The following is a 922,746-nucleotide window of genomic DNA, read 5'->3' on the forward strand; positions in this document are numbered from 1 at the left end:
GCCAGTGTAGTTCTCAGCACCAAAGTCTTGGCCGACTAAAATTGCCGCGGCTTGCGAGAAACCAAAGTTAATGTTCCAAGTAAAGCTTAAGCATTGCAGTAAAATTTGGTGAAGAGCGAGTGCGGCAACGCCTACAGTGCCCGCCATCAAAGTACCGCCATAGATAAGACCGTGTTCAAGCAGTGCTGCTAAACCAATGGGTAAACCCATTCCAAGGAGTGGTTTGACTAAACCAACTGAGTATTCATCAAGATTTTTCCATGGGGCGAACGGTGCAAATTCTGCGCGTTGAAAGACCCAAAAAGCATAGCCAGCCGCCACAATTGTAGACGCTAACGCCGTGCCAGCACCTAAACCAGATAAACCGAATCCAAGCGGAAAAGCGAGCACATAACTGATTGGAATGTTGAGTAGGATCGTCGCGATAGACATCACCATGATTGAACGTACGTTACCAAATGCACTGGTTAAACCGCGTAAAATCAACAGGAATAGCGATGGCAACATCGCCCATTTAAGCGCATCGACATATTGCATTGCAGGTGCAATCACACTCTCAGGCTGGCTTGCTGTACGCAGTAACCAAGGGCCGAAAGAGAAGCATGCAATGAGCACAGCGGATAGTGATACCGCGAGCAGAACTGCCCCTTTGAGGGCAAATCGAATTTGTTGGTTACCAAAGTCTGGTCGTGCCACTCGCTGGCCGTATGCAATGGCAATGAGGTTGGCAACGCAACCAACCGTACTACTGGCGATAATGAAAATAAAGCTGTAAATCGATGCACCTAAACCACCAGCAGCAAGGTCGGCGATACTTAGGCGAGACATCATCCAAACATCGGTTAGAACCAATGCCATTGAAATCAACTGAGAGATGATAAGAGGAATGCTAAAAGTAATATCTTTCTCATGAGAAATTGGGCAGAAACTAAAAGTTGTTATTAAAGATTTGTGCCAATTAAACGATTAATTATTATCGCTATCAAATGATTATTATGCCACTCTAGTATGACTTCAGATCATGTGAAAATAATATGAAAGCCTACCCAAGTTTGCCGTTTAGTCATAACAGTTTAAAGGTGTTTGAATCGGTTGCTCGTTTGCTCAGCTTTACCCATGCTGCACATGAGTTGCATGTCACCCAAAGTGCGGTGAGCCGCCAAGTCAAAGCCTTGGAAACCGAGCTTAATGCGACGTTAATTGTGCGTAAGCATCGCTCTATAGAGTTGACTGAAAAAGGGATGGCATTGTTTGAAGTATTGCGCAGTAATTATCTTGAGCTTGAAGGTTTATTTGAGAAATGGTCTGCGCCAGAAAAGAAGCGTTTGGTGATCAAAAGCGCAGTCAGCTTTGCAACGCGCGTCTTGCTGCCCAAATTGTCAGAGTTGAATGAACGTTATCCAGACTATGAAATCGTGATTATTCCGGTCTTTGAGGGGGATTGGGATCTTGCTCGTGAACAAAGCGATCTGGTGATTCTAAATACCAAGCAGCCAAAACTGTATCGAGGACATCCTAAAGCGACATTTTTACGTGATGAATACATGGCGCCAATTTATACCTCGGTGGAAGGGCAAAGCCAAAAGTTATTACCTGAAGTATTGGCAATGCCACGTTTGCACGCGACCGATGATCACATGGATTGGAAATCTTGGCTGTCGCCACAAGATATGTTGGTCACACCTAGTCGGCATACTTCGTTTGTTAGCTTAGATTTGGCGATCAGTGCCTGCTTGTCAGGGCAGGGTGCAACAGTGACCGATTTGATGTTGGTGTTGCCTGAGTTAGAACGTGGTTTCTTGCGCACACCCAATATGACACCGATTCGAACCAGTGCTTGGCAATACTTTGCGTTTATGCCGCAAAAAAGTGATATCGCATTAGATTTGTTGCAATGGTTACAGGTTTTGTTTGAGGGTGAGCAAGCTCGATTGCATAGACTGATTGAAAAGTATCAATGGCGATTTCATTAATGTAACCATTGAGCCCTTATGTGTCGCAGATAACTGAGTAATCTACTAGTTACAATGTTTATCTACTATATGTGATGTCTGCATTCTATTTTTAACCTAAGCTGCTGTTTTATCGTACGCAGATTGGTTAGGGTAGTCATTGAGTAGTTTTTATAACTCGATATACAGAATAAGAACTATATTTTCATCTAGTTAACTAACTTTTATGGCATAGTTTGGTGCCGTGGTAGATGATTTAGTCATAGGTAACCAGTCATTCGTTTGAGGCGACATGTTAGAAACAAAGCGATTATTACTGAGACAATGGGAAGATGCAGACTATCCGCATTTTGCACGTATGTGTGCAGACCCTGAAGTAATGCGGTATTTCCCTAGCACGTTGAGTGAGATTGAAAGCAATCATCTTGCCGATAAAATTCGAGCGACGATTGATCAAAATGGCTGGGGCTTCTGGGCTGTAGAGCTGAAGCAAACGGGCGAGTTCATCGGTTTTGTCGGTATACATATGGTTGATGGCGAGTCCGGTATTCCAAACGCACCGCTTATGGAAATCAGTTGGCGGTTGGCTAAACATCATTGGCACAAAGGTTATGCAACAGAAGCAGCTGAACAGGCAATGCGCTACGCATTTTTTGTGTTAGGCATTGAAGATCTCTTTGCCTATACCTCCAAGCAAAATATCCCTTCCCAAATGTTGATGAAACGACTCGGCATGACCAATACTCGTCTGGATTTTAATCATCCTAAAGTACCCGATGGACATGAGTTACAAAACCATTGCTTATATCGCATAGATAAACAAGCATTGATGGCTGGTAATCTATTTGGTTCGATAAAGTAACTCAAAAGCTTTTGAGGTCTTCGATTAATTCATAGGTATATAAAGGGAAGATGTGATGAGTGATTTACCCATGCATAGTGGTAAAATTTACTATTCTGGTGATCCAAAATTAATTGCAGAGCAGCAAGAGTGTTTGGAGCTGCAGTACGATTTCAATCATACTCGTCCGCGTGAATCAACGCGACGTGACGAGTTGTTACGGCGTTTCTTTCGCAGTGTAGGTAAAGAATGTTATGTCGAGCCACCATTGCATGCCAATTGGGGGCGTAATACTTCAGTTGGCGACTATTTCTATGCCAATTTCAATCTTACCTTAGTTGATGATACCTATATTACGATCGGCAGCCATGTCATGATTGGCCCTAACGTCACCTTATCGACCGCTGGTCATCCTGTTGAGCCAGACCGACGCCGTAAAGTTGCTCAGTTTAATATTCCGATCACGATTGGCGATAATGTCTGGATTGGTGCAAACGTGGTTGTTTTACCGGGGGTGAGCATTGGTGAAAACAGCGTAGTTGGGGCAGGAAGCATTGTGACGAAAGATATTCCACCAAACGTTGTGGCAGTAGGTAATCCATGCCGAGTGTTACGAGAAATTGGTGCGCGTGATAAAGAGTTTTATTTTAAACAACTCAGTTTTGAAGATGCTTAATAGGTTCAATAGTATTGCTGCAATATTGTCTTTCGCACAGGCATATAGCGCGTACTTACTTCATAATGATCAGATAAAAATCGAGATTATCCAATGGGTGGTCTCGATTTTTTATATACCGCTTTATTTTTATTGTTAGCCATTAGTGGAATGCTAGAGCCGCTATCTGGCTTATCGTTGATAAAAGGGGGTCGTATTTCCATATTTGCATGATGTGGTGTGGTTGTTTTCTTTGGCCATACTTTTCCCTATCAATCTGTATCTACTAAAACGGATTCGTCATACGAATATTGCGCGATTAATCAATAAAATAACCTCATTAGTTTTCTCAAACGAAGTTGAATGTTACTTTTAAATTTCTATGTATTGAAACTGTTAAATGGAATTTTAGGTAAGTATGAGCAAAAAGTATTTACTCGTGACCAGCGATGATTTTGGGATTAGCCACAGTGTTAACCAAGGTATTTTGCAAGGTTTTCAGCGAGGACTCGTCAGAAGCAGTAACTTTATGGCAGCTGCGCCTTGGTTTCCGGAAGCGGCAAGACTCGCGAAAACGCATCAATTGCCTATCGGTGTTCACGTTACTCTCACCAGTGAATGGACCAATATGTCGTGCGCACCAATTACAGGTGCGAAGTCTTTGACTAATGAACTTGGCTATTTCTATTCTGATTATCAATCATTGCTACCAACGATTGATATCGAAGATGTAAAAAATGAGTATCGTGCGCAAATCAATCGAGTAATCGCAAGCGGTATTCAACCGACACATATTGATAGTCACATGCTGATTGATCTCTCTTATCCAGGTTCGGAAACCTATCAGTTTATCGCTGATGCGATTGAAGAAGTTGCTGCGGAATATGGGCTGATTTATACCTACGCAATGAATAACGGCAAACTGAAGTATTTTGACCAACGTTTCGAGTTGACGCATAAAACATTGGAACAAGTAACGGACGTGCTGGCTCAGTTTGAGTCAGGTATTTTCCATATTATTTGTCACTGCGCGTTGGATAATGAAGAGCAACAAGCACTCGCACTTCCGGATGAGTCTGTCTATCGTTGGGCTTCCAAGGTAAGGCAAAACGATTTGGATATCGTTAGCTCATTAGAATTTAAGAACTTTGTAGAAGAACAAGGGTTTGAGGTAATAGATATTCATAAAGTGATCGAACTAAATCAACGTTAATTGATATAATTAGGCGAGTATCATAGGGCTTAGGTCAATAAAACCAACCGATGGAACGGGAGATAGACGGTTTATTTCCAATCTATCAAGGCGATTTCTATGGCAATTAATCTGATTATCCTCAATACCGAACAAGCCAAGGAAACTCAAACTGAGTTTAACCAGTTTCTTTCCTTGGTATTTAAGCAGCCGATGCAGTTGGTACTGACTGATGAATTTGATTGTGCTGTGATGGTAAGGGATAACGATAGGCTGTGTGCTTGTGGTTTTGGCTACATTCGTTCGATGTCGCAAGGAGATGTAAATTTCCGCGCTGGAATTCTGGGTGGAATAGCGGTACACCCAGAATATCGTGGTCAAGGGCTTGCTAAAAAAGTGGTAAATGCACTTGGTAGCCAACTGGAAATCCAGCAAGTGAAGTATTCATTTTTGTTCGCCTACCAACCTCAAATATACACTAGCGCAGGTTATTCGGAATTAACCGCTCCCATCCATTTTTTCGATACGCCACAAAATCGTTGGAACCAGTTTGTTTACCGTGGAGGCATGGTGAAGTCTCATACCAATGCCTGCTTGTCTGAGAGTGAACAGATTGAGTTTTCAGGTCCCGTATATTGAGAGGGTATCAATGTAGATTGATATTGTAATGAGTACAGTGTCTTTGTGATTGTTGCTTAACCGATATTGATGCGATTGTGAGCGAACAAAGCCATAAGATAAAAGCTTCATCACAAATGAATACTGTTTTTATATACATGCTTTTATGTTCAGTTAGCATTGAGTGGTTTGTATTTATTGATGAGTCACGAAATGACCAAACATCTTGAAGCCAGTATTCAACCGCTGGTGGACGAATTTATCGCCAATCAAAAACCATGCCCTTCAAAACTCACGGTTGCAGAGCGTCGAGCAGGCTATATCGCAAGTAGCGTGGTGGCGGGAGAAAGCCCTCAAATAGCCCAAGAGTTTCTCGATAAGCTCAATGGTATTACAGTTAAAGTGTACAGACCAAGTCATGAAACTAACTTGCCCGTGACGGTCTATTTTCACGGTGGATGCTTTATTAGTGGTGGTTTTGCAACGCATGATGTGCAAATGAGGCAGTTGGCAAAGTTAGCCAATAGTGTGGTTATTTGCATTCAGTATCGATTAGCGCCGGAGCATACTTATCCGGCTGCTCACGATGATGTTTACCAAGCGGTTCTAGCAATCAAGCAACATGCGCAGCGGTTGGGTGGTCATGCTGAACATATTGTATTTGCTGGTGACAGCGCCGGTGGTCAGCTGGCATTGGCAACGACAATAAGGTTGAAACAAGCACAATTGTGGTTGCCCAAAGAACAGATCTTGATTTATCCAATGTTAGATCCACTCGGAAATTCAGCTAGTTATCTAGCTAACGGTACAGATTACCTCATCACCGCAGAGATGCTGCTATCTGGTTTTAGAATGTACGCGGGTGATGCGGCCCGTTTAAAGCAAGAACCGGAACTTAATCTATTGAAGGCGGATTTTAATGATCTGCCCAGAACCACGATTATCACCGCTGAATTTGATCCGCTACTCGATGAAGGTGAGCTTCTCTACAAACGCATGAGAGAGCAGGGCGTTGATGCGTATTGTGAGCGTTACTTAGGTGTCATTCACGGTTTCTTCCAATTGGGTGGAATCAGTCGAAGTGCTCAACGTTGTATGCAGCACATAGCAAACTTGGTTCAATCAGCATAGCCAGAAAGTACTGAAGATTAAGTAAAGCACCCTAAACTTGGGTGCTTTTTAGTAGAAGGTAGTTGGATGTCAATAACACTATTTTATTACCCACGCAGCGCCAGTTTAGCTCCTCATTTGATGCTGCATCATGTTCAAGCTGACTATCAATTGAAGTTGGTAGACAAGAAGAGAGATTCGCAAAAGTCAGCATCGTATCTGCGTCTTAACCCAACCGGACGGATTCCTACGTTAGTCATGGATGAGCAGCCAATTTTTGAAAGCACTGCCATTTGCATTCATATCGCAGAGTCTTTTCCAGATTTTCGACTGATTCCCGAACTTGGGCAGCCACTTCGAGCGCTATTTTTTCAGTGGTTAACTTATCTTAATAACACGCTGCAAAATGAGCTGATGCTTCGGTTTTATCCGCAACGACATACGTCCAAACCACAACAGGTTGAGAGCATCAAGCAAGCGCAAGAGCAAAGACTAGGTGACATCTGGATGGTCATTGATCAGCAACTTTGCAATAAGCGTTATTTGCTGGGCGATGAGTTAACGGCGTGTGACTACTTCCTGTTTATGTTGGCAACTTGGTCAATCGACTTGCAGTATTCACCACTGAGTTTTGCAAATCTTCGCGGGTATTTGCAACGACTGGCGCGAAATGCCACGATAGTTGCCGTGTGTCGAATTGAAGGAATCGATTTGACCCGATTTGATAGCGAGAGATTACGGTACACGTTGTAAATAAAATGTGAACAAGTTAGGCTGGTGATGAGTCAGGAGTCACATCATGGAGAAGGTGTGAGGTAACGTTTACAAGGAGCGAAAAAATGACTTATCCAATCAGTGGCGCATGCCAATGTGGTCAAGTGACATATCAATTAAACTCAGCGCCAATTGGTGTATTCGCCTGCCATTGCAAAGAGTGTCAAAAATTGGCAACTGGCCCGTTTAGTGTCACCGCGTTGATTGCCGCCGATCAAATTGAATTTCATGGTCAACTCAAAGAGTGGGGGCGAATGGCGGACAGTGGCAATCGTAACCATGCTATGTTTTGTCCAGACTGTGGAAACCGTATCTATCACTTCAACCCAGATGATACCTCAACAGTGAAATTGAAGCTCAAGCCAGTAGAGTTTGAAGTTCAGGAAGTATTTAAGCCTCAAGCCCATGTTTGGGTGAGTGAGAAAGTCGATTGGTATCAGATTCCTGAGGGCGTCAAAGTCATCGATAAGCAGCCATAAACAATAGGTGCTTAAACCAATCCAATTTTATGTGAAATCCTGACGGATAGGCTGAGTTAGTTCGGCTTTCAATCTTTATCACAATTTAAACCCCACCAGATGATCGATAACTTACAGGGAGCGTCATTATGTCAGAAACAATAGGCCTTAGTCATTTAGGGTTGTCAGTCGATGATTTGGAGGCGAGTAAATCTTTTTTTGTTGAGGTACTTGGTTGGCAAGAATCTGGTTATGATCCGACATATCCGAGAACCGCCGTTTCCGATGGAAAACTTCGCCTAACTCTTTGGCAGGTAGATCCTAGCCTCAACGGTGCCGAGTTTGATCGAAAAAGAAACGTCGGTTTGCATCACTTAGCGATACAAGTTGCATCAGAATCGAAACTCAACGAGTTGTTCAGAAAAATTGAATCTCACCCTAAGTGCACAATTGAATTTGCACCGGAATTATTAGCGGGTGGTCCGCGCAAGCATATGATGTTTAGCGAGCCATCGGGTTTAAGATTAGAGTTAATATGGCAAGGTGAATTGCAGTAAAGGTGGTTGAAAGAGTCGTGCCGATTTATGTATTCGATTTATGTATTAGGTATGGCTTAGCTAATTGCTGATGGCAGGCGCGTCAGAATGTGAAACGTGTAAGCTGAGCATCTACGCAGAATCGCGATTAAGCGCCTTGAAGTCACTTTAGGATATCATTCTGTGGTATTTTTCAACCTTTGGCTCAAACTCGCTAAAGGTAATCAGGTGTGTTAAACAGTGTGCTCGTTTTTAATCGAGTTAGCATAAATATCATGGATGAAAGAAGTAAACATTATCTTGAGCAATACCTAAACCAGTTACCTGAAGAGATTGCAGCAAAATACAGCTCATTTAGCGCAGACTATTTTTGTGCGGATGAATACAACGCAAACGTCTGTGCCGATTTGATTTTGCGTGGTGAAAAGCAAGCATCGTGCAGTTTAGATATTTGGTATAGCGAGCAAGGCGAAGTCATGCCTCAGGTGGGGCATTTGCAAGTCGTAACCAACTGGAGCGGCGAACCTATTTGTATTATCGAGATAACGTCAGTAACGCAATGTCGATTCAATCAAGTAAGCACGGAATTTGCCGCCTTAGAAGGGGAAGGTGATAAGAGTTTAGCTTGGTGGAAAAAGGCTCATTGGGATTTTTTCTTCAAAGAGTGTGAACAGCTCAATATTACCCCTTCAGACGAGATGCTACTCGTATTAGAACAATTTAAAACCGTGTACCCCGCGCTATCGTCATCGGTCACTCAGTGAAATAGGATCGTATTTTATTCCTTAGCCAGATATTTGATGGGCTCTTCATTTCGCGATTATGCACCATAAGACGGTATTTAATCGGATAGGGCGTAAAAGGAATGTCTAAAACTTGAATGCCTAGCTTGTCTGCAAATATTGACGCGATACTCGCTGTCATTGCCGCAATACAATCACCGCTCGATACCATGGAAAGCTGAGATACCAGTGACGTGCACTCTGCCGCGACGTTTCTGTCATCCAATTTTTCCTTGGTGAAGTAGTCAGCCAGATAAGCATCTTCTCGTCGTAATTTCAGCGTAATGTGCTTTTCGCTGTAAAACTGTTCTTGGCTGATTGAGCCTTGAATTCTCGGATGGTCTTTGCGTGCGATAACGCAGATAGAATCCTCAAACAACTCTTCCGTAAAGAAAGAACGGTTTGCATAGTTGGCAAATTCAATTGCCATATCGGCTTGGTGTTGATTGAGACCGTTAATGAGTTTTTCTTCGTTAGAAAGGGTTGGCTGTAACTCAATTCTTACGTTACCCAAGCTGCTATCAGCTTCAATTTTAGGTAGTAGCATCATCATTACAGGCTCAGAGGTGTAGATGATGAATTTACGTGGATGCTCGGTTGAAAATCCCTCCAAATTCTCTAAAGCGTTCCTGATCTCAATCAGAGCTGGTTCGATTTGTTTTATCAGTTCTTGAGCATGTTGGGTTGGCGCGATCCCTCGACCTGAACGTACAAAAAGCTGGCACCCCACTTGCCGCTGTAAACGCTTTAATAACCCACTGACTCCGGGTTGAGTTAGTCCCAGCTCCTCTGCTGCCATAGTAATGGATTGATGGCGATAGACTGCCACGAATATCTTTAGCAAATTCAGATCAAGATGATTTAACATTTCGTCCTTACATAACAAATTGTGATGTATTGAATCTATTTTCATGCATGTATTGGTATGAGTCAACGCGATAAATTAAGCCCATAGCCAATCCCAATACCCAACGAGGTTAATTATGAAAACTCGATTCGTTCCATCTGTTTTGTCTCTCGCGATTGTTGCGTCTTTTGGTGCTGTCGCAAATGATTATGCATCGATCGATACCTATGAAGGCAAACCTGCTTCTCAGCACACCATCAAAGCTAACGCTGATGTAGCAAAAAACCTTCCTTGGGAAGACACCACGGCATTTGACCGTACAACACGTGGCTTGATTGCTGAATTTGGTACTCACGAAGCGGGCGAACTGAAAAACCGCTTTGAGTATATGACTGATATGTCTGTTGATGATCTGCCACCAACGGTTAATCCATCTATTTGGCGACAAGGGATGCTGAATTACGCTGCGGGTGGTTTGTATGAAGTGACGGATGGTGTGTATCAAATTCGCGGTGCTGATTTATCGAATATGACGATCTACCGCTCTGACAACGGCTACGTAATTCATGACCCATTGCTCTCTCGTGAAGCGGCTGCGGCATCTTGGGAATTTGCTAAGCAACATCTTCCTGCCATTAACGGTGAACACAAAATTACGGGCATGATTTATTCGCACATGCATGCTGACCATTTTGGTGGCTCTCGTGGTGTATTTGAATCGGGTGATTTCGCTGACAATGCAGAAATTTACGCTCCGAATGATTTTATCAAAGAGTTGGCAGATGAGAATGTCATAGCTGGCACTGCAATGGGGCGCCGCGCAAACTATCAATATGGCACGACCTTAGACAACAACACTAAAGGGATTGTGGACAATGCGTTAGGTTTGGGCACTTCACGTGGTGAAGTGACGCTGGTGGCACCAACGCAAGAAATCCAAGAGCGTGAGAAACTGATCACGATTGATGGTTTAGATTTCCTCGCGATTAACATGCCGGGAGCTGAAGCGCCGGCAGAGATCGTATTGTATGTTCCAGAGTATCGTTCGCTAAATACGGCTGAGCTAACGTACGATGGTATGCACAATATTTACACCTTTCGTGGGGCGAAAGTGCGTGACTCATTGGTTTGGACCAAGTATCTCACAGAGTTAAAAATGCGTTTTGTTGACAATGGCTTGGTCGACAATATTCATGCTGCTCACTCAGCACCAGTATGGAATGATACCGATACAGAAGTGAATGAAATTTCAGAGTACATGACGCTTCAGCGTGATAATTATGGCTTTATCCATAACCAAGCGATGCGATTAGCAAATCATGGCGTCACCATTCATGATGTTGGCCGCGAAATCGAGAAGATCGTTCCGCAATCGCAAATTGATACTTGGCATACTAACGGTTATCACGGCTCATACAGCCATAATGCACGAGCAGTGGTTAACTTGTATCTTGGGTATCACGATATGAACCCAGTTAATACCAATCCACTACAAACCACCGAAAGATCGTGTGTGTATGTTGAGGCCGCAGGTGCTGAAACATTCTACAAAGCAGGTATGCAGCATTTTGAATCGGGTGAATATCAGCAAGCATCGCAGTTGTTTAATGATTTAGTTCAGTGTGAGCCAAGTAATGTGAAATATCGTTTTGCATTGGCGGATAGCTTTGAGCAGCAAGGTTACCAGTCAGAAACGATGGCGTGGCGTAATAGTTATCTGCAAGGGGCGGTTGAACTTCGTACCGGAGAGATCCAGCCTTCAATTAAAATCGCGTCACCAGATGTGATTGCCAATACGCCAACGGGTATGTTCCTCGACTTTATTGCAGTGAGCTTGAATGCGCCAAAAGCAGAGGCCGCGGGGTTAGACTTTAATTTCGGCGTATACCACCCAGATTTGGAAGAGCGTTACTACGGTGAAGTGTCGAATGCCAACCTGGCCAACATCGAAGTTGATAAACTGCCAAATGTGGACTTTGAACTCATTATTAAAAAACGATTTTACCCGCGTGGTGTTGGACAAACGGACTTAGATGGATTGATTCAGTCTGGTCAGGCAAGCGTGAAGGGTGATGCACAATTGCTGGCCGATTTGGCAAGCGCACTGGATGATTTTGATGGCCTATTTGAAATCTTACCTATGCCTGAAAAATAAAGCCGTACTCTAGTTACAAAACAACATTGATAGACGCCCCAGAGTTTCTGACTCGGGGCGTTTTTAGATAGGATGAAGCAACTAAACGCAGTTGTATGGTCATGTTGGCTTAATGGCGGTAACCAGTGAAATAACACATGAACCGTGAGCTGATGTATAACCTCGCTTGAAGTCGCTAGGCACCGCTTTAGAAGTAAAAACGAGCTAGAGCTAGGTACATTAGAGTAATTTATGAGCAGTAACAAGTTTGATTCATTCTCTTCTGAAGTTGCAGAAAAACTCAATATTACGTTTATCGATTGATAGACCAAAAATGGCGAAACATTTTATATCGGCAAGGGTAAAGGCAATCGAGTATTTTCTCGTTAATGGTGATGAAGCTGACTCCTTATCTGAAAAATGGAAAGAATACGTGCTATTCAACTCGCAGGTTTCGAGGTTGGGCATGTAATTCATCGTCATGGTATGTCGGAACAGTCAGCGTTTGAAGTTGAAGCGGCGTTAATTGACGCTTATCAGAATCACTAACATCATGGACGGGCACGGAAATAATGGTGGCGCGATGCATTCGACGGAGATAATCAAAAATACTCAGCGCAAATCGCAGAGTTCAACATAAAACCTTATTAATCAGCGTTAACCGTAGCATTAGATCGCTCGTTATACGATCGGTGAGATTGCTTGGCGCTTGAGTAAAAGATAAAGCAAGCCATGCAGTAGTAGTAGCAACGGTTCAAAGTGTGATCGTTGGTGCGTTTGTCGCTGAACGGTGGTTGCCTGCCACGCCAGAAAACTTTCGGGTACTGAGCTTATTGAAGAGGTCGCTATGGGTTATCGGTCGCGAAATCATCATTGAATCACTCTACATTGGTAAAGAATCCCTGATGAATACCAGCGAGGGGCTTCAAATCAATTAAATACACGTGGTAAGGGATGATAGCGTGCTGCCGCTTGTTTGCATCTAACCTCGAAAATCGAGGGCTATTTCGCTTTATAGTTTGCGTAAACTTAAATTAATGACAATGCTGAATCTGGCATCTCGAAGTTACTTGAGGATATAGATGGCGCGAATATGCTATCGTTACTTTAAATCGCTCTAGTTAATATGTTTATTCGTTTTCAAACGAGTGATTACGCTTACCATTTATAAAAGAATCATGGAGAACACATGATGAAAATAGTCAAAGTCGATGAAAGCAATGCTCATGTATATGCCAACCTTTACCAAGGTTATGGCGCGGAGTTTTCGAGAATCATTGACGATAAACCCAATGCAGATGGTTTGTTTGAGATTTATCCTAAGCTTGAAGGCAGTGTAACAGGGTATTTACTTTATTTAGACGGTCTTCCTGCAGCGTTAACCGCCATTGATGAAAGAGTGCCACACGAGTTCGAGATTTGCGACTTTTATGTGCTGCCTTGTTTTCGAAAAAACAAAGTAGGAAAACGTTTTATTTCTAGCTTGTTTGAACGTCTTCAAGGTTCGTGGGAAATTAAGCAAGTTGCAGGCGCAGATCATGCAATTAAGTTTTGGCGAGATGTGGTGGGGGATTACACGTCTGAAAATTATGTTGAAGACGTATACCAAGATCATAAATGGGGCACAGTGACAAGACAGCGTTTTTCTCACTAAGCTCAATCCCATTGGATTATTTCAGACTCGTCTCTGACACCCCTATATTTGGCTGCTTATGCGGCCATTTCTCTCACAGATGACTAGCCACAATGCCTTTAATGTTCCTCATTCATATCTAGGTTACGAGCCTAGCTTTCTGTTTAACCATCTAGCAACGGATGTGTATTGCGAAGTTGATCGCGAATGTGTCGTCTAAGTTCGCGAAGAAAGCGTACGTCGGGAAAGGAGTCGCTATTCTGAACTCTTGGTATCCATCCACATTTGCAATCTTGGTTCAGAGGGAATATGAAAAAAATTGCGTTTGTTTTATTTACTCTTGTTTTGCTATTTGGCTGCGGAAAGCCTTTACCAGAAGACAAATCGGCTTATGCTGGACATTGGCAAAGTAAGGAGATGTCGTTACTTATTCTTCAAGATGGAACAATTGCTTATGAGCGTCTCAAAAATGGAGGTTCAACGTCTGTCAAAGGTCCGATAAAAGAGTTTGTTGGTGATGACTTTGTCGTAGGGTTTGCGTTTCTAACCACGACCTTTGACGTTACACAGCCTCCTGTGTTTAGCAGCGGTCAGTGGATAATGGTTGTTGATGGTGTGACGTTGGTAAAAAGTGAGCATTAAGCCCAATTAAGTCTAGGGAGCAACGCGAGCGTGGACTATTCAAATCGGATCTGGTATGCTTGGAATAGGTTTGTTGGTGAATGTCATTGGCGTTGTTCACCTAGATGTGATTTTAAGCGAAACCTATGCAGAACATGTGGAGTTAGTGGGCTGGGGCAGTGTTATTTTGCTCACGCTACTATTTTGGAAAAAGGTATTGGATGATTGGAGCCGAGCGAAGTTCGTTTTCGATAAGTTCAACATTGTGAAATGCTTCCTCACCATCCCTATTTTAATCGCTTTGAATTTCTCCGTCGGTTTATTGATTTCATTTCCTTATATTTATTCTGTGTTCGTCGGGGAGCGCACAACCTTAGTCTTAGAGGTAAAAACGAGGTTAGATTTGCACTCAGCAAAAGACAGACGCAAACATAATGTAGATTTAGTCACTCTGCCCAAAGGATATCAAGGCTACAGTTTTAGAATCTCGGAAGAGAGCTTTACGCATTTACCACCGTATTTCGATCTGCAAATCTCAGGTGTAAAAACCTCATGGGCTATCGCCATTCAAGATATTCGAGTATTTGATGGGATAGAAAGCGCGCAATAGTTGTTTTCTACTACCATAAGATTTTATGTTGCGGCACTATCTCACAAACTCCCCAAATGTTTGGCAGCAATCACGGCTTATTTCTTTAAACCCTTTAGAATCAGCACTCATTTAATGTGATGGACACAATATGATCGCTGTAATTTTTGAAGTGCAAGTAGCAGAGGGTAAAACGCAAGAGTATCTCGACATTGCTGGTGATATTCGTCCACTGTTGGCTGATGTTGATGGATTTATTTCCATAGAACGTTTTCAGAGTCTAACCACGGAAGGTAAGTTGCTTTCGTTGTCATTTTGGCGAGATGAAACAGCAATCGAGCAATGGCGCAAGCTAGAGGCACACCGATTTGCACAAAACAAAGGACGAAATGGCGTATTTGAAAGCTATCGCTTGCGTGTTGCGGGCGTGGTGCGTGATTATGGTATGCATGAGCGCGAGCAAACACCCCATGATAGCCAAGTGGCGTTGTCAAACGAGTATATTGGGTGTTAACGGGGTCGAGCTAAGTTCGATGGACGCTAGAGAAAACGGATTCTAGGAGCCCATCGGCTCTCGAACCACAGAATTCTATTAGCTTTGCCAGGCAACTAGAATTACGCCAGTCGTGATTAATGCAATTCCCAACCAGTTGATTGTGCTGAGCTGCTCGCCAAGAAATACAACCGCCAGAACTGAGACAATAACCACGCTCAGTTTATCAATGGGGGCGACCTGTGAGGCTTGCCCGAGGCTCATGGCGCGAAAGTAACATAGCCACGATGCGCCTGTCGCCAAGCCAGATAGCACGAGAAAAACGAGTCCCTTACTCGATATCTCGCTTAGCGGTTGAAATTGTTTGGTGAAATAAGCGATGCCACCAACCAAAACGAGAATGACACAGGTGCGAATAAAGGTCGCAAAATCAGAGTTAATGGTGTTGACACCAAGCTTAGTCAGAATAGCCGTGAGAGCCGCGAAAATAGCGGAAAGCAGAGCCCAAAATAGCCATGAAGTATGTGGCATAGTTGATTCGTATTCGAAGTAAAATTTGAAAGCAGTATAACTTGGTCATTATTAAGCGAAACCGAATTTGCATTGTTTACTTAGTGTGTTGTTGATTGCTCGCTGGGAGATAGAAAACGGTAGTGGAAAAGTCGGTTATAGCGGGTGCACGCATGATAAAGGCCTTGTATATAGACAATTATTTTGTTGAGAAATTATCAGATAACATCACACGTAGTCTTTTCGCTTTCAAACAATGGAATCAAAAACTTGAATAGCGTGAGATGGCATCTTTTGAACTGAAATCGAGATGAAGAAACATTTGTTTGGTTCGAGTTTCGATGCAGTGCACATAGCGCATATTAATCGTTGAATAGCGCAAAATCCTATCATAACATCCTGTTTTTATTTGCATAATTGGTTGAGAAAATGTCAAAGTTTACAGAGTACAAAGTTGTTCATATCGTTGAAGGTGGTTGTGGTACGATTTTCTTAGGTGCAAGTGGTCTACCTATCCAAAAAATGGAAGCAGAGCTAAACAAATACGCACAAGAAGGTTGGCAAGTGGTATTCCAAGCGTTGGAACAGAAACGTTACATGCTGTTTTGGAAACGTGAAGCGGTTATTATCACTCTAGGTCGTTAATCTTGCTAAAGATTATCTCATTAAAGTTGATCCACCGTTATCAAGCGAGCGGTGGGTCAAAGACGCTACTAAATATTGAGTGCAATTTTATTCCGACCTGCTCAGAGTACACCAAGCAATGCATCATAAAATATGGAGCAATAAAAGGGTGGAAAATGGGGCTGTCGCGCATTAAGCGTTGCAATAACCCCGATTTGATCGAAAAAATTGTTGATGAGGTGCCATGATGCGACTGCGAGAATCGATTGAACAGCTGGAAGAGAAAGAAGAAGTATTGCGTCAGCAAGTGAAGTCGCTGACAGATGAGCAAAGAAAGGCGTACTACACTCAATTGTCGAAGAGACTGAAAGATCCCGATACTTATGCCACGTTAAATTGGTTTTTTCTAGGCGGTTTACACCACTGTTATTTGCGCAAGTATACGTTATTTGCCATTGAGATAACGTTGCTGATTATCGGTATTATCGGCATTGCATCAGGGCATACAATTGCTTGGTTTATTATCGCAGGCTTGTTTATTTATGAGCTGCCACATCTGTTTTTTTCACAGAAGATCGCCAGACAGTATAATTATGATGTCTCATGCGACATTCTCAATGAAGTACGCACACTCTGAGCATAGAAAGCGTGACTTAGTCTACGAATGATGACGTTTGCTGTTTGTCACGTCATCATCCAGCGGACGAGATTTAAATAGAGTCCCTTCAAAGTTTTACATCTTCAGCTACCAAGGTGTTTGCGCAAACGACAAGCCTATGTTGTTATTCATCATTATTCCCAAGTGAACTCATGGTCTGAGTTTTGGCAAGAATGATTTTGGAAAAGTTGGAAGTTAGTCAAAAGGAATTGAAATGAAAAAAATACTCGGTGTAGTTCTGTCGGTCATGTTGGCCACGCCTGCAATGGCATACGAATCAGAACATATTCAGTCGGCACAGAAACTCATGGTTGCGATGGATGCAGAATCGCAAATGGTCGGTGGTTTTGAAGCCATGTTGCCAACCATTGAGAATATGGCGGTTCAAATGAACCTTAGCGCGACAGAGATGGAAGAGTTGAAAGATATTTATCGTGATTGGTTCTATAACGATATTGATCGTGACAAGATCAATTATGAAATCGCCAAGCTATACGCTGATACTTTCTCGATGCAAGAAATAAACGACATTATCGCGTTTTTCCAATCGCCAACGGGACAAAAATTGGTGTCGAAAAACCCTCACTTGGCTCAGCAAGGCGCGCAAATTGGTATGATTGAGGCGCAAAACAAACAGCAACAGCTGATTGATAAGTTAACGCCATTCCTACAAAAGCACGCTCCCCAGCAATAACTGCAAACCGATATGAGCAGGCAGTGAGTTTTCTGCCTGCGATTTCTCCTAGCAATGCAAACATATAAGTGATGATTGCGTAGTCTGATTACTTTATTGGGTACTGATGAAAGAATTTACAGGTGGCAGAGAATCTGCAATTTATCATCATGAAGAGGTTGTATACCGTCCGCTTAACCCATGGAGTCATACGGTTCATCAATTGCTCGATCATTATATCGCTGTGGGGCTAAAACAATGCCCTCGATTTATCGCAATTGAAGATGATAAAGAAGTACTGAGTTTCGTCAGTGGTGATACATATAATTATCCGCTTGTTGGTGCGATAGCGAGCCAAAATGCACTGATATCAGCTTCAAAGTTATTACGTAAACTTCATGATGCGAGTGAGAGTTTTATTGCAGAGTATTCGCTTCAGAGTTTCACGTGGATGATAGCCCCACGACCTCCCTTTGAAGTGATTTGTCATGGTGATTTTACACCGTTAACATTGTCGGTTCGATTCCGATTCCTTCCATTCCATTCCAGGCTGCTTTCGATTGTCCAGCGTCCATTCCATTCCTTCCGAATCAAATAGTCAGAGCATATCCATTCGCATCACATTCACAGAAGTGCATGCTCAAGAAGCAGGCTCCATTTCAAACTCCAAGGGCATCATTTAGCTTATCTCGCTGATATTGAATATTTAAAGCAGCACCAATTGCGAATTACTCAGGGTATTAGATTAAGATAACCCGCGATGAGTACAGTATTAGCCTCGTCCTTGAGGCTAAATTAACAAGCTTATAAAGCGCGAATCTGAGCGATTTCTTGTTCAGAAATCCCTAAAGATTCGAGGAATTTTTGGTGTTCTTGTGGCTCTAGCTCTTCAAATTTCTGGTGCCATTTTACCATGTCGTTTTCACTAAAACCTGCAGCAACCATAATGTTAACCCAACGTTCTTTATTCACGATATTATCCTCTAGTAGAGTCGGTTCTTGAAGAAGCACTACGATTGCTTTTTGCTGCGCACGTAGGCTTTGTATTTCATTCTCAAGTTCATTGAAGTGATCTTTCAGAATTTGAGTTTGAGATTTCCCGGTCTGATTTAACAAAGCCTTTATGCTAGCGACAGACAATCCATACGAGCGGTAGGAAGTAATCGCGTTTAAGCGTTCTATTTCCTTGTCTCCATACCATCGATAACCGTTCTCAGAACGATAAGCAGGAAGCAGTAGTTGCTCTTTCTCGTAGTACAAAATGGTGGTTCGAGATATTCCAAATTGCTTAGCGAGTTGGGTGACAGTCAACATAAATAAATGGCTCCGTTTATTAACCGAAATCTATCTTCAACCCTCGACCTATAGACGGGTCAACATCATTTTAATGTGATCTGTAAAAAGCGGTAGCGATAGTTCACTTCAACCTTATGCAAAATAGCGGCGATTTGGTTGTGCCGTTTTCCTTTTACTGAACCCAATATTATGAAGCCACTTGAGTATATGATACTTAGGTATAAATCGGCTGGATCTGTGACTGCGGCATCTGAATCTGTACGTTTTGTGAGCTATAAATTGTAGTGTACGCACCCAATATGCAAATAGGGGATTATTATGAAATCAACGACCACATTGATTCACGACACCTTACTCGACCTGACGACTCACGCGCCGCAGCATCATGCCGCTATTCGCCAGAGTTTATATGATCAGCTTGATTTACCATTTGAAAAGCAACTCGTTCTGTATTCTTGTGCATTAGCGCCGGCTAGCTCTGGTAAGTTAGAAGGTAGCCAAGATATCAATCGCGCAGTTGATTCAGTGATGAAACTATTGGAAATGCCAGAGCGTTAGTCTGGTGTTTGTTTAAAGGAATGGTTCATGAATAGGCTCAGAACCATTCCCAATTTATTATCTTCATAGCGCTCTTCCATCATTATTCGCGTTTTTCTTAATGCCTTCTTGAACATTGTCGGTTGAAAACTGCGCAATCAGACTCTCGATCGGTATTTTCTATTCATTAATTAATCCAGATTAAGTTTTTGAATCTCAATTACGTATGATTTTCGCAAGCTCTAAGGTAGCAAGTGCAAAAGAGAACAGCTATACGTTGTCGTGGCTGTTTTTTTTGAGCTTCGAACACATCGACCCATGTCGCGTCAAGGTCAGTAGAATTGAGCGGTAGCACTGTTTCAATGGCTTTACATGACTTGGGTTAAATCTGATCACACTAGTATCTAAACATTGAGGATTGACGTTGAGCACCTTGTTTTCACCAAGCCAGATTGGCCAAATGACACTAAAAAACCGTTTTGTTCGCAGCGCGACATGGGAAAATCTCGCCACTGAAGATGGCCACATGACTGAGCGACTTTATGACGTTTATGAGGAACTTGCTCAAGGTGAAGTCGGGCTTATCGTTACTGGTTACGCCAATATTGTCGAAGAAGAGAAGCCAAACGCTGGCATGATGGGAATGTATAACGATTCGTTTATTGAGGAATACCAACGATTAACAGACTTGGTTCATCAATATGACTCGAAAATTGTTATGCAGCTTGCTTATGGTGGCACTAAGACCACCTACAATGTGGGTGAACGCATCATCTTTGCTCCAAGTGAAGTCGCAGAGCGCGGTACACAAACGCTGGGCAAAGCAATGACGAAAGAAGAGATCGACTACATTGTTGAAGCGTTCGCGCTGGCGAGTAAACGTGCTCAAGATTCAGGTTTTGATGGCGTAGAAATTCATGCTGCTCACACTTACCTTATTAACCAATTTCTGAGCCCTTACTACAATCGTCGTGACGACCAATATGGCGGTAGTCTTGAAAACCGTATGCGCTTTTTGGTTGAAATTTACCAAGCGATTCGCGCACTGGTAGGTAATGACTTCCCAATTTTAGTTAAACTGACCGCAACGGAGTTCTTTGAAGGTGGCTTAACGTTTGATGAGACTCGAGAGATCTGTAAAGAGCTAGAACGTATTGGCGTTGATGCGATCATTATTTCGGGCAACATTCATGGTAATGCCGCATCGCTGGTGGGCGAGCAATTTGATGGCCATACCCTACAATCTGAAGGTTATTTTAGAGAGTATGGTGCGGTAGTTAGCCAAGATGTAGAGGTACCGGTAATTACTGTTGGTGGCCTAAGTGATATTGGTGCGATCGAAGAATTGGCAGCGACAACCAATATTCAATATTTCGCGCTATCTCGTCCTTTATTGGCAGAGCCAAAACTGATCAAGCGTTGGAAAGAAGAACAACGCAATCCAGTCGATTGTGAGCGCTGTTCAAAATGTCGAACTAAACGTGGTAACTTCTGCGTGGTTTATAACAAGCCGAACAGTAGAGCGAATAAAAAAGTCGCATAAGTTCAGTTAGTTATTTTATCAGGCTTCAGTAATGAAGCCTGATTGCTTTCTAACCTTATGTAAGGGTGAGGTTAGGGCAATGACAATTGTTTTGTTCGGGCGAAAAAAAGCGCTTCCCTGATGATCGATTAGTCCCTATTATCCGCGCAACTTTTGTAATTGACGTGACGTAAGATGACTAAGAAATCACTGTTACTGGGCGCTGCAATGAGCGTACTAATGTTTACTGCGACAGCGCATGCTGACGACAAATTTACCCTTGGCCGCACAATCCTACTTGAGCACGGTAAACACGGCGCGAAAATCCCATTGATTGTATGTCGCAATACTAATGCGATTAAAATCAAAGCGGAGAAAGAGCTGAAACTGCGTAAAGCAGTAGTGACTTTCCAAAACGGCGAAAGCAAAACAATTAATTTCTATCGTGACTTTGATAAAGATGAGCAGAGTGATTGGCGTTATTTCGGTAAGCGTCGATGCGTAAAAAGCATCAGCGTATACGGCAATGCTGATGACTCGTCTAAAGCAGGCGTGCGCGTATACGGCAAAGAGCGCGACTAACCTAGCTTATATAGGCATGTTCTTTAGGTATGGTGAGTTCACTCACCATACCGAATCTCTTTTTTAACTCAAATGCAACCACAGTCATTGCTGGATAGTATCGACTATTCTGCTGCACGCATTTCGTCTAATCCCCCGCCATTATGCACACGAGTAAAGCCTTGCTCGATCAGATAGTCATAAGCAATCCCTGAGCGATTACCGCTTCTACAATAAACGACAATATGGCGAGATTTATCGACGTTTTGAAAATGTCGGTCGAGTTCCGCTAACGGGTAGTTAATCGCATTGTCGAGATGGCCAGCCGCGAATTCCCCAGGCGTGCGCACATCAACAATCATCGCACCTTGATCAATGAGTTGCCAAGCAGTATCAGCCCGTTGTGAAGCATAAACAGAAGCGGTGGTACTAGTGAGTAGAATAGCTAAGCTCAACTGGCTAAGTAACTTAAAGATCATCATCTTTCCTTGATTAGATTGTCATTAGACCTAAGTATATCACCAGTATGCTGCTCGGTAAGTTAAAAGGCGGACGCTATACAGAAATATTCCAAGTGAGTACCGCAAGCATCGTGGCATGACAGACCACCACCACACTCGTTAGCCGTTTTCTTAGTAGGAAATAGCGCTCGTGCTGTTTATAACGCTCGCAGAAAAAATTCAGTAAATGCGCCAAAGTTAAACCGATTAGTGCGCCATAGATATTAGTATCTGCTATTAAAGCGAGCGTGATGACGCACAATGCAACTGCATTGGACACCAATAATACATAATGTTTAGGGGCGTTACGGTCGATTTCTCTGCCCCATAGTGTGCCCGCCATAAATGCGGCAATACAGATACTGTACAGCGTAAATGCACGAATGATTAAGGGATCACTCACACCAAATCGATTTAGCGGCAACATCAAAAAAAGAGGGAGGGCAATGAAAGGTATCAAACCTAAATAGCCGAGTTTTCGAATCATAGCATTGCCTCATAAATGAATTATCCATAACGACAAGTATGGCTGAAATCTTAAAAGTTAGATCACTCTCAATTATTAAATACTTCCTTAGATTTGATTTATTAGTACTAAAGTTTACTGCTATCTTACGCTTCCATTTTACAACCTAACGGTTGTGGCTTTTTTGTCATCGGCTAATAACTTGTTCTCGGAGTGAACGAACTCATGTTAGATAAATTGAAAAAGAACTTTCTTTCTGCGTTAATTCAAGCATTAATGATCTGTATTGTTAAAGTGTTTACTATTCCGATGGAAATCTGGACTGGCGCTGTAGAACGCTTAGCAACACAAAGAACAGAGCGTTTAAAGGGTGAAAATAGTACAGAATTTCCAGTTCTATACTGGTTTAAAAGTGCCTGGGATGGTGCTATTTTCCTAAGCTGGATCATTGCGCTGATTGTCTTCCTTTTTGCTTTCTTCTCAGCATTTGCGACTTATGACCCAATGTACTTCATCACCATGGCAGTTGGTCAGTTAATTTCTTGCTACTTCTTACCAATTTTTCTTTCTCTTCTGAAAGAGAGCTTAACGTTATTCTTATCGATGGCTCTAAACTTAGAAAAATTGGCTGGCAATAAATCAGACAATAATAAAGAAAAGCGTGTTCAAGAAGAGACGGTTGAAAGCGCGTCTGCTGAAACACAAATTGTGACTGAATAAACTTTTTGATGAGTAAATTATTTGAAAATAGCAGCCTAAGGCTGCTATTTTTATACATTAATTTATGTAGAAACGTTTAGACCTGATATTTGGCCTTGATACCAATATCAAAATGCAATGGCATTTTCCATTTCTGATAAGACAAATAGCCCATAATGAGACCAGTCGGGATGAGCAGTACACTCGTCACTAATGGATGATCTAGAACCAGAAACAAAACGCAACCGGCTAATCCAAGCGGTACTAACTTTAATCCGGTTACGTTAAAACAGAATGATTCTTTTAGCGCGATACCTGAAAAGGTGACAAACAGAAAGCCAAGCGAAAGCCACATATAGTTTTGCTCAGGATCCCCTACCATCAATAAAATGCCCAGCCAAGAAGACCATACAATAATCGTTCGAACCGCTTTACTGTATACATGCAGGTTCGCCGCCGCTAACGCACTCGCGGTGCAGGTCGCCAATAAAGCCCAATGCATGTTATTCGCTAGGGAAAACAAATTCGCGAGCGAAGCAGACACAACAAGTAAGGAAATGGAAAACAAGCTAATGCCAAATCGATACAAACACACGCTCACTTTGTCGAGTAAATCGAGTGGTTCTTGATGCTGGGTATCGGCCATGAAATATGTTCTCTTGCAGTTGATTTAGTTTGAATATACCCACTGTTTAGATCAGTTGTAAATCCATATTTAAGTGACTTTAAGCCAAGGGTTTTAGACCTAGAAGTCGCGTTACGTTTTGATACTACATTTGATACAGTGATTTTGCTGCTTACAGCTCTGAAGTGGTTATACATCTATGAGTTACGAGAGTAGAGAATCGATCCAGTTTTGGAAAAATAGCTTGGTGAGGCGGTTTTTCCTCTTGTCCCTTTTGGTTGCCAGTATTCCACTGCTGGTGACAGTGCTTGTCTACGACCGTATGACGGCCAATTTAGTGTCAGAGATGACGGCAGCGCGCGCGCAGCAAAACCTCTCTCAGATCAAAACCAGTATGTATCATTTTGGCCGCCAGCATATTCATGCGCTGGAGGCTATCGCCGAATTGCCGCAGATCGCTCAATTGTTTGCCGTTGCGACTACTCGCACAGCCCCTCAGCAAACTCTTAGCCTGATTCATTTTGACATCGACCGACCGGAAATCTACGGCGCGCTATTCTTTGACGCTGAGTGGGAATTGATGAACGCTTTACCGGGCCAAAGTGCCGGCGGCTACCCTTATTGGGGAAGTGGTGAATTGGATATAAAAAGCTTACCGCAGACTGAATTTAGTCAATCCATTTTACTGGGTCCACAACATGCGTCTCCGGGACGATCTTCTTGGTACCTAATGGCAAAACCGGTTTATGCATCGGGAACTGACCATCAATTGATCGGGTATTTGGCTTTTCAGTTACGCTTTGCCAGCCTGACTGAGTATTTATCTGTGGGTGATGCGACTCTTCTGTGCCAAGGTTCAGGAATAAATACAACGTGTTATGACTCTCTTGGCAGAATTACCTCAATTCACACAGATCAAATACGGATAAATCAAAGTGGCGTCGAGCCTTTGTTTGATAATTGGCACTTAGTGAACAATTCGGTTGATACACCACTTCTCGATAGAGAGCACGAACGCTTATTAGTATTGCTCATGGCGTGTTTAGTGTTGTGCGTGGTGACGCTGTATTTCTATTTTTTAGTAAAAAGGGTTAGACGCCGCGTGGTGCCATTAATTGATGCTGCAAATGCCATTTCGATTGGGGAGTGGAGTGGGCGTATTCCAGTGGCAGGCAATGATGAAATTTCACTATTGGCTCGCGCTTTTAATCGAATGACATCGCATTTAGATTCGTTAATGCTTGCGCGTGGGGATGCAGAACGCAAGGCCGTGTGGGGTGAATTTGCAACCGGCATTGCCCACGAAATTCGAAACCCACTGGCTACGATTAAGGTATGCGTACAAACACTTCAGCAAGAGAGTGCTGAGGACAAAGAACTGCAGACCTTAATGGTGGGTGAAATTGAGCGTATTAATCGGCTTATTTCAGATTTGCTTGAGTATGCAAGGCCGCCCAATCCAGAAACAAAACACATAGCGATAGCGAGAGTGATGCAAAGGTTAGGCTCGTTGATCACTCCAATGGCAAAGGAGCGAGGTATTAAGCTCAACATTGCATGCAATTCGCTAAGTGAAAGCCTCTGTATAACGGCAGATGAGAACCAACTACAACAGATTTTGATGAATCTTCTGATTAACGCTCTGGATGCCTCAAAAGCTGGTAGTGAAGTAGGTTTAAAAGTGGTTAGCGAGCAGCAAAATCTTGTGTTTGTTGTTCACGATTGTGGTTGTGGTATGACTCGGCAGCAATTAGACAACATCAGTCAGCCGTTTTATACCACTAAAACAACCGGAACAGGACTAGGTCTTTCTGTTTCTCAGCGTCTTGCTGAAATGAATAAGGCCACACTGGAATTTGACAGTCACCCCGGAGAGGGTACTCAGGCGATGCTGAGATTTAAAAGGGAGTTTGTGTGTGAACCAGAAAGTGAATGATTCGCTTATTGATAATAGACCAACGCTATTAATTATCGACGATGAAGAAGCACTAACGCGCTCATTGCAAATCGCGTTGCGCGATCCGAGTTATCAAATCGAGGTTGCCCACAGTGCTGAAGAAGGGCTTATTAAAGCCCATCTGTCTCATCCACTGGTGGTATTACTCGATTTGCGTTTGCCAGACAGTGAAGATCTTAAGCCTTTAGAGCGGTTAAACACGATGTTGCCAGACAGTGTCGTGCTGATGATGTCTGCCCATGGTGACATCAAAACGGCGGTTGAAGCGGTGAAGCAAGGGGCAAAGGATTTTATCACTAAGCCGTTTGATATTAAGACCTTGAAAGCTCAGTTAAGCCAATATTTGCATGTTGAAACGTCAAAAGATCTGGGACTTGTCGGCCAAACGCCAGCAATGGAAAAGCTCGCAAGTGAGTTAACGTTAGTGGCAAAAAGCCAAGCGAAAACCGTATTATTATTGGGAGAGTCAGGAACAGGGAAAACCGTCGTGGCTCGAGAGATTCACAGGCAAAGTGATTTGGCAGATAAAGCCTTTGTTGAGGTCAATTGCGCGGCATTGCCGGAAAGTTTGCTGGAGTCTGAGCTATTTGGGGTTGAGAAAGGTGCGTTTACTGGGGCGACCAAGAGCCGTTTAGGGCTGATTGATACGGCTGACGGAGGCACCTTGTTTTTAGATGAAGTGGGTGAGTTAACTCTCCCGCTACAAGCAAAGTTATTATCGTTTCTTGAGAGCCAGCGCTATCGTTCAGTAGGTTCAACCAAAGAAAAGCAAGCGAATGTGCGAGTCATTGCTGCAACAAACCGAGATCTAACACTAGCGATTGAGGAAGGCAGTTTTCGTGCTGATCTCTATTATCGCTTTAATGTGATGCCACTAACATTACCATCACTCTCACAGCGTACGGCTGATATTCCGCTGTTACTTAAGTATTTCGCTAAACAGTTCGCTGGACGTCTCGCACCGATTCAATTTATGCCCGATGCTCTTCATTCGCTGATGCTTTATCCGTGGCCAGGCAATATCCGTGAGTTGAAAAATTTGGTCGAGCGTTTGTCTGTGCTTTATGTCGGCAGTGACATTGACATCACTAAGCTGCCGGATGAGTACACAAAATCAGTGCCAATAGCAATCAACGTCGAACCAAGCACGTCCAAAGTTGAGCCGTTGAGCACAATCTCAAGTCAGTTGGCTGATGAAGAAAAAAGAGTCATTTTGCATGCGCTTGAAGAGAGTGGTGGACATAAAGGTAACGCGGCTAAATTGCTCAATATATCTCGTCACGCGTTAAAGCGACGCTTGCAAAAGTTGGATATCGAAGTATGAAAAATTGGCGTGTTTGGGCTGGGTTTTGCTGTCTATTGTTCAGTGCTGGCTCCGTTGCTGAGATAGTACTTGGCGTGGACAAAAACGAGGCCGACTTAGAAGTTGGGTGTCTCTATCCGCTCTCTGGACCATCGGCGTTATGGGGTAACGATGCGGTGGTTGCATTACAAATGGCGCTTGATGATATTCACGCCCAGCCACAATCGCCAAGACTTCGAGTTTACGTTGCCGATACCATGGGGAAACTGTTCCGAACACGAGAGATAGCGACAAATTTTGTGACTCGCGGTGTTGATGTGCTTTGTGGAGTGGTTAATTCTAATATTGCCCTTGAAGTTTCTCAGTTAGCAAAGAACAACCAGATCCTTTTTCTCGGCGCAGGCCATAGTTCAGCAAGATTGACTCAAAGTGAACGCCATCCTTGGTATTTCCACCTTAATAATGATGCCTCACAATCGAGTGACGCAGGGGCTCGGTATCTTCGTGATGTCAAAAGTGAGCTAAATTGGCGAACGGTTTCTTATATTGGTCCGGACTATGAATATGGTCATCAAATTTGGCAAACCATGATGGCGAGCCTTGATCGCTACCAAGTTCAATATCAAATCAAAGATGAGTTCTATAGCTTGTTGGGAGAAACGGATTACCAACTTTATATTGAGGCGTTAATTGCGAACCCTCCCGATGTATTGGTCAGCGGACACTGGACGAGGGATTTGGTGAGCTTTTTAGAACAGGCCGAGGTTTCGGGTCTGCTTAAAAAAACGCATTTCGTTAATTTTGATACGGGTGGTGGTTATTTTGTATTGTCTCGGCTGGGAGATACGCTGCCCGAAGGGGTGGTGCTTTCTGGGCGCTCACACATTAATTGGCCTACAACAAAGGCGAACAGCGCATACATTGATGAGTTTTATCAAAGGACACAGAGATACCCGACATTTATTGCACAAGATGCGTATACGGTGATTAAAGTACTAGATTCTGCTTGGCAACAATATCAGCCCAAGAGTCTTGTGGAACTGCGCGATGCATTGCCGGGATTGAAAGTTTCTTTACCGGAAGACCCTCCGGGTTTTCAATCCTTTATTGCCCCTGAAACACACAAAATAATGCAATACCAAGCGATTGGAAAAACAACCAAAACAGAGGGCTTTGCTCCTGCAACACGTATGCTTGGGGATTGGCGTATTTATCCTCCTGTTATTCCAGAACCTTAATATCTTGCACTCTTTTGTTTGAGCGAGCGATATTTTGAGCGCTCCGAGCGGTGAGCGCTCAGAGTATTGAGCGGAAATCGCTCATCGTTTTCGACTAAGTTGCGCTCAAGTAAATGTGTATTGTTTGTTAATTAATATTGGTCGCATGTAATTGCTGGGAAATTAAACGAATGATCGTATTTATGTTCATTAAAAGCAGAGGTTTGAATGTGTTTTTAAACAAAAATCATCTTTGCGATGAGCTATGCGACCAAAGTATTAAAACAATTCATTAACAATGGCACTGCGATTGCTCTGATGTGTAGGAAACATTTATTCACCAATAATACCTACACAAAATAGGAGTATGCATGTCAGTCATTAAACGCTCGCATGGAATGGAGCAGCCATACTGGCCGGCTGGGCCTTTTAAAATTCGCTTGCCATTTATTCACTACCGCTGGGAAATGGCGGAAACTATTCAAGGGATGATCATGTTCGTTGTGGGGATGGCGATGATCCCTTTGCTCGAAAAATATCTTGGCTTACCTTATGACGTTGCGCTGGCTTACGTGGTCGTTTGTGGTATTGGCTTTATGTTGCCCAATCTATTGGGTGTACCCATGGTGCCGGGGTGGATCACGCCAGCGATTCCGGTGGTGCTGTTGTTTTTGGGTAATTTTGAACCTGGCCCTGAAGCGATTCGAGCATTAGTTGGTTTACAGCTGATTGTCACGGTTATCTTTTTTGTACTCGGTATCACCCGTTTAGGCAGCAAGCTCGTTGATCTTTTCCCTGATTCAATCAAAGCCGGCATTCTCATTGGTGCGGGTATTGCTGCGCTATCAGGGGAAATCAGTGAGGGTGGCCGCTTAGCGAATACGCCAATTTCACTCATTATTGGTTTTCTTGTCACGGCTTATGTACTTTTCTCGCTAAATTTCAGGGACTACGTCAATAATCATAAGTGGGCAAAAGTGATTGCCGGTTACGGAATGGTTCCGGGAACGTTGGTGGCAATGGGCGTGGGCTGGATGGTGGCAGAATACCCACTGCCAGATATTCAGTTTGGTGTTTCAGCGCCTGCTTTTGGTGAAATGTTTAACTACCTGCCATTCACAGTCGGCCTACCAAGTATGGAGATGCTTTGGATGGCAATTCCAACCGCATTGATTGCTTATGTTATCGCGTTTGGTGACATCATTGTTGGTAAGAGTTTGTTGGATCGCGTTGACCACTTACGTCCGGATGAAGTGATCGAAGTTAACGTCGACCGTGTGCACCTTGTTACGGCGCTGCGTAATCTGATTCATTCTTTCTTTGCGCCATACCCAGGGTTAGCTGGGCCACTGTTTACAGGCGCAATGGCAACCATTGCCGAGCGTTATCGTCATGGTCGCAGCGCGATGGACAGTATCTATAGTGGTGCTGGCGTGTTCTGGATTGTTGGTTTTATCGCACTGTTTGCGCTGCCGCTTATCACATTGTTCAAACCCGTTCTGCCAATCGCGCTTTCTATCACTTTGTTGATCACGGGTTACCTATGTATTTCAGTAGGCGTTGAGCAAGTACGCAATGCAACGCAAATGGGTGTTGCAGGTACGATGGGCGTTGTTCTAGCAGTTTACGGTGCAGGTTACGGCTTATTAGCAGGTGTTGCTTTGTACTTCTTAATTGAGTACCGCCGAAAAAGTGCGGAGCCGCAAGAAGTCGAAGAACCGATTGAAGTTGTTGAAGATTAATTGGCCACGGAGAAGTTGCGCCCGGTTATTACTGGGCGTTAAGGAAGAAGTCTATGAACAAACATAATATCTATAATATCGGTCTAGAAAAGACGCCAGCAAACTATGAAAGTTTAAGCCCGCTTAGTTTTCTTGAACGAGCTGCCAATGTTTACCCAGATTACACCGCGACTGTGCATGGCGATATCCATAAAACATGGAAAGAAACAGAAACTCGCTGTCGTAAATTAGCGTCTGCGTTATCAAAACAGGGTATCGGTGAGGGTGATACGGTATCTGTGATTGCGCCAAATCTGCCAGAGCTGTTTGAAATGCATTTTGGTGTGCCGATGTGTGGAGCGGTTCTGAATGCGATTAACACTCGCTTAGATGCGGATGCGATCGCGTTTATTTTTCAGCACGCTGAAAGTAAGGTCGTGATTGTTGATAAAGAGTTCACAGCGGTGGTTAAGAAGGCGTTAAAGATGATTGCTCATCGCCCGCTGGTGATTTCGATCGACGATCCACTCTTCAATGAGGGGGAGTTAATCAATGAATTGACCTACGAGGAGTTTATTCTTGATGGTGACCCTGAATTTGAATACTGGCCACCAAATGATGAATGGCAAGCGATTTCCCTAAATTACACGTCAGGGACGACGGGTAATCCAAAAGGCGTGGTTTATCATCACCGCGGTGCCCATCTCAACGCCGTGAGCAATGTGATGTCGTGGGGTATGAATGCTCATCCAGTCTATTTGTGGACGCTGCCAATGTTTCACTGTAACGGTTGGTGTTTCCCTTGGACTATAGCGGCTGTCGCTGGGGTGAGTGTGAGTTTGCGTCATGTGCGTGCAGAGGCAATTTTTGATTCGATCAAAACCAACAAAGTGACGCACTTTTGTGCCGCACCAATTGTACTCAATATGATGAACAACGTTGATATCGACCTAAAGGCAGATATTAATCATCAGATTAAAGCCATGACAGCAGGTGCTGCGCCGCCAGCGACAGTCATTGAAGGTATGGAAGCTCTCGGTATTGAAGTCACTCACGTCTACGGGTTAACGGAAACCTTTGGCCCTTGTGTGGTGTGTGATTGGCAGCGGAGTTGGGACGGCTTGAACAATACTGAACGTGCTCGTATGAAAGCGCGTCAAGGTGTTCGCGCACCAATGCAAGGTGAGTTAATGGTTGCCGACCCAATTACATTAAAGCCTGTCGCTAAAGACGGTAAAGAAATGGGTGAGATTTTCCTGCGCGGTAATATTGTCATGAAAGGCTACCTGAAAAACCCAAGTACTACCGATGAGTCACTTGCAGAAGGTTGGTTCCATACAGGTGACGTGGCGGTTTGGCACGAAGATAACTACATCGAGATCAAAGATCGTTCCAAAGACATCATCATCTCTGGTGGTGAAAACATCTCAAGTATTGAGATAGAGGACGTGCTTTATCGACATCCAGATATTGAAGAAGTGGCCGTGATCGCGATGTCAGATGAAAAGTGGGGAGAGGTTCCATGTGCGTTCGTTAAAACGAAAGGGGCAGCAGCCTTAACCCAAGATGAGCTGATTGCTTTTTGTCGTAGCCAGATGGCGCATTTTAAAGTGCCGAAGAAATTTATCTTTACTGCACTGCCTAAAACGTCGACAGGTAAAGTACAAAAATATGTGTTGCGTGACCGAGTGAACGAATAGCATACAGAGTTGTGTTTTGTCGTTATGTTGAGAGTTATCTCGTTGAGATAACTCTTTTTTATAATCAGCAGGTAAAAAGCGGCGTTCATAATTCACATTGTTTACAGCGTGACTTTCCAGTCAGTAAACGTGAGATTTTGTAGCGGTGACGCGCAAACAGGGTGTAGCAGGCGTTAGCGAAGGGTCGAATAAGTGGCCAGCGCAGCATTTTTAAATAGTGCTTGGTTCCGGTCAATTGCCAAAGATAGACGTTCGCATCAACCGCAAGTCGCAAATTACCCTTGTCATCAATAACGTGAAGTAATCTGCGACTCTCTTCTACAGAAATGGAAGGGTGATGCTTCATTGCTTCAGCGTTGAGTACGTTCACAAATTTTGCGTGTGTGCCGAGGTGGTATTTTAGTGACGTCATCTCTTTCACACAGAGTGGGCATGAAGCGTCGTAGAAAATGGTTACTTTGTTCAAAACATCATTCCTTTCACATACATGCCAGTTACTTACGCGGCGGGCGCTACTCTGATCAAATAAAGCCCGATTTTAATACTAGCGTGAAGAAAACCAGCGTCGTAGTGACGCTGGCTTACGTGAAACGAATGACGGTCACCGATAGTGTCGTTAGTGGCTAAAACGGATTCGAGTCGCGTGGTTGCTGTCTAATTTTAGCTGGTCAAAGTTATCAAGCTGATGATGTTTGATCAGTGCGCGTAGATTGTCGACGTAAGCTTCGCCACGTGTGGAGTAGTGCGACAAGGCTGCAACCAGTCGGTATCCATTTAAGTTCTGTTGCTCGCGAAGCTGTTTACGAAGTTGCCACAACTGTTCATAAGCGCGCGTAGTATTGAGGTTGTGGATATAACTTGCTGTACCAGCGTATAGGTTGTCAAACGCGGCAACTTTTACGTGACCGCCAGGAGTTGTAAGGTATTTACCACCGTGAGCAGGAAGATGTTCTCCGTATAAACTGTTGCCTTTCACCGCGAAATGACTGGTGCCCCAACCACTTTCATCAATACCTTGCGCAAGCACCATACCGATCGGAATAATATCGACTTGTAGCAATAGATCTCCGATATTGTTGGTCTTGACGTCATAAGAATGCATCAGGTTCTCTACCCAAGCTTGTTCAGCTTCTGTCCAAGCGGATTTTGGCTTGCTTTCTAACGCTTTTAACTCATTTCTGACTAATAGAATTTGGTTATTCACCGCTTTTACTGTTGGCAGCAGTAGGCGGATAAATCCTGTAGTTTTCTCTTCTACTGGCAAATTATTCAAATCATTAGGCAGATTTTCAACAAAGTAGCTAGGAACAGTTTTGTCAGCAGTAACCAGTTTTAGTTGGTAGTTATGCTGTTTAAAATCAGCAATGAGCTGCTCAGCAGAGCTCAGTTCTTGGACTTTAATATGAGGGTAGGGAGCGCTAATTTGTTCCGGAGAGGCAGGCAACGTTGAGGCTGCATGCGTTGAGCATGAAAACAAAAAAAGACATAAGAGCGTTTTAGCATGTGATTGTAAAAGTGAGGACATCAATATCCCTCCTAAAAGTTGTTATAGCCAAGTGACTCAGAGCTTTGATTATATAAGCCTAATTGCATTTTGTTTGCCATATTATGCGATCAAATCTTAGCTCTAAGATTTCAGTGGCATTGATTTATCGCGGTAAATGGTCATTTTTTTATCGAACGGACGCAATTCCTCAGTTTTTACGCAAGTGACCATTGTCACATTCTCATAGAGTCACTATACTCCGCGCGATTAGGAACGTAATCGTTTTCCTAATCAGCTTTCAAACGGCTGCAAAATGGATACTTGCCCCAAGGAACAGGGCCCAGCGTAACTGTGAGCGTTTACGGGCCATAAATCCGCTATCGGGCAAGACAACATTTTGCGATGTTGCCTGCACTCGTGCGCGTCTAATTTTTGGTTCGCTTTAAATTCAGATAGTTAGCACAGATACATAGCAAGGTAACATAATGCAAATCATCTACAGCTTAGCGGGCATCTTAGCGATTTTAGCGTGTGCATATGCACTTTCAGATAGTCGTAAAAGCATCAATTGGCGCACAATTCTCGGTGCATTTACTCTTCAAGCAGGTTTCGCCGCTTTGGTGCTGTACTTTCCGCTTGGCCAGTCTCTATTAGGCGCAATTAGTAACGGTGTTTCAGGCCTTTTGTCGTTTGCTGACGAGGGTATTGGTTTCGTTTTTGGTGACTTAGCGAAGGGCAACTTCATTTTCGCAATTCGCGTTCTACCGTTGATTGTTTTCCTATCAGCCATTATTTCTCTACTTTATTACCTTGGTGTGATGCAAAAGCTAATCTTAGTGATTGGTGGCGGTATTGCGCGTCTTCTGGGTACATCAAAAGTGGAATCGTTGGCCGCAACGAGCAACATCTTCCTTTCAATGTGCGAAGCTTCGCTGGTGGTACGCCCATTCTTGCCGCAAATGACGCGCTCTGAATTGTTTGCTGTAACGGTTGGCGGCATGGCATCGGTAGCCGGCTCAGTGTTGGGTGGTTATGCCGCACTAGGCATTGAACTAAAATACCTCATCGCGGCAAGCTTTATGGCAGCGCCGGGCGGTCTTTTGATGGCAAAAATGATGGTGCCAGAGCGTGAAGTTTCAGCTGCGCAACAAGAGATTAAGCTAGAGAAAAGCACCGATAGCAACATGGTTGACGCATTGGCAACAGGTGCGATGAATGGTGTAAAAGTTGCGGTTGCGGTCGGTACGATGCTGATTGCGTTTGTCAGTGTGATCGCAATGATCAACGCAGGTTTTGAAGCAGTAGGTGCTCTATTCGGCATTGAAAACCTGACGCTACAAACGATTTTTGGTTACATCTTTGCACCACTAGCGTTGTTTGCTGGTATCTCAATGGATGACGTGTTTACAGCGGCGGCGTTGATTGGTCAGAAAACAGTATTGAATGAGTTTGTTGCCTTCCTTGATTTTGTGAGCGTGCGCGATACATTGTCTGCTCACAGCCAAGTGATCATTACCTTTGCACTTTGCGGTTTTGCAAACATCGGCTCAATTGCGATTTCACTAGGTTCGATTGGCGCAATGGCTCCAGAGCGTCGTCAAGAAGTTGCGAAGTTAGGTGTACGTGCAGTTATTGCCGCGACACTTGCAAATATGATGAGCGCTGCGCTAGCTGGTTTGTTTATTGCTCTGTAATCGTCAGTGCTGATTCAGCTCAGAAGCCCGCCATTGAGCGGGCTTTTTTGTATCTGGCGTTTAGGAGATTGAGATAAACAGCGCCTAGGCGCAAATTATCGATATGTTGATTAGAAAATTTCAGCATCAGAATAGAAAGTCCAACCGCATTTCTCCGAAGACTAAAGGGCAATGAAGTAACGAATAATTATCTCGGTACACAAATTTTACAGATAGTCCATAGGTTGTGACTCAAAATGGTAAAAATAGAGTAAATAGTTTATTTTTTTGTAAAGAAAGGCTTCAATCCAAAGTATTAGTGAAAATATACAATGTGAGATCGATATCACGTTATTAAATCAAATTTTTGCGAATAAATTACTTTTGTCAGCATTGATTCCAAAAGTCAAAACTAAATGATATATTTATAAATAAACTATATCAAAATTGAGACGGTGCTTACGCAACCAAAAATATATTTTGAATAATTTGTAGGTCAAAGAGTTATTTTTTCAAAAATATCAAACAAGCATTAATTGTAACTGCTGATATTCTTCACTCATAATTATCTCGTCAAGGAAAGAGCAAGTCTCTGTTAGTGAAAACAACGTCGAGGTACAAAATGTTAACTAAATTATTTATCAATACTCAACTCGCGGTCGAGAAATTTAGAAACGACCAACGTGGTGTAACCGCCATTGAATACGCAATTATTGGTGTTGCTGTATCTGCATTAGTACTAGCTGTTTTGCATCCGATACTACTGGGTTAAAGAAAGCGCTAACGGATGCTATGGGTTTTATTTCAGATAATATCACGGCCGCAAAGTAATGCAGTACATATAGATGTTAAGCAAAGCTTTTATGTAGGATGGCTATTGTTAGCCATCCTATCTTCAGTGATATATGCAGATATATTGACGAGAACAATATCAAATAAATTATGCCTTTCAATACTTTGTGTCAGTTTGCTGATTGGTTTTTCACAGTTCGCTTTATTAAATATTGTTATTGGATGTTTAGTGCTACTCGCTCTATATGGATTTTCGATATGGGGTGGGGGAGACAGTAAGTTAGCAATCGCATTTTTGCCTGCAATATCAGAGCAATATCTTTGGTGGTATTTATTGTTCATTGCTTTTTTAGGCGGAGTGCTTGCGCTGATTTATTTAATATACGGATGTTTTGTTGGAATAGAAAGAGTCAAGCAGAATGGATTACCCTATGGCATGCCTATTTGTTTATCCGGCTTATTTTTTATTGCAGCATCAATATAAGGAAAGAACATGCGTTCAAAAATTATTATGGCCGTGGCCATTGTTGCGATCGTAGCGGGTCTCTTTGGTCTGTTTTTTCCCAAACAAAACGCTCAGCCTGTCGTTGCTGAATCACAAGAGCTTGCTCCCGTTTTCTTCAAAGCCTATGTGTTATCCCCTGAGGGGGTTAAGCAAGGAGATCAAGTTAAGCGAAGTGACTTCAAAATCATAAAAATGGCAGAGGAAGAGGCTAATGCCTTGGGTTATGACGCTGATATGTTATTTGATTTCGAAGCGGGTTCTGTATACGCCAACAATATTGAGCAAGGAGAGCATGTATTCATCGAGAACCTTGTTCAGCCATCTCAAGCGAAGTATATCGATTTTATTATCAAACCTGACCATGTGCCGTTTGCGATTGAAGTATCCCCTAGCTCCATTGTTGGTGGCGTAATTAGTTCAGGCAGTTATATCGATATTCTGGCTTTAACTGGTCAAGATAGCGCGAGTAACGAACTTGGTAATTATGGACGAGAGCAAGTCTCAATCAATCCAGTACTTACACACATCAAAGTCTTAAAAGTTGAGCAGCCTAAAACTGAGTTGGCACTAAACAGCGAGCAGATTGAACCCAGTTACTTAATTTTGGAATTGAATCGAAAACAAGTCGCTGTGCTGACGGTTGCTAAGACAATTTCAAAATACATAAAACAATTGGTCATTACCCAATTCATCAATTGCAAGCAGACGCAGGTGATGTACTGCCTGATTTTAAAACCATCAAAGAACTAAGAGCAGAAAAATTGCTGTTAATTAATAGCTAAGGAAGAGCCGTTATGTCCAGTTTTAAAATCACTCTAGGCGTTTTGTTGGCAACGAGTTTATTTTCCATCATCGCTCACGCATCAGGTTTCATCTATTTAATGGAAGGCGAAGCGAAACCTGTCGTGACGACAACCGATATCGATACGGTATTTATTTCCGATCCGGAAGTCGCGGATTATCAGGTAATCGATACCAAAAAAATTGTCGTGTTCGGGAAAAAAATGGGCACCACATCGTTGATGTTGTTTGACGAAAATGCGCAGACACTAGTCAATCGCAAACTTGTTATTAATCAGAGTTTTGCCGAGATTAGTCAACAAGTTCGCTTACATTTTCCAACCTCTGATGTATCGATAAGTAATATCGGTGAACAAGTTGTTCTGACTGGTGTTGTTGCTACTGAAGATGAAAAAGATGGCATTAATGATTTAGTCGGTGAATTACTGTCTAAAGACGTTGAAAAGACGATCCATACTTGGGAAAAAGATGACGGTGATGACGAAATCATTGGCTTTATGACTAAGCGAGAATACAAGGGAATCGTCAACCAAATCGAAGTAAACACAACCAAGCAAGTAAACGTAAAGCTATCGATTGCTGAGGTATCACAAAGCTTTATGGAAAATTTTGGTGTGCAATATGGTGATGCGGGCCAAACGGCTGGCGTCTTTGTGAATCCGATATTAGATTTCAGCGCCGATGATCTACTTGCGACTATTACTGCGGTTGGGGATGACTCAATCGGCCAGGTTCTCGCTGAACCGAATTTATCCGTTATTTCAGGTGAAAGTGCCTCATTCTTAGTTGGTGGCGAAATCCCCGTGGTGACCATCGTCGATAATGCGACGAATGTGGAATACAAAGAGTTCGGTATTCGCTTAGACATGGTTGCTAAAGTGCTTCGTGACGACAAAATTAAACTCTCTCTACAACCTGAAGTGAGCTCTCTCGATACTCAATATACCGATGAGCGCTACAGTTTACCGGCTCTCAAAACTCGCAGAGCGAAGACCACCATTGAGCTAGGAAATGGGCAAAGTTTTGTCCTAGGTGGCTTACTGAGCACTGAGGATGTCGAGAGCTTGAGAAAGGTGCCTTATATTGGGGATATTCCTATTCTCGGGTCGCTATTTCGTAACACCGAAACATCCCGTAATAAAACCGAACTCGTCATTGTTGCGACCGTCAACTTAGTTCAGCCAATCGCGCCGCATCAGGTTCAATTGCCATCGATGAAACGCACCTCAAACTTATCGCGACTCTTTTCGATCGATGAAGAGTATTCCCCGGTAGTGACACAACGCGCGCAAGACATTTTGGCAACTGGAGGATTTAAAAAATGATTCGATGGACTATATCTCTCGTTGTGGTGGTGTTACTCAATGCATGTACTGTAGTGCCGGAAAACAAGAGTATTGGGGTGGATGTTTATCCTGTTGAACACCAATACTCGATGATGTTTGATAGCAAAGGAATGGGTCAAGCCAATCTCGAATGGCAAGAATTGAAACAATCGGCTCGTCATAGTTTGCTCTCACAGCCAGTGACTTTCCTCTACGCCAACACGGCAGGAAAAATGGCTGCAAAACGTTGGAGTAATGAGCTTCTCAAACAAGGGGCAAAAGATGCGTTAATCAAAGTCGTTTATAGCGAGCAGCTTGAAGGCTTTGATGTGCAGATTCAATTTGTTCATTACAGAGTCGTCACGCCACTTTGTCAGCCGAAAAACATCAGTGAGTATGCCTTTGAACAATTGGGATGTTCGGTGAATAGTAACCTCTGGCAATCAATGGTTGAGCCACAGGCATCGTTGATGAAACCCGCAGCTCCTCCCGCTAAAACTGGCGACGTTTTATAGCCTAATCAAGGAAGTGACTTATGTTAGATATATTAGAGTCCCTAAATAAAGTCGAAAAAAAGGCTAAAGAAACACTTACTTTTAATTGCGTTGCATTTACTCAAAGTGAGAAATGTCGGGTTTTAATTGAGGAAGCATTTCGCTTTGATGGTTTAGTACCTCCAGTTAGCCTGCCTAATACAGACGCAGATATTCAAGCGCATGTTCGCCAGAGCGAAATTGAAATCGTATTGGTCGAGCTTAATGATTCTAAAAATGTCACAAAAGATATGCAGCGTATCAGTCATTTACTACCCAACCACGCCTCAGTCATTGTCGTGGGGCAAGAGGATGCGATATCGACCATTCGTAATCTGAAAGCGATGGGTTTCTACTATCTTTTCTGGCCAGTGACGAAACAAGAGCTACTGGACTTCGTCAAAAACGTATTTGATAACCGAGTACGCTCGAGCGGTTTAGGTAAAAAACGATACGCCAAAAATATCGCAGTTTGGGGGTGTTCTGGCGGAGTCGGTACGACACTACTTTGTAGCGAGATTGGTTACGGCTTAGCTAAGCAATATCATGCGAAGTGTTTAATCGTTGATCATGACTATTACGCAGGAAATATCGATATTCTGCTTAAGTTAGATAACTTTGAGAAAAAGCCAGCCACCATTGCCAGTGTTGATCACGATCTCGATGGCATATACGCCACGAGTTTAACCAGAAAAGTAAATGATATGCTTTCTGTGTTGTCATTAACATCCGAAACCCATGATGCCCACGAGCTGAAAGAGTACATCAGAACATTAGAAGCTCTGTTATATGAGCACAATAACTTTGTGATTTCTGATCTCTCCAAGGGTGGGCAGAATAATGCGGATTACCAATATTTGACCGATAAAGTGGATACCACCGTGCTGGTGTTCAATTCATCTGTGTCGGGCGTTAGACAGCTTAAAAAAATGCTGCAACATATTGCCTCACACAACCCAAGTTCTCGTCAGATCATTGTGCTCAACCATATTCGTCCAGCCAAAGCATCATTGCTTACAGCGGTAGAAATAGAGAAGTTTATTGGGCGGTCGATCGATATTGAGATCCCATATGAACAAGACATCTTAAAGCACGTTTTGGATGGTGGGTATTTGTATCAGTCCAAACTTTCCGTAGCAGCATCGATTGAAAAGCTGATCAGCATGATTATGGGAGAGAGTATCGCGCCTAAGAAAAAAACGTTCACCCAATGGCTATTAAGAAAATGATGGGTAGGGGATGAATATGAATCAAACACAATCTCGCAGTACCTTTATCTCATTGCGAAAACAAATATACGATGCACTTGAAGCCGACATCGTGAACAAACTGACGCGTGAACAGCTGACCGATCAGATCTCAACCGCAATAGACGTATTGATCGAGCGAAATGAATACTCTGTGGCGACGGTGGTAAGACGTGAATATGTAAAAAACATTATTGATGAACTGTTGGGATTAGGGCCGCTTCAACCGTTGATGGATGATGAAAGCATTACTGACATTATGATTAACGGCCATCATAACGTCTACATCGAGCGTAATGGTTTGGTTGAGCGCTCAATGGCCTCTTTTATTGATGAGCAGCAGTTATTGCAGATAGCCAAAAGGATTGCGGCGCGAATTGGTCGACGAGTAGATGACTCTTCACCGACGTGTGATGCTCGCTTGGAAGACGGTAGCCGGGTAAATATCGTGATCCCGCCAATTTCAATCGATGGAACAGCGATTTCCATTCGTAAGTTTAAAAAGCAGAGTATCGATCTCGAGCAGCTTGTGGGATTTGGCGCGCTAAGTCCTGAGATGGCAAAAATATTAATGATTGCTTCACGCTGTCGCCTCAACATTTTGATCTCTGGCGGTACGGGTTCTGGTAAGACAACGCTATTAAACGCTTTATCTCAATTTATCTCGGAGAAAGAACGCATTGTGACCATTGAAGATGCGGCAGAACTCCGATTGCTACAACCCCACGTTGTACGCCTAGAGACCAGAACATCAGGTATAGAAGGTACAGGTGCGATTACCCAGCGTGAGTTAGTGATTAACTCGTTACGTATGCGACCTGACCGAATTATTGTGGGCGAGTGCCGTGGTGGCGAAGCGTTTGAGATGCTGCAGGCAATGAATACGGGTCACGATGGCTCGATGTCGACTCTTCACGCCAATACGCCTCGAGATGCGTTGGCTAGGGTTGAAGCTATGGTGATGATGGCGAACAACAATTTACCGCTAGAGGCGATTCGTCGAACAATTGTTAGCGCCATTGACCTTGTAGTCCAGGTGAGCCGTTTGCATGATGGTTCGCGCAAGATTATGAGCATTTCAGAAGTCGTTGGTCTTGAAGGATCCAACGTTGTAATGGAAGAAATTTTCCGTTTTGAGCCATCAGTAAGTAATGATGGCGAAGGCAAAGTCAATGGTGAGTACGTTTCTGCAGGTTTGATGAAACGTTCAGTATTGGTTGAAAAAGCTCGCTTCTTTGGCTTAGAAGGCAATTTGAACTCAGTGTTTGGTTTTGCAAGGGGATAATCATGGCTTGGTTGAGCTTGCTTCTAGGCGGAATACTACTGATTTTTATAGCGAGATCTGAAGATAAGAAGAGTGCTGGCCGTTTTTGAATCGACAAAAAAAAGCACAAGTGGTGACGTCGATGGAGCAGGGGAACGCCGTCAACCTAAACTCACTTAGTGATGAATCCCTATTACAAATCATTACGCGAACATTCTTAAACACCCGCAGACAGCTAGGCTCTGGCGCTTTGCTCAAACTGATTGTCGTGATGGGTTTGCTTGGCTTGCTATCAATCTATATCAATAAAATTTTGTTCGCGGAAACTCATGGGCAGTCTTGGCCGTCGTTGAATTGATGGGGCTCTATTTTGGTTATCAGTGGCTGCAAAAAAGAGAAAAATCCGCTTTTGATACGGAATTTCCCGATGCATTGAATATGCTGACTAGTGCGGTCAGCTCTGGGGAAAGCTTGATGCATGCGATTTTGTATGTCGGCAGAACACTTGACGGTGAAGTGGGGAAAGAATTTAAGTTGATGGGTGAGCGCTTGCAAATGGGCGAGTCGCCAGACTCGGTTTTCAGAAAGTCGTGTAAACGATTTCCATATCCTGCGTTTCACTTCTTTGTCATTACGATGCGCGCCAACATGCAACGTGGCGGTCAGTTAAAAGAAGTCATGACTAGGCTTAATCGATTGATGTTCGATGCTCGCGCTGTAGAGAAGAAAAAGTATGCACTAACGTCAGAGGCGAGAACATCTGCAAAAATCGTTGCAGCGATTCCACTTATATTTTTGTTTATGTTGCAGTTTTTAAGTCCTGAAAACTATGAGTTTGTCATGTTTAATCCGAACGGGCGCGCAATTCTGTATTACGTCCTCGCCAGTGAATTTATTGGTATAGCGATTGTTTGGAAGCTAATGAAAGGGGTAGAAGCATGAGTATTTTATCCTATGCAAATATTGCGCTGTGTTTGATTGGCATTGGTTTGCTGGCGTTGGTGCTTTCGCTTCGTCAGCAGAGAAAACAGCAGACGATAAACAAATATTTAGCAGAAGAAAAGTCGAGTAAGTCTCAGTCTCTCAGTGACTGGCTTGAAGTGATCGTGCCAAAATCTCTATCTGTAAACGAGCAAGAAATCCAACAAAAACTTCATGATGCCGGTAACTATTCGTTTAAGTATGCACACTTATATTTACCATTTAAATATGCATTACTCGTGTTTGGTTCGGTAACGATTGGCTTTATTTTTTATGGTTCTTTGTCATCGACAGTATTGCTCGCAACCATCGCACTTTGGGTTATCGCGATACTCTTAGTTCCAGATATGATTTTGCAGGCACGTATTAAGGCTTATCAAAATACCATTAATCGACAACTCCCTTACCTAATTGATTTACTTGCTGTTTGTGTTCAAACAGGGATGACCATTGAATCTTCGCTAAGTTATTTAGCGAATGAGATGCAGGGTTTTGACGCTAAATTGGCACAACTGCTTCAGAAAACAAATGAGCGAGCAAACATTGTTGGTTTGGATAAAGCATTAGATGAAGCGCATCTTCATATTCCGACGCCTGAAATGCGCAGTTTTGTTATGACTCTTAAACAGAGTCTTCGATATGGGTCTTCTATTTATTCAACCCTTACAACACTCTCCGCTGATATTCGCCAAGTTTCTATGTTAACCACGGAAGAAAAAATAGGGAAACTCGCGGCCAAAATGTCAGTACCACTAATTCTATTTATCATGATGCCGATTGTTATTTTAATTGCGGCACCTGGTGTTATGAGGATGCTTTCTGGTGCGTAAATTCATTAATTCAATGTCTAGCGCTTTGGTGCTAGCAACGATGCTCCAAGGATGTGTGTCACCAAGCAATGGCAACGTGGATCGTTCGGACCAACTCAATCTAGAGACTCAAGAGCGAGTATTGTTGGCATCGAATAATACAGTGGGGTTGATTGAGTTTTACCAGAATCAACTTAAAGACGCAGAATCTGAGCACTATAGAATCAAACTTGCTGAAGTTTATTTGAAAAAACATGATCCCGAATCGGCGTTATTCGTTTTGACCCCTTTGACAGGTAAATCACCAAGCAGTGCAGAGAGTACGCTGGTTGCGGCTAAAGCTCACATGGATTTAGGTCAATTCGAGGTTGCGCTAGGTATGTTGGAAAATGCCTATGAACAATCCCCGTTAATGGTGAGGTCGCGAATTTATTGGGTGTTGTTTATGCAGAAACAGGTCAATTTAAACAAGCCAGAACAATGTTTGACGTGGCGAGAACTCATTTTTATAGCGACCTAAAAATTAAAAATAATTTGGCTTTGCTAGACATACTGGAAGGCAATTATGCCGCTGCATTAGAGCGCATATCTTCGGTAGCGACTGAACCATCATTAGATAAACAAACTCGAGCTAACTTGTTATTAGTAATGGCAAAAAATGGCCAACGACAACTGGTCATGCAAGAGCTTGATGACTCGCTTACAGAAAATCAAAAAATGAGCATTTATCTGGCATTAAAAAATTCGGATTTAAAAACCAGTCGCGGCCAAATGCCAGCAAGTAACAGCGTAGCGGATACAGGGCAATCGACGATTTTGCCCAATGTGACTCACGAGTTGCACCAATAAGGAGCTGTTTATGAAAAGGGGCAGAAAACAAACGGGTGCGGTAGCAATCGAATTTGTAATGGGATTTATGCTGTTTTGGTGGCTATGTATGGCATGGGTGGAAACCAGTTATATGTCTTACATATCGGCGGTATCAGACCTAGCTGTCAGTGAAGCTTCGCGCGAAACACGACTCGATAATTCAATTGGCGAAGGCGAAACCTATGCGCAGCGTTTTCAGCAAGCACTGAAAAGCAGTGATTCACTGTGGGCTAAGTTTGTTGATCCAGCAAAAATGAGATTCACAATTCAATATTTAAATTCGCCAAGTGAATTAGAGCTACTCGCTGACAACTATTGTGCGCTTGCTGAAGGAGCGACGACCAATGAGTGTGGCGAGTCTCACCATAGTGCGATCGCCGTATATCGCATTAATTATGATTACGAACCAATGTTTAATTATTTCCTAAATTCGAGTCAGTTGTTCTCTCGAGAAGTCATTATGATACAGGAATATGAACGTGATGAATTCATCTATTAGCTATAAACGTAGAGCAAAACAGAAAGGCACTTTTACGATTGAATTCGCTATTGTTGGGCTATTTCTTAGTCTTCTTTTTGTATTTGCCGGAGATATGACGATCAAATTGGCTCACAAAGGCAAGTTAGATCGGCTGTCATATTCGTTAGTCAATATTCTAAAAGAAAGAACTCAGCTTTATGGTAAAGACTTTAATATTAAACCAGCCGAAATTGAATCAATCGCCAATATTGCACGCGATTCATTACGGCGAACCGTTCAGCAGTTCGACCAAGCAAGTTTTGGTTATTTGATTGAATCCGTCACTTTCGATCAAGAACAAAAACCAAGCTATCAATTTTTTAACACAAACGGGGTTGGAGTGAGATGCCAAGCAGCACAATCGCTAAATCAAATGCAGCATCTCTCCAAAGTGACAACGTGGGGTCGTAGAGCAACACTGTATCGTGTCACACTCTGTTATGAAACCGATAATTGGATTGGTGATTTGCTAGATGTTGATTTTACTACGGTTCAGTCTGACGCAGTGATGATTGGGAGGTAATTATGAACATGAAACTTAATTATCAAAAAGGTCACGCATCAATACTTTTTGTCATCATCGTACCAGCATTATTTGGCGTTTTTATGCTCGGTTCGGATGGCGCTAGAGCACTGCAACAAAAAGCGCGGGTTATGGATGCAACAGAAGTTGCTGCGCTTGCTGTCTCTGCGCATGCCGATGACAATCAACCGGGAAGCACGGTCAATACGACAATCGTGACCGACGTGATGGAAGCCTATTTTCCAGATCTAAAAAGTGGCGATTTAAAAAACATCAAAATTGTGCGCAAAAACTGTGACCAAATTGCAGACTGCAATTCGGACGGCCACCGATTCTTTCAATATGAAGTCAGTGCCACGATGAAATATGATTCATGGTTCCCCGGCAACGATGCGATTGCAGGATTTGGTGATGAAATTTCTGTGTCAGGTGGTGGCACATCCAGAAAATATCAAAGTGATGCGATTGACGTTATGTTAGTCGCCGATTTTCTGGCTCTATGGAAGACGATTGGAAAGGTGGCGATGAGAGAAAATATGAAGATTTGATTGATATAATTAACGATGTAGCAGAACTCGATAATTTTAACGATCTAAAAATTCCAGATAAAGTGAATACGATTGGTATTGCACCCTATAACCATTATGCTCATAGGTCAAGCGTCTAAAAGATTGTGATGATAAAATGTAAATAAAAATGGTGTAGGAAATGTGGAACACTTGGTTTTGAATCTAGTAATTCTAAGGAAATTGATTATTCAAACGGTGATAAGTGCAATTAATATTCCATATTCATTAGATAGTTTTTGTTCGAAGGATAAGTCGAGTACAAAAATGCGAATTTTCACAATGTAGGTTTGACTAAGAATATACTTCCTAGTTCGACTAAAGGTACATTTCTTAATGAGATTAAGTATTTTAGGCCAACTGGTGGTACGGCCTCGTATCTTGGCTTGATTGAAGGTACAAAGCTGCTTCTCGGCGGCCAAAATGAAAAGCGATTACTAATTATTCTTTCCGATGGAGAGGATTCACCAGGCCACACTCCAGTAAATAAAAAAGGGCCTCATGGTGGCAGCCCCAGTTATAAGAGTATTGGGGAAAAACTGATGATAAACCATAAACTCTGCGAGTCTATTTTAGGTAAGCTCGAAGAAGATGAGAAAGAAGCGACCATTTATTTAATTGGCTTTGATTACAAAAAAGGTTCGACCAATAAGGCATTGGATACTTGTGTAGGTGAAGATAATATTTTCTATGCCGAGAATAAAGAGCAAATTTTGAATAAAATACTCTCACTCATAGCAGAAGAAATAGGGCATTTAAAATAAGGAACGTCATTATGAACACTTTTAACAAATGCTTGGTAAGTATTGGTTCTATCGGCATTTCTTTTACGACACATGCCGATATCAATAATCAGCTAGAGAGGTTATGCACTCAAGCCGATGTGACAACCAAGCAGGTAGTAAAGATAGGGCCTTCGCAACGCGTCGATTTGTTGCAAGGGGGAATGTTATTGATTGAAAACGACGGAGTACCACCAACCAAAGAACTGTTACTGGCGGAGTTGGCTACACTGGGCATTGCGCACAATTGTAGAGAGTATTTCGTTTCAAATGGCACGACAAATCAAGCTGATGGGCGAGTGTACTTTGATTTTGATAGTTACCAATTAACTCCAGCATCAAAACAAATACTCGATAGTTTAATCGATAAAGTTCGTCGTTCTCCCTCTACGATTGTTTTGCAGGACATACCGATTCAACGGGAGCGGAGCGCTACAATTTTGCTTTAGGTTTAAAAAGAGCCAATGAAGTGAAAGACCATATGGTTGCGAGCGGCATAGATTCGCAAAAATTAGAGTCGGTCAGTTTTGGTGAGTTACAACCGATAGCCTCGAATGAAACTCAGGAAGGACGGAAAATGAATCGTAGAGTAGAATTCAAATTAGGTGAAGAGCAATAACGACCTACGACAATGATACTGCATATTCAAAGCCTGCTTAGTTTATTTACAGAGCAGGCTTTTCCATTTTTGAAGACTTCCTAATAGAAACAACGCATCGATACATTAGTGAGTGTCATTTCAGCCGCAGCGCTGAAAACCAAACTGCATTGTTCGTCAATATAGAAGACGCGGTTGTGGCGGATAGTCATGGGTTTGTCTTTACCTAAAGCAATGTACTCACCACCTTTAGACTTATCATATTTGTACTGGTAATGGATGGATTTTGTGCTTATCTCTTCACTAATTAATTTCGAGTAAATAGCACGAGTTTCTAGGTATTGTTTGTGTAACTTTGTATATGTTGTCCAGCGATAACCGAGTGCTTCGATCTTCCCAAAAAGCTCAACATGTGTATTTTGACTAATCATGACGAGGATAAGGTTAAGGACGACAAAAAAAGCAATGACTTTTGCTTTATGGGCACTGAAGGAGAAGTTGTTTTTTCATAAGTACATTCACTTTTTCCAATCGTGAGTCGAGTTTTACCATCGGCATCGTGTTTTACATGCGGGTATGGGGTGGCATGATGGACCGCTCGAAAGTCAGTTGCGAAGTAGATTGCTTTTACTGCTTCATAAGTGTTGTAAGCGGTTAACGCGAGTAATAAACCAACGGTCAAGTGCCATAAAGTCGCTTTAGGTTTCCGTTTTATTTGACCATCACTTTTGTGCTTTTCAGGACAAATACTGTCATGGATAACCTCATCGGCGATGACTTCAAAGTGGAGCGAATATCCAACCCCTAACTCATTGACCAATATTTTTTTATTACTGTCACCAATCGCTTGGCGAGTACGAATAATGAGTTGAGGTAAACTCTCAGGAGAAGTATGCGTTGTCCCCCAAACACGGGCGATGATTTCTTCTTTTTGCAGAACATTTGGGTGAGCATCATAAAGGCATTTCAGCAGCTGATACTGTTTTGGCGTTAGAAAGCGGGTTTTGTTCAGTGCTTTCTCCACTCTTATTGGGTTTTAATTCTCTGGACTCTACTTCCCATGTAAAGGTACCTAAAATTACGCTGTTAGCTTCTTTTTTCATGGGTGTTGCTCAAAAGGTGGCATATAAAAAGGACGGTTATTATACATAGTTCGGTATAAATGTGAAGCTTGTCACATATTGTGGTGTTCGAGTGTGTCTGTTTTGCAGTGTTGTCGAATAGAGGATCAATCAGATAGCGGATGATTAAATGTCGTTCTAATCAATCATCGTGACGTAAGTGATCAGTGACATTCATTGCATGATTTGAGTGATGTGCATAGTGTTGAAAGTGTCAGTTGCTCTGGTATTAAGAACGTCGTTTATTATTGGTTATCCCATTGCGACTAATCAATTTACATAAAGTGTCATTGATTGCATATGCAGCTTTCGCCGTTCTATTTCTCATAATATGTAGGACTGGATTGGTTTGATTATAACTAATTGTAAAATAAATAAATTACGTAAAATGTAATCGTGCGTTTTCTTTTGTAAGTTGAGTATATCGGTGCTAAATCATTAATCTGATGTCGTTTGTTTGGCTAATATATAAAAACAACGTCAATTTGGCTTTGAAATCAATGTTGCTGTATTTATCAATGTAGATAATTCAACATTCTTCTTCTCATCTCATTGATTTCAGAAATGCGAGTTTGTAACGAGATCAGTTAGCCAAAGCGCAACTCTCACTGTTAGCTTAAGTTTACAAATTGATACTGCAATCCAGACCGTTGACCATGGCTCTCGTCACCACAATAACAGCCAGATCAGCTCTAAACCCGATCAAATTAATGTAGTTTAGGAACTCATTTTCCAAAAATTCGCGTTGACTCTATTTCGCATGATGTTTGATTTTCTAGCTGTGCTTTAGCTACTTGATCTGTTATCTGTATATACAAAAATCTAGTTAGTGGCTTCATCTCGAACAGGGAGTTTGCTGGGTTCTTTTCTTTGTTAACCATTTTCGATATCGAGGTACTAGGTCTTCAAATCGTCGCTTAGCGAATAGGATATTAGTAAGCCTAAAATTCTCACTTTTACCCGCAGTGGTTCTTCTAACTACATGAAATAACGTTGTATTCCCTTTGATGAGGTTTCTATATGAGAACACTATAAATGAAGGTTCTCGTTTTGAACACGAGGCTACAATCACAAAGAACAATACCATTAAGTGCAATTCGTTGATTATTGGTGGTTTATGCGACAAAATAGTCCCAAATATAGTGAAGGACTGAAGCGAATTAGTGAGAGTTCAGTCTAATACACTGTTATAAGTATTGGTAGCTAATATGGCAAGTAAAATTTATGAATCGCTTGAGGCGATAAAAACGAGTTAAATGTACTTAACTCTTCTGCAAAGAAAAACTGGCCAGATGATAAGTGGAATTTACTACACAACCATGCTCTGAAGGCATTCGAATTTGAAGTGCAAAGGTTCCATCGGTTAGATGATAAAAGCACAAAGTTCATTACTGCTATATCAGTTGTCATTACGGCTTTCTCAGCCTTAGTTAATTGGGTTAGTGGCAATGAGATGTCAACTTTACACCTTATGTATATATACTGTTGGTATTAGTATTCATTGGCTTATCCGTATCGTGGGTGATGTTCTTTTGTGTCTGAAATGACGACAACGAGTGTTTTAGATATAGAAGATACAATGTTGGAAGACTTCAAAAATAACAATATAGCAACAATAAGAATTGGTATTTATAAAGGATTGCAAAACTCGATAAAGGAGCGAAGGGCTAGTTCAGATAAAAGCAAAATTTTTGAACTGGGGTTATAACTTCACCGCAGCGTCTGGGCTTTGTATGGTATTGTTAATCATAGCAATGTCGGTGAGGTGTTATACCAAAATCATAGTGTTAAACAACCCAGAGAGGTATTTAAAATGAGCGATCCAAAGATAATACACCGCAAGATAACGATGATGAGCCAAATTTGATGTGAAGCCAATGGGGTTGGTGTAGCGTTAGAAGATGATCGTTCTCTTTTGTCCCACTTTCTAGTGATGACGATTAAATACTCTATAACAAAGCATTTAAGAGGATTTTGAAATTTGATTTATCTATCTGTTTTAATTGTTATTTTTATATGAATTGAGTTTCAACATTAAGGGTAACGGCCGAAATAAATTCACAAAAAGTGATGCGGATCACGTATTTATGTAACGTATTCAGTCGTAACAAGACTGTTTTCTATCAATTAATAGCTAACCTCTTTCATAGTGTTAAGTGCGACAGAATCGCTTGGTGATCACATTAGCTAGCCAAGAACGTTAGCTAATTGGTGGAAATTTCTCACCACGACGAGACGTAGAACCTGCTATTTTGATAAGTTTTTATACTTCATTCAGGTCTAGTGAGCCATCAGCAAATAGTGAGCAATCTCATTAAGCTACTACAGTTGGCAGATGATGGGAAGGATGCAAAACATTATGGGGCCCCGTTCTATCCGTATTTGTTTAGTAAGTAACGTGCTGAAGATTAGGGCTTTCAGTTGTTGCAGCAGAAGCTGATTGTGCTCAGCGTTGAAAAGGTCTAGCAGCATGCTTCTCTTTCGTGGAATGTGATGGCAATTGGATCGCTCTCCCTGAAATGGCTGCTTTCGCTTTGTTGTTACACCAGCTACGAAAATCTTGAAGGGTCTTGTTGTAACGCTTGCCGCTTTCGCAAATCAGGTGTTCGGACAGTCTAAATTTCTCAAAACGGTCGCAAAGCTGGCTTTCAACATAGATCGCTTTTGGCATGATATCCATCATCAATGTGATGAACTCAAGCATGTGTTCGAGGTGACGTTCAGTCGCTTTATCGGCAAACGCGATCGTTATCGATGAGGGCCAACACTTCATTTCTTTGTACCGCCAACTCAGTAATAAGTGTTGGTGCGATATCTCTGGTCTCAGAAACCAGCATTTTATCCAGCAAAATAATGCGAGCAGACTCAACGGTTCCAAAGTATCTGGATAACTTATCCATATAAAAAGGATGTTTTGTGCATCTATATCTTCTGACATGATATCAATGGTTTTCTGTAGCTTTTCGATTTTTCGATAAATACATGGTTTGAACCACGATAGCACCGACGATAATAGTGGTCGAAAGGCCAATTGCGGTAAGCTGGTTGGTGTGGCTCGATTGGATGAGTGCGACGAGGTTTCCTGTTTTTCACTCTCCAAAATCACTTCTTTCAAAGGCATGTTGTACGATGCCTGACTTGCCTGATTGTTTAGTCCAGTAGGCGACGCCATCTCTCAGGGTTACATCTCCATTCTCGAGACCTTCTCTACCCATGTATAAATATTGTCCAAGTCAAATGTGAATATTTTTTCCATCAGAAAAGATCCGTTTCAGGTTTAAGCATTTGTTGACGCATCGCAGCGATTTGCACAACGCAGGGGAGAGTAACTTGATAAGCGGGACCAGTGACTGAAACTAGAGTAACATATGCCGCCAGTGCAATTCAATTGGGCCAGCGAACACAGGGCAACCCAGCGCCACCAAACATTAAGAAGGTTTTGGTTGACAAAGCACCTTGAGGGCTAAGCAGGCTGGAAGCACAAGAACTGGCGAGGATCATACTTACCGAATAATAAGTCATTCTGTCGTTGGAGAGTCTAACTGTTTCAAAATTTCTCGAATTGTCTCAGAGCCAGTGTTTGTGGTGTCAAACTTAAGCTCGTGCGCAATCAATTTGCGTTGTTTTGAATCTAGCTGTTCATACATGCCCTTAAACAGTTTTGAAATGATTTTTCTCTCAATGTTTACAACGCGATCATTCTTAAAATCCGCATTAATTTTCTGCTTTTGCACACATCTTTCAATATGTCACGGTAGAGTGTGCCTTTGCCCGTACTACATTGCCACACTGTCACCGCCATAATATTGAATTTCACTGCGATAGCACGCCAGGCTTTAGTCCAATCACCTTTGGCGGTAACAAACTCTGGGTAACTAGCCAGTGTTCAGCCAATCTCTTTTACCTTTTGGTTTTGGGTGAGGTACTGCACCAGTACCTCAAGCATATCGTTAGCGTACTGTAATGGGAGCGCAAGATCTTGGTCATCTCTGTAGTTATTTGCCATTTAGATTATTCTCATTAAAGAGGGGCCTTCAGAGACCTATAATACTATTTATTCATCGGCTTGCGGTGTTTTACAATGAAGCGCTTTTCCATAGCCAACAGGTTACCAAATTTCCCGTAGTTTTCTTTGATACGATCCTCTAAATCGATATAAATCTACATTTCTAGCACATGCTTAAGTGTTGTGGTACAAAACGAGTCAGCTAAAGGCGGTTGGACAATAACGTGGAAATCTTAATTCAGTTGGAGCAAAGGTGGGGAGATTTCAGACATTATGATATCCACAGGCTAAACGTCATCATACTTACCCGAATCAATTTCAGCGAAAAACTTATTGCCTTCCATTAAATCATCTTCTTTGATATCCCAAAACCGAGAACAAATTAGTCTCACTTTATCTTCTTCCGTAAGCGAATCATTATGCTCTAGGCTTAACGTTATTGGTGTTATATTTGCTAGCTCATCAGCGTGTTTAGTTGAATGGGTCATTCCCGAAAGAAGTTCTTTTCCTGATGGTCGTATTTTGCTCATTTTTCTCTTCTCGGCACATGATGACATTAGATAATATATTGCATCGTGAGTTACTAGCAAAACGCTACAAACCTCTCAACAAGGTTTGAGGAAAGCTTTTAAACGCTTCTTGACTGATGATCCAATACAGCCCACAGTGCTGACAATGAGCATATAGTGGTACTGCCAATTTCATAGTGATATGAGCAACATCAGTTTTATCACACTCTGGGCAATGAAATTGATGAGTGAGTATTTTAGGCAAGGCAGGAAAATTCCGTAGTTGTCTAAATGCTGAGTATGCAGTTTCTTCAAAATCTTCTAGTTCGCATTTGCTTAATGAAAATCTTCTTCATGGATTAACTTGTTTCTAATCGTCGCTACTGCTCTGAGTTCTCTCACAAGTGTAGGCTCCAAAATATCGGATAGTGACGAAGTTTTTCATGAAGTCCTTTGCCTGCCACCTATTTTGGTTAACCGTGTTTCAAGATCTTTACAGTGTTCGATTACGATCTCATAAGTGCTTTTAGAAGATAGATTTGGAAGTGTATCACTACCATAAGACGATGAGCGACTATACGTATGAGAGCTCTTGTTATTTGCGTAAAATTGTATTTGTTAGTTGCATACACAACTTTATAGTAGATACAGGCGGAAATAATGATGGCAACAACACCGACCGTGGGTTTATTAATCAAAAGTGCTAGTAGAATTACAAAGAAAACAGAAACTAAGAAAGCATGTACTATCTTTTGTATTGCATTAAACACTTAAAGTCCCTTTAGTCATGATTATATGTCTAACACGCATTCTAATTACTATATGTTGGGGATAATGTGTACTATCTCTTAAAGCTACATAAAGCTTTGTTTATAACAAGTAATAGCTCGAAAATATGGTCACTTTCTAGTTGTTTGTTAACCCGATTTTGGATCGAGGCTGGAAGTCATACGGTGGGGTAGGTGGCATAACATTCATTTATGGTCACATCCATTTTGTAAAGTCTGATGATTCTTAAGCACAAAGCAATGCGTTACTTGTCATAAGAAAATACTCCGTTATTCTCGATCTAAAACCAAGGCTGTCTTCACACAATGAGGTAGATACACATTTAGGACAGTGAATCCTGAGCCGTCAGTGGTTCCAAACTTTATTTTTCAGAGTTGACTTTACTGAATCCTCGCCATGAACTGATGCCAGTAGTTGTGATTCATCTGAATTACCAAAAGCCAGTCGCATATTTTCCATTTATTTGGCATTCGTAGTTAACATCATGTTTTACGTGAAAGTTACAATAGAATTGGATTGAAAATGAAGCAAGGCAAAACATTCCTGTATTTAAATATAGAATTTTCTGCCTTATAGCGTTAGGTGTCTGATTACACGTAGGGGGTACTAGATGATTTCAAATGTAAAGCAGTGGCTCGATGAATTGTCTGTTATTGCAAATAATAAAAGGAAGTAGCTCGCTCTAAGGGCGAAAAATTCATTTGGTACAGTTCAAATAAAACCAAGACATTAAAATGAAATTTTCAGAAGAAGGAGAGAAGTTACCTACTAATGGACGGTTATCTTCTCGCTCAAGTGGGGAAAGCACTGGTCGAGAATGGCTTTATGATTTCACACTTCGGGAGTTTGACAAAGAAAACAATTTTGTCGGTGTTCCTTTAGTTGCAGAGATAGAGCTTTCAGACTGGCAGCCAAAAGGTTTAGTTTACGATTTCAATAAGTTGCTTCAGAGCGACGCTAAACATAGAGTTTTTGTCTTCCAGCAAAAACAATCTGATTTTGAAAATATTATGGTTTATCTAGACCGCTCATTTAAAGCATATATTCACAAAACAAGTAGCAAATTTCTCGTTGCATGCTGGCTAACATCTGAATACCGCTTCATCTATAAAGAAATGAGGTCAGAACCATAGGAATATCAATGACTAGTGCGTGGCCATATTCAGGAGCGAAGTTTATACACATTTAGGCCCGTAGATCCCGAAGTGCCGTCAGTGGTTCCAAACTTTACTTTTCAGAATTGACTTTACTGAATCCCTCGTCATGAACTGATGCCAGTAGCATATTTTATCCACTTTGATTCGGCCTAAGCCGAACTTAACGAACCATCAGGCCCTATACGATTACATCATATGACACGGACCTTGAAAATGCCGCTCTCTTGCGGATGTATCCCGTAAGCAACATACCCAGTATCATCCAAAGACTTGTAGCACCACCGGCAGAACCTGAATTTGCTTCTTCACCTGTATCTCCTTCATTTATGACAATGAATTCTGTTGGAGATAAATGCAGTTTCCTTCATTTCCACCGCTTTGGATTGTGTAAGTACAAATATCATATGGTGAAATGCTAGATTGTGAAATGTAGTACTATTCGCAACGTCCACAACCACATCGCCTGTAGCGAACGAAGCGTCAACAGTTTGATCCAGATGGAGACTCTGTACACGTAGCTCAGTGGAGCCTGTTACATTGACCGAAGTTGATAGTTCCAGCCATTGACGTTATGTAGGATAAAATTATGAACATAATTTATACGGGAACCGACCATTCGACCGAATCCCCATATCCACGGTGAATTCCGTAAGCAACCGTCGCTTCCCAGTAACCTGATCCGCTATCACCACCTTGGAGTATTCCCTGTACCAACATCAAGCACTCGAATTAAACTGTGCAGGAGGGGTCATAGAGTTCAGTTTCGGTGATGGCTTCTTCCAAAATGCCACTTCCAAACCCCTTGATTGAGATCTTTTCCCTTCGCTGTTCAACGAATATGGTGCAATCAATGATGTCGCATCGACTTTTAATTCGGTAGGTAATGTCCAAATTGAAAAATCTGTTGGAAATATAAAGGCGGAGTCATCAAGTACGAACTGATTCTGCACAACAGAAACTTGGTTGGAGACACCTACAATCATTCGTGAATGCCCTCGGTCTCGCTGGGGTTCAGAAAATTATCAGAGCAATGCCCTGCGGTAAGAACGTATTTTCCACTTACCAGTTGCCCAGTACATGAATAGCCATTAACCGTTTGTACTATGTGTTGGTTATCTGAATGATTTATTGATATTCCAGATTATAGCGAATACATTCACAGAAATAAGACTAAAAAAAATTGCAAATCTTAGTTTCATTTTGGATTCTCTTCTTGACTATTTGTTTTATTTTATTCCTGTTGATAAACGGATTAAGGTTCAAAGAGCAAAAATGAGGTTTGATTCTCACTAATTGATGTCCAAATCTCTTGATTTGTAGCAGCGTGATCTGCTCAATCAGACTGGACACTTCATTAAGCGACATTTTGCTGTTCAAAGTTAACTGGGCTTAGATACCCAAGAGCACTGTGCCTTCTCGTTTGATTATAATCGACCTCTATATACTCGAAGACCGTTTTATGCATCTCATCTCTGGTCATTATTGGTTCGTATTGAATTGCTTCCACTTTCATCGAATGGAAGAAGCTCTCAACACAAGCATTGTCCCAACAGTTTCCTTTCCTGCTCATACTTTGTTTTAGATTATCAGCAGTTATGAGATCTCGATAATCTTTCTAGCAATACTGGCTACCACGATCACTATGAATAATAACTTCCTTTGGTAAGCCTCGACGGAAAAGAGCCATAGATAATTCATTACAAACCAGTGTTGCCGTCATCTTCGTATCCATCGACCAACCGATTACTTGTCGTGAGTAAAGGTCAATGATCACAGCCAAATACAGCCAGCCTTCACTTGTGGCAAGATACGTGATATCTCCCGCCCATTTCTGATTCGGAGCTGTTACATTAAAGTCCTGAGCTAGCAAGTGTGAGTTACTAGCAAAATGCTATAAACCTCTCAACAATGTGTGGAGCTAATCGTGTTACGTTTCAGCCGCAAGCCAAATGAAAAAACACCTATGGCTCTAATCGTTGTTTTGATGATTCAGCTTTAGATAGGGGATTACGTAGCTGAACAGCGCAGCTTCAATTTCTGCTACTGTCTCTAGTGAATTTGGCAGTACAGAGCTGATCGGAGCTTCAATGTCGATGACTGAGACACCGCCATCGACTCGGGTTACCAGACTCTGTTTGATGGCAGGTTGTACGGTAGGATTGAGCATTCTCACTTTGTCCATAACTTGTATTGCCATGCCTGGCTCTGGTGTTAAGCGAACGAGAAAACGTTCGGGCTTAATTGGATTGACGTAGATTTGATTAACGAACTTGGCGTTAGGGGTTGTAAAGTAGCGCTCGACGACATCGCCAACATTGACGTTCCAGCCAAGGTTGATAGCTGCGGCTGAAGTTTCTAGCCAAAATAGGCTGAAGTTTTCACGCTGTTTTCTTGGTGCTTCTCGTGATAGGTCGCCAATGATTGGGTTTGGCGGCATAAAGCCCATTTTTCAAATCCTAACTTCAGTTCTTTGACGAGGGGATTTGGGTCTTCTACCAACATGGGATAAAAGTCTCGCCATAGGAAATGTGGTTTGTCGTATGGCTTAATATACTTTGGATGGGTCAAGACATGCTGAGAAGGGGACTTCCAACTTGAACGGATGTACATAACACCATTTACAGGTAAGTTTAGGTATCGCTCCAATTGAGGTGCAAAGTCAGTGTGCTCATTCCCAATCGTTTCCATCGCATCTAATTTGTTTTCGCACAGCAAAATTGAACCATCATCAAAAGTTAACGTCATGTCTGGCCGAGCGTTGGGGTAAATATTTTGCGTTTCTACCTTAATGAGACGCCTTTCTGAGCCATTCCCAAAAACGAAACGAACAAATGCTGATTTCATCACATCTGAGGCGTTTAAACTGGCAGCAAAGAACTCGGTAAGATGATCTTCTTTTGCCTGAGTGAGTTTTTGTGTATTGATGAAAAGGCTCATACGTAAGCGCTTCGATATTGGTCTGAATGATGTGGTGTAAAGCGTATACTTGATTGAATACACGAGCCAATGAGTGTGTTCAAAATTATGAGATGCGTTGTTTTCATGATTTTAAATATAAGAGGATAAGGGACTATCTCGCTAGTCCAGAATGGTCATTTCGTTTGCCAAGTTTCAACTCAAGCTGATGTTCAGTGGGATTATTAGTCGCAACAATATGTAGCTTCCATCCATTATTAAGGGATTCTTCAAATAGTGTCAGCAAAATGTGGTAGAAAATATCACTCAACAGATTGGCTGCCTTGTATATCCCTTTCTCTGATTCATACAGGCTGCGAACCATCGCTCTTTCCCACTCATCTCTTAGAAACTTACTATGGTATAGCCAGTAATCAGCTTGTGCCTGCATGGCTTTTGCGTGTTTTATTAAGCAGACGAGAAGCAAAAACTTATATTGGTTTTGATGATGTGCTTGAATTTGCTTTCTAAACTCATCTGCTTTGTTTTGTGCGGCTTTTCTAATGATTGTAAACTTTTCCTGTGCACGACGGAGTTTGCTTGAATGTTCTGGCTGGGCAAGAGTTTTATCTAATGCCTCTTTGTGAAGTATTCCGTTCGAGATCAGCTTTCCGAGGGTGTACTTATTGCCACTTCGTAGTGAAGATGCAGAAAACCGATAGTCATGAAATTGATACACCAGCCCTTGATATCGAGTCCCGATATTGTTTTGTTTCAGCTTAATTTCAATACCTTCATTAAGTAAAGCAATCTCAAATTGGTGTAGTGAAGCCGAAGGTGGCAATCGATTGATGGCCTGTTCAATTTTTCTTTGCATCATTCGTTTAATCGTATGTTCCCTTTTTCCTTTGATATTGGTGTCATAAGTCGAATGATGCTTCACTGAACTTATGACCTTCTGCAGCCTAAGTTCGCCCTCTAATTGTCTCATTACTGATTGAGCCTTTAGGTGTGAGCGCCAGTTTGAAATGATTTTTCCCGTAAATATGTCGGTTGTTGAAGCAATGATGTGTATGTGCTCGTGATCCGTATCGGAGTGCTTAAAGACAATATAACGAGCATTTTTGTAGCCAAGATGTGTCATTAGCTTAGTCGCTACTTTTTGCCATTGAGGGCGAGATAAATGCTCATTTTCTGCCAGTGAGACAACAAAATGACGAAACGGTAGCTTGGTATTTGGATTAGTAAGATGAGCACTTTGAAGTTCACGAATAACGTCATTCCAATCAACTTCTCTTGCATCTCTTTTGCGTGCGGATAAAGGAACAGAGGTGATTTCATTCGAATGGATGAAGAATGAAGAATCTCCCTGTTGTTTGCTTTGACTGGAAGCGTAGGAAACAAGGGTCGTGATATCATCACCTTGTTTCGCACCGTAGCGAACAAGGCGAGTGATATCGTTGATTGATTGGGTGCTCTTTTTGCACTCCAGTTCTTCAAAAATCATTGTGGTTTGTACCAAGGAATGATTTTATGAATCAACCGTGTTCTTGAGCTAATTTGTCTAGATACAATGTATAAAGACACTGGCTATCAAGATACTTTTCAGCAAGATGGCGAGCTGTTTGTGAATTGTGTGCATCGACGGCTAAGTTGCGTGTATTCAACAAGGTATTTTTTAGCTCGTTGATGATAGTAGATAAGCGTTGGGGCGCTCTCCTACAACTAAATTGCATTCTTCAACGATTAGCGAAAGCTCATCAGCGAGAACTTTTGTTTTTTCCAGATAAACTTGAATCTCAGCAGATTGCGATGGTTTAACATCCAGTTGATGGGTAATCAAATCTCGGAGAAATGCGCTGGTTAATGAATAGCGGTAACTGTGCATCACTTCAATAAAATGAAAGTACTGATCCTCAGTTAGGCTGGTTTTAATGGATTTTACGTAAAGATCGGTGGTTTGTTTGCGGGGTACCTTAAAGCTATTCATGAATAAATCAATCCAATAGCAGGCTGCCTGTACGTCTGAATCTGAATGTTTATCGTTATGGCTCTTGATAGATATACAGTCAGTTAAGAACGTCAAGAAATACCGATGTTCTTCAATTTGGATTGAGGTCTCTGCAGGAGAAGGCAGAAGACTGGCAAGTTCAAGCTGAATCTCATCTTTAGACTTCATGCAGCAAGTGAACATTCGTTCTAACTCAGATTTATTTTGTCTAGTGACTTTGGATAGGATTTTTGGTGCTAATTTTTTTGTGTTCATGCTCAACCTTTATTTTTGTTTTTATTGGTTTGCCTCGATAACGGCGCAGCCTGTTTTCGAAACCTCACGAAGGTGAGGCACAATATTGAAACTTCCTATTTGGGACAAATAGGGATTTGCAATACCAGCTTGTTATCTTATTTATATTTAATACATGCATTCAATATGATGTAAACAGGTTTTTGAATGAATCTTTATCTTTTCATTCGTGACCAATCTTTCCTCAATAATTAACCTCGTTAAGTTTTACTTTATTTCGCATATGTGTGTATATTTTATTTTTAAAATTAATCTAGGCGCTGTGTTGATGTATTAACGCATCAGTGCGCTGTATAGTTTGTGAGCGAAAAAATGCTTGAAATGTGATCTTTGTTGTGTTTATGATAAGTAAATCTCTAATAAAAAAAATAACAAATGAGAACGCACCATGACCCATTTCACTAATTTAGACATCAGCACCATTGACCTGCGTATAGAGACAAGAACACAGGTGATGCAACGCATTCCTCTATCTAGAGCGACCCTATATCGTTACGAAGATGAAGGTAAATTTCCTCCTAAGATAAAGCTTGGCGACAAGACAGGGGGGTATTTATCTCATGAAATCGATTATTTCATTCTAGCCATCTCCCAAGGTGACGACTTGAGACGTGTTGTAAAATCATTACTTCATTTTCGGTCGAAAATGATTGAAAGTACGCCATTGTTTCAGATGATAAATTACCAATAACGATGATTGATTATTAAAATTGCCAATTAAATGCTCGCATTCGATAAGCGTAACGTAACTAATATTGTTCACATTAGTGGTTGCGTATTATCGATGGTTGGATGTTTATGATTGGTTATATTATGTTTCCTATGGTTTTAATGGCAGTTAATCATTTAATTATTCATTTTTCGCCTTTCAAAGTTGTAAAGTCAGAAAGTGTAACGGTGTTCTAGTGGATTATTATCACAAATGCCAAACAGGCGAGTTTTAAATGGCAAACCAATGGATTTGATGTCCACCCTGTAGCCACATATGGGACATTTGCCCGTGTATACCTTGATCGACAGTTTTCGAATTCTACCCGTAGAACTTCCAGGCTCATTCAACTCATATTGAAGTACTGCTGATTTGAGGTTTAGGGGAGCATGACATCTGGTAGCGTGGTAATGTTGTTATTCAATGCGTCAATCAAGTAGCGAAACCAAATCATAAAGAGAGCAACATAGGTTATGGTGAACGTCGTCATATAGGTTAAGACAATAGGTTCCACTATCTGAAATACAGCGAGTTGGAAAATGATAGCGAGAGAATAACGACTATTATGGGGCTTAACGTAAATGACACCATTTTCCAGCGGTGTTTAGTCATGTCGATATTTTCTAGCCAGCGAGTCCAAAGCGGGAGTTTTGGGGCGGATTCAATGTAGTAACGGATTTGGTTTGGTTCAGTCGTGCTACTGTGTTGGGATTGATGATTATCGGCACTAGCTGCTAAGGGCAGACTTCTTTGGCAAGTAATCGATATATCGCTTGCTTACCTTGCCCTCCTTTACTGGTTTCTTTATCACCATAGGGATGACATTGATGCCCAGGTGGGTTGCTGCTTGTACGAGAGATGGATAGAGCTCATCTAATCTAGGCAGTAATTTATTGAACTCCTTGGTGAGTCTGCTGGTGGTATACACTCCTTCTTTGGCGCTAGTTAACTCCGTCACTCGCTCTGCCAGTTCACTTGATGTTACGTAGCATTCTTCCAGTTTGTCTGCATCTATCGCTGGGCTAGCTGCAACTAAGTCTATCAGTGCCCTAAACAAGGAGAAGGACGCATTGTTTTTATCGTTGTGTGTATATTGGTGCCAAAATTCATTCGCCACTTTAATTGTGGATTCTAGCTCCTAATGTTTTTCGCCATGACTTACTATCATCTCAAATATCAACATAGTATTACTGAGTAATATAAGGTAATACTATGTTTAGGTTAGATATTTTTCATTATCTCAGCGTTCTTAGAGGGAGTTCCCTAATTTAATACAAACGAAAGACTGAAATATTGGAGTAAACAATGACACACTTAGACAAAAATACGAGCGCATACGGTCTATCAGACAGCCAACTAATGCATATAGAGCAAGTTGAAAGCGGGTTGAGTTGTAACTGTAATTGCATTGCTTGTGGTGATAGGTTAGTTGCGAAAAAGGCGAAGTGAAAAGCATCATTTTGCTCATCACTCTATGGATGCAGGGGACTGTAGGGAGAGCACCCTTCATAAAATTTGTAAACACATTTTAGACATGGAAAGACGGGTCGTTACCCCGAATTTACCGTAGTGTGTTCTCAATTGGATATGGCTCAAATTGAACATACCGAATCAGAAATCATTGCAGCACAGGACGCATTTTGTGAGATTGCATTGGAACAGCCGAGGCTGACTTTATTCCTGATGTGACTGCCATTGAGTTTGAGGGCCAGACATTGTTTATCGAAATTGTGGTGACAAATGACGTGTCGCAAGAGAAACTGAAGAGGGTTGAGCGTTTAGGTATACCTATGATGGCAATTTACGTCAATGAATTGGATATTATGGATGACCTAGACAAACTCACAAAGAGCGTAATTGAACAGGCTCCGAGAAAATGGGTTTACCATCCAGCGATTACACAAATTGAAGCTCGGCTAAAGAGCGATTTAGACTTTGATATTTCGCTTATCAATGAGCGTATGAGGCTTGCAGTTTTGAAGAGCAAGCGCAATCAGGTTGCGCGCAAGGAATAACGCTAAACAAGGCCAGACACTCATATTAGGGTTTAACTCAGCATATGGATACTCACGCAAGAAAGGGCGTAATTTCGACTCTCGGCCCTGTTTGTAACCAAGCCTTTACGCTCGTCATGCACGGCTAACTATACCGTGAGAGCAAACGGGCATGAACCAGAAACTGTGTATTTTGATGAGAGCCTATTGCCACAGCTTTCTCAGATGACGTTTCCTGCATCGTTGAGCTTGGCCTCAAACCCGTGCTGATGGGGCAGAGCGGTGACAGTGGTTGACGCTATTACGGCTTGCTAGCTTGACTGAGCAAAGCTGAGATTTACCTCTGTGCTTATGTTCTGAAAGGATATATCCAGAGGTTATCTAGGGCATGAGAGTGCCCCTATACATAGATGACTTTCTTGGCTTGTCATTTACAGTGTATCCATATCGACTACGCCTGTGCTACTTGTTCCGAACAGCTAATTACAGCAATCGTGCCTAAAACGAGTCATTATCTGTTGCTCTTCATTAGGATTTAAGAAACGATATTGCGCTCCGTTCTGATAAATCGTAGGAATAAAAAATTATTCGCGCTTGGTGCATCATAGTAAAATAGTGTTCAGGCATCATTGCTGTCAGATCTTTCATGAAGAGCGCAAACCCATCCTTTGATCATAAGGATGAATTTTTTGTCTTTAAAGTAGGTACCATTGTAGGCATAGACACCCGATAGCATCGTTTCATAAGAATTGGAATAGGTTGGCTTTCCATTGATGAGATAGCTCTCATCAATCACAAGTCCGTATTTTCCATTGTTTCGATACATTTCGTTTTCGTACAAGAAGCCCGAGTTTTCGTCATCAGGATCTACTCTATAAACAGTATCCTGCCAAATAGTTGCTCCAAACGTAGCGAGTCGCTGCTCATTAAGGATAATCTTACTCGGAGTAACCCCTTGGTGGCAAGCAATTTGAGGGTATTCTCTTGAATCGTATCAACAGCAATACGCCATGCTTCCATGCCATCAGTGGCGTCGTCTAATGGTATTCGGACTACCCAACTTGATTGTTTGGCAACATGAGGTGTTTTCGCAATATTGGCAGTCAGGCCACCAGCAATATCAATCATACCTGTAAAATTACCAGTCATAAGACTCATCACGCCAAAATGACCGAAGCATTTCCAGGAGAGTTTTATAAGATTCTTCAATGTACTCAACATCTGCAAGAGAGTAATCCCTTAAAGGTGATTCGTGAGTAGCCCAAAGCACGTGAGTATCTTTAGTCAGATAGGACTGTGAAGCAAGTACATACGCTTTACTGGGTGGCACTTCAGGTGAAGGAGGTGTCGCACAGCCAACTATCAAAATACTGCTTAAAGAAAGGGGGAAAAGCTGTTTAATCATTCGCGTTAACTATCCAAGTTTTCTCAAATTATCGACATTGGTGAAGTGTTATTTTGATTAACACGATAAGCGAAATTGCGTCGCCAGCCACACACCTTAAATTCAATTGTCGATATGATTAATATCTCTTGATTCAAACAGTATTTTTAACCAGATAACGGCATTACCCATGTTGAATAAGGGACTCACCATTTCAACTTTCATTGGCGAATTCTAGCTCACTTTTGCCCCAAAGTGTGTTAGCACTAACAGTTCAGGCTATTTCGCACGCTGATAACTGGCTTAAAAATCTACGTGGTTGGGTTGCTAATTTTTTGTAACTTGTGACCATTTGAGCCACAAAATTGCTTGTATCGGGTAAGTGACTGTATTCATATCATCCTGCCGTATTTTGCGATAAAGTGTTGAATTTAGTGAGACTTGCGCAGTGAAAGACTCATAAATTTCATTGTGCGCTTTATGGAGATGATAAATGAGTAATGATGTCAAACAACAGAGCAATCCATTTTCTACTGGAGGTGGTGGTGTTAACTTTGAAACTAGAGTTCAAGCTGCTTTTGCATTGTCATTACTAACAAAGTCTTGTGTTCCCTGCTTATCACAGGATATGAGGGCAAAAGAGTTAAAGTTTCAGAATAAATATGATGGCGTAAATACGGATGACTTTGTTTTAGTAGCGACTGATAAAGCAAGTAACGAAAGCCAGCTTTTGCTCAGATTAAGCATGAAATCACTATAAGCGGGCTGTTGATTCAATGTTTGCTGAAGTTATTCATAGTGTGGAATGATTTTCAAAGTACTGACTTTAATGTTGAAAATGATTCAATTGCATTAATAACAGGCCCGTTACCCAAACTTGAAGTCAATAATACTCTACCAATATTGGAATGGGCTAAGTATTCGTCAAACTCAGCAGAATTTATTAAGAAATCTAAACAAAGGCTTCACTAGTGAAGCAAAAGTTAACAAGCTTAATATATTCAGGTCACAATTAACCGCTGCCAATGGTGGGAATCCTGTTACTGATGATGAATTATGGCTTTTCTTAAAAGCGTTTCAGTTAGTTTCATTCGACTTGATGAAAAATACCAGTAGTTGCAAATCTTTTGTGCTCTTTGATTAAATGTCACTGGATGAGTCACCATCTCTTGTTTTGTCTAAATTAGTAACTTGTGCTCAAGAATTTAACCAGAATGCAGGAACTCTAACTCAAGATAATGCACCTGAAGAAGTTAAGTTGCTATTTAATGCGAGAAGTAAAGTAAATTTTGAAAATGATTTCTTAAAGCTTAAAGAGCGTGGTGAACATATATTTAATGGAATATCGAACACTATTAAAGGTTTTCATATAGATAGGGCTGACCAGATAGCAAAAATATCTGAACTGTACAAGGTAAATGACTTTATTTTTGTTACTGGTGCTAGAGGTGTCGGAAAGTCTGGAGTTGTTAAAGACTTTATCTCAACGAAAGGTAAAGACGTTCCTGTTTTCTATTTAAGAGCTGAAGACTTAGATAAAACCACCTTAACGATGTATTTACATCTATCGGAATGAATTCTACGTTAGGTCAGATTGAAGGGTACTTCTCGTTACTTAAAGAAAAATACTTGTTATTGAGTCTCTAGAAAAAGTTTTAGAGCTAAAGTATCAAGATGCATTTATTGATTTACTTCAATACATAAAAATCAAGGGTTGGACCATAATTGCAACGGGCCGTGATTATGCATATCAACAACTTACTTTTAATTATCTTCAACCTAGTGCTATCCAGTTTGACAGTGTGAATTTGGAAGGGCTTACTACGGATCAAGTTGCCCAAGTTAGTGAGCATATTCCTGAGTTAACTGGGCTAATATCTAATGACTCGTTAACTGAGTTGCTTAAAGTCCCATTTTTATCGAGATAGCAGTAAGGGCTATTGGTAATGGTACAATTTAAATCTGGTGATACTGAAGTTGATTTTAGAAATACTGTCTGGGCAACAGTGATTTCAAAAGAGGCAGATAGAAAATCAGGAATGCCAGATAAGCGAAGAACAACTTTATCAATATTGCAAAACAACGAGCAAAAAAATGTTGTTTGGTATTAGAGTTAGTGAGTTTGATCCTGAAGTCATTGCTAAATTGGAAGAGGATCATTTAATCCACCGTGACCAGGGTCTGCCACTATAAGTCCAATGCACGATGTACTAGAGGACTGGGCATTGAAGAATACATTGAGAGCGAGTACGTTGAAAACTCGCATGACTTAATTCAATTTTATCAACTATTGGTAATGAACCTGCAATTAGTAGAGCCTTTCGGTTATGGCTATACAGAAAATTGAAATTTGATGATGCAACCAATGAATTTATTGAAGAAGTCTTGACTACTGATGGTATAGAAAGTTACTGGAAGGATGAAGCTATTGCAGCGATTATGCAACATGGCTCGCCAGAAGGTTTTCTATATTCTCTTAAGTCTCAGCTTCTAAAGGATGATTGTGCACTTTAGTCCGTTTTGCTTTATTCTCAGAATAGCCTGTCAAAGACCAAGCTCACTATATAATGATTTATTGGTTAAAGATGAAAATCAGGATTTTGAAATCTTTGTTTTACAGCCTTATGGTAACGGTTGGGAGGCATTGTTTATTTTTATCTATGAGGTTAGCATGACTTGAGTAACACTATGCTTACTCAAGTTGTTGAGGTGATAAATGAATGGTGTGGACTCATTAATATATATGAGGAACTACCAAATGCTTCACAAAAGGTTGGTTTGTTATGTTTATGGCTGCTTGAACCAGTTAAAGATTCTTATCGTGATGAAGGGCGAAGAAAGAAAATACTTAATGCCTTATTAAAGGTTTCGACAGCAATCAAAGAAAATTTGATGAATTAATGGCTCAGGATGTTTTCATCTCCAAGGTAAAGCCTAGAAGGTTAAGCTATGTTGATGAGCTGACTAGTTTAGCGCTTGTAGGCACTAATGTGCCTATGTTATGTAAGCGTGATCCTGACTTTATAGTTAAGCTTTCTTTGCATGAGTGGTTACTGCAAAAACAGAAGAAGATGAGTTTGGCTATAGCTCTTATGGTCGAATTGATGTTGAAGAATCCTATGGTTTAGATCGAGAACGTGATTTTTTCCCGCAAGTGGTTCTAAAGGACCTTTAAGTACCTCCTGGAATCAAAACCTAGATTAGCGTTAGATTTTATTATTAAATTATGCATTTAACTGCACAGAAGTATGCTGAATCTGAGTTTGGCGCTCCTTCTGTGGATGAACAAGAAGAGTACTTTTCTGATGAAACAGTCGCAGCAAGTGGTGTAATTTCAATGATGGAACATTAGTAAAGCAGTATGCCTCACCTCATCTTTGGGATGGTTACAGAGGTCAGTCAACATTACCATATCTTCTTCAGTGTGCGCTTATGGCGTTAGAAAATTGGTTGGTTGAATATGTAGATACGTGTAGTGAAGACAATGAAATAGAATGGATATACGATTACTTGCTGAGGAAAAGTAACTCTGTGATGCCTACTTCTGTTTTATCTTCTGTGGCGACAGGTTTCTAATAAAGTAGGAAAAGCAGCATTTTACTGAAAACTCCTGATTTATACCATTTAGATTTAATTCGAATGACGCAAGAAATGGGCGAGAATGAATTACACTTTTTAGTTATCAAAGAGATGTAATGACAAAATATACATCGAGGAAAGAAGAAAAGCAGCACTTAGACCTTGGAGAAAAGAGTCTTTAGAAACCTTATTAACAAGGTTTCAATTCGTAAGTGAGTTAAGAGATGGTGCTTTAAAATTGTTGATGAATTGACAGATGAAGCGATTGCTCGTAATGAAAAACCTTCGGTATATGGTACACCGAGTTGATACAAGGACTTGGGAAACTGTTGAAGATCAAGATAATGATCGAATATTGCTTCAAAGCTCGTCTGAGCTTCCTGCAGATTTAAAGCAAGATCAACAAGAGTTTTACGAACAGTATGCAATTGGCAACACTGTAACTAGTTTAAAATTATGGGGTCGAAAATTATTCGAAGAGAAGTTGCTCGAAGAAAATATTTCTTCATATCAAGATGCATTAATAGCCGCAAAGAATCACTCAATTCCCTCCAAAAGGTGAAATTCACAACTTTGCCGATATGGCGGTTGGTGCAATCACAACTGTTGCTGCTGTTTGTGTTAGAGATGACCTTTGAACTTAAGTGATGGAGATAAAGAGTGGTGTCTAGAGTTATCCTAGAGTCCATATTTATGCACGCAGATAATATGAATGGAACAACAGCCCGTGATAAGACTGATTATTATGGCTCTGGAGCGTGTGCATTTGTTTTACCTAAATTATTTGATTTAGAGCTAGATTCAGAACAAGAAAAGTATTTGAAGTTTGCTTTGGCAACAGCATTAACCCATGAGAACCTTAATGTTAGTGCTTATGCTGCTAAGGGGTAAGGGAATTTCTTGGTCAAGAGACGCTGAATTAGCATCCAGTTGTATAGCTGGAATAGTTGAGTATTCCAGATTACGAAGAGAAGATAGTGTTGTACGTAGGTTTTATCACCTACAAGGTGATGAGTTGCAAGCAGCTATCGAAAAATGGAATACCCTTATAACAACATTTCGCAATGAATTAGTTGATGGAAAATTTAAGCTGGTTAACGACATTTCTTTGGAAAGTCATTGTTCATGGTTTCTTCATTTACCAATGTTAATGGTTCCATATTGTACTACGGATGATGTTCAGATTCAGTTGGTTAACAGATTAGTTCATTTTGTATTTGATACTGAATATCAAAATTATCGTTCAAGTGGTGATGAAAAATAAATCATGACATTAAAAACAGATGCAAGATTGCCTTTCTGAGCATGTTATTTACTCAAGAAATAATAATTTTATGCCGTTTAAAGAGTTATTAATCTTAGGGTGTTCAAAAGCCCCAGCTTTATTTACTCTAACACTCTCATATAACGTAGCAGTGGAAAAGAAGATGATTACTACGCAGTCAAGCGCTTTGAGTTTGTTAGCGCCAGAGGCACATAAGATAGCCATGAATGATGTCAATGACAGTTATGTAGGGTTACAGAATGATTTAAATCAGCTATTACGTGGACTAATGTACGCGGATAGTCCTTGGCAAGGTCATCCAATGAAGAGCGTGACATGAAGGGTGGAGCACACTATTTATTGGAATTTGCCAATCAATCTGCTGGCAATAGCCACGTTTTGAAGCTTTAGCGTCTTTAATGTATCACTTTCATAGTGTGTTCTTTGATAAAGGTATTCATCTTCTAGCTTCAAAGTTCATTGTGAACTCAGAACTTATAGGTAAGCAAATGAATACGGCTTATTACTTAGAAATGTCGATAGGACGATATCTTCAAATAGAAAATAGAGGTGTATTAAATAGGAAAATGTATAATTCATGCCTTGAGCTACTTAATGGAATTGTAGAAACTGGTTCTGCAAGAGCTTATTATCTACGAGAGCACATGATTAGATCGAGAAAATACGTATTTAGTAATACTAAATTTTACTTGCTCAGACTTTATCTTACAGTCATCAAGTGCGTCTTGGTGGCTGTACTTGAGCCCGAATATTTACAATGTAGGTCTTCGATATTTTTCTCATCCAACTTAGCAGTTATAGGACAAAAGTCCTAACTCATTTTTGTCCAATAATGCCTTAGGTTTGGGTTGAATCAGTATGCAAGTTTACTAATTCTATTTCATTATCTCCTAATCGAATGCTGAGCCAAAGACTGTGACATATTGGGCAATCTGATTGTTCACACAGTCAAAGGCTCGGTGTAGTCATACCAAGATTTTATGATTTAAGCCTTGGTCTACTGATCAACCTCATCTACATGAACGACTTTAAAGTTGACGATGATTTAAATATGCGAACTTTAAATCCTATTTCATCCAAAATCATAATTATGTCCTGCAATGGCAGGCCAAACAGCAAGCGCAGATAGTCGAGTGTTACCTGTGTTAATTAATCTGTGAGCGACAAAGCTGGGAATATGGTGCACGCTACCAGGGAACACTTTCTCGATGGATACTTCTCCTTGCTCTGTTTGCATTAGTAATAAACCTTCACCCTGCGAGCCAAAATAGAATTCAGCTTGTTCTTTACGTTGGTGAATGTGTCCTCTGGTCATATGGAATTCATCGCCTATCAAACCAGGTTCGATATGGGATACTCCAAAGTTTAGCTCTCCTTCAGCGTGCTGGTAGCATCTCTACGTGATAGATAATTTGGTCTTGGGCGCTTCTAGCGTTTGGTTTCATCGGAAAATACGCCTTAAGTGCACCAAGCGTAGTTTTTTCTGATGATGTCTTCTGCATCAATACGGCCTGTTAAGTAATTGATGCTAGGGGAATAGATAAATTCATGTTAATCCTTATTAGCAATTCTGAGTAATTCAGAAAAGGCTAAAAATAGATGATAAAAGCTGCTAGCAGGAGAATTTTCATTTAACACTTGACCCGAATTATCAACTTGATCGACCCATAATCCTGGTAGTGCTGGGTTTAAGTAATAAACAAAGATGTGTTCAATCGCTTGGCTGATAGCGGTTCGGCGAGTGTCGCTAGGGTCACGCTCCCAAAGGGCTATGCATGCTTTAAGTACTCAGTTTGACACCAAAGCCGCGACGTTGAACGAAGTGGCTCCCCGTTTGCGTATATCTCGTCTCTGACAAGACCGTTATCGTTATGGCCAAATTGTTGTGCGAAGCGATATAAAGCATTGATCGTTGTATCTACCTTAATACCTGTGAGTTTTTGGTAATGGCAGTAACCAGATCCATTCGTAATGATGACCAGGGTCGATGTGGGTACCAGTCTTCGAATTAAGTGATAAATCGGCCTGAAAGAACTCTGCTAAATGATCATTTTGCATGAAATGAGTTTTGAACAATTGATATATTTGTGTTGCTCGGTCTAACCAAATTGAATTGTCGGTATGCTCGTAGCTAACCATTAATGCTTCGAACAAATGCATGTGAGGGTTTTGCCCTTTGTCGATCTTGTTGCCTTCAGTTAGAAAAAGCACCTTTTTCAGTATCCCAAAGATGTGTTGAGATACGTTCATAAATGGCTTCCATCGAGGCTAGAGAATGTTCATCAGCCGTTAGTCTGTAATGCCAAGCAAACCCTAGAAGCGCAAAAGCTTGTTCATATAGATTAATAGAATCATTCTTATTGTCATTTTTTGCAAAGCGCAAAACGATAACCCGATGATGGTGATCCAAAGCGTAAAAATCCTTGCTCAATGGCTACGCAAACCTGATTACGTCCATTAATTAGATTGAGTTCAGTGGCATGTGCGAAAACATATACTTGCCGTGGTTGTACACGAAATCTGAGGAAGTCGTCACTAAACTCTTGTCCGTTAGCAAACAATCCTTCTGAGAAAATACCGTCTTGGATAGATTGTGTTTTTGCCATCGAGGTAAGGCATATTGAGTGAGCCAGTGTTGGCAGCGAGCGATTTGAAAGGTCAGGAGTCCATAGTTTACCTTAATAATAGGGCACTCAACGAGTGCCCTATATTGAAAAGTTAGAAGAGACCGATAGCAACACCGATGAAAGAAATAACCACAAGCGAAAGCATCGCTTTTACTGGGCTAAGACCTTTTCGCCATCGCAAACCAAGTGCCTAGCACGACGACTAATGGCAATAGTTTAGGGAAAATTCCGTCGAGCATCATTTGTACGTTGATGTCGACACCGTCTTTGGTTGCAAACTCGAGCCCCGTGCCTAGGTTTACGTAACTAGCAGCAACGCCGCCCATGACAAAGACACCTAATAGTGAAAGTGCTTCACGAATTTTGGTTGAACGATGGCTAACCAGCATCTCAACTGAACCCGCACCCATCTTGTAACCTTTCATAAACAACTGGTAAGAACCGATGATAGCGATGGCGTTAAACACGACGATATAGAAGATTGGACCTAATATGCTGCCACCAGATGCTAATGCCATACCAATACTGAGTAAGATAGGTACCAACATACCTGGAATCATGGAATCGCCAATCCCTGCGACTGGCCCATTAAGCCAACCTTGAGCGTGTTGATAGTTTCACCATCAATGGGTTCACCATTCGCCTTTTTCTTCCATGCCCACTGCCATCCCACTGATGATAGCGCCAAGCTGTGGCTCGGTGTTGTAGAACGAAGCATGACGTTTCATCGCTTCTTTTCGATCTTCTTGATTGGGGTAAAGCTTTTAAGAGCGGGCATCATACCCAGACAGAAGCCAAATGAAGCCAAGCGTTCAAAGCTCATTGATGATAGATTGTACATCATCCATGCACGCCAGCATTTCGTAAGATCTTTTGTCTAGTGCTACTTTGGTTCGATCTCAGTACCAATTTTGTGGTGTTGTACAGTCATTAGAATTCATCCTCGTCATCAGCATGTTGAACTGGCGCAGCATTAGCTGTTTGTGGTTCTGGTTTGTAGTTGTAATGAAGGAGGGCGAATAGTGCTCCAATCATGACCAAGCCAACCATGTTGAGTTTTAGAAAACGATACCAACAAAACCGACTAGAAAATAAATTAGCATCGTTGATTCTTTGATGATCTGTTTTAAGAGAATTGCGATACCGACAGCAGGTAAAATGCCTCCGAGGACCGTCATAGTATCAATCACCATTGCTGGAAGGCTGGCCATGAACCCTTCAATGTATTGATTACCGAAGTAAACTGCGATGAAGGTCGGAATAAAACGCATTAAGAAGTTAGTCGCTTGGGGATAAATGGCGGAGTTCATATAAACGCCTTTTCATCACCAGCTTCTATCGCTATATCTGCCTTGTGGTTCCAGTACGAGTTGATCACCATCATAAAGTTGAAAATGATGGTACCTGCGATACCGATGGTTGCTGCAATAGCAACTGCAACTTCTACGCCTTGTCCAGACATAACACCTAGTGCCACCGCCGGGAATGCGACAAAATTAAGGTCAGCAGGCATGGATCCTCCAGGTGTTACCATCGCGATATATACTGCCTGTACAGCGACACCGACCATAATACCTGTTTGAATATCACCCAAAATAATGCCAACCAACATACCGGATACTAGTGGGCGAGTGATGGTGTACCAACCACCGGTTAAACCAAGTAGCCATGGGTAGAAAGGGCCCGAGATAACTAAGTATCCCGATAAATACAGCTTCTATAAACATAATGTCATCCTTTAGCTCACGTATTCATTACTCCACTTTTGATGCGAAACATGAATCAAAAGTGGAGGTGGTTTTATTGTTATTTCAGTTTTGTAATGCATCTTGCCAGGTGTAGGAGTTGGCATCAGGAACTAATCTGAAGTCTATGTGGTGCCCGTCTCTGATAGATAGTTAAATGCTGAGATTTCTTCTTGGTTGACGCATTGGTTGCCACCAATCGTCGTTGTGCCCTCTCGCACTCATTGGGCCAACATTGATTTTATTATTGAGATTCTCAAGACTAATGCCCGCTTCACGAATACGACGTAGAGGATTGAGATTTGCGATGACGAAGTACTTATCGCTGGCAATCACCTTCGGTAGCTTGCTGACGGCGGTCTCCGTATCAAATAACCAAACTTTAACGTCAGTTACGGCTCCTATCATGACTTGTGATAGGAGAGGATCGGCTGCGACCGCATCGTCAATAGCTACGATGCCATCGCAAGGGAGTTCTTTGCCCAGCGAGTCATTAGCTGTCCATGAATAACGCGGTCATCAATTCGCACAAATGAAATAGCCATAGTGTTTCTCCTTAAAAATCGTCTTCTTGTACTAGCTCTACTGGCTTTGCAACGACAATCGTCTTTAGCGCTTGCTGTAAAGTCGTTGCAACAAAAGAAGCATCGGTTTCTTCAACAAAGTCTGCCGTCATTAAAAGTGTTGGGAAGTTCACTCGGTTACGCATTCAACCTTTGATTGAAATCTGGTTGAATGCATATGCAAGCAACGTTGTAAGGCGTGCCGCATTCCAAATCGCATAGCACAACAATGCCATCGACATTAGGTGCAACTGTAGTGATTTCATGGTGGAAATCTTTTTAAATTGCTCAATACCTCCTTCTTCAGTGAGACAGATTGCAGTCGTGTTAATTAGTTCGCCAAATACCATTTTGGCACTACTGATAAGTGCAGTGGCAAATGGACCGTGACTGGCTACGACAAAATGGAGCATGGTTAACCTCTTACAAACGCTTTGATTGTGGCAATTTCTTTCCTTCGCTCTCGCCATATGGTTGATGATATACGCGTCTACGTGAGCTGGGATAACGAAGGTTTCAGCATAATGAACAACAAATGGCTCAAATTTATTGTCGGGACTCAAGATAATTGCCTCTTTACCTTCTACTAAGTTCAGAACATTGACGGTTCCCCAGTTTTATGAAGAACAGGTTTGTTGAACCAGTGGCGGCGCGTTTCGATAAATTCGCGTTCATGAAGACCCGTTTTTCTTCTCCAACCGTCGCCTTCAGCTATGAGGGTAATTGTGTTTACTAAATGCTCTTGACACCATTGTGTGTCGCGATCCCATTGAATAACTTCTTTGCCGTGTTCCAAGTGTACCGGTCGTGGCAGTCCATCAAGCCCTAGGCGATCCCAATCCCAAAGCTTGAATGTGAAGATATATGGAGTTGCACTGATTTCAAGCACCATAGAGTCGGAACCTGAGCAATGAATAGTGCCTGCTGGGATTAAGAAATGATCATGCTTTTCGCCGAGAATTGATTGACAAAAGTTCATCATCGAACGATTTTTCACCGCGCTGAGCTGCATACAAGTCATCCATCATTTCATCTGGGTTAATACCAGACTTAGTGCCAAGATAAACGCATGCTTTATCCCCAGCGTCTAGCATGTAGTAGCTCTCGTCTTGGGTATAATGCATACCAAATTCGTTTTGAATATATTCGGTTAGAGGATGTACTTGCAGGCTCAGGTGCTGACCTTGCATTGTATCGAGGAAGTCGAATCGAATTGGGAACTCCGCCCCAAAACGTGCATGGACATTGTCGCCTAATAAAGCTTGTGGTTGGTTAATACCAAGTCTTGCGATGGGATTTCGACAACAACGTCACCGTATTTAAGGAGAAGGCTGTTCTTCAGGAACACAGTCAAAACACCATGCGTAGTTAGGTTTGTCTTGATCGAGATCACAGACTTCTTTCATCCATTGCCCCCAAACCCCAGGGTCAAAGAAAGGTACAAGTCTAAATGGCTGAGTTGTGACTTGTTGTAAACCGGCATTAAACGCAACACCAGTGACCATTTTAGGGTCAAAAGCGGTGTTAGTATCTAAGATAAAATCAACGTCAGCTAACAGCTTGGTCTTATAGCGGTCGAAGACACGCCATTCGATAAAGAATGAACGCTTGTATTTACGCAGGACATCTTCGTTGTAGTTGTTAGCACCCCAGTTGCCAAGCTCGCCACTGCGGAAGCGTTGCTGAATTTCCCAACGAGCTAAATCAGCGTAAATAAAGGTATCACCATCGGCGACTAATCAGCACCATGACCAATAACAACGATGAAACCTGAATTAGCGTCGCTAATTTTTGTTTAAATCCTTGTAGTTTTCGCTGTCAAAGAACTCTTCCAGTTTGTGTGGAGCAAGAACTCCAAACACTCGGTCATCGGTAATGTTGCGCTCTAGCATGGCAAAGATGTGTTCTTCGGAATGTTTCTGCATCATCCATTGAGATCACTAGGTCTGGTGATAGCGGTGCTACAAGCTGGTCGAGGAGTTCGTTGTGATTAACACCATGATAGGTATCGACTACCAAAATATGTTTATCTTGGCCCTGAATACGTTGCTTAATTGTGTTAACTATATGGTTCCAACCGCGAAAAGCATCATGATCAAAGCCTTTCACTGTTACATTCGGAAATTTGTCATAATGGATTGACCAGATAGGAATTTCATAAATCACCTTGAGTTAATCAGTTGTCTACAGTCTAATCACTCAATTAATCAATCGACAAATTGGTTAACGTGTTTAACCACTCGTTTAGCAGTTATTAACCAATGATTTTATGGTTAATTTTGTGGTTAATCACATAATCATGACTGAAAAAGTCTTTAAATAGGTTAATCGTTTAACCTGATTTTAATCAGATAATAAAGGCGCTATAACTAATACTAAATTTATTTACTGGAGCTCAACATGGCCAAAGCAACCATCGCAGAAGTAGCTAAGCATTGCGGCGTGTCTACCGCGACAGTGTCCATGGTATTGACGAATAAGGGACGAATTTCAGCGACCACGCGAGAGCGGGTTCTGAAGCCGTAAATGAGCTTGGTTATGTTTACAATCAAGCTGCGGCTAACTTATGACATAAGCGTAGTAACTTAGTTGGGCTTGTTACCCTGATATTACTAACCCGTTTTTCTCTGAAATGATCGCAGGGCTTAGCCATTATCTTGAAGAGCAAGATTCGTTGCTCTTTCTTGCAAATGCAGAGGAGAGCGTAGAGCGTCAAAGTAAGTTTATTGATTCTTTATTGAGTCAAAACGCTGGTGGCGTAGTTATGTGCCCTGCAATGGAAACTAATTTAGACTTTTAGAGACAGTACAACGTCGTGGATTTCCGATAGTATTGGCTGTACGGCCTATTGGTGAAGATCAGTTTGATTTTGTAGGAACGAATAACTTTATGGGCTTACAGTTAGCGACGGAGCATCTTATAAAAAAGGTCATAAACACATCGCATTTGTGGGTGGTTTAGAGATTTCAAAACGCGTTCTCATCGTCCGGTGGCTATATGTCAAAGTTGATGGAACACGGGATTTTATTTAATGAGCGATACATTCGAAGTTGCTCTGCGAGTCGATCTGAGGGCGCAAAAGTGACAAGGGATTTGTTGGAGCAGCACCCTGAAATTACCGCTATTATTGGCTATCAAGATATTGTTGCTTTTGGCGTAATGAGAGCAATTAAAGATCTTGGTAAAACAGTGGGTAAAGATATAGCGGTTGTTGGTTTCGATGACGTAGGGAGTCTGCGGACACAAATCCACCACTGACTACCATTTCTGTTTCTGCGAGAGAAATAGGTCGAGCTGCAGGAGAGATTATTTTGTCTCGTATGGAGGGTGATAACCAACCATATAAGAGTGTGGTGTTCCCACCCAAACTAGTGGTGAGACGCTCGTGTGGTTGAGTTGAAACTTCTAATGTGGTGAATAACTTGAATTAGTGTGGTTTACCGCTTGAGCCATTCCAACATAATCGATTTTAATATAGCTAGGTTAGCTATAACTTATTAAATTAGTAACAGAATTGAAGTAGATATACCCGATTTAGGCCTGCGACGTGGTTGAATCAGGTGCGTCGTATTAAAAACTACGCACCTTGATAGTATATGTGGTCATTTGGCAGGGTTCACTCGTTCGATTAACTGTCTTAGACACATTACTTTCGTCTTTTTCACCAACGCAGCCTGATTACGAACGTCGTCGATAATACATATGCCACCACCACATTTATGCTTAAATTCTGACGAGTAACAGCGAACTTCTATATCGATAAAGCGGTCTTGCAGTATTGGCTTCAAAGTCAAAATGGAACTAGCGTGATCGTAATGTATAAAGCAGTAGTCGTTTATCAAAAGGTTCATGCTCACCAACATCAACTCAGCGGCTGTAGCTGGAATCAATACGATAGAATTATCAAAAATTGGCATATGGCTTAAGTGAAAACCCTCCTCAATTTCAACCATTAACGTTGACTTAAGGTGTTTTGGGTTTGAACTAGGTGAGAACATCGCCCGAATCTCAGCAAAGTATTGTTGATAGATGAAGTAGGGCACAGCGATGTCTGAGCCAATCTCAACATTACGGTCTTTGAGATAATCAGCAAAGGAATAGTCATGAACGCCCAAAAGAGTTTTGAAGTGTTCTAGCCCCCCTAAGACTCGCTGGATTTGCTTGATACCAATCCCGTGTTCAATTAGATCATGTTCTTTTAGATAAGGCTCTGATCTTAACAATGTCGTTGCGGTGAGTATCAAACCGATGTCTACGGGAGATAACCCAAAGGCGAAGAAGCGTGACATATCGATTGAGGTTGAATTTGACGTGGCGTCTTCAATTTCTTGAATAATGTTGAGGCGTAAACTGTCATTCATATACATAGTATATCTCCTATATAGATATATCTTTTTGGTGAAGTAGGCTGGTGGATAGCTATGAAAATCATCAGCTATTAAGCTCAATTAATTTGGTTTATGTTGACCCGCTATGGAGTAGTGATGGCCTGTAGCATCGACAATGAACTGACTCCAAAATGTTAATATTTCAACTCGTTGCTCGAGATATTTGGCACTGTTGTAAGCTGCGCGGGTCTGGTTTTTGTCTAAGTGTGCTAAGCACATTTCAATAGCATCGGAATTAAATCCTTTCTCGTTAAAAAGCGTACTTGCGATGCCGCGAAACCCATGGCTAACGAGTCGACCTTTTAGGGATGTATTTCCAAGAGCAGAATTCACTGCCGATGGGCTGATGTGTGGATATTTTGTGTTAGGCTTATCCGAAGGAAATACGAATTTCTGATGACCTGAAATAGGGCGAATGAACTCTAGAATTGAAACGGTATAGTCGGTAAGTGGCACCAGATGTTCTCGTTTACTTTTGGTGAAGAATGCAGGGATAGTCCAAAGACGTTTTTCTAAATCAATGTCGCACCAGCGCATTGCTGCTAATTCGTCCGCACGAGAAATGGTGTGAAGTTGCATTTCAAATGCACAACGAGTAACTAACTTCATCTGCGTGTTAGACATCGTTTCCATGACATGGCTTAGCTCCATTGGCGCTACCGATGGCATATGTGACGGTATTGCTTTAGCGAACACTTCGCGGATGTCAGCAAGGCAATTGCTATGAATGAAACCGCAGTTAATCGCGAACTTCATAACTTGATTCGCAAGGGTGCAAGCACGTTTTACATTCTCGAGATTTCCCCTTCTTTGCATAGGACGAATAGCCTCAATGACTTGTAAAGCAGTGATATCTGAAATTGCAACATCGGCCAAATATGGATATAGGTTGCGTTTGAAAAATAGACGCTTACGATAAGATGTTCTGACCTTGTGGGTAATACGTTCAATATCTTGCTTGTCAAAAACGGTGCCATTGATACGTGCAATTTTTTGCTCTTCTTCAATGAGCTTTTGGCGCTTGGTGGATTCATTGACTTCTTGGGTTGCCAACATCTCTTCTGCTACGCTTTTGAACGTTCGATAGTATTGCTGTGCTCGTTCGGTGTTAAGTTGGTCTCGAATTAGGCGAGGATCTTTGCCATTTACTAGGTGTTTGCGGTATTCATCGGCTAACTTACGAGCTTGCGCCAGTGTCAGTTGAGGATAAGCGCCTAGTCCAAGCTTTATACGTTTTTTTGTGATAGGGTGGGTATAGATAAAGAGCCAATTTTTACTGCCATTAGGTCTTATCCTGATGTACAAATTGCCCCCATCTGAAAGCGTGTATTCTTTGTCTGTTGGTTTGGTGTTCTTTATAGTCTGATTAGACAATAATTCTATTCCAGCCATGTCTTTATCCCCGTTGATTCCTCTCTGTTCCCCTCAACTTAGCAATCAGGAATAGGGGAACGCAAGGGGGCATCGGAGCTCTGAGATTGTCTGATGCTGAATGAGATTGTATGAGTCTTAAATTATTTTATATCAATAATTTAGATTAAAAATTGAGACGCAATGAGACGATGCGGAAAGCATATCAAAGCCCTTAAGAGTGATTCGCAACGCGTGGCATTTTGGTGCTAATCGTTGGGTTTCGTGTTTACGGTGCAATGGTTTCGTTTCGTGGTCGCGTTGCTCACACCTTAATGCGGCGTTATATTTAAATAGGAGATATAGAGTTGTTTGATGGAATTAGAGGTCAATTGATTCTGATGTTACGATTGTTGAATCACCAGATCACCCAGTACTGATTTCTCCTCCAGATTCACTAGTTGCAAAGAACGGTAAAATCCTAGCGTGCTATAAGCCACATCATGCTGAGTTATCACGACCAAAAAATTTACTATCAAGATTAGCACTTAGTCGCTATGTTACCGACGCATACGCTCCATGTACTAGTTATTAGTGAAACTGCGCGTATAGATAAGTTATCTAGATTGTTCTCGTTCTTTGATGAAGTTATTGAATTAAGAGACTTATTAAGTAGTATTCGTTTACTAGACAGAAAAGCGAGTGAACTTACTATAGAGAGGGCTAACACAGGCAGGGAAATGCATTACGTTAAGTACAATCTTCTGTATGAGTTATCGTTAAAGCAGCTAAGAGCAGAAGCCAAAGAAGAGCGAGAGATTGACATTAACCTTGAGCAATTGAAGACGGTTTACTATTCCGATTGGCTAAATCGTCTGGAACTCAGTTCAGTTAATAAAAGATCTTTCGAGTCAAAACTGTTTTACCAGCTTTCTCGCTCTTACCTTACAATCCCAGACTTTTCAAAATCTAAGAGACGCTTGAGCTCCTAAGAAATATTTGTTTGTCATCTCTACAGATTGATTCCAAATATGATGATGGGTTCTATTTGGGTTCTAAAATCGACAGTAAATTAATTTTATCTGACACACTGCCGGGTTATAGGTATGACAGCCTAAAAGGGTTGAGAAGTGTTTCTTTGCAGGTTAGGCTTAACACATGCTAAAATGACGAGAGCCTAGAGCGTTATACAGATTATCAAAACTACAAAATAGAGATGGTTGGCATGAGTACAACAAAAAAAGAATCGACACTATAAACGCAATCGTAACTGGTAGCTCAATCGCAAATGAACATGAGTGTAATTTGGTACTTGGTGAATTTAATGAAGTGTACCGTTGTATGAAGATTTCACAGAAAACAGGAAACACTTACTCCAAGTTCTGCATTCGACACGAGGTTTGGACTCTGCATTGTCAGCTTTGTGCGTATAAATTCACTACATGTTCAAGTACCAGCGCTAGGTGGATATTTGAAATCCTTAACAGAACACTCCAACCCTGCGCTCAATAGTTTAAGTCAAGCAGAACGTTATAGGTTTCAAAGAGAAATCGTCAATATTAGAAACAAGTACATGCATGAAGCTGGTTCATTTCAATCAAGAGCAAGTTGTTACCAACTTGCTTTCAGAAATGCATGCCTGTTTGAGTAGGGTTGCGGCACTTTAAATATAACAAACAATTTAAGAGGGATTCGGCACGTGGCATTTTTACAATGCGTTGGTTTCAGTGGTTAAGGCGGCATGCAAAGGTTTATATTGCATGCCACACCTTAATTGGGCGTTAGGCTATCTAAATAGAAATCGAGGTAATAAATTGGACAAAGTTGTTTGGAAATCACCGAATGATGAGGCAATGGTGACAGATTACACCTGTCCGGCATGCAACAAGGGATTGCTTAAGCTATTTAAAGAAGATTTGGTCTTAAGAGAGTATGTCCGTTCAAAAGCAAATCACAAGCATGAAGATATGCAAAGTGACTGGGTAGAGTCGTCTGTTCGGAGTTCTTCAGTGTAACCATGATTATTGCCTTGAGTATGTGTCTTTTGTGGTGAAGCTCGTGGGATGATATTGAATATATTAGTGATGAAGTACCTGGTGGTTGGGGTTTAGAGTATATAGACAAAATCGAAATAAAATACATATATCCTTCACCCAATTTGATTCCATTAAGCTAAGTATCCAGAGTCCATTATCCAACTGTTAAAGGATTCATTCTGTTTATATTGGTCTAGCCCAGCATCTTGCGCTAATAAAATGCGAATTATCGTTGAGGAGGTTCTTAATGACCAAAAGTTCCTTTGAGGCATAAGGTAACAAAAGGCAACGGAACAATAAAATTCTGTAAAAGTAATACACACCAAAGAATATTGAGATTGGGAAAGAAAAAGGGTTTAGTGAAAGTGCCGAGTATCTTTAGCAATCAAAGAGATTGGTAATTCAGCAAGTCATGTTTGAATTCAATGATAAAGCAATAATTCCTGCTTATAAGCTTTTAGATAAAGCGCTGAATATGATTTACATTGGTTACGATAAAGAGCTTGAGATGCTCAAAGATTTAGCAAAGAGTAAAAAGCTAGCCTAACAAACTGTTTAAGACTGATTCGCAACGCGTGGCATTTTTACTATGCGTTGGTTTTAGTGTTTAAGGTGGTATGCGGCAGCTTCGGTATTGCGTTGCTCACATATATGGTCTCCCCCTGTTTTGCAAGTCAGCAGTATGATTAAAAGAGCAGGTTAACTACCATATATACGGCCTGTTTTTGCGGCTATTGCCTTGGCCAAGATGAGGCAGTCGAACACGAAGTCCTAATCACCTTATCGACTTTAAAAGCCAGCGTGAGCACAAGGTTTTCAACGTGTAGGATTTATCCTGTTATTCATCTCACTACGTACTTTGCAAAGGGTTGGTGGTGTATGGTGCTTTATGCCGGTTGATATTCTTCGTTTTTGGTTATAACAGCCCAAGCGATCCGCATGAGTTTGTTTGCGAGAGCGACCGCAGCACGGTTGGAGCCTCGTCGTTCTTGTAACTCAAGCATCCATTTACTGAGTTTGTCGGACTTGAACTTGGCTCGTCTTAAAGCTGCTCTAGCACCATGAACCAGTAAAGATCGAATCTAAGTATTACCTCGCTTGGTAATGCCGAGAAGAATGACATTACCACCTGTTGTGTCTTGTTTTGGAACGAGTCCTATCGCCGCAGAAGCATCTCACCCCGTTCTAAATTGCTGTCCAGAGCCGAGCCATACGGCGACGGCTTGGCTAGTGAGTGGTCCAAAGCCAGGAATGGACATCAGTCGTTTGGCATTATCAAATTGCTTAACGGTTTGGTTGAGTTTCTCTTCAAACCATTGGATCTGTTCCTCGATGTATAAATAGCGTTCGTATTGACGTGATAGAAGTTCACGCAATGTTGGCGATAGTTGGTTTTCACTTTCTTCCAGTATTTCGGGAATGGCTTGCCTAAAAGACGCTTTTCCTTTTGGGATAACGATGCCGTACTCAGCAATTAATCCTCGAACTTGATTAATCAAACGGGTTCTTTCGGTAACACATAGTCTGCGCATTCGAATCAATGATTGAATGTCTTGTTGCTCGATGGATTTGTGTGGAACGGGGTGGGTGCGTTGATAGAGTGTAAGTTCAGTAATCGCTTCTGCATCGTTATAGTCATTCTTCTGCTTGCGGCGCTGATTTTTGACATGTTGAGGAGGGTATAGCAGAACATCATGCCCAAAATTTTCGAACTCACGTGCCCAGTAATGAGCACCTGAACACGCTTCCATTGCGATGATACATGGAGTTTGAGTTGCGACGTAGTTCAGTAGTTTGGTTCGTTGAAGTTTTTACGCCCAATGTTCTTCCTTTATGATTGATTTCAAAAAGAAAGAAAATATTTTTGCTAAGTCGATGCCGATGATTTTATGCTGAGTCATGGTCTTCTCCTTTTGCTTTAGGACCTAAACACTCCAAGCATGGCTGATGGTCATGTGAAGTGGTAGGGGAGACCATCTCATCACCTTAACAGGGCGTTAGCATTATAAAGGAAGAACAGTGACAATTATCGAAGTCAAAACTTAGCATCAGCTTTTCAATCAATTGCATTAGTGCTCGCTATTTGTATTGGTGGTGGTTGGGCTTTATTCCAATTCTTTCGGTTAGAACGATTGAAAAAGCAAAAGCGGAGTTGAGAAAACTTCAATTGGAAACTAGATCCTACGGCATTTTACAAATATCTGTTACCCCAAGAGCAATCTCTTCGTATCCTGGAACTGTGATAGTTGATATTCACATGAAAATATCGGCACGAACGCCGAAACCATCGATCTAGAAAAGTCTAAGGTTACGTTAGGACCTGTAGGAACAGGCAACTTTAATGCTCTCTCGGTTAAGGCAACAGTTAACGTAATGCATCAGGGAGTTGATAATGTTGGTTTTTACGATTCTTCACCCTGGAGAAGAGCAAATAATTAAGTATATTGCTACGGGCTTAAGCCATTCTACTTATTTGGTGCAAGCGTCGTTTGTTGGCTCTCCTAGTGAAACTGAGTATCAGAGCAACATTGCTAAACAAAGTGGACTGACTAGTTCTCAGGTTATATGGGGTGTACTGAGTACATTGAAATATAATGCTAACAAGCAATTTAAGAGGGATTCACAACGCTTGGCACTTTTGCTTCTACTTCAGTTTTAGTGTTTATGGCACAATGCTTTAGGTTTGGGTGGGGGCGTTGTTCACCCCTTAATTGGGAGTTAGGCAATAGGGAAAGTTATGAGTGTGGATGTAGACAAAATACTAGATCTGCTGATAGTTAGCGAAAAGAACAGTAGTGGTATCGGGCGCTATATTTGTGAAACGCGTATTGAAAAGATAACACTAAGTCTCGCCATTTTATGTATTTATCAGCGCCATTCCAATAGCTCTTGGAAAAAGAATTAGCTTTGTATATTTTGGCTGGTGCTATTGTTCTTGCTGTTATCTATATGCTGGCATCTATTGTGCCGTTGTTGACCTCTTTTTAGTTTTAAACGAGATGCGTTAATTAGTGTCAAAATGAGCATAATTCAAATATAGATTTTGTTGCTCAATTAGCCAACTACGACCTAGACTCATTGAATGAAGTAAAGCAGCTTTAGAGCGGCGTGTTATCTTTCTAGTTGACCGCATTGGGTTTATGGTAGGTGCTGTAGATAAATTAGGACTATTTCCTGCTTTATTTATGCTCTATTTTACTTACACAAAAATTTCTGATAATTCGGTAAGTGTGTTCCAATGGTGGCAATCGCATTCATATGCGGATTGTATATTGGTGTTCTACTCGCTAAAGCTGTCATCGATTCGTTCCGCGATAAAATACAACTACTAGAATTAGCCATGGCAGATAAATCTAAGTTGAAATTGCCCTAACACATATGAGCCTTCTGCCTGTCAATAGGTAATGACCTGTTGGCTGCGCGAGCAGCCAACCTCTTCGAACAACAAAGTTATCTAATTCGCTTTGTCATTTCGATCATTGTATTGTTTACGACAAAACATATTGAGGAGCTCTTATTGCGGTCTCACTGCTGCCAACCATTATTGGCTGGGTCAGACTAGTTCCCCTAGAGATTCATCGGTTAATCCTGCAGGCGCTCTTCAAAAATGGTTAAACAGTTGTTTTCCAGTTATCTTCAGGCTCAGCCGAGGTGTAAGCAACTTTGCTGTTCGTTGTTATGGATGTGCTATGTGCTTTCACGGTTTATTGATAGAGTAGTGTAAAATCAGCAATTTGAGATAACCGGATTTAAATATGTCTAAGCCTGTTCAGCAACAAATCGGGAATATAGCTCTCGTCGTTGAAAACTACGACGATGCTATTGCGTTTTATACACAGAAACTTCAATTTGTATTGGTTGAAGATACCGATTTAGGCGGTGGTAAGCGCTGGGTTCAGGTTTCTCCTCCAAATTCCAATGGTACCAATCTGCTTCTCGCTCAAGCGAGCACAGAGGAGCAAGCTCAAGCCATAGGTAATCAAACTGGTGGACGCGTATTCTTGTTCCTACAAACCAATGATTTTTGGAGAGACTACGAGTTAATGAAATCAAATGGTGTCGTGTTTCTGGAAGAGCCGCGGGAAGAAGAGTACGGTACGGTCGTGGTATTTCAAGATCTGTATGGTAATAAATGGGACTTGTTGCAACTAAGCAGCACAAGTAAATAGTGCGCACATAAATAGGGGCGATGGCATCAGTAGTCAATTTTTAGCGATTCAGTTCTGCATAACAATGAAATAATACATTACAGTTGGGCGTAGGCTTGATCAGCAAGGAGTATTTGAGATGGGAACGGTCATAGGCATTGTCATTTTAGCAGCGATAGATTGGTATCTTGTTCGTAAGACAGGATTGCATATCCATCAACTGATTGCTAAAAAGTACGCTGAGCATTTAAATAACAAAGACCAGCATAAATAGGCTTTTTCCGGCAAGAATCTGATTTCTTACTCGTGTTCTCGGATAAGGTTTAGGCTGAGTAAATTTCGCCAATATCATCGGTAAAAGCATCGGGCTATATTAGTGAAAATACGCAGAAATCAGTTTAAAGCTTGTTAGATCAATCGGCTATAATTGACGTCAACAACAAATAAATACTAGTCGTTAGATATGCCAATCATTACTGCGTTAAAAGGCCATTCAAATAGTGAGTGTGAAAATAGTCCATCATCTTGTTGGGTAGATGTTGATTTATCAAAGCCAGAAGATCACGAGTGGTTGGTTACGCAAAGTGGATTGTCAGAGGAATTAATCGCTTTCTTGGTGCGAGAGAATTTTGTTAATCACCGCAACCTGCACGATGGTAGCGTGCTTATCGCTTTGAAAGTCAGTGGTGATCAGTCCACCTTAAATCCTTTAGGGCTTGTTGATTTAAAGATCTTTATCGACGCCAATCGAATCATCACCATTCGCTACCATCCAGTAATGGCGATTGAACAGACATACGCTTATCTAAAAAACACACCTCAAAATAGCGTGACTCATAGTGGTAAGGTGATGGATGTGTTCAGCCACATCGTCAACAACTTGATTGTTCATATCGAAAAAATCACCTTTACCATGTCAGACAGATTAGCCGTGTTAGAAGATCAGTACTTCGACAATGGGACTGTGTTTGATTCAGCCGTTTTGCTGAAACTAAGAGGTGATATTTGCAAGATCAGACGTATTTTGAATGTACTGCGTAACACTTTGCTTATTCGTATAGAGGATGCGATTCTTCCAATAGATAAAGAAGCACGAGTTGGAATGCTGCGCGCATCGAATCACGTTACATTGAATATCGATAACCTTGATGATTTAGTCAGCCGCATTGATACACTACAAAATCTTGATAACACGAATCGCGCCGAGGCGATGTCTCAATCCAGTTTTCGATTAACTATCGTAGCTACGGTATTTCTTCCACTCACATTTGTTTCTGGCTTGCTGGGTATGAATGTCGGAGGTATCCCGGAGACTGATAGCCCATGGGGATTTTGGGCGATAACCGGTGGTATGGTTACCTTAGCGACGGGCTTGTGGGTGTATCTCTACCGTCGATTGCAAACCGCTCGAATGAAACGCTAAGCCGCTCTAATCTGGTTAATTTGAGTGTAAAGACAATGCCTGAAAGTAAAGTCATTCAGGCATGTCTCTAGTTATCGGATACCTATTTATAGATAACGAGTTCTCAAATGCTCTTGGAAGAACTTGGCATTCAGAGTTTCCCCAGTTGCCTGTTTTACCAATTCATTCGTGTTCAGAAGGCTACCTTTGTTCCAAATGTTATCGCCTAACCAATTGAAAATAGGTGAGAGGTCACCAGAGTGAATCGCTGCCTCAACATCAACGGTTTGCTTCATCGCTGCCATAAATTGTGCGGCGTACATTGCGCCTAATGTGTAACTTGGGAAATATCCGAATGCGCCATCTGTCCAATGGATGTCTTGCATGCAACCATTTTTGTAATTGCCTTCCGTTGATAGCCCTAAGTATTGCTGCATTTTGGCGTTCCAAAGTTCGGGCACGTCGGTGTGTTTGATGTTGCCATTGATCAGATCGCGTTCAATCTCATAGCGCAAAATAACGTGTGCAGGGTAGGTGAGTTCGTCCGCGTCTACACGGATAAAATCCTTCTTAACTCGTGTGTACAGTTTCTGAAAATTCTGCTGAGAGAATAGATCTGGATTTGCATTGCTGAAGTGTTTGCCAGCAAGTTTCGCTAGGTGTGCAATAAACGCTTCGCTGCGGCCAACTTGCATCTCAAAGAACAAAGATTGAGATTCGTGAATGCCCATTGATCGAGCTTCACCTGCTGGTGTGCCTGCAAGCAGTTTTGGTAAACCTTGCTCATAACGGGCATGACCGGTTTCATGCACAATGCCCATGAGTGATTGCACAAATTCGTTTTCGTCGTAACGCGTGGTGATGCGCACATCACTTGGCACGCCGCCGCAGAATGGATGGACGCTTTCATCTAATCGGCCATGGTTAAAGTCAAACTGCAGCAGTTTCATTACTTCAAGACCAAGCGCTTTTTGCTTCTCTGCGGCGAACTGTCCGCTTGGTTCAATGAAGTTCTCTGATTTTTGCTTTTCGATCACTTGGTCGATCATGCTTGGTAGCCAAGTTTTTACGTCAGCAAACAAAGTATCAAGTGATGTGGATGACGTGCCCGGTTCATAGATATCGAGCATCGCATCATAAGGCGTTAAGTTATTCGCCTCTGCGCGCAGTTGTGCTTCTTCTTGGGACAGTTTAACCACTTCAGCCCAATTTTTTTCAAAGCCTTGCCAGTCATTTTCTTTGCGTTGAGTACGCCAGGCGTGCTCACATTTGGAGCCAGCTAGTGATTTTGCTTGCACGAGTTTTTCTGGAAGAAGGTTAGCTTGCTGCCATTGTCGCTTTAGCTCGCGCAGGCTGGCCGTTTGTTCACTGCTTAATGACTCTTGCTCAGCCTCTGTAAACCAATCCGCTAGTTGAGGCTGCGTATGAAGTGAATGGATATGAACGGATAATTCAGCCATTGCCTCTGAGCGCGCTTGGTTGCCTCCGGTTGGCATCATTGAAGCTTGGTCCCAACCGCAAATGGCAGCAAGGTGATTAAAATGAGCGATTTTTTTAGAGTGTGAAACCAGTTTTTCGAATGCGTTCATTGGTTAGCCTTTTGATTCTAAGAACTTTTAGTCTAGCAATGAGTTTATGGAAGATAAATCGTTTGTTGCAAAATCAAGATGGCGGTATAAAGAAGCTCTTAACACATGGAAGTTGTATTTATGATCGTCAATTTTGAAGCATTTATTATCGCTATTACTATTTTAACCTTAACTCCGGGTGTGGATACTGCCTTGGTGATCCGCAATTCGTCTCGTGGCGGCGTGGTTGATGGTGCGACTACGAGTCTCGGTATTTGTTTAGGTTTGTTTGTTCATGCTACCTTTTCAGCGGTGGGGATTTCGGCGCTACTCGCGCAATCTGCGCAGTTGTTTGCGGCGGTTAAAATGGTGGGTGCCGCGTACCTAGTTTGGCTTGGGCTTTCGAGTTTATATGCTTTATATAAAGGGCAGGCAATGCCCACCGAACTAACACTTAAGCAGCAAAATATCAGTTTTAAGCGTTCGTTAAGAGAAGGGTTTCTTTCTAACGTGTTGAACCCGAAAACCGCAGTTTTTTATCTCGCGTTTTTACCGCAATTTATTAATCCTGAAGGCAGCGCATTTGCTCAATCACTTTTAATGGCCGCCATTCACTTTGTGATTGCGATGATTTGGCAGTGTGGTTTGGCTGGAGCGCTTGATACCGCAAAAGGGCTTTTAAAAAGCAGCCGTTTTATGAATTGGATGGAAGCAACAACGGGCGTGGTGCTGGTGGCTTTAGGCGTTGTTGTTTCTTGACGATAAATAGAACCAAGAAATTATCGTAATAAAAACGCAGCCCTTGAGCTGCGTTTTTAGTGTGCGCTTTGCTTATGCGTTTACAGAATTTACCGATTCTGTTTGTGTGTTAGCGAAGAACAGTTTGGTTTCTTCGATAACCACTTGGCGCAATGCAATTAGACCAATTAGGTTTGGAATTGCCATTAAGCCGTTAACGATGTCTGCGATAATCCAAATCATATCTAGGTGAAGGAAAGCACCTGATGCCACTAAGCATACGAAGATGATTTTGTACGGCAGTACGGCTTTAGTACCCATTAGGAACACGACACAGCGTTCACCGTAGTAGTTCCAACCTAGAATGGTGGTGAAGGCAAAGAACATCAAACCAATTGATACCAGCATTGGACCAAAGGTATCCATGTTTAGGCCAACCGCAAAGGCATGGGTCGTCATCGCAGCACCTGCCAGATCGGTTTGCCATGCGCCAGTTAGGATCAAAGCAAGACCAGTCATGGTACAGATGATGATGGTGTCGATAAACGTACCCGTCATTGAAATCAAACCTTGTTTCACGCAAGAGTCTGTTTTCGCCGCTGCCGCTGCCATTGGTGCGCTACCAAGGCCAGATTCGTTTGAGAATACGCCGCGCGCAATACCCGATTGGATTGCCAGCATAATGCTTGCGCCTAAGAAACCACCGGTTGCTGCAGTTGAAGTAAACGCAGAGGTGATAACTAGCTCAACAGATGGCAGGAGCTTATCGACATTCATGATGATCACGCTTAAACACGCAAGCACATAGAATAGCGCCATGGTTGGGACTACTTTACCCGCGACTTTAGCGATCGATTGAATACCACCAAGGGTTACAAACGCCACTAGTAACGTCAGGATGCTAGCTCCGATTTCACGAGAAACACCAAATGAAATCTCAGTTGCGTCCAAAATAGCGTTAACTTGTGGGAAAGTACCAATACCAAAGCAAGCCACACCAAGCGCAAAGACTGCAAACATGATAGCTAGGGCTTTAGAGCCAACACCGTACTGTAGGTAGTACATTGGGCCGCCGATCATTTCGCCTTTGTCATCTACGCGGCGGTATTTTACCGCGAGTAGACATTCTGCGTATTTGGTTGCCATGCCGAATAAGGCTGCTAGCCACATCCAAAATAGTGCACCAGGGCCACCCAATTTGATTGCTGTTGCTACACCAACGATATTACCAGTACCAATAGTTGCAGAGAGTGCAGTACACAATGCAGCAAAGCTTGATACGTCGCCTTCTTTTTCAGAATCATCTTTTGCAAAGATCATTTTGAACGCAGTTGGCAGATATTTGAATTGCACTAAACCTAAACGAAAAGTGAAGTAAACACCGGTACCTACTAGCAAAATAAGTAGTGGTGGGCCCCAAACAAAATCGTCAATAGTTTTTAGTAAAGCTTGTAGGTTATCCATGATTTCCCTTAATTAATAAAACAATTTAAGGAGAAGAGGGAAGGACTGATAGCCTGAAAAAGGCGATCAATAAAATGCACGCTTAGCCATAAGCTAAGAAATGGTTATGTAGTCTTTCCACTCCTCTGTCCTTTTGCCTGAGAGTTTCACTTCACATTGATAATCAATGTAAAACTTGCTCCTTCGGCGACCGATTTAACGGTTCTCTCCAGAGGTTCCTCCAACTACAGTCCCCGCTACCTAGGTAGCACCTGAAAGATTTACTTCTTCGGTAGGTTATTTTGCACAAATGTTACCATTTGGTTAATAACCACTCTCCTGCAGTCTTCATCGGAACAATTACTCATATAGTGAGTAAATGCTAGTTGATAGCACTGGTCGCTACCAACGTGAGAACTCTATCACTTTTTTTAGACAATTCAACACATTTTTGTGATTGAAATATTTCAATTTGGCAGGTAGGAAGGTTAACGAGTCTGAAAGGCTTGAAAATAAAAGGCGTGGGTACAAAAAACGCCCAATTAAGGGCGCTTTATGTATGTTTATATTCGTGTGCTACTTAGAAGTAGTTAGCGTCAACAAGCTCGCTAGAATCAACACTTGTTACTTCTTCACGTGCTTCAAGCCATGCGATAACTTGTGCTTTTTGCTCTTCTGTCGCGTTTTGGTAGCGTTCTGCTGCACAAATGAAACCTTCGAAAATTTCAAGGCCACCGCCACCGAAACATAGGCCTAGGCTATCGATGTAGTCGATGAATTCATCAACAAACACGTCGTAGCGGTCGAAATCAGCGATGTTAGTTTTGCAGCTGATTTCAAAACCAAGCATAGCGAATTCGCCAAGGTACATTTTTTTCAAAATGCGACGTTTCTTGTTTTCTTGTTTAAATGGTTTCATGATTTTGCCTCTAACATGGAATCACATTGGTTATACCCTAAATATCGCGGCTACCCAAATATATTGCCAGTATCTTGCTTTGATTGATGGGGAATTAGCCAATTTTCAGCAATCCGCATCGTCTTAAACATTATCTTAGGTTTTGGCACTACAATTTGAATGAGAAAACTACTTGGCTCTGACCTTTTTTATCGAAAAAATGGTATAAAAGAGATGTTTATACCTAAGTGGCGGCTCTCAAAAGCCGAGGTTGCTTAAGTATATATTCCTGCTAAGTCAGGTTGTGAGCATGACGTCTCGCTAAGGAGAAGGGATGACAAGATTAATCGCAATTGTATTTTTAATTGCCATAGCGTTTGTTTTGATTCGTTATCGAACCAATGAAAAACTGCAAAAATATGTCGTTATAACCTTAGTTGGTGGCTTTCTTGTTTACACCGCTAGCCTCATGATTACCGAACTTATGCGCTAAACCGTAGGAGCCAAAGTGAATAATTCAAACGAAAATGACGTTCGTGATGAAGATGTTGTCGTGATAGAAGAGCGTGATAAGCGTAGCTATCTGTATATCGCGGTGGCAGCCGTTTTGGGTTTAGCACTTGGCGGTTTGGTTGGGTCATCAGTTACCGCAAACAAATGGCAAGCAACTTATATTGAATTGCAGCAACAATATCAGCAAGTTCAACAAGAGAAAGAAAAGGTTGTTGTGAAAGCGGAAGAGCGAGTGGCGAATGTCGATTTTGAAGTCGAGTCAAAGCTAAAGGCCAAACTGGCTGAATTACAAAAGAATCAACAAGCAGAGTTAGATGCGTTGAACCAACAAATCACGCAGTTACAGCAAGATAAATCTGATCTTTCGGCGCAAATTGCCGCTAAGAACAACGCAATCAATGATGCAGAAAAGAAAAACAATCAACTTAACCAGCAAGCAGATATGCAGGTTTCTTTGCTCGAGCGTTCTCGCGAATTATTCCAACGCGAGCTGAAGATTCAACAAGAACTAGAAGCGCTTAATAAAGAACTGACACAATTAGAGCCGAAGTTAGAAATTCTTAAAAAGAGTAATGCCTATCTTGATGGAACGTCTTGGGATGCAAAATCAGATTCTTGTGACAAACAAGATGAGGCAAGCTCTCGCATTAGCCAAATTAATCAGATGATTAACGTACACAAGATGGATTTGGAACAGATAAAAGCGATTTCTGAAACAGTTAGGCCTAGAATAGTCATGACGCCTGAGTGATTTCAAGTTTCTAATACCAAAATAAAACCCAGCAAATGTGCTGGGTTTTTTAGTACTTGATTACGCGTCTAGGTAGTTAGAACTTAAAGCGTGCAGTGAACATGACTTGATCACCATAGAAATCGTTGAAGCGAGCTTCACCACCTAGAGAGAATAGTTCAGTTGCGTGGAAGCGTGCATATGCAGATGCTAGCCAATCTTCGTTATCATCGATTGACACGTAACCGCCTTTGCCACCAACCTCAAGTTGTGGACCTAACCATTGGCGAATACCGAGGTTTAGTTCCATACCTGTTTCTGTGCCCATAGGTTTGCTGTCTACCATACGGAATAGAATTTCACCTGTAAGATCTGCCCAGTTGTTAATTGGAGCATGGAAGCCGAAACCAGCTGCAGTATCGAAGTCATCAGAAAACTCAGAGTCAAATCGAACCACTGCATGTGCATTAGGGTGGATTGATTTGCTCATTGCAGCACCGAATGTGCCTGGGCTAGCACCAATTCGTGCTTCAAGGTAATCGTAGCTAAAGTTGCTCATGATAGTTGAAGAATTGTTGTAGTCTGGCGCCGCAAGAGTGTGGCCAGAAACAAGAACTAGCGCTGCAGCTAAGATCGTTTTACGCATAAGGAAATGAGCCTATTAAGTTGTTAAATCCTAGTTTGGGTGACAATACAACCCGTATACCTAGTGCATATTACTGGTTGTTTATCAGTGGCACTAGGCAAAAATGTCATTGTTTTGTCACTAATTATCTTTTAAAGCAATTAACATGCCGTGAGCGGTGATTTTATGTTCGCTTATTCACCAAAACTGATACGGTTGTCAGCAATTGCATTAAAAATTTTCTCGGTGTCTAAGATTTGTGCCCAAGGCATCAGTTCAGATTCATTTTCAATCATGTACTGAGTCAACAATTCTTTGACAGTCGAACGAATTTGGTCACCGTTCCATGGTTTCGCCAGATAGAAATCTAGACTCGCATGGTTTATCGCTTCAACGGTATCTTCTAAACCGGCTTGACCAGTGAGTAACAATTTTTTCGCTTTTGCTGTCTGTTTATCATCACTTAATTCAATTGAAGCTGATACCCGTTTGCTCCGGCATGATATGGTCACACAAAATTAGCGCTAGTTGGATTTCGTCTGCTTGGGCTTCTGCGATAATCTCTTTAGCTTCAGCAACCGATTCCGCCGCTTCGAGCATAAAATGCGCTTCAAAGCAGTCAAGATCTTGAATAACACTATCTAATACTTCTCTTTCGTCATCGACGCATAGGATGAGGTACTTGTTCATGGTTTATTCCTCGTTGAAATCTGGTTGTTGCTCAATCGGTAACCAAACCGACATCTTGGTATATTCGTTAACCTTTGAATCTACAGTAATAATGCCACCATGTTGATTAATTATCTGCTGGCAAACTGACAAACCGATACCTAGCCCAAAGTTTCCTTCCTTTTTAGTGGTGAAATTCAAATCAAAAACTTGTTGTTGTAGCTCGGGTGAAATACCGCATCCATTATCTTGAACTTCTATTACGGCCCAACGCTTACCTTGTTTTATCGTTTGTTGGGTTCTTACCGTGAGTCTCCCTTGCGCTGGGAAGGCATCAATCGCGTTGGAGATGAGGTTTGTCCAAACTTGTTGTAACGCGATTGGCATGCATTTGATCTTGGGCAGATTTGCGTACTCTTTTTCAACACGATGCAGTTTGAGTTTGTTTTCGAAGATCACCAGCGTATCTTCAATACCTTCGTGAATATCTGCGTAGTGAAAGGTTTCATCATCTTGTCGAGCATAACCTTTCAGGCTTTTAACCATGTCAGCAATACGTTGAGCGCATACGTTGATAGAGCGTAGTGTGGCTCCTGCTACGTGATAGCTTTCAAGTTCATCCAGCTGAGCATTGACTTCATCTGGATTGTATCGCGCGAGCTTCAACCAGTGCTCTTTTTCATGTAAGCCTAATTTGACCAGTTTTTTCGCAAGTCTACGATCGCCAATTTGTTGTTCTACTTGTTTGGTTTTTTGACGTTCATCTGCCGTTGAGTTGGGACGGGAGGAGAGGGCTCTCGTTAGAATGTCATTGTTCATTTCAGGCGGGCATTGTCCCTGACCATTCACCAGTTGATGGATACTTTCAGTGAGGGTTTCTGTACCGCGTAATATTGCTGCGATTGGGTTATTAAGTTCGTGAGCGACGCCGGCGACGAGTTGGCCGAGCATTGCCATTTTTTCACTTTCAATTAATTGATGGTGAGCAAGCTCTAACGACTCTAGCGTTTTTTGTAGCTTGAGTTTGGTGTTGATATTGCGTTGCAAGCGACGGTTAAAGTGACGCAAAAGTAGGTTGGTAAAGAGTGGAAGCAATGCGGTATCAGAATACATGACTTTGCTAAATACGTCGCGGTCGATCTTTATCACATCTGCGCTGGTCAGAGTTAATGCAGTGGAGAAGGAGGGCTCTCCAGTAACAAAGGACATACCACCGATGATATTACCCTTGGTATGGCGAACGACCTCACGTTGCACGCCTTGGTCATCTTTTATATAGCGCAACTTCACCGGACATAATGAACCAGAGGAAGTTGTTGTCTTCGCCTTCGACTGTTAATAGGTGATCACTCGAGTAATGGCGTATCGCATGGGTTTCATCGCCTTTAGCAAAAAAGTCTTTTAGAGCGTTAATAACGCGCTCTGCCAATTCGCCGTCTGACATTTTATGGTGGTCAGTGATAAAGCCAGCCTGATAGCTTTGCATCTTTTGATCAATGTGAGCGCGAAATAGTCGCTGCTGATCCAAGATAAGCCCGTAGGAAAGTAAATTCTCTCTGTCTTCTTCGATAACAAAATTGGTTAATTCATTAAAGGCGGTTTTATAAACCAGTTTTTCTTGCAGTGGCTTGGTTAAGCAGTGATCTAAGCGCGTTTCATTCACGGTGTTTAAAATGGCTTGAATGTCTTGACCACAACTGATCAGCACTTTACGTGTTTTGTGCGTGAGTGGGGAATTGTCTAATTGAATCAGGAATTCTGCGCCATTAAAGCTTTCATGGTGACTGGCTAATACCAGTGCGATGGTTTGATTTTTATCGTGGCAATACTGCAGTGTTTCGTAACCATCTTCGATTGAATCGACACAATGTATATCAAACTTGGTCGCAAATACGCTGAGTTCTTTTCTAAGTTGCTCAATACTGACAGGGTTGCTGTCGAGGCATATTAGGGCATATTGATTCAAGCTATTTTTCCAATCTGTTCTCTTTCTTTGTCAAACAGGCTATCAATAAATGCCCTCTTGTGCTGCGAGCTAAGTTATAGATATGTTGTATAATCAGTAAATTGAACAATACTCTGATTTATCTCAAGCTTTTTTGGTGTAGACTGGCTGAATTCACTGTTTCATTTCAGCTGCAAATTAGCCAATGAATTTGAAATGATCGTTTTCAATATATGGATTACCTTAGAATGAGTTCTATGATGCAACTTAAAAAACTAGCTGCCATTGGTGGTGCGATATCTTTAGCCCTTTGTTGGCCGCTTGCTGTTGGTCAAATTGGCCAAAGTGTTATTGAAGATGCTGTCCAAAACCTCAATTCGAATACGATTAAAAGTGAAATTGTCAGCTATGATCGCGGTTACCTATCTTCGACGGTTGTTACGCGTTACACGGTCACTGACCCAGAATTGCTTTCGCAACTACAACTTGACGGTATTCCTGCTCAAATTGATGTAAAAAGCGATATTACGCATGGTTTGATCAGTTTAAGTGCGGATTCAGTGATGACGAATTGGCCTCAAATTCCATTGACAGCACACACAGTAACGCAACTAAACGGCAATACTGATTTCGAATTCAAGTTAGGCAATTGGCATCAAACGATCGACGGTGAAGGTGGTGCAACCATGCTAATCACTCCGTCTACATTGAAAGGGCACGCAACGGTGCTTGGCCAAGTGAGTTTTGAGCTAGATGTACCTTCAGTTGAAATGGATTTTAATACGGGTGAGAAACTGATGATTGATAACCTTACCGGTAACGGTGACGGTAAAAAGGTTAACGGTTTCTGGATTGGCGATCAGGTACTTAAGATCAAACAGTTATCAGTGTTAGACCCACAGCAAACCGCTCAATTTTCGATGAAAGATGCGGAGTATCAATACATCGCTAATCACGATGAGGCTACTCAGCGCGTTGCGAGTAATCATACTATTCGTATTGGTGGAATTAGTGTTGAAGATGAAAGCTTAGACAAGGTTGAATTGAACTTTGCGTTTGGCGATGTCGATGCCGTATCTTTTGAGCAATTGGTAACGAGATACCAAGATTCTCCGATGCTTACCGCGCAAGACTTACAAGCGATGATGCCATACCTAGATAGCCTGTTTGCGAAAGGTTTCTATATCTCAAGCGATAAGATGGCGATAAATATCGGTGACGGTGAATTCACATCTAATTGGAAGTTAATTGTTCCTCAGGGAACGGATAACATTTCACAAAACCCAATGAAGCTAATGCCTGCACTTGAGGGACACTTTAATTCTTTTGTTTCTGATGATTTGGCTCAGCAATACCCATCAATCAAACAAGCGATGGATGAAGGCATGGTGATGGAGTTTGTTCAGCAGACAACGGGTGGCTATCAAGTAAAAGCAGAAATTAAAGAAGGCAATATTGTGTTCGAAGGTGGGCAAAAAGTACCACTTATGAGCCTGTTCCTACCTTTAATGATGTAGCTTAGATTACTAGAATTAGTAAAATATCTTCTCCAAACAAAGAGGTCTAAACACCTCTTTTGTTGCTTTTTATAGTGTGTAAAAAGTGGTATTAATGAAGCATCGACTCAAATCCTCTCGGTGATGCCCCAGATTTGAGTGTGCATTTTGAATTAAATCATGAGCAAGGAACGAAACAGTGGACAACGTTTTTAACTTTAGTGCTGGTCCTGCGGCTTTACCGAAACCGGTAATGGAAAAAGCCCAGGCAGAATTATTGAACTGGCAAAATCTTGGCACATCGGTGATGGAAGTGAGTCACCGTGGTAAAGAATTTATTCAAGTCGCAGCCGAAGCGGAGCAAGATCTACGCGACTTGCTTCGAGTGCCAGATAACTACAAAGTGTTGTTTTGCCATGGTGGTGCGCGCGCACAATTCGCAGCGGTTCCAATGAACTTACTTGGAAGCAAATCAAAAGCGACATACATCGATGCAGGCTTTTGGGCAGAGAGCGCGATTGATGAAGCGCAAAAGTATTGTGAAGTCGATAAATTTGACGCAAAAGTTGCGTTGGATGGCAAGCTTGCTGTTAAGCCTGCGACTGAATGGTCAATTGCCGATGACGCTGCTTACGTCCACTTTTGCCCGAATGAAACCATTGATGGCGTTGAGATTTTTGATTTGCCGCAAACGGACAAACCAATCGTCGCGGATATGTCTTCAAACATTCTTTCACGCGAAATTGATGTATCAAAATACGGTGTTATTTACGCAGGCGCTCAAAAGAACATCGGTCCTTCAGGTATTTGTATCGTTATCGTACGTGATGACCTGTTAGATCTTGCTAGCGATATTCTGCCAAGTTTGTTGAACTACAAGATTTTGGCTGAGAAAGATTCTATGTTCAATACGCCACCAACCTTTGCTTGGTACTTATCAGGCCTTGTGTTTAAGTGGTTAAAAGAGCAGGGTGGTGTAGCAGCGCTAGAGCAAATCAACCGCGAAAAAGCGGCATTGCTTTACAACTACATTGATTCTTCTGAGTTCTACCGTAATAACATTCATCCACAAAACCGTTCACGTATGAACGTACCGTTCCAACTGGCAAAACCAGAGTTGGACGAGCTGTTCCTTGAGCAAGCGAAAGCTCGCGGGTTAGTTGCGTTGAAAGGTCACCGAGTGGTTGGTGGTATGCGTGCATCGATTTATAACGCAATGCCGCTTGAAGGTGTGCAAGCGCTTGTCGAGTTTATGCGAGAGTTTGAAGTTAGTAACGCATAATGAATGTTGCAAATACCAAAATTCAAAAGCCGGCTTAAGTCGGTTTTTTTATGCAACAAACAACAGCGGCTAGAGTGATTTAGTTGAACTACACTTATTCTCAAGCACTTTGAGGTGACTTTAGTATATTCAACGACTGATTAACTTTGATGTTCATGGTGTTGTTAATGCGAAAAATTATTGTCGTAAAGATGCAATCGGTATTTGCGCAATTGGTGATTGCTCGTGGTTAACAATAGAGTACATTGAGACTAAGTTAGCAGTATCGCATATAGGAAAAATTATGAGCGAGACACAACAATCAACATCTATGGGCGCACAGACGCTATTGTCAAAAGGTTGGAAATGGTTTGCGATTGTCGGCGTTTTAGTCGCTATTGCCGGCTTTGGGGCTCTCAGTTTACCAGTGGCAGCGGGCGTAACGATCACCACTATTGTTGGTGGGCTTTTCCTATTTAGTGGTTTGGTTCAGGCTTACCACACATTTAATATCCATGCTTGGAAGGATAAGCTTTGGTATGTATTGAGCGCCGTGCTTTATATCGTTGGCGGTTTATTTATCCTGTTTAAACCCTTTGCCGGTTTGATCACTATGACGATGTTGATGGTCGTTGTGATGATGTTTAATGGCGTGACGCGCATGGCATTTGGTTTGAAAAATCGCGCACTACCCGGCAGTGGTTGGATTATTTTTAGTGGCTTAGTTTCTCTTTTAATTGGTGGCTACTTCTTTACGCTATTGGATGATCCTGCGTTTTCACTTTCTTTGCTTGGTACATTCGTAGGTGTGTCACTACTGCTTGAAGGTTTTAGCTTTATCTTTCTTGGATTACAGATGCGAAAAGCCGCAAACTAAGTGAGTTTAAAGGCCATATTGGTTATAGGCAAAAAGCCACCTGTTTAGCAGGTGGCTTTTACGTTTTATATGCTTAACTGATATACAACCAAGCTTTGGCTATCGACTATCTATGTTTGGGCTTGCGATTGCCTTGTGGTTTAGCTCGACTACCAGTTTGAGGTCGACTATTACCATTCGTCGTTGGCTTGCCGCCTTTTGCTGCGCCTTGGTTACCAGTTGATTTAGGCTTGCCAGTGCTTTGTTGATTGCCGCCTGATTTACTAGCGTTTGGTTTAGCAAAGCCGCCTTTGCCCGCGCTACCACCTTGTCGTTTACCGTTTTCACCACGTTGACCACCATTTTGATTGCCAAAGCCTGGTTGGTTTTTGGTGTGCTTGGTGGCAAAGCGCTGTGAACCATGGCGACCTGATTTACGACGTTGCGCTGGGGTCAATACGTCATCATCGGTCGCTGGCACTAAGCATCCCGGTTTGTCACCAATCAGATGTTTTTTACCCATGCTGATTAACGCTTCACGGATCATCGGCCAGTTAGCTGGATCGTGGTAGCGAAGTAGGGCTTTGTGCAGACGACGCTGACGTTCACCTTTAGCAACTGGAACCACTTCACGCTGTTTGTATTTCACGCGCTTAAGCGGGTTGGTTTCTGAGTAGTACATGGATGTCGCATTACACATCGGTGATGGGTAGAAGTTCTGTACTTGGTCCGTCTCGAAGTTGTTTTTCTTCAACCACAATGCCAAATTAACCATATCTTCATCTTCAGTGCCTGGGTGAGCAGAGATAAAGTAAGGGATCAGATACTGCTTTTTACCTGCTTCAGCGCTGTATTTCTCAAACATCTCTTTGAAGCGATCGTAAGTGCCCATGCCCGGTTTCATCATCAGATCGAGTGGACCTTTTTCTGTGTGCTCCGGTGCAATTTTTAGGTAGCCGCCAACGTGGTGAGTTACCAGTTCACGTACGTATTCCGGCGATTCAATCGCAAGGTCATAACGAACACCAGATGCGATCATCACTTTCTTAACGCCTTTTACTTGGCGCGCAGCACGGTACAGATCGATGGTGTGTTTATGATCGGTATTAAGCTTGTTACAGATACCCGGGAACACACACGATGGACGACGACAGTTAGCCTCTGCCTTCGGATCACTACAACCAAGGCGATACATGTTGGCTGTTGGTCCACCAAGATCGGAAATCGTGCCAGTAAAGCCCGGTACTTTATCGCGAATTTCTTCCAGTTCGTTGATGATTGACTCTTGCGAGCGGTTTTGAATGATGCGGCCTTCGTGTTCGGTAATTGAACAGAATGAACAGCCACCAAAACAGCCGCGCATGATGTTAACCGAGGTTTTGATCATGTCGTAAGCTGGAATTTTCGCTTTACCGTATGAAGGGTGAGGGACGCGAGCGAAGTGCAAACCAAACACGTAGTCCATTTCTTCTGTGGTCAATGGAATTGGCGGCTGGTTTACCCACAATTCGCGATCGCCATGTCGCTGAATCAGCGCTCGACCAGAATATGGGTTCGTCTCTAAGTGCATGATACGGCTTGCGTGTGCATACAGAATACGGTCACTGTTTAGTTTTTCAAACGGAGGCAGACGCACAGCACTCGTCGCTGCATCATGACGTGATGGGCGAATGGTGATTGGCTTTGCTGCGTCTTTTTCTTCAGCTTTGGTTTCGCACTGCTCTTCAATCGCATAAGGGTTTGGCGGAATAAACGCCTCTTTGCGCGGTTTTTCAATGCGTGAAGAGTCAATGATGGTGTAATCTTCAGGCTCTGCCGGAAGGTTAACCGCAGTACCACGAATATTGGTCAATGTTGAAATGTCTTCGCCATCAGCAAGACGGTGAGCAAGTTCAACCAGTGCACGTTCAGCGTTACCAAACAGCAGAATATCGGCTTTTGCATCAAACAATACTGAGCGGCGAACTTTGTCTGACCAGTAATCATAGTGTGCAAGACGACGTAGACTCGCCTCGATGCCACCTAGAATAATTGGCACACCTTTGTAGGCTTCACGGCAACGCTGTGAGTACACCAAAGTTGCACGGTCAGGACGTTTACCACCCTCGTTATTTGGTGTGTAGGCATCATCATGGCGCAGTTTACGGTCAGCCGTGTAACGGTTGATCATTGAGTCCATGTTGCCTGCGGTGATGCCAAAGAATAGATTTGGTTTACCCAGCGCCATAAAGGCGTCTTTGGTGTTCCAATCTGGTTGAGCAATAATACCTACGCGAAAACCTTGCGCTTCAAGTAGACGACCAATGATCGCCATACCAAAACTTGGGTGATCGACGTATGCATCACCAGTCACGATGATGATGTCACAACTGTCCCATCCTAGGGCATCCATTTCCTTACGGCTAGTCGGTAAAAAAGGTGCAGTACCAAAGCATTCTGCCCAGTACTTTTTGTGCTCGTGAATTGGAATGATGTCGTTGTACATATTTTGCTCTTAAATCCAGTGAGCGCGAATTATAGCGGCTTATCTACTATCTATCTATAGTTGTAACCCGGTTATTTCTCCAATCTATCAATAGTGAGGCTAACTGACAAAGCCTTATAAATACTAGGGTTGGATAGCGTCGCAGATAGAACATACCGATGCACTAGCACTAGAATTTCGATAGCCAAAAAACGTCAGTTTGTTATCATCCGTGCCAGTTTATTTTCCCCTATAGATACATCACTATGATTCAAAACTTGTTAGCTTTGTTTGCACCTATGTTGTTGGGCGCACAAATTATTTTGACTCTTGTTTTAGTTAAAGGCGAGATTTGCCCAGGTCAGCGTGGTCGAGTACACAAGTTGCTACCTATTTTGGCGGTCATTTGGCTTGCCGTGTCGTCACTCAAAATTGAAGCCTTCATGGTGACGGCGGCGTTAACTTATTTCTATACGCAAGTGCAAACCAAAAAAACGCGTGAGAAAGGGCCGCTTTGGGTGATGTATCTAGCGAACGGTTTAGCCTTGGCTTACGTGGCCATTATGCTTGGTGAGCAAACGAATTTTGCAGCGAGTGCCAACGTGTTTATGCAAATTCTTCTGTTGGGCGGCTGTTTTGCTCAACTGCTATTGGTAGTCGCACGCTCACGTTTACAAGCATTTCAACGCATTTTGCCAGTTGTTGGTGTCGTGTCTGCAATGCTGACCAGCTTAACCATTCTAGGTGCAATTTATGGGTTACCGGATAGTGAGCTTGAGCAATTAATTATGCCGTTGTTTACTTCATTTGGTGCCATGATTGTCGGTGTGGTTGTATGGTGCTGGCATATGTTCAGCCACAAAGCGGCCAATAAAGTTCAGCTTGGTTTAGCGCTAACAGCCTTGTTGGTCGCAAGTTTAGCTAGTCAGTCATTGCTAGTACTTTAAATGGTGCTAACGCATCTGATTTAAAATTATTCGATCCCACTCACTGTTAAATCAGTCAATGAGAACTAGGCTTTGAGTAAGCTTACTTTTCAAAGCGGGAGTGGAGATATGGATCTGAGCAATGTACGCAGCCTAGATAGCATTATTCTACTAGGCATCGTCAATGAGAAGCTGCGCCTTGAGTGTGATAGCTTTGACGAATTGGTTAGTATGTATGAAATGGACGTTGAACAAGTGGTCGGTAAACTCGATGTACTTGGTTACCAATACGACCCGCTGACCAACCAGTTTAAAGCCAATCAAGGTTAGCCATTCAATTAGTAGATAAATCGTTAAGCCTCATCTATCGATGGGGCTTTTTTACGCCAGCTTAATACCTTCCAAATGGCTTTTGCATTGTTGCTTTGCCGTCGAGAAAAACGCTTGCAGATAGCGTTTGTCTCGCTCTGAACTCCTTACTGCGGCAAACAATCGGCGCCACAATCCGTCACCCAGAGGAATGCTAGCAATTAAGCCTTGGCGAGAAAATTCACTGATTGCCCAGTTGGGCAGGGCGGCGACTCCCAAACCTGCGGAAACCATCTGCACCAACATGAGTGTGTTATCGCATTGCTTCCATTTAGCTGGCTCAATACCTGCAGGCTGTAAGAAGTGTTTGACCACATCCAAGCGTTGCTTTTGTACTGGGTAGGAGATCAACGTTTGATCAGCGATATCCTGTGGAGTAATGGCCTTTTTTTCCGCTAACGGATGATTGATTGCGGTAATTAGCCGCATTTCAAAATCAAATAGGGGCTCAAAATGTACTTCTGATCTCGGCTGAATATCGGAAGTAATCACTAAATCTAGCTCGCCACTCATTAAAGCTGGCAGGGGCTCAAAACCAAAACCTGATGAAAAGTCCAGAGCGACACTTGGCCAACTTAGTTGGTACTCTTTGAGTGCTGGCATTAGCCATTGAAAGCAAGAGTGGCACTCGATCGCCATATGCAGCCTTCCATTGACGTCTTCCTTTAGGCTAGCAATCGCATTTTCTGCTTTAGCAAAACGCGGCAATACTTCATCAGCGAGGCGTAATAGGATGTCACCTTCTGAGGTGAATTTTACTGGTCGAGTTTTGCGTAAAAAAAGTTGTCCACCGAGCCGCGATTCAAGCTCTTTGATCTGGTGTGATAACGCAGATTGGGTGAGATGAAGTGCCGTAGCTGTAGCGGTAAGCGATCCTGTCTCACGCAAAGATGCAATGGTACGTAAATGTTTAAGCTCAATCATAAGCCTTGTTTACCTAAATATTCATTCCTTGAATAACAATAACCTAACGTCTTTTAAATTGAATGTAAACGTCTAGACGTCTATTAATTATAAATGGAATCAATTATCCATCAGGCATACATGAAATAATTTAATAATCACATTGAATAATTGGACGTTGTTTAGCCAGACAAATAACGCAATATTTTAGCCATCTGGACATCTTAAGTGTTCATCTAAATAGACTAACAACGACTAAGGATTAGGACGATGGCAACAATTGCACATATTCTCGGGTATCCCCGAATTGGCGAAAAACGTGAATTAAAATTCGCGCTTGAAAAGTACTGGCGCGGTGAGATTGATCAAAAGGCATTGAAACAAGTCGGCGCAGAGTTGCGTGATCACAACTGGCAAGTTCAAGCCAATGCAGGTTTAGATTTTGTCACTGCTGGGGACTTTGCATGGTATGACCACGTACTGACTACCACACTGTTACTTGGGCATGTTCCAAAGCGTCATCATCAAGGATTCCCAGATCTCGATACGTTATTTCGTGTGGGACGCGGGCAGTCACAAGACGCTTGCGGCTGCACGGGTAGTGCCGCGTCAGACATGACCAAATGGTTTAACACCAACTATCACTATATTGTGCCGGAGTTTAGTAAAGATGATACGTTTGAGGTGAGTTGGCCTCAATTGTTTGAAGAGGTAAATCAAGCGTTGCAAGCAGGCCATAAAGTAAAACCTGTTCTGCTTGGACCGTTGAGTTACTTATATCTTGGTAAAGAGGTAGAAGAGGGTTTTGACCGTTTGTCTTTATTGCCACGTTTGCTTTCGGCTTATCAAGCTATTTTGGCTAAGCTAGCCAAACAAGGGGTGGAATGGGTGCAAATTGATGAGCCTATTTTAAGCCTAGAATTGGATAAAAAGTGGCTGGACTCGTTTAAATTGGCGTATCAAGTCATTCGCAGTGACGTAAAAGTTCTGCTAACGACCTACTTTGATTCCGTCGAAGATACATTGGAGCGCATTGTTGAACTAAACGTTGATGGTTTACACCTGGATGTGTCGGCTGCCCCTGAGCAACTTAATAAGGTAGTTGAAAAACTACCTCAGGATTGGGTGTTGTCGGCAGGCGTGATTAACGGGCGCAACGTTTGGCGCGCGGATCTCTCAAAGCAACTTGAGTTACTTGAACCGATAAAAGCAAACCTCGGTGATAAGTTGTGGGTAGCAAGTTCGTGTTCATTACTGCATAGCCCAGTTGATTTGGAGCTGGAACCAAATTTAAGCGAAGAAGTGACCAGTTGGTTTGCATTTGCCAAACAAAAAGTCGCGGAAGTGACATTATTAGCCAAAGCACTTGATGGTGACCAGAATGCCATTCTTGCTTGTGATACCTACAGCGCGCCGATCCAAGCTCGTAAGCAATCTACTCAGGTTAATAAACCTCGCGTAAAACAGCGTTTGAACTCGATAAGCAAAGCACTCACAGAACGAAGTGCAACTTATAGAGAGCGCGCTGCTCATCAGGCTGAAGTATTAGGTTTACCACTGTTTCCAACCACGACGATTGGTTCGTTTCCGCAGACAAGCGAGATCCGGCTGCAACGTAGCGCCTTTCGTGCAGGCAAGCTGAGCAATGATGACTATCAATCTGCACTTAGAGGGCATATAGAAGACGCGGTTAAACGCCAAGAGGCGCTGGACTTAGACGTGTTAGTGCACGGTGAAGCCGAGCGTAATGATATGGTGGAATACTTTGCGGAAAACCTAGCAGGATTCCAAACAACCAAGTTTGGTTGGGTGCAAAGTTACGGTTCACGCTGCGTAAAACCAGCCATTGTGGTGGCCGATATTGAGCGTGAAAAACCGATCACCGTGGAATGGTCTACTTATGCTCAGTCGCTAACCAGCAAGCAGATGAAAGGGATGCTTACTGGGCCGGTGACGATTCTTTGCTGGACTTTCCCTCGCGAAGACATCTCTCGCCAAGAGATTGCAAACCAACTAGCACTGGCACTGCGTGATGAAGTCGCGGATCTGCAAGATGCGGGCATCAACATTATTCAAATTGATGAGCCAGCGATTAGAGAAGGGTTACCATTGAAAAAACGTGACCACAAAGCTTATTTAGAATGGGCGGTGGATGCCTTTAAGATATCAGCTGCCAGCGCAAAACCAGAAACTCAGATTCATACTCATATGTGCTATTCCGAGTTTAACGAGATCATTGATTCAGTAGCGGCATTAGACGCAGATGTGATCACGATTGAGACCTCGCGCTCTAACATGGAATTGCTGAAAGCGTTTGAAGAGTTTAATTACCCGAATGAGATAGGCCCAGGTGTATACGATATTCACTCGCCTAACATTCCAACTCAGGAATGGATTGAATCGCTAATCAATACTGCGGCGAAGCAGATTCCAGCGGAACGTTTATGGGTGAACCCAGATTGTGGTTTGAAAACGCGTAACTGGGCAGAAACGGAAGCCTCATTGGCTAATATGGTCTTAGCGGCGAAAGCACTGCGTAAGCAGTTTGCAGAGGCATAATCATAAACTTACCTCCTAGAAATAAAAATCCCCACCTTGCAAAAGCGAAGTGGGGATTTTTTGTGTTCTCAGGGGTATCAGTTAGCTGAGAATGATCAGCACGGTACCGCCTAACGTCATTAAAATATTGGCGATCGCATAAGTACCCGCATAGCCAAGTGCAGGAATGGTTGATTTGGCGTATTCGTTTACGATATCCATCGCTGGGCCACAGGTGCGAGCACCGATGATCGCACCGAAAAGTAGCGCGCGGTTCATTTTCAACACATAAGCACCAACCAAGTAAGCAAGTACAACAGGCACAACGCTAACTAAGAAGGCAAGACCAATCACCTGTGGGCCTACTTGGGCTAAATGCTCAAACATTTTGCCGCCAGCACTTAAGCCGATGCCGACCATAAAGAACATCAGACCAAGGTCCTTGACCATGTTCAGCGCCCCTTGTGGTACGTAACCGAAAGTCGGGTGGTTGGCTCGCAAGAAGCCAAGAGTAATACCCGATAGCAATAGACCAACCGCATTGCCAAGACCAAACGACACTTGACCAAAGGTCATGGTAATCAAGCCAAACAGAATACCTAGAATAAAGAAGCTACAGAAAGCAAGTAGGTCGGCCATTTGGCTATGAATTGAGATAAAACCGATTTTTTCCGCAAGGAACTGAACGCGGCTTTTCTCACCACTCACTTGTAACACGTCGCCTTTTGCCAATAGGATATCTAAGTCCATCGGCATTTCGATTTGCGCGCGTACCACTCGGTTTAGGAAACAGCCGTACTCAGACAGGTTCAAATCAGACAGGCGTTTGCCTGCAATGGCGTCGCTCTTAACTACGATCTCTTCTTCGACGATTCGAAGGTCAAGCAGGTTACGGTCAAAGACTTCTTTACCATTGCGGAAGCTTGGGTCTAAACGTGCGTGGCTATCAGGGAAGCCCACTAGCGCAATCTCATCGCCTTCTTGCAGAATTGCATCACCATCTGGGTGCGCAAGAATGCCACCACGGCGAATACGCTCAATGTAACAACCGGTTTGGCGGTAGATACCCAGTTCACGCAGGTTTTTACCATCAGTCCAATCAATCAATTCTGGGCCAACACGGTAAGCGCGAATAATCGGTAGGTAAACCTTACGTTGACCAGAACCACCTAAACCGCGTTCTTGGGCAATTTGCTGTGCTGAATCTGACAGATTTTCTTTTTGCAGGCGTGGCAGTAACTTGGCGAACATAATCATCGAGATTAAGCCAATCAAATACGCCATTGCATAGCCAACGGAGAGGTTTTCTAGCACTAAGCTGAAATCCATATTGCGTGGTGCCATGGCAAGCCCAGAGTTAAGCGCATCTTGCGCACCAACAAGCACGGGGGTTGACGTTAGTGCGCCTGCCATAGTACCCGCAGCTAAGCCGAAATCGAGCCCCATATATTGACTGCAAAAGTGGGTAATCAAAAGTGCAGACACTAATACGGTTAAGCTGAGGATCAGATAATGCTTACCATCACGGAAGAAGATACCAAAGAAGTTCGGCCCGGCCTCGATACCTACACAATAGATAAACAACATAAAGCCAATGGTTAGAGCGTCAGGATTGAAGCTAAAACCAAGGTGACCCATGATGAGTGAGGTGATTAAGACTCCAATGGAGTTACCAAGTTGCAGTGTACCAAAGCGAATTTTACCGATGGCAAGGCCGATCGCTAACACCACAAAGATGAGAAGAATAGGGTTTTGTTCTAACAAGTGTACGACGTCAATATTCACAGGGCAGTTCTTGAATCAGTGCCTAAGCCAGCCAGTTACTCGATTATACGAGTATGGCAACCAGATGAGCGAATTGTAACTGATTAATACAAAATTTAAGCAGGAAGTACTATTATTTTTGCGATTAAATTAAGAATTTTAATCTAGCTAATTAACTAGTTAGATACAAAAACCGCTGAATTCAGCGGTTTTTAGACAAGGCTAAAGAATCTTAGTCAAATAGACCTAGGTTTTCTTTTGCGTATGCTTCGAAATCATCACAGCCGCCAATGTGCGTTTGGTCGATGAAGATTTGTGGAACTGTCTCAACTGGTTTGCCGACAGTTTTTTCAAGGTCAGCTTTTGAAATGCCTTCAGCTTGAATGTCAACATAGCGGTAGTTGAAGTCGTCACGTTTTGCTTTTAGAGTTTCAGCGTGCTCTTTTGCGCGTACACAGTAAGGACATGCTGGGCGACCGAAAATAACTACGAACATAGATTCTTTCTCCTTTATCTTGTTGTTGGCAACTATGCCGCAAAGTTTGGCGAAAATAAAGTGGCATTTACCACTTGATTCGATAGGAAAAACCTATTGCTACAAAAGTAGCCAAACATTGACGAAATTTTGCAGTGTTACATTAAATTCAAAAATCCGACCTTCAATTGCTAGTGCTAATTTTCCTCGTCATCAAGATCATGCGAGCTTAAATTTACAAACAATCGATCTAAATCGCGAAAGCCATAATTTGTTTGTGGTTAATCGCAACAAAGAGCACTAAATCAATGTATTTTTTTTCGCCAAAAGGCAAGCTAACGGTAGCTTAATTTTACCAAAGGAGTCTGTTTGGCATGTTCCAGTTTATGACCTCCACGCGCATTATCTTCGGAGAAGATGCGCTGCAATCCTCCCTCTCTGTAATAAATCAATTTGGCTATAGTGTTTTGTTGGTGTCGGGTAAAAACACTCAGCGAGCATCGCCGATTATTCAATATATAAAGAACCAAGGGATGCGCTATCAACATGTGGCGATATCTGGCGAACCAAATATCACCATGGTTGAAGAAACGGCATTAAGTGGCCGTAAGTTTCAGCCTGATATGGTAGTGGCAATTGGTGGTGGCAGTGTATTGGATATGGGAAAAGCCTTAGCGGCGATTATTCCTAACCAAGGCGACGTGTACGATTACGTTGAAGTGGTTGGTCGCAATGTTCCACTCAAAACCAAGCCATTACCATTTATCGCCATTCCAACGACAGCGAGCACCGGTTCGGAAGTGACGCGTAATGCCGTGTTGCGTTCGGGGCAAGATAGAGTGAAAGTGAGCCTACGCAGCCCAGATATGTTGGCAGATGTGGCGATTGTCGACCCAACATTAACCTATGGTACAGACCGATATACGTCGGGACGTGGGGCGATGGATGCGTTTACTCATTTAATGGAAGCGTATGTGTGCGGCGATCCGAATCCAATCACCGATATGATATGTGAAGAAGGGTTAAGACGTTTAAGCCGCTCGGTAATCGATGGTTGCTTGAATGATGATTTTTCAGCACGCGCCGATCTATCTTTTGCCGCGATGTTAGGTGGCATGGCGATCACTAATGCTAAATTGGGCGCGGCACATGGTTTGGCGTCAGCATTAGGTGGTAAACTTGCGGCGCCGCATAGCGTGATCACGGCAAGACTCGCTCCATATGTGATGCAAGAGAACATTCGCGCAGCGGAAAAATCGGGCAGGGCGGATGTGCTCGCACGTTATCGTAAAATGGCTCAGCTATTGACTAAGCGCACTAATGCCTGTCGTGATGACTCTGTTTTGTGGGTCAATATGATGTTGGAGAAACTCGAGTTACCAAAGCTAAGTGAGTTTGGTGTCTGTCAGACTTCATTTGAACGTGTGGCAGATGATGCTCTCATGTCGGTTGCGATCAAAGGGAATCCACTCCCACTGACCAAAGATAGGCTAATGTATATTTTAGAGCAGGTCTGTCACTGCGATGGCGATTGTGAGTCTGCGTCATCAATGGATAGCACGACTAGTGTTTCACTGGTCGATCAATCCAACCAAAGTGGTTTAACTGCGTATCAAGACATCAATTAAGCGCAATGTAATGACAAACTAAAAAGAGGCCAATTGGCCTCTTTTCTATTTCTGCTTATCTACACTGGGATTAGAAGTGTGAAAGCTTATCGTAGCGTGAATCTTTAAGCGCATCTTTAACGCGACGTAGGTTTTCACGGAAACCAGTACCGCGGCGAAGCGTAAAGCCTGTTGCGAGAACGTCGATAACTGTCATTTGTACTACGCGACTTGCCATTGGCATGTACACGTCAGTGTCTTCCGGCACATCAAGCGCGATGGTGAGCGAACTTGCTTTATCCAGCGGCGAATCTTTAGCCGTAATTGAGATTACTGTTGCGCCATTTTCACGAGCAAGGTGTGCGATCTCTACTTGGCTCTTAGTACGGCCAGTGTGTGAAATTAGCACGATAACATCGTTATCAGAGCTGTTGATGCAGCTCATGCGTTGCATCACGATATCTTCAAAACAAGTGATAGGAATATTAAAACGAATAAACTTGTTTTGAGCATCTTTTGCAACTGCCGATGATGCACCTAAGCCAAAAAACGAAATGCGTTTGGCTTGAGTCAGTAGATCAACGGCACGATTGATTTGCATTGGGTCTAGGCTATTTTTAGCCACATCAAGGCAAGCCATCGTTGATTCAAAGATTTTGTGGCTGTATGCGTCTGGGCCGTCGTCTTCTTCAACATTTCGGTTTACATATGGCGTACCGTTAGCAAGACTTTGAGCAAGATGCAATTTAAAGTCCGGGAAACCCTTAGTGTCCAATCGACGACAAAAGCGGTTAACAGTAGGCTCACTGACATCAGCCATTTTTGCTAATGTCGCAATACTAGAGTGAATTGCAGTTTGTGGCGAAGCCATGATCACTTCCGCGACCTTGCGCTCCGACTTACTAAAATTCTCTAGATTTTCTGTATTTTTCTAATGTATTCATAGTTTCCACAAGGGTATAGAGAACGGCTCGCTCACTGAGCTGTATGAATTCTTAATCATTCAGACTAAGTGCTCCACAAACAACCAATACCTTTAGTATGGTTGACCCAGTATAAACCTAACCTCTGGATTTATAGTAATTTTTGCACGGATCAATTGGTGAGAATATGACAGGCATCAAACAAAATTTTATGAAAACTACAAAAATTTTAGTCAATCGCCCCTGAATAGGGGCGAATTGAGGCCTAACTGATAACAAATTACACTAAATCAGAAAGAAAGTTTCAGTTTTCTAGGACGTCATTTGCTAACTGATCAATCTTATTAAACAGTGCAGGGGCGCCTGTTCGGGCGATTTCACGCTGTTCTATAAGGATATTTTGTAGAATGTCATTGGTAGAGAGAGGGTTCGCTAGCACAACACGGAAAACGATAGTATTCAATTCGTTAAGTTGAATTGGATTGAGTCGTGTACGTGATACAAACGAGCGACCATTTTCACGTTGGCGTTTTTGTACAAACTTAGTGAGTTCATTGAGTAGCTTGTTTAACTCTGAGAACTGCTTTGGCGTAGCAATACTCATTGCACGATGAACATTTTCAGGAACATAGCGGTACGTCAACAAACACAGCTCTGGCTCAGAAATAAGTTCGAAGTCGGGCTGTTGTTTAATGAGTTCGGCAAAATAGGCCGCTTTATTAATACTTTGATCGATGAGCAGTTCGTAACCTGGGCGGCTAATAATATGCATTGCCGCATAAACCAACATTGCCATACCAGAACGTGATCCTTCAAGGGTATGGCTGCCCAAATCTTTCGAACCTTTACGCAAAATATATTGCGCATGGTGCTCGATTGATTTCATTGCACTTGGATCTTTGAACAACACCATACCGGCACCCATCGGGATGTAGAGTTGTTTATGCGCATCGATGGTCACTGAGTCGGCAAGTTCAACACCTTTTAAAAGATGACGGTGATTGTTCGACATTAATGTCGCGCCGCCCCAAGCTGCATCGACATGGAAGTGACAATCTTCTTGCTGGCAGATTGCAGCAATCTCTGTAAGTGGGTCGATATTACCGGTTTCAGTGGTACCTGCAACACCCACAACAGCAAACGGTTTGATGCTGTGTGCTTTCAGTTCTTTAATTTTTGCTTTTAAGCTTTCAGGACAGATGCGGTTGTTGCTGTCGGTTTTCACTGCAACTAAACCGTCTTGACCTAAGCCAAGAACGTCCGCGGCTTTTTTCAGCGAATAGTGGCCGCGTTCAGAAACCAAAATAGCCATGCCTTCATAGCCATAATGTTTCATCGCTCTAAATAGACCTTCTTTCTCTACACCACGGAAGTTGTTTTGTGGTCGCAGTGCGTTGTTACGAGCAACCCAAAGTGCCGTGATGTTTGCGATGGTACCACCTGAGCAAAATGCCCCTAGCGAATGGTTCGCGCTATGCATCCATTGGCTATAGAAATTTTCATCTTGTGCGTAGATAAGGCGGTGTAGCATGCCTAGGACTTGACGTTCTAGTGGTGTGAAGGCTTTTGATGTCTCGATTTTCACTAAGTTTTGATTGAGCGCAATCATTATCTTAGAAAGAGGCATTAAGAAGTAAGGGAGCGCAGATGTCATGTGGCCAATAAAGCTTGGCGCAGATGTGTGTACCGAATGAGATACCAGTGTATCCATTAGGTGTTGAGTATGATCGGAAACGAACTCAGGCTGTTCCGGAATAACCGGAGAGGAGAAGTCCTTCTCGATTTCTTTTAAAGGTTTTTCTTCCGCAACGATGTGTTCTCGCAAAAACTTGTTCAAGTTTCGCGATAGTTCTTCTTCGATTTGCGTAAGTGTTGAGTCTGGGCCTTCTGGGACGGTAAAGATTCGAAGTAGACTTTCGAAGCTCGCGTCAGCTGTTTTGTGTTCCGATACCATGCAATGACATTGCTCTATTTGATGTTTTGTTGCAGCCGAACAATCTAAACGAAAAACAAATCAATGTCCCGTCTTAATTCAAGAATCTTATTTTGTAACTTCGGAGATTGAACGAAAATACTAGAAAGTGAGGGATAATTAGCCACTTTCGCCAATTATCCCTATAAAACTATGGGCAAGTCATCGCTTCGACTTTACTGATTGATGAATTATAGCGTTTTAAAGCGGCATCAATTTTAGTCGGATGACTGAGTAAATCTGCAAATGCCGAGCGTAATTCATAGTTTTGTGGATGAGGTTTTGCTTGACGATCAGCAAATGTTTTTGCAGCTATCACACCCAATTGGTCTGAACGGGAGGCTAAGGTTTTTATGTCTTTTTGCTCTAGTTGTAACCAAGCTTCAACCGGTTTTTCAGTGGCCACTTTTACAGGGTCATTATCCAAATAGTATTTTACTGCGGCTGCATTGAGGTCAAAATGATTTTGGCGACCTTCCAAATACCATTCGCTAACTTCCTTTAGCTCAGGGTATTGTTGAGCGGTTAGGGCAGATAAATCCTCATACCAGTGCATAGAGGCTTCAATGTACGCATCGTACTTGTTGGCGAGGCATGCATTATCTGCAGCGAATGCCAAACTAGAAGTTGCGCTGAGCAGCAACGTAAATAAAGTACGTTTCATGTTAACTTCCTAATTGTTATCAATTGTGAGCGTAGTTTATGGAAATTTTAAAATAATTCCCGAGATCTATCCCGCAAGTGAGACAAAGAACAACATTAAAACCGGTACCAATAGACTGAGAATAAAGCCACTGACGATAGCCACTGGCACACAACGAACGCCTCCCGTGGTTTGGATCACGGGTAAAGTAAAGTCCATGGCTGTGGCGCCAGCATAGCCGATTGCGGTGCACGGACGAGAGCGGATTACCAGCGGTATTAATACTAACGCAACCAATTCACGAAGTAGCTCTAGCATAAAAGAGGCTCCACCATAAACGGGACCAAACGCATCACCCATTAAAATGCCGGCAAGAGAATACCAACCAAAGCCAGAAGCCATCGCAAATCCTCGATAGATGTCGATGTCTAAAATCATGGCCGCAATGGCGCCGCCAATCAGTGAGCTAGCAATGATCAGCGTCGCGATACACATACCCTGTTTATTGATCAAGATTTGCTTGAGAGTTAGGCCACTGTTACGTAGTTGAATGCCGATAAAAAACAGTAGGATAAATAAAATCCATTCACTGGCAGTATCCACCCAAGAGAGGTCGATAGGTAGTAATAAACCAACCACCAAGCCACCACCAACCACCATGATTAGCTTTAATGATTCCATTGCCATTGAAGACAGAGGCAAATGGGTGTGTTTTGCATCGGTCTCCAAAGGAAGAAACTTATCAACCAACGGCAATACAGCGAGGTTACAAACTCCGAGGCAAACGAAAAATGTGGCAGTGTAACTTAGGATGGTTTGTAGATTCTGACTCAGATTATCGAGAGCCGCGAGGCTTAGACCCATCAGAGCAAGAATGACAAAAACCAGTCGAGAAGTGGTGAGGTTGATTTGGTCTAACAACTTTTGGTTAGACACAGCGATAAGATACCCCACAACGAGTGGGGCAAAAATAAATAACATCCCTGAAAACATACAACTTCCTGCGGGTGAACGTAGCGGATTAAATTCCGCTGGCTCTAATTAAATCCTGAATTTTGGTGTGGAATTCACTATCGCTTAAATTGGTGAGGTTGTACAGAATATCCGCACCAGTTACGTCGATTTCTACTTCATGTTCTTCTAGGTTTTCGTCTTGGCGACGGAACATAAGGATGTGGTTGGCGATACGAGCCACATCGAGATAGGAGACATCAACGTCAAGTTGTTGACTATTTTCGTTGAGTGCTACGTCGATGAAATCTTTATCGAATCCCCATTTTTCTAGTACCAATCGGCTGGCTGCTGGACAAAGATTATTGAAAATACGTAACGCTAATTCGCTATCTAGATAGTTTCCACGTTCAAGGTAGAGATGGTATTCATGAACGATACAAAATAGACCAATGTCAGATAGCAGACCCGTAAGCAGGGCTTTGTCTGATAAAAGGTGCGCGTATTCTGGTGATTGAGTTTGGCGAAATTCCTTGGTGACCATCACCATGGTAGCGGCTAACTCTTTTGAGGTGTGGGCGCTGCGGCGAAGTACGGTATTACATTCTTTGGACAGGTTGACCGAGTTTTTTAATTGTTCAATGGCTTGTGCCGTTACAATATCACGGACTCTATTAATGCCAAGGCGTGAGACCGCGGTGATCACTTCAGTGCATTCAATATTACGACGATTAAAAATAACCGAATTGGCGATGCGAATGACCGCTGCGGTTAGCCCTGGATCTTCAACCAAACAATCAGCAACATCCATGACACTAGTAGAATCTATGGCACATAAGCGTTGAATTTTTGTGACGACTTCAGGAATGGGAGGAAGTGTGATTTTCCCTGATTCGATTGAGCTTTCTAAGTAGGAGGCGAATTCGGACTCAATACTTTTTTCAATTAAAGCGCGGTTTCTGGCAGCCAGTAAAAGATAGATGGGTCATACAAATATTATTATGAATTTTATGTGTCAATATTAACGTTGATTAGAGCGATAGAGCAATCGAAGATTGTAAGTCGATAATATTTTACTAAATAGTTTTAGTTGGCTCGAAAAGTGATTTTTGACGCTGATGAATTGTCGATTTTCCGCCGTGAGATATTTCTCACATAAATTAGCAATTTCGTGTTGATTGATGTGAAGTATGACCAGACTTAATTCGTTTCGTTAACTATGATCTGTCGTACTAAATAACTGCCGAATTTCAACACTATAAACTATACGGCAGAATTAAAATTTTACGCTTAATACGCTGCAAATCTGGTGATCATACATAATCGGGGAAGATTAGAAGGATCAATGGATATGACAGAGCAATCGTTCATTCAATACGTTAGTAAATATGGCACTTTCCAAAAACGTTCTATGTTTGGAGGAACAGGATTATTTAAAGATGACGCTATGTTCGCTCTAATCAATAGCGAGCACGTGTTTATTCGCGGTGGTGATTCATTAGATGATGAACTGTGTGCACTTGGCTGTGAAAAATACCGCCACGTGAAAAAACAGACTACAGCGACGGTTAACTATTACGATATTAGCCAGCTATTCAACACTCGCGACGAAAATCTCGACATTATTGTGAAGAAGTCAATTGACTACTCAGTGTCACAGCGAAAATTTAAGCGTTCATCAGCGAATCGCCGTCTACGTGATTTACCAAACATGCAACTCACTCTTGAGCGTATGGTTAAAAAAGCGGGTATTGATGACGTTGAACAGTTCATCGAGTTAGGTGCAGCGCAAGTATTTTCACGCGTGAAACAAACCTACGGCAGTGATGTAGATGTGAAACTACTTTGGAAATTTGCTGGTGCAATTGAAGGTATTCACTGGAAATTGATCCAAGAACCACGCAAGCGTCAACTGTTAGCGAGCTGCCAATAACGAGCAATCAATTACGATTTGAATAGACACCGAGCATACGCTCGGTGTTTTGCTTTATGGTCCACTGAGATAAAATAAAGCTAAATAACCTAGGTGAGAGTGCGATGGAAACTGAGCAGCACAAAATTTCGCTTCCTTCGCTAATTCATCGAATCGGTCGAGACCAAGTCGACAGCATACGTGAAATGGCTGTTGAACACGGATGTATGTTAAAACGAATAAGAAGGTCAAGAAATTGGCAGGTTGAAGGCAGCTATTTTAGTTTGCGAACACTGATTTCTGAATTGGCGAAAGGTGACTCGCTTAAATTCCAATATGTGATTAAGAAGCTGAACGAGGCAATAGCAAACATTGAACCACCACGCACGATCGAGCAACAGCTCGCTGATTTACTTCAAAAATCCAAACATCACTTTGAATGAGTTAGTTACTGAAACTGGATGTGAAATTTCACAAGCCCGCCAAGCCCGTTTTCATTACGAGTCATTGTGAAAGCGGCTTATTTCTTTATGTAGATGTAAAATTAGAAATATTTTATAACATAAAAGTTCTTTACCTCAAGTTAAGTTGAGGTACTAGAGTGTCTTTAACGTTTAAGACATTAGAAGGAACTGAATTATGAAAAACTATTTTGAACATGCCAATATTTCTGTAGTAAACCCACAAAGCACGATCAAACTGATACTGGCGGCGCTACCTAACTGGACAATCCGTGGTAACGGCGAATGGATGAATGATCGTGGTGAAAACGTTGAATGGTTTCATGTCGGTGATGACAACTTCTATCTGGCTATTGATTCGCAAGGGAAGGGCAGTATGCCATATTGGACAGAGCGCTTTACCGGGCTCAATCATCTTGGCTTTGCTGTTGATGATGTCAAAGCCTTAGTCGCTCGTTTACAAGAGGCAGGATTCGAGATGGATCACTGGGGTGGCGAGCATCCACATCGTCAAAGCGTTTACTTTATGGATGAACACGGGATTCAAGTTGAGTTCGTCGAATATTTCTCGGAAATAAATGAAGAACGTAATGATTACAGTCTTTAAAACTGCTCAAGAATAAGCCCATTGCAAAGATGGGCTTATTCTTGTAATTACATTGTCCCGTCCTGAAATGTGTTTACAAACTTAGCTGCATCGCATGGTCATGCTGGTGGTGGCCATCAATATTGCAATCAATCACTACCTGATCATCACCATGGAAATGCCAAGTAAATTGACGCGCTTTCTTTGGTTGCACAATGACTGAGCTATTGGTGTCATGCTCCATGCCGGCCATTTTCGCCATCATCTTACGGTGCTGAGCAAGCTCTTTGGCTGAGCCGATAGCAAATTCATGAGCTTGGCTACCGGTATTCATAACCACAAATTGCACCACATCATTTGGCTCGATATCAACCGGCTTTTTAAACTTAATTGGCTGGTCGTCGCTCAAAATGACATGGACCACTTTATCTGCCTTAGCACCTTTAGCTGGCATGCCAACAGCAGACATGCCAGGCATATTCATCATGCTATGGCCCATTTTTGAATGATCCATTTCACTATGCTGCATCTCACCGTGTTTCATTGTTCCATGCATCATGTCATCGTGCTGCATTTTGCCGTGTCCCATATGTTCATGGTTCATTTCTTGATTCGCTAGTGCCAAGGTTGAGGCTAGGCTTAGCGTCAGTAGTAAGCTGGTTTTGATCATATTCATTGTCTGTTCTTCCTTGTTATTTTGTAGGCGTTTGTTGTAAGCGTTTGAGTTCGCGTTGTTTCCATAGTTTAAAAATGGCAGGTAGCACTAGTAGCGTGAGTAGCAAGGCTGAAGCCATACCGCCAATCATTGGGGCCGCAATGCGTTGCATTACTTCTGAGCCCGTGCCGTGCCCATACATGATGGGTATAAGACCGATAATTACCGTGCTAACCGTCATCATTACTGGGCGTACACGCAGACCTGCACCTTGACCGATAGCATGATCCAGTTGCTGGTTGCTCAGTGTTTGTCGGTTTTGATTCGCATCTTGTTTGTGCTGCTCCCAGGCTTGGTTGAGATACACCAACATGATTACGCCGATTTCGACTGCAACACCCGCTAGCGCAATAAAACCGACGCCGACAGCAATCGAGAAATTGAACTTAAGCCAATACATCAGCCATAAACCACCGACCATAGCGAGGGGCAGGGTAGACATGATGATCGCTACTTCGCCTACTCGGCGGAAGCTGAGGTAAAGCAGTAGTACGATGATCGCAATGGTAATTGGCACGACGACAGAGAGACGCTGTTTCGCACGCTCCATATATTCGTATTGTCCTGACCAAGTTAGCGAATAACCAGCAGGAAGCTGTAGCTGATCCGCAACCGCCTGTTGTGCTTCAACCACATACGAGCCAAGGTCGCGGCCTTCAATATCAACAAATACCCAGCCGTTTGGTCGAGCGTTCTCAGTTTTGATCATTGGTGGACCATCTTCATAACGCACATCAGCAACGTCAGCCAGTGCAATACGAGCACCATTTGGTGTCACCAATGGTAGGTTTTGTAGTTTTTCTACCGAGTCACGATAGTCTTGTGGGTAACGTACGTTGATAGGGTAGCGTTCTAACCCTTCCACCGTTTCACCGACCTTCATACCACCCACTGCGGTGGCAATGACTTGCTGAATATCTTTGATATTTAGGCCATAGCGTGCTGCTTGGCGACGTTTGATGTCGATAGTAACGTAGCGACCACCGGCAACTCGCTCTGCATACACTGATGTGGTACCCGCAATTGGCGTTAAAATCGGCTCAATTTGCGCACCAATCTTTTCGATTTGCTTAAGATCGGGGCCAGAGATTTTGATCCCGATAGGGGTCTTAATCCCTGTTGCTAACATGTCAATGCGCGTTTTTATCGGCATCACCCATGCGTTAGTTAACCCCGGAAATTGCACCAATTGGTCAAACTCTTTACGTAGTGATTCGGTGGTAACACCTTCACGCCATTCATCTCGTGGTTTGAGCTGAATCGTGGTTTCAATCATGGTTAGCGGTGCAGGGTCGGTTGCAGTTTCAGCACGGCCAATCTTACCCCAAACGGTTTTTACTTCCGGGACGGTTTTAATTAACTTGTTCGTTTGCTGCAGTAATTCTCGCGCTTTACCAATCGAAATGCCCGGGTAGGTGGTGGGCATGTACATCAAATCACCTTCATCCAAAGGTGGAATGAACTCGCTGCCAAGTTTACTCATTGGGTAGTAAGAAGAAGCGAGTAGCGCCAATGCGATGGCAATCATGCTTTTTGGATAACGCAGGCTCAAATTGAGCATCGGACGATAGAGCGCAACTAAGCCACGGTTGACCGGGTTTTTATGCTCTGGCAGTACTTTGCCACGAATAAAGTAACCCATTAAAACTGGTACCAAGGTGATCGCTAAACCCGCCGCTGCTGCCATGGCATACGTTTTGGTAAACGCCAGCGGTGAGAACATCTTGCCTTCTTGACCTTGCAGGGCAAATACCGGCACGAAACTTAACGTAATGATCAGTAGTGAGAAGAACAGTGGTGCACCGACTTCTTCGGCTGCCTTACCAATCACTTGCCAGCGGTTTTCATTAGTCAGTGGCGTTTTCTCGATGTGTTTGTGCACGTTTTCGATCATCACGATCGCCCCGTCCACCATCGCACCAATGGCTATCGCTATCCCGCCAAGCGACATGATGTTGGCATTGATACCTTGCCAGTGCATCACGATAAAGGCAGACAAAATACCAATAGGCAAGCTGATCGCAATGACTAGCGACGAGCGAATGTGGAATAAGAACAGCGCACACACCACCGCTACCACCAAAAACTCTTCTGCCAGTTTTTGCCATAGGTTATCGACTGCTGAGTTAATCAAAGTCGAACGGTCATAAGTGGTCACGATTTCGACGCCAGCAGGTAAACTGCGTTGCAATTCGCTGAGCTTCGCTTTGACGTTTTCAATCACTTGGCTTGCGTTCTCGCCATAGCGCATCACAATCACGCCGCCAACTGCTTCGCCTTCGCCATTAAACTCAGAGATACCACGACGCATTTGCGGACCGAGATTGATTTCAGCGACATCACCCAAAAGTAATGGTGTGCCATTTTGGGTGACTTTCAGTGGCAGTGCACGCAGATCATCAATGCTGGTCAAATAGCCTGACGTACGTACCATATGTTCCGCTTCACCCACTTCGATGACCGAGGCGCCGGTTTCTTGGTTGCCGTTGGTAATCGCAGCGTTAACTTGTTGCAGCGTTAAATCGTAAGCACGCAATTTAGCGGGATCAATTTGCACTTGGTATTGCTTAACCATACCGCCAACTGTTGCCACTTCAGACACGCCTGCGACGGTTTGTAACTCATACTTTAGAAACCAGTCTTGCAGACTACGTAGCTCGGCTAAATCGTGTTTGCCCGTTTTGTCTTGCAATACGTAGCTATACACCCAGCCCACACCCGTCGCATCAGGGCCAAGAGTCGGTTTAGCCTGAGCCGGTAGATTTGGCGCAACTTGACTTAAGTATTCCAATACCCGTGAGCGTGCCCAGTACATGTCAGTATCATCGTTAAAGATGATGTAGACATAAGAGTCGCCAAAGAAAGAATAACCACGCACGGTTTCTGCACCCGGGACGGCCAACATGGCCGTGGTAAGCGGGTAGGTCACTTGATCTTCGACGACTTGTGGCGCTTGACCTGGGTAGCTGGTTTTAATGATCACCTGAACATCAGATAGATCTGGAATCGCATCCACCGGGGTATTTTTAACACTGTACAGGCCGCCTAGCGTTAGCATCACAGAAGCAACCAGTACGAGAAAACGGTTGTTGATCGACCAACGAATAATCGCACTTATCATTTGGTCTCTCCTACCGCTTCGATTTGTTTGATTGCCCATTCACCGGATTGATTTTCCGCTAGAAACCGAACCTTTTGGCCCTCACTAAAGGGCGATAAGTCGAAATTATCACTGACGGTAAAGTTCTGTTCACCCGCTTGCCATTGCCACTCAGGTACCGCTGGATGGGAGAGGGTGATCATGTCAAAGTCGGCCATTAACATGGTTATGGTGCCCTCAATCCACACTTCGCTTTCAGCAGCAAGTGCTGGTTTTATGTCCATGATTTGATATTGACCTTGCTTGGTTTTTTCCATCTCAAACTCAATCGCATCACCAGATTTGAGAGAGTTAATGTCGACGTTGTCTGCAACAGTAAAGTTCATCACCATTCCCGGCCAGTTCCATTTCTTCACCGGTTGATGATTGATTGTAAGCATGCGATGACCAACCATCACATCACTAATCGTACCCATCGCCCAAGCCCGATCTGTGGCAGATGCGTGCTCTGTGTTTGATGAATTATGAGTCGTTGCTTCAGTAGAATTAATTCGCGATAAGTCTGCGCTTTGGCTTGATTCCGAATCGAGCATAAATTGCGCTGAGGTCACAATACGCTCGCCTTCGTCTAAACCTTGTAGCACTTCAATGTTATCGCCAGCTTCGCGTCCTGCCTCGATGCGCGCCGAGCGGAATTTACCATCCCCCAATGCTAGTACCACTCGAGTCATGCCACCGGAACGAATCACCGCCGAACGAGGGATGGTCAGTACCGGTGTTTCGCTTTGCGGCTTAAGTGCGATATTGGCAAACATATTGGGTTTCAATTCGCCATTTGGGTTATCAAACTTCAAACGAACACGCAAAGTACGCGTCGCTGGGTCAAGGATCGGATACACGTAGTCCACCGTGCCTTGCCAAGTTTTACCCGGAATCGCTTCTAAGTTCATATCGGCTTGACTACCTGCTTTTACCCAATGAGATTGGCGTTCAAACAGTTCGACATCGACCCAAACATGATTTAGTGGGCCTGCACTAATCACAGTTTGTGATGGCGAGAGGTAACCACCTTCACGAATATTTAGGCTGGCAATCACACCGTCAGCAATTGCCTTGATCTCGACTTGTTGTTTAGCTTTACCGGAGCGGTAGATTTGCTCGATCTGCGCTGAATCAACCCCTAAGGCTGAGAGTCGATCTTTGGCGCCTTGAATCAGACCTTTACGGCCGCTGCGCTTAGCACTGAGTAACTCTTCTTGCGCTTTAACGAGCTCTGGCGAATAGAAGGTGAATAGCACATCGCCACGAGTGACTTTTTCGCCCACAGAATCGACATTTAGCTTTTCTACCCAGCCGCTAGTGCGCACGTTGGTTTGCCATAAGGTACTTTCGTCAAAGGCAATGTAGCCAACCGCATCAATAATTGGTTGTAGTGGTTGTAAGCTTACCTGTGCTGTTTTTACCCCAAGATTGTTTTCAACCGCTGGAGAAATGGTGACCGTACCTGCTTGTTGGCTCTCACCGTTTAGGTCTTCGGCATAAACAGGGATCAAATCCATGCCCATTGGTGATTTACCCGGTTTATCACGTTTATAGTTTGGGTCCATCGGCGCAACCCAATATAAAGGCTCGTCGGAACTTGCTATAGTCGTCGATTGATCCATATTGTGACTTGTTGGTACTAACCACTGATTGGCGGCAAAGCCGATCGCACCACCAATAACTAGGGCAATCGTTGCGACTTTAAATGTTTTCATTGTTATTCTCCTAGCGACGTAACGGCTGGTGGCTGTTGGCCTGACTTTCGGTTGCGTAAATGCCGACAAGATTGGCAATTTGATTATTGGTTAGATTTAAATCGGTAATTAGACGTTCAAGTTCAAGTTGAATACTTAATTCGGTTATTGATGACGTGACAATGTCACCAAAGCTGGCGCTGTTATTTTGATAACCACGTTCAACCGCAGCGTTTTGTGCCTGCGCCTGTGTTAGCAGTGAATATTGGTATTGATCAATGCGTTGTTGAATATGGTTGCGATCGGAGATTAGCCCTGATAGTTGCGCTTCCATACGTGCAAGCCATGCATCACGTTGGGATTTGGCTGCACCGACTTGATACTGTGCAGACTCTAATGCTTTGTCTTGCTTACTGCCGGTAAAGAGAGGAATGTCCATCGTCAGATACGCACTTACCATATCTGGCGCAGGCTCTCCACGCATGTTGTTCGCTTCTCGATGGGCGTACATTAACTCCACGCCAAACTGCGGCGAGTAGGCTTCTTTGGCGATCGAGACCTGAGTTTGCGCACTGCTTACCGACGAATCGAGTGATTTAACAGCAGGATGTTGCATCAGTAATTGATAGCGAGCTTGGGCGGTATCACTCGCTGCGAGGATTTGCTGCAAGTGAGGCCAAGCGACTTGATTGGTTGTGCTGAGGTGAGCGGATTTTTGCAGCCAATCTGAGCCCAACCATTCAGAAAGTTGTGACAATAATTTGCGCTGCATTTGTTGGTTGCTGACCAGTTTTTGCTCTAGCTGGCTGAGTTTAAGCTGTGCGGCGAGCACGTCTTGTGAGTCATTTAAGCCAAGTGCATAGTTGGCATCGAGGTTAGTAACTAGCTGTTTTAGCCATTGCTGCTGTTTCATTAACAGTTGCTGCGCTTTTTGGTTGTAGCCGAGTTCGAGCCATAATGCGGTCACTGTGGTGATCACATCTTGCTGACGTACATTGGCTTGTTCGGCAATCGCATTAGATTGCTGCAGCGCCTGGGTTGACTGCAATTCAATGGTGTCGCCACGGTCGAATTTTTGCATCACACCCAGTGAGACATTACTCATTGGATCTTGGTCGAGACTAAAACTGTCGACAGGAATCCCCCCAAAGCCAACTTTGATCGTCGGATCCATAAGGGTTGCTTTGGCTTGTCCACCACTTAACGTCGCTTGAGATTGAGCGATGAGTTGTGCATGGCTGGCATCTTGTTCAAGGGCGATAGCAATAATCTGATCAAGTGATTGTGTGGTTTGCTCACTCGATGCTTGATCGCTAATGGTTGTCGTTGCCGCAGGGCGATGTGCCCAAGCTGAATTTGTCGCACTCAAAGCTAAAGCGAGGCTGAGCGCAAGTAGGTTGTATTTTGTTTTCACAGTACAATCCATTCATTACTGATGCGCAGAATGGCGAATACAAACAGGTAATCGCAAATGCAGAATCAGATGTGATAGTTGGTAAGCAGCATACGAATCGCTGCCAAATATCTAACAGATGAATAGAAAGTTAAGCACTCGGTGGGCGATAGAGCGAATCAACACCTTTGACGGTGGAACGAGTGGGCTCCAGTGGGTAGGAAAAGGTGGAGAATATAGGTGTAAGCGGAAGCGGCTCACTACTTAGAGTAGCAAACACGTTGATACAAGTTGTGCCGCAACAATCGTGTTGCATGCTGCTGTCTGTGTCGCAGTCGATAGTGATTGGATCAGAACTGTCATTGCTGATTTGATGGTGCAAATCATCAAGATTCATTGTTGCCATCATGCTTGGTGAGCAATGGGAGATACTGTCAGCATTCATGGCCAGCATTTGAATAGGCATAAGGGTTTTGCTCGACGCCATGCTTGACGCAATGAGCGCCAACGACGTAAGCATAACCAACCAAATTGTACGCAGAGTGATTGCGTGCATTATGGAGACCCATTCAAAAATAACGTGATAAGCATAATCCTTTCCCTAGGGGGAAGGTCAACAAAAAAAGCCTGATAATTTATTAAATATCAGGCTTTTTGCTTAATAAGTCGGCAATAACTGTCCGCAGTATGAATGGAAAACCTTAGTGAGTAAGGTAGTGCTGAATAAACTCAGACACTTTAACCATATCATCGATAGCGATGAATTCATCAGTGGTATGCACTTTAGCCATACCGGTTGAGATATTTACGGTTGGTAGACCCGCTTTATTGAAGTTGTTGGCATCGCTACCACCACCAGTAGATTTGGTGTGTGGTTCCGCACCAATCGCAGCGAAAGAAGCTTTGATTTGTTCAATATGTGGATGATCAGCTGGCAGAACAAATGCGTTGTATGCGCGAGTGGATTCGATTTCAACTTCAGCACCGTGTTTAGCCGCAACAGTTTGGAAAGTCTCAATCATGTGATCAACTTGGTTTGCCAGCTTGTCATCGTTAAGAGAGCGAGCTTCTGCGATGATTTTGAGCTCAGGCATCACGATGTTAGTCGCATGACCCCCTTCGATAATACCGATGTTAGCCGTGGTTTCTTCATCAATGCGTAGCAGTTTCATTTGCGTAATCGCATCGGCGGCCACGCTGATTGCACTGATGCCTTCTTCAGGAGCAAGACCTGCGTGAGCAGGGCGACCTTTGATGTGTGCAACAATGCGTTGTTGACCAGGCGCTGCATTAACAATGCTACCGATAGGACCGCCTGTATCTAACACAATTGCCTTACTAGATTGTACTTTGCTCATATCAAAGTGCTCTGAACCACGCAGACCACCTTCTTCATGTACGGTAAAGGCAAGTTCGATAGTTTTGTGTTCTAGGTTATCCGCTTGAATACAACGCACGGCTTCCATAATTGCCGCAATGCCGGATTTATCATCACCACCTAGAATCGTGTTGCCTTTTGAGCGGATGATGCCATCTTCAATAATTGGCTCAATACCTTTACCTAGGGCAACAGTATCCATGTGACAGCTTAGAAGAACACTGTCATCAATGGTGCCATCAAGGCGTGCGTAAACATTAAAGCCGTTAGTGTATTTTTCTGGTACCGGTAATTTTTCAACGCTAAAACCCATACTACCTAGTTGTTCAGCGAGAGTTTCTGCGATTTCTTTTTCAAAACCTGATTCACTATCGATTTGGATGAGTTGACAGAAGTGTTCAACCAAACGGTCGCGGTTAATTGGAGTCATTTTTATACCTACTAAACGGGAACAGAGAAAGTAAACATACTCTTTAATTTGGTGGTTAAACACTGCGGTAAATCAAATTTCCAATTTAAAGCATTATCCCTATGCGTTGTTGCTGGATATTTGTACAAAATTTCTGCTTTTGATAGTGGATTATAGTGATATGACTTTGCCATCAGTTACATATGTAAAATTTCCATTACATATAAATGTCCATTTTTTCTAGTTATATTAATGATTTATTGGTTCCCGATACTCATTATTGGTCGTAGTTTACGCTTCGCGAGAGAAAAGTGTAAATTTTACAGAGAAAATTTGTCCTAAATTGCCAGTTATTGTTCATGTTTATATCAGCACATTTGCTTTTGATATTTCTAATATTAATGGCGAGGAAAGATTATGGATGAACATTTAAACCCACTTGGTACGGACGGATTTGAATTCGTAGAATACACCGCCGTCGATGAAACGGGCATTAACGCTCTCAAGCACTTATTCGCATCCTTAGGCTTTGCCGAAGTTGCAAAACATCGCTCAAAACAAGCTTGGTTATACCAGCAAGGCGATGTGAGTTTTGTGATCAACGCAGAGCCTCATAGCCAAGCCGAAGCATTCGCTCGCAAGCATGGACCATCGGTATGCGGCATGGCATTTCGTGTGAAAGACAGCGCTCAAGCGATGCAACATGCGTTGGCAAACGGCGGGGTGAAATACGTGACTGAAATCGGGCCGATGGAGTTGTCGATACCGGCCATTTACGGTATTGGCGATAGCCTCATTTACTTTGTGGATCGTTATGGTAAGCAAAGTATTTACGATGTGGATTTTTGTTTTTATGACGATGCAGACAAGCGTCGGCAGGAGCAATCGGTAGGGCTACTCGAGATTGATCATCTCACTCATAATGTGAAACAAGGGCATATGGATATGTGGTCTGGGTTTTATGAGCGCCTTGGTAACTTTCGCGAGATCCGTTACTTCGATATCGAGGGCAAATTAACTGGATTAGTTAGCCGAGCGATGACAGCGCCTTGTGGCAAAATTCGCATTCCGATCAATGAGTCTTCGGATGACAAATCGCAAATCGAAGAGTTTATACGCAAGTACAACGGGGAGGGGATTCAACATATTGCGCTGAGCACCGATGATATTTATCACACCGTGCAAACACTGCGTGATAGAGGGATGGATTTTATGCCAACCCCCGATACCTATTATGAAAAAGTACATCAACGGGTGAGTGGGCACAATGAAGACCCCAAGTTGTTAAAACAACTGCGTATTTTGATTGATGGTGCGCCACTTAAAGATGGCATTTTATTGCAAATCTTTACTCAAACGGTGATTGGTCCGGTGTTCTTTGAAATCATTCAGCGTAAAGGCAATGAAGGCTTTGGCGAAGGTAATTTTAAAGCGCTGTTTGAATCGATCGAAGAAGATCAAATTAGGCGTGGGGTACTGAAAGATGCGTAAACGCATAACGTATCCGCACCGTGAAGGCAGTTGCTCGAAGCAGGCACATGCGGATTTTCCAACGCAGGGAATTTACGAGCGAGAAGCGGGTCGATCGGGATTTTTCGGACCTGCCAGCCACTTTCACCATCGTCATGCGCCCACGGGATGGAGTGAGTGGCAAGGTGAGCTCAAACCGAGAGCGTTTAATTTGAATTACGTTCAAGGTGCAGATGCGCTTTCTCCTTGGCAAGTGCCGAACTTGCTTGAAAATAGTCAGTGCAAGGTTCGAGTGTGGCAATTGAGCAAAGATATGGAACATTTGGTGCGGAATGCCGACGGTGACGATTTGCTGTTTATTCATCAAGGCAGCGGTGAATTGTTTTGTGATTATGGTCATATGAGCATTAATGAGGGTGACTATGTGGTGATCCCTCGTTCAACCAACTGGCGCATAGAAGTGAGCCAACCACTGTTTTTTCTGATGATTGAAAATAGCGATGGTTCATTTGGTTTACCTGATAAAGGTATGGTCGGGCAACATGCGGTATTTGACCCGGCGGTGTTAGATGTACCTGCAATTGATGCTCTGTTCCAAGCGCAATATAGCGAAACCACTACTCAGGTGCAGGTTAAACGCCATGGGGATATCAGCACGATTACCTATCCATTTAATCCTTTAGATGCAATTGGTTGGCATGGCGATCTGTCAGTGGTACGTGTCAATTGGCGTGATATTCGACCATTGATGTCCCACCGTTATCATCTGCCACCGTCAGCGCATACCACGTTTGTGGCCGATGGTTTTGTCGTGTGTACTTTTGTACCAAGGCCGATAGAAAGCGACCCTGGCGCATTAAAAGTGCCGTTCTACCATAACAATGATGACTATGATGAAGTGCTGTTCTATCACCAAGGTGACTTCTTTAGCCGTGACAATATCGAAGCCGGTATGGTGACTTTCCATCCCGCCGGATTTACTCATGGTCCACACCCCAAAGCGTTTGCTGCTGGCATGCAGCATCAAAAGAAATTTACCGATGAAGTTGCGGTGATGATTGACTGTCGCCGTGCATTAGCGTTTTCAAAACACGCACAGCAAGTCGAAGTTGAAGAGTACGTCTACAGTTGGCGAGAAAAGAAGTGAGGGAATATGAAGCTTGCAACGCTCAAAAATAAATCAAGAGATGGCATGCTGGTGGTGGTCAGTAGCGATCTAACCCATTGTGTTGCCGTTCCCAACATCGCCATGACGCTACAGCAAGCGTTGGATAACTGGGCGCACTGTGAACCGCTGCTTGCCGAGATATATCAGGCACTCAATCAGGGTGAAATTGAAGGGATGGAGTTTGTAGCCAAACAGTGTGAATCGCCGTTACCGAGAGCATTTCATTGGGCCGATGGCAGTGCGTACGTAAACCATGTGGAGTTGGTGCGCCGAGCAAGGGGAGCAGAAGTGCCAGAGAGCTTTTGGCATGATCCTTTGATGTATCAAGGCGGCTCCGATACGTTTATCGGCCCTTGTGACGACATTCGATTTACCAGTCAAGAGTGGGGCATTGATTTTGAAGCGGAAGTGGCAGTAATTACCGATGATGTGCCGATGGGCTGCTCCCTAGAACAGGCGCAGAATAGTATTCGCTTGCTGATGTTGGTTAACGATGTCTCACTGCGCAATTTGATTCCCGCAGAACTGGCGAAAGGATTTGGTTTTTATCAATCAAAGCCTTCTTCGGCTTTTTCACCGGTTGCGATTACGCCAGATGAACTGGGGGATGCATGGTATAAGAGTAAGGTGCATTTGCCCCTCCATAGCACTTACAACCGAGCATCGTTTGGCTTGCCCAATGCAGGGCAAGACATGACGTTTAGTTTTGCGGATTTGATTGTTCATGCAAGCAAAACCCGTAACTTGGCGGCGGGTACGATTATTGGTTCAGGAACGGTGTCCAATAAGCAGGGCACTGAATACGGTTCGGCAGTCACGGAAGGGGGCGTCGGCTATTCCTGCATTGCTGAAATTCGCATGATTGAAACGATCAGAGACGGCGCACCAACGACACAGTTTATGCAGTTTGGTGACACGATAAAAATAGAAATGTTGGATGGACTAGGCAACAGCTTATTTGGCGCAATTGAACAAACGGTGGTGGAGGCAAAATGAAGTTATATGGATATTGGCGCTCGTCTGCAGCGTACCGAGTGAGAATCGCACTCAACCTCAAAAAGATTGCTTACGAATATATCGCAGTCGATCTGCTCAAAGACGGCGGGGAGCAGCATAGTGACGATTTTCATCAAATCAATGCGACTGAGTTAGTGCCAGTATTGGTGGATGGGGATATGCGCATTAGCCAGTCTCTCAATATTATTGATTACCTAGATGATCACTATTTCCCTCCACAATTGACACCTGTTGCGGGTCAAGATCGCTATACCGCAAAAGAGATTGCACAAGATATCGCAATCGATATTCACCCGCTCAACAACTTACGAGTACAGCAGTATTTGATTAGCCAAGAAGAGTTTACCGAACAAGATGAGCTTGATTGGGTCAAACATTGGATCATGGTCGGCTTTGAAGCGCTTGAAGAAAAACTGTTGAGAAGTTCAGGGGCCTATTGCGTCGGCACACAACTTACCGTTGCAGATGTTTGTTTAGTGCCTCAGGTTTATAACGCACTGCGATTTGGTGTCGATTTGAGTTTTTATCCAACAATTGAGCGGCTTTACCACTCGTTGAATGAAATGAGCGAGTTCAAGCTGGCAGCCCCAGAAAATCAGCCCGATGCCCCAACAAAAAAACCACCTATTGAATAGGTGGTTTTAAGATTCATCCTTGGCTAACGTGTATTATTGCTCGATTCAGAGCCACGTTGGGCATTTTAATGCATCAGTTGTGCTTGACGCTCTCGCTGTTGCATCTCTGCTAGGTTAAATTGACGCACATCCAGTGCAGCAAAGTCGAAACACGCTTTACATGAATGATGGCACATGCCATCAACGTATTCGTGTTTGGTCAGCAGGTTCGGCTTTTTACACCAATCGCAAACGCCTTCAATTTTGAACATGTAACGCTCCTACCGTTATTACCAAGGGTTATTTTCGGGGCGTATTATTACACATAAAGTAATTGTGGGTTAATGATTTGTTACGCGAAGCGAGATCGAGATCGATTGCGTTTGTCCTGTATTTTCGGGTGCTACAGGGTGTCTTTCTATGTCTGTTTATTTTGCGTAACCATTTGTTAACGTATTATTTGCGTTTGCTCATAATCAGTTTTAAGGCGTGATTGAGGCGCTTCATCTCTTCATCGCTGCCACGCAAATCCGGGTGATAGATTTTGCATAATTGTTTGTAGCGCTGCTTGATTCCTTCAACTGGGGGAAGGGCGTGTTTTTCATAGCCGAACATCGCGCAAGCAAGATCGAGTTCGGTAGCATGACTAGACGAGGTCTGTGATATATGGCTTGCAGACGCTTGTCGCAATTGTTGTGATAGTTGAGAGAGCAACTGCTGCTGTTTTTTGATCGCTTGTTCTTGTCGTGCAATATGCTGTTTTAACTGTTGATTTTCTAAGAAGGAAGCATTAACGGTGGCTGACAATGTCTGTTCGGTATCGGCTTCCGTGGTTGACTTAAGCATTTTGAGTTTGCGGCGGCGAGTTATTCTGTACGACACAAGAGCGATAGCTATAACCGCAATCCGGAGCTGACAGGGACAATCAATTCTTGATATGAAAGTGATGAAAATAGATTTTTAGGATGGTTTAAATGGTCAAATTCAGCCAACGTTTGACTCGTTGCTGGTTAAATTCATCTTGTAAAATACTGCTATAAGCGGCTTCTGCTGCTGGATTTGTCTCTGCAGCCATTTGAAACCAAAGTTTTGCCAGCATACTTGCATTAAGCGCATCTGGTTGTGATTGATAAATCATGCCAAGTTGATACTGCGCGTTATCATTGCCATTGAGGGCTAATTTGGTGAGCCAATAGATGCCACGTTCGAAATGATTTTTGTTTTTTTGATTCGAAAGGTAATACTCAACCAAATCGAGTTGCGCCTGTTGATAGCGGTTATTGGCCGCTTGCTCTAACCAATAAAGGGCATCTTGGGAGGATTGTGTCACCCCTTTACCGTTTTGGTAAGCTTGGGATAGTTGGTACTGGGCTCGTGGGTTATTGAGTTCCGCTTGCTCGAGCAATTCATTAAATGCAGAGTTTTGGGCGTGGGCAATAGATGAAACGAGAATGAGTAGGGTGAGAAACAATTTCATCTTAAACCAGAAATCCATTTGGTTGCATTTAAATAGATTTCATATTTTACACTTAAGCACAATAATCCCAAGCCCTATGTAAGGGCTTGGGGAGACTTTGTTCTCAAGTCCAACGAAAGGGGCTGCTTATTTTAGAGGCAAAATCTTAATTTCTACGCGGCGGTTACATGCACGACCAGCAGTTGTGTCGTTAGTGCATAGTGGGAAACGTTCACCATAGCCACGAGAGATTGCACGACCTGGTGCAACGCCTTGTTGAACTAGGTAGTTACGTACTGATTCAGCGCGGCGCTCTGATAGAGTTTGGTTCATTGCATCGTTACCGGTGCTATCGGTGTAACCTTCGATTACTAGGCTTGTGTCTGGGTATTCAACCAAAATACGCGCTACGCCTTGCAGTGTGCGGTGAATACTTGCGTCTAGTTGGTATGAACTTGATTGGAAACCGATACCGTTTTCCATGCGAAGCACGAGTTGGTTTTCACCAACGCGTTGAACTTGAACACCTGAATCAAGTAGAGATTTACGTAGAGCCGCTTCTTGTTGGTCGAAGTAGTAACCTGCGCCACCACCAATCGCTGCACCGCCTGCTGCACCAATCAATGCATTTTTGCGACGCTCGTCTGCGTTGTCACCTGTAGCAAGACCAACGGCAACACCTGCGATTGCACCAATGATAGCGCCAGAAGTTGTTGAGTTAGTTTCGTACTCACCAGTAGTTGCGTTTTGACGTTGAGTAGCCTGACAGCCAGATAGAGCGATAGTCATAGCTAAAGCGATAGTTAGTTTTTTCACAGAATACGTCTCCGTGTGAAAGTGTAATCAAGACAGATTGTTAGGGCGCTAATAGACATCAAGCCTGCAAGTTAGTCAAACCCCTCTAACAATATTTGACACAAGCTTAACAAGCGATGAAAGAAGCGTTCATAAATACGTCAGGGATTTCGCGAAAATGTTCAAAGTGCCTGCACGGTGTTCTGGCACTTCAAGCAAGTAATAGGGGAGTTAGCGGAGCAGTTTTGGTGCTTGCGCACCGTTGATTGGACGACTTACCGACAGTGTGCGGCCTTTTTTAAGTCCAACTTCGTAATCGTCAGTGAGGTTTTTCATTGCCTCACGCAGTTGTTGTTTGAATGTTTCACGGTCGATATTTTTAAACTCTTTATCGATGTAATCTTCAATCTTATTGGCAGACTCTTCATCTGGTGAAATGACCGGTAATTTTTCCAGCGCACCTTCAACCCAACCAGATACAAATGAGTTAACGCGGCGGTTAACTTCCATCGACGACGTACCAGAACCAGCGAAACTGTTGCGGAATTTCCCGGTGTGTTCGTTCAGTTCGCGATAGACAATATCAAATGCGAAAGCTGCAAAGATGGCACGATCTGCTTCACCAATAAATTCAAGGCGCTTTAAGCCTTTGTGGTTCAGCAGCACTGCTTCTACACCGAAACGGGTGTTGATCCCACGAATTACGCGCAATATGGTTGAGCCGATGTTTGATGGCAACAAATGGGTCGATTGTGTTTTGCCCATTTTGATAAACTCAATGTCGTCCTTATCCAAGCCGTATTTGAGCATGAGACGATGCGCCATTTTAATCGCATTCGCTGCTTCGTTAACGTTGGCTGAGTTACCAAGTTCTAGACACTTAGCAATCTTTTTAAGGGCTTTTTGTTTATCCATGGACAGCGACAAAACTCGTAAAATTCACAAAGTCGGCTATTTTAACGTGTTCTACGTCTGTATCGCAACCGCACATCAAAATTAGATAAACAAAAGGCTTCAAAAGAAGCCTTTTGTTTGATGTTACAGCGTGTTGATTACGCTTTTGAGATAATTGGTTATAGGCCGAGTTCGCTCAGTAGATCATCGGCATCACTGTTGGTGGTAGGCTTAGCACCCGCCTCTTTTTCTCGCATTTGTTGCTGCGTTCTTTCTAAGATGTCATCTGGGTTTTCATCTTCATCCGCATCAAAATCTTCAAGTTGGATGAATTCGGTTTTATCCATCGCTAACTCCAAATAGAAAATGTTGTGATTTTCTGTTGAGAAGGTCACGCGGCGCGCTTGAGGTCGATCAAGATTGGTATCGACAGAGAGGATCACCTGCTTGTTTAAGGACAACATCTTCGGTTGGTTCTGAGTAATATGGGTTTGCAGCTCTTTGCGAATCTTGTTGGTGAAATCCCCAACGAGTTGATTCATAAGTTCGCCCAAAACGTCACCGACCTCATCAGAGGTATGTGCAATCGCCAATTCTTCAGCAGGGATGCCCATATGCTGCATATATTTCGTATAGATCTCTAATGCGGCTTTAGCGGTAAAGTTGATCACAACCAGGCCGGAAAAGCCTCCGTCAAATAAGACGAAGCAACCAAAGTCGGGTTTAAGGCTGGTTTTATTGATTTTCTGCACCATTGCAGAGTAGGACACGTGGGAGTCAGTGGCAGAACTCAGTACACCAGACACCGACTGACAAAGTTTAAGTAGAATATCTTCTGTTGTGACGATTTTATTCTTTTTCATTGGCTTGGTTCAATGCTGCTGATGATGTACTCAAACCACAGTGGAAAAGCCAGATTTTTGGAGCAGCTTGCACAAAAATCGCTACTGAGTAGGGTTTGAGAAATAGGAACAATTCAGGCGATAAATATTGATGTTGTATCCGATCAATAGTGGTTGAAACTCGCACTGGTCAGTTATTGGGTATCGCTATTCACCACAAATTCTATTTTGGCACTGTATTTCTGTTTTAATCACGCTTTTAAATGTTGTAAAGTGACGAAAATCAAAAGAATAGTAACCCAAAGCTGATTGGATCAGCGTTGTAGGGGCAGGACGCAATGTTACCAAGACTTCATTCTCATCAAGACATCGATCATGTTGTACTGAGTTTTTTAGAGGAACTAAAAAACGCAGGCTTTAGCGGGGATATTGAAACCCAATATTCGAGCCGCCTTGCCGTAGCAACGGACAACAGTGTTTATCAATTATTACCGCAAGCGGTTATTCACCCTCGAACCACACAAGACGTCTCTCTGATTGGTAAAATCAGCGTCAAGCCGGTTTATGAACGGGTGAAGTTCTCACCTCGCGGTGGTGGTACGGGCACTAATGGTCAATCGCTAACACCGGGTGTGGTGGTAGATCTATCCCGCCATATGAACAAGGTGCTTGAGATCAATGAAAAAGAGGGTTGGGTACGTGTGCAAACTGGGGTGGTCAAAGACCAACTCAACGACGCAGTACGCCCTTATGGCTATTTCTTTTCTCCGGATCTTTCTACCAGTAACCGAGCGACCATTGGTGGCATGATTAACACAGACGCGTCTGGGCAAGGTTCACTAAAATACGGTAAAACCTCGAATCACGTCCTGTCATTACAGGCTGTTTTTGCTGATGGCTCATTGTTGGAATCGGATCTCTCCAAAGGTTTACCAGAGCAAGAGTCATACGCTGAAAGGGCGTTGCAGGTTACGGAACAGGTATGCCGTGGAAAACGAGCGCAGATTGTTGCGAAATTTCCGCCACTAAATCGATTCCTAACCGGTTACGATCTTAAAAATGCAGTAAGCGAAGCGGATGATAGTTTCGACATTACGCGCGTGCTTTGTGGTGCAGAAGGGTCACTGGCATTCATTACTGAAGCGAAACTTAATCTGACCAAAATTCCTAAAGCTCGCACCTTAGTGAACGTTAAGTACAACAGTTTTGATTCCGCGTTGCGTAATGCGGCATTTATGGTGGAAGCTAATGCACTTTCGGTAGAGACCGTAGATTCAAAAGTATTAAACCTAGCTAAAGAAGATATCATTTGGCATACGGTTAGCGACCTGTTAGCCGATGTACCGGGCAAAGAAATGCTTGGTATCAATATGGTCGAGTTTGCAGGAGAAAACAGCGAAGAGATTGAACAGCAAGTTGCTTCGTTGACCGCGCGTTTAGATCAAATGTTAGCGAATGAAGAAGCGGGCATTATTGGCTATCAAGTTTGTAATGATCTCGCGAGTATCGGCAAAATCTACAACATGCGTAAAAAAGCGGTCGGTTTGCTCGGCGCAGCGAAAGGGCGAGCCAAGCCGGTTGCGTTTGCTGAAGATACTTGTGTTCCTCCTGAAAACCTCGCTGATTTTATTGCCGAATTTCGCCAATTGCTCGACGCGAAGCAGTTGAAGTATGGCATGTTTGGACATGTCGACGCCGGAGTGCTGCATGTTCGTCCAGCGCTCGATTTGTGCGATCCTCACCAAGAACGCATGATGCAAGAAATCTCCGATCAGGTGGTGAAGCTGGTGGCAAAATATGGCGGCCTGATGTGGGGTGAGCACGGTAAAGGCTTCCGTTCTGAATATGGCCCAGAGTTCTTTGGTGAAGAGTTATTTACCGAATTAAGACGGGTTAAGTCGGCGTTTGACCCGCACAATAAAATGAATCCGGGGAAAATTTGTACGCCGTTGGAAAGTGGCGATCAGCTGGTGAAAGTTAGCGATACCAAACGCGGATTTTATGACCGTCAGATTGCAGTTGAGGTCCGTGATAGCTTTAAACAAGCCATGGAGTGTAATGGTAACGGCTTGTGTTTTAACTACGATACAGCGTCTCCAATGTGCCCATCGATGAAAGTCACTGCTGACCGCAGACACTCGCCGAAAGGTCGAGCAGGGCTTGTGCGTGAGTGGTTACGTCAATTAACCGAGCAGGGTATTGATATTCTCGATCTTGAACAGCAGGCGCTGAAAACCGCGTCTGTTAAAACCATGCTGGATCGCGTGCGTAATAGCTTCAATAAAAAGCACGAATATGACTTTTCACACGAAGTTTATGAGGCAATGAATGGCTGTTTGGCTTGTAAAGCGTGTGCCAGCCAATGTCCTATAAAAGTCGATGTTCCGAGTTTCAGAGCTCGATTCTTAAATATCTATTACAGCCGCTATCAGCGCCCTTTCAAAGATTATTTGGTAGCAAACATTGAGAGTATGCTACCAAAGATGGCTTTGGCACCACAGTTGGTTAACGGTGTATTGAAGCAGAAATGGGTACAAGATTTAACCGCGGCGACTGTCGGTTATGTTGATGCGCCATTACTTTCAATACCAACGCTTGCAAAGCGAACTAAGCAGTTAAAGCCATTTGATATGCAGGCTCTGGCGGCAATGTCGCAAGAAGACAAAGCCAATCACGTATTGATCGTGCAAGATCCTTTTACTTCATATTACGATGCTGACGTGGTCGAAGATTTTATCAAGCTCTTGATAAAAATTGATAAAACGCCCGTGCTTTTACCATTTAAGCCCAACGGTAAAGCGCAGCATATTAAAGGCTTTTTAGCTCAGTTTGCCAAGAGTGCGACCACGACATCGGTGTTCTTGCAGCAAGTAGCGGATTTAGGAATCCCAATGGTGGGCGTTGACCCCGCTTTAGTGCTCTGTTACCGAGATGAGTACAATGAAATCCTTGGTGACAAGCGTGGTGAGTTTGACGTTCTGACTGTTCATGAATGGTTACTACCAAGGCTTAATGAGTTTTCTGCTCGAGAGACTGGTGGTGAACCTTGGTATTTGCTTGCTCACTGCACCGAGAAAACCAAATTGCCCAATGCAGAAAAAGAATGGGGCACCATCTTTACCCATTTTGGCGCTCAGCTAAATAGCGTTGCTGTTGGCTGTTGTGGTATGGCGGGAACTTTTGGCCATGAGGTGGACAAATTGCAAATATCGAAAGATGTTTACGCGCTTAGCTGGAAACCTCGTTTAGAAGAGTTACCTGCTGAGCGCTGCTTAGTCACTGGCTATTCATGTCGGAGCCAAGTAAAACGCTTCGAGCATGTAAAAACGAAACACCCACTGCAAGCGTTGTTAGAGGTGCTTTAATGGCGGTATTGGAAAGGAAAGTCCCACCTGTAGCGTTGTTTATTTTGTTTATCATTGCTTCAGCGTTTTGCAAAAATTGGTTTGCAAATTTTGCGTTTGATTTTCCCTTTCCCGCCATCGTTGTTAGCCTGATGGTTATACTCTCAGGCTATATCGGCTGTGCTGGCGTACTGGAATTTCGCAAGGCAAAGACCACGGTCAATCCCATTAAGGTTGATACAGCAAGCACTGTTGTGGAGAGTGGCATATTTGCTTATACGCGCAATCCAATGTATTTGGCGTTATTGATTCTGTTGTTTGCTTACGGCTATTGGCAACAGAATATCATTAGCCTTGTTTTACCATTTGGGTTTATTGTTTATATGAATCGTTTTCAGATTCAGCCTGAAGAACAAGCGCTAGGCAAATTATTTGGTGAGCAATATATCAGTTATAAAAGCCGTGTTAGACGTTGGATTTAGATTGAACAAAACAAAAAAAGCCGCACATTGTTGCGGCTTTTATCTTTTTGGCAATAGCGTCTTTTTATGAAGCTTCGAACGCCAATGCTTTTTTCTCGAGCTGACGAAACAGTAATGTCAGCACACCATTCACAGTGAGGTACATTAGGCCCGCGATACCAAATACCGTAAGCGTATCGTAGGTTTGTGCGTTGATACGCTGAGCATATCCCATTAAATCCATGATAGTGATGGTACTTGCCAGTGAGGTGCCTTTGAAGACTAAAATCACTTCGTTAGAATACGCAGGAATGGCACGGCGTAACGCGTAAGGAAGTAGTACTTTCATGCTCGCTACTTTATTCATGCCAAGCGCTTTACATGCGTGCCATTGCCCAGTCTCAATGGTATTAAACGCACCTTTAAACAGTTGTGTGCTGTAAGCTGCCGTATTTAGAGCCAGAGCAAGCATAGCGCAAAACCACGGTTGACTTAGCCAATGCCAAGCAAAGCTCTCTTTAATCCAGTCAAATTGCCCTGGACCATAGTAGACCAAGAAAATTTGCACCAACAGTGGCGTGCCAGTAAACACGATAATAATGCCACGACAAATCCAATGTAGAATCGGTGTGCGCATTACCAAAATTACAGTCATGAGCAACGATAGTGTACAACCAACGAGTAGAGATGCGAGAGTCAGTTGAAAGCTAGTAAGCAAGCCTTCAAACATTTGCCATAAATGATCTGGTTTCATGCTTTGACTCCTTTCAACTCGCCCATGCCTTTGATGGCAAATTTGTTATCAATAATTTTGACCACGTATTGGGTGATTAGGGTTATAACTAAGTAGATTGCCGCAGCAATCGCGTACCAGGTAAAAGCTTCATGGGTAGATGCTGACGTCAATTGCGCTTGTTTTAGTAAGTCAGTCACGCCAATAAGCGACACTAATGCTGTGTCTTTTAGTAATACTAACCATTGGTTAGTTAAACCAGGCAGTGCATGACGCACGGCTTGTGGCAGAATAATTTTAAAGAACGCATGAGGGCGAGTCATGCCAAGTGCTGCTGCGGCTTCGCGCTGACCTTTACTTACCGCTTTAAACGCTCCACGAATGGTTTGAGAAGCGTAGGAAGCAAAGATCAGAGAAAGGGCAATAACACCAGAAAGAAACGGGCTAATCTCTACAAACTCACCAGTTATTAAGAAAATAACTTGAGTTGAACCAAAATAGATAAACAACACCACAAGCAGTTCTGGAAGACCACGGATAATGGTCACTAAGCTGGTGGTTGGCCATTTTACAGCGAGGTTACGTGACATTTCACCTGTTGCAAATACGACCGCTAAAACAAGCCCAACCAGTAGGCTGGTAAAGGCAAGCTGAACAGTCATCCAGCTTGCTTGTACGAGAGAGAGAGAGTAACCCGTTAACACCATATTATTTTCCGAAGTATTTCGCGTGAATGTCAGCGTAAACGCCGTTGCTCACGATTTTTGTCAGTGCTGAGTTTAGTTTTTCAACAAGAGCTTGGTTGTCTTTGTTGACCGCAATACCAAAACCGTTGCCAAAGTACTTAGCGTTTGTTACTGGTTCGCCAACGTAAGCAAGTTTCGCATCTGCGTCTTTAAACCATTCAGCCACTACCGCGTTGTCACCAAATACAGAATCGATACGACCATTTTTCATGTCAATAAAGGCATCTTGGTAACTTGAGTAAGGAACAGCGGTTACACCATCCATTTGCTCGAGTAGGTAGCTCTGGTGAGTTGAGCCGTTTTGTACGCCTACACGCTTACCTTTTAGTGCCTCTTTGTTCGCGATTTTGCCTTCACCCGCAACGAATGCTGCAGCGTTGTCGTAGTATGCGTCGCTAAACGCAACCTGTTCTAGACGTGCATCAGTAATATCCATTGCAGAGATAGCAGCATCGTAACGTTTGAATTTTAGTGCAGGGATCAAGCTGTCAAATGCTTGGTTGTGGAATGAACATTTTGCCGCCATTTCAGTACACAGTGCGTTAGCGATATCCACATCAAAACCTTGGATTTGGTTGTTTGCATCCATGTATTCGAATGGTGGATAAGTGGCTTCCATTACGAACTTGATCTCGTCTTGAGCGATAGCATTAGAAGCAACTACGCTAAGCAATGAAGCTAGAAGAACCTTTTTCATTTTATTACTCCATAATTCAAAAGTGCTTGCTCGACCATTGAGCAGCGAATGGTTGTTTATTTTCTTTCAGAGAACTCTCTGAAGTGAATAATTAGTGCTTTAGATAATCCGCAAAAGCTTGAGTTTGTGGATTAGTAAATATCTCGTTGGTGCCATGCTCCACGATATGACCTTTCTCTAAATAAAGGACGTGTGAGGCAATTTTTTTGGCGAAATCGACTTCATGTGTCACCACCACTTGAGTGATACCGGTCGCGCTCAGTTCTTTGATGATTTCGACCACTTGAGTTGTAATTTCTGGGTCGAGAGCCGCTGTTGGTTCATCAAACAGCAATACTTCAGGTTTCATCATCAACGCACGAGCAATCGCAACACGTTGTTGCTGACCACCAGAGAGTTGTAGTGGCCAAGTATCGGCTTTGTCAGCAAGTTGCAATGTTGTAAGTATTTCTAAAGCCTGATTTTTTGCGAGTGTTTTATCCATGCCTGCAACTTTAACAGGGGCTTCGATGAGGTTTTGCATCACCGTCATATGGGGCCACAGGTTATATTGCTGAAAGTATAACCCGACGAAGTTCCAATTCTTGCTTTTCGGCAATCGATTGAGAGAAGTCAAATTGATGTTGTGCGATAGAAAGCTGTCCGTTATCGGCGCTTTCAAGTAGGTTCAATACACGCAGTAAAGAGCTTTTTCCCGCACCGCTCGGGCCGAGTAAAACAAGCGTCTCGCCGTTGTTGCACTCAAAGCTAACATCGTGCAGAACTTGGGTTGAACCATAGGATTTATTGATCTGTTTAACTTGAATACTCATGCTCTGAAACTGCATTAATTACCATATGGCATTCATACTAACCGAAATGAGACATTATGCAATATAAATGTATAAAAATTTAGTGGTTAAAATATTGTACCGGCTTGTTCAGTTGTACGATGCTTTTGACTGGTCAGGTGAGATATCAATCTCATGGCATATTGAGAAACAGATACAGAGTAAAAAGAATGGCAATAGTGAGTAAATGGTGTGGGGCAGGATCAAAAAGCCCCGCTGGATAGCGAGGCTTTAAGATAAGAGAGGGGTTACTTTCAAGCGGCTGCTTGTGCAAATTGAGCGAGAAAGCCTTCTTTGCGTTCATTGAAGCGATTGACCAAGTCATCGATATCCGCTTGATTGTAGGGTTTCAAGCCGCTTGCTACCATTCGTTTGATACCTTTGCCGACTACTTCACCTTGCTCGATAAAGTCAAAGTTAAGTGTTACTAAGCCGCGTTTACCGTCTACATCAAACGTTGCACCCGAAAATTCGACTTCAGGAGCGGTCAAATCTAAGCGACTAAATTCTACTTCCATGCTCTCATAAATGACTAATGGGCGTTGGCAGTTGATCATCATCTGCTTCTCTTCCATCAGCGGTACCATGATGTGCGGAAAATTCATACCAGAGAACTGAACGTAGTTTGTTACAACATGTTCAATGAATTTCGCGTCATGATTAATACTGCCTTCGCGATGCATTTGCAGATATTCTTTGCCATTCGCATCAATAACGGCGGCTTGCTTGGTGCATTTATGCTCGATATGCAATTCTACGCCATCATTCACCATACCAGAGAAGTCGAAACGCATTTTTTGGCTGATGCCTTCTTTGCTAAGAAGCACTGAAAACAGTAGATCGCCTGGAACACAGAAACGTTTACTATCTTCGTCGTGAATAGGGTTGAAATCGCAGCAACTTTTTTCGCAAAGTGGCTTGCTTGAAGACGAGTAAACTGAAACTGATTATCTTTTGAAGTGAAGTAGGGTGTTAAAAACATATCATACGCTTAATAGCCAAATCTGAGAGCGATTATATGAGAATTTTTGACTGGTCAATCCAGTCAATTTGTTTGTAATTCGCATCTGTTGATGCGAAAAATCACCGACAGTACTGGTATGCGATGCTCCTCGACTCAAAGCCATTTGGAGATAATAAGATAGCAAAGGAAGTTTAGTATGTTTGGCAAATTGAAAGCGTCACTTGGGATTGGGGCGGCAAAAGTGGATACCGTCTTGAACACGAACGCTGTGATGCAAAGCGAAAGCATTCACGGTACCGTCCATATCTACGGTGGTGATGTTGCTCAACAAGTTGATGCAATTAACCTCAAATTATGCACTGAAGTGAAAGTAGAAACGGAAGATAGCACCAGTTATCAGAGTGTTATGATCGGTCAGTTACAAGCAGTGCAACCATTTATGATTGAAGTGGGCGAACATAAGCAAGTTCCTTTCACTATCAAACTAGCCGATGAAGCACCGATTACGGCATTAAATGCCTATAAGAATCAAAGCCATGTTTGGATTGAAACGACGTTAGATATTGATTTTGCACTTGACCCAAAAGATCGAGACTATGTTGAGGTTCATCCTTTACCTGTGGTAGCTAAAGTTATTGCAGCGATTCAATCTGCCGGGTTTGAGATGGTCAAAGCCGATGTCGAGAAGGGCTTTCTGCGCGGACAAAACTTCAGTTCAACGTCTGGATTTTATCAGGAAATCGAGTTTCGTAATCGTGGCTTTATGAACCGTAAAGAGATAGAACTCTCTTTTGTGCTAGAGGGAAATGCGGTGCATTGTTTGGCTGAAGTTGATAGAGCGCTAGGTAGAGGTGACCAATATACCTCATTTACTTTGTCGCGACATGCATCGGACATGGAAGTAAGCAATGCGGTATCACGAGTTCTGTCAATCTAGTCTCGAGAGCCAAAGCGGTACCGGTAGGCAAGCGTAAAAGCGATATCGGTACTGTTATCGGCATTAATGGTGTTTTCAATAACAGAAAACTCTATGGCCGAGCTTGTCATTTGATAGCGATAACCCAACGTCACTTCGGTCGCTATTTCGGAAAATTCATCGTCATTTGACGAGACCCCTTCATAAACGCCCAGTTGTAAGATCACATAATGGCGAGTAAACCATTGATATCGGTAGCTACTACCGACAAACCAACCGCTCTTTTTATACGGCATATTTTCGAAGTTGGTGGGAGCGTCACGGAACGTTTGACTAACAGTGGCATCGAAGCCATGTTTTCCTGAAAGAAAACCATAATTAAGTTGAAGGCTTTGCTCCCAATCACTGTGAGCAAAGAATCCGCTGCCGAAATCCGCGTAGTAGAGACTGGCACCAAATGATAATCCATGGTGTTGATTTTGGTAGAGCTGATATTGAAGGTAGCTATACAAACCTTGGCTTAACACTTTGTTGTTAAAGTCTTTTTCTTCGATTCCATATTGGGGCATGTCGATCACATAACGATCATTATCCACTTCATCACGCCCATTTTGATCGATGGAAAACCAGTCATGAAATTCATGGTTAACGAATCGAGAGACCATTATCGGCAGCGTAATTAATACGGTAGCCAAAATCGACTTGCCATACGGGATTGAGCTGCCACTTGGCGCCGATTTGGAACTGATTTTGGTAGTAATCGAGTTCATAAGCGTAGTTTTTGGCCCACACACTGGCGGCAGTGAGCGCACCGTATAGTTCAATGTCATCTTTTGCCATTGAAATCCCAGAGCGTACTTGGGGGGCTAATCCATTAGTAATAAATGGTGATTGAGCGTAACTTTGCAGCGGACCAAAATCTACAGGAGTAACGGCCGCAAATGCGCTGGCTTGGACAAATAGGCAACAACTAATTGCGATAGATTGTGTTATACGCATATCTCATTATTTTTTGTTTTCCCTGATAAAACTGTAGGTTAAAAAATGAGAATGTGTGAACTAAGTTGCTTAAATTGATCGGTTGATTGCTCAACCGATCTTGGTTTTATGCAGCACTTAAGTGTGTTGTGATGTAGGGTTGCCAAGCATTTTGGTACATTTGGCGGGATTGGTTACGCATCTTATTAATTTGCGCGATTTCAAATTCATTTAGAGAACGCATTTCAACATCTGCTTGGCGTTCAATTCGTTGGATTTGTTCGTAGAGATCGTGCTCAGGACCTGATTTGACATCGGCAATCGCTTTTAAGTGTAACTGCACTTCAGCGATAAGTTTCGTCTTTGGTAATTGGACCAAGATGTTTAAGTCTCGGTAGCCTGATGGTGCTGGTTTTTTAAAGCGGTTTTTTACACGAACTATCGTAGTTTCACGATCAAGAGCTTCATAAACCTCCATTAAACTTGCCACGTCATTCGCGACAATAGTTGCACGAGCTAGGTCAGTAATGCGATTTACTTGGTTGTCTAAATTTAGAGTTATCTTTTGTTGTGCGCGTTGTGAAGATTTTACCCCTGCGAAGTAGGCGTCAGTATTGGTTAATAGTGCAGTACTTTTACAGATGGTTTCTAATTCAAACTGAGCTTGATGAGCTTTACTATACAGCACATCAAAGTCTGAATAAGGTTGGGTAGGGTATGTATCGATCGATGGAATACCATACAAGCCACTTAAATTGTGCTTGAAGGCTTTAGAACAAACCTGATCTTGGTTTGCACTTCGGTTGCCGTCACTATTTGGAGCTGGCATCGGCATCGCGGCAAAAGCTGGGGTACGGCTCAGCATTAATAACATTAGTGCCGTGGTGCGCAGGAATAAGCTCATTCACTCTCCTCAGAATTGTCGTTGCTTAGATAAAAAAGGCGAATATAAAAGTCATAACACCTAAGCAAAACAGCCCGTTATCTGAGTTATGTGGGCAAATTCTTTGGTTTCAATCCTAACAGAAGCTTCTAATGCGAAAGTTTTAACTACTTCACATAAGTAATTGTTTGGAGTGAAGCAAGTGAAAAAGGTTCGCTTCTCATTTGTAACCAATTTTTTCCACTCAAGTTTCGTCTATATTAACAACGATAGATGAACTTAATTTGAACCTAAGGTTCAAATTTTGTAAGATTTGGTTAGTCTATGCGGCTAAAAGTCAGCAGAGAAATAATAAAATGATAGATCCAGAGTTTTGGCACAACAAATGGGCGTCCAACAGTATTGGTTTTCATCTTGAGGATGTGAACCCACTTCTCGTTCAATATTGGCCGAGTACCAAACCGACCCGAGAAGATAAAGTCTTTGTACCGTTGTGCGGTAAATCTGAGGATTTAGTTTGGTTAGCGACTAAACATGAAGACGTTCAAGGGGTAGAGCTGAGTAATATTGCGGTAAGAGCATTTTTTGCCGAGCATTTTTATACGCCGATGGTGATGCCAATCAACGGGCATACGGAGTTGTTTCAGTTTGATGAGTTATCGATTTATGTCGGTGACTACTTTAGTGCGCCAATCAAGCCTGTCGACATTGTGTATGATCGCGCAGCTTTAGTCGCAATGCCTGCTGAAATGAGAGAGCAATATATCGCGCGTTTGAAAAATCTACTTAACCCAGGAGCCCGAATCTTGTTGGTAACGTTGGATTATCAGCAAGATGAAATGGTTGGCCCTCCGTTCTCGGTGCCAGAGTCCGAGGTGATGCATCATTTTTCTGAATTCAAGGTAACGAAATTGTACCGTGATGAGGCGAATGAAACTCACCCTAAAATCGCTAAACAGGGTTTAACTCGCTTTGCTGAAGAAGTGTATTTGATTGAAGCCTAGTCTTCACCATAAAAGAACAGCGCCCATCTTAGACAAGCGCTGTTCTTTTGGTAAGTAAAGCCCAATTAGTAAATGATATTGATTTTTTGTGCCGCGAAGATCGCGTCTTCAATTGCTAGGTCGAGCGCTTCACGTTGAGTCATCACCACGCCCAAACGACGTCGACCATCAATATCGGGTTTACCAAATAGGCGCACTTGAGTTTTGGGAGCCGCGAGAGCCTCGTTCAACCCTTCAAAACGAAGGTTGTTGGACGTGCCTTGTCCTAAAATAACCGCTGATGCAGCAGGGCCATATTGCTGGATCGCTCCAATCGGCATACCTGTAAATGCGCGCACATGCAGCGCAAATTCAGACATATCTTGTGATGCCAAAGTGACTAATCCAGTATCATGTGGGCGAGGGGATACCTCATTGAAAATGACAGTGTCACCTTTTACAAATAGCTCAACACCAAAAATTCCGTAACCACCCAGTGCATTGACCACTTTTTCTGCCGCATGTTGCGCAGCTTTAAGTGCTTTATCTGACATAACCTGAGGCTGCCAAGATTCGCGATAATCACCATCTTCTTGACGATGCCCGATTGGTGCGCAGAAGTGAACCCCATCAACGGCTCTGACAGTCAGCTGAGTGATTTCATAATCGAAATCGATGAAGCCTTCAACAATGACACGTCCGGCCCCAGTTCGCCCGCCTTCTTGAGCGTAGTTCCACGCTTTTTCGACATCTTCAACACTACGAATGACACTCTGACCTTTGCCTGAGGAGCTCATTACGGGTTTGCACACACAAGGCATGCCGACAGCTTCGATTGCTGCGGTAAAATCTTGGTAGTTATCTGCGAATCGATAAGGGGAGGTCGTCAGATTCAACTCTTCAGCGGCAAGACGACGAATACCCTCACGATTCATCGTCAACTTGGTCGCGTTGGCGGTAGGGACGACATTGAATCCCTGACTTTCTAACTCTACCAATTTGTCGGTAGCGATTGCTTCAATTTCAGGCACGATGAAAGCTGGTTTTTCGGTTTTAATGATGTTTTCCAGCGCTTCACCATCGAGCATATCTAATACATAACTGCGGTGAGCAACCTGCATAGCAGGCGCATTGGCATAGCGATCACAAGCGATGACTTCAAGTCCTAGACGTTGGCATTCAATGGCCACTTCTTTACCTAGTTCACCGATCCCAAAAGTACGCGAGTAGAATTGTCACAAGTTGCGGTACCGAACATAGATAACCTTCCGTTTCAAGAGTGGGAGAAATTGGCAGAATGATACTGGAACCAAACAAAAAAGCAAACGTTTGCGCATGTTGTGGTGTTAACCAAAAGGAGCAAAGTTCGAACTGACCCACATTTTTGTAACAGCTTGTTTCAATACTTAAATTTCATTGATCTAACACCAAATTTGTTAATCAAAACAGGAGGATGATACACAGAGTTAAATTAAATCTCAGGAAGAGTAGTAGCGTGATGCGTTCTTTTATTAAATACGTCATACCAGTGTTGATACCACTGTTAATTTTATTAATGCCTTTGAGTGCCTTTCCGTTCGAAGGCATGACCATTCTTCAACAGCGAGTTATCGCGATATTCTTATTAGCAGCACTTTGCTGGGTGTTAGAACCTATTCCTATCTATGCCACTTCCGTGGTGATTATTGTTTTAGAACTACTCATGCTTTCTGACAAAGGCATCATTTGGTTTCGTAGTAGCCAAGGTGAAGCGCATTTTGGAGAACTGCTTAGATACAACGATATTATGGCGACCTTTGCGAGCCCAATTATCATGCTATTTTTGGGTGGTTTTTTCCTGGCGATGGCGGCGACGAAATACCGTTTGGATGTGAACTTAGCGCGTGTGTTGCTAAAGCCTTTTGGTAATCAGCCTAAATATGTGATGTTAGGTTTAATGCTGATTACTGCTGTATTTTCAATGTTCATGTCCAATACCGCGACAACAGCAATGATGCTGGCGATTCTTACCCCAGTAATTGCGGTGTTTGCACCTAATGATCCAGGCCGCGTTGCCTTTGCGCTGTGCATTCCTGTGGCAGCGAACATTGGTGGTATTGGTACACCAATCGGTACGCCTCCTAACGCTATCGCACTCAAATACCTAGTGGGTGAAAACTATATTTCATTCGGTGAATGGATGGCATTTGGCGTTCCTTTTGTTGTGGTCATGATGGCGTTTGCATGGTTTGTAATCAATGCGCTATACACAGCAGAACAAAAGAACATTGAGTTGACTATTCAAGGTAAATTCCTCAAAACACCAAAAGCGATGGTGGTGTATGTCACGTTCGGTTTAACAGTTCTACTTTGGTTGATGGGGTCATCACATGGTATGAACTCCTATACCGTTGCGTTAATTCCTGTCGCGATCTTCTCTCTGACTGGCATTATCAACAAAGAAGACCTTAAGAAAATTTCTTGGGATGTATTGTGGTTAGTGTCTGGTGGTATTGCTCTTGGTTTAGCTCTGGATAAAACCGGGTTAGCAAGCCTTGTTGTTCATAGCATACCGTTTGATGAATATTCTCCTTACGTAGTTTTATTCGGTGCAGCGGGTCTATGTTTGTTGATGGCAAACTTTATGTCACACACGGCAACAGCCAACTTATTGATGCCGATTATGGCAGCGCTTGGCGCATCGATGACTTCACTGGCTCCGCTGGGTGGAGAAGTGACGCTTATTCTCGTGGTAACGTTCGCAGCGTCGTTGGGTATGTCTTTACCAATCAGTACACCACCAAACGCACTGGCGCATGCAACGGGTAATGTACAAAGTAATCAAATGGCGAAAGTTGGCGTGATTATTGGTGTAGTTGGTGTTGCGATGAGCTTTTTCATGGTGTGGTTACTGCACACGGTTGGACACATTGGATAAACAATGAATCAACCAGATTTATCCAGTTTAATCAGCCGCTACTTTAGTCAACCGGACCGGACTCTTGAAGTGGAGGCCGGTGCCACCTTGTTAGAGCAGCATGAGCGTAATGAGCGGCTTTATTATGTGTTGGACGGTGAGTTAGAGGGGTATGTCTCAGATCGCGGTGAGGAAAGGGCAAAAGTTTTTTCAGCGGGCGCAGGCGCGTTTATTGGAGTACACAGTTTCTTCTCTGGAATTTGGCTTGCCTCCTCGACAGTGATTGCTAAAACCAGAGCGACACTGGCGTGGATCGACCGTAATATTCCGGCAGTCGACGAAGAGACATTTGGTCCATTAACTGCTCAGTTTACGCCCGTGATTGTCAATGAGTTGTCTCGCCGTCAATGGCGCGCTACACAAGAAGCATTAGCCAAAGAAAAGGCGTTACGTAAGTTGGCTATGGCCGAGCAGATGACCACGCTTGGTCAGTTAGCGGCAGGTATTGCACATGAGCTCAATAATGCGATTGGTGTGGTAAGTAGTAAATCTGAACGTTTAGAAGGCGTTATTGTTACTCTCTTGGAAGAATTGCATCCGGAAGCAAGCCAGTTCTTCGACCATGGCTTATTGTATGGGCAAAAATGTACATCCAGTGAGGCACGAGTCAGAGCAAGAGAGTACGAAAAGCGTTATGGTTTAGATAAAGCAACCGCAAAAGACTTAGCGCGAGCACTACCGTGTGAGATGCTTTCAAAACATTGGCTGACAAACCCTCAACAAGCGGTCAAGTATTGGAAAATGGGGCGCGATTTACATGATCTTAGAATGGCTTCTAAGCATACAGTAGGCATTGTTCGCTCGGTAAAACAACTGGGGCGCGCTGATATAGATGCGCAAGAGTTAGTTGATATTAACGAAAGCATCAACCGTGCAGTGTCATTACTACATAGTGAATTAAGACGAGTATCGGTGCGCATTAATCCCGGAGAGCTGCCAAGATTTCAAGGCTCTCAAACAGAACTTGTTCAGGTTTGGGTGAACATTATTAAGAATGCGTGTGATGCAATGCAAGCCACACCTTCGCCTTTAATCGAAATTAAGACAAGGAAAAACCGTAATCGATTATTAGTGACGATTACAAACAATGGGCCAGAAATAGAGGCCAATACCAGAAGACGAATATTTGACCCCAACTTTACGACTAAAAAAGGTGGGTTGTCTTTTGGCCTAGGATTAGGTCTATCTATCGCTCGTAGAATAGTGTCCGGTTATGGAGGCACTATCGCGGTTAAAAGCGGTGAACAACAGACCATATTTAGAATTAAATTACCTATCGAGGATTAACATGGACAAGCTAAATGTAATTTGTGTCGACGACCAAAGAGAGGTTCTGAGCGCGGTATTGCACGATCTTGAACCGTTAGCAGAATGGTTAAATATCGAGGACTGTGAATCTGCTGATGAGGTGTTAGCGCTTATGGATGAGCTGGACTCGGAAGGAGAGTACATCGCAGTTGTTGTCTCTGACCACGTTATGCCTGCCAAAACGGGCGTAGAACTGCTAACGGATATTTGTGCTGATCGTCGTTTCACTCACACCAAAAAAGTACTGCTGACTGGGCAGGCAACTCATACTGATACGATTCAAGCGATCAACACTGCAGGCATTAATCAGTATTTTGAAAAGCCTTGGCAATCTGATGTGTTAATTCAAGCTATCACCCGTTTAGCGACTGAGTTTATTTTTGATTCAGGGTTGGATTACAGTCAATATCATGCGCACCTTGATCAGCAAGTAGTATTAGAAAGATTGCGCTAAGCGATTAGAGAGTCTCTTTTAAAATACGATTTAGTAAACCGAGATGGCTGACACTGTCTCGGTTTTTTTATCTAGAACAAATTGTTGCCAGTACTATCGTCGTATCCACAAACCATCCAATCTTGCTAAACAGCGTGCCTCGAGATGGGGTGTTACTATTCCTCATCGAGATGCTATTTAGTGATTGTCACTGATTTTCAAAAGTTGTGATCCAAATGAGCACATATTTTAAGCGTTCGCATGCGTACCTAAAGAAATGTGTCCGTAACAATAATATACTTGCGTCGTTTTCAAGGCGTAAAAAGAGTTTGTGGTCATGATGCAGTACGATCCAAAAAATGTAGTTAAAATTTCTATTGATACACTGACTCTCGGTATGTTTGTGATTGCGATTGAACATAGTAAGCGTGTCAATCTTACTAATGCAGGGCGCGTTGCTAGCGAGAAATCCATCCAGCAGTTAAAACAAAGCGGTGTAAAATACGCATGGGTAGACAAATCGCTTTCAGTCCAAGGCTGCGTATTTAAAGCGGTTGATTCATCAGAAACTAATGGATTTAGTGACGATACGAAATCATCGCCAGCAAAACAAAGCCCCAACCACCTAGCGCACGCCAAGCAATCAAAACAAGCCGTTTTGCTCAGCAAAAACAAGCGTCGAGGATTATTCGTGAAGCCAAAGGCCTTGCTCAAAAACTGATAAATCAAACCTTTGAGGGTAAGGTTATTCATGTCGGAGAGATCGAAAATTGGGCAGATGATGTTATTGATTCCGTATTAGTGGACTCTGATGCGTTGCAATGTGTTTCCGCGCTGCGCAATAAAGATAAATACTTATTGGAGCATTCAGTCAATGTGGCGTGTTTGCTCGTCAGTTTTGGTAAACACTTAGGCTTGCCAAAAGCCACTTTAAAGCACTTGGCAATTGGCGGCATTATTCACGACGTTGGTAAAATCAAAGTTGATGACAAGGTTCTGCATAAGCCTGCGCGTTTGACGCCAGAAGAGTTCGAACATATGAAATTGCATCAGGTTTACGCCAAGCAAATCATCACGAATGTAAAAGGGTTAAGTGATGTTTCACGCGATGTTTGCTTGATGCACCATGAAAAACTCGACGGCTCAGGATACCCGATGGGGCTGACGGCGGAAGAGATGCCAATGCATGGTCGTATGAGTGGTATTGTTGACATTTATGACGCGTTAACCGCCGATCGCTGCTATAAAAAAGGAATGAGTTCAGCCGAAGCCTTTAAGGTGTTATTGAGCCTGACCCCAAACCATCTAGATAAAGATTTGGTTTATAAATTTATCAACTGCATTGGCGTCTATCCTGTTGGTTCGATCGTCGAACTCAATGATGGGCGCGTAGGTATAGTTTGGACATCCAACCCTGATGAGCCTCTAAAACCTGAAGTGAAGTGTTTTTACTCAAGAAAATACAAGCGATATATCGAGGTTAATTACGTAGATTTGAAACATAGCCAATGTAAGATTGAAAAGGCAATTGCGCCTCATAATTTGGAAGTGGATGCGATGCCATTTTTTGATCTTTAAGTTTAAATACTCGATCACCATAAATAAAAGATTAAGCGCTCGATGTATTCATAGAGCGCTTTTTTTATCTTGATAATTAGATAGCCAAGTACGTTAGCGGGATATCTGGATTGATCACTTCTAATGAAGCTTGTGTATCTGCTAGGTGGCTAATCGAACCATCGCTCATTTCTACCAGAGCAGCACTTTCAATTGATTCAAAAGTGTTACCTGAAAGTAGGATCTGGCCAAGCGCGACTTGTAATGGCGGTAGGCTAGGGTTAAACGCTGCGTTCTCTGCGTAACTACCACGATAGATACGACCATCTTTAAGTTTAATCGCGACGCCGCTGTAATTGTGAGTATATGGTGAATGGCTAGAGTTGAGAGCACTCAGTGCTGCCGTTACCAAAGAGTCTTCTTCATTACATGATTTACCATGATCTACTTTTGCCATTAAACCTGCGTCAATCCCCAAATCTGCTGGGCCAAAAGACTCTGGAAGGTATTGCTGTAGCGTCATCTCTTCACGTTTTGGTAGTTGAACAATTAAATTGTTCGCCGTCGTTAGTTCATTCATAAACTGGCGACAGTGACCACATGGGCTGAAGTTAATGGTGATATCTGAGACACCTTGTTCACCCTTCATCCACGCATGACTAATGGCAGATTGCTCTGCATGAACGGTTTGACCAAGCTGTGCACCAGCTAATTCCATATTGGCACCAAAATATAGGCGACCCGTTAATCCACGCACGATCGCTCCCACGTAGAAATTTGAAATCGGAGCGTACGAATAAGCTGCCGCTAGAGGGAGTAAAGCAACGCGTAATGCAGCATCGCTTAATTGGGATAGCGTCAGTAACTGTTGGTACTGGTCTTCGCTCAGCGTTGCATCAAAATCTTGTGCTAATACGATCGGTGAAAGGTACTCAGCTACTTCTGTTGGTAGGTTTTGTAATGCCTGCTCGATACGGGTTCTCATAAGAAATCCTTCAATTATTCGTATGCGATAGTGAGAGCATGAGATCTCAGTATCTCTGTATTTACATTTTATGATGGTCTTAGCAATAAACCGTGATCAAAATCATTATACAAAATATAGATTACATTATTACATAGTTGGAGTGAGGTCACACAAGTTGTGTGACCTAGGATAGCTTGATAGGTGAAAATTTAGGCTACGCACTTAGCCAAAGAGCAAGCGTGAAGAAACTAGGAGCTAAAACTGAAGTAATCACACCGCATAGCACTAGAGCTAAAGAGCTAAATGCTGCGTCTTCGCCATTTTTCTCCGCGCAAGTCGCAGTACCGAGAGCGTGAGAAACCGTGCCCATGGTTAGGCCTTTGGCAATGGGATGGGTGATATTGAGTAGGTTGTAAATCGGATAAGCAAGAATTGCCCCAAACAGTCCGACTAAAAGAACCAGAATCGCAGCAATGGCTGGCTCACCACCTAAGTTACGTGATACTTCCATAGCGATTGGAGTTGTCACTGATTTACCAAGTAGACTGGCGATCAAAGTGATATCGGCTTTTAGAGAAATAGCGATAAGCGTACTGGTTAGCATTGACATAATGCTACCAACGCTACAGGCAAGAGTAACTATGCGCCAATTGGCACGTATCTGGGGTAATTGCTCATAGAGCGGATAGGCAAGCGCGACGACAGCGGGCTGCAGCGCGAAGCTAAGCCATTCATTCTCAGCATAATAGGTATCAAATGGGACTTTAAAGTATATTAATGCAGGAATAATTATCGCGATACTGATGATAAGCGGGTTGAAAATTGGTGTATTGAATTTTCGGCTAACCCAACGAGCGAAAAAGAATGTAACGATGGTGACGAGCATCCACATTATTTCTGTCCTCGCTTCAACATTCGATCAAGCATTAGCCCTAAACAAATCAGAACTAACAGAGTGCCTCCTACAGCTGCAGCGAGGATCGGTAGTGCGTTATCTATTAAAGTATCGAAGTGGTTCATCAACCCTACGCTGATGGGCACGAAAAGCAAAATCATGTAACGGATGAATAGAGTTGCACTCGGTTTTACCCAGTCACCTGAAACAATCCCACTCGCCAACAAGCCAAATAGAATGATCATGCCAATAATACTGCCTGGTATCGAAGTACCAACCAGTTGTTGAATCGATATACCAGCCCAAAGACACGCGAGAATCAGTGCCATTGAGACGATATATTTAAGTAAATTGAGAGCCATATAAGAGCGCCGCCAGCAAAAAGAAAGAAAATCTAGAGAACAAGTTTCTCGACATATTGATAGACGGATTTTAATAGAGCGATTTTCTTTTCATCACTTTCATGTTCATGAACTAAGTTTTCAAGATTTATCATGTAGTCGTCTATGCGACTTTGGAAGTAATCCTGACAGTGATTTTGCCAACGAAGTTGTTCGTTTTCGTTGAGCGTCCATGGGTAGTTACGAGCACGATATCTAAACAATAGTGGGGCGATACGCGCATCACTATATTCCAGATCAAGATCAGCTAACTGCTCTGCTGGTGTTTGACGAATAATGTCCATCGCTGCGCGATCGGCTGGTGAGAAGAAGTTATCGTATAGCTGAGTATCAACATCGTTTTGCGTTTCATATTCACGTTCTGTTGCGAATAAACCGATTAGTTTTTCACGCAATTCTGGATGTTGACGCAAAAGCTGCAGGTTTTCTAAACACTGTTCGCGATTGATGCCGATTTTCCCTGCATTTTCTGCGGTGAGTGTTTTAGCAGGAGCGAGAATAGGGCATTTGTTGATATGCACCAGTTTAACAGGTACTGGTAGCTCGTCTTCTGCTAGGTCAGTATGTTTGGTGTATAGGCGTTCTCTCAATGCGTCAGCATCAAGCTCTAGTAGTGGTTTGGGATCTTTGGCTAAATCAACGACAATAACTGCATTTTGATTGGTTGGGTGCCACGCAACAGGGACAATCCAACTGGTATAATGACACTCGCGACCCAGCATGCCTGATACGTGCATTAGAGGGGTCATATTTACGATATCAATTAACTCATTGAGCTTTTTCTTGTGGCGCATTGATAAGAAATAATCGAACAGCTTTGGCTGTGCCGCTTTGACCTTTTTCGCCATTTCGATAGTGGCAATAACGTCAGCCATTGCATCGTGAGCATTGCTATGTTCAATGCCATTAGCGACGGATAGATGTTCGAGCTTAAAACTCGTAAAGCCGTCTTCGTTTTCTGGCCACTCGATCCCTTCTGGGCGCAACGCATGACAAGCGCGCATGACATCCAATAGATCCCAACGAGAATTGCCGTTTTGCCAGCTCCAAGCGTATGGGTCAAAGAAGTTGCGGTAGCAAGTATATCGAGTCACTTCATCATCAAAACGAATACTGTTATAGCCAAGGCTAATGGTATTTGGTGTTGCAAGCTGCTGATGAATTTGTGCGATAAATTCAGGCTCTGATAACCCTTTAGTAACGGCGGTTTGAGGAGTAATACCCGTGATCAACGCAGCCTCTGGAGAAGGCAAGTAATCGCTTGGAGGTTGGCAGTAAATTACAACAGGTTCGCCAACAATATTGAAATCCATGTCGGTACGAACACCCGCGAATTGACTCGGTCGATCCTTCGCTGGGCTCGTTCCCCACGTTTCATAGTCAAAAAAGAAAAACGTTGGCTGATGCTGCATTGATTATTCCAAACACATAAAGACTGATTTTAGCTATTAGAACACCGTGTTGCCTCGTTCGCAACGTCATGAGGTTTGATAGTTTAATTAATGTGCCAATTGTTTTGCGCAATTCAAAAAACGATATTTTGGGTTCGAGTTTTCGAAGTGCATAACGTCGATGTTTGTTGGGAAAAAAGAAGTACTGAATCGATCAATGTAACGTGAAAAGGGTTTCATTGTTGCAATATTGTATTGTTCGTGAGATCAAAAGATTATTATTAGGCTTTGTGCAATCAGTTACTTAGGGATAATCGATGCTCTACAATTGATGTGCAGGAGTTGTGTATCACCGCATGTTTACGCATGTTGAGTGATCGTCTCTTTCTAAGCGCAAAGAATAAAAATAATAACAAGGATAGTGGTCTCAAATGGAAATACTGGTCAATGAAGTTATTCGTGCTCGTGACGAACAAGACTTATATACGCGCTGCCTTAATGAAATCTACGCTCAATACCAACCTAATCATTGCTTGGTTGCTGAGTATCATCGCGATCAGGGAATCGCGCAGACGCTTACCTATTTATGCAATGGAGCATTAGCAAATAATTTTTCATATGACTTAAAAAATACGCCATGTGAAAACGTGATAACACACAGTCGCCTTTGTAGTTATAGCGCCAACATCCAACAACATTTCCCTGATGATATAGCGCTGAAGGATCTTCAGGCTGAAAGCTACATTGGAATTCCATTACAAGCTCAAGATGGCTCGATTGTTGGGGTCATTGCGCTGTTGTTTGATGCTCCGCTTCAGATAGAAAAGTTTGACCAAACGTGGCTGTTAACGATGGGTTTTTTGATTGGGAAAACGATAATTCAGCAGCGCTTAACAAAAGAGAAAGAGCGCTTGCTGCGTCAATTTGAACGCTCAGAGCAGATCACTAAATCATGTTCTTGGGAATGGGATGTCGCATCGGACCGTTTTTATTGTTCACAAAACTTAGCAGTCATGTTTGGGATCGATGACGCGAGAACACTTACGTTTGATGATTTTTTCTCTCACTATGTTTTTGTTTCACCAGAGCGCTATAAACAGTTTATTGCGAGTGCAACCGCACAGTTGGGTGTCAGTAAAATCATTGTTGATAAAGCCCATTCTCGTTGTAGGCAAGCTTTAGAATTGACGTTTTACCGTGATTATGACGAAAGTGGTCGCCTTGTATGTATTGAGGGAAACATTAAAAACATCAATGATTTTTCGCAACTAGAGAGTAATCATTTAATTGCGCAAAAGATTATTGAACTGTCGAACAACGGGGTAATTGTTACTGACGAAGATAATCGTATCCTCCACATGAATGCGCAAGCTGAACAAATAACAGGGTATAGCTTAAGGGAAGTGTTTGGTCGCTCACCTGGAATTTTTCGATCTGATATTCATGACAATAGTTTCTATCTTAAAATGTGGAAGAAACTGAGCCAGAACGATTATTGGTCTGGAGAGGTATGGAATCAAACTAAAACAGGCGTTGTTTACCCTGAGTTTTTATCTATCTCTACCGTGCGTGATAACAACCGAATGGTTAAAAACTACATTGGTATTTTTGAAGATATTAGCGATAGAAAATTACTTGAGAAAGAGCTTAAACAATATAAAACGAGCAGGATTTTGTGGGACTTTATACCCGTACTCAGTTCGTTGAATATTTCGAAAAACATTCGAACTTAATCGTTATCTTGGTGGATATTAATCGCTTCTCCGCAATCAATAATTTGCATGGTGAAGCTTTTGGCAACAAAGTTTTGCGCTACGTTGGCATCTTGTTATATCGACATTTCTGTGGCAATGGAGTGAATGTTTGCCGCTATGCTGCTGATCAGTTTGCATTGAGTTGTCCGACGATGGATGTTGAAAAAGTGGATGTCCTCGTTGATGAAATAAGGGACAAACTCGAACGGCAATTTTACATCTCTGGCCAGCAAATGACGTTGAATGTGAATATTGGTTATGCCTTACCTTCCTCTGCTGCGAGTGGGATTCATCTCATGGCTCAGGCGTATTATGCACTCTCTTCAGCAAAATCGCTTTTGAGTCCGAGTACGGTTCGCTATTCCGAATATTTAGAAAAGCACATAGGCAGAAAGTATCGGCTAGGGATCGAGTTAAAACGAGCAATCGATGCAAAGCAGTTACATGTTGAGTATCAGCCTATTTATGATCTTGAATCGAAGAGAGTCGTTAAGTTTGAGGCGTTAGCTCGATGGACAAGAAATGGTGAAGCGGTTTCTCCTTTTGAATTTATACCCATTGCAGAGGAGTTAGGATACATCAATCAACTCGGCAACTTGGTGTTGTCGATCGCGTGTCGTGATCTCAAGCTCTTACGCGATCGCGGTCATGATGACGTCCAAATATCGGTTAACCGCTCCATTCAAGAACTAACCAATGAAAGTATCGAAGATTGCTCAATTCTAAAGATCATTCATGAATCGGGATTATCGACATCCGACATTGTCCTTGAGATCACAGAGTCGATTCCGCTAGAAGACAAACCCGAGGTTCAAGAACTGTTAGGTGATTTACGCCATAAGGGGCTGAAATTGGCATTAGACGATTTTGGTACAGGGTTTGCGTCATTTTCAAATTTAATGAAGAACACTGTAGATATTCTAAAAATCGACAGAACCTTTATTCGTGATATTGAAAGTGACAAAAATAATGCGGTTTTGGTGCAATCGGTGAATATGCTAGCTACAGGGCTTGGATTGGATGTGATAGCGGAAGGCGTTGAAACAGAGGGGCAGCTAAAGCGATTGCAAGCGATGGGCTGTAAGTTTATTCAAGGCTACTATATTAGCCGTCCCGTGGTGTTTGAACAGACGTTGGCCTTTCTAGAATAGTTTGACAGTGATAAGGCTCGGAAATTCACGTCATGATGCCCGATGGTATTCCACTTAGTGTGAAATAATGATTCGTATACACGAATTAGTGAACATAAAGACATTGTGACGTACGGGTGATGGAATATGGGTATGGATTATCAGGTAAGTACATTGGCACAGCGTATGGATTTTATTGACCGCCTTGCTGCTCTCGATAACAAATCTTGGCCAGTATTCTTACAAAATAGCGATGCTCAAAGTTGGCATCACTTTTATGACCAGTTGTCGGAGTCCGTTTTATTACTGATATCCGGTGAGCGATTGATTGCTGCGGGTTTTACGGTTGTGATTGATTGGAACGGTAGTGAGCAAGACTTACCCGTTTCGATAGAATCGGTATTACAGCGGGGATTAACACTTAAAGCTCAAGAAGCGGATGGTAATACTTTGGTTCCGATAGGAGCGCTCGTTGACAGTAGTGTTCAAGGTCAAGGGTTGAGTTCACTGGTGCTACAAGAAATGAAGCGTTTTGCACGACAGCAAGGTTTGAGTCATCTGGTTGTGCCAGTCCGCCCCACGTTTAAAGCGAAATATCCATTACAAACCATAGAGTCATATACAACTTGGCGTCGAGAGGACGGATTATTATTTGATCCTTGGCTGCGAGTACACGAGAAGCTGAATGCGAAGATTATTTCAATTTCAGATCAGACATTGTCAGTGGTTGGAACGATCGAGCAATGGCAGCAATGGACTGGGATGCACTTTGCTGAGAGTGGACGATACATTGTGCCAGGTGCACTAAACGCAGTCGACGTGGATGTAAGTCGAAATATTGGGTGCTATCGAGAACCGAATGTGTGGATGCAACATCCAATGACAGCTTAACGAGCCAATGAGAGAGACAAAAAAAGCGACCCAAGGTCGCTTTTTGTCGTTTACACGCTGAAGACTAAATCATCAGCCAATAAACTAAATTATAGAGCTACAACGTTAGCAGCTTGTGGGCCTTTTTGACCTTGTTCAACTTCGAAGCTTACTTTTTGGCCTTCAGAAAGAGTTTTGAAGCCTTCAGAAACGATTGAACGGAAGTGTACGAATACGTCTGCGCCGCCGTTGTCTTGAGAAATGAAACCAAAGCCTTTAGTTTCGTTGAACCATTTTACAGAACCAGTCATTTTGTTAGACATAATTGATACCTCAATATATTTGTTTAAATGTTAAAGCTGATGAGAAACGCTATTGTATTGTTTTTCTAGAGAAGCAATCGCAGGAGCTAAACGAAAAGGTATCGAAAGATGACTGAGAGAACACTTTTTCTAAATATCACAAATAGCTCGATTCTTAGAGCCGCCGACACTATACACGCACTGTATTGAATAACAACAAGTATTTTTCGCTTTATTTGGTAATTGTCACATCGATTGCAAAAAATGTTCACTTGTCAGGTGTTATTCGTTGAATTTATGAACATTTTTAACAGTAATGTAGGCTTAACTTATTCTTAGTGCTTTTTGTTGCAATGTGTGACGATGACTACGAATGCCGTGAATAAAGTTAATTGGTCGCGGTTGCATCTTGGTTTATGCCTTTCTTATCAAGTAGACGACTTGTTAGCGTACCTGCTGTCATGGCACCTGAAACGTTAAGTGCCGTACGCGCCATATCTAGCAACGGCTCGATAGAAATCAAAAGCGCGACTATCGTAACCGGTAATCCCATAGTTGGTAAAACGATCAACGCTGCAAATGTTGCACCGCCACCCACACCGGCGATACCAAATGAGCTCACGGTGACGACAGCCACCAAAGATAAAATGAAATGCCAGTTAAATGGGTCAATCCCCATTGATGTCGCCACCATAACAGCCAGCATGGCAGGGTAGATGCCTGCACACCCGTTTTGACCAATTGTCGCACCAAATGAAGCAGAGAGATTCGCGATTGCTGGTGGTACGCCAAGTTTAGCGATTTGCGTTTCCACATTAAGAGGAATGGTTGCGGCTGAGCTACGCGATGAAAAAGCAAAGGTCAGCACAGGCCAGATTTTGCTGAAATAGCTTTTCGGACTAACGCCAACAAAGCTGACCAGAATCGCGTGTACCGCGAACATGAGAGCAATTGCAAGGTATGAAGCGAGTATAAATTGCAGCAGCTGTGATATATCGGCAAGGCTAGCACTCGCGATAACTTTAGCCATCAGAGCAGCAATGCCGTACGGTGTAAGTGCCATAATGAGCTTTACTAAGCGCATAACAACAGCCTGAATGGTGCCAACAAATGTGCGAATTGGTTGCTCTAACTCAGGTTTTTCGATCATAACTTTACGCCCAGCAATACCCAAAAGTACGGCAAAAATTACTACCGAGATAATCGAAGTAGAACGTGCACCGGATAGATCAGAAAAAATATTTGTAGGGACAAAACTAATCAGCATTTGTGGAACGTTAAGTTGATTGAGCATTGCTTCACGGTTGCCAAGTTCCACTAATTGTGCGCTTTCACGCGTTCCCGCGACCAATCCGCTTGCAGATAGATTGAATAACCCCGCGACCGCAATACCGATCAATGCGGCGATGGCGGTGGTTGCCAATAAAACGGTGATGGAAACACCAGAGATTTTTCCTAGTGAACCATCTTTTTCTAAGTTCACCACCGCAGCAAGCATAGATACCAGCACCAAAGGCATAATGATCATCTTAAGTAAGTTGACATAGCCTTGGCCGATTATATTTATCCATTCTAGTGTGGCATGAGTGATTTGGTTGTGGTCACTAAAAACAAACTGAAGCCCTAAACCGTATAAGCTTCCCAACACTAATCCAATGAGTACTAATCGAGAAAGGCGGTGTTGTTTGCTTTGCTGGTGAAATACCACACCTAGCAAAACGGCGAAAATGCTCAATGAAGCTAATACAGCAAATGACATGTGACGACCCTGTAATTTCAACTATTTTATATCCTGTCACTTTTCCCACTTTGCTTAATAGTTGAGTTTGGAAGTGATCAGGATAGGCAGTGGCCAGAAAATAGGAGATCTGGCTCACATTAATTTTAGGAGAGGCACATTAGTAATTTGTTCAAAGGAACAGAAATAAGAAAATGAAATTAAATAGATGTTTTAGTTATTAATTACGATGAACGGTGTATAAATCGACATTATCATGCTGGTGAGACGTAATTACTGATACTTTTTGAGCAAATTTCTCATATCAACACTATCAAATATTTGCAGTGTCTCGGCATTAGAGTCAAAAGAGGCATAAAGCATTGCCGTTGCTACCATGTCAGCCGGGATAGGTATTAAGCGTGCTAATGGCCCTAACATTAATGGACGGACAATTTTAAGGATCGCTTGAACGATAACTTCGTCTTTTCGAGGAATGATGCGTTGGCCCGATAACGGACCGGGGCGCATAAAAGTGATGTGTTCGAATTGCATTTTTTCTAACGCAGATTCCATACGCCCTTTGCAGCGAAGATAATGAGAGCGAGAACGAGCGTTGGCGCCGTAACTAGAAACAACACAGAGATGTTTAACGCCGAGCAGTTTCATGCTGTTGGCCACTTCGCACACAAGTTGAAAGTCGATGTCTTCTAAGGCTTGATTTGATCCAGCCTGTTTTTTGGTGGTGCCTAAACAGATGTAACCTTTCGTAGGTTTAGGCTTTTGTGCGTTCCATTCAAGCACGCGCAGGCGAGGGTCAAGTATGGTTTCAAGCTTTAGGGACTCGAAATTTAGTGGAGAGCGAGAAAGGGCGTATATTTTATCGATGGCTCTTTCATTTAGCATTTGCTGAATCAGTTGGTTGCCAATAAGCCCGGTAGCACCTGCGACGATAACGACTTGTTCTTCCACCCTCTATTCTCCAGTCGATGTACTCATGATCCCCGTGGGTACGTGAGTATAGAAACATCATTAAGATCAATATAATTGAAATATTTCCAGGACGAAAGGCTGAACTGCGAGGTGTCACTAGAAATCTAGCTTGAACTAAGGTTACTATCGCGCGACGATTTAGATTAATAGATTTTGCTTGGTTTGAACGCTGTTTCAGCCATCGACAAGGACGTTTATGCATATTGATATTAGTACACTTGCTCCTTCCCAAGTGTACCATCTTCTTACTCAAACTATTATTCCGAGGCCTATTGCTTGGGTGTTAACGGACTCAGGTGAAAGTAATTACAACTTGGCGCCATTTTCGTATTTCACTGCGATTTCAAGTCAACCACCATTGCTGATGTTTTCTGCGGGAAACAAACCCGATGGGGAACTAAAAGATACGGTAAGGAATGTGTTAGAAACTGGTAAAATGGTGATTCACATTGCCAGTGTTGATTTGGCAGAAAAGGTAACGCAAACCTCAGCTACGCTTGCGCACGGCATCTCTGAGACTGAATTAGCTCAGCTTGAGTTAATTGATGTGGAAGGTATGGATTTACCACGCCTTGCTGCCTGTCCAATAGCGTTTCATTGTTCATTATATGAAGTGAAAGAGATTGGTGATGCGCCACAACACTTAGTGTTTGCAGAAATTGACCGTGTTTATATCGATCCTAAGGTCATCTTACCTCGGGAAGAGCGTCTCCAAATCAATGCACTAGATATCAATCCATTATGCCGCTTAGGCGGCTCAGAATATGCAATATTAGATAAAACCTTTTCTGTAGTAAGGCCGAAGTAACCCGCTATGTTAGACAAAAAATACTCAGATGTAATTTGGCATCGTATCAATCAAAAAACCAAACCGTTAGGTGCTCTGGGCAAACTTGAATATGTAGCGCACAAATTGGCATTGATTCAGAGTCAAAATAAGAGTGACGCTGTCACTAAAATTGAAATCAAAAAACCAATGGTCATCGTATTTGCTGGTGACCATGGTATTGCTCGAGAGGGCGTAAGTATTGCACCGCAAGAAGTTACCCAGCAAATGGTACATAACTTCCTTGCTGGAGGTGCCGCGATTAACTGTTTTTGCCGCGTAAACAATGTTGATATTAAAGTGGTCGATGCGGGTATCTTGCAACCAATAAAAAGTGATTCAAAGCAGCTGGTTGTGCAGCGCTTGGGTACTTCGACAGAGAACTTCGCTCACAAAGCAGCGATGACAAATGAGCAACTAGAACAAGGCTTGCAATATGGTGAACAAGTTGTTGAGCAGAGCATAAAGGCAGGTGTCGATTTATTGATGTTCGGTGAAATGGGCATTGGTAACACCAGCAGTGCGTCGGCGATCCTAGCCGCGATTTCTCGTCGTAGTGTCGAAAAATGCGTCGGATTAGGCACAGGGATTAATGATTTGCAATTACGCAAAAAACGCCAACTGGTTCAACTTGGTGTGAATCGTTGTCGCGGACTCAATGCCAAAGAAATACTGCGCCAAGTCGGTGGCTTTGAGATTACACAAATGGTCGGTGCTTTTCTCGCTGCCGCAAAATATAATACGCCAGTAATCGTGGATGGCTTTATCGCAACGGCAGCTGCATACGTTGCAGTGGCGATAGAACCAAGTTGTCGTGAGTATATGATTTTTGCACATCAATCTCACGAGTCTGGGCACAAATTCATGTTACAAGAACTCGCGGCAACGCCGCTTTTTGATCTTTCTTTGCGTTTGGGTGAAGGGACTGGCGCAGTGCTGGCCGTTCCATTTATTCACGCATCCATTGAGTTTTACAATAATATGGCAAGTTTTGAAGCCGCAGGAGTGGATATGTAATGCGTAAGTCTGCGCACTATCAACTCGAACTGTTTTTTTTAGCTTTAGGTTTTTTTTCTCGATTACCGATCCCACAAAATACGCCATACAGTGAAGAACGAATGAACCAAGCCGGACGATATTTCGGCTTGGTAGGTGTCGTTCTGGGTTCTCTCTGTGCGTTGGTATTGACCGGATTGACGTTGGTTTTACCGGCGAATATTGCCGTATTCCTAATGATGGTTTTTAGCTTGTTGCTTACCGGTGCGTTCCATGAAGATGGCTTAACGGATATGGCGGACGGTATTGGTGGCGGTATGACCTTAGAGCGCCGGCTCACTATCATGAAAGACAGCCGTATCGGTACCTATGGTGCAGCTACGTTAATCATGGCTTTACTTGGTAAGTTTTTATTACTTAATGAGTTAGCGTCTTCAACGATGATCATATCGATGCTGGTGGTTGCCTACACATTAAGTCGGTCGGTAGCCGCAACGCTTATTTATGACATGCCTTATGTCAGCGATCTTGACTCAAGTAAGAGCAAACCATTAGCAAATCGTCAGTCCAGCCTGGATTTATCGGTGTTAATTGCAACGGCGGTATTAGTCACCTTATTGTTGCCACTCGGGTTAGCGGTGAGCTTGCTGTTGACGGCTGTGGCGTTTCGCATGATGTTTAAGTCTTGGCTTCTTAAGCGCCTTGGCGGTTTTACCGGGGATTGCTTAGGGGCTGCGCAGCAATTAGTTGAACTAATAAGCTATGTCATTATGTTAATTTGGATTACCCATTCTTTATGAGCCTTCATTTAATTCTTGGCGGCGCTCGTTCTGGTAAATCCAGTTTTGCTGAATCGTTAGTGTTGAGTAGTCCTTTGTCATCACGTCATTATGTTGCGACAGCGACGAAGAGCGACCAAGAGATGCAAAGACGTATTGAGCACCATCAAGCTAGGCGCGACGATAGCTGGCGTCTGCACGAGTGCCCATTAGATATCGATATCTTGCTATCGAATTTTACCGATCAAGACATAGTATTAATTGACTGCTTAACACTTTGGATGAGTAATGTCATTTTCGAAAATGGCCAAACAGCAACTGAAGAGGCGATCAATCAGCGTGTTGAGCGCCTAATTGAAGCGCTATCGCTGAGCCAATCGGACGTTATTTTGGTTTCCAATGAAGTTGGGTTGGGCGTGGTGCCAATGGGGGAAGTGAGTCGGTTATTTGTTGATCACGCGGGTTGGATGAATCAAGCAATCGCGAAAATTGCTGACAAGGTGACGTTTGTCGCCGCTGGCTTACCGATGCAACTCAAAGGATAGGGTATGCAAACTTTTAATATCTATCTGCTGCGTCATGGAAAAGTGCAAGGCCGACCCGCGCTATATGGACATACTGATGTGTCGGTAGATGCCCAATTACAGCAGCTTATCTATGCCAGCTTAATGGCAAGCGATATCGATTTTGGTCAAGTGGTGACATCGCCATTAAAGCGGTGCGCTGATCTCGCATTACTATTAGAGCAAAGTGTTGAGTGCTATCCAGTATCCATCAATAATGAATTTAAAGAGATGAATTTTGGCGTGTATGATGGTGTTGCTTTTGACCAGTTAACTGAGCAGTGGCCTTTGTTGGAAAAGTTCTGGCATCATCCACAACAAAACCCGTTGCCACAAGCAGAGCCGTTAGATGAGTTTTACCAACGAGTGATTCAAGGGTGGCGATCTTTGGTTGAATTCACTCAGCATGACACGCTTGTGATTTGTCATGGCGGCACGATTCGAATGATATTAGCGCATCTACTTGGATTAGATTGGTCTAATCCCGCGCTATTTTCAGTGATGCAAATTGCGAATCAGTCACTCACACATATCAAAATGACAGTTTCAGACCAGCGTTATTTGCAAGTGTGCAGCATCGGGTCACCATTAAAGCTCGTATAGATTAAGCGTGCACAAAAAAAGCAAAGAGTAAGTATTGAAAGGAAGAATTATGACGACACCAAGTTGGGATTTATCCATTGCATATCAAAGCCTCACAGACAACAAAATCGAGCAAGATGTTGCATTGATTCAGCAATGTATCACGGTGTTAAATCAACACGTTGATCGTCGCGAGATGGTTGGGGTGATGCAAAATGCGATTCAAACTAAAGAAGCAGCAGGTAAGCTGTTGGCAACAATCAATACCTTTGCACAGTGTCATGCCTCAATCGATGCAGCTAATGCCGAAGCGAAAACCTTGATTGGGCGACTCGCAAAGCTGAGTTCTCAACTGATGCAAGCCTACACCCCATATCAAGATTCGCTCGCTTTTGCGCCAATTGAGTTTATTCAACAAGTACTCGAGCACGAAAGTGGTGACGTGTACGGCCAAGCATTTTCGATCGCATGTGAGCGACGTGTCGCGGATACCAAATTAAGTATTGCTGAAGAACAACTGTTGGCGGCAATGCAAGTTGATGGTCGTGATGCTTGGGGGCGAATGTATGACAACATTACCGGTGCATTGCAAATCGACATCGGTGAAGGTGAAACACTGGGCTTTTCACAAGCGGCTAGCTTGCTTTATGGCTCTGAGTTTGAAAAGCAAGAGCGCGTGTGGCGCGGCATTCAATCTGCAATGGCAACACATCAAGAGAGCTTTGCTGCAATCTTGAATGCTCTGTCAGGCTGGCGTCATACTGAGTATCAAAAGCGCTCTTACCAGAGACAGGTTCATTTTCTTGATGCGAGCTTGCATGCGAGCCATATTCTGCCGACCACACTCGATACCATGATTGAAACGACGAAGCTTAATCGACACATCGGGCAAAAGGCCGGTCGATTAATGGCGCAAGTTCATGGTCTATCAGAAATGAAACCGTGGAATCATCTAGCAGGTATGCCGAGTCTCAATGATCAAGGCAGTAGCGAAATCAGTTTTGAACAGGCGATTGAATTGATTAAAACTGCGTTTGCGGGTGTTGACCAAGAGATGGCGGATTTTGTCGATATGATGATGGAAAACGGTTGGATCGATGCGAAGCCAACTGAGAATCGTCGTCTGGGTGCATACTGCACTAAATTTGCTGCGACACGCTCACCGTTGGTGTTTATGACTTGGGGTGGCAGTCGTTCTGATTTATTAACGTTAGCGCATGAACTTGGCCACGCGTTCCATAACTGGGTGATGCGCGATATGCCGCTTTGTCAAACCCGCTACCCAATGACATTGGCTGAAACAGCGTCGATATTTGCTGAAAATATCGTGCGTGATTACTTATTGTCAAAAGCCAATACGCCAGAAGAAAAACTCGAAATGTTATGGGAGGAGTTGTCTTCCGCTTATGCATTGATGATTAATATTCCAGTTCGTTACGAGTTTGAAAAAGCCTTCTACGAACGTCGCCAACAAGGTGAATTATCGGCACAGCAACTCTGTGAATTAATGAGCCAAACCTGGCAAGAGTGGTATGGAGATTCAATGACGGAAGCTGATCCTTACTTCTGGGCCAGCAAGTTGCATTTCTCAATTTCTGAAATCAGTTTCTACAACTACCCATATTTGTTTGGATACTTGTTTAGCATTGGTGTTTATGCACAAAGAGAGTCGAAGGGGGAAAACTTCTATCGCGATTATGTCAATTTGCTCAGAGATACTGGCTCTATGATGGCGGAAGATGTAGTGGAACGCCATTTGGGTATGGATTTGTCTCAAGCTGACTTTTGGCAGCAAAGCATTAATATGATTGATGAAAAACTTTCACAATTTGAGCTGTTGCTCTCGCAGAACCGTTAAGTTGTGCTCGGTTGGCGTGTAAGATCAAAATATTATTAATCTGTGTTGTGATATTATCGCATCTTCGAGATGTTCTTGGTAAAAATTGCACAGATTTCGCTTTCTTTACTCCGAATGCCTAACGGGTTCGGAGTGTGACAAAATTTGTTTATTTGAAGAAGCACGTAAAACTTACCCTTAAGTGCGATCATAGTGACAAAATTGTCGTCAACATTCTGTTAACATAAGGCTGTGCAATAAAGGAGTAGTGCATGAAGAAATTATTTCGCCAATCTTTTCTTTTGGACAGCTTAGATCTGGCGTGTGAGATGCGAGAAGGGCAAGCTGTTGTCGCTTCGGGTACGCGCTTTAGGCTGCACCAAAGAGGTGTGCTTGAAGTGATTCCTGCGGATTTAGATGATAACAGTAAGCATATCGTGATTTCATGTGGTATTCATGGCGATGAAACTGCGCCAATGGAGTTGATTGAAAAAATCGTCGAGGACATCGAAACGGGTTTTCAACCTGTCCGCGAACGACTTCTGTTCATTGTTGCTCATCCCGAAGCGACTAACGCTCATCAACGTTTTATCGAGACCAATCTTAATCGTTTGTTTGATACCAAACGCCATCCAGAGAGCAAAGAATTAGCGATTGCAGAAACGCTAAAACAGCACGTTGAAGATTTTTTCGTTGGCACTGAGCCCTCTCAACGTTGGCATTTCGATCTGCATACTGCGATCCGTGAATCTCGATACAATAGTTTCGCGGTAAGTCCTAAGTCTCGACATCCTGTGCGTAGTAAAGCGGTGATGGATTTTGTACAAAGCGCGCATCTTGAAGCCATTCTCTTTCTAATGCACCATCAAGCACGTTTAGTTGGTACTCTGCAGAGACGTTTTCTGCTCAAGCGCTAACAGTGGAATTGGGTCGAGTTGCCCGTTTTGGTGACAATGATTTGAACAAATTGGTGGCATTTGACTTGGCACTACGTGATTTAATCGCCAATGCAGAGTCAGAGCATTTACCGCGTAAGCCAAAGATGTACCGTGTGAGTCGTACTATTGTTCGTATTCATGAAGATTTTGACTTCTTGTTTTCGGACGATATCGAGAACTTTACCACCTTTAAACATGGTGAAGTGTTCGGCCATGACGGTGACAAACCATTGATGGCAAAGAACGAAGAAGAAGCAATTGTGTTTGCCAACCGATATGTTGATGTTGGTCAGCGCGCTGCGTTGATGATTTGCCCTGTGCAGATCCGCTATGAGAATGGTCAAATCGTTTACGATTGATGTAAAACTCTTTGTATTTTTACGGCTTAACGTTATCGTTAAGCCTTTATTTTATATCTCCTATTTAATTATGCATTTCTCCCAACTTCTTAGCCGGAAAAGCTTGCGCTGGCAGCGAACGATAGCTTGGATATTGCTGGCGCTACTGGTGGTCAGCGTTTTATCGCTGATGGTAGGGGAGATTTTTATCAATCCTTTCTCTCACTTCACTGCTTTAGAAGAACAGTTGGTAATGCAACTGCGTTTTCCTCGCTTATTGGCAGCTATTGTTATTGGTGCTTCTCTGGCCGTGTCGGGTGCAGTTTTGCAAGTCTTACTCGGGAACGTATTAGCTGAACCCGGTGTACTCGGTATTTCCGGTGGTGCCAGTGTGATGATGGTGTGCTTGCTGTTTTTCTTACCAGCGCTAGCAACGCCACTTGGTTTTATGTTAGCCGCGGTGTTAGGTGCAATGTTGTTTACTCTATTGCTGGTCTCGCTAACGAAAGTGTTGCGTTTAAGTACAACAAGATTGCTCTTGATTGGTGTTGCTTTGGGTATTTTATCTGGCTCAATCGTTACTTGGGCATTTTACTTTAGCGATGACATGAGTCTGCGAATTTTGATGTATTGGTTAATGGGCAGCATCAGTAGTACCAGTTGGTATCAGCATACATTGTCTATCGTCGCGATTCCGGTACTCATTTGGTTGTGCTGCCAAGGCAAGGTGTTAGATAAATTGATGATGGGTGAGACTCATGCTCAACAACTTGGCCTTGATGTCGCAGCCTTTCGTTGGAAACTGATTTTAGCCGCTTCCATGCTGGTGGGTATTTCGGTGGCACTAGGTGGCGTGATCAGTTTTGTTGGCCTTGTCGTTCCGCATTTATTGAGGCTGGCTCTTGGCAGTGAGAATAGATACCTTATCCCAATCTCGGCCTTAGCTGGTGCCTGCTTGTTGGTGCTGGCTGATATTATTGCTCGCACGGCGCTAAGTTCTGCGGAGCTGCCACTCGGTGTCGTTACCACCACGATCGGTGCACCTATCTTTGTTTGGATGTTGGTAAAAAATCATGATGCACGTTAATTCTCTTGGCGTAGGCTCACGTCTTCTACCTTTGTCCTTTAATGCGAAATCAGGGGAAATTATTCACGTTATTGGTCCAAACGGGAGTGGCAAGAGCACCTTATTAACGGCCATCGCGGGCATGTTAGATTATCAAGGCGATATAGTTCTAGAGCAAACAGAGTTGCGTCACTATTCGATTGCACAATTAGCTGAGCGCCGCGCATTTTTGTCTCAAGCGGATCGACCTGCGTTTAACTTGGAAGTAGCGCATTATCTTTCTTTGTCATTGCCACAAAATGCCAAACATAATCTCGACGAAGTAGAGAAGGTGGTGAGTGAATTAGCGACTATGTTGCTGATTGACGACAAACTTCACCGTGGTATCCATCAACTGTCTGGTGGTGAATGGCAGCGAGTGAGATTATGCGCAATTTGCTTACAGATCTGGCCGAGTTTAAACCCATATTCTCAACTATTGATCCTTGATGAACCTGCGGCACCGCTCGATATTGGTCAAGAGGCATTGCTGTATAAGCTCATTGATAAAGTGGCCGCGCAAGGTTTAACCGTTATTATGTCAAATCACGATTTGAACCGAACATTAAAACATGCGGATCGCGCGATTTTGCTTGATAAAGGTGTGATGAGGGCATGCGGAATAGTCGATGAGGTACTGAATCCAGCTTTGATGAGCGAAGTATTTAAGACTGCGGTAGAACGACACGTTATTAACGGTTCGCCAATATTGTTATTTGATTGAGATGTTCGAGAGACAAAAAAGCCGCCTAAGGGCGGCTTTTTGATGTTATCGCGTAAGCGATGCTAAATCCGCAGGACGGTAGTATACCGATTTTAGTACTTTACCTTGGCGAATGGTTTTCGCTTCTGATACAAAATCTTCAGCACATTTTGCTATAACGTAACCACCTTTTTCTACAGCCATCAGTTTGATGCCTTGTTCCGCGTAGAAAACTTCAGTGTCAGCATATTCTTGGTGATTGCGACATACTTTGCTCATGTTGCTTGAGTGTACTTCGTCCCAGCACGGAATAAAGTCGATGCCACGGTTAACGGCAACGTTTAGTAGCAGGTCGATAAGGTAGCTAATTGCAATGTTGTCTTCCACTTTAGTGTGACCAAGGTGCACCAAACGACCCATCAATACGTAAACGCTGTCTACAATAGCATCTGCTTGTTCTGTTTTATTATCCGCTTCAGCTAGCTCAGTCAGTTCTTCGATTGCTAGTGATGTATGAAGCGTATCTGCTTTATCATCCAAGCTTTCAGGAGAGGCTACCGGTAGATCGAACGTGCTACGGAATTCGTTGATATCGCGGTATAGGTGATCGAAGATTTCTTGAGTTAGTTTTGATAGGTACATGTATTTTGTCCACCAATGAAAATATCGCGCAATACTAGCAAAGCCAAGCGTTACTCGCTATCTGTATGGGTGAAAAACATCAACTCTTCGAGTAAGAAATCACAAATCGCTCACGATGAGTGAGCGATTGAAATGCAGGGGAAGATCGCAGCGATTAAGAGAACAAGTAAGGAAACAGCTTTACTAACTCTTGCTGAGTGAGCGCATTTACTCGTGCAATATTGGTTTCAGGAATGGATTCTGGATCTGGGTAGTGTTTTAACACTTTCTCCATACTCTCTTCGCGAATCAAATGGAAAATCGGGTAGGGAGCACGGTTAGTCAGATTCGAAGGATCCTCTGGCTCGCTACCAGCAAAGCAGTAGTCAGGATGGAAGGTCGCGACTTGGAACGTACCAGCCCAACCTTGCTGATCGATCAATCCTTCGACCCAATCAATAAATAGGTTGTAATCCCAAAAGTCGTCGAGCATGTATGGCGCAACCACCAACGTCGTCTCTAACTCTTGTACTGGCGTGCCTTCGAGATGAAGAAATTGGCTAAAATATCTTCAAGTAATGCTTCATCGGTGTTGGCTGAGCTAACGAAAATATCAATTTGTTTATTACGTTGTGGTTTTGCAGCAAACGGGCATAGATTTAAGCCAATCACTACATCGTTCAGCCATTGGTTAACGTTGGCTTTGATCTGGCTGTTGGCTTGATTTGAATTCTGACTATTCATAGAGAGCGTATATCTTATTGTTTATTTATTGTGATGAATAATAACAGAGTTTGTGGCTTGGAGTTTGTTTTTAGTGAGCAGTTGAAAGCATAGCCAATAGCATACCGCGTACAAAATACTACCGCCCATAATGACGGCTTGCCAACCACCGTGTTGCCAACAGTAAATTAAGAAGAACCCACCAAGACTGCCGCCGATATAGTAATGCACCAAGTAAAGTGCGGTGGCGGTTGCCTTCGCCCGCTTTGCTTTTTGGCTGACCCACGCATAGGCCAAGGTGTGAGTGAAAAAGGCACCAAAACTTATCAGCAATAATCCGAGCGTCATCCATACCAAATGATCAAAATAGGCGACTAGCATGCCAAGTAAACTGATCGTAATACCAACTAGCATGCCGGAGACCGGATCTTTATGTTCACTCCAAACCGAAGTGAGTGTCGAGCTGAATGTGCCAGCGAGATAACACAAGAATATTAATGAAGCGAGGCCAATCGGCAGTTGATGGGGTGGGGCAACGAGACGAAAACCCATGACCGAATAGAGATTAACAAACAGAGTAAAGTTAACCCCACCGATCAACATTGCTAGCCAAATAGTGCGGTTTTTAAGGTGTGAAACGAGTGCTTTATTGTGATAACGCAGCAAACCTTTTTGCGGTTTAAAATGCTGTTGTTTGGGTAGTAACCAGAAAACCACGATGGCGCCGACAGCGGTAAAACACGCCATTATCAAAACTGCTTGTTGCCAACCTAAAACATCGGTAAGTGTGCCCCCTGCAATTCGACCACTTATCCCACCCAGTGAATTTGCGGCGATATACGTACCAATCGCATGACTAAATGCTTTGCTGCTTAACTCCTCGACCATATAGGCGACAGCAACAGAAGCAAAAGCGGCCAATGCGATGCCCATTAACGCCCGCAGTAATACTAAACCGAGCAAAGAGTCGCTCATCAGCATCAAAAGACCAATGATCGGCATTGCAAGCAACCCGGTAAGCATAACGAGTCGTCGTCCGATGGTCTCTGAACCTACTGCCCAAGGTACTAGAGCGACAGACAGTGCTAGGGTTGAAGCGGCAAATACCCAGTTAACCTGTGTTTCGGATACCGAGAAGTAACCCGCCATAAAGGGCAACATAGGTTGAAATAGATAAAGATTACAAAACACTAAGAATGAGCCAAGTGCCAAACTCAGTGTGACGCGTTTGTATTGAGGCGTGCCAAATTCAATCATAGTTAAGACGATGCTGATTGCGAATGTGATCAAATTATCAGTACATTGAGGATTAATAAAATATATTAAAAATATCACCACAATATATTTTGTTTATCATGGACTCCAAACATCTGAAGTATTTCGTTACCGTTGCTGAATTTGGTCATTTTACTCAGGCAGCAAAAGCCTTACATATCGCACAGCCTGCGTTGAGTATTGCGATCAAAAAGTTTGAGCAACAATTGGGCATGACCCTGTTTCGCCGTAGTGAAAGGCAAGTGGAACTCACTGATGAAGGTCGGGTGTTGCTTAAACATGCCAAACGCGTGTTGCAGCAAATTGATGATGCGAAGTTGGCGATGGATGAGCTCAAAGGATTGGAAAAAGGGGAGGTACGACTTGGCGCACCAAGTATGATGGGTTCCTACTTTTTTCCTCAAGTATTTATGGCATTCAAAAGCCGATATCCCAAGCTCAAATTAACCTTAGTCGATGCAGGCACCAGTTCGATTCGCCGTATGCTACTCGATGGTGAGCTTGATATTGGTGTGATCAATCTTGATGAACGAGTGCCGGATGATCTTGAAACAGACCATCTACTTCATTCTGAAATGGTGGCGGTGGTGAGTGAAGACCATCCTTTTGCCAGCAGGGAATCATTGCGATTTGAAGAGTTCTTTGAACAAGATTTAGTGATGTTCAAACATGGCTATTTTCATCGCGATTATATAGAAGCTAAAGCGAAGCAGCATAATATTGAGTTTGACTGCGCATTTGAAACCAATTTGTTACCGCTGATTTTGAGCATTGTGCGCAAAGAGTTTGCCATCACTGCATTGTTAGAGTTGGTCACGCAACATGAGCCAAATATTGTTGGTGTACCGTTTGAAGAGCCAGTAAAACTCGATCTTGCATTAGCTTGGCGCAAAAATGGTTACTTATCGATTGCTGAGCGTACCTTTATCGATTTTGTTAAAACTTTAATTAATCGTAGATAAAAAGAGCCGCATTTGGCGGCTCTAATGAGATCGGGTGGCTAGTGTTTAGCCGATAAACTTGGCAATAAAGTTGCTGATGTTGGTAACACTTGATGCCGCCATTACCACAACAATGACCACGCCAATTACAGTCAGATAAATCGGGTGTTTGTAGTCACCGATAATGTCTTTACGGCGAGTTGCAGCCAATACCATACCAAGTACAATCGGTAGAATAATACTGTTTACAAGACCAGCCAGCATCAGTAGTAGGATTGGCATGTTCATCGTTACCGTGCCAAGGCTTGTCACTAGGATAAAGCCAACACACCATGCTTTTTCGTTGCGCGCAACTACCGGGAATAGAGTCTTAATCAGCGAGATAGCCATGTATGAGTTGCCGACTACTGAAGTGATAGAAGCAACGAACAGAACCAAACCAAAGATGAAGTAACCTGGTTCACCTGCGCCTTGACGGAATGCATCAGCCGCAGGGTTTTTCGCATCCAGTGTCGCGCCAGCTGCGATAACACCAAATACCGCCAAGAACAGAAGAATACGAATGACAACCGCGATTGAAATACCAGCCCATGCCGCTGTTTTGATTGATGGTACGTTTTCTTTACCTTGTAGACCGATATCGACTAAGCGTTGTGCGCCAGTGTAGTATCCGCCAACCGCGCCACCAACGATAGTCAAAGTTGGAAGTAGTAGGCTGCCGAAGTCGCTTGGCATTACGGCTGCTGTTAGTGTTTCGCCCATTGGTGGTAGGCTCGTCATTGCTACGTAAGCAATCAGGATAATCATGAACAAGCCTAGGTAGCGAGCCATTTGATCCATGCGTTTTGATGCGTTATGCACAATAAACAGTAGGCTACCAATAAGACCAGTGAATAGCGCGCCCCACGTCGTGTCGATGCCTGTGAGTACGTTAATACCCAGTGCCGAGCCACTCACGTTACCAAAGTTAAATGCGACTGCACCTAGAGCCAATAGAACACCCACCACATAACCCATACCTGGTGCTACTCGGTTAGCGATGTCTTGAATGCGCAGGCCAGATACACCAACGATGCGCCATAAGTTCATCACAATACCAAAGGTAATGAACATAGATGCAAATACAGGGAAAGCCATATCGACTTTGTAGATATTTGTGAAAACGGCAGTTTGCGTTAAAAAGCCTGGGCCAACAGACGTGGTTGCCATTAGGAATGCAACGCTAAGAATCGCCTTTTTGCCAAGAAGTTTCGTTTGAATTGGCGCCGAATTAACGGTCGCAGAAGAGTTTGCTGTGTTCATGCCGAATCTCAAAAATGTTGTGTCTCTATCTTTAAAAAAATAGAAAGACAACTGACAAAGATCAGCTGAACTTGTGCGGTTAATATATTGTAAAACAAGTATTTTTGGTTGCCCTTACTTGCTGGGGCGAATTCTAAAACAATGTGATGCTTGTCAATAATAAAATCGCAAAATACGCAATCGTTTAAGTGCTGATTAATAATGCGTCATTAGTCGCTAAGTACAACTTCAGTGCTGGTTGTTTTTTGCACATGGATATATCAAGAAAGATCACCCTTTATGGTCGTAATCATACAAGTAGGAGAGCGTATGACTAAATCCTTTGATCTTATCGGAGCCCCATTTAACTTACTTGGTTGTCATACTACGGCGGATAACACCGTTGATGCGCTACGACGATTAGATGAAGAATCATGGCAAGGGTTAAGTCATTGGATGGAAGTTCGTAATGCCCGATGGAATGCGGATATTCGTGATAAAGGGGACGTCGAGATTAACACTCAAGAGCGCAATCTGATTGAGCTTAAAGAGAAGGAGCAAGGTCTAGCACTTTATGCAGGTCGATTAAAACAGCAATTGCTCAATAGCTACCAACAAAAACGCATTCCTATTACTATCGGTGGTGATCACTCTATTGCGATTGGTAGTGTGCAAGCGGCCTTAGAGTACTATCAAAAACAGCAAAAGCAGCGTGTCGCAGTGGTATGGATTGATGCGCATGCAGACTGTAATGATGCTTTAGCAAGCAACCTTCACGGTAAACCCGTTGCTATGCTGATGGACAAATATTCGCACAATGGCTGGCAAGTTGACGCTTCATTAGTACTTAATCCACAGGACGTTTATTACGTTGCCGTGCGAGATTTAATGCCGAATGAACATCAACTGATGACAGAAAATCAGATGGTGAACTTTGATCATCATTATATTGAGCGTCATGGTATTGCGGCAGTGGTTGAGAGCATCAAACGCATCGTCGATCAACACTACGATTGTTTGTACGTTTCATTCGATTATGACGCTTTAGATGGAGCTTTATATCGAGCCTGTGCGACACCAAATCAAGGCGGCTTAAGCGCACGGGAAGCTATGTATTTGATCTACGAATTAGCTCAGCACGATAAGTTTATTGGTATTGATTTTGTGGAATATTTACCAGAGTTGGACACCGATGGTTTATCCAAAGAGTTAATGATCAAACTGATCGATGCTGTGTGGGGGTATCGAGCGTAATCGATGAATAGCAAAAGGGTGAACCATGTTCACCCTCTAGATTTTCTAACGGATCACGCTTTGCGTGCTTAGCTATTCTTATACATTTTTTCGAAGTTGGCAGCATTCCAGCCAATCATATAGCGGTCACCAATCTTCAGTACAGGGAGTGAGCGAGCGCCAATCGCATCGAGTTCCTTACGGCCACGTTGCATTTTTGCGTTGGTTAGACGGTATGGATAACCTTTTGAATCAAGGTAGCGCTGGGCATCTTTACAGTGCGGGCACTTATCTTTTACGTATAAAACTAGTCGTCTCATGCTCGTTCTCGGCTCATTGGAACTAAAAAGTGGGTGGAGTATAGGCGAATAGTGTGACGTGAACAACGATTCCCGTGAAGCGTCGTCATGATTAGGGTAGACTTAGCCAGTATTTTTCCATTATTGGCGTGTTATGAATCCCTTACTGCGTTATATCCAAGGTTATCCTGAGCATATTTTGACTCCTGTTTCACAAATGTTGGAGTCTGGCCGCTTTGCCGCTTGGTTTGAAAAGCGTTATCCGCATCGTCATGAAATTCAAAGCGAAAAAGCGCTCTATGAATACACGATGGCGCTAAAAAACCAATACATGAAGAAAACCTCACCGCTGAGTAAAGTGATTTATGACAGTAAAATACACTTGATCAATAACGCGCTGGGTCTGCACACCTACGCCGCCAAAGTGCATGGTAATAAGATAAAATCGAAAAATGAAATCCGGATCGCCAGTGTATTTAAACAAGCACCAGAACCATTACTGCGAATGCTGGTGGTGCACGAATTAGCGCACTTAAAAGAGAAAGAGCATAACAAAGCCTTTTATCAACTGTGTTGCCATATGGAACCGGACTACCATCAATTAGAGCTGGATGCTCGTTTGTTTATGATTTATCAAGAATTGAAGTAAGCGACCCATGAGTAGTAATCAAACTCCACGCTCAAAGCGTAAGCCAAATGGCAATAAAGCCGCTCACAAAAACCAATCAGCGCCAGTTGCTAGCACAATGCAAGTGACAAAAGTGGCGAGCAAAGCAGGTTTGCACAAACGAAATTTGCATCAAGGTCGTTATGATTTTGTAAAACTGGTGAAAGCGCTGCCAGAGTTAGCGAAACATGTGGTCCTTAACCCTGTTGGTGAGCAAACCATTCGCTTTGATGATCCTCAAGCGGTGAAGCTGTTGAACAAAGCACTGCTTGCACAGCATTACAGTGTCACGCAATGGGATATTCCTGACGGTTATTTGTGCCCGCCGATCCCTGGCCGTGCAGATTACATTCATCGCTTAGCCGATTTGTTGAACAATGAAGCGCCACAATTGAATCACCGTTTAGTTAAAGCGTTGGATATTGGCGTGGGTGCCAACTGTATTTATCCAATTGTTGGGGTTACGCAATACGGTTGGCATTATACCGGTAGCGATGTAGATAGTGTCTCGGTGGATAACTCTAATCAGATTGCAAACCATAACTTGCCACTTAAAGGTAAGGTCGAGTGTCGATTACAAACCGATAGTCGTCATTATTTTAAAGGCATTATTGAGCCTAACGAATTCTACGACGTGACCACCTGTAATCCGCCGTTTCATGCCTCTTTGGCTGAAGCGCAGCAGGGAACGGAGCGTAAACTTGCCAATCTTAATGCACATAAAGGAAAACGTGGTCACGTTAAGCCTGAGCATAAAGCTAACCAAGGCACTGTTCAGCAAGCTAAAGGCAACAAGCCAACGCTGAATTTTGGTGGTCAAAAGGCAGAGTTATGGTGTCCGGGTGGTGAGGCTGCATTTGTTAAAAATATGGCGTTTGAAAGCCGTGATTTTGCCCATCAGGTGCTTTGGTTCACGACACTGATTTCTAAAAAAGACAACGTCCGCTGGCTGCGCAAGCAATTAGAAAAAGCGGGTGCAAAACAGATGACCGTGGTTGAAATGAGCCAAGGGCAGAAGGTGAGCCGCTTTGTTGCTTGGAGCTTTAAAGATAAAGCAGAGCGACAAGCTTGGCTAAAACTGAAAAGCCATTGATAAACAAAAGCCTGCAATTATGCGGGCTTTTAATACGATGATTTGCTTGGCGAATGATTTAGCTTAGCTTGTCGAGTTTAGCTTGGTATTGTTCTGCTAATTCAGGGTTACCCGCACGGGTTTCAAGTTCGATCATCAGTTGCAGCGCTTCTTTGCGTGGACCATAGCTTTGACTAAAGCGCATTAAACGAAGACGCGCATCCATTAGCATGTCGCTTTCAATCTCTAGTTTGGCAAGGTTGAGATTCGAACGAAAACGCATTGGTTCATAATCAAGCGCACGCTTAAAGTAAGCCATTGCTTGTTCTTGTTTTCCTGATTTTAATGCGCAAAATGCGGCGTTTTCATAGCTACCAGCAACTTGGTAGTAGTAGGGCTGTTCTATAGCGCGATTAAAGAATTTATCGGCTTTTTCGTATTCACCTTGTTTGCACAAAAATGTACCAAAGTTGTTGAGTACGTTCCCGTTTTCTGGGTTTTGCGATAACGACTTTTCATACATTGAACGTGCTTTCTTGTCTTCACCAACTTTTTCATAGTAGTGAGCAAGGCTTAGCTGCGAACGGTAATACTTTGGTGCGTGTTCATATGCGAGTTCCAAGTTTTCGCGCGCTTTAATCATGTTTCCTTGATCGAGATATCCCATACCTAGTGCGATACGAGCTTCAGCCTTTTCTTTCGGTGGCGTTTTAATTTCTGGTTCTTGGTTCACCTCAACTGTCACACAGGCTGACATGAAAAGTGCGACTGACATGCTTAAGATGGCTTTTTTCATTGTATTTCCCCTTCGAGAGACTGCTCAGTATAGGCGTGAATGTGTGCAAATTGAGAGTGTTACGTGGGATTGATGCGAGGAAATTGGCATATTCAATGAAAATATTGAGCGATGGATCCAAGTAGCGTGATGCCACTTGGATCAAAGAGAAAGGATTGCTAGTCGTCTTTCGTGAAGTTCGCTTCGCTAAAGTGTTCCAAATCAAATGGCGTTTGTTGGTAAACGCAGTAATTGAGCCAGTTTGAGAACAGCAAATGTCCGTGACTACGCCAACTGGCTCTGGGTGCGATCTCTGGGTTGTTATCAGGGTAGTAGTTGATTGGTAACGCAGGTTCCATCCCTTCACCTAGATCGCGAATGTATTCATTGTGCAGAGTGTGCGAGTCATATTCAGGGTGACCAGTGACGAATACGTTTCGTTTGTCTTTTGTTGCGGCGAGATAAACGCCGGCAACATCCGATGTCGCCAAAATATCGAGATCAGTATGTTCTGAAAGATATTGAGCAGAGAAATCAGCATAGCGAGAATGGGGCGCTAAAAATTCATCGTCAAAACCACGCAGCAGTGGGTGGGTGTTATTCAATGTTTGATGTTGATAAACCCCGGAGAGCTTTTCTTTACGAGTACGCTTGGGTAAGTCGTACAGCAATTTCAACCCAGCTTGTGCTGCCCAGCATACGTATAGCGTTGAGGTTACGTGTTCTTTCGCCCAATTCATGATGTTTTGCAGATGCTCCCAGTAGATAACATCTTCAAATTGAACTAAACCGAGCGGGGCTCCGGTGATAATCATGCCATCAAAATTACGTTGTTTGACCATTTCAAACTGACGATAAAAGGTGTCTAAATGCTGAGTCGGTGTATTTTTGCTTGGGCGATTATCGATACGTAACAGCTCAATATCTACCTGCAGTGGACTGTTTGATAGTAAGCGCAAGAACTGAGTTTCCGTCTCAATTTTTTTAGGCATAAGATTAAGGATCAGCACTTTCAGCGGACGAATATTCTGCGTTGATGCGCGCGTTTCTGACATTACGAAGATATTCTCTTGGCGTAAAATGTCTGAGGCTGGCAGTTGATCTGGGATCTTAATTGGCACGGCTTTCTCCCTAAAGCTGTATATCTGGACGTCTATACATCCAAACTTACAACAATCATATTGGATTGTCGACCTACAATTTCAGTATACTGATACTAATTTCCGCACCATGTTTATCAAATGGCAAAACTTACTCTCATTCGAGGTTTACCCGGTTCTGGTAAATCGACACTCGCAAAAACCTTGGCTGCACAGCATTTTGAAGCTGATATGTACTTTATTAATCAAAGTGGTGAGTATGTGTTTGATCCTAGCCACTTAGAGCAAGCGCATAATTGGTGTCGCCACCAAACAGAACAGGCATTGCGCAATCATCAAGATGTGGTTGTTGCTAACACGTTTGTCCGCCGTTGGGAAATCATGCCATATTTTCTGATGGCAAGACGTTACAAGGCTGATTTCGAGGTGATTGAATGTACGGGTGAATACACCAACGTGCACGGTGTCTCGATCCAAGTGATCGATAACATGCGCACACGTTGGCAAAAGTGGCATCAGCGTTGAGAATTTTGTACTCGGTTCAATGTAAGTGCGGCGAGCACTAACCAAACCAAGGTTTGCAACCACAGTTGGGTGTAATGGGGGGCGATAGTTTGCCACGAAGCGCCCATTTGATTTAGACCTAAGAATGCTTGAATCCCCGGAGTACTAGGGAAGGCGTTAGCTAACCATACGATCGCTTGTGGAATGGATTGAGTCGGCCAAATAAATCCTGCACTAAAGACCAACGGCATTGAGCTGACTAACACAACTAAAGTGACTAATTCTCGCCTTGGCAAAATGGCACCAAGCACCATTCCGATCGCACAAGAACATAAAAGAAATGGCAACAATAGAGTGAGTAAGTTAATAGGATCAGCAAGTTGGCTGATGCCATGCATGCTGTAACTTGCGCCAAAGTAGTAAAGGCTCAATAGATAGTATATTGAAACGAGTACCAAGCAGCGCACTCCAATCAGTTTTATCACTGATACCTGATCCCAATAGCCTCTTTGACCTTTTTGAGTCCCCCCTAGAACGCCAGAAGCAATCGCCAGTGTTTGCTGCAAAATCAACACAAAAACCGCCGGTACAACATAATCGACATAACCCATGCGAGCATTAAAGGTGGGTTTCATGTTGAGTTGTGATGGTGCGTATTGGTGCACGGCTTGCTCAATTGGTGTGCCATCGATGACTAATTTATTCACGGTCGTTTTTGCTGCAAGCGTGCCGCCAGCTTGAGCCAAACCTTCTACGATAGTACCGTAAACGAGAAAGTATGAGGCATCACCGGCATAGGCCAGCGTTGGGCTTTTTCCGAGTAATAAGTCTTTGTAGAAATGCTCTGGTATCACCAAAATTCCGCTAATTTCCCGATTGAGAAATGCTTGTTTGGCGGCTGCGATAGAGTTATCTCTTTGTACTACTCGAACTTGCGGCGTTGCATCGACCATACGTTCAAGTTGGTAGCTTGTCTGGCTTTTATCTAAATTCACCACGCTAATGGGTTGTTCACGTGGCGTTTGATGGCTGTACGGCAATGGATACAGAAATGAGTAAAACACGACACCACCAAAGACGGTTAGCATCACAACAGGGTTGGAGAGCAGCGCATTCAGTTCGCATTTAAGCAGTTTTAACAGGTTCATTGCCACGCTCCTGTTTGAGATGTTTATTAATTAGCATCAAGGTGACGAGAAGAGGTAACAAATACCAAATAAATGGCAGTAATGATGGCAAAGAGTCTATCCAACTTAACCCATAGTTCATCTGCTCAACTTGCACTTCAATATAGTGACTAATAGGAAGCAAACTTCGCCAAAATTGCGCCAAGCTGTTCATATCAGACACTGGAAAGGTAATCCCCATAAAGGCAAAGCTAGGGGCTGTGAGAGCACCGGCAAAGCTCATGGCGCGTGCTGGGTCGAGAGAAAGGAAATAGAACATTGTCCCCATGACCATGCAGGCGATAGCAGTAAGAATTTGGGCCAATATGATGAGCGCAAAGCTTCCATGCATCGGCCATTTCAAACCAAATTGAAACCAAGTTAAAAACGCGACACCTTGCAGGACAAAAACAATCAAATAGGGTGACAATGTCACGATTAGAGTTTTGGCAGGAGATTGATTAAGCCAGTTCTTGAGCCCCTGATGTTGTAAATTGGCAGCCAAAACTAGGATGGTGCAGGCTACCACCACGATTTGCCAAAGAGCAGGAACAATCGCTGAAACGAGAAATTGCGCGTAGTTACTGTTTTTATTAAACAACGGTGTGATTTGGGTGCGAACGGGCAACGCTTGCCCTAAAGCAGAGGCAAAGGTTTGGTTGCCATGACTTAGGTTGGCGACCGTGGCGACTTGAGCATTAAAAGTCGCTTGCGCTTGTACAAATGCCGAGTTAATAAGCTTACCAATCAATATGGTTTGACTGTTGTAAAAGACCGAAACTTGAGGCATTAGACCTTTGATCACGTCTTGTTCAAAGTTGGCTGGGATGGCCGCATAAGCAAAAATATCACCCGCAATCATGGCTTGCTCTGCTTGATAGGCACTTTGCATTTCTGCAACCACCGCCATGGATGATGTTGCATCGTAATAGCGCGTCAGAGTACGTGACATTTCACTGTGAGAAAGATCGACCACTGCGATTGGAATATTGCGCGCAATACCTTGAGAGAAAACACCCCAAAGAATCACAACAAGGGCGACGGGCATCCAGGTTAAGCAAGACAACAACCATTTGTCATGCTTAACAATTTGCCATTGTGTACGCCAAGCCGAGTACATAGCCATTAAATCTCAACCACCAAACTCATTCCCATACGCAATTCTTCAGTGTGGTGAACGGGTCTCGCTTCCACTTCAAAGGTACGTAAATCAAAACCTTGTGCGGCATCGGTAGAGCGCCAAGTCGCAAAATCACCCATAACAGCAACATGAGTCACTTCAAACTGAATGGTTTGATTCAAAGCGGGTAGGTAAGCGTTAAAGGTTGAACCTTTGTTGAAGTGACTAAGTAGATCTTCACGAACATTGAGTACTGCCCATGAATCTGTTGTATCCACAACAGTGACAACAGGGAAGCCTTGCGGAGCAAGTTCACCACTTTGCAGTAATACTTGAGAAACCTCGCCATTGAACCAGCTTTTTACCTGTGTATCTGCGGCAAACGCTTCGACTTCTGCTACTGCGCCTGCGGCCATGCGAGCTTTTTCAGCGGCCGCAAGTTTTGTTTCTGAGCGTGCGCCTTCTTTTGCCATTTGGTACATCTGGTAAGCCGCACTTTCAGTATATTGAGCGGCCTGCCATTGCGTTTTTGCCTCGTCACGTTTTTGCTCTGCGACAACGCCATCGTTATATAGGTTGTTGACGCGTTGATAGGTTTTTTCCATCAAATTGGCGGCAGCTTTGGCTTTTTGCCATGAATCTTTAGCGGCTTGAATTTGCTGTACGCGAGCACCTTGCTCTGCTTCTTGTGCGAGTGCCCCTGCGGCTTTTTCTCCGGCTCGTGCTTGTTCAAGCTTGGCTTCAATCTCAGGACTATGGATGGTAAAAATTAACTCACCTTGCTTGACCATATCACCTTTGCGAACCAGCACTTGATCAATACGACCTGCGACTTTTGACGAGACACTGTATTGTTGTGATTCAATTTGCCCTTGCAGCTTCATCGGCTGGGGTTGGTAGGCCGTATAAAAGCTGTAGCCAATCCACGAAGCTAAAGCCACCGTTGCAGCAGAGAGTATAAAATAGTTACGTTTAGACATGGAATTTCCTTACAGACTGCTGGTAGTGATGGCTTGTTGTTGATATTGGTTAAAGTCATTCATTTGCCCTGACAATGCCAGTAGTTTGGCTAAAGAAATCAGGTAATTAAAGCTCGCGGCGGCTTGTTGAGTGTGAATGCTTGCAAGATAAAGCTGTGCGTCGACCACGTCTGTCGAGGTAGAGATACCTTGCGTAAAAGCCTTTTCTCGAAGACGTAAGTTTTCTTTGGCTAGGGCAACGCTAGAATTAAGGCCCGAAACTTCTTCATGTGATTGTTGAGCTTCTAAATAGGTCTTTTTCACCAGTACTGAGAGATCTTGCTGAGCTTGTGCACGCAAATATTTGATTTGGTTGACGGCACTTTGTGCTGCTTTGACATTTTCGCTACGACCACTGTTATCGATGAGCGGGACACTCACACCAACACCAACCAACCAGTCAGGTTTCATTTGACTCGCAAGGGAGTCATCTTCATGTAGGCTGTAATCACCATATAGATAGACCTCTGGATAGTATTTACCTTTCTCGGCTTTGATTAAGCTAGAGGCCTGTTTTTCTTTTGCATTTAATAGGTCAAGGCCAGGGTAGGTGGCGAGCGTTTGCTCGACAAACGCATCAAGTGGAGGCAATGACGAGTTCGTAAATAGGTGGCTACGAGGTTCAACCATTTCAGTCTGATTAAGAATCTCACTTAATGCGGTTTGAGCGATCTCTAAGCTTTTTTGTGCCTTTTTACGTTCGACCATCGCTTTATCTAATGCCGCTTCAGCTTGCAAGCGCTCGACACGAGGTATTTGTCCTTGTTGCTCGAGTTTTAGGGCATTATCGCGGTGAGTTGTTAAACCTTGTTCCACCAATTTTCTTGTTTGTACGACTTCTTTTGCTAGCACAACGCTGAAGTAAAACTTACTGAGATCTTCATAGCGTGCTTGTGTCTCCATCGCTAACTGGCTCTTCGCTTCGTCAGTTTTTCCTTCTGCTGCACTTTGCGCCGCAGAGATGCGACCACCAGTAAATATTGGCCAAATAGCTCGAATCGAGGAGGTAAAAATATCTTGTTCAGTAATGGTTGAGGTAACGGAACCTAAACTGGATAAGATTGGCGCAAGTGCGGGACCTAAGGCTGGTGGAATGGCAGGTACGGTATTGCCCGCACTGTCCAGAAGCTGCTTGCCGGATACCGTAACATCACTATCTAGGTGAGTATAATTGGCACCAATGGTGACTTTCGGCAAGTTAAGATCATCGGTACCTGCTTGCAGGTATTGATAGCGAGTGACGTTTGCTCTTTGTGCGGCGAGCGAATTGTTTTCCTGTTGCAGTACCTGCCAAGCTTCATCAAAACTGATGGCGGCAGCATAGCTAGGGGAGACGTTGCAAATTGGAGAGATAGCCATCCAACCAAGGAGTAAAGATAAAGGGCGCAGTTTCATGGCGATGCTCATAATAAAATAATTTTAGTATATACTCTAATTTATTGCTGTTCAATTGGTTGCAATGTAACGCCGATATATTTCGATGCATAAGTTGGGGTAAGTTGCTTTTTAATTAAACTTTTGTGCAATTAAATGAATAGTGGTTTAGTATTATTTCGCTGTGAGAATTTTGTTATAAAACAAAGAAACAGAGTGATAAAACAAAGTAATAAAGACGTCGCCGTTTGAGGTTTGAAACGTAAACCTCCCGTACTATCGCCAATGGAGGGCAGTATTACGATGAAACCGTCTTCACTATCGAGGAAAAAATTTTCTATTCGCTTCACTGTAGGGACTATGTTTACGGTCGCGACGGTGTTAACTGCCGTTGTTGCGATTAGCTTGCAATACTATTTTGGTCGACAAATGGCACAGGAGCATGCGTTAACCAAATTGACGATGGCCAGTGCCGATATCAGTGAATATATCCAACAAGTTGAGTCCAATGCCACCAGCAGTGCGCAAATATTGCGTAGTGTTTCTAATGCGACAGGAGACCAATTTAGTGAAAGTGAGATTCGCGATATTTTTATTCAGGTGCTGCGTGATAATCCTTTATTTTACAGCCTCTATTACGCGAACCATCAGGAAGACTTTTACCAAATCATTAATCTAAACTCATCACCCATTGTACGTGAGCGCATAAACGCGAATGAAAAAGATCGTTGGGTGGTGATTAAAATATTTGGATTGGGTACTCAGCGCATACGCACCACAGAGTATTACGACTCTCAATTGACTCGAACACGCATTGAAGCGGAACGTAGTAATTATTTCCCAACACAACGCCCTTGGTATCATTCCGCAGCTGCTGACTCAGTATATAAAACTGAACCTTACTTGTTTAAGCACCTGAAAATTACCGGCCAAACGTATTCTACGCGCAGTGATAATTCTGTTATTGGGGTAGATATTGTTTTGTCTGCCGTCAGTTCTAAGATTAGTGCGCAAGCATTAGGAGTCAGATCTGACAGCAGTGTACAGGCGTTTATCTTCAATCAACGAGGTGAGGTATTAGCGTCTAATTTGCCACAACGGACTGAGATTCGTATTCCACAATCTCGCCCAATAGCGATGACTAACGAGCAAGCGCAACTAGTGAAGTCGGCGCCAACACTGGTCGTCTCAAATCAAAACGACTGGGCACCATATGACTATTCAAATGCTGGGGAACCACAGGGATATGCGGTTGACACATTTAAACTAATGTCGCAAATCACGGGCTTGAAATTTGAGTTTGTTAACGGGTTTAGTTCGAATCAGCTGATTGAAAAATTCAATCAAGGTAAGTTGGATGTACTGCATTCTGTTGCGGCTGTTGATGATCTTGATAGCCGAGTTCCCAGTATGCAACTTTATACATCTCCGATGGGCATTGCAGGACTACAAAATAAAGACTTACCTACTCATCTTGCCCAATTGCAATCAAGCAAGATTGCGGTGGTTGAGGGACGAGGCTTTGCACAACGATTGAAAGGTAAATTCCCAGGCCTGAACATTCAAGTAGTCGCCGACTTTGCGAAGGCACATCAGTTGTTGGTCAATGGCGACGTGAACTACCTTATCGATGGTTATTTTGTATTACACGAAATGACGAGTCTTACCCAAAATGATCAGGTTCGCGTAGAACCTATTGCGAAACGGGAGAACTTACCCCTAAACCTATATCTGACACCTAAGTATGAGGAGTTATTACCCATACTCCAACAAGCACATCAATCGATTACTAAAGAGCAACACTTGGCTCTCACTCAAAAGTGGCTTAATCCTGAAGTATCTCGCGGAGGACTGGTTCCAAATAAGGAGTTATTCCAGTTATCTCAAGACTCGAGTCAGAGTCGCAAAATGATTGAGACTCAGGACGGGCAGAGTTATTTGTACGTCACATCGGTGTCGCAAGGCGAGATAAAAGAATATTTCGCGGTGGTGATCCCTAAGCAAGTAATTATGGGGCAAGTGTATTCTCGATTGATCACCTCAACAGTCATTACCGCGATAGCATTGATGATTATTTTGCCTTTAGCCTGGTTGTTTGGTGTGCCGATTGTGGTTCCTATTACGCAGTTGAGAAAGGAAACCAAACTGATTCAGCAACGCCAATTTGATCAAGTCAGTTTGATTGATAGCCGAATCAAAGAAGTGTATGAACTGTCTCAATCGATGTTAGAGATGGGACAAGAGATTGAGCGCTACCATAAAGAGCGTGAAGCATTTATGGATGCGTTTATCTATGTTATTGCCCAGGCAATCGATGATAAATCACCTTACACCGCAGGGCATTGTAACCGTGTGCCCGAATTAGGGATATTGCTTGCGCAAATTGTCGAAGAGACAAACCACGGTAAGTTTAAAGGTTTTTGCTTTAAAAATGATGATGAAAGGCGTGAGTTTAAGATTGCCGCTTGGCTACATGATTGTGGCAAGATCACCACCCCAGAACACATCGTTGATAAAGGCACAAAATTAGAAGCAAACTATAACCGAATTCATGAAATACGTACTCGTTTTGAAGTGCTCTGGCGTGATGCTGAAATTGAATATCTCAATGCGATACTCAATCAAGAGGTCACTAAAGAGCAAGCGTTTGAAACGCTGCACAGTCGTCATTCACAATTGCAAAAGGATTTTGAGTTCATTGCGAAGGCGAATGTCGGTGGTGAGTTTATGAGTGAGGATAAGATTGCTCGGATTAAAGAAATCAGCAAGCAAACATGGTTGCGCCATTTTGATAACCGACTTGGTCTATCTCCGTTTGAAGAGTTGAGCAATATGCCAAACAAGCAGCCTTTGCCTGCGGTAGAACCGCTACTCGCGGATAAACCAGAGCATATTATTGAACGAGTGAGGCCGCTTGATTTTGATCCGACACTTCAGTTTAAAATCGATATTCCGAAATATCAGTCCAATTTAGGCGAAGTTTATAACTTGTCGATTTCACGCGGTACTCTTACGACCGAAGACCGTTTCAGAATCAATGAACATATGACGAACGGGATAAAAATGCTGGAAGCGTTGCCATTCCCGCCAGAATTGGCAAGAGTTCCTCGCTATGCATCGACACATCATGAGACGCTCGATGGCAGGGGTTATCCAAGAAAACTTGATGCCAGTCAGCTATCAATTCCTGAGCGGGTATTGGCTATCGCGGACATATTTGAAGCATTAACCGCAGCAGATAGGCCATATAAAAAAGCCAAGCCATATAGCGTGGCGATCGATATCATGCATAGTATGGCTAAAAATAAGCATATTGATTACGATCTCTTTATGCTGTTTTTAACTTCCGGTGGTTTTGAGCAATACGCTCGGCTATATTTACCGGCCAGCCAAATTGATGACGTTGATGTTAATCAGTATTTGGCGGAACATAGCGAAAGTTAACTATATTCAGGAGCTCAAGGCTCCTGATTTGTTTTTATACTCAAGTAACTTGGGTATCATCTAATATTTAGGGTGATGTCCGCTTGAGGATTTCATTAACGTGTTGAATCAAAATAAAGTTCAACGCACACTACGTTCCTTCTCATAAACACTCTAGAATCGAGTGTTCGCAAGTTACGAACTTGACTTGTGTCATTTTGAGTTTATTTGAGTATTTTCTCAACTTCACTGGGGTCATTGGTGGCGCTGATTGTTACTTTCCCACTTATATGAGGTATTTTGTGTTTTCTATTCGCGCGGCGCAAACAGCCGACCTTGAACAATTGAATGATCTGATGCATGACCTTCATCATGAACATCATATTCAAGCGCCTGATAGCTTTAAAACAGCCGATGAAATTGACCAAGAAAAGAGCATCGCTCGTTATTTAGATGATCCTGAATGTATGGTCTTAGTGGCGCTTGAGCAGGAAAGCATTGTTGGCTTTGTTACGGGGCATTTCTGTGAGTTAATTTCTACCGTCAGCCAGCCAGTGCAAATGGGAAGTATTGATGAGCTTTATGTTATCCCTGAATTTCGTCGCAACAATGTAGCGCAAATGCTGTATGAAAATATTGAACAGCGCTTTGAGGACTACGGTGTTAAGCAAGTGTTTGTAGAAGTTTGGAACTTCAATAGCGTCGCTTGTAAGTTTTACGCTGAGGTAGGGTTTGAGCACCATATCCATTGGCTAAGGAAAGTTATTCGTAAATGACAATCAAATATATTCAACGCATTGGTATTTTGTTTGGTTTTATCGCCTGAGCGTCGCCTCTTCATTGGCGCATGCAAACTGAAAGGTGCCGTCTGTGTGATTAAGGCAGACAATCAAATTGTGTTGGTCAAAGAGATTTTAACCGGTAAATGGTCTTTACCAGGAGGACTCATTGATGGTGACGAAGAGCCTGCGTTGACCGCACAAAGGGAAGCTTGGGAAGAAGCGGGTTTAATTGTTACCGCAGGCAAAGAGCTGTATCGAAACGACAAAGCAATCTATTTTGATTGTGTTTCTGATTCGGAGATTATTGCATTTGGTCAACAAGATTCAGCTGGTGGTTATCAGATACCTATTTGGTTTGCTCCTCACTTTGCCATCGAGGTAGAACAAGCACGATTGTTGACGCCAAGTGACTTGCATGCTGAAGATTACCGATACCCAGATCTTTGGTCATTAGTATCTTCGCTCTTACCAAATGCCACATCCCAATCAGTAGCGTTTGTTGATAATTTAATTGAATCAGCGCCAAGTTTTCAGCAGTCGGAATTGGCGTGGATGGCGCAATTGCATGCGATGGTGAATGGTTTAAGTGCAGGTGCTAAAACTGCGGTCGATGTGTTTTTCAGCCAAGGAATGATGTTCACTTCGGGTTTGTGGTTACTGCTTCTGCCACTTTGTTATGCACAATTTGGTCGAGACATTACGGTTAAGTTGTCCTTTACATTGTTATTTGGGTATTTGCTCGTGAGTGTCGCGCAATTTAGCTTTGAACTACCACGTCCCAATGTTTACCTGCCATTGATGGAAAGTGTGCCGCAAGCGGGCTTTGGCATGCCAAATCTACCGATTGCACTTTGGGCAATTGCAATGAGTATTGTGCTGCCAAACATAGAATCGGCATGGCGCGCAAAGACAGCGATTATCGGCGCGTGTATATTGCTCTGGTTGGTCGTAAGTGCGTTCTATACGGGAAGTGCGTTTCTTATCGACAGCCTACTTGCACTTGTGCTGGGTTGGTTATGTGGTTGGCATATCAATCGATTAGACAAAACGATAGGGGCACAAAGCCGAAAACTATTTGTTGAGAAAGGTATTTGGGCGACGATGGCGGTTGCAGCCGGCGTTTTAGCCGTAATTTGGCACACTGAAGCCATTATTAGCGCGATGCTCGCGGCTATCGCTATGTTGTTGGTTGTTACGATGCGAGCGTTGCCTGCGTCCATAACGTATAAACAAGCACTCGTTTGGGGAGCGATTGCGCTATTGCTGATCGCTGTATTTAGCGCCGTCACACCTTTAGTCAATACCAGCAGTTTGCATTCATTGCTTTTGAACGTTGCTATATTGCCAGTACTTATTGTGGCGAGCGGGGTGTTTCTTCGCTTTAAAAGCCAGCAGTGATATGTGTAAAAAAAAGACCTAGCAATGCTAGGTCTTTTTTATTGGCGTTAATTAACACTTGAATTGAGAGACTAAACGATCCAATTCGTCACATTGTTGATTTAGCACATTCACACGCTGTTCGGCGAACTCAGCGCTGCTTACGACTTGATTGCTGTTATTCGCAATATGGTGGATATTGTTGGATATCTGTTCGCTAGAGATGTTTTGTTGCCCTGCAGCTGAGGCGATTTCGGTATTGATCGCACTGATGCGCGCAATCGCTTCCAATATTACCTGTAGAGATTTATTGGCATGACCAGCAGTTTCAATGGTGGTTTCACTGCTAACTTTGCTGCGATTCATGACTTCTACTGCTTGTTCTGCGCCAGTTTGCAATTTCTCAATCATCGATTGAATTTCGCCAGTACTTTGTTGCGTGCGACTCGCAAGTGAACGCACCTCATCCGCGACGACGGCAAAGCCTCTGCCTTGTTCACCGGCTCGTGCTGCCTCTATTGCTGCATTTAGCGCGAGTAGGTTAGTTTGCTCTGCGATACCTTTAATGACATCTAAAACCGAGGCGATGTTGCTAACATCTTCAGACAGATGGTTGACCACTTGACCTGCTTGATCGACTTCAGAAGCTAATGTGCGAATCGAGGCAACGGTTTGTTCGAGTACGATTGCGCTGGATTTCACTTCCTCATCGGCACTTTGGCTTGCTTGCGCGGCATCGTGAGCGTTTTCACTTACATTCTGGCTAGTCGCTTGCATCTCTTGAATAGCAGCTGACACGTGTTCGCTTTCGATTCGTTGTTGGTTAGTTTGTTCACTGATCCCTTGAGACGCATCGACTAGGCCCGCCAATTCCGTTTTCACGGCTTGGTTAGTTGCGATCACTTGCAAAATGGTATTGCGAATTTTTCCAACAAATAAGTTAAAACTCGTCGCTAATCTACCTAACTCATCACTAGAGTTGGATTGAATTGTTTGGTTTAAGTCACCATCACCGGAGGCAATTTCAGCCATCGCTTTTTGAATATTCTCAATCGGTTTGACGATAGTGCGAATAAGGCTCCCGTAGGCTCCGATGGCCAAAATTATGACAAGAAGGATACCGATGAGTAGTGAACGTTCAGCAAAGGTCGAGGCTGCCGAGATCGCTTCCTGTAACGTGCCTTTTTTTGCTTCTAATGCATCTTTAACCACATTGAGCTCGTCTCGCACTGTGGCAAACTGCTGATCATATGAACCTTTCTGCTGTTGATATAGGTCGATCCAGTCAGATTGAGGTGCTGCAAGCAATGCTTCGTAACTGTTGAGCCATTTTTCAGTTGAGGCAACCATTTGGTTGATCGCTGGTGTTAGCTCTTCAGGCATGACACCTGTCTCGACAACCGTGTATACTTTTTTCATTCGAGGAATGGTTTTGTACGCGTTGTCTTTATATTCGAATAAGTTGTAATCAATAGAGTCTTGTTGACCCTCGGATAACGCGATGCCTTGGACCGCAGATGTGGCTTGATAGAAGTCTCGGTATGCATCTTCGATGTTAAACAACACAGGTATAATGACGTTGTTTAGCTCTTCCGTTAACCGAGTTTGTTGTCTAGAGCTAAAGACATTGACCATAGATGTGACGAGAAAAACGGCAATAATGCTCAGTATGGGAAGAGAGATTTTGTATTTTACTGACAGAGAATGCAGCATTTTATGTCCTTGTTTTTGTCCTGTTTAGTGTATAAAAATGCGGGTTATCATTAAGTCGAGATAATCGTACGCTTAAAGCTCAGCCAAGAGCAGAACTGAGTTTTGTCATGGTACAGTACCTCATTGGTTAAAGTTTTGATTAATTTCTCAATTTATTAACGCGTAAGTGGCTGATTATTCGATGCATTCTACATATTTCGGATTAAGGCAGTTTGGAGTGAAGGGCGGTTTTATCCACGCAAGTAGAATCAATAAATTTCAAGGAAGTAAGTATGGTGGGAGAGAAGTTGTACAAGTTAAATGAAATGTTTGAAACCATCCAAGGTGAAGGGGTGTACACTGGTGTTCCATCTGTTTTTATTCGTTTGCAGAAGTGCTCAGTAGGGTGTGCATGGTGTGATACGAAACAAACTTGGTACGTTAATCCTGAAGATGAGCAACCGATCGAGAAAATATTGGTAAAATCGGTCGATGAACCAACATGGTGCAGTGTGACAGCTCAGCAGTTAGTCTCTCTATATCTTGAACGTTATAGTGCCAAGCATATCGTGATTACGGGCGGTGAACCTTGTGAATATGATTTATTGCCGTTAACCCAAGCATTTGAAGAGATTGGGTGTCAGTGTCAAATTGAGACTAGCGGGACATCCGAAATCAAAGTCACAGATGCGACTTGGGTGACGGTGTCACCTAAAATCAATATGAAAGGCAAGTTGCCTATCTTGCCTAGTGCTCTTCAGCGTGCGAATGAAATTAAGCATCCAGTTGGTTCGAACAAAGATATTGAGCAACTAGAGGCGCTTCTATCAGGACAAACAACAAAGTCGGACGTCGTGGTTTCTTTGCAGCCAATCAGCCAAAAAGCACGAGCTACTCAACTTTGTATTAAAACTTGCATTAAACGTAATTGGCGTTTATCGATTCAAACTCATAAATATCTCGATATCGCTTAAATAGGAACATGATAATGAAAAAAGCAGTTGTTGTTTTTAGTGGTGGTCAAGATTCCACTACGTGCTTGGTTGAAGCGCTAAACAATTACGATGAGGTTCATGCCATCACCTTCGATTATGGTCAAAGACACAAATTGGAAATCGAGGTAGCAAAAAGTCTCGCGACTGAACTTGGTGTAAAAACGCATAAAGTGATGGATGTGGGCTTACTTAATGAGTTGGCGATCAGTTCTTTAACGCGTGACGATATTGAAGTATCACATGAGTTGCAAGCCAATGGCCTGCCGAATTCATTCGTGCCAGGACGCAATATCCTTTTTCTTACGTTAGCTGGCATATACGCATATCAAGTGGGTGCGGAGACTGTGATCACTGGTGTGTGTGAAACCGATTTTTCAGGTTACCCAGATTGTCGTGATGTATTTGTGAAGGCAATGAATTCAGCATTGGTTCACGGCATGGATAAGCAGTTGACCATCAAAACACCGTTAATGTGGTTAAACAAAGCTGAAACTTGGGCACTTGCTGATATGTTGGGCGCGTTGGACCTAGTACGTAATAAAACTCTCACTTGTTACAATGGCATTATCGGAGATGGCTGTGGCCATTGCCCATCATGCGAATTGCGCAGCAATGGGCTGAATGAGTATTTGAACGCATCTAAAGAAGTGATGGCATCTCTTGTGGGTAAACTTCAGTAGGTGAGTCGTCAGTCGTTGGGTAAATAGGCGCGTTAAACGCGTCTATGATCTGATTATTTCCTTTGCGCTTAATTTGGCAAAGCGCTTGATCTAAGATGGCATACAACTCATTAAAATCACTTAACGCTTTAGACGTGGCAAGATATGAACAACTGGCTGACAGTGAAACAGGTTGGAAGTTGTTTGTCTGAGGAGCACTGTGTGCGATGGCACTGTGAAGTTGTTGTACACGGAACTCAACATCGATTTCATCAACTTCTTTTAGTAGTACCAGCAATTCTTCTCCACCTAATCGACCGATAAAATCACCGGACTTAAGATGTTTCGCAATGTTTGTTACCGCGTCTCTTAAAAGCTGGTCGCCCAGATGATGTCCAAATTATTGTTAACCGCTTTAAAATTATCCAACCTAATAAAATCAGTACATTTTTAGTGCTCTAAGTGAGGCGCTTTCTGTGCTTTCACTTTTTCAATACAGCTGCTTCGATTTAGAGCCTTACCAATCGCGTCCCATGAGAGTTGGGCGTATTTACGGTTGTAGTAAAACATCAAAGCAATAACAATGAATGCCAATGTAAATACCGAGAGCAGTGCCAACATTAACTGTTTACCTAGCAATGCATTTTCGGCAATCAGTTTTGAATTCTGGTGTTCAAGTCTCTCGACCTTTGATTTGCTTTCATTGTCTCTGCGAGTCGACTCTAGGGCGATAAATGCATTAGCGTTGTCTTTATCTCGTTTTTGCAATTCGGATTTTGCGTACTCTCGGTAGTATCCGAGTGCTTTGTCATAGTTTTTTTGATGTTCAGATATCTCCGCTAGCAGTGCAAGTGCTTGAGCCGAGAGTCTCTCGCTGGCCACATTTTTACCTAAGCTGTGGGCATGTTCAGCAAAGTCATGGGCGGCAATATACTTGTTTTGCTCTTTGTGGGTGCGCGCGAGAGCGAGATAAATTTCACCGCGAATTTGTGCATTATCTTGTTTGGTAGCATTGTCTAACGCTGCAAGCAGATGTGATGTTCCCACCTCAAAATTCCCGGTGCCAATATAGGCTTCTCCCAAACCTAGATCAGCAAACGTTACGCCGTAAGGGTAGTTTAGTCGTTGCGATAGATGTTTTGACTGGCTGAAATGCGTAATCGCTGATGAGTATTCTGACTGTTTTAGTTTTACTTTCCCCATACTGTGATGCGTTTGAGCGAGCTTGAGAGGTTGAGATAACTGTTCTCGAATCTTCAGGGCTTTATTTATGTACTCTTCAGCTTGTGTGAAGCTGCCTAAATTCGCGAGTAGTAAACCTGCGTCGTTATAAATTCCCGACGCATCTTCATAGTCGGGAATAATGGAGAGAAGCTGTTGGTATGTATCTAACGCGAGTGGATAGTGACCCAAAAACTCTTGGTTGTTAGCGATAACGCGAAGTGCAAGGTATTTGGGTAATATAGGCTGGTCAACATCTTGAATATGCGTATTGAGTGAAGAGCAATAGATATCCGCTTGATGGTAAAGAGCTTGGCGGTTTAACACTCGACATAGATGGTACTCAAAGAGGATCTTGCCATTGATTGAATTACTTAACTCAACATCTTCTAATAGCGACAGGTAGCCCTCTCTAGCAGAGATAAAATTAAGTTGTTCTTCACTGTTAAGGGCATTAATAAAGAGCTTTTCTTGAGTGGCGAACTTACCGTCAATAGCGTTAGCGTTGTTGTTACCAAAGTAGGGTTGCCCATGCAGCAGCATAAATCCATGTAGCTTACTACTGATATAGAGTTTTTCAACGCCGGCAGGTAATGCGTCGTAGCGGTCTTGAAGTAAGGAAAGTGCACGTTTGTCATTTTTCGCGACGGCATCCGCGTAGGCCGACTCCCAGGTTAAATGTGCTGGGTTTGCATGAGTGACTAGCGCTGCGAACAGGGCACTAAAGGAGAAAAAACTGGCTACGTTGATTTTCATACTACCGTGGAAAACAAATAATATTTTTATAATTAGCGGTTTATCATGGTGACTAGTTGCAAATGAACAATTTAGTCGTGCGAAAAGAGCGTAATTGTGAAAGTACTCTCGATTTTCTTTGTCGATAGAGAGAGTTATGCACTATCCCGACAAATAATGAATTATCGTTTAGAGATATTTAGGGTATAAAAAAACGCCTAAGAGTTTAGGCGTTTTATGCAAGATAATGGGCTACCGATTACAGGTACATTTTAGCCAGTTCAGAAGGCTCGACTTCTTTACCTTCAAGATTGCCATTCCAGTTAGTACCAACTAGAACGCCATCTTCATCTAATGTTAGTAGCCAATCTTCAACAAAGATGTCTAGAGGAATCTCAAGCACCTCAAAATCTGCCCATTCTTCAACGTTGTGTGTTTCTGCGTCTTCTTTTGATGACCAGAAAGGCATCACTTCGCTCTCTTCGAATTCAGTTGAGTCACACGATAGCCAACCTTCTTCATTACGTAGACCCCAAACTAATTGGTTAGCTTTGGTTTCTTCAATGAATAGCGCTAGGTTTGCATCGATATCAGCAGTTAATTTGCTCATGGTAATTCTCTTATGAAAACAATTTTCGTAAGGTTAGCACTGCGCTAGCAACTTACCAAACAAAAAAGGAGCTTTCGCTCCTTTTGTTGATGATTTACCTACGCAATTGACGCTAGGTCGTTGCGTTAGACCGCAATTTGGTCATGTTGCTAAACGTTTATTTATCCAGTCGTGTAAAAATTGTCCATTCCTTAACAACTTCGCCTTTGTGACCAGCCACATTGGCAACTACTTTGCGATTGCGAGCGTGACTGAGTTCATCATCACCATCGTTTTCAAGTTTGTTTTCACCATAACCGATGATAGAAACACGTTGAGGTGAAATGCCATAAGACTCAAGCTCTAGCTCAACGTTTTTTGCTCGACGTTTAGAAAGGGCAAGGTTGTAGTCTTCATCGCCAACTTTACTGGCAAAACCCTGAATTTCGATCGAGGTTTCAGGGTACTGCTTGAGGAAATCGGCCATTTGAGCGATTTGTTGTTTGAAAATCGGCAGTATCTCACTAGAGTCATTCTCAAATAGAATATGAAGACCAAGCGAGTCAGACGTTTCGACGAGTCGGCCACAGCCTTCGTTGTTGATTTCTGCGCCTTGCGGCGTTAATTCACATAGGTCTCGCGCGTTGATCACGCCATCGCTGTCATCGTCTACTAGGTCAGCGATTTGAATTGGCTTAGGTGTGGGAATATAGTCATATTCACTATCACTGCTCACACAACCGGCTGTTGTTAAAATGATAGACGAAAGGGCAAATGCAACTTTTTTCATTTTAATACTCCACTGCTTCGTGCCATTCACTTGGCGTGTCGACTCTTAGAGCATCTAGCAGAACACCCGTGGCGTTAAAAACGCGATACTTCGCAAACTGCTCATCATACTTAGCGTCGATATAACCTTTGCGAGCTTCAAATAGCTCATTTTCAGTGTTGAGAACATCAAGCAATGTGCGTTTACCTATCTTGTATTGTTTTTCATAAGCGATGACCGTTTCCGATGCGGCATCGACATGGTCTTGTAAAAATTCTTTTTGCTGTACCGTTAAGTCTAAAGCGCTCCAAGAGAGTCTCAACCCTTCTTCAACCGAGCGGAAAGTACGGTCGCGGAAGTCTTTTGCTTTGTTGAGTTGATAGGCGGCGCTATCTGCAATGTCTTTATCGCTACCACCGTTATACAAGTTGTATTTTAGGCGCAGCATCGCTGATAGTTCATCACTGCTGCCTTCAATGCCACCAGCATCATCTCGCCAAGTCTGTGCAGCTTCAAGGGACACGGTTGGGTAATAATTGCCTTTACGTTGTTGGAATTGAAAGCGAGCGGAGTCAACGTCGACTTGAGAAACTTTGATGACAGGATTATTTTCAAACGCTTGCTCTAAGCCTGCTTGAAGGGTTGGCGGAAGTGCATTGATGTCCGCTCGTGGAAAAATGAGGCCTTGAGGTGATTGACCAACCAAACGTTGAAATTGAGTGTGCGTATCAAAGAGGTTATTTTGCGCGGCGATCAAATTACCGTGTGCTTTAGCTAGGCGCGCTTCAACTTGAGACAAGTCAGCAGTTGAGCCGATACCTGATTCTACACGGCGTTTAATGTCACGGTGTATCTGTTTATGGATTGCTAAATTTGCTTCGGACAGTTTTAGGATTTCGTAAGCTTTTGTGGCATCTAAATAAACACGCGCCACTTGAAGTGCCATATCAGAGGCGTCAGCGAGCAATTGATAGCGCACTGACTCGGCGTCTGCAGCGGTGCGAGACATGTCGTTAATGGTTGCGTTTCCGTCCCAAAGTAATTGAGTGAGGCTCAATGATGCGTCTTTTCTCGTTAAGTCATTTTCGATCCCGGATGCGAGATCGACGGATTCATAACCAATGCCTGCGTCTAAATCTAAAGAAGGCAAATATGCACCTTCAGATGCTTCCGCTTCATAGTATTTACTCTTGAACTCGTTAAATGCGGCTTTAATTTCAGGGTTATTTGTAATAGTCAGTGAGACGGCTTGTTCTAAAGTTTGGCTTGAAGCGTTAAAACTAACCCCACAAATTAGAGCTAGTGTGCTGAGCTTTATTATTTTCACTGTTCTTCTCCTAGAAGTACTTTTGCTCGGAATACTACTCAAAAATGTTCTTAATAGTGAGAAGCAAAGAGCAAAAGCCGGGGATACAATTTGTTTATCCCTAGTAATGCACTTGTTTTGCACAATTGTTTTTGTGTTGCGGCGTAATGTATCAAAAATAAGAAAGTAATCCAACTGAATGTTTTGTTTTGATATTGAGTGTTACTGTGTGTTTATTATATGTTTTACAGAAAGGTTTTCATGAATACATATGTTGCTTAGTCTCAAACTTGGAAAACTTGGTATTTACCGTGCTGTTTGAGCATCTCATTGCTATTTGAAGTGTAAAATTTCGTCACATTAAAATGTTAATTGAAAGGCGTAATTTCGTTAATTAACACAAAAATAGTTTGAGGCTAGGCTATGGGAATAGGCAATTTATTTACATTAGTTAATGCGGTTATCGGGCAGTCAATTGTCATTGGAATTGATGGTGAAGTTCGAATACTCAAATTAGGTGAACCGGTTTTGCCTGGTGAGTTGATTATCGATGTTCCAGGGCAGGAAATAGCTGATGGCCAACCATATATTCAGCAAGTCACTCAAAGTGGTGACATAGAAGATGTGACACAGCAAGTGAGCGACATTATTGCGGCGATCGAAGAAGGCGCTGACCCAACACTGGCAGATCCTGATTTAGCGCCTGCAGCTGGTGGTTTACAAGGTTCAAGTCTTGGTTTGTCTGGTACGGTCGATCGCGATGGTAGTGAGTCACAGCCTGAAACGCAATTTGTTACGTCCGCTACAAATCAACTCAATTTGTCTTCTACTCAGAGCCTGACCTTACTTGAAAGTTATCGTTTCTTATTTTCTGAACCTTCTTTGCCCGTTGGCCCGGAACTTGGGTTACCTCCGATAGCGCAAAACGACCCGGTTGGTTTTAGTCTGACTCTTGGGGATATGTCATTGGGTGCCGATGTCGGTGCCGGTTGGGACATAGAAGGGGCAACGATTTCTGCAAGTTTCAAAGGAAACGAAGCGGATTGGCAAGAGAACTACGAAGGCTTACTGGGAGTAGTTAATACTGGTGCTATTGGAGGTGCAGATCGTCAAATTGAATATGATAGGACGACTCAAACTTCTGAGAAACTGAGCATTAAGTTTGACCAAGCAGCAACAGAAGGTCGGTTTGTTGTTAGTAATTTATATGCAGCGGAAGGCAAGGTTATCGATTCAAACAATCAAAGCAACGAAGTTGGCGTTTGGGTTGCGTATTTGAATGGCGTTGTTGCAGCTAGTGGTTCGTTTGAGTCCTCTACCGCGTATTCGGGCGAGAAATTCGTGGTTGAAATTGATACTAATGGTAATGCGTTTGATGAAATCGTCTTTATGGCGAATGAATACAGTTTGGGCCTACAAGGTGATAGCGGTGCAGACTCTTCTGACTATTTTATTGCCGGTATCGAGGTTTCTTCTCCAGGGTTTTATGCGGGAAATCAAGGTGAAGTGCTTCGAATCCCAATCAGTGAAATATTGAATAATGACTCTGACCCGGAAGGAAGTATCTTGACTTTGTCTGAATTACTGGGCACTGCTAGCCAGGGTAGCGCGGTGATTAATGGTGGCTTTATTGAGTTTACGCCTAATGCAGATTTTTCGGGTACGACTCAACTGCAATATCAGATTACAGATGAAGATGGGCAAACGGATACGGCGGTCATCAATATCATTATTAATGAGTTGCCAGCAGACGCGAAAGCAACGAGCGTCACTATGTTAGATAGCGATGTCTTAGAGGGTGACGACCTTATTTATACTGTCAATTTAGATACGCCAACTTTAACCGAAACACGTTATGACTTTTCTTTTGATTTTCTAAATGGGGCTAATGATAACGATGTTGATCTCGAGGGAATAACATTCACAAACGGTGTGTCGATTCAAAACGGCCAACTCGTCGTACCGGAGGGCGTTGGAAAGTTTGATGTTATGTTACCAACACGCATTGATCTTGAAAGTGACAGCGGTGAGCAAGTTTTATTGACAGTAAGCAATCTAGATGACTCAGGACAATTGCTCTCATCAGTCAGTGCGACAGGAACGATATTAGATTACTCCACAGCACTTATTGACGTAAGTTATTCACTAGAGCAAGGCGATATGTCGCAAGCTGGTAGCGGAAATCAAGGCTGGGATAAAGTTGATCTAGAAGGTCAATTTTTGGATGCAGAAGTTCCTATTTATCATAATACTGAGACTGGATTAATAGGGGTTGATAACGGGCCAGAGGGTGGTGGGCCACTAAAGCAAATTCAATATGATCGAGAAAGTGGACAATCAGAAAAGTTGGTGATCAAATTTGATACACCAGCAACGAGGGGCATTTTCGCTGTATCGAACCTTTACAAAAATGAAGGTGAAGGCGAAAACAACCATGAGTCTGGTTCTTGGATTGCCAAACTTAACGGCGTAGCGGTAGCAAGTGGAGAGTTTAACGCTGGCGACAATGATATAACGAGCCATCAAGGTCAATTTGAAATTGATACCAATGGATTGGCATTTGATGAAATCGTCTTTTCAGCAAATGAGTACACGCAAGGGCTAAATGGTGATAATGAGAGAGATTCATCGGACTATTTTATTGAAGGCATTCAAGTTGAAGCGTCCAACCAGTTCTCGATACTAAGCACTACTGATGCACAGTCTCCATCAGTATTGGCAATCTCTGAGTCTCATATCTTCAAAGATTTGGATACGAGTAATCGCTATCAGTTATCTGAAGCGATGCTAGTGAATCAAAAAGCAGGTAGCGTGACAATAGAAAATGGACAACTCGTGTTCAAAGCGGAGTCTGGTTTCATAGGCGAAACTAGCATCGAGTTTAAAGTGGTTGATCAAAATGCCAATATTTATGTTGGCGTGATTGCTGTCACGGTTGTGGAGTCTCCTCCAGAATCAATAGTTGAGAGTATTACTGCTAACGAAATCGCCGTTGCAGAAAGCGAAGCTATGTCTTTTTCTATTTTGCTGGATAAAGTGACTCTATCGGAGACTCAATACGATTTTGTTTTACGTTCGTCATCAGACACATTGGACCAAGATGTTGATATTTCATCAATTAGTTTTACCAATGGTGTGATGCATTCCATTAATTCCTCTAGAACAGGAGTATTCACAGTACCAGAAGGAGTCAGTTCATTTGATGTTTATATACCAACCAAAAATGATTTTTCAGATGATCCGCTACGCCTTATTGATATTTCGATAGAAGGTGTACATGCAAGCAGTTATTTATCAGAGGATATTACTATCCTGGAAAATAATAATGTTAGTAATAACAATGAGGTTGTCTTTGCTGTAACGGGTAATGAAACGCATGCACTGGGTGGCAATGACATTCTAATCTCTAGCTTAGGTGATGATATTTTATTCGGCGGTGACGGTGAGGATATATTTAAATGGCTAGATGACAAGACAGTCAATGATCAGCGAGATACCATTTTTGACTTCGTATTAGGTGAAGATAAAATTGATATCGCAGATTTATTGTCCGAGGATACAGGTTTGGAGGCGCTTTTGGCCTCTATCGATACAGTGAAAGTTGACGATAGTGAGGTCCATCTAAGCCTAGTTAGTAAAGATTCTGCAAATGTCGACATTATTCTCACCAATGAAGATAGCCCTCAATTTGGAAGCGTGTTAATCGGTTCAGAGAGCGCACTTTTAAAGATATTCTGATAGTATTCCTGAATAATTCGACTAAAAACAAAAGGCTGAAAGGCCCTTTTATCTTAATATATTTTTCTCTGTCTTAATATAGAGACTCTATTTTCGTTATTATTGTGGTGTTTGTTAATTATGCTTTGGATTTATGCGCGCCATATGCAAATTAGTCCATTTAATAGTTAGCAAAAATCAACGCCATCTAATTAACTCTCTTACCAATAACGTATTTTAATACGATATATGGACGTGTCTTTTAGTAAGAGAGCGTTACTTAATACATCACAATTAAGGATAATAAAGTGAATAGTCAAGCTGCCAACATTTCACAAACGACAGACGAATTAATACAAAAAATCGTCAATCACGCCCCCGTTGCCGTTAATGATCCAGTGGCTTATCGAGTTGTCCAAGGAAATATGTCACTGGACGCCGAAAATAATGGGGTCGGATGGCATGAAGTTTCTTTAAGTGCCACATATGATGGTAGCAATCCTTATATCTATATCGATGGTAATGACCGCGTAACCGTTAAGAAAGGTGCACCGGAAGCAGGGCCATCAAGCCAGTTACAATATGATCGAGAGTCAGGACAAACGGAAAAACTGAGTTTGAAGTTCGAACGCCCGATGACGAGCGGCAAGTTTGCGATCTCTAACTTGTATGCCGATGAAGGTGATGGAGATAACAACGATGAGGCCGGCACCTGGGTAGCGTATCTTGACGGTGTACCGGTCGTCAGTGGTAGTTTTTCTGGTACCGCTGGTGGTGAGAAAGCGATATTTAGTATCGATACCGGTGGTAAAGCGTTTAATGAAATTGTTTTCTTTGCCTCAGAATATTCACAAGGTATTCAGGGAGATACTGATCTGGATTCTTCCGATTATTTTTTGGCGGGTATAGAGGTGGGTTCTGAAGGGGCATATGCGGTCAACCAAGGTGATGTCTTACGCGTAAAGATCAGTGAGCTACTCGCGAATGACATTGATCTGGACCTCGATACACTAACAATTACAGCAGTCGATGGATTACAGCATGGTGTGGCACGAATCAGTGGTGACTATGTCGAGTTTGACCTAAATGATGATTTTGTTGGCCAAACCAAATTCAGCTACCAATTGTCAGATGGTAATGGTGGCTTTGATACCGGTTTGGTGAACGTAATAGTGAACCCGCTCCCTGTTAACTCGGTGGTTGATAGCATTGAGTTACAACAGAGTCTTGTTACTGAAGGAGAGACGATAGTCTACTCAGTAACGCTTGATAAAGTGACGCTCTCTGAAACCGTATTTAATCTTTCGCTCACTCCAGAAAATGGCGCTGGTTTTGAGGATATAAAATTCGAACAATTGTCATTTACGAACGGCGTTCGTTTTAATGAACACGGCAAACTTGTCGTACCGGAGGGCGTCTTGTTTTTTGACGTTCACTTGCCCACCAAAGATGATGTTGAGGTTGAGAGCACTGAAGGTTTTCGTTTATCCATTGATAATGAATCCGCATTGGCTGACATTCTAGATAACGATTTTAGAGACTTTGATGTCGTCTCTACGGGGGATCTTGTTGACACGGTTCATCATATGCAAGGCCATAACAAATACGTGTGGTCGGGCTCTGCAGCACAAATAGGTCAAACTCCGGTTTATCAATTGGGTGAGTACGATAGTGCTGGTCTTAACGTAATGGTTGGTGATGCCGGTGACGATGTCTTCTTGGGGGCTGGTGACGACTATATCGACCTTGGTGAGAGCCATGCCAAGCTTGATGAAAATGCCTATACCCAAGCAAATCAGGACCGAGCTTCTAACAGCGTGGATCAATTTATGACAGGCTCGGATGATGACCAACTGATGGCTGCCGCATGGGGCGAAGATAGTGCGCTAAATACATCGGCAATCAGTAACGCCTATATTGATATTGCCCACGCTGGTGGGGGTGCTGACATTATTTTTGGGCGCGGCGGAGCAGATGCGATGTTTGGTGGTTCAGGTGATGACATACTCTTCGGTGGTGATGGTAAAGATGGTTTGCGTGGCGGAACGGGCAATGATGAATTGAATGGCGGAGCAGGCACGGACATTCTTATCGGCGGCTTGGGCAATGATATGTTAACTGGTGGTCTGGACGGTGATATCTTTAAGTGGGTCGAACAAGCTGGGTCTTATCGCAGTGAGCATGATACGGTAACGGACTTTGTGGTCGGGGAGGATAAGCTAGACCTTTCAGATTTGCTCGGTAGTGATATATCGATGCAAGAATTACTCGACAATATCGCGGTAGAGCAAACTTCAGACAATGACGTAACCTTGACCATTGATGATGGAAATGGCGTCGACTTGAGTATTACGCTGCAAAATGTAGCGAGTGATCTGGATGGGCTACAGAGCGGTGCTATTGCTGGTGATGCTGAGCGAGAGATTGTGAATTCGCTATTCACTCAATTACCAGAACAATACTAGGCATTAATAACGGGATAATGAAAAAGGACCTTTCGGTCCTTTTATCATTTTATAGCACTTTACATGCAAAGCCTTTGAGGTAGAAACCTTCTGGGTATGCCGTATCGGTAGGGTGATCGGCAGCTTGCTCAAAGCGTTCCACAAACTTCACTTGACGGTTTGCGTCAACAGCGGCATCGGCAATGATCTTTTGGAACAAAACTTGGTCCATCAAACCAGAGCAAGAGTAGGTTAGCAGTGTACCGCCCGGTTTAAGGATCTGCATTGCTAGCATGTTGATGTCTTTATATCCGCGACACGCGCCGTTTAGTTGTGCCTTACTTTCTGCAAACTTTGGCGGATCCATGACTACAACGTCAAATTGAGTTCCTTGGTCACGGTATTCACGTAGGAGTTTGAACACATCAGCGTTTAAGAATACGGCACGCTTTTTCGAGATATCGAATTCATTCAGCTCTGCGTTGTATTTTGCCGTGTCCAACGCTGGTTGAGATACGTCTGCGTTGATAACGCGCTTCGCACCGCCTTTCAGAGCGTATAAACCAAAGCCACCAGTGTAAGAGAAACAGTTGAGAACTTCTTTGTCTTTCACATACTTCATTGATTGCTGACGGCTGTCACGTTGGTCAAGGTAGAAACCTGTTTTGTGGCCACCGACGATGTCGACACTGATTTTTACGCCGTTCTCTTCAATAACTACTGATTTTGGTGGTAATTCACCATGCAAAACACCAGTGGTTTGTTCGAGGCCTTCTTTTTTGCGTACGGCTACATCTGAACGCTCGTAAATATTTGCGTTAGGGAAAACTTCCAACAGTGCTTCGACTAAGGTTTGTTTTTGGAATTCTGCACCAGCGCTCAGTAGTTGACACACCAAAAAGTCTTGGTATTTATCAATGGTGATTCCTGGTAGACCATCAGATTCCGCGGCGATGAGACGGTAACCTGTTAGTCCATCGCGTGCGATAACATCTTCACGCAATAACTGGGCGTCTTGGATGCGTTTAACGAAGAAATCGCGGTTGATTTCTTGCTTTTCAAAACTCCAAACACGCGCGCGAATTTGTGAATTTGGTGAATACGCCGCTTTTGCCAGCCATTTGCCATCGTTGGTATAAACGTCAACGGTTTCACCTAGTTGCGGTTCACCTTCAACGCGGTCAATACCACGAGAGAAAATCCAAGGGTGCTTGCGTCGAAGTGATTTGTCTCGACCTTTAGCTAGGTAAATTGCTGCTGTCATTGCGATACTCAAATGATTGTCTTTTAGAGGAGGGGTATTGTGGGTGAAGCGTTAAGGAAAATCAAACAAAAGAGCCGCGTAAACGCGGCTCATACAAGGCGATAGACGGGTTTAGGCTTTAATTCCGGTCAGCATCTCTTCCATACTGCTACTTTGTGAACGAAGTTGGTCAACATGTCCGTGGGTTTCGTCCAGCATGGCACACACAACACTCGATTGATGGCGGATCTCCTCAACGCTTTCCGCGATGCTATCAGCCACAGTGCCTTGTTGTTCTGCAGCGGTTGCGATTTGAGTTGAGCTATCAGAAATATGTTGGTTCTTATTGGCCAGTTGGCCAATTTCGCTATCAACTTCAGCCATTAAAGTATGGCCATCATTTGCACTGGTTACGGTCGTCTCCATTAATCGGGTTAACGACTGGCTATTGCGTTGCAAAGATTCAATCATTGATTGAATTTCTACGGTTGCTTGTTGAGTTCTACCTGCCAAAGCACGTACCTCGTCGGCAACTACGGCAAAGCCACGTCCTTGTTCTCCCGCGCGAGCGGCTTCAATAGCGGCATTTAATGCCAGTAGATTCGTTTGTTCAGAAATGCCATTAATAGCGGTAACCACTTGGTCAATTTGGGCTGCATTTGCATCTAGTTCAGCAACTGCATGCGAAGCAGACTGCACTTCGGTAGATAGATGTGAAATCGAACCAAGCGTGTGTGCCACTTTTGTTTGACCTGCTTCTGCAATGTTAAGTGCTTCGACGGTCTGCATACTTGAATCATGAGCCAAACTCGCGACTTCACGAATGGTTGAAGCCATTTCTTCGGTTGCGCTGGCTAGAGAGCTTAGGTGCTCTTGTTGGGTGGCTGAAACTCGCACACTTTCTTGTGTGGTTTGATTTAATTCTGAGCTGATTTGCTGCATAAGTGCGATCGACTCTTGAATTGATTTCACCATATTTTGTTCACGCTCAGCGACCTTATCGATCGTAATTGCAATCTCACTGAACTCGTCTCGAACTTTGAAAAAGTTCATACGAGCGGTGAGATCGCCATCTGCCAATGTGTTTAATGCCTTGTTCATGGTAAACATTGCACCACCGATAAAGGTCATAATGTAGTACACACAAAGAGCGATAACACTTAACGTCGCAACAATTATGCTGAGCTGAGTGGTAGAAAGTGCCGACCATAAGTTCTTGGAGTGGTTGTTGACTAAACTAAATTGGCCGTCATTGACTGATACAGAACTTAAGCCATAGCCTATATCAATACTTTGTGATGCCTGCAGCGCATTGGCGACGTCACTTTGTGAAAGTTTTCCAGCTTCGATTAAGCTCTTCATGACTAACATATTGTTTTGGTAGGCATCGTTAATCATGCTATTCGACGCGCTATTTAGTACTAAAGTTAACGTAATCAAGGCGACAACAGGCAGTAGGAATAAGAGATAAAATTTTTCTTGAATCTTAAGGTGGATAAGATATTTATCGATCCAACGGAATGGGATTTCTTTCATTATTTTTGTTCCTTAAATACAACGCACTGATTTTTCAGTGTAAGAAGCGCTTGCAATATATCACTGCGCTATCAATAGGGGTACAGACATGAATCATCAATGTGAAAAGTTTACTGTCAACGGACGAGTACAGGGTGTGGGTTTTCGTTACCACACAGCACACTTTGGATTAAAAATTGGCGTTACAGGTTATGCTAAGAATCTGTTGGACGGAGATGTCGAAGTATGGGTTTGCGGTAGTGCAGAGCAAATTGAAAAAATGCATCAGTATTTAAAGGAAGGACCAAAGACCGCAAGAGTGGATGGTTTACGCCGAGAGCCTGTCGAATTTAAGCACTATAAAGGGTTTGATATTCTGTAGCCAAATTAGCTACAGAATAAAAGTTAGAGGCATTTAGCCGGTTTTGGCAGGCCAGCGAGTTTCGTCGCTTGCTTAGCTGGACCTTCTTTAAATAATTTAAATAGATATTTGCTGTTGCCTTTCTCTGGTCCGTGGGCTTTTTCCATTGCTTTCACCAGCATACGGACTGCTGGGGAAGTGTTGAATTCATCATAGAATTCGCGCACAAAATGCACCACTTCAAGGTGCGCATCCGTTAGCTCAATGCCTTCTTGTTGAGCGAGAATCTCAATCATTCCTTCTTCCCATTGCGTATGGTCTAGAAGATAGCCTTGTGCGTCTGTTTCGATTTGTTTGCCGTTATATTCAAACATCATGATTGTCCAATCGGTTAGATTACGATTAGGTTAGCGCAGCTAAAGACGACTCTCAATAAAAAAGCCCGAAGGAGGGTATCCTTCGGGCTTTTTTTAATCACAATGACGATTAATCGTCGTTCATGATACCTAGGATGCTTAACAAGCTAGTGAACAGGTTAAGGATGTTTAGGTACATAGAAATTGTTGCACTGATGTAGTTAGTCTCTTCACCGCGCACGATGCGGCTAGTATCGAATAGGATAAAGCCAGAGAAAACAAGTGCTGACATGCTGCTAATTGCAAGTTGACCCATCGTTGAACCAACAAAGATATTGATGATTGCCGCTACGATTACGATGATTAGACCGGCAAACAGGAAGTTACGCATAAAAGAGAAATCTTTTTTGCTTGCTACTGTATATGCAGATAGACCAAGGAATACCATACCTGTCAAGCCAAGTGCTTGAGCGATGATAGATGGGCCGTTAGCGATTGATGCGTAGTAAGTCAGCATTGGACCTAAAGCGCCACCCATTAGCGTTGTAAACACGAATGTCCACACAATACCCATTGAAGAGTTGATACTTCTTGGCAGAGCGAAGAAAAGAATACCAATCGCAGCGATTTGCATCACAAGCGCCATGATAGGAGAAATACCGATTGCCATGGTCGCCACTGCAGCGATAGCACTGGTCACTAGCGTCATTGAAAGTAAGAAATAGGTATTTTTCAGAGTGTTGTTAATCTCAAGCGTGCGATTAACACTGGTTGAGCGGGTAAACATAGGACTGTTCATTGTCTTCCTCGTTTGAGTTTATGCTTATCTAACTACATTTATGCGGTTGTTAAAGCAAAAGATCAAGCTTTAAGATGCAGTAATTATGATAATAATCGAAATCGCGTTGCGCGTAAGCTTGAAGATGTAACACAATTTATCCCCAAGTGCATGCATCGCTGCTGCCATTCTATATAGAGTGTGACGAAATGCACGTGCAATTGTCGGTATATCATGAGGTTACTTGAGTATCTATTAAAAAGGGCACCGAAGTGCCCTTGTAAACAAATGTGCATTAGTGATGCAGAATTTGTGCGAGGAAGTTTTGCGTGCGGTCTGATTGTGGGTTTTCGAAGAAATCAACAGGGTTGTTTTCTTCGATGATTTCGCCAGCATCCATGAATATAACTCGGTCAGCGACCTCTTTAGCAAACCCCATTTCGTGAGTTACACAGAGCATAGTCATGCCTTCGTCAGCGAGTTCAACCATGACATCGAGTACCTCTCTTACCATTTCGGGATCCAGCGCTGAGGTCGGTTCATCAAACAGCATGACTTGTGGGTTCATGCATAACGAGCGAGCAATAGCGACGCGTTGTTGTTGACCCCCAGATAGCTGACCAGGATATTTATCGGCTTGATCTGGAATTTTTACCCGCTCTAAATATTGCATCGCGATTTTTTCCGCTTCTTCCTTGGGCATCTTTTTCACCCAAATAGGCGCGAGTGTGCAGTTCTCTAACACGGTTAGGTGAGGGAAAAGGTTAAAGTGTTGAAAACACATACCCACTTCTCTGCGCACCGCTTCGATATTTTTTAGATCTTCGGTCAATTCAGTGCCTGAGACATAAATATGCCCACGTTGATGCTCCTCAAGACGGTTGATACAGCGAATCATCGTCGATTTACCTGAACCTGATGGCCCACATATCACGATTTTCTCACCTTTTTTGACCTTCAGATTGATATTTTTCAATACGTGGAACTCGCCGTACCACTTATTCATGTCGTCAATTTCGATCATGTAATCTTGTTGTTGCGTCATAATACGTCCTTGAATACTAAATTATCGTTTGTGGCCGGTATGGAGTTTGTTCTCTAGCCATATCGAATAACGCGACATGCCAAAACAAAATACCCAGAACACTAACGCGACAAATACGTAGCTTTCCGTCGCAAAACCAAGCCATTCTGGGTCGGTGTTTGCTGCTTGACCAATTCCTAGTACGTCAAACATACCGATGATCAGTACTAAACTGGTGTCTTTAAACAAGCCAATGAAGGTATTCACAATGGATGGAATGGTGATCTTTAGCGCTTGGGGCAGCACAATTAGCCCCATCTTTTTCCAATAGGTTAGTCCAAGCGCATCTGCTGCCTCATATTGTCCTTTCGGAATAGCTTGTAAACCACCTCGCACCACCTCAGCCATGTAGGCAGAAGCGAACATCACGACACCAATTAAGGCTCGGATCAGTTTGTTGGTTTCTGTTCCTTCTGACATAAAGAGTGGCAGCATTACTGAAGCCATAAACAGAACAGTAATCAGTGGTACACCACGCCAAATCTCGATGTAAACCGTACAGATACTGCGAATAATGGGCATTTCTGAACGGCGTCCAAGAGCCAGTGCAACACCGATTGGTAGCGACACGACAATACCAACTAATGCGATTATCAGTGTTACTAACAAACCACCCCATTTATGGGTTTCTACGACTTCTAGCCCGAATACGCCACCATATAGGAGCGCCGCAGCGAAGAAAGGATAGATGTTGACAAACACTAGCCATATCCACGTGCGTTTTGGTGTTTTTTCGTAAGCCAGCAAAGCGGTGAATATTGCTAGCGTCGCGTAGAATAGGCGAGGACGCCACAATTCAGCTTGTGGGTAGAAGCCAAACATAAACTGTTCCCAACGCACACTGATAAATACCCAGCATGCACCTTCACGAGAGCAGTCATTACGCGTAGTTCCAACCCAGTCAGCGTTGATCAAGGCCCATTCCGCAATTGACCAAAGCCCTACGACCGCAAAGTATCCGAGAATTAGAGTGATAATTGAGTTGAGTGGTCCATTAAATAAGTTACGACGTAACCATCCAATGACTCCCACCGTGTTTGAAGGTGGTGGGAGATCGGGCTGAAATTGATGTATTTTCATGTTATCTCTCCACCAACGCGACTTTACGGTTGTATAAATTCATCAACGCAGAAGTTAGCAAACTTAATGTTAGATAAACTCCCATGGTCATTGCGATAATTTCAATGGCTTGTCCGGTTTGGTTGAGTGTCGTCCCTGCGAATACAGACACGAGATCAGGATAACCAATCGCCATCGCAAGCGATGAGTTTTTGGTTAAATTGAGGTATTGACTCGTCAGTGGGGGAATAATGATGCGTAAAGCTTGAGGGATCACGACAAGTTTCAATGTTTTTGAACGTGGTAATCCCAGAGACATCGCTGCTTCAGTTTGACCGTGGCTGACGGCGTTTATTCCTGAACGGACGATTTCAGCAATAAACGAGGCTGTATAAATACTGAGTGCTAAAAGCAGTGCCGCTAGTTCCGGTATGATGCTGATCCCACCGCGGAAGTTGAAGCCTTTTAACTCAGGGTATTGGGCCGAAATAGGTGAACCCATCAAGAAATAAACAATAACAGGTAGCACAATAATCAAACCAGCGGCAATGCGGAACATCGGCGTTTGCTTACCAGTGAGTTTTTGACGATTTTTAGCCCAGACGTTGATGCCAATGGTAGCGACAATGCCAAGAATAAAAGCTGCAATCACCACACCAGAACCGGCTTCAAAAACCGGGGCAGGAAAATACAGGCCGCGTACGTTAACAAAAATAGCTTCGCCAAGGCTGATACTTTGTCTCGGTGAAGGTAACGCCTGTAATACGGCAAAATACCAAAAGAATATTTGCAACAGCAGCGGAATATTACGAAATACTTCGATATAAACCGCGGCAAAACGGCTGACCAACCAATTTGAAGAGAGGCGGGCGATGCCGATGGCAAAACCCAACACGGTCGCAACAATAATCCCTAAAAAAGAGACGAGTGCGGTATTGATTAAGCCAACCCAAAAGGTTCGCCCATAAGAGAAGGTTTCATCGTATTCAATCAGAGATAGGCCAATCCCAAAGCCTGCTTCTTGATCGAGAAAACCAAAACCAGTGGCGATACCACGAGAATCTAAGTTGGTAAGTGCATTGTTGACAATGGTGTAGATAAAGAACGCCAGCGCTCCAACAGCAATAATCTGAAAAGCAACTGATCGAAAGGTAGGATTGTAAAAGAGACTGGTACGAGACGATGGTGCATTGACAGTCTCACTCGTAGTAGGTTTCATACTGCAGTAACCTCTATCCGTCGATTTTATTAAAAGGGCGGATTGCTCCGCCCATTTTGACTACTTATCAATCTATCGTTATCGAATTGGTGGTGCGTACATAAAGCCGCCTTCATTCCATAGTGCGTTTACGCCACGAGAAATTTCAAGAGGAGAGCCTTCACCGACAGTGCGCTCAAAGCTTTCGCCATAGTTACCAACTTGCTTCACGATCTGATAGCCCCAATCATCAGCGATACCCAGGCTCTTACCTTTAGGGCCGTCAACACCAAGAATGCGTTTAACGTTTGGATCTGAAGATTTCACCATCTCATCAACGTTTTTCGAATCGATGCCATATTCTTCAGCATTGATCATGGTAAACAGCGTCCATTTCGCGATATTGAACCACTTGTCATCCCCCTGACGAACGACAGGACCTAAAGGCTCTTTGGAAATAATTTCTGGCAGTACAACCGCTGAACTAGGATCTGCTAGGTTTAGGCGCAATGCATACAAGCCAGATTGGTCGGTGGTCAGTACGTCACAACGACCGGCATCAAAACCGCTCGAAGTTTGTGCTGCTGTATCAAATACGACAGGCTTATATTCCATGTCATTGTTACGGAAGTAGTCAGCTAGATTAAGTTCTGTTGTCGTACCAGACTGAACACATACGGCCGCACCGTCGAGATCTTTGGCACTTTCTACACCCAAATCTTTTTTAACCATGAAACCTTGGCCGTCGTAGTAGTTAACGCCAACGAAGTTGAGACCAAGAGCCGTATCGCGGTGAAGCGTCCATGTGGTGTTGCGAGATAAGACATCAATCTCACCAGATTGAAGGGCAGTGAAACGCTCTTTAGCGGTTAGAGGTACGTACTTCACTTTGGTTTTATCACCTAGGACTGCGGCGGCAAGAGCTTGGCAGTACTCAACATCAATACCTTCCCATTCACCTTTTGAATTTGGGTTTGAAAAGCCAGGTAGGCCAGTACTTACGCCACATGTCAGAACCCCTTTCTTAAGTACTTTGTCTAAAGTACCATCGGCAGCTGACGCTGAAGTAGACATTAATGCGGTTGATGCAACGATGACTGACGCAAGGAGCGATAGTTTATTTTTCATGTGTATCCTTCCTGTAGAATCCATGTTAAACCAGGTGACACCTGATACAACTTTTAAACAAATATTATGTTTATAGGTTATGTTGACCTTGCATATTTGTGAGAATTTGCGCTCACCACAAATCAACTAGTTATAAGCCTAGGAAAGGATCTGCATATACACAAATGTATAATTTAAAATGATTTTTGATTAGAATCACATTCCTGAGCTGAATATTAGAATGATTAAGTGTTAAACAAATGTAAATACACCTATGGTCTCATTTCAGTAAATGCAGTTTGTGATGTTGCTGATAACTCATATTGTTAGAATTAACGTTTAGTAGATTACTTTTAGTTCAAAGTTTTATATCTAGATACCACTAAAATTCAGAGGCACATGCTGCCTAAGTGATAGCAAGGGAGTGAAATGAAGTACTTTCCAATCTATTTAGACCTCAAAGATAAAGCGGTTTTAGTTATTGGCGGTGGCGAAGTAGCTTGTCGTAAAGTGGAGAGTCTCGTCCGAGCGGGGGCGCTCGTCACCATCGTCTCTCCAGTTGTTGATGACTATTTACTTGAGCTAGCGAAGCAGGGAGAGTGTGTCTGGATTCAGAACTTTTATTCTCAAGAAATGATCGATCGTCGATACTTGCAAGTTTGGGCGACGACAGATAATCCAGAATTGAATCACCAAATATACACAGATGCTAAACAACATGGCATTTTAGTGAATGTGGTGGATGATCAACCTTATTGTGATTTTATTACGCCATCTATGGTCAACCGTGGCCGCATTCAAATAGCGATATCTAGCGGTGGTGCGTCACCAGTTCTCGTGCGCAATATTCGTCAGCAACTCGAATACGTGCTTCCACAAAACCTCGCGTTGTTAGCTGAATTTGGTGCTTCGAAACGCAGTGATATTAAACAAGCGTTACCAAACGTCGAATCTAGACGAAAGTTTTGGGAGCGTTTTTTCGCTGATTCAAGAGTCGAGCATGCTCAGCATAGGCAAGACCTAGAAACCGCTTATCAGAGTCTAATTGGTGACGATGTCACTGATAAAGGGCAGATTACTTGGATTGAATTTGGATCTGACGTTGAAATGTTGTCTCTCAAAGCACTGCGTTTAATGCAACAAGCAGACTTAGTGTTGTATCCAAATGATTGTCCATTTGTATTCCTGGATAGTGTTCGTCGTGATGCAGAACGCAAATCATTTTCCAATGAAGCCGAGCTTATTGAGCATTTGAAGGGCGCTGAGATTGAACAGCAGCGAGTGGTGATATTCATTGCTGAGGAGAGTTCGAAATACAATCTTCTGATAGGACAAAATTTAAGGTTATCACCGGCCAGATAAAGAAAACCCGCAAAAAATGCGGGTTTTTTACTTTAAGATTTGCAGCGAGCAAGTTTAGTCGCGGAAATTTTCGTATTGGAATGGTTGACCTAATTCCGCTTCGCGAATTAATGCGATAGCTGCTTGTAGATCATCACGCTTTTTCCCTGTTACACGCACTTTCTCACCTTGGATAGATGCTTGCACTTTCATTTTTGCATCTTTCAGCGCCTTAACGATTTTCTTCGCCGTCGCGGTATCAATACCTTGTTTGAAAACAGCGACTTGGTGCCAATTTTTACCCGTCGCTTCAGGCTCTTTAGTTTCCATTGAGTTTGCATCAACACCACGTTTAGCTAAGTGGCCACGTAGAATGTCGCGCATTTGTTTTAGCTGGAAGTCACCTTCCGCACTGAGTTTTACAGATTCATCTTTTTGTAGCTCGAATTCAGCTGCAACATTTCTAAAATCGAAACGAGTAGACAATTCGCGTTGCGCGTTTTCAACCGCGTTACGTAGTTCAACACTGTCGATTTCAGAAACAATATCAAAAGATGGCATGTAAATTTCCTCTAAATTATGGGCGTGCTTTAACAGCGTTCGCCAAAAGTTCCAACATGGTCGCCGTGTCTTCCCAACTTAGGCATGGGTCAGTAATTGACTTGCCGTAGGTGAGGGAAGAAATATCGTCCATTGGTTGATTGCCTTCAACAATAAAGCTCTCAGCCATGATACCTGCGATATATGTACTACCAGATTTAATCTGTTCGCAAATGTCTTTTGCGACATCGATTTGTTTTCTGTGTTGTTTTTGGCAGTTAGCGTGGCTGAAATCTACCACAAGTCGTTGTGGTAGGTCGAACTCTGCAAGCTGTTTGCAAGCGACTTCGATTGATTGTGCATCAAAGTTGGGCCCTTGATCACCACCGCGCAGAATCACGTGACCAAATGGGTTACCACTTGTACGATAAACCGTCATACGGCCGTGCTTATCAGGCGAGTAGAAGTAGTGTGATGCTTGTGCGGCACGAATTGCATCAATGGCGATTTTTACATTGCCGTTAGTGCCATTTTTAAAGCCTACAGGGCAAGAAAGAGCAGAAGCCATCTCACGGTGGATCTGTGATTCTGTAGTACGGGCACCAATTGCACCCCAAGTGATTAGATCAGCAATATACTGGCCAGTGATCATATCAAGAAACTCGGTCGCGGTAGCGAGGCCAAGTTTATTGATATCAAGCAATAGCTGTCTCGCTTTGTTTAGACCTGTCTCTAGTGCGTAAGAGCCGTCAAGGTTAGGGTCGGTGATTAAACCTTTCCAGCCAACAACGGTACGAGGTTTTTCGAAATAGGTACGCATCACAATAAACAGTTCATCTTTGTACTGTTCTTGAATGGCAGCTAAGCGAGAGGCGTAGTCAAGAGCGGCATCAGTGTCATGGACTGAACATGGACCAACAATCACGAGTAGGCGATCATTTTTTCCAACCAGAATATCTTCGATTTGACGGCGTGAGTGTGCAATGCGATCTGCAACTTCGTCCGTTATCGGATAAGTCGTACTCAGTTCTGCTGGGGTTGGCATAGGACCCAAAGGTTGGGTTCTTAGTTCGTCGGTTTTAAGTGGCATACTGCGGCCTATTCTTTAATTACGAAGCGCTAAAGATAACGGAAACACAAAAAGGAATAAACTACTTATACAAAATCTTAAGCTTTAACTTATAACTTAGTAAAGAAAGTAACCTTCATTTAGTGACAATGTAACTGATAACGCTGCGCAATTCTCAAAAATGTTAATACTATGTTGACATTGTATCAGAACAATATACAAATAGATTATCGATAACTCATTAGACCAGTTGATATGGATATCACTATGTTGTCATCAATTCGCAAAGCGAACTTCTATTTGTCTTCATTTGGCTTTCTTAAAGTGCCTTTGATCTGGCTATGCCGACCCAAAATTATTAGTCTCGATGATGATAAAGTTGAAGTGGTGATTCCGTTGCGTCGTCGTACTAAAAACCACCTAAATAGTATGTACTTTGGCGTGTTAGCCGTTGGGGCTGATGTGGCCGGAGGCTATATGGCAATGAATAAAGCTCAACAACGCGGGGAAAGAATTTCTTTAGCGTTTAAATCGGTGAAAGCTGATTTTCTTAAACGCCCCGAAGCGGATGTTTTGTTTACTTGTGAAGATGGGCGTTTAATTGATGATATGCTTGATAAAGCGATTGCGAGCGGTGAGCGTATCAATGAACCAGTAAAAATTGTCGCCACATGCCCATCTTTGAATCAAGATGAGCCTATGGCGGTTTTTGAGTTAACGCTCTCGATCAAATGCAGTAAGCGTTAAGGTAGCGGGGCATTTGAATCGACTTCGACTGGCTCAATCGCAACGATTTTGTTTCGGTTAAGTATGATCTTCCAACGATAATATTTAGGATGCCCATCAAGGCGATCTTCTTTCGCAATCAAGTTAATTAAATGACGTTTTTCTACCGACTCTCGGCTAACTTGCCCATTGTTGAGTAGATAAACACGATTTGACCCTTTGTCCATCAATCGTGTAATGGCACGCATACTGACATACATCGACTCTTTGGTTTCTTCGTAACCACTCATAAAGCGTGAAGTCGCCATTTCTGTTTCTGAGCGATAATGCAGAATTTGTTCTTCACGTTGTGCGGTGCGCTTCTTACGTACAAACATAATACGATCGGGTAGCTTGTTTATGTTCATATAGTCAAGCCACTCAGTTTTTTGTCCAACGATTTTGTTAGTGGTTGGATCGCTATAGCGTTTGCGCCAACGTGGTTTTCCTTTTCGTAACCAGCGCCATAAAACATCGCGTAAATCGTCTTTAAATATTTCACGTAGGGCGTATACAAAAGACATCGCGATGATGAAAGACGCGGTGATCTCTCCCCAGTAGTCACGAGCCATGATCGCCACCGCAGTAACAAATACCATGACAAAGCCTGTCGCAAGACCTTTAACTATTCGCTGCATGTTTTTACCCAGCGAGGTGGTTTGCTCTTTGAGAACTATTGGGTGTTCGATTAAGCGGCGCAATAGGCGCATTTTATTACTCATCCGCGTTACGTCGTCACGTGTTGCAGGTGAGTTGTAATTATTGAGTTTGCGATGCGCTTTTTCTTTTTCGACGATAATTATTAGTCGGTCTTTTAGCGTTTTATAGTCGCCTTCGCGCGGCATGTGAGCGACCAATGATAAGAATTTCTGCTCAGTGTACCAAGACAAGTAATTATCAATATTGGCGTAATAGCGCTTAAGGTTTTCTTCATACGGCGCACCGCGACGTAATTTTTTCAAGATGTCCATCGACATTTCGATTACGGCATCGATTTCTTCATCCGTGACGATATCTGTTTCGTAGCGGTTGAGTTGGCTGACTGCTTTATCAAGTGCGATAACATATTGATAAGCGAACAAGCTCAAACTTACGCGGTATTGCGTAGTAGAGAGTCGACCGCGTTTGGCTAAACGGCTGTGTACCAGTGGCAGGAGGATTTTGTCACTGTAGTAAGCACGTTTTTGTACAATCGACTCATAGTAAAACTCGGTTTCTTTGAGCACGTCAGGGCTTAGGCCTAACTCTCCGGGAACAAAGAAATAAAGGTCAAGGTTGGCCTTCTTGCTGGATGCCATGGAATGGGAAATCTTGAGCGTGATGCCGTCCAACTTATCAACGGTAATCAAGAGTAAGCTCCGAATGGAAAAAAGATCGAATTATCTGGCGCAAGCATATCAGAGTTTCGCTATAATCGCCTGCAATTAAGTGTTACAGAGAAAAAATACAATGATTAATGTAGGTCAGGTAAACCACCTAGAAGTCGTAAAGTGTGCAGAATTTGGCGTGTTCCTAGATGCCGGTGAATTTGGCACCGCTCTTCTTCCGAAGCGTTACGTTCCAGAAGGCGTGGAAGTGGGTCAGTTTATTGATGCCTTTTTGTATTTTGATTCAGATAATCAACTGGTTGCCACAACCGAAACGCCAATCGCTCAAGTTGGTGAATGGGGTTTGATGAAAGTCGAAGGTGTTAACACGACCGGCGCTTTTGTGAGTTGGGGCATTAAAGAGAAAGATCTGTTAGTACCATACAGCGAGCAGCGTGGCCGCTTGACTGCGGGTCAAACTATTTTGGTCTACGTATACACTGACCGTGCTTCAGGTCGTATTGTCGGTACTACCAAATTTAACAAACTGCTAGATAAAACACCGGCGAACTATACCCGCAACCAACAAGTAGAGTTGTTGATTGCAGAACGCAGTGACCTTGGTTACAAGGCGATTGTTAACGGCGAGCACTGGGGCATGATTTTTAGCTCAGATGTGTTCGGTAAGTTATTTATCGGTAAACGAATGAAAGGCTACATCAAAGCCATTCGTGAAGATGGTAAGATCGATCTGTCACTACAGAAGGTTGGCGTAGCTAAAATGGATGATCTGAGTAGCAAAGTTGTTGAGCTGCTAGAAAAGAAAGGCGGGTTCTTGCCATTAAATGATAAATCTACGCCTGAAGAAATTTTCGCTGCGTTCCGTACCAGCAAAGGTACGTTTAAAAAGACGATTGGTGGTCTATACAAGCAGGGCACAATTGTGATTGAAAAAGACGGAATCCGTCTTAAATAGTCATTTCAAAAAAGATGGCCCAGATCTCTCCTGATCCGGGCCGAGGGGAATGGCTCAATTGTATGAGCCTGCGCTAACTTCGCTTTAATATATTCAATTGCTTTTACGTTTAATTGTAGATTAATATTCGGTTTGCGCGAGCTCATATTGGAAGTTACGACTATATCATACGCATTAAAATAAGTTCTTATCTCTCACCAACTCTCTTGGTAAGCCATTTTTCACACGGTTTCCAACCCATTTACCTAGACCAATCACATCGTTATCGAATTTAACGAGTACCTCGCCTTGGCCACTTTGTCCTTCTGGGCGTACGTCTCGACCCATAAACCACTCTCGGGCGTCTTCAATCGAAAGTACTACGCTATTTTTCTCATGGCCCGTCGCGAGTGCGGTTGCCACTTGGTGTTGCCAGCGATAACCCTTTTTATGTGTTTCCGCAATCTTGATTCCCATGCGAGAGAACTTAAATTCGCTTAACATTGGTTCTAGCGCGGTAGGGAACAACCAAACATCGTTATCACGCAACCAAACTTGGCTATCATATGGTAAGTCGATGTCTAAAGTTGCTTTAAGTTGCTTAGCAATATCTTGCTCAATTTTGCTTGCCGCTTTTGTGAAAGGGAATTTCCCTAAGCGTTTTTTAACTTCTGGCGCAACTACTGAACCGATTTTACGAATGCGGGCAACGAAGAAGCCCTCACAATCGTACACTTGAGGAAAGATGTGCAGAAAACCTTCTTCGGTGAGTGCTTGTTGCGCATTTGGAAACAAATCAGCAAGTGATTCAAACTCAACTAAGTCGCCAAATGTTTCTTTAAGATGTAGACAAACTTTTTGGTTTTCTTCTCTGCTCAACGTACAAGTTGAGTACACCATGATGCCGCCTGGTTTTAGCGCATGGAACGCACTTTCAATCAGATCTTTTTGCGTGTCAGCGATAGAAATAACCGATTCTTTGCTCCAATTTTTCATCGCGTCAGCATCTTTACGCACGGTACCTTCGCCAGAACATGGTGCATCGATCAGCACGGCTTCAAAATGCTCAGGCAACCAACCGCCAAATACACGACCATCGTAGTTACTTAATGCCGCATTGCGAACGCCACAACGTTCGATGTTGGCATGTAAAACTTTTACACGGCTGGCAGAAAATTCATTGGCTACCAAGATCCCTTGGTTTTCCATACGTGCAGCAATTTGTGTTGTTTTTGAGCCAGGCGCGGCTGCCATATCAAGAACGCTTTGATATTCGTCTTTTTGATTAAATAGGGCAGCCACGGGCATCATTGAGCTCGCTTCTTGGATGTAGAACAAACCTGACATATGCTCTGCAGTATTACCAAGTGGGACAATAGACTCATCAGCCTCAATCCAAAAGCCTTCTTCACACCATGGCACGGCTTCAAGCTCCCAGCCTTTCTCCTTGGCGCGTAGTTGAAAATCAGCGATGGAAATTTTAAAGTATTTACACGAATACTCTTACGCAATGGTCTTTGGCAGGCTGCGATAAAGTCTTCCATATTAAGTGTTGCTGGAAGAATTTTTGCCATCTCGGAAAGGAATGCTTCAGGTAGATATACGTTTGCGTGCAAAATGAATACTCGAGTGTAGAAATTTATGCGCGATTATACTCAAAATTGGCACTTAATCGAGTCTCGCTCTTCATCGTGCAATAAGAACCAAAAGAAAACGCAGCCGAAGCTGCGTTTGTATAGATTAAGGTTTTGGTATGGCAGTTCGCCATTCTTTCCATGAATTCTCAGGAACTGGATTGAGTAGGAATGAATGTCCAGCTTCTGCTTTAGGTTGGAGTTGATCACCTTCTGGTGTAGAGAAGGTAATCCCGCCCCTCAATAAACTGTCAACCGTGCCAGCTTTGATATCTGCACCAGTGATACCTATAGAGACATTAACGCCTGAGCTATTCCAGAACACGCTGTTGTTTCTTACTAGGTACGCATAGTCTGGGCGAATACTAATTTCAGTGATCACTCGGTCTGCAAATTCACCAAGTTGTAAGCTCACTACTTCACCTACTTCGATTTCACGATAGAGTACCGGCGTTCCGACTTGTACAGAGCCACGGGACTCACTCTGAAGAATAAAGTGAGTGCCAGCGGGTTGGAATGCTTGCGAATGTAATGTGAACTGATTGTTTGCACTACCAGAACCAGGTACTACGTTGATTGCACCATTAAGTAAATTTTCAATGTTTTTAACCCCACTGAGATCCACTTTAGTCTGCGGTAACCAAAAGTAGGAGTCACTGCGCGCAATATGCTCCGCGTATTCGGGTAGGATACGCGCTTTTATCGTCACTTGATTAGTATTGAAGTCTGGAAATACCGCGCTTACTTCACCTACCGTGACGCGGTTATATTGAATCTTTGCACCTACAGAGATTTTACTTTTCCCATCTCCGGTAAGTGTAATTTCATAACCTGATTTTCGCGCGTGTTTGAAGTCTTCGTAGAGCTTCCAATAACTACCTTGTTTGTTTTCAATTCCGGGCAATGTATCAAAGGCGATGCCGCCTTCAATCAGTGTTTTTATCGGTGCAGCCTTGATGCTAACGCCCGCTAACGAGGCATCAACTTCGACGCCAGAGCGATTCCAAAATACGGTTTGATCATTGAGCAAGTGTTTATACTGATTCTCGATACTGATCGTTACCAAAACGCTATCGCTAACCAATTTGTAGTCAGCAACACTACCCACTTTTAGGTTGCGATAGAGGAGTGGGCTGCCTTTTGAAACCGGCGGTAATTCATTCGCTGCGAGTGTCAGTTTTACTGAGCCAGACAAATTATATTTCGCGATTTCGGCTAACGATTTGCTTTGATAGAGTTGGAACTTGCGATTGCTAGACTGATTCCTCGCTCATGAAGCTGATAGAGCCCGTCAGCAATTGTTTGGCTGGTGGTACGGTAACGCTCAAACCTGATTCTGTAAGTTCCGCGGTCGCGCTGCCGGTAACAAAAAATCGACTCTTACTACGAATTAGGTTCTGATATTGTTTGTCGATTAAGATATCAAAGCGAACTTTATCCTGTAACAATACGGTTTTTGTTACCTCACCAACACTGACGCCACGGTAAAGTACTTTTGCATCACTATCGAGCCCAAATGAATTGTCAGCGTACAGCTCCAAAGCTATTGAACGGTCTTGTTGACGATTAAAATCGTTTTTTCTGATTGCGGTAAATGAACGCGCTCTTTTGCCTTCTCCCGGGACTAGGGTTAAGAAATTACCTTTCACGAGGTTGGTTAGGTTTTCCACGCCAGACAAAGACACTTCCGCTTCTTCGAGAATGAAACGGCTACCACTGGTTAACATATCGCTGAACGCGGGTTGAATGGCCGCTGAAGCAATGATGTGATTCCTTTCTTGGTTAAGTTGGAGATCGGTGACTTGGCCAACTTCGATGCCTCGGTACATTATCGGCGCGCCGGAGCTGCTAATTTTATTGTTGTCAGGTAACGCAATTTTGATCGGGATGCCGCGACCCGCCGTTTTTAAATCGGGATAGAGTCTAAACTGGGTATTTTCTGGTACCGCAGAACCGCCATCTGGTGAATCGACGGCGATAGAGCCACCGATTAAGGCTTGCAGGCTCTCAAGGCGAATATCAACACCTGAAAAGCCGACGTTTGCGCCAATGCCACTGACGTTCCAAAAACGACTCTCATCAGTAATGATGTGTTGGTATTCTTCTTTGATTGAGGCAGAGAGAATGACGTATTTACTCTGCTCATCCAATTGATAATGATAGATTTCGCCAATAGGAATTTTTCGATAAAGGATCTGTGAGCCGACAGAGATACCACCTAAGTCGCGCGCTCTAAGTGTAATGTTTAGCCCTTCACGCGCGAGTAAATCGGCAGGAGGCCCATCAAGCGCAATGAAATCTGTTTTCATCTTTCCATCTTCAGTTCCGGGTTGGATTGCGATGTAGTTACCAGAAACTAATGCGTCGAGACCCGAAATGCCGGATAGGGAAGCGGTTGGTTTAACCATCCAAAAACGTGTGGTATCGCTCAGCAATTTCGTGGCTTCGGGATAGATATCCGCTTTAACATAAATTCCTTCCAGATCTTCAGAAAGCTGGATATCGCGCACCATACCGACTTCCAAACCTTGGTAGCGGACCGTAGTTCTGCCCGGAATGACACCTTGAGCATCTGAGAATTGAATCTCAATCCGTTGACCCGCATCGTGAATGGCTTTAAAAACCAGCCATCCCGCTAACACCATGGTCAGGATAGGCAGAATCCAAAGTGGTGAGATGCCACGATTACGCTTTATATCTGGCGAGTAAGAGGTTTGTGAAGACGTTGAATTACTCATTGAAAGACTCTTTTTGATTAGCGGTATTTTTGGCTCGATTACCTTGTTGGTAATTGTCCCAGATAAATCTTGGATCGAAACTCTCGGCAGCCAACATGGTTAACACCACGACAAAGCCAAAAGCAACAGCGCCATAACCTGGCGTAAAATCAAGGATCTGACCTCGGTCAACCAAGGCCATCATAATTGATATAACAAACAAATCCATCATTGACCATTTACCAATCCATTTCACGACAAAGTAAATCATCATGCGTTGGCGATGGAAAATGCCTCGTTTGAATTTTATTGCCAAAAGTATGTAGGCGAGGCCAACAATTTTGGCTACAGGTACGACGATACTCGCGACGAAAATAATTGCGGCAATTCCTGTCATACCATTTTTACTAATGCTGCCACACCAGAAAATGGTATCTTCGAGTCGCTTACCGTTAGTAAGAAGGATAGAGATTGGAATCAAGTTTGCCGGAAAGATGGCGATGGACGCAGCAACTAAATACGCCCATGTTTTTTGAATAGAGTTTTCTGTACGGTGGCTTAATGGTGTTTTGCAACGCACGCATTGAGGCGCCATTGGTTGTGACATATGGCAGCAAGTACAGTGAATGTCTTTGTGCGAAAAGAGGTGACTAGATTCTGTCTGATAAGCTTCCCAATAGCGTCTGGTACTGACTCGGCTAACTAGCAGAACTGTAAATAGTTGCAGCAGAATCAATCCGTATAGGCCAACACCGATGTGGATATCTGAATAGTCTTGAAGTTTAAAGCAGGAGATGGCGACGCTGATCAAGAAAACATCGATCATCACCCAGTGCTTCAGATGATGCACAATCCAAAGCGAATATTTCAGTAAAAGGAAGGTTTTATTTCTTAATGCGATATGAGCACTAATGACCGCGCAACACACCAATAGTGGAGCGATTGAGCTACAAAAGATGACAAGTGCCGCGAGAAAATAAAATCCTTCACCAAATAGCGTCATGACTCCCGAGGGGAGTGTTGCTGGGATCATCTGTCCGAACAGACGAATGCTCAAAAAATTAAAGAAATGAGAAGGAACAAATAGCAGCAAACAGGTGATTGCAATCGCTAAGTTACCAGAGAGAGAAGGTGTACCACCACGGTATAACTGAGTGCCGCAGCGGGGGCAATATGCGCTGCGGCCTTGTTTGATTTCAACCGTATCAATGGGTAGTTCACACCCTTGGCATAATCGAACTTTGCTTGGTGCTGCTTGATGAGCGTTCGATGTCACAACGATTCCTCATTTGGTATCGCTTTGTTTTGCTTAACCGTGGGATTGAATTGTTCCATATAACGTTTGGTAAAGACCTTGTTGTTCAACTAATTCTCCGTGAGTCCCGGTTTGGGTCACTTGCCCATCTTCCAATACATAGATGAGATCGGCTTGTTTCACTGCTGATAAACGGTGAGCAACGATAAGCGTTGTACGCCCATTTAAAAACTGCGTTAATGCGCGATGTAATGCTGCTTCGGTCGCCGTATCCAGTGCTGACGTGGCTTCATCTAAAATGACAAATTTAGGATTGCTTAACACCATTCGTGCAATAGCAAGCCTTTGGCGTTGGCCTCCTGACAAGCGAATACCATTACGACCTATTTGGGTTTCAAGCCCTTGCCCAAGCTGTAAGATGACGTCTTGCATTTGGGCGACTTCAAGCGCCTGCCATAATTGTTCATCATTATAATGGCTGCCAAGGGTGAGATTATGCCTCAAGGTATCGTTAAATAGTATAGGTTGCTGTAAAACAACAGCTATTTGATCACGAATTACATCAAAACTAATGTCATCAGTGGTTTGGTGGTTAAATTTGATCACACCGGAGTCTGGTCGGTAGACCCCAATCAAAAGTTGGATCAGGGTCGATTTACCGCCACCACTGGCGCCCACGAGCGCCACTTTTTTGCCTGCAGGTATATGTAGGCTGAGATGATCGAGAACACGATTGTCTTCATTATATGAGAAGCACACATCTTCAATGCTTACGTCGACTTCTTGGCCATCATGAAACGGGTTTACTTTGCTGATAGGGCGATGTTCCTCTTCCAGTTCAAGCAAAGTATTGATACGCGCTAACGCCGCTTTAGCACTATACCAAGAGAACTGAATCCCCAATAATTCTTGAACTGGTGAAAGCATAAACCAAAGGTAGCCGAAGACCGCAAAAATTTGACCGATGGTTAAGTCGCTAAATAGCACCATCAACATAGCCACGGCACGAAACAGCTCAAAACCGAGTAGGAAGAGTAGAAATGAGACGCGACCAGCAGCCTCCGATTGCCATGCGTATTTGTCTGCGTTAAGACGAACTTCATTGGCATTGAGTTTTAGCTCATTTAAGAACTCGCGTTCACGATTGGCTGCTCGAAGTTGATAGATACCATCTAAGGTTTCGACTAAACGGTTTTGAAAACGCTCAAAGGCTTGGTTTTCACGCTTTTTGAGATGTTTCACTTTACTGCCAAGCAAGCGTGAAAAGTAAATCACGATAGGGTTGACCAGTAAAATAAACAGTCCTAGACGCCAATCGATCCAAAGCAACACGATGGCCGTGCCGAACACGGTCAAAAAGCTGATGATAAATTTGCTTAGAGTAGAACCAATAAATTGATCAATCGTTTCGATGTCAGTGATGAGATGGGCATTGATACCGCCGCTACCACGTGTTTCGTATTGACGAATACTGATCTTACCTAGCTTATCGATCATCTTACTGCGCATTTGATAGGTAATGGTTTTGGAGACGAGGGTAAACTGACGACTTTGCAAAATATTTAGCGCTTGGCTTACGGTACGCATGAGTACGACTAATAAGAGTGCAAAGAAAATGTAGCCACTAGGCGTTTGCAATGAACTCGGCAAGATATCATTCATCAATGACACGCCAGTACTTGGCTGTTTGAGTAATACTTCGTCTACCATCAAAGGTAATAGTAGAGGGATAGGGACGCTAACCAATGTTGCGATGACCGCAATAATATTGGCAATGATTAACTTTCGTTTATGTATTTTACTTGTGAAATCAACCAAGAACGGCTAATAGTATTTTACTTTCAGTCATTTTAATGATATTGATAATGATTGTTATTTATAATTAAGTCATTGTACGTAGAATTACAGTGTAAGTCTCAGATTTTTATTAAAAGTTGCATGCACATTTATAGTGTCGTAGTCGGAATTCATTATGTCTAATCAATTTTATCAACGCTTGACGAAGCAATCCGTGGCTCTTGTAGAGTCAGAAAAAAATTTGGTCGCTAATTTGGCTAATATTAGTGCGCTCCTCAATATGGAGTTGGAAGATATTAACTGGGTAGGTTTCTATTTGATGGACGGAGAAGAGTTGGTATTAGGCCCATTCCAGGGCAAACCCGCTTGCGTGCGCATTCCATTAGGTAAAGGGGTGTGCGGAACAGCCGCCGCAAAGAATCAAGTTCAGCGTGTTTATGATGTGCACGAGTTTGAAGGCCATATCGCTTGTGATGCCGCGAGCAATTCAGAAATTGTGATTCCATTTTCAATCAACGGCAACATGATGGGTGTATTGGATATTGATAGCCCAAATATTGGTCGATTTAGTGAAGAAGACCAGATTGGATTGACGAATTTGATGGTGGAAGTAGAAAAGCTGCTTAATTCACACGCTATCAAGGCATAAATTCGCTCTAGAGTGTGGTTTTTCCTCTACAGGTCACTATAATGGCTGAATTATTTATCTTAATGCTCGCGGAACGTCCGCATTAACCAGGAACCCCCATGGAAAACACTGAAAAGTTAAAAAACAGCAAAGAAGTTATTGCATATGTTGCTGAATGTTTCCCTAAGTGCTTTACTTTAGAAGGTGAAGCTAAGCCACTTAAAATTGGTATTTTTCAAGATCTTGCGGATCGTCTAGCAGATGACCCAAAAGTAAGTAAAACTCAGCTTCGTGCAGCGTTAAGACAATACACTTCATCATGGCGTTACCTACACGGTGTTAAGCCTGGTGCGGTACGTGTAGATTTAGATGGTAACCCGGCAGGCGAACTAGACGAAGAACACGTGGAACATGCTAAAACTGCACTAGCTGAAAGCAAGGCGAAAGTACAAGCTCGTCGCAAAGAACAAGCTAAGAAGACGCGTGAAGAAGGTAAAGCTAAAACGGCTAAACCTGCAGCTAAGAAGCCGCAACAAGCTCGTCGTCCTCAAGCTAAATCTGCGCCGAAAGCAGCTAAACCTGTTGAAACACGTCCACTAAATGCTGACGAAGTAAAAGTTGGTAATGCAGTAAACGTGAACATGGGTAAAGGGAACATGGCTGCAACTATCGTTGAAATCAATAAGGAAGATGTGCGAGTTCAACTGTCTAACGGCCTTCAAATGGTTGTGAAAGCGGAGCACCTACGCGCATAAAGGAGAATCTCCTACGCATGAAATGCCGTTTAAACTTTTCGCTGATTGCTGCTAGCGTTATGCTAGCAGCAACTCCGGTAAAAGCGCTTGAAGCTAATATTCAACTAACAGATTTGCCTGCGCTTGAGCAAGAAGCTCAACATAAAACCGCAAGCAAACGCGTTACTTCCGCTTTACCCGCTCTCATTACAAGCACTTCACTTTAGATGATCAATTTTCGCAAGCGATTTTTGAACGCTACCTTGAACTGCTTGATTTTAATAAAAATATCTTCACTCAAGCTGATATAGACAATTTCTCACAATGGTCTAAATCCATCGATGATCAGTTGAAATCTGGCGACAATCAAATCGCGTTTGATATCTACAATCAATCGATAGAGCGACGCTATGAAAGATTCAAATACGCATTGTCTCTTCTCGATACAGAGATGACATTTGATGCTGATGAATCAATCGAACTCGATCGTAGCGAAGCGAGTTGGCCTAAAAACCGACAAGAGCTCGATGAACTTTGGCGTAAACGCGTTAAGTATGATGCTTTAAATCTAAAACTGACCGGTAAAAACTGGGAAGAGATTAAGGACATACTAGGTAAGCGCTACAACAACGCACTCAAACGTCTTACTCAAACTCATAATGAAGATGCATTTTCTCTTTATATGAATGCGTTTTCTCGTGAAGTTGATCCTCACACTAGTTATCTTTCTCCGCGTAATGCCGATCAGTTCCAACAAGAGATGAATCTTTCGCTTGAGGGTATTGGTGCCGTTTTACAAATGACGGATGACTACACTGTCATTCGTTCATTGGTCGCTGGTGGTCCTGCCGCAAAAAGTAAAAAGCTTGGCGAGGGTGATCGTATCATCAGTGTCGGTCAAGACGGCGAAGATATGGTGGATGTGATTGGCTGGCGACTAGATGATGTTGTTCAACTGATCAAAGGTCCGAAAGGAACAACGGTGAAGTTGGAAGTTTTGCCAGAAGGTAATGACGCCAAGAGTGAAATTGTTTCAATTGTTCGAGATAAAGTTCGATTAGAAGATCGCGCAGTAAAATCTGAAATCATTGAAAAAGATGGTAAGAAGATTGGTGTGCTTGAAGTACCAAGTTTCTACGTTGGTTTATCAAAAGATACCGACAAACTCCTCACTGAGTTAAAGCAGAAAGGAGTCGATGGTGTCATTGTTGATTTACGCAACAATGGTGGTGGTGCACTAACTGAAGCGACTGCGTTATCTGGCTTGTTTATTACTAGTGGACCAGTGGTTCAAGTACGAGACAGCTATGGGCGTATCAACGTCAATGCCGATACCGACAATAAGATCAGTTACGACGGACCGTTAATGGTTCTGACTAACCGTTACAGTGCGTCGGCTTCTGAAATTTTTGCCGCAGCGATGCAGGATTATGGTCGTGGTATCATTGTTGGCGAAAACTCATTTGGTAAAGGTACCGTCCAACAACACCGTTCGTTAAATCATATTTATGATTTATTCGATAAAGAATTGGGTTACGTGCAATACACTATCCAGAAGTTTTATCGAATCGATGGTGGCAGTACTCAAAATAAAGGGGTAGTGCCGGATATCGCGTATCCAACGCCAATTGATCCATCAGAAACGGGTGAAAGCGTAGAAGATAATGCGCTGCCTTGGGACAGTATCGAGAAAGCAGATTACAAAGTGTTACAGCGTAACGAAAAAGAGATCGCCAAGCTCGAGAAACTGCATCAACAACGTATCGCCAAAGATATGGAATTTGGTTTTATTACCGAGGACATTGCACGTTACAAAGCAGAGAAAGAAGATAACTTGCTTTCTTTGAATGAAAAAGAGCGTCAGCGTCTGAGTGATGAAGCGGATCAATTACGTTTAGATCGTATAAATCAGCGTCGTGAAGCGGCGGGTGAAAAACCTTATAAATCGTTAGACGATATTCCAAAAGATTATGAGGCACCAGATGCATATCTTAATGAATCTGTTGCCATAATGGTCGATATGATTAGTTGAAATCGTACTTGGTATGAAAGGCGGACTCCTAGTCCGCTTTTTTGCTAAAACTAATGATCCAGATCAAAAAATTTAGCTTTATCGGATAGTTGTGCCTACGCTTAAAGAAAAGTGAGGGAACGATATATGAGATGGATTGCTTTATTTTTAGCCTGTTTTAGTTTTACAGTTTGGAGTGCAGGCCCTTCAAACAACAAAGAAACAAATGCATTGAGTTATTTTGATCACCCGTTTTTACTTGGTGATTGGTATTTAGTGAATAATGACCCAAACAGCTCGGAAGATAGCTACATCGCCATCAAGCTCACACTGTCTTCTAACTACCACTTTTCTATCGATATACAGAAACGAGACTTCACAGTTGACCATTGGGAAGGGATGTATACGGCCAATGAAGACACCATTATTCTCGGTTTAAATACCGCCGAACCACAAGTGTACGCCTATGCCAGTAATCATAACATGCTGAATCTAAATGGTGTGATGTTTACTAAAGCTTTGTCTAACTCCCTTGCCGGGATTTGGTCTAGCCAACATTTAGCAGGCGATGACTTAGCAGCGAGTGAAGTAAGCCGAATGGATCTGGTATTGCAACCCGACTTTGTTTTCCTGTTTAAAGTAAGTAATCCCGATGGTGATGAAGCTGTGAGAAAAGGTGTTTACTTCACTGAAGGCGAGCATTTAGTTCTTTTGTACGAGAACGGAGAACATAACACACGTTACAAACTCAACAGTGACACACTGACTATTGAGTCGGCGGAAGGCGATATGTTTGCGGTTTTAAATCGAATACGTTAAATGCTGATAAAATGATTAAAACGTAGACGTATTGTTTTTATACCAAACGTTAATTAGTAAAAAAGCGAGGTAATCTATGCGAATACCTCGTTTTTTTATTTGCACAGTTGTAAGCTAGATGTACCCAAACAATCTATAGCTAAGTATTTTCGATTGTGTGAATACTATTGATAGAAGGATTTAGAAATGGCTCAAGCTCACCAAGCCAAATATCGCAAAGATTATCAGTCTCCGTCTCACACTATTACTGATATCGACCTCACATTTGAATTGCAAGATACAGCCACTATCGTGACGGCTGTATCTCAAGTAAAACAGCTAAAAGACAGTACCAGCTTAGAGTTGGATGGCGAAGGGTTAGAACTAAAGCGACTTGAAGTTAACCAGGTCGAATGGAATGAATATGAGTTGGTAGAAGGTAGTATCAAGATCCATCAGTTACCAACTGAGTTTGTATTAACTATCGTGACAGAAATTAATCCTGAAGCGAATACCGCGCTAGAAGGTTTGTATAAATCTGATGGCGCATACTGCACACAGTGCGAAGCGGAAGGTTTCCGTCGCATTACATATTACCTTGATCGCCCAGATGTATTGGCCAAATACACGACGACAGTGATTGCGGATAAAGCGCAGTACCCATTCTTGCTCAGCAACGGTAACCGCATTGAACAAGCCGATCTCAATGATGGTCGTCATATGGTGAAGTGGTCTGATCCACATCCAAAACCATCTTACTTGTTTGCGTTAGTTGCAGGTGACTTTGATGTATTGCGTGACAAATACACCACGAAATCAGGCCGTAACGTTGAACTAGAAATTTTTGTCGACAAAGGCAACTTAAATCGTGCTAACCATGCGATGGTATCTTTGATTAACTCAATGAAATGGGACGAAGAGCGTTTTGGTCTTGAGTACGATCTTGATATCTATATGATTGTGGCCGTTGATTTCTTCAACATGGGCGCAATGGAAAATAAAGGGTTAAACGTATTCAACTCTAAGTTTGTGTTAGCCAATGATCAAACCGCAACAGATACCGATTACTTAGGTATTGAAGCGGTTATTGGTCATGAATACTTCCATAACTGGACCGGTAACCGCGTCACTTGTCGTGACTGGTTCCAATTAAGTTTGAAAGAAGGTTTGACTGTATTCCGTGACCAAGAGTTTTCATCTGATCTGGGTTCTCGTGCGGTAAACCGTATTAATAACGTTCGTATTATCCGTGGTCCTCAGTTTGCTGAAGATGCCAGCCCAATGTCTCATCCAATTCGTCCAGATAAAGTGATTGAGATGAATAACTTCTACACCTTAACTGTGTATGAGAAAGGCAGCGAAGTAATTCGTATGTATCATACTTTGTTGGGTGAAGAGGGCTTCCAAAAAGGTATCAAGCTTTACATCGAAAGACATGATGGCACTGCAGCCACTTGCGAAGATTTCGTAAAAGCAATGGAAGACGCGAACGGTGTCGATCTGACTCAGTTCCGTTTATGGTATAGCCAGTCTGGTACACCAACCGTGAAAGTGGCAAGTCACTATGATGCTCAGCAGCAAACTTATACTTTAACGCTTGAGCAATCAACCGAACCAACTCAAGATCAAAAAGAGAAGCAGGCTCTGCATATTCCATTTGATATCGAACTGTACAATGCCGCAGGTGAGGTGACTGAGTTACGCTGTAACGGTGAAAAAGTTTCAAATGTTTTGAACCTAACTCAAGCAAAACAAAGCTTTGTGTTTGAAGGTGTAACAGAAAAACCAGTTCCTTCTTTGCTACGTGAGTTTTCTGCACCAGTAAAACTTGAATACGACTACAGTGATGAAGAGCTGACCTTCTTAATGGTTCATGCTCGTAATGAATTTGCTCGCTGGGATGCTGGTCAAATGTTGTTGGCGAAATATATTCGTAGCAATGTGGAAACTGTTCAGGCGGGTGATGAAGTCAGCTTACCGGAGCAAGTGGTTGATGCATTCCGTGGTGTGTTACTGAGTAAAGAATTAGAACCAGCCTTTATTGCCGAAGTGATGTCATTACCAAGTCACAATGAAGTATCAGGTTGGTACAAGACGGTTGATGTTGATGCGGTAGCTGCGGTACTAAAAGCTATCAAAGTTCAGTTGGCTCTAGAGTTAGCTGATGAACTTTCGGCGATTTACCATAGCTTGAAACAAAGCGAGTATACGATCGATCATGCTGCAATCGGTGAACGCGCTCTAAGAAATACAGCACTTTCGTACTTGGCATATACCGAACAAGGTAACGCATTAGCACTGCAACAATATCAGCAAGCAAACAATATGACTGATACGATCGCAGCAATGTCTGCGGCGAACCAAGCTCAATTGGATTGTCGTGAAACACTGATGTCGGATTACAGTGATAAGTGGAAGCATGATGGTTTGGTTATGGACAAGTGGTTTACTTTGCAAGGTTGTAACCCATCAACTAACGCATTGGATATGATTAAACAAACCATGCAACACGAAGCGTTTAGCTTAAAAAATCCGAACCGCACCCGTAGTTTGGTTGGTTCATTTTTGAATATGAACCCTGTTAACTTCCATGCTATTGATGGTTCTGGCTATCAATTTGCTGGTGAAATTTTGCGTGAGCTAAATAGTGTTAACCCACAAGTTGCTTCACGTTTGATTGACCCGTTGCTAAAGCTCGGCAAGTACGACCAAACTCGCCAAGCATTGATCAAAGTAGAGCTTGAAAAATTGAAATCAATGGACGATTTAGCAAAAGATTTGTTTGAGAAAGTGACCAAGGCTCTAGAGGCTTAAGCGCAAATATCTTGTGATAATTGTTTAAAACTGAAACGGCGGCCGATATGGTCGCTGTTTTTTATCTGACTCTAACTTAAATCGGCATTGCTGATAGTTCATTGAAGGTAATACCAATAACTGTATACCAGTTATTATGTGTGATGCGTAAAACGGTATTCAAGGTGTTTAATTTGGTTCATTTACTGTTCGATATGGTGGCGATGCGTACGATTTAAGTTGAGGGAATCATTTTGACGGGGTTACGGTTAAAATTAAGTGACTGTATGTATATACAGTAATGCTTTGTTTTAGCATATTTAGTGCGAAGACGTTGAAATTCACCGAGCGGTATTTTCGTCATTTTATGATACTGTTTACTTAACTTAATTTTGGTATTGGCAAAGCAAATGGGTGTGATACAAATTTACTTACTTGCAGTCTGTGCGCTAGTTTCGGCATATAATGTCTTCATCTCAGAAACCATCTAGGAATAGGGTTAGCTTACGTATGAATCAGTACTTTTTTTCGCTTAATATTCCTTATCAAACTTTCCTTTCCCACTACAATGGCGCAGCGAGTGTGTGCTGGTCACAACTGAGACCGGACTGCGTCTTCAACTACCGGCATCGCGCTTTCGTCCTTTTCTTAGTCAGATTGGATTAAAAGGGCGCTTTAGGCTTATAACTGACCAAAACAACAAATTCGTACGGTTGGAAATTCTATAATTATTGGAATTTGCAGTACCTTTAATAAGGCATTAATCACAATCTCAAACATTTCCCTTATCTTGATATAAATACAATTAACCACTCGCTAACATATTCAATACAATAGGGCGGCATTACCAAGAATAAGCGCTATGCTTACAACAACATATGGTGCTTATAAAACATCCCTAAAATATAGAATTCTAATAGTGGAGTGTGTATATGACTGTGCGAGATTCAGTTATGCCTGTTTTGCTTGAAAAAGTGTATCAACTGATCCAAGACAAAATTGAACCTGCTCAACAACCTCTGGTCAACCAACTTGCTCAACATCTTTTTAGTAATATTGCGCGCGAAGACTTAGTCGAACGTAATGAGTCCGATCTCTATGGTGCAGTGATCAGCCTTTGGCACCACCTCAATGAGAAAAAGCCAAATGAATTATCGGTACGAGTGTTTAATCCAAGCGTCAGTAAACAAGGTTGGCAATCAACCCATACTATTGTTGAAATCGTCATAAGTGATAGTCCGTTTTTAGTGGATTCAATCAAGATGGCAATTGTGCGCCTTGGTCTCACTTCCCACCTTATGCTTCATGGCCCAACCCAAATAAAACGCAGCAAAGACAATCAGATTACATCGATAAACCAAGGGGATGGAGAGTTACTCTCTATTTTCCACCTAGAAGTTGACAGGCTTAGTGATAAGAGTGCGATGTCAAATTTACAACAAGGTTTGGTCGATATTCTTAGCGATACACAATTAGTGGTCAATGATTGGCAGCCGATGGTGGATAAGCTGCAACAAGTGACGGATCAAGTGGCGAGCCTTGAAGGCAAAGTGAGGATCGAAAGGGATCATTACGAAGAGACAGTAAAGTTTCTACGTTGGCTTGGGGATCATAACTTTACCTTTATGGGCTACAAAGAGTTCGACCTGTTTAATGATAATGGTGAGTTAGAACTTAAGCCCACCAGCGAAAAAGGGCTGGGACTATTTTCAAATCCAAAACGAGTGCGTAGTGTTAAGCTCTCTGATTTTCCCGATTCCGCCAGACTTGAAGCAGAAAAGCCATTTCTTTTGATTGTCACCAAAGGCAACACGCCTTCGAGAATTCACCGACCAGCTTATACCGACTACATTGGGATTAAGAAATTTGATAAGCACGGACGCGTTGTTGGAGAACACAGGTTTACTGGGCTCTATACCTCCGCGGTCTACAACCAGAGCGTAGGCGACATTCCGCTTATCCGTGAAAAGGTGCAACGGATTCTTGAATCAAGCGCTTATCGCCACGGTTCCTATTCCTATAAAGCGCTTAATAATATTCTTGAGAATTATCCACGTGATGAACTGCTGCAAGCAAGGGAAGAAGAACTGCTTGAAGTGGGTATGGGCGTGGTACAAATGCAAGATAGGGATATGCTGCGTTTGTTTGTACGTAAAGATCCATTTGGACGCTTTTTCAGTTGTATGGTGTACGTGACCAAAGACCGTTATAACACCGAATTGCGTCGCCAAACCCAACGTATATTGCAACAGTATTTTCGCTGCGATAGAGAAGTGGAGTTCACCACCTATTTCTCAGAGAGTCCATTAGCAAGAACTCATTACATTGTGCGGGTAGATAACAATAATATGGATGTGGATGTTAAGACGATTGAACAAAATCTCGTAGAGGCATCATCAACCTGGGATGATCGTTTATCTGATGCGATTGTAGCGAACTTTGGTGAGAGTAAAGGTCTGCCTCTCTCGAAAGAATATCGCCATGCGTTTCCTCGTTCCTATAAGGAAGATGTTTTACCAGCATCGGCTGTTGCCGATATTGAAAGGCTTGAAGCATTAGATGACGATAATAAATTGGGTATGTTGTTCTATCGTCCCCAAGAGTTAGCTTCGGATTCGCAATCTGTGCGATTCAAACTTTACCATCGTGATGAGCCTATTCATCTCTCAGATGTGATGCCCATGCTGGAAAATCTAGGCTTAAGGGTGATTGGCGAATCGCCGTATGAGATCCATAAAGTGAATGGTCATGTCTATTGGATCTTAGATTTTTCTATGTTGCACCATAGTGCTAATCGAGTCGATTTAAGAGATGCACGCGATCGTTTCCAACAGGCGTTTGCGTCGATTTGGCAAGGCGAATTGGAAAGCGATGGCTTTAACCGTTTGGTGCTTGGTGCCGGTTTGACCGGACGAGAAGTGTCGATCTTACGTGCCTACGCACGTTATATGCGCCAAGTCGGTTTCCCATTTAGTCAACAATATATTGAAGATACGCTTAATCATCATCCGCAACTTGCGACTGATCTGGTGATGCTGTTTAAAAAGCGTTTTGATCCAAAACATCGTGGCGCTGACAAAGGACAGCAAGCTTTGGTCGAAACGATCAATCAGCAATTAGAAGCGGTAGAGAGCTTAGATGACGATCGTATTATTCGTCGTTATATGGAGATGATCACCGCAACGCTGCGCACGAACTACTATCAACTTGATGAACAAAAGCAACCTAAGCCATGGCTAGCGTTAAAACTCAAACCTAGTGAGATACCGGAAATTCCTCAACCAGTTCCAGCGTTTGAAATCTTTGTTTATGCGCCCGATATTGAAGGGGTGCATTTACGGGGAGGTAAGGTCGCTCGCGGTGGACTTCGTTGGTCTGATAGACAAGAAGATTTCCGTACCGAAATACTCGGCTTGGTCAAAGCGCAGCAAGTGAAGAATACGGTTATCGTGCCTGTGGGAGCAAAAGGCGGATTTGTTTGTAAACGCCAGGCAAACTTTACCTCAAGAGATGAGATTTTTGCAGAAGGGCAACGTTGCTATAAACGCTTTATTCGCGCTTTGCTCGATGTTTCTGACAATATCATCGAGGGCGAAGTTGTGCCGCCGAAAATGTGGTTCGCCATGACGAAGATGACCCGTATTTGGTGGTAGCAGCTGACAAAGGCACGGCGACGTTTTCTGATTTGGCTAACTCTGTTTCTGCAGAATACAATTTCTGGCTTGGCGATGCTTTTGCGTCTGGTGGTTCAAACGGTTATGACCACAAGGCAATGGGCATTACGGCAAAAGGTGGTTGGGAATCGGTGAAACGTCACTTCCGTGAGATGGGTATTGACTGTCAAACCACAGATTTTACTGCAGTGGGTATCGGCGACATGGCGGGTGACGTGTTTGGTAACGGTATGCTGTTATCAAAACATACTTGTTTAGTTGCTGCGTTTAACCATATGCACATCTTTATCGACCCAACCCCTCATGCTGAAAGAAGTTGGCAAGAACGTTCACGTTTATTTAAGCTGCCACGCTCAAGTTGGGAAGATTACGATCCTAAATTAATTTCTGCTGGTGGCGGTATCTTCTCAAGAAAAGCGAAATCAATAACATTAACGCCAGAAATTCAAAAACTGCTTTCAACCAAGAAAACAGCGTTAGCGCCAAATGATCTGATTAAGATGATCTTATCTATGCCTGTGGATCTGTTATGGAACGGCGGGATTGGGACTTACGTTAAAGCCTCATCAGAAACGCATATTGATGTTGGTGATCGAGCTAATGATGTATTGAGGATTGATGGTAAAGATCTTAAAGCCAGAATTGTAGGAGAAGGCGGTAACTTGGGGATGACGCAGAAAGGGCGGATTGAATACGCTCTTGCTGGTGGCCGAGTGAATACCGATTTCGTCGATAATGTCGGTGGTGTTGATTGTTCGGATAATGAAGTGAACATCAAGATCTTCCTAAATAGCCTAGTCGCCAATGGTGATCTCACGGTTAAACAACGTAATGCGACATTGGAAGCGATGGAGCATGAAGTTAGTGAGATCGTATTAAGTGATGCTTATTGCCAGTCGGAATCAATTTCAGTCACAGATTTCCAAGGCCTTTCGTTAGTGAAAGAGCAGATTCGTTTTATCCATTCGATGGAAAAAGCTGGATATTTGGATCGAGCTTTGGAATACATTCCAGATGATGAAACGCTATTAGAAAGGGAGAAACAAGGTAAGGCATTAACTCGTCCGGAACTCTCTGTGCTGATCGCCTATGGCAAAATGGTACTGAAAGAGCAGTTAGTGCATCCTGATATCGCTGATGATGATTTCCATGCTCAATTGCTTAGCGAATATTTCCCAACGATGTTACGTCGTAACTATTTAGGGCAAATGCAAAATCACCCATTGCGTAGAGAAATAATTGCTACAGTACTTGCTAATCAGATGGTTAATGAGATGGGCTGTAATTTCGTGACTCGTTTGCAAGAAGAGACGGGAGCAAGCGTGGTAGATATTGCTAACGCTTATAGTGTGTCTCGAGAGATTTTTGGCTTGGGCGAGGTGTTACAGAACCTCCGTATGCTGGATAATGTGGCTACAACTGCAGCGCAATATGACATGATGTTTGCCGTACGCCGAACCTTGAGACGAGTGAGTCGTTGGATTTTACGCAATCGAACTGGTAAGCCGTCAGTGTCAGATTTGATTAATCTCTATTTGCCTGATGTTGAAAAAGTGAAAGCATCACTCGATCAGCTATTAGTCCCAAGTGAAGTCGAGGAACATAATCAACAAGCACAACAATGGATCAAGCAGGGCATTAGTGCAGAATTGGCGAATTATGTCTCACGTCTATCGAGTCTATACTCGGTTCTGGATGTGTCTACAGTATCTCAAGAAAAACGAATCAGTGTCGAAAAAACGGCGCAACTCTACTTCAATCTTGGCGATAGACTGTCTTTGCATTGGTTCTTGAACCAAATTAATAACCAACCTGTTGATAATCATTGGCAAGCATTGGCTAGGGCGGCGTTTAGAGAAGATCTTGATTGGCAGCAACGTCTGTTAACAGCTCAAGTTTTAAGCTGTGGTTGCCTCACCGATGATCTTGATGTTGGATTGGCGCTAGAAAACTGGATTGTTACAAATAAAGCGTCTTTGCAACGCTGGGAAAACATTCTTAACGAATTCAAAGTAGGCTCGACCCATGAATTTGCAAAATTCTCGGTTGCACTGCGAGAATTGATGCTTTTAAATTTGAATTGTTCTGCAAATGAGTGATAATAACGCCCCGTTTATACGGGGCTTTTTTCTATCGGAGGCAGAATGCTTTACCGTCTAGCCAGGACTGGCTTTTTCCAACTTGATGCCGAGAAGGCACATGATTTAGCAATTCAAAACTTCAAACGCCTTAACGGCACACCTCTTGATCTTTTCTACCGCCAACAACTTCCACATCGTCCAGTTGAATGCATGGGTATTACATTCCGTAACCCAGTAGGTTTAGCTGCAGGTCTGGATAAAAACGGCGAGTGTATCGAAGCCTTTGATGCGATGGGTTTTGGTTTTGTTGAAGTAGGTACGGTTACTCCGCGCCCTCAATCAGGTAACGACAAACCTCGCATTTTCCGTCTACTAGAGGCGGAAGGTATTATCAACCGTATGGGTTTCAACAACCAAGGTGTTGATAATCTAATTGAAAATGTAAAACGCGCAAAATTTGATTGTGTGCTTGGTATCAATATCGGTAAGAACAAAGACACGCCGATTGAAAAGGGTACCGAAGATTACTTGATCTGTATGGAAAAAGTTTATCAGTACGCAGGTTATATTGCAGTTAATATTTCTTCTCCAAATACTCCAGGACTTCGTACGCTTCAATATGGCGAAGCACTTGATGAACTGCTTTCGTCTTTAAAAGAGAAACAAGCCGAACTTCATCAGAAACATGGCAAGTACGTTCCTGTAGCATTGAAAATTGCGCCAGATTTGACGGACGATGAAATTAAGCAAATTTGCCAATCACTGATCCAACACAATATCGATGGTGTGATTGCGACCAATACGACTTTGGATCGTACCATCGTTGAAGGTATGAAACATGCGAATGAAATGGGGGGCTTAAGTGGTCGTCCAGTTCAATTGCGAAGTACCGAAGTTGTTCGTCTACTGCATCAAGAGCTTGGAGATAAATTGCCTATCATCGGTGTTGGCGGTATTGACTCTTATGTTGCTGCTAAAGAGAAAATGATGGCGGGGGCGAAGCTTGTCCAAGTTTACACCGGTTTCATTTATCACGGCCCTGGCTTGGTGAAGGACATCGTCAAAAACATCTAGTGACATGACAGTGTCACTTTAAAAAATCATTCAAATCAGAGTGTTTTGAAGAGGAGATGAGTTTTCATTTCCTCTTTTTTTTTCGATCGCACCGAATACACTTTGCAGTGAGAGAAGGTAATTAAGCGGTTTACCTACATTCATTGACGAGAGAGATCGGATTGATGCTTAAACCCAGCGACAAATGGACTTGGTACTATGATGATGCTGAGCAGCACTTGATGCTAGACTTGGGCAACACCATGCTATTCAAAACAAATCTTTCGCGCAAACATATTGTAGAGTGCGCTGTCGGTATTAATGAGTTTTCAGTGGATGATGCCACTGCATTTCAAACCTACAAAGACCAAATTTCTCACCTTGATTTATCTGAACCTCGCCAGGCTGAACTCGCTTTATATTGCGTAGCCGCAAAGCGTTTTCATAAGCCTGTTCAACCTAAAAGCTGGTTTTTCAATAGCCTTTCTGATGGTTCGCTTACCCCAGAAGAAGGGGACTTTGTTCGTCTAGAAACGAATCATACAAGAGGCGCGTTTATCGTCCTAGAAGTAGGTGAGTGTGCCAGCTTGTGTGCGTCAATAAATTTGGACGACTTTGACCTAAATGGGATTAAATCACTCAAGTTTGGTGAGGCCATAAAAGTTATGCATGACCGTATGCAGAACATTAATCACAGTTTCCTTACTCAGCCCTATGCGTTTAGTAGGCTAAATTCTACGTTTCGTTCCTATTCATTTCATTCTCGTCGGCTTATAAGGCCGACTTTTTTTGTCCAAAATTCACCAATAGCGTTCTTCATCTTCAAAAATAGGTGGATTAACACCGCATATTCTTATCTATTTACCTATTTTGTACAACCTATTGCCTATTTATTTTGGTGATATAGGCACCAAATTCCTCTATTTAGTGAAATATGTAACTAAATTACAGTCAAATAAAGGTATTGGTATATACCAATTTAACTGCGAATAAGTATTCACTATGGCTGGTGGGGTTGATTTGTCGTTGCTGATGGATTTAAGCCAAATAGCTCGAACTGCTGTTTTGATAAGCGAACAACAATTCATTACTAAGAAAATTGAGATTCAATTAACGAAAAGTCGTATAGGTCGGGTATAATGCGGGGTCATTTATCAAGAACATTAGAAGACTATGCACCAATATCTTGCGGTAACTTCAAACGGGTTAGAAAACCTGTTAGCAGATGAACTAACAAAACTAGGCATTACCGATGCTAAGCCAGTACAGGCTGGGGTAAGGTTTAAAGCGACCAATGAACAAATTTATCGCTGCTGTTTATGGAGCCGCTTGGCTTCACGTTTTGTCCGTATCTTGTCTGAATTTACTTGCCAAGATGATATGGATCTTTATCTGGCGGCCTCTTCAGTGAACTGGGTTAATCACTTCCATAGCTCGAAAAAGCTGGTGGTTGATTTCAATGGTACTAACCGTGAGATTCGCAATAGCCAGTATGGTGCGATGAAAGTGAAAGATGCGATTGTTGACTGTTTCACGAAGAAAAACCTACCACGCCCGTCGATCAGTAAAGATCTAGCAGATCTTCGTATTCACGTGCGTCTTCACAAGGATAAAGCTCTGCTTGGTATTGATATGGTCGGCGGTGGTTTGCACCAACGTGGTTACCGCGAACAAGCAGGTAAAGCACCACTACGTGAAACTTTAGCAGCAGCAATTATTCTCCGTAGTGGTTGGGATGAGACTAAGAACTTCCTAGACCCTATGTGTGGTTCAGGCACTCTTGTTATTGAAGCGGCGATGATGGCAGCTAACATGGCGCCTGGCGTAAAACGTAAGAAGTGGGGCTTTGAAGTTCTACAAGATTTTGATGCAGATCTTTGGGCTGAAATTAAATCTGAAGCGAATGTGCAAGCTCGCCGTGGTGTCAAAAAAGTTGACGTTAAATTCTTCGGTTTTGATAACGATGAGCGCGTACTAAAAACGGCGCGTGACAATGCTCGTCGCGCTGGCGTAGAAGAACTCGTTACTTTTGAATTGGGTGATGCAGCATTAGTAAAACGCCCTCAAGGCTTTGATTCTGGCGTTATCGTGTGTAACCCACCTTACGGTGAGCGCTTAGGCACACATCCTGGCCTTATTGCGCTTTATACTGCATTTGGTGCGCAGCTAAAATCTCAGTTCGGTGGTTGTCAAGCGTCGATCTTCTCAAGCTCAGATGAGCTTCTAAGCTGCTTGCGCATGCGTGCTGAGAAGCAGTTTAAACTGAATAATGGTGCGTTACCTTGTCACCAAAAGAACTATCAAATCTCTGATCGAGCGCCAGAGCAAGTTGGTGACAATGTCACGCAGCAATCTGAAATTGCACCGGATTTTGCCAACCGTTTGAAGAAGAACATCGGTAAAATTGGCAAATGGGCACGTAAAGAAGAACTGGATTGTTACCGAATCTACGACGCAGACCTGCCAGAATACAACGTAGCGATTGATGTGTATCTCGATCATCTCGTGATCCAAGAATACGCAGCACCTAAGACAATTGCTGAAGAGAAAGCGAAACGTCGTTTGACCGATATTATTCGTGCCGCAATCCAAGTTACGGGTATTGAAGCAAACAAAGTGGTGCTGAAAACTCGTGAAAAGCAGAAAGGTCGCTCTCAGTACCAAAAACTGTCTCAACAGTCAGAAACGCTGCAAGTAAATGAATACGGCGTTAAGTTGATTGTTAACTTGCACGACTATCTGGATACGGGCTTATTCCTTGATCATAAATTGACTCGTCGCCGCTTAGGTCAAATGTCAGCAGGCAAAGATTTCTTAAATCTGTTTGCTTACACTGGCTCTGCAACGGTACACGCTGCATGTGGGGGCGCTCGTTCAACCACCACGGTGGATATGTCGAACACATACCTTGAGTGGGCAAAAGAGAACATGCAGCTAAACGGTCAAGTTGGCCGTCAGCACCAATATGTTCAAGCAGATTGTTTGCAATGGTTAGAAAAAGCGACGGGTAGTTACGATCTGATCTTTATCGACCCACCAACGTTTTCTAACTCAAAACGTATGGAACAAACATTCGATGTCCAACGTGACCATATTCAGCTAATGCGCAACTTGAAACGCCTATTAAATACTGAAGGTACGATCGTATTCTCAAACAACAAACGTCACTTTAAAATGGATTCAGAAGCCTTGGGTGAACTTGGTTTAGAAGCTAAGAATATCTCTGCGCAAACTTTGCCGCTAGATTTCTCACGCAACAAGCATATCCATAACTGCTGGTTGGTGACGCACAAAGGCTAATAGGATTATCTTTGATTACACTGTATAGCACGGAAGGGTGCCATCTCTGCGAGATGGCACTGGCTTTAACTCAACAATTACACATATCACTCCCAATCGAAGTGGTCGATATCGCTTTTGACGATCAACTGTTTTCTCGTTACGGGGTCACAATTCCCGTATTAGCTTATCAAGAGAGCGAGCTAAATTGGCCATTTGAATTACATCAATTACAAATTTGGTTAGAAGATAATGGCATTACTTACCATAAATAACGGCTACTTAGGCTTTGGTGATCGTCCTTTGCTCGATCACGTCGACTTTGCCCTGCAAGAAAACGAACGTGTTTGTTTGGTTGGCCGCAATGGTGCTGGTAAATCAACACTGATGAAGGTGCTAGCAGGTGAAATTATCATGGATGACGGTAAGCTTACCGTTACTCAAGATGTTGTTATCTCACGCTTAGAACAAGATCCACCGCGTAACCAAGAAGGTACGGTGTTTGACTATGTTTCAGCGGGCCTTGCTGAAATCGGTGAACAGCTTAAGATCTACCAAGATCAGCTCGATCTTGTATCTAAAGACCCTAGTGAAAAGAACATCAATAAATTAGCTCGTGTTCAAGAGCAACTGGAGCATTCAGGCGCTTGGCGCTTCGAAGACCGCATTCAAAACGTTTTGACGGCATTGAAACTCGATGGACACACAAAACTTACCGATTTATCTGGTGGTTGGCAGCGCAAAGCCGCTCTAGCGCGTGCTCTTGTACGTGACCCTGATGTATTGCTGCTAGATGAACCGACCAACCACTTAGATGTGACAACCATTGAGTGGCTTGAAAACTTCCTCAAAGATTTTCGTGGCTCAATCATCTTTATCTCGCACGACCGTGCCTTCATCAAATCAATGGCGACACGTATTGTCGATCTTGACCGCGGCAAACTGGCTTCTTTCCCTGGCAACTATGATCAGTATTTGGTAGACAAAGAAGAGTCATTGCGTGTCGAAGAGATGCAGAACGCTGAGTTTGATAAGAAACTCGCTCAAGAAGAAGTATGGATTCGCCAAGGTATTAAAGCGCGCCGTACTCGTAACGAAGGCCGTGTTCGTGCATTGAAAAAACTGCGTGAAGAGCGTCAAGACCGACGCGAAGTGCAGGGCAAGGCCGTGTTGCAAATCGATGACGCGAATCGCTCAGGTAAGATCATTTTTGAAGCGCAGAACCTTAACTATTCGATTGATGGTCAGCCAATTGTGTCTGATTTTTCATTCAACGTTATGCGTGGTGATCGCATTGCTCTAATTGGTCCAAATGGCTGTGGTAAGAGTACTTTACTTAAGATTTTGCTTGGTAATCTAGAAGCGAACAGTGGTCGATTCCATTGTGGTACTAAGTTAGAAGTGGCGTATTTTGACCAATATCGTGAAGTTCTTGATCCTGAGAAGTCGGTTATTGATAACTTAGCCGATGGTAAGCAAGAAGTGACAGTCAATGGTCGTCAACGCCATGCACTGAGTTATCTGCAAGACTTCTTGTTCCCACCACATCGTTCACGCACGCCAGTTAAGGCGCTATCAGGTGGTGAGAAAAACCGCTTATTGCTTGCAAGAATTTTCCTACGTCCAAATAACTTATTGGTGCTCGATGAACCAACCAACGATTTAGATATCGAAACTTTGGAACTTTTGGAAGATTTGCTTGCCAACTATCAGGGGACACTACTTTTAGTTAGCCACGATCGTCAATTTGTTGATAACACAGTTGCTACCAGCTGGATTTTTGAAGGCAACGGTGTGATTGAGGAGTTTGTCGGTGGTTATCACGATGCCCAGCAGCAACGTGAACAAGTTATGCGTTCTCGAGCGATTGAAAAACCAGCAAAAACACAAGAGGTAGTTGAGCCAACTCTCAAATCAGTGCCAGTAAAAGGAAAGTCTAAGAAGTTATCCTATAAACTACAGCGCGAACTTGAAGAACTGCCAGCGAAGCTTGAGTCTTTAGAATCTGAAATCGAATCGCTGCAAGAATTGGTAAACAGTGCTGACTTTTTCTCTCAGCCTGTTGATAAAACCCAACCGGTATTAGACAAGCTCTCTGAGTTAGAGCAGAATTAGAAGTTGCTTTTGAACGCTGGGAAGAGCTCGAAGCGATGCAACAGGAAAGTTAATATTTTGAATAGTAGTAAAATTTTTAAGTTATCAGTTGTTGCTGCATCCATTGCGGTTTCAGTGAATGCTCAAGCAGCACTATATAAGGTTGTTGAAATCGACCAACCATACGGCAACTCTGAATATTATGGTACAGCAGTACAGCCGAGCGCAGCGGGTGAGTCCTGTTTTAGTTCCGAGTGTACAGATACTCAATATAAGATCAGCGCTGAAACTCGAAATTGGCCTGCAGGGTTAAGTTATCGCGAAGAAGTGCCTTTCGCTTTGGATAATGGCTTTGATTACGCAGCCTATGATGCTGCAGATTTTGAAAACTATTGTGATAACTATTTAGGCTACGCAATCTGTGACACTTGGGCTCAAACTCAGTATTCCGGTTACCGCAATGAATTGGATGGTAACTACAAAACTCAATTGCATTCATTGAGGGAGGCGCGAAGATTTCTGATGACAATGCGGTTATCAATTCACTGACGTCAGGAACCAGTGCCATTGGTAACGAACGTGTTGGCTCGCGCCGAAATACCGCATTTCAAGGAACCACGCAATTAACTGACCCTAGTGGTACCGTTTCGGAAACGCATGCCTTTGCTGCTAATTCTAACTATATCGTAGGTAGTGTTTCTTTCGATAGCAAAGAGACAAGTGAAGGATTCAAGGCTTTTTACTCTAAACCAGTGATTTGGAACAGTTCAGGTGCTGTGGTCGCGCAATTGCCATTTGGGTCGGGCGGTAAGCAAGGAAACCTTTCTGATCACCTAGGCCAAGGGAGTCTGCGCGATTTTTATGTTCTCACAACTCTGATTCCGATGGAAACGAGTTTATTGGTGTGGGTTACAATACCTACACCGATCAGGAAATGAACGCGACCATTTTTGTTGGTGACGTTAATAATCTCACTGCAACTAAAAGCGTTGCAGTCTCAGGCGTAACGGTAGACGATGACTATACGAACTCGGTTATCTCAGCAGTTAACCAAAATGGTATTGCTGTTGGTAGTGCCAAGCGCAATATAAGAGATAGTGGTTCATACAATAACCGCTTGTTCTATGTTTCAGGACTTGAAAATGCCGCAACAACTGCTCCTCGAGCAAATTTCTTTAGTGGAGGAATTTTCTTTAATGGTTCAGGTGGCACAATCGGTTCAATCAACAAATTTAATGAAGTGGTTGGTAAAACCGATTTGACGCAAGATCGTGAAATTAATGGTACGCCACGACCGCAGCGTGGTTTTATTAATCCATTAGCATATACGGGGACTGATAGCACTCGACGTGCTCTGTTCCAAAATAAAGCATGGTTTTTGGATGATTTAACTAATGGTGGTTCTGACTCGAACTTCAATAACCAGTTCCGTATTCTTGATGCGACAGATATTAATGATGCTGGCGTAATTTCGGCGACAGCATATAAATGCCCAGGTGGTTTTGAAAACACCAACATTGATGCCAAATGTCCAGATGCAGATAGTGAAACGGTTGTAGCGGTTAAGTTAATTCCAAATAGTGCAGCAGACGAGCAAGCAATATCTGCTCGAGCATTTTCACCAAATGGTGGTTCTGGTACGATTAAACGTGAGGGTGGGTCGTTAGGCTGGTTAGCTCTTGGTTTACTAGCTGTACTTGGTTTTAGACGTAAGCGCTAAGATATAAAAGATATTGGTAATAAAAACGAGCTCGCTAAAAGAGCTCGTTTTTTTATGAGTAATGAACGGTAAATGTACCTAAGAGTATTGTAAGCAAACACACTGATGCACTATAACTGATTAATTTAGAACAATATTAAACAATACGTCAATTACTTATACTGAATTAAACCACAAAATCATTAGCTCAAGTCTTAGTGTAATAAAGGTCTGCTTTACATAAAAAGTTGCTGTGGCTTCGTATGAAGCGGTTAGATTTTGCGATCAGAATACTCAAAATAATGACGCCTAGAGTAGTTCTTTGGCCTTACTATTATTTGGTCTGTTAACTCTGTTAGGTTTTGGGCGTAAGTAATCAACAAAATTGTAAACTAGGGCACAGGCTCACACTTTTAGTGCCACAACATTTTTTGTGCTTGAGAAAGCCGTCGTTTTGTTCAATTCTTAATGGGTGAGGTAATAAAATTGCCACACAATGTTAATAGTAGTACTTAGACACACCCGTATGAGGACGACACTATGAAGAGACAAAAGCGTGACCGCCTAGAGCGAGCTCAATCTCAAGGATATAAAGCCGGCTTAAACGGTCGCTCAACCGAGGCTTGCCCTTATCAACAGATGGACGCACGTTCGTATTGGCTCGGTGGTTGGCGTGATGCCAGAGAAGATAAAACGTCTGGCTTATATAAATAGTCTTATCTCTTCACCTATAACATGGAAATAAGCCCCGAAAGGGGCTTTATATTGAAGTCTTAACGCACTATAACTAATTTGCTTGAGTAAAATAAAACGACTCCGAAGAGTCGCTATTTAGAAGTCTTTATTAAAACGCTGATGTATCTTGGAAAAGACCAACTTTCAAATCTTTAGCTACGTAGATTTCTTTACCATCAACCAATACACGGCCGTCAGCAAGTCCCATCACCAGTTTACGATTCACAACACGCTTCATGTTAATTTCGTAAGTCACTTTTTTAGCTGTAGGCAAGATTTGGCCAGTAAACTTAACTTCGCCAACGCCTAAAGCACGACCTTTACCTTTGCCACCAACCCAGCCAAGGAAGAAACCAACTAATTGCCACATTGCATCGAGACCTAGACAGCCAGGCATCACTGGATCGCCAGGGAAGTGGCAATCAAAAAACCATAAATCTGGAGTGATATCGAGCTCAGCAATAATCAAGCCTTTACCGAATTCGCCTTCCGTTTCTGACATTTTGCAAATGCGGTCCATCATTAGCATATTTGGTGCAGGAAGCTGTGGGTATCCTTCACCAAATAGTTCACCTTGGCTAGAGGCGATAAGATCGTCGCGATTATATGATTCTCTTTTGTTCTGCATTATCAAGTACTCCAGTTTTTGATAGCTGCATATTAGAGAACACGTGTACGCTAAACAACTCCGATCAGTACTAGTTGAACCAGCTTCTCAGTCTTTCTAGCAGCGATTCTGACTGGTCATCTCTTTCAAACTTTTCAATACGTTGAGCGATTTTGCTGATTACGCTCGTTTCGTCATCGCCTCGAAAAGGTTTACCCATGATGATTGGAATCGCTTGATCAACCGTTTCCACTGACCAAATATGGAATTCATTGTTCTTAATACTTTCTACAACTTCTTTATGTAACGCCAAGTGTTTCAAGTTAGTCTTTGGTAGGATAACCCCCTGATTACCCGTAAAACCTTGGTGTTTACATACGTGATAAAAACCTTCAATTTTCTCGTTCAAGCCACCCACGGCTTGTACTCGACCAAATTGATCGACCGCACCCGTTACGGCAATTTGCTGATTGATTGGGTATTCAGAAAGGGCACTAACAAAGGAACAGAGTTCAGCAAGTGTTGCACTATCACCATCAACTTCACAATATGACTGTTCAAACACCACTGATGCAGAGTAAGGAAGTGGCTCTTCTAAATTCAACGCACTGGCAACAAATGCTTGCATGATCATCATGCCTTTTGCATGAAGATTGCCCCCAAGCTCGGCTTTGCGTTCTACGTCAGAAATGTCACCGTCGCCGAAATGAATCACGCAAGAAATTCGCGCTGGTTCACCGTATGATTGTGGGTGGCCAGAGACATCAATCACGGTTAAACCGTTGACCTGACCAACGCATTCACCTTGAGTTTCAATGATAACTTGACCGTCTAGAATGTCAGAACGAGCGCGTTCTGGAAGGTATGCTTCACGGTAGTACTTTGCATCAATCGCAGCATCGATATCGTTTTCTGTGAACTCTGAGTGATTAGTTAAGGCTGCTGCTTCATGGAAAATGCTTAGATACCACATGATATCAAGTGGCATATAACGCTGATCTTCTGTGTAACGAGCGCCCGCAACCATCAAGCGATGTATCGCTTGTGCAGAAAGATTCGGTAGCTGGTAAGTATCTGTAATCCAATTTAAATGGCCAAGGTAACGTTCCACCGTTTTGCAGTTAACGCCAAGCTCAAGCTCAACTTCACTAAATAGTGCTAAACCAGAATACAAATCAGGTTCCAAGAATTCGAGCTCTGCTATTTGGTCACGGTCACCAACCAATACCAGTTTTACATCAACATCGTAGTTTGGCTCTTCAAGCGCAATTCGCTCTGGATTAACGTTAATAGCCGTTGAATGGCCGCTAAGAAGTGCGGACTTTAATTTGATCCAACCAGTTGGGTTTGCCAATAGCGCATTTACAGGTAAAACGATAAAGCCATGTTTCACTGTTTCTAACAACCCAGGCTTATTTACTAAAATCTGCCCATCTTTTTCCGCACTATAAGCACCAAATAGCATTTTCGCGTCAATTGACTCGGTAGAGACCGTAGGGCGATCAGAAAGTTGTTCTATTGTTTGCTTAATGTGCTCGCGGTAAAGGCATTATCTGGAGCGTTTAAGACTAATAATTTAGAGATGCCGGACAATGAAATGAAAGTTTCAATGCTTTTGGTAAGGCGAGGCTGTGCCGACGAAAAGTTTACCGAGGGAAGGGTGTTAATTTTGTCGATAGCGAAATCATATTCATCGTACTGTGGTGTCACAGCTTGCCATTGTTCCTGGATCATTTCAGACATTCATTTATACAAAAGGAGCAAGATTATAGCGGAAAAGTCCCCATTCATATAGCAGATATCTAGGTTCGCTCATGTTTTTTCTAGATTCATTTACTCGATCTAACTCGACATTTGTGAATCTGAGAATTGTTAAATTTATCGCTTTGGGTTACGCTGTCACCAGGATGATAACGGGTCATATAAAATGAAATATCAACAACTTGAAAACTTAGAATGTGGTTGGAAGTGGAAATACCTCATCAATAAATGGAAAGATGGGGAAAAGATCACGCGTTACATTGATAGTAGCGAAGACAAGACAGCCGTAGAGGCATTACGCCAAATTGAGCACGAACCAACAAAAGTACTCGAGATGGATTGAGCAGCATATGGCGGATGACTTAGATAATAAGTTAAAGCAAGCGATCCGAGCCAAGCGTAAACGCCACTTCAATGCCGAACAAATTCACACTAAGAAGAAATCTATTGATTTGGATTATCGAGTTTGGGAGAAACTTTCCTACCGTGCAAACGAGTTGGGCTGTACTTTGTCTGACGCCATAGAGTATCTGTTGTCAGAAGCTTCTCGTAGTGAGAAAGCATCGAAAACAGTATCAAGTTTGAAAGAGGATTTAAGTAAGCTTTTGCAGGATTAATCCAGTTAAAGCAAGTAAGTCTAGGGCTAAAATATAAGATTAAGGATCACTTATGCTTTATGTCATTCTGATTGCAGCAATCGTTATTTTTTGGTTAGTCGCCGTTGATCGACCAGTGTTAAAGGTTGATTTTCAACATGGGAAAATCGCATCAACAAAAGGGCATTTCCCAGCAAAGTTTCTGCATAATGTGCAAGAAATTGGTGAAAACCAGCCATTTGATGGGCAAATGAAAGTCTACCAATTAAGAACTGGACCTAAATTGGTGTTCTCAAAGCAAGTCCCGAAAAAAATTCAGCAGCGAATTCGTAACGTATTTCCCACCAAGGATTTACCTCTAAATCTGGTAAGAAAGCGGGCTGATAGACTTATCATTTCACTGACGTGTTATCAAACTCTAGGCTCATCGCGACACTTTTCTCTCTACATTAATTCGTTATGTTAAATAGAGAAGGAGGTTCGCGATGAAATTTATCTATCTATTGTTACTTATCATTCCAGCTTTTGTTTTTGCAACTGATGATGCAGAGCGCAATCCAACAGCTAAAAAAATCAAAGCTAAAATTACGTCAAAACTATCCAAATCATCACATCAGAACGGTTATTGTGACGTCTACTTATACATGCGCCACAGCGGTACGAAAGCGTATATCAAATCTATTAAAACCTCAGGTGACTACAAACTGTGTAAGCAAACGCGAAAAGCAGTAACGCTTAAGAAAGGTTTCAAGTACAAACAACCCGAGAAGATAATTAGATTACATATCTCAATGCTTGATGAGTAATTAACCTTACAAAGAGTTTTCGAGCTCGTTAAGTTAAAACTTTTTAGTTGTGACAAGGTAACGCAATACGTTTCCAATGTAATCATTGGCAACGGTAAATGCATTTAAGGAAAAGTATTGATAAATACACAGATGAGAGATTTCAATTGTCGTAAAATTCTTGTCCAATGCGCACACAAAGGAAGTGAGTATTTGCAGAAAAAGTCGTCGGGTAAATTCAAAAATTGTTCGGTATAGTCGAGAGCAAAACAAAATCTGTATTCAAACGTTGAGTTAATGGTAAATCAACGATGCTTTGAAATCGTTTGAAGTTTAAAAGACCAAACCTATATGAAGATCAATGATTTGTGGTGGTAATTTCAATCCCAGTAAAACCATTATCACAGTGCGTATTATGTGACCTTAAGTTAAATAACTGTCGCAAAAGATTTTTCTGAAATTGTACACTTTCTAAGTTTAGAGTGTTAATCATGAAGTATCACGAAATGACCAAAATTACATTTTCGTGAATTTGAATGCCGCCTAAGCAAAAAGAAGCCGCTAAACTTTGTTTTAAAACTGAGAGGACAATCACAGAGTGGGATAAAGGAAAACGATACCAGATGAATGTAAAGACTAATGAGAATGTATCGTAGGCTTGAATTATCTCATAATGAAAGTTGGGTGGGTTTTGAAATGAGGGTGACAAATTAGTCACACCAACTGGACAGTTAGTTACTCCTCAACAAGTAATTACAGGGCTCGCACTGTTAGAAATACAATCAGAGCTAGAGATCAAAACAATGAGCAAGTTACTGCAATATGCGAGGGTTATTGCAAAATCAAATAACGAAAGCCCTCGTGGTTTGTCGTATATCAATACACTTATGATAAAATAATATCAGTTTTGTTAGGCTAGTGATTGATTATGAAAGAAATTTTAGATGCGTTAATGATAAGAATAAAAGTCCATTTTGGGCTAGCTACGATTTTTACATAGAGCAAATGCAAAAATATCATTAAATTTTGTCGTTGATAAGCCAGAAAAGTTAAGGATGATCGACGAATTTCATTTTGATTTTAAAGTAGTGTTGTGGTGTCTATTTTTCGCAATCATTTACGTTATATTATCGGATTGGTTGCAATTGATTATCGACTTTTAGTTAAAAGTCTCGTGAATTGAGAAAATTCAAGCTTATACATCGCAGTCTAAACTTGCTCAAGCTGAATATAAGTCGACGAAAGAATATGCTGGAAAGTTGATCGATCAAGAGTTGGTTGACTGGGAAGGGCAAGGGCAGATCTAATTAAAGAGTTAAACGAGCTCAAACATGACTTTAAGCTGACATTGAATGAATCTAAACAAGAGTTCGAAAGGAAGCTTTGGAATCAAAAGAAGTATGAATCAATATCTATTAATGATGAAACACAAATTCATATCAAACGTTATTAGGTGATCACGATGAACTTCGAAGACAGGTATCATTCTTGATGGCCGAACTAAAAAGTAAGAAGACCAACTAATCGACCAAAGAAGCCTAAGTGCGCAGACTACTAGAATCAATTCGTGAATTTAACGATACAATGAAACAAACAAGCCTTTCGGAGGTTATACTCTTGGCGAAATGAGAGGTGTAGATGAACGACGTAAAAAGTATCAGAGATACTGCAACAAGCTGAGTTCATCAATAACGTACAATCAAATAATAAGCTAGAAATGACGTTCAATTAGAAGACTCTAAGGTCTCGTGATTGAGTGCATATTCAAGCATTTTGAGGTGAAGTTTCACCCCGTATGGATTGAACGGGTGATCTGCTACCACTAAAGAATCTAAAAATGTTCGAAATCTAATTGAATTAGATTCTCAGGGTAGTCGTATCGATAGCCTTTTACTATTGTCCCTTAAGAATTGGCACAACTCTGAGTTACCAGTTGTCGAAACTTTTTCTATGATGGCATATCCATTCTTATGGTTCATTTTGACCATTACGTTACAAAATCCGCCATTACCGTCATACTCCATACCTAATATCGCTGATAAGCCTTTCCTTGATGTAGGCTGCAACTCTATTGCCATCCGCATCATCCGCAGCTAGTTTGAACGGTAAGCTAATAAATGCACATAGCATAATCATACGAAACATAATAAACCCTCACTGCAATAAATGAGCAAATATCATCGGATGCGCCTTATACAGGTACACCGAAAAAGTGACACCAAGCATAAAACCAATTAGAAGCGGGATTACTGGCAAAGATGTGTTGGTGAATTGATTGATTTTTCTATAAGGCTTAGGGTCATAAACGTAATCTTTTCGGCGCTGATTCAATCGCCTAATCTTATTCATAGATTTTGCTCAAATGTTAAATAGACCCAATCTCACAAACAAACAAAAACAAAACAAGCAATAACCAAATTACCGAGCGAGCGCCAATATGTGGAAAACTTTGGATAACAAAAACACGTTATCAAGAGTTTACCACAAATGGCTATCAACCTCACTACACGCAGGTTAGTTTGTGCTCCGCACCTAATAATGTTTTGTTTTTTAAAGAAATGACATGCATACCAAACTTAGAACGCCTCTATTGCATTGGTGGCCATATTAACTAACGACATATCTTACATTGGGTTAGATGGGACTGCATTTGGTTTTCATCTGGCGGAGCTAGCGCGCAAGTCACTTGAATCGTTTTATTATCCTGAGTAGTTAACCAAGCAAGGCAAGGAGGTCGGCGTTACTGTAATTGCGTAGTACGAGTAATCGAAACTACGATGATAGCGGTCGTGTAAGGCGTAATCGTAAGTCAAAGACCCATCATCTTTACGCCAAAGTACATAACCTGAGATATACACACCTTGCAGATAGTCAGGAACGGAAGGGACCAACACCTGTTTGGTGTCTTGAGTCAGTTTGGCTGCTTGAGTTACTACTTCGGTAGCTGGCGTTTCGACAATCACTTCCTCATCTGCAAAGGCACTTTGAAAGAAGTAGACCGCTAGCCGACGAACAGCAAAAAGAAAAGTAACTGAAATTTTGGGAAGGTGGCTTTTCTTTTGGCAACTTATTTCATCTAACTGTATTTTCATTTCAGGTTCCAATTCTTCATCTTCTTCCGTGTTTTCATAATCAGGAAGAACGACATCAGGATAATACTTGTCACGTATCAACTGGTATTTACGCAAGGTTACACCTGGCAACAGAGTGTAGGGCGCACGCATATCATCTCGACCATTGAGATGTTCATACTTAATTGGAATAATTGGTTGGTGTCATATGTGCCGAAGTATTGAGTCGGACGGTACATTTCAGAGCGGTAGTTTTATTACCTTGAGTTTTCTTTCCTCGACGATAACCAGCAGAGTTAATGTGTGGCAGTATTTTGGATTCGGTTTCGGTGCCTTTGGATTTAATTATGTTGTATATGTCATTACAGGTCTGAAAAGATGCCAAGACGAAAATGATCCTCGAGTACAACAAATGAATTCTTCACCAAGACCTTTAAGAATCTGTTTATCAACAGACTCAGGGTCTTGAGTTGCCAAATAAATATCCCATCCTTTTTACGAATTAAGCGTAGATAAGCAATCCATTTAGGACGGTCTTTGTCGTTCCAATCACGAGTTAAGAAGATGGATGTTTCATCTAAGAACAAACCACCAAGCTTTTTCTTTTCGCCATAAGGAGCACCACGACCAAGAGCAATAATATCCTCCAGTCGTGGAATATCTGGAAGTCGAGTAATAGGTGTATTGAAGTTTGGTGATAAACGCTCAGGAAGACTTGAACGTTTGTCGCAACGCGAGATCCACGACGCAGGTAATCCTGCATTTTCTTAGCAAAGAAAATACCTTTACCAGCACCAAGGTTCCATATACCCAATAACACGGCATTACTTAGCACCCAACTTAATAATTTTGGTCTTCATCAAGTAAACCTGAGCAATGACATGAGCAGAACCAATTGCTGACATGCACTGACCTATGTTACCCGGTAACAACGCTAAAACCAGCCACATTACCTGTTGGGTAACCGGAGAGAAACTAACGACGGCAACAATCGACCCCATAAACGCAATGTATAATGCGATATAGAGGAAATCACAGCACCTAAAAAGTAAGTCGACTTGTCACCTCAGCGGTCTTGATACCAATGAAGCCCGCTAACCAACCACCTAAACGTTCAAACAATAAACGCATCATCATGAAGCCCTCACTGTACGATTAAACAGAACGTAGATATAAAGCATCGTTGATAGATATAACGCCCATTCAATTGTAGGGCGGAATATGGATTCCCAAGGCTCACAATGCTTATCAAAACAATGGTTTTGGTTAGTCGACCGATAAATGTTTCACTAAAGCCTAAACAGGCACCACCACCAAATGTAAAGTATCCAAAGGGATTCCATTCCATCGAGGGAACATCAGGTGAGAGGTTCTGTTCAATAAAATCACTGTAAGGCACTAGCAACAGCATCGGTATGCTTTGTTAATGCATCATCTACCGAACCAAGGCCATCAGCAGCATCCTGAAAATTCTTAGTTTGAACCTCCTCAAACTCAGTGCGAGTCATGGGACCGATAACCGGAAGAGGTACAGGAAAGGGTAACTCAGGGTCAGGATTCGGGTCTGGGTCTGGGTCAGGATTTGGGTTCGGGTCAGGATTCGGATTTGGTTTATCACCGGGCAAAACCTCAGTACCCGGTAAAGGCCACTCTTGAAATCCTCCCGGCGTTCCCGGTAACGCACCAGGTAAAGCCAACCTTCAGGCCAAGCACCTGGTAATTCACCCAGCCAATCATCATATTCTGGTTTTGGCGTATCAACAGGGCGCTTATGGGATGCGAATCCGGCAACTCTTTAGGATAAGGGTTGGTCAAAGGCTTTGGTGGCGCAAATGGTTGTGTTAACGGTTCAATATCTGGAAACCATTTCGGGTCAGGGTGTACTGATGGAATGTCACTGACATCAGGCTCAGGAAACCAAACATCAGGACCAAAATCAGGCGGTGATGCCCAAAATTCGTTAGCAAATTGTTCATCAGAAATCTTGACGCCAGCGCGTTGTAGGTCACCGTCATTAATAAACAATACGCCATGATGGCTAGGATTTTTTATCAACAGACACCCATACATGCCAACCGTTATCGTATTCGAGATATTCAGAACCAGAAGCTTGAGCAGCGGATTGCTGAAGTGCAAAACAACCCTCTAAACTATATGCAACACCATAAGAGCCTGAACTTATTATTTCGACACTGAATAAAATTAGTGGACACTTTTTCAGTATTTAAGACACCGACCTCAGTAGCAACATATCCTAATGCTGTAAATACAATCGCCCATTTAGCCGATGATTTAGCATGCTTTAGCCAATTCGATTTCGTCGAACTTGCATTACACGCAAAGACAGGGTCGTTAGCTGCCCAAGGTTTTTACCACATATCGACTTAGAGACAATCTTGTCAGTCGCAACTGAAACGGCGACACCGCAACGATATCGAGAGCAACACCAGCGAACAAAGAAGTGCAGCATTAGCGCGTTGAACTGGAAAATAGAGACAAAGAAGCAAAGTGAATAAACAGCGATTCTTTTAGTAGTAGTTTCATCCCAAACCCACTAGAAAAAGGCGGAAGAACCCGCTTGTAATGAGCTAACGTGAAAACAATTAGCTTGCAGCGGAAGCGATGAAACCTTTGACAAGATTCATGCCTACGGTAACCAAGAACGACAGCGAGAACGGGTGAAACCAGCACCAGCAGCAATGGCCGCATCCGTTAACACCATTCGAGATAGCATCAACAGCCGCTTGGTCAAGTGCCGCATTAGCAGTTGACGAAGCGACAGTCGCAGTCACGGTCATAGCAGTGACAAGAACTTTACGATTTTTCAGAGATGAAGTTTTTGATTGTGTCTTTCATAAAATAATCCTCAATTGGACGTGCAGAAAGGATGATATTGCGTACGTGACGGAATAACATCCCAGTAGTTAAGCCAAAACCAACATACAAGCCTTGCGGAATCACAACGTTGAGAATGAAATTTAACTCATACATTTGAATTGAACCCCATAGCAAAGAGGAGCATATACCCCAAAGCAATATATATTGACTCAGTTGGCAGATTCGCGATTGTTTGGGTTGTTTCTACCATTACCTAAACCTCCAGTAGACACAGAACCCGATTAGGCCGAAAACAACAACGAGGCAAATAATAATGTGAGGAACGGCTGTAATCTTAACTCTATTTAAGTTCTGGAAGGAGAACAGGTGGAAACCAGTCAAAGATACGTGGCGACCTTCATCATTGCCGAAGCTGAACGTTTTGTACTCAACATCGAAATGAGTGCGCTTACCAATAAACTGCTTAAAGTGCTTACCACCTTCGCCGTTATTCCATAGCTCAGGACTGATTTTTACTTCAATAGTGGCAGTGGGATTGGTAGTAATTAGATTTAACTTACCAATTTGAGTTTGCTGACCCGAACCACGGTCAGTTTTGGTCTCTTGGATGATGTCACTATCATCTAGAATCAAACCTTCTAATTTCATCTTTTCGTTTCCTTCTGTTTTCAATTTTAAAGCGGAGTTATTGACACAAGTCCAAGGGCGATTTAGTGAGTCCACTGGACGGGCTAAGCCGTCCAGTGCGCCTCATTAAAGTCGCCAAAGAGCATGAGGCATTCCAACTCTTCGTAATAAGCGCATGCTCATACTCTTCGTAACGTTGCTCGCACATGCGGTGATATTCTTTCTCGCGCTCTAGTGCATCGAAGTAATCAACAACACCCGTCATAATGCGTTTTGAGCGGCTAAAATTTCTCTTTGTTCTCGGTTTCCCAATGACGAAACGAGTGCAAAGAAATACTTTCTAAACATAACGCCAGCAATCTTGCCTTGAGCCGCATCACCGAAGCGAGTGGGCGAATATTCGCCTGACTGCATTAACTTATCGATAGCATCAGGAGCGTCATATTGAACACGGATTGGTTGGTCTTTACGCTTGACGAACACGCCGCCCATTGCGTAACAAAATCCTTCCAATCACCGATATCAGCGGCTTTGCGGATTTTCTCTAATAGAAAATGTTCGGTTTCTGATAGGTCAGATAACACGGTATCGTCCTCTTTGAATTCTTCACGGAATCGGCGCATTTCACGCCAAGCCGTAACGGAAGGGCCACCAATGAATTGAAATTGTTTAACCTGATTAACACGAGACCAAGCAACAACACGCTCAGCAGCATCAATACCATTGAGAGATGAACCTTTGTCTGAATCGATATGTTTACCGTCTATGCTTTTACTTAGATATTTCGCAACATAACCAACCGCGCTACCTTTTGCAGGGTCGATATATTCAGCAGTAAAGCGGTGCTTCTTGGCGCCCAATTCTTTCGGAGAGTCCAAAACGCTAAACGCTTAAACTCACTGACAATGTCACGATGCTCAGGCAGCATGAATAGTAGATAGTGATGATGTGGTGTGCCGTCTTGATGTGGTTCGACAATACGCATGCCATAAACTTTGATATCTTTCTTCGGCAGAATTTTGCCGAGAGATTGCCATGAGATTAGATATTGATGCGCTTCTTTTGTCGGTTTACCAGCGTCAATCCATTTAGATTAACTGACCTTTCGATACGGCATGAAAGCGGCTAGGCTGTCGATGTATAAAACATGGCGCAATAGCCGTTTTCTTTAGCGATTTCCTCAAAACCACGGAGACGCACAAACATTTCACCACGTCGAATATCACGATTTGAAACTGACTTGTCTGAAAGCTCGGCTAACGTAAACCAGTTATCAGCGTTATCAACATCAAATGCGACCGTGTTTTCCAAGGCAATACGATTGAGGAATTACGCACGCTGGCGTAGAACTGAAAAATCAGAGCAATAAACTTGTTTTCGTTGAACAAGCGCCAAGTCTCTCGCGACCTGTTCAACAATGTAGGCGTACTTTTACGAAGTTGACGACGTAAAAGATTTCATCGCAAGCACGGTTAACTAATGAAAAAGTTCGCCATGTAATGCTTTTGATTTCACCAACTCCGGACGGAAACACAGGCCAATAGAATCTAATAATTGCGTAGCAACATGAAAGCGTTTAAATACAGAAGAGCACAACCGCTGGCATCACAAGGAATTGTTCGATTTCACGTTTAAATTGTTTGGACTTGTTATGAGCTAACTGAACTATCTCATCATCGCTCATCGCGGCACTTTTCTGATTAATCAACAAACGCTGATTTGCATCTTCAATAACCTGGAGCGCCTCAAGCGTATGTTTTGTTTCGCACATCTAGAAATGAACGAGTCATGTGACGACTGAAATCTCCGTGTCGATACGTGTTGATATAGAGCGGAGTGCGCCAATCTTCTAAAGTGTTGAACTGAAACAGCCCAACGCTCAGGAAGTTGTAACTTTCCAATGTGCTCACCGAACGCAGATAGGCGAGGTGACAACCGACCAAACGAAACCATACGCTTAGTGATTGGTTTCGGTGCATCACCATAATGGCGAGCCAGTTCAACAGTGGCGTGTATAGGTGCGTTTCGTTTGATGCGAAGTTAATTGAAATCATTGAGCGCCCTCAAGAGAAACTAACAACGCACGTTTGTTTTCATCTTCAGAACAAGATTGGATTTGAGCGTATTCAACGTGGGATATTTCGTTGTTAGACAAGGCATCAGCAATGAGCGGAACACACGAATCGTGACGAGAAATAGCTTTGACCACCTCATAGTCAAGAGGAGAAATGTCAGAATAAAGAGGCTATAAAAACGAGAACTAAAAGCAGTAACGCGAATAACAAGCAAAAGTAAAGTTCTGACAGTGTAAGCATATCAGCAGCCCTCAACGATTTTTGCATTAACCGCGTGAATAAGACGGCGCGTCATTTCACAATCAGCCGTGCACGGTGAGCTTTTAAATCAGAAACATCGATACCTTGTTGACGACAAGCATTAGTGAGATTGCCATCTAAGATTTTCATGATAGTCATCCCATTGACCGTAGAAACCGGCATACCAAACCATTGCACAATGAGACATTGAATAGAGAGCGATTGAGTCTCGAATAAGAACGTGTCTGAGCAGAAACGAAAGAGATTGAAGGATTAAGCGAATATCAAAATCTTCGTTGTAGATAACGAGCTCTTTGTCGCGTAAAAGTGGCTCAACATGACGTTCCCAAATGATTTTAAAGTTTGGAGAATCCTTACATCATCATTGGTGATACCGTGAATACGCGTAGCTTGAGCAGGGATAGGACAAGGTTGCATGAGAGAAGTAAACAAGACGTCACCAGTTAGTGCATTAATCATGATATTTCAACGACTTCGGAATTGTTATCCAAGCCAGTCGTTTCAGTATCAAGAATCACAGCATGGTAAGATCTAGTATTTCCATAGCAACCACCTTGAACAGTTGAAGTGAGCGACCAAGCAGAATGCTTCAAGGGCAACGCCAGCAGTCTAGATTCGATTTATCGAAACTCTAAATGCGATTAATCGGATTTACAAGATGCGAAAAATCGCAATTGAGCTACAATGGAGAAAATACGGAGGTGCTTATGTACGCAAACGAACTATTAGATGCCTATAAAAAGGCTCAAAACTACGTACAAGACAAACAGATTGCCCATGATTTAAATCTTGAAGCGAATAAGATTAGTAAAATGCGCAAAGGGATTCGTTATGTGTCTGATGAGGAAGCAATTTTTCTTGCTGAAGGCGCAGGAATTGAACCAGAGATAGCTTTGTTAGGATGTCACGCTGACCGCAATGATAATCCAGCAATAAAAGCACTGGAAGCATTGCAAAAAGTTTAACGGGCTGGGATTGTCAGGTATTTCAATGATTTGCGGCGGTTTGGCGTTGGTAATTTCAAGCCCTGTAAAGCATTATTACAGTGCGCATTATTATATTATGTTAAATGATATGTAAACAAACCCAAATCATTATCGCTTCATAGCTATCCTTCTCTCCTTGATTGTAGATGTATCTGGCTATTGTACTTAACATAATTGATTTACCATAAATACTTAATAATCATATGGTTATCTAAAGATACCAATATGGTTATTAAGATCTAACTATCTGTATTGTCGTCAAATCTCATTAGTTGTTTTGATTGTCTTTGGCGGTACTCATTTACTTTAGTTACTTTATGAGAGATTAGGCTCGACGGCCCAAATCTCTTGAATGAAAACTACCAATACGTTGGTCTCTATTAGTTAAAAACCAATTCTACGTTATAGCTTTGCTTTGATTGGCGATTAACAAATTCAACGTTTACGATGTTCTTGTATGGTAATTGCCAATGTTGTGGTTGTTTCAATTTCAGACCTTCGCTGACTAAATCCCATCTTTTATTTTCTGTTTTGATCTCGATGTTTCCATCGCTCACTTGAGCGCTAAATACGCTCTCATTCACCTCAAAATTACAAACTTCAGCTGCGTTACAGTTCACGACTGTTTTTGCTTCATAGGTAAACGTACGCCAGAAAAACACTACAATTAGCAGCGTTAACATGATGATTATTTGAGCAAAACGACCTTTGGTGAGTTTTTCTGCGGCCATATCGAACTTCTCTCCGTGCAACAAACTTCAAACTTTTAAAATAAAACGGCTATTCCCGACCTTTAGTAAGGTTACTACTCTGTCATTGAAATGTTAAATGCGGTAGTATTTATTCCTGAAAATGCCACTTTTTATTAAAAATTACCATGATTATTTAACCACTTAAGCTGGTCAAGTATTCGAAGGCAATTTGGGGGGCATTACGACATGTGTCGTGTTGGAAGTAAAGTGTAGTAATTAGCAAATTGGAAGCATATAAATATGAGCCAAGAAAAGCCGCTTGAACAAGACTACAACTATACTGTCGTTCGTCAGTTTACCTTAGTGACTATTCTCTGGGGTATTGTTGGTATGGCAGTTGGTGTCTTGATCGCCGCTCAACTAGTATGGCCACAGTTAAATTTTGATACGCCGTGGTTGACGTATAGCCGTTTACGTCCTCTTCATACTAATGCGGTTATTTTTGCGTTTGGTACCAGTGCATTGTTTGCAACATCCTATTATGTTGTACAGCGTACTTGTCAAACGCGTTTATTTGGAGGCCCTCTCGTACCATTCACATTTTGGGGTTGGCAAGCAATTATACTCGCCGCCGCAATCACTCTACCTCTCGGTTATACCTCTGGTAAAGAGTACGCTGAGTTAGAGTGGCCGATCGATATCGCTATTGCCATCGTCTGGGTTTCTTATGCAATCGTGTTCTTCGGAACTCTCATCAAACGTAATACCTCACACATTTATGTAGCCAACTGGTTCTTCGGTGCGTTTATTATCACCGTTGCAGTCCTACATATCGTAAACAGTATGGCGATACCTGTTGCTCTAGGTAAGTCTTACTCTATTTACGCCGGTGCAGTTGATGCGATGGTTCAGTGGTGGTACGGACACAATGCGGTAGGTTTTCTTTTGACTGCTGGTTTCTTGGGTATGATGTACTATTTTGTTCCTAAGCAAGCTGAGCGCCCGGTTTATTCTTACCGTCTCTCTATCGTTCACTTCTGGGCACTAGTGTCTCTATACATTTGGGCTGGTCCTCACCACCTGCACTACACAGCGCTTCCTGACTGGACCCAGTCACTTGGCATGGTGATGTCATTGGTGCTGTTTGCTCCTTCTTGGGGTGGCATGATTAACGGTATTATGACGCTCTCAGGGGCATGGCATAAGCTGCGTTACGATCCAATCTTACGATTCCTTATTGTTTCACTGTCTTTCTATGGAATGTCGACCTTCGAAGGTCCGATGATGTCTATTAAGACGGTTAACGCTCTATCCCACTATACCGACTGGACAATTGGTCATGTTCACTCAGGTGCTCTAGGTTGGGTTGCAATGGTATCGATTGGTTCGGTATATCACCTAATTCCACGACTATTTAACCAAGAACGTATGTATTCAGTTAGTCTGATTAATGCTCACTTCTGGTTAGCGACGATCGGTACAGTTCTGTATATCGTAGCTATGTGGATCTCTGGTGTAATGCAAGGTCTGATGTGGCGTGCAGTTAACTCTGACGGCACCCTAACCTACAGCTTCGTTGAATCGGTTCAAGCCTCTTACCCATTCTACACGGTGCGTTTCATAGGTGGATTTATCTTCCTATCAGGTATGTTCTTAATGGCATATAACGCATACAAAACTATCACTGCACCATCTCATAGCCTTCGAGCTATTGAGCAACCGGCATAAGGAGATTGAAGAATGAGCTCAAATTCTAATAATCGCCACGAAATTGTCGAACGCAATGTTGGTCTACTCGCGATTCTGATCGTTTTTGCAATCAGTTTGGGCGCTTTGGTAGAAATCACCCCACTGATTTTTCAAAAGCAAACCACAGAGCCAGTAGAAAATCTACGTGCGTATTCTGCTTTGGAAATGGAAGGCCGTGATGTTTACATTCGAGAAGGTTGTAACACCTGTCATAGCCAAATGATTCGCCCATTCCGCTCTGAGACTGAGCGTTACGGCCACTATTCTGTCGCCGGTGAAAGCGTCTGGGAACACCCATTTTTATGGGGTTCTAAACGTACTGGTCCAGATTTGGCTCGTGTTGGCGGACGTTACTCTGATGAATGGCATCGTGTTCACCTGATCGACCCACGCGAGTTGGTTCCTGAGTCAAACATGCCTGGTTTCCCATGGCTTGAAGAGAATTTCCTTGATGGCAAACTCACTCAGAAAAAACTTGAGATTTTCCGCAATCAGTTTGGCGTACCCTACACCGATGAACAGATTGCAAGTGCCGCTTCAGATGTAGAAGGTAAAACTGAGATGGATGCCATCATCGCTTATCTTCAATCTCTCGGTCATGCAATGAAGTAAGGAGGCTAGTATGGATATCGGTACTATTCACAGTATTTGGACCATCGTGCTTTTTGTCAGCTTTTTAGGTGTGGTTTGGTGGGCATATGGTAAAAGCCGTAAAGCTCGCTTTGATGAAGCCGCTAACCTAATTTTCGCGGATGAAAAGCAGGCGCCGAGTAAAGATCAAGGAGTGACCAAGTAATGACGACATTTTGGAGTCTATGGATAATTATTATCACGGTCGGCACTCTGCTTGGCTGTGCTGCCCTACTTTATTGGTGCCTTAAAGATAAAATGGGTGTCGAAGAAGGCGCAGATATGGGACACGAATACGATGGTATTCGTGAGCTCAATAACCCACTACCTAAGTGGTGGAGTTACTTGTTCGTCGGGACATTTATTTTCGCTGCTATTTATTTAGCGTTGTACCCTGGACTTGGCAATTTCAAGGGATTTCTTGGTTGGCAAAGCTCAAACCAAACGGTACGTTCGTTAGATGAGTCGCGAGTTGCGATCAGCGATGCGCAAGAAAACAAACAGCTAGACCAGTACGCAAAAGAACTCGACGATGCTGACGCCTATTTTGGTGAAGCATTCCGTCGTATGGCTTATGTAGACGGAACCGACCAATTAAAACCGATTCCGGATATCGCTCAAGATCCTGAAGCACTTAAGGTTGGTCAACGTTTGTTCTTGCAAAACTGTTCGCAATGTCATGGTTCTGATGCCCGTGGTCAAACAGGTTTTCCTAACCTAACGGATAACGCTTGGTTGTATGGTGGTGAACCAGCAGCGATTGTTAATACCGTGATGAATGGCCGTGTCGGTATGATGGCGGCATGGAAAGATGCACTCGGTGATGACGGTGTCCGTGAAGTGGTGAGTTATACCCTCAGCTTATCTGGTCGCTCAGTTAACGCGAAAGAAGCTGAAGCGGGTAAAGCACGTTTTGTTGTCTGCGCTGCGTGTCATGGTACAGACGGCAAAGGTAACCCAACATTAGGTGCACCTGATTTAACTGACCAATACTGGATTTACGGTGGTTCGCGAGCTGCAGTTACTCAGACCGTTAATTACGGTCGTAACGGTGTCATGCCAGCTTGGAAAGATATTTTAGGTGAAGACAAAGTTCAGCTTGTTTCTGCCTATGTCTGGAGCCTCAGTAATTCAGATAATTAACACCAACCCAGTGGAGTTCTGCGTATCATAGCAAAGAACTTCTTAGATCAGTGACAGCCCCTTTCTTTAGGGGCTGTCATTTCGTTAAAGTCATTTAAGTTTCACTATTATTTGAGAACTTTTTTATGGTAAAGCCTTGGTATAAGCAGTTTTGGCCGTGGTTTTTGATTGCCCTTCCTCTAACTGTTGTGGTTGCAGCATTTGTAACCTTGTCGATTGCTATTAAAAATTCACCGTCTTTAGTCACTGAGGATTACTATAAAAAAGGTAAAGGTATCAACATCGATATCTCAAAACTGACTGTGGCTAAAGATCTAGGCCTTAAAGCCAACATCCAAACAGTAGATAATCAAATCATTATTCAGTTCGATAAGGGACAACTTGATAACTTCCCTGCAATTTCGGCAATGTTTGCCCACCGTACACTGAGCGATCGCGATTTTAGTCGCCTGATTACCTCTGATACATCAGGGAAATATCGCATAGTGCTTGAAAATCCTCTTCAAGGGCCATGGTTTATCGAGTTGAGTCCCCACGATAAATCTTGGTTGATTCAAGGTAGAGTTACCTTCCCATCTAAGTCAGTCACAACGTTAATGGAATAACCTATGAGTAAATCGTGTTATCACTGCGGTGAAGATGTACCAGTCAACACGGACTACAAAGTAGAAATCTTAGGGCAGATTCGCGACATGTGTTGCCCGGGCTGTGAAACCGTCGCGCAAACAATTGTCGATAGCGGATTAGTTTCTTATTACCAATATCGTACCGCAACAGCAGAAAAATCCGACTTGGTGCCAGAACAGTTACAGGCACTGCTGCATTACGATAACCAAGAAGTACAAAGAGAGTTTGTACGTAGTAACGAAAATCTTTCTGAAGTGACATTGTCACTCGACGGAATCTCATGTGCAGCTTGTGCGTGGTTAATTGAAAAACAACTACTGCACTGTGACGGAGTGGTTACGATCCGTGTCAATACCACGACAAATCGAGCTCTGCTTGCATGGGATAACACCAAAACGAGACTCAGCGAATTACTCACAACAGTTCACCGCTTAGGGTATAAAGCCGCACCATTTGAAGCTGACACGCAAGAAGAGGCTTACCATCGAGCAATGAAGCAATATCTCTATCGATTAGGTATAGCTGGTCTTGCGACTATGCAAGTTATGATGCTGGCTGTCGCGCTTTACCTTGAAGTATTTGGTGACCTTGATACCGAGTTTCGTAACTACTTCCGATGGGTCAGCTTGATTTTTGCTACACCAGTCATGTTGTACTCTGCTCTGCCTTTCTATATTAATGCGTGGCGAAGTCTGCGAGGAAGAACGTTGGGGATGGACGTCCCTGTTTCAGTCGCTATGATTTTTGCTTATGTCGCCAGCGTTATCGCAACGATAACAGAACAAGGTGAAGTGTTTTTTGAATCAATCTCGATGTTCGCATTTTTCTTACTCGTCGGACGATTCTTAGAAATGCGTGCTCGCCGCAAAGCCGCCGCCGCGAGCGGTAACCTACTTAAATTAATTCCGGCGATGGCGACAACGCTTGAAGGTGATCAGGTACCGGTTAAATCATTAGTCATCGGCGATAAAGTTCGAGTGTTACCCGGAGAGCATGTTCCCGCTGACGGAAAAATCGCCCAAGGTAGAGTGCATATTGATGAGTCTATGCTCACAGGTGAATCTGTACCGGTAGTTAAAACAGTTGGCGAGCCGGTGTTTGCTGGAACTCTTAACGGTGAAGAAGCATTTGTGCTTGAGGTACAAGCTAGTAAAGCAGAATCAATGATTTCTCACATCGTTAGATTACAGGATGAAGCACAATTATCTAAGCCTAAGATTGCGGAAATCGCGGATATCGTCGCTCGCTATTTTGTTGCAGCTATCCTTATTATCGCAGCCGGCACATGGTTTTATTGGCAACAGCATCAACCAGATGATGCGTTTTGGATTATGTTGGCAGTGTTAGTCGCGACTTGTCCTTGCGCACTATCCCTTGCCACCCCGACAGCATTAACCTGTGCAACATCTCGTATGGGAAATTTTGGCATTCTATTGCGCAAAAGTCATGTGTTTGAAACCTTGTGTAAAGTTAACCACTTGATCGTAGATAAGACAGGGACGCTTACTCGTGGCGAAATTGAAATTAGCCACGTGAATGTGCTGGGTGATATGGCGGAAAACGAAGCGTTGGCACTGGCCGCAGCACTTGAGGCTCACGCAAATCATCCTCTAGCCAAAGCTTTCCGGCCCTACTTTGATACTGATGTAAAACTGCACTCGATTGAAAATGTCATCGGTTCAGGTGTTCGTGCTATCTACCAAGGAAAAGAGATAAGGATTGGTAACGCAGATTTTGTCTTAGATAACAATAATGCCACCGAGGCCAATTCGATTTATTTGTCGTTAGACAACATACACATCGCGACGTTTGTTTATCACGATCCCGTGCGCAAAGAATCACAAACTTTAATAGAACAATTTAAAGCGGCTGGTATTCGCGTGACATTGCTTACTGGTGATTCGATTAAAAATGCTCAGTTGGTTGCCAAACAAATTGGTATTGACGATATCGTTGCCGATGCAAAACCAAAAGATAAGCTGGATTATTTAAACAACTGTGCGGCCGACGATATTACTATGATGATTGGCGATGGTATTAATGATGCGCCAACGCTTGCCGGCGCCCATTTATCAATAGCGATGGGTGGCGGTACCGATGTAGCTAAAGCCTCGGCGGATATGGTTCTACTCGGCGATAACTTAGATCGTATTCTGAAAGCCCGTGAGTTAGCACTAAAAACTAGACGTATCATTGCTGAAAACCTAGCTTGGTCTTTGGGATACAATCTGTTAATACTACCTTTGGCAGTCGCTGGTCTTGTCGCGCCCTATTTTGCCGTCGTTGGAATGTCAGCCAGTTCAATTATCGTGGTCTCGAATTCACTGCGGCTGTTAAAGACTCAAGGAAAGTAAGTCATGGAAAGCCTCTATATATTGATACCGATTGCGATAGTATTAGTCGCGATTGCGGTTGCGATCTTTTTGTGGGCAGTAAAAAGCGAACAATTTGAAGATTTAGAACGTCAAGGTCACAACATTCTCTTTGATGAAGATGAACAGGATCGAAATAGAAAATGAACGGTGATGTCGTTGCTGCCTTCGTTGTTGGCTTAATCGGCGCAGGCCACTGTGTGGGTATGTGTGGCGGGATAGCGTCTCTTTTGTCCATAGGCCAAGACAAATCATCCCCACTTGTCCCTCTTTATTATAATTTTGGACGCATTTTCAGCTACGCGCTGCTTGGTGGTGTAATTGGTGGCGCGGTTTCAACTGTTGCAGACGTCGCAAATTTGAATCAAAGTTTTGCTTGGCTGAGGCTGGTTGCAGCGTTGTTTATGGTGTTATTAGCCTGTTACATAGGACGTTGGTGGAATGGTCTCTTAGTGATTGAAAAAATGGGACAATCCCTTTGGAAACTCATCTCTCCTGCAGGAAAAAAGCTGTTGCCTCTTAAACATCCTAGTCATGCCATACCATTTGGATTTATATGGGGTTGGCTGCCATGTGGCCTTGTCTACTCTACTCTCACATGGGCTGTTGTCTCGGGAAGTAGCGTGAATGGAGCTTTAATAATGGCGAGTTTCGGATTAGGCACCGTTCCAGCGATGATTGCTGTCGGATATGGCTCTCGATATTTTCACAACTTGCAACAATCTGTCATTTTCAGAAACTCAGCGGCAGTATTGATCTTAGGTTATGGCCTATTTACAGCCTATGGTGCAGTCAATTTGTTACTGATTCAAAGATAGATAACTGTTTCTACGCACCTTTTTCACTACCTTTATATTTCAAGGGTGGTAAAATATTGATGTATATCAAATAGTGAAAGGTTGTTATGATTTCTGAAAAGCCTGCAAAACGCATTCAGTCGGGTGGTTGTGCGATACATTGTCAAGATTGCAGCATCAGTCAGCTTTGTATTCCATTTACTCTAAATGAATCTGAACTTGATCAACTTGACCAAATCATTGAACGCAAAAAGCCAATTCAAAAAGGCCAAGAGCTATTTAAAGCTGGTGATGAATTGAAATCTCTGTATGCAATTCGTTCCGGCACGATCAAAAGCTACACCATTACTGAACAAGGTGATGAGCAGATAACTGCATTCCACCTTGCTGGAGACTTGGTGGGTTTTGATGCAATTACTGATGACAGTCATCCTAGTTTCGCTCAAGCGCTTGAGACATCAATGGTTTGTGAAATTCCATACGAAATCTTGGATGACCTATCAGGTAAAATGCCTAAACTACGTCAGCAAATCATGCGTTTGATGAGTAGTGAAATCAAAGGCGACCAAGAGATGATCTTGTTGTTATCTAAAAAGAATGCCGAAGAACGTCTCGCTGCATTTTTATACAACCTTTCAACTCGTTTTTCACAACGTGGATTTAGCCCGCGAGAATTCCGTCTAACCATGACACGTGGTGACATCGGCAACTATTTGGGTCTGACCGTTGAAACAATCAGTCGCCTGCTAGGACGTTTTCAAAAGTCTGAAATTCTTAGTGTAAAGGTAAATACATCACGATCATCGATCACGATGCGTTGATGCAATTAGCTGGCGTCTCTACAGAATCCTAACAACTTCAATGATGTAGCTTCACAATGAGCTACATCATAATTTCTTTCTTTCAGTATTTTACTAAAATATTCTTTCGAACTGCGCTAAAGTGATCATGTCGGCTTAAAGACTTACTAATAAGTCGCCACTTCATGGAGGAGTTACGATGAGTATCTATAATAACATCCTAGTAGTAGCTAATATCAATAGCGATGAACAACCTGCTCTAGCGCGCGCGATGCAGCTAGCGGCAAAGAGTCGCTCTCGAAGCCAAATTACTTTCTTTCTATCCATCTACGACTTTTCTTATGACATGACATCTATGCTCTCAGTTGACGAGCGAAATGCTATGCGCCGAGGCGTCATTCATCAAAGAGAACAGTGGATGAATACGGTATCAGAACCGTATATCAATGATTCAGTCGATTTTAATGTCGTTGTCGTTTGGCATAATCGCCCTTACGAAGCAATTATCGCCGAGGTGTTTTCTGGCGGACACGATATTGTAATCAAAGGCACGCGTAAGCATGACATTTTAGAATCGGTGATTTTCACTCCTACCGATTGGCACTTACTGCGAAAATGCCCTGCTCCTGTACTGTTGGTTAAAAATGCAGATTGGCCTGAAAACGCCAGTATTCTTGCCTCAGTCCATGTGGGTTCAGAAAATGAGACGCACCAAAGTCTCAACGATTCAATGGTTGACCAGCTAAACAGTTTGTCAGAGCGATTAGACGCTAAGCCATATTTGGTGAACGCTTACCCTGTTACGCCTGCAAACATCACCATCGAATTACCAGAGTTTGATCCAACGACATACACAGATGCAGTTCGTGGTCATCACTTAACAGCGATGAAAGCACTGCGTCAAAAACATGGTTACGATGAAGAACAAACCATCGTTGAACAAGGTTTACCTGAAGATATTATTCCCGAAGCAGCCAATAAACTGAATGCAGCAATGGTGATTATCGGTACTACCGGCAGAACTGGTTTATCAGCCGTATTTATCGGTAACACCGCAGAGCATGTGATTGATAAAATCAACTGTGATATTCTGGCGCTCAAACCGGATGGATACATCAGTCCATTGGATCCTCAAACGGCTATCTAAACAATATATTTAATCGTACCAATCCCCTTCATTGAAGGGGATTTTTTTGTTCCTACCGCAAAACCACTGGCATCTCTAGAATTTATCCGTATTATACGCCCTTCATACTTTCTTAAGCCTCTTTTCACGCTTACCTGAGTATGAATGTGTTTAAGATTACAGATAAGACTGCGAACTAATGACCGAGCAAACTCAAGAGCTAACTAAAGCTCAACAATATAATTTCAACAAACTACAAAAGCGTATTCGTCGCAACACTGGTCAAGCAATCCAAGACTTCAACATGATTGAAGATGGTGACCGTATTATGGTGTGTTTGTCTGGCGGTAAAGACAGCTTTACTATGTTGGATATTTTGATGAGCCTGCAAAAGAGCGCGCCTATCTCATTTTCACTAGTTGCAGTTAACCTTGACCAAAAACAACCAGGTTTCCCAGGTCACATTCTGCCTGAGTATCTCGAGTCAATTGGTGTTGAGTACAAGATTGTAGAAGAAGACACATACTCTATCGTTCAAGATAAGATCCCTGAAGGTAAAACAACGTGTTCATTATGTTCGCGTCTGCGTCGTGGTATTTTGTACCGTACCGCGAAAGAACTTGGTGCGACTAAGATTGCGCTAGGTCACCATCGTGATGACATTCTTGAAACCTTGTTCTTGAACATGTTCCATGGCGGCAAGATGAAAGGTATGCCACCTAAGCTGGTTTCTGACAATGGCGAGCACGTGGTTATTCGCCCGTTAGCGTACTGCCGTGAGAAAGACATCATCAAATATGCGGATATGCGTGAATATCCAATTATCCCATGTAACCTTTGCGGTTCTCAGCCAAATCTACAACGTCAAGCAATCAAACAGATGCTAAACGATTGGGATAAACGCTTCCCTGGCCGAATTGAAAGCATGTTCCGCGCGATGCAAAATGTAGTGCCAAGTCACCTTGCTGACTTTGAACTGTTTGATTTCAAATCGATCAACCGTGATTCAGGTGTGATCAACGGTGGTGACATCGGTTTTGATAAAGAAGAGATCCCTGCACAAAACTTTGTTGATGAAGATATCGTGCAAGAGTTTGACCCAAGCTTAAAGCTTGATGTAACAAACCTATAATGTAATTTGATTGTCTAATGATTTAAGCAAACGAAATGATAAAAGGTCGCAGTAGCGACCTTTTTGATATCTGTTATTTAGCATTTGGCAAATAAGGTAAGATCCTCGCCGTTGGCTCAGGAAGAGTAACGTAACCACTTTCGCCGATTTCACTCAATGCAATTTGCACTTTACCATCAACGATAGGTTTCACTGTTCCATTTGAAAAGTGAATTTGAGAGTTGAGCGCATTGGCAAACTCTAACGTTACGCCTTCAACATCAGGAGTAAACCAGCTTGCAAATATACCGCCAAGTTCTTCAAGAATAGATTGCATCTGGGGCAACAGATTTTCAATTTGTTGATAGCTTACTTGACCCGACATTGGTTGCTTGGTCATGACAACCATAGAAAAATCACAGCGTTGATCTTGTGGCGTATCCACAAACACTAATGGATTGGCTGAGCGCAAATTATTATCCAGAGGCACGAGAACTTCTTGATATGGTGAGATTTCAAGCTCTTCATAGTGCTCTTCTTTTTCCATCCATGCCTTTTCTATCTCACAGAGTTTATTTGTATCAGCATTGGTAAAGAAAAAACCGACTTTGACATCGTCATGCCCTTCACTCGCGTTCTGCTTCATATGTGTAAACAGCTTTGAGTAGGTGAACATGTATTCTTGCGCTTGGCTTGATAAAGAAACAGCGCTTAAAAGCGCTGCTGATAATAGAGAGAGCGTTACTTTCTTCATTGAATGCTTTGATCGTTATAATTCGTCCAGAATTTATCATTATGCTCGATCATTGTTTGCAAGTCCTTGACATATGCCTCACCACGCTCAGAATATTTTAACAATCCATTGGTTAGCGCGATAGCTGCATTGGTATCAATCAGGTTTTTACCCGCGTTAGCACGGTCAAAACGGATTTCACGCAAGTCAAAGTACGCTTTGTTACGGTTAACATTCATAAAATAGCGATGGATTGACTCTTGTACAGAAGAAAACTTGGCAACTTCATGGGCAGCCCCTTCGCTACGTTGTAACGGAACCAAACCACATCCTTGGGTATAACACCACTGACCAAAAAAGTTGTTTGCTTGAGTGGCGAATCGCGACGTACCCCACGCTGACTCGTTTGCAGCTTGTGTCATTACCAAAGCTTCAGGTAACACGTTGACTCGATGTAACATCTTATCTAGCCACGCTTCTGTAATACCTTCAGTCGTTAACTCTACATTGTAAAGTTGGCCCAAGCGTTTGGCGTATGCAATATCCTCTGATGAAACATTACCCGCGGCATAATTAGCGTCGATTCGTTCCAGCCTTGCACGTTCTTTCTGTACGCGTTGATTTTCAAGGTGGATTCCCGGGCGCAAGTAATCAAAGAAAGCTTGTTTCTTAGTCGTCACATCGGACATGTTTGCAAAATCTGGGGCTGCACCTATTGCTTGCCCGATAAAGGTCACTTGGTTAGTCGATGTTTGCTCTTCAATTTTAGGTTCAAATTCATAGCGGTACCAACCAAATACAGCAACCGCAGCTGTTACAGCCGCGGTAGTAAAACGAGTGATCTTATGCATTAAACACCTGAGAGTTATTGTTGTCATCATCGTTATCATGCGAGCTCGCTGATGCAACAATTTTTAACTTAATACCGAACATGTTGCGGTAAACAATACCTTTTACGTGGAAGAAGAATGGCAGGACAAAAATCAAACCTAATCCGTAGAACATCATACCAGCAAAGAACATCAATAAAACGAACAGATAGATCCCTGATAATACGAACAGCTTTTTGTTTACAGCTCTAAGTGACAGTAACAACGACTGCATTGGCGGCACTTGTTTCTCACAGATAAGCAGAAGTGAGTTACTAAACGCGACCATCATGTACATAGATAGATAAGGAACAATAAACCCTGGCAACAGTGTTTGAATCAAGTACTGCAGTATCACTACGGCTAAAGTTGCGATGATAATTGGTACTGTAAATTGTAAGCCTTTCAACATATGGCGAGATTTAGTGCCTAAGCCAGCAGCGTGACTCATTGCCATTAAACAGATACCTGCATATAAAGGCGCACTAATGACTTCGTAACTCAGATTAGCGACATAAATTGCCTGTACGATAGACTGTAGAGCATTCACATCTGGGTTGTCTGTTGCTTCAAATAGAGTAAGAACGACAGATGGGTCGCCCAATTGCAGTTTTAGTGCAATGAAAAAAACTGCGATTTGAATGAATATGAGAGTGATGATCGCAGGCGTAAAAGAAAGGAAGTTCTTAACGGTTTGAGTCCAGGCCTCTTTTAGTACCTCTCCAACTTTCAAGTCATAGTTACCAGAAAGGGCTCGGTCGACCGTGCCCCCTAAGTTAACTTCTTTTTCTATATCATTGCTCATTATAAATTCCGGCTAAATTGACCTTTTCTTACAGCTATCAATACGCGTTTGTAGGCTGAGTTGCAATCCTAAGGCTGTAGTAATAATTTCGATAATTCCCATTATACAAAAACCCGCTCTACACACACTTGGATTCTACATTTGCCTCTTGCTTTCTGGTTTGTTTGACTGATAATTAACCAACACAGAAGCCTTTAGCGAAATATAGGGCGTTTTTTTTTCTTTGTATAGAAACTTGTAAGTGTCAGTAAAAACAGTATGGTAAATAATGTTTAGATTTACATACAAAATTTTTATATGTTAAAGAAAGAAAATGCTTTGAATTCACACTATTGGTGATTATGATGCGCGCCTCTATTTGTAAAACTACGGGTCATTGACGATTAATGACCAATGTGGGAGAAAAACAGACGTTGAACAAACACACAGCAGAGCAACCAGTTATCCGTCTAACTGGGATTAGTAAGAGTTTCGATGACAAGGAAATCATCGGTAATCTTAACCTTGATGTTAACCACGGTGAATTTTTAACAATTCTAGGTCCATCAGGTTGTGGTAAAACCACCGTTCTTAGGATGATTGCAGGTTTTGAAACCGCAGATAATGGTAGCATTATCCTTGACGGTCAAAACGTAACTGAGGTCCCTGCTGAGCAAAGGCATGTCAACACTGTATTCCAGAGTTACGCCCTATTCCCGCACATGACCGTATTTGACAACGTGGCGTTTGGTTTGCGCATGCAGAAAGTTGCAGAAGCGGAAATTGAACCTCGCGTGATGGAAGCGTTACGCATGGTTCGCCTTGAAAAAATGGCACAGCGTAAACCTCATCAACTATCTGGTGGCCAGCAGCAACGTATCGCGATCGCTCGCGCTGTTGTGAACAAGCCTAAAGTACTGCTTCTTGACGAATCACTGTCTGCACTTGATTACAAACTACGTAAGCAAATGCAAATTGAGTTGAAACAACTTCAACGTCAACTAGGCATCACCTTTATCTTCGTTACTCACGACCAAGAAGAAGCCCTATCTATGTCTGACCGCATCATCGTTATGCGCGAAGGTGTGATCGAGCAAGATGGCTCTCCTCGTGAAATCTATGAAGAACCGAAAAACCTATTTGTTGCTCGCTTTATCGGTGAAATCAACGTATTCAACACAACTATGCTAGAGCGTTTGGATGAAAAACGTATTCGCGCATCCATTGAAGGTGTTGAATCTGTGGTTTACTACGAAGACGAAGCTCAACCTGGCGACAAACTACAAGTACTACTTCGCCCAGAAGACTTACGTATCGAAGAAATCAAAGAGTCTGACCAACGTGGCATCGTTGGATACGTAGTTGAACGTACTTACAAAGGCATGACGCTTGATTCAGTGATTGAATTGGAATCAGGTATGCGTGTAATGGTAAGTGAGTTCTTTAACGAAGATGATCCAGATGTGGACCACTCTTTAGGCCAAAAGGTGGCTATTACTTGGGTTGAAAGCTGGGAGGTTGTACTAAATGATGAGCAAGAAGCTTAGTCTTCAGAATGCAATCATCGCTATGATCGTAGGCTGGCTGACACTATTTGTGTTAGTGCCTAACCTAATGATCATCGGTACTAGCTTTCTGACTCGTGACGAAGCAAACCTTATCGAAATGACATTTACGTTCGATAACTACCTTCGTTTGATGGATCCTTTGTATGCAAAAGTTGTCGCGCACTCGTTCTACATGGCGATTGTGGCAACGGTTCTATGTTTAATCATCGGTTACCCGTTTGCTTACATCGTGGCGAAAATGCCTGAAAAATGGCGTCCGTTCATGCTGTTTTTAGTGATTGTTCCATTTTGGACTAACTCACTAATTCGTACTTACGGCCTAAAAATCGTACTTGGTACGCAAGGTATTTTGAATAAAGGCTTACTCGCTCTAGATATTATCGACAAGCCACTGCGTCTTATGTACACCGAGACAGCGGTTATGATTGGTTTGGTATACATTCTACTGCCTTTCATGATCCTTCCGCTTTATAGCGCGATTGAAAAGCTAGACGGTACCTACATTGAAGCGGCAAAAGACCTTGGTGCAAACAAGTTCCAAACGTTCACTAAAGTTATTCTGCCACTAACGATGCCTGGCATTATCGGTGGCTGTCTGCTGGTTCTACTTCCTGCACTAGGTATGTTCTATATCTCTGACCTTCTAGGCGGTGCGAAGAACCTATTGATTGGTAACGTAATTAAGAGCCAAGTATTGAACGCTCGTGACTGGCCATTTGGTGCGGCAACCAGTATTGCCCTCACCTTTGCGATGGCAGTGATGCTGTATGCTTACTACAGAGCAGGTAAACTATTGAACAAGAAAGTGGAGCTAGACTAATGGGACGTTCATTTAGATTTAGCTTTATGGCGCTCGTGTATGCGTTTCTATACCTTCCTATCATTGTACTGATCGTTAACTCATTTAACGAAAACCGCTTTGGTATGAAATGGGGTGGCTTTACCACCAAATGGTATGAAACACTGATTCACAATGACAGCCTAATGCAAGCAGCGTGGCACTCGCTAAACGTAGCGGTGTTCTCTGCGACAGCTGCTACACTTATTGGTAGCTTAACAGCGGTTGCCCTATTCCGTTACTCGTTTAAGGGTAAAGGTCTAGTAAACGGTATGCTTTTCGTTGTAATGATGTCTCCAGATATCGTAATGGCGATCTCACTACTGGCACTATTCCTAGTAATGGGTGCACAGCTTGGCTTCTTCACTCTTTTGGTAGCACACATTACATTCTGTCTACCATTTGTAGTGGTATCGGTATACAGCCGTTTAAACGGTTTCGATGTGAAAATGTTGGAAGCGGCAAAAGACCTTGGTGCAAGCGAATGGGTGATTCTAAAACAGATCATTCTTCCACTGGCGAAGCCAGCAGTTGCAGCAGGTTGGTTGCTAAGCTTTACGCTGTCTCTTGACGACGTAATCATCAGTTCATTTGTAACTGGTCCAACATACGAAATTTTACCTTTGAAGATTTATTCAATGGTTAAAGTGGGTATTTCTCCTGAGGTGAATGCCCTAGCGACAGTCATGTTGATTATTTCTTTAGCTCTGGTAGTAACTTCTCAGTTGCTTGCAAGAGAGAAAGTGAAGTAGAATCGCGGACTTTTCACGAAACAGAATGGCAACGCCATTCTGTTTTTCTATAAATCGCTCAGATAGTTGTATTCTGAGCAACGTTTGGTTTGGAGACTAACGTCAATGAAAAAATGGGCTACTCTATTAGCTGGTAGTGCATGTGCGCTTTCTCTGTTCTCTGGTTCAGTGGCAGCGGACGAAAACAAAGAATTGGTATTTATGAACTGGGGTCCTTACATTAACAGTAATATCCTAGAACAATTTACCGAAGAGACCGGCATCAAAGTTATCTACTCTACTTACGAGTCGAACGAAACTCTGTATGCAAAGCTAAAAACCCATAACCAAGGTTACGATCTAGTTGTACCTTCTACTTACTTCGTAGCGAAAATGCGTGATGAAGGCATGCTACAGAAGATTGATAAGTCAAAACTTACTAACTTTAAGAATCTAGATCCGAACTACCTAGACAAACCATTTGATCCAAACAACGACTACTCTATTCCACACGTAGTTGCGATCACTGGTCTTGCGGTAAACACTGACATGTACGATCCAAATGACTTCCAAAGCTGGGCAGACCTATGGAAACCTGAGCTTGAAGGTCAAGTAATGCTAATGGACGATACTCGTGAAGTATTCCACATTGCACTACGCAAACTGGGTTACTCTGGTAACTCTACGGATCCTAAGCAAATCGACGAAGCTTACGCTGAACTGCAAAAGCTAATGCCAAACGTTCTAGTATTTAACTCTGACAACCCAGGTGCTCCATACATGTCTGGTGAAGTTGGCGTTGGTATGCTTTGGAACGGTAGTGCTGCAGCTGCGCAAAAAGAAGGTCTACCACTTAAACTTGTATTCCCTAAAGAAGGCGGTATCGGTTGGGTAGATAACTTTGCTATCTCTTCAGGTGCGAAGAACGTAGAAGCGGCTCACAAGATGATCGACTTCCTACTACGTCCTGAAATCGCAGAGCAAATTTCTAGCGACACTGGTTACCTAACTGCAGTTAAAGCGTCAAACGACAAGTTCAAAGATGTGGCTCCACTATTCCCATCTCAAGAAGATCTTGATCGCGTTGAATGGCAAGACTCTGTTGGTGATTTGACTGTGAAATACGAAGATTACTTCCTAAAGCTTAAAGCTGGTCAATAATTGATACAGTAGTACTCAAAAAGGCAGCATTCGCTGCCTTTTTTTATTGCGGGCTGATATAATCGCTCGCTGCTAGTTTATTCATAATCTAGCAATATACATTTTATACTTTTATATGCTGACTCAGAGAATATTATCAGGACTGATAATGTGCTGAACAGTGAGATAAAACGGAAACATAATGAAAAGTAAAATCTATGCAAGCGCGCTTTGCGCAGCCTCTCTATTCGCATCAAATGCGATGGCGGCTGATCAAGAGCTGTATTTCTACAACTGGTCGGAATACATTCCAACAGAGGTTCTTGAAGACTTTACAAAAGAAACCGGCATTAAAGTAATCTACTCAACGTACGAATCTAACGAGAGCATGTACGCTAAGTTGAAAACTCAAGGTGCAGGTTACGATTTGGTAGTACCGTCTACTTACTTTGTATCTAAGATGCGCAAAGAAGGCATGCTCCAAAAAATTGATAAGTCAAAACTGTCACACTTTGCAGATCTAGATCCTAACTATTTAAACAAGTCATTTGACCCTAATAACAACTACTCTATCCCTTACATCTGGGGTGCGACGGGTATTGGTATTAACTCAGAAATGCTGCCAAAAGATTCTGTTAAGAATTGGAGTGACTTCTGGGATCCTAAATGGGCTGGTCAGCTAATGCTAATGGATGATTCTCGCGAAGTATTCCATATTGCGCTTACTAAGCTTGGTTACTCACCAAATACCACTAACCCGGACGAAATCAAAGCTGCTTACGAAGAACTGAAAAAACTGATGCCAAATATTTTGGTATTTAACTCAGACTTCCCTGCAAACCCATACCTTGCTGGCGAAGTATCGCTTGGTATGCTGTGGAACGGTTCTGCATACATGGCTCGCCAAGAAGGCGCTCAGATCGACATTATCTGGCCTGAAAAAGGCGCTATCTTCTGGATGGATAGCCTAGCAATTCCTGCTGGTGCAAAAAACGTAGAAGCGGCTCACGAAATGATCGACTTCCTACTTCGTCCTGAAAACGCAGCTAAAATCGCCCTAGAGATTGGTTACCCTACTCCAGTGAAAACTGCGTTGGAGCTACTACCAAAAGAGTTTGCGAACGATCCAAACATCTTCCCTCCACAATCAGTAATGGATAGTGGCGAATGGCAAGACGAAGTTGGTGAAGCAAGCGTGCTTTACGATGAGTACTTCAAAAGCTAAAAGTTAACGACTAATCCGTTAACCAATGAAAAAGCGGCATATAGCCGCTTTTTTCGTTTTGTGCTCAACCAAAATTATTTTTAGAAGCTCTTTACCTCTGATGTAGCCAATAGCTCATCGACCAGCTTAGGTACTTCAATACTCGCTTTTCCGTAACGTTTCTCTTCAAATTCACTTTCAACAGCACTTGGTTCTAAATTAATTTCAATGGTGTGCGCACCATGCATGCGAGCATCATGAACAAAGCCTGCCGCTGGATAAACGACACCAGATGTACCGATTGAGATAAATAAGTCAGCTTTTTCGATGGCAGAATAGATATCGCCCATGCGCAAAGGCATCTCACCAAACCAAACGATATGAGGACGCATCTGGGAAGGGATTTGACAGCAGTGACACATCTCACCAGTAACGATGTCGTCGTTATGATCAATGACTTGGTTAGATTCGCTGCAACGTGCTTTAAGTAATTCACCATGCATGTGAATAATGTTCTCACTGCCCCCACGCTCATGAAGATTATCGATGTTTTGGGTGATAATGGTGACAGAGCCTTCTAACTCACGCTCTAAGCGGCCAAGCGCTTTATGAGCGGCATTGGGTTGGATATCGCTATCTTGCAGCTTACTGCGGCGTTGATTGTAAAACTCTTGCACTAAATTGGGGTTGCGAGCAAATCCCTCTGGGGTAGCAACATCTTCAATTCGATGATTTTCCCATAAGCCATCCTGAGCTCGAAAGGTTTGAATTCCAGACTCCGCTGAAATACCTGCGCCAGTGAGTACGACAATGTTTCGATAAGGGAAATCCATACGCCCGTCCTTGTTTTGGTTGCTTATTTAAAGTGTAACACCTTAGCAATAACAACAATAGATTTAGGGGCTTAGACCATAGTCGAAATGATAGAACTGAAATACTAAAAAGGCCTCTTAAAGAGGCCTTTGGTATTTTATAGGTTAGGACCTGTTGAAGGTCGGTGCGGTTGATTCGCTTTAAGTTGTTGCATGCCTTGGAACATACGCATAAACCAAACCAAAATTGCCAAAATAGCAAATACACCACCAATCACAGGGATCGCGTAAGCGACGTTGTCTAGTAGCGTATTGTGGAACCAGTAGCGTTCAATACCCGCTAATACACCGTTTGACGTTGCGACTGTCACAATCAATACAACAAAGAAAGTTAGGTACAAAAAGAATGTACGAATCAAACCGTAGTAGTGAGAGTTAACCACTTCGTCATCTTCGCCTTTATCTAAACGATAACCAGCGTAGATTATGGCAACAACACCTGAGATCAGGAAAGTAAAAGGGGTTAAAAAACTTAGGATGTACGTAACCCAAATACCATTATGAGGTTTGTTCATCAGCTTTTGCTCCTTTTGCTACTGTCTCTGTTGCTTCACCCTCGCCCATCGCTTGTTGTGATTTCACTTCTGCATACCATTGGTCATGGTGTTCTTTCGCCCACGTTTCGTCAACTTCACCAGTCACCATACCCTCGAGCGCACCTTCCATGCCGAATAGACCGATATAGATGTGGAAGATAAAGCCACAGATAAGGATCAGTGCAGAGAACATATGAACTAAGTTCGAGATCTCCATATCACGACGAGTTTGGTCAAAGATTGGGAAGTCTAAAACTAGTCCACTAACTGCTGCAATTGCACCAAAGAAAATCAACAACCAGTAAATGGCTTTCTCACCACCATTTGAGAAACCTGCCGATGGGTGTGTACCTTTGTGCTTACCAACCATGCCACCCATTTTCATAAACCAACGTAGGTCAGTCATGTTAGGGATCGATTTGCGCCACCATTTTAGGAACACAAGGATCAGTAGAACAAAGAACAATGGTCCCATGTAGTTGTGGTATTGCTTAGCCAGCATGATCACAAAACCCCAGAATTCCGATGGAACGTAAGGTTTCAAGAAGTGCTTGCCGTAAACTAGCATCAAGCCACTAAACGCCAATGTTAAGAAAGTAAACGCCATACTCCAGTGTAGAGCTCGGTCCATACGTGACCAACGTTTCATTTTCTTACCTGTGCGTGGCTTGCTAAGCATCAATGGACCAACAAATACGTAAGCCATAAATACCATTGCGATACTACCAAAAATCGCAATCGCACCTGCTGGAGACATCCATTTCTCTTTCAGTACAAACCAAGTCTCACCAGGAGTACTGATCAATACGCCATGTTCAGGAGATTTAGAGGTTGTAAATCCAGCTTCGCCTGCACGAACTTCTTTCCAGAATTCCATACCAGCAAGCTGTGCCATTTCTTTCTGCGCCACTGCTTCATTCTGCTCTGCCTTAACTGGCATAGTCAGAATCACAGCAAGTGCTGCCAAAATTGGCAGCACCGCAACAGAGAGACGTTTAAACAGATGTTTCATATCTCTCTCCCAACTTAACTTTTCGTTGCGTCGTAAGAAAGATCTTCACCGTTTGTCCAACCTGCATTCTCAGCACCACGTTGAACCACACGTTGACGGAAAATGTCAGAAACTTTTTCTGCATCGCCCGCTAGTAGTGCTTTCGTTGCACATAGAGAAGCACACATCGGTAGTTTGCCTTCTGCAATACGGTTCGCACCGTATTTTTCACGCTCTTCTACTGAACCTGGAACGGTATTTGGACCACCTGCACAGAACGTACATTTGTCCATTTTTCCGCGCTCACCAAACGAAGCTTGTTTAGGGAACTGAGGTGCGCCAAACGGACACGCAAATAGACAGTAACCACAACCAATACATAGGTCTTTATTGTGTAGAACGATACCGTCTTCAGTGTGTTCAAAACAGTCCGCAGGACAAACTGCCATACAAGGTGCGTCAGTACAGTGCATACATGCCACTGAGATTGAGTTTTCACCAGGTTGACCATCGTTCAAAGTCACAACGCGGCGGCGTTGAATACCCCACTCCAAAGCGTCGTCGTTTGCGTTTTTACATGCAGTCACACAGCCGTTACATTCGATACAGCGTTTGGTGTCACATAAGAATTTCATTCGTGCCATTTTTAGACTCCTTACGCTTTACGAATGTTACATAGGGTTACTTTAGTTTCCTGCATCAAGGTAACAGGGTCGTAACCGTAAGTGGTTGCAGTGTTTGCTGCTTCACCGATAACGTATGGGTCTGTACCCTCTGGGTACTTGCTACGAAGATCTTCACCTTCAAACTTACCGCCGAAGTGGAACGGTAGGAACGCAAGACCTGGCATCACGCGGTAAGTTACCATCGCTTTGACCTTAATACGGCCTTTCTCAGCCCCTTCAACCCAAACATCGTCACCATCTTGGAAACCAAGATCGTTGGCATCTTTAGGGTGTACCTCAACAAACATCTCTTGTTGAAGTTCTGCTAGCCATGGGTTTGAACGTGTTTCTTCACCACCACCTTCGTACTCAACCAGACGACCAGAAGTCAGAATAATTGGGTATTCTTTCGACTTGTCGTGTTCTTGGATTGATTTGTAAAGCGTAGGTACACGGAAGATCGCTTCTTTGTCATCCCAAGTTGGGTAATCAGCAACAAGATCGCGACGTGGCGTGTACAGTGGCTCACGGTGCAGTGGTACGCGGTCTGGGAATGTCCAAACGATCGCACGTGCTTTACCGTTACCAAATGGAATGCAACCGTGCTTGATCGCTACGCGTTGGATACCACCAGATAGGTCTGTTTTCCAGTTTTTACCTTCAGCAGCAACTTTCTCTTCTGCTGTTAGGTCATCCCACCAACCTAGTTGTTTCAACATGTTAGCAGTGAATTCTGGGTAACCGTCTTGTAGCTCACAGCCTTTTGAGTAGCTGTCTTCTGCAAGTAGGCTTTGACCTTCAAATTCCACACCGAAACGTGTACGGAAGTTACCGCCACCTTCAGCAACTGTTTTCGACGTATCGTAAAGGATGTGAGTACCAGGGTGTTTCATCTCTGGTGTACCCCAACATGGCCAAGGTAGACCGTAAGTTTCACCGTTTGCTGGGCCACCTTCCGCTTCGAGCGTTGTCTTGTGGAATGTATGCCAGTTTTGTTGGTGCTCTTTCAAACGCTCTGGGCTTTGACCTGTGTAACCAATCGTCCACATACCCTTGTTGAATTCACGAGTGATGTCTTCAATCACTGGTTGGTTGTTTTCAACTTTGATGTTTTTGAACAGTTGATCGGCAATACCTAGTTTTTGTGACAATAGGTACATGATCTCGTGGTCAGGTTTTGAATCAAATAGCGGTTGAATAACTTGATCGCGCCATTGGATTGAACGGTTTGACGCGGTCACACTACCGTGAGTCTCAAATTGAGTCGTCGCTGGTAGTAGGTAAACGCCATCTGTACGATCGTTCATTACCGCTGCAACTGTTGGGTATGGGTCAACAATCACCATCATATCCAGCTTTTGCATCGCTTTTTTCATTTCAGGACCGCGAGTTTGTGAGTTCACTGCGTGACCCCAGTAGAACATCGCACGGATGTTTTCGCGTTGACGGATCTTGTCTTTGTTTTCTAGAACGCCATCTACCCAACGAGATACCGGAATACCTGCGCTGTTCATTGGTTTTTGACCGCCGTATTCGTTGTTATCGAAACGACCGTGTACCCATTCGTAGTCTACATCCCAAACTTTTGACCAGTGACGCCATGCACCTTCAGATAGACCGTAGTAACCTGGTAGCGTGTCAGAAAGTACGCCAAGGTCTGTTGCGCCCTGTACGTTATCGTGACCACGGAAAATGTTCGCACCGCCACCTGATTTACCCATGTTACCTAGCGCAAGTTCAAGCACACAATAAGCACGAGTGTTGTTGTTACCAGTAGTATGTTGAGTACCACCCATACACCAAACAACACAACCAGGACGGTTTTCAGAAAGGACTTTTGCAGTCTGATAAACTTCAGCTTCGCTCACGCCAGTTACGCGCTCTACTTCTGCTGGTGTCCATTTTGCAACTTCAGCACGGATTTCATCCATACCAAATACACGCTGTTGGATAAACTCTTTATCTTCCCAGTTGTTTGCAAATACGTGCCATAGAACACCCCAAATGAATGCTACGTCAGTACCTGGACGAAGAGATACATAGTAATCCGCTTTCGCTGCTGTACGAGTACGGCGAGGGTCAGCGACGACGATCTTACAGTTGCTCTTCTCTTTCGCGATTAGGATATGCTGCATTGCTACAGGGTGAGCTTCTGCTGGGTTTGAACCGATGAATAGCATCGATTTACAGTTGTGCATATCGTTGAACGAGTTTGTCATCGCACCGTAGCCCCAAGTGTTTGCTACACCGGCTACCGTTGTTGAGTGACAGATACGTGCTTGGTGGTCAACGTTGTTGGTACCCCAAAGCGACGCCATCTTACGGTAAAGATACGCTTGCTCGTTGTTGTGCTTCGCACTACCCAAGAAGTAAACAGAGTCAGGGCCTGATTGCTCACGGATCTCTAATGCTTTGTTACTGATTTCAGTCAGTGCTTGATCCCAAGAAAGCTTTTTCCACTTACCGTTTTCAAGTTTCATTGGGTATTTTAGACGACGTTCACCGTGACCATGTTCACGCAGTGCCGCGCCTTTCGCACAGTGACCACCAGCGTTAAATGGGTGATCATATGCTGGTTCTTGACCAGTCCAAACACCGTTTTGTACTTCCGCGTACACACCACAGCCCACAGAACAGTGTGAACAAATGGTACGTTTTTGCTCGATCTTCGCTTGAGGATCAACTTGCTTAGCTTGTGCTTTTTTGATCATGCCTGGTGCAAATAGACTTGCACCCACGACCGCACCACCAGCAGCAAGTGAGCTGTTTTTCATAAATGTACGACGAGAAACACCAAGCTGGTTTTGCTCTTTGCTCACTGAATCAGAGCGTTTAACTAATTTCATCTGTATAGCCTAATTACAGTGTGTCGTAGTAATCGCGTACATGCTGAGTTTCGCGATAGCCTGTCTTTTTCACGTCAGTTTTAACTTCGTCAGCAGTTTCTGCAGCGGTTGCCACTTTAGTCGTGCCAGCGACAACTGCACCAGCAACGGCAGCAGTTGCAAAGCCTTTCAGGAGATCCCTGCGGCGATTATCTATTTGATTATTATCTTTCATTGTTGCTTCCTTACCCTCTTAAGGTAGTGTTTTGGGGGCTCAAGGCCCCTCTTATCGATGTTATTACTCGTACTCAGTTACGTTTTTCACATCAATTTTTAAATGAGTTTTGCTCTTAAGTTTTGACTAAATTGCACTTGCTCAACAGTACAAAACGCACCCGTTAACTGAGCAACTGCCAAATAAAATTTCGCGTGTTTCGCTTGTTCAATCTGCTTCACGAGAGACTCAAACCAAGGCGCAATATGTTTATTAAAGAACACTTGCTGGATACTTGCCTCTTCGCTCGTTAGCATAGCCATCACTTCGCACAGCGCAGCAAAATGGTCTTCAGGCTCTTTCACATTAGTTTTGCGTTCAAAACCAAGTGTTTCGAGATCGAGACGAATATCCGCAAGCGGCTTTTCCATCAAAGACCCGGTTAAGTGCCAAGAAGCAAATGGAACCACTTCGCCACGACCAATTCCGATAAACAGATCTTGATACTCGTCGTCCAGCGCTTCACGGCTGCTTTGCTCTGCTGCCAAACGTAATGATTGCCATGCTTTTTGCATCGCACTTTCTGTCTGTTCAATTTCTAAATCAGCAAGAAAGCCCACCAATTCTTGTGTTGGCGCTTGCGATACAGTGAAGCCAGTAGTAGATAGATTTCTTGTCGCAATGTTGCTTGTTCGTTTTGATCCACGGCGAGCTCCTAGTATTTAATTTGTTTCGTTGGGTCGTCAGCCATCGATTCGAACATGTCGATCACTCGGCAGTCTTCACACATTGCAATACGGTTAAGTGCCGCTTCGTTAGCAAAGTGAGAGTGACCACGTAACTTAGACTGCAACATATCAATCATAGACTGTGGAGCGAAAGGTTTGTGGCAACGAACACATTCCGCCGCTTTTTCTTGATGGATAATGCGTGCATTTTGGCGCGCGTCTTTATCCCAATTCATGCGAGGAGTTAGCGTTAGCACTTTTTCAGGACACGCTTTCTCACACAGGCCACATTGCACACAATCTTGCTCAACAAACTTAAGTGAAGGAGATTCACCATCCGTATGCAATGCTCGAGTTGGACATACCGCCACACAACTCATACATAGCGTACAGTCGCTCGACTTACACTCTACGTTGCCGTAAGGCGCATTAGTCGCTAACTCAACAGCGTTTTCTACCGGAATACGTGAAATCGCTAATGCATCCAAAGCGGTGAATAGACGTTGACGTTTATTACCTTCAAGATCGCCAAGTGCAAGATCAAACGAATCAGTACAAAGTGTTGGAGGACCTTCACGTAAAGATTCTAGATATAGAATGTCGATGCATTCTTTTTGAATACCCAGTTGTGATAGCAGCTCTTGTGCAATAGACACTTCGTTATTAAGAATGCGCACAATCGTAGGTGGCATAAAACGACTTGCAGCGAAGAGTACTTGTGTAGCGCCATTAACGAGTGCAGCAAACCAAGTATCAATACCCACAGATGGCAATTCTTCGACTACAACGGGAATAACGTTATCTGGTAGTGCCTTAAGCGCCATTACGTTGTAACTTTCATGACGAGAACTACAAATAAGTACAATAGGATCTAAGCCGCCCGCTTTCTCATAGTTAGCCAGCGTACGCTCAATAAACTTTTGCGTGTCTTGAGGATTTGGTAGAGCGTAATGAATCGCTTCTGTTGGACATGCCGTTGCACACGTACCCACACCTTGACATAGGTATGGATTAATTTCGATGCGATGGCCGGTATCATCACTGCCTTGGCTAGATAGTGCACCAGCAGGACACGCATCCACGCAACGCTCACAGCCTTTTACGCCACGTGAACTATGTGCACACAGATCGGTATTTAAACGGAAGAATTTTGGTTTATCAAACGTACCCATTAAGGTTGGGATCTCTTCTAGCGCATCCGCTAGTTTTGGATAACCACGACCGACTGGGTAATAACCAGGAACAGGCACTTCCTCTGTCATGCAGCTATTTAGACATAGGTCTAGAACGACATCAAAACAGTCGTGACCAATCGCTACTTCTGCCAAGTTGCTGCGTAGCATATTGTTGACAGTCTGAACTTCAAAAGCGCCCAGAAAACCAGAAACTTCCACTGAATTGGCAAAGTAGAGTTTGGCGTGTGTGCCCTTTTCACCATCCGTTGACAGCAAAGTTAGGCTCTTCATTTGCTCTAACTGCTGCGCCGCACTTTCAATAATAGCGGTCGGACCAACAATTAGAGTATTACCGCCACTTTCGTAGCTTACTGTTGGTGGGATGAGGTTTGTTAACTCAACCGTATTTTCAAACGCGTAAAGTCTTGCTTTACCGTTGTTTGATGTTGCTTCTTGTAGTAGTTGTTTAAGCATTGCTCTATGTCCAGGTTGCAACCGGATAATTCGACGAGCAAATTATTGCAAATGCCGTACCAACTTTTTATCAATAAAATTCAGCTAGTTACGCTTGAAACGATAAAACAATAGAGACAAAAAAACCGATTGAGACAATTTGTCGCAATCGGCTGGTAGCAAATGTAGTCAAAATGTACCTACTTAGCGTGTGGTATATTTTGTCTCACTACTTTGTTTATCGGAAACGAGCGAATCATCTTCATCATGATTTGCGATAGACAGTTCATCATTCGAGAGATCAGAGTCATTGGTTCCATCACTTAAACTCGCTTGTTCTGCTTGCTCTTCAACGCCATCAACTTGTGATGTTTGTTCTACCGCTGTTTCATTACTCTCTGCCGCTATTTCTGTTTCTTCAACAGGTTCTTCTTGTTTCTCTTTAACCCAATCACGCAGTGTTTCAGCCACACTTTGAGACAGTGTTTTCAGATTACTGTAATCATCATCGTAATCATCCAACCCATCGCGAACGTTATACTCATCTGAGAGAAAGAGTTTACGCAGTGCTGCTTTCTTAACGCTTCGTTCTGCTTCTGAGGCCAATAGCGTCGCAATCGAGGTTGGTTCACTCTTGACTTGGTCGTTACTTGCTTCTACTGCATCTTCAAGGCCTTGGCTTTCCAAAGCCTCTGTCTGCGACTCTTGGCCTGTCTCTTCCGCTGTGTCCAGTGAATCCACTTCATCGTGAGCAGTGTGGGCAACCTGTTGCGTTTCTTGTTCAGGTTTTAGCAATTCCGTTGCGGTTTCTTCCAGTTTTCGCTTAGACCAGCGACTAATAAAACTAGTTACCATTTGCTCGACCTGCTCCTGGGCGTTTCTTACGTCTAACTTCCAATAACTCACCATGGCGGCCAATGTAGGCCTCCATCCACGCTTGAATAGGCAATGGCATATCTGCAGATAGCACTAAATAATCACCATCCATAAAGCGTGATGCCACACCCTGTGACGCCGTCACTTGAACCAGTTTAGGATTGTCTTCACCCTCAAAGGTATCGAGAATGACAAACAACTTTGGTTGGTTTGAGCTTAGATTGAAACGATAATCGGTGCGTTCATCTTTATGCAACTGCAGAATAGCTAACATATTACTTTGCTGCTCTGGCTTAATATTGAAACCGGTCAACTGTTGCTGAATCGTTGTCCACTTGCCTTGGCTGACCTCTTGAGCGGTTAACTCACATTCTACTGGCCAGTGGTCTTCAGTTTTGTTGAGCGTTAATGTAGACATAATGCACCCTACTTTAGATTTGCTGCTTTGACATGCAGATTTTAGATTCAGACATCTAAGCAATATTCATTCCCAAATTGTAGCACTAATCAACAACCCTTAATGAACTAATGTTGTTAGGAACGTTTATTGCTTGTAACTATTACTTGTATCAACGCAAAACTTGATTCAACATTGATATAACAAAGCGCTACTAACTATAGGTATCAACGTGGTTAAACCAAATATAATTAAAACCAGTGAAAATCCACTCCAAACAATCGAAGTCGAAGTGTATGACGAATATGGTGAGAAGCTAGTTAAAGAGATTGCTTGTGAACGCCCTCTTACGGTTATGCTTAACTGGAAAGAAGTAGTAACGCTGATGACCTTAGGTTCACGTCCTGAGTCTTTGGTGCTTGGCTATCTTAAAAACCAAAGTTTCGTCTCAGATCCTAATGCAATTGAATCGGTGATTATCGATTGGGAAACCAGCAGCGCCGCAGTGATCACCAAAGAAAATACCGAACATATCGAAAAAGCCTTAAAGAAAAAGACCGTTACTTCTGGTTGCGGACAAGGCACTATGTACGGCAATGTGATGAAACAGCTTGAGAATTATCAAGTGCCTCAAACGCCACTTAAACAATCAGAAATCTATATCGCACTAGAAGCGCTAACCCATTATAACGATACCTACAAAAAAGCCGGCGCTGTGCACGGTTGTGCCGTATGCAAAGGTGACCAAGTGTTATCGTTTGTTGAAGATGTAGGTCGTCACAACGCGGTGGATACACTGGCTGGTGAAATGTGGATCAACGAAGAGAGTGGCGACGACAAGATTTTCTATACAACAGGTCGTCTTACCTCTGAAATGGTGATCAAAGTGGCTCAAATGGGTATTCCTGTTTTGCTGTCCCGCTCAGGTGTGACCCAGATGGGATTAGATTTAGCGAAGAAATTTGGTATCACGACCATTGCCCGCGCAAAAGGTTTACGTTTCCAAGTCTTTACCGGCGCAGAAAAAATCACTTTTGACGTAAAAGGCGAACAAGCCGAATAACCTCCGCTGCATACACCAAAGCCCCTGTATATTCAGGGGCTTTTCATATCCGCTCGCTTTTGCAAATCTCCCTCTTAGTGCTATTAGTTTAATATCGCATTCACGATTACGGCTTAAATACAGATAACTATTTTATTCGGTGTGCGACTTATTCTAACGTCAGGTTCTAGGAGAACATCATGTCTCAAAACGCTAACGATTCGAGTTGGTTTAGCAGTATTAGTATCAAAGGCAAATTGGTCGCCATCAATCTTATTCTATTAGTCGGTATTGTTTGTTATGGCTTGTTTGAACAGCGAAGCTTAAACAATATGCATGAACTGGAATTGGCTTCCGTTGAGAACGCCGAAGCCGAGATTGATTTGCTAACCCTCAGGCGACACGAAAAAGATTTTCTCGCTCGTCATGACATCAAGTACAAACAACGTTTTGATCAAACCTATGAAAAACTCACCCTACGTTTGAATGACTTGGAACAACGAATCAAACAGCATGAGTTGCCTCTTGATGGACGCATTAATCGTATTAGTTCAACACTGGTGCAATACCAACAGAAGTTCGATGTGATGGTTGCGCAAATTGAACTAATTGATTCAAAAACCAGCGGTAATTCTCTTATCAATCAACTTAGCAATGCTCGAAACGAGCTCAGGGATGACGTCGTTCGGCTCAATAACCTCGAAGCAAAAGTTGCACTCTCGGAATTAATGGAAAAAGATTTTCATTATCTTGCTTATCCTTCTGAACAAAGCGAGCTAGTTCTATCAGAAAGCTTGCAAAGTTTTTATCGTCAATTTGGCTATCTTTCGTCATTGCAAAACATCTTCAATCGCTATCAAGATGCGCTGGTCAACCTGTTTGAAGCGAATAGACAGCTTGGGCTCACACAAGATCAAGGAATCCGAGGTGATTTAAGAGAGACAGTTCATACGACGGAAGAAGAAATCCTCACGATGCAAGGTGAGATTGAAAGTTCTATTCTCGTCGCATCAGACAAAGTCAAAATGCAACTGCATATATTCGGCGCTTTACTCGCCCTATTGCTCTCCGGTTTATTAGCTCTTATTGGCCGTAGCATTATAAATCGAATTCAAAACATCAACGCGATGATGCGCGATATTGCCAGTGGTACGGGTGATTTGACGGTAAGAATGAATGCCAGCGGTAATGATGAACTTGCACAACTCGCCCACTCCTTTGATACCTTCACTTCTAAATTGCACAATTTAATCAAAGATGTCGCCTCAGCAAAAGAGGTGTTGGATGAAAGCTCCACTCTAAGTACTCAAGCCGCAACGAAAAGTATGAATAACGCTGAGCAGCAGAAAATTGAATCGGAATCGGTCGCTACAGCAATTAATGAACTGGTGCAGACGAGCAACGAAATTACCTCGAACATCGAACATGCAGCAATGAGTGCTTCGAGCATGAAAGATGCCTCTCTAATGGCGAGAGACATTACGCAGCAAGCCAGTAGCAGCATGCAAAGCCTTGCGAGTGACATCGCCAACTCTCAGGGACTGATCGAACAATTAGAAGAGCAAAGCCGTCAAATTAATTCCGTTATTTCCACCATTCAAGGCATTGCAGAACAAACCAATTTATTAGCGCTGAATGCCGCCATTGAAGCTGCTCGTGCTGGTGAACATGGTCGTGGTTTTGCGGTCGTTGCCGATGAAGTGCGTGACCTATCAATGAAAACGGATGAATCGACTCGTCAGATAGAATCGACGATTAATAACCTCACGAGTCAAATCCACACCACCGTCGCCATTATGGCTGCAAGTCAAGAGCAGGCAGAAGCGACGAAGCAAGATACTCAACAAGTCGTTGATGCGATTGATAGTGTCAATCAGCAAATTGAAGAGTTATTTAATATGAATACACAAATCGCGACGGCGTCAGAAGAGCAAGCGATGGTATCGAGTGAAATTGATAGGAACATTACCCATATTGCTTCCTTAGCGAATGATACCTATCAAGAAGTGCAAGAGTCTGTGAAATACAGCAGTCAGGTGGGAGAAGTGAATCACAAGCTCGACTCGCTTGTGGCGCAATTTCGCTACTAGCATTTAGCTTGATTGCTTATATCTGTAACCACGAAATAGAAATACAAAAAGGGCTAGATATCACATCTAGCCCTTTTCAATTAAATCGACGTTAGTAATTAACCAACGATGCCGCGAGCTTGTAGGTACTCAGCGTAAGTACCACGGAAGTCGTGGATTTGACCATCGCGGATTTCAAGAATACGCGTTGCCAGCGAGTCTACGAATACACGGTCATGCGATACGAAGAACAGTGTGCCTTTGTATTGTTCAAGTGCCGTGTTTAGCGATTCGATCGATTCCATATCCATGTGGTTGGTTGGTTCGTCCATTAGTAGCATGTTAGGTTTTTGCATCATTAGCTTACCTAGCAGCATACGACCTTGCTCACCACCTGATAGTACTTTTACTGACTTCTTAATGTCGTCTTGACCAAACAGCATACGACCAAGGAAGCTACGTAGCACTTGCTCGTCATCGCCTTCTTGGCGCCATTGACCCATCCAATCCATCAGTTTTAGATCTTCTTCAAAGTCATGCGCGTGATCTTGTGCGTAGTAACCGATGTTTGAGTTTTCTGACCATTTGTAAGAACCAGTGCGAGGCTCAAGTACACCTGCTAGCGTGTTAAGAAGCGTTGTTTTACCTACACCGTTCTCACCGATAATCGCAACACGCTCACCTACTTCAAAGATCGCATTGAAGTTAGCAAATAGATCGTCTTCAAAACCTTGGCTTAGGTTTTCAACTTCTAGCGCGTTACGGAATAGTTCTTTCGATTGTTCAAAACGAATAAATGGGTTTTGACGGCTTGAAGCCTTCACTTCGTCCAGTTGGATCTTATCGATCTGTTTTGCACGAGATGTTGCTTGTTTTGCTTTCGATGCGTTTGCTGAGAATCGAGCTACGAACGTTTGTAGTTCAGCAATTTGTGCTTTCTTCTTCGCATTATCAGACAATAGACGTTCACGAGCTTGTGATGCTGCTGTCATGTATTCATCGTAGTTACCTGGGTATAGACGTAGCTCACCGTAGTCTAAGTCAGCCATGTGGGTACATACTGAGTTTAGGAAGTGACGGTCGTGCGAGATAATGATCATCGTACAGTTACGTTGGTTTAGCGTTTCTTCTAGCCAGCGAATGGTGTCCATATCCAAGTTGTTGGTTGGTTCGTCAAGTAGCATGATGTGCGGATCAGCAAATAGAACCTGTGCAAGTAGTACACGCAGTTTCCAACCAGGTGCAACTTCGCTCATAAAGCCATAGTGCTGTTCTAGAGGAATACCCACCGCAAGAAGCAGTTCACCTGCTTTTGATTCCGCCATGTAGCCATCCATCTCAGCGAATTCAACTTCAAGATCGGCTACTTTCATACCGTCTTCTTCACTCATCTCTGCTAGAGAGTAAATGCGGTCACGCTCTTGTTTTACAGCCCAAAGCTCTTTATAGCCCATGATTACAGTATCGATTACTGTGTATTGCTCATAAGCAAACTGGTCCTGGTTTAGCTTTGCAACACGCTCGTTTGGATCGTAGCTTACGTTACCGCTCGTTGGCTCAAGTTCGCCACTAAGGATTTTCATAAACGTAGATTTACCACAGCCATTCGCGCCGATAAGACCGTAACGGTTACCTTCACCGAATTTAACTGAGATATTTTCAAATAGTGGCTTAGCACCAAATTGTTGCGTGATATTAGCAGTAGAGATCAAAACCCTGTACCTTAGCTTGGATTGTTAAAGAGAAAAAACCGCGCAACGTTACTGGTAAAGTGCTTCAACTGCAAGCGTTGTTTTGAAATTCCCCTGTTTTTATGAACTTATCTTTTTAGCTAACGCGTGTTTAAAGAAAGGTCAGTACGCGAATACCTAAAGAGCAAGATGAATGCTTAAATGTCGCCATATCAGTCAAGGCTCATGGCGGTTTACATCGTTTATGTTAGGAATTTTACAAATCGATGACACCAAATTGGCATTTGAGCATAGACTCGCCCCTCAACGGAAATTCATCTTCCGCTAAAACAACTACAATAAATCCAACATTACAAAAATTTAAGAGTGTTCTATGCGTACTCAATGGCGAGTTTTTTCTCGGCAAATATTGATGCTGGCATGTTTATTTTTATCCATGCCTAGCCTCGCCGACAACGAATATGGCTTTCAATCTCAACCTCAGGCTTCTGAAGAAGCGATTCAAATAGCTCAACAAGTCGCGGCGATACCTGACCCACTATTTATGTCGGCGAAAGATCAGCGTCGCGTTGACTCCTTATTAGCTCATGTATTACGAGTGCAAAGAGAGCAAATTGCATTATTTGCCGAGCACCTCAATCAATATCGAGCCAGTAGTAACGATAGTACGTGGAATGGTGTACAAGGCTCGTACTCAACCTTAACCAGCCTTAACCAAAGTAAAGAAAGCCTACTCGCGTTAACAAGCGCAGCGAATCAAGAACGTTTAACTGGTTTTGGTCCTTACGGTGTAACGCAATTCAAACAAGAATGGCAGCTTACTAAACACAATATTGAGTACCTGATTTACTTTCAGGTCCGCAGTTTCAAATCTCTGGTTGGAGAGATTCTAATTTCTCCTATTCCGGTGATTTGGGCAGCGATCAAGGTGCTATTTGTCTATTTTGGTTTGGTGTGGTGGCTAGCTAACAGTAAACGCCTCATTGATTTGTTCCGCCAAAGCCAATTAGAAAGTAAAACCAATCCGCCATTGTGGGTACGTTTGATTTGGTATATTAGCCGTGCGCATCGCGCTATTGCATGGCTAATTGCGATTACGTTATCACTACGTGTATTGTCACAAATCCCAAGCCTTCAACATTTAATCCTACTCGAGATCTTCACTTGGTGGATTCTTGGTGGCTCTATCGCGATCAGTTTTATTCTCGAATTTGCTTACCGAAACAGTCGCAGCTCCTCACCCGAGGTGATTGCATTGCGTTTAGCTACCATTCGCCGTTACGTTTGGAGCATTATTATCGCCGGCGTGATTCTGCAGATCTCAATGCATACCCTTGGTAAAGGCACCATTTATAGTTGGATATACAGCGCACTCTTTTTCTGGTTTGTACTGGTGACGATTTCTGTACTTAAACTCTGGCGAAAAACCGTGTTTGAGTCTTTGCAGCACCATTTTGAATACCCAGTATGGGTGCATTGGGCGAATAACCGTCAGAATACGTTTTTACTGAATATTCCCGCCACTGCAATCGCGATTGTTTGGCTGACTATAGAGAACATTAAACATCGAGTGATGAGTTTACTTTCTCACTCTACTCTGTTCAGCCAGGCATTGGCTTATCTCTTCCGTATCGAAGTGGCTAAGCAATCCGGTTTAGGTAAAGGCCACCATCAGTTGGTGAGAATTAAAGGCGAACAAGTCTTTGATTATGTTTTACCAGGTAACATTGATAGCACCTTAATCGACTATGCTGGTGACGAAATCAAGCAGCTTTCTCGTTACTTGATGTCGGATAGCCCTGCAATTTGCGTCGTCTCTGGCGAACGAGGCATCGGAGCAACGACACTGCTAAACACTATGCTAAACAAAGTGTCTAATGCAGAGCCAATCTATCTCAGTTGCCCATACGCAGGATATACCGAGTTGCTTAAACAGCTTGCGGTAAGTATTGGCTTGGATGAAGAATCGAGCGAGATTCAAATTCTTGCCCATCTGCGCAAAAGTGACACCACGTATCTGATTGCGATTGATAATGCACATCGTTTGGTGAAACCAATGGTGGGTGGTCTGAACGATCTGATTCGTATCACCAACCTTCTGCGTCGTTCAAAGAAAAACCATCGCATCGTATTTTCAATTGTGAAATCAAGCTGGCGCTTTGTCGACCGCGCTCGTGGTGAGCGTCTACTGTTTGATTTAGTATGTTTCCTACCTCGCTGGAGCGAAAAACAAATCGCGCAGCTACTTGATAGCCGCATTAATCAGAGCATAGACAAACCCTTGTCATTTGAAGGCTTGGTGGTACCAAAACAGTGGGATCATGAAGACATTAGTGAAGAAGAACGCGCTAAACAAGGTTTTTACCGCATTCTTTGGCACTATTCGGATGGTAACCCGACGGTTGCGCTGCGCTTTTTCCGTTTGTCGATCAATCGCAACAAAGAAACCGATCAAACCGTGGTTCGCCTATTCCATGTGCCTGAATCTCAAGAGCTAGAAAATATGCCTAAGCCGATGTTGGCGGTACTGCGTTCAATCATTCAGTTAGAAATCGCTTCGCCAGAGATTCTGTCGGAATGCACCCAGCTGAGTATTGCTGAAATTACTGGTATTTTGCGCTACTTCCAAAGCCGCGGCTTTATTGAATGGAGTGAAGATCAGGCTCGAGTCTCTGATCACTGGTTCCGCCACATTACTAACGTCCTAGACCGTCAACATCTTTTGGTGAAGTAGAATGAAAACAATCATCACCTTATTACTACTGTCTCTGTTCGCGATGCCCGCTTTTGCCAGCGAAGAAATCGCCAACGTTGAGAATATTTCTAAGATCGCCAGCTTGATCCGCTGGAGTGGTGTCTTCTTTTCGCTATTTGTGATTGCGGGGACATGGCTGTTACTCAAGTTTATCAACTCTATGGTTGAAAGCTTTGGTAGTCAGTTCGTTCAATACCGAATGCTACTGCAAAAACTGCAATCTTTTATGCAGTTTGTCATCTATATGACCACAGGTATTGTGGTGTTTATGATGAGCTTTCGTATTAACGATCAAATTCTAGCTCTTATTGGCGGTACGCTGGCGGTTTCTGTCGGTTTTGCGCTAAAAGACCTTGCCGCATCGTTCATCGCGGGGATTACCGTGATGGTCGATAGACCTTTCCAAGTGGGTGACCGTGTCACCTTTGAAGGTAATTATGGGGATATCATTGCTATTGGCTTGCGCTCTGTTCGTATGCGCACCCTAAACGATGACATTATCACTATCCCAAACAACAAATTCTTGAATGAGGTCGTGGTGAGCGGTAACTATGGCGCCCTTGATATGCAAGTGGTGATTCCGTTTTACGTCAGTATGGATGAAGACATTACCCTCGCCCGCGACCTAATTCAGGAAGCCGCTTCTTCAAGTCGTTACATTCACCTGCCAAAACCTGTCACTGTGTTAGTGAAGCAAACAATGGCGGACAACTACCTTGCGATACAACTGACGTGTAAAGCTTATGTAGTCGATACGGCTTATGAAAAGCTGTTTGAAACCGACATTACGCTACGCGTGATGAAAGAGTTTCGTAACCATGGCATTAAACCACCTAAAATTGCGGTTAATGCGAGCTAATTTGGCTTATTTGAGATAAAAAAAACGCCTTCAATTGAAGGCGTTTTGCTTTATTGGAACAGCTATATTTTCCAATTTTTAAATCAAACGATTAATGGTGATGCTCTACATCAGCATGAGAGCAAGCTTGTGGCTCATAACGCGTCGGTAAGACACGTTTTACCGACTGTTCAACAGTGAAAGCCGTGCGGCTAACCGGCTTCTCTTCACCCTGAACGGTATAGTTTAGCTCTTGAGTTGGCGCTGAAATAAAGAAACGATCCAATTCTCGCTCATCACAAACTACTGCGGCGCTTACCGGGCTGAGAGATTGCGCTACGTTTACGTGGAACTTGTTCATATACTCCGCATTCGTGCGGTTGTTTTTCAACGCATACTTCAGTACATCGCCATTCGCTGTTTCGACTTCCAGTGCACACTGGCCTTTACTTAGTGTCGATGAATCGTCAGCATAGACATAACCATATGCGCCATGTAACGCTGGGTAGATATAGCTTGGCAATTCATTTTTAGGATCGTAATAGCCGACGAGTGTGGTGACCGCCACGCCATATTGCTCAGGACGAATGGTTTTCTTCGATTCAAACTCGGCATTTTGCACCCAAAACTCACCATCAGAAACGAACGTCAATCGACTTCCATTAGCAACTAACATCTCTTCGCCATTCACTTCTAAGTATGAGTGGTAGCCTGCATTTGAGTTAAAGGTAAAGATCTTGCCTTTGTTTGCAGCAGAAGCCAGTGGTAACGACATGTTACGCGCCCAGTGACCATTCCATGTTGATAGGTCTACTTTGTCAAAATCCACAAACAACTGAGTGATAAATTCAGCATTCGCGTCCCATGGATTGAGTTTGCTCACTTCTAAAGCGTCAATTTGGTGAGTGTATTCACGCATGGTTTCGCTTGCCTGATCCCACTTGCGGTAACCGGTTGATGATGTTTCATCAAACACGATTTTGCTCTCTAAATTTTTCTGAATAAAGTGCATCGAATAAGGGGTATACAAAGTAAAGCGCTGAGCATCATACATTGCCCAACCACCAGCCATCGAATCGTGGCCAAAGCGGAACATATCGTTAAATGCAGGAACACACTGACCATCTAAACAGCTTTCTTTATTGGTATTGATCGGCTCAAAGTTTGGAATAAACACATCTCGAGCAGAATCCCAACCCCAAGTGGAGTTAGTCATATGGGCAGGTTTATGAATTGAACCTTCAAAACCGCCAGGATAGTGACCTAAACCATAATTGTGGCCAACTTCATGGCTAAACTCGTTACCGATGGAGCTGTCCAATGTCACCATACCAGCGCCACCAGAACCGCCATGAGTTTGTACACCATTGCTGTAATTGCCGCGTGTGTTATGTGCGGTTAATTGAGCCGCTAAGTATTGATTCTCACCTTCACCAACACCCGCTGTAGAGTGGATACCGTAGTTAGCGTTGTTAATACCAATTGAGATCAGCTCTTTACCAATGCGTTGACGCATCGTGCCGCCATGCCAACCGCCTTCGCTTGGATCATGATCAGTCAGTAGCGTACCATCAGGAAGCATCACTTCCGTTAAATGCAGTGGCTGATATTCAGAAACGATCATTTTGCTCAACGGTGCAGTTTCAAAATATTCGCGTTGCGCTTCTTTGTCGTATTGGAAATGGAATTGCTTACGTGGCTCCACCAACATACCGACATCAATCGTATGCATTAACAGCTCTGTTGGCGCGCCAATATTGATATTAACAAGCGACCCCGTTTTATCTTGGTTGCTAAATGTCAGGCTCAGGCCCGGCTTTAACCATTCTTTTGGAAGATCGGCTGACCACATACCATGTGCGTAACCAATTTGGTTGAATACCAAGTCATCAGATACGACCCAAGTGCCCTTCACATTCTTAAATACAGTGGAAGTACCGTTAACAATGTTCTTTTTACGTTCTTGGTAGTAATTCACCTGAGAATTGTAACCTGCACTTGAGGTGAAAATTACCGTTTTACCATCGAGTGCCGGATTGTTTTGTTCCAGCGAGAAATCACGAATCCAGTGACCATTCCATGTTTTCAACTCGACTACATTGTTGTCTTTCAGTGCCTCAGCAATGGCATCACTTGAAACTGTACGGACGTTAAATACTGCGTCAGCATCATAACTAAAATCAACTTCTAGGTTGTCCAATTCAGGTATTGCCAGCGCATTCTTAGCGAGTTGATTCGGGTGTTTCATTTCAAGCTCACCAAGCAGCATACCTTGCTTGTTGAATGCCTTTAATGTGACTTTGGTGTAATCATCAAATGCTTGTTCAGGCTTTAGCATCACTTTGGTTTTGCGCTCACCTACTAAATGCATGCGCTTTTCGTCACTTAACGACGAAGCCGGAATGATATGCGCCTGAGCAAACAATACCGCACCAGATAGCGCTCCGGACAAATGGTTCTCATAAGTGTTTTGGTTAAAGAAAATAGAAGCCGCTGGAGATAGTTCACGACACTCTGAAGTGTCTAAAGAAGTGGTTTGCGGGCGCTCCCAAATATAGTTACCTTGATTGTCTTTTGAACCTCGAGCCGCAGCATAGAGGCCAAATGTACATTTTCAGCCTCATAGAAACCTAAAGGAAAATATCAAAGCCACCGTCATACCAATATTTCTCCCACTCTTTCGGAATAAAATCAAAAACGGTTTCAAATTCTGAATCAAAGTCAAATAAATCAAACTTAACGTTACCGTCATAATTAATTCGCAAACGTTTACCTTTGTATTCTAGGTATTTTTGCTCACCAGTCTGAGTTACATTATTCGGATCTTTTGCTAATTCAGCAAGTTGGTCCATCTTCTCCATAATTCGTACAGTAGACTGTTCGAATGTCATCGACTCAGCGTGTACGTTAGCCGATAGCAACGATGCTATCACCACTCCTAAAGCTTTCTTCATCATCTATTCTCTTTAATTGTTATTGTAATTCAGGCGAAAGGATAAATATCACTCCAACCTGTTTAAAGATGTTACAGCCAAGATTTAAACCCGACTATCGATAGATGCCAAAATTAGATTTTTATTCCAATTGTTAATTAAATGAAGTGTTGATTGATATATTCATCTCCATGCAAATATTAATCTGCATTCATAGAAATAAAGATTTAATGAGAGATTGGTTCAGCATTTTTAAATAATGCTATTTATGTCGATATATTTAAAATAATAAAAGCTCTTTAAAACAACATTAAAAAAGCCTCCGAAGAGGCTCTTTGGTGTTTTATAAATCAGTCGTAACCAGCAAATGGATATCCGCTTTTTTAGGAAGACGAATCGTAAAGCAACTTCCTTTCCCCCATTCCGATTCAACCGTAAGCTCACCACCAGTTTGACTTAAAATACTTTGTGATACCGACAAGCCCAAGCCTGTTCCATCGCGTTTGGTGGTGTAAAAAGGTGAGAAAATACGTTTGAGATTTTCAGGCTTAATCCCAGTCCCTTCGTCCTGAATGTGAATGAGTGCCCATTTCTTCACCATGTTCGAGCCAATCTTCACTCGAAATAGTCAAACGACCTTTACCCTGCATTGCATGAATCCCGTTCATTTGCAGGTTCACCAAAATCTGTAGTAGTTGATGGCGATTCACTTCGACCGAACTGTGCGCTTTTAGATTGGTCACAAATTCAATATCGCGCTTTTTGGTCCCCGTTTTGACCAGAGTGATACTCTCTTCAACGATTGGGTTAACGTGTTGCCAAGTGATTTCGTCTTGTACACCACCTTGTCGGCTATATTGCAGTAAGCTGCGAGTGATATTACGAATACGATCGATCTGAGCGTGGATCGCTTCCAACTCTTCTTCAACTCTTTTTGCATCATCACCGAGTTCAAACTGAATCAGTTCGACATTCCCCAAAATAACGGCACTTGGGTTATTAATCTCATGGGCGATACCGGCGGTTAACTCACCCAGTGCTGATAATTTTTCGTGGATAACCAGTTTGTCACGAGTTTGATTTAACAAACGAATATGTAACTCAAGCTCTGCGGTTTTCTCTTCAAGGCTCGCAGTTCGATTTTGCACTTTGCGTTCTAACTCTTCTGCGGCGAACTTGAGCTCGTTTTTACGTTGGCGCAACAAATCCAGCATATTATCGAACTGCTTAGCAAGCTGAGCGAGCTCATGCTCATCATCAAGACCCAATGGACCAATACGGGTTTCTTTACCTAATTGAATCATCTTTACCACGCGGTAAATATGTTCAATCGGATTAAATAAGTCCCGTGATCCGCGATAAACCATTACGCCTGAGATAATCAGCAAAATAATGGTGGTGAAACTGACTTCAGCGATGTTGGTAACATAAGCTTTGATGAAAGGCCACATTAAATAGCCCGTATAAAGCATACCGATCACTTTGTCGTTATTATCTAAAATCGGCTGATAAGCACTGATGTACCAAGCATCGTAAACATAGGCGCGATCCACCCATGTTTTACCAAGGCCTAGCACTTCATCTCGCACTTCACTTGATACGCGTGTACCAATCGCTCGTCCCACATGCTCCGAGCTATCGAGCGGTACATTAGTGCTAACACGTAAATCGCCTAAAAACAGGGTCAATGTGCCAAGTGGTCGCAAAAAGTCCTGTTCACTGGGATAAATTAAGTCACGAGTTTGGTCGACTAAGTGCGTACTGTTGTTTAGCAGCAACCCACCATCAAGATAACCGATGATTTTCTGCTGATTATCTCGAACTGGAACCACGGTACGACTTACCAAGCCACGATTTTCAACTTTCCCACTATCTAAAATTGGAATTTGCGCTCTTACTGCTAAATCTTCATCGAGTTGTATCAACTCATCTTGATCAAGCAAGTCAAAAAATGCATCTTTTTGACTCAGTTGAATGTAGTTGGTTTGCTCTTGCTCACGCGCTGGATGAAAACAAAGAAAATCAAGCTGATAGCGCTCTTTCTGACTGGCTACCCACTTGCGAAAGTCCGCTTCTGTCATATCGCTTTGTAAACGGGTACGAAAGTCATAAGACTCAGCAAAAGCGACAACGTGGTTTGACTGCGTTGTTTGGATTAGCTCAATACTATTATTGGCGACTTCTAACCTCTCAGACACGTCAATTAGCGTACTTTGCCACGTGTAGTGAATAGACCAATAAATCGTAATGCCGATAAGAGCCATCAACGTTAATACAATCGGCGCAGATGTCAGAAACATCAGTCGGTAGCGCACCATCGTTTTAAAGCGATAGCGCCATTTACCGAAAAAGCTGGTGTGATTTTGTGTTCCGTTATTCGGCATTGCCACAATCCTCAGCATCCCACTCTTTGTATTTTCGCTCTAACGTTTTTCGCGCCACGCCCAAATCACGGGCAGCCGCCGACTTATTACCATCATGAAAGTCAACTAATTGCTGAATGTGCGAACGTTCCACATCTTTTAACGTCCAAGAGTTCGGATAGCCCTCACCGTTCATCATGGTAACGTCACTGCGCACTTCAGGCTCCACAGTCTGCGCCGTTGCGACGACTGGTTTCAGTGTGACATTTAATTCTCTCCAGTAATGCGCAGGTGGTTTACCCAACAATAGGCAACGTTCAATGAGGTTTTTTAGTTCACGAATGTTCCCAGGCCAATCGTAATTGTGCAGCGCTTCGATATCTTCATGAGCCCAGTTTGGATCAGCGATACCCAGCTCATTGGAGAGCATTTTAGTAAAGAAAGGCACAAGCTCTTTGAGGTCTTGCTTACGTTCACGCAGTGGCGCGACATCAATTTTTAACACATTCAATCGATAGAATAGGTCTTCGCGGAAGTTACCTTTAGCAACCTCTTGTTGTAAGTTGCGGTTAGTCGCCGCAACCACGCGCACATCGATACTGATCTCTTTTTCGCTGCCTACCGGGCGGATCGCCCTCTGCTCTAACACACGCAATAAGGCCGATTGCATTGAAAGGGCATCTCGCCAATTTCATCGAGAAATAACGTGCCGCCATTGGCAACACGAAACAAACCTTCGCGGCCTTTTTTTGCCCCGGTAAATGCCCCCGAGGTGTGACCAAATAATTCGCTCTCTAAAAGTTCCGGTGCAATCGCGCCGCAGTTCAGCGGGACAAATGGGCCACTACGCTCACTTGCCTCGTGCACGCCGCGTGCAACCAACTCTTTACCGGTGCCAGACTCACCTTCGATTAACACAGAGGCACGTGATGGTGCGAACTGATTAATCAGATAGCGAAGTTGTGTAGTTTTGTCCGAACACCCCGCGATTTCACTCACAATGTGGCGCTTAACATCACGACTTAGCGCATACTGCAAACGCTCATTCAGTCGCTTATCCATGCAACGCTGCACTGACTGCAACATTTGGCTGAGGTTAAAAGGTTTGAGAATAAAGTCTGTCGCGCCAAGTTTAAGTGCAGAAATCGCGGTTTCTAGATCGGCGTAACCAGTCATAAAGATCACATCAGCACGACGCTCGTCATCATTAAATGCCTCTTCCCACTCAATACCCGAGCGCCCCGGCAAGTTAATGTCTAAAATTATAAGGTCATAGTGATTATCGAGGCGAAGTGTCTCTGCTTGCTCAATACTGCCGGCAGTGTCTACTTTCGAAAACCATTTGCTTAGTGCTTTCTTTAAAATGGCTTGCATACCGGGTTCGTCATCAACGACCAATACAGAGAACGCTTGATACTGAAGCACCTGATTTGCGTCAAAAGAAGTAGACATAACTTATCTCGTTAAAATGTTGCTGTTGGGACAGAGTGTACCAAGGATTTATCCGCTCGATCGAGCAATTGTGAGACATTTTGTCGCAAAGGCACTTTTTGTCCACAATTTTGAAGTAATTTGCTTGATATTTAAGCGAAAAAGTTGGCATTTAGATTGCTAATAGCAACTCACCTGATGGTACACAATCATTTCAGTGATTGCGTTTAGAAGTCCCTTAGACTCACACTATGGAAAAAATAACAATGAAAGCAAAGATTACGTATCTCCTCGCTGCAGCGTCAATGTTCGTTTTTGGCTTTTCTGCTCACGCAGAAGAGCAACCACACTTGCGCTTAGCTACCACTACTAGTACCTACCACTCTGGCCTACTTGATTACCTTCTGCCTGAATTTGAAAAAGACACGGGTTACAAAGTGGATGTGATTGCAGCAGGTACTGGCAAAGCCCTTAAAATGGGTGAAAATGGTGATGTGGATTTGGTCATGACCCACGCACCAAAAGCGGAAGCAGTATTTGTAGATAGCGGTTTCGGTGTATTGCCACGCAAACTAATGTACAACGATTTTGTACTGGTTGGCCCACAAAGCGATCCTGCAAAAGTAGCAGAGCAAAAAACCGTTGCTGACGCGTTCAAACAAATCGCAAACTCTAATTCTACGTTCGTATCACGTGGTGATGACTCAGGTACTGACAAGAAAGAAAAAGGCATTTGGGCACAAACTAAGATGGAACCAACGTTCAGCGGTTACCGTTCTGTTGGCCAAGGCATGGGCCCAACGCTAAACATGGCGTCAGAAATGCAAGGCTACACTCTAACTGACCGTGGTACATGGTTGGCTTACCAAAACAAACTAGACTTGGCGATTTTGCTGCAAGGCGATAAAAATCTATTTAACCCATACCAAGTGATTCTAGTAAACCCTGAGCGTTACCCAACGATCAACTACCAAGGTGCAAAAACCTTCAGTGATTGGCTAGTGAGCGCGCACGGTCAAGAACTGATCAACGACTTTAAACTGAACGGCAAGCAACTGTTTGTTGCGAACGCTAACGAGAAATAAACGTTTATGAGCCTCTGGCAGACTACTCTTGAAGCGCTGGCGTTATTAGTCAGTTTTGACCCCGACTTAATCGCAATCGTTGGGGTCTCATTTAGCGTATCTTTAACAGCGATCTCTCTGGTGTTACTGCCAGCGGTACTCTTATCGTTTACTCTCGCCTACACAGATTTTCGCGGCAAATGGACTCTTTTGTCGCTTATCAACACACTGCAAGCCGTACCAACCGTAGTCATCGGTTTACTGCTTTATATGTTGTTGTCTCGTGCGGGCCCATTGGGTGATTGGCAAATGCTTTTCACCCAAAAAGCGATGGTCTTGGGCCAAGCTCTTATCTGTTTCCCGGTCTTAGTTGCCATGATGCACGGTGCGCTTCAATCGAGCGACCGACGCGCCGTAGAGACCGCGATTACTCTTGGAGCATCCATCCCTCGCCTGACTGCAACCATGATTTGGGAGACGCGTTTCCCGCTCCTCGCCTCCACCATTACCGCATTTTCGCGTATCGTAACGGAAGTGGGCTGTTCAATGATGGTCGGTGGAAACATTATGGGTGTAACCCGCAACATTCCTACTGCAATATCAATGGAAAGCCATAAAGGCGCGTTTGCACAAGGTGTAGCACTCGGTATTGTGCTACTTTCATTAGCACTAGTACTCAATTTTATGCTCAGTAGTATGCGCGGTCGCGGCTATTTGAGAACTTAAGGGCATCTATGACAATTAAATTAACTGCTCAACAAGTTTCGATGCGATTTAAAGACAGAGTGCTGTTCCATATTCCTGAACTGTCTGTCGGGCCAAATGATGCCATTTATCTGCGCGGCGATAACGGTGTCGGTAAAACGACATTACTCAAAATACTTTCGGGTTTGATGAAGCCAACAACCGGCAAAGTGAACGCACCCAACGATTCACTGCTGCAACGAGTATTTCCTCGTAGCGGTCGACGCGATGTGGTGTATTTGCATCAATCTCCTTACCTATTTGATGGTACAGTATACGAAAACGTCGCCTATGGTATTCGATATCAAAGTATTCCAGCTCAAGACAAACGAGCGTTAGTCATTAATGCTCTGCGCATGGTGGGCCTTGAAACGTTAGCGGACGAGCACATTTGTGTTCTATCTGGCGGCGAAAAACAACGAGTAGCAATGGCTCGTGCATGGATTCTGACCCCTTCTATTCTTCTTATGGACGAACCTAGTGCTTCGCTCGACCAAGAATCCATTGACCGCTTAGTCATACTTGCTAAAGATCTGCTCAAAAAAGGGTCAAGCATCGTCATTACCAGCCACCAAAAGAACGCATTAACAGATTTATGTCGTAAACAATGGTGGATTAAAGAGTCAACTCTGATAGAGTCTCCATTGTTACAAATCATCACTGATAAAGAACAAGAGAATTCCTATGCTAAATCCAACGCAAACTAGTTGGGTCATTTTGGCTGGCGGACAAGCCAGCCGCATGGGCGGCAAAGACAAAGGTCTGATCGAACTAAATAATAAGCCGCTAATTCAGCACGTTATTGAACGCTTGTCGCCGCAAACCCCTCACATTCTAATCAACGCAAACCGTAATCAAGCTGACTACGCTCAGTTTGGCTCGGTATTTAGCGACCAATTTGCCGATTATCCGGGTCCAATGGGCGGTATTCATGCCGGGCTAATTCACGCGCCAACCGATTGGGTTGGTTTCGTTCCATGTGATAGCCCACAAATCAGCCTCGACTTGGTTGAACGTTTTTGCACGCAAGTTACCGCTGACAGTGACATTCTTGTTGCGCACGATGGCGATCATCAACAGCCTGTATTTACGCTTTATCATAAGCGCGTATTACCAAAACTCACGGCATTTCTAGAGCGCGGCGATCGCAAGATCATTTTGCTTTATCAAGAGTGTAATACCGCCTATGTCGACTTCAGCGACGAGCGAAACTGCTTTGTAAATTTAAATACTCCTGAAGAGTTAGCACAATTTGGAACCTTAGAATCATGACGACACGCCATTTAGTCCCTATTCTCGGCTTTGCTGCCTATTCAGGTACCGGTAAAACAACCCTAATCGAAGCCTTGCTACCGAAATTAACCGAAGCGGGTTTACGCATCGGTATGCTAAAGCATGCTCACCACAACTTTGACGTCGATAAACCAGGCAAAGACAGCTACCGTCTGCGCAAAGCTGGTGCTAGCCAAATGCTGATATCATCACGCAATCGCTATGCCTTGATGACCGAAACGCCTGAAATCGAATCGGAATTTCATTACCTGCTGAGTCGCTTCGATCAACAAAAACTCGATGTCATTTTGGTCGAAGGATGTAAAAACATCGCCTTTCCAAAAATTGAATTACATCGCGAAGAAGTGGGCAAACCTTGGCTATACCCGAACGATGACAACATCATCGCCATCGCAGCGGATAGCAAGGTCACTGACACTGAGTTACCGCAGTTGAATATTAATGATCTGGAATCAATCAAAGCCTTCGTGCTGGATTTTGTCGCTCGTAAAGGTGAAATCGGCAAAGAGATCACCTCAACTGGATGTTGCGATACCCTATCACCAGCATTTTTATCAGTGACGCAGGGCCAAGAGAAAATTCTCTCGCTGGTTAACCCAGTAACGGAAACAGAATCTTGCCTGATGCAAGACAGTTATTACCGAGTCATCGCAGACAACGTCATCTCGCCAGTGAACGTGCCACAATACACCAACTCAGCAATGGACGGTTTTGCGATTCGCGGTGATGACGTTGAGCACGATTCTTACCAAGTGGTCGCAGAAGTGATGGCGGGCCATGCTTACGAACAAGAAGTTCTTGCTGGTCAAGCGGTAAAAATCATGACGGGCGCCCCAATGCCAAGCGGCGCTGACACAGTTGTGATGCGTGAACAAGCAACACAGAATGGTGACAGTGTCACTTTTAACGGAGCGTACATTAAATCGGGACAAAACGTGCGTCAATCGGGTGAAGATTTAGCAATTGGTGCAGATGTCTTTACCCAAGGTACTCGTATTGAATCGGCTGAAATGGGAATGCTAGCGTCACTGGGTTTTGGTCAGGCAAATGTTTACCGTAAACTCAAAGTTGCCCTCTTCTCAACCGGTGATGAAGTTCAAGCGCCAGGCAGCGAACAAAAGCCAAATACGATTTATGACTCAAATCGTTTTACCATCATGGGTCTGCTCGAAAAACTAGGTTGTGAAATCATTGACTTCGGTATCCTTGAAGACAATGAACAAGTAATGATTGATGCCATCGAAAATGCCAGCCAACAAGCGGATGTAGTGATCACTTCAGGCGGCGTGTCGGTGGGTGATGCAGACTACATCAAACTGGCGCTTGATAAACTCGGCCAAATCGATTTTTGGCGCATCAACATGCGTCCGGGTCGCCCACTCGCCTTTGGTCAAATCAACAACAAACCATTCTTTGGTCTACCTGGAAACCCAGTTGCCGTAATGGTGTCGTTTATTAACTTTGTTGAACCAGCGCTACGTAAAATGCAGGGTGAACTGAACTGGCAGCCACTTAAAGTCAATGCGATTGCGACTGAAGATCTGCGCTCAAAACAGGGCCGTACTGAATTTAGTCGTGGTGTCTATCAAATAGACAGCGCTGGCCGATTGACGGTTCGAACAACGGGTAAACAAGGCTCTGGTATTTTGCGCTCAATGAGCGAAGCCAATTGTCTTATCGAAATCTCCCCTGCTGTTGATACAGTAAAAGTCGGAGAAAGCGTGACAATTATTCCACTTCAAGGCAGAATCTAACCCATTCTAGGCCAGCCATTTGCTGGCCTTTCATTTGATATAAGTTAAGCACTATGGCTCGTACAATTATTTACACGTATAAAGAACAAGAAAAAGAACTTCTGTTCTCTTACCAGCAGCACCGTAATATTCATGAAGCCGTTGCCGAAGCGGAAGGCATCGATATTACTGAATACCTAAAAATGGAACTGCAACTAGAGCTAATTTCTGATACCAAAGCGGTACGTAACTACCGTGACAATCACTTTAAAAAGCTTGGCTTTGGTAAAATTGCGCTTAAGCCAAAAGAAAACCGTGGTGTCGGTAAGAAGTAATTTAATCCAATTGAAAGGGCTTCCATTTGGAAGCCCTTTTTATATCAAACTGTCGATTATTTGATATTTAGGAATGCTGCGCCACGAACGCCACCTGAATCGCCATGTTTTGCTTTCACGATCTTCGGACATTTTGCTACAGAAAGCAGGTGTTTAGGAACACGCTTTGGCATTTCTTCATAGATCAAATCGTAGTTAGACAAGCCACCACCTAGCACAACAACGTGCGGGTCGTTACCTGTAAAGATGTTCGCAAAGCAAATCGCCAAGAACTCCATAAACATCTCAACAAACTCAACCGCTTTAGGCTCGCCTTCTGCTTGTGCTTTGATGATTTCGATCGCTTTCTTTTGCTCGCCGTAGTAATGAGCATATAGCATTTCAAAGCCACGACCTGACAAGTAATTGTCGATACAGCCTTTCTTGTCACAACCGCAAGCGAATAACGGTGCATTTTCACCAAGATGGAACCAAGCATCGATTGGCAAACGCATATGCCCTAACTCGCCCGCTACGTGGTTACGACCAGAGAAGATTTTACCCTCATAAACAAGGCCGCCGCCAAAACCTGTGCCCAAAATAAGGCCCATTACTGATGGTGCATCTTTTAGTTCATCATCCCACGCTTCAGAAAGCGCAAAACAGTTCGCATCGTTGTCCACTTTTACGCTGCGGCCAATTTTTGCTTCAAGATCTTTACGCAGCGGTTGACCTTTTGCCGCAGGAATATTAACAGTCAGAATAGCGCCTGTATCAGCATCTTCCATGCCAGGCAAACCTAAGCCAATTTTGCCTTCACACTGGAATTCTTGGTCATACTTGCTTACCAAGCCCGCAATTACATCTAGCAACTCTTGATAATCAGAGGTTGGGGTCGGTACTCGTTCCGTCGCAACACGCTCTAGTTTTTCGTTAAATGCACCAAACTCAATTTTTGTGCCGCCAACGTCAAAGCCGTAGTACATCTTAATTTCTCCCAGAAATTTTATTTCAAAAATGCGTTCGTATTATCCATAACAGCAGGGTTAGAATCCGTGACCCATCGCTAATAAGACCATTTGACCAGAATTTATGACTAAATATCAATGATCTGAATGCGTATTTTCGACCAAAAAGCGATTTAGTTCAGGTCGCGAAAGATCCACTTTAAGGCGAGTTTTACTCATCATGTAGCTTTCGCGAAACACTCTAAACCAACTATCTAACGTTTTTGATGCTTGGATTTCCCCTAATTGCTCTAAAACCAACATCGCAACCTCGGCAGTAGCAAGGTGTTGCTCATTGTCAGATTTTCGCATCATATACTGAGACAGAGCTTGTGGCTGAATCGATACCACCGGCAAATTATCAAGATACGGAGACTTGCGAAAAATACGTCTCGCTTCACGCCAACTGCCATCGAGTAAGATCATCAGCGGTTTTTTCCCCTGACAAAAAGTCGGTAATGCCTCGTTGACCACACGTTGCTTGTCATCAACATAGTCTTCAGGGAACACTAACAGCGGCTGATAGTTTGGGTTTTGCAATAGCTCAAGCATCTGCGCATCTGGCTCGGTGCGGCTCCATTGAAACGCATACCCTTCTTGCACCGTATCTAATATCAAACGACCGGTATTGCTTGGTTTAAACACTTCGTTGTCAGACACAATCAACATGACCGCAGCATTTGTCTCGATATTTGGCTGATATTCGCAAATGCAAAACTTGGTCGCTACTTGGCAATACTGACAACGCTCCACTTTGCTGCCTCTGGCATTAAAGGCTCTGGTCGATTGCGCTAAGCGATATTGATAGAGATGATGAAAAGCGTGGATTCTCATGCGATTTGACTGATAATGGGGAAATTAAGGCGTCAGATTTTACTTTGCTGAGTAATCTATGCAAGCGTTGAGCGTCAACAAATAGTCCTATTGTCAGCCAACCACAATATCAAGGAACACGAATGCAAAATTCAGATATGATCCGCTTGAGCTTTTTCCTAGCCGTTTTGTTTCTCTGTTTCGTTTGGGAATGGTGCGCTCCACGTAAAAAGCTCACGCAAAACAAAGTGACTCGTTGGGTTAACAACCTTGGGCTCGTCGGTTTGAATTCTTTTATACTCGCGTTACTGATGCCCTTGATGGCAATCGAAGCCGCTTTGTGGGCGCAAAGCGGTCATATAGGGTTATTTAACTGGATGACGGCACCATTATGGCTGTCCGTCTTAATCGGCATTTTGATTTTGGATTGCGCTATCTATACGCAACATGTCGTTTTTCACCGTGTTCCATGGCTGTGGCGTCTACATCGTATGCACCATGCAGATCAAGACATTGACGTCACAACTGGCGCTCGCTTCCACCCCATTGAGATCCTGCTTTCGATGTGGATTAAAATTGCGATTGTCATTAGCTTTGGATTGTCACCAATCACTGTGCTGGTGTTCGAGATCATCCTTAACGCCAGCGCGATGTTTAATCACAGCAACGCTAAGCTTCCGCTGAGAATTGATAAATGGATGCGAAAAATCGTCGTCACACCCGACATGCACCGAGTTCATCATTCGGTGGTCGTTAAAGAGACCCACTCCAACTTTGGTTTCTTTTTATCAATATGGGATCGATTGTTTTCAACCTACTGCACACAACCGCAATTAGGCCATCACGACGTAGAAATTGGTCTTCCCTTGTTTCGTCAATCTAGAGAGCAATGGCTAGATAAAATGCTCTCTCAGCCATTTCGCAAACAATAAAGGAGCCCGAAGGCTCCTTTGTATAAACAATGTTTTAGTTTGATTAAAGCACCAAACCACCATCAATTTTGAGAACTTGTCCAGTAATAAAGCTCGACTTGTCACTGGCTAAGAATTCTACCCCATTGGCAATATCTTCTGGTGTTGCCATTCTGCTCAGCGGTGTCTTATCTTTCATCATATCCAGCACTTTTTCTGGCAAGTCTGCCGTCATTGGTGTCTCAACAAAGCCTGGTGCCACACAATTGGCTCGAACTTGAGCGCCTTTACGCGCAAACTCTTTGGCCCAAGTTTTTGTCATTGCAATGACACCGCCTTTGGTCGCCGCATAATTCGATTGACCAATATTGCCATCGGTCCCGACGACAGAAGACATAGTGATGATTGAACCGTAATCCTGAGCAACCATAATTGGTGCGATAGCTTGCGTAACATTAAACACACCTTTGAGGTTAACATCGACCACCAAATCCCAGTCTTGTTCGGTCATATTCTCAATCAATGCATCACGAGTAATACCGGCGTTGTTCACTAAAACGTCAACTCGACCGTAATCACTTTTGATCTGTTCAACCAAGTCGGTAATGGCTGGTCGATCACATATATCAACCACTATGGGCTTAACGTTACTCTGATTCATGAACGCTTCGTTCAATACATCTCCATTCATGTCCAGCGCATACACCATAGTCGCACCATTGTTAGCGAAACGTTCGACAACTGTACGTCCGATCCCTTGCGCTGCGCCTGTCACTACGCAGATTTTGCTATTAAACATATCTGTTTCCTTGTTGGGCTTGGAAAAAAAATCTGTTCAACTAACTTAACTTCAGTAAGTTGTATCATCGCAAGACTGAGTTGGACTCCCATTTTTTTGACTAACTTTGCTCTCACCGAGAGTTTCATCCTGCGCGTTATTCAATCTGGCTATGTTTATGTGACTAAGTTGAAAATGGATCAAATCAGAAATAATCCATCATACTTAACAAATCTAATCAAACTTTAAGGTTTCTAATTTTGGTTTTGGGCGACAAACACCACTTTTAAAATCAACAATGAACCCTTGGTAATAATAGTCGCTAGGAAACTAGATGCATTAATTTCTCATCAGCTTCATTGTCATCAGAGTGATTTTACGTCAGCTTTATTGCCGTTATTTCATATATTACAAACAGTTGGCACATGACTATCTCTATAAGGAAAAATCTTAATGAACACGATAAAAACTAGATAAAAGCAAACCACCAGACCTTTCGTTACCTTGTAACGCACATACCACTCACTAACACGAAAGATGGTGACTTAGCTTATACTTGTGCAGCATCGATTGCTGATCTTCTGCAATCGATGAGACGTGTTCAGAAATCTCGACCATCGATTCCAATTGCGTGTTTGATAACTCACCCTGCTCGGTGACTTCTGTAATGTGTCGAGTAACGTCCAAAGTTGCTTGCTGCTGCTGTTCCGTTGCCACTGCGATTTGCTCAAAACGAGCTCGAATAGCTGTAATAGAAGTTTCAATATCTTCAAACGCATGCTTGACCTCATCACTCGACTGAAGCGCATACCCCATTTCCAAGCGCGTATCTTCCATCGCTTTGCGAGACTGTTCGGCTGATTCTACTAATTCTGCCATCCGCTTGCGGATGCTGTCAGTTTGCACTGAAGTATCTTGCGCAAGTTTACGCACTTCATCCGCGACAACGGCGAATCCCCTGCCATGATTTCCTGCGCGCGCCGCTTCGATAGCCGCATTAAGCGCAAGTAAATTGGTGTTTTCGGCAATTCCCGATATGAAATCGACCATCTCGTAAATCTGTTTTACTTTGCTATCTAATGCCAACATTGAACGTTCATTCGCATTAAACGTCTTCTCTAACGCATTTAAACGCCGGTGGTTTTGATTTAAGGTTTGAACGCCCTCTGTGGTCGCTTGTACCGCCAAGTTGGACTCATCAAATGAAATATGCGTCATTTGCGTTATCTGGCCTATCGCCGATTCTAATTGACCAATCGTCGCGGCCATCTGACTCAGCGCTTCATTTTGTAGGCCGATATTTTGCTTAGTGCACGTTGCCGCTTCATGACTGATCTCCGCAGCTTGATACAAGCTTTCACAATTTCGCGTCACAACCGTCAGTGATTGATTGGTCGCTACTATGACTCGATTTAAATGACTCGCAATCTGTTGGAGTTCTTTGGGCCCACGCTGGTTTAATAAACGTTGCATATCGTGCTCGGCAATACGACTCAGAGAATCAAGGATATGTTTTAGCCCTGATTGAATCCATCGTTTAAATAACAGCCAAGCGGTGCCAACAAGCAACAAGATCACGACCGTGCTGCCCATGAACGTATGATTTATTGAGGTGATGGTTTGTAAAACATCCGACTGACGTTGATGAAGTAAAGCATGGGCACTGTTTGAGATTCGGTTGAGAATAGTGACACTTTGATTGGCAACTTCGCGCATTTCAGTAACGGTTTCATTTTGAGTTTCGTACAACGCCAACCGGAGCAAAATATGTTGCAGCAGCGCTTTATCTTCGAACCCACTTTTCACCATATCATACGCTGAAATTAAACTCGTAAACTCCTCGACATCGGGATGCCATGCCGAGAAATCATCATAAGCAAGATTGATACCGGCAATCCTGTTTCTCATCTCTCGGTATTCTTGTTGGGCTTGCTTTGCATCGCGCTGCATCAGCAGTAGCAAAAAGGTGCTTTCCATCGAACTGGCACTGGCAATAAATCGATTCGCCGCGTCTGCAGACTCTGGATTATCAACCGACAAAATTGCGCTAATACGGTTCATTTCAGGGCCGAGCGAGCTTAATCCATAACGAAAACTTGTGACCTGTGAATCAATTAGGGATTGCTTATCCAGCAACTGAAATTGCGCTACGGTAATATGCTGAGAAAGTTGCGCTAACCGCTCAATGCTCGAGGCTAATTCATTGGTGTAAACATTGTAAATATGTTGGTTATAGCCCTCAGATGCCGATACAAGCTGTTGATATAACGTTTGAGCCAATTCAATTTGTTGTCTAATTTTGATTTGATATTGTTCAAGTTCCTGCTTGTCTTCGGTTTGCGAAGCGAAACTCACTAATTTGGTTTGCTCGAGTAACGATTGAATGAGTTTTGCGTTGGTTTCTGACAAAGGTAACGCATGTTCTGACAGCGCATTAAAATGAATTCCGACTTGTTCAACACCTCTACTTCCAATGAAAGAAAGAGTACTCACAAGCAGGATAAAACTTAAAAACATGGCTGAAATAGCCTGAATCAGCGACAATGAAAACGCCTTTTGAGAGCAATCTGTCATAGCATCCTTGCATGAATTAATACGAAAGTTTAATGCTGGCAGTTTAAGAACGCTTTATTACACAACCATTTCATATTTATTATACAAATCTTATGCTTATAAACTTTACAGCTTGTTTCCGTCCCTTATTTGCTATGACATTTCTTGTGTTACTGATGGCATGTAGTGCATCTAAATCTACTGTTTCGTTCCAACAACAGATGCAAACGCGAGAGGCGTTGTTAAACGTGTATCATAGATGGCAAGGCGTACCCTATCGCTTAGGTGGAACGTCTCTCAATGGCGTCGATTGTTCCGCATTCGTGCAAGTTGCGGCAAATAAAGCAATGCAGATTCAATTACCTAGAACCACGGAATTACAAGTCGAGGTCGGTGTTGAGATGGATTATGATGATATGGCGATTGGTGATTTGGTGTTCTTTAAGACTTCGTTGTTTACCCGACATGTGGGGGTTTACATCGGGGATAAACAGTTTTTACATGCGTCAACCTCAAAAGGGGTTATTATCTCTCGATTAGATAACCCTTACTGGGCGGATAAATTTTGGCAAGTAAGGCGAGTTACTACTCACCTTAGCTATTAATTAGTCGTACTTAGCAACCGCGTTATCAAATAGGTTCTTCACCAAGACGATATATTCATCAAGAAATACAATCTGTTCGTTTGTTGCAGCCCGCTTCCAAGCGCCTGCAAGCACTTCCGCCAAATCTGCTACTACCGAGTCTGCTTCCTTCAACAGTTTAAAACGAACACTCGAATGCAGTTCTGGATTTTGTTCAAATATCGCCATGATATTTGAAGCCACCATATCCGTTACCACATCTTCGACACTCTCAGACCCTGTATCACCATCTTCTTTTGAAAATACATCGAGATTGGATGCAAGATACTCAATTAATGCCAAGTATCCTTCTGTCTCAACTACCATTTTTGCTCCCAATGAAGGCTGTGAAAGTCAAATTCTATACTAAGACATTCACCTCACATTTCACAACCACATCGTGATATTGACCTCAAAATTGTTGGTTGTGCGACACTTTAGGAAATACAACACTCAGTCTAAACAAAGACACTGTTCACAAATCAATCAAATGATTGGTGTTATTTACTCAATTGATTGAATTCTTTGCGGTGTAAATCGGAATTACGGTGATCTATCTCCTACAATGACGATAGAGATCGATGAAGCAAGAGGTGGACTATGTGGCAGGCTATTTCTGAGCAACTATCTGAGACATTAATGTTTTCATACACTATTCGGGAAAACGAAGCTTTCCGGTGGTGATATTAGTGAGAGCTACATGATAAGTGACGGTGAACAACGTTACTTCGTGAAGGTCAACAGTCGAGCGTTTTTAGCTAACTTTGAAGTAGAAGCTGAGAACTTAAAAGCTCTACGAGAAACCCGCACTGTCTTTGTCCCAGAGTTTGTCGATATTGGCCACTCGAAACACAACTCTTTTCTTATCCTCAATTACTTGTCCACTAAGCGACTCGAAAGCAGTGACGCTAGTTTTCGTTTCGGCCAACAACTTGCTGAGCTTCACTCCTGGGGAGAACAAAAAGAATTCGGTTTTGATCAAGACAATTATATTGGTAGCACCATTCAACCGAATCAATGGAACCGGAAGTGGTCACGCTTTTTTGCCGACCAACGAATTGGCTGGCAATTGCAATTAATCAAAGAGAAAGGCGTAACACTGGTCGATATTCCAGAGTTCACCAAGTTGATTCAAGACCTGCTCTCTCACCATCAGCCACGCCCTTCTCTACTGCATGGTGATCTCTGGCATGGCAACGTTGCCAATTCAGCATTTGGCCCAATCTGTTATGACCCTTCATGCTATTGGGGTGATCGTGAATGTGATATTGCCATGACAGAATTATTTGGCGGCTTTCACGAAGAGTTTTACCGTGGCTATGAAAGCCTCTCACCGCTATCTAGTGGTTACGATGAGCGCAAGCATATTTACAACCTCTACCACATTTTAAACCACTATAATCTATTTGGTGGTCATTATCTTGATGATGCCCAAATGTTGATTGAACGGATACAAGCGTATTAACCAATTGTTACATTCAGACTTATATAACAATAACTTAATGAATCCGGCTTGGTAAAAATGTGTTGGTAATCCTTGTATTTGAGAAAAAGTTTCGATTGCTACGACTAAATTCTGTCCGCTATCAAACTTTGCACTTAATTCACAACCATAAGTAACTTACATGTTTAACATTAAATGTAGGCAACAAATGGTTGCAAGAAGAAGTAAACTACGAGGTGAGTCTATGCGCAATTTCACAGATAAAATGGTCACCTGCCCGCATTGCGGTCACTCTATCGGCATTACCCTCGATGCATCAAACGGCAATCAAGATTTTTACGACGATTGTCCCGCGTGTTGCAATGCCATCCACTTTAATATGGTGGTCAACGAACAAATGGACCTGATCGAATTAACGATCGATGCAGATGATGAACAGATTTTCTAGGCAATATAAAGAAGAGCGCTAAGCGCTCTTTTTCGTTTGTTTCAACTTTCACTACTAAGCGAGTTGCTTTGCCGCTAGAACCCTTTCGACCGTGTCGACAATCGCTTGAGTTTGAGGGTCAAACTCGACATTGATCGCCGCTCCAACTTCGCGAGTTCCGAACAACGTCCTTTCTAATGTTTCTGGGATTAAATGTACGTTGAATCGATTCTCGACCACTTCACCGATCGTCAAAGAGCATCCATCTAAGCCAATGTACCCCTTGGCTAGCACATATTTCATCGCGTCTTGAGGAAGCTCGAACCAAACAGTTCGGTTATTTTGAGAAGTAATGACATCGGTGACGGTTGCCATCAAAGAGATGTGACCAGACATGCTATGTCCGCCAATTTCATCACCAAACTTTGCCGCTCGTTCTACGTTAACTTTGTCACCAACATTGAGTTGACCTAAGTTAGTGAGCCTTAAGGTTTCCTGCATTAAGTCGAAGCTAATCTTGTTCCCATCAATTTTGGTTACTGTCAGACAACAACCGTTATGTGCTACCGAAGCACCAATCGCTAGATTTTCATTTAACTTACCTTCAAGGCTTATCGTATGCGTTTGAAAGTTTTCTTTCTTCTCAATCGCGACGACTTCAGCCATACCAGCAACGATACCTGTAAACATAACAACTCCTGAAATTCATTCCCATAAAGATGCTAATAACCTAACTTAAAACAAAAGACGATACGAATAGTTTCTGTATAATGCGCTCGCTCTTAAGCACATGACATAAGATTATACCCAATAACCCGTAGACGCGGTCTTCAGCGATTTCGACTCACTGGCTCCTCTTCAATACGGCATCTTGAATTCGTTTGGGTATACGTTGTACTTTCCCTTTTTGGAGTCCTTTTCGTGCATCGTTATAAACAAGAAGCGAATACCTTAATTAAATTAGCTACCCCTGTTCTCATCGCATCCGTTGCACAAACCGGAATGGGGTTTGTTGATACGGTAATGGCGGGTGGCGTCAGTGCCACCGATATGGCAGCAGTATCGATTGCATCCAGTATCTGGTTACCTTCCATTTTATTTGGTGTTGGTCTATTGATGGCCTTGGTGCCTATTGTTTCTCAACTCAATGGCTCTTCTAAGTTCCAAAATATTCCATTTGAAATTCAACAAGGCATCTACATGGCTTTGTTGGTCTCAATTCCAATCATTGGTGTTTTATTTCAGACTCAATATATTCTGCAAATGATGGATGTTGAGACCTCAATGGCAAACAAAACCATTGGCTACATGAACGCCGTGATGTTTGCCGTGCCTGCTTACTTGTTATTTCAGGCATTACGCTGTTTTACCGATGGTTTATCACTGACAAAACCGGCGATGGTAATTGGCTTTATTGGGCTACTTTTCAATATTCCTCTGAACTGGATATTCGTTTACGGTAAATTCGGTGCGCCGGCTTTGGGCGGCGTTGGTTGTGGCGTTGCAACGGCGATAGTGTATTGGTTGATGATGCTGTTGTTGCTACTTTATGTGCTGACAGCAAAACGTGTTGCCTACATTCAGCTGTTTGCCACATTTTATCGTCCCGACGTAAAAGCATTGGTTCGCCTATTCAAACTTGGCTTCCCGATTGCGGCTGCACTCTTTTTCGAGGTGACCCTGTTCGCGGTGGTCGCGCTATTGATTGCTCCGCTTGGCCCAATGATTGTGGCAGCACACCAAGTGGCGATTAACTTCTCATCATTGGTCTTCATGCTACCGATGAGTATTGGTGTCGCGACGAGTATTCGCGTCGGATATCGCTTGGGTGAAAATGATGTAGATAAAGCACGCGTCGCCTCACATGTTGGCTTACTGGTTGCGCTTGGTATGGCGCTATTCACGGCAAGCTTTACCATCGTGATGCGTGAACACATTGCATTGTTGTACACATCTAACCCTGAAGTTATCGCGGTAGCACTTAAGTTATTATTACTGGCCGCAATCTACCAATGCACCGACGCACTTCAGGTTGTGGCAGCGGCAGCATTACGTGGTTACAAAGATATGGCAGCGATATTTAAACGTACCTTTCTTGCTTATTGGGTGATTGGCCTTCCGAGTGGTTACATCCTCGGCATGACCGATTGGATCGTCGCACCAATGGGAGTTGACGGTTTTTGGTACGGCATCATCACTGGTTTAACTTCTGCCGCGATTATGCTTTGCGCTCGCCTACATTGGATGCACAAACAACCTGAAGCATTCCAACTAAGCGCTCTCGAGCGATAACAATAATCCAAAGGTCAGCATCGCTGACCTTTTTCTTATATCTCACGTACACTAAAGTAACGATTCACTGATTCGGTGTACCATTCTTTCCATGAGATTCCTTGTTCTGCTATTCGTTACACTAATGGCTGGATGCGATTTTAAACAGCACCCAGTAGACAACATGTTTTCGGATTACTTAGATAGAATTGCGAACGTGCAGCAACAAAAAGCGCTAGCTTTGCCTGACAATACGGTTGTTGAATTACCTGCCATTCGGCAATTAACGATGGAAATTGAGCCTATCACTCTTGGTTTATTAGACAGTTATGAACTACGAAAATGTGGACTATTCAATGCGATTGCGGAAAAAAACTCCGTTTTAGGCAAAGTCCAAGATCAATTCCGCGATTTTGAGTTTCAGCTGACACTACTACATGGTTTGCAAAATTGTGTTAACGCGCCTGAAATTTCCGAAGAACTAAAACAAACTCTCGACGGGATTTACCATCAGAAGATTACGCAGTTGCCGGCATACAGCGCCAATCTCATTTTTACTAGCCAAGCAATGCGTAAACAACTCGGAGCAAACCAATGGATAAATCCTCAGCTTGTGACTCTCGATAGAGAGATCCTCCACGCATACCAACATTTGCAAAGTGCGGTCAATCAACACTCTGGTGAAAATCAAGCAGTACCCATCCATAAATATCAAGAAATACTGGAAAAGAACAACACCGTGGGTCGTCTTTGGTACTCATTTGTCAACGCGAGCCAGAAACTCAACATAATAAACCAGCAACTCGCTCTTTATAACGAGACGATTGTTTGCCAGCCTGGGCGTGATTCAACTAAGTTCAAATACCTACATAACGTATTTAACCATAGCTTTGTTGGTAACATTCAAGCTTACCTAGCAAGGCTCGACGCTCACTACTTTGCCTTATTGCCCTACCTTTCTATGCTGGAAAACGTGCATCCCAATTATCAGTACCCAATTGTCAGCGCTCATAGAGAGTTCAGACAAGCAACCCTACGCCACGTCGATTACTGGCAGCAACTATTCAAACGTTGCGGCGTCACGTTTTCTAGATAACTCACAGTACTTGCCTCGTCTTTTTCCAATGTCAGTGTCAAAGAGTTGCGTAAAAAGCATCAAAACAATCAGCGCCTTCCAAAAACATTCTCATATTGAGAATCCACACGAGTTTGTTTCGCTTTAATTTATAACCCACTGTTATTTAAGCAATAACCTTTCGGCATGCAATGTGCAACTAGTGTCTATAAAACATGGATATTTACTAGATGCTCATTGTGGATGAGTTGGAGGATGTGATGCGAGATATCATTGTACTCAACAATTTAAGTGACTCTTTTGCGGTCAATTCTAAAGAAATGCTCAACAACATGCCAAACAGCGGCAGAATCGTGTGGGTTGACCTCGAATTCGAGAGTGCAAAAAGTCAAAAACATCACACAACAAACGCTGTATCTGAGAGTTCAAGATCCAACGCCCATATCACGATAACGATTAAAAATATTCCTGAGATAAGTTGCCATGAGACTAAACACTCTTCTCTATCCTACATTCTCGCCTCTTTGAACCCGCTTCTAACCCGACATGATATTAAACACCCCATCATTTGGGCTGCCGATACGAGTTTTGCTGACTTAACTGAACACATCAAAGGTTCATCCCTGGTTTACTATTGCCATGAAGAACATTCGAGCAACTTCATCGCGAATAACCATTTTAAATTTGAGCTTGAAAAAACGATGCTCAAACGGGCAAATCTGATTTTTGGCTCCAGTTCGCTTATTTGTTCACGTTTTCCTCGTAGCAAAACTTTAATACTGCCACCCGCAGTCGATACCAACTTATTCTGTGCTCGCCACCCCGTCGCAGAAGACATGCCCACTAACGGCAGGCCAACGGCTGGTTTTTGTGGCGTAATAGACAATACCGTCGACCTTCAATTGCTTTACTACACGGCACTTAATTTACCTAATTGGAACTTTGTTTATATTGGCCGTATGTCGGTTGGCCATCATGCGCTGTTCGACTTAGAGAATGTGTTCTATTTGGGGACGAAAACGACCAAACAACTGCCGCGTTATATCCAGCATTGGGAAGTCAGCTTGTTACCTTTCAAATCACAGCAAAGTCATCCGACAGCGTTTAACAGTACCCTGCTAAAATATTTGGCTGCTGGCTCACCCGTTGTTTCAACGTTTTCAGAGCCGAGCGGCAACTACAGAGACTATGTCAATGTCGTAGAAACCGCGCACGAGATGTCTTACGCATTAAAATTGTCGGCGTACGAGAATAAAATTCCATCGGATATCATTTGGAGTGACAGCTGGCAAACTCGCGGGCGCTACATCAGCAACCTTCTGCGAAGCTTATAGAGGATTCAGTGATGTGATCAGGAGCACATTGAACGAGGTTGTAAGAATAAAAATCAATCAATCAGCACAATCCTGCGCCAAACGATTCAAAAACCTAGAATTTACGCTTGCACACGCCCAAAACAGTGGGTAATATCCATCTCGTTCTCAAGGGATGGGTCCGTAGCTCAGTTGGTTAGAGTACTACCTTGACATGGTAGGGGTCACCAGTTCGAATCTGGTCGGACCCACCATTCCTTCTAGCTTGGCTAGATTTGTCGAGAACAAAAAATTTGGGTCTATAGCTCAGTTGGTTAGAGTACTACCTTGACATGGTAGGGGTCGGCGATTCGAGTTCGCCTAGACCCACCAAATTAGTTCTTCGGAACAAAACAACAAAGCCCGCTTTATGCGGGCTTTGTTGTTTTTGCGTGTATCGATTTTCCTTAAGTAGTCCGCACCCCTTTGCTTCCTCAAGAGTACCTCCATCTTTTAGAAAAAGATCCTTGGTAAAATCAGACCAACAACACCGTGTGATCAAGCTTTAAAACGAGATCTTCCTCGACGAGAGTTACTCAGATAAAGTGTTTCTAAACAGAGAGACATCATCAGAAGTAACTCTCCTAACAGAATTAATAACATTCACCTCCCTATCCTTCACAACTCAACGTAAACCTTTAAATTTCAGAATTGATCAAAATCATCTTTGCGTTTAAAGGGCAGATTTCTACCACTTTTGGGTAAATATCTACCTTTTGACCATTTGCTCAATACATAATATTGGCGCTGATATTTCAGCAGGATGTTATGCATGATCAGCAGTAAGTGGCTAGAGCTTTACCAATACCTAACTAGCCAAATCTCTACCCTTCCGGCAATTGAAACCATTGAGCCAAAGCTTAATGAGCGTTTCATGTTTCTCTCTGCTCAATTTTCCACGGCAGATGAAAAACCAGACGAAAACAAAACTGATTGGCTTGAACATGAAAGTTTCACTCTCGTTATCAGCGAGCAGCTCGAAAACTTCGTTCTCGACAGAGGGCAAGTGCAATTCCTGTTCGAAACCCTTATGGCAGCACAAATGTGCCAACTTGCCATGGTGGTAACCAACCAATTTAAGTCGCAGCTGACTGAATATGATTTTAAGACCAAATGTGGCTTGGTCTATCAACAGCTTGCTGACTATGAAATGGCAAAGTCGATGCTTGAAGAAGCCATTGCCATTAATAACCATAATCCAATGCTTTATTGCCACCTTGGCTTTAACCACCTCTTCACTGGCGAAAGTGATATCGCGGTTGAACACTTTAAACAAGCGATAGAGATTGACCCTAAGTTTGTCGGCGGTTACCAAAACCTTGCCGGCCTCTACTATCAAGAAAGTAATTTTGAACTGGCAGCCGAATACGCAGAACACGCCTTTTCCTGCGATAAATCGTTAGTCTCCACCTACATTACGGCTGTCAGTTCATACCTCGCATTGGGCAACAAAGAAAAAGCCGAACAGTGGATCAACGCTGCATTTGACAACCATGTGTCATCGATTGAACTGGTGCGTTTGGCGGGTATTTCTGCCCATCAAAACGGTCGTTTAGATGAAGCGCTTGATGCGTTAAACCACTATATCGCCGTTCACCCATCAAGTTATGACGTAATTAGCATTCGTGCCCGCGTTAAAGCAGAGCTTGGGCTCTATGGTGAGCTTGAAGAAGACATCAAACAGCTACTGATTTTTGAGCCACATGACGAATGGTGTCTCGAACAGCTGTTCCTGTGCTATTTCCATGCAGAGCAATGGACTGATGCACAGCTTGTGATGGTCGACCTTAACCGTTTAGCCGGTCACTACAAAATTACCTACCGCGAACAGCTCAACACAATCAACAAGAAACTGAGCCTCGATGTAGTCGAAATTAAATAAGAATAAATCTGGGAGTTAATGTGAAAGATCAAGTTGAATCAGGCGTAGCCGATACGTCTCGGCGCGATTTTCTCAAGTTAGGTGGCGTTGCCGCAGCAACCGCGACCATTGGTGCCGCGGCAGGTGCTGGCTTTGTATTAGGTCGCGATCCTGACGCTAACGTCGGTTGGGGCCGAACCGAGTCAGGTCACGATATGTACTTCAACCGCGAACCATTTCGCGTTGATGTGGCACCGACGATGGAAGTGGCTGGCGAGCTTATTCGCCCAGAATGGAGCGATTTCTTGTTCCACCGCACTCGCGTACTTGGCGCTGAAATGAAAAAAGGTTGGATTCCAACCAAAGACTGGCGTGATATTCCTAACGAACGTGTACGTGAATACTACTCACGTTACCCTGAGCGTTGGGACGACATGTACCAATCGTTTGAAGAGAAAGCGGAACACTCACAAAACTTTGAGCGTCACCGTTCACGCTTCGCGATTGGCTGGGCATACTCAGCGGCTTACATGCGCGGTGTGTACAGTGACTTCCCGCCAAAACCACAAGGTCACCCAGACGAAGTGGACTTCCAGTGGGTTAAACGCACTAAGCAAGAGTTTAAATCGCCAAAACACGCTTCTGAGCTAATCAAGAAGATGGCGTTTAAATTCGGCATGAGCATCGTGGGTATCACTAAGCTCGATCCGAACTTCGTGTTTAAAAACACCATGCGCGGCATGCCAGATTGGGACGAAAGCATTCCTAAACACTGGAAGAACGTGATCATCTTCGGTACACCAATGAACTGGGATCCAATGTACGCCGCAATCGGCTACTCAACCTCATACGATGGCTACTTCCGTGCCAAAAACGCGGCGGGTTTGATGGCAGCCTTCCTTGGTGAGCTTGGCTATGCAGCTCGTCCACAATGGCCAGGTTCAGACTATGAAATCGTTGTGCCACCACTGGCTATCCAAGCGGGTATGGGTGAAGCGGCGCGCAACGGTATTTTGCTTACGCCTGAGCTGGGTCCAAACATTCGTTTGGCCGCGGTGATCACTGAGCTTGATCTGGAAGCGGATAAACCGATCGACACTAAGGTTAAGCACTTCTGTGAAGAGTGTAAGATCTGTGCTGACTCTTGCCCAAGTGGCTCTATCAGTAAAGCAGATAAGCCGGATGATATCGTGCGTGGTTACCGCAAGTTTGCCTTTAACCAAGACAGCTGCTGGACCATGTGGCGTCAAGGTCCAACTGAAACGGCAATGGGTTGTCGCGTTTGTATTGCGGTGTGTCCTTACACGCGTAAAAACAACTGGATCCATGCACTGGTGAAAGAAACCGACCCGCGCGATCCAACTGGCATGACGCGTAAAACACTGCTCGCGATGCAGCACAACTTCTTCTACTACCCAGAAGCAGAAGCCTACCACGGTGACTGGAATGGCGGTCGCTTTGCTGGCTACCACCAACCGCCAGAATGGATGCGCAGCGAGAACTACCTCGCGGTAGAAAAAACTTGGGAATACGACGGTAACTGGGAGGGATTCTAATGTTTCCACAATCGACTGTACTCGACCCGCTATTTTGGATGGCATTTGGCGCGCTGCAAGTACTGGTATTTGCTGGCGCAAACCAATGGGCTAAACAGTTCCAACTCGGCATGAACTGGTGGAAATGGGCATTGGTTGGCGGTTGGTGGGCATCACTGGTGCTAACCGTTGCGGGCGCCTTTACCCTACTGGGTGAAAACGAAGGTATGGCAGGCTGGTACTTCCTCGGCTTCGTTGGCACGGGCTTAATCATTGGTGGTGCTATCTTGCTACGAGTGCTTATCGCACTTAAGCCAAAGACAGCAAACTAATCGGTGTTTTAGAATACGTTAAGGAGCAAGCCACAAGGTCAGTATTCACTTGTGGCTTGTTAGTTTTATGGCTGAACGAAAACAAAAAACAAATCGAAATAAAAACCTAGAGAAGATCGCCAGCATCGCATCTATTTTGCTGCTGATTTTGGCTTGGTATTTGGGCGGTCTGCGCACCAACAACTCACAAGCGCAATTCTTCCAACACATTTCCACTGCGGGCAGTGAACTGGTTGAAGTCTCTCCTAACTTGTACCAGCTTGTTGGCGCTGATGGCGACAAAGCACAAGCTAAATGGGTCAGTTTTGGCTCAGGCGTGGGTTACGGCGGCGAACTGACCGTTGGCGCTGTGTTTACTCCATCAGGTGAAGTGGAAACGATCTCGCTGCTTTCATCCAAAGAGACCTCGTCATACTTTGATAAAGTAGTAGAAGAAAAACTGCCGGAGAACCTGTTAGGTCAGCGCGTGAAAACCTCACTGCATGTCGATGCGGTAACGGGCGCAACGCTCACCTCTGAGGCATATATTACCGCCTTAGATCAAGCTGCCGATCCAGTGCGCGAGGCGCTGTATGGCTATCGCCTATCAAAGCAAGCGTCTGCATTGAGTTACTTCAAGTGGTTAGATGCAGCAGCGTTGGTGTTCTTTGCTTTAGCGGTTTGGGTGAACCGTACCCGCTCTGAGCACAAAGTGAAGTTCAATATCGCTATTCTTGGTGGTTCAACCCTCTTATTTGGCTTCCACTCTGCTTCGCTTTACTCGGCTTCGATCATGGGCGGCGCGATTTATGGCTCATGGATTTCTGGTGTGGCTAACTACACGCCGTTTATCTTGCTGGCTCTGAGTATCGGCTACATTTTTTACTACAACCGCAATATCTACTGCGAAAGCTTATGTCCATTCGGTGCAGTACAAAAATGTTTAGCCAAAGTGGGTAACGCAAAGTCCTCGCCTATCCGTAACGAGCTATTTGTCTGGTTCCCGCGCGTCTTGCTGTTAGTCACGCTTTGCCTTGGCGCATACTTCCGCAGCCCAGCCGCGTTCGTCTATGAACCGTTTGGCATTGCCTTTGGCATGATTGGTGGCATGTACCTGTTTGTGCTGACAGTGATAATCATCTTAACGTCGCTAGTTGTACGTCGCCCTTGGTGCCAGAGCCTTTGTCCAGTCAATGCCATGACAGACTTCTTGGTGTTTAACAAAAACTGGCTCAAGCAGTCTCGTGCGAAAAAGAGCAAAGCCCGTCGCCCGATGAAACAGGACAAGGAGTAACCCATGAGAAAACACATCTCGCTTGCTTTTTACTGTTTAGCCTCAGTAGTGATTGTGCTGCAACTTACCACCAGCTTTATTAGCCTAACCGGTGAACAAAGCCAGCAACAATTACTACATAGTGTGACCAAGCCAGTAGAAAAACCTGTGGTTGTAGTAGAAAGTAAGCCGCAAGTTGACTTTAAGCAGATGGCGCAAGATATGGAAAGCGAACAGTACTAACCATATCGCCTCATCAATAACTAGAAATTAAAATCAGGAGCTTAGTGTTACTGTTAACATTAAGCTCCTTCGTGCTATCTATGAGTTGTAAAAGTATTCCCCTTGAGCGCATGCGCTCTGAATCCGGATTAACCAATCCCTACATTTACCGAATTTCTGAGCTTTACCAAGCCCGCAGTTTGGATGACGTTTCGTGCCATCATCGCCTTAATTTCAGCGCTTTGATTTACATAACTGAAGGAGAAGGTCAGCATTACATTGATCACCAGTTTCACCGAATTAAAGCTGGAACTTTGATTTCTCTTGGCAAAAACCAAGTTCATGCGTTTGCGAAAACCCGCACCGTTGACGGATTTGTGGTCCCGTTTAACTGCACCTTTCTTGCTGAGCATAAACAAGATCCTTACTTTGATTCGATGATCGCAGCGCTGGTGCAAGTAAACTGCACCCATGATATGGGCGACGATATCGATGCCCTCTTTCGCGTCATGGTTAGCGAGTTTTACTCTGACTCTGAATTTCGTGCTGAGATCATTCGCAATCTGCTGCGCACCATCTTGCTCAAATCGATAGTGCCAATCTACAAGCAAAACGCCCAGCAAATGCAAAACCTCGGTGCCAGTGATTTTTACCGCCTTAAGAACTACATTGATGAGCACTTTAGCCAGCGTCCATCCGTCGCTGAAATGGCGCTGGTGCTGGGCAAAAGCGTTAAGCAGTTAGATAAACTTGCTAAAGATAATGCGGGCATTAGCGTCAAAGAGTTACTCGATGAGCGTGTTCTAATTGAAGCCAAACGACAACTGGCATTTAGCCAATACGCGATTGCGGATATCGCCGCTGAGCTTGGTTTTAATGAAGCGACCAATATGACGAAGTTTTTTAAGCGTCATTCCGGGGTGAGCCCAAAGGATTTTAGGCAGTTGTGTCGGATGGGGTTGAGGAATCAATAGCGGATGCGGGATGTGGGATGCGGGAGTAATTTTAGTTATATCTGTATGTCCCGCTTAAAAGCCTGTCGCTCTCTTTTCCCTTACGGTAAGCGGTCCAGTTACTCTTTGTCTTACCAAAGAGTAACCAGAAAGGCGCTTTTGTATCTCTGACTTGGTCCGGCCGGTTTTAGGCGTTCCCGACGCCGAAAACCTAAAAATGCTGTCCTGCATTTTGCCTAGGTGATAGATATTCTTTAACCAATTGAAAGCATCAAGGCGAAGAATATTTAAACTCAGTTCTGCCCCATTATGCGTTAGATTTTTTACTCATTCACATCCTATTAGTATATTTTTCACTACCTAATATAATCTGAACTGGTGACAAATCAGTTTTATCAACTTTGTCACGTTTTGCTAATTACGGCCTTCCGTATCTTAAGCTTTTGATTTGTAGTTAAATTAATATGATAATAACTGCTTTCAAAGGAAAGGTGCCATAACAGTTTGAGCATGTATTTTGTTTAGTGTTTACTGCTGTTGTTTAATATTAGTTTGCTGTAAAACCCTAGTGTAGGGTGTGATAAGCGGCCTAACAGATAAAGGAATTCTAAATGAAAGTAGATAGATGGGAAGAATACCAAACTTTCTTTCAACTAATCATACTTAGGTATCTTGTTGTGTGGTTCTCATTAGTCCCGATAATTGTGGGGATTATAAACCAACTCCCAACTCCTCTACCAATTACTCTAATGGGGTTACGCATAATATTGAACTAACTCTTCCATTTCATTGGCAACTACTCTCATTGTCTCTATCTTTGTGATAGCTTTGGGGTTGTTTAAGTTTTTGTCCCAAATTCGTCCAAAAATACAGTAGTTTTTCTGAGTACAGTTCATACGATAATCATCCAAGATGGCTAGCTTGGGAAGCTCATGGTTTGTTAAAAGTGCAAACATACATCAAAAGGAAAAATTAGTTGAACGGCTAAGTAAAAAGTACCTCACCAAGTTGGAAGTTAATTTGGATAATGATTTGTGTGATGAACCTAAAGTTAACGAGAAGCCGTAATTCAATTTAGAGTAGACGGTCAGTCTTATGAATTTGGAATGCCAATAGTACAGGCTACACATGATAATAGTTCTGAAAAGGATGTGTTCTATGAGCTATTCGGTAGATATTCGGAAAGTTACTACGCTGTTAGGTTAACGATAAAGATACTATTGATAATTAGTTTTGGGCTCTTTTATTGGTGCTAATCCAACACATATATAATGGTGCTGGTTTCGTTTGGGAGTGGATACTAGAAGTAAGCAACAAATGAAGCCATATAAATATTATGCAGCGCTAACAAGTCAAGTTGCATTCTGTGCTACTCCACTTCGATTAGATCCTTATAACCGATGTCAGTTTTCTTGTGAGTATTGTTTTGCCTCAACAAGGCAAGGCTTTGGACGACGGGAGAGTTGAAAGTTGGTAACCCATCTCTTCTAGATAGGCTAACTCTGGTATCTAACGGTAAAGTCAGTTCAGCTCTTGATGAACTAATAGAGCGTAGAGTTCCTTTCCAATTGGTGGTATGTCTGATCCATTTACAAAGTTAGAATCTAGAGAAAAAGTCACATTAGAGTATTTAAAAATTCTAAAGAGTTTAATTACCCAGTTATTGTAAGTACCAAAAGTGACGATATAACCCGTGATGAATATTTAGAGGTAGTTTCTGGCTCAAACATTTATGTTAGATTTTCGACGACGATAATCGATTTTGAGCAAAGACATAGAATCGATAGAGGATGTGTAGCAATAGAGGACTTGGCAAAGTCCGCTAAGGTACTGGATAGTGAAGGTATTCCAGTTTGTTTTAGGTTTCAGCCAATAATTCCGGGACATGAGAAATTCTTCAGTCACGTTCTAGATTTAGCCGCTTCGTCTAGTGTAAAACACATTTCTGCTGAGTATTTAAAGTGCCCTATAGATGCAAACAAAAAAGTTTGGCAGTAAGTTAATCGACATATTGGAAGGGAATCCTATTGGTTATTATAAAAACTTGGCGCACTAAAACAGGGGAGAGAATACATACTTCCAGCTAACTATAGAGTGCCTAACTTAACAGAAATAGCAGTCCAAACTAGGTCTAAAGGTATGAGTTTTGGTTTTGCGGATAATGACTGCTTCTACACTCGGATGGCAATGCATGCTGTGCTGCTTCAAACTTGTATTTAGAAAATGCTAATTATTTCACGGCTAACATCGTCTCATTAGCAAAATCAAAGTCTATAGGCGAAAAGTTATATTTTGAAGATTACCTATCTGGGTGGGTCCCCAATAGTGCGATATCTACCTATCTAAATTCAAAGGCTCGACTTTCAATTATAGACACAGCCCAACCCGAATGGTTGAGTTATCTCCGAGAAATGTGGGCTGGAAAGTTAGGTGTTTACAATCCCGAGTATTTCGATGGTATTGAAAACAAATGAAGTGGATAACTATGATTTACCTGTTTTGTTAGAACAGTTTCAAAATACTCTGATATACGTGATCTGAATAATCAATATATTCAATCGACTTCGAAATCATGCATATCTTGAGTAAAAGAAAGCAGTTAAGTGAAGTGTCAGTTCTTTAGCGCATTAAGTTATACATGGCTCTATCATCGGGATTTTGGTAGCCTTGAAGAGTGAGTCTCATTATTTCTTATTATGCCAAAGAGCTATATTTGTTTTACTCTAACTTGTTTCTGTCCAAAACGCTTTAGCCAAAATAAACACTACCCTAAGCAAAAATGCAGGACAGCATTTTTAGGTTTTCGGCGTCGGGAACGCCTAAAACCGGCTGGACAGCATCTACGAACAAAAGCGCCTTTCTGGTTACTCTTTGGTAAGACAAAGAGTAACTGGACCGCTTACACAAAACTCAAAAGGATCGTTACAGTTTTAAGCGGGACATACAGTAACGCCACGCTAAACAGGTATCAAAGATAGATTCCCGCTTTCGTGAGGGTGACAATGTCTCAGTCTAAAGCTTCAGTGAAATTCCACCGACTCAAAAATTAAAACGTTACCGACTAGATTAGCCCCATAAAAACGACTCTTCATGAGAGCCGCTTCTTACACTAATAATCGAATGTTACCTTAACAAATAACACTGAGTGAGTGCTTCACCGCTTTGTGTCTCTCCGCCAATGAGCACCATGGCATCAGCAGTGGTTACTGCTACACCGTAGGCACATCCTTGAGGTAGTTTACCTGCCAGTTGCCATTCACAGCCGTCAAAACACCAAATTTGGTCAGTGAACGTTTTGGTTAGACCCTGATGGCTATAGAATTTTTCTGAGCGATAGTTACTTTGACTGCCAACAAAGTAAGCGCCACCGGCCACGATCCATTGGTCGTCAATCTCACCGCACAATGCACCGGCTAATCCCTCGTGCTCAGAATGGCATTCAATAATCGATGGCAAATAATTGGTCTCTAACAATTGACCATCGCCAAATTGAAAACTCTTGGTGTGCAAACTTCTAAGACCCGGCTTCACCTCCCCTTCAACCAAGATCAAGCTGTCGTCGGTGCGAAAAACCCCTGCTCCACAGTTGGCTTGAAATGGGTTCGTCGCGATAACGCTCCAATGATTACTCAAACAATCAAAGCGATAAATTTTGTCATTCCATTGATAAGACTCAATCGGACGAGACATAAATTCAACCAAGGTTGCCTGTTTAAGATCAGGATCTTCACTTAATTGAGGAGAAGCTAATTGCGCCATTAACCCATCAAACTGAGATTTGTTATAGCCTCCAACAAAATAAAGACTGTCATCCATGGCAAACCCCGCAGCGCCTAGCAGCCCAACCGGGATTTGCTCTGTAACTAAGCTCCACACATCTTCCGAGCAATCGTAGTAATAACCGTCGGTTAGCACCGTTGTATAACCAAGCTCTTCAGTAGTGCCCGCTCCTGAAAAAACATAACAGCCACCGCTTACGGGTATACACACCGCATCACTGCGATGTGTTCCTGGAAATGCCGCTTTTTCTTGCCAATCGCTTGGATTGGCAAGGTCTAGCATCAGCCATTTCTCACCTAAACTTCCAAGTCCGGTATAGATAGCGTCGTGATTAGAAAATCCCACACCATTCTTTAGGCCCGATGGCAAAGAAGGTAAAGGTGAAAAATGCATCTTCATTATTAGTCCTGTTGTTCTACTTGTTTACCATCCCAAGATAGCATCGCTACTTTGGTGCTTGATGATGCATCCGGTTTCTCACCGCCAACCATCAATACCCCTTGTGGCAGCGTAAATGAAATACCATATGCAATGCCTTCAGTGAGATCGCTACCTTGTTTCCAAGCGCCATCCATAAACACGTACGTTTCCTCGTTGAACGCTTTTTCAATCCGTTGTGAGCAAACATATTGCCTTTATCAAACGCAAGCTTGGCACCATGGAAGTTTGCGCCACCTGCAACAATCACCACACCATTGCTCATACCCGCGAATGCGCCAGCAACGCCTTCTTGCAGTGGTTGTGATTCAGGCGTTGGCAACGGATGCTCACTGACCCAAGGTTGCGCTTGACCAAATTGATAGGTTTTTACTTCTGCTGTACGCAGACCGGGTTTTATTTCACCACTAATCAGCAGTGCGTTTTCTTGATTGGCAACCAATGCCGACCCACAGTTTGGCAAATATGGGGATGCACCCAGTTCCTGCCATTGATTGGTGTTTGGATTGAAGCTAAGAACTTGTCGGTTCCATTGGTAATCAACGGGTTTTAGCCCCATGTAATCATCGACAATCTTTTGCCATTTTTTCGGTTCTGCTTTTTGGTCAGTGGTAAGAATGTCTGATAAATATTTGTCGAATAAAGGTTTGTTGTAACCGCCAAAGAAAACCACTTGTTGATTATCTGGTGAATAAGAAGCCGCCCCCAAAAGGCCTACTGGCGCCTTGGTACTCATTTGTGACCATTTGTTTTCACTCGAATCAAAGCGATAAACCGTATCAAAAATCACTGGCGATTTGTCTTTCGCATCGGCCTTGCCCGAACCACCAAAGATATAGATATCATCACCAATTACCGTTGCCGTTGCTCCATCACGAGCCGGGCCGCTAAAGCTTGCTTGCTTTTGCCAACCCTTATCTAGGTTTTCAAGGTCCAACATGTAAAACTGTTGTCCCATTGAGCCTAAACCCACATAAATTTTTGAATCTACCTGTGCACCGATGCCGTTTTTCACACCGACAGGTAAGTCTGGCCAAGTTTGATTCGCTGCGACAGAAAAAGCCGCAAGCAAGGGTATTGTCATTAGTACAGAATTTAATGGTTTCATGTTCTTTATTTCCTTATTAGCGCATTCAATTTGGCTCTGTCGGCCTTTATCTCCTGCATATAACAAAAATATTTTCCACGACTACACTTAAAAAGGATTTTTCCTTCATAAAACTGCAAAATAAAGCCCGCAAAGCGCAGGCCTTAAAATCTAATGTTTACTTCAGCAACGGTACGACGACCTCAGCCGTTTCAAGCACCGATTCTGAATACTCTGGGTATTGCTCTAACAACGAGTTCACCAAGACGTCAACCAGCAACAACGCGCCCACTTTAGAAGCAAATGCGCCACCTGTTAATGGACCTTCAGGTCTGGCTGCAACAAGCATTTCGGTACAAATCGCGCTCAACGGGCTATGACTGATGTTAGTTAATGCGATAACCGGGACTTTGCGAGAGTGCGCTTGCGTGGCTGCATGAATCACTTCTCGGGTTGAGCCTGAGCTGGAAACGGCAAACCATAAATCACCTTGTCCACTACGCACGGCATTCATCGCCGCCAAATGCGTATCTTCATACATAGTCACTTTCTTACCGATACGTAACAAGCGAAATGCAAGGTAGCGACCAACAATGCTTGATGCCCCAACGCCAACACAACTAATAAAGTGCGCGTTATGGACTAAATCACAGATGCGAGCCAACGCTTTACGATCAATCAATTTCGCCGTATCAAGCAAACTGGCCGAAGCATGATGCGCCGAGACATCACAGACATCGCCTTCGATATCAACTTGTTGGGCCGACTGAGATTGAGAAAGATCGACAGCCAACGCCATGCGAAAGTCCGAATAACCTTTATAGCCCATATCTCGGCACAAACGTACGACAGTCGCTTCACTGGTAGCGGTATTACGCGCAAGATCGGTAATGGTTTGATACTGAACTTCATTCGCATTTTCCGAAATATATTCCGCTACTACTCGCAATTTCTTGCTTAACGGCTCGATGTTCGAACGCAGTCGAACTAACAAATTTTTTGGTGAGCCCATACGTTGCCTCGTGTCAACATCATCATTTTTGCTGCGGCAAAAATATCAAAAACGGTGGATTATTGACACCAAATAGCGTCAAAACACCCTAGAATTCAGACTACTTGAAGTAAATATCACCGATTCTTCGAGCGACTAGACGATTCTTTCCGTCGCATTGATAAAATTTACTGCAACTAGTAACTCTGTGAGTAACAAGTGGCAATAGAGACACACCCTATTGCCACGCTCAAACTTAAAGATTTAGAAAGCCAGCATCACGCATTTTCGCTACCACATCGGCTTTTTGTGCATCAGTGAGTGAACGAATTGGTGTACGTGGGTTACCCGCATCAATACCGTGCAATTGCATTGCCGCTTTACCTGCTGCCACACCGCCGTATTCAACCAATACACGAATCAGCGCAATGACGTTGTCCATTAGCGAGGTTACCGTTGCTTGATCGCCTTTGTTAAATGCTTCAATGATCTTCAAGTAAAGTGGCGCCGCATAGTTATACGTACTGCCCACTGCACCCACTGCGCCGACAGCCAAGCCAGCAGGTAAGAACTCGTCTACGCCAAATGGAATATCGAACTTACCACCGCAAGCACGAACCGCGCGTTGGTACTCGTACAGATCCACATGGTTAAATTTCGCACCCGATAGGTTTGGAATACGTTGTTCACCTTTAATGAGGAACTGCTCAAGGTCAAGATTTACGCCCGACATACCTGAATGGTAGTAGTAGAAGCCTTTTGATGGTGCAGCCGCTGCGATTTGCGCACAGTATTCAACCAAATCATCCACACTGCCCGGCTTAAAGAAGCAAGGGCCAATTGCAGAAGTTGCCAGAATATCGAGCGTTTCCGCGTGTTTCGTTAACTCAACGGCATCAGCAATACTTAGCGCACCAGTGTGAAGAACGATGTCCAATTTACCATCCGCAGCCTTAACCCAACGCTCAGCGATCGCTTTACGCTCTTCTACTGAACAGTGGATACCTTCACCTGTTGTGCCACAAACATAAGCACCAGTGACACCTTGTGCGATAAGCAGTTCAGCAATTTGATCGATCGCTGCAAAGTTCACTTTGTTATTGATATCAAATGGTGTGTGTGGAGCTGCAATCAAACCTGTCAATTTGTTCATTTTTCGATCCTACTAAATCGGAGCCGCCGCAGCGGCTCATTTGTTAATTACATTGAATTGTTATTGTCCGTAGCCGAGGAATAGCTCAGGCAAGAACAGAGTAAACTGAGGGAAAATCGCAACGAGTGCTAAAACGATAAACAGTGGCACTAGCAGTGGAATTACACCGCGAGTCAGTACGTGGAATGGAATGTCACCTACCCTTGCAACCACAAACAGCGCCATGCCCATCGGTGGAGTTAAAATACCGATCATTAGGTTAAGAATCGCCATTACACCAAAGTGTACTGGGTCGATACCCACTGAAACCGCAACAGGAACGAGGAACGGAACCAACAACAACAATAGCGCGAGTGATTCAATAAATGTTCCCAAGAACAGCAGTAACAAGTTGATTAGAAGCAATAGCACTAACGGGTTATCACTGATGCTTAAAAAGAAATCTGCCAGCATTTGTGGTAATTGTTCACGAGCAACAATCCAACCAAACACAGTGACACCCATTACCATTAGCGCCACTACTGCGGTGTTGTTAACGGTCTCTTTTAGGATATCCACAAAGCCTGCTAGCGTTAGCTGCTTATAAACGACGGTACCTAAAAATAATGCGTATAAAGATGAAACGGCTGCTGCTTCTGTTGGCGTAAATTTACCTGAGAAAATACCGCCAATAATGATAATTGGGGTTAGCAACGACAAGAAAGCTTCTTTAAATGCCACCAAGCGTTCACGGCCACTCGCTTTTGGTAACACCATGTAGCCACGCTTTTTACAGATAAAGTAACTCATGATCATCAGAGCAAGGCAGCATAAGATGCCAGGGACTGCACCAGCAAGGAAAAGCGCACCGATTGACGTACCCGATACCACACCGTAAATAACCAGTGGCACTGAAGGTGGGACTAGCGGGCCAATAATACAAGATGCTGCCGTCAAACCGCCTGAGAAATCATCGTCGTATTTTGCATCGCGCATCGATTTGATTTCTAACTGACCTAGACCACCAGCGTCTGCCAATGCTGAGCCAGACATACCTGAGAACAGCAAACTTGCCATAATGTTCACGTGGCCCAAGCTACCGGTAATGTGCCCAACCATCGCTTTCGCAAAGTTGAAAATACGCTCGGTAATACCGGCACTATTCATTAAGTGGCCAGTTAATACAAAGAACGGTACTGATAGTAGAGTAAAGTTATCAACACCCGTGATCATTTGCTGCGCAGCAAAGTTAATACCGGTACTGCCAGTTAATAAAAGAAATAACAGCGCAACGAAAATAAGTGAAAAGCCGACTGGCATACCCGCAAATAGCAGACCTAGCCAACCAAAAATAGAAGTTGCCATGATTTATTACCTCTCTGCCATCTGTGAATCAGAAGCGACAACTTGCTTGTCGACATTTGCAAATTGCTTTGCAATCCCAATAAGTTTCTGAACTTGACGGAAAACCATAAAGCAGCCACCAAGCGGTAATGCATAGGTTTGCCACTTGCTCGAAATGCCAAGGGTAATTAGTTCAAAGAAAGCAGTACGTTGAACATGCTGATAGCCAAGATAAATAATGGCGAAAATCGATAGAAGAACAGCAAGTTCAAGTGAAAGGACTAAAGCAATACGAGCTTTTTCAGGTAACTTGTCCGAGAAAAACGTAATGTTAACGTGAGCACCACGCTTGATTGCCATTGAACAACCAATCATACACATGTACATAAACAAAACGCGCGCTAACTCTTCACTCCATAATGAAGGTGAGTTTAAAAACCAACGACTTACGATTTGCCATGTCAGAACCACTAGCAAAGATGCCATCAGTGGTACCGTAATGATCTCTTCTATATTATCGATAATCTTGCGTAACATTTTGAACTCCACAGCTGGCCTGTTACGGCCAGCTTAGAAATTGATACTTCAACTAAATCCAGAGTTGGATTTGGCTACTTACATTGCAGCAAGCTTTTTCACTACTGGCTCACCAAGTTTTTCTTCAAACTCAGTGTATAGCGGTTGCATTGCTTCACGGAACGGAGCCAAATCAGGGTAAGTCACGTTCACACCTTCCGCTTCGAAGAACGAAATCAAGTCTGCTTCTTGTTGTTTAACAAACTCGGTGTGAGCTTTACCCGCGATTTCAACCGCTTGACTAACGATATTGCGTTGCTCTTCAGTCAGTTTTTGCCAAGTCGTGTCAGAGATGATCACCATTTGATCGTTCACAATATGATGAGTCATCGCCAAGTTCGCTTGCACTTCGTAGAACTTCATCGTCTTGATTGCTGGCAATGGGTTCTCTTGTCCATCCACCGCGTTAGTTTGCAGTGCAAGGTACACTTCTGAGAACGCCATCGGTGTTGGTGATGCGCCAGATAGTTTGGCAAAGTTCAAGTTGGCTTTTGCGTTAGGTACACGCAGTTTCAAACCTTTAAAGTCTTCAATATTGTTTAAAGGACGGTTTGACGACGTTTCACGAGTACCGTTGTACCAAGTGTCCAAAGCGCGCCAGTTAAACTTGGTTAACATTTCTTCGCGCACACCTTGGCCGAAATCAGAATTAAAAATGGTTTGTAGGTGGGCAAAGTCACGCGCAACGTAAGGTAGCATGACTGCTTCAGCGCGTGGGATCCAAAGACCCATACGACCAAATTCAGCGTAAGTAATGTCTAGGTCGCCCATTGATAACTGTTGCAGCATCGCACGGTCATCACCTAATTGAGCACTTGGGTAGATAGCAACTTTCATCTCACCTTTACTTAGCTCTTCAATGGTGTCTGCCATAAGTTTTGCAGAGTCATATTCCACTGAACCTACTGATGGTTGCATACCCATTTTCAAAGTAGTCGCAGCTTGAGTGGATACAGCAAATCCTAAAGCAAGCATTGCGAAAGTAATCTTGTTCATGGCTTTCATAGTGTTCCCTTATTGTTGTTATCTACCTAGTTTCACGGATTTAAAAGATTTTTATTTTGTTTGAAAATTATTTTCGTTATGAATTATTATAGTGGTGAAGATTATTTTCAAACCAACTTTTTGAAATGTGATCGCGGACAGAAATTCACCAACAACAAGATTTCTACCTACTTTAATTGGTGAGTTTTTAAGGCAGAGATGACCTTTATTCCGCGTTGAAAATTCTTTTGAGAGGCCAAACGTGAGAACAAAATCACTTAATATCAATGAATTAAAAGCGTTACTCCAAGGTCAAACCGTTGTCTCAATACAACCAGTTGTTGGCAGTCCATTAGAAAAGACCGAGTTCATCGTCGCGATGGCACAGGCGGCAGAACAAGCCGGTGCACAAGCACTACGTATCGAAGGTGTCGACAACGTAAAAGCGGTGTCTAACGCTGTAACAATACCAATTATTGGCATTGTTAAACGTGACTTAACGGACAGTCCGGTGCGTATCACGCCTTATGTTTGTGATGTTGCTTCACTCGCTGAAGCAGGCGCGACCATCATTGCGTTTGATGCGACCAATCGCCCTCGCCCTGAAAATCGTGATGTGATTGCAAATGCCATTAAAGCAAGTGGCTGCTTTGCGATGGCTGACTGCTCAAACTTCGAAGATGGTTTGTGGGCAAACGAGCAAGGCGTCGACATTATCGGCTCGACTCTATCGGGTTATGTCGGCGATGAAGAACCAATTGAACCTGACTTGCAACTCGTTGAGCAGTTCTACAAAGCCGGTTTCTTTACTATGGCTGAAGGACGTTACAACACACCAGAGCTTGCAGCGAAGGCTATTGCCCACGGCGCAACAGCCGTGACTGTCGGCTCAGCGTTAACACGCCTTGAAGTGATGATTGATTGGTTTAACTCAGAAACGAGAAAAGCAGGAGCGTTGTAATGTCTACATTGGCGATTGATATCGGCGGTACTAAAATCGCAATCGGATTGGTAGAAAACGATGTTATTGTCGAACGTCGCCAATTTCCTACTCCACTCGTTCAGCAAGCAGATAGCTTTGCTCAAACGATTCTGGATCATGCTGCCGATTGGCTTGATGCTATTAAGCAAATCGGCGTATCGACAACCGGCTTGGTGACTGAAAAAGGGATATCATCCATCAATCCTGATACCCTCGCGTTTCCAGCGCCCTTTCCTTTGGCTCACGCTCTTAATCAATTAACCCATCTGCCAGTTGCAATGTTAAACGATGCGCAGGCCGCCGCATGGTATGAGTACACTAAACTGCCTAAATCTGTTCGAAACATGGCGTTTATTACCGTATCAACTGGCGTAGGTGGTGGCATTATTATTGATGGCAAACTACATAGTGGTATCACTGGGCTGGCGGGTCACGTTGGGCACTTCTCCATTGATCCCAATGGCCCACTCTGTGGTTGCGGACAAATTGGTTGTGTCGAGGCCATCGCTTCTGGCACAGCGATAAAACGTGCTAGTGATCAACGCTTCAATCCACCCTTGAGCAATGTTGAATTATTTGAACACGCAAAAACGAATCCAGATGCCGAAGAGATCATTCATCACAGTGCCAAAGCCATTGCCACTTTGTGTTGCAATTTGAAGGCAACATTGGATTTAGATATGGTGGTGCTTGGCGGTGGCGTTGGCTTAGCCGATGCTTACCTGCAACGAGTGCAACAACAAATCTTGGAGCGCCCAAAGGCGTTTCAAGTAGCCGTTGTCGCCGCACAAGGCGATTATGATGCCTGTTTACTCGGCGCGGCATTTCAATTTAACAAGGAAGACTAATGGTAATGAAAGCGATCTCGGCACCGAAGATCTTTGATGGTGAACAGTATCATCTAGATGCGGCATTAGTGTGGAAAAATGAGTCGATTTATCGGGTGATGCCGATCAGCCAACTGCCGGAAGACATCGATTGTCAGCATTTTCCAGATAGCATTATTGCCCCTGGATTTATCGACATTCAAGTCAACGGTGGTGGCGATGTCATGTTTAACTCTGAGATTAGCCCTACCAGTATCGAAACGATCTGTCAGGCTCATCGAAAGTTTGGTACCGCTTATCTATTACCAACGTTAATCAGCTCAACCCCACAAAATATCGCCAAAGCACTTACCACCGCAGAGCAAGCCGTGCTGGATCGCATTCCCGGTATATTGGGTGTTCATATTGAGGGCCCGTGGCTCAATGTTGCTAAAAAAGGGGCGCACGATGAAACGTTGTTCTACTCGCCTAGCCTTGCCGATTTAGAAGCATTCCCATGGCCAAAATACGCCAAAGTATTGGTCACGGCCGCGACTGAAAATATGTCACTAGACGCCCTACAATGTCTTCAACGTAAAGGCGTGGTGGTGTCGTGTGGTCATAGTAATGCGAAATCTGAAGAGCTCACTGCGGATAAGCTTGCGAACGTCGATGGTTTTACTCATTTATTCAATGCGATGTCGCCATTTGAAGGACGTGAACCAGGGGTGGTCGGTACGGCACTGAATACCAATGAAGCATGGTGCTCAATCATTACTGATGGCATTCATGTTCATCCGCAAAGCGTGTTACTCGCTCATCGAATCAAACCTCAAGGTAAGCTGCTTATTGTGACAGATGCCATGGCAACTGTTGGCAGCAAAACCAATCGATTTGAACTTGATGGGCAAATCATCGAAGTGATAGACAACAAATTGGTGAACTCCGCTGGTAGCCTTGCTGGTGCACATATTGGTATGGATGAGTCCGTCGCCAATGTTATCGCTTGGGGCATTGATGAAGCTGAAGCACTCAAAATGGCCTCTACCTATCCCGCTAAAGCAATGCATGTCAGTGATTTAGGTAAACTGCAAGCGGGTTACCGCGCAGCTGCTACCATCCTCAACAGCGATTACCGCTCGCAAGCGGTGTTGGTTGATGGTCAGTTGTACTAACTGTCTGTAACTCCTTTTTCAATGCGAAATATACAATGATTAAAGGCCCGCACTTGCGGGCTTTGTTCTACAAGAAAGGTTGCAAGCTCATCGCTCGGGTCACACGACTTACACTCAGTAAGCGAAATATCTCAAATCTGTAATCCCTGTTTTTATTATTTTTCTTATTGATTCTCAAATTGAGAATATCGCATCCCATTTTGACAACAGCACACAAATACAAACTAAACAATTGTTTTATTGCATTTTATTTTGGCACGTTCCGTGTATTGATTAAGAAAAACCAAGGAGAATCATCATGGAACTACACAAAATCGAAACCAACGGACAAACGCTGACGCTAACGATTAATGGAAATCTTGACGCTGATGGCAGCAGAAGCGCTCAACGACAAATCGACTATGTAATTGCAAATCAAAATCATAGCGATGTCACAGTTGACTTCAGAAATGTGCAATTTCTTGATCCATCTGGTGTGGGTGCACTAGTTTATTTATATAAGAGATTAGTTGAAAAGCAGCGCAATATGCGAATTGAGCACGTAGCCGGACAACCTCTCGAAATTATTAGCCTACTTCGCATCGATAAAGCGATTCCCGTGAATTGCTACGATTCATAACTAAAAAGGCAGGCAGTATGGTTGGCGACCTCAAAGCAATAAGAAATGAAAATGACAAAAGTAAACAGCTCTTAAATCAAAATGCATTCGGTGCGAAACCGGCGCTTGCTGCTCTCTTGGCTACGCTAGTATTTGGTCTGCAAGGTTGTACCAACTTCCCACCAGAAGGCCAAGGTGGATTAGCTGAGCAGCACATTGATAACGGATTCGCGCCTGTTATGCCCGATGAACCGTTAGGTCCTGAACATGGGCTGAGGTTTGATTGGCAGCTGACAAAACTTCATTTGGATTCTTTAATTCGCGAAGGTGCACGTTGGTGTTTCCCCGCAGCAGTCGTGCAAGCGCTAGAGAAGCAAAATCGTATTGCGCGAGAACTTGATGGTGGACTTCTGATTGATGCCGCCAACGATCTCGTGATTCAGCGCAAGCGTCTGGGCGAGTTAGAACGTCAACTCGATTATGTTACTTCGCAAGCAAACTGCGTCCCACCGCTTAACGAAACCGACTTCAGAACACAATTGGCGATTATCGACCAACTATTTGATCTGCTTAATATCGATAACCAATTCGCTTATGACTCTATCGAAGTAAACCCTAAATACATGGGACATCTAGCTCGTGCGGCCAATATTTTACGAGATAACCCGTCTTTGCACCTCTCGATTACTGGTCACGCTGACGCCACTGGTGATGCAGATTACAACCAAAAACTCGCGCTTGGACGTGCCAACCAAGTCAAACGCTATCTCATCATTTTCGGTCTCGAGCCTAGTCGAATCAAAACCAACTCACTTGGTGACACGCTACCGCTATATGAAGGCATGAGCGATGGCGTGAGATTAACCAATCGCCGAGTAAGTATCGAGGTCATCGCAACGGAAGAATTCATCCAAGAGAAGTTACAAGGAGGCTATCGTTATGAATATTAGCCGCTGGTTGCTACTGCTGGTGTTTCTATTTCCATTCGCCACTCTACAAGCAGAGGAAGCAAGAGTTCAAATAGGCGACTTAATTCAAATCGACTTGCCGGGTGAAGAATCACTTAATCGTGGTTTTCAAGTGGATAAACGCGGACGCATCAATTTACCAGAGGTCGGCACGGTATATGTAGCCGGTTATAACGAGCAGCAACTGTCTGATACGGTATTAACGGCATTAAAAACCGTCTTTCGTGACCTTTCATCGGCGAACGTCTACATCTCGCAACAGCAACTACTGATTTCAGTGCAAGGTTACGTGAAGTCACCGGGTGAATACACTCTACCAAAAAACGCCAACATTCAAACCGCATTGCACGCCGCTGGAGGGTTGCGCTCTGGCGCCCAACTGAACAATATGATGGTGAAACGAGGTAGAGAGAAACTCGCCTTTAACTACAAAGCGTTTCTCGATAGTGGCGATGAAACCATCCTGCCCGCTCTTCAATCTCTCGACAGTATTTTCGTTCCTGCATCTCCTTTAGTTGGCAATATTGAGCAACAATTTGATGCTGCAAAACAAGCCAACTCTGGTGATAGTGCCAACAGCCGTACCGCGATTAAAGTGTTTGGTGAAGTCAATGCTCCGGGGTCATTTGAGTATAAACCTGACGCGAGTTTGGTTGACATTTTGATGCGTGCGGGCGGTGTAACCCGTTATGCATCAGTGGAACAAATTCGCGTGATCAGCAACAACTCGCCTAAGCTGTTTAATCTTAAAAGCTATCTTGATTCAGGTGATGAATCACTACTGCCAAGCCTTTCCGAAGGCACAACCATTTTCGTCCCTAAACAGGAAGAAGAGATCAAAGCTGGTGCCAATGTCGTTTATATCATGGGTGAAGTAGCACACCCTGGTGCTTACGAGGGCAAACAAGGCGCTTCCTTTATGGATATCCTCGCCAATGCGGGTGGACCAACTCGTTTTGCTGAATCACGCCAAATTCGTTTGATTAAAGGTAACGGGCAAGTCATCAAATTCGATTTAACTGCCTACACCGAAGGCTTAACGGGTCGTAAACCCCCATCAATCTCACCCGGTGATGCAATATTTGTCCCTGAAAAAACCGACATGAACGAAAAATCATGGCTAAAAATCGCACCAGATCGAGCGGTCAAAGTGATTGGTGAAGTGGTTCGTCCCGGGCGAATCGAATGGTCGGATGAAATGGATTTAATGGACTTGCTTGCCCACGTTGGCGGCCCCACTCTGCGAGCAGACACGACGAAAATTGAGGTGGTAACGGGTAATGGCAAATTAACCACCTTCAACCTTGATGAATACATATTAAACGGTGCACCACTGGCGGACTTACCTCGTATTAGTGCCGGAACCATCGTACGTATTCATGATTTGCCGCAAGATCCATCAGACAACAAATCACAATGGGTAAGACAAAGCTCTGACGCTTCTATCTATGTGTTTGGTCAGGTTAATGCGCCTGGGCGTTATCGCTTCACGCCAGACATGCACTTTCTCGACATTCTCTCTGCTGCTGATGGTCCAACCAAGGATGCGGATATTCACAATATTCGTGTCACGCACAGAGACAAAGAATATGCCGAGGTAAGTAAGCTCAATCTATCGCTCTATTTTGAAACTGGTGATGAGTCACTACTACCCAACGTCACTATGGGCGACACCATCTACATCCCAGAAAAAAACAAGAACTGGCTTGATCGTTCTAAAGAGTCAACCGTGCGTATTCTAGGTGCAGTCAATAAGCCGGGGCGCTATGTATTTAATGACAATATGACCATCTTAGATATCCTCGCAGAAGCGGGCGGCCCCGATGATAACGCCTATGTAGAAAAAATTTCTGTGGTCAATATGTCTTGTTGTCAGGGTCAAGCGCGAACCTTTAATTTGGTTGAATTTAGTAAGACCGCCAACATTTATCAGCTCCCTGTCATAAGAGCTGGCGATACCATTTATATTCCTGACCGTCGTGACAGCTTTTTCGAAAAAGCGCGAGTGGGTCTAGAAGATATCTTAAGACTGGCCACCACCATCGTTGTCATAGGAGCGCTGTAATGATCAATGCCACTATGAATGAACTTGAGCAGTTATTTCTCAGCGCCGAAGTCGCGCAAACACGTTCAATTTGTGTCACCGCCTGTCACACTCAATCGGGAGTTTCCTCTATTGCATCAGCATTGGCGGAACGCTATCTACTGGCTGGCTATTCAACACTATTGGTTGATTTGAATCTACTCGGCTCCGCTTACACGCCTCAACCTTGTTTAACTGCTGAGGACGAGACTGAGATTCAATGGCTACAAGCCAATGATCATCAAGGTATTTTCACCGGAATCACCGTAGCGAAAACAGGCCCTGATGTGGTGAGCTATCGCAATCCGCACTATTTGAGCGAAAAGATTCAAACATGGCATCGAGACTTCGAGCGCATCATCATCGATACGTCACCGATTCTCGACCATTCTGAAGGTATTATTCCTGCTCAATCCATCGCTCGAGCGTGTCAACACACTTTGATTGTGGTGCAAGGAGGGGAAACCAAACAAGCCCAATTGGTGAAAGCGTTTGAGCTGCTAAAACAAGCGGATGCGAATGTGCTCGGTTGTATGCTCAACAATCACAATCAAGCAACGCTCGGACAAGAGATGGTTCGAGAACTCAATCGCTGCAAATTTCTGCCTAAATCCATTCGAGCCAAATGGAGCAAAAAGCTCCTCAACAATGAATGGTTATCTCACATTGCATAATTTTGTGAACTAAGCCTGCATAACCAATTTAGGTTACATAGATTACAACTATCTGAAAAATTTGATCATTGTTAAATTAGGATGAAATATGCAACAGTATTATTTCTGAAGGAGCAGATCATGACCGGAGAACTAGTCGACGAAACGATTATTCAGCAAATGATTGAAGATACTGATGCCAGCGTAATGCCGATGTTGATCGATCACTACATAGAAGAAACTCAGCAACGTTCACAGGTATTAGATCAGGCGTTCGCTGATAAAAACATCGCATTAATTAAATTTGAAAGTCACACGTTAAGTAGCACTTCTCTCGCTTTGGGTAATCGCGAGCTCTCAACATTGGCGCGTAGAGTTGAAGCTTTGTGTGTGGAAAACAAAATCGACGAAGTACTTTCTTACCATCAGCAACTCATCGATCTTGCTCTGCGCTCAATGGAAGCGCTTAACCAACGAAAAGAGATAGGATTTTCCTGAACTCAAAATAACAACGAACAAGGAAGTCAGTGATGAAACCAAAAGTGCTGTTAATTGAAGATTCAACCTCCCTTGCCCTGCTCTATCAGCAGTATGTGAGGATGATTCATTTCATGTCGAAACTGGGCAAGAAGCCAAAGCCTTTATCGAACGCAATTTGCCGTCACTGATCATTCTCGATTTAAAGCTGCCTGATATGGAGGGTGAAGAGATTCTTGATTGGCTCAATGAGAATCAAATTTCAACCTCAGTGATTATCGCCACCGCGCACGGCTCAGTCGATCTTGCGGTGCAATTGCTGAACAAAGGCGCCAAAGATTTTCTTGAAAGCCTATTAAAGCCGATCGACTAAAAACGTCCATCAATCTTCATTTGCAACGAGCGAAACTTGAAAACCTGGTTGAGAATATTGAAAGTAAATTCGACCGCCAGCGTTTTAGAGGCTTCATCGGCAGCAGTATTGCTATGCAAGGGCTATATAAAATCATTGATGCTGTCGCCCCAACTTCAGCCAGTGTTTTCATTATTGGAGACAGCGGTACGGGTAAAGAAGTGTGTGCAAACGCCATTCATGACGAAAGTCGCCGAGCTGATCAGCCATTTGTCGCCATTAACTGTGGCGCGATACCCAAAGATTTGATGGAAAGTGAAATCTTTGGCCATGTTAAAGGCGCATTTACCGGCGCAACCAGCGATCGAAAAGGCGCAGCAACGCTGGCAAACGGTGGTACGTTATTTCTCGATGAGCTATGTGAAATGGAATTGGAAATGCAGAAAAAATTACTGCGCTTTTTGCAAACCGGTACCTTCACTCCCCTTGGCGCGTCAAAAGAACAAAAAGTGGATGTACGAATTATCTGCGCCACCAACCGTGACCCTTTGCTAGAAGTTGAAGAAGGTCGATTCCGTGAAGACTTGTACTATCGCGTACATGTGGTTCCGATTGAAATGCCGCCTTTGCGTGATCGAGGTAACGACATCCTCACACTCGCTAAACACTTTATGCAGCAATACGCCAAAGAGGACAACAAGCGCTTCCGAACAATCAACAAAGACGCCGAGATTTTGTTAAAACGCTACCAATGGCCGGGTAACGTGCGCCAACTGCAAAACATTATGCGTAATATTGTGGTGCTAAATGATGATGCTCAGCTAAAAGCGGATCATCTTCCTGCACAGTTCCATCGCTCACCCAAAAAATCGGCCAGCAACACGATTCAACCAGCCGCACAGGTTCAAGCGCCTGTAGTGGAAACGGGGTCTACTCACTCTGTCGATCTCAATCATGCGCCTCAAAATCAAGGTGACAGTGTCACCAATAAACGCATTGCGATTCGTCCTATGTGGCAGATTGAGCGTGAAGCCATTCAACAAGCCATTGAGTATTGCGATGGCAATGTTATTAATGCCGCAGTATTGCTCGAGCTAAGCCCCTCAACGGTCTATCGTAAAAAGCAGGCATGGGAAGCCGAAGATGAGCAGTCCTTCATCGAATGATATCTGGATAATCCTCGATAGCCGCCTATTTGGCGGTATCGAGACCCATGTATTGCAACTGTCGCAAGGGTTGATCGCTCATAATCAACCAGTACAAGTCCTGCTTATTAATCACTATTCTCCTCCTTCACCAATCGAGAAAAAACTCGCCGATGCCAACATCCCTTATCACGTATTGGGTGTTTCAACCAAACACGCACTTAGTAATCTGATTCGGTTAATCAAACAACATCAACCATTAGCCATTCATGCTCATGGCTATAAAGCCAATTTACTCGCAAAAATCGCAAAGATAGTAACCCATACAACGCTTATATCGACCTATCACGCCGGAGAAACGCCAACTGGCAAAGTACGCGTCTACGATTGGTTAGACCGAATAACGGCCCCTATTGCCGATCAGTCCATCGTTGTGAGCCAAGCGATAGGCAATAAGGTTTACGGTCATTCTATATACGTCAAAAACTTTATCGATATGTGCGGTATCACCCGATCAGTTGGTGATGACATTGCGTTTGTTGGACGCCTAAGTCCTGAAAAAGCGCCTGAACGATTTGTTGCTTTAGCGCGAGAGTTTCCTGAACAAAATTTTCATATCTACGGAACGGGTCCAATGGAATCAGAACTGCAGCTTAGCCCTCCATTAAACCTGATGTTTCATGGGCATCAAACCGACATGCCCGCCATTTGGCCATCAATTTCTATTCTCGTGATTTGTTCAGAGTTTGAAGGCTTACCTATGGTCGCCCTTGAAGCCATGTCTAGAGGGATTATCGTCATTGCCACCAGCGTTGGTGAATTACCCAGCCTGATTCAACATGGTGAAAATGGGTTTGTCGTGCAAAATGCCTCGCAGCTTACTTGTGCGCTAAGCGAATGGTTAAATTACTCAAACGTTCAACAACATCAAATGCGCCAACGTGCGAAACAAACTGTTGAGCGTGAATATTCGCAGAATGCGATTGTTCCTTCGCTAATTGCAATATACAACGGCGCACCTAAATTGAAGCCAAATTGATTCTCAATTTGCAAACGCCAGCCCTACCTTCTCTCGTCTTAATAAAAAAACGATAAAATTCATACAGATAAAACCAAGTCACTATTGGCACTTAGCTTGCAAACTTGATGCATATGATGATAACGCAGCAAGGCTAGTAAATATGACGACGAAAAAAATTCTCTATGTACATTACGGCGATGCGTGGGTCAGAGGTAGCGAACGTTGCCTGCTTGATCTACTTACTCATCTTGACACTGACAAATATGAGCCGTTCGTTTGGACAAACAACTCAATGTTGATTCCTCACCTAGAAGAATTGCGTATCCCTTATCAGCTCGATGATTTTCCAATCTTAATGGGTTGGAATTCACCGAAAGTAGACGTAAAAAGTTGGATCAAATTGATAGGTAAAGGTCGTCAATTAATCACTGAGCAGCAGATTGATTTGGTTCACGTCAACAGCGCTGCACCTTGTCAATGGATGGCACTTGCTGCGCGCTATAACCGTTGTCCGATGATTACTCACCTGCATAGCGACTATATTGGTCGCGACCGAATGACGTTAGGACTTCACCTCTCGCCATACATCATCACCGCGAGCGATGCGATTTCACAAAACCTAAAAAGAGATGGTTTTCCCGCCGAACGCCTTGAAGTCGTACACAATGGCATTGATATCGAACGTCTTGAAATTCAACCGCAAGTCGACGTCAAACAGCGCCTAAAAATCGGCAATGACGCAGTGGTATTTGCCACTGTCGGATCATTAATCTACCGCAAAGGGATAGATAGAATAATGGTCGCGTTACGTCATTTATTGCTTGAATACCCAAACAGCCACCTAGTGGTCATTGGTGAAGGAGAAGAGCGAGAAAACCTCAATGCGTTATGCCAAAAACTGCATTTAGAGCAGAACGTACATTTTGTTGGCGAGCAAGCGAACGTGGTTGGCTGGCTTAAAGGCTGTGACGCATTTGTGAGTGGCGCACGAGAAGAAGCGTTTGGTTTAGTGGTAACTGAAGCGGCTATCGCCAAAAGAACCGTCATTGCCCCTTTTGAGGGTGGAATCCCTGAGATTATTCACCATGGGCAAACTGGCCTGTTGTATGTCAATCAAGGATTTGGCCCCATCTTCGATATGATGCGCTGCGTTCATTCCCATCCTCAAGAGTGCCAAGTTATTGCAGAAAGCGCATATCAACATGTCAAACAACACTTTAGTGTCCTTCGCTATGTCGCGCAAATCGAAGCCTTGTATTCACGGCTACTAACTCTCGAAGAGCTCGAATTTCCACCACTCAAAGACAATCTGAAACCAGTGAAAACGGCGCTCGCTAAACGTAAAGCCAAACGCAACAACAAAGGAGGTGATCATGCGTCTTCATAATCTGATCTTTGATCCCATCCCGTTTAAAGGCGGCTCTAAAATAGCCACCAGTGAAGCACTTAGCCAATGTCAGCAAGACGATGTCCATTTTACTATCGTCACCGTCGATAAAGCGTTTTGGCAGCAAAGTGAATTAGCGGCAAACCATGAAATCAAAATCATTTCAATCACCGCAATACCTTGGTTAAGTCGCCAATGCAGCGGAGTATGGTTTTGGTTAAACCAACTCTATTTCTGTTTGCTGTTAGCTGTTTGTTTAATTCGAATCAATAAGGTAGACCGATTTATTGCCGCATCAGGCCCTGGCGTTGATATGTCACTTTACCTAGTGAACTACTTACTAAACAAACCAATCATTCAGCTGATTCACGGCGATGTGGCGACATCAGGAGCGATTGGTTGGTGTCTCACTCAGACTGAAAAAGTGTTCTATTTGCCCTCAACTAAACAAAGCCTTAATAGTGCGTTAATGCGCTATTTCACCCGCAGGTTTAGCTTGGATATTAGCGATACCCTCGCAAATCAATATCTGAATCTCAACAAGTTCCAACCTTTCGTCAACGGCTTATCTCACAAGCAGTGGCCATCGCGTTGCCGAGTCGGAAACAATCACTGTTTTTGGGCTGCGTCACTCCTGAAATGGAAAGGCTTGGATCTGTTTGTGGATGCCTTACGGTCGGTGAATCAAGAGCTCCCAACACCAACCACTGTTTGTTATATCAAACCGAAAAACATTAATCTCAATATCTCCGAAGCGCCTGTGCCAGTTCCGTTTACAGAGTGGTTTCATGATCCTGCTAATCTAGATGAATTACGCCAGCAATGCGGCATTTTTGTCTCTACCAGCACCAAAGAGCCGTTCGGTTTATCGATCTTAGAGTCTCTCGCCGCTGGTCAGTGCGTTCTTATTCCTCAAGATGGTAGTTACTGGGATACCCAGCTAACCGATGGCGAGAATTGCATAAAATACATGGCTGGAGATGCTGACGAACTTGCTGCCAAACTCATTTTTTTACAGCTTCAGCCACAAAAACTCGAAGCCATTCAGATCCAAGCGTTCAAACTTGCCAAACAGTATCAAGCCGAGGATTGCTATCGAAGTATCGTTACTTCAGTTTCGCAGTTCAACTCCGCTCACGCGCAGGCTGCATCTATTGTGGCTGAGGGTAAAAAAGGATGATTGGCGGCTTAGCACGAAACTCTGCGTTGAATAGCATGCTGTTATACGGCATCGCCTTACTCTGCTTACGAGGCGCTTCGCTGATCACGTTACCTGTCATGACTTACTACTTAAGCGTTGAGCAAGTTGGTCGACTTGAACTTATTTCAGTGACACAAATTTTCTTCGCTCTTTTTGTGTCGTTAGCCATGCATGAAAACCTCTACCGTTTCGTCGCGGTTATCGACCAAAAACATCAACAAAAGAAAACCACTAGTCAGCTGTATTGCTCATCAATCACCCTATCTGCACTTATTGTGAGCTTATTGGGTGCTGGTTATCTGCTAATTAGCCACTTAAATACGGGGACCTTTGCGTTTGTTGCGTTTAATTTCATTACCCCAATTCAAATGGTACTCATGGCGAGCGTGCTTGTGATTCAAGGCGGATTAGAAATCAGTTTGGCATGGTTAAGATTACAGAATAATGCCTTAGCGTTTTTTAAAATCAGTGTGTTTTGCAGTGTCGTTCAAGTTGGGCTAATTCTTGCCATTGTACAGCTCTACCCAACCGTGACCGCGGTTCTTTCCGTCGGCGTATTTAGTGCCTTTTTGCAATTAACAATACTGCATGTCTACAACCGTTTTGAACTATCACTGCTATCCATTGAACAATTAAAACAATACCTAAAGTACTGCTTACCTATCATGTGGTCAGCTCTTATCGCTTTTGGTCTTAATGGTGGTGAACGTTGGTTACTGGTAAAAGCAAGCAATGTCGAACTTTTAGCTCAATATGCGATCGCGCTAAAGTTTGCCTTGGCAGTCGGCATTTTGCTGCAGCCATTTCATATGTGGTGGATGCCAAAACGCTTTGAATATTGGCAAAACCAAGGTGCTCAATCAGCCACGAATTTCACACAAATCGGCCTCGTCTATGCCTGTTTAGTTACGGTCGTGATTGCGTGGTTAGGTAAACTGTTTATCGCCACTTTCCTTCCTGCTGACTATCAACTTGCTACCCAGTTAATTAGCCTGGCTGTGCTTGCAATGTTGTTTAAAGAATTAACTGAATTGCTCAATATCGGACTGCTAAAAGCCAAACAAACTCAAACTCTGCTTAAGATAAACCTCGCTGTTACTTCATTCGCTCTTATTCTAATTGGTATGCTCGTCTGGAAACTTCCCCACCATACTGTTTGGGTTGTTTCATTCGGCATTGTTCTCGCCCAATTTTTGCGAACGTGCGTGGTATTTATCTGCAGCCAGCGAGCTAACACGCTCCCTTATCATATGCTGGGTTTATGCCTATTTGTGGCGTTAACCACACTATTCGCAATTACTCCATGGCTGACTGATCACATTGGTTTTGGCGCTGCTACGCTTTGCTTAGAACTATTACTGTTATTGGCATTCGCTCACCACTACAAATTAGTTAACGTGCCAACGCAAAAACTGCGTAATGCGATTACAAGGTTGTATATATGAGGCAGGCAACGCCCAATCTCCATCTATTTATTGTCATCTCGGTTTGTGCCCTGCTGACTGTAGGATGGATATTTGTGCCTGACCCGAAACTGGTTATCGTTTTATGCTTACTCCCTCTTGGTGCACTGTTTGTTATCAACCAAACATTTTGGTTGGTGAGCCTATTTGTTATTTTTTCATTTTTCCGTATTCATGAAGCGATACCATCGCTCTACAATTTAAGAATTCCTCTTTTACTTTCGCTTGGCTCTTTGAGCGCATTAATGTGGCATATGATCATCAGCCGAGAGCTAAAACCGTTCTGGCATCCAATCCTCAATTGGATGACTGCGTTTTGGATTCTGGTTATTATCGGCATTGTTTTTGCGGCCAACCGGGGTATCGCAATTGAGTATTTCAAAAATATCTACTGGAAAATCATCGTGATGTCACTAGCCATCACATGGCTTGTCACCAACACATCGAACATCAAACGCATCTCTATTTTGATCATTTTTGCCGGTTTACTCATTGCCTGCGTCGCCATCAGTAATTCAATTAACGGTGTAGGTTTAGTGGAAGGGACTCGCGTCACCATAGGCCGCCAATTAGGTTCAATGCTGGGCGACCCAAATGATCTCTCATTGGTGTTGATGTTTCCGCTCGCTTTTGCCCTTAGCCTCACGTTTACGCGCAACTTGGGCTGGGTACGATTACTTGGCCTCGCCTGTTCAGTGTTAGCGATGATTGCGGTTATTGCCACGCAAAGTCGTGGCGGTCTATTGGGCTGTTTGGCCGTAATGGGTATGCTGGGGCTCAAGCATATTCGTTCTAAAGCCCTGTTAATTAGCATTGGTGTGGTCGCAGCTTTAGTGCTATTCGCGGTTGCCGGCATTTCAGATCGCCAATCTGGAGGTGCTGCTGAAGCGGGCATTGATGCCTCAGCAATGGGACGACTATACGCTTGGGAAGCAGCGTTCAAAATGGCACTTGAACGTCCTCTTACCGGTGTGGGAATTGACAATTTTTATGCTAACTACTTTTTCTACAGCCCGCACTGGGATGGATTGAACCATGCGGTTCACAGTACTTGGTTTGGTGTTCTCGCGGAAACTGGTTTTCTTGGTTTAATTATTTTGTTGGCTTTATTGTTTGCGTTTTGAAAACCTGTCGCCAATCTATGACGTTAATAAACAATAACCCTGACCGCTTCTCTCCTTATTTGCATGCCACCAGCTATGCCGTTTATGCCGGCATGGTTGGCACTATTGTGTCTGGTACTTTTCTCACTCAGGGCTTCAACTGGCCAATCTATATTCTCGCCGCTCTCTGCGTGTCATCGTGTGGTTCAAATTGATTCTCAAAATGACAAACGCGCGACTCAATAATTTGAACTTCCGATAAGTAGCTGAATTTATTGGTTTATCTAAATGCCACGCAATATGAGTTTTGTGGCACACAATATGAAAGAACACAGTAACAATATGAATCACACTCAAAATTGAGGTATTTATGTCAGTTGCTACGTTCAAACTCTGGTTACAGAAACATCCAGACCCACGCTTCCGTCAGCTGTTTCAACTACTTAAACAGCTACGATCGCAAGGTATACCAACGCCTCAATGGTACAACATGGTCATTCGGTTTCTGTATCTCAGCGTCACCACTTTGTACTCAACAATGCTGCGCTTGCTTATCCACACCCCAGTATTTAAAGGTCGTCTAGCTTCATTTGGAAAACGCCTCTATCTCTATGGTGGTGTCCCTTATATCGCTGGTCCGCTTACCATTTCAATTGGTGACGATTGCCGAATCTCAGGGCAAACCACATTCACCGGACGCGTACAATCAAGCGAGCCCCGCTTAGAGATAGGTAATAATGTCGATGTCGGCTGGCAAAACACGTTCGCAATCGGTCAGCGCATTGTACTGGAAGACAACGTTAGGTTAGCTGGCGGCGTCTTTCTATTTGGCTATTCTGGTCATGCTTTAGATGCCGCTGAACGTGCAGCAGGCGCACCAGATAGCGACGATGATATTGGCGACATTATTATCAAACGAGACGCGTGGCTGGGTACCAATGTCACGGTGTGCCCTAATGTGACGATCGGACAAGGCACCATTGTTGGCACAGGAAGTGTTGTCACTCATGATTTGCCTGATTTTGTCGTAGCGGTTGGTAATCCCGCACGAGTCGTGCGCCATCTAAAGGAGCAGAAAAATGCGTGATCTGATTGTATTTGGCGAAGACTTTGGCGGTTTGCCGTCTAGCACTCAACATTTAGTAAAACATTTACCAGACATGGGAAACATCATTTGGGTCAACTCAATAGGCCTACGCAAGCCACGTCTGAATCGACATGACTGCAGTCGAGCACTCAACAAACTTTTTGCACGATCTAAACGCCAAACGATCAAAGCGATGTCATGCCCTTCAAACATTCATGTCGTCAATTTGCGTACGATTCCTGCACCTAGTAGTCAGGTAAGCCGCAATTTGGCTCGCTCTTTAATGTTGAGTCAATTAGAACCTGTGATGAAACGCTATGACATCACGAGCCCGATACTATGGGCATCATTACCAACGGCTGCGGATGTATGCGGCCATCTAAATGAATCTGGTGTGATCTATTATTGCGGAGATGATTTCTCGGCTCTTGCGGGTGTAGACCACGAAACCGTAGCGAATCATGAACTTGAATTGGTCGACAAAGCGGATGTTGTGTTCGCAGCGAGTGATGTCATCGCAAATAAATTCCCTCGCTGTAAAACGATGTTGTTAGCTCATGGTGTCGATGTCGAACTGTTTTCTCGCCCAGCACAACGGGCGCTTGATCTGCCAAATAACGGCAATCCTACCGCTGGGTTTTATGGCAGCCTATCCAACTGGTTAGATTATGACATGATTGATTCCGTTGCTCGTGCTATGCCCGAGTGGAACTTTGTGTTTATTGGCCCCAATGAGCTGAACTACAATCCACTGCCCCAACTTGAGAATGTCCATTATCTCGGGCCTAAACCTCATCATGAGCTGGCGAGTTACAGTCAGCATTGGCAAGCCAGCCTGTTACCATTCAAGTTTAATCAGCAAATCAATGCCTGTAACCCGCTCAAATTGCGTGAGTATTTAGCGGCAGGATCACCCATTATTGCGACGCCTTTCCCTGCGCTTTCGTCCTACAGCAACTACATTAATATTGTCAGTGACCCACAACAGATGTGTGCCGCGCTGTCGCAAACTGCAAATAATAATCAACGTTTACCAACTGGTATCGTTAACAACGAAAGCTGGCAATCGCGCAGCCAATGGGTGCGCCAAATCATGGAGCTGATATGAGCAACCTGTCACAACGGCTAATTCAACTATTGAATGCAGCATGGCGACAACGTTACATCATCGTGTTGCCTGCATTGCTGTTGCCGATTGCAGGTTTTTTGGCATCAAAACTAACGGCTACCGTTTATGTGTCACACACCAGTATGTTGATTCAAGAAACCGCCAAAATGAATCCATTTTTGGAAGACATTGCGGTATCGACCATGCTCAAAGAGCGTCTAAACGACTTAAGCACGTTATTGAAAAGTCGTCATATTTTGCATTCTGTTGCCAAAGAGCAAGGACTGATCGATGATCAAATGCCTGGGGAGCAGCAAGATTGGGTAATTCGCCAACTCTCTGAGAATTTGTCCGTTAGCCAACAAGGAAAAGACTTTCTCAAAATAGAATTACGTGCGCCTCAAGCAGAAGGACTAGAACCACTGTTGAGTTCAATCAGTCGCCATTTTATTGAATTGTTGCTTGCACCCGAACGTTCTTCAATTCGCGACTCGAGCGAGTTCCTCAATATCCACATTGAGAAACGTCGTTCAGAGCTAGAGCAAGCAGAAAATGCACTCGCTGAATTTCGCAATAATAATCTCGCCGTCACGCCCGAGATGCAGCAGCAAAGCCTGACCCAGTTAGCACGACTGAAACAAACCCTCGCAGAAAAGAAGCGGAGCTTGCAGGTGTAGAACAGAAGCCTTGGCTCACTAGACCAGCAACTGTCAAAAACCAACCCTGTCATTGGCAAAATTGAAGATCAAATTATTGAAATTCGTAGCCAACTCACGCTATTGCAAGCCAAATACACCGACAACCATAGTTCAGTACAAGCGAAAAAAAGAGAACTTAATCGCCTTGAAAACGAACGTAATCAACTACTTTCAGTAGAACAACCGAATTTGGGTAGTGACCAGCTTTGGGATATCGCCAGTAGTACCCGTCTTTCCGATCTCAACGAGGTTCAACCTTTACTCGTTACCCAGCTCCACAGCTTGCAACTCGTTCGCAGTCGCTATGAATCTTTAACAGAAGAAACCAAGAGCCTGCGTGAAATGATTCAACAAATTGAACAAGAAGCGCAAAGCTTTGGTAATACGGCAAAAGTCATGCGTAAGTTAGACCGAGATGCCAAGCTCAAGCGCCAGCTATATGATGAGCTGTTGCAGCGCTTTGAGATGGCACAACTAACAGGCTCATTGGGGATCTTTGAGCAAAACAAACGCGTAAAAATCATTGACCTACCTTACACTCCAAGCGCTCCTGCAAACCTATCAACAATCATTTATGTTATTGCGGGTCTATTTGGAGGCTTGGCTCTTGGTATTGGATTAGCGGTCTTATTTGAACTATCAAATTCCACCATTCGCTCTGCGAACCAATTAGCGGACATCACACAAAGCAATGTGATTGCGACTATCCCAATATTTCAAAGCGATTCTCAAAATAGGAATTGCTCTTTCAATTCTGCTCTTTAATCGTTAAATTACTGATTTTATTACTTTAATTTTTAGGCACGGTATCTGCACTGTATAGGTTATGTAGAGGAGAATTCTATGCAACCTAATAACGATTCTAACATTGCAACACTCAACCAAAGTGGCTTACAGACCCAGACTGGCACGCGCCTGACTGTTCATGTGGTTCAACATTTAGCACCCGGTGGTATCGAATCTCTGGTTCTTGCGATGCTCAATCATCTTAAACCAAATGAGCAAGCTCTCGTGGTAAGCCTCGAAGGCGACCGCTACTCATCAATTAACGCTTGGAGTAAGCTTGCCAATTACCAGCAACAACTTATTTTCCTCAACAAGCCACAAGGCCTGTCTACTACGGCTGTGACTCAGCTATCTCGCTTGTTTCGCATATTGAAACCGAATGTAGTACACACTCACCACATCGGCCCACTACTCTACGCAGGATGTGCGGCGCGCTTAGCCAAAGTCGAAAGTATTGTACACACTGAGCATGATTGCTGGCATTTGGACAACCCAAAACACCTTCGCTTACAAAAACTGGCTCTATCAGTAGTGAAACCACGTGTCGTCGCAGACGCAGACGCAGTGATGCAGCAACTTCATCGTAAACTGAATTATGCAGACATCACGGTCATCAAAAACGGCGTGGATTGCCAACGCTTTAAGCCAGCAGCACAGTTATTAGCGCGCCAAAAAATCAAATTACCTACAGAAGGGGTTATCGTTGGCTGCGCAGGACGCCTAGAGTATGTAAAAGGACAAGATGTTCTTATTCGCTCGCTTCCTCACCTCGATAAAGATATTAGCGTGGCATTCGCGGGAAAAGGCAGTCAGCTTAGCCGACTCAAAACGCTAGCCAAAACACTTGGAGTTGAAGAACGCATTCACTGGTTAGGGTTGGTTGATGATATGCCTAGATTCTATCAAGCACTGGATTTGTTTTGCTTGCCATCACGCCATGAAGGATTCCCTCTCTCGACTCTTGAAGCTCAAGCGTGTGATGTTCCTGTCGTCGCATGTGATGTTGGCGCGGTAAAAGAGACGCTGTGCCGAGAAACTGGACGGTTAAGTCGCGCAGATGATCCAAGTGATCTCGCTAAACAAATCATGACTTCATTGACATCCGACATGAATACTTCTCCACGCCAGTTTGTTATTGACAATAACAACTTGGAGCAAATGGTCCACGCATATCGAACTATCGCAATGGAGGCAAAATAGTATGTACGAATTGATTCTCATTAGCCTGTTTTTCATTGCGGCATTTTTGATTGTGTATCACCACGTTGGATACCCTATGTTACTCAAATGGGCTTCGCGAACCGCAGCGGATGCTAGCCTAGTCGATGACAACAGGCAGTATCGCGTGTCAAAGCAAGACGACGCGCGCCCCTTTATCACCATTTTGGTGCCAGCCTTTAACGAAGAGGCTTGGATTGCACACAAAATTCGTAACCTAGCGTGCCTCGATTACCCAAAAGATCGTTTTAAAGTGATCATTGCTTGTGATGGTTGCACAGATAACACGGTTGAGGTGGCTCAAGATACCATTCAAGAAGCTATTTGTAGCGAAACTCATGTTGAAATCGTTGATTTTGCAGTTAATCGCGGCAAAGTCGCCGTGATCAATCACATGATGCAAACCGTCGATAGTGACATTACTGCCCTTAGTGATGTGTCCGCTTTGATTTCAATCGACGCACTATTGTTAGCAGAACAACGCTTTCAAGACCCACAAGTGGGTGTCGTGAATAGCCGCTATCAACTCTTCGATCGACACAATATAGGTGAAGTCAAATACTGGGATTACCAAACCACGTTACAACAAGGCGAAGCGAGTTTAGGAGCCAACATAGGCGCGCATGGTGCGCTGTATTTCTTTCGCACAGCATTGTTTATGCCGCTTCAAAATAATGTCATCAACGACGATTTTGTCATTCCGATGCAAATCGTCCAATCTGGCTATCAAGCTGTCTACGAACCCAATATGGTTGCGCTCGAGCTAGAGTCGACGGATTTTCCATCTGACGTGAAGCGTCGCCTGCGTATCTCTGCTGGCAACATGCAGCAAGCGATCATGTTAGCCGGGCTGCTTAAACCTCGTTACCGTGGTGTCGCCTTTGCGTTTGGTTCAGGAAAAATGCTGCGCCTATTAACGCCCTATTTCATGCTGACCTGTTTGGTCACATCACTGTTGTTGCTACATCTTCCATTGTTTCAAGTGATGTTGGGTCTTCAGATATTTGGTTACACATTAGCAGCACTTTGCTTGCTCATGCCAAAAGTATTTTCACATCGTTACTTTCGGTTTTTGAGTTATTTCATCGCTGGTCATTCTGCCAATTTTTACGGTGGCCTTCGTTATTTATTTGGCCTTGAAAATGGCTGCTGGAAAAAAGTTTAAGGAGCAAACTATGCCTCATGTAATCAATAATTATCCTATCTGGTTCGCTAAACGTTTGTTTGACTTGTTCGGTGCCTGTCTCGCTCTATTGCTGTTCTTACCTGTTTTTCCTTTTATTGCCATCGCGATAAAAGCAACGTCAAAAGGCCCCGTTTTCTACAAACAACAGCGTGTTGGTAAATCAACTCCTCAACATATGGAGTTCTTTGACATTATTAAGTTTCGCACTATGTATATTGATGCTGAAACGCGCTCTGGTGCAGTATGGGCGACCAAAAATGATCCACGCATCACTCCTGTGGGTCGCTTCCTGCGTAAAACTCGTTTAGATGAACTGCCACAACTGATAAACGTGTTGCAAGGTGACATGTCTTTAATTGGTCCTCGACCAGAGCGTCCTTCTTTTTACCAAAAGCTAGAAAACGAAATTCCTTTCTTTGCCGATCGTACTTACGGCGTAATGCCGGGCATCACTGGCCTTGCTCAAATTAACCAAGGCTACGACACTTGCATCGATGATGTGCGCACAAAGGTAGGCTATGACCATTGCTACGCTCTATCACTGCGCTCGACCAAGTCATGGGTGATGATGGATATGAATATTGTCGCCAAAACCGTTTTAGTTATGTTCAACGGACGTGGTCAATAGATGTCGGTTTTTAATGATTATGTTCATCATGAAGGCGACACCCTTCATGATGAACAACGTAAATTAAGCTAGGCTAACACTTTGTTAGTTTGAACAATTTTGTTATCGCCTGTTTCGCTATGGCTAGCGGACACTACACCCAAGTCTATTTTAATTTCAAATAGCGACAAGAGATGGCGTTGATGTGTGACCATGACAATCTGGCAACCCTCTAAGCGGCTTTTAATCAGCCTAACGAGTGAATAAGCCGCATCCTCATCCAAACTACTGGTTGCCTCATCTAACAGTAAAAAGTTCGGACGTTGTACTAATGCTCGGGCAAGCGCTACTTTTTGTATCTCTCCACCAGAAAGCTGCAAACTCCATTCTGTTTTTTGATCGAGTTTTTCAATTAGATGAGGCAGACCCACATCCTGAAGAGCTTGAATGTAAATATTGTCATCATCGATAACTGGCGAAGGATAACTTAAACACTGTCGCATCGTAGCATTGGGTATATATGCCTTCTGCGGCAACACTAGAATGCTTTTTTGTGGCAGTTTTCTGTATCCTGAGAAATACGGCCAGATACCGGCAAGAGTCCTCAATAAGGTTGATTTACCTAAACCGCTTGGCCCGATGAAAGCGATTGCCTTTCCTGGTTCCAACTGTAGTGAAAAATTGCTCAGTAACAATTGTTGATTGGGCTTATAGACATTGAGTTGGTCACACCAATTATTAGTCTTTTCCGCCAACGTTGAACTACAACATTTGGTAGTATGTCCAAACGTTTGTTCACACTCTTCCATCGCATTAATGAACTGACTTAAACGGACTACAGTCGCACTCCAGCGAGTTAAATCGTCATAGCGAAAAATGAACCAACTCAGCGATTTATATACGTTCATAAACGCCATGCGCACTTGAAATAAACCACCAATGGTAATCGCTTTGGCCATCAACGCCGGAATGGCCGCAAAATACGGCACCATCGAAGCAATCTGATGATATGTGTTAACCACAATACCTAATTTTTTCTCTCGTCCCATTAAAGCACGCCAGTTTGATGCAATCTCAGTAAAACTATTTTCTAGTTGCTGGCGTTCAAACTCTTGTCCGCTCATCACCGCAATTTGTTCCGAATGATCACGCTTACGCAATAGCTGTGCACGAAAATTTGCTTCTCGCTTTTGCTGTTGATAAAACAGTTTATGTAGCTTTCGACCAAAAAAATGCGTAACTCCAGCGCCTAGTACCGAATACATAAGAGCTAACCAAAGTAGATAGCCCGATATTTTCACATCATCAAAGAGTGGTAGTAAAATCCGCTGGACAAATTCCACAAGATGACGCTAAAGGCAGCCAAAGTTGCAGCACTCTTTATCAAACCTATGAGCAATTCTAAAGTATCGGTAGTCAAAAGCTTAATATCTTCTGCAATACGCTGGTCAGGGTTATCGGGTTCCTGGGTTAACGTTAAATGGTAGAAGTTCTTGCCGTTAATCCAACGATTGACTAATAGCTCGGTCATCCAAGTACGCCAGCGTATTTCAGCCCATTGTTGTAACCACTTTGCATAGACCTTCATCACCACGATAAGCGCTACGATAATGATAAACTCTAGCAATAAATCATATATCAATGCTCCTTTAAGCTCCGCTAGTGCATCAAAAAAAGCTTTATTCCAATGGTTAAGTTTGACCGTTACTTGCACTAATAACAGCGACAAAGTCACCGCACCCAAAAATATAACCCACGTACCACGACTATCTCGACAAAACCAATATGGTTTAGCGAGAGCAATAAATTGTTTCAATATGTTCATAGTAATCTCAATTCACTCGAGGTATGAGTGAACAAATTAAGTCTTAATATTTTGATATTTCAGGGGTGAGTGTGGCATGTATCCAGTTCTGTGCTGTTAATACCTCTTCTAGGAATTTATCTACGTCCTCAACCGTTACGTTTGACAACCATTTAGAGTAAATTTCCGCTTGGTTTAACTCATCACCATAAAACACCCTATCACTCAGCCATTTCATTTTCTGTCTATTACTAATCGCATTGGGTGTAAGCGTGTGTTGGATTTGCTTTACAACGTTTTGTAGTTCTTCCTGCGTAACCCCTTCATTTAGAGTATCTGCGATGATTTGCTTCGCTTTCTGTCGAAGTTCCACTGCTCGTTGTGGGTCATGACCATAACTAATCAATCCGTGAATTTGTTGATAAGCGCGATCCGCTCGAATACCAAAACGCACAGAGTAAACACCACCAACGTCCTCGCGCATTCCTTCACGTAAACGTACTGACATAACACGTGAAGAAAGTTGTGCTAAATACTGTTTATCCTGAGTGATTTCGCTATCCACACTAAATAGATCACGACTTAGACCAATCGGTTCACCGCCATTTTCAACGGTAATATCATGAATTCCTGAGATGAAACCAGGCAAAATCAGCGGTTCAAATCGACGACTTTCACTAGGTAAATTACCAACGTACCGCTGGGCTAAGCGAATAACCTTCTCAGGATTCGTATCTCCTACGACAATCAAATGATGTCCATTTGCATTACCATATAGCGAATCCCATGCTTGCATTAGTGTCTGTGTATCCATGTTTTCTAACTCTTGTCGAGTTAGCGGTTGCATCGACAAATTATCTTTATAACGCACACGATCGATCGCAACATTGAATTTTCCGGTAGGGCTTTTCTCACGGCTATCGATGCCGCGTTGAAGTAGCGCTTTATTACTGCGCCAAATCTCATCATTAACCTGAGGTTCGGTAATTTGCAGATACAAGTTTTGTAATAAGTTCTCAAACGACTGGCTATCTGCACTACCAAACATGCCGTGAGTATCTTGTCCAACAAAATTCATCATTCGATTTGGGTATGCTGCATTTAATACCGACAATTGTTCACTGCTCAAACCGCCATAACCAAATGTACTCATTTGACGTAACTGATATGAAGCTTTACGCAACGATTCCGACAAATGCTGACTGCCGCCCCATCCTTGGTATCGTACATTTAGTTGATTTTTATTTTGGTCACTAAACTCGAACCAAACCTGAGTACCGTTAGATAACGTCCAATGATGAACATCGCCAAATCGCTCGTTTGCGATAATTTCGGCGGGCTTTGGCTTATTCTTCATAAGCTCATTTGGAACATCCAAAGATATTTTTAATGGCAATGGATTCTTCATCGCCTTATCCCAATGAGCCGTCACATTCAACGTCGATGGAAATTTAGCTCGATTGTTTTCACTTACCTGCGCAATAACGATTGGATTACCTTCTGACACCATTTGGCGTAGACATCGGTTTATTTCCTGTAATGTTATTTCCTGGCTAATTTCTTCAACTTTGTGGGCATAGTACTGCTGATCCACCAACGGTTGATGCGTTCGAATTCGATTAAACGTCGACATTAACAAACGACGGTTTGTTGTATCTGTCAATGAGTCAGCTATCGTGTATTGGTTAGCAATTAATTGCGTTCGGGCAGTGTCGATATCATTTTGTATAAATCCATATTCTGTAAAACTACTTACATGCGTGAACATTTCTTTTATAGCCGATGAATAATCTTCTGAGCTCAGTATTGCCATCACTCGGTTATTTCGATAATGAGTTGCAAGAGGTTGAGACATCGCAGCCATTTTGCTGATATTGTCACTACCAATAACATACAGTTCCCGTAAACGATTGTTTAGCATCGTAATGAGTAGCTCATTCACTAATTGATCTCTCAATTGTTGAGAGTTAGTTACTACTGCCATTGGAAAACGGAAATTAAGCGATAACACTTCAGTACTTATCTCCGGATCATCAATGATTGCGACCTCTAGCTGCTTATTAATAGGTAAAGTTACCTCTGGTACTATTGGCAATGATTGGGGCTTTAATAAGCCGAAATGAGACTGAAGACTTTGCTCTAACTGTTTTTGATTTAACGAACCAACAGCAATTAAAGTCATATTATTGGGGTGATACCAATCTTGCCAAAACGATTTCACCTGCTGAGCTTCTGCATTTTGTACAATATCCATATGGCCAATCGGTGAACGCTCTGCCAAAAGGCTGCCTTGAGTCAAAATTTTCCTATTTTCTCGGCTAAGGCGAGACATTAATGTCAAGCCACTGCGCCACTCCTCCTCAACGACTGGACGCTCTTTCTCTAATTCAAACTGATCAAAGGTTAAAGCACTCACTTGTTGACTTAACATATACAAACCTTCATCGAGCATCGATTGCTGATTACTTGGCAAATGCATTAGATATGAGGTGGTATAGTATTCTGTCATGGCATTCACATCTCGACCAAAAGACAGCCCGAGTGCTTCCTGATGCTCAATAAGAGTATTCGCAGGAAACTCCTCGGTACCATTAAATGCCATATGCTCAACTAAGTGAGCGATCCCCTTTTGGTGATCTTGCTCATTTAACGAACCAGCATGTACAACAAGCTGTAATGATATGCGTTTTTCTGGCTGTTCATTTTCAATCAGAATATATTTCATTCCATTGGCTAACTGACCACGAATGTACGTATTAGGTTCTTGGAATACATCGTTCTCTTTAGCGGTTTGACAACCTAACATTAGAAAATGACAAACAGAAGTAGATAATTATTTTCATAATCTAGCTTATTAAATATAACAAAGACTTTATGGAACCATTAATTGCGAAGGCTAACATTCAACCAAATTTGTCGCCCAGCATTGTAATGTTCATTCGGAATTGTATCTCCAGCTTTTACACCAGAAACTGAAACTACTTGCTGCTCATTAAGAACATTGGTTATATTCAATCCGAAATTGACGTTTTGATTAAAATATTCTGGACTCCAATACAGAGCTGTATCCCAAGTAATGAAATCATCTAATTCAGTGGAAGCGAGTGATTTAACTTTTTTCGGTACACCATCGATAATAACTTCTTCTGGTTTCAAGTAGGATGTCGTTTTTTTCCCTTGTCGGTAATTGATACGGTTGTTCCATGTCAATCCAATATTTTGCCAGTTCATCAAAATATCTAAACTGCTTTTAATTGGGAATTGATAACTACTGACATCCATTTCTGAATAACGCACTAGTTCTCCGTCAAGTAACACCCAATCATCTTGAAAACCTGACGTAGGATCATTTCCATCCCCGTAAGTTGGACTTAAATCACCGTTACCCTCTCTATGGTTATATGAGATCATCCAAAAGGCGCTTAGCTTGCCCAGTGCAAAATTATATGGCGTTACTGAAGCTAATTCTAAACTTAAGATTTGGTTATTGCTTTCTATGTTATTATGAATCTTAGACACGTTCGTATCTTCATCATACGAATAACTCAAACCATCTCGCTGCGCACGATAAATATAGGTAGTTGCGATATCAAAGTTACCTAATTCCATTTGCCAAGATGCAGAAAACTCATTGGCATAAGGGATATCTGCCGTGGTTAAATCTGCAGGTTCAAAAAACTCTGCTGTTTTACACGTCAAATTGTCTTGAGCTAAGTTATCCCAATCACCGTCATTTGGAGTACAATTTTTATAGTTTGCCTGATATGATTTTTGTTGTGCTTTAAGTGCGCTACCAAATACATCATTACTATAGTAGCGATTTGCTCCTAACGTCAGTACGCCATTGATTGATTCAATAGTATGTATACTTGTTGAAAACCTTGGTGATATGGCAGTTTGACCGAATGTATCCATCTCATCAGCTCGTACGCCGAGATTAACACTTATATTTTTCCAATAAATCTGATCTTCTATAAATAACCCATACTGCTTTGCAGCTATCTCATATTCAGCCGCTGAATAGCGTGTTAGCCTACTTATTGTTGGCTTATTAGGTACTAATTCTAACTTCTGGAACACAACTAAATCTTTTGGACGATCTACACTAGCTCGTGTATCAACGTATTGCACTCCCGCTTTAAGATTGTGTTCAATATTCTTCCAGGTTACAGGTTCAAAATAAGCAGACGACTTAAATTGCCATTTATCTTGAGATTGGGTTAAGTCACCGTAACTACCGACATTGTATTTCTCAAATTGACCATTTACTTTTCGCATTACGGTCGTGAAATAGTCCGTATCTGCATCTCGCTCATCTACTAGTTGATCATAAGATAATGAATTTAGCCAGCGAACAGATTCAAATTGTCTTTCCACTTCGAACGTACCACCTAAGCCCGAATGGGTGTTTTTAGTTTCGCTTAATTCTTGGACTGCATCATTTTGAAGAGAATCATTAGCAAACCTGTACTTTTTATGGGCCGCATAACGAAAATCTGTCGTTGTTTGCCAATCTCCAAATAGCCAAAGATGGGTGAGATATATGTTATCCATGCTCTGGTTAACGTCTTTATTATTAGCAAGTGGTATATCCGAAGATTGCTTACTGACATTTATAGCCAGCCGCTGCGTGTCACTTAACGCCCCACTGATATGGAGTGCATGCATTCTCTTTTGAAAATCTGGTTGAAACGTACCGGAGCCATCTATAGGGGTAGCATAGCTGTCAGTAAAGTTATCTCCGACTTTTTGCTTCGCATTCCATGAGCTGTCGTTCATGCGATAGTTATAATCCACGACAAACTTATCGCTTGGCTTGCGTAATTCTGCCGCGACTACGCCGCCGGTAAATCCACCTTCTTCCGCTGAGATATTGTGGTCGAGTACTTCAACTGATTCCAATAAGTTGGTATCAATAAAATACCCAGCACTATGGCCGCTAGTTATATCATGTACATGGTCATTATCGTTTCCAAAAGTCGTACTATTGTTTATGTTCACACCGTTCAGCGTATACTTGGTTTGATGTGGTCGAGCTCCGGCAAGTGATATTTCTTCAGGAGCGAGATCTCCACCTTGCATTGATGTCTGAGCATCATCAACACCCACTCGTGGCTGATTTTTCAATAATTCTGACAACGTGGGGTTATCTTTGGGAAGAATCTCTATTTCTTCTTGTGTCAACGTAACCGTTGTTCCAATAACCGTGACAACTTCTGGTTCATTTTCACTACTGTTTGCTATACCACAACAAATCGTGGTCATTACCCCTATAGCAACAGGGGAAAGTTTAAGTTGATGATTCATGCTACCTACTAACTATCAATTTAGTTAACTAACTGCAAATGCGAACAATTCGCACACTCATTGCGATGCGCAAGATAATAGTCAGTTAAGTATTAACGCCTAGCAAGGTCGATAAATTTTTAGAACACCCTCACAAAATATATGGTTATTTCCTGAGAGTAATCCCATGAAATGTGCAAAATACAAACACAATGAGATTTATACATGAACACTTTGAACAAAAAAGAGCCACATTCGTGACTCTTTTTACTTTAGCGGTAGTCACTTAAGCTTGTTGAGCGTGTAGTGCTTTGGCACTGATGATCCAATTACGTACTGCCTGTGGAGACATGATCTTTGGGTTGCCGAGGTCTTTGTCCGTCGCTGCTGCGAGTTCCGGTGGCAATACATCAATAATCAGTTCCAGATCTCGATGTGAGTCAATCTCACTCACAAACACATCCGCCATTTCTTTACTGTATGATGCATTACGCGCTTTCGCTGCTTTAACCAAGCCATCCAACAATACGTACCATGTGGTCATTGGGCCTTGAACGACAGATGCTGACTCAGCGGCTGAATCGATAAAAGCAAACGGCGTCGTTGTTATGGGCTGATTAAGCTCCATGGCGGCAAAGATCCAATCTGTATCAAACGAAAAGTCATAGACTGTAGGCTTTTCTAGGATTTTCTCTAACACCACGCGGCCATAAAGTTTAAACGCGGCTTGTGTATCTTTGATCCCCTGATCAAAGATTTGCGCGCCAATCATTCGCTGCATATGGCGTAGAGTCTTTATCCCTACCCCCCAACGCTCTTCTTGCTTAACCAATATCGAATCTGGGTGTTTACGGTTACCTAACACCACTTGTTTGTTTTGCTCAATAAATGGTTTTAGAAGTAAACCTATCTGTCCTAAATGCACCGAATTATCTGCATCAGTATAAACAACTGCATCAGCGCCATTTCGCAAAGCGGTTTCACAACCTAATACAATCGCGCCCCCTTTGCGTGAGTCATCAACATTTTGTAGGTCTTTCAGAGGCCCGGTGTGTGTAGGGATTGCGGTCGACAGTTGTAGAATGTGGACGAGGCTACTCTCTTCTGGCGTTTGTAAATTGGCGATGCGCTTAGCAATATGGGCACTATCATACGGGCAGCCATCATCGACACAAAACAGCTGCCATTTAACCAATGAACCCGCTGTTACCCACTGAAGCTGACGAATCTTTGTTCTCAAAGAATCTTCACCATTTGGGTTCGATTTGCTTTTCTCTTGTAAACGGTTTTGCTCACCCCACATGGCAAACACAACACCGATGCTCACTGGTGTTTTAATACTGTTTACATAGCGTTTCGACTCAACCAATTTGAGCGCTAGTTTAAACTCAAGTGGCGCCTCATAAGTGCTACTGAGCTCCTTTAACTGTTCTATTGGGATGTGTTCAAGCTCAAGCAATTGCTCAGCGAGATATAACAAATGGGTTTGGTGCGTATTACTGGTGAGATCAAAGTCATCACTCGAGTTCTTTATTAGGTCAATAACAAGCGAAACAGATGTATCCATACCTAAGCCTCAGACTAATTATTTGTTTTAGTTTCAATCTAAAGCCTAGTATGCAACCAGTTGAATTCAAGTTATCAAAAAGGATTGTCGTTCTATGCGCCTTACTTACAACGACGGTCAGGCGTGAATACGAAATTTCTGTAATGTGCTTGATAACGGTTGCGGTTATCAACATTGAACAGACCAGCCCAATTGGCAACACCAGGATCAGTTGCCCATACATTCGCCATTACTCGCAATTTTGAGTGAGCAGCGTTAGGAATTGGATCAAAACGATTATTGCGAACTTTTAATATTGATTTGCCATCAATAAACCATTCCAAAAAATCCTTTCCCCAATATATTCCATAGCGATGAAACTCTTGAGATGCATCAAAATCTAGGAAAATCAACGTCTCATGAGTGTTGCTATAATCATCATCATCGGTCCAGAAATTGAGTTGAACCATATTGGTATTGGATCCAAGAAACTCGATATCAATTTCGTTGTGACGTCCACTACCATCGACAGGTTTGTCATGGGGACCAGCAAATAGGAAAAACGAAGAAATAACTCCCGGCGCTTTAATCGGCTTCATATCGACTTCGTAGCAACCATAGGAATAATAATCATGGCTGCGTAATTCACCAGAAAAGAACGTTCGTTCCCCTTGCTCATTAAGAACACTATCCGGCCCCAGTTCAATGCTCATGCCTTTGCGACCAAATCGCACCGCTTCTGCTTCCCAGCGACTAAAAAACGGGTAACCATTTTCCCAACCATCTGCTAACTGCCAGACTGATTGATCAAAACTATTTAAATCGTCAGAAAATGCATCTGCGTTGCTAAGCGGCACCGAGAATGGTGAATGAGACAATCCCAGTAGCATGGCAGCCATTGGTATTTTTTTCATTTATCTTCCTCCACCGCTGGCGCGAAACTTCTTCGCTGAGTTGCTGTTACCCCTTTACCGCTCTGTGCCCCTAAGTTACCTCGAAACTTAGCTTGTTCATCATCTGAGCCTTCACTTTGCTTTAGTGGTTGGTCACTTTGCTGTGGTGTGATTGGTTGTTGCTTCATATCCTGCTCAATGATTTCTGGCCTTGATCCCAACGGATGAGCGATAACGGTCGGTTCGGAATTTTTTTGCTTCGGTTGAACGCTTTTTTGATCGAGCATTTCTTTAATTTTGGGGTTGGATTGTTGAGCAACCTTATTAGGAACAAAGGTTTGTTTGGTTGCAAAGCCTGAATCCAATTTCAATGCATTGTTCGGTGAATATTGCTTTAATTGGGCACCATCGGCGGCAGTTTGTGCTTGTTCTGATTGAGATGCCTGCAGAGTTTGTGTTGCTAAATTCGAGGACGGCTTTTGGTAACTAAAGTAAGCAAGCCTTTGCTGCCAAACTTCCACCAGCGAATAAAGCTCTAGCCATTGGTTATCAATATTTACCCCACTATCGCCAACGGGCATATTTACTTGTAGCCGCGAACTCGATTGTTCATACTCGGTATGCAGATTACGCTGTACTTCCTCCCAACTGCTCCCCGACATCAAGAAGTAGCGCACGCTGTTAGCCCAATATTCATAGGCAATAGGGTCATTGTTTTTTTCGGCTGCGATAGCAGCAAGCCCATCAGCAAGACCAGCGACTTGCCACATTTGCTTCGCACCAATTTTTCGCTCTAACGTCATCGCAAAGCGACTTTGGGCGTGAAAACTATCCGCAGCTTGAGCATAGCGACCCTGTCCTAAAAGTAAGGTTGGGGTAACGAGCAAATCAATTGCAGGCTCTTGCAATACGGCCTGAGCTGAACTCAACCCAGATACCCATATAAGGCTAAGTATAAACCATCGAAATCTTCTCATCGGAATGTCTCCACTAGACAGTTTCCGGGATGACTAAAACGCGAATCAAACTGTACATCACGATATTCCCAGCTCGTGCCCACTTGATATAACTTCCCTTTTTGCTTGTATAGCAGCGCCTCAAGCACGCCCGCATTGGTCTTTAGACTGATGCTTTTTTCATATTCACTCGTAAGTTCAAAACGCCCTTCATACCATCCACGCTGAGGATCATATAACTCTTTTACTAACGTCATTAATCGATCAGTGTAGTCGGTTTTCCATAGCACCCACATTTGAAACGCTACTCGAGTTGACACCAAAGCTAATTGGTCGTGAGAAGAACCATCTTCTGCAAGTGTTATCCAAGGCGTGCCGAGACCATAAATAGCGTCATAAACGAAATAAGGCTCGCCTGATACAACATGCTCTCCGCGCGCAGTGTAAATGCGTTCTTTTTCCCAACGTAGCTCTTGCACCTGATAAACGGCATCAGCCATTGCCGACAATGTCTCATTGGTATGAGTGGAATCACTCGAGCTATTATCGCTAATGTCATCCCAATTAAACTCTAACCCCATCCATAGATACGGTGTTGAATATACCGGGCGTAACACATTGAAAATTCGAGGATCTCGTCCATCAAAGATGATGTCTACGCCATAGAGTGTCGCTACATCATAAGGTTCGATATTAAATGCTTTTTCAGGGACGATATGCCAATCGAGATAACCGTAAGAGGTATATTCTTCGATACCTAAACGCCCTTCTTTGTAGGGGTGAACTTGCCCTTGATGTACCGCCGCACCGTAAAGCTCTCCGTCCTCACTGACCAATTTACAGAAATTCCAGCGCAGTACCGCCTTGTCGATGTACTCTGTAAATTCTGGTGAATGACGTTTTACAATCGAAAGCACAATCAATAATCGGCCAACATCAAGTGATGACCAACCAATATCTTGCGGCTGATTGCCATAGTTGACCATCTGACCGTGCTGAGTGCTGTACACTTTGTTTGGAACTTGCCCTTGGCTTAAAGGCATTTTGTTTAAGAATGACAACACGAGTGACAAACGTTCATCGTATTCTTTGTTAGTAATAAACTCGAACTCTCGAGCGGCCAATAAAGCGAGCAGATAATCCGCCAAACCTGACATGTTGGTTGTTGGGTAATTGTCTAAATTATTCACCAGTCCGGTTGAGAGCTGCGTATTGTTGCTAACATATTTCCACGCCGTCGCAGCCCACGCTAACTCCTCTTCGGTTAACGGGCCATGACGTCCTTGCCGCAACATCTGCGATTGGTTGAGAGCATCAATCCCATTATTGACGCCTTGGTAAACAACACCGCACGCAGACAAAATAAAGACAGACGCTAAAACAACGACACTTTTTAGCATTCAGAGCCTCTCTACTCTACTGGTTCAATTTTCTTACGAGGTAGACATTGTCCTTCATAGCCAAACGGTGATTCGAGCGCCTTTTCCCATAAGCTAGGAGGCGTATCTTCTTTATAAGTCAGCAACTTACCTTTTGTTTTATACAGTAGAATTTCTAACGTGATGCCATTGTTGTTCGAGGTAAAAGTATTAATAAGGCCGGTACCATTTTCAAAAATACCTTCGTAGAAGCCTTTTTCGCGATCGTAAGCAGTTGAAACATGATCAAACAGTAAATCGGTATATTCTGTATCCCAAAGAACCCACATACCCATCGCGCCTTTGATCGCGACTGCTGAAAACTGCGGTAAAAATTCACCCACTTCTGAAATTGTGTTCCATGCGAACCCATCGGTGTAGATGGTGTCATACACAAAGTATGGCGCACCCGCTAACTGGTGTTCGGTTCGAGCAGTAATAATACCGGTTTGTTTATATCGCTCTTCTTGCACTCGATAGATCTGCAGTGCAAACTCCGCCATCCATTCATGACTGTACTTGTTATCATGAGGGCTTCTATCCGAGACAACATCCCACCCCATTTCTATACCATCAAGCACATAACTTTCAGTTACAACGTAACTATGCGCTTTCAGTTTACGCGGGTCACGGGTGTCATAAGGGATGTCATAGCCAAACAAATTAATCGTGGAATATGGCTCGGGCATGAGCGCCTGAGTCACATCAAAGCCCCACAATTCGAAACCTTTTGCTGCATATTCTTCATAGCCTAAGCGACCTTCTTGAAGATATTGAACTTCTTTGCCTGGCTCGAGCAAGGCGCCAAACATGGTGCCGTTCTCATCAACAACATTACAGAAGTTCCAGCGAAGCACCACCTGGTCAATACTGGTCGCGAACTCTGGGTAGCGGTGCTTAATAATATGGAACCAAATCAGTAGTCGGCCGAGATCCAGCGCGGAATAACCAATCTCTCCCGGTTGGTTACCATAGTCTACTTTCGCTGCCGTCTGAGTATTGTAGGCTTTGTTAGGTAACTCACCCTTAAATAGATCCAACTGGTTCAATGTTGCCAAAAATCGCGTTAGTCGCTTATCCATCTCCTCTTTTTCGATGATTCCAAGCTCATACGCACTGACCATGCCCGCTAAATAAGATGCCGCATCCCACCAAGTTACCGATGGATAATTGTTTACCGCATTTACCAGCCCTGTTGATTCCTGATAGTTATTCTCGAAATACGTCCATGCAATTCGAGCCATATCCATTTCTTTTTCTGTCAATTCACCCGAGCGAGGCTTAGGAATTGTCCAGTGAGATTTTCGGTCGATAATCTCATCTGAAAATTGGTTATATTTGTTACCACACCCAACCAAAGCCAGTGTGATCAAACTTAAACAAATACCGCGCATATAACCTTCCTTAGTTATTGTTATTCTTTTCGCCTATGGTCAGTAGTGGTCCGTTTTCGATGTAAGCTAGGGATTCCAATACGATACCATTGGTATTAGCCGTAATAGCCTTGTTCGTTCTGCCGTCTGATTCATAACGACCTGAATACCAACCTTTTTTGGTTGAATGTAAATCGCGCGCTTCTTCAATTAAAAGTTCGGTATATTCCTCGTCGTACAACGCGTACCAACCAAATGCTGCTTTGGTTGATAGGGTTTTTAAGTGAGATTGATCTTTGCCATCGTCAGAGATTGCATTCCATTTTTTTCCATCAGAAAAAACCGTGTTGTAAACGAAGTAAGGGGCTTCATCGACGTTATCTTCACTCACCGCCGTAACAATACCGGTGTCTTTGTATCGACGTTGCTGAGCCTCATAAACTCGATGAGCAAAAATTTTAGATACGCTATCTGCTCCGAATTCAATACCATCTAGGATGTAAGATTCACTCACGACATAGTTGTGCGCATGATACTCTGCTGGATCACGTTTATCGGTTGGAATGTCGATACCATAAACATTCACCATCTCAAGAAAATCGATGTACTTCATTGAGTTGAAAACGTCACGCCCCATTAGCGCCAGCGATTTGGATGCATACTCTTCATAGCCAATACGCCCTTCTTGAACTAACTCCATTTCGCCATTGGAAGCCGGACGAGCACCAAACATATAGCCATCAATTAGCATTTCCCCAACGCGCCAATGAGTTAGCACATTGTTCACTTGCTGGTTAAACTCTGGATATTGCCAAATCAAAATATTCATTGGCACCAAAATGCGCCCAATATCAATCGCCGACCAACCGATACCGTTTTGCATGGGATTATTTTCATAATCCACCATTTCAAGTGTTTGGGTGTTGTAGGCTTTATTGGGCAGTTTTCCGTTAACCAATGGCAATCGAGCCAGTGTCGTCAACGCTTTTTCCATACGCATATCGAACTCATCTTGAGTCACGATATTTAGTTTTTCAGCCGCAATCAGCCCCATCAAATACGATGCGGTATCCCACATGGTCGTCGATGGATAACCATCCACTGAATTGACCAAGCCTGTATTTTCTTGATAGTTATTTTCAAAATATTGCCATGCGATGTTAGCCCCTCATATTCTTGAGTTGTAAGCACACGACTCTCTTTCAACGGAATAGATTCCGGAGCTTCAAAAGTGATGTTGCCAAGAACCAAACCGGTATGACGGCTTTCTATACCAAACGCAATCACCAATGCAGTTGCCAAGCCTAGAATAAATACGACATGGTGACGCGCATTGACTAACGCCTTCTTAAACTCCATATTTTAACTCCTCTGCATCCGTTTCTTCTTGCTCGCTTTCGTTACTCGGAGGTGGCGTCCAAAATGCTGCCGCCATCATGCCCCACATCGCCATCATGTTATTGATAATCCAGAACGTATTTAGTACCAACCCGCCATAAGAATAGTTGCCCCAACTACCTGTCTCATGCCCTATCCAAGCAAAAATAAGAGCAAACAAGCTGAGGAAAAACACTAACGATTGTGGGATAACCAACTTAAAGAAGTTGCCGGTTTGCCTCTCTTTAGGTGTGGTTGGAAAGCTGATTTTTCTTCCGCGCAGTACGGTCCATAACGCCCGCATATTGACTGGGAAAAAGGATAAGAAATTGGTCTTGCCCTTATAACCTGCAACGCCCCAAGTACCGACCATCATTGCCAGCTCAGCGGTCAATACATAAGGTAAGAAATGCAAATAGAAGGTAACGTCGTACGCACTTACTGGCGCTATCGATGTTAAGAAGTAGATAATTGGACACGCCAAGAAAATGATGTTCCAAATCGCTGATAGATTTGACCAGAAACTCGCGCCATACATCAGTTTCTGTTTGAGGTTCAGACCTTTACGAAAAATTGGGTTGTCATTCATAAAAATGTCTATCGAACCACCGGAGTATTTAAAACGTTGCACGGTCCAGGTTTGCAAATCTTGCGGCGATAGCATCTTACTTTCGACATTTGGATGCATCACAGAGCGCCAATTTCTTTCTTGATCGGAATGCAGCACAATTGAGGTATACAAGTCTTCTGATACGTGGAACTTATAAGGGGTAAATTCAGTATCAAACAAAATTTCATTGCGTAAGTTGTCTGAAACGGCTCTATCGACCTGCTTTTCTTTGGTCAAGCGGCGGATTTGGCGCTCAACTTCGTCTTGCTCTTTGGTGATCTGCTCGGCATAGGCGCGTAATGCCGCTTCCATTACCGCTTCACGGCGGTGAATAGAGCCAGCACCGCAACAAAATGATGCATTAACCCAGTTTCTGCGACGTTGAATTACGTCGTAGAACATTTGTGGGTCATTAACAAATGGGTCCTCACCAAGTGTTACCGGTCCATAGATTCGCTCAAAGCCTCTACCTAGTGGCGCAGCCCAACTGCCCAATTTTCGTTTTAGGAAAGCCGGTAAACGTTCGCCTTCAGGAAGGTCAAAGAACCATTGAGGGGTTTGCACCCACGCTACGTTTGGATCTCGGAAATAGCCAAGAGTGTTTTCTAAAATGCTTGGGAACGGGCGAGTATCAGCATCGCAAATAACCACGAAGTCACCATAGGTTTGTTCCATAGCGTTACGTAAGTTACCTGCTTTAAAGCCAATATTACCTTCACGGGTGATATAACCTACCCCCATCTCATCAGCCATGGCTTTCATTTCTGGGCGATTACCATCATCGAGAATATAGATATTGATATCTATCTCATGCGGGTAACGAATGTTCTTGGCGTCGATGATACTGAGCTTAACCAGATCCACTTCTTCGTCATAGCTTGGAAAGAACACATCGACCGCGATTGGCCTGTCTTCATCCGTTTCAGATACGCACTCTGCAAGCTTAAAAGGCGGTGCTTTCTTCGGTTCATCTTCAACTTTCCATAAGTTGTAGGTAAACAGCATTGAACCGATAAAGGCACAAGATTCAGCAAAGGCTAATGGCAACGAAAACCACAGAGCATCATAGTTTAGGGCAAATAGCCAACGCCACCATAAATACCATAAGCCTAGCGTCAAGTTACAGGTTGCAAGATATTGGTACAGCAACTCCCTTGGAATACTGTGAGGCACCGGCTCTGGGGGAACGCGATGCTCGTATTGCTTAAAATAGTGGTCCATCCTTCTACTCCAATATCTGACGTTGTCGTGCTTACATCTTTTGTATTTATCAGTGGTTGTCAGCCAACTCTTTCACCATCACGAAGGTATTTTTGTCGCCTTCTTGTTTCATCTCTACCGAATCCATCAAATTCGATACGATGATGAAACCACGGCCTGATGTCGTCCAAGTGCTTTCATCATTCGGATCAGGCTCGATGAACTCATTGCTCAATTTTGTTGCCAGCTCTTGTTGAGACATTGCTGAGCCACGATCCGAAATCGACAATTTCAACTGTGGTTGTTCATCCTTAAAGACCTCACACACCAACTCGATGGGTAAGCCTTCTTGTTCCTGATAGGCATGTAAAAACGCGTTATTCATGATTTCTACAATGCACAGCTCTACCTGAGACGAAAACTCCTGATCAATGCCAGCCATTGACCAAAAACCGTTGAGTTCATCGCAAGCCTCTCGTGAGGCGTTCAACGAACTAGGATACGTACCACCAAACCGCTTTATCGCGCTGTTGGTCATTTTCGCTTCCTTCTCACTTAAATAGATTTAATCCCATCGGTCGCACGACTTTTCGGATTAGGACGTAGATCTGTTAATCCATGATAATCACAATGTTCACCATCATGACCAATGCAGTAGCCACCAAATATCGTTTTCTCAGTGACGGCTGTTTTTTCATGTACATGAATGTTTTCAAAAATGAGTGAGTCTTGAATATAACTACCCGCATCTAACACGCAGTTGGCACCAATTAATGCTGGCCCTGAGATAGTAGCTGAATCGTCTATTTGGCAGCCGCTACCTATCACAACTGGCGGCTGAATATTACATTTGTCGAGGTCGACGACGGTATTAATACCTAGCCATACACCTGCACGCACTTGTGTTCCCGGAATTCGATAACCCGGCACTTTGCCTTGCAGAATGTCTCGAGTTACACTCCAAATATCATGAATTTGCCCTACGTCGAGCCACTGAAAACTCAGATCAACGGCATAGAAAGGCACATGCTTTTCAACTAACAGAGGGAATAATTCGCTACCAATATCAAACTCTTGGTCGGCTGGAATGTAGTCAAAGATCGCCGGTTCGAAAATGTAGATACCAGTGTTAATTTGCGTCGATAACGCTTCTTCTTTTGACGGCTTCTCTTGGAAACTGGTCACCTGCTTACGATTGTCCGTAACAACAACGCCGTATTTTTCAACATCATCCAAAAGCACGTTCTTGGTAATGATCGTTGCAATGCCACCTAGCTTTTTGTGCTGTTTAATCGCATCAGTTAAATCCAGGTCGATCCAAGCATCACCACAGACCACGACGAACGTTTCATCAAAAAATCCTGAGAACTGTTGGATTTTTTTCATCCCACCAGCAGAACCGAGCGCTTTACCGACGTATTCACCGTTGACGAGTTCACCCTCATAGGAATACGAAAGCTGCACACCGAAATGATGACCATCACCGAAATAGCCTTCGATCACCTCGGCTAAATGGCTTGTATTCACCATAATTTTAGAAATGTTGTGCTGTGCAAAGAGCTCAATCATGGATTCCATTACCGGTTTGCCAAGTATTGGAATCATTGGCTTCGGGATTGATTGCGTGATCGGGCGAACGCGCGTTCCTTTACCGGCAGCTAAGATCATTCCTTTCATTGCGATCTCCTTATTACGCGGCAGTGGTTAACGCAGTTTCGACGCTGTCATAAGTCTTAATCAAGCGATCCATGCGGGTTAATTTAAACAGATCTAGCACTGCTTTTTGTGGGCTAGCGACGCTAATACGCTTGTCTCTAAGCAGTTTGTACACGCCCATTACCGCGCCAAGACCACTGCTATCCATAAATTTCACCGCTTCAATATCAAGAACCAGATGTGGAGATAATTCACCTACAACCGCCTCAATTTGCGCTCTAAACTCAGGAGCTAACTTGGCATCAAAACGCTCTTCATTTATTCGAAGAACTGTGCTGTCGCCCTTCTGACTAATTTCATATCGCATAAGTTTTCTCCTTGCGTTGTTCCTTTCCATTCAGCCACCAGAAGGCTTACATCATCGTCAAAATTTTCAGTATTGCGCCAATCTTGAACCGATTTGACTAACATTGAGGTCTGTTGCTGAGTGGGGTATTTGTTGAGTGTTGCAATGGTTGAACGTAAACCATCTTCAGAAAATTGGTCATCGCCGTTATCTGCTTCAGTAATGCCATCTGAGTAGAACCAAACTCGATCGCCCGCTTCGAGTTGAATACTGTCTGCCTGATATTCGACACCATCAAAAGCACCTACCACGAAATTGTCATGGCCAACTAATTCAGTCTGGGTTTTATTCTCTCTATGCCAAACCAAAGGTGGATGCCCAGCGCAACAGTAAGAAAGTAACCCTGTTTTAATATTGAGCACCGCATAAATCATGGTGAAATAAAGGGCATTAGTCGATGCACTCGCATAGATTTGGTTTAGTCGATCAATAACCCCTTCCGGTGGGACAACTTGTGGCCCTTCATCAGTATGACGAAGGACTATCGATGCTTCACCGCTTAATAAAGAGAGACTTTGCTGCACTGAAAAAGACATTAACGCTGAAGAGACGCCATGCCCTGCCACATCAATTAAATAAAAGGCAACGTGGTCATTATCGAGCTGCATATAGCCCAACATGTCACCACCAATTTGCGCGCTTGGAATCGAAATATAACTAAGTTCTAAGAATGGGAAGTGCTTTTGCTTTGGTAAGATTTGCTGAATTAAATCGCCCGCCGATTCTAAATCTCTTTTAATGGTCTCATAAGCCGCATCAAGCTCAATGTTTTTTTGCACGACTTCGTTGTGCAGTGCGAGGGTTCTAAACCCTGCATGGATGCGCGCTTCTAACTCTTCCACTGATGTTTTTTTGTCAACAAAATCATCTGCACCGGCATCTATACCAGTGACGATCGAATCTTGATCATTTTTCGAGGAAAGTAAGACAAAAAAGATGTAGCGGCCAAACTCTCGCGCTTTTAACGTCTGGCATAATTCGATACCACTCATACCAGGCATTAACCAATCAGAAAGTACGAACTGTATGGAATCGCGCTCAGACAACACCTGTAGCGCTTCCTCGCCACTCAGTGCCGTGTAAACTTTGAATCCCTTCGACTTAAGCACCGAACTCATGAACACGAGTATGGTACGACTGTCGTCTACCAGAAGTATTTCCTTCATCCCTAGCCTTATGATTATTATTAGTTTTATTGCATTTGTTAGTTATTTTGTTTAAATAAAGATCTCATTGAAAATCAAATGAAAGCATTATTTAGCAAGCCTTATAAATTTAGGTTAGACTCAATCAGTAGCAATGCAAATAATTGTGTATATTTTTCTTTGTCTTACCTGAAAACATCGCTTTGCTCAAAGTCTTTTAATGCAGTTTACTTAACGTTATGGATGACGGAATTTGGGAAAGACGCAGTACTGGCCAAGCCTTCCACTAACACTCTGTTTCTGGGTGGGTTTTGTCTTTGCCGATGAATACCACGCCAATACCAGTCCACATGCCATAAAGCCATCTCAACATGTACTGACAACGTCTACTCTCTACCCTACTGCCCCAGATAGCAGTTTTGATGATGAACTCGATGAGATTTGGAAAGGCGTGAGTAGTTCGTTTGATTTTCCCTATCAAGAATGGGAAAACAGAACGTTTTTGGATGGTCTAAGTGGCAATATCGGTTACCACCACCCTTTAGCAGAAACCGAATCTGCCAATTTGCCCGCCGGAGCAACGAGCGGTCCTAGCAATACCAATATGACCTCTACCTTATCGCTGAAATACACCATCGCGGGTGCTTGGTTTATTTCAGGAACCGTGTACTACTATTGGGATCAAGACCAACAACAAGCATGGAACCCTGATTTCACCTACGTTTTTGGCTATAGCGATTGGCGCCCTTACACTTTTAGCTTGGTGTATTCCAATTATGGGGAACCGTTTTAATCCCGGCCCTGGTGAAAAGTAACAAATTTCAATCAGGGTACATGGGCGCTCGGGTGGAAATTTCTATTACCAATCCCGTCAAAGATTGGCTCACATTTACGCCCGAAGGCGCCATTGGCTGCCAAGTCGATTACAACTATACGCCCGAGTATTTTGACCTCGCCTCGATTTCGTATAAGACCTCACACCAAACTATCAGCTTAGGCTGCAAATATTCCATATTTGGGAATTGGTACGTGAACGGCACTGCATTTTACTATTTTGACAAATCACAGCAGCAGCCCTGGAACCCTGATTTTACCTATGGTTTTGGCTATTTTGATTGGCGCCCTGGCACCATTACTTTGCAATATAATAATTATTCTGGGAATCGCTGGCGCTCATCAGAACGAGGAAAAGACACTGGTCGCTTCAAAGATGGTGCAATTACCATCGCATATAGCTTCGTTTTAGTTTGATTTTATTAAAGAATTAAACTTTCGTGGCATTTATTCACTAGCCTACTAATCTTCTTAATATAAGAAAATATGCATCTGGCATCACATGTGCAATACACAGATTGCACATTAATCTAATTGGCTAGGAGAAGGCTCATGGAAGGAACAAAGCACGACGATATCATTACGGGGACTGGCGAAGATGATGCGGTAAACAGCCGCTCGGGTAACGACGATATCTCAACGTTGGGCGGCGATGACTTTGTCGCTGCAGGCGAAGGTAGCGATAACGTAAACGCTGGTGACGGTGCAGATACCGTGCTGGGTGATGTCGAATATGAACTGTCTGAAAGTGAAACTGCGCAAGAAAATAAAGATGATTCTTGGGGAGTGGCGGCGACTGTATATGAATACAACGCCTCTGAAGGCGAGAAATCTAGTCACTCTCTAAAACTCGATAACTTTGTCGTCAATCAAGCGGTTCAAACTTCAACTAGTGCTGGTGGATTCACTAGCGGTGAAGAAGTCACGATTGAAATCACTGATGAAAAAGGCAATGTGATTGCAACCGAACTCGCGACAGTAGACGAAAACGGTGCAATTAGCGTTAACATTGATATTCCAGAAAAAGACCTACCCGGTGATGGTAGCGTCATTCTCACCTTCTACGATCAAGAACAGAATCCTATTAGCAAAATTGAAGATATGGACGTGCAAGTTCGCAATATCTTCAACGACACCATCGATGGCGGCGCTGGCGATGACATTTTAAAAGGCCAGCAAGGTAACGACACAATTTTTGGAGGTGAAGGCAACGATTTCCTCGATGGCGACATCAATGACGATACCCTTTATGGTGGCGAAGGTGATGACGTTATTATCGGCGGCTCTGGCGATGATGCCTTATACGGCGATGAAGGCCATGATGTGCTGCTCGGTTCGGACGGCAATGACAAGCTTTATGGTGGGCTTGGCGATGACCTACTGATGGGTGAACTGGGTGATGATTACATTGAAGGTGGCGAAGGTCACGACACATTAATCGGTGACGATGGCACCGACACTCTGATTGGTGGTGATGGCCACGACAAACTGTTTGGTGGTAAAGGCCAAGACCTGCTCCAAGGCGATGCAGGCAATGATGAGTTACACGGCGAAGATGGTGACGACCGTATCATCGGTGGAGAAGGCAACGACTTCGTCCTTGGTGGTACCGGTGACGATACCATCAGTGGCGATGCTGGCGAAGATTTGCTGCTCGGCGGCGATGGCGATGATGTTGTAACCGGTGGCGATGGCCACGACGTCCTCGTTGGCGAACTGGGTGATGACCAACTTGATGGCGGCGAAGGCCATGACATCCTGTATGGTGATGTCGGTGACGATACGCTAACAGGTGGTTTAGGTAACGACCAATTGTATGGTGGTGAGGGTAACGACACCATCGATGGTGGCGAAGGTAACGATATTATTCACGCCAACGAAGGCATTGATATTATTACCGCCGGTGCTGGTGATGACCAAGTATTTGCGGGCAGTGGCGACGACATTATTACTACTGGCGAAGGAGCCGATACGGTTTATGGTGAAACGGGTCATAACACTATCGACTCTGGTCGTGGTGATGATACTGTCTACACCGATGCCGGAGATGACCAAATCACCACCGGCGAAGGTCACGATACCATCTTTGCTGGTGATGGCGCTAACACACTCCGCACTGGCGAAGGTGATGATTTAATGTACACAGGCTCCGGTGCAGACCAAATCACGACGGAGTCTGGAAACGACACCATTTTTGCCGGCGACGGTGATAACGTGATCGACTCTGGCGCTGATCATGACACCGTTTATGCAGGCAGTGGCGACGACACCGTAACGTTAGGCACTGGTCATGATAAAGCCTACACAGGCGACGGTTCAGATGTAATCTATGCCGGTGAAGGCAATGACCAAGTATTTGCTGGCGGTGGAAACGACCAACTGTTTGGCGAACAAGGTAACAATCAATTATTTGGTGAAGGCGGCGATGACCAACTCACCGCTGGCCTCAACGCGAGCGAGCTTTACGGCGGTTCCGGTCAAGATACACTTATCGGTTCTGAAGAGAGCGATAAGCTCTATGGCGGCGCTGACAACGACACTATTACCGCCAATGCTGGTGACGATATCATCGAAGGTAACGACGGCGATGATCAAATATCCGCAGGTATTGGTCACGATACAGTTTTTGGTGGTCAAGGCGATGACTACATTACTGGTGAAGAAGGCAACGACACCCTAATCGGCGACACCGGAGATGACACCATTTTAGGTGGCGAAGGTGACGATATTCTGGTCGGTGGTAAAGGTGCCGACATGCTCGATGGCGGCACAGGACGCAGCGAAATCTACGGTGAAGACGGCGATGACACGCTAATCAGTGCTGATCAAGATGACCTACTCTCTGGCGGTGCTGGCGATGATGTGATCACCTCCGGTTTAGGTGACGACACCATATTTGCAGGCGCTGGTACCGACAAAGTCGACTCAGGAGCCGGTAATGACACTGTCTATGGCGAGTCAGGCATCAACACCATTGAGACTGGTCTCGGTGACGATATCGTATACGGCGGTGTTGACACAGATACTATTTCAAGCGGCGAAGGCGTCGACCAAGTATTTGCTGGCGATGGTGCTGATACCATTGATGCGGGTGAAGGCGACGATCATATTGATGCGGGTGATGGCGATGACCTAGTCATGGGTGGCGCTGGTAACGATGCTCTATTTGGCGGCGCAGGCAACGATGAAATTATCGGTGGTGAGGGCTACGACTTTATTGCTGGTGGTGCGGGTAACGACACTATCCGTGACGACGGTCAAGACACTATTCTCGGAGAACAAGGCAACGATACCCTCTACGCCGCAGAAACGGGTAGCCATAACATCTTTGGTGGTGAGGGTAATGATACCCTAATCGGCAGCGATGTCGCTGATACTCTCTATGGTGGAGAAGATGCCGATACGATTACCGGCGGCGGTGGCGATGACGTTCTGTTTGCCGGAGACGGTGCCGACAAAGTAGACGCAGGCATCGGTGACGATACTGTCTATGGAGAAGCTGGCGATAACACCATCACACTCGGTGAAGGTAGCGATACACTCTATGGTGGTTCAGGGGCGGATACGGCAACTGGTGGTTTAGGCGATGACACCCTATCTGGCGCAGCGGGTAACGACAACCTTAGCGGTAATGAAGGCCAAGACCTTATTGATGCCGGTGAAGGTAACGATACTGTCTCTGGTGGTGATGACAATGACTTACTATTTGGCGGTGCAGGCAGCGACACCATGTATGGTGATGCGGGTGATGATGAGCTCTATTCTGGCACCGGAAATGACGCACTCTACGGAGGTTCTGGTCAAGATAAGCTGATTGGTGAAGGCGGCACAAATACCCTATCAGGCGGCACTGATGATGACATTCTCCTTGGTGGTAGCGGTGCAGATACCCTACTCGGCGGCGAAGGCGATGACTATATCGAAGATGAGTCTGATAACAACACCGTCGATGGTGGCGAAGGCCAAGACACCATTAAACTTGCTGGTGCGAATAACACTGTAGACGGTGGCTTGGGCGATGACATCATTGAATCGACTGGAGCCGGCTCGAGTACCATTGATGGCGGTGAAGGCGATGATCAACTCAAAGCTTCTGGCGATAATAATACCCTACTTGGTGGCCTTGGTAACGACACGATTCAAGTATCCGGCAGTGGCTACAACCAAATCGATGGTGGCGACGGCGACGATACAATCTCTGCGCAAGGTGGCACCAACAAAATCTCTGGCGGCGTGGGTAATGACGCTATCACGGTTGCAAGCGGAACCAATACCATTGACGGTGGCGAAGGTAACGACCAAATCACAACCGGTAGTGGTGTTGATGTGCTCTACGGTGATGTTGGCCAAGATACGCTGAGTTCCGGTGACGGTAGCGACACCCTTTATGGCGGTGCCGATAACGATAAATTGTATGGTGGTTCTGGTGATGACAACCTACAAGGTGGTGACGGCAACGATTCAATGTGGGGCCAAAACGATCAAGATACTCTTACGGGTGGCCTAGGTAATGACTACATCTCCGGTGGCTCAGGTAACGACACTCTCTATGGTGACGAAGGTAATGACACCCTACGAGGCGACTCAGGTGAAGATACTCTTTGGGGTGGCTCAGGCGATGATAACGTAAGTGGTGGCGGCTCAGCCGATACCCTATATGGCGAAGATGGCGACGATACGTTGTCGGGCAATGGAGGCAACGATATGCTTTATGGTGCGGAAGGTGACGATAAAATCAGCGGAGGCTCAGGCGAAGACTACGTTTCCGGTGGTGAAGGTAACGATAAACTGAGCGGTAACGACAATGCGGATACACTAGATGGCGGTATCGGTGACGACAGTCTTTCCGGTGATGCGGGTGACGATACCTTGTTTGGCCAAACTGGTAATGACTTACTTGATGGTGGTTCAGGTATTGACCAACTATTTGGTGGTGCAGGTAACGACACTTTAGTCTTTGATGCCGATGAAATTACCAATAGCGAAGGCAATATGGTCCACTTTAGTGGCGGTTCAGATTTTGACGTCCTGCTAGTCGGTGATGATAACCAAAGCAATATGATTGACATGAGCCACAATGCGTTCCAAGAACTTGAAGGGGTGCATATCAACTCAAGCGATACCGAATTGGCCTTGGCACTGGATAAGATCGCCGCAAATAATACTGCGGGCGAAACCGCTGGACAGTTTGTCTGTACCGGTGCAAGCAGCATTGATCTGAGTGGTTGGGGCTGGCATCTAACTGAGAGCAATATCGAGATGAGCGACTCGCTACAAACTATCTATCAAGCGAGCAATATCGATACCGGTTCACTCTACGGCTACCGCTTTGAAAACGACGCAGGCCAAGAAGTGGTACTATGGAGTGATCTAGATAGCGCAGATATCCACTTCCCTGATACCAACGAAGTTTAACTGTTAGCAAAAATAGAAATAATACTAAAGCCCACTACTGTGGGCTTTTTGTATTTCGAAACGAGTTAACGCCTATTCAAGTATCTCTTAGAGGTTCAATTAAGATAAGAATTTATTAACTGGACTTTATCTAGTTCTCCACGAGAATTAGCGTAAAACAGAGCCGTTTTACCGGAGTTATTTTTGTGAGTTGGGTTCGCACCATACATCAATAACACTTTCATCGTTGAATACCCTTCCGCTTCCATTGCATGAGTTAATAAAGGGGTATTACCTACACTATCCTCAATCTCAATATTCGCCCCCAACTGAATCAATAATTCCGCGACATCAGGATAACCAGCAATGTGCAAAGGAGTTATTCCATCGTTATTTTGTTCATTAATATTAATACCAGCATTGACGAGGAACGCGATAACTTGGTGATTATCTTCTGTCACCGCTAGATGCAACGCATTGAACCCGTATTCGTCTTTATGACTGGTGATAGAAGGATCCGTTTTAGCGCTAGCAAATCACCATATTGTGCTAATTCGAAGTATATTTCCGTATTAGATTTGGCTACAGACATTGTGCAGATTAACAAGCACATATACACAACTAAAAATCGCATTTTGCTATTCTTCCTTGGAACAATCAATGATCAAAAATTATTGATGAAGATATAACATGAGACAAACCGCTCTCAATACACTTTTAGTTCAGATTTATTATCGACACATACAAATAAGGCTGGTTATTACCACCAGCCTTGAGAAATAAGTCTATTTAAACTGACCCCGTCATACCAACTGCTTATAACACTTTATTCCGCATTTAGGGCAGTTGTAGTCGTGTCTATCCACTTTTGCTGCGCAGTGTGGACAATAGCCATGCCGCCTATCTTGACTGAACAATATTAAAATCAAGCCAATTGGACCTAATACGTAGCCCAGCAAAATCCCTGCAACGGTGTTCTTTTTGTGATATCCCACTAGTGCAGAAAGCAGCATAAAAAATCCGTAGAAGCTAAGCCAAAACACCATATTATCGCTCATCACACTTCCCTCATCGCCTTACTAACACCACTCACAATCGGACTCACGAGATAATCCCACAATGTTCGCTCTTCACCCAAAATCAATACTTCGGTAAGCATGCCTGGGTAGAGCTCCACGCCATGGTTCTCAACCAAATTATTAATCGCATCGGCATCAAAGCGAATCTTAACCAAATAGCCTTGTGTGCTTTGTTCATCACCACCTTGAACGACTCGGTCAGCGGATACATGTAATACTTCTCCTTCAACCGGAGGGGTATTTCTTGCGCTGTATGCTGTCAAGCGAACTCGTGCGTTTAGACCCGGTCGTACAACATCGATATCTTTTGGTGACACCACAGCCTCAACGATCAATTCATCACTGTCTGGCACTATCTCCATCAGAATTTGCCCCGGCTTTATTACCCCACCAATACTGGCGATGTTCATACCGACGACTTTGCCCGCAAACTCGCTACGAATTAATACCCGTTCACGAATGTCTAGCGCAGTAGTAATCAATTGCTGCACATCGCGCAGCTCATCATTTACGGCTTTTAACTGGCTAGAGTATTCTCTTTTGAGTTCCAATAATTGATTCTGGTGGCTCTGATGTAACGATTCTAATTCTTGAGAAGTCACATCTATTGTCAGGGAGATTTCCGCTAGCTCTGCATCAACTCGCGCTTTATGTCGCAACAGCTCAAGCATACGAGTTTTCGATACATACCCTTTGTCCACCAGCCCTTGTGTCATCGTGACTTCTTGCTGAACCAGATCACGTTGCGTTGTCACAGCGCGTTTTTGAAATTGGTTACCTTTGATTTTTTCTTGATACAAAGACATACGTTGCTGATATTGAGATTCCAGTAGCTGCTGTCTCAATATAGCTTGTTCAAACTGAACATTTTCACTGCGCAACAAGGCTTCAATGATCAAGCTTTCGTCACTCTCAGTTAAACGCTGTGGCCAATTAATTTGCTTCTGCTCTTCAGCCAAAGCCATCAGCCTTGCTTGTTGAGCTAACAAGGAATAACTGCGATATAAAAATCGACGATAGTCCGCTTCCGCTTTGGTGTCGGATAGCTCAATCAATGGCTGCCCTATTTCAACTTGCTGACCTTCCTGAACAAAAACCTGCTTAACCCAACCGCCTTGAAGATGCTGAATTTGTTTCCGCTTGCTCTCGACAACCAAACTCCCCTGTGCAACCGATGCAGAGCTGAGCGCCATCGTCATTGACCAAGTGAGAAATCCTCCCACTGTCAGCACCATGACTAAGCTGCCGATTATAATTAGACGTTTTGTACTAAAAGCTTCCATATAACGCCTCCTTAAGCGGTCTTAACATTTGATTTTGGTAAGTCTTCAGACTCAAGATGTAACCCCAAAAACTGCTCACAGGTTCCCGCTTTTTCGACCTTGCCTTCGTTTAGCTTAATGACCCAATCCATTTGACGTAAAAATCCGGGACGATGACTGATCATCACCACAGTGATCTTATTTTCTTTGCAATGCTGCAGCACGATAGCCAGTGCCGTCTCCCCTTCAGGATCGAGGTTAGAATTTGGTTCATCCAGTACTAATACTCGTGGATTTGAATAGATTGCTCTTGCAAGGCCAATGCGTTGTTTTTGTCCACCAGAAAGCAGCACGCCACCCTCACCGATGTAGGTGTCATACCCTTCCGGTAGTGCCATGATCAATTCGTGGATACAGGCCAGTTTGGCCGCATTAACGACAGCCTCATCATCACCTTCAGTGAATCGACAAATGTTCTGCTTTACAGTTCCTGCAAGTAACCCGACATGTTGTGGCAAATATCCGATGTATTGACCAAATTGATTTAAATCCCATTTTTCAATACTCGCACCATCGATCATGATCTCGCCCATTGTCGGTTGATAGACCCCATCAATAAGCCTGCCAACGTTGATTTCCCTGAACCTGAATTTCCCATAACCGCTAAAGCATTACCGGCACCAAGTTTAAAACTAAGCCCCTGAATGGTTGGTTTTCTCGCCATGGGGAATTTTAGGCTGACATTAGTAAACTGAATTTCACCTTTGGGTTTCGGCAATAAGGTTTTCGTCACTGACTCGTCGGCGATAGCGATAAAATTGAGGCTCTGCCACGCTTTAAAGGCGCTGTACCACGATTTCCATCCACTCACTGCACTCTCAAACGGACTTAAAACACGCCCGATTAAAATTGAACTCGCAATCACTGCACCAATACCAATTTGCTGCTGCAGGGCGAGTACCACGCCGCAGGTCAAAACCGCCACTTGCAGCAAAGTACGAAAGTAGCGACTAATCGCCAAAAGAAGTCCGGCTCGGGAATTCACCTTCCATTGAAGGTTGAGTACTTGTTCATTCTTTTCATGCCAAGCCTTACCGACATTTTCGCTCATCCCCATCGCTTTTAACGTCGGTGCATTTCGCAGATAATCATTGAGCTCCATACTTACTTTAGCCGTTGTCTCTTGAGCGACAGAGCTCATCTGTCTTCCCCCAAGCATCATAAACAAGGCTAACGTCGCGAAGATCACAACGCCGACCAATGCAACAACACCGATGTATGGGTGAAAAGCAAACAACAACAGAAGAAACAGAGGAGTAAACGGAAGATCTAAAATCGAACTGGTTGAGGGTGAAACAAGAAAGTTACGCAGCGTTGTTAAATTTTGCAGTGCGTTTTTTTCAATACGATTTGTTCGAGACGAAGCGGCAATACTTTTTGCTAACAGATCACCACTTAAAGTGGCATCAAGCTTTAATGCAGAGCGCTGCATAAGCATGGTTCTGACATGTTCTAGCACGGCTTGTGAGGTAACCAAAAATAACGTTATGACTAATAATGCGATTAATGTTTCGATGCTTGCACTGCCCATTACTCGGTCAAACAGTTGTAAGCTGTATATCGGAACAGCAAGCACTAATAAATTAATACCAAAACTAAATACGATCGCCGCCCACACTTCCTTGCGCACGGCATCAAAAGGATTCCGAATTCTTTGGTCCATTCTCAAGCCAACTTTGTTGCATATAATTATATAGTTGAGTATAGACAGTGATTTGAACATGTACCTAAATGGAACGTGTAAAACCTATTTACTGATATAAATTACCTTCACACGCTCTGATATGGCTAGACGAGATGATATTGCTCGCTGATATCAAATCCATCCCCCGTCCCTCGGTGGCTTTCTTTGATTACCCAATTTATCGGGTTTCTTACCCAAGGCTGAGGATCGTTGAAAGAAAATTTGTTCACCACTCTAACCGCAACAACATCTAAACCAATCTCTTTACAGGTAGCAACGCAACGTTTGGCATGCCACGCTTGAGCGACAACCACCACCTTACTCCTTTGCATTATCCGCTTAGCTTTTTTTGCCACATCAGATGTCGTTTGATAAAAGTCATCCTCAATCGCGACGCATGGGCTATTTGAAACATGAGAAGCGACTTCCACTTGTAAACACAAAGGTAACGTGGGAATTGAAACATGAATATTCTCGACCACGTTTGCCAGCAGCTGATTAACCACCTTTCCATCTCCAAATGAAAATGCGATTAGGAAATCCGCATGATTCAAATCGCCACTGTCGCCGATAAACAGCGTCTGCGTATTGATATAATCTAGCACTCTCGCTTTACCTGAATCATCTAATACATAGTCAGAATAGGCGTATTCGTAATTGAGATTTTCTTGCCCGTCAGCGAGGAATTCGAATGGTGACGTATAGCCTAAACCACACGTAAATTTTTGGAAAATATGCATCTTAAATCCACTGAGTGTACTATTTACAATAATAGCAATTACTTGGGATACCGATACTCAAATCAAACTTTCGGCGATAAACTCACTGCTTAAACCGCTTAAATTAGCAAAAGGTAAATCTTGTATTATCATTACCTTAGACTAAATCATGTTTGGATACGTTGCCTGAATGGACCGCCCTCACCGCCTTTTTATGATGATCTTTGCTTGCATAGGCATCGCTGGCTATGTGAGTGCAAATGCGGATGAAAGTCATCCAGAGCAACCTGAAGCCGTGAGTTTTATGGACAGCGTGGAATTTCAACCCCGCAAAACAAACCCAAAACCGAAACACAATATTATCGCCGTGCGATTGCGCCTGCTATTCCGAGAGAGTCCGAAGTCACGCCCACTAATTCGATTATTGACGCGTTCACAAAAGCTGAATTTATATATCCATTAACTCGCAACGAATTGCTGTTGGCAAAAAAAGCGCAATTCTATTTTGAACGTAATTACCGTGAACGCACTGGGTTTTGGGATTCGGTACAGGGTTACCCGCATACCACGATGTGGGATATTGCCAGTGGCATTGCGGCCACACTCGCCCTAGAGGGGCTTGAGCTAACAGAACGCGAAGAGACTAAGCGCAATTTAGCCCGCACGCTGAAAAGCTTAAACGCGTTACCTTTGTATAGGAATACCCTGCCCAATAGAGAGTACAGCACCAAGACAGCGCTGCCCTCCGGCCGTTTAAGTGACACGATAACCAATGGCAATGGCTGGTCAGCACTCGATATTGGCCGCTTGCTTATCTGGCTGAAAATTCTCACCCAGCAACATCCCGAATTTATACCTGACGTTGAGCAACTCACGAATAAATGGCAATTGGATAAAGCGGTTCATAACGGCACGCTATATGGAACTAATTACTACAAAGGAAAAGAGTATTACCGTCAGGAAGGTCGCAATGGCTATCTACAATATGCCTCTCGCGGATTTGAAATGTTTGACTATCGGTTACCTCATCCGAATTTAGAACAATACCTATTGAATGTAGAAATTTCAGGTACCTCAATATCGACTGATACGAGAAACGTTCCGTTTCTTACCAGTGATCCTTATGTCCTCGCTAGTATTGAGTTTGGACGCGATGACGCGTGGAATCAGGTCGATAACTTTTATGACTTACATCGCTCTCATTCCGAGAAAAATGGCAAACTCTATAGTTATGCAGAAGATGCGATGAATAAAAACCCTTGGTTTGCGTACAACAATCTCTATTATTACGGCAAGCCTTGGACGAGCGTTAGTCCAAGTGGAAAGACCATCGAAAATCCACAAATTTTTAGTCACAAAGTCGCCTTTGGATATAGTGTTCTATTTGATGATTCTTTCAGCCAACAGCTGTTCGATGCCGTTTTAGATAACAGCCTTCACTCCCGTAGCATTCCTACCGGCCAATATGAGAATGGCGGAATGAACACGGCATTTAATATCAATACCAACTCATTGATTTTGGTTGCGTTGTGGTACAAGCAAAATGGTCAAAAGCCTATTTACCAGCCTAAAATCCCAACAAGTAGTCATCCTGTCGTCACTAACCTTGATATAGAGCCTTGAGCCACGAACAAGCATTGACTACAATGGCGCACTTTTTACTGACATTAGGTCAAAACAATGAACGATACTACTGCTAAACCAGCACTTCCAGATCATCTATCAGGCAACCCTCGTAGCCCGTTTTTTGTCGCTGAGTGTTTTGAACACCAAATCGGCATTCGCTTCAACGGTAAAGAGCGTAACGATGTTGAAGAGTACTGCGTGAGCGAAGGTTGGATCAAAATTGCTTCACCTAAAGCCCTTGACCGTCGTGGTCAACCGCTTCTAATCACTCTAAAAGGTGAAGTGGAAGCTTACTACGTTTAAGTAGAAAAAGACGAAATGAATTAAGGTCTAGTATTACTAGACCTTTTTTGTTTGTGTCAGACTGGGGTTGGATAAAAGTACAGAATAGACTTACGACTCTTCCTCAAACACAACATTATAGTTCTCGGTGTACGTGCAGTGAGGTTGACGGCTACAAGTAAAGAAGCGTCGCCCTTTAAAATCACCGTGAGCTGCGGTTTTGATTACCATTGGTGTGCCGCAACGTTTACAAAAACGAACTTCACGATCAGGTTCAATCAAATCAATGTGTGCGGCAAGCAAACGGCGTAATTTACCTACCTGGTAACTCATCTTGATGTTCCCACCAATCAAAGGAAGACCTGCCGACTTACAGACATGCATTAGTAGTTTTTGGCGCTCAATCTTACCCTTACTTAATGGTGAACCATCATCCAATTCAATGATGACGCGAGCTTCAAGTGTTCTAGGGTCACACACTACATAATCAAAATAGCTTTTCGCGATACGGTTACTTGCGATAAACCAACGTTTTTTATCCGTCTCTTTTGGCGTAACAACGCTACTCATCATTACTTTAGACATCACAATACCGTGCTGCCCTACGGCCGTAGTCAGCGCGTTATAAAAGACCGATTCTTTGCTGTTTAGCAAAGGGCCTTTCTTTTTAAAAGAACTGTCTTTGAGATCTTGCTGCTTTAAATAACGGTGATGAATAAAATAGTAAAAAGCAGCAAAGATGATAAGTAAAATGGCAACGTATTCCATTGCGAATTAACCACCTTCTGGTTTCGAATGTCTCGTTAATATTACCTGTAATCAAACGCCCAACAAAGCCCATTTATTTAGGTTAACCTCTTAAAACTCAAAGTTAACAGGCAGCTTGAGTTTGAACATTTCATAAATCCCAAGAGAAATTGGTGACCAAACAACCAAAGTCATTACAATTTCCTCACTTCTTTACTCATATTCCGCTAATTGTGTGCAAAGAATTCAATTAATTGGTATGGTTATCAAAACAATAACAACGTATGACAGCCTTTGAACGTCAAAAAGCCAATTATCGAATTTCGCGAGCTCAACAAGTGGTATGGCGATTACCATGCTCTAAAAAACATTAACCTGAGTGTAGCCTCTGGGGAAATCGTCGTAATTTGTGGCCCTTCCGGCTCAGGCAAATCCACTTTAATTCGCTGTATCAATCACCTCGAGGATTTCCATCAAGGTGACTTAACTGTATTTGAACAACCTGTTGGAAGTAAACAAATCAAGCCCGGTAAAGTCGGCATGGTTTTTCAACATTTTCATCTTTTTCCACATCTCACCGTATTAGAAAACCTAACGCTATCCCCTATTCGCACGCTAAAGCTTTCCAAACAAGAAGCTGAACAGCGTGCGATGAGCTATCTCGAACGCGTTAATATCGCTGAACAAGCCCATAAATATCCGATTCAGCTTTCAGGAGGGCAACAACAGCGTGTGGCTATCGCCCGTTCACTTTGCATGGAGCCCGATATTCTTCTGTTTGATGAACCGACATCCGCGCTTGATCCTGAGATGATCAACGAGGTTCTCGATGTCATGGTTGAATTAGCGCAATCCGGTATGACCATGGTGTGTGTGACTCATGAAATGGGGTTCGCAAAAAAGGTGGCCAATCGCGTCGTCTTTATGGATGAAGGAGAAATCGTAGAGATTGATGAACCAAATCGTCTATTTAACGAACCACAGCACCAACGAACTCGTTCATTCCTCAATCAGATACTGAGTTACTGATGATTGTTCGTATAGTAAAACCCGCCCTTCAAGCCATATTGCAAATTGCGATAATCATTCTCGCGTTAGTATGGATTCTCGACTCTGGCGCCAAGGCCATGAACTATCAATGGCAATGGGATCGCGTTCCAGACTACATCGCTTTCTATGAAGATGGCGAGTGGTGGCCAGCCGAACTTATCGAAGGTTTACTGGTTACGATACAAATCTCTGCCTTAAGTTTGGTCTTTACGCTGATATTTGGCTTGGTCACAGCACTCCTTCGTATGAGCCAATCAAGCGTGGGGCGATTTCTTGCCACCAGCTATGTTGAGATTATCCGTAATACCCCACTACTGGTACAAATCTACTTACTCTATTTTGTCTTCGGCCCAATTTTAGGACTTGATAGATTTAGCACTGCTGTGCTGGCTTTATCTCTCTTTCAAGGCGCCTATACCGCCGAAATCTTGCGTGGCGGATTACAAAGTATTTCTCGAGGACAATTTGAAGCAGCGAAAACATTAGGGCTGTCACCATGGTACACCTACAAAGATGTGATTCTGCCGCAAGTGATTCAGCGAACCTTACCACCTCTCACTAACGAGGTTGTTTCGCTCATCAAAAACTCCTCAATCGTCAGCGTTATGGCGATTTTTGACCTCACAACAGAGGCACGCAATATAGTTTCCGAAACGGCGATGCCATTTGAAATTTGGTTTACTGTTGCGGCAATTTATCTTGCACTTACCCTTTCACTTTCTGCTCTTTCAGCATGGTTAGAGCATAAACTTGGAGCCAGTTGGCGCAAATTATAAGGAGATAACATGAAGTTATTCAAAGCGACCATCACTGCACTACTAGGACTTGCGCTTGCACTGCCTGCGATGGCAAATACAGAGTCTAGTGATACGCCAAATCTAGATAAAATTAACGAGCGCGGCACACTGCGTGTCGGTATGTCGACCTTTGTTCCGTGGGCAATGAGAGACAAACAAGGTGAATTAATTGGTTTTGAAGTCGACGTAGCAAAACAACTTGCCGCCGATTCCGGTTGGAAAGTCGAATTTGTTCCAACCGCTTGGGATGGCATTATTCCCGCTCTACTAGCGAAGAAATTTGATGTCATCATTGGCGGTATGTCAGTCACGCCAGAGCGTTCAAAAAGCGTCCTTTTCTCTGCGCCTTATTCGCATTCAGGCGTTCAAGTAGCTGCAAACAAAGAGCTTGCTGAGGGCTTTAGTGAATTCTCAGACTTTAACTCTCGTCGTATCAAAATTGCCGCTCGCCGAGGCGCATTTACAGTGCAAATTGCGCGTGAAACCTTTCCAAAAGCTAAGATTCTTCAATTTGATGACGAATCACAAGCGTTCCAAGAAGTGCTAAATGGCAATGCGCACGCCGTTGTTGCATCGAGCCCAAAACCTGAGCATGAAACCATCAAACATGCAGATAAACTGTTTCTACCATTTAGTGAACGTTTATCACAAGGGAATGAAGCCTTTGCCGTACGTCTAGATGAAGCCGATAAAAAAGCGTTCTTTGATCAATGGATCGAGAAACGCACTCAAGATGGTTGGTTAAAAGAGCGCTATGAATATTGGTTCTCAACCCTTGATTGGCAAGACCAAGTCGCACAAGGTCAATAGCGGCAAATAGATAGCAATAAATAGGAATTATCAGTGATTAAGCACTCTTCCACGCCAATGATGCCACAAAACCGTATGGCAAAACGTATCAAACCACTAGACATCATCTTACTGGTCATGTGCGCTATGTTTGCATTGTGGATATACCACCGCTCATCTGAAGGGGTTAACTACATTTGGCATTGGCAAGAGACATTCTCATTACTGTTTACTCCTCGAGCGGATGGCGGTCTTCCCTACTTTTTCCAAGGGTTGATCGCTACGATTCGATTAAGCATTTGGGGAATCGTGCTTGCACTCGTTGTTGGTACGTTATTAGGATTGGCGAGATTTTCATCCTCACTATGGTTAAATAAACCAGCCAATGTATTCATTCAACTGGTGCGTAACATTCCCCCATTGGTGTTCGTGTTCATATTTTATTTCTTCATTTCTAACCAACTGATCCCGCTGCTTGGTTTGAGTGAAGTATTGCGTGACTATTCTGGGCAACCTAATGCGATACAGTCTTTTCTATTCGGCCCTGCAAACCTGTGGGAAAACCTACTCTCAGGCGTATTGTGTGTAGGTCTACTCTCTTCGGCTTATGTAGCGGAAGTTGTGCGCTCAGGCCTAAACAGCATCGATGATGGGCAATGGGAAGCGGCAGATTCATTGGGTATGTCGGCTTGGGTCAAATATCGTTACGTTATTGCGCCGCAGGTGCTTAAGGCCATTACTCCTGCGCTTGCTGGACAAACTATTTCCTTAGTCAAAGACACGTCGATTGTCTCACTTATCTCAATTCAAGAAATGACCTTTGTGGGAACGGAAATTGCGAATTCATCTGGGTTTATTTTCGAGGTCTGGCTGATTGTTGGCTTTGCGTACTTGGTGCTTTGCTTTGGACTATCACTGTTTTTCCGCCATCTTGAAAAGCGTCATCAACGGTAAAATGATAAGACAAAAAAAGGGAGCCGATTGGCTCCCTTCGTTTTAACTGCTTTGTGACTGACTCACTTTGCGTAGTTGAGACAGATATTTAATCCAGCTTTTTGATTGTGAACTTGGTGTGATATTGTCGGCCTTCTTCGCCTCAATCAATGCTTGTTCATATTGATTAAGTTTGTAGTAAGCACGAGTTTTCGCGAGTGCGACTTGCTCTTTTCGTCCTTCCACTTTATCCAACACAGCCAATGCTTGCTGATAATACCCTTCCTGCACCATCAACTGCGCAACGTTCCAATGGTATTTACCATCAAATTGCGCCGCTTTTTGCCACTGTTTTAGCGCTTTATCCCATTCACGGGCATGCTGCCAGTAACTCGCTTGCGTCACAATCAAATCAAGGTCGCTATTCGCTCCTTCAAGTTGACTGATTTCAATCGCCGCTCGCTCAGGAATGCGTTGCTGAGCATACAATTGCGCCAATAACTTACGATCTTGCTGTGATAACTCGACACCTTGCTGCTTAGCAATCGCTAAACTGCTCAATGCGCCTTTGTTGTCATTCACTTGCATTTGCAAGCCAACGAGTTGCCGCCACCAGTTCACTTTATCCGGTTGCAGTACAATCAGTTTTTCGATTGTCGGGATAGCATCTTTGTAGAGTTTCAGTTGCAGTTGAGCGCCCAATTTAAGCGACAGAGGTTGAAGCTCATCCTTGGTTTGTAAATAGCGATAGTTATCAACTGCAGGGATCACCGGTTTCCACTCACTCAGCTGGTAATGTGCTTGTGCAACTCTCAGCCACAACTCGTCTGTTTTTTGCGTTTCCGGCACTTGTTTCAACAACTGATAATAATGTTGTAGCGCTTGTTTGTACTGTTGATCGCTCAACAATAAGTCCGCCAACATTTTTTGCGTTGTCCAAGCTTGCTCATCTTGTAACTGCTTAGAGTTCACCGCATCGCTCAACTGCTTTATTGCAGGTTTTACTTGGCCATCTTGCCAATAAAATACACCGAGCATTCGAGCCACAAACGCCTTGTCATAAGCACGAGATGTTTCAATCGCATTTAATGCACTAATTGCCGATTTGAATTGCTCTTCTTGAGCCATTTGATTGGCTTTTTGCACACGAACAGCCGTGTATTGGCTTAGCTCAGCGGCAACAGCAGCAAAAGTATTTAAGCTCAATAAGCCGATTAAGAATGTACGTTTAATCATTTTGCTAACTTAAACTCCAATCTCACCGTTTGACCAACTTGGGCAAGTGCAGAACCGTTTTCTACTTTCGGCTGATATTTCCATTTTTTGAGTGCGCGTACAGCTTCTTTCTCAAACATACGTCTTGGATTGGCATCAAGCACTTCAACATCAATCGGACGCCCTGTTGGATCAATGGTAAATTTAAGTACCACATAGCCTTCTGTGCCACGGCGCAATGCTTTAGCAGGATAACGAGGTTCCACACGATACAAAGGCATAACCTGTTGGTTAACCCCAAAGTCACCGAATTTAGGCACGTTGATCGCTAAGCCATCAATACCAGTATCCAACCCAAGCGCAGGTTGCAGAGACATTGGCGACACACTAGCCGTCTCAGCTCGCGCTTGTGATACGTCCATTTGTTCCGGCACTTCTGGTGGCTCTGGTTGTTCAGGAACACTGCGTTGACGTCGCTGAACGTCTTGCTCCGCTTCCATCATCACCATATTAAAGCTCACCGATTCGCTTGGCTCTACCGCTCGACGGTGGCCGTTGTCCACCATCCACGCCATAAAGCTAAACAGCGCAAGCGCTATGGCTCCGGCAATCGGCAAAGAAAGTAAAAGACGAATCACTACTTCTTCTCCGCCGCCAATGCGATATTTTTCACTCCTGCACCTTTCGCCGCATCCATCACTTTTACGACAGTGCCGCTGTAGGCGTGTTCATCCGCTTGAATCACCAATGAAGCGTCAGGTTTATCCAGCAATAAGTGTTCTAATGTCGCTTGCACGCGTTCAGCGTCAACAACACGCTTATCAATATAAATATCGTTTGCTGATGTAATCGCGACAAAAATGCCCGCGTCTTTTTGGCTCACAACATTTGAAGCTTGTGGTCGATTCACTTCAACACCCGCTTCACGAACAAACGAACTGGTTACGATAAAGAAGATCAGCATGATAAATACAATATCAAGCATCGAAGTAAGGTCGATTTGCGCCTCTTCTTGTTTATGTTGGCGTCTACCGAGTCTCATCGCTGACTCCTTAGTGATTTTTCTAGTTTAATTTCTTTGAGTTGGCAGGCTTTCGCCAGACGTGCATGAACAAACATACCCGCCAATGCGGCAACCATACCCGCCATTGTTGGCAAGGTCGCTAAGGAAATGCCCGAGGCCATCAGCTTTGGGTTGCTACTGCCTTGGTTCGCCATGACATCAAACACTGAGATCATGCCCGTCACCGTGCCAAGTAAGCCAAGCATTGGGCAAATCGCCACTAATACTTTGATCATGTTTAGGTTTTGGTAAAGCGCCATATGCGCTTGTGCAATCCAACTGTCTCGAATCGACAATGCATACCAAGAATGCTGTTCTTCTCGAGCATGCCATTGACCAATCCATTTGGAGCGCATTTTCGGGTATTGGATAGTGAGGAATAACACTCGCTCGACCACCAATACCCAACAAATAAATACCACTGCACCTAACCACCAAAGTACCTGACCGCCCTGCTCCATAAAGCTCTGTAGCGATAGCATCCAGTCGCTCGACTGAAGGCTATGGGGTAACCATGATAAGGAAAACAGTGAAGACATTACGCAGCGTGCTCCACAGCTTTAGGTGGCGCTTGATTTACTACGCTTGCTTTTTCTGCTTGCTCTGCCACCAAACCAATACCTTGTTTTTCAAGAATATTGCGAATATTTTCGGCCTGAGAGCTCAATACGTTATGCGCAAGTAGCAGTGGCATCGCCGCCACCAAACCTAATACCGTTGTCACTAGAGCCATTGAAATACCACCAGCCATTACTTTCGGATCGCCGTTACCAAATTGAGTGATCACTTGGAAGGTTTCAATCATACCGGTTACGGTGCCCAGCAGACCAAGCATAGGTGCTAAAGCCGCAAGCAATTTCAGCATGGACAAACCACGCTCTAAATGCGCTTGCTCATCAACGACAGCCTCTAATAGGCGCAATTCTAATGCTTCAACGGTGCGGTTTTGCTCCTTGTTGTACACAGCAAGAATACGACCGAGTGGGTTGTTTCCAGGCTCAGTTGGCGTTTTCAACTGCGCGCGAATTTTTTGACGAGCAGCCGCTAAACTTACGCCACGCACCAAAGTAATAATCGCACCAACCGCTAACAAGCCAAGAATGATCTGACCAACCACACCACCCGCTTGTAAACGATCCATCAAGCTTGGTGTTAGCGCTAACTGTTCTAGCATTACACCGCGAGATGGGTCGACAATCAGCTCGCTCACTTGACCTTGTTCAATAGACGACAAGCTCGCAGCTGTAGGACCATTTTCTGGTTGCTTAATATAAGCGGTCGCCTCATTACGAGCACCATTCCAAGCCAAATAGCCTTGTTCGCCAACCAGACCAATTGCGCCTAGGCGCAACGCATCCACTTGAGTTTTCTTGCCTTCACCATCAATCAGAGCAACGTTTACTTTCGCAATGTTATCACTCGCTTGAATTTGCTCATCCATCGCTTTCCATAGTGCGGACAATTGCGGCATTGACGGCAGTGTTGTCGCCGCAATAATTTGTTTAATTTGAGCGTTAAATGACTGAGCGTCAGCACCTGTTACTGAAAAATCAAGTTCACCTTGAAGCTCTTTAGCATTTTGACGGACAACACCAAATACTTCGCCAAGGCTGCCCGTTTCTAAACGCAACTGCTCTTCTAATCGAGCAAGCTTATCTTCATTTTGACTAAACGTTTTCGCAAGCTTGTCGTTGTCCGCTTGCAGATTATTGCGCTTCGCAACCAGTTTCGCTTTGATGCTTTTTAGCTCTTGCTCTGACGCTTTAAAGCCAGACTCACGAACTTTATTATGCTGAGCTTGTTGCTGGTTCTCTTGGCGAGCTTCGCCAGTAAAATCACTCGAAGCAAAGGTTGGCAGTGACAATGCACTAATGGTTAGCGCCGCCGCGATCAATGTCAGTTTCATTATTTCACCTCCGCGATGAGAGACACCGGCAAGGTGATTAAACTTGGCGCGACTTGCTTAGACGCAACCGCAAATGCTTTGTCTAGTTCCGCTTTCATTGAACTATCAACTTCAATCCAGCGGTTTTGTTTTTTATCCCAAGACCAGAACGTACTGCCGTTTAGACTGCGAGCAACCAGCGCGATACGACCCAGATGCAAAACGTCCGCTTCACGGATTTCACCATTAAGATCGATCTGACCTTGATAAATACCGAGCTTAGTGCCGTAGTCCATTTCGATTTGGTACGCTTCTAAGATGCGACGGTATTTTTCAGCGTCACTCACGTCTGCACGTGGCATTAGCGCTTCTAGTTTGGCAATGCGTTCCTGACGTTGTTCGATTTTGATCGGCGCATCTTGCTTAACAATTTGCTTTAAGCCATCAATCATTTGATACATCAAAGGCACTACGCCTTGACGGGTGATCTTAATATCTTCAATTTGACTTGAGATACTCGTCATTTCTTCGCCTTGGTTCGCGACCAAAGCCTTTAAGTGTGCTTGGTACACCTCAAGATTCTTCACTTCTTCTTGCAGTTGTTCAATTTCAGCCTGAAGAGATAGAGCCGCATCCGCGCTTTTATCAATACGTTGCTGACTCACAACAGAGCTCGCGTTAGTTTTATTTTGAATCGCTTGAGCACTATCAAGGCTCGAGGCTGATACCGGGCTTATTGCCGCAGCGACAAACATCGCCAAACTGGTTTTAAATAAGTTCATAATCTTAAAATATTTAATAAATCAACAATCAATAGAGCTTGATTGACGCTTGAAATCTTAATTTTTGGTTGATAAATATTATCATTAATATTTAGTGGCGAATAGCTATTGCCATCACTAGTTCACTGGCCAATGTCAGAAACTAGAAAACACCGCCCGGTTAAGGGCAGTGTTTATCTTAATTTCAGCTATTCAATTAGAACGTTGCATTCACTGAGAACTTGAAGCGACGTTCGCTACCATAATGAACATCAGTTACTACGCCTTCAGTAGTGCTACCACCAGTGCCCGCAACGTAATCTGTATCAAATAGGTTTTCAATATTGAAACGGAAATCCCAGTTTACGTAATCGCTCTTGATTGAGTGTGATGCACCAGTATCAAAACGAACATAGCTATCTAATTTAACTGTGTTTGCATTGTCTGCCCAACGCTCACCCTCGTAGAATGCACCCAAGTTAAATGCGGTGTTTTCTGTCAATGCATAGCGGGTCCACACTGAGCCTGACCATTCTGGTACGTTTGCTGGTGCTTTGTCTTGGTATTTATCATGCTTATCAAAATTCGCATCCAAGTACATACCTGACATCATTACGAATAATTTGTCTGATACTTGACCTTGCGCACCCAGCTCAGCACCGATATGACGTTGGATACCATTTTGAGTTGTGATACCACCCTCAGAGATGCTGATATTACTTTTTTCAATGTCAAACGCAGCAGCAGTTAGTAGTAGGCGACTATCCATCAATTCCCACTTAGTACCCACTTCATATTGACGGCTTTCTTCAGGTTTACGCTCAGTAACTGAACCATCATCGTTAACTACATTGTCAACTGGGTTAAAACTTTCCGAGTAGTTTGCGTAAATACTGCCGTTATCACTTGGATGATAAATGATGCCTGCTTTTGGTGAGAATGACTCACTGTCATTAGCCCCTTTTACTACTTTATCTGTGCTAGTCGTGCCATCAGCAAAGTACATATCGTAGCGACCACCAACCAATGCCTGCCATTGATCGTTAAACGTCACCAAATCTTGAACGTAGAAACCATAGTAATTGTTATCACTTTCGTAAGGTTCTGTCGCGTTATGGTAATCAAGACCCGGATTTACCGGATTTTCTCCCGGATTAACATCAATAACGGTTTTGTTTTTTACACGAAGTTGGGCGTAGTCATAAAACTGTCCGTTAACACCCAATAGTACCTGGTGATCCACATTCAGTGCAGTGAAGTCACCGTGTAGGTCTGCGTGGAATGCTTTGGTTTTCCATGTATCGTGACGGTCAAATGGTTTGTTTAGGATATAGCTTCCATCAACGATAGTATTTGCAGTTGGCGTTGGCATTGAATCGTAACGATGACGCTTCATTTCTTGAGAGTTAAAGCTCAAGTTAGCACGCCATTGACTACTTAGGTAAAGATCTAAATCTACGCCCCAGTTTTCAACATCATTCTCAATAAATGACCAGTTTGCATCTCGAATCGTGTCACGGTCGCCAATGACATTACCGTTTAGATCTAACCACGTACCCGTGTCTAGTGGTGCTTTGTCGTTGGTTTTTTCATAGTTGAACGACACCAAACCCCAATCAGAAAGGTCTGCTTCAATGACACCGTAACCTAAGAAACGATCACGCTCACGCTCTTCGCCAGTCGCATATTTACGACTTTCAACCGAGTCTTGCTTTACCATGACTGTACGGCCACGAACTGTACCAGATTCGTTCAATTTACCTGATACATCGATATGATGATGCGTACTACCAAGGTCATCAAAGTTAGTACCAAGGTTTACTCGAGGTGCTTCCGTTGGCTTTTTAGAAACCATATTGATCAAACCACCCGGCGCCGCACGGCCATATAGTAAGCTTGAAGGGCCTTTGATAACTTCGATGCTTTCTAGCGTCTCAATCGGCAGCATGTAATGGGTAAACAGTGAATGACCATTGCGTAGGTAACCATTGCTTGACGAAAGTTCAAAGCCACGAAGGTAAAATACTTCACGGTTCCATTTTTGCGTACCTGCACTCACGCTCGCATCATTTTGTAGCGCTTCGCCTAAAGTAGTTGCCAATTGCTCTTCCAGAACGATTTCTGGGATCACATTAATCGACTGAGCAGTATCAAGCATACTGGTATCTGTGCGCATCGCACCTGTTGCACTGTCAACTTTGTAGTCATTGAAGCTCTGTGCGTGTACCACAATAGTCTCATCTACTGGCGTTTCTGTATTTTGCGCATTAACCGCAGATGTGCTCAGTGCCAATACGACTGCACTGCAAATGGTTGTTACTTTGAAATTCATTTTAGTTTCCTACTCCTTTTGTCATTAACAATGACTTGGAATGCTTACCTTAAATAGAAATGATTTAACGAACCTGAACACTGTTGTGTGGTTCACATCTGTCTAAATCTGTTATTGGAATCTGTATCTTGGTTCTATTTAGGTTGCAGCCCACTGCCGCTGCTTTATTTCGAAAAGGAATATAAGTGATAATTACTATCATTAGCATTGAATTTACATTCTTTGCATTCGTAAAATTTGTAAACATAAAAGCACGCTAATTAGCGTGCTTTTTCAGTTGGAAACCAAAGCTCTATATGCAAACCACCTTGCTGCCGATTACGCGCTTTTACTTGCCCTCGCATCAAATGCATCGCTTCTTTAACGATAGCGAGACCAAGACCATAGCCGCCTGATTTCTTATCTCTTGATGATTCAATACGTGCAAACGGTTGAAATATGTTTTCTAACCATTGTTCTGCAATACCTGGCCCATTGTCTCGTACCACAACGACCTGATAATCAGTGTCCTGATCACTCTTATGACACAACACCACTTCGATAGTCGCCCCTGCTCCAGCATACTTAATGGCATTGCCAATTAAATTGCTGACGCAGCGAACTACCAAACGTTCATCGGCAATGGCCTGTATTGATTGCTCGGGTGGCCAAAATAGCAATTGTTGTTCTTGCTTTAATGACAACTGACTCTCTTCTACCTGAGCGCTAACGTAACTCTCGAGAAGAACCGGCTTTAGATCGACTTCATAGCGCGCGTTTTCAATTCGCGAATAGGTGAGAATTTCATCCACCAGCGCATCCATCTGTTCAACTTCCCGCTCAACGCGCTCGACCAAACCTAACTCTTCTTCAGACACTTTGCGCTTTAACAAATGCAAAGCGAGATTTTGTCGTGCCAATGGTGTGCGTAATTCATGAGAAACATCGCGAATTAACCGTTTTTGTTTTTCGGCCAAAGAATGTATTTGCTCACTCATTTGATCAAAGTCTTCAGCTAACTGATTAAACTCGGTCACTTTCGAGTCCAGTTCATCAACAACGTTGACCTTAAATTCGCCTTGCGCCAACTTGTGGCTCGCTTCACGCAAGCGATTCAAAGGCTGTTGGAGTTTACGAGCGAGGATAAAAGAGAACAGCACTACGACAAGCAGCGCAATAAAAATCTTACTGACCAAGAGGTAGTTTAAGAAACGATGAGCCGGATGCCATTCGCTAGGAAGCTGCAATACTAGAGTATTACCATTCGCCAGCGGCATTCCGATAAGAGGCTTTGCAACGCGTTCGCCCATGTTGGCGCCAAGCTCACGTAGATATTTCAGCTTAAACGCAAAATGTGGGTGCATATCTCGATGTGTGATTGGCTGATTGTTTTTATCTAGGATAAACAAATAAATCGGCTGGGCATTTTCCCAGTCCGCCAGTTCATCAAGATCGCCCTCTTCCAACATCACATTCGCTTGATAAGCCAGATCGCGAAATTCGGTTTTAACCTTATCAGGCAGCACTAATACGGTGCGTATCAGCGCCTGTTCCGTTAATGATTGAAACAGTAAGATACACAACACCACACCAGACATGTAACAAAATAGCTTGAAGGCTAAGCTACGTCGGTTTTCAAACAAAAATGTCACCCCAGACCAAGACACAATTTAATCTCGTACCGATGAGACAAAACTATAGCCTTTGCCTCGAACCGTTTTGATGTGCTGTTTTGACATACCCGCTTCGACTAATTTTCGACGTAAATTGCTGATATGCATATCTAGGTTACGATCAAATGGGCTCAGTTCTTTCTTCAAAACTTCGATTTGTAACTCGGCTTTAGAGATCACCATTCCTTCGTTTCGCACCAGATAATTAAGCAGATCCGATTCTGTTCCGGTAAATGGTAATCCCGAAATCGCATCGCCAAAACTGCCGGCAACGGATGGATTGGTTTGACGTTGTTTTTCTAAGCCCACGCGGCGGAAAATCGCTTTAATGCGAGTCAGCAGCTCTGGCACTTTAAATGGCTTAACCAAATATTGGTCCGCTCCGGCTTGATAGCCATCAAGCATTGACGCTTCATCATTTAGTGCCGTCAGCATAAGAATGGGCGTTGCAAAGCGCTGACAGATGCGACGAGCAACCTGAAAACCATTCAATTGCGGCAACATAACATCTAGCAACACTAGATCTACTGAGTTTTTTTCGATGTACTGCAATGCGCTTTCACCACAGTGAACGCAAGTTACTTGATACCCTTCAAGTGTGAGAACATCAGAGATCAATTCACACAGCTCGATATCATCATCAACAACCAGAATTCTAGACATTTTTATTCGCCACCAACAAAACAGGCGCTGATTCTAAATCGCAATTATTATCAGTACAAGTAAAGGCACTATGGAATTTCTTCAGACAAGAAAAAGCCCGGCAATTTACCGGGCTATTTGATTATGCTGCTGCGATGTCAGGCGATGCGTTTTGTTTATTTACCCTTCTGCGTTGCATCAGATAAACCAAGCCAAACAACAAGAAAGCTGGAATCCACATCCACTCTTTTCTTACGCGTTCGATTGGCACACGCACATCCATAATTTGTTGGTCAAATTGCAGGCCTGCCGCTTCTGCTGGGCTGGCAAAGCTGACAATATCAATCAGGGTTTGATTGTCTTGCTCGTACGTCGCAATACCTAAAGCGTCCAGTTTGTCTTGACCTGTTTCGCCCTCTGGCACCTCAAACAATACCGAGAATTCACGCATTTTACCCACTGCATCCTCACCACTAATGCGCATGCGAATAACACTGCCCTGCTCTAGCGTTTCAAGTGTTTGTGCTAATTCTACCGGAGCGGTCGATTGATAAGGCTCAATCACTTGATCAACCCAATACCCCGGACGGAATAAAGTGAATGCGACTAATAGCAATAAGATGTTTTCGTACCACTTATTACGCGTGATAAACCAGCCCTGAGTCGCCGAGGCAAAGATCAGCATCGCAACCGTGGAGATAATGAATATCGCGACGCCATGAGCAAAGTCGACATCGATCAGTAGTAGGTCAGTATTAAAGATGAATAAGAAAGGCAGTGCCGCGGTACGCAAACTATAGTAGAACGCAGTTAAACCGGTCTTAATCGGATCGCCTTTGGAAACTGCAGCGGCCGCAAATGAAGCTAAGCCGACCGGTGGCGTCACATCCGCCATAATACCGAAATAGAAAACAAACAAATGCACGGCAATCAATGGAACAATAAGACCATGCTGCTCACCTAGTGTCACAATAACTGGCGCCAACAAACTTGATACCACGATGTAGTTCGCTGTAGTTGGTAAACCCATGCCTAGGATCAAACTCAGAACTGCAGTCAAAAGCAGCATTAAAACTAAGTTACCCATCGACAAAATTTCTACTAGGTCAGCCAAAACAAGGCCTACACCCGTTTGAGAAACCGCACCTACGATGATACCCGCTGTCGCCGTAGCGATGCCGATACCAATCATGTTGCGTGCACCAGCAACAAGACCTTCACGTAGATCATCGACGCCGTCTTTTACACTGCCGTAATTATGTTTACCGTCTTTACGCATCCAGTTAAGTAATGGACGTTGCGTAAGTACGATAACAATCAGAATTACCGATCCCCAAAATGCAGATAGCCCTGGCGACAGACGCTCAACCATCAAACACCAAACCAATACCACCACTGGCAATAAGTAATGCAAACCAGAGAGCAACACTTGGCGCGTGTTCGGCAACTGATCGAGTGGTTTGTCAGGGTCTTCCGCTGCTAATGGTTCATTACTCGCTGCGATTTTTAGCAAACCAAGATATACCGCACCTAGCAATACCGCCACACCTTGAAGGGTATAGTCACCAAGTAATGGTTTTAGCCAACCGAGACCATAATAAACAACTAACGAAATACCACTCACTAGAGCAATGCCAAACGCCAAACCAACCAGACGATACAGCCAAGGCTTTGAGCGTGCGCTATCAAGTGGCTGCATACCCAGTTTTAACGCTTCAAGGTGCACAATATACAGCAGTGCAATATATGAGATTGCTGCAGGTAAGAAAGCATGTTTGATGATATCAACATAAGTAATACCCACATATTCCACCATCAGGAACGCAGCTGCCCCCATTACTGGTGGCATAATTTGCCCGTTCACGGAAGAGGCAACTTCTACCGCACCCGCTTTTTCTGCGCTAAAACCAACTTTGCGCATCATTGGAATCGTAAACGTCCCGGTGGTCACTACGTTGGCAATCGAAGAGCCCGAAATTAAACCGGTTAAACCCGATGCAACAACCGCAGCTTTTGCTGGGCCACCACGCAAATGCCCCAGCATACTAAATGCTAATTGAATAAAGTAATGTCCTGCTCCCGCGCGCTCAAGCAATGCACCAAACAAAACAAACAAGAAGACAAAGCTTGTCGATACCCCAAGCGCGATACCAAATACACCTTCGGTGGTGATCCATTGGTGGTTAGCGAGTGCATCAAGCTGTACTCCTCGGTGCGCTAAGATACCCGGCATCCAAGGGCCAGCCAAACTGTACACAATAAACACAAGCGCAATAACCGGCAACGCAGGTCCAAGCACTCGGCGAGCGGCTTCAAGCAGCAGCGGTAAACCAATCAATGCCGTTGCGAAATCACCCGTTGTCAGAATACCCGGACGAGTCGCTAACTGTTCGTAAAGGACAAAGAGATAAAGTGAAGATGCACAAGCAACCAAACCAAACACGATATCAGTATAAGGAACACGGTCGCGAGGAGAGCGTTTAAACGCAGGAAAAACCAAAAAGGCGAGTAAAAGTGCAAAACCTAAGTGAATAGCGCGAGTTTCAGTGTCGTTCATGACACCAAAACCAATGATAAAAGGCAGTGGTGAGGCAATCCAGAGTTGGAACAATGACCAAAATAGCGCCAATAGCGCAATGGATTTCGCCATTACACCACCCGGCAGTCGTGCGCCAACATCTTGAGCTATCAACTCTTCAGCCGACGTCGGAGCTGAAGTTGCAGACATCGGTTTATCCATAAACAATCTCAACAAACTAAAAGACTAAACCCCATTCAATGGACTCGTACGGAGCTTAGAAACAAAAATAGGAAAATAAATGATGAGAGAAAACGTGGATGCCACGCTTTCTCTCGATGATTTCAGTTAGATGTATTACATCCAGCCGCGTTCTTTGTAGTAACGAACCGCACCTTCGTGTAGTGGTGCTGATAGACCTGCTTGCATCATCTCTTCTTCAGATAAATGATTGAATGCAGGATGTAGACGTTTGAAACGATCCAGATTGTCAAATACTGACTTCACTAGCTGGTATACCAACTCAGGATCAGTTTCAGCGGTTGTAGAAAGTACAGCTTTACCACCAATTGACGGGACATCATCAGGGTTGCCACGGTACATACCGCCAGGAATTACCGCTTTGGTAAAGTAAGCTTTATCGGCGAGAAGTTTATCAATTTCAGGGCCTGTAACCGCAACTAATACCGCATCAGTTGTGGTTGAAGCTTCTTGAATTGCACCATTTGGGTGACCAACAAAGTAGCTCATTGCGTCAATGTTGTTATCACTCATCGCAGAAGCTTGCTCTGCAGGTTTAAGATCAGAGACAAGGCTAAATACTGATGGCTCCCAACCTTTCTCTTTCATGATTTGCTCAAACGTATCACGTTGGCCTGAACCTGGGTTACCAATGTTTACGCGTTTGCCTTTTAGCTCATCAAGTTGCGTTGCATTTGCATCTTTGCGAGCAAGGATAGTAAAAACTTCGCTCTGAAGTGAGAACACTGAACGAATGTTATCCATATCGCCACTGTTTTGGAAAGGAGCGACGCCATTCAGTGCTTTGTATTGGTGATCCGATTGCATGATACCGAAATTATACTCACCGCTACGCAGACCGTTTACGTTTGCCACACCGCCACCACTGGCTGGTGCATTACATTTGATGTCAGCACCTGCACGGTTAACAAAGCGACAGATTGATTGACCAGCCACATAGTAAACGCCAGTCTGACCACCAGTTCCGATAGTCACAAACTGCTCAGAAGCATTTACATTCTCACTTAGTGAGACGCCACCCAAAGCAATAGCGCAAGCTGATACAAAGGTTAATCCTTTCATCTAAAAATTCCTTTTCAAACATCATTGTTTCACCCTGCAAGACAAAAAGTAGAAAATAGGTCATTTCCGCAGAATTAAAACAATATAAATCCAGTATTAATCAGTATTTCGGATAATAATTCGAGGTAGACACCGTTAAACGCGTTATAGCAACGTCTGCTTTATCTAAAAAATGTTTTGCTTTTTGCATCATCTTAGATACCTCAAAGTACAAAAAATTAACACATGAATTAAACATCGAATAGAGAGCAAAACCATTCAATTCTCACCTAGCAAGAATGCATACAAAATTCACTTAAAAATACTAGCGAGATTTTCGAACAAACATCACGCTAACCTGATGTTTTAACTGATGTTATGAAAATTAGTGGCAGAATTTTTATATTACTCATCTAATGAGAACAAACGTGTACAAACACACGGTTTTTTCATTTATTCGTTCTCACAACAAGATTAAAATGGAGTGAATTGGCTATACCAAACGACTTCAAGGTGCGGGATTTCCACACATATTTGGCGTCGGATAAATTGAGAGAGTAATTACATGGCATTAACTATTGTTGGTCATCGCGGTGTTGCTGGTCGTTATCCAGAAAACACCCTTGTCAGTATCCAAGCGGCCATCGACCTTGGATTGAAGTGGATTGAAGTGGATGTACAACCGACCAAAGACAATCAGTTAGTCGTCTGTCACGATCACACGATTGATCGCTGCAGCAATGGCTTTGGTCGTGTTGATAGCTATACCCTTGAGGAGCTGCAACAATTTGACTTTGGTGGATGGTTCGCACCTGAATTCAACTTTCAACCGATACTGACCTTAGAGCAACTATTAACCTTAATTGCTCCGCTTGATATTGGATTGAATATTGAGGTCAAGATTGATACCAACAACTACCAAGATGCCGTCAGTGCCCTGCAAAACACACTCACAAAATTCAATTTACCTACCCAACGTATTCTTATTTCAAGCTTCGATCATGCCACTCTACGCGCAGTTTACTCAGCTAACCTCGGCTACCCAATTGCCGTCTTAAGTGAAAAGCTCTCAAATCAAGATTGGCAATTACTTGCAGAAATCAACGCGGTTGCTTGTAACCTCAATGCCAACAAAACAAACAAACAACAAGTCGCCAAACTGCAAGCGGCGGGCTATCAAGTGTGGTGTTTTACGGTAAACAATCCAAACAAGTTAAAACACTTGAATAACCTTAATGCCATCTTCAGTGACTACCCTGAACGATTTTTAAACTAATTCATTTATACAGTACATACAGTACATACAGTACTGTACAAGCTTGAAAGCCGATGCGAATCAAAATTTTGCATCGGCTTTTTTATTTGGCACATGAAAATAAATTCTACCATTTCAATTAGATAGCTTAGATATCACGAAATACTTAAATTTAATCGTTCAAATATCACACAAAAGCTATTGACCATAAGGAACAAAACAACTACTGTATACACATACAGCATGTATATAAGGACAGTTACCATGATTCATTCACATACTCAAAGTCGCACTATCTCTAAGTACAATGTTTTGGCGCAACCAACTCAACCAATGAATATTGATGACTCTGTGATGAACCGTCTTGCCGGACTGTCTATGCAGCAGCAATGGATTTTCTTTACCGCTGAATGCCCTCGCCCTGATTACTCGCAATTTGCAGCCTCTAACGTTAGCTGCCAAAAAATCATTCAGCTAAAACCATCTCACTCTCAAAGTGAGGTTCAAATCGTGATTAAAGCCATTCAATCTGGAAACGCAAGTGCGGTGGTTGCTTCATCGCAAATTGATAGCGTTAATCAATCACTACTATTACAACTTGCATTACGTCATGGCTGTGAAGTCTTTTTTGTTGAAGGCAGAGCACACAAGTTCCACTAAGTTAAGATCAACAAAATCCAGCACTGTCTTTGCCCCAACCTTGCGTTGGGGCTTTCTTTTTTTGCGATTACTCAACCAAAATGTATTGAGCTAATGTCGCTTCTTTTCATTGTTCGGCATCAGAAAAACTTTTTACGCAAACGTTTGCTTTTTATCTGGCGGCTATTTTCTTTTCTGGTATGATGCTTTGCAAACGTAGTATTCAACTCATCTAAACGATAGGAATGTTTCATGAGCCTCGCAGATCAAGTCCTCGCCGTTAACGACGATCTTCCAATTCGCACCAACAAGCCTGTTCACAGTGGTAAGGTACGCTCAGTCTACTGGCTGACAGAAGAAGACAGCCAACGTTTAATCAAGGAAAAAGGTTATGATGTTGCACCTGATGCGCCGTTGGCGATTATGGTGATCAGCGATCGTATTTCTGCTTTCGATTGTATTTGGCGTGGTGAAGGTGGTCTAAAAGGTGTACCGGGTAAAGGCGCAGCACTCAATGCCATTTCTAATCATTGGTTTGAACTATTCAAACAAAACGGCTTAGCTGATAGCCATATTCTGGACATCCCTCACCCACTCGTGTGGATCGTACAAAAAGCGAAACCAATTAAGATCGAAGCGATTTGCCGTAAGTACATCACTGGCTCAATGTGGCGTGCATACAGTAAAGGGGAACGTGAATTCTGTGGCATCGAACTGCCTGAAGGTCTAGAAAAAGACAAAGTCTTACCTGAACTACTAATGACACCATCAACTAAAGGTATCTTAACGGGTATTCCTGGTGTGCCTGAAGCTGATGATGTGAATATTACTCGCAAGAACATTGAAGACAACTTCGCGGCCTTTAACTTCTCATCCGTCGCGGATATCGCTGAATATGAAAAGCTGTTGAAACAAGGCTTCAAAGTTATCAGTGATGCATTAGCCGCTGTTGATCAAATCTTCGTCGATACAAAGTTCGAGTTTGGCTATGTTAACGACGCTGCGGGCAATGAAAAACTGATCTACATGGACGAAGTGGGCACGCCTGATTCATCTCGCATTTGGGATAAAGCGGCGTATGAGCAAGGTGAAATTGTTGAGAACTCAAAAGAAGATTTTCGTCAGTTCTTACTTAACTTCTTCCCTGACCCAGACATTCTACTCAATAAGGATCGCATGCCTGAACGTGCAGCACTTGCGCGTGACAATGAGCTGCCACTAGAAGCGCTTATGGGTGTATCGAAAACTTACACGGCTATTGCGGAAAAAGTGACTGGTCGCCCAATCGTACTGAGCGCAAATCCAAAACAAGAAATCATTGATATTCTTGGCTCACAATATGGTCTTATCGACTAGCGACGGTTTAATACGTAACATTGCAAAGCGCCCTTTTTAGGGCGTTTTTTTATAGTGAAGTTTGCTCTTTAACGATACTATCGCTGCCATGATTGCAATGACTGACTTTCACTATGGATTTTCTTGCCCTTTCTCGAATTAGCCTAAAACATCTAACGGTGTTACACGTCATGCTTAGCAGCAATAGCGTGACACAAACAGCAAACACCTTATGTGTAACGGCTTCGAGTGTCAGTAAGATCCTTAGCCAGCTTCGAGCACAATTAAACGATGAACTCTTCTATCGTGATGGGTCGCAGCTTGTCCCTACGCCATTCGCACTCAGTATTGCACCGCAAATCCACAAAATTCTCGCCAGTATGAACGGTATTTTGCACCATGGCGATTTCAAGCCAGAGACATTTAATGGATCAATTTCTCTCTCCATGCGTGAGAGCACCTTTGAGCTATTCGCTGGTAAGCTCAGCCAGATTTGCCAACAACTCCCCTCAGCGAACCAAATCAAAGTCTACGCGAAAGAGCAGATGAGTTTTGATGCGCTAATTCGTGGGCAAGTCGATTTCATGCTGTTACCACATGACATCAGTCAACCGCCAACTAAAAGCCATGAGCTCGTTTGGCAGCAAATATTAAGTGATGAAATGGTGTGTTTAATGAGCCCAAACCATCCATTAATCAATGAACTATTGACTGTCGATGCTTATCTCACCTACCAACATATTGGCATTCACGATAAAGACTTGTCGGAACCCTTCTTTGAGCAAAACTTAAAGCAACAATATGGTGAGCGTAAAGTGGCAATCTCGGTATCAGATTTTGGTTCAGCCGCCGTGATGTGTCATCAGTCGACTTACTTACTCACTTGCTCAAAAATGTGGGCGAACCAAGCATATCAAGCACAAGGTTTGGTACAAAAACCACTGCCATTCGAATATGGCAAAGTCGCGTATAGTCTAGTTTGGAATCAAGCAAGCCTGAACGATCCTGCTCTGCAATGGTTGCATTCATTAATTGTTGGAAAATAGCTAATAAAGCTATTTCATGACTAATATTGTTACTCTTGTAAATACAGCGCACCGGTTTATCATTTTTAAACCGTATTTATTGCTTATAAAATTAATGACCTACCGAATAAACTGATAGCTGTTTTATGCCACTTATCATACTGGTCGCTTCACTCTACGACTAATGTCTAACCGCCTAATCCTGTTTGTTTTTTCCTTTGGTAAGGTATTCACAACTGAAACCCATAAGGAATTTTAGTAAATGGTTGGTCTGTAGCTTTTATTTATCAATGCGTTTTAACATTAAAATAATAGAAACTTATTGATAATTATGACTACCAACCTTCAACTACAAATAATAATAACGACACTCATATAAAAACATTAATCGCGTTCTTTGCCGAAGAGGATATATAAACACATACTCCGCGCAGTCTTCGAGCTGAGAAAAATTACGTTTGTTGAAATACACATTTCAGATGTGTGAGCGAAAGGAATCAAAATGAGTAGCACTTTAGAGTCCGTAGATATACGAACAAATAAGCCTCAAGCTAACCAAGACGAACCCTCTTATGAACAGCAGCATAAGCCAAGATCGGAGTTTGGTTCCCGAGAACAGTATCTCGAGCATGAATTACAAATCATGGCGCCTAAACGCTGGCGTCCTAATTTGCCATTCAAAGATTATCGATTTGAACTAGAAGACACAATCCCTGCAATGGCGGGAACCATTGGTAAAGTGGTTATGGTAGGCGCAATTGCTGCAACCTTTGCGGCCGCTTTCGGCCTAAATGAAGGTTTTATTTTAGAAAACGTTCGTTATGAATTACTCATCGCTTCAGTTTTCATTATTCTTTTCTCTGGTTTTCTACTACCTACTGCTAACCTTGCAGGCACACATGGCCCGCTGATCCCTTTAATTCCAATCGTCGTTGCGGCAGGCGGACACCCTATGGCTCTGGGGTTGATGATCGGTGCTTTTGGTTTAATCTTAGCCATCAGTAAAGGTGGCAGTATATTGGCAAATCTCACCAGTAAAGGTGTGTGTGGCGGTCTGTTGCTCTACCTTGGCTTTGTTGGCACGGTTTCTCAAGTTAAGAAACTCTTCGCTTGGGCTGAAGGAATTGGCATGAGTCATATCGCATTTGTTGTGATTTTTTGCACCATTATATTATATGCATTATTGGAGCATTTCCGTAAACGTTGGTTAGCCGTGCCTCTTAGTTGTTTATTAGGTGGTAGTTTAGCGTTTGCTATGGGCGCTCCGTTTTCTTTTCAAACCGAGCCAGGTCTGCCTAATATGAACCCTATGTATTGGTGGGGTGAAAACACAGGCTGGATGCTAGGCTTACCCACATTTGAACATTTTATGGTGGTATTGCCGTTTGCTATTTTGGCCGTAGCGATGTGGTCACCGGATTTTTTAGGTCATCAAGTGTTCCAGAAAATCAGCTATCCAAAACGCACTGAAAAAGTACACATGAACATTGACGACACCATGACGACAGCTTCTATTCGTCAAACGTTCGGTTCTCTGCTTGGCGGCGCAAATTTCACCTCGTCATGGGGTACTTATATTGTGCCTGCCGCTATTGCTAAACGCCCTATTCCTGCCGGCGCTTTGTTAACGGCGCTGTTCTGTATCATTGCCGCTATCTGGGGTTATCCAATGGATTTAGCGATTTGGCAACCTGTACTCTGTGTTGCGCTAATTGTTGGTGTATTTGTTCCATTGCTCGAGGCGGGTATGGAGATGACGCGTGAAGGGAAAACCACCCAATCGGCAGCGATTGTTGTCTTTTCTTCCGCGTTGGTTAACCCAGCATTTGGTTGGTCTCTCACCATGCTATTAGACAACTTAGGCTTAGTCGGCTGTAAAGAACGCAGCGGTGAACTGAGTAAAATGAACCGTTGGGTGCTACCCGGCATTATGTTTATTGTGCTCACAAGTGTGATGGCGTTAGTTGGTCTTCTTCCTGGACTACCTGCAATTATCCCAAGTTTCCGTTAGTTAGACACTTTTTAAGACGAATAGAACGGTTTAGTGCGATGGTACTAAACCGTTTTTGTCTCAATCTTTGTTCGATCATTTACTGATTCATATATTATTAGTCTGCAATTGCGCTGATAGCCTATGGTTCCTATTTAGATGGCATTTTGAATGCTTAGTCACCCTTTAGGTGCTTTAAGTTATCGATTATTAATTGAAGCAATATGACGACGAGTGCTTTGCAGTGAAGAGATTGCCAGCTTTATAGTTACTGGCACAAAGACTAAAGCCTCTCACTCGCTGCAATGTTGCGGTGTGTGAATGAATACAAACCTTCACATTACCTACCTTTTGCGGCGCATCTCACATTAACTCACTGAATTTCCATTGAGTTAGCCGCTTCTCATTCTCTATATTTCTATTATGGAGATCATCGTGAGCGGCTTATGGGACAAAACCTCGATATTCAAAGCATTTATGTTTTGGTCAAAATGTATGAACTACGTAACGTTAAACTCGTTGCAGATGCGTTAGGAAAAACGTCCAGTGCGATCAGTAAGATTTTATCAAAGCTTAAGTTGCACTTTGAAGATCCTCTGTTTATCCAAGGTCGGCATGGTTTTGAGCCTACCACCTTTATGGATACCAACCTTGCCCACCTTGAGCATATATTGGCGACCTTTGACTCCATTCAACATACCGAATTTTCGCCGCAAACCTTAAAGCAAGAAATCATCCTTTATGGGCACGCCCTGTTTTGGGATAACTTTGGCGATAAACTCTACCTTGCCCTACGTAAAGATGCGCCGTTAGCGAAAATCTCAATGCGCCAATGGAGTTTAGAGGCTCGCTCACGTTTGGTCGAAGGTGAAAATTCCGTTTTATTCAACACTTATGATGAAACTCTACCGCAAGTCATATTACAAAAATCCATCTGTGAAGTTTCCCCAACGTTTTATGTGCGTAATGATCATCCCGCACATACGCTTGAAGAGTTAACTCACTATCCGTTTGTGATCACCCGCAACCCAGGTTGGAATGACGTTCGTTATCCGATGTTAGAACGTCTCGCCGCAATTGGTTACCGAGTCACGCCGACCGTGGAAGTCGAAAATACACTCGCGATCGAAAATATTGTGCGAAATTCCGATCATTACTCTTTTACGATGTCACGCCTGATCCCTGATAACTGCCGTGGTATTGCTCTACCTAAATTATCAGATATACGCGTTAAGTGCGTTATGAGCTACCACAGAGCCAAACAAAACGATCCTCAAAAAGAATGGCTATACAACACCTGCCACCGCGTACTCAACCAACAAACTGAATAAGTCAACGCCAATTTATTCACTTAATTGGTTATTTTTCTTTATTAATAGGCCCTGATCGTTCGGGGCCTATTGCTTGTTATCGTCCGTGTTACAAAGCTTCCACCAAAATAAATTATTCACCCATCGCATTAATTCGACGCAAATCACATAACTTTCCAAAATGGAAACCCTAGCTTTCCTCTACATGTGATCTATATCTCGGTAATATCATTCCTGTCGAGAGGGGAAACCCGCTAAAACAATCAAACAACAAGGTAAATCAATTATGAAAAACGCACTCATCATCGCTCTATCAGTATTCTCTGTTTCTGCTTTCGCAGCTGGCGGCGCAGCGTCTAACAACGGCTTAAATGGTGACTTGATTCAACAAGCAACAGCGGCAGGTCTTTCTACCGAGCAAGCCGTACAAGGTGTCGCAACCGGCCATATTAGTGAAGGTATGACCGCTGAGCAGATGCTTAACACGGTGCGCTAATCAAACGGCACACGCTGAATAATCTCAATCCAATATCTCAATAAAAGTCACAACAAAAAGGTATCAATTATGAAAACGCACCTCATCATCGCTCTATCTGTATTCTCTGTTTCTGCTTTCGCAGCTGGCGGCGCAGCGTCTAACAACGGCTTAAATGGTGACTTGATTCAACAAGCAACAGCGGCAGGTCTTTCTACCGAGCAAGCCACACAAGGTGTCGCAACCGGCCATATTAGTGAAGGTATGACCGCTGAACAGATGCTTAACACGGTGCGCTAATCAAACGGCACACGTTGAATAATCTCAATCCAATATCTCAATAAAAGTCACAACAAAAAAAGGTATCAATTATGAAAAACGCACTCATCATCGCTCTATCTGTATTCTCTGTTTCTGCTTTCGCAGCTGGCGGCGCAGCGTCTAACAACGGCTTAAATGGTGACTTGATTCAACAAGCAACAGCGGCGGGTCTTTCTACTGAGCAAGCCGTACAAGGTGTCGCAACCGGCCATATTAGTGAAGGTATGACCGCTGAACAGATGCTTAACACGGTGCGCTAATCAAACTGCACACGCAAAATAATCTCAATAAAAGTCACAACCAACAAAGGTATCAATTATGAAAATGCACTCATCATCGCTCTATCAGTATTCTCTGTTTCTGCTTTCGCAGCTGGCGGCGCAGCGTCTAACAACGGCTTAAATGGCGACTTGATTCAACAAGCAACAGCGGCGGGTCTTTCTACTGAGCAAGCCGTACAAGGTGTCGCAACCGGTCATATCACTACTGGTATGAGCGCTGAGCAAATGCTTGAAGCGACTCAAACCGTTAAGTAATTCGCAGCGCTCATGGATGAGCTCGCTTTCACGCTAGAAAGTGTCCCAATTGAATTACGACTGTTTATTTCACTAGCCCTGCATTTTACTCCATTACCTCCATCTGCTCTCTCATTCAACGCTAAACTGTCATTCGCTTTAATGACTCTTAAATCTACCTGACTTCGAGAAACCCTAAACGCTTAATCACGCGGGCAACACTGAAGCACAGCAAGCGTTGAGTATGAAGTCATAGCAATCTACTTTAGGTTCTTCGCGAAACAGGTGGCGGCCTTTCTTACAATATCTAGCTTTTGTTCTCTTCTGAAAAGCCCGTGCCCCTTTTCTGGCTAACAAGTTAATCTTAATTAAACATGCAGTTTCAAACGGCTAAGCTAATTATTTCGGCACTACAGTAGAAAGGCATAGAACTATCCTTAAATAGTACATCTATACTTTGCTGTTTACTGGAGAAGAAAATTACGGCTGTTGTATCGAAAAAATCAAGAAGTCCGCGAAGCTTAGTGTGGAAAGGTGTTAGATACTGGTCAAGAAGGTGTTCGGTGTTTCTAATGATTAACAATGGTCGTTGCTCGTTACCGCACTCTCTCAGCAAGTGCTCTATGCTGTTAATTTCATGCTCACCCAATCGCTTACACGTTAACTGGGACAAGTCGACAACTTTACAGACAAAGCCCAGTTCCCTAGCTAACGGCTCTAAGGTACGTGTTGTATAACTAGCAGAGTCGAAGTCATTACCATGCATTACAACGAGCCTAAACGTTGGGCCAAGTCCGACAGCTCTTATGCAACGTTCGGCAAAACGCTCTAACTCAGGATCGAATACCATCATATTCCTACTACCAGAGATTTAGTTTTCAAATGATATCAAATAACGGACTGATAGTAGATCTGAGTAGAACGAAAATGTAAGTTGGCCGCTAGAGAAACAAAAGCGCTTTCTGATTACTCCATTTATAATAACTAGCCAAGTCAAAGAGTAATTGGCCCGCTTCCACTAAGCTAAATGGAACAGCAGAGTCCTAAGCGGGACATCAAGACAAACAATTAAATATAAACACTCGGCAAAACAATCAAATTAGAAACTCTCACCTGCAACATCTGATGAAACGCGTCCATCTGCTGTTTCGAACATTTCTCCCAGAGTAAAGCCTCACCTACTACCCCATGATGCTGAAAAGCGTTAAGACGAATTTTCACGTCGCTTGGTAGTGAGTTAATCAATGCCGCAATGACATCAACCTCTTGGTCCAAATCACTTTTACCTGGAATATGCAGCAGTCTTAATTCATGTAACTTGCTTGCAGAGGCTAGCGTGCGAATCGATTGAATCACGCGGTGATTATCTCGCCCTACCAACCATTGATGGGTTTCATTTTGCCATGATTTTAGGTCGATCATTGCGCCATCAAGGTAAGGCAACACACGTTGCCAACCTGTTTCCGGCAGATAGCCATTACTGTCGATAAAACAGGTTAAATGACATAGTTCTTGATCCGCTTTAATCGCTTTAAATAGCTCAACGATAAACGGCAGTTGCATCGTCGCTTCACCACCAGAGATGGTAATCCCGCTCAAAAAGAAATGCTGTTTGCGGATAAGAGCCAGCACGTCACTCACCGTATAGTGCTTTACTTTAGGGCTCGAGCTACTTGGGCAGACATCCAAACACTGATCGCAGTGAGTACAAAGATTCTCATCCCACACCACTTTATAATGGTCATTTATGCTCAGAGCTTGCGTTGGACACCCTGCTACGCAATCACCACAGTGATCACAATGGTTGATGGTATAAGGGTTATGGCAGTTAATGCATTTGAAATTACAGCCTTGAAGAAAAATGACCAGGCGATTGCCTGGTCCGTCAACACATGAAAAATTCAGAATGCGGTTAACAATCGCCTGCTTTTCAGAAACTAACGTCATTGTTACCACGTATCAGTGCGATTATTTATAGGTAGGTTGCATTTCCATGCTCACTACGCGCGGTGCGCGATTTAGAATGCCAGTGAATTCTGCAGCATCCGCACCTAGGAACGTCGTGTTAGTACGTGAACCTTCTTCAGCAAACTTTGCGATGTCCGATAGTTTAACCATGTAACCGGTTACGCGAACAAGATCGTTTGACGCAACGTTAGCGGTAAATTCACGGTAGCCCATTGCTAGCGCGCCTTTACATAGGTTGAACATCGCTTCAGGGTTTGATTTCACCGTCTCATCAATAGTTAGAATGTCACTAATACCCGATGTGTAGTACTTGTGGTGACCTGCAGTTGCTTGCACGTAAGTCACTGGATCTGGTTCAGTACCGTAAGGAATACGTACGCCTGGAGTCGTAGTTTCATCAATATTGATACCACCTTGAGCATGAAGCAGTGAACGACCTTCTAAACCGTACTTCACCTCTGAACTTTCTACGATTTCAGCCAATTTCGCTGAAATAGCGTGACCCAGTTCGTTCGCTTCTACCGCGTGGCCGTATTGCGCTTGCTTGCCTTCTTTTGCAAGTAGAACATTTACCGCTTCAGCCATACCGTAGATGCCGAACATTGGTGCAAAGCGTGCTTCATCAATTAGACCTTCTTCAGTTAGGAAGCCTTTAAAGAAGTTCGATTCTTCATGTAGGAAGCGGCTACGTGCATCAATCAGTTCAATCATAATCGCACTGTATTGTGGTAGAACGTTCGTCAGGAAGTCTTCTGCACTTTGTGCTTTGTTTGCCGCTTCTTTTAGGTTCATGCGCACTAGCGTGTTCGCACCACCTGCCAAAGGTAGCGAGTTGTAACAGCTCACGATACCAAATTTTTTATCACCGTAGCTTTGTGCGTGCATTGGGTAGTTTGCAATGTGTGGCTTGCTGCATTCACAAATATTCGTGGTTGCTTGTAGTAGTAGATCATCCGGTGTTACCGCTGGATCGTACATAAAGGTCAAGTTTGGTGCGATTTGCTTAAGCTCGGCATCAACTTTTAAAATCGTACGACAGATAATGTTATCTTGCGGGCCGATGTTTACGTGCATAAACGCGTCTGGCAGTGTGCGGTCGAGCATGATCCAGAAACGCTTCATTTTCGCGTAAATTTGTTGCTCAGATAGGTCGCCCACATATGGCATCAGCACATCATCAAGTTGACCTAGGTAAACAGGAATATTGGTCACTGACGGTACGTGATGGTAGATGATCGTCAGTAGGTTTAGCGCATCATCAAAATCTTGTGCCGGTTCAAGCTCAAGGTACTTAGAGCCTTGCTTAAGGAATTTAGCGTAGTCTGGTAGCACGTAGCGAGGTTTGAATGGCGCGTTACCTTCAAACATGTCACATAAAATACCCTCTTCCATTGCCTTTTCCACATCCACTGACACTGCCATGTATGGTTGGCTTGATTCAGCCGTTGATGCTAGGAATTGGTTTTTTTGTTTTGGGTTTAGGTTTGCATCCGTGATGATTTCACGTACGCGTTGTTGGAATGAATCTGGAGTATGGGACATGTGAGTATTCCTTAGTATTTTCAGGGATTTTATTGCGCCTTTTATATGTCCTCAATTGAAATTAGGTTAATGACACTTTTCCATTTTGGAAATTAGTCGTTATTCGCTCACTTGCTAAACAAAAGAAACAAAAAAGCCCAGATACGCTGGGCTTAAAGCACACTGAGATTCTCTAACTACAGTTTAAATCGCCTAATTTCGCTTTCTAATTCAAATGATAAACTCGACAGTTGCTCTGCTTGGCGCGCTGCTTCCGTCGCTTCCTCCGCCAAACTTTGCGATACGTCGCGGATACCGACTGTGTTACGCGTGATCTCTGCAGTTACTGAGGCTTGCTCTTCCGCTGCAGATGCGATTTGAGTCGCCATGTCACTGATTGCTTCAACGGCTGATTGAATCTGCGTTAAGCTAACTGCCGCGTCATTAGAGTCAACCACACTGGTCTCTGCCAACTCATGACTGTTGCCCATAATGGTCACTGCTTTTTTGGTCGTCGCTTGCAGTGTCTCAATCATTTGTTGGATTTCTTGCGTCGAAGAATGGGTTCGCTGGCTAAGCACACGAACTTCATCCGCAACAACCGCAAAGCCACGTCCTTGCTCACCAGCACGCGCAGCTTCAATCGCCGCGTTAAGTGCTAGTAAGTTGGTTTGCTCTGCAATTCCCTGAATGGTCGACAAAATCGTGTTGATTGTGTGTCCGTGCTCTTCCAGTTCTTGAATGACCGCCGTCGCTACATCCACTTCACGCGCAAGATTCTGAATTGACGATTGGGTCTGAACGACTTGCTGACCACCATGAACACTGACTTCGACAGCTTGTGAAGATTGTTGTGCAGTATTTTCCGCATTACCTGCGATCTCTTGTGTGGCTGCTGCCATTTCGTTGATTGCGGTGGCAACCATATTGATCTCATCTTGCTGAACACGAATTCGCGCGCTTCGCTCGCCCGCTTGATTCGCTGTCACATTCGCTTGCTCATTCAACGAGGATGAAATAGCACTCAACTTGGTCACTAATTGATGCATGTTACCAACGAAAGTGTTAAAGCTGGTTGCCAGTTGACCCACTTCATCGTTACTGCGTGGGACAAGACGCTGAGTCAAATCAGCTTCACCGGAAGCAATTTCATCCAGCGCTTTTGCTACACGAGCAAGGTCTTTAAACAGCAAACTGACCAACCACGAAAGAACAACGCCAACGAATACCGTAATAATCAACGCCGTAATAACCAACTCCGCTAGTAGAGTACTATGCCCTGCTTGCTCAGTTGCTCTGTCCATTTCGATCGCAAACAACCAATTGGTGTTTGGTACGTTCTTAAAGTAAAACAGCTTTTCAACACCATTAATTTCAACGATTTCAATCAGTCCATTTTGTTCAAGATTATTAATCGTACTCATGGTGAGTTGGGGTGCGAGTTCAGTAATTGGTTTCAGCAGCAAGTCGGGTGAAGGGTGAGCTAAAAAGGTACCGTCTTGCTTATCCACTAACATTGTGTAGGCGTTTTCACCAGCTTCTAAACTGATTACGTCTTTTACTAGCACATCCAATAACACGTCTGCGCCTACAACACCAAGCAATTGATTATTCTTATACAAAGGTTCGCTAATCGTCACCATTAACTTACCTGTGCTGGCTCCTACGTAAGCTTTCGTAATAATTTGTTTGCCTGCGGTTACCGCATCTTTATACCAAGGGCGTGTGCGCGGATCGTAGCCTGAGCGGTTTCGTTCTGGCAGTGAACGCAGCATTTCACCTTGAGGCGTACCAAAGAAAATATCATCAAAGCCAGCCGCCAAACGCGCTTGTTGTAAATAAGGCACCACATTAGGTTCAGAACTAAAAGAATTAAACGCGGAAGCGATATCACTGCGTACAGTAATCCAATCAGAAATACCGGTGACGGCAGTGTTTGCGAGACTTTCTGCGCGCCCATACATGCCATTACGTGTCTGTTGATAAAGTTGGTCTGCAGAAAGCCAAGTAAGCGCACTTGCCATTAACGTTACCGCTAATATGCATGCACCAATCAATTTATTTTTGAGTGATAGATTTATTTCCATACGTCAGGGCCTGCTTTTATTAGAATAAATTTTAATCACCATTTAAACCTCCCCTAAATCTCCTCCCAAATTATTTTTGTCGCGAGAATTGCTTAAAATTCACTCAGATTCTATTTTCCTACATGCCTTTGCCATTTTCGACGATTTATTTGTGTTGAATAACAATTTTAATAAAAGCCCGAGCAAATGCCCGGGCTATTTGATTATTTTGTTATCTAAAGTTTAAAGCGCTTAATTTCACTTTCCAGCTCAAAAGACAGTGTTGAAAGCTGAGCTGCTTGATGTGCCGCTTCGTTGGCTTCGTCCGCTAAGTCCTGCGACACATCACGAATACCAACAGTATTACGCGTAATTTCTGCCGTCACAGAAGCTTGTTCTTCTGCCGCAGACGCTATTTGTGTCGCCATATCGCTAATTGCTTCAACTGCCGACTGAATTTGCGTTAGGCTTACCGCCGCAGAGTCAGAATCGATCACGCTCGTTTCTGCTAACTGGCGGCTATCTCCCATGATGCCGACCGCTTTAAGCGTGGTAGCTTGCAGCGTTTCAATCATTTGTTGAATTTCTTGAGTTGAAGAATGAGTACGCTGACTAAGCACTCGCACTTCGTCCGCTACCACTGCAAAACCACGGCCTTGCTCGCCTGCGCGCGCTGCCTCAATCGCCGCATTCAGAGCCAACAAGTTGGTTTGCTCTGCAATGCCTTGAATTGTCGATAGAATGGTGTTGATACTATGGCCGTGCGCTTCAAGTTCTTGAATAACTTGCGTTGCAACTTCGACTTCACGAGCCAGATTCTGGATCGAAGATTGGGTTTGAACAACTTGTTGGCTGCCGTGTACACACACGCTCACCGCTTCGCCAGAGTAATTTGCGGTGTTATCAGCATTACCCGCGATCTCTTGGGTTGCTGCTGCCATTTCATTAATCGCTGTTGCAACCATATTGATTTCATCTTGTTGCTCACGAATACGCGCGCTGCGATCACTCGCTTGGTTCGCCGTCACATTCGCTTGTTCGTTCAGAGACGAAGAAATCGCGCTTAATTTCGTTACCAATTGGTGCATGTTGCCAACAAAGGTATTGAAGCTATTGGCTAAGTGACCTACCTCGTCATTGCTGCTTGGCACTAACCGTTGTGTGAGATCCGCTTCACCTGAAGCGATTTCATCCATCGCTTTTGAAACACGCAGTAGATCTTTAAACAAGAAGCTCACTAACCAACTTACGGCGATGGCGACAATCAGCGTAATAATAGCTGCTGTGATGATCAGTTCACTCAATAATTCACGATGTGCCGCTTGCTCTGTACTGCGATCCATTTCAATCGCAAACATCCAATGAGTATTTGGAATTTCTTTGAAGAAATAGAGCTTCTCAGCACCTTGGCGTTCAACCGATTCAATACTTGATTGGCGCGCTAGTGCTTCGATTCGACGTTGTGTCAACTCAGGCGCAAGCATCGTAACCGGTTTAAGTAACAAGCTTTCGTTCGGATGAGCCAAGAATGTACCAACATCCAAATCAATCAGCATCGCATAAGCGTTGGTGCCAGCATCAAGACTGATAACGTCTGCTATGAGTTGGTCAATCAATACGTCCGCACCCACCACACCGACAATATTGCCGTTGTGACGTACAGGCTCAGCGATAGTCACCAATAACGAACCAGTAATAGCATCTTTGTAAGCAGGTGTGATGATTTGTTTACCCGCACGCATCGCATCTTGGTACCAAGGACGAGTACGAGGGTCGTAATCAGCACGGTTACGCTCAGGGCGAGAGCGATACATATCACCGTCAGGCGTGCCAAAAAAGATGTCATCAAAGCCGCCAGCGGTTCGCGCTTGAACGAGATAAGGGACAACATCTGCCTCTTGCATATATGGGTTAACAGCATGAGCGATATCTTCACGAATGGTCACCCAGTCCGAGATGCCGCTTGCCGCCGTATTTGCAAGGCTTTCAGCACGAGCTGACATGCCATTGCGAGTTTGTTGGTAGAGTTGATCAGCAGAAAGCCAAGTTAGTGTGCTTGCCATTAGCATAACGGCCAACAAACAAGCAGCGATTAATTTTTGTTTTAGTGAAAAGTTCATTGAGATGGTTTGTCGCAACACAATAATCGGTGCGCGGATAGTAGCTCTATAAATAACCTAATGCACGTACATTTGGGTTATTTTATAAATATCCCACCACTCATTAGGAATGATTTTAATATCATTCGATTATTACTCGATATTTCGTCAAATAATTGACGATGTCAATTTATTTATTAAGCGAATATTCTAAGCTTTTGTTGCTGTTGATAAAATTCCACCAGCACCAATAAAGACACCACCCGTGATACGATTAAACAGTTTTGCACGTCCTTTAGCGAACAACCAAGACGAAGACTTTGCGCCTAAATAGGCGTATATCGCTAACCAAGAAAATTCCATCACAACAAATGTCGACGTGAAAATTAAGTATTGAGCTAAAAACGAATGTTCTGGGCTAATAAATTGGGGGAATAATGCGGTGAAAAACAAAATGGCTTTAGGGTTGCTACTGCCGACAATAAATCCTGAAACGAAATGCTTTATCGGTGACAATCCTTGGTCAGTTTGTCCGTGATGTAATTGATAATCTTGATGCTGAGAAATAATCGCTCGAAGGCCAAGATAAACCAAATACGCGGCACCAATATATTTGACGATATTGAACACGAGTTCTGACGACGCAATGATCAGACCTAAGCCCGTAAATGAAAGGGTTAAGATGATGGTAATCGCGCTTAAACTGCCAAGCGCGGTATACAACCCCACTCTAAAGCCTTGTGTCACTGCTTTCGTCATACAAAGCAGTGAGCTTGGACCTGGGGAAGCAGTTAGAATGAAGATAGCAACAAAATAAAGAATCCAAGTTTCTAGCGACATATTAATCAGTCCTTAATATTGAGTGTGTTGACTCATGGCATCCATGCCAATCCTATGAACTAACAATTGAACAAATTCCAACCAACATGTCTAGGCTAGCACGTCATTTAGGTGCAATAGAGATAAAAAAACCGAGCACTAGGCTCGGTTTTTAATTCTAGATTATATCTACTATTCAGCAGTGTCTTCTGAAGAATCATCCGCAACGTTGTCGTTGCTTTCTGGTGCCGTTGCTTGCGCTGCGTCTTCTGCAATCGCTTCGCCTTCTTCACCTTCTGGTAATTCTACTTCTTCTACTTCGTCGATACGTTGTAGACCTACCACTGACTCATCAGCTGCAGTACGAATTAGCGTTACACCTTGAGTGTTACGGCCAACTTGGCTAACTTCAGCAACACGAGTACGAACTAGCGTACCTGCGTCAGTGATCATCATCATTTCATCGCCTTCTTCAACTTGAACAGCACCGACTACGCTACCGTTACGTTCAGAGACTTTGATTGATACTACGCCTTGTGTGCCACGGCCTTTCGTTGGGTATTGTGCCAATTCAGTACGCTTACCAAAACCGTTTTGAGTCACAGTTAAGATATCGCCATCATTGTTTGGAACAATCAACGAAACCACTTGGTCGCCGTCTGCCAGTTTCATACCGCGCACACCTGCCGCTGTACGACCCATTGGACGAACACCTTTGAACTTGATTTCTGGCTGGCCATTTTCATCAAGAACTGGGTTGCCGTTTTCATCGATTACTGCGATTTCTTCTGCTTCTTTAAAGCGAACTACTTTACCCGCTTTCGAGAACAGCATAATTTCGCTATCACCGTTCGTGATATCAACGCCAATTAGCGAATCATCATCACGTAGGTTAACCGCAATCAGACCGTTTGAACGTACGTTCGCAAATTGATCAAGTGACGTCTTCTTAACGGTACCGTCACCAGTCGCCATGAAGATGTACTTATCAGCAGAGAATTCATCTACTGGTAGAATCGCTGTGATGCGCTCACCCTCTTCCAGTGGAAGAATGTTAACGATCGGCTTACCACGTGCAGTACGAGTCGCATGTGGCAATTGGTAAACTTTCAGACGGTAAGTCTTACCACGCGTTGAGAAACATAGAATGTTGTCATGCGTGTTCGCAACCAGTAGACGCTCGATGTAATCTTCTTCCTTCATGCGAGTTGCGCTCTTACCTTTACCACCACGACGCTGAGCTTCATAGTCGCTTAGGATTTGGTACTTAACGTAACCTTCATGAGATAGAGTCACTACCACGTCTTCACGTGCGATCAGTTCTTCTAAGTCGATATCGTGGCTAGCAGTCGTGATTTCTGTACGACGTGCATCACCGAAGCCATCACGAACCGCTTCTAGCTCTTCACGAATCACTTCCATCAAACGCTCTGAGCTTGCAAGAATGTGCATTAGCTCTGCGATTTCTTCTAGTAGACCTTTGTATTCGTCAAGGATCTTCTCGTGTTCTAGACCAGTTAGCTTGTGTAGGCGTAGGTCTAGAATTGCTTGTGCTTGTTGTTCGGTTAGGTAGTACTGACCGTCACGGATACCAAATTGAGGCTCAAGCCACTCTGGGCGAGCTGCATCAGTACCAGCACGTTCTAGCATTGCTGCTACGTTACCAAGATCCCAACCGCGTGCGATTAGGCCTGCTTTTGCTTCAGCAGGTGTTGGTGCGTTACGAACAAGATCGATGATTTCATCAATATTCGCTAGTGCTAGTGCCAAACCTTCAAGGATATGCGCACGTTCACGAGCTTTACGTAATTCGTAGATAGTACGACGTGTTACCACTTCACGACGGTGGTTAACGAAGCACTTCAACATCTCTTTTAGGTTAAAGAGTTTTGGCTGACCATTGTCTAGTGCAACCATGTTGATGCCGAAAGTCGTTTGAAGCTGAGTTTGAGCGTAAAGGTTGTTTAGAACCACTTCGCCTACTGCATCACGCTTACATTCAATAACGATACGCATACCATCTTTATCAGATTCGTCACGTAGCGCACTGATGCCTTCAACTTTCTTATCTTTAACTAGCTCAGCAATCTTCTCGATTAGACGAGCTTTGTTCACCTGGTAAGGGATTTCAGTAACGATAATGGTTTCTTTACCATTCTTCTCTACTTCGATTTCCGCTTTAGAACGCATGTAGATCTTACCGCGACCAGTTTTGTACGCGTCTACAATGCCTTTACGACCGCTAATCAAAGCAGCAGTTGGGAAATCAGGACCAGGAATGTATTCCATCAACTCATCGATGGTGATCGCTTCATTATTGATGTATGCCAAACAGCCATCAATAACTTCACCTAGGTTGTGAGGTGGAATGTTGGTCGCCATACCAACTGCGATACCTGAAGAACCGTTTACCAGTAGGTTTGGAATTTTAGTTGGCAGAACTGCAGGAATTTGTTCCGTACCATCATAGTTAGGTACGTAGTCAACAGTCTCTTTGTCTAGATCAGCCAATAGCTCGTGGGCGATTTTCGCCATACGAACTTCGGTGTAACGCATTGCCGCAGCTGAGTCACCATCGATAGAACCAAAGTTACCTTGACCGTCAACTAGCATGTAACGTAGCGAGAACGGCTGAGCCATACGAACGATAGTGTCGTATACAGCACTGTCACCATGTGGGTGATATTTACCGATTACGTCGCCAACAACACGGGCAGATTTTTTATACGGTTTATTCCAATCATTGCCTAGTACATTCATCGCGAATAGAACGCGGCGGTGTACTGGTTTTAGGCCATCACGCACATCTGGAAGAGCACGACCCACGATAACTGACATCGCGTAGTCTAGGTATGAACCTCGAAGCTCATCTTCAATGTTTACGGGCGTGATCTCTTTAGCTAAATCGCTCATAGAGCCATTATCCCTCTATTATCTGATCGTAAATACGATACGTGTAAGGTGCAAAAATATAACACACAAATAGCCCTGTAGGCATCACTTTCCCTCTCCTTTTATCAGGTTGTGAGGTCGGTTGTGATTCAACTGACGACTATTTGCACACTCCTTGCATAGCATGCTGATTAATGGTTGCTTTTTATACAATTTAGATAAAAACAGCCATCTCTTTGGTCAAAACTGATTTACCGCTATAATAGCGATTAAAGTCGGCCAATTTAGTAACCCAAATTATGACAAAAACACAAAATGTAGATCCATTAGAGATCAAAAAGTTTGAAGATATGGCTTCACGTTGGTGGGATTTAGAGGGTGAATTTAAGCCTTTACACCAAATTAATCCGCTAAGACTCAACTATGTCCTAGATAATTGTGAAGGACTATTTGGCAAAACCGTACTCGATGTGGGTTGTGGTGGCGGTATCTTGGCCGAAAGTATGGCTAAAGAAGGCGCTGTCGTCACTGGATTGGATATGGGTAAAGAACCACTGGAAGTTGCTCGCCTACACGCACTCGAAACAGGCACTAAACTGACTTACATCCAAAGCACTATTGAAGACCACGCTGCGCAAAACGCAGGACATTATGATGTGGTTACTTGTATGGAAATGCTTGAGCACGTTCCTGACCCACTGTCAGTGATTAAATCATGCGCTGAATTAGTCAAACCTGGCGGTCATGTGTTCTTCTCAACATTGAACCGCAATATTAAGTCATACCTATTCGCAATTGTAGGTGCGGAGAAGCTATTGAAAATCGTTCCTGAAGGCACGCACGACCATGATAAATTTATCCGCCCTTCGGAAATGATCAAAATGATCGATCAAACTGATCTTGTTGAATATGGTATTACTGGCCTGCATTACAATCCGTTAACAGACAGCTACAAACTTGGACGTAACGTTGATGTAAACTACATCGTCCACACTCGAAAATTCTAGTTTGTACACAAGATAACCAAATTGGGCGGAGCGCACTTTCTCCGCCTATTTTTAGCTTTATTGCATGATTTCCGCGCGTTTGATCCCATAAATTAGCCCTCAAAAACAACTGACTTTTTGTCTAAGATCAAGATATTTTTTTTCGTTGTGGTTAACAAAACCGAATCAAAACCACTAATCTTCTTCAGGCTTATCACGCCTAATTCGATGAGTTAGTGTCTACTTACGAATTTTTTATTTACTAGTTATCCACAGGAACACGATCTTCAACTTGATAATCCGCCCCAATAGCACTATCTTGTAACCCGAACGCAAGATTACCCTATATCTTGTGTTTGAGCTAAAATTAAATAGATAGATTTTGATCATAAAGCCGCAATAATAATTTACAACAATTTCACAAAATACGGCTTTTATCAGTTTTGTTAGGAAATGAAGCAGAATGAAACAACAACTCACTGTCACCAAGCGTGATGGCCGAAAAGAGACCATTGACCTAGAAAAACTTCACCGCGTTATTACTTGGGCGGCTGAAGGTCTTGATAACGTTTCGGTATCACAAGTAGAACTAAGAGCTCACATTCAGTTCTACGACGGCATTACTACATCCGACATTCATGAGACTATCATTAAGTCTGCAGCAGACTTGATATCTGAAGAAACACCAGATTATCAATATCTTGCAGCGCGCTTGTCGGTATTCCATCTACGTAAAAAGGCCTATGGTCAGTATGAGCCACCAGCACTATACGACCACGTTTCTCGCCTCGTTGAGATGGGTAAGTACGACCAACATATTCTTGAAGATTACACCAAGGCTGAACTTGATGAGCTTGATGCTTACATTCAGCACGATCGTGATCTGGATTTCTCATACGCAGCGGTAAAACAGCTGGAAGGTAAATACTTCGTGCAAAACCGTGTTTCGGGTGAGATCTACGAAAGCGCGCAGTTCCTATACATTCTTGTTTCAGCGTGTCTATTCGCAAAATACCCGAAAGAGACGCGTCTTGATTACATCAAACGTTTCTATGATGCGACGTCAACGTTCCAGATTTCTCTACCGACACCGATCATGTCTGGTGTGCGTACCCCTACTCGTCAGTTCAGCTCGTGCGTACTGATCGAATGTGGTGACAGCCTAGATTCTATCAACGCAACGGCAAGCTCAATCGTGCGTTACGTTTCTCAACGTGCGGGTATTGGTATCAACGCAGGCCGTATTCGTGCGCTGGGTTCTGAGATCCGTGGCGGTGAAGCATTCCACACAGGTTGTATTCCATTCTACAAATACTTCCAAACAGCGGTTAAGTGTTGTTCTCAAGGCGGTGTTCGTGGCGGTGCAGCGACTGTGTTCTACCCAATGTGGCATGGTGAAGCTCGTTCGCTATTGGTACTGAAGAACAACCGCGGTGTTGAAGAAAACCGTGTTCGTCATATGGACTACGGCGTTCAGCTGAACAAACTGATGTACCAACGTCTGGTTGAGGGCGGCAATATCACGCTATTCTCACCATCAGATGTACCAGGACTTTACGATGCGTTCTTTGAGAACCAAGCAGAGTTCGAACGTCTGTATGTGAAGTACGAAAACGATCCATCAGTTAAGAAAGAAACGGTTAAAGCAATCGAGATGTTCTCGCTACTTATGCAAGAACGCGCTTCTACCGGTCGTATTTACATCCAGAACGTAGACCACTGCAACACTCACAGTCCATTTGACTCTGAAGTTGCGCCAGTTCGTCAATCTAACCTATGTCTGGAAATTGCTCTGCCAACCAAGCCATTGGTTAACGTAGAAGACGATTCGGGTGAGATCGCGCTATGTACGCTTTCAGCATTTAACCTTGGCGCAATTAACGAGCTTGATGACCTGAAAGACCTATCTGAGCTTGTGGTTCGTGCACTTGATGCACTGCTTGATTACCAAGACTACCCGCTTCCAGCGGCATACAAGTCAACCATGAACCGTCGTACTCTGGGTGTGGGCGTGATTAACTACGCATACTACCTAGCTAAAAATGGCGTGAAATACTCTGACGGCAGCGCAAACGGTCTGACTCACCGTACTTTTGAAGCGATTCAATACTACCTATTGAAGGCTTCAGTTGAGCTGGCGAAAGAACAAGGTAAGTGTCCGTTGTTCCATGAAACGAACTACGCAAAAGGCCTAATGCCTATCGATACTTACAAGAAAGATATCGACCTAGTGTGTGATGAGCCACTGCACTACGACTGGGATGAACTACGTAAAGAAATCATGGAACATGGTCTACGTAACTCTACCCTAACCGCGCTAATGCCATCTGAGACCTCTTCTCAGATTTCTAACGCGACTAACGGTATCGAGCCACCTCGTGGTTACGTGTCAGTAAAAGCGTCTAAAGACGGTATTTTGAAACAGGTAGTGCCTGATTTCCTAAACCTAAAAGACAATTATGAGTTGCTATGGAACATCGGTTCAAACGATGGTTACCTGCACCTTGTAGGCATTATGCAGAAGTTCGTTGACCAAGCAATTTCAGCCAACACTAACTACGACCCAAGCAGCTTTGAAAGCGGCAAAGTGCCAATGAAGAAACTGCTACAAGACCTGCTAACCGCGTATAAATATGGTGTGAAAACACTTTACTACCATAACACTCGCGACGGTGCGAAAGACGATCAGAAAGACGCAGTACAACCTGCTGATGACGATTGTGCAGGCGGCGGTTGTAAGATCTAAGTTAGGTCTTTAGTCGACAATATTTATCTTTCACGAATATTTGCCCCTTGTACATTAAGGGGCTTAAAAGGAATTGAGGCATCATGGCTTACAGTACTTTTAACCAAAATAAAAATGACCAACTTAAAGAACCAATGTTTCTTGGTCAGTCAGTAAACGTTGCTCGTTACGACCAACTAATCGAAAACAACTGCGTCCGGAAGAAGTTGACGTATCAAGCGATCGCATTGATTACAACAAACTTCCTGATCACGAAAAGCATATTTTCATCTCGAACCTAAAATACCAAACGCTATTGGATTCGATTCAAGGTCGTAGCCCGAACGTAGCCCTACTTCCTCTTGTATCGCTACCAGAGCTTGAAACTTGGATTGAGACTTGGTCATTCTCTGAGACCATTCACTCACGCTCATACACGCACATCATCCGTAACATCGTCAACGATCCGGGTATTGTGTTTGATGATATCGTAGAGAACGAGCACATTCTGAAGCGCGCGAAAGACATTGCACACTACTACGATGACTTAATTCAGATGACCAATGACTACCATCGCCTTGGTGAAGGTACGCATGTGATTGGCGGCGAAGAAGTTAAGATCAGCCTGTACGATCTGAAGAAAAAACTTTACGTGTGTCTAATGTCAGTAAACGCGCTAGAAGCAATTCGTTTCTACGTGAGTTTTGCATGTTCATTTGCATTCGCCGAGCGCGAGCTGATGGAAGGTAACGCGAAAATCATCAAGCTAATCGCTCGTGATGAAGCACTGCATTTAACTGGTACTCAGCACATGATTAACTTGCTGCGTAACGGTCAAGATGACTTCTCATTCATGCAAGTGGCAGAAGAATGTAAGCAAGAGTGTTTCGACCTATTTAAAGCGGCTGCGGAACAAGAAAAAGAGTGGGCTGAATACCTATTCAAAGATGGCTCGATGATTGGTTTGAACAAAGATATTCTTTGCCAATACGTTGAGTACATTACTAACGTTCGTATGCAGGCGGTTGGTCTACCTGCGGCATACCCTGGTGCGACTTCGAACCCAATTCCTTGGATCAATGCTTGGTTGTCTTCAGATAACGTACAAGTAGCGCCACAAGAAGCAGAGATTTCATCTTACCTAGTTGGTCAGATTGAAAGTGATGCGCACGCAGATGACTTTAAGGACTTCGAACTTTAATGGCACGAGTTAAAATCAACGGTCTTACTACTATCGTCTCAAACTCTAGTAATACGCTTTTAGAATCACTAGAAAATGCAGGTGTGGAAGTGGAATACAACTGCCGAGACGGCCACTGCGGCGCATGCCGTTGTAAGCTAAAGTCAGGTGAAGTTGAGTACGTTGGTTTTGCCATGGCTTATACTCAAGCTGACGAGATTTTGCCTTGTATTACTCGAGCCAAAACGGACGTCGAACTCGAAGGCTTGGTCTATAAGCTAAAAGAGAAAAGTGCTTAAACAGCCAAATAGAAAGCTCCCTCTAGGGAGCTTTTTACTTTTGTGATGATGCTATCGTTGCCGTTTTCCCATCAATCCGCAATCCAATCTGCCGCTGACTGATAATCACCAAACGATTTCATTTCACCTGAGATAAACCAACCGCCAACTTTTGCTGCAAGCTCTTGCCAGTTTTTGTCGCCATAAATGGCGATTTTATCAATCTTTAACCCAACTTTGAGTCCGAACTTGAAATCATCCCAAGCAGCTCTTAGCTCCCAACCTTCAAACTCGGTAATATCGACCAACATCTTGATAGGCTGCCCTTCGAGACTGTGTAGTCTTGACTCTAAAAGCGGCGTCATCGCCTCATAATCTTCGTGAGTTAATGTGCCAACAGCTTTAAACACAAGAACCGGCTCGGCTCCAATATGCTCAATACTAAATGTAATTTTATGGTCTGAGTTACTCATCGAATTTCCCTTTTTGGTTGAGATGTTGCTGTGTTAAGAGTAAGCATCTTTTGCTATTCCAGCGAATAATTTAGGTGCAAACTAAGCTTGTCATTCCAATCCAATAAAACTAACACTTGAATGGTTAACAACAGAGAACGAACCAATTCGTTAAGGTTACTGCACTGCAAATACATTCTCTAATAAACAAGCCGTGATGGTGTCACCATAAAAACTGGTGGTATCCATTTGTCCACTATCTTGCTTGTATTCTAATGAACTGAGCAATTCATTACCTTTGATCTCAATGTTATCGATACCCATTCTTTGCATATCTTCGATTGAGTAATACCAACCATCGGTTCTTTGTTTACTTTTGCAGCTACCAGCGATGGTGTCGCCATAGGTTGTGATTTGTTGATCGACTCCAATGTAGCCAAAAAACGCCGTTTCTTTCATTCTAAGCCGATGAATATACGCCATCGCTTGGGCGCGTTGCGCCTGTGGGACTCCGGCTAACAACACATCGTTTGGATCTGTCGCTCCACCATGCCATCCAATCAAAGAATTACGATTAATCACCACCTTTTTCGCTGCGGGCAACACATAATTGGCACAAGCAGAAAAACACAGCTCGCTCACTTCAACGTTAAGATTGTTCTCTTTCACAAAATAGCCAAACTCAATTCCGGCGGCGACATCGCCACCCGGGCTGGTAATTTTCAATGTGTTAATGGGTTCGCCACTTTCTCTAACGACCCTTATGGCCTCTAACACTGCACCACCGGTAATTGGTCCGTCGTAAACCAGCACACCATTGGACACTAAAACTTTATAGGCAGAAGGGAAAATGACAGGTATTGTTTTACAACCTGTAAGTAAAACCATTAATACAACTAAACTGAATTTTATTGGCACGGCGTTCCCTCTCAATATATCCCTACAGTATTTTAAACATCATAAAATGAGGTTTTGCCAAACTAAGCAAATGTTCTAGCCTTGAGACGATTTTCAGGTGATTACGCGAAGTTATCGCCTTTGTGTTTAGGAAAACGATTTAGAGCCTCATTTAGAGACCAGTGAAGCGTTACAAGATGATTTAAACCTTCAATGGTCTCAAGAGTTGCTAGGGATGCCTTAGCGATGTTCGTCGCTTGGATTCCAATTTGGATATGTCAGAAGAGCTTACCGGATAGCACTTTATCTGCGGTAGTCATTGAAATTGCCTTACCAGCGACTTCCCTTCCCCCATCATCAAAAAGCGTCAGGCCAAAGCCCATACTTTGCGGCAAATCTTCTTGAGGTGTATTGCGCCATAATGAATGCACATCATAGCTACTCGAGTGAAAAGCTTCTCCCAATACAACTTTTTGGCTAGCCACTTGATACCAGACTAGGATTTTGGACCGCTGAAACATACCACCTCCTTAGTGAGTTTCGAAGCTCGAACTTTGAGTTTATGATCGATTAGAAATTTTGCCTGCCAAATAGATACAATCTTTTATATTGTTATAAAACATGCAGTTAACTGATATACGCTTTTGTTATATCGCCGTGCATTTCGAACAATATTTGTCGATAAAAAACACATCAATATCACACGTAATGATTAAACCACCACGGCTCAAAGGCTCAGAAACAACAAAAGCCAGCATCACGCATGGTGATACCGGCCTTTGTTTCTAAGAATAACAATAAAGCTAGCTTAGAATACTGCGTGGAACGTACATCTCTTTCTCACGCTTGAATGAACCATATGTCGGAAACATCGTCTGATTTGAGAGATAGCGGCGTAACATGTCACAACATACGGTGGAAATCAGAGTCACCTGATCTTCGCGACTAAAGCGACGATTAAATGACAATACCTGACCCCACTCGCCTTCTGGAGCCGCAATCGAAACAGTAAAGGTGTTATCAACAAGCTGACCAGAAACAACCGCAATATCCGTCGCGCATTTTTCTTTTGTCGCACCAGCTAACGCTAATGTTTCCGCCAGCTGATCACCGTTCTCATCCCCAACAGAAACTTTGCCTCCTAACACCCAACCATGGCCACAATATTCTTGTGCAGCTTGATTGGAATGCAGGCGCTGAGCAACGTTGCCATAAGTAGAACGTTCGGCGATCGAAATAGACATTTTACGCTCACCAATCAGTTGGCCTAGATAATCATCCATTGGCTGGTCGATACTGACAACATTAGACTCAATCAACTTAAAAATAAGCTGCATCAGTTTTAAGCGTGTTTCTAAATCACCCTTTGGGCCAAACAGTTTAACTTCAATATACGGTAGATATGAGCGATAACCTAATTGATAGCCTTGCGGTAATTGCAGCTTATCTAACTTATCTGACAAACCTGATTCAGATGTGCCAAAAGTATAAATTCGACCACAATCTAAACCTTCTACCTGCTGATAATGCTTCTGCAAATCCGGAATGATTTGTTCAGCGACCATTCGCTTAAATTCACTCGGCACGCCGGGCGTAAAATAGAACAAACAGTCATTTATCGTGAACTTAAAGCCACAAGCAGTGCCGATTGGATTATCAATCATGATTGAACCTTGCGGCAGCATCGCTTGTTTACGGTTGCTTTCTGGCATCACCATACCACGCGCCGTAAAAAACTGTCTGAGGCGCTCTAACCACTCTGGGTATAGCTCTAACGGCACTTCACCTGCAGCCGCCGCGGCTTCGGCGCTAAGGTCATCGCTTGTTGGTCCCAAACCACCATTAACAATAACAATATTATTGTTAAAACTGAGCATCAGAAACTCTTCAACTAAAGCGTTAAAGCTGTCTCCTACGGTGGAGCGTTTGGTCAACGGAAACCCATGTTGAAAAAACATTTCAGACAACCAAGATGCATTCGTATCGACGATATCACCGTGCAATACTTCCTCACCTGTACTTAACATTGCAATTTTCAACATACAATTCCTTCAACTTAAAACCAACAAATGACCAATAATTAACCAAAGCGCACAAACTAAATCATTAAATTGACTACACTTGTTAAGCATGAGCCGCTTAAGCGACCACCTTACAAATTAACAACTCAAGTCCGGAGCTTTGTGTGGGTATAACGCAAACATTGATTTTAATTAGTCTTTACACACCTGACGCGAACTCTGCTTTAAACGAGCCGTCGCAATCATATTTCGATCATTATGAAACAGACAGTGTAATGACTAGTGAAGCTAGCTTCTACTCTTTTAAAAACAATTACTCGTTAAATTTTGATGAGGATAACGTCAGGACAACAAGCGAACCTCTTCCACGGTATTTACAAGTATCGGCTGATGAAGATTGGGAATATTTAAAAGAACAAACTTATACCATTCTAGGACTGAGTGTAGCCACCGTTGCTCTGATGACCTTACTTCCAGAGTCTATTACTCAGTGGGATGACGATGATCGCAGTTTTTCAGAATTAGGACAGAAGTGGGTCGATAATGTCAAAGAAGGGCCGGTTTGGGATCGCGATAAGCACTTCCTCAATTATGTAATGCATCCCTACTTCGGTGGCGTCTACTACACCACAGCTCGACATTCTGGTTACGATGAATTTGATTCTTTTTTATACTCTGCCTTTCTCTCTACCTTTTTCTGGGAGTATGGTGTCGAAGCTTTTGCTGAAGTCCCATCATGGCAAGATTTGTTTATCACGCCGTTCTTCGGTTCAGTTGTAGGTGAGTTGATGTTTGAAGCAGAACAAGAGATTGTCGCGACTGGAGGTGAAGTATGGGGCTCTGAATCACTGGGTAGTGTTTCACTATTTTTCCTCAACCCCGTTGGCCATATTCACGGTTGGGTGACCGATGCTTGGGGCGGTGATGCGAGTTGGCAATATACCAGCAATCCTTGGTTTGGTAATCAGGCGGCTGCTGATTACGCTATTGACTCTGGCGCGAATTACGACTCCGCTTTTTATGGTTTCGAGCTTCAGATCAGGTTTTAATCCTCGTCCAAGACTCAATTTGTGCTGGGTATTTGATTCTGATGAATTGCTCGCTGGTTTAGGCAGGAAAATTGACTTAAATCAAACAATAGTAGCCTCTAGGTTCTACACTGAATCTAAGCAAAGCGAACTTTTTGCAACAACTTTGCTTTGATCTTCGCCCTTCGCATGCATTCAGGAGGCATAATATGACTACGACTTTTATCGCCAACTTCGTCGGAAAAGCATCCCCGTCCACAATAAAAAAACTCGCCGCCATCACCCATGAAAATGGAGGCAAATGGCTTATCAGTAAAGTGAACTTTATTGAGGATCAAGTCGCCGCTGTAATTAAGGTAGAACTGCCCAAAGAAAATGCTGCTGTTGTGAAACAAGCATTCAGTGAACAACCAGAGTTACTGGTACAGATCGTTGACTCTTCCATAGATAAATTTAACGCAGATACCATCTTCCATATACGCCTTGACTCAAATGACCGTGCAGGCATTGTTAATGAAATTACCCATCTGCTGGATGATCAGGGTATTGATATTATGGATATGGATTGCCAACGCGTATTTATTGCTGGCGGTGGTGGTGTCAGTTCGAGCTTATTCAGTGCTGAGGTAACGCTAAGATTACCGGCTAATGTTCAAATCTCTGATGTCTCAAAAGAGTTGGAATCTTTAAGTGAAGATACTCGAGTGATTATTCAAGATTAACTATTCAGGCGTAAACCACAATAGATACCGAATAAAACAGCCCGCCATTTGGCGGGCTTAATTTTAACTCACACTCCAACGAGACAATGACCGCTTGAAATCGTCATAGTCAAACTGATTAAGCAGTTGAACCTCACCACCAACTCGCTGACAATAAACTGATGGCATTCGCAACCCATTAAACCAATTCAATTTCACCATGGTATAACCTGCACTGTCAGCGATATGCAGTTGTTGCCCTATTTGAAGCGGCTCGCTAAAACTGGCTTCGCAGAACTGATCGCCCGCCAAACATGAACAAGAACCGATGACGTAGTGATACGCGCCATCATCATTCGCTTCGCTGATCGATGCAGGTTCGTTGTAAATCAGTGTATCCAATCGATGAGCTTCAGTTGCCGAGTCAACAATCGCGGTTTTTTTGATGTTTTCTACGATATCCACCACAGTCACTACGAGATCCGTTGTTTGAGTGATGATCGCCTCTCCGGGCTCGAGATAAAGCTGAACTCGATGTTTTTCAGCAAAAGCCTTTAATGCCAAACCTAGCTTTTCAATATCATAGCCAGGCCACGTAAAAAACACACCGCCCCCTAAGCTTACCCAATCGAGTTTATCGAGATATTGACCAAATTGAGTCGAAATCGACTCTAGCAAAGCAATAAATGCATCAACGTCTTTGTTCTCACAATTCATGTGAAACATAACACCATCGATCGAATCAAATACCTCAGAGTTGAGATGATCGACTTGAACCCCCAAGCGTGAATATGCGCGAGCAGGATTTGCAAGATCTTGCCCTGCATAGCTCACTCCCGGATTCAAGCGTAAGCCCAATGATGCTTTGCCTTCAACCAAATGTCGGTAATGTGCTAGTTGTGATTGCGAGTTAAAAATCATTTTGTCGCATATGTCCGCGACTTGCTTAACGTCATCTTCACTGTAACCAACACTATAAGCGTGAGTTTCTCCACCAAATGTCTCATAACCTAACTTAACTTCGAAAGGCCCAGAGCTTGTCGTACCATCAAGATACGGCTTAATAATGTTAAACACTCCCCAAGTTGAAAAACACTTCAGTGCTAATACCAACTTGACGCCGGAGATTTGTTTAAGCTGCTTTGCCTTCTCTAGATTTTCGATCAACTTGGCTTCGTCGATCATAAAATAAGGCGTTTTTAGTTCATTATGCTGCATGTCTATTACCTAACACCTACACTGCGTCTTTTATCGCTCCGGATTATGCCTACGCCTTAAGTCTGGAATCGCGCTTTACGTATCCTTTAACTTTTTTAGTCACTACTTCAACGTATGAATCAGCGGCTGTCCTACAGGCAATTCAAGCACATCCCACGTAAGTCCAACGGCTGGCATGGTTTCGAGGAACGGGTCAGGGTTAAGTTGCTCCATATTGAACACCCCTTTGTCTGCCCACTCTCCACGAAAGAACTGCAACGCAGCCGTAATAGCAGGTACGCCTGTGGTGTACGAAATAGCTTGATGCTCCACATCTTCGTAGGCTACTTCGTGGTCAGCATTGTTATAGATAAACACACTGCGTGCTTTGCCATCTTTACGCCCTTGCACCCAAGTCCCGATACAGGTCTTACCGGTATAGCCAGGTGCGAGTGAGGTTGGATCTGGTAACAATGCTTTTAATACATGCAACGGTTGAACAACAGTACCATCGTGTAACGTCAACGGCTCAGGGCTGAGCAATCCAATATCGCGCATCACATTAAAATAATTTAAGTAGCGATCACCAAACCCCATCCAAAACTCAATGCGTTTAGCTGGAATAAACTCTTTAAGCGAACGAACTTCATCATGAGCCATAGAGTAAACTTTGTGTACCACAATTAGGGAAGTCAAACTCCAACATACGCGAATGACAAGGCACCTGTTTCCACAGCCCCTCTTCCCAATAAAATGAATCGCCTTGGATTTCCAGCATATTGGTTTCCGGATCAAAATTGGTCGCGAATTTTTTACCATGATCGCCGGCATTCACGTCCATCACATCAATCGTGTCAATTTCATCAAATAGATACTTCACTGCATAAGCAGCAAATACTGAGACCACGCCAGGATCAAAGCCCGCCCCCAAAATGCCAGTAATACCGGCTTGCTCGAACTTATCTTGGTAATCCCATTGCCAGTCATAGGCTTGTGGTACTTGCTGTCCTTCACTGCACAGATCAACCGCAACCGAAGTATCTAGGTAAGAAACTTTCGTTTGATAACAGGCTTCCATAATCGGCATATTGACCCATGGAGGCCCTGCATTGATCACTAAATCCGGCTTAACCTCATTAATCAATGCAACCAAAGCCTCTATGTCATCTGCATCCACTGCTCGTGCCACTATGCGCTTAGACGAATCTTTTAAGTTTTGTTTTTATGAATCGATTCGATAATTTTCTCGCACTTGCTCTAGCGTTCGCGATGCGATCGTAATATCACAAGTACATCATTATTTTGTGCCGCTTTATGCGCCACAACCCAACCAACACCCCCAGCACCAATTTGTAAAATTGCCATCGTTTCCTTACCTCTCGTTTACTAGCTGAACTGCTAGTGATTTAACGTCATCCAACAAAGATTCAAAATCTTCTATTTTTAAACATGGATTCAATATGGTGAATTTAAGTGCGGACTTTTTCCCGACGACGGTTTCACCCAATACTGCAATTCCACGAGTTAAAGCTTCTACACGCAGTGTTTTGTTCAGTTCATCTAAATCATCAACTTGCCCATCAACAACACGAAATAGCACCGTTGTGAGCAAAGGCTCTGCCAACAACTCAAATTCTGGTCGTTCATTAATTAGATTCGCCACTTGCTGAGTTTGTTTGAGCAAATGATCGTACATTCGACCTAACTCTTGTGGTCCAACGCTTTGCATGGTCATAAATACTTTTAGCGCATCGAATCGGCGCGTAGTGGCGATAGATTTATCGACTAAATTCGGTAGTTGATCGTGTTCGCGATTAAGATAATCCGCGTGATGAAGAAGATATTTAAAGTTGGTTTTATCTTTAATTAGCAATGCGCCACAGCTGATGGTTTGGAAAAATAGCTTGTGGAAATCAACGCTTAAAGAATCCGCTCGCTCAATACCAGCAAGCCTTTGCTTGTGTTGACTAAAGATGAGTGCGCCCCCATAAGCGCCATCAACATGAAACCAAAGATCGTGTTGCTGGGCAACGTTGGCGATAGCATCAAGATCATCAATCGCCCCGTGATCCGTTGTACCCGCGGTACCGACGACGACAAAAGGTATCAAACCTTGTTGTTTTAATGCTGAAATTTCATTACGTAATGCCGATATATACATCATACCGCCACCGTCACATTCCACCGATACAACAGCTCGCTCACCTAAACCCAACAATGAGGCCGATTTCTGAACCGTGAAATGAGACTTTTTCGAGCATAAAATACGCAGTTTATGTGCGTAATCGGGTAAACCCTCTTTCTTAACAGAATGACCTGTTAGGCGATCTGCAATCCAATCTCTTGCAAGCAGCAGTCCCATCAAATTGCTTTGTGTTCCCCCGCTAGTAAACACACCATCCGACTGTTCACCTAACCGATATTTTCCGCATAGCCAATCAATTACCCTTTGCTCAACATAGGTCGCCGCTGATGCTTGATCCCATGAGTCCATCGATTGATTAAACACGGCAATGATAGATTCCGCGACAATTGACGTTAAAAGCGGTGGCGTATGCAAATGGGCAATACAGTTAGGGTGTTGAACAATGATCGAGTTCTTCGCAATTAACTGAATTGTTTCGTCGATAGTATGCAGCAAGCTTTGCGGTTGCGTATCTAAGTCCAGTGCAAAGATCGCCTGTTCTAGTAATTTGGGTTCAATCCCCGAATATGGTTTATCAATACTGCCGAAAAGTTGCTGAATAGATGACGTGGTATGGCTCATCACATTTTGATAGTGATGGGCACCGCCTTGCCCAGTCTGAACAAAGTACTGTGTCCAATCTCGCTGTTGGTTGTGTGATGAGTACGGTTCTACAGCAGCCGATGAAAAATCGGATCCTGCAACTAACGCTAACGACTGAAACGCCTTATCGTCAGCACTTTTTTCAACTTGAGAAGACCCGGCCGTATCACTGGCTAAGCCAACCGTTGCTTCCATTGATGTGGCTAATGACAATTCACCATTTGGTGCATTACTCATAACAATTCCCTTGAAATGTAGCTCGTCGCACAAATTCAATGTGTGCGAAATCGCGACATTTTCACGAACGCTAGGCACGCGAAATCCGTTCCATCATTGTGATGGATTAACATTCAACAATTGGGATCAAGGCTCAGTAATATTGCTCGTAATAAGCACTGGGCATTTAGGGAGAATAAAGCTGATGAGTGAGTAAAGTTTATATGATTTCAATGTTGGGTTTCCCTTTTACATGCCGTCAAAACAGCATAAGTATCCCTTCTATCGATAACGAATTTATCGATACCTACCCTACGTAAAACTACTCAGCTTGAATAGTTATACGCGTATCCCCCAGAATTCTCTCCGAGATTGCGCGCGAAAATAACACAGAACACAATTGGTGCGCAATATATAAACATCTAATCTTCATCTGCAACCATAAACACACCAAATTCACATAACATTTTCCAAGTAATATCGCTTCTTCACGTCATGTTCTGAGTCTAAATTTTCAACCTAACTTGTGCTTGTCGACACAAGCTCAACTACAAGTTACTTAATTTTCTCATTTTTATACAAATCTATTTCTACTTTTTAAACACTCAACTAACCTTTAACTTATCAACCTATACGAAATAAAAATGTTTCACAGGGAAAAGGTTCATATTGATTGGCTTTACATGGGGAGAGTCGCGTGAAAATAGCAATGACTGTTTTGGCAGGGATAATTGTCGCCAGCCACTCTGTAAGTGCTCAGACATTAGAGCAAGCTGTCGCAATAACGTTAAAATCAAATCCAGAGATCAAGCAAGCCTATAACGAGTATCTCAGTGCAGTAAAAGAGCACGATGCGTCAGGGGGAGCTTATCTACCAAGCATAGATCTTGATGCGGGTATAGGTTATGAAGGTATTAACCCAGCTGAATCAAGCGGAAGAGATGATACGGATTTAACCAGAAAGGAAGCAACGCTGAGCCTCACCCAGCTCATATGGGATGGTAACGCGACGCTAAATGACATCAGTCGGACCGGCGCGGATGCCGAATCGGTCAGGCTTCAACTTATCTCTGATGCATCTGATATGGCGCTAAAAGTGACCGAGGTTTACCTAGATGCCGTCAAAGCCACTGAAGTATTGGCGCTCTCAGAAAGCAATCTTGCAGTACACAAAGAAATCTATCGAGACATTAAAAAGCGTGCTGTATCGGGGCTAGGTTCAACCGCTGATGTTACTCAAGTCGAAGCACGTATCGCCAAAGCTCACGGTAACCTACTCGCGGCACAAAACAATCTCATTGATACTCACACTCAGTTCCATCGCTTAGTTGGCCAAGAGCCACTCGGTTTGATTTATCCACGCGCGGACGAGAACAAACTGCCCCTGTCTCTAACCGAAGCTATTGATGAAGCTTATGAAAAGCACCCGGTGATCAAAATTGCGATGGTTGATGTCGATGCTGCACGTTATCAATATGATCAATCAAAAGGTAATTACTACCCTACTATTTCATTTGAAGCGAGCCAATCATGGCGTGATGATGCTGGTGGTGATAAAGGCGAAAGCGATGAAACGCTGGCAATGCTTAGATTGCGCTACAACCTATTCAACGGCGGTAGTGACCAAGACCTTGCAGAGCGAGCGGCTTATCAACTAAACAAAGCGAAAGACTTGCGCGATAACAGCTACCGTCAAGTTGAGGAGAGTCTACGCTTATCATGGAGTGCACTTGACCTAACACTCCAACAAAAGAACTTTTTAGCTGACCATGTCGATTCAGCCTCTGAAACTGTCATCGCCTACGAAAAGCAATACCGAATCGGTAAGCGAACTTTGCTAGATCTACTCAATACCGAGAACGAATTATTCCAAGCACGCAAAGATTACCTCGATGCTCACTACGCTGAACAATATGCTAAGTATCGAGTTATGAATGCGACTGGTAACTTGCTAGATGCCCTTCTGGTTGAGATACCAAACGAATGGACTGAAAGAGTGGAGTACTAAATATGAGACCAACATTGCTACTCTCGATCATGCTTGGTGTATTTGCGACCTCTTCAAGCCAAGCTTACAACGAGTATGATGAATACTATCAAAACGATGAATATGACTATATTCCCACACCTGATGCCTACCAAATCGCCGATTTAATTGATGATGATCGAGATGGTGTCATTAATGCTCGCGATTTATGTGTTGCGACACCAGAGGGCTCATTAATCAATAATGATGGGTGTGGGGTTGTTGTGAAAGTGGAAGATGAACTGCAACTAAGAATTTTGTTTGCGAATGATTCCTCGCAAATCGAATCAATTTTTGAAACGCAGATAAAAAACATGTCTGATTTCCTCAAGCGTTTTCCTGAAACCTCAATAGAAGTGCAAGGTTATGCCAGCAAAGTGGGGGCACCTGAATACAACTTAGCGCTTTCAGAGCGCCGGGCTGTTGCGGTAGAAAAAGAGATTCTCGCGAACGGAATCACTCCCGACCGTGTCACTATCGTTGGTTATGGTGAAACTAATCTAGAAGCGCAAGGCGATGACGAGCTGTCTCATGCTCGCAATCGTAAGGTTACGGCAACCGTGGTCGGTTATGACGAAGAATTCGTCAAAGAATGGACCATTTTTAATACCATCCCTAAATAATTATCTAGCTATCGTTATTGATACAACAAAAAACGCCTCGGTATTCACCGAGGCGTTTTACTATTTGTTGCTTATCGTTTTTTTGGTAACGAGATATGCAGTAGGAAGTAACCTAAAATTGCTGCTGTCGTCGACCCCATCAAAATACCTAAGCGCGCGTAGGTATCAAACTCGACATTGGTTTGACCAAAGGCCAAAGATGAAATGAAGATCGACATAGTAAAACCAATACCACACAATACTGATACTGCAAAGATATGGCGCATATCAATACCTTCCGGCAGTTTCGCGATACCCATTTTGACTGCAGCATAACTGAAGCTGAAAATGCCAAGCGGTTTACCGACTAACAAGCCAAGTGCAATACCTAATGGCAGCATTGACGTCAAACCAGCCATGGATACGCCCTCAAGCGAGATACCTGCGTTACAAAACGCGAACAACGGTAGAATACCAAAAGCCACGTATGGGTGAAGTGCATGCTCCATGAACTTCAGTGGTGACTTTTCGCCCTTATTCCCTTTAAGAGGAATAGCAAAACCGATCACTACGCCGGCAAGCGTCGCATGCACACCAGATTTAAGCACTGCTACCCACAAAATTGCACCAACAATCATGTAAGGAAGAAGCTTAGTGACATGACGCGAGTTAAGCACAAACAGCGCAGCTGTCATCGCAAAACCAATCGCCAATGCGGTTGTTGATAGATCGCCCGAATAGAACAGTGCGATGATAACAACCACACCCAAATCGTCGATAATCGCAAGTGCCAACAAGAATACTTTTAGACTGACCGGAACACGGTTACCTAGCAGAGCCATGATACCCAACGCAAACGCGATGTCTGTTGCTGCCGGGATTGCCCACCCTTGAACCGCTTGTGGGTCACCGAAGTTGAATGCAAGATAAACCAATGCTGGTGCTAACATACCACCAACCGCTGCGATCGCTGGGAAGATAGCCGTTTCTTTTGACTTAAGCGCTCCCTCGAGCAATTCACGCTTAACTTCTAAACCGATCAGAAGGAAGAAGATCGCCATCAAGCCATCGTTCACCCAATGAGAAACCGACATACCAAATACATAAGTATGCAAAAATGCCTGATAAGTGTCGTTTAATGGAGAATTCGCTACGGTCATTGCTATCGCTGCTGCGATCACCAACAACACGCCCCCTGCTGATTCCATTTTGAAGAAATCGCGAATGATATCACTCATGTGATAGTCCTTATACTTATTATCGTTTCGATTAAAATCAATGGATAAGAGTGTATCGCCAACTGTTCCTTAGGAAAAATCGCTTGTTTTGATAGTTAACTTCGGAAAAACCGAATTAAAGTAACAAACCGTGCGCATATTCCGTAGGATTTTATATACCACAATGACTCAATCATTGAGATAACACTCTGATTACACCGTGTTATTTTGGTTTAACAACAAACAATAATAGAAAACATAAGAATAATTCACAAATATTATACAATGTAAAATTCTTACCACTTGAGAATTTGAGAGGCAGTTCAATAACCCGCGAGCTGCATAAAACCTTCACTAACGTGACTACCTTGCGTTGTCACTGGCCCTTCCCAATATGGCATAACGAAAGGTAGCCATAGGTTGGTGTTATTTGGTGAAACTTTTAGATGAATATTGTGTTTAGGGATATCGATTGACCAGTGCAACGGGATCGCTTTGTCACCCTGCAAAAACGAAGTTTGTAATGGCTCTATTGTGATGTCTTTTTCATCAATAGAGATTGTCTTACCTGAGTTGGTTGATAAGGTTGCAACGACGTGATGTCCGGCATTTTGATCTCTGTATTGACGGATCGAGAGCGTATTCTGAGGATCTAGATGGAAAACAAACCAATCCCAGCCTTGCTGTTCATCACCTAACAACCCACTGCCCCATTCTTTACTCATCCATGCTTCACCATCAATATGAAAGCTTGGACCTCCGTCTAAAGAGAGCTCACCAGATACATCAATAAATGGCGCACTCAAATTGTAAGACGCCAATTGATTGGACGCATTTTTACTTACATAACCACGTTTACCTGGTAATACAAAAGGCCCAAGCGCGGTGCTTTGCAAACTCAATTTCAATGAATCCGTCTCAACATCCAACACGCCAGGAAATGGGGTCGCACCCAATGACTCCCACGACCAGTTATCAATCCAAACTTTAAACGGATGGCTATTCACACCGGCTTGCCCAATACCTCCTCGGGCAATTCGCTGTTCATGCCAAACTTGATTTTGACTGGAGACGACGATATGAGACAACAATAGTTGAGAATTTTGCCAACCGTTAAGCTCTTGATGCTCGCTCGAAATACGGAAAAAACTCCATTGAATACCATATTTCGTACCTTTAGCATCGGATACGTTCGCAAAGAAATGCCACCAACCCTGTTGGAATCGCGGATCTAAGGCAAAGTCGCGAGGCAACAGAACTGGCTGATCTTCAGTGACGGGTTTAAAAGGTTTAATCGACTGATTGAGAAGCAATTTAACTTGAGCGTTGTCGGACGAAACCTCGCCATCACTGGACTCACTACTGAAATATAGTAACGCTACACTACAAAAGCAGATAATAAATAGCAGGGTTAGCGGTTTAATCGAAAACTTGCGCTTCATTTATAAGGCGTCTCTTAGGGATTTCATCGGCGTATTACGCACCAAACGCAATACTGGCATCGCGCCAGCAATGACCAATGACAGCATTGCCAAAGCAATCGTATTTAGGTATTCAGAAGGTATAAATTGTAGCTCTAACGTCCAGCCAAAAGACTGTTTTATCACGATATCCACCACTAAATTGGCCAACGCAAGACCTAACGGCATCGCGATAATTATTGCGATCGCGCCGAATACAAACAGCTGCATACTACCCATAATAATCAATTCTTTTCCTGACATACCAAAGCATCTAAGCAAAGAGATGTGGCGCTGACGAGCAACCTCACCTGCTACGGTAGAGAAGAAAATACCAAAGACTGCGATGACTAATGTAATGCTGCCCAACGTGTCGGCAATCGAGAACGTTCGGTCGAAAACATACATCGCTTGCTTATGGATGCTACCATTATCAAAAATACGCTCAGCACTGAGTCTAAACACTGACTCCATACGCTGTTTCAAATTGTCTGGTGTCGCGCCATCTTGAAGCACCGCTCCCAATGCAACAGACCCACTTCCCGCGAAGCTATACAACCAATTTCGATGTGACATCAATACCTGATTGTATGGGTTGCCATAATCGTAGTACACACCCACAACCTGCCAACCTTGGCCAGCCTTTCCATGCAAGTTAATGTAATCGCCTGGACGAATACCCTGCTTTAACGCCATCGACTCACTCACCATCACACCTTTAGAGTGATGTAAGTGGTACCAGTAATTCGGGATACCGATTTTTACGGTTAACGCTTCTAACTCACCTTCCGATGCGCCCGTACTGACCATTTGTAACGCGCCATCAGGCGTTGGTGATTCAATCTCCCAGCGCCACCATACGGATTTGACCTCTGGTTGCTTACTCAGCCATGAACTCAAACGCGCCGCCGAACTGCTGTTAGGGTGAATATAAAGATCAGCGGCTAAACGCTGGCTTAACCATTTATCGGTGGTATCGCGGAAGCTACCTACCATGGTTTCAATCCCAATATTTGCGGCCATTGCTAGCATAAATGCCATTGTTGCAACACCACGGTAACTCATACTGGCTGCAGCATCAGAGAAGAACCAACGCACTTTCACCCAACGCATGGAATAGCTAAAGCTGATGAATAATCGCCATAACAAGAATGGTGTAAACAGCGCGACGCTCAAAAGCATCAAACCAATGATAATGAAACCGGAATTCTCCGTTTGTGGCGCTTGGTAAATTGCGACCGCAACTAATGCGAGTGCTAATGCGATCAATGCCTGAATGGTAAACTCTGTTCCGGTAAAACGCAGTAGCGAAAGACGCGTGGACAATCGCGCCGGCTGTGAACGGAGCAAACGAACTAAAGGCCATGCACATGACGCGACCGCGCCAATCAAAGTCATCGCCAAGCTAAATAAGCTCGATCTCAAGCTCCAGTGAATATTTAAGCCAATATTGGCGTTATAGAGGTCTTCAAGGCTTGCCGATACGCTTGGGATCAACTGATTGGCAAGCACCATACCTAAAACGTTGCCGCACAACCAACTGCCCAATACCAACGCCAATAACTCAAGTAAAAGTGCTTGGGCTAATTGCCAGCCGGAAACACCTGTTTGGCGTAACGTACCGACGAGAGGTTGTCGTTGGGTCAGTGAAAGCGACATCGCTTGATAAAAAATGAACAAGCCGACTAAGAACGCCATCATGCCCATTGCGCTCAAGTTCATGTGAAATGCTTTGGTAAGCGATTGCAATTCAGCTTGAGAACTACGAACCAATGACAAACCGTGCGGCAACTCATTCTTAAGCTTTTCTAACTTAGCCTCTGGCATTTCGGCGCAACCAATCATCGAAATACCTGCACGATTAGTCAACGATCGCACCAATGCCATATCAGCAATAATACGCGTGCCATTTAAACGGTTCTGACGGTCAATCAGCAATGGACCAATTTCACGTCCATCAGCCAAGCGAATAGAGTCACCATCTTGCCAGCGCATATAATTGGCTAAGTCATAGCTCACCAAAATGGGATATGGCGCTTTCATCAACCCTAAAGAATTGAGGTCTTGAAAAGTAATCGTTTTTTCAAAAGAGAGCATCGCAACTGGATCAATACCAACGAGGGTAAGGTTCAGATTTTTTGCGGTATGAATATTGATGCTATTGAAGGGCGCACATTGGGTAAAGCCCTCTCGACGCAATTGGATATAGTAACCCTGCGGTATTTGGTTGACCGCATGTTTAGGTCGAATTCGGTATGGCAATGGGTTAGAAAACAACTTCTCGCCATGTTGATAGCTTTGACGGGCATGCTCATTGATAGCCGTTACACCAACTAAAAGAGACACACCAAGTGTTAAGCCAAGCCAGACAAGAAGAATTTGAAAAGGGTAACGTCTGTAGTGGCCAAGTAGTGCTTTAACTACGGGCCATAACATGAAGTTGCCCTCCTTGTAGACGCACTCTCCCCTCCATGTGTTCCGCGACTTTTTCACTGTGTGTTACTAACAGCAGCGTACACTCAAGTTGGCGAGTTAATTGTGTTAGCAAGCGCATTACGGCTTCTGCATTTCGCTCATCAAGACTACCTGTCGGCTCATCGGCTAACAAGATCTTAGGCTCCATGTATAAGGCGCGAGCAATCGCAGCACGCTGCTGCTGGCCGCCAGAAACTTCTTCTGGGTATCTTCCTAACAAAGGCATCAGATCAAGTGCAGACAAAATTTGGCGCCACAACCCCTGATTTTCAGGTAGTCCTTTAAGTTGACGACAAAAACGAATGTTGTCTGCAATGTTTAGCGTTGGCAGCAAGTTATATTGCTGAAAGATAAGGCCAATGTTATTACGGCGATAAGCAGTGCGGCGGCTTTCAGATTCTTCATGCATCATAAATTGTGGAAACTCAATCAGACCGGAATCCACAACGTCTAAACCAGCGATGAGATTGAGCAATGTACTTTTGCCTGAGCCGCTTTCGCCCATCAAAGCGATTTGCTGCCCTTGCGCTAAAGTTAACTCAGCACCTTGTAAAACTGGATGAAATTCACCACCGTCCACATAGCCTTTACACAGGTCTGTTAGTCGTAACATTTACTGCTCACCATTAAGAATTCTGGGGAGTGAATCTACACTAAATCAGCCTCAGTAGGAAGCATTTTGGACGTCAGATCACAGATAACAAACGAAGTTGCATATCAACAATGTTATGTTTCTAATTTTCAATCAAATTTTTCAGCCACTTCTTGCTCTTAACCCGGTAGAGCGAACCACCCCACTTAACGACTTCTTCCGTCAAAAAGAGTACATAAATCATTTCAGGTGGCCACTTCCAGTAAATGGCTGCAACAGCAGCTAATGGGATACTAATTAACCACTGTGCGATAAGGTCTTGGTAAAGGCAAAATTTCACATCACCACCAGCACGTAGAATCCCGACGATGGCCATCATCGGAATACAGCGAACCAACAAACCTAAACTCAATACAACAATGAACTTATCGGTCAAAGCACGAGTTTCTGGGCTCAATGCAGAAAATGAGTCCAAAACCATATCTCGGCTCACATAGAGTATGATGGCGACAATGACGGCGGCGAAAGCACTTAAAAACAAAATGCCAATCGCTTGATAGTAAGCTTGCTCATACTTCTTCGCGCCAATCTGATTACCAACTAACACTGAAGCAGCATTCGACATCCCAATCAGCAAAGCTAAAGAAATTGATTCTACGGGCGTCATAACTGAAAGAGCCGCTAGACCTTGAACGCCAGATTGTCCCATGATGGCGTGATAGGCGAACAATCCACCCGCCCAAACAAGAAAATTCAGTGTTGTTGGCAGTGATAACCGCAGAAAACGAATCACGGTGTGCATTTTAAGCGTTGCAGCAATATCGCTTAGTTTGAACGCGAGTAAATGATGCTTGAAATGCAAATAACTATAGAGCGTCGCAACTTCAATGGCGCCACTAATGACCGTTGCAATCGCAGCCCCTTTGATACCAAGAGCAGGAAAACCAAATTTACCGAAAATCAGCACCCAGTTGAGGAAGATATTCGAGAGAATACCAATTCCACTAAAAAACGTACTTAACCCTGGTTGATGAACTGCACGAAGCCCCACCGACATACTCGCAACACACGCAACCGCGAGCATGGTTATGGCCGTGATCACTAAATATTCGCTACCAAGTTGTTTTACTTCAGTCGAGTCCGTCGTTAGACCCATAATTTCAGTCGGGAAAAAGACAAATAACGCCACACTAAGCAGTGCAAACAGCATGGCCATAAACCAAGTTAACGCAGTACTTTCGCGCACACCTTGTTTATTACCCGCCCCCCAATATTGAGCCGTTAACATGGCACCGCCAGTCGTTACACCAACTAACATAATGGTGGTTACAAATGTTGCTCTTGCAGCAACCCCCACTGCGGCAATTTCAGCCTCTCCCAGCTGCCCAAGCATCAATACATCCACTAAACTGCGGCTAGAAAACATAATGCTTTGTAATGTAATAGGCAGAGCAATCGCTATGAGGCGACGAACAAAATCGCGATTAGTATGGGTAATCACTTGAGAGAAAAACATCAATGTAAACCTCAATAGGAAGAGTGGCTCAATTTGCCATCTCGGCCGTACATTATATACTCATCTAAAAGCGCAAAGCTAAAGCAATTTAATAATAAACAACGATTTGTCAGCAGCTTACAGAGGTTCAAGGAAGAATGAAAAAAGTACTCGTAATTGGTGCGTCAGGATATATTGGGTCTCAACTGCTGCATCCCCTATGCGATTTAGGTTACACCGTCACAGCAACAGCAAGACAACTCGAATATCTTCAAGCGAGGACACTACCTCACCCTAACCTCGAACTGGTGTATCTCGACTTAGCCGATCAACAAGCGACGCTGGATTTAATCCCTCAATTCGATATCGTGTTCTTCCTTGTGCACGGAATGGCGCACGGGCATGACTTCCTTGACTATGAAACATCGTTGGCAGAAAACGTAAAACTTGCTCTGCAAAACAGCCATGTTGAGCAGTTAATCTATCTAAGTGCCCTACAACCACAAGAAGGTCACTCCGAACACCTACAAGCAAGAAAGCTGACCGGAGACATATTGCGCCAGACTCATGTACCAATCACTGAGGTAAGAGCTGGCGTTATCATAGGCCCGGGCTCCGCTGCCTTTGAAATCATGTGTGACTTTGTCTATAACCTTCCTGTTTTGATTACCCCCAAATGGGTCGATTCCAAAGCCAATCCAATCGCACTGGAAAACCTCAATTACTACTTGTTGCAGTTAGCTGCGCAGCCAACCGGCAAAAATGAGTTATATGAAGTTGGTGGGCCAAATGTGCTCTCATATCGCGAACAATTCAAAACCATCTGCGATGCCACTTCACGTCCGTATCATCTCTATACCAGCAAATTGCTGACACCTCGCCTCGCCTCATACTGGCTTGGTATGGTGACGTCCGTCCCTTCTTCCATTGGGCGAGCGTTACTTGCCGGACTGGAACACGATTTCGTCGCCGACTCACAGCAGATCGCTCAGCGTTTTCCGCAAGATTTAATTGGTTATCAACAAATGGTTGAAACAAGCATCGCTCAGGAAGGTACATTTGTACGAAGTGAAGTGTGGGGATTTGACCCAACCGCACTAAAGCGCTGGCAAACTGGGTATGGTTACTACCCAAAACAAACGGGCGCCACGATTGAAACAGACTTGAGTGCCGAACAACTGTGGCAAGTAATCAAAACGCTTGGCAACCTCGACGACCCCTACTTCTTTGCTAACGTCTTATGGCGTACTCGTGAATGGCTTGATATTTTCTTTGGTGGGCAAAAGCCGCTGAGACGCACACCGGAAGGACCGGAGCTTAAAATTGGTGACTACATCGACTCTTGGAAAGTCATTCGATGTGAACCAAATCAGTTTCTATCACTACTTTTCGGCATGCAAGGTCCTGGATTGGGACGATTAGAGTTCTCGATTGCCGACTTGGGTGATAAACGCAGCTTAACCATTACTGCATGGTGGCACCCGCAGGGGTTTAAGGGCTTACTCTACTGGTTTGCCATGATGCCCGCTCATCTTTTTATATTCAAAGGTATGGTACGTGCAATCGTGCGCAAAGCGAAACACTTAATAAATCATTAATTATTAGCTTTTGCCTAATAATATTTTTGGTTTTACTCACCTACTCGATATGAATTATCTCTATAATCAGTTGTGTAGGATAGTTCTTATCCAGTTAATGTTGGCACAAGTGGAGAGATAAAATGACGAATTCAGTATTCAGCTCTGTAAAACAAATCGGCTATGGTGCAATGGGACTTGAGGGCTACTACGGAGAAAGTGATGACACCCAAGCAGTACAAACTCTGCTGCACGCTATCGAACAAGGGATGATGATTGATACCGCTGATGCTTATGGCGCAGGTCATAATGAAGATCTCATCAAACAAGCACTCACCAAAACCAATATGCCAGCATTTATTGCTACCAAATTCGGCATTGTGTTTGAGGAGGACCAAAACGGTAGTCAGCTTGATACAGGCTGGGGCTTTCCTCTGACTATCAATGGAACCAAAGAATATGTTACTCGTGCGATTGATAACAGCTTAGAGCGCTTAGGTGTTGAACAGATCGACCTTATCTATGCACACTATCTCGACCCTAATACTCCTCTTGAAGAAACCATCGCGGCCATGGCAGATGCGGTAAAAGCAGGGAAAGTAAAAGCGATTGGTCTTTCAAATGTCACTGCTGATCAGATCATTCGTGCCAATGCTATCCATCCAATCAGTGCTGTTCAATATGAATACTCTCTGTTTAGGCGTGAAGCTGAGCTGGATATTCTTCCTGCTATCAATCAAATTGGCGCAGCACTCGTTTGCTGGTCACCTCTTGGCGCAGGCTTCCTTACTGGACAAGTACAACAGTTGGATGCGAATGACTTTCGTAATAACAACCCTAAAATGCAGGGGGATAATTTCGCGAGCAATCTTGAGCGACTAGAAGCCATCAAAACCATCGCAGCAGAGTATGGCATTACACCTGCACAATTGGCATTGGCTTGGCTCGTTGCGCAAGGTGATAATATCATCCCCATTCCAGGTAGCCGAAAAACAGCGCGAATTGACGAAAACTTGCAAGCATTAGCGGTCAAGCTCAGCGACGACACATTGAAACAACTAGACGACATCGCTCCTATTGGCGCATTTAAAGGCGCAACGTTAGTCTAGTCATGCTTTTCGAGCATACCGTTAGGATTAAGATATCGCACTATTAACACCGGAATACCCTATGACCTCATCAACGAATCACACTATGAACGCCAAAGTCTGGAGCTTACTGATTCTGCTCTCCGTATTATGGGGTGGTTCGTTCTTTTTTGTTGGGGTTGCAGTACAAGAATTACCACCGCTAATTATTGTCACCTTGCGTGTTAGCCTTGCCGCTGCAACGCTTTGGATCATCGCACTGCTGCTTGGGCACCGCCCTCCGGTTAGTTCTAGCGCATGGTTAGCTTTCTTCGGTATGGGCTTACTGAATAACGTTATTCCCTTCTCACTTATCGTGTGGGGACAAACGCAAATTGCATCAGGCCTTGCTTCAATTATTAACGCCGCTACGCCTATCTTTGGTGTCATCGTCGCAGGGCTACTGCTTCCCGATGAAAAACCTACTCCGTTAAAATTAATCGGCGTGATCACGGGCTTTATTGGCGTAGTGGTAATGATTGGTCTGCCTGCTCTCAAGGGCGATTCCCCTCTTATCGCACAACTGGCAATTGTTGGCGCGAGTATCAGTTATGCATTTGCAAGTGTGTGGGGGCGACGCTTTAAAGCAATGAATATAAGCTTAATCATGCTTGCAGCTGGCCAAGTGACCGCTTCAAGTTTGGTGTTGCTTCCCATTGCACTTTACACGGCACCACAGGGGTTATGGACGAGTGTCAATCTGCATACCTGGAGTGCAATCATCGCCCTTGCGGTATTCTCAACTGCATTTGCCTATATGATTTACTTTAAGATTTTGGAATTGGCAGGGGCAACAAATGTACTGCTAGTCACACTATTAGTCCCTGTCTCTGCGATACTGCTTGGAGTAACCTTTTTAGGCGAATCATTCAAAGTAATTCATCTCATTGGAATGACTTTGATTGCTCTTGGCCTATCAGCGATTGATGGCCGAATTTGGCGACGAATTAAAAAGAATTGATGGAAAGAGCCTACCCGTTCTTCCCATTCGTTCTGCAAACCTATCTAAAATGGACGAGTCATCACCAAGGGGTGAACATTTTGAGTTTCGCAGTCTCGATATAAGTCCGCGTCAAGGTTTCGGTGAGTGGCTTGTGCTAAACCATAAATACCAAATCCCAAATTACTTTTAAAATAATCTTTCGCCACGTGGATATTGTTTTTAAACACTGGGTACATCACGACGTTGTGCCAATCATAATAGATATCCGTTACATACACAGATTCAAAACCTCGTGGTAGTTGAAACACTAGCGTCTGATTACATGGCGTGAACGTTCCTAAATGGTTGCCACCTGCATCGGTTGCTTTGACGGAGGTTACAGCGATAATTGCGCCCTCTTCAGCACTTCCTACAATATAACGTTGATCTTCGGTCATGCGATATTGAAGGGTAGAAAACCAATCTTCTTTAAAAACACCATCGTCAAGTGAACCACGGGATAACTTAATATCAAAAGACGGTGTCACATTACCAATCACAAAGTTAACCTTGGCTGGCTTTATTTGTGAGGATTCTGCTTGATGGGGCTCTTGATTAACGCAGCCACCAAGAACAATAAACATCGTTAAAATACTAAGAATCCTTGTCATTTTTCCTCCTTGAATACACGATCCTAACCTTCAACACTTTAACAAATTCGTCACCAATTGGTATAAATTGCATACTCAAGTGCGCGTTAGATGCCTGATTTAATAAAATGCGGGTCCATATTGCGTATCGCTGTGCTTATTATGAAATAAAGTGGCTACTACTTTAATTTATTTATACTCGCTGTAAGATTACGCTATGCTTGCAAGCAATTGATACCACAAAGACTTCGTATGCGAACCTCCGATCATAACCAGCACTTAGCTGAAACTATTTCCGCCATAAACTCCCCCCACTTCACATCGAAATTGATGCGTTATATCAGCGCTCTATTTCATTTTGACTGTGCGGTTATCGTTGGTTACCGAGAAGGTAAACACCCTATTCATCTTTATGATTCGATTGAAAACCAACGTGATTTACTCTTTCACCACTACCTAACTAGCTCGTTTCAAAACGACCCGTTTTATCAAAAACTGGTATCAGACCGAAAGCAAGGCGTCTTTACACTCAGAGAAGTCGTACGCCACAATCTCGACTATCAAGACTATTGTGATCAGTTCTATCGTCAAACTGGGTGGCAAGATGAGATCAGTTTATTAATTGAGGTAGCACCAGAGCGATGGGTCGTTATTTATCTTGGTGCGACCAGACAAGATAACCGCTTCAGCTCAGCTAAGATCTCGCAATTACGTCGATACTTCGAGGTAATTCAGTCACTTTGTCAGCAACATTGGAAACAAAGTGACTTTGCCTTAGCCCAACCTGTAAGCGATCGTCATCTTCACGCAACACAAATCCGTGCAGCGATAGAGCAAGCATTGGCTTCTTTGGGCAAAGAACTACTTACCAAGCGAGAACAGCAAGTCGCAGCCTTGATTGCACAAGGTTCTGATACTAAAGACATTGCATTGCAGCTAAAACTCACCGAAGGCACGGTTAAAAATCATCGAAAACGTATCTACTCGCGCCTGAACGTCGCATCTCTCAGTGAGTTCTTTCAGCTGTTTCTCAATCACCTGATCTTACAAGCAAAGTAAAAAACTATCCCTATAGGGATATGTCATAGATCTCCTTTTGCCTTTAGTCTGGAAAAACACTACTCAGCTAGGCAACATAATGACTTTACTTGATGACCTAAAAGCTCGTGGGCTGATTGCCCAAGCCAGCGATCTCGAACAACTGCAACAATTACTTTGTGAGCCGCAAACACTTTACTGCGGCTTCGACCCGACAGCCGGCAGTCTGCATATCGGTCACCTAGTACCACTGCTTATGCTGAAGCGCTTTCAAGATGCAGGCCACAACGCGATTGCTTTGATTGGCGGCGCGACAGGCATGATCGGGGATCCAAGTTTTAAAGCCACTGAGCGCAGTCTAAACTCACACGACACTGTTGCAGGTTGGGTTGCCGACCTCTCACATCAAATTCAGCAACTAATGGACCCGCAGCTTGAAAACCCACTTCATATCGTTAATAACGGCGATTGGATGCAGAACATCAATGTGATTGATTTCTTTCGCGATGTGGGTAAACACTTTTCAGTTAACACTATGATAAGCCGTGAGTCGGTAAAACAACGCTTGGCGCGCCCAGATCAAGGGATCTCTTTCACTGAATTTAGCTATGCCTTACTGCAGTCTTACGATTTCGCCGAGCTAAATCGCCAGTTCGGTTGCCGCCTGCAAATCGGTGGTAATGATCAATGGGGCAATATTGTCAGCGGTATTGACCTCACTCGCCGTCAAAATAGTGAACAAGTGTTTGGTTTGACGCTACCGCTCATTACCAAATCTGATGGCACCAAATTTGGTAAAACGGAAGGTGGCGCGGTATGGCTCGATGCAAACAAGACCTCACCTTACGCCTTTTACCAATTCTGGCTAGGCGCTGAAGATGCAGATGTTTATCACTTTTTGCGCTACTACACGTTCTTAAGCGTGGAAGAAATAGCTCAAATTGAAGCAGCAGATAAGCGCGCACAAGGTAAACCGAAAGCACAAGCAATCTTAGCAGAACAGATGACTCGATTTGTACATGGTGAGGAAGGATTACTCAGCGCTCAGCGTATTACTCAAGCACTGTTTAGTGGCAACGTACAACAACTAAATCTCACCGAGCTCAGACAGTTAGAGTTAGATGGATTACCTTGCGTACATTCAGCGAAAAATGACTTAGTTGAGTTGTTAATTGAATCTGGACTAGCAAACTCAAAACGTATTGCACGTGAACTGGTCGCAAATAACGCGATTAGCGTAAATGGTGAAAAAGCAACAGACGATAACCCAGAGCTCAATTTTGCTCTGTTCGATCAATACTGGTTGCTACAACGTGGCAAAAAACACTTCTGCCTAGTGAAACGCGTCTCTAATTAAACATTAACAGGCAAGCGCAATAAAGTGTGCGCTTGCCTTTCATCCATTTACTTATCGACAACTGGTTTTAGCATACACGACCGTATTGGAAAGTCGTCCATTAGGTAATCTTCGCTCATTAACAAGACTCGCCTCTAAGCGATATCCACATCGCTCAGCAACAGCGCGACTTTTGGCATTGGCTTCAGCAATTCGTATTTCAATCCGTTTGGCATTGTGGGTATCAAATGCGTATTGCTCTACTAACTTAATTGCCTCTGAAATATACCCTAAGCCAACGCAATCGCTACGAAGCCAATAACCTATTTCGAAAAATGGTACGCTTAAATCACGAATCATTAGCCCTATCACACCCACTAATCGCTCGCTTTGCTTATCTATAATCGAGTAACGAAGTTCGTTTTCAAACTGCACAAAATTCGCAATTGCCTGTTTCGTGGCTTGCTTGGAATCGTCATCACTTAAAGCATGGGGGACCCAAGGTAAGAACTCAGACAGTTCCATTTGACTGAATTGAATAGCATCCAGCATCTCTGGTTGAAGTTCCATTGATGGTGGAACGAGCTTAATTCGATTAGATTCCATATCCTACTCCATTAAGGATAACCGCATGAAAAATGATACTTTTTACCATCCACTTTGCGCGAGTCACTCTCCTCATGCAACTCTCTTTACTGCCATTTGCGAACTAAAACTATTTGTAATATTACGATGCTATTAATTTATTTCTCACAAATCTTTATGCTCTACTTTCGCCAACTTATCACAGCGATTAACCATCAAAATTCGCCATCTGTTCCGAGTCATTACTCTTTACTTGGACTTAGCGATAGAGTTTCAAAACGGACAGAAAGAGACTGAATCTTATCGTTATCAGCGAGAGCGACAACTTGATCATTAAATTTGACTGAGGTGTGCGCGGGATAACCGATTACCACTTTATATGCTTTCCCTTGGTAAACGTTCAGCGAAACATACGAGCCATCAAGATATAACCCTTGCAGAATGGTATCGTTTGTCGCCAAGTCTTTGATAAAAACATAACAATCGCCACTAAATTTGAGTTTCAACGATGAATATTGTTCTCCGTTAACCAAACTGAACCCGAGCACCCACCTAATACCATGATTAATAAAGCAAGTATTAAAGATTTCATCCAGTATATCCTGTTTAGATCTAACCCAAATCATATACATAATTTGTTTACTAAGCCAGTAAACCATAGCAACACTAACTACGCTATTGGCAAAAGAATAGCACCACGAAAAAATAGGTGATTATTTTTTATCTCTCTTCGAATCGCCACATCGATAAATCAGTGGAAGACAAAATAACTACCCAAAGTAGACTAAATAAAATGCTAATTAAATCTCGGTGCACTACGGTTTGCCCAGAATAGATAGCAATAAAACCAAACGTAGGAATCGCAGTAAAGAGTGACATAAACGCCCATGCACTAGGCTGAATGAAGTAATTAATGCACCAATTAATGGCTCAAATCAACATCCGATAAGATGGTTCGAAACTGCATGTTAGATTAGACATTTTTCTACCTCTTAATTCGGTATAGCCATAATCACCAATACAATTATCGAATATAGATAATAGCTAAGATTTAGTTAAGCTGACTTTGTATGCGCATCAATTTAATTCGTTACTCCACATATCTGTCGTCACCTGAATTGAACGAACAAGTTGCCAATATTCTTTCCATTCTTCACTTTTCTATCGCAACAAGATCATACTCGAAAGTCAAATATAATCTGAGAGTTAATAAAATAGTTTTTCCGTACCAATAAACGTCATTACACCCACGATGTTAGTTTGATTATCTATTTGGCCGTATAGCGTGGTTCTCAAAGCTGGATTACCATTTATGATTGTTCTTCGCCACAGTTTTATAACGATACGAACTCGAAAACGTTGTTTATAATCGTTTTCAAGATAGAACTTTAAAATTGTTTCGCCCGAAGATAGAAGCTCTGATGCGAAGTGACGCGAGCATAACTAATATCTTCCCATTCAGTAAAATATTGTACAAAACCGGGAGATTTCCGGAAAATCCACCCAACCAATGTATCCACCAGGTACGTTTGAAGGCTCCACACCCTCACTACGCTGCAATTGTGCAAAACTAGGCGTTAAGCGGATAGCTTTATCAAATGTAACGAATTGACCACTTAAACTACCTTTCGTAGTGTTAGCACTATGCAAATAATAAAGAACAAGAGATAACGAGTAACACTTTCAGATAATGCATAAATACTTCCTTGTTTAGCTTCACTTACATTTACTTCAACACTCTTTCAAATTATGGCATCGGTTATTTGCTCAAAAACATCCTAATAAAGGTCAAAATACGCAGCGCTAATGGATAGGTTCAACCCCAAAAATGTCTATTTTTGAACTACTTTGCAATATTGGATCGAGCATTCCCTCTCTATTCGTCACATTGGTGATATCACACTTTCACTCCTACACTTCTTTTAACTAACACCACAAGGAATGCAATATGATTCAACAAGGTCAAACTCTGCCTGAAGCGACTCTTAATGAGCTAACTCACGACGGAATGGAGAGCCATCAAGTCAAACAACTGTTTGCTAACAAGCGAGTGATATTATTTGCCGTACCAGGTGCATTCACGCCAACTTGTTCAGAAGCGCATTTACCCGGTTATGTCGTTTTAGCAGATCAAATCAAAGCAAAAGGCATCGATATTATTGCGTGTGTTGCGGTAAACGATGCCTTTGTAATGCAGGCGTGGGGAGAAGCGCAAAATGCTTCAGAGATCATGATGCTCGGTGATGGAGACGCTAGCTTCACTAAAGCTCTCGGACTAGAAATGGATACCGCCAACTTCGGTGGCATTCGCTCGCAGCGCTATTCAATGCTAATAGAAAATGGCGTAGTGACCATGCTCAATGTCGAAGAAGGCAGTCAATTTGCTGTAAGTAACGCAGAAACCATGTTAGCGGCGCTTTAATCACAGTCACCTTAACAACAAACACAACAAAGAGCTTCGATAATCAATCAAAGCTCTTTTTAATCACACCACGTTTAAACCGCACCTTGCCTGTTACTTTACTTATTGGTTCAGTAATGTCGGCCAGTTTTTGTCCGCACTGACGATATTGCCTTGTATGTCTTGCTGCCAAGTCTGTTGCACTGACTTGCTATAGTTGAGGTAGAGCTTACCATCGACAATGTTCCACGCATTAGGATCTATTTTGGCGGTATAACCTTTACTCACAGCCCAAGCACAATAGCCGCCATATTGAGGTGCGTACTGCTCAGGGTTACGGGCGAATTTGTCGAGATTCTGCTGCGAAGAAAAGTACCACTTCGCGTCGTTCCATTCATAGATATAATCACTGTCTCCTTTGATGGCATCACTCTGAGTAAAATACGCAACCGGATCATAACCACGAATTGCTTTACCAAAAAAGTCGCTGTACACGGGTTCAACGGCAAACGCAAAGCCAGTAAAACCAATCCATATCGCGGCAGTCACCAATAATTTTGTAATCCAATTCATCGTGGAACTCCTCTTCTATATTGAGTATAGAAAGGAAACAGCAGGAAAAAATTTCATTAAAAAACGGCTCAATAGAGCCGCTTGCAATTCAAAAAAGTTCCATTATCTCACTCAACACTTCAATGTCACAGGCAATGAAACCACCGTTTTTGCTTGCTTTCTTCGCTATGCTTAAGTGCTTGTGGCATTTGTTCAAAAGCAAAACTTACCGGTTCTTCAACTTTTAGCTGGTCGGAAACGATGTTTGTCATCAGTGTTTCGCCATTTTGCATCAATGTCTGCCAATCTTCGTTGTCACCAAAATCATACAACGCCCCAGCGCAATCTCATGGTAAGAGATGGTGCGAGTAAATGCAGGGTCAATGGGTGTCGATATTCTGCCAAGTATTGAGATAATGTGGCCGTTCGCTTTGAGTAAAGGAACTAAAGAGGCAGCACTCTGCTCGCCCACAGCATCAAATATCGCCATGTAGCCATGAGGTAACTCTGACTGAGTACGATAAACGTGATGAATTCCATCGACTGAGCTTGTTCAGAACTCAAACTGGCCGATAAAGCATCAACTTGAAAACCAGCCGCGACCAATATCTGGCACAAGATTTTGTTTACCGCCCCCAGTCCTGCAATCAAGACTCTGCGGTTGCTGTTATGTGGAATTTTCTCAAATGCTTGCCATGCGGTTAACATTGGACATGGAAGCGCTGCAGCTAGTTCAAAAGACATGCCGTCTGGAATCATCATGACACGCTCAGGGTAAAGCGGTGTCATTTCTGCAAAACTACCATGACGCTTTAATGCACCATGATAAGCGACTCGTCGACCAACAAGCTTAGGATCAACATTCGCACCGACTTGAATAATTTCGCCAGCCCCATCAACCCCAGGAACATGGCCTTCTTCCCAATTCAGAGGGTTTGCATGAATAAACTTCCAATCAACCGGGTTAATACCAATCGCTTTATTCGCAACTAAGATTTGGTTTTCACCTAATGTTGGTCGTTCTACCTGATTAAGTTCAAGTGTGTTTGAGCTTGGTTGGTATCCCCATACACGATACTGAGTCATCTTATTTCCTTTTGCACTTTACACGCATACTTTGCGTCAGTTTACCAAGAGTTCGACAAGGCAATTTATAACAATAAAAACAAATCACTTTTGCTAAAATTGCAAAAATAATGCTTACCCATCTACAACTGCAACCTCGGCTGAATAAAATCAATAAACGCTGAAATCCGCTTAGCAACTGAAGAAGATTTGTAATATACCGCGTTAACTTGTTCTCTATCGGTATTCTTGAGCTTTTCGCTTTCCAATATAGAGATTAAACGCCCATCATCGATATCGTTCTTGACCATAAATCCAGATAAACAGGCGATACCATTTCCGGCTAACACGAGCTGCCTCACCGCCTCTCCATTACTACAAACTAAAGATGGTGTAATTCCCTCAAAGCCCTTCAGCGGCCATTGATTGAGAACTTTGGGAGACGAAAAACCAAGGGTGTCATGATTTAGCAAATCACCGGCGGTTTGAGGAAAACCCCGACGAGCTAAATACTCCGGCGTCGCAACAATATACAACAGGCTCCGCCCTAGCGGTCTCGCATGTAATGAAGAGTCGCCGAGTTTGCCAATACGAATGGCCAGATCGGTTTTCTTTTCCAACAAGTCAACGAAGCCCTCATTGGATGTCAGCTCCAATTCAATTTCAGGATACTCTTGGTTAAATGCGTGGATTAATGGCACCAATTGGTGAAAGACAAACGGGCTAGCAGCATCCACTCTTAAACGCCCTTTCGGTAGTTCTCCGCGAGTAATGATCTCTTCTTCTGCCTGTTGGATTTTAAGCAAACCCACTCTGACCGAATTAACAAACTCCCGTCCTTCTACGGTCAGTTCAATTCTTCGCGTGGTGCGATTCAGTATGGTCACGTCCAATTGCTGCTCCACTTTGCTCACTGCACGTGATACTCGAGCAACTTGAATATCCAATGCTTCTGCGGCGGCAGAAAAGCCACCACTGTCGACTACCGTGAGTAAAATCTCTAAATCGTCAGAACGGGTTCTCATCTTCTATTCCATACCAATTATCTCTACATTTAAATTTACCTACATTTTCTACAAAGATCATTTGTTAATATCGGCATTTTTCACAAATAAATACTAAGCATAATGCTCATCACCCAATGAGAACGATGAAACAGCACGTTGCAAACTCATCGACTCAAGTATTAATCATAGTGAGAAAATATTATGCCCTTAGCATTATTAGCTCTAACGCTGAGCGCCTTTGCCATCGGTACGACCGAATTTGTAATCGTGGGACTTATTCCCACCATGGCAAGCGATCTCAATGTATCGCTTCCTTCTGCAGGCTTACTCGTGAGCTTGTACGCTTTAGGTGTTGCCATCGGTGCGCCGGTACTGACGGCATTAACGGGAAAATGGAACCGTAAACATGTGTTATTAGCCATCATGTCGCTGTTTGTAGTAGGTAACTTATTAGCTTGGCAAGCGCCGGGATACAACACTTTAATCCTTGCCCGCATTTTGACTGGTCTTGCGCATGGTGTGTTCTTTTCCATTGGTTCTACCATTGCTACTGGCTTAGTTGCCAGAGAAAAAGCCGCCAGCGCCATCGCGATCATGTTTACAGGCTTGACCGTTGCGTTGGTGACCGGAGTACCACTCGGTACATACATCGGCCAAACTTTTGGTTGGCAGGCAACGTTTCTAATCGTTGCGCTATTGGGATTAATTGCGCTGATTGGCAGTGCATTATTAGTACCAAGCAACCTTAAACAGCCACCAGCAGCAAAACTGTCTTCACAACTTAAAGTGCTGGTGCAACCAAGACTGTTACTCGTTTACGCGATCACTGCACTTGGTTACGGTGGTACATTCACGGCATTCACTTTCCTTGCGCCTATTTTGCAGCAAGAAACGGGATTTGATGCCAGTGCAATTGGCCTTATCATGCTGGTGTACGGTGTTTCCGTTGCGATTGGCAATATCTGGGGCGGTAAAATGGCCGATAAACTTGGCCCAATCAAAGCACTAACGATTATCTTTACAGGCCTTGCGACGATTCTTATCGTATTTAATTTTGCTGCCGTTAACCCATACACTGCGGTAGCCACCATTCTGGTTTGGGGCGCATTTGCATTTGGTAACGTACCGGGCCTACAAGTGTACGTGGTGAAATTGGCAGAAAAATATACGCCTGACGCGGTCGACGTGGCTTCTGGTCTTAACATCGCAGCCTTTAACGTTGGTATTGCTCTTGGTTCGTGGGGCGGCGGTATGATTGTTGCCAAAGCAGGACTCATGCATACCCCATGGGTGGGTGCAGTAATCGTGATTATTGCTCTACTGCTCACTCGTTTTAGCGGCCAGCTAGATAAGCGTCAACGCAATCAAGAGGTCGATAACGTTAAACCATTAACATTGAATTAGAGACCTATCTCATTGCTTAGTTGAAAACTGAGTCAACATAAGCGGTGTCGATAAAAAATAGCCAATAAAAAAGCTTCCTTCGGGAAGCTTTTTTATCATTTAACAGCTGCAGACTATGCCACTTGGTAGCCGATAGGAATCTCAGCCAGTTGCGTGCCTTTGTTTTCTGGGTAGATCAGGTACTCACCGTGGTATTTAACGTTAGACTTATAGTCAGTCACTTTGTGTACCATAAAACCCGCTTTGGTGGCGGCTTCAACAAATTGAGCGTGGTTACCACGAACAAACCAACTCATCGGTTTCACAAGCAGTTCGCCATCGAAGCATTTCTCACATTGCTCTGAGCAAAGCGCCAATGAGTTTTGACCATCGGTAAAAATTTGTACTTTACCAACACCAACCAACGGCTCAGAAGTTGAGACTTCCCAACCGGCTTGCTCCATTGCATCTAAGAACGCTTCAATATCACTGTCTTTGATCACTTTGGTTGCTTGCTCTGCCGGAAAAAAATCCGCATAGAACGCTGAGATTCGCTCAAAGGTAAACATCAGGTTGGAGTCATTACCTTTTGTACGACCTGCTTTTTGCCAAGCCGTTAAGTTATCAACCACACAACGATGAAAACGTTGGCCTTTCAACGCTTTCGTCACCCAGCGAATCATGAAGTTGTTGTTCGCTACTGGTGCGTTAACTAACTTCTTTGCTTGATGCTCAGCGTGAATTTCTTCTAACGCCGCGTTTACCAACTTTTGAATTTCAACTGTATATTCAGCCATTAAGCCTTTCTTCCGTATAACCAATAAAATGCGGCAGACAAAACTGAGCATGCCGTCATTACTAAAATCATCGGCCACGCTACACCATTTGGCAATGCTGCGACAATGGCGCCGATAATAGAACCAATACCAAAGCGTAGCGTACCCGCCAGCGATGATGCTGTACCCGCCATGGTTGGATAGCCACTTAATAGTAGCGCCATAGCATTACTACCAATCGTAGACAGTGTGCCGATGTACATCACGACAAATAGCACAATGCCCCATAAACCAAAATCAAAGAACCAAGCAATAAACAGACCGATACCAGCAGCAAGTTGCACCCACAAACCAAAGCGCAACATAGCGTGTGAGCCCACCTTTTTCACCAAGCGACCATTGATACTGGTCATGATGATCATCGCAATAATGTTGAGGCCAAATAAGAAACCGAAGTGGTCTGGTCTTACGCCGTAAATATCAATGTAAACAAACGAACCTGCGGTCAAAAACGCAAACATACCAGAAAACGAAAATGCACCTGACAACACTAAACCCATGCCTACAGGGTTACGACACAGGCGTACATAGTTGCGCAGTGTGGTACCTAAACGCAGTGGTTGGCGTTTATCATTTGATAGGGTTTCTGGAATTTTCCACACCACCAGCAAAATTACGATGGCAGCAAAAATTGCCAGTACCCAGAAAATCGAACGCCAACCAAACCATAACGCTAGGTAGCCCCAATCATCGGTGCAATCAGCGGCGCAATAGTGATCACCAAGGTGACAAACGACATTGCACGGGCAAAATCTTCACGGTCAAACATGTCGCGCACGACCGCTTGAATAATCACGGCGGCGGCTGCGCCAGCAAAACCTTGTGCGGTGCGCACCCACGTAAGCGCTTCAATCCCTGTCGTGGTTGCACTCACCACTGAGGCAATACCAAAAAATAGAACGCCAAGGAGCAATACCGGTCGTCGACCGAAACTGTCGGCTAACGGGCCATGAATTAGCTGACCTAAAGCAAAGCCTGCGGTATAAGCGGTTAAAGTAATTTGAACTTCACCTGCACCAACCCCAAGATCACGGGCAATGGTTGGCATTGCAGGTAAATACATATCTATAGCAAGCGGTGTTAACGCACCAATCGCACCCAATACGAGAAATAATAGAAAACTGATTTGTGGGCTGCTCTCTTGTGGCGCTTGTGTTTGTTGTGTTGCCGTATTAGACATACGTCTCCTAATGTTTGCTTACACTCACCCTTCCTTGTGGTTTGAAGCAAATGTGAGACAACCCCATCCTAGTGGTTGTAACTGCACGCTCTGGTTACTTTGGTTCCTATTCCCAGAGTCACGGCTAAGCGAACCACCAAACCTTTGGCATTCGCTTAGCTGAATTTAAATCATTTCCAAACAGAATCAATTTCTTCTTGAGTCAGGTAGCGATATTCACCCGGCTCTAGTTGCTCATCAAGCACGATGTTGCCAATACGTTCGCGGTGCAATTGGTCAACCTTGTTGCCTAATGCGGCAAACATGCGTTTAACTTGATGGTACTTACCTTCTGAAATGGTCAGTAACAACTCGTTATTCGATGCATCAACAATTTCCATCTTGGCAGGTAGCGTTAATTCTTTTTCGCCACGCAGCTCAATGCCTTGTTCAATTTTTTCAGCGTAATCATCACCAATCGCATCCGCTAGCCACACTCGGTAAGTCTTTTCACACTTGTGTTTTGGTGATGTGATTCGATGCGACCATTGGCCATCATCAGTGATCAACACCAAACCTGTGGTATCTACATCCAAACGACCAGCAAAATGCAGATCTTGCTGATTCACTTCATCTAACAAAACAAAAGCGGTGTGGTTGAACCCGTCTTCATGGGAACAGACAAAACCGTCTGGTTTAAATAGCATGATGTATCGAGGGCCCTGCAATTGAATCTCACGACCTTGCCATTCAACCACACATTCAGACGTGACTTTATTGGCACCATTTTTCACCACTTCATCATTGACGGTTACTTCGCCGCTTTTGATGATTTTGGTCGCTTCTTTACGAGTTGCACCAAGTGCATCGCACAAAAATTTGTCTAAACGGACTTTGCTTGGCTGCGCTTTGTTATTTGAAGGCGTTTTCTTCGCTTGCATGGATACCTCTACTTAGTTTGCTGCGCTATTATAATGTGCCTAAAACAAATAGTTGAGCTATTTCACATAAATTATGTACACCTTGCGCCCTTATCAAGCCGACTCTGTACGAGCGGTCATTCACTACTTTCGAAAACACAGCTCTCCAGCGGTGATCGTACTCCCCACCGGCGCAGGTAAAAGCTTAGTTATTGCAGAATTAGCCCGCTTGGCGAAAGGCCGAGTGCTGGTACTTGCGCACGTAAAAGAACTGGTTGAGCAAAACCATGCCAAATATGAAGGCTATGGTCTTTCTGGTGCCATTTTTTCCGCAGGTCTTGGTCGTAAAGAAACCAACCAGCAAGTGGTGTTTGCCTCAGTGCAGTCTGTAGTGCGTAACCTTGATGCCTTCAAAGACCAGTTTTCACTATTGGTTATTGATGAATGCCACCGAGTACCAGAGGATGAAAACTCCAGCTACCAAAAAGTGATCAGCCATTTACGTGAGCTCAATCCGGGGATTAAAGTACTTGGCTTAACAGCAACGCCTTATCGCTTGGGGATTGGCTGGATCTATCAGTACCACACTCGTGGTCAAGTGCGCAGCGAAGAGCCGCGCTATTTCCGTGATTGTATTTTTGAACTGCCAATTCGCTATTTACTCGATGAAGGCTTTCTAACCCCTGCAACGATGATGGATGCACCAGTGTTGAGCTATGACTTTTCGCAGTTGAAGCCTACTAACACAGGACGTTATAAAGAAGCTGAATTAGACATGGTGATTGATCAAGCCAAACGAGCAACGCCACAAATCGTACAGCAAATTATTCAGATGGCGGAACACAAACAAGGCGTTATGATCTTCGCTGCTACGGTACGTCATGCTCAAGAAATATATGGCTTGCTGCCTGAAGGTCAAGCAGCCATCGTGATTGGTGATACGCCAACGCCAGAGCGTGATGCGATCATCAACCAGTTTAAAGACAAACAGATTAAATTTTTGGTCAACGTATCAGTATTAACCACCGGCTTTGATGCGCCCCACGTTGATCTTATTGCCATTTTACGCCCAACAGAATCAATCAGCTTGTATCAACAAATTGTTGGGCGTGGTTTGCGTCTATCTCCCGGGAAAACCGAGTGTTTAGTATTGGATTACGCAGGTAACAGCTACGATCTATACCAACCAGAAGTGGGCAATCCTAAACCTGATTCGGACAGTGAAATCATCACCATTCCCTGCCCTGCCTGCGGATTTAACAACAACTTTTGGGGCAAACTCGATAGCAACGGTTTTCTACTCGAGCACTTTGGTCGCCGCTGCCAAGGCTATTTTGAAGATGAAGAAACGGGCGAACGAGAACACTGCGGTTATCGCTTTAGAGCCAAATATTGCGGTGAATGTGGGGCTGACAATGATATTGCTGCGCGTATTTGTCATGAATGCGATGCCACGTTGGTCGACCCCGACAAAAAGCTCAAAGAGGCTTTAAATCTTAAAGATGCGTTAGTATTTGAGTGCCTTGAAATGGATCTTACTACGGTCAAAGATGACAAAGGTAAAAACCAGTTAAAAGTCACTTATCGGGGCGACAACCAAGCTGCCGTGCACGAGTTTTGGCCATTAAACACACCAAAACAGAAAGAGCGATTCTTGGCGCAGTTTGTACGACCACATCTTGCCGATAAGCACCGTCCTTTCACGGAATCCTCTCCGAGTAAAGTGGTGGCTAATCAACATCGGTTCCGCCCACCGCAATTCGTGATTGCTCGTAAGGTTGGGCGCTTTTGGAAAATGCGTGATCGTATTTTTGAAGATGAACTCAAAGGCTAGCGCATGCAAACCGAGCTCAAAAGTTAACGTCAATTCACTTTGCGTTCATGTAGCAAACGATATACTGGCGATAGTTTGGTTATGCTTCGCCACGTTATCGACGAATCCTTGGCGAAAAATAGGGTTAATCTATGTTAAAGAAATCGTTACTGAGCCTATGCTTGCTCCTTGCGAGCGGGCTAATGGTTATACCAAGTTACGCCAAAGATCACGATAATGGTCACGCCTTAGTACGTGACGTCGAAAAGCCTGGCACCAAGGTTGAGTTTGAAGAGGACCAAGATGAGGTCTACCGCGCGGTACAAAAAGGTTATGTACAACCTTTTTCCGAAATGTACAAAGCCGTTGAACGTGATCTCCACGGGCGCATCATCAAAGTAGAACTCGAAGAAGATGACGATGTCTGGGTTTATGAGCTAAAAATTAACTATAACAACAACATCATTAAAGTAGAGTACAACGCTCAAACTTTGGAAATGATGGAAATTCGTGGGCGTAACATTCGCCAAGCCTTAAAAGGAATAGCAGAATAATATGAAGATTTTGGTTGTAGAAGACGAGCCACGCCTTGGTGAGCAAATTATCGAGGCTTTAGAGCAAACCGGTTGGGTGCCAGAACTGTCGCAAGATGGTATTGATGCACTCTATCGTGCCACCTCTGAAGAATGGGATATGATCGTGCTCGATCTTGGTCTACCGAAACTTGACGGTTTAACCGTACTAAAAGGGATTCGCGACGAGAACATTAACACCCCTGTGGTGATTTTGAGTGCGCGCGATACCTTAACACAACGTGTTGAGGGCCTAAACGCCGGTGCCGATGACTATCTAACCAAACCCTTTGAGATGGTCGAACTGATTGCTCGTATTCGCGCTCAACTGCGCCGTGCTTCAGGTAACGCTTCTCCAGTAATGAGAGTCGGTAATTTAAGCCTCGACACTCGTACCTCAAAAGTGATGTGGCAAGGTCATGCAATTAGCCTGACCGCATTAGAATACAAAGTTGTCGCTTACTTTATGCATAATGCAGATAAGGTCATTTCACGCACAGAATTGGTTGAGCACATTTACAAGCAAGATTTTGACCGTGACTCAAACACCATTGAGGTATTCATCGGTCGTATTCGCAAAAAAATTGCTCCTGATGTGATCAAAACCGTGCGCGGCCTAGGGTATCAATTGAATGCCGAGTAAGAAGCCCTCTCTTATCAAGCAATTAAGTCTTAAAAGCCGCCTCGTATTGGCGGCTATTGTGTGGTTAACAGCGATGATCATCGCAGCTGGGGTTATGGTTCCGAGCCAGGTCTATAATTACATGGTCGCCGATACGAAGTCTCAGTTATCCATCTACATGGATGAAATCACAGCCAATCTTGAAGTCGACAGCAAAGGTAAACTGACCCTCTCGACTCGTTTGTCTGATCCTCGTTTCACTCAACCATATAGCGGTCTATATTGGAAAGCCCAAACCAGTGATGACCAACTGCGTTCTCGTTCTCTTTGGGATCGCACCATTCGCTTTAATAAGGCCAAAACTAAAGCCTTTGGCGCACAAGATGAGCCATTAGTCTTTATTAAAAGCTCTATCTACCTCCCAGAATATAAGCACCCAATATCCATCTTAATTGGTACTGACGAGCAGCCATTAGAAGACACTGTAGCTAACTTGATGGGTGAGCTTTGGGTCATTCTTGCCCTACTCTACTTTGGAATTTTAACGGTTATTTTTGTGCAAATTGCTTGGTCTCTTAGCCCACTAAACAAAATGCACAAAGAACTAAACCAATTGCGAAAAGGTGAGAAAACCAGCCTAGAAGATGACTACCCACGCGATATTGCCCCAGTAGTTTCCGACCTTAATGCGTTGCTATTTCACTATCAAGAACTCTTAGAACGTGCCCGTCATCATGCAGGTAACTTATCCCATGCACTAAAAACGCCGTTGTCGGTGTTAAAAAATGAGATTCAACATCTACCCATAGAAAAACAAGCCCCATTGCAAGAACCACTGCAACAGATTCAAAGTCAGATTGATTATCATCTGGGCCGTGCACGTATGGCAGGTGCGAAAAACATTCTCTCGGTTAAATCATCACCGTCTGAACGAATCGATGCTATTTCGATGGCATTTGATAAAGTGTACGCCGAGCGTGAGATAACGCTTATCAACGAGATTGAATCTGAACTGGAAGTCGCGGTCGAACAAACCGACCTTGATGAAATGATTGGTAACCTACTAGAAAATGGTTACAAATGGGCAAATAGCCTAATCCGAGTCTATGCAATTACTGACAAAGAAAACACTTCAATCATTGTCGAAGATGACGGCCCTGGCATACCTGACGAACAGTTAGGAAATGTGGTGCAGCGAGGAGTAAGGTTGGATGAAACCACGCCTGGAACTGGGCTAGGACTCAATATTGTGAGTGAAATGGCGCACAGTTATCGCGGTAGTATTGAGTTAAGCCGCAGTAATATGGGCGGTTTAAAGGCATGTTTAAGCTTAAAAACGTCACATTAACCTTGGTGATGCGAATGGCATATTGAAAACAATAGAAACTATCTTATTTTTGAGACGGTTAGATATTTCCTTATTAACCCTTCGCAAGGCTGTCGCTGTTCAATTTATAATCTACACTTATACCCAAGTATCCGAGAGGTTGCTTGGGTTTATTTATATTATAACTAAATTTCGCTCTCTTACACTAGTTCGGTGATACATACATCTATGTTCTGTCGATCTAACGTGAGAATTGCCTTTACGACAGTCACAGCTAAACACAAGTATAAATTATGTTTTTCAATCAACAATCAGATCGACTAACCCCTACTCATAAATCCTTTCCCAATCAACGAATCCAATCTCTTTACCGTACATCAGATGAATTACTCAATTTTTCCCAACTCTCTTGGTGGATAATAGATCTTGATGACAATCCCAATGTTTTTTATTGCAATGACACTATGTGTGATACGTTCGATCTCGACAAACAAGCCTTCTCTCATTCTGTCAAAGATGTTTGCCCTATTGCCGGTGATTACAACTCAAACATTGCTTTGAGTAATAGTGGCAAAGCTGAACAAATTTTTGATGAATATCAGCAGTTGAAATCCGGTGAGATCGACGAATATTCAAATAGTTTCCCTTATTTCGACCCAAACACTCGTATTACTCGTTATTTCTCTAGTCGCGCCAAAGCACTAATAAAAAACTCTCAAGGGAACGCTTCATTACTGTTTGGCATTATCGAACCAGAAGCGCTCAGTGAAGAGCTCTACAAAATAGCTAAACGTGACGGGCTAACTAACCTTTATAACCGTCGTGAGTTCGATTCAAAATTGTCTTTTCTCCTCAATCTTGCGGTGCGAGAGGATAAAGAAGTCTCGTTAATTATGTGCGATGTAGACCACTTCAAAGCTTACAACGACGCGTTAGGTCACTGCGCTGGAGATGAATGTTTAATTTCTGTCGCCGAAGTTATTCGAAATACCTGTAAGCGATCATCTGATATGCCATTTCGCTATGGCGGAGAAGAGTTTGCTGTGATTGTCTATGGTGGAAAACAACAAGTGATGTCGCTTGCAGAACGTATTCGTCAGGAAATATTAGCCTGTGAAATCCCCCATCCTGCTGGCTCATTCAGCTATCTTACTATCAGTGTCGGTTGCTGCACGATAAAACCAACCAAAGAAACCGAGAATCAAGATTTGATTGAGTGTGCGGACCAAGCGCTATACCAAGCCAAAGAAAAAGGGAGAAACCGCAGTATCTCCCTCTCAGATGATTGTCGTTAACGGACAAACGCAATTATCAATACCTTAGCCAATTTGCGGTTGTAGCTGAGCTTTCCTCGCTTGGCTCTCTCGGCTAACGAAATAAGCCATCATAAGCAATGACGTCACAGCTAACATCAATGAGACATAAAATGCTGAATGGTAACTATACATCTCTCCAACAATTCCAACCGTAGTGCTGGAAATCAACACGGATACATTCAACAAACTCGTAAATAGTGTGGAGGCAGTACCTAATCTGTCCTTCATCATATCTTGCAAGGCAACCATGCCAATCGTCGCCGTAATTCCGACAAATACGCCATTGAAGACCTGAATCGTGAGCAGTTGCCAAAACTCAGTCACGTTCAACATCGCGATAAAAAACAGACATCCGCAAACAAGTGAAGCTGAAAGCAATCTCATCGTGCCAAATCGAGCGGCTAATTTTCCAGCTTTCAGCATGAATGGAATTTCACACAAGGCAGCCATACCAAACATATAACCGACCCAACTTGCTGCTACTTTCAATTCTTGCGACAAATAAAGAGGCATCGTAATCACATACAAGTTGTTAGCGCTCAGCATAAACACAAGTGCCGCACAAAACAGGACCACCACGCCGCTAATGGGTGCCGGTTTGGCTTTTTCCTGCTTATCTTTGGCTTTTATCACGCTGTTAGGAAGATACAAATAACCTAACAATACGGAGAGCAATGTTGCGCCACCAGCTGTCAAAAATGAAACACTAAAACCAAATGAACCTTTAACGATAAAGGCGATTGGCGGACCAATCACCCAAGCGATAGCAATGCCCGCTCTCATCACAGATAAGAAGGTTGTACTGTCAGCAATATGCTTATCCGCATATTCGCGCCCAAGCGCAAACAATTGCCCCATGGCAGCGCCGCTTAACGCGCCAAAAACCATTGAAGAGGCGACAGCCAAATAGTAATCACGAATGACGCTAAAGCTAACAACGGTAATGAAATAACACGTCAAAGAACCCAATAAAATCGTTTTACGATTCCAGCCATTATCAGACTTAGCCGCAATAGTTTGTGAAACTATGACCGATGAAATGATCGAAAGGACCATAAACACGCTCAACATCATTGGACTCGCACCCAACTCTTCAATAATGAACAAACTTGAAAGCGGATAAAAAAACGAGCTACTAATCCCGTTGACGAAAGTCATTATCAGGAAAATCCGCGCCTCTTTCGTTTTGAACATACTATTCCTCTAAGCTAAATCTGATTCTTTTTAAACTGTGGTAAGTCACTCTGAGACTGCCGATCAAGTTTTGCGAGAACTCATTGGCAACACGCTTAGTGTAGTAATAATCCGTGGAGATTTATTAATGACTATCCATCAACTAATGATACTTTTCATTCATTTGGTCATAATATTTTGACTGAATAAAACACAATCAATATGCTAGCAGAGGAATAGAAAGAACTTTGTACTCGGCGACTGACGGAGCAATTGAAATGAAACCAACCATTGAAAATGTGTCTAATGAATATGATTTCAACTGGCAGGTGAAAGTGTTTCATTGCCGAGAAAAAAAGGTCGAGTTCACCTGCTCATGGCATTACCACTCGGAATATGAATTGGTTTTATACCGCGATCCAAACCAAGCCTTTCATGGGCGTTATTTTGCAGGCGACAGCATTGGTGATATTCAAAATAATACCATGCTTCTTTATGGACCAGGTTTGCCTCATCTTATCAGCGGCACGATTGATAGTTCCGAGGAACAGAGCCTGATTTCTGTTATCTTGTGGTTTAAACATCAATGGGTAGAGTCATTGATAAATACGATGCCTGAATTGAAAAACCTACGTCGCTTACTTAGCCGAGCGTCTTATGGGCTCAAATTCAGCCCCGAAACCGGCGACACCATTTATCAGTTATTGGCAGACAATCATTTGCGTGACAAACACCACCAAATAGTTAACGTATTACAAGCATTATGTGCCTTAGCCGATGATAACGGTTCCCAGAAATTATCTACCAATGCCTATGGTCTGCACGATATGGATATGGATGACGAATCAACCCGCCGTGTTGAACAAGCCAGACACTTCATCGAGCGCAACTATGCCAAGCCGATCAAACTGAACGATCTTTGCTTATCTCTGCACATTAGCGAAAGTTCTGCTTACCGCTTATTTGAGCGCCATTTTCTTGAGACTTTTTCTGAGCATTTAAAGCGATTCCGCATTGGTAAAGCGTGTGAAATGTTACTGAATTCTGAACTATCGATAGCGGTAGTTGCGGAGCAGACAGGCTTCAACAATCTTTCCAACTTTAATCGTCAGTTTAAAAGTGTCAAAGGCGCGACCCCCTCGCAGTTTCGTGCTCGATATCTGTAGCCAGCAAGATTAACGAATCACCAACACTTGCCCATCACTGTAATAGTCATGATTATTGTCTAGTACAATCGGCGATTGCATCGCTAGTAATTCAACTTGATAGCTGGATGACTCTTGTTGAACTTGGCTGGCAAATCTGTCACGTTCGGAATCGACATTCGGATCCACACGATGTAATACGGTCACGATGCCACTGTAAGGGGTCAGTGTTAAACCGTCGTCATAACTGATCGCCCCAAGCCATATGGCTTGCTGGCTCTCACTATCCAAGCCCGCTTGCCACCATCGAATATGACTACGTTTCATCAAATCACCGGGCAATTGAAATGCCATTTGCTGGGGTTGATTATTCCAAAACAAATCGGATACCGGTGGTGTTTTCTGTTTGAGTAACAGCAAATAGTCCTTGAGATCGATCTCATGACGAGAGAAGGTTTGGTTTTCAATCCAACCTAGTGCTTCCATGAGATTACGCGGGTTATCACCGATGTAGAGAACATTCATTGCCTGAGCATCAAACACATTCGACACACCGGGATAAACTTTATAGTTCAATTGTTGCGCCTCATTCAGGCTCAAATGAGGCAAATGATCGTCTTCTGGTGGCAAAAAATCGTCAGAATAATAGAAGAAGTGATTATAGTTCGCCCACCCCATCGCCAGCATAAATACCGCCAGGCTTTTAGTTGCCAATAAACGCCACCCTCGCTTACGCCCAACGTAATAAAAGCCGATTGTCATAACCAAAGCGATAACGCTTAACTTATGCTCTGATAAGATCACACTAACCTGATTAAGCCAAGCGATGTTTTCAACGCCATAACCAAGAGCGTAACCCCAACAAACAAACTGGCCTGCACCCAACACCAATCCGATGGCACTGAAAAGCGTAAATCGTGACCATGTAATTTTATGGCTACCTGCCATAAATGGTACAACCCAAGCAATAGGGCCAAGTAAACGCGCAAAGATCAGTACATAATTGCCTTTCTTATGCATCAACAATCGGCAACGCGCGATAATTCGGCGTGTTTTTGGCTTCCAAGACACTAACTTCTTTTGCGTAGGCCTCCCAAAATAGCGGCCAATCCAATAACTCATTTGATCGCCAAGAAAACCACCAAGCAATACCGCGACGACGCCAAGCCACATGCCTTGCTGCAATTGATAACCGGCAGCGAGTAAAAACGGTTCTCCAGGAACAAATAAATTCGGCCCGATCAGGGCATCCAGCAATGCCCCGAAAAATAAGCTCATTCCGTCAAACATGTTCAATCCTTACGTGTCTATCGTTGCTCGTAATGACCGAACTTGTACTCCATTTCGTTGTTGCGCATTTCACCAAAAAATAAGCGGCGCAGGTTCGCTTTAAAATAAGTCAGCCCCATGGTAAACAGGCCATCTTGGTCCAATCGTCGAGGGTCGAAAGCAAACGTCATTGGTAAGAAGCGAAAACGCCATCTTTTACTCGCACGTTTTACGTAATCGCAGTCTTCACACAAGCTGATCTGTTCGTCAAAACCACCAATTTCATTGTGTGCTCGTCGAGTAGAAAAAATGCAGGCACCCACCGCGGTAGGGAATGTATATTGAGTAATAAACAACCCGAGATTAAACAAGCCATAGCCCAATTTGTGCATCAGCGGTAGCTGATTTGCTCCCATATATACACCCGCTATTTCTAATTGTTTCTGCTCAAGTTGCGTTAATGCATTGGTGAGAAATGTCGGTTCAAGACGCACATCCGCATCCAGAAACAAAATGCGCTCGTACTGAGCCATGGATGCGCCGGTGTTACGACCAAGACTAACGCCACGCTTGTCCATTTTATGTATAGTCAGCTTTGGCAGTGATGCTTGATATGCGCTTGCCACTTGGCGTGTCTGATCCTCACTATTTGAGTCAACCAAAATCACTTCAAATTCTTGATGCGTTTGTTTAGAAAGGTCTTCAAGCAAACGGCCAATGCGCTTTTCTTCATTTAAGGTAATCACTACAATACTTACTGGTTCCATTTTATTCTCCCATCTCTTCTCAGCGAATATGGAACTAGCTTAATCATCACTAACTTAACTTATGGTGAGCTTTTTATTCACTTAGCGTTAATCTTCAGGCTATTAGCTAAGAAGCAGACGATAGCACCTAGTTTCTGCTCGGTAAGTGAAAAAGGGGCTGGAATGCTTATAAACCCAGCATACGAAAGGGAAAAGTATTGCTCTCAGCCACATACGGTGGTAGTATCCGCGCTCGCTGTTAGAGTAACTACCAATTACTCATCAGCGTTTAGCACGATATGAGGTCGCATCATATCGTGGATTCAATACTTATTTTACGAGAGTAATACTATGAAATTTGAAGCAGTAGTACGTACTGAACTAGGTAAAGGTGCGAGCCGCCGCCTACGTCACGCTGGTAAATTCCCTGCTATCGTTTACGGTGGTTCTGAAGCTCCAGTATCAATCGTTCTTAACCACAACGACATCGTTAACCAAATGGACAAGCCTGAGTTCTACGAAGGTATCGTTCTAGTTATCGACGGTGCTGAAGTGAAAGTTAAGCCACAAGACGTTCAACGTCACGCTTACAAGCCAAAAGTTGAGCACATGGACTTCATCCGTATCTAATTCCTCTACCTAGGAATTAAACGGATATAATCCAAACCTTTTGCATAAAGATTATCGGATTTACCACCCGAGACATCTAAAAATTCGAAACCCCAGAGATTTACCACCTCTGGGGTTTCACCGTTCAAACCATAAACACTTCAAATCTTTGCCCGGCTAATTATCAATCCATTCTTACGGAACTAAGCACCCTGCGTGAATTGGATATACGTTTACACCACAGCCTGACTACGCAGACGAGCAAAATAGTCAGGATATCGATTACGAATATAACGCTGCTGCTCCACCATATCTTTAAAACTAGGGCCGACACTTAACTGCAAAATTACTTCGTTGCGATCAAAACGGAGAATACGCCCTTTAACGTCCACCTTACTGTCGAGACCTAAACTCAAGGTGCCAGTCAAGGTTAAACCTCTATATAAGCTTGTCGTATTATTCATCACAATACGAATGCCTTTTTCGGATATTTCGCTTACGTGGAACAACTCATCATCGATACGCACGATCGGCATTGCACGACGAGGATACCTCAATCGGTAATACTGACGTTTTTGTACCATATCATCCATGTTGGAAGTTCCTTTTGTTCTTTATTCTCATTTGGCTTCATTATAACTATCGGCTCTAGAAAACCAATCTTTAGCATAGGATTCGCGATATACATCGGTGAAATCGACGCCACATAAACATTAACCTATCGCCATAAAATTATTCTTCTGTCGGCGCAAAAATCAATTGCTGTACTTTATACGGTATATATCTAGAATTGCCAGCTACTCTACTCTCAAAATTACAATCTATATAAAATGAATAACACTCGCTTTGGCAATGCCATGGCCGCATTATCGTTTGCTGTTTGGGGGCTTTTGCCGCTTTACTATCAATTCTTACCGAACGCAGCAATGGATGAGCTTTTGGCTTTTCGACTTATCGCATCTGTACCTTTTGCAGCATTGATGGTCATTTTTCTTCAGCATAAATCGATAAATCTGCGCGAAATATTGGCCGACAAACGATCTTTCTGTATGGCGTTTATCGCCAGTAGCTTAATGTGCGTATCGTGGACAGCTTTTACTTGGGCAATGACTAACGACCGAGTGATTGATGCGAGCCTGGGTTTCTTTATCAGCCCACTAACGATGGCGGCTTTAGGTGTATTCTTGTTGGGTGAACACCTAAGCATGGGGAAAAAAATTGCATTAACACTGGCTGGTACAGGGTTGCTCTATCAAGTAATACAATATGGTGAAATACCCTATATCGCTTTGACGATGGCGGTTTTCTTTACTCTATATGGCTATTTCAAAAAGAAAATTAACTATGACTGGGCAACATGTCTGTTTGTCGAAGTGTTGGTTCTAACGCCTTTTGCTATCGCTTATCTGATATACAAGCAATATACCGTAGGAGCCGTATCCTTTGATTCCGGTTGGCAAACTACCTTGCTTTATATTGGTTCAGCACCCGTCACTCTACTCCCACTGATTTTTTATTCCATGGCCATTCGTATGACTACCATGTCTAATGTGGCATTAACTCAGTACATTGAACCGAGTATCCAATTCCTACTCGCCGTGTTCGTATTTGGTGAGATGTTTGATGAAGTGAAACTGATTAGTTTCAGTCTGATCTGGGCAGGCTTACTATTCACCATCATTGAAACTCTCGGCAAACGCCGCCCATTGGCTAAGCCATAGTGACATTGAAATATTAAAGCCAAGGTTCTAAACCTTGGCTTTTTTATCATGAAATACGGGATGCTTTTATGCAAAGCACCATAGACTCATCAATGTTCTCTTCCCGAAGGGTTAGAAGCAAACTCTACTTGTTGATAAATATCTGAGAGTTTCTTTGGTTTTTTATCACTCACGCGTTTTTTTGATGCAGACATTGTTTTGCTCGATTGATTCGTCAACGCTTGTTGGTGAGCTTTAGCCGATTGAATAAACTCTGGGTTCGCCATTGCTTGTTGGCGTGCACGATTTACGCGTTCTAATGTTTCCCACAACATACTCCACCTCCTGAATAATAACTACTGTTTATAAATACAGGATAAGTTATGGAGGTGGAATGTCAAGAAATACTGTATATAAAATCAGTATCAATCCTGTATTTACTATTAATTGCTGACAAATCCACCACCCATTCAACACTATTCAACGTGTCATAATTCAATCAATGTAACGGACGTTCTGTTACATCAAATAAATCATATTAATTTTAACTAGTTATGGATGAAACACGGAGCGATGTCTCAACATTTAAACATGGTTGTGAATTAGATCGAATATCGATTTTATTAAAGTCCCCAAATCGTCCATACATGATAATGTTTTAATCTACTCGAATTGTTCGAAGCCTGTGTATCGGGGGGTAAAGTGCCAAAGGTGCTACATGATTGATGTGCAAAGCCCAGCCTACAAATTTATCAGTACGGTTAAATTTGTTCGGGCAGTCTATATAGTTGCGGTTGCAATCATCACCGCTACCTTAATACTTGCGCATGAGTTGGTAGGTTGGTCTTATATTCTTTTTCCGATTGGCATGCTTATCGCCCTACTAACTAAAGACCCGAAACGAAGGGTGCTATTCGCACTGCTTTCATTTGCTCATATCCTGATTGGTGGCTTGATAGAGCCTCTCAACATCAATGCCATTGAGCATGCCTTTTTACTATTGCCTCTCTGTTACTTAGTCCTGTTTCCTAGCTCAATATGGCCAATTGTTATCGCACTACTCTTAGTGGCTCACTATGTGTTGAATGCACCCCAAGGCGAAATGATGGAAATGATCGATGATTCAGTAAAACTGATGTTGATTACTTTCTTCGCCACTGTCATGACCTACTACAAACAGAAACTTGATGCTCAAATCATCACCTACCGTAATGACAGCTTGAGCGATTTTCTCACTCAGTTACCAAACCGCCGCGCGTTTTATCAGTACGTTGATACCAATATTGACACTGAAATCAGCAACAAAGACTTTGTTCTGTTAAAAATCAATATTGATAACTTCAAAGATGTAAATGACTCTTTTGGTCCTCAGCAAGCTGACGTATTACTTAAATACATTGCAACTCGTCTAAGGCAGACCGTTGTCAATAAAGCTGAGTTGTTCCGTATGGAAGGGGACGAATTTGTCATCATCATCGAGGAAAAAGCGGATCTTGAGCAACAAGTCAGCGGGATTGTACGCGAACTTTCTCGCCCAGAACGCTTCCATTTCGAGCTCGAACGAGGCTTTTATCAAGTTACGTTTTCTATTGGCGTTTCCTCATTGCAAAAAGCGACCAATAATAAAGACATCTGGCTAAGAAACGTCGATGTGGCGACTCAAAAAGCCAAAACTACGGGTAAAAATAAAGTCCGTTGGTATGACGAATCGTTGCTGGATGAAACCATTAGAGCTCATCAAATTGAAGCCGAATTGGAACAAGCGATACGTCTTAATCAGTTCACCCTCGCCTATCAACCAAAGGTCTCGGTGAGAGAGCAAGCAGTGAAAGGAGCCGAGGCACTTATTCGCTGGGAGCATCCGCATCTGGGGACGATTAGCCCATTTGAATTCATCACCATAGCGGAACAAACCAAACAGATCATTATGATAGGGCGTTGGGTTATCCGCACCGCTTGTAACCAAGCTAAGATTTGGCATGATGCTGGAACGCCCATCCAGATTTCAGTTAACGTGTCCCCTGTTCAATTCGCTCACGATGATCTGTTTAGCTACATTCGCCACGTTTTAAGAAGAACAGAATTACCGCCTCACCTACTTCAAGTAGAGATTACAGAAACGACATTAATGAAAGATACCGAGCGTGTGACTACCATCTGTCGACGCCTGCAAAATGAAGGGGTAACGATCGCAGTCGATGATTTTGGCATTGCTTATTCATCGCTTAACTACCTAAAACATCTACCGATTGATGTATTAAAAATCGATAAATCTTTTGTCGATGATTGTGTCAAAGAGCACCATGACCACATGCTAGTAAGGACCATTGTCCAATTGGGTCACAACATGGGCAAATGGGTTATTGCAGAAGGCGTCGAGTACGAAAGTCAGCGCCAATTGCTCGATGACGAAGGTTGCGATGATTACCAAGGTTATCTGTTCTCTAAACCTATTTATCCTGACGAGTTCACCGAGCGATACATTAATAAAACCATTACTGAGCAAGAATTCACGCAGAAAATGGCCAGTCATCAATATTAACGCTATCTGTTGCAGAGCAACATTCATCCCCTTTCCATTGGCGAATAAAGTCACCGTGCGGATCATAAAACTGGGTTTGTTTGGCCAGATTAAAATGACGTTCTTTATTGCTCGCGCCCACTCCTGCAATGTACTGCCAATTTCCCCAGTTTGACGCGACATCAAAGTCGATAAGCTGAGTTTCAAAATACGCTGCACCATACCGCCAATCGATACCTAATTCATAAATCAAACAACTAGCTGCCAACTGCCTGCCGCGGTTCGACATATACCCGGTCTGATTGAGCTGACGCATACATGCATTAACAATGGGAAAGTGCGTAGTGCCCTGACACCATTGTTTAAATCTCTGAGCATAAAAAGTGGTCAGCGGTTTAAAGTGAGTTATGCCTTCAAACGCAAATAACTGCTTGCCGTATTTAAGTGCATACCATTGGAAATACTCCCGCCAGAGCAATTCAAAATAAATCCAATAGGTGGAATCGTTCGCCCCATTTCGCTCCTCGTATTGACGCAGCATATCGACTAACTGCCTAGGAGAAATGCAACCTTTCGCGAGCCAAGGTGAAAACTTGGTCGACGCCTCAAATCCATCTAACTGATTACGAGTTTGTTTGTAATGACTGGGAAAACTGGTCGAGAAATAACACATGCAATGTGCCATCGCAAACGCTTCTCCACCAATAAATGTATCGCGCGTACTGACCATCGACGATGGTATTGAACTCGATGGGTGTCTCAGCCAAGGTGATGGTGGTAATGACAAAACGCTAGGACATGGCGGAGAAATCGGAGTTGTCTCTACTAAACGGCGAAATTTGCTGAATGACGTTGGCAAGCTCTCAACCTCAAACGGGAGTTCATTTTCTGCAAACAAGGTACGTAGGGGAGCCTGATGAACCTGAAGTTGCGAAAAATTTGATTGAAGTTGCTTTACCACCCTTCTTTCATCAAACCCGACAAATTGTTCGCAATAAAGCGCAGATACGCCAAATCGCTCGATCAATTGGCTCAAAACACCTAAAGGCTGCTCTTCAACAATCACCAATGATTGACCGAGTTCGGCTAAAGAGTCATTTAAGCCTGACAAACATTGGTTCTCAAAATGAACTCGAGCAGCTCCGTAATTTGACTGCTGCGAGAAGTGCTGAAGATAACGACTGATTGGTGGCCGGCAGCATAAACAGATTAGCTTATCGACGTCTTGGGCGGCTCTCGCCAACAACGCATTGTCAGTGACACGCAAATCGTTAGAAAACCAATAGATCCCAATAATTTCACTGCTCATACGCTTTCTCTATGTACCGAACCTAGTTTCTGGTACGAGGCAGATCATCGTTAGTTCAACCATAAAACGAAAAAGGGAGCCTAAGCTCCCTAAATTCATTACCGATTTCAATAATCGTTAATTGTGTCCGTTATTGTAAATATGCGTTAAACATCCACATCAATTTTTCTTGCTCGCGAATGTAATCACTCATTAATGCAGCTGTACCTTCATCTTCTGCTGCCGCCGCCATTTCTGAAATCGAACGTTCTTTTTTAATCAGCATACTGAAACCGTTGACTAAGCCCTGAACACAAGCTTGACCTTGAGATACATTGACATCTTCTTTGATTTCACTTTGTTCTAGGTAGCGAGTAAAACTATGGTCTGGCGTATAACCAAGAGTCAAAATACGTTCAGCAAGCTCGTCGATTTTCAATTGCAGATCGGTGTAAATCTCTTCAAATTTCACATGAAGTTCAAAGAATTGCAGACCTTTGATATTCCAGTGGTAACCACGCGTATTCATATACAGCACTTGATAATGTGCCAGCAGTTGGTTTAGTTGTTCTGCCAATTGTTCTGCTTTTTCGCTGTTTAAACCGATTAGAGTTGTTTGATTTGACATGATTCTTCTCCTAACTGAGCACTTATTCGTTGTGCCGTTTCGTTTTGATGGAGCTAGAATACCCACACAATTTAAGTTGGTAAAAACGTTATAAGCTATACAAGTAATCGGTGTTACCTATCAACAATTGCAACATTGTGGCACGTAATAAGCATCAAATTCGATATCACTTTAAGTCTTTATCTGTTTCCATGACAGAATTGCTTAAATCATTCCCCGCTCGACCGCATATTTGGCAAGCTCAGCCGTACTCGACATTTCCAGTTTATGTTTGATGTTCTGGCGATGTGTTTCGACTGTACGATAACTAATATCCAGCATCGCAGCGATTTTTTTACTGCTGTAGCCCTGCGCAACCAATTTAAGCACCGATTCTTCACGCCGACTCAATGGGTTAGGTCTGTTAGCTGTCGAAATCTCCCCCTGAGAAAACAATGTCTGCGTCACCGATTCGCAAAAATACGTTGATCCTTGCTCAACGGTTTTTATCGCTTGAACCATCTTCTCTGCCGAGATTTCTTTGAGCATATAACCCACGGCACCGCACTGCATCACCTTCATAATATATTCGCGATTATCATGCATGGTAAGCATCAATACTTTTACGTGGGGACACTTTTCTTTAATAATGCGTGTGGCATCGATGCCATTCATCAAAGGCATGCTGACGTCCATCAACACTACATCGGGTTGTAGGGATTTAACGACTTCAACGGCTTCCACACCATTACTTGCGGTACCGATGACGTCGAAGTCACGTTCTAAACTTAAGCGTGCGATAAAACCATCAAGAACAACCTGATGATCATCGACGATAACTATCGTAATTGGTTTATCCATAAACTAACTCATCCAATTCTAATAGCACGGTGATCTCTGTGCCGAATCCCGGTTCACTCTCTAACTCAAAATCACCACCTATAAACTCAACACGCTCGCGCATATTGCGCAAACCGATCCCAGTTCGTCGCAAAGTCGCACCTACATCAAAACCTACGCCATCATCGCGAATAATCAACTGCAAGCGTTGACCAAGTTGCTGCAATATCACATTTACTTGCGTTGCTTGTGAGTGTTTCTCAATATTGGTCAAAGATTCCTGCGCAACACGATATAGCGTCGTCGCGATCTCTGAGCGTAGTTTACTTCGATTGGTATCGAATGTTGCTTCAATCGTCAAACCTGAATGCGCACGAAAATCTTGCAGCAGCGTCGTCAACGCCGCTTCTAGTCCTATATCATCGAGCGCACTAGGTCTTAGCTTGTGAGAAATATGCCGCACTTCATTGATCGCCATCGTCAAAGAGTTTTGAGATTGCGTTAAATGCTGTTTTTGTACTTCGTCATCAAGTTTATTGGCTAATAATTCTAAATGGCACTTACTCGACACTAGCAGTTGATTAATGCCATCATGGAGCTCTCGCGCTAAATGCTTCTTCTCATCCTCTTGAAACATAACTGTTTTATGTGCCAATTCTTTGAGACTACGATCAGCAATCCGATGTTCATGCAGATTAACCGCAAGCGTCACCACCACGATGAGTGCAACAGTCACCACCAAAATCACCACCATCGAAAAAAAGGTGGTTTCAATATTTTATTGACCGCACTGTTTAACACGGCGACATCTTCACTGATGTCTTCAATGTAAAGTCCGGTCCCAATCATCCAATCCCATTTATCTAACCAAGCGGCATAACTGAGTTTTGTGACAATGTCACCAGTTGAAGGCTTTTGCCATAAGTACTGATGAAACCCACCACCCTGCCGGGCTTGCTCTAGTAAAGATACAATCAGGAAATCGCCATTCTTGTCTTGAATGTCGATCAAATTTTGCCCTTGTAGCTCAGGCATAATGGGGTGAACGAGATTGGTACCATCTTGGTTATAAACAAAAAAATACCCATCGGTTCCGTAGCGCAATTTTTCGATAATCGCTTTTACTTGCTGCTTAGCAAATTGCTCATCAAGAGCCGGATCATTGTAGACATGGGAATCGCATCAAACGCTAAATCGACACTGTCTTTGAGTGCGGTTTCTTTAGCATCAATCAAACTAGAGCGGATAATCTCAATTTCTTTTTCCCGCAACGTTTGTGCTTGATATACAGAGATCCAGCTAATACTGATGGTCACCAACAACAGTGGTAGCAAACTCAATAAAATCAGTTTGGCTTTGAGCGGCATACCGTAATCCCTAGCTCTTTGTATTTCATCCATAAAAAAAGTGGCTTACTGATGTAAGCCACTTCACTTTAACATTTACATGCGATTAACAAAAATCACATGATCACATTCCATAAAATTCAGGGAAAACAAGAATACTTGCCAACACCACTATCTGTATCGCAATAAATGGCATCACACCGCGGTATATATCACGGGTAGTTACGCCACTCGGCGCGACACCTTTGAGATAGAATAGGCTAAAGCCAAATGGTGGAGTGAGGAATGAGGTTTGTAGGTTCATTGCAATCAAAATCGCAAACCATGTCATGTTGATGCCTAGCAACTCTGCGACTGGCGCTAAAATCGGTACGATAATAAAACAGATTTCAACAAAATCGATAAAGAAACCCAGCACTAAGATCACCAGCATCGTGATGATTAAAAAGCCCCACTTTTCACCAGGAATTTGCAACATCCACTGCTCAACCAAATGATCGCCACCTGTATAGGTAAACGCCATTGAGAACGCGGTTGCCCCGAGCAGAATCGCAAAGACCATTGCCGTCACTTTGACTGTTTCTTTGGCGGCATGATAGACCATTCCCCAGCTAAACTGCTTATACAGTAATGCCAAAACTATCGCTCCAGCACCGCCTAATGCCGCTGATTCGGTAGGTGTTGCCACTCCCGCAAATATCGAACCAAGCACGACAACGATCAGAGCCAAAGGTGGGATCACCGCTTAAGCGCGGCTATCACCTCTTGTTGGCGGCTCACATTTTCATCTCGGTCAATCGGACGTGCCGCTTCTGGATTCATTTTTGCGTAAATAAGAATGTAAATGACATACGCACCCACAAGCACCAATCCGGCCATATTGCAGCTTGGAATAGGTCACCCACCGGAACACCAAGCACATCCCCAACAAAATCAGCACAATTGAAGGTGGAATAATTTGCCCTAACGTGCCTGAAGCGCAGATGGTTCCGCAAGCAAGACCTTTATCGTAGTTGTACTTGAGCATGACAGGCAACGAGATAAGGCCCATTGCAACGACAGACGCCCCCACGACCCCCGTTGAAGCGGCAAGTAGTGCACCAACCAGTACTGTGGATATAGCAATACCACCTCGTACACCACCAAACAATTTCCCCATCGATTCAAGCAACTGCTCAGCAAGACGTGTTTTTTGTAAAACTAACCCCATGAAAACAAACAGTGGTACTGCCATTAACACGGTATTTTCCATAATGGATTGAATTCGATATGGCATGAAGGCAAACATATCAAAGCCTTCTGCCCAAACACCAAAAATCAGTGCAATCCCGCCAAAAGTGAACGCAACTGGAAACCCCAACAACAGTGCAAATAGAGCCACAAAAAACATTACGATACCAATCATCTTGTGCCTCCTATTATTTCGTTGCGGTTGTGTGCATTAAATGCGGGTTAAAAATACGATTAAGCGAATGCAGGATTAATCCGACACCGCTGATCGCCATAAACAAGAATGACAGTGGAATAAGACCCTTAATTATCCAACGGTAAGGTAAACCGCCTGGGTCTCCGGACATTTCATTGAGCGCATAACTCTCTTTGGCAAAGTCAACGCCATACCATGCGACTAACAAACAGAAAGGTAGTAGGAAAAAAATGGTGCCAAGTAAATCAATAACCGCTTGGGCTTTATTGGATAGACGCTCATAGAAAAGGTCTACGCGCACATGGCCACCAGCTTTGATTGCATATGGCACACCGATCAAAAAAACGGCGGAAAACAAATGCCATTCCATTTCTTGAAATGCAATCGACACATCATTAAACACATAACGCATCACTACATCATAAACAACGTTACACAGTAGTAGGATAAACAGGATGCTTGATAACCACCCTAATAAATCCCCGAAGCGATTGAACAATCGCTCGACATAAATAAGACTTCTCATCCCTAACTCCATGGAACTTAAAAAGTGCTCCACTCAGCCGTGACTGGTGGAGCTTATAATAATTAAAGGGGGTTTTTCTTGGACTTCGTGTGACTGAGTCACATCATTTTTCTGCGCTTTCAGGCGCTATTATTCTCAAGCTGATTTATTCAGCTTGGCTGTTCAGGTAAGCGCGGTGCGAGATATCTGACCAAGGGCGAACTTGCTCAATATACGTCGCTTGCGATTCCTGAATTTTCTTCGCTAACTCATCTTTGTCTGCATGAGAAGCCAGTAGACGACCATTTGCTTCTTCCAGTGCCGCGATAACCTCTGGTGGGAAGTCTTTCACTTCTACATTTGGGTACTCAGACTTGATGGTTGCCCAGTTCTTACCGCTTTCATGCTTAGATTGTGTGTACATATCGTACGCAGCCGTTTTCATCGCGACTTCAAGAATGGCTTGCAGATCGGCTGGTAGGCTATCCCAAGTACGCTTGTTTACAAGGAACTGAAGCTCTGTTCCTGGCTCATGCCAACCGGTGTAGTAGTAAGGTGCGATTTTGTGGAAACCCATTCGTAGATCGAGAGATGGGCCTACCCATTCCAACGCATCAATCGTGCGACGCTCAAGTGAAGTATAAAGTTCACCCGGTGCAATATTGGTAGGTTTTGCACCCAGTTCAGCAAGAATTTCACCCGCAAAACCTGGGATACGCATTTTCAGACCTTGTAAGTCATCAACTGAATTGATCTCTTTCTGGAACCATCCGCCCATTTGTGTATCAGTGTTACCACCAGGGAAAGACAACAAGTTGTGTGGCGCATAAACCTCTTCCATTAGCTCCATTCCACCGCCATGGTAGAACCACGCGTATTGTTCTGTCGGCAGCATACCAAAAGGCATAGAGGTGAAGTATAGAGTGTTAGGTACTTTGCCTTTCCAATAATAAGATGCGGAATGGCCTAAATCATATTGGCCTGATTTCACCATATCGAACACACCAAATGGTGCTTTGTGTTTATTCGATGAATCAATTGTAATAACCAGGCGACCACCAGACATTTCTTCCGCCATCTTCGCCATGTTTTTGGTTGTATCACCAAAGACTGGGAAATTTGGTCCCCAAGTTTCAGCTAGCTTTAGTTTGTATACTTTTTCAGGTTGCGCTTGCTGCTGTGTCGTCTCTTGCGTGGACTCTTCACCGCAACCCACCAATGCAACCGAAGCTGCTAGTGTTGCAATACCTAACTTTACGTTTCCTTCAAAGAATGAATTTAATGCTTTCATTTTCAGGTCCTTTGTTTCAATGAGCGTTTTGAATAACACTTCCTTAGCACTGTCATCATGGCTGAAACATTGGACTTGTAAAATCGGCGAGAACACTGAAAATTTAACAGAGAAAATTTTACATACGCACAGTATGCTACGTGTTTATACGTACTACATTCACCGCAAGCACGATTAGCCTTTGATAGAACTGGATTTTATTTCAAGGCCATTGGGATAAGGCTCTGACCAGATACGTACGTATATGCACCACAATATCACACCATTTATTTTCAAATTTGTGATGTAATCATTTCTAATTTGTATGAACTTCCGTTTTTCAAAAAAGACCTCACATTGTGAGGTCTTTATGTCATTAGCAAGCTGATTAAAGTGCTTTATAGATAACTTTGTTGCCCGCTAATTGTTCTTTAACTACCAGATTTTCTTCTAATAGCTTTTAAGTGCCTGTTGCCCAAGATGCCGCTTTCGCTTCATCCTGACCTGCAGCAAGGCCGATACCTTTAGGGTTAATACCCTCAACATTGCCAACAATAATGTCTAGCACTTGTTGTTGTTTAGGAGTAAGAGCAACGTCTGATTGCTTTGCAGCAACTACTTTCTCTGCTACTGGTGCAACAGCAACTTTCTTTTCAACTACAGGCTTAGCTTTTTTAGTTGCTTGAACGTTAGCAACTGCAGCTTTGATGTGCTTTTGCAGTTTTAGTTGCACTTTGCGCTTGTGAGCAAGTCTCATCGAGTGTTCTCCATTTCACTGCATACCGAGCAGTGGTGAAAATTTGAAGCGCGTTTTATACCAAAAATTTGCGCTTAATGACAGGGAATCGACCCGATTCTACGACAAAAACGCGTGTCAAATTGGTGTAAGTTTACAAAATAGTCAATATTTACAGTGATCAATTTGTTCTGCTTGAGTACTGATTTTTACTCTTTTGGGGGAAGGCGTACAGAAACAAATGAAAACACTGCACTTGTATAATCATCGAATCAAAACCTTAGGTTTACATCAGCCGTTTGTCGCCATTGCCATCACGATATTAGTTGCGGCTGTAATTTGGTTCTCCACCCAATGGCAGCAATTTATCGTTGGTATATTGCTCATCATTGCCGCTTTTTTTTCACTAAAACACTTTATTAAACAATCTACTGTTGGCTACACATTGACCGCAACCCATTTTCAACAACATTTCGCTAAAGGGGGTTGGGTCGTTCACTGGAAAAACATTACCAAGCTTGGTATTTGCCAGTGTCATACTGACGGTTGGTACCAACCCTTACCTTGGATAGGAATTAAGCTAAAAGACTACGCGCCCTATCTTGATAGCATTTGCCCTCGCATCACCACTGAACTGCTGCTCAGCCAGAGAGCCTTGCTTTATCTAGGTCTCAAGCAAAGTGGGCAAATCAACTATTTTGAAGACAAAGTGCTAGACTCGCGACCTTATCAACTCGAAGATGGTACAACATACACCGGCTTACAAGCGATGTTGGCGAATCGAATGGCCAATCAAAGGGCTTTATATGACTATGACGTATTTATCGCGGTGAGCGACTTGGATCGCTCGGGTGAAGAGTTTGTCGGATTAATGCGCCGATACTTAGCGGCAGCAGATAAAGAAAAAGGCCACAATCGTGACCTTTCTGAAACCATTTATTGAATACCGTTAATACAGCGGCATTTCATCCGCTACATACGGGTTAGATGCACGCTCACGGCCAAATGTCGACTCTGGACCATGGCCTGGTACAAAACGCACTTCATTACCCAAAGGCCACAACTTAGTCTTGATGGATGTAATTAGAGTGTTGAAATCACCTCTCGGGAAATCTGTACGACCAATACTACCGTTAAACAGTACATCACCAACAAAAGCCAATTGTGCATCTTGGCTAAACAATACCACGTGACCTGGAGTATGGCCCGGCGTGTGCAACACTTGCATCACTTGGTTACCAAATGTAATGGTATCACCATCATCTAACCACTGATCTGGCTCAAATGCTTCGGTCAAAGGGAAGCCAAACATTTTGCTTTGGTTTTCGAGTCCCTGTAACCAGAAATTGTCTTCTTTATGCGGACCAACCACTGGTGTGCCACCAAGTAATTGCGCTAGGGGTTGAGTACCACCTACGTGGTCTAGGTGCCCATGTGTCAACACCAGGTTAACCACCTCCACACCTAGCTCTTTAATTAAAACCGCAAGTTGTTTCTCGTCACCACCAGGATCAATTACGATACCTTTCATGGTTTCGTCACACCAAACGATAGAGCAGTTTTGCGAGAATGATGTAACAGGAACAACCTGATATTTCAGAGACATAGAATAACCTTTCAAAATAGCGAATCTGGCCGCACTATGACACGATAAAAGGCGAACCTCAAGAAAGATACGCCTAACTATTACGTAAGTTGGTAAGCTTTACGCTACTTAGCTCCAATAGCGTACTGGACCCGTATCAATGTGCACGAAGTTACTGCTTGGATAATAACCCACACCACCCGCTTTGATTTCACGTGCAACATCACGTACTCGGCGTAAACTCACACCTTCTAAACGAAAATCGATCGCTTGACCTGTCATGTGGTAGCTCTTCTTCGCCACACCACTGCTATGCGCTCGTAATGATGCGTTGGTTGCTGGTGAGCGGTAACCAGAAATAATCTGCACTTCTGAATCCACACCTAACTCTTTTTGAATTAGGGAGATTTGATCAAATAGATGCTTATCCATCTTGTGGATTTCGTTACGTCTAAAATCTCGGCAAATATGGTTAATACGACCAAGCTCTTTCGCTACGTATTGCTTACCATCAAAATAACAAGTTTCTAGATTCTCGCCAGTATGCAAATTATTAAATGCCAATGAACGTGAAAGATCTGGGGTTGATGCAAGCGCTACACTAGGAGCACAACTTGCTACAACCAAACCACTTCCTGCCAACTTTATAAAATTTCTGCGTGTTACCTGCACTGTACTGCCCTTCATATCTCTGTGTAGATTTTGTGCCGCCGTGGACACTACCTAAGTCTGAGATGAAGTGCAAATGCATAAAACATGCTTAAATTATGGTTAATTGACAGTCTTATCGTTTAACTATTGAACTTGTTAGCAAATAATTTATAAATCATCATTTGCAAGAGAATGTAAATTTTCCGTCAATGTGACGAATGGCACTAAGTTGCCGCTGATCAGCCATTGAGGCTAGTCGAGTTGATAAATGTCGTCTCGGTACTGAACGATCCCCTCTTCTGCCCACGCTGTCTGATAAATAATATGCACAGGAATGCGTTCTCTTAAAGGAATCGACTTGTTTGGCTTTACACCTTTTTGCTGAATCTCTGCCAAGTTAATACCTTGATTTTCGAGTAACATCGAAGCAAATAAATGTGCGTCTTTTACTCGCACACAACCAGAGCTAAATGCTCGAGCAGACTCATTAAACAAATGCTTACTTGGCGTGTCATGCAAAAAAATGGCTCGGTCATTGGGTGTATTAAACTTATACAATCCCAAGGCATTGTTTTCACCTGACATTTGTTTCATTCGATAAGGAAAGGCTTTAGGGTGTGTCCCATACCAATCAATAAACCGAGGGTCGATAACTTGGTTTGAATGCCACCCTTGAATGATTTTGATATTCTTCTTCGCGAGATAACGTGGATCCTTCCTTACTTCAGGAATGATATCTTCAACCATAATTTTCCACGGGACATTCCAAGTCGGGTTGAGAATCACTGAATCAAGATCAGCGATCATCACTGGCGTTGGACGCTCCTCTCTGCCGACGATCACTTGCGATTGAAATACCGGCTCTCCACCAAACCAATATTCCAGTGATAACCCGGAACGTTAACCAAAATAATGGTGTTACGTTGCTCTGGCCAAATACGGCTTCGCTCTGCGTTAAGTGCGAGCATTTTAAGCCGCGCGTTACTGCTTTTGTTTAACCATGTCATGGTCTTGGGCCCAATAATTCCGTCAGGGGTCAAACCATGTATACGCTGAAACTGTTTCACAGCTAACTCTAATTGATGATCATAGTAGCCAATTTGCTGATCGACAGAGAACAAGTCCACATCCACTTGCTGAAGGCGCTGCAACAACACCTCTCTGCTCTCTAATTCGTCACCAACCTTCTTTAGGCGAGTCGCTTGTGTGTACAACGGAACGATTTCATAACGCTCACTGGCAATACGAAGATACGTTTCGATCAGCGCTTGATAACTGTCAGTATCTGGTGTGTATGCATCTATCAATGCGTCAAGTTGTTGTGATTGAATTGAAGATTCCAGACCTGCCATTACAAACTCATTGGGCAAAGGCAGAGACTGCATTATCTTTTCGCCGAAAAACCAATCTTTGCCATGCTGCTTAGCAAGCTCTGCGTAACTCATGTAGGCAATCAGACTGTCGGTCGCAACGACGTCATATTGATACCACTGACTATTGTCGCGATATTTCCTAAGCTTGTTAAGTTGCTCCGCAAGCAACGGATGCACGCCCGCTTCTTCAATGAGCTCAAGCTGAAACTCTAATTGACTGCTCTGTTCTGCATCATGCCAAATCAACTGATCGTGATTATTGCGATAAATCGCTTCAACCTGATATGGATAGTGTAACGAATCTACTTGCGCCGCATCTAACCAGCCAAGTCGTTCAAAATAACTGCTGCCCCATACAGAGAGAGGCAAAAGAAACAATGAGAGAAGAATAAGGCATTTTCGAAACATCATAGATTGCACGGTTTTCCTGTCATGCAATCAAGTATGGCAGAGATATTCCATTTGGCTGCTCACCGGGATGTTTTCTTAAAATGCCTCAATACTGATTATCAATATGTTATTTATAAAATCGAGACTTAACTTATTGCGCTCCAATGGTTATCCCATTGAATTGCGGTATAAACGGATTTTTTGTCTCGAATTTGAGACTGATGGTGTTGAAGCTGATCATTTTGCGGCAAAGTAATCACGCTTCCTGAACCAGAACTGACTGAAAACACCCCGCCCTTTGCCACCACCCCGGATGCATCAGGCAATGGCGATAACTCAACCAACTCACCCGATTGCTTTGACCAAATGCCATAGCAATTACCTCGTGGCGAAGTGGCCAAAATCCACTTATCACTGGCCGCAATACTCGCGATATAATGATTAAAGCGTGCCCATTGTTCTGGCTCGGCATGTAATGCAACCATCTCCTCACCTTGGGTATGCATTGCCAGTAATGATGGATAATCATCTGGGTCACCACGATATTGCTGACCGCAAAGCACTGTATTCTCACCATCATGAGCAAGATGGCGAATGCTCAAATGAGAGTCGGCCAAATTGCGCTGCTCAAGTAGCTCACCCTGTCGGGAAATATAAGTCAAACTTGGACGCATAGAATCTAGATTGAGTGGTGTGCGGCCATCAGTATGTACACCACCAACACCAATCACCAAGGTATCATCAGGCATTATGATCACTTCATGCGGTCCGATGCCAAAACCTGTCAACTCATCGACCTTCTTATAACCCTCTGTCACATCATACACACCGATAATACCGCGACTAGTTGTTCGCTCTCCTTCGGTCGCAAACAGCCAATTGCCATCATTAGAATAGACACCATGTCCATAATAATGACGGTTGGAATTGGCTTTCTTGAGCGCAATGGTTTGTCCGTTGTGATAATCAAACGCCATCAAATAACTTCCGGGGCGACGAGCAAAAGCGACGGCATGACCTCGCTTCGGGTTAATCGCTACACCATGACCACGTTCAGGCAGAGGTAACTGACGAATGGGTAAACCGTGACTATCCGCAACCACAACCTGATATTGATCTCGTCCACGCAACGCACAACCGATTAATTGAGGCGTTGCTGTTGACCGTTTATCTTGCCCTGCAAATGCTCGTGTCATTCCTGCGATTGGGGTTGCCATTCCCAATAACGCTGCCTTAAGCAGCTTTCTACGTGTTGTATCAGTCACCATCGGTTGCATTGAATCCTATTACCACACCAAGCTCGATCGCTACTTCTTCATGAATCAGATAATTAAGTTGCTCAAGTTTGTTACGTTGAGCAAGCACACTTTGGTAACCTTGCTTGGTTTTCAGTAATTCGAACAAGCTTTGCTCTGTCGGCCAAGTGTCGAGTGTTAATGCAAATTGCTGTTTTATGCGGTCGGCCAATTGAGCCTTACCTAATTTGCGTAGCTGGGCATCTAGGCCAAATCCACCAGCGAGATACAAGGCTTGCATCGCCTCTATATTTTGCTTGAGGTTCAACATGGATGTACCAGAGCGCCAAGATTCTGCGAAATAAGGGCGAGGTTTACCGATTTTCGCCAATGGGCGACTCAGCTTTTTGATGCTGTAATCCAGTTGATTTGACAACATCGCAACGTATTCTGAGTCCCATTGTTTTTCGCTCATTTGTGTCCACGGATTGTGCTGCCATGCCTGCGCTATTTTGTTGGCATTAGTCGCCAAATTTTGTCCAATCGCAACGCCTAACTGACAAGTGCTATTGCTGCGCTTAAAGTCCGACGCTTGATCATAAAGCAGCCACTCTATTGCCCCCAACCCTTGCACTGTGACGCTCTGCTTGGCGATATCACTCGCTTGCCAATCCACTTTATTCTGCTTGACTAGAGCTAACATTTTTCGCCCAGTGGTATTCTTTTTATCTGGCCAGAACTGCACGTTCCAGTTTTGTTCGAGCGCCATTTGAGGACCGCGCTCTTGTCCTTGTAACCCCATCCACGTTGTCATGGTTTGCTGCCACTGCTGCTCTAGCTGGGAAAAATTGCCGACATTGCTGCAGTAATCAACCAAACTGGTTTCTAGCTCGCTCGCTTGTCGGCTGAAGTTATTCGCCGCAGTGCGTTCGACTTGATACACACCATCACTGATATGGCTTTTCGGCATTTTCTCAGACGCATTGACATGTGAAGCGACAGCAATAGACACCATGCCAATCATGATGCTTTTCAATACTGGGGCTTTGGTAGCAAGCGAAAATAGGGGTTTGTCACTCATCCTGACTCCTTAGAGCGAATTTAGAAATGCGATAAGCGAATCACGCTCCGCTTGGTTAAGTTGCAATACCTTTTGCTTGCTCTGCTCCGCCTCACCGCCATGCCAAAGCACAGCTTCCATTAGGCTGCGAGCACGTCCATCGTGAAGAAAATACGTATGTCCATTCACCTCTTGGGTATAACCGATTCCCCAGAGCGGTGGAGTACGCCATTCCCTGCCGTTGGCTAAATATTCAGGGCGATTATCCGCCAAACCTTCTCCCATATCGTGCAACAGCATATCGGTATAAGGATGCATTAACTGCTCTGAAAGCGCAGGAAGATCCGCACTTTTGCCAGTTTTTACATTGGTTTTATGGCAACTTTGACAACCGATCTGAGTAAATAGCGCTTGTCCTTGTTTAACTTGGGCATCATTGACATTGCGACGAATTGGCACAGCAAGATGCTGAGTGTAAAACTCGACAAATTCTAAAATATTGTCGCTCACTTCAGGCTCACCACCATTGGGTAAATCGGAACAAATCGTCTGATTACTGGTGCAGTTTTCGTTAGGAAATAAATGACTGGTTAGGCCAACATCGCCATTGAATGCTGCCGCATTTTGCTGCATCAGCGTGGGTTGTCCTGCTTTCCAACCAAAACGACCTAAAGCGAACGCCTGTGTTTGTATATCCCACACTCGGTTGGCTTTGCCAGAAATCCCATCATCAGAAGTCTTCTGCTCATCAACCCACTGCAAAATGGTTTGTTCTGGGATCATTTCAAGTAAGCCTAAACCAATCATCGGTGGCGCTACTCGTGCAGACATCATGGTATCTGGGTGCATGTCGCCATAGCCCAAATCAGTAATGGTCAATTTAGGTTTGCGTAGCCATACTTTGGTGCCATCAGCGAACGTTTCGGCGTGTTCACTGTAGGTGATGTTAATTTTGCCCTCCGGTGTTTCGTTTTGCAGCGCAAAGTCTTGTAACTGACCACCATAAGTGGGTTCTGGTATGTTGCCATCCTTGATGTAAGCCAATTTTTGTTCAGCCGTCATCGCTGGAATACTCAAACGAATCAGCATCGATACCGCATGCAGATCGCTAGGCTCTGGCGGATGACCTCGGCCGTCTTTGATATGACAGTTTTGACAACCATTAGTGTTAAACAGTGGGCCTAATCCGTCTCTTGCATCTGTTGATGCGGGCGCTTGTACCCAAGGATTACGAAAAAAACTGTTACCGACGCTAAAATCGAGACGTTTACTCATGGGCAAATTAGCCGCAGGCAACGAAAAGGCATTGGCACCGTCTTTTTTAACCGCAGTGCTGCCGCCAGTTTTCACTTCATTGGCTAACGAAGAAAAGCTAATAACTGCGACTAATGAGATAAATAGAGAAGAATTTATATACCGCTTCATTCCAGTGCTCTCTCTGGTTATTGCCCTCAATGCGTCTGTTGTTGTTTTTGATGACACAAAGCTTGGTGGCAATGTAGGCTGAAAGGGCTCTATCGAGCCCTCTAGTATTTGGTGGTAGTTTTGATTAGAATTCGTGATCCGCTGTATCTGGACTCAAGCTGTCAACGCCGATGAGCTGTGCGGCTTTCTCAATTGAAGCAGTTTGCGCTACTAATGATAGGATGGTTTTATTAACCAATGCGTTGCCTTGAGTATTACCTGCTGCAATCAGTTGATCGAAATGTTGGTCGTTCTCTTCCGCAGAACTCACCAACTGACCGACTTGTTCCAAAGTAGAATTAAACTGCTTTTGAATCTCATCAGCCGCTTTTTGGTCTTTTTCAGCCACTAACGCATAGATGCTAGGGCCTTCAAGTTTGCTGCCATCAACTTTTTGATAGCTACCCGTAAAGACGTTATAGATACCCTGCTCATTGTAGTAGTGAGAGTTGTGGGTGTTATCCGAGAAGCAATCGTGCTCGTCTTCTGTCGAGTTTGCTTCAAGCGCCACTTTCATACGCTCACCAGCGAGTTCACCTAAAGATAGCGATCCCATGCCAAACAGCATTTTACGTAAACCATTCTCTGCTGACTCGCTAAGAAGCTGCTGACGGTAATTGTTTGATTGTTGCGCTGACCACTGCTTTTCCATCCATTCAAGATCTTGAACTAACAGTTCAGCGGCAGCTTGAAGATATTCACCACGACGTTCACAGTTACCGTTGGTACATTGCTCTCCAACCACAAAATCCGTATATGAACGCTCACCCGCACCAGACTTTGTGCCATTGAGGTCTTGGCCCCATAGTAAGAACTCGATAGCATGGTAACCAGAGGCAACGTTTGCTTCTGAACCACCCACTTCATTTAACTCTGCAATTAACTCAGGCGTGATTTTCGCTACATCTAATTTGGTTGCGCCTATGGTGATTTCTGTATTAGCAATAATATTGGCGGTTGCACCTTCATTACCGAGTTCATACTGATAATCTGATGACACGTAGTCAATTAAGCCTTCATCAAGTGGCCATGCGTTGAGCTGCCCTTCCCAATCATCAACAATTGCATTTCCAAAACGGAACACTTCTGATTGTTGGTAAGGTACACGGGAGGAAAGCCATGCTTGCTTTACTTGCTCAAACTTTGCTTCAGAGGGGGCGGCAAGAAAAGCGTCGATTGATTTATCTAGGTCTTTTGCGGTGGAGAGTGAATCAGCAAAAACAGCGTGAGCTAAATCTGCATAGTGTTCAACAACTTGTTGCTTAGTGACATCAGCAGCAAAAGCTGACGTACCGGCGAAAAGAAACGCGGTCGCAACTGAGCGTGCCAAAAGTGTTTTTACCTTCATGGTTAAAATCCTTGTTGAGCTTGAAGACTGAAATTATCGGTATTGCTAATCATTATCATTCCTGATATCAGTTGCGAATAATACGTAGTTACAATTTATTTGGTTCAAATAAAAACCACATACGGAGGTTTTTATAACAATTATTTCAATGGAAGCTGTTAAAGCTTTAACAGGTGTTTACCATGAGACACTTTGGCGCGCAGATAGCTTTCATTGCCATCTTTGATATGAGCAAGCGTGTTGACCACTTCGGCAATTTCGATGCCGTGCTCTTTCAACTCATTCACTTTTTTAGGGTTATTAGTCACCAAGCGAATTTTACCAACCCCTAAAGCAAGCAACATTTGGGCAGCTTCAGTAAAATCTCGTAGATCATCACCAAATCCCAAATGATTGTTTGCCTCGTAGGTATTCATACCTTGGCTTTGTAAGCGGTAAGCATCGATTTTGTTATATAAACCAATACCGCGTCCTTCCTGACGCAAATAGAGGATGATGCCACCAGCTTCTCCCATTTTTTCAATGGTCTCTTCTAGCTGTTCGCCACAATCGCATCGTGACGAATGGAACACATCGCCAGTTAAACATTCAGAATGCATGCGAACTAACGGTACATCTTGAGTGTGGTCTGCTTTTTTGAAGATGACTGCAACATGCTCTTTATCTGTTTCTAGACCTTTAAAGGAAAGGATCTCTGCGTCGATTTTACTACCAACGCCGACTTTGAATTCTACTCTGGCTCGTACTTCCGCCATCTCTTTACTCACTTGAAGACTGTTGTTATCTATTTCTGTAAACGCATTCATTACAAAATGCCTCTGTGGGGTAACTATGAGGACTCTTACCAAAGAATTCAATGTTTAGATCACATTTGTTCTAATATTCAGCAGGAATTAGAACCAAAAGAAATATACCAAAGCGATCTATTACAGCGATTGAACGACGTAACCCGGTGTTCACATCACGCCAGCGTGGGACCAAATGATAAGTGTTCTGATCGGTGTTAGTCATTTTGCTTGAGTAGATGACATCCCAAAGAGCACTGACAAAAATAAACCCCTGGGCACTAACTAATGCGCAGGGGTTTATCTAATGTGATGATGATTAAAAATTAGTACGATGCTTGATTGCGTTGCCAAACAGATAGTTCAACCCAAACATGCTCGAGTTCTGCCAACTCTTCTTCAGTTAACACGTTTAATGTTGGCTGGCTTTGAGGCAGTGTGTATGCCTGAAGTGAACTAATGTTTTTATAGAAATCCTTTTTCAATTGCACTAATAAACTTTCCACAGCATTTCCCTATTAATCATCACAAAGTTAGTTTTATATAACAACTAACTACTTGTTATGATACCAAAATCATCGATTCATGCATTATTTAATCACATATATGCGATAAATATCACAACTCAATCTATTGATTTAATTTAAAAAATAGGATCTAAACTTGGATCCTAAAATCAAAAAAAGCGAATTGATCTTGTCAAAATTCGCTCTTCAAACTTTCGTTTATTTAATGTGGTTCAGTCGCGTTTACCCAACTTAACCTGACCATTATCACCAAACCATAGTGCCTCATGACGTCGGCGGCCAATCAAAATTGGGCCGTCATCATAGAACAAAAAGTTCTTCCAATGCTTCTTAAATACTGACCATTTAGTTTCAATTACATTGTATTTTTCATAGCAAAAATAAACAGTTACATCATCCTGCCAGTCAAGATACTCAAGCACTTCTGTCGGTAACTCTTGTTCGTCAGCTTCCCAAGCACTCATCCAATCAACCGTTGACGACCAATTGTTTGCTTTCATCGGCCAATCACTTGAGCTTAAACGCTCAGCATCTGGACTTTGGGCACTAATATTATCTTTCCATAGCTGTGCCGAACGCGCTTGATCCATTGGCTTGATCGCCTTTAGATCTTCACTTGGTACCGGCATCGATTGATGAGTAAAAATCCATTTTCTTTGGTACTGGTCCAAAGGTAAATAAGACATCTTGTTCCTCAATTAAGACTTTAGCCAGTCTTTGTCACTGGCCTGTTCAATAATCTGTCTTGCAGCGTGTCATAATACCAACGAATTTTCATCGATTCGTGCATTATTTCAGACACTTGCTGCTTTCTAACTCTTTATTCCAACCAACTTTGACCTTGGTTGTCGTTCAATAACATCGGTATAAGTCGAACCAATGCTTGTTTGTAACTTGCTACTAAAGCCTATCACTCATCATTGAGTTAATTTCCAATTCGGATTGATTAATCCAGTGATCACATGATCTTGCCACTGCTGATCAATCAATAGGAAATCTTTGGCGTAGCCTTCTCGTTCAAAACCTAAGCGCTTAAGCACCGCTTCACTGCGATGGTTGTGAGGCATATATCCGGCAGAGATACGGTGAATATTCTGTACCTCAAACATATAGTCAATCGCCACTTGCAAAGCGCGAGTCATGTAGCCTTTACCTTGTGCACTTTCAGCCAATGAATAGCCAAGATTACAACTATGGAGCGGAAAACGGGTAATATTACTGAACGAGATGGTTCCTAGCATCTTACCGCTGGGTTTATCGATAACCAGTATATAATACCCTAAACCTCGTTTATGTAACTCATCAAGTTTGATCAAGCGCACCGTCCAACCCGAAATAGTGAAGAACTCGTCTTCACGTTTGGGCTCCCAAGGCTTGAGAAATTCACGATTTATGGTGAAATACTCATAGATCATGTGCGCATCGTAAGTTTGTGCCGTGCGCACAATAAGATCATCGTCTTGATAATGCATCTGTTGAGGTGTGCTGACCTGACTATTCAAAGCTTGCGAATCCCGTATTCTCTAAGCTTGTTAGCCACAGATGTATGCGAGACATCTAAACGCTTAGCCAATTTACGGCTCGATGGGTAGGCTTGATACAAGCGCTCTAACACTCGTGACTCGTAATCTTTCATAATGTCATCAAGTGAACCATCTAAACACAGTGCAGAGCCTGCAGCCATCGACGCATCGATTTGTGGCAGATGGAACTGTTCTACACTCAGAGTATCCGTTTCCAATTCAGTCAACGCACGCAGCACCATATTGTCTAATTGACGCATATTGCCCGGCCAATTATAAGCACTAAGTTGATCAATCAAATCAGGCGCTAGCTCTGGACGTTTGATCCCTAACTGCCCAACGTATTTTGAAACAAACATTGCCAATAATGGCTCAATATCTGTACTGCGTTCACGCAGCGGTGGAATTTGCAGTGTGAGAACATTCAAGCGATAAAATAAATCTTCTCGGAATGATCTTGATTCGGCTAATTCAGCCAAATTGTGGCGAGTAGACGCAATCACACGCACGTCCACTTGCACTTCGTGTTCTTCTCCGACACGGCGGAAACGACCATCTTGCAACAAACGCAGTAGCTTGATTTGCAAGTGCGGGCTCATCTCGCCGATTTCATCGAGGAATACCGTACCACCATTTGCCTGCTCAAAGATGCCCTTATACGCCTCTTGATGATTGAACATGCCTGGACCGTGACCAAATAGTTCTGTCTCGGCAACATCATCTGGCATCGATGCACAACTTAACACCAGGAAAGGCTCTGCTGCGCGATCAGAACGGTTATGGCATGCACGCGCCAGCATTTCTTTGCCCGTCCCCGTTTCGCCATGAATCAGCAATGGCTGGTCCATATTGGCGAGCTTTTTAGCTTGATTGATCAGCGCCTTATGACGATTGGAAATACCAACAAAGTGTTCAAAACCAAGTGTGCTTTGTACCGGTAACATTTGTTTAAGCAGTGATTTGTCTTGCGCCGCACGAATGATCATTACTGTGCTGGCAAGAATAGATTCTTGGTTTTCAGTCGTGATGTAGACCGGCGTAATCTCCATCACGTAATCGAGACCATTGACCACGATATTTTCACGCTGACGAGTAATATTACCTTCAGCCCATTTCGAGAAGTTAAAGGTTGGCAGCAGATGACTGATTTGCTGTTTGATCACTTCCTGCTTTGGCAAATTAAACAGGTTTAATGCTGCGTGGTTAGCCATATCAATGTTGCCACGCAAATCAATCGCCAATACAGGTTCAGGCAGGTTGTTAAGCAGTGAAACGAGCTCAGTATTTTGCCTTTCCATTGGCATGAACTGAATTTTGCGTACATCTTTTACGCCTGAGATACGGCGAATTTCCGCCATCAATTCACTGAAGGTATCAAAATCGATATCAGGGCAATTTAGGTAAATAATGCCTGAAATATCAATTTCGATACCACGCAAATCGATGTTTCTTGTCGCGAGGATATTGAGCAACTCTTTGGTTAAGCCAAGTCGATCTTCACATAAGACTTCTAGACGCACTGATATAATCCTAATAAGGGTGTCAGGAAAAGTTGACAGTAGTTTCCTTCAACCCTTATTTGCCGTCAAGAGAGGCAACAATACCAGCATCACATTAAATTTATTTTGCGGATATTTCGGCGACTTTTAATACAATCTGCTTGCGAATTGCCGATAGCTTGACCGCTCTGTCACGATGGAACGGCATTGGCCGCAGTAACGAAATAGCCTTTACCCCTAAGCGGGCGGTTAAAATGCCAACGCCCAGTCCCTGCCCTGCCCGTGCAGAAAGTTTGCCAGCCAAGTCCATTGACATCAGATCAACGCTGGCATCAATGGCTAATTCACTTGCACCCGCGGCTGCCATATTGACTAACGTTGACTTAAACAACTGCAAGCGAGACCAGTAACCCAGTTCAATACCATAAACCTGAGCTAGGTTGTCAACCATCTTAAAATTACGCCAAGCCACCAGCAGCATATCTGCCACTGCTAACGGACTGATCGCTACCAATACTGCCGATTCGCTGGCGTGTTTGGTCACAATCTTAGTCGCGAGTTTATCTTGCTCCGCCACAACAATGGCATCATACATATCAAGAATTTCAGCATCCGAATGAGAAGCACTTAAACCATTAAGCCAACGATCATAACTTGGTGACTCCGGCAGTATGCCGCCTTTTTTAGCAATATCTTGGCAAAACGCTTTGCCTTGACCAACACTATCGCTTGCAAGCAATAGCTCACTTTGCTCTTGAATTGAGAAATGATCACGCAGACTACGCAATTTCCACAACTCTTTGCCGATTGCCCCTAACCCAAGCGCAGCAATCGCCGAAATAAATCCAGCCCAGCCTAATGCAAGCCAGTCAGCGGTTTGAATTGCAGTGACGACACTGTCTACCGCTTGCCATGCGACCAAACCTGAAAACGCGGTTATTAAACCTGTTGCCAACCATTTACGCTTTTTGCTAGGTCGAATAATCTGCTCTAATTGCTGCTCACTTTCATGCGTCGTTTCAGTCTCAACAGCCATAGGCACAAACGAATCACTGTTTTGGAACTGCTGCTGTGCCGTCAGTTCAACTTGCGGCTGTGGATTAGCGTCAAGCGGCTGATCAAAGACCTGTTTCGATTTAAATTCACTCATTTCAATTTGTCTCCAATCAAATACTCCAACACCTTATCGACCCGAATATGGGGTAGCGGCTCATCGTGATGGCTACTCATTGGTCGAAACGCCGTAAATTCAAAGCCCTGCTTTTGCCAATAAGCAGCACTTGGCAATTTATTTGGCACTTCGCCGGGATAAACGGTCATTGCATCCCCCGCCAGAGTTGTGCCTTGAATTGCTGGCGTCGATTTCCCATTGTTAGCGATAAAGCCCGATTGTGTCGCTTGAATCGACGCCATACTCATACAACTAATTTCAATGTTTTCAAATGAGGCGGTTTGCCATGCGGGATGCACCATTTGTTGCAGCAACGACACCAAATTAGCATGCTGATCCGGTGTCACATGATCGGCTTTGGTCGCGGCAAATAGTATCTTATCAATTCGAGGGGCAAACAAACGCTTAAGTAGATTGCTACGACCGTACTTGAAACTGTGCATCAACTGTTCAAGCGCGGCGCGCATATCCATAAAGGAGTCATAGCCTGCGTTTAGCGGCTGCAAGCAGTCCACCAAAATAATTTGGCGATCGAAGGTCGAAAAATGCTGCTTATAGAACGCTTTCACCACCTTAGTTTGGTACTCATGGTAGCGAGCTTTCAACATGGCTAAATTACTGCCACGCACTACTTTATGTTCATCGGTAATGCGGCATGGGAAAAATTGCAACACCGGAGCCCCTTCCAACTCTCCCGGCAGCACAAAGCGACCCGGTTGCACCCAGTGCAAGCCTTGGTCTTTACACGCTTTAAGATAATCAGTGTAAAGCTGTGAAATTTCTTGAAGTTGCTGTTCGCTCACTTCCGCATCAAGGTCAATGGTTTGCAACGCATCCAACCAAGGCTTTGCAAGCTCTAAACGTAAACCCTTAAGTGCAGCAAACTGGCTTTCAGCCCATGCTTCAAACTCCATATCAAGTAATGGCAGATCCAATAACCATTCACCCGGATAATCAATAATATCCAAATGAAGCGTCGCAGTGCTGCTTATAAGCTTTTTGGTACGTTTGGTTGGTTTGTATTTGAGTGCAAGGCGTATTTCACTCACATCACGAGTTGGCTCTGGCCAATTTGGCTCTGCGCCTTGCAGTTGCATCATCGCATCATCGTAAGCAAAACGTGGCACCATCATATTCGATTGAGGCTCGCGCTTAGCGCCAATCAAGCGCTTATCGCGGGCCGCACTGAGCAGTGGTAACTGCTGATGAGTAGAGGTATGAAGTAACTGATTCACCAATGAAGTAATAAATGCCGTTTTACCCGCACGTGACAGACCGGTAACAGCAATGCGCACATGTGAGTCCATGCTGCGATACAGAAAATCATTCACTTCTTGTTTAATACTCTTCATTTAAACTCTCATAACTCTTATGACGGTAGCCAATATAAGTAAATCTATATTAATCCTAGATGAACAAAACCTCTGATAGAAATCAGAGGTTTACTATTTAGTAGCTTCGATATGAATATATGATGTTCTAATCGTCTTCTATCAGTTTGTAGATAACAAACAGTGCAATCTCTAGCAAGACAAACAGTACGCAACTGATGGTGACGTATTTTTCATTGAAAATACTGATGCCGTGCAAAATAAGATCATAGCCAACGAAGAAGGCGACAACTGCAGCAATAATGATCTGCAATATTTGAATAAAACGAGGCATGAGCTCTCCTTTTTTATTATTGATTTAACAACAGTATATACCCACTGCAACTAGCACAAGGACTTCGCAAAAAAAAATGCAGCTTTCGCTGCATTTTTATCCGTCTACATACATAAGTGATTACATACGTAAATTACTGTTAGCCAATCAAGCTTCCATCTCTTGGATTTTACTTCCAAGTATCCGGACCGATTTGGTGAGCATTAGCGCCACTTGAATCAACCGCGACGGTTACTGGCATATCTTCCACTTCAAACTCGTAGATCGCTTCCATACCTAAATCTTCAAACGCAACAACACGCGCTTTCTTGATCGCTTTCGCTACTAGGTATGCGGCTCCACCAACCGCCATCAAATACACAGATTGGTGCTTCTTAATTGACTCAACCGTTGCAGGGCCGCGCTCGGCTTTACCAATCATACCCATAATGCCGGTTTCTTCGAGCATCATGTCAGTAAATTTATCCATACGAGTTGACGTTGTTGGGCCAGCAGGGCCAACGGCTTCATCACCAACCGCATCGACAGGACCAACGTAGTAGATAAACTTACCTTTTAGATCGACACCTTCTGGTAAACCTTCACCATTATCAAGCATGGTTTGAATGCGTTTATGCGCGGCATCACGACCGGTTAACAGCTTACCGGTTAGCAATAAGGTTTCACCCGTCTTCCACTCCATTGCTTCTTCTTTGGTCACTGTATCAAGGTTAACACGACGAGTGCTCTCGCCTGTTTCCCATGTAATATCTGGCCAATCTTCTAGCTTAGGTGGTGTCAATTCTGCTGGACCGCTACCATCAAGCGTGAAATGAACGTGACGGGTCGCAGCGCAATTCGGGATCATGCATACTGGTTTAGAAGCGGCATGAGTCGGAGCTGTTTTGATCTTAACATCAACCACAGTAGTCAAACCGCCAAGGCCTTGAGCGCCAATACCTAAGCGGTTAACGCGTTTAAAGATATCAAGACGTAACTCTTCTTCAGCGTTTTGCGGACCACGTTCAATCAGTTCATGAATGTCGATGTGTTCCATCAAGGATTCTTTCGCCAATACCGCTGCTTTTTCTGCAGTACCACCGATACCGATACCCAACATGCCTGGAGGACACCAACCAGCCCCCATCAATGGTAGTGTTTTTTCCACCCATTCAGCGATATCATCCGATGGGTTAAGCATCACCATCTTAGTTTTGTTTTCACTACCGCCGCCTTTGGCTGCGATTTGAATCTCAACTTTATCACCCGGTACCATATTGATATGAACCACAGCCGGTGTATTGTCTTTGGTGTTGATACGTTTACCTGCAGGGTCGCTCAACACTGAAGCACGCAATGGATTATCTGGATTGGTGTAGGCTTGACGTACACCTTCATCCACCATTTGTTGCACAGTCATATCAGTGTCGTCCCATTGAACGCCCATACCGATATTGACGAAGCAGGTGACGATGCCAGTGTCTTGACAGATCGGACGATGGCCTTCTGCAGACATACGAGAGTTAATCAAAATCTGGGCGATGGCATCCTTTGCCGCTTGGCTTTGCTCTCGATGATATGCTTGCTCTAGAGCTTGCACAAAATCGAGTGGGTGGTAGTAAGAAATGTACTGAAGTGCATCAGCGACACTGCCGATCACATCCTGTCTACGGATTACTGTCATTACTTGCCTCTTATTGCTTCCATTTTCCCACTTTGTTAAACATCCACTTCTGACAAACTAACACCTTTCAGTCATCCGTTTTTATTCTAAGTAGCGGGTTCTATTTCGGTTATGATACTCTTGCTTTTCCTAACGTGCCACGAACTGAACGATTTCTTTGTCACAATTTAAACAAATGAATAACACTCAGCCAAATTGCTTGCAATTCAAGCAAATTAACTACACTCCTGACCTTGCAACACACCTATTTTCGCCGATTTCTAGCGATAATTGGGCAATGTTGCTGCGCTCAGCGTCTACAAGTCATGTTGACAGTCGATTTGATATTCTGGTGGCTAATCCTATTGTGACAATAGTAACTCAAGGAGCAACCACTCAAGTTACAGAATGGGATACAGATTACCAAACAAATGACGATCCTTTTACCGTGATCCAAAATGTGCAAAATCGTCATTTACCGCCTCTTGACTATCAGGGCGAACTGCCTTTTGTAGGCGGTGTACTTGGTTACTTTGCCTACGATCTAGGACGTCGAGTTGAAGATCTGCCCAACACTGCAGAACACGACTTGGACACACCTGAAATGGCCGTTGGTCTATATGATTGGGCGCTGGTCGTTGACCACCAGCGTCAACAAGCATGGGTTGTCGGCCAAAATGTCGAGCAACACTATGCTTGGTTAACTACGCAATCCACTACATCTAATAATACGTTTGCTCTGACTCAAGATTGGCGATCCAATATGAGCCAAGCACAATACCAAGATAAATTTGCCCAAGTACAAGAATACTTACTCTCTGGTGATTGCTATCAAATCAATTTGGCACAACGCTTTACTGCACCTTATCAAGGGGACGAGTGGCAAGCGTATCAAAAGTTGGAGCAATTTAACCAAGCACCTTTTTCTGCGTTCATTCGAACCGAACACAGCACTATATTGAGCGTTTCACCCGAGCGTTTTGTCCAAGTTGACCACCGCACGATTGAAACCAAACCGATTAAAGGCACACGCCCACGAAGTGCCGATCCGGCCCAAGATCAGGCGTATGCCGAAGAGCTTGTCAATGCAGAGAAAGACCAAGCTGAAAACCTAATGATCGTCGATTTGCTGCGTAATGATGTCGGTCGTGTTGCTCGCCCGGGCAGTGTACATGTGCCAAAGCTATTTGACGTAGAGAGCTTTCCAGCTGTACATCATTTGGTGAGTACCATCAAAGCCGAGCTAGACCACCAATATCAACCAATTGATTTGCTGAGAGCGTGTTTCCCTGGAGGTTCTATTACTGGAGCGCCGAAAGTACGCGCGATGGAAATCATCGAGGAGCTTGAACCGCATCGTCGCAGCGCTTATTGCGGCAGTATCGGTTACATCAGTCGTCACGGACGCATGGATACCAGCATCACTATTCGCACTCTGGTGGCAGAAAAAGGTATGCTTCATGTGTGGGCTGGAGGTGGATTAGTTGCTGATAGTGAAGTCAACGCAGAATACCAAGAGACGTTAGACAAGTTGAGCCGTATATTACCAGTACTCGCTTAAGCAGCAATTAAACCCACTTTTCTATCATCGCTTTTAGATCGTTGGCGGTATAGGGCTTAGTCAAAATATCATCCATACCAGATTCAATGCAGCGTTCACGCTCTTCTAAGGTTGTACCCGCGGTCAATGCGACAATTGGCCGTGTGTATTGCTTACCACGTAAATAACTCGTCGCCTCAAAGCCGTCCATTTCTGGCATACGGCAATCCATAAAAATCAAATCGTAGCTGGCGCTCTCGACGGCCTCTATTGCTTCTCGCCCGTTACTTGCCGTATCAGGACTAATCGACAGTTTTTTCAGCATTTGATTGATAATGATTTGATTCATACGAATATCATCAACCACCAAAATACTCAAAGTATCTAACGGACGTGACTCATGAGTTTCGGCTTCAATGACATTACTGCGACGCACTGCAGTTTGCAGCGGCAATACAATAGTAAATTCGCTGCCCACACCCACATCACTGACAAAATCGATGCTGCCATTCATCAGAGCGACCAAGTTTTTACAAATTGCTAAACCTAATCCTGTGCCTTCATAAGTACGCTTCGCGGTTCTATCCGCTTGTACAAATGGGTCAAACAGTAACGCCTGAGCTTCTTGGGGAATTCCGCAGCCAGTATCGGTGATAACTAAATGCAGCGCCTCTTCTCGCCACTGAGCCAATACTTCGACTCGTCCAATCGAAGTGAACTTGACCGCATTACCAATAATATTGGTCAGTATTTGCCCTATTCGTTCAAAATCTCCTACGAGCAACTCAGGCATTTCCCCACGCTCTTCGATTAAGAAAGCGATCTGCTTCTCTTGTGCTTGTGGACTAAAATACCGTGAAGCATATTTTTCATATCATGCCAGCTAAACTCACTGGAGAACAGTTGCATCATTCCGGCGCTAATTTTACTGAAATCGAGGAGATCGTTAATGATATGGCGAAGCAAATCACCCGAATGGGTTAAGTTGGTTAACATGGTTTGCTGGTCTTGATTGAGCGGTGTATCGGCCAGCAATTCCGCACTGCCTAGCAGACCAGTAAGCGGCGTTCTGAGCTCATGGTTAATCATCGCAACGAACTCTTTGGTCGCCTTTTCAGATTCTTCAGCTCGCTTGCGAGCCTGTTGAGTTTTCGTGACCATCAATTGGCGACTAATGGCACCCGATAAAAGCTCAATCACCAAAGCCATTTGACTTTGTACAAAGGCTTTTTCGAATTCCTCCTCCTCAACAATAATCTGCAGTTCTCCCACTAAACCATCTTCCACTTCAATCGGCATACATAAGTGGGAACCGCGCCAACGAGGTTTCTTACAGATATCTTGGTCATCGGTAGGCTTAATCGAACCAAAATGGGTCGCTACTACACTAGGGAGAAGATCAGATCGAATATATAAACTAATTGCGTCAATCAGTTTTGATGAACGCAGGCGTTCAAGAAAGCTAAGGAGTAAACCATCATCAAGGGTACGGCTTAAAAAAGATCGGCCAAATAGGATCAGAGATTTACTAATGTACCCTTCAAATTCCAGTTTTTTTAACCCTTTGAGGTTTTGACTTTCAAGCTGGTCAAGTACCAATTTGAGCTGTTGGTTCGCTTCATACAATTCTAAGCTTTTCTGCTCAAGCAAACTCTCAGCCTGCTTACGTGCTGCTTTTTCCCGTATAATTTTTCGCTCGAGTGGAGAACTACTCATATTGTCCCTACTCAACTAGCGTAAGCTGAAACCTAACGTGGCTATTGTCTGAGGATTGTTCGTTCATAGTGATATCAAACTTTTCATCAAAATGATCGGCACATCCTTGTACTAAACCCAAACAAACATGCGACATACAACGTGCGCTTTTATAGTCGAAGATGAGCTCTGTCTCGCTCTCGGAAATAAACTCAAATTTTGGCGGGTTGGCTTCGGGGTACAGTTTTTCACTTCGATATGAATATAGTCTTCAACCAAGCGCACAAATTGAAAGCTATTTTTGCACTCAGACAAACTCGCAGAATCAGGCAGTGTCGAGTACAAATTATTAAACACCGCTCGTCCAAACACCTCTTGCAAGGTTTCTGGAGGCAATTGACTAATTTCACTCAGCTTAACGATAAGTTTGACCAACTTTTTATGATCATAGCTGCCAACTGCAGTGTAAATGCCCTCATCCCCGACTTCATCGAGTATTTGATCAAGCACTTCCAAGCCGAACTTATCTTCAACTAAATCCATAAATTCAGTAAAAATGATCCCTTTCATCCCCTAACCCTTTTTGCTATATCTATTATGAGTTATGCCTCTGTTACCTTTAATACTTATTAGGTACACGCTTCCAATAGCTACCTCAAAGCATGATCCATAACACTGGGTTTTTCAAACAGATAGAGGAGGATTTGTGCAAGTTCCTAACAGTCGTCACGCTCTCATTCAACAATTTCAATTTAAACAACCTGTCGCATATCACAGCGATAGCTTAAAAAGGCTTCAATTTTTACAAGGAGAGCACCTTAGAAAAGCAGCGGTTCTGATTGGATTTGTCGAGCGGGCACAAGGCTTGCATGTGCTATTCACCAAGCGCGCACATCACCTAAAACACCACCCTGGTCAAATCAGTTTTCCGGGTGGAAAATTAGAGAGCTACGATTCAACACTACAAGCAACAGCGCTGCGTGAGACTCACGAAGAAATTGGAATTTCTCCACACTTAATACAAATTTTTGGTCAAATGCCTGAATTGCCCACTATAAGTGCCTTTAATGTCACACCATACCTAGCCTTTATTGACTCAAGCTACACATTGAATATTGATTACGGGGAAGTCGATGATGTGTTTGAAGTTCCTGTTGATATCGTGCTTGACCCGCGTTTTTTAAACAGTATGACCTTCGATATCAATCAGCAATCACATCGTGTTTTTGGTATTAATTACCAAAACCATTTTATTTGGGGCATGACGGCACAAATCATACAAGCTATGCAGTCTCAAATCGTACAAATCTAGATAATTTGTTTGAATCTTCGAGTTGCAATACAACGTACAGTTTAAAGGCGTTTTGCGCGCAAACGATTACATTGATTAAACAAAAACACTGCAACTTTTGCATTACTTTAACTAATGTCAAAGATTAATATAAATCATCTGTGGCACGTAAAATTCGTGACAAAAAACGCCTTTTTGACATATCATATGAGCCATCCCATCATTTTGTGATTTAGATCTAACAATTTTGCAATTCAATTATGCAAAATTGCGCCGACTTATTTCCTGTTCCCAAAAAATGAGTAACTCAAATATGAACTCTACTACTTCAACAGCAGTAACCGAGAAATCTGCAAGTAAGTTTACTTACAAAGATTTCACTTGGTGTTTATCTCTGTTCGGCACCGCGGTAGGTGCTGGTGTGCTATTCCTTCCAATTAAAGCGGGTGCTGGCGGTTTCTGGCCTCTAGTTGCTCTAGCTCTAATTGCTGCGCCAATGACTTGGTTTGCACACAAATCTCTAGCTCGTTTCGTTCTTTCTGCTAAAAACCCTGAAGCTGACATCACAGATACTGTAGAAGAACACTTCGGTAAAACTGGTGCGAACCTAATCACTTTCGCTTACTTCTTCGCTATCTACCCTATCGTTCTAATCTACGGTGTTGGTATCACTAACACGGTTGACTCGTTCCTAGTTAACCAAATGGGTATGGAATCTATTCCACGCTGGTTGCTTTCTGGCGCGCTAATCGCTGCGATGACGGGTGGTGTTGTATTTGGTAAAGAGCTAATGCTGAAAGCAACTTCAGCAATGGTTTACCCTCTAGTATTCATCCTTCTAGCACTATCTGTGTTCCTAATTCCTGACTGGAATACATCAATGATGGAAGTAGCACCTGACTTCAGCACTATGCCTGTTGTAGTTTGGCTAGCAATTCCAATCATCGTATTCTCATTCAACCACAGCCCTGTTATCTCTCAGTTCTCTAAAGAACAACGCATGAACTTCGGTGACGACGCAGTTAAGAAAACTGACGCAATCACTGGCGGTGCTGCGATGATGCTAATGGGCTTTGTAATGTTCTTCGTGTTCTCTGTTGTTCTATCTCTATCTCCAGAACAACTAGCAATGGCACAAGAGCAAAACATCTCTGTACTTTCTTACCTAGCAAACGTACACGACAACCCAATCATCTCTTACATGGGTCCAGTTGTTGCATTCGCTGCGATTACTTCTAGCTACTTCGGTCACTTCCTAGGTGCTCACGAAGGTCTAGTTGGTCTAATCAAATCTCGCTCTTCTACTCCAGTAAGCAAGATCGAGAAAGGTTCACTACTATTCATCGTTATCACTACTTGGATCGTTGCAATTATCAACCCAAGCATCCTAGGTATGATTGAAACAATGGGCGCGCCAATGATCGCGGCTATCCTGTTCCTTCTACCTGTATTTGCGATGCACAAAGTACCTGCAATGGCTAAGTACAAAACTTCAGCACCTGTACAGCTTTTCACAGTTATCTGTGGTCTTGCAGCGATTACTTCTGTAATCTACGGCGCTCTTTAATTTCCCCTAGTTTATTGGGCAGTTAAAGCTAAAAGTATAATGAAAAATAAGCCTCCCCACTCGGGGAGGCTTACTTATGAGGTAATCTAAATGATTAGTGTTTTTGACATCTATAAAATCGGCGTTGGTCCTTCAAGTTCACACACTGTAGGCCCAATGAAAGCGGGTAAAGAATTTATTGATGATCTACGTGCGATGGGCAAGCTGCGTGACATCACTAAAATTACCGTTGACGTTTATGGATCACTATCACTGACAGGGAAAGGTCACCACACAGATATCGCTATCATCATGGGTCTTGCTGGCAACACTCCTGAGAAAGTGGATATCGATTCTATTCCGAGCTTTATTGCACGAGTAGAAGAAACAGAACGTCTTCCTGTTGGCATGCACTGTCATACAGTTTCATTCCCTCGTGACGGTGGTATGAATTTCCATACTACTAACCTAGCGCTACACGAGAACGGCATGCAAATCCATGCTTGGATTGAAGAAGAAAAAGTATTCTCAAAAACTTACTACTCTATCGGCGGTGGTTTCATCGTTGATGAAGAGAACTTCGGTAAAGACTCTGAAAGCTCTGTTAAAGCGCCTTACGAGTACACTTCTGCTGAAGAACTGATCAACCAGTGTAAAGAAAGCGGCTTATCTATTAGTGCGCTTGTAATGAAGAACGAACACGCACTTCATTCGGATGACGAAACTCGTACTTACTTTGCAAACATTTGGCGCACTATGCGTGAATGTATGGAACGTGGTATGAACGAAGAAGGCATCCTACCTGGGCCACTACGTGTACCTCGCCGTGCGGCAGCACTGCGTCAGCAATTGCTAACGTCAGAAAAAACGTCTAACGATCCAATGGCAGTGGTTGACTGGGTTAACATGTTCGCTTTTGCAGTTAATGAAGAAAACGCTGCAGGTGGTCGTGTGGTTACAGCACCAACTAACGGTGCATGTGGCATCATCCCAGCAGTATTGGCTTACTACGATAAGTTCATCCAAACGGTAACAGAAAAAGACTACATGCGTTTCTTTGCGGCTTCTGGCGCAATCGGTGGTCTATACAAGCGTAATGCTTCTATCTCTGGTGCTGAAGTTGGCTGTCAAGGTGAAGTAGGCGTTGCATGTTCTATGGCTGCAGCAGGTCTTGCTGAGCTTATGGGTGGTAGCCCAGAGCAAGTATGTATGGCTGCTGAAATCGCGATGGAACACAACCTAGGTCTAACTTGTGACCCTGTAGCAGGTCAAGTACAAGTACCATGTATCGAGCGTAACGGTATTGCTGCTGTTAAAGCAATCAACTCAACTCGTATGGCACTTCGTCGCTCATCTGCTCCTCGCGTATCGCTAGATAAAGTTATCGAAACGATGCTAGAAACAGGTAAAGACATGAACGCAAAATACCGTGAAACTTCTCAAGGTGGTCTTGCGATTAAGGTTATCTGCTAAGTTTAGTGGTAACCCATATAAAATCGATAACAGTGTGATATTCTGTTTAAAGATTTGAAGATATAATGGCGACTCTCAAGGTCGCCATTTTTGTATGTAGTAAAAGAGGCAATATGATTGCGATAAAGCCGACGAAGCTGAAAGATTTCGCCAGTTTGATGCAAATTGAAGTTTTACCCGAGCAAAAACACGCTCATTTACCTTTCGAGCAATCCTACCAACAACGCTCTAAATACGAAGTATTTCTCAGTCTGTGTGTCGACCAAAAAGCGATCGGCTATCTTATTATCGATAAGGCCTTTTCGTTCTCTTCTACCTTCGCTCGTAGGCATGAACTCAGTCTAAAATATATCGTGCTTGATAAGGCCTATCAACGAAAAGGGCTTGGTCGACGAGTAATGCAAAAGCTCAATATCTATGCCAATGCCATCAGTGCCAATAGTGATTCTATTTGTGTGTCGATACCCGCAACCGATGATGCCTCGCAACAATTCTTCTTAGCATCGGGTTTTGTCGAAGAGCGAAAACTCATTTACGGCAAGAGTGGCAAAGAACGTATTTTAAGACATCGGCTTTAATGCTGTTACAAAAATGAAGGGCGGAGATTCTACCCCGCCCTGTTTATATCATTCGCTGATTAGCTTATTCACCGCGATAAATACAGCCTGCGGTGCATGTTTCTTTGATTTCTACTTTACTCAACAACGGTAATGCTGGCTTAAGTTGAGTCCAAACCCATCTTGCTAACACTTCGCTGGTTGGATTTTCTAATCCTTCAATATCATTCAGATAGTAGTGATCCAAACGATCGTAAATCGGCTTGAATGCCGCTTTTATCTCTGCAAAATCTACGACCCAACCGGTATGTGGGTTTACTTCACCTTCAACATAGATTCTGACCAAAAAAGAATGACCATGTAAGCGACCGCATTTATGCCCTTCAGGTACATTTGGCAGGTGGTGTGCCGCTTCAAACATAAAATCTTTATACAACTCAGTTTTCATCTAATTACTACGCTAATGGCTACAAAGGTGACACATACTAACTAAGTTGTTACTAAATCACCACCTCATACCAACACTTTCGTTCTGATCACAATATTATAACCACAATAAGTTAATGGTCACATTTATGATACAGATGGATAACATATCAATTTATGCTCAGGTAGAGTTGCGTATTAATCCCATAAATAAGAATTAGAAAAACCTATGCGCTCAACAATAACGTTTAAGCTACTTGTTGCATTAGTACTTGTCTTTGGCTGCGTTCTTGCTGTTTCCACATTTTACCAATACCAACAACAGAAGCAGCTCATTCATGAAGTACTCAGTGAACAACTGCATGATAAAGCCAGCAACTACTTTGATAGCCTCAACATGATGATGTTAACTGGCACAATGTCTCAAAAAGAAACTCTACGCGAAAAAGCACTTAGCCAAGAGGGAATAGAAAACGTCAAAGTGCTCAGAGCACCAGCAGTGAATAAACTTTACGGCCCCGGTAACCCTGATCAAGCACCGCTCGATAACATCGATAAGCGAGCGCTTGATGGCGAACTTGTTATTGAACCGATAGCGGCAAGTTGGGGGCAAGGCTTGGTGGTCGCCTTACCAATGAAATCAAGTCTAGATTATCGAGGCACTAACTGTGTTGGCTGCCATGCCGCGCCAGAAGGCGAAGTGTTAGGCGCCATTCGACTGGAATACAACATCAGCCACGTCAACTCACTGGTGCACCAACAAGCACTGATGGCAGTGGCGATCATGGCATCAATTACCTTTGTCGGCTTTCTCATTACCATGGCGCTGACGCGCAAGATTGTTGTGACTCCATTGCAAGCGGCTTCAAAGTTCATGTCACAGGTCTCTCAGACTAAAGATCTATCTGGACGCTTGGAAAGTAAGCAACACGATGAGATTGGTGTACTCACCAACTCCATAAATTCATTTATGGACACGGTAAGCGACAGCCTTCACAACGTTCAGCAAACCACACATTCACTATCCAATGCTGCAAGTCGACTAACACATGTCGCACAGTCCACAGATGATGCCGTCAATAATCAACAAACCGAAACCAACGATGTACAAAGCAATATTAACACGATGCTGGAACAACAAAGCCAAACCGATCTTGCTACTCAGGAAGCCACTTCTTTGGTCAATCATACTGTTGAGGTCGTAACAGAGAGTGCCTCCAGTGCTCACAATGTGAGTGAAGATATTAAGTTACTTGTTGGTTCGATTGATAATGTTAAAGAGAAGATTACGTCGCTGAATGACCAAACCGAAGAAGTCTCGACGATTTTGGAAGTGATCAGCGGCATTGCCGAACAAACTAACCTGCTTGCACTCAACGCAGCCATCGAGGCAGCTCGCGCAGGTGAACAAGGCCGTGGCTTTGCTGTCGTAGCAGAAGAAGTTCGTAATTTGGCAGCTCGCACCGCCGAAGCAACCAATAATATCGATTCGATTATTCAGCAATTTAAACAAGGGAGTCAGCAATCGCTGGCATCAGTAGATCAAGTCTGCGAGCAAGCTCATCAGCGCTCGGAAGATGTAGAAACGCTCTCTACCACAATGCATACGGTTGTCAAAGAGATGCATCAAGTGTTAGACCACACTCGCGAAATACAACAGAAATCGCAAACCACCTCTTCAGTGAGTCATCACATACAAGGTAAAGTCGACACCATTACCGCTCACGCTGATGATACCTCGCAATTGGCCTCACAAACGCGAGACATTAGCCTAGACTTAGAGCAGTTGTCGGAACGGCTCGCACAGCTAATCAACCAATTTTCGTTAGGTCACCGCAATGACGTAAAAAAATAGCGGAATTATCGACGCGAAATCGATAATAATGGTTGAAGCTATCGATTTGACAGGTAATATGTTCATTCGATGAAAAAGTAATGACAACCCAATGTTTTGGCGAAATATCAGTCAAACGACTGATAAATTCATCGTTTGAAACGTTGGGTTCTATTTTTACCCCAATCCTTAATGGAGATTATTGTTAACATGACTTACGCGCCTGTAAAAGACGTACTGAGCGGTAAGCTAGCAGTAGACAGTGAAGTAACTGTTCGCGGCTGGATCCGTTCGCGTCGTGATTCCAAAGCTGGAATTTCTTTCCTTGCCATCTATGACGGCTCTTGTTTCGACCCGATTCAGGCCGTGGTCCCTAATAATCTTAATAATTACAACGACGAAGTGCTTAAGCTAACCACTGGCTGCTCTGTTGAAGTAACGGGTAAGGTTGTGGATTCTCCAGCGGCTGGTCAAGCATTCGAACTTGCTGCAACTGAGGTTAAAGTTGTGGGTTGGGTTGAAGATGCTGATACTTACCCAATGGCGAAAACTCGTCACTCGATTGAGTACCTACGTGAAGTTGCTCACCTACGCCCACGTACTAACGTAATGGGTGCGGTTGCGCGTGTTCGTAACTGTCTATCGCAAGCGATTCACCGTTTCTACCACGAGCAAGGTTACTTCTGGGTTTCTGCTCCTCTAATCACTGCTTCTGATGCAGAAGGTGCTGGTGAGATGTTCCGCGTTTCAACGCTAGACATGGAAAACCTACCTCGCACTGAAGAAGGCAAAGTAGACTACAACGAAGATTTCTTCGGCAAAGAAACGTTCCTAACCGTATCTGGTCAGCTAAATGCGGAAGCTTACGCTTGTGCACTAAGCAAAGTTTACACATTCGGCCCGACTTTCCGTGCTGAAAACTCAAACACCAGCCGCCACCTTGCGGAATTCTGGATGGTTGAGCCAGAAGTTGCGTTTGCAGAACTAGACGACGTAGCGAAACTTGCTGAAGATATGCTGAAGTTCGTATTCAATGCAGTACTGGCTGAATGTCGTGATGACCTTGAGTTCTTTGCTCAACGCATCGATAAAGAAGCAATCACTCGTCTAGAGCAATTTGTATCTTCTGATTTTGCTCAAGTTGACTACACTGACGCGATCCAAATCCTTCTAGATTCAGGCCGTGAGTTCGAATTCCCAGTTGAATGGGGTATCGATATGTCTTCTGAGCACGAGCGTTACCTAGCTGAACAACACTTTAAAGCACCGGTAATCGTTAAGAACTACCCGAAAGACATCAAAGCATTCTACATGCGTGCTAATGATGATGGTAAAACGGTAGCGGCAATGGACGTACTAGCACCAGGCATCGGCGAAATCATCGGTGGTTCTCAACGTGAAGAACGTCTAGAAATCCTAGATGCACGTATGCGTGAAGTAGGTATCGACCCAGAACACATGAGCTGGTACCGTGACCTACGTCGTTACGGCACAGTGCCACACGCAGGTTTTGGTCTAGGCTTTGAGCGTCTAGTATCTTACGTAACTGGCATGGGCAACGTTCGTGACGTGATCCCATTCCCACGTACACCACGCTCTGCAAACTTCTAATCGCTGATTAGAGCAAACACATGACTAAGACCTCCCGTGTGGAGGTCTTTTTTTACCTTATTCCCTAGCCCGAACACCTTTCAAAGTTGCAATCTAATTGCTCACTCTTAACCCTAGCCATCCTTTAGCCAAAAGCGCATCCTAATGCATAGAAATGAGGCTTATATACTTGGGAACGTATTTAGGTTTATCAAACTCAGTAGATTTGGGAACATCTATTGGCTTGAAGTCACTTCGAAATCTTCGATACTTATATAGTCAGCTAATTTCAAAATCGGCTGTGAGAAACAACAACACAACGATATTGAGAGCTATTGAATATAACTACATAAGCTAACTTTGGGGAAAAATATGAAACTATTTACTCTTGATGATTTGAATTACAAAGGTGTTGAGCAAGGGGTTCATAGTTGGAATAACACCAAAACCAACGACTTTTATTACTGGCATCCAGACTGGTTACACATTGCCGAAGATGCAATGGGCGATCATCCGAAGACACAAATCGATGTACCTAACGGTGAAAAAGCCACTGAAGAACATGCAAAACAAGCGATTATCGACCATCTGAATAATGGCGCTTCTGCATAAAGTCTGAAGTTCAACATTGAGTTTTATTTGACCACCAGGTAGTGAATTGTCGTAAAAATTACCCATTCGCTACCGACATAACATACGGAAACTCTAATCTAACGATAAATGTGCTTGTCTGAGTCTGAAATTGTCATTTAACTCTACGCACTCTCGGTGTAAGGCCCCTGAAAACTAGAAAAGAACATGAATCAACAAGGGCTAGAGCATACCTTAGCTTTAAAATGAAAGGGGTAAAAGATCAACAACTTTCAGTTTTCCTTGTCATTTCTGTTTGAATTGCCGCTTCATTGATTAGAAAAATAGCCAAGGTTTAAGCTTTGGATAACACTCGATAATTTTTCTATTTTCATTACAAATATTGTTGTCACTTGTTCGTCATACAGGTATAAATATTCATATTTGTTTAATTAACATGGACGACATATATGTTTGAAAGAGTAGTAGCGGCTCCGGCAGACCCAATTCTTGGTCTGACTGAAGAGTTTAAGAAGGATCCTCGCGCTGAAAAAATTAACCTTGGCGTTGGTATTTATAAAAACGAACAAGGTGAAACCCCTGTACTCGCAACGGTAAAAAAAGCAGAAGCTGCTTTAGTTGAAACCGAGAAGACCAAATCTTACCTAACCATTGAAGGTACTGCTGAGTATGCTCTAGCGGTACAGCAACTGCTGTTCGGTGCTGATTCACCAATTATTGCTGAAAAGCGTGCTAAAACTGCACAAGCTCCCGGTGGTACTGGTGCTCTGCGTGTTGCAGGTGAATTCATTAAACGCCAACTAGGCGACGTCAAAATTTGGATCAGCAATCCTACTTGGGCTAACCATATCGGTGTATTTACTGCTGCTGGCTTAGAAACGGCACAATACAGCTACTACGACGCTGAAGCGAAAGATAAAGATTTTGCAGCAATGCTGGCTGATCTTGAGCAAGCAAGTGCTGGTGACGTTGTCCTTCTACATGGTTGCTGTCATAACCCAACGGGTATTGATCCTACCAGCGATGAATGGGAAACATTGGCGAAGCTAGTTGCAGAAAAGAAACTGTTACCTCTATTTGACTTCGCTTACCAAGGCTTTGGTGCTGGCGTAGAAGAAGATGCTGCAGGTCTACGTGCTTTTGCTAAGTACAACAAAGAAATTTTGGTTGCGAGCTCATTCTCGAAAAACTTCGGCCTATACAACGAGCGTGTTGGTGCGTTCACGTTGATCGCTGAGTCAGAAGATGTTGCAACCACTGCGTTTTCTCAAGTCAAAGCGATTATCCGCTCTATCTACTCTAACCCACCAGCGCACGGTAGTGCCGTTGTGACTTACATCCTTAGCGATGCTGGTCTACGAGCTGAATGGGAAGCCGAAGTCAAAGAAATGCGCGACCGCATTCAAGAAATGCGTGAGCTGTTTGTTGCGACACTCAAAGAACAAGGCGTTGCGGCTGACTTCAGCTTTATTGAACGCCAAAACGGCATGTTCTCTTTCTCTGGCCTTAACAAAGACCAAGTGGCTCGTCTGAAAGAAGAGTTTGGTCTTTACATCGTTGGCTCAGGCCGCATCAGCGTCGCTGGCATGACAAAAGCAAACATGCTACCGCTATGTAAAGCAATCGCAGCAGTTCTGTAATTTTCCGCAGAGACAAAAAAGCCAGCATTCGCTGGCTTTTTTTAACCTTATTTTTCGAGGTTAATGCTCCTACCTCAAAAACTAAAGTCTTATCATTAACTCATCTTGTTCCAGATTTGTGATATTCACGTCAGCACGCTTTTGAATACGCTCTAACTGATCTCTTTCTAGTTCATAGGGCATAACTAGGCGTAATTCATGAATACCTTCTGTTTTAGCAAGCTTTAATAACGCACGGATATTTGACTCATCGCTACGGCTGGCTGACAAAGCTCTCAAAGCCTGATTTTTAAATCGCTCTTCTGGTGTGCAAGTTTGTTCCACTGCATCTTTCCAAGCAATATTAAAGATTGGCGCTATCGTGCCCATCGCTTCGAGAAACGTCCACTTTTTACCGTAGGCATCCCCCAAAAAAGCGGTATAGTCAAAAACCACACTTGTTTCGCCTTGATGTTCCATATCATCCCCCATGATTGACGCCAACAAGTGATTTTAATATCTGTCAAGACAAACAATAGATCAATAGGATATAGAACAATCGTCTGTTATACCCGTATGATTGAAAAAGCTATATAAAACCAAAACCATAACAAACCTTGCACATATTGTTTATATGAAACTGCACTAATTTAATAATTTTCAATGATATAAATAATGTTATCAAAAGCACTCAACAAACAGTGACAATTACTTGATATCGACGACTCTGCTCGCTTTCTTAAACTGAATACGCCAACCGTTCCAGCGAGGTAATTCCCAACGTTTCGGATCAGTTTTGCGTAAACCATCAACATAAACCACATAAACCAATTTTCGTTTTGGAAAATACTCAACCGTCACATTCAGGTCACCGAGATTGAGAGCGAAAGGATACTGCTCTGCAAAGTCTGCATATTGCCAATATGGAATCCCCTCAAAATGAAAATCGTCGTTGCTAAACAACTCGAGTTCATCAACCTGATTGAGTTCAAGCATCTGCAATTGTTCAGTGAACCATTGGTCAAATGTCAGATTATGATGATCACTTTGCTCAGCCAATCCAAGTTCAACAAAAATCTTCCAGAGCTCGATTTCCGCTTTTCGCTGCGTGTACAGGCCAGCAAGTATCTGTTCGCTCTTTACCGCCTCTAACATTGGTTGCAAAGCTAAACTGCCCTCTGCGGCTTGATATTGTGTCGCGATGACTCTGCCTGCGTACATCAACTGCATTTCTACCGAAGTGCCGCTTTCATCCACTATCGTGGCACCTTGTATCCACTCCCCTAGTGGCAGATCAATCAAATCCTTCATTTCCAATGGCATCATTTCGGTTGCTAAGGTCAAGGTCTGTTTAACCCCTCTACCGGGTAAACTATGGGTATTGAGGACAAGAGCAGCCTCAACTTTTTCAGGAAAACGACTCTCTCGACCGATGGTGACTTCCATTATGCCGTTACCTAGCGCTTCCCTGCGTTTAGTACGACGTACAAAAACCAATTCTGGATGCAATCGTGCAATCGCCATAACCCATTGCTGATGGTCGTATCTTGAAGCGACTTCAAGCTGAGGTAACTCGAACACTTCTCGCATCTGTTCTGCGAGTGCTTGCGCCTCTTTGAGAGCCTCACCATCAACGCTAATACCGGAAAATTCTTTACCTCTAAGTAGTCCAACGGCCAATTGACCATCACACCCTTTAGTCTCTTGCTGGCTTAATAACTCGAGTAATTCTTCATTGCTCGACGTGCGATACAGTTTGCCCGGTGTCGCCAACACTGCCGCATAATCTATCATGACCTCTTTAAGTGCCCGACTTGGCATTCGAGTGACGAGATCCGCCAGCACGGCATCAATCGGTAATGGATAAATTCGCTGACCATGCTCTGTCGCTAATCCTTGTTCGGTAATCGCCCCCATCGCGAGTAATAACTGTCGAGCTGGTTCAATACTTTTTTCTGGCAGCGGCTCTAAAAACTCAAGCGCGGTCAACGCTTGCCCACAACTGGCTGCTGCAAGCATCGCTTCGGTTAACGATTCTCGATGTAACTCGGGCGGAGTCACCGCGATTAACGCTGCATGTTGTCCATATAAGCGGATACAGCGTCCATCCATGACTCGACCTGCTCGTCCAGCTCTTTGTTTGGCGCTCGCTTGAGAAATATGCTTAAGACTTAACGTCGTGCGACCGTTACGCTGCTCAGTGCGACGCTCCAATCCAGAATCAATGACTACAGCAATATTAGGGATAGTCAGTGAGGTTTCCGCGACGTTTGTCGCGAGGACAACTTTACGAGTTGGCTGTGGGTTCAGCGCCAATGTGCGCTGACTGTCTGACACCGACGCATGCAGCGGCACTACCAGCACCTCTTCAATATTCGACAACATCGCCGCACATTGTTGAATCTCTTTGCGCCCAGGTAGAAAGACTAAGATGTCTCCTTCGGCCATGACCAAAGCATCAACGACTTCCTTTGCCACTCGATGCTCTAAATTACGCCCCTCAGGCAACTGACGAGATTCACGCGCTCGGTATTCAATGCTGACCTGATAATTGCGGCCTTCCGCCTGCAAGCGGTCTGCATTGAGGTAGCGCGCCAATTTTTCACCTTCGATCGTTGCCGAAGTCAAAACCAATCGCTGCTTTGGTGAGGCTTTTAGCAAAGCTACGAGTAAATCGGTATCCCAGCGACGTTCATGAAACTCATCAACAATTACGATATCAAAGTCTGTTAATTGATTTTCCGCATACCAGCGAAGCGCGACACCTGGGGTCACGAATACGACTTTACTCTCAGGATTAAAATGAGCCTCAAGCTTTATCGCGTAGCCTATCGATTGACCAACCGGCTCACCATGTCGTTCCGCGACATAATTCGCAAGAGAGGTACAAGCAATACGTCTTGGCTCTATAACCAACACTCGACCTTGCTCACTTGCCCAAATTGGCAAACACGTTGACTTACCCGAGCCAGTTTCTGCCTCAACAATTAAGTCCTTTTGGGCTAACTGGGTAAGAAAAGTAGATTTGAGTGGTTCAATAGGGAGTGCTGTCATAATAAACAATATTTAATAGTAGTTAACTGGCATTATATGGCTTGATCCACCAAGATTGAAACGCCGACTGTGATCTTTATAACATTGGAATCTATCAGGTTTGTTGAGACAAATCTGAACACGGTTTACAATACTCTAATCATGTATTTGCGACGCAAATACCGCTTACCCATTCTTCGTTTCGAAACTGTAGGTTCTCAATGCACAACGATAAACGCCCACTTTACATCCCTTTTGCTGGGCCCGCTCTACTTAGTACTCCTTTGCTTAATAAAGGCAGCGCCTTTACAGCAGAAGAACGTATTTCTTTTAACCTCGAAGGTCTGTTGCCAGAAACAACAGAAACGATTCAAGAACAAGTAGAACGTGCGTATCAACAATATCGCAGTTTTGAAAACGATATGGATAAGCACATTTACCTGCGTAATATCCAAGATACTAACGAAACGCTGTTTTATCGTTTGGTGCAAAACCACATCTCTGAAATGATGCCAATCATTTACACCCCTACCGTGGGCGCTGCATGTGAAAACTTCTCAAACATTTATCGTCGTGGTCGCGGTTTGTTTGTCTCTTATGCGAATCGTGAACGCATGGATGACATTCTAAACAACGCATCAAATCACAACGTAAAAGTCATTGTTGTCACTGACGGTGAACGTATTCTTGGCCTAGGTGACCAAGGTATCGGTGGTATGGGTATTCCTATCGGTAAGCTGGCGCTATACACCGCTTGTGGTGGTATTAGCCCTGCCTACACGTTGCCTATCGTGCTCGATGTGGGTACAAATAACCCTCAACGACTTGCAGACCCAATGTATATGGGCTGGCGTCATCCGCGCATCACAGGCGCAGACTACGATGCGTTTGTAGAAGAGTTTATTCAATCAGTACATCGTCGTTGGCCTGATGCTCTTATTCAGTTTGAAGACTTTGCACAGAAAAACGCAATGCCACTGCTTGAGCGTTACAAAAACCGCATCTGCTGTTTTAACGATGACATTCAAGGCACGGCGGCGGTAACAGTGGGTTCTCTGCTCGCGGCGTGTAAAGCAGCTGGTAGCAAGCTGTCAGAGCAACGCGTTACATTCTTAGGCGCAGGTTCAGCTGGTTGTGGTATTGCTGAAGCTATCATTGCACAAATGGTATCGGAAGGTATTTCAGACAAACAAGCACGCTCTCAAGTTTACATGGTTGACCGTTGGGGCCTACTGCAAGAAGGTATGCCTAACCTACTCGACTTCCAACAGAAGCTGGTGCAAAAATCAGAAAATACCGCCGAGTGGCCAAATGAAGGCAACGCTTTCTCATTGCTTGATGTTATGGCAAATGCTAAACCAACTGTGTTAATCGGCGTGTCTGGTGCTCCGGGCCTATTTAGTGAAGAAGTGATCACGGAAATGCATAAGCATTGTGCTCGTCCTATCATCTTCCCACTATCAAACCCAACCAGCCGTGTGGAAGCGACCCCGAACGACATTATTCGTTGGACCAACGGCCAAGCACTCGTGGCAACGGGTAGCCCGTTTGATCCTGTGGTTCATGACGGTAAAACATACCCAATCGTGCAGTGTAACAACAGCTATATCTTCCCTGGTATTGGTTTGGGCGTATTGGCAGTGTCTGCTCGCCGTGTTACCGATGAAATGCTCCAAGAATCGAGCCGCGCTCTCGCGACATGCTCTCCATTAGCGCTTAACGGTCACGGTCCACTGCTTCCACCTCTAGAAGCGATTCATACCGTGTCTAAGAAGATTGCATTTGCGGTCGGTAAAAAAGCCATTGAACAAGGTGTGGCACAAGAGATCACTGACGAAGCACTAGAAGAAGCGATTGAAGCTTACTTCTGGCAGCCAGTTTACCGTCGTTACAAACGCACAGCGTTTTAAACCAACGTAAACGAAAGTCAACCCGATTCATTACAGCCCCTGCTCAGGGGCTGTTTCGTTTCTGGCAGAAACGTCAGTGAGCGTACGCTAATAGCTTTCACGACGATCGACTCGACGTATATAGGCGCCAACGTGTTACTACTGGCATTTCTAATTCAAACAACTTGGAAACCAAGTGTAATTCCGCTACGTTTTGGTCTTAAGTATTTTTGCTGTAAACCAGCATAGTGACAGAGCTCTGAATCCTACATATTGATATCGTTTAGACCGATATTGAGAGCTTTTTCAATGGAGAGAACATGCTCGACTATTTAGAACCTGCAGGGCGATTGATTGCCCCTTACACTTTCGAAATCTCCACCGCTTTAGTTGCCTGTTTATTGGTCGTGTTTGGTGGAGAAATAAACACTGCTCTCCGAGCAATGCTAAGACCGTATAATTTTTTTGTCAGAACCCTCGCATTCGTATTGATAAATGCGTTCGGTTACGGCTTAATTATCGTTAAAGCAACACCTTACCTGACTGAAACACTCTCTGGCTTGTCTTACGCTATGATGTTTGCAGTGATTCTCGCGAGCTTTTTCGCGATCGGTATATGGGCACAAAGGAACAAGCAGATTTAGTGCGATACGTTTTCAAACTGAGTTCTTTAATCAAGAACTACAAAAGCTATATCTTTAATACAATCAAAATAGCGCTACTTAGCATTTTGCTTTTGGCGATTGCGTTGGTGGCAATTGATCGCTGGATCAGTGCCGAAACACAAGATCAACTCTACTTCTCTGTCGAAGACGTTGAACCACACAATGTCGCGGTCGTCCTTGGCACCAGCAAATACCTTGGAAAAGTGCTTAACGAGTACTACATACATCGTATTGATGCAGCAATAGACCTCTATCAGCAAGACAAGATCAGTAACTTTCTTTTGAGTGGGGATAACGCTCATCGCTCCTATAACGAACCTTGGACGATGAAGCGAGATTTATTACGCGCTGAAATACCTGAAGAACATATCTTTCTCGATTACGCCGGATTTCGCACGTTAGACTCCGTAGTGCGAGCTAAAGAGATCTTTGATACCGATAATTTCTTGATTATTTCTCAGCAATTCCACTGCGAGCGCGCGCTCTTTATCGCCAACTTCCATGACATCAAAGCGAAGTGCCTAGCCGTTTCAGGACCAACTAAGCACTCTGGGTACAAGGTGAGAATTCGTGAAGTATTTGCCCGAGCTAAAGCGGTATTAGATCTGTATATCACCCAAGCTAAGCCAAAATTTTTAGGCCCTAAAGAGCCTATCTCTGCTGACGAAAAATCATCGGATAATACAGATTCTTAAAGCACACCATCTTCTGTAACGACTTGGTTACGTCCTTCGTGCTTCGCTCGATAAAGAAGATCGTCCGCGCGAGTAATCATATCCAAAGCGGTTTCGTCTTTCATTTGCGTTACGCCCATACTCACGGTGAGTACGTCACCGTGTAACCAAGGGTGTAGCTCAACTTTTTGTCTTAAGCGCTCGGCTAACATATATGTGCGTTTCAAATTGTTACCTGGACAGAAAATAACAAACTCTTCCCCACCCCAACGCACGAAGCGGTCCGAAGCACGCAGCTCCGTCATGATAACAATCGAAAACTCGCGCAAAATGTCATCACCCATTTTGTGGCCATATTGGTCATTCACGCGTTTAAAGTGGTCAATATCAAGATAAATAACGGATAAATCCTGCGCATTCTTAATAACACTATCGAATTCGCTCTCTAGCCACTCCCTAATCGCATGACGGTTCATTGCTCCAGTGAGGGCGTCACGATGGGCTTGCTCAGCAAATTCTATGTTTTGCTGAACCAGTGTTTGGTTAAGAGAATTAAGATGTTCTCGACGAACTTCCGACAAGGCAATACGACGACGGCTCTCATTGATCTGCATAACGCTAAAGAGCAACGCCAAACTGATCCAAATCATCAGTAACCAAAACATCAATGTTTCACTCTTAATGTAATGGCCGACGAACTCGATACTGTTAATGCGCATTAAATACTTACCCGCACCCGCACCCGAGCCTGTAGCAAACTCAATTAAAGTGATGTTATTAAACTCAGGCCCCGAATGCTCAATAGGAATACTGTTATCGACTAACCACCACGTCAGCACTTGGAGGTTTTTAAGCGGTACAACCAATGGTTCATCATAGTCTGCTTGACGATAATCTAATCCATTGTATTTTAGCGTGTACTCGTTATCAGGCGTTGAATAAGCCGGATTATAGTTGCGTAGATAAAAACGTAACGTTGGTTTCTCATCGCTATCCAAACGAACAAAATCAATATCTAAGCGTGCTGTATGGTAATCAGACAAATCCAAACCTTTAAGCATATCGAGTTCATTAATACGAATCGCTACCCCACAGTATGGCCATGGGTAATTTTCACTATTAATTAACTCGCAATTTAGCTCAATAACATCACGCTTTTGTGTAATGGAACTCGTTGACTCACCGTTTTGGTATTGATCATTAGTAGCAAGGAACTGATACTGATTTGGATTGATACGCAAAATTTTCTGCTCACCAAATTTCCAATGCAATACGATAGCGAGGACAGTAAGCAGAAATAACGTGAATATGAGCTTATGGATGGTTTTCAAATCTAAGATCTCACTCAAAAACTGACGGTTGGATATGCAACTATTGTTATTTTGGGAGCAATTTTCGCGCATCGCTTTGAGTAGATAAATAAAACCACTATTTCTACAATGAATTTTGACTCACTTCATGTTCACTTGATACGCAGAACTCAAGTTTAACGTGATTTTGAATACTTAAAGAATGAATGAGCTAACTCATATTCATGAAATTTTGTTAACCTTATCAAAATTACCGCATAATTAGAAAGAGTAAAGTCATGTCGTTAAATATCACTGGCACCCTGCGCAAAATGCGCTCAAACCTAGAAGATAATGTTCACTACCAACTGCCTGTAGGTGAAGAAGTCGTCGACTTAACTCCTTTTATTGGCAAATCTCTCACGCTTACTCACACTGGTAATATCTATTGCCAATCTTGTGGCAAAAAAACCAAAAAAAGCTACTCTCAAGGTCATTGTTTCGTGTGCATGAAAAAACTCGCTAGTTGCGACATGTGCATTATGAAGCCTGAGACTTGTCACTACGAACAAGGCACTTGCCGTGAGCCTCAATGGGGTGAAGAAAACTGCATGGTCGACCATTTTGTCTACCTGTCTAATACCTCGAGCATCAAAGTGGGTATCACTCCACACACAAATCCCAACCCGTTGGATTGACCAAGGTGCCACTCAAGGCCTGCCAATTTTCAAGGTTAAAACTCGCCATATTTCTGGCTTGATCGAAGTTGAGTTAGCCAAACATATTGCTGATAAAACGAACTGGCGTACTTTGTTAAAAGAAGATGGTCAGCCACTTGCACTGGAAGAAAAATTTGCAGAACTACTGCCTCTACTGCAAGACAAAATCTCAGAAATTAAACAACAATTTGGCGATGATGCAATAGAAGTGTTAAGCGAATCCATCACGACGATTAGCTACCCTGTGCTCGAACATCCAAAGAAAATTACTTCCCACAACTTCGACAAAGAACCCGTAGTGACTGGTGTTTTACAAGGTATTAAAGGTCAATATCTGATCTTTGACACTGGTGTGATCAATATTCGTAAGTTCACGTCTTATGAAGTGACGGTCACCGATTAAGCTACAGCGATTCACTCACCCAAGAACTGAAAAAGCCATCCTATGATGGCTTTTTGCTTGTCGCTTTGAATAATTACTGAGTCAACGCATCTAACTGTTCAAACAATCGGTCGATCTCATCAACCGTACTGTAATGCATCAAGCCAATACGCACAACACCACCACTCTGCGCCAGTCCCAATTGGCGAATTAAGCCCAATGCGTAGAAATGACCATTTGAAGTGCAGAGATTTTGTTGGCCCAATGCTTGAGCGACCGCCTGAGAAGTATGTTGCTCAAAAGTGAGTGCAAACGTCGAAGTCCGTTGCTGGCTATCTGCACTATGACGCCCCCAGAGTTTGATGTGGACGCTGAGCTAATTGCCGCAAGAAATAGCCACTTAATTGGGTTTCATACTGATTATAAAAAGCGTAACTTTGCTCTAAACGTTGGCGCAGACTAAGCCCTGCCTCACCCCACTGAGCAAGATAGTCAATACAGGCCACCAGTCCTGCAAGCGCCTCAAAACTCTGCGTGCCTGTTTCAAATCGTCCAGGGCCATTCGCCGGTGCCGGTTCAACTTTATACGGAGTTAATTCTTCCAGCCACGGCTGCGCTATGTAGGCAACCCCAATATGAGGACCAAAGAACTTGTAGGCAGAACACACTAGAAAATCGCATTCTAACTTCTGCACATCAATCAGATGATGTGGCGCATAGTGAACCGCATCAACATAAACCATTGCACCGACTTGTTTTGCCGCGCTTACTACAGGCGAGATGTCGATAATTGAACCCGAAACATTGGAAGCCAATGTCACAGCAACAAGGCGAGTTTTAGGCGTAATCAAAGAGAGCATGTGCTCAATGTCTAACGAACAGTCTGAATCATCAACAAGTGCAGTTTTCACGACCACTGACTTGTCTTCTGCAGCTTGTCGCCAAGAACTCACGTTGGCGTAGTGATCTAGCTCCGTAACCACGATTTCATCACCTGCTTGCCACTGGCGGCTGATCGCACGGCTCAAAGAAAACGTTAATGAGGTCATATTGGCGCCAAACACGATTGAATCAGCACTCGGCGCATTGAGAAACGCTCGACAGACTGCCCGCGCAGAAGTCAACAACTCGCTGGTGATTTGACTGGTAATATAAGGAGCACCCAAATTCGAATTATGGTGTCCCAGGTAAGACATCATCGCCTCTAGGACTGATTCCGGTACCTGAGATCCTCCAGGTCCATCAAAAAAGGTAACCGGAAGTCCGTTATGAGATTGATGCAATGCACTAAATTGCGCACGAACTCGATCAAGAGTGAAGCTCATCAACACCATCCTTGGCTGTTAATACAAACACATCCATGTGCCCTTCATGGGCATGGTCGATCGCTCGGATTGGGCGAGCGTTATGCCAAAGCTCACGATCGGCCAACATTGCGACTTCCCCATTTTCGAGCACTTTACGGAAAAATGGCGCTTCGTGATTATCGCTGTATAGCATAATCTCTCCACCCACAATGTTATGTCGGTCGATACCGATCAACGCAATATGGTCAAATCCGTCTTGATGCACGCCTTCTGGCGCAACTTGAGTTTCGTCGTAAATCGCAGTAATACGAATTTGATGAATTTCGATCTCTTGTCCATCAGGCAAGCCATTGCTCTCGACAAATAACTGACACATTTCGCGCATACCATCACTAGATAGTGTGCTGTCAAGAATCGGCTCAAATTGACGAACGATATCGCCTTGGAAATGGTTAATATCTTCAGACTGAACAAAGTCATGCTTGTCAGTTGCAATAACGTTACCATGACGCCACTGAACAACCGAATAACGGCGCAAGCGATATTTTCCATCGGCATGCTCAGTTGCAGGCAATTGTCGAAATGAAGGTGATAGCTGTGAAAGGGCTTCACCACTTAAATGCGTGATTTGCAAAGTATGCTCGTGACTGTGTAACATCATCTACTCCTTAATGATACTCACTGCATGTTTAACAACTTCTTTACATACACTTTGCGCATTAATTCCACAAAATCAACACACAACAAAATTTAACTCTTTGTTAACATCAATTTCCACATATAACGCCGCCGCCATGCAATTAGGTAGTGAAAGTAACCAACTTACTCTGTTGACACTGATAAAATTTAGAATAGAACACTAGGGTAGAGATTTATTTTGTTCCAATACAATGAGTTAATATTGTTTTCTGACGTAATTGCCCGCCTTATTGCTCAGCTTCTTAGCCTCGACTCTTCTTCGTTGCTTTGCCAAAAATCCGAATTATTTCCATTGAAGCCGCCACTTTTGAGTGACTCAAATATAAATTTGCTTCGAGTCTCTTGAATGTCCCTCCTGCCCCATTTCATTAACATCAACCCATGACCGCTAGATACTGAATTTGGCGTGGCACTCCGCGCTGATAACTGGCGTACTGAGGTCACTTTGGTATACAATCGAACACAATTTTTTACACAGTGATTCCCACATCGCCAAAGGCGTAGCTCGGGTAAATGCTTAATGGAGCGCTAATGAGCAACGTAAAACACTGCAACTTACTCATTCTTGGTTCTGGTCCTGCTGGTTACACGGCGGCTGTTTATGCAGCACGCGCTAACCTAAAACCAGTTCTAATCACCGGTATGCAACAAGGTGGTCAGCTTACTACCACGACTGAAGTAGAAAACTGGCCAGGCGATGCTGAAGGTCTAACTGGCCCGGCATTAATGGAACGAATGCGCGAACATGCAGAGCGATTCGAGACTGAAATGCTATTTGATCACATTAATAGTGTTGATTTTAGCCAACGTCCTTTCCTACTGGTTGGTGACAATGGCGAATACACCTGTGATGCTTTGATCATTTCAACTGGCGCATCAGCAAAATACCTTGGTCTTGAATCTGAAGAAGCATTTAAAGGTCGTGGTGTATCAGCTTGTGCAACCTGTGACGGTTTCTTCTATCGCAACCAGAAAGTTGCTGTTGTCGGTGGTGGTAACACCGCTGTTGAAGAAGCGCTGTACCTATCGAATATTGCATCTGAAGTACACCTAATCCACCGTCGTGATACTTTCCGTGCGGAGAAAATCCTGATCAACCGCCTAATGGATAAAGTCGAAAACGGTAATATTATTTTGCATACCGACCGCACTTTAGAAGAAGTCGTTGGTGATGACATGGGAGTAACAGGCGTTCGTCTGAAAGACACGCAGTCAGACAGCATTGAAGAAATCGAAGTAATGGGCGCCTTTATCGCGATTGGTCACAAACCAAATACCGATATATTTGCTGGCCAACTTGAGATGAAAGATGGCTATATCGTTGTTAAATCAGGACTTGATGGCAACGCGACTCAAACGAGCATCGAAGGCATCTTTGCCGCTGGCGACGTTATGGACCACAACTACCGTCAAGCAATCACCTCGGCGGGCACCGGTTGTATGGCGGCATTGGATGCAGAACGTTATCTAGACGCACTAGCAGATAAAGCCTAATCGGCCGTTCTCACACTTTTTCACTATTTCAATCAAGCCCTGCGGTATGACCGCGGGGCTTTCTTTTGTATACTGCAAAGCTTACCTATAAAAATAAACAGCAGTAAGCCTTCATAATGGATAAAAACAAACAACGCAGCTTGAATAAATGGCTCCGTAAGCAGAGTAAACTGGCCAAGCGCTGGTTACTTATCGCGGTCGGCCTTGGGGTATTTTCGTTTTGCTTTTGGGGCAGGCCGCGCTGCTTGCAACCATTCTCCATCAATTGATTATTGAGCAAGTTGATAAGTCGACGCTGATCGGCCAATTTGCAGGTTTAGCGGTGATTATCGCAGTTCGCGCCCTTTGCTCATGGGGCCGTGAGATTGCCGGTTATCGCTGTGGCGAACAAATTCGCCTCTACATTCGCCAACTGATCCTCGACAAATTACGTGAACTTGGCCCAGCGTACATCAAAGGCAAACCCGCTGGCACTTGGGCAACCTTGTTGCTGGAGCAAGTTGAAGAGATGCACGACTTCTTTGCTCGTTACTTACCACAAATGTCACTGGCGGTATTAGTACCGTTTGTGATTCTGATTGTAGTGTTCCCAGTCAACTGGGCCGCTGGCTTGATCTTCCTACTCACTGCGCCATTAGTGCCGCTATTTATGGCACTGGTTGGCATTAAAGCCGCCGATGCAGGACAGAAAAATTTTAAAGCGCTGCAACGTCTTTCTGGTCACTTTTATGACCGTTTACAATCAATGACGACCATTCGCCTGTTCGATCGCACCAAAGCAGAAACCGAATTGATGAAAGGTGCATCAGAAGTGTTCCGCTCACGCACCATGGAAGTGTTGCGTATCGCCTTCTTATCTTCTGCTGTATTGGAATTTTTCACTTCAATTTCAATCGCATTGACCGCAGTCTATTTCGGTTTTGCCTTTATTGGTGAACTCAACTTTGGCGGTTATGGTGCGGGTGTCACACTGTTTGCCGGTATGTTTATCTTGATCCTTGCCCCTGAGTTTTATCAGCCACTGCGCGATCTGGGTACCTTCTATCATGCGAAACAACAAGCGGTAGGTGCGGCAGAAAGTATTGTCGAGTTCCTTGAAACAGACGTAGCTTCCGTAAAATCTGGCAACACGCAAATCACGGATAGCAATGCGATTACGATCAAAGCCACTGACCTCGAAGTCTTTAGCCTTGAAGGTAAAAAGCTCTTAGGTCCTGTGAGTTTCGATATTCTTGCCCACCAAACCACGGCATTAGTCGGCCCAAGTGGCGCAGGTAAAACTAGCTTGGTCAACGCTATTTTAGGCTTTTTGCCTTACCAAGGGTCACTCACGATTAACGGCATTGAACGCACGGAACTTGACCTTGCGAACTGGCGCCAGCATATCAGTTGGGTGGGACAAAACCCGCTGCTCCTACACGGCACGATTCGTGACAATATTACCCTAGGAAAACAACAAGTCTCTGACCAAGCGATTCAAACGGTACTCGAGAATTCGTTTGCCGCTGAGTTTGTTAACCAACATGGTCTCGATTACGCAGTGTCCGATCGCTCGGGCGGCTTATCTGTTGGCCAAGCGCAGCGTATTGCGCTGGCTCGTGCGATGCTACAAAACGGTCAATTTTGGCTGTTAGATGAACCAACGGCGAGCTTAGATGCTCGTAGTGAACGTTTGGTTACGCAAGGCTTAACCCAGCAAATTGAAGACAAGAGTGCGCTTATTGTTACTCACCAGCTTGCACCACTGCAAAGTGTCAATCAGATTCTGGTTATGCAAGATGGTCAAATCGTTCAAGCCGGTGATTTTGCTACCCTTGCCAACGAACAAGGCTTATTCCAACAAATGCTCAGTGCCAACCAAGCACTGTCACAACACAACGATGAGGGTAACCTAGATGCGTGATTTGATCCCTTATCTAAAACTGTACAAAAAACATTGGTTCGGCCTAACACTTGGTATGATTCTGGCGCTGCTTACGGTATGTGCCTCTATCGGGCTACTCACCCTCTCTGGCTGGTTCCTATCAGCGGCAGCGGTTGCAGGGCTTACCATTGCCCGTGAAACCTTTAACTACATGCTGCCTGGTGCATTTGTCCGTGGTTTTGCGATGGGACGTACCGCAGGTCGTTGGGGTGAGCGCGTGGTTAGCCACAACGCAACGTTTAAACTGCTTACAGATCTGCGTATTTTCTTCTTTAAGAAATTAGCACCACTGGTGCCGGGTAAAGTCGCAAACCTTCGTGATGCCGACCTACTCAACCGTTTAATCGCCGATATCGATGCGATGGACCACGTATACTTGCGTCTAATCAGCCCTATGGTGGTTGGCGCCTTTGGTATCGCAGCGCTAACAGCCCTACTTTGTTGGTTTGATAGCACACTTGGCCTCACCTTAGGCGCAATTCTGCTCACGCTGCTAATTTGCTGGCCAATTTTGTTCTACAAACTGGGTAAGAAAAACGGTGAAGAGCTAACGCAAAACAAAGCTGATCTGCGTATTACTACTCTAGATTGGCTGCAAGGCTACAGTGAATTGACACTATTTGGTGCCGAAGAGCGTTACCGTAATGCGATTTATGCGGCACAAGAAAAGCTACTCAAGAATCAGTTTTTCGATGCGCATTTTGCCGGTCTTGCTCAAGCGCTGCTGATGTTGGCAAATGGTTGGACGCTGGTACTGATGTTATGGTTGGCCGCTGATGGCGTCGCGGGTGCACAGCCTGATCCTATGATTGCGCTATTTGCTTTTGCCACCATGGCAAGTGTTGAGTTAATGATGCCGATCGCTGGTGCTTTCCAACACTTGGGTAAAACACTAACTTCTGCTCGTCGCCTCAATGAAGTGATCCTCGCAGAGCCTGATGTGACATTCCCTGAGCAAGAGGTTGATCACAACCAAGAGTACAGTATCGAGTATCGTGACGTTGCCTTCACCTACCCTGACGGCAAAGCATCTGTCGTTAACGACATCAATCTCAACATTGGCGCGAAACAGCGTGTAGCGATTGTCGGTCAAACGGGTTCGGGCAAATCGACGCTTATTCAACTGCTCACTCGCTATTGGGATGTCAACCAAGGTCAATTACTGATTGCGGGCAAACCGATTCAACAATGGAGTGAATCACAGCTGCGCAGCGCAATTACCGTGGTCAGCCAACGTGTGGACGTATTGAACGGCTCATTACGAGACAACCTCATTCTGGCAAAACCAGAGGCGACTGACGAAGAAATTTCCCTTGCCCTACACAAAGTAGGTTTGAGCAAACTGCTTGAAAGCGACAATCCAGATAGAAACGCCCTAGACGCATGGCTAGGTGATGGTGGTCGCCAGTTGTCAGGCGGTGAAAAGCGCCGTATTGGCATCGCTCGAGCGCTTTTACACAACGCGCCAATTCTGCTGTTAGATGAACCGACCGAAGGTTTGGACAAGCAAACTGAACAGCAAATCATGCAGTTGTTTGAAAAACACTTCGAAGATAAAACCGTGCTGTTTATCACCCATCGTCTGGTTAACCTCGACAAGATGGACGCCGTTTGTCTAATTGAAGCCGGCCATGTGGTTGAATTCGGTTCGCACCACGAACTTATCAAACAACAAGGTCGCTACTACCAGCTTAATCAAACTTTGTAATCACTAATACGGGTTGCATTTTATCTAGGTAAAGCCGAGCTCAAACGCTCGGCTTTTTTTATCTTCTCTTAAACCGCCAGTGAGTGACTAACTTGAGAAATTGGCTTTTATGGCACAAGCTGAATTTAGACGCATAGTCTTTGTTAAACGTCCATCACGGATTTCTCCAATAATACAGATTCAGTAAAGTCAGTTGTCTACGTATCAAACGACAATGCACGGTTAGGGAGATTAGCCATGGCGAGCTTTGCATTGCATTTTGACTTAGATGAATATCAACAACGATTGAGTAAAGTTCGTCAAGCGATGCAGGAAAAGGAAATTGATCTGTTGATCGTCCATGACCCGTCCAATATGTCATGGCTGACGGGTTATGACGGCTGGTCGTTCTATGTACCACAATGTGTGGTTATAAGCAGCAGCGGAGAACCGATTTGGTTTGGACGTAGCCAAGATGCTGCGGGTGCGTATCGCACTGTCTATATGTCTGCTGATAACATTTGCTATTACCCAGATCACTACGTGATGAATCCGCCCTTGCATCCAATGGAGTATTTGGTCGAAGCGGTGTTAACACCACGTTTACTGGATCGAGGCAGAATTGGGGTAGAAAAAGACAACTACTACTTTAGCGCTACCGCATTTGAATCTCTCTCAGAAAACTTGCCCTATTCCATCTTGGTAGACGCTACGGGTCTTGTAAACTGGTGTCGAGCGGTTAAGTCCGATCAAGAGCTCAGCTATATGTATCGCGCCGCACGCATTGTTGAAAACATGCATCGAGTCGCGTTTGAGATGATAGAACCCGGTCTTCCTAAACATTACTTGGTCGCGGAGATTAACCGCCAAGCAATTCTAGGCCATGAAGATCATTTTGGTGATTACGCCGCTATCGTTCCACTGTTGCCCTCTGGCTCGGATGCTGCAGCGCCTCATCTTACATGGAATGACCAGCCTTTCCGCAAAGGTGAAAGCACCTTTTTTGAAATTGCAGGGGCACACCGCCGTTATCATTGCCCGCTATCACGCACTATCTTCCTCGGTGAACCCGATGACAAATTCAAACGCGCCGATCACGCACTGACTATGGCATTAGAAGCGGGATTGAACGCAGCAAAACCGGGCGTAACCTGTGCGGAGCTTGCTCAAACCATCAATGGCAGCTTAGACAAAGCCGGGTTTTCACGGCAAGGAGCACGTTGTGGCTACCCGATTGGTCTGAGTTACCCACCAGACTGGGGTGAACGCACCATGAGCCTTCGCGAAAGTGACCAAACTGTATTGGAAGAAGGTATGACCTTTCACTTAATGCCCGGGTTATGGTTTGACGACTGGGGATTAGAAACCACTGAAAGCATCATTATTACTCGCAGTGGTGCAAAAACCCTGTGTGATTTTCCGCGTCACCTTTTTGTGAAACACTGACTAAACTATTTAGTATGCAACCTAACTCATAAAAGAGTGAACAATGATCTCTGGGAGGTTTGAATGAAACTCGACCGTTACGACATCCGAATTCTACAAATACTGCAGCATCACGGTCGTATCACTAAGTCGCAGTTAGCAGAGCAAATCAATCTTTCCGTGAGTCCTTGTTGGGAGCGAGTAAAAAAGCTTGAACAAGCTGGGATTATCGAAGGCTACGGCGCTCGTCTTAACCTCAAAGCATTTCAAAAACAAACGATGGTATTGGTAGAGGTCTCTCTCAAGCAACATAATGCTCAAGCATTTCAACGCTTTGAAAATTTAGTCGCTAATACACCGCAAGTGAGTGAATGCTATGCCACGGGTGGTGGTGTGGATTATATCGCTAAGTTTCAATGCAGTGACATTGACCAGTATCAGCGCTGCATCGATAAATGGTTAGATTCCAATGTTGGCATTGAGCGCTATTACACCTACATCGTCACTAAAGAAGTCAAGCAAGCGCCAAATATCAAACTCAATAACACGTCTGTGATCAATGCTTACTAATTTTTCTGTTGACGGGACTTAAACAGAAAAAAGCTCGCTTATCACAACCATTACAGAAAAAATGTAATCCCCTCCTCTTCTAAGCTCAATTTATCGCGCCAGATAAAGGAGCAAACATGAATAACTTTTCAGACTTGCATGTGCACCAAAGCAAAGCCACCAGCCAAATTATGGAAACTTTGCATGATGGAAAACTGTTTAAGACGCTTGCCTATATCAATGGTAAGTGGGTGTGTGGAGATGAAGAAAAACCAGTAATAAACCCACACGACAATTCCATCGCTGGCTATTTTACTCAACTCAATCATCGCCAAATAAATCAAGCTATCGATTGTGCTGACAATGCTTTTCAGCCATGGCGCAAGTTACAAGCAAAACAGAGAGCAGAGTATTTGCACCGTTGGTATGACGAAATTATCAAAGCTAAACGCGATCTCGCCCATTTAATGGTGATTGAACAAGGCAAACTGCTAAGCGAAGCGGAAGGTGAAATTGAGTATGGCGCCTCATTTATTCGCTGGTTTGCAGAAGAAGCCCAACGCAGTTACGGAGAAACCATTCCCAGCCATATCGATAATGCACAACTTATGACCTTTCGCGAGCCAATTGGTGTAGCGGCGCTGATTACGCCATGGAACTTTCCTAGTGCGATGATCACCCGCAAAGCCTCAGCAGCAATGGCGATTGGCTGCACTGTACTCATTAAACCAGCTAGTGAGACTCCATTTTCAGCGTTAGCATTGGCAGAACTTGCTGAACGAGCGGGCATTCCTGCTGGCGTATTTAACGTGATCACAGGCAATGCACAGACCATATCCACTCTGTTTTGCGATAGCGATAAAGTCAAAGCACTCTCTTTTACTGGCTCCACTCAAGTGGGCAAGTTGTTACTTGAAAAAGCAGCCCACACGGTAAAAAAATGCAGTATGGAATTAGGGGGCAATGCACCATTTATCGTGCTGCCAGATATGGATGCCAAACAGGCCGCCACCGCGGCTGCCGAGGCAAGATTTCAAACCTCAGGCCAAGACTGCTTAGCTGCCAACCGAATTTTTGTCCCTGAAACACTTTATCCCGCCTTTATTGCGCGGTTTGCAGAAATAGTAGAGCAACAAGTAATGGGGAGCGGATTAACGCCTGCTTCAACCATTGGTCCCCTTATCAATCGAACGACCGTATCCGCCGCTCAAGAACTCATTGCTGATGCCATTAGCAAAGGCGCCCACATCGAAGCGCAAGCCAAAGTTCCATCTACGGGCAACTACTTCCCAGCAACACTGCTGACTCAGGTAACACCAGCAATGCGCGTGTACCGAGAGGAAACCTTTTGCCCCATCGCTCCTGTCATTCCCTATCGTAGTCTAGAACAAGTGATAGAAATGAGTAACGACACCGAATATGGCCTCGCCGCCTACGTTTACGGCCATGATATTCATCAGATTTGGCAATGCATGCGTGGGCTTGAGTTTGGCATGGTCAGTGTCAATTCAGTCAAAATGACAGGCCCACCGATTCCCTTTGGCGGAATGAAGCAGTCAGGATTAGGACGCGAGGGCAGTAAACATGGTTTTGATGATTTTAGCGAAGTGAAGTATTGCTGCTTAGGTGCATTACCCACCGTCAGCGGAAGTTAGGAGGATACATGGATAAATATACCGAACAAATGTTGCAACTCGACCGTGAGCATGTATTTCACGCCTCTACTCACCTCAAGCAGTATGCCAATGGCGAGGCCGCCGGGCGTATTATTACGGGCGCTCAGGGAATACGCATTCAAGACTCGCAAGGCATGGAGTTGATTGATGGCTTTGCTGGTTTGTATTGCGTCAACATAGGTTACGGACGTGAGGAAATGGCTGAAGCCATCTATGAGCAAGCCAAAAAACTCGCTTACTACCACACTTATGTCGGCCATACCAACGAAGCGTTGGTTACCCTTTCAAAGCGCATCATCAAAATGGCTCCCGAAGGCATGAGTAAGATTTATTACGGCATGTCTGGCAGTGACGCCAATGAAACCCAAATTAAACTGGTGTGGTACTACAATAATCTCCTTGGCAGACCAAACAAGAAGAAAATCATCTCACGCGAACGAGGTTACCATGGTTCAAGTATCGCTTCTGGCTCCATGACTGGCTTGCCACTGTTCCATGCGCATTTTGATCTGCCACTTGATCGAATCAAACATACCCTCTCCCCTTACTACTATCATCGTCAAGACAGCGAGATGAGTGAACTTGAGTTTAGCCATTACTGCGCAGCGCAACTAGAACAGATGATTTTAAATGAAGGTCCAGATACCGTTGCGGCAATGATCGCTGAACCCGTATTAGGTACTGGCGGTATCGTGCCACCACCAGAAGGTTACTGGCAAGCAATTCGAGCGGTGCTAGATAAATACGATGTGCTATTAATCGCCGATGAAGTGGTGTGTGGATTTGGTCGTATTGGTGCACCATTTGGTTCGATTTACTACGATATGCGTCCTGATTTAATTACCGTTGCGAAAGGCTTAACATCTGCTTACCAACCGTTGTCAGGTGTAATCGTAAGTGAAAAAGTCTGGCGTGAGCTAGAAAATGGAACCGAATCTTGGGGGCCATTTGGACACGGCTATACCTATTCTGGCCACCCTATTGGCGCAGCCGCTGCCAACTGTAATCTTGATATCATAGAACGCGAAAACTTAATTCAACAAGCCGCAGACCATGGCGCCTATTTGCAGCAGCGCATGGCGCAAACTTTTGCTGAACACCCTATGGTAGGAGATAGCCGCGGCGTTGGAATGTTGCATGCATTGGAATTTTCTGCCCACAAGCAACAGCGAACTCAATTTGATCCTAACTTGAAAGTTGGTCCTATGGTTGCGGCAGCTTGTATGCAAAACGGGCTCATCGCCAGAGCGATGCCTCATGGTGATATTCTCGGTTTTGCGCCACCACTGGTCGCGTCAAAAGATGATATCGATTTAATAATCGATAAAGCCCATCACGCGATAAACCAAGTGATGGATTCTCTAGTCAGCAGCAAACAGTGGCAGGCTAAGTAACTATCAATCCCGGTAGTCATCACTAAGATAACACCTTATCTCGGCCTAGTTTCTGTATTTATGCAGTAGATCGAGCGGAATATGACAGTAATCATTAGGATGTAACGTTAAGCGGTCTTGGTGTTCAAGATCGCTTTTTACATAATTCGTTAGCGGTAATACCTCGACCATGATCTGCTGACAGTCTTCTCGCAGAGCTATAAAGGCACGGGCTTGTTCTAAATGCAGAGGATCACGACTATAAACACCTGTGCGGTATTTTAAGCCGACGTCTTCACCTTGCTGATTAAGGCTATACGGGTCAATGATTTCGAACAGGTACGCCATCAATTGCTCAACCGACACTCGCTGAGGGTCAAATTGAGTACGCACACACTCAGCGTAACCATCATAAGGCGCTTGGGTATTATCGGTAGTACCATTTGCACGCCCAGCTTCAGTACTTACGACTCCCGGTAGATGACGCATAAATTCTTGCACACCCCACAAACAACCACCGGCAAAGTAAATTTCTTCCATTACGTCATATCAAAATTATTGGCATTGGCTGACAGTATACCAAAAACAAAAACGGAGCATTGAGCCCCGTTTTGTTGATTATTTTGACCAGACTTAATGTGCACGGCCGAGCATACGTGAAATAGTACCGTCTTTGTTTACCGCTTGGTGTTTAATCGCACCTGCAATATGCAGGACTAATGCTGCAATAATAATATTCACTGATGCGCCATGAATAGTTCCGCCTAATTCTTGCAGCCAAGCAATTTTGTCGCCTTCTGCAATAAACTGCCAACCAAAAATATCCGCTCCGCGACCTCCACCTACACTCATTGCAATACCGGAAACTGGCATAGCCAGTGTTGCCAACATCAAAATCCCATGGATGGCTTTGGCTAATTTATCTTGCCATACTGCGACTGGAGAGGCTGGCGGAATAGAACCTTCTTTCAAACGCCACACAATGCGAGCTATAGCAATAATCAAAATCAGCGCACCAAACGATTTATGCAGTCCAATTAGTTTGAATTTTTCTGGGCCGCGAGGTAAATCGACCATATACAAACCAATAGCAAACACGCCGATAAAAGCGAGTCCTGTTATCCAGTGAAGTGCAATCGTAGGTATAGAAAGAGAGTGTTTGTTGAGCATTACAATTTCCTTATTGTTTTCATGGTTATAAGGCAATTATCCACCAACACGATGTAAAGAACTATGATGCAATGTGTAAATTTAAGTAAATTGTAATGCATTAGTAGTCGATACTTTATCAAAATGAAATGACAGTTATTCGGGAGGCCCCTAGGTAGCACCTAAAAGCCGCTCCTCTGCATGCTTCAGTACGCTAGTTAGCAATAACAATCCAGGTGTTTCTGATTCAACTGCCCACATTTGATTGTTGTCGGAATCACATCCTCAATACGTTCGACACCTTCAACGATATCATCAACCCAAGAACTCCTACTTAAGTGATGACAAATGGGCTAGAATGCGCGCCATTAACTTTGTTTTGAGCATTTCTTATTTCATGACTACTGCTAAATCACCAGCAAACTTTGCTGAACTCAACCTGATTCAACCCTTGCTGGCAAGATTGACCGAGCTTGAATATCAACAAGCAACACCCATTCAAGTACAAGTGATCCCAACTGTTTTAGCGGGCCGTGACCTCATTGCGGGTGCGAATACGGGTTCTGGTAAAACCGCCGCCTTTGCGCTTCCGCTACTGCAAAATATTTTCATTAACCAACACCCTACGCTTTACCGCAAAAATAACTCTGTAACCGGACTCGTTCTGGTTCCAACCCGTGAGCTAGCCAAGCAAGTCGCTGACAATATCAAGTCTTATTCCGCCCATTTTAATGGCGCACTCAAAACCGTTTGCGTTTTTGGTGGTGTATCCGTTAACAGCCAAATGTTAGCGTTACGTGGCGGTGCAGATATTCTTGTGGCGACGCCAGGACGCCTATTAGACTTAGTTTCAAGTAACGCAATCAAGCTTGATAGAGTCAAATCCTTGGTGCTTGATGAAGCAGACCGAATGTTAAGCCTAGGTTTCACGGAAGAACTGACGGAAATCCTCTCACAGTTACCAAAACAGAAGCAGACCTTACTGTTTTCAGCGACTTTCCCTGAAGAAGTTCAAGCATTAACCCAAGATCTACTGACTGATCCAGTTGAAGTGCAACTGCAAAGCAATGAAGCCAGTACGCTTGTTCAACGAGTATTCACCGTCGATAAAGGTAAAAAAACCGCCCTACTGGCACACTTAGTGAAACAAAATGATTGGCGCCAAGCGCTAATTTTTGTCAACTCAAAAAATGGCTGTGAACATCTTGCCGATAAGCTTTATAAGCGCGGTATCTCTGTTGAAGTATTCCACGGCGACCAAAGCCAAGGTGCGCGAACTCGCGTTTTAGAAGACTTCAAAGCAGGCCAATTGGATGTACTAGTAGCAACTGACATTGCAGCGCGAGGGTTAGACGTCGAAAAACTACCGGTAGTCATTAACTATGACCTACCTCGCAGTCCTTCTGACTATATGCACCGCATCGGTCGAAGTGGTCGTGCAGGAGAAGTGGGTTTAGCACTATCACTGATTGATTATGAAGATTACCACCACTTCAAAGTGATCGAGAAAAAGAACAAAATCCGACTTGAACGCGAACAAGTACCTGGTTTTGAAGTAACGGAAACCATCACCGAATCAATGCTTACTGCGAACAAGCCAATGGCAAAACCTGCTGGCACGGGCAAGAAAAAACGCAAAAAGAAACAAGCAGCTACCGGTGATGTGTGGTTGAAAAACGCTTAATCATTCCGATTCAGCTAACCTAAAATGTAAAAGCAGCCAATGGCTGCTTTTATTTCTACTTAATCGCGTGAGTAATAAAGCGTCGCACCTCGTCGTTATCCGTCGGATGAACAAACGATGGGGTAATGTTTTGTGGCGCGTTAAAAATTCCTTTATTTACTAGGCGATTAATCTCAGGTAAGTGCATCAATGCGGTTTTACCGCAAAGGAGGTTAAGAAAGCCCTCTTGCTCTTCGTAAGCGTGCAACACTTCGTGAAATCCACGCAAATAAAGATAATCTTTGGTGAAACCACCACCACGATAGACACGTGCAGTAATAGTAAATGCGAGGTTTTTCTCAACGCCAAGTTGCTCTTTAAGCATCATAAACGTGGTGCGGAATGATTTATCCTTAATCATCGAATCCACCGCCAAAACGCGTAAAGCGAGTATCTTCAAACGTTTGATTGTCAGATGGCCCGCTAAGTATTCACTTAAGATCGCCATGCCTTCTTGCGTCATGGTGTTGACCGGACAACCAAGAGATAAGACTTTAAATGGTTGGCTGCGAGCATTAAGTGTCGTGACCAAGTGAACACCCAACTCATGATGCGCCAACGCGTGCGCTTCGACCATCGGCACTTTGGCTGCACTGTTAATTTTAACCGTAGTTTTGCTCACCAAAGCATTGGCAATCATATTGTCATCTATCACTAAATCGTATTGATAACCCTGTGATCGTGCGAATTGCTCCATGATCTGTTGAATACCCTGAGCATCAACCAGTTGCTTGTCATCATCTGAGTCCGGAAGATGCAGAATAAAACTGGCATTGCGAATGTCTTTTTCAGTTGGTTCGCCGAAATAACGCAGCGAATTATAGAGAAAATCTTGGCTACCGAGGGTCTGCAGCTGATCAATTTTGTCCACATACGAGAGAATCACGTCTTCGTATATACGCTGAAGATCCGGATCTTCTACTTTTTCTATCGGCAAGTTAAACAATTGGCGTTTCAACTGAAACGCATTATGTTCACTAGGTTTGTAGCTAAAGGTGGGCTCAATAGAGTAATGACGACGAAAAAACTCATCACGTTGTTCTTTATAATTGATCGGGCTGACTGAGCTTAAAATTTCAATTCCATTGACCAAAGAAAACAATTGGTCATCTAATGCCTTCGCATGCTTCAATCCGATTCCTGCTATCGGTACGACATTGTCCACACTCAAATTTCATCCCTCTCACTATCATCCATGTTGTGTTTACACGTGAATCCTTCACGTTTTTAACAATATGCGCCCGTTTGAACTTTGCAACAAACAGTGATCTAGGGCAAATTCTCATTTTATGAGAAGTTTCTATGCATGACATTTAGACATGAAAAGCCACCAGCTAATGCCAGTGCAAATTGGCTCAGCTATGGTGCTAACAATTCATTATGAAAGTCGATATAATCCCCGCGTTTTCATCTGGGGCAAAAATATGATATCTAAAAACCAACTAAAACTGCTGCGCGCTTTAGGTCAAAAGAAGCAGCGTAAAGCACATGGCCTATTCTTAGTTCAAGGTGAAAAAAACGTTCTTGAATTAGCTACCAGTGAGCTGACTGTTAAACATATCTTTGGCACTGCGGACTTTTTAACGGAAAACAGCCAAACACTCAGCGGTTTTGATTGCGTTGAAGCATCACTCGATGATTTAACTAAAGCGAGTACTCTAGTTAGCAATAATGCGGCAATCGCAGTGGTTGAAATCCCACAATTCGCAGTGCCGACAGCACAAGGTCTAATGATTGCTTTAGATGGCGTGCAAGACCCAGGCAATTTGGGCACGATAATTCGTGTTGCCGATTGGTATGGCATCAAACACATTGTCGCAAGCAGCGATTGTGCTGACCCTTACAACCCAAAAACCATCAGTGCAACAATGGGCAGTTTTGGTCGCGTACAAGTCCACCAACTTGATTTAGCAAGCTACTTAGCACAATCAAACCTACCTGTTTACGGTGCATTTTTGGAAGGTGTTAGCGTACACAAAACTGAATTTGCTGCCGAAGGCATTTTGTTGATGGGTAGCGAGTCTCATGGTATTCGCGCTGAAGCAGCGAAATTTGTCACTGACAAGATTACTATTCCGGCATTTGGTGGCGCAGAGTCACTCAATGTAGCGATGGCAACAGGCATTATCCTAGACAATATTCGCCGCCAGCATAGCTAATTGACGTTTGAACGACAGGTCTATAAAAAGCGTAACATTGGAATACCAATGTTACGCTTTTATATCAACCAGTTGAGAAGATTATCGCTCTAACATACCCAGTTTGTTTGGCACGCCATCCCACTTTTCAGCATCATCCATGGCTGGTTTTACTTCGGTTTGGTTTGGCCAAATTTCCGCAAGCTCAGCATTGAGCTCTTTGTAAATTTCTTGCCCTTCAGGTAGCTCATCTTCTTGAAAGATCGCTTGCGCCGCACACTCATCGACACATAGACCGCAATCGATACATTCAATTGGGTTGATTACCATAAAGTTTGGCCCCTCATGAAACGCATCTGCTGGGCATACTGCGACACAGTCAGTGTATTTACATTGGATACAGTTATCCGTTACGACAAACGCCATGACAATCAACTCTTAATTCGTCAAAAAATAAGGCGGGAATAATACTGATATACCCAAGTGACTTCAAGATGCAGGATTCAGAGCATTGTCACTGAATCAAGCACCATTAGGTTACTTGAGTATTTCCCCATAACTTCAAGAGACCAGCAATCAAACCTAATCGCTTGACCCTTTTAGTTTACACCCAAACCATCAAATTATGTGACTAAGCAAGCCTCCCCTAAACATAGAAAGCCTCTGAGCGTGGACCAACAATGTGATGAGGTTTGCGAGTGCAAGCCAACAACGCTGTGAATTCAAGTAGGACGGGGATTTTTTAGTATGACAGACAAAGGAAATTCTCGTAAAATGCGCGCCATTGTGAGCGCGAGGTACCCCACCTTTTGCGCTAAGACACCATAAACAACGAGACATCAACATGATACGTTTAAATGAAATCAAGCTTCCTCTTGATCACGAGGAAGGCGCACTACTTGACGCTATTTCAGAAAAACTTGGCATTAATGCTGAGCAAGTTATCTCTTTCAATGTATTTAGACGTGGCTACGATGCTCGTAAGAAAACCAACATCCACCTTATCTATACGCTAGATGTGATTGTTGAGGGCGATGAAAATGCCCTACTCGAGAAATTCACCAAAGACCCGCACGTACGCCAAACGCCAGATATGGAATACAAGTTTGTCGCGAAAGCACCTGAGAACCTAACTGAACGCCCTGTTGTTATTGGTTTTGGTCCTTGTGGTCTATTCGCGGGTCTAGTACTTGCACAAATGGGCTTTAACCCAATTATTGTTGAGCGTGGCAAAGAAGTACGCGAACGTACTAAAGATACCTTCGGCTTCTGGCGTAAACGCACGCTTAACCCTGAATCAAACGTACAATTTGGTGAAGGTGGTGCTGGTACTTTCTCTGACGGTAAGCTCTACAGCCAAGTTAAAGATCCAAACTTCTACGGTCGTAAGGTAATCACTGAGTTTGTTGCCGCTGGTGCACCGGAAGAGATTCTATACGTAAGTAAGCCGCACATCGGTACCTTTAAACTGGTAACCATGATTGAAAAAATGCGCGCGAAAATCCTAGAACTTGGCGGCGAAATTCGTTTTAGTACGCGCGTTGACGACATCCACATGGATGGCGAGCAAATTACTGGCGTGACGCTATCAAACGGCGAAGAAATCAAATCTCGTCATGTTGTGCTCGCAGTTGGTCACAGCGCACGTGACACATTTGAAATGCTAAACGAGCGTGGCGTTTATATGGAAGCGAAACCTTTCTCGGTTGGTTTCCGTATTGAACACAAACAATCGATGATCGATGAAGCTCGCTTCGGTCCTAACGCTGGTCACCCTCTTCTAGGCGCGGCAGACTACAAACTTGTGCACCACTGTAAAAATGGTCGCACAGTATACAGCTTCTGCATGTGTCCGGGCGGTACTGTGGTTGCAGCGACGTCAGAAGAAGGTCGTGTAGTAACGAACGGTATGAGCCAATACTCTCGTGCTGAACGTAACGCAAACAGCGCTATCGTAGTGGGTATTTCTCCAGAAGTGGATTACCCTGGCGATCCACTGGCAGGTATTCGTTTCCAACGTGAACTTGAATCAAATGCTTACCTACTGGGCGGCGAAAACTATGATGCACCAGCACAAAAAATCGGTGACTTCCTAAAAGGCCGCGATCCAAGTGCTATTGGTGATGTTGAGCCTTCATTTACACCGGGCATCAAACTAACGGATCTATCGAAAGCACTACCACCGTTTGCTATCGAAGCAATCCGTGAAGCAATCCCAGCGTTTGACCGCAAGATCAAAGGCTTTGCCTCAGCAGATGGTCTACTCACTGGCGTAGAAACACGTACTTCGTCTCCAGTTTGTATCAAACGTGGCAAAGACTTCCAAAGCGTTAACCTTAAAGGCTTCTTCCCTGCAGGTGAAGGTGCAGGTTACGCAGGCGGTATCCTTTCTGCGGGTATCGATGGTATCAAAGTAGCGGAAGCCGTTGCTCGCGATATTATGGCTCAGCTAGAAAACGCATAATCCATAGTATTAACTCACCACGTTTATCAAAGCCAGTCTCCATGACTGGCTTTTTCATGCCTTCTTCCTAAACAATCACTCCGATATAAAGCCCATACCTCTCTGTATTCATATGTAACACGATGTAGACCCAACAAAAATGCGCTGATCGTGGATCCAGCGACTAAACTTATTGGCAGCGAAATGGGATAAGGAACAACGATGCTTAATAAAGAAGACGCAGGTTTAATCGTCGTCGACATACAAGGTAAGCTCGCCACATTAGTGCATGATAGTGAAACCGTCATCGCGAACTGCGCTAAGTTAATTCAAGGAGCGCAGTCACTTGGCATGCCGATTATATGGTTAGAGCAAAATCCAGAAAAACTGGGTAGTACTATCGAGGCTATTGCTGAACTAATGGGAGAGCAGCAACCCATCGCCAAATATACTTTTGACGGTTGTGCTGAACCCGAGTTTAAGCTCGCGTTGAACGAAGCCCAGAAACATTCATGGTTACTTTGCGGTATCGAAACCCATATTTGCGTTTATCAAACGGCTACACATCTCGCCAACCTGCATTTTGATATTCATGTAGTGAGTGACTGTGTTTCGTCGCGAAATGTCGCGAATCATAACCTTACTTTGACAAAATTCAATAACGAAAACGTTAAAGTAACGGGACTTGAAATGTGCCTGTACGAACTAGTCAAAGATTGCAGAGATCCTGGATTCAAGCAGATATTAACGCTAGTAAAATAAGCAGACATTGGGTGTTATATCCACAAAACGAGCAAACACCCATAGATTTCATCACTAAACAAACAATTATCGATTGAAATGAAGTCAATAAAAATCAACAATCGACACCATCGCCATGTTTAATTGAACAAATGTATTCGAAGTCTACACTTGCTCACAGCGCAACTAATATGAATCAAAATGAGCAATAACCTAAATTACGATTATAAAAAATATATGCTGCCGCTTATTAAGCTGCTCGCACTAACAATGCTCATCGTCGGTTCCACATACACCGCCTACAATGCATTGCAACTAAAAAAACTATCCGAATCAATCGTTAACGACTTTAACCAGCTTTATTCGATCAGTCGCCGTTTTGCTCAGTATTACAACAATACGGACATGACCTTTCTAGAAAAGGGAACCCATGTAAGAAATGGTGTGAGCATCATGGTCTCAAAAGATAGTGAGGTAAAGGTTCTATCGAAGGGGATTAACAAATTACGCTCACAATTTGAAACCATCGCCCCGAACCACATCTGGACCGTTGCTATCTTCGAACATCCATCAGCTTATGGTCACTTTGATCCACTACGTAAAGCATACGCCGACCGTTACAGTGAATATAAAGCTAACGACGTGATGAACCGCATCATCAAGACAGAAAGTCTCGAAGACACCTACTCGCAGTTCTATGGCTGTAACATTAAGTTATCGGAACCCTATGCAGAACCGGGTACCGACCAAATAATTCGTACCATTTTTTACCCGGTATACAACCAAGGTGTGCTCAACGCTTTGCTCGCGGTTGATATTAAAAATAGCTTTATTGACTATCAGGTGAATAAGTTTAATGACGAATATTGGACCGCCATTGATACAAAAGCACATTGGTTAGCGTTGAAATTACCAATTAAAATTTCATGCACCAATGCTGAACCAATCTATGTTGGCTTCGGATTTGGCAATATTTTTGAGCGTATCTTTGCGCCATCGGTTTTCATTGCTTTGTTTGGTCACATACTGATGCTGGTGTATAAGCGTAATAAACAGCGTTTTTACAAAGACCGAATGACTGGTTTTTATCGCCGAGATTTTTATGAGCCAAGGCTCAAAAAACAACAGAATTTTTCTTTGTTGGTCATTGATATTGATTTCTTTAAATCAATTAATGACGCCTTGGGCCACAAAGTCGGCGATGATGTTATTAGTGAGGTAACGCGTCGAATAGCGAGTCAAATTCGATCCAGCGATGCGGCTATTCGCTGGGGTGGTGAGGAGTTTGTAATCTCGTTTAGAAACATGGATGAGCAAATACTTCGAGAAAAAGCAGAAGCGATCAGAGCCTGTATCATTGAGCATTCAATTGAAGGTTTGAATGTGACCGTTTCTATCGGTGGCGTTCATCTTGAGGACAGTACATTTGCAGAAGCCTTCCGTATTGCCGATGAAGCGTTGTACCAATCAAAACAAAATGGTCGTAACCGCGTAACGTTCTAATCACCCGTTACCAGCATTGAAGTAAAACAAGCAGCCTTTGCGCTGCTTGTTTGCTTTCTCACATAACGAAAACCTTACGGCGAAACTTTGAATATCAACGTTATGGTTGTCTGTTGGTCCGCAACGTTTAAGCTCACCTCTCCTCCTTGTGCACGAGCGCACAACTTAGCCGAATATGCACCTAACCCCTGCCCTCTAGGCTTTCCTGAGCTGACAAACTTGTCAAAGAAGTGCTCTCTAATGGCTGCTGGCACCTCTCCTTGGTTCGTCATATTGATCACTATCGAATCATCTTCAACGCTTGAAGTAACGGTAATATCGGATTTATTCGGCGCAGCTTCGATAGCGTTAGCAATTAGATTACTAAACATCGCATAGCTCAGAACATCATCCCCTTGATAAGCGTGTGCAGGATCAATATCGTGTTTAAACTCTAATTGCTTGTTTTTCGCCATCGATTGATAACTTGCCATCACTTTTTGCAAAGTGTTACCAAGGGCAATTTTGTTCAAAGCGTCTGGTGCATCACCCCGTTCGAGTTTAGTTAGAAGATCGTATTGTTCCATCATTTGCACTAAGCTCGCTGAACTCTCTTTGAGTAGCTGCACTTCCTCTTGCTCACTCACCATATCCACTAATGTGGAGTGTAATGCCGTCAGTGGACTTCTAAAATCATGAAAGAAAGCTTGCAATGCATCATCCTGATGACGAGAAGCATCGATTAAATCATCAATTTGTTGCGATAGCTTTTCACGTTGAATAACTGAGTTAATATGTGTATCGATACGCGCTAACACGACTTCAGGAATGATTGGCTTTTGAATATAATCTACCGCACCTAGTTTTAGACCTTTCACCACATCATCCGTTTGTGATAACGCTGATACGAAAATAATCGGAATAAACTGAGTTTCAGGATCTGATTTAAGGGACTCACATACCGCCAAACCATCCATTTCTGGCATCATGATGTCCAAAAGAATCAGGTCTGGTTTTTCAGATTTCGCACATATATCTAAAGCTTGCTGACCACTACGACACACTTTGATCTTATAGTGTGGTTTAAGCAATTCACCTAAAACTTGTAGGTTTGAAGGTTCATCGTCTACCACTAAAATGGTTCGTTGTTTGGGCTCTTCAGTGGTATCTTTTCGCTCTTTACTTGCAATTCCATTGCCGCGAATCGGCGAGACAAAGGCTTTATGCACTCGCTCAGCCAAAGTCACTTTAGAAAACGGTTTAACCAGATATTCGGACACGCCCGCTTCTATCGCCTGAACAACATCACTCTGCTGCAGGTTACCAGTCAGCATAATAAAAGGCGTATCTTTGTTCTTTTGCGACTCTCGGACATTTTGCAATAGCGCTAAACCGTCCATCTTTGGCATTTTCCAATCGGATACGATCAAATCTACTGAATAGTTTTTTAGGTATTGTAATGCTTCTTTACCGTCTCTTGCTTTATAGACGGATTTAAACCCAAGCCGCTCAAATGCGACACGTAGGGTCTGGGTAATCGCTTCAAAATCGTCAACGACCAATACGGACATTTCTTTATACGGGGAGTCATAATTAACCCTTTGTATACTCTCCATTACTACTCTCCTTGCTTACAAAGCTCATTATCGTTGGCGTGATCGCGATAGCGATTGGCAATTTTTTCAAATCTCTCGGCGTTGGCTAAAAATACATCGACTAATATAGGGTCAAAATGACTACCTTTACCTTCCACAATAATGGCTGTCGCTTTTTCGTGGCTAAACGCTGGTTTATAGACCCGTTCAGTGATCAAAGCGTCGTACACATCAGCAAGTGCCATCATTCGAGCTGATAAAGGAATGTCTTCTCCTCTAAGCCCTTGTGGATAGCCAGAACCATCCCACTTCTCATGGTGACAATACGCAATTTCTTTAGCGAATATTAGAAAATTATCGGCATAGCCTAATGATGCCTCAGCTGCGCAGATTGCTTCAAACCCGTAGAATGCATGTTTTTTCATCTGCTCGAATTCTTCTTCTGTTAACGGCCCTGGTTTAAGCAAAATACAATCGGCTACTCCGACTTTTCCGATATCGTGTAAAGGCGCAGATTTAGCAATCGATGTGATAATGTCAGGGGTTAACTCACTCGCATAGCGCTCATTTTTTGCCAATTCGCGCGCGAGGATTTCAACGTACTTTTTGGTACGACGAATATGATTGCCTGTCTCTGGGTCTCGAGATTCCGCCAACGCGCCCATCGCAACCATTACGACATCCTGTAGGTCGCTTAACTGTTGCGTCCTCTCTAATACTTTCTGCTCTAACGTTTCGTTGTGTTGAGCCAACTGCAAGTTTGCAGCTTGTAATTTCAAATGGGTTCTGACGCGCTGTTTTAAAATGACAGGGCTAATCGGCTTAGTGATATAGTCAACCGCACCAATTTCAAGGCCTCGCGTTTCATCGAGCTCATTCGTCATCGCGGTCAGAAAAATAACCGGAATGTCCGATGTCTCTGGATTTGCTTTGAGTGCTTCGCACATTTGATAGCCATCGATGTCCGGCATCATAATGTCCAACAAAATGAGGTTTGGCTTTCTCCTCTCAATGATCTTGAATGCGATTTTGGCATTCACTGCAACCTGCAGCGTGTAGTCATCCCCCAGAATCCCCTTGACCACTTCCAGATTGGTTGGGGTATCGTCGACCGCTAAAATTACTTGCTTGTCTTGTGTTTCCATACCGACTAACTCTCTAATAAATGCTAAATTGTTCAACACAGTTTTTGGTTACACTGGATTAAGCCTTCCAACGTAGTTGTGCTGTTTATTCTTTTTCGCTACCTATTCTTGGTTAGCTTTCTAAAACTTCTGAGCTGCCCTCTTGCTCATTCATCGATTGTTGTTTTACGTTTTCTGTTAATTCTTGTACTAGAGGCATTGCGGCTTCAAAGTCGAAATTCGCCATCGCTTGTGACGCTTGCGCGACCCTATTTTTATCTAACATGCCTCCAGCCAAATCGACGAGTTGGTCAAAGCTGTCGACCGCGACACTATCAAACTCTTCAAGTTGCTGAATTAAGTCACGCGCTATCTGTTGGAATTGCACCGCGTCAAAGGCCTGCGCTGACTCTTCTGAAACCGTGTCTTTCGCCAACGCATCCCCTATTGCTTGCAACATTTTATTGAGTGACTCGCTGAGCTCATTGAGCATAGCCTGTTCCACCTCAGTCAATTGGCATTGCTTTTCTTCTCTTTGTTTGGCTAACGCGTGCTCCAAAGCTTCCGCAGGTTTCATGACGAAGTTTGCACCAATATTGCCAGCAATACCTTTGAGTGAATGTGTGGCGATCACTGCTGTTTCTATGTCTTTGTTTTCTATCGAACGAGTTAATCGCTCAACAAAGTCACTTTCACTTTGCACTACATTATGTAGGGTTTTCTTATACGCTTTGATATTGCCGCCCAAGCGCTGAATCGCAGCGTCGGTATCAAACCCTTCAATGTCAAAATCGCTTTCGGTTTCTAGATCTGGAATCACCTCTACGGATTGCCCTGTTGGTTCAATCCAAGTTGCCAGCATTTCAAATACTTGATTAGGGTTGATAGGCTTAGGCAAATGGTCGTTCATACCGGCTTCGATACACTTCTCTTTATCCCCGGCCATGGCATTCGCCGTCATCGCAATAATTGGCAAGTGGTCAAATTCACCGGTCTCGCGAATCGCTTTCGTCGCTTGATAGCCATCCAGTACGGGCATTTGGATATCCATCAACACCAAATCAAAATGGTTGGCTTTCACCTGCTCTATTGCTTCCTGACCGTTTTCCGCTGTGGTCACTTCTAGCCCTGCCAAAGTTAAGAGTTCAATCGCTATTTGCTGGTTAATTTGGTTATCTTCAACCAGTAGGACACTCGCCCCGGCAATTCCCTGGGCGATAGAAGTATCTATCTTGTTGGAGTAAGTCTTCGCATTGGATATTTTGCTTGGTTCTGTCATCGCGCTAAGCAACGTATCAAATAGCGTTGACGCACTGACTGGTTTAGTCAAAGCGGCATCAATATTCAAACCTTTTAATTTCGATGTCATATCGTCTTTGTCATACGCGGTAACCATCACTAAACGAGGTTGCGTCGCCAAATGTTCTAACTCGGTGATTCGGCGCCCTAGTTCGAGGCCATCCATTCCTGGCATTTTCCAATCACAAAGCACAACATCAAATGGGTTTTGTTGCTGATCAGCATCCTCAAGCATACCCAACGCCTCGGCGCCCGACACTGCTGTCTCGGCCTTAAAGTTCAAGCTTTGACACAAGTTGAGCAGGATTTCTCGAGCCGCTAAGCTGTCATCTACAACTAAAATTCGCATACCTTCTAGACGTTTAGCGCAAGGTAAACTTGGCTGCTCTATATTGCTCGAAACACCCAATTTCGCGGTAAAGATAAACTGGCTTCCCTCGCCTTCTTTGCTTTCTACATGAATCGTTCCGCCCATCATTTCACATAGCGTTTTGCTGATAGTTAAACCTAGGCCTGTACCACCATATTTGCGCGTAGTAGAGGCATCGGCTTGACTAAATGATTGGAACAATCGCGATATTTGCTCTTGGGTCATACCAATCCCAGTATCAGCAACGGTGAATTGAGCAAGAATCTGTTGCCCATCCGATTCCAACTGCTCGATCTTGATGATGATTTCACCTTGTTCGGTGAATTTAATCGCGTTATTGGTAAGATTAAGTAGAACTTGGCCTAAACGAAGCGGGTCGCCAATTAACTGTAGCGGAATGTTAGGGTCTAAATCGACAAGCAGTTCCAGACCTTTTTCTTGCGACTTCTGCGTGACAACTTGGACTAAGTTATCAATGGTTTTTTGTAGATTGAAATCAATATGCTCTAGATCAAGCTTACCTGCCTCAATCTTTGAAAAGTCGAGAATGTCATTGATGATACCGAGCAGCGATTCCGCAGAAACCTGAATTTTATTCAAATAATCCGCTTGTTTCTTCGTTAACTCAGTCTGCAACGCCAAATAACTCATACCGATAATCGCATTCATAGGTGTGCGAATTTCGTGACTCATGTTGGCTAAGAAATCACTCTTGGCACGCGTCGCTTCTTCAGCCTTGAGTTTCGCTTGCTTGAGCTCTCTCTCGGCTTCTTTGCGCTTGGTCGCATCACGTACAATACCACTATACAAATGCTCACCTAACAACTGTGATTGACTGACGGAAATCTCTAGCTCAATCTTGCTTCCATCTTTTTTGTAGCCAACGCACTCCATAATCAAACTCGAGCTATCGTCATCGTCACTCTGAGTAAATTCTCGATACGCTAAATGGAATGGTTTAGAAACTAAATGGTCAATGGACAACTCTGCATCCAAGACCTCTTTAGCCTGATAATCAAAAATGTTTTCTGCTGCTGGGCTAAACTCGATAATCTTGCCATGACTATCAATAACGATGATCCCATCAGACGCATTATCAATAATTGCGCGAGTACGCTTGTTGTTGTTCTTAAGTTCTAACGTACGCATCTCTACTTCACGCTCAAGTTCAACTTGTGTTCTCGCTAATGCTCGAGTCGCGCGCGTACCCACTTTAAGCGTGAAAATACTGGTACCAAACATCAGTATGAGAGCAACCGCCAATATCGACCAAACGGTAATTTTGAAGGTGTGCAATAAGGCATAAGCCTCAGTGACATCCATTTCCGCCGCAATACCTATATTTAACGCACCATCCCAAATCCATTTACCAACGACCGGAACACCTCGGTAATCGTTGTAACCGCCAATATCGCGACCTGAGTTCCCCTCACTAATACTTTGCGCCATCTTAGTGAGCGGCCATTCCGGGCTTGGCGCTTGTGGATGCTTAAATAAATCGGTTTGCGGATCAGCAATTCTTACGTTAAGTGAAGGACTCTGCCCTTCTTGGAGTAAGCCAATTTTCTTGAGGTCTTGCTCAAAGCGAATATTGGAAAGTAGGATACCCGAACGGTCAATCGCATACGTTTCTCCACTCTTGCCAATAAACCCAGCCGACAAAATTGATGAAAACTCGCCTTTAAAATCGACCCGCTTTGTTAATACCGCGATTGTTCGTCCCGATTGATTAACAACAGGTACGGCAAAGAACATAGTTGGTGGATTTCTATCGGCGTTATCCTGACCAAGACTCACATCAGAGCGAATCGGTGGTACAAATACACTGTGACCTTTGAGTACCTTACTCATTAAATCCGGCCGTTGTATTTCAATGAGATTGACCGTACCGATATTCGTATCTCGTCGAGAGGCGATACTGACCTTATCCGGCGCAATAACGAAATACCCAAACGAACCAGAGATCCCCGTTCTGCTCTCAATAAACTCTCGTAATTGATGTTGTAGTGGTGTGTGTACTAATGCTTGGGGGGAACGCTCTACCTCAAGTAAACGTTCAATGATTTTGACTAATTGTGGGTTACGCCCAAGTTGACTCAGTGTTTGCAATTCAAGGTCGACCCAGCCCACGGTGCGCTTGTGAGCCGAAGCCAAAATAGTGGCTAAACTATGGTTGAGTGACTCTTGGCTCTGATGTTCTGCGTATTCAGTCACCACAACAGCGGAAAATAGCAATACACCAGACAGTGCCGCCTGTACTCCCATAAACGAACGTTTGAAACTCTTATTACCGAGTTTTTTCGCCAGTGAATGATCATTAATCTTAAACACGCGCGAGATGAGTAGTAATAAGGCTAACGTTAGGATGACAGCTGCCGCAATAACGTAACGCAAGGAGTCCATCATATTGAGATCTGCGGATTTAAACGCAATCGCAGGAGGGGCTTGATACCAATCGTTTTTTGTCAGTACTAACTCTTTTAAGTTGATCGACTCTAACCCTTTTTGCACGATCGTTTGAAGTTCAGGGGCTTGTTTGTTCGTCCAAAAATGCAATGCTGATGGAGTTACGACGTCTTCATCAATGGCGCGTACACCATCGACATTATTTTTATCTAACCAATCTAAAACGACCGTTTCTGCATCAAGCACTGCGTCAGCGCGGCCATCTAAAACCGCACTGATAGCTTCGTTAATTCCAGGAGTTTCGAGAACTTTTATATCGGGATAAATGCTCTTAACTTTGTCTATCGTGGTATAGCCTTTCGAGATGGCAACTGTCGCGTTAGCTAAATCCGAAACGCGTTGAAATTGGCGTTTGTTATCCAGAACAAAGTACAACTCACGCACCATAAAATATGGTGATGAAAACTCACCAAACTGCTTACGACTCTCCGTTTTATAAGCGTGCGGCAAAATATCAATTTCACCATTTTTAAATGCTTGCAGTAACTCATCCCAAGTTCCAGAGACGATTTCAACTTGCATACCAGAACGGGCAATAATTTCGTTAACAATGTCGCCAGATAGCCCTGCTACGTTACCTCGCTCGTCCATAAACAGCATCGGCGGCCATTGTTCAATACCAATTTTTACCGTGTTGTTTGCCAACCACTGACGTTCGCTCGGGTCTAAATCTAATCGGGCTAATACTTGTTGCTGAATGGCAAGCAAATCTAAGCGCTCGCTGAACGTTTGCAGAGCAAGCATATATTGGTCTTTATAGTCGTGATAATCATCGCTGTTGATTAATGCCATGGCATCACTAAGACGATCATCCTGAACAAATCCAATCGCGCGCATCTCTAATGCCACACGTTCAAAATGAGCCTTTTCTAATTGCTTGACGGTATCAAAGTTCTGCCCTTGCTGACTGGCTAATAAGCTATTTAATAATTCGGTCAATCTAGGCTCGGTGTTTAGGTATCTGTCATACCATTTTCTATCACCGGAAAAGGAGTAGCTGAGAATGGAAGAAGTTAACACTTCATCTAGGTATTTAAGTTCTACCGCGATGTTTTGGGTTTGTGCCGGAGGATGATAGCGAGACTGAAACGAAGACGGGTTATTTTCTTCTGCAGTAAGAGAGAGTGGCAACATCAACATGCAATAAGCAAATGCTACCCAAAATGATTGTAGATTGAATCCCCTGAACACATAACTCATATACCGCATAACACGCATCCATTGCCTTACCCATAACTTTAAAAAATTAGGAAAGGTTCCTTGGTTCATCAACTGATTACATAGTGTTACTTCACGGAATGTGCTCTAGATTTGTTTAGTTGTGTTAATTTTGAGAGTCTTGTTCGTGAACAACAAATATGTTCACCAACCTGCGGACATAAATGACTAATTAAACAATATAAAAAGCAGCTTAACGCTGCTTTTTTACTGATTATACCGATACTTAACGTTGCGGTTTTTGTGTTTTGTTGCGTGAGCCGTGAGCACCAGCTGCTGGCTTTGGCTTGCGGCGCGCAGGGTTGTTGCTGCGACCTTTTGGTGTATTTACACGCTCTTCGTGACGTTTAACTGCACGACGGATCTTCTGACTACGTGAACGCTCACGTTTGCGAGATGTTGCGTCTTTGCTTTCATCAAGCATTGTTTCACGTTCTGGACGCAGCTCTACCAACTCACGCAGGTAGTTCACATCTTTCAGTGATAGCTCCATCCAACCGCCACGAGGCAGTTTTTTGTCTAGGTAAATGTCACCATAGCGAACACGTTTTAGACGGCTTACTGTCGTATCCTGTGATTCCCACAAGCGACGAACTTCGCGGTTACGACCTTCGTTAATTGCAACGTAGAAAGTATGGTTCATACCTTCACCGCCTGCGTAAACGATGTCTTCAAAACGCGCCATGCCATCTTCTAGTTCTACACCACGTACTAGGTTCTTAACTTTTTGCTCGTTTACTTCACCAAATACGCGCACTAGGTATTCGCGCTCTACTTGACGGCTTGGGTGCATAAGGCGGTTAGCCAATTCACCATCTGTCGTGAATAGCAGTAGACCAGATGTGTTCGCGTCTAGACGACCTACTGAGATCCAGCGTGAGCCACGAATTTTTGGCAGACGATCAAATACTGTACGACGACCTTCAGGATCATGACGGGTACACAATTCACCTTCAGGCTTATAGTAAGCAAGCACACGACAAATTACTTCTTCTTGCGCTTTAACCGAAACAGTATGGCCGTCAATACGAACAGTAGCGTTTTCGTCTTCTAGGCGTTCACCTAGCTTCGCTACCATACCATTAACACTTACTCGTCCCGCTTTAATCAACGCTTCCAATTCGCGTCGAGAGCCGTGACCAGCACGTGCCAATACTTTCTGAAGTTTTTCGTTCATCTATCTACCTATGTGTCGTCTTCTCAGACGTCGAATAAAAAAAGCGACTTGAATCGCGGTCGCGTAATATACCAAACCGCTTAACTGAAATCACCAAATTTTAACCGAATTACAGTACGATTTTTTACGACTCAAATGGTGTTGGATCACCGGCTCCAACACGGGTGATTTGCATATCATCGTCACTGAAATCAACCACAGTCGTTGGTTGTTCACCCAAGTAACCACCGTTGAGAATCACATCTACCGCATGTTCAAGTTTGTCACGAATATCCTCCGGATCTGATTCAGTAAAATCGTTACCCGGTAGAATCAATGAAGTTGACATTAATGGCTCACCCATGGCTTCTAATAAATCTAGCGCAATGCGATTATCTGGTACGCGAATACCAATGGTTTTACGCTTCGCATTCATCAAACGACGGGGCACTTCTTTAGTACCTTTAAAGATGAATGTGTACGGCCCAGGAGTGTTATTTTTTAGCAGGCGAAATGCGACATTATCTACTCGTGCATACAGTGACAACTCAGACAGGTCACGACATAACAGAGTGAAGTTGTGCTTTTCATCCAAACGACGAATCTGACAAATGCGCTCTAGCGCTTGCTTATTTTCCAGTTGACAGCCCAAAGCGTAACCAGAATCGGTCGGGTAAACTACCACGCCGCCGTTACGGATAATAGCCACCGCTTGGCTTATCAAGCGAGCTTGTGGGTTCTCAGGATGCACATAAAAAAACTGGCTCATGGTAATTCCTCGTTATATATACCCAAGTGACATCAAGCCTCTCGGGTATAGAGCTTAGCTCTCTGAAGTATTGAAAACAGTGGGTTCAATGCCCCAGTCTTTCCACACCGGTTCAACACCGGAAGGCAGCCAAAGATTGCGCCCCAATTCCATCCACGGAGATGGATAATGGAAGTCGCTACCTTGGGATGCTAATAGATTGTATTGTATAGCATAATCAGCCAGATTGCGTCGTTCTTGTTGCGCTTGTTGCGGTTGTGCTACTTCCATAGCATCACCATCCGCTTCAACAAATGCCGCCAATAGGCGCTTGATCCATTTAGCCGTTAAGTCATAACGTCCAGGATGCGCCAACACCGCTTGGCCTCCTGCGGCATGAATCGCTGTCACTGCTTCACTCATGGTGCACCAGTTCGGCGGAACATAGCCCGGATTGCCGCGAGTCAGGTATTTCTTAAAAACCAGTGGTAGCGTTTTGGCATAGCCATTTTCAACTAGCCATTTAGCGAAATGGGCACGAGTGATCGGTGCATCGCCCGCAATCTCGCGCACTTCTTCATACACACCCTCTCGGGTCGCTTTGGCTAAACGACTCGCAATCAGCTCAGCACGAGCATCACGTCTTTTTTGCTGCGCTTCTATCAAAGACAGTAATTCTGGATTATTGCCATCGACATTCAAACCAACAATATGGATATCTTTGTTTTCCCATACGGTTGAAATCTCGATGCCATCAATAATTTTGAGTTTGAATTCATTGGCTGCCACATACTGCTTGGCTGGCTCTAAGCCTGCTAACGTATCGTGGTCAGTAATCGCTAATACATCGAGATCAAAACTTAAAGCACGGTCAACCAGCTCTTGTGGACTCAACCTTCCATCGGAGGCTGTCGTATGGCTGTGTAGATCTATTCGCATATTTTTTTCTTAGGGGTTGACAGTGAACAAAAATACTAGTTAACTAGTACGCAAATACAAGTTCATTAGTGAGATGCACTATGTTACAAGAATTTAACCCAAAGCAAAAAACAAATGTCGCGTTGACATCGCCTAAGCGCGATACGTCAGAGCTGGCTTGGTGGCGCACTTGGACAAGTTCTTGGTGGGCTAACGTGTATTTCTGATTTATCGCTAAAGAATAAATCAAACAGATTCGCAAAGCCCGCTCTACCAAGCGGGCTTTTTTATTGTTACGTAAACAACCCTTATTCGATTAAAAATAAAGCAATTAGCGAGCGGGTGATTGGGTCGGAGGACGCTTTATGCGAGACTATGTAACAGAAAGGAAACTTAATTTTAAACAAGGAGGTCTTGTGAACAAGGCCATCACGTTAAGCCAAGTGGCAGAGATCAACGTACTGCATGCTCAAATGCCATACAGCGAAGATCCAACCCAGCTATTCCATACTTTGTGCGAACATAAAACCGACAGCTTGTTGCTTGAATCAGCGGAAATCGATTCGAAGCAAAATCTAAAAAGCTTAATGATTGTCGATTCAGCGCTGCGCATCGTTTGTTTAGAGCATACCGTTACCATGACTGCGCTGACCAACAACGGCCAGGCGCTGCTAAAACATGTAGTGGCAAATATTGCCGACACCATCGAGTATGACTACCAGTCAGATTGCCTGACTCTGCACTTTACCGCGCCTTGCGATACCCTAGATGAAGATTCTCGCCTACGTGAAGCCTCATCATTTGACGCGCTACGTTTAATTCAACACAGTTTTAATCATCAGCCACACGGCAAACACTCGCTGTTTATTGGTGGTCTATTTGCCTACGATTTAGTGGCTAACTTTGAACCACTTGGCAACGCATCAAGCAGCAATCAATGTCCTGATTACGTGTTTTATGTTGCCGAAACGCTACTGATTGTTGACCATCAAACGCAGAGCTGCTTGTTGCAAGCGACCAGCTTTGATGCCAAAGCAGATGCTGCAGAACTTGAACTGCGTATGCGTGCCATTGAAGCCGCTTGCCAAGCGCCAAGCTCACTACCACCAGCAGTTCAATTAGACGATGTAACGGTTAAAACCAATATTGCCGACGATGAGTTTTGCCAAATCGTCTCGGATTTAAAACCGTTCGTGGTCAAAGGTGATGTATTCCAAGTCGTACCTTCTCGTCGTTTTACTTTACCTTGCCCATCTCCACTGGCCGCTTACAAGGCTCTTAAACAAAGCAATCCAAGCCCTTACATGTTCTACATGCAAGATGAGCTATTTACCTTATTTGGCGCTTCACCAGAAAGTGCCCTTAAATACGAGACCGACACTAACCAAGTTGAAATCTACCCAATTGCGGGTACGCGCCGTCGCGGTAAATACGCCGATGGCAGCATTGATTTCGATTTGGATAGTCGTATTGAGCTTGAACTGCGCACTGACGGGAAAGAAAACGCTGAGCATATGATGCTAGTCGACCTCGCGCGTAACGACGTCGCCCGTATCAGTACCGCTGGCACTCGTCACGTTGCCGATTTACTCAAAGTTGATCGCTACAGCCACGTGATGCATTTAGTCTCTCGCGTTGTCGGACAATTGCGTGATGACCTCGATGCCCTGCATGCATACCAAGCCTGTATGAACATGGGCACACTGACTGGTGCACCAAAAATTCGCGCCATGCAACTGATTCGCGATGTTGAAAAAGCACGCCGTGGCAGTTACGGCGGTGCAGTTGGCTACCTTACCGGAGAAGGTACTCTAGATACTTGTATCGTGATTCGCTCAGCCTACGTTGAGAATGGCATTGCCCAAGTTCAGGCTGGAGCAGGTGTCGTTTACGACTCCGACCCACAAGCCGAAGCCGATGAAACTCGTGGTAAAGCGCAAGCCGTTATTACTGCGATTCAAACCGCGCACCAAGCGAAGTAAGGAGAGCAAACATGGCGAACATTATTTTCATCGATAACTTTGACTCTTTTACTTACAACCTTGTGGATCAATTTCGTTCCCTTGGCCATGACGTCACGATTTATCGTAACCACATTGCTGCGGCGCAAATAGAACAAGCGGTACTTAAACTCGATAATCCTGTGGTGCTGCTCTCTCCAGGGCCAGGTGCGCCAGCCGACGCAGGTTGCATGCCAGAGTTAATTCAACGCCTTAAAGGTAAAGTGCCAATGATCGGCATTTGTCTTGGTCATCAAGCCATTGTTGAAGCCTACGGCGGCGTTGTTGCGGGCGCAGGCAATATTGTCCATGGCAAAGTATCAATGATGGCGCACCAAAACCACACTATCTATCAATCACTGCCCTCTCCACTTGCTATTGCTCGTTACCACTCTCTTGTGGCAGTCACAGTGCCGGAAAGCCTAACCGTCACCGCCGAAGTCGATGGTTTGGTGATGTCAGTAGTTCAAGAACAAGACAAAGTGTGTGGCTTTCAATTTCACCCAGAGTCAATCATGACCACCTATGGCGCCACCTTGTTGGCAAATGCCATCGACTGGGCTCTAGAGAGAAAAAACGGATAAAGGAAATCATCATGGAACAGATCATTAATAAACTCTTTGACCAGCAGTCACTGACAGAAACAGAAAGTCAGCAGCTCTTTGATACCATTATCCGCGGTGAACTGGATCCAGTACTAATGGCGTCGGTGTTAACAGCACTAAAAATCAAAGGCGAAACTCCAACGGAAATCGCAGGGGCAGCGAAAGCATTGCTTGATAATGCCAAACCGTTTCCACGACCTGATTATGATTTCGCTGATATCGTGGGCACGGGTGGTGACGGGCATGACACCATCAATATTTCGACTACTGCGGCTTTTGTTGCTGCGGCATGTGGTTTAAAAGTAGCGAAACACGGTAACCGCAGCGTTTCCAGCCAATCGGGTTCATCAGACTTACTTGATTCATTTGGTATTAACCTAGCGATGAGTGCCGACGACACTCGAGAAGCGGTGGATGATTTGGGTGTGGCCTTTTTGTTTGCGCCGCAATACCACGGTGGTGTACGCCATGCAATGCCTGTGCGCCAGACACTGAAAACCCGCACAATTTTTAATATTCTTGGCCCGCTGATTAACCCTGCTCGTCCTAATATCGAGTTGATGGGGGTATATAGTGAAGAGCTTGTACGCCCAATTGCAGAAACCATGTTGAAAATGAACATGAAGCGTGCTGCGGTCGTTCATGGCAGTGGTTTGGATGAGGTAGCGATTCACGGTACGACAACGGTCGCAGAAATCAAAGATGGCGAAATCCATGAATACACATTAACCCCTGAAGACTTTGGTGTAGAGCGTTACCCATTAGAAGCCATTAAAGGCGGCGATCCAGAAGAGAATAAAGCCATCATCACCAATATTCTGACAGGTAACGGGACTGAGGCGCAGCTTGGCGCTGTGGCGGTGAACGTGGCGCTATTGATGCGTTTGTTTGGTCATGAGGATCTCAAAGCCAATACGCAGCGTGCACTGCATGCGATGAACTCAGGTAAAGCATTTAAACTGGTTGAGCAACTGGCCGAACGTGGTTAAGGAATCATTATGACATTGGCATCCGATAAGCTCTCACAACACGTATCCAAACAAGAAGCACAAATGGCAGAAGTGTTAGCGAAAATTGTACGTGACAAATATTCATGGGTGGAAGCTCGCAAACAAACTCAGCCGCTAAGCGAGTTTCAAGAGCAGCTTGAGCCATCGGATAGAAGTTTTTATCAAGCGTTGAGGTCAGGTAAAACCGCATTTATCCTCGAATGTAAAAAAGCCTCACCATCAAAAGGCTTGATTCGTGACGTTTTTGATCTCGATTACATCGCCTCAACCTATGATCGCCATGCCGATGCGATCTCGGTATTAACCGATGAAAAGTATTTTCAAGGCAACTTTGAGTTTTTACCTCAAGTGCGCAGCAAAGCCCACCAGCCTATTTTGTGTAAAGACTTTATGGTTGATAGCTACCAAGTGTACTTGGCACGCCACTACCAAGCTGATGCGATTTTGCTGATGTTGTCGGTACTTAATGATGACCAATATCGTGAACTTGCCGATGTCGCGCATTCACTGAACATGGGGATTCTCACTGAAGTCAGTAACGAGCAAGAACTACATCGTGCAGTCAACCTAGGGGCACAAGTGATCGGCATCAATAACCGTAACCTGCGCGATCTTTCAACCGATCTTAATCGTACCAAAGCGCTTGCTCCGACCATTCGTCAACTTGCGCCTGATGCGGTGGTGATTTCAGAATCAGGCATCTATACCCACCAGCAAGTACGAGAACTCACGCAGTTTGCCGATGGTTTCCTGATCGGCAGTTCATTAATGGCTGAAGACGACCTTGAGCTAGCGGTACGAAAGGTCATTTTGGGACAAAACAAAGTGTGTGGCTTAACATCAGCAGAAGACGCAGCCAAAGCTTATCAAGCTGGTGCTGTATTTGGTGGTTTGATTTTTGTTGATGCTTCCAAGCGATATGTTAGCCCGGAAACAGCCCGCACGGTGATGAGTGGTGCACCTTTAAACTATGTCGGCGTATTTCAAAATCATCCGGTTGAGATCGTGGCAGAGATTGCCTGCCAACTTAATATATTTGCTGTGCAGCTGCACGGCAATGAATCGCAAGAATATGTCGAAGTGCTGCGCACTCAACTACCGGCCGAGATCGAGATTTGGAAAGCTTACGGCGTGAGCGATCAATCTGTTCAACGTATTCCCCGCCATATCGAACGCCATTTATTAGATGCACAAGTCGGCACTCAAAGTGGCGGTACCGGACAGATTTTTGATTGGGCTCTAATTGGATGTCCAAAAGAAGTGATGCTGGCTGGTGGTTTATCAGCAGACAATGCCCAACAAGCAAGTCAATTGGGTTGTTTAGGTTTGATCTCAATTCTGGCGTCGAAAACGCACCAGGCGAAAAAGATTTAGTTAAATTGCAGCAAGCGTTTGCTGCAATTAGAAAATATTAAGGAAGGAAGCAATGGCGAAGTTGAATGCCTATTTTGGCGAATATGGCGGTCAATACGTACCGCAAATATTAGTCCCTGCGCTAGACCAACTAGAGCAAGCGTTTATTGATGCGCAAGAAGACCCTGAATTTCGTAGTGAATTTATGTCACTACTGCAAGAATATGCCGGCCGTCCGACTGCACTAACACTCACTCGAAACTTAACCGCAGGTACCAAAACCAAGTTGTACCTAAAACGTGAAGATTTGCTTCATGGTGGCGCACACAAAACCAACCAAGTATTGGGACAAGCACTTCTAGCAAAACGCATGGGCAAAAATGAAATCATCGCGGAAACAGGCGCTGGCCAGCATGGTGTGGCAACCGCTCTCGCGTGTGCACTGCTTGGCCTAAAATGCCGCGTTTACATGGGTGCGAAAGACGTTGAACGTCAAAGTCCAAACGTATTTCGTATGAAGCTAATGGGCGCAGAAGTCATTCCAGTTCATTCGGGTTCCGCCACACTAAAAGATGCGTGTAACGAAGCTCTACGCGACTGGTCAGGCAGCTACGAGACCGCGCACTATCTGTTAGGTACCGCAGCGGGTCCTCACCCATTCCCAACCATAGTGCGTGAATTCCAGCACATCATCGGTGAGGAGACTAAGAATCAGATCTTAGCTCGTGAAGGTCGTCTTCCCGATGCGGTGATTGCTTGTGTTGGTGGCGGTTCAAACGCTATCGGTATGTTTGCTGATTTTATTGACGAAGAGAGCGTGCGCTTAATTGGTGTGGAGCCTGCAGGTAAAGGTATTGATACTGACCAACACGGAGCGCCACTGAAGCACGGAAAAACCGGTATTTTCTTCGGTATGAAAGCGCCATTAATGCAAGACCCTAACGGCCAAGTGGAAGAGTCCTACTCGGTTTCTGCCGGTCTCGACTTCCCTTCTGTGGGCCCACAGCATGCTTATCTCAATGCAATTGGTCGCGCTGAATACGATAACGTCACCGATGATGAAGCGCTGGATGCCTTCCAAGAGCTCGCTCGCAGTGAAGGGATTATTCCTGCTTTGGAATCAGCGCACGCATTAGCGCACGCGCTACGCATGGCTCGTTCAAACCCAGAGAAAGAACAGCTGTTAGTCGTTAACTTATCCGGCCGTGGTGATAAAGATATCTTTACCGTACACGCAATTTTGCAAGAAAAGGGAGTGTTCTAATGAATCGTTATCAGTTGATGTTCGAACGCTTGGCAGCAAAAAAGCAAGGGGCATTCGTACCGTTTGTTACCGTGTGTGACCCAAACCCAGAACAATCGCTTGAGATCATGCGTACACTAGCCAATTCAGGTGCCGATGCACTTGAGCTAGGCATTCCGTTCTCTGATCCGTTGGCTGACGGCCCAACCATTCAAGGTGCGAATATTCGCGCATTAGAATCTGGCGCCACACCCGATATCTGCTTTGAACTAATCAGCAAAATTCGCGCAGAGTATCCAGATTTACCAATTGGCCTTCTAATGTACGCTAACTTGGTATTCTCGCGTGGTGTTGAAAACTTTTATCAACGCTGCGCAGATGCTGGTGTCGATTCAGTATTGATTGCGGATGTCCCAACCAATGAAAGTGCTGAGTTTGTTACGGCAGCCAAAAAATACGGGATTCATCCAATATTTATCGCTCCACCAACGGCAAGTGATGAAACGCTACAATCTGTCGCTGAACTCGGCAGTGGCTATACTTACTTACTATCGCGTGCGGGTGTTACCGGAGCAGAAACCAAAGCCAACATGCCTGTTAATCATATGTTAGAGCGTCTCAATCAATATGATGCCCCACCCGCTTTGCTTGGTTTTGGTATTTCGGAGCCAGAGCAAGTAAAACAGGCGTTGGATGCAGGTGCCGCTGGCGCAATTTCAGGCTCTGCGGTGGTAAAAATCATCGAGGCAAACCAAGAACAACCCGCGCAAATGCTTGAAAAACTGGGCGTATTCATTACCAGCATGAAAGCAGCGACTAGCCTATAAATTTCAATACATTACATATTAATCACTAAGCTCAACATGACTTTCATGTTGAGCTTTTTTCTGCTTTCTCACCCATAAGCCTTCCCTAAATCAGCCTAAAGACGACCTCGACCGCAAAACTGACCACAAATAAAGTTCACCAATTTTTTGTTGAACAATGTCAATGAAATGCTCAATTTTGTAGCCCGTTATTTAGGTTTAATGTTGCCATTTGTAAATTTTAAGTGTACAAATTACACCGAATTTATTAACCACTATTTTACATATGAATGGTGATTAATACTGGGAACGTGAAAATTTTAGCACAGAGGTAATGGACGTGTTAACAAAAAATCTACTTAACAATATTGGTGTTCAAGTCGTCATTGCAATGATCATTGGTACTGCCGTTGGCGCAACCATGGGTCAAAGCGCAGCAATGTTCGCCCCACTTGGCGCTATTTTTATCAATCTAATTAAAATGCTGGTCATTCCATTGGTCGCTGTGGCGCTTATTTCAGGAGCTGCCGGCCTTGGTAACAGTCATTCAGCCGGAAAAGTTGGTGCTGTCACTCTCGGCTACTTCGGCCTAACTTCTGCACTCGCTGTCGCTCTTGCTTTGGTAATGGGCGTAATTTTCCAACCGGGTATTGGCATCGACATTTCTGGTGTCGAAGGCATGTTCTCATCCGAATACGCTTCAAAAGGTGAACTACCTACTTTCTGGGCAACCATCACTGGTATGATCCCAACCAACGTTTTCCAATCACTAAACGAAGCAAACATTCTCCAAATCTTAGTGTTTTGTCTTTTCTTTGGTGTTGCAATTTCACGCCAGGAAGAGTCACGCCGAGCGCCTATTATTAACGGTGTAAACTGCATCGTTGATGCAATGGTCTGGATGATCAATAAAGTAATGATCATTGCCCCTATCGGCGTATTTGGTTTGATGGCAGAAGCGGTTGGCACCTTTGGTTTTGGCGCTCTAATGGTAGTGTTCAAGCTGTTCGTTGTGTATGTCGCGGCAATTCTGATCTTCGGTTTTATTGTCTATCCAGCAATGATTCACATCTTTACCAAAACATCGGCAAAACAGTTCATCAGCGCCATGAAAAAACCACAAGCCGTTGCCCTTTCTACGGCTTCTTCAATGGCAACACTTCCAGTCACTATGGACACGGTAGAGCACGAGCTTAAAGTGCGTAATTCAACTGCGTCTTTTGTACTCCCACTGGGTGCGACGATTAACATGTCGGGGAATGCGATCTACTACGGACTCGTTGCTATCTTCTTTGCTCAATTATTCAACATTGAGCTTGGCATGGGGGCTTACATTGCGATTATCGTCACTTCAACCCTTGGCGCTGTCGGTCAAGCCGGTGTTCCTGGTCCATCATTCCTAGTTGTGGCAGTGCTGCTGGCAGCAGGGATTCCAATTGAAGGTCTGCCACTGCTGTTTGCTCTAGACCGAATCTTTGACATGATTCGAACCGCACTGAACATCACTGGTGATGCTGCTTGTGCCGTGATTGTGGATGCTTTAATTGAAGACGAAGCCATCGAGAAAGCCGAGCTAGAAAAACAACAAGCTTGATATAAAACTTAGATACAACAAGCCCCTAAACAAGTAGAGCCACTCAATGAGTGGCTCTACTTTTATTGTTCGATTTGAAACGACAAATTAAATGTCTTGATAACCTAGCTTCTCAAGATAGGTTTTGACATAAGTGTTTTGCTCGATACTTGAGATATCATTGGCAAATGCTTCTTTAAGCGCTTCATCTTTAGATAATGAACGTTCAAACACTTTACCGCTCGAGCTCACAAAGTCGATGCTAGAGTGCTTTAATACTGGCAGATCATCACTACTCATTGTCCATTGGAAGCGTTGCGTCGCATCAATGAAATCATAGTCACCAAACTTATCATCAATTAATGAGGCTATCTTTCTATCCATTTTCTCTACAGCTGCGTAGTAACGCTTCATCACTGCTTGCTCGCTGAATTTCGCTAACAATTGAGTTTCTTCACCAATTTTCTGGTTTAGCTCATTAATATAAGTCTGATACCTTTCAATGCGCTCTATCTTATACTGGTACGCCAACGATTCAGGGTGCAATGACTCCATTTCCACCTGAATATCTGCGATTTTATCTTCAGCACCTTGACGTTCTAATTCCCATTTGGCGATTTTTTGCGGTACATATTTAGGAATATCTAAATGCCATTGATAATGGCGTTCAATATCTTGATAACGGCGATAAAATTGCTTTTCTTTCATTAACTCTGGCTGGAGATCATGAACAGTTTGCAAATATTGATTGGCGCCTTTTAGGTGACATTTATATTCAACGATACGTTCACCGGCTAGAGTTTCAAATTCATTCCACTCAACACTATTGCACAACTTGCGCTTATCTAACGCACTGCCTACCGAGACTTTGTCATCAAAAGCAGAGTAACTTGCTTTTACTATCTCTGTACTGGTTTTACTACAACCGCTAATGACTAAAACGGAGAGTAGCGCGATTCCAACCTTACTCATATACATCCCACTAATACCAAAAATATCACTCTTCCATGCTATGTGTTACTTGTCTGCTGTTAGTATATTTATAGGTACAGAACTGTGTTCAAACCACGGCACTCAAATCTAATGAGTATATTAATCACAACCCAAGCACCATGATAGTCATACACAGTCCACTTTTTCGACGAGCCTAACAAAATTATCATCTCGAATTAAGTTTGCACTGAAAATGCCTATCAATAACGTTAGAAAATTACGTTTTTCACGTATCTCAGCTTGACCAACCGAATGAGCTTTCGAGGCAGCACACTTTTTTACAAACGGTTTTTTTAAGCACAAGGTCAAATCGGTATAGTAAGACAACTTAAAACCGACAAATTTTGATTATGGATGATCAACAAGAAACCAATCGTCGACCTTTGGCCGTGCGCGATATCTCTCTCACACGAAAAATAGCCGTATATTTAAGCCAAAAGTCCATTTCCCCCAACCAAATTTCCATTATGAGTGTGGTGTTTGCACTTATGGGTTTATTGGTATGTGCAGCTTATGCACTTTATCCCAACCCGTTGCTGTTATTGCTATTCGCCATCACGATTCAAATGCGCTTACTCTGCAACTTATTTGACGGCATGGTTGCGGTTGAAGGTGGGAAAAAAACACCCGCTGGAGAGCTATTTAACGATGTTCCCGATCGGCTCGCCGATCCTATCATCATCCTAGGTGCAGGGCTGCTTACTCATTCCCAATTTGGCATGACCTTGGCCTGGATAGCGGCGCTGTTGGCGGTGTTAACCGCATACATTCGAGTTCTTGGCGTTAGCATGGGATGCCCTGCCGACTTCCGCGGCCCTATGGCCAAGCAGCACCGAATGGCGTTGCTTACCGGCAGCTCATTGACGCTAATGCTGTTGACTTGGAGTGAAATCTTGCCCTCTCTAAGCCAATATCTGTTTGATTTCGCAATGATGATTATGGCGGTAGGCTGTGTCGTCACCTGCTGGCGACGGTTACAGTCTATCTTTCGATTTAAACAAAACCTAGTCAATGAGGAATCATTAGGCAATCGCAAGGAGCCAAAGCATGGCTAATATTCCAGTACATTCTTTGCACATGATGATTGCTATTGTTGGAGTGCTGACTTTTGGTACTGCTAGCTATCTGTTTTTGTCTCGATTTAAGCCCGAAAATAACTATCAAGAGTTAAAATTACGCATTCGCTCATGGTGGTGGATGATCGGTATCGTCTTCGTGGCGCTTGCCTTACCCACTCGTTATACCTTAGTGTTCGTCGCTTTCTTGAGTTTTATGGCGCTTAAAGAGTTTTTATCGATAGTACCTACGCGTATGACCGACCGCCGAGTCATTTTCTGGGCATACCTCTCTATTCCTTTTCAGTACTACTGGTTAGCGACTGAATGGTACGGAATGTACATCATCTTTATTCCCGTTTACATGTTTCTCTACCTCCCGATGGTTGCGGTGCTAATTGGCGATACCAAAGGTTTTATTCGTTCTGCTGGAATTATCCATTGGGCACTGATGTTGACGGTATTTTGTGTCAGCCATATGGCGTATCTATTGGTATTGGAAAGCAAAAATCCTGACGCTGGCTCTATGGGAATGTTGCTATTTTTGTTGGTCTTCACCCAATTCAATGATGTGTGCCAATACGTATGGGGTAAGTCATTTGGTAAACATAAAATCGTGCCAAAAGTCAGCCCTAATAAAACCTGGGAAGGGTTTGTCGGTGGTGCGGGAACAGTCATTGTGATCAGCTATTTTGCGGCGCCCTATCTCACGCCTTTGACCGCAGAGCAAGGGTTAGTTGCTGGAATGATCATCGCCTTTAGTGGCTTTATCGGCGATCTCGTGATCTCATCCGTCAAACGTGATCTTCAGATTAAAGACACCAGTCAATTCATTCCGGGCCACGGTGGAATCCTCGATAGAATCGATAGCTTGATGTTTACCGCCCCACTCTTTTTCCACTATATCTACTATCTCTATTACTAAGGGTAAGACATTGAAGATATTCAAGTTTCTGTTTGTTTTATTGTTGGTAAAACCGTTGATCTTTGTCGGATTAGGGCTGAACATTATTAATCGACAGAATCTGCCAAACAAAGGCCCAATTATCGTTGCGGCCAACCACAATAGCCACTTAGATACGTTGGTGTTGCTGGCTCTCTTTCCGATCAGCATGGTTCACCGAGTTCGTCCTGTCGCCGCCGCTGATTACTTCCTAAAAAATCGCCTTACTGCTTGGCTGTCGTTAAACGTGCTCGGTATTATTCCGATTCAACGCTCACCTAGTAAATCTCAACGCAGTGCGATTTTTGATGAGTGCCATCAAGCGCTTAACCAAGGTGATATATTGCTTATTTTTCCAGAAGGAAGTCGTGGAGAGCCGGAAGTCATGAGTGGATTAAAAAAAGGCATATTTCACCTCATGCAAGGCCATACTGACTGCCAAGTACTACCTGTAGTCATGCGAGGGTTAGGCAGAGCATTACCCAAAGGGACTGCCATGTTTGTTCCATTTAATTGTGATGTCATCATCGGCGACGGTATTGATAAATTTAATAACGCAGATCACTTTCTCAATGTGATGCAGCAGCAATACGACCAACTGGCGAGCGCTTGTATCGTCACCCAATGCGAATAGAAAAAAGCCCAGCAATTGCTGGGCTTAAATATCGTTGATTTGATTATAGGAAGTGGAATGTCGCGTTAAGAGACAGAGTTTTCACTTCTTCTTTATCCATTTCAAAAATGTTGTAGCTTGCGCCAACTGAAACTGGTCCAAATAGGAAATACTCAGCGCCTACACCGTACATTAGATCCACATCATCATCTGACAGACCAGCAACATTAGAACTTACGTCCCACTTATGCAGACCACCTTTCGCATAAACATGCAAAGGACCGAAGTCGATGCTTGGTTTTACTGCAAAGTAAACTGAATCCGCATCAAATGTCACACCGTGGCGTTTAAATTCGCCATGGTTTTGGTAACCCACTTCTAGACCAATCAGCGGCAGAATACCTGTACCAGCATGTACGCCGTATGAGGTTGTCTCATCACCCATAAAGTCTGATTGACCAACGTTTACACCGCCGTAAATCCAAGAATCAGCCGAAGCTGTCGCAGATGCGCCTAACAGTGCTAACGCGAGTAGTGTCTTTTCATAATTAACCTTCTCTTATTATTATTTCCGAGCTCGGCAACCTATTGCCGATTCTCTGACACATTTGCCATTGTTGGGACAATAAGCAATTTTTATACCGCATTGATGAACGGTATAAAAAAGCCCCACATAGGGGCTTTTACATCAGGAGTTTAACAAGCGTCGATCGCGTTCTGAACTCGCTTATCCGACACTGGATACGGCGTACCGAGTTGCTGAGCAAAGAAACTCACGCGCAGCTCTTCAATCATCCAACGAATCTCTTTCACGTTGTCAGGAATAGCCATTCCTTTAGGAATCTTGTTCAGCAATTCTTTGTAGTCACTCACGACCGACTCAATCTTCAACATATGAAGGCGATCTTTGTTTGGATCGATTGGTAACTTCTCCATACGGCGCTCAATGGCGCGCATGTAACGCAGAATATCAGGCAGGCGTTTCCAGCCACATTCCGTCGCAAAGCCTTTAAAAATCAAACCTTCGATTTGCGCTTTGATATCTGACAATGCAAACGCCATAGTGAAATCAATTCGACCTTTCAGCTTCTTATTGATATTGAAAGCCGTGGTCAAAATCGTTTCTACTTGCTGGGCGATATCCACAACGGTATCACCCAGTTCAGCGCGAATGTGCTCTTTCATTGCTTCAAACTGATCTGCTTGCCACACCAAACCACCCTGCTCTTCGATAAGCTTATCGACGCCACAAGCGATACAGTCATCAATCAGATCCATCACTTTGCCATACGGGTTAAAGTACAAACCCAGTTTCGACTTATTCGGCAAGTTAGTATGCAAATACTTAATTGGCGATGGCACGTTTAGCAATACCAGACGGCGTTGACCTGCTTGCATCGCAGACAACTGCTCTTGCTCGGTTTCGTAGAGCTTAATTTGCACACTGTCTTTGGCATCAACAATCGCAGGGTAGGCTTTTACGTCATAGCCACCACGTTTTTGCTGGTAGACTTTAGGCAATTCACCAAAGCTCCACGTATGCAAATCTTGCTGCTCGATATCGTCGTCCGCGACTTTTGAAAGCGTCTCTTGTACTTTATCTTTCAGACTTTCTTTGAGCTCATGCAGATCTTTGTGCTCTTTGAGCTTGCGATTGCGATGATCAACCGCACGGAACGTCACTTTAAGGTGCTCTGGTACTTGCTCTAAGTTCCAATCGTCACGCAACAGTTCCACGCCAGTCATGCGACGCAGTTCTTTTTCCATCGCATCAAGCAACGGCATTTCCATTGCTGTGACACGCGCTAAGAAGGCATCGGCGTAGTTTGGCGCTGGCACAAAATTCTTACGTAACGTTTTTGGCAGCGACTTAATCAAGCTGACCACAAGCTCATGGCGCAACCCTGGGATCTGCCAATCAAAGCCAGCAGTTTCAACTTGGTTTAAGATCGGCAATGGCAGGTGTACCGTGACACCATCACTATCTTCACCTGGTTCAAATTGGTAGCTCAACTTAAGTTTCAAACCGTTTTGATGCCAGAAGTTCGGATAATCCAAATCAGTTACATGGCTAGCATCGTTTCTAAACAGCATCTCTTTTTCAAAGTTCAGCAGTTCAGGGGTCGCTTTAGAGGCTTTCTTCCACCACGTATCAAAGTGTTTACCCGACACCACTTCGGTGCCAACACGTTGATCGTAGAAATCAAACAGCTCGTCATCATCCACCAAAATATCGCGGCGACGTGATTTGTGCTCAAGCTCTTCAACTTCCTGTAGTAGCTTACGGTTTTGTTTGAAGAAAGCGTGTTTGGTTTCCCACTCACCTTCCACCAGCGCACTGCGGATGAACAGTTCACGACTCACGTTCGCGTCGATGTTACCGTAGTTCACTAAACGTTTTGCAACAATCGGCACTCCGTACAGCATCACTTTTTCGTACGCCATTACCGCCGCGCGTTTTTTCGACCAGTGAGGCTCACTGTAACTGCGCTTGATAAGATGCTTAGCAAGTGGCTCAATCCATTCTGGTTGGATCTTGGCGATAATACGGCCCCAAAGCTTTGAGGTTTCGACCAATTCCGCCGACATGACCCACTTAGGCTGCTTCTTAAATAAGCCCGATGCAGGGAAGATATGAAAACGTGCGTTACGTGCACCTTGGTACTCGTTCTTCTCTTGGTCTTTGATACCAAGATGAGATAGCAAACCGACTAAAATCGCCGTGTGAACGCCTTGGTAGCTCGCCGCTTCTGTATTGAGCTTGAATTCCATCTCACGCATTGATTGGTGAATTTGGAAGTACACATCTTGCCACTCACGGACACGCAAGTAGTTGAGGTAATCGAGCTTACACTGTTTGCGGAATTGGTTACTGCTCAGCTCTTTTTGTTGTTTCTGAATGTAATCCCACAAATTAACAAAGGTTAAGAAGTCGGAATCTTCATGGAAGAAACGGCGATGCTTATCATCTGAAGACTGCTGCTTATCACTTGGACGTTCGCGTGGATCTTGAATAGACAACGCCGCCGCAACAATCATCACTTCTTTGAGTGCACCATATTTTGGTGCTTCAAGCACCATACGCGCTAGGCGTGGGTCAATCGGCAGACGCGCTAACTGACGGCCAACCGGTGTTAAACGTTTCTTCGGATCTTTCGCTTCAGCGTTAATCGCACCTAACTCTTCAAGCAGGCGCACACCATCTTGGATATTGCGTTTATCTGGCGCTTCAACAAATGGGAAGGCTTCGATATCACCCAAACCCAATGCTGTCATCTGCAAAATAACCGAAGCTAAGTTGGTACGCAGAATTTCTGGATCGGTAAACTCAGGGCGAGAATTGAAATCAGCCTCTGAGTAAAGACGAATACAGATACCCTCTTCAACACGACCACAACGGCCTTTACGTTGATTCGCACTCGCTTGTGATACTGGCTCGATTGGCAGACGTTGTACCTTAGTACGGTAGCTGTAGCGACTAATGCGCGCGGTACCTGGGTCAATGACATATTTGATGCCTGGTACCGTTAGTGAGGTTTCCGCTACGTTCGTTGCCAGTACAATGCGACGCCCTGCATGAGGTTGGAAAATCTTGTTCTGCTCGCCGGCTGAGAGTCGAGCGTACAGCGGCACAATTTCCGTACTCTTAAGGTTACGTTTCGCTAATGCATCGGCAGTATCACGAATCTCGCGCTCACCGTTCATAAAGATCAGGATATCGCCGTAACCTTCATCACACAGCTCATCTACCGCCTCAAAGATGCCTTCTAGCTGATCACGATCGTCATCGCCTTCTCCGCTAAGCGGACGATAGCGAGTTTCAACCGGATAAGTACGACCAGACACTTCAATGATTGGTGCATTGTTGAAGTGCTTAGAGAAACGTTCTGGGTCAATAGTTGCCGAAGTGATGATCACTTTTAGGTCTGGACGACGTGGCAACAACTCTTTTAGGTAACCAAGAATAAAGTCGATGTTGAGGCTACGTTCATGCGCCTCATCGATAATGATAGTGTCGTATTGATTCAGAAAACGGTCGTGCTGAATTTCAGCCAGTAGGATACCGTCTGTCATCAACTTGATTTGCGTGTTTTCGGAGATCTGATCGTTGAATCGAACCTTGTAACCAACAAATTCACCAAGCTGAGTGCGCATCTCTTCGGCAATACGGCTGGCAACAGAGCGAGCCGCAAGACGGCGAGGCTGCGTGTGACCAATCAGACCAAATTTGCCACGGCCAAGCTCTGCACAAATTTTTGGCAACTGCGTAGTTTTACCTGAACCCGTTTCACCCGCAACGATCACTACTTGGTGCTCTTCAATTGCTTTAGCAATATCGTCTTTTTTCTGGCTAACCGGTAACAGTTCTGGATATTCAATCGTGATTGGCTGCGCACTGCGCTGCTCGACTTCCATCATCGATTGAGCGATATCTAATGCGATCTCATCAAACACGGCATTACGTGCCGCATCTTTCTTAATTTTACTTGCGCCGGCAATGCGCTTACTCAAACGGAAGCGGTCGCGCAGCATGCATTGTTCTAATGCCTTACGCAAAGAAGCCGCACTGTTTGCTTGTGCTTTTTGCGTTGGCAGAGAATCTTTATTCGGCTGTGACGAAGTCAAAGCGTGTCCTATTATTTTTTCTTATCAAAACTACGAAGATTGTATCACAACTTCGCCTATCAACATGCGTTGATGCTATGGATATCTCATCAAGCAGCAACTTGTTGGTTAAAAATCAAACTGAAGGTAAAGCGTGTTGTAATTACTGCCACCTTTAATTCGGCCAAATTGTGAGGCTTTCTCAAATATCGCACTGCGATGGTGAAGTGAATAACCAAACCAAACATGTTGCCAATCAGATTGATTGAACAAATCACCAACGTTGACATCCAGCGAGAAGTCCAAGTAATTCAATAGATGGCTTGGTGTATAGCCTTTGCGCTCCATTTCACTCGCTTCGATATAAGTGATCCGGTCGATATAAGATAACCCTTCCGCAACACCAAAACGCCAGCGTATTGGCCAATCAAAATTAAAATACGCCTTAATTGCCGCGATATATTCGGTGCTCGAATCTTGCACCTGAGATGACCAATGATGTGCGATGCCCGGTGTGAAATAGATGTCAACAGGATAACCAAATAACTCATCGGTTAACGGGTGACCATAAAACAGTGAGGTCATCTGGTTATTGAAAGGATCTTTCTCACGAGCGAAAGAAAAGATATCGCCGATATTAGAAGGCGTCGCCCAACCATGTGCGATACGAACATAACGTTGATTAGTTAGTTCAGATTTACGTGGTTGCGATTTATCAGGAAAGAAACCAAAACCAAACATCACTTCCGCTTCGTAGCGATCATCGACTCCGACGGCTCTATATGCATTATCATCTAGGCGTGTCACACTCGTTGAACCAAGCAGATAGAGATTTGAAGTGACATGGTAACGAGCTTCCACCCCTAGATTGACATCCACCCCCGCACCTATATTTTGCCCGCTGAACTGGTCAAAAGCGTAGTAGCGACTGTTAAAATCGGCATCCTTGTAGCGCAACGTCATTTGGGGTTCCAGTTGCCAGTCGCCAAATTCGTATTCTGCGGTAGCACGCAAATTGGCGTGCATCCTAAAGGCTTCATCAGCCATCAATTCCCAATCAAGGTGCCAAGTGTCATTGAGTTTCTGGCGTAATTGCAGACCAAAATCGGCTGTGTCCCCTTGATTAGCATTTTGCACCGATGCAGGCAGGTCAACAAAGCGCATGCGCGTTAATGCATTCAACTCCAAGCGCTTATCTTCCCATGCCGCAACATGAATGCCTCCTTCGAGACCATCGATAAACACATAATCATTGCCGAAATACATCATTGGCACGAAAGTCGAAACGCGTTGATCACCAATCGTGGTGTCAAAAGGTACCGACGCGACTCTATACATGGCCGCAATTCCCCACTCCTGCTCCGCTTGAGCGGCATAAGCAGTGAAAGAAAAAGTGCTCCAAGCACAGATAGCAAGACGAAAAATTGGAGGCGAGTAGAAATTTGTCATTTTTTTAATCAAAACAGGCAGCAATTTATTGAATCAGCGACTTTGTTCTTATGTTTCCAACAGATACGACGTTATTATACAAGTATACAATCTCTGCTTACTAAAAAACGTGAAAATTTCTGAACTAAAGAATTTGCTTGAAACTCTTCCCAATACTGATGACTTAAACGTCGTCACTGGTGATGAGTGGTTACCAGAGCAACTGATTTCGACGTCGGTCGTTGATGACATGCTGTTTCTCGAATTTGATAACGCCCCTGATGAGATCCAAGGTGAAGAAGCGCGAGGCTTCGTTGAGCACGAGATTGACGTCATTCGAAACACGCTAACGCGGATTATGCTGGCCGAGATTGAAGATAATGACAAAATCGATGCGTTACTTAATCTCTTTTTGCTCGGTCATGAACTGGGCAGTTGTGAATTTATCGAAGCGCTTGATGAAAGCGAACAACTCACCATCGCTGAAGAAGAAAAACAATACCAAAGTGACGTCAAAATTCAGGATTCTGAACCCTTATCATTGACCTAAGTTCATGCACAGCCACGGTTAACAACTGCAAGCTTCTTGAGGTTACTTGGGTATATGACATAATCGGCTGATATAATTGATTGAATTTGAGTCAATAATGAGCGACACCTCCCAACTTCCGCTGGTTTTAGCTGGCCCGCTACTTAGAAAAACCACAACCAAACAATTAGTATTTTGGCTCGTAACTCGCGAGCCCTTGCACGGTGATTTTAATCTTTATGCGGAAGCCGACAATGCGGTGATTTTTACGGCATCGCTGGCTAAATGCCAGCAATTACGCTTGGGTCAACATGCCTATCTCGTACTAGCCCAATTTTGCGGTCAGTTTCCAGCTAACGTAGCCCTAAGTTACGATTTCACCACACAATACGGCAACCTCTCAGCGCTGCAGTCAGAATTGCTCTATGCCGGTGAGTCAAGGCCGACTTTTAGAATCTCTACTCAAGCCGATTACGTACTGCATGGCTCTTGTCGCAATCCACATCACCCATCCAAAGACGCTTTGGTTCAAGCCGATCTCAACGTCTCACAGCAAGAGCTGTCCCAACGTCCAGATATGCTCATTATGAGTGGCGATCAAATTTATGCCGATCATGTGGCAGGACCAATGCTTGATGCCATCCATCAAGTATGTCAATTGCTCTGCTTAAGAGACGAAGTTTTTGATCAAGCGCCAATCCGTTCAAGCCAAGAGTTACGGAATCATCCCTATTGTTATTATCTCCGTGATAAATTGCTGCCAAGCTACAACGACACCAGCCACTGGCTCAATCGTGTATTCATGCCCAAATACACACCTATTTTTAGTTCGCGAGAATGTGAAAATCATCTGATTAGCTTTAGCGAATTCATTGCTATGTACCTGCTGGTTTGGTCACCAGCACTCTGGCAATGCATCAATGTGTCAAGACTCGAGCAGCAAGGGTTTATTCATGCAGGGCAATCTCTGTCAAAGGCTGCCATTCATCAGTGGCACCAAGAAAAACCGCAGATCGATAACTTTGTTGATGGACTAACCGCTACCGCACGCTTAATGGCACATATTCCGACTTACATGATCTTTGATGACCATGACATTACGGATGATTGGAATCTCACGGTTGGATGGGAGCACGCTGCTTACAATAACCCATTTGCCTCTCGAATTATCGGCAACGGGCTCATCGCCTATTGGTTATGTCAAGGCTGGGGAAATGAGCCTGATAATTTCCCAAATGAAATATGGCAGTTGGCTCAACAATACCTAGATGCTCCTGAGTTGGAGCCAAATTCCCTGACTCACCATGATAATTTGATTCAATATTTGTATCGGTTTGAGCATTGGCACTACACCATCGAAAGCTCACCAAAAGTGGTGGTACTGGATACACGCACACGCCGCTGGCGCTCAGAATCTCGAATGAATAAGCCTTCAGGATTAATGGATTGGGAAGCCTTAATTGAGTTTCAGCAAGAGCTCATGCATCAAGACAAAGTGATTGTGGTTTCGGCAGCACCAATGTTTGGGGTGAAGTTTATCGAGGCATTACAAAAAAGTATGACCGTACTCGGTCAGCCACTTTTGATCGATGCAGAAAACTGGATGGCTCATCCCGGCAGTGCTAACACACTACTCAGTATTTTCACCCACACCAAAACGCCAAGCAATTTTGTTATATTGTCTGGCGATGTGCATTATTCCTTCGCTTACGACATCAAACTAAGATTCAGAAAATCGAGCCCTAATATTTATCAAATCACATGCAGTGGATTTAAAAACCAATTCCCCGAACCGCTATTGGCGATATGTGATCATGTTGACCGCGCACTTTATTCACCGCGATCACCACTCAACTACCTCACCAAACGCAAGCGTTTAAAAGTATTCAAACGCGATCCTGACTTAGCAGGTAAACGCCGCTTAGTGAACCGTAGTGCAATCGGTGAACTCAAATTAGATAGCCACGGTAAACCCAGTCAAATATCCATTTTGACAGGTGAAGGAGAGCGAGTCTCTTTCCCTCCTATTGATCAGGACTTGTGATCTGAATCAAATACCACTATCTATAACACTATGAAGCAACTAGTTAGTGACAGGAATCATGCTCAATTCGATTACCAAACTGTTTAAACAACTGCTGGAAGGACAAGACCTTAGCGACCAGCATAAATCTGACCCCAACTTGGCAATTGCGTGTTTGCTGTGCGAAGTAGCAGGTGCCGATCATCAAATTGATGCCACCGAAGAGGCAGCAAAACACAAACTTATCGGGCGATTACTTGGATTAGATGCCAGTCAAACTGAGGTGCTATTAAGCCGCGCGCAGGCGAAAGCTAAACAGTCAGCATCGCTTTACGAGTTTACCTCGCAGCTGCGTGAATTGAGCCAAGAAACGCGTTATGCCTTGATTCAGGCGATGTGGGAAGTTGCGCACGCTGATGGTGAAATTGACCCTTTGGAAGACGCGGTGATTCGTAAAAGCGCTGAACTTTTGTACGTCGACCATAGTGAGTTCATTCGAGCCAAGTTGTCCGTTACTGATAGCAAAAGTAACCAGTAACAACACAAACACTCAATATTGATTAAAAGTCTCATTGCGATGGGACTTTTATTTTTGCTCATTGATTAACCACCAATTAAGCTGTGTCTCAATAGAATCAATTATCTAGTGACAAGCCATCCATTCAAATCAGCAACACCAAAATCTTTTTGTCATTACTATCAATAGTCATTGTGTTGTTATTCTGACAAACCTAACAATAACCTGCCCTGCAGGTATTTCTTTGTTTATCACCAACTTAAATTCTATTGCAAAATGTAATCTATAAAACCATTACATTTTGTTTGTAGGTACATCACATACAGCTCCGACAACTCACTCTATTATGTTGCCAATCAATCACATACGGATATAGGCCACAATGAAATCAGTGTCGTTTAAGGCAAAACTCTACAGTATGGTAATAAGTATTATCACTGTTACCATCATCACCAGTTATATTAGTGCCAACCACTTTATCGAAAACTATATCGAAACAAGTGAAAGCCAAACGATCAATGCTCAGATGCGACTGATCGACCGTGGTATTTCACAAAATATTGCCGACACGATACGACTGGCGGAATCCCTAGACGTCAGTCTACTTCAAGTCGCAAACACAATTAGCAAAACTGATTTCAACAACATTATCAAAATCTCTTTCGGAATCATTTTTGACAAAAACGGCATGAATGAAGACGAGGCAGCGGCAAAGCGTTATAAAGACATGTTTAACGCAACCAATGGTAAGTTAGTCATTAGTGATGTGTTTTATCACGACAATAAACCTATGGTGCGAATCATCGTGCCTCAAGATGCGGAAACTGGCACCATTTATGAACTTAACCTTCAGTTCCTCACCGATTCGTTAAACAGTGCTGCAATTCCAGGCACTTACATGGAATTGTATGATGCGAGTAATAACCAAGTCTTCTCCAATCTGCAGCCAGGTGACTTAATTGAGCAATCTATTCCTATTAAAGTGCTTGATAAAAACTGGACACTCAAAGCTTATATTAACCAAGAATATACTGAACAAAACGCCGCGGCTGTCAGCCAAAAAATTACTTATGCACTGCTCATCGCGGCGATAGCTTTGGTTCCACTAAGCATGCTATTAATTCAGCTTCTATTTAAACCAATCGCATCGTTAACCCGCGTCGTGCGTGATCTAGCTAGCGGTGAAGCCGATTTGACGCAGAGACTGAATGTTGAATCTCAAGATGAATTTGGCGCAATTTCTAAAGATATCAATACCTTTATTGCTCAGTTGCAACAATTGGTCGGAAATGTCGTTCAATCGTGTCATGAGACCAGCAGCTCAATCGATCACTTAGAAAAACAAACCACGGAAAACAAACGTTTATTCCAATCGCATCAAGCTGAGATGGATCAGATGGTGACATCGATACATCAAATGAGCGCATCGTCCGATACGGTGACGAATGATGCACAGCTTGCAGCTGAACACACGGAAACGGCAAATAATGCAAGTAATCAGTCAAAGCGTGTTATGCAAGAGGCACTCACGAGCTTAAAAGCGTTAGTTGCTGAAGTAGAGAATACTTCTGAAGCCATCATCGCAATGAGCAAAGATACTCAGAAAATTGGCGATACATTGGTCGTTATCGGTGACATTGCCGAGCAAACTAACCTATTAGCCCTCAACGCCGCTATCGAAGCCGCCCGAGCAGGTGAACAAGGCCGAGGATTTGCTGTAGTGGCAGACGAAGTGCGTGCCTTAGCCTCTCGCACACGACAAAGCACCTCGGAAATCAACGAGATGCTGGCGAAATTACAAGCTGGTAATGCGGCTGTGGTAGCGAATATGGAAAATACCAAGCATCGCTGTAAGATTTACGAAGAACAGACCCATGACGTTAATGGCTCTCTAGACTCAATGATGCAATTTACCAATGACATCAACAATCTAGTAGCACAAATCGCGTCATCAGCTAAAGAGCAAAGTACGGTTTCTGAAGAGATAAACAAAAATATGCTGCGCATTCAAGATATGGTGCATACCTTGGTCAGTAACGGTGAACAAACCTCTGAAAATGCGAACGAACTTAAAGGTCGTAACTTTGATCTACTGAAAACCGTACAACAATTTAAAGTGTGAAGCACCGCTTAACTACAAACCTTCTATAAAAAAGAACCCCACGTAAATGTGGGGTTCTTTCTGTCTGATGTTATTGCTTCTATGGTAGGAAATATAATTTAAAGCATCGTTAGCGCTAGTTTGGCAAGATTATAAGCATCCACGTAGCCTGAATGCTGACGCCCTTCCCACTCGATATTCTTCGCTTCTTGCGCCGCTTTATGCCCAATTCGTTTATCTTTAAGACGGTTCTGAATACGGTACAAGGTGGCAAGATTAACGTATTCGTTGAATGGCATTTCCAAGCCTTTGGCGGCACACTCTTGCGCTAGAATTTGGTCGTCACGTCCCCATGCCGCGTAAATTTTATTGGCACCACCGAAGTTTTTAATCATTGATTTGATCACTTCGGCTAAAGGACGACCCTGCTTCTCGATTTTGCGCGGGGTAATTCCAGTCAATTCCGCACAGAACAGAGAAACTTCGTCTTGCTCTGGTTTTACATAGTATTGGGCGCGTTTAACAATTTCACCTTTGACTAGATCGATCTCTGCCAAGCCGATTTCAATGATTTCGCCGGTCGTACCAACACCATTTTCATTCCAGCAGCACATTTCTAGATCGAAACAAACGATTCGGTTGTGATTCATGACTCGCCCGATAAGGTTGTAACTAAAGAGTGAAATTCTAGCCTAAAGCCGCTGACAACCCAAGTCTGGACGCACCATGACAATACTGTTCGCGCAGTTGTTAGGCGATTGATACTCTATTTCGCCCAGCATTCTTACTCATGTATAGCTGGGCATCAGCAAGTTGCATGATCTGTTCTGCGTCTTCTTGATCCCTAATTGCAGCACCAATACTAATACTGCATGTTGCGGCTTCACCATTAAGACATATCGTATTTTGCATCATCGCAAGACGAATAACTTCAAGATATTCCTCTAATTGCCCTCTATCGGTTATGGCGGTGATGATACAGAACTCATCACCACCTAAACGAGCGACGATATCATCACCAATTAGGCAATTTTTAACCGTATTCGCTACATGACATAGCATTTGGTCGCCGCCAAGATGCCCGAAACTATCATTAACTTGTTTAAATTCATCGATATCAAAGCCAATCAGCGAAAACTTCTATCATCGATAATGGCTTGCGAGATAAATTGGTTAAACGCTCGGCGGTTGTAAATTGACGTCAAGGAATCATGTTCAACTAAGAAACTGATTTCTTCTGTACAATTTTCAATGAATCGGCGAGATGGGAATGTGCGCGAATTTGTAGAAAAACAATGTAACTCAGCAGAATGGCAATGACGACACCACCAGAGGCAATTGCGGCGAGAATGAACTCATCGTTAGCGGTGATATTTTTGTTTGAACGAAACTCAACCGCCCACTGACGGTTAGGCAGATCGATGATCGTCTGCACGGAAAAGCCATAACTATCCTTCCAGTTCGCACTCTCAAATAGCACCGGATCATCTTCAGCATCAAAGCCAAGATCTCTCACTTGAACCTCTAACTGATTACTAGAAACCGTACGTTTTACCAAGTTCTCAAAGTAATACGATGTACGAATCACACCGATTACGACTCCGAGCAACTCCTGATTATTTTCGGAATCAAATACTGGGTGATAAACCAAGATACCATCTTTTTTGCCAGTCTTTTCTAAACTGTCTTGCAACAAGCGAACTTTATCAGAAACGGAAACTTGCTGATGGACACGAATATTGTCCAATACCAATTGGAATCTCAAGCGTGCATCATAAAAACCTAGGGTATGACGCGTTTGAGCGGTGATTGGATAAACGTAACGAGCAACAAAAATAGGTTCATTGTTTTCTAGGACGTAACCATCAACTCGAGGTTTATCTTTGGGAATGGTGTAAATCTGATAGTCTGGATATTGCTGGCGAACTTCAGCCACAAACTGGTCAATATCACGCTTCTCAACTCTTTGCATCCACTGCATGGTAATCAAGGTATTGGACGATCTCACCAATTGTTGAGCAAAGGTGGGGAATTTTGGCCACTCGCTCGGATCAACTGAGTAGAAGAAGTTAGCCCCTGCGCCGATTTGGTCTAAATCATTATCAACAAACTCTTTAAGAATCTCTGTTTGTCGCTGAGCCATACCAGTGAACCAACGCTCACTGTAGTTGTTTTGCAGCTGGTACGCGTAAAAGGTGATGCTAAACGTCACTAAAATGGTAGTGATAAAGGTTAAACCTGCGTATAGATACTTTTTGTCAATTGTCGTTTTCATGCTCGCGCACTGAAGTGCATGTTCTTATTGTTCTAGAGCAATCATTCTACTCTCTCCCTATCGAGGACTACATCACTTATTGTGTAAACTTCATCCAAAAGTTGCAATCAAACAACGTTTTCTTACTCAGTGAGAAAATTCATTGTTTAAAAACAAACCAACCAGTGCTGTCTATACTGTTTCTTATGCGTTTTCCACGAGATTCCTCGCTTGAATATGATACCATCCACCCCAATTTACTTATGATTACTGGCTTAATGCCCAAATTTCGCTCAAGCCAAATTTGCACTCTAACCTAGAAAGAGAATTGTCATGACGTTCGATCTACATACGTTTCCTTCAACCTTCGACATGTTGCACGTTATTCTTGCAGCGACCACTGCTCTATTCCTTATCGTTGCTCTTTCGCGCAAAACGAAAGTGATCGAGAAAGTGGTTGAAAAGCCAGTTGAAAAAATCGTTGAGGTTGAAAAACCAGTCGAGAAGATTGTTGAAGTAGAAAAAGTAGTCGAAGTTGAAAAAGTGATCGAGAAGGTAGTTGAAGTTGAATCAAAACTTGCAACAGCTACCACTGACTCTGCGATGCAACTATTGTCTATCATGCAACAAGAAGCGCGCCTAATTGACTTCCTAAAAGAAGATCTAACTGCATTTTCTGATGAAGAAGTGGGTGCAGCAGCTCGCGTGATCCACACTGGTGGCCAAAAAGTACTGGCTGATTACGTAACGCTAGAGCACATTCGCAACGAAGACGAAGAGACTCGCATTACCGTAGAAGCAGGCTTTAACCCACAACAAATTCGCCTAACCGGCAACGTGACTGGTCAAGCGCCATTTAACGGCACGCTAGTACACAAAGGCTGGAAAGCAACAGACATGAAGTTGCCAAAACTGGCTGAGAATTACGACGCTTCTGTTATCGCTCCGGCTGAGGTCGAGCTTTAATGGAATACCAACAAGCAAGTGTTGCAAATACTATGAATACTGAAAATACCCAACCTGCATTTAGCGTTGGTATCGACTTAGGTACTACGCATTGTGTGATGTCTTTCCTAGATACTCGTGATGAAGAAGCGAAAGTTGAGGTGATGCCAATCCCTCAGCTAACGGCACCGGGTACGGTTGAGACACGCAGTCAACTGGGTTCTTTCCTATACCAGCCGCATGAGCATGAGATGGACCCTTCATCACGCGTTCTGCCTTGGTCTACTGAACCAAAAGCGTTAGTCGGTGCGATTGCCCGTAACCTTGGTTCAAAAACGCCAATCCGTTTGGTAGCGAGTGCGAAATCATGGTTATGCCATGGCGGCGTCAATCGTCGTGATGCATTCCTACCAGCTGGTAGCCCAGAAGAAGTGGAAAAAGTATCGCCACTGCGTGCAACTGAGTTATACCTTGAGCACTTAACGGCGGCTTGGAACCATGCACATCCAAACGATCCGCTACAAGAGCAAGATGTAACTATCACTGTACCGGCATCATTCGACCCTGCCGCCCGTGATTTAACCGCAGAAGCGGCGCGCAATATCGGTCTTACGCACTTAACTCTACTTGAAGAGCCACAAGCGGCACTTTACAACTGGATCGATAACAGCGGCGACAAATGGCGTGACCAAGTCACCGTTGGTGACATCGTATTGGTAGTCGATATCGGTGGTGGTACTACTGACCTTTCTTTGGTTGAAGTAACAGAAGAAGACGGCAACCTAACACTGAACCGCATCGCCGTAGGTGAACATATCCTACTTGGTGGTGACAACATGGATCTCGCCCTTGCTTACCGCCTAAAAATGAAATTGGCGCAAGAAGGCAAAGAGCTGCAACCATGGCAAGTGCAAGCAATGACTCACGCTTGTCGTGACGCTAAAGAAGCCTTGCTAAATGACGCAGAGCTCCACTCTGTGCCTATCGTCGTACCAAGCCGTGGCTCTAAACTGCTTGGCGCAACGCTAAAGACTGAATTGACTCAAGCAGAAGTACAGCAAACATTAGTCGATGGTTTCTTCCCAATCGTGGCGATCACTGAGCATCCAGTACAACGTAGTCGCGGTGCATTGACTCAAATGGGTCTACCTTATGCGCAAGATGCGGGCATTACTCGTCATATTGCGGCTTTCTTGTCTAAACAAGCGAACGCTCTATCAGGCGATAGTGCGCCAGCACAAGAATACAACCCATTTGCGGGCATGCCAGGCATGGGCGGTGACACGCCTACAGCAGATTTCATCAAACCAACGGCGATTTTATTTAACGGTGGTGTCCTGAAATCAACGCTACTGTCTAACCGTCTAGAAGAGACGATTGGTGAATGGCTAATCAATGCTGACGCTGAGCTACCGAAACGTCTAACTGGTACCGATTTGGATCTTGCGGTTGCGAGCGGCGCTTCATACTACGGCTCAGTGCGTCGTGGCCAAGGCGTGCGTATTCGTGGTGGTATCGCATCAAGCTACTACGTGGGTATTGAAAGTGCGATGCCAGCGATTCCGGGTATGGCTCCACCAATGGAAGCACTATGTGTGGCTCCGTTTGGTATGGAAGAAGGCTCAAGTGTTGACGTTCCAAGCCAAGAATTTGGTTTGATCATCGGTCAGCCAGTGAACTTCCAATTCTTCGGTTCAACTGTACGTCGCGACGATTTAGCCGGTACACATCTTGATTACTGGGCGCCAGAAGAGCTTGAAGAGCTACCTGAAATTCAAGTAACGCTGCCAGTATCTGAAGGTCGCCGTGAAGGTGAAGTGGTACCGGTTACTCTAGCATCTCGCGTAACCGAACTCGGTACTTTGTACCTAGAGGCTATCGCCGCTGACAATGGTCAGAAATGGCACGTTGAATTCGACGTGCGTGAAGATGCGAAAAGCGACTCAAACGAAGAACAATAATTAAATCTAACGGCATCCAACTGGGTGCCGTTTTTCGAATACACGAAGGTTTGTAATGGCATCTCCTCGTTTTCTCGTCGGCATTGACCTTGGCACCACCAACACTGTGGTCGCCTACTGTGAAATCACCGACGACCTACAACAATCTCCAGTATCCTTATTTGACATCGACCAACTAATTGGCGCCGGCGAAGTGGTTCGTAAACCGCTGCTGCCTTCATTTCGCTACCATCCCGCCATTGGTCAAATCTCACCCAATGACTTAACTCTACCGTGGCAAAATCAGCCCGTTGCTGGTGATATTGAACACGTCATTATCGGTGAATGGGCCCGTGAACTTGGTGCCAAAGTCGAAGGTAGACAAGTCTCCAGTGCTAAAAGCTGGTTGTCACACAAACCGTTGACCGTAACTCAGAGATTCTGCCGTGGGCAGGTGCGACTGACGTTGACAAAGTATCACCGGTAATTGCCAGCGCAAGCTATCTCAACCACATTCGCCAAGCATGGAACTACCGTAACCCAAGCAACAAATTAGAAAATCAAGATGTGGTGGTCACCGTGCCAGCTTCATTTGACGAAACCGCACGTAAACTGACTTTGGAAGCAGCGAAACTGGCGGGGCTTGAGCGTATTGTGTTGCTCGAAGAGCCACAGGCAGTATGTTACGACTGGTATGCTCGCCACCAGCAAACCGCTGCGGACGAGCTTAAGCAGCTGCCACTGATTTTGGTCTGTGACGTCGGCGGTGGTACCACTGACTTGAGTTTGATTGAAGCCAGTTTTGCTACCGATAATGGTGAAGAACTTGCCCTAAACCGCATTGGCGTGGGTGAACACTTAATGCTCGGGGGCGATAACCTCGACTTGGCCCTAGCTCACCTTGCGGAAAGTCGCTTCAATCAAAACAAGAAGCTCAATGCGGCGAGCTTAACCAAGCTTATTCAGCAAACGCGCAAAGCAAAAGAAAACCTGCTTTCAGCCAACGCACCAGAGCAAGTTAAGATCACGATGCTCGGCAGTGGCTCTAAGCTGCTTGGCGGCACCAAAAGTATTGATTTGTACAAAGCCGAAGTGCACCAAATCGCACTGGATGGCTTTTTCCCAATCAGTGAGTTTACGGAACTGCCTGACAAACGTCGCAGCGCTGTGGTCGAGTTTGGTCTGCCTTACGTCGCAGACCCAGCAGTCAGTAAACATGTGGCGGAGTTCTTAACTCAGCATCAGCAAGTTTCTCGCTCGGCATTAGGAATTGAAGGCGATAATCAAACCGCTATTCCGGTTGGTTTGCTGCTTAACGGTGGTGTATTTAACAGTGAATTGATCACTGAGCGAGTCACCACCTTGCTCGAAAACTGGCGCGGTGGTGAGATCACTGTACTCGATAACCCACATCCAGATTGGTCGGTAGCACTTGGCGCTGTCGCTTTTGGTAAAGCTCGCCGTGGTGCTCAGCTAAAAATTGGTGGCGGAGCAGCACGTTCGTACTTCTTGCATCTGCAAGAGAAAAACAAGCTTGGTAAAGCACTATGTTTGCTGGCTAAAGGCACCGAAGAGGGGCAAGAAATTCGCTTAAGTGGCCGCCGTTTTTCACTCACGCTTGGCGAACCAGTACGCTTTAATCTGCTGACATCAACCCATGACACGCTGACTAATCAAACCGCAATTCAAAACGGCGTGATGGTCAATGTCGATCCTGACCTTTTCCAACCGCTACCACCGTATATCGCCACACTCGATAGCGAAGGTGTCGAGCTGCAAGCCAACCAAAAAGAGCGGGTTGAAGTGTTGCTGGCGTGTCAGTTAACAGAAGTCGGTACACTTAAGATGGAATGTGTTTCGACTCAGAATGACAGCAAACGTTGGGCGTTAGAATTTGAAGTGCGCAATCAACAAGCAGTTGAAGAAGAACAAAACCTTCACCCACGCCTAGGAGAGTAAGAGCGATCACCCGCATCACAGTGGTAACAGAAAGCGGTGACAATAGCGAAATCAAAACTCTGGCCAAAGATCTTGAAAAACGCCTTGGTCAGCGTGATGAATGGGACTTCACTACTCTACGCCAACTGTTTGATGCGTTTGCCGGCGGCCGTAAGCGTCGTCGTCGCTCAGAGCAGCATGAGAAAAACTGGCTTCGCTTAGCTGGTTTTGCGCTGCGCCCTGGTTTTGGCGATGCCACCGATGCTTGGCGTATTGAGCAAGTTTGGAGTCTCTATCAACAAGGGATTCAATTTAAGAACCACCAAGGTTGGACTGACTGGTGGGTATTTTGGCGACGTATCGCTGGCGGTTTAAATCAAGAGCAGCAAGAAACTATTCTGGCTGATATCGCTAAATACCTGCACCCGGGTGCGATGAAAAGCCCACAAAGCGCAAAAGCGGCGCAAGATATGGGTTACGAATCGATGGTTCGCCTTTCTGCGTCACTTGAACATCTGGATGTAGAAGATAAAGTGCTACTAAGCAGTTGGTTCTTAAGCAAAGCGATCAACCACAATCAGTTCCAACAAGCACACTGGTGGGCACTCGGCCGCCTAGCCTCTCGTACGCCGTTGTACGGAAGCCAGCATAATGTCGTAAGTCGTGAACAAGCTGAGCAATGGTTACCAAAACTGCTGGAGCAAAATTGGCAAAAAGAACCAATGATTGCCTTTGCTGCAGTAATGATCTGCCGCAAAACGGGTGATCGCCTGTTTGATATTTCCGATGATTACCGCCAACAAGTACTCGAAAAACTAAAACTAAGCAAAGTTCCAGAGACTTGGATTGAACTCGTTGCGGAAGTGAAAGCGCTGTCTGCCAATGAGTCTAAACGTATCTTTGGTGACGCATTGCCAAGCGGTTTAACCCTAGTTCATCAGTAACCATACGTTAGTCTCAAAGTCACCAACAACAATGGGGGTGGCTTTTGAGATTTCATCAGGTAAGATAAAAAGGAATGGGAACAAGGTAGTGCTTTGATGCTAAAAGCAAATCGACAGTTATTGATCGCTCTATTTAGTGCGTTTTGCCTATTATGGCTAAGCGCGACTAAGAGCGTGCAAGCCAACACTGCGCTACCTATTCACGATGCAGCAAAGCAACACACTTCGCTACCAACGCCAAATGCAGCCTCAGATTGCCCTACTCACTCTGAACCTAGCCAAGTGCCCAGCCCAATAAAACATCATGCTAAAGTCGAGCATCAAAGTTGCTCGTCGGTATGCGTCATGAAAATGCCGTTTGAGCCGATGCAATATGCGCTGCAAATTGCGCCTTCTTCAATCGCACCCATCGGTCAAGACCAAGCAGCTAAAGCGGTCAGTCGTATTCAAACCCTATTTCGACCTCCAATTGGTAACGCCCTAACTCCTTCACTTCGTGCCTAACGCACGTATTCACGAATAAAATAAGTAAAAGATTAGGAACTCTATCCATGAAGAAAATTTTTGCCTTTTTCGCCACTATGATGATGGCACTGTCTGCCCATGCAACCACATTTACTGAGGGTGATTACTACACAGTAATCGACCAGCCGAAAGCGAAAACACCCACCGTTACCGAGTATTTTTCATTTTATTGTCCACACTGTTTTCAGTTTGAATCGATTGTGAAAAATCTCAAGCCTGCGCTACCGAAAGATGTGACATTTGAGAAGGTTCACGTTGGCTTTATGGGTGGCCCAATGGGCGAATCAATGATGAAAGCTTATGCCACGATGGTTGAACTCCAAGTGCAAGATAAGTTAGTGCCTCTGATGTTTGAACAGATTCATGTTCTACGTCAGCCTCCTCGTAATGATGAAGAGCTACGTCAATGGTTTATCGACAACGGTGTCGGCGCTAACGCGTTTGATCTTGCTTTCAATAGCAACGCAGTGAAATCTAAAGTTGAACAATACAACCAACGTTTTACCGACAGCGCACTACGTGGTGTTCCTGCAGTAGTAGTTAATGACAAATATGTTGTTGTAGCGAGCAAAATCCGCAGTTTTGATGAATATAATCAGCTGGTTAATTACTTACTTACACTGTAATTGCACCACACAACAAGCCAGAGCCTAGCTCTGGCTTTTTTAGGAATAAAACATGAACCTAGAACATTTTGATGCCATATATCAACGGGCTATCGAGCGCAAGGTGGTGCAGAACAACTAGAAGCCATGCTTTCCCCTTCACTAAGCAAACAACAAATTGCTGAGATACCTGATGACCGGTGGCTCTCTGCCTTTTCAATGAAGGTGTTTCAAAGTGGCATGAGTTGGAAGGTAGTTCGCAATAAGTGGCCAAATTTCGAAGAGTTGTTCTTTGGCTTTAAAGTCGGCCCACTATTAATGCTCTCGGATGAACAATGGGAATTAAAATCGACCGACCAACGTATTATCCGCCACCATGGTAAAGTGATGTCGATTGCTGCCAATGCACAAATGATTTATGAAGCGAGCATCGAACACGGCTCATTCGGAAACATGGTGGCAGACTGGCCGCAAGAGGACATCACAGGGCTTTGGCTTTACTTAAAGAAACACGGTCAGCGCCTTGGCGGCAATACTGGCCCCTACTCACTACGCCAAATGGGCGTCGATACCTTTATTCTATCAACGGATGTCGAAGCCTATTTACGCAGTTATCAGATTATTGAAGGTGGTCGAGATACCAAACGCTCGCTCGGTGCCTGTAATCAGGCTTTTGCTCACTGGCAGCAACAAAGTGGTCGTAGCCTTACTCATATCAGCCAAATTATTGCCTATAGCAGTGGCGATAACCGCCTCTAAGTTGCTCATTTCAATTCCCGCAAAAGCGGGAATTTTATTATCCGTCTAGAGAGAAAGTGCGTTGCATCACTATAACGCAACGCCTGATTGATAAATTTGTAAAGTAGATTAGTTGCTTCAATCTATGTTTTCATCACTTCCACACTGCGCTACGAGGTATACATTCGACCTGCTCAAAACATTTCACGAGTGTAGGTATTAAAATGAAAACAAAAACAAGAAATTATGCCACTGTTGGCCTTCTAAGTGCGGTTGCAATTTTCGTTAGCGGTTGTTCGCAAACACCGGCGCAGCCTGAGTTGTACGACTTTACAATTTCAGACTCAACCATTAACCAAAATCTGCCATCTGGTTCTGCAATGGTTGTCAATGATGACGACATCATCGTATCTGGCGACGATTCGCCATGGCTATTCGGTGTCGATCAAGACTTCACCATTGATAGCACCATGCTTATCGATAATTTCCCTGTGAATAATGACAATCGCATTGACCACAAAACCAAACCTGATTTTGAGGCAATGACGCTGTTAAATTACAACAATCAGCCTTACTACTTCGTTGTCGGCTCAGGTAGCAAAAAAAATCTGCGTGAAAATGCTTACCTAATCCCAGCGAATGGTGGTGATAACATCAAACTATCACTATCTAAATTCTATGCAGACTTGCACCAAGCGGCAGGCTTCACGGCAAACGAAAAAATCAATATTGAAGGTATCGCTAACTCAGACGATGAAACCTATATCTTCAACCGTGGTAACGAAGGTAAAAATGCTATCTTCATGATGAAAACTGCGGATATGTTGAACTACCTACAAGGTAAAGCGACCACCATTCCTTCTTTGGATGTGGTGCAAGCGCAACTACCAACCATCAATGGCGTTCAGGCATGCTTCTCTGGCGCTGACTTCTGGCAAGATGGCAATAGCCTAATTTATACAGCGTCAGTGGAAGGTAACAACCAAAGCAGCATCAATGATGGTGCTATTCAAGGCAGCTTTGTTGGCGTATTACCAATCGATGCATTAGCGAACCAAGATAATATCGATCTAACTCAATACAGCCAATTGATGCAAAATGGCGACCAACCTTTGATCACTAAAGCAGAATCCATTGCTATTGATGAACAAGATGGCGATCAAGTCTCTGGTTACGTGGTAAGTGATAATGATAACGGCACCAGCCAGTTCTTTACCTTCACCATTGACCAACCAGCAGCTAACTAAGCTATGACTGACTAAACCAGCCTATCTAACAATCCCTTGGGGTAACTCAAGGGATTTTCTTTATTTTCTAACACTCGCCAATTATCCAACTAAAACACCGTTTATCCCCATCTACGACCGTTTGTCTCATCATGCAAACTCTATGACGTGAGTTCTTTATTCTGCTTACATCGAAATAGCAGCAAGGATCTCAACCATGACCTTAAATCGTTTATCTATAGTGATGGCACTCACGACAGCGCTATCGAGCTTTTATCTCGCGGCGAATCCAACTCCAGACATTCTGAACAACTATTACTCAGCGGCTGAAGGCAATGAAGAGATGGTCGATACCGTCTATAGCCAATTGAAACAGTTGGTGGATGAACAAGGAGCAAAACCTGTCACTATGGTCTATCTCGGCAGTACGCAAACATTTCAAGGTCGAGATGCCTTATTGCCATGGAATCAAATGAAATATGTTGAAAAGGGACTGGCTACGATCGCAAAAGGTGTAAACATGATCGATAGCTTACCCATCGACATCAATGAGCAAGAACGTATTCAAGGATTACCAGAAGCCTACCTTACTCAAGCCATTGCTGCGATTACCTACACGTCTCTACCAGACATGTTTAATCACTTCGAACGAGGTTACGACCTCTATTTAGAACTGCTCAACGATCCGCAGTTTTCGGACCAACCATTTGCCGCCAGTTCATGGATTTACCTAAACGCCATTCAAGCGGCGATTAGAGCGAAAGATTTGACCCAAGCTCAAACATGGTTAGCCACCATGCAAAGTTTGGATGCCAACAATGCCGAAACTCAAACCGCGCAACAACTACTCGCAGATCTTAGCTAAGGAATCATCATGCTTGAATTTAATAATATTCAACGTCATTACCAACTTGGTAACCAGTCAGTGCCTGCGTTAGCGGATGTTTCAGGCTCAATTGTATCGGGAGAAATGGTGGCGCTTTGCGGCCCTTCTGGCAGTGGCAAAAGCACCTTGCTCAATGTGCTGGGCCTACTCGATATGCAATATCAAGGCGAGATCCGTTTGTTTGGCACTCCTCTATCAAAAGCACCAAAACAGGCTGCATTTTTGCGCCGAACTCAACTTGGATTCATCTTTCAACGTTTCAATCTGGTACCTGTGATGAATGCGCTGGAGAATGTGGCATACCCGCTTCTACTAAATGGTGAGAGTAAAAAACAACAGCGCTATCAAGCGGAAAAAATGCTGGATCTCGTTGGCTTGAGAGACTTTGCTAATCACCGTCCAGATACCTTATCCGGCGGTCAGCAGCAACGCGTCGCTATCGCTCGTGCTCTCGTACACAAACCTAATCTCGTCATCGCTGACGAACCTACCGCAAGTTTAGACAGCCAAACGGCAAAATTGGTGGTCGATATCATGCGTAATCTAGGCCATGAAATGAACACTACCTTTGTGGTCGCAACTCACGATGCTCGTATGGCATCGCGCTGTGACAGAACCATTGAGCTACTTGATGGCAAACTCAATCAATACGCGGACACAAATGAGGTGATCTCATGGGCAAGCTAATCGGATTCCTTACGCCTGACTCAATCAGACTGGCGTGGTTAAACCTAAGACGCAATCAACGCCGTAGTGCACTTTCGGTTTTGATCGTGACAATCACCGTATTTGCGTTAACCAGTGCTGGCGGGTTTGGCTTACAAACCTACCACAGCCTTGAAGAAGCAACGGCTCGTGATATTGGTCACTTAATATTATCAACCCCTGGATACTTCGAGAAAGAGGAAGAAGAACCGCTAGAAAATGGTTTAGCGCAAACTCAACAGCTCACTCGACAAATTATGGGATTAGATGAAGTTCGTGGGGTTCAACCAAGTATCGACTTTACTGGACTCATTTCTAATGGCACCAAATCTTCTATCTACATTGGTCGCGGTGTCAACGATCAAGAATTCGATATGAAAGGACCTTTCCTCGACGTTAAACAAGGTAAAACGCTTTCCAGCCTTCGATCTTCACGTTATGACCCAGCCGAGCCAGAGGTAATGCTAGGCGTCGATCTAGCACGCAATCTTAACGTGACGATTGGTGATTGGGTCACATTACTGGCTACTACCACGGATGGCGCTTTGAACGCGTATGACTTTAAAGTGCGAGGCATCTATTCCACTGGTGTACCTGAAGTGGATAAACGTCAGTTGTACGTGCACATTGATAGTGCACAAAGTCTGCTCTACACCGATAAAGTCAGCACCATTTCTATTTTTTTGTTTGATCTAGCCAGCACTGAGCTCGTGCGCCAACAAGTGACACAATTAATTGCCCAGTCAGGTCTAGAGCTGCAACTGACACCTTGGTATGACCGAGCGTTCTACTACCAAAATGTAAAAAACATCTACAACCGAATTTTCGGCATGATTGGCAGCATTATGGCATTGGTGGTTTTGTCTCTCTATTTAACACCATGTCGATGTCAGTGACTGAGCGAACCCGAGAAATTGGCACCCTATCCGCCTTGGGTAGCTACCCGAATGAAATCATCTCTGGTTTTCTACGTGAAGCAGGCTTACTCGCTCTTATTGGCAGTTTACTTGGCGCGGTGTCTGCAGGCTTACTAACCATCTTCTTGATGTTTGCCGATATTCAAATGCCACCACCACCAGGGATGACACAAGGCTATCCATTAACGATCTATTTCTCTCTACCACTAGCTCTTTCAGCATCTGTCGGTGTGATTTTTATTTGCTTAGTTGCGGCCTTTTTCTCTGCTCGCAAAGGCGTGAACAAACCTATTACCGAGGCACTTATCCATGTCTAAATTCATTCAATTATTCGCTATCTCATTACTTATCATCGGTGTTCATAATGTAGCGAGCGCAGAGTTATTGCCTCAACAAGTCACTGACTATATACAACGCGCAGACGATTTCCGCTTAGGCGAAGAATCATCGCAAGTGATTTCGCATGTCGCCATGTATGAAGACAATGTGTTGGACAAAACCCGTCAATACAACGTTTACACCAGACCAAATCGCGAATCTCTCGTGGTATTTAAGTCTTCTGTAGAAGCTGGGCAAAAAATGCTGATGTTGCAAGATAACTTCTGGCTACAAATGCCAAAAAGTCGCCGTCCAATTCGGATTACAGCGATGCAAAAACTGCTCGGTGAGGCTTCAGTGGGCGACATTAGCTCACTCACTTGGAGCGAAGACTATCAAGGCGCATGGATCGCAAGTGAAGCGGTGCAAGACGAGCAGCAAAAGAGTATTGCTAGCCATCATATTCAGTTGACCGCTAAAACAAGCAGCGCCAGTTATCAAACCATCGATTTATGGCTGGATGAGCGAAATGGCTTCCCAATCAAAGCCGATTTGTACTTACGTTCAGGTAAACTCGCCAAAAAAGCGTTTTTTACTCGTGGTGAGCGCAATGGCGATATAGCGGTAACGGCAATGACGTTGTTTGACGCCATTCAAGCCAATAAAAAAACCGTGATTGAATATCGCTCTATCACCCCATGGCAATTGGACGATAAATACTACAATCCGAGCTTCCTTGCTCGCAATAACACCACGGAGTTGTGATCATGCAGCGTTTGGCTTTACTCGTCTTACTCGCCAGTGGCTCTTGTGTAAGTCAAGCGCAGCAGTGGCAATTTGATTGGGACTGGGCAGTATCCGGTTATCAGACGGAACGTAGAGACAGCGATTTTATTACCCCTGAAACCGACAAGTATGCGCACATAGACAGTCTACTGGACTTGCAAATTCGATCCGGACAATGGAACGGTCTATTTGCGTTATACAGCCAAAACCTTTACCAAAACCACCCTCAAGCATGGTGGACTGAGAGTGACCATCAGTGGATTGTGCGTGAACTTGCATGGCAAGGTAGCCTTGAAATTGGTGAACAAAATATCGATCTCACTCTTGGCAAAATTCGACTCGACTACGGTGTCAGTTATGCCTATCGCCCACTTGATATGTTTAAACCTTATCGACAAAACCCCATTGGTCTCAGTGTCGAAGAAGGCTCTCTCGTCGCCACTGCATCTTCATTTGATATGGATGGTGAATGGACATTGCTTTATACCAACTCACACTGGACGGACAGTGACGTTGATGCGTTCGACCGAGCTAATCAACAGCATGGTGCAGGCATTCGCCGTTATGGTTTGTTGGGTCAACATGAATATCAGTTGATCGGCTACTACGATGACGTACGACATGCCTCATTGGGAGGGAGTTGGGTCACGGTGCCAAATCAAGCGTGGGAATTCCACACCGAGGCATTGTGGCAACAACAAAGCATTGGTTATCAACTACCAACTCACCCGTTGCAGCCTGTAATGCTTGCAGAAAATGGGCCTGCTTGGCAGGTTTTGGCAGGCTTTACCTACAGCACAGAATCTGGACATAGTTTTATTGGCGAATATTGGTTTGATGAGCGCGCATGGAGCAAAACTGATTGGCAGCAAGCACAACGACGAGCACAGCCGCTTAATGTTCAATCAAACACTCAACCACTCGCGAGCTCTTATGCCCAAGGGCTCAATCATTACAATCTAACGCAGCACAATATTATGTTGCATTGGAGTTGGGACACAAATTCTTGGTTGCAATGGCAAAATAATACCGATTGGGAATGGCTGAGAGATATTACTCCAACACTCGATTTACTTATCTCACCGCAAGATGGCGGCGTAATTGCGACGCAATGGTTCAATTATCAGTGGATTGATACTGGTAACGCCTCCGTCGATTTGGAATTTACAGCACGCTTTTTAACCGGAGATGCGGATTCTGCTTACGCCCAAATTAACGATCGCCGTACACTGGTGTTTATGATCAGAGGTAAATTCTAATGAGATCCCGTTACACATCAAAAGATGTCGCTTGGCGAAACTTTATCGCCACGACCCTTTTTTGCTTGTTTGTATCCTGCGTCACCTACTCAGTATGGGGTGGGCACGCCTATGTGCACGTCACCACCAGCTTTGGTTACGGTTACGCAGCGATCCTCTCTTCTGTCGTTTTAACTCGGCTATTTCCCAATATTCATACTGGAATTGAGACCATTTTTTCACTCTCATTGGGTGTTATTTTTGGCTCTATCAACGCGTGGTTTTGGCTCAACAGCTACATGGGGAGTAACTTCTCAGACCTACTGCCTGTGATACTGCTGGGTATTATCTTTTCTGCCATGTGCTTTTATTACTTCTATAACCGCGAGCAACAAGCCATCGCTGGCAAACTTTTAGAAGAAACCAAGCGAAAACAAGCAGAACAAGAGAAAGCATTAATTTTGAGCCAATTAAAGCAGATGCAAAGTCAGATTGAGCCTCATTTTCTGTTCAATACTTTAGCCAATATCAGTGCGTTGATGAGCGACGATGTCGCTAAAGCACGCATGATGCTAGATAAGTTAACCGAACTGCTACGCACGACACTCACCAACTCTCGTTCAGCAGAAACCGTGGTACAAAATGAAGTGCGCTTGTTGGAAGCGTATTTCGCCATACAAAAAGTTCGTTTAGATACTCGCCTTGAATATCAAATCCAAGTCGCGCCGAATGCAATGCATGCGGTTATTCCACCGATGTTAATCCAACCTTTGGTCGAAAACGCCATCCGTCATGGTATCGAGCCCAAAAGCGCCGGGGGTAACATTGATGTCGAGATCGCTTATCAAGCCGATCAACTCGTGATTAAAGTTCAAGATAACGGCATTGGTTTGGATGAAAATGCGCAAACCAAAGGGCACGGCATGGGGTTAAGTAATATTAGACAGCGAATTAAAGGGCTTTATCACGACGCTGCCACTATGAGTGTGACCCAACCTGATTCCGGTGGGTTTTGTGTCACGATTGCCTTACCCACTCAAGTTCCTAGGGTAAATCAGCCAGCGATCAGTGCCTAAGCATACTCTTGGCTATATTTTTCAAGTAAGGATACTTAATGAATACCATTACGGCCATTATCGCCGATGACGAACCCTTGTTACGTCACCACCTTGATCGAAGCTTAGGAGAAGTCTGGCCTGATCTAGAAATAATCGCTTCATGCAGTGATGGTGCTCAGGCCCTACAGCAAATTGAAACTTTGCAGCCTGATGTGGTCTTTCTAGATATTCGTATGCCTGAACTCGATGGTATGGCGGTCGCTAAAGCATTAAAACAGCTCGAAGTTGTACCACTGATCGTGTTTGTTACCGCTTATGACGAATACGCAATTAGTGCTTTTGAACAAAACGCAGCAGACTATCTATTAAAACCGCTCAACGAAACACGACTAGAGAGTTGTTGCGCTAAAATAAAACAGCAGTTAGCGAGTAGAAAACCGCAATCCTCCTTGCCTGACATGACCAAACTGCTGCAACAGATTAGCCAACTTGGTCCCGCGGTTCCGCATTATTTGTCTTGGCTTAAAGCGAGCCGAGGTGAAGACATTCATCTTATATCCGTTGATGATGTACTCTACTTTCGAGCCGAAGAAAAATACGTTTCTATCTATACTGACGATCATCGTGAGTACTTAATTCGTACACCACTCAAAGAATTACTCACCCAGCTCGATCCTGACCAGTTTTGGAAAATTCATCGCTCAACCGTCGTGCGAGTGGCTGCTATTGATAAAGTGAGCAAAGACTTCACTGGACGGATGTTTGTCACTATGCAACAACAAACGCTTCCAGTCAGCCGCGCGCAACAGGCGCTGTTTAAATCCATGTAGCTGGCAATAAAAACGTCCCAATAAAGGGACGTTTTTATTCATTGAAATACCACTCTAGGAAAGCGGCTTTAGATACGCGAGATACTTCTTCTCTGCATTTTTAAATATCCACAGAATCAAAAATGTCGCATCATATAGAATAGGCCTGCGGTCAAAAACGACTCAAACGGCGCATAGTAGCGCGAGTTAACTAATCGGGCGGCACCGGTCAAATCAAGAATCGTGACAATACCGGCCACCGCACTGCCATGAAGCATAAATATCACTTCATTACTATAAGCAGGCAATGCTCGGCGTAACGCGCTTGGCAAAATAATTCGGCGATAGGTCATAAAGCGGCCCATTCCGTATGCTTTGGCAGCTTCTACTTCACCTTTTGGTAAGCCATTAATTGCACCGCGAATAATTTCCGCCGTGTAAGCGGAGGTATTCAAAACAAATGCGACCAAGGCACAAAACCACGCGTTTTCCCACAATGTGTCTTTAACCGGAAAGAACTGGTCCATACCGTAGTAAATCAAATAAAGCTGGATCAATAACGGTGTCCCACGAAAGAAGTAAATATACGCCCAACATGGTGCCATCAGCAGATAGTTATGGCTATTACGAGCTATCGCCAATGGAATCGCCACCATTAACCCAAGAATAAGCGCTAATCCAACCAGCCAAAACGTTGTCCATAAGCCTTCAAAATAGATAGGCAAGCTGTCAATAATCAGAGAGAAATCCATCTTCTACCTCGCATGAATACTGAACTTGCGCTCAACCAACTTAAGCAATCCGGTCGAGACACTGGTAAAAAATAGAAAGATCACGGCTACCGACATATAGAAGGTAAATGGCATCTTGGTAGAACCCGCCGCAAGCGCACTCACCCGCACCATATCTTCCAAACCGATAATTGAAACTAAGGCCGTCGTTTTAAGAAGCACCAACCAGTTATTACCAAAACCGGGTAGCGCATGGCGAATCATCTGCGGCAGCAAAATACGACGAAAACTCATCAGTGAACTCATACCATAAGCTTTCGCAGCTTCGAGTTCCCCTTTATCCACGGCCATAATCGCGCCCCGAAACGTCTCCGCCATGTAAGCACCGAAAATAAAACCAATGGTTAATACACCGGCAATAAAGGGGCTGACATCAATATAATCTGGTAGATAAGAGACCCATTCATGATCTGGATTACGTGAGGTAAACCATTCGTTCAACCATTCATTAGTGGCGTACAAACTGTTATTGAGCAGGATCTGACCACCGAAAAAAATCAGCATCATCAGAACTAAATCGGGAATACCACGAATAATAGTGGTGTAAAGCGTTGCAATCGCACGAGCGGGTCGATAAGGGGCGAGTTTTGCTAAAGCACCTAACATGCCAAGCACCACCGCCAGTAATAAAGATAAGAGTGCAACCTCAATTGTGACGAGGGCCCCCTTTAAAATTGAGGCTTCATATCCTTGAAGATCCAGCATAAGAGAGTTCCTGTCCCTAAACTTAAATCCGACCGTTGACTACCACAAGGAACAAGCCAACGGTCGTTAATCACAATGCTTTACTCACCGTAAACATCGTAGTTGAAGTATTTAGCGGCAATCTCTTGGTAAATGCCTTTCTCACGTAGAGACAGAATCGCTGCATCTAACTTTTTGGTTAGGTCTTTATCTTGCTTGCGTACAGCAATACCAAAACCTTCACCAAACCATTGCGGATCAGTCAGTGATGGACCCACAAATTCATAACCTTCACCGCCTGCAGCGTTAAGTACCCCCTCTTCAAGAGCCGAAGCATCACCCAGCACTGCCGCGATGCGACCATTAGCAAGATCAAGGTAAGCTTCGTCAAACGAGCCATAACGAACTATTTCTACATCTTCATAATTGTCAGTTAAGTACTTATCGTGAGTCGTTGCGCGTTGCACACCAATTTTCACGCCATCAAGGTTATCAAAATTCAAACCTGCGTCTTTTTTAGCGATAAATTTATTTGGGATCAGTGCATATTTACCGGTGAAATCGATTTTCTTTTTGCGTTCTTCAGTAATCGACATTGCTGCGATAATGGCATCGTATTTACGCGCTAGCAGCGAAGGAATAATACCGTCCCAATCTTGCGGAACGATCTTACATTTCACGTCCATTTCTTTACACAGTGCATTAGCCATATCCACATCAAAACCTTTCAGTGAACCGTCGGCCTCAGTCCAACTAAATGGAGGGTATGCGCCCTCAATGCCAAAGCGAACTGTCTTCCACTCTTTCGCTTGCGCCATACCTGTTACGGCTGTAGCCGCCAATGCTGCTACCACTAACCACTTTTTCATTTCCTTCTCCTGTGATTGGTTTGTTTTATCGCTGTTGTGTTGCTGTCCCCGCTTTATCGAGCAGGAATCTTAATAAATTGAAGAGATAAACTGCTGTAATCTTTCTGATTCGGGATTGGTGAACAGTTTTGCTGGATCGCCTTGCTCTTCAACCAATCCTTGATGAAGAAACATGACATGGTTAGAAACGTCTCGTGCAAATGCCATCTCATGGGTCACAACCAACATAGTGCGCCCTTCTTCAGCTAAATCACGCATTACGCCTAAAACCTCCCCCACCAATTCCGGATCTAATGCGGAAGTCGGTTCATCAAAAAGCATAACTTCCGGATCGACAGCTAAAGCACGAGCAATCGCGGCACGTTGTTGTTGCCCTCCAGAAAGATGACCAGGATAGTAATCTTTGCGTTCATACAAACCGACTTTCTTTAAAAGTAGCTCTGCATTTTCAATCGCTTGAGCTTTCGGCACACCTAATACGTGAACTGGGGCTTCAATCACATTTTCCAAGACAGTTAAATGTGACCAGAGGTTAAAACCCTGAAATACCATTGCTAAGCGAGAACGAATGCGTTGGACCTGTTTCTCATTGGCGGGAATAGGCTCACCTTGGCGATTGTTTTTCATCTCAATCAATTCGCCATTGACCCAGATTTCGCCTGCGGTTGGAGTTTCTAATAAGTTGATACAACGGAGAAAAGTACTTTTACCGGATCCTGAAGAGCCAATAATTGAAATTACGTCACCTTTGTGGGCTTCTAATGAAATACCTTTAAGTACTTCATTCTGGCCAAAAGACTTGTGTAAATTGTTGATATTAAGCGCGGCTACATCATTCATCCGCTGAAACTCCCTGTCGTAAACTGCAAACAAAACGCTCAAATAACCAGCATTTTTAAAAGTATGCTATCCATGCATACTGGCTCAAACTAGCACTAAGGCCTAAAACATGCAACAACTTATTAACCTATGGCAATTACATAAATATACCTAATATTTGGAATACAATTCATTAAGTAGAGATTTAAACTCAATTCAGTTATATATCAATCAATTATCCACCACTAAAACTTGAGCATAAAATCAAAAAGCAACAAATCCATTACTGCCATTTTCAGAACTTTTTATGGTTATTGAGCGAAAAACAGCTTATTTTTCTAATTTTGGTTACATTTTGAAATGTTTTTCAGTTAAACTAAGATCTGAGTGTCACAAGTGCATAATTAGGCGTAATTTTATTTCATTATTTCCTAAAATGATCTACATCAATCACTGTAAAAGCACTGCAAGTTACACTTCCCACGGATAAAAGACTCAATACGAATTTTTGTCCAATTTACTGTCTGTCTTAATACACGTATCAGCCTAACCAATTGATACTGTAGCTACCATTGCTCAATCCGTTTGACAGATAAATACCCAAGTCGCTGACTTGTTCACAAGTTGAGCGACATTAAATAATCACTACATATAAATGAGGAATCTATGTCAGACGCAGTTAATAAGCCGCACTCTGATTCGGATATCGAAAACAAGAGCTATCGCGAGCTGCATCGCCCGTCATCGGAATTTGCAAGCCGTTCCGATTACCTAGATCACGAACTTCAAATCATGAAGCCACGTCGCTTTGGTCTAAACCTACCAGGCCGTGACTTCCGTTTCGAGCTAGAGGACTTAGTTCCTGCTCTAGCGGGTACTATCGGCATCATCGCGATGTACTCAGCAGTAATGATGTCTTGGGCAGAAGGTCTGACAGCTGCTTGGGATCACGTAAACCTTGGCAAAGAGTTTGCGATTGAAGTTGCACGTGTAGAGATGCTGATTCCTGCATTCCTATTCTGTGTGCTTGCATCTGGCTTTATTAACCCGAAAGCAAACCTTGCGGGTAACCATGGCCCTATGATTCCACTGATCGCGACTATCGCACTAGCGGGTGCTCACCCTCTTGCACTAGCGATCCTAATCGGTATCTTTGGTCTAATTTTGAGTGCCCTAAAAGGCGGTTCAAAACTGGTAAACCTCACCTCAGAAGGTACAGCAGGTGGCTTGCTGATCTTCCTAGGTTTGACTGGTACCATGAGTCAGATCACATCGATCCAAGAGTGGGCTGTTGGTCTACAATCTGACACTGTGCCTGCAGGTAGCATGGGCTACGTGGGTCTAATCGTACTAGCAGTAACTATCGTGCTTTACGCATACCTTGCAAAAGTGAACAAGCGCTGGCTAGCTATTCCAGTGTGTGCATTCACTGGTCTTGCAATCGCGTTAGCATTTGGTGCAGGTTTTGACATTAAATTCGTTACTGAAACAGGTCTACCTAACCTAAACCCAGTTTACTGGTGGGGCAGCACTGAAGAAGGTTGGATGCTTGGTCTACCAAACATGCAACACTTCATCGCGTCACTACCATTTGCAATCCTTGCAGTAGCGATGTGGTCTCCTGACTTCCTAGGTCACCGTATTTTCCAAGAGCTAAACTACCCACGTAAGACTGAAAAAGTACTTATGGACGTAGATGACACTATGACTATGTGTTCTATCCGTCAGATGGTAGGTACTGCCGTTGGTGGTGGTAACATCACTTCTTCTTGGGGTACTTACATGATTCCAGCAGCGATTGCTAAGCGCCCTATTCCAGGTGGTGCAATCCTTCTTGGTCTGATCGTAATGGCAGTTGCAATCCTTGGTTTCCCAATGGACGTAGCTGTATGGCCTCCAGTAATGCGTGTTGCGCTACTAGTGGGTGTATCGCTACCTCTACTAGAAGCGGGTATGCAGATGGTGAAAGACTCTAAAGATTCTCAAGCTGCGGGTATCTGTATCTTCGGTTCTGCGGTCGTTAACCCAGTACTAGCATGGGCACTAACCATGCTTCTAGATAACAACGGTCTAATCGGCGACAAAGAGCGTGCATCACGCCTAGGTTTCGTAGACAAGATTGTAATCCCAGTTGGCGTACTAGTAATCTGTCTAGTAGCAATGCTGGCTGTAGGTATGCTTGAAGACCAATTTGGTATCCCTGCATTCCTATAATTTTTGAGTTATAAATGAAAGGGGAGTCGTTTACGCTCCCCTTTTGTCAAAATTTTAGGATTTATTGATTTAGTTTAAGGTTTGCAAAATTTTTTAGTGTAACCGAAATCAAACTGGTAGAATCCATATAAAGTAATGACAATATATAGAATTTTGGCTGTTCTGTATAACAGCACTAAAAGCTATACATATTGTTATTTAAATAAGAGTGTACTGTTACTCATCATAGGGGCAACATTCGCCCTTCACAGTAACCAGTACTTGTTTTTTCTACTAATAAAGGTAGGTATGTCATGGCAGAGCAATTTGCTAAAGCTTGGGAAGGTTTTGCACAAGGTGATTGGCAAAACGAAGTAAACGTTCGCGACTTCATTCAGAAGAACTACACTCCTTACGAGGGTGACGGCACTTTCCTAGAAACAGAAGCTACTCCTGCTACAGCTAAACTTTGGGAAGCTGTAATGGAAGGTATCAAACAGGAAAACGCGACTCACGCACCTGTTGACTTCGATACTGACGTTGTGTCTACCATCACTGCACACGATGCAGGTTACATCAACAAAGAACTTGAAACTATCGTAGGTCTTCAAACTGACGCTCCTCTAAAGCGCGCTTTGATCCCTAACGGTGGTATCCGCATGATCGAGGGTTCTTGCAAAGTTTACGGCCGTGAACTAGACCCAACAATCAAAAAAGTTTACTCAGAACTACGCAAAACGCACAACCAAGGCGTATTCGATATCTACACTCCAGATATCCTAGCATGTCGTAAATCTGGCGTTCTAACTGGTCTTCCAGATGCTTACGGCCGTGGTCGTATCATCGGTGACTACCGTCGCGTTGCTCTATACGGTATCGACTTCCTAATGAAGGACAAACTAGCTCAATTCACGTCTCTACAAGAGCGTTTTGAGAAAGGTGAAGACCTTCAGATGACTATGCAACTTCGCGAAGAGATCTGCGAACAGCACCGTGCTCTAGGCCAAATCAAACAAATGGCTGCGAAATACGGTTTCGATATCTCTAACCCAGCGACTAACGCACAAGAAGCTATCCAATGGACTTACTTCGGCTACCTAGCTGCTGTTAAGTCTCAAAACGGTGCAGCAATGTCTCTAGGCCGTACTTCTACATTCCTAGACGTGTACATCGAGCGTGATATCGCAAACGGCGTGATCACTGAAACTCAAGCTCAAGAAATGATCGACCACTTCGTAATGAAACTACGTATGGTTCGTTTCCTACGTACTCCTGAGTACGATGAGCTATTCTCTGGCGACCCAATCTGGGCTACAGAATCAATGGGTGGTATGGGTCTTGACGGTCGTACGCTAGTAACTCGTACTAACTTCCGTTTCCTAAACAGCCTATACACTATGGGTCCTTCTCCAGAGCCAAACATCACTGTTCTTTGGTCTGAGCAACTACCTGTAGGCTTCAAGAAGTTCTGTGCAAAAGTATCTATCGATACTTCTTCTATCCAGTACGAAAACGACGACCTAATGCGTCCAGACATGGATTCAGACGACTACGCAATCGCATGTTGTGTATCTCCAATGGTTGTTGGTAAACAAATGCAGTTCTTCGGTGCACGTGCTAACCTTGCGAAAACTATGCTTTACGCAATCAACGGCGGTGTGGACGAGAAACTTAAGATGCAAGTTGGTCCTAAGACTGCTCCAATCGAATCTGAGTACCTAGACTACGCAGACGTTATGGATCGCCTAGACCACTTCATGGACTGGCTAGCAACACAATACGTGACTGCGCTAAACGCAATCCACTACTCTCACGACAAGTACAGCTACGAAGCATCGCTAATGGCTCTACACGATCGTGACGTTAAGCGTACAATGGCATGTGGTATCGCAGGTCTATCTGTTGCAGCTGACTCTCTATCTGCAATCAAGTTCGCTAAAGTTAAACCAGTTCGTGACGAAGACGGCATCGCGATCGATTTCGAAATCGAAGGCGACTACCCTAAATTTGGTAACAACGATTCTCGCGTAGATGACATCGCTTGTGACCTAGTAGAGCGCTTCATGAACAAGATCCGTACTCACAAAATGTACCGTGATGCGATCCCAACTCAGTCTATCCTAACTATCACTTCAAACGTGGTATACGGTAAGAAAACTGGTAACACACCTGACGGTCGTCGCGCAGGCGCTCCATTCGCACCAGGTGCTAACCCAATGCACGGTCGCGATGAGAAAGGTGCTGTAGCTTCACTTACTTCTGTAGGTAAACTACCATTTGCACACGCTAAAGACGGTATCTCTTACACGTTCTCTATCGTTCCAAATGCACTAGGTAAAGATCTTGACGCTCAAGAAACTAACCTAGCAGGCCTAATGGATGGTTACTTCCACCACGAAGCTGGCATTGAAGGTGGTCAACACCTAAACGTGAACGTTCTTAACCGCGAAACTCTAGAAGACGCAGTTAAACACCCTGAGAAATACCCTCAGCTAACAATCCGCGTTTCTGGTTACGCTGTACGCTTCAACTCTCTAACTGCAGAGCAACAAGCTGACGTAATCGCACGTACTTTCACTGAGTCTCTATAATTCTCAGTTGAATGATTGATGAAAGCCTCGCGTAAGCGGGGCTTTTTTTTATCTCGAAATTCCCCTCAGTTTTAGACAATATTTTCCGTTTATTCCTATACTTAAATTTCATCGCGAAAAACGCTTTGTTTCAATATCGAGCAAGGATTGCCCGAATCTAACTCAGCAGAGGTAGAATGAAGACACAAATAGGGATAACCATGTCACTCCTCTTAGGGTTCGGCGCTCAAGCGTCAGACAAGAGTACACTCTTTTTCAATCTCGATAACGATGGGTTATTTGGCACCGACTATGACTACACTAGCGGTATATTTCTTGGCTATACCAGTGGGTCTTTGAGTAAAAGCCATCGCCTTGAAGCATTAAGTTTATCCTCCTCTTCGACAGACAAATGGGAGTTTGTCCTCGGGCAAAAAATGTACACCCCCGAAGACATCTACGCAGACACACCGATCGCCAATGACCGTCCCTATGCAGGAATACTTTTCTGAGATTAACTATTTATCGATAGAGAGTCGTCAAGTGACTCGCTATAACTTCACCATCGGCACCGTGGGCGAAAACTCTTATACAAGCCAAGCACAAGAATTTGTTCATGAATTAACTGGATCAATGTTTCCAAATGGTTGGGAATACCAGATTGATGAAGGACTTGTCGCAAGTATCGGTTACCAAAGGCATGCGACTCTTTATCGAAACAGTCACTGGGAAATTGCCAATATTTCTGAAGCCAATGGCGGCAATTTTCGCAGCGATATTACCACTGGGTTTATGTTTCGTTGGGGAAATACTCTAAATAACAATCTTGGGGCCGCCAACATTGATACGGAGCGAGTATTTCGGCCAGGCTTACTAACACCTGATAATCATGCATGGTTCATGTTTGTGGGAGCCAAAGGTGGGTATCGCTTTAACGATGTCACCATTGAAGGAGACCGCCCTGCGATTGAGGATCCCCATAACTACCCTATTACCCTGCAGCATTGGCAAGCGAGTGCCGTCACTGGCGTTGTTTGGTACAACCAAAATTATGGGGTTAGTTTAAGTTTGGCATTGAAAAGTAAAGAATATCAGCAAGCACCTAGAGCAACCTATGGTAATGCCTCCTTTGCTATGTTCTATTTTTTGTAGCATAAGCCTACGTATTGACCAAACGATACTGACGCTAATATTTATTCGGCTTGAAGCACGCTTAAGCCTATTTAATCCCTACATTTTGTAATAAAATGACTAGTAAATTATTGCTATAGAGATTTACTCATGTCAAAGACTGGTCGTATACACTCCTTTGAATCATGTGGCACCGTGGATGGCCCTGGCATTCGCTTTATCGTATTTTTGCAAGGCTGTTTAATGCGCTGCATGTATTGCCATAACCGCGATACATGGGATACCCATGATGGTAAAGAAGTGACCGTCGATGAGTTGATTCAAGAAGCAAAATCATATCGTCATTTTATGAATGCTTCTGGCGGCGGCATTACTTGTTCAGGTGGTGAAGCAATGCTACAACCTGAATTTGTGCGTGATTTTTTCCGTGCAGCACAAGCAGAAGGCATTCATACTTGCCTGGATACCAATGGCTACATTCGCAAGCACACCGACGTTATCGATGAAGTACTCGAAGCGACAGACCTTGTAATGCTTGACCTCAAGCATATGAAAGATGAGATTCACCAAGAGTTTATTGGTGTTTCTAACCGTCGCGTACTCGATTTTGCTCGCTACTTACACAAAATCGGTCAGAAAACATGGATTCGCTACGTAGTGGTTCCAGGCTACACTGACGAAGATGAAGCGGCACACATGCTGGGTGAGTTCATTAAAGATATGGATAATATCGAGAAAATTGAACTACTACCGTACCATAAACTTGGTGCACACAAATGGGAAGCACTTGGCTTCGACTACCCGCTGGAAGGTGTAAATCCACCACCAAAAGAGACGATGGAAAACATCAAGTCGATTCTTGAGCAATACCATTCAAACGTGAAGTACTAACTGAAACGTAATCAGAGAATAATAAAGGGGACGATAACGTCCCCCTTCTCTATTTTACAATCTCAATCACTCATGCTTATCAACATTATTGAACCTTCACTTCTTGATAGTGAAAACGTCCACTATCCAATGGTTGTTTATGTTCTGATTTGGCATTGAAATCTAATGTATTTAAATCAACTCGACGGATGGTGCTGTCATGCATCGTTTTATAAAATAGCAAACCATTGTTTTGGTCGATAACCGACGTCCATTGCGTCGCACTTGGCAAATCAGGGATATGTGCTTTATCGTTGAATTCACTGCCAATTGGAATGTCGAAGTTATTCAAAATATGGAATGCTTGTGACACAGCTTGTTCACCAGTTTTCATCTCAGGCGCACTATTGACATAAAAAGCAGCACGAACGAAACGAGACGGCGGTGAAATATCACCCGGTAAACCAACGAATGCGGAACCAACCCCAAACGATTGAGCGGTTACACCATTAATTTGTTGTTCACCACTGCTGCCTGGGTGCAAATTAATATAGTTGTTTAAGTTTGTTACCTGCCAAGAATAATCAGGCGAGTTTGTCAGCACTTTAGCGACATTTTTATGAATATGGATTTCACCTTGATTCATAATTTCGATCACTATGCTGTTACCATTTTTATCAGACACACGCCAATGAGCGGTTGGAGAAGGGTTACCTTGCTGATCAAAATATACTGTAACGATCTTAATTTTATATAAAGCGGCCTCGACCTGCTCAACCGTCTCAAACTGGCTGAGCATCCAGCGTACAAAATCCATATCGGTAATATTGTTTGCGCGATCACTAGGTTCATACTTAGCCAATGAACCGTAATTGCGGAAATAGAACAGACCTGCGCTAAGGCCTTTCTCATTTACCCCTTCGGCAATAAATTTATCATCGCTAACAGAAATACCTGCAAACCCATATTTACTCTTCCATTCTAAGCCTTGCTTTTGATCTGGCATGGTTGATGTGTAAGAGTAGTCCCGCGGTGAAATAATCAGTTTACTGTTTAAGTCACTATGACCCCATTCAATCGTACGAGCTTGAATGTGATCATTATTGGTTGTAGTCAGCGAAATGCCTGTACAGGCATTAGCGGTGTAGCTAAACATAGCAGCGCAAGCGAGCGCCAATATCGATTTTTTCATTATTAGACCATACTCGTTATTGTATCTATACCCAACGACGGGCTACATATTCAAACTTACGCTTATCGATGCGGATAAACAACTGGATACACGAGAAATCAATCATAAATTACTGAAAAGGTGGAACTCAAGGAGGCGTGGTGCAACTCAGCTATTTGTCGATGTGGATAGTCGCTATCATCGTAAGCGCATTGTGCGTTAGAGATGCTCGGGTCAACTTTCTTCCCAAACTGTCTGCCGAACCACGTTTTCAACATCTTACTATCGCTGTCTGCTTCGCACTCTTTATGCTGTGGTCTGCTGAAGCTGGAATATTACCAGGTCTGAGCATTCACTTTCTTGCTCTAACGAGTTTGACTTTAATGTATGGGTGGCCCGTCGCCTATCTGATGTGCTGGCCAATCTCACTGGCGCTAGTAATCTTTGGGAACTTAAGCTTAGAAAGCATGGGACAGTTCATTGTACTGTCGTGTTTAGTCCCAATTTTAACAAGTTATGGCATATTCTTAATAACTTACCGCTATTTACCACGCAATATATTTGTCTATATTTTTATTGCTGGTTTTTTCAATGGGGCACTTGCTGGCTCCCTACAACTATTTGCGACGTCACTATTTTACTATTTCAGCAATCTGCATGACTGGAAACAAATCGTTGATAATTATCTTATATTTTCCATCTTACTGGCCTTCCAGAAGGTATGCTGAATGGAATGGTCATTGCAATTTTAACCGTCTTTAAACCAGAGTGGTTGAGGACCTTCTCTGACCGTGATTATATCTATAGCCACTACCATAAAAAATAATGTAAAAAGTTTTCATTTTTGCTCACAAACCCGTGTTGAGATCATGTTTCAGAACGTAGCAACAAGTTAACCTAAGCACATTAAAGATGTACTAGATTATAGAGGTCACCTCGATGGAAATGACAAACGCTCAACGCCTAATTCTGTCAAACCAATACTACCTAATGTCACAAATGGACCCTGAAAACGCACAAAAATACAAGCGCTTACAGACCATTGTAGAACGTGGTTACGTATTACAAATGCGTGAGTTAAACAAAGATTTTGGTTGTCTTGAAGACCAAGAATGTCGTGAAATTATCGACATCATGGAGATGTATCATGCGATGCAAGAATCAAACAACATGCTGGAAGATCATGAACGTAAAGACGTAGACCAACGTCGTTTGCAGTTCCTTGGCTTTGATTGTGGCACTGAATGTCGCCTTGTCCATTACGTGCGCTTCTTAGTCGATTCTGAGGGTCTTTACCCACAATTTAGCCGTGGCGAACACAACTTTAATGCGCAAACACCAATGCTAGAAAAATACCGTCGTATGTTAACTGTTTGGCGTAAATGCCCACGCCAATACCACCTATGTCAAAATGAATTAAAGCAAATTTTTAACGCTTAACTCTCATCCATAGATATCAAAGGCTGCACCGATGCAGCCTTTTTTATTGGTTCGTGTATCATTCAAACCATATCGCTAAAAAATATAAGTGACGGTAAAGGTCGTCGCGGTGTTAATCCCTGACTCGATCAAAGGGCTCTTTTCAATATCCCCTTCCAGATTGATATATCGCACACCCCCTCCTAAGCGAAATTGAGGCGTTAAATGGAAGTAACCCGACAAACCAATAAAGTATTGACCATCCCAATCAGCATCAAACTCTTCAATTCCTGCTCGCGCCGCTTCAGCTTGGCTAACACCATACAAATGGTTGTTTATTTTATCGCTATTATAGGAGTAGCCGATTGATGGGGTAATTCCCCATCCGCGTCCGCGATAAGGCAAGCGCCAAGCAACTTCTCCATATAATCCATTATGTTTTCCGCCAATATCCGTACCCGCTGTCGTCTCAAACATGCCAACTCGCGTCATTAATTGATAGCTCACACCACCAAATACTGTCGCTTCGCGTTTATCCATTTTACTTACCACTGGATCATCGGAATCGCTCGGTTTAAGTGTCCGTGGGTCATAAGCGAGACGAAATACCACATTGTGCGTTGAGCGAATTGGATAAAGGCGATAACCCGCAGTAAAACCGCGCATAAAGAAGTGTTCACCTTCGTAACCCACAATCGGTATCACCGCTTTATTGGACGGAGTGTCTTTATAAACCGCGGGTGAGTACGAGACCCCGGCACCGAGTGACCATTGACTAATATTGGCAAGAGCATTCCCACTCACACAACCCAATATCAGACCACCAGCCACCAACACTCCTATTGGAAAAAACTTATTGTTCACATCGACTTCCATACTTTGCGATTAAATTTTCGCCGAATGATAACGAACAGCATACCAATTAGCAATAAACTTTATACCGTACGGAAACAAATGAGATAATGACCTAATCCCTTATAAACTCAAAAATAAATCTTTTCATCGTCGTAGCTCGTATAACAAGTTGTCCCAAGACTTACGGTACGTTGCTTGAATAGGCTTAAACAATAATTTTGCAAATAAACACATATTTTTTAAGCAAAAGTAGAAAAGCCCACTAGTCTTAATTAATGAGGGAAGCGTTAATTTTTGCGAGTTGAATGTCAGTTTGACAGGTTCAGAGGGGAAATCATTATGAGCATTTTCGACCATTTCCAAGCGCGCTATGAAGCGTCCAAGGATGAGGAGTTATCTTTACAAGATTTCTTAGCACTGTGTAAAGACGACAAAAGCGCCTATGCCAATGCGGCGGAGCGTTTATTGATGGCGATTGGAGAGCCTGAGGTGATCGACACCGCTCAGGACCCTCGCCTAAGCCGAATTTTTTCTAACCGTGTGATATCACGTTATGAAACATTCAAAGACTTCTATGGTATGGAAGAAGCGATTGAACAAATCGTCTCCTACCTAAAGCATGCCGCACAGGGCTTAGAAGAACGTAAACAGATCTTATACTTACTCGGCCCAGTGGGTGGTGGTAAATCATCACTTGCTGAAAAGTTAAAAGCATTGATGCAACAACAACCGATTTACGTACTGTCCGCTAACGGTGAGCGCAGTCCAGTGAATGACCATCCATTCTGCTTATTTGATTCGAATGAAGATGGTGAATTACTAAAACAAGAATACGGCATTGAAACTCGTTACCTTCGCTCAATCATGTCGCCATGGGCAGCAAAACGCTTACACGAATTTGGCGGTGATATTTCTAAGTTTAAAGTAGTTAAGGTGCGTCCTTCCATTCTTGACCAACTTGCGGTGGCGAAAACAGAGCCAGGTGATGAAAACAACCAAGACATCTCATCACTTGTTGGTAAAGTCGACATTCGCATGCTGGAGCACTATTCACAAGACGACCCTGATGCGTATAGCTACTCAGGTGCGTTGTGTAAAGCCAACCAAGGCTTGATGGAGTTCGTTGAGATGTTTAAAGCACCGATTAAAGTGCTGCATCCATTGTTGACCGCGACTCAAGAAGGCAACTATAACGGTACTGAAGGTCTCTCCGCGCTACCGTTTGATGGCATGATTCTCGCGCACTCAAATGAATCTGAATGGCAAACCTTCCGCAACAATAAGAACAACGAAGCATTCTTAGACCGTGTTTACATCGTCAAAGTACCTTACTGTTTGCGTGTATCAGAAGAAGTGAAGATCTACCAGAAGCTGCTTGACCATTCAGAGCTATCAAAAGCACCTTGCTCACCAAGCACGCTCGATTTGCTCGCACAGTTCAGTATTCTTTCACGTTTGAAAGAGCCAGAAAACTCGTCCATTTTCTCTAAAATGCGTGTCTATGATGGTGAAACACTGAAAGATACCGATCCGAAAGCCAAGAGCTATCAAGAATATCGCGATTATGCAGGTGTGGATGAAGGGATGGCCGGTCTATCGACTCGTTTTGCCTTTAAGATCCTATCGCGCGTATTCAACTTCGATCAAACAGAAGTCGCAGCAAACCCAGTGCACTTGTTCTACGTTATAGAACAGCAGGTCGAGCGTGAACAGTTCCCGCAAGACGTCTCTGATCGTTATCTTGAGTTTTTAAAAGGCTACCTAGTTCCGCGTTACGTAGAGTTTATCGGTAAAGAAATTCAGACTGCGTATCTAGAATCATACTCAGAGTACGGCCAAAACATTTTCGACCGTTACGTCACTTATGCTGACTTCTGGATTCAGGATCAAGAGTACCGCGATCCAGAGACAGGTCAATTGTTCGACCGTTCCGCATTGAACAACGAACTGGAAAAAATAGAGAAAACCGCAGGCATCAGCAATCCGAAAGATTTCCGTAATGAAATCGTGAACTTTGTATTGCGTGCCCGTGCCAACAACAATGGCTCAAACCCAGTTTGGACCAGCTACGAAAAACTACGCACCGTGATCGAGAAGAAAATGTTCTCCAATACTGAAGAGCTACTTCCGGTTATCTCTTTCAATGCGAAAACCTCTTCTGAAGATCAGAAGAAACACGACGACTTTGTCGCTCGCATGATGGAGAAAGGTTACACAGAGAAACAAGTCCGCTTGCTATCTGAATGGTACCTACGCGTTCGTAAATCATCTTAATCGCAACGAAATCCTCTCGCTACAGAGGATTGCCCATCGAGTACCTGCCAGAGCTTGTCTCTGGCAGGAGATTGGATGCAATTTGCGTGTAGTGGTTTCTGGCACGTATTTATAAGGGGTGACTCATGGCGCAATTTATTGACAGGCGACTAAATGGTAAGAATAAAAGTGCTGTAAATAGACAGCGTTTTATTCGTCGCCATAAAGAAAAAATCAAAGAGTCGGTGGCAGATGCGGTTAATCGCCGTTCCATTACCAATACTGAAACTGGCGAAGACGTTTCTATTCCGCACAAAGACATTACCGAACCCGTTTTCCATCAAGGAAAAGGGGGACTAAGAGAACGCGTTCATCCTGGCAATGATCAATTTATCCAGGGTGACAAAATTGAGCGACCAAAAGGCGGCGGTGGCGGTGGCGGCACTGGTGACGGTGACGCAAGCCCAGACGGTGAAGGTCAAGATGACTTTGTGTTTCAAATTTCAAAAGATGAATATTTGGACATTCTTTTTGAAGATCTCGCACTACCCAATCTTGAGAAGACTCAAGTCAACAAGATCACCGAATGGAAAACCCATCGAGCCGGTTACCAAACCGCTGGCGTACCCGCTAATATCGCGATCGTAAAATCTTTGCAGCAATCACTTGCTCGCCGTACAGCAATGACCGCGGGTAAACGTCGTATGATGCATGAGCTTGAAGAAGAGTTGCAACGCATTCAAAACCAAGAGCCTGCACAGTTAATTGAAGAGCGCCGTTTAAAAGAAGAAATTGATGCGCTTCGCAAGAAGATCGATCGTGTGCCATTTATCGATACCTTCGACCTCCGCTTTAAAAACTATGAGCGACGCCCTATTCCATCAAGCCAAGCGGTAATGTTCTGCTTAATGGATGTATCCGGCTCTATGGATCAAGCGACCAAGGACATCGCCAAACGTTTCTACGTACTGCTTTATTTGTTCTTAACTCGTACCTATGAAAATGTTGAAGTGGTCTTTATTCGTCACCACACTCAAGCTAAAGAAGTCGATGAACATGAATTCTTCTACTCGCAAGAGACGGGTGGCACGATTGTTTCAAGTGCACTCAAGTTGATGAACGAAATCGTGGCAGACCGCTTCCCTATCGGCCAATGGAATATTTATGCAGCACAAGCTTCCGATGGTGATAATTGGGCCGATGACTCACCTCGCTGCAGAGAAATTCTGCAAGAAGGTTTACTGCCTAAATGTCAGTACTATTCCTATATAGAGATTACTCGTCGTTCACATCAAACCTTGTGGCATGAGTATGAAAAACTAGAGAGTGCGTTTAGTAACTTTGCGATGAAGAACATTCGTAGCGTCGATGACATTTTTCCGGTGTTTAGGGAATTGTTCAAAAAGGAAAACGCTTAGGGAGGCAGCATGACAACATCAACGACGAAAAACAAACATAAGCTGTTGCCTGATGGACCAGACTGGACTTTTGGCTTATTGGAGCGCTATCACGTAGAAATCAAGCGAGTAGCACAGCACTACAAATTGGATACCTACCCTAACCAAATTGAAGTGATCACTTCAGAACAAATGATGGATGCCTACTCCAGTATCGGCATGCCAATCAACTACAATCACTGGTCGTTCGGTAAGAAGTTTATTCAAACGGAACAGGGCTACAAGCACGGTCAGATGGGGCTTGCCTATGAGATCGTGATTAACTCCAATCCATGTATCGCGTATTTAATGGAAGAGAATACCGTCACCATGCAAGCGCTTGTGATGGCGCATGCGTGTTACGGCCATAACTCATTTTTCAAGGGTAACTACCTGTTCCAAGCATGGACTGATGCCGGGTCTATTATTGACTACTTACTCTTTGCCAAGAAATACATCGCCGAATGTGAACAAAAGTACGGCGAGAAAGAAGTCGAAGAGCTTCTAGACTCTTGCCACGCTTTAATGAACTACGGCGTAGACCGCTACAAACGTCCAGAGAAAATCTCGATTGCAGAAGAGAAAAGCCGCCAAGAAGAACGTGAGGCCTATTTGCAATCTCAAGTGAACGACTTGTGGCGCACCGTTCCTAAATCAACCGAGAAAGAGCAGAATGAGAAAGTGCGCTTCCCAAGTGAACCGCAAGAAAATATTCTCTACTTTATTGAAAAACATGCACCACTGTTAGAATCTTGGCAGCGAGAAATCGTACGTATCGTGCGAAAAGTCAGCCAATATTTCTACCCGCAAAAACAAACCCAAGTAATGAACGAAGGTTGGGCAACCTTCTGGCACTACACCATTTTGAACCATCTTTATGATGAGGGTGTCGTATCAGAGCGCTTCATCTTGGAGTTTTTACATAGCCATACAGCGGTTGTTGCTCAACCTGCTTACAACAGCCCATATTTTAGCGGTATCAACCCATACGCGCTTGGCTTTGCCATGTTCCGAGATATTCGCCGAATCTGTGAAGAGCCTACTGATGAAGACAAAGAGTGGTTCCCTGAGTTGGCAGGTAGCGACTGGTTAGAAGCCGTGCATTTTGCAATGCACAACTTCAAAGACGAAAGTTTTATCAGCCAATATCTATCGCCTAAATTGATTCGTGATTTCAAGCTATTTTCAGTGCTTGATGATGACCGACGTAACTATATTGAGGTCAGCCATATTCACGATGATATGGGTTATCGTGCAATCCGAGAAAAACTCGCTGCACAATATAATCTCAGCAACCTAGAACCAAATATTCAGGTGTTTAATGTTGATGTGCGTGGTGATCGGTCTATGACGCTGCAATACGTTCCTCAAGACCGTATTCCACTACACGAGAGCTTTAGTGAGGTACTAAAACATCTCTACCGTTTGTGGGGCTTTGATGTCATCTTAGAAGAAGTCAAAGAGTCTGGACGCAGAGAAATCATCGGTACCTGTCCACAGCGTAATCACTACGACTCGGGTATCTAGCACTAACCACTCTCCGGAAAGTAAAAAGGTTCATCACGACAATGAACCTTTTTAAATTTAAATAGTGTTGGTTTAGATAGTTTAGCGATCGCCAAATCGTTCTAAATACATGACTGTCGCCGCGGTGCGCGACGGCACGCTGAGTTTTTTCAATAAACTCTTCATATGCACTTTTACCGTAGACTCGGAAATAAAGAGATTGTCTGCTATCTGCTTATTGCGTAACCCTTTGGCCACTTGGCGAAGGATCTGCATTTCTCGGTCAGTCAACGCATCAAATACGTCGTTTTGATGCTCTCTTTCCGCTAGATACTGAGACACTTCTTTACTGTAGGCCTTATCACCGCTAAGGCTCGTTTTGAGTACTTCAATTAACTCATCTGGTTCAGTGTCTTTCAGCAGGTAGCCGTCCGCACCAGCTTTAACTAACGCATCAATATCTGCCGGGCTGTCTGACACCGTCAGTATCACAATACTCGCGTCGCTGCCGTCCGCACGCAGTGCATTGAGTGTGTCTAACCCCGACATACCCTTCATATTAAGATCGAGCAAAATCAAGTCTGGTTCGACTTCATGGGCAATAGCAACCGCTTCTGCACCAGAAGATGCTTCAGCGATAACCTGAAATTCATCTTCAAAGCTCAACAACTGATTAAGCCCTCGACGCATGAGTGGGTGATCATCCACTAGCATTACTTTACATTGAGTCAAAGTTTTGGTCCTTTATTCTTGGATAGGTCAACACTACCTCGCAGCCTTTTTGCTTAGCACTATTAATCGAGAGTTGTCCATTAAGACGACTGGCGCGCTCATGCATAATTGATAAGCCATAGTGGTTAATTTTATCTTGTTGATTTTCGATGCCAATACCATCATCTTTGACGATTATCGTCACTGTATCGACATTTTCGCTGCAACTTATTTCAATTTTAGTTGCTTCAGAATGTTTAATCGCATTAATCGTTGCCTCACGAATTAACTGTAGCAAATGTACTTGTTCATGTGCGTCCAAATCCGCAGAAGGTAATTGATTATTTAGAACAATCGTTGCGCTAGTTTGCTCTTGTAACTCATGTAAAGTTTGCTGCAAACTCGCACCAAAACTCCCTTCTTTAATCGACAAACGAAACGTCGTCAGCAATTCCCTTAAATGGGTGTAAGCCCCCGATAATGCCGAGTCTAAATCGCTGACCACAGAGCTTGCTTTATCCAAAGAAGATGATTGCTCAAGCTTTGACATCACACGCTTTAACAGAGATACCTGAATTTTCAGATAAGACAGCGATTGTGCTAACGAGTCATGCAGTTCACGAGCTATCGTGGCGCGCTCTTCCAGCAAAAGCAATTGTTCTGATTGACGCTGTGCTTGGTTGTAATAAACCGCTCGCGACAGGATTCGTACAAAGTTATCAATTAGATCTTGATCGGGACATGGCAACTGCCAATTCCAATATAGCCGCCCTAATTCCACACCATCTAATGTCAATTTCTGGCTGGATAAATTGTGTTCGGACAATTCCCCATTAAACAATAACAATGGATTTTCATCACCATCACCAACTTCTAATTTAACCGCAGTTACCCCCTCAATATTCATAATATACTGCAAGATCGCCGCAAAGTTATCAGGTGTAATCCGAGAAGCTGTTAACTCTATGGAAGACTTATACAGCAGTTGTAACGACTGGTTAGCATGCTGCAATTTATGAGTTTTTTCGTTTACTGCACTTTCAAGTCCTCGGTATAACTCACCTAACTCTTTAGCAGTAGCATTAAACGTCTTGGTCAAAATCCCCATTTCATTGTCGCTGACAACCCGCAATTCCACATCAAACGACCTTGATTGTATCTGCTCACTTGCCACCACCATCGCTTTCAATGGCTGAACAATTTCTCTGCGCACAAACAGCACCACAAATATGCTGGTGAACAAAATACCACCTAAACCAATCGCGCCAGCCCAAGCAAGGTTCTCCATTTTTTTCTCGGAAAACTGTTGTAACTTAGATACAAAGCCATCAATTTGCCTGACAAATTCCGGCACTAACTGTAAATATAAGCTTCGGTTCTCGCTCTGAAGCACCTCTTTTAACTCATACCAGCGCACGATCAATTGATAATAATCTTGCGTGATGTCTTCAGGCACATCCCAATTTTGCAACGCTTTCATTGATGGCGAGTAAATCGAGTTTTCAAATAAAAAATATGTGAAGAAAAATTATCAGATTGCGATTGGATATCATGAGCAAGTCGATAGCTTTGCATACGCATTGAACCCGCAACGTTAAGGCTTCTGCATCATTCAAGCTCGAGGCCATTAATACAAATGCGTAACCAATAGTGGTTACTGATAGCAGTACAATCAGAGATAACGCTTTAGCAATGGTGCTCGTTACTGATTTATTGATAGTTTTAATCAACCCAACCTCTTCTTAGCTTGCGTGTACGCAATAGTCGCAATTTTTTCACAAGCTTATCCGCAGCGCTAATTTTCATTTAAATCTAATTCACCAATTTGATCTAGAACAATTCCTACCCTAAATACCCCTTGGAGGTATTTATACAAATATTACAAAACCTACAATTTAAATATTGATAAATGAAAGGTTGTTAACAAGCGCCTGACTCTGTGACCACGGTAGGAAAGATAATTTTCATGGTTGATCTTGCAAGAAGACGACTTTTTACCCGTAAAGCGAATAGCGAAGATTCACTTTTTCTACCATGGTTAAGTGAGCCTGCGCGATTTACCGATCTTTGCACACAATGCGGTAAGTGTGTCACAGCCTGCGAAACACAGATTATCGTCAAAGGCGATGGTGGGTTTCCACAAGTAGATTTCTCTATCGACGAATGCACGTTTTGTTACCAATGTGCGCAAAGCTGTCCCGAGCACTTGTTCGTCGCACAAGATCGATCTCCTTGGCAAGCCAGAGCAAGTATTAACAATCAATGTTTAGCAGAACAGAACGTCGAGTGTCGCGCATGTGGTGAGAGTTGCGAACAAATGGCCATCACATTTGAGCTTGCTGTTGGCCGAGTTGCGCAGCCTAGACTGTCACTTGAACAATGCAACGGCTGTGGAGCCTGCGTTTCTATCTGTCCGACGGCATCTATCAAAGTGAGCAATGTCAGCGCATGACACGTAAAACAAGAGAGCAACTAATGCCAAATAAAGAAGTTCATATATCAAGTTTGATTGTCCACGCAGCACCGCAACATTTGGATAGCGTTAAAGCCCAAATCACTCTACTCGACAGCACCGAAATATATGGCGATAGCCCTGAGGGAAAAATTGTGGTGGTTTTAGAAACCCACACTCACGGCTTTATTACCGACATCATCGATAAAATCAACAATTTTGAGCATGTCATCAGCACGGTCATGGTTTACCACCAGATCGAAACCGAACTCGATGACGAGCAAACACACACTGGAACACAACAATCCCACGTAGAGGGTGAAGTATGAAAATGACAAGACGCGCGTTTGTGAAAGCAAACGCAGCAGTATCAGCAGCCGCGGTAGCAGGGATCACACTACCAGCGTCCGCTACCAACCTGATTGCTAGCTCTGACCAAACCAAAATCACGTGGGACAAAGCGCCTTGTCGTTTCTGTGGTACAGGTTGCTCCGTTTTAGTTGGTACACAAAATGGTAAAGTGGTTGCGACACAAGGCGACCCTGAAGCACCGGTCAACAAAGGCTTGAACTGTATCAAAGGTTACTTCCTGTCGAAAATCATGTACGGCCACGACCGCTTGACGCAACCTTTATTGCGCATGAAAGACGGCAAGTATCACAAAGACGGTGAATTTGCACCGATCACATGGGATGCTGCTTTTGACATCATGGCCGAAAAATGGAAAGACTCATTAGCGAAAAAAGGGCCAACCAGTGTCGGCATGTTTGGCTCTGGTCAGTGGACCGTAATGGAAGGCTATGCAGCATCAAAGCTGATGAAAGCAGGTTTCCGTTCAAATAACATTGACCCTAATGCACGCCACTGTATGGCTTCTGCGGTAGTGGGCTTTATGCGTGCATTTGGCATTGATGAACCAATGGGCTGTTATGACGACTTTGAAAACGCCGATGCCTTCGTGCTTTGGGGTTCAAACATGGCAGAAATGCACCCTGTACTATGGACTCGTATTGCTGACCGTCGTCTTAGCCACCCACACGTTAAAGTAAACGTCCTTTCTACTTACTACCATCGCTCTTTTGAGCTCGCTGATCACGGTTACATTTTTACACCGCAATCAGACTTAGCGATTGCAAACTTTATTGCTAACTACATCATCGAAAATGATGCGGTTAACTGGGATTTCGTTAATAAGCATACCAACTTTACTCAAGCAGACGTCGATATCGGCTACGGTCTGCGTGACGATGACCCTCTGCAGGTTAAAGCGAAAAATCCTAACTCAGGCAAACTAACTAATATCTCTTTTGAAGAGTATAAAGCATCTGTTGCGCCATACACGGTTGAGAAGGCATCAGAAATCTCTGGTGTAGAACCAGAAAAACTGATTGAGCTTGCGAAACAGTACGCCGATCCAAATACCAAAGTGATGTCTCTTTGGACCATGGGTATGAACCAGCACACTCGTGGCGTGTGGATGAACAACTTGGTTTATAACATTCACCTGCTAACAGGTAAGATTGCGACTCCAGGTAACAGCCCATTCTCACTCACCGGCCAGCCATCAGCGTGTGGTACGGCTCGCGAAGTCGGAACATTTGCGCATCGCTTGCCTGCTGACATGGTGGTCGCAAACCCGAAACATCGCGCTATCGCTGAGAAGATTTGGAAACTACCTGAGGGAACAATTCCACCAAAACCAGGCTTTCACGCCGTGTTGCAAGACCGCATGCTCCATGATGGTGTGTTGAACTGTTACTGGGTGCAATGTAATAACAACCTGCAAGCAGGTCCAAACATTAACACTGAGCGTTTACCTGGCTATCGCAACCCGGAAAACTTTATCGTTGTGTCAGACCCATACCCAACAGCAACAGCGCAAGCAGCCGACTTGATCCTACCAACTGCGATGTGGATTGAGAAAGAAGGTGCTTACGGTAACGCGGAGCGTCGTACACAAGCATGGTATCAACAAGTGGGAACGGTTGGTGAAGCCAAGTCTGACTTGTGGCAGCTAATGGAATTCTCAAAACGCTTCAAAATTGAAGAAGTATGGCCTGAAGAATTACTTGCTAAAGCGCCTGAACTACGTGGGAAAACCATGTACGAGGTTCTGTACCGCAACGGCAATGTCGACAAATTCCCAGTAGAAGAAGCGCGTGAACTAAACGACGACGCCCACCACTTTGGCTTCTACGTACAAAAAGGTCTGTTTGAAGAATACGCGACCTTTGGTCGTGGTCATGGTCATGATTTGGCGCCATACGACGTGTACCACACTGTACGAGGCCTACGCTGGCCAGTGGTTGATGGCAAAGAAACACTGCGTCGCTTCAAAGAAGGTTCAGACCCATACGCGAAAGAAGGCTCAGATTGGGATTTCTACGGCAACAAAGATGGTAAAGCGAAGATTATTTCAGCCCCATACGAAGCGCCACCAGAAGTGCCTGATAGCGAGTTTGATATGTGGCTATGTACCGGTCGTGTTCTTGAACACTGGCACACCGGCACCATGACACGTCGCGTACCTGAGCTCTACAAAGCCGTGCCTGATGCTGTTTGCTACATGCACCCAGATGATGCCAAAGCACGTAACGTTCGCCGTGGTGAAGAAGTATTAATGTCGAACAAGCGTGGTGAAGTGCGAGTACGTGTAGAAACTCGTGGTCGTAACAAGCCACCGCAAGGACTGGTTTTTGTCCCATTCTTTGACGCTCGAATTCTGATCAACAAACTGATCTTAGATGCGACTGACCCACTGTCTAAACAGACAGACTTTAAGAAATGTCCGGTCAAAATCACCAAGATCGTTTAGTCCATTTCCGGTCGCGCATAGCGCGGCCGACATCAGAATTTAGCCATACGGCGGAGAAGTTAAAATGAAAAAATTAATGCTTGCCCTATTCGCAATCGGTGCTGTTATCAGCGGCAGCGTATTTGCGGAATTAGACAACCCTGGTGGCACAGGCGGTGTAGATTCACTGCGCGGCGATACCCTTCTTGAAGATACTCGCCCAGCAGATGCGTTTAAAGATTTTCCAAAAGAGCATGAAGTAGACAGTAGCTATGTGTATCAACCACCATTGATTCCGCATGCGATTCGTAACTACGAAGTATCACTAAATGCCAATAAATGTCTGGCTTGTCATAGCTGGAAAAATGCTAAAGAGATGGGCGCGACTAAAATTAGCGTAACCCACTATGTTAACCGCGAAGACGCCGTTCTTGCGGACATGTCCCCACGACGTTACTTCTGCTTGCAATGCCATGTTCCTCAAACGGATGCGGCACCGCTAGTAGGCAATGATTTCGAACGTGTTCAATCGCTGAAATAGACCGAACACTAAGTTAACGAGGTTACTTTATGAAATTATTAAAAGCGTTTTGGAAGCGACTAACTCGCCCAAGTAAAGCTGCTGTTGGTGTAGTGCTATTTATGGGCTTTGCAGGCGGTCTTCTATTCTGGGGCGCGTTCAACACTGGGATGGAAGCGACAAACACCGAAGAGTTTTGCTCAGGTTGTCATGCACCTATCGTGGAAGAAATCAAACCAACCATTCACTACGCTAACCGCTCTGGTGTGCGCGCTATCTGTTCAGATTGTCACGTACCGCATGAATGGACCGACAAAATCGTACGTAAAGTGCAAGCATCAAAAGAGCTGTTCGCTCACTATGTACTGCGCACCATCGATACACCTGAAAAATTTGCAGAACGACGTGGTCATCTAGCCGAACGTGAGTGGGCTCGAATGAAAGCGAATGACTCTCTTGAGTGTCGTAACTGTCATGAGTTTGAATATATGGACTTTTCAGAACAAGGGTCACGTGGCGCTAAGCAACATTCTACTGCACTAGCTAACGGCGATAAGACTTGTATCGATTGTCACAAAGGCATCTCACACCACCTGCCTGATATGGAAGGCGTAGAAGGCTGGCAGTAATAAGGAGCGATGAATGAGCACACTTGAATCCGTTATTTGGCACATTCTCGGCTACAGTGCAATGCCAGTGATTATTCTTTCTGGTTTTGCAGTGGTCGCAGTAATCTGCGTTTGGATTTTATCTTTAGGTAAAGATAAAGAATTGGAATAAGCCTATCTATTCCAATTAAGCAAAAGCCAGCCGATTAAGGCTGGCTTTTGTTTATTCATCATTTATCCACCCAAACACTTTTCGATGATTTGGGTACGACAAGCATGATGACTAAGACAAGATACTGCGTACCAAATCTAAATCTTCTTGCGTATCAACACCTGCCGCCGGTGCTTCTTTTGCTACTGCAACATGGATTTTTTCACCATACCAAAGTACACGCAACTGCTCCAAACACTCGATTTTTTCTAGAGCACTTGGTTCCCAGTTAATGTAGGTATTGATAAATCCTGCGCGGTACGCATATATACCAATATGGCGCAGCAGTGGCTGAGCGATAGTGTTGTTATTAGCAAAGTTGTCACGATCCCACGGAATCGTCGCACGACTAAAATACATTGCGTAGCCATCTTTATCAGTCAGCACCTTGACCGCATTCGGATTGAATACTTCGGCTTCGTCACTGATTTCAACCGCCAATGTAGCCATTGGAGCTTGACTATTTGCCAAGTTATCCGCCACTTGTGCGATGATTGAAGGCGGAATTAGTGGCTCATCACCTTGAACATTAACGATGATATGATCATCCGCAATGCCCATTTTCTCAACCACTTCAGCCAAACGCTCAGTGCCTGACTCATGATTTGGTGAAGTCATACAAACCTGTGCACCAAAACCAAGTGCTGCTTGCTCTACTCGTTCATCATCGGTTGCGATAATCACATTATCCGCACCCGCCTGAATAGCCTGCTCGTATACCCATTGAATCATTGGTTTACCTGCAATGTCCGCTAATGGCTTGCCTGGTAAACGGGTTGATTGATAGCGAGCTGGAATAACGACAGTAAATGACATTATCGGCCCTCATCCATACTCATAGTGCGCGCTTCTGGCTCTAAAAGCACTGGAATACCTTCTTTAATAGGATATGCAAGGCGATCGGCCTTACAAATCAGCTCTTGTTTATCTTTGTCATAAGTCAGTTTGCTTTTGCACACTGGGCACGCAACGATTTCAAGCAGACGGTGATCCATAATGTTCCTTTGTTTGTTTAATTCGTTCTAAGATACGACTCTCATCCTGGTCTGAGAAGCTCGCTGAAACTGGCAAGTACCACCAATTATCTGCCGCATACTCTGAGCATTTCACCGCATCTTTTTCAGTCATAATAAGGTGTGTACCACGACCAGCAAGTTCTGCCAATTGTGGTGGTTGGAAATCTTGGTGATCAGCAAATCCTTGGCTATAAACTAAATCCGCACCCAATTGCTCAAGAGTATGAAAAAAACGGGGCGGATGACCGATTCCAGCCATCGCAACCAAGTTTCTCAATTGGCTAACTGGCATTTGCTTACCTGTTTTCAGGTTCACGGCTAAGCTTGGCTGCAACATCATTGCGGCTTCGTTAGTTTGGGCCTCACCACCATTAGTAATAATAAAGTCGACTTCAGCTAAGCGCTCTACGCCTTCACGCAAAGGCCCGAGAGGAATTAACTGCTCATTACCAAAACGACGTTTACCATCGACAACGACTAACTCAATATCACGCTCCAGTGCGTAATGCTGAAGACCATCATCAGTAATAATGATATCAACCTCTAGAGGGAGCAATGCTTGCACTGCATTAGCACGAATTGGGTCTACCGCCACTGGTGCTTGGGTGCGCTTGTAAATCAGTTTGGGTTCGTCGCCACAATGTGACGTTGACGTATCGTCTGCAACAAGCAATGGATAACTCGGCGCTTTGGCCCCATAACCACGTGAAACCACTCCAGGGTTGAAACCCATTGCTTGTAGTTTTTCAACCAACCAGATCACCACCGGAGTCTTACCATTACCACCAGCGGTAATATTACCAACCACAATCACTGGTACAGGTGCTCGGTAAGCAGCCTTTTCACCACGCTGATAGCTTTGACGACGTGAGCGACTAATCAAGCCAAACACTTTGCTTAGCGGCCACAACAGTGGCCACAGTAGGTATTTTAGTGGGTGATTTTCAAACCAGATCTTTTCAATCACGGCTTAGCCACCAAACTGAATATGATGAAGTTGCTGATAAGCACCATTCTCAATCGCAATCAATTCTTGATGACTGCCACGTTCAACGATCTCACCTTCATCGACCACTAAAATTTGGTCTGCTTTTTCAATGGTTGATAGACGGTGAGCAATCACAAGGACGGTCTTATCTTTTTGCAGTTCATCCAGCGCAGCTTGAATCGCTTTTTCAGATTCTGTATCGAGTGCAGACGTTGCTTCATCAAGAATCAATACTGGCGCATCACGCAGCAACGCACGCGCGATAGCGATACGTTGACGTTGACCACCGGACAAGCTCGCGCCATTTTCGCCAATCATAGTATCGAGACCATCGTCCATCTTATCGATGAAGTCCATCGCATGAGCCAAACGCGCAGCGTGCTCAATTTGTTCACGGCTGTACTGATCTGTTGCCGCATACGCGATGTTATTCGCGATGGTATCGTTAAATAGATGCACATTTTGCGAAACCAAAGCAAAGTGGCTTCGTAAGTTAGCTAATGTATAGTCTCGTACATCATGCCCGTCCAAGCAGATTGAGCCTGAATCAACATCGTAAAAACGGTTGAATAGGTTAGCAATGGTACTTTTACCAGAACCAGAACGTCCGACTAATGCCACCGTTTTACCTTGCGGAATAGTAAATGACACATTACGTAGCGCTGGCTTTTCTTGACCTTGGTAGGTAAATGTCACGTCCTTAACGTCAACCACACCACGCACGTCTTGTGTTTCATACTTGCCTTTGTCTTGTTCAGTTTCAAGATCCATCAAAGCAAACAAGGTTTGGCTTGCCGCCATACCACGTTGGAACTCTGACGTCACGTTGGTTAACGCTTTAAGCGGGCGCATCAAACCAAACATTGCCGAAAATACTACGGTAAAAGTACCCGGAGTTAGCGTATTACGAATATCGTCAACACTGGCCAAAAACAGAACCGTTACCAATGCGATAGACGCGATCAACTGAATCACTGGATTTGCGACTGCTTGCGCGGCAACCAATTTCATTGACTGCTGACGCATTTTATTGCTGACCGCATCAAAGCGTTCACTTTCGACATCTTGGCCACCGTAGCTCAGCACGACTTTATGACCTTTAAGCATTTGTTCTGCTGATGTAGTGACATGGCCCATAGCGCTTTGCATGTTCTTCGACACTTTTCTAAAGCGCTTAGAAACGAAGCCAATAGCCCACGCGACAACTGGCGCCACAACAATAAGAACTAATGATAATTCCCAGCTGTTCCAGAACATCAACGTTAGCAGGCCAATAATACTTGCACCTTCGCGCACGATACTAACTAGTGCTCGGCTGGTCGCACCTGCTACCTGCTCTGAGTCATAAGTAATACGAGACAACAAACCACCTGTAGACTCTTTGTCAAAGTAAGCTACTGGCATATGCATAAAGTGGTTAAAGACGGCACGGCGCATGTGCATGACCACATTACCGGAAACCCAACTTAAGCAGTAAGCGGATACAAAGCTACTCAAACCACGAATAATCATCATACCGAAGATGATAAAAGGAAGAATTTGGAGAAAATCAGATTCTGTATTGCCAAAACCCTCGTCCAACAGTGGCTTTAACAATGACACCATATAGGTATCAGTAACAGCGTTAATAATAAGTGCGACAACAGCAGCGGCGAGGCCTAATTTATATAAGCGAATGTACTTCCATAAACGTTTAAAGGTTTGCAGCGTAGTTTCATCTTGATTAACAGACATAGAATAGCTTTATTTTTCTTTACGATATTCCTTCTATTCTACTCGCTTACGCAGCATCTGCCTATACCAAGCCTGCCCTTTCGCACCTCGCATCGTATCTATCTCGATATTTTCTGCTGTAAAGGTCAGAGTTATTTGACCATCAAAACCCGTTTCAAGCCAATTCGCGCCAGTCGCGATGTAGCGTTCTTTTACTTGCGGATTTGGCAATTTCCATCGACCTTGGTATGCACTAGAGACCAAAGCAATGTCGGCATTAACGGCGTGAACAAATGCTCGCCGCGAAGAACTGCGACTACCATGATGAGGCACAACCACCACGTCGCTTTTTAATACCTCTGGCGTTCTTAATAGCAACCATTCTGCTACGGCATCGATGTCTCCGGTTAATAATACGCTACGGCGCTGCGCATCCGTCACTTTAAGCACGCAAGAATGAGGATTATAAGGTCGAGATACCTTTTGCTGTGGCCAAAGCACAGCAAAGTTCAAACCTTGCCATTGCCATGAGTTCCCTGCGATACAATCAGGCCAAACCACTTTCGACTGTTCCGCATTTGGTTGAACATCAATTTGACTGCTGATAAGAGAAAGTTGAGGATAAGTTCGAAGTAGCGGATTCACCCCGCCAGCATGATCATTATCAAAATGACTGATCACTAACTTATCTAACTCAAGCTTTCGATAACTTAGGTATGGCAAAAGCAACTGCTCAGCGTAGCTGCTTGAATCCCAACTGGCTCCGGTATCATACAGAGTCACTCGACCTTGTTTTTCAATCATGATTGCCAAGCCATGCCCAACATCAAACATAGTCAAATGCCAAGACGAAGAATCTCGACGATTGGCAAACACAAACAACAACGCGGCAATTGCAACACATAAAAATTTGGCTTGAACTGTTTTGAACAACAGAATGAGAATGAGTAGCGCGACCAGATACAATGCCTGTTCGTGCGATGTCGGAAGCCATAGGTCATCACCCCATGCAATACTATGGCTAACAGGAGATAAGCCTTGATCCACCCACTTAAGTAGAACGTGACTCGCATTGGGCCAAATTGGCAAAAGCGCGACACTCGCTAAGGTTACAGGAATCAAAACCAAACTAAACCAAGGCACAAACACTGCGTTATACAACACACTGGCGAAACCAACCCCATGAAATAACAGCGCGATAAGCGGAGTAATCAACATAACCAAACTTATTTGATTAACTAGCGCGTGCTTTAAACGTGACCTTCCTTTCGGTAGAAAAGAAAGACAAAGAAACACCGCCCCGACTGCGTAAATTGATAGCCAAAAACTCAACGAATAAGCGGCAAACGGATCGTACAACAGCAGGCCTGCAACCATTAACAGCCATTTATAGCGATAACTGGTATGTATTCGACTGAAACGAAAATACAGTAAAATGACCATCAAGATTAAAGCGCGTTGCGTAGGTAAAGAAAAACCAGATAACCAGGCATAACCAACAGCAAAACACAACGCGGCAACCATAGAGGCACTCACAGAGACGACACCACAGCGCACCACTTGAAAGCCCAATAACCAACCGAACCCAAAGGCGATACCAATATGCAGACCAGATATCGCAATCAAATGATTTAGCCCGCTTCGTTGCAAATGCTGCCACTGGGTGTTGTCAATGAGCTCGCGCTCACCAAAACTCAGCGCAAGCAACAACCCTTGATGACGAAAGTTCTGCGTCAAAGCGAACATTTGTTGATAGAGAGACTCTCGCCAAGAAAAATGACTACTTACCCACATCGATTGATTTGGCTTAATCGTCGCCTGCCCAACAATTTGCTGACTTACTGCCCATTGTTCTTTATCAAAACCGATTTGATTCAACACACCAATAATGGGTTTTAATTTGATATCTGCGTTAACAATTGCATTCAATTCAAGAGGAACAGGTGAAATCAGCACAATCTTAGGGCGTGAAAAATAGCCGATTTTTTTGCCATTAATTGATCTAACTATCGCTATACCGCGAAAGCCATGACTAATTGGAGTAAAAAGGCTGTCAACCTCAGCATTTATGGTAAGATTCGTGCCGGCACTGAACAGGGTGTTCGTTCGATGGTGGATAAGCTCACCGCTTGCAATTATCACAAGCATTGCAGTAATTATTCCGCAGCCCCACCTAAGCCATCTAAACTTAAAACACAGCAAGAGCCAAACTAGGCATGGAACCGACCAGTACCACGATGGCATATATGTCCACAACGGCGTGGTTACTATCAGTATTGCGAATGACGACAAGGTCCAATAATTAACAAAGAGAGTCATATCCCCATATGCCAAGAAAATTTATCAAACGCTTTATGCCTAATCACGAGGTGATAAAAAAACAAAAGGCGCTCAGAGTGTTTGGCAACGTGCTTTACAATCCTAATCTGTGGTGTCTTAACCGCCGTTCAGCTGCTGGGGCTTTTGCGGTCGGTCTGTTTATGGCATTCGTACCGTTACCAAGTCAGATGATTATGTCAGCAGGTTTGGCGATTTTGTGCGGTGTAAACCTTCCCCTGTCCGTTGCGCTTGTTTGGGTCAGTAACCCAATTACCATGCCCGTATTGTTCTATTTTGCGTACAAAATTGGCGCTTGGGTGATGCACGTTCCACCACAACCTTTTCACTTTGAATTGTCTTGGGACTTCATCATCGACCAAATGAGCACCATTGGCCCTCCATTTTTGCTCGGCTGTATGATTTGCGGCGTTACCTCTGCAATGGTCGGTTATTTCGGTATCAAAGGCTTATGGCGTTATTCAGTGGTTCGAAGCTGGCAAAAACGCCGCTTGCGTCCACGTATCTTCAAGAATAAACAGAGTTAAAACGCAAAACGAATCACAACCTTCAGCTTGGTATATGCTTCGAAATAAACAGTAAATCCACTGAATGACAGTATGAAAAAAGGACCTATCGGTCCTTTTTTTGTTCAATCAACAGCTATTTTGAACTTAATACTGCCGCTGGGTTTAATTGACTAGCCCTTGACGCAGGATACCAAGTCGCCAGCAGACTCAAAATAATTGCGGTCAGAGAGACTAATGCGACATCTCCCATCATCACTTGTGATGGCAAAAAGTCGACGAAATAGATGTCGCCAGATAAAAACTGGTGATCGATTAACTTCTCAAGCCCTTTGATAATCGTGGTGAGATTCAATGCAACTAAAACGCCGATAATGCTGCCAACAATACTGCCTAGCACACCAGAAAATACGCCTTGCCAAACAAATATGCGCTTAATCAATCCATCCGTCGCACCCATGGTTCGCAAGATTGCGATTTCCGCGGCACGGTCTTTAACCGCCATCATCAATGTCGATACGATATTAAAACTCGCCACACCGATGACCAGCACCATAACCAAATACATAATAGTGCGAACCAACTGAATATCGCGGTACAAATACCCGTACTTTTGCTGCCAACTGCGCAGATACACCGAGATGTTAAGTGTATTTCCCGCTTCACGAATAATTTGACGAGCATCGAGAACATCACTCACTCGTAATGAAATGCCGGTCACACCTTTACCTAATCGGGTATAGCTCTGCGCATCTTGCAGCGGTACCAACGCTAAGTTATGGTCAATTTGTCCATTCAGTTTCAGTAAACCTGAAACCTTTACTCGCACGCGCTTCGGTGTTTGCACTTGGCTGGTTGAACCCGTTGATGGGATCATTAGAGTGATATAGTCGCCCGGCTTAACTTTCAGGAGATCTGCAACCCCTTGCCCGAGAATGACTTGCTTCTCTCCTGGGCGGAAGTTACTCCAACTTTGCTTACCAATAAATTGCGCCATATTGGAAACTGACGACTCTTTATCTGGGTCAATACCACGCACTTCAATCGCTTTTAGTTGCTGCCCACGCTCTGCGAGCGCGGTAAACTTCACGTATGGTGCAGCCGCTTCAATTTTTGGGTGTTGCTCGACACGGTTAATGACACCTTGCCAATCTTGGATCGGACCTCGAACCCCTTCATATTCACCATGCGCAATCACGGACAACACGCGATCTTTCAGCTCACGCTCAAAGCCATTCATTGCCGAAAGGCCAATGATGATCACAGCGACACCCACCGCAATGCCAATCGTTGAAGAAAGTGAGATAAACGACACCATCTTATTGCGTTGTTTTGCGCGGCTAAAACGCCCACCAATAAACAGTGACAAGGAAGAAAACACTAAGCTTCCTCCACATTGATCAACAAACCATCTTGCATATGTAACGTGCGGTCCATTTTCGCCGCCAGCGAGCCATCATGCGTGACAACCAAAAATGCCGTGCCAGATTCACGATTGAGTTCGCGCATCAAATCGTAAATAGCTAAAGCGGTTTTATGGTCTAAATTACCGGTAGGCTCATCCGCTAACACCAAGTCAGGACTATTAACCAACGCGCGCGCAATCGCCACACGTTGACGCTCACCACCTGAGAGTTCAGATGGTCGATGATCAACACGGTGAGCAAGACCTACTTTTTCTAATAACGCCTGAGCCTTCTGCTTCGCCTCTGACACTTTTACTCCACCAATTAAAAGTGGCATCGCGACATTTTCTAATGCGCTAAAATCGGCGAGAAGATGATGGAACTGGTAAACAAAACCCAAATGGCGATTGCGTAATTTGGCTTGTTTGTTCGAGCTTAATTTCGCCAACTCTTGACCTAAAAAGGTGACGTGACCAGATGTCGCATCATCCAATGCACCTAGTACGTGCAACAAGGTACTTTTACCTGAGCCTGAAGTACCAATAATCGACACCAACTCCCCTGCTTTCAAATCAAAGCTTACGCCTTTTAATACTTGAGTTTCTAGGGTGCCTTCATGGTAAGTTTTTGTCACATCACGACACTGTAGTAGATTACTCATATCTTAATGCCTCAGCAGGTTTTACAGACGATGCTCGATAAGAAGGAAACAAGGTTGCTAATAGGCTGAGCATCACAGCTAAGGTTACAACCACCAAAATTTGGATAGGATTAATCATTACTGGCAAAGAGCCACCAAAAGAAAACAGCTCTACACCCGCCGCTTTTAAGAGCGGATTGAGATTGTCAGCCATCAGCACACCAAGTACACCACCAATACAAGCACCAACTACGCCACTACTTGCACCTTGCACCATGAAAATACTCATCACTTGGCGATCGGTCATTCCTTGGGTTTTAAGAATCGCAACCTCAGCTTGTTTTTCCATCACCACCATGATTAATGCTGAAATAATATTGAATGCGGCAACACCCACTATCAGACCAAGCATTAAGCCCATCATGTTCTTCTCCATACGTACGGCTTGGAATAGCTCGCCACGTTGGTCACGCCAGTCCTGCCACTTCCAACCTTCAGGTAATGGCTGTTGACTCAACTCACCGACAACAAATGGGTCCTCGAAAAAAAGACGCCAACCTGTGACCGTTTCAGAATTGAAACGTAATAAACGCGCGGCGTCTTCAATGTTGGTCAACATTAATTGGCCATCAACGTCTGAACCAGTATTGTAAATACCACCCACGGTAAAAATGCGCTGGCTAGGAATGCGCCCTAGCGGAGTAAACTGGCTCGCACTGGTCACCATTAGGCGAACCTTGTCACCCGGGCCGATATCCATAGAGCGCGCTAATGTGCTACCCACGAGCACCTGATACGAACCTGGTTTTAAATTCGATACGCGCCCTGCGATCATGTGTTGCCCAATAGGGTCATGTTCGTCCGGGTCGATCCCGATCAGTAACCCGGCACTCAATTGCTTTGAACTTTGGATGACGGCTTCACTTTGCACAATCGGTTCAGGATGCCCTGCGGTCGACATCGCTTGAATAAAGTCTGGTGCTTGTTCTGAACGCGGGGTTTTCCCATCATGTTGCGATATGATGGCCTGAGGTAATACACCGAGAATACGGCCTTTTAATTGCGATTCAAAACCGTTCATCACCGAAAGAACGGTAATAAGAGACATCACACCAATGGTGATACCTGCCGTCGACATATAAGAGACAAAACGGCTAAACCTATCCCCGGAGCGTCCTCGCAAATAGCGCAAACCGATGAAGGTTGAGACTGGATGAAACATAAATAAAACCAATACCTATCAATGGCGAATACTGTAACGGTTAATTTGTCTGGCTGATAGCCCTAAATTGCCATTTCTCGGTTAAAATTAGTAATTAACAATGACATACCTTGATTAGTTGTAGCTTATGACGATAATCAGAGCATCAATAGAAGGAAAAGTTCATGTCGGACCAAGAATACTTTACTGTTCATCACCAAATGACCGTCAATGTCGAACCCTTGGCAGACGATTTTAGCTTTCCAAGTTTTGAACAATTTGAAACTGAAATTCCCGCACCATTTCTTGTTGCAAGTGAATTCAGTAACCTTGACCAACTAAATGATGCGGCGCGCGCTGAGCTAAAGAGTAATGACTTTAAACATGTGATTAATTTACTCGATACGCAGAATGCAAAGTTGAATCTTCTGCTAACCTTTATGCTGTCACAACAGGATGAAGCAAGCTTCCGTCACCAAACGACGGCCTTTGGTGCCAGTCAATTTAGCTATCACGCCCAAAAGCCACTCAATATCGGTCAAAAAGTCTGTTGTAAGCTTTTCCTTGATCATCCTGCTGCTGCAATTTATTGCTACGGTTCCGTAGTTAACTGTAGCCAAGAAAACGAACAAGCTACGATTACAGTCAAATATGAGCGCCTACGAGACTTAGACCAAGACTTATTGATCAAAGCAGCGCTTTATCAGCAACAAAAGCTCTTACGTCAACGCTCACTGAATCGCGAAAACTAAATTTAGTTATGTCAAAACCATATTTACTTAACCTTGTTAACCCACAAGGTGCTGGCGACAAAAAATACGTCGGCAATCTTCCAGGTTCGGCGTTAGCACTCGCTATCGCTGAACTGGCAGAGCAACACAAGGGTCATACCCTGCTTGCTACGCCTGATCCACAAACAGCCCTGAAACTGCAACAAGAGTTAGAGCAGTTTTGCGCACAAGACGTGACGCTGTTCCCTGATTGGGAAACTCTGCCATACGATAACTTTTCACCACACCAAGAAATCATTTCCGAACGCATCGCGCGACTTTACCAACTGCCTACGCAAAGCCAAGGCATTACGATCGTACCGATAAGCACCCTACTACAGCGTCAATCACCACGTGAGTTCTTGATGCAGCACACCTTGATGGTAAAAACGGGTGACCTATTTTCACTGGAAAAACTGCGCCTGCAACTGGAAAAATCCGGTTATCGACATACCGACCAAGTTTTTGGCCCAGGTGAGTACGCGAGCCGTGGTTCAATTATCGACCTATACCCTATGGGCTCGACAGATCCATACCGTATCGATTTCTTTGATGATGAAATTGACACAATTCGCACCTTTGACCCTGAGAATCAACGCTCAATCGAAGATGTGAAAGAAATCCGTCTGCTACCTGCCCACGAGTTTCCAACCAGTGAAGCGGCAATTGAAGATTTCCGTATTCGCTGGCGTCAACGCTTTGAAGCACGCCGCGAACCTGAATCGGTCTACATGCAAGTTAGTAAAGGGACATGGCCTGCTGGTATTGAATATTGGCAGCCTCTGTTTTTTGAACAAACTGAGACCTTATTTGATTACATTGCGGATAACACACTGCTCATCTCGGTAGGCAATCTTGAATCAGCAATTGATACCTTCTTGACCGACGTCGATTATCGCTACGACCAACGTAAAGTTGACCCGTTACGTCCGCTGCTCCCACCAGAAGAGCTGTGGCTAAAAAAAGATGAACTGTTTAGCTACTTTAAACAGCTGCCGCAAGCACTGCTTAGTATCGATCCAGTAGCCGAAAAACAGGGGCGTACTAACCCGAACATATCGCCTCTACCTGAGCTAAAAGTACAGCATCAAAATAAAGAGCCGATGGCTGAATTGCGTCAATTTAGTGAGAGCTACCAAGGCAAGATCATCTTTTCCGTCGAATCGGAAGGTCGCCGAGAAGCCTTGCTTGAGTTATTGCAACGCATCAAGTTAAGACCCGTTGAATGTGACAGTTTTTGTGATGCGTTAGCTCATAAGAACAAGTTTACGCTTATGCTGGGCGCGGCCGAGCACGGCTTTTTGTATGGCGATCAAGAAATTGCGTTTATTTGTGAAAGCGACTTACTTGGCGATCGGGTCATCCAACGCCGCCGTAAAGATCGCAAAACCACCAATAGCGATGCCGTTATTCGCAACCTTGCCGAGCTGAAGCCTGGGCAACCCGTCGTGCACATTGACCACGGTATTGGGCGTTACTTAGGTTTGCAAACCCTTGAAGCGGGCGGCATGACCACAGAATACGTCACACTCGAATACCAAAACGAAGCGAAACTCTACGTACCTGTTGCCTCGCTCAACCTTATTAGCCGTTATTCTGGCGGCGCCGAAGAAAGTGCACCACTGCATAAATTAGGCGGTGAAGCGTGGGCGAAAGCACGCCGTAAAGCAGCCGAAAAAGTGCGTGACGTGGCAGCGGAACTGCTTGATGTGTATGCCAAACGAGAGCTGAAACCTGGGTACAAATTTGCCCTCGACCGTGGCCAATACGCAACCTTTAAATCAGGTTTCCCGTTTGAAGAAACCGACGACCAATCGATGGCAATCAACGCTGTACTCTCCGACATGTGTCAAGCTAAAGCCATGGATCGTCTTGTGTGTGGTGATGTTGGTTTTGGTAAAACAGAAGTTGCAATGCGCGCGGCATTTGTGGCAACAGACAACGGCAAACAAGTCGCGGTGTTAGTACCTACTACGCTACTTGCGCAGCAGCATTTTGAAAACTTCCGCGATCGTTTCGCTAACTTACCAATTCGCGTCGAAGTCTTGTCGCGCTTCAAGACTGCTAAAGAACAAAAAGCAGTATTGCAAGATATCAGCGACGGCAAAGTTGATCTCGTGGTCGGGACTCATAAGCTACTATCTAGCGATATTCAGTTCAAAGATCTTGGCTTACTGATCGTCGATGAAGAACATCGCTTCGGTGTGCGCCAAAAAGAAAAAATGAAAGCGATGCGTGCGGATGTTGATATTCTTACACTGACTGCAACGCCTATTCCTCGCACTCTCAATATGGCGATGAGTGGTATGCGCGATTTATCGATTATTGCCACACCACCAGCACGCCGTTTAGCAATTAAAACCTTCGTACGCCAGCGTGACGACACGGTTATTCGCGAGGCCATTTTGCGTGAAATTATGCGTGGTGGTCAGGTTTACTTCCTTCACAATCAAGTTGAGACAATCGAAAAGGTTGCTGCTGATCTTGAAAAACTGGTGCCGGAAGCTCGTGTCACGGTCGCACATGGTCAAATGCGCGAACGTGAACTAGAAAAAGTGATGAACGATTTTTATCATCAGCGCTTTAACCTACTCGTGTGTACCACGATTATTGAAACCGGCATCGATGTCCCAACAGCGAATACCATCATCATGGATCGCGCCGACTATCTAGGTTTAGCGCAGTTGCATCAGTTGCGTGGTCGTGTTGGACGTTCACATCACCAAGCATACGCTTACTTGCTCACACCGCACCCGAAAGCCATGACGAAAGATGCCATTAAGCGTTTAGATGCTATCGCATCGTTAGAAGATCTCGGGGCAGGATTTACACTTGCAACGCACGATCTCGAAATTCGTGGCGCTGGTGAGTTGCTAGGCGAGGAACAAAGCGGTCAGATTCAATCCGTCGGCTTCACCTTGTACATGGAAATGCTAGAACAAGCAGTAGAAGCGCTAAAAGAAGGTCGTGAACCGTCATTAGACGATCTACTTCGTGAGCAAACCGAAGTCGAAATGCGTTTGCCAGCTCTGTTACCTGAAGACTACATTCCGGATGTGAACACACGCTTGTCGATGTACAAACAAATCGCAAGTGTGGCCGACAAAGATGAATTGGATAGTCTAAAAGTCGAATTAATTGACCGCTTTGGTCTATTACCCGACGCAGCTAAAAATCTTCTTAAGGTTGCAGAGTTGAAACTCTCTGCTGCGCAACTTAAAGTGAAGAAAATCGAAGCGCATGACAAAGGCGGTTACATTGAGTTTTACCCAGATGCTGAAATTAACCCAATGTATCTGGTCAAACTGTTACAATCTCAGCCACAAAAATTTGCAATGGACGGACCTACTAAGTTCAAGTTTACGATACCATTAGTAGATAGACGTCAACGAGTACAGTTTGTTGCTGACATGCTGGCTGAATTCCAGCAAAATTTATTACCAAAAGCATAATTATGTATTTCGGGAAGAACGCCCGAATATGGAGATGGAATGAAAAAACTGATCCCACTGCTTCTCTTCTTTGTCGCTCTGCCAAGTTGGGCACAGCGCCAGTTTGATATCGAAGTGATCATTTTTAAACGCGCAGTGGACGCAGAGCAAGTAAGCGAATCATGGCCTACGACTCTGCCACAAATTAATTTGGATAAAGCGGGCAGCTTTTCCGACAGCAATTATCGCGCTCGTAAAGGTGTACAAATGCTGCCACGCTCAAGCTATGAGCTAGACAGTGAAGAGCAAAAGCTACGTAACCATGCGGGGTTTGAAGTTCTGATGCATACGGCGTGGCGCCAAGGAGATAAAGGTCGCCTGTCAGCACCGATTTTCCATATTACTGCGGGTAAAAACTACAGCAACCAATTTAATCCCGATGGTTCTCCAATCGGTTCTGTCAACGAATCCGTCATTGATGGTGTGAGTGAGCAAACTGTGTCTGGCCCGCTTTACGAGTTAGATGGTACTTTGCAGATCTATGTTGAACATTACCTATACGCTGACGTTAACCTCGACTTAAAAGAGCCAAGTGTGCGTGAGATTGTGATTCAAGACCCGATCGATACCCTGCCTCAAACGAATGCCGATACAAACATTGATACGGTTCAAGCTGGTTTGATGACAGAAATTACGCCAACCGTACATAAAGAAGAGTTTCTCAAGAGTTACCGCATGGACCAAAAACGTCGCATGCGCAGTAGTGAAACCCACTTCTTGGATCACCCACTGATGGGGATGATCATTCAAGTGCGCCGCGTAGAGTAACTCTATAAGGTCGTTAATTGGATAAAGACAACGCTCAGCCAACTGGTTGGGCGTTTTTTATAACTCATGTGTATAGCAGACGTTTCCTATGAGCCCTGATTATCAGATCATCACATCTTCTTTGGTCTTACGCTTAATCGATAGTGAGGATAGCGAAGAATTACAGACACTTATTCGTCATTCGCCAAGTTTGCATCAATGGATTGAGTGGTGCCATGCTGATTTCAGCCAACAAGAGGCTGACAAATTTATTCTCTCAACTCGCTTAAACTGGGTTAAATCGCAAGCGTTTGGATTTGGTGTTTATCGCCGTTGTGATGACCGATTACTTGGCATGGTCGCTATCAACGAACTCTATCATACGTTTAATATGGCGAGTATCGGTTACTGGATTGGTGATGCGTATCAGCAACAAGGCTATGCTCGCAAAGCGTTATCTGCGTTACGTGATTTTTGTTTTGATACTCTCAAATTAACGCGTTTAGAGATTGTCTGTGACCCGGACAATCATGCCAGTCAAAAGCTCGCAATCGCATGTGATGCTGAGTTTGAAACTTATGCGGCCAATCGTTTTATCGTCGATCGCCAACCCAAACTTGGCGCTGTCTACTCAATCATTCCTCGTTAATGAGACTTCAGTAAATGTCCCCTGAGGGAGCAATACTCTTCTGAACATGCTATAGCGCATTGAATTGACATAAAAAAACCGAAGCAATGCTTCGGTTTTTTTGATTCAATCATCTATTCGATGGCAAAAATTTGATTAATGCAGTTTCAAATTCGGACGTAATACGCGGTTAATACGTCCCATCAATAGAATCAATGAAGTCTTAAACACGCCATGCAGCGCCATTTGGTGCATACGATACAATGAAATATACACAACACGAGCGATACGGCCTTCAACCATCATTGAGCCTTTGGTCAAGTTACCCATCAGGCTACCAACGGTAGAGAAACGACTCAGCGATACCAGTGAACCATGGTCATGATAAATGTATGGTTTCAGCTCACGATTAGACATAAGCGCAATGATGTTTTTGAACGCAAGCGATGCCATTTGGTGTGCAGCTTGTGCGCGCGGCGGAACAAAAGAACCATCCGGTTGAGTACATTGGGCCAAATCACCAATAACGAAAATGCTGTCATCACGCGTGGTTTGTAGCGTATCTTTCACCACTAGCTGGTTGATACGGTTGCTCTCAAGACCAGCAATATCTTTCATAAAATCAGGCGCTTTGATACCCGCAGCCCACACCATAATTTGCGCAGGGATCTTTTCGCCATCTTTTGTGGTTAGTCCGTCTTTTTCTGCTTTGGTCACCATAGTCGCTGTGCGCACGTTAACACCAAGCTTAGTTAGCTCTTGGTGAGCGGCGCCTGAAATACGTGGTGGCAATGCTGGAAGAATACGTTCACCCGCTTCAATCAGGTTCACATTCAATTTGCTTGAATCTAAATCCCCAAAGCCGTATGTATGCAGCTCTTTGATGGCATTGTGAAGCTCAGCAGAAAGTTCCACACCTGTCGCACCAGCACCAACGATCGCGATATCTACCGTACCATGACCTTGCTTAGCATGCAGTTTCAAGAACTCGTTGTTCATATTGGTACGGAAACGATGGGCTTGCTCAGGGCTGTCTAAGAAAATACAGTTTTCACGCACACCTGGTGTGTTGAAATCATTAGAAGTAGAACCGATCGCTAGAACCAAAAAGTCATATTCAAGTTCGCGGCTTGGCATTAGCAGCTCACCTTGCTCATCTTTTAGTTCTGAAAGCACAACGACTTTGCGCTCACGATCAATGTTTTCTAGGCTACCCAGTTGAAAATCAAAATGGTGGTTTTTCGCATGCGCGCGGTAGCTCAATGCATCCACACCTTCATCCAACGAACCTGTTGCTACCTCATGTAGTAAAGGTTTCCACAAATGGCTTGATTTACGGTCAACCAAAGTCACTTGCGCGCGACCTTTACGACCAAGAGTACGACCTAGTTTAGTAGCAAGCTCAAGACCGCCCGCACCGCCACCTACTACGATAATTTTTTCATAGTAACTGTCCTCTAAGATAAAAACGAAATCTGCTTTAGCCCGCACTGCGCACTAATTAAATCTTTGGGGCGTCGCAAATCGAATGCGATAGAGGTTCTTCCAGTGAACTACGTGATTGGATGTAAACTCGCTGCGGCGAGAAAATCGCTGGCAACCTAAAACATGGGTTGCTGAGCACATTTAGGCGAGTTTTTTCACTCGCTCTCAATTTTTTGATTTTATCAAATAAATTTTATGAGACTCATTATATAGAGCAATTTTCGTGGTGCAACTAGAGATTGCTTCAAACTCATTAGAAAAAGTAAGGTAATTTGTAATCAAAGGTTTAATTTTAATATGTTGCGCTGATATAGGTGTGTTTTGCATAAAAAAACGGCACCAGAGGTGCCGTTTCTACTAACGTTGCTGTGCCAAGCAGCGATCAATGATTTTCTTTAAATGCTTTCATCGCCTGTAAATGCTGCGAGATTTTCTTAAACTTGTGGCTTTGAGCCTCATCCCAAACAATTGGGTAGTAGTCACTCAACTCATTAGCGGTCTGTTGGTTGTCATGCACTTCATCTTGTTTCGATAAAATCACTAAACAACGTTGGCTGTTCTTAGATCGAAATTCCGACACACATTTCGTCGCGATATCCTCATACTCCTCTGGACGGTCAATACGGCCTTGCATATTCGTCTCAGGGTGGAGATTGGGATTGAAAATAACTTGCTTAATGCCACATAAAAAACCAATACGCTCTGACCAGTAACCGCCGAGCCCTACGCCACAAATCAAAGGGTTCGCGTCGTCAGACTGTTCGATGACTTTATGCACTTCTTTTAACAAGTGCTGCATATCGTGTTTAGGGTGAAGCGTGCTGTAATTGATGAAGCGCACATCTTCATCAATAAACTGAAGCTGTAGCACTTTCTCGTGATTGCCAGGACTGGTGCTATCAAATCCGTGTAAATAGATAATCATAATTCATCCCCGATTAAACTGCTGGCTTGTTGTTAATACTAGTTCGGATTGACTAACTAAATTGCAACAAGTTCGATTTAATCTAACACGAACTATAAGGTTTTAAAGGTGTTGTTATGAGATTCTCACGAGCTTTCAGTGAAACGGTGATCTCAGTTGCAAAACTGCTGCTGTAATAGCTCAGCTTGATGGAGATAATATTCATCTCCCCACAATTGGTAAGCGAGCAAATACCATAACATTGCCATCATATTGGCACGGGGACGCCACGCTTTTATGCCTTCAAACCAATCATCAATGCCTTCGATATTGCGCAATTGACAGTATTGCTGAATAGCCTCAATCTCATTCACACCTGAAACATCGATACTCAACGTCAAATCCAGTCGAGGGTCGCCAATCGTTGCGTATTCCCAATCAATAATTTTGACACCTTGTTCTGACTGAACCATGTTATAGCCCGCCATATCAAAATGACATAGAGTTGCAGGCACTTCTGCCAAACTTGGCGCTTTTCGCCAATCATGATATAGGGTTGCAAATGCGTCGGTTTTCAGTTCCGGTTTAATTTGCATCCAATAGTGGTCAACACGCGCGGTAAAATTAAAAGGTGCAACCGGTATACGAGTGGTAGGTAAGCTATGTACGCTCACTAGAGCATGCAGCAGTTGCTCAAAGCTGAGGTGTTCGACCAAAGACTCCCCTTCTAACCAATCAACCAACAAGCCTCTGTCATTGATTAAAATAGGTTTTGGGCTGAGCCCATGCTCAAAAATCGCCGAAAGAATCTGGTATTCCTGAACGCGGGAAATTGAGAAGGCTTGAGTAATCGCTGTAATCGGCCGCCATACATACGCATTGCCATTGTGTTCAACGATTTTCCAACAACGGTTGGTTAAGCCTCCAGTTAAAGTTTGAGCGTAGTCGGGACGAACAGCGAAGAAATGTTGTAAAGAGTCTAATGAACTGTCTAATTGACATGCCTCACGCCAAGACATACGCGCCATACAACACTCCTTCAATGTTCATGTCTATCGATTATAAACCAAGGAAACTTTTTGACTCTTGCTTACGAATCTCAGTTTCATCTGCCCATTCAATTAATCCAGTTTCTAGATCCATTAGGCGCATAGTCATTTTGTAGTAAACGTCTTTATCGCTACCTGCGGTTTTCGCGATACTCGACAAGTTACCGTATAACATGTATTGCGCACCAACCATTTTACCAAACTGAATGGCGTTGCTTTGATTCACTAATTCATCGTTGTTTTGGAAGTTCAACTGGTCACGTACTGCTTCTACACGGCCCATATCTACAAAACGGAATTTACCTGAATTTAGCATCTTAGTACTGATGGTATCGGTAATGGATTCGGTATCAATATGCTCACTGGTTTTGTTTTTGATTCGCTCAACAAACACAATTGGACGTGAGTCGCGAGTAATTGCAGCGACAGAGCCAGATGTCAGCATGCTATCGACCATCTCACCCGCAATGGTTTGTAGATCGGTAGAACCAAAATCAATGGTTGTGGTCTCTACCGCTTGCGCATCACCATAGCTGACCTGATTTGAACAGCCACCTAAAACAACAGCTAAGCCAAGAAGTGCTATTACACCTTTATTCATTCTACATTCCTTAACATTTATTCTCTAAGACATGGATAACCAAGTATTGGTTCCCAATACGGTTACTCGTCGTTGTTTTTGCGAATTTGTACACGAAACTGGGTTGCAGCAGGATTGACTGCTACGCCGGATATTTGCAATGTTTCTTCACCTCGAATGATCAACCGACGCCAGTTACCTGGCTTGCTGACTTCCAAACCTTGGTCGTCATACCAATAAAAGCGATATAACAAATCTTGGTCAGAGCTAATGTTGCTTGATAAGCTCACTATTCCCTGCACGTGATCGTCGACCATGCGCGTAGTAATGTCATTGATCGTTAAACTGCGTGACATCGAGTCATTTGCAAACAGTACGGTTTGCGCGTTGCCATCAATACTTAATCCAGAAGTGTTGGTTGCACATCCTGCTATCGCAAACATTGATAGGATTACTAAAACGAATTTCTTCATTACAATCTTCCTAGTTGTTTATGCCACATCGTGGCATTGGTTCCTTGACGTGATAACCATACCAGTACTGTGTTCCCAGCAGAAACTGTAAATTGGTATGATTGACCGCCAACATTCAAACGCTGTTCACCAGCATCCACCTCAACAGTATTGCTATAAACTGCGGCTGGTAGTGTCTGCCAACTTCGGGTATCAGGTTGCTCTGTTAGTGTGTTCCATACATTAAACAGCAAGTTACCCACATCATCCTTACTTGCTGTCTCACGACGAATTTGATCTTTCGCCACCACACGTAATGCTTGGCGAATAACCATATTTGGCATGCGCTCAGATAGGTTTTGCTCAGCCATTGTATTCACATTGGTTAGCATTTCTGCCGCAATACCCTGCCCATTCAAACGAATTGGCACATACGAAGCTAGACGAGTCGATGGATAATAGGGCAAAGCTAAAGAATACAATGCGCCGTTGCCTCGACTGTCATACAAAGGTAAAGAAAGCTTCCAACCCTGCATGGCCTCCACGACATCTTGTTCTTGAAGAATAACGCGCGCTTTATTGGCTGAAAGTGGACGCCATTTGCCATAACGACTTTCTAAAAGGCGAAGATCTTCGCTCATGCCCAGTCTTTTCGCGACTCGCATGGCACTATCAATCAAGCTGCGATTGTCGGGCATCACTGCAAGGGCTCGGCGATAGTCCACGTACGCATCATTAAGCGAGTTATCTGCCTCATATAACAACGCGGAAAGGTACATCAAGTAAGCGTTTTGTACCGCTTGTAGCTTCTTACCTGCATCCGGATATTTGGACAATATACTGCCAATATTAGGCGTTAAGCCTTGCGCTTTCATCTCCGATTGAGCTGCTTCTAGCTCTTTCTCGCGTTCAGCTCTTGCTCGCTCTTGCACTTGATTCGCTCGGCGAATCTCCACGAGCGCATCATCAAGCTTGTTTTGTTGAACATAGTTGAGACTTAAGTATAGATGGAGAAACCCTAACTCATAATCGGCAGGTTGGTAGAGATTCAGGTTATCATTGACTGCTAATGCCCCTATGCTCGTGGCACTATCAGAGATTGAAATCGTGGCTTTATCTTGCTCACGCTTAATTGCAGCGTCGCTAGCCTCAAACGCAACAAAGCTCTGCTGGTTATCTTGATTAAGTAGGTATACTCGGCCTTTCTCGAAGTTATCGAGAATATCGCCAGCGATTTCATCGGGTAGAGCTTCCTCTGCTGCTCGATAATCACCACTTTTTAGTGCCTGATAAACCACTTGGTTTTGAGCACTATAGTGACTAAACAAGTTGCCAGCAGAAAAATTAGCGCATGCAGCAAGTAGCAACGAAATCGCGGTACAGGAAATGAGTCGAATAGTTATCTTCAATTCGTACTCCAACAGTTTGAGAATTTAAGAAACACAACCTAAATGGTAGTGTTTTTAGTATATACCCAAGTGACTTCTAGAGGCAGAAATCAAGGCTAATGCTCTCGCCAAATGCGTTAATTGCTTTCAGCTTGCTTGGGTATAGACCGTAAGAACTGTAAATTAGTTCATTAACATTGGACCCAGTGGCGCACCACCAACCAAATGCATATGGATATGATAAACTTCTTGTCCACCGTGAGCTTTACAGTTCACGATCAGACGGTAACCGTTTTCATCAATACCCTCTTCTTTCGCTAATTTCTTAGCGACAGTAAACATGCGTCCCATCGTAAGTTCATCATCCGCTTCAACGTCATTCACGGTAGGAATCAGCTTATTCGGGATGATCAGAATATGCGTTTTGGCACGTGGGTTAATGTCACGAAAAGCAGTTACTAACTCATCTTGATAAAGCAAAGTTGTTGGAATTTCTTTGCGAATAATTTTACTGAAAATTGTTTCTTCAGCCATAAAGCACTCAATAGGGTTAAACCTTACTAACTATATGATATTGCGAGTATGAGTGATAGCTCACTAAATCACAATGAAAAACCATGAAGCACGAGATTGACGAATTCAAAAACTCCATGAAATCAATGAAATTTTGTCTTGTGCGTCATAAAACCGATGTCGAACTATCTGAACCAGCCTCAGAAATCTGATAATTTTCAATGTAAAATGTCCCAATTAGGAGAGGCACATGAAGGGTTCAGTAATCAGACGTATGTACGCTGGTTTTGCCTTAATCATCTTAATGTTTGCTGTTTCAACGTTTATGGCTTTGCGTAGCATGGAGCAAATACACGCAAACTTTGCTAGCGTCACAAACACATCCTTACCTCTTGTGTCCTTGTCTAACCAAACGAACGTCGCTTTGCTGTCTGCTGACAAACTATTTAAAGACTTCTTAACTACGCAAAGTTTCGAACGTATGGAAAGCATTCGTTCCCAGTTTGCTACTGCGCAAGAACATTACCAGCAAACTCTAGCAAAACTAGAGGCTGCTGCTGCCAGCGATCCTCAACTAAGCGAGCGTATTGGCGAAGTAAAGCAACTTGAGAAACGCTTTTTCGCGGAAGCATCCGATGCAATGGACAACTACCGCAATATGTTTGAGGCACAAGCTCAAGTGCAACAATCAACGCGCCAGTTCCAACGCCTGCATGCTGAGCTTAGTAATGGCATGAAAGAATTTGTTGAAAGCCAAGATAACATGGCGGTCAAAATCATGTCTAAGAGCTACTTCGTCAAGCTAAGAGACGCTGAGGTTATTACCTCAGACGCGCTTGCGAGTAGTGACACGGATATGGTTGCTAAAGCTGTCGCTGGCAACAAAAAAGCGGTAACTCACCTTAACTATGCATACCGTGCTCTAACGACCCAATTACCAGAGCTTAAAGAAAAGTTTGATGCGCCGGTGAATCAATTTTCTATTGATATCGGCCAAAAAGGCGGGGTGTTAGATCAACACAACAGCTATTTACTTGCTCGCCAAGCACTGTACGAAAATATCGCTAACCTAGCGAAAGAAGTCGACACCTCAATGACGCTTTTGAATTCCTTTAGTGAGAATGCACAAGGCGACCTTAACCAATCTCTCGTTGAAGCTGGTGAAGTGTATGACTTCGGTTTAATTCGTGCCATTTTCCTATGCTTGGTGGTTGTGGTATTTGCTGCAGTGATTGGTTACCACATCGCGCATAGCGTTCGTAACCCACTTAAGAGCATTTTAGCGACACTAGAATCACTCAGTGGCGGCGATATGACTCAACGTATCGACATTCGCTATAACAACGAATTCAGTAGCGTGAGCGGTCACATTAATACCCTAGCCGATAGCTTGCACAACATCCTTGTACAGCTTAACAAGGCCTCTGATAACCTCACTCGCACCGCTAACAATAACCAGCAAACATTGAGTGAAGCACAGCAACAACTTAACCACCAGCGTGAACAAACTGCGAGTGTGGCAACCGCAATGAATGAGATGAGCCACTCGGTCGAAGAAGTAGCACGCAGTGCTGAAAGCTCATTGCATATGGTCGAGCAAGTTGAAATTGCCTCAGAGCAAGGTCGTCAGATCATGAGCTCTAATATTTCAACCATCAATCAACTGGAAGCTCGCTTAACCGAGTCTGTAAACGCGGTTAAAGAGCTGCAAAATATGAGCAGTAAAATCGGTTCTATTTTGGATGTCATCCGTAATATCGCCGAACAAACTAACCTGCTAGCGCTTAACGCAGCGATCGAAGCGGCGCGAGCGGGCGAACAAGGCCGAGGTTTTGCCGTTGTTGCTGATGAAGTGCGCGTGCTTGCACAACGTACTACGGAGTCAACCACTGAGATTGAGACTATGATCAGCGCCCTGCAAAGCAGTTCATCCTCCGCTAACCATGTCATTCAAAGTTGTATGGAAGATATGACTCAATCTGTTGACCAAGCATCTAACGCGAATAGTGCCATGGAAGAGATTCAGTCGCTTATCTTAGAAATCAGCCAAATGAGTGGCCATATTTCAAGCGCGGCAGATGAACAAAACAGTACTGCGGCAGCGATTGCTGCGAGTGTGGAAGAGATTAACCAGATCGCTGACAGTAGCTATCAAGCCATGTCTGAAATTGCGAACACGAGTGAAAACCTCACCCATCTCGCAAGCCAGCAAGGCGAGCTGGTACATCGATTCAGAGTCTAATCATTGACCAATTTCGGTTAAATTATTGTACGAGGGCGATTAAATTCATTAATCGCCCTTGTTTTTTATGACATAGAACATTATATCGGTACTAAGGCTTGCTCATTGATTAACCTTAGTACTCCATTTCGCAAGCCAAACATGAGGAACAACTATGGCAATTCATGTTGGCATAATCGACCAAGACCCTATTCGCTTGGTCACACCATTACTTGATAAACGCTCAACGGGTCACCACATCGTTTTTATTGGTATCGAGACCCAAAAAGAGATGTACAACCGACTGAGCGCCGTGTTGTCCAAACGTCAAATTACGTCTGAGTTTTTTGAAATTCCAAATGTTGCTAATACCTCCCGTATTCGTCAGGCCGTTATGCAACTTGCCGAGCAATTAAAAGGCCGTAATGAAGCGATTAAACTCAATGCGAGTTGCGGCCTAAGACACCGCCTACTACCTGTTTACGAGGTATTTCGTACCTATCATTGGCCAATCTTCGTGGTTGAACCAAACAGCGACCGTCTCTGCTGGCTCTATCCTGAGGGTCGTGAAGATACTCAAGTTGAAGACCGCATTACCATTGATGACTATCTCACCGTATTTGGTGCCCGTGGCGAATTCGCGGAAACCAATATTTCCCCTCAGCTAGACCAAAAATTGTATGAGCTTGGTGAACGCTGGGCTAGCAATGCACTTGAATTAGGCCCTGGCCTTGCCACGCTTAACTATCTCGCGACCACATGTCGTAAAGAGCAACGCCTAGATGTCGAACTCTCTGATAAACAACAAGGTTATCGTGAGCTCAACATGTTACTGAGCGACTTAGTGGAAACGGAAATCGCAACCTATGAAGATGGCGTTCTCACTTTCGCTAGTGAAGAAGCACGCCGTTTCTCAAATGGGGAATGGCTTGAGACCCTAGTTCACAGCACCGTACGTCAAATTCAGCAAGACATGCCAACCATCCAAGATCACTCATTGAATGTTCAGGTATATCGTAACCTTGGCGAACGTGAAGTGCGTAACGAACTTGATGTCGCTTCAGTGGTTAATAACAAGTTACACATCATTGAATGTAAAACCAAAGGCATGCGTGATGACGGTGACGATACGCTCTACAAACTAGAATCACTGCGTGATCTGCTTGGCGGCCTGCAAGCACGTGCGATGCTCGTCAGCTTCCGTCCACTGCGTTACAACGATATCACGCGCGCTGAAGACCTTGGCTTAGCATTGATTGGTCCTGATGAGCTAAAAGATCTTAAAACTCACCTTGCCCAGTGGTTTGCAGAAGCTGGCGGTTCAGAAGACTGCTCTGACTGCTAAGTTCGCCGCTTTTTTCTCCTAGCCTCGCCAAGTGCGAGGCTTTTTATTTCCATCTATCTTCAACATGCTCGAAGATATTATTGATCTGTATCAAACTTACATCATTCCTATACACGCGTTGATGTACTTTTTACATCACCTTGTTAGAATGCTCTCTTTTCGTGCTACAAGTTATTCCGCTATGCCATCTCAAGTTGAACAAACACTGCTTAATATCGCCCTCAATCTTAGTGCTAACCTCACCAGTGAAGAACAATACCAACATTTAGTCGATGGCATTAGCCAAGTTTTTCCTTGTGATGCTGCGGCATTATTTGTGCTCGATCAACAGGGATTTCTTACCCCGGTTGCAGTGAAAGGTTTATCAAGCACGGTATTAGGTCGCCGCTTTTTTCCCAACGCACATCCTCGCTTACAGCAAATTATGCAAAGTAAGACTCCGGTACGCTTTGATGCCGACAGCGCCCTACCCGATCCATTTGATGGTGTCTTGCTTGGTAGCGAACAAAGCATTGATGTTCACGACTGTCTCGGTTGCAGTCTTTATGTAGAAGGTCAATTAGTCGGCGTGCTAACTATGGACGCATTAAGCGTTGGCGCGTTTGATAACCTTGACACGTTAATGGTCGATACTTTTGCCGCCCTAACGGCAGCGACACTGCGTAATATTGGTCAATTCAAAGCGCTCAAAGCACAAAACCGTAAACATCGCTCCGTAACCCAAACCTTGATTCAACAAGCACGTAATCAACAAGGGGAAATGGTGGGGTTTAGTCCGCAATTTGAAAAGCTAAAACGCAGCATCGCCACAGTCGCTCAATCGGATTTTGCCGTACTGATCTCCGGTGAAACCGGCACGGGCAAAGAGTTGGTCGCTCATAATTTACACGCCCAATCGTTACGTGCCGATAAACCGATGATCTATGTAAACTGCGCCGCCCTTCCTGAAGGTTTGGCAGAAAGTGAGTTGTTTGGCCATGTCAAAGGCGCGTTTACTGGCGCTAACAACCACCGCTCAGGTAAATTTGAACTGGCTGATGGCGGAACGATTTTCCTTGATGAGATTGGCGAACTGCCGTTGATTTTACAGGCCAAACTATTACGAGTAATCCAACAAGGTGAATTACAACGCGTAGGTAGCGATCAGCACTTAACGGTCAATGTACGAATTATTGCTGCAACCAACCGCCAGCTTGAACATGAAGTGGAACAAGGCCGTTTTCGTGCTGACCTCTATCATCGCTTAAACGTGTTCCCAATTAGCGTGCCAGCACTGCGTGAACGTGAAGGTGATATTGCTGTGTTGTCTGGCTATTTACTGGAAAAAGTGCGCAGTCAATTTAATACGCCAAATCTCCATGTTCACCCCAAAGCGTTGCAGCTACTCGAAGATCAACCTTGGCCGGGCAACATACGCGAGCTTGAACATAGCCTTACTCGTGCAGCGCTGCATGCGATTCAACATCAACAAACGACGATACAATTACATCACTTTGATGACTTGCAAACGCATCTTGATGTTAAAAACACATCCCACTATTTACCCTCTGAAAGCCAACCGATGCGTGCCTTGGTTGAACGCTATCAAAAAGATTTGATCGTCCACGCTTTAAACCAATCGAACAATACTTGGTCACAAGCGGCGGAGTTCCTGCAAATGGATCGCGGCAATTTGTATCGCATGGGAAAAAAACTCGGCATTAATTCATAGCATCAATTCAATGTTCGTTGTAATAAACACATCAATAGCGTTGTGTTTATTACAACATTCTTGACGAGAAATTTAATAAAACTCAATTAATTCAATAAGATAAAAGTTGGCACACTCCGTGCTCTTAGTAAAGAAATAAATTTGCCCTCGCTCAACAACGCTACGACGTTTAAAAGCAAGCGGCACAAAATGATGATTAAGAGTAAACTGGAGAACCACTATGTTCTGTATTCAATGTGAACAGACGATTCAAACCCCAACCATCAAAGGTTGTTCTTTTGCCCAAGGTATGTGTGGCAAAACCGCAGAAGTATCCGATCTGCAAGATGTTCTTGTTTACACTCTTCAAGGCGTCTCTTTTTGGGCTGAACAAGCTCGCCAGTTCGACATCATCAATCTTGAAATCGATACTTGGGCACCACGTGCGTTCTTTGCAACCTTAACCAACGTAAACTTCGATCCTGAGCGTATTCTAGAACTCACTAGCCAAGCAGCAGAATACAAAGCACAACTTAAGCAGCAAACTCTTGCAGCGGCGGCGCTAAACAATGTTGAGCTTAATGCGATTCCACAAGTTGCCGAATTTGAATTACCAGCAGATGCAGCACAAATTCTTGCGTTTGCACCACAAGCAGCGGTAAATCGTGGTAAAGATGTGGTGAATGAAGATGTGATTGGTCTTCGTCTACTCTGCCTATATGGTCTAAAAGGTGCTGCGGCGTACATGGAACACGCACGTGTTCTAGGCCAAGTGGATAGCGAAATCCATGCGCAATTCCATAAAATCATGGCATGGCTTGGTACAGACCCAAGCGATCTCAACGCATTACTTGAGTGTTCAATGGAAATTGGTCTAATGAACTACAAAGTAATGGAGATGCTTGATCACGGTGAAACTGTAACCTTTGGTCACCCAGAACCAACCAGTGTCAACGTGAAACCCGTGCAGGGCAAATGTATTTTAGTTTCAGGTCATGACTTGCATGATCTAGAAAAGATTCTGCAACAAACCGAAGGCAAAGGCATCAATGTATACACCAATGGTGAAATGCTACCTGCGCACAGCTACCCAGAACTGAAGAAATACCCTCACCTTGTTGGTAACTACGGCAGCGCATGGCAAAACCAGCAAAAAGAGTTCGCCAATTTCCCTGGCGCGATCGTAATGACCTCAAACTGCCTACTTAACCCAAATGTCGGTCAATACGCAGACCGCCTGTTTACGCGTAGCATTGTTGGCTGGCCGGGCGTTAACCATATCGAAGGCGATGATTTTAGTGCAGCGATTGAAGTGGCAATGTCACAGCCGGGCTTCCAACACAATGAAATCGAGCACATGATCACCGTAGGTTTTGGTCGTAATGCTCTAATGGCAGCAGCGCCAGCGGTTATCGATCAGGTAAAACAAGGCAATATTCGTCACTTCTTCCTAGTCGGTGGTTGTGATGGCGACAAGTCTGAGCGCAGCTACTACACAGACTTCACTGCCAACGCACCGGAAGATACACTAATTCTTACTCTAGCTTGTGGTAAGTTCCGCTTTAACAAAAACCAGTTTGGTGACATCAACGGTATTCCACGCCTGCTTGATGTAGGCCAGTGTAACGATGCGTATTCAGCAATCCAACTGGCTCTTGCGCTCGCTAAAGAGTTTGATTGTGATATCAATGAGCTACCACTGACACTGGTTCTTTCATGGTTTGAGCAAAAAGCGATCGTGATTCTGCTTACGCTATTTGCGCTGGGTGTTAAAGGTATCTACACCGGTCCTAGTGCTCCAGCGTTCCTAACAGATAATCTGATTGCGATTATTCAAGACAAGTTCGACATGCGCTCAATCAGCACTGTTGAGCAAGACATGCAAGCGATTCTAGGTTAATCCTTTTCGCATTTCCAATGCCATGCTCTTTTATCGGGCATGGCATGTTGAGTTCCTGTTTTGAGTAAGATTATGTGTTTTGATTCTAATTCTCCTCTGCTACTTCGCTGCACCAGTAAATGGTGTGAAACCGAAGATTGCGTTTCACTACAGCTAACGAGCGAAACATCCCAACCTTTTAATTTCAAACCCGGTCAGTTTGTCACGATAGGTATAGAGATCGCAGGTAAGGTACACTACCGAGCCTATTCCATTAGTTCGATTCCCGGTGAGACTCACCTGCAACTGACGGTTAAACGGGTACCACAAGGGCTAGTTTCAAACTACATCGTCGATGAGTTGACCGTTGGTGATAGTGTGCAGTGTCTGGCACCTGCGGGCGATTTTAATAGTGTGGATTGTGCCCCGCTCGGTGACACCCAAAAGGTACTATTGATTAGTGCCGGCTGCGGTATCACCCCGGTATACAGCATGGCTAAACAGTGGTTGGCACAAAAATCAGATATTGAGATTGATTTTTTGCACATCGCAAAGTCAACCCAACACACCATCTACTTTGAGCATCTGCAGCAACTTGCTAAAGCAAATACCAATTTTCAGCTCAAATTGCTGTTAAAAGATGCTGGTGAGAGTGACTTCCCACAAGGGCGCTTAAATCTAGATTGGCTTAACTCACTCGTTGGGGACCTAAACCAACGGGATGTCTATCTGTGTGGTCCGAACCAGTTTATGTTGGACGTCAAACAGTATCTTGAGCAGTCTGGCTTTGATATGCAGCGCTTCTACCAAGAAAGTTTTACTCCAGCAGAATCTGAACCTCAGCAAAATGAAAGCGAAGGTGTGACGCAAAACAGCGTGGTGCAAATTGCGCTACCAACCTTTGATAAAACACTTGAAGCGGCCGCTGGCAGCAACTTAGCCGATGTAATGGAACAAGCTGGGCTGCCAGTTATCATTGCCTGTCGCAGCGGTATCTGCGGGTCATGCAAATGCAAAGTGACGTCAGGCAACGTTGATTCAAGTAGCCAATCGCCGCTAACCGAAGATGAGATAGCACAAGGTTATGTACTTGCTTGTTCATCGACACTTAATAGCGACATCGCTATCGAACTATAAAAAAAGCCCATCAAATCTGATGGGCTTTTTATTGACTCAATCTTGATTAGCTATCGTCTTCAGTGAAGTTGGTCGGCAAAGTCATTTTCATTTGCTGCCAAATCTGGCCACTTTCAATACCGTATTGACGAACAAGAAGTGGAATACCATCACGATTACCAGTCTCACACACCTCAAGCAGATTGCGATAAAACTCTAACGCTAATTCACGAGCTTGTGGATTTGAGAAGTAGTAGCTACCAACGCGATCATACAGCTTTTTCAAACCATTGAAGATCAGACCGTAAATTTGGTTGCCAGAATGGAACGCAAGACGCTGGAACAACATGTAGTCGTAGAAATTGAACGTTTTAGCAATCAAAATCGCTTCGCGTTTAATTGGGTCTTTTTCACCGTCATCCTTAATATGCTGCGTAATTTTCTCAGCGAATGGCGATGACTGCATGAAAGATTCCCATGACTCAGCACCAGTTAGCGCTTCGCATGAATCAATCACATTTTTAATCGTTCGCTCTGCGTTTTCTTTATTCGCCTTAAATGCATAACGCATGAAAATTGGACTGATATTAGTTCGTGCCGCAAGTAAATCTTCTACAATTGACGTCGCATTTTCTGCATCAAGCGTCATCAACGTATCTAGGATATGCAAACCTGAGGTTTCCATAAACTGGTTTACCTTGGTTGGCTTGCCATGTTGAATAGTCAGCCAGCCATCTCTTGCTAAACGTTGCAGCACTTCACGTAACGTTGTGCGCGTAACACCAATAAGCTCTGATAACTCTCGTTCAGCAGGTAGGATGGAACCTGGAGGGAAGCGCCCTTTCCAAATACTCTCAATTATGTATTTTTCTGCAAATCCTGCAGGGCTCTTTGCCTTAATGACCATTAATATGTGTCCAGTATATTATTTTTCAGGGGTACATAGTGACTCATCATACCACTAGTTATATGTATCGAAAACTCACGCTAAGTAAAGTTATTGAAAATAAATAGTAGAGCATTAGCTCTAATTTATTCTCAATTGAATAACATAATATTTACGATTCAAATCACTGAAATTTTATGTTTACAGACACTTTGCAATCAATGTTCCCGCCAATAGAGGGTTTGAAGGTAACGCAGTGTTTCAAAATACATAACTTTTGTAGGGTATTTTTACGATGTGTTTAAGGTTTAGTTAGTCAAAATCACTTTTTCCCTCACCGTGAGAATAAACGTAGCAAATTTCACAGCTTGCATGGTATCTTAAATACGACTTAACTCGCGTTTTTTCCAGAAAAAATGCGTTATTTTATGCCATTACTGCATAATCATTGACGATATGTGAATGAAATGTAGAGTAGCGAATTAGTTAATTTTCGTGCTTGTCATTCTCAATGAATGACGTATCAGAAACACATAGCAAACTAGGAATGTTGTTTTCTAAGGATCTATTGATTCGGGTAGTTCTTACCGCTTCCGAAAACATGGACTCAGCACACATGTGTTTAGTTGTAACAATAAGTAAGAGTAATTGATCATGCCGATGTCACTCGGAAATGCGTTTATCAAGAACTTTCTTGGTAAGGCGCCGGACTGGTATAAAGTCTTAATCATCTCCTTCCTCATCATCAACCCGATTGTATTCTTCCTGATCGACCCTTTTGTCGCTGGTTGGTTACTGGTTGCTGAATTTATCTTTACCTTAGCAATGGCGCTAAAATGTTACCCACTACAACCGGGTGGTCTATTAGCGATTGAAGCGATTGCAATTGGTATGACAACACCGGGACAGGTTAAACATGAGTTAGTTGCAAACATCGAAGTACTACTATTGCTAGTCTTCATGGTTGCCGGCATCTACTTCATGAAGAACCTGCTGCTGTTTATCTTTACTAAGATATTGCTTGGTATTCGCTCTAAAGTGCTACTTGGCATGGCGTTCTGCTTTACTGCAGCGTTCTTGTCGGCTTTCCTTGACGCACTAACGGTAATCGCGGTGGTAATCAGTGTCGCAGTAGGCTTCTACGCGATTTACCACAAAGTAGCATCGGGTAACCCTATCGGTGATCATGATCCAAACAACGACGATACAATCCCAGATCTAACTCGTGACGATCTAGAAAACTACCGCGCATTCTTACGTTCTCTTCTAATGCACGCGGGTGTGGGTACCGCTCTTGGTGGTGTAACCACAATGGTCGGTGAACCACAAAACCTAATCATTGCAGACCAAGCTGGCTGGCAATTCGTTGAGTTTCTATTCCGCATGGCGCCAGTAACACTGCCAGTATTTATTTGCGGTATGATCACTTGTGCACTTGTTGAGAAATTCAAGGTCTTTGGTTACGGTGCAGAGCTTCCAGATGCAGTACGCCAAATCCTAGTTGAGTTTGACTCAGAAGAACGCAAAACGCGTACTAACCAAGACGTGGCAAAACTTTGGGTTCAAGGTCTAATTGCAGTTTGGTTGATCGTTGCTCTTGCGCTACACCTAGCCGCGGTTGGCCTAATCGGTCTTTCGGTTATCATTCTTGCTACTGCCTTTACCGGTGTAGTTGAAGAGCACTCTATGGGTAAGGCGTTTGAAGAAGCACTACCATTTACCGCCCTACTTGCTGTTTTCTTCGCTGTCGTAGCTGTAATCATCGACCAAAGCCTATTTAAGCCGGTTATCGATGCCGTACTTGCCGTTGAAGATAAAGGCACACAGCTAGCGATGTTCTACGTAGCGAATGGCTTATTGTCAATGGTGTCAGACAACGTATTCGTTGGTACGGTTTACATCAATGAAGTAAAAGCGGCGCTGAACCAAGGCATGATTACGCGTGATCAGTTTGACTTGCTAGCGGTTGCTATCAACACAGGTACTAACCTACCTTCAGTTGCTACACCAAATGGTCAGGCGGCATTCCTATTCCTACTGACTTCAGCACTAGCGCCTTTGATTCGTCTATCATACGGCCGCATGGTTATCATGGCTCTACCATACACCATCGTGCTTGCTTTAGTTGGTCTAGCTGGCATCATGTTCTTCCTAGAGCCAATGACAGCTTATATGTATGATGCTGGCTGGTTAGTTCAGCATGCTGAGATCGGTTCTGCAGTGAGCACCGCAGCTCACTAATATTACCGCTTGATTTGGAACTAAATTCAAGTTAAAAGCTCTGACTATTCAGAGCTTTTTTATTTTGTAAAATAAGGACATGATTTTGAACTTCCTCGCCACGCTGAAAAGCTTTTCACAAAGCCGCCTTTCTTGGGCACTGCTTCTTGGCTTTATCGTCTTCTTTGAAGCATGCGCTTTATTCTTCCAACATGGGATGAAACTAGCACCTTGCGTAATGTGTATCTATGAGCGCGTTGCGATGATGGGCGTTGGCGGAGCCGCCATTATCGGCCTGCTAGCTCCACAAAACCCTCTAGTGCGTTGGACAGGATTGGCAGCATGGGGTTACGCCGCTTATCGTGGTCTTGAACTTTCAATGCAGCATGTCGAGTACCAATTCAATCCATCACCATTTGCAACGTGCGACGTGTTTGTACAATTCCCTAGCTGGGCACCACTTAACCAATGGGCGCCTTGGATGTTTGAAGCGTCTGGTGATTGCTCTGAGATCTCTTGGCAATTCCTAACTCTCTCAATGCCACAATGGCTAGAGATCATTTTTGCCGGTAACCTAATTGCACTCGCGTTGATTGTCGTTTCACAATTTGTGAAGAGCAAATAAGAATCACAGCGCATAGTCGTCGCCGTGCTTTAAGATATTAGATAGGAGAGCCGAGATCGCTCAACGCTCTACTTGAAATGAAGAAAAGGGTTGGTATTAATGCCAACCCTTTTTTTATGACCAAAACTGCCGTACTCATCAAAGCAACGTTAATTCTCTATACGACCAAATTTCTTGCCACTCTCGCCTTCTCATCTCTAAGCCCTACGCAGATAAAAAAACGCAGGGGTTACCTGCGTTTTTATTTTCCAAAGCGTGCTAGTTTTAGTTCATATCCCGGCCGGGAGCTGGCGCCAATACTTCGCGGTTGCCATTGTGCCCAGGGGCACTCACAATGCCTTGCGCTTCTAATTGCTCAACAATACGTGCTGCGCGGTTGTAACCAATCTTAAAGCGGCGCTGTACCCCTGAAACCGAACCACGGCGCGATTGCACAACGTGCTCAACCACTTGGTCAAACAGCGGATCGATATCTTCGTCTGCTTCCATAGTTTCACCTGGAAGTAAGCTTTCTGGGCCTTGGTCACCACTAATGATTTCTTCAATGTAGTTTGGTTTACCGCGTGCCTTCCAGTTGTTCACTACCGCATGCACATCATCGTCTGATGCAAATGCGCCGTGTACACGAATGGTATGGCTTGAGCCAGGCGGCAAGTACAGCATATCACCCATACCCAATAGTGATTCTGCACCACCTTGGTCGAGAATGGTACGAGAGTCGGTCTTAGTCGATACCGTAAAGGCCACACGAGTAGGAATGTTCGCTTTAATCAAACCGGTAATTACATCCACCGATGGACGTTGAGTTGCAAGAATAAGGTGAATACCTGCTGCACGCGCTTTTTGCGCCAAACGAGCAATCAATTCTTCTACTTTCTTACCCACCACCATCATTAGGTCGGCGAATTCATCCACGACCACCACGATATAAGGCAGTTTCTCCAGTAATGGCGCTTCTGCATCCATACTGTCGCCAGGTTGCCATAATGGATCATGAATCGGATGGCCCGCTTCAGCCGCCATCTTAAGCTTATCGTTAAAGCCTTTAATGTTTCGTACACCCAGTACCGACATCAGCTTATAACGACGTTCCATTTCACCCACACACCAACGCAACGCATTAGACGCATCTTTCATGTCAGTAACAACTTCGGCCAATAAATGCGGAATACCTTCGTAAATAGAAAGCTCCAACATTTTCGGGTCGATCATGATAAAGCGCAGATCTTCCGGTGATGCCTTGTAGAGCATACTTAGGATCATGACGTTTACACCGACTGACTTACCTGAACCCGTAGTACCGGCTACAAGTACGTGAGGCATTTTGGCGATGTCCGCAATGACCGCTTCACCCGCGATGTCTTGACCTAGTACGACTGTGGTTGGTGATTTGGCATCCATAAACACTTGGCTACCTACCACATCTGAGAAGTACACGGTTTGGCGACTCATGTTTGGTAGTTCAAGACCCACATACGGCTTACCCGGAATCACCTCAACCACACGTACTGCCATCGCTGAGAGTGAACGTGCTAAGTCCATTGAAAGGCTTGAAATACGGCTTACTTTTACGCCCGGTGCTAAATCCAGCTCAAAACGAGTAATCACCGGCCCTGGGAAGATATCCACTACCGTTGCCTGAATTTTGTAATCTGCCAGTTTCGATTCAACTAGACGAGCAATGTTTTCCAGCGCTTCACGATCAATAAAGTTTTCACGTTTTTCTGGGTGATACAAAAGGTCTAAGGTTGGTAACGGCTCAGTCGGTTTTGGCAAATTCACTTCTTGTTGCACCAAGAATGGGTTTTGCTGCGCAACCACTTTAGCTTGAGCATTAGCGACCAATGATTGGAATGCTGCCGCATCTTTATCTTGCTCGAGCTCTTCCTCATCTACTTCTTGCCACTCGGGCTGCGTATTGTGCTCAGGAACAGTTTCTACTGTAGTAGCTTCAGACGCCTCTGTGTTAACAGGGTTAACTTGCTGATCATCTAGCTCAGTCAAATCCATGGAGCTAATCACAGGTTCAATGTGTGTTGGCGTCGGATCGATATTTTGTGAAATAGCCTCTAGCGTTTGTTCATCAATCAACGGTTGACGTGCTGGCTCTACCTCATCAATGTTGTTCCAAGGCAAATCATCCACCGAGTTCAATTCATCAATTTGGCTCGATTCAGCATCATAGCTATCATTTGTCGGCTCTTGGTAAGCAGTCGTCGCGACCTCAGGTTCTGCCGACTGCTGCATCCACGGAGCTTGTTGCTGATCCGCCATATCATTGGCGTTGCTCGCATCATTTTCCAGCTCTTCAATGGTGGCATTAAGCTGACGAGTGCGCTCTACTTGAGGTTCATCTGCGTAGATATCCTCACCATTCACCACTTTCTTTGGTTGTTCTTGAATAGCTTGTTCTTGAACGGTTTGCTCTTGGAACACTGGCTCTTGAACTGGCGATAAGGCGATTTCACTGACAGGTTCATGATTATATTCGATGTCGTCGACACCAGTATTGCTCATTAGTGGATCCGCTTGGCTCCAACGCAGATCGCTACCAAGCTGTGGTTCACTAATTGGCAAATCTGCGACGTCTAATGGTTCGGAAAATGATTCCGCCGCCATAGCAGGCACAGACGCCGCTGCAACCGCTGCTGATTCAGGCATATGGATATTGTAACGACGTGGCTCAACAACCTGCTCATCCGTCGGCTGTGTCTTCGCCGTCAACGGTGCGCGGTTTACCACGTCTAAATCGCCCACTTCTTTCAATTGTGCTTCCATGACTTCGTCACGTTCACCACGAATTTTATTCACCACAAAAGTGAAACAGGCAATACCAAACTCACCAAGCGAATCAACAATCGACAGCCAAGAGATTCCGGTTAAAAGCGTAAAGCCCGCGCCCCACATAAACAGCAACACGAGAGTCGTTCCCAACACATTCAGTGTTGGCAGCGCCAAGCTGGTTAGAACATCACCGATCACGCCACCCGATGAGAAATACCAAATGTCATCAAAGTTGATATCAGCCAAGCCACAGCTGCTAAGAATTAGAATGGTCAAGCCGAGTAAACGTGTACCCCACAAGACAAAATCGAGTTGTTCATCGGCATCACGTTTACGACAAATGATCCAAAATGCGAGTGTGATGATAATCGGCAAGACATACGCGAGCGAACCAAAGCCAAAGAAAAGCGTATCCGCAAGCCAGGCACCAATCGGGCCGACCACATTAGACACATCCCCACCCCACGCAGTTTGTGACCAAGAAGGGTCTGCGGGGTTGAATGACATGAGCGCGATCGATAGAAAAATAGAAGCCAGTACAGCCAGAATCAAGCTGCACTCTTTTAGACGCTGAGAGCCCGTTAATCTAGAAGGCTCGGTCTCTTCACCCGTCTTTATTATTGTTTCGATTTTATTGCTGTTCTTTTTGAACATAACCAACTTTTCTTTCAGTAAAAAAATAGCCCGAGCAGCATCGCCACTCGGACTATAGATTTAACCATATCAAAGTTAAAAACCCAATTGTCTAACGTCAGAATATGGGAAGGATTTTCCTTTAACGTTAGATATATCGCTTATTAAGTGAACGCTTGCCTCAAAAGTGCATACTCAGCGAACAATCCCATCCTCGCTGAGCCAAATTTAATTGGCAAAATCGCTCAAAAAAGCCATTAACGAGTCTTAATCACTAATTGGTTCGTTTGTTTAACTTCTTCCATTACTACGTAAGTACGTGTGTCATTCACACCAGGCAAACGTAGCAGTGTGTCACCAAGTAGTTTACGGTACGCACCCATATCAGCTACACGAGTCTTCAATAGGTAGTCAAAATCACCAGAAACAAGGTGGCACTCTTGAATATCATCGAGTTTTTGCACCGCAGTATTAAATTGCTCAAACACATCTGGTGCACCGCGGTTTAACGTGATTTCTACAAAAACTAATAGAGAGGCATCGAGATATTGAGGGTTAAGTAACGCGGTATAACCGGTAATATAACCTTGACGCTCTAGACGTCGAACACGTTCTAAACATGGCGTTGGTGATAGACCAACACGTTTAGAAAGTTCTACGTTTGAAATACGACCATCTTTTTGCAACTCATTAAGAATGTTGCGATCGATACGGTCTAGATCCTTGGACGGCTTCTTATTGTTGTCTGCCATGTTTTATTCCACCTTTTTACTTCCTTGCAAATACATACACTACATCTTTTAAATATTTAGCAACCAATGTTAAACATTTGACTGTATACTAGATATTAACTCGACAATACTACCCTACATAGTTATTACAACCAAAAACTAATGAGGAGTCAGGATGATCATTGGCGTACCTAAGGAAATTAAGAACCACGAATACCGTGTCGGCATGATCCCAGCAAGCGTTCGCGAGCTCGTATCTCAAGGCCACCAAGTTTTAGTTGAAACCCAAGCCGGGGCAGGCATCGGATTTTCCGACGATGATTACATCGCTGTAGGCGCATCCATTCTTCCTACTGCTACAGACGTTTTCGCGCAAGCTGAAATGATTGTAAAGGTAAAAGAGCCTCAAGCAATCGAGCGAGCCATGCTGCGAGAAGGACAGATATTATTTACATATCTCCACCTAGCACCAGATTTTCCACAAACTGATGAGCTAATCAAGAGCAAAGCCGTCTGTATAGCCTATGAGACTGTAACAGATAATATGGGTCGCTTACCACTATTAGCACCAATGTCTGAAGTTGCTGGTCGTATGTCAATACAAGCTGGGGCACAAACCCTAGAAAAATCTCATGGTGGCTGCGGCCTCTTGCTTGGCGGGGTTCCTGGCGTAGAACCGGCTAAGATTGTCGTCATTGGTGGTGGTGTTGTAGGTGCAAACGCCGCAAGAATGGCCGTTGGTTTGCGTGCTGATGTAACGATTCTTGATCGAAATATCGACACACTTCGCAAATTAGACGAAGAGTTTCAAGGTCGGGCAAAAGTTGTTTATTCAACAGAAGATGCTATCGAGAAGCACGTTCTCGCCGCCGATTTAGTGATTGGTGCTGTTTTGATCCCTGGAGCCGCTGCGCCGAAACTCGTTACCAAAGCGCATATTGCAAAAATGAAACCAGGGGCAGCCATTGTCGATGTGGCGATAGATCAAGGCGGCTGCTTTGAAACTTCTCACGCTACGACCCATGCAGACCCAACTTATATCATCGATGATGTGGTGCATTACTGCGTAGCCAACATGCCTGGTGCGGTAGCACGAACGTCTACCTTTGCGCTAAACAACGCAACATTACCTTATATCGTCAAACTGGCTAATAAAGGCTATCGCCAAGCGCTACTCGAAGACCAAGGATTCCTCGAAGGCTTGAACGTAATACATGGAAAAGTCACTTGTAGAGAAGTGGCAGAGACATTCAACCTCGAATACGTAGAGGCTGAAAAAGCAATTGCTATGCACAGCTAGGAAATAGAACTTCTAAGTGCAGAAGGCGTGAACACAACGCGTATCACGTAGTCGTGAGATACGAAAAAGGTTGGCATTAGCCAACCTTTTTGTTTATTCGTATTTATTTGAGGGTGAGGCTGAGCCGAGCTGCCTATCCTCTTAAACACTCCACGTTAGAACCATCTCTCTAACGATGTCTTATCCAACTGACGAAATGCACGGTTAAGAAGTTGCGCCAATTCTTTGTAGCGCGGACGCGATTTCATCGGTTCTAACGCAAAACCACTTTCAACAATCTTATGGTGAATTTCTCGGTACCACCCAGCGAGTGCTGGAGGTAACTGTGTATTTGAGCGATTACCTAACCACCACATACCTTGCACCGGCATACTGATAGCAAACAATGCAACAATCACTGCCTGAGGCAACGCTTGGAAATTAGAAAAGGCCATTTGAGTCAACACACTGATAGCCGCGACTGCTGGCATCACTTTCATGCCAAAGCGAGTGGCTTTGATGATGCGCTGCTCTGGAAACAGTTGCGCAAGCTCTTTTCGCATCGGCCAAGTATCCATGTACTTTTGACCGTCACGTAAGCTGTGAACGATACCGACTTTATTATTCATAATACTTTCTCACTTCCAGTTTAGGGCGACTCACTAAAAAGAGTTGAAAGATTCAACTAAACGCGTAAAATTTGACTAAAGTTAATATTCTTTCAAAATTTTTTGTTATATTGCTTTATTATCGCTATCCTTGGCACACCCTCAATCTCATTGTTGCTCTTATTTACAATTTAGGCAACTGTGAGGTTCGTCTGCAAGGATTGCACAAGTTGATTGCTTGGTAAAGCAACCTCCTTTTTATATACGGATTTAAAGTTTTTTAGTTGCAAGTAGTACGCAGTTAATAGAAGACTCGTCTATTCTTGTGATTGATTTTCATCCTAACTGATTTTGATATCTAATGATTGAAAATCAGAGCTGGGGATAAGCATAAAGGTTCACTTCTAATGAATGTGAGCCTTTTTACGATAAGCCAGCACTGCTTTTTGATTACAGATAACTCAGACGATTAACAGGTAGTCATACATGTCTAAGCTAGTTTTAGTTTTAAACTGCGGTAGTTCTTCTCTTAAGTTCGCTATTGTTGATGCAGAAACAGGTGCAGAGCACCTAACAGGTCTTGCAGAGTGTCTAGGTCTTCCAGAAGCTCGTATGAAGTGGAAACTTGACGGCAAGCACGAAGCTCAACTCGGTGCGGGCGCAGCTCACGAAGAAGCACTAGCGTTCATGGTAGAAACTATTCTTGCTTCTAAGCCAGAGCTTAAAGAGAACCTAGGCGCGATCGGTCACCGTATCGTACACGGTGGCGAGCAGTTCACTCAATCAGCTCTAATCACTGATGAAGTTCTTAAAGGTATTCAAGACGCTGCGACTTTCGCACCTCTTCACAACCCAGCACACCTAATCGGTATCGAAGCTGCGAAACACAACTTCCCAGAGCTTCAAAACGTTGCTGTATTTGACACTGCGTTCCACCAAACTATGCCTGAAGAGTCTTTCCTATACGCTCTTCCATACAAACTATACAAAGAGCACGGCATCCGTCGTTACGGCATGCACGGTACTTCACACCTATTCATCACTCGTGAAGTTGCTAACCTACTAGACAAGCCAGTTGAAGAAGTAAACATCATCAACTGTCACCTAGGTAACGGTGCTTCTGTATGTGCAATCAAGAACGGTCAATCTGTAGATACTTCTATGGGTCTAACTCCTCTTGAAGGTCTAGTAATGGGTACTCGTTGTGGTGACATCGACCCAGCTATCGTATTCCACCTACACGACGCTCTAGGTTACTCTGTTGAAGAAATCAACAACATGCTAACTAAAGAGTCTGGTCTTGCTGGTCTAACTGAAGTGACTTCTGACTGTCGTTTCGTTGAAGACAACTACGGTGAGAAAGAAGAAGCAACTCGTGCGATGGACGTATTCTGCCACCGCCTAGCTAAATACGTAGCTGGTTACACTGCTTCTATGGAAGGTCGTCTAGACGCAATCACTTTCACTGGCGGTATCGGCGAGAACTCTGGCCCAATCCGTGAAATGGTTCTTAACCGTCTAGCTATCTTCGGTATCGAAGTAGACAGCGAAGCTAACCTTAAAGCACGTTTCGGTGGTGAAGGTACTATCACTACTGCAAACAGCCGCATCCCAGCGATGGTTATCTCTACTAACGAAGAGCTAGTTATCGCAGAAGACACAGCGCGTCTAGCTGGTCTTTAATCGAATTAACTGGCTAGCCATCGGCTAGCCAGTTTTCTTCTAGATTAAGCAAAAGGGGCTCAGTACGTTTCTATGCGTAAACGCAGAATCGTAATTGGGCTTTATTTCCAATAATGAAAGGTAATTAGTCGATGTCTCGTACTATTATGCTTATCCCTGCAAGTGCTGGTGTTGGTCTTACTAGCGTAAGCATGGGTGTTATCCGCGCAATGGAGCGCAAGGGTGTTAAGGTTTCTTTCTACAAACCAATCGCACAGCCACGCTCTGGCGGCGATCAACCTGATCTAACTTCAACTATCGTTAGCCGTAACAGCGATTTGAAGATTGGTACTCCAATGCAAATGTCTGTTGCTGAAAGCCTAATCGGTAACGACAACATGGACGAGCTACTAGAAACTGTTGTTGAACGTTACAACCAAATCAATAAAGATGCAGACGTAACGCTAATCGAAGGTCTAGTTCCTACTCGTAAGCACCCATTTGCAAACCAAGTGAACGCGGAAATCGCGGCAACACTTGGCGCAGAAATCGTTCTAGTTACAACTCCAGGTCTTGATAACCCAGCTCAACTTAAAGAGCGTATCGAAGTAGCATGTTCTAACTTCGGCGGTACTAAGAACAAGAACATCTCTGGCGTTATCATCAACAAGCTAAATGCACCTGTTGACGAAGCTGGCCGTACACGTCCAGACCTATCTGAAATCTTTGACGATGCAGATCACGCACAACAAAACGAAATGAAAGTGATGGAAATCTTCAACACTTCTCCAATTCGTGTACTTGGTTGCGTGCCATGGAACATTGATCTAATCGCAACTCGTGCGGTAGACATGGCTTCTCACCTAAACGCTGACATCATCAACGCTGGTGATATCAACACTCGTCGCATCAAGAGCATCACGTTCTGTGCACGTTCACTACCTAACATGATTGAGCACTTCAAACCAGGTTCTCTACTTGTTACTTCAGCTGACCGTCCAGACGTAATCGTTGCAGCAGCACTTGCAGCAATGAACGGCGTTGAGATCGGTGCAGTTCTTCTTACTGGCGGTTACGATATCCCTGAAGAAATCGTTGGTCTATGTAAGCCTGCATTTGAAACTGGCCTACCAATTTTCAAAGCACAAGGTAACACTTGGCAGACTTCACTGAACCTACAAAGCTTCAGCATCGAAGTTCCTGCAGACGACAAAGAGCGTATCGAATTCATCAACGATCACGTTGCAGGTCACATCGACGGCAACTGGATCGAGTCTTTGACTGAAGGCACTCAAAAATCTCGTCGCCTAAGCCCACCAGCATTCCGTTACCAACTAACTGAATTTGCTCGTAAAGCTGGCAAACGCATCGTTCTTCCAGAAGGTGATGAGCCACGTACAGTGAAAGCGGCTGCAATCTGTGCTGAGCGCGGTATCGCAGAATGTGTGCTTCTAGGTAACCCTGACGAAATCCGTCGCGTTGCTGAGCAACAAGGCGTAACACTAGGTGCTGGCGTAACTATCATCAACTCTGATGAAGTTCGTGAAAACTACGTAGCTCGTCTAGTTGAGCTACGTGGCGCGAAAGGTATGACTGAAGTAGTGGCTCGTGAGAAACTACAAGATTCAGTATTCCTAGGCACTATGATGCTTGAGAACGACGAAGTTGACGGCCTAGTATCTGGCGCAGTTCACACAACTGCGAACACTATCGTTCCTCCGTTCCAAATCATCAAGACTGCGCCTGATGCGTCAATCGTATCTTCAGTATTCTTCATGCTACTACCTGACCAAGTATTGGTTTACGGTGACTGTGCGATCAACCCAGATCCAACAGCTGAACAGCTTGCTGAAATTGCTATCCAATCTGCTGACTCTGCAGCAGCATTTGGTATCGAACCACGCGTAGCAATGATCTCTTACTCTACTGGTGAATCTGGTAAGGGTGCAGACGTTGATAAAGTACGTGAAGCAACTAAGATCGCTCAAGAGAAACGTCCTGATCTAATCATCGACGGTCCTCTACAATACGACGCAGCAATCATGGAAAACGTAGCGGCTTCTAAAGCGCCTAACTCTCCAGTTGCAGGTAAAGCGACAGTATTCGTATTCCCAGACCTAAACACTGGTAACACGACTTACAAAGCGGTACAACGTTCAGCTGACCTAGTATCTATCGGTCCAATGCTGCAAGGTATGCGCAAGCCTGTAAACGACTTGTCTCGTGGTGCACTAGTAGACGATATCGTGTACACAGTAGCTCTAACGGCTATCCAAGCAGACCAAGCGGCACAAGCTGCTAAATAATTACGCCTAACTATTTTAGTTAAGTAATTGAAAAGCCTCCGCATAGTGGAGGCTTTTTGTTTTTCAGAGCAATATAGATTTTGTCACATACTGGCAAATGCTAGTTTAACAACACAAACGTTAACGCCCCTACCCCAACACAGCCAACCATCACCGGTGAGACTAAGCGCCAAAGCGCGCGATCGCCAATGCTAATCACCATCCCCATTTTGACAATAGTATTGACCGAAGCGGCAATAAGTATCCCCAGAGCGGCGGTATTCACATCCAAGTAACCAGTACTTTGACGTCCAAGTGCTAACGAGATTGCATCAACATCCGTAATACCGGACAGCGCAGCTAAAATCAGCGTACCCGTATCACCAAACCATTGCGACAACGCATGAGACAGCAGCATGATCACAGCCAGTATCACACCGAAAAACAACGCAGATTGCAACGCTAACGGATTCGATTGCTCTTTCGGCTGCTCAACATGACCAATTTGACTAGTACGCCATATCCACCAAGCAGGCACATATAGAGCCACCATCATCACGGTAACAATCGGCCACAACAGCTTAACTAAGTGCGGATTAATCACGGAGAGCACAATAATCAGACGAGGAAACATGGTGCCGCAACTGAGCAAAATGCCACTCGCTAAAAGCGGGCTTATGCCTTGTTGATTACGGGAAAGGTGCGAGAACTGCAATGTTAGCGCCGTGGATGAACTTAAACCGGCAAATACGGATGTGAATAAAATGCCCCGCTTAGCACCACCAATCTTAATCGCAAAATAACCGACAAACGAGATGCTGGCGATCAGAACCACCATCCACCAAATCTCATAGGATTAAGAGCCTGCCAAGGACCAAAGCCTTGATTAGGCAACAATGGCAGCAGCACGATAGAAATCAGCAATAAACGCAGCGCCGCATCCAGTTCGTACTCTTGCAATTTTTGTAACGCCTGATGCAGCTCTTTTTTGTTATCCAACACCACCGCAGTGATCACTGCCGCCGCTGCCGCGAGTACCGCTTGACCCGATACCGCCAGCACGCCAAGCACATAAGTGACGATTAAGCTCACCACACCTGTAATACTGATGTCGTCACTCTTTTTCTGCTGAATAACAAAGGCAATACACGCCAACATCACCAAAGCAATAAGGACAAAACCAATTAACAGCGGAGAGTAGAGATCACCGACAATCCCGACCAAACCACCAAGTAGTCCCACCAATGAGAAGGTGCGAATACCGGCAACCCGACTGCCTTCCACGCTATTGCGCATCACCCAACCACGCTGCGTGCCGACAATTGCACCAAGCAACAACGAAATAAATAGGTTCCAAATGGTGTGTTGTTCCGCCATCCACGTAGTTACTTCCATACTCACCTACCTGTCGTCGCCGTATTCACATAGTTTAAGTGTATGTTTTTGGTGCTAAGGTTCTGTGAATTGGTTAATAATTCGCTGCCAGCTTGTTGAACAAGATCGCCAATTTGGTTGGCATATCACTGATTTTAAGCCCAAGCTTTAGCTGAAATGGAGGCGTTGAGATGAAAAACGAATTGAACACCAGTAAGGTTTTGCAAGCTTACGAATGTGTGATGAACAATGGCACACCGACAGAGTTAGGAAAAATGTATCAGGGTGTTGAGGCATTTTCAGATTATGACGGCTACACCGTTTTTCTCCGTGGCAATGGGGTTGAGTTGCAAATTGGCTTTCACAACACTTACCAACTCAACTATGAACACACTAAGTTGCGTGACCAATTCCTAGCGAAAATCGCCACCATGGCGAAGTGAGACAAAAAAGCCACCGCAATTGCGGTGGCTTTGTCGATTAGTGAGCGATTACTCTTCTACTCTCACTCTAAAGAACATAGCGTAGAACAGTGGGATGACCACCAAGGTCAGAATGGTTGCAAACAGCAGACCAAACATGATGGTTACCGCCATACTCTTAAAGAATGGGTCGATAAGTAACGGTGCCACACCTAAGATGGTGGTCACAGCGCCTAGCAGCACTGGACGGGCACGACTGGTCGCCGCATCAATAATGGCGAAATACGGTCGCTTACCTTGAGCAATCTCCACATCCGCCTGATCCACCAGTACAATCGCATTTTTCACCATCATACCAATCAAGCTTAGGAAACCAAGGATCGCCATAAACTCGAATGGGGTTTGGAATACAATCAGACCAAAGGTCACACCAATGACTGCCAACGGTGCGGTTAACCAAATAACCAAAGGCTGACGGACGGCGTTAAACATAAACAGCACCGACAGAATCATGGCAGTAAAGCCGTATGGCGCTGATATAACCAAACCAACGTTGGCATCTTTTGACGCTTTATACTCACCGTACCAAGTTAAAGTGTAACCAGGTGGCAATTCCATCGCTTCAATCTTGCTGCGTACATCGTTAAACGCATCAGCAGTCAACACGCCTGGCGCAGGGTCAGCTTGAACGAGAATCGTTGGTATACGATCGATACGACGTAAAATCGCATCTTGCCATACCACATCCACCGAGTTTACCACTTGGCTAACTGGCACAAATCCGCCAATCACATTGCTAAACACATCGGTGTTTTCAACCACGCGTTGATGATTACGTTCGTTCTCTGGTGCACGCACCACGATTGGAATCAGATCATCACCTTCACGGTACACACCCACATTGCGGCCATTTAATGTTTGTGCGATAGCTTGGTTGATTTCTTGAGTCGTCAAACCGAGACGCTGCGCTTTTTCTGCTGAGTAAACTGGGCGAAGTACTGGTACTTGTTGACGCCAGTCATCTTGCACCGCAATTAGCTTAGGATCAGCATGCATAATCGCTTTCGCTTGCTCCGCTAATTGACGTAACACGGCGCTGTCAGGGCCTTTAAAGCCAGCTTCAATTTTCTTACCACCGCCACGACCAAGCATGAATTTCCATACTTTAATCGACGCGTCTGGATATTTAGCAGAAAGCTCATCTTGCAGCTCTACCAATAACGGTGCGATCTTTTTGTAGTCATCGATATCAATCAATAACTGACCGTAACTGGTATTGCGAGCCTCTGGTGCGTAGGTCAACATAAAGCGCAAACCACCACCACCGACAAACGTCGAGATATTCGTCACGCCCTCTTTGGCTTTCACATCTTTCTCAATTTCACCCATCACACGCTCAGTGCGATAGATATCTGAGCCTTGCGGTAAGTAAACATCCACGACAAATTGCGCACGTTGAGAGTCAGGCATAAAGCCCGCTGGAACATAACGTAAGCCGTAAATCGCTACCGCCATCACGCCGATGATCATCGATAACGTCATCATACGGTGGTGTAGAACCCACTGTAGCAATGCCTTGTACATGCGCATCATACGGCCAACTTTGACTTCACCTTTGCTTGCTTTGACTTTTAAGAAATCAAAACAAAGCATTGGGGTCACAGTCACGGCAAACACCCAGCTCAAGAACATGGAGTAAAGGATTACCCAAAATAGCGAGCCTGCATATTCGCCCATATCCGATGGAGATAGACCAATCGCACTAAAGGCAAAGATACCAACAACAGTACCGCCAAGCAGTGGCCATTTAGTTGAATCCACTACCTCAGAAACAATCGTTTCTTTGTCTTCTTCTGGATTTTGTTGCAGTCGCACCAAAATACCATCGGTCACCACGATAGCATTATCCACCAGCATACCGAGAGCGATGATCAACGCACCTAGAGAGATACGCTGCATCGCAATGTCTTCGATAAACATGATGCACAGCGTACCGGCTACGGTAAGTAGCAGTACAAAGCCGATGATGATGCCTGAGCGCACGCCCATAAACAGCAACAGCACGATAAATACGATCGCAACCGCCGCAATCAGGTTATCTATAAAGTTAGCAACCGATGCACGAACCGAATCTGACTGAATCGAGATCTCATGCAGCTCCATGCCAAGTGGACGTTGACCATCAAGCTCTGCTAGACGCGCTTTGACCGCATCACCCATCTCAACGACGTTACCACCAGTCACGTTGGAGATACCAAAACCAATGGCACGTTGACCGTTATAGCGCATCAGCATACCAGGAGGCTCTTGGTACCCACGAGTCACGGTCGCAATATCGCCCAAACGTAATACACGATTGTCGCTACCGACACCAATTTGTAGATTACGCAGATCTTCAAATGAGCCGATATTTGAACTTGGGATCACCGGAATACGCATATCACGCGTTTCGATTGAGCCTGCTACGGTTACGATGTTTTGCTTTTGCAGCACTTGATACACTTGCTGCGCCGACATACCAAATGTTGCTAAACGCTCACTCGAAATCTCAACAAAGATAGTTTCATTTTGCTCTGCCAGTGTAGCGGTTTTGGCAACGCCCGGAACAAGCACAAGTTCACGACGTAATGTATCGACGTAATCTTGCAGTTGCTTTTGGGTATAGCCTTCACCAGTCACGGCATAGAAAAGCGCGTACACATCGGCAAAGTCATCGTTAACGATCGAAGGACCCGCTCCCGGAGGTAATTGACGCTGCGCATCAGAAACCTTGCGGCGAAGTTTGTCCCATACCTGTTGTAGGTCAGCTGCGCTTTTGGCGAACTCAAGCTTGATCTCAACCGTTACCTCAGACATCCCCTGCTTCGATACTGACTTAACTTCTTTCAGCTCTTGCAGCGATTGAACCGCACCTTCGATAACGTCGGTCACTTCATCCGACACTTCTTGTGCCGTCGCGCCAGAATAAGGCGTGTTAATCACCGCTTGGCGAATAACAAATTCCGGGTCTTCAAAACGACCTAACTTGAGGTAGCTGATATAGCCACCGAGCAAAATCAGACCAATCAGCACCCATACGCTGGTGCGCTTGGCAATTGTATAACGAGCAATATTCATTATTTCGCCCCGTTGCTACCATTGCCCATTGGGCGGATTTCCATACCTTCCTGTAGGCTAGACATACCTGCAGTGACAATCTGCTCACCTATTTTTAGGTTGCCTTTGATCACCACGCGGTCACGGCTTAACTCACCCACGTCTACAAAGCGCTTGCTAACTTTGTTATCAGGGCCAACAACCCAAACGTATTGTTTGCCTTGATTGTCTGGCACCACAGCAATAATTGGCACGGTGATCGTTGGATTTTTCACTTGCTGTTGATCTTCAACTGGCAATACTTTTACTGTCATGCCCGGTAGAACGCGGTAGCCATTAACATCATCAAAACCCAGCACCACGGCGTAAGTTTGCGTCACTGGATCGGCTTGAGTCGCGTAAGTACGCAGTGTCAGGTCAAACAGGTGATTTGGAATGCCACTGATTTCTGCTTGCGCTTTATTTCCACCAACAGAAGAAAGCATCACGGTATCAGGTATGTAAATGACCACTTCAAGATCATCTAAATCATGCAAGGTAAACACCGGCGCATTCGCTTGAATTTGCACGTAGTTATCAACAAAACGGCGACCAATAATGCCATCAAAAGGTGCGGTAATTTCGGTGTAATCAAGCTGACGCTGCGCTTCATCACGGCGGTTTTTCGCTAAATTGTAACGCGTAGTAATTTCATCAAGTTGGCTGTTTGAGATCGCCTTACTCTTTTCATAAATCGCTTTGGCACGTTGATATTCAACTTCGGTGTTTTTCAGCTCAAGCTTGGCTGATGCCAGTGCTGTTTGAGCATCACGAGAGTCAAGGCGAGCAAGAACTTGCCCTGCTTTAACGCGATCGCCTTCATTGACCAATAACTCGGTGATAAGACCACCAACACGGAACGATAAGTCAGCTCGTTCTGCAGCGCGTACTACGCCATTAAAACTCAGGCTATCACCGCGTGCAGCAGAAACAACTTCTGTTAGCGCAGGTTTTACAACTGGTGCCGCTACAACTTGTTGCTCCTCTTCGCCACAACCCACAAGGGTTAAGCTCGTAAGCGCTAGACCGACGGCCAAAGCTAAGGACGAAAACGTACCTTTTGTAGTTAATTTGTGTGCGTTTTTCACGGTGGTCTCCAATTGAGAAATTGAGTCACATAAAATAATCATTAAGATAATTTTATTGTAACCCCAATCAAAAGTAAACTCTCGAGTTTACCTTTGAGACAAGTATTGCTAAACTGTTCGAAGATTTAATAAGGAGTTACACATGACACGCTCGGAACAGAAGCGCCTAGCCATCATTCAGGCCGCTAAGCTAGAGTTTATCGAAAATGGTTTTTTGGCCGCCAATATGAACAACATTAGCGCTGCCGCTGAGGTGTCTAAACGTACTTTGTATCGCCACTTTGAAAGCAAAGAACTGCTGTTTGAAGCTGTACTAGAAGATATTCAAAAAAGTATCTCGCGTGACCAAAGTTACTCCTTTGACCCGAGTAAAAGCCTAGAGACTCAACTAAAAGCGATTACCTTTTATGAAATTGATGTGATGTATAAGATGTATGGCATCGCATTGTCACGCACCATCATTATGGAGTTTTTCCGCCAACCGGAGCTGGCTAAAACGGTCACACATAAGCTTTATAGAACGCGTGCCGTCAATGGATGGTTTGAACAAGCTATCGCCGCGAAAATGCTTGACGCGCCATCAGCTGAAACCATTACTTCTGTATTTATGAGCGTGTTTCAAGGCTTGTTGTTTTGGCCCCAAGTACTCGACCTACTCGCGATGCCTGAAGCGGAAGAACTGGAACAAAAAGTGGATTTGATCGTTGCAACGGTATTGCGCACATTTGCGGTAACTAAGTAATCCCACGGTCGTCTCTCGCCAAATATGGTCAGCCGAGGTTGTTTTAGCTGACCATCTGCAACCACATAGCTCAAAATGTCAATTAGTTACAAGCCACCTCGTTGATGAGGCTTTTCTAAGCCCAAATCAGGCCCTTTAGGCACAATTTGGGTTGGATTAATCTTTGTGTGGCTAAAGTAGTAGTGGCGCTTAATATGATAAAAGTCCACGGTCTGTTTAATCCCCGCCACTTGGTATAACTCTTTCAGATAACCATGCAAGTTAACGTAGTCTGCGATGCGTTTTTTATTGCATTTAAAATGCCCCACATACACCGCATCAAAACGCACTAAAGTGGTAAACAAACGCCAATCCGCCTCGGTCAAATGACCACCAACGAGATAACGATTTGTCTCAAGATGTTGATCAATCTTATCTAATGCCGCAAATAAATTATCAAAAGCTTCATCATAGGCTTCTTGTGTGGTCGCAAAACCGCAGCGGTAGACGCCATTGTTGATATTGGGATAAATAAAGCCATTCCACTTATCAATTTCCGCCCGTAACGGCTCAGGATAGTAATCATCACTGTTACCTGTCAGTTGATTAAACTCGCTGTTAAACATGCGAATAATCTCTGACGATTCATTACTCACGATGGTATTGGTGTGCTTATCCCAAAGCACCGGAACTGTCACTCGCCCTGTGTAATTCGACTTCGCTTGGGTATAGATTTGATGAAGATATTGATGGCCAAACAATGGTTCAGGCAAACCAAACTGCCATCCTTTTTCCAGCATATCAGGGCAAACGACCGTTACGTCAATATGCGCCTCAAGACCTTTCAAAGCGCGAAAAATCAGGGTGCGGTGTGCCCATGGGCACGCCAGTGAAACATACAAATGATAGCGACCGCTCTCTGGCTGGAATTCTGCGTTAGGTTGGTTTTGAATCCACCCACGGAAACCCGCATCTTCACGCACAAACTTACCGCCATTCTGTTTAGTTTCATACCAAACATCGTGCCATACGCCTTCCACTAACTTACCCATGCTTGACTCTCCAAAAATTGAATTGAGATCATTATAGGAAATGCACTCAGTGACATAAGTGCAATAAGTTGGGCAAGATGTTCAAATCTTTCTAACGACAGGTCAAAATCATCCAGACAAAAAAAAGCGCGACCTACAAAGAAGTCGCGCCCTAGCCTGTCACCGGCTGAATAACAAATTAGACACTGACATGCAAACAAGACACTGCATGAACATCATTGCCTGTAATCGTTGGTTTTTGTTGTGCGCACTGGTCCGTTGCCTGTGGGCAACGAGTACGGAATACACAACCTGATGGCGGGTTAATTGGTGAAGGCAATTCACCATCCAGCATTTGAATCACTTTATTACGTTCAATGTTTGGATCAGGAATTGGCACTGCTGACATCAAAGCGCGAGTGTATGGGTGCTTAGGATCCGCAAATAGCGCATCTGCTTCCCCCAATTCAACCGCATTCCCTAAATACATCACCAATACACGGTCTGAAATGTGTTTAACTACCGACAAATCGTGGGCAATGAATACCAGCGACAAACCTAACTCTTTTTGTAGTTCTTTTAGTAGGTTTACCACCTGCGCTTGAATCGACACGTCCAAGGCAGATACCGGTTCATCACAGATGATCATCTTAGGTTTTAAGATCAAAGCACGCGCAATACCGATACGCTGACACTGACCGCCAGAAAATTCGTGCGGGTAGCGGTTAATAACGTTCGGTAGCAGACCTACCTTCGCCATCATCTCTTTAACGCGCTCTTTCACTTCTTGCTTAGACAACTCTGGATAGAAAGTCTCAAGCGGCTCGGCAATGATGTCACCTACGGTCATACGTGGGTTCAGTGATGCCAATGGGTCTTGGAAGATCATCTGAATTTCTTTACGCGTTTCACGGCGCTGAACTTCTTTCATGCGCGTTAAGTCTTGGCCTAGCCAAACCACTTCACCGTCAGTGGCTTCAACCAAGCCAATCACCGCACGTGCAAAAGTGGATTTACCACAACCTGATTCCCCTACCACGCCCAGTGTTTCGCCTTCGTATAGGCGCACATTGACACCATCAACCGCTTTTAGCGTCGATGGTTTGGTCCAAGGCCATGCTGATTTGGCTGCGATGCTGAAGTGAACTTTGAGCTCTTTAACATCTAATAATAATTTCTTTTCCATGCTCATTTGCTCCACGCCTCCCACTCAGAAAAACACGCACGTTGACGACCATCACCAAATGGCAGCAGAATTGGTGCCTCTTGTTTACAGCGGCTAAATACGCGATGGCAACGCTCTTGATAAGGACATCCTGTTGGCAAACGCAACAAGTTTGGTGGGTTACCCGAAATGGTTGGTAGCACATCGCCTTCGGTGTCTAAACGTGGAATTGCTTTGAGCAGACCTTCAGCGTATGGGTGAGTTGGGCGATAGAAAATATCATCAACCGTGCCGTATTCCATGGTACGACCGGCGTACATCACTAGCACTTTGTCACAAGAGCCGGCAACCACACCTAGGTCATGCGTAATCATGATGATTGCGGTATTAAACTCACTTTTTAGCTCGTTGAGTAGATCCATAATTTGCGCTTGAACCGTTACATCTAGCGCCGTGGTAGGCTCATCGGCAATCAACAGTTTTGGACGACAAAGCAACGCCATTGCAATCATGACGCGCTGACGCATACCGCCTGAAAATTCGTGAGGGTACATAGTAATACGCTTACGCGCTTCAGGAATTTTTACCGCTTCCAACATGCGCACTGACTCTTCAAACGCTTCCGCTTTGCCCATGCCTTTGTGCAGCATTAAAACTTCCATCAACTGATCGCTCACCTTCATATAAGGGTTGAGCGACGTCATTGGGTCTTGGAAAATCATTGCGATTTGCTCGGCGCGCACTTTATTGAGCTCTTTTTCTGGCAAATTGAGGATCTCTCTGCCTTCAAATTTCGCGCTGCCCGAAATCATACCGTTTTTCGCCAGTAGCCCCATGATGGCAAATACGGTTTGTGACTTACCTGAACCTGACTCACCCACAATACCTAAGGTTTCACCTTGGTTGAGTGAGAAGTTCAAATCGTTAACTGCAGTGACGATACCATCTTGAGTGGTGAATTCGACGCGCAGATCTTTTACATCTAATAAGCTCATAATACTTCCTTAATCTTATCGTTGTGATTATCTGTCTTTCGGATCCAACGCATCGCGCAGACCGTCACCTACATAGTTAAAACAGAACAGTGTTACCACCATAAACAGGGCTGGGAAGGTAAGCTGCCAAATAGCCACTTCCATAGTTTGTGCACCTTCTTGCAGCAGTGCGCCCCAGCTCGTCATTGGCTCTTGAACACCAAGACCAAGGAATGAAAGGAACGATTCCGTCAGAATCATGCTTGGGATCAGTAGCGTTGAGTACACAGCTACAATGCCCAAAACGTTTGGCACAATATGACGAGTAATGATCTTCCATTTACTCACGCCAGATACGTGCGCAGCTTCGATGAACTCTTTGCTACGCAGACTCAGCGTTTGGCCGCGTACGATACGTGCCATATCCAACCAAGCAATTGCACCAATCGCGACGAAAATCAAAATGATATTGCGGCCAAAAAAGGTCACCAATACGATAACCAAAAACATAAATGGCACCGCGTAAAGGATCTCAAGAATACGCATCATTATGCGGTCAGTACGACCACCGATAAAGCCAGATGCTGCGCCATAAAGGGTACCAATCACCACCGCAACCAATGCACCCATCACGCCAACCATCAGCGAAATGCGGCCACCGATTAGCGTACGCACATATAAGTCACGGCCTAAACTGTCAGTACCAAAAAAGTGGTCCATATTCGGGCCAACATGCATCGCGCCCCAGTCCGTATCATCAAATGCGTAAGGTGAAATCATCGGTAAGAAGATCACCGCTAACGTCATCAGCATAAGGATAAACAGACTGACCATTGCGGCTTTGTTGCGCATAAAACGAATGCGTGCATCTTGCCATAAGCTGCGACCTTCAATTTCTAAGTTCTCAGAGAACTTCTCGATCGCTTCAAGGTTTTCTTTTTTCGTTAACATAACCATACGTCCTTGTTAGTAGCGAATCTTTGGATCGATCATTGCCAGCAGAATATCCACGATGGCATTGAAAAGAATAAAGAGGAAACCGATCAGAATCGTTACCCCCATCACCAATGAGTAATCGCGGTTAAAGGCGGCGTTAACGAATAGTTTGCCGATACCCGGAAGACCAAAGATGGTCTCTACCACTACCGAGCCAGTGATGATGCCAACAAACGCCGGGCCCATGTAAGAAACGACTGGCAACAAAGCAGGTTTTAGTGCGTGCTTAATGATGATGTAGCGATAGCTCAACCCTTTCGCACGAGCGGTACGGATAAAGTTACTGTTGAGTGTTTCAATCATCGAACCACGAGTGATACGCGCAAAGGTCGCCACATACAATAAAGACATGGCGATAACCGGCAGAACTAAATACTCAAAACCGCCACCTTGCCAACCACCCGCAGGGAAAATATTCCAGTGCAGTGAGAACAAATAGATAAGCGCTGGCGCCAATACAAACGAAGGTAATACCACCCCTAGCATTGCCGTTGACATAATCGCATAGTCAATCCAGGAGTTTTGACGCAATGCGGCAATCGTACCAATGCTGACCCCTAAGATAACCGTAAAGATAAACGCCACAACGCCAACTTTTGCCGATACAGGCAAAGCAACAGAGATCAGTTCGTTTACTGAATAATCTAGGTATTTAAATGAAGGACCAAAATCACCTTGAATAACGTTGGTCAAGTAGGTGAAGTATTGTTCCATTACTGGCTTGTCCAAGCCGTATTTGGCTTCGATGTTCGCCATTACTTCAGGCGGCAAAGGGCGCTCGCTTGAGAATGGGTTACCGGGTGCGAAGCGCATGAGAAAGAAAGATACGGTGATCAAAACCAACATCGTTGGGATCGCCTCAAATATCCTTTTTGCGATGAATTTAAGCATAAACTCACTCTTCCAGTCAGTGACAGTTAATATTTTTGTATTGCAGATATGGCATGACCCTACACACAATTGCTTGTGTGTAGCGCCGCCATTTTTATAGTTTTAATCTATCGAGTGATTATTCGATGATGTAGAGATCTTTCGAGTAGATCTTCTCTTCTGGGTTGTTAGCTGGGAAGCCGCCAACCTTTGGAGATAGAAGACGAGATTTCACGTACTGATAGATCGGAGCAATCGGCATGTCTTTCGCCATCAGTTTTTCAGCATCACGGTAAAGACCTTGACGCTCTTCTTCTGAAGAAGCTGAAATTGCGTTAGCCATCAACTGATCGTACGCTGCGCTATCGTAGTGAATACCACCAGTGGTGTTGGTACTCTTCATTAGCGTTAGGAAAGAAGACGCTTCGTTGTAGTCGCCACACCAACCAGCACGAGCGACTTCAAAGTTACCTGAGTCTTTCGTTTCTAGGTAGCTCTTCCACTCTTGGTTTTCTAGTGTTACGTCTAGACCCAAAGTCTTCTTCCACATTGAACCCAATGCGATAGCAATTTTCTTGTGGTTTTCTGAAGTGTTGTAAAGTAGCGAGAATTTCAGTGGGTTATCTTTAGTGTAACCCGCTTCTTCTAGCAGACGTTTTGCTTCTGCATTACGCTCTTTTTGCGTCATTTGGCCGTATACAGGCATTTCTGGAGAGAAGCCCGCTGTAATTTCCGGAGTTAGGAAGTATGCCGGTTTTTGACCTTGACCAAGAATCGCGTTAGCGACGATGTCGCGGTCAATGGTGTAAGAGATCGCTTGGCGAACACGTACATCGTCAAATGGCGCTTTTTTAGTGTTAAAGATGTAGTAGTAAGTACATAGGTTACCCACTACAGACAGCGATTCAGGATGTTGCTTCTGTAGACGCTTAAAGTGCTCAAGCGGCAGTTCGTTAGTGAAGTCAATTTCACCAGACAAGAAGCGGTTCATCTCAGTTACTTGGTTTTCGATCGGTAAGAACGTTACTTGGTTCAATACCGTGTGTTCGTTATCCCAGTATTGTTCATTACGCTTAAGTACCAAACGCTCGTTGACTACCCACTTGTCTACAGAGAACGCACCGTTACCAACAAAGTTTTCCGGCTTAGTCCATTGGTCGCCATACTTTTCTACCGTTGCTTTATGAACAGGTTTAGCGGTGGTGTGCGCCATCATCATCACAAAGTAAGGTACTGGTGATTCGAGTTCTACCACAAGTGTGCGGTCATCAACGGCTTTTACACCTAGTGTTGATTTATCTGCTTTTCCAGCGATGATCGGTGCTGCGTTCTTCATCTTGGTGTATTCCATGTACCAAGAGTAAGGTGATGCCGTGTTAGGATCGACTGCGCGTTGGAAGCTGTAAACAAAGTCATGCGCCGTTACCGGATCACCATTTGACCATTTAGCATCTTCGCGTAAGTGGAAAGTAAAAGTTTGGTTGTCTGTCGTTTCCCAAGTCTCTGCCACGCCAGGGATGATACGTCCGTTACCATCTTGGCCCACTAGACCTTCCATCAAATCATTGATTACGTGGCTTTCTGGTACACCTTGTGATTTGTGAGGGTCAATCGTTGCAACTTCAGTACCGTTACCACGCACCAATTCTTGCACTTGAGCGAGTTTCGTACCTGCAGGAACGTCTGCAGCTAGAGAAAGAGGAGAAGTTGCTGCCATTGCTAGGCCTGCGCCTAGAAGCAGAGCTTGAGTGATTTTATTCTTATACATGCGTAAAACTCCGAGTATTTTGTATGCATCCATGACGTCTCTGCATGTCTATTGAGAAAATAGTGTTTTAGAATAGTTTTTGCTCATTTTTGAAGCATTTTAATCTAAAAACACACAGAGATTGCGGACACATTATCAACCCTCGAAGTAATTTGCTATAAAAATGATTTAAAAATTGAATAATTCTTCACTAATTGTCATTTAACAGAACAAATACCTAAATAAATCTAAATGGTCGATATTTAGAGCGATTATCGATTAAAAGGACAGCTCTAAGCACCAACAAGCGCTGACAAACCACATGTATTTAGCACGCAATATCAATTTCAGAGATGTTTTCTTTACATTTATCTCACCAAACCAAGGTGAATCGACATTTTATATATTCACTTTTCTGCATAAAATACTAATCGCGACTAATTTGTCGAATTATCAACCAGATAAAATACGCTTTATTCAAATAAGCCCAATACAACATTTTATTTACATTTAGATCAAAAAAGCCTCTATCAAGATAGAGGCTTTAGACGTCGGACGAGTCCGTGTTATGGCTGTTGGCGTGTTGGCGCTAGCATGATTTCGCGAACACACACACCTTGAGGTTGGTTATAAGCATATTCCACTGCACGAGCGATATCATCTGCAGCAAGTACACCACCCATCTCATCTTTCCAGCTATCGTAACCTGCTTTAATTTCATCTGACGAAGTGTGTGATAGAAGCTCAGTTTCTACTGCACCAGGGGCAATGGTCGTCACACGCACATCAAACGCCGCCACTTCTTCACGTACATTTTCTGAAATTGCGTGTACAGCAAACTTAGTACCGCAGTACGCCGCATGGTTAGGGAAAGTTTTACGACCAGCAACTGAACTGATATTGATGATGGTACCGCTACGACGCTGCTTCATTGGTGCGAGCACCGCTTGCATACCGTTCATTAAACCGATTACGTTAACATCAAACATACGTTGCCATTCTGCAGGGTCTTGCACATCAAGTTGGCTTAAAAGCATCACACCAGCATTATTAACGATACAATCTGTTGGGCCAAATTGCGCTTCGGCTTTAGCAATTGCCGCTTCAAATGATGCCTTGTCTAACACATCTACTTGCTCACACATCGTATTTGGCAGTTGCAGTGCTTCTAAACGCTCTAAACGGCGCGCCACTAATAATAGCGGATGACCTGCAGCACTTAAACGACGAGCAATCGCTTCACCAATACCAGAACTCGCACCTGTAATCACAACCAGTTTTTTCATTTTCGTCTCCAATTAAACTCAGTGCCAGCGTCATTCCGCGGCAATGAAGCTATCTTACTGACAGCTGTATAGTTGATATATAGCGTTTAAGTTCAATCACTGTTGCACAGCTGCAACAATATGAGATACTCACTGTATCAACAGGAGTCTTGCTCATGCTCAACACCGTCAACCTTGCAGATATTCGTACCTTTATATTGATAGCTCAACTGGGCAACTTCACCAAGGCCGCAGAGGCATTAGAAGTCTCCCGCTCCCATGTATCTCGCCAAATCAGTGCTTTAGAAAAACAAATGGGCGTAACACTCCTTACCCGCACCACGCGGACATTACGTCTAACCCAAGCAGGTGAGCGTTTTTATCAAGAGTGTGAACATGCGATGAAGCTGATTGACCAAGCTTTGATCGCTGCAGTTGATGACACCACGAATATTCAAGGCTTGATACGCGTCAATTGTGTAGGTGGTTATCTTGGCGAAGAAATGGTGGCACAAGCAATTGCTGAGTTTATGCAGCTTTATCCTCAAGTTACCATTGATTTGGACTTTTCTAGCCCACGTATCGATTTAATTGAAGATCAATTTGATGTGGCCTTTCGCATGGGTACGATCGACGATGCCGGTTTTATTGCACGCCATCTGATGAATGTTGAGATGGTGACCCTCGCCAGCCCTGCCTATATTGAAGACTATGGTCAACCAATACACCCTCGTGAGTTGATTGATCATCGAACCTTAACCGGTTCAGTAACGAAATGGAGCTTTGTCAATCGAGAGGACGACAAAAAGCATTACGATATCCATGTAAAAGGTAAGCTCACCTGCAAAAACGGTCGAGCCATCATTAAGTCGTGCTTAGCGGGTAACGGCTTAATTCGTGTTCCAAAGGTCTATTGTGATGAGGAGATTCAACAAGGAAAACTGGTTGAAGTGATGCCAGATTGGCACATTGCGACTGTCCCTTTCTCCGTAATTTATCATAAAGACCGATATCAACCTCAGCGTATGCGCTTGTTTATCGATTTCGTCGCTAAATGGTTTGCTAAACTTTAAACCTAATTAGCATTAATTATAATTTTATCAACATGATAAGGAAGCCATGTCGATATTTTTTAATTGAATTACAATAAATTATTTTTGTTTTAACAGTAAATTAGATGCTGATAAGATCGGCGACCGATCACTATTGTAAGTCAATTATCTCGTGCTTAAGTTTGTATTAGCATCACTCTTTTTTATTAGTACAGTTTTCTCTTCTGCGAGTTTTGCTGACAATGAATCACGCCAAGAAACACTGCGCATCGGCATGCCTGCTCAAGAGTGGGCGCCATTCTGGGGCGGCGTAGATAACCCATCAGGTTTGTACCATTCTCTTATTAACAGTGTCGCTGAAAGTATGAATGTTGAGCTCGAGTACGTCGGGTACAACTCGCTCAATGATATTTACACGGCCCTTGAGCAAAATCAGATCGATGCAAGCTTTGGCTTTGTAAGAAATAGCGACCGTGAACACCGCTTTCTATTTACTGCACCTATCGTGAAACTGAAAAAAGTGGTGTGGTTACGAGATAAAGCACTGAAGGAACGTCCATTTTCAGAATGGCGCTGGGTTTGTGTGACCAATGGCATTGACTGCAACATTATACCGAAACTCGGTGGAATCAACATTCACTCTTCCGACAGTAATCATCTTCTTGAACAGTTAATCAAACAAGGTGAAGCGGACGCCGTTCTGACTACTTTGATGGAAATCGATCGCTATATCGAGGATCCGCTGCAATCAAAAGGTCGAGTTTTAATCGACAAAAATATCGGTGAAGTCGGTATTGGTCTAATGCTGGCAAAAAATAAATTGCCGCTAAAGAAACAGATCAATAAAACCATTAAAGATAATCAGCTCGCGCTTAAAGGCACTCGACTTGCCAATATTCACCTACTGAACGACAGCGCTCAATGGCAATTGCTACAGAATCAACAAAAGAGCAACACCATTCGCTACACCATTGCAGATAACGTTTATCCTCTGTCATACCGAGATCCAAACACTGGTCGAGTACAGGGCTACGTTCATGACTTGCTAAAAATACTTAGCAGTAAAACACTATTTAGGTTTGAGTTCGTCCCAGCAAATGGACGCGATGTTGAGCAAATGCTGGAAGACGGTATTGTCGACTTATTGCCAGCGCACTCAACGTATAACGTCGAAGACAGTAAAATGCTTGCGACCAAGCCTTATACTGCAACGCACTACAGTTTTATGAAAACACGGCTTGAGTTTGAAGAACGCCAGCTCGGAGTTTTGAACTCAATCAATGCGTTATGTGCCAATATCAATTACATCAAAATGTTTGAACCGGTGCGTGTCTTTGATACACCTCAAGCGCTACTACACGCGATGCAAAGTGGCGAAGTAACGCATGCATTAGTCAATCGTGATTTAGTGGCCAATTACATTGCGGGCCAAGGTGACAAACATTTTCAGATGGTGCCTAAACCAAACTATCTAGATTTCACCACACCGATCTCGATGGTAGTCAGAGACGATTCCGTATTACTCCACAAGTCACTCTCACGTATGCTTTCGATCATTACGCCTGCTGAAATCGAACTGCTGCAGCAAGCACACAATAAAGTCGTGATCACCTACGGCTATGACAAAGAAACAGTGAATGACTATTTGGTATGGCTCGGAATATTCTCGATATTCCTCGCGATCGCGATTGCTTGCGGTTTCTATCGTTTGTCACGACATCTGAAAAAGTCCCATAGTGTCAACAAGCTTTCACAGCGAGAAGTGCATTGGTTATCAACACTATTGGATAATCTGCCGAACATGATTGTGATTACCAATATGCAAGGTCAGGTTGTGTTTACCAACCGCGCTTATGAAACACTGATTAACAGTTGCGATTGCCCACACGGTCGAATCTCTATCGATACCTGTGCCTTTACCATGCGCGTTTTAGAGCAATTTAGTTCGAGTACTTTCCAGTATCCGAATCGATGCGCCATGGCCAATCGCTACTTCCATGTTACGCACCAAACCATTAATCACCCCGATCATAGTGGTCTGCCTCACCGCATGACCGTGATTAGTGATGTCAGTGAAGACAAACTAAAAGAAGAAGAGCTGCAGCGTTCAAATCAACGCGCGATCAAAGCCGTAGAAGCGCGCAACGAATTTCTTGCGATCGTCAGCCATGAGCTGCGCACCCCGATCGCTGCAATGCTGGGTTTGATGGAGCTATTACAACTTAGCCTTCGTAAACGCCAAGATATTGAATTACTCAAAAACACCATTCAATCGGCAGAAAGGCTTAAGAGCCAAGTGAACGAGATTCTCGACTTCTCTAAGATTGAAGCCAACCAGCTGCAAATTGATGTACGTCGCCATAATTTGTACCAAGAGCTTTGCCCTACCCTACGTAGCTACGAAACAGCGGCAAAACTTAAGGGATTGAGTTATTCCCTGAACTGGAAACCTTCTGCGATTATTCACGCTGATTTTGATGCACTGCGCATCAATCAAGTCATTGGTAACTTGCTATCAAATGCATTGAAATTTACAGAAAACGGGCACATCTCCGTAGAGATTGAGACGACTGCGTCTTGTCTACGAATCATGATCACAGATACCGGTTGTGGCATGAAAGATGACCAACTCAAACATATTTTTACGCCATTTGAGCAAGCACATAAAGGCATCACTCGTCGCTATGGTGGCACCGGACTTGGCATGAGTATTTGCAAAAGTCTTGTTGAGTTGATGGATGGTCAAATCGCCATTTCAAGCAAGATAAAGCAAGGGACCAGCGTCGAAATCAATATTCCAATTACAGTGGTAGACGAGATTTACAACTGCGAGTTTGTTGTACAACCGAGCAGTCCTCGTGCGCAGCAGTGGATTCATGCTTGGCAAGGACGTGATATCGAATCTAACTTGCCACTTATCGCCGGTGAGAAGAGCTGTTATCCAGACCAAATCTTTGAGCTCTGCCAGCAAGGTGACAACCATCCAAAACCAGCCAAAGCGCTGACTCTGCCTGCGAGCAAAGGAAAAGTCTTGGTCGTTGATGATGATGGCATTAACCGCATGTTGATCCGCAATCAACTCGCGCTGATCGGCGTCGATTTCCATATTGTTGATACCGCTAAAAATGCGTATGACTATCTCGTAAGATATGGTGAACATGTGTCACTGCTTATCACTGACTGCCATATGCCAGAGATGGATGGTTTCCAACTCACTCAAGCGGTGAAACAGTTGTCTGCCGTGACTGGCGAGATTCCAGTCATTGGTTGTACTGCTGAAGATTCACGAGTTGTCAGTGAAAAAGCTGAAAAGTGCGGAATGGATAGCGTGCTGTACAAGCCTTATTCACTTGAGGAACTCTATAATGTGCTCGAACGCTACCTTGTCCAAAAGCCAGAGCTTACCGCAGAGAATGATGGGCTAGATGAGCATTTGGATTGGTTGTTCGAACATCCAGTCGAGCAGCAAGATGAAATGGCCACGGTTGTGATCAGCTCATTCGAAGATGAATGTCGGTTGCTCGCCGATAATAACGAAGACTGGTCGGCTATCATTCACCGCATTAAAGGGTCGGCGGCGTTATTGGGAATGCACACCTTGGTCACGCTAACTAAACAATATGAAACAACCAACGATATCCAGCAAAAGAAACAACTTAAATTAGATGTAATTTGCGAGCTAAATGTTGTACAAGACAAACTAAAGCACTGGCTAACCAACAAGGGCAACTGATGAAAATTCTGATTATTGAAGATGACATGATTCAAGCGACTAAGCTGAAATTGTCACTTAATGCTCTTGGCTATCACAATATTGCCATCGAACGTGAAGGGGCCACTGCCCTTACACATTGCGAGCAAGAAATAATCGATTTTGTAATTTGTGATCTTAATTTGCCAGATATGGATGGCGTGCAAGTTCTCTCGAAGCTATCGGCCTTATCAACCGAAATTGGTGTCGCCATTCATAGTGCCGTAAAAGAGGATGTGATCGAACTTACGATCAATATGTGCATCGCTGCCGGGTTTAAGTTCGTCGACATACTACCAAAACCTTATAATCAATCGATTATTGAGGCACTGTTTCAACGCTTTGAAACTCGAGATGAACAGTCTACCGAAGACGCGCTGCACATCAGTTTAAGCGCGGATGAAATTGAAACTGCGTTCGAGCAAAACTGGTTCGCTAATTTTTACCAGCCCCAATTTTGCGCTCAAACCAAACAAGTGATTGGTGTCGAGGCTCTGATTCGCTGTATTCACCCTCGTTATGGTGTGCTTACTCCGGCAAGCTTTCTTGAAGTGATCCACCAGCATCACTTTTCGGGACGATTATTTTGGCACGTGGCCGAAAAGGCGATCGCAGCCATTGCTCGTCTCAGCACACATATCCATTTATCGATCAACTTAAGCCAATCAGATTTCGAGCAAGATATCTGTGATGATTTGCTACTCTTGTGTCAGCGACATAGCTTTGAACCCTCGCGTTTAGTACTTGAACTAACCGAGCACGAAGCCTATGCCTATTCACGTAATTCATTAGCCAATTTAGCGCGCTTACGTATGCACGGCATTTGTCTCTCGATTGATGACTTCGGCACCGGCCATGCCTCTTTAGGACAACTGTCGCTATTACCTTTTACTGAACTCAAAATTGACCGCAGTTTTGTGCGCAATCTGACTAGCAATTACCGCAATCAACAATTGACGGGAATGTGCATTCAACTTGCGCATTCTTTGGGGCTAAATTGTGTCGTCGAGGGCATTGAGGATGAATCAACGCTGCAGTATCTGATCAGCTTAGGTGTGGATAGCTACCAAGGGTTTTATGCGTGTAAACCGCTACCGATCTCGGCGCTATGGGAGTTTATTAGCCAGCGTGATACCAATGATGAAGCCGCACGCGAAAACCAACAGCACGACGCGTTGATTTACAGCCCGAATATCGCTTCAACTCATGCTATCAGCCGTACTTTGGCCAAAGATGGCCTATTTGGCTCCATCAATGCGGTAAAAAACGTCACGCAGTTGTGTCAGTACCAACACATTCAGAATGTCAGTTTATTGGTTGTTGATGTCGATTTCCTCGACCTCGATATCAATGATCTATTGGCGCAGCTCAGCACAACCAACTTTATTGGCTCAGTTTGTATGCTGGAAGGCAACAACTCAGTACCGAGCGATATTAACAATCAGCCGTACTATTGCTTTGTCGCCAACAAAAATCCTCGCTACATCAAAACTATTGCTTCAACGTTGCTGGATCGCGAGAAAACAAGCATACAAAAAGTGTATCAGTTACTTTCAACCCAAGAAATTAACGTCGCAAACCTGCTGCTTAACGGCCTTAATAATAAAAAATCGCCGTAACATTAGATATTAGTGAAAAAACAGTCAGCACTTATAAGAATCGTATTTTTAAGAAACTCGGCATTCAATCTATCGTTGAACTCGCTCAATTTAGTAAGTAAATGAAGTCCTTTTCAAACTCTAAAGTATTAATTGTTGATGATGCACCTATTGTCGTTGTCACCATAAAAAGCATGCTTATAAAGCTCGGCTTCAATGATCGCTTGATACATTATTGCTCGACTTCCCGAATCGCAATGCAAATGGTTCGACAAGACTCGTTTGACCTGATTTTGTGTGATTACAATTTAGGTCGCGGACTGAACGGCAAACAGCTTTTCGAAGAGATGAAACATCATAACCTGCTGCATGAAAAAGCTGTGTTTGTTCTCATCACCGGCGAAAATTCCTCGTCGGTAGTGCATTCGATCGTTGAACTAAAGCCTGATGACTATTTGCTTAAGCCATTCAACATTGTGTCGTTGAAAGAGCGTGTTACCGCCTCAATTCAACGCAAGAATGCGTTATATCAGCTCTATCAGATGCAAGCGAAACACCAATTTGCAGAGGGCGTCGAGCTATGTGATGAACTGCTACCGTTTTATCCTGAGTATCAATTCATCATTTCACGCTTTAAAGGTGAGTTTTTAAGTCGATTGCAGCTACACGAAGAATCTAAAGCACTGTATGAAAGCATCTTAGCGCGCAAAGAATACGACTGGGCAACCATAGGTTTAGCCAATTCTTTGATGCATTTAGGTGAGAAGAAAACCGCAGAAAACATGATTAACAAACTGTTGGCCTCAAAGCCCAATAGCACCCTATTGCGCACGGCTGCGGCTAATTTAAGTCTCATCAACAATGCGATACCAGTAGCAATTCGCCACTTTGAGCTGGCGAGTAAAATCGTACGCGGTAACTCAGAGCGTGAGCTCGTTATTTGCAACCTATGCTTGGCGGTCGGAGATTATGAAAACGCGCTTGAGCGTTATCGTATCTATATGGAGATCAACAAAGAGACGTATCGCAACACCATCTTTGCGCGCATCAACTTTATTCGCATTCTGCTTTATGCTTGCTACAAAGCTGACGAAAAAACAAAAGCTGCACGTCTAAGTGAAGCTAAAACGCTTTATAATCAGGTAACTAGTCTAAAATCAGCCCAGAGCCTGAAAGTCGAATTAGACCTAATTCTGGCGCATATTGCTCTGGTAGAAGAACACTACGATCTCGCAGTTGGTAAGCTGAACCAAGTTCACCGTCAGTTTGATTTGGCCCACTATTACCCAATGCACCAGTTTGCTTGGTTGCTAAATCATATGAATTTCGACACAGAATTTAGCCACCTCATTCCAAAATGCAGTGCGATTATTCAAAGCAAGCAAAGTGAGAATATCCACGCAAGCCAAATCACGATGCTCAACCAGCTACAACAGGCGAACAGTGAAAAGCTGCAATGGCTAGAGGCTAAGCACAAATACATTAAAGCCAATAAGATGACCTTAACTGAGCTGTTGAAAATCTATATTGAAATCAATAGCCGCTGCCCATTTTTACAATCGGTATGTATCAGTATCATTAAGCTCTTGGCTCGCCGATTACCACGAGAGGCAGACATAGAATCACTTAAAAAAGTGGTGAAACAGTGTGACTTAGTGATTAGACAATTAATGGACGCTGACGAGTTGCAAAAGGCTAACTATGAAGATCTTTATCGCTCGGTCATCAATAACTATTCCATGCCACAAACTGAAATGAGTAAAAGCGCTTAATGGCGTAACCTTGACGGTGCCACAACGTATAATTAAGAAAGCCAGCTTAAACTAAGCTGGCTTTTTGTTATCACTGAATCAGAGATTACATCAGTGAATCGTGGTGTAATCCAATGGTGATTTTGTCGGTAATGGTAAATTCATACCTTTCACCATCGCCACACCATTTCCGGTGATCCCGCCACTGTAGTCACTGGTACCATCTGGCATATCTGCTTTCACCTCACCAGGGTTCCATTGCAGGAAGAAATCACTCAGATCAAAGCCTGAAGCGTAAGATGCACAAACCATTAACGTGTCGCTAGCATTTAGACCTGTCGCTTGCGTGGTACAATAATTTTGGTCGCTATGGAATGTTTCACCACGAGCCATTCGGTGCATGAGCTTATACATGTTCCAGCCCTCATCTTGCTTGAATACACTTGGCTTCGCTTCATCGAGATACCACTTATGAATCGCAAAATTATCTTGAGCCCATAGTTTAAGCTGACCAAACATCACGAGGCGAAGACCTGCATCTCCTTCACTCCATGCATGGCCTCGATGTGCAGACATCCACATTGGTATTTTCTTAATATCACCTTCAATACGTGTCATTGTAGGATTTGCTTCGCGCATTTCCTGCATATAGAGCGCTAGAATATTATTGGTCACCTCTGTCGAGCCAGCAACAGAAAACGGCGCCGCCGCTAAGTTGTGGCCCACTTCGTGCCACAATAACCAATCGTCTTCCGGCTTAGTTGGAACATTAGTCGCATTGACATTAAATGATGAGCTCTGCACTGGATACCCTGAATGCGCCGCGCCAATCGAGATTTGACGATCGTTCACAAAGTGATGACGATGTTGCGGTAGCTCAGCATAGGTAAAACGGCGGTGCAAACCTTGATTTTGATCAGTCGCCGGCGTTTCATCACGGCCATAAAAGTCACTCGCCGCGTCAGCAAAGCGGTTCATCTGCTGAGCAAAATCCGTGATATTCTCTGAGTTTGACAAGTTCTTAACCGGTGTCGTGTAAAGGAAATGGCCGGTATCAATATCGGCTAAAGGAACATCTTCATTATACGGATGCACCCAAACCCCTTCTTTCCAATACGACGCTTTCAATACATTACTAAAATTAAACGTCGCTGAACCCAGCACATCACTTGCCTGCGGGGTTACGTAAATCAAACCACCATAAGGCACGGTAATGTCTGTCGATATACCATCGTGTTTAAAGCTCATTTCAACTCGCGGTGGGCGATTTAATGCTTGTTCATGATTGTGGCGCCCCGTAAGGTCATCAACCAGCGCAACTGTAATCGTCGCAGGCACACCATCTCGCAACGTCACGGTTTGCAACTGGGGAGCCCACAAGCCTGTCGCTTGTCGATTACTTGCTGTATACGTTACTGGTTTACGATACGTCTCCAACACAACCGATGCTGTGCTACCACTGGTGCTCGGTCGGCCTGGATACTCAGTAGTATCAACCGTTATATCGAAGTCCCAGAAAGAACGACCTAACATCAAGCGTGTCAGTGGCTTTTCCATATAATTTAATGGATAACTTGGATTCAGCTCCCCGTTAGCATGTCTCATGTTATTCTTGACCAACACATCTTTTAGTGACTCAGGGCAGTTTGTTCCACCGCCATGTTTATTGTTGGTGTAACAGTTCAAAAATTGGGTGATAACTTTAAAACCTAACTCATCTTGATGCTCACCTTCAAAGCGATACTGTTCATCGTTCCACAACCAAATAGATAAATTGTCATAGACGGCATTTAACTCAGCTGCAGGCAAGCGAGTGCCAAGTTCTGCTTTAGTTCGGTAATAAAGCTCATGATTGAACAGCGCCATCACGTTGTCACCAAGGTTAGCAGCTTTGACCATCGCGCCAACAACATCACCATTAATCGGTAAACGCGTAAAATCTGGACGTGCATAATTGCCGCGAGTTTCAATTCCATGGCCTTCACGGTATTCAATACAGTTCACTTCATATTGATAATCGTCTTTACATACAGGCACACTAGGAAACTGCGATTGGATTTGTGCGATTGCATCCAGTTTTTCTTGTTCATTGGCTACCTCGAAAAATGCATAACGCCCGTTCTGTTCACCATTTTCATCTTTAAAGCGTGGGATAGATAGCTTAGGCATATCAACCGGCCCAGGCCATGAGATGCTACCATTTTGTCCGATAGTTATTTTTGAAGTGTCGTCGTAACGCTCATAAACCACTAAACCCTGTTTAGTTTGCGCATGCAAATTTGGCACGATGTCACCACACCAATAGCTATTGCCACAATACGCTTGACGCGTGATGACCGTATTTGCACCGCCAACGACCATACCCGCAGCATCAAATAGGCGTGCAATTGGTTCTGGATTGCGCGGCATCACGGCTTCCATAAAGATTAAGTTGCCTCCCTTGGAGACGTAACCCATCAAATCATTGAGATCATCTTGATTCAATTTTGGAGCATCAATATTGGCATGTGTCGACTTGGTATCATAACCATCGGTAATCTGCTCGTAGCCTTGTAATACAACGAAAGGAGTTGTCTCAGGATTCAAACCATCAAACTGTTGAGATGAGTAATGAATTAACTCAGAGAAACCAAAACTACTATCGACAAAGAATGGATACGTTTTGTCTTTTTTCCATACTTCAAATGCATGCCCCAACTCGATATTTGTGGCAAGACTCTTGCCTTGGTAGTTAGGTTCTAACCATTGAAACAGGTTAGTAAAAAATTGCTTCATTGAACCGCGATCGTTGCGGCTATCTGCTAATTGGGCCTCCGCACCGGTTCGATAGCTACATGCTTGGCTTTGACTATCTATCTGCAGTTCTGCGCCTGCCCAATAGTTATCCGGACAAGACAGAACACTGGTGTACATGGTATTACCCAAATAGACAACGTGGCCTCGTCCCAACTCACCTGCGGTAACAAAAGGCAGATCAAAAGTTACGTTATCCTTTTTCAGAACCATCGGACGCTGCAAAGTCACTGTCGAACTTGCATCTAAAACCGTCGCGTCAACAAAATAGGCTTTCTTATCCGTACCAGAACCACGCGTCCACGCCGCCTCTTGTTCCAGTGGCAACCAGTGACTATTGTCATTACGTGCCATCGTTATTGGGAATGCTCGGTTGGATAAATTCAGTGCACGAGTTCCACGAGCCTCACCACTCGCGCCATACCAAGAATAACTATCATGGAAAACATGAAACTGATCGACGCCGTGATAAAGTGCTTTCAGCGTGTCAGAAACGTAAGAGCCTGATTTAATTTCTAACGCCTTAGGTTGAGTAAAATAATCGCCATAGCGGAAAGCACCTATTTGTTTGAGTTCTGCGTCAATCAATGCCGCAATCCCACTGCCAAACTGAGCTTTAAACTCGTCAGGCGTTACAAAGCCACTCTCCTGCCCTTTATCATTAAGCAATGGCGCACCATTCGGCAACGCTAGGTTAATCGCCGCGTTGATAACATTAGGATAAAGCGCAAAAACTTCATGCACTTGTGGACTAAACTCTACGTGTTCGTTGTGATGGTCGGTCGCATAACGTTCGACAATATGTTGGATATTTTGCTTAACCATTGCATTGCTAGTAACGTCACTTAGGCGATATTCAATCTGATTGCCTTTCGTACTACCAAAGGTGAACGTATCGATGCCGAAGGTAATATCTTCGCCCCAAATAAACTCAAATTGACCGGCGCTGTCTGTAATACCTTGTTTAGACTTAGTGTAGAACTGCACTCCTTCAATCGTTCGACCCAGGTCATCTACCAAACGAACCGTTGTCGCGACTGCATTATCGGCATCAGGTTTGTAACTGAGCGATTGTTCCACGTTGGCAGAGACAAATGCATCAGGATTCCCAAAACTTGAATCGTTAGTCCCACTCGAAACCTCAGGAACAACCGTATTGTCTACGTGTGAAGAAGGCGCTTCTCCAACGTTATCTTCAGGTTTGGGCTCAAGAAAATCTTCTACAAGATCTTTATTGTTAAGATTCGCGTAAACCAACTCGATATCAAAACTGTCAATTTCATTCAAACAGAGTGATTCTTGGTTTGAACAAGCATCAATTTTGTTCAGTATTGCTTGAGCTCGCTCAGTTTCAGTGGCATTGCTTTTTTCGATGTTTAACTCATGAAATTGTTCACCGCTGCGAGTGTCTTCCATGTGAGGTTGCTGAGACCAAATTGGGGAAAATTCGGCTAATGTAACATTGCCATATAAGCAGCTAATCGGGTCATCATAAGCCAGTTCTACTCGACCATCATGATTTAACCTTTCATCGTTACACGTCACGTCACCAGTAATAACTTTACTGCCACTTTTGATCACTGCCGAAAAATGAGTTGGACGTGTAATCTCTGGTAATTCCGGATCTGGCGTTTCCGGTACAGTAACACTCGGCCCTTCTGGACTTACTCCTGTTACGGTTAATGTATCTTCATCGCATCCATTCAACAAAACAATATTGACTAATATTGCTAGAACGCTTTTCATTTAATTCTCACTAATAAAACTTAATTAGATTTAATTGCCTGTTTTATTAGCATTATTTAATGGTTCTAAATTAAGCGACACATAATCAAAATATAACCACTAACTCTGAATGACGTTAATTTATATGATATATAATTTCACTTCATTCATCATAACTATTAGTGACACAGGCAACTTTCCGTTTTATACTTAATGATTACATTTAGCAACACGGTATCAAAGGATTTGATGTAGGATATTTCTTACATTAAATGAATTTATATTAATGCTGGAATAAACATCTCCAAATGAATAAACATTACTCTAAATCGGTACAGGTTTTAACCAAATGTTATACCCATTCAATTGTAGTCAGAATAATTTCCATTAGAATTTAAGAAATATAATAAACTTGTCATTCTTAAAGTTCGTATTAACTCATTCAATTCGATTATATTTTGGGTTAATTAAGACAAACAGCATTATTAGATTGTAAAATACAACTCTGTTTTTAATGGTAAAGTTACGCTTTCGCTTGCTTCAATCGCTTTATTTTTCGCCGTGTATTTCTAGTTTTCAACCTTTACTAAAAAGGCCCTTATGAGGCCTTTTTAGTACCAATTACAAGACTTCATCACCCAATTGATCAAGAAAAGTCCGTAAGAACGCGCTGCGTTTTTGACCTTCTTGCTTTGCTGCATCGGTGTTCATCGTCTCAGACAACGTCAGTAGCTTGGTATAGAAATGATCAATCGTATAACGTTGATCGTTCGGCTCACGCAGAGTGCACAGTGGATCTTGATAGTAATAAAGCTCTCTACCAAGAGCAGTACCGACTTGTAGACAACGTGCAATACCAATTGCGCCGAGTGCATCTAATCTATCCGCATCTTGGACGATTTTTGCTTCTAAGGTTCGCGCTTCAATTTGCGCACTAAAACTATGAGCGGCAATCGCATGATGAATCGCATCAAAATAATGCTTGGGATAATCAATCGACGCTAACCACTCTATGGCCTTATCCGCAGCGAATATTGAACTTTGTGCTCGTTGTGGATGATCTTTTGCTAATGAAACACAATCATGTAAATAGGCTGCAGGAACGACAATGTCTAATTGAGCCTGCTCTTGCATACATAAATGTTTTGCTGTCTTGACTACACGTAATATATGAGCGATGTCGTGCGCCGCGTCCGTTTGTTTTTGCTGCTCAATAAAGGTTCTAAATTGTATTTCAAATTGCTCCAGCATCACTCTTCCCGACTAAATTCAATGACAAACGCAACATGTCTTTGTGCTGAATCCCGTGCTCAAAAATCGGCTCCGAATAATTAACTAAAAAGTGATCTTTGATGATACTTTCAACTCGAAAACCTAGCCGTTGGTAATAAGTTAATTGATAGCCAAAAGTCCCTGTACCGAGTTCAACGCGGCGAATATTCATCTCTAACAACTGACCCAAGGCAAAACGCAATAAAGCACTGCCAATTCCCTGCTGTTGACACTCTGGCAATACTGATACGTTAAAGACTTCTGCCACTTGCGGTTTGATCTCTCTAACCACACATATGCCGACCATGGCCTCTTGCTGATAAGCCGCAAAACACCACGCATCGGCTAAGTAACTGTTGATACTTTGTTGACTTGGATCGGCTTCGAGCAATAGCGCCAGAGGCACTAAATTAGAATCTACCACCTGATAATTTACTGACGAGTTAACGTTAGTCATTTGAAATTCTACTCAATGTCATTTGGCACATCATAGCATTAGTTGTCTTAAATTATATAAGTCGACTTACGGTGCTTGTCATTCTCCTATTAAACATATTTTCAAAGCTATGGACACATCCTCTAATAACATTCAAACCTGTGTCTAACTCAGACCCAATTTATCCTATAACCAATTGTATTAAATGAATTTGATCACATAACAAACATAGAAAACTATAGTCCCAACGTATAATCCGCAAGTGGGCCCATATCTCAAATTCAGATTTTTAACCGAAAGCTCTGACAGACTTCAAGACTTCTTTTCATACATTCAGATATAAGATATGTTTATTCTTAAGTTAATGACCCTAGTCGGGTTTTCTATGCTGACCAGTGGTTTGAAAACACCTATGCCACGTAAAACGTTCAGGGTAAAATGGAAGTTTCATGCTGGTTACTGGTCTGGCTGCTTTCATTACACATAGCTTCGAGCATCGCCATATTCAACTAACTTTGATGCATCGTTTAAAATGAAGATGGTTATACCTTTCTGGCTGCTTACAAGATTAATCCTATGATACCTTTTCAGGTCGATATGGTGGGTATTATATATGACCAAAATAATAAATTGTGGTACCAAAACATCGACGAAAAGCATAAAGCAGAACTGATGAAACGGTACCCTTACGTTCCTGAACATTTTGTCCGGCAATATATCTTTACATCATCTTGGGATGTTGGTTAATCATCTCTTATTTTCTTTTTCCGACCGATATGCCAACAAGCTAAAATCATCTAATTCAATTGTCGGTATCCGTATAGAGATCGAGAAACTGTCTTCAGCCAAAGGTATGTTATCCAAACGCAAACAGCATCAGTTGAACGAACTGAAAGAAGCAAGAGCGCCTCATTCAGGATATATCGGCTATGTTCTCCTTGTTTATCAAACTTACTCACAACAAGCACTACATTCACCTGTTCCCAAAGACCTCAGCACCCCGCTAGGGATACAACACCTGATGATGGTTAGCTGATAAAATGGCAAATGGAGCAAGAAGTTACTGTGTGGATTCATGTGTTCAAATACCCAAAGACCACGACGAATTTCTTGCTTTTACAGGTTCATCAATAAGACAAACTATGCTAGCGAGAGCCTGTCAAAGAATACAATATTCAATCTCACCGATCCTAGCGGCAAGTTTGTCTCCGATGCCGAACACGTTCTCCTCGATCGCCGAGACGAAGAAGAACACTCTAATGCAATCAGTGACAAATTTGAACAACTTATGAAAGATAGGGTAAGCCTACTCATCCCTGACGACGCCCTTCCTTTCAACAAGGAAACTAGCGACTGTCGAATTGAGGTCAAATTTATACGTGCGCCATCGTGGGAACATGATTACAAAGCCCATGAGCTGATGGTTCACCCTGGTTATCTCTCGATATTTGAGGGCAGTAATAAGTCAAGGTCGCTTTTGGCACTGCATTATCACTACTACGCAGTGGTTACGTGTAAACATCTAGGTAAAATCGAACATAATTTTCTTTATGGACTTCACTCAATCACGCCTGAGCGAGTAACTCGAGATCTAATGACACCAAAACTTCGCCAACACCTTGATAGCGATTCCTAGATACAGACAACTGTATTATGGAGTCATTTGCTGACATATCCATGATGCAATCATTTGCTTATCAATGTTTTATACCACCTGCTATGAAAGCTATGCCGCCAATAAATAAGCGCACTAAGGCCAAATTAGCGATAAAATTGGGCATCAGAGAGACCTACAAAGAGTTTAACGATGCAATCAGAGGAGAACTAAACAGCTCAGTATCAACTACAACCTTTGATAAAGTGATGGAAAACAATTCGCACTTGGTGAAGAGCTTTGTCGAATCAACCTCGAACCTATTGTTATCATCTGGTATGTCCGATGATCTATCGGATGATATTGTATTCATTATGATGGATGGAATGGTTGGCGGCAGTGAACTAGAAGCTATTTGGAGCGCGGGTGATTAATGAAACTGAAACTAGCTTTCTTGACTGTAATGAGTACAGTCAGTTTCAACAGTTATGCAGACTCTTCAACGTTAAAGGATATTTACTCAACTCTAATCGGAGAGGTCGTACCATGGGCTGCCGATTACCTACCCTCCGTATGACTTGTTCCGAAAAGCGCGAGAATAAATACGGTACGGATAATGCCGTACGATAACCAGACACAGTTACAACTCACCCATATTGATGAAAATTGGATATCTTTTTGTTTCACAACGGAGCAAAATAAAATTTTCTAACAAACCAATGTACGTCAGCCAAGGACAATACCAACTTATCTTCTATAGAGAGGGTAAACTAGTCGGCAGCAGATATATAGATGTGCCTGAAGGCATAGCATTGTTCAAGAGAGAGGATCTTTACTTTTTAGGCATTTGATGCGCCCGAAAATGATAATTGTAAGAATCTAATTTTAAGGGCGCTGCGTCTTAACCTGATGATTGGTTTCATGAGATCTCACCGTTGGTAGACCGATTCAAGCATCTTGGTGTGGCAAAAATCAGTGCGACAGTGCGTTGGTATTTCATCAATATGCTGTTAAACCAACACTTTCATTAACGTCGCTATCACCGCGTGTAGCGGACTCACATAGTTAAACGACGCTCTACTATTGTTTTGCATGAGGGTGGCGAGCTAATACTTTTGGTTGCATAACTCGCCTATTTTTCCATTCATGAGGTACTCGACCACGTAATCGTTGTTCTCGCTTGCCTTCATGCAAATCATTTCCGCTATCTCTTGTGTTTCAATTGAGATATCGAACATATTGAGAAAGTCGTCTTTCTTCATTGGCAAAAATGTGGGCAATGCCGAAACATAAAAGAGAAGCAAAAATAAAACTGCAGATAGCAAAAAGCCGCTCATTGAGCGGCTTTTCTAAATTGGGTGGAGACCCAGCCACATCCCGGCACACAAGTCACTCGCTGCGGCTGCTTCCTTCCGGACCTGACCGAGTTCACGAGCTATTGTTGCGGGAGGACCAGGCCTCCATAGTTCATCTCTGTTTCCAGAGAGTGAGGGGATTATCTGGTATCACTGCAGCCATTGCAAGCCCAACACACAATAAAAATGTTCTTTTTGAATCAAACGCCTATCAAATAGACAGACCTGCTATTTATTCGTTTAAAAATCAGTCAGATTTATGCACTGCGCTACTAGCTCACGCCCAGATCAGCTTGTTGTTCGTTCTGTGCAAAACGCGATTCAATCAGCCGCGCTTTACGTTTGTTGGCATACATCGAAAGATCGGCCTCATGCATTACATTTTCTAACGACATGACATCACGACGAGGTTTAGATACGCCAAATGCCACACTTATCTCTAACTCAACGCCATTCGCAGATGACCTAAACTTTATCTTTTGTAGATTCAAGAGCGCATGACTGAGTTCGACAGCGCTCACTGTCCCTACCAAAATAAATTCATCGCCACCAATTCGATAACTCTGCCCTTTCCAATAACGCATAATGTAATGCGCTAACTCTTTCAGTACTTGATCTCCAACCTCATGACCATAGGTGTCATTAATTGGTTTAAACTTGTTCACATCCAAATAAACCAAGGTCTGATCGGGCTGCACACCTTTGTTATATCGACGGGTCAAGGATCTTCGATTTTTCAACCGAGTCAAATTATCGGTATTCGATTGATGGTTGAAGTAGAGACTTAAGAGCAAAGAAGCAATCAAAATCAAAATGATCACCGACAACGTCAGCCTTGCCAAACGCTTCTCACTCAGTAGCGTCGCTTTCCAATCAGGCATGATGTTATATTGGCCGACAATCTTCTCCACATTCAACATCGTAATTGCCTGTGAGAACAACTCTGCGAGTATTTGCCCCTGCGGGGTTTTAGCAAAGCCTATCGCCACATCGGTCGAATAGAAATCTCGAATTAATGAATCTTCCTCAAGCGGCAAAATCTCTTTGGATTCACGTAACACTTTATTAAAGCTTGAACGATTGATTATGATGTAATCGATTTCATTGCTCAGCAGAGCGTTGATGCGTTCTTCGTCATTAGAGAAGGTATGTAGATCTTTTTGAGGCAATAAGTCGAGCAACAATTCATGATAAATATCATTCGTCACGACGCCGATACGTTCAATAATCAGCTCCGACACATTGCTATACACACCATTCTTGTAGCCTTCACGCTTAACAATAATTGCATTGGATACAAAATACGGTTTGCTGAAATAGGTGACTTCCTTACGAGTCTCAGATATTGCGATCGGTGAAATTACATCAACTTTTTGCGCAAGGAAGTCATCGTACATTGTCTCCCACGCTTCACCAGGTTGACTCATCAATTGGCAGTTAAATTGCAATATTTCACACGCAGAAAATAACACCTCAGGAGTAATTCCTACCAACTTTCCGTCGTCTTGATAGTAAGCATACTGACCTATGGACTCGATTTTGACTTTGAGCGGTCTGGAGCGATCCACACCGAGCTTTGTCGCAAGATTTCTTAACGCTTCTTGGCGCAAATCAAATTGATATTGTGTGATGTTTTCTCGCAATGCTTTTTGAACTTGAGCACTATGCACCAAAGCTTCAAATTCCTCGAGTCGAGCGAGATGCTTACCTTTTGTCGCAATAAGTGACACAGGTTTGATAGAGATTTGATGATTGAGCAGTTGCGCATCATAGCCGGCAAGCAAAAGAGGCTTTAACTGGTTAATTGCATCCACAATCCCTTCAATTTGGTTTTGCTTAAATAGCCTGAGCGCAACATCTTGCCCATCGTATTCAACCTGAGTGATGTGCGGGTAGTTTTTAGCGATCAACTCACCATAGATGGTGCCTTTGGGCACACCAATACTACCGAGCTGCTCTAACTTCTTACCACCACGAGTAAACAAATACGTGTATTCAATATTGGTCGGACTTGAGAAATCGAAGCGTTTAGACCGTTCTTCGGTAAAGGTAACATTGGCAGCAAAATCGACTTCACCAGTTTCAACCGCGGTTAGTATGTCATTAAAACTGGGATAGTAAACGTAGTCGGTAGATAGATGAAAATGCTCTGAGATCGCGCTAAATAAGGTGTGAGTAACAATATCATCAGCTTCCATGCCCACTCGAATACGCGTATCAGCAAAAGTAGAAGATACGGTAAAAGAAAGCATGAAAAGTAAGGCGATAAATCGTTGCACTTGTGACCTGATTTAATTGATTAACTCTCTGGCGCGCATTCACATCATTTTTTTGACTGTGAACATCACGCAAGAGTGAACAAAGATTGGTCAATTATGCCACATTTTGCACATATACTGCACTCATTATGTCTCTTCGTTGTATTCGAAGTTTTGCAGTATGTAGTCCGATACCCAAGCTGTCGCGAGAAAACATAACCACACAACAAAGACTGGATTAGGCACATCAATATTAGGGCTGATTACCAATGCAGAAAATCCTACTGTAGGTAAAGACCAGCACATAAGGCTGCCCCAGTTAAAATCTTTGACTCTTAGCAAGCTCTCTAACATCGACATAATACCGACCAAAGTCAGCGCAAATAAAATGCCATAGACTGACTGAGCTAGCCACATCGGTATTAACAAGGCGAGAGACCACCATCGGTGAACGGGTTGTGGCTTCCAATGGCTCGTCGACCACCAGATCATGATCACCGAAACAGTCTGACAAATAGTCATGGCAGCACTACCACCGAGATTACCCGCCGATTGAGTAGCAATAATACCTACCTGCAACGTCACCACAATGAGTGACGCGATAAAGACCACCACTAGGTTAGAACGTTTTGAAAACACCACCATCAGCAAAGGAAACAGAATCCAAATACTGACCGAAAGCGCGACATGTTGATGAGCTAAAGTCATCCCATAAATGAAAACAGATATGAAGAATACCGCATAGGCAAAACTGCGTTGTTGGACTAACCAAATCGCGGGGATCAACACTGCAATAAGTGGTATATCGCCTTCGCTCAATCCAAGCGCCCGTGCACCAACAACTGCCAAAAGCAGTGCGGCAAAAAATTGACAAGTTGCAAACAGCATCCCAACTCCTTATTCCTTCCTGGAATTTGCAAAATCGGATATTGATTTCAATTGCATTCATTGCAAAATAGTCGTCAGCAGACTCATAAAACCAATATTGTCACTAAGTATGGATCAATTTTTAGCGCAAATCTTTGCCGTAATTCAACAAATTCCGTTTGGAAAAGTTACAAGTTACGGTGAGGTTGCCAAAATGGCAGGGTATCCCGGCTACGCGCGTCATGTGGGTAAAGCCTTGGGCAATCTCCCAGAAGGTTCAAAATTACCATGGCATCGCGTGGTCAATAGCCAAGGCCAAATTTCGTTGAAAGGGGCCGATTTGCAGCGTCAAAGAAAGCGTTTATTAGATGAAGACATCGAATGTAACGTGAATGGTAGAATCAACCTCAGAAAATACAAATGGCAGCCATAACGCTGCCATTATCTATCCCATAATCAGGCTAATTAACGTACGCCAACCAGCATCAAATTAAGGTTTTTGGTTTGCTCAACGTCAGTAATCACTGGGTAAATTGTATCTGTGATAAAGCGTAATTTACCGTTCACTTCAATACGTGCGCTTACTGAGTAAGTGTGGCCAGGTTGAATCTCATCACCATCATAATTCAAAGAGAAAGCAAACGGAACTTGCGCACCTTTGGTTTCCATCACTTGCTCTGCTAGTACCTTAGCAGGCGCATCAGCCAGTGAGATATCTTGCAATCTTACTGTGACAATCGCATTGTCAGGTAGCATGATACGCTCACGGTAAGCAACCGTACCTGTTACTGCATGATTCATTTCTGCTTGCACCACTTGCTCCTTAGAAGTAGAAGCTGTTGGCTCGTTTTGACAACCCACTAATACCGCCCCAAATACCACCGACGTCAATAACATCAATGCCTTTTTCATAATGCCTCTCTATGAGAATTAAATATATGAGAATAAAAAACGCTGTACCGATAAATTATAGACTTGGAAAAACACAGTGTCATGAGCAATCGTTCACTATTGACCGAGTTTTGACTAAGTTTAAAAGCGACTTCAATATGCTTAGGGCAACATGAGATCTTCGGTGTAAGTTTTGTAACCGATTGATCTAAAATCAAAGTGAATTCTGTAGAATAATCACATCTTAGTATTTGGATAGAATGTAATGAGTAAACCATTAGAAGAGCTGCTGGATTTATTGCAGTTAGAAAAGCTTGAAGAAGGCCTATTTCGTGGTCAAAGTGAAAACCTTGGCCTACCACAAGTCTACGGTGGACAAGTGATCGGCCAAGCATTGTCTGCTGCGCGTTACACGGTTGATCCAGAGCGTACCGTCCACTCATTCCATAGTTATTTCCTCTACCCTGGCGATCCAGAAAAACCGATCATTTACGATGTAGAAAACTTGCGTGACGGCCGTAGTTTTAGCACTCGTCGTGTAAAAGCGATTCAAAATGGTCGCCCTATTTTCTATCTCACCGCGTCTTACCACGGTGATGCGCCAGGATTTGAGCACCAAAACAGTATGCCAACGATTCCTGGGCCAGAAAACTATGCTTCTGAGTCAGAACTTGCATCTAAAATCGCACAATTCCTGCCAGAAAAAATCCAGAAAATCTTCTGTGGTGAAAAACCAATTGAGATGCGTCCGGTAACCGTGATCAACCCGCTCAAACCAGAAAAAGCGGAACCAAAGCAATATCTTTGGATCAAAGCTAATGGTGAAATGCCAGATAACCAACTGATTCACCAATACATCCTTGCCTATGCGTCAGATTGGGGCTTCTTAACGACTGCTTTGCATCCACATGGTGTTTCTCTGTTTACGCCAAAACTACAAGTCGCCACCATTGACCACTCCATTTGGTTCCATCGTCCATTCAAAATGGACGAATGGCTGCTTTATGTAATCGAAAGCCCAACAGCAAGTAACACGCGAGGTCTCGTACGAGGTGAGATTTACAACCGCCAAGGTGATCTAGTCGCAACAGCAGTGCAAGAAGGCGTCATGCGCTTTACTGACTAAATAGAGTGAAGGGATGACAGGCAAACCAAGTACTGATTCATCCCTTCTCAATCAGCAGCATTATTACACACTACAAACCCCACCATTCTTTCTCCTGAGAAATGAAAATATAGAAAATGTTTCTACAAAACAGACCAATCACAGCAAACAAAGCAAACCATTTCTCCTCATTTATAGTTAAATTATTACTCTAATTAAACAACTTAAAAATATCGGTTCTATTGCACTATTACTTATATTGCGGTGCATCCAGAACAAGAACCAAGCTTAGAAAAAGCAACGAGCTCTGAATAACAACTTCTAAGCTGATTGACTAAAAATTCGAGGAGAACGTATATGAGTCATCTACGCGAGTGGACCAATAACGCAGTACGAAAAATTGAAGCTGATTATCGACGTTCAGCCGATACTCATCTAATCAAACTCGACTTACCTTGCATTAGTGGTATTGACCTATACCTAAAAGATGAGAGTACCCATCCGACTGGCTCACTCAAACATCGACTGGCTCGTTCATTGTTTCTCTATGCACTCAGCAATGGTTGGGTTGGTCCAAAAACGACGATTATCGAGTCATCCTCTGGCAGTACTGCTGTGTCTGAAGCGTATTTTGCTCGATTACTTGGGTTGCCCTTTATTGCCGTTGTGCCCCAAAACACAGCTAAAAAGAAAATTGAGCAAATCGAATTTTACGGTGGTAAGGCACATTTTGTTGAACGATCTGACCAAATTTATGCAGAATCACGCCGTTTAGCCAAAGAGCTCGATGGACACTACATGGATCAATTTACTTATGCCGAGCGAGCAACCGACTGGCGTGGTAACAATAATATTGCCGATTCAATTTTCAATCAGATGACGCTCGAGGCGCACCCTATTCCTAAATGGATTGTGATGAGCCCAGGCACAGGCGGTACCTCTGCAACCATTGGCCGATTTCTCCGTTATCAACAACACCCAACCAAGTTATGTGTGGTTGACCCTGACAATTCTGTATTCTTTGATTATTACCATAGTGGTAATACCGAACTCACTTCCGCAGTTGGTAGTAAAATAGAAGGGATTGGGCGTCCGCGCGTTGAGCCAAGTTTTATCGCCGGTGTCGTCGATGAAATGCGTAAAATTCCCGATGCGGCTTCGGTTGCAACGGCACATTGGCTTGAACAAAAGCTCGGTAGAAAGGTTGGTGCATCAACAGGGACAAACGTGTTTGGCGCTCTACAACTCGCCTGTGAAATGAAGAGAAAAGGCGAAATTGGCTCAATCGTTACCCTACTTTGCGACAGTGGTGAACGCTACTTAGATACTTATTACAACCCTGATTGGGTAACGAATCATATTGGCGATCTCACACCCTATCAAACAAAACTGAGTGAGTTTGAAACATTAGGCTGCTTGTAAAACTGAAAATGGGCATCACTTGATGCCCATTTCTTTAATCTGCTTTCGTCACTTACTTCTTCTGACGAGCTTCAAATGCAGCTAGTTGTTCAGCGGTCGCTTCTGGCTGATGGTTTTGCTTCCACTCATCATACGTCATGCCATAAACTCGCTCGCGAGCATCATCAATATCTAACGCTAAACCTTGGTTTTCCGCTTCTGCTTTATACCATTTGCTAAAGCAATTGCGACAAAAGCCCGCCAAAATCATCAGATCAATATTTTGTACGTCTTTATTTTCATCAAGGTGTGAAAGCAGTTTACGAAAGACTGCCGCGTCCAACTGATCTTGCTGTTGTTGTGATAACTGTTTGTACTTAAATTGAGCCATCTTACTTTCCTTTATTTGTTGTTATCAATTTCCTTTCCGATTATACACTCAGTGTGTAAAGAATAAAAAAACGCCCGAGAGTGACCCGGGCGTTCTATCTATTCATTTGCTATCGAGGCTTAGCCTTGAATACCAACAATCAACCATGGTGCGTTTGCTACCGTTAGGTCACGTTCTAGGTGCCAGATATCTTCAATGTTCTCTTCAATACCTTCCACAGCATCGCGGTAACGGCCACTGAACTGTAGGCTCAACTGCGCTTTTTGCGCGTCGTAATCAGCACGAACGATTTCAGCGTCAACATACATCACGTCAGTATGTTGTTCACCATCAAGCTTAGCACGCTCTTCTTTAAGATCCGCGTACAAACTTGGTGATACGTATTCTTCAATCGTTTCCAATTGGTTGTGGTTCCACGCGCCTTGTAAAATACGGTAGTGCTCACGAGCGCCGTTAACAAATGCTGCTTGGTCAAAACCAGGAGGGAAATTATGTGGTACGTCGGTTTGCGCGCCGAAACCACCAAAGCCACCTTGGTTTACGTTTTGTGGTTGCTCAAAGTTTTGAACATTAGGCTGTTCAAATTTAGGTGTAGAACCGCTGTAAGCGTGTTGTTGACGCTGCTGATTCATACTACCCTGCTTAGCGCCAAGCATGCCACGCATCAGTTTAAAGATCACAAATGCAATCAGACCCATGATCAAGATATCCATAAACTGGATACCTTCAAATGCACCGCCAAAGAAGGCTGCAAGTAAACCACCAGCCAACAAGCCACCTAAAATACCACCCATCAAGCCTTTCTTGCTTGAAGACTGTTTAGTCGTTTGCTCTTTGCCAATGGTGTTCGTGTTTTGTTGTTGCTGCTTTGGTGCTGGCGCGGTCTTAAAGCTCTTACCAAAAGACTTACCACCACCGAACTTTTTAGCTTCAGCTACGGGCGTAATAGCCACTGAGACCATCAGCAACGCCACGAGAGAAAAAAGTCGTTTCATGTGTTTCCTTTAGGGTACCGGACTGAGTATTTTACCCACTCGCATTAGTATTATTAGGATCTTAATCTTAGCTTGATAGGCCCAATAAAGATAGATTCGACAGCTGATTACATGTATCAGAATATTGCAAATTTGCGAGGGTGTTTAGTTGACGCTCAATTAAGCACCCAATAAAATATTGAACAACGTTCATTTTTAACTTTTCACTATGGCTCGTCGAAACGATCACACTCGAGAACAACTCGTCATCATGACGCTAAACGCGGTTAAGGAATTCCTCAACCATAGTTCCTACCACGAGCTAAGTTTGCGCAAAATCGCACAAATGATTGGTTATGTTCCAAGCACTCTAGTCAACGTATTTGGCAACTATAATCTATTGCTGTTACATGCTGTCGCGCAAACCACAGATGAACTAGCGTTAGAAGCCAAAGAAAAAATCACCCAAAGCCAAGATTACACCCAAGCGCTGTACGAACTTGCTTATTGTTATCATGATTTTGCTAAGCGTCATCCACACCGCTGGCAACTAGTGTTTGAACACAATATGAACGGTGAGCCACTTCCTGAATGGCAAGATTCGCGCATCAACAACATGACGGGTATGCTTGAGGATCTGCTGAAACAGTTAGCACCTTCACGCAGTGAACAAGAAGTCGTGCAAGCTAGTCGCGTATTATGGGCAGGTGTACACGGTATTACGTTATTGAGCGTTGACGATAAATTTTTTGCCGCAGAGCCGATTGATGGTAAAGAGCTCATTGAGAATCTACTGTCTAACTACTTAAAGAACTGGTAAAGCAAAGGAAAGCGAATGCCCCATAACCATCAAGCGTCATTGTTGCGTCAGCGACGCTTTCTGCCATATTTTGTCACGCAGTTCTTTGGGGCATTTAACGACAACATCTTTAAAAATGTTTTGTTGCTGTTTGTTGCCTTTGCTGGCGCGGGTAGTCTTCCTATCTCGAGCAACCTGTTTATCAACCTCGCCGCTGGCTTATTTATTCTGCCGTTTTTCTTGTTCTCTGCGTCTGCAGGGGTGCTCGCCGATAAATACGAAAAATCTTGGTTTATCCGCAGGGTAAAACTGGCCGAAATTGCCATCATGACGTTAGGGGCTATTGGGTTTATCACCCAAAGCTATTTGATTCTTCTGTTATTGCTATTTTAATGGGGACCCAATCGGCGTTTTTGGCCCGGTAAAATACGCCCTACTCCCGCAACAGCTCAAATCAAATGAACTGGTTCCGGGCAATGCTTTGGTTGAAACAGGCACCTTTCTCGCCATTCTAATAGGGACTCTGGGCGCCGGCGTGATCGCCTCCGCTGAAAATGCAAACTACGTCGCTGCAGCGTGCGTGGTGATATTCGCCCTGTTTGGTTATCTTGCGAGCCGTTATATTCCCGAGGCTCCTGCCTCAGCACCCAATCTGAGCTTTCGTTGGCAGCCGATTAAACATACTAAACGCACCCTCGCGATTGCCAAATCTGACCGCGTGGTTTTCCAATCGATCATGGCCATCAGTTGGTTTTGGTTCCTTGGTGCAACCTATCTTACTCAATTTCCTAACTTTACGAAGGTGCACCTAAACGGCAATGAAAGTGCGGTGTCGTTTTTGCTCGCACTATTTTCTGTTGGCATTGCGATCGGTTCGCTAACCTGTGACAAGCTCTCCAATCATCGCATTGAAGTCGGTATCGTGCCTTTAGGCAGTTTTGGCATCACCCTTTTTGGTTGGTTAATGGCAAGTTCAATACCCAATGATTTGCCTCAGTTTGCCAGCTTTAGCCAATTCATCAGTCACCAAGAACTTTGGCCAGTGTTTGCTTATTTGCTAATGCTTGGCGCTTCCGGCGGCGTATTTATTGTTCCACTGTATGCGTTGATGCAACAGAGAGCCAAAGAGACCGAGCGAGCTCAAGTGGTCGCGGCCCTTAATATCTACAACTCAATGTTTATGGTTGGCAGCGCAATTTTAGGTATTGTGTGCTTAACCCTGCTAGAACTCTCCATTTTGCAGTTGTTCTTGTTGCTGGCCACACTGAATTTTTTAGTGGCATGCTATCTATTTTTCCAAGTACCAATCTTTGTGGTCCGCTTTTTGGTGTGGGTAATCACTCACACTATCTACCGCGTCAAACATAAGAATCTACACCATCTGCCAAGCCAAGGAGGCACGCTGATCGTCTGCAACCATGTTAGTTATATGGATGCCCTACTGCTCAGTGCTGTTTGCCCGAGACTGATTCGTTTTGTGATGGAAGAAGACTACGCCAACTTACCGCCGCTCAAACGTTTTCTACATCGCGCTGGGGTGATTCCTATTTCCGCCACACGCAAAGGCAGCATTCGCCAAGCCTTTAATGAAGTAGAAAAAGCACTCAGCGAAGGTCATTTGGTGTGTATTTTCCCTGAAGGCCGCTTAACCCATGACGGTGAAATGAACGAATTTATGCGTGGTATGGACATTATTCTGCGCCGCAGCCCAGTTCCAGTGATTCCGATGGCACTAAAAGGGATGTGGGGCAGCTACTTTAGCCGCTACAAAGGCCGCGCATTTAAAGGGCTACCGACTCGATTCTGGGCGAAATTAGAAATAGAAGCTGGCGATCCTGTGCAACCAGACCAAGCCACAACTCAATTGATGTGGCAAAAAGTCGCTGAGCTACGTGGTGATTGGCGCTAATCAATCACAGCACCGATAAGTCACTGTTTGGTTGTTCAGTTTTTCTTAACATCTGTTCAAAACAATCAGACTTACTAATCGAATGCGGTTAATTAGAATAACGTTCCCTATGCCTACTTACTTTTTGAGTAGGCACATTATACGAGTACCTTTTAATGAACCTTTTTCCTCGTGCTATCCCATTCTTTGTGGCGCTAATTGCTTGTTTAACACCTTGGGTATCCTCGCCAACCGCATTAGTGATCGGCTTTTTGCTCGCATCTTTAGGACTGGTACCAACCCAGTTTAATCTGACTAAAATTACTAAAAAACTGCTCGCCTATTCGATTGTTGGGCTTGGCTTTGGTATTCATTTCCAAGAGGCACTGGCCGTAACCAGTAACGGTATTGGCATCATTATTACCACGATTATCGGCACCTTGGTGATCGGTTGGGGTTTAACTAAAGTCTTTAAGCTCGAGCAAAAACTCGGCTATTTGATTTCTGCGGGCACGGCGATATGCGGAGGCAGCGCAATTGCAGCAGTAGCACCAGCGATCAAAGCCAAAGACGAAGATATTGGTTTGGCACTGGCCACCGTTTTTGTACTTAACTCACTGGCGTTGTTTATTTTCCCTGTTATTGGCCATGCCCTTTCATTAGATCAACATACCTTTGGTACATGGGCAGCAATTGCCATTCATGATACTTCATCTGTTGTTGGTGCAGCGTCGGCATACGGTGAGGAAGCACTAACTACTGCAACCACTCTTAAGCTTGCTCGCGCTCTGTGGATCATTCCAGTGGCCTTTATCAGTGCGTTTATTTTCCGTAATGACTCTAAGAAAGTGACCATTCCTTACTTCATCATTTTCTATTGTGTGGCCATTGGCGTGAGCGATTTACTACCACAATTTGAAGCGGTTTACAGCTCGATTTTCGCCTTGGCAAAACGCTGTTTGGTGGTGTGTCTATTCTTGATTGGTTGTGGTATTTCAATTGAAAAACTCAAAGCAGCAGGCGCAAAACCTATGCTGTTTGGTATTAGCCTATGGGTATTGATTTCCACCAGTTCATTGGCGTGGCTGACGTTAGGCTGATAAGAGTTGAGAGTCGATATTGTAGAATTTAAGCGTTGAGAACTTAACCATTGAGGCAGATTAGAGATCTTCTGCCTCAATCACAACTTTACTATTGCGTTTTTGCTTGCGGTACATCACGACTAAACTCAGCACGCTAACAAAAGCAAACAACTCAGCTAACGCACGATACAAGCCTTGAGTTTGAGTAGCGATAACTATCCACAGTACTGTCACTAACACCAATATCCACTTCATTTCAATATATCCATATAACCTCAAACACGGTTTTATTATGAGTGAGTGTTATATGGATGGAAATTCAGTTTCGCTCTATCAAATAACTGTATAGTTGGAGTGTGCCGTTACCCATTGTTTTAACTCGCGACGCGAGATTTTGATCCCACCGGAAAGCAGCTCTGCTGGCATCTCTAAATAGTCATCAGGATTTTTAAAGCGCTCTAAGCGGGGATCTAACCATGCGGGTAAATCCAGTGATTCGATCGGCTGTTCACTGACAACAAACGCAATCGGTCGAGCACCATACTGAGCGTTTTCTACAGCAATCACCATCGATTGCTGCACCTCGGGATGCGCATTGATTGCTTGTTCAATCTCTTCACAGTGAATATTTTCACCGCCCGAGATAAACAAATTATCAGCACGTCCTTGAATCACGAGCTCGCCATTATCTAGCCAGTAACCGAGATCTTTGGTAGCAAACCAACCTTGCTCATCAAGGAGTGGCGTCAGGTCGCCTTGAGTGTAATAACCGCTAGCCAGTGTCTCACCACCGACATAAATGTGACCATCACGCACCTCAAGAGCGCGATTAGCCAACACTTTACCTGCGCTATACTCGCCATCAATTTGCTTCGCAGTCACCGTTGAAGCGGCTTCCGTCATACCATAACCCAGCCAGGTTTCTATACCGCGTTGTGCGGCTTGCTGACTTAACGACAGGGCAACATGACTGCCACCCAGTAACACATGGCTGAGACTCAAAGCTTGCGGGCTGGCAAGTAAACGGCTCAGTTGTGTCGCCACCAGCGATGCGTGAGTAACCCCTGCGATATCTTGCAGTAAATCCCCGCCACCGACTTTAAGCTGCGCTCCGACACTAAGCCAACGGTAGATAATCGCTAAACCTGACACATGGTACATAGGCAAGCTGAGTAGCCATGTATCTTGCTGAGTAAATGCAAAACCTTGCAACAGGCCATTGGCCGATGCCAAATGCTGCTGGTTGGTATGCGCCACCGCTTTGGGTAAGCCAGTAGATCCCGACGTGAAAATGATAGAGGCGAGTTGCTCAGACTGATAAACGCTAACCTCAAATTCCGATGGAGATGGCAAACTCTCAAATTTGAGCGGCACTACGCCATTTGGGATATGGTTTAAATCGAGCGATTCAGCACTCCAACACCATACCGTGTCCTCGTTGCGATAAAGTGTCGCTAGCTTGTGCTCTAAACTTTGTTGAGGTTGTGGCATTGTGATGGCACAAATTGCCCCTAGCTCAAGACAGGCGAGATAAATCAACACCAATTCAGCGCTGTTTTTGCCCACGCAAGTCACCACTTCTTGCGTTTTCACTCCTTGTTGCTGCATGGCATAGGCATATCTTTGAACCTCACGTTCAAGCTCATACCATGTATAGCGCTTGTTGTGCGTCTGCAATGCGAAACAATCTGGGCTCATTTGAGCCCAGTGTTTTAGAGGTGATTGATGCACCGACGATAAAGCCATTACGCTTGCCAAATCAGCGCTTGATCGGACAATCTGCTCAGCGGCAAATCGACATCTGGCCAAGGCGTTTCTAGTTGTTTGGCGAACAAACCAATGGTGTCTAACCCTGGCACTTCGTCAGGCAGTTGCCATTTGGCAAAGCGAGCTAATTGCGTCAAACCTAAACTCGATTCAATGCTTGAGCTAATCACGGCTTTAATGCCCAACGCTTTAGCGCGAGTGATCAAATCAATACACAGTTGCACCGAACCAATCAGTGTTGGCTTGATAATAATGGTTTTCACACCATTGAAGTCATCAAGCTGAAAATCCGGTTTGCGTACTGCATGTTGTAGCGTCTCATCCCACGCAATGGCAATACCCGTACCAATCGCAAATGAGAAACTGTCGCCCGGAAGTTGGCAAGGTTCTTCGATAAATTCAATACGCTGACGGAATGACGGCGTAATGTAGCTAGCAAATTTCAGCGCTTTTTCTTTAGTCCATGCTCGGTTTGCATCTAAACGTAGATTCAAATCTGGAATGGATTCCAAAAACAAGTTAGCAACCATGCCATCGCGAATCGGCTCGTACAGACCCACTTTAATTTTGGCTACTTTCTTACCTTCCATTGCCATCAGTTTTGGTAGCAATTCATCTGGGTCACCACTGCACAAAGGTGCTGAGCGGTAAATACCCTGAATAGGTAAGCCATCTTCCATTTCAAGCAGTGCCATCGATAAGCCAAATGCGACTGATGGACACAATTCTGAATAATCAATCTCAGCGCCGCGTTGCCACATAGCGAGTTGTTCGATCAATTGGGTGTATGCCTCATCCAACGTTTCGGTACTGAAACCCGGTAATGGTGCAATCTCACCGCGACCTAAACGACCATCTTCACCAAGCTCGACGACAAACCCTTCACGTTCTTTTAAGCGGTTATCGCGCAGGATCACGCCACTGTCCATCGGTAAGGCGTAGCGATACAGTTTGGCAGTTCTCATACCAATCTTTCCCTTGTTCTCTTTTTTATTGTTATAACTTGCTGATGCAACATTGAAGTAGCACTTAATAAGTCAGAGTCATTGTCGCTAGAAGAAGACGTGCAATTTACCAGCGTAAATGAGCATCTTCGACAACGCTAGAATGGCTCTGACAATCTAAGTGTTCTTAAATTATGGGTTGCGAGGAAACTTATTAAAGTCCGGACGACGCTTTTCATTAAACGCATTACGACCTTCCTGACCTTCTTCAGTCATGTAGAACATCATTGTCGCGTTACCTGCTAGCTCTTGAAGACCCGCTTGACCATCACAGTCTGCGTTTAGTGCCGCTTTCAGACAACGCAGCGCCATTGGGCTGTGTTGTAGCGTTTCACGACACCAGCGTACGGTTTCTTTTTCAAGATCGGCCAGTGGAACCACGGTGTTCACTAGGCCCATATCTAATGCTTCTTGAGCATCGTAGAAACGGCATAGGAACCAGATTTCGCGCGCTTTCTTTTGACCAACGATACGAGCCATGTAAGAAGCACCCCAACCGCCGTCGAATGAACCAACTTTAGGACCTGTTTGACCAAATTGTGCATTTTCAGCCGCGATAGTTAGGTCACACATCATATGCAGAACGTGACCGCCGCCAACCGCCCAGCCAGCAACAGCTGCGATAACTGGTTTTGGACAAGTACGAATTTGACGTTGGAAATCCAATACGTTTAGGTGGTGCGTGCCGCCCTCATCACGGTAACCGCCGTAGTCGCCACGAATTTTCTGGTCACCACCAGAGCAGAACGCATCTTCGCCAAGACCAGTTAGAATAATCACGCCCACTTGCTCGTCGTAACGTGCATCAGCCAATGCGTTAATCATCTCTTTCACTGTTTGTGGACGGAACGCATTACGTACTTGTGGACGTGCAATCGTGATCTTCGCGATACCATCTTCTGATTTATGGTACTGAATATCTTCATATTCACCGCTGCAGTCATTCCAGTTTACTGGTGCGTATAGTTCTTCTTCTGAAATACCTACTGTTTTAGCCATGGTGATTCCTGTTGTTGTTGATTACTCGCTGATGCGAGCTTGAATTGATGCAAAATTTCACGCGCAAACGCCTGAGGGTGTTCATGGTGAACATTATGCCCTGCACCTGCGACTTGGGAAAAAGACAAACCACTCTGTTTAGCTAACTGACTAAACTTGTTGTCTTTTTCACCGCATATATAGTGTGTTTCAATATTACTTTTTGCGAGCTCTGCCAGTAACGCGGGTTGCTTGGCTAGAGAGGTCGCTAACAGCATGCGACTGATTGAGGCGCCTAGATTATCACTGCGCTTAGCTACCAGTGTTTGTCTTTGCTCATGATTTAATGAAGAAAACACAGGCTGTTGGTACCAATCGCTTAAAACCCGTTCGATTGGTTCATTCTCAAAGCGCTCTGCCCATTGGCAATCATTGATCCAGCGAGCCTGTCGTGCTTGCTCCTCCTCCAAACCAAAATTGCCACCTTCAATAATGACCTTGATTAGGTTTAGCTCATTAAAAAGGTGTTTGGCAATGCCATACATGGCAATTCGCCCACCTAAAGAGTAACCAACCATGACAACGGGATGATGGGTTGGAACCAAGGAAATGATGGTTTGTTCGACTTGCTGACAAACCGTCACAAAGTCTTCAGGTTCAATAGCTTGGCTATGCCCATGTGCGGGCAAATCGAGGGTGATAATCGGCAGATTTTTAAGATGTGCAATACAGGCTTGCCAATCTTGGCCACTGCCCAACAAACCGTGCAGAAACACCACGATAGGTGTTTCTGCACTGAGATTGTCAAACTGGTGGCAACTATAAGCTAGCATGGAGATTTTTGATCACCGTTTTGATTTGGTTTGATGCTTGCTCTGCTGGCGTTTGTACTTCAATTAACAGACATCCCTGACCTGACGTCAGATGCTGTTCCAATTTGGCTTGATAAGCTAACAAATCCGTCGCCAAACAGTAACCTAAATTGAATTGCTGCGCTGCACTCGCAAATTGATAGCCGTGTGGCATTTGATACAAACTTTGTTTTTGTGTCTGAGGAACGGGCAACAAATCAAAGATTGCCCCACCGTCGTTATTGGTGACAACAATCGCACACGGCTGCTTGGCATGAGTAAACAGCGCCAGCGAATTGAGATCGTACAGCAGTGACGTATCGCCGATATAGAGCACACTCGGCAGGTTATTGGCACGATAAGTACCCGCAGCGGTCGCCACTAGGCCATCAATGCCCGATGCACCACGATTGGAATACACTGGTTGCGCTATTTGACCAAACATATCCACCATACGCACAAATAGGCTGTTACCCAAAAATACTTGGGTATTATCAGGTAATACTTTCAGTGTTGTAGATAACGCAAGCTCAGTCAGAGTAGTATCTGTAGCAATTTGTGCATTAACGCAGTGCGCCACTTTCTCACTGAGTTTCAAACCTTGCTCTGCCCAGTTGTTTGACTTATTGAAAGGCTGAGACAAGGCGTGCTCTAACCACATTGCAATATCGCCAGCGTGATGCCACTGCATCAGATGGTCTTGGTTGTTGCGATCAAGACTTGGGCTGACATAGTGATATTCAAACCCATCTTTAAGCCCTGCTTTTGCCAGCCATTGGTTAAAACGTTTTGACACGATACGTGAGCCAAACTGCACAACCAGTTCTGTTTGCTCAATCAATGCGTTGCCGCTTTCCGTTTGCAACCATGCGTCATAGTATGCCCAATCACTGCTTTCACCAGATTGCGGGTCGCACAGTATTGGCCAGGCGAGTTTTTCTGACAGTTGCTTCGCCAACTGCGCTTCTTGATAACTAACGCTGCCGACCATGATCAAACCTTTACGCTCTTGCCATTGGCTAAGATCAAACGGATAAACACTAGAACCAAGTAGCTGTTTAGTAAAGGTATCTTCACTGGCTTGCCAGCTTGCCACGCTGTCCAAATAATTTTGGTACACCGATTTATCTAAATCAGAATAGAGAGGCTCAGGGAAAGCACAGTTGATATGAACAGCACTGCCTTGGCGTTGCTGTTTAAACATCTGCTCATCAATCGAGGTCAATAGCCAACGCAGCGGTACCTGCTCAGATGGTGTCGGTAATTGCAGTTCACCACACACATGGTTGGAATAAATGCCATTTTGTACGATAGCTTGGTTGGCACCACAGCCTACCAATTCAACTGGGCGGTCAGCGGTTAACACCACCAGTTTTTCACCGGTCAGTTTCGCCTCCGCAATTGCTGGCAACAAATTAGCTACCGCAGTACCAGAAGTCACAACGATCGCTACAGGCTTGTTGCTTGCTTTTGCAAGGCCAAGGGCTAGAAAACCTAAACCACGCTCATCAAAATGGGTGTGCATGGTCAATTTCGCGTTAGCATCGGCTTCCAGTGTTAATGGCGTCGAACGAGAACCCGGCGCCACACAGATATGCTCAACGCCAAAACGAGTCAGCTCTTCTAGCAGCACCTGGCTCCAAATACGGTTTAATAAAGCTTGTTGGTGCATTATGAGGCAACCCCTAATGGTGGGTGGTCAGAAATCAGAGACAACAACGTTGCCATTTTCTTATCCAATTCTTGCCACTCATGTTCCGCAATTGAACCAGGCACAATGCCCGCACCCGCATAAAGGTGAACGTCTTCATCGACAATTTCTGCGCTGCGGATCGCGACGCAAAACTCAGCTTGTCCTAGGCTAAAGTACCCCATTGAGCCCGCATACCAACTGCGCTCAAAAGGTTCATATTGTTGAATGAAGTCCATCGATTCTTGGCGCGGTAAGCCAGCAACAGCGGCAGTTGGCTGTAACGCCCCGAGTAATTGCACCGCATTAACACCAGACTTGAGGCTGGCATGGATACGACGTTTAAGATGCTGAACTTGACGCAAACGCACTAACTGAGCTTCAGGCTCCACCTCTAGCAAATCAGAATATGGTGTTAGACGCTCAAAAATGTCATCCACTACATACTGGTTTTCATTGAGGTTTTTGCTGTCTTGCGTCAGCCAATTGGCTAATTCCAAATCATGGCTTGCACTGTCGCCGCGACCAATGGTACCCGCTAGCGCTTCGGTATATAAATCTTTACCCTGACGGCAATACAAACGCTCAGGGGTTGAACCTAAAAAGCTATGTCGCGCGTTTTGTGCCAGCATAAAATGGAAGCTGTTTTGATTGTGTTCAATACTCGATTTGAGCAGTTGCGCTGCGCAAATAGGTGACTGCATCTCCACTGTTGTTTTGCGCGCTAACACCACCTTTTTGAAATCATCATTTTCGATACCACTGAGCACCTGCTCCACCAGCGAGTTCCATTGCTGATGATTCGGCGTGTGTTCGATATGATCAATATGAGCAGAAAGGGGTAATAAGCGGGAAACCTGACCACGCAACTGAGATAAACTCTCAACCGCATGTGCTTTAGACACACCGATGTTCACCGCTAAAGACCAAGTTTGGTCGCGGCGAATCAGTTCCACCTGAGGTAGAAAGAAAAACGAAGCTGGGCAGTTTGGATTTTTTGCAGTCTGTCCATCAAATGAACGTCCCCCCCAAATTCGCTGCTCACCAGATAAATGTGCGTAAGCAGGTGCAGGGTCAAAAAATGTGTGGAGCTGTCCTAAAGCAACCACTTCCTCACGAGTATCTCGTGACTGCCAATAAAACTTCGGAAAAAGAGGCTGAGCTTGCAACCAATCAATGAAAGCAAAATCAGGCTTATACTCCAGAACTTGAACCAGACGAGAAACCTCGTCTTTTGCATCCTTTACTCGTTCAATCAGTTCGGTAACGGCTTGCTGAAAATATGACAAATAAACCTCGTTCACTGGAGATTTCTAAATAACAGAATTCTAACTAACAGAATAGCCGAATACTGTATTTCTAGCGCGGCTTCAAATCAAGGATGTACTCAATCTTTTACATAATCCTGTGATAATTACCAAACCTAAAAGATGAAAAATTCGACTTTTACAGATTTTAATTCTACCAAAGCTTATTTTGGTGTAATTTAGTAAACGATTTTAATTATTTTTAGGCGTTACACAATGCAAAATATCGGGATGTCATCAAAACTTGATAATGTCTGCTACGACATTAGGGGTCCAGTACTCAAACATGCTAAACGCATGGAGGAAGAAGGGCATAAAATACTGAAACTAAATATCGGTAACCCGGCCCCATTTGGTTTTGACGCCCCAGATGAGATTTTGGTTGATGTAATCCGTAATTTGCCGACCTCACAGGGCTACTGTGATTCTAAAGGTATTTACTCTGCTCGTAAGGCTGTGGTTCAGTACTACCAGAAAAAAGGCATTCGTTCACTAGACGTTGAAGATGTGTACATCGGCAACGGTGCGTCTGAGCTTATCGTGATGTCGATGCAAGCGCTGTTGAACAATGGCGATGAAATGCTGGTTCCAGCACCAGACTACCCATTATGGACGGCATCAGTTGCCTTGTCTGGTGGTAAAGCGGTGCATTACATCTGTGATGAAGAGTCAGATTGGTACCCAGACCTAGACGACATCAAAAAGAAAATTACGCCAAAAACTCGTGGTATCGTTCTGATTAACCCGAACAACCCAACGGGTGCTGTGTACAGCCGTGATTTTCTATTGGAAGTAATTGAAATTGCGCGTCAAAACAACCTGATTATCTTTGCCGACGAAATCTACGACAAAGTGCTTTACGATGGTGCAACTCATACTTCAGTGGCAACACTGACTGAAGATGTGTTGGTGGCAACTTTTAACGGCCTATCAAAAGCATACCGTGTATGTGGTTTCCGTGGTGGTTGGATGTTCTTAACCGGCCCTAAACATTTGGCGACGGGTTATATTGCTGGCCTTGAAATGCTCTCTTCAATGCGTTTGTGCGCCAACGTACCAATGCAGCATGCGATTCAAACGGCGCTGGGTGGTTACCAAAGTATCAACGAATTGATCCTGCCAGGTGGGCGTCTACTTGAGCAACGTGACCGCGCATGGGAACTGATTAACCAAGTTCCGGGCGTATCTTGTGTCAAACCAAAAGGCGCAATGTACTTATTCCCGAAAATTGATACTAAGAAGTACAAAATTCACGATGACCAAAAAATGGTACTCGACTTCTTAATCCAAGAAAAAGTACTGCTGGTACAAGGCACAGGCTTTAACTGGATCAAACCTGACCACTTCCGTATCGTAACTCTGCCACACGTGGAAGATCTGGAAACGGCGATCGGTCGCTTTGAACGCTTCCTTTCTACTTATCGTCAGTAGCAAAACAGCGCAAAGTTACATATTCTTAAGGCACTCTCTGAGTGCCTTTTTATTTGCGTCTGACTGACGATAGAACAACGCAGTCAAAACTAGGCACTGGAAGTTAACTAAAGGATGTAGATATGAAAGAGAGCCATTTTTTCGCTCACCTCGCCCGCATGAAGCTAATCCAACGCTGGCCTTTAATGCGTTCAGTCTCAACAGAAAACATTTCTGAACATAGCTTGCAAGTGGCCTTTGTTGCCCACGCCCTTGCCCTGATTAAAAACAAAAAGTTTGGTGGTAACTTAAATCCAGAGCGCATCGCCCTACTTGGGATGTATCACGATACCAGCGAAGTACTGACTGGCGATTTACCAACCCCAGTGAAATACTACAATCCAGAAATCGCTAAAGAGTATAAGAAGATAGAGCAGCCGCAGAAAGCGTCTATTGAATATGTTACCTGAAGAATTTCAAGAGGACTTTGCCCCCTACCTGCTTAGTCACAGTGCCCACGCAGAAGATGCCGCTATCGTCAAACAAGCCGATACCATTTGCGCTTACCTAAAATGCCTAGAGGAATTGAGTGCGGGTAATCATGAATACGCTCTTGCCAAAAAACGCTTAGACGTAACATTAAAAGAACGCCACAGCCCAGAAATGGATTACTTCCTTAATACCTTTGCCCCAAGTTTTGAGCTTTCATTAGATGAAATCAGCTAATCCATTAGCAACCCTCAAAGGCTCTTAATAGATATTCAATCAGCGCCTTTTTGCGTTTGGGCATCAGTTGTCGGTCGGAATAGACCAAACTGATGTCCACCTTGGGTAATTCATAGTTGGGCAGTAGTTGAATCAATTTGCCACTGGCAAAATGCTCGCGACAAATAAACTCTGGCAAAATAGCGACGCCAAGCCCATCAATACAGGCACTCAAACAAGCCGTGATAGTGTTTACTTTCAATCTACTTGGCAAGTCAAACATGATGCTTTCACCATTTTCCGCTTGAATTTGCCATTTCGGCACTCGTACAGCCTTGCTCACCACTTCTATTTGCTGATGAGATTGGGTTAAGTCGTTATGACTATTTATCTCGCCAAATGCATTGAGGTATTCAGGGCTCGCCACCAGCACGCGAGCAGACTTACGCAAATGCCTAGAAACCAGTGACGAGTCCGCTAGTTCGCCAATTTGTGCATACAGATCGATTCCTTCACCAATCACGTCCACTTCACGGTTAGTCAATTCCATATTCAGTGTCACTTGCGGGTACAGGTGCAGAAATTGGTGAATGTATTTACTCAGGATCTGCTGACCTAACTCAACTGGAAAAACCACTTTGAGTGGCCCACGCACCAAGTCTTGGTTAGCACTCACTTCCAACTCAGCTTGATTAATAATTTCCAACATCTGCTGGCATGAGTGATAGAAGGTTTCACCTTCTGAGGTCAACACCAAACTGCGAGTAGAGCGTGTGATCAACTTAACACCTAAATCCTCCTCTAAATCAGCGACTTTTCGGCTGACCGTCGATTTAGTCATATTCAATTGCTCGGCTGCTTGAGTAAAGCTACCACAATCAACAACTTGTGCGAAAATCGCAATTGCATTTAGGTCCAAGTTAAACCTCACATGATGTAATTAGTGAAAATCCTGCAACAGTGTTTCCTTTTTTTCCTATCTTATCAACCAATGCAATTACTTTTAGACTGCGCGACCTGATTTTATAGAAGATAACGAGAATAAGAACATGGTCGACAGTAACGCAGCCACCCAATCAAAAGAAAGTAAACCTGCACGTAAAACTCGCCGAGCACCATTCATCGCCACTGCGATTATGTTGAGCTTGGGCATCATTGGCAGTGGCTACTGGTTTGGTTATGGTCAATATTTCGAATCAACAGACAATGCCTACCTACAAGGCGACATCACCACTATTAGCCCTAAGGTGAGCGGCTATATCCTGCATTCCTATGTCAGCGATAACCAACGTGTCACAAAGGGCGATCTGCTAGTGCAAATTGACGATCGCGATTACCAAGTTGCGCTGCAACAAAGCCAAGCCCATTTAAGCGTTACTCAGGCGAGCGTTGACAACCTTTTAGCTCAACAGACTCTACAACGCAGCCAGATCTCTCAAGCGCAAAGCCGTGTTGATTCTGCGCAAGCCGAATATGACCGAGCAACCCAGCAGGTGGCACGCTCACGTAGCCTGTTAAAACGTAACTACGCTTCTCAAGACGAAGTCGACAACATGCTGGCACAGCAAAAAGTCGCGGCTGCAGGCCTTGAAGAAGCCAAAGCCAATTTGGTTGCCAGCAATGAACAATTGAGTGTTATCGCCAGCCAAATTAAACAAGCCAAAGCCTCGGTCAGTGAAGCGCAGACTCAAGTATCGCAAGCCCAGCTCAACCTTGCTTACACCAAAATCTATGCCCCTGCGGACGGTATTATCGGTAAACGCAGTGTGCGCCAAGGTTTGCTTGTTCAAGCTGGCACACCATTAATGAGCTTAGTACCAGAAAACCAAATCTGGATTGAAGCCAACTTTAAAGAAACACAATTAAGCAATATTCACCAAGGGCAAAAAGTGAGTGTGGAATTAGATGCGTTCCCGGGCCAAGAGTTAGAAGGTGTGGTCGACAGTTTCTCACCGGCAACCGGCGCTAAATTTGCTCTGCTACCACCAGAAAATGCGACCGGTAACTTTACTAAGATCGTGCAGCGTGTACCGGTAAAAATTCTATTATCAGAAAACAATCCGCTCAAAGGTCGATTACTACCAGGTCTCTCTGTGGTTGCCACTATCGATACACGAGGCTAAACGATGAGTACTGTTACTCACTCTCAGCCAGCGAACACCGCGTCTAATGAACAAGTGGTACCGATGCGCAATTGGATCGCTTTAATCGGTGGTCTGATTGGCGCCTTTATGGCGATCCTAGATATCCAGATCACCAACTCATCACTGAAAGATATTCAAGGCGCACTTTCGGCTACGCTCGATGAGAGCTCATGGATCTCAACCTCCTACCTAGTAGCAGAGATGATCGCAATACCACTCAGTGGCTGGCTTTCTCGCTCACTGGGCAAACGCCGTTACATCACCTGGACCACGGTGATCTTCACGCTTTCATCGCTGCTTTGTTCGATCTCTTGGAACATGACGTCGATGATCGTGTTTCGCGCGATGCAAGGCTTTAGTGGCGGCGCGTTGATTCCGATTGCGTTCTCTTTGGTGGTGCAATTATTACCTCTAAATAAGCGCGCTGTCGGCATGGCATTGTTTGGCATCACCGCTACTTTTGCTCCTTCAATTGGCCCCACTTTCGGTGGTTGGTTGACTGAGCACCTGTCGTGGCATTTCATTTTCTACATTAATGTACCACCCGCAATCCTTATGATTGCGATGATTCGTTATGGCCTAGATGATGAAAAAATCGATACCAAACAACTGATGCAAGCAGACTGGTTTGGTATTGCTACCATGGCAATAGGTTTAGGTTGCTTGGAAGTGGTATTAGAAGATGGCAACCGTGAAGAGTGGTTTAGCTCCGGGTTTATCGTTACCTTGAGTATTATCTCAGCAGTCAGCCTGATCTATTTTGTGATTAACGAACTGCAACATAAAAAACCACTGGTTAATCTGCGTTTGCTTGCCAATCGACAATTTGCCATGGCGTGTATTGCCTATTTGATTCTTGGTATGGCGCTGCTCGGTTCCATCTACGTGCTACCTATGTATCTAACCCAAATTCAGCACTACAACGCGATGGAAATTGGTGGCGTGTTAATGTGGATGGGCTTTCCCCAATTGCTGATTTTCCCGCTGGTGCCAAAACTGACGCAAATCATCAAACCCAAATACCTCGTTACCTTTGGTTTTGTGATGTTTGGTTTGAGTTGCTACGTTAACACCCATATGACCGTTGATTTTGGCGGTCAACAGCTGATCACCTCAATGCTACTGCGAGCGATTGGCAGCCCATTTATTATGGTGCCACTTTCACTGGTAGCGATGAAAAACATCAAAGCGATGGATACACCTGATGCCTCAACACTGACTAACGTGATGCGTAACTTGGGCGGCGCGTTTAGTATTGCGATTATCGCCACACTACTGGATAACAAAACTCGCGAACACTTGGCGCACATTAAAGAATCGTTGACGACAGTCAATCAGCTTGGCTGGCAAACGTTGCAACAACAGCAAGCTTTCTTTATGCAATCAGGGAGTGACGCAGCCACAGCCATGCAGCAAGCGCAAGCCAGTTTGCTTGGTACCATGCAACGTGAAGCGGCCATTATGGCCTATAACGATGTCTTTCTGGTGATGACTGCATTTCTGGCACTCGCGGCCGTACTGATTTTATCGATGAAGGATTAACGAGAATAATTTGCACCAGCCCAAGGATGGGTGTACGGTTATAAAAAACAACGGAGAGTAAGTATGACGTTTGAAATCAGCACCTTATGGGAGCGACGTCATAATGACGAGCATAAAATTCGCCGTGATGACCATCGAGACCCATTTCAGCGCGACCGCGCTCGTATCCTGCACTCAGCAGCGTTTCGTCGCTTGCAGGCCAAAACACAAATCCATGGCACCAGTACTGACGACTTTCACCGCACTCGCCTCACCCACTCACTAGAAGCTGCTCAAATTGGTACCGGTATTGTGGCACAAATTCGCAATAAACAGCCTGAATTTAGCACCTTACTCCCTTGTGATAGCTTAATTGATGCCTTGTGTTACGCCCATGATATAGGCCATCCACCTTACGGACACGGAGGTGAGGTAGCGCTTAACTATATGATGCGTGATCACGGCGGGTTTGAAGGCAATGCGCAGACTTTTCGCATCGTGACGCAACTTGAACCTTATACTGAAAACTATGGTATGAATCTCGCGCGTCGCACCTTACTTGGGCTAATGAAATACCCCGCTCTCATTAGTTCCACTCAAGCGAGAGAGCGCGCTACTCCCGCCGTTCATCAGCGTAAACTGAAAGCCAAAGATTGGGCGCCAGCGAAAGGCATTTACGACTGCGATTTAGAACGTTTTAATTGGGTTCTATCTCCGCTCGAAGTTAATGAAAAGCCTCTGTTCTCGGAGCTTAGAGAAGAAACCGTCGCGGCGAATCAACATCGTAAGACTCGCTACAAGTCCCTCGATTGTTCAATTATGGAGCTCGCGGATGATATCGCTTATGGGGTACACGATTTAGAAGATGCGATTGTATTGGGAATAGTGACTCGTAACCAATGGCAAGAAGCAGCCGCCAGTCAACTGGCTGAGTGCGGCGCACCTTGGTTTGAACAACATATCGCATCGCTAAGCGATATGTTGTTCTCCGATAAGCATTATCAACGTAAAGACGCGATTGGTGGCATCGTCAACGCACTGCTGACCAGTATTTCGATCAAACCCATCGACGCGCCTTTTACTACCCATTTATTGGCCTTTAATGCCTTCCTTGAACCAAGTATGGACAACGCGCTCGACATCCTAAAACGCTTTGTTAGCCAGTATGTGATTCAAATTCCACAAGTGCAGGTCATGGAGTACAAAGGCCAGCAAATCATCATGGATATCTTTGAAGCACTGAGTGCCGATCCTGAACGCTTACTGCCATTGGATATTCGCCATGCTTGGCAGCATATCGACAGCGAAAGCCAGGCGATGCGTATCATTGCCGACTACATTTCTTCAATGACCGATGGGCATGCTAAGCGTTTACATCAACAACTATTTTCCTCGCATTAAACAACTATGCCCACTTTAAACACAAGGTGGGCATGCTCTTAATTAATGGCCGAAATACTGGCGCATAAACTCCTCTAACTGAGCAGTCAAAGCGTGTTTTTCTTGTTCACTGATGAAACTCGCTTCAATCGCATTGCGAGTAAATTGCGTCAATTCTTGCTGAGTTAATTGATGGCTAGCCGCAACCGCAAGGAAGTTATCATTCATATAGCCGCCGAAGTAAGCGGGATCATCAGAGTTAATGGTGACTTTCACTCCTTGGCGCAATAACTCCACTATGTTGTGCTGCTCCATTTCAGCAAACACTTTCAGCTTGGTGTTGGATAGCGGGCAAACCGTTAATGGCATTGCCATTTGTGCTAATTCAGCCACCAACTGAGCATCATCAGAACAACGCACGCCATGATCCACTCGCGACACATTCAGCAGCGTTACACTGCCAGTAATATTACTCACCGGCCCCTCTTCTCCTGCATGAGCCACGGTTAAAAAACCCGCCTCACGCGCTTTGGCAAATACACGCTCAAACTTCTCAGGTGGATGACCAAGCTCCGATGAATCAAGACCAATAGCGATAATTTTATCTTGGTGTGGCATCGCTTGCTCAAGGGTCTCAAACGCACTTTGCTCATCTAGATGGCGCAGAAAACACATAATTAAACGACTGGTAATGCCAAGCTGTTGCTGCGCATCTTGTAGTGCACGGTCAATACCATTGACCACAGTGGCGAACTCAACACCACGTGCAGTATGAGTTTGTGGATCGAAGAAGATCTCCGTATGAATCACATTGTCTTGTTGACAGTGCAGCATGTATGCCCAAGTCAGATCGTAAAAATCTTGTTCGTGGATCAGCACGTTGGCACCCTGATAGTAGATATCAAGGAATGATTGCAGGTTGGTAAATTCGTAAGCCGCTTTCACCGCTTCAGGCGTGGCAAATGGCAGTTGAATATTGTTACGCTGTGCAAGTGAAAACATCATTTCAGGCTCTAATGTGCCTTCAATATGCAGATGCAGTTCAACTTTTGGTAGTCGCTCAATAAATTGGGTTTGGTTCACGCTTGTTTCTCCATTGTTTAATAACAGGTAACAAGCACTTTTCTCGACAAGAGTTTTTGACAAAATTTTTGGCAATACAAAGAGAAAAGCGCTATGCACTTAACTCTTCGTAATCTGAAATTTACGGTTTCAGGTAGAGACTCCCACACCAATCAGTGGGATTATACGAAGCACATTCGACAAGTGATGCTTAACGCGCCGACTTATCAACAGTTTCGCGAAATTATAGATAGCAAATGGGTGATATTCAAGAACGATAATTTTTCTCAAATACCCCTTGCGGCATCTGCTCTATTTGAAATTGGATCATGTTGTCGAACGCAGACAATAACGGGGTAAAATCTCGCTCAGGTTCAAGCAAGGACAAAATATGAAAGCCTGCTTCTACCGTAGACAGTGCATTATCACTTGGTGCTTTGCGAATGCGGTAATTACCTTTAAGCTCGGTAGGCAAACGCAGCAGTGGCAACGCTTGAAGATTGCTCGATAGTTGCCACATTTTATAAGCTTTCTTCCATGTCCCATCCAATAAGATCACTCTTATTTTTTGCTTGCCTTCAGTCAGTTGAACACCAGCCTCTAGCGAGTTCTCCCCTGGATACAACACAAAATGGTCAACGTCAGGCTGCACCAATAAATGATTCAGCTCATCATGGTGGCTAAAATCTTCACCGACAAAGTAGTGGCTGTTTGATAATGAAAGCGTCAGAATGCGAGCCGTACCCATCGGGCGCTTCGCTTCACTAGGATGTTGTAGGATGATTAACTCAACATTCGATGTTAGGCTTTGTATCCATTGACAAATACACGCTTTGAGTGACTTTCCGCATTGAGAACAATATCGAGACATGATGTGCAGCTAATCTTACTGTTAGTGGTGGTTAGTTTAGTGTGTCTAACGCTACAAATCCCCAGCCTTTCAGCATTAACTGAATGGCGTGTCGATTTAATCGATCAGGGACAGTGGCTGCGCATCCTATCAGGAAACTTCACGCATACCAACTATGCACATCTCACGATGAATATCGCGGCGTTATGGATCATTGCGTTTATCTTTCGTCCTAGCGCCAAGTCTTATGCCATCTTATTAGTTCTGCTTAGCGTAAGTGTAGGAATAGGTATTCTTTTTACTCCGATTCAAGGCTATGTTGGCTTGTCAGGCACATTGCATGGGCTGTTTGCGTTTTATGCTTTACGAGAAGCCCTACAAGGCCGAAAAAGCAGTTGGTTATTGGTTCTAGGCGTAATCGTAAAAGTCTTATGGGAACACTTAGGTGGTTCCCCGATCTCCACCGCCGAAATGATCGAAGCGCCACTGGCAATCGAAGCTCACTTGATCGGTGTCCTTAGTGGATTGCTTTTTGCGTGTTTTTGTTATCCTTTTGATAAAAATGCTGATTAAGTCGCAGTCATGTTTCGTTTTATTATGTTTTAAAACCGAAAGGTTGCTATGCTAATTCCTTTCGTTGTTTCGCTGCGCTCGGTTAAACTATCAGCGTGTATTACACCAAGACGTAACGCTTTACCCATCCACGTCAATTGAGTTTATAGAGATAAACCCTATGACCACCACAGCCCAAAGGCGTGAAGAGATCCTTCACTATATCCAGACTCACCAAAAAGGTGAGGTAAACTATTTTGCCGAGCTTTACGATGTTTCAGAAGTGACGGTGCGCAATGATCTTAATTACTTAGAAAAGAAAGGCTGCGTGACACGTTGCTACGGTGGCGCTTTACTCAATAATCAATTCGCTTTTGAACGCCCTTTGAATGACAAAAAACAGCTCAATTGCGATATTAAGGCTCGAATTGGCGAGTACGCAGCTTCCTTGGTACAAAATGGCGATAAAATTATCCTAGATTCCGGTTCGACCACTGAACAAATTGCCTATCATCTCAATCCTAAACATAACCTCACAGTCATGACCAACGGTATCAATATCGCTTATCACTTGGCCAACAAAGACAATATCGAGGTGATGATGAGTGGCGGCATCATGCGTCGCAATTCCTATTCGGTGCACGGCATTGGTGGTGAAGAATACTTGTCTGGTTTTCGCTTTAATAAGCTGTTCTTAGGTGTCGATGGCTTTGACAAGATCGCGGGCATCACGACTCCCCACCAAGGTGAAGCCGATATTAACCGTAGAATGGTTGAAGCTGCGCAAACCGTGATTGCTGTAACGGATTCATCTAAGTTTGACCGCCAAAGCTTTTGCTTAATTGCAAGGCCCGAACAACTCAATATGTTGATCACCGATAGTGGCATCCCGCAAGATTACGTCGACCAACTCACCAGTTTAGGGGTTGATGTTCGCATCGTTGATCGCATAAATGATGAAATAACCAACTAGTTTCACTTTGCAAATAAGCTTTCACTCGCACAAAAATAACCTTTCACTTTTACGAGTAGCCTTTCGATGGCTGCTCGTTTTCTTTTGTTTCCCCCTTTAAAAATACATAAACAACCAATTTTGTGATCTCCGTCTGGTTGAATATCGAAACCCTTTCAGTTGTTCCATTTTGACCTTTCTTTCATTGTTTCCATCTAACAACCCTGTCGTTGACTACTTCAGTCCTCAAAATGCGCCCTATTAAGCGAAAGAAAAACCTTTCGTTCAACTCAAAACGAAAGGAAAAACCACCACAAAACGAAAGGAAACCGTTTGTGATCTAGCTTTCATTTTTCCTTCATTGTTCCTGCTTAAATACAAATCAAAAGAAATCGAAACATTTTGAACAAAGAATTGAAATGTAACGAAAGGGAAATTGGCAAATGACCAGTGCAGAACGAAGACAGCAAATCATGGCGCATATTCGCAGTCATGGCTCAGGCAAAGTGGATGACTTCACTCAAGTCTACAACGTCTCTGCTGTCACGATTCGTCATGATCTTAACTTGCTGGAAAAACAAGGTTGCGTACTGCGTTGTTATGGTGGTGCGACACTCAACCCTAACTTTGCTTTTGAACAACCATTGTACCGCAAAGATCAACTTAACCGCTGCGCGAAGGAGTGCATTGCTGAAGCGGCTGCCAATCTCGTTAACGATGGTGATGCCATCATTCTCGATTCCGGCACCACCATTAGTTTGATGCCTGCGTACCTCAGCAATAAAAAGCAATTGGTTGTTATGACTAATGCATTGAATACCGCTTACAAGTTGAGCAACCACGACAACGTCGATCTCCACGTCGTCGGCGGCAATTTACGCCGCGCATCATGCTCACTAACAGGTCACCACGGTGAACAACAAGTGCGTTCATACCTATTCGACAAGCTGTTCTTAGGTGTCGATGGATTTGACCTACAAGCTGGCATTACCACACCAGACAATCACGAAGCGCAAATTAATCGCGCCATGTGTGAGGTGTCTCGCCAAGTGATTGCCGTAACGGACTCAAGCAAATTCGGTCGTAAGAGCTTTTGCATGATTCGAGCCGCCAACCAAATTGATGTGTTGGTAACCGATAGCGACATTCCACACGCTACACACCAAGCGTTAATCAATATGGGTGTAACCGTGATTCTTGCTGACCAAACCGCTAATTAGGAATAAAAATGAAAGCGTTACTTTCTCTTATCGAACAACACAAACAAGGCAATGCGACAGGTATTTACGCTGTTTGCTCTGCGCATCCCCTTGTACTTGAAGCTGCCATTAAGCAAGCGGCTCAAGACAATCAGCTTGTTCTGATAGAGGCTACTTCAAACCAAGTGAACCAATTTGGTGGTTACACTGGTATGACTCCACAAGACTTTGCCAACCATGTTTTCGCCTTAGCAAAACGTCTTAACTTCCCTGCTGAAAATATCGTGTTAGGTGGCGATCACCTTGGTCCTAACTGCTGGCAAAACCTGCCTGCAGCAGAAGCGATGGAATACTCAGAGCAGATGATTAACGACTACGTTATGGCTGGCTTTAAGAAAATCCATCTTGATTGCTCTATGTCATGCGCCGATGACCAAACGCCATTAAGCGAAGAAGTGATGGCAGAGCGCGCAGCAAAACTTTGTTTAGTAGCAGAAAATGCATGGAAACTTTCTGGCGGTGAAGCTCCGGTTTACGTCGTAGGTACTGAAGTTCCAACCCCAGGTGGTGCACTTGAATCACTTGAAGAAGAAGGCATCGAAGTCACTAAGCCTGAAGAAGCGATCGCGACATTAGATGCACACCACAAAGCATTTAGTGATATGGGCCTAGGTTATGTATGGCCGCGCGTGATTGGTCTGGTGGTTCAACCGGGCGTTGAATTCGATCATCACAGCGTGCACCACTACGACAGCCAGGCGGCACAATCGCTAAGCAAACTTATCGAAGGCCAACCAAACCTTGTGTTTGAAGCGCACTCAACCGATTACCAAAACCCAATCGCTTACCACGAGCTAGTGCGTGACCACTTCGCGATTTTGAAAGTAGGCCCTGCTCTAACGTTTGCTCTACGTGAAGCACTATACGGTTTAGACCGCGCAGAAAAAGAGTGGCTAGGCGCTCACCAAGCATCACACCTACGCGAAACGATCGAACAGGTAATGCAAGAGCAACCGAACTACTGGCGTTCACACTACGCAAGTAAAGGTCACCAACAATTCTTAGATTGCAGCTACAGCTTGAGCGACCGCATTCGTTACTACTGGACTCATCCAGAAGTACAAGCAGCTCAACAAGCATTGTTTGACAACTTAACTGCCAAACCGCTGCCAATGACTCTCCTTAGCCAATATTTACCAAATCAGGCTAAGGCTATTTCTCAACACCAAATACCGAACCAACCCGCTGAAATTGTGATGCACAAAATTATGGAAGTGACTGAGGTCTATTCCGAAGCCTGTTACGCAAACGAAGTGGTATGTAAGGAGATTATCCAATGAGTTCATTTTTAGGCTATGAACTACCGTGGCTAGAACAGCACAACGGTGTTCACACTGCACAAGAAATCAGTCACCAGCCACGTCTATGGCGTGCTCTGGCTGACATACTAGAACAACAAAATGATGCTGTGAGTGCCTTCCTTAACCCGCTTCTTGCGCGTTCAGATCTTCGTATCATTCTAACTGGTGCCGGAACTTCAGCATTCGTTGGTGACGCAGCGGCTCCATTTGTCAGTGCAACTCAAGGCTTCCGAGTGGAGTCAATTCCAACCACTGATTTGGTGTCAAACCCAACGCAATACCTAGACCCAAGCCGTCCAACATTGCTTGTTTCTTACGCTCGCTCAGGCAACAGCCCTGAGAGCGTGGCTGCGGTTGCGCTGGTTGACCAACTAGTACCAGATTGCCACCACCTATTTTTGACATGTAACGCAGAAGGCGCGCTATCTCGCTACGCAGAAACGGCTAACAACGCTTACTGCATGCTAATGCCTGAAGGCTCTAACGATAAAAGCTTTGCAATGACGTCAAGCTTTAGCTGCATGTTGATGTCAACGCTAACACTACTTGGTGGCAAAACACCAGCAGATTGGCGTCAACACATCGAAGCTACTGCGGCACTGTGTGAAGGCAAACTAGAACAGTGGCAAGCGGCGATTAAAGAACTGGCAAACCAACCTTACCAACGTCTAATCGTGCTAGGTAGCGGCGGTTTTGCAGGTCTTGCGCGTGAAGCATCACTGAAATCGCTTGAGCTAAGTGCAGGCAAAGTGATGACCGCTTACGACTCATCACTCGGTTTCCGTCACGGCCCTAAATTCACTATCGATGATACAGCGTTGGTTATCCAACTGTTCTCAAGTGATGCCTACACCCGTCAATACGATATGGACTTGTTCAACGAAATCCGTCGTGACAAGCAAACATTGGCACACGTAGCAATCACTGAGCAGCCACTCAATGAAGAAGCGGTCTACGAGCTTGGTCAACTAGACCTTGGCGACCAATGGTTGTGCTTCCCATACATTTTGTTCTGCCAAATGTTGGCATTTGAAAAATCACTTCAGCTAGGTTTTGGCCCGGATAACCCATGCCCAACTGGCGAAGTAAACCGAGTGGTGCAAGGCGTCACTATCTACCCATACAACAAATAATAATTTTAAAGGAATTTATCATGCCAAATATCGTTTTAAGTCGTATTGATGAGCGTCTAGTTCACGGCCAAGTAGGTGTGCAGTGGGTAGGTTTTGCTGATGCCAACATCATCGTTGTGGTTAACGACGAAGTCGCAGAAGACACCATCCAACAAAACCTAATGGAAATGGTTATCGCTGACGGTATCGCGATTCGTTTCTGGACCGTGCAAAAGACTATCGAAACCATCCACAAAGCGTCAGATCGTCAACGCATTCTATTGGTTTGTCGTACTCCAAAAGACTTCCGTCAATTGGTAGAAGGCGGCGTGCCAATTAGCAATATCAACGTAGGTAACATGCACTACGCAGAAGGTAAAAACCAAATTGCCAAAACAGTCTCAGTTGATGCTGACGATGTGGCGGAATTTGAAAAACTAAAAGCACTAGGGGTGAAGTGCACCATTCAAGGTGTACCAACTGAAAGTGCAACTGACATCTTTACTCTTATCTAATAATAAGGACACCAATCATGGAAATAGGACTCTTACAGGCGGTGATGCTCGGCATCCTAGCCTTCTTTGCTGGCCTTGATATGTTCAACGGCCTTACTCACTTCCACCGTCCAGTGGTACTTGGTCCGCTAGTTGGTCTAATTTTAGGCGACTTGCAAACCGGTATTCTGGTAGGTGGTACGCTAGAACTGATTTGGATGGGTCTAGCTCCGCTAGCTGGTGCTCAGCCACCAAACGTAATCATCGGTACTATCGTAGGTACGGCTTTCGCAATCACCACTAAAGTAGAGCCTAACGTTGCGGTTGGTGTCGCTGTTCCTTTCGCCGTTGCTGTACAAATGGGTATCACCCTACTGTTCTCAGCAATGTCAGCAGTAATGTCTAAGTGTGATGAATTCGCACAAAACGCAGATACCGACGGTATCGAACGCGTTAACTACATGGCACTTGCGGTACTTGGTTCTTTCTACTTCTTATGTGCCTTCTTACCAGTTTACCTAGGTGCAGAGCACGCTGGGAAAATCGTTGAAGTACTACCTAAAGACCTAATCGACGGTCTTGGCGTTGCGGGCGGCATCATGCCAGCTATCGGTTTCGCAGTACTAATGAAGATCATGATGAAGAATGCTTACATCCCTTACTTCATCCTAGGTTTCGTAGCAGCAGCATGGCTACAACTACCAATCCTTGCGATTGCGGCCGCTGCAACTGCGATGGCAATCATCGACTTTATGCGCAAAACAGAACCAACTCCTGTAACTGCACCAGCTGAGGACTTTGAAGATGGAATCTAATGTAAGCAACGAACTAGACCTTCGTAAACATAACGCTGACGTGCAACCAGCTCCTGGTGTGAGTTCAGATGAGTACGAAAACAAAGAGATTGGCGCAGAGCTAACCAAAGCGGACATTAACCGCATGGCATGGCGCTCACTACTGCTCCAAGCATCATTCAACTACGAACGTATGCAGGCTTCTGGTTGGCTATACGGCCTACTACCTGCGCTGAAGAAGATTCACACCAATAAAGCTGACCTTGCGAAATCAATGCAAGGCCACATGGGCTTCTTCAACACTCACCCATTCCTAGTAACGTTCGTTATGGGTGTGGTACTGGCGATGGAACGTTCTAAACAAAACATCAACAGTATCCAAAGTACCAAGATCGCTGTGGGTGCACCAATGGGCGGTATCGGTGACGCAATGTTCTGGCTAACCCTACTACCAATCTGTGGTGGTATCGGTGCAGACCTTGCGCTGCAAGGCTCAATCATGGGTGCGGTGTTCTTCTTTGTTCTATTTAACGTTGTGCACTTCGGTCTACGTTTTGGTCTTGCGCATTACGCATACCAAATGGGTGTAGCGGCAATCCCAGTGATTAAAGCCAACACCAAGAAAGTAGGTCACGCAGCATCTATGGTCGGTATGACAGTCATCGGCGCTCTAGTAGCAACGTATGTTCGTCTATCAACTACAGCTGAAATCACCGCGGGTGATGCAGTAGTGAAACTACAAGCTGACGTTATCGACAAGCTAATGCCTGCATTCCTACCACTGGTTTACACGCTATGTATGTACGCACTAGTTAAACGTGGTTGGAGCCCACTAAAACTTATCGGTATCACTGTAACACTAGGTATCGTTGGTCGCTTCATGGGCTTCCTATAACCCCTACTCTCTCCAAACTATAAAAACGAAAAATGGGGCTGATTCGTCAGCCCCACATAAGGAAACAAAAATGATTGCTGTAATTTTATCTGGCCACGGTGGTTTTGCTTCAGGCATCGCAAAAGCGATTTTTCAGGTAATTGGTGAACAACCTCAATTTAAATTTATCGACTTCCCAGAAGAGGCAACCACGCCACAACTTGAAGCGCAAATGCGCGAAGCGATTGCTGAAATCGATTCAGGCGAAGGCATTGTATTTCTGACAGACCTACTCGGCGGAACACCTTTCCGTACAGCATCTCTACTAAGCCAAGAGCGCAACGATATCGAAGTTGTGACTGGCACTAACCTACAAATGGCAGCCGAAATGTTGCTAGAGCGTGATGAGCTCAACCTTATCGAATTCCGTGATCAAGCAGTGGAATGTGGCCACCGCGGGATCACTTCGCTAGCAGCTGAAATGGCAGCCAAAGCAGAACACAAAGAAGTGGTAGAAGAAGATGGTATCTAATCGACTCACCACCACTCATCAAAGCTATCGTGCTCAGCGCGTGCTGCATGGTGATACTTGGCTTAACGATGCAATCGTGACCGTGACTGAAGACGGCACCATCACAGCTATCGAGCCATTTAACCCGACGCAACACAGCGACTTCATCGATTTAGGTGAAGTGAGCCTGCTACCGGGCATGATTGATAGTCATGTTCATGGAGCGAAGGGCTGTGATGTGATGGATGCGAGTCACGATAGCTTAAACACCATGTCTCAATACTTTGCCTCACTTGGCGTGACTGGATTCGTTGCTACGACGGTAACCGCTCCAGTGGCTAAGATTCGCTCGGCTCTACAACAAGTCGCGAAGAGTAAGCAACGAGGTGTTGAAGGCGCGGAAATTCTAGGGGCGTACTTAGAAGGCCCTTACTTCACTGAAAAAAACAAAGGTGCTCACCCAACTGAGTGGTTCCGTGACCTGTCTGTAGAAGAGCTCGATAACTGGATCTCTTACACCGACAACCACTTAATCACCGTCGCTTTAGCACCAGAAAAAGCAGGCGCACTCGAAGCAATTCGCTACCTACATAAGCAAGGCATCAAGGTGATGCTAGGCCATACCGACGCAAGCTATGACCAAGTTCAACAAGCGCTAGACGCTGGCGCGAGCGGTATTGTGCATTGCTACAACGGCATGCGTGGACTGCACCATCGTGACCCAGGCGTAGTTGGTGCCGGCTTACTGCACGCGAATAGCTATGTCGAGATGATCGCCGATGGTCATCATGTACACCCAGCAGCGATTGATGTTGCACACCGTTGCTGCGGCAGCCGCATGACGCTAATTACCGACGCGATGAGCGCAACCGGCATGCCAAACGGTGAATACATTCTCGGTGAATACACCGTGCATATGAAAGATGGCGTGGTAACGACCGACACCGGTGGCCTTGCAGGCAGCACGCTAACCATGCCTCGCGCAGTCAACAACATTCAGAAGTGGCTTAACTTACCACTTGAGCAAGCCTGGCTGATGGCGTCTTTGACCCCAGCTCAATCATTAGGCTTACAAGACCAATTCGGCACTTTGGAAGTGGGCAAACGCGCTTCGATGGTTGCCATTAAATCAGATTTTTCAATTGTTAAAACTTGGGTCAATGGACGCCTAGTATTTAAGGCGCAAGAACCAAGTCAGGAGGCTTTATGTATCTAATCTCTTCTCGTGAAATGCTAAAACGTGCTCAAAAAGGCGGTTACGCGGTTCCAGCATTCAATATTCACAACCTAGAAACCGTGCAAGTTATTGTTGAAACAGCATCAGAGATGGGTTCTCCTGTCATTCTAGCTGGTACGCCTGGTACTTATGATTACGCGGGCACTGATTACCTAATCAACATCTGTAAGTCAGCGGCGAAAAAACACAAGATTCCACTTGTACTACACCTTGATCACCATGAAGATCAACAAGATATCTTCGGTAAAGTCAACCAAGGTATTCGCTCAGTCATGATTGATGGTTCACACCACGCATTTGACCAAAACATCGAAATCGTACGCTCAGTGGTGGATTACTGTAACCGTTTTGACGCAAGTGTTGAGGCTGAACTAGGCCGTCTTGGTGGCCAAGAAGATGACCTAATCGTTGATAGTGCCGATGCGCTAATGACGGATCCTGCATCAGCCGCTGAATTTGTTCGCCGCACAGGCATCGACTCTCTAGCGGTTGCTATCGGTACTGCACACGGCCTATACAAAGCAGAACCTAAACTTGACTTTGAACGTCTAGAGAAAATCCGCTCTGTGGTTGATATTCCACTTGTACTACACGGTGCATCAGGTGTGCCAGATGAGATGGTTCGTCGTTGTATCGACCTAGGTATCTGCAAAGTAAACGTCGCCACTGAACTGAAAATTGCTTTTGCTGATGCAGTGAAAACTTACTTTGGTGATCACCCTGACGCAAACGACCCACGTAAATACATCATCCCAGGTAAAGCTGCAATGAAAGAAGTGGTGATGAGCAAGATCCGCGTATGTGGCAGTGAAGGCCGCATCTAATCACGTTCAAATCCTCTAGCTATCTTTCCTGAAAGCTTAAGGTTAACACCCTCCCCCCTATAGTCGGTGTTATTTTAAAGGGAGCCCCTAGTCAAGGCTCCCTTTTCTCTTCTTGTTGTTTCACTAAAGCTTGCCAAGATGAGGGTTCTCCCTCAATGGTTAACGGATACACTAACTGGCTTGGTTTGGCATAGCTCAAACGGTGCAACCGCGAGGTGGAGTGATAACTGTCTAAGCCAGAAATTGCCACAATCCCTAGTGATTCGATATCAATATATCCATCCGGCATGACCGCCTTTCTCGCAACCCAAATACGCTCTATTTCGCCAATCACCATCTCGGTTTGGTTGCTGTTGATTGTCACTCTTTCGACCAGTTTCATTCCTAGCTTTAGCTGACTTTCCGCCACAAATGGGGCGAAAAAATCATGGTCGTATTCAGTGTTTAATCCGACCATAGCGAATTCTGATTGATGTTTTTCGTAACGAGCAGAGGTTTGATGAGCTTGCTGAGTGATATCATTCGAGACGGCATTAATGGTGTAATAGCCCGTATTAATGATGTTTTCTAGACTATGTCGCTCTACCGAATGTGGTCGAGAAATAAAGGCAACCAATGGTGGACTTGAACCTAAATGAATCACGGAACTCACAATCGCAAGATTTTCATTACCGTCACTGTCCACCGTGCCGATTAGATTCGCACTTTTATAGCCAACCACTGAGTTGATAAATTTAGCTCGACCACGAGCGTCCATTCCAGCAATGTCATTTTCAGTAATTTTAACTAATTGCATAAATACAAAAGCGACTCCGCTGTTTGGCGAAGTCGCGTTACTCCTAGTTAATTATTTCGGCATGAGCACGGTATCGATAACATGGATGACACCGTTACTCGCACCGACATCAGTCGCGATCACTTGTGCGTCATTAACCATCACCTTATCGCCCTCAACGGCAATCATTACATCCTGACCTTCTACCGTCGCCGCTTTATCAAGCTTAACCACATCCGCTGCCATCACCTTACCCGGCACCACATGGTAGGTTAAAATGGCAACTAGCTTGTCTTTGTTTTCTGGCATTAATAGCATCTCTACCGTGCCATCCGGCAATTTTGCAAACGCTTCATCAGTCGGTGCAAATACCGTAAATGGCCCTTCACCTTTGAGTGTATCCACTAACCCTGCGGCTTTTACTGCTGCCACCAGCGTGGTGAATGAACCGTTCTCGACTGCCACATCAACGATATCTGCTTTTTTCATTCCATGGTCGTGAGCTTGAACCGACGATAACATCATCAACGATACAACCACGGTACTAACCATCACTAGAACGCGTTTCAACATAATTTCTTCCTCTGTTAGTTTTAAACAGCGCACGCTGAACAAATGTTTCTTTCATCTGCTGTTTTCCATCGTTGTGCTTCTACGGGGAAAGAAATTTTATCGATCATTTTTTATCGACTCGTCGGCGGCGCAATTGATCGATAATGAAGGCTTAGCAGTATCTCTATTGGGAATAAAACTATTGTCAGCATCAAGAGGAAGAGAACATGGCGATGCAGCTCAGTACCTTGGAAAAATTTTTTTATCTCGATAAATTAGTCATACATTCACTGGATATGTCGCTTTACCAAGTTTCCGTGGAGGTCGATGGCGAAGAACATTTTATCACCGATAAAAATGGCGCAATGTTACGTTCGTTTTCTATTGTCGAACTGCAACGTCAGTGCGCTGCGCTCAACGTGAAGCAATGGGTGTTACGCCAGCAAAGCGCTTACGATGAAATGATTGGCACCGCTGTACGTCAGCAAGCCAATACACTGGAAGTACCACTAGGTAACAATAAATTGTATTAGAAACAAAAAAGCCGCTCACTTGAGCGGCTCGTCGTCGATATTTCGCTTACATAATCGGGCGCTGGCCACGATCAATAAGCTTCATCAATACGTTGTCTGCTGCTTCGCCCATCAGCGCAGCAAGTTTAGACGTAATTTTCTTCTTCTCAACATAGTGAACGGCTAGCACCGTTTTGTCTTTACAAGCTTCAACCACAAGATCGTCTGAGGTTTTGATTTCATCCACTAGACCTAAAGCCAAAGCTTGAGTACCAAACCAATGCTCACCGGTGGCCACCTTTTCAAGTTCAAGATCTGGGCGACGCTCACGAATAAAATCTTTAAACAGTACGTGCGTTTCTTCTAGCTCTTGTTTGAACTTATCACGCGCTTTATCGGTATTTTCACCAAACATTGTTAGGGTGCGCTTAAATTCACCAGCTGTGATTTGCTCGTACTCAATATCGTATTTTTTCAATACCTTATTAAAGTTTGGCAACTGTGCAATCACACCAATTGAGCCAACAATGGCAAACGGTGCCGAGACGATCTTATCGGCAATACACGCCATCATGTAACCGCCACTGGCTGCCACTTTGTCGACAGAAATAGTCAATGGCAAACCCGCCGCTTTTAGACGATCAAGTTGTGATGATGCCAGACCATAGCCATGCACCATACCGCCACCAGACTCAAGGCGTAGCAGTACTTCATCACCTTCACGGGCAACCGCCAAAATCGCCGTGACTTCTTCACGCAGTGACGCCACTTCTTTCGCATCAATGCTGCCTTTAAAATCCAGAACAAATAGATGCGGATCGCGTTTGTTTTCTAACTCGCCTTCTTTGGCAGCTTGCTTAATTTCTTTCTCGCGCGCTTTGTTTTTCTCTTTATCTTGTTTTTTCTCAGCTTTATCGCGAGCTTTTAGGAAAGCGTCATCGTGCAAATGATGCTCTAACTGTTCAACCGTGTGTTTGTGTTGTTCAGTTAGGTTGGTGATTTCTAGTTCACCTTTTGGTGCACCACTACGGCCACCAACGCTTTTGGCAATAATTAAAATCGCAACCAATGCGACTACCACAGTCACAATCTTGGCCAGAAACAGGCCGTAGTCCAACAAAAATTCCAAGCTAAATATCCTCTCAATGTGCGAATTAGTGTATTGTATACGCTAGTAACCATTTGTCACGAAGACGAAAAGCAGTTCATTACAATAAGGAAGCATAGCGTGAATTATTCAGTTGCTGATAACGCTCTAAAGGATAAAGTCATTCTCGTTACCGGCGCTGGTGCCGGCATCGGTAAACAAGCGGCGATCAGCTTCGCTCAACATGGCGCGACAGTGATTCTATTAGGTCGCACCGTAAAAAAACTTGAACAAACTTACGATGAAATTGAAGCTGCTGGTTATCCGCAAGCTGCGATTATTCCTTTGGATATGAAAGGCGCCAGCAAACAAAACTATCTCGACATGGCTGACACAATTGAAAGCCAGTTCGGTCGTTTAGATGGTGTGCTACACAACGCAAGCTTGTTAGGCGTGATCAGCCCATTCGACCAAATTGGCGAAGACAGCTATGACGATGTGATGCAAGTGAACGTTAAAGCGCAGTTTTTGATGTCACAAGCACTGCTGCCGCTACTGCATAAATCCGATGACGCACGTATGGTATTTACATCATCTACTGTAGGTCACATTGGTCGTGCTTACTGGGGTACTTATGCGATGTCGAAATTCGCAACAGAGGGCATGATGCAAGTCCTTGCTGATGAGTTAAGCGATACCCACATTCGCGTCAATGCAATTAACCCAGGAGCAACACGCACTGGCATGCGCGCGAAAGCTTACCCAGCTGAAGATACCGATTTACTAAAAACACCACTGGATATTATGCCACTCTACCTCTATCTAATGGCGCCAGAAGGTCAAGCTGTACATGGTCAGTGTATTGACGCTCAGCCAAAGAAATAACGAACAATAAATCAGCGCCTTGTAACCATACAAGGCGTTTTTGATTTCACAGCTATTGCAGTGCGAGCGGAATTATTTATACTGTATAAATGTACAGTTAATTATTCACACTGCGCCTATGTCCGAACTTATTGAGCACCTAAAACAAAAACATTGGTTATGGCACGGTAACGCCCAGCAACAGCCAAGCGATGCCTATTCTACTGGCTATGCCCTGCTCGATACGAAGCTTGAGGGCGGTTTTCCCAAACATGGCGTTATCGAACTGCAAACCGACTTGGGCATTGGCGAGCTAAGATTACTGCTGCCACACCTATTAAGTAATCACCAACAACGTATGAGCGTCTTTATTCAGCCTCCTGGCTACCTATGCGCACAAATGTTGGTCGAGCAAGGTTTCGATCTCAACCAAATCTTACTGATCTATCCTGACAACCCTCGCCATGCACTGTGGGCTGCGGAGCAATGCCTAAAAAGTGGCGCTTGTGCAAATGTTCTGCTTTGGCATCAAGAGCTCGAAGTCCATCAAGCACGCCGCTTACAAGTCGCCAGTGAGGCTGGCCAGTGCTTACAGTTTCTATTTAAGCCAAGCCAACACGGAGTATTTTCACTGCCAGTAAGTTTAAGCATGCGTTTAGAGCCCCATAACCACGGCTTAAACATCACGATAACCAAACGTAAAGGCGGCTGGTCACATGGTAGTTTTGTTCTGGACATGCGCTCGCACTGGCCACAATTTGCGATTACCGCTGATGAATCTGTGGTGATTCCATTTCCACTGCGTAAGCAAGGTTAGTCTATGCAGTTGTGGCTTTACCTTCATTTTCCGACTTTACAGCTCGATGCGCTCTTCGCTGGGCAAAACCAAGCTCAACCCGATTCAGTTAATGAAGATGACAATGCGGCTATCGTGGTGGTTGATGGGCGACGATTTCAAATCGTACAAGCTAACTCCGTCGCTCTCGAATTAGGTATTCAATGTGGTATGGGCTTAGGTAGTGCCAGCGCGCTATGCCACCAGCTACAAGTACACCCATACAATGCCAAAGTAGAACAGCAAACTCTGCTGGATATCGCGCAGTGGCTTTATTTGGTCACCTCTGACATCGTGATCGTACCTCCACAAGGTATTTTACTTAAAATCAGCAATATGCTGAGCTTATATGGAGGGCTTGAGGCCTATTGGCAAACGCTCTCTCAGCATCTCAACCAGCTTAACTACCACTATCAGTTTGCAACCGGGTTCTCTCCCTATTCGGCAATTTTGCTTGCGAAATCAGCAGCTATGTTCATTTGTAACGACAAGCAGAAACTACTCGAAAGGCTACAAGTCTTACCCATTACCAGTACCGAATTGGCAGAAAAGCAGGTCAGTGCTTTGCAGCGAGTGGGGATTCATACTCTAGAGCAATTGTTATGTTTACCCATGCCAGATCTTGCTCGTCGTTTTGATATTGATCTGGTCAACTATGTCGGTAGATTACTCGGTCAATTTAAGCACCCTGTGGATTTTTATCATCCTCCTGAACGATTTCAGCGCTTTTTAGAATTACTGTATGAAATAGAAAACGTACAGTGGTTGATTAAGCCGTTAACCAAACAACTCAATGCGCTTGAGCAGTTCCTCACGCTACGCAATCAAGTGGCTTATGAATTACAGCTCACCCTGCACCAACGTGATAATCAAACCAGCACGGTCGATTTCACCTCGGCAACAGGCAGTTATTTAGCAAAAGATTGGCTCACGTTGTGTCAGTTGAGATTGGAGTCGCTACAGATTAATGCCCCGGTGCAAGGGCTGACTTTAAGTATTGTCCGTTCAGGTGGGTTAGAGGCCACCAGCCAAGATATGTTTAATCGCCAACAAGGCGCACAAACACCGCTTGAGTTGATTGGTTTACTCCAAGCGAAACTTGGTCAACAACAAGTGCGTAAAGTCTCTTTAAGTAACGATCCTCGCCCAGAAAATGCCACCCAACTTTGTGACCCAACCTTGCCATTGCCGCAGTTTGACGCTGTAAAGCCACCTGTTTGCGCCACCAATCGCCCGAGTTTTATTTTACCAAACCCTGAGCCGCTGCAAGAGAAAGTCTTAATTGTTCAAGGGCCAGAGCGTTTTGTTACCGGTTGGTGGGATGGTCATGATATTACTCGCGATTATTTTATTGCTCGTAGCCAGCAAGGACGCTGGTTATGGATTTTCCGCAATCAGGATAAGCAGTGGTTTCTCCACGGCCAGTATAGTTAAACAGGGTGAGAGCCATGCCTTATGCTGAACTCTTTTGTCAGAGTAATTTTTCATTCTTAACCGGTGCTTCTCATGCCGAAGAATTGATCCTCCAAGCAGACTTTCTCCGCTATCACTCGCTCGCCATCACGGATGAGTGCTCCGTGGCAGGCGTGGTGCGCGCCCATACTTCAATAAAAAACCACCAGCTTGGTGTTAAGCTGATTATTGGCAGTATGTTTTGGCTTAACCAAGAGTGCCAAGTGGTGTTGTTATGCCCAAACCGTCAGGCCTATGCTGAACTCTGTCGTATCATCACCAATGCTCGTCGACGCAGTGATAAAGGTAACTATCAACTCTCAGAGTGGGATTTGATGTCGATTCGTCACTGCTTGGTGTTATGGCTGCCGACCGCACAACCTCATGATACTAAGTGGGGGCAATGGTTGACTCAGCATCATCAACATCGCTTGTGGCTAGGCGTGCAGCGCCACCTTGGTGCTAATGACCATCATTACCTCAATCATTGCCAATCACTGGCCACTGAGCTGCAATTGCCCATCACCGCTTGTGGGGGCGTGTTAATGCACACGGCCACCCGTTTGCCGCTGCAACACACACTGACTGCAATTAAACACGGCGGCAGCATTGATTCTTTGGCTCAGCATTTGCTGGTCAATACCGAGCGTTCACTACGTAGCATCGATAAACTCAGTAAAATATTTAAACCTGAATGGCTCGCAGAAAGTGTCAAGATTGCACAGCGCTGTCAGTTTAGTCTGGCCGAATTACAATATCAGTATCCAAGCGAGTTGATCCCCAATGGGGAAACGCCAATGAGCTACCTACGTAAATTGGTCGCAAAAGGCAAACGACTACGCTTTCCTGATGGCGTACCTTTAGAGATTGAACAAACCATCGAAAAAGAGCTGAGCTTAATTGAGGAGTTAAATTACCCGTTTTACTTCTTAACTATTCATGACATTGTGATGTTTGCCAAAAGGCAACGCATTCTCTACCAAGGCCGCGGATCCGCCGCCAACTCGGTGGTTTGTTATTGCCTTGAAATTACTTCGGTCGACCCACGTCAGATCTCAGTCTTGTTTGAACGCTTTATTAGCAAAGAGCGCGATGAGCCGCCCGATATTGATGTTGATTTCGAGCACCAACGCCGTGAAGAAGTCATTCAGTATATCTATCAAAAGTATGGCCGTGAGCGGGCAGCGCTTGCCGCAACCGTGATCTCGTACCGTTTTAAAAGTGCCCTGCGTGACGTAGGCAAAGCTTTGGGCATTGAAGAGAGCCAACTCGATTACTTTATCAAAAACATCAACCGCCGCGACCGAGCACAAGGTTGGCAAGCACAGTTAGTACAACTTGGTATCGAGCCAACATCACTCAAAGGTGAGCAGTTTATTTATCTGGTCAATGAAATCATCGGTGTGCCACGCCATCTTTCGCAACATGTGGGTGGCTTTGTGATTTCCGCCGGACCTTTGTATGAATTGGTGCCCGTTGAAAATGCAGCCATGCCGGATCGCACTGTAATTCAATGGGATAAAGATGATCTCGAAAGTCTAGCCCTGCTTAAAGTCGATGTGCTTGCACTCGGCATGCTAAGTGCTATTCGTAAATGCTTTGAACTGGTCGAGCGCTTTCATGGTGAACGGCTAACGCTGGCTGAAATCACTCGCCGTCAAGATGATGCTAATGTCTATGGCATGATTCAGCGCGCGGATACAGTAGGCGTATTCCAAATTGAGTCACGTGCACAGATGAGCATGCTACCAAGGCTAAAACCGGCCAGTTACTATGATTTGGTGATTCAAATTGCAATTGTTCGCCCAGGCCCAATTCAAGGCGATATGGTGCACCCGTTTCTAAAACGACGTAATGGTGAAGAGCCGATTAGCTACCCTTCTGAAGAAGTGAAGCAAGTGCTAGAGCGCACGATGGGCGTACCCATTTTCCAAGAGCAAGTGATCAAGTTGGCAATGGTCGCAGCAGGCTTTAGCGGCGGTGAAGCAGACCAACTGCGCCGAGCAATGGCGGCATGGAAGAAAAATGGCGACTTAGTGAAATTTAGAACCAAGCTCATTGAGGGCATGCTTAGCCGGGGCTATCAAGCTGAGTTTGCCGAGCGTATTTTCGATCAAATTCTTGGCTTTGGTGAATATGGTTTTCCGGAAAGCCATTCCGCCTCATTTGCCGTACTCGCCTACTGCTCTGCTTGGCTTAAATTCTATTATCCAGAGGCGTTTTATACTGCGCTACTTAATAGTCTACCTATGGGCTTTTATAGCGCCTCACAACTGGTACAGGATGCCAAACGCCATGGAGTGACAATTCTACCTGTGTGCGTCAACCAATCACTCTATGATCACCAAGTTGTGGCGATGCAAAATGGCTTTGCACTACGACTCGGATTCAGACAAATCAAAGGCTTGAGCCAAGAAAGTACCAAACAGCTAATTCATGCTCGTGGTAACCGCGGCTTTAGTCATCCAAGTCAGCTTAAACATATAGGCCTCAATCGCCGTGATATCGAGTTGCTCGCTTCAGCCAATGCCATGCAAGCCATTGCCAACAACCGCTATCAAGCGCGCTGGTCGATGATGGATACCTTGTCAGATTTGCCCCTATTTGAGCATCTCGAAGAACCCACATCAGAGCATATGATTCGAGAACCAAGCAATCTACAAACGCTATTGGAAGATTACTCCGCCACTGGGCTATCCCTGACCCAACATCCGATCACTTTACTCGACCAAGCGGGTCTATTGGGCCGCTTTACTCGTAAAGCTCAACTGGCAGAAAAACGCCATCAATCATTGGTAACAGTGATTGGCGTGGTAACGGGCAGGCAATCACCCGGAACCGCCGCGGGTGTCACCTTCTTCACTCTTGAAGATGATACCGGCAACATCAATGTCGTGGTGTGGCAAGCAACCGCACGAGCGCAGCAAAAGGCGTATTTAACGGCGAAAATACTGCGCGTTAAAGGTATTCTCGAACGGGAAGGAGAAGTGACGCATATCATCGCCGGGCGCTTAGAAGATCTGACGGAAACACTGCAAGGGCTAGAGAGTAAATCGCGTGATTTTCACTGAGCATGATGCGATCAAAAAAGGGAGCACTCGCTCCCTTTTCAATTCACTGATATAGATTGATTTAGTCAATACCAAGTACTGTTTTCAGGCGGTTTTGTGTCACCTCAACCAACAAATCAGGCTGGAATTTTGAGATAAAACGGTCACAACCCACCTTTTTCACCATCGCATCATTAAAACTACCACTCAGCGAGGTATTCAAAACCACATGCAGGTCTTTCATTCGAGGATCGTGGCGTATCTCAGCGGTTAGCTTGTAGCCATCCATCTCTGGCATTTCTGCGTCGGTTATCATCAGCAAGAGTTCTTGGGTAACGTCTCTGCCTTCATCAGCCCATGACTGCAGTAAACGCAGAGCCTGTAAACCATCACAGCACTCGATAATATCTAAACCTAGTTGTGATAGCGTCCCACGTACTTGCGAACGAGCGGTCGACGAGTCATCAACAATTAATACCTTACGACCTATCATTTGCGCAGTTAAGTCTTCGTCTAACACGCCTTCTGAAATTGATACGTCATAATCGATAATTTCAGCCAGTACTTTTTCAACGTCGATAATTTCAATGATTTGTTCACCGTCACCATCTTTGATGCGCGAAATTGCTGTCAGGTAATTTGAACGTCCAGCCGTTTTCGGTGGTGGTTGAATATCACTCCAAGTGGTATTCACGATATTACGCACTTGACCGACTAAAAAGCCCTGAACCGTACGGTTATACTCGGTAATGATAAGATTTTCTTCGGGTTTCTCTAAGCGAGATGGCGGAAAGCCAATCGCCGCACGTAGATCAATAATTGGTACCGCTGTTCCACGTAACGTTGCCACACCTTTGATGTTGTAGTGCGTACCAGGAAGCTTAGTCAACGGAGGGACTTTAATCACTTCGCGAACTTTAAATACGTTAATCGCAAAAAGCTGGCGACTATTTAAACTAAATAACAATAATTCCAAACGGTTTTCACCAACTAATTTGGTTCGTTGGTCTACCGTATTTAATACTCCAGTCATGGTCATATCGAATCTCTACAACAGTTATCTAGACTACACCAAGCTTGATACCTCTTTGACAAACGACACAATCGTGACTCTGAACAATGAGATAGCCTCTTACCCTTCTAGCACTTTCATTAGCAATAATCCATCGTACAGTGCTTGTTTTACGAGTGCCGCACCAGTCATGGTTGCTTGTTTATAGAACCGAGATTCCACAAGCTCTAAATCTTGATGATAAACGGGTAAACTTTGTTCTTTAATGCATTTTTGAATGGCTGGGTAAAGTATGCTCTTCGCTTGGTTAATTACCCACCAATCAGAATTTTCTGGATTAAATAAATTGATCATTAACGCAGCGGCTGCACCCAAATATTGACCCAATTTTTCAATCACATCGATCGCTAACGCATCGCCGTTAATCGCAGCTTCACAGATATCTTCAACGGAAACATCTTCAATATCCGCCAAAACAGACGGCTCACCCTTGGCGATACGCTCAGTCACTTCACTACGAATGGCTTGCGAACTCGCCACAGTTTCTAGGCAACCTCGATTACCACAATGACATAACTTGCCATGCGGATCGATTTGAATATGCCCTAGCTCCCCGATATTGCCATGTCGACCTTGCAGTACGCGACCATCAAGAATAATACCTGCACCTAAACCATGGTGAATAGAGATCAACACCGAGTTATCATTTTCTTGAGAGTGACCAAACAGTTTTTCCGCCAACGCCCAAGCACGCGTATCGTTGGCAACAAAGACTGGCAATCCAGTTGCTTTGTAAATCTCGGGGCCAAGCGCAAGGTTCTCTACATTGTAGTGCGGCATTTGCAATACGATGCCTTGCTCAGAGTTCACTAAACCGGGCAAAGTAATCGCGATACTGGTAACACGATCCAACTGATCTGAATAGGTTTGGAAGAAGTCTTCAATTTCATGCAGCAGACGCGCTAAAACGTCCTCTTGATCAATTTCATGAATATCAATTTTAGTATCGATTAAGACATCACCACCGAGCTCATGCAAAGCGATAGTCAGATAACCACGACCTAAGCGCATTGACAAAAACTGCCAACCTTCATTGTTGACTTGCAGACCAACGGCAGGACGACCACGACTGATCGCTTCTTGTACTGTGGTTTCATGGATCAAGTGAGCTTCTATCAACTCACGGGTGATTTTGGTGATACTTGCTGGTGCAAGCTCACTCTCTTTGGATAGATCGATTCGAGAAATTGGCCCTTGCTGATCAATAAGCTTATATACACGGCCGGCATTGACCTGCTTTATATGATCAATATGGCCTGGTTGAGCCATGTACATAAAGAAAACTCCGAGAATCGACAACAAAGTAATTTTTTTACTTTGCGAAGTAATTGTGAAGCCCCTTGATAAATCGCCGTGACCAGCATCACGTATAATCCTAATTGTTTGTGTAGCTTGTCATATCGCGAAGTAATTTTTTGTCACGCGACGACGTTATTTTGCGTTGTGAAAAATATGGATTTTTCGACTACAAACACAGTACAACACTCGCAATCACAGCGTTTGCAAAGAAATATATGCGTTACATCGAAGTCTCATCCTTGCGGAAATGGCCAGTTCAACCGAGATAATCCACTCAATTCAAAGGTCTCAACACAACGAAAGCCTGCATCGAGTCCAAGTTGATAGTCGTGTAACAGATCTTCACGGCTACTCATGAGAGAACTCGAAAGCAATGGTTGAGCAGGTTTTACTTGAACGATAAAACAATCGTCCGGAGGAGTATGCAAAAACTCGCGAGTTAATGAGTACGTTTGGTAATGCACCATCAACATATCCATCAAACTTGAATCAAAATTCTCACCGAGCATGTGGCTGACACGATAAATGTCATCAGCACCAAACAACCAGCGCCCACCGTTAAGCGAGGCTAACAGCTGCGCTTGCTTCTTTTGCTCTCTAGAACGTTGAATGCGATCATTGAAAAAATCATTCCAATCCGCTTTCCACTGATTCAATTTTTGCTGCCAGTGCTCTTGAACTAAATTGAACGAGTCGCGATACCATTCTATATTCTCGTTATCGGCCACCAATGGTTCTGGCGTTGGCACCTCGTCCCCTTCGGTACGAATCACCACAATACAACGCGACCCTTGGCGCCACGCTTCCTGCACAGGAATAGAAGCCGAAACTCCGCCATCAATATAACGTCCATGAGCAAATTCTACTTCACGCTCATATAAACGAGGAATCGCGCAACTGGCAATCAACACTTGTTTCCAATCGTGACTCAGCATGGGTAGGTAGCGATCAATTAACAGTGATGAGTCCGTCACAGCCGCATAGGCTTGCCGCTGCCCTAGAACTCGCCTTCCCAAATCGACATCCAACCGATACGGGTAGTCGCATATTTTATCCAGTGCCCAATCTAATCCTAAATATTGCTTACGACGAATATAGCTAAACAGATGGAAAAACTCAGATGAGGTGGTGAGATCGAGGATAAATGATCGACCAATGCCTTTTTGTCGACACAAAAAAGCAGCAAGATTTAGCGCACCTGCCGATGTACCATAAAAACGATGAAAAGGGTCAAAATCAGACAATAGGAAGGCGTCTAATACCCCAGCAGTAAAGATGCCTCTTTGGCCACCACCCTGTGCAACTAAGGCACGAGTACCACTGGTGTATTTAGACAGTCGATCGGTATTCACCGAGCTTGCAGTGTTGGTAATGACACCGCTATTAGTCATAACTACGGTTCACTTATGCGGTTGCTATCGCAATCACGCCAAAACCAATGAGGACAGCAAAAACAATCGTAGTGATCAGTAGGGCATATTTGAGATCGAGTTCCATAAACACCTCCTTTGTTATATACAAAAAATAACACCTGATCGTAAAACACTCAAATTATGTGTTTTTTAAACACAAATATGATGTTAATATCACAATCGCGCCCAACACATAAGCAAGGAGATGCTCATGAAGGTTATCTATCGATATGTCTCAACGGTTATGCTCACTTTGGTGTTTATCCCTTTCGCTCAAGCACAAGTCTACCTAGCTCCTTGGATTGGTTTTACCGGTGGCGGTGAAGTCGAAACTAACCAAGATCACAGATACGATATTGACCCTTCGGCAAGTTATGCCCTATCTGTAGAAACCGATTATCAAACTGGCCGGCTAGGTTTATTTTACTCCTATCAATCAAGCGAGGTAGAAGAGATAGCCTTAGAGGCTGAAATGCAATATTTGATGCTACAAAGCAGTTTGTATTATGAGACGCCAATGCAAGTTGCCCCATATATCGGCATTGGGGTTGGAATGTCATACGCAAGTGCTGACTGGGTAGATAACAACTTAGGATTTGCAACCAGCATTTTCGGCGGTTTCGACTATCCGCTCGCGCAAAATGTGAGCTTTAATACCCAATTTCGCTGGTTGGGAACGGTTGTCGATAGTGATTCTAGAGCGGCGTGCAACCTACCTGCTGGCGCGAACGCAGATTGTGTTATTCAATTTAAATCAGATTGGATGAATCAATTCACGATGAGTTTTGGTGTTGTTATGCACTTCTAGTTTTTACCACATCCAATCGCTACTGGCTGAACTCTGAATTTCATCTTGATTAGGGTAAAACAACAAAATTCAGAGTTGGGCTGCAATAATTCAGACATATCGTCTTTCAATCAAATGAAAGTATTCTTTGGCATATCGAAAATAAACTAGTTTTTGTATAAACATTTAACAAAAACACCACTCTCATTCACTACCAGACCCAAATAAACAACTTAGTACGACATACTTAAAGCAAAAACAAACATTACAATATATTGCCATTACAAATTTTACGAGTTAATCTCTGCTCATATGCAGTGATTGTTTCAGTTTTGCACTCACACATCGCAATAAACAAAACTATAAATCACCATAGTGAAAAATTGAAATAAAAACCAAACATGCGCCATATCATGGATGATATAGCAACCGTCAGCCTATTAACCATAGACGAAGCTAATTGCACATCATGATTGGCCATTGAGCCTATGAAATACTTCATATTCAGGGAGTTGTAATTATGAAGCGAGAACAATGGGGATCCCGTGCTGGATTTATCTTAGCGGCAGTCGGATCTGCTATCGGTTTGGGTAACATCTGGCGTTTCCCATATATGGCCTACGAAAATGGTGGTGGCGCCTTTTTTATCCCTTACCTTTTTGCCATGATCACCGCGGGTATTCCATTTATGATTTTGGAATTTAGCCTTGGTCAGAAATACCGTGGTAGCGCACCGAAAACACTAGCATCAATCAATTCAAAATTTGAATGGTTGGGCTGGTTCCAAGTCGGTGTTGCGGCGGTGATCGCTGTTTATTACATCGCGATCATCGGTTGGTCTATCTCTTACTTGGGTATGTCGTTTACCCAAAGCTGGGGGACAGACACCAACAAATTTTTCTTTGAAGAATACCTACAGTTAAGTGGTTCTCCGACTGAACTGGGTAGCATTCAGTGGAAGATCGCTATCGCAATGTTGATTGCTTGGGGTATTACCTATGCTGCTATCGTTAGCGGCGTAAAAGCAGGGATTGAACGCGCCTCTAAAATCATGATGCCAGTGCTCTTTATCATGGTATTGATCCTAATCGGTCGTGTAATCATGCTGCCAGGTGCGGTTGAAGGTCTGAACTACATGTTCGCTCCAGACTTCAGCAAAATCTGGAATCTAAAAGTTTGGGCTGCGGCATACGGTCAAATCTTCTTTACCCTAAGTATCGGCTTTGCAATTATGCTGGCATACTCTAGCTACTTGCCAGAGAAATCAGACATCACCAACAACGCCTTTATGACGGTATTGATTAACTGTGGTTTCTCCATTCTTGCCGGTATTATGATTTTCTCGGTACTGGGTTACATGGCGGCAGAGCAAGCGAAACCACTGACTGAAGTTGTATCTTCAGGTGTTGGTCTTGCCTTCGTTACCTTACCTGCGGCAATTAACCTTCTGCCAATTCCATATATTCTTGGCCCTGTTTTCTTCTTAGCATTGACCGTTGCGGGTGTGAGCTCACACATTTCAATCATGGAAGCAGTAACGTCTTCAGTGATCGACAAATTGAACTGGAGCCGCAAAAAAGCAGCCAACGTAGTCGTCGGTACTGGCGTTGTTATATCAATGGCATTCGCGACCAACGCAGGTCTACTTCTACTTGATCTTGTTGACCACTTTGCAAATAACGTCGGTATTCTATTAGGTGGCTTTATCGAAATCGCGTTAGTAGCATGGCTAATGAAACAAGTATCTGAAGTACGCCAATACGTAAACGCAAAATCAGATTTCTCGGTAGGCCAATGGTTTGAAATCTGCTTGAAGTTTGTTACCCCTCTAATGCTTATCGCAATTCTAGTTAGCAAACTATATGAGCTAATGACTGTCGGTTACGGCGGCTATGATTTAACTCTAGGTTGGGTAGTAATGTTGGTGCTGCTGGCGATTGGTCTAGCAATCAACTTCACTGGTAAAAAATCAGCACAGGAAGCAGTACAATGACACTAGGCGCTATTATCATGATGCTTATTGGTGTTTCAATCACTTGGGGCGGTGCAGCGATCTGTATTAACCGTGCCATGAAGAAACAATAACCACAATAAACAAAAAAGCCGGCAATCGCCGGCTTTTTTGTTCTCTAATCGACCTCACTAAAATCGATATTTAGCCCCTAATGCACCACTAATGCCAAGCTCCCAACTATCATCCATGTCGAGTTCAGGTTGCAGTTCTCCATACACATGCCAACCATTACTCACCTGATAGCTCACACCGAGTGGAACGCGCACACCAAATCCATCATCCCAATCGTTCCAAACACCACCAGCCACATACCAACTGACCGGCTCTTTGGTATCAAATTGGCCTCGTTTCGCGATGTAATCAAATGCGCCACCTTCGTTCCCTACAACAAAGCGAAGCTTATCATCGAGTTCAACCACCACACTCAACTGTTTATCCACCGCTAGACCAACTGCCAAATCAGTTGCAGGCTGATCATTTGCTTTTACAGCTAAGCTCACGCCTAAGGCACTCGCACCTAGTGCTATGCTCTTCACTACCGCTTTCATTCTATCTCCCAACAGAAAAATCCATGGTCGTATTCTCAAGGTTGGTCAAAAGCTGACGTCAGCGCCAAGTCAATCAGGCGAAAAAATTATGCTAATGGTCGTGAAACTGGGAGATGAGATAGATTAGAAGCGGAACGCGGGATACGTACGGTAAAAGAGAATTGAGAAAATAGAAAAGGAGGCCGAAGCCTCCTTTAGAAGATACCTATAGGGGAAGGTATTATCTTGTTGAATTAGTGGTTACGAATCCACTCATCCATATCTGTTTTTAGGTTGTCAGATTTAGTACCGAAGATAGCTTGAACACCACCTGCAACTACTACGACACCTGCCGCACCTAGTTTCTTAAGTTGGTCTTGGTCAACCGCTGCTGTATCAGCAACTGCAACACGTAGACGAGTGATACATGCATCTAGACCAGTGATGTTTTCTTTACCACCGAATGCCGCAACGAGTTCGCCAGCTAGGTCAGAACCTGATGTTGCTACAGACGCATCTTCAGTTTCGTCTTCACGACCAGGAGTCTTAAGGTTAAGAGCAGTGATTACTGTACGGAATACTACGTAGTAGATAACTGCGTACACTAGACCAACAGCGATCATTAGACCCATCTTCTGAGCGTGGCCAGATAGAACTAGGAAGTCAATTAGACCGTGCGAGAATGATGTACCGTGTACAAAGCCAAGAGTGTTAGCAACAACGTAAGCAGAACCCGCTAGTAGAGCGTGGATTGCGTATAGTACAGGCGCTACGAATAGGAATGAGAATTCGATAGGCTCAGTAATACCAGTTAGGAATGAAGTCAGAGCTGCTGACGCCATGATACCCATAACTTTCGCGCGGTTCTCTGGTTTAGCACAGTGAGCAATTGCGATTGCTGCAGCTGGTAGACCGAACATCTTGAACATGTAACCGCCAGCTAGCTGACCAAAGCCGTTACCCGCTGCGCGAGATGCTTCGTCTGCTACTAGGTAACAAGTTAGAACGCCGTTTTGAGTTTCGCCTGCTGCGTTAACACAAGTACCTGCTTCAAAGAAGAATGGTACGTTCCACACGTGGTGTAGACCGAATGGGATTAGCGTACGCTCAACAACACCGTAGATACCGAACGCTAGTTCTGGGTTTTGGTGTGCAGCCCAATCAGAGAATGCAGAGATTGCACCGCCAACAGGTGGCCATACAACTGAAAGAACAACACCTAGTAGGATCGCTGCGAAACCAGTGATGATTGGCACTGCACGCTTACCAGCGAAGAAACCTAGGTACTCTGGAAGTTGGATTTTGAAGAAACGGTTGAATGCCCAAGCAGCCACACCACCAACAAGGATACCACCAAGTACGCCTGTATCGATCTTCTCAACACCCATGATGCCAGCCATTACGCTTAGCGTAGCAACCATGATGCCGTAACCAACGATTGCAGCAAGACCCGCTACACCGTCGTTATTTGTGAAACCAAGCGCAACACCTACCGCGAATAGTAGTGCCATCTGGCCGAATACTGAGCCACCAGCTTGTTCCATTAGGTTAGAAACGATTTCTGGGATGAAGCTTAAGTGAGCTGCACCTACACCAAGTAGGATACCCGCAACCGGAAGAACTGATACTGGTAGCATCAGAGCCTTACCGACTTTTTGCAGGTTCGCAAAAAGGTTCTTAAACATGTTTATGCTCCTGAAAGATTATTAGAGTTATCTGGGCTCTAACGGCACACCCCCGTAGCCTAAATGTTAGCACCCATAGAAAATGTAACCAGTTGTGACGTTATATTTTCCGGCTCTAAATATATATTGAGGGGCATCGCATTTACTAGTGCATAGACGACTTTAGTTGCAAACTAATAGCTAGATCACACGTAATTCTTCACAAAATCATGACGAACTTGCATCTATCTATATGAATAAAAGGGCTTATTTAAAAAAATATTAATTTTACTAATCAAATAAAATGCCGTGAAATGTTATTTTGCATAACAAATTTACAAGTTGGTATTTTCATTGCATTAGCTGCACAAAATAACCACACAATTGTATAGTAAATCGTTTACATCAAATTAATGACGAAAAAAAGAGCTTTCGCTCCTTTTTAATCGAAAAATCTTTTCTATCTCAAAAAGATTTTGAAAGTTTTCGCTGGTTATTTGTCCAACTTTAGACAATGATTCGCCTCTGAGCTGGGCAATGTAAGCTGCAACTTCAACCACATAAGCGGGTTGGTTCTGTTTTCCACGGTGAGGAACCGGAGCTAAATATGGTGAATCCGTTTCAATTAACAAGCGTTCCAACGGCAATGCTTTCACCACTTCTTTTAATTCTGTCGCTTGCCTAAATGTCACGATACCGGAAACAGAGATATAAAAGCCTAACTCCATCGCGGCTTCAGCAAATGGCAGATCCTCAGTAAAACAGTGAATCACACCACCACACTTCTCAGCGCCACCGTTACGCAAGATATTCAAAGTATCTTCACGAGCATTGCGAGTATGGATGATCAGGGGCTTATTTAACTCAACAGCTAAATCGACTTGCTGCTCAAAACGCTCTAGTTGCAGTACTTTGGTTTCAGGTTGGTAGTGATAATCTAAACCTGTTTCACCAATCGCAACCACTTTAGGGTGCGAGGCGTATTGACGCATTAACTCGAGCGAGAAATCACTTTGCACGTCCAACGGATGTACACCGCATGAAGCAAATACATTCTCAAACGGCTCAATCATTTCCATCATATTAGGAAACGCATCCAGCGTTACGCCGACTGACAATAATTGTTCTACATTGGCGGCTTTAGCCTTAGCCACAACATCTGCAATCCCTTGGTGTAAATCTTGATAATCCAGCTTATCGAGATGGCAGTGTGAATCTACAAACATGCTTCCCCATTAAATTTAAATAACCAGTCCAAAATCAATAGCTCACGATTGAGCCCCGTATGTTGAGTCAACTGCTCAATCAGCGTTTGTAACGATTGAGTCTGCTTAAATAGTAAGTCATAACTCACATTTTGCGCGAGCGAAGATGCACCAGGTACCCGATCAACCGCTGATAAGCCAAAACTCTCTTTTTGTGCATCTGTCATTAGATACCAAACCCACAACAATGACGTATCTATACCATCGCTTAACGCTTTGGCTAACTTAACCACATCACCCTGCTGCGCTGTAACGGCCAGAAACTGAGCCTCTAATGTCTCATAGCGTTGCTGACCGCCATCTTGTACGAACTTAAGTGTGTTTAAGGGCGAATTCCCATTAATATGAGCGGCATATGGCGCAACAGTCTGATTAGTTTGACTACTCAACCATTGTGCAAGTTCCTGCGCCTCTGGTGGTGTAATGTGCCATTGCTGGCAACGACTCGTAATGGTCGGCAAAAGTTGGCTTACTGAACTGCTTACCAGTAAAAACAGGCACTTTTCAGCCGGTGTTTCCAGCGTTTTAAGCAACGCATTCGCCGCAGACTCATTCATCGAATCGGCTGGTTGAATCACAATGATGCGATAGCCAGACAGTTGCGATGACTCTTGCGCCAAGCGGTTACAGTGACGAATTTGGTCAACCGTAATCGCCTTACCCTCTTTTTCAGGCTTAATCCAATGAAAATCAGGATGACTGCCCGATGCCATCAATTGACAGCTATGACAAAACCCACATGGCTCAGCTGCAAAGTTGCTACACATCACTGCGCGGCTAAACTGTTCAACCAACTGCTCTTCGCCGTAACCGGGTTTTGCGATCAACAATGCGGCGTTAGGAAAGCGTTGCGCCTCTAACTGCACCTGCCACTGTTGCCATAAAGGCGTTAACCACGGATAAAGCTCAGTCATTATGCGCGTTCCAACCATTGTTTGAGCGCAGTTTCAATGTCCGCAGCTACCTTATGCATCTCTTGAGCGGCATTAATCACCACAATGCTGTCGTCGCTGTTCGCGATTTCAAGGTAGCGTTCGCGAGTGCGATCAAAAAAGCTCATATCCATTTTTTCAATACGGTCTAACTCACCGCGTCCACGAGCGCGTTCAAGGCCAATACGAGGATCAAGGTCAAGGTACAATGTAAAATCTGGTTTAAAGCTGCCTAGCGTTGTTTCACGCAGCGCTTGCATCGTTTCACGAGGAATCTGTCGACCGCCACCTTGGTATGCTTGAGAAGACATATCATGACGATCACCCACCACCCAAGTACCCGAATTTAGTGCCGGCTTAATAACGTTCTCCACTAACTGTACGCGCGAAGCGTACATCATTAGCAATTCCGTCATATCTTGCAACACTTCGCCTTCGTGTTCTTGCTTGACCAATTCACGCAATTTTTCTGCTAAAACGGTACCACCTGGCTCGCGAGTGTGTTTGATTGACTCGATACCTGCTTGCTTAAGTACTTCAAGCACGGCATTAATCGCCGTACTTTTACCCGCGCCTTCTAGGCCTTCTACAACAATAAATTTTGCTTGTTTCATAAGTTATTTGTTACTTCTCAAATGTCGTAAGTAAGCTCGAACTGCTCGGTTATGGTCGGCTAAGTTCTTGGAAAATACATGTCCACCTTTGCCACTCGCGACAAAGTAGTAGTAATGGCTGTCTTCAGGATTCAGCGCCGCTTTTATGGATGCTTCACCTGCCATCGCTATAGGTGTAGGCGGTAAACCGAAAATCACATAAGTATTGTATGGCGTTGGCGTACGTAGATCTTTTTTGCGAATGTTACCGTCATAATTTTCACCCATACCGTAGATAACCGTTGGGTCAGTCTGCAGACGCATGCGCTTATTTAAACGGTTAACGAAAACAGAGGCTACACGCTCACGCTCGGACTCTACAGCTGTCTCTTTTTCGATAATCGAGGCCAAAATCAACGCCTCGTAAGGTGTTTTCAAAGGCAATTTTTGTTGGCGATTTTGCCACGCTTCATCTAACACCGACTGAAGTTCATCGGCTGAACGCTTCAAAATATCGAGATCCGACGTGCCATAGGTATAGTTAAACGTCTCAGCTAGGAATAGACCTTCTAACTTCTGTTGTTTAATACCCAGAGCCTTGGCAATTTCAGCTTCACTCATTCCACTTATTTTATGCTCAAGATATGGAGCATTTTCTAAAATGGTGCGCCACTCGCTAAAACGAGAACCTTCGACAAAGGTAATAGAAAATTGATGTTCCTTGCCGGTTTTGAATAGCTCAAGCGCTTGAGTAAGGTTCATATCCGGCGTGATGAGATACGTTCCCGCTCGTAACTGAGTTAATTCCGGATGGAAATGACGAATCACTTTTACCACGTCACTAGTTTCAATCAAGTTTTGAGCGCTCAGCTGTGCCAATACGCCTTGAAAACTGGTACCAGGTTTGACAGTAAAGATTTGATCTTGAGTTAACTGCAAAGGTTGTTGAACAAATTGCTCAACTTGCTTAGTCACATAGAAAAAGGCTCCAGCTGCCATAGCGGCAACTAAAACAAACAATAGAGTGATTTTTTTAATCACGGGGACAACATCTCCTGAATACTTCTTGTCAGATTTCCAATCGAGAAACTATAACTATCAATCGCTGTTACCGGGGCAGCGCCTAACACTGAGTTGGTAATAAATACTTCATCTGCACTCAATAAATCAGACAACGTCCATTTACCAAGATGCAGACCTACTTGATTTTGTTTAGCCCATTCAATTACTCGCCTGCGCGCAACACCCGCCACACCGGACTCGTCAAGGTTCGGTGTATACAAGATTTCACCACTGCGCCAAAATAGATTGGCCATACTGGTTTCAATGACGTCTCCAGACACATTGAGCACCACACCATCTAGGCATTGGCGACGATCGAGCTCTGCTTTAACCAATATCTGCTCCAAGCGATTATTGTGCTTATGTCCTGCCAGCAGTGGATTGATACCGATACGGGTCTGACATACGCTCAACTCTATCCCTTGTTGTTGCCAATTTGGGTAGTGGGCTGGGTAAGCAAAGTCGCTAATAGTAACATTAGGAGCGCTCACTTGAGTAGCGCTATAACCTCGCCCACCCTCACCGCGGCTAACATGCAGCTTTAAACCTGCGAGTGATGCATCACTCACCGCTTGTAGCAACCAAGCTTCAACTTGCGACCAATCGGGCTGGGGAATAAATAGTGCATCTAGGCAAGCTTGCATACGTTGTCGATGGTAAGCCCATTCAACAAGCTGCCCATTTTTGGAGAGCATAGTGGTAAACGCACCATCTCCATATTGAAAAGATCGGTCCGTTAGTGAGACCGAATCAGCAGGTTGTCCGTTAAGCCAAAACAAGATTGATTTCCCTAAAATAAAAAAAACGGCCTAATGCCAAATGCATTAAGCCGTTTTATCACATCTTCAAACTTTACCCAAGACAATTGGGCGAGCCATAACATGGCTTTGACGTTCAGTGCTAATCACATAAATAGTCTATGTGGTTACCTGAACTCAATTACATTTTTTTGAAGACTAGAGAGCCGTTCGTACCACCGAAACCAAAAGAGTTACAGATCGCGTATTCCATGTCGACTTTCTTCGCAACATGAGGAACAAGATCGATATCTAAACCTTCTTCTTGGTTATCTAGGTTAATCGTTGGTGGAACGATTTGGTCTACTAGCGACATGATAGTGATGATTGCTTCAGCTGAACCTGCTGCACCTAGTAGGTGACCAGTCATTGATTTAGTTGAAGATACTTTCACTTGCTTCGAACCTTCTTCACCAAGTGCACGTTTGATGCCCTTGATTTCAGCAACGTCGCCAGCTGGAGTTGAAGTACCGTGTGCGTTTACGTAACCCACTTGAGTACCAACGATACCCGCGTCACGCATTGCTGCTTCCATCGCTAGTGCACCGCCTGAACCATCTGAACTTGGAGAAGTCATGTGGTAAGCATCACCAGACATACCAAAGCCAACTAGCTCTGCGTAAATCTTAGCGCCACGAGCTTTCGCGTGTTCGTACTCTTCAAGCACGATAACACCAGCACCGTCACCAAGAACGAAACCGTCACGATCTTTATCCCAAGGACGAGATGCTTTTTGTGGCTCATCGTTACGAGTTGAAAGCGCTTTAGCCGCACCAAAACCTGCCATACCTAGTGGCGTTGATGCTTTTTCAGCACCACCAGCAACCATAGCATCAGCATCGCCGTAAGCGATCATACGAGCAGCATGACCGATGTTGTGAAGACCTGTTGTACACGCTGTTGAAATAGCGATGTTAGGACCACGTAGACCACGCATGATAGATAGGTTACCCGCAACCATGTTTACGATGGTTGATGGAACGAAGAATGGGCTCACTTTACGTGGACCTTTTTCAGTCAGAGCTGCATGGCCCGCTTCAATTAGGTCAAGACCACCGATACCAGAACCGATAGCCACACCTACACGCGGTGCGTTTTCTTCGTTAATTTGTAAACCTGAGTCGTCTAAAGCTTGGATACCAGCTGCGATGCCGTATTGGATAAATAGATCCATTTTGCGAGCATCTTTTTTAGACATGTACTCTTCGCAGTTAAAATCTTTGACTAGACCTGCAAAACGAGTAGAGAAATTAGTTGTATCAAAGTGTTCGATATTAACGATACCGCTTTGACCTTCTAGCAGGGCCTTCCATGATGATTCAACAGTGTTGCCTACCGGTGACAACATACCCATGCCAGTGACAACAACACGACGCTTGGACACGATTTTATTCTCCGGAAATGAAATAGATTCTATGAGAGATATAGAAGAGTGTTAAAAAACTCAGGCGGCCAGAAGGCCGCCTGGGGGGAGAGATTACTGAGCGCTGTTCACGTAGTCGATAGCAGCTTGAACAGTAGTGATCTTCTCAGCTTCTTCGTCTGGAATCTCAGTGTCGAATTCTTCTTCTAGAGCCATTACTAGTTCAACAGTGTCTAGAGAATCAGCACCTAGATCGTCAACAAATGAAGCTTCGTTTTTAACTTCTGCTTCGTCTACACCTAGCTGTTCAACAATGATTTTCTTTACGCGTTCTTCGATGTTGCTCATTTTTTCTTTTCCTTTACAGATTTCGCTCAATGCGATGATTCCGTAGTTTATTAGAACTATTGAAAGTTGCAAGGGGGACCTTGCTGGTCAAACCACAATTTTAGCGATTTTAACCGAAATTCAATACAATTTTGACTTATATCATGCACAAATCTTGTGCATATCAATAGCAAGTTTTGCATTTTTAGCACGAGAAGCTTAACAGATTCTCGCCTTTTGTGCTCAAACTTAGCTATTAAACCATATACATGCCGCCGTTAACATGCAAAGTTTCACCTGTGATGTACGCCGCTTCTGGTGATGCCAAAAATGCAACAGCCGATGCGATCTCACGAGGGTCACCTAAACGACCCGCTGGAACGTTAGCAAGCGTTGCTGCGCGTTGGTCATCATTTAGTGCTTTAGTCATGTCAGTTTCAATGAAACCAGGGGCTACAGTGTTAACTGTTACGCCACGTGAAGCCACTTCACGTGCCATAGATTTAGTAAAACCAATAACGCCCGCTTTTGCTGCTGCGTAGTTAGTTTGACCAGCGTTACCCATAGTTCCAACCACTGAACCTACGTTAATGATGCGGCCTTGACGCTTTTTCATCATGCCACGTAGCACAGCTTTAGACATACGGAAGATTGGCGTTAGGTTAGTATCGATGATGTCATTCCACTCATCGTCTTTCATACGCATTAGTAGGTTATCGCGTGTGATACCTGCGTTGTTTACTAGAATATCGATCACGCCGTACTCATCGTTGATGGTTTTTAGCGTTGCTTCGATAGACTCAACATCAGTCACGTTTAGTGCAAGACCTTTACCATTCTCGCCTAGGTATTCACTGATCGCTGCAGCACCGCTTTCAGAGGTTGCTGTACCGATTACTGTCGCACCGCGCTCAACCAAAAGCTCAGCGATTGCACGACCAATACCACGGCTAGCGCCAGTCACTAGAGCAATCTTGCCTTCTAGATTCATCATTGTTTGCGTTCCTTATGCTTAAGTCAGCTGATTATTTTGCTGCTTCTAGAGAAGCAACATCGTTTACAGCCGCTGCATCTAGCGTTTTAACGATACGTTTAGTTAGGCCAGTTAGTACTTTACCTGGGCCCATTTCTACTAGTTTTTCTACACCTTGCTCGCTCATTAGCTGCACGCTCTCAGTCCAACGAACTGGGCTGTATAGCTGACGAACAAGTGCGTTTTTGATTTTCGCAGGATCAGTTTCTGCCGCTACATCAACGTTGTTGATAACAGGTAACTGAGGCGCGTTGAATTCGATTTCTTCTAGTGCAACTGCTAGTTTGTCTGCTGCAGGCTTCATTAGAGCACAGTGAGACGGAACAGAAACAGGAAGTGGTAGTGCACGTTTTGCCCCCGCTTCTTTACACAGTGCGCCAGCGCGCTCTACTGCTTCTTTGCTACCAGCGATAACAACTTGGCCTGGAGAGTTGAAGTTTACAGGAGAAACCACGTCACCTTGTGCTGCTTCTTCACATGCTTTTGCGATCGCGTCATCATCAAGACCGATAATCGCATACATTGCACCAGTACCTGCTGGTACCGCTTCTTGCATCAGCTGACCACGTAGCTCAACCAGTTTGATCGCTTGTTTGAAGTCAATAACACCTGCACATACAAGTGCTGAGTATTCACCTAGGCTGTGACCCGCTAGGTTTGCAGGTTGCTCAAGGCCAAGCTCTTGCCATACACGCCAAATCGCTACAGAAGAAGCAAGAAGTGCAGGTTGAGTACGATGAGTCTGGTTTAGATCTTCTACAGGACCGTTTTGTACTAGTGCCCATAGATCGTAACCAAGCGCTTCAGAAGCCTCGGCAAAAGTTTGTTTAACTACGTCATATTGTTCGCCAAGCTCTGCAAGCATACCAACAGCTTGAGAACCTTGACCTGGAAATACGATAGCAAACTTGCTCATGTTGTTTTCCTTAAAACAAAGAGAAGAAAGAAAGCCGCACCACTTGTGCAGCTTAAATTGAAGTCTTTTTCTTAGAACTTAACTAGCGCAGAGCCCCAAGTGAAACCGCCACCAAATGCTTCAAGTAGTAGTGTTTGACCACGCTTGATACGGCCATCACGTACTGCTTCATCAAGCGCAGTAGGTACTGTCGCTGCAGACGTGTTACCGTGACGATCAAGCGTCAGAACCACTTGGTCTAAAGACATTGATAGTTTTTTCGCTGTCGCAGAAATGATGCGGTAATTTGCTTGATGCGGCACTAACCAATCAAGTTCTGATTTGTGCATGTTGTTGGCTTCAAGTGTATCTTTCACTAGCTTAGAAAGCTGAGTGACCGCTACTTTAAACACTTCATTACCCGCCATGTACAACCATTTATCCGCATCTTTACCGCGCTCAGGTACTTCAAGGCTTAATAGCTCTCCAAAAGCACCGTCAGCATTAATATGCGTTGAAAGAATACCAGGTTCTTCACTTGCTCCAACAACCACTGCGCCTGCTGCATCACCAAATAGAATGATGGTTGAACGATCCGTTGGGTCACAAGCTTTAGATAATGCATCGGCACCAATTACTAGCACGTTTTTACACATACCAGTTTTAATATGTTGATCGGCGATAGATAGTGCGTAAACAAAACCAGAACATGCCGCAGCGATATCAAATGCTGGGCAACCTTTGATGCCAAGCATGCCTTGCACTTGGCAAGCTGATGACGGAAACGTATGACTGCTGCTCGTCGTCGCCACAATGATCATGTCGATATCGTTTTTATCAATACCCGCCATTTCAATAGCGTTTACCGACGCGTGATACGCCATATCCGCGACAGTCTCATCTTCAGCAGCGATGCGGCGCTCTTTGATGCCCGTACGTGCAACAATCCACTCATCTGATGTATCTACCATTTTCTCTAAGTCTGCGTTAGTACGCACTTGAGATGGCAAGTAGCTGCCAGTACCTAAAATTTTGCTAAACATGAAGACTAATAATGCCTCTCGAGTAAAACCGCTTCCAAACGATCACTAATACGATTTGGTACTTGTCGTTTGACCTCGTGTAGGGCCTCGCCGATGGCATTGACGACCGCCTCTACATCTGCACTTCCGTGGCTTTTTATTACAATGCCGCGCAATCCTAGCAAACTTGCACCGTTATACTGGTCGGGGTTCAGTGTTTTTAGTTCATTTATCAACCCAGAAAACAGTTTTCTTGCAATCCAACCCTTTATAGATGAGGCCATCATTGCATTTTTCAACTTATCTATAAAAAGCTGGGCTGTGCCCTCACTCGCTTTGAGACAGACATTGCCGACAAAACCATCACAAACCACCACATCGGCATAGTCATTAAATAACTGGTTGCCTTCGATATAACCGATGAAATTTACCGACTGGGTGTTAGATAACATCTCAGCACAGCGTTTGACAAGGTCATTACCTTTAATTTCTTCGGCACCGATGTTGAGAATGGCTACGCGAGCAGGACGTTGTAAGTATTGTTCGGCAAGCGCGCTACCCATCACAGCAAATTGAAACAAAGAATCAGCATCACTAGAAACATTAGCACCTAAATCCAACATCCAGGTACGTTGACCAGAAATTGTCGGTAATGCAGAAACTAAAGCGGGACGCTCAATACCTGGCAATAATTTTAGACGAAAGCGAGACAAAGCCATTAACGCGCCGGTATTGCCTGCACTTACGCAAGCATCCGCTTGACCAACAGAAACAAGATCGATCGCGCGACCCATAGAACTATCTTGGCCATTACGCAGTGCGAGTGATGGTTTTTCCGAGTTGGAAATCGCTCGGTCACAGTGTCTGATACTCAGCCGAGTATCTGGCTTATAACCAAGGGAGGATAATTGAGTTGTGATCGCAGTTCGATCACCTGTTAAGATTACTTTCAGCTCTGGGAAATGCGACAGTGCCTGCACGGCGGCAGGCACTGTTACGCGAGGACCGAAGTCCCCGCCCATTGCATCAAGTGCAACGGTAATATTTTGCAAAGGTCAACCTTACTTGTTGATAACCTTCTTGCCGCGGTAGAAACCTTCAGCAGTCACGTTGTGACGTAGGTGAGTTTCACCTGAAGTTGCGTCAACTGATAGTGCAGCTGTAGTTAGCGCATCGTGTGAACGACGCATACCACGCTTAGAACGTGTTTTACGGTTTTGTTGTACGGCCATGGACCCTACTCCTATGTTGGTTCTTAAAGAATTACTTCTTCAAGCTTTTCAAAACATCGAATGGATTCGGTTTATCTTCCACTACCTCTTCTGGAAGTTCACCAAACACCATGTTATCTGAATCAACGCTACAGTCCGCTTCATCATGCATCGCCACTTGAGGCAAGTTTAGAATGAACTCGTCTTCAACTAACTGTATTAGGTCAATTTCACCGTACTCGTTTAGATCTACCAAATCGTACTCTTCCGGTGCGTCTTCTTCACTTTTCTCGCTGTAATACGGCGTGTAAGTGAATTCAACTTCGCACTGATGTGCGAAAACCTCATTACAGCGTTGACACTCTAAATCAACTTCGATGTTAGCTTTACCAGAGATAACAACGAGTCGCTGTTCATCTAACCCAAATGACAGTGACACTTGAGCGTCGCGTTTAACGCCTTCGACCGATTCCTCTAAGCGCTTAAAAAGACTGACCTGAATGATACCTTCATAATCTAGTCGTTTCTGAGCTGCTCGTGCCGGATCAACCGTTCGCGGTATTTTTACCTTTTGCATAGGGCGCGAATTCTATCTTCCAAATCGTTTAGAGTCAAAGAAAAAGGGTAAAAAGTTGTACTTTTTTTCCTTTCTGTTACCAAGGCTAGGCTAACAGCGATAACTTCGATTATCCTGTTTTCCAAGCAAGGTTTGATTGTAAATTAAAATGACAAATTACCAACTAGTTTTAGCGTCCACTTCACCATTTAGGCAGCAACTGCTCAATAAACTAGCAGTGCCGTTTATTACTGCTACCCCTGATTGCGACGAAACGCCTCTAGCAGGCGAATCACCGACGGCTCTGGTACTTCGTTTAGCTGAAAGCAAAGCAAAGTCTTGTCCGCTCACTCAAACAAGCTTAGTGATTGGTAGTGATCAAGTATGTGTGATTGATGACGAGATCATCGGTAAACCTCACACCCGAGAAAGGGCTATCGAGCAATTAACTCGTCAAAGCGGCAAAAGTATCACTTTTTATACTGGCTTAGCACTGTACAACTCTCAAACGGATACCATTCATTCCAAACTGGATACCTTTACGGTTCATTTTCGCCAATTAACTCAGCAACAAATCGAAGACTACGTCGACAAAGAGCAGCCATTCTATTGTGCCGGCAGCTTCAAAAGCGAAGGATTAGGAATTGCTTTGTTCGAGCGCTTGGAAGGTAAAGACCCAAATACGTTAGTTGGCCTGCCCCTGATTGATTTGATTGATATGTTGGCGGCAGAAGGTTTTGCTGTGCTCTGAGCATTGAGAGTGAAAAATTAAGCGTTGAGCGCGTTTCACTTGAGGTTTTATAAACGACATTTCCAATGACCGACTTTCAACCCGATGGGGAATCACAGCAACAAAAAAAGGGAGCATAACGCTCCCAATCTCTAAAATCTCGATACAAATTTCAACTTTGCGTTCTCGACTCTAATGCCTCAATTATTAGCAAGCTTTCTCAGACCAACTAGCACTTTCTCAAGCTTGTTGCCCATCGGTGCATTGATTTCCATCTGCTCTTCCGTACCCGGGTGAACAAACTTAATGTTAGCCGCATGAAGGAACAATCGGTCAAGACCAACTTTACCCGTGTAGGCATCAAAACGACGGTCACCATAGCGGTCATCCCATGCAATCGGATGGCCAGCGTACTGAGTGTGTACACGAATTTGGTGTGTTCGCCCAGTAATCGGACTCGCTTGAATCAAAGTTGCATCGGCAAATTTTTCTAGCACCTTAAAACGAGTCTCTGACGGTTTACCGTTTGGATTCACGCGAACGATGCTATTGACTTCATTTTTCAGAAGTGGTGCATTCACCACTTTACAGCTTGATTTCCACTCACCCATCACTAAAGCGAAATAATACTTCTGTACCGTCTTTTCACGGAATTGAGCTTGCAAATGACGCAGAGCTGAACGCTTTTTCGCCACAAGCAAAATACCAGACGTATCGCGGTCAATACGATGGACTAATTCAAGGAAACGAGCTTGCGGGCGCAGTGCACGCAATGCTTCTATCGCACCGAATTTTAAACCGCTACCACCATGTACTGCGGTACCCGACGGTTTGTTTAGGATCAACATATGTTCATCTTCAAAGATGATCATGTTTTCAAGTTCAGCGACCTTGTTTAACTTGGTGCTCGGCGCAACTTCTTCTGTTTTTTGCTCCACGGTCACAGGTGGAATGCGAATTACATCACCTGCTTGCAGTTTGTATTCTGCTTTGACACGTTTTTTGTTCACTCGTACTTCGCCTTTACGAAGAATACGATAAACCATACTTTTTGGGATACTTTTCAGATGGTTGCGTAGAAAGTTATCAATACGCTGGCCAGCCATATCGGCATCTATGTCGACAAACTGGACTTGGGTTCTAATTTCATTCATAACGCTATTCTATCACTCAAAACTGCGCAATTTCACATTTTCTTCGCAACAAGCGCCAAGTTTACTTGTTTTGTCGGGAACTACGAACAATTTTTCAGTAACCTATTTATAAACCTCACCTTTCTTTTCAAAGGCATTAAAAACATGACCTTACCGCAAATAAAAACAGATTATTCCTCGTTTTGTGGTAAAGCAGATTGCCGTGATTAGAGGGTACTGCTATAGTTCACACCTGCAAAGACTGATTTGGTTGACTTTTGTACTAACCAAACTATCTGAGCAACAAAAGAGTAGATTGCTAGTTAATAGAAAGCGCAGCACACGGCGTAAGACCTTTCGAATATTAGCGACTTGTTGCTCTACTCGTCACCTTTCATGTTGAGTAAATTCCGCCGATATCGCGGCTCACAAGTTATCGTTTGTGAGAACTGGAGTGCCCCAGAGCATCCCTCCAGCCGGGAGGCTGCACCGAATAAACCATGGGATCTGGCACCGTGAAAGCGAAAACTAAGCAACAAGCACATAAAAAATGACAACGAGATTTTTATAAAATGAAAAGAATGCTAATCAACGCAACTCAAAAAGAAGAGTTGCGCGTTGCTTTAGTAGATGGTCAGCGCCTGTTCGATCTTGATATCGAAAGCCCAGGCCATGAATCTAAAAAAGCAAACATTTACAAAGGACGTATCACTCGCATTGAACCTAGCCTCGAAGCTGCCTTCGTTGACTACGGCGCAGAACGACACGGCTTCCTCCCTCTTAAAGAAATTGCCCGCGAATACTTCCCTGAAGGTTACTCTTACCAAGGTCGTCCAAGCATTAAAGAAGTGCTGACTGAAGGCCAAGAAGTAATTGTTCAAGTAGAAAAAGAAGAACGTGGCAGCAAAGGCGCTGCGCTAACAACGTTCATCTCTCTTGCTGGTAGTTACCTAGTTCTTATGCCAAATAACCCTCGTGCTGGCGGTATTTCTCGCCGTATCGAAGGTGACGAGCGCACTCAACTAAAAGCAGCATTAAGCACATTAGAATTGCCTCAAGGCATGGGTCTAATCGTACGTACTGCGGGTGTAGGCAAAAGCGCTGAAGAGCTGGAGTGGGACCTAAACGTACTGCTCAATCATTGGGGTGCGATCAAGCAAGCGTCGGATTCAAACCCTGCGCCATTCCTAATTCACCAAGAAAGTAACGTAATCGTACGTGCGATCCGTGATTATTTGCGTCGTGATATCGGCGAAATTCTGATCGACAGCAACACCATGTACGAACGCGCTCTAGACCATATCCGTCTAGTTCGTCCTGACTTCGTGAGCCGCGTTAAGAAGTACGATGGCGAAGTACCACTATTTAGCCACTACCAAATCGAAAGTCAGATCGAATCAGCGTTCCAACGTGAAGTTCGTCTGCCTTCTGGCGGCTCAATCGTTATCGACCCAACCGAAGCATTAACGTCTATCGATATCAACTCAGCACGCGCAACCAAGGGCGGCGATATCGAAGAAACAGCACTGAACACCAACTTAGAAGCAGCAGACGAAATTGCACGTCAGCTACGCCTACGTGACCTTGGTGGTCTAGTGGTTATCGACTTTATCGATATGACGCCAGTACGTCACCAGCGTGAAGTTGAAAACCGCCTACGTGACGCTGTTCGTATGGATCGTGCTCGCGTACAAATTGGCCGCATCTCTCGCTTTGGTCTACTTGAAATGTCGCGTCAGCGTCTAAGCCCATCGCTAGCGGAAGCAAGCCACCACATTTGTCCTCGTTGTACTGGTACTGGTGTGATTCGCGATAACGAATCACTTGCACTATCTGTATTGCGTTTGATTGAAGAAGAAGCACTAAAAGATAACACTGCGCAAGTTCTTGCCGTAGTACCAGTGCCAATCGCCTCATACTTACTGAACGAAAAACGTCGCTCTGTGAACCACATTGAGCGCAACCAAGAAGTGAAAATCACGGTTGTTCCTAACTCAGATATGGAAACGCCGCACTTTGAAGTGATTCGTGTTCGTGAAGGTGAAGAAGTCGATCTACTGTCATACCTACTTCCTAAGAAGCTAGAAGCAATGAAGGAAGCGGAAGGTAAAGAAACGACTGACGCTGAAATCAAACCGAAGAAAATTGAAGAACCAGCTCTAAAAGGTTTCGCTGCTCCGGCTCAGTCAGCTCCTGCTCCAGTAGCAAAAGCGCCAGCACCTAAAGCAAAACCTGCCGCAGAAAAAGACGAACAGCCTGGTATGTTCTCACGTTTCTTCAAAGCACTTGGCGATTTCATCTTCGGCTCAGCGAAACAAGAAGAAGCGAAGAAAGAAGAGTCTACTCAAAAAGACAAATCGAATCGTAATAACCGTAACCGTCGCAACAACCGCAACGATCGTGGCGACCAACGTCGTCGCAACAACCGTGATGGTAATCGCGATGCGAATCGTGAAAATAACCGCGATAACAACCGTGATGCAAATCGCGAAGGTGGTCGTGAAGATAAACGCGATAACAAGCGTGATAACAAGCGTAAACCAGTTCGTGATGATGCGAATCTTGAGCAAAGCCAAACTGAACGCAAGCAACGTAAACCTAAGCAAGACCGTCGTAACAAACGTGAAGACGTGAAGCCAAGTAAAGTTGCTGAAGAAGGTTTGAAACTAGCGGCTGAAGCACAAGGCGAAAAAGTTGAAGCTCCACGCGCTGAAGAAAAAGCAGCGAAGGTAAAAGAGCGCCGTCAACGTCGTAAACTGTCTAAGCAAGTGCGTGTGAAAGACCAGCAAGCACAAGCAGAGAAAGTTGAAGAGACTGTCGTTGATCAACCTGTCGTAATCGAAACTCCGGTACAAGCACCAGTTGTCGTTGAACCTGCAGTAGAGAGCCACGATAGTGACAATGATGCTCAAGAAGGCAAACAACGTCGTAACCGTCGTTCACCTCGCCACCTACGCGCAAGTGGTCAACGTCGTCGTCGCGGCCGTGACCGTCGTCCGAATCCATTCCGCCTACGTAAAGGTGGTGTAGCCTCTCCAGAGATGGCAATGGGTAAAGTGATGCCTCGCTACGATCTTGCGAAACCAGCACCTCGTTCACAACACGTGAAAGAAGCTGTAGTGGAAGCACCTGTCGTAACATCAGAAGCACTTGTTGTTGAGACTCCAGTAACTGCACTTGGTGGTTTCGCTTGTCCTGAAATGGCAATGGGTAAAGTTATTATTCGTCGTGAACCTGTTGTAGAACAAGCAGTGGTAGAGCCAACAGTTGAAGCTCCAGTTGCTGAAGTTGTCGCTCCAGTGGTTGAAGAAGCTGTCGTGACTGAAACTGCAGTAGCAACTCCAGCTGTAGAAGATACAGCGATTGTTGAAGCGGCAGTTGATGTGGCAGCTCAAGAACGTGTTGTTCAAGAAACTGTTGCAGAGCCAATCGTTGAGTCAGCGCCTGTGGTAACTGAAACTCAAATCGAGAAAGCAGTTAAAGCACATGCAAGCTCACCAATGGCAAAAGCACCGGGCACTCAAGAGCTAAAAGAAATCGAAATCAACGCAGCTCCAATGCGCGCTGAGCGCTACCAACCAAAAGGTGCTGGTAGCCAAGTCGCACGCAACCAAGCTGGCGCAGGTATGACAAAACCTTCAGCATCACTGATTGCCTAAGGCAAACGTGAAATGAAGCGAGTTCATACTCGATAAAACCAAAAGGCTGCTTATTCAAGCAGCCTTTTCTTTTAGGCTAAAGCAACAATCTCCACCCTCAAAGTGGCAACATATTTTTAGCATTTTTATTGGTTTACATCTGGCTCTTTGTTGAACTTAGTCACAATTTTCTGTACGATCCCACGCCTTGAACTAAATTCTGACCTAGTCGCTCTGCTCTTTTACTCTCCACTTTGCTCTAGTGACCGTTCAGAATAGTGATTAAATCTAACCTAACTGAGCAAACATGTTTGAATTTCCCCAATTTTCTAAGCACTCGGTAAAAAACGATGTGTTATCAGGTTTAACTGTCGCCCTAGCGCTAGTTCCTGAAGCTGTAGCCTTCGCCTTTGTTGCGGGTGTAGACCCGATGGTTGGTCTTTATGCGGCCTTTATCGTCGGTCTGGTAACCTCCATCTTTGGTGGCCGACCAGGTATGATTTCTGGTGCCACAGGTGCAATGGCTGTCGTCATGGTGAGCTTAGTGGCGACTCACGGCGTGCAATACTTGTTCGCGGCCATTCTTCTTGCCGGCATTCTGCAAATCACCGCAGGCCTTTTTAAACTGGGTAAGTTTATTCGCATGGTACCGCATCCTGTGATGATCGGTTTTGTGAATGGTCTGGCTATTGTTATTTTCCTAGCACAACTCGGTCAGTTTAAAGCGCCAGATCTTAGCGGTGATCTGACTTGGCTGCCGGGTGATCAAATGGCGCTGATGCTTGGCCTAGTTGCTTTGACTATGGCGATCATTCACTTTCTACCAAAGCTCACGACTGCCGTACCATCATCACTGGTTGCGATTGTTACGGTCACCGCGATTGTGGTCGGTTTTGATTTAGATACGCGTACTGTGGTTGATTTCCTGCGTACGATGTCAGGCAACGAAGCGGCAACGCTTGCTGGCACGCTACCGACCTTCTCAGTTCCAGAAGTTCCACTTACGCTTGAAACGCTGCAAATCATTTTGCCTTACGCAATTATTTTAGCGGCAATTGGTCTAATTGAGTCACTCCTTACTCTGACAGTGCTGGATGAGATGACCAATACTCGTGGTCAATCAAACCGTGAATGTATGGGTCAAGGTCTTGCAAACATTACCTGTTCAATGTTCGGTGCTATGGGTGGTTGTGCTATGATTGGTCAGTCAATGATCAACGTAAACTCAGGTGGCCGTGGGCGCCTATCTGGTATCGTCGCTGCGGTGATGCTATTGGTGTTTATTCTATTTGCATCATCGCTGATTGAAATGATCCCACTTGCAGCACTCGTCGGTGTGATGTTTATGGTGGTAATTGGCACCTTTGAATGGGCAACCTTCAAACTGGCTCGTCGCGTACCAAAACAAGACTTCTTTGTTATTGTACTGGTAACGGTAGTGACGGTACTGACTGACCTAGCTGTTGCAGTTGCCGTCGGCGTTATTGCTTCTGCATTGATGTTTGCTTGGGAACATGCAAAACACATTTACGCATCAAGCAAAATCAATAAAGACGGTTCAAAAGAGTACCAAGTCCATGGTCCTATCTTCTTTGGTAGCGCGGCAAATTTCCTTGAGTTGTTTAACGCACAAAACGATCCAAGTGAGGTGATTGTCGATTTTGCTCACTCTCGAGTCACTGACCACTCAGCAATCGAGGCGATTGAGACTCTCGCTGAGCGCTATGCTGCAGTAGGCAAAACCCTACATCTACGTCACCTGAGCCCAGATTGTCGCGCCCTACTACAAAAAGCAGGCAGTCTCGTGGAGATCAACGTCAAAGAAGACCCAAGCTACAAAGTCGCAACCGATGTTCTAGCTGGTTAACTAGCAGGCTAGCGCTTTGCTCAAATTTAAAAGGCTTCCCTCGGGAAGCCTTTTTTGCGTATGCGCTCTAGCGAAGTAAAAACAAAAAGCCCTGTGATATCACTGGGCTTTCTCAATTGGAGTTTGTCGCTAATAGTTAGCCGCGATTTGCGTTTTCTGGGCGCGACTTACGGTTTTGTGCTGGCTTACGTGCTGCCTGACCAGTTGGTTTGCCGCTATTGCTTGAGCGGTTGCCGCCATTGTTATCAGACGATTTCGCGCGGTTGGCTTGCCCGTTGCTATTGTTATTACCCTTACCTTGCGAATTATTTTTCCCAGTTTTTTTGTTAACAGGCTTGTTGGCAGGTTTGCCCTGTCCTTTTGGTTTGTCACCATTCGCATTTGGCTTTTTACCTTCGCTAGGTTTATCACCAAAGTGACGCTTATTTATACCCGCAGGCTTATTACCGCGAGCATTTTCACCAGAGCGTTGACCATCCGCATGATCAGTCTTTGGTTTCTTTGGCTTCTTCGGTTTTTTCGCTTTGATTGGACGCGTGTCAAGTACCGACTCAGGCAGCTCATTTACCGCCTTATAGCCTTCTAATTCAAGACGAGGCAGCACCTGCTGAATCAAACGTTCAATGCCAAATAGCTCAGCGACTTCTTCATTACACACCAAAGAAATTGCCTTACCCACTTCACCAGCACGACCGGTACGACCAATGCGGTGTACGTAGTCTTCAGAGACATTTGGCAACTCAAAGTTCACCACTTGTGGCAACTGAGGAATATCGATACCACGTGCCGCAATGTCTGTTGCCACCAACACACGCACTTCGCCTGATTTAAAATCAGCCAGAGCTTTGGTGCGTGCTCCTTGGCTCTTGTTACCGTGAATTGGCGCCGCCGTAATGCCTTCACCATTTAAGTAAAACGCCAGACGGTTAGCACCATGTTTAGTGCGACAAAACACCAAGGTTTGACGCCAATCGCCATCTTTGATCAGCTTAACCAACATTGGCGCCTTTTTGCGTTTGTCTGCTGGGTAAATAAATTGCTCGATAGTCTTAGCGGTCGAATTGGCAGGGTTCACTGAGATCTCAACAGGATTGTTTACCAGCCCTTTCGCCAGCTCACGAATTTCTTCGGAGAAGGTTGCCGAAAACAGCAAATTTTGGCGATTTTTAGGCAATATATTAAGAATTTTACGAATATCGCGAATAAAGCCCATATCTAACATACGGTCTGCTTCATCCAATACCAATACTTCTAGTTGGTCAAATTTCACTGCATTTTGATTGTACAGATCCATCAAACGGCCCGGCGTTGCCACCAGCACGTCGACACCACGAGTCAACTTCAGCATTTGTGGGTTGATTTTTACCCCGCCAAAGACCACGGCTGAATTTAGCTCAAGATAGCGACTGTAGTTATGCACGTTCTCATGTACTTGAGCTGCAAGTTCGCGTGTAGGCGTCAAGATAAGCGCACGAATATGATTGTTCTTAACACGTGAGCCATTGGATAAACGCTCAAGAATTGGCAAGGTAAAGCCCGCTGTTTACCGTCCCCGTCTGAGCTGCTGCCATAACGTCTTGACCTTCAAGAATCGCAGGAATTGCCTTTGCTTGAATTGGTGAAGGCGTCGTAGCCTGTTCTTTGATGGCTTTCAAAATTGGAGCAGAAAGAGCGAGTGAGGTAAAACCCATAAATTTGTTTCTCAATATAAAGTGGTTCATACCAAGCATAGCGACTAAGGCTAGCTTGGATTGAAAAGTGCGACATTCTGAGGCTTTTGCTTACTAGTCGCAACTATTGTTTCGCCAGCTGGAAGATAATCTCTCCCTAGGCAAGCGCAAAATAAAAAGGCCGGGATGTTGCCCAGCCTTTCCTTGTGCAGGATACTATTTCGACACTTGAATTACTTAATCAGTTTATCCAATTTCTGACCGAGTAGCTCCAAACGCCAGCCCTGCATCACATCTGGTCGCTTGTTTTCATCACGATTACGTTTCCACCCAACTAATGATGCTATTGAGTTGCTTCTTCGACGCTAAAAACTCGCCCGCTAAACCGCTGTTGTCAGACACTTTCTTTACTTCATCTTTCAGCACTTTGAATAACTGCTTATAACCCGGTTTGTCCATCAAACGCACAATTTTTTCCGGATACTGGTCCGCAGGGGTCATCTTCGCCGATTTTACTAGGCTAATAATACGAGCACTGTGACGTTGTAAAGAACGAGCATCAATGCCCGCTTGCTCCATCTGCTGACGATTTTGCATACCCATACGAGCAATAGTTAACAAATCTTGCTCTTTGAACACGAAATTCAATGCCAAATCACGGCGCAATGCTTCTTTATAACGCCAAGTTGCCAATGGCTTAAGAATGGCCAATTCGCGTGGTTTTAACTGCCATGCCCCTTTGATATCAAGGTAAGCATTCTCGGCATCCACGGTTTTGATACGCTTCGAGGCAATAAGTTGACACTCTTGCTGCACGGCTTGCCACCACCCCGCTTGCTCAACGGCTTGCAACAGTTTTTCGTAGAGTGGTTTGAGGTAGTAGACGTCAGCCGCTGCGTAATCCAACTGCTTTTGTGACAACGGACGCGCCATCCAGTCAGTGCGTGACTCACTTTTATCCAGTGAAACGCCTAGGTTAGCTTCAACTAGAGCCGCAAAACCCGTTGATAAACCATTGCCTAAAAATGCCGCCATAATTTGTGTATCAACCATAGGTTGTGGCAAACATTCAAAGCTATTGAAGAACACCTCTAGGTCTTCACCACATGCGTGTAAAACCTTCATGACTGAAGTATCTTTCAGTAGCTCAACAAACGCCGTCATATCTTCGATTTCGAGCGGGTCGATAAGAGATAGCGTTTCACCATCAAACAACTGAATTAAACCCAGCTGTGGGTAGTAAGTACGAGTGCGCACAAACTCAGTATCAAGCATTACTGCTTCTACCGTTCGCGCTCTTTTACACACAGCTTCAAGCTCTGCGCTTTGAGTAATAATCTGGTAATTCACTTAATTCTCGCATTAAAAATGCCGGCATTGTCTGCCGGCATTCTATCATTATTTAACGTTCGCTGCTTGGCTTACTCAGCGTTACCTTCAGCAATCTTTGCTAAATTGGCATCGTTTTCTTCACGCAGTACTCGGCGAAGGATCTTACCGACGTTCGTCTTTGGAAGATCATCTTTAAACTCAACTAATTTAGGAATTTTGTAGCCAGTCAAATGTTGACGACAGTGAGCAATCACTTCTTCCTTGGTTAAGCTTGGATCGCGTTTCACCACATAAAGCTTCACAATCTCGCCTGATACTTCATGCGCTTGACCAATCGCAGCCACTTCAAGCACCTTGCCGTGTGTTGAAACCACATCTTCGATTTCATTTGGGTAAACGTTGAAGCCTGAAACAAGGATCATGTCTTTCTTGCGGTCAACGATGTATAGCAAACCTTCGTCATCAAACTTAACGATGTCACCCGTTGACAGCCAACCATCTTCTGTCAGTACTTCTTTGGTTGCTTCAGTGCGCTGCCAGTAACCTTGCATTACCTGAGGACCACGTACTTGTAGCTCACCTACTTCGGTATTTGGCAACACATTACCTTCTTCATCGACAATTCGAACGTCAGTCGATGGTACAGGCAAGCCAATCGCACCTGTATAGTCAACCAAATCGTAAGGATTACCCGTTACCAATGGAGAGCATTCCGTTAGGCCGTAACCTTCAAGTAGATGCACGCCTGTGATTTTCTTCCAACGTTCAGCAACACCACGCTGTACAGCCATGCCACCACCCACTGAAAGCTTCATCTTTGAGAAATCCAGCTCATGGAAGTCTTCATTGTTAACTAGTGCGTTAAATAGCGTGTTTACGCCAGTAATGGCTGTAAATGGGTACTTTTGTAGCTCTTTGATAAAGCCCGGAATATCACGAGGGTTGGTGATCAGCAAGTTGCGGCCACCCATCTCGATAAACAGCAGACAGTTCACAGTCAGAGCAAACACATGGTATAGCGGCAACGCAGTGACAACCAATTCACGGCCAGCTGACAATACCGGGCCATATGCGCCTTTTGCCTGCATGACGTTAGCGACCATGTTGCGATGCGTTAGGATTGCACCTTTCGCTACGCCCGTTGTACCACCTGTGTATTGCAAGAAAGCAATATCATCGCCGGTCATAAACGGTTTCACGTATTGTAGACGACGACCTTTATGCAATGCCTTACGCATTGAAATTGCACCAGGTAGGTCATATTTCGGTACCATGCCTTTTACGTACTTAACGACGAAATCAACAATCGTACCTTTGGCGCGTGGTAGCATTTGGCCAAGGCTAGTCAAAATGACGTGTTTAACTGGCGTGTTCTCAACGATTTGCTCAAGGGTATTAGCAAAGTTAGAAACGATGACAATCGCTTTGGCGCCCGAGTCATTCAATTGGTGCTCAAGCTCGCGTGGAGTGTAAAGCGGGTTCACGTTTACGGCGATAAGACCTGCGCGCAACACACCAAATAGTGCCACTGGGTATTGCAGTAGGTTTGGCATCATCAATGCCACACGGTCGCCTTTTTGTAGCTTAAGATCGTTTTGTAGGTACGCGGCAAAAGCACGGCTGCGCTCTTCCAGTTTTCGGAAGGTCATCACCGAACCCATGTTCATAAATGCAGGCTGATCAGCATATTTAACCACTGATTGCTCAAACATTTCCACTAATGATGGATACTGGTCTGGGTTGATGTGCTCAGGCACTTCACTTGGATAACGAGATAACCAAGGTTTATCCACGATACTACTCCTCGAATTAGACAAATATTGTATTTATTGTATTGCGACGTTTATGGCACGTCGTTCATGCAATATTACAACACAGGCTGAGTGTTCAAGCACCTAATGCTCAAACACTTGTTTAAATTTTGTTAACCAAAGCAAGAATTTCTAACGCCACTTGCTCTGGTTGCTCCAAATGGCAATGATGTCCACCATCCAAGACGACAACATCGGCTAATGTGTCGCTAACTTGCTGCAAGGAAGGGTAACCATTGCTCCCCAAGATAACGAGCTGAGGACAGACTATATGCTGTCGAATTTCATCAGCATGTGCAGGCGACATGCGGTAGAGTGAGTCACTTTGTAGTTTACGATCGTGGCGCAATTGCCAACCATGCTCTGCAGGTTGTGAACCTCGCTGTACAATGGGCGCAATTTGCTCCGCACTCACATGATTTAATTCCGCTCGACGCGCAATCATCTCATTAAGAGAGCTAAATTGACGAGCGGGTTTACTGCGTATTCGTCGGCGACTGGTAATGCCACCCCTCAGTCTTGAGAGCGAATACTCACTCGATTCCGCCAGCGGACCATTACCTTCGATCTGAATCAAAGCCGCAACTTGCTCAGGAAAGGCGGCACTATAGCAACTTGCAATCAAAGCACCAAGTGAATGTCCTACCAACAACAACTTGTTTGGCGAAAGAATCGCCAAAAACTGATGTAAATCGTCGATATAGTCATGGAAGGGATAATAATTACCAGCCTCTTTATGGCTAGACAAGCCATGCCCAGGTAAATCCACCGCACATTGATGTAACTTGGGATTTAGCTGATGTACCGCATGCATAGTGGTCGTAAAACTGGCGGCATTGTCCAACCAACCATGCAGGTAGACAATCGAGTAATCAGAGTCAGAAACACTCCCAAATTCCGTGGTGGCGATTGAAATATCCGCCAACTGACAACGACTTTCTCTTAGCATTATCGCGCTTACCTAACGTCTTTAATCACGCGCCCTTGGCGAGGCTGAAAGTGAATATCGTTACACGCAATACCATAGCATGGATAAAAATCACTATAGCGATCATAAATCACTACGCGCTCTTCAACGCGCCACAAACGAAAACCGGTGACATCCATCGTTGGAAACTGATACTGATATTCACCCACCTCTGAAGTTTCGCTGCCCGTAGCGTTACCCAGAACGGTAATTAAACGCCCATCCGCAAGCGCTACCGGATCAACAAAACCAGGGAAGTAAGCAACAAAGCGCCCAGTTGGCTCAAGGTCAATATCCGGCTTACCCGCAGAATCAATCGGTAAATTAACAATTTCGACTCGAGTTTTGTCAGCCAAATTGGTGACTTTCGCAATGACACCACCCAAGCGCACCTCAGGTTTAAGCTGTAGTTGGCTTTGCCAAACATTGTAATGAGTCACCAGATTAGGGTTATCTGAAGCTAACTGAGGGGGCAATGAAGAACATGCGTTCAAAAATAAAAGAATTGTGATGGCAACAACAGCCTTAAAACAACGAAGAATACCCATAACAACCATACCTTTTTGGGGTTATGTATCTATACCTAAGGAATCTCGAGATACTTGAATATATCTATAGTAGCTAGATATAGATATCGACACCAAGCAATTGCATTAGTTCTTCGCGCTTCGCTTGATTCATCACGCGCATGTATTCTTCCATCGCTTTGCGACTGCGCCCTTCGGGCAAATCGTATTGAATGTGCGCACGATGAATATCCGATTCTTGAACATGGCGAATAGTATGGGCGACAGCATTAGCCACCTTTGATGGTTGACTAACCTCTGACTTAGCGTTGGACTTACCAATACCTTTGTTCTTATTTATTCGGTTCGGTTTATTCGAACCAGGAATAATCGCCGGAGGTAAGCCGTTAATTGATGCCATACTCTTCGCCTATCATCTTGTTAAGTGGACACCTACAGCATAGATGCCCTCTATCGGATTATTCGCGGCCTGGTAGTTTTTTCCACGCAACGTTATCACGCAGGTAAACTGGGCTTGATTCTTCAACTGGTACCGTTTGGCCTTTTTGCAGCATTAACTTCGCTACTTGTACGATATCTTGTGAATCAGGATAAAGTACGTCGCCCTGAGTGCGGTTTAGCACTAGTGGTTGCAGCGCATCTGCGTATGCATCCCAACCTGTACCTGCCATTGTCCATGCTTGATCATCTGCCACTACTTGTTCGACAAGCGTTGCAGGTGCAATCACACACTCTTGATCGACAGCTAACCATTCGCCAGACTCTTGACGACGGTAACGTCCCCAGTATACCTCTTCCATACGCGCATCAATCGCCGCGGCGACGTGGGTTGCACCATGTAAGCGGAAAGAACCTTGCGCCATTGCTTCAAGGGTAGACACGCCGATCATTGGTAGATTGGCACCAAATGCTAAGCCTTGTGCAATACCGATGCCAATTCGAACACCAGTAAAGCTGCCCGGACCACGTCCGTATGCCAACGCATCCAATTCAGCAAGCGTTAAACCGGCTTCTTTTAGCACTTCATCAACCATTGGTAGCACTTTCTTGGTGTGATCACGTGGTGCAACTTCACTGCGAACATACACTTGGTCATCCACCAGCAATGCTACTGAACAGTTCTCAGTTGAAGTGTCTAAAGCAAGAATTTTTGTGCTCATTAAAATCTCTATTCTTGGTTGTGGTACCAATCAAAGTAATACTTTGATTATTGTTACTCATTGGTACTAGTTTCAGAAATCTCTCGAAGAAAATCTTCGATTACCCCTAAATCACGCGTACGTGGAATAGCGGGTAAACTGGCGAGAAATACCCCGCCATATTCGCGCGTGACTAAACGATTATCACATATGATCAGCACGCCTTTATCTTGTTGGTCTCGAATCAGTCGCCCAACCCCTTGCTTTAGGGTAATCACCGCATCAGGGATTTGAACTTGAGCAAACGGGTCGCCCCCACTCAATCGACAATCTTCGATCCGTGCTTTTAATAGCGGATCATCGGGTGCGGTAAACGGTAATTTATCGATAATAACACAGCTCAGTGTATCACCTCTAACATCAATCCCTTCCCAGAAGGCACCGGTTGCCACCAGCAACGCATTCCCAAGCGTCATAAACTCCGCCAGCGTTTTCTGTTTACTCGTCTCACCTTGCATTAACACGGGCACGGTGAGCACTTCACGAAATCGCTCGCCTAACTCTCGCATCATGCTATGTGAGGTACAAAGAAAGAAACAGCGCCCTTGGTTTTGTTCAATGACTGGCGCTAGCATGGTCACCAACTTATCCGCGAGACCGGCACTGTTGGGTTCGGGCAGATAACGAGGTACACACAGTCTCGCTTGTGTCTGATAATCAAACGGGCTTGGTAATGAAAACTGCGCTGCAGGCTTAAGCCCCAATCGTGAGGTGAAATGACCAAAATCATCGTTCACGGCCAATGTTGCGGAAGTAAAAATCCAAGTCCCCTGTTTGAGTTCAATCTGTTCATGAAACTTATCCGCCACACTAAGCGGTGTGATATGCAAACTAAAGTGACGTGGTGTCGTATCAAACCAGTATGAATAACCCGTAATCGATACGTCGCAGACTCGCTCAATGCGCGCTTTAATCGTATGCGCTCGCTCAAATGCCACATCAAGAATTTGGCTCCGACCTAGTGCAATTTTTAACACATCAATCGCGAAATCCAGAGCCTCTCGCACACGTTCAACTTCGCGAGCTATGGTCGGGGAATTAATCGCTTCACGCCAGTTACCACGAAAGCCTGGCTCACCCAAACAAATGCGTAGGTCACCCGCTGACTGCACTAATTTATCCGCCACTTTTTGCAGTTGGCGCATGTCTTTAGCTTCAGTGCGATAACCAATTTCAATATCTTTTGCAAGCTCTTGAATCTGACGACTCGAGACGCTTTGGCCAAAATACTGGCTGGCGATATCGGGTATTTGATGCGCCTCATCAAAGATGAAAACTTCCGCTTCAGGGATCAGCTCTCCGAACCCCGTCTCTTTGATGGCCAAATCCGCCATAAAGAGGTGATGGTTAACCACCACGACATCGGCATCTAATGCTTTTTTACGCGCTTTGAGTACAAAGCACTCGGTGTAATTTGGACACTCCTTACCAAGGCAATTATCATTGGTTGAAGTAATGGTTGGAATAACGGGACTATCTTCAGCAATCGCATCACATTCTCCCAAATCCCCCGTTTTACTCTCTGATGACCAAGCGCGCACTTTGACCAATTGAGTCAATAATGTTGGATCTGCATGAGTGGTATGGCTTTCCACCATTTGGCGCGTCAGGCGTTCGATGCATAGATAATTAGCCCGCCCTTTTAGTAGCGCCACTTGGCCGTAAAAGCCAAGTGCAGATGTCATCAAAGGTAAGTCACGATGGAATAGCTGCTCTTGCAGGTTTTTTGAACCGGTACTGATAATGGTCTTTTTGCCACTCAACAGCGCGGGCACTAAATAGGCAAAGGTTTTGCCTGTCCCTGTTCCGGCTTCGATCACAAGTTGAGCTTGGTCTTTAATCGCTTTGTGTACCGCTTCTGCCATATCAAGCTGTGCCTGACGAGGCTGAAAGCCGGGTATGGCTTTACCCAAAGCGCCATCTTGTGAAAAGGTTTTTGTGATCATTGAAGTGCAGCGGTGAGCGATTTTAAAGGGCGATTATAGCCTGTTTAAATACAAAAACGCGACTCTAAGCAGTCGCGTTTTGTCGATTGTTCATTTCGCTACAAATCATCAGCGTCGATTGAGGTAACGAGATAACCATGCTGGTCCCTCAAACTCACTTTGACTATCAATAATTGCTTTAGCTGCATCACTTGGCGACGCTTTCGATTCCCACATTTCACTTAAAATGGATTGGTCTAGCTGACAGTCACCTAGCAGACTGTTCACTCTTTCGCTGTATAGTTTACGGGCTAATAGTTCTTTATCCATAACAACCACCTTAAGACACTCAATGAGGAATGAAAACGACAACTGCTAATCCACTAAATGCAGATTATTGGTTGAATTCTGAATGATATTAGTTTAATTGTTAGCCTATTAATGAGGTTTAGCTCACTCTTATAAACCTCTGAAAAATTTCAGAATACGAAAAAAATAAATCACGGAAGTACGAACTAAATGGAAAAGAAAACACTGCTAACTCACTGTAGTGATGCCCCAGGGCTTATCTCTAAAATCACCAATATTTGTTATAAACACCAACTAAACATTATTCATAACAGTGAATACGTGGATAACTCTAGCGGTCACTTTTTTATGCGTACCGAGTTAGAAGGTTATTTCAACGACACGACTTTTTTGGCGGATTTAGATCACGCATTGCCAACGGGAGCCAAACGCAAATTGGTCGACTCAAGCCGCAAACGTGTGGTGATTTTAGTCACCAAAGAAGCACATTGTTTAGGCGATATTTTAATGAAAACTTACGATGGCAGCTTAGATATTGACATTGCCGCAGTGGTGGGTAATTACGATAAGTTGCAAGGTTTAACCGAGAAGTTTGATATCCCTTACCATCACGTGAGTCATGAGAATCTATCGCGCGAAGAGCACGAAGCGAAGCTATTGGCAGTCATTGAGCCGTATCAAGCGGACTATCTGGTACTGGCTAAATACATGCGCGTATTAACGCCAACTTTCGTGGAAAAATTCCATCACAAAATCATCAATATTCACCACAGTTTCTTGCCAGCATTTATTGGCGCGAAACCGTACCAACAAGCGTTTGATCGAGGTGTAAAGATCATCGGTGCGACCGCGCACTTTGTTACCAACGACTTAGATGAAGGGCCGATCATTAAGCAAGATGTGATTCCCGTTGATCACACCCTCACCGCAGCAGATATGGCACAAGCTGGTCGTGACGTTGAGAAAAACGTACTGAGCCGTGCGCTCACCAAAGTAGTGAACGATCGCGTATTTGTTTACGGCAACAAAACGGTGATTTTATAGTCGTGAATCAACACCAACGACGAAATTTGAACTGAAACGCTGGCTTAAATTTCGTCGTGGTGCTTCTACTGCATCTCACGCCATTTAGTAGCGTGACGATTATCCCATTCTTTCAATCACACGCGTATTTCCGCACTCTAACAGATACCCAACCTTCAGCGCCCTCACTATACTGACGCGCCAAGTCGACATCGACTTGATACCAAGAGAATTCAACTTGGTACTGACGTTAATAATAATGAGCAACAACATGAAAAAGACCTTTCTAATTGCCGCACTGTCTGCTGCACTTGCTTGCCCTGCATTGGCTGCAGAGCCGGTTGAGTTTCAAAAAATCCCTCAAATTATGCAGCAATTTGAGTCTGCTGAGCTGTATATCAAAAAAGCTCCGACGCTTGGTCGTCTACCAAAACAGCAAGAGCTAGGCATGGATTTCCCGACTTACGTCTCTGATGGTAAAGGGGGTTACAGCCTAGAAACCAATAATGTCATGACCGATAACGTCGTCATCGCCAGCATGAATAAGCCGATTGTAGGTGATGTGTATAACCAGTGGTTAGTACCGAAAAATGTATGGGTAGAAACATACGGGAACCTACCAACCAGTACTGAATTTAAGCCATTTAAACGCATTGCAACGATTAAAGCGATTAAGATTGATGATGCCACGCTAAAACTGCTTGGCTCAACTGACGGCAAAACCGCAATCATCAAAGTGAGCTGGGATGACAAAGGCATGAAAGTCTACAAAGATGGCTTCCTTGCTGACTACGAATACGGTATTGCACCGCAAGAGATGCAAGAAAACTACGAACTGGCAAAATAAGAGTTAATCGTTTCATTTCGCTAAAGACTCGTAGTAATCCAGATAAAGATAAGCCCCGATATTCGGGGCTTTATTCATCGTTTAAAAACACAACTCATCATAAATGTTAAAGCTTGAGCCCTAACTCTACACCTTGGCGAATTGCTCGCACTGCATCAAGTTCGCCGGCATGGTCCGCACCACCGATCACATGAAGCTTATCACCAAGTTGTGACCATTTATCTTCAAACGGCCTTACTGACTCTTGTCCGGCACAAATAACAATGCTGTCGGCATGAATCGTCATCGACTCACCCTCATACTTAATCTGAAGCCCCTGTTCGTCTATCGATTGGTACTCTACCCCACCAAGCAAATTCACCCCGCGCTTTTCTAACGTGCGTTTATGAATCCATCCCGTTGTTTTGCCGGGCCCTTTACCAACTCTACCTTTGCGTCGTTGGAACACCCACACCTCTTTGTCACTGGCTACATCTGGAAATGGGTAAAGTCCTCCGGGATGAGTGATCTCTTTATCAATACCCCATTCATGTAACCAATCATCAAGTTGCTGATGCTCAGGTTCGGTTATCATTGTCGCGACATCAATGCCTATCCCACCCGCTCCCACAATAGCGATTTTATCACCGAGATAAGTTTTCTCTTTAATCAGTGTTTGATAGTCCACCACTTTATTAGAATTGGCTAAGCCAGGAATATCGACGGAGCGAGGTTGGACCCCTGAAGCAATAATGACTTCATCATACTCTTTGAGTAGGTCAAAGTTCGCTTCTGTTTCTAAATGTAGTTTAACGCCGGTTTCATCGACTTGATTGGCGAAGTAGCGAATGGTTTCACGAAACTCTTCTTTACCCGGAATTTGCATCGCGAGACGGAATTGCCCACCGATGCGATCATTGCGCTCAAAGAGGTCTACTTGATGACCACGCTTTGCTAATGTGGTCGCACAAGCCAAACCCGCCGGACCGGCACCGACCACCGCAATATTCTTGCTCGCATGAGCCGGTTTCTCTACCAATTCGGTTTCGCGACACGCATAAGGGTTAACCAAACAACTGGCCGCTTTGCCTTTGAAGACGTTATCCAAACACGCTTGATTACAACCGATGCAGGTATTTATCAATTGCGACTTCTGCTGCTCTGCTTTGGCTACGAAATATGGATCTGCCAAAAACGGGCGAGCCATCGACACCATATCTGCTTGGCCTGCAGCCAAAATATCTTCTGCCTCTTGCGGCATATTAATGCGGTTACAGGTGATAATAGGAATTGAAACATGGGGACGAACTTTTTCCGTTACCCAAGTAAACGCACCGCGAGGTACCTGCGTTGCGATGGTTGGTATTCTCGCTTCATGCCAGCCGATACCCGTATTAAGTAATGTTACTCCCGCCTTTTCTAGCGCTTGAGCTAACTCAACCACCTCATCAAAAGTACTGCCCTGCTCAACCAAGTCGAGCATCGACAAGCGGAAAATAATAATGAACTGCTCACCAACTTCAGCGCGAATCGCTTTCACGATCTCTAGTGGAAAACGCATACGGTTTTGGTAGCTTCCACCCCAGTCATCGTAACGGGTATTCGTGCGCTGACAGATAAACTGGTTAATCAAATATCCCTCAGAGCCCATCACTTCTACCCCGTCATAGCCCGCTTGTTGGGCTAACGCGGCGCTATTGGCAAAGGCTTGAATGGTTTTGTTTATTTGACGATCGCTCATCGCACTCGGCGAAAAACGAGCAATGGGCGCTTTGATCGCAGAGGCGCTCTGAGCGAATGGATGCAGGGCGTAACGACCAGCATGTAAAAGTTGCAAGGCAATTTTCCCACCATGCTGATGTACCGCCTCAGTCACCACCTGATGCGCTTGCGCATGTTTAGGTTTACTGAACTCAGCACTAAACGGATGTAATCGTCCACGCAAGTTGGGTGAGAAACCACCCGTGACGATCAAACCTACGCCTCCTTTTGCACGCTCAGCATAGAATGCAGCGAGTTTATCTAAGCCTTGTTTATCCTCTTCCAACCCTGTATGCATCGAACCCATCAAAACGCGATTCTTCAACTGGGTGAAACCTAAATCTAATGGTTTAAGCAAATTTGAGTACATGGCAAACATCACTTTCATTATTGTCCTTGTGGTCTGACCAGATTATGACGAAGACAATCAAAAATCAAACTTCTGTTTACATTTTTGAAACATAACTCACTTTCTAACGTAGACAATTGTTTTACGCTTCTGATCCATAAACTTAATTGCCACCCAAATTGTACAAACGAACAAAAGACGACTCGAAGCCACTACCGAAAGAATGATGGGTTATAGTTTATGAACACTGGTCTCGCTCAATTTCAGGAATTCACGGTATCACTTAACGGTATTGTCACCGATTGAAAAATAAAGATTGTGGCGATATTCCTTAACATTCAGTAGGATGTGACTTAGAACACAACAACTCAAAGCAAGTACCGCGGGGAAACAATGAAAACCATTTTTAGATATATAGGGCTCTTCTTCAAAGGGATATGGCGGTTAATTACCTTTGTCCGCGTTGCTCTCGCTAACTTATTTTTCTTGCTACTGATTGCACTTATCTACTTTGCCTTTAGTAATGTAGATTCCGCTATCACACCACCAGCGCCAAAAGCGTCAGCCTTGATCCTAAATTTATCAGGGCCAATTGTGGAACAGTCTACTTACCACAACCCAATGGATTCGCTGACAGGCACCCTATTCGGGGATGACTTGCCACGTGAAAACGTGCTGTTTGATGTAGTAAGAAGTATTCGTCATGCGAAAAACGACAGCAACATCACGGGCATTGTCCTTGCTTTGCACGACATGCCAGAGACGAATTTGACCAAACTACGCTACATCGCCAAAGCGTTAAATGAATTCAAAGCATCCGGCAAACCTATTTATGCGGTTGGTGATTTCTACAATCAAAGCCAGTATTACCTTGCAAGCTACGCCGACAAAATTTTCCTCGCTCCAGATGGCGCGGTGATGATCAAAGGCTACAGCGCTTACAGCATGTACTACAAAACCTTACTTGAGAAACTGGACGTCAATACTCATGTATTCCGCGTTGGCACCTACAAATCTGCAATTGAGCCATTTATTCGCGATGACATGTCTAAAGAAGCTAAAGAAGCCAATGCTCGTTGGTTGGGACAACTTTGGGGGGCTTATGTCGATGATGTATCAACTAACCGTTCCGTTGATGCCAAGGTATTAAACCCAACCATGGACCAACTGCTCTCGCAACTGGAAAGTACCAATGGTGACCTTGCTGCGCTATCACTGCAATTGGGGCTAGTCGATCAACTCGCAACTCGCCAACAAGTTCGTGCTGAACTGATTGAAGCGTTTGGCCGCGATGGTGCCGACACTTACCCACATATTGGCTATTACGATTACCTAGCAAGCCTACCGAGTAATTTTGATATCAATAAACAAGATATCGCAGTGGTGGTTGCGAGTGGGGCAATTCTAGATGGAAGCCAACCTCGCGGTAAGGTTGGTGGCGATACTGTCGCTTCTCTGCTTCGTGAAGCTCGCAACGATAGCAAAGTCAAAGCCGTTGTTCTGCGTGTCGACAGCCCAGGAGGCAGCGCATTTGCCTCAGAAGTTATTCGCAATGAAATTGAAGCGTTAAAACAAGACGGCAAGCCTGTCGTGGTGTCGATGTCTAGTGTGGCTGCATCAGGCGGGTACTGGATTTCAATGAGTGCCGATCAAATTGTTGCTCAACCAACAACAATAACGGGTTCAATTGGCGTGTTTAGTGTAATTACCACCTTTGAAAAAGGACTCAATAACCTAGGCGTGTACACAGATGGAATTGGTACCTCTCCGCTTTCTGGTGTTGGTGTCACTACCGGTATTCCAGAACAGGCTGCAGAGGCCATTCAACTCGGTGTTAATCACGCATACAACCGCTTTATCACCTTGGTCAGTGACTCACGCAAACTTCCTATCAATAACATGGAAGAAATTGCTGAAGGACGTGTTTGGACAGGCCAAGACGCGATGAATCTGGGTTTAGTCGACAAAATGGGTGACTTTGACGATGCGTTAGCCCTTGCTGCAAAACTTGCCGACTTAGATAGTTACAATATTTACTGGGTCGAAGAGCCTCTGACGCCTGCTCAACAATTGATGCAAGACTTTATCAACCAAGTTAGTGTCAAACTTGGCCTTGATGTATCGTCATTGATTCCGGAAGCACTGCAACCAGCGGTTCAGCAAGTCAATCAAGATATGAACCTACTACAAAGCTTTAATGATCCGAAGGGGCACTACAGTTTCTGTTTAGCCTGTAATGTCGAATAATGGTCAGGCTGCTTAACGACTAAGACAAGAAATGGAGCCGATAATCTATCTGCTCCATTTTTTTATGCATTAGGACACGTGACAGCGTGACTATTTTTTCACCAATCACAACAATGCATTCGCTAAAAGCCTGACGAATCTTGGAGAGACTCGCATATAAAGGTGGGTTGGGGTTATAATTCCGGCCTCTGTTCCCCTATACACTACTGGTTTCAAGCAATGGCTAGAAAACACATTTACATCGCATACACTGGCGGTACCATTGGCATGCAGAAATCCCATGACCACGGCTACGTGCCGGTTGCTGGTTTTATGGAGAAGCAGTTAGCCAGCATGCCTGAGTTTCACCGCCCTGAAATGCCAGAGTACACCATTCATGAGTACGAACCACTCATCGACTCTTCTGACATGACGCCTGCAGATTGGCAACAGATCGCTGACGATATCCGTGATAACTATGATAAATACGACGGCTTCGTGATCCTGCATGGTACTGATACCATGGCTTACACCGCATCAGCGCTCTCATTCATGCTAGAAAATTTGGGCAAACCCGTCATCGTGACTGGTTCACAGATCCCTCTGGCAGAGCTCCGTTCAGACGGCCAAGCAAACTTGCTCAATGCACTGCACATCGCCGCGAACTACCCTATCAACGAAGTGACTTTGTTTTTCAATAACAAGTTGATGCGTGGCAACCGCAGCACCAAATCTCACGCAGACGGTTTTAATGCATTTACCTCGCCAAACCTGCCACCATTGCTCGAAGCGGGGATTAATATCCAAATCAGCAATGAAGTTAAAGTGGGTGAAGCGCCACAAGGTGAATTCAAAGTCCATGATATTACTCCGCAACCCATTGGAGTGATCACTATGTATCCGGGTATTTCTCACGAGGTGATCCGCAACACGCTATTACAACCCGTCAATGCGATGATTCTACTCACCTTTGGTGTGGGCAATGCGCCACAAAATCCAGAGTTACTTGCACACCTTAAAGATGCCTCAGAACGCGGTGTGATCGTCGTGAATCTGACTCAATGTTTAGCAGGTAAAGTCAATATGGGTGGATATGCAACAGGTTGCGCTCTTGCGGAAGCCGGCGTGATCAGTGGCTTTGATATGACTTCTGAAGCGGCATTGGCTAAGCTGCATTACCTGCTTAGCCAAGATTTAACATACGAGCAAGTCAAAGAAAAAATGCAGCAAGTGCTGCGCGGTGAGATGAGCCTTTAATCCTTGCCGTTCTATAACGTTAAAAGCCGACTCTAAAGTCGGCTTTTGTCTCACTAATGCTCGGTTCTAAGCTAGAATTTGTAACCGCCAGATAGCATAAAGATCCAAGGGTCGATATCGACATTCACATCCACATCAACACCACCTCTAATTTTGGCTTTAGTATCAATATCAGCATACCAAATAGAACCATTAATAAACCAGTCATCGTTCAGCATGTAGTCTAAACCGACATTCGCGGCAAGGCCCCACGAATCATCCAAAGAAAGCGTACCCAAACTGGTTTTTTCATCAAAGAAAACCGTGTAGTTGATACCCGCACCTACATAAGGGCGCAGCTTGCTCTGTGAATCACCAAAGTAGTATTCGACCATAAAGGTAGGAGGAAGGTGTTTCGTCTCGCCTACTTTTCCCATACCTTGCAGTGAAATATCATGTGTAAAAGGTGAAGCAGCTAGAACCTCAAAACTGATATTGTCTGTAAACATATAACCAAAGGTAAGACCGAGCTGAGTATTTGAGTCCACTTCAATTTTAGCGCCGGCGTTCATATCACTATCATCATTTGGCACGACTGAGGCGAGACCCGCTCGGACAATAAAATCGCCTTCTTGATGGGCGAATGCTTGAGCGGAGGTTAGAGCGGCGAGCACAGCGAGGCTGCAAATTGCTTTTTTCATTGTTATTTCCTTGTAGGGCTTACTTATTATTTACTTTGCTGTATGAACAACGGAAAGAAAGCACCACTGCTTAAAGTCGTCCATACATCACCAAAGCTTTATATTTGCGGCCAAGTTAACACATCAAATCGACATAAAATTGATTGAAATCAATTAGCAACACAAGGATTACATTTGAGATTTATTTATAACGTACAGGTCACTTCTCACTGCAAATTGCGGCGTTAATTTGTGACTCATTTTTTATGTGCGTCACACTTAAATGCCACTTTTCACACCAATAAAGTTAGTTTTGGCGGGATAAAAGATGATAGATACTTATTTTGATAAAACAAATATCTATCAGAATGATATTCGCATTAATGACAATGCGTGAACTATATAACTGAATAGCTAAACTACTGTTTACGGAACAATTGCAGCAACTTCCCGTCAGTTCGATACAAAATCAATGAAAATAGAATCAAACTACATCCAATTATCTTGTGCAATGACAGTTGCTCACCGTACCAAGCCACACTGAGCATGACCGTCCAGATCGGTTCTAGAATCATGATAAGTGCAGCATTAGCCGGCAAAATGTGTTTTTGTGCCGTGGTTTGCATCACATAGCGCAGCGCTGTTGCCAAGATTGTACTTGCGGCAAACCAGCGCCAAATAGAGGCATCAATTTGTACGGGTACGGTTTCAAATAGCGCACTAGCGGTTAGCCCTATCACACCAGTCACAAACAATTGAATACAGGTCAGAACCAGCACTGGCAACGTTTGTGAGAACTTGCTGTTGAAGTTGAAATGAATGGCTAAGACGACGGCATTAAACAAAAACCAAAGCTGGCTAGCTGAACTTTTCCATCCCCCCGTTAGCGATAAAAAAGCCAAACCGATAATCGCAATCGGCAGCGACACCCAGAAAACCCGCTTTGGACGCTGAGCAAACAAAACCCAAGCAACAAAAGGCACCATTAGCATCGATAGGCTAAGAATAAACGCACCTTCGCCTAGAGTATCACTAATTGAAATAGCATGAATCCAACTCATCAAAGCAGTAGCGAGTAAGCAACCCACTAATGCTGCCGAGCGAATATCACGCCAACTCGCACGTCTCAATGCACCATAGCAAAACGGTAGCAAACACAGTGAGGCAATAAAAAAGCGTAAACCAACAAAACCAAAGGGTGGCATGCCTTGGATCGTTTCTTTGGAAAAGATCCAGCCCAATGCCGATACTACGGTTCCTAGGATTAAAATGATGGCGGCTTTACGTTCGGATGTCACTGAATGTCTCTTTGTTATCTGTATTTGTATGGAATGGCGGCAAAATAGCGATAAACGGCTAATCATGTCGATCATGCCAGTTTGCCAATATTGGTGCGACTAACGGAATGTTCTGTTTATCACTTAATGGGAAAATCTCGCCATTCGTTGCAAGATAATATTACTGATTTAGGTTATTGCTCAATTAAACGACGAATCAACTTCGCGGGTGTGCCGCCATACAAACAATCAGGCTCAACATCTTTGGTCACTACTGAGTTAGCTGCAATCACTGAGCGGGCACCAATGGTGACGCCTTGGTTGATGACTACGTTACCACCAATCCACACATCATCTTCAACTACAATTGGTTTGCAAAACGTTTCCCAATTACGGCGACTTAAATGGTCCAATGAATGGCTTGCCGTGTAGAACTGAGCATTAGGACCAATCAGCACATGATTCCCAATCGTGATAGGTGCACCATCAAGAAAAGTTGCATTCATATTGATAAAGGTTTTATCACCAATCGATACCGTTTGCCCGAACTCACAAGAAAATGGCGAACGAATGATGCTGCCTACACCATAGTGCGCAAAGAGTTGCTTGTATAGCTCACCACGGCGCTCTTCATCGGTAGCATTGTTCAAGTCTGCCAACAGCAATGCAGCGCGATCACGTACCACGTTGATCGACGTATCGCCACCATCAAACGCTTCACCTGCGACCATTTTTTCAAACTCAGTCATTTTGAATCTCTTTATTTGGATTGTTTTTGCTACAAAAAAACCGGCTCGAAAGCCGGTTCTTCAATAGACGTTGCGATTAACCGCCAATGTACTCTGCGCCACCCATGTACTTCTGCAGTACGGTTGGGATACGGATACGACCGTCAGCTTCTTGGTTGTTCTCAAGAATAGCAACCATAGTACGACCTACAGCTAGACCAGAACCATTTAACGTGTGTACTAGCTCAGGTTTCTTCTCGCCTTTACGACGGAAACGCGCTTGCATACGACGAGCTTGGAAGTCCCACATGTTAGAACATGAAGAGATTTCACGGTAAGTTTCCTGTGCAGGAACCCATACTTCTAGGTCGTAAGTTTTGCGTGAACCGAAGCCCATATCGCCGGTACAAAGTACTACTTTACGGTATGGAAGCTCTAAAAGTTGAAGTACTTTCTCTGCGTGACCAGTTAGCTCTTCAAGCGCTGCCATTGAGTCTTCTGGTTTAGTGATTTGTACTAGTTCAACTTTATCGAACTGGTGCATACGAATTAGACCACGAGTGTCACGGCCGTAAGAACCCGCTTCTGAACGGAAACATGGTGTGTGCGCCGTCATCTTAAGTGGCAGATCGGCCTCTTCAGAAATCGTGTCACGTACTAGGTTCGTTACAGGCACTTCTGCAGTAGGAATTAGAGACAGTTTACGTGGCTCTTCATCGTTTACTTTTTCTACTAGCGGCTCTGTATGGAATAGATCTTTACCAAACTTAGGTAGCTGACCTGTACCAAATAGGCTGTCTGCGTTTACTAGGTAAGGTACGTACATCTCAGTGTAACCGTGCTCATCAGTATGTAGATCAAGCATGAACTGAGCGATTGCGCGGTGAAGGCGTGCGAACTGACCTTTCATTACGATAAAGCGAGCGCCAGTGATTTTCACTGCACTTGCAAAGTCTAGACCGCCGCCTAGTTCGCCTAGATCAACGTGGTCTTTTAGATCAAAATCGTAAGTTTTTGGCTCACCCCAACGAGAAATTTCTACGTTGTCGTTTTCATCTTTGCCATCTGGTACTTCATCAGCAGGGATGTTTGGTAGAGACATAGTGATCTCTTCCAATTTTGCCATTAGCTCATCAAGTTCTACTTTCTTAGCGTCTAGATCGCTACCAAGTGTACCGATTTGTTTCTTAACTTCTTCAGCACCCTCTTTATCGCCAGCCGCCATCAGTTGACCGATTTGCTTGGAGATCGAGTTACGCGTGGATTGTAAATTTTCAACTTCTACTTGAATGGACTTACGTTGTTCTTCAAGTGTACGGATTGTTTCCACGTCTAGCGTAAAGCCACGACGCGCCAGTTTAGCAGCTGTTTCTTCCAGCTCTGTACGAAGTAATTTAGAATCCAGCATTGTTAATCCTATGCTTTGAGTTGTGAAATTGCGTGCTCGCATCATGCGCGCACACTAAATAATTAACCGAACAAATGTATCCAAAAATTACGGCTTTTCATAGCGCTTTTGTGGGCTATTTGCGTCTAAATTAGCCAAGTAATCTAACTTTTCGCCAATTTTCGTTTCTAAGCCTCTATTCGTCGGCTGGTAGTAACGTGTTCCTAACATTTCTGGCGGTAAATACTGCTCGCCAGCCGCATATGCTCCCGGCTCATCATGGGCATATCGATACTCTGCGCCATAACCAAGATCTTTCATCAAACTGGTCGGTGCATTGCGTAAATGGTGCGGAACTTCGTATTCAGGAAGGTTATGCGCATCCGTTAGCGCTTGTTTCCAAGCGGTGTACACAGCATTACTTTTTGGTGCGCACGCCAAGTAAACAATCGCTTGCGCAATCGCACGCTCACCTTCAGCAGGGCCAACGCGAGTAAAGCAATCCCACGCAGAGAGCGCGACTTGCATCGCTCGTGGATCCGCATTACCTACATCTTCTGAAGCGATCGCTAACAAACGACGCGCGATGTACAAAGGATCACAACCAGCGGCAATCATACGTGCAGCCCAATACAAGGCAGCATCTGGGTTGGAGCCGCGAATTGATTTGTGTACAGCCGAGATTAGGTCGTACCAAATATCGCCTTTGTTATCAAAGCGTGAGACTTTTTCACCGGCTACTTCGGCTAATAACTGCAACGTAATTTGCTTTTCGCCTGCCTCGTTCTCTTCTGCCATATCATACAGAAGTTCGAGATAGTTCAGTGACATCCGCGCATCGCCGTTCACTAGTTCAGCCAGACGATCTAACGCATTATCAATAAAGTGAGCCGGTATTTTGCCCAAGCCACGTTCAGGATCGTTTATCGCTTGTTGCAACGCTTGATGAATATCTGCGGTTGCGAGCGAGGTTAGCTTGTAGACTCGCGCTCGTGACAGCAATGCATTGTTAAGCTCAAACGATGGATTTTCAGTCGTTGCACCGATAAAGGTGACTGTACCATCTTCGATATGAGGCAAAAATGCATCTTGCTGCGATTTATTAAAACGATGCACCTCGTCGACGAACAAAATGGTTCTTCGACCAGCAAGTTTATTTTCACGAGCACGCTCAATCGCCGCACGGATTTCTTTTACACCCGAGGTAACAGCTGACACCCGCTCTACTTCAGCATTGGCATAATTAGCCGCGACTTCAGCCAGTGTGGTTTTGCCGGTGCCTGGAGGCCCCCACAAAATCATTGAGTGAATATGGCCTGCTTCTAGCGCACGGCGTAGTGGCTTACCTTCGCCCAGAATATGCTGCTGACCAATATATTGGTCGAGTGTTTGTGGACGCATTCTTGCAGCAAGGGGACGAAAATCTTCGTCCCCTGAAAAATCAAACGAGTAATTACTCACTTGTTAATTCCTTTGGTCGTCAACCTCAACACCTTCAGGAATGTTAAAGGTGAACTGGTTCGCACTTGGTTTACTCAAATCAATATTTGAGAACTTAAACGCACTGGTTTGGCCATCTTGCTCAATTACACTGAAACCTTTGACCGCACCTTGCTTATCAATTTCCAACTTGAATTGACCTTGGTTACTATCCACTGCTGTCGGCGTTAATGTAAACACATCGCCCTTTTGTACAATGTTGTAGTTGTCCCAATCGCTAGCACGATTACGAGTAAGTAACACAAACGGAGTTTGTTCTGTTGCTTGTTCTTGCCAGTAAATACTGACTTGCTCAATAAACGGGCTGTAGTACCACAAGGTTTTGCCATCAGAAACCAATACATTTTCATCTGGTTGCGTGGTCGTCCAACGGAACAGGCTTGGGCGAGCAATTTCCACTTCACCTTGACCTTCCATCACCACCTCACCCTCTGGGCTCGTCACTTGTTGAGAAAAATCCGCACTAAAACCTTCTGTCAATTGTAAGCGGTCACTTAATTCTTGCTGCGGGCTTGCCCATACAGAAAAACTCGCCATTAACAGTACTAGTGTTTTTTTCATTATTTTCATTCCTGAATGCTTGGTACTAATCGGTTATAACCTTTTCTTAATTGAGTTATGACCGAATTAAGTCAACTTTGTTGCGATTATTTACCGCAACATAGCTTAAATTTTTTGCCGCTACCGCAAGTACATGGATCGTTACGACCCACCTCTTTGTACGGGTTTACGCTTTGTCCTTTCGCTCCAACCATCGCTTCGTCGGCAGCTTGTGCGACTTCATTAATCATTAAGTCTAGCTGGTCGATAAAATCCGCTAACGCCGGTGGTGTATCTATACCCGCTTGTTTCATCTCAGCTTGAGTCTGCTCTTCATCAATTGCGAGCATAAATGTAGTGAGCATTGCTTGTAGCATGCGCAACGTGCCATCACTAATATTGGTCTCAAGCCATTGAGATTCAACCGTAGGCCATAGCGACATAAATCCCTCAGCAAAGTCGGCAAGCTGTTCTACTTGCGAATCACCAGCAGTTAACGCCAACAGCGAATACTCGTTACGCTTAAGGAAGCTGTATTGGTGATTAATCTGTCCGACTACCAGCTTATTCAACTCCACAGCATTGTCGCCAAACACTTGTTCAAGCCAAGCTTCTGGTTGCAGAGGCTTAGTCGCCATATTGGCTGCCAAAGTGACACCTTCGATAAACATCGCAGATTCTGGGCATTGTGAGTCGGTCGTAGAGATAAGTTGGTAGTTCATGATGCTGTCTATCTAAAATACTTGGGCGGCGATTATACTTGCCTAGTAGATTCGGTCACTGACAAAGCATTGAATGATAAATTACATAGTGCCAGTTTAATTCGACTGCGATGAACGACAACTGAATGACACCCAAGCGATAACAAGCGACATAAATTTGACTGTATATTTTCACAAAATTAGTGCATTATTCTTTCGTTACATTTATTTACATCTATATTTTGCTGCTGGTCTTCTATGAAAAACAATAAAAACTCTGGTTTCACATTGATAGAGCTCGTAGTCGTCATTGTAATTTTGGCTGTGCTGGCGGTTGCAGCAATACCAAGATTCATGAGCTATCAACGTGATGCTCAACTTGCTCGTGCAGATGCTGCATTTGCAAGCTTTAAAAACTCGGTACAACTGTACCATTCAAAATGGCTCACTCAAGGTGAACCCAATGGCGTTGTCGCCTATGGTCAAGGGGATATTTACCCTTCAAAGGCTGGCTACCCAATCTCTGTAGATGAAGCGCCTCGTGTTCCAACCAGCGAAGATCAACCCACTATTCGCGGTGAAGATTGCGTGAAATTATGGAATGCACTGACTCAAACCGACCTCACCATTCGAGCTCAGCATGAAGGCAGTGGCCATGTATTACCATCAAACACGGACATTGTGAGTTGGTACACCGGTAACGACGAATGTTATTACTACTACACACCTAGTTTTACCATTGAAGAGAAACTACCGATTCTCTATTACTTGCCACAAACCGGTGAGTTGAGACAAACCAAAGAAGGTGCTTCAAGCGAATAGTGACATTTGCCAAGCATACCTCTAAAATCACGCCTCCCTAACTGGAGGCGTTTTTGTATGCGAGTTGTTTTGGGCCCTATGGAGGGCGTTTTGGATCACCTGATGCGTGAGATTCTCACAGATATCAATGACTACGATTTGTGCGTCACTGAATTTGTGCGCGTGGTCGACCAACGCTTACCCGAGCATGTATTTAAGCGTCTTTGCCCAGAGCTCGACCAAGGTTCACAAACCAAGTCTGGCGTGCCGGTGCATATACAGTTACTAGGCCAAGATCCACATTGGATGGCAGAAAATGCCGTCATGGCAGCAGAGCTTGGAGCACGAGGAATCGACCTAAACTTTGGTTGCCCGGCTAAGCTGGTTAACAAAAGTAAAGGCGGTGCCGCGCTATTACAACACCCTGAACTGATTCATCGCGTGGTTAAAGCATGCCGTGAGGCCGTCGATGAACGCATTCCTGTTACTGCAAAAATTCGTCTAGGCTGGGACAACCCTGATGATTGTTTTGAAATTGTGAGTGCGATTGAGTCTGCGGGCGCCAATGAGCTGACGGTTCATGCGCGCACCAAAGAAGGCGGTTACAAAGCAAGTGAAATCAAATGGGATTACATCAACCAAATTCGTCAACGCAGTTCGATTCCATTGATTGCTAATGGTGAGATCTGGAATTACCGAGATGGCCAAGCCTGTATTGAAACCACTGGTGTAGATTCGCTCATGGTTTGCCGAGGTGCATTTAACGTACCAAACCTTGGCAATGTAGTGAAGCACAACCATAGCGTGATGCCATGGAATGACGTAGTCGATCTACTTTTAGTTTACTCTCAATATGAGATCAAAGGCGATAAGGGGTTGTACTACCCTAACCGTGTCAAACAGTGGTTCGCCTACCTGCGTCAAGAATACCCACAAGCAGCAGAGCTATTTAGAGAAATTCGTACTTTTAATAAAGCCGCTCCGATCGTTGAACACCTACAGCGCTATCGCGATGCGCTTAAAGCTGCCTAAAAAAACAAAGCCCATCTCTATGATGGGCTTTATCGTTCCAGAGCTTGGTTTAACTCAGAAGCAAGCTATCGTCAGCCAACTCTTCACCGCGGACTTTGGAGAACATCTCAAGCAGATCTGGCACGCCCATGTTAGCACGCTCTTCTCCGGCTACATCCAGCACAATTTTGCCTTGATGCAGCATCACCGTACGATCGCCACATGCTAGGGCATCTTTCATCGAATGCGTGACCATCATTACCGTCAAGTTAAACTCTTTAACGATGCGATTGGTGAGATCAGTAACAAACGCAGCCATTCGCGGATCCAGCGCCGCAGTATGCTCATCAAGTAGCAACAGCTTACTGTCAGAAAGCGTCGCCATCACCAAACTAACCGCTTGGCGTTGCCCGCCAGACAACAAACCAATACTGTCTCCAAGACGGTCTTCAAGTCCTAAACCAAGAATACTAATCCGCTCTTGGAAGAGTTTGCGACGATTGCTCGACAGCGAGTGCTTCCAACCACGCCGTTTACCACGCATATACGCCAGCGCCATGTTCTCTTCAATGGTCAAAGCCCCACAAGTGCCCGCTAGTGGGTCTTGAAACACACGCGCACATTGCGTTGCTCGTTCAGCGACGGTTTGACGAGTAACATCCTGATCGTCGATTAATACCCGCCCACCGATCATTGGCGTTTCACCCGTCACCGCTCCAAGCAATGTAGACTTACCGGCACCATTTGAACCAATTACAGTCAAAAATTGGTGCTGCGGCACTTCAAGATTAATACTACGCAGTGCTCGATTTTCCAAAATGGTGCCCGGATTGAAAGTCACTTGAATATTTTCTAAACGTATCATGCGGACTCTCCTGTACGGCTAGCTGACGCTTTTCTTCCCTGTTCAACACGCTTTTTAGTCAGCATACGACTACGGAATCGAGGCGCTATAAGCGCAATCGCCACCAGCACCGCTGTGACTAAGTTGAGATCCGATGCTTGCAACCCAAACATGCCAGAACTTAATGCAAATGCGACGGCTAAACGATAAAGCACGGAGCCAATAATCACAGCTAAGACCGTTATCCATATTTTCCGCCCTGGGATCAGCGTTTGTCCGAGAATAACCGCCGCTAAAACCGACAACGATGGTGCCCGCTCCAGATGTCACGTCCGCAAAACTGTTTGTTTGTGCGAATAATGCACCGGCAAAGCCAACAAAGCCGTTAGAAAGAGAAAGACCAAAGAAAGTGTAAAATGAGGTACTTCCCCCTTGAGCTGAGACCATACGAGCATTGACACCCGTAGCTCGCAATCCCAAGCCAAAATCACTGTTGAGCAATCGCACCACAAACCAAGCCGAAATCAGCACTAAAATGCCAACCGCTAAAGGACGAATCAGCATAGGGTCGCCCAACGACTCAAATGGAGTAAGAATGGTCTCCTCACCGAGCAGCGCCAAATTAGGGCGCCCCATAATGCGAATATTGATGGAAAAAGCGGCGATCATGGTGAGAATTGAAGCAAGAAGGTGCAAAATACCACACCTCACGGCAAGAAACGCCGTCACCCAACCTGTCATAGCTGAAGCCACTATCGCTAGAGCGGTCGCGATCCAAGGATCAATACCTGCAACAATTGCTGTTGCCGCCACCGCAGCCCCCATAGGAAAGCTACCATCAACGGTTAAGTCTGGAAAATCGAGCACGCGAAACGTCAAATAAACACCCAGTGCAACTAAAGCGTACACAAGGCCAATTTCAAGCGCACCGAAAAAAGCAAAAGCAGTCATACAAACTCCCTGTCTGCTTGATTAAGGCAGCAAACGCTGCCTCAAATTAAAGAATGCTTACTCGATAACGCTTGTCGCGCGATCCAGAACCGATTGTGGAATTTCAACGCCGATTAATTGCGCGGTTTTTACGTTCACCGCAAGATCGGAACCTTTTGCGACACGTACATCCATTTCACCCGGTTGTTTACCTTCTAAAATGTCTGCAACGTAATCTGCGGTTTGTACGCCAACTGAATAGTAATCAAAACCAAGTGCCGCTAGTGCACCTTGGCGAACATAAGAGGTCGCTGCGCCTAATACGGGTTTCTTCGCTTGGTTCGCTGCAATCACCATGCCTTCAATGGCACTTGCAACTGTGTTATCGGTCGGTGCATAAAGCACGTCAGATTGAGCAGCGATAGCTTGAGTTGCAGATTGCACATCCGCACTCTTTAACGCCGTAGCTTCGATAACTTCGATACCATGTTTTTCTGCATGCATTTTTAGCAAATCCACCAGCACAACTGCGTTTGCTTCACCAGGGTTATAAACCACCCCTATGGATTTGACGTTTGGTAGAATTTCTTTAATGAGCGCGACGTGGTCGCCAATTGGTGAGAGATCTGATAAGCCGGTTACATTTTTACCCGGTTGTTCCCACTGCTTAACCAGTTTTGCTTCAACAGGGTCGGTGACGGCAGTAAACACCACAGGAATATCTCGAGTTGCGGAAACTAGCGCTTGCGCTGTTGGTGTCGCGATGCCAACGAGAACATCAGGTCTTTCGCCAACATATTGGCGAGCAATTTGAACCGCAATGGCTGGGTTTCCTTGCGCCGTCTTGTAATCAAATTCGAGGTTTTTTCCTTGCTCATAACCCTTAGCTGCTAAGCCATCATAGAGACCTTGTCGTACGGCATCCAATGCCGGGTGTTCAACAATCTGTGACACTGCGACTTTCGCAGTTTTCGCCATAATGCTATTGGAAGACAGAAGTGCCACACCTGCAAGAACGGCGGTTGCAATTACTTTGCTTGCTTTCATCTTAACCTTGATTAAGCAACTGTTTATTATAATGATTAACGTGTTGTGTTTGGTTACATTTTTATACCAATCAAGTTGGATATTTTTATTTACACTTCTGCACACAATTGTGTACAGATTAACCATTATTACCAATAAGTTACTTAAAAGGGAAGTAGCCTTTAGCCGCAAAGCACCAAAACAGATTAGATCTTTCGTGCTTGCAATAAAATATTGCGGGGTGTCATTTCACGCTGGCAAAACTCAGATAAAGTCACTTCATATCCGTTTTTTTGCAGATAAATTGACTTGTCTAATGCTAACCAAACTTCAATTCCACGTTTAAAGAGTTGCTGAACAAGGCTAATTCTTTCCATACGCCAGAATCGATCCATTCCCAGTTGCCAGTAATAGTCAAAATCACAATGTGGCAACGTGATAGATTTCTGTTCTGCAGCCCAAAGACAAAACGCTGAAAAGCCATCCGCTAATTGGGATTTTTTGATACTTGGAATGGGTAGATAGCGTGTATGTCCCATTTCTTCACGTAACAAAATGTCGAAAGCTAAGCGGTAACTCATTTCCAACATGCGATGACGTCGAACTCGCTCACCGCCAGTCACTAACTCTTGAAGTGGGATTCGCAGCTCAGCTTTACTCAATTTGAGTTTTGACTGACGTCCAAGATCAGACAGTGGTTGGTAGGCGTCAGCATGAATTAAGTGATAACAACAAGGTGAAATACTCAATGCGCTCAACTGGTGATGAACCGCTTTTTCAATTAACGTTACGTGTAAATCACCACAAGCATGTAACGCTACAGCGTGCTGCTGAGCGCAGAACACCTCGTCTGCTTCAACGCTAAACGCATCCCCCTGAATAAATGTCATAGGGAGTGATTGTCTATCAGCCTCACTCTGTCCCGCTTCACAAAGCGCATGTTGATATTCAAAACTCGTGACTTTCTGTCGACTTTGACTTGCCAATACTCGGCCTAAAAAACCTTTCCCAGAACACCACTCTAACCATTCATTACCTTGATGGTGTTGTAGAGCCGCCTCCCCCATCGCAACAATTTGTTCGAGTTTCCGCCCTGGCACTCCAGAATCGATACCTCGTGGTAACTCCAATCCATTGCGCTCACATACCGGCAAGGTTAACTGTTGAAGAAATGGATGTAATAGAGGGAAGAAAGGCTCAACCGCTTTACATAACGCTGAGAAATCTTGTTTATAGGATTCAATTTGTTCAATCGAGAGTTGGGATAACCACAGACAGAGTGGCTCAGCATCAGATAGCCAAGGTAACTGTTCAACTTGAGAAGCAAAGAAGGGTTCAAGACGCCAATAATTTTGGTGCTCGATTAGAAAATTATCAATATATCGGAATGTGGCTTGCATGCTTCTCTCTGAACTCACAACTCAATGAGGCGCTCATTCTAGAGAGAAGCATGGTATTTGAGTAGTAAATTAACGCACTGGCAGGTCAATATCTTTGAACATCTCTTCAATTTCAGCGTTAGATTTAAGTGACAAGGCTTGCTCTACTACTGGGCGCGTCAAATGCGGTGCAAAACGTTCCATAAAATCGAACATGTATGAACGTAAGAATGTGCCACGACGGAAGCCAATGCTTGTGGTACTCGCACCAAAGATATGGCTAGCATCAATCGCCACCAGATCATCATCTTGCGCTTTATCAATCGCCATGCTGGCAATCACACCAACGCCCATTCCCATGCGCACATAAGTTTTGATCACGTCTGCATCAGTAGCAGTAAAGACGACTCTAGGGCTTAAACCAACTTTATTAAAGGCCGTGTCAAGTTCTGAGCGACCAGTAAAACCAAAGACGTATGTGACAAGCGGGTATGCGGCTAAATCATCGATAGTGATATGACTCTTTTGAGCTAGTGCATGGTCTTTTGGCACCACTATTGAGCGATTCCAGTGGTAGCACGGCAACATAATCGCATCTTGATACAGGTGCAGAGCCTCAGTCGCAATCGCAAAGTTAGCCGTTCCTTTCGCAATCGCTTCAGACATCTGAGTTGGTGTACCTTGATGCATATGTAGTGAGACTTTTGGATAACGCGCGGTAAATCCTTTGATCACATCAGGTAACGCATAGCGTGCTTGGGTGTGGGTAGTTGAGATATTCAGCGTGCCCATTTCTGGATGAGTATGCTCCCCTGCAACTGCTTTAATGCTCTCAACGCGGGCGAGGATCTCTTGTGAGATACGAATGATGTCTTCACCTGCGGAGGTCACTTGGGTCAGATGTTTGCCGCTACGCTCAAAAATTTGAATCCCGAGTTCATCTTCCAATAAACGAACTTGCTTACTTATCCCTGGTTGTGAAGTGTATAAACTCTCTGCTGTCGCAGAAACGTTTAGGTTGTGATTCATAACTTCAACAATGTACTTCAGCTGTTGCAACTTCATTTTTGGCCTCGTAATCCCTTATCGAAATGCTGGCAGATATAACTAAGATATTGCCCATTTTAGAATGGTTAAATATTTAGCTATATATTTTATAATATTTAGTTATAACGCCAATTTAAGTAAAATGGTAGTTAAATTCACGATTTAGCTAAATCTGTTGGCCTAATTTGCGTTGACAAATATTATTTTTGTAACGTAAAGCGCAGTTTCTCGCTTGAATTCACTATTTCCATATTAATCGGAGTTTCAACAAGTAATAATGACTATCGATAGACGAATGATTTGCGCACACTATGGGAATATTAGGTGCCGTCAACCTAAAGAATCATGTATCCTTAGCGGCTAGCCGTAGTAAACATAAGATAACGGAATTTATGAATATTGGTTTAATTATTGCTCTGGTTGCAATCCTGTTGGTGCTGATTCTTGGCTATAACATCATTGTGCAATACAACGCAAAGATCGCGACCGCTCGTAAACAAGAGAGCGCTCGTTATATCGCGATTATTGATGCCACTGAAGAGTTAATCGGTCATGCTCACCACATGCCTTTCAGTAAAAACCTGTTGTTGTGTCTAAATAACCGTATTCTCGATGCAGTACAAAACATGTACGAGTTGGACCCTAAAAACAAACAACTCGAGCAACGCGTCGAACATGTAAAACAGCAAATCGAAAACCTTCGTGTTAACTTTCAGTCTGGTGAAAGTGCAGCCTTCAAGGTTCCAAACAGCGATAAACAAGCGATCGTCATGCTCAAATTAGTTAAGCGCTTACGTGACACCATTCGCAATGAACATAACAAAGGTCGCTTTGATACCGAGGCTTATGTAACGGAAAATGCACGACTCGAAGCAATTCAAGTACGTATTAACATCGAGAATGTTATTAAGCGCTCAAAAGATGCCATCGTTCGAGGTCAACCTGGTACGGCTATCCAACTGCTACGCAAAGGTCTGGATGTGCTTAGCACCAAGAGCGACCCATACTCGGCACAAGCTAAAGAGAAACTGCAAAAAATGTACGACGATATTGAGAAGCGTCGTCAAAACCAGTCTGCGTCTGAACAGCAACAAATGTTGGATAGACAGCGTGAAGAAGACATGGATGCACTCTTTGGTGAAAAGAAAAAATGGTAATATAGGCCATCGCGCCAACAGATTACTATCAAAGGTCGCCGCTGCGGCCTTTTTTATTACAAAGTAAAGTCATGCAACAATTAGAACAATATCAAGAACTACTCGCACCGATTAATCAGTTTCTCCAATGCCCTACCCCTGATGAGTGGCTAGCTGAAGCTCGTAAACCGGAAAACCTGCAAACCGTGCTGGTTGATCACCTACTATGTGAATTGAAAGCAGGTCAATCCGCAATGTACTTAATTCGTAAGTATGCCGTCGATAAAAGTAGCACGCACAACCTGCTGGATTGGTTTAAACCTTACGAGGATTTTGCCTACCGTGATATCGGCTCACTGGAAACTCTCAAAGGTAAAAGCAACATATCTAAAGCCATAATTGCCAAGTCGGATTCTCCATACAGCCAAGATTTGATTGATAGAATGGTATTGCTGATCAAAGAAGAACTGCATCACTTTTACCAAGTGCTAGAAATTATGCAAAGCCGTGGCATCGCTTACGAGCAGATCCCAGCCAGCCGATATGCAAAGGGCCTACTGTCAAACATGGCAACGCATGAACCGCAAACACTGATTGATAAGCTGATTGTTGGCGCCTATATCGAAGCGCGCTCATGTGAGCGCTTTGCCAAATTAGCACCATTCATGGAAGAAGACATCGCGAAGTTCTATATTTCGCTACTCCGTTCTGAAGCTCGTCACTATCAAGATTATCTTGTGCTAGCCAAGGAAATTGCTGGTAAAGATATCTCTGAGCGAGTGGCGATGTTTGGCCGCAAAGAAGCGGAGCTTATCTCGAGCCCAGATAGCGATTTTAAGTTCCATAGTGGAGTGCCGAAAAATCGGTAAGGTCTAAATAGGCAAAAGGTCCGCATAAGCGGACCTTTTTTGATTGTGCTTGAAGCAATTATGCTAAGCTAATGTCGCGTTAATCGCAGCTAGCACAGCTGCAGGATCCGCAGCTTGAGTGATTGGACGACCGATAACAAGATAATCAGAACCCGCTTGAATCGCTTCTACTGGAGTCATGATACGGCGCTGGTCACCTTGGTCAGAACCTGCTGGGCGAATTCCTGGCGTAATCAATTTAAACTCCTGACCTAGTTCAGCTTTCAACATTGAAGATTCATGTGCTGAACATACTACACCGTCAAGGCCGGCATTCTTGGTTAGAGAAGCTAAACGAATCACTTGATCTTTTGGTGCCATATCCAAGCCGATGCCCGCTAGGTCGCTTTGCTCCATACTGGTTAGTACCGTAACACCAATTAGCAGTGGACGATCTTTACCGTAAGGCTCAAGAATTTCACGCGATGCAGCCATCATGCGCTCACCGCCACTTGCGTGTACATTTACCATCCAAACGCCCATCTCAGCTGCTGCGCGCACTGCTTTTGAGCAAGTATTTGGAATGTCATGGAATTTAAGGTCTAAAAATACTGAGAAACCACGCTGATGCAGCTCTTTGACGAAATCAGGACCAAACAGCGTAAACATTTCTTTACCCACTTTAAGGCGGCATGACGCAGGGTCAATGCGATCCACAAAAGCAAGCGCGTCTGCGCGGTTATCATAATCCAGTGCTACGATGACTTTCTGGTCGATCATCTCATCTCCTAATTAACTTATTTTTATCAACGTTGTTTTGCTTAAAAAAATGCAGTTGCTATAAAACAACTGCATTGAAAAATATTCTATTCGCCGTCCAAACCACGGATCGGCTTAATCGTTCCCCAACCCTTACATGAAGGACAATGCCAATACATCGAGTGGGTAGAGAAGCCACACTTACGACAACGATAATGCGGTTTCACTTTCAACTGTTCACCAACCAATTTCTGCAAGGTTGCCAAACTCTCTTTGGCTCGTCCCTCTTCTGCATTCATAAGGTGGTAATCCATTAAACGGAAGAAGCCTTTCATGGTCGGATTTTTCACTAACTGGCGAGTCAATAACTCTTGTGCAGCACCGGAACCATCGTGTTTCGCAACCATTTGTGCCAGCATCAATTCTGCAGATACACCCGCTTTGTTCGCGATGCATTGACGCAGAAAATCCAGCATTTCATCTTCTTGATCAAGATGATGATAACACTCTGCAATAGTGGGTAAGACTTCACTAACAAAGTCGATATCTTGATCCAATACCATGCTCATGTATTTAATCGTGTGTAAGTAATCTTCAGATTCTAAATACAACTTACCCAATGCGATACTCGCTCGAACACACTTATTATCTTCAGACAATGCGCGTTTAAAGTGCGCCATCGCTCGTTTACGGTCACCATCAGCCTGCTCTTGCATCGCTAATTCACAATAGAAGTGAGCGATACTATTACGCATGCGCTTGCGGCCCAACTTAACCAGTTGTCCAGCGTACTCAATAGCCTTGTGCCATTCGCGCGTTTGTTGGTAGATAGAGACGAGTTGCTGTAATGCGGCCTCGCGGTGATCTGGCTCATCGACGAGTTGTTCGAAGATTTTTTCTGCGCGATCCAGAAAGCCTGATGCCATGTAGTCTTTAGCCAGCTGCTGAAGCGCGATATTCTTTTGCTCAAGGGTTAAACCAGAGCGAGAAATAAGATTTTGGTGAATTCGAATTGCACGATCAACTTCGCCGCGAGAACGGAACAAGTTACCCAAGGCTAAGTGCGTATCGATCGTGTCATTGTCAACTTGTAATAGTTCAATAAAGTGATCAACTGCCTTATCTGACTGATCAGACAAAAGCATATTCAGACCCATTACATATTGACGGGAGATTTGGTTGGAATGTTTCTGCTTGTCTTGTTGCGCACTGCGGTTACCCATGTACCATCCATAGGCAGCTGCAATCGGCAATAACAAGAAGAGTATTTCTAGCATTGAAAAAAAAGCCTACTAAATACGATTACGCTTTTGTTTGTTCAACTTCCGTTGCCGCAGGTGTCAATTTCTTAAGTTGCTTATTTAGCTTGCGAACTTGCATTTTTGACTTAAGGTGCAGGCTACCAAAGATAATCCACGCGATGACAAAACCTGAGACAAAAACCACACCCAAAAGCGTTGATAAATGGAAATCACCTTGCGCAAGTAGATAATTAAACGTCACAACTGCTTGATTTTGTGAGCCTAAAGCTAATGCAACTAGGAATAAAGCCAACACGATAACGATTTTTATAATTTTCATAGTCCATTACCCATCTTAAAATCGACAGCTAAGATTATGCAGGAAAACCTGCGAACACTCCATGCTTATCTGTGGTACTCAAAAGGCAAAGCCCTCTAGGTACTTTGCCTTTTTATTAACCAACTCACTGTATGACTTTATAGATCAGTGTTGCCACTGTTCGAATGAACATACAGCAAGGAATCAAATCTTAAAGATTTACGCGCTCACGTAGCTCTTTACCTGGTTTGAAATGTGGAACGTATTTACCTTCAAGTTCTACTTTCTCACCAGTTTTTGGATTACGTCCAACACGAGGTTCGCGGTAATGAAGTGAGAAACTGCCAAACCCACGAATCTCAATGCGCTCACCTTTCTCAAGTGTTGATGCCATGTGCTCAAGAATGTCTTTCACAGCATCTTCGACTTCTTTCGCTGAAAGATGAGTTTGCTCAGCGCAGAGTCTTTCAATCAATTCAGACTTAGTCATAGTTTCCCTCGTAGAGTAATTTATCACTGATTATAGTAACTAATACCAATTCCAACAAACACTTGCTACTAATTCTAGACAATATTTATACAACATGTACATTAATGAATCGCTTTCTTAATAACCAGTTGTAGAAATTGGTATGAGACCACAAAAATAAAAAAGGAGCCTTTCGGCTCCTTTTTGCTATAAGGGAATTAAATTATTCGCCTTTAGCTGCTTTGAAAGCGTCTGCCATAGCGTTACCGAATGCAGCGTCATCTTGTTTGTTGATAGATGCCATTGCTTCTTGCTCTTCAGCTTCGTCTTTAGCTTTGATAGATAGGTTGATTACGCGGTTTTTACGGTCAACGCCAGTAAATTTCGCTTCAACGCTGTCACCAACGCTTAGGATTAGAGTAGCGTCTTCTACGCGGTCACGTGCAGCTTCAGATGCACGGATGTAGCCTTCAACGCCTTCTTCTAGCTCAACAGTTGCGCCTTTAGCGTCTACTGCAGTTACAGTACCGTTAACTAGAACGCCTTTTTTCTTCTCAGCAACGTAAGCATTGAATGGGTCGTTTTCCATTTGCTTAACGCCTAGAGAGATGCGCTCACGCTCTGCGTCTACTGCTAGAACTACTGCAGAGATCTCGTCGCCTTTCTTGTACTCACGTACAGCTTCTTCGCCAGCAACATTCCAAGAAATGTCAGATAGGTGAACTAGACCGTCGATGCCGCCTTCTAGACCGATGAAGATACCGAAGTCAGTGATTGACTTGATCTTACCAGTAACTTTGTCGCCTTTAGCTTGCGCTTCAGCGAAAGACTGCCAAGGGTTAGCTTTGCACTGTTTTAGACCTAGAGAGATACGACGACGTTCTTCGTCGATCTCAAGAACCATAACCTCAACTTCGTCGCCAACATTAACAACTTTAGATGGGTGGATGTTCTTGTTAGTCCAATCCATTTCAGAAACGTGAACTAGACCTTCAACGCCTTCTTCGATTTCAACGAAGCAGCCGTAATCAGTTAGGTTAGTTACACGACCAGAAAGCTTGTGACCTTCTGGGTAACGTTTAGCGATTGCTACCCATGGATCTTCGCCTAGTTGCTTAAGACCTAGTGATACGCGAGTACGCTCACGGTCGAACTTAAGAACTTTAACTAGGATCTCGTCACCTACGTTAACGATTTCTGATGGGTGCTTAACGCGTTTCCATGCCATATCAGTGATATGTAGAAGACCGTCAACACCACCTAGATCAACGAATGCACCGTAGTCAGTAAGGTTCTTAACGATACCTTTAACTTCTGCGCCTTCTTGTAGGTTTTCTAGTAGTTCATCACGCTCTACGCTGTTTTCAGATTCGATAACTGCGCGACGAGAAACAACTACGTTGTTACGCTTCTGGTCAAGCTTGATAACTTTGAACTCAAGTTCTTTGTTTTCTAGGTGAGCTGTGTCACGGATAGGACGTACGTCTACTAGTGAACCTGGTAGGAACGCACGGATACCGTTAAGTTCAACAGTGAAACCGCCTTTAACTTTACCGTTGATGATACCAACAACAGTTTCAGCTTCTTCGTAAGCTTTCTCAAGAACGATCCAAGCTTCGTGACGTTTCGCTTTCTCACGAGAAAGTTGAGTTTCACCGAAACCGTCTTCTACTGCGTCTAGAGCAACATCAACTTCAGAACCAACTTCAACTTCAAGTTCGCCAGCAGCGTTCTTGAATTGTTCAGCAGGGATTGCAGACTCAGACTTAAGACCAGCGTCAACAAGAACGTAACCGTTCTCGATAGCTACTACAGTACCTTTAACGATAGTACCTTGTTGGAATTCAGTCTCGTTTAGAAACTCTTCAAAGAGTTGAGCAAAGATTCAGTCATTTATTTAATCTTCAATAAATTAAACGTCCACGGGTATCCTACCTCATGGGGTTATTAAATTCGCCAGTCATCATCCTTGCGACCAACGCTCTGAGCCGACCCCGTAAATTACGCAGTCAGTTTAGATTCAATATATTGTAGTGCTTTTTCGACTACTTCGTCGATACCCATCGACGTTGAGTCCAGCACTAACGCGTCCTCTGCAGGGCGTAGTGGCGCCACTGGGCGATTACGATCTCGGTCGTCTCGCTCTTGGATCTCGCTTAAAAGGTCAGCAAATTTAACATCTAACCCTTTATCTTGCAACTGTTTAAGGCGTCGCTGAGCACGTTCTTCTGCGCTAGCGTCAAGGAAGATTTTCACTTCTGCCTGAGGGAACACGACGGTACCCATGTCACGACCATCAGCAACCAGCCCTGCACCATCTGCAAAAGCACGTTGACGACGTAATAGCGCTTCACGAACTCGTGGTAGTGCAGCAACTTTAGAGGCAGCCATACCTGTTTGCTCTTTACGAAGCTCACCTGACACATCTTCGCCTTCAAGGATAACTTTAACTAAGTCCCCTTCCGCGATGAACTGTACGTCTAAGTGCGTGGCAAGCGCAACCAAAGCATCTTCTGATTCAAGATCAACGCCATGGTGGATCGCCGCAAGTGCAAGTACGCGATAAATTGCGCCCGAGTCCAGCAAGTGAAAACCTAGCTTGTTTGCTAGTTGCATACAAAGTGTGCCTTTACCTGCACCACTTGGTCCATCAACGGTAATAACCGGCGTATGAGAGGACATGAAATACTCCAAGTTGCTTACGTCAGAAGGTTTCTGACCTGACTTTTCGGCGTGAAATTATAGAGGTAAACGTAGCTAGGTTCTAGGAAAGATTTGATAAATATGCGGGAATAACTCCCTCAAGGTACGGCCACGACTTGAGGGAGTGTTCGATTACAACTCTATGCGAGCCAAATTTTTAGCCACTGTAGCTTCACCAATGCCTTTTACTTTGGCTAGGTCTTCAGCGGATTGAAACGGACCTTGCTGCTCACGGTATTCAACGATGGCTTGCGCTTTCTTTAAGCCAATCCCTTTGAGTAAATCTGCAATCTCTTGTGCTGAAGCTTGGTTTACATTAACCACAATTTCTATTCCAGCGTGTTTAGCGTTGTCGTTCGCTATCTCATTAGCAACCGCGAAAGTTGAAAATAGAGCAACAACGATAGCGAGCATAACTGCCTTAACGTTCATAGTTCATCCTTGTTTTTGAGTATCCAGAACTCACCATAACGAGCCAACAACACTTTGTTAATAGCAATAATGAGAAATAGAAAGGGCTGCAAACGCAGCCCTTTTTGACAGGAATATGAATTACATTTCCGCTTATTATTGTGTCACAGCGAAGTATTCAATATCCGTTGTTTGACGCCAAATACTAATCAAACCTTCAAGGTTTTGTTGTGCACTCATTTGTACAATCTGTTGAGCGATTTGCTCATTGTACATGGTGTTAAATACGTCAGCGACAGCATCAAGCTCAACGATAACAACATCACCATTTAATGACTTAGTTTGTGCATAGCCAACTTTGCCTTCAATTGGTTTTGGCATTGCAAATACTACGTTAGCCAACGGAGAGCTACGGTCAATAGTTTCAGCTTGACCAAATGCTAAACCGTTGTCAGCCAATACTTGTGTGTTACCTGCTTTGAGCTCATCCACAACTTTTGTTGCCAATGCCATTGCATTTTGCTCACCTTTCACACGAGATAGTTGAGCCACGACCTGCTCACGTACCTCAGTTAACGGCAGTACAGTCTCGTCACGAGTATCTTCTACTCGAACTACAACCACATGCTCTGGCGCAACTTCGATTACTTCTGAGTTCAGCCCGTCATCTTTTACTTCAGGGCTTAAGATCGCTTGCATTACTGCTGGCGTTTTTAGTAGCTCTGGAGCATCAGCTTGAGAGATAAAGTCGGTGGTAACAATTTGAGCGTTGATAGCTTTAGCTGCATCGTCCAGTGAGTCTGGGTATTCAAACGCCACTTTCTCTAGCTCACTTTGTAGCTCGTAGAACTTATCAACCGCTTTTTGATCGCGCAGCTCTTGCTTAATCGTCGCTGCTACTTCCGCATATGGTTTTGCAACCGCATCTTTAAGCTCATCTAACTTGATAATATGGTAACCAAAGTTAGTTTTTACTAGCGCAGATACATCACCTGGTTGTTTTAGTGCAAATGCAGCTTCTTCAAACTCAGGAGCCATTACACCGCGTTCAATCCAACCCAGTGAACCACCTTCTTCAGAACTACCCACATCTTCAGATTTCTCTTCTGCTAGCGTTGCGAAATCTGCACCTGCGTTTAATTCATCAAGAATCGCTTGTGCCTTTGCTTCATCATCACCTTGAATCAGAATATGGCTCACTTTACGTTGTTCTTCAGAAGAATACTTATCTAGGTGCTCTTGGTAATACTGCTTAGCTTGCTCATCACTGATTTCAATTGAGTTTTTAAGCTCATTTGCAGACAAATCGATGTAAGCCACTTTTGCTTGCTCAGGACGAGTGTAACGCTCTGAGTTGTCTTTGTAGTACTGCTCAATTTCAGCGTCAGTCAGTTCAACTTTTTCAGCAAAATCAGCTAATGCAAGATTGATGGTTTTCACTTCACGAGTTTGCATAATCAGCTTGCTTTGCTCAGCCACTTCACTTGGAAGAGCAAAATCACTTGCTTGAACAGCAGTCAGTAGCTGGTTACGTACTAAGTCGCGACGAATCAACTCAGCAAAGCTTTCCGGTGTGTAACCTGCACGGCGTAGTGAAGCTTGGTAGATTTCTGAATCAAATTTACCATCCACTTGAAACTCTGGCAGTGATAACAGCGTGGTGCGAACTTGCTTATCGCTCACACGTAGACCTAATTCCTGAGCGTGTAGCTGTAACAACGCATCATTAATCATTTGGTCCAACACTGATTTACGGAAAGACGCAACATAGCTTGGATCAGCTAATAGGTCCGAGAAATAATCGCCAAGCTGCGCTTGCATGCGATTACGTTGATTTTGGTATGCCTGCTCGAACTCACCACGACTGATTTCGATATTACCTACTTTCGCAGCAACGTTATTACCGCCACCACCGATGTAACTACTTACACCCGCAAATACGAAAGATAGAATAATCAGGCCTAGGATAATTTTAATCGCGATGCTATTCACGCCTTCGCGCAATCGATCCATCATACTTTTGTTACTCTCCGCGTACGACCCGTTACTGCCTCAGTAAGGCAACACGATGTTCATTAATAATTAAAAATTCAGTAGCGCGATAATATCAGAAGAAAAGCGCATCAGTATGATGCGCTGAAATTAAAAAGGTTCTAACAAACTACTAAAAAAGTAGCTGATTTAGATTAGTTACAAGCGTCTTTTAGTGCTTTACCAGCTTTGAATGAAGGCACTTTAGCTTCAGCGATTTTGATTTCTTCGCCAGTTTTAGGGTTACGGCCAGTACGTGCTGCACGAGTACGAACACTGAAAGTACCGAAGCCAACTAGAGCTACTTGGTCGCCAGTTTGTAGAGTGCCGCTTACTGCTTCGATGAATGCGTCTAGTGCACGGCCAGCTGCTGCTTTAGATAGATCTGAGTTTTCAGCAATTTTTCTACTAATTGAGTTTTGTTCACGGTTATTCCCCTTTAATGTCATCTGTAATTATTTTATAAGACGACTTTCGTTCCATTTCAATTTCAAATTCAGCTCAAACCCTTGTATAGCAAGGGGTCAAGCTACAGTGGCTAAAGTTAGCGTCCAAAAAAAACGCTGACAAGCACTTTTAAGCTAATCAGCGTAATCTTTTACTTATTTTTGCTGCACATCACTATTTTTCTACAGCAAACTCAACACCTGATGGGTCTCTTTCAAGCGCAACGCTCAGAACCTCATCAATCCACTGAACTGGTATCACTTTCAAGTCTGCGATCACGTTCTCAGGAATTTCTTCCAAATCACGTTCGTTGTCTTTCGGAATTAGTACCGTTTTGATACCGCCACGATGCGCTGCGAGTAATTTTTCTTTCAATCCACCGATTGGAAGTACCTCACCACGCAGAGTAATTTCACCGGTCATCGCCACTTCCGCTTTCACTGGGTTACCAGTTAGGCTCGAAACTAGCGCTGTACACATCGCGATACCTGCACTTGGACCATCTTTTGGCGTAGCGCCTTCAGGAACGTGCACGTGAATATCGCGCTTCTCGTAAAAATCAGGGTTGATGCCCAATTTTTCCGCACGAGTGCGAACGACTGTCATCGCAGCTTGAATCGACTCCTGCATCACATCGCCCAGTGAGCCGGTTTGGATTAGTTTACCCTTACCCAGCATCGACTCGGTTTCAATCGTTAGCAGATCGCCACCCACTTCAGTCCATGCAAGACCAGTCACTTGACCGATACGGTTGCTGTCGTCAGCTTTACCGTAATCGAAACGTTGAACCCCTAAGTACTCTTTTAGGTTTTCCATCGATACCGTTACTGATTTGATGTCTTTATCCAGCAGGATGTTCTTCACTGCTTTACGGCAGATCTTTGAAATCTCACGCTCTAGACTACGCACACCCGCTTCACGCGTGTAGTAACGGATAATGCCGATGATCGCTGAATCTTCGATCACAATTTCATGTGACTTAAGACCATTACGCTGTACTTGTTTGTCAACTAAGTGGCGTTTAGCAATATTCAGTTTCTCATCTTCGGTGTAACCCGATAGACGAATCACTTCCATACGGTCCAAAAGTGGACCAGGAATGTTCATTGAGTTCGACGTCGCAACAAACATTACATCCGACAGATCGTAATCCACTTCTAAGTAGTGATCGTTAAATGCATTGTTTTGCTCAGGGTCTAACACCTCAAGCAATGCCGACGCAGGATCGCCACGCATATCCGATGACATCTTGTCGATTTCATCCAAAAGGAACAGTGGGTTTTTCACGCCAACTTTTGACATCTTTTGAATTAACTTACCTGGCATAGAGCCAATATAAGTACGACGGTGACCACGGATTTCCGCTTCATCACGCACGCCACCCAGTGCCATGCGCACATATTGGCGACCAGTTGCTGACGCAATTGAACGACCAAGTGAAGTTTTACCCACACCTGGAGGACCAACAAGACAAAGAATTGGACCTTTAAGCTTATTGATACGGTTTTGTACCGCCAAATACTCAAGAATACGTTCTTTAAGCTCTATTGATTCGCAAGGTTCTTCTTAACTTTGCTACGCTTGCTCCAAGGCACGCCGAGCATCCAATCAATGTAACCTCGTACAACCGTTGCTTCCGCCGACATTGGCGACATCATTTTTAGCTTTTGTAGCTCTTGTTCGGTTTTCTTCTTGAGGCATTTTGACTCAGCAATTTTTTGCTTTAGCGCCTCAAATTCATCAACACCGTCTTCACCTTCACCAAGCTCTTTCTGAATCGCCTTCATCTGCTCATTCAGGTAGTACTCACGCTGAGATTTTTCCATCTGCTTTTTCACACGTGTGCGAATGCGTTTTTCTACTTGCAGAATATCGATTTCTGATTCCATTTGTCCCATTAGGAACTCAAGGCGCTCAGAAACATCCAGAATTTCTAACACTTTTTGCTTATCAACCAACTTCAACGGCATATGTGCCGCAATCGTATCAGCCAAACGAGCAGCTTCATCGATACCGTTTAATGAGGTCAGAACTTCTGGTGGGATCTTGTTGTTAAGCTTGATAAAGCCTTCGAACTGATTGATTGCGCTGCGAACAATCACTTCCTGCTCACGCTCATCTAGCTCATTAGTCACTAGATATTCAGCATCAGCCACAAAGAATTCGTTATCGAAAATTTCGTTGATTTGCGCGCGCTGCTGACCTTCAACCAACACCTTAACCGTGCCATCAGGTAACTTAAGCAACTGAAGAATCGTCGCGACAGTACCGACTTCAAATAGGTCATTTTTGGTTGGCTCGTCAGTTTCGGCTTCTTTTTGCGCCACCAACAGCACCTGCTTATTGGCATCCATTGCAGCTTCTAAACATGCAATCGATTTTTCACGACCAACAAACAATGGAATTACCATATGCGGGTAAACTACTACGTCTCGTAGAGGTAGTACGGGGATCTCGATACGTTCGGAACGTTCCAAGTTCATATTATTCTCTCTTCCGCTTAGTCTTATGAGCAGTATATGGGGCCTAATTGGTTGGAATCAATGGAGGAATAAAAAAGGAGGACTTAAAGCCTTTTGATAACGATTGTTATTTAGCGAGTTACGACTCAGCGCCTGCTGCTTGACTGTCTGAGTTGCTGTAAATCAGCAATGGTTCAGATTCGCCATTAATTACTGACTCATCAATCACAACTTTGCTTACGTTGTCCATTGATGGCAGTTCATACATGGTTTCAAGCAGAACAGCTTCTAAAATTGAACGTAGACCACGAGCGCCTGTCTTACGATCCATTGCTTTTTTCGCAATAGCGCGTAGTGCATCTTCGCGGAATTCAAGTTCAGAGTTTTCTAGCTCAAATAGCGCCGCATACTGTTTAGTCAGTGCATTCTTTGGTTCGCAAAGAATTTGAATTAGCGCTTCTTCATCCAGTTCAGTCAGCGTCGTCGTTACTGGTAGACGACCGATAAACTCTGGAATCAAACCGTATTTCACTAAATCTTCTGGTTCAACTTGAGTAAACAATTCACCGATTGTTTTGTTCTCGTCTTTTGAACGCACTTCAGCGCCAAAGCCGATACCAGCACCGGTTGCAACACGTTGATCAATTACTTTGTCTAGGCCAGCAAACGCGCCGCCACAGATAAATAAGATCTTCGATGTATCTACTTGCAAGAACTCTTGTTGCGGGTGCTTACGACCACCTTGTGGTGGAACAGAAGCAACCGTACCTTCGATCAGTTTTAGAAGCGCCTGCTGAACACCCTCACCCGACACATCACGTGTGATTGATGGGTTTTCAGCTTTACGAGAAATCTTGTCGATCTCATCAATGTAAACAATACCACGTTCTGCTTTCGCTACGTCGTAGTCACATTTTTGTAGCAGCTTCTGGATGATGTTCTCAACGTCTTCACCTACATAACCTGCTTCTGTCAGGGTCGTAGCATCCGCCATTGTGAAAGGAACATCTAGAAAACGCGCTAGGGTTTCAGCTAGCAAAGTTTTACCACTACCGGTTGGACCGATAAGTAGAATATTACTCTTGCCTAGCTCAACGCCTTCGCTCGTTGTATCACCATTACGTAAACGCTTGTAGTGGTTGTAAACGGCTACGGCTAGCACTTTTTTAGCGTAATCTTGGCCAATCACATAATCATCAAGGTGCTCACGAATCTCGCGTGGCGTAGGCAACGCTTCAGACTGTTTCTTAGGAAGCACATCTTTGATTTCTTCACGAATAATGTCGTTACAAAGGTCGACACACTCGTCACAAATGTAGACTGACGGGCCGGCGATCAGCTTGCGAACTTCGTGCTGGCTCTTACCGCAGAAAGAGCAGTACAGCAGTTTACTACTACCGCCCTCTTTGCTTTTATCTGTCATTCGCTAACCTCTTAGCCTTAAATCTATACGCTTTGAGTGTATATCAATTTAGGACAAAATACCCCTGTGAATTGTTCGAAAGCTCGCCTCAATTCAGCTAAATTACACTCAAAGCCAGTTTTATTAACCGCGGTGGGTTAATACTTCATCGATAATACCGTATTCAGCCGCTTGTGCTGCTGACATAAAGTTATCGCGGTCCGTATCGCGTTCAATCACTTCCATCGGCTGACCAGTATGCTCTGCAAGTAGAGTATTTAGTTTTTGTTTGATAGAAAGGATTTCTTGCGCGTGGATTTGAATATCTGACGCTTGGCCTTGGAAGCCACCTAGAGGTTGGTGAATCATTACACGTGCATTTGGCAGCGCAAAACGCTTACCTGGAGCACCACCAGCAAGTAGGAAAGCACCCATTGAACATGCTTGACCAGTACATAGCGTTGCAACATTTGGCTTAATAAATTGCATGGTATCGTAAATCGCCATACCTGCCGTTACGCTGCCACCTGGTGAGTTGATGTATAGGTAAATATCTTTATCTGGGTTTTCAGATTCAAGGAAAAGTAACTGCGCAACAATTAGGTTTGCCATGTTGTCTTCAACTTGACCGGTCAAGAAGATGATGCGTTCTTTAAGCAAGCGAGAATAAATATCGTAAGAACGTTCACCACGGGAAGTTTGTTCAACCACCATTGGCACGAGTGCATTCATGATTGTATTTTGGTCTTGGTAGCTCATATTCTGATGTCCCTAAAATAAATGGCCCGGATGATGTATATCATTCGGACCATTGTTAGCAGAATAGTTAACACTTAGTCAACTTTTCTACGCAAGATATTGCTTATTAAGCAGGTTGGTTCATTAGCTCGTTGAAGCCAACTTCTTTCTCAGAAACCTTTGCTTTAGCGATGATTGCGTCAATTGCTTGCTCTTCTAGAGCGATATTGCGCATGTTGTTCATCATCTGCTCGTTTTGCTCGTAGTAAGCAACAACTTCTGTTGGATCTTCGTAAGCAGTCGCCATCTCTTCGATTAGAGATTTCACTTTCGCGTCGTCAGCTTTTAGCTCTTCAGACTTGATCACTTCACCTAGTAGTAGACCTACAACTACGCGACGTTTAGCTTGCTCTTCGAATAGCTCACGTGGAAGCTGAGCTGCAGCTTCTGGGTTGCCACCGAAACGTTGAGCTGCTTGTTGACGAAGAACGTTGATTTCTTGGTCGATTAGCGCAGCTGGTACGTCGATGTTGTTTTCTTCAACTAGACCGTTGATTGCTTGCTCTTTGATGCGGTTCTTAACTGCTTGCTTAAGTTCACGCTCCATGTTCTTACGAACTTCAGCTTTAAGAGCGTCAACGCCGCCTTCAGCTACACCGAACTTTGCAACGAATTCTTCGTTCAGTTCTGGTAATTCACGCGCTTCAACTTTGTTTACTTTGATAGCAAACTTAGCCGCTTTACCTTTTAGGTTTTCAGCGTGGTAATCTTCTGGGAAAGTTACGTCGATTTCGAATTCCATACCTTTAGCTTTACCAGCGATACCGTCTTCGAAACCAGGGATCATGCGACCTGCGCCCATTTCTAGTGGGAAGTTCTCAGCTTTACCGCCTTCGAACTCAACACCGTCGATAGAGCCAACGAAGTCGATTGTTGCACGCTTACCAGCTTCTGCAGCTTCTTCAACTTCAGTCCAAGTAGCTTGTTGCTTACGTAGAGTTTCGATCATCTCTTCAACGTCAGCATCTTTCACTTCAGCTTGTGGTTTTTCTACAGCGATGTTCTCAAGACCTTTTAGTTCGATCTCTGGGTAAACTTCGAAAGTCGCAGTGAAAACTAGATCTTCGCCTTCTTTAGTTGCTACTGGAGCAAAAGTAGGTGCGCCTGCTGGGTTGATTTTTTCTTTAACGATCGCTTCGATGAAGTGACGTTGCATAACTTCGCCCATCACGTCTTGACGTACTGCTTTACCGTACATCTGCGCAACCATTTTTAGAGGCACTTTACCTTTACGGAAACCATCGAAACGACGGTTTTTAGCGATGTTGCGTAGTTCAGCAGTAACAGCGTCTTCGATGTTTGCAGCTGGAACAGTAATGTTTAGACGGCGCTCTAGGCCTTCTAGCGTTTCAACAGTAACTTGCATTATTCATTAACCTCAATACTGGCTCAGCCACGCTGAGCGTATGAGTTACCTAAGCTTAGCTTGGTAACTGCATCCTTGTTTGTACTCTACGAGCACCATTTAATTTCGAGCATCGACACCCCTTATTGGGCTGTCGAACTAATCAGCGATATCTTTTTCTCGTTATAAAAACGGTGAAAGGTATCTCCTATTAGTCTCAGGATATAGTTTTAGACGCAGCATTCTAGCGACCTTAACAACCAGTGTCGAGCCGAACCCCTGCTTACATTCACGAATATCCTAAATTCTCAACTAACTGCTAGAAAATTGACCATTACAACTTCTAACGATGTCAGAAATGGGGACATTAATGTGTTTTTCAAGAGAAACTAGCGTTTTTTTTGATTCAAGTAATAAAAGGAGATCCAAGTCCGGTTTTATCCTTCAATTTAGCAACCTATCACAACACATTAGTAACAAACGCGAAGGGTTGAAACCATCCGGATCTGGAGTATTCAACTGAGCGAGGGCTTAACTCTCGCAACACTGGCTCAAAGCGCTAAAGATCTCAGACAACAAAAAGGGCAGCGCCATCGTCGCTGATATGCGCTGCCCTTTCTTGATTTTTATGCTCGTTAGAAGAAGTATTCTAAGTTCACACCCCAGTTACGTCCGGCTTGAGTATCGATATCCTTCAAACCCTCATCCTCACCGCGCACATCAGTATACAACCAGTACTTCTCATCAAAGGCATTAAATAGACCAGCACGAATAGTCATATCCTTCATTGGACGGTAGTAAGCGGTTAGGTCAACAGTGCTATAAGAAGGCGCTGTAACGTTATCAATTTCTTGCCAGCTATCTTTTTTCGCAACGGCTTTGTAGTTGATAAGCGCACCAAAAACTTGGTCAGCTGAATCATAACCCACGCCGATATTGGTCGTCAGTGGCGCAATGGCATCTAACTCGCGACCGTTTTTCTTATCTTCACCATTGGTGTATGCAATACTAAATTTGCTATAGAAACCTTGAGGTCCAAATACCGTCGTCGCAAACTCTGCACCATAAATACGCGCTTTATCGATGTTTTGCATCGTAATCACGTCTTTGCCGCCTTGTTCACCTATCGTTGCTTGAGAGATAAAGTTATCGTAGTCGTTGTAATACGCGCTTAGCTCGTATTGCAGGCGCTGATTCTTACCTCTTAGACCGACTTCATACGAAAGGCTAGTCTCTGCTTTTAGGTCTGGATTCCCTTCAAAAATTGCCCCTTGGTCATACACATAGTACAAGTCATACACCGTTGGTGCTTTAAAGCCCTGACTGATTTGCGCGTAAGGGATCAGCATATCAGAAACACGATAAACCGCGCCCAAACGTCCGGTAAAGGCATCATTCTTGTTATCTACGTGTTCTACGTCATAACCATCGGTTGTTTCCGGTGCCGTTTTAAACGAGTCATAACGCATACCAGCCGTTAAAATTAGACGATCATCAAGCATAAAGATTTGGTCTTGCGCAAAAATACCCCACTGAGTCACTTTCGCATTTGGCAAGCCCGTGCTACCCGGTTTTGATGTACCATCAGGTACACCCGCTTGACCACTCTTGATAAAGAAATCGGTGTTTTCCAACGAAAAGTCATTACGCAGGAAACTCGCACCATAAGTTAATTGATGGTAGTGCGAATTGTAGCTGAGTAATTTATTAAATTGAGCGTCAAATTGGACCGAATCATCTTGAGCGATGCGTTGACGATTACGAATTCGATCATCATAGGCAGGCATGAACATATTGCCCGGGAAATTCGTCGTATCATAGTTATCAGATTTGCTCTCAGTTGTTTGGTAAGAGACCTTCCACAACAGTTCATCTGCAATCGCAGCATTCATTTTCCAATCATGCTCGAACCCGATACTCATACGTTGGTTATTATCTGCAATCGATGAATCGGTATAGACAAAGTTGGGCATCATCTCATTACCCTCTTCAGAGGCTAAGAATGAGTCATATTGATAGTCGTAATATTCAAAAATCAGCCCTAAACGGTGCGCTTCATTGGCTTGATAAAAGACTTTCGCTAAACCGTTATACAACTTGGAATCGGCTGGATCAGCGGCGCCACGATCTGGGCCAAGAATATCAGCACCATCACCATGGGTTTTATACTCATTACCATCTGCATAAGTGAACATGGTAATGGTTTCCCAGGCCCCTTTGCGCATTGCCCAGGTTAAGGTATTTTTAAACTCGTCGTTTACCGAAGCATAACTCGACTTAATACCAAAACGATTTTCATCCCCATCGGTGACCAAAACATCATCAGGATTTTTGGTGCGGAACAGCACTACACCACCCAAGGCATCAGAACCATAAAGGCTCGAAGATGGACCTTTATTTACTTCGATACCCGCCAGCATATCGGTTTCAATCGTGTTCGAATATTTACGTTGCTGACTCGCACCAGGATTATATGGCACAGGCTGCTGGATACCATCCACCATCACTTTTACACGGCTAGCATCTACACCACGAATATTAAAACCTGAAACACCAAAACGACCGCTGCCTTCAGCCTCTACACCAGGGGTATATTGCATCGTATCTTTAAGATTATTCGTCATGGTGTTATCAAGTTCTGAGCGCCCGATCACTTCAACAGAAGACGAAACATCTTCTATGTTCTGCTCAGTACGAGTCGCTGATACCACTACTTCATCAAAAGAGTAAACTTCTTCAGCCATAGCTGGAGTCGCGAGCAGCCCACCAATTACGAGGGCTAATTGAGTTTGCTTAAACATCTTTTATTCCATTTATATTCTACGGTGGCCTCGGATTATTTTGATTTATAAGACCTGATGGGTGCTCCATTACTTCGCTTTCTAGAATTACAATGGTTACTGTTTTTCCCCTTTGACATGCCCTTCTGTTAAGTGAACGAAATCGAGTAAATCATTACCCGAAATTTCGAATGCTTGGCCAAAACCTTTCACATAACGGCCAGATTTAGGATTCAAACGATACAAGTTGAAATCACCCAACTGGCTGAGGTTATCGATAATCTCACCAAAGCGCTGTTTTAGCGCGCCGACACCTTGCTGCCACTGCTCGCTATGTTTCTCAACTAGTTCAGCCTGTGTATCAAACGTCAGGCGTTTACGTGCATAAATTTGTTTCGCTTCGCTTTCGTCTTCCACCAGTAAAATGGAAACATTACGATTGGTTTTAAGGTTCTTACCGTGAGCGGCAATATCACTAACCAGAATGTAATAGCCTTGTTGGTCAAAGGCGAAAGGCGCATAAGTTGCATTGGGAACGCCGTTCTCACCAATCGTAGCTAGTTGCAGCGTTTGTCGTGAATCACGAAATTCTTGTACTTCCGGCTCTAGACGATTTTGCAGACGCTCTCGACGTACTTCGTCTCGTGTTGGTTCAATCTCTGTTGGCTGACTGTCTAATTTCATGCTGAAAACTCCTGTTTCATTTGAGCAAAGGCAGCGACTTGTTCTGGGAATAGTTGTCTTTTTTTGTCGCGGCCAAGATAAACTTTAAAAATGCACTCACCTTGCTGAGTGAAAAAACCAATGTAGTGACTTTCCATGCTACGAAATGGTTTGCTAACAAACGCGATATGAGCAACAAGATCAAGACGTAGATGACCATGCAACTCGCCTTCTTTACCCATCAAGTTATAAAAACCATGCGCTACTTTACCTTTTGGAAATCGCGCCTTGGCTTCAAAAATGGAACCAAAAGAGTGCACAATCGTCGTCACTTTGCCCCAATTTGGTAGTTGCTCAAGAATCGCTTGAGCATGCTCTCCATTTGATTTGGTCATCATCTCTGCTGGCAATGCAAAAGTAATCGCGCCTTCACTAAGGCCCAGTTGCTGCGACATTGTTGAAATAGGCACCGCAGAGTCCTCTGCCAACGCTGCATTCACTTTGCCTTTAACTTCACTTTCAGAATAAGTGGCGTACATACTCTCTCCTACTTTGCTTCGAGCTTAGGCTGAAACCAATCCAGCGCTATTTTGTTTTTGAATGATAGTAATAAGATTATTGGCCAAATTGACTGACCAAAACTGACCAGCGAGAGTCAAAGACACGGCTTGTGGTGAGATGCTGACTAATCCACGCTGCTGCCAAGCTTCAAACAATGGCATTAGACGCTCAAACCACTCGGTAAACTCATGTTTAAGAATCACACCTCGGTCAAAGGCGGCCTTAAATTGATTGTAGATCGGCGTCGGCGTCGCGTTTATAAACGCCATACCTACTGGAAAATGGTTCTGGCTAACAGATTCGATATACGCATCCATATCGCGATATTGCATCGCACTCACACCATTGAAATTACCACCTGCCCCTGCCCCGATAGGCAACACTTCGGCATTGGTTTTTGCTAGGCTGTTATAAATACTGCGCTCACGATTACCTGATGCCCAATGATTGACACTCAGGCGTCTCTGATGGTGCTTGGCCATGAACTCCACCCCCATCCGATACATCTCTGCTTTGGTCGCAGTATCAGCAGGTTGCGGCAGTTTTCCCTGCTCAACCAAGCGCTCCATTGGCAAATTTTGTAGATTCAATAATTGGTATAGGTCGACACCATCGACACCCGACTCTAAATATCCGTCTAAATCGCGCTGCCAAACCTCCAAGGTCTGGTACGGCAAGCCATACAATAAATCGATAACAACTGGCGCCGCGTTGTAACTCACCATTTTTTGTAACGTAGTGAGTACCACATCACCATCATCCAATCGCTTCGCTGCCCGGCGGACGTGTGAATCAAAACTCTGTACTCCGAGTGAAAAACGATTAAATCCACCTTCAAGCGCTGCCTCAAACTTTTGCTCATCAAAGCGATTCACCCGCCCTTCTAAGGTAATTTCACAATCCGGTGTTAATGGAAAGTATTGGCGAATGAGTTGCCCTAATGTACGAATCTGGTCTGCGCTCAAGTCAGTAGGCGTACCGCCACCAACATAAACAGCTTGAAATGGATAACTTTGCGTCCAGCGATAGGCGGCCTTTTTTTTCAGCTCAATAACCAACGCAGTGAAGTATTCAGCAATCAGTTGTTTGCTCGATGCGTATTGGAAAAAATTACAATAAGTGCAACGCACACGACAAAATGGAATATGGATATACAAACAACGCTGCGACTGATTCGCTTTGCTACTCAGCGCTGTTTCAATTTGAATTTGAGTTTGTGGCTTGGGAATCGGCATTGAACTGCCGCCGACGTGAGGTCCTTTTTTACCACTAAATGCAAAACGCAATGGGTCAGGCGAGTGTCTACCAATTAGGTTCTCGTCGGTTGAATCAAATGTTATTGGAGTCATGTCATACAGCTTGCTCGTAACAGGTTATTTCGAACTCACTGGCACGAAATATCTGATACAAGGCATTAATAATAGTTGTGTTGATAAATTGTGTTGACCGCCATCTTATATAAAGTTAATAATAATGCAAACGATATTTGATCTCATTCGCATTTAGTCGTTAAGCTATTAAAATATCATCTTTTATAATTTGCATTAAACCTCATGACTCAATTTCGTTATCTCATCGCTGGATTAATCGCCTGCCTAATTCAAGGTTATGCTTTGTCATTTGCACCGCAAGAAAAAGTGCTACAAGTGTCGATGAACCAAGGTCATCAGGGTATGCAAATTCAGTTGATGGCGAGCACTGCATCGAATCCAGAGACTAAACCTGAGCCTATTCCTCCTGTTCAAACAAGCAAAAGAAACAGCGAAATAACACCACAAAAAAAGAGTTCCGTCGCAGCTACCCATTCGGAAGTACCTAAGTCGGAAATCACCAAGCGTTCAAAAGCCAAAAGTAATCAGTCAACACCGCCACTTAAAAGGGCTAAAGATTCGACACAAATCACAAACTCTAACGTGAAGATCAAGCAAAAACCGACTCAACCACCAACACAGGTGGAGCAAAAGCAGAAAAGCAAAGAGCCCAAAAAAGAGAAAAAACGCGTTCAAGCAATAACAGAAAAAACGAAGCCAAAACAGCAACCAGAAAAGATCAAATCAGAAACAACCAATACGTCGGAAAACGCGACGATAAGTAATCAAAGCAGCCAGCCTATGCTGGTTAACAAGCCGCGCTTTAGCGCCAAACCAACCCCTGTGGAATACCCTCGCTTGGCACGTAAAAAAGGGCTTGAAGGCCGAGCGCTCATAGAAGTTTGGTTAGATAAGGATGGCAAACAAATCAAACAAAAGCTCATTCAGTCAAGTGGTCATGAGATTCTTGATACGCGAGCCCTTAACACCATCAAACAGTGGCAATTTTCGCGTCAAACAGCCAACGGACAAGCTATTGCACATCGTGTGCAAATACCTATTAATTTCAAATTGAAGTAGTAATAAGACATGGAAACTTTTAGCAATATTCAAACTCAATTAGGCATGATGACTTGGCCGTTAATCGTTATGTCATTCCTAACCCTAGCCATTCTGATTGAACGTACACTTTATATGCTGATCAATAGTCGTACACACACCACGACGATTTTAAAACGCATTCATCAACTCGATTTCAACCGCCCAGATGAAGTAAATCACTTTATTGAAACTGAGCTCAGTGGACGTCAACTGATGTTCCAATCTATGCGTATGCTGCTCAGTCATCGTCACTTTACAAAGCCATTGCGTGAAGAAGCGGTTGGAATTTGGCTGTTTCAAAAACGCCAACAATTCCGCTCGGGTATTCGCCTACTCTCAATTATTGGTGTGATCAGCCCATTAATTGGCCTACTGGGTACAGTTTTAGGCCTGATGGAGATGTTTAGAGGTATTACCGATACCTCTGGCGCAATTTCACCCGCCACACTGGCTGATGGCCTAGGACTGGCTATGACCACTACCGCCGCTGGACTAATTATTGCCCTACCTGCGATTACGGGTGCACAGCTACTTAGCATGTGGGTCGAAAAAACATTGGCAAAAATTGAATACACCCTGAATCATAGCAATTTGCACATTGAGGGGATTTCCGTCGACCCCTTTGGCAAAGACATACCTATCACTCAAGAGGTCGTGTGATGATTCAGTCGCAATCACGTTTCAATGACGAAGAATTTAAGCCAGACCTCACGCCGATGCTCGACATTATCTTTATCGTCATGGTGTTCCTGCTACTTACCGCTAATGTCAGTGTCAAAACACTCAACGTCGACATTCCCAAAACGCAGGAGAGTAGCGAATTATCGAGCCCAAACAAACCTGTCATTTCGGTGGGTATTTTGCTCGATGAAAAAGACAAGTGGGCGTTGGATGGCGAGATATTCAGTAATTGGAATGATTTCACGCAGGCGCTACTTAAAGCTCGCGCCAAATCACCCGAAAAACCAATAGTGATCGCGACAGATAAAAAAGCTGATGTCGAATCAATGCTCAATCTATTGGCATTCATGCAAAAACACCAAATTTCGGCCACGAACATTGTAATGGAAGAACAAAAATGAAAAAGCTTGTAATCACTTTGGGGCTGCTCGTTGCCTCTCTGCCTAGTTTTGCTAAAACGGAGCCAACTCCAAATCGAATTATTAGTGCTGGCTCAAGCATCACTGAGCTGATTGTTGCGCTTGGTGCGAAAGATCAATTAGTTGCACTGGATGTGACGAGTAAACATTTCAATACCGACGGCAAGCTACCTCAAGTTGGCTATCACCGCCAACTCTCCCCTGAGGGGTTAATGGCACTGATGCCGACTCACCTTATTGGTTCGAAAGAAATGGGGCCAGAAACAACATTGTCGCTACTAAAAAGTGGTGGTGTAACCGTTGAAACCGTGCCATCGGGTGATACTGAGCAAGACCTTTTCAAACGTATCGATACCATCGCGCAAATCACTCATACGCAGCCTAAAGCACAAGAGCTAAAAGCCTCATTAGAAACTAAGTTAGATACAATGCGTGAGCGTAAACTCGAGCGTGCACCAAAAACAATTTTTACCATGCTTAGCAAAGGTCGACCAGCCACTGTCGCCGGTGATAAAACCACCATTGACGCCATTATTTCTCTCGGGCGGCACCAACCCGGCTAAAGCTGAGCTTTCTTCCTATAAACAACTGTCTCAAGAGGCCATTGTTGACATGCAGCCGGAGTATATTTTGGTTTCCCAGCGCGACTGGGACAAATTAGGTGGTGAGCAAGGTATCATCAAAGAATATCCGCTATTTATGGCAACGCCTGCGGCGGTTAATCACCGTATCATTCCTGTGCAAGGTAGCGCGATTATTGGCGGCTTAGGCATTGAAAGTCTTGAGCTTGCAGATTCGCTTTATCAAAATTTTAGCCAATCCCAATAAATTGGCCGACATCAATGAATAGTTCTCGATTGTTTTCAGCTAAAACTCTTTGCGTTATTGCGGCATTAGGGTTATACGCCGCGACGGTTACCTCCATCACAGTTGGCCCGATGAACATCAGTTTTAGTGATAGCCTGCGCTCCCTGCTTCCGATCAGCAGCGGTGACCTTCCAAGCCATATCACCATGATCGTTCAGCAAGTGCGTATTCCTCGCACCCTACTTGCGATTGCTGTCGGTGGCATACTGGCGCTATGTGGCGCAGTGCTACAAGGGCTGTTTCGTAATCCATTGGCCGACCCTGGCATTATTGGGGTTTCTTCGGGGGCTTCACTAGGCGCCGCGGTTGCGATCGTACTGTTTGGCGGTTTAGCGGCTAGCTACCCACTGCTAATGGTGCTCGGTACAGTACCTGTATTTGCCTGCATAGGTGGCATTATCGTCACTTTTGTCGTTTACCAACTAGGGACGGGCAGCAACGGAACATCAGTCACCATGATGTTACTGGCAGGCGTTGCGATCTCTGCTCTTGCTGGGGCCGCACTGGGCCTACTCAACTACTTCGCGGATGACCAAGCACTGCGAGACCTATCACTCTGGACCATGGGCTCTTTGGCTGGTGCCAATGCGCATGGACTCTATCTGGCCTTTGCTACGCTAGTCGTGCTCTTTGTTAGTTATCTTCGTGATGCGGACAAGCTCAATGCCATGCTACTGGGTGAAGCAGAAGCTCGTCATATGGGCATCAATGTGCAAGCAGTCAAACGCCGTTTAATTGTATTGGCTGCTGCAGGAGTTGGGGTTACGGTCGCTTTAGCTGGCATTATTGGCTTTGTCGGATTAATTGTGCCGCACCTTGCTCGAATGATGATTGGCCCAAACTACCGTTCATTGTTACCCGTTAGTATGTTACTTGGCGCACTATTATTGTTAGTGGCGGATATGCTTGCACGCACGATTGTCGCTCCATTAGATATGCCTGTTGGCATTGTTACTGCGCTGATTGGCACCCCATTTTTTCTCTGGCTGTTGATCAAACAAAAAGGACGAATTTAATGCGCTCTGTCCTCATGACATCACGTAAAAAAAACGGATTACCGCAAATTGATAACTATCATGATGCTACTACCATCGAAGTAAACCAACTGACGGTTTCTATCGGCAAAAGAACCATCCTCAACGAACTTTCGTTTTCACTGGATCGAGGGCAATTTACTGCATTATTGGGACCAAACGGAACCGGTAAAAGCACCTTGCTCAAAGCCATTACCGATGAAATTACCTACAGTGGACACGTGAACATCTTTGGTCAGACGCGCCATGTTTGGCCCGCAGAAGAACTAGCTAAACACCTTGGTGTTCTACCTCAAAGCAGCTCACTCTCCTTTAACTTTGTCGCTAAAGAAGTCGTCGAACTAGGCGGTATTGGTTTGAGTATGTCTAACCAAGATTTGCAACAAGTCGTTGAACACAATATGCAGCAGACCGATGTACAACACTTGGCCCAGCGAGCGTACCCAACCCTATCCGGTGGTGAAAAGCAGCGCGTGCATCTATCGCGCGTATTAACGCAGCTAGAACAAAGCGGGAACAACACAATTTTGCTTCTCGATGAGCCAACATCAGCACTAGACTTACACCACCAGCACTCAACGCTCGCACTCGCAAAATCACTCGCCAAACGTGGGGCTACAGTGGTCGCAGTGTTGCATGACCTCAATCTTGCTTCGCAGTATGCCGATCGTATGATCATTTTAAGTAAAGGGAACATCGCTGTGGATGCTCCACCGAGCCAAGCAATGCAGGCTGAGATTATCGAGCAAGTTTATCAACACCAAGTCAGTGTGATACCTCATCCTGAACTTGGTCATCCGATTGTTATAGCCAATTAATGACTGTTCTCCCGAGCATCATGACATCTTAACGCCTTACGTACTTCGGACTACCGTTTGCCACCAGCGTTAAATTGGCGCTCAACGATTTCCTCACCCATACTGATAAAAAACGCCGTGGAGTAAACTTATGGGTGAGAAAATCAAAATTACCGTGATTCATGACACCGCCCTAATCGATGGCGTTTATCAATCTGAGTTGCGCTCAGGTGGTGACCGACGAAAAAATCGCCACATAAAGTGGCAATTCTACGAAAGAAGAAGCGGCCGAGACCCGCGCAACTCTCACTCTAAATCGATAAACGAAGCGATTTAGTACACCGCTCGCTGCGACTGACAAAAAGCGGCAATAATGCCAATGAATCAAACCAATGAAATCAGGCCTTTGAGTAGCATTCGGTACTTAAATTCTACGAGGAACAGCTGATCTCCATCGATTTACCCCACTCAGGAGGTAAATTGGCGTAGCTATGATGCTCAAGATGTTCTTCAAAAGGTGAAGCTAGCAAGGTTGCCAATGTTGCCACTTCGCTAAAGTCCCCTAGCTCTGCTTTCTCAATGGCTTGCTGCGCGAGATAATTTCTCAGCACATACTTGGGATTGACTTTACGCATTTGCGCGCAGCGCTGCTTAGCAGTAATTGGCATTCCCGTCTGATCTACTTCCTTATCTGCGCGTTCAAGGTAGCTTTGCAACCATTTTTTAGCGCCAGCTCGGTCAATAAACAGATCAATCAGCGGCGCTTCATCACCACTGTCTAAATTTGACAGTTCACGCATAAAGCGCGGATAGTCAACATGAGTGCGTTCAATAAAATCAAAGAAAGAGACAAAAAACTCGCCGTCTTCTTCGCACTTAGTATGCAGCCCCAGCTTGGCTCTCATCTGAGCGCTGTAATCATGCTGTAAGCGAGATTCAAACTGCGCCAATATTGTTTCAATGTCTGCGATATCAATCAGAGGCGATAAAGCATGTCCTAACGCACTAAGGTTCCACAGCGCAATAGAAGGTTGACGATTAAACGCATAACGGCCCTGATAATCTGAATGGTTACAGATATAGCTAGGATCGTAATCATCCAAAAAGGCAAACGGGCCATAATCAAAGGTTTGACCAAGAATCGACATATTGTCGGTATTCATCACTCCATGACAAAAGCCAACGGCTTGCCACTGAGCGATCATTGAGGCCGTGGCGGCAACAACTTGCTCGAACATCGCCGCGTATGGCTTGTCACTCAGTGCCAATTCAGGCCAATACCATTCGATCACTTTATCGGCAAGTAACTTAAGGTCATTCAATTGATTAGTATAGAAAAAATGTTCGAAGTGACCAAAGCGGATATGACTTTCTGTCATGCGCAACAATAACGCGCCCGACTCTTGTTTTTCACGGTATACCGGTGTGTCGCTGGTAAGCATACCCAAGGCTCGTGTAGTCGCAATACCCAAACCGGCCATGGCTTCGCTGCACAGATACTCACGGATTGTCGAACGAAGTACCGCTCGCCCATCCCCCATTCGCGAGTAAGGAGTTAACCCCGCCCCTTTAAGATGCAAATCAAATACACGACCATCTTGGGCGGTTAACTCGCATAGAAGTAAGCCCCGCCCATCACCTAAATCAGGATTGTAGACACCAAACTGATGCCCGGCGTATTTCATCGCCAAAGGAGCGAAATCTGGATGCGTTTTGTCACCAGAGAGTTGCTGTTTTAATACATCTAACGGCGCATTCGACGGTAAGCCCACATTTTTTGCAAGTTCACTATTCCACATCACCCATTGGCTGTTATCTAACGGCTGAGGCGAAACAAAAGTAAAAAAACTACTCGGCAACTGAGCAAAACGGGTGGAAAACTTAGGGGAAGAAAAATGTGCCATTAACAGTCCATAGATTTACTGAGTTAAGTATCAAACTAGCAACATACTATACAGACTTCAAGCGTGACCCATGACTAACAAGGGTAAAAGAGCGAGATGGGCTGTGTGGGCACTACAGGCGAGAAAAACATTAGAGCCCACAATCTGTTAAAGCGAGAAATTGGCTTTAAACAAAAAGGAAAACACCGAGAATGCCCACTAACGAAAATAGACATGTACGACTAATTACACCAAAATTCGAAGGTTGAATCATTTCTTGTTCTCTCATAGCTACTCCGTTAAATGTGACACCTTAATTACAATAATATGAAATTTCGGAAAATTCTCAATCGGTTTATGATGAACTTTTATGACAACAGGCTCACATGTTCAAAGCATTCAATGAAAGAAGGAGCAAACACCTCAAAAGATCATTAAACAAAATTAAATCATTTAATTTCAGTAATTTAAACCCAAAGAAAAACAATCTCACCCTAACACCGCATGAATTTTGTACTCTCTCGCACCTCTTCTCTCCGTATTAACTTAAAATAATATGGAAATAAGCCAATCAGGGACGAACTATGCGTAAACTAATGATTAGTGGGCTAATCATGTGCAGCTTTTCTGCGCTCGCCAACTACAGCAACTTTGCCTACAGCATTATTGACGATCAAGGGAATAAGTTAAGCGAAACCAATAACGTGATTAAAAACGCTATTGAACAGAATAACTTTCTTCCGCTCTCCTATAACAGCCAATTTAGCGATGCAGCCAGTGATTTGTTTAAGCAAGTTGATAAAATGGGACGCTTCGAACTCAATGCTTTCGCCTCACCTCAATTGATCAATGGTATCGAACAATTAGTCAAAGAATTTGCCTGTGCGACCTATCGTTTCCAAGCAAGAAAAGGGGAATCAGGGCAATGCAATGGTCTCGTCAGAGATGACACAAATAAAGAGGGGCAACCTTTTGTCTATGGTCAGTTTGTAGAAAAGCCTATGCTCATTTCCGTTAACAGCATTCGCCCCAATATGCCAGCCCGCAGCTACGACATTTATCTCCCTGCAGCCAAAGATTTTCCTTTGGAATATGCTTGGGGAGCTGCGCATGAGCTTGGTTCTTTTTTTGTACGCAAACGCGATCGAAAAGATACCGTGCTGACGGTCTACATTGATGGTTACAAACTGGATATAAACGGTGAACGTAGTGAACGATTGACAGATAAGCCCGAAATCGTATTTGTCGTTATTCCAAAAGCCTCTCGTATCGGTATTCAAGCTAATGAAAATGCTGCGGCCAAATTTGCTCTCGCCGATGCTGACTTCATCGTGCCACTTTACTAATGTCTTCAAAATAATAAAGCCCTCAAAGATGAGGGCTTTAGGTGTTCAAATAAGTTCAAGATACAGAATTCAGTCACTTGCTTACGACGAGCAAGTTTACTGAGGCATAGAAATTATTTCGGCTGTTTGGCAAGTGCTTGATCAATATCATCCGCGCTATGGCGCTCTGCCACTTGTTCCCACTCTTCGCCCCAAGCCTTATTGACAATACGTCCACGTTGTACAGGGTTTCGCTCAGCGATCTCTTGCGCCCAGCGTACTAAATGTGGGTAGCTCTGTACATCAAGAAACTCTGCTGCATCGTACAATTTACCTAACACCAAATTGCCATACCACGGCCAAATAGCGATATCCGCAATCGAATATTCTTCTCCAGCAAAATAGTGGTTATCAGCCAAATGATTATTGAGCAGATCTAACTGACGTTTGGTTTCCATCGTAAAACGGTTAATCGGGTATTCAAACTTCTCTGGCGCATAAGCATAGAAATGACCAAAGCCACCACCAAGATAAGGTGCACTACCTTGCAACCAAAACAACCAATTCATCGCCACAGTTTTAGCTGCGAGATCTTTCGGCAGTAATACGCCAAATTTTTCCGCCAAATAATGCAGTATATGGCCAGATTCAAACACGTTAATCGCAGGCGTCACAGACGTATCTACTAAGGCTGGAATTTTCGAATTAGGGTTAACCGCAACAAAGCCTGACGAAAATTGGTCACCGTCTCCAATACGAATCATATGCGCGTCATATTGGGCGTCTTGAATACCCAAAGCCAGCAATTCTTCAAGCATAATCGTCACTTTTTGCCCATTCGGCGTGCCCATTGAGTATAGTTGCAACGGATGCTCACCAACCGGCAGAGTTTGCTCATGTCTTGCCCCTGCCGTAGGACGGTTTATGCTGGCCCAAGTGCCCCCTGATTCGGCATCCATGGTCCATACTTTCGGTGGAACATATTCGCTAGTCATGACTACTCCTTATCTTTGAATTATCTCAGTGTCATCGCTTTCGATTGATTACTTTCATACAATGGTGGCGACCTTAGCAAAAAACAACAGTTATTTAACATTCTTATTTTGAAGCAAGATGAAGATGAATCTTTCAGAGTCATCCCGATTTGCCAGGTACCCTACCGTTACTTGGGTATATCAATTTTCTGTATTTTCCTATTTCTGCTTGACCCATCTACCTGTGTAGGGTTTAGTGTGCGACCCCATTTTGTTCTCAAGCGTTGAGGTTAGTATGTCTTTAGGATTCGATTTTGGTACCGCAAACTGTTGTGTGGCCCATTTGGTTGATGGTCAAATCTCCCCTATTCCACTGGTAGGTGACAGTGTCTACCTACCTTCAACGCTCTGTGCGCCCAATGCAGAATCCGTTTCTGAATATTTATTTCGTTGTCTCAACATCGAACCGAGCGATGAAACCAATCAGGCAGTGCTGCGCCGTGCGATTAAGATCAACCGCGAGGAAGGCCTTGATGTGCGTGCCAATGATGTCAAATTTGGTGATCAAGCATTAGCGCTCTATTTAGAAGACCCAAAGATGTCTACTTTGTAAAATCGCCGAAATCCTTCTTAGGGGCGATGGGGTTAAGAGACATGCAGCTTTCATTCTTTGAAGACTTAGTTTGCGCCATGATGAGCAACATCAAACGCAGAGCTGAATCTGCAACCAACAAAGAATTCAGTCAAACGGTGATCGGCAGACCTGTGAACTTCCTTGGCCGAGGCGGCGAAGCTTCAAATATTCAAGCGGTCAATATTCTGACTCGCGCCGCAAAACGAGCTGGCTTTAAAGACATTGAATACCAATATGAACCGGTAGCGGCAGGCTTAGACTTTGAGGCGACCCTGACCTTAGATAAGAAAGTCTTAGTGGTTGATATTGGCGGTGGTACAACTGACTGCTCAATGATTGAAATGGGCCCGACTTGGCGTGGCAAGCTGGAGCGAAAAGACTCATTACTCGCTCATACTGGTCAAATGGTTGGCGGTAACGATCTCGATATCTTCATTGCATTTAAATGTCTGATGACCGAATTTGGCCTAGGTTCAAAACTCAAAAGCGGGCTAGATCTGCCTTTGATTCAGTTTTGGAATGCGATTGCCATCAACGATGTTCAAGCGCAACGAGACTTTTACGCCCATGACAACCTTTCAATGCTACGTCAATTTCACAAAGACGCGATGCAGCCTGAGAAATTGGCGCGCCTAGTCAAGCTTCATCAAGAGACACTAGGCCATGGTGTTATCCATCAGGCAGAGCTCGCTAAGATCGCCATGTCTGAACATCAAAGCTATAACACTACCATCGATTTAGTCAGTGAAGTATTTAATGTACCCACTCATCGAGAAGCGGTTGATGCCGCAATTGAAAACCCGATGAACAAAATTCGTAGCCTCGTTCAAGAGGCAGTAGCACAAAGTGGCATTCAGCCGGACGTCATCTACATGACTGGTGGTTCATCACGCTCAAGAGCATTAACTGCAGCCGTCTCATCAGTGTTACCAAACACGGAAATTGTCAGTGGCAACTACTTTGGCTCAGTAACCGCAGGCCTAACCCACTGGGCAAATCTGATTTACCGCTAAGCTGAACTTCAAATATAAAGCCCTAAGTTACTGAAAATTCAGGGTTTTACCCCTCTAATTCATCATTAATTCGATAACAAAACCATTACCTCCATAGCCATCATTCGTTATCTCACTTAAGCCCTTACACATTTTTACCAGCTAAACACCGACATAACCACAATCAGCCCCAGCGCTGATTTATTCGTCATGATCACAAAAACTAAACGCTGTTTCAAAAAAATAGCGAGTTCTATCACGCCTCATTTTTATTTATATATGAGTAATATTGATCAAATATAAAAACAGATAAGCTTTCGGTATTACTTAGGAGTACCAACATGTTTATCAATTACAACAGCAATCCTGTCGATGCGAAGGCTTATGATAGTCAGCGTTTACGTGAAGAATTTCTGACCGAAGAATTATTTACCGCAGACAACATCAATATGATTTACAGTCATATTGACCGCGTCGTTGCGATTGGTGTGTCACCGACAACTGCCCCATTAAAACTTGATGATTACGTCGACCAAAAAGCATTTGGTACTGACTACTTCCTACAACGTCGAGAATTAGGCATTGTGAATCTGGGTGGGAAAGCTGAAGTACGTAGCAAAGATCAAACCTACCACTTAGAAAATCTTGATGCGCTTTATTTAGGTATGGGCGAACAGGAGATTGAGTTCACTTCTCTTGATACTAATGAACCAGCCATCCTCTACTGCTTGAGTGCTCCCGCTCATCATACGTTTCCATCACGTCTAATTACGCAAGAGCAAGCTAAACAAGTTGAGCTTGGTAGCTTAGATAATGCCAATGCTCGGGTAATTAACCAGTACCTACATCCGGATGTATTACCAACGTGTCAGTTATGTATGGGAATCACGCATCTACAACCAGGTAGCGTATGGAATACCATGCCAGCACATACGCATGAGCGCCGTATGGAAGTGTACCTCTACTTCAATATCAAACCATCACAAGTCGTGTTCCATTTCATGGGTGAACCAAGTGAAACTCGCCATATCGTCGTGCGTGACAAACAACTAGTGCTATCACCTAGTTGGTCAATCCATTCTGGTTGTGGCACTCAAAATTACAGCTTTATTTGGGGAATGCTTGGTGAAAACCAAACATTCGATGACATGGATTTTATCGATATGAATTCAATTCGTTAATTAAACCTCTGTTCCTACACTGGAGATAACAACAATGATTAGCCCTAAAAACCTAAAACTTGCAACCATCGCAACTGCTGTTACCGCTTCTCTTAGCTTTTCTACGATTGCAAATGCAGCCATTGAAATTAAGGCAGCATTTAACCAATCAGATAGCCACCCTCAGTATTTAGCATTGGAAGAATTTGGTAAGAAACTCAATCAAGAAACAGATGGTCGATACAAACTGACTGTGTATCCAAACTCTTTACTTGGCGATCAACGAGCAGCACTAGAATTGGTGCAAAACGGTGCGATTCAAATGGCAATGGTGGCAAACCCATTAGTCGAAAACTACGATGCTACATTCCGAGTGATTGGTATGCCATACATCTACACCGGTTCAGAGCATCAAGAAAAGGTCTTCACATCCGGTGCACTTGACGATCTATTCTCTTCAACACAAAAGTTCGGTTTCGAAGTCCTCACCGCATATACCGCAGGTGCTCGCAGCATGTACACCAAACAAGCTCCGGTAAATGGCTTTGCTGATATGAAAGGCCAAAAAATCCGTGTAATGCAATCAGATACTATGATCAAAATGCTCGATTGTATGGGTGGTACAGGCGTACCAATGAGCCAAGGCGAAGTGTACTCTGCAGTACAACAAGGAGTGTTAGATGGAGCAGAAAACAATGAAATTACTTATGCCGATTTGAAACAATACGAAGTCGCACCTTACTTCTCGGCAACTCGCCACTTAATGGTTCCTGACCTGCTTGTTGTGAGCAGCTACTTTACCTCAACTATGTCTGAAGAAGATCAAGCAACCCTAAGAAGACTGGCAAAAGAAAGCACACCTGTTGAATTTAAAATCTGGAATCAACACATAGAAAGTGCGAAAAAATCAGCAGAAGAAAAAGGGGCGAAATTCAATGAAGTCGATATCAAACCGTTCCAAGAAAGCTGTCAAAAACTACAAGAAGAGTTAATCACCACGCCAGCTCAAAAAGAACTATTCAACAAAATTGTAAGCCTGTCTTAACCTGAAAAAATGCCGAGGTTTGACATCTTTCAATGACGCCTCGGCCTTTTTGAGATCTTTACTATGTCTAATACTTCAAATAGCGTTTTCGACAAAATCGACGCCGTAAAACAATGGGTCGATAAAGTCATCGCTGCTGTTTTAATGTTTATCGTTGCAGCAATGACCTTACTTGTTACTTATCAGGTCGTGGTCCGTTACTTTTTCGGGAGCCCAAGCGCAGTCAGCGAAGTACTTTCACGCTATGCGTTTATCTGGCTTATTTTAATTGGCAGTGCTTATGTATTTGGCCTGCGCGAACATATGTCGATCAGTTTTATTAAGCAAAAATTCTCGGAAAAAGTACAAATTTTCCTAGAAATGTTCATTGAATTCTCAACGGCTGTTTTTGCCTTACTCGTGATGATTATTGGCGGGCACAGCAGCGCAATGCGCCAAATGTGGCAGATGGATTCTGCACTGCAAATTCCAATGGGCGTTATTTATGCGGCAATCCCAATCAGTGGCGGCCTTATTATTTTCTACTTTTTGTATCAGGAATTCGCCCTGCTACGTCGTCTAAAGCAATTAAAATAAGGATTCATTAAAATGGATGCAGCAACTTTTGCCGCGTTAATATTGTTTAGCGGCACCCTCTTTTTCTTAGTCATTGGCGCACCAATCAGTATCAGTGTCGGCATCTCCTCTTTTGCGGCAATGCTTTCTATTCTGCCTGCTCAAGGTGCTATGGTGACATCTGCACAACGTCTTTTCGTCGGTCTTGATTCTTTTGCGCTACTCGCCATCCCGTTTTTTATCTTAGCGGGTAACATCATGAACAATGGTGGCATAGCGATACGCTTGATAAATTTTTCTAAAATTTTTAGTGGTTTTCTACCTGGTTCTCTGGCTCAAACGACGGTTGTGTCAAACATGTTGTTTGGTTCAATCAGTGGTTCTGGTGTCGCCTCTGCGGCAGCTGTCGGTGGTATCATGGCCCCAATTCAAAAGAAGGAAGGCTACGACCCAGCATTTAGCACTGCCGTAAACATCGCCTCGGCGCCAACTGGTATGCTAATTCCACCAAGTAATACATTGATTGTTTATGCGACCGTTGCAGGAAGCGTCTCTGTTACTGCACTATTTATGGGTGGATATTTACCGGGAATCTTGTGGGGTCTAGGCGTAATGTTCGTTGCTGGCATCATGGCAAAGCGCCGTGGTTACACGATGAAACACTCAATGACGCTGGCCGATTGCTTTAAAGTCTCTATCGATGCTATTCCGAGCCTTTCACTGATTGTCATTGTTATTGGCGGCATTATTGGCGGTGTGTTTACCGCAACAGAAGCTTCTGCGATTGCCGTTGTTTATGCCTTAGTGTTGAGTTTGGCTTATCGTGCTCTGGATATCAAAAAGATACCAGAAATTCTGCTAAGTACCGCGAAAATGTCGGCAATTGTGATATTTATGCTGGCAACGTCGTCCATCATGTCGTGGGTAATGGCCTTTACTCAAATTCCAGCATTGATTGCAGACTCTCTCATCTCTTTAACTGATAACCCCATTATCATTCTACTCATCATCAACGTTGTATTGCTGTTTATCGGTACCTTTATGGACCCAACACCAGCAGTACTTATCTTTACGCCAATTTTCCTACCAATTTGTATGAACTTAGGCATGGATCCGGTTCAGTTTGGTATTATTTTGGTGTTTAACTTATCATTGGGTACGATAACACCTCCGGTAGGGCCAATTCTTTTTACCGGCTGTAAAGTGAGTGGTATTAGTATCGATGACGTGATTAAAACGCTACTACCATTCTTCTTGGTTATTTTTGTTGTGCTTATGCTGGTTACCTTTATCCCAGCAATATCAATGACGATCCCAGAAATGATGGGATTGATAAAATAACGATAAGTTGACCAAGCTCCTAAATCCGGAGCTTGGTCTTGTCACTTGCATGTTGTATCAGATAGAAAAAACGCATTGCACAACCACCACCTAAATATTAAAGCGACACACTGATTAAGAATGAACAACGAAAAGAAAATTGAGTATCGCGCACCGGCTCTCGAGAAAGGCTTAGAAATTCTCGAGTTGTTAGCTGCAGAGGAAGAACCTCAAACCAAAAAGCAAATTTCTGAAAAACTTGATCGCAGCATCAACGAAATTTTCCGCATGCTCTCTGTACTTGTCGACAAGCAATATATTGAGTTTGACTCTGAAACCTCAAGCTACTCTTTAACGCTAAAAATGTTTGCCCTTTCCAATCAACATCCACCGATTGCTCAACTACTTAAACGTGCTCAACCATTAATGGAAGAATTAAGCGTTAAACTCAATCAGTCTTGTCATTTGAGTCGCTATCAGAACGGAGAATTATTGGTCATCGCTCGTTCTGAGAGTCCATATAAAATGGGTTTCTGTCTAAGGCTGGGAGCGTCACTTGATATTTTTGGGTCAGGGTCTGGTGTCGCACTATTGAGCTACAGTAGCGAAGAACAACGTAAAAATATCATTTCTCGCTCGAATGCAACCGAAGATGAAGTGCAGAATACTTTAAAGTTGATCGATGAAACCTTAGAAAAAGGCTACTACTCAGGAGCAAGTCCACAGATTTCAGGGGTAACCAACATTAGTGTGGCTATTTTAGGTGTGCAGGGTGATGTATTGGCAACGTTAACCATTCCATACATGACATTGAACTCAGACACTGTACATCATCATATCGAAGATCTTGAGCATGCGCGCATTGAGCTTTTAAAAGTAGCGAAAAAACTTAATCAATACACCATTAAATAATTTCTGCTATTCAAATAAGCAGAAAGAGAATACTTCTTTCTGCTTATTTACTTAACCCACCCATTGTACTTTAAGCGTACAAAATAGAGTTGGGTGCGTTCACTTACTCTTGCTCGATACCACAATCATTGCAGCTTTGCAGGGCAATCTCATGCTCAAACACAGCCTTATCGTTACCTTCTGCTAGTAATTCAGCGATTTCATCCGCGACTTCTTGCTCATCTTCAGCTTCAACTTGACTTGCGAGTTCTTCTTCAGAGTAACCGTAGTAGTTCAGCAATAGGTAATCACGAGCTTCTTTTTTAGAACACGTTACGTTAACGGATAGATCAGCCTCAACTTCACCTCGTTCAATAATCGCTGCCAGTTGTGCTAGAACCTCATCTTTCATCTCCGCCGTTAGCCAACCTAAGTCAGTGTTCACGGTCGTTTTTTTGCAGTTAAAACATGGCAATTGATGAAAGTAGTATTGAAAGTTAGTCATGAGTCGTTTCTTCTGTGGATGTTGTACCAGCTGATTATCCGCCTTTTTGAGTAAAATGCTATCAATAATGACTGCATTATCCACTGCCTGGCTGCCATAGATTACATAACAAACTCGCACCTTAAAATAATTTATTCCGTCTCTATATTTACGGATAAATTTCATTATTAATGCCTATTTTTCTTGATTAACAATCATGATTACAGGCATCTATTTACAACGTCATTATCGATTCGATATTCACTCAATTCACTTAATTTGGCATTGATAACATCAAACTATTACCAACTGCCCTTGTTAAATCATTAACACAAACCCACAGCAATCAATACACTTTCCATACATTTATAAAACTTACTTTTGGGTAAATTCGTTACCAATATCAATTAAATAGAATTTTATTTTATAACGCTTGCCTGTACAAGCTTAGGTTGAGTATTAATCAAAATGTTATTAATTAGCCGAAATGGATTCTATATGGCGACACAAGTAAGTACTCAACAGCCAACTAAACGAAATTGGCTTGATAGCATCGAACGTTTGGGAAATAAAATCCCGGATATTACGATGTTATTTCTCTTCGCAACCCTAATTTGTATTTTGCTCTCAATGGGTTTATCTCAAATCCAGTTTGATTATGTACATCCTTTAACCCAAGAGCCGATTCAAGTTGTCAATTTATTTACCACCGAGCAGATGATGAATCTGCTTACTTCAATGGTAGGCAACTTTGTTAACTTCCCTCCACTTGGGATTGTTATTGTGGCTACATTAGGCATCGGTATTGCGGAAGGCTCTGGCTACATTACAACAGCTTTACGTAAACTATTAGCCGTTGTACCAATGAGTGCCGTAACACCTTCGGTAATCTTTATCGGCATTTTAGCTCACGTAGCCTCTGATTCTGCTTACGTTGTACTCATGCCGGTGTCTGCTTACATTTTCTATAAATCAGGTAAGCACCCACTCGCGGGTATTGCTGCTGGATTTGCTGGTCTTGCTGGCGGATTTACTGCTTCTTACACACCGTCCATTATCGATCCAATCCTAGCAGGCTTTACCGAGGGTGCGGCTCGCATACTCGATCCTGATTACGTGGTAAATGTACTTTGTAACTTCTTCTACTCATTTGGTTCAACATTCGCAGTTATCGCAACTTGTTGGTATATAACCGATAAAATTGTTGAACCACGTCTAAGTCGTACGCTTCCAGTTGACGTACCACAAGTTGAAGACAACAACACAGAACTAAGCGATAAGGAAAAACGCGCTTTCTCACTAGCAAACTGGACCTTACTCGGCTTTATCGTATTGCTTATCGCAATGATGGTACCTGAAAGCTCAATATTCCGCGCTCCAGACGGCTCATTAACCAGCCCTGCCGCCCCTGCGATGAAAACTATCGTACCGCTATTGCTGCTATTTTTTACCGCTCCAGGCTTAGTTTACGGCTTTGTTAGTGGCAAGTTCTCAACATCGAAAGATGTGACGAAATCCATGGAGAGCATCACTGGCTCACTCATTTCATTTATCGTTTTTGCCTTTTTCTGCGCGCAGTTCCTTTACTGTTTTGGTAATTCGAACATAGGCAGCTTGATTGCCCTCTCTGGTGCTGAAGGACTAAAAGCTTTAAATATGCCAGGTGAAATCACCATTTTTGGCGTCATTCTTCTCACCGCTTGTCTAAATATCATCATCACATCAGCGTCATCAAAATGGGCAATCCTTGCACCTGTTTTAGTCCCGATGCTAATGGCGGTTGGTATTTCGCCAGAACTAACGCAAGCAGCATTTCGTATCTCTGACAGTGCAGTTAACGTCAGCACTCCAATGTTTGCATTCTACCCACTGATTATCTCTTACATGCAGCGATACAGCAGTCAATCAGGTATTGGCACACTAGTTTCCATGATGCTGCCATACACAATTGGCCTACTCGTCGCATTGATGGCAATGTTGTACCTTTTCTGGGGCTTAGATATTCCTCTGGGCTTTAACAGTGGTTACACCTATTCGCTGTAAACAAGTTTGCTAACACACCATAGATTTCCCGCTTCTTTCACATCCAAGAAAGAAGCGGTAACTACGAGAATAAAGATGAAATCAATCAAAGAAAGCTTAATAAATAACTTTGTCCGCTATGCAGCGATCAGCAGTCAATCTGACGCTTCAGTCACTACTATTCCATCAAGCGAAGGACAAAGAACACTTGCGACTCTGTTATGCCAAGAGCTTAACCAAATGGGGATTAGTGAAACCCAGTTGCTTGATAACAGCATTGCTATTGCTCGTATTCCAGGCACAGTACCAAACGCAAAAACTATTGGTTTTGTCGCACATTTAGATACCGTCGATGTCGGACTTAGCCCAAATATCAATCCGCAGATCCTCCATTATTTAGGGGAACCACTGTGTTTAAACCAAGCACTAAATATCTTTATCGATGAAACAAGCCATCCAGAATTAGCCAATTATCGCAACCAAGACATTTTATTTAGTGATGGCACCAGTGTTCTCGGTGCCGACAATAAATCTGCGATTGCAATTATGATGACCCTAGCTGCCGATGTTATGCAAAATAATACGGAACATGGTGATATTTATTTGGCATTTGTTCCAGATGAAGAGATTGGTCTGCGCGGTTCAAAAGAATTATCGCTAGAGCACTTCCCCGTAGACTATTGCTACACCATCGATTGTTGTGAACGTGGTGAAGTAATTTATGAAACCTTTAATGCTGGTTCTGCAGTATTAGAGATTAAAGGTATTACCGCGCATCCGATGAGCGCTAAAAACGTATTGGTCAATCCAAACCTCATTGCGGCAGATTTTATCAGCCTTGTTCGTGATCATGGTTTACCGGAGCAGACAGAAGGTCGAGAGGGCTATTTCTGGGTCACTGACTTATCAGGCAATCAAAACGTGGCAAAAGTCTCAGTCGCCATTCGAGATTTTGACCAAGACAGTTATAACGCTCGCAAAGCCTATTTAGCATCTGTAGTTGAATTGCTTAAAAACAAACACCCACGAGCAGGAATAGAGCTTACGTTAACCGATGTCTACAGCAATATTGCTCAAGCAATGGGTGAAGATACCAGCGCACTATCTCGTCTCTATCAAGCACTAAAAACATTGGGCATTCCAGCAAAAACAATTGCAATGCGTGGCGGCACTGACGGTTCTGCACTTTCAGTAAAAGGCCTATTTACTCCTAATTTCTTTACTGGAGCACACAATTTCCATAGCCAATTCGAGTTTTTGCCACTGGATTCATTTGAAGACAGTTACTATGTGGCAAAACAACTCATTACGATGAAATAGTGCCTTCGACGCTTATGAAGACCGCCTGAAATGCGGTCTTTTTTATTTCGTCTTCTAACGAGAGTACATGCTAAGGATGTATTTGAAAGCAATCCAATACACATCTCGTAGACATAGATATTCGGTCACTCAAATCCTATGAACGTAAACCTATGAGATCTTACTTGTACACACTGTGTCATTGAATTTAGACTGTTTTTTCCCAATCTGTTGGTAGCACTCAAAGTAACCGAGGCGCTACATGTCAAAATAGCTCACATCATTAAGATTCAAACTTGATGATGTTTCATTTTCAATTGTTGAACCATCGGATCTTACGTCTAGAGATCTCGCTTCATTAGTTGACTAAATTGCTGTTATAACTGTTCTCCACAGAGTATTTATCGACGCTCATAACTATGCCGTATATTATGGAACAATAAGTCTTACCTGATTATAAAAATAAGGTTTTACATGCATATAAATAAACGTTGCTCCTTTGATAGTTGGCCGGTAGGTACACCAGAACGCTGCATTCATGGCTATTGGCAACTAGGCATGATGAGATTTCATACCTTTACTAGGGAATGCAGTAAAGAGTATCAAGATTCATATAACCGTATTAACCATGAACTGGGAGCTAGTGTGGCGTACATCGACCTCGCCTCACAGGGAGATGACTACAGATATAAATCGGAGGTTTTGGATATAATTCGCAGTAATGAGCAAACCTGGATTTGGTTTACGAGTTGCCATGCGCTTTTCGATATTTCTCTTGCTGGCTGGCTACGGTCTGTTCTCACTGCCTCGTATAACGTAGATCACATTCGAGCCACTTTTGTGTTCGATACCCCCGATCAATTCAACAACATCTGTCAAAATCATTCGGCACCATTGTACAAATCGACCATAGCTCTGGATCTTATAAAGAGCAATTAGCTTTGCCGAGGCCTTTGCGCTTTTCTATAGTTTGAAACTAATACGCATCCCCGAATACCTTGTTAGATGCTCTACCCTGTCGCATTAGAAATAATGCCCCTTTAACATGCGGTCCTAGCTAAAAAGTACTGGAGGATACGCTTAGCATACAGAGCAGCGACGTTTCTGGCAGAAACGTCCAATATCCAGCACTGCAACGTTTATGACTAAAACGTCCAACATCCAGCACCACAACGTTTATGACTGAAACGTCCAACATCCAGCACAACAACGTTTCTGGCAGAAACGTCCAATATCCAGCACTGCAACGTTTATGACTAAAACGTCCAACATCCAGCACCACAACGTTTATGACTGAAACTTCAACATCTAAACAACGACGTTTCTGGCAGAAACGTCCAATATCCAGCACTGCAACGTTTATGACTGAAACGTCCAACATCCAGCACAACAACGTTTATGATTGAAACATCCAACATCTAAACAACGACGTTTCTGACAGAAACGTCAATGCACTCATCAATTTAAGAACACGCTGTTTCAGAGCGCATTTAGAATACATTACCACATAGAAAATTATCCGATAGGATCTGCGCAATAAATATTTAAGCATCAGAAAGGCATAAACCAGCACAGTTAAAATAACAAAACCATTTAAGATAAATAAAAGTAGATTCACTCTCCGTAGATTGCATAAATTTCTATAATCTACATTTCCAATTAATCCATCATTGATTTCTTAATATTATTAATAGTATGCTCGTCAATTCCATATTCATAGTCAATATAAAATACTCTTTCTGCACACATACCTATAGTCGTTCGCATATCCCCTTCGAAGTCACCACAAACGTACCAACTCGCATTCAATAACGCTGCGTGCGTTCTAGTTGTTCTCAACCAATCAGTATCATCTAATCTAAGTCTAAATCTCAAGTCTATGAAAGGAGCAAGTTGATCATCATTGAAAATACCGCATTCGATAAGTAACTCACGTGGGTATGATTGAGGATCTGTCGGATACAACAGAGCATCAACTGATTTTGCTAGTTCTACTAGCATTCTAGCGCTTTTATAGTCTGCTGTTATATTTAACAACGTCTGCTTAATGCTTATAAATTTATGCTTAGAGAAAGCAGACTTCACACCTTCGTTACTATTAATATATGCACGCGAGTATAAAATGGTTCTTGGATCAAAATATAAAACTTTCAAAAATACCTCCTGCAATCATTAAACTGTTACAATTAAAATTACATTAATTCTGAAATATAACCTCAACATCAAATAAATTATACTTCAGTGTTAAAAATAATATGAATACAATCTCAATTTAATTAATCTCGGTATTTATTTTGTACTAATTTGTATGACCAATCACCGTAGATGCTCTGCTCCATAGAACCTTCACGCGTAAGTTAATCAGTGGATAGTGATGTTAATGTTTGCAATCCTTTCTAACCTGTTCTGACAGCAAGAAAAATGGCAAAATACTTCCTCGGGTTAACTATAACATGATGACCTACTGGACTAAGTGCATTAAGACGTTTATGGAATTTAGAGGATAGATTACTTATGAAAGATTTAGTCGCTGAGATAGAACAACTAGATAAAGGCGAGCTTTATGAATTTCGCATCGACAACGTTACCCTACAGGATTTTAGAGCAGAGTTTTTACTAACTATCGTGGCCTCTCATAAGAACCTCGTTTTGAGTCGTTGGCGAGTTACTTGTAGTCAATGCCTAAGTATTGTGATCGACCGTTCCGAAGTTCCACGCGACTTTGACCTGAAGTACGATATTTTGTTACTCGGGAAATCAGCGATTAAAGGTTCGCGTTTCAGCGCAACCAAATTGGGCGTTCTTGTGTAACATTCCAACAGGCTGAGAAGATAGCGCCACTTGGTACATTCATCATCCAAGCCTCCCACAAGCTACCTTGCAAAATAAAAACTTTCTGCCTCAAGGTGAAAAGAGTTAACTCATATTCAAATGCATTAACGACTATTAACGCTCACGTAGTTAAAAATTGCAGTATTGGGGCAAAAGAAAATGGACAAACAAGGTAGACGCATTCATTCGAAACTTCCCTTCACATGTAGCTCTTGTTGTCACACACCATCTTCCTTCTAAAGATTTTGCTAAGTCAGAGAATGCAAGCAGCCCTTATGCCCAATATTATCATGTGGGCTAACTAGGAGGACTAAAAATCAAAGCGTTCTACCTTTGATTTTACTAGAGCCGAACCTTGTTCATTAATTTCATACGTTCATTTTAATTGAACAATATTTAAACACGAACAAACCAAAACGTTTTCACAAACTGACTTATTTAAGAAAGAGCCGTTGATGGATGTTCTTAGCAGAGAGATGAAGAGTGGCTCTAAGTTCACAAATGAAGAGGTTTCGATCTTTATCAAACTACCTGCACAATGATTTTAGGAGGCATGATGCATATAAATTGAAGCGAACTCATTTGGCGATTTGTTATTGCACCTCATTAGAACATTTTAATCTATGTAGCTAGGAATAAGGCCGCATAAAATAATAGAAGGACGTGGGTTCAGTTTCCTTATTAAGGGGAATGTAATGTAACACAAGAAGTGACACCGCACCCAAAATACGAACTTAATGCATTAATTTTTAACATATCTAACCAAAAACACCCCCAACAACTCCACAAGTATGTACTCGACCATAATTCATATTATTTACCTTGATCAACAGAGCAATTTCTAGCATGCTATGCATGTAGTCACCAAAATTGCTAACAGCGTGCCCTCCAGTCAACAATCAGCAATAACACTACACCAATCAAAATCACCCCAGACATTGATATTTCTAAACTATGGCGCCGAGGCTGGAGAATTAGCATTAGGAAATAAACATGTCCAAAGTACTGTTATCTAACCCTCACGACCTTAATCAAATTAAAGATTGGGCTAGAACGCTTAAAAACATTCTTAACCATCACGGTATCGACAAAGTATCACGTACTACCATTCTTAACGTCGTAGCGAAAAGCCTCGGTTACACCGAATGGGCTTATCTAGTTCAATACAATAAAAGCCGAGTTTGGTTTACTGACGTAAATGCTGAGATAAATTATCAACTCAACGAAATATTGACTAACCTGAGCATTATCTATTGTATAGATATCCATAGGAACTCTACTATTCATAATGATATTATCTTTCATCTTCGTAGCAATGGATTAACCACAACACTGAACGTAGATGAACATAATACCGAACGTTCAGTACAAATGTTGCTGGTGCCAAGTAATCAAGAAAACTACTATGAGATTATTCCATTTGTCGGTGAATTAGATCTTGTCATGAGACTGGAATACTTCTCGCTACAATCCCCTTTATTCGGTCATTCCATAAAACCTAACGTACCTCTCTCACGAGAAAAAAATATATCGCGCTTTCCACCAAGCTACCCTTACACAAAACACTCAATGAAATACTGCCAAATGGCTACGCATTTATCGCACACAGTAAATATCAATATACTGGTTTTGATTATGTACTCGAAAAAGACCTAGATATTCCAGAAAACATAGTAAGGGCTAAACTTTTGAGTTAACTTTCATGAACCCAAATGCCATTATCTACCAGTTCAAAAGACAAAGCTCAACGTATTGAAGTTAGCAACGTTACTGAACACATTGAAACAACATTAAAATCAACGTACGTTTAAATTCTCGCACATACCAACATTTAATTGAAATATTCCAACTTGAGGGACGGGAGACTTTATATTTAAACTTTGAGCACTACACGTTACCCATTGGCAAAGACCTCAGAGCCTCAACGGGACAACATTCTTAGAAAGATGTGATAATGTCATAAAGAACGCTTTGCTTACTAGACCTCCGTCTATATAACTCAGGCGGTACTTACCGCCTGATGCATCTACTTCGAATCACAAACTCTTGTGGTATTAGAATCTGTTTAAATATATCGGGGATTTAAAGCCTATATCTCTTCTCAGCCAATTCAACATCGCTTGTAGCGTTGCTACGTCATTATATACAGTTCCAGACTGAACCTGATTAAGGCGAGTCGAGATGAAGCTATTGATACGCTCTCTGGCTTGAGGGCTAGTTGATAAGTCTCTGACTTGATATGAAAAATGAATTGACTCAGACGCTCTAGACGATAACGAGAAGTACCTAAATAGCTCTTATGATTCTGAGCTTTAACTTGCACATAGAAATCAATACAAATAGGTATAAGTGTATTTAATGAGGGTGGAGCTTGATGGAAATTACTTGTTGTGAAGGCTTTCACGTTTTCATGGCACAGTCCTAACGGTATTTTCTGGGAAGACTGTGTCGAGGTGAGGAATGGCACGCCCTGCAGGATTCGAACCTGCGACCACATCCTTAGAAGGGACGTGCTCTATCCAGCTGAGCTAAGGGCGCGCTACAGGGACAGGATTATACGAGTTAGAACGCTTAACACAAGGGATTTTAGTAACATTCTGATCTGAATGGCTAAAAAAAGTGCATATTAATGTTAGTAGTATTAGAATACGCCAAGGCAAACGTTTGCTTATAGATGTTCGTCAAATTTTTTGCGACAATGCAACGCGTATTTCTCGCCATTCAATTGTGAAGGAAAGTCATGACAGCTCAAAACATAGATGGGACCTTGATATCGCAAACAGTGCGATCTGAAGTTGCAGCACGAGTAAAAGCGCGCAAGGAAGCAGGCTTACGTGCACCGGGCTTAGCAGTAGTACTTGTAGGAGAGGATCCTGCATCACAAGTGTATGTTGGCAGCAAGCGCAGAGCATGTGAAGAAGTCGGATTCGTATCTAAATCCTTCGACCTACCAGTTAGCACCAGCGAAACCGAACTACTTAGCTTAATTGATGAGTTAAACGGTGATGATGAGATCGATGGTATTCTGGTTCAACTGCCTTTACCTGCAGGAATCGACACGACATTGGTGTTAGAACGAATTCATCCTGAAAAAGACGTTGACGGTTTCCACCCATATAACGTCGGCCGCCTTGCGCAACGTATTCCAAAACTACGCTCATGCACACCTAAGGGTATTATCACCCTACTCGACCGTTACAACATTGAACTACGCGGTAAGCACGCTGTCATTGTGGGTGCTTCTAATATCGTAGGTCGCCCGATGACACTTGAGCTATTGCTAGCAGGTTGCACAACAACAACATGTCACCGCTTTACGAAAGATCTCGAAAATCACGTTCGTCAGGCTGATGTAGTCGTTGTGGCAGTAGGTAAACCTAACTTTATTCCTGGAGAATGGATTAAGAAAGGCGCTGTAGTCGTTGATGTCGGTATTAACCGTTTAGACACAGGCAAGCTTGTTGGCGACGTTGAATATGCCAAGGCAAAAGAGAACGCGAGCTTTATCACCCCTGTTCCTGGTGGTGTAGGTCCAATGACCGTCGCGAGTCTCATTGAAAACACCATGCTGGCTTGTGAGCAATTCCATACGGATAAATAAGCAAATCCGTTAACGCTAGACGATCTCTAGCGACGAGATAAAGAAAGGGCTGACGATAATCGTCAGCCCTTTTTGTTTTAATTCGAAGATTTGGTTTACGGTTAGCTTTGAGTGCATGAACTTCAACTCTTGAAGTGAAGCGCTAGCTAAACGTCCAATATCTCGCTTCTTAAAGCGAAGCTTGGCGCTCTTAAAGGCTGAGGATCACGCCCGCTAGTGATGCGCTCATTAAGTTCGCCATTACACCTGCTGCAATAGCACGGAAGCCAAACTTAGAAATAAACGTGCGTTTCTCTGGCACTAAGCTGCCTAGACCACCAATAAGCATCGCCATACTTGAGATGTTAGCAAAGCCACATAGAGCGAAAGTTACAATCGCTTGTGAGTGCTCACTTAGTAGTGGTTTCACTTCGATAAGCTGAATAAACGCCACAAACTCGTTTACTACGATCTTGTTACCAATCAAAGAACCCGCAACCGTCGCTTCGCTCCATGGCACGCCCAATAGCCAAGCTACAGGTGCAAATACATAGCCTAGGATAAGTTCAAAGCTAAGATTAAAACCGAACAAGCCACCAAACCAACCTAGTAAACCGTTTAACAGTGCAATAACACTGACAAACGCTAGCAGTGTTGCACCTACGGCTACCGCAATACGTAGACCTGACATTGCGCCATCAGCCAAGGCTTCAACCACGTTGGTCGCTTTTGGCATGTCTTCGTCTTCAAGTAGCACTTCTGGTTTTACTTCTTCGCTTTCTGGCATCATGATTTTTGCCATTAGCAAACCAGCTGGTGCTGACATAAATGCCGCTGCAATTAGGTAGTTAAGCTCTACACCCAGTGATGCATAGCCAACCAAAGTACCACCAGCTACCGATGCAAGGCCACATGTCATCACCGTAAAGAACTGTGAATCTGTCATGTGTTTTAGGTAAGGACGAACCACAAGCGGCGCTTCAATCATACCCACAAAGATGTTTGCCGTTGCCGATAAAGATTCAGCACGACCAATACGCAGTAGCTTTTGCAGTGCACCACCAATTAGGTTGATCACTTTTGGCATCAAACCGATATGGTACAAACCTGAAATCAGTGCAGAGAAGAAAACAATGATACCCAGTACGTTAATTGCAAAGGTGAAGCCATTTGTCGCGAGACCACCAAAAAGAAACGCAATGCCTTCTTGGCCGTAGTTAATTAGGTTCGATACTGCGCCCGTCACGCTGTTTAATGCATCTTTACCAGCTGGCACGTAAAGTACAAGTAACGCGAAAGACACCTGCAGAGCAAACGCGATTGATACCGTGGTAATTAATATTCTTTCTATTTGTAGAAAGTAGCCAAGCCGTGACAAAAATCGCCACAATACCAAGGATTGAGTTCATAAAATGAATCCGACAAAAGGAGGGATAAAAGATTGGCGCCGCATAATAACGGCGAAAAAATGAGATGCAAGTCACACTTGTTACAGAGTTGTGGATTTAACTGTCTAATTAATAGTCACAAATGTAACTTTCTGTTTTTATGAAGATAAACGTTTGCTTAATTCTATTATTTCCAAATGGAAAGATATTTCTGGTTTGGGAAATAATAATTAACCGTTTGGCCGATTGATATAAGGTGCTAGCTGAGCATCCCAGTGACAAGGAGAACCAATCTTATTACGAATAAACTCGATCACTGCTGAGGTCTTTTTCGGCATATAGTGGCGGCTTGGGTAAACCGCATAAAATGGCATAATTTGACTCGCACGCCATTCAGGCAAAAGCTGAATCAGTTGTCCTTGCTTAAACTCATCACGAATCAAATACGTCGCTAAATAAGCAATTCCCCACCCGGCAACAGCGGCATCTCGCACGGCCTCCGCTAAATCAACCGAATAGTTACCACTCACTTTCACCGCCAGTTGTTGCTCTGAATTGCTAAAGCTCCAGTTGGTATAGTCACGCTCCCAACTGCGATAAATTAAACAGTTATGCTCAGCAAGTTCATGAGGATGAGTTGGAGCCGCATGATGCACCAGATAATCAGGAGAAGCCGCGACGACAAACTGACAGTCAGCAATACGTTGAGCAACGTAGCCTTCAGAAAGATGCTCGTTGCTGGTGATCCAAAGATCTAATCCTTCTTCCAGCATATCGACTTTATAGTCAAACAAATGTACTTCAACTTGAAGTTCAGGGTAGAGTTCGCGTAGTTCCTCAATCGCAGGAATAATGTGTAACGTACCAAAAGATTGAGACAGCCCAATTTTGACCAATCCCTCCACTTCATCGCGCTGACTCTCGATTTCGGTTTGAGCCTCATCAATGGTTAAAACAATCTGCTGGCAATGGCGATAAAATCGCTCCCCGGCTTCGGTTGCAGTGAAGGTACGCGTCGTCCTTTGCACCAGCTTCATACCTAGAGATTGTTCTAGTAAAGCAAGTTGCTTACTGACGTGCGAAACCGAAACCCCAAGGCTTTTTGCAGCCAACGTGAAGTTCTTATGTTTGAGTAGCGCGGCGAAGACCACCATTTGTGCAGCACGTTCTGAAAGCACAATATCTCCTAGGAAAGAAAAAGGGCTCAATGAGCCCCTTTAGTATACGTGTTGATATTCAACTTAATCTAGCATAATGCGGTCAGCCAAATGACTTACCGCTAAAGCAAAGTAGTAAGAGCGATTCCACTTCATGAGTACGTTGTAGTTGTTATACACCAGGTATATGCGTCCATCGGCTTTATCCGGCGCAGTTAACCAAGCATCAACATCCACTTTTGGCAGCGGTTTGCCATCATAACGTGTAATACCCAGCGCATTCCATTCTGCCAAGGTTTTCTCTTTACCTTGTACTCGCCCTTCAAGGTTCATATCAAAGCCTTTTGGCAGCTTCACTTGGCGTCCCCAAGTGTAACTGTCATCCCAACCGGATTGACTTAGGTAATTGGCCGTAGAGGCAAACACATCCGCTTCTGTATCCCAGATGTCTTTCTTACCATCACCATTGCCGTCTGCGGCAAAGTTTATGAATGAGCTCGGCATAAACTGACATTGCCCCATAGCACCAGCCCATGAGCCTTTCATATCTTCAACTTGGATATGCCCTTGATCGAGAATGGTCAGTGCTGACATGAGCTCACCACGGAAAAACTCTTCGCGGCGACCTTCGTAAGCCATGGTTGAAAGGGCATCGATAACGCTGTAGTTACCCGTGAAGCGACCGAAATTACTTTCAATACCCCACAGCGCAACAATAAATCTTGGCTGTACCCCGTATTGTTCACCAATACGCGTTAATTCCGCTTGATGCTTTTTATACAGATCTTTTGCTTGTTTTACCTTCCAGTCTGGTACTGCTTTAGGAATATACTCATCTAAAGTCAGACGTTTTTCTGGCTGGTTGCGGTCGGCTTTTACCGCTCGTGGTTTGTATGTCACATCAACAAACGCTTGATCAACAATCGCTTGAGAAATGCCTTTATTTAGCGCTTCAGTTTTTAAACCCTGCACGTATTGGTCAAAATCTTTATCTTGCGCGAATGCGGTGGAGCTTAAGCTTAACCCCAGAATTAATGGCAATATTTTTTTCACTGCGGCCCTCCTTGAGTGAGACGTCATTCTGATTTTAGACGGGCTTTTTGTTCTTTGTACTCTTCTAATAGATTCTTTGGTGGCGGCGGCAATTGCAAGAAAAAACCTTGCTCATTAATCGACTGTTTCACTTTTTCTATATCGACTTGTGCTAACGTGCGCCCTGCCAGGTTCACCATCATGACCATCACTGGTTTACCAAACATTTGCATCAATTGATCAGGAACCTGCGAAAAATCGTCTTTTTTCGGCAAATATAGGTAAGCACCTTCTTTTTTCGAGCTTTTGTAAATTGCACAAAGCATAGCAAGCCTTTAATCCATCTAACCTAGAGAACAAGTGTATTTTTGCTTTTTTTCTAGCAAAACACTCAATTGACAGCAAGATAACTTGCTGAGCGTATTGTGGGAATATAACATGAGACCCCTACTCGCAGGCAACGTGATTTCTGCGACAGAGTATTCAAACGAGGTCCAAAGTAAAATATGTCACATACCGCAGATCTAAAAGGCAGTAGTTTTACTTTGTCAGTTTTGCACCTTTCTGACAATAATGTCGAAAAAAGTATCCATTTTCTACAAGAAAAGGTTGAACACGCACCAGCTTTCTTTGCGTCAGCGCCAGTAGTAATCAATGTCTCTTTGGTTGAAGGTGATATTGATTTCGTTGCTTTAAAACAAGGCATATCAGATGTGGGCATGATCCCTGTTGGTATTACTGGTAGCAAAGACAAACGTGCGCAAAATCTGGCTCGCGAAGCCGGCTTTGCCATCATGTCGGCAAGTAAATCACCAGCGCAAGCTCCAGCAATGCTTGGCCCGACTAAAGTGGTTCGAACGCCAGTACGCTCAGGGCAACAGATCTATGCTAAAGATGCAGATTTGGTGGTACTTAGCCATGTTAGCGAAGGTGCAGAAGTGATCGCCGATGGCTCAATTCATATTCATGGCACGCTACGTGGCCGTGCAATTGCAGGCGCAAGCGGTAATACTGGTGCGGTGATTATTTGTAACAAACTCAACGCAGAATTGATGTCTATTGCTGGTCATTATTGGCTGACAGAGCAATTTGCTGAAGAATTTTGGCAACAAAAAGTTTTATTTAGTTTGGAAGATAACTCGCTCAAGTTCGAGTTGTTGACGATTTAAAAACACAAGGAATTTAGAATGGCACGAATTATTGTTGTCACGTCAGGTAAAGGTGGCGTAGGCAAGACAACTTCCAGCGCTGCAATTGCCTCTGGTCTTGCATTAAAAGGTAAAAAGACCGCAGTGATTGATTTTGATATCGGTCTACGTAACCTTGATCTCATTATGGGCTGTGAACGCCGCGTTGTTTATGATTTCGTTAACGTTATCAACGGTGAAGCGACACTTAACCAAGCACTAATCAAAGATAAGCGCACTGATAATCTGTTTATCCTTCCAGCATCTCAAACTCGCGATAAAGACGCACTAACCAAAGATGGTGTAAAGCGCGTACTGGATGAATTAGATGAAATGGGCTTTGAGTTCATCATTTGTGACTCACCTGCCGGTATCGAGCAAGGTGCGCTTATGGCGCTATACTTTGCTGACGAAGCGATCGTCACCACCAACCCTGAAGTGTCATCAGTTCGCGACTCTGACCGAATTCTTGGTATTCTTGATTCAAAATCTATTCGTGCAGAGCAAGGCCTTGAGCCAGTTAAGCAGCACCTGCTACTAACTCGTTACAACCCAGCTCGTGTGAACCTTGGCGAAATGCTAAGCGTGGAAGACGTTGAAGAAATTCTACACATTTCTCTTCTAGGCGTGATTCCAGAAAGCCAAGCAGTACTGAATGCGTCAAACAAAGGTGTACCAGTTATTTTTGACGAACAGTCAGATGCTGGCCAAGCTTATGAAGATACAGTAAATCGTCTACTTGGCGATCAAGTTGACTTCCGCTTCCTAACTGAGCAGAAGAAAGGGATTTTCAAACGACTATTTGGAGGCTAATAAGGCATGTCATTATTGGAATTTTTCCGCCCACAAAAGAAGACATCAGCGAATTTGGCAAAGGAACGCCTGCAGATCATCGTTGCCGAACGCCGCAGCCATGACGATCCTGCACCGTCATACTTGCCACAACTAAAAGAAGATATTCTTAAGGTGATCAGCAAGTACGTCGCGGTAGACCCATCAATGGTCGAGTTGTCATTTGAACACAAAGATGATGATATTTCAGTGCTAGAGCTGAATGTAAAATTACCAGACGAAGAGAAGTAAGCGACAACGCTAACGACAACGTTGATTAAAAGGTTGATGTGCAAGCATCAGCCTTTTTTGTTAGCTGGAGATACCGATTTGAGAATGTTCTCTACACGCCAGTTAGCCATATAAGAAAGCCATCCACTTGCTCACCCTAGATGCAACCAAGCCTTAGTTTTTTACCCAAGCTCACCAAACAGTCAAGCTTTTAAAAGACCACACTCAATAAGAAAGCCCGGTCTAGTTGGGGAAGCGAGCCATCATCCCTAGTCCAAGCTTCACTTTATGTCCCTACGCTCAGCACATAAAAAAAGCCCCCGTCTTTCGACGAGGGCTTAGCACTTTTTCCCGAATTAAGAGTCCGTGCTAGCGAAAACTTAATTCATAACGAGCGGTTGATTAAGCGTTAGCTTTCTCTTTCTTACCCTTGCCCGCTGCTTCTTGGTCTGCTTTCTTCTTGATTACAGTAGTACCTTCGAAAGTTTCACCTTCAACGAAAGCTTTACCGTAGAAAGAAGATAGTAGAACTTCTTTTAGCTCAGTGATTAGAGGGTAGCGTGGGTTCGCACCAGTACATTGGTCATCGAACGCTTCTACTGATAGCTCATCAACTTTCGCTAGGAAGTCAGCTTCGTTTACGCCAGCAGCTTGGATAGACAGTGGGATGTCTAGGTCACCTTTTAGCTCTTCCAACCATGCAAGTAGACGTTCAATCTTCTGAGCAGTGCGGTCACCAGCTTGGCTTAGGCCTAGGTGGTCAGCAACTTCAGCGTAACGACGACGTGCTTGTGGACGGTCGTATTGAGAGAACGCAGTTTGTTTCGTTGGGTTGTCATTCGCGTTGTAACGTACCACGTTAGAGATTAGTAGTGCGTTAGCCAAACCGTGTGGTAGGTGGAACTCAGCACCTAGTTTGTGTGCCATTGAGTGACAAACACCTAGGAATGCGTTCGCAAATGCCATACCAGCGATGGTTGCCGCGTTGTGTACTTTCTCACGAGCGATTGGGTCTTTAGCACCGTTCGCGTAGCTTGAAGGTAGGTACTCTTTTAGCATCTTAAGTGCTTGTAGAGCCTGACCGTCAGAGTATTCGTTCGCTAGAACTGATACGTAAGCTTCTAGAGCGTGAGTTACTGCATCGTAACCACCGAATGCTGTTAGAGACTTAGGCATGTTCATCACTAGGTTCGCATCTACGATCGCCATGTTAGGAGTTAGTTCGTAGTCAGCTAGTGGGTATTTAGCGCCAGTTTCGTCGTCAGTAACAACCGCGAATGGTGTAACTTCTGAACCAGTACCTGAAGTTGTAGTGATACATACAAGCTCAGCTTTTTGACCCATTTTAGGGAACTTGTAGATACGTTTACGGATGTCCATAAAGCGCATTGCTAGTTCTTCAAAGTGAGTTTCTGGGTGCTCGTACATTACCCACATGATCTTAGCAGCATCCATTGGTGAACCACCACCTAGCGCTAGGATTACGTCAGGTTGGAAGCTTTGCATTGCTTCAGCACCTTTCTTAACTACAGATAGCGTTGGGTCAGCTTCAACGTCAAAGAACGTTTGAACTTCCATACCTTGAGCTTTCAGTAGTTGAACTACGTCGTCTGCGTAACCGTTGTTGAATAGGAAACGGTCAGTAACTAGGAATGCGCGTTTCTTACCTTCTAGGTCGCCAAGAGCGATTGGAAGGCTACCACGACGGAAGTAGATTGACTTAGGTAGTTTGTGCCACAACATATTTTCAGCTCGCTTCGCAACAGTTTTCTTGTTGATTAGGTGCTTAGGACCAACGTTTTCAGAGATAGAGTTACCACCCCATGAACCACAACCTAGCGTTAGTGATGGTGCAACGTTAAAGTTGTATAGGTCACCGATACCGCCGTGAGTTGTTGGAATGTTGATAAGAATACGAGCCGTCTTCATCTTGTCGCCGAAGTAACGGATACGGTCAGCGTTAACGTCTTGGTTAGTGTATAGGCCAGATGTGTGACCGATACCGCCGATTTCTACCATTGTTACTGCTTGAGCAACTGCGTCTTCGAAGTTGTCAGCGCGGAACAGACCTAGAGTTGGAGATAGTTTCTCGTGAGCAAATGCGTCGTCGTAAGAAACTTTACCTAGACCTTCACCAACTAGAACTTTCGTATCAGCAGGAACTTTCACACCCGCCATTTCAGCGATTGCAGCAGCTGGTTGACCTACGATTTTCGCGTTTAGTGCGCCATCGATAAGTAGAACTTTACGAACTTTGTCCGCTTCAGCTTTGCTTAGTACGTATGCTTTGTGAGAAGCGAAACGCTCTTTCACTTCGTCGTATACAGAATCAACAACGATTGCAGCCTGCTCAGACGCACAAACTACGCCGTTATCGAACGTTTTAGACATTAGGATAGAAGCTACAGCACGTTTGATGTCTGCAGTTTCATCGATAACAACTGGAACGTTACCTGCACCTACACCGATCGCTGGTTTACCAGAAGAGTAAGCTGCTTTAACCATGCCTGGACCACCAGTTGCAAGGATAAGCGCGATGCCATCGTGCTTCATAAGAGCGTTAGAAAGCTCAACTGAAGGTTGGTCAATCCAACCGATGATGTCTTTTGGTGCACCTGCTGCTACTGCTGCATCTAGAACCAGTTTAGCTGCATCATTAGTAGAGTTTTTAGCGCGTGGGTGTGGAGAGAAGATGATACCGTTACGAGTCTTCAGAGAGATTAGAGATTTGAAGATCGCTGTTGAAGTTGGGTTAGTTGTTGGAACGATACCGCAGATGATACCTACAGGCTCAGCGATAGTCATTGTGCCTAGGTTGTCGTCTTCTTCAAGAACGCCACAAGTTTTCTCATCTTTGTATTTGTTGTAAATGAACTCAGACGCGAAGTGGTTCTTAATTACTTTATCTTCAACAATACCCATGCCAGATTCTGCTACCGCTTGTTGCGCTAGAGGAATACGAGCTTGGTTAGCTGCTAGAGAAGCTGCGCGGAAGATTTTGTCTACTTGCTCTTGAGAGTATGTAGCAAATTCAGCTTGAGCCGCTTTTACGCGTTCAACTAGCGCATCTAATTCAGCTAAGTTAGTTACAGGCATAAGGAAATCTCCTAAATTTAATAAATATTAAAAACTTTTATTAAGTGCATTGTGATTTCGAACTTGAGCCAGATTTACGACTCGTTTACAACGTTCTTAGTAAATTGCTTTCAGGACTGAGTATATTATTTCAAGTTGTGAAAAAATTGACCTAGATCAGTTCTGACAATCTAATTACCCCAAAGTGGTGCCATAGCCGTCAAATAAAACTAAACAACTGTATTAAAGACATTTTCGCAAAACAAATTATGCTCAAAAAGAAGCAAACGAACCACTATCTTCCACAAAACACAACAAACTGTAAAAAAGTTTCATTTTTTCGCCACACACTTTCATGAAACCCGCATTTTATGTGCTCCAAGGAGTATATCTGAGGCACATAATCTCTCTACAATTCGTCATATTTTTTGTTAAAAGTGTGCGAATGTTAACGTTTGTGCAGCCACTGACGATTTCAAGGGACGATAGCGCGATTTTTTTCGTCAATAACTTCCACAAAAAGCATCAATGATAAGATTTTCTCACTCAAAGCCTCCTTTATACGTTAGTTTTTTTCATTCGTTTACTTTGTCGTAATGCACTACATTATGCGCGAATTTCTATCCCACTTGTTTTCAACACTGTGAATCTTTGAGTGCCACTATGCAGACTATCGAGTTCGCTATTTTCCTACAGTTCTTCTTAGGACTGGTTGCTGCGGTTAACCCACTTGGCATCATGCCAATATTTGTTTCTTTGACCGGTCACATGACCCAAGAAGAAAAGCGCAAAACGGCGCTTACAGCGCACGTTGCGGTTGCAAGTATTTTGATCATTTCATTAATTGGTGGTCAGGTACTGTTGGACATGTTCAGCATTTCGCTCGACTCATTCCGCGTTGTTGGCGGCTTATTAATCTTGAGTATCGCTTTTTCAATGATGAGCGGTAAGTTGGGTGAAGATAAACAGAACAACCAAGAGAAAACTGAATACATCAGCCGTGAACAGATTGGTGTCGTACCACTGGCTATGCCTTTACTTGCTGGCCCAGGTGCGATCAGTTCAACCATTGTATATGGTGCACGCTACCCTACCCTTATGGATACCGCGGGTATCATCGTAACTATCATTGCATTCTGTCTATGCTCTTGGGCGCTGTTCCGTTCAGCACCATTGATTGTGCGTTTCTTGGGTCAAACGGGCATTAACATCATTACTCGTATCATGGGTTTGATTTTAGGTGCTCTGGGCATTGAATTCGTTGCCAATGGTCTACGTGGGCTTTTCCCTGCATTGATGGGTTAATCCACTGACTATATATAGTGGCTAACGACTCTCTCAGTTAGCCTCACCCCCTCTTTCTGGTATGATGTGGCATATAGATAAATCCAATATGACACATCATGCCTAAATCATCACTTAAGCATCAGTTATACGTCATTATTTTTGGTACACACACGCCTGCTGGACGTGCCTTTGATATTGCACTGATCATCGCTATCTTAACTTCACTCGTGATCCTTGTTTTGGAATCACTTCCATCCGTTATGGTTGAGTGGAGCACGCAACTTCGTTATTGCGAATATTTCTTTACCGGGGTGTTTACGCTCGAGTATTTGCTGCGCCTATACTGTTCACCTAAACCAAAGTCTTATGCCTCCAGCTTTTATGGTGTCATTGACTTGTTGGCGATTCTGCCAACCTATATCGCAATTTTCTTTCCATCTGTTGCGTTTATGGGCGTGGTACGTCTCCTTCGAGTTATGCGCATCTTTCGCGTACTTAAACTGGTTCGCTACCTACAAGATTCAAATGTCCTATTGCGCTCGTTATTGATGGCGAAACGCAAAATTTTCATCTTTTTCTCAACCGTTGCAATCTTAGTAACGATTCTAGGTTCGTTGATTTATGTTATTGAAGGACCGGCCAATGGATTTACCAGCATTCCACAAAGTATTTACTGGGCTATTGTGACCATTACTACGGTTGGATATGGCGATTTGGTTCCACAAACACCATTAGGAAAAGGCATCGCCTCTCTCACGATGTTGCTGGGTTATTCGATTCTTGCGGTACCAACCGGCATCATTACCGCTGAGCTAAACAATGAAATGAAATCGCATCGATCTTTGGTGAAGTGTCCAAATTGCTCTAAAGCTGGGCATGAATCTGATGCACTCCACTGTAAGCATTGTGGCAGTGAACTTGCTGACCCTGATCATCGGGTCACAGCTCCAGAATAGCGGCTGAGACAATCAAACGACTTGAGATAGCAAAAGAGCTCCATATAGGAGCTCTTTTAAATTGATGACTATCTGATCAGTAGCTATTTTTCTTAAGCTGTGCGCAGTGTTCGGTTAGAGGTGTAATATTCGCTTTTGCTTCTGCCCATGCAGTCTCTTTATCACCGTTACAAATCGCATCGATCATTGGCTTATGGCTCAAAGCACTTTGTGTTACATCATAATCTTCATGAGTCATGCACAAATAACTTTGTAATTGATTCGCGATCTGGCTGTAGGCTTTTTCCATCCGTTTGCTACCGCTCACTTCAACGACACAACGATGTAATCTAAAATCGGCATCGCAGATTGCTTGAATATCACTCGGTACCGCTGCACAAAGCTCATAATACTCTTTATAAATGGATTGCAGTTTTTGTTTATCCTGTTCAGAAGCTCTTTCTGCCGCCATCGCTGCCGCTTGGCTCTCCAAGGCTACACGCAGATGATATAGCTCCCACAGATCCTCTTCATCTAAAGAGAAAATGTGCCAGCCAGCATAAGGCTTTTGCACGACTAAACCTTCATGCGAGAGTGTGTTCAATGCCATACGCACGGTACTGCGTGATAACTCTAAATCTTTCGCAAGCGTACTCTCGACAATTTTTTCACCCTGGTCCATCTCGCCCTTGACGATTTTGTCTCTCAGGTAATCTGTTGCTTGCTCTTCTAGGCTCTGTTTATTGATCTTCATTATTACAAACTGTCTTTTATTTCCGCGAATGCTTGAAAGTGTCAAAGCTCAAGCATGCCTTCCATGTTCAGCTGAAACTGACACTATGATAGCAAATCCTCAGCAAGCATCGAACAATTAGCTTTGGAATAGCGACGATTTGCTCTAAATCTATGCAACCTGTTTACAATTTGATTCTCAAACCAACAAAAAGGCCGCAGACAATGCTGCAGCCTCTCAAGATTAGCTTGGTTTAAGTCAGTGTAATTACTGTTTTTCAGCCAAAATAATGCGCAATGTACGGCGTAATGGCTCCGCTGCACCCCACAATAATTGGTCACCGACGGTGAAAGCATTAAGGAAATCATCCCCCATTGCCATCTTACGTAAACGTCCAACTGGAATTGACAAGGTACCGGTTACTTTCGCTGGAGAAAGCTCTTGTGCGGTAATATCGCGCTCATTTGGAATCACTTTAACCCAATCATTGTGCGTCGCGATGATTTCTTCAATTTCATCCATTGGTACATTTTGTTTCAGCTTGATTGTCAGTGCTTGAGAATGACAACGCATTGCGCCAATACGTACACATGTGCCATCAATCGGCACTGGAGAGTGTTGCAAACCTAAAATCTTGTTCGCCTCAACGCCAGCTTTCCACTCTTCTTTGCTCTGTCCATTGTCACGTTTAACATCGATCCAAGGGATCAAAGAGCCCGCTAATGGCACGCCAAACTTATCGGTTGGGAAAGAGCTGCTGCGCATGGTTTCAGCGACTTTTCTATCAATATCTAGAATAGAACTTGCAGGATTTGCCAGCTCTGAACTTACCGCATCATTGATCACACCCATTTGTGAAATCAACTCACGCATGTTTTGCGCGCCAGCGCCCGATGCCGCTTGATAGGTCATTGCGCTCGTCCATTCAACAAGACCTTTTTCAAATAGACCACCTAAGCCCATTAACATCAAACTTACGGTACAGTTACCACCGACAAACGTATTTGTGCCTGCGTGAATACCTTGTTGAATTTGAGCGTGGTTCACCGGATCAAGGGTAATGATTGAATCTTGCGCCATGCGTAGGGTTGATGCCGCGTCAATCCAGTAGCCTTTCCAACCTGCTTGACGCAGTTTAGGGAAAACTTCTTCCGTGTAGCTACCGCCTTGACAAGTAATTACGGCATCCAGTTGTTTTAAGCTTTCAATATCAAAAGCGTCTTGCAGATCACCGGCGTCTTTACCAAAGAAAGGGGCAGGAATACCGATTTGCGATGTGCTGTAAAAAACCGGTTCAATAAGGTCGAAATCGCCTTCTTCTACCATTCGCTGCATCAGCACAGAGCCAACCATGCCGCGCCACCCAACTAGACCTACTCTCATTTATTTACTCTCCATGTAATCAAAAGGAATACTCAAATTATCTCTTTGCCAGTGTGATTGCCGTTTGGCGTGTAAACTCAGCCCTAGCAGAGAACATTTGGCTATTTCTTCTTCCATATTTCATTTTTCGCACAAAATCTCAAGCTAAAAATTGTACTTTATTGGGTTATTTTTAAATTTATGTTGTTACAAGGCATTTTACTTGGTTTTTTACTTACGCTTTCGTTAAAAATGGATAAACAAATGCCAGCCTATTGAAAATCATCACTAGCACATCAACAACGAACTTCAAACAACAAACAACCCCAAGACAACTATAATCCAACCAATTTAACCATCAATTAACCACTTGGAAGCTTAAATTTACGAAAATCGCACAAATTCTCGAAATTTTCCTTCGACTCATGTATTGTCGCTCAGCTTTTAAAATGGAATTAACACTCGATTCCTCACCATTACCCTGTTATTGCATAAAAATAGTAATTTTTGCTAATTGATATCAATATTGACGTTAAGCTCGAGTTTTACCTTAAAACTTGATGTCTAGGTGAGTAATCTCCGGTTTAAGTACGCAAAGAGACCCGCTATGACGCAACCTACCCCTCGTTTACCAAGTATGACGCAAGTCATTGTTGCACTTGGTTTATTTTTATTAATGGCCTTTTCATTTACCGCACAATTAAATCTACCCATTCAGCTTGCGCTGTACATTGGTTGGTTCATTATCATCGTGCTGGGTTTGAGACTAGGGCATCAGTACAAAGAGTTAGAGCAAGCGGCATTAAACGGAGTTTCCAATGGTTTAGGCGCGGTATTGATTTTACTCGCGGTAGGCGCATTAGTCGGAACTTGGATTTCAGGCGGCATTGTACCAACCATCATTTATTATGGGTTGAAAGCCATTCACCCTTCTATTTTCCTGCTTGCAACCATGGTGATTTGCTCGTTAACAGCACTTGCGACCGGAACCTCTTGGGGCGCCGCCGGTACCGCTGGTATTGCAATGATGGGCATAGGTCAAGGGCTTGGTGTTCCTGCACCTGTCACGGCTGGCGCGATTCTATCTGGCTGCTACTTTGGTGATAAAATGTCACCACTTTCAGATTCTGTGATTCTTGCGTCTTCAATGTCAAACGTTGAAGTCATGGAACACATCAAAGGAATGCTACCCATTGCGTTAATTAGCTACATAATTACCGCAATTCTATTTACTCTATTTGGTCTGCACTACGCTGGTAACGTTGACATGTCTCAAGTGCAAAGCGTTATCGAATCAATGGAGCAGCAGTTCTACATTACACCACTGTCATTTGTACCTGTGATTGCTGTATTGGTACTGCTCGCAATGCGCATGCCTTCATTCCCTGTGATTAGCTTTGGCTCGCTACTTGGCATTATTTGGGCCGTAACGGTGCAAGATATTCAATTCATCACGGCATTTCGCACCGCATGGGAACCATACTCCGTTATTTCTGGCGTCGATTTTATTGATGCGATCCTAAATCGTGGCGGCATGTCATCAATGCTAGGCTCGGTAGCGGTTATCGTATTTGGTTTAGGTTTTGGTGGTCTACTCGATAAAGTCGGTGTACTGGAAACTATCGCGAAGCTGTTTGAGCGCCGCGTTAAAAACGCGGGTTCTCTTGCGACCTCAACCATTGCAACCGCATTTATGGGCAACGTGTTTGGCTCTGCAATGTATGTATCATTGATTCTAACGCCAAAAATCTGTGCGAAAAACTACGACCGTTTAGGCTTTAAACGTAAAAACCTCTCTCGTAACGCAGAGTTTGGCGGCACACTGACATCAGGTATGGTGCCTTGGAGTGACAACGGTATCTATATGGCGAGCATTCTTGGTGTCGCTACGCTTTCGTATGCACCATTTATGTGGTTAAGCTTTGTATGTATTCTCGTGACCATCCTGTGCTCATACATGGGTTGGTTCGTCGACCGCTGTGAACCGCAAGCTGAATCGGCCTCGGAAGATTCTTCTAAAATGAAGCAGCAAACTGCATAGTCAAGACATCCAATACAACAGAGCGCCTCGGCGCTCTTTGTTTTTTTCTGCTGACTGTAGAGCAACGATTAGGATGCGATTGAGTCCGTGTTTATTGAAGTATGTTCGGATTCACCGCGAATAAACGCTTTCGCTTCGAGAATTGCTTGGTTAAGGCACAATTCCAAATCAGCTAACAAAAGGGTAACTTGCTCACTGTCTTTCGCCAATGCCGTTTCCAAGCGACCAGCGACATCCCTTAACTGATAAGCCCCCAAGTTTCCCCCTACCCCTTTTAAGCTATGTGCTCGGCGAATGGCTTCTTCTGGAGACTGATGCTGCAAACGTGCAATCTCAGCCGAATCGTCTTGATGATCGTTAACAAACACTTCCAATAGCATGCACAGCGATTCACGATCGCCACCTAAACAATCCATCATCACACTAAAATCAATTTGAGGCGCTGCAGTGAATGATCTTTGGGGCGCTGTATTTTTCGGCAAAGGCAAATCCAACGTCTCGGGCTGAGCATCCATTACTTGCTCTGAGTGACTATCTTCCAACTCAATGGTCTCCGCTTGATCTTTATTTGCCGATTGTTTTCCTACAACCGGCTCAGCGTTTTCTAAGTTGATTTGATCATTTCGTTGCCACTCTTGAGTTGAATTTTCTTTGCTTTGGGTGCGGATTGCCATATGCATCATGCCCAGAAGCCCAAGCATAACGACACCACTGAACAAAATGCCAATGAGCACCATTTTCTTCAGCGCCGCCTGACTTTGTTGTACAACGTTTTGTAACTCTTTGTACACTGAGTTACTGATCAGCCGTTCGACAATGTATCCACCTTGAGCAAAACTCCCCATTACACGTGAGGTTTGCGCGAGCATTGTTTGTAGTGTGATTTTATCTGCATCCACTAACGAATTGGACTGAATAAATAGTTCATCCAAATGTTTGTAAGCTTTTGAATTGGTGGAATAGGATGAAAAAAGCGCTTCAAACAGATAAGTACTAAGTTGAAAGTAATAAACTTCAATCTCTGGGCGAGATTGATACGCCAAGCGTTTGGCTTGAATCTCTGTCAGCAATTCACTTAAAGCCAACTCATTGTTCACTAACGCCTGACTTTGCTCAATAAAGCGATCCGTCGTAAACAATAACTGCTCGATGTCTGGCTGCAACCACCCCACCGACGAATGCTGCGCTAACTGATCGCGTTGTTGTTGTAAGCTCGCTAACAACTCAACTTGCTGATCTCTCATATTTGAACGATAGGCCGATTCAAAAAATAGACTGCTACGAAATTCATCTACCTTGTCACTGACTTTCTGTATCTGCACGGTTCGTTGCTCGAGTGATTGGTAGTTGACCATCATACCAATGATCACAACTAGCCAAACAACAACAATGCACCAACCCAGTTTAAAATGTCGCTTGTCCATATGATGTAAATCTTTCTTAACTTGTTATTAACTAGGATATACATAAATGTGCAGATAAAAGAACAGCATGACTATTTTGTCGACTTAAGCTTGTTCTATCTCGCTATATAATCAAATAACTCCCTATTTCAGGTTTTCAGAGTACAGATTACTTGGGACATACAAAAAAGCCCTACTAATCAGCAGGGCTTTCGAAACAAAAGTGTTTAGCGATTACGCGTTAACTGGTCACGTAAATTTGGTGGCGTACCTTTGATGGTCAATGTATCTGTTTCTGGATCGTAAAAAACACGCTCACCCAAAAGCAAACTATCAAAACTTAAGTTCAGACCACCACCAGCACCAACATATTTAGTTAGTTTACGCATGGCAGTGCGGTCAGCAGGGAAGCTCTCTTCCAACTCGTAACCACGGTCTTGAGTGTAATCTAAAAAGCTCGAGCCATCTTGAGCGGCAGGCAATTCGCCTGAAAGCTCTTTAACGTAAACTTCATCGCCAGATTTAAGCTGATCGTTGCAATAATCGTAGACTTGTTTCTTGTAGTTATTTGTCTCAGATTTATCCAATTGTGAATCCGCGCAGTAATCCTCAACCGCCTGCATTAACACTTGGTTTTGTTGCTTGGTATCCAAGCCGACTTCTGCCTGTAGGAAATCTAAAAAGAAATCTGCAACTTTGCGACCAACACGGCCTTTGATGTAAGCAAGGTAGCGATTTGAATCTTTGTCTGTTTGGTAGCTCGATAAATCGATACGTGCCGCGATATCCATTTTGCTGAGATCAAGGTATTCAGTAGCACTAATTTCTAGGCCTTCTGTCACTTTCAAACTCTCATTGGATGGAATAATACCGACAAATAGAAAATCGGTGGCAAGAGATTGATACTCAGCAAACACTAAAATACCCTCGTCAGCGAATGGGTACTTACTGAGTTCTGCTTTCAGACGATTTGCGCTAAGTTGTGAGAAATCATAGAAATCGCGCTCATTTTTGTGCAGTTCTTTCAACCACACCTGAAATTCACTGTCAGACTTAAATGAACCAAAGCCCTTACCGGCTTTTGAGTTGAATACACGATGTAGCTCGGCGACTAGGTTTTCTGTTGAGCTATCGTTAGCTAACGCTTCTGCGCGAAAGTTAACAACCAACTCATCAGAATCGTTTTTTCGCAATTGATGTAAAATTACGTTTGATAGGTAAAGGCTCATGTTAAATTTATCGTCGTTATAGGATTCAGTTGCTCGGCATTGTAGGTTATCATAAGCCGCTTTACTATTGTTCATTAGAGTCTTTATGCCGATTACATCTAAATACAGCGACGAAAAATACGAAAACATTCTGACGGAAGTTGCAGCCGTGCTAGAAAAGCATGGTGCAGGTCCAGATTTAGCACTAATGATCGCTGGCAACATTGCAACTAACGTAATTAACGAGCGCGTGGGTGTAACCCAACGTAAAGCAATTGCAGAAAAATTTGCCCAAGCGCTACTGTCTTCTATCGACGACAAAGCACACTAATTTAAAACCGGATAATAGAACTATTCATGGTAGATAACGGAAATACATACGCAGAGCGGGTTTCGCGTTTAGTTGGTTGGGGTCACTGGTTTGCCTTCTTCAACATTATCGCCGCCATGCTCATCGGTACCCGATATATCACGCAATCGCCTTGGCCTGAGACGTTACTCGGTCAATTGTATTTAGCGGTTTCTTGGGTTGGCCACTTTGGCTTCTTAGTGTTCGCCGTCTATCTTCTGGTTCTATTTCCGTTAACCTTTGTGGTGCCGTCACGTAAGTTATTCCGCTTACTGACGGTTTGTTTAACCACATTAGGTCTAACTTTATTATTGATTGATACTCAAGCTTATCAGTCAATCAACCTGCATTTAAATCCTGTTGTTTGGGAAGTACTGTTTACCGATAGCGGTGAACATACAAATGGCGTCAGTGCCGATCTTCAGCATCTATTCGTCGTTTTACCTTTGATCTTTTTGGTAGAACTGGCGCTCTCTGAATGGGTTTGGCGTAAACAACGTAAACTGTCGCACAAACACATCGGTCGCCCAATTGCAGGCGTATTCTTCCTCTGCTTTATTTCCAGTCATCTTATTTATGTCTGGGCCGATGCGTATTTCTACAATCCGATTACGTCTCAGCAATCTAACTTCCCTCTGTCTTACCCAATGACAGCTAAGTCCTTTATGGAAAAGCACGGTTTACTAGACAGACAAGAGTACTTAGAACGTCAACAAGCTAACCTTGGTGAAGCGGAATTAGTGCGCTACCCGATTGAAAAGCTTGAATTTAGTCGTCGTTCAAACCCGCTGAATATTTTAGTAGTAAGTGTTAACAACTGGCGTGCCGATGCACTAAACGCATCAAATATGCCAAAAACATTCGCCTATTCAATGGATAACTTGAGCTTCAATAATCATTTCAGTTCGAGTAACGACAGTAGCGGCATCTTTGGTTTGCTTTACGGCTTACCAACCAGCTACGCAAGCAGCATTAAAGCGCAAAAATCACTACCAATCGTGTTAGAAACGCTACAGAACAACGACTATCAAATTGGTCTTTTCAGTGGTGATAATTTTAGCGACCCTCTATACAAAGATATCGTATTCCAAGGGCTAACAACGACTAAAATTGATGACAAACCAAATGAATCTGGTGACCAAGCCGCGATTTCGGCATGGAGTAATTGGGTTCAAACGCAAAGTAAGCAACCTTGGTTTAGCTTTATCGAGCTGACCACATTAGATGACTTTAGTGATTACAAGAATAAATCTGGTAACACCATCGATGATCTGAAAGCGAACTACATCCAATCTGTAAAAAGTGCAGATGAGCAGCTTGCGAGTATCTACAAAACCATTGATGAACTTGGACTCGCAGATTCAACCGTGGTAGTGATTACTTCAAACCATGGTACTGAATTCAACGAGACTAAAACCAACAGCTGGGGCTCAAGCTCTAACTACAGCCGTTACCAACTTGAAGTTCCAATGATTATTCATTGGCCAGGTAAACTTGCCGGACAGTACAACCATCGCACTAGCCACTTGGATCTGTCAGTAACGTTATTACAAGATTTGATGGGCGTGTCATCAAACCCTACGGACTTTAGTAGTGGCCGAAATCTATTTGACGAGCGTACTCGAAAATGGATTTTAGCGGGTGATTATCATGAACTGGCATTAATCACCAATAAAAACACAACTGTGATTGATAAGTACGGTAACTACAAATTGTATGACAGCAATTACCATCGCTTAGCTGATGAAAACCCTGCGTTACCAGTCATTATGCAAGGTCTAACTGAACTACAGCGCTTCTACACAAAAAGCCAATAAATCAGGTGGTTAAATTTGACGCTCAGCGATTTTGGCGTTAGATTAGTTTCATCGGACTGTAGCGCAGCTTGGTAGCGCACCGTCATGGGGTGTCGGGGGTCGGAGGTTCAAATCCTCTCAGTCCGACCATACACCAGTTAAAAAAAGAGAGCTTATGCTCTCTTTTTTCGTATTGTTAAGCTTAACTTTCTTACATAAATCCGAGCTAATGCATCATTTTTCGACCAACTCAAAAAAATATGCGCAAAACAGCTCACAAATAAAGCAAACAGTACTTTGAGGGGTTTACAATATTTCAAGACCTCTATATTATGCGCTTCAACAACGGAGATGGCTGAGTGGTTGAAAGCACCGTCTTGAAACCGGCATACGTTAATAGCGTATCTAGGGTTCAAATCCCTATCTCTCCGCCACATTCAGAAGCTCGCAAAGAAATTTGCGGGCTTTCGTCGTTTTGAATCTACAAATTATGAAATCGAAAGATTGAACTAGGCATCCCGGATTTTCTCGTTTTAGAAACCATATAAGGGATTTGAAATCCCTAGTCGTGACGACCACAGCACTCAGCCACATTCAGAAAGCCTGCAAAGAAATTTGCAGGCTTTCGTCGTTCTGAATCTAAACATTACGAAATCGAAAAACTGAACTAGGCGTCCCCGGGTTTTCTCGTTTTAGACACCATAAAGGGATTTGAAATCCCTAGTCGTGCGCAACCTAAGATCAGCCGTCTCCACACTTAGTCACATTTATATCGCCTACAAAGCATCTTTTCTCAGCTTAGTCCCCATACTTGTGGCCAAACCCAGCATTAAATTCACAATTTTATGAATGAGACATTGCTTCACAATATTTTATTCGATTTTTACTGAATAACCACTCTTTGCACCAACATCCCAATATTGAATTCGCTTTTCGCTAAACTGTTGCGAGATCAATGGTTTTCACGCAATTTGCAGATCAGATACCTTCCTAAATCAATCCTAATAAAAGGTGTGATCATGAAAACCAATAAGTCGCTTACGGCCTTATTAATCACTTCCGCATTATCGCTAGGTTTGGCTCAGCCAGCTTTTGCTCATGAATATACGTTATCTGTCGAAGACGCGCAGCGTTACGGGATCAGCGTGCCTACCATTAAGGTAAATTACGACGTACTACCGTATCAGCACATTTTGTATGGCTTCCAGCTGCATGTTGAGCTAGAAGGTGCAACGTTAAATACAACTAACGTAAACACGCTAAAAGCGGCAACCACAATTTCTACTCATAACGTTGTTCGTCCTTACCGCGCTAGCTCAAACACGATTAGCTACCGTATTTCGGGTGAGTTTGACCATCGCGCGGTAAACTTTATTGATTTCACCCTCGATAAGAGTGTCCTTTCTACTGACCATGATTTAAGTATTCGCATTCCGGTGGACATTGATGTCACACCGCCAGATACCCCACATGCACTTGCCAATACAATTGCGACCCTAAATATTGATAGTGTAAATGCAGACGACTTCCTGATTGAATCCGATCGTACACTCTATAAAATCACCCTCAGCGAAGGTGAGTTTTTGCCAGGTTTTTGCCAGATCCTATCGCACCAAGTAGCGTAGAGGGTTGGTCCGCATCTGGAAAACGACCAAAAACTCAGTTGAATTTATTGTTGAAGGCGGATTCCACGAGCCAATCGTAGGTAACTGGAATTTTGAATTAGAGCCAAGTACCACAACCTTAAATAAAACACTTTATATCAGCACGCCTATTCATCATTAAGCGCCGTTATTCGCTATTGAAAAGCACTCTTTTAGAGTGCTTTTTATTTTTAAAATCAGCCTTATAGAACACTATTCAACCTAACGAACTCGCATTTATGTAAAAACGAACACAAATAAAGCAAACAGTTAAATTAGGGGTTTACAACATTTCAAGACCTCTATATTATGCGCTTCAACAACGGAGAGATGGCTGAGTGGTTGAAAGCACCGGTCTTGAAAACCGGCATACGTTAATAGCGTATCTAGGGTTCAAATCCCTATCTCTCCGCCACATTCAGAAAGCCTGCAAAGAAATTTGCAGGCTTTCGTCGTTTTCGAGCACTATAAATTTATAAGGCCCCACACTCAACCACATTCAGAACACCGTCAAGTTCGGTTTGCTCTCTCGTTAGAAGAATACAGACGAAAAAAGCCCGCTTATAAAAGCAGGCTTTAGAGGATTAAGCCAGTTAGCGGTTAACCGTGGTTATGAAACCAGTCTAGCTTTTCATGCAACGATGTCACACTGCCAACCACTATCAAAGCTGGGCTTTGTGCTTGTTTCGCCATAGTTGGCAATTCAGACAACTCTCCACGGAAAACACGTTGCTCACGGCGGGTACCATTTTCAATGATCGCACACGGCATATCCGCAGCCAAACCATGGGTAATGAGTTTATCTGCAATGTAGCCGCTCTGTTTAAGCCCCATATAGAATACCAAGGTTGAATTAGACTGCGCCGCTGATTGCCAATCAATTTCTTTGCCATCTTTTTGTACATGACCAGTAATAAACTGCACGGCTTGAGCGTGATCTCGGTGCGTGAGGGGAATACCTGCATAAGCAGTCGCCCCAGCGGCTGCCGTAATACCGGGTACCACCTCAAAGCGAATACCTTGCTCAGCTAAGGTCTCTAACTCTTCTCCACCACGACCAAAAATAAACGAATCACCGCCTTTTAGACGTACTACTCGTTTAGCCTCTAGTGCTTTATCAACCAGAATTTGGTTAATCTGATCTTGCGGCACACAGTGATAATCTAACTTCTTGCCGACATAAATCATTTCAGCTTTGTCGTTAGCTAGCGCCAATATTTCTGCCGAGACTAATCGGTCATAAACAACCACATCTGCTTGCTGAATCACTTTGTACCCTTTAACGGTCAGAAGTTCTGGATCGCCAGGTCCTGCCCCTACTAAAGAAACAAAACCTTGGGCTAAACCTGGGATCAGAGAAGTCAGTTTAGTTGTCATAACCGTGCCTATCGAAAATTTGAATATAAGAAGAAGCTCTACCCAGAACTACTTTTATACTCAAACTGCCCCACCTTTTCAGCAGGGCAATCAGCAAATTATTTGCTTAATACAGGTGCAGCATCCATGTTCGATTCATTATCAATGCCTTTGGCTGTTTTAGCATGTGTCAGGTAAAGCGGCACACATGTTAGTAGCAATCCACCCACGATATTGCCAAGAATGGTTGGGATCAGGTTGTAATTAAGCCATGTAGCAATGCCAAAATCAGCGCCCAACATCATGCCAAGCGGGAACAGGAACATGTTGACGACTGCGTGTTCAAATACCAACGCGAAGAAGATAAAAATAGGCAACCACATAGCAGCAATCTTGCCAGCGACACTGCGAGCCGTCATGTTACCAATCACCCCTAAACACACCATCAGGTTACACAAAATGCCGCGCACAAAGCAGGTGATCCAGCCATCCATACCTAAATTTTCAAAACCCACGGTGCGTGCCGTTGATACTTTAATGAAAGTTTGACCCACTGCATTAGGCTCAACACTAAAATTCATGGTCAAAGATAGGGCAATAAGAAAAGCCACCAGCAGTGAACCAATAAGGTTACCCAAGCCAACTAGCCCCCAGCAACGAAGCACGCGTCCCCATGTAATGCCCGGACGGTTATCAAATTTGGCCAGCGGCGCTAAACCAAATACGCCTGTCACCAAGTCATAGCCCATTAAGCTTAAGATACAAAAACCAACAGGGAAGACTAATGCACCTACAATGCCGATCCCTGTTTGCGTGATGGCCGTAATGGCGACAACAACCGCGAGTGACAAAATAATGCCTGCCATCGTTCCACGCAGGATAAGATCACGCGTCGATGTGCGCACTTTCGCCTCGCCTGTCGCTATCATGGTTTGGACAAATTCAGCTGGTTTTAAATAAGACATCATGTCTCTCCAAAAGTAATTAAAATCAAATAGTGAAAGGCTCCCTGCTCTATCCCGTTCCCCCGCAAGAACAGGAAGCCTTTAAGCTATTTAATCTCCTGGATTAACCTGCAATCTCAACGTCACCGTTCGTCACTCGCGTTTGATAGGACTGAACGTTAAAACGCTCGTCTTCCATGCATTGACCTGTTGCGAGATTGAAACGCTGCTTCTTGAGTGGGCTTGCCACCCAAAGTTCGCCTTGGTGCTCACAAATCAAACCGCGAGATAACACGTTCGATTGGAAGAAAGGGTCCGTATTGCTAATCGCAAATACGTGTTCAGCTTCTGAAGGGCGAAATACCGCAACTTGCTGACCATTCACCAGTGCACAAACACCAGTGCCTGGTACGATGCTGCTGATGTGACAGATTTTTTTAAATGACATAATCGACCTACCTTAATCCGCAATCGCTACATGAAGAATGTCGCCTTTCGCTTCAGGATGTTTTTCCGTAAAAGTCGCAGGGCGATGTTGTTCGCGCTCTTGTACAAACACCACATTGTCATCGCGTTTTTCAGAGTTAATGAAGTGCGCAAAGCGAGTCAGTTGTGATTCATCATTGATGGTTGCTGTCCACTCACATTCAAACTCATCAACCAATTTGGCAACATCCGCTTCTAGTTGCACGTTGATGCCGAGTTTGTCGTTAACAATGACTTCACGTAGATAGTCAACGCCACCTTCCATGTTTTCCATCCAAACAGAAGTGCGTTGCAGTGGCGCAGCAGTACGGATGTAGAACATCATGAAACGGTCGATGTACTTGATTAGTGTTTCTTTGTCTAGATCGCTGGCTAGCAGGTCTGCGTGACGAGGTTTCATACCACCGTTACCACATACGTACATGTTCCAACCTGCGTCAGTGGCGATGATACCAAGGTCTTTACCTTGTGCTTCTGCGCACTCACGAGTACAGCCAGACACACCGAACTTCATCTTATGAGGGGTGCGAATGCCTTTGTAACGGTTCTCGATGTAAGAACCTAGACCAACAGAATCTTGAACGCCGTAACGACACCACGTTGAACCAACACAAGTTTTCGCCATACGAAGTGCTTTTGCGTATGCTTGACCTGTTTCGAAACCCGCGTCGATAAGCTTGCGCCAGATCTCTGGAAGATCGTCTTTTTGAGCACCAAATAGACCGATACGCTGAGCGCCGGTGACTTTGGTGTATAGACTGTACTCTTCCGCCACTTTCGCCAGCGCACCAAGAGCTTGAGGTGTCACTTCCCCCCCAGCCATGCGTGGGATAACGGAGTAAGTGCCGTCTTTTTGGATGTTACCTAGGAAGTTATCGTTGGTGTCGTGCAGCTTAACCAGTTGTGGCTTAAGAATGTGTTCACCCCAGCAAGAAGCTAAGATAGAACCCACGAGTGGTTTACACACTTCGCAGCCATAACCTTTTCCGTATTTCTCTAGAAGCTCATCAAAGGTTTTGATCTCTTCAATACGAATTAGGTGGAATAGCTCTTGGCGTGAATAAGCAAAGTGCTCACACACATCGTTTTTCACTTCGATGCCTGACTTTGCAAGCTCGGCATTAAGCACTGACGTCACCAGTGGAATACAGCCACCACAACCAGTACCTGCGCCAGTCACTGCTTTGATGTCTGCCAAGGTATGGTTACCATCCGCCACGGCCTGAGCAATCTTGCCTTTCGTCACATCAAAACATGAACAGATAACGGCGGTTTCCGGCAACGCATCAGCGCCAAGTGCTGGTTTTTCAGCCCCTGCGTGAGCAGGAAGAATCAATGCGTCAGGGTGCTCTGGTAAGTCGATTTCATTCAGCATCAACTGCAGTAAGTCACCATAGTCTGCTGTGTCGCCAACCATCACTGCGCCCAACAGTTTTTTGTTGTCTGCAGAAACAATCAGGCGTTTGTACACCTCTTGCTCTTCGTTCTGATATACGTAGCTCTTACAACCTTCGGTGCGGCCATTAGCATCACCAATTGAGCCCACTTTTACACCCAGAAGTTTCAGCTTGGCAGACATATCTGCACCTTCAAACTTACTCTCATTGTTACCAAGTAAGTGGTCAACGGCTACGGTCGCCATTTTGTAACCTGGCGCAACCAAACCGTAGAACATGCCATTCCAAGACGCACACTCACCAATCGCATAGATATCTTGATCTGACGTTTGGCAATGGTCGTTAATGGCAATGCCACCGCGAGGTGCGATCTCTAGTTCCATTTGGCGAGCAAGCTTATCTTGTGGGCGAATACCCGCAGAGAACACTACAAAATCGGTCTCAATTTCGCTCCCGTCAGCAAAACGCATCACGTTGCGCGCATCTTTGCCTTCAGGTGCAATTTCTAGCGTGTTTTTGCTGGTATGAACATTGACACCCATGCGCTCGATTTTTTGGCGAAGCTGGTTACCACCCGCTAAATCAAGCTGCTCAGCCATTAGCTTGGGTGCAAACTCAACAACGTGAGTTTCCATGCCTAGCGCTTTCAATGCACCAGCGGCTTCAAGACCAAGTAGGCCCCCACCAATCACCACCCCTGACTTGCTTTTTTTCGCTGTCGCTTCAATTGCTTTTAGGTCTTCAATGGTGCGGTACACAAAGCAATCTTTGCTTTCATTGCCTTTGATAGGCGGAACAAACGGATAAGAGCCTGTCGCGAGGATCAGTTTGTCGTATTGAATTTCACGACCAGAAGAGGAGTAAACAATGCGGTTCTGGCGATTGATATTAATCGCACGCTCACCTAGCAATACTTGAATGCCGTGTTTCTCGTAGAAGCCTTCTTTAACTAAAGAAAGTTCTTGAGCGGTATGATGGGAGAAGTAAGAAGAGAGGTGGACACGGTCATAAGCGACACGTGGTTCCTCACAGAAGACCGTTACTTCAAAGTTTGAAATATCGGTTTTCTCAACTAGATCTTCGATATAGCGGTGTCCCACCATGCCATTACCGACGATCACTAGCTTGAGCTTGCTCATAATCAATTCCAGTCTTTATTTCGTATCTAAAGCGGATTTTTAATTATGAAGAAAAATTAATACATGATGTAAATCAATTACAGTTTCAAACTACCCTAAAGTGGTAGACGTAGTTAAATGGGTTAAACCTCTTAGTAATCGAGCATTTTACAGTAATTAAATTACATAAATGGTCATTTGATTACTAATAAGTACAACAAACCTAAAGCAAAGTGGGTTGAATCACATCGCTATTTTCTGGATAAAAGAGGCAACCAATGGCTGCCTCTTTGACTTATTTCCAAGTTTGAACCTTGCGGTTAGTAACGTAACTTCAAGGCAAGAATCAGGCCCAATCCCAATTCTTTTTTACCCACGCACTACAACCTGACATGGGCAGAACGTGAATTAATTTACGCGGTACTTCGCGATGATCTCTTCATCAAGCTCAACACCCAATCCTGGAGTGTTTGGTACTGCTACGTAACCATCTTCAAATGCGATTTGGTTTTTCACTAGTGACGTAAACAGTGGGCTTGTGCTTTGCGAGTACTCAATTAGGTCGCCGTGTTCACGAGACGCTAGGAAGTGTACCGTTGCTGCGATCAGAATACCGGTTGAGAAACCGTGTGGAACAAGCTTCATACCAGCCATGTGTGCCATATCGTAGATCTTCACCATTTCAGTGATACCACCACAACGAGTTACATCTGGTTGAACAAAGTCTGCACCTGATTTTTCAATAAAGTTAGCGAACTCGTAACGCGTTGTTAGTGTCTCGCCACCAGCCAGTTTTTGTGTCGTAGATTGAGAAACCTTACGGTAACCCGCTAATACGTCATCTGTGATTGGCTCTTCAATCCATAGTAGGTTGAATTCTTCTAGTTTCTTCGCCATCTCAATCGTGTGGCCAGCTGTGCGCCATGCACTTGCTAGGTCGATAGCAATTTCAACGTCTTTGTTGATTGCACGTGCTGTTTCACACACTGTTTTAATGATTTCGTAGTCAGTTTCAGCGTTCTTACCTAGAGGACCACCACCAAATTTCAAAGAAGTGAAACCTTGAGCTAGCAATTCAGTTGTGCGAGCTACGTTCTCTTCTTTTACTGCTGACGGGATAAACGTACCGTACGCGCGGATCTTCTCACGGAATTTACCGCCAAGAAGTTGCCATACTGGTACTTTGTAGAATTGGCCTGCGATATCCCAAAGCGCCATATCGATTGCAGAGATAGCGTGGATCATTGTCGAGCGACGACCAGCGTAGTGCGTGCCGTTGTACATTTTGGTGTATAGACGTTCGATTTCTAGTGGGTTTTCACCGATTAGAAGACGCTCTAGACCTTGAGAAGAACCGTGGCTTTGCGTTGCTTTAATGCACGCTTCGATCATCATTGGTGAGCTGTCAGATTCACCCACACCAGTAATACCTGCGTTAGTATGAACGCGAATGAGTACGCCATCTTCACCCCATTCACATGCTTCATCTAGCGCAGGAACACGTAGGTGGATGACTTCAACTTCTGTAATTTTTAGTTCGTTAAATAGCATTGTACTTCTCTACTATTAGCAATAATTCAATTGATACCCGAGCCTACCCCTACGCTGTAGGCGCAACGAGATTAGGGAGGCTCAGATAAATTATTCTTTCAGGGCGAATCAAATTGTGGAGCGATTTGATTTGGGGGATTTAGCTGCCAGACTTGATGCTGACAGCTAATTTATAGCTTTCTGCTTTGGATTAAGCGCTTGCTTTTTCTGCAACAGGCTTTTTCGTAAAGCGGTCACCAACAGTGTAGATACATAGCGCGATAACTACCGTTACTACACCACCTAGTTTTTGCATTGTCATTACTTCGCCTAGTAGGAAGTAAGCTACGATCATTGCAAATAGTGGTAGAACGTTTAGTGCCATTGTTGTGATAACGGCGTCTTGAGTTTTCAGTGTCGCTACTTCCCATAGAGCGTATGCGATACCTGAACACAGTAGACCAAGCGCTAGAATACTGCCGATGTGCTTACCGTTTTCAACCAATACTGAAGCTGAAGCGAAGTCTGCACCAGTAACGATACCAAGAACAAGTAGAGCCACTGTTGCTGCACCGAATTGGTAGAAACAGCTGGAGAATGTGTCGTAACGTGAGTTTAGGTCTGAACCAAATTTACCAAGAATGTAGTTGTAAGTTACGAAACCAAGTACGCCGAATAGTGCGAACAGGTGGCCTAGGTTAAGACCTTGAATCTTGTTCGATGGGTCGTAAGCAATCACGCCAGCACCTACCAATGAAAGCATTACAGCAAATACTTTTGGTGCTGATGGTTTGATTTTATCAATCACAAATACCGCTAGCATCGTTAGGAACGGAGCCATACCGTTGATCACGCCAATCTCACCCGATGAAGTGTATTCGTAAGCTAGAATAGTAAAGTAGAAGAATACCGCTTGAGCAGAAACGCCCGCAGCTGCCAAAAGAAAACCGTCTTTTTTGCTTTGGATTTTCTTCAGCGTATGTTTCTTAGAAAACATGAATAAAACAACGAAACCTAGTGTTGCAATCGCGTAACGCGCAACCGCTAGTACAACAGGATCCAGTTTACCCGCTAGTACACCACCTAGAGGAAAAGATGCACCCCAAAGGGCAGCACAAACAAGGGCAATTGTTAGACCTAATGATTTATTTGGAGCAGGTTTACTCATTTTTATTATCTCGAATAAAAGCGCAGTTCAGCGCCTTTTCAATATAAGGGCACAAAATTGGGTTTAAACCAAGCTACTTGCTATAGGGCTGCAAGTAGCTCGAGAAAATTATTGTGGGCAAATACCGATAACGTGTTCTAGACGTTGGTCTTTTTGGTATAGAGAAGCGTACGCATAGCCCACACCTTCTAAGTTAGTCGGTTCACCATTTGCAACATCAAACACGCGCTTAACGATTTTGTTCGAAACGTTATCGATAGTGTCTGTTGCATCCATGATTCCACAAGCGTTGATATCCATATCAGCCGTGATTAGTGAGCTGTTACCAGACACACGAATCACTGGAACGATTGAGTTGTTAAAACCTGCTGCACCCGCAGTCCAGATGATAAGCTGACAACCTAGTGATGCAAAGTGCATCGCTGCGCCGCCACAAAGCATGGTGGTTTCGGTTAGGTAGAAACCAGGTGTAGTTGGTTTTTCACGGTGAATGTGGTTGATGCGCAAACAATCTTGAATTGGGCGCGTACCCGTCTTGTGCATTGCACCTTGTGATTTTTCGTCGATAGTCGTTAGACCGCCAACACTATTACCGATAGACATAGTCTCTGTGCCTTCGATTACGTGCCAACGCTTTAGATCTTCTGCGATTAGACGTTCAATTTTCTCACCCACTTCAGGTGTCACTGAACGCTCTTTTAGGATCTCTTCACAACCCAATAGCTCAAGCAGTTCGCCCGCCATTGTCGTTGCACCCATGTCAACGAGTTTGTCTGAAGCCGCACCAACAGATGGGTTAGACGCTAGACCACTTGATGTGTCAGAACCACCACATTTGATACCGATACGCAGTGCAGAAACTGGCGCATCTACACGTTCTACGCTGTCTGCGTATACTTTGAGTTCTTTCGCTAACTCAACGCCATCTTTGATCGTTTCGATAGTGCCTTTGTTTTTAATTACCGTTAGCGTATGAACTGGCAGGCCTTCTTTGCGCACTGGCTCAGCAATCATTTCAGGGTCGATTGAACCACAACCCATTGCAATCACGAGTACGCCAGCAATATTCGGGTTTGTTGCTGTATGGATGATCGTGTCGATCATCTCTTCGTTACCACCGTACATACAGGTGTAGTGGTTTGTTACAACAACTGAATCATCAATCTCTTTGCTGATGTTACGTGCGATACCTTCACAACATTCATCAATAGCAACAATCAATACGCTGTTACGAATACCAAATGTACCGTTTGGACGTGGGTAACCTTTAAATGTCGCAGTCATTATTGTTCGATCCCCATTTGTTTAATGATTTCTTCGATAATTGCTTCAGGAATGTCTAGGCGTTCGCTGCGAACGTTTTGGACATGAACAAGTTGACCTAGCGGAATTTCAACAATCGACTTACCGATAGAGTGACCACATTTCATAATGTGTTCGTCATTTGCGATGTCACCCAGCGCAATCTTGTTACCAAAAGTGATCTTTTGTAGCGCTTTGATCTCTGCGATTACTTCGTTATCTGCTGAAATAATCTCAACTAATTCGTGTTTTGCTACGTCACCAAGTAGGGTTGCTACATTGTCCGTAGGAGAAAGTTTTATTGCTTTCATTGTATATTCTCTGTCTTATCGTTAAACAGTTAATTGTCCATTGTCCGACAATCGACATTATACTGATAAACAAACGACAAAATATGACTAAAGTCACAACTTGGTGTAATATTTTTGAATATTCTGAAATGACTCAATCAAATGAATCTGAAAAATGAAGATAAATAAACAGAGCCTAGAAGACCAAGCAACTGAATTTATTAAAGATATGATCGTCAGCGGGCAGCTTTCACAAGGCGAAAAGATCGTTGAAAGTTCTTTATCAAAATCACTAGAAATTTCACGTAGTACCCTGCGTATGGCCCTCAACACTCTCGCTCATGAAGGTCTCGTGGTACAAAAGCCGTATGTTGGCTGGCAAGTTTTCACTTTGTCTAATGAAGATTTGTGGGAGCTTTACCATATGCGCGTAGCAATTGAATCAGAAGCCGCTGTCATGGCAGCAGAAAGAGCGACCGCGGAAGATAAACTCGCACTACGTCAGGTGTATGAAGAATTCTGCCAAGTTTGTGCTGAAGGTCCGCTGGACATCGTCTCCGTATGTAAGAAAGATTTTGATTTACATAGGAAAGTTGTTGAGATCAGTAAAAGTCCTAAGTTTCTAAAAATGTACGATCAGATCGCTAACCTACTCAGAAGTTATATTGAATTGACTCATCATGACTACGAGCTGTCGCAAAGTGCAATCAGTCATAAAGGGATTGTAGAAGCGATTATTTGTGGCGATGGCGAACGAGCACGCCAAGAATCGACTCACAATATCACGATCTTTTCCGATTTAGGCCACGCGATTCCTCAAGCCTAAGCTTATCCAGGGTAAGTCACTACTTACATTGTGTGACTTACCCGATCTACTTTCTTTAAGTTATTCAACAACTCAGAGTCATATCTAGTGTAAACTACAAGCAACACTGGTTAGTTTATGCAGTGCAAACCGTTCATTATTAAAACCTACCCAAACGTGATGCATATCACTACAATAGCGCCCTTTTGCGATATTCACTGTTGTAGTTGTCATGACGTCCTCTGATTTAAGATTTTTCCTTACCCGCACTTCTTTGCTGGCGCTGATCTTCACTGCGTTATTTGGGCTTATGTTCTTTTACCACTCAACCCAGGAGTTAGAGACAGCCAAAAGCAATATTGAGGTTGAACAAAAAGCGCTGCTGGAAGGAAAGAAAAACTACATCGAGTGGGTGATTGGGTCGGTGGTGAAAGAGACGGCCCTGCTCGCCGATTTACTTGGCCAGCAAAAAATCTACAAAACCGATACGGAGTTTGATCTCGAAACAAAAAGCCAACTACTCGAACATACAAGCGATGCGTTGTTGGCAATGAGTCAACGCAAAGAGATCTATGATCAAATCCGTTATTTAGATCTTAATGGTAATGAAATCGTTCGCATCAACTTTAATGATGGACACGCGACAATCGTGCCTGAAGCACAACTGCAAAACAAAGCTCATCGTTACTATTTCCAAAATTCGATATCACTCTCTTGTAATCAAGTTTACGTTTCTCCAATCGATTTAAACATCGAACATGGCATGATAGAAATCCCGTACAAGCCAACCATTCGAATGGCAACTCCGGTCTATGATGAACAAGGAGTTAAACGTGGCGTCGTTATTATCAATTATTTAGCGGGTTACCTTATGGATGGCTTGCGACTATTCAACCTAAATAGTGGCACCAACTATATGTTGATCAATCATGATGGGTATTTCCTGTTCAACGACCTAAAGCCGGATTTAGAATTTGCCTTTATGTTTGAAGGCAAGCAAGCAGAAACAATCTATCGTCAATTTCCGACGTTAGCTGAGCAAATCAAGTCCACCATTTCAGGACAGTTCGAATCGGACAACGGCATTATGACCATCGAATCGGTCGGTGCGGTCGACCGTATTAATCCATATTGTTTTCAAGATTTTCATGTTTCAAACAATGACACAACGGCTTGGAAATTAGTTTCTTTTGCTAATTTTAATCATCGTATCGACCTTCAACATCCTTCGAGCACACATCGAAACCTCATTATTTTTGGTGTGTTAATGAGCTTAGTGTTGGCATTGAGTATTGCAACTTACCAACTGCGTTTACATCGCGATGATCGCCGTATTCATTATCTTGCGCATTACGATAGTCTCACAGGTTTATACAATCGAGGGGCTTTTCAAGCAAAATATCAGGCAGTCATTGAGCAATCTCTGCATAACCGCACACCACTTTGCTTGATGTTTATCGATATGGATGACTTCAAATCGATCAATGACAATTTCGGTCATTTGAATGGGGATAAAGCGCTAAAACATGTCGCCGATGCGATTAAGCACGTTTTTGATGACGATGTCGTTGCAGGACGAATTGGTGGGGATGAGTTTGCCGTACTCTTGCACAATACTAAGCATTTAGAGCAGATAAAATTGTACGCAGATCAACTACTCGCTGCGATTCGCCTACCAATCAAAATTGACGAAGCCAATGAAATACAAGTGAGTACCAGTATCGGTGGCCATTTTTGCGCGGGCGCTTGCTGCGCAGAAGATGAATTGATTCATCATGCTGATACCGCCATGTACCAAGCGAAACACGGTGGCAAAAACCGTGTGGTTATTATGGATTGCCAGAATAAGTAATCAACACCGTTATATTTGGCAGCGACTATCAAATGCCGCTTGCAAAAGCTGCATGTGAATGGGCACCAATGCTTGATGCTCGCTGCGATAACCGCCACCAACCACACATGCAATTGGAATGGCTTTACGCTGTGCGAGTTGCAACATAAAGCGATCGCGCTGGTAAATGCCTTGGGTTGAAACATTGAAGTAACCCAGTTCATCATCGCAATGAATATCAACGCCTGCATCGTACAAAATCAAATCTGGCTGATGCAGGTTTACGGCGGTTTCCACTACCGAGTAAAAATGGTCTAGAAATATCTCGTCACTGGTTTCTCTCGGCAAAGCGATATCAATATCGGAGTCAGGTTTCTTGGCTGGAAAGTTCTTATCGCAATGGAATGAAAGCGTGATGATGTCATCATATCTGGCACACATGGTTGCGGTGCCATCACCGTGGTGAACATCGCTATCAACAATCAATACCTTATCAATACGATCAAACTGCAACGCTTTTCTCGCGGCTAAAACCAAATCATTCACTAAACAAAACCCCGAACCAAAATCATGATGGGCATGGTGATAGCCGCCACTTAAATGGATCGCAACGCCGTGTTCTAGCGCCAACTCGGCAGCGAAACAAGTGCCGCCAGCAGACGTTAATGTGCGCTCGATAAGCTTCTCACTCCAAGGAAAGCCAATACGGCGCATTTTTGCTGCTGGTAACTGCCCTGCAAATAATGGCTCAATATAGTCCGCCGCATGCACCGCCTTCACTTCATCGCTCGATAGTGGTGCCGGAGAAAAAAGTGAAAACGCCTGCTGCCATTGAAGATCACTGTCTCGTAGCTCACACACGGCCTGATACAACAATCGGTATTTATTGATTGGATAACGATGCTCCGGTGGCAAGGGAAGTTGTGAGTATATGTCGTGATAGATCAGTGGGATCATTACTGTGCTTGCGTTGATATGAATAGGTTTATGTTAACAGCTTGCTATGATGCGACACAAAAAATTTCCGACTAAACGTGTCGTGAGCAATTCAATAAAATCTACTATCATCAGCTTGAAATTTCACTGCCTACAACCAGACTTATAATGCTTTTACTCAATAGCGGAGAATAACTCATGGCAGATAAACATCTGGTAAATTTCAGCGAAGCACATGAATTAAATTACTGTTTGCGAAGCGCAGGAAAACGTCAAACCCAAGCCAATCGAGACGCATTGATTGACTTGGGTAGACAAGTGAAAAGCGAACTAGGTAAACGTGTATTGACGCAAAATGATGTACGTGGTGCGATTGCCGACCATGACAACCTCTTTGATTAGCAATAGCTAGGCGACGTAATGATGTCGTCGCCTAATACACTTCCCTACCCTTTTGATTTCTTCGCAGCCGTTTTGTTGTAACTGCGCTTTTTACGTTTATACGCAGGGCGTTCTACTTTTGGCAAATAACGTAGCGATTCTGGTACCTCACCTTGCTTTACTTGCGTCATCAATTGCTCAATACGAGTTTGTAACGCCGCCATAAAGGGTTGGTAAGCCTGATTACGCTCAGCCATACCCTGCAACTGGTGCTCCCAATTCGCCGTCATATCTGGATAAGTCGACTCATTAGGCAAGGCATGGATCAAACCTCTGCCCGCTGCCGAGCTCAAAATACTTTTGCCTTGTCGAGTCAAAAGCTGGCGCTTAAATAGCGTATCTAAAATACCAGCCCGGGTTGCTTCAGTGCCCAAGCCGTCAGTATCGCGCAGAATTTTTTTCAGCTCTTTGTCTTCCACAAAGCGCGCAATGCCGGTCATCGCTTGTAGTAACGTCGCTTCGGTAAAGTGTTTCGGCGGTTCAGTCTGGTGCTGTTTGATTTCGCCCTCACGGCAAGTGAGCACACTCAGCCAGTGGCGGCGCGTTATCTACCCCGACATCTTCATCATCAGTTTTGCCCATCAACGCTTTCCAACCTGCTGCGACCAATTGACGACCTTTCGCGATAAAGACTCCGCCAGCAATATCAAATACCAACTTCGCTTCCGCATAAACCGCTGCAGGATAAAATTGCATGAGGTACTGTCTGGCAATCAATTGATAAACCTTCATCTCATTGGCAGACAGTGCGTTAACCGCCGCCTGTTTAGGCGTCGGAATGATCGCATGGTGCGCATCAACTTTTTTATCATTCCATGCTTTAGATTTTCGGGTTAAATCTGCGCCACTCACCGCCGCTTGCATCTCTTTGGCATTATTGACAATCGCTTGGCAGACACTACTCGCTTGAGCAAAATGCTCACTTGGCAGATAGCGACAGTCCGAACGTGGATAAGTAATCAATTTGTGTTTTTCATACAGCGACTGACACGTATCCAACACTTGCTGCGCACTCATGGCATAACGTTTTGCGGCATCGATTTGTAAGGCAGAAAGTGAATAAGGCAAAGGCGCCGCTTGTTTGGTTTGCTTCTGCTCTGACTCCACCACTTTAGCTGGTTGATTGGCAATGCGGTGAGCAACGTTTTCCACCAGCTTGCGATTGAGCACTCGCCCCTCTTCATCTTGCCATGGCTTGCAAGCTTCACTCGGTTGCCACTTAGCGCGAATATCAAAATGACCAAACTCACCTTGATAAGGAATGAGCGCATGCAGCGAAAAGTAATCACGAGGCATGAAATTCTCAATGTCTTCATCACGGCGCACCACAAGACCAAGCACTGGTGTTTGCACTCGTCCAACAGAGAGTACCCCTTGGTAACCCGCTTTTTGTCCAAGTAAGGTATAAGCGCGTGACATGTTCATGCCATACAGCCAATCGGCACGTGAGCGAGCGAGCGCTGACACCGACAGAGGAACAAACTCGCGGTTACTGCGCATAGAATTCAACGCACGTTTCACCGCTGGTAAGTTCAAATCGCTGATCAACAAACGTTGGGCATTTTGTTTTTTGGCTTGGCTGACTTTGCAGTAGTCCAATACTTCATCCACCAGCAGTTGCCCTTCTCTATCAGGGTCTCCGGCATGGACAATTTGCTCACTCTCTTTGAGCAGCTTTTTGACTACCGAGAGCTGTTTACTGGCTGATTTTCTTGGGCGTAGTTGCCATTGCTGCGGCACGATTGGCAAATCATTGAGATTCCACTTTTTATAGCGTTCATCGTAAACATCAGGCTCAACTTGCTCGAGCAAATGGCCAATACACCAAGTCACTACATCACCGTTACCACAGCGAATAAAGCCTTGATCGTTTTTTTTCGGTCCGGGCAATGCCGCAGCTATCGCACGACCTAAACTTGGTTTTTCAGCAATAAATAAACGGGACATAGTCAATTCAGCACAAATAAATAAGGCCACATTATGCAATGTGGCCTTAGAAACTCAAGAAAAACTGTAAATTTAAACAGTATTTTGCGTTACTCTGCGTCGCTTTGTGCGCGAGCTGCTGCTTCTTTGATTAGAGGTTGAAGTTCGCCTTTTTGGAACATTTCAAGAATGATGTCACAACCACCGATTAGCTCACCTTCAATCCATAGTTGTGGGAAAGTAGGCCATTGTGCGTAAGCTGGAAGTTCTGCACGGATATCAGGGTTTTGTAGAATGTCTACGTAGGCAAATTTTTCACCACAAGCCATTAGAGCTTGAGCCGCTTGAGAAGAGAAACCGCAGCTAGGTAGTTTAGGCGAACCCTTCATATAAAGAAGGATTGAGTTCTCTGCGATTTGCTGTTTGATTTTTTCAATAGTTTCCATTGCTTCCCTCTGATGGAGTTACTGCAAATTATCAGCGCATTTTAAACTATTGCTCAAGAATAAAAGCACATAAAATTGCGGTTATTGACCAATTATTGTTACGATACTTTAACACAAAGTAACCAAAGGTCTGTATTGTCAGCAAATCCTAGCTCAAACCAGATGGTGTATGGCTAAGCCGACTTTTTCATGCCCATTTTGCTGCATTTCGCAGCAAAAGCCGCACTTTTTGTGTGTCTAAATAAGTGGTTAGAAACGACTTTTTTACCAAACAATTTACTTATGCGTGTTTTTGATCACGCAAAAACTTGCTAGACTAGGCAGCAAGTCAGTCAATTTGACAGTGATTCGCAAGGCCGCGAATCTTTAAAACAATAACATTTGGAAGAAATTGAAGAGAGTTCTCTTTCTACATATATGGAGAAACGAGCAATGGCATTTGAACTACCAGCTCTGCCTTATGCGAAAGACGCATTAGAACCACACATTTCAGCAGAAACTCTAGATTACCACCACGGTAAACACCACAACACTTACGTGGTTAAACTGAACGGTCTAATCCCAGGTACTGAATTTGAAGGCAAATCTCTAGAAGAGATCATCAAAACTTCAACTGGCGGCGTATTTAACAACGCAGCGCAAATCTGGAACCACACTTTCTACTGGCACTGTCTAGCGCCAAATGCAGGTGGCGAACCAACTGGCGCAGTTGCTGAGGCTATCAATGCAGCATTCGGTTCTTTCGAAGAATTCAAAGCGAAGTTCACTGACGCAGCAATCAACAACTTCGGTTCTTCTTGGACTTGGCTGGTGAAGAAAGCTGACGGTTCTCTAGACATCGTTAACACTTCAAACGCAGCAACTCCACTAACTGAAGCAGGCGTAACTCCGCTTCTAACTGTTGACCTGTGGGAACACGCTTACTACATCGACTACCGTAACCTACGTCCAGACTACATGAACGGTTTCTGGGCTCTAGTTAACTGGGATTTCGTTGCTGAAAACCTAGCTAAATAATTAGTGCGGTAAGCCAATTGTTCAAAAAGCCTGCAACTAGCAGGCTTTTTTTGTATCTATTGCTAATTTGCTTAAAGTTATTCGATAGTTAGCCGCTAATAGAGGCATCAAAGTAACAGAACCTGATGCAATGCAAGTCGAAGCAATTAACAACATCAATGCGATAACCGAACTTCAGTTCGGCATGGGGATTAACCATGCTGTGCACGAAGGGCGTCGTGCTGATTTTGCGCTGCTGCTATCGATGTTTTCTAATGACGTTCGTGACAATACACCCGTTGAACAAATTGAGACGGTAGAGATCACTGATAGTTCACTGCGTCAGCGTTTTGCGCTACCCGAACCTCAAGTACTCAAATCAGATCAGAGTTCTTACCAAATTTCAGCCTTACAGGCCCATCAATTCCATCATGGTGGACTGGCAAGCGCAAAACTCGCTCACTACCTTATTCCCGAAGCGCTCGTTTACTTACCTGAAGCCACTCATGATCTGCCGGAAGATGTGTACCACAACTTATCAATTCATCAACAACGCCAGCTTGGGGAAAAACAGCCCAAGAAACTGATGCCATTTGATCTTTACAATCAATTAGTTGAAGCACAGCGCAGTTATCAAATTCGAGCACAAGCCTAGCGCATGTTCACTTACCGCTCTGTACTAGCACATATTTTTTACCACAAAATGTCGCTTACCTAGATTGTGAATTAACGCAAAAAATGAACATTCAACCTAAGTAATTCACAACTTATTTGATGTTATTCACATCTAAATAACAATTAATCTACCATTCTATGTGGACAGATTTTCTGGCAACGTAAATGGAGAAAGTATGAAAATAGACAACGCAGTAGTCTTAGTCACCTCTGCCGGTTCTAGAGTTGGAGGCACCCTCGCAACTCACTTTTCTTCGTTGGGGGCCAAAGTAATCCTCTGTGATACCGATAAACGTCTATTGAATGAAACGTATGAGCGCTGCGCGTTATTAAATTCAGATACCTATCGCTTTGATGTTGAGGACTATTCTATTGCGTCTATCAAGCAACTCTTCGAGTTGATTGAACATCAGCTTCAGTGCAGCCCTGATATCTTGATCAATACGTTAACCTCTAAAGCCGTGCCTAATATTTTTGACCATGCGGCATACGACATGTTTTCGTTAAATCTAACCTCCCTAGCAAGCGCTCTGTTTGGATTTGGCCAAGCGACGGCACAACGTATGCGAGCAGAAAATAAGTGCGGAGTGATAGTGAACGTGATTGGTTACACCAACTACGAAGATATGGCAGGATTTGATAATGCCTCATCATTTGTTTCAGGGTTTACCCAAAGTTGGGCCAAAGAACTGACACCATTCAACATTCGTGTCGGAGGTGTGATTCCAAGTGGCGAAGCAAATGGACAAAATTGGTCAGAGATTCAAGATGAAGTGATTCGCAATACCGAATACATCATCTCGAATGAGTATTTTAGCGGTCGCGTAATGGCGGCTTAATTGGTGACGCTGATTGGCGTAATACGGCTTCAGCCGCTTCTTCTAGTAAATCCAGCACCAACTCAAAACCACGCTCACCACCATAATAGGGATCAGGGATTTCTTGTTGTTCTGATCCACCAAAACTTAAATAAAGTTTCAGCTTGTGTTGATACTGATTTGGACATATCGCCTTTAAATCGCGCAGATTATCTCGATCTGCCGCTAAAATCAGATCGAAATATTCGAAGTCGTTTGCTTCAACTTGTCGTGAACGAATCCCTTTGAATGAATACCCGCGGCGCTCACCAGCTTGACGTGAACGCTCATCAGGTGGGTTGCCTTGGTGATAACCGATGGTTCCCGCTGAGTCCACTTCAACGTCTATCCCCATCTGTTGTGCCTTGGCACGTAACACCGCTTCACCGGTCGGAGAGCGACAAATATTGCCCATACACACCACCAGTATTTTCTTCATCCTTGCACCTGCGAGATTGTTTGTTATTCACCGTTTTATCTTAGCGTGATATGCCCTCGGCTAAAATGCGGCATGGAAGAAAATTAGGGATTGCCAATAAAAAAGGGATTGAGTATTCGCTCAATCCCTTTTTTCATTTAGTGATGCTTAAAGCGTCCCACCAATTCTACTGCTCGCAATTGAGCCAAGGCTTTGGTCAATTCCAGCTGTGCTTGCTCAAAGCTCACACTGCCCACTTGAGCGTGGTTGATGTTGTCTAATGCCATTTGGCGAGCGGCTTCAGCACGAGCTTGGTCAATCTCTTCACCATGCAGTGCGGTATCCGCTAGCACCATCACCGTATCTGGCTGTACTTCCAGCATGCCACCTGAAATATACAAGATAGTTGGCTCTTGCTTTAGATCGGTCACAAAGCTGGCAATGCCTGGTTTAACGTTACTGATCAGTGGTGAGTGACCAGGACGAATCCCTAACTCACCACTCGCACCAGAAATCGCTAAGGCATGGGCTGGACCAGAAAAGATCGTACCTTCTGCACTTACAATTTGTAGTTCAAAGGTATTCTCACTTACTGCTATCGCCATATGAACTCCTCAGCCGTTATAGTGATTTGGCTTTTTCTAGCACTTCATCGATTGAACCGCAGTACAAGAAAGCTTGTTCTGGAATGTCATCGTATTGACCTGCTAGCAGACCTTTAAAGCCAGCAATGGTATCTTTAAGTGGTACGAACACACCTTTTTGACCAGTGAATACTTCCGCTACGTGGTATGGCTGAGTGAGGAAACGTTCCACTTTACGTGCACGTGACACCAACTGTTTATCTTCTTCAGATAATTCATCCATACCTAAAATCGCAATGATGTCTTTTAGCTCTTTGTAGCGTTGCAGTGTCATCTGTACGTTTTGCGCGACTTCGTAGTGCTCTTGACCCACAATCAGCGGATCCAATTGACGTGATGTAGAATCTAATGGGTCAATCGCAGGGTATAGACCGAGTGCGGCAATGTTACGTGATAACACCACAGTTGCATCTAAGTGAGCAAACGTTGTCGCTGGTGATGGGTCTGTTAAGTCATCCGCAGGTACATATACTGCTTGAATCGAAGTGATAGAACCCGTTCTGGTTGAAGTGATACGCTCTTGAAGCACACCCATCTCTTCAGCCAATGTTGGTTGATAACCTACCGCTGATGGCATACGACCTAGCAGTGCCGATACTTCTGTCCCTGCAAGGGTGTAACGATAAATATTGTCGATAAACAACAGTACGTCACGACCTTCATCACGAAAACGCTCAGCCATCGTTAAACCTGTTAGCGCAACGCGTAGACGGTTACCCGGTGGCTCGTTCATTTGGCCGTAAACCATGGCAACTTTATCCAGCACGCCTGCTTCTTTCATCTCAAAGTAGAAGTCGTTACCTTCACGAGTACGTTCACCAACACCGGTAAATACAGATAGACCCGAGTGAGCTTTCGCAATGTTATTGATAAGCTCCATCATGTTTACGGTTTTACCCACACCTGCACCACCGAACAGACCGATCTTACCGCCTTTAGCAAATGGACAGATAAGGTCGATAACTTTCACGCCAGTTTCTAAAAGCTCAGTGCTGTTCGCTTGCTCTTCATAGCTTGGGGCCGGGCGGTGAATACCATAACTGAGTTTTTCACCAATTGGGCCGCATTCATCGATTGGTTCACCCAATACGTTCATAATGCGACCAAGGGTTTCTTCGCCCACAGGCACAGTGATTGGCTCGCCAGTTGCGCGTACCGCAAGACCACGGCGTAAGCCGTCTGATGAACCCATTACTATGCAGCGTACGATGCCACCACCTAGTTGTTGTTGCACTTCTAAAACCAGTGCTGAAAACTCTTCATCCACCAAGCGCAGCGCATCATACACACGCGGGCCAGTGTTATTCTCAAATTCTACGTCAACGACAGCGCCGATGATTTTTACAATTTTACCGATACTCATTCTTAACCTCGGAATGTTCTTTATACCGCTTGTGCGCCGGATACGATTTCACTCAATTCTTGAGTGATGGCCGCTTGTCTCGCTTTGTTATAAACCAAACGCAGATCATCAATCAGTTGGCCTGCATTATCGGTGGCTGCTTTCATCGCAACCATACGAGAGGCTTGCTCGCATGCGACGTTTTCCACCGTACCTTGGTACACTTGAGACTCGATATAGCGTTGAATTAGATCATCCAAAATCACTCGTGGATCTTGTTCGTAGATATAATCCCAACGCGATGATTTCTTCGCATCGCTATCCAAATCGTCTTTTGGATAAGGCAATAGCTGCTTGATTATCGGTGCTTGAACAATGGTGTTTTCAAACTCATTGAACGCAATGTATAAGCGGTCAATTTCACCTTGTTTGTAGTAATCAAGCATCGCCTGAACCGTGCCCAGTAGATCTTCCAATTTAGGTTGATCACCTAAACCAGAAGTCTGAGCAACCACATGAGTCAAGCCATGGAAAAAGCTAATCGCTTTTGATCCAATCAAGGTGGTGTCAACCTCCACCCCTTTTGCTCGCCATTGCTGCATCTCGCTGAGCACTCGCTTAAATAAGTTAATATTCAAGCCACCACATAGACCACGGTCTGATGAGATGATGATATAAGCGACACGCTTCACTTCTCGTTCCATAAGAAATGGATGACTGTATTCAAGCGTACCAGCCGATACGTGGCTGATCACTCGACGCATACCTGCTGCATAAGGACGGGTCTTTTCCATATTGTCCTGTACCTTACGCATTTTGCTGGCGGCTACCATTTGCATCGCACTAGTGATCTTTTGCGTACTGTTAATACTGGCGATCTTCGTGCGAATCTCTTTTGTATTTGCCATAAAAAGCTCCGCTCTTATCTATTCGAGGATGACGCAATTACCAAGATTGCAATGCAACAAACTCTTCTAACAGCTTGGTAAGCTCGGCTTCGATTTGTTGGTTAAAGTCACCAGTGGCATTAATGTCTGCCATCAGTTGTGCGAAGTTCGATTTTGCGTAAGCAATAAGACCTTCTTCAAATGCACCCACTTTTGCCAACTCCACACCATTTAGGTAACCGCGCTCAGCAGCAAAAATCACCGCTGCTTGCTCTGCCACTGACATTGGTGCGTATTGTTTTTGCTTCATCAATTCGGTGACACGTTCACCGTGGTCGATTTGACGGCGAGTCGCTTCATCGAGATCGGAAGAGAACTGAGCAAACGCAGCCAATTCACGGTATTGAGCCAACGCAGTACGAATACCACCAGACAGTTTTTTGATGATCTTAGTTTGCGCAGCACCACCCACACGAGATACCGAAATACCTGGGTCAACCGCTGGACGTAGGCCTGAGTTAAACAGCTGAGTTTGCAAGAAGATCTGACCATCGGTAATCGAAATTACGTTAGTTGGTACAAACGCTGAAACGTCACCTGCTTGAGTTTCGATAATTGGCAATGCAGTCAATGAGCCAGTTTTGCCTTTGACTTCACCATTGGTGAAACGCTCAACATAAGCTTCATTTACACGTGCAGCACGTTCTAGTAGGCGAGAGTGCAAGTAGAATACATCACCAGGGAAAGCTTCACGGCCCGGTGGGCGTTTTAGTAGTAGTGAGATTTGACGGTAAGCAACGGCTTGTTTTGATAAATCATCATAAACAATCAGTGCATCTTCACCACGGTCACGGAAGTATTCACCCATGGTGCAACCTGCGTAAGGCGCTAAGTATTGTAACGCGGCTGATTCTGATGCTGATGCCACAACCACAATGGTATTTTCTAGTGCGCCATGCTCTGCGAGTTTGCGAACTACGTTAGCGATAGTTGAAGCTTTTTGACCAATAGCGACATAGATAGCTTTTACGCCAGAGTCTTTTTGGTTAATGATGGCATCAATCGCCATCGCTGTTTTACCAGTTTGGCGGTCACCGATGATCAACTCACGTTGACCACGGCCAATTGGTACCATTGAGTCAACGGCTTTGTAGCCAGTTTGAATTGGGGTATCAACCGATTTACGATCAATTACCCCAGGTGCGATAATTTCAACCGCGTTGTATTGTTTTGCGTTGATTTCACCAAGACCATCAATTGGTTGACCTAGCGTGTTCACCACACGGCCTAGCAATTCTGGGCCAACTGGCACTTCCAAAATGCGGCCAGTACCAGTAACTTTCATCCCTTCACTCAAGTCTGCATAAGGGCCCATCACCACCGCACCCACTGAGTGGCGTTCAAGGTTAAGTGCCAATGCATAACGATTGTCAGGCAATTCAATCATTTCGCCTTGCATCACATCAACAAGGCCATTAATGGTAATAATACCGTCGCAAATCGACACGATAGTGCCTTCATTGCGTGCTTGCGTACTAATGTCGAACGTTTCAATACGTTGTCTAATTAGATCGCTAATTTCTGTTGAATTTAGTTGCATCTTAAATACCTACTACACGTGCAAGTTAGTCGCTAAACGTTGAATTGAGGTCTGTAGAGAGCCATCAATCACTAACTCGCCGGCTTTAATTACCATGCCACCGATAAGATTTCGGTCGATTTTTCTCGCGAGGCTGATGTGACGATCAAATTTCTTCTCTAGCGCTTCGAGCAACTCTTCATACTGCTCATCATCTAAAGGCTCAGAGGTATATACCGTCACATCCAGACGCAAATCATTGTCATCTTTTAATTGAGTAAAAATCTCGGTAACACTACGCATGACGATTAAGCGCTGGTTTTCAGCCATCAGCTTGAGCAAATTCTGCATGTGCGAATCAATAAAGCCGTCACATACCGAGAACAGTAAGTGGAGGAAGTTATCCGTTTCGGATTTGCCACCCTGCTCCAATGCTTTCACTTGAGTCTCTAAACTTGGCTGCTCCATTACGTTGGCAACTAAATTTAGTCCTGCCATCCATTCGTCAAGTGCGTCATTTTCTTTTGCAAAATCAAAAGCCGCTTTGGCATATGGGTAAGCAATGGTTTGAATATCTGACATGTTGCTTCCCTTTTGCTTTAGATTTGCTTGATCATCTGGTCAACAAGATGACGGTTTGATTCCGTATCTAAATTTTTGCTGATCAGCTTTTGTGCACTTTGAATAACCAGATCCGCCATTTCCGCTTTCAGCTCTTGGCGTAGACGGTTACGTTCCGCCTCAATCTCGATATCACCTTGGGCAATAATGCGCGCTTTCTCTTCTTCAGCTTCTTTTACTGATTCATCGATAATCTGCGCTCGGCGTTTCTGCCCTTGCTCAATCAATTGGTTAACGTCTTTTTTGGCTTGCTCAATCATTTGCTCGCAATTTGCTCGAGTTAACGCCAGCTCTTTAGCCGCGTCTTCGGTATGACGTAAGCCTTGTGCGATCTCTTGTTGGCGTTCATCAAGCAATTTGACTAGCGGTGGCCATACATACTTCATGCAAAGCCAAACAAAAATCGCAAAGGATATAGCTTGACCAAGCATTGTTGCGTTTAAGTTCATCTCGCCCCCCTAATTAACGGACAGTTCTACTATTTCGATCTCGTTAAGGACAATTACGCAACTGCGAAGATGATGTATAAACCAATACCAACACCAATCATTGGAACCGCATCCACCAAGCCCATCATGATAAAGAACTGAGTACGTAGCATTGGGGTTAAATCAGGTTGACGAGCAACACCTTCTAAATATTTACCTGCTAGATTACCGATACCGGAAGCAGCACCAGCTGCACCTAAACCAATTAATAGTGCACCAGCAACATAAAGAACGGCACTTACAATATCCATAAATAACTCCGATATATTTTGTATATAACTTAAAAATAGAAAACTTTAAATATTAATGATGTTCTTCAACGGCCATTGCCAAATAAACAACGGTAAGAACCATAAATATAAATGCTTGCAAACAAACGATCAGGATGTGGAATAAAGCCCATGGAACACTTAATGCCCACTGCATCCACCACGGCATTAATGCGATCAGGATAAATATCATTTCCCCTGCATACATATTGCCGAATAATCGCAAACCCAATGAGATAGGTTTAGAAATTAGTGTTACAAGTTCCAGAATAAAATTCACTGGGTAAAGTAACGGATGTTGAAATGGTTGTGTGGTTAACTCTTTAATAAAGCCCACTAACCCTTTTGCTTTCAGCGTGTAGAAAATCACTAAGAAAAATACGCCTAAAGCCATCGACATCGTCACATTGACATCTGCTGAAGGAAGATCTCTGAAATGTTCAAAGCCTAAACTACGAGCAAGAGTAGGAACAAAATCAACTGGGATTAAATCGATTGTGTTCATCAGTAGCACCCAGACAAAGATGGTGAGTGCCATAGGGCCGATTAACTTATCTTTTGATTGGAAGATCTCACCGACTAGGTTGTTTACAAACTCAAACACAACTTCAATGAAGCATTGCAAACGACCTGGTACACCACGCGTCCCCTTGGATACCGCGTATCTAAATACCCCAATAAAAAGAAAGCCAAGTATCCAAACCATGAACATGGAGTCCATGTTTAATGCCCAAAAACCTGTCCCCTTAGTTAGAAATGTTAGATGGTGTTCAATATACTCATGGGCGGTCTGTACACTCTCCACCTATGCCTCCTTAGCATCATCATCGAGTACTTGTTTGTATAGAAGTGGTGCAACAAAATACCCGAGGAACGTAATGGCATAACTGATTAGTATCACGACATTTCGCATTTTGAAAAAGTGGAAAACGAGTGCAAACGAAATCACCGTATATACTAGTTTCACACTTCCGCTCAATTGCATTAAATCTTTAAGATCAACATTCGGTCTGTATTTAGCCTTGCGGCTAGCAACAAACATCCCAAACATGCCTGGAATAATTGCTAAAAATACACCAATGAATGCAGACTCAATATTTAACTCTCTATGAAATGAAGACAATAGTTCAAATGCAATTGCAAACAGACCGAAGGTCAATTGGCATAACATTATTTTCCTCATGGCTAATAATATATCTTTAGCAGTACTCTCTTCATAGCTATACCTTTTAGTTTTAATTTATTTATCCAACGACAAAATAACTAATGAATATAATTATTCGCAGCACTCTTCTGTTGCGAAAATTAAACTACTCCTAATTTCAAAATATGGAAATTGCAAAATCGAGCTTTATCATTCCATTTATGAGCGGATAATTATTCAAATACGAAACCATCAATTGCTCAAAACAAACGCTAACTTATATCAATATTTATTTTTCAATAAGTTAGATAAGAACAAGAGGTTTAACTTAGTAATAAATTAGTTAATTAAAACCTATCAATCACGAGTATTTCTTCGAAACTATTGATGTTAAGCAGCTCACTTTTTGCTCATTTCATTATTTAAAATTAACTTTCCATTGTTCAGTTGTTATGCAATCAAGCATTCTCAAAGGATTGATTGTGCAATTCACCTAGTGTATATGGGTTTTTATCCACACCTCATTGCTCTATTATGTAACTAAGCCAATGAGTCAAAAGGAATTCCCATGTCTACTGAAGACAACAAACAAGCCCAACACAAAGCTCGCCAAGAGAAAGTAAAGCAGCAAGTAGACGCTAAAATTGCCGCAGCTACCGAAGAAAAAGGCCTACTATTGGTCATTACTGGTAATGGTAAAGGCAAGTCCACATCTGGATTTGGCACCATTGCAAGGGCCGTAGGTCATGGCCTCAAATGCTCTGTTGCTCAATTTATTAAAGGCACTTGGGATAATGGTGAGCGTAACCTTTTGGAGAAACTTGGGGTTGAGTTTCAAGTGATGGCGACAGGCTTTACTTGGGAAACGCAAAATAAAGCCGCAGATACCGAAGCAGCGCAACTAGTATGGCAAGAGTGCAAACGCATGCTGCAAGATGACAGCATTGATGTGATTCTTTTTGATGAATTAACGTATATGGTGACTTACGGCTACATTGACTTAGACGAAGTGGTTGAAGCTCTCAATAATCGTCCGGCAATGCAATCTGTGGTGATCACTGGCCGTGCCGCTCATCGAACGCTAATTGAAATGGCGGATACCGTGTCAGAGGTAAGAAATGTTAAGCATGCCTTTGAATCTGGCGTCAAAGCACTAAAAGGTGTCGACTGGTAATTCTTGGACATAAAAAAGCCCGCTCATATAGCGGGCTTTGTCTTATCAACGAATTAGTTAAATAGATTTTTCAACAAGCCATCAACGGCTTTTTTCGTCTTCTCGTCTTTGATCTTATCGGTCAGTTTCTCAACGCCGCGATCGATCTCTTTTTGCGCTTTTTGCTTAAGCACATCATCTAACACCACTTTGAATTTAGGATTAGACCACGCACCTGAGACATTAACTGGGATAGTCAGATCTTTCAGTTCATCAATGTCTTTACCGCCTTGACCTTCTAAAGAACCAACAATTGACGTGCTAATCGTGAAGTCGACGGTCTCATTGATATAGTTGGCATCACCCTTACCACGAATACGCAATAGTGGTGATTGTGCATGCAAGTTGTCGGTCGTTACGACGCCATTTTTCAGATTTAAGGTCGCCGTCATTGCACTGAAATCAGTCTTCTTGACGTTGTCTTGCCCTTCCAGTTTTTGGCCTTTGATTTTGGCGTAAGTCTCACGAATAAGTTGAGCTACGTTAATGCCATTAACCGCTCCATCCGCAAAGTTGATTTTGATGGTACCTGCGAGGTTTTTCTTCATGGCGGTCGGCGCTAGGCCCTTACCCGTCACGTTCACATCAATATTACCCGTGCCTTCTAATTTGTCCATCTGCGCAACGTCAGTGAGTAAAGGAAGCACCTTCACACCGGTGATGGATTTCTTCGCACTGTAAGTCGCCGGTGAATGACGTGCATCCAAAGTTGCAGTGGCTTTAATTGAACCATCGTAAAGGTTTGAGCTAAACGACGATAACGTCACTAAACCACGATCAACACTGAATTTCGCTTGCACATTTTGCATGCGAGCATTGGCAGCTTTGAACTTATCAATAGTGATTGCACCAGTCACATCCAATCCTTGCAAAGCAGACAAATCTGGCTCTTGCTCCGTGGCTTTAACTGCTGTGTTTTCACTACCTGTTTGCTTGCTCGCCTCTGATGGTTCCGCTTTACTTGTTTCATCCGCTTTCGCGTTTAAACCCAAGAACTCATCTAGATCAATATTAGGACTATGCAGATTAAATGCGATTTGCGGAATATCCGCCAACGTCACATCCAACTTACCATCAAACTCCAGTGCATTGGCGGTGAGTTTCTCTAGTACAAAGCTCAGGTGATTCTTGGTTAGATTAAACTCAAGATCCGATGCCATATCGACGTTCATTGGCGATTGTGGCAAAGCTGCACCTTCGAAAGTCGCGTCCAAAGTCAACTGTTGCATCGACACCTGCGAGATTGCTTTATCAACGGTGAGCTCAGCGCCACCTTTAACATCTAGCGCTAAATCTGCGGCTTTGCCTTTCACTGCGTACTTAAGAGTATTGGGTTTATCGAATTCAAATGTCGCTAGCTCAATACTCGCTGCGTCGATTTTGTTCGTCGCATCACTGTAGCTGGCATCAAACTTTACATTACGCAGTGCGTAATCACTAAAGCCCGACGCCAACTTCAATTCTGCCGTACCTTGAGCGGCAAATTTCTGCAGATTAGTTTCACCTTTAAGAGCAAAATCCGCTTTACTCCACGCATCAAGTGCAAACTCAGTGAGCGTTAATGACACATCATAAAGTTTGGTGTGAGTGCCCGCTTTATCATCTTGAATATCAAGCAATGCATTGGTAATCGATACCCCTGCCAGATTTATTGACCACGCGGATGCCGCTGAATCCGAACTTGTTGTCTCTGATGATGCGGTTTTCGATTGTGATTCAGTGGTGGTAGAACTGTCTTGCGCCGCTTTAGATTGGTTTTGCGTTAACGCATCAAGGTTCTTTGCACCATCCTTGCGAGTCTCAATATAAAACTCAGCACCATCAAGCGTAATATTACCAATATCAAGTTGCTGACTAAACAGTGGCATCACCGATACATCAATACCAACTTGATCGACTTTGAATAAATCTGGCTGGCTAAAACCTTGTGGGTTTTTTAATTCAGTTTTACCAAGAGTAAAACCAAGCGATGGGAAGAATTGCCAATTGATATCCCCTTCAATCACCAAGTCCAAACCGGTTTGTTGTTTGGCTTGTTCAACGATCAAAGGCTTAAATTGATTAGGATTAACGAGTAGCACGAGTGCTAAGACTACGGCAATGATTGCCACTACCGGAATAGCGATAAATAACGCGAGTTTCTTCATCAGCAGAGTCCTTGCTTAATAGCTAAAAAGCTATTTAGTTGAGTAAAGATTACTCAAAGTATACTCAACTGACATCGAGATACTTGGGCGTACTTTACATAAAAAGAAAGTGGCACCTAAAGTGCCACTTATCTAGAGAAAAATAAAGTCTCGCCAGCAATATTACTGTTAAGATTTCGAAGCTTAGCAATATGAGCTTTCAATACATCAATAGCGATACGGTTTTTACCACCACGCGGTACGATGATATCTGCGTATTGCTTAGATGGCTCGATGAACTGCATGAACATTGGACGAACGGTTTCTTGGTACTGTTTTAATACCGATTCCATCGTACGACCACGCTCTTCAACATCACGCTTAACACGACGTAGTAGACAGATATCAAGTGGGGTATCCATAAACACGGTTGCGTGACAAAGCTTACGAAGACGTGGATCGGTAAGCAGCAAAATACCTTCAAGAATGATCACTTTTTTCGGTGTCATTGTTGTGGTGTTGGTAGTACGAGTATGCTCTGAGTAGCTGTACTCTGGCACTTCAACCGCTTCACCTTTTACTAGCTTTTCTAGGTGATCACACAATAGATCGTGATCCAGTGCGCTCGGGTGGTCGTAGTTGGTTTTTACACGCTCTTCCATGCTCAAATGCGTTTGATCGTTGTAGTAGCAATCTTCCGTAATTACACCAATTTGATGATCGCCTACCTTCTCGCGAAGTTCATTGTAAATAGTGCTAGCGATTAGGCTTTTTCCTGAAGCTGACGCGCCAGCAATACCGACGATTACACATTGATTATTATCAGACATTATTCTTGCACCCGATGAGATGAATTGGTTGGTGATCTGTGGCCTGCTAAAAGTTTGGCATGGAAAGGCTAGCAGAGCCAAATTAAACTGCCTGATTATAGGGAGATCGCCCGCCATATACCAGAAAGTAATCGGCTAAATTTACATTCGAAACGAAATAGAATAAGAAAACAGCAAGCAAACGTTTAGCCAGCATAAAACTGGCTAAACACTATATGCCATGAGGCTTATAACATTGTAATGTTAATTGCATCTGGTTGAACATCACCACGCCAATAGAGTCTTGCGCAAACGGCTTCTGCCAACTCCAAGTATTGATTGGTGTGTTCCGAATCCGGTCTCGATGCGACGGTCGGACAGCCTGCATCGATGTCTTCACGCAAATGAATATCGAGCGGAATTTGCCCTAATAGGTCTAAATTGTATTCAGCCGACATTTTTTCGGCGCCGCCAGTACCAAAAATGTGCTCATGATGACCACAGTTGCTGCAAATGTGATAACTCATGTTTTCCACCAATCCCACCAGCGGAATACCCACCTTGTCAAACATGGCAACGCCTTTCCGAGCATCAGCAAGCGCCAAATCTTGCGGTGTAGTGACAATCACAGCACCAGTGACGGGAATTTGCTGCGCGAGACTCAATTGAATATCGCCCGTGCCCGGCGGCATATCAATGACAAGGTAATCTAGATTTGGCCAGTCGGTTTCATTGAGTAATTGCGCCAACGCTTTTGATGCCATTGGACCACGCCAAATAGTCGCTTCATCTTTTGACACTAAATACCCAATAGAATGGGTATAAATGCCATGCGCTTCCACTGGCTGCATCCACTTATTGTCACGCACTTCTGGCTGAGCATGCACTTTACCAATCATCATAGGTACTGATGGGCCATAAATATCGGCGTCAAGTAGACCCACTTTGGCTCCACTCGCGGCAATCGCGAGCACCAAGTTGACTGAAGTCGTTGATTTGCCCACGCCACCTTTAGCAGAGGTAACCGCAATGATATTTTTAACCCCTTTAACCGCACTACCGGTGTGATTTACCAAGGTTTTTACTTGCACGCTAATTTGGTATTTGAATGGCGCAACCGCTTGGTTTTGCTGCTGCGCTTGAATCCACGCATCGATATCTTTGACTAGGTGGTTAGCAGCAAAAGGAATTTGAATTGCGAAGAAGCCTTCGGCATCAACCGAGACCAGACCTGGGGTTGAAGCCCAGTTTTGAATGAGAGAATGATGCTCATATTGGCTTAGCCAAGAGCAAAAATCTTGCTTGGAATGAAACTGACGCATAGGTCCTCCTTTATCAATACCATCCTAGCACTCCAAGCGTGGATACAGAACCCTGAAAAAACTACGGGAATGCCAGTTTGTCTTCTTGGAGTCGTTGTTTGAATCAGGTAGTATTACTCTCTATTTTTTGTACCTATCGAGATAAGCGAATATTAAGTATGGCAAACGATCCAAGAAAACTTTTGGTAACTTGTGCCCTTCCGTACGCTAACGGTTCGATTCACCTAGGTCACATGCTTGAACACATTCAAGCTGACATTTGGGTTCGTTACCAACGCCTACGCGGCAACACTGTAAACTTCATTTGTGCTGACGACGCTCACGGCACGCCAATTATGCTTAAAGCTCAACAGATGGGTATCTCTCCAGAAGAGATGATCGCAGCCGTAAGCGAAGAGCACCAAAAAGACTTCGCTGGTTTTGACATCAGCTTTGACAACTACCATAGCACGCACTCGCAAGAGAACCGTGAACTGGCATCTCATATTTACCTTGAGCTGAAGAAAAACGGTTTTATCTCAAGCCGTACTATCTCTCAGCTATTTGACCCAGAAAAAGAGATGTTCCTACCGGATCGTTTCGTAAAAGGTACTTGCCCGAAATGTAAGGCCGAAGACCAATACGGCGATAACTGTGATAACTGTGGTGAAACATACAGCCCAACTGAACTGATCAATCCAAAATCAGCTGTGTCTGGCGCAACACCAATCATGAAAGATTCTGAGCACTTCTTCTTCGACCTGCCTCAGTTTGAAAGCATGCTAAAAGAGTGGACTCGCTCTGGCTCGCTACAAGCTGAAACAGCAAACAAGATGCAAGAG

The 922,746-nt window shown here is 43.9% G+C and carries 759 protein-coding genes, 5 tRNA genes, 1 other RNA gene, 75 pseudogenes, 2 riboswitches and 1 other annotated feature (2 of these 843 only partly in view); of the genes and pseudogenes, 418 read left to right on the forward strand and 422 right to left on the reverse strand.

Going from position 1 to position 922,746, the window contains the following annotated elements; all coding sequences use genetic code 11:
* On the reverse strand, nucleotides 1-858 hold the 5' portion of the coding sequence (locus tag Vt282_RS05635; RefSeq protein ID WP_162062795.1) for an MATE family efflux transporter. It extends 402 nt beyond the left edge of the window; the window shows 858 of its 1,260 coding nt (coding positions 1-858); it begins with the start codon at nucleotides 856-858; the stop codon falls past the left edge of the window.
* 176 nt (nucleotides 859-1,034) lie between these two features.
* On the opposite strand from Vt282_RS05635, the gene Vt282_RS05640 reads away from it, so the two are divergent.
* From Vt282_RS05640 to Vt282_RS05685, 10 genes are all read left to right on the forward strand, one after another.
* Nucleotides 1,035-1,973 (forward strand): LysR family transcriptional regulator, encoded by a 939-nt coding sequence (locus Vt282_RS05640; protein WP_162062796.1) that lies wholly within the window; start codon nucleotides 1,035-1,037, stop codon nucleotides 1,971-1,973.
* Between the two features lie 271 nt (nucleotides 1,974-2,244).
* The gene (locus Vt282_RS05645) at nucleotides 2,245-2,814 is read left to right on the forward strand and encodes a GNAT family N-acetyltransferase (RefSeq protein WP_162046558.1); all 570 of its coding nucleotides are present in this window, start codon (nucleotides 2,245-2,247) and stop codon (nucleotides 2,812-2,814) included.
* Nucleotides 2,815-2,869: 55 nt separating this feature from the next.
* Complete coding sequence (locus Vt282_RS05650; protein ID WP_162062797.1) at nucleotides 2,870-3,469, forward strand: sugar O-acetyltransferase; 600 nt, start codon at nucleotides 2,870-2,872, stop codon at nucleotides 3,467-3,469.
* Nucleotides 3,470-3,866: 397 nt separating this feature from the next.
* On the forward strand, nucleotides 3,867-4,661 hold the full coding sequence (locus Vt282_RS05655; protein ID WP_162062798.1) for a carbohydrate deacetylase: 795 nt from the start codon (nucleotides 3,867-3,869) through the stop codon (nucleotides 4,659-4,661).
* Nucleotides 4,662-4,760: 99 nt separating this feature from the next.
* Complete coding sequence (locus Vt282_RS05660) at nucleotides 4,761-5,279, forward strand: GNAT family N-acetyltransferase (RefSeq protein WP_162046555.1); 519 nt, start codon at nucleotides 4,761-4,763, stop codon at nucleotides 5,277-5,279.
* 192 nt (nucleotides 5,280-5,471) lie between these two features.
* On the forward strand, nucleotides 5,472-6,389 hold the full coding sequence (locus Vt282_RS05665) for an alpha/beta hydrolase (RefSeq protein ID WP_162062799.1): 918 nt from the start codon (nucleotides 5,472-5,474) through the stop codon (nucleotides 6,387-6,389).
* A 66-nt stretch (nucleotides 6,390-6,455) separates the two neighbouring features.
* The gene (locus Vt282_RS05670) at nucleotides 6,456-7,121 is read left to right on the forward strand and encodes a glutathione S-transferase family protein (protein ID WP_162062800.1); all 666 of its coding nucleotides are present in this window, start codon (nucleotides 6,456-6,458) and stop codon (nucleotides 7,119-7,121) included.
* 86 nt (nucleotides 7,122-7,207) lie between these two features.
* Nucleotides 7,208-7,621 carry a GFA family protein gene (locus Vt282_RS05675; protein ID WP_162046552.1) on the forward strand — a complete coding sequence of 138 codons (414 nt, stop codon included), beginning with the start codon at nucleotides 7,208-7,210 and terminating at the stop codon, nucleotides 7,619-7,621.
* 128 nt (nucleotides 7,622-7,749) lie between these two features.
* The gene (locus Vt282_RS05680) at nucleotides 7,750-8,157 is read left to right on the forward strand and encodes a VOC family protein (RefSeq protein ID WP_162062801.1); all 408 of its coding nucleotides are present in this window, start codon (nucleotides 7,750-7,752) and stop codon (nucleotides 8,155-8,157) included.
* 254 nt (nucleotides 8,158-8,411) lie between these two features.
* Nucleotides 8,412-8,900, forward strand: a complete 489-nt coding sequence (locus Vt282_RS05685) for an ASCH domain-containing protein (protein ID WP_162062802.1) — start codon at nucleotides 8,412-8,414, stop codon at nucleotides 8,898-8,900.
* Here the strand turns inward: Vt282_RS05685 and Vt282_RS05690 are convergent.
* Nucleotides 8,890-9,786 (reverse strand): LysR family transcriptional regulator, encoded by an 897-nt coding sequence (locus tag Vt282_RS05690; RefSeq protein WP_162062803.1) that lies wholly within the window; start codon nucleotides 9,784-9,786, stop codon nucleotides 8,890-8,892. The genes Vt282_RS05685 and Vt282_RS05690 overlap by 11 nt on opposite strands.
* Nucleotides 9,787-9,901: 115 nt before the next feature.
* Here Vt282_RS05690 and Vt282_RS05695 point away from each other — a divergent pair, with 115 nt between their 5' ends.
* The 5 genes from Vt282_RS05695 (at nucleotide 9,902) to Vt282_RS05715 (ending at nucleotide 15,256) form a co-directional block, all read left to right on the forward strand.
* On the forward strand, nucleotides 9,902-11,920 hold the full coding sequence (locus Vt282_RS05695) for an alkyl/aryl-sulfatase (RefSeq protein ID WP_162062804.1): 2,019 nt from the start codon (nucleotides 9,902-9,904) through the stop codon (nucleotides 11,918-11,920).
* 1,171 nt (nucleotides 11,921-13,091) lie between these two features.
* Nucleotides 13,092-13,553, forward strand: a complete 462-nt coding sequence (locus Vt282_RS05700; protein WP_162063686.1) for a GNAT family N-acetyltransferase — start codon at nucleotides 13,092-13,094, stop codon at nucleotides 13,551-13,553.
* Nucleotides 13,554-13,841: 288 nt separating this feature from the next.
* A complete protein-coding gene (locus Vt282_RS05705; RefSeq protein WP_162062805.1) occupies nucleotides 13,842-14,174 on the forward strand; it encodes a hypothetical protein in 333 nt (110 codons plus the stop codon).
* A 55-nt stretch (nucleotides 14,175-14,229) separates the two neighbouring features.
* Nucleotides 14,230-14,763 carry a hypothetical protein gene (locus tag Vt282_RS05710; RefSeq protein ID WP_162062806.1) on the forward strand — a complete coding sequence of 178 codons (534 nt, stop codon included), beginning with the start codon at nucleotides 14,230-14,232 and terminating at the stop codon, nucleotides 14,761-14,763.
* A gap of 130 nt (nucleotides 14,764-14,893) precedes the next feature.
* On the forward strand, nucleotides 14,894-15,256 hold the full coding sequence (locus Vt282_RS05715; RefSeq protein ID WP_162062807.1) for an antibiotic biosynthesis monooxygenase family protein: 363 nt from the start codon (nucleotides 14,894-14,896) through the stop codon (nucleotides 15,254-15,256).
* A gap of 78 nt (nucleotides 15,257-15,334) precedes the next feature.
* Here Vt282_RS05715 and Vt282_RS05720 read toward each other — a convergent pair whose 3' ends face one another.
* A complete protein-coding gene (locus Vt282_RS05720) occupies nucleotides 15,335-15,766 on the reverse strand; it encodes an EamA family transporter (RefSeq protein WP_162046545.1) in 432 nt (143 codons plus the stop codon).
* 408 nt (nucleotides 15,767-16,174) lie between these two features.
* On the opposite strand from Vt282_RS05720, the gene Vt282_RS05725 reads away from it, so the two are divergent.
* The 5 genes from Vt282_RS05725 to Vt282_RS05745 all read left to right on the forward strand — a co-directional run bounded on the left by Vt282_RS05725 (nucleotide 16,175) and on the right by Vt282_RS05745 (nucleotide 18,298).
* On the forward strand, nucleotides 16,175-16,390 hold the full coding sequence (locus Vt282_RS05725; protein WP_162046544.1) for a DUF4177 domain-containing protein: 216 nt from the start codon (nucleotides 16,175-16,177) through the stop codon (nucleotides 16,388-16,390).
* A gap of 26 nt (nucleotides 16,391-16,416) precedes the next feature.
* A complete protein-coding gene (gene yidD / locus Vt282_RS05730; protein WP_232055151.1) occupies nucleotides 16,417-16,617 on the forward strand; it encodes a membrane protein insertion efficiency factor YidD in 201 nt (66 codons plus the stop codon).
* On the forward strand, nucleotides 16,617-17,006 hold the full coding sequence (locus tag Vt282_RS05735) for a hypothetical protein (RefSeq protein WP_162047577.1): 390 nt from the start codon (nucleotides 16,617-16,619) through the stop codon (nucleotides 17,004-17,006). The genes yidD and Vt282_RS05735 overlap by 1 nt, the downstream gene beginning before the upstream one ends.
* Nucleotides 17,007-17,241: 235 nt before the next feature.
* On the forward strand, nucleotides 17,242-17,721 hold the full coding sequence (locus Vt282_RS05740; protein ID WP_162062809.1) for a DUF2059 domain-containing protein: 480 nt from the start codon (nucleotides 17,242-17,244) through the stop codon (nucleotides 17,719-17,721).
* Nucleotides 17,722-17,827: 106 nt separating this feature from the next.
* A complete protein-coding gene (locus tag Vt282_RS05745; protein ID WP_162062810.1) occupies nucleotides 17,828-18,298 on the forward strand; it encodes a hypothetical protein in 471 nt (156 codons plus the stop codon).
* A 206-nt stretch (nucleotides 18,299-18,504) separates the two neighbouring features.
* On the opposite strand, the gene Vt282_RS05750 is transcribed toward Vt282_RS05745, so the two are convergent.
* Nucleotides 18,505-19,014, reverse strand: a complete 510-nt coding sequence (locus Vt282_RS05750; protein ID WP_162062811.1) for a MerR family transcriptional regulator — start codon at nucleotides 19,012-19,014, stop codon at nucleotides 18,505-18,507.
* 300 nt (nucleotides 19,015-19,314) lie between these two features.
* Between Vt282_RS05750 and Vt282_RS05755 the strand changes: the two genes are divergently transcribed.
* From Vt282_RS05755 to Vt282_RS05765, 3 genes are all read left to right on the forward strand, one after another.
* A complete protein-coding gene (locus Vt282_RS05755; RefSeq protein ID WP_162046540.1) occupies nucleotides 19,315-19,554 on the forward strand; it encodes a PAS factor family protein in 240 nt (79 codons plus the stop codon).
* A 403-nt stretch (nucleotides 19,555-19,957) separates the two neighbouring features.
* On the forward strand, nucleotides 19,958-21,076 hold the full coding sequence (locus Vt282_RS05760; protein ID WP_162062812.1) for an NADH:flavin oxidoreductase: 1,119 nt from the start codon (nucleotides 19,958-19,960) through the stop codon (nucleotides 21,074-21,076).
* A gap of 174 nt (nucleotides 21,077-21,250) precedes the next feature.
* Nucleotides 21,251-21,637 carry a DUF2541 family protein gene (locus Vt282_RS05765; RefSeq protein WP_162062813.1) on the forward strand — a complete coding sequence of 129 codons (387 nt, stop codon included), beginning with the start codon at nucleotides 21,251-21,253 and terminating at the stop codon, nucleotides 21,635-21,637.
* Nucleotides 21,638-21,741: 104 nt separating this feature from the next.
* Here Vt282_RS05765 and Vt282_RS05770 read toward each other — a convergent pair whose 3' ends face one another.
* Nucleotides 21,742-22,092, reverse strand: a complete 351-nt coding sequence (locus Vt282_RS05770; RefSeq protein WP_408647267.1) for a rhodanese-like domain-containing protein — start codon at nucleotides 22,090-22,092, stop codon at nucleotides 21,742-21,744.
* Nucleotides 22,093-22,171: 79 nt separating this feature from the next.
* Nucleotides 22,172-22,603, reverse strand: a complete 432-nt coding sequence (locus tag Vt282_RS05775; protein ID WP_162062814.1) for a DUF3429 domain-containing protein — start codon at nucleotides 22,601-22,603, stop codon at nucleotides 22,172-22,174.
* A gap of 204 nt (nucleotides 22,604-22,807) precedes the next feature.
* Between Vt282_RS05775 and Vt282_RS05780 the strand changes: the two genes are divergently transcribed.
* Nucleotides 22,808-23,302 (forward strand): hypothetical protein, encoded by a 495-nt coding sequence (locus Vt282_RS05780; protein ID WP_162062815.1) that lies wholly within the window; start codon nucleotides 22,808-22,810, stop codon nucleotides 23,300-23,302.
* A 76-nt stretch (nucleotides 23,303-23,378) separates the two neighbouring features.
* Here Vt282_RS05780 and Vt282_RS05785 read toward each other — a convergent pair whose 3' ends face one another.
* A complete protein-coding gene (locus Vt282_RS05785; protein ID WP_162062816.1) occupies nucleotides 23,379-23,927 on the reverse strand; it encodes a DUF2301 domain-containing membrane protein in 549 nt (182 codons plus the stop codon).
* A 244-nt stretch (nucleotides 23,928-24,171) separates the two neighbouring features.
* On the opposite strand from Vt282_RS05785, the gene Vt282_RS05790 reads away from it, so the two are divergent.
* From Vt282_RS05790 to Vt282_RS05810, 5 genes are all read left to right on the forward strand, one after another.
* Nucleotides 24,172-25,842 (forward strand): sensor histidine kinase, encoded by a 1,671-nt coding sequence (locus Vt282_RS05790; RefSeq protein ID WP_162062817.1) that lies wholly within the window; start codon nucleotides 24,172-24,174, stop codon nucleotides 25,840-25,842.
* Nucleotides 25,823-27,187 carry a sigma-54-dependent transcriptional regulator gene (locus tag Vt282_RS05795; protein WP_197740088.1) on the forward strand — a complete coding sequence of 455 codons (1,365 nt, stop codon included), beginning with the start codon at nucleotides 25,823-25,825 and terminating at the stop codon, nucleotides 27,185-27,187. The genes Vt282_RS05790 and Vt282_RS05795 overlap by 20 nt, the downstream gene beginning before the upstream one ends.
* Nucleotides 27,184-28,404 carry an ABC transporter substrate-binding protein gene (locus tag Vt282_RS05800; protein ID WP_162062818.1) on the forward strand — a complete coding sequence of 407 codons (1,221 nt, stop codon included), beginning with the start codon at nucleotides 27,184-27,186 and terminating at the stop codon, nucleotides 28,402-28,404. Before Vt282_RS05795 ends, Vt282_RS05800 begins: the two co-directional genes overlap by 4 nt.
* 350 nt (nucleotides 28,405-28,754) lie before the next feature.
* Nucleotides 28,755-30,125 (forward strand): permease family protein, encoded by a 1,371-nt coding sequence (locus Vt282_RS05805; protein WP_162046530.1) that lies wholly within the window; start codon nucleotides 28,755-28,757, stop codon nucleotides 30,123-30,125.
* 53 nt (nucleotides 30,126-30,178) lie between these two features.
* Nucleotides 30,179-31,804 carry an acyl-CoA synthetase gene (locus Vt282_RS05810; protein WP_162062819.1) on the forward strand — a complete coding sequence of 542 codons (1,626 nt, stop codon included), beginning with the start codon at nucleotides 30,179-30,181 and terminating at the stop codon, nucleotides 31,802-31,804.
* 85 nt (nucleotides 31,805-31,889) lie between these two features.
* On the opposite strand, the gene Vt282_RS05815 is transcribed toward Vt282_RS05810, so the two are convergent.
* Nucleotides 31,890-32,270: a thiol-disulfide oxidoreductase DCC family protein gene (locus tag Vt282_RS05815; RefSeq protein WP_232055112.1), complete on the reverse strand. Its 381-nt coding sequence runs from the start codon at nucleotides 32,268-32,270 to the stop codon at nucleotides 31,890-31,892.
* A gap of 150 nt (nucleotides 32,271-32,420) precedes the next feature.
* Nucleotides 32,421-33,329, reverse strand: coding sequence for a glucosaminidase domain-containing protein (locus tag Vt282_RS05820; protein ID WP_162062820.1), 909 nt, complete (start codon nucleotides 33,327-33,329; stop codon nucleotides 32,421-32,423).
* 446 nt (nucleotides 33,330-33,775) lie between these two features.
* On the opposite strand from Vt282_RS05820, the gene Vt282_RS05825 reads away from it, so the two are divergent.
* From Vt282_RS05825 to Vt282_RS21650, 18 genes and pseudogenes are all read left to right on the forward strand, one after another.
* Entirely contained in the window at nucleotides 33,776-34,984 is a 1,209-nt protein-coding gene (locus Vt282_RS05825; protein WP_162062821.1) for a NupC/NupG family nucleoside CNT transporter, read from the forward strand.
* A 601-nt stretch (nucleotides 34,985-35,585) separates the two neighbouring features.
* Nucleotides 35,586-35,794 (forward strand): annotated as a pseudogene (locus Vt282_RS05830) (Flp family type IVb pilin).
* The gene (locus Vt282_RS05835; protein ID WP_162062822.1) at nucleotides 35,751-36,239 is read left to right on the forward strand and encodes an A24 family peptidase; all 489 of its coding nucleotides are present in this window, start codon (nucleotides 35,751-35,753) and stop codon (nucleotides 36,237-36,239) included. The pseudogene Vt282_RS05830 and the gene Vt282_RS05835 overlap by 44 nt, the downstream one beginning before the upstream one ends.
* Nucleotides 36,240-36,248: 9 nt before the next feature.
* Entirely contained in the window at nucleotides 36,249-37,010 is a 762-nt protein-coding gene (cpaB, locus tag Vt282_RS05840) for a Flp pilus assembly protein CpaB (RefSeq protein WP_232055113.1), read from the forward strand.
* Between the two features lie 44 nt (nucleotides 37,011-37,054).
* Nucleotides 37,055-38,386 (forward strand): type II and III secretion system protein family protein, encoded by a 1,332-nt coding sequence (locus Vt282_RS05845; RefSeq protein ID WP_162062823.1) that lies wholly within the window; start codon nucleotides 37,055-37,057, stop codon nucleotides 38,384-38,386.
* Nucleotides 38,383-38,901 (forward strand): hypothetical protein, encoded by a 519-nt coding sequence (locus tag Vt282_RS05850; protein WP_162062824.1) that lies wholly within the window; start codon nucleotides 38,383-38,385, stop codon nucleotides 38,899-38,901. The genes Vt282_RS05845 and Vt282_RS05850 overlap by 4 nt, the downstream gene beginning before the upstream one ends.
* Before the next feature lie 20 nt (nucleotides 38,902-38,921).
* A complete protein-coding gene (locus tag Vt282_RS05855) occupies nucleotides 38,922-40,148 on the forward strand; it encodes an AAA family ATPase (RefSeq protein WP_162062825.1) in 1,227 nt (408 codons plus the stop codon).
* A gap of 16 nt (nucleotides 40,149-40,164) precedes the next feature.
* Nucleotides 40,165-41,451, forward strand: a complete 1,287-nt coding sequence (locus Vt282_RS05860) for a CpaF family protein (RefSeq protein ID WP_162062826.1) — start codon at nucleotides 40,165-40,167, stop codon at nucleotides 41,449-41,451.
* A pseudogene (locus Vt282_RS05865) lies at nucleotides 41,451-42,372 on the forward strand (type II secretion system F family protein). The gene Vt282_RS05860 and the pseudogene Vt282_RS05865 overlap by 1 nt, the downstream one beginning before the upstream one ends.
* Nucleotides 42,369-43,241 carry a type II secretion system F family protein gene (locus Vt282_RS05870; RefSeq protein ID WP_174855805.1) on the forward strand — a complete coding sequence of 291 codons (873 nt, stop codon included), beginning with the start codon at nucleotides 42,369-42,371 and terminating at the stop codon, nucleotides 43,239-43,241. The pseudogene Vt282_RS05865 and the gene Vt282_RS05870 overlap by 4 nt, the downstream one beginning before the upstream one ends.
* Complete coding sequence (locus Vt282_RS05875) at nucleotides 43,234-43,740, forward strand: tetratricopeptide repeat protein (RefSeq protein WP_162062827.1); 507 nt, start codon at nucleotides 43,234-43,236, stop codon at nucleotides 43,738-43,740. Before Vt282_RS05870 ends, Vt282_RS05875 begins: the two co-directional genes overlap by 8 nt.
* A 20-nt stretch (nucleotides 43,741-43,760) precedes the next feature.
* Nucleotides 43,761-44,069, forward strand: a complete 309-nt coding sequence (locus Vt282_RS05880) for a hypothetical protein (protein WP_162062828.1) — start codon at nucleotides 43,761-43,763, stop codon at nucleotides 44,067-44,069.
* Nucleotides 44,070-44,079: 10 nt separating this feature from the next.
* Nucleotides 44,080-44,589, forward strand: coding sequence for a TadE/TadG family type IV pilus assembly protein (locus tag Vt282_RS05885; protein WP_162062829.1), 510 nt, complete (start codon nucleotides 44,080-44,082; stop codon nucleotides 44,587-44,589).
* Complete coding sequence (gene tadF, locus Vt282_RS05890; RefSeq protein ID WP_162063690.1) at nucleotides 44,573-45,133, forward strand: tight adherence pilus pseudopilin TadF; 561 nt, start codon at nucleotides 44,573-44,575, stop codon at nucleotides 45,131-45,133. The genes Vt282_RS05885 and tadF overlap by 17 nt, the downstream gene beginning before the upstream one ends.
* A gap of 2 nt (nucleotides 45,134-45,135) precedes the next feature.
* Nucleotides 45,136-45,681 (forward strand): TadE/TadG family type IV pilus assembly protein, encoded by a 546-nt coding sequence (locus tag Vt282_RS05895; protein ID WP_162062830.1) that lies wholly within the window; start codon nucleotides 45,136-45,138, stop codon nucleotides 45,679-45,681.
* 308 nt (nucleotides 45,682-45,989) lie between these two features.
* Nucleotides 45,990-46,463: a vWA domain-containing protein gene (locus tag Vt282_RS05900; protein ID WP_162062831.1), complete on the forward strand. Its 474-nt coding sequence runs from the start codon at nucleotides 45,990-45,992 to the stop codon at nucleotides 46,461-46,463.
* An 11-nt stretch (nucleotides 46,464-46,474) separates the two neighbouring features.
* Nucleotides 46,475-46,930: a hypothetical protein gene (locus Vt282_RS05905; protein ID WP_162062832.1), complete on the forward strand. Its 456-nt coding sequence runs from the start codon at nucleotides 46,475-46,477 to the stop codon at nucleotides 46,928-46,930.
* Nucleotides 46,931-46,941: 11 nt separating this feature from the next.
* Nucleotides 46,942-47,100: pseudogene (locus Vt282_RS21650) on the forward strand (OmpA family protein); the annotation flags it as partial.
* A gap of 406 nt (nucleotides 47,101-47,506) precedes the next feature.
* On the opposite strand, the gene Vt282_RS05915 reads toward Vt282_RS21650, so the two are convergent.
* The 3 genes from Vt282_RS05915 to Vt282_RS05925 all read right to left on the reverse strand — a co-directional run bounded on the left by Vt282_RS05915 (nucleotide 47,507) and on the right by Vt282_RS05925 (nucleotide 52,736).
* A complete protein-coding gene (locus tag Vt282_RS05915; RefSeq protein WP_162062833.1) occupies nucleotides 47,507-48,103 on the reverse strand; it encodes a winged helix-turn-helix domain-containing protein in 597 nt (198 codons plus the stop codon).
* 2,543 nt (nucleotides 48,104-50,646) lie between these two features.
* On the reverse strand, nucleotides 50,647-50,973 hold the full coding sequence (locus tag Vt282_RS05920) for a hypothetical protein (protein WP_162062834.1): 327 nt from the start codon (nucleotides 50,971-50,973) through the stop codon (nucleotides 50,647-50,649).
* A 1,520-nt stretch (nucleotides 50,974-52,493) separates the two neighbouring features.
* Nucleotides 52,494-52,736, reverse strand: coding sequence for a hypothetical protein (locus tag Vt282_RS05925; RefSeq protein ID WP_162062835.1), 243 nt, complete (start codon nucleotides 52,734-52,736; stop codon nucleotides 52,494-52,496).
* A 1,502-nt stretch (nucleotides 52,737-54,238) separates the two neighbouring features.
* Between Vt282_RS05925 and Vt282_RS05930 the strand changes: the two genes are divergently transcribed.
* Entirely contained in the window at nucleotides 54,239-54,637 is a 399-nt protein-coding gene (locus tag Vt282_RS05930; protein ID WP_162062836.1) for a hypothetical protein, read from the forward strand.
* Nucleotides 54,638-55,640: 1,003 nt separating this feature from the next.
* On the opposite strand, the gene Vt282_RS21655 is transcribed toward Vt282_RS05930, so the two are convergent.
* From Vt282_RS21655 to Vt282_RS05955, 6 genes and pseudogenes are all read right to left on the reverse strand, one after another.
* Complete coding sequence (locus tag Vt282_RS21655) at nucleotides 55,641-55,796, reverse strand: trypsin-like serine protease (RefSeq protein WP_162063691.1); 156 nt, start codon at nucleotides 55,794-55,796, stop codon at nucleotides 55,641-55,643.
* Nucleotides 55,797-56,015: 219 nt separating this feature from the next.
* Nucleotides 56,016-56,534: pseudogene (locus Vt282_RS05940) on the reverse strand (IS3 family transposase); the annotation flags it as partial.
* 96 nt (nucleotides 56,535-56,630) lie between these two features.
* Entirely contained in the window at nucleotides 56,631-57,098 is a 468-nt protein-coding gene (locus Vt282_RS20450; RefSeq protein WP_232055114.1) for a hypothetical protein, read from the reverse strand.
* Entirely contained in the window at nucleotides 57,017-57,598 is a 582-nt protein-coding gene (locus tag Vt282_RS20455) for a hypothetical protein (protein WP_232055115.1), read from the reverse strand. Before Vt282_RS20455 ends, Vt282_RS20450 begins: the two co-directional genes overlap by 82 nt.
* A 133-nt stretch (nucleotides 57,599-57,731) precedes the next feature.
* Entirely contained in the window at nucleotides 57,732-59,063 is a 1,332-nt protein-coding gene (locus Vt282_RS05950; RefSeq protein ID WP_162062837.1) for a relaxase/mobilization nuclease domain-containing protein, read from the reverse strand.
* Nucleotides 59,064-59,234: 171 nt separating this feature from the next.
* Nucleotides 59,235-59,822: a hypothetical protein gene (locus Vt282_RS05955; RefSeq protein WP_162062838.1), complete on the reverse strand. Its 588-nt coding sequence runs from the start codon at nucleotides 59,820-59,822 to the stop codon at nucleotides 59,235-59,237.
* A 427-nt stretch (nucleotides 59,823-60,249) separates the two neighbouring features.
* Between Vt282_RS05955 and Vt282_RS05960 the strand changes: the two genes are divergently transcribed.
* On the forward strand, nucleotides 60,250-60,552 hold the full coding sequence (locus Vt282_RS05960; protein WP_162062839.1) for a helix-turn-helix transcriptional regulator: 303 nt from the start codon (nucleotides 60,250-60,252) through the stop codon (nucleotides 60,550-60,552).
* A 1,733-nt stretch (nucleotides 60,553-62,285) separates the two neighbouring features.
* The gene (locus Vt282_RS05965; protein WP_162062840.1) at nucleotides 62,286-62,585 is read left to right on the forward strand and encodes a hypothetical protein; all 300 of its coding nucleotides are present in this window, start codon (nucleotides 62,286-62,288) and stop codon (nucleotides 62,583-62,585) included.
* Nucleotides 62,586-63,431: 846 nt separating this feature from the next.
* Here the strand turns inward: Vt282_RS05965 and Vt282_RS05970 are convergent.
* On the reverse strand, nucleotides 63,432-63,713 hold the full coding sequence (locus Vt282_RS05970; protein ID WP_162062841.1) for a hypothetical protein: 282 nt from the start codon (nucleotides 63,711-63,713) through the stop codon (nucleotides 63,432-63,434).
* A gap of 728 nt (nucleotides 63,714-64,441) precedes the next feature.
* Between Vt282_RS05970 and Vt282_RS19980 the strand changes: the two genes are divergently transcribed.
* The 8 genes from Vt282_RS19980 (at nucleotide 64,442) to Vt282_RS20010 (ending at nucleotide 69,131) form a co-directional block, all read left to right on the forward strand.
* A complete protein-coding gene (locus tag Vt282_RS19980; protein ID WP_174855807.1) occupies nucleotides 64,442-64,708 on the forward strand; it encodes a hypothetical protein in 267 nt (88 codons plus the stop codon).
* Nucleotides 64,709-65,092: 384 nt separating this feature from the next.
* A complete protein-coding gene (locus tag Vt282_RS19985; RefSeq protein ID WP_174855809.1) occupies nucleotides 65,093-65,524 on the forward strand; it encodes a P-loop NTPase family protein in 432 nt (143 codons plus the stop codon).
* Between the two features lie 370 nt (nucleotides 65,525-65,894).
* Nucleotides 65,895-66,059 (forward strand): hypothetical protein, encoded by a 165-nt coding sequence (locus Vt282_RS19990; protein ID WP_174855811.1) that lies wholly within the window; start codon nucleotides 65,895-65,897, stop codon nucleotides 66,057-66,059.
* A 577-nt stretch (nucleotides 66,060-66,636) separates the two neighbouring features.
* Nucleotides 66,637-66,849: a hypothetical protein gene (locus Vt282_RS19995; protein WP_174855813.1), complete on the forward strand. Its 213-nt coding sequence runs from the start codon at nucleotides 66,637-66,639 to the stop codon at nucleotides 66,847-66,849.
* A 325-nt stretch (nucleotides 66,850-67,174) separates the two neighbouring features.
* A complete protein-coding gene (locus Vt282_RS21195; RefSeq protein ID WP_269472601.1) occupies nucleotides 67,175-67,300 on the forward strand; it encodes a hypothetical protein in 126 nt (41 codons plus the stop codon).
* Between the two features lie 935 nt (nucleotides 67,301-68,235).
* Nucleotides 68,236-68,418, forward strand: coding sequence for a hypothetical protein (locus Vt282_RS20000; protein ID WP_232055116.1), 183 nt, complete (start codon nucleotides 68,236-68,238; stop codon nucleotides 68,416-68,418).
* Complete coding sequence (locus tag Vt282_RS20005; RefSeq protein ID WP_174855816.1) at nucleotides 68,390-68,791, forward strand: hypothetical protein; 402 nt, start codon at nucleotides 68,390-68,392, stop codon at nucleotides 68,789-68,791. The genes Vt282_RS20000 and Vt282_RS20005 overlap by 29 nt, the downstream gene beginning before the upstream one ends.
* Before the next feature lie 163 nt (nucleotides 68,792-68,954).
* The gene (locus Vt282_RS20010; RefSeq protein ID WP_174855818.1) at nucleotides 68,955-69,131 is read left to right on the forward strand and encodes a hypothetical protein; all 177 of its coding nucleotides are present in this window, start codon (nucleotides 68,955-68,957) and stop codon (nucleotides 69,129-69,131) included.
* Nucleotides 69,132-69,884: 753 nt separating this feature from the next.
* Here the strand turns inward: Vt282_RS20010 and Vt282_RS20460 are convergent.
* The 11 genes and pseudogenes from Vt282_RS20460 to Vt282_RS20510 all read right to left on the reverse strand — a co-directional run bounded on the left by Vt282_RS20460 (nucleotide 69,885) and on the right by Vt282_RS20510 (nucleotide 75,675).
* Complete coding sequence (locus Vt282_RS20460; RefSeq protein ID WP_332057950.1) at nucleotides 69,885-70,148, reverse strand: glucose-6-phosphate isomerase family protein; 264 nt, start codon at nucleotides 70,146-70,148, stop codon at nucleotides 69,885-69,887.
* 215 nt (nucleotides 70,149-70,363) lie between these two features.
* A complete protein-coding gene (locus tag Vt282_RS05985; protein WP_162063692.1) occupies nucleotides 70,364-70,585 on the reverse strand; it encodes an AGE family epimerase/isomerase in 222 nt (73 codons plus the stop codon).
* Nucleotides 70,586-70,735: 150 nt separating this feature from the next.
* Nucleotides 70,736-71,062, reverse strand: a complete 327-nt coding sequence (locus tag Vt282_RS05990) for an AGE family epimerase/isomerase (protein WP_162062842.1) — start codon at nucleotides 71,060-71,062, stop codon at nucleotides 70,736-70,738.
* 535 nt (nucleotides 71,063-71,597) lie between these two features.
* Nucleotides 71,598-72,283: pseudogene (locus tag Vt282_RS21660) on the reverse strand (PTS system mannose/fructose/sorbose family transporter subunit IID).
* A 214-nt stretch (nucleotides 72,284-72,497) separates the two neighbouring features.
* Nucleotides 72,498-73,051: pseudogene (locus Vt282_RS21665) on the reverse strand (PTS sugar transporter subunit IIC).
* A gap of 286 nt (nucleotides 73,052-73,337) precedes the next feature.
* Nucleotides 73,338-73,729 (reverse strand): annotated as a pseudogene (locus Vt282_RS20490) (PTS sugar transporter subunit IIB).
* Nucleotides 73,730-73,740: 11 nt separating this feature from the next.
* Nucleotides 73,741-73,893 carry a hypothetical protein gene (locus Vt282_RS06010; protein ID WP_162062843.1) on the reverse strand — a complete coding sequence of 51 codons (153 nt, stop codon included), beginning with the start codon at nucleotides 73,891-73,893 and terminating at the stop codon, nucleotides 73,741-73,743.
* On the reverse strand, nucleotides 73,894-74,160 hold the full coding sequence (locus Vt282_RS06015; RefSeq protein ID WP_162062844.1) for a PTS sugar transporter subunit IIA domain-containing protein: 267 nt from the start codon (nucleotides 74,158-74,160) through the stop codon (nucleotides 73,894-73,896).
* A gap of 179 nt (nucleotides 74,161-74,339) precedes the next feature.
* A complete protein-coding gene (locus Vt282_RS20500) occupies nucleotides 74,340-74,759 on the reverse strand; it encodes a cupin domain-containing protein (RefSeq protein ID WP_232055123.1) in 420 nt (139 codons plus the stop codon).
* A gap of 307 nt (nucleotides 74,760-75,066) precedes the next feature.
* The gene (locus Vt282_RS20505) at nucleotides 75,067-75,252 is read right to left on the reverse strand and encodes a hypothetical protein (RefSeq protein ID WP_232055124.1); all 186 of its coding nucleotides are present in this window, start codon (nucleotides 75,250-75,252) and stop codon (nucleotides 75,067-75,069) included.
* 279 nt (nucleotides 75,253-75,531) lie between these two features.
* Nucleotides 75,532-75,675 (reverse strand): hypothetical protein, encoded by a 144-nt coding sequence (locus tag Vt282_RS20510; protein ID WP_232055125.1) that lies wholly within the window; start codon nucleotides 75,673-75,675, stop codon nucleotides 75,532-75,534.
* Between the two features lie 535 nt (nucleotides 75,676-76,210).
* Here Vt282_RS20510 and Vt282_RS21670 point away from each other — a divergent pair.
* From Vt282_RS21670 to Vt282_RS21680, 4 genes are all read left to right on the forward strand, one after another.
* Nucleotides 76,211-76,273 carry a hypothetical protein gene (locus Vt282_RS21670; RefSeq protein WP_415663443.1) on the forward strand — a complete coding sequence of 21 codons (63 nt, stop codon included), beginning with the start codon at nucleotides 76,211-76,213 and terminating at the stop codon, nucleotides 76,271-76,273.
* A 106-nt stretch (nucleotides 76,274-76,379) separates the two neighbouring features.
* Complete coding sequence (locus Vt282_RS21675) at nucleotides 76,380-76,547, forward strand: type 1 periplasmic-binding domain-containing protein (protein WP_197740090.1); 168 nt, start codon at nucleotides 76,380-76,382, stop codon at nucleotides 76,545-76,547.
* A gap of 209 nt (nucleotides 76,548-76,756) precedes the next feature.
* On the forward strand, nucleotides 76,757-77,005 hold the full coding sequence (locus Vt282_RS20150) for a substrate-binding domain-containing protein (RefSeq protein WP_232055156.1): 249 nt from the start codon (nucleotides 76,757-76,759) through the stop codon (nucleotides 77,003-77,005).
* A gap of 26 nt (nucleotides 77,006-77,031) precedes the next feature.
* Complete coding sequence (locus Vt282_RS21680) at nucleotides 77,032-77,142, forward strand: substrate-binding domain-containing protein (RefSeq protein ID WP_415663444.1); 111 nt, start codon at nucleotides 77,032-77,034, stop codon at nucleotides 77,140-77,142.
* Nucleotides 77,143-77,349: 207 nt separating this feature from the next.
* Here the strand turns inward: Vt282_RS21680 and Vt282_RS06030 are convergent, their stop codons facing one another.
* The 3 genes and pseudogenes from Vt282_RS06030 to Vt282_RS21910 form a co-directional block, all read right to left on the reverse strand.
* The gene (locus Vt282_RS06030) at nucleotides 77,350-78,114 is read right to left on the reverse strand and encodes a hypothetical protein (RefSeq protein WP_162062845.1); all 765 of its coding nucleotides are present in this window, start codon (nucleotides 78,112-78,114) and stop codon (nucleotides 77,350-77,352) included.
* A gap of 81 nt (nucleotides 78,115-78,195) precedes the next feature.
* On the reverse strand, nucleotides 78,196-79,527 hold the full coding sequence (locus tag Vt282_RS06035; RefSeq protein WP_162062846.1) for an integrase arm-type DNA-binding domain-containing protein: 1,332 nt from the start codon (nucleotides 79,525-79,527) through the stop codon (nucleotides 78,196-78,198).
* A gap of 2,881 nt (nucleotides 79,528-82,408) precedes the next feature.
* Nucleotides 82,409-83,422: pseudogene (locus Vt282_RS21910) on the reverse strand (IS110 family RNA-guided transposase).
* Nucleotides 83,423-85,276: 1,854 nt separating this feature from the next.
* On the opposite strand from Vt282_RS21910, the gene Vt282_RS06050 reads away from it, so the two are divergent.
* The 3 genes from Vt282_RS06050 (at nucleotide 85,277) to Vt282_RS06055 (ending at nucleotide 87,092) form a co-directional block, all read left to right on the forward strand.
* Entirely contained in the window at nucleotides 85,277-85,690 is a 414-nt protein-coding gene (locus Vt282_RS06050) for a VOC family protein (protein WP_162062847.1), read from the forward strand.
* Nucleotides 85,691-85,808: 118 nt separating this feature from the next.
* Complete coding sequence (locus Vt282_RS21200; protein WP_269472602.1) at nucleotides 85,809-85,943, forward strand: hypothetical protein; 135 nt, start codon at nucleotides 85,809-85,811, stop codon at nucleotides 85,941-85,943.
* Between the two features lie 189 nt (nucleotides 85,944-86,132).
* Nucleotides 86,133-87,092 carry a CorA family divalent cation transporter gene (locus Vt282_RS06055; protein ID WP_162062848.1) on the forward strand — a complete coding sequence of 320 codons (960 nt, stop codon included), beginning with the start codon at nucleotides 86,133-86,135 and terminating at the stop codon, nucleotides 87,090-87,092.
* Nucleotides 87,093-87,178: 86 nt separating this feature from the next.
* Here Vt282_RS06055 and Vt282_RS06060 read toward each other — a convergent pair whose 3' ends face one another.
* Complete coding sequence (locus Vt282_RS06060; protein ID WP_162062849.1) at nucleotides 87,179-88,660, reverse strand: carboxypeptidase M32; 1,482 nt, start codon at nucleotides 88,658-88,660, stop codon at nucleotides 87,179-87,181.
* A 120-nt stretch (nucleotides 88,661-88,780) separates the two neighbouring features.
* On the opposite strand from Vt282_RS06060, the gene Vt282_RS06065 reads away from it, so the two are divergent.
* A complete protein-coding gene (locus Vt282_RS06065; protein WP_162062850.1) occupies nucleotides 88,781-89,398 on the forward strand; it encodes a LysE family translocator in 618 nt (205 codons plus the stop codon).
* Nucleotides 89,399-89,470: 72 nt separating this feature from the next.
* On the opposite strand, the gene Vt282_RS06070 is transcribed toward Vt282_RS06065, so the two are convergent.
* Together Vt282_RS06070 and Vt282_RS06075 are read right to left on the reverse strand one after the other, a co-directional pair.
* Nucleotides 89,471-90,841 (reverse strand): alanine/glycine:cation symporter family protein, encoded by a 1,371-nt coding sequence (locus tag Vt282_RS06070; protein ID WP_162062851.1) that lies wholly within the window; start codon nucleotides 90,839-90,841, stop codon nucleotides 89,471-89,473.
* 115 nt (nucleotides 90,842-90,956) lie between these two features.
* Nucleotides 90,957-91,063: riboswitch (glycine riboswitch) on the reverse strand.
* Between the two features lie 337 nt (nucleotides 91,064-91,400).
* Entirely contained in the window at nucleotides 91,401-91,739 is a 339-nt protein-coding gene (locus Vt282_RS06075; protein ID WP_162046496.1) for a YggL 50S ribosome-binding family protein, read from the reverse strand.
* 313 nt (nucleotides 91,740-92,052) lie between these two features.
* On the opposite strand from Vt282_RS06075, the gene Vt282_RS19905 reads away from it, so the two are divergent.
* Both Vt282_RS19905 and Vt282_RS06080 read left to right on the forward strand, forming a co-directional pair.
* Entirely contained in the window at nucleotides 92,053-92,211 is a 159-nt protein-coding gene (locus Vt282_RS19905) for a hypothetical protein (RefSeq protein ID WP_167515601.1), read from the forward strand.
* 15 nt (nucleotides 92,212-92,226) lie between these two features.
* On the forward strand, nucleotides 92,227-92,982 hold the full coding sequence (locus tag Vt282_RS06080; RefSeq protein ID WP_162062852.1) for a chromosome partitioning protein ParA: 756 nt from the start codon (nucleotides 92,227-92,229) through the stop codon (nucleotides 92,980-92,982).
* A 76-nt stretch (nucleotides 92,983-93,058) separates the two neighbouring features.
* Here Vt282_RS06080 and Vt282_RS06085 read toward each other — a convergent pair whose 3' ends face one another.
* The 3 genes and pseudogenes from Vt282_RS06085 to Vt282_RS06095 form a co-directional block, all read right to left on the reverse strand.
* Entirely contained in the window at nucleotides 93,059-93,607 is a 549-nt protein-coding gene (locus tag Vt282_RS06085; protein WP_162046494.1) for a hypothetical protein, read from the reverse strand.
* 173 nt (nucleotides 93,608-93,780) lie between these two features.
* Nucleotides 93,781-94,276, reverse strand: a pseudogene (locus tag Vt282_RS06090) (response regulator).
* A 3-nt stretch (nucleotides 94,277-94,279) separates the two neighbouring features.
* Nucleotides 94,280-96,221, reverse strand: a pseudogene (locus Vt282_RS06095) (ATP-binding protein).
* A gap of 227 nt (nucleotides 96,222-96,448) precedes the next feature.
* Between Vt282_RS06095 and Vt282_RS06100 the strand changes: the two are divergent.
* From Vt282_RS06100 to Vt282_RS06110, 3 genes are all read left to right on the forward strand, one after another.
* A complete protein-coding gene (locus Vt282_RS06100) occupies nucleotides 96,449-97,717 on the forward strand; it encodes a DUF945 family protein (protein ID WP_162062853.1) in 1,269 nt (422 codons plus the stop codon).
* 178 nt (nucleotides 97,718-97,895) lie between these two features.
* Nucleotides 97,896-98,978 carry a 3-phosphoserine/phosphohydroxythreonine transaminase gene (serC, locus tag Vt282_RS06105; protein ID WP_162062854.1) on the forward strand — a complete coding sequence of 361 codons (1,083 nt, stop codon included), beginning with the start codon at nucleotides 97,896-97,898 and terminating at the stop codon, nucleotides 98,976-98,978.
* A 283-nt stretch (nucleotides 98,979-99,261) separates the two neighbouring features.
* Nucleotides 99,262-99,834: an HdeD family acid-resistance protein gene (locus Vt282_RS06110; protein WP_162062855.1), complete on the forward strand. Its 573-nt coding sequence runs from the start codon at nucleotides 99,262-99,264 to the stop codon at nucleotides 99,832-99,834.
* 106 nt (nucleotides 99,835-99,940) lie between these two features.
* Here the strand turns inward: Vt282_RS06110 and Vt282_RS06115 are convergent, their stop codons facing one another.
* Entirely contained in the window at nucleotides 99,941-102,298 is a 2,358-nt protein-coding gene (locus Vt282_RS06115) for a YgiQ family radical SAM protein (RefSeq protein WP_162062856.1), read from the reverse strand.
* 245 nt (nucleotides 102,299-102,543) lie between these two features.
* On the opposite strand from Vt282_RS06115, the gene Vt282_RS06120 reads away from it, so the two are divergent.
* Both Vt282_RS06120 and Vt282_RS06125 read left to right on the forward strand, forming a co-directional pair.
* The gene (locus tag Vt282_RS06120) at nucleotides 102,544-103,224 is read left to right on the forward strand and encodes a hypothetical protein (RefSeq protein WP_162062857.1); all 681 of its coding nucleotides are present in this window, start codon (nucleotides 102,544-102,546) and stop codon (nucleotides 103,222-103,224) included.
* 108 nt (nucleotides 103,225-103,332) lie between these two features.
* Complete coding sequence (locus Vt282_RS06125) at nucleotides 103,333-103,533, forward strand: DUF4250 domain-containing protein (protein ID WP_162046490.1); 201 nt, start codon at nucleotides 103,333-103,335, stop codon at nucleotides 103,531-103,533.
* A 51-nt stretch (nucleotides 103,534-103,584) separates the two neighbouring features.
* On the opposite strand, the gene metR is transcribed toward Vt282_RS06125, so the two are convergent.
* A complete protein-coding gene (gene metR, locus Vt282_RS06130) occupies nucleotides 103,585-104,496 on the reverse strand; it encodes an HTH-type transcriptional regulator MetR (RefSeq protein ID WP_162062858.1) in 912 nt (303 codons plus the stop codon).
* 249 nt (nucleotides 104,497-104,745) lie between these two features.
* Between metR and metE the strand changes: the two genes are divergently transcribed.
* The gene (gene metE / locus Vt282_RS06135; RefSeq protein ID WP_162062859.1) at nucleotides 104,746-107,034 is read left to right on the forward strand and encodes a 5-methyltetrahydropteroyltriglutamate--homocysteine S-methyltransferase; all 2,289 of its coding nucleotides are present in this window, start codon (nucleotides 104,746-104,748) and stop codon (nucleotides 107,032-107,034) included.
* Between the two features lie 81 nt (nucleotides 107,035-107,115).
* Here the strand turns inward: metE and Vt282_RS06140 are convergent, their stop codons facing one another.
* On the reverse strand, nucleotides 107,116-108,798 hold the full coding sequence (locus tag Vt282_RS06140; RefSeq protein ID WP_162046487.1) for an aspartate:alanine antiporter: 1,683 nt from the start codon (nucleotides 108,796-108,798) through the stop codon (nucleotides 107,116-107,118).
* Nucleotides 108,799-109,009: 211 nt separating this feature from the next.
* The gene (locus Vt282_RS06145; RefSeq protein ID WP_075648868.1) at nucleotides 109,010-109,273 is read right to left on the reverse strand and encodes a GrxA family glutaredoxin; all 264 of its coding nucleotides are present in this window, start codon (nucleotides 109,271-109,273) and stop codon (nucleotides 109,010-109,012) included.
* 353 nt (nucleotides 109,274-109,626) lie between these two features.
* Here Vt282_RS06145 and Vt282_RS06150 point away from each other — a divergent pair, with 353 nt between their 5' ends.
* Nucleotides 109,627-110,880 (forward strand): iron-containing alcohol dehydrogenase, encoded by a 1,254-nt coding sequence (locus Vt282_RS06150; RefSeq protein WP_162062860.1) that lies wholly within the window; start codon nucleotides 109,627-109,629, stop codon nucleotides 110,878-110,880.
* Between the two features lie 70 nt (nucleotides 110,881-110,950).
* Here Vt282_RS06150 and Vt282_RS06155 read toward each other — a convergent pair.
* From Vt282_RS06155 to Vt282_RS06175, 5 genes and pseudogenes are all read right to left on the reverse strand, one after another.
* Nucleotides 110,951-111,803, reverse strand: a pseudogene (locus tag Vt282_RS06155) (MurR/RpiR family transcriptional regulator).
* A gap of 283 nt (nucleotides 111,804-112,086) precedes the next feature.
* The gene (gene panP / locus Vt282_RS06160) at nucleotides 112,087-113,736 is read right to left on the reverse strand and encodes a pyridoxal-dependent aspartate 1-decarboxylase PanP (protein WP_162062861.1); all 1,650 of its coding nucleotides are present in this window, start codon (nucleotides 113,734-113,736) and stop codon (nucleotides 112,087-112,089) included.
* A gap of 169 nt (nucleotides 113,737-113,905) precedes the next feature.
* Entirely contained in the window at nucleotides 113,906-114,418 is a 513-nt protein-coding gene (locus Vt282_RS06165) for a hypothetical protein (RefSeq protein WP_162062862.1), read from the reverse strand.
* Nucleotides 114,419-114,484: 66 nt separating this feature from the next.
* Complete coding sequence (locus Vt282_RS06170) at nucleotides 114,485-115,390, reverse strand: LysO family transporter (RefSeq protein ID WP_162046483.1); 906 nt, start codon at nucleotides 115,388-115,390, stop codon at nucleotides 114,485-114,487.
* A gap of 28 nt (nucleotides 115,391-115,418) precedes the next feature.
* Nucleotides 115,419-116,326 (reverse strand): annotated as a pseudogene (locus Vt282_RS06175) (HDOD domain-containing protein).
* A 367-nt stretch (nucleotides 116,327-116,693) separates the two neighbouring features.
* Here Vt282_RS06175 and Vt282_RS06180 point away from each other — a divergent pair.
* The 3 genes and pseudogenes from Vt282_RS06180 to Vt282_RS06190 all read left to right on the forward strand — a co-directional run bounded on the left by Vt282_RS06180 (nucleotide 116,694) and on the right by Vt282_RS06190 (nucleotide 118,328).
* On the forward strand, nucleotides 116,694-117,281 hold the full coding sequence (locus tag Vt282_RS06180) for a TfoX/Sxy family DNA transformation protein (protein WP_162046481.1): 588 nt from the start codon (nucleotides 116,694-116,696) through the stop codon (nucleotides 117,279-117,281).
* A 104-nt stretch (nucleotides 117,282-117,385) separates the two neighbouring features.
* A pseudogene (locus Vt282_RS06185) lies at nucleotides 117,386-117,773 on the forward strand (ribosome recycling factor family protein).
* A gap of 126 nt (nucleotides 117,774-117,899) precedes the next feature.
* Nucleotides 117,900-118,328: a VOC family protein gene (locus tag Vt282_RS06190; RefSeq protein ID WP_162062863.1), complete on the forward strand. Its 429-nt coding sequence runs from the start codon at nucleotides 117,900-117,902 to the stop codon at nucleotides 118,326-118,328.
* 73 nt (nucleotides 118,329-118,401) lie between these two features.
* Here the strand turns inward: Vt282_RS06190 and copI are convergent, their stop codons facing one another.
* The 6 genes from copI to Vt282_RS06220 all read right to left on the reverse strand — a co-directional run bounded on the left by copI (nucleotide 118,402) and on the right by Vt282_RS06220 (nucleotide 127,059).
* Nucleotides 118,402-118,977, reverse strand: coding sequence for a copper-resistant cuproprotein CopI (gene copI / locus Vt282_RS06195; protein WP_162063694.1), 576 nt, complete (start codon nucleotides 118,975-118,977; stop codon nucleotides 118,402-118,404).
* 22 nt (nucleotides 118,978-118,999) lie between these two features.
* Entirely contained in the window at nucleotides 119,000-122,143 is a 3,144-nt protein-coding gene (locus Vt282_RS06200; RefSeq protein ID WP_162062864.1) for an efflux RND transporter permease subunit, read from the reverse strand.
* Entirely contained in the window at nucleotides 122,140-123,879 is a 1,740-nt protein-coding gene (locus Vt282_RS06205; protein ID WP_162062865.1) for an efflux RND transporter periplasmic adaptor subunit, read from the reverse strand. Before Vt282_RS06205 ends, Vt282_RS06200 begins: the two co-directional genes overlap by 4 nt.
* 10 nt (nucleotides 123,880-123,889) lie before the next feature.
* Nucleotides 123,890-125,284 carry a TolC family protein gene (locus Vt282_RS06210; protein ID WP_415663438.1) on the reverse strand — a complete coding sequence of 465 codons (1,395 nt, stop codon included), beginning with the start codon at nucleotides 125,282-125,284 and terminating at the stop codon, nucleotides 123,890-123,892.
* 118 nt (nucleotides 125,285-125,402) lie between these two features.
* Nucleotides 125,403-125,807, reverse strand: coding sequence for a hypothetical protein (locus Vt282_RS06215; protein ID WP_162046476.1), 405 nt, complete (start codon nucleotides 125,805-125,807; stop codon nucleotides 125,403-125,405).
* Nucleotides 125,808-125,952: 145 nt separating this feature from the next.
* Nucleotides 125,953-127,059, reverse strand: coding sequence for a M20/M25/M40 family metallo-hydrolase (locus Vt282_RS06220; protein ID WP_162062867.1), 1,107 nt, complete (start codon nucleotides 127,057-127,059; stop codon nucleotides 125,953-125,955).
* 396 nt (nucleotides 127,060-127,455) lie between these two features.
* Here Vt282_RS06220 and hppD point away from each other — a divergent pair, with 396 nt between their 5' ends.
* From hppD to maiA, 4 genes are read left to right on the forward strand one after another with little or no spacing between them, the layout of a single operon-like run.
* A complete protein-coding gene (hppD, locus tag Vt282_RS06225) occupies nucleotides 127,456-128,529 on the forward strand; it encodes a 4-hydroxyphenylpyruvate dioxygenase (protein ID WP_162062868.1) in 1,074 nt (357 codons plus the stop codon).
* Entirely contained in the window at nucleotides 128,522-129,655 is a 1,134-nt protein-coding gene (locus Vt282_RS06230; protein ID WP_162062869.1) for a homogentisate 1,2-dioxygenase, read from the forward strand. Before hppD ends, Vt282_RS06230 begins: the two co-directional genes overlap by 8 nt.
* Before the next feature lie 6 nt (nucleotides 129,656-129,661).
* Complete coding sequence (locus Vt282_RS06235; RefSeq protein WP_162062870.1) at nucleotides 129,662-130,672, forward strand: fumarylacetoacetate hydrolase family protein; 1,011 nt, start codon at nucleotides 129,662-129,664, stop codon at nucleotides 130,670-130,672.
* A complete protein-coding gene (gene maiA / locus Vt282_RS06240) occupies nucleotides 130,669-131,328 on the forward strand; it encodes a maleylacetoacetate isomerase (RefSeq protein WP_162062871.1) in 660 nt (219 codons plus the stop codon). The genes Vt282_RS06235 and maiA overlap by 4 nt, the downstream gene beginning before the upstream one ends.
* 65 nt (nucleotides 131,329-131,393) lie before the next feature.
* On the opposite strand, the gene Vt282_RS06245 is transcribed toward maiA, so the two are convergent.
* From Vt282_RS06245 to Vt282_RS06270, 6 genes are all read right to left on the reverse strand, one after another.
* Complete coding sequence (locus Vt282_RS06245) at nucleotides 131,394-131,579, reverse strand: hypothetical protein (protein WP_162062872.1); 186 nt, start codon at nucleotides 131,577-131,579, stop codon at nucleotides 131,394-131,396.
* Between the two features lie 184 nt (nucleotides 131,580-131,763).
* Entirely contained in the window at nucleotides 131,764-132,153 is a 390-nt protein-coding gene (locus Vt282_RS06250; RefSeq protein ID WP_162062873.1) for a hypothetical protein, read from the reverse strand.
* Between the two features lie 124 nt (nucleotides 132,154-132,277).
* On the reverse strand, nucleotides 132,278-132,784 hold the full coding sequence (locus Vt282_RS06255) for a tetratricopeptide repeat protein (protein WP_232055127.1): 507 nt from the start codon (nucleotides 132,782-132,784) through the stop codon (nucleotides 132,278-132,280).
* A 126-nt stretch (nucleotides 132,785-132,910) separates the two neighbouring features.
* A complete protein-coding gene (locus Vt282_RS06260; RefSeq protein WP_408647266.1) occupies nucleotides 132,911-133,552 on the reverse strand; it encodes an OmpA family protein in 642 nt (213 codons plus the stop codon).
* A 237-nt stretch (nucleotides 133,553-133,789) separates the two neighbouring features.
* Nucleotides 133,790-134,473, reverse strand: a complete 684-nt coding sequence (locus Vt282_RS06265; protein ID WP_162046467.1) for a DUF2786 domain-containing protein — start codon at nucleotides 134,471-134,473, stop codon at nucleotides 133,790-133,792.
* A gap of 158 nt (nucleotides 134,474-134,631) precedes the next feature.
* The gene (locus tag Vt282_RS06270) at nucleotides 134,632-135,315 is read right to left on the reverse strand and encodes a DUF3334 family protein (protein ID WP_162062875.1); all 684 of its coding nucleotides are present in this window, start codon (nucleotides 135,313-135,315) and stop codon (nucleotides 134,632-134,634) included.
* Nucleotides 135,316-135,632: 317 nt separating this feature from the next.
* On the opposite strand from Vt282_RS06270, the gene ydiJ reads away from it, so the two are divergent.
* Together ydiJ and Vt282_RS06280 are read left to right on the forward strand one after the other, a co-directional pair.
* On the forward strand, nucleotides 135,633-138,659 hold the full coding sequence (gene ydiJ, locus Vt282_RS06275) for a D-2-hydroxyglutarate dehydrogenase YdiJ (protein WP_162062876.1): 3,027 nt from the start codon (nucleotides 135,633-135,635) through the stop codon (nucleotides 138,657-138,659).
* On the forward strand, nucleotides 138,659-139,120 hold the full coding sequence (locus Vt282_RS06280; protein WP_162062877.1) for a methyltransferase family protein: 462 nt from the start codon (nucleotides 138,659-138,661) through the stop codon (nucleotides 139,118-139,120). Before ydiJ ends, Vt282_RS06280 begins: the two co-directional genes overlap by 1 nt.
* Before the next feature lie 64 nt (nucleotides 139,121-139,184).
* Here Vt282_RS06280 and artM read toward each other — a convergent pair whose 3' ends face one another.
* From artM to Vt282_RS06305, 5 genes and pseudogenes are all read right to left on the reverse strand, one after another.
* Nucleotides 139,185-139,853 (reverse strand): arginine ABC transporter permease ArtM, encoded by a 669-nt coding sequence (artM, locus tag Vt282_RS06285; RefSeq protein ID WP_162046464.1) that lies wholly within the window; start codon nucleotides 139,851-139,853, stop codon nucleotides 139,185-139,187.
* A complete protein-coding gene (artQ, locus tag Vt282_RS06290) occupies nucleotides 139,850-140,539 on the reverse strand; it encodes an arginine ABC transporter permease ArtQ (RefSeq protein ID WP_162062878.1) in 690 nt (229 codons plus the stop codon). The genes artM and artQ overlap by 4 nt, the downstream gene beginning before the upstream one ends.
* 1 nt (nucleotide 140,540) lies before the next feature.
* Nucleotides 140,541-141,275, reverse strand: a complete 735-nt coding sequence (locus Vt282_RS06295; RefSeq protein WP_162062879.1) for a lysine/arginine/ornithine ABC transporter substrate-binding protein — start codon at nucleotides 141,273-141,275, stop codon at nucleotides 140,541-140,543.
* Nucleotides 141,276-141,366: 91 nt separating this feature from the next.
* Nucleotides 141,367-142,087 (reverse strand): annotated as a pseudogene (gene artP, locus Vt282_RS21205) (arginine ABC transporter ATP-binding protein ArtP).
* A gap of 272 nt (nucleotides 142,088-142,359) precedes the next feature.
* A pseudogene (locus tag Vt282_RS06305) lies at nucleotides 142,360-143,087 on the reverse strand (DUF3581 domain-containing protein).
* 178 nt (nucleotides 143,088-143,265) lie between these two features.
* Here Vt282_RS06305 and Vt282_RS06310 point away from each other — a divergent pair.
* Nucleotides 143,266-144,006 (forward strand): sporulation protein, encoded by a 741-nt coding sequence (locus tag Vt282_RS06310; protein ID WP_162062880.1) that lies wholly within the window; start codon nucleotides 143,266-143,268, stop codon nucleotides 144,004-144,006.
* Here Vt282_RS06310 and Vt282_RS06315 read toward each other — a convergent pair.
* The 3 genes from Vt282_RS06315 to Vt282_RS06320 all read right to left on the reverse strand — a co-directional run bounded on the left by Vt282_RS06315 (nucleotide 144,003) and on the right by Vt282_RS06320 (nucleotide 145,867).
* Nucleotides 144,003-144,680, reverse strand: a complete 678-nt coding sequence (locus tag Vt282_RS06315; RefSeq protein WP_269472605.1) for a DUF3187 family protein — start codon at nucleotides 144,678-144,680, stop codon at nucleotides 144,003-144,005. The genes Vt282_RS06310 and Vt282_RS06315 overlap by 4 nt on opposite strands.
* Nucleotides 144,631-144,984, reverse strand: a complete 354-nt coding sequence (locus tag Vt282_RS21210; RefSeq protein WP_269472606.1) for a DUF3187 family protein — start codon at nucleotides 144,982-144,984, stop codon at nucleotides 144,631-144,633. The genes Vt282_RS06315 and Vt282_RS21210 overlap by 50 nt, the downstream gene beginning before the upstream one ends.
* Nucleotides 144,985-145,090: 106 nt before the next feature.
* Nucleotides 145,091-145,867, reverse strand: a complete 777-nt coding sequence (locus Vt282_RS06320) for a RelA/SpoT domain-containing protein (protein WP_162062881.1) — start codon at nucleotides 145,865-145,867, stop codon at nucleotides 145,091-145,093.
* Between the two features lie 335 nt (nucleotides 145,868-146,202).
* Here Vt282_RS06320 and Vt282_RS06325 point away from each other — a divergent pair, with 335 nt between their 5' ends.
* Nucleotides 146,203-146,850, forward strand: coding sequence for a thiopurine S-methyltransferase (locus Vt282_RS06325; protein WP_162062882.1), 648 nt, complete (start codon nucleotides 146,203-146,205; stop codon nucleotides 146,848-146,850).
* A gap of 65 nt (nucleotides 146,851-146,915) precedes the next feature.
* Here Vt282_RS06325 and purT read toward each other — a convergent pair.
* Nucleotides 146,916-148,087: pseudogene (gene purT / locus Vt282_RS06330) on the reverse strand (formate-dependent phosphoribosylglycinamide formyltransferase).
* 240 nt (nucleotides 148,088-148,327) lie between these two features.
* Between purT and Vt282_RS06335 the strand changes: the two are divergent.
* The 4 genes and pseudogenes from Vt282_RS06335 to Vt282_RS06350 all read left to right on the forward strand — a co-directional run bounded on the left by Vt282_RS06335 (nucleotide 148,328) and on the right by Vt282_RS06350 (nucleotide 153,104).
* Nucleotides 148,328-149,746 carry an SLC13 family permease gene (locus tag Vt282_RS06335; RefSeq protein WP_162062883.1) on the forward strand — a complete coding sequence of 473 codons (1,419 nt, stop codon included), beginning with the start codon at nucleotides 148,328-148,330 and terminating at the stop codon, nucleotides 149,744-149,746.
* Between the two features lie 3 nt (nucleotides 149,747-149,749).
* The gene (locus Vt282_RS06340; protein ID WP_162062884.1) at nucleotides 149,750-151,072 is read left to right on the forward strand and encodes a sensor histidine kinase; all 1,323 of its coding nucleotides are present in this window, start codon (nucleotides 149,750-149,752) and stop codon (nucleotides 151,070-151,072) included.
* A 1-nt stretch (nucleotide 151,073) separates the two neighbouring features.
* Entirely contained in the window at nucleotides 151,074-151,547 is a 474-nt protein-coding gene (locus Vt282_RS06345) for a response regulator (protein WP_162046454.1), read from the forward strand.
* A gap of 319 nt (nucleotides 151,548-151,866) precedes the next feature.
* Nucleotides 151,867-153,104 (forward strand): annotated as a pseudogene (locus tag Vt282_RS06350) (HD-GYP domain-containing protein).
* A gap of 76 nt (nucleotides 153,105-153,180) precedes the next feature.
* Here the strand turns inward: Vt282_RS06350 and cdd are convergent.
* The 4 genes from cdd to sbcB form a co-directional block, all read right to left on the reverse strand.
* The gene (cdd, locus tag Vt282_RS06355) at nucleotides 153,181-154,068 is read right to left on the reverse strand and encodes a cytidine deaminase (RefSeq protein ID WP_162046452.1); all 888 of its coding nucleotides are present in this window, start codon (nucleotides 154,066-154,068) and stop codon (nucleotides 153,181-153,183) included.
* 196 nt (nucleotides 154,069-154,264) lie between these two features.
* The gene (locus tag Vt282_RS06360) at nucleotides 154,265-154,942 is read right to left on the reverse strand and encodes an LrgB family protein (RefSeq protein WP_162062885.1); all 678 of its coding nucleotides are present in this window, start codon (nucleotides 154,940-154,942) and stop codon (nucleotides 154,265-154,267) included.
* Nucleotides 154,942-155,307, reverse strand: a complete 366-nt coding sequence (locus Vt282_RS06365; RefSeq protein WP_162062886.1) for a CidA/LrgA family protein — start codon at nucleotides 155,305-155,307, stop codon at nucleotides 154,942-154,944. Before Vt282_RS06365 ends, Vt282_RS06360 begins: the two co-directional genes overlap by 1 nt.
* A 32-nt stretch (nucleotides 155,308-155,339) precedes the next feature.
* Nucleotides 155,340-156,758, reverse strand: coding sequence for an exodeoxyribonuclease I (gene sbcB / locus Vt282_RS06370; RefSeq protein ID WP_162062887.1), 1,419 nt, complete (start codon nucleotides 156,756-156,758; stop codon nucleotides 155,340-155,342).
* 410 nt (nucleotides 156,759-157,168) lie between these two features.
* Between sbcB and Vt282_RS20530 the strand changes: the two genes are divergently transcribed.
* From Vt282_RS20530 to Vt282_RS06380, 3 genes are all read left to right on the forward strand, one after another.
* Complete coding sequence (locus tag Vt282_RS20530) at nucleotides 157,169-158,470, forward strand: PAS domain S-box protein (protein ID WP_232055128.1); 1,302 nt, start codon at nucleotides 157,169-157,171, stop codon at nucleotides 158,468-158,470.
* Between the two features lie 11 nt (nucleotides 158,471-158,481).
* A complete protein-coding gene (locus Vt282_RS20535; protein WP_232055129.1) occupies nucleotides 158,482-159,642 on the forward strand; it encodes a putative bifunctional diguanylate cyclase/phosphodiesterase in 1,161 nt (386 codons plus the stop codon).
* A 132-nt stretch (nucleotides 159,643-159,774) separates the two neighbouring features.
* Nucleotides 159,775-160,512 (forward strand): GNAT family N-acetyltransferase, encoded by a 738-nt coding sequence (locus Vt282_RS06380; RefSeq protein WP_162062888.1) that lies wholly within the window; start codon nucleotides 159,775-159,777, stop codon nucleotides 160,510-160,512.
* Between the two features lie 89 nt (nucleotides 160,513-160,601).
* Here the strand turns inward: Vt282_RS06380 and cspE are convergent, their stop codons facing one another.
* The 3 genes from cspE to Vt282_RS06395 all read right to left on the reverse strand — a co-directional run bounded on the left by cspE (nucleotide 160,602) and on the right by Vt282_RS06395 (nucleotide 163,482).
* Nucleotides 160,602-160,814: a transcription antiterminator/RNA stability regulator CspE gene (gene cspE / locus Vt282_RS06385; protein ID WP_114764366.1), complete on the reverse strand. Its 213-nt coding sequence runs from the start codon at nucleotides 160,812-160,814 to the stop codon at nucleotides 160,602-160,604.
* Between the two features lie 367 nt (nucleotides 160,815-161,181).
* Nucleotides 161,182-162,552, reverse strand: coding sequence for an L-cystine transporter (locus Vt282_RS06390; protein WP_162062889.1), 1,371 nt, complete (start codon nucleotides 162,550-162,552; stop codon nucleotides 161,182-161,184).
* Between the two features lie 252 nt (nucleotides 162,553-162,804).
* Nucleotides 162,805-163,482 (reverse strand): NAD(P)H-binding protein, encoded by a 678-nt coding sequence (locus Vt282_RS06395; RefSeq protein ID WP_162062890.1) that lies wholly within the window; start codon nucleotides 163,480-163,482, stop codon nucleotides 162,805-162,807.
* Between the two features lie 217 nt (nucleotides 163,483-163,699).
* On the opposite strand from Vt282_RS06395, the gene Vt282_RS06400 reads away from it, so the two are divergent.
* The 9 genes and pseudogenes from Vt282_RS06400 (at nucleotide 163,700) to btuD (ending at nucleotide 172,191) form a co-directional block, all read left to right on the forward strand.
* The gene (locus Vt282_RS06400) at nucleotides 163,700-164,311 is read left to right on the forward strand and encodes a flavin reductase family protein (RefSeq protein WP_162062891.1); all 612 of its coding nucleotides are present in this window, start codon (nucleotides 163,700-163,702) and stop codon (nucleotides 164,309-164,311) included.
* Nucleotides 164,312-164,317: 6 nt separating this feature from the next.
* A complete protein-coding gene (gene cobT, locus Vt282_RS06405; protein WP_162046446.1) occupies nucleotides 164,318-165,346 on the forward strand; it encodes a nicotinate-nucleotide--dimethylbenzimidazole phosphoribosyltransferase in 1,029 nt (342 codons plus the stop codon).
* Complete coding sequence (locus Vt282_RS06410) at nucleotides 165,346-166,125, forward strand: adenosylcobinamide-GDP ribazoletransferase (protein WP_162062892.1); 780 nt, start codon at nucleotides 165,346-165,348, stop codon at nucleotides 166,123-166,125. Before cobT ends, Vt282_RS06410 begins: the two co-directional genes overlap by 1 nt.
* The gene (gene cobU / locus Vt282_RS06415) at nucleotides 166,122-166,649 is read left to right on the forward strand and encodes a bifunctional adenosylcobinamide kinase/adenosylcobinamide-phosphate guanylyltransferase (RefSeq protein ID WP_162062893.1); all 528 of its coding nucleotides are present in this window, start codon (nucleotides 166,122-166,124) and stop codon (nucleotides 166,647-166,649) included. The genes Vt282_RS06410 and cobU overlap by 4 nt, the downstream gene beginning before the upstream one ends.
* Nucleotides 166,650-166,652: 3 nt before the next feature.
* On the forward strand, nucleotides 166,653-167,270 hold the full coding sequence (locus tag Vt282_RS06420) for a histidine phosphatase family protein (protein WP_162062894.1): 618 nt from the start codon (nucleotides 166,653-166,655) through the stop codon (nucleotides 167,268-167,270).
* A 49-nt stretch (nucleotides 167,271-167,319) separates the two neighbouring features.
* Nucleotides 167,320-169,107 carry a M3 family oligoendopeptidase gene (locus tag Vt282_RS06425; protein ID WP_162062895.1) on the forward strand — a complete coding sequence of 596 codons (1,788 nt, stop codon included), beginning with the start codon at nucleotides 167,320-167,322 and terminating at the stop codon, nucleotides 169,105-169,107.
* 251 nt (nucleotides 169,108-169,358) lie between these two features.
* Nucleotides 169,359-170,383 (forward strand): annotated as a pseudogene (locus Vt282_RS06430) (succinylglutamate desuccinylase).
* Nucleotides 170,384-170,453: 70 nt separating this feature from the next.
* Complete coding sequence (gene btuC, locus Vt282_RS06435; protein WP_162046440.1) at nucleotides 170,454-171,449, forward strand: vitamin B12 ABC transporter permease BtuC; 996 nt, start codon at nucleotides 170,454-170,456, stop codon at nucleotides 171,447-171,449.
* Nucleotides 171,436-172,191, forward strand: a complete 756-nt coding sequence (gene btuD / locus Vt282_RS06440; protein WP_162062896.1) for a vitamin B12 ABC transporter ATP-binding protein BtuD — start codon at nucleotides 171,436-171,438, stop codon at nucleotides 172,189-172,191. Before btuC ends, btuD begins: the two co-directional genes overlap by 14 nt.
* A gap of 45 nt (nucleotides 172,192-172,236) precedes the next feature.
* Here the strand turns inward: btuD and Vt282_RS06445 are convergent, their stop codons facing one another.
* The 3 genes and pseudogenes from Vt282_RS06445 to Vt282_RS06455 form a co-directional block, all read right to left on the reverse strand.
* Nucleotides 172,237-172,812 (reverse strand): nucleoside triphosphate pyrophosphohydrolase family protein, encoded by a 576-nt coding sequence (locus Vt282_RS06445; RefSeq protein WP_162062897.1) that lies wholly within the window; start codon nucleotides 172,810-172,812, stop codon nucleotides 172,237-172,239.
* Between the two features lie 154 nt (nucleotides 172,813-172,966).
* A pseudogene (locus tag Vt282_RS06450) lies at nucleotides 172,967-173,535 on the reverse strand (DUF1415 domain-containing protein).
* Between the two features lie 21 nt (nucleotides 173,536-173,556).
* Nucleotides 173,557-174,771 carry an MFS transporter gene (locus Vt282_RS06455; RefSeq protein ID WP_162062898.1) on the reverse strand — a complete coding sequence of 405 codons (1,215 nt, stop codon included), beginning with the start codon at nucleotides 174,769-174,771 and terminating at the stop codon, nucleotides 173,557-173,559.
* A 98-nt stretch (nucleotides 174,772-174,869) separates the two neighbouring features.
* On the opposite strand from Vt282_RS06455, the gene Vt282_RS06460 reads away from it, so the two are divergent.
* Nucleotides 174,870-175,751, forward strand: coding sequence for a LysR family transcriptional regulator (locus Vt282_RS06460; RefSeq protein WP_162062899.1), 882 nt, complete (start codon nucleotides 174,870-174,872; stop codon nucleotides 175,749-175,751).
* Between the two features lie 45 nt (nucleotides 175,752-175,796).
* Here Vt282_RS06460 and Vt282_RS06465 read toward each other — a convergent pair whose 3' ends face one another.
* Nucleotides 175,797-177,032 carry an NRAMP family divalent metal transporter gene (locus tag Vt282_RS06465; RefSeq protein ID WP_232055130.1) on the reverse strand — a complete coding sequence of 412 codons (1,236 nt, stop codon included), beginning with the start codon at nucleotides 177,030-177,032 and terminating at the stop codon, nucleotides 175,797-175,799.
* 309 nt (nucleotides 177,033-177,341) lie between these two features.
* On the opposite strand from Vt282_RS06465, the gene Vt282_RS06470 reads away from it, so the two are divergent.
* Nucleotides 177,342-178,265: an arginase family protein gene (locus Vt282_RS06470; protein WP_162062900.1), complete on the forward strand. Its 924-nt coding sequence runs from the start codon at nucleotides 177,342-177,344 to the stop codon at nucleotides 178,263-178,265.
* Nucleotides 178,266-178,333: 68 nt separating this feature from the next.
* On the opposite strand, the gene Vt282_RS06475 is transcribed toward Vt282_RS06470, so the two are convergent.
* The gene (locus Vt282_RS06475; RefSeq protein ID WP_162046433.1) at nucleotides 178,334-178,564 is read right to left on the reverse strand and encodes a glutaredoxin family protein; all 231 of its coding nucleotides are present in this window, start codon (nucleotides 178,562-178,564) and stop codon (nucleotides 178,334-178,336) included.
* A gap of 133 nt (nucleotides 178,565-178,697) precedes the next feature.
* Between Vt282_RS06475 and Vt282_RS06480 the strand changes: the two genes are divergently transcribed.
* Both Vt282_RS06480 and rlmF read left to right on the forward strand, forming a co-directional pair.
* Nucleotides 178,698-179,192, forward strand: a complete 495-nt coding sequence (locus Vt282_RS06480; RefSeq protein WP_162062901.1) for a M48 metallopeptidase family protein — start codon at nucleotides 178,698-178,700, stop codon at nucleotides 179,190-179,192.
* A 7-nt stretch (nucleotides 179,193-179,199) separates the two neighbouring features.
* Nucleotides 179,200-180,303, forward strand: coding sequence for a 23S rRNA (adenine(1618)-N(6))-methyltransferase RlmF (gene rlmF / locus Vt282_RS06485; RefSeq protein WP_162062902.1), 1,104 nt, complete (start codon nucleotides 179,200-179,202; stop codon nucleotides 180,301-180,303).
* 58 nt (nucleotides 180,304-180,361) lie between these two features.
* Here rlmF and pilW read toward each other — a convergent pair whose 3' ends face one another.
* Together pilW and metA are read right to left on the reverse strand one after the other, a co-directional pair.
* Entirely contained in the window at nucleotides 180,362-181,078 is a 717-nt protein-coding gene (gene pilW / locus Vt282_RS06490) for a type IV pilus biogenesis/stability protein PilW (protein WP_162062903.1), read from the reverse strand.
* A gap of 158 nt (nucleotides 181,079-181,236) precedes the next feature.
* The gene (metA, locus tag Vt282_RS06495; protein ID WP_162062904.1) at nucleotides 181,237-182,178 is read right to left on the reverse strand and encodes a homoserine O-acetyltransferase MetA; all 942 of its coding nucleotides are present in this window, start codon (nucleotides 182,176-182,178) and stop codon (nucleotides 181,237-181,239) included.
* A 120-nt stretch (nucleotides 182,179-182,298) separates the two neighbouring features.
* On the opposite strand from metA, the gene Vt282_RS06500 reads away from it, so the two are divergent.
* On the forward strand, nucleotides 182,299-182,682 hold the full coding sequence (locus Vt282_RS06500) for an AAA family ATPase (protein WP_162062905.1): 384 nt from the start codon (nucleotides 182,299-182,301) through the stop codon (nucleotides 182,680-182,682).
* Here the strand turns inward: Vt282_RS06500 and Vt282_RS06505 are convergent.
* Genes Vt282_RS06505 through Vt282_RS06520 form a run of 4 tightly spaced genes read right to left on the reverse strand, consistent with a single transcriptional unit; the run spans nucleotide 182,673 to nucleotide 187,361 of the window.
* Nucleotides 182,673-183,809 carry an ABC transporter permease gene (locus Vt282_RS06505; protein ID WP_162062906.1) on the reverse strand — a complete coding sequence of 379 codons (1,137 nt, stop codon included), beginning with the start codon at nucleotides 183,807-183,809 and terminating at the stop codon, nucleotides 182,673-182,675. The two genes, Vt282_RS06500 and Vt282_RS06505, sit on opposite strands and share 10 nt — an antisense overlap.
* Nucleotides 183,787-184,953, reverse strand: coding sequence for an ABC transporter permease (locus Vt282_RS06510; RefSeq protein ID WP_415663439.1), 1,167 nt, complete (start codon nucleotides 184,951-184,953; stop codon nucleotides 183,787-183,789). Before Vt282_RS06510 ends, Vt282_RS06505 begins: the two co-directional genes overlap by 23 nt.
* Nucleotides 184,953-185,927, reverse strand: a complete 975-nt coding sequence (locus Vt282_RS06515) for an HlyD family secretion protein (RefSeq protein WP_162062907.1) — start codon at nucleotides 185,925-185,927, stop codon at nucleotides 184,953-184,955. Before Vt282_RS06515 ends, Vt282_RS06510 begins: the two co-directional genes overlap by 1 nt.
* Before the next feature lie 9 nt (nucleotides 185,928-185,936).
* Complete coding sequence (locus Vt282_RS06520) at nucleotides 185,937-187,361, reverse strand: TolC family protein (protein ID WP_162062908.1); 1,425 nt, start codon at nucleotides 187,359-187,361, stop codon at nucleotides 185,937-185,939.
* Between the two features lie 282 nt (nucleotides 187,362-187,643).
* Here Vt282_RS06520 and Vt282_RS06525 point away from each other — a divergent pair, with 282 nt between their 5' ends.
* The 3 genes from Vt282_RS06525 to Vt282_RS06535 all read left to right on the forward strand — a co-directional run bounded on the left by Vt282_RS06525 (nucleotide 187,644) and on the right by Vt282_RS06535 (nucleotide 192,943).
* Nucleotides 187,644-190,784: an HD domain-containing phosphohydrolase gene (locus Vt282_RS06525; RefSeq protein WP_162062909.1), complete on the forward strand. Its 3,141-nt coding sequence runs from the start codon at nucleotides 187,644-187,646 to the stop codon at nucleotides 190,782-190,784.
* 281 nt (nucleotides 190,785-191,065) lie between these two features.
* Nucleotides 191,066-191,539, forward strand: a complete 474-nt coding sequence (locus Vt282_RS06530) for a GNAT family N-acetyltransferase (protein WP_269472607.1) — start codon at nucleotides 191,066-191,068, stop codon at nucleotides 191,537-191,539.
* Between the two features lie 96 nt (nucleotides 191,540-191,635).
* Nucleotides 191,636-192,943, forward strand: a complete 1,308-nt coding sequence (locus tag Vt282_RS06535; RefSeq protein WP_162062910.1) for an NUDIX hydrolase — start codon at nucleotides 191,636-191,638, stop codon at nucleotides 192,941-192,943.
* Nucleotides 192,944-192,994: 51 nt separating this feature from the next.
* Here Vt282_RS06535 and Vt282_RS06540 read toward each other — a convergent pair whose 3' ends face one another.
* Entirely contained in the window at nucleotides 192,995-194,635 is a 1,641-nt protein-coding gene (locus tag Vt282_RS06540) for a methyl-accepting chemotaxis protein (protein WP_162062911.1), read from the reverse strand.
* Nucleotides 194,636-194,907: 272 nt separating this feature from the next.
* On the opposite strand from Vt282_RS06540, the gene queE reads away from it, so the two are divergent.
* Both queE and queC read left to right on the forward strand, forming a co-directional pair.
* Nucleotides 194,908-195,588 carry a 7-carboxy-7-deazaguanine synthase QueE gene (gene queE, locus Vt282_RS06545; RefSeq protein WP_232055131.1) on the forward strand — a complete coding sequence of 227 codons (681 nt, stop codon included), beginning with the start codon at nucleotides 194,908-194,910 and terminating at the stop codon, nucleotides 195,586-195,588.
* 14 nt (nucleotides 195,589-195,602) lie between these two features.
* Entirely contained in the window at nucleotides 195,603-196,289 is a 687-nt protein-coding gene (gene queC / locus Vt282_RS06550) for a 7-cyano-7-deazaguanine synthase QueC (protein WP_162062912.1), read from the forward strand.
* Here the strand turns inward: queC and Vt282_RS20540 are convergent.
* The 5 genes from Vt282_RS20540 to Vt282_RS06570 form a co-directional block, all read right to left on the reverse strand.
* Nucleotides 196,249-196,656: a GGDEF domain-containing protein gene (locus Vt282_RS20540; RefSeq protein WP_332057956.1), complete on the reverse strand. Its 408-nt coding sequence runs from the start codon at nucleotides 196,654-196,656 to the stop codon at nucleotides 196,249-196,251. The genes queC and Vt282_RS20540 overlap by 41 nt on opposite strands.
* A 62-nt stretch (nucleotides 196,657-196,718) precedes the next feature.
* Nucleotides 196,719-198,245: a tetratricopeptide repeat protein gene (locus tag Vt282_RS06555; protein WP_232055132.1), complete on the reverse strand. Its 1,527-nt coding sequence runs from the start codon at nucleotides 198,243-198,245 to the stop codon at nucleotides 196,719-196,721.
* 238 nt (nucleotides 198,246-198,483) lie between these two features.
* Nucleotides 198,484-198,834: a DUF2750 domain-containing protein gene (locus tag Vt282_RS06560; protein ID WP_162062913.1), complete on the reverse strand. Its 351-nt coding sequence runs from the start codon at nucleotides 198,832-198,834 to the stop codon at nucleotides 198,484-198,486.
* 157 nt (nucleotides 198,835-198,991) lie between these two features.
* On the reverse strand, nucleotides 198,992-199,603 hold the full coding sequence (locus tag Vt282_RS06565; protein ID WP_162062914.1) for an OmpA family protein: 612 nt from the start codon (nucleotides 199,601-199,603) through the stop codon (nucleotides 198,992-198,994).
* A gap of 1 nt (nucleotide 199,604) precedes the next feature.
* The gene (locus tag Vt282_RS06570) at nucleotides 199,605-200,909 is read right to left on the reverse strand and encodes a TolC family outer membrane protein (protein ID WP_162062915.1); all 1,305 of its coding nucleotides are present in this window, start codon (nucleotides 200,907-200,909) and stop codon (nucleotides 199,605-199,607) included.
* A 402-nt stretch (nucleotides 200,910-201,311) separates the two neighbouring features.
* Here Vt282_RS06570 and Vt282_RS06575 point away from each other — a divergent pair, with 402 nt between their 5' ends.
* Both Vt282_RS06575 and Vt282_RS06580 read left to right on the forward strand, forming a co-directional pair.
* Entirely contained in the window at nucleotides 201,312-204,626 is a 3,315-nt protein-coding gene (locus Vt282_RS06575) for an Ig-like domain-containing protein (RefSeq protein WP_162062916.1), read from the forward strand.
* A gap of 287 nt (nucleotides 204,627-204,913) precedes the next feature.
* Nucleotides 204,914-207,070, forward strand: coding sequence for an Ig-like domain-containing protein (locus Vt282_RS06580; protein ID WP_232055133.1), 2,157 nt, complete (start codon nucleotides 204,914-204,916; stop codon nucleotides 207,068-207,070).
* Between the two features lie 49 nt (nucleotides 207,071-207,119).
* Here Vt282_RS06580 and Vt282_RS06585 read toward each other — a convergent pair whose 3' ends face one another.
* Together Vt282_RS06585 and Vt282_RS06590 are read right to left on the reverse strand one after the other, a co-directional pair.
* The gene (locus Vt282_RS06585) at nucleotides 207,120-208,313 is read right to left on the reverse strand and encodes a class I SAM-dependent methyltransferase (RefSeq protein WP_162062917.1); all 1,194 of its coding nucleotides are present in this window, start codon (nucleotides 208,311-208,313) and stop codon (nucleotides 207,120-207,122) included.
* 111 nt (nucleotides 208,314-208,424) lie between these two features.
* Nucleotides 208,425-209,828 carry a methyl-accepting chemotaxis protein gene (locus Vt282_RS06590; protein ID WP_162062918.1) on the reverse strand — a complete coding sequence of 468 codons (1,404 nt, stop codon included), beginning with the start codon at nucleotides 209,826-209,828 and terminating at the stop codon, nucleotides 208,425-208,427.
* Nucleotides 209,829-209,916: 88 nt separating this feature from the next.
* Here Vt282_RS06590 and yccX point away from each other — a divergent pair, with 88 nt between their 5' ends.
* Nucleotides 209,917-210,189 carry an acylphosphatase gene (gene yccX, locus Vt282_RS06595; protein WP_162062919.1) on the forward strand — a complete coding sequence of 91 codons (273 nt, stop codon included), beginning with the start codon at nucleotides 209,917-209,919 and terminating at the stop codon, nucleotides 210,187-210,189.
* A gap of 23 nt (nucleotides 210,190-210,212) precedes the next feature.
* Here yccX and Vt282_RS06600 read toward each other — a convergent pair whose 3' ends face one another.
* From Vt282_RS06600 to Vt282_RS06625, 6 genes are all read right to left on the reverse strand, one after another.
* Entirely contained in the window at nucleotides 210,213-210,542 is a 330-nt protein-coding gene (locus Vt282_RS06600) for a TusE/DsrC/DsvC family sulfur relay protein (protein ID WP_162047557.1), read from the reverse strand.
* 112 nt (nucleotides 210,543-210,654) lie between these two features.
* Nucleotides 210,655-211,323, reverse strand: a complete 669-nt coding sequence (locus tag Vt282_RS06605; RefSeq protein ID WP_162062920.1) for a Bax inhibitor-1 family protein — start codon at nucleotides 211,321-211,323, stop codon at nucleotides 210,655-210,657.
* 274 nt (nucleotides 211,324-211,597) lie between these two features.
* Nucleotides 211,598-212,347, reverse strand: a complete 750-nt coding sequence (locus Vt282_RS06610; RefSeq protein WP_162046410.1) for an amino acid ABC transporter ATP-binding protein — start codon at nucleotides 212,345-212,347, stop codon at nucleotides 211,598-211,600.
* 21 nt (nucleotides 212,348-212,368) lie between these two features.
* Nucleotides 212,369-213,466: an amino acid ABC transporter permease gene (locus Vt282_RS06615; RefSeq protein WP_162062921.1), complete on the reverse strand. Its 1,098-nt coding sequence runs from the start codon at nucleotides 213,464-213,466 to the stop codon at nucleotides 212,369-212,371.
* Between the two features lies 1 nt (nucleotide 213,467).
* Complete coding sequence (locus Vt282_RS06620) at nucleotides 213,468-214,664, reverse strand: amino acid ABC transporter permease (RefSeq protein WP_162062922.1); 1,197 nt, start codon at nucleotides 214,662-214,664, stop codon at nucleotides 213,468-213,470.
* Nucleotides 214,665-214,742: 78 nt separating this feature from the next.
* Complete coding sequence (locus Vt282_RS06625; protein ID WP_162062923.1) at nucleotides 214,743-215,771, reverse strand: amino acid ABC transporter substrate-binding protein; 1,029 nt, start codon at nucleotides 215,769-215,771, stop codon at nucleotides 214,743-214,745.
* Nucleotides 215,772-216,179: 408 nt separating this feature from the next.
* On the opposite strand from Vt282_RS06625, the gene Vt282_RS06630 reads away from it, so the two are divergent.
* Entirely contained in the window at nucleotides 216,180-217,112 is a 933-nt protein-coding gene (locus tag Vt282_RS06630) for a precorrin-2 dehydrogenase/sirohydrochlorin ferrochelatase family protein (protein ID WP_162062924.1), read from the forward strand.
* A 54-nt stretch (nucleotides 217,113-217,166) separates the two neighbouring features.
* Here the strand turns inward: Vt282_RS06630 and Vt282_RS06635 are convergent, their stop codons facing one another.
* Nucleotides 217,167-217,652, reverse strand: a complete 486-nt coding sequence (locus Vt282_RS06635) for a YajQ family cyclic di-GMP-binding protein (protein ID WP_162062925.1) — start codon at nucleotides 217,650-217,652, stop codon at nucleotides 217,167-217,169.
* 16 nt (nucleotides 217,653-217,668) lie between these two features.
* Entirely contained in the window at nucleotides 217,669-218,721 is a 1,053-nt protein-coding gene (locus Vt282_RS06640) for a 3-deoxy-7-phosphoheptulonate synthase (RefSeq protein WP_162046405.1), read from the reverse strand.
* A gap of 246 nt (nucleotides 218,722-218,967) precedes the next feature.
* Between Vt282_RS06640 and Vt282_RS06645 the strand changes: the two genes are divergently transcribed.
* Nucleotides 218,968-219,447, forward strand: coding sequence for a PaaI family thioesterase (locus tag Vt282_RS06645; RefSeq protein WP_162062926.1), 480 nt, complete (start codon nucleotides 218,968-218,970; stop codon nucleotides 219,445-219,447).
* On the opposite strand, the gene Vt282_RS06650 is transcribed toward Vt282_RS06645, so the two are convergent.
* Nucleotides 219,444-220,814, reverse strand: a complete 1,371-nt coding sequence (locus Vt282_RS06650; protein ID WP_162046403.1) for a hypothetical protein — start codon at nucleotides 220,812-220,814, stop codon at nucleotides 219,444-219,446. The two genes, Vt282_RS06645 and Vt282_RS06650, sit on opposite strands and share 4 nt — an antisense overlap.
* Before the next feature lie 100 nt (nucleotides 220,815-220,914).
* Here Vt282_RS06650 and Vt282_RS06655 point away from each other — a divergent pair, with 100 nt between their 5' ends.
* Entirely contained in the window at nucleotides 220,915-221,748 is an 834-nt protein-coding gene (locus Vt282_RS06655) for a CvfB family protein (protein ID WP_162062927.1), read from the forward strand.
* Nucleotides 221,749-221,922: 174 nt separating this feature from the next.
* Here the strand turns inward: Vt282_RS06655 and rsmF are convergent.
* The 4 genes and pseudogenes from rsmF to Vt282_RS06675 all read right to left on the reverse strand — a co-directional run bounded on the left by rsmF (nucleotide 221,923) and on the right by Vt282_RS06675 (nucleotide 229,162).
* Nucleotides 221,923-223,343: pseudogene (gene rsmF / locus Vt282_RS06660) on the reverse strand (16S rRNA (cytosine(1407)-C(5))-methyltransferase RsmF).
* A 124-nt stretch (nucleotides 223,344-223,467) separates the two neighbouring features.
* Nucleotides 223,468-226,099 (reverse strand): annotated as a pseudogene (locus Vt282_RS06665) (PqiB family protein).
* Nucleotides 226,092-227,354 (reverse strand): paraquat-inducible protein A, encoded by a 1,263-nt coding sequence (locus Vt282_RS06670; RefSeq protein WP_162062928.1) that lies wholly within the window; start codon nucleotides 227,352-227,354, stop codon nucleotides 226,092-226,094. The pseudogene Vt282_RS06665 and the gene Vt282_RS06670 overlap by 8 nt, the downstream one beginning before the upstream one ends.
* Before the next feature lie 33 nt (nucleotides 227,355-227,387).
* Nucleotides 227,388-229,162 (reverse strand): annotated as a pseudogene (locus tag Vt282_RS06675) (ABC transporter ATP-binding protein).
* A gap of 143 nt (nucleotides 229,163-229,305) precedes the next feature.
* On the opposite strand from Vt282_RS06675, the gene Vt282_RS06680 reads away from it, so the two are divergent.
* The 16 genes and pseudogenes from Vt282_RS06680 (at nucleotide 229,306) to rmf (ending at nucleotide 250,688) form a co-directional block, all read left to right on the forward strand.
* Nucleotides 229,306-229,779 carry a GAF domain-containing protein gene (locus tag Vt282_RS06680; RefSeq protein ID WP_162062929.1) on the forward strand — a complete coding sequence of 158 codons (474 nt, stop codon included), beginning with the start codon at nucleotides 229,306-229,308 and terminating at the stop codon, nucleotides 229,777-229,779.
* Between the two features lie 98 nt (nucleotides 229,780-229,877).
* On the forward strand, nucleotides 229,878-230,513 hold the full coding sequence (proQ, locus tag Vt282_RS06685; RefSeq protein WP_162062930.1) for an RNA chaperone ProQ: 636 nt from the start codon (nucleotides 229,878-229,880) through the stop codon (nucleotides 230,511-230,513).
* Nucleotides 230,514-230,530: 17 nt separating this feature from the next.
* A pseudogene (prc, locus tag Vt282_RS06690) lies at nucleotides 230,531-232,524 on the forward strand (carboxy terminal-processing peptidase).
* Between the two features lie 126 nt (nucleotides 232,525-232,650).
* On the forward strand, nucleotides 232,651-233,322 hold the full coding sequence (locus Vt282_RS06695) for a hypothetical protein (protein ID WP_162062931.1): 672 nt from the start codon (nucleotides 232,651-232,653) through the stop codon (nucleotides 233,320-233,322).
* A 186-nt stretch (nucleotides 233,323-233,508) separates the two neighbouring features.
* A complete protein-coding gene (gene pepN / locus Vt282_RS06700; RefSeq protein WP_162062932.1) occupies nucleotides 233,509-236,115 on the forward strand; it encodes an aminopeptidase N in 2,607 nt (868 codons plus the stop codon).
* Nucleotides 236,116-236,604: 489 nt separating this feature from the next.
* A pseudogene (locus Vt282_RS06705) lies at nucleotides 236,605-236,822 on the forward strand (DUF2835 domain-containing protein).
* 225 nt (nucleotides 236,823-237,047) lie between these two features.
* Nucleotides 237,048-238,163, forward strand: a pseudogene (locus Vt282_RS21685) (NAD-glutamate dehydrogenase); the annotation flags it as partial.
* A gap of 110 nt (nucleotides 238,164-238,273) precedes the next feature.
* Nucleotides 238,274-241,864: pseudogene (locus Vt282_RS21690) on the forward strand (NAD-glutamate dehydrogenase domain-containing protein); the annotation flags it as partial.
* A 48-nt stretch (nucleotides 241,865-241,912) separates the two neighbouring features.
* The gene (gene pyrD / locus Vt282_RS06715) at nucleotides 241,913-242,923 is read left to right on the forward strand and encodes a quinone-dependent dihydroorotate dehydrogenase (protein WP_162062933.1); all 1,011 of its coding nucleotides are present in this window, start codon (nucleotides 241,913-241,915) and stop codon (nucleotides 242,921-242,923) included.
* Nucleotides 242,924-243,087: 164 nt separating this feature from the next.
* Nucleotides 243,088-243,621, forward strand: a pseudogene (locus tag Vt282_RS06720) (cell division protein ZapC); the annotation flags it as partial.
* Nucleotides 243,622-244,075: 454 nt separating this feature from the next.
* A complete protein-coding gene (gene rlmKL, locus Vt282_RS06725; protein WP_162062934.1) occupies nucleotides 244,076-246,202 on the forward strand; it encodes a bifunctional 23S rRNA (guanine(2069)-N(7))-methyltransferase RlmK/23S rRNA (guanine(2445)-N(2))-methyltransferase RlmL in 2,127 nt (708 codons plus the stop codon).
* 11 nt (nucleotides 246,203-246,213) lie between these two features.
* Entirely contained in the window at nucleotides 246,214-246,456 is a 243-nt protein-coding gene (locus Vt282_RS06730; RefSeq protein WP_162046393.1) for a glutaredoxin family protein, read from the forward strand.
* Nucleotides 246,434-248,349 (forward strand): annotated as a pseudogene (locus tag Vt282_RS06735) (ABC transporter ATP-binding protein). The gene Vt282_RS06730 and the pseudogene Vt282_RS06735 overlap by 23 nt, the downstream one beginning before the upstream one ends.
* A 4-nt stretch (nucleotides 248,350-248,353) precedes the next feature.
* Complete coding sequence (locus tag Vt282_RS20545; protein WP_232055134.1) at nucleotides 248,354-248,824, forward strand: hypothetical protein; 471 nt, start codon at nucleotides 248,354-248,356, stop codon at nucleotides 248,822-248,824.
* Nucleotides 248,825-249,179: 355 nt separating this feature from the next.
* Nucleotides 249,180-249,995, forward strand: coding sequence for a DUF3466 family protein (locus tag Vt282_RS20550; RefSeq protein ID WP_232055135.1), 816 nt, complete (start codon nucleotides 249,180-249,182; stop codon nucleotides 249,993-249,995).
* Between the two features lie 519 nt (nucleotides 249,996-250,514).
* Nucleotides 250,515-250,688: a ribosome modulation factor gene (rmf, locus tag Vt282_RS06745; RefSeq protein ID WP_162046392.1), complete on the forward strand. Its 174-nt coding sequence runs from the start codon at nucleotides 250,515-250,517 to the stop codon at nucleotides 250,686-250,688.
* A 130-nt stretch (nucleotides 250,689-250,818) separates the two neighbouring features.
* Here rmf and fabA read toward each other — a convergent pair whose 3' ends face one another.
* Both fabA and Vt282_RS06755 read right to left on the reverse strand, forming a co-directional pair.
* On the reverse strand, nucleotides 250,819-251,337 hold the full coding sequence (gene fabA / locus Vt282_RS06750) for a bifunctional 3-hydroxydecanoyl-ACP dehydratase/trans-2-decenoyl-ACP isomerase (protein ID WP_162062935.1): 519 nt from the start codon (nucleotides 251,335-251,337) through the stop codon (nucleotides 250,819-250,821).
* 70 nt (nucleotides 251,338-251,407) lie between these two features.
* Nucleotides 251,408-253,050 (reverse strand): annotated as a pseudogene (locus Vt282_RS06755) (S16 family serine protease).
* Nucleotides 253,051-253,243: 193 nt separating this feature from the next.
* Between Vt282_RS06755 and matP the strand changes: the two are divergent.
* From matP to Vt282_RS06770, 3 genes and pseudogenes are all read left to right on the forward strand, one after another.
* Nucleotides 253,244-253,694 (forward strand): annotated as a pseudogene (gene matP / locus Vt282_RS21215) (macrodomain Ter protein MatP).
* A gap of 52 nt (nucleotides 253,695-253,746) precedes the next feature.
* Nucleotides 253,747-254,057 (forward strand): annotated as a pseudogene (locus tag Vt282_RS06765) (DUF3634 family protein).
* Nucleotides 254,058-254,158: 101 nt separating this feature from the next.
* On the forward strand, nucleotides 254,159-254,479 hold the full coding sequence (locus Vt282_RS06770) for a cell envelope integrity TolA C-terminal domain-containing protein (protein WP_162062936.1): 321 nt from the start codon (nucleotides 254,159-254,161) through the stop codon (nucleotides 254,477-254,479).
* Between the two features lie 2,678 nt (nucleotides 254,480-257,157).
* Here Vt282_RS06770 and Vt282_RS20015 read toward each other — a convergent pair.
* From Vt282_RS20015 to Vt282_RS20570, 9 genes are all read right to left on the reverse strand, one after another.
* On the reverse strand, nucleotides 257,158-257,682 hold the full coding sequence (locus Vt282_RS20015; RefSeq protein WP_174855821.1) for a hypothetical protein: 525 nt from the start codon (nucleotides 257,680-257,682) through the stop codon (nucleotides 257,158-257,160).
* Nucleotides 257,683-258,914: 1,232 nt separating this feature from the next.
* The gene (locus Vt282_RS06780; protein ID WP_162062937.1) at nucleotides 258,915-259,154 is read right to left on the reverse strand and encodes a hypothetical protein; all 240 of its coding nucleotides are present in this window, start codon (nucleotides 259,152-259,154) and stop codon (nucleotides 258,915-258,917) included.
* Nucleotides 259,155-259,158: 4 nt separating this feature from the next.
* Nucleotides 259,159-259,665: a hypothetical protein gene (locus tag Vt282_RS06785; protein WP_162062938.1), complete on the reverse strand. Its 507-nt coding sequence runs from the start codon at nucleotides 259,663-259,665 to the stop codon at nucleotides 259,159-259,161.
* Nucleotides 259,666-260,343: 678 nt separating this feature from the next.
* Nucleotides 260,344-260,520 carry a hypothetical protein gene (locus Vt282_RS06790; RefSeq protein ID WP_162062939.1) on the reverse strand — a complete coding sequence of 59 codons (177 nt, stop codon included), beginning with the start codon at nucleotides 260,518-260,520 and terminating at the stop codon, nucleotides 260,344-260,346.
* A gap of 96 nt (nucleotides 260,521-260,616) precedes the next feature.
* The gene (locus Vt282_RS06795) at nucleotides 260,617-261,015 is read right to left on the reverse strand and encodes a chemotaxis protein (protein ID WP_232055136.1); all 399 of its coding nucleotides are present in this window, start codon (nucleotides 261,013-261,015) and stop codon (nucleotides 260,617-260,619) included.
* 392 nt (nucleotides 261,016-261,407) lie between these two features.
* Nucleotides 261,408-261,872, reverse strand: coding sequence for a replication endonuclease (locus Vt282_RS21220; protein WP_269472608.1), 465 nt, complete (start codon nucleotides 261,870-261,872; stop codon nucleotides 261,408-261,410).
* The gene (locus Vt282_RS21225; RefSeq protein ID WP_332057958.1) at nucleotides 261,770-262,078 is read right to left on the reverse strand and encodes a replication endonuclease; all 309 of its coding nucleotides are present in this window, start codon (nucleotides 262,076-262,078) and stop codon (nucleotides 261,770-261,772) included. The genes Vt282_RS21220 and Vt282_RS21225 overlap by 103 nt, the downstream gene beginning before the upstream one ends.
* Before the next feature lie 41 nt (nucleotides 262,079-262,119).
* Nucleotides 262,120-262,305 carry a replication endonuclease gene (locus Vt282_RS21230; RefSeq protein WP_269472609.1) on the reverse strand — a complete coding sequence of 62 codons (186 nt, stop codon included), beginning with the start codon at nucleotides 262,303-262,305 and terminating at the stop codon, nucleotides 262,120-262,122.
* Between the two features lie 434 nt (nucleotides 262,306-262,739).
* Nucleotides 262,740-263,048, reverse strand: a complete 309-nt coding sequence (locus tag Vt282_RS20570) for a hypothetical protein (RefSeq protein ID WP_232055137.1) — start codon at nucleotides 263,046-263,048, stop codon at nucleotides 262,740-262,742.
* 989 nt (nucleotides 263,049-264,037) lie between these two features.
* Here Vt282_RS20570 and Vt282_RS06810 point away from each other — a divergent pair.
* Nucleotides 264,038-264,403, forward strand: a pseudogene (locus Vt282_RS06810) (DUF3693 domain-containing protein).
* A 293-nt stretch (nucleotides 264,404-264,696) separates the two neighbouring features.
* Here Vt282_RS06810 and Vt282_RS06815 read toward each other — a convergent pair.
* Nucleotides 264,697-265,047 carry a hypothetical protein gene (locus Vt282_RS06815; protein WP_162062239.1) on the reverse strand — a complete coding sequence of 117 codons (351 nt, stop codon included), beginning with the start codon at nucleotides 265,045-265,047 and terminating at the stop codon, nucleotides 264,697-264,699.
* A 261-nt stretch (nucleotides 265,048-265,308) separates the two neighbouring features.
* Here Vt282_RS06815 and ccoN point away from each other — a divergent pair, with 261 nt between their 5' ends.
* The 11 genes and pseudogenes from ccoN (at nucleotide 265,309) to ttcA (ending at nucleotide 275,384) form a co-directional block, all read left to right on the forward strand.
* Nucleotides 265,309-266,736, forward strand: a complete 1,428-nt coding sequence (ccoN, locus tag Vt282_RS06820; RefSeq protein WP_162046379.1) for a cytochrome-c oxidase, cbb3-type subunit I — start codon at nucleotides 265,309-265,311, stop codon at nucleotides 266,734-266,736.
* Between the two features lie 12 nt (nucleotides 266,737-266,748).
* Complete coding sequence (ccoO, locus tag Vt282_RS06825; protein ID WP_162046378.1) at nucleotides 266,749-267,369, forward strand: cytochrome-c oxidase, cbb3-type subunit II; 621 nt, start codon at nucleotides 266,749-266,751, stop codon at nucleotides 267,367-267,369.
* A gap of 10 nt (nucleotides 267,370-267,379) precedes the next feature.
* Entirely contained in the window at nucleotides 267,380-267,553 is a 174-nt protein-coding gene (locus Vt282_RS06830; RefSeq protein WP_162062940.1) for a cbb3-type cytochrome oxidase subunit 3, read from the forward strand.
* Nucleotides 267,553-268,530 (forward strand): cytochrome-c oxidase, cbb3-type subunit III, encoded by a 978-nt coding sequence (gene ccoP / locus Vt282_RS06835; RefSeq protein ID WP_162062941.1) that lies wholly within the window; start codon nucleotides 267,553-267,555, stop codon nucleotides 268,528-268,530. Before Vt282_RS06830 ends, ccoP begins: the two co-directional genes overlap by 1 nt.
* Before the next feature lie 125 nt (nucleotides 268,531-268,655).
* Nucleotides 268,656-269,135, forward strand: a complete 480-nt coding sequence (locus Vt282_RS06840; RefSeq protein WP_162062942.1) for a FixH family protein — start codon at nucleotides 268,656-268,658, stop codon at nucleotides 269,133-269,135.
* 3 nt (nucleotides 269,136-269,138) lie between these two features.
* Nucleotides 269,139-271,511 carry a heavy metal translocating P-type ATPase gene (locus tag Vt282_RS06845; protein ID WP_162062943.1) on the forward strand — a complete coding sequence of 791 codons (2,373 nt, stop codon included), beginning with the start codon at nucleotides 269,139-269,141 and terminating at the stop codon, nucleotides 271,509-271,511.
* A gap of 3 nt (nucleotides 271,512-271,514) precedes the next feature.
* Entirely contained in the window at nucleotides 271,515-271,676 is a 162-nt protein-coding gene (ccoS, locus tag Vt282_RS06850) for a cbb3-type cytochrome oxidase assembly protein CcoS (RefSeq protein ID WP_162046374.1), read from the forward strand.
* Nucleotides 271,673-272,347: a sulfite exporter TauE/SafE family protein gene (locus tag Vt282_RS06855; RefSeq protein ID WP_162062944.1), complete on the forward strand. Its 675-nt coding sequence runs from the start codon at nucleotides 271,673-271,675 to the stop codon at nucleotides 272,345-272,347. Before ccoS ends, Vt282_RS06855 begins: the two co-directional genes overlap by 4 nt.
* A gap of 86 nt (nucleotides 272,348-272,433) precedes the next feature.
* Nucleotides 272,434-273,179 (forward strand): annotated as a pseudogene (locus tag Vt282_RS06860) (FNR family transcription factor).
* Between the two features lie 146 nt (nucleotides 273,180-273,325).
* Nucleotides 273,326-274,273 (forward strand): universal stress protein UspE, encoded by a 948-nt coding sequence (uspE, locus tag Vt282_RS06865; RefSeq protein ID WP_162062945.1) that lies wholly within the window; start codon nucleotides 273,326-273,328, stop codon nucleotides 274,271-274,273.
* A gap of 178 nt (nucleotides 274,274-274,451) precedes the next feature.
* Entirely contained in the window at nucleotides 274,452-275,384 is a 933-nt protein-coding gene (gene ttcA / locus Vt282_RS06870) for a tRNA 2-thiocytidine(32) synthetase TtcA (RefSeq protein ID WP_162046370.1), read from the forward strand.
* A 73-nt stretch (nucleotides 275,385-275,457) separates the two neighbouring features.
* Here the strand turns inward: ttcA and Vt282_RS06875 are convergent, their stop codons facing one another.
* From Vt282_RS06875 to Vt282_RS06885, 3 genes are read right to left on the reverse strand one after another with little or no spacing between them, the layout of a single operon-like run.
* Nucleotides 275,458-276,117: a DUF2987 domain-containing protein gene (locus tag Vt282_RS06875; protein ID WP_162062946.1), complete on the reverse strand. Its 660-nt coding sequence runs from the start codon at nucleotides 276,115-276,117 to the stop codon at nucleotides 275,458-275,460.
* Nucleotides 276,114-276,947, reverse strand: a complete 834-nt coding sequence (locus Vt282_RS06880) for a glucosaminidase domain-containing protein (RefSeq protein ID WP_162062947.1) — start codon at nucleotides 276,945-276,947, stop codon at nucleotides 276,114-276,116. The genes Vt282_RS06875 and Vt282_RS06880 overlap by 4 nt, the downstream gene beginning before the upstream one ends.
* Nucleotides 276,940-277,770, reverse strand: a complete 831-nt coding sequence (locus Vt282_RS06885; RefSeq protein WP_162062948.1) for a DUF2189 domain-containing protein — start codon at nucleotides 277,768-277,770, stop codon at nucleotides 276,940-276,942. Before Vt282_RS06885 ends, Vt282_RS06880 begins: the two co-directional genes overlap by 8 nt.
* 395 nt (nucleotides 277,771-278,165) lie before the next feature.
* On the opposite strand from Vt282_RS06885, the gene potA reads away from it, so the two are divergent.
* From potA to Vt282_RS06910, 5 genes and pseudogenes are all read left to right on the forward strand, one after another.
* On the forward strand, nucleotides 278,166-279,296 hold the full coding sequence (gene potA / locus Vt282_RS06890; RefSeq protein WP_162063699.1) for a spermidine/putrescine ABC transporter ATP-binding protein PotA: 1,131 nt from the start codon (nucleotides 278,166-278,168) through the stop codon (nucleotides 279,294-279,296).
* Entirely contained in the window at nucleotides 279,280-280,137 is an 858-nt protein-coding gene (gene potB / locus Vt282_RS06895; RefSeq protein WP_174855835.1) for a spermidine/putrescine ABC transporter permease PotB, read from the forward strand. The genes potA and potB overlap by 17 nt, the downstream gene beginning before the upstream one ends.
* Entirely contained in the window at nucleotides 280,137-280,907 is a 771-nt protein-coding gene (gene potC / locus Vt282_RS06900) for a spermidine/putrescine ABC transporter permease PotC (protein WP_162062950.1), read from the forward strand. Before potB ends, potC begins: the two co-directional genes overlap by 1 nt.
* A 105-nt stretch (nucleotides 280,908-281,012) precedes the next feature.
* Nucleotides 281,013-282,047, forward strand: coding sequence for an extracellular solute-binding protein (locus tag Vt282_RS06905; RefSeq protein WP_162046366.1), 1,035 nt, complete (start codon nucleotides 281,013-281,015; stop codon nucleotides 282,045-282,047).
* 181 nt (nucleotides 282,048-282,228) lie between these two features.
* Nucleotides 282,229-283,265 (forward strand): annotated as a pseudogene (locus Vt282_RS06910) (extracellular solute-binding protein).
* Nucleotides 283,266-283,331: 66 nt separating this feature from the next.
* Here Vt282_RS06910 and cobB read toward each other — a convergent pair.
* The 10 genes and pseudogenes from cobB to Vt282_RS06960 all read right to left on the reverse strand — a co-directional run bounded on the left by cobB (nucleotide 283,332) and on the right by Vt282_RS06960 (nucleotide 292,983).
* Nucleotides 283,332-284,063 carry a Sir2 family NAD+-dependent deacetylase gene (gene cobB, locus Vt282_RS06915; RefSeq protein ID WP_162062952.1) on the reverse strand — a complete coding sequence of 244 codons (732 nt, stop codon included), beginning with the start codon at nucleotides 284,061-284,063 and terminating at the stop codon, nucleotides 283,332-283,334.
* 137 nt (nucleotides 284,064-284,200) lie between these two features.
* Nucleotides 284,201-284,617 carry a hypothetical protein gene (locus Vt282_RS06920; protein WP_162062953.1) on the reverse strand — a complete coding sequence of 139 codons (417 nt, stop codon included), beginning with the start codon at nucleotides 284,615-284,617 and terminating at the stop codon, nucleotides 284,201-284,203.
* Nucleotides 284,601-285,650, reverse strand: a complete 1,050-nt coding sequence (locus tag Vt282_RS06925) for a formate dehydrogenase subunit gamma (RefSeq protein ID WP_162062954.1) — start codon at nucleotides 285,648-285,650, stop codon at nucleotides 284,601-284,603. The genes Vt282_RS06920 and Vt282_RS06925 overlap by 17 nt, the downstream gene beginning before the upstream one ends.
* A 14-nt stretch (nucleotides 285,651-285,664) precedes the next feature.
* Entirely contained in the window at nucleotides 285,665-286,273 is a 609-nt protein-coding gene (gene fdh3B / locus Vt282_RS06930) for a formate dehydrogenase FDH3 subunit beta (protein ID WP_162046364.1), read from the reverse strand.
* An 11-nt stretch (nucleotides 286,274-286,284) separates the two neighbouring features.
* On the reverse strand, nucleotides 286,285-289,140 hold the full coding sequence (locus Vt282_RS06935) for a formate dehydrogenase subunit alpha (protein ID WP_162046363.1): 2,856 nt from the start codon (nucleotides 289,138-289,140) through the stop codon (nucleotides 286,285-286,287).
* A gap of 13 nt (nucleotides 289,141-289,153) precedes the next feature.
* A complete protein-coding gene (locus Vt282_RS06940) occupies nucleotides 289,154-289,354 on the reverse strand; it encodes a transcriptional initiation protein Tat (RefSeq protein ID WP_162046362.1) in 201 nt (66 codons plus the stop codon).
* A 63-nt stretch (nucleotides 289,355-289,417) separates the two neighbouring features.
* A pseudogene (locus tag Vt282_RS06945) lies at nucleotides 289,418-290,039 on the reverse strand (TorD/DmsD family molecular chaperone).
* Nucleotides 290,040-290,048: 9 nt separating this feature from the next.
* Nucleotides 290,049-291,710 (reverse strand): 4Fe-4S binding protein, encoded by a 1,662-nt coding sequence (locus Vt282_RS06950; protein ID WP_162062955.1) that lies wholly within the window; start codon nucleotides 291,708-291,710, stop codon nucleotides 290,049-290,051.
* Between the two features lie 183 nt (nucleotides 291,711-291,893).
* Complete coding sequence (locus Vt282_RS06955) at nucleotides 291,894-292,544, reverse strand: DUF3306 domain-containing protein (protein WP_162062956.1); 651 nt, start codon at nucleotides 292,542-292,544, stop codon at nucleotides 291,894-291,896.
* A complete protein-coding gene (locus tag Vt282_RS06960; protein WP_162046359.1) occupies nucleotides 292,534-292,983 on the reverse strand; it encodes a DUF3305 domain-containing protein in 450 nt (149 codons plus the stop codon). The genes Vt282_RS06955 and Vt282_RS06960 overlap by 11 nt, the downstream gene beginning before the upstream one ends.
* 211 nt (nucleotides 292,984-293,194) lie before the next feature.
* On the opposite strand from Vt282_RS06960, the gene Vt282_RS06965 reads away from it, so the two are divergent.
* Complete coding sequence (locus tag Vt282_RS06965) at nucleotides 293,195-294,025, forward strand: formate dehydrogenase accessory sulfurtransferase FdhD (protein ID WP_162062957.1); 831 nt, start codon at nucleotides 293,195-293,197, stop codon at nucleotides 294,023-294,025.
* A 179-nt stretch (nucleotides 294,026-294,204) separates the two neighbouring features.
* Entirely contained in the window at nucleotides 294,205-296,094 is a 1,890-nt protein-coding gene (locus tag Vt282_RS06970) for a methyl-accepting chemotaxis protein (RefSeq protein WP_162062958.1), read from the forward strand.
* A gap of 98 nt (nucleotides 296,095-296,192) precedes the next feature.
* Here the strand turns inward: Vt282_RS06970 and Vt282_RS06975 are convergent, their stop codons facing one another.
* The gene (locus tag Vt282_RS06975; RefSeq protein WP_162062959.1) at nucleotides 296,193-297,785 is read right to left on the reverse strand and encodes an ABC-F family ATPase; all 1,593 of its coding nucleotides are present in this window, start codon (nucleotides 297,783-297,785) and stop codon (nucleotides 296,193-296,195) included.
* Nucleotides 297,786-298,176: 391 nt separating this feature from the next.
* Here Vt282_RS06975 and Vt282_RS06980 point away from each other — a divergent pair, with 391 nt between their 5' ends.
* Nucleotides 298,177-300,498, forward strand: a complete 2,322-nt coding sequence (locus tag Vt282_RS06980; RefSeq protein ID WP_174855836.1) for an ATP-binding protein — start codon at nucleotides 298,177-298,179, stop codon at nucleotides 300,496-300,498.
* 1 nt (nucleotide 300,499) lies between these two features.
* Nucleotides 300,500-301,378 (forward strand): mechanosensitive ion channel family protein, encoded by an 879-nt coding sequence (locus Vt282_RS06985; RefSeq protein ID WP_162046355.1) that lies wholly within the window; start codon nucleotides 300,500-300,502, stop codon nucleotides 301,376-301,378.
* Nucleotides 301,379-301,469: 91 nt separating this feature from the next.
* Here the strand turns inward: Vt282_RS06985 and Vt282_RS06990 are convergent, their stop codons facing one another.
* From Vt282_RS06990 to Vt282_RS07000, 4 genes and pseudogenes are all read right to left on the reverse strand, one after another.
* A complete protein-coding gene (locus Vt282_RS06990; protein ID WP_232055019.1) occupies nucleotides 301,470-303,809 on the reverse strand; it encodes a M66 family metalloprotease in 2,340 nt (779 codons plus the stop codon).
* A gap of 178 nt (nucleotides 303,810-303,987) precedes the next feature.
* Nucleotides 303,988-304,314 (reverse strand): hypothetical protein, encoded by a 327-nt coding sequence (locus tag Vt282_RS20575; protein WP_232055020.1) that lies wholly within the window; start codon nucleotides 304,312-304,314, stop codon nucleotides 303,988-303,990.
* A gap of 319 nt (nucleotides 304,315-304,633) precedes the next feature.
* Nucleotides 304,634-306,674, reverse strand: a pseudogene (locus Vt282_RS06995) (sensor histidine kinase).
* A pseudogene (locus Vt282_RS07000) lies at nucleotides 306,664-308,105 on the reverse strand (sigma-54-dependent transcriptional regulator). Before Vt282_RS07000 ends, Vt282_RS06995 begins: the two co-directional pseudogenes overlap by 11 nt.
* A gap of 245 nt (nucleotides 308,106-308,350) precedes the next feature.
* Between Vt282_RS07000 and Vt282_RS07005 the strand changes: the two are divergent.
* From Vt282_RS07005 to Vt282_RS07030, 6 genes are read left to right on the forward strand one after another with little or no spacing between them, the layout of a single operon-like run.
* Nucleotides 308,351-309,169 (forward strand): ABC transporter substrate-binding protein, encoded by an 819-nt coding sequence (locus Vt282_RS07005; protein ID WP_162046352.1) that lies wholly within the window; start codon nucleotides 308,351-308,353, stop codon nucleotides 309,167-309,169.
* Between the two features lie 6 nt (nucleotides 309,170-309,175).
* Nucleotides 309,176-309,874: an ABC transporter permease gene (locus Vt282_RS07010; RefSeq protein ID WP_162046351.1), complete on the forward strand. Its 699-nt coding sequence runs from the start codon at nucleotides 309,176-309,178 to the stop codon at nucleotides 309,872-309,874.
* A gap of 8 nt (nucleotides 309,875-309,882) precedes the next feature.
* Nucleotides 309,883-310,599, forward strand: coding sequence for an energy-coupling factor ABC transporter ATP-binding protein (locus Vt282_RS07015; protein ID WP_162062961.1), 717 nt, complete (start codon nucleotides 309,883-309,885; stop codon nucleotides 310,597-310,599).
* Nucleotides 310,577-311,164: a molybdenum cofactor guanylyltransferase MobA gene (mobA, locus tag Vt282_RS07020; RefSeq protein ID WP_162062962.1), complete on the forward strand. Its 588-nt coding sequence runs from the start codon at nucleotides 310,577-310,579 to the stop codon at nucleotides 311,162-311,164. Before Vt282_RS07015 ends, mobA begins: the two co-directional genes overlap by 23 nt.
* Entirely contained in the window at nucleotides 311,161-312,939 is a 1,779-nt protein-coding gene (locus Vt282_RS07025) for a bifunctional molybdopterin-guanine dinucleotide biosynthesis adaptor protein MobB/molybdopterin molybdotransferase MoeA (protein ID WP_162062963.1), read from the forward strand. Before mobA ends, Vt282_RS07025 begins: the two co-directional genes overlap by 4 nt.
* Before the next feature lie 53 nt (nucleotides 312,940-312,992).
* Entirely contained in the window at nucleotides 312,993-313,253 is a 261-nt protein-coding gene (locus tag Vt282_RS07030; RefSeq protein WP_162046347.1) for a DUF2960 family protein, read from the forward strand.
* A 56-nt stretch (nucleotides 313,254-313,309) separates the two neighbouring features.
* On the opposite strand, the gene nagK is transcribed toward Vt282_RS07030, so the two are convergent.
* Together nagK and Vt282_RS07040 are read right to left on the reverse strand one after the other, a co-directional pair.
* Nucleotides 313,310-314,218 carry an N-acetylglucosamine kinase gene (nagK, locus tag Vt282_RS07035; protein ID WP_162046346.1) on the reverse strand — a complete coding sequence of 303 codons (909 nt, stop codon included), beginning with the start codon at nucleotides 314,216-314,218 and terminating at the stop codon, nucleotides 313,310-313,312.
* A gap of 117 nt (nucleotides 314,219-314,335) precedes the next feature.
* The gene (locus Vt282_RS07040; protein WP_162062964.1) at nucleotides 314,336-315,073 is read right to left on the reverse strand and encodes a tRNA-uridine aminocarboxypropyltransferase; all 738 of its coding nucleotides are present in this window, start codon (nucleotides 315,071-315,073) and stop codon (nucleotides 314,336-314,338) included.
* A 122-nt stretch (nucleotides 315,074-315,195) separates the two neighbouring features.
* Here Vt282_RS07040 and Vt282_RS07045 point away from each other — a divergent pair, with 122 nt between their 5' ends.
* On the forward strand, nucleotides 315,196-315,984 hold the full coding sequence (locus Vt282_RS07045; protein ID WP_162062965.1) for a sterol desaturase family protein: 789 nt from the start codon (nucleotides 315,196-315,198) through the stop codon (nucleotides 315,982-315,984).
* A 43-nt stretch (nucleotides 315,985-316,027) separates the two neighbouring features.
* Here the strand turns inward: Vt282_RS07045 and Vt282_RS07050 are convergent, their stop codons facing one another.
* On the reverse strand, nucleotides 316,028-316,762 hold the full coding sequence (locus tag Vt282_RS07050) for a beta-ketoacyl-ACP reductase (RefSeq protein ID WP_162046343.1): 735 nt from the start codon (nucleotides 316,760-316,762) through the stop codon (nucleotides 316,028-316,030).
* A gap of 504 nt (nucleotides 316,763-317,266) precedes the next feature.
* Nucleotides 317,267-319,315, reverse strand: coding sequence for a methyl-accepting chemotaxis protein (locus Vt282_RS07055; RefSeq protein ID WP_162062966.1), 2,049 nt, complete (start codon nucleotides 319,313-319,315; stop codon nucleotides 317,267-317,269).
* A 155-nt stretch (nucleotides 319,316-319,470) separates the two neighbouring features.
* Here Vt282_RS07055 and Vt282_RS07060 point away from each other — a divergent pair, with 155 nt between their 5' ends.
* Entirely contained in the window at nucleotides 319,471-319,899 is a 429-nt protein-coding gene (locus Vt282_RS07060; protein WP_232055021.1) for a C40 family peptidase, read from the forward strand.
* On the opposite strand, the gene Vt282_RS07065 is transcribed toward Vt282_RS07060, so the two are convergent.
* The gene (locus Vt282_RS07065; RefSeq protein ID WP_162046341.1) at nucleotides 319,900-320,244 is read right to left on the reverse strand and encodes a DUF3802 family protein; all 345 of its coding nucleotides are present in this window, start codon (nucleotides 320,242-320,244) and stop codon (nucleotides 319,900-319,902) included.
* Nucleotides 320,245-320,517: 273 nt separating this feature from the next.
* On the opposite strand from Vt282_RS07065, the pseudogene Vt282_RS07070 reads away from it, so the two are divergent.
* Both Vt282_RS07070 and Vt282_RS07075 read left to right on the forward strand, forming a co-directional pair.
* Nucleotides 320,518-321,382: pseudogene (locus Vt282_RS07070) on the forward strand (fructosamine kinase family protein).
* A gap of 223 nt (nucleotides 321,383-321,605) precedes the next feature.
* Nucleotides 321,606-321,809: a CPXCG motif-containing cysteine-rich protein gene (locus Vt282_RS07075; RefSeq protein ID WP_162046339.1), complete on the forward strand. Its 204-nt coding sequence runs from the start codon at nucleotides 321,606-321,608 to the stop codon at nucleotides 321,807-321,809.
* Between the two features lie 54 nt (nucleotides 321,810-321,863).
* Here Vt282_RS07075 and Vt282_RS07080 read toward each other — a convergent pair whose 3' ends face one another.
* The gene (locus Vt282_RS07080; RefSeq protein WP_162062968.1) at nucleotides 321,864-322,478 is read right to left on the reverse strand and encodes a riboflavin synthase subunit alpha; all 615 of its coding nucleotides are present in this window, start codon (nucleotides 322,476-322,478) and stop codon (nucleotides 321,864-321,866) included.
* A 231-nt stretch (nucleotides 322,479-322,709) separates the two neighbouring features.
* On the opposite strand from Vt282_RS07080, the gene Vt282_RS07085 reads away from it, so the two are divergent.
* From Vt282_RS07085 to Vt282_RS07135, 11 genes are all read left to right on the forward strand, one after another.
* Nucleotides 322,710-324,080, forward strand: a complete 1,371-nt coding sequence (locus tag Vt282_RS07085) for an MATE family efflux transporter (RefSeq protein ID WP_162046337.1) — start codon at nucleotides 322,710-322,712, stop codon at nucleotides 324,078-324,080.
* 124 nt (nucleotides 324,081-324,204) lie between these two features.
* Nucleotides 324,205-325,155: a DUF3080 family protein gene (locus tag Vt282_RS07090; protein ID WP_232055022.1), complete on the forward strand. Its 951-nt coding sequence runs from the start codon at nucleotides 324,205-324,207 to the stop codon at nucleotides 325,153-325,155.
* Between the two features lie 209 nt (nucleotides 325,156-325,364).
* Nucleotides 325,365-326,468, forward strand: coding sequence for a glycosyltransferase family 1 protein (locus tag Vt282_RS07095; RefSeq protein ID WP_162062969.1), 1,104 nt, complete (start codon nucleotides 325,365-325,367; stop codon nucleotides 326,466-326,468).
* Nucleotides 326,469-326,624: 156 nt separating this feature from the next.
* A tRNA-Val gene (locus Vt282_RS07100) sits at nucleotides 326,625-326,701 on the forward strand.
* A gap of 41 nt (nucleotides 326,702-326,742) precedes the next feature.
* A tRNA-Val gene (locus Vt282_RS07105) sits at nucleotides 326,743-326,819 on the forward strand.
* Nucleotides 326,820-327,258: 439 nt separating this feature from the next.
* Nucleotides 327,259-328,368: a tetratricopeptide repeat protein gene (locus Vt282_RS07110; RefSeq protein ID WP_162062970.1), complete on the forward strand. Its 1,110-nt coding sequence runs from the start codon at nucleotides 327,259-327,261 to the stop codon at nucleotides 328,366-328,368.
* Between the two features lie 20 nt (nucleotides 328,369-328,388).
* A complete protein-coding gene (locus Vt282_RS07115) occupies nucleotides 328,389-329,903 on the forward strand; it encodes a 4Fe-4S dicluster domain-containing protein (RefSeq protein WP_114765071.1) in 1,515 nt (504 codons plus the stop codon).
* Complete coding sequence (locus Vt282_RS07120) at nucleotides 329,903-330,214, forward strand: hypothetical protein (RefSeq protein ID WP_075650808.1); 312 nt, start codon at nucleotides 329,903-329,905, stop codon at nucleotides 330,212-330,214. Before Vt282_RS07115 ends, Vt282_RS07120 begins: the two co-directional genes overlap by 1 nt.
* A gap of 67 nt (nucleotides 330,215-330,281) precedes the next feature.
* Nucleotides 330,282-331,487: an FMN-binding protein gene (locus Vt282_RS07125; RefSeq protein ID WP_232055023.1), complete on the forward strand. Its 1,206-nt coding sequence runs from the start codon at nucleotides 330,282-330,284 to the stop codon at nucleotides 331,485-331,487.
* Nucleotides 331,488-331,490: 3 nt separating this feature from the next.
* Nucleotides 331,491-331,709 (forward strand): hypothetical protein, encoded by a 219-nt coding sequence (locus tag Vt282_RS07130; protein WP_162046333.1) that lies wholly within the window; start codon nucleotides 331,491-331,493, stop codon nucleotides 331,707-331,709.
* Between the two features lie 80 nt (nucleotides 331,710-331,789).
* On the forward strand, nucleotides 331,790-332,662 hold the full coding sequence (locus Vt282_RS07135) for a helix-turn-helix transcriptional regulator (protein ID WP_162062972.1): 873 nt from the start codon (nucleotides 331,790-331,792) through the stop codon (nucleotides 332,660-332,662).
* 3,102 nt (nucleotides 332,663-335,764) lie between these two features.
* On the opposite strand, the gene Vt282_RS07140 is transcribed toward Vt282_RS07135, so the two are convergent.
* From Vt282_RS07140 to Vt282_RS07170, 7 genes and pseudogenes are all read right to left on the reverse strand, one after another.
* Nucleotides 335,765-336,820, reverse strand: coding sequence for a YjhT family mutarotase (locus Vt282_RS07140; protein WP_162062973.1), 1,056 nt, complete (start codon nucleotides 336,818-336,820; stop codon nucleotides 335,765-335,767).
* Between the two features lie 2 nt (nucleotides 336,821-336,822).
* Nucleotides 336,823-337,967: pseudogene (locus Vt282_RS07145) on the reverse strand (N-acetylneuraminate epimerase).
* A gap of 157 nt (nucleotides 337,968-338,124) precedes the next feature.
* Entirely contained in the window at nucleotides 338,125-338,958 is an 834-nt protein-coding gene (locus tag Vt282_RS07150; RefSeq protein ID WP_162062974.1) for a MurR/RpiR family transcriptional regulator, read from the reverse strand.
* Between the two features lie 235 nt (nucleotides 338,959-339,193).
* Nucleotides 339,194-340,090, reverse strand: a complete 897-nt coding sequence (locus Vt282_RS07155; RefSeq protein WP_162046326.1) for a dihydrodipicolinate synthase family protein — start codon at nucleotides 340,088-340,090, stop codon at nucleotides 339,194-339,196.
* A 60-nt stretch (nucleotides 340,091-340,150) separates the two neighbouring features.
* Complete coding sequence (locus Vt282_RS07160) at nucleotides 340,151-341,434, reverse strand: TRAP transporter large permease (RefSeq protein ID WP_114764260.1); 1,284 nt, start codon at nucleotides 341,432-341,434, stop codon at nucleotides 340,151-340,153.
* A 6-nt stretch (nucleotides 341,435-341,440) separates the two neighbouring features.
* Complete coding sequence (locus Vt282_RS20580; protein ID WP_232055024.1) at nucleotides 341,441-341,962, reverse strand: TRAP transporter small permease; 522 nt, start codon at nucleotides 341,960-341,962, stop codon at nucleotides 341,441-341,443.
* Between the two features lie 66 nt (nucleotides 341,963-342,028).
* Nucleotides 342,029-342,994, reverse strand: a complete 966-nt coding sequence (locus tag Vt282_RS07170; protein WP_162062976.1) for a sialic acid TRAP transporter substrate-binding protein SiaP — start codon at nucleotides 342,992-342,994, stop codon at nucleotides 342,029-342,031.
* Nucleotides 342,995-343,235: 241 nt separating this feature from the next.
* Here Vt282_RS07170 and Vt282_RS07175 point away from each other — a divergent pair, with 241 nt between their 5' ends.
* The 21 genes and pseudogenes from Vt282_RS07175 (at nucleotide 343,236) to Vt282_RS07270 (ending at nucleotide 365,098) form a co-directional block, all read left to right on the forward strand.
* Complete coding sequence (locus Vt282_RS07175; protein ID WP_162062977.1) at nucleotides 343,236-343,934, forward strand: putative N-acetylmannosamine-6-phosphate 2-epimerase; 699 nt, start codon at nucleotides 343,236-343,238, stop codon at nucleotides 343,932-343,934.
* Nucleotides 343,934-344,803: an N-acetylmannosamine kinase gene (locus Vt282_RS07180; RefSeq protein ID WP_162046323.1), complete on the forward strand. Its 870-nt coding sequence runs from the start codon at nucleotides 343,934-343,936 to the stop codon at nucleotides 344,801-344,803. Before Vt282_RS07175 ends, Vt282_RS07180 begins: the two co-directional genes overlap by 1 nt.
* Complete coding sequence (gene nagA, locus Vt282_RS07185; protein WP_162062978.1) at nucleotides 344,803-345,936, forward strand: N-acetylglucosamine-6-phosphate deacetylase; 1,134 nt, start codon at nucleotides 344,803-344,805, stop codon at nucleotides 345,934-345,936. Before Vt282_RS07180 ends, nagA (Vt282_RS07185) begins: the two co-directional genes overlap by 1 nt.
* 298 nt (nucleotides 345,937-346,234) lie before the next feature.
* Nucleotides 346,235-346,555, forward strand: a complete 321-nt coding sequence (locus tag Vt282_RS07190) for an STAS domain-containing protein (RefSeq protein WP_162046321.1) — start codon at nucleotides 346,235-346,237, stop codon at nucleotides 346,553-346,555.
* Between the two features lie 17 nt (nucleotides 346,556-346,572).
* Complete coding sequence (locus tag Vt282_RS07195) at nucleotides 346,573-347,484, forward strand: OmpA family protein (protein WP_162062979.1); 912 nt, start codon at nucleotides 346,573-346,575, stop codon at nucleotides 347,482-347,484.
* Complete coding sequence (locus Vt282_RS07200; RefSeq protein ID WP_162062980.1) at nucleotides 347,474-349,567, forward strand: SLBB domain-containing protein; 2,094 nt, start codon at nucleotides 347,474-347,476, stop codon at nucleotides 349,565-349,567. The genes Vt282_RS07195 and Vt282_RS07200 overlap by 11 nt, the downstream gene beginning before the upstream one ends.
* Nucleotides 349,567-350,259 (forward strand): CpsD/CapB family tyrosine-protein kinase, encoded by a 693-nt coding sequence (locus Vt282_RS07205; protein WP_162062981.1) that lies wholly within the window; start codon nucleotides 349,567-349,569, stop codon nucleotides 350,257-350,259. The genes Vt282_RS07200 and Vt282_RS07205 overlap by 1 nt, the downstream gene beginning before the upstream one ends.
* Nucleotides 350,260-350,379: 120 nt before the next feature.
* Complete coding sequence (locus Vt282_RS07210) at nucleotides 350,380-350,736, forward strand: Hpt domain-containing protein (protein ID WP_162062982.1); 357 nt, start codon at nucleotides 350,380-350,382, stop codon at nucleotides 350,734-350,736.
* Between the two features lie 157 nt (nucleotides 350,737-350,893).
* Nucleotides 350,894-351,088: a response regulator gene (locus Vt282_RS21695; protein WP_415663418.1), complete on the forward strand. Its 195-nt coding sequence runs from the start codon at nucleotides 350,894-350,896 to the stop codon at nucleotides 351,086-351,088.
* A gap of 113 nt (nucleotides 351,089-351,201) precedes the next feature.
* The gene (locus tag Vt282_RS07215; RefSeq protein WP_415663445.1) at nucleotides 351,202-352,233 is read left to right on the forward strand and encodes a sigma-54 interaction domain-containing protein; all 1,032 of its coding nucleotides are present in this window, start codon (nucleotides 351,202-351,204) and stop codon (nucleotides 352,231-352,233) included.
* Complete coding sequence (locus Vt282_RS07220) at nucleotides 352,211-353,251, forward strand: glycosyltransferase family 4 protein (RefSeq protein WP_167515602.1); 1,041 nt, start codon at nucleotides 352,211-352,213, stop codon at nucleotides 353,249-353,251. Before Vt282_RS07215 ends, Vt282_RS07220 begins: the two co-directional genes overlap by 23 nt.
* Nucleotides 353,252-353,393: 142 nt before the next feature.
* Nucleotides 353,394-354,620 (forward strand): glycosyltransferase, encoded by a 1,227-nt coding sequence (locus Vt282_RS07225; RefSeq protein WP_162046316.1) that lies wholly within the window; start codon nucleotides 353,394-353,396, stop codon nucleotides 354,618-354,620.
* Nucleotides 354,607-355,800: a glycosyltransferase gene (locus tag Vt282_RS07230; RefSeq protein WP_162062983.1), complete on the forward strand. Its 1,194-nt coding sequence runs from the start codon at nucleotides 354,607-354,609 to the stop codon at nucleotides 355,798-355,800. The genes Vt282_RS07225 and Vt282_RS07230 overlap by 14 nt, the downstream gene beginning before the upstream one ends.
* A complete protein-coding gene (locus Vt282_RS07235) occupies nucleotides 355,797-357,266 on the forward strand; it encodes a lipopolysaccharide biosynthesis protein (protein ID WP_162062984.1) in 1,470 nt (489 codons plus the stop codon). Before Vt282_RS07230 ends, Vt282_RS07235 begins: the two co-directional genes overlap by 4 nt.
* Nucleotides 357,263-358,602: pseudogene (locus Vt282_RS07240) on the forward strand (O-antigen ligase family protein). The gene Vt282_RS07235 and the pseudogene Vt282_RS07240 overlap by 4 nt, the downstream one beginning before the upstream one ends.
* A 155-nt stretch (nucleotides 358,603-358,757) precedes the next feature.
* Nucleotides 358,758-359,474, forward strand: coding sequence for an acyltransferase (locus Vt282_RS07245; protein WP_162062985.1), 717 nt, complete (start codon nucleotides 358,758-358,760; stop codon nucleotides 359,472-359,474).
* A complete protein-coding gene (locus Vt282_RS07250; protein WP_162062986.1) occupies nucleotides 359,467-360,582 on the forward strand; it encodes a glycosyltransferase family protein in 1,116 nt (371 codons plus the stop codon). Before Vt282_RS07245 ends, Vt282_RS07250 begins: the two co-directional genes overlap by 8 nt.
* A pseudogene (locus tag Vt282_RS07255) lies at nucleotides 360,579-362,045 on the forward strand (GumC family protein). The gene Vt282_RS07250 and the pseudogene Vt282_RS07255 overlap by 4 nt, the downstream one beginning before the upstream one ends.
* Before the next feature lie 78 nt (nucleotides 362,046-362,123).
* Nucleotides 362,124-363,266, forward strand: coding sequence for a glycosyltransferase (locus tag Vt282_RS07260; protein ID WP_162062987.1), 1,143 nt, complete (start codon nucleotides 362,124-362,126; stop codon nucleotides 363,264-363,266).
* A gap of 1 nt (nucleotide 363,267) precedes the next feature.
* The gene (locus tag Vt282_RS07265) at nucleotides 363,268-364,449 is read left to right on the forward strand and encodes a glycosyltransferase family 2 protein (protein WP_162062988.1); all 1,182 of its coding nucleotides are present in this window, start codon (nucleotides 363,268-363,270) and stop codon (nucleotides 364,447-364,449) included.
* A 10-nt stretch (nucleotides 364,450-364,459) separates the two neighbouring features.
* Entirely contained in the window at nucleotides 364,460-365,098 is a 639-nt protein-coding gene (locus tag Vt282_RS07270; protein WP_162062989.1) for a sugar transferase, read from the forward strand.
* A 68-nt stretch (nucleotides 365,099-365,166) separates the two neighbouring features.
* Here the strand turns inward: Vt282_RS07270 and Vt282_RS21700 are convergent, their stop codons facing one another.
* From Vt282_RS21700 to Vt282_RS07345, 16 genes and pseudogenes are all read right to left on the reverse strand, one after another.
* Nucleotides 365,167-365,886: an ATP-binding cassette domain-containing protein gene (locus Vt282_RS21700; RefSeq protein WP_232055163.1), complete on the reverse strand. Its 720-nt coding sequence runs from the start codon at nucleotides 365,884-365,886 to the stop codon at nucleotides 365,167-365,169.
* 63 nt (nucleotides 365,887-365,949) lie between these two features.
* Nucleotides 365,950-366,902 (reverse strand): annotated as a pseudogene (locus Vt282_RS21705) (SbmA/BacA-like family transporter); the annotation flags it as partial.
* Nucleotides 366,903-366,945: 43 nt separating this feature from the next.
* Complete coding sequence (locus Vt282_RS07285; protein WP_162062992.1) at nucleotides 366,946-369,687, reverse strand: M16 family metallopeptidase; 2,742 nt, start codon at nucleotides 369,685-369,687, stop codon at nucleotides 366,946-366,948.
* A 77-nt stretch (nucleotides 369,688-369,764) separates the two neighbouring features.
* The gene (locus Vt282_RS07290) at nucleotides 369,765-372,188 is read right to left on the reverse strand and encodes a TonB-dependent receptor plug domain-containing protein (RefSeq protein ID WP_162062993.1); all 2,424 of its coding nucleotides are present in this window, start codon (nucleotides 372,186-372,188) and stop codon (nucleotides 369,765-369,767) included.
* A 265-nt stretch (nucleotides 372,189-372,453) separates the two neighbouring features.
* On the reverse strand, nucleotides 372,454-373,734 hold the full coding sequence (locus Vt282_RS07295) for a glycosyltransferase (protein WP_162062994.1): 1,281 nt from the start codon (nucleotides 373,732-373,734) through the stop codon (nucleotides 372,454-372,456).
* A 101-nt stretch (nucleotides 373,735-373,835) separates the two neighbouring features.
* Complete coding sequence (locus Vt282_RS07300) at nucleotides 373,836-374,627, reverse strand: family 16 glycosylhydrolase (protein WP_162062995.1); 792 nt, start codon at nucleotides 374,625-374,627, stop codon at nucleotides 373,836-373,838.
* Complete coding sequence (locus tag Vt282_RS07305) at nucleotides 374,624-375,535, reverse strand: hypothetical protein (protein WP_232055025.1); 912 nt, start codon at nucleotides 375,533-375,535, stop codon at nucleotides 374,624-374,626. The genes Vt282_RS07300 and Vt282_RS07305 overlap by 4 nt, the downstream gene beginning before the upstream one ends.
* Before the next feature lie 44 nt (nucleotides 375,536-375,579).
* Entirely contained in the window at nucleotides 375,580-376,962 is a 1,383-nt protein-coding gene (locus Vt282_RS07310; RefSeq protein WP_162062997.1) for a DUF3131 domain-containing protein, read from the reverse strand.
* A gap of 11 nt (nucleotides 376,963-376,973) precedes the next feature.
* Nucleotides 376,974-378,374, reverse strand: coding sequence for a DUF3131 domain-containing protein (locus Vt282_RS07315; protein WP_162062998.1), 1,401 nt, complete (start codon nucleotides 378,372-378,374; stop codon nucleotides 376,974-376,976).
* 10 nt (nucleotides 378,375-378,384) lie between these two features.
* Nucleotides 378,385-379,467, reverse strand: a complete 1,083-nt coding sequence (locus tag Vt282_RS07320; RefSeq protein ID WP_232055026.1) for a DUF3131 domain-containing protein — start codon at nucleotides 379,465-379,467, stop codon at nucleotides 378,385-378,387.
* Nucleotides 379,407-379,712 (reverse strand): hypothetical protein, encoded by a 306-nt coding sequence (locus Vt282_RS20595; protein WP_232055027.1) that lies wholly within the window; start codon nucleotides 379,710-379,712, stop codon nucleotides 379,407-379,409. The genes Vt282_RS07320 and Vt282_RS20595 overlap by 61 nt, the downstream gene beginning before the upstream one ends.
* Nucleotides 379,702-381,561 (reverse strand): glycosyltransferase family 2 protein, encoded by a 1,860-nt coding sequence (locus Vt282_RS07325; protein ID WP_162062999.1) that lies wholly within the window; start codon nucleotides 381,559-381,561, stop codon nucleotides 379,702-379,704. Before Vt282_RS07325 ends, Vt282_RS20595 begins: the two co-directional genes overlap by 11 nt.
* Before the next feature lie 49 nt (nucleotides 381,562-381,610).
* On the reverse strand, nucleotides 381,611-382,078 hold the full coding sequence (locus Vt282_RS07330; protein WP_162063000.1) for an ATP-binding protein: 468 nt from the start codon (nucleotides 382,076-382,078) through the stop codon (nucleotides 381,611-381,613).
* Nucleotides 382,079-382,095: 17 nt separating this feature from the next.
* Nucleotides 382,096-383,217 (reverse strand): sugar phosphate nucleotidyltransferase, encoded by a 1,122-nt coding sequence (locus tag Vt282_RS07335; RefSeq protein ID WP_162063001.1) that lies wholly within the window; start codon nucleotides 383,215-383,217, stop codon nucleotides 382,096-382,098.
* 13 nt (nucleotides 383,218-383,230) lie between these two features.
* Nucleotides 383,231-383,563, reverse strand: a complete 333-nt coding sequence (locus Vt282_RS07340; protein WP_162063002.1) for an STAS domain-containing protein — start codon at nucleotides 383,561-383,563, stop codon at nucleotides 383,231-383,233.
* The gene (locus Vt282_RS07345) at nucleotides 383,515-384,768 is read right to left on the reverse strand and encodes a PP2C family protein-serine/threonine phosphatase (protein WP_162046292.1); all 1,254 of its coding nucleotides are present in this window, start codon (nucleotides 384,766-384,768) and stop codon (nucleotides 383,515-383,517) included. The genes Vt282_RS07340 and Vt282_RS07345 overlap by 49 nt, the downstream gene beginning before the upstream one ends.
* Before the next feature lie 232 nt (nucleotides 384,769-385,000).
* On the opposite strand from Vt282_RS07345, the gene Vt282_RS20600 reads away from it, so the two are divergent.
* The 3 genes from Vt282_RS20600 (at nucleotide 385,001) to Vt282_RS07355 (ending at nucleotide 390,996) form a co-directional block, all read left to right on the forward strand.
* Nucleotides 385,001-385,540: a hypothetical protein gene (locus Vt282_RS20600; protein WP_232055028.1), complete on the forward strand. Its 540-nt coding sequence runs from the start codon at nucleotides 385,001-385,003 to the stop codon at nucleotides 385,538-385,540.
* A gap of 53 nt (nucleotides 385,541-385,593) precedes the next feature.
* Nucleotides 385,594-385,998 carry a hypothetical protein gene (locus Vt282_RS20605; RefSeq protein ID WP_232055029.1) on the forward strand — a complete coding sequence of 135 codons (405 nt, stop codon included), beginning with the start codon at nucleotides 385,594-385,596 and terminating at the stop codon, nucleotides 385,996-385,998.
* 135 nt (nucleotides 385,999-386,133) lie between these two features.
* On the forward strand, nucleotides 386,134-390,996 hold the full coding sequence (locus Vt282_RS07355) for a beta strand repeat-containing protein (RefSeq protein ID WP_162063003.1): 4,863 nt from the start codon (nucleotides 386,134-386,136) through the stop codon (nucleotides 390,994-390,996).
* Between the two features lie 95 nt (nucleotides 390,997-391,091).
* Here the strand turns inward: Vt282_RS07355 and Vt282_RS07360 are convergent, their stop codons facing one another.
* From Vt282_RS07360 to Vt282_RS07380, 4 genes and pseudogenes are all read right to left on the reverse strand, one after another.
* Entirely contained in the window at nucleotides 391,092-391,484 is a 393-nt protein-coding gene (locus tag Vt282_RS07360; RefSeq protein ID WP_269472615.1) for an ankyrin repeat domain-containing protein, read from the reverse strand.
* A 548-nt stretch (nucleotides 391,485-392,032) separates the two neighbouring features.
* Entirely contained in the window at nucleotides 392,033-393,337 is a 1,305-nt protein-coding gene (locus tag Vt282_RS07370; RefSeq protein ID WP_162063006.1) for an HlyD family type I secretion periplasmic adaptor subunit, read from the reverse strand.
* A gap of 11 nt (nucleotides 393,338-393,348) precedes the next feature.
* Nucleotides 393,349-395,099: pseudogene (locus Vt282_RS21710) on the reverse strand (type I secretion system permease/ATPase).
* Between the two features lie 65 nt (nucleotides 395,100-395,164).
* The gene (locus tag Vt282_RS07380) at nucleotides 395,165-395,800 is read right to left on the reverse strand and encodes a YdcF family protein (protein WP_162063007.1); all 636 of its coding nucleotides are present in this window, start codon (nucleotides 395,798-395,800) and stop codon (nucleotides 395,165-395,167) included.
* Between the two features lie 459 nt (nucleotides 395,801-396,259).
* Here Vt282_RS07380 and Vt282_RS07385 point away from each other — a divergent pair, with 459 nt between their 5' ends.
* Nucleotides 396,260-397,402, forward strand: coding sequence for a DUF3131 domain-containing protein (locus Vt282_RS07385; protein ID WP_232055030.1), 1,143 nt, complete (start codon nucleotides 396,260-396,262; stop codon nucleotides 397,400-397,402).
* A 57-nt stretch (nucleotides 397,403-397,459) separates the two neighbouring features.
* A complete protein-coding gene (locus tag Vt282_RS07390) occupies nucleotides 397,460-397,708 on the forward strand; it encodes a DUF3297 family protein (RefSeq protein WP_162046284.1) in 249 nt (82 codons plus the stop codon).
* 90 nt (nucleotides 397,709-397,798) lie between these two features.
* Here the strand turns inward: Vt282_RS07390 and Vt282_RS07395 are convergent, their stop codons facing one another.
* Nucleotides 397,799-398,455 (reverse strand): DUF2726 domain-containing protein, encoded by a 657-nt coding sequence (locus tag Vt282_RS07395; RefSeq protein ID WP_162063008.1) that lies wholly within the window; start codon nucleotides 398,453-398,455, stop codon nucleotides 397,799-397,801.
* 273 nt (nucleotides 398,456-398,728) lie between these two features.
* Between Vt282_RS07395 and Vt282_RS07400 the strand changes: the two genes are divergently transcribed.
* The 4 genes from Vt282_RS07400 to Vt282_RS07415 are packed head-to-tail and all read left to right on the forward strand — an operon-like array spanning nucleotide 398,729 to nucleotide 402,024.
* Nucleotides 398,729-399,463: an amino acid ABC transporter ATP-binding protein gene (locus tag Vt282_RS07400; RefSeq protein ID WP_408647255.1), complete on the forward strand. Its 735-nt coding sequence runs from the start codon at nucleotides 398,729-398,731 to the stop codon at nucleotides 399,461-399,463.
* The gene (locus Vt282_RS07405) at nucleotides 399,463-400,260 is read left to right on the forward strand and encodes an amino acid ABC transporter permease (protein WP_162046282.1); all 798 of its coding nucleotides are present in this window, start codon (nucleotides 399,463-399,465) and stop codon (nucleotides 400,258-400,260) included. The genes Vt282_RS07400 and Vt282_RS07405 overlap by 1 nt, the downstream gene beginning before the upstream one ends.
* Nucleotides 400,261-400,269: 9 nt before the next feature.
* Nucleotides 400,270-401,091 (forward strand): transporter substrate-binding domain-containing protein, encoded by an 822-nt coding sequence (locus Vt282_RS07410; RefSeq protein ID WP_162046281.1) that lies wholly within the window; start codon nucleotides 400,270-400,272, stop codon nucleotides 401,089-401,091.
* A gap of 57 nt (nucleotides 401,092-401,148) precedes the next feature.
* Nucleotides 401,149-402,024, forward strand: a complete 876-nt coding sequence (locus tag Vt282_RS07415; protein ID WP_162063702.1) for an amino acid ABC transporter permease — start codon at nucleotides 401,149-401,151, stop codon at nucleotides 402,022-402,024.
* Nucleotides 402,025-402,066: 42 nt separating this feature from the next.
* Here Vt282_RS07415 and Vt282_RS07420 read toward each other — a convergent pair whose 3' ends face one another.
* From Vt282_RS07420 to Vt282_RS07470, 11 genes are all read right to left on the reverse strand, one after another.
* Nucleotides 402,067-403,239 carry a tetratricopeptide repeat protein gene (locus Vt282_RS07420; protein ID WP_162063009.1) on the reverse strand — a complete coding sequence of 391 codons (1,173 nt, stop codon included), beginning with the start codon at nucleotides 403,237-403,239 and terminating at the stop codon, nucleotides 402,067-402,069.
* A complete protein-coding gene (locus Vt282_RS07425; protein WP_162063010.1) occupies nucleotides 403,236-403,856 on the reverse strand; it encodes an energy transducer TonB in 621 nt (206 codons plus the stop codon). The genes Vt282_RS07420 and Vt282_RS07425 overlap by 4 nt, the downstream gene beginning before the upstream one ends.
* Nucleotides 403,856-404,260 carry an ExbD/TolR family protein gene (locus Vt282_RS07430; RefSeq protein WP_162046278.1) on the reverse strand — a complete coding sequence of 135 codons (405 nt, stop codon included), beginning with the start codon at nucleotides 404,258-404,260 and terminating at the stop codon, nucleotides 403,856-403,858. Before Vt282_RS07430 ends, Vt282_RS07425 begins: the two co-directional genes overlap by 1 nt.
* Nucleotides 404,257-404,820 carry a MotA/TolQ/ExbB proton channel family protein gene (locus Vt282_RS07435; protein ID WP_162046277.1) on the reverse strand — a complete coding sequence of 188 codons (564 nt, stop codon included), beginning with the start codon at nucleotides 404,818-404,820 and terminating at the stop codon, nucleotides 404,257-404,259. The genes Vt282_RS07430 and Vt282_RS07435 overlap by 4 nt, the downstream gene beginning before the upstream one ends.
* Complete coding sequence (locus Vt282_RS07440; protein ID WP_162063011.1) at nucleotides 404,820-406,187, reverse strand: MotA/TolQ/ExbB proton channel family protein; 1,368 nt, start codon at nucleotides 406,185-406,187, stop codon at nucleotides 404,820-404,822. Before Vt282_RS07440 ends, Vt282_RS07435 begins: the two co-directional genes overlap by 1 nt.
* Nucleotides 406,187-406,948, reverse strand: a complete 762-nt coding sequence (locus Vt282_RS07445; protein WP_162046275.1) for a DUF3450 domain-containing protein — start codon at nucleotides 406,946-406,948, stop codon at nucleotides 406,187-406,189. The genes Vt282_RS07440 and Vt282_RS07445 overlap by 1 nt, the downstream gene beginning before the upstream one ends.
* 196 nt (nucleotides 406,949-407,144) lie before the next feature.
* Nucleotides 407,145-409,259 (reverse strand): TonB-dependent siderophore receptor, encoded by a 2,115-nt coding sequence (locus Vt282_RS07450; RefSeq protein ID WP_162063012.1) that lies wholly within the window; start codon nucleotides 409,257-409,259, stop codon nucleotides 407,145-407,147.
* 260 nt (nucleotides 409,260-409,519) lie between these two features.
* Nucleotides 409,520-410,836: an ATP-binding protein gene (locus tag Vt282_RS07455; protein ID WP_174855837.1), complete on the reverse strand. Its 1,317-nt coding sequence runs from the start codon at nucleotides 410,834-410,836 to the stop codon at nucleotides 409,520-409,522.
* A gap of 72 nt (nucleotides 410,837-410,908) precedes the next feature.
* The gene (locus Vt282_RS07460) at nucleotides 410,909-411,574 is read right to left on the reverse strand and encodes a response regulator transcription factor (RefSeq protein WP_162046273.1); all 666 of its coding nucleotides are present in this window, start codon (nucleotides 411,572-411,574) and stop codon (nucleotides 410,909-410,911) included.
* 121 nt (nucleotides 411,575-411,695) lie between these two features.
* Complete coding sequence (locus Vt282_RS07465; RefSeq protein ID WP_415663419.1) at nucleotides 411,696-414,281, reverse strand: TRAP transporter permease; 2,586 nt, start codon at nucleotides 414,279-414,281, stop codon at nucleotides 411,696-411,698.
* A 147-nt stretch (nucleotides 414,282-414,428) separates the two neighbouring features.
* Entirely contained in the window at nucleotides 414,429-415,394 is a 966-nt protein-coding gene (locus Vt282_RS07470; RefSeq protein ID WP_162046271.1) for a TAXI family TRAP transporter solute-binding subunit, read from the reverse strand.
* A 544-nt stretch (nucleotides 415,395-415,938) separates the two neighbouring features.
* Here Vt282_RS07470 and Vt282_RS07475 point away from each other — a divergent pair.
* The 10 genes from Vt282_RS07475 (at nucleotide 415,939) to Vt282_RS07520 (ending at nucleotide 424,259) form a co-directional block, all read left to right on the forward strand.
* Nucleotides 415,939-416,649 carry a glycerophosphodiester phosphodiesterase family protein gene (locus tag Vt282_RS07475; RefSeq protein WP_162063014.1) on the forward strand — a complete coding sequence of 237 codons (711 nt, stop codon included), beginning with the start codon at nucleotides 415,939-415,941 and terminating at the stop codon, nucleotides 416,647-416,649.
* Nucleotides 416,650-416,892: 243 nt separating this feature from the next.
* Nucleotides 416,893-417,288, forward strand: coding sequence for a SulA-like leucine-rich domain-containing protein (locus Vt282_RS07480; RefSeq protein WP_162046269.1), 396 nt, complete (start codon nucleotides 416,893-416,895; stop codon nucleotides 417,286-417,288).
* 231 nt (nucleotides 417,289-417,519) lie between these two features.
* Complete coding sequence (locus Vt282_RS07485; RefSeq protein WP_162063015.1) at nucleotides 417,520-418,623, forward strand: phosphoribosylaminoimidazolesuccinocarboxamide synthase; 1,104 nt, start codon at nucleotides 417,520-417,522, stop codon at nucleotides 418,621-418,623.
* A gap of 113 nt (nucleotides 418,624-418,736) precedes the next feature.
* Complete coding sequence (locus tag Vt282_RS07490; RefSeq protein WP_162063016.1) at nucleotides 418,737-419,648, forward strand: LysR family transcriptional regulator; 912 nt, start codon at nucleotides 418,737-418,739, stop codon at nucleotides 419,646-419,648.
* Between the two features lie 481 nt (nucleotides 419,649-420,129).
* The gene (locus tag Vt282_RS07495; RefSeq protein ID WP_162063017.1) at nucleotides 420,130-421,638 is read left to right on the forward strand and encodes a DUF3360 domain-containing protein; all 1,509 of its coding nucleotides are present in this window, start codon (nucleotides 420,130-420,132) and stop codon (nucleotides 421,636-421,638) included.
* 425 nt (nucleotides 421,639-422,063) lie between these two features.
* A complete protein-coding gene (locus Vt282_RS07500; RefSeq protein ID WP_162063018.1) occupies nucleotides 422,064-422,948 on the forward strand; it encodes a LysR family transcriptional regulator in 885 nt (294 codons plus the stop codon).
* Nucleotides 422,949-423,213: 265 nt separating this feature from the next.
* On the forward strand, nucleotides 423,214-423,423 hold the full coding sequence (locus Vt282_RS07505) for a hypothetical protein (protein WP_162046263.1): 210 nt from the start codon (nucleotides 423,214-423,216) through the stop codon (nucleotides 423,421-423,423).
* A 69-nt stretch (nucleotides 423,424-423,492) separates the two neighbouring features.
* A complete protein-coding gene (locus Vt282_RS07510) occupies nucleotides 423,493-423,702 on the forward strand; it encodes a hypothetical protein (protein WP_162063019.1) in 210 nt (69 codons plus the stop codon).
* A gap of 71 nt (nucleotides 423,703-423,773) precedes the next feature.
* The gene (locus tag Vt282_RS07515) at nucleotides 423,774-423,983 is read left to right on the forward strand and encodes a hypothetical protein (protein WP_162046263.1); all 210 of its coding nucleotides are present in this window, start codon (nucleotides 423,774-423,776) and stop codon (nucleotides 423,981-423,983) included.
* 51 nt (nucleotides 423,984-424,034) lie between these two features.
* Nucleotides 424,035-424,259, forward strand: a complete 225-nt coding sequence (locus Vt282_RS07520; RefSeq protein WP_162063704.1) for a hypothetical protein — start codon at nucleotides 424,035-424,037, stop codon at nucleotides 424,257-424,259.
* Nucleotides 424,260-425,306: 1,047 nt separating this feature from the next.
* Here Vt282_RS07520 and Vt282_RS07525 read toward each other — a convergent pair.
* The 6 genes from Vt282_RS07525 to gyrA form a co-directional block, all read right to left on the reverse strand.
* Nucleotides 425,307-426,185, reverse strand: coding sequence for a YjjW family glycine radical enzyme activase (locus Vt282_RS07525; protein WP_162063020.1), 879 nt, complete (start codon nucleotides 426,183-426,185; stop codon nucleotides 425,307-425,309).
* A gap of 21 nt (nucleotides 426,186-426,206) precedes the next feature.
* Nucleotides 426,207-427,748, reverse strand: a complete 1,542-nt coding sequence (locus tag Vt282_RS07530) for a YjjI family glycine radical enzyme (RefSeq protein ID WP_162063021.1) — start codon at nucleotides 427,746-427,748, stop codon at nucleotides 426,207-426,209.
* Between the two features lie 176 nt (nucleotides 427,749-427,924).
* On the reverse strand, nucleotides 427,925-429,808 hold the full coding sequence (locus Vt282_RS07535) for a methyl-accepting chemotaxis protein (RefSeq protein WP_162063705.1): 1,884 nt from the start codon (nucleotides 429,806-429,808) through the stop codon (nucleotides 427,925-427,927).
* 221 nt (nucleotides 429,809-430,029) lie between these two features.
* Nucleotides 430,030-431,913 carry a methyl-accepting chemotaxis protein gene (locus Vt282_RS07540; protein ID WP_162063022.1) on the reverse strand — a complete coding sequence of 628 codons (1,884 nt, stop codon included), beginning with the start codon at nucleotides 431,911-431,913 and terminating at the stop codon, nucleotides 430,030-430,032.
* A gap of 189 nt (nucleotides 431,914-432,102) precedes the next feature.
* Nucleotides 432,103-432,732 carry a LysE family translocator gene (locus Vt282_RS07545; RefSeq protein WP_162063023.1) on the reverse strand — a complete coding sequence of 210 codons (630 nt, stop codon included), beginning with the start codon at nucleotides 432,730-432,732 and terminating at the stop codon, nucleotides 432,103-432,105.
* Nucleotides 432,733-432,903: 171 nt separating this feature from the next.
* Nucleotides 432,904-435,624: a DNA topoisomerase (ATP-hydrolyzing) subunit A gene (gyrA, locus tag Vt282_RS07550; RefSeq protein ID WP_162063024.1), complete on the reverse strand. Its 2,721-nt coding sequence runs from the start codon at nucleotides 435,622-435,624 to the stop codon at nucleotides 432,904-432,906.
* 278 nt (nucleotides 435,625-435,902) lie between these two features.
* Between gyrA and ubiG the strand changes: the two genes are divergently transcribed.
* The 4 genes and pseudogenes from ubiG to yfaE all read left to right on the forward strand — a co-directional run bounded on the left by ubiG (nucleotide 435,903) and on the right by yfaE (nucleotide 440,793).
* Nucleotides 435,903-436,610, forward strand: a complete 708-nt coding sequence (gene ubiG, locus Vt282_RS07555) for a bifunctional 2-polyprenyl-6-hydroxyphenol methylase/3-demethylubiquinol 3-O-methyltransferase UbiG (RefSeq protein ID WP_162063025.1) — start codon at nucleotides 435,903-435,905, stop codon at nucleotides 436,608-436,610.
* A 442-nt stretch (nucleotides 436,611-437,052) separates the two neighbouring features.
* On the forward strand, nucleotides 437,053-439,335 hold the full coding sequence (nrdA, locus tag Vt282_RS07560) for a class 1a ribonucleoside-diphosphate reductase subunit alpha (RefSeq protein WP_162063026.1): 2,283 nt from the start codon (nucleotides 437,053-437,055) through the stop codon (nucleotides 439,333-439,335).
* Nucleotides 439,336-439,418: 83 nt separating this feature from the next.
* Nucleotides 439,419-440,515, forward strand: a pseudogene (gene nrdB / locus Vt282_RS07565) (class Ia ribonucleoside-diphosphate reductase subunit beta).
* Nucleotides 440,515-440,793: a class I ribonucleotide reductase maintenance protein YfaE gene (gene yfaE, locus Vt282_RS07570; protein WP_162046253.1), complete on the forward strand. Its 279-nt coding sequence runs from the start codon at nucleotides 440,515-440,517 to the stop codon at nucleotides 440,791-440,793. The pseudogene nrdB and the gene yfaE overlap by 1 nt, the downstream one beginning before the upstream one ends.
* Nucleotides 440,794-440,864: 71 nt before the next feature.
* Here yfaE and Vt282_RS07575 read toward each other — a convergent pair whose 3' ends face one another.
* The 4 genes from Vt282_RS07575 to Vt282_RS07590 form a co-directional block, all read right to left on the reverse strand.
* A complete protein-coding gene (locus tag Vt282_RS07575; protein WP_162063027.1) occupies nucleotides 440,865-441,245 on the reverse strand; it encodes a SpoIIAA family protein in 381 nt (126 codons plus the stop codon).
* A gap of 156 nt (nucleotides 441,246-441,401) precedes the next feature.
* Entirely contained in the window at nucleotides 441,402-442,142 is a 741-nt protein-coding gene (locus Vt282_RS07580; protein ID WP_232055031.1) for a hypothetical protein, read from the reverse strand.
* 257 nt (nucleotides 442,143-442,399) lie between these two features.
* Nucleotides 442,400-442,642 carry a 30S ribosomal protein S6 modification protein gene (locus Vt282_RS07585; RefSeq protein WP_162063028.1) on the reverse strand — a complete coding sequence of 81 codons (243 nt, stop codon included), beginning with the start codon at nucleotides 442,640-442,642 and terminating at the stop codon, nucleotides 442,400-442,402.
* Between the two features lie 282 nt (nucleotides 442,643-442,924).
* On the reverse strand, nucleotides 442,925-444,163 hold the full coding sequence (locus tag Vt282_RS07590; protein ID WP_162063029.1) for a CinA family nicotinamide mononucleotide deamidase-related protein: 1,239 nt from the start codon (nucleotides 444,161-444,163) through the stop codon (nucleotides 442,925-442,927).
* 161 nt (nucleotides 444,164-444,324) lie between these two features.
* On the opposite strand from Vt282_RS07590, the gene Vt282_RS07595 reads away from it, so the two are divergent.
* Nucleotides 444,325-445,191: a DUF3943 domain-containing protein gene (locus tag Vt282_RS07595; protein ID WP_415663446.1), complete on the forward strand. Its 867-nt coding sequence runs from the start codon at nucleotides 444,325-444,327 to the stop codon at nucleotides 445,189-445,191.
* A gap of 188 nt (nucleotides 445,192-445,379) precedes the next feature.
* On the forward strand, nucleotides 445,380-445,892 hold the full coding sequence (locus Vt282_RS07600; RefSeq protein WP_162046248.1) for a glycine cleavage system transcriptional repressor: 513 nt from the start codon (nucleotides 445,380-445,382) through the stop codon (nucleotides 445,890-445,892).
* 63 nt (nucleotides 445,893-445,955) lie between these two features.
* Here the strand turns inward: Vt282_RS07600 and nspC are convergent, their stop codons facing one another.
* The 3 genes and pseudogenes from nspC to Vt282_RS07615 form a co-directional block, all read right to left on the reverse strand.
* Nucleotides 445,956-447,089, reverse strand: a complete 1,134-nt coding sequence (nspC, locus tag Vt282_RS07605; protein ID WP_162063030.1) for a carboxynorspermidine decarboxylase — start codon at nucleotides 447,087-447,089, stop codon at nucleotides 445,956-445,958.
* A 102-nt stretch (nucleotides 447,090-447,191) separates the two neighbouring features.
* Nucleotides 447,192-448,433: pseudogene (locus tag Vt282_RS07610) on the reverse strand (carboxynorspermidine synthase).
* A gap of 7 nt (nucleotides 448,434-448,440) precedes the next feature.
* Nucleotides 448,441-449,913 (reverse strand): annotated as a pseudogene (locus Vt282_RS07615) (pyridoxal phosphate-dependent decarboxylase family protein); the annotation flags it as partial.
* An 868-nt stretch (nucleotides 449,914-450,781) separates the two neighbouring features.
* Here Vt282_RS07615 and Vt282_RS07620 point away from each other — a divergent pair.
* Both Vt282_RS07620 and Vt282_RS07625 read left to right on the forward strand, forming a co-directional pair.
* On the forward strand, nucleotides 450,782-452,080 hold the full coding sequence (locus Vt282_RS07620) for a TolC family outer membrane protein (protein ID WP_174238908.1): 1,299 nt from the start codon (nucleotides 450,782-450,784) through the stop codon (nucleotides 452,078-452,080).
* 2 nt (nucleotides 452,081-452,082) lie between these two features.
* Nucleotides 452,083-452,721 carry an OmpA family protein gene (locus Vt282_RS07625; protein ID WP_162063032.1) on the forward strand — a complete coding sequence of 213 codons (639 nt, stop codon included), beginning with the start codon at nucleotides 452,083-452,085 and terminating at the stop codon, nucleotides 452,719-452,721.
* A 71-nt stretch (nucleotides 452,722-452,792) separates the two neighbouring features.
* Here Vt282_RS07625 and nhaA read toward each other — a convergent pair whose 3' ends face one another.
* The 5 genes from nhaA to Vt282_RS07650 all read right to left on the reverse strand — a co-directional run bounded on the left by nhaA (nucleotide 452,793) and on the right by Vt282_RS07650 (nucleotide 459,960).
* Nucleotides 452,793-453,938, reverse strand: a complete 1,146-nt coding sequence (gene nhaA / locus Vt282_RS07630; protein ID WP_162046244.1) for a Na+/H+ antiporter NhaA — start codon at nucleotides 453,936-453,938, stop codon at nucleotides 452,793-452,795.
* Between the two features lie 302 nt (nucleotides 453,939-454,240).
* Complete coding sequence (locus tag Vt282_RS07635) at nucleotides 454,241-455,359, reverse strand: lipocalin-like domain-containing protein (RefSeq protein WP_162063033.1); 1,119 nt, start codon at nucleotides 455,357-455,359, stop codon at nucleotides 454,241-454,243.
* Nucleotides 455,360-457,813 carry an ABC transporter permease gene (locus Vt282_RS07640; RefSeq protein ID WP_162063034.1) on the reverse strand — a complete coding sequence of 818 codons (2,454 nt, stop codon included), beginning with the start codon at nucleotides 457,811-457,813 and terminating at the stop codon, nucleotides 455,360-455,362.
* The gene (locus tag Vt282_RS07645) at nucleotides 457,794-458,465 is read right to left on the reverse strand and encodes an ABC transporter ATP-binding protein (protein WP_162046241.1); all 672 of its coding nucleotides are present in this window, start codon (nucleotides 458,463-458,465) and stop codon (nucleotides 457,794-457,796) included. The genes Vt282_RS07640 and Vt282_RS07645 overlap by 20 nt, the downstream gene beginning before the upstream one ends.
* Nucleotides 458,466-458,586: 121 nt before the next feature.
* A complete protein-coding gene (locus Vt282_RS07650) occupies nucleotides 458,587-459,960 on the reverse strand; it encodes an MATE family efflux transporter (RefSeq protein WP_162046240.1) in 1,374 nt (457 codons plus the stop codon).
* A gap of 137 nt (nucleotides 459,961-460,097) precedes the next feature.
* Here Vt282_RS07650 and Vt282_RS07655 point away from each other — a divergent pair, with 137 nt between their 5' ends.
* The 3 genes from Vt282_RS07655 (at nucleotide 460,098) to Vt282_RS07665 (ending at nucleotide 463,604) form a co-directional block, all read left to right on the forward strand.
* Nucleotides 460,098-461,537 carry a DUF2867 domain-containing protein gene (locus tag Vt282_RS07655; protein WP_162063035.1) on the forward strand — a complete coding sequence of 480 codons (1,440 nt, stop codon included), beginning with the start codon at nucleotides 460,098-460,100 and terminating at the stop codon, nucleotides 461,535-461,537.
* Between the two features lie 122 nt (nucleotides 461,538-461,659).
* A complete protein-coding gene (locus Vt282_RS07660; RefSeq protein WP_162063036.1) occupies nucleotides 461,660-462,625 on the forward strand; it encodes an aldo/keto reductase in 966 nt (321 codons plus the stop codon).
* 85 nt (nucleotides 462,626-462,710) lie between these two features.
* The gene (locus Vt282_RS07665; RefSeq protein ID WP_332057922.1) at nucleotides 462,711-463,604 is read left to right on the forward strand and encodes a DMT family transporter; all 894 of its coding nucleotides are present in this window, start codon (nucleotides 462,711-462,713) and stop codon (nucleotides 463,602-463,604) included.
* 44 nt (nucleotides 463,605-463,648) lie between these two features.
* On the opposite strand, the gene Vt282_RS07670 is transcribed toward Vt282_RS07665, so the two are convergent.
* Nucleotides 463,649-464,236, reverse strand: coding sequence for a hypothetical protein (locus Vt282_RS07670; RefSeq protein WP_162063038.1), 588 nt, complete (start codon nucleotides 464,234-464,236; stop codon nucleotides 463,649-463,651).
* A 231-nt stretch (nucleotides 464,237-464,467) separates the two neighbouring features.
* On the opposite strand from Vt282_RS07670, the gene Vt282_RS07675 reads away from it, so the two are divergent.
* Nucleotides 464,468-465,274 (forward strand): helix-turn-helix transcriptional regulator, encoded by an 807-nt coding sequence (locus tag Vt282_RS07675; protein ID WP_232055032.1) that lies wholly within the window; start codon nucleotides 464,468-464,470, stop codon nucleotides 465,272-465,274.
* Nucleotides 465,275-465,353: 79 nt separating this feature from the next.
* On the forward strand, nucleotides 465,354-466,610 hold the full coding sequence (gene tyrS / locus Vt282_RS07680) for a tyrosine--tRNA ligase (protein WP_162063040.1): 1,257 nt from the start codon (nucleotides 465,354-465,356) through the stop codon (nucleotides 466,608-466,610).
* Nucleotides 466,611-466,661: 51 nt separating this feature from the next.
* Here the strand turns inward: tyrS and Vt282_RS07685 are convergent, their stop codons facing one another.
* Nucleotides 466,662-467,195 (reverse strand): GNAT family N-acetyltransferase, encoded by a 534-nt coding sequence (locus Vt282_RS07685; RefSeq protein ID WP_162063041.1) that lies wholly within the window; start codon nucleotides 467,193-467,195, stop codon nucleotides 466,662-466,664.
* A 221-nt stretch (nucleotides 467,196-467,416) separates the two neighbouring features.
* Nucleotides 467,417-467,680, reverse strand: a complete 264-nt coding sequence (locus Vt282_RS07690; protein ID WP_162063042.1) for a DUF4115 domain-containing protein — start codon at nucleotides 467,678-467,680, stop codon at nucleotides 467,417-467,419.
* Nucleotides 467,681-469,122: 1,442 nt separating this feature from the next.
* On the opposite strand from Vt282_RS07690, the gene Vt282_RS07695 reads away from it, so the two are divergent.
* Nucleotides 469,123-469,596, forward strand: coding sequence for a peroxiredoxin (locus Vt282_RS07695; RefSeq protein WP_162063043.1), 474 nt, complete (start codon nucleotides 469,123-469,125; stop codon nucleotides 469,594-469,596).
* A gap of 102 nt (nucleotides 469,597-469,698) precedes the next feature.
* Here the strand turns inward: Vt282_RS07695 and Vt282_RS07700 are convergent, their stop codons facing one another.
* From Vt282_RS07700 to Vt282_RS07710, 4 genes are all read right to left on the reverse strand, one after another.
* On the reverse strand, nucleotides 469,699-470,148 hold the full coding sequence (locus tag Vt282_RS07700; protein ID WP_162063044.1) for a YHS domain-containing (seleno)protein: 450 nt from the start codon (nucleotides 470,146-470,148) through the stop codon (nucleotides 469,699-469,701).
* A 125-nt stretch (nucleotides 470,149-470,273) separates the two neighbouring features.
* Complete coding sequence (locus Vt282_RS20615; protein WP_232055033.1) at nucleotides 470,274-470,459, reverse strand: hypothetical protein; 186 nt, start codon at nucleotides 470,457-470,459, stop codon at nucleotides 470,274-470,276.
* A 112-nt stretch (nucleotides 470,460-470,571) separates the two neighbouring features.
* On the reverse strand, nucleotides 470,572-471,213 hold the full coding sequence (locus Vt282_RS07705) for an alcohol dehydrogenase catalytic domain-containing protein (RefSeq protein WP_232055034.1): 642 nt from the start codon (nucleotides 471,211-471,213) through the stop codon (nucleotides 470,572-470,574).
* Between the two features lie 122 nt (nucleotides 471,214-471,335).
* A complete protein-coding gene (locus tag Vt282_RS07710; protein ID WP_162063045.1) occupies nucleotides 471,336-472,217 on the reverse strand; it encodes a LysR family transcriptional regulator in 882 nt (293 codons plus the stop codon).
* 183 nt (nucleotides 472,218-472,400) lie between these two features.
* Here Vt282_RS07710 and Vt282_RS07715 point away from each other — a divergent pair, with 183 nt between their 5' ends.
* Nucleotides 472,401-473,603, forward strand: coding sequence for an MFS transporter (locus tag Vt282_RS07715; protein ID WP_162063046.1), 1,203 nt, complete (start codon nucleotides 472,401-472,403; stop codon nucleotides 473,601-473,603).
* Nucleotides 473,604-473,716: 113 nt separating this feature from the next.
* On the opposite strand, the gene Vt282_RS07720 is transcribed toward Vt282_RS07715, so the two are convergent.
* The 3 genes and pseudogenes from Vt282_RS07720 to rsuA form a co-directional block, all read right to left on the reverse strand.
* Nucleotides 473,717-474,379: a DUF2913 family protein gene (locus Vt282_RS07720; protein WP_162063047.1), complete on the reverse strand. Its 663-nt coding sequence runs from the start codon at nucleotides 474,377-474,379 to the stop codon at nucleotides 473,717-473,719.
* A pseudogene (locus Vt282_RS07725) lies at nucleotides 474,379-475,598 on the reverse strand (Bcr/CflA family multidrug efflux MFS transporter). The gene Vt282_RS07720 and the pseudogene Vt282_RS07725 overlap by 1 nt, the downstream one beginning before the upstream one ends.
* Before the next feature lie 170 nt (nucleotides 475,599-475,768).
* Nucleotides 475,769-476,518: a 16S rRNA pseudouridine(516) synthase RsuA gene (rsuA, locus tag Vt282_RS07730; protein ID WP_162063048.1), complete on the reverse strand. Its 750-nt coding sequence runs from the start codon at nucleotides 476,516-476,518 to the stop codon at nucleotides 475,769-475,771.
* Nucleotides 476,519-476,591: 73 nt separating this feature from the next.
* Here rsuA and Vt282_RS07735 point away from each other — a divergent pair, with 73 nt between their 5' ends.
* From Vt282_RS07735 to Vt282_RS07755, 5 genes are all read left to right on the forward strand, one after another.
* Nucleotides 476,592-478,331, forward strand: coding sequence for a DEAD/DEAH box helicase (locus tag Vt282_RS07735; RefSeq protein ID WP_162063049.1), 1,740 nt, complete (start codon nucleotides 476,592-476,594; stop codon nucleotides 478,329-478,331).
* A gap of 131 nt (nucleotides 478,332-478,462) precedes the next feature.
* Nucleotides 478,463-478,864, forward strand: coding sequence for a PepSY domain-containing protein (locus Vt282_RS07740; RefSeq protein ID WP_162063050.1), 402 nt, complete (start codon nucleotides 478,463-478,465; stop codon nucleotides 478,862-478,864).
* Nucleotide 478,865: 1 nt separating this feature from the next.
* Nucleotides 478,866-479,525, forward strand: coding sequence for a response regulator transcription factor (locus tag Vt282_RS07745; protein ID WP_162046220.1), 660 nt, complete (start codon nucleotides 478,866-478,868; stop codon nucleotides 479,523-479,525).
* Nucleotides 479,515-480,852, forward strand: coding sequence for an ATP-binding protein (locus tag Vt282_RS07750; RefSeq protein WP_162063051.1), 1,338 nt, complete (start codon nucleotides 479,515-479,517; stop codon nucleotides 480,850-480,852). The genes Vt282_RS07745 and Vt282_RS07750 overlap by 11 nt, the downstream gene beginning before the upstream one ends.
* Before the next feature lie 443 nt (nucleotides 480,853-481,295).
* Nucleotides 481,296-482,126: a GGDEF domain-containing protein gene (locus tag Vt282_RS07755; protein ID WP_197740071.1), complete on the forward strand. Its 831-nt coding sequence runs from the start codon at nucleotides 481,296-481,298 to the stop codon at nucleotides 482,124-482,126.
* A gap of 24 nt (nucleotides 482,127-482,150) precedes the next feature.
* Here Vt282_RS07755 and Vt282_RS07760 read toward each other — a convergent pair whose 3' ends face one another.
* On the reverse strand, nucleotides 482,151-483,341 hold the full coding sequence (locus tag Vt282_RS07760; RefSeq protein WP_162063053.1) for a sugar efflux transporter: 1,191 nt from the start codon (nucleotides 483,339-483,341) through the stop codon (nucleotides 482,151-482,153).
* A 257-nt stretch (nucleotides 483,342-483,598) separates the two neighbouring features.
* Here Vt282_RS07760 and Vt282_RS07765 point away from each other — a divergent pair, with 257 nt between their 5' ends.
* Entirely contained in the window at nucleotides 483,599-484,486 is an 888-nt protein-coding gene (locus tag Vt282_RS07765; RefSeq protein ID WP_162063054.1) for an AraC family transcriptional regulator, read from the forward strand.
* 9 nt (nucleotides 484,487-484,495) lie between these two features.
* On the opposite strand, the gene Vt282_RS07770 is transcribed toward Vt282_RS07765, so the two are convergent.
* Together Vt282_RS07770 and Vt282_RS07775 are read right to left on the reverse strand one after the other, a co-directional pair.
* On the reverse strand, nucleotides 484,496-485,755 hold the full coding sequence (locus Vt282_RS07770; protein WP_162063055.1) for an LssY C-terminal domain-containing protein: 1,260 nt from the start codon (nucleotides 485,753-485,755) through the stop codon (nucleotides 484,496-484,498).
* Between the two features lie 17 nt (nucleotides 485,756-485,772).
* The gene (locus Vt282_RS07775; protein WP_162063056.1) at nucleotides 485,773-486,501 is read right to left on the reverse strand and encodes a glycosyltransferase family 2 protein; all 729 of its coding nucleotides are present in this window, start codon (nucleotides 486,499-486,501) and stop codon (nucleotides 485,773-485,775) included.
* A 330-nt stretch (nucleotides 486,502-486,831) separates the two neighbouring features.
* Here Vt282_RS07775 and rplY point away from each other — a divergent pair, with 330 nt between their 5' ends.
* A complete protein-coding gene (gene rplY / locus Vt282_RS07780) occupies nucleotides 486,832-487,110 on the forward strand; it encodes a 50S ribosomal protein L25 (RefSeq protein WP_075649105.1) in 279 nt (92 codons plus the stop codon).
* Between the two features lie 212 nt (nucleotides 487,111-487,322).
* Here the strand turns inward: rplY and Vt282_RS07785 are convergent, their stop codons facing one another.
* Nucleotides 487,323-487,682 carry a PilZ domain-containing protein gene (locus Vt282_RS07785; protein WP_162046213.1) on the reverse strand — a complete coding sequence of 120 codons (360 nt, stop codon included), beginning with the start codon at nucleotides 487,680-487,682 and terminating at the stop codon, nucleotides 487,323-487,325.
* Nucleotides 487,683-487,919: 237 nt separating this feature from the next.
* On the opposite strand from Vt282_RS07785, the gene rarD reads away from it, so the two are divergent.
* Nucleotides 487,920-488,810, forward strand: coding sequence for an EamA family transporter RarD (rarD, locus tag Vt282_RS07790; protein WP_162063057.1), 891 nt, complete (start codon nucleotides 487,920-487,922; stop codon nucleotides 488,808-488,810).
* An 89-nt stretch (nucleotides 488,811-488,899) separates the two neighbouring features.
* On the opposite strand, the gene Vt282_RS07795 is transcribed toward rarD, so the two are convergent.
* The gene (locus Vt282_RS07795) at nucleotides 488,900-489,124 is read right to left on the reverse strand and encodes a hypothetical protein (protein ID WP_162046211.1); all 225 of its coding nucleotides are present in this window, start codon (nucleotides 489,122-489,124) and stop codon (nucleotides 488,900-488,902) included.
* A gap of 383 nt (nucleotides 489,125-489,507) precedes the next feature.
* Between Vt282_RS07795 and Vt282_RS07800 the strand changes: the two genes are divergently transcribed.
* Nucleotides 489,508-491,331, forward strand: coding sequence for an EAL domain-containing protein (locus Vt282_RS07800; RefSeq protein WP_162063058.1), 1,824 nt, complete (start codon nucleotides 489,508-489,510; stop codon nucleotides 491,329-491,331).
* On the opposite strand, the gene Vt282_RS07805 is transcribed toward Vt282_RS07800, so the two are convergent.
* The 8 genes and pseudogenes from Vt282_RS07805 to Vt282_RS07840 form a co-directional block, all read right to left on the reverse strand.
* Nucleotides 491,300-492,619 (reverse strand): DASH family cryptochrome, encoded by a 1,320-nt coding sequence (locus Vt282_RS07805; protein WP_162063059.1) that lies wholly within the window; start codon nucleotides 492,617-492,619, stop codon nucleotides 491,300-491,302. The genes Vt282_RS07800 and Vt282_RS07805 overlap by 32 nt on opposite strands.
* A gap of 130 nt (nucleotides 492,620-492,749) precedes the next feature.
* Nucleotides 492,750-493,226, reverse strand: coding sequence for a Dps family protein (locus Vt282_RS07810; protein ID WP_162063060.1), 477 nt, complete (start codon nucleotides 493,224-493,226; stop codon nucleotides 492,750-492,752).
* A 204-nt stretch (nucleotides 493,227-493,430) separates the two neighbouring features.
* Nucleotides 493,431-494,066, reverse strand: coding sequence for a response regulator transcription factor (locus Vt282_RS07815; protein ID WP_162063061.1), 636 nt, complete (start codon nucleotides 494,064-494,066; stop codon nucleotides 493,431-493,433).
* Nucleotides 494,059-495,412: pseudogene (locus Vt282_RS07820) on the reverse strand (cache domain-containing protein). The gene Vt282_RS07815 and the pseudogene Vt282_RS07820 overlap by 8 nt, the downstream one beginning before the upstream one ends.
* Before the next feature lie 103 nt (nucleotides 495,413-495,515).
* Nucleotides 495,516-496,796: pseudogene (locus tag Vt282_RS07825) on the reverse strand (TRAP transporter large permease).
* Nucleotides 496,797-496,809: 13 nt separating this feature from the next.
* Complete coding sequence (locus Vt282_RS07830; RefSeq protein ID WP_162046205.1) at nucleotides 496,810-497,343, reverse strand: TRAP transporter small permease subunit; 534 nt, start codon at nucleotides 497,341-497,343, stop codon at nucleotides 496,810-496,812.
* Nucleotides 497,344-497,488: 145 nt separating this feature from the next.
* Nucleotides 497,489-498,613 (reverse strand): TRAP transporter substrate-binding protein, encoded by a 1,125-nt coding sequence (locus Vt282_RS07835; RefSeq protein ID WP_162046204.1) that lies wholly within the window; start codon nucleotides 498,611-498,613, stop codon nucleotides 497,489-497,491.
* Between the two features lie 367 nt (nucleotides 498,614-498,980).
* A pseudogene (locus tag Vt282_RS07840) lies at nucleotides 498,981-499,349 on the reverse strand (MarR family transcriptional regulator).
* A 220-nt stretch (nucleotides 499,350-499,569) separates the two neighbouring features.
* On the opposite strand from Vt282_RS07840, the gene Vt282_RS07845 reads away from it, so the two are divergent.
* On the forward strand, nucleotides 499,570-500,271 hold the full coding sequence (locus Vt282_RS07845; protein ID WP_162063062.1) for a DUF2982 domain-containing protein: 702 nt from the start codon (nucleotides 499,570-499,572) through the stop codon (nucleotides 500,269-500,271).
* A gap of 6 nt (nucleotides 500,272-500,277) precedes the next feature.
* On the opposite strand, the gene Vt282_RS07850 is transcribed toward Vt282_RS07845, so the two are convergent.
* From Vt282_RS07850 to Vt282_RS07925, 16 genes and pseudogenes are all read right to left on the reverse strand, one after another.
* A complete protein-coding gene (locus Vt282_RS07850; protein WP_162046201.1) occupies nucleotides 500,278-500,934 on the reverse strand; it encodes an MBL fold metallo-hydrolase in 657 nt (218 codons plus the stop codon).
* Between the two features lie 108 nt (nucleotides 500,935-501,042).
* Nucleotides 501,043-501,585: a YcbK family protein gene (locus Vt282_RS07855; protein ID WP_162046200.1), complete on the reverse strand. Its 543-nt coding sequence runs from the start codon at nucleotides 501,583-501,585 to the stop codon at nucleotides 501,043-501,045.
* A 231-nt stretch (nucleotides 501,586-501,816) separates the two neighbouring features.
* A pseudogene (locus Vt282_RS21715) lies at nucleotides 501,817-503,345 on the reverse strand (L,D-transpeptidase family protein).
* Between the two features lie 128 nt (nucleotides 503,346-503,473).
* The gene (locus tag Vt282_RS07865; RefSeq protein WP_174855822.1) at nucleotides 503,474-504,604 is read right to left on the reverse strand and encodes a DUF1513 domain-containing protein; all 1,131 of its coding nucleotides are present in this window, start codon (nucleotides 504,602-504,604) and stop codon (nucleotides 503,474-503,476) included.
* Complete coding sequence (locus Vt282_RS07870) at nucleotides 504,585-505,643, reverse strand: imelysin family protein (protein WP_415663420.1); 1,059 nt, start codon at nucleotides 505,641-505,643, stop codon at nucleotides 504,585-504,587. The genes Vt282_RS07865 and Vt282_RS07870 overlap by 20 nt, the downstream gene beginning before the upstream one ends.
* A 9-nt stretch (nucleotides 505,644-505,652) precedes the next feature.
* The gene (locus tag Vt282_RS07875) at nucleotides 505,653-507,047 is read right to left on the reverse strand and encodes a di-heme oxidoreductase family protein (RefSeq protein WP_162063063.1); all 1,395 of its coding nucleotides are present in this window, start codon (nucleotides 507,045-507,047) and stop codon (nucleotides 505,653-505,655) included.
* A 124-nt stretch (nucleotides 507,048-507,171) separates the two neighbouring features.
* A complete protein-coding gene (locus Vt282_RS07880; RefSeq protein WP_162063064.1) occupies nucleotides 507,172-508,434 on the reverse strand; it encodes an imelysin family protein in 1,263 nt (420 codons plus the stop codon).
* Between the two features lie 158 nt (nucleotides 508,435-508,592).
* Nucleotides 508,593-509,240: a GTP cyclohydrolase II gene (locus Vt282_RS07885; protein WP_174855823.1), complete on the reverse strand. Its 648-nt coding sequence runs from the start codon at nucleotides 509,238-509,240 to the stop codon at nucleotides 508,593-508,595.
* Between the two features lie 305 nt (nucleotides 509,241-509,545).
* Nucleotides 509,546-509,725, reverse strand: a complete 180-nt coding sequence (locus Vt282_RS07890) for a hypothetical protein (protein WP_162063065.1) — start codon at nucleotides 509,723-509,725, stop codon at nucleotides 509,546-509,548.
* Nucleotides 509,726-509,958: 233 nt separating this feature from the next.
* Nucleotides 509,959-510,432 (reverse strand): DUF2947 domain-containing protein, encoded by a 474-nt coding sequence (locus Vt282_RS07895; RefSeq protein WP_162063066.1) that lies wholly within the window; start codon nucleotides 510,430-510,432, stop codon nucleotides 509,959-509,961.
* Nucleotides 510,433-510,663: 231 nt separating this feature from the next.
* Nucleotides 510,664-511,218: a ribosomal protein S5-alanine N-acetyltransferase gene (gene rimJ, locus Vt282_RS07900; RefSeq protein ID WP_162063711.1), complete on the reverse strand. Its 555-nt coding sequence runs from the start codon at nucleotides 511,216-511,218 to the stop codon at nucleotides 510,664-510,666.
* Nucleotides 511,219-511,244: 26 nt separating this feature from the next.
* Complete coding sequence (tyrR, locus tag Vt282_RS07905; protein WP_162063067.1) at nucleotides 511,245-512,789, reverse strand: transcriptional regulator TyrR; 1,545 nt, start codon at nucleotides 512,787-512,789, stop codon at nucleotides 511,245-511,247.
* Between the two features lie 100 nt (nucleotides 512,790-512,889).
* On the reverse strand, nucleotides 512,890-513,918 hold the full coding sequence (locus Vt282_RS07910; protein ID WP_162063068.1) for a YcjF family protein: 1,029 nt from the start codon (nucleotides 513,916-513,918) through the stop codon (nucleotides 512,890-512,892).
* Complete coding sequence (locus tag Vt282_RS07915; protein ID WP_162063069.1) at nucleotides 513,915-515,291, reverse strand: YcjX family GTP-binding protein; 1,377 nt, start codon at nucleotides 515,289-515,291, stop codon at nucleotides 513,915-513,917. The genes Vt282_RS07910 and Vt282_RS07915 overlap by 4 nt, the downstream gene beginning before the upstream one ends.
* A gap of 127 nt (nucleotides 515,292-515,418) precedes the next feature.
* Nucleotides 515,419-515,604 carry a hypothetical protein gene (locus Vt282_RS07920; protein ID WP_162046195.1) on the reverse strand — a complete coding sequence of 62 codons (186 nt, stop codon included), beginning with the start codon at nucleotides 515,602-515,604 and terminating at the stop codon, nucleotides 515,419-515,421.
* 147 nt (nucleotides 515,605-515,751) lie between these two features.
* Nucleotides 515,752-517,267 (reverse strand): annotated as a pseudogene (locus Vt282_RS07925) (fumarate hydratase).
* Nucleotides 517,268-517,442: 175 nt separating this feature from the next.
* Here Vt282_RS07925 and pabB point away from each other — a divergent pair.
* Nucleotides 517,443-518,807, forward strand: a complete 1,365-nt coding sequence (gene pabB, locus Vt282_RS07930; RefSeq protein ID WP_162063712.1) for an aminodeoxychorismate synthase component 1 — start codon at nucleotides 517,443-517,445, stop codon at nucleotides 518,805-518,807.
* Between the two features lie 7 nt (nucleotides 518,808-518,814).
* On the opposite strand, the pseudogene Vt282_RS21720 reads toward pabB, so the two are convergent.
* Both Vt282_RS21720 and Vt282_RS07940 read right to left on the reverse strand, forming a co-directional pair.
* A pseudogene (locus Vt282_RS21720) lies at nucleotides 518,815-520,502 on the reverse strand (response regulator).
* Nucleotides 520,503-520,509: 7 nt separating this feature from the next.
* Nucleotides 520,510-521,051: pseudogene (locus Vt282_RS07940) on the reverse strand (heme NO-binding domain-containing protein).
* Nucleotides 521,052-521,187: 136 nt separating this feature from the next.
* On the opposite strand from Vt282_RS07940, the gene Vt282_RS07945 reads away from it, so the two are divergent.
* The 4 genes from Vt282_RS07945 to Vt282_RS07960 all read left to right on the forward strand — a co-directional run bounded on the left by Vt282_RS07945 (nucleotide 521,188) and on the right by Vt282_RS07960 (nucleotide 525,369).
* Nucleotides 521,188-521,793 (forward strand): CoA pyrophosphatase, encoded by a 606-nt coding sequence (locus Vt282_RS07945; protein ID WP_162063071.1) that lies wholly within the window; start codon nucleotides 521,188-521,190, stop codon nucleotides 521,791-521,793.
* A 292-nt stretch (nucleotides 521,794-522,085) separates the two neighbouring features.
* A complete protein-coding gene (locus tag Vt282_RS07950) occupies nucleotides 522,086-523,339 on the forward strand; it encodes an aromatic amino acid transport family protein (protein ID WP_162046190.1) in 1,254 nt (417 codons plus the stop codon).
* A gap of 90 nt (nucleotides 523,340-523,429) precedes the next feature.
* On the forward strand, nucleotides 523,430-524,791 hold the full coding sequence (locus Vt282_RS07955) for an L-serine ammonia-lyase (RefSeq protein WP_162046189.1): 1,362 nt from the start codon (nucleotides 523,430-523,432) through the stop codon (nucleotides 524,789-524,791).
* 113 nt (nucleotides 524,792-524,904) lie between these two features.
* Nucleotides 524,905-525,369 (forward strand): GNAT family N-acetyltransferase, encoded by a 465-nt coding sequence (locus Vt282_RS07960; RefSeq protein ID WP_162063072.1) that lies wholly within the window; start codon nucleotides 524,905-524,907, stop codon nucleotides 525,367-525,369.
* Nucleotides 525,370-525,433: 64 nt separating this feature from the next.
* Here the strand turns inward: Vt282_RS07960 and queD are convergent, their stop codons facing one another.
* A complete protein-coding gene (gene queD / locus Vt282_RS07965; protein ID WP_162046187.1) occupies nucleotides 525,434-525,796 on the reverse strand; it encodes a 6-carboxytetrahydropterin synthase QueD in 363 nt (120 codons plus the stop codon).
* Nucleotides 525,797-526,003: 207 nt separating this feature from the next.
* Between queD and Vt282_RS07970 the strand changes: the two genes are divergently transcribed.
* The 4 genes from Vt282_RS07970 to Vt282_RS07985 all read left to right on the forward strand — a co-directional run bounded on the left by Vt282_RS07970 (nucleotide 526,004) and on the right by Vt282_RS07985 (nucleotide 531,429).
* Nucleotides 526,004-527,629: a methyl-accepting chemotaxis protein gene (locus tag Vt282_RS07970; protein ID WP_162063073.1), complete on the forward strand. Its 1,626-nt coding sequence runs from the start codon at nucleotides 526,004-526,006 to the stop codon at nucleotides 527,627-527,629.
* A gap of 189 nt (nucleotides 527,630-527,818) precedes the next feature.
* Nucleotides 527,819-529,219, forward strand: coding sequence for an asparagine--tRNA ligase (asnS, locus tag Vt282_RS07975; protein ID WP_162063074.1), 1,401 nt, complete (start codon nucleotides 527,819-527,821; stop codon nucleotides 529,217-529,219).
* A 351-nt stretch (nucleotides 529,220-529,570) separates the two neighbouring features.
* Complete coding sequence (locus Vt282_RS07980; protein WP_162046184.1) at nucleotides 529,571-529,810, forward strand: hypothetical protein; 240 nt, start codon at nucleotides 529,571-529,573, stop codon at nucleotides 529,808-529,810.
* A gap of 428 nt (nucleotides 529,811-530,238) precedes the next feature.
* Entirely contained in the window at nucleotides 530,239-531,429 is a 1,191-nt protein-coding gene (locus Vt282_RS07985) for an amino acid aminotransferase (RefSeq protein ID WP_162063075.1), read from the forward strand.
* 81 nt (nucleotides 531,430-531,510) lie between these two features.
* On the opposite strand, the gene Vt282_RS07990 is transcribed toward Vt282_RS07985, so the two are convergent.
* Complete coding sequence (locus tag Vt282_RS07990) at nucleotides 531,511-531,888, reverse strand: transporter (protein ID WP_162046182.1); 378 nt, start codon at nucleotides 531,886-531,888, stop codon at nucleotides 531,511-531,513.
* Nucleotides 531,889-532,116: 228 nt separating this feature from the next.
* Nucleotides 532,117-534,462, reverse strand: a complete 2,346-nt coding sequence (locus tag Vt282_RS07995) for a helicase-related protein (RefSeq protein WP_162063076.1) — start codon at nucleotides 534,460-534,462, stop codon at nucleotides 532,117-532,119.
* Between the two features lie 200 nt (nucleotides 534,463-534,662).
* On the opposite strand from Vt282_RS07995, the gene Vt282_RS08000 reads away from it, so the two are divergent.
* The 3 genes from Vt282_RS08000 (at nucleotide 534,663) to Vt282_RS08010 (ending at nucleotide 537,690) form a co-directional block, all read left to right on the forward strand.
* Nucleotides 534,663-536,351 (forward strand): NAD-dependent malic enzyme, encoded by a 1,689-nt coding sequence (locus Vt282_RS08000; protein ID WP_162063077.1) that lies wholly within the window; start codon nucleotides 534,663-534,665, stop codon nucleotides 536,349-536,351.
* Nucleotides 536,352-536,650: 299 nt separating this feature from the next.
* Entirely contained in the window at nucleotides 536,651-536,974 is a 324-nt protein-coding gene (locus Vt282_RS08005; protein WP_162063078.1) for a DUF3392 domain-containing protein, read from the forward strand.
* Nucleotides 536,947-537,690 (forward strand): SanA/YdcF family protein, encoded by a 744-nt coding sequence (locus tag Vt282_RS08010; RefSeq protein WP_162063079.1) that lies wholly within the window; start codon nucleotides 536,947-536,949, stop codon nucleotides 537,688-537,690. The genes Vt282_RS08005 and Vt282_RS08010 overlap by 28 nt, the downstream gene beginning before the upstream one ends.
* Here the strand turns inward: Vt282_RS08010 and Vt282_RS08015 are convergent.
* Complete coding sequence (locus Vt282_RS08015; protein ID WP_162063080.1) at nucleotides 537,687-539,000, reverse strand: GGDEF domain-containing protein; 1,314 nt, start codon at nucleotides 538,998-539,000, stop codon at nucleotides 537,687-537,689. The genes Vt282_RS08010 and Vt282_RS08015 overlap by 4 nt on opposite strands.
* Before the next feature lie 257 nt (nucleotides 539,001-539,257).
* On the opposite strand from Vt282_RS08015, the pseudogene Vt282_RS08020 reads away from it, so the two are divergent.
* Nucleotides 539,258-540,080 (forward strand): annotated as a pseudogene (locus Vt282_RS08020) (DUF2797 domain-containing protein).
* 73 nt (nucleotides 540,081-540,153) lie between these two features.
* Here Vt282_RS08020 and Vt282_RS08025 read toward each other — a convergent pair.
* Both Vt282_RS08025 and Vt282_RS08030 read right to left on the reverse strand, forming a co-directional pair.
* Nucleotides 540,154-541,384: pseudogene (locus tag Vt282_RS08025) on the reverse strand (cysteine desulfurase-like protein).
* Complete coding sequence (locus Vt282_RS08030; RefSeq protein ID WP_162063081.1) at nucleotides 541,368-542,027, reverse strand: 2OG-Fe dioxygenase family protein; 660 nt, start codon at nucleotides 542,025-542,027, stop codon at nucleotides 541,368-541,370. Before Vt282_RS08030 ends, Vt282_RS08025 begins: the two are co-directional and overlap by 17 nt.
* A gap of 569 nt (nucleotides 542,028-542,596) precedes the next feature.
* Here Vt282_RS08030 and trxB point away from each other — a divergent pair.
* From trxB to Vt282_RS08065, 7 genes and pseudogenes are all read left to right on the forward strand, one after another.
* Complete coding sequence (gene trxB, locus Vt282_RS08035; protein WP_162063082.1) at nucleotides 542,597-543,559, forward strand: thioredoxin-disulfide reductase; 963 nt, start codon at nucleotides 542,597-542,599, stop codon at nucleotides 543,557-543,559.
* Between the two features lie 116 nt (nucleotides 543,560-543,675).
* A pseudogene (gene cydD, locus Vt282_RS08040) lies at nucleotides 543,676-545,462 on the forward strand (heme ABC transporter permease/ATP-binding protein CydD).
* Nucleotides 545,455-547,191, forward strand: a complete 1,737-nt coding sequence (gene cydC / locus Vt282_RS08045; RefSeq protein ID WP_162063083.1) for a heme ABC transporter ATP-binding protein/permease CydC — start codon at nucleotides 545,455-545,457, stop codon at nucleotides 547,189-547,191. The pseudogene cydD and the gene cydC overlap by 8 nt, the downstream one beginning before the upstream one ends.
* Before the next feature lie 237 nt (nucleotides 547,192-547,428).
* Nucleotides 547,429-548,616 carry a M24 family metallopeptidase gene (locus Vt282_RS08050; protein ID WP_162063084.1) on the forward strand — a complete coding sequence of 396 codons (1,188 nt, stop codon included), beginning with the start codon at nucleotides 547,429-547,431 and terminating at the stop codon, nucleotides 548,614-548,616.
* Nucleotides 548,617-548,679: 63 nt separating this feature from the next.
* Nucleotides 548,680-549,165: an Lrp/AsnC family transcriptional regulator gene (locus Vt282_RS08055; protein ID WP_162063085.1), complete on the forward strand. Its 486-nt coding sequence runs from the start codon at nucleotides 548,680-548,682 to the stop codon at nucleotides 549,163-549,165.
* A gap of 116 nt (nucleotides 549,166-549,281) precedes the next feature.
* Complete coding sequence (locus Vt282_RS08060) at nucleotides 549,282-550,799, forward strand: NAD-dependent succinate-semialdehyde dehydrogenase (protein WP_162063086.1); 1,518 nt, start codon at nucleotides 549,282-549,284, stop codon at nucleotides 550,797-550,799.
* Nucleotides 550,800-550,807: 8 nt separating this feature from the next.
* A complete protein-coding gene (locus tag Vt282_RS08065; protein WP_162063087.1) occupies nucleotides 550,808-552,214 on the forward strand; it encodes an aspartate aminotransferase family protein in 1,407 nt (468 codons plus the stop codon).
* A 45-nt stretch (nucleotides 552,215-552,259) separates the two neighbouring features.
* Here Vt282_RS08065 and Vt282_RS08070 read toward each other — a convergent pair whose 3' ends face one another.
* Together Vt282_RS08070 and Vt282_RS08075 are read right to left on the reverse strand one after the other, a co-directional pair.
* A complete protein-coding gene (locus tag Vt282_RS08070) occupies nucleotides 552,260-552,733 on the reverse strand; it encodes a peptide-methionine (S)-S-oxide reductase (RefSeq protein ID WP_162063088.1) in 474 nt (157 codons plus the stop codon).
* 93 nt (nucleotides 552,734-552,826) lie between these two features.
* Nucleotides 552,827-553,363 carry a cytochrome b gene (locus Vt282_RS08075; protein ID WP_162063089.1) on the reverse strand — a complete coding sequence of 179 codons (537 nt, stop codon included), beginning with the start codon at nucleotides 553,361-553,363 and terminating at the stop codon, nucleotides 552,827-552,829.
* 376 nt (nucleotides 553,364-553,739) lie between these two features.
* Between Vt282_RS08075 and Vt282_RS08080 the strand changes: the two genes are divergently transcribed.
* Complete coding sequence (locus tag Vt282_RS08080; RefSeq protein ID WP_162063090.1) at nucleotides 553,740-555,026, forward strand: DEAD/DEAH box helicase; 1,287 nt, start codon at nucleotides 553,740-553,742, stop codon at nucleotides 555,024-555,026.
* Nucleotides 555,027-555,081: 55 nt separating this feature from the next.
* Here Vt282_RS08080 and Vt282_RS08085 read toward each other — a convergent pair whose 3' ends face one another.
* The gene (locus Vt282_RS08085) at nucleotides 555,082-556,197 is read right to left on the reverse strand and encodes a flavohemoglobin expression-modulating QEGLA motif protein (protein ID WP_232055036.1); all 1,116 of its coding nucleotides are present in this window, start codon (nucleotides 556,195-556,197) and stop codon (nucleotides 555,082-555,084) included.
* Between the two features lie 292 nt (nucleotides 556,198-556,489).
* Between Vt282_RS08085 and Vt282_RS08090 the strand changes: the two genes are divergently transcribed.
* Nucleotides 556,490-557,224 carry an RNA methyltransferase gene (locus tag Vt282_RS08090; protein ID WP_162063092.1) on the forward strand — a complete coding sequence of 245 codons (735 nt, stop codon included), beginning with the start codon at nucleotides 556,490-556,492 and terminating at the stop codon, nucleotides 557,222-557,224.
* Between the two features lie 81 nt (nucleotides 557,225-557,305).
* On the opposite strand, the gene fdxA is transcribed toward Vt282_RS08090, so the two are convergent.
* The gene (gene fdxA / locus Vt282_RS08095) at nucleotides 557,306-557,629 is read right to left on the reverse strand and encodes a ferredoxin FdxA (RefSeq protein ID WP_162063093.1); all 324 of its coding nucleotides are present in this window, start codon (nucleotides 557,627-557,629) and stop codon (nucleotides 557,306-557,308) included.
* Nucleotides 557,630-558,047: 418 nt separating this feature from the next.
* Here fdxA and Vt282_RS08100 point away from each other — a divergent pair, with 418 nt between their 5' ends.
* From Vt282_RS08100 to Vt282_RS08110, 3 genes are all read left to right on the forward strand, one after another.
* Nucleotides 558,048-559,667 carry an NAD(P)/FAD-dependent oxidoreductase gene (locus Vt282_RS08100; protein ID WP_162063094.1) on the forward strand — a complete coding sequence of 540 codons (1,620 nt, stop codon included), beginning with the start codon at nucleotides 558,048-558,050 and terminating at the stop codon, nucleotides 559,665-559,667.
* Nucleotides 559,668-559,868: 201 nt separating this feature from the next.
* A complete protein-coding gene (locus Vt282_RS08105) occupies nucleotides 559,869-560,408 on the forward strand; it encodes an isochorismatase family protein (RefSeq protein ID WP_162063095.1) in 540 nt (179 codons plus the stop codon).
* Nucleotides 560,409-560,588: 180 nt separating this feature from the next.
* Nucleotides 560,589-561,890 carry a GGDEF domain-containing protein gene (locus Vt282_RS08110; RefSeq protein ID WP_162063096.1) on the forward strand — a complete coding sequence of 434 codons (1,302 nt, stop codon included), beginning with the start codon at nucleotides 560,589-560,591 and terminating at the stop codon, nucleotides 561,888-561,890.
* Nucleotides 561,891-561,964: 74 nt separating this feature from the next.
* Here the strand turns inward: Vt282_RS08110 and Vt282_RS08115 are convergent, their stop codons facing one another.
* The 6 genes from Vt282_RS08115 to rnm form a co-directional block, all read right to left on the reverse strand.
* Nucleotides 561,965-563,485, reverse strand: coding sequence for a response regulator (locus Vt282_RS08115; RefSeq protein WP_162063097.1), 1,521 nt, complete (start codon nucleotides 563,483-563,485; stop codon nucleotides 561,965-561,967).
* Between the two features lie 2 nt (nucleotides 563,486-563,487).
* Nucleotides 563,488-564,609: a response regulator gene (locus Vt282_RS08120; protein ID WP_162063098.1), complete on the reverse strand. Its 1,122-nt coding sequence runs from the start codon at nucleotides 564,607-564,609 to the stop codon at nucleotides 563,488-563,490.
* Nucleotides 564,610-564,721: 112 nt separating this feature from the next.
* On the reverse strand, nucleotides 564,722-569,857 hold the full coding sequence (locus Vt282_RS08125; RefSeq protein WP_232055037.1) for a response regulator: 5,136 nt from the start codon (nucleotides 569,855-569,857) through the stop codon (nucleotides 564,722-564,724).
* A 310-nt stretch (nucleotides 569,858-570,167) separates the two neighbouring features.
* Nucleotides 570,168-571,118, reverse strand: coding sequence for a 23S rRNA pseudouridine(2605) synthase RluB (gene rluB, locus Vt282_RS08130; protein WP_162063099.1), 951 nt, complete (start codon nucleotides 571,116-571,118; stop codon nucleotides 570,168-570,170).
* A 124-nt stretch (nucleotides 571,119-571,242) separates the two neighbouring features.
* Entirely contained in the window at nucleotides 571,243-571,866 is a 624-nt protein-coding gene (locus Vt282_RS08135) for an L-threonylcarbamoyladenylate synthase (protein ID WP_162063100.1), read from the reverse strand.
* 54 nt (nucleotides 571,867-571,920) lie between these two features.
* The gene (gene rnm / locus Vt282_RS08140) at nucleotides 571,921-572,784 is read right to left on the reverse strand and encodes an RNase RNM (RefSeq protein ID WP_162063101.1); all 864 of its coding nucleotides are present in this window, start codon (nucleotides 572,782-572,784) and stop codon (nucleotides 571,921-571,923) included.
* Nucleotides 572,785-572,864: 80 nt separating this feature from the next.
* Between rnm and trpL2 the strand changes: the two genes are divergently transcribed.
* The 8 genes and pseudogenes from trpL2 to Vt282_RS08180 all read left to right on the forward strand — a co-directional run bounded on the left by trpL2 (nucleotide 572,865) and on the right by Vt282_RS08180 (nucleotide 581,374).
* The gene (gene trpL2, locus Vt282_RS08145; protein WP_162063102.1) at nucleotides 572,865-572,990 is read left to right on the forward strand and encodes a tryptophan operon leader peptide; all 126 of its coding nucleotides are present in this window, start codon (nucleotides 572,865-572,867) and stop codon (nucleotides 572,988-572,990) included.
* Nucleotides 572,937-573,054: a sequence feature (Trp leader region), on the forward strand. Its footprint overlaps the gene before it by 54 nt.
* A 125-nt stretch (nucleotides 573,055-573,179) precedes the next feature.
* A complete protein-coding gene (locus Vt282_RS08150) occupies nucleotides 573,180-574,745 on the forward strand; it encodes an anthranilate synthase component 1 (RefSeq protein ID WP_162063103.1) in 1,566 nt (521 codons plus the stop codon).
* 11 nt (nucleotides 574,746-574,756) lie between these two features.
* Nucleotides 574,757-575,347 carry an aminodeoxychorismate/anthranilate synthase component II gene (locus Vt282_RS08155; protein WP_162063104.1) on the forward strand — a complete coding sequence of 197 codons (591 nt, stop codon included), beginning with the start codon at nucleotides 574,757-574,759 and terminating at the stop codon, nucleotides 575,345-575,347.
* Between the two features lie 11 nt (nucleotides 575,348-575,358).
* Nucleotides 575,359-576,357, forward strand: a complete 999-nt coding sequence (gene trpD, locus Vt282_RS08160) for an anthranilate phosphoribosyltransferase (protein ID WP_162046151.1) — start codon at nucleotides 575,359-575,361, stop codon at nucleotides 576,355-576,357.
* A gap of 9 nt (nucleotides 576,358-576,366) precedes the next feature.
* Nucleotides 576,367-577,793, forward strand: a pseudogene (trpCF, locus tag Vt282_RS08165) (bifunctional indole-3-glycerol-phosphate synthase TrpC/phosphoribosylanthranilate isomerase TrpF).
* 11 nt (nucleotides 577,794-577,804) lie between these two features.
* Entirely contained in the window at nucleotides 577,805-578,995 is a 1,191-nt protein-coding gene (gene trpB, locus Vt282_RS08170; protein ID WP_162046149.1) for a tryptophan synthase subunit beta, read from the forward strand.
* Nucleotides 578,995-579,801: a tryptophan synthase subunit alpha gene (gene trpA / locus Vt282_RS08175; RefSeq protein ID WP_162063105.1), complete on the forward strand. Its 807-nt coding sequence runs from the start codon at nucleotides 578,995-578,997 to the stop codon at nucleotides 579,799-579,801. The genes trpB and trpA overlap by 1 nt, the downstream gene beginning before the upstream one ends.
* Before the next feature lie 313 nt (nucleotides 579,802-580,114).
* Nucleotides 580,115-581,374 carry a dicarboxylate/amino acid:cation symporter gene (locus tag Vt282_RS08180; protein ID WP_162046147.1) on the forward strand — a complete coding sequence of 420 codons (1,260 nt, stop codon included), beginning with the start codon at nucleotides 580,115-580,117 and terminating at the stop codon, nucleotides 581,372-581,374.
* Nucleotides 581,375-581,461: 87 nt separating this feature from the next.
* Here the strand turns inward: Vt282_RS08180 and Vt282_RS08185 are convergent, their stop codons facing one another.
* A complete protein-coding gene (locus Vt282_RS08185; protein ID WP_162046146.1) occupies nucleotides 581,462-582,325 on the reverse strand; it encodes a hypothetical protein in 864 nt (287 codons plus the stop codon).
* A 371-nt stretch (nucleotides 582,326-582,696) separates the two neighbouring features.
* Here Vt282_RS08185 and Vt282_RS08190 point away from each other — a divergent pair, with 371 nt between their 5' ends.
* The 3 genes from Vt282_RS08190 to Vt282_RS08200 are packed head-to-tail and all read left to right on the forward strand — an operon-like array spanning nucleotide 582,697 to nucleotide 584,978.
* A complete protein-coding gene (locus tag Vt282_RS08190) occupies nucleotides 582,697-583,401 on the forward strand; it encodes a CDP-alcohol phosphatidyltransferase family protein (protein WP_162063106.1) in 705 nt (234 codons plus the stop codon).
* The gene (locus Vt282_RS08195; RefSeq protein ID WP_162046145.1) at nucleotides 583,394-584,326 is read left to right on the forward strand and encodes a phosphatidate cytidylyltransferase; all 933 of its coding nucleotides are present in this window, start codon (nucleotides 583,394-583,396) and stop codon (nucleotides 584,324-584,326) included. Before Vt282_RS08190 ends, Vt282_RS08195 begins: the two co-directional genes overlap by 8 nt.
* Nucleotides 584,327-584,336: 10 nt before the next feature.
* A complete protein-coding gene (locus Vt282_RS08200; RefSeq protein ID WP_162063107.1) occupies nucleotides 584,337-584,978 on the forward strand; it encodes a lysophospholipid acyltransferase family protein in 642 nt (213 codons plus the stop codon).
* A gap of 43 nt (nucleotides 584,979-585,021) precedes the next feature.
* Here the strand turns inward: Vt282_RS08200 and Vt282_RS08205 are convergent, their stop codons facing one another.
* The 3 genes from Vt282_RS08205 to Vt282_RS08215 all read right to left on the reverse strand — a co-directional run bounded on the left by Vt282_RS08205 (nucleotide 585,022) and on the right by Vt282_RS08215 (nucleotide 591,011).
* Nucleotides 585,022-585,477 (reverse strand): outer membrane beta-barrel protein, encoded by a 456-nt coding sequence (locus Vt282_RS08205; protein ID WP_162063714.1) that lies wholly within the window; start codon nucleotides 585,475-585,477, stop codon nucleotides 585,022-585,024.
* A gap of 176 nt (nucleotides 585,478-585,653) precedes the next feature.
* The gene (gene hrpA, locus Vt282_RS08210) at nucleotides 585,654-589,583 is read right to left on the reverse strand and encodes an ATP-dependent RNA helicase HrpA (RefSeq protein ID WP_162063108.1); all 3,930 of its coding nucleotides are present in this window, start codon (nucleotides 589,581-589,583) and stop codon (nucleotides 585,654-585,656) included.
* Nucleotides 589,584-589,691: 108 nt separating this feature from the next.
* Nucleotides 589,692-591,011: a MipA/OmpV family protein gene (locus tag Vt282_RS08215; protein ID WP_232055038.1), complete on the reverse strand. Its 1,320-nt coding sequence runs from the start codon at nucleotides 591,009-591,011 to the stop codon at nucleotides 589,692-589,694.
* A 109-nt stretch (nucleotides 591,012-591,120) separates the two neighbouring features.
* Here Vt282_RS08215 and Vt282_RS08220 point away from each other — a divergent pair, with 109 nt between their 5' ends.
* The 4 genes from Vt282_RS08220 (at nucleotide 591,121) to Vt282_RS08235 (ending at nucleotide 596,181) form a co-directional block, all read left to right on the forward strand.
* Nucleotides 591,121-591,540 carry a VC1380 family protein gene (locus tag Vt282_RS08220; RefSeq protein ID WP_162063109.1) on the forward strand — a complete coding sequence of 140 codons (420 nt, stop codon included), beginning with the start codon at nucleotides 591,121-591,123 and terminating at the stop codon, nucleotides 591,538-591,540.
* 97 nt (nucleotides 591,541-591,637) lie between these two features.
* On the forward strand, nucleotides 591,638-593,563 hold the full coding sequence (locus tag Vt282_RS08225; RefSeq protein ID WP_162063110.1) for a metallophosphoesterase family protein: 1,926 nt from the start codon (nucleotides 591,638-591,640) through the stop codon (nucleotides 593,561-593,563).
* A 58-nt stretch (nucleotides 593,564-593,621) separates the two neighbouring features.
* Complete coding sequence (locus Vt282_RS08230; RefSeq protein WP_162047537.1) at nucleotides 593,622-594,080, forward strand: tellurite resistance TerB family protein; 459 nt, start codon at nucleotides 593,622-593,624, stop codon at nucleotides 594,078-594,080.
* Between the two features lie 397 nt (nucleotides 594,081-594,477).
* On the forward strand, nucleotides 594,478-596,181 hold the full coding sequence (locus tag Vt282_RS08235) for a methyl-accepting chemotaxis protein (protein WP_162063111.1): 1,704 nt from the start codon (nucleotides 594,478-594,480) through the stop codon (nucleotides 596,179-596,181).
* 98 nt (nucleotides 596,182-596,279) lie between these two features.
* On the opposite strand, the gene Vt282_RS08240 is transcribed toward Vt282_RS08235, so the two are convergent.
* From Vt282_RS08240 to Vt282_RS08245, 3 genes are all read right to left on the reverse strand, one after another.
* Nucleotides 596,280-596,810 (reverse strand): 3'-5' exonuclease, encoded by a 531-nt coding sequence (locus Vt282_RS08240; protein ID WP_162046137.1) that lies wholly within the window; start codon nucleotides 596,808-596,810, stop codon nucleotides 596,280-596,282.
* A gap of 100 nt (nucleotides 596,811-596,910) precedes the next feature.
* Nucleotides 596,911-597,291 (reverse strand): GGDEF domain-containing protein, encoded by a 381-nt coding sequence (locus Vt282_RS21495; protein WP_332057959.1) that lies wholly within the window; start codon nucleotides 597,289-597,291, stop codon nucleotides 596,911-596,913.
* 88 nt (nucleotides 597,292-597,379) lie between these two features.
* Entirely contained in the window at nucleotides 597,380-598,435 is a 1,056-nt protein-coding gene (locus Vt282_RS08245) for a CHASE domain-containing protein (protein ID WP_332057927.1), read from the reverse strand.
* Between the two features lie 312 nt (nucleotides 598,436-598,747).
* On the opposite strand from Vt282_RS08245, the gene Vt282_RS08250 reads away from it, so the two are divergent.
* The 14 genes and pseudogenes from Vt282_RS08250 to Vt282_RS08315 all read left to right on the forward strand — a co-directional run bounded on the left by Vt282_RS08250 (nucleotide 598,748) and on the right by Vt282_RS08315 (nucleotide 614,013).
* Nucleotides 598,748-599,380 (forward strand): DUF2760 domain-containing protein, encoded by a 633-nt coding sequence (locus Vt282_RS08250; protein WP_162046135.1) that lies wholly within the window; start codon nucleotides 598,748-598,750, stop codon nucleotides 599,378-599,380.
* Nucleotides 599,380-601,320 (forward strand): Hsp70 family protein, encoded by a 1,941-nt coding sequence (locus tag Vt282_RS08255; protein ID WP_162063112.1) that lies wholly within the window; start codon nucleotides 599,380-599,382, stop codon nucleotides 601,318-601,320. Before Vt282_RS08250 ends, Vt282_RS08255 begins: the two co-directional genes overlap by 1 nt.
* 55 nt (nucleotides 601,321-601,375) lie before the next feature.
* Nucleotides 601,376-604,181: pseudogene (locus Vt282_RS08260) on the forward strand (Hsp70 family protein).
* Nucleotides 604,182-604,277: 96 nt separating this feature from the next.
* Nucleotides 604,278-604,685 (forward strand): hypothetical protein, encoded by a 408-nt coding sequence (locus Vt282_RS08265; protein ID WP_162063113.1) that lies wholly within the window; start codon nucleotides 604,278-604,280, stop codon nucleotides 604,683-604,685.
* A gap of 47 nt (nucleotides 604,686-604,732) precedes the next feature.
* Nucleotides 604,733-605,332, forward strand: coding sequence for a DsbA family protein (locus tag Vt282_RS08270; protein WP_162063114.1), 600 nt, complete (start codon nucleotides 604,733-604,735; stop codon nucleotides 605,330-605,332).
* Nucleotides 605,333-605,384: 52 nt separating this feature from the next.
* A pseudogene (locus Vt282_RS08275) lies at nucleotides 605,385-606,070 on the forward strand (DNA-3-methyladenine glycosylase I).
* A 203-nt stretch (nucleotides 606,071-606,273) separates the two neighbouring features.
* Nucleotides 606,274-607,296, forward strand: a complete 1,023-nt coding sequence (locus Vt282_RS08280; RefSeq protein ID WP_162063115.1) for a DUF6929 family protein — start codon at nucleotides 606,274-606,276, stop codon at nucleotides 607,294-607,296.
* A gap of 196 nt (nucleotides 607,297-607,492) precedes the next feature.
* Nucleotides 607,493-608,140 carry a hypothetical protein gene (locus Vt282_RS08285; RefSeq protein ID WP_162063116.1) on the forward strand — a complete coding sequence of 216 codons (648 nt, stop codon included), beginning with the start codon at nucleotides 607,493-607,495 and terminating at the stop codon, nucleotides 608,138-608,140.
* Nucleotides 608,141-608,149: 9 nt separating this feature from the next.
* Nucleotides 608,150-608,848, forward strand: coding sequence for an ABC transporter ATP-binding protein (locus Vt282_RS08290; RefSeq protein WP_162046127.1), 699 nt, complete (start codon nucleotides 608,150-608,152; stop codon nucleotides 608,846-608,848).
* Nucleotides 608,836-610,100 (forward strand): annotated as a pseudogene (locus Vt282_RS08295) (ABC transporter permease). Before Vt282_RS08290 ends, Vt282_RS08295 begins: the two are co-directional and overlap by 13 nt.
* Nucleotides 610,093-610,866, forward strand: coding sequence for an outer membrane lipoprotein-sorting protein (locus Vt282_RS08300; protein ID WP_162063117.1), 774 nt, complete (start codon nucleotides 610,093-610,095; stop codon nucleotides 610,864-610,866). The pseudogene Vt282_RS08295 and the gene Vt282_RS08300 overlap by 8 nt, the downstream one beginning before the upstream one ends.
* A gap of 2 nt (nucleotides 610,867-610,868) precedes the next feature.
* Nucleotides 610,869-612,146, forward strand: a complete 1,278-nt coding sequence (locus Vt282_RS08305) for a hypothetical protein (protein WP_162063118.1) — start codon at nucleotides 610,869-610,871, stop codon at nucleotides 612,144-612,146.
* Nucleotides 612,146-613,201, forward strand: a complete 1,056-nt coding sequence (locus tag Vt282_RS08310) for a sensor histidine kinase (RefSeq protein ID WP_162063119.1) — start codon at nucleotides 612,146-612,148, stop codon at nucleotides 613,199-613,201. The genes Vt282_RS08305 and Vt282_RS08310 overlap by 1 nt, the downstream gene beginning before the upstream one ends.
* 38 nt (nucleotides 613,202-613,239) lie before the next feature.
* Complete coding sequence (locus tag Vt282_RS08315; protein ID WP_162063120.1) at nucleotides 613,240-614,013, forward strand: LytR/AlgR family response regulator transcription factor; 774 nt, start codon at nucleotides 613,240-613,242, stop codon at nucleotides 614,011-614,013.
* A gap of 54 nt (nucleotides 614,014-614,067) precedes the next feature.
* Here the strand turns inward: Vt282_RS08315 and Vt282_RS08320 are convergent.
* The 4 genes and pseudogenes from Vt282_RS08320 to Vt282_RS08335 all read right to left on the reverse strand — a co-directional run bounded on the left by Vt282_RS08320 (nucleotide 614,068) and on the right by Vt282_RS08335 (nucleotide 617,176).
* Nucleotides 614,068-614,744 (reverse strand): annotated as a pseudogene (locus Vt282_RS08320) (ABC transporter permease).
* Nucleotides 614,745-614,747: 3 nt separating this feature from the next.
* Nucleotides 614,748-615,488 (reverse strand): ABC transporter permease, encoded by a 741-nt coding sequence (locus Vt282_RS08325; RefSeq protein ID WP_162046120.1) that lies wholly within the window; start codon nucleotides 615,486-615,488, stop codon nucleotides 614,748-614,750.
* An 80-nt stretch (nucleotides 615,489-615,568) separates the two neighbouring features.
* Nucleotides 615,569-616,336 (reverse strand): ABC transporter substrate-binding protein, encoded by a 768-nt coding sequence (locus tag Vt282_RS08330; RefSeq protein ID WP_162046119.1) that lies wholly within the window; start codon nucleotides 616,334-616,336, stop codon nucleotides 615,569-615,571.
* Nucleotides 616,337-616,405: 69 nt separating this feature from the next.
* Nucleotides 616,406-617,176, reverse strand: coding sequence for an ABC transporter ATP-binding protein (locus tag Vt282_RS08335; protein WP_162047536.1), 771 nt, complete (start codon nucleotides 617,174-617,176; stop codon nucleotides 616,406-616,408).
* 645 nt (nucleotides 617,177-617,821) lie between these two features.
* Between Vt282_RS08335 and Vt282_RS08340 the strand changes: the two genes are divergently transcribed.
* The 5 genes from Vt282_RS08340 (at nucleotide 617,822) to pflA (ending at nucleotide 623,940) form a co-directional block, all read left to right on the forward strand.
* Nucleotides 617,822-619,369: a DUF3360 family protein gene (locus tag Vt282_RS08340; protein WP_162046118.1), complete on the forward strand. Its 1,548-nt coding sequence runs from the start codon at nucleotides 617,822-617,824 to the stop codon at nucleotides 619,367-619,369.
* Nucleotides 619,370-619,662: 293 nt separating this feature from the next.
* Nucleotides 619,663-621,939, forward strand: coding sequence for a formate C-acetyltransferase (gene pflB, locus Vt282_RS08345; RefSeq protein WP_162046117.1), 2,277 nt, complete (start codon nucleotides 619,663-619,665; stop codon nucleotides 621,937-621,939).
* Nucleotides 621,940-622,139: 200 nt separating this feature from the next.
* Nucleotides 622,140-622,430 (forward strand): lipid A-modifier LpxR family protein, encoded by a 291-nt coding sequence (locus Vt282_RS21500; RefSeq protein ID WP_332057928.1) that lies wholly within the window; start codon nucleotides 622,140-622,142, stop codon nucleotides 622,428-622,430.
* A complete protein-coding gene (locus tag Vt282_RS08350) occupies nucleotides 622,339-623,070 on the forward strand; it encodes a lipid A deacylase LpxR family protein (protein ID WP_332057929.1) in 732 nt (243 codons plus the stop codon). Before Vt282_RS21500 ends, Vt282_RS08350 begins: the two co-directional genes overlap by 92 nt.
* Nucleotides 623,071-623,199: 129 nt before the next feature.
* On the forward strand, nucleotides 623,200-623,940 hold the full coding sequence (gene pflA, locus Vt282_RS08355) for a pyruvate formate lyase 1-activating protein (protein ID WP_162046115.1): 741 nt from the start codon (nucleotides 623,200-623,202) through the stop codon (nucleotides 623,938-623,940).
* Between the two features lie 85 nt (nucleotides 623,941-624,025).
* On the opposite strand, the gene Vt282_RS08360 is transcribed toward pflA, so the two are convergent.
* Nucleotides 624,026-625,111 (reverse strand): linear amide C-N hydrolase, encoded by a 1,086-nt coding sequence (locus Vt282_RS08360; RefSeq protein WP_162063121.1) that lies wholly within the window; start codon nucleotides 625,109-625,111, stop codon nucleotides 624,026-624,028.
* A gap of 140 nt (nucleotides 625,112-625,251) precedes the next feature.
* Here Vt282_RS08360 and Vt282_RS20620 point away from each other — a divergent pair.
* Nucleotides 625,252-625,916 (forward strand): annotated as a pseudogene (locus tag Vt282_RS20620) (energy-coupling factor ABC transporter permease).
* Between the two features lie 113 nt (nucleotides 625,917-626,029).
* Nucleotides 626,030-626,530 carry a YfbU family protein gene (locus tag Vt282_RS08365; RefSeq protein WP_162046114.1) on the forward strand — a complete coding sequence of 167 codons (501 nt, stop codon included), beginning with the start codon at nucleotides 626,030-626,032 and terminating at the stop codon, nucleotides 626,528-626,530.
* A 75-nt stretch (nucleotides 626,531-626,605) separates the two neighbouring features.
* Here the strand turns inward: Vt282_RS08365 and Vt282_RS08370 are convergent, their stop codons facing one another.
* The gene (locus Vt282_RS08370) at nucleotides 626,606-627,373 is read right to left on the reverse strand and encodes a MipA/OmpV family protein (protein ID WP_332057930.1); all 768 of its coding nucleotides are present in this window, start codon (nucleotides 627,371-627,373) and stop codon (nucleotides 626,606-626,608) included.
* Nucleotides 627,374-627,703: 330 nt separating this feature from the next.
* On the opposite strand from Vt282_RS08370, the gene Vt282_RS08375 reads away from it, so the two are divergent.
* From Vt282_RS08375 to Vt282_RS08385, 3 genes are all read left to right on the forward strand, one after another.
* Nucleotides 627,704-629,638, forward strand: a complete 1,935-nt coding sequence (locus tag Vt282_RS08375; protein WP_162046112.1) for a PrkA family serine protein kinase — start codon at nucleotides 627,704-627,706, stop codon at nucleotides 629,636-629,638.
* A 125-nt stretch (nucleotides 629,639-629,763) separates the two neighbouring features.
* Complete coding sequence (locus tag Vt282_RS08380) at nucleotides 629,764-631,035, forward strand: YeaH/YhbH family protein (RefSeq protein ID WP_162046111.1); 1,272 nt, start codon at nucleotides 629,764-629,766, stop codon at nucleotides 631,033-631,035.
* A 9-nt stretch (nucleotides 631,036-631,044) separates the two neighbouring features.
* Nucleotides 631,045-632,580: a SpoVR family protein gene (locus Vt282_RS08385; protein ID WP_162063123.1), complete on the forward strand. Its 1,536-nt coding sequence runs from the start codon at nucleotides 631,045-631,047 to the stop codon at nucleotides 632,578-632,580.
* A gap of 81 nt (nucleotides 632,581-632,661) precedes the next feature.
* Here Vt282_RS08385 and Vt282_RS08390 read toward each other — a convergent pair whose 3' ends face one another.
* Both Vt282_RS08390 and narQ read right to left on the reverse strand, forming a co-directional pair.
* A complete protein-coding gene (locus Vt282_RS08390; RefSeq protein WP_162046109.1) occupies nucleotides 632,662-633,291 on the reverse strand; it encodes a response regulator in 630 nt (209 codons plus the stop codon).
* A pseudogene (narQ, locus tag Vt282_RS08395) lies at nucleotides 633,278-635,000 on the reverse strand (nitrate/nitrite two-component system sensor histidine kinase NarQ). Before narQ ends, Vt282_RS08390 begins: the two are co-directional and overlap by 14 nt.
* 236 nt (nucleotides 635,001-635,236) lie before the next feature.
* Between narQ and napF the strand changes: the two are divergent.
* From napF to Vt282_RS08425, 6 genes are all read left to right on the forward strand, one after another.
* Nucleotides 635,237-635,722: a ferredoxin-type protein NapF gene (gene napF / locus Vt282_RS08400; RefSeq protein ID WP_162063124.1), complete on the forward strand. Its 486-nt coding sequence runs from the start codon at nucleotides 635,237-635,239 to the stop codon at nucleotides 635,720-635,722.
* A 23-nt stretch (nucleotides 635,723-635,745) separates the two neighbouring features.
* Entirely contained in the window at nucleotides 635,746-636,051 is a 306-nt protein-coding gene (locus tag Vt282_RS08405; RefSeq protein ID WP_162063125.1) for a chaperone NapD, read from the forward strand.
* Entirely contained in the window at nucleotides 636,048-638,537 is a 2,490-nt protein-coding gene (napA, locus tag Vt282_RS08410) for a periplasmic nitrate reductase subunit alpha (RefSeq protein WP_162046106.1), read from the forward strand. Before Vt282_RS08405 ends, napA begins: the two co-directional genes overlap by 4 nt.
* Nucleotides 638,538-638,601: 64 nt before the next feature.
* The gene (locus Vt282_RS08415; protein WP_162046105.1) at nucleotides 638,602-639,057 is read left to right on the forward strand and encodes a nitrate reductase cytochrome c-type subunit; all 456 of its coding nucleotides are present in this window, start codon (nucleotides 638,602-638,604) and stop codon (nucleotides 639,055-639,057) included.
* A 29-nt stretch (nucleotides 639,058-639,086) separates the two neighbouring features.
* Nucleotides 639,087-639,665, forward strand: coding sequence for a NapC/NirT family cytochrome c (locus Vt282_RS08420; RefSeq protein ID WP_162046104.1), 579 nt, complete (start codon nucleotides 639,087-639,089; stop codon nucleotides 639,663-639,665).
* A gap of 13 nt (nucleotides 639,666-639,678) precedes the next feature.
* On the forward strand, nucleotides 639,679-639,816 hold the full coding sequence (locus Vt282_RS08425) for a TIGR02808 family protein (RefSeq protein ID WP_162046103.1): 138 nt from the start codon (nucleotides 639,679-639,681) through the stop codon (nucleotides 639,814-639,816).
* A gap of 111 nt (nucleotides 639,817-639,927) precedes the next feature.
* Here the strand turns inward: Vt282_RS08425 and kdsB are convergent, their stop codons facing one another.
* From kdsB to Vt282_RS08450, 5 genes are read right to left on the reverse strand one after another with little or no spacing between them, the layout of a single operon-like run.
* Nucleotides 639,928-640,671, reverse strand: coding sequence for a 3-deoxy-manno-octulosonate cytidylyltransferase (gene kdsB, locus Vt282_RS08430; RefSeq protein ID WP_162063126.1), 744 nt, complete (start codon nucleotides 640,669-640,671; stop codon nucleotides 639,928-639,930).
* The gene (locus Vt282_RS08435) at nucleotides 640,671-640,850 is read right to left on the reverse strand and encodes a Trm112 family protein (protein ID WP_075648630.1); all 180 of its coding nucleotides are present in this window, start codon (nucleotides 640,848-640,850) and stop codon (nucleotides 640,671-640,673) included. Before Vt282_RS08435 ends, kdsB begins: the two co-directional genes overlap by 1 nt.
* Nucleotides 640,831-641,838, reverse strand: coding sequence for a tetraacyldisaccharide 4'-kinase (gene lpxK, locus Vt282_RS08440; protein WP_162063127.1), 1,008 nt, complete (start codon nucleotides 641,836-641,838; stop codon nucleotides 640,831-640,833). Before lpxK ends, Vt282_RS08435 begins: the two co-directional genes overlap by 20 nt.
* A 3-nt stretch (nucleotides 641,839-641,841) precedes the next feature.
* The gene (gene msbA, locus Vt282_RS08445) at nucleotides 641,842-643,593 is read right to left on the reverse strand and encodes a lipid A ABC transporter ATP-binding protein/permease MsbA (RefSeq protein ID WP_162046100.1); all 1,752 of its coding nucleotides are present in this window, start codon (nucleotides 643,591-643,593) and stop codon (nucleotides 641,842-641,844) included.
* Between the two features lie 33 nt (nucleotides 643,594-643,626).
* Entirely contained in the window at nucleotides 643,627-645,720 is a 2,094-nt protein-coding gene (locus Vt282_RS08450) for a DNA internalization-related competence protein ComEC/Rec2 (RefSeq protein WP_232055039.1), read from the reverse strand.
* 179 nt (nucleotides 645,721-645,899) lie between these two features.
* Between Vt282_RS08450 and Vt282_RS08455 the strand changes: the two genes are divergently transcribed.
* On the forward strand, nucleotides 645,900-646,436 hold the full coding sequence (locus Vt282_RS08455; RefSeq protein WP_162046099.1) for a DUF2062 domain-containing protein: 537 nt from the start codon (nucleotides 645,900-645,902) through the stop codon (nucleotides 646,434-646,436).
* A gap of 115 nt (nucleotides 646,437-646,551) precedes the next feature.
* Here the strand turns inward: Vt282_RS08455 and lolE are convergent, their stop codons facing one another.
* Genes lolE through lolC form a run of 3 tightly spaced genes read right to left on the reverse strand, consistent with a single transcriptional unit; the run spans nucleotide 646,552 to nucleotide 649,683 of the window.
* Entirely contained in the window at nucleotides 646,552-647,796 is a 1,245-nt protein-coding gene (gene lolE / locus Vt282_RS08460; RefSeq protein ID WP_162063128.1) for a lipoprotein-releasing ABC transporter permease subunit LolE, read from the reverse strand.
* Nucleotides 647,796-648,482 (reverse strand): lipoprotein-releasing ABC transporter ATP-binding protein LolD, encoded by a 687-nt coding sequence (gene lolD / locus Vt282_RS08465; RefSeq protein ID WP_162063129.1) that lies wholly within the window; start codon nucleotides 648,480-648,482, stop codon nucleotides 647,796-647,798. The genes lolE and lolD overlap by 1 nt, the downstream gene beginning before the upstream one ends.
* On the reverse strand, nucleotides 648,475-649,683 hold the full coding sequence (gene lolC / locus Vt282_RS08470) for a lipoprotein-releasing ABC transporter permease subunit LolC (RefSeq protein ID WP_162046096.1): 1,209 nt from the start codon (nucleotides 649,681-649,683) through the stop codon (nucleotides 648,475-648,477). Before lolC ends, lolD begins: the two co-directional genes overlap by 8 nt.
* 164 nt (nucleotides 649,684-649,847) lie before the next feature.
* Between lolC and Vt282_RS08475 the strand changes: the two genes are divergently transcribed.
* From Vt282_RS08475 to Vt282_RS08490, 4 genes are all read left to right on the forward strand, one after another.
* A complete protein-coding gene (locus Vt282_RS08475; protein WP_162046095.1) occupies nucleotides 649,848-650,414 on the forward strand; it encodes a PilZ domain-containing protein in 567 nt (188 codons plus the stop codon).
* Nucleotides 650,415-650,422: 8 nt separating this feature from the next.
* Entirely contained in the window at nucleotides 650,423-653,884 is a 3,462-nt protein-coding gene (mfd, locus tag Vt282_RS08480; protein ID WP_162063130.1) for a transcription-repair coupling factor, read from the forward strand.
* Between the two features lie 39 nt (nucleotides 653,885-653,923).
* Entirely contained in the window at nucleotides 653,924-654,691 is a 768-nt protein-coding gene (locus tag Vt282_RS08485) for a peptidoglycan binding protein CsiV (protein WP_162046093.1), read from the forward strand.
* An 88-nt stretch (nucleotides 654,692-654,779) separates the two neighbouring features.
* Nucleotides 654,780-655,319: a GNAT family N-acetyltransferase gene (locus tag Vt282_RS08490; RefSeq protein ID WP_162063131.1), complete on the forward strand. Its 540-nt coding sequence runs from the start codon at nucleotides 654,780-654,782 to the stop codon at nucleotides 655,317-655,319.
* 135 nt (nucleotides 655,320-655,454) lie between these two features.
* Here the strand turns inward: Vt282_RS08490 and Vt282_RS08495 are convergent, their stop codons facing one another.
* The 7 genes from Vt282_RS08495 to Vt282_RS08525 form a co-directional block, all read right to left on the reverse strand.
* Complete coding sequence (locus tag Vt282_RS08495; RefSeq protein ID WP_162063717.1) at nucleotides 655,455-656,762, reverse strand: NAD(P)/FAD-dependent oxidoreductase; 1,308 nt, start codon at nucleotides 656,760-656,762, stop codon at nucleotides 655,455-655,457.
* A gap of 403 nt (nucleotides 656,763-657,165) precedes the next feature.
* Nucleotides 657,166-657,708 carry an alpha/beta hydrolase YcfP gene (gene ycfP, locus Vt282_RS08500; RefSeq protein WP_162046090.1) on the reverse strand — a complete coding sequence of 181 codons (543 nt, stop codon included), beginning with the start codon at nucleotides 657,706-657,708 and terminating at the stop codon, nucleotides 657,166-657,168.
* Nucleotides 657,709-657,860: 152 nt separating this feature from the next.
* The gene (locus tag Vt282_RS08505) at nucleotides 657,861-658,715 is read right to left on the reverse strand and encodes a phosphotransferase (RefSeq protein ID WP_162063132.1); all 855 of its coding nucleotides are present in this window, start codon (nucleotides 658,713-658,715) and stop codon (nucleotides 657,861-657,863) included.
* A gap of 31 nt (nucleotides 658,716-658,746) precedes the next feature.
* Entirely contained in the window at nucleotides 658,747-659,337 is a 591-nt protein-coding gene (lpoB, locus tag Vt282_RS08510; protein ID WP_162046088.1) for a penicillin-binding protein activator LpoB, read from the reverse strand.
* A gap of 62 nt (nucleotides 659,338-659,399) precedes the next feature.
* Nucleotides 659,400-659,789: a YcfL family protein gene (locus tag Vt282_RS08515; protein WP_162046087.1), complete on the reverse strand. Its 390-nt coding sequence runs from the start codon at nucleotides 659,787-659,789 to the stop codon at nucleotides 659,400-659,402.
* Nucleotides 659,789-661,177: a COG3014 family protein gene (locus Vt282_RS08520; RefSeq protein ID WP_162063133.1), complete on the reverse strand. Its 1,389-nt coding sequence runs from the start codon at nucleotides 661,175-661,177 to the stop codon at nucleotides 659,789-659,791. Before Vt282_RS08520 ends, Vt282_RS08515 begins: the two co-directional genes overlap by 1 nt.
* 162 nt (nucleotides 661,178-661,339) lie before the next feature.
* Complete coding sequence (locus tag Vt282_RS08525) at nucleotides 661,340-661,690, reverse strand: HIT domain-containing protein (RefSeq protein ID WP_162063134.1); 351 nt, start codon at nucleotides 661,688-661,690, stop codon at nucleotides 661,340-661,342.
* A 229-nt stretch (nucleotides 661,691-661,919) separates the two neighbouring features.
* On the opposite strand from Vt282_RS08525, the gene Vt282_RS08530 reads away from it, so the two are divergent.
* From Vt282_RS08530 to Vt282_RS08550, 5 genes are all read left to right on the forward strand, one after another.
* Nucleotides 661,920-663,911, forward strand: coding sequence for a methyl-accepting chemotaxis protein (locus tag Vt282_RS08530; RefSeq protein WP_162063135.1), 1,992 nt, complete (start codon nucleotides 661,920-661,922; stop codon nucleotides 663,909-663,911).
* A gap of 154 nt (nucleotides 663,912-664,065) precedes the next feature.
* Nucleotides 664,066-665,235, forward strand: coding sequence for a DUF1887 family protein (locus tag Vt282_RS08535; RefSeq protein WP_162046083.1), 1,170 nt, complete (start codon nucleotides 664,066-664,068; stop codon nucleotides 665,233-665,235).
* Nucleotides 665,236-665,416: 181 nt separating this feature from the next.
* Nucleotides 665,417-666,946 (forward strand): nitric oxide reductase transcriptional regulator NorR, encoded by a 1,530-nt coding sequence (gene norR / locus Vt282_RS08540; protein ID WP_162063136.1) that lies wholly within the window; start codon nucleotides 665,417-665,419, stop codon nucleotides 666,944-666,946.
* A 220-nt stretch (nucleotides 666,947-667,166) separates the two neighbouring features.
* On the forward strand, nucleotides 667,167-668,825 hold the full coding sequence (gene hcp / locus Vt282_RS08545) for a hydroxylamine reductase (RefSeq protein WP_162063137.1): 1,659 nt from the start codon (nucleotides 667,167-667,169) through the stop codon (nucleotides 668,823-668,825).
* Between the two features lie 72 nt (nucleotides 668,826-668,897).
* Entirely contained in the window at nucleotides 668,898-669,941 is a 1,044-nt protein-coding gene (locus Vt282_RS08550; RefSeq protein WP_162063138.1) for an FAD-binding oxidoreductase, read from the forward strand.
* Nucleotides 669,942-669,987: 46 nt separating this feature from the next.
* On the opposite strand, the gene fadR is transcribed toward Vt282_RS08550, so the two are convergent.
* The gene (fadR, locus tag Vt282_RS08555) at nucleotides 669,988-670,827 is read right to left on the reverse strand and encodes a fatty acid metabolism transcriptional regulator FadR (protein WP_162046079.1); all 840 of its coding nucleotides are present in this window, start codon (nucleotides 670,825-670,827) and stop codon (nucleotides 669,988-669,990) included.
* Nucleotides 670,828-671,460: 633 nt separating this feature from the next.
* Between fadR and nhaB the strand changes: the two genes are divergently transcribed.
* Together nhaB and dsbB are read left to right on the forward strand one after the other, a co-directional pair.
* Nucleotides 671,461-673,047 carry a Na(+)/H(+) antiporter NhaB gene (nhaB, locus tag Vt282_RS08560; RefSeq protein ID WP_162046078.1) on the forward strand — a complete coding sequence of 529 codons (1,587 nt, stop codon included), beginning with the start codon at nucleotides 671,461-671,463 and terminating at the stop codon, nucleotides 673,045-673,047.
* Nucleotides 673,048-673,132: 85 nt separating this feature from the next.
* Nucleotides 673,133-673,651: a disulfide bond formation protein DsbB gene (gene dsbB / locus Vt282_RS08565; RefSeq protein ID WP_162063139.1), complete on the forward strand. Its 519-nt coding sequence runs from the start codon at nucleotides 673,133-673,135 to the stop codon at nucleotides 673,649-673,651.
* A 264-nt stretch (nucleotides 673,652-673,915) separates the two neighbouring features.
* On the opposite strand, the gene Vt282_RS08570 is transcribed toward dsbB, so the two are convergent.
* Together Vt282_RS08570 and lrp are read right to left on the reverse strand one after the other, a co-directional pair.
* A complete protein-coding gene (locus Vt282_RS08570; protein WP_162063140.1) occupies nucleotides 673,916-677,089 on the reverse strand; it encodes a DNA translocase FtsK in 3,174 nt (1,057 codons plus the stop codon).
* Nucleotides 677,090-677,325: 236 nt separating this feature from the next.
* Complete coding sequence (lrp, locus tag Vt282_RS08575; RefSeq protein WP_006710825.1) at nucleotides 677,326-677,820, reverse strand: leucine-responsive transcriptional regulator Lrp; 495 nt, start codon at nucleotides 677,818-677,820, stop codon at nucleotides 677,326-677,328.
* A 154-nt stretch (nucleotides 677,821-677,974) separates the two neighbouring features.
* Here lrp and ald point away from each other — a divergent pair, with 154 nt between their 5' ends.
* On the forward strand, nucleotides 677,975-679,099 hold the full coding sequence (ald, locus tag Vt282_RS08580) for an alanine dehydrogenase (RefSeq protein ID WP_162063141.1): 1,125 nt from the start codon (nucleotides 677,975-677,977) through the stop codon (nucleotides 679,097-679,099).
* 155 nt (nucleotides 679,100-679,254) lie between these two features.
* Here ald and yfbV read toward each other — a convergent pair whose 3' ends face one another.
* Complete coding sequence (gene yfbV, locus Vt282_RS08585; RefSeq protein WP_162046074.1) at nucleotides 679,255-679,707, reverse strand: terminus macrodomain insulation protein YfbV; 453 nt, start codon at nucleotides 679,705-679,707, stop codon at nucleotides 679,255-679,257.
* A 465-nt stretch (nucleotides 679,708-680,172) separates the two neighbouring features.
* Here yfbV and Vt282_RS08590 point away from each other — a divergent pair, with 465 nt between their 5' ends.
* The gene (locus Vt282_RS08590; RefSeq protein ID WP_162046073.1) at nucleotides 680,173-681,369 is read left to right on the forward strand and encodes an acetate kinase; all 1,197 of its coding nucleotides are present in this window, start codon (nucleotides 680,173-680,175) and stop codon (nucleotides 681,367-681,369) included.
* 131 nt (nucleotides 681,370-681,500) lie between these two features.
* On the forward strand, nucleotides 681,501-683,654 hold the full coding sequence (pta, locus tag Vt282_RS08595; RefSeq protein ID WP_162046072.1) for a phosphate acetyltransferase: 2,154 nt from the start codon (nucleotides 681,501-681,503) through the stop codon (nucleotides 683,652-683,654).
* Nucleotides 683,655-683,754: 100 nt separating this feature from the next.
* Here pta and Vt282_RS08600 read toward each other — a convergent pair.
* Nucleotides 683,755-685,028 (reverse strand): annotated as a pseudogene (locus tag Vt282_RS08600) (MgtC/SapB family protein).
* 170 nt (nucleotides 685,029-685,198) lie between these two features.
* On the opposite strand from Vt282_RS08600, the gene Vt282_RS08605 reads away from it, so the two are divergent.
* Complete coding sequence (locus tag Vt282_RS08605) at nucleotides 685,199-685,450, forward strand: DUF3081 domain-containing protein (RefSeq protein WP_162046070.1); 252 nt, start codon at nucleotides 685,199-685,201, stop codon at nucleotides 685,448-685,450.
* Nucleotides 685,451-685,498: 48 nt separating this feature from the next.
* Here the strand turns inward: Vt282_RS08605 and Vt282_RS08610 are convergent, their stop codons facing one another.
* Together Vt282_RS08610 and Vt282_RS08615 are read right to left on the reverse strand one after the other, a co-directional pair.
* Complete coding sequence (locus tag Vt282_RS08610; protein ID WP_162063142.1) at nucleotides 685,499-688,546, reverse strand: efflux RND transporter permease subunit; 3,048 nt, start codon at nucleotides 688,544-688,546, stop codon at nucleotides 685,499-685,501.
* Nucleotides 688,546-689,652: an efflux RND transporter periplasmic adaptor subunit gene (locus Vt282_RS08615; RefSeq protein ID WP_232055040.1), complete on the reverse strand. Its 1,107-nt coding sequence runs from the start codon at nucleotides 689,650-689,652 to the stop codon at nucleotides 688,546-688,548. The genes Vt282_RS08610 and Vt282_RS08615 overlap by 1 nt, the downstream gene beginning before the upstream one ends.
* A 142-nt stretch (nucleotides 689,653-689,794) precedes the next feature.
* Between Vt282_RS08615 and Vt282_RS08620 the strand changes: the two genes are divergently transcribed.
* Nucleotides 689,795-690,394 (forward strand): TetR/AcrR family transcriptional regulator, encoded by a 600-nt coding sequence (locus Vt282_RS08620; protein ID WP_162046067.1) that lies wholly within the window; start codon nucleotides 689,795-689,797, stop codon nucleotides 690,392-690,394.
* 86 nt (nucleotides 690,395-690,480) lie between these two features.
* Here Vt282_RS08620 and Vt282_RS08625 read toward each other — a convergent pair whose 3' ends face one another.
* From Vt282_RS08625 to Vt282_RS08655, 7 genes are all read right to left on the reverse strand, one after another.
* Complete coding sequence (locus tag Vt282_RS08625) at nucleotides 690,481-691,425, reverse strand: glutathione S-transferase family protein (protein WP_162063144.1); 945 nt, start codon at nucleotides 691,423-691,425, stop codon at nucleotides 690,481-690,483.
* A gap of 178 nt (nucleotides 691,426-691,603) precedes the next feature.
* The gene (gene oppF, locus Vt282_RS08630) at nucleotides 691,604-692,596 is read right to left on the reverse strand and encodes a murein tripeptide/oligopeptide ABC transporter ATP binding protein OppF (protein ID WP_162063145.1); all 993 of its coding nucleotides are present in this window, start codon (nucleotides 692,594-692,596) and stop codon (nucleotides 691,604-691,606) included.
* Nucleotides 692,593-693,564 (reverse strand): ABC transporter ATP-binding protein, encoded by a 972-nt coding sequence (gene oppD / locus Vt282_RS08635; protein ID WP_162063146.1) that lies wholly within the window; start codon nucleotides 693,562-693,564, stop codon nucleotides 692,593-692,595. The genes oppF and oppD overlap by 4 nt, the downstream gene beginning before the upstream one ends.
* A gap of 27 nt (nucleotides 693,565-693,591) precedes the next feature.
* A complete protein-coding gene (gene oppC / locus Vt282_RS08640; protein WP_162046063.1) occupies nucleotides 693,592-694,494 on the reverse strand; it encodes an oligopeptide ABC transporter permease OppC in 903 nt (300 codons plus the stop codon).
* A 15-nt stretch (nucleotides 694,495-694,509) separates the two neighbouring features.
* Nucleotides 694,510-695,430 (reverse strand): oligopeptide ABC transporter permease OppB, encoded by a 921-nt coding sequence (gene oppB, locus Vt282_RS08645; RefSeq protein ID WP_162046062.1) that lies wholly within the window; start codon nucleotides 695,428-695,430, stop codon nucleotides 694,510-694,512.
* A 118-nt stretch (nucleotides 695,431-695,548) separates the two neighbouring features.
* Complete coding sequence (locus tag Vt282_RS08650) at nucleotides 695,549-697,177, reverse strand: ABC transporter substrate-binding protein (RefSeq protein ID WP_162046061.1); 1,629 nt, start codon at nucleotides 697,175-697,177, stop codon at nucleotides 695,549-695,551.
* Nucleotides 697,178-697,722: 545 nt separating this feature from the next.
* The gene (locus Vt282_RS08655; protein ID WP_162046060.1) at nucleotides 697,723-698,442 is read right to left on the reverse strand and encodes an SDR family oxidoreductase; all 720 of its coding nucleotides are present in this window, start codon (nucleotides 698,440-698,442) and stop codon (nucleotides 697,723-697,725) included.
* 155 nt (nucleotides 698,443-698,597) lie between these two features.
* Here Vt282_RS08655 and Vt282_RS08660 point away from each other — a divergent pair, with 155 nt between their 5' ends.
* The 5 genes from Vt282_RS08660 to Vt282_RS08675 all read left to right on the forward strand — a co-directional run bounded on the left by Vt282_RS08660 (nucleotide 698,598) and on the right by Vt282_RS08675 (nucleotide 706,594).
* Entirely contained in the window at nucleotides 698,598-699,494 is an 897-nt protein-coding gene (locus Vt282_RS08660) for a LysR substrate-binding domain-containing protein (protein ID WP_162063147.1), read from the forward strand.
* Between the two features lie 151 nt (nucleotides 699,495-699,645).
* Entirely contained in the window at nucleotides 699,646-703,206 is a 3,561-nt protein-coding gene (locus Vt282_RS08665; protein WP_162063148.1) for an ATP-binding protein, read from the forward strand.
* On the forward strand, nucleotides 703,206-704,843 hold the full coding sequence (locus tag Vt282_RS08670; protein WP_232055042.1) for an EAL domain-containing response regulator: 1,638 nt from the start codon (nucleotides 703,206-703,208) through the stop codon (nucleotides 704,841-704,843). Before Vt282_RS08665 ends, Vt282_RS08670 begins: the two co-directional genes overlap by 1 nt.
* An 8-nt stretch (nucleotides 704,844-704,851) precedes the next feature.
* Nucleotides 704,852-704,944, forward strand: a complete 93-nt coding sequence (locus Vt282_RS20625) for a LuxR C-terminal-related transcriptional regulator (RefSeq protein WP_232055166.1) — start codon at nucleotides 704,852-704,854, stop codon at nucleotides 704,942-704,944.
* Nucleotides 704,945-706,594, forward strand: coding sequence for a response regulator (locus tag Vt282_RS08675; protein ID WP_162063149.1), 1,650 nt, complete (start codon nucleotides 704,945-704,947; stop codon nucleotides 706,592-706,594).
* Between the two features lie 90 nt (nucleotides 706,595-706,684).
* Here Vt282_RS08675 and Vt282_RS08680 read toward each other — a convergent pair whose 3' ends face one another.
* The 3 genes from Vt282_RS08680 to Vt282_RS08690 all read right to left on the reverse strand — a co-directional run bounded on the left by Vt282_RS08680 (nucleotide 706,685) and on the right by Vt282_RS08690 (nucleotide 712,820).
* The gene (locus Vt282_RS08680; RefSeq protein ID WP_162063150.1) at nucleotides 706,685-711,112 is read right to left on the reverse strand and encodes an SslE/AcfD family lipoprotein zinc metalloprotease; all 4,428 of its coding nucleotides are present in this window, start codon (nucleotides 711,110-711,112) and stop codon (nucleotides 706,685-706,687) included.
* A 600-nt stretch (nucleotides 711,113-711,712) separates the two neighbouring features.
* Nucleotides 711,713-712,342 (reverse strand): HD domain-containing protein, encoded by a 630-nt coding sequence (locus Vt282_RS08685; protein WP_162063151.1) that lies wholly within the window; start codon nucleotides 712,340-712,342, stop codon nucleotides 711,713-711,715.
* Complete coding sequence (locus tag Vt282_RS08690) at nucleotides 712,326-712,820, reverse strand: GNAT family N-acetyltransferase (protein ID WP_174855825.1); 495 nt, start codon at nucleotides 712,818-712,820, stop codon at nucleotides 712,326-712,328. Before Vt282_RS08690 ends, Vt282_RS08685 begins: the two co-directional genes overlap by 17 nt.
* Nucleotides 712,821-714,087: 1,267 nt before the next feature.
* On the opposite strand from Vt282_RS08690, the gene Vt282_RS08695 reads away from it, so the two are divergent.
* Nucleotides 714,088-714,435: a hypothetical protein gene (locus tag Vt282_RS08695; RefSeq protein ID WP_162063152.1), complete on the forward strand. Its 348-nt coding sequence runs from the start codon at nucleotides 714,088-714,090 to the stop codon at nucleotides 714,433-714,435.
* Between the two features lie 92 nt (nucleotides 714,436-714,527).
* On the forward strand, nucleotides 714,528-714,827 hold the full coding sequence (locus Vt282_RS08700; RefSeq protein WP_162063153.1) for a hypothetical protein: 300 nt from the start codon (nucleotides 714,528-714,530) through the stop codon (nucleotides 714,825-714,827).
* A 927-nt stretch (nucleotides 714,828-715,754) separates the two neighbouring features.
* Here the strand turns inward: Vt282_RS08700 and ffs are convergent.
* The 3 genes from ffs to Vt282_RS08715 form a co-directional block, all read right to left on the reverse strand.
* An RNA gene (ffs, locus tag Vt282_RS08705) (signal recognition particle sRNA small type) lies at nucleotides 715,755-715,851 on the reverse strand.
* A gap of 169 nt (nucleotides 715,852-716,020) precedes the next feature.
* Nucleotides 716,021-718,027, reverse strand: coding sequence for a GGDEF domain-containing protein (locus Vt282_RS08710; RefSeq protein WP_232055043.1), 2,007 nt, complete (start codon nucleotides 718,025-718,027; stop codon nucleotides 716,021-716,023).
* 126 nt (nucleotides 718,028-718,153) lie between these two features.
* A complete protein-coding gene (locus Vt282_RS08715) occupies nucleotides 718,154-718,894 on the reverse strand; it encodes a VP0952 family biofilm-associated protein (protein WP_162046054.1) in 741 nt (246 codons plus the stop codon).
* 109 nt (nucleotides 718,895-719,003) lie between these two features.
* On the opposite strand from Vt282_RS08715, the gene Vt282_RS08720 reads away from it, so the two are divergent.
* Nucleotides 719,004-719,306, forward strand: coding sequence for an MGMT family protein (locus tag Vt282_RS08720; protein ID WP_162046053.1), 303 nt, complete (start codon nucleotides 719,004-719,006; stop codon nucleotides 719,304-719,306).
* Between the two features lie 32 nt (nucleotides 719,307-719,338).
* Here Vt282_RS08720 and Vt282_RS08725 read toward each other — a convergent pair whose 3' ends face one another.
* Complete coding sequence (locus Vt282_RS08725) at nucleotides 719,339-719,785, reverse strand: YbaY family lipoprotein (protein ID WP_162063154.1); 447 nt, start codon at nucleotides 719,783-719,785, stop codon at nucleotides 719,339-719,341.
* Nucleotides 719,786-720,029: 244 nt separating this feature from the next.
* On the opposite strand from Vt282_RS08725, the gene tesB reads away from it, so the two are divergent.
* Both tesB and Vt282_RS08735 read left to right on the forward strand, forming a co-directional pair.
* On the forward strand, nucleotides 720,030-720,890 hold the full coding sequence (tesB, locus tag Vt282_RS08730; protein WP_162046051.1) for an acyl-CoA thioesterase II: 861 nt from the start codon (nucleotides 720,030-720,032) through the stop codon (nucleotides 720,888-720,890).
* Nucleotides 720,891-721,226: 336 nt separating this feature from the next.
* Nucleotides 721,227-722,291 carry a PLP-dependent cysteine synthase family protein gene (locus tag Vt282_RS08735; RefSeq protein ID WP_162046050.1) on the forward strand — a complete coding sequence of 355 codons (1,065 nt, stop codon included), beginning with the start codon at nucleotides 721,227-721,229 and terminating at the stop codon, nucleotides 722,289-722,291.
* Between the two features lie 52 nt (nucleotides 722,292-722,343).
* Here the strand turns inward: Vt282_RS08735 and Vt282_RS08740 are convergent, their stop codons facing one another.
* Both Vt282_RS08740 and Vt282_RS08745 read right to left on the reverse strand, forming a co-directional pair.
* Complete coding sequence (locus tag Vt282_RS08740) at nucleotides 722,344-722,661, reverse strand: DUF1244 domain-containing protein (protein ID WP_162046049.1); 318 nt, start codon at nucleotides 722,659-722,661, stop codon at nucleotides 722,344-722,346.
* 119 nt (nucleotides 722,662-722,780) lie between these two features.
* Nucleotides 722,781-723,656: a Tim44 domain-containing protein gene (locus tag Vt282_RS08745; RefSeq protein ID WP_162046048.1), complete on the reverse strand. Its 876-nt coding sequence runs from the start codon at nucleotides 723,654-723,656 to the stop codon at nucleotides 722,781-722,783.
* A gap of 208 nt (nucleotides 723,657-723,864) precedes the next feature.
* Between Vt282_RS08745 and Vt282_RS08750 the strand changes: the two genes are divergently transcribed.
* From Vt282_RS08750 to Vt282_RS08760, 3 genes and pseudogenes are all read left to right on the forward strand, one after another.
* Nucleotides 723,865-724,455, forward strand: a complete 591-nt coding sequence (locus Vt282_RS08750; RefSeq protein ID WP_162063155.1) for a TetR/AcrR family transcriptional regulator — start codon at nucleotides 723,865-723,867, stop codon at nucleotides 724,453-724,455.
* A 15-nt stretch (nucleotides 724,456-724,470) separates the two neighbouring features.
* Nucleotides 724,471-726,343, forward strand: a pseudogene (locus Vt282_RS08755) (MFS transporter).
* A 155-nt stretch (nucleotides 726,344-726,498) separates the two neighbouring features.
* On the forward strand, nucleotides 726,499-727,422 hold the full coding sequence (locus tag Vt282_RS08760) for a YeiH family protein (protein WP_162063156.1): 924 nt from the start codon (nucleotides 726,499-726,501) through the stop codon (nucleotides 727,420-727,422).
* Nucleotides 727,423-727,482: 60 nt separating this feature from the next.
* Here Vt282_RS08760 and Vt282_RS19915 read toward each other — a convergent pair whose 3' ends face one another.
* From Vt282_RS19915 to Vt282_RS08790, 7 genes are all read right to left on the reverse strand, one after another.
* On the reverse strand, nucleotides 727,483-727,659 hold the full coding sequence (locus Vt282_RS19915) for a hypothetical protein (protein WP_167515603.1): 177 nt from the start codon (nucleotides 727,657-727,659) through the stop codon (nucleotides 727,483-727,485).
* Nucleotides 727,660-727,737: 78 nt separating this feature from the next.
* Nucleotides 727,738-729,150, reverse strand: coding sequence for an o-succinylbenzoate--CoA ligase (menE, locus tag Vt282_RS08765; protein ID WP_162063157.1), 1,413 nt, complete (start codon nucleotides 729,148-729,150; stop codon nucleotides 727,738-727,740).
* Entirely contained in the window at nucleotides 729,150-730,136 is a 987-nt protein-coding gene (gene menC, locus Vt282_RS08770; RefSeq protein ID WP_162063158.1) for an o-succinylbenzoate synthase, read from the reverse strand. The genes menE and menC overlap by 1 nt, the downstream gene beginning before the upstream one ends.
* 171 nt (nucleotides 730,137-730,307) lie before the next feature.
* A complete protein-coding gene (gene menB / locus Vt282_RS08775) occupies nucleotides 730,308-731,174 on the reverse strand; it encodes a 1,4-dihydroxy-2-naphthoyl-CoA synthase (RefSeq protein WP_162046042.1) in 867 nt (288 codons plus the stop codon).
* Entirely contained in the window at nucleotides 731,159-731,986 is an 828-nt protein-coding gene (gene menH / locus Vt282_RS08780; protein ID WP_162063159.1) for a 2-succinyl-6-hydroxy-2,4-cyclohexadiene-1-carboxylate synthase, read from the reverse strand. The genes menB and menH overlap by 16 nt, the downstream gene beginning before the upstream one ends.
* Entirely contained in the window at nucleotides 731,973-733,676 is a 1,704-nt protein-coding gene (gene menD, locus Vt282_RS08785; RefSeq protein WP_162063160.1) for a 2-succinyl-5-enolpyruvyl-6-hydroxy-3-cyclohexene-1-carboxylic-acid synthase, read from the reverse strand. The genes menH and menD overlap by 14 nt, the downstream gene beginning before the upstream one ends.
* Nucleotides 733,676-734,983: an isochorismate synthase gene (locus tag Vt282_RS08790; protein WP_162063161.1), complete on the reverse strand. Its 1,308-nt coding sequence runs from the start codon at nucleotides 734,981-734,983 to the stop codon at nucleotides 733,676-733,678. Before Vt282_RS08790 ends, menD begins: the two co-directional genes overlap by 1 nt.
* A gap of 234 nt (nucleotides 734,984-735,217) precedes the next feature.
* Between Vt282_RS08790 and Vt282_RS08795 the strand changes: the two genes are divergently transcribed.
* Nucleotides 735,218-736,432: a pyridoxal phosphate-dependent aminotransferase gene (locus tag Vt282_RS08795; RefSeq protein WP_162046038.1), complete on the forward strand. Its 1,215-nt coding sequence runs from the start codon at nucleotides 735,218-735,220 to the stop codon at nucleotides 736,430-736,432.
* 122 nt (nucleotides 736,433-736,554) lie between these two features.
* Nucleotides 736,555-737,137 (forward strand): annotated as a pseudogene (yfbR, locus tag Vt282_RS08800) (5'-deoxynucleotidase).
* 4 nt (nucleotides 737,138-737,141) lie between these two features.
* Here yfbR and Vt282_RS08805 read toward each other — a convergent pair.
* Nucleotides 737,142-738,035, reverse strand: coding sequence for a LysR family transcriptional regulator (locus tag Vt282_RS08805; RefSeq protein ID WP_162046036.1), 894 nt, complete (start codon nucleotides 738,033-738,035; stop codon nucleotides 737,142-737,144).
* 130 nt (nucleotides 738,036-738,165) lie between these two features.
* Between Vt282_RS08805 and Vt282_RS08810 the strand changes: the two genes are divergently transcribed.
* The 3 genes from Vt282_RS08810 (at nucleotide 738,166) to Vt282_RS08820 (ending at nucleotide 742,182) form a co-directional block, all read left to right on the forward strand.
* The gene (locus Vt282_RS08810; RefSeq protein ID WP_162063162.1) at nucleotides 738,166-739,239 is read left to right on the forward strand and encodes an HlyD family secretion protein; all 1,074 of its coding nucleotides are present in this window, start codon (nucleotides 738,166-738,168) and stop codon (nucleotides 739,237-739,239) included.
* A 3-nt stretch (nucleotides 739,240-739,242) separates the two neighbouring features.
* Nucleotides 739,243-740,802 carry a DHA2 family efflux MFS transporter permease subunit gene (locus Vt282_RS08815; protein WP_162063163.1) on the forward strand — a complete coding sequence of 520 codons (1,560 nt, stop codon included), beginning with the start codon at nucleotides 739,243-739,245 and terminating at the stop codon, nucleotides 740,800-740,802.
* A 63-nt stretch (nucleotides 740,803-740,865) separates the two neighbouring features.
* Complete coding sequence (locus Vt282_RS08820; RefSeq protein WP_162063164.1) at nucleotides 740,866-742,182, forward strand: anti-phage deoxyguanosine triphosphatase; 1,317 nt, start codon at nucleotides 740,866-740,868, stop codon at nucleotides 742,180-742,182.
* A gap of 42 nt (nucleotides 742,183-742,224) precedes the next feature.
* Here Vt282_RS08820 and Vt282_RS08825 read toward each other — a convergent pair whose 3' ends face one another.
* Together Vt282_RS08825 and Vt282_RS08830 are read right to left on the reverse strand one after the other, a co-directional pair.
* Nucleotides 742,225-743,244 (reverse strand): adenosine deaminase, encoded by a 1,020-nt coding sequence (locus tag Vt282_RS08825; protein WP_162063165.1) that lies wholly within the window; start codon nucleotides 743,242-743,244, stop codon nucleotides 742,225-742,227.
* Between the two features lie 90 nt (nucleotides 743,245-743,334).
* A riboswitch (purine riboswitch) is annotated at nucleotides 743,335-743,433 on the reverse strand.
* Between the two features lie 58 nt (nucleotides 743,434-743,491).
* The gene (locus tag Vt282_RS08830; RefSeq protein ID WP_162063166.1) at nucleotides 743,492-744,094 is read right to left on the reverse strand and encodes a tRNA-uridine aminocarboxypropyltransferase; all 603 of its coding nucleotides are present in this window, start codon (nucleotides 744,092-744,094) and stop codon (nucleotides 743,492-743,494) included.
* Between the two features lie 3 nt (nucleotides 744,095-744,097).
* On the opposite strand from Vt282_RS08830, the gene rrtA reads away from it, so the two are divergent.
* The 11 genes from rrtA (at nucleotide 744,098) to Vt282_RS08885 (ending at nucleotide 753,983) form a co-directional block, all read left to right on the forward strand.
* A complete protein-coding gene (rrtA, locus tag Vt282_RS08835) occupies nucleotides 744,098-744,646 on the forward strand; it encodes a rhombosortase (RefSeq protein ID WP_162063167.1) in 549 nt (182 codons plus the stop codon).
* Nucleotides 744,647-744,806: 160 nt separating this feature from the next.
* Nucleotides 744,807-745,598, forward strand: a complete 792-nt coding sequence (gene agaR / locus Vt282_RS08840) for a transcriptional repressor AgaR (protein WP_162063168.1) — start codon at nucleotides 744,807-744,809, stop codon at nucleotides 745,596-745,598.
* Between the two features lie 422 nt (nucleotides 745,599-746,020).
* Nucleotides 746,021-746,797 (forward strand): transcriptional repressor AgaR, encoded by a 777-nt coding sequence (gene agaR, locus Vt282_RS08845; protein WP_162046027.1) that lies wholly within the window; start codon nucleotides 746,021-746,023, stop codon nucleotides 746,795-746,797.
* Nucleotides 746,798-746,805: 8 nt separating this feature from the next.
* Nucleotides 746,806-748,116 (forward strand): D-tagatose-bisphosphate aldolase, class II, non-catalytic subunit, encoded by a 1,311-nt coding sequence (locus Vt282_RS08850; RefSeq protein WP_162046026.1) that lies wholly within the window; start codon nucleotides 746,806-746,808, stop codon nucleotides 748,114-748,116.
* Complete coding sequence (locus Vt282_RS08855) at nucleotides 748,113-749,270, forward strand: SIS domain-containing protein (protein ID WP_162063169.1); 1,158 nt, start codon at nucleotides 748,113-748,115, stop codon at nucleotides 749,268-749,270. Before Vt282_RS08850 ends, Vt282_RS08855 begins: the two co-directional genes overlap by 4 nt.
* A 20-nt stretch (nucleotides 749,271-749,290) precedes the next feature.
* Entirely contained in the window at nucleotides 749,291-749,764 is a 474-nt protein-coding gene (agaV, locus tag Vt282_RS08860; protein WP_162046024.1) for a PTS N-acetylgalactosamine transporter subunit IIB, read from the forward strand.
* Nucleotides 749,765-749,781: 17 nt separating this feature from the next.
* A complete protein-coding gene (gene agaW / locus Vt282_RS08865; RefSeq protein ID WP_162046023.1) occupies nucleotides 749,782-750,558 on the forward strand; it encodes a PTS N-acetylgalactosamine transporter subunit IIC in 777 nt (258 codons plus the stop codon).
* Nucleotides 750,548-751,432, forward strand: a complete 885-nt coding sequence (agaE, locus tag Vt282_RS08870; RefSeq protein ID WP_162046022.1) for a PTS N-acetylgalactosamine transporter subunit IID — start codon at nucleotides 750,548-750,550, stop codon at nucleotides 751,430-751,432. Before agaW ends, agaE begins: the two co-directional genes overlap by 11 nt.
* 70 nt (nucleotides 751,433-751,502) lie before the next feature.
* Nucleotides 751,503-751,943 (forward strand): PTS galactosamine/N-acetylgalactosamine transporter subunit IIA, encoded by a 441-nt coding sequence (gene agaF / locus Vt282_RS08875; protein WP_162063170.1) that lies wholly within the window; start codon nucleotides 751,503-751,505, stop codon nucleotides 751,941-751,943.
* Nucleotides 751,933-753,138 (forward strand): N-acetylglucosamine-6-phosphate deacetylase, encoded by a 1,206-nt coding sequence (gene nagA, locus Vt282_RS08880; protein ID WP_162063171.1) that lies wholly within the window; start codon nucleotides 751,933-751,935, stop codon nucleotides 753,136-753,138. The genes agaF and nagA (Vt282_RS08880) overlap by 11 nt, the downstream gene beginning before the upstream one ends.
* Nucleotides 753,129-753,983 (forward strand): tagatose bisphosphate family class II aldolase, encoded by an 855-nt coding sequence (locus Vt282_RS08885; RefSeq protein WP_162063172.1) that lies wholly within the window; start codon nucleotides 753,129-753,131, stop codon nucleotides 753,981-753,983. Before nagA (Vt282_RS08880) ends, Vt282_RS08885 begins: the two co-directional genes overlap by 10 nt.
* A 91-nt stretch (nucleotides 753,984-754,074) precedes the next feature.
* Here Vt282_RS08885 and Vt282_RS08890 read toward each other — a convergent pair whose 3' ends face one another.
* Nucleotides 754,075-754,779, reverse strand: coding sequence for a flavin reductase family protein (locus Vt282_RS08890; RefSeq protein WP_162063173.1), 705 nt, complete (start codon nucleotides 754,777-754,779; stop codon nucleotides 754,075-754,077).
* 51 nt (nucleotides 754,780-754,830) lie between these two features.
* Nucleotides 754,831-755,331: a fasciclin domain-containing protein gene (locus Vt282_RS08895; protein ID WP_162063174.1), complete on the reverse strand. Its 501-nt coding sequence runs from the start codon at nucleotides 755,329-755,331 to the stop codon at nucleotides 754,831-754,833.
* Between the two features lie 206 nt (nucleotides 755,332-755,537).
* Here Vt282_RS08895 and Vt282_RS08900 point away from each other — a divergent pair, with 206 nt between their 5' ends.
* Nucleotides 755,538-755,843, forward strand: a complete 306-nt coding sequence (locus tag Vt282_RS08900) for a DUF6482 family protein (protein ID WP_162063175.1) — start codon at nucleotides 755,538-755,540, stop codon at nucleotides 755,841-755,843.
* A 46-nt stretch (nucleotides 755,844-755,889) separates the two neighbouring features.
* Here the strand turns inward: Vt282_RS08900 and sohB are convergent, their stop codons facing one another.
* Nucleotides 755,890-756,951 (reverse strand): protease SohB, encoded by a 1,062-nt coding sequence (gene sohB, locus Vt282_RS08905; protein ID WP_162063176.1) that lies wholly within the window; start codon nucleotides 756,949-756,951, stop codon nucleotides 755,890-755,892.
* 99 nt (nucleotides 756,952-757,050) lie between these two features.
* Here sohB and Vt282_RS08910 point away from each other — a divergent pair, with 99 nt between their 5' ends.
* From Vt282_RS08910 to Vt282_RS08925, 4 genes are all read left to right on the forward strand, one after another.
* Nucleotides 757,051-757,794, forward strand: a complete 744-nt coding sequence (locus tag Vt282_RS08910) for a YciK family oxidoreductase (RefSeq protein ID WP_162046014.1) — start codon at nucleotides 757,051-757,053, stop codon at nucleotides 757,792-757,794.
* Nucleotides 757,795-757,912: 118 nt separating this feature from the next.
* The gene (imuA, locus tag Vt282_RS08915) at nucleotides 757,913-758,590 is read left to right on the forward strand and encodes a translesion DNA synthesis-associated protein ImuA (RefSeq protein ID WP_162063177.1); all 678 of its coding nucleotides are present in this window, start codon (nucleotides 757,913-757,915) and stop codon (nucleotides 758,588-758,590) included.
* Nucleotides 758,591-758,593: 3 nt separating this feature from the next.
* Nucleotides 758,594-760,042, forward strand: coding sequence for a Y-family DNA polymerase (locus tag Vt282_RS08920; RefSeq protein ID WP_162063178.1), 1,449 nt, complete (start codon nucleotides 758,594-758,596; stop codon nucleotides 760,040-760,042).
* Between the two features lie 14 nt (nucleotides 760,043-760,056).
* On the forward strand, nucleotides 760,057-763,131 hold the full coding sequence (locus Vt282_RS08925) for an error-prone DNA polymerase (protein WP_162063179.1): 3,075 nt from the start codon (nucleotides 760,057-760,059) through the stop codon (nucleotides 763,129-763,131).
* Nucleotides 763,132-763,192: 61 nt separating this feature from the next.
* On the opposite strand, the gene Vt282_RS08930 is transcribed toward Vt282_RS08925, so the two are convergent.
* The 4 genes from Vt282_RS08930 to cydH form a co-directional block, all read right to left on the reverse strand.
* Complete coding sequence (locus Vt282_RS08930) at nucleotides 763,193-764,143, reverse strand: chemotaxis protein CheV (RefSeq protein ID WP_162063180.1); 951 nt, start codon at nucleotides 764,141-764,143, stop codon at nucleotides 763,193-763,195.
* 99 nt (nucleotides 764,144-764,242) lie between these two features.
* Complete coding sequence (gene mlc / locus Vt282_RS08935; protein ID WP_162063181.1) at nucleotides 764,243-765,457, reverse strand: sugar metabolism global transcriptional regulator Mlc; 1,215 nt, start codon at nucleotides 765,455-765,457, stop codon at nucleotides 764,243-764,245.
* A 257-nt stretch (nucleotides 765,458-765,714) separates the two neighbouring features.
* The gene (locus Vt282_RS08940; RefSeq protein ID WP_162063182.1) at nucleotides 765,715-766,872 is read right to left on the reverse strand and encodes a patatin-like phospholipase family protein; all 1,158 of its coding nucleotides are present in this window, start codon (nucleotides 766,870-766,872) and stop codon (nucleotides 765,715-765,717) included.
* A gap of 13 nt (nucleotides 766,873-766,885) precedes the next feature.
* Complete coding sequence (gene cydH, locus Vt282_RS08945) at nucleotides 766,886-766,978, reverse strand: cytochrome bd-I oxidase subunit CydH (protein ID WP_162046009.1); 93 nt, start codon at nucleotides 766,976-766,978, stop codon at nucleotides 766,886-766,888.
* Nucleotides 766,979-767,104: 126 nt separating this feature from the next.
* Between cydH and Vt282_RS08950 the strand changes: the two genes are divergently transcribed.
* From Vt282_RS08950 to Vt282_RS08960, 3 genes are all read left to right on the forward strand, one after another.
* Nucleotides 767,105-767,701, forward strand: a complete 597-nt coding sequence (locus Vt282_RS08950) for a porin family protein (RefSeq protein ID WP_232055044.1) — start codon at nucleotides 767,105-767,107, stop codon at nucleotides 767,699-767,701.
* 499 nt (nucleotides 767,702-768,200) lie between these two features.
* Nucleotides 768,201-769,673, forward strand: a complete 1,473-nt coding sequence (locus Vt282_RS08955; RefSeq protein ID WP_162063183.1) for a sodium-dependent transporter — start codon at nucleotides 768,201-768,203, stop codon at nucleotides 769,671-769,673.
* Complete coding sequence (locus Vt282_RS08960) at nucleotides 769,670-769,765, forward strand: MetS family NSS transporter small subunit (RefSeq protein ID WP_162063184.1); 96 nt, start codon at nucleotides 769,670-769,672, stop codon at nucleotides 769,763-769,765. Before Vt282_RS08955 ends, Vt282_RS08960 begins: the two co-directional genes overlap by 4 nt.
* Before the next feature lie 57 nt (nucleotides 769,766-769,822).
* Here the strand turns inward: Vt282_RS08960 and Vt282_RS08965 are convergent, their stop codons facing one another.
* The 15 genes from Vt282_RS08965 to yceD all read right to left on the reverse strand — a co-directional run bounded on the left by Vt282_RS08965 (nucleotide 769,823) and on the right by yceD (nucleotide 782,962).
* On the reverse strand, nucleotides 769,823-770,242 hold the full coding sequence (locus Vt282_RS08965) for a hypothetical protein (RefSeq protein ID WP_162063185.1): 420 nt from the start codon (nucleotides 770,240-770,242) through the stop codon (nucleotides 769,823-769,825).
* Nucleotides 770,243-770,475: 233 nt separating this feature from the next.
* A complete protein-coding gene (gene ptsG, locus Vt282_RS08970) occupies nucleotides 770,476-771,906 on the reverse strand; it encodes a PTS glucose transporter subunit IIBC (protein ID WP_162063186.1) in 1,431 nt (476 codons plus the stop codon).
* Nucleotides 771,907-772,295: 389 nt separating this feature from the next.
* Entirely contained in the window at nucleotides 772,296-773,111 is an 816-nt protein-coding gene (locus tag Vt282_RS08975; RefSeq protein WP_162063187.1) for a TatD family hydrolase, read from the reverse strand.
* Nucleotides 773,102-774,064 carry a DNA polymerase III subunit delta' gene (gene holB / locus Vt282_RS08980; RefSeq protein WP_162063188.1) on the reverse strand — a complete coding sequence of 321 codons (963 nt, stop codon included), beginning with the start codon at nucleotides 774,062-774,064 and terminating at the stop codon, nucleotides 773,102-773,104. Before holB ends, Vt282_RS08975 begins: the two co-directional genes overlap by 10 nt.
* Nucleotides 774,064-774,696 (reverse strand): dTMP kinase, encoded by a 633-nt coding sequence (tmk, locus tag Vt282_RS08985; protein ID WP_162063189.1) that lies wholly within the window; start codon nucleotides 774,694-774,696, stop codon nucleotides 774,064-774,066. The genes holB and tmk overlap by 1 nt, the downstream gene beginning before the upstream one ends.
* A 3-nt stretch (nucleotides 774,697-774,699) precedes the next feature.
* Nucleotides 774,700-775,716 (reverse strand): endolytic transglycosylase MltG, encoded by a 1,017-nt coding sequence (mltG, locus tag Vt282_RS08990; protein WP_162063190.1) that lies wholly within the window; start codon nucleotides 775,714-775,716, stop codon nucleotides 774,700-774,702.
* On the reverse strand, nucleotides 775,713-776,516 hold the full coding sequence (gene pabC, locus Vt282_RS08995; protein ID WP_162063191.1) for an aminodeoxychorismate lyase: 804 nt from the start codon (nucleotides 776,514-776,516) through the stop codon (nucleotides 775,713-775,715). The genes mltG and pabC overlap by 4 nt, the downstream gene beginning before the upstream one ends.
* A gap of 160 nt (nucleotides 776,517-776,676) precedes the next feature.
* Nucleotides 776,677-777,918: a beta-ketoacyl-ACP synthase II gene (gene fabF, locus Vt282_RS09000; RefSeq protein WP_162046000.1), complete on the reverse strand. Its 1,242-nt coding sequence runs from the start codon at nucleotides 777,916-777,918 to the stop codon at nucleotides 776,677-776,679.
* Nucleotides 777,919-778,011: 93 nt separating this feature from the next.
* The gene (gene acpP, locus Vt282_RS09005; protein ID WP_004406112.1) at nucleotides 778,012-778,245 is read right to left on the reverse strand and encodes an acyl carrier protein; all 234 of its coding nucleotides are present in this window, start codon (nucleotides 778,243-778,245) and stop codon (nucleotides 778,012-778,014) included.
* 235 nt (nucleotides 778,246-778,480) lie between these two features.
* Complete coding sequence (gene fabG / locus Vt282_RS09010) at nucleotides 778,481-779,215, reverse strand: 3-oxoacyl-ACP reductase FabG (protein ID WP_162047529.1); 735 nt, start codon at nucleotides 779,213-779,215, stop codon at nucleotides 778,481-778,483.
* 34 nt (nucleotides 779,216-779,249) lie between these two features.
* Nucleotides 779,250-780,173, reverse strand: a complete 924-nt coding sequence (gene fabD, locus Vt282_RS09015) for an ACP S-malonyltransferase (protein ID WP_162063192.1) — start codon at nucleotides 780,171-780,173, stop codon at nucleotides 779,250-779,252.
* Between the two features lie 71 nt (nucleotides 780,174-780,244).
* Nucleotides 780,245-781,195 (reverse strand): beta-ketoacyl-ACP synthase III, encoded by a 951-nt coding sequence (locus Vt282_RS09020; protein ID WP_162045998.1) that lies wholly within the window; start codon nucleotides 781,193-781,195, stop codon nucleotides 780,245-780,247.
* A gap of 5 nt (nucleotides 781,196-781,200) precedes the next feature.
* The gene (gene plsX, locus Vt282_RS09025; protein ID WP_162045997.1) at nucleotides 781,201-782,226 is read right to left on the reverse strand and encodes a phosphate acyltransferase PlsX; all 1,026 of its coding nucleotides are present in this window, start codon (nucleotides 782,224-782,226) and stop codon (nucleotides 781,201-781,203) included.
* A 9-nt stretch (nucleotides 782,227-782,235) separates the two neighbouring features.
* Nucleotides 782,236-782,406, reverse strand: coding sequence for a 50S ribosomal protein L32 (gene rpmF / locus Vt282_RS09030; RefSeq protein ID WP_114767396.1), 171 nt, complete (start codon nucleotides 782,404-782,406; stop codon nucleotides 782,236-782,238).
* Between the two features lie 31 nt (nucleotides 782,407-782,437).
* Nucleotides 782,438-782,962 carry a 23S rRNA accumulation protein YceD gene (gene yceD / locus Vt282_RS09035; protein ID WP_162045996.1) on the reverse strand — a complete coding sequence of 175 codons (525 nt, stop codon included), beginning with the start codon at nucleotides 782,960-782,962 and terminating at the stop codon, nucleotides 782,438-782,440.
* Nucleotides 782,963-783,110: 148 nt separating this feature from the next.
* Between yceD and Vt282_RS09040 the strand changes: the two genes are divergently transcribed.
* Nucleotides 783,111-783,692: a Maf family protein gene (locus Vt282_RS09040; protein ID WP_162063193.1), complete on the forward strand. Its 582-nt coding sequence runs from the start codon at nucleotides 783,111-783,113 to the stop codon at nucleotides 783,690-783,692.
* Between the two features lie 179 nt (nucleotides 783,693-783,871).
* On the opposite strand, the gene rluC is transcribed toward Vt282_RS09040, so the two are convergent.
* Nucleotides 783,872-784,825, reverse strand: a complete 954-nt coding sequence (gene rluC / locus Vt282_RS09045) for a 23S rRNA pseudouridine(955/2504/2580) synthase RluC (RefSeq protein WP_162063194.1) — start codon at nucleotides 784,823-784,825, stop codon at nucleotides 783,872-783,874.
* 551 nt (nucleotides 784,826-785,376) lie between these two features.
* Here rluC and rne point away from each other — a divergent pair.
* Nucleotides 785,377-788,463, forward strand: coding sequence for a ribonuclease E (gene rne, locus Vt282_RS09050; RefSeq protein ID WP_162063195.1), 3,087 nt, complete (start codon nucleotides 785,377-785,379; stop codon nucleotides 788,461-788,463).
* 286 nt (nucleotides 788,464-788,749) lie between these two features.
* Nucleotides 788,750-790,309, forward strand: coding sequence for a SulP family inorganic anion transporter (locus tag Vt282_RS09055; protein ID WP_162063196.1), 1,560 nt, complete (start codon nucleotides 788,750-788,752; stop codon nucleotides 790,307-790,309).
* A 136-nt stretch (nucleotides 790,310-790,445) separates the two neighbouring features.
* On the opposite strand, the pseudogene Vt282_RS09060 reads toward Vt282_RS09055, so the two are convergent.
* From Vt282_RS09060 to Vt282_RS09100, 9 genes and pseudogenes are all read right to left on the reverse strand, one after another.
* Nucleotides 790,446-792,000, reverse strand: a pseudogene (locus Vt282_RS09060) (DEAD/DEAH box helicase).
* Nucleotides 792,001-792,212: 212 nt separating this feature from the next.
* Nucleotides 792,213-793,329, reverse strand: a pseudogene (gene rnd / locus Vt282_RS09065) (ribonuclease D).
* A gap of 71 nt (nucleotides 793,330-793,400) precedes the next feature.
* Nucleotides 793,401-795,104, reverse strand: a complete 1,704-nt coding sequence (fadD, locus tag Vt282_RS09070) for a long-chain-fatty-acid--CoA ligase FadD (RefSeq protein ID WP_162045989.1) — start codon at nucleotides 795,102-795,104, stop codon at nucleotides 793,401-793,403.
* 121 nt (nucleotides 795,105-795,225) lie between these two features.
* The gene (locus tag Vt282_RS09075; protein ID WP_162063197.1) at nucleotides 795,226-796,071 is read right to left on the reverse strand and encodes an alpha/beta fold hydrolase; all 846 of its coding nucleotides are present in this window, start codon (nucleotides 796,069-796,071) and stop codon (nucleotides 795,226-795,228) included.
* Nucleotides 796,072-796,079: 8 nt separating this feature from the next.
* Nucleotides 796,080-796,637 carry a Slp family lipoprotein gene (locus tag Vt282_RS09080; protein ID WP_232055045.1) on the reverse strand — a complete coding sequence of 186 codons (558 nt, stop codon included), beginning with the start codon at nucleotides 796,635-796,637 and terminating at the stop codon, nucleotides 796,080-796,082.
* Nucleotides 796,638-796,710: 73 nt separating this feature from the next.
* Nucleotides 796,711-797,016, reverse strand: a complete 306-nt coding sequence (locus Vt282_RS09085; RefSeq protein ID WP_162063199.1) for a chromosome partitioning protein ParA — start codon at nucleotides 797,014-797,016, stop codon at nucleotides 796,711-796,713.
* A 58-nt stretch (nucleotides 797,017-797,074) separates the two neighbouring features.
* On the reverse strand, nucleotides 797,075-797,776 hold the full coding sequence (gene tsaB / locus Vt282_RS09090; RefSeq protein ID WP_162063200.1) for a tRNA (adenosine(37)-N6)-threonylcarbamoyltransferase complex dimerization subunit type 1 TsaB: 702 nt from the start codon (nucleotides 797,774-797,776) through the stop codon (nucleotides 797,075-797,077).
* Between the two features lie 53 nt (nucleotides 797,777-797,829).
* Entirely contained in the window at nucleotides 797,830-799,761 is a 1,932-nt protein-coding gene (locus tag Vt282_RS09095) for an ATP-dependent DNA helicase (RefSeq protein ID WP_162063201.1), read from the reverse strand.
* 108 nt (nucleotides 799,762-799,869) lie between these two features.
* Nucleotides 799,870-800,070, reverse strand: coding sequence for a hypothetical protein (locus Vt282_RS09100; RefSeq protein ID WP_162045983.1), 201 nt, complete (start codon nucleotides 800,068-800,070; stop codon nucleotides 799,870-799,872).
* Between the two features lie 189 nt (nucleotides 800,071-800,259).
* Between Vt282_RS09100 and purU the strand changes: the two genes are divergently transcribed.
* Both purU and Vt282_RS09110 read left to right on the forward strand, forming a co-directional pair.
* Nucleotides 800,260-801,093, forward strand: coding sequence for a formyltetrahydrofolate deformylase (purU, locus tag Vt282_RS09105; protein ID WP_162063202.1), 834 nt, complete (start codon nucleotides 800,260-800,262; stop codon nucleotides 801,091-801,093).
* Between the two features lie 250 nt (nucleotides 801,094-801,343).
* Complete coding sequence (locus Vt282_RS09110; protein ID WP_162063203.1) at nucleotides 801,344-801,919, forward strand: hypothetical protein; 576 nt, start codon at nucleotides 801,344-801,346, stop codon at nucleotides 801,917-801,919.
* A 106-nt stretch (nucleotides 801,920-802,025) separates the two neighbouring features.
* Here the strand turns inward: Vt282_RS09110 and Vt282_RS09115 are convergent, their stop codons facing one another.
* Nucleotides 802,026-804,038, reverse strand: coding sequence for an NADPH-dependent 2,4-dienoyl-CoA reductase (locus tag Vt282_RS09115; RefSeq protein ID WP_174855838.1), 2,013 nt, complete (start codon nucleotides 804,036-804,038; stop codon nucleotides 802,026-802,028).
* Between the two features lie 363 nt (nucleotides 804,039-804,401).
* Here Vt282_RS09115 and sppA point away from each other — a divergent pair, with 363 nt between their 5' ends.
* Nucleotides 804,402-806,255, forward strand: coding sequence for a signal peptide peptidase SppA (sppA, locus tag Vt282_RS09120; RefSeq protein ID WP_162045980.1), 1,854 nt, complete (start codon nucleotides 804,402-804,404; stop codon nucleotides 806,253-806,255).
* Nucleotides 806,256-806,474: 219 nt separating this feature from the next.
* A complete protein-coding gene (gene ansA, locus Vt282_RS09125) occupies nucleotides 806,475-807,491 on the forward strand; it encodes an asparaginase (RefSeq protein WP_162045979.1) in 1,017 nt (338 codons plus the stop codon).
* Nucleotides 807,492-807,562: 71 nt separating this feature from the next.
* On the opposite strand, the gene ompW is transcribed toward ansA, so the two are convergent.
* The 7 genes from ompW to Vt282_RS09160 all read right to left on the reverse strand — a co-directional run bounded on the left by ompW (nucleotide 807,563) and on the right by Vt282_RS09160 (nucleotide 814,304).
* Nucleotides 807,563-808,171 (reverse strand): outer membrane protein OmpW, encoded by a 609-nt coding sequence (ompW, locus tag Vt282_RS09130; RefSeq protein WP_162045978.1) that lies wholly within the window; start codon nucleotides 808,169-808,171, stop codon nucleotides 807,563-807,565.
* Between the two features lie 398 nt (nucleotides 808,172-808,569).
* On the reverse strand, nucleotides 808,570-809,448 hold the full coding sequence (locus Vt282_RS09135) for a DMT family transporter (RefSeq protein ID WP_162063204.1): 879 nt from the start codon (nucleotides 809,446-809,448) through the stop codon (nucleotides 808,570-808,572).
* 173 nt (nucleotides 809,449-809,621) lie between these two features.
* Complete coding sequence (locus tag Vt282_RS09140) at nucleotides 809,622-810,176, reverse strand: sugar O-acetyltransferase (protein ID WP_162045976.1); 555 nt, start codon at nucleotides 810,174-810,176, stop codon at nucleotides 809,622-809,624.
* Nucleotides 810,177-810,252: 76 nt separating this feature from the next.
* Nucleotides 810,253-811,563 (reverse strand): serine--tRNA ligase, encoded by a 1,311-nt coding sequence (gene serS, locus Vt282_RS09145; protein WP_162063205.1) that lies wholly within the window; start codon nucleotides 811,561-811,563, stop codon nucleotides 810,253-810,255.
* Nucleotides 811,564-811,650: 87 nt separating this feature from the next.
* The gene (locus Vt282_RS09150) at nucleotides 811,651-813,003 is read right to left on the reverse strand and encodes a replication-associated recombination protein A (RefSeq protein WP_162063206.1); all 1,353 of its coding nucleotides are present in this window, start codon (nucleotides 813,001-813,003) and stop codon (nucleotides 811,651-811,653) included.
* A 3-nt stretch (nucleotides 813,004-813,006) separates the two neighbouring features.
* A complete protein-coding gene (gene lolA / locus Vt282_RS09155; RefSeq protein WP_162063207.1) occupies nucleotides 813,007-813,603 on the reverse strand; it encodes an outer membrane lipoprotein periplasmic chaperone LolA in 597 nt (198 codons plus the stop codon).
* A gap of 86 nt (nucleotides 813,604-813,689) precedes the next feature.
* Nucleotides 813,690-814,304: an SEC-C metal-binding domain-containing protein gene (locus Vt282_RS09160; RefSeq protein ID WP_162045972.1), complete on the reverse strand. Its 615-nt coding sequence runs from the start codon at nucleotides 814,302-814,304 to the stop codon at nucleotides 813,690-813,692.
* A gap of 237 nt (nucleotides 814,305-814,541) precedes the next feature.
* On the opposite strand from Vt282_RS09160, the gene Vt282_RS09165 reads away from it, so the two are divergent.
* Together Vt282_RS09165 and dusC are read left to right on the forward strand one after the other, a co-directional pair.
* Entirely contained in the window at nucleotides 814,542-815,105 is a 564-nt protein-coding gene (locus tag Vt282_RS09165; RefSeq protein ID WP_162045971.1) for a prepilin-type N-terminal cleavage/methylation domain-containing protein, read from the forward strand.
* Nucleotides 815,106-815,162: 57 nt separating this feature from the next.
* The gene (dusC, locus tag Vt282_RS09170) at nucleotides 815,163-816,116 is read left to right on the forward strand and encodes a tRNA dihydrouridine(16) synthase DusC (protein WP_162045970.1); all 954 of its coding nucleotides are present in this window, start codon (nucleotides 815,163-815,165) and stop codon (nucleotides 816,114-816,116) included.
* A 49-nt stretch (nucleotides 816,117-816,165) separates the two neighbouring features.
* On the opposite strand, the gene Vt282_RS09175 is transcribed toward dusC, so the two are convergent.
* From Vt282_RS09175 to cysB, 5 genes and pseudogenes are all read right to left on the reverse strand, one after another.
* Complete coding sequence (locus Vt282_RS09175; RefSeq protein ID WP_162063208.1) at nucleotides 816,166-816,960, reverse strand: ABC transporter ATP-binding protein; 795 nt, start codon at nucleotides 816,958-816,960, stop codon at nucleotides 816,166-816,168.
* Nucleotides 816,957-817,890: pseudogene (locus Vt282_RS09180) on the reverse strand (ABC transporter permease). Before Vt282_RS09180 ends, Vt282_RS09175 begins: the two are co-directional and overlap by 4 nt.
* Nucleotides 817,891-817,947: 57 nt before the next feature.
* Nucleotides 817,948-818,916, reverse strand: coding sequence for an ABC transporter substrate-binding protein (locus Vt282_RS09185; RefSeq protein WP_162045967.1), 969 nt, complete (start codon nucleotides 818,914-818,916; stop codon nucleotides 817,948-817,950).
* A gap of 185 nt (nucleotides 818,917-819,101) precedes the next feature.
* Nucleotides 819,102-820,295: a methyltransferase gene (locus Vt282_RS09190; RefSeq protein ID WP_162063209.1), complete on the reverse strand. Its 1,194-nt coding sequence runs from the start codon at nucleotides 820,293-820,295 to the stop codon at nucleotides 819,102-819,104.
* Between the two features lie 69 nt (nucleotides 820,296-820,364).
* On the reverse strand, nucleotides 820,365-821,339 hold the full coding sequence (cysB, locus tag Vt282_RS09195; protein ID WP_162045965.1) for an HTH-type transcriptional regulator CysB: 975 nt from the start codon (nucleotides 821,337-821,339) through the stop codon (nucleotides 820,365-820,367).
* 374 nt (nucleotides 821,340-821,713) lie between these two features.
* Here cysB and Vt282_RS09200 point away from each other — a divergent pair, with 374 nt between their 5' ends.
* Both Vt282_RS09200 and miaE read left to right on the forward strand, forming a co-directional pair.
* Nucleotides 821,714-822,478 carry a DNA repair protein gene (locus Vt282_RS09200; RefSeq protein WP_162045964.1) on the forward strand — a complete coding sequence of 255 codons (765 nt, stop codon included), beginning with the start codon at nucleotides 821,714-821,716 and terminating at the stop codon, nucleotides 822,476-822,478.
* Between the two features lie 71 nt (nucleotides 822,479-822,549).
* Nucleotides 822,550-823,326 carry a tRNA isopentenyl-2-thiomethyl-A-37 hydroxylase MiaE gene (gene miaE, locus Vt282_RS09205; RefSeq protein WP_162063210.1) on the forward strand — a complete coding sequence of 259 codons (777 nt, stop codon included), beginning with the start codon at nucleotides 822,550-822,552 and terminating at the stop codon, nucleotides 823,324-823,326.
* Between the two features lie 63 nt (nucleotides 823,327-823,389).
* Here miaE and pyrF read toward each other — a convergent pair whose 3' ends face one another.
* The 17 genes and pseudogenes from pyrF to hutW all read right to left on the reverse strand — a co-directional run bounded on the left by pyrF (nucleotide 823,390) and on the right by hutW (nucleotide 843,045).
* Nucleotides 823,390-824,085 (reverse strand): orotidine-5'-phosphate decarboxylase, encoded by a 696-nt coding sequence (pyrF, locus tag Vt282_RS09210; RefSeq protein ID WP_162045962.1) that lies wholly within the window; start codon nucleotides 824,083-824,085, stop codon nucleotides 823,390-823,392.
* An 86-nt stretch (nucleotides 824,086-824,171) separates the two neighbouring features.
* Nucleotides 824,172-825,341: a lipopolysaccharide assembly protein LapB gene (lapB, locus tag Vt282_RS09215; RefSeq protein WP_162063211.1), complete on the reverse strand. Its 1,170-nt coding sequence runs from the start codon at nucleotides 825,339-825,341 to the stop codon at nucleotides 824,172-824,174.
* A gap of 25 nt (nucleotides 825,342-825,366) precedes the next feature.
* Complete coding sequence (locus tag Vt282_RS09220; protein WP_162045960.1) at nucleotides 825,367-825,645, reverse strand: LapA family protein; 279 nt, start codon at nucleotides 825,643-825,645, stop codon at nucleotides 825,367-825,369.
* Nucleotides 825,646-825,835: 190 nt separating this feature from the next.
* The gene (gene ihfB / locus Vt282_RS09225) at nucleotides 825,836-826,114 is read right to left on the reverse strand and encodes an integration host factor subunit beta (RefSeq protein WP_114765805.1); all 279 of its coding nucleotides are present in this window, start codon (nucleotides 826,112-826,114) and stop codon (nucleotides 825,836-825,838) included.
* A gap of 202 nt (nucleotides 826,115-826,316) precedes the next feature.
* Nucleotides 826,317-827,978: a 30S ribosomal protein S1 gene (gene rpsA / locus Vt282_RS09230; protein WP_162047527.1), complete on the reverse strand. Its 1,662-nt coding sequence runs from the start codon at nucleotides 827,976-827,978 to the stop codon at nucleotides 826,317-826,319.
* Between the two features lie 116 nt (nucleotides 827,979-828,094).
* Complete coding sequence (cmk, locus tag Vt282_RS09235) at nucleotides 828,095-828,775, reverse strand: (d)CMP kinase (RefSeq protein WP_162063212.1); 681 nt, start codon at nucleotides 828,773-828,775, stop codon at nucleotides 828,095-828,097.
* Nucleotides 828,776-828,928: 153 nt separating this feature from the next.
* A complete protein-coding gene (locus Vt282_RS09240; RefSeq protein WP_162063213.1) occupies nucleotides 828,929-829,228 on the reverse strand; it encodes a ComEA family DNA-binding protein in 300 nt (99 codons plus the stop codon).
* A gap of 135 nt (nucleotides 829,229-829,363) precedes the next feature.
* On the reverse strand, nucleotides 829,364-831,223 hold the full coding sequence (gene ppiD / locus Vt282_RS09245) for a peptidylprolyl isomerase (protein WP_162063214.1): 1,860 nt from the start codon (nucleotides 831,221-831,223) through the stop codon (nucleotides 829,364-829,366).
* Nucleotides 831,224-831,393: 170 nt separating this feature from the next.
* Nucleotides 831,394-831,665: pseudogene (locus tag Vt282_RS09250) on the reverse strand (HU family DNA-binding protein).
* 194 nt (nucleotides 831,666-831,859) lie between these two features.
* A pseudogene (gene lon, locus Vt282_RS09255) lies at nucleotides 831,860-834,168 on the reverse strand (endopeptidase La).
* A 118-nt stretch (nucleotides 834,169-834,286) separates the two neighbouring features.
* Entirely contained in the window at nucleotides 834,287-835,570 is a 1,284-nt protein-coding gene (clpX, locus tag Vt282_RS09260) for an ATP-dependent protease ATP-binding subunit ClpX (RefSeq protein WP_162045957.1), read from the reverse strand.
* 123 nt (nucleotides 835,571-835,693) lie between these two features.
* Nucleotides 835,694-836,308 (reverse strand): ATP-dependent Clp endopeptidase proteolytic subunit ClpP, encoded by a 615-nt coding sequence (gene clpP / locus Vt282_RS09265; RefSeq protein WP_162045956.1) that lies wholly within the window; start codon nucleotides 836,306-836,308, stop codon nucleotides 835,694-835,696.
* Between the two features lie 106 nt (nucleotides 836,309-836,414).
* A complete protein-coding gene (gene tig / locus Vt282_RS09270) occupies nucleotides 836,415-837,713 on the reverse strand; it encodes a trigger factor (protein ID WP_162045955.1) in 1,299 nt (432 codons plus the stop codon).
* Between the two features lie 614 nt (nucleotides 837,714-838,327).
* Nucleotides 838,328-840,493, reverse strand: coding sequence for a TonB-dependent hemoglobin/transferrin/lactoferrin family receptor (locus Vt282_RS09275; protein ID WP_162063216.1), 2,166 nt, complete (start codon nucleotides 840,491-840,493; stop codon nucleotides 838,328-838,330).
* A gap of 96 nt (nucleotides 840,494-840,589) precedes the next feature.
* A complete protein-coding gene (gene hutZ, locus Vt282_RS09280; protein ID WP_162063217.1) occupies nucleotides 840,590-841,156 on the reverse strand; it encodes a heme utilization protein HutZ in 567 nt (188 codons plus the stop codon).
* Entirely contained in the window at nucleotides 841,153-841,674 is a 522-nt protein-coding gene (gene hutX, locus Vt282_RS09285) for a heme utilization cystosolic carrier protein HutX (RefSeq protein ID WP_162063218.1), read from the reverse strand. The genes hutZ and hutX overlap by 4 nt, the downstream gene beginning before the upstream one ends.
* 24 nt (nucleotides 841,675-841,698) lie before the next feature.
* Nucleotides 841,699-843,045: a heme anaerobic degradation radical SAM methyltransferase ChuW/HutW gene (hutW, locus tag Vt282_RS09290; RefSeq protein WP_162063219.1), complete on the reverse strand. Its 1,347-nt coding sequence runs from the start codon at nucleotides 843,043-843,045 to the stop codon at nucleotides 841,699-841,701.
* Nucleotides 843,046-843,249: 204 nt separating this feature from the next.
* Between hutW and Vt282_RS09295 the strand changes: the two genes are divergently transcribed.
* The 8 genes from Vt282_RS09295 (at nucleotide 843,250) to Vt282_RS09325 (ending at nucleotide 848,242) form a co-directional block, all read left to right on the forward strand.
* Complete coding sequence (locus tag Vt282_RS09295) at nucleotides 843,250-844,086, forward strand: energy transducer TonB (protein ID WP_162063220.1); 837 nt, start codon at nucleotides 843,250-843,252, stop codon at nucleotides 844,084-844,086.
* Nucleotides 844,087-844,095: 9 nt separating this feature from the next.
* Nucleotides 844,096-844,767 carry a MotA/TolQ/ExbB proton channel family protein gene (locus Vt282_RS09300; protein ID WP_162045949.1) on the forward strand — a complete coding sequence of 224 codons (672 nt, stop codon included), beginning with the start codon at nucleotides 844,096-844,098 and terminating at the stop codon, nucleotides 844,765-844,767.
* Nucleotides 844,767-845,189 (forward strand): ExbD/TolR family protein, encoded by a 423-nt coding sequence (locus Vt282_RS09305; RefSeq protein WP_162045948.1) that lies wholly within the window; start codon nucleotides 844,767-844,769, stop codon nucleotides 845,187-845,189. The genes Vt282_RS09300 and Vt282_RS09305 overlap by 1 nt, the downstream gene beginning before the upstream one ends.
* Nucleotides 845,186-845,770 (forward strand): heme/hemin ABC transporter substrate-binding protein, encoded by a 585-nt coding sequence (locus Vt282_RS09310; RefSeq protein WP_269472547.1) that lies wholly within the window; start codon nucleotides 845,186-845,188, stop codon nucleotides 845,768-845,770. Before Vt282_RS09305 ends, Vt282_RS09310 begins: the two co-directional genes overlap by 4 nt.
* On the forward strand, nucleotides 845,730-846,035 hold the full coding sequence (locus Vt282_RS21245; RefSeq protein WP_269472548.1) for an ABC transporter substrate-binding protein: 306 nt from the start codon (nucleotides 845,730-845,732) through the stop codon (nucleotides 846,033-846,035). The genes Vt282_RS09310 and Vt282_RS21245 overlap by 41 nt, the downstream gene beginning before the upstream one ends.
* Nucleotides 846,036-846,049: 14 nt before the next feature.
* Complete coding sequence (locus Vt282_RS09315) at nucleotides 846,050-847,090, forward strand: FecCD family ABC transporter permease (protein ID WP_162063221.1); 1,041 nt, start codon at nucleotides 846,050-846,052, stop codon at nucleotides 847,088-847,090.
* 14 nt (nucleotides 847,091-847,104) lie between these two features.
* Nucleotides 847,105-847,926: a heme ABC transporter ATP-binding protein gene (locus Vt282_RS09320; RefSeq protein WP_232055167.1), complete on the forward strand. Its 822-nt coding sequence runs from the start codon at nucleotides 847,105-847,107 to the stop codon at nucleotides 847,924-847,926.
* Between the two features lie 130 nt (nucleotides 847,927-848,056).
* Nucleotides 848,057-848,242: a hypothetical protein gene (locus tag Vt282_RS09325; RefSeq protein ID WP_162063223.1), complete on the forward strand. Its 186-nt coding sequence runs from the start codon at nucleotides 848,057-848,059 to the stop codon at nucleotides 848,240-848,242.
* Nucleotides 848,243-848,336: 94 nt separating this feature from the next.
* Here Vt282_RS09325 and Vt282_RS09330 read toward each other — a convergent pair whose 3' ends face one another.
* On the reverse strand, nucleotides 848,337-849,809 hold the full coding sequence (locus Vt282_RS09330; RefSeq protein WP_162063224.1) for a protein adenylyltransferase SelO: 1,473 nt from the start codon (nucleotides 849,807-849,809) through the stop codon (nucleotides 848,337-848,339).
* 563 nt (nucleotides 849,810-850,372) lie between these two features.
* On the opposite strand from Vt282_RS09330, the gene Vt282_RS09335 reads away from it, so the two are divergent.
* A complete protein-coding gene (locus Vt282_RS09335; RefSeq protein ID WP_162063225.1) occupies nucleotides 850,373-851,134 on the forward strand; it encodes a hypothetical protein in 762 nt (253 codons plus the stop codon).
* A 113-nt stretch (nucleotides 851,135-851,247) separates the two neighbouring features.
* Here Vt282_RS09335 and yghU read toward each other — a convergent pair whose 3' ends face one another.
* Nucleotides 851,248-852,108: a glutathione-dependent disulfide-bond oxidoreductase gene (gene yghU / locus Vt282_RS09340; protein WP_162045941.1), complete on the reverse strand. Its 861-nt coding sequence runs from the start codon at nucleotides 852,106-852,108 to the stop codon at nucleotides 851,248-851,250.
* A gap of 274 nt (nucleotides 852,109-852,382) precedes the next feature.
* Between yghU and yegD the strand changes: the two are divergent.
* The 6 genes and pseudogenes from yegD to Vt282_RS09370 all read left to right on the forward strand — a co-directional run bounded on the left by yegD (nucleotide 852,383) and on the right by Vt282_RS09370 (nucleotide 858,705).
* Nucleotides 852,383-853,734: pseudogene (gene yegD, locus Vt282_RS09345) on the forward strand (molecular chaperone).
* 320 nt (nucleotides 853,735-854,054) lie between these two features.
* Complete coding sequence (gene kduI, locus Vt282_RS09350) at nucleotides 854,055-854,894, forward strand: 5-dehydro-4-deoxy-D-glucuronate isomerase (RefSeq protein ID WP_162063226.1); 840 nt, start codon at nucleotides 854,055-854,057, stop codon at nucleotides 854,892-854,894.
* 34 nt (nucleotides 854,895-854,928) lie between these two features.
* The gene (locus Vt282_RS09355) at nucleotides 854,929-855,918 is read left to right on the forward strand and encodes a TRAP transporter substrate-binding protein (RefSeq protein WP_162063227.1); all 990 of its coding nucleotides are present in this window, start codon (nucleotides 854,929-854,931) and stop codon (nucleotides 855,916-855,918) included.
* 63 nt (nucleotides 855,919-855,981) lie between these two features.
* Complete coding sequence (locus Vt282_RS09360) at nucleotides 855,982-856,494, forward strand: TRAP transporter small permease (RefSeq protein ID WP_162045938.1); 513 nt, start codon at nucleotides 855,982-855,984, stop codon at nucleotides 856,492-856,494.
* 12 nt (nucleotides 856,495-856,506) lie between these two features.
* Nucleotides 856,507-857,814 (forward strand): TRAP transporter large permease, encoded by a 1,308-nt coding sequence (locus tag Vt282_RS09365; protein ID WP_162063228.1) that lies wholly within the window; start codon nucleotides 856,507-856,509, stop codon nucleotides 857,812-857,814.
* Between the two features lie 120 nt (nucleotides 857,815-857,934).
* Entirely contained in the window at nucleotides 857,935-858,705 is a 771-nt protein-coding gene (locus Vt282_RS09370; protein ID WP_162063229.1) for an IclR family transcriptional regulator, read from the forward strand.
* Nucleotides 858,706-858,808: 103 nt separating this feature from the next.
* Here the strand turns inward: Vt282_RS09370 and Vt282_RS09375 are convergent, their stop codons facing one another.
* Nucleotides 858,809-859,189, reverse strand: a complete 381-nt coding sequence (locus Vt282_RS09375; protein WP_162063722.1) for a hypothetical protein — start codon at nucleotides 859,187-859,189, stop codon at nucleotides 858,809-858,811.
* 477 nt (nucleotides 859,190-859,666) lie between these two features.
* Here Vt282_RS09375 and Vt282_RS09380 point away from each other — a divergent pair, with 477 nt between their 5' ends.
* Both Vt282_RS09380 and pepT read left to right on the forward strand, forming a co-directional pair.
* Nucleotides 859,667-861,211, forward strand: coding sequence for an AbgT family transporter (locus Vt282_RS09380; RefSeq protein WP_162063230.1), 1,545 nt, complete (start codon nucleotides 859,667-859,669; stop codon nucleotides 861,209-861,211).
* 75 nt (nucleotides 861,212-861,286) lie between these two features.
* Nucleotides 861,287-862,510: a peptidase T gene (gene pepT, locus Vt282_RS09385; protein WP_162063231.1), complete on the forward strand. Its 1,224-nt coding sequence runs from the start codon at nucleotides 861,287-861,289 to the stop codon at nucleotides 862,508-862,510.
* Between the two features lie 1,036 nt (nucleotides 862,511-863,546).
* On the opposite strand, the gene Vt282_RS09390 is transcribed toward pepT, so the two are convergent.
* Nucleotides 863,547-863,870, reverse strand: a complete 324-nt coding sequence (locus Vt282_RS09390; protein WP_162063232.1) for a hypothetical protein — start codon at nucleotides 863,868-863,870, stop codon at nucleotides 863,547-863,549.
* A gap of 278 nt (nucleotides 863,871-864,148) precedes the next feature.
* Complete coding sequence (locus Vt282_RS09395) at nucleotides 864,149-864,643, reverse strand: hypothetical protein (protein ID WP_162063233.1); 495 nt, start codon at nucleotides 864,641-864,643, stop codon at nucleotides 864,149-864,151.
* Nucleotides 864,644-865,003: 360 nt separating this feature from the next.
* Between Vt282_RS09395 and Vt282_RS09400 the strand changes: the two genes are divergently transcribed.
* Together Vt282_RS09400 and Vt282_RS09405 are read left to right on the forward strand one after the other, a co-directional pair.
* The gene (locus Vt282_RS09400) at nucleotides 865,004-865,300 is read left to right on the forward strand and encodes a hypothetical protein (protein WP_162063234.1); all 297 of its coding nucleotides are present in this window, start codon (nucleotides 865,004-865,006) and stop codon (nucleotides 865,298-865,300) included.
* A gap of 1,014 nt (nucleotides 865,301-866,314) precedes the next feature.
* Nucleotides 866,315-866,977, forward strand: a complete 663-nt coding sequence (locus Vt282_RS09405; protein WP_162063235.1) for a hypothetical protein — start codon at nucleotides 866,315-866,317, stop codon at nucleotides 866,975-866,977.
* Between the two features lie 805 nt (nucleotides 866,978-867,782).
* On the opposite strand, the gene Vt282_RS09410 is transcribed toward Vt282_RS09405, so the two are convergent.
* A tRNA-Arg gene (locus tag Vt282_RS09410) sits at nucleotides 867,783-867,859 on the reverse strand.
* Nucleotides 867,860-868,061: 202 nt separating this feature from the next.
* Here Vt282_RS09410 and folD point away from each other — a divergent pair.
* The gene (folD, locus tag Vt282_RS09415) at nucleotides 868,062-868,922 is read left to right on the forward strand and encodes a bifunctional methylenetetrahydrofolate dehydrogenase/methenyltetrahydrofolate cyclohydrolase FolD (RefSeq protein WP_162063236.1); all 861 of its coding nucleotides are present in this window, start codon (nucleotides 868,062-868,064) and stop codon (nucleotides 868,920-868,922) included.
* A 190-nt stretch (nucleotides 868,923-869,112) separates the two neighbouring features.
* Here folD and Vt282_RS09420 read toward each other — a convergent pair.
* The 4 genes and pseudogenes from Vt282_RS09420 to Vt282_RS09435 form a co-directional block, all read right to left on the reverse strand.
* Nucleotides 869,113-870,310, reverse strand: a pseudogene (locus Vt282_RS09420) (NupC/NupG family nucleoside CNT transporter).
* A gap of 209 nt (nucleotides 870,311-870,519) precedes the next feature.
* Nucleotides 870,520-871,467, reverse strand: coding sequence for a LysR family transcriptional regulator (locus Vt282_RS09425; RefSeq protein WP_162063237.1), 948 nt, complete (start codon nucleotides 871,465-871,467; stop codon nucleotides 870,520-870,522).
* Nucleotides 871,468-871,530: 63 nt separating this feature from the next.
* The gene (locus Vt282_RS09430) at nucleotides 871,531-872,499 is read right to left on the reverse strand and encodes a lytic murein transglycosylase (protein ID WP_162063238.1); all 969 of its coding nucleotides are present in this window, start codon (nucleotides 872,497-872,499) and stop codon (nucleotides 871,531-871,533) included.
* A 23-nt stretch (nucleotides 872,500-872,522) separates the two neighbouring features.
* Nucleotides 872,523-872,804, reverse strand: coding sequence for a YcgL domain-containing protein (locus tag Vt282_RS09435; RefSeq protein ID WP_162063239.1), 282 nt, complete (start codon nucleotides 872,802-872,804; stop codon nucleotides 872,523-872,525).
* A gap of 180 nt (nucleotides 872,805-872,984) precedes the next feature.
* Here Vt282_RS09435 and minC point away from each other — a divergent pair, with 180 nt between their 5' ends.
* The 3 genes from minC to minE are packed head-to-tail and all read left to right on the forward strand — an operon-like array spanning nucleotide 872,985 to nucleotide 874,748.
* Nucleotides 872,985-873,647 (forward strand): septum site-determining protein MinC, encoded by a 663-nt coding sequence (minC, locus tag Vt282_RS09440; RefSeq protein ID WP_162045928.1) that lies wholly within the window; start codon nucleotides 872,985-872,987, stop codon nucleotides 873,645-873,647.
* 18 nt (nucleotides 873,648-873,665) lie between these two features.
* Nucleotides 873,666-874,478, forward strand: coding sequence for a septum site-determining protein MinD (gene minD, locus Vt282_RS09445; RefSeq protein ID WP_162045927.1), 813 nt, complete (start codon nucleotides 873,666-873,668; stop codon nucleotides 874,476-874,478).
* 6 nt (nucleotides 874,479-874,484) lie between these two features.
* Nucleotides 874,485-874,748, forward strand: a complete 264-nt coding sequence (minE, locus tag Vt282_RS09450; RefSeq protein ID WP_162045926.1) for a cell division topological specificity factor MinE — start codon at nucleotides 874,485-874,487, stop codon at nucleotides 874,746-874,748.
* 381 nt (nucleotides 874,749-875,129) lie between these two features.
* Here the strand turns inward: minE and adhE are convergent, their stop codons facing one another.
* Nucleotides 875,130-877,823: a bifunctional acetaldehyde-CoA/alcohol dehydrogenase gene (gene adhE, locus Vt282_RS09455; protein WP_162045925.1), complete on the reverse strand. Its 2,694-nt coding sequence runs from the start codon at nucleotides 877,821-877,823 to the stop codon at nucleotides 875,130-875,132.
* Nucleotides 877,824-878,465: 642 nt separating this feature from the next.
* Between adhE and Vt282_RS09460 the strand changes: the two genes are divergently transcribed.
* Together Vt282_RS09460 and Vt282_RS09465 are read left to right on the forward strand one after the other, a co-directional pair.
* Nucleotides 878,466-879,107 carry a YchE family NAAT transporter gene (locus Vt282_RS09460; RefSeq protein ID WP_162045924.1) on the forward strand — a complete coding sequence of 214 codons (642 nt, stop codon included), beginning with the start codon at nucleotides 878,466-878,468 and terminating at the stop codon, nucleotides 879,105-879,107.
* Between the two features lie 98 nt (nucleotides 879,108-879,205).
* Entirely contained in the window at nucleotides 879,206-880,045 is an 840-nt protein-coding gene (locus Vt282_RS09465; RefSeq protein WP_162063240.1) for an ion transporter, read from the forward strand.
* Nucleotides 880,046-880,121: 76 nt separating this feature from the next.
* Here Vt282_RS09465 and Vt282_RS09470 read toward each other — a convergent pair whose 3' ends face one another.
* Both Vt282_RS09470 and asd read right to left on the reverse strand, forming a co-directional pair.
* Nucleotides 880,122-880,778, reverse strand: a complete 657-nt coding sequence (locus Vt282_RS09470) for a GntR family transcriptional regulator (RefSeq protein ID WP_162045922.1) — start codon at nucleotides 880,776-880,778, stop codon at nucleotides 880,122-880,124.
* Nucleotides 880,779-881,024: 246 nt separating this feature from the next.
* On the reverse strand, nucleotides 881,025-882,140 hold the full coding sequence (asd, locus tag Vt282_RS09475; protein ID WP_162063241.1) for an aspartate-semialdehyde dehydrogenase: 1,116 nt from the start codon (nucleotides 882,138-882,140) through the stop codon (nucleotides 881,025-881,027).
* A gap of 586 nt (nucleotides 882,141-882,726) precedes the next feature.
* On the opposite strand from asd, the gene nhaC reads away from it, so the two are divergent.
* Nucleotides 882,727-884,160 (forward strand): Na+/H+ antiporter NhaC, encoded by a 1,434-nt coding sequence (gene nhaC / locus Vt282_RS09480; protein ID WP_162063242.1) that lies wholly within the window; start codon nucleotides 882,727-882,729, stop codon nucleotides 884,158-884,160.
* Nucleotides 884,161-884,228: 68 nt separating this feature from the next.
* Here the strand turns inward: nhaC and Vt282_RS09485 are convergent, their stop codons facing one another.
* A complete protein-coding gene (locus Vt282_RS09485; protein WP_232055046.1) occupies nucleotides 884,229-885,584 on the reverse strand; it encodes an Hpt domain-containing protein in 1,356 nt (451 codons plus the stop codon).
* A 206-nt stretch (nucleotides 885,585-885,790) separates the two neighbouring features.
* Nucleotides 885,791-886,792, reverse strand: a complete 1,002-nt coding sequence (gene yejK / locus Vt282_RS09490; protein WP_162063724.1) for a nucleoid-associated protein YejK — start codon at nucleotides 886,790-886,792, stop codon at nucleotides 885,791-885,793.
* 85 nt (nucleotides 886,793-886,877) lie between these two features.
* On the opposite strand from yejK, the gene Vt282_RS09495 reads away from it, so the two are divergent.
* From Vt282_RS09495 to Vt282_RS09515, 5 genes are all read left to right on the forward strand, one after another.
* Nucleotides 886,878-887,102 (forward strand): YejL family protein, encoded by a 225-nt coding sequence (locus Vt282_RS09495; protein ID WP_162045919.1) that lies wholly within the window; start codon nucleotides 886,878-886,880, stop codon nucleotides 887,100-887,102.
* A 26-nt stretch (nucleotides 887,103-887,128) separates the two neighbouring features.
* Nucleotides 887,129-888,937: a DUF3413 domain-containing protein gene (locus tag Vt282_RS09500; RefSeq protein WP_162063243.1), complete on the forward strand. Its 1,809-nt coding sequence runs from the start codon at nucleotides 887,129-887,131 to the stop codon at nucleotides 888,935-888,937.
* 52 nt (nucleotides 888,938-888,989) lie between these two features.
* Nucleotides 888,990-889,066: transfer RNA gene (locus tag Vt282_RS09505), tRNA-Pro, on the forward strand.
* An 869-nt stretch (nucleotides 889,067-889,935) separates the two neighbouring features.
* Nucleotides 889,936-890,541: a hypothetical protein gene (locus Vt282_RS09510; RefSeq protein WP_232055047.1), complete on the forward strand. Its 606-nt coding sequence runs from the start codon at nucleotides 889,936-889,938 to the stop codon at nucleotides 890,539-890,541.
* Between the two features lie 342 nt (nucleotides 890,542-890,883).
* A tRNA-Ser gene (locus Vt282_RS09515) sits at nucleotides 890,884-890,974 on the forward strand.
* A 185-nt stretch (nucleotides 890,975-891,159) separates the two neighbouring features.
* Here Vt282_RS09515 and cobA read toward each other — a convergent pair.
* The 8 genes from cobA to Vt282_RS09555 all read right to left on the reverse strand — a co-directional run bounded on the left by cobA (nucleotide 891,160) and on the right by Vt282_RS09555 (nucleotide 900,171).
* Entirely contained in the window at nucleotides 891,160-891,936 is a 777-nt protein-coding gene (cobA, locus tag Vt282_RS09520; protein WP_162063244.1) for a uroporphyrinogen-III C-methyltransferase, read from the reverse strand.
* Nucleotides 891,937-892,034: 98 nt separating this feature from the next.
* Nucleotides 892,035-892,880, reverse strand: coding sequence for a formate/nitrite transporter family protein (locus Vt282_RS09525; protein ID WP_162063725.1), 846 nt, complete (start codon nucleotides 892,878-892,880; stop codon nucleotides 892,035-892,037).
* Nucleotides 892,881-892,983: 103 nt separating this feature from the next.
* Nucleotides 892,984-893,307, reverse strand: coding sequence for a nitrite reductase small subunit NirD (gene nirD / locus Vt282_RS09530; RefSeq protein ID WP_162063245.1), 324 nt, complete (start codon nucleotides 893,305-893,307; stop codon nucleotides 892,984-892,986).
* Between the two features lie 12 nt (nucleotides 893,308-893,319).
* Nucleotides 893,320-895,881, reverse strand: coding sequence for a nitrite reductase large subunit NirB (nirB, locus tag Vt282_RS09535; protein ID WP_162063246.1), 2,562 nt, complete (start codon nucleotides 895,879-895,881; stop codon nucleotides 893,320-893,322).
* Nucleotides 895,882-896,268: 387 nt separating this feature from the next.
* Entirely contained in the window at nucleotides 896,269-897,411 is a 1,143-nt protein-coding gene (locus Vt282_RS09540) for a mandelate racemase/muconate lactonizing enzyme family protein (protein WP_162063247.1), read from the reverse strand.
* A 190-nt stretch (nucleotides 897,412-897,601) separates the two neighbouring features.
* Nucleotides 897,602-898,558 carry a DMT family transporter gene (locus Vt282_RS09545; RefSeq protein ID WP_162045913.1) on the reverse strand — a complete coding sequence of 319 codons (957 nt, stop codon included), beginning with the start codon at nucleotides 898,556-898,558 and terminating at the stop codon, nucleotides 897,602-897,604.
* Nucleotides 898,559-898,666: 108 nt separating this feature from the next.
* On the reverse strand, nucleotides 898,667-899,842 hold the full coding sequence (locus Vt282_RS09550) for a UxaA family hydrolase (RefSeq protein WP_162063248.1): 1,176 nt from the start codon (nucleotides 899,840-899,842) through the stop codon (nucleotides 898,667-898,669).
* On the reverse strand, nucleotides 899,842-900,171 hold the full coding sequence (locus Vt282_RS09555; RefSeq protein WP_162063249.1) for a UxaA family hydrolase: 330 nt from the start codon (nucleotides 900,169-900,171) through the stop codon (nucleotides 899,842-899,844). The genes Vt282_RS09550 and Vt282_RS09555 overlap by 1 nt, the downstream gene beginning before the upstream one ends.
* 154 nt (nucleotides 900,172-900,325) lie before the next feature.
* On the opposite strand from Vt282_RS09555, the gene Vt282_RS09560 reads away from it, so the two are divergent.
* Together Vt282_RS09560 and Vt282_RS09565 are read left to right on the forward strand one after the other, a co-directional pair.
* On the forward strand, nucleotides 900,326-900,976 hold the full coding sequence (locus Vt282_RS09560; RefSeq protein ID WP_162063250.1) for a GntR family transcriptional regulator: 651 nt from the start codon (nucleotides 900,326-900,328) through the stop codon (nucleotides 900,974-900,976).
* Nucleotides 900,977-901,187: 211 nt separating this feature from the next.
* Nucleotides 901,188-902,807, forward strand: coding sequence for a sensor domain-containing diguanylate cyclase (locus tag Vt282_RS09565; protein ID WP_162063251.1), 1,620 nt, complete (start codon nucleotides 901,188-901,190; stop codon nucleotides 902,805-902,807).
* 9 nt (nucleotides 902,808-902,816) lie between these two features.
* On the opposite strand, the gene Vt282_RS09570 is transcribed toward Vt282_RS09565, so the two are convergent.
* On the reverse strand, nucleotides 902,817-903,743 hold the full coding sequence (locus Vt282_RS09570) for a histone deacetylase family protein (protein WP_162063252.1): 927 nt from the start codon (nucleotides 903,741-903,743) through the stop codon (nucleotides 902,817-902,819).
* 177 nt (nucleotides 903,744-903,920) lie between these two features.
* Between Vt282_RS09570 and Vt282_RS09575 the strand changes: the two genes are divergently transcribed.
* Nucleotides 903,921-904,124, forward strand: coding sequence for a hypothetical protein (locus Vt282_RS09575; protein WP_162063253.1), 204 nt, complete (start codon nucleotides 903,921-903,923; stop codon nucleotides 904,122-904,124).
* A gap of 44 nt (nucleotides 904,125-904,168) precedes the next feature.
* On the opposite strand, the pseudogene Vt282_RS09580 reads toward Vt282_RS09575, so the two are convergent.
* Nucleotides 904,169-906,110: pseudogene (locus Vt282_RS09580) on the reverse strand (DNA topoisomerase III).
* An 89-nt stretch (nucleotides 906,111-906,199) separates the two neighbouring features.
* The gene (locus Vt282_RS09585) at nucleotides 906,200-906,535 is read right to left on the reverse strand and encodes a Grx4 family monothiol glutaredoxin (RefSeq protein WP_162045905.1); all 336 of its coding nucleotides are present in this window, start codon (nucleotides 906,533-906,535) and stop codon (nucleotides 906,200-906,202) included.
* A 432-nt stretch (nucleotides 906,536-906,967) separates the two neighbouring features.
* Between Vt282_RS09585 and sodB the strand changes: the two genes are divergently transcribed.
* The 3 genes from sodB to Vt282_RS09600 all read left to right on the forward strand — a co-directional run bounded on the left by sodB (nucleotide 906,968) and on the right by Vt282_RS09600 (nucleotide 909,045).
* Nucleotides 906,968-907,552, forward strand: coding sequence for a superoxide dismutase [Fe] (gene sodB, locus Vt282_RS09590; protein WP_162063254.1), 585 nt, complete (start codon nucleotides 906,968-906,970; stop codon nucleotides 907,550-907,552).
* Between the two features lie 130 nt (nucleotides 907,553-907,682).
* The gene (locus tag Vt282_RS09595) at nucleotides 907,683-908,186 is read left to right on the forward strand and encodes a VC2046/SO_2500 family protein (RefSeq protein WP_162045903.1); all 504 of its coding nucleotides are present in this window, start codon (nucleotides 907,683-907,685) and stop codon (nucleotides 908,184-908,186) included.
* Nucleotides 908,187-908,382: 196 nt separating this feature from the next.
* Entirely contained in the window at nucleotides 908,383-909,045 is a 663-nt protein-coding gene (locus Vt282_RS09600; protein ID WP_162045902.1) for an SDR family oxidoreductase, read from the forward strand.
* Here Vt282_RS09600 and Vt282_RS09605 read toward each other — a convergent pair.
* The 10 genes from Vt282_RS09605 to Vt282_RS09650 form a co-directional block, all read right to left on the reverse strand.
* On the reverse strand, nucleotides 909,020-909,502 hold the full coding sequence (locus Vt282_RS09605) for a low molecular weight protein-tyrosine-phosphatase (RefSeq protein WP_162063255.1): 483 nt from the start codon (nucleotides 909,500-909,502) through the stop codon (nucleotides 909,020-909,022). The two genes, Vt282_RS09600 and Vt282_RS09605, sit on opposite strands and share 26 nt — an antisense overlap.
* Before the next feature lie 137 nt (nucleotides 909,503-909,639).
* The gene (locus tag Vt282_RS09610) at nucleotides 909,640-910,086 is read right to left on the reverse strand and encodes a F0F1 ATP synthase subunit epsilon (RefSeq protein ID WP_162045900.1); all 447 of its coding nucleotides are present in this window, start codon (nucleotides 910,084-910,086) and stop codon (nucleotides 909,640-909,642) included.
* 16 nt (nucleotides 910,087-910,102) lie between these two features.
* The gene (atpD, locus tag Vt282_RS09615) at nucleotides 910,103-911,488 is read right to left on the reverse strand and encodes a F0F1 ATP synthase subunit beta (protein ID WP_162045899.1); all 1,386 of its coding nucleotides are present in this window, start codon (nucleotides 911,486-911,488) and stop codon (nucleotides 910,103-910,105) included.
* 20 nt (nucleotides 911,489-911,508) lie between these two features.
* Complete coding sequence (gene atpG / locus Vt282_RS09620) at nucleotides 911,509-912,375, reverse strand: F0F1 ATP synthase subunit gamma (protein ID WP_162045898.1); 867 nt, start codon at nucleotides 912,373-912,375, stop codon at nucleotides 911,509-911,511.
* A 37-nt stretch (nucleotides 912,376-912,412) separates the two neighbouring features.
* Nucleotides 912,413-913,954, reverse strand: a complete 1,542-nt coding sequence (gene atpA, locus Vt282_RS09625) for a F0F1 ATP synthase subunit alpha (RefSeq protein ID WP_162063256.1) — start codon at nucleotides 913,952-913,954, stop codon at nucleotides 912,413-912,415.
* 12 nt (nucleotides 913,955-913,966) lie between these two features.
* Entirely contained in the window at nucleotides 913,967-914,515 is a 549-nt protein-coding gene (locus tag Vt282_RS09630) for a F0F1 ATP synthase subunit delta (protein ID WP_162045896.1), read from the reverse strand.
* Nucleotides 914,516-914,532: 17 nt separating this feature from the next.
* Complete coding sequence (locus Vt282_RS09635; RefSeq protein ID WP_162045895.1) at nucleotides 914,533-915,003, reverse strand: F0F1 ATP synthase subunit B; 471 nt, start codon at nucleotides 915,001-915,003, stop codon at nucleotides 914,533-914,535.
* 53 nt (nucleotides 915,004-915,056) lie between these two features.
* Nucleotides 915,057-915,293: a F0F1 ATP synthase subunit C gene (gene atpE / locus Vt282_RS09640; RefSeq protein ID WP_004730405.1), complete on the reverse strand. Its 237-nt coding sequence runs from the start codon at nucleotides 915,291-915,293 to the stop codon at nucleotides 915,057-915,059.
* Between the two features lie 52 nt (nucleotides 915,294-915,345).
* Entirely contained in the window at nucleotides 915,346-916,116 is a 771-nt protein-coding gene (gene atpB, locus Vt282_RS09645) for a F0F1 ATP synthase subunit A (protein ID WP_162045894.1), read from the reverse strand.
* Nucleotides 916,117-916,482: a hypothetical protein gene (locus tag Vt282_RS09650; RefSeq protein ID WP_232055048.1), complete on the reverse strand. Its 366-nt coding sequence runs from the start codon at nucleotides 916,480-916,482 to the stop codon at nucleotides 916,117-916,119.
* Between the two features lie 541 nt (nucleotides 916,483-917,023).
* Here Vt282_RS09650 and cobO point away from each other — a divergent pair.
* Complete coding sequence (gene cobO, locus Vt282_RS09655; RefSeq protein WP_162063258.1) at nucleotides 917,024-917,629, forward strand: cob(I)yrinic acid a,c-diamide adenosyltransferase; 606 nt, start codon at nucleotides 917,024-917,026, stop codon at nucleotides 917,627-917,629.
* A 53-nt stretch (nucleotides 917,630-917,682) separates the two neighbouring features.
* Here cobO and Vt282_RS09660 read toward each other — a convergent pair whose 3' ends face one another.
* The 3 genes from Vt282_RS09660 to apbC all read right to left on the reverse strand — a co-directional run bounded on the left by Vt282_RS09660 (nucleotide 917,683) and on the right by apbC (nucleotide 921,925).
* A complete protein-coding gene (locus Vt282_RS09660; protein ID WP_162063259.1) occupies nucleotides 917,683-919,815 on the reverse strand; it encodes an AsmA family protein in 2,133 nt (710 codons plus the stop codon).
* Nucleotides 919,816-919,943: 128 nt separating this feature from the next.
* A complete protein-coding gene (gene udk / locus Vt282_RS09665; protein WP_162063260.1) occupies nucleotides 919,944-920,624 on the reverse strand; it encodes a uridine kinase in 681 nt (226 codons plus the stop codon).
* Nucleotides 920,625-920,851: 227 nt separating this feature from the next.
* Nucleotides 920,852-921,925, reverse strand: a complete 1,074-nt coding sequence (apbC, locus tag Vt282_RS09670; protein ID WP_162063261.1) for an iron-sulfur cluster carrier protein ApbC — start codon at nucleotides 921,923-921,925, stop codon at nucleotides 920,852-920,854.
* Between the two features lie 158 nt (nucleotides 921,926-922,083).
* On the opposite strand from apbC, the gene metG reads away from it, so the two are divergent.
* Nucleotides 922,084-922,746, forward strand: the start of a protein-coding gene (gene metG / locus Vt282_RS09675) for a methionine--tRNA ligase (RefSeq protein ID WP_162047522.1). The gene runs 1,389 nt beyond the window's last position; only the first 663 of its 2,052 coding nucleotides appear in the window; its start codon is at nucleotides 922,084-922,086; its stop codon lies off the right edge, out of view.

This window comes from Vibrio taketomensis (assembly GCF_009938165.1).
In the GTDB taxonomy this organism is placed as follows: domain Bacteria; phylum Pseudomonadota; class Gammaproteobacteria; order Enterobacterales; family Vibrionaceae; genus Vibrio; species Vibrio taketomensis.

Coding starts and splice junctions, on each gene's coding strand:
- Vt282_RS05640 (WP_162062796.1), top strand. CDS start 1,035: ATGAAAGCCTACCCAAGTTTGCCGTTTAGTCATAACAGTTTAAAGGTG.
- Vt282_RS05645 (WP_162046558.1), top strand. CDS start 2,245: ATGTTAGAAACAAAGCGATTATTACTGAGACAATGGGAAGATGCAGAC.
- Vt282_RS05650 (WP_162062797.1), top strand. CDS start 2,870: ATGAGTGATTTACCCATGCATAGTGGTAAAATTTACTATTCTGGTGAT.
- Vt282_RS05655 (WP_162062798.1), top strand. CDS start 3,867: ATGAGCAAAAAGTATTTACTCGTGACCAGCGATGATTTTGGGATTAGC.
- Vt282_RS05660 (WP_162046555.1), top strand. CDS start 4,761: ATGGCAATTAATCTGATTATCCTCAATACCGAACAAGCCAAGGAAACT.
- Vt282_RS05665 (WP_162062799.1), top strand. CDS start 5,472: ATGACCAAACATCTTGAAGCCAGTATTCAACCGCTGGTGGACGAATTT.
- Vt282_RS05670 (WP_162062800.1), top strand. CDS start 6,456: ATGTCAATAACACTATTTTATTACCCACGCAGCGCCAGTTTAGCTCCT.
- Vt282_RS05675 (WP_162046552.1), top strand. CDS start 7,208: ATGACTTATCCAATCAGTGGCGCATGCCAATGTGGTCAAGTGACATAT.
- Vt282_RS05680 (WP_162062801.1), top strand. CDS start 7,750: ATGTCAGAAACAATAGGCCTTAGTCATTTAGGGTTGTCAGTCGATGAT.
- Vt282_RS05685 (WP_162062802.1), top strand. CDS start 8,412: ATGGATGAAAGAAGTAAACATTATCTTGAGCAATACCTAAACCAGTTA.
- Vt282_RS05690 (WP_162062803.1), bottom strand. CDS start 9,786: ATGTTAAATCATCTTGATCTGAATTTGCTAAAGATATTCGTGGCAGTC.
- Vt282_RS05695 (WP_162062804.1), top strand. CDS start 9,902: ATGAAAACTCGATTCGTTCCATCTGTTTTGTCTCTCGCGATTGTTGCG.
- Vt282_RS05700 (WP_162063686.1), top strand. CDS start 13,092: ATGAAAATAGTCAAAGTCGATGAAAGCAATGCTCATGTATATGCCAAC.
- Vt282_RS05705 (WP_162062805.1), top strand. CDS start 13,842: ATGAAAAAAATTGCGTTTGTTTTATTTACTCTTGTTTTGCTATTTGGC.
- Vt282_RS05710 (WP_162062806.1), top strand. CDS start 14,230: ATGCTTGGAATAGGTTTGTTGGTGAATGTCATTGGCGTTGTTCACCTA.
- Vt282_RS05715 (WP_162062807.1), top strand. CDS start 14,894: ATGATCGCTGTAATTTTTGAAGTGCAAGTAGCAGAGGGTAAAACGCAA.
- Vt282_RS05720 (WP_162046545.1), bottom strand. CDS start 15,766: ATGCCACATACTTCATGGCTATTTTGGGCTCTGCTTTCCGCTATTTTC.
- Vt282_RS05725 (WP_162046544.1), top strand. CDS start 16,175: ATGTCAAAGTTTACAGAGTACAAAGTTGTTCATATCGTTGAAGGTGGT.
- Vt282_RS05735 (WP_162047577.1), top strand. CDS start 16,617: ATGCGACTGCGAGAATCGATTGAACAGCTGGAAGAGAAAGAAGAAGTA.
- Vt282_RS05740 (WP_162062809.1), top strand. CDS start 17,242: ATGAAAAAAATACTCGGTGTAGTTCTGTCGGTCATGTTGGCCACGCCT.
- Vt282_RS05745 (WP_162062810.1), top strand. CDS start 17,828: ATGAAAGAATTTACAGGTGGCAGAGAATCTGCAATTTATCATCATGAA.
- Vt282_RS05750 (WP_162062811.1), bottom strand. CDS start 19,014: ATGTTGACTGTCACCCAACTCGCTAAGCAATTTGGAATATCTCGAACC.
- Vt282_RS05755 (WP_162046540.1), top strand. CDS start 19,315: ATGAAATCAACGACCACATTGATTCACGACACCTTACTCGACCTGACG.
- Vt282_RS05765 (WP_162062813.1), top strand. CDS start 21,251: ATGACTAAGAAATCACTGTTACTGGGCGCTGCAATGAGCGTACTAATG.
- Vt282_RS05775 (WP_162062814.1), bottom strand. CDS start 22,603: ATGATTCGAAAACTCGGCTATTTAGGTTTGATACCTTTCATTGCCCTC.
- Vt282_RS05780 (WP_162062815.1), top strand. CDS start 22,808: ATGTTAGATAAATTGAAAAAGAACTTTCTTTCTGCGTTAATTCAAGCA.
- Vt282_RS05785 (WP_162062816.1), bottom strand. CDS start 23,927: ATGGCCGATACCCAGCATCAAGAACCACTCGATTTACTCGACAAAGTG.
- Vt282_RS05800 (WP_162062818.1), top strand. CDS start 27,184: ATGAAAAATTGGCGTGTTTGGGCTGGGTTTTGCTGTCTATTGTTCAGT.
- Vt282_RS05805 (WP_162046530.1), top strand. CDS start 28,755: ATGTCAGTCATTAAACGCTCGCATGGAATGGAGCAGCCATACTGGCCG.
- Vt282_RS05810 (WP_162062819.1), top strand. CDS start 30,179: ATGAACAAACATAATATCTATAATATCGGTCTAGAAAAGACGCCAGCA.
- Vt282_RS05820 (WP_162062820.1), bottom strand. CDS start 33,329: ATGTCCTCACTTTTACAATCACATGCTAAAACGCTCTTATGTCTTTTT.
- Vt282_RS05825 (WP_162062821.1), top strand. CDS start 33,776: ATGCAAATCATCTACAGCTTAGCGGGCATCTTAGCGATTTTAGCGTGT.
- Vt282_RS05835 (WP_162062822.1), top strand. CDS start 35,751: ATGCTATGGGTTTTATTTCAGATAATATCACGGCCGCAAAGTAATGCA.
- cpaB (WP_232055113.1), top strand. CDS start 36,249: ATGCGTTCAAAAATTATTATGGCCGTGGCCATTGTTGCGATCGTAGCG.
- Vt282_RS05845 (WP_162062823.1), top strand. CDS start 37,055: ATGTCCAGTTTTAAAATCACTCTAGGCGTTTTGTTGGCAACGAGTTTA.
- Vt282_RS05850 (WP_162062824.1), top strand. CDS start 38,383: ATGATTCGATGGACTATATCTCTCGTTGTGGTGGTGTTACTCAATGCA.
- Vt282_RS05855 (WP_162062825.1), top strand. CDS start 38,922: ATGTTAGATATATTAGAGTCCCTAAATAAAGTCGAAAAAAAGGCTAAA.
- Vt282_RS05860 (WP_162062826.1), top strand. CDS start 40,165: ATGAATCAAACACAATCTCGCAGTACCTTTATCTCATTGCGAAAACAA.
- Vt282_RS05870 (WP_174855805.1), top strand. CDS start 42,369: ATGAGTATTTTATCCTATGCAAATATTGCGCTGTGTTTGATTGGCATT.
- Vt282_RS05885 (WP_162062829.1), top strand. CDS start 44,080: ATGAAAAGGGGCAGAAAACAAACGGGTGCGGTAGCAATCGAATTTGTA.
- tadF (WP_162063690.1), top strand. CDS start 44,573: ATGAATTCATCTATTAGCTATAAACGTAGAGCAAAACAGAAAGGCACT.
- Vt282_RS05895 (WP_162062830.1), top strand. CDS start 45,136: ATGAACATGAAACTTAATTATCAAAAAGGTCACGCATCAATACTTTTT.
- Vt282_RS05905 (WP_162062832.1), top strand. CDS start 46,475: ATGAACACTTTTAACAAATGCTTGGTAAGTATTGGTTCTATCGGCATT.
- Vt282_RS05920 (WP_162062834.1), bottom strand. CDS start 50,973: ATGAAGTGTTGGCCCTCATCGATAACGATCGCGTTTGCCGATAAAGCG.
- Vt282_RS05925 (WP_162062835.1), bottom strand. CDS start 52,736: ATGAGCAAAATACGACCATCAGGAAAAGAACTTCTTTCGGGAATGACC.
- Vt282_RS05930 (WP_162062836.1), top strand. CDS start 54,239: ATGAAATTTTCAGAAGAAGGAGAGAAGTTACCTACTAATGGACGGTTA.
- Vt282_RS20450 (WP_232055114.1), bottom strand. CDS start 57,098: ATGCCGCCAAACCCAATCATTGGCGACCTATCACGAGAAGCACCAAGA.
- Vt282_RS20455 (WP_232055115.1), bottom strand. CDS start 57,598: ATGAGCCTTTTCATCAATACACAAAAACTCACTCAGGCAAAAGAAGAT.
- Vt282_RS05950 (WP_162062837.1), bottom strand. CDS start 59,063: ATGATTTTTGAAGAACTGGAGTGCAAAAAGAGCACCCAATCAATCAAC.
- Vt282_RS05955 (WP_162062838.1), bottom strand. CDS start 59,822: ATGAACACAAAAAAATTAGCACCAAAAATCCTATCCAAAGTCACTAGA.
- Vt282_RS05960 (WP_162062839.1), top strand. CDS start 60,250: ATGACCCATTTCACTAATTTAGACATCAGCACCATTGACCTGCGTATA.
- Vt282_RS05970 (WP_162062841.1), bottom strand. CDS start 63,713: ATGACTGGTAATTTTACAGGTATGATTGATATTGCTGGTGGCCTGACT.
- Vt282_RS19980 (WP_174855807.1), top strand. CDS start 64,442: ATGAGTAATGATGTCAAACAACAGAGCAATCCATTTTCTACTGGAGGT.
- Vt282_RS19985 (WP_174855809.1), top strand. CDS start 65,093: ATGTCACTGGATGAGTCACCATCTCTTGTTTTGTCTAAATTAGTAACT.
- Vt282_RS19990 (WP_174855811.1), top strand. CDS start 65,895: ATGGTACAATTTAAATCTGGTGATACTGAAGTTGATTTTAGAAATACT.
- Vt282_RS19995 (WP_174855813.1), top strand. CDS start 66,637: ATGCTTACTCAAGTTGTTGAGGTGATAAATGAATGGTGTGGACTCATT.
- Vt282_RS21195 (WP_269472601.1), top strand. CDS start 67,175: ATGCATTTAACTGCACAGAAGTATGCTGAATCTGAGTTTGGCGCTCCT.
- Vt282_RS20000 (WP_232055116.1), top strand. CDS start 68,236: ATGAATGGAACAACAGCCCGTGATAAGACTGATTATTATGGCTCTGGA.
- Vt282_RS20005 (WP_174855816.1), top strand. CDS start 68,390: ATGTTAGTGCTTATGCTGCTAAGGGGTAAGGGAATTTCTTGGTCAAGA.
- Vt282_RS20010 (WP_174855818.1), top strand. CDS start 68,955: ATGATTACTACGCAGTCAAGCGCTTTGAGTTTGTTAGCGCCAGAGGCA.
- Vt282_RS05990 (WP_162062842.1), bottom strand. CDS start 71,062: ATGAACGTATCTCAACACATCTTTGGGATACTGAAAAAGGTGCTTTTT.
- Vt282_RS06010 (WP_162062843.1), bottom strand. CDS start 73,893: ATGCGTAACCGAGTGAACTTCCCAACACTTTTAATGACGGCAGACTTT.
- Vt282_RS06015 (WP_162062844.1), bottom strand. CDS start 74,160: ATGCTCCATTTTGTCGTAGCCAGTCACGGTCCATTTGCCACTGCACTT.
- Vt282_RS20500 (WP_232055123.1), bottom strand. CDS start 74,759: ATGCAGCTCAGCGCGGTGAAAAATCGTTCGATGATGAACTTTTGTCAA.
- Vt282_RS20505 (WP_232055124.1), bottom strand. CDS start 75,252: ATGGTCACTGGTGTTGCGTTTAATGCCGGTTTACAACAAGTCACAACT.
- Vt282_RS20510 (WP_232055125.1), bottom strand. CDS start 75,675: ATGATGCAGAAACATTCCGAAGAACACATCTTTGCCATGCTAGAGCGC.
- Vt282_RS21675 (WP_197740090.1), top strand. CDS start 76,380: ATGATCGCAGGGCTTAGCCATTATCTTGAAGAGCAAGATTCGTTGCTC.
- Vt282_RS20150 (WP_232055156.1), top strand. CDS start 76,757: ATGGAACACGGGATTTTATTTAATGAGCGATACATTCGAAGTTGCTCT.
- Vt282_RS06030 (WP_162062845.1), bottom strand. CDS start 78,114: ATGTATATGAATGACAGTTTACGCCTCAACATTATTCAAGAAATTGAA.
- Vt282_RS06035 (WP_162062846.1), bottom strand. CDS start 79,527: ATGGCTGGAATAGAATTATTGTCTAATCAGACTATAAAGAACACCAAA.
- Vt282_RS06050 (WP_162062847.1), top strand. CDS start 85,277: ATGTCTAAGCCTGTTCAGCAACAAATCGGGAATATAGCTCTCGTCGTT.
- Vt282_RS21200 (WP_269472602.1), top strand. CDS start 85,809: ATGGGAACGGTCATAGGCATTGTCATTTTAGCAGCGATAGATTGGTAT.
- Vt282_RS06055 (WP_162062848.1), top strand. CDS start 86,133: ATGCCAATCATTACTGCGTTAAAAGGCCATTCAAATAGTGAGTGTGAA.
- Vt282_RS06060 (WP_162062849.1), bottom strand. CDS start 88,660: ATGAACGCATTCGAAAAACTGGTTTCACACTCTAAAAAAATCGCTCAT.
- Vt282_RS06065 (WP_162062850.1), top strand. CDS start 88,781: ATGATCGTCAATTTTGAAGCATTTATTATCGCTATTACTATTTTAACC.
- Vt282_RS06070 (WP_162062851.1), bottom strand. CDS start 90,841: ATGGATAACCTACAAGCTTTACTAAAAACTATTGACGATTTTGTTTGG.
- Vt282_RS06075 (WP_162046496.1), bottom strand. CDS start 91,739: ATGAAACCATTTAAACAAGAAAACAAGAAACGTCGCATTTTGAAAAAA.
- Vt282_RS19905 (WP_167515601.1), top strand. CDS start 92,053: ATGACAAGATTAATCGCAATTGTATTTTTAATTGCCATAGCGTTTGTT.
- Vt282_RS06085 (WP_162046494.1), bottom strand. CDS start 93,607: ATGCGTAAAACGATCTTAGCTGCAGCGCTAGTTCTTGTTTCTGGCCAC.
- Vt282_RS06100 (WP_162062853.1), top strand. CDS start 96,449: ATGAGTTCTATGATGCAACTTAAAAAACTAGCTGCCATTGGTGGTGCG.
- Vt282_RS06110 (WP_162062855.1), top strand. CDS start 99,262: ATGAGCGAGACACAACAATCAACATCTATGGGCGCACAGACGCTATTG.
- Vt282_RS06115 (WP_162062856.1), bottom strand. CDS start 102,298: ATGTACAACGACATCATTCCAATTCACGAGCACAAAAAGTACTGGGCA.
- Vt282_RS06120 (WP_162062857.1), top strand. CDS start 102,544: ATGATTCAAAACTTGTTAGCTTTGTTTGCACCTATGTTGTTGGGCGCA.
- Vt282_RS06125 (WP_162046490.1), top strand. CDS start 103,333: ATGGATCTGAGCAATGTACGCAGCCTAGATAGCATTATTCTACTAGGC.
- metR (WP_162062858.1), bottom strand. CDS start 104,496: ATGATTGAGCTTAAACATTTACGTACCATTGCATCTTTGCGTGAGACA.
- metE (WP_162062859.1), top strand. CDS start 104,746: ATGGCAACAATTGCACATATTCTCGGGTATCCCCGAATTGGCGAAAAA.
- Vt282_RS06145 (WP_075648868.1), bottom strand. CDS start 109,273: ATGTTCGTAGTTATTTTCGGTCGCCCAGCATGTCCTTACTGTGTACGC.
- Vt282_RS06150 (WP_162062860.1), top strand. CDS start 109,627: ATGTTCCAGTTTATGACCTCCACGCGCATTATCTTCGGAGAAGATGCG.
- panP (WP_162062861.1), bottom strand. CDS start 113,736: ATGGTATCGGAACACAAAACAGCTGACGCGAGCTTCGAAAGTCTACTT.
- Vt282_RS06165 (WP_162062862.1), bottom strand. CDS start 114,418: ATGAAACGTACTTTATTTACGTTGCTGCTCAGCGCAACTTCTAGTTTG.
- Vt282_RS06170 (WP_162046483.1), bottom strand. CDS start 115,390: ATGTTTTCAGGGATGTTATTTATTTTTGCCCCACTCGTTGTGGGGTAT.
- Vt282_RS06180 (WP_162046481.1), top strand. CDS start 116,694: ATGGATATGACAGAGCAATCGTTCATTCAATACGTTAGTAAATATGGC.
- Vt282_RS06190 (WP_162062863.1), top strand. CDS start 117,900: ATGAAAAACTATTTTGAACATGCCAATATTTCTGTAGTAAACCCACAA.
- copI (WP_162063694.1), bottom strand. CDS start 118,977: ATGATCAAAACCAGCTTACTACTGACGCTAAGCCTAGCCTCAACCTTG.
- Vt282_RS06200 (WP_162062864.1), bottom strand. CDS start 122,143: ATGATAAGTGCGATTATTCGTTGGTCGATCAACAACCGTTTTCTCGTA.
- Vt282_RS06205 (WP_162062865.1), bottom strand. CDS start 123,879: ATGAAAACATTTAAAGTCGCAACGATTGCCCTAGTTATTGGTGGTGCG.
- Vt282_RS06210 (WP_415663438.1), bottom strand. CDS start 125,284: ATGGATTGTACTGTGAAAACAAAATACAACCTACTTGCGCTCAGCCTC.
- Vt282_RS06215 (WP_162046476.1), bottom strand. CDS start 125,807: ATGCACGCAATCACTCTGCGTACAATTTGGTTGGTTATGCTTACGTCG.
- Vt282_RS06220 (WP_162062867.1), bottom strand. CDS start 127,059: ATGACTCCAATTAACCGCGACCGTTTGGTTGAACACTTCTGTCAACTC.
- hppD (WP_162062868.1), top strand. CDS start 127,456: ATGGATGAACATTTAAACCCACTTGGTACGGACGGATTTGAATTCGTA.
- Vt282_RS06230 (WP_162062869.1), top strand. CDS start 128,522: ATGCGTAAACGCATAACGTATCCGCACCGTGAAGGCAGTTGCTCGAAG.
- Vt282_RS06235 (WP_162062870.1), top strand. CDS start 129,662: ATGAAGCTTGCAACGCTCAAAAATAAATCAAGAGATGGCATGCTGGTG.
- maiA (WP_162062871.1), top strand. CDS start 130,669: ATGAAGTTATATGGATATTGGCGCTCGTCTGCAGCGTACCGAGTGAGA.
- Vt282_RS06245 (WP_162062872.1), bottom strand. CDS start 131,579: ATGTTCAAAATTGAAGGCGTTTGCGATTGGTGTAAAAAGCCGAACCTG.
- Vt282_RS06250 (WP_162062873.1), bottom strand. CDS start 132,153: ATGCTTAAGTCAACCACGGAAGCCGATACCGAACAGACATTGTCAGCC.
- Vt282_RS06255 (WP_232055127.1), bottom strand. CDS start 132,784: ATGAAATTGTTTCTCACCCTACTCATTCTCGTTTCATCTATTGCCCAC.
- Vt282_RS06260 (WP_408647266.1), bottom strand. CDS start 133,552: ATGACTATCGCTCTATCTGGCTGTCAGGCTACTCAACGTCAAAACGCA.
- Vt282_RS06265 (WP_162046467.1), bottom strand. CDS start 134,473: ATGGATAAACAAAAAGCCCTTAAAAAGATTGCTAAGTGTCTAGAACTT.
- Vt282_RS06270 (WP_162062875.1), bottom strand. CDS start 135,315: ATGAAAAAGAATAAAATCGTCACAACAGAAGATATTCTACTTAAACTT.
- ydiJ (WP_162062876.1), top strand. CDS start 135,633: ATGTTACCAAGACTTCATTCTCATCAAGACATCGATCATGTTGTACTG.
- Vt282_RS06280 (WP_162062877.1), top strand. CDS start 138,659: ATGGCGGTATTGGAAAGGAAAGTCCCACCTGTAGCGTTGTTTATTTTG.
- artM (WP_162046464.1), bottom strand. CDS start 139,853: ATGAAACCAGATCATTTATGGCAAATGTTTGAAGGCTTGCTTACTAGC.
- artQ (WP_162062878.1), bottom strand. CDS start 140,539: ATGGTGTTAACGGGTTACTCTCTCTCTCTCGTACAAGCAAGCTGGATG.
- Vt282_RS06295 (WP_162062879.1), bottom strand. CDS start 141,275: ATGAAAAAGGTTCTTCTAGCTTCATTGCTTAGCGTAGTTGCTTCTAAT.
- Vt282_RS06310 (WP_162062880.1), top strand. CDS start 143,266: ATGTTTGGCAAATTGAAAGCGTCACTTGGGATTGGGGCGGCAAAAGTG.
- Vt282_RS21210 (WP_269472606.1), bottom strand. CDS start 144,984: ATGCGTATAACACAATCTATCGCAATTAGTTGTTGCCTATTTGTCCAA.
- Vt282_RS06320 (WP_162062881.1), bottom strand. CDS start 145,867: ATGAGCTTATTCCTGCGCACCACGGCACTAATGTTATTAATGCTGAGC.
- Vt282_RS06325 (WP_162062882.1), top strand. CDS start 146,203: ATGATAGATCCAGAGTTTTGGCACAACAAATGGGCGTCCAACAGTATT.
- Vt282_RS06335 (WP_162062883.1), top strand. CDS start 148,328: ATGCGTTCTTTTATTAAATACGTCATACCAGTGTTGATACCACTGTTA.
- Vt282_RS06340 (WP_162062884.1), top strand. CDS start 149,750: ATGAATCAACCAGATTTATCCAGTTTAATCAGCCGCTACTTTAGTCAA.
- Vt282_RS06345 (WP_162046454.1), top strand. CDS start 151,074: ATGGACAAGCTAAATGTAATTTGTGTCGACGACCAAAGAGAGGTTCTG.
- cdd (WP_162046452.1), bottom strand. CDS start 154,068: ATGAGAACCCGTATCGAGCAGGCATTACAAAACCTACCAACAGAAGTA.
- Vt282_RS06360 (WP_162062885.1), bottom strand. CDS start 154,942: ATGTGGATGCTCGTCACCATCGTTACATTCTTTTTCGCTCGTTGGGTT.
- Vt282_RS06365 (WP_162062886.1), bottom strand. CDS start 155,307: ATGGCTCTCAATTTACTTAAATATATCGTCTCAATGGCACTGATTCTC.
- sbcB (WP_162062887.1), bottom strand. CDS start 156,758: ATGCAGCATCAGCCAACGTTTTTCTTTTTTGACTATGAAACGTGGGGA.
- Vt282_RS20530 (WP_232055128.1), top strand. CDS start 157,169: ATGGAAATACTGGTCAATGAAGTTATTCGTGCTCGTGACGAACAAGAC.
- Vt282_RS06380 (WP_162062888.1), top strand. CDS start 159,775: ATGGATTATCAGGTAAGTACATTGGCACAGCGTATGGATTTTATTGAC.
- cspE (WP_114764366.1), bottom strand. CDS start 160,814: ATGTCTAACAAAATGACTGGTTCTGTAAAATGGTTCAACGAAACTAAA.
- Vt282_RS06390 (WP_162062889.1), bottom strand. CDS start 162,552: ATGTCATTTGCTGTATTAGCTTCATTGAGCATTTTCGCCGTTTTGCTA.
- Vt282_RS06400 (WP_162062891.1), top strand. CDS start 163,700: ATGCATATTGATATTAGTACACTTGCTCCTTCCCAAGTGTACCATCTT.
- cobT (WP_162046446.1), top strand. CDS start 164,318: ATGTTAGACAAAAAATACTCAGATGTAATTTGGCATCGTATCAATCAA.
- Vt282_RS06410 (WP_162062892.1), top strand. CDS start 165,346: ATGCGTAAGTCTGCGCACTATCAACTCGAACTGTTTTTTTTAGCTTTA.
- cobU (WP_162062893.1), top strand. CDS start 166,122: ATGAGCCTTCATTTAATTCTTGGCGGCGCTCGTTCTGGTAAATCCAGT.
- Vt282_RS06420 (WP_162062894.1), top strand. CDS start 166,653: ATGCAAACTTTTAATATCTATCTGCTGCGTCATGGAAAAGTGCAAGGC.
- Vt282_RS06425 (WP_162062895.1), top strand. CDS start 167,320: ATGACGACACCAAGTTGGGATTTATCCATTGCATATCAAAGCCTCACA.
- btuC (WP_162046440.1), top strand. CDS start 170,454: ATGCATTTCTCCCAACTTCTTAGCCGGAAAAGCTTGCGCTGGCAGCGA.
- btuD (WP_162062896.1), top strand. CDS start 171,436: ATGATGCACGTTAATTCTCTTGGCGTAGGCTCACGTCTTCTACCTTTG.
- Vt282_RS06445 (WP_162062897.1), bottom strand. CDS start 172,812: ATGTACCTATCAAAACTAACTCAAGAAATCTTCGATCACCTATACCGC.
- Vt282_RS06455 (WP_162062898.1), bottom strand. CDS start 174,771: ATGATTGAATTTGGCACGCCTCAATACAAACGCGTCACACTGAGTTTG.
- Vt282_RS06460 (WP_162062899.1), top strand. CDS start 174,870: ATGGACTCCAAACATCTGAAGTATTTCGTTACCGTTGCTGAATTTGGT.
- Vt282_RS06465 (WP_232055130.1), bottom strand. CDS start 177,032: ATGAACACAGCAAACTCTTCTGCGACCGTTAATTCGGCGCCAATTCAA.
- Vt282_RS06470 (WP_162062900.1), top strand. CDS start 177,342: ATGACTAAATCCTTTGATCTTATCGGAGCCCCATTTAACTTACTTGGT.
- Vt282_RS06475 (WP_162046433.1), bottom strand. CDS start 178,564: ATGAGACGACTAGTTTTATACGTAAAAGATAAGTGCCCGCACTGTAAA.
- Vt282_RS06480 (WP_162062901.1), top strand. CDS start 178,698: ATGAATCCCTTACTGCGTTATATCCAAGGTTATCCTGAGCATATTTTG.
- rlmF (WP_162062902.1), top strand. CDS start 179,200: ATGAGTAGTAATCAAACTCCACGCTCAAAGCGTAAGCCAAATGGCAAT.
- pilW (WP_162062903.1), bottom strand. CDS start 181,078: ATGAAAAAAGCCATCTTAAGCATGTCAGTCGCACTTTTCATGTCAGCC.
- Vt282_RS06500 (WP_162062905.1), top strand. CDS start 182,299: ATGGCAAAACTTACTCTCATTCGAGGTTTACCCGGTTCTGGTAAATCG.
- Vt282_RS06505 (WP_162062906.1), bottom strand. CDS start 183,809: ATGAACCTGTTAAAACTGCTTAAATGCGAACTGAATGCGCTGCTCTCC.
- Vt282_RS06510 (WP_415663439.1), bottom strand. CDS start 184,953: ATGGCTATGTACTCGGCTTGGCGTACACAATGGCAAATTGTTAAGCAT.
- Vt282_RS06515 (WP_162062907.1), bottom strand. CDS start 185,927: ATGTCTAAACGTAACTATTTTATACTCTCTGCTGCAACGGTGGCTTTA.
- Vt282_RS06520 (WP_162062908.1), bottom strand. CDS start 187,361: ATGAAACTGCGCCCTTTATCTTTACTCCTTGGTTGGATGGCTATCTCT.
- Vt282_RS06525 (WP_162062909.1), top strand. CDS start 187,644: ATGAAACCGTCTTCACTATCGAGGAAAAAATTTTCTATTCGCTTCACT.
- Vt282_RS06540 (WP_162062911.1), bottom strand. CDS start 194,635: ATGCTGCATTCTCTGTCAGTAAAATACAAAATCTCTCTTCCCATACTG.
- queE (WP_232055131.1), top strand. CDS start 194,908: ATGGTGGGAGAGAAGTTGTACAAGTTAAATGAAATGTTTGAAACCATC.
- queC (WP_162062912.1), top strand. CDS start 195,603: ATGAAAAAAGCAGTTGTTGTTTTTAGTGGTGGTCAAGATTCCACTACG.
- Vt282_RS06555 (WP_232055132.1), bottom strand. CDS start 198,245: ATGAAAATCAACGTAGCCAGTTTTTTCTCCTTTAGTGCCCTGTTCGCA.
- Vt282_RS06560 (WP_162062913.1), bottom strand. CDS start 198,834: ATGAGCAAATTAACTGCTGATATCGATGCAAACCTAGCGCTATTCATT.
- Vt282_RS06565 (WP_162062914.1), bottom strand. CDS start 199,603: ATGAAAAAAGTTGCATTTGCCCTTTCGTCTATCATTTTAACAACAGCC.
- Vt282_RS06575 (WP_162062916.1), top strand. CDS start 201,312: ATGGGAATAGGCAATTTATTTACATTAGTTAATGCGGTTATCGGGCAG.
- Vt282_RS06585 (WP_162062917.1), bottom strand. CDS start 208,313: ATGACAGCAGCAATTTACCTAGCTAAAGGTCGAGACAAATCACTTCGA.
- Vt282_RS06590 (WP_162062918.1), bottom strand. CDS start 209,828: ATGAAAGAAATCCCATTCCGTTGGATCGATAAATATCTTATCCACCTT.
- yccX (WP_162062919.1), top strand. CDS start 209,917: ATGAATCATCAATGTGAAAAGTTTACTGTCAACGGACGAGTACAGGGT.
- Vt282_RS06600 (WP_162047557.1), bottom strand. CDS start 210,542: ATGTTTGAATATAACGGCAAACAAATCGAAACAGACGCACAAGGCTAT.
- Vt282_RS06605 (WP_162062920.1), bottom strand. CDS start 211,323: ATGAACAGTCCTATGTTTACCCGCTCAACCAGTGTTAATCGCACGCTT.
- Vt282_RS06610 (WP_162046410.1), bottom strand. CDS start 212,347: ATGACGCAACAACAAGATTACATGATCGAAATTGACGACATGAATAAG.
- Vt282_RS06615 (WP_162062921.1), bottom strand. CDS start 213,466: ATGAAAATACATCAATTTCAGCCCGATCTCCCACCACCTTCAAACACG.
- Vt282_RS06620 (WP_162062922.1), bottom strand. CDS start 214,664: ATGAAACCTACTACGAGTGAGACTGTCAATGCACCATCGTCTCGTACC.
- Vt282_RS06625 (WP_162062923.1), bottom strand. CDS start 215,771: ATGAAAAATAAACTATCGCTCCTTGCGTCAGTCATCGTTGCATCAACC.
- Vt282_RS06630 (WP_162062924.1), top strand. CDS start 216,180: ATGAAGTACTTTCCAATCTATTTAGACCTCAAAGATAAAGCGGTTTTA.
- Vt282_RS06635 (WP_162062925.1), bottom strand. CDS start 217,652: ATGCCATCTTTTGATATTGTTTCTGAAATCGACAGTGTTGAACTACGT.
- Vt282_RS06640 (WP_162046405.1), bottom strand. CDS start 218,721: ATGCCACTTAAAACCGACGAACTAAGAACCCAACCTTTGGGTCCTATG.
- Vt282_RS06645 (WP_162062926.1), top strand. CDS start 218,968: ATGTTGTCATCAATTCGCAAAGCGAACTTCTATTTGTCTTCATTTGGC.
- Vt282_RS06655 (WP_162062927.1), top strand. CDS start 220,915: ATGATTAATGTAGGTCAGGTAAACCACCTAGAAGTCGTAAAGTGTGCA.
- Vt282_RS06680 (WP_162062929.1), top strand. CDS start 229,306: ATGTCTAATCAATTTTATCAACGCTTGACGAAGCAATCCGTGGCTCTT.
- proQ (WP_162062930.1), top strand. CDS start 229,878: ATGGAAAACACTGAAAAGTTAAAAAACAGCAAAGAAGTTATTGCATAT.
- Vt282_RS06695 (WP_162062931.1), top strand. CDS start 232,651: ATGAGATGGATTGCTTTATTTTTAGCCTGTTTTAGTTTTACAGTTTGG.
- pepN (WP_162062932.1), top strand. CDS start 233,509: ATGGCTCAAGCTCACCAAGCCAAATATCGCAAAGATTATCAGTCTCCG.
- pyrD (WP_162062933.1), top strand. CDS start 241,913: ATGCTTTACCGTCTAGCCAGGACTGGCTTTTTCCAACTTGATGCCGAG.
- rlmKL (WP_162062934.1), top strand. CDS start 244,076: ATGCACCAATATCTTGCGGTAACTTCAAACGGGTTAGAAAACCTGTTA.
- rmf (WP_162046392.1), top strand. CDS start 250,515: ATGAAGAGACAAAAGCGTGACCGCCTAGAGCGAGCTCAATCTCAAGGA.
- fabA (WP_162062935.1), bottom strand. CDS start 251,337: ATGCAGAACAAAAGAGAATCATATAATCGCGACGATCTTATCGCCTCT.
- Vt282_RS06770 (WP_162062936.1), top strand. CDS start 254,159: ATGAAATTTATCTATCTATTGTTACTTATCATTCCAGCTTTTGTTTTT.
- Vt282_RS20015 (WP_174855821.1), bottom strand. CDS start 257,682: ATGCGTGCGCCCTACACTCTGTTGCCAGGTGTAACCTTGCGTAAATAC.
- Vt282_RS06790 (WP_162062939.1), bottom strand. CDS start 260,520: ATGTATGAGTTAAATTTCATTCTCAACGTTGTGATTCCGCAAGGCTTG.
- Vt282_RS06795 (WP_232055136.1), bottom strand. CDS start 261,015: ATGAAATTAGAAGGTTTGATTCTAGATGATAGTGACATCATCCAAGAG.
- Vt282_RS20570 (WP_232055137.1), bottom strand. CDS start 263,048: ATGATTTCAATTAACTTCGCATCAAACGAAACGCACCTATACACGCCA.
- Vt282_RS06815 (WP_162062239.1), bottom strand. CDS start 265,047: ATGGCCGCAGAAAAACTCACCAAAGGTCGTTTTGCTCAAATAATCATC.
- ccoN (WP_162046379.1), top strand. CDS start 265,309: ATGAGCCAAGAAAAGCCGCTTGAACAAGACTACAACTATACTGTCGTT.
- ccoO (WP_162046378.1), top strand. CDS start 266,749: ATGAGCTCAAATTCTAATAATCGCCACGAAATTGTCGAACGCAATGTT.
- Vt282_RS06830 (WP_162062940.1), top strand. CDS start 267,380: ATGGATATCGGTACTATTCACAGTATTTGGACCATCGTGCTTTTTGTC.
- ccoP (WP_162062941.1), top strand. CDS start 267,553: ATGACGACATTTTGGAGTCTATGGATAATTATTATCACGGTCGGCACT.
- Vt282_RS06840 (WP_162062942.1), top strand. CDS start 268,656: ATGGTAAAGCCTTGGTATAAGCAGTTTTGGCCGTGGTTTTTGATTGCC.
- Vt282_RS06845 (WP_162062943.1), top strand. CDS start 269,139: ATGAGTAAATCGTGTTATCACTGCGGTGAAGATGTACCAGTCAACACG.
- ccoS (WP_162046374.1), top strand. CDS start 271,515: ATGGAAAGCCTCTATATATTGATACCGATTGCGATAGTATTAGTCGCG.
- Vt282_RS06855 (WP_162062944.1), top strand. CDS start 271,673: ATGAACGGTGATGTCGTTGCTGCCTTCGTTGTTGGCTTAATCGGCGCA.
- uspE (WP_162062945.1), top strand. CDS start 273,326: ATGAGTATCTATAATAACATCCTAGTAGTAGCTAATATCAATAGCGAT.
- ttcA (WP_162046370.1), top strand. CDS start 274,452: ATGACCGAGCAAACTCAAGAGCTAACTAAAGCTCAACAATATAATTTC.
- Vt282_RS06875 (WP_162062946.1), bottom strand. CDS start 276,117: ATGAAGAAAGTAACGCTCTCTCTATTATCAGCAGCGCTTTTAAGCGCT.
- Vt282_RS06880 (WP_162062947.1), bottom strand. CDS start 276,947: ATGCATAAGATCACTCGTTTTACTACCGCGGCTGTAACAGCTGCGGTT.
- Vt282_RS06885 (WP_162062948.1), bottom strand. CDS start 277,770: ATGAGCAATGATATAGAAAAAGAAGTTAACTTAGGGGGCACGGTCGAC.
- potB (WP_174855835.1), top strand. CDS start 279,280: ATGAGCAAGAAGCTTAGTCTTCAGAATGCAATCATCGCTATGATCGTA.
- potC (WP_162062950.1), top strand. CDS start 280,137: ATGGGACGTTCATTTAGATTTAGCTTTATGGCGCTCGTGTATGCGTTT.
- Vt282_RS06905 (WP_162046366.1), top strand. CDS start 281,013: ATGAAAAAATGGGCTACTCTATTAGCTGGTAGTGCATGTGCGCTTTCT.
- cobB (WP_162062952.1), bottom strand. CDS start 284,063: ATGGATTTCCCTTATCGAAACATTGTCGTACTCACTGGCGCAGGTATT.
- Vt282_RS06920 (WP_162062953.1), bottom strand. CDS start 284,617: ATGAACAAACCTCATAATGGTATTTGGGTTACGTACATCCTAAGTTTT.
- Vt282_RS06925 (WP_162062954.1), bottom strand. CDS start 285,650: ATGAAACATCTGTTTAAACGTCTCTCTGTTGCGGTGCTGCCAATTTTG.
- fdh3B (WP_162046364.1), bottom strand. CDS start 286,273: ATGGCACGAATGAAATTCTTATGTGACACCAAACGCTGTATCGAATGT.
- Vt282_RS06935 (WP_162046363.1), bottom strand. CDS start 289,140: ATGAAATTAGTTAAACGCTCTGATTCAGTGAGCAAAGAGCAAAACCAG.
- Vt282_RS06940 (WP_162046362.1), bottom strand. CDS start 289,354: ATGAAAGATAATAATCAAATAGATAATCGCCGCAGGGATCTCCTGAAA.
- Vt282_RS06950 (WP_162062955.1), bottom strand. CDS start 291,710: ATGCTTAAACAACTACTACAAGAAGCAACATCAAACAACGGTAAAGCA.
- Vt282_RS06955 (WP_162062956.1), bottom strand. CDS start 292,544: ATGGTAACTAGTTTTATTAGTCGCTGGTCTAAGCGAAAACTGGAAGAA.
- Vt282_RS06960 (WP_162046359.1), bottom strand. CDS start 292,983: ATGTCTACATTAACGCTCAACAAAACTGAAGACCACTGGCCAGTAGAA.
- Vt282_RS06970 (WP_162062958.1), top strand. CDS start 294,205: ATGTCTCAAAACGCTAACGATTCGAGTTGGTTTAGCAGTATTAGTATC.
- Vt282_RS06980 (WP_174855836.1), top strand. CDS start 298,177: ATGCTGGCATGTTTATTTTTATCCATGCCTAGCCTCGCCGACAACGAA.
- Vt282_RS06985 (WP_162046355.1), top strand. CDS start 300,500: ATGAAAACAATCATCACCTTATTACTACTGTCTCTGTTCGCGATGCCC.
- Vt282_RS20575 (WP_232055020.1), bottom strand. CDS start 304,314: ATGATGAAGAAAGCTTTAGGAGTGGTGATAGCATCGTTGCTATCGGCT.
- Vt282_RS07005 (WP_162046352.1), top strand. CDS start 308,351: ATGAAAGCAAAGATTACGTATCTCCTCGCTGCAGCGTCAATGTTCGTT.
- Vt282_RS07010 (WP_162046351.1), top strand. CDS start 309,176: ATGAGCCTCTGGCAGACTACTCTTGAAGCGCTGGCGTTATTAGTCAGT.
- Vt282_RS07015 (WP_162062961.1), top strand. CDS start 309,883: ATGACAATTAAATTAACTGCTCAACAAGTTTCGATGCGATTTAAAGAC.
- mobA (WP_162062962.1), top strand. CDS start 310,577: ATGCTAAATCCAACGCAAACTAGTTGGGTCATTTTGGCTGGCGGACAA.
- Vt282_RS07025 (WP_162062963.1), top strand. CDS start 311,161: ATGACGACACGCCATTTAGTCCCTATTCTCGGCTTTGCTGCCTATTCA.
- Vt282_RS07030 (WP_162046347.1), top strand. CDS start 312,993: ATGGCTCGTACAATTATTTACACGTATAAAGAACAAGAAAAAGAACTT.
- nagK (WP_162046346.1), bottom strand. CDS start 314,218: ATGTACTACGGCTTTGACGTTGGCGGCACAAAAATTGAGTTTGGTGCA.
- Vt282_RS07040 (WP_162062964.1), bottom strand. CDS start 315,073: ATGAGAATCCACGCTTTTCATCATCTCTATCAATATCGCTTAGCGCAA.
- Vt282_RS07045 (WP_162062965.1), top strand. CDS start 315,196: ATGCAAAATTCAGATATGATCCGCTTGAGCTTTTTCCTAGCCGTTTTG.
- Vt282_RS07050 (WP_162046343.1), bottom strand. CDS start 316,762: ATGTTTAATAGCAAAATCTGCGTAGTGACAGGCGCAGCGCAAGGGATC.
- Vt282_RS07055 (WP_162062966.1), bottom strand. CDS start 319,315: ATGACAGATTGCTCTCAAAAGGCGTTTTCATTGTCGCTGATTCAGGCT.
- Vt282_RS07060 (WP_232055021.1), top strand. CDS start 319,471: ATGGCATGTAGTGCATCTAAATCTACTGTTTCGTTCCAACAACAGATG.
- Vt282_RS07065 (WP_162046341.1), bottom strand. CDS start 320,244: ATGGTAGTTGAGACAGAAGGATACTTGGCATTAATTGAGTATCTTGCA.
- Vt282_RS07075 (WP_162046339.1), top strand. CDS start 321,606: ATGCGCAATTTCACAGATAAAATGGTCACCTGCCCGCATTGCGGTCAC.
- Vt282_RS07080 (WP_162062968.1), bottom strand. CDS start 322,478: ATGTTTACAGGTATCGTTGCTGGTATGGCTGAAGTCGTCGCGATTGAG.
- Vt282_RS07090 (WP_232055022.1), top strand. CDS start 324,205: ATGGCTGGATGCGATTTTAAACAGCACCCAGTAGACAACATGTTTTCG.
- Vt282_RS07095 (WP_162062969.1), top strand. CDS start 325,365: ATGCTCATTGTGGATGAGTTGGAGGATGTGATGCGAGATATCATTGTA.
- Vt282_RS07110 (WP_162062970.1), top strand. CDS start 327,259: ATGATCAGCAGTAAGTGGCTAGAGCTTTACCAATACCTAACTAGCCAA.
- Vt282_RS07120 (WP_075650808.1), top strand. CDS start 329,903: ATGTTTCCACAATCGACTGTACTCGACCCGCTATTTTGGATGGCATTT.
- Vt282_RS07125 (WP_232055023.1), top strand. CDS start 330,282: ATGGCTGAACGAAAACAAAAAACAAATCGAAATAAAAACCTAGAGAAG.
- Vt282_RS07130 (WP_162046333.1), top strand. CDS start 331,491: ATGAGAAAACACATCTCGCTTGCTTTTTACTGTTTAGCCTCAGTAGTG.
- Vt282_RS07135 (WP_162062972.1), top strand. CDS start 331,790: ATGAGTTGTAAAAGTATTCCCCTTGAGCGCATGCGCTCTGAATCCGGA.
- Vt282_RS07140 (WP_162062973.1), bottom strand. CDS start 336,820: ATGAAGATGCATTTTTCACCTTTACCTTCTTTGCCATCGGGCCTAAAG.
- Vt282_RS07150 (WP_162062974.1), bottom strand. CDS start 338,958: ATGGGCTCACCAAAAAATTTGTTAGTTCGACTGCGTTCGAACATCGAG.
- Vt282_RS07155 (WP_162046326.1), bottom strand. CDS start 340,090: ATGAACAAATTGACAGGTTTGATTGCAGCTCCACACACACCATTTGAT.
- Vt282_RS07160 (WP_114764260.1), bottom strand. CDS start 341,434: ATGGCAACTTCTATTTTTGGTTGGCTAGGTCTGCTATTTGCGGGTATG.
- Vt282_RS07170 (WP_162062976.1), bottom strand. CDS start 342,994: ATGAAAGCCATGAACAAGATTACTTTCGCAATGCTTGCTTTAGGATTT.
- Vt282_RS07180 (WP_162046323.1), top strand. CDS start 343,934: ATGTCTACATTGGCGATTGATATCGGCGGTACTAAAATCGCAATCGGA.
- nagA (WP_162062978.1), top strand. CDS start 344,803: ATGGTAATGAAAGCGATCTCGGCACCGAAGATCTTTGATGGTGAACAG.
- Vt282_RS07190 (WP_162046321.1), top strand. CDS start 346,235: ATGGAACTACACAAAATCGAAACCAACGGACAAACGCTGACGCTAACG.
- Vt282_RS07195 (WP_162062979.1), top strand. CDS start 346,573: ATGGTTGGCGACCTCAAAGCAATAAGAAATGAAAATGACAAAAGTAAA.
- Vt282_RS07200 (WP_162062980.1), top strand. CDS start 347,474: ATGAATATTAGCCGCTGGTTGCTACTGCTGGTGTTTCTATTTCCATTC.
- Vt282_RS07205 (WP_162062981.1), top strand. CDS start 349,567: ATGATCAATGCCACTATGAATGAACTTGAGCAGTTATTTCTCAGCGCC.
- Vt282_RS07210 (WP_162062982.1), top strand. CDS start 350,380: ATGACCGGAGAACTAGTCGACGAAACGATTATTCAGCAAATGATTGAA.
- Vt282_RS07215 (WP_415663445.1), top strand. CDS start 351,202: ATGCAAGGGCTATATAAAATCATTGATGCTGTCGCCCCAACTTCAGCC.
- Vt282_RS07220 (WP_167515602.1), top strand. CDS start 352,211: ATGAGCAGTCCTTCATCGAATGATATCTGGATAATCCTCGATAGCCGC.
- Vt282_RS07225 (WP_162046316.1), top strand. CDS start 353,394: ATGACGACGAAAAAAATTCTCTATGTACATTACGGCGATGCGTGGGTC.
- Vt282_RS07230 (WP_162062983.1), top strand. CDS start 354,607: ATGCGTCTTCATAATCTGATCTTTGATCCCATCCCGTTTAAAGGCGGC.
- Vt282_RS07235 (WP_162062984.1), top strand. CDS start 355,797: ATGATTGGCGGCTTAGCACGAAACTCTGCGTTGAATAGCATGCTGTTA.
- Vt282_RS07245 (WP_162062985.1), top strand. CDS start 358,758: ATGTCAGTTGCTACGTTCAAACTCTGGTTACAGAAACATCCAGACCCA.
- Vt282_RS07250 (WP_162062986.1), top strand. CDS start 359,467: ATGCGTGATCTGATTGTATTTGGCGAAGACTTTGGCGGTTTGCCGTCT.
- Vt282_RS07260 (WP_162062987.1), top strand. CDS start 362,124: ATGCAACCTAATAACGATTCTAACATTGCAACACTCAACCAAAGTGGC.
- Vt282_RS07265 (WP_162062988.1), top strand. CDS start 363,268: ATGTACGAATTGATTCTCATTAGCCTGTTTTTCATTGCGGCATTTTTG.
- Vt282_RS07270 (WP_162062989.1), top strand. CDS start 364,460: ATGCCTCATGTAATCAATAATTATCCTATCTGGTTCGCTAAACGTTTG.
- Vt282_RS21700 (WP_232055163.1), bottom strand. CDS start 365,886: ATGGAAGAGTGTGAACAAACGTTTGGACATACTACCAAATGTTGTAGT.
- Vt282_RS07285 (WP_162062992.1), bottom strand. CDS start 369,687: ATGTTAGGTTGTCAAACCGCTAAAGAGAACGATGTATTCCAAGAACCT.
- Vt282_RS07290 (WP_162062993.1), bottom strand. CDS start 372,188: ATGAATCATCAACTTAAACTTTCCCCTGTTGCTATAGGGGTAATGACC.
- Vt282_RS07295 (WP_162062994.1), bottom strand. CDS start 373,734: ATGGATACATCTGTTTCGCTTGTTATTGACCTAATAAAGAACTCGAGT.
- Vt282_RS07300 (WP_162062995.1), bottom strand. CDS start 374,627: ATGAAAAAAATACCAATGGCTGCCATGCTACTGGGATTGTCTCATTCA.
- Vt282_RS07310 (WP_162062997.1), bottom strand. CDS start 376,962: ATGCTAAAAAGTGTCGTTGTTTTAGCGTCTGTCTTTATTTTGTCTGCG.
- Vt282_RS07315 (WP_162062998.1), bottom strand. CDS start 378,374: ATGCGCGGTATTTGTTTAAGTTTGATCACACTGGCTTTGGTTGGGTGT.
- Vt282_RS20595 (WP_232055027.1), bottom strand. CDS start 379,712: ATGGAGTTTAAGAAGGCGTTAGTCAATGCGCGTCACCATGTCGTATTT.
- Vt282_RS07325 (WP_162062999.1), bottom strand. CDS start 381,561: ATGGACCACTATTTTAAGCAATACGAGCATCGCGTTCCCCCAGAGCCG.
- Vt282_RS07330 (WP_162063000.1), bottom strand. CDS start 382,078: ATGACCAACAGCGCGATAAAGCGGTTTGGTGGTACGTATCCTAGTTCG.
- Vt282_RS07335 (WP_162063001.1), bottom strand. CDS start 383,217: ATGAAAGGAATGATCTTAGCTGCCGGTAAAGGAACGCGCGTTCGCCCG.
- Vt282_RS07340 (WP_162063002.1), bottom strand. CDS start 383,563: ATGCGATATGAAATTAGTCAGAAGGGCGACAGCACAGTTCTTCGAATA.
- Vt282_RS07345 (WP_162046292.1), bottom strand. CDS start 384,768: ATGAAGGAAATACTTCTGGTAGACGACAGTCGTACCATACTCGTGTTC.
- Vt282_RS07355 (WP_162063003.1), top strand. CDS start 386,134: ATGGAAGGAACAAAGCACGACGATATCATTACGGGGACTGGCGAAGAT.
- Vt282_RS07370 (WP_162063006.1), bottom strand. CDS start 393,337: ATGGAAGCTTTTAGTACAAAACGTCTAATTATAATCGGCAGCTTAGTC.
- Vt282_RS07380 (WP_162063007.1), bottom strand. CDS start 395,800: ATGCATATTTTCCAAAAATTTACGTGTGGTTTAGGCTATACGTCACCA.
- Vt282_RS07390 (WP_162046284.1), top strand. CDS start 397,460: ATGAACGATACTACTGCTAAACCAGCACTTCCAGATCATCTATCAGGC.
- Vt282_RS07395 (WP_162063008.1), bottom strand. CDS start 398,455: ATGGAATACGTTGCCATTTTACTTATCATCTTTGCTGCTTTTTACTAT.
- Vt282_RS07405 (WP_162046282.1), top strand. CDS start 399,463: ATGATTGTTCGTATAGTAAAACCCGCCCTTCAAGCCATATTGCAAATT.
- Vt282_RS07410 (WP_162046281.1), top strand. CDS start 400,270: ATGAAGTTATTCAAAGCGACCATCACTGCACTACTAGGACTTGCGCTT.
- Vt282_RS07415 (WP_162063702.1), top strand. CDS start 401,149: ATGATGCCACAAAACCGTATGGCAAAACGTATCAAACCACTAGACATC.
- Vt282_RS07420 (WP_162063009.1), bottom strand. CDS start 403,239: ATGATTAAACGTACATTCTTAATCGGCTTATTGAGCTTAAATACTTTT.
- Vt282_RS07430 (WP_162046278.1), bottom strand. CDS start 404,260: ATGAGACTCGGTAGACGCCAACATAAACAAGAAGAGGCGCAAATCGAC.
- Vt282_RS07435 (WP_162046277.1), bottom strand. CDS start 404,820: ATGTCTTCACTGTTTTCCTTATCATGGTTACCCCATAGCCTTCAGTCG.
- Vt282_RS07440 (WP_162063011.1), bottom strand. CDS start 406,187: ATGAAACTGACATTGATCGCGGCGGCGCTAACCATTAGTGCATTGTCA.
- Vt282_RS07445 (WP_162046275.1), bottom strand. CDS start 406,948: ATGAACTTATTTAAAACCAGTTTGGCGATGTTTGTCGCTGCGGCAATA.
- Vt282_RS07450 (WP_162063012.1), bottom strand. CDS start 409,259: ATGAATTTCAAAGTAACAACCATTTGCAGTGCAGTCGTATTGGCACTG.
- Vt282_RS07455 (WP_174855837.1), bottom strand. CDS start 410,836: ATGTCTGGTGTGGTGTTGTGTATCTTACTGTTTCAATCATTAACGGAA.
- Vt282_RS07460 (WP_162046273.1), bottom strand. CDS start 411,574: ATGTCTAGAATTCTGGTTGTTGATGATGATATCGAGCTGTGTGAATTG.
- Vt282_RS07465 (WP_415663419.1), bottom strand. CDS start 414,281: ATGTCTGCAACTTCAGCTCCGACGTCGGCTGAAGAGTTGATAGCTCAA.
- Vt282_RS07470 (WP_162046271.1), bottom strand. CDS start 415,394: ATGAAAGGATTAACCTTTGTATCAGCTTGCGCTATTGCTTTGGGTGGC.
- Vt282_RS07475 (WP_162063014.1), top strand. CDS start 415,939: ATGGCATTAACTATTGTTGGTCATCGCGGTGTTGCTGGTCGTTATCCA.
- Vt282_RS07480 (WP_162046269.1), top strand. CDS start 416,893: ATGATTCATTCACATACTCAAAGTCGCACTATCTCTAAGTACAATGTT.
- Vt282_RS07485 (WP_162063015.1), top strand. CDS start 417,520: ATGAGCCTCGCAGATCAAGTCCTCGCCGTTAACGACGATCTTCCAATT.
- Vt282_RS07490 (WP_162063016.1), top strand. CDS start 418,737: ATGGATTTTCTTGCCCTTTCTCGAATTAGCCTAAAACATCTAACGGTG.
- Vt282_RS07495 (WP_162063017.1), top strand. CDS start 420,130: ATGAGTAGCACTTTAGAGTCCGTAGATATACGAACAAATAAGCCTCAA.
- Vt282_RS07500 (WP_162063018.1), top strand. CDS start 422,064: ATGGGACAAAACCTCGATATTCAAAGCATTTATGTTTTGGTCAAAATG.
- Vt282_RS07505 (WP_162046263.1), top strand. CDS start 423,214: ATGAAAAACGCACTCATCATCGCTCTATCAGTATTCTCTGTTTCTGCT.
- Vt282_RS07510 (WP_162063019.1), top strand. CDS start 423,493: ATGAAAACGCACCTCATCATCGCTCTATCTGTATTCTCTGTTTCTGCT.
- Vt282_RS07515 (WP_162046263.1), top strand. CDS start 423,774: ATGAAAAACGCACTCATCATCGCTCTATCTGTATTCTCTGTTTCTGCT.
- Vt282_RS07525 (WP_162063020.1), bottom strand. CDS start 426,185: ATGACGTTAGTTTCTGAAAAGCAGGCGATTGTTAACCGCATTCTGAAT.
- Vt282_RS07530 (WP_162063021.1), bottom strand. CDS start 427,748: ATGTCCCATACTCCAGATTCATTCCAACAACGCGTACGTGAAATCATC.
- Vt282_RS07540 (WP_162063022.1), bottom strand. CDS start 431,913: ATGAACTTTTCACTAAAACAAAAATTAATCGCTGCTTGTTTGTTGGCC.
- Vt282_RS07545 (WP_162063023.1), bottom strand. CDS start 432,732: ATGTCGCTAGAAACTTGGATTCTTTATTTTGTTGCTATCTTCATTCTA.
- gyrA (WP_162063024.1), bottom strand. CDS start 435,624: ATGAGCGATTTAGCTAAAGAGATCACGCCCGTAAACATTGAAGATGAG.
- ubiG (WP_162063025.1), top strand. CDS start 435,903: ATGACAAAAACACAAAATGTAGATCCATTAGAGATCAAAAAGTTTGAA.
- nrdA (WP_162063026.1), top strand. CDS start 437,053: ATGAAACAACAACTCACTGTCACCAAGCGTGATGGCCGAAAAGAGACC.
- yfaE (WP_162046253.1), top strand. CDS start 440,515: ATGGCACGAGTTAAAATCAACGGTCTTACTACTATCGTCTCAAACTCT.
- Vt282_RS07575 (WP_162063027.1), bottom strand. CDS start 441,245: ATGAGTAACTCAGACCATAAAATTACATTTAGTATTGAGCATATTGGA.
- Vt282_RS07585 (WP_162063028.1), bottom strand. CDS start 442,642: ATGTTTCAGCGGTCCAAAATCCTAGTCTGGTATCAAGTGGCTAGCCAA.
- Vt282_RS07590 (WP_162063029.1), bottom strand. CDS start 444,163: ATGTTGAAAATTGCAATGTTAAGTACAGGTGAGGAAGTATTGCACGGT.
- Vt282_RS07600 (WP_162046248.1), top strand. CDS start 445,380: ATGACTACGACTTTTATCGCCAACTTCGTCGGAAAAGCATCCCCGTCC.
- nspC (WP_162063030.1), bottom strand. CDS start 447,089: ATGCAGCATAATGAACTAAAAACGCCTTATTTTATGATCGACGAAGCC.
- Vt282_RS07620 (WP_174238908.1), top strand. CDS start 450,782: ATGACTGTTTTGGCAGGGATAATTGTCGCCAGCCACTCTGTAAGTGCT.
- Vt282_RS07625 (WP_162063032.1), top strand. CDS start 452,083: ATGAGACCAACATTGCTACTCTCGATCATGCTTGGTGTATTTGCGACC.
- nhaA (WP_162046244.1), bottom strand. CDS start 453,938: ATGAGTGATATCATTCGCGATTTCTTCAAAATGGAATCAGCAGGGGGC.
- Vt282_RS07635 (WP_162063033.1), bottom strand. CDS start 455,359: ATGAAGCGCAAGTTTTCGATTAAACCGCTAACCCTGCTATTTATTATC.
- Vt282_RS07640 (WP_162063034.1), bottom strand. CDS start 457,813: ATGTTATGGCCCGTAGTTAAAGCACTACTTGGCCACTACAGACGTTAC.
- Vt282_RS07645 (WP_162046241.1), bottom strand. CDS start 458,465: ATGTTACGACTAACAGACCTGTGTAAAGGCTATGTGGACGGTGGTGAA.
- Vt282_RS07650 (WP_162046240.1), bottom strand. CDS start 459,960: ATGTTTTTCTCTCAAGTGATTACCCATACTAATCGCGATTTTGTTCGT.
- Vt282_RS07655 (WP_162063035.1), top strand. CDS start 460,098: ATGAAAAAAGTACTCGTAATTGGTGCGTCAGGATATATTGGGTCTCAA.
- Vt282_RS07660 (WP_162063036.1), top strand. CDS start 461,660: ATGACGAATTCAGTATTCAGCTCTGTAAAACAAATCGGCTATGGTGCA.
- Vt282_RS07665 (WP_332057922.1), top strand. CDS start 462,711: ATGAACGCCAAAGTCTGGAGCTTACTGATTCTGCTCTCCGTATTATGG.
- Vt282_RS07670 (WP_162063038.1), bottom strand. CDS start 464,236: ATGACAAGGATTCTTAGTATTTTAACGATGTTTATTGTTCTTGGTGGC.
- Vt282_RS07675 (WP_232055032.1), top strand. CDS start 464,468: ATGCGAACCTCCGATCATAACCAGCACTTAGCTGAAACTATTTCCGCC.
- tyrS (WP_162063040.1), top strand. CDS start 465,354: ATGACTTTACTTGATGACCTAAAAGCTCGTGGGCTGATTGCCCAAGCC.
- Vt282_RS07685 (WP_162063041.1), bottom strand. CDS start 467,195: ATGGAATCTAATCGAATTAAGCTCGTTCCACCATCAATGGAACTTCAA.
- Vt282_RS07695 (WP_162063043.1), top strand. CDS start 469,123: ATGATTCAACAAGGTCAAACTCTGCCTGAAGCGACTCTTAATGAGCTA.
- Vt282_RS07700 (WP_162063044.1), bottom strand. CDS start 470,148: ATGAATTGGATTACAAAATTATTGGTGACTGCCGCGATATGGATTGGT.
- Vt282_RS07705 (WP_232055034.1), bottom strand. CDS start 471,213: ATGACTCAGTATCGTGTATGGGGATACCAACCAAGCTCAAACACACTT.
- Vt282_RS07710 (WP_162063045.1), bottom strand. CDS start 472,217: ATGAGAACCCGTTCTGACGATTTAGAGATTTTACTCACGGTAGTCGAC.
- Vt282_RS07715 (WP_162063046.1), top strand. CDS start 472,401: ATGCCCTTAGCATTATTAGCTCTAACGCTGAGCGCCTTTGCCATCGGT.
- Vt282_RS07720 (WP_162063047.1), bottom strand. CDS start 474,379: ATGGCTGAATATACAGTTGAAATTCAAAAGTTGGTAAACGCGGCGTTA.
- rsuA (WP_162063048.1), bottom strand. CDS start 476,518: ATGCAAGCGAAGAAAACGCCTTCAAATAACAAAGCGCAGCCAAGCAAA.
- Vt282_RS07735 (WP_162063049.1), top strand. CDS start 476,592: ATGTACACCTTGCGCCCTTATCAAGCCGACTCTGTACGAGCGGTCATT.
- Vt282_RS07740 (WP_162063050.1), top strand. CDS start 478,463: ATGTTAAAGAAATCGTTACTGAGCCTATGCTTGCTCCTTGCGAGCGGG.
- Vt282_RS07745 (WP_162046220.1), top strand. CDS start 478,866: ATGAAGATTTTGGTTGTAGAAGACGAGCCACGCCTTGGTGAGCAAATT.
- Vt282_RS07750 (WP_162063051.1), top strand. CDS start 479,515: ATGCCGAGTAAGAAGCCCTCTCTTATCAAGCAATTAAGTCTTAAAAGC.
- Vt282_RS07755 (WP_197740071.1), top strand. CDS start 481,296: ATGTGTGATACGTTCGATCTCGACAAACAAGCCTTCTCTCATTCTGTC.
- Vt282_RS07760 (WP_162063053.1), bottom strand. CDS start 483,341: ATGTTCAAAACGAAAGAGGCGCGGATTTTCCTGATAATGACTTTCGTC.
- Vt282_RS07765 (WP_162063054.1), top strand. CDS start 483,599: ATGAAACCAACCATTGAAAATGTGTCTAATGAATATGATTTCAACTGG.
- Vt282_RS07770 (WP_162063055.1), bottom strand. CDS start 485,755: ATGTTTGACGGAATGAGCTTATTTTTCGGGGCATTGCTGGATGCCCTG.
- Vt282_RS07775 (WP_162063056.1), bottom strand. CDS start 486,501: ATGGAACCAGTAAGTATTGTAGTGATTACCTTAAATGAAGAAAAGCGC.
- rplY (WP_075649105.1), top strand. CDS start 486,832: ATGAAATTTGAAGCAGTAGTACGTACTGAACTAGGTAAAGGTGCGAGC.
- Vt282_RS07785 (WP_162046213.1), bottom strand. CDS start 487,682: ATGGATGATATGGTACAAAAACGTCAGTATTACCGATTGAGGTATCCT.
- rarD (WP_162063057.1), top strand. CDS start 487,920: ATGAATAACACTCGCTTTGGCAATGCCATGGCCGCATTATCGTTTGCT.
- Vt282_RS07795 (WP_162046211.1), bottom strand. CDS start 489,124: ATGTTGTGGGAAACATTAGAACGCGTAAATCGTGCACGCCAACAAGCA.
- Vt282_RS07800 (WP_162063058.1), top strand. CDS start 489,508: ATGATTGATGTGCAAAGCCCAGCCTACAAATTTATCAGTACGGTTAAA.
- Vt282_RS07805 (WP_162063059.1), bottom strand. CDS start 492,619: ATGAGCAGTGAAATTATTGGGATCTATTGGTTTTCTAACGATTTGCGT.
- Vt282_RS07810 (WP_162063060.1), bottom strand. CDS start 493,226: ATGTCAAATCAAACAACTCTAATCGGTTTAAACAGCGAAAAAGCAGAA.
- Vt282_RS07815 (WP_162063061.1), bottom strand. CDS start 494,066: ATGGATAAACCAATTACGATAGTTATCGTCGATGATCATCAGGTTGTT.
- Vt282_RS07830 (WP_162046205.1), bottom strand. CDS start 497,343: ATGAGAAGTCTTATTTATGTCGAGCGATTGTTCAATCGCTTCGGGGAT.
- Vt282_RS07835 (WP_162046204.1), bottom strand. CDS start 498,613: ATGAAAGCATTAAATTCATTCTTTGAAGGAAACGTAAAGTTAGGTATT.
- Vt282_RS07845 (WP_162063062.1), top strand. CDS start 499,570: ATGAAAACACTGCACTTGTATAATCATCGAATCAAAACCTTAGGTTTA.
- Vt282_RS07850 (WP_162046201.1), bottom strand. CDS start 500,934: ATGTCTCTGAAATATCAGGTTGTTCCTGTTACATCATTCTCGCAAAAC.
- Vt282_RS07865 (WP_174855822.1), bottom strand. CDS start 504,604: ATGCAACCGATGGTGACTGATACAACACGTAGAAAGCTGCTTAAGGCA.
- Vt282_RS07870 (WP_415663420.1), bottom strand. CDS start 505,643: ATGAGTGACAAACCCCTATTTTCGCTTGCTACCAAAGCCCCAGTATTG.
- Vt282_RS07875 (WP_162063063.1), bottom strand. CDS start 507,047: ATGAAGCGGTATATAAATTCTTCTCTATTTATCTCATTAGTCGCAGTT.
- Vt282_RS07880 (WP_162063064.1), bottom strand. CDS start 508,434: ATGAAGGTAAAAACACTTTTGGCACGCTCAGTTGCGACCGCGTTTCTT.
- Vt282_RS07885 (WP_174855823.1), bottom strand. CDS start 509,240: ATGAATGCGTTTACAGAAATAGATAACAACAGTCTTCAAGTGAGTAAA.
- Vt282_RS07895 (WP_162063066.1), bottom strand. CDS start 510,432: ATGTCTTATTTACCTTTGGACCAGTACCAAAGAAAATGGATTTTTACT.
- rimJ (WP_162063711.1), bottom strand. CDS start 511,218: ATGCATTATCAAGACGATGATCTTATTGTGCGCACGGCACAAACTTAC.
- Vt282_RS07910 (WP_162063068.1), bottom strand. CDS start 513,918: ATGAGTGAATTTAAATCGAAACAGGTCTTTGATCAGCCGCTTGACGCT.
- Vt282_RS07915 (WP_162063069.1), bottom strand. CDS start 515,291: ATGAAGAGTATTAAACAAGAAGTGAATGATTTTCTGTATCGCAGCATG.
- Vt282_RS07920 (WP_162046195.1), bottom strand. CDS start 515,604: ATGCCTCGTTTTATTCAAATATTGCAGATCATTATTGCTGCAGTTGTC.
- pabB (WP_162063712.1), top strand. CDS start 517,443: ATGAATAACACTCAGCCAAATTGCTTGCAATTCAAGCAAATTAACTAC.
- Vt282_RS07950 (WP_162046190.1), top strand. CDS start 522,086: ATGAACTCTACTACTTCAACAGCAGTAACCGAGAAATCTGCAAGTAAG.
- Vt282_RS07955 (WP_162046189.1), top strand. CDS start 523,430: ATGATTAGTGTTTTTGACATCTATAAAATCGGCGTTGGTCCTTCAAGT.
- Vt282_RS07960 (WP_162063072.1), top strand. CDS start 524,905: ATGATTGCGATAAAGCCGACGAAGCTGAAAGATTTCGCCAGTTTGATG.
- queD (WP_162046187.1), bottom strand. CDS start 525,796: ATGAAAACTGAGTTGTATAAAGATTTTATGTTTGAAGCGGCACACCAC.
- Vt282_RS07970 (WP_162063073.1), top strand. CDS start 526,004: ATGCGCTCAACAATAACGTTTAAGCTACTTGTTGCATTAGTACTTGTC.
- asnS (WP_162063074.1), top strand. CDS start 527,819: ATGACTTACGCGCCTGTAAAAGACGTACTGAGCGGTAAGCTAGCAGTA.
- Vt282_RS07980 (WP_162046184.1), top strand. CDS start 529,571: ATGAAACTATTTACTCTTGATGATTTGAATTACAAAGGTGTTGAGCAA.
- Vt282_RS07985 (WP_162063075.1), top strand. CDS start 530,239: ATGTTTGAAAGAGTAGTAGCGGCTCCGGCAGACCCAATTCTTGGTCTG.
- Vt282_RS07990 (WP_162046182.1), bottom strand. CDS start 531,888: ATGGAACATCAAGGCGAAACAAGTGTGGTTTTTGACTATACCGCTTTT.
- Vt282_RS07995 (WP_162063076.1), bottom strand. CDS start 534,462: ATGACAGCACTCCCTATTGAACCACTCAAATCTACTTTTCTTACCCAG.
- Vt282_RS08000 (WP_162063077.1), top strand. CDS start 534,663: ATGCACAACGATAAACGCCCACTTTACATCCCTTTTGCTGGGCCCGCT.
- Vt282_RS08005 (WP_162063078.1), top strand. CDS start 536,651: ATGCTCGACTATTTAGAACCTGCAGGGCGATTGATTGCCCCTTACACT.
- Vt282_RS08010 (WP_162063079.1), top strand. CDS start 536,947: ATGGGCACAAAGGAACAAGCAGATTTAGTGCGATACGTTTTCAAACTG.
- Vt282_RS08030 (WP_162063081.1), bottom strand. CDS start 542,027: ATGATGTTACACAGTCACGAGCATACTTTGCAAATCACGCATTTAAGT.
- trxB (WP_162063082.1), top strand. CDS start 542,597: ATGAGCAACGTAAAACACTGCAACTTACTCATTCTTGGTTCTGGTCCT.
- cydC (WP_162063083.1), top strand. CDS start 545,455: ATGCGTGATTTGATCCCTTATCTAAAACTGTACAAAAAACATTGGTTC.
- Vt282_RS08050 (WP_162063084.1), top strand. CDS start 547,429: ATGGCGAGCTTTGCATTGCATTTTGACTTAGATGAATATCAACAACGA.
- Vt282_RS08055 (WP_162063085.1), top strand. CDS start 548,680: ATGAAACTCGACCGTTACGACATCCGAATTCTACAAATACTGCAGCAT.
- Vt282_RS08060 (WP_162063086.1), top strand. CDS start 549,282: ATGAATAACTTTTCAGACTTGCATGTGCACCAAAGCAAAGCCACCAGC.
- Vt282_RS08065 (WP_162063087.1), top strand. CDS start 550,808: ATGGATAAATATACCGAACAAATGTTGCAACTCGACCGTGAGCATGTA.
- Vt282_RS08070 (WP_162063088.1), bottom strand. CDS start 552,733: ATGGAAGAAATTTACTTTGCCGGTGGTTGTTTGTGGGGTGTGCAAGAA.
- Vt282_RS08075 (WP_162063089.1), bottom strand. CDS start 553,363: ATGCTCAACAAACACTCTCTTTCTATACCTACGATTGCACTTCACTGG.
- Vt282_RS08080 (WP_162063090.1), top strand. CDS start 553,740: ATGACTACTGCTAAATCACCAGCAAACTTTGCTGAACTCAACCTGATT.
- Vt282_RS08090 (WP_162063092.1), top strand. CDS start 556,490: ATGATATCTAAAAACCAACTAAAACTGCTGCGCGCTTTAGGTCAAAAG.
- fdxA (WP_162063093.1), bottom strand. CDS start 557,629: ATGGCGTTTGTCGTAACGGATAACTGTATCCAATGTAAATACACTGAC.
- Vt282_RS08100 (WP_162063094.1), top strand. CDS start 558,048: ATGATACGTTTAAATGAAATCAAGCTTCCTCTTGATCACGAGGAAGGC.
- Vt282_RS08105 (WP_162063095.1), top strand. CDS start 559,869: ATGCTTAATAAAGAAGACGCAGGTTTAATCGTCGTCGACATACAAGGT.
- Vt282_RS08110 (WP_162063096.1), top strand. CDS start 560,589: ATGAGCAATAACCTAAATTACGATTATAAAAAATATATGCTGCCGCTT.
- Vt282_RS08115 (WP_162063097.1), bottom strand. CDS start 563,485: ATGGAGAGTATACAAAGGGTTAATTATGACTCCCCGTATAAAGAAATG.
- Vt282_RS08120 (WP_162063098.1), bottom strand. CDS start 564,609: ATGGAAACACAAGACAAGCAAGTAATTTTAGCGGTCGACGATACCCCA.
- Vt282_RS08125 (WP_232055037.1), bottom strand. CDS start 569,857: ATGTTGCCACTCTCTCTTACTGCAGAAGAAAATAACCCGTCTTCGTTT.
- rluB (WP_162063099.1), bottom strand. CDS start 571,118: ATGAACGAAAAACTTCAGAAAGTATTGGCACGTGCTGGTCACGGCTCT.
- Vt282_RS08135 (WP_162063100.1), bottom strand. CDS start 571,866: ATGAGCCAGTTTTTTTATGTGCATCCTGAGAACCCACAAGCTCGCTTG.
- rnm (WP_162063101.1), bottom strand. CDS start 572,784: ATGCGAATAGATCTACACAGCCATACGACAGCCTCCGATGGAAGGTTG.
- trpL2 (WP_162063102.1), top strand. CDS start 572,865: ATGTTACAAGAATTTAACCCAAAGCAAAAAACAAATGTCGCGTTGACA.
- Vt282_RS08155 (WP_162063104.1), top strand. CDS start 574,757: ATGGCGAACATTATTTTCATCGATAACTTTGACTCTTTTACTTACAAC.
- trpD (WP_162046151.1), top strand. CDS start 575,359: ATGGAACAGATCATTAATAAACTCTTTGACCAGCAGTCACTGACAGAA.
- trpB (WP_162046149.1), top strand. CDS start 577,805: ATGGCGAAGTTGAATGCCTATTTTGGCGAATATGGCGGTCAATACGTA.
- trpA (WP_162063105.1), top strand. CDS start 578,995: ATGAATCGTTATCAGTTGATGTTCGAACGCTTGGCAGCAAAAAAGCAA.
- Vt282_RS08180 (WP_162046147.1), top strand. CDS start 580,115: ATGGACGTGTTAACAAAAAATCTACTTAACAATATTGGTGTTCAAGTC.
- Vt282_RS08185 (WP_162046146.1), bottom strand. CDS start 582,325: ATGAGTAAGGTTGGAATCGCGCTACTCTCCGTTTTAGTCATTAGCGGT.
- Vt282_RS08190 (WP_162063106.1), top strand. CDS start 582,697: ATGGATGATCAACAAGAAACCAATCGTCGACCTTTGGCCGTGCGCGAT.
- Vt282_RS08195 (WP_162046145.1), top strand. CDS start 583,394: ATGGCTAATATTCCAGTACATTCTTTGCACATGATGATTGCTATTGTT.
- Vt282_RS08215 (WP_232055038.1), bottom strand. CDS start 591,011: ATGACAAATTTCTACTCGCCTCCAATTTTTCGTCTTGCTATCTGTGCT.
- Vt282_RS08225 (WP_162063110.1), top strand. CDS start 591,638: ATGAGCGACACCTCCCAACTTCCGCTGGTTTTAGCTGGCCCGCTACTT.
- Vt282_RS08230 (WP_162047537.1), top strand. CDS start 593,622: ATGCTCAATTCGATTACCAAACTGTTTAAACAACTGCTGGAAGGACAA.
- Vt282_RS08235 (WP_162063111.1), top strand. CDS start 594,478: ATGGTAATAAGTATTATCACTGTTACCATCATCACCAGTTATATTAGT.
- Vt282_RS08240 (WP_162046137.1), bottom strand. CDS start 596,810: ATGAATCACAACCGAATCGTTTGTTTCGATCTAGAAATGTGCTGCTGG.
- Vt282_RS08245 (WP_332057927.1), bottom strand. CDS start 598,435: ATGAAAACGACAATTGACAAAAAGTATCTATACGCAGGTTTAACCTTT.
- Vt282_RS08250 (WP_162046135.1), top strand. CDS start 598,748: ATGACGTTCGATCTACATACGTTTCCTTCAACCTTCGACATGTTGCAC.
- Vt282_RS08255 (WP_162063112.1), top strand. CDS start 599,380: ATGGAATACCAACAAGCAAGTGTTGCAAATACTATGAATACTGAAAAT.
- Vt282_RS08265 (WP_162063113.1), top strand. CDS start 604,278: ATGCTAAAAGCAAATCGACAGTTATTGATCGCTCTATTTAGTGCGTTT.
- Vt282_RS08270 (WP_162063114.1), top strand. CDS start 604,733: ATGAAGAAAATTTTTGCCTTTTTCGCCACTATGATGATGGCACTGTCT.
- Vt282_RS08280 (WP_162063115.1), top strand. CDS start 606,274: ATGAAAACAAAAACAAGAAATTATGCCACTGTTGGCCTTCTAAGTGCG.
- Vt282_RS08285 (WP_162063116.1), top strand. CDS start 607,493: ATGACCTTAAATCGTTTATCTATAGTGATGGCACTCACGACAGCGCTA.
- Vt282_RS08290 (WP_162046127.1), top strand. CDS start 608,150: ATGCTTGAATTTAATAATATTCAACGTCATTACCAACTTGGTAACCAG.
- Vt282_RS08300 (WP_162063117.1), top strand. CDS start 610,093: ATGTCTAAATTCATTCAATTATTCGCTATCTCATTACTTATCATCGGT.
- Vt282_RS08305 (WP_162063118.1), top strand. CDS start 610,869: ATGCAGCGTTTGGCTTTACTCGTCTTACTCGCCAGTGGCTCTTGTGTA.
- Vt282_RS08310 (WP_162063119.1), top strand. CDS start 612,146: ATGAGATCCCGTTACACATCAAAAGATGTCGCTTGGCGAAACTTTATC.
- Vt282_RS08315 (WP_162063120.1), top strand. CDS start 613,240: ATGAATACCATTACGGCCATTATCGCCGATGACGAACCCTTGTTACGT.
- Vt282_RS08325 (WP_162046120.1), bottom strand. CDS start 615,488: ATGCTGGATCTTCAAGGATATGAAGCCTCAATTTTAAAGGGGGCCCTC.
- Vt282_RS08330 (WP_162046119.1), bottom strand. CDS start 616,336: ATGAAAAAGTGGTTAGTGGTAGCAGCATTGGCGGCTACAGCCGTAACA.
- Vt282_RS08335 (WP_162047536.1), bottom strand. CDS start 617,176: ATGAATGATGTAGCCGCGCTTAATATCAACAATTTACACAAGTCTTTT.
- Vt282_RS08340 (WP_162046118.1), top strand. CDS start 617,822: ATGTCAGACGCAGTTAATAAGCCGCACTCTGATTCGGATATCGAAAAC.
- pflB (WP_162046117.1), top strand. CDS start 619,663: ATGGCAGAGCAATTTGCTAAAGCTTGGGAAGGTTTTGCACAAGGTGAT.
- Vt282_RS21500 (WP_332057928.1), top strand. CDS start 622,140: ATGTCACTCCTCTTAGGGTTCGGCGCTCAAGCGTCAGACAAGAGTACA.
- pflA (WP_162046115.1), top strand. CDS start 623,200: ATGTCAAAGACTGGTCGTATACACTCCTTTGAATCATGTGGCACCGTG.
- Vt282_RS08360 (WP_162063121.1), bottom strand. CDS start 625,111: ATGAAAAAATCGATATTGGCGCTCGCTTGCGCTGCTATGTTTAGCTAC.
- Vt282_RS08365 (WP_162046114.1), top strand. CDS start 626,030: ATGGAAATGACAAACGCTCAACGCCTAATTCTGTCAAACCAATACTAC.
- Vt282_RS08375 (WP_162046112.1), top strand. CDS start 627,704: ATGAGCATTTTCGACCATTTCCAAGCGCGCTATGAAGCGTCCAAGGAT.
- Vt282_RS08380 (WP_162046111.1), top strand. CDS start 629,764: ATGGCGCAATTTATTGACAGGCGACTAAATGGTAAGAATAAAAGTGCT.
- Vt282_RS08385 (WP_162063123.1), top strand. CDS start 631,045: ATGACAACATCAACGACGAAAAACAAACATAAGCTGTTGCCTGATGGA.
- napF (WP_162063124.1), top strand. CDS start 635,237: ATGGTTGATCTTGCAAGAAGACGACTTTTTACCCGTAAAGCGAATAGC.
- Vt282_RS08405 (WP_162063125.1), top strand. CDS start 635,746: ATGCCAAATAAAGAAGTTCATATATCAAGTTTGATTGTCCACGCAGCA.
- napA (WP_162046106.1), top strand. CDS start 636,048: ATGAAAATGACAAGACGCGCGTTTGTGAAAGCAAACGCAGCAGTATCA.
- Vt282_RS08415 (WP_162046105.1), top strand. CDS start 638,602: ATGAAAAAATTAATGCTTGCCCTATTCGCAATCGGTGCTGTTATCAGC.
- Vt282_RS08420 (WP_162046104.1), top strand. CDS start 639,087: ATGAAATTATTAAAAGCGTTTTGGAAGCGACTAACTCGCCCAAGTAAA.
- Vt282_RS08425 (WP_162046103.1), top strand. CDS start 639,679: ATGAGCACACTTGAATCCGTTATTTGGCACATTCTCGGCTACAGTGCA.
- kdsB (WP_162063126.1), bottom strand. CDS start 640,671: ATGTCATTTACTGTCGTTATTCCAGCTCGCTATCAATCAACCCGTTTA.
- Vt282_RS08435 (WP_075648630.1), bottom strand. CDS start 640,850: ATGGATCACCGTCTGCTTGAAATCGTTGCGTGCCCAGTGTGCAAAAGC.
- msbA (WP_162046100.1), bottom strand. CDS start 643,593: ATGTCTGTTAATCAAGATGAAACTACGCTGCAAACCTTTAAACGTTTA.
- Vt282_RS08450 (WP_232055039.1), bottom strand. CDS start 645,720: ATGCTTGTGATAATTGCAAGCGGTGAGCTTATCCACCATCGAACGAAC.
- Vt282_RS08455 (WP_162046099.1), top strand. CDS start 645,900: ATGCCAAGAAAATTTATCAAACGCTTTATGCCTAATCACGAGGTGATA.
- lolD (WP_162063129.1), bottom strand. CDS start 648,482: ATGAGTAATCTACTACAGTGTCGTGATGTGACAAAAACTTACCATGAA.
- lolC (WP_162046096.1), bottom strand. CDS start 649,683: ATGTTTCATCCAGTCTCAACCTTCATCGGTTTGCGCTATTTGCGAGGA.
- Vt282_RS08475 (WP_162046095.1), top strand. CDS start 649,848: ATGTCGGACCAAGAATACTTTACTGTTCATCACCAAATGACCGTCAAT.
- mfd (WP_162063130.1), top strand. CDS start 650,423: ATGTCAAAACCATATTTACTTAACCTTGTTAACCCACAAGGTGCTGGC.
- Vt282_RS08485 (WP_162046093.1), top strand. CDS start 653,924: ATGAAAAAACTGATCCCACTGCTTCTCTTCTTTGTCGCTCTGCCAAGT.
- Vt282_RS08490 (WP_162063131.1), top strand. CDS start 654,780: ATGAGCCCTGATTATCAGATCATCACATCTTCTTTGGTCTTACGCTTA.
- ycfP (WP_162046090.1), bottom strand. CDS start 657,708: ATGATTATCTATTTACACGGATTTGATAGCACCAGTCCTGGCAATCAC.
- Vt282_RS08505 (WP_162063132.1), bottom strand. CDS start 658,715: ATGGCGCGTATGTCTTGGCGTGAGGCATGTCAATTAGACAGTTCATTA.
- lpoB (WP_162046088.1), bottom strand. CDS start 659,337: ATGAATAAAGGTGTAATAGCACTTCTTGGCTTAGCTGTTGTTTTAGGT.
- Vt282_RS08515 (WP_162046087.1), bottom strand. CDS start 659,789: ATGAAGAAATTCGTTTTAGTAATCCTATCAATGTTTGCGATAGCAGGA.
- Vt282_RS08525 (WP_162063134.1), bottom strand. CDS start 661,690: ATGGCTGAAGAAACAATTTTCAGTAAAATTATTCGCAAAGAAATTCCA.
- Vt282_RS08530 (WP_162063135.1), top strand. CDS start 661,920: ATGAAGGGTTCAGTAATCAGACGTATGTACGCTGGTTTTGCCTTAATC.
- Vt282_RS08535 (WP_162046083.1), top strand. CDS start 664,066: ATGGCAATTCATGTTGGCATAATCGACCAAGACCCTATTCGCTTGGTC.
- norR (WP_162063136.1), top strand. CDS start 665,417: ATGCCATCTCAAGTTGAACAAACACTGCTTAATATCGCCCTCAATCTT.
- hcp (WP_162063137.1), top strand. CDS start 667,167: ATGTTCTGTATTCAATGTGAACAGACGATTCAAACCCCAACCATCAAA.
- Vt282_RS08550 (WP_162063138.1), top strand. CDS start 668,898: ATGTGTTTTGATTCTAATTCTCCTCTGCTACTTCGCTGCACCAGTAAA.
- fadR (WP_162046079.1), bottom strand. CDS start 670,827: ATGGTCATTAAGGCAAAGAGCCCTGCAGGATTTGCAGAAAAATACATA.
- nhaB (WP_162046078.1), top strand. CDS start 671,461: ATGCCGATGTCACTCGGAAATGCGTTTATCAAGAACTTTCTTGGTAAG.
- Vt282_RS08570 (WP_162063140.1), bottom strand. CDS start 677,089: ATGTTCAAAAAGAACAGCAATAAAATCGAAACAATAATAAAGACGGGT.
- lrp (WP_006710825.1), bottom strand. CDS start 677,820: ATGGCAGACAACAATAAGAAGCCGTCCAAGGATCTAGACCGTATCGAT.
- ald (WP_162063141.1), top strand. CDS start 677,975: ATGATCATTGGCGTACCTAAGGAAATTAAGAACCACGAATACCGTGTC.
- yfbV (WP_162046074.1), bottom strand. CDS start 679,707: ATGAATAATAAAGTCGGTATCGTTCACAGCTTACGTGACGGTCAAAAG.
- Vt282_RS08590 (WP_162046073.1), top strand. CDS start 680,173: ATGTCTAAGCTAGTTTTAGTTTTAAACTGCGGTAGTTCTTCTCTTAAG.
- pta (WP_162046072.1), top strand. CDS start 681,501: ATGTCTCGTACTATTATGCTTATCCCTGCAAGTGCTGGTGTTGGTCTT.
- Vt282_RS08605 (WP_162046070.1), top strand. CDS start 685,199: ATGAAAAACGAATTGAACACCAGTAAGGTTTTGCAAGCTTACGAATGT.
- Vt282_RS08610 (WP_162063142.1), bottom strand. CDS start 688,546: ATGAATATTGCTCGTTATACAATTGCCAAGCGCACCAGCGTATGGGTG.
- Vt282_RS08620 (WP_162046067.1), top strand. CDS start 689,795: ATGACACGCTCGGAACAGAAGCGCCTAGCCATCATTCAGGCCGCTAAG.
- Vt282_RS08625 (WP_162063144.1), bottom strand. CDS start 691,425: ATGGGTAAGTTAGTGGAAGGCGTATGGCACGATGTTTGGTATGAAACT.
- oppF (WP_162063145.1), bottom strand. CDS start 692,596: ATGAGCATGGAAAAGAAATTATTATTAGATGTTAAAGAGCTCAAAGTT.
- oppD (WP_162063146.1), bottom strand. CDS start 693,564: ATGAGCTTATTAGATGTAAAAGATCTGCGCGTCGAATTCACCACTCAA.
- oppC (WP_162046063.1), bottom strand. CDS start 694,494: ATGTTAACGAAAAAAGAAAACCTTGAAGCGATCGAGAAGTTCTCTGAG.
- oppB (WP_162046062.1), bottom strand. CDS start 695,430: ATGCTTAAATTCATCGCAAAAAGGATATTTGAGGCGATCCCAACGATG.
- Vt282_RS08650 (WP_162046061.1), bottom strand. CDS start 697,177: ATGTATAAGAATAAAATCACTCAAGCTCTGCTTCTAGGCGCAGGCCTA.
- Vt282_RS08655 (WP_162046060.1), bottom strand. CDS start 698,442: ATGAAAAAACTGGTTGTGATTACAGGTGCGAGTTCTGGTATTGGTGAA.
- Vt282_RS08660 (WP_162063147.1), top strand. CDS start 698,598: ATGCTCAACACCGTCAACCTTGCAGATATTCGTACCTTTATATTGATA.
- Vt282_RS08670 (WP_232055042.1), top strand. CDS start 703,206: ATGAAAATTCTGATTATTGAAGATGACATGATTCAAGCGACTAAGCTG.
- Vt282_RS08675 (WP_162063149.1), top strand. CDS start 704,945: ATGAAGTCCTTTTCAAACTCTAAAGTATTAATTGTTGATGATGCACCT.
- Vt282_RS08680 (WP_162063150.1), bottom strand. CDS start 711,112: ATGAAAAGCGTTCTAGCAATATTAGTCAATATTGTTTTGTTGAATGGA.
- Vt282_RS08685 (WP_162063151.1), bottom strand. CDS start 712,342: ATGCTGGAGCAATTTGAAATACAATTTAGAACCTTTATTGAGCAGCAA.
- Vt282_RS08690 (WP_174855825.1), bottom strand. CDS start 712,820: ATGACTAACGTTAACTCGTCAGTAAATTATCAGGTGGTAGATTCTAAT.
- Vt282_RS08695 (WP_162063152.1), top strand. CDS start 714,088: ATGAAAGATAGGGTAAGCCTACTCATCCCTGACGACGCCCTTCCTTTC.
- Vt282_RS08700 (WP_162063153.1), top strand. CDS start 714,528: ATGCCGCCAATAAATAAGCGCACTAAGGCCAAATTAGCGATAAAATTG.
- Vt282_RS08715 (WP_162046054.1), bottom strand. CDS start 718,894: ATGCTGTTTGCAACTTGTCAATTTTTTGCCGCACTGCTTTTGGCAGTT.
- Vt282_RS08720 (WP_162046053.1), top strand. CDS start 719,004: ATGGATCAATTTTTAGCGCAAATCTTTGCCGTAATTCAACAAATTCCG.
- Vt282_RS08725 (WP_162063154.1), bottom strand. CDS start 719,785: ATGAAAAAGGCATTGATGTTATTGACGTCGGTGGTATTTGGGGCGGTA.
- tesB (WP_162046051.1), top strand. CDS start 720,030: ATGAGTAAACCATTAGAAGAGCTGCTGGATTTATTGCAGTTAGAAAAG.
- Vt282_RS08735 (WP_162046050.1), top strand. CDS start 721,227: ATGAGTCATCTACGCGAGTGGACCAATAACGCAGTACGAAAAATTGAA.
- Vt282_RS08740 (WP_162046049.1), bottom strand. CDS start 722,661: ATGGCTCAATTTAAGTACAAACAGTTATCACAACAACAGCAAGATCAG.
- Vt282_RS08745 (WP_162046048.1), bottom strand. CDS start 723,656: ATGAAACGACTTTTTTCTCTCGTGGCGTTGCTGATGGTCTCAGTGGCT.
- Vt282_RS08750 (WP_162063155.1), top strand. CDS start 723,865: ATGGCTCGTCGAAACGATCACACTCGAGAACAACTCGTCATCATGACG.
- Vt282_RS08760 (WP_162063156.1), top strand. CDS start 726,499: ATGAACCTTTTTCCTCGTGCTATCCCATTCTTTGTGGCGCTAATTGCT.
- Vt282_RS19915 (WP_167515603.1), bottom strand. CDS start 727,659: ATGAAGTGGATATTGGTGTTAGTGACAGTACTGTGGATAGTTATCGCT.
- menE (WP_162063157.1), bottom strand. CDS start 729,150: ATGGCTTTATCGTCGGTGCATCAATCACCTCTAAAACACTGGGCTCAA.
- menC (WP_162063158.1), bottom strand. CDS start 730,136: ATGAGAACTGCCAAACTGTATCGCTACGCCTTACCGATGGACAGTGGC.
- menB (WP_162046042.1), bottom strand. CDS start 731,174: ATGGCTAAAACAGTAGGTATTTCAGAAGAAGAACTATACGCACCAGTA.
- menH (WP_162063159.1), bottom strand. CDS start 731,986: ATGCTAGCTTATAGTTGCCACCAGTTTGACAATCTCAGTGCAGAAACA.
- menD (WP_162063160.1), bottom strand. CDS start 733,676: ATGCACCAACAAGCTTTATTAAACCGTATTTGGAGCCAGGTGCTGCTA.
- Vt282_RS08795 (WP_162046038.1), top strand. CDS start 735,218: ATGCAAAATATCGGGATGTCATCAAAACTTGATAATGTCTGCTACGAC.
- Vt282_RS08810 (WP_162063162.1), top strand. CDS start 738,166: ATGGTCGACAGTAACGCAGCCACCCAATCAAAAGAAAGTAAACCTGCA.
- Vt282_RS08815 (WP_162063163.1), top strand. CDS start 739,243: ATGAGTACTGTTACTCACTCTCAGCCAGCGAACACCGCGTCTAATGAA.
- Vt282_RS08820 (WP_162063164.1), top strand. CDS start 740,866: ATGACGTTTGAAATCAGCACCTTATGGGAGCGACGTCATAATGACGAG.
- Vt282_RS08830 (WP_162063166.1), bottom strand. CDS start 744,094: ATGTCTCGATATTGTTCTCAATGCGGAAAGTCACTCAAAGCGTGTATT.
- agaR (WP_162063168.1), top strand. CDS start 744,807: ATGACCACCACAGCCCAAAGGCGTGAAGAGATCCTTCACTATATCCAG.
- agaR (WP_162046027.1), top strand. CDS start 746,021: ATGACCAGTGCAGAACGAAGACAGCAAATCATGGCGCATATTCGCAGT.
- Vt282_RS08850 (WP_162046026.1), top strand. CDS start 746,806: ATGAAAGCGTTACTTTCTCTTATCGAACAACACAAACAAGGCAATGCG.
- Vt282_RS08855 (WP_162063169.1), top strand. CDS start 748,113: ATGAGTTCATTTTTAGGCTATGAACTACCGTGGCTAGAACAGCACAAC.
- agaV (WP_162046024.1), top strand. CDS start 749,291: ATGCCAAATATCGTTTTAAGTCGTATTGATGAGCGTCTAGTTCACGGC.
- agaW (WP_162046023.1), top strand. CDS start 749,782: ATGGAAATAGGACTCTTACAGGCGGTGATGCTCGGCATCCTAGCCTTC.
- agaE (WP_162046022.1), top strand. CDS start 750,548: ATGGAATCTAATGTAAGCAACGAACTAGACCTTCGTAAACATAACGCT.
- agaF (WP_162063170.1), top strand. CDS start 751,503: ATGATTGCTGTAATTTTATCTGGCCACGGTGGTTTTGCTTCAGGCATC.
- nagA (WP_162063171.1), top strand. CDS start 751,933: ATGGTATCTAATCGACTCACCACCACTCATCAAAGCTATCGTGCTCAG.
- Vt282_RS08885 (WP_162063172.1), top strand. CDS start 753,129: ATGTATCTAATCTCTTCTCGTGAAATGCTAAAACGTGCTCAAAAAGGC.
- Vt282_RS08890 (WP_162063173.1), bottom strand. CDS start 754,779: ATGCAATTAGTTAAAATTACTGAAAATGACATTGCTGGAATGGACGCT.
- Vt282_RS08895 (WP_162063174.1), bottom strand. CDS start 755,331: ATGTTGAAACGCGTTCTAGTGATGGTTAGTACCGTGGTTGTATCGTTG.
- Vt282_RS08900 (WP_162063175.1), top strand. CDS start 755,538: ATGGCGATGCAGCTCAGTACCTTGGAAAAATTTTTTTATCTCGATAAA.
- imuA (WP_162063177.1), top strand. CDS start 757,913: ATGTCCGAACTTATTGAGCACCTAAAACAAAAACATTGGTTATGGCAC.
- Vt282_RS08920 (WP_162063178.1), top strand. CDS start 758,594: ATGCAGTTGTGGCTTTACCTTCATTTTCCGACTTTACAGCTCGATGCG.
- Vt282_RS08925 (WP_162063179.1), top strand. CDS start 760,057: ATGCCTTATGCTGAACTCTTTTGTCAGAGTAATTTTTCATTCTTAACC.
- Vt282_RS08930 (WP_162063180.1), bottom strand. CDS start 764,143: ATGACTGGAGTATTAAATACGGTAGACCAACGAACCAAATTAGTTGGT.
- mlc (WP_162063181.1), bottom strand. CDS start 765,457: ATGTACATGGCTCAACCAGGCCATATTGATCATATAAAGCAGGTCAAT.
- Vt282_RS08940 (WP_162063182.1), bottom strand. CDS start 766,872: ATGACTAATAGCGGTGTCATTACCAACACTGCAAGCTCGGTGAATACC.
- cydH (WP_162046009.1), bottom strand. CDS start 766,978: ATGGAACTCGATCTCAAATATGCCCTACTGATCACTACGATTGTTTTT.
- Vt282_RS08950 (WP_232055044.1), top strand. CDS start 767,105: ATGAAGGTTATCTATCGATATGTCTCAACGGTTATGCTCACTTTGGTG.
- Vt282_RS08955 (WP_162063183.1), top strand. CDS start 768,201: ATGAAGCGAGAACAATGGGGATCCCGTGCTGGATTTATCTTAGCGGCA.
- Vt282_RS08960 (WP_162063184.1), top strand. CDS start 769,670: ATGACACTAGGCGCTATTATCATGATGCTTATTGGTGTTTCAATCACT.
- Vt282_RS08965 (WP_162063185.1), bottom strand. CDS start 770,242: ATGAAAGCGGTAGTGAAGAGCATAGCACTAGGTGCGAGTGCCTTAGGC.
- ptsG (WP_162063186.1), bottom strand. CDS start 771,906: ATGTTTAAGAACCTTTTTGCGAACCTGCAAAAAGTCGGTAAGGCTCTG.
- Vt282_RS08975 (WP_162063187.1), bottom strand. CDS start 773,111: ATGTTTGTAGATTCACACTGCCATCTCGATAAGCTGGATTATCAAGAT.
- holB (WP_162063188.1), bottom strand. CDS start 774,064: ATGACTGAGCTTTATCCGTGGTTAACGCCTTTATGGCAACAGTGGCAG.
- tmk (WP_162063189.1), bottom strand. CDS start 774,696: ATGAAACAAGCAAAATTTATTGTTGTAGAAGGCCTAGAAGGCGCGGGT.
- acpP (WP_004406112.1), bottom strand. CDS start 778,245: ATGAGCAACATCGAAGAACGCGTAAAGAAAATCATTGTTGAACAGCTA.
- fabG (WP_162047529.1), bottom strand. CDS start 779,215: ATGAATCTAGAAGGCAAGATTGCTCTAGTGACTGGCGCTAGCCGTGGT.
- fabD (WP_162063192.1), bottom strand. CDS start 780,173: ATGAGCAAGTTTGCTATCGTATTTCCAGGTCAAGGTTCTCAAGCTGTT.
- Vt282_RS09020 (WP_162045998.1), bottom strand. CDS start 781,195: ATGTTTAGCAAAATTTTAGGTACTGGCAGCTACTTGCCATCTCAAGTG.
- rpmF (WP_114767396.1), bottom strand. CDS start 782,406: ATGGCCGTACAACAAAACCGTAAAACACGTTCTAAGCGTGGTATGCGT.
- yceD (WP_162045996.1), bottom strand. CDS start 782,962: ATGCAAAAGGTAAAAATACCGCGAACGGTTGATCCGGCACGAGCAGCT.
- Vt282_RS09040 (WP_162063193.1), top strand. CDS start 783,111: ATGACAAATTACCAACTAGTTTTAGCGTCCACTTCACCATTTAGGCAG.
- rluC (WP_162063194.1), bottom strand. CDS start 784,825: ATGAATGAAATTAGAACCCAAGTCCAGTTTGTCGACATAGATGCCGAT.
- rne (WP_162063195.1), top strand. CDS start 785,377: ATGAAAAGAATGCTAATCAACGCAACTCAAAAAGAAGAGTTGCGCGTT.
- Vt282_RS09055 (WP_162063196.1), top strand. CDS start 788,750: ATGTTTGAATTTCCCCAATTTTCTAAGCACTCGGTAAAAAACGATGTG.
- Vt282_RS09075 (WP_162063197.1), bottom strand. CDS start 796,071: ATGCTAAGAGAAAGTCGTTGTCAGTTGGCGGATATTTCAATCGCCACC.
- Vt282_RS09080 (WP_232055045.1), bottom strand. CDS start 796,637: ATGGGTATTCTTCGTTGTTTTAAGGCTGTTGTTGCCATCACAATTCTT.
- Vt282_RS09085 (WP_162063199.1), bottom strand. CDS start 797,016: ATGGCATCAATTAACGGCTTACCTCCGGCGATTATTCCTGGTTCGAAT.
- tsaB (WP_162063200.1), bottom strand. CDS start 797,776: ATGAGCACAAAAATTCTTGCTTTAGACACTTCAACTGAGAACTGTTCA.
- Vt282_RS09095 (WP_162063201.1), bottom strand. CDS start 799,761: ATGATCACAAAAACCTTTTCACAAGATGGCGCTTTGGGTAAAGCCATA.
- Vt282_RS09100 (WP_162045983.1), bottom strand. CDS start 800,070: ATGGATAAAGAACTATTAGCCCGTAAACTATACAGCGAAAGAGTGAAC.
- purU (WP_162063202.1), top strand. CDS start 800,260: ATGGAAAAGAAAACACTGCTAACTCACTGTAGTGATGCCCCAGGGCTT.
- Vt282_RS09110 (WP_162063203.1), top strand. CDS start 801,344: ATGAAAAAGACCTTTCTAATTGCCGCACTGTCTGCTGCACTTGCTTGC.
- Vt282_RS09115 (WP_174855838.1), bottom strand. CDS start 804,038: ATGTTTGCCATGTACTCAAATTTGCTTAAACCATTAGATTTAGGTTTC.
- sppA (WP_162045980.1), top strand. CDS start 804,402: ATGAAAACCATTTTTAGATATATAGGGCTCTTCTTCAAAGGGATATGG.
- ansA (WP_162045979.1), top strand. CDS start 806,475: ATGGCTAGAAAACACATTTACATCGCATACACTGGCGGTACCATTGGC.
- ompW (WP_162045978.1), bottom strand. CDS start 808,171: ATGAAAAAAGCAATTTGCAGCCTCGCTGTGCTCGCCGCTCTAACCTCC.
- Vt282_RS09140 (WP_162045976.1), bottom strand. CDS start 810,176: ATGACTGAGTTTGAAAAAATGGTCGCAGGTGAAGCGTTTGATGGTGGC.
- serS (WP_162063205.1), bottom strand. CDS start 811,563: ATGCTGGATTCTAAATTACTTCGTACAGAGCTGGAAGAAACAGCTGCT.
- lolA (WP_162063207.1), bottom strand. CDS start 813,603: ATGAAAAAAACACTAGTACTGTTAATGGCGAGTTTTTCTGTATGGGCA.
- Vt282_RS09160 (WP_162045972.1), bottom strand. CDS start 814,304: ATGAACTACCAACTTATCTCTACGACCGACTCACAATGCCCAGAATCT.
- Vt282_RS09165 (WP_162045971.1), top strand. CDS start 814,542: ATGAAAAACAATAAAAACTCTGGTTTCACATTGATAGAGCTCGTAGTC.
- dusC (WP_162045970.1), top strand. CDS start 815,163: ATGCGAGTTGTTTTGGGCCCTATGGAGGGCGTTTTGGATCACCTGATG.
- Vt282_RS09175 (WP_162063208.1), bottom strand. CDS start 816,960: ATGATACGTTTAGAAAATATTCAAGTGACTTTCAATCCGGGCACCATT.
- Vt282_RS09185 (WP_162045967.1), bottom strand. CDS start 818,916: ATGAAAGCAAGCAAAGTAATTGCAACCGCCGTTCTTGCAGGTGTGGCA.
- Vt282_RS09190 (WP_162063209.1), bottom strand. CDS start 820,295: ATGCAAGCCACATTCCGATATATTGATAATTTTCTAATCGAGCACCAA.
- cysB (WP_162045965.1), bottom strand. CDS start 821,339: ATGAAGTTGCAACAGCTGAAGTACATTGTTGAAGTTATGAATCACAAC.
- Vt282_RS09200 (WP_162045964.1), top strand. CDS start 821,714: ATGAATATTGGTTTAATTATTGCTCTGGTTGCAATCCTGTTGGTGCTG.
- miaE (WP_162063210.1), top strand. CDS start 822,550: ATGCAACAATTAGAACAATATCAAGAACTACTCGCACCGATTAATCAG.
- pyrF (WP_162045962.1), bottom strand. CDS start 824,085: ATGATCGACCAGAAAGTCATCGTAGCACTGGATTATGATAACCGCGCA.
- lapB (WP_162063211.1), bottom strand. CDS start 825,341: ATGCTAGAAATACTCTTCTTGTTATTGCCGATTGCAGCTGCCTATGGA.
- Vt282_RS09220 (WP_162045960.1), bottom strand. CDS start 825,645: ATGAAAATTATAAAAATCGTTATCGTGTTGGCTTTATTCCTAGTTGCA.
- ihfB (WP_114765805.1), bottom strand. CDS start 826,114: ATGACTAAGTCTGAATTGATTGAAAGACTCTGCGCTGAGCAAACTCAT.
- cmk (WP_162063212.1), bottom strand. CDS start 828,775: ATGTCCTCTCATACGCCGGTTATTACCGTTGATGGACCAAGTGGTGCA.
- Vt282_RS09240 (WP_162063213.1), bottom strand. CDS start 829,228: ATGAACGTTAAGGCAGTTATGCTCGCTATCGTTGTTGCTCTATTTTCA.
- ppiD (WP_162063214.1), bottom strand. CDS start 831,223: ATGATGGATCGATTGCGCGAAGGCGTGAATAGCATCGCGATTAAAATT.
- clpX (WP_162045957.1), bottom strand. CDS start 835,570: ATGACAGATAAAAGCAAAGAGGGCGGTAGTAGTAAACTGCTGTACTGC.
- clpP (WP_162045956.1), bottom strand. CDS start 836,308: ATGAGCTACCAAGACCAAAATACAATCATGAATGCACTCGTGCCAATG.
- tig (WP_162045955.1), bottom strand. CDS start 837,713: ATGCAAGTTACTGTTGAAACGCTAGAAGGCCTAGAGCGCCGTCTAAAC.
- Vt282_RS09275 (WP_162063216.1), bottom strand. CDS start 840,493: ATGTTTAAGCAAACTCAATTAGCCCTCGTAATTGGTGGGCTGCTCGCG.
- hutZ (WP_162063217.1), bottom strand. CDS start 841,156: ATGAAATTAGACAGTCAGCCAACAGAGATTGAACCAACACGAGACGAA.
- hutX (WP_162063218.1), bottom strand. CDS start 841,674: ATGTACGCCACTTATTCTGAAAGTGAAGTTAAAGGCAAAGTGAATGCA.
- hutW (WP_162063219.1), bottom strand. CDS start 843,045: ATGACTCCAATAACATTTGATTCAACCGACGAGAACCTAATTGGTAGA.
- Vt282_RS09295 (WP_162063220.1), top strand. CDS start 843,250: ATGACTCAATTTCGTTATCTCATCGCTGGATTAATCGCCTGCCTAATT.
- Vt282_RS09300 (WP_162045949.1), top strand. CDS start 844,096: ATGGAAACTTTTAGCAATATTCAAACTCAATTAGGCATGATGACTTGG.
- Vt282_RS09305 (WP_162045948.1), top strand. CDS start 844,767: ATGATTCAGTCGCAATCACGTTTCAATGACGAAGAATTTAAGCCAGAC.
- Vt282_RS09310 (WP_269472547.1), top strand. CDS start 845,186: ATGAAAAAGCTTGTAATCACTTTGGGGCTGCTCGTTGCCTCTCTGCCT.
- Vt282_RS09315 (WP_162063221.1), top strand. CDS start 846,050: ATGAATAGTTCTCGATTGTTTTCAGCTAAAACTCTTTGCGTTATTGCG.
- Vt282_RS09320 (WP_232055167.1), top strand. CDS start 847,105: ATGACATCACGTAAAAAAAACGGATTACCGCAAATTGATAACTATCAT.
- Vt282_RS09325 (WP_162063223.1), top strand. CDS start 848,057: ATGGGTGAGAAAATCAAAATTACCGTGATTCATGACACCGCCCTAATC.
- Vt282_RS09330 (WP_162063224.1), bottom strand. CDS start 849,809: ATGGCACATTTTTCTTCCCCTAAGTTTTCCACCCGTTTTGCTCAGTTG.
- Vt282_RS09335 (WP_162063225.1), top strand. CDS start 850,373: ATGCGTAAACTAATGATTAGTGGGCTAATCATGTGCAGCTTTTCTGCG.
- yghU (WP_162045941.1), bottom strand. CDS start 852,108: ATGACTAGCGAATATGTTCCACCGAAAGTATGGACCATGGATGCCGAA.
- kduI (WP_162063226.1), top strand. CDS start 854,055: ATGTTTATCAATTACAACAGCAATCCTGTCGATGCGAAGGCTTATGAT.
- Vt282_RS09355 (WP_162063227.1), top strand. CDS start 854,929: ATGATTAGCCCTAAAAACCTAAAACTTGCAACCATCGCAACTGCTGTT.
- Vt282_RS09360 (WP_162045938.1), top strand. CDS start 855,982: ATGTCTAATACTTCAAATAGCGTTTTCGACAAAATCGACGCCGTAAAA.
- Vt282_RS09365 (WP_162063228.1), top strand. CDS start 856,507: ATGGATGCAGCAACTTTTGCCGCGTTAATATTGTTTAGCGGCACCCTC.
- Vt282_RS09370 (WP_162063229.1), top strand. CDS start 857,935: ATGAACAACGAAAAGAAAATTGAGTATCGCGCACCGGCTCTCGAGAAA.
- Vt282_RS09375 (WP_162063722.1), bottom strand. CDS start 859,189: ATGACTAACTTTCAATACTACTTTCATCAATTGCCATGTTTTAACTGC.
- Vt282_RS09380 (WP_162063230.1), top strand. CDS start 859,667: ATGGCGACACAAGTAAGTACTCAACAGCCAACTAAACGAAATTGGCTT.
- pepT (WP_162063231.1), top strand. CDS start 861,287: ATGAAATCAATCAAAGAAAGCTTAATAAATAACTTTGTCCGCTATGCA.
- Vt282_RS09390 (WP_162063232.1), bottom strand. CDS start 863,870: ATGTTGGACGTTTCAGTCATAAACGTTGCAGTGCTGGATATTGGACGT.
- Vt282_RS09400 (WP_162063234.1), top strand. CDS start 865,004: ATGAAAGATTTAGTCGCTGAGATAGAACAACTAGATAAAGGCGAGCTT.
- Vt282_RS09405 (WP_162063235.1), top strand. CDS start 866,315: ATGTCCAAAGTACTGTTATCTAACCCTCACGACCTTAATCAAATTAAA.
- folD (WP_162063236.1), top strand. CDS start 868,062: ATGACAGCTCAAAACATAGATGGGACCTTGATATCGCAAACAGTGCGA.
- Vt282_RS09435 (WP_162063239.1), bottom strand. CDS start 872,804: ATGCTTTGTGCAATTTACAAAAGCTCGAAAAAAGAAGGTGCTTACCTA.
- minC (WP_162045928.1), top strand. CDS start 872,985: ATGTCACATACCGCAGATCTAAAAGGCAGTAGTTTTACTTTGTCAGTT.
- minD (WP_162045927.1), top strand. CDS start 873,666: ATGGCACGAATTATTGTTGTCACGTCAGGTAAAGGTGGCGTAGGCAAG.
- minE (WP_162045926.1), top strand. CDS start 874,485: ATGTCATTATTGGAATTTTTCCGCCCACAAAAGAAGACATCAGCGAAT.
- adhE (WP_162045925.1), bottom strand. CDS start 877,823: ATGCCTGTAACTAACTTAGCTGAATTAGATGCGCTAGTTGAACGCGTA.
- Vt282_RS09460 (WP_162045924.1), top strand. CDS start 878,466: ATGCAGACTATCGAGTTCGCTATTTTCCTACAGTTCTTCTTAGGACTG.
- Vt282_RS09465 (WP_162063240.1), top strand. CDS start 879,206: ATGCCTAAATCATCACTTAAGCATCAGTTATACGTCATTATTTTTGGT.
- Vt282_RS09470 (WP_162045922.1), bottom strand. CDS start 880,778: ATGAAGATCAATAAACAGAGCCTAGAAGAGCAAGCAACAGATTACCTG.
- asd (WP_162063241.1), bottom strand. CDS start 882,140: ATGAGAGTAGGTCTAGTTGGGTGGCGCGGCATGGTTGGCTCTGTGCTG.
- nhaC (WP_162063242.1), top strand. CDS start 882,727: ATGACGCAACCTACCCCTCGTTTACCAAGTATGACGCAAGTCATTGTT.
- Vt282_RS09485 (WP_232055046.1), bottom strand. CDS start 885,584: ATGGACAAGCGACATTTTAAACTGGGTTGGTGCATTGTTGTTGTTTGG.
- yejK (WP_162063724.1), bottom strand. CDS start 886,792: ATGAGCCTTTACCTATCAAACGTAATTTTACATCAATTGCGAAAAAAC.
- Vt282_RS09495 (WP_162045919.1), top strand. CDS start 886,878: ATGCCGATTACATCTAAATACAGCGACGAAAAATACGAAAACATTCTG.
- Vt282_RS09500 (WP_162063243.1), top strand. CDS start 887,129: ATGGTAGATAACGGAAATACATACGCAGAGCGGGTTTCGCGTTTAGTT.
- Vt282_RS09510 (WP_232055047.1), top strand. CDS start 889,936: ATGAAAACCAATAAGTCGCTTACGGCCTTATTAATCACTTCCGCATTA.
- cobA (WP_162063244.1), bottom strand. CDS start 891,936: ATGACAACTAAACTGACTTCTCTGATCCCAGGTTTAGCCCAAGGTTTT.
- Vt282_RS09525 (WP_162063725.1), bottom strand. CDS start 892,880: ATGTCTTATTTAAAACCAGCTGAATTTGTCCAAACCATGATAGCGACA.
- nirD (WP_162063245.1), bottom strand. CDS start 893,307: ATGTCATTTAAAAAAATCTGTCACATCAGCAGCATCGTACCAGGCACT.
- nirB (WP_162063246.1), bottom strand. CDS start 895,881: ATGAGCAAGCTCAAGCTAGTGATCGTCGGTAATGGCATGGTGGGACAC.
- Vt282_RS09540 (WP_162063247.1), bottom strand. CDS start 897,411: ATGCTATTTAACGAACTAAAAATTACAGAAGTTGAAGTCATCCACCTA.
- Vt282_RS09545 (WP_162045913.1), bottom strand. CDS start 898,558: ATGAGTAAACCTGCTCCAAATAAATCATTAGGTCTAACAATTGCCCTT.
- Vt282_RS09550 (WP_162063248.1), bottom strand. CDS start 899,842: ATGACTGCGACATTTAAAGGTTACCCACGTCCAAACGGTACATTTGGT.
- Vt282_RS09555 (WP_162063249.1), bottom strand. CDS start 900,171: ATGAAAGCAATAAAACTTTCTCCTACGGACAATGTAGCAACCCTACTT.
- Vt282_RS09560 (WP_162063250.1), top strand. CDS start 900,326: ATGAAGATAAATAAACAGAGCCTAGAAGACCAAGCAACTGAATTTATT.
- Vt282_RS09565 (WP_162063251.1), top strand. CDS start 901,188: ATGACGTCCTCTGATTTAAGATTTTTCCTTACCCGCACTTCTTTGCTG.
- Vt282_RS09570 (WP_162063252.1), bottom strand. CDS start 903,743: ATGATCCCACTGATCTATCACGACATATACTCACAACTTCCCTTGCCA.
- Vt282_RS09575 (WP_162063253.1), top strand. CDS start 903,921: ATGGCAGATAAACATCTGGTAAATTTCAGCGAAGCACATGAATTAAAT.
- Vt282_RS09585 (WP_162045905.1), bottom strand. CDS start 906,535: ATGGAAACTATTGAAAAAATCAAACAGCAAATCGCAGAGAACTCAATC.
- sodB (WP_162063254.1), top strand. CDS start 906,968: ATGGCATTTGAACTACCAGCTCTGCCTTATGCGAAAGACGCATTAGAA.
- Vt282_RS09595 (WP_162045903.1), top strand. CDS start 907,683: ATGCAAGTCGAAGCAATTAACAACATCAATGCGATAACCGAACTTCAG.
- Vt282_RS09600 (WP_162045902.1), top strand. CDS start 908,383: ATGAAAATAGACAACGCAGTAGTCTTAGTCACCTCTGCCGGTTCTAGA.
- Vt282_RS09605 (WP_162063255.1), bottom strand. CDS start 909,502: ATGAAGAAAATACTGGTGGTGTGTATGGGCAATATTTGTCGCTCTCCG.
- Vt282_RS09610 (WP_162045900.1), bottom strand. CDS start 910,086: ATGGCGATAGCAGTAAGTGAGAATACCTTTGAACTACAAATTGTAAGT.
- atpD (WP_162045899.1), bottom strand. CDS start 911,488: ATGAGTATCGGTAAAATTGTAAAAATCATCGGCGCTGTCGTTGACGTA.
- atpG (WP_162045898.1), bottom strand. CDS start 912,375: ATGGCAAATACAAAAGAGATTCGCACGAAGATCGCCAGTATTAACAGT.
- atpA (WP_162063256.1), bottom strand. CDS start 913,954: ATGCAACTAAATTCAACAGAAATTAGCGATCTAATTAGACAACGTATT.
- Vt282_RS09630 (WP_162045896.1), bottom strand. CDS start 914,515: ATGTCAGATATTCAAACCATTGCTTACCCATATGCCAAAGCGGCTTTT.
- Vt282_RS09635 (WP_162045895.1), bottom strand. CDS start 915,003: ATGAACTTAAACGCAACAATGCTTGGTCAAGCTATATCCTTTGCGATT.
- atpE (WP_004730405.1), bottom strand. CDS start 915,293: ATGGATATTGTAAGTGCCGTTCTTTATGTTGCTGGTGCACTATTAATT.
- Vt282_RS09650 (WP_232055048.1), bottom strand. CDS start 916,482: ATGTTATGCCAATTGACCTTCGGTCTGTTTGCAATTGCATTTGAACTA.
- cobO (WP_162063258.1), top strand. CDS start 917,024: ATGTCTACTGAAGACAACAAACAAGCCCAACACAAAGCTCGCCAAGAG.
- Vt282_RS09660 (WP_162063259.1), bottom strand. CDS start 919,815: ATGAAGAAACTCGCGTTATTTATCGCTATTCCGGTAGTGGCAATCATT.
- udk (WP_162063260.1), bottom strand. CDS start 920,624: ATGTCTGATAATAATCAATGTGTAATCGTCGGTATTGCTGGCGCGTCA.
- apbC (WP_162063261.1), bottom strand. CDS start 921,925: ATGCGTCAGTTTCATTCCAAGCAAGATTTTTGCTCTTGGCTAAGCCAA.